The sequence below is a fragment of the Streptomyces liliifuscus genome (assembly GCF_016598615.1).
In the GTDB taxonomy this organism is placed as follows: Bacteria; Actinomycetota; Actinomycetes; order Streptomycetales; family Streptomycetaceae; genus Streptomyces; species Streptomyces liliifuscus.
The window spans coordinates 1,030,868-1,953,613 of sequence record NZ_CP066831.1; the positions used below are offsets into that span (position 1 = coordinate 1,030,868).

Below are 922,746 nucleotides of genomic sequence, written 5' to 3' on the forward strand. Positions count from 1 at the left end.
ACGGCAAGCCCGTCGTCCCGTCGGTGGACGAATTCATTCGGCCTGCCGTGTCGAGGGCCCTGCCCGGCCTCACCGACGAGCGGCTGCTCATCGGTGTGTCCGCCCTGGTCCGTACGGCGCTCCAACTCGCCGGGACGGCCGCCGCGTTCGTGGCACCGCCGGAGGAAAAGAAGCGGCCCGAACAGCGGCAGAACGAGGAGATGTTCGCCGACTACCGCCCCAAGCACGGCGAGGACCGGACCCTGCGCGCGGTCACCGCCGGCATCGCCGATCTGGGGGGATGGTGGGGAGGCAACCACGCGTGGACCGCCCTGCGCCAGATCCGCGCCGTGAACCACGTGCTGTCCGGCCGCCCCGCCGAGGGCAAACCGCTGCCCGATCGCGCGCAGACGGGCACCCTCGGTGACGGCTGGCGGAGCGAGGAGCGCACGATCCCCGACATCGGCATCGTGTGGCCGTCGCTCCTGACCGTGCTCCGGCCGCTGGCCTACCGGGCCGCGACGCCCACGCTGACCGACGCCGAGCGGGAGTCCCTGCTCCTGCTGCTGGAGGCGGTCGCCGAAGGACCGCTGGCCGCACCCGGACACGGGCTGCGCGAGATCCTGCTGAGCGAGCCGCACAACAAGCAGCAACGCGCCGGTCAGGTGCTCCGCCGGGACGGACGCACCGTGGTCCTCCTCGGCTGCCAGTCCGTCGACACCGAGCGCAACCGGGTCAGTTGGCTCGCCCTCGACCACGACCCCTCCGGCGCGTTCGGCGCCGTCGCGCACTTCACCCTGGACAAGGAGACCGCGGTGCCTTCGGTGTTCCCCACCGACGGGCTGGCCGCCCTCACCCGGACGATCCGGGACAAGGGCGCCGCCCCCTGGCACTCCGAGGCGCCCGCCGCGTTCGCCGCCGCGACCCGTGACGGTCTGGGCCCCATCCAGGCCACCGTGCTCCTCGCCGCACGTCCACAGCAACCCAGCGCCGACGTGCTCGCCACGATCGGTCTCAAGCCCCGGCAGCTGGACCTGGGCAACGGCCGTCTGTCGTCGCTCGGCCGCGAGGACCGGTTCGCCCTCATGAGCGCCCTGCTTCCCGAGGACCCTGCCGACCTGTGGACGACCGGACCGGACATCGCGTCCGCGGGCCGGGTGTGGGCCGAGCGCCTCGGTTCCGTCGTCCGCCTGCCCGAGGACATCGCGGTCGATCTCGCCGGTCTGACCGCCGACTCCGTCGAGGCCGTGCTCAATCCGACGATCACCCCCTGGATCAGCCGCACGACGGTCCAACGGCCGGACAAGGACGGCAACCTCGCCGCCGAGGACCCCGCGGCGCTGCCCGGACGCTACGACCTGACCCGTACCGTCGCCTCCCTGGCCGCACTCGCCTACGGCCTGCCGTACGGGGACCCGCTGCGCGCCCGCCTGCCCGAGGGCCTGGCCGCCGTGCGGCACCGCCTCACCGACCCCGGGCTGCTGCTCGAACTCGACGTCATGTGGACGGACAAGGGCGGCTCGACGGCGGTCGAACTGCGCAAGGCGTACGGGCTTCCCGCCACCGGAGGCGCCGACGCACACGGTCTGACGCCTGTCGGGGAGGCTCTGGTGCTGCGCCCCTGGTACGGCGAGCAGGAGGCGGTACTGCTCCGCCCCGCCGTCCTCACCGGTCCGGACGACGCGGTCCTCGGGCTCCTGGAGGGCCTGGTGGGTCCGGATCGCGACGGTGGTCTCCAGGCCCTGCGCGCGATCCTGGGCGACGGACTCGACCGCGCCCTGGCGGCCGGCCTCGACCCCGAGGGACCCGTCGGTCACGCGCAGGACCCGACCGTCGTCGCTCCCGCGCTGGTCGCCGAAGTGGCCTCGGCACACGGTCTGAGCGAGGACGCGGCCGCGCTCTACCTCCAGTTGCTGGCCCTGCCCGATCCGACGGACCGCAACTGTGCCCGCTGGACCGGCTGGAAGCCCGCTCGGCTGAAGAAGGCCCGCGCCGAACTGGCCGCCACCGACCTGGTCGTCGAGGCGAAGCGACCGCGCGCCGGACGCACCCTCTTCCTGCCCTGCGGCTGGCGCGACCTCAAGTCACCCGCCCTGCCGGTGGAGACCTGGAAGGAGGGCCTCTACCCGGTGCGCGACCGCTCACGTGCCGTACCCCGCCTCCCGGTGCCCGACCTGTTCGCCCTCGCCTGGGCCCGCGTCCGGGACGGAGACGCGCCCGCCTACGAGAAGCTCACCACCCGCGCCACCCGGAAGGGCCGCCGCCGATGACCACCGCCGGACCGACTGCCCGAGCCCACAGGACGAGCCGACAGGACGAACCCCTGCTGACGGCTCCCCGGATGGCGACCCCTCTGCTGACCACCTCTCCAGTCACGACCTCCCGACCCGACCGGACGGACCACCGATGACCACCACCCTGGCCGCCGACACGGCCCGCCAGATCACCCCGCCCGAGGACAGGCACGCCACCGAGCTGGCCTTCCTCGCCGCCTACGACGACGGGCCGCGCCCCCCTGCGTGGCGACTCACGCCCCGTGCCGTCGTCACGTTCGTCATGGGCAGCGACGGCCGGGCCCTGAAGTTGCCCGACGACGCCCCGACGCCCGACGGTGTGCCGCGGCGCCTCGTCGTCGAGGGCAAGTTCGTCGGCGACCGTGCCCTGGTCGAGCGGTGCGTCGTCACCCTCGCCGGAGAGCGTGGACTGCTGCTCGTCGGCGAGCCCGGCACCGCCAAGTCCATGCTGTCCGAGCTGCTGTCCGCCGCCGTCTGCGGCACCAGCGGCCTGGTCGTCCAGGGCACCGCGGGCACGACGGAGGACCAGCTCAAGTACGGCTGGAACTACGCCCTGTTGCTGGCCCAGGGGCCCAGCCGACAGGCCCTCGTACCCTCGCCCGTCCTGACCGCCATGACCCGGGGAGCCGTCGCCCGGGTGGAGGAGGTCACCCGCTGCCTGCCCGAAGTGCAGGACGCACTGGTGTCGTTGCTCTCCGAGCGGCGCATCGCCGTACCCGAACTGGCGGGCACCGAGGACTCCCTGGCCCACGCTGCACCCGGCTTCAGCCTCATCGCGACCGCCAACCTGCGCGACAAGGGGGTCTCCGAGATGTCGGCCGCGCTCAAGCGGCGCTTCAACTTCGAGACGGTTGGCCCCATCGCGGACCTCGACGCCGAGACCGCGCTCGTACGCAGTCAGGCACGCACCTCGGTCGAGCGGGCCGGAGCACCCTTCCGGGTCGACGACGCCGTACTGGAAGCCCTCATCACGGCCTTCCGGGACCTGCGGGAGGGCCGGTCCGCGGAAGGCTGGGAGGTCGAGCGGCCCTCCACGGTGATGAGCACCGCGGAAGCCGTGTCCGTGGCGGGCGCCCTGGGACTCGCCGCCGCCTACTTCCCGGGCGACCGCGATGTCCTCGGTCTGCTGCCGGGTCACCTCCTCGGCGTGGTCCGCAAGGACGACCCCGCCGACGCGGCACGGCTCCGCGGCTACTGGGACGGCCCCGTCAGGCGCCGCGCCGAACAGGGCTCCGCCACCTGGCGCACCCTCTGGGACCTGCGCACCGTCCTGGAGGACTGACCACCGTGCCCCTCTCCCCCGACGAAGCCGTCGCGGCCCTCACCGACCCGGCGGCGCCCTACCTCATCGGCGTACGGCACCATGCGCCCTCCCTGGCCGCGGCCGTGCCCGCGCTGCTGGACAAGGCCAAGCCGGACGTGCTGCTCGTCGAACTCCCCGACGAGATGCAGGAATGGCTGCCCTGGCTCGGTCACGAGGAGACGCGGGCCCCGGTCGCCCTCGCCGCCGCTCCCCCCGACGGGGGCGGCGGCCGGGGCCCGGCCTTCTATCCGTTCGCCGACTTCTCGCCCGAACTCGCCGCCGTGCGCTGGGCCGCGCGGCACGACGTGCCGGTCGTCGCGTGCGACCTCCCGCTCGCCGACCGGGCGTGGAGCACCGAACGGCACACCCCCGCATGCCCGGACGACGGTACGGACGGGTCCACGGCCTCGGAGCCAGCCGGCCCTCCCACCGCTCCGGCCCCGGCACAGGCGCCCGGCAGCCCCACCCCTCCACCGACCACACAGACAGCCCAAGGCCCCGCCCCTTCACCGGCCAGCGGCGGGACACCGGGCGCTCCCGATCTCATCGGCGTCCACGAGACGTCCCGCCGAGTCGGCCTCGCCACAGCGCTACGAGCCCGCCTCACGGGGCGCACCGGTGACGACCTGTGGGACCGCCTCGTCGAGGCCGCCGCCCCCGGCTCGCCTCCCGAAGCGCTGCGGCGGGCCGCCCTTCTGACGGGCTGGGCGCTGCGCGAGGACGCGGCCGCCTCGGGAGGCGTGCCCGAGCTGGACCTGCGGCGCGAGGAGTGGATGCGCGCCCGGCTGGCCGCCGCCACCGCGAACGGCGAACGCGCCGCCGTGGTCGTCGGCGCCTTCCACGCCCCGGCGTTGACGCCACCGGGCACACCGACGGAACCCGGGTCGCCCGCACCCGGCGGCCCGGACGCCGCCGAGGCCCCGGCATGGACGACATCGTTCATCCCCTACACGTACGCGCTTCTCGACGAGCGGTCCGGCTACCCGGCGGGCATCCGGGACCCGGAATGGCAGCACCTGGTCCTGGGCGCGGCAGGCGACCCCGCCGCGTTGGAAGACGCCCTGACCCGCGCCGCCGTACAGATCTGCGCCCAACTACGCACTCTCGGCCACCCGTCGGGTCCCGCCGACGCCCGCGAGATCTGTCGCCTCGCGGGGGACCTGGCCCGGCTGCGTGGACTTCCCGCGGCCGGCCGGGGCGAGCTGGTCGAAGCGGTACAGACCGTACTCACCCAGGGTGAGCCGTACGGGCGTGGCCGGGCCGTCGCACAGGCGATGGAGCGGGTGCTCGTGGGAACGCGCGGCGGCCGCCCGGCACCGGGAGCGCCCCGCAGCGGACTCGCCCCGGCGGTGGAGGCGGAGCTGGCGGCGTTGGGGCTGCCCGGGCCCGACAGCCACGGCACCGACGCCACGCGCGATCTGCGCCTGGACCCGCTGCGTTCCGACCTGGACCGCCGCCGTGAGCTCCTGCTGCAGCGCCTGACTGTGTGCGGCGTGCCGTACGGAGAGAGCAAGGAGGTCGTCGGCGCCGGTGGTTCCGAGGCGCTGACCTCTCGATGGGAGGTGCGCTGGACACCCGCCACAGCGGCCATGCTGACCGCGGCCGGTGTCCGAGGAGTCACCCCCGCGCAGGCTGCCGAGGGATTGCTGCGCGAACGTCGGCGCGCCGAGCGGGACGAGGGCGGGCCCACGGCCGCGCAGACCCTGCACGGCCTTCGGCAGGCGGCGGAGTGCGGCCTGCCCACCCTCACGGACGAACGCCTCGCCGACGTCCGAGACGTACTGCCGCAGTCCGCCACGCTGCCGGAACTCCTCGCCGGACTGGCCCTGTTGGACCGACTGCGGGCAGGTCATGTCGCGGGCCTCGGCACCGACAAGGAACGTGGCACGGAACGCATGGACACGGTGACCGCCGTTGCCGAGCTGCTGACCGCCGCGGCGGTGCGCCAGGTGGACGGACTCACGGGTTCCGAGGACCGGGGCGACGCGCACGCGCTGCTCGAACTCGCCCATCGCGCGGACCTCTTGGGCGGTATACGCCTTGCCGACGCGCTCGCCCGGCTGGCCGCCGACGGCTCCCCGCTGATGCGCGGCGCCGCCGGAGCCGTACGCGTTCTCCTCGGTCACGAGGACCCGCATGTCCTGGGCGATCGCATCGCCTCGTGGGTCGACTCGGCCAACACCCCGGAAGCCCGGACCGCCCTCACCGACCGGCTCATCGGAGTGCTGACCGCCGCGGGCCCGCTCCTGGAGGCGGCGGCCCCCGCCCTGGAACCGCTGCTCAACCGCATCATCGAAATGCCCGACCGGCAGTTCCTCGATCGACTCCCCTCGCTCCGGGGAGGCTTCGACACCCTCAGTCCCGCGGCACGCGACCGGCTCCTCGACACCGTCGAAGAGCGCCTCGCCACCACGCATCTGACCGACACCGGCGGCGTCGACCCCGCCGCACTCGCCACCTGGACCCGCGCGGACCTCGCGGCCCGCGCCGCCCTGCGCACGCTCGGGCTGCTGCCTCCGCCCAAGGCGGACGACCTCGTTCCGGCATCCGAAATCCCCGAAGCGAGCGAAGCCGCCGAAGCCCTCGGGGTCCACGGAGGCCACGGAGCCGTCGGAGCTGTAGCCACCGAGGCCACCGAGCAAGTTGCCGAACACTCCCCCGAGGATCACGTCCTCGCGTCCGCCGACCGCTGGCGGCTCGTACTCGGCCGTCGTACGGATCAACTGCCGCGCTCGGCATCGGCGTTCGCGACCGCGCTGGACGAGTTGTACGGCAGTGGACGCGGCGAGGGCAGCAGGGGCGACCTGGCAGGACCTCGCCGACGCGGCGGGGGCGGCCGGGAGGCCTCGTACCCGGGAGTGCGCGAGTGGTCCGAGGAACTGGCCGCCCTGTTCGGACCGGGCATCCGGGAAGAGGTGCTGGCGGCGGCCGCGGCGTCGGGCCGCAAGGACGTGATAGCCGAGCTCAACCCGGACGTCGTGCGCCCCTCCGTCGACCTCCTTCGCACTGTGCTCCAGCACGCGGGAGGGCTGCCCGAGGCACAACTGGCCGCCCTGCGCCCGCTGGTCCGCCGCCTGGTCGAGGCGCTGACCCGGGAACTGGCCACGCGTCTGCGTCCCGCGCTGCACGGCACGGTCCTGCCGCGCCCCAGCCGACGGCCGGGCGGCGGTCTCGACCTGCCCCGCACGCTGCGCGCCAACCTCGCGACCGCGCGCCGCGGCCCGGACGGCACCGTCCAGGTCATCCCGGAGCACCCCGTCTTCCGCTCGCGCGCCAAACGCGCCGCGGACTGGCGGCTGATCCTGGTCACCGACGTGTCGGGGTCCATGGAGGCGTCGACGGTCTGGGCCGCCCTCACGGCTTCCGTCCTGGCCGGAGTGCCGACCCTGTCCACGCATTTCCTGGCCTTCTCCACGGAGGTCATCGACCTCACCGGCCATGTCGACGACCCGTTGTCCTTGCTGCTCGAGGTCAGCGTGGGCGGCGGCACCCATATCGCCGCCGGGCTGCGCCACGCCCGCGAACTCGTCACCGTCCCGTCCCGCACCCTCGTCGTGGTCATCAGCGACTTCGAGGAGGGCTACCCCCTCGGTGGGCTGCTCGCCGAGGTCCGCAGTCTCGTCGGGGCCGGCTGCCATGTACTCGGCTGCGCGAGCCTGGACGACGCCGGTCGTCCCCGGTACTCGACCGGCGTCGCGGGCCAGCTGGTCGCCGCGGGGATGCCCGTCGCCGCCCTCAGCCCACTCGAACTCGCCCGCTGGGTAGGGGAGAAAGTCTCTTGAGCCTCGACCTGCCTCCGGTCGCCCCGGCCGTGACCGCCGAACTCGTCCAAGGGCTCACGCCCCGCCTCCGCAAGAGGCTGGACGCCGGCGTCACCAAGCTGGCGGGGCGGCCGTCCGTCCGCGACGGCGACACCGTACGCATCGCCGTCGACGGCGACACCCACCTCGAACTGCATGCCCCCGGTGGCACCGTGACCAGCACGGACGCGATCCGCTGCGGCTGCCTGCTGGCACCGGACTGCCTGCACCGCGCGGCCGCGGCCTCGGCGGCACCTATCGCCGACTCCGAGCCTGATTCCGACTCCGACTCCGAGCCCGCGTCGCAGTCGATGCCGGACGCCGCGCCCGCACCGGTCGGCCAGGACGCGAGCGACCCCCCGCGCACACCGGCCGCCTCCGCGAGCAAGACGATCTCGACGGACGCCCAGCCCACCTCACCCGCGGAACCCGAGACCCCCACCCCCGACCAGCGCGCCGCCGCACAAGCCATGTACGACGCCGCGGCCGCCGTACTCGAAGCCGGTACGGACGGGGCGGGCGCCGTGCTGCAGGCGGAGTTGCTGCGCGCCGCTCACACCGCGCGGATCAGCGGACTGCCCAGGATCGCGGCCTCGGCGGTCTCCGTGGTCACACAACTGCGCGCCGCCCGCGGTGCCGAACCGGCGTACCGCCTCAGCGAGTTGACCGCCGCTCTCCGCGACGTCCTCGGGACAGCCCATCGCCTCCCGGGCTCAACCGGCCCCGAACTCGCGTCCCTGCGCGGCACCGCACGGCAGCCGTACACCCCGGACGGATCCCTGCGGCTGTACGGGCTCTTCTCCGAGCCGGTCCTCACGGCGACCGGCTACGCGGGAGCGGTCACCTGGACGGCGGACGCCGAGGGCCGTCTCTATACGGTCTCGGATGTCGTCCCGGGAGGGTCCGGCCGGGCGGTGGGTGCGGCCGACCGGGCCATACGCATCGGGGACACGGCTCTCACCCACCGTGAGCTGTCGCGGGCCGGGCTCGCCGTCTCCGGTGCGACCGTCTCCCCGACGGGCCGACTGGGTGCGGGAGCGGGCGTACGGGCGGTGCGCGCGTCCGGCGCCGCCTGGCGCGCGGACCCTCTCGCCGACCTGTGGGCATTGCCCGTCGCCGAACAGGTGGCACGCGCCCTGACCGGCGGGGACGGCCTGCTGTTCCTCGACGTGACCCTCACCGGTACGGTCCGCGAGGCGGCGGGAGACTGCCTGCTCGCCGACTGCGACGGTCTGACGCTCCGCCTCGCCGCCGCCCATGACCACCCCGCGCTGCCCTACCGCGAGAACCTGCGTCTCCTCTCGGACGCACCGGGCACCCGACTGCGTGTCGTCGCCCGCCTCGATCCGTCTCCCGTCCCCCGGGCGCTGCTCCTCGCCGCGGACCACCCGTGTGATCCCGGGGTCCATGTCGACCTGGGGCTCGACCGCCTCCAGCACGCGGATCTGCCCGCCCCGGCGATGGTGCCCGCCGGATCGCCACCCACCCCGGACGAGGCGCCGCTGCATCTCCTGCGCCGCCGTGTCCACCAGGCGGCCTCGGCGGGCCGTCGCGTGCTCGCCTTTCCCGGAGACAGCGCGACCGACAGCCGGCGCCTGGGCCGCTACGGTTTCGCCTGCGCCGGAGACCTCCTCGACGAACTCCATTCGGCCGCCGCGGACCGGTCACGCGACGTCTTCGGGCGTCTCGTCCCCGCCGACGTCAACCGGTTCGCCCACGCCTGGCTCGCGGCGGCCCACTACACCGAGGAGGTCGACCGATCGCTGTGCGCCGCGGCGTGGGGAGCGGATCCGGCGTTGCCGCCTTCCCCTTGAACGAGTCAGCCTTCCCCTTGAACCAGTCGATGGTTCCCTCAGAGCGTCAGGAACTCGGACAGGCCTTCCAGGAGCCGTTCGACGTCCTCCGTGCTGTTGTAGGGGGCCAGGCCGATCCGTAGGCCACCGGTGTCGCCGAGGCCGAGTCGGCGGGAGGCCTCGATCGCGTAGAAGGACCCTGCCGGCGCGTGGACGCCCCGCTCCGCGAGGAACCGGTAGGCCTCCACCGACGCCGACGCCGACGACGCCGCCGACACCACCGCCGAGCGCTCCTCGAACGTGAGCAGCAGAGTGGGAGTGCGGTCGACCGCCCTGGAGTGGACCTGGACACCCCGGAGCGAGGACAGCCCCTTGTCCAGCTGTGTGCGCAGGGCCTGTTCGTGTGCTTCGAGTGCCGTGAACGCGGTGGCGAGGCGCTGTCGTCGCGTCCCTGTGGCATCCGTGTCGAGGCCGGCGAGGAAATCGACCGCGGCTTCCGTGCCCGCGAGGAACTCGTAGGGCAGTGTGCCCAGTTCGAAGCGCTCCGGGACCACGTCGGTGGAGGGCAGGAGCTTGTCCGGCCGCAGCGTCTCCAGCAACTCCGGCCGGGCGGCGAGAACTCCGTGGTGAGGGCCGAGGAACTTGTACGGGGAACAGACGAAGAAGTCCGCGCCGAGCCGCTCCAGGTCGACCAGCGCGTGGGCGGTGTAGTGGACACCGTCGACGTACGTCAGCGCTCCGGCATCGCGCGCCATGGCCGAGATCTCGGCGATCGGGGGACGTGTTCCGATCAGGTTGGAGGCGGCGGTCACGGCGACGAGCCGGGTGCGTGGGGACAGAACGGCACGGACGTCGTCGGCGGTCAGTTCCCCGGTGGCGGGATCGAAGTCGGCCCAGCGCACGGTGGCACCGGCCTGGGCAGCGGCCTGAACCCATGGGCGGATGTTGGCGTCATGGTCGAGACGGGTGACGACCACCTCGTCCCCGGGCGACCACGTCTTGGCGAGAGTGCGGGAGAAGTCGTAGGTGAGCTGAGTGGCGCTGCGCCCGAAGACGATCCCTGTCGGGTGTGCTCCCAGCAGGTCGGCCAGGGCCTGACGGGCCTTGGTGACGATGCTCTCGGCGTTCCGCTCCCCCGGTGTCCCTTGCCCCCGGTTCGACAGAGGCTGCGCCAACGCGTCGGCGATGGCCTGGATGACGGGCTGCGGGGTCTGGGTGCCACCGGGGCCGTCGAAGTGCGCGGTTCCGGCGCCCAGCGCCGGGAACTGGGAGCGGAGGGCGGCGATGTCGTACGTCACGAGAGCTCCTGTGGGTGCCGTGCCGGGGCAGTTCCTGGACGAGGGTACGCACCTCGTCCAGGACTGCCCGCCCAGAGATCTCGTCCAGGACCGCCTCGCAGAGACGAGTCGGCCCTGAGCCGATCTGCCGTTCCGCCGAGGTCACCGTGAGGGGCGGAGCATCCTCGGCGGTGTGAAGTTGGTGTACGCGGGATCCAACGGCAGGTCCGCGCCGGTGCCGAGGTCCAGCACCTTCTGGTACGCCGGGCCCATGGCGCTCACCGAGGCGTTGAGCCGTGTCGGTGTGGTGCTCGGCCACTGCCCGTCGTCGATCCGGTCGAGCAACGTCCGCAGCATGACCAGTTCGTCGGCGGAGCTGAACGAGCAGTGCCCACCGCGGTCCACCCAGAGCTGCCGCAGCGAGGCAGGGTCGCCGTGGCGGCGGATCTGGTCGGCATACCACCGCTCCTGGTCGGTCACCGCGCCGCCGTCGCCGGTCGAGTGCAGGGTGACGACGGGGGCCGGCGTCGTACCGCGGACGATGCCGTGGCGGTACTGGTACTCCACCGCCTTCGCGTCGGGCCGGATCCGCGGCGCCTTCGCGAGGCGCTTCAGGTCTGCGGCCAAGTCGCCTCCGGGTGCGGCGGCGTACGCGTCGCGCACCAGGTCCTGCCGGCTCGACCGGGCAAGCAGCCGACCGTAGTCGATGCCGGTGTTCCAGGACGGGTTGCCGCCCGCGCGGTCCTCCAGCTCGGTCCGGCCGACCGGGCCGATTCCGTAGCTGTACGCCCATTTCGTCCACAGCGCCTGGGCGGCGACCCGTTCGTCGGTCGTCGTCGGCCGCGGCTCGTGCGCCGCGTACCACCCCGGGATGTTCGCCACGGCGCCGGCGAGGGCCAACCGCGCCCGCCCCTCCGGCGTTTCGAGGGCACGGTCGATCGCGGCGGCCAACGCGTCCCGGCTGGCCGCGGCGTCCTCGCCGGCCCGGACCAACTCGATGTCCTCGCCGGGCGCGAGGAGGGTCCTGACCACGAACGTGATGTCGAGACCGGAGTTCCACGTCGCGTGCGTGTCGTACTCCGCGCACATCGTGGCCACCCCGTCGAAGCGCTTCGGGTGCCGCTCGGCGAGCAGCGCCGCGATCAGGCCGCCCTGCGACATGCCACTGGACACGGTCCGCCGTGGCTCGCCCACGTGCTTCTCGAACCAGTCGAGCAGCGCGACCTGGTCGGTCACCCCGTCCTTGACCCCGTAGCCGATGCCGTCGTTCTTGAACTTCGACGCCGCCACCGCGTAACCGTGCTCGATCAGCCACTGCTCGGTCTCGACCCGGTTGGCCACCTGGACGCCCTCCGGCACCCACTCGGCCAGGAAGTACCCGTGGCTGTAGAGCACCAGCGTCCCGTTCCAGCGGGCGGGCAACTCGACGCGGTACTCCGCCCCGTCGATCTCACCGGTGAACGTCTTCCGCCCTCCGGCAGCGGCCGACGCCTCCGCCGACGCACCGACGGGCGGCCCTCCGACCACCACCCCGGCGACCAACCCCGCCAGAGCCGCCCCCACCAGTCCCACCCGAGCCGTGCGCCTACGCCACCGACCCGCCCTGCTCGTCCATCCACTCACTCTCGTCTCCCGTCGTCATCCACAGGCGTACTAAAGAGCAGACTGCGCAACGGGCACGTTCTCATCGGTACCGACAGCCCGCCTTCGGCGCCGGCACCCGTACGGCTTCAACCTGCAGCGTCGTCAGACTCGGACGAGATCGATTGCTTTTCGATTGAAATCAATCGACAATCGATGCATGCATCGTCTCTTCATAGCCGCGCTCCGGGCCGGCATCGCCGCAGCGATCCTCGTCGGTCTCTTCGGGCAGATCGTGGTCATTCCGACGACGGCGGCGGACGAGGTCGATCGTTTCCCGCCCTACGCCCCGTTCGCCACGCCCTATGTGACGTTGGCGATCATCGGCGTCGCCTGTGTCCAAGTCGCCCTCGTCGCAGTGTGGATGCTGCTCGCCATGGTCCGACGCGGCGCCATCTTCTCACCGCTGGCCTTCCGGTGGGTCGACATCGTCATCGGATCCTCCGTCGTGGCGACGCTGCTGGCGATGGGGGTCGCCGGACATCTCTTCGTGGCCGACATTCCGTCTCCCGACGACGGCATGGATGAACTCAGCGCCCTGGGCGCCGCGATCACGAGCGTCGGCGTGGGGGCGGCGTTCGCGATGCTCACCGTCATCATGCGAAGCCTCCTGCGGAAGGCGACGGATCTGCAGACCGAGATCGCCGCGGTCGTCTGATGGCGATCATCGTCGACCTCGACGTCCAGCTCGCCAGACACAACCTGTCGGTCGGCGAGTTCGCCGCCGCCGTCGGCATCACGCCCGCCAATATCGCCGTACTGAAGAACGGCCGCGCGAAGGCGGTGCGGTTCACGACCCTCGACGCGATCTGCCGCACCCTCGACTGCCAACCCGGTGATGTGCTGCGCTGGGTCCCCGACGACGACACGAACAGCGACGAGGACGGCGACACGAACGGCGGCTGACGAAGTCCCGGACCGGATTCGCCGTCCGTACCGTCCCGGGCGAACCTTATGCGTTCCTCATGCGTTGTGCTGAAAGGCCGCCACCATGGCGGCCCTGCCCTTGAGGAGGAGGAATCGCATGGCACAGCGAACCCGTGCGTCCTCCACCTCCGGCGGCCGCAACCTCACGCCCGTCACCGGCGCGCTTCTGGCGGCGCTGTTCACCCTTCTCGGCGTACTCGGCCTCCAGGGCATCCCTGCCGCGGCCTCTCCTGTCGCGTCGGCGCCGGTCGCAGCCGCCGCGTACCAGAGCCTGGCACCGGCCGCGGAGATCCCCCCGGTCACGAGTGTCGCCACCACGGCGGACACTCGTAGCAACGCCGACGACAAGTGCACCAACTCCTGCGGCCAGCAGCCCCGCGTAGGCAGGGCCACGCCGGGAGAGTGGCACACCCTGTCTCCGGGCGGGGTGTCCGTCCCGTCCAGCCTGGTGCTCCCCCTGCCGGAGTCCGGGCCGCAACTGCCGCTCTCGCAGGGCACCTTCACACCTCCACAGCATTCCGAGCGTCACAGCGGGCGGGGCCCGCCGCCTTCCAACGGCATCTGACGTCACCCAGTCGATCCCCACCGCACCCTTCTCATGGCTGCGGTCTGCCTGTTGGAGGCACCCTTGACGCGCGCCATCCGCGTGCGGGCGTTCTTCGCCCTTGCCGTTCTCGCCCTGTCGCTCTACATCACCCTGACCGTGCCGGTCCGCCTCGGACTCGATCTGCGCGGCGGCACTCAGATAGTCCTGGAAACCCGCGATTCACCCACCGCCAAGGCCGACTCGGAGGCCACCGACCGCACTTTGGAGGTACTGCGCCACCGCATCGACGCGCTCGGCGTCACCGAACCCACCATCGCCCGCTCCGGGGACAACCGGATCATCGTCGAGCTGCCCGGCATCCAGGACCCGCGTGAAGCCTCCGACGTCCTCGGCCGTACCGCCCAACTCGCCTTCCATCCCGTCCTCGGTACCGCGGACGCCGGCGAAACCTCACGACAGCCGCTGCCCGCGCAGTCGGCGGAACGCGTCCTCCCCGACGAGTCCGGCCGGCCCGTGCGCCTGGGCCCGTCGGCGCTCACCGGCGCGGACGTCGACAGCGCCGAGGCACGTATCGACCCGCAGAGCGGGGTCGGCTGGTACGTCGGCGTCGACTTCAAGGGAGATGGCGGCGACGCCTGGGCCCGTCTGACGGGCGAGGCTGCGTGCCGTCCCGCCGGCGATCCCGCCCGCCGCGTCGCCATCGTCCTGGACGACAAGGTCATCTCCTCCCCCCAGGTCAACTCCTCCGTCGCCTGCCGTACGGGCATCGCCGGCGGATCCACCCAGATCACCGGCTCCTTCAGCCGGGAGGAGGCCCGTGAACTGGGCCTCCTCATCAACGGCGGAGCCCTGCCGGTGCCGGTCGAGACCGTCGAACAGCGCACCGTCGGCCCGACCCTGGGCGCCACGGCCATCGAGGCCAGTGCCCGGGCCGCCGTCATCGGCACCGCGCTGACCTCACTGTTCATCATCGCCGTCTACCGGCTCCTCGGCGCCCTGGCCGCCGTGGCCCTGGCCTGCTACGGAGTCATCTCCTACGCGGCTCTGGCCGCGCTCGGCGCCACTCTCACCCTGCCGGGGCTCGCAGGGTTCGTCCTGGCCATCGGTATGGCCGTCGACGCCAATGTGCTCGTCTTCGAACGGGCCCGCGAGGAGTACGCGGCCCGCCAGAGCAAGGGCCTGCGCGCCGCTCTCACCGCCGGGTTCCGCAACGCGTTCAGCGCCATCGCCGACTCGAACATCACCACGCTCATCGCCGCGGGCCTGCTCTTCTTCCTCGCGTCCGGACCCGTCCGCGGCTTCGGTGTCACCCTTGGCATCGGCGTCCTCGCCTCCATGCTCAGCGCCCTGGTCATCACGCGCGTACTCGCCGACCACGCGGTCGCCCGTCGATCCGTACGACGCCGTCCCCGTCTCACCGGCATCGCGGACACCGGGAGGGTCCGCGACTGGCTGGTCCGCCGCGATCCCGACCTGATGCGCCGTCGGCGCACCTGGCTGGCCGCGTCCGCCGTCGCCCTCGTCCTGGCCACCTCGGGCATCGCGCTCCGAGGGCTGAACTTCGGCGTCGAGTTCACCGGCGGACGGCTCATGGAGTACTCGACCTCCGCGCCGGTCGACGCCGACCGCGCCCGGGACGCCCTGGCCGACGCGGGTCAGCCCCGCGCGGTCGTCCAGACCTCCGGCGACGGCGACCTCTCCGTACGCACGGATCAGCTGTCCAACGCCGAGGCGGCGAAGGTGGACAAGGCGATCGATGACCTCGCGGGCGGTGCCGAGAAGATCCGCGACGAGCTGATCGGCCCCAGCCTCGGGGACGAACTGCGCCGAGGGGCTCTCATCGCCCTCGCCTCGGCCCTGGCCGCCCAGTTGCTGTATCTCGCGGTGCGCTTCCGCTGGACCTTCGGCACATCCGCGGTCGCCGCGATGGCCCACGACGCCCTGATCCTCGTCGGCGTCTTCGCCTGGCTCGGCAAGCCGATCGACGGAGTGTTCCTCGCGGCCCTGCTGACCGTGATCGGATACTCGGTCAACGACTCCGTCGTCGTCTTCGACCGGATCAGGGAACTGTCGGCCGGTGACCGCAAGACACCCTTCTCGCGCCTCGCGAACACCGCGATCCTGCAAACCCTCCCGCGCACGGTGAACACGGGCATGGGAGCCGTGTTCATCCTCTCCGCCCTCACCCTGCTGGGCGGAGACTCCCTGACCGACTTCGCCCTCGCCCTGCTCATCGGCATCGTCGTGGGCACGTACTCCTCAATGTTCACCGCCGCACCCCTGGCCATCGAACTCCAGGCCCACGGCACCCCGCCGCCGCCCACCGCCACGCCCCATTCGGCCCCACGCGGCGCGGCAGCCATCTAGGGAGACAGCACGGTGGAACTCCGCTTCTGACCTGGCCATACGAAGTCGACCGAGCATGGCGCGACATCTCCGGATCAGTCACCTCTCACCGGGCGGTCCGGCTGATATCGTCCTGGCCCACCGAACAGGCAGGGGGCTCCCCCTGCGACGGCGGGACGAAGGAGTGCTGCGCCATGCGAGTTCTCTTGGTCGGAGCGGGAGGCGTCGGGACCGCGATCACGAGGATCGCGGCCCGGCGTTCCTTCTACGAGCACATGGTCGTCGCCGACTACGACCCGGCGCGGGCGGAGTCGGCCGTCGCGGCGCTCGGGGAGGACGAGCGCAGGTTCACAGCGGTGCGGCTCGACGCCTCGAACACGGCCGGTGTGCGGGCCGCCCTCGCCGAGCACCGCTGTGACGTCCTGCTCAATGCCACCGACCCCCGTTTCGTGCTGCCGCTGTTCGACGCGGCACTCGCCCATGGCGCCCACTACCTGGACATGGCGATGTCCCTGTCCCGGCCGCACCCGACCCGCCCCTACGAGGAGTTCGGCGTGAAACTGGGCGACGAGCAGTTCGCGCGGTCCGCCGAGTGGGAGGCGGCGGGCCGGCTCGCGCTGGTCGGCATGGGTGTGGAGCCGGGCATGTCGGATGTCTTCGCCCGTTACGCCGCCGACGTCCTCTTCGACGAGATCGAGGAGATCGGCATCCGCGACGGCGCCAACCTGGTCGTGGACGGCTACGACTTCGCCCCCTCCTTCAGCATCTGGACGACCATCGAGGAATGCCTCAACCCACCGGTCGTCTACGAAGCGGAGCGGGGCTGGTTCACCACGCCGCCCTTCAGCGAGCCGGAGGTCTTCGACTTCCCGGAGGGCATCGGGCCGGTGGAGTGCGTCAACGTCGAGCACGAGGAAGTGCTGCTGGTCCCCCGGTGGTTGAAGGCCCGGCGGGTCACCTTCAAGTACGGTCTCGGCGACGAGTTCATCGGCGTCCTCCAGACCCTGCACAAACTGGGCTTGGACCGCACCGATCCGGTCACCGTGAACGGCGGCACCGGCGCGGGAACGGGCAAGGTCACGGTCTCCCCGCGGGACGTGGTCGCCGCCTGTCTGCCCGACCCGGCCGGCCTCGGGGACCGTATGCACGGCAAGACGTGCGCGGGTACGTGGGTCAAGGGCACCAAGGACGGCCGGCCCCGGGAGGTCTACCTCTACCACGTGGTCGACAACCAGTGGTCGATGCGGGAGTACGGCTCCCAGGCCGTGGTCTGGCAGACCGCGATCAACCCCGTGGCCGCTCTCGAACTCATCGCGTCGGGAGCCTGGCACGGCAGCGGGGTGCTCGGCCCCGAGGCACTGCCGCCCCGGCCGTTCCTCGACCTGCTGACGGAGTACGGGTCCCCGTGGGGCATGCGCGAGGACACGTAGGCGGACGCCTACCCAGGTGACATGCGTATCCAGGAGGCCCTCAATAGCGTAAAAAGTTCCACAACGCCCTGTTGTATGGATTCACGCACAACCGGAGCGAGGGAACATGGCCAACGACACTGCGGACGCACCCCCACCTGTCGGGTTGAAGGCCAACGCGATCGGCTTCGTCGACGCGCTCGTCATCGGTCTCAACTCCACCTCCCCGGCGTACTCGCTGGCGGCGGTCATCGGTCCGATCGTGGCGCTGGTGGGCATCTACGCCCCGGGCGTGATGGTCGCGTCGTTCGTGCCGATGCTGTTGATCGCGTCGGCGTTCTACTACCTCAACAAGGTCGACCAGGACTGCGGTACGACCTTCTCGTGGGTCACCCGGGCCATGGGGCCGTGGGCCGGCTGGCTCGGCGGATGGGCCATCGCGATGACCGGCGTTCTGGTCGTCGGATCGCTGGCGGACGTGGCCGTGAGCTTCGCCCTGCTGGCTTTCGGCCTCGACAGCTGGGCCGACAACGACTTCGTACGCCAGTTGCTCACGGTGCTGCTCATCCTGGTGATGACGGCCGTGTGCGTCGTCGGCACCGAGGTGTCGGCCAAGGTGCAGAACGTTCTCATCCTCGCGCAGGTCGCCTGTCTGCTCGCCTTCGTCGTGGTGGCGCTCTACCGGGTCTACGCAGGCACCAGCACGTTCGACTCCATCGACCCCGCCTTCAAGTGGCTGGACCCCTTCGGGGCCGGCGGCGCGCCGCTGACCGGAGCGCTGCTGCTGGGGGTGTTCATCTACTGGGGCTGGGAGTCGGCGGTCAATCTCACCGAGGAGGTCGAGAACTCCGCCACCGCTCCCGGCAAGGCGGGCATCTGGTCGACGGTCGTACTGCTGGTGACCTATCTGTCGGTCGGTTTCGCGGTCGTGGCCTACGCCGGAACGACCTTCCTCGCCGAGAACGCCGACGAGGAGGAGTTCGTCTTCGCCCTGCTCGCCACCGAGGTGATGGGCGGCTGGGACTGGGTCGTGCTGCTTGCCGTGTCGACGTCGGCGCTGGCGTCGACGCAGACGACGATCATCCCGGCGTCACGCACTGCGCTGTCCATGGCACGCCGTCACGCGCTGCCCGAACACTTCGCACACATCCACCCGCGGTTCCGCACCCCGGACGTGAGCACGTGGTGGGTCGCCGGCATCGCCATCGCCTGGTACGTCATCGTCAACCAGATCAGCGCCAACGCTCTCTTCGACTCGCTCACCGCGCTGTCGTTGCTGATCGCGTTCTACTACGCGCTCACAGGTGTCGCCTGTGCGGTCTACTACCGCCGCCATCTGACCGAGAGCGTGCGCTTCTTCGTACTCATCGGCCTGGGCCCGCTGGTCGGCGCCGGTCTGCTGACGTGGCTGCTGGTGGAATCGGTCTCCGACATGGCCGACCCCGAGAACTCCTACAGCGGGGTCTCGTGGTTCGGGCTGGGTCCCCCGCTCGTCATCGGCATCGGGATCGCCCTCATCGGGGTGGTGCTCATGGTCGTACGGCGGCTGATGTCGCCGGTCTTCTGGTCGGAACGCCCTGGTGTGGCCGACGCCGATCTCGTCCACGGCAAGGAGTCCTGAGATGTCGGTTGTCCTCGGATACGACGAGTCGCCGGGCGCGACACGTGCGCTGCGCGTCGCGATCGAGGTGTCCGCCGCGTTCGACGAGCCGCTCGTGCTGGTCTACGGCGCCGCGGCTCCGGGAACCTTGGGCGAGGAGTACGGGGCTCACCATGAAGCCGTCCGCGAGGCCGGACGCGTCGCACTCGACCACGCCGTCAGGGTGGCCGACGAGGCCGACGTACGGACAACGGTCGAAATCATCGACCAGAAGCCGGCCCAGGCGCTGATCGACGCCGCGTCACGGCACGGGGCGAGGTTCATCGTGGTCGGCAGCTGGGGAGAGAGCCCGATGCGCGGGGCGCTGCTGGGCTCCACTCCCCACAAGCTGCTGCACCTGTCGAGCGTGCCGGTGCTCTGCGTGCCGACCGAACCATGACCCACTCGGCCGTCAGGTCGTGGGGTCGGCCAGCAGGGTGTCGATCTGGCCCATGGCTGCGGTCATGCCCTCGGCCATACCCATGGACACCAGCTGTTCCATCGCCTCGGCGGTGGGGAACGTGCTCTCGACCGTCATCAGAGTGGCCGACTCGCCTTCCGCCGTGAGCCGCACGCGGACGATCATGGTCGGCATGTCCGGGTTGGGCTTGCCGGAGTCGTCGGCGAACCCGTCCTCGAACTCCAGCCGGTGCGGACTGTCGACCGTCAGGACACGCCACCACCCGTAGTGCTTGTCACCTTCGGGCCCGGTCATGAAGTACGTGACCGCCCCGCCGGGGCTCAGGTCATGGTCGACGACTGTCGCGGGATAGGTCGGCGGCCCCCACCACCGCTCCAACTGCCGAGGGTCCTCCCAGACCTGCCACACCCGGGCCGGCAACGCGTCGAACCGCGCGGTGATCGTCAACGCGAGGGCTTCAGGGTTCTTCTGAACGTCGATCACGGTCATGAGAGTGCTCCTTGCCTTCTCGGGGGTGAGGGGCGGGATCCGAATCAGGCTCGGAATCGGCAATGATCGTGCCGATCCGGTCGATCCGTCCACGCCACACATCTGCCAGCTGGTCCAGCAGCCGATGGGCTTCCCGCAGGGAGTCCGCGTTGCCGCGAACCCGCTGCTCCCGCCCCTGCCGCTCCTTGGTGACCAGCCCGGCCTGTTCCAGGACCGCCACATGCTTCTGCACGGCCGCGAAGCTCATCGGGAACCGCCGCGCGAGGTCCGATACCGAGTACTCACCGGCCAGGGTGAGAGCCACGATCTCGCGCCGCGTCGCATCGCCCAAGGCATGAAAGATGCGATCGGCTCGCTCGGCGGATTCAGTACGTACAACCATTTGGTTTCACGTTAACCGATGCAGCCGACCCGAGCAAGGTCGGGCCGCCACCGTGGTCACCCGCTCCCCAACCAGGGGAGAGACTGGAGGCGTGCTGATCGTGGATGCCGTACTGGAGACCTACGTGGCCGCCGACTTCGCTCTGTGGCCCCTTGCCGACTCGCCTCCGGATCGGCTCCTGGCCCTGTCGGGCGAGCTGTCCTCACGCGAACTCGGCACTGCCATGGCAGTTCTGACGACCTATAACAAGGGGCAGCGCCAGCGGCGGCCTCGCGCGCCGAAGGACAGTCTGGAGCAGGTCGGGCGTCTGTTGGCCACCGAGTGCATCATTGCTCCCGGCGGCCTGCGGATCCGGGACACGGCCACCGGGGTCACCGTGGTGCCCGGATGCTGTTCCGGTCTGGAGAACTGGCGGGACTGGCTGGATCTGATGAGCGGCGGCGAGCCGTGGCTCGGCCACGATCCCACGCCGGGCATCGAGCATGCCGGGGCGGTCGCCCGGTTGTGGCCCGACGGGGATCGGCCCGAGGGTCTCCCCATCGATCTCCCCCTGGCTCAACTGCCGGGGCTCCTGGACTCGGTTCAGGATCGGCTCGTCGGCTTTCTCGGCGCAGTTGAGGCGTGGGCTGCGAGCCATGCCCCGTCCATCGCCGCCGCCGTGGTCGCGAGGCTCGATGAGGCTCTCGCCGTCAGTACTCCTCTCGATCGAGTTCAGAGCTGAGGCCGATCGGTCGAGACGGTCCGCCTCAGGCCGCCGGGGTGTCCAGTGGGCGGAGCTCGTCGGCGTACGACACGGAGATGCGGCGCATCAGGCCGTCCTCCGTGATGTCGTACTGGCCGAGGCGCCACAGAGGTGGCGAGTAGGCGTGGATCGAGACGGCGTCGTCGGTGGCGCCGGTGAGCCGGTGGATGTGCTCGGGGCCGAAGCAGAATGACTCGCCGGTGGCGACGGTGACGGACAGGTGACTGCCGCCGATGCGCGGGTTGGACTCGTGGAGCGCGCCCTGGACGATGCCGACGGCGCCGGAGGAGATGTCGTGGTCGTGCCAGCCTGTGTCGTTCTGCCGGGTCCAGCAGAGCAGCCAGACGTCGACGTACTCGTCACGGTACAAGGACGCGTAGTGCCGCTGTTCGTCGGAGAAGGCGACCTGTTCGCGCCAGAGGTCGGGGCGGGTGGCGAGGTCGTCGACGAGGGCTTGGAGTTCGCGCTTGTCGAGGGTGCGGTCGGGCAGGGACTCGTACGTCATGAGGGGCTCCCTTCGGGTCGGGTCCGCCACGGGGACACGGATCAGGCGTGGCCGTACAGGAGGCGGGCGGGGTTGGTGGTGCGCAGGGCGTGGACGGCGGCGGCCGCGCCGAGGTCGGGGATGACGGGAGGTGCGTACGGGCGGTCGCTGCCGCCGACGACCACGTCGATGCCGACGGCACGAACGACCGCGTCCACGGCGCGAGTTCCGTAGGAGGAGGTCTCGTAGAACGCGTCGAAGTCGACCTGGCCCCGCCCTCCGCCACGGATCGCGAGCCGTTCGCCGTGCAGCGGGGCGAGACCCGCGAGGGCGGCGAAGCAGACGCGCAGGCGCGGGTGGCGGGCGCGGCCGAAGGCGCGGAAGGCGAACCAGGACGCGTGCATCTGGTGCACGTACGGGACCAGGGCGGGCCACCAAGGAGGGGCGTCGGGAGTGGACCTGACCGCGCCCGGGTGGATGAAGAGGGGTTTGCCGTGGCGGGCGAGGACGTCGAGGAACGGGGCGCACCGGGTCCAGCCGGCCGCGTCGAGGAGGGCTGTGGCGGGGAGTTGGAGGCCCACGCAGCCCCGCCTGAGTTCGCGTTCGACGGCCTCGGGGTCCGGTGCCGACAGGCAGGGAGAGGCCCAGACGCCGAAGGGGGCCGGGAGTGCGAGGGCTCCGTCGTGGAACGCCTCCAGGAGCGGGGCGGCCTCGGCGGGCGGCAGGTACTCGATGCCGAGGGGGCTGGGCAGGGACACCAGGGCGAGGCCGAGACCGTCGGTGGCGGCAAGACGCGTACGGGCCGTGATGTCGTGGTCGGCCGGGTCGACCTCGTAGGGCGGTTCGCCGCCCGCGTGCAGGGTCCAGCCGTCGAGGTACGGCGGTGTGGTGCGGGAGCGCAGCAACTCGATGAAGTCGGTTGGCCAGATGTGCTGGTGGACGTCGGTGGGCACTCGGCGGTCCTCGGGCTGGCAAAGATCCTGGCAAAGGGTAAGGAGGGGCGGTCAACCCAGGTTAAGCGTTTCACTTATACGGTTAACTTAAGCGATTAACAAGCGGGCCTGTCAAGCATGCCTCCGGCGGCGACGGGCCCCGCCCAGGAGCGGCGCCCGAGTACGGACCCGAGCACTGACGGGACGACGACGGCGCCCGGCGGGCCGTGTGCCCACATTGCGGACGCCTCCCGGTAGGCTTCCGGGCATGGCCAGGCCCAGCAAACGCACCACCCTCAGGGAGGTGGCCGAGGCCACGGGCCTCTCCACCGCCGCCGTCTCTTACGCCCTGCGCGGCAAACACGTCTCCAAGGAGACCGAGGAACGGGTGCGCCAGGCCGCGGCCGAACTCGGCTACGAGGCCGACCCCATCGCCCGCGCACTGGTCAGCGGCCGAACCAGCATGGTCGGCGTCCTAGCGGGCGATCTCCAGGACCTCTGGCAGCAGCAGCTGATGGCGGCCATCGGCCGGGAGCTGCTGGCCGGTGACCGCTACGCGCTGATCCTCGACGCGGGCGGCGACCCCGACCGTGAACTGGCCCTCGCCAAGCAGCTGCGCGACCAGCGGGTCGACGCGCTGCTGGTGTCTCCCGTGAACCCCTCCGCGAAGGGCTGGGCCACCATCGCGGACTCGCTCCCGGTGGTGGCCGTCGGCGACTCGCTGAGCCGGGCCCGCACGGCCGGCCAGGTCATCTTCGACAACCGGGCAGGCATCGACGCCGTGTTGGAGTATCTGCACGGCCTCGGCCACCGCCGGGTGACCGTTCTGACCCCGACCCGCCCGAGCACCCCGGACCGGCCCGCCGACGTGTACGTCCGCGAGGCGGCCGACCGCCTCGGGCTCCAGGCCGAACTGGTCCCCTGCCCGCAGGAGTTGGGCGAGGCGACGGCGGTGGCGCGCGGCGTCCTGGAGGGGGCCCACCCCGCGACGGCCGTGTTCTGTTTCTCGGACTCACTGGCGTACGGGGTGTACGCGGCCGCGGCCGAAGCCTCACTGGAGGTGGGCCGGGACGTCTCCGTGGTCGGCTTCGACAACCACCCGGTGTCGCGGGTGCTCACGCCACCGCTGACCACCGTGGACTGGGGGCTGACCCAGATCGCGGCGGAGGCGGCACGGCTGACGGTCGCGGCGATCGAGGGCAAGCGGGTGCGGAAGAAGCGGGTGCTGTGCGCACCGCAGATGAGCGAACGCGGGTCTGCCGTGCGAGTGTGAGAGCCGCGCCGGTGTGAAGTCTGAGACCTCGGCGGTTCAGTGGACGTGGAAGGCGGACCGCCACCGCGGCTCCGCTGCTCGATCGCCCCGGGTCAGCCCGGCGAGCGCCTTGCCGAGCGCGCCCTCACCTGGTTCGGTCGGACGCCGTCCGCCCCTATCCGCGACGCTTGCCCTCTCCCCCGCCCTCACCGGTCCGCATCCCGTCGGCGAAGGCCGTCGAGGATGACGCTCATCAGAGGCCTCGCCTTCGACTCCCACTCGTCCCGGTTCAGTCGGCCTAGGTAGGCGATGAGCAGGAGGACCCCGTGGGCGTCGACGTCCGTGCGAATGGAACCGGCCGCTTTCCCTGCGTCCAGCAGGTGACCCAGGGCGCCTTCGATGGGGTTGTGGCTGTGGGCGACGAGGTCCTGCCAGGCGGCCGGCTCCAGCGCCGCCAGGACGCCGCGCTTGATCTCGGCGTAGTCGATCACTCGGTCGAGCCAGCGACGCAGGGCTTCGACGGGCTCGTGGTCCGCCAGCAGGGCGGAGGAAGCCGTCACGAGTTCCTCGACGTCGCGCCGGTAGACCTCGGCGAGGAGTGCCTCGCGGTTGGGGAAGTTCCGGTACAGCGTTCCCTGTCCCACACCGGCGCGCTTGGCGATCTCGTTGAGGTGGACGTGGCTGGACTCGGCGAGGGCCGCACGGGCGGCCTCCAGGATGCGGGTCCGGTTCCGCTCCGCGTCCGGACGGCGTGCCGGCGTACTCATAGGTCTCTCCTGAATGCTCCGCCTCCGACAAGTGGACACGTGTCCGGTAGGCTGGAACACGCACCGGACACGTGTCCACTTTACTTGGAGGCAGTAGTGCTTTCCCTTCACGGCAAGATCGTCGCCATCACCGGGGCGAGTGGCGGCATCGGCGAAGCCACGGCCCGGCTGCTCGCCGAGCGCGGCGCCGCGGTCGTCCTCTCGGCGCGCCGCAGCGAGCGCATCGACGCCATAGCGCGGGACATCAGGGAGCAGGGCGGCCGCGCCGTCACGTGCGTCGTCGACGTCACCAAGGCCGAGGACCTGCGGCGTCTGGTCGCCACCACGGTCGCCCAGTACGGCCGTGTCGACGTCCTGGTGAACAACGCCGGCATCGCCCCGATCAGCCCGGTGGCCGATCTCGACACCGAAGGCTGGTCGGCCATGATCGACGTCAACCTTCGCGGCACGCTCAACGGCATCGCCGCCGCGCTGCCCGCCTTCCGTGAGCAGGGCTCGGGCCACCTGGTGAGCATCGTCTCCGTGGCCGGCCTGTCCGTGTCCCCCTCGATGGCCGTCTACGCGGCGACGAAGAACGCGGTACGCACGGTCCACGAGGGGCTGCGCAAGGAGTCCACCGACGGAGTTGTGCGCACGACAGCCATCTCGCCGGGCTACATCCGCACCGACCTCGCCGACTCCATGGCAGACCCGCACGTCCGCGAGCAGACGCGCAAGAACATGGACGCGATCGGTATCCCTCCGGCGGCGGTCGCCCGCGCGGTGGCCTTCGCCATCGAGCAGCCCGCCGACGTCGAGATCGGCGAGATCAACGTTCGCCCGACGGTCCAGGCGTGACGCTCACCGTCACCGGTCAGGTCGGCGGTACGACGACGATGACGACATTGCCGATCTTCTGGCCCGTCTCGACATACCGATAGGCGTCGACGATCCGCTCCAGTGGATACCGTCGGTCGATGACCGGACTGAATTCTCCCGACTCCATCAGGGCCCGGAAATACCGCGCCATCTCCTGGTCCTGCTTCGGAAAGGGGAACTTGACTTTCCTGCCGCGGAACAGAGGCGTGACGAGTGGCAGGAGAAGGTTCTGACACCAGGGGCCCAGGTCCGACGACAGATAGACCCCGCCGGGCTTCAACAGCCGCTTGCAGCGGCCGAACGTGCTCTTGCCGACGGCGTCGAACACCGCGTCATACCGTTGCTCGTCCCGGGTGAAGTCCTGGGCCGTGTGGTCCACGACCCGGTCCGCGCCCAGCCCCTTGACCAGTTCCATGTGCGGCCCGTCGCACACCGCGGTCACGGTGGCTCCATGGTGTTTGAGGAGTTGCACGGCTGCCGAGCCGATGGCGCCGGTCGCGCCGTACACGAGGACGTCCTGTCCGGGTCGGACGCCCGCCTTGTTGACGAAGGCCAGCGCGTAGTGGGATCCCTCGGTACCGGGAGCGGCCTTCTCGAAGGTCACACCGCTCGGCATGGTCGCGATGGCGCCGTCGTGCGGAACCGACAGGTACTCGGCATGGGTTCCGAACCGGCCCTCGTTGTAGCCGAACACCCGGTCGCCGGCCTCGAAGGACGTGACACCGCTGCCGACCGCTTCCACCACTCCCGCGTACTCGGTCCCGAGCACCGTACGCCGGGGCCGGACAAGGCCGGTGAATACGCGTACGAAGAAGGGACTGGCCGCCCGGTAGGCACAGTCCGTGCGGTTGACCGTCGTCGCGTGCACCCTCACCAGAACGTCGTGGTCCCCGATCGATGGCTCGGCCACCTCGGCGACCCGGATCACTCCGGGCGGACCGTACCGGTTGTGCACCGCTGCTTTCATGGGCGAACGATAGCGGCACGGTCTCATCGTGCTCGCCCGGACGTTGGAGGATCGCGTGACCGAAACGACGAGGCAGGCAGCATCCGAGGACGCCGAAACCGGGCGGACCGATCCACTCGTGCAGGTGTCCCTGCAGCAGTTGCGCAGGCGTACCAGCATGAAGTGGCGCGTCCATCCCGAGGACGTACTGCCCCTGTGGGTGGCGGAGATGGACGTTCCGCTGGCTCCCTGCGTCGCCGACGCGCTGCACAGAGCCATCGGCCTCGGCGACACCGGGTACCCGCACGGGACCGCCTACGCCGAGGCCCTGGCCGCCTTCGCGGCCGACCGCTGGCAGTGGGGCGGCTTTCGCGTCGAGAACACGGCCATCGTGCCCGACGTCATGCTGGGCATCGTCGAGGTTCTGCGTCTCATCACCGACCCCGGCGATGCCGTCGTCGTGTGCTCGCCCGTCTATCCGCCGTTCTACGCGTTCGTCAGCCACGACGCCCGCGAGGTGATCGAGGCTCCCCTCGGACCCGACCTGCGTATGGACCTCGATGCCCTGGAGGACGCATTCGTACGGGCGCGGCGGCACGGCCGATGTCCGGCGTTTCTGCTGTGCAATCCGCACAACCCGAGCGGTGTCGTGCACACCCGCCAGGAACTCGAGGCCGTCGCCGCACTCGCCCGTCGGCACGGCGTCCGTGTGGTCTCGGACGAGATCCACGCGCCGCTCGTACTGCCGGGCGCCACGTTCACGCCGTTCCTCAGTGTGTCCGGGTCCGAGAACGGCTTCGCCCTGATGTCCGCCTCCAAGGCGTGGAACCTCGCCGGGCTCAAAGCCGCCCTGGCCATCGCGGGTGAAGAGTCTGCCGCGGACCTTCGCCGGATGCCCGAGGAAGTGGGTCACGGGCCCAGCCATCTCGGGATCCTCGCCCATACGGCCGCGTTCCAGGACGGCGGGGACTGGCTCGACGAACTGCTGGGCGGGCTCGACGCGAACCGAACCCTGCTGGGCCGGCTCATCGAGGAACATCTCCCCGGCATCCGGTATCTGCCGCCCCAGGGCACCTACTTGGCCTGGCTGGACTGCACACGGCTGGGACTGCACGACGAACCCCAAGCCACCGGCCCGGGCGTCGTGGCCGACCTCGCCGGACCGGCGCAAATGTTCCTCGACGAAGCCCGCGTCGCCCTCAGCTCCGGCCATGTCTTCGGCACCGGCGGCGCGGGATGCGTACGCCTCAACTTCGCCGCGTCACCGGCCGTCCTGCGCGAGGCGCTGGACAGGATGGGGCGCGCGGTGCGGCAGTTGAGGTGAGGCCGTCACCCGCGCCCCGGCGTCAGCGGCCGGTGCGGATCAGGCTCGTCAGATAGCGCCACAGTGATGAGCGCTGTCGGGCGGAGGGATCCGGCAGCGCCGTCTCGGTGGATTCCGCCGCCGGGTCGTGCGCCGACGGCTGATCGGGCACCGGCGGCTGGTCGGGCATCGAGGCGAGTTCGTACCGTACGGGCAGCGAGCGCAGGCCCCGCATGAAGGGCGAGGAGCGCCACGGGAGTTGGTCGACGGGGAGGGCGAGGTCGAGGTGGGAGAACCGCTCGAACAGGCGGCTCACCCCGACCGCCGCGACCGTGGACGCGAGTTCGCGCGCCGGGCACTGACGGCGGCCCGCGCCCCAGGACAGATGCGCCCGAGTGCTGACGGTGGTGCTCTTCGCCGCGCTGTCGGCGAAGAGCGGGTCGGCGTGCGCCGCCGCCGAGGAGACCCAGACCGGGTCGCCCGCGCGGATCGTGTAGTTCCCGAGCGGGGTGTCCTTGGCGGCGAAGCGCGGCACGAAGTTCACCAGCGGCGGCTTTCGCATGACCACCCGGTTCATGGTCTCCCTGACCATCCCGGCGGACAGGCTGGCTCGCGCACCGCCGTCTCCCGAGAGGACCTCGACCACCGTGTTGGAGATGAGGATGCCGACATGGTCGGACGTCATGCCCAGCAGCATGAACAGCTCACGGGCCAACTCGTCGAGCGAGAGGTCCGGGTGTGCGGCGAGCAGGTGCGAGGGGAAGTCGTCCCCCGGCGTCTTCAGCTTCATCGCGGCCAGTTCCGCCAGCGTCGCCAGCAGGCGATCCAGGGCGGGCTCCGCGTCCGGACCGGCGTCCAGGACCCGCCACATGTCCATCAGCGCGTCGTCGCCCTGTGAACCGGGGAAGCCGAGCAGGTGACTTGCCACCATCAGCGGCAGGGGCCGGGAGAACTGGGCGGACAGGTCCGCGAGGCCCGTTCCGCCGGCCTGGCCCACCAGGGTGATCAGTTCGTCGGCGTAGGCGGTGACGGCCGTCTTGAGCTTCTTGGCCTGGGGATGGCGGGGGTCCTGGAACGGCCTGAGAGCCGTGTCCCACGCAGATCGCAACTGCGGGTATCCGGGGCCGCCCTGGATCAGGATGTGGTTGACCTCCAGGGACGGCCCGAGCGGCCAGTCGGAGGGCACACGGCCCTCCGAGCGGGCCCGCCAGTTCTCCAGGCCCTTCGGCCATCCGTCGTCGTCCTGGAGCACATCGAGTGCCTCGCGGTAGCCGAGGACCAACCAGGCGGGTACGCCGAGGAGATCGACCGGCGCGACCGGGCCGTGACGCTGCCTCAGCCGTTCGTACACCAGCGAGGGGCGCGTCTCGTAGTCCCGGGTGAGCAGCGGCTCGGGAGTCATCGCCTCCAGCGGTGTGCCGTCCAGGTCCACGGATCCGCCGTCGCCCAACTGGGATTCCATCGTCTTGCCGCCCTTCCGCACTCCCCGTACCGGCTCGCCTTCAGCCGGTAGTTGGAAACGTGGGGACCTTACCCCAGGGCACATACGTGGGCGAACGACGGGTGCCACCGTGACATCGTCGTTCGTGTGCGGGACCGCGCGTCGCGTGTCAGGCCGCGGAGTACCCCAGTTGGCGTCTCATATAGGGGGTCATGAGGGTCTTGGCCTTGGCCAGGGTGGTGGTGCGTCCGCCGAGTACCGCGGTCTCGCCGCCGAGCACGGGCAGCATGGTCACTCCGTCCGCCTGGCCGAACGGCACGATGAGCGGGGTGCGGTGGATCGGCCGGTACGAGCGGGACTGCGTGCGGTGTTTGCCCGAACTGCCCAGGTAGGCGCGGATGTTGTGGGCGGCGAGGTCCGCCTGCGCGAGCGCGGCGGGGGTGATCTTGAGCTCGCTCGCGTCGTTCACGTCGCCGACCGCGAATACATCCAGTCGGCCCTCGGCCCGGAGCATCCGGTCGACCTTCACATGCCCGCTCGCGTTCAGCCAGTCACCGTGGCCGGCCAGGCGCAGCCAGAGCGTGTTGGGGGTGGTGCCCGTCGCCCAGAAGGAGCGGTCGGCCTCCACCACGTTCCCGCGCGCGTCGCGGTACGTACCGAAGTCGTGGCCCGGGGACATGAACGAGTCGAGCCGCACCTCCACGTCGTGGGACTCCAGCCAGGCGAGGGCCTTGCGCCCCGCCCGCTCGCTGCCCGTGGAGTGGAGCAGGGTCGGGCCGGAGTGGGCGAGCGTGACCCGGGCGTCCGGCCGGGCCAGGCGGATCTCGGCGCTCAGTTCGACACCGGAGGGTCCGCCGCCGACGACAAGGACATGATCGGCGGTGGCGACGTTCTGCTGGTGTCCGGCGAACGACTTGGCCGCCTCCTCCGCGGTGGTGCCGGAGAAGCGGGCCGGTTCCGGATAGTCGGCGCCGGTCGCGATCACCACGACGTCGTACGGGAGGCGCTCGCCGGTGGCCAGCACCACCTCCCGCTCGGCGGTGTCGACACGGACGGCCTTGCCCACCGCCACCCGGCCGTTGCCGAGGAGCCGGTCGTACGGGATGAACGGGGCCATGGTCCATTCCGGGCGCACACCGGCGCGCAGGGAGGCGATGCGATGGAAGAAGACCTCTTTGCGATCGACCAGCGTGACCCGCGCCGTGCCGTCCAGCCGTTTCGCCAGGCGGACGCCCGCATAGCCGCCGCCGATCACCACTACGTCGCCGTCACGCACGCCGAATCTCCTGTGCCTCTGGGGGGCGAGGGCCGCGGCGGGTGGGGCGCCGACATCGACCACTCGACTGTCGGCGAGCGTAACGCTTGAAACCTAAAGGGCTCATGAACTTCTGTGCGCGTTCTGTGAAGTGACGGCACGGATGTCGACTTTCGGCCCGCCCGGAGAACGCAATCAAGTCATTGGCCGACGAAGCACGGACAGGTTGGGCCGGTGGATTTACATGATCCAAACCCGGGGAATAACGTGGCTCTCCACGACTGGTGCCCGACAGGTTCGCGGTTCTCGCACTACGTACACACATACGTACACAACAGGAGTGTCCATGACTGATGCACGAGAGAACTCCGACCAGGAGGCACTCGCCAAGATCGACACCACCGTGCCGCAATCGGCCCGGATCTGGAACTACTGGCTGGGCGGCAAGGACAACTACGAGGTCGACCGCATAGCCGGTGACGCCTTCCGCGACATTTTCCCGGGGATCGAGACAGGAGCCCGCGCCGCCCGGTACTTTCTCGCCCGCGCAGTCCGTCATCTGGCCGCCGAGGAGGGAATCCGGCAGTTCCTGGACATCGGCACCGGGCTGCCGAACGTGGACAACACCCATGAGATCGCCCAGCGGGTGGCCCCGGAGTGCCGGATCGTCTACGTCGACAACGACCCCTTGGTGCTCGCACACGCCCGCGCGCTGCTGGTCAGCAGCTCGGTGGGTGTCACCAACTACGTCGACGCCGATCTGCGCGACCCGAGCACGATCCTGCGGGAAGCGGCGAAGACGCTGGACTTCGACCAGCCGGTCGCCCTCATGCTGATGGGCATCCTCGGCCACATCGAGGACCACGACGAAGCGCGTTCGATCGTGCGGCAGTTGGTGGACGGTCTGCCCTCCGGCAGCTTCCTCGTGCAGTACGACAGCACCGACACCAGCGACGCCTATGTCGATGCCATCAGGCAGTACAACGAGGGTGGCTCGATCCCGTACATCCTGCGCAGCCCCGCGCAGATCGAGCGCTACTTCGACGGTCTGGAACTGCTCGAACCCGGCGTGGCATCGTGCTCGCGCTGGCGTCCTGACACCGAGGCCCTGGGTCTCCCGGCGGAAGTGCATCAGTACGGAGGCGTCGCCCTCAAGCGCTGAAGTCCCCCGCCCGGCGGCCCACTTGGCGTACGCCGCCGCCGTGGCGGTCGCCGGGCGCGACGACCGGCACGCGTTCGCTCCGCCATCGCGAGTCCTGATCCGCTCGGGTCAGGTCTCCTGAAGGATGCGATGGAGGATCGTGCACGTCGCGTCCGGCGAATCGGCCTGGACGACCACGCGGTTCAGGACACCCCAGTAGTACTCGATCTCACTCGGCTTGTCGGGATAGACGGCGCTGGCGAGCTGTTCCAGATACACCATGTCGGGCAGCAGACCGCCGGGCAGGCGCACGATGGTGACCGGACCGCCGGCCGCGGCGTGACCACCGGCGAGAAACGGCACGATCTGTACGGTGACCTGCGGGAGTTGGCAGATCTCGATGAGGTGCTGAAGCTGGGCACGCATCGTGGCGGTGCCGCCCACCGGACGACGCAGCGCCGCCTCGTCGATCACGGCCCACAGTTGAGCCGCTCCCTGCCTGTGCAGGATCCGCCGACGCTTCATGCGCAGGGTGACCCGCCGGTCGATCTCCTCCGCGGAGGCCTCCGGGCAGCTGAGCCGGATGGCGGCGCGAGCGTAGTCGGGAATCTGCAGCAGGTCGGGAACGACCTGGGGCTGGAAGCAGCGGATGAGGCTCGCCGCCTGTTCGGCCCCGAGGTAGGCCTGCATCCAGGCGGGCACCACGTCGTTGTACGGCTGCCACCAGCCAGGGGTGTTGGCCTGTCTGGCCAGAGCCAGCAAGGTGGCGCGCTCGGCCTCGTCCGTGACTCCGTAGAGCGTGAGGAGATCGGCCACGTCACGCATCTTGAACCCGTGCCGGCCCCACTCCATTCTGCTGATCTTGGACTGGGAGGCGCGGATGGCCTCGCCCGCCTCCTCCCGGGAGAAGTGCAGTTCCTCCCGCAGCCGGCGCAGTCGTGCCCCCAGCACCAGGCGTGGCACCGTCGGCCCCGCGGTCAGGGCGTCCGGTTCGGAGCCCGCCTCCGGTGTGCCTACGGTCTCTGTGGCGCCCATGGATGTTCTCCCTGGCGTTGAACTCAACTCCACGCGCATACAAGCGCGTTGGCCGTCATTCTAGATGAACGAGTCCACGGGCCCGGCCGTCAGCGCCGCCAGGGGCGTACGGCAGGTGGCCGTGGATCACTCGGATCCACGGCCATCTGCCGGTGCCGGACGTACGGTGTCAGGCGGTCTTCCTCTGCCGCCGTTCCAGCGCGGTGGCGGCTTTGCGGCGCTTGGTGTCGGTCAAGTCCACCTGGGTCCCCGGGCCGGCTCCGGGCTCGTCCGCCCAGGTCCGCAGCCTGGCCACGAGGGCCGTCAGCCGCTTGTCACCGGGCGGTACGTCGATGGAGAACAGCGCCTCGTACGGGCGGTCGTCGTCCCCGCCCCACCGCACGACGCCGTCGCACTCGGCGAGGATGTCGCGGATCACCATGAGCTGGGGCGAGTAGAACCCTTCCCCGGCTCCGGGCGGGTAGGAGCCCGGCCGGATCGCAACGGCGGTGCCGGACGCCTGGTTGCCCTCCGCCCGCTTCAGCTGCACCCGGGCCGGTGCGCGCCAGCCGGCCAGGTCTCCCTTGCGGAGTTCGTCGATCTCGTAGTGGAAGCGCCGGACGACGTGCACGAGGACCGTCTCCACGTCTCCGATGCGTACGTCCATGTCGAGGCCGGTGCCCGGAACGGGCCGGGTCCACACCGTGGAGACGTCGTTGGCCTTCTCCTCCAGCTCCCAGCCGTTGGGCGATGTCGGCCGCTTCGGGGCGTCGTCGGACCCGGGTCTCCCCGCGGCCACCGCCCCGGCGGGCAGGGCCAGAACGGAGCCGCCGCCCACCAGGGTGACGGTGCCGAGGACCGCGGTGTGCCTGACGACATCACGTCGTGTCATGCCTGTCATGTCAGTTGTCACGCTGTTCGTCCCCTTCACGTCAGCCATTGCGGGAAAGCCGGTAGTACTTCTCCAACACCCGGTACAGGCCCACGAGTTCACGGCCGTACTTCAGGGCGGGCAGGTTCGGTTTCCCCTCATTCGTCAAGGGGGGACCGTTGTAGCGGCTGAGGATCCTCTCGGAGTCACCCTCGCTGGTGTTCGGCCCCGGTCTGGGCAGGTTGATCTGGTGGGCGTTGTAGATCGTGAGGTAGGCCACCGACTTGATGTTGTAGATCGAGTCCTCGTGCAGCTGGGCCCACACCGATTCCAGGTCCCGCTCCCCCAGGATCGAGCCGTTGATGATGCCCTGCTGGACGCAGTGGTTCCTGGCCTCGATCGCCACCCTGCCCTTGATCTGGCCCCAGCCGGTGGAACAGTCGTCGTCCACGCCGGTCTTGACCGCCGTGTCGGAGGCGATGTCCAGCGGGTTGAACTTGCGCAGCTCCCACAGCACCGGGGCCTGGATCAGGGCCTTGCGCACCCTGAGCTGCCGGGCCAGCGAGGTGAACAGCCAGTCGGCGGCGAGGACCAGGTCGAACGCGTTGGTGTTGGAGATGCCCCCCAGGGTCGCCCAGTCCGTGTCGGTCCAGCCGTCGCCACCCGTCTCGGGGACGCCGATGGACTCCAGGTACGAGCGGACCTCCTGGAGCATGGCCGCGCGGTACGTCGCGTTGAAGTCGACGTCCAGTCCCGCGGTGTCCGCGCCGGGGTCGAAGCTGCTCTGCCCGACGTCTCGTCCGGAGGCGATGTTCTTGTCGATCTCGATGGCTCCGGCACCGGTTCCCACGGTGACGGTGGCGATCTGGTCGAAGGCCCAGTCCCCGGGCATGGGGAAGCCCAGGTTCCCGGAGAACCCGCTGGACATGTCGGAGACGAAGCTCGCGTCGGTGTACCCGGCCTCGCGCACCCTGCGGCACACGTTGCGCGGCCCGTAGATGCCGACCCGGTAGCGGGAGTTCTCCTGCACCGCCCGGGAGATCCCCCTGAAGTGCGGAAGGATGTTGGAGGTCACCTCGTGGTCGAACGCGTCGTAGTCGACGGCGAAGTAGATGCGGCTGCCGTCCTTGAATCCGTGGTACTTGGCCCAGTCGATCGCGTCGAGGCCGTCCCGGGTGCCCTGGCTGTACTTGAAGTAGGCGGCCCCGTCGCTGAAGGTCTGGTAGATCGGGAAGCAGTTCAGCCCGTTGGCCGCGATGGTCTGCAGCTCACCGGGTTTGATCATCTTGTCCCGGCCGTTCGGGACGTTGCACAGATAGCGGCCGACGTACACGTACCCGGCGGACAGCAGGGACTGGGCGCGGGCCGGGGTGATGGTGGTGATGCAGTCGCAGGCGGCGCCCGAGCGGGACTGGTCGCCGTAGGAGATCAGCAGGGACGCCCAGGTGGGGTAGTCGCCGTCGCCGTTCGGGGAGAGCCTGACGAAGTCCTGGAACTCGAAGACGGCCGAGGACAGGTCGGACGTGAAGGTCCCGCCGAACGCGACATGGGGCCGCTGGTTGAGGATCATGGCGGCCGTGAACAGGTTCACCCAGACGCCCGTGCTGCCGACCCTGAGGGTGTGCTGTCTCAGACCCGCCTGGGTCGCCGGGCCGAAGGAGCCGTTGGCCACTCCGTCGGCCATGCCCAGTTCGTACTGGATGGCGAACAGCATGGACTTGGCCACATCACGGGAGTGGTGGCCGTCGCAGGGGATGACGAAGAAGTCCTGCCGGTGGATGTACCGCCCGTTGAGCCAGCGCTGGATCGAGCGGATGTCCTCGTCGCCGGGTCTGTCCCCGTACCTGACGAGGACGTACGGGTCCATGTTCAGCAGGCCCTTGAACACCTTCGGAGTCAGGTCGGAGCCGGGGTAGACACCGTCGACCCCCATGTCCTGCTTCAGCTTGGTGATACCGGCCTGGACGTTCGCGTTGTACACGCCGTCGATGTCACCACCGTCATAGCCCTTGCAGTACATCGCGGACTGGATGATGCGGCAGAAGTTGGCCGACGGCACGGTGGCGCTGTTGAGCCGCGGGAACTTCTGAGTCAGGGTCCGCAGGGTGGTGGGGCCGAAGCTGTCCGCCACGGGGCTGATGCCCAACTCCCACTGGAGGGCCCTGGTGAGGGCGTACATGGTGCTCCAGCCCGTGCGGCCGTTCTCCTCGACGGTCATGCCGATCTTGTCGCCGTAGGCCTGGTTGACGAATCTCTGGGCGCGCAGGACCAACTCGTCTGCCATGTGGGGGCATTCCTTCGTTGATGGGGTCAAGGCAAAGGGGTGAGGCGTGCAGGCGCTGTCATCTCCCGTTCGGGGCAGGTCGAGGCCCCGGTTGGCGCCCCCAGCTTGGGGTCGGTATCCCGAACGCACCACTAGTTTCGGCGGAGCCCGAAACTCTCGGGTCACGGCCCGGCGGCGGTCGGCCGCCTGCCGAACAACGCCTCACGAGCGGTGTCAGCGCGTGCGGCACCTGTCTGCCGCCGCGGTGACAGCGGGCCAGATTGGCGGCGGCCGACGCGTGCACGTGCTGATTCGACCCGGGCCTCGACTTCCGTCCAGTCCGGGGCGATCACGCTGGTGTGCACGGCCCGGAGCGCGTCCGCGAGGTCGCTCATCCCTGTCCCGGTCCGCGTCGGCCAGGTTCCGCACCCAGGTAGGGGCTGCCCGAGGCTGCCGTCGCGTGCCGTCGGACAGTTGTCCCAGTTCGGGCCGCAGCCACGTCAGCGGGAGCCCGCGGACCGCCTCGAGTCCGGCACCGAGCCCCTCCTTGGCCGCGAGCCGTATGAGACTGCGCCAGGGGCGGCAATAGTTGTACGGCGGCGGACGGTGTCAGCGGGCGGCGGCGCGGAGGGTGAAGTTGACGAGGGTGTCCATGGCGTGGTCGGGCAGCACGCGGCGAGCCAGGATCGCGGGCCTGGCCCCCAGACCCATGGCGTAGCGAGCCTTCGGCCGACGGGCGGTGACGGCCTTGGCGATGGCGTCGGCGACGACCGAGGGCTCCGAGCCGCGGGCCTCGCCATTGGCCGGGTTCATGGCCGAGGCGACGGCTGTGGCCCTGTCGGCGTAGGCGCCTTCGCCGGAGACCTTCAGGAGATGGTCGGCCGCGATCCCGCCCCATTCCGTCTTGATGCCACCCGGCTCGATGAGGACCACATGGACGCCGAACGGCGCAACCTCCAGGCGCAGGCAGTCGCTGAGGCCCTCTGTCGCGAACTTCGTTGCGTGGTACCAACTGCCCAACGGGGTGTAGATCTTGCCGCCCATCGAGGAGACATTGACGATGCGTCCGCCACGCTGGGCGCGCATGTGCGGCAGGACCAGTTGCGCCAGGCGCGCGGCGCCGAAGACGTTCACCTCGAACTGGTAGCGGGCCTCGGACATCGGAACGTCTTCGAGGGCGCCGTAGGAACCGTAGCCGGCGTTGTTGACCAGTACGTCGACACGGCCCGACTCGGCGACGATCCGCTCGACGCCGCCACGCATGGAGTCGTCGTCGGTGACGTCCATGGCCAGCGGGTGGATACCGCGTTCGGCGAGATGCGTCATGCGCTCGACCCGGCGGGCGGCTGCGTGGACCGTGTAACCGAGCTCGTGGAGCTTGAGGGCTGTGGCCTCGCCGATGCCTGAGGAGGCACCGGTGACCAGGGCGACCTTGGAGGACATGGTGGGATCCCCTTTTCTTCCGGACAGTAAAAGTGAACCGTGATTCATCTTCATCATGAACTATGATTCACATTCATGGCAACCCGCCAGCCGACTTCCATTCACAGGGAGACTCCATGGCCCAGGCCCGGCCGCCGCGCGCCGACGCCGTCCGCAACCGGCAGAAGATCCTGGCCGCCGCCCGAGAACAGATCACGCTCCACGGACCCGACGCGGGAATGGATGCCATCGCCGCGGCGGCGGGCGTGGCCGTCGGAACCCTCTACCGGCACTTTCCGACGAAGACCGACCTGGTGGGCGCCGTCGTCACCGAGCACATGGAGCGGGTGGCGACGGACGCCGAGGCCGCCCACGCCCGTGCGGCGTCCGGCTCCAAGGCCATGGACGAGATCACGGCCTTCATCGGCACGGTCCTGGAAGCCTCCGCCAACGACCACGCCGTGAAGGCCGCCGCACACACACTCGGTGCCGCCCCCGGCACTACGGAGCCGGAGGACCGTGCCACGGCGGCCCTCGCCTCACTCATCACCGCCGCCCAGGCCGACGGGGACCTCCATCTCGACGTCACCGTGCGGGACTTCTACCTGCTCATCACCACCGCCCCCACCGACCAGCCGCCTGCCGTACGCGCCCGCTGGCTCACCCTCGTCCTGCCCGGCCTCAGCACCCACGGCCGTGGTGCCGCCGGGTGAAGTCCGGGCGCGCACTGGTGACTTGCTCTGAGTAGCCGTACTCATGTGCGGTCCGCCGACCGCGCACACACTGCGACCATGAGACGACTTTCCAGGGAAAATCATCGCATTCGTCGCATGCGGCGACCCTCACGCATCCGCCGTGGCGCGATACCTGCGGCGGTGTGCGCACTAGCCCTCACTCTCACCGCCTGCGGTTCCGAACGAGCGGCGGGCAAGGACCCGAAGGCCGGAACCGAGGACCGGGTCGAGGCCGGCGGGACCTCGACCGCCCCCTCCGCGGTCTCCCCCACCGACTCCTCGGACCCGGAGTCCTCGGACCCCGACTTCCTGGCGTTCATGAAACTCCTCGTCTCCATCACCGAACCCTGCTCGAGGTTCGAGCCGACCGAGGAGCCCCCTACGGAACCGCCGGAGGAACCGGATCCCGCGGAGCCGCCGCTCACACCCCTGCCCGAGCCGTTACCGCCGGACGGGACGCCACCCCCGGTGGAGCCCAGGGACCCTGAAGGAGCCGGGAAAGAGGTGGAGTTGAGCCCCGTGGAGAAATGCGATGCACGCGTCCACTCCCGCCGCATCGCGAAAGCCCTCAAGGGCACGACCGACCCGACACCCGGACAGGTCAAGGATGTCCTGCGCGGCCTCGGTTACATCGACCTGCGGATCCACGGCCCACAACGCTCGGGCGAGAGCGTGGAGTTCACCCTCGACCTGCGACTACTGGGCGGCGAGCTGTGCCTCTCCGGCAAGGTCACCGGCACGAGGACCATCACCGATCCGTACGGCGGTTCCCCTGAGGTCGCCTGCCCGGATGTCCGACGCCTGCGCTGAACGATCTGTCAGTTGTAGCGGCGGAGGGCACAAATGTCGGACTGGTGTGGCATTATCCGCTGCCATGTCGTCGCTACCTGCCTGGCAGTCAAAACCCTTTCGACGTCTGCTCGTTGGCCTGGTCGCGTTGCTCGTGGCGACGGGCGCGACCGTGGCCGATGCCGTCACGGCGCCCAAGGCCGAGGCAAGCGGGTCCGAGGCAAACAGGTCCCAGGTGAACAGGTCCGGGGCCGCGACACCCGACCGCCTGCGCTACGACGTGACCCTGCGCGGCGACGCCGACGGCTCCCACTGGACGGGCCGCCAGCGGGTGACGTTCCGCAACGCCTCCGACCGGCCCCTGCGCGAGGTGTACGTACGCCTGTGGGGCAACGGTGAAGACAAGTGCGGCACCCCCGGCAAGCCGTCCCCCGTCAGGCTGTCCGAGCTGCGCGGCGGCACCCCCGGCCAACTCACCTTGAACTGCACGGCGTTGCGCATCACCCTGCCCGAGCCGCTCGCGCACGGCGAGCGGACGACGATCGCCTTCGACGTGTCCGTCACCGTGCCCGAGCGCAACAACCGCTTCGGCCGTGAGGGCGCGTTCCGCTTCCTGGGCAACGCCCTGCCGGTACTCGCCGTGCACGACGCGAAGGGCTGGCACCTCGATCCGTACGTGTCGACCGGCGAGAGCTTCTACGCCCTGGCGAGCGACTTCCGGGCACGCATCGACCACCCCGCGGCCCTCAAGGTCCCGGCGACCGGCCGCACTTGGACCAGCCCCGGCACACCCGGGCGCACGGTCACGCACAGCGTCGCGCACCGGGTACGGGACTTCGCGTGGGCGGCGGGCCCGTTCCGTACGGCGACCGAGACCTCTCACGGGGGCGTGCGCGTGAAGTCGTACTGGGCGCCGAACACACCCGCCGCAGGTGTACGCCTCAACCGCAAGGACGGCGTCGCCGCCGTCGACCGGTTCGGCGAGGAGTTCGGCCGCTATCCGTACGGCGAGCTCGACCTCGTGATGACCAAGGAGTTCGGCGGCGGCATGGAGTACCCCGGCCTGGTCCTCCTCGGCACCACCGAAGAGGGCAGCGCCGTCGTCCACGAGGTGGCCCATCAGTGGTGGTACGGCATCGTGGGCAACGACGAATACGGCGCGCCCTGGCTGGACGAGAGCTTCGCCCAGTACGCCAACGCCCGCTTCTACGGCTGGGACACCGGCGACTGCTGGGCGGACGGCGACTGGCCGAGCGAGAGCACCGCGCTCACCAACTCGATGGCCTACTGGGCCGAGCACAGGAACGAGTACCACGTCGTCTACACGGCCGGCCCCTGCGCCCTGGCACGCCTGGAGGACACCCTCGGAGCCGACATCATGGCGCGCCTCCTCAAGCGGTACGCCCGCGACCACTGGTACGGCCTCTCCACCACCGCCGACTTCAAGAAGGCCGCGCAGTCCGTGACGAACAGGGATCTGGGCCCCTTCTGGACGAAGTACCGCATTCGCTGAGATCGCGCGTCGCGTACCGAGGGGGTGGTGGCCCCGGGATCATCCGTCGGCGGCCATCACCTTGGTCACCTTGCCGTGGATGTCGGCCTCCAGATAGCCGCTCTCGTTGTACTCGTTGCTGAGGTACACAGCCATGTCGGCGGGGGTGTCGCGCAGCTCGTTCGGCCCTTCGACCAGCAGGTAGCGGCTCGTGGGACTGTCGACGTTCAGCTTCTTCCTGGCCTCGGCGAGCAGCCCGGGGACCGTGTCCCAGTCGAAGTCGTCCGGGTTGAACACCTGGGCTCCGCCGGACAGCGAGCCCTTGATGATTCCCTTCTCCAAACCCCGGTCGACGCGGTAGGTGTACGTGTCGTATCGGGTTCGACTGCCCTTGACCATCACGTAGGCGGAGATGTGCTCGGGATACACCTTGAAATCGCCGAACAGGTCGCTGCCCGTCTCCTTCTTGAACGCCTTGATCGCGGTGCGGATGCCGTCCGGCGTCAGCAGATCGGTGGTGCTTCCCTTTTCCGTCTGCCTGGGCGTGGGCGTCGAGGCGTCGGCGGACGATTCGGTCGTCGGCGTACCGCTGCGCGACGGCTTCGCTCCCGCCCCGTTCCCGGCGCCCTCGGAGGACGAGGATCCGGACTTCCCCCCGTCCGGCACCAGGGTCCACACGAGGACGCCGACAAGCGCTGTCGCAGCGGCGGACAGGACGACCCTGGACCAGCGCCGCTGCCGAGACGGCCGGGCGGGAGTCGGTGCACCGGCGGGCGCCATCGGGTACGGCGTAGGCGCGGCGGGCAGCCGGGGAACGGCGTCCTGCGGGGTCGGGTATCCGGTCGGTGGACCGGACTCGCCCGAGCCGGAAGGGAACGGCGGAGCGGCCGACGGAGGCGTCAGCCGGTAGGAGGTGGTCCCCGATGATCCGCCCGAGGCCACAGCCTGTTCGCCCTCGGCCACCGAAGCCAGCATCCGGTCAAGGCTCTCGGCATCCGGGCGCGCCGCCGGATCCCGCACCAGCACCCGCATCAGTACGTCCGCCAGGGGCCCGGCCTTCACCGGTGGCGGGACCTCCTCGTAGAGGACGGCCGCGAGCGTGGCCAGCGTCGTGCCCCGGCGCAGGGGGTGCCGGCCCTCGACGGCGGCGTACAACATCATCGCCAGCGACCAGAGGTCCGACGCCGCTCCGCCGTCGTTGCCCGACACCCGCTCCGGCGCCATGTAGTCGGCGGTGCCGATGATGGACCCGGTGGCGGTGAGAGCCGTCGATTCGCGGATCGCCGCGATCCCGAAGTCCGTGAGCACGGGGCGGCCGTCGGGGCGAAGGAGCAAGTTGGCGGGTTTGACGTCCCGGTGCTGGATGCCCGCATCGTGCGCGGCGCGCAGTGCGGCCAGCACCTCGCGTCCGAGCCGGGCCGTCTCCGCCGGGTCCATCGGTCCGCGGCCCAGGCGGTCGGCCAGCGATCCGCCGCCGACGAGTTCCATGACGATCCATGGATAGGTGCCCTCGCCGCCGTCGACGATGTGATGGATCGTCACGACATTCGGGTGGTCGATCCTGGCCAGCGCCCTGGCCTCGCGCAGGACACGCTCGCGCAGCATCCGCGCGCCGTCCGGGTCGTACTCGGCCACCCCGGCGTCCGGCGGCCGCACCTCTTTGACGGCCACGCTCCGGTGCAGCACGAGGTCCGTGGCCCGCCAGACCGTGCCCATCCCACCGCCGCCGAGCCTCGACTCCAGCCGGAACCGCCCGTCGATGACGCGTCTGTCGCTGTCCCCCTCGCTCATGCGCGGGAGCTTAGAGGACACGTCAGACAGTGCTTTCCCCGGGCGGGGCAGTGGGCGGCACCGACAGGTGCTGATCCTGTGAGCGGGGCCCGCCAGGCGCTTACTTCCTGACGACGGGGTATACAGGGCATGCCGGCATCCGCGTCACCGGCCTTGCCGTAGGAGGAGTTGTGCCCGGGATGATCGAGAAGATCAAACGGTTCGCCAGGAGCCCTCAGGGGCGGCGCACCATCGAACAGGTACGCCGTGCCTCCGCCGATCCACGGCGACGGGCCCAGGCCAAGGGGTTCCTGAGCAAGCTGCGTCGGCGAGGCTGACGTCGGAGGGGCCGGACAGGCCGAAGAGGTCGCTCGGACAGTCGCCGTGTGCGGGTGCGGGCGGACGCCGTGATGTCCCGGCCTCCGCCCGACTTCCGCACACGGCACCGTGCGTCAGTCCACGATCACGACACCGCTCCGCACTGCTCCGCCCGTCCGGGTGAGCGCACTGCTGAAGTTGTCCTCGACCTCCGCCTTCTCCACCGTGTCCGGGTAGGGGTTCGTGCACGCGATTCCCGCGGTGGAACCGGACATCAGGCTTGAGCACGGGCCGGGCTTGCGGTCCGGCAGACCCAGGATGTGGCCCAGTTCGTGGGCCGAGATGCGGATCGTGTTGTAGCCCTGGTCAACGGCCTGGCGTCCGATGTAGACGGTTCCGTTGCCCAGTGTGGTGGGCAGGGCGCGCGGCCAGCCGTTGTCCGCCAGGACCCGGATGTTGGCTCGCTGCCCGGTCGCGGCCGGGCGCAGTTCGACGGCGTCGACGCTCTCGTTCCAGATCGCCGCACCGCGGTCGACGGCGGACTTGAACTCCGCGGAACCACTCGCGTCGTAGGTGAAGACACGTGCGGCGACAGCGCTGTCCGCGACCTCGGAAGGTGCGGTCGCGGAAGGGGCGGCCACGGCCTGGCCGCCCATCAGCGAAAAGGTCACCGTCAGGACGGCAGCGAGTCCGATCGTCGGCTTACGGACGTGCATGGTCGACCTCCTTGTGGGGGAAAGGTAGTCGTGCTCATGACATTCCTTGGCTCCCTGCCCAGCGGGGCCGAACGCCAATCCGTCAATCCGGCCCCGGAGCAACGCCCCTGGTGATTCAGAAACGGCACCGCTGAATCCCATGGCGGGGAGCTGTTGGACTTCGGGATCAGGCAGGGGCAGTGTGGGCAGGCGGATCCCCGCGATCCCGATGGGTCCGTCCCGTACCGCACCACCCGGAGATCACTCGATGAGCCATGTCATGAATCCTGACCGCTACGACGGCACCATGCGCTACCGGCGCACCGGGCGTTCGGGGCTCGACCTGCCCGTCCTGTCCCTGGGCTACTGGCACAACTTCGGCGACGACCGGTCCTTCGAGAGCCAGCGCGAGATCGCTCTGCGCGCCTTCGACCTCGGCATCACCCACCATGACCTCGCGAACAACTACGGTCCGCCGTACGGCGCCGCGGAGACCAACTTCGGGCGGCTGATGAAGCAGGACCTCGCGCCGTACCGGGACGAGTTGGTGGTCTCCACCAAGGCCGGCTGGGACATGTGGCCCGGCCCCTACGGCCAGGGCGGCGGCTCCCGCAAGTACATGCTCGCCTCGCTCGACCAGTCGCTGCGTCGCACGGGGCTGGAGTACGTGGACATCTTCTACTCCCACCGGCTCGACGCCGACACTCCTCTCGAGGAGACGATGGGGGCGCTCGACACCGCCGTCCGCCAGGGCAAGGCCCTGTACGTCGGCATCTCCTCCTACGATGCCGAGCGCAGCCGCGAGGCGGCCGCCATCCTCCGGGACCTGGGCACCCCGCTGCTCATCCACCAGCCGTCGTACAGCATGCTCAACCGCTGGGTGGAGACCGAGGGTCTGCTCGACACCGCGGAGCAGGAGGGCTTCGGGGTCATCGGCTTCACGGCCCTCGCCCAGGGGCTGCTGACCGGGCGTTACCTCGACGGGGTCCCGCAGGACTCGCGTGCGGCACAGGGGACCTCTTTCGACACCACATGGCTGTCGGACGACATGCTGCGCAGGCTGCGCGCCCTCAACGACATCGCGGCCCGGCGCGGTCAGAGCCTGGCCCAGATGGCCCTCGCCTGGGCGCTGCGCGACGAGCGTGTCACCTCGCTCGTCATCGGCGCGTCGCGCCCCGAGCAGCTGGAGCAGAACGTCGCCGCACTGGAGAACCCCGACTTCAGCAGCGAGGAACTGGCCGAGATCGACAAGTACGCCACCGACGGCGGCGTCGACCTGTGGCGGGACGCCCGCCTGGGCAACCTGGGGTGACCTGCGCTTCCGCGCACAGCAGACCGGGCCCGGCCTCCTCTCCGGAGGCCGGGCCCGGCGGCCCACACGCTGTGCGCGCTGTGCGTCAGCCCTGACGGGCCTTGAAGCGCGGGTTCTTCTTGTTGATCACGAACACCGTGCCCCGTCGGCGCACGACCTGCGCCCCGGGCATCGACTTCAGTGAGCGCAACGACTTGCGCACCTTCATGGCTCTGCTCTCCTCCTGCTCGGATGCCGGCCGCCCGTCATCGGGTCGATGACGCCGCACGTCCGTAGCGCCGCTCGAACCGCTCCACGCGGCCCGCGCTGTCCATGACCCGCGAGGTTCCCGTGTAGAACGGGTGACTGGCCGACGAGACTTCCACGTCGATCACGGGGTAGGTGTTGCCGTCCTCCCACTCGATCGTCCTCGCCGAGTCGGCGGTCGAACGGGTGAGGAACGCGACGTCCGCGGCGCGGTCCCGGTAGACGACCGGGCGGGAAACGGGGTGAATGCCGACCCTCATGGGCTTTCCTTCCTCACAGCCGTTCACCGAAGGGCAAACGGCGCCTTCCGCCTCCTCGGTTTGACGGAGGCATGTCATTCTGTGTCGTACAACAGGAGACCCCGCAGCGGTATTCCCGGCAGAGACGGGGCCCCGAGCCCTCGGCCGTAGTCGTCGGCCCTAGTCGTCGAGCTCCGTGAAGAGCGTCAGCTGAAGATCGCCCGGTGCCTCCAGCCGGGAGTTCAGCGAGTTCCAAGGGGTACGTGTCGGCTCGGCGATCACCTGGGCTCCGGCGGCGGCCAGCTTCGACGTGGTGGCGACCGAGTCGTCGACCTCGAAGGCGACCCGGATGTGGCCCGCCACGCGGCGGCCGACCTCGACCTCGTCGATGAAGTCGGCGTGGTTGGGATCGGCGATCTCCAGAGTGGCGCGGCCGGCTTCGAGGATGGTGACCCGTCCGTCGGCGGAGGCGAACGCGCCACGCTCGGTCAGACCGAGGACATCGCGGTAGAAGTGCAGCGCCGCGTCGTAGTCGGCCGCCGTGACCACCAGGCGGAGTCCGCGGACAGCGGGTTCATCGGACATGTCGGCTCCTTGAGGATCTCGGCTGCTGACACGTCAACCCGGTGATCGGCCGGACGATTCCCCGTCCGTACGGGTCCGGCGCGGGAGTGACCGCTGCCCGGACGGGCGGTGGCCCGCCGGGCGGATCACCCGGCAGGCCGGCGCCCACTTGTCAGTCGCTCCGTGCGGTCAGCCGCATCGGCCCGTCGGGCGGGTGCGGGTCACCACGTCGGTGACGCCGGTCGTCGCGTCCAGCCACACCACCTGGCCGCCCGCCACCGCTGCGGCCGACGCCTGCTCGCCGCGGTTGCAGGAGACGCGGCCCTTGCGTGTGCCGGGGTCCTCGGGCGAGCCGCCCGCCGCGAACTGGTGGAGCTTGGGAACCGACTCGTTGCGGATCTCGGTGTCGGGGAGGTAGGTGCCGACCGTCACCGCGTCCTCGGACACCGTCACGTCGTACGCGTTCAGCGCGTCGGGCGCGGTCTGCGGACTGAGGTCCACCACGCCGGAACCGTCGAGCGCGGCGCGGCGCAGGGCCGTCCTGCCCTCGGCCGTGCCCTCGTCGAGAAGCCAGAAGACATGCGTGCCGTTGATGGCCGTCGGGCCGAGGCTCGTGCTGCTCGGGGCCGTCTGGATCTCCCGCTTCCCACCGGTCGCGACATCGACGACGACCGTGTTCAGCGCGTATTCGGCGCGCACCCGTCGCCGCTCCTGGTAGGCGACCTTGCCGTTGCTCACCGACGAGGAGTACGCCCGGTGGTAGGTCCCGCCGCCGGTCGTCACCTTGTTCGTCGGGTCCTTCAGACTCAGATACGCCACGCCCTGACGCCCGCCGTGGTTCTGGTAGTCGAAGGCCACGACGTCACCGTCGACGTCCACCGAGCTGCCCACGGCCCTGCCGTGCCACAGCACCTTCACGGGACCGCCCGCGAGGGGTCTGGCCAGGATGTCGACGCCGTCGGAGCCGTGTGCCTGCCACACCACCGTCCTGCCGTCGGTCGCCGGATTGACGTGGTAGCGGCCGTCGTTGGGGCTCATCAGCTTGAGCTGCCCCTCGCCGTCGGCGCGTCCGGCCCACACCGAGTACGGTTCCGAGCCCTCCTCATTGGACTTGGACGCCGCCCACCAGCCGCCGCCCGCACCCAGGTTCGTACGGGTCGTGTTGACCCGGTCGAGGAGCGGGTCGGAGTCCACGCCGAGGGCCAACTCCCAGCCGGGCACGATTCCGTGGGCGGTGAAGGCGCGTTGCAGAGCCTTCTGGCCGGGCGCCGGGACGCCCAGGTCCTGGGCCGCCGCGAGCACGGCGGCCCGTCCCTCGGTGAAGCCGTCGAGCGGGGTGAGGTACTCGGTGAGTGCTTTGTGGACGATCCGGTCGGTGACCTCGGCGCCCAGCTCCTCGCGGGCGTCCCACAGCGCCCCGCCGAAGATGGTCGAGTTGAGGTGGACGCCGCCGTTGTCGGTGGCGAAGCCGACGCCGAGGAAGGACTTGGCCGTGTTCCGCCCGTCGTTGAGGTCGCGCAGCGCACACTCCCGAGGGGTCTTCGTACGGCAGAGTCGCTCACCGAGGAGACCCGCGTCGGGGTGCGTCACCGGGATGTCGTACACGTCGGTCTCGATCGCGTTGCCGAAGTAGTCGGCGATCGCCTCGTTCATGGCGCCGGACTGGCCCGCGTAGACGAGGTTCGCGGAGTGCTCGATCACGCCGTGCGTCATCTCGTGGCCTACGACGTCCACACTCGCGGAGAGCGGGCGGTACTCGGCGTCGCCGGTGCCGTACACCATCTTCTCGCCGTCCCAGAAGGCGTTGACGTACGGCTGCCCGTAGTCGGTGATGCCCACCAGGGAGTTGATGGTCATGCCGCGGCCGTCGAGGCTGTTCCGGCCGTGCTTGTTCTTGAAGTAGTCGTAGACCTGCCCGGCGGCCCAGTGCGCGTCGACGGCTCCCGATTCGGTGGCCTCGGTGCCGAACGCGGGGGTCGGCGAGCCGAACTCCTGGATGCCGTCGGGCCATTGCCCGCCCACGTCACTGGCCCACTTGCCGCGCGCGTCCCAGGTGGACAGGACATTGTCGGTGAACTCGTCGGGGGGTATTCGGGTGCGGTCGCGCAGCACGTACTCGCCGCGGTTCTCGTCGAGTTCCACGTCGAGGGCGACGGTCGTGCCGTCGAGCCGGACGCCTGAGCCCTTCGACGCGGCCCGGGTCCGCTTCGGCGCGGTGCCCGCCGCCGGCTTGCCTGCTGCCTGGCCGGGTGCGCCGAACGTCTTGATACCGCTGTACTGGAGGACCGGATATCCGGCGCGGGCGTCGATGTAGACCTCACGCAGTACGGGTTCACCGCTCGCCGGGTCGGTGCCGCGCACGGTGACCCGCTGGGTGAGGACGCCTGCCCCGGTGGGCAGGACGACCAGCCCGCGCGCGGTGCCCGTGAGCGGGGACTCGTCCTCGTCACCCTCACGCGGTGACTTCACGGCAAAGTGCTTCGCGTCGAACTCGGCGAGGACGGCGTCGACGGCCCGCTCGACGGCGAGTTCCTCACCGACCTCGGGCGTCGTGGCGGTGCGCAGTTCGGTGAAGTACTTGCCCGAGGTGCCGGTGACGACCCGCTCCCCGTCCTTCGTCTCCATACGGACGACGTACTGACCACCCAGGACCGGCACGCCCCGGTGCCTCTGCTGAAGCCGGACCGTCTCCTGACCGCTTGCGGTAGTGGTCCCGGCGGGTACGAGATCGCGCTGCGCGTCCGCGATGCAGTAGCGGCTCCGCTTGTCGTCCAGGTAGGTGCGGGCCGCGCCCGCCGCGCTGCCGGTCGACGGCGCCTGCTCCCGGATGTCCCGTACGAGCGCCGGTGTTCTCGTCTCCTGGCCCGGTATCACCTCCCCAGGGCTCGGCGGTCGCGGTGCTGCCCCCGCTGTCGCCGCGTCGGCAGGAACCGCCGGGACGACGAGCGCGGCGACACCGAACAGCGCCGCCGCACCCGACAATCCGCTCAACCGTGCTCTGGAACCGTCTCTGCCGCCTCTGACATTTCTGCAGTCCCGCACGCTCCCCCAACCCCCTCGCCGGCCATGCCGGTGGCCGAGCGCCGCCCGGCAAAGGGCCATCGAAGCCGCGATACGCCACCCCATCAATGGGGCAGGGGTGTCCACAGGTGACTTCCGGCCGGTGGTCGACGCGGGGTGCCGAGGAGGCTCCGTGGTCGAGAGCCGATGTCGCTGAGCTTGGGCTAGAGGTTGTAGCCGCCGGACACCTCGATGTTCTGTGCGGTGATCCAGCGGCTCTCCTCGGAGAGCAGGGAGGCGATCACCGTGCCGATGTCGTCGGGTTCGCCCACCCTGCCGAGTGCCGTCTTCGCCGCGAGGGCCGGGATCACCTCGGGGAACCGCTCGAAGGCGTCGTCGGAGATCCGGGTGCGGGTGGAACCCGGTGCGACCGCGTTGACGCGGATGCCCCGCGCGCTGAACTCCTTGGCCATGTAGCGGGTCAGCACGATCAGGCCGCCCTTCATCGACGCGTAGGCGGAGTAGCCGGGCTCCAGACCGGACGCCATGGCGGAGTTGCTGGTCGTGTTGACGACGGCCCCGCCGTCGGCCATCAACGGCAGCAGCGTCTGGGTCAGGAAGTACGGGCCCTTGAGCAGGACCCGAGTGAACCGGTCGAAGAGTTCCTCGGTGGTGTCCTCGAACATCGCCATCTGCCCGAAGCCGGCGTTGTTGACGAGGTGGTCGAAGCTGTCGCGCCCCCAGGTGTCGCGCAGTACGTCGACCACGGACGTGCGGAAGGCCGGGAAGCTGCCGCTCTCGCCGACGTCCAGCGGCAGCGCGACAGCCGTACCGCCCTCCTTTTCGATCGCCGCCACGGTGTCCAGGCCCCCTTGGCGGTTGCCGCTGAAGGTCAGTACCACTCCGACCCCCCGCTTGGCGATCTGTATTGCCGCGCTCTGGCCGATTCCGGAACTGGCACCGGTGACAATGGCGACCTTCATGACGTGCCTCCTGCACATGAGTGGATTTAGATTTGCCCACCGGGGAATCAATTGGAGAATCCACCGGGGAATCCGACTCATTCATGGAAGCACTTTGGAACCGGGGAAAAGAACAACGATTCTCCCGCCTCCTTGCACAATCCTCTTCTGTTGGGTTGTGACCCTGTCAGGGCAGGGCGGCCGCGGGGGTGCGCACGGAGCGGCGCAGGCCGGCGGCGTCCTGGCTGGGTGGCGCGCCGAACTGTCGGCGGTATTCCCGGCTGAACTGTGACGGGTTGTCGTAGCCGACGCGCCGGCCGACGCCGGTGATGTCGTTGGGGTGGGTGGCCAGCAGCAGCCGGGCCTCCTGGAGGCGGATCTGCTTCTGGAACTGGATGGGGCTCATCGCGGTCACCGTCTGGAAGTTGCGGTGGAAGGCGGAGACGCTCATGCCGGACAGCTGAGCCACGTCCTCGACCCTGAACGGCTGCGAGTAGTGGTCTCGGATCCATCGCACGGCCCGCGCGATGTGACTGAGGCTGCTGTCGGCGAGGCCCAACTGGCGTACGATGCCGCCTTGTTCACCGGTGATCAGCCGCCAGAGGATCTCGCGTTTGACCAGCGGGGCGAGCACCTCTCGGTCGCGGGGCTCGTCGAGCAGGCGCAGCAGCCTGACCACGGCGTCGAGCAACGGCTCGGGAGCGTCGCTGACGGCGATTCCCGGCGGCGCGCTGCCGCCCGAGCGGGGGATGTCTCCCGTGCCGGCCTGCATGAGCAGCTCGGCGACAGCGGACGGTTCCAACTTCAGCCCGAAACCCAGCGCAGGACGCTCCGGAGTGGCCTCTGTGAAGTGGCCCGTGACCGGTAGGTCGACCGAGGTGACGAGGTACTGCCCGGCGCCGTACTCGTAGACCCGCTCACCCAGCGCGAGGCGTTTCGCACCCTGGGCGATGACCGCGAGGACCGTGCCGGACATCGACAGGTACGGCGGATCGGAGCGGTCGACCCTGGAGATCAGTACGCCGTCGATGGCGGTGGTCCAGTCCGGCCGCGCGTGCCGGATCAACAGGGCGCGGAACTCGTCGAGGTCCATACCTCAAATCTATCGTTTTCACGGGTCACGGCGATCGAATGGAATTGACGGATTTCGTGGAACACGGTCAGCCGAGGACGATCGGGAGTTTCGCGGCCAGTTCGCCCAGTTCGGTGTTCTCCGCGTCGGTCGGGGCACGCCGTCCGGTGCCGACCAGCAGTGCGTCCTTGTCGGAGAACGACGCCGGGAACGCGGACCCGGCGATCTCCTCCAGCATCCCGCGGGACCGGGCGAGCCCCTCCGCGGGCGGCTCCGCCGCGTCCTGGAGGTGTGCGACCAGGTCGAGGTGGTGCAGTGTCCACTCGAGGACGTACGCGGAAAGGTAGTCGCCCGTGGTGAGGATCTGGTCGCGGGTGCCCACCCGTAGGCCCCGGTCGGCGAGTTCGGCGGCGCGGCCGGCGGCCGAGCCGACGTCGTCCAGGTGGAACTTGAGCAGCCATGGCTCCCCGTACGCGGCGGCCAGCCGGACGGTCAGTGCGTCGAGCGGGTCGTCGCCCGTCGGCGGCGTTTCGGCGACGTCCCAGTAGGTCACCGCGTCGCGGGTCGGTTCCGCCTCGGCGGGGGTCACGAGGGTGATCAGGACGTCCTGGGCGTCGATGACCAGATGGCACACCAGGTCCCGCACGAGCCAGCCGGTACAGCCGGACGGCCGGGCGAAATCCTCGTCCGACAACTCGGCGACCGCCGCGCGCAACGCCGTCCAGGAGCGTGAGAAGAGATCCACCCCGGCAAGGTAGTGCGGTGCCGCGAGGACGTACAAACGCATTTGTACGGTCGACTCGCGCACCCGGCGGATGCGTTTGCCCGCACGCTGTCACCCTGCCGGTGAGCGAGGGCGCCATCGGTACGGTGTCGCGATGACGACCATCTCCTCCCCCGCACAGCTGGTCGTGCTGCGCGGCAACAGCGCGAGCGGCAAGAGTTCGGTGGCCGCGGGCTTGCGTGAGCGATATGGGCGGGGTCTCGCCCTGGTGAGTCAGGACACCCTCCGCCGCGAGGTTCTGCGCGAGCGCGACATCCCCGGCGGCGCGAACATCGGCCTGATCGACCTGACCGTCCGGCACGCCCTGGAACACGGCTTCCACACCGTGCTGGAAGGCATTCTGTACGTCGCGCACTACGGCGAGATGCTGGCCCGGCTCCTGGCCGACCACCCCCACCGCACCCACTGCTTCTACCTGGACGTCCCCTTCGGGGAGACCCTCGCCCGGCACGCCACCAAACCGATCGCCCACACGGTCGGCGAGAGCGAACTGCGGGACTGGTACCGGCCGCTGGACCTCCTGCCGGGTGACATCGAGACCGTGATTCCCGCAGGCAGTTCCCTCGCCGAAACCGTGGATCAGGTCATGCACTGCTCCGGCCTGGCCGCACTGGCGTAGGCACAGGGCACGCCGTGAGCGCCCGGGCGGATGCGCTCTCGGCGTGGCGCGTGCCGGGCCTGGTGCGCCCTTGAGTGCCCCAACTCACAAGGTGCCCGGCCCCTCTCACGGAACAAGCGGGGATGGCCGGCCGTTCATCTGTATGTGGCTGCGGAGGGGACAGTGTCCCCGGGCCTCACCTCAAGCCCATGGGGACGATCGTTCGGCTGAAGCCCCATGGAGCACTCCGCCGAGAGGCGACCGCCCTCCGCACGCCACGGCCTACGGCCCCGGCTGGTCTCCCCCGTCCAGTCGGGGCTTTCCGCTGCGTGCTGCGCGCCCGTCGCACGGCGGTGGCGGTGGCAGCGCGACGCTGTCGACGCAGCGACCGTGACCGCCCTGTCCACGGCCGCTGGCGGCCGGGCGGCTGCCGTGACAGGGTCGGCGTGCTCGTGAACAGGTCATTGGTAAGGGGAAGTTCGTGGACACGCAGATCTGGGACACGCTGGTCGAGTCGATGAAGAACGCGTACACCGCGGGTCTCGGCGAAGGGGCCGTGCCCCGCCCGGTGATCATGCCGCTGGTGCGCGGCGAGCTCGTCGGTCTGATCCGGGTACGCCCCACCAGCGTCGGCAGGGACGCGCAAACCGGCATCGCCCAGCTCTCGAACATCGCCGCGGCGGCCGGTGCGGACGAGGTCGTCCTCGTCTGGGAGACCCAGGACGTCGCCACGGCGTGTCAGCTGCCGGTCGCCGGCCCGGCGCCCTGTCTGAACATGGTGCACGCCACGAAGGACGGCGGCCACGTTCTCCACCAGCTTCCCTACACCGAACAGCCTTCACCCCAGTCCCCCGAGGGCCAGTCGTCGGCCGCGCCCCACTGGCTTCCCGCGCCGGAGCCGCAGCCGGGCGGCGAACTGGTCCCGCCGATCCGGGCCGCCGTCGAGTTCTCCTTCACTCCGCTGGAGATGGACCACCCGTCCCCCTTCGGCGTCACCGTCGTCCTGATGGAAGAGGACGGCTACAACATCCGTCTGACGGACACGTTCATCCCCTGAGGGTCACGGCACTCTCATGATTCGTCGCCCGTTCCCGCTCCGATCCGGGCGACGAGTTCCCGCTTGAGGACCTTCCCGCTCGGGCCCAGCGGGAGAGCGGCGGCGAACTCCACTCGGCGCGGGTACTTGTAGGAGGCGATGCGCCGACGGGTCCAGGCGATGATGCCCTCGGCGAGGGACTCGTCCGTCGCGGCACCGGGGCGGGGGACGATCACCGCGCATATCTCCTGGCCGTAGCGCGGGTCGGGGACGCCGATCACCGCGACCTGGGCGACGGACGGGTGGCGGGACAGGATCTCCTCGACCTCGCGCGGGTACACGTTGTACCCGCCGCGCACGATCATGTCCTTCTTGCGGTCGACGATCGTCAGATAGCCCTCGGCGTCCTTCACTCCGAGGTCGCCCGAGCGGAACCAGCCGTCCACGAGCGCGACTTCGGTGGCCGCGGGGTCGTCGAGGTAGCCGATCATGACGTTGTGGCCGCGGACCACGATCTCGCCGACCTCGCCCGGCGGGAGCAGCACGATCCTGTCCTCGGTGCCAGCCTGGGCTATCTCCGCCTCCACGCCCCGGATCGGCTTGCCCACGGTGCCCGGCCGCCGGGGCCAGGCGCTCTGGTTGTAGGTGACACAGGGAGATGTCTCGGTCAGGCCGTAGCCCTCGTAGACGGGGCAGCCGAACGTCGTCTCGATGTCCTGGAGCACCCTGACCGGCAGTGCCGAGCCGCCGGAGTACGCCCGGGCGAGCGGCGGACGGCGGGCGTCCCGGGCGGCGGCCTCCAGCAGCGTGATGTACATCGTCGGCACTCCCATGAGCACCGTGCATCCCTCGCGCACCATCACATCGAGCGCCTCGTCCGGTGTGAAGCGGGACATCAGGACGAGGGTCGCGCCGGCGCGGAAGCACGTCCCCATGCCGCAGACCTGGCCGAAGGTGTGGAACAGGGGCAGGCAGCCCAGGAGGACGTCGCCGGAGTCCATGGCGAACGGCGAGAGCATCGTCGTGTCGATGTTCATGACGAGGTTGAGGTGGCTGAGCATGACGCCCTTGGGGCGGCCCGTGGTACCCGAGGTGTAGAGGATCAGCGCGATGTCGTCCGGCGCGCAGGGCACCGGGGCCTCGATCGGCACGGCCCGGGCCGCAGGCTCGTCCAGCTCCCTCCCGCTGCCGTCGTCGTCCGCCTCCAACGTCAACAGCGGTACCTCCGCGCGCTTCGCCGCCCGCTCCCCCTCCCCGAGGAGCGACCCCGCGCACAGCATGACCCGGGCTCCCGAGTGCCCGAGGATGTACGCGATCTCCTCCGCCTTCAGCAGCGCGTTCACCGGTACGACGGTCGCGCCGAGTGCGAGGACAGCGAAGTAGGCCGCCGGGAAGGCCGGTGTGTTGGGCAGCAACAGCGCGACCCGGTCGCCGGGGCCGATCCCTCGGTCGCGCAGTGCCGCCGCGTACCGGCGCGCGGTCAGCCAGAGGTCGCCGTATGAGATGCGCCGGTGGCCGGCAACCAGCGCGGTGTGGTCGGGGCGGCGCGTCGCGGAGTCGGCAAGCACGTCCGCCGCCGAGAGCGTGGCACCGCCCCTCATCGGCCCGGTCCGCGCATTCCGGAACGGCCGGAAAGAGCCTTGTGAATCCGCGGGAGGGAGATTTCAAATTCGGTCATAGATACTCCGCTTTCGTGCGATGGCGCACTGTGCAGGGACCGCGAGGCATCCTACGATGAGGCGCGCCGGAGGGAAAGCGACAGAGAGCGAGTATGAGACATGTCCGAGTACATGGATTTCTTCGCACGCCTTGGGCAGCAGACGTCCGAGCGGAAAAGGGAGTTCCTGGAGCTCGGCCGTATCGCGGGCCGTTTCCCGGCGGCCGGTACGGCACACCATGGCGAGATATCGATCTGGTGCAGCAACGACTACTTAGGTATGGGCCAGCACCCGGACGTTCTGGCGGCGATGAAGAACGCCGTCGACGAATGCGGCGCCGGCTCCGGCGGTTCGCGCAACATAGGCGGGACGAACCACTATCACGTCGCATTGGAGGCGGAACTCGCCGCGCTGCACGGAAAGGAGGACGCGGTGTTGTTCACCTCCGGGTATTCGGCCAACGAGGGCGCGCTCTCCGTGCTCGCCGGGCGCATCGACGACTGTGCCGTGTTCTCCGACCAGTTGAACCACGCGTCCATCATCGACGGTTTGCGGCACAGCGGAGCCCAGAAGTTCATCTACCGGCACAACGACTGCGCGCATCTCGAGAAACTGCTGTCCGGTGTGGATCCGCAGCGGCCGAAACTCGTCGTGACGGAATCCGTGCACTCGATGCGCGGCGATATCGCGCCACTCGCGGAGATCGCCGACATCGCCAAGCGGTACGGGGCGGTGACGTTCGTGGACGAGGTGCACGCCGTCGGCATGTACGGTCCCGAGGGCGCGGGCATCGCGGCGCGGGAGGGCCTCGCCCCAGCGTTCACCGTGGTCATGGGGACGCTGGCCAAGGGCTTCGGGATGACCGGCGGCTATGTCGCCGGGCCCACGGTCCTGATGGACGCGGTCCGGGCCTTCGCCCGCTCGTTCATCTTCACCACGGCACTGCCGCCCGCGGTGGCCGCCGGCGCGCTCGCCGCCGTACGGCATCTGCGCGGCTCCCAGCTGGAACGCGAGCGGCTCACGGCCAACGCCACCCTGATGCACGGGCTGTTGCGGGACAGGGGCATCCCCATCCTGTCCGATCAGACCCACATCGTGTCGGTCCTCGTCGGTGAGGACCGCCTCTGCAAGGAGATGTCGGCGCTGCTTCTTGAGCGGCACGGCGCCTATGTGCAGGCCATCAACGCGCCGAGCGTGCCGACGGGCGAGGAGATCCTCCGGGTCGCTCCCTCCGCCGTTCACGAGGCGGCCGACGTCCGGTGGTTCGTCGACGCGCTGGACGGGATCTGGACCGAGCTCGGCGCGTCGCGCGAGGACGCCCCGGTGGCGGCCTCCTAGGCGTGCCGGACCCGCGACGTCTGCGTGGTTGATCCGCCGGACCGGACCTGGTGTGTTGTCCGAGGACGTCGGTGAGGGGTGCGGAGACGCCGGTGTGCGTTGTCCGGGGACGCCGGTGAGTCGTCCGGGGACATCGGTGGCCGGCGACACGCCTAGTCCGCCCGCGACGAGATGCGTCGCATCTCCGCGGACTCGGCCAGCACCTCCTCCCAGGTCCCCGCCGCGTCCACGCGCCCGTCCTTCAGGACCACCACCCGGGCTGCCGCGCGCAGCAGCGCGGGCCGGTGCGACACAGCGAGGACGGTGACCGAGCCGTCCAGCAGCCTGCTCCACAGGAGTTGCTCGGTGGCGGGGTCCAGGGCGCTGGAGACGTCGTCCAGGACCAGGAGTTCGGGGCGTCGGGCCAGCATGCGGGCGATCGCCGTCCGCTGGAGCTGGCCGCCGGACAGCCTGAGGCCCCGCGGGCCCACGACGGTGTCGGCGCCGTCCTGCATCGCCGCCACGTCGGGGGCGAGGACCGCGGTGTGCGCGACGTCCTCGAAGATCCTCCCGTCGTCGTCGCCGAGGCCCAGCAGGACGTTGTCCCGCAGCGATCCGCTGAACAGGCGCGGGTCCTGGGGGGTGTAGCCGCAGCGCGGGGGCACCAGGAAGTTCGCGGGGTCGACGATCGGTTCCCCGTTCCAGAGCACGGTGCCCCGCTCGTGCGGCAGCAGCCCCAGGACGGCCCGTATCAGCGTCGACTTGCCCGAACCGACGCCACCCGTGACCACGGTGACCGAGTGGCGTACGACGGTCAGGTCAATGTCCTCGACGCCACGCTCCGAGCCGGGGTAGCTGGCGGTCAGCCCGCGGACGGTCAACTCCCGGAGCTCGGGTGCCCGTTCAGGCACGGGCGCCGGTTCCTCGGCCAGAGTGCGGGGCCGTCGTCCGAGGAAGTCGGCGATCCGGCCGAGCGCCACGGAGACCCGCTGCAGTCGCACCGAGAGGATCCCGATCGAGGCCAGCGCCTCGGCGAGGATCTGCAGATAGAAGGTGAACAGAGCCAGGTCGCCGACGCTGAACGTCCCGCTGTGTGCCCGGCCCGCCGTCAGCAGTAGTACGACGCCGATGCCGAGGGGGGCCGCGTTGCCGATCACGGTCCGCTGCACGCCCGCGAACAGTTCCTCGCGCACCGCCGCCTTCGCCCGGGCCTCGTTCAACCGGCCGATGTGCGCCGCCACCTGGTCCTCGGCGGCCGCCGCCTGCACCGCCTTCACGGCTCCGACCGCCTCCCGCAGGGCGCCCGCGACCTCGGCCGAAGCGCCACGGGTGGCGCGCCGGTAGCGGAGGAAGCGGCCGTGGACCGCCGCCGTGACCAGCGCGACCAGGACCAGCAGCGCCAGCAGCGCGCTCGTGACCACCGCGTCGATCCGCATCATGACGGTGACGGAAGCGAAGACGAACAGCCAGTGCGCGAGGTTGGTGGGCGCCCAGGCCACGAAGAAGCCCGTCTCGTCGACGTCCTCGCCCACCACCCGCAGCCCCTCCCCCGAGGTCGTGCGGGACGCGGCTCCCCGACCGCGCAGGGCGGAACCCAGCAGTTCGCGCCGCATCCGGATCGTCGTGCCGTACTGGACCCGCGGCTCCAGCCGGTTGATCATCACGCCGAACTGCAGGCACAGCCGTGCCCCCTCGATGGCGGCCACCCAGGCGATGAGCAGCCAGACTCCGCCGCCGGCGCCGATCTGGTCGAACAGCCGCTGGAACAGCAGCCCCACCGCCAGGGTCCCCGCCCTCAACAGCACCCACAGCCCGGTCAGCGTCCAGTACGCGCCCGTCGAACCGCGCAGCACGGCCCCGAGCTGCCTGAACGTGCCCCGTGCTTCGATGTCGGCCACCCTCCCGCCCCGTCAGCCGGCGCGCAGCAGTTCGTGGAAGCGCGAGGTCGGGTCTGCGGCGAGCACGGTCTGCTCCCCGTGCTCGACCACCGTCCCCGCGTCGAGGACGAGGATGCGGTCCACGTGGCGCAGCGCGTGCGGCCGGTGCTGGACGACGACGGCGGTCCGCCCTTCGAGCAGCCGCTCCATCGCGGGCATGAGCAGCCGCTCGGTGTGCGGGTCAAGCCGGGCCGTCGGCTCGTCCATCAGGACCACGGCCGGGTCCCGCAGGAACACCCGGGCGAGCGCGAGCAGTTGCTCCTCCCCCGCGGACATGCCCCGCGCCCCTGTGCCCAGCACGGTGTCCAGTCCGTCGGGCAGTTCGCGCCACCAGTCCGTGAGCCCGGCCTCCTCCAGCGCGGCGCACACCCGGCGATCGTCGACGGAGTGGTCGAAGAAGGTGAGGTTCTCGCGGAGCGTGGCGTGGAAGACCTGCACCTCCTGGGTGACCAGGGCGACCCGGCTGCGCAGTGCCCGGGTGTCGAGTCCGGCCACGTCCTGGCCGCCGACGCTGACGCCGCCGCTCACCGGTTGGTGCAGTCCGAACAGCAGCCGTACGACGGTCGACTTGCCGCTTCCGGTACGGCCGACGATGCCGAGTCGTTCCCCCGGGCGCAGCCGGAAGGAGACGTCACGCAGCACCGGTTCACCGGGGTCGTACGAGAAGGACACGCGGTCGAGCCGGGCGCCCAGGGGTCCCGCGGGCAGGTGGCGGGTGCCGGTGGGCCCGACGTCGTCGTCCTGCCGCAGCAGTTCCTGGAGGCGCTGCACGCTGACCGCGGCCCCTTCCAGGTCGTGGAAGCGGGTGGTGACGGCCAGCAGCGGGCGGCGCAGCAGCATGGCGTACGACAGACAGGCGAAGGCCGTGCCGGTGGAGAGCTGTCCACGGCCGTGCAGCCACACGCTGACACCCAGGGCGAGGACCACGCTGACGGTGGACAGGCCCTGGACGGTGGCGGGCCAGCGCACGGAGACCCGCGCGGCGCGGCGCGCCTTCAGGTACAGGTCGGTCTGCCGGGTCTCCAGGGCTCGCAGGGTGTGGGCGGAGGCTCCGTTGGTCCTCAGGTCCTCGGCGCCGGCGAGACGTTCCTCCAGGAAGCCCAGGAGTTCCGCGGACGCGGTCTGCCGGGCGGCGACGAAGGGCATGGCCTTCCCGACGAGTCGGCGCAGCAGCAGGAGGGTTCCGAGGGCGAACGGCGCGAAGACCAGGGCCAGTCGCCAGTCGAGCTGGAAGAGCGCGCCGAGGATTCCGACGACCAGCAGCATCTGGGCGAGGACTTCCAGGAGCAGGGCGGACATCACCGCGGCGAGTCTGGTGACATCGCCGTCGACGCGGTCGACGAGTTCGCCGGGCGGGTACCGCTGGTAGAAGCGGGAGGGCCGGCGCAGACAGTGGGCCACCAGGTCGGCGCGCAGCCGGTTGGTGGTGCGCCAGGCGAGCCGCGCGGCCACGGCGTCGCAGCCGATGGTCACCACGAGCAGCCCGAGGGCCGCCGCCAGGTACCAGGCGGCGACCGCGAGCAACAGGTCGGAGGGGCTCCGGGACAGCGTGTGGTCGATGAACCGGCGCAGCATCTGGGGTGCCACCAGCTGGAGCCCGATGCCCAGCGGAACGAGCACCGCGAGGAGGAGGACGGACGGCCGTTCCCCGCGCAGATAGCGGAACAGTACGGAGAGCTGCCGTAACGGACTGCCTGCCAACGCGTTCCTCCCCGGGCGCCGGGCGGCGGAAGGCCTCAGCATAAAGTCCGATCCCGCGCGTTGGGAATGACGCGCGCACCGGTGAACTCGCCATAGGGAGTCCCTGTGCCGAGGCCGGGAATGAGCCGCCCACATGCGGAATGTGATCCGCCGCTTAATGCCGGGTTAACGCCGTCCAGGACGCCGTTGCCGCCGATTCATCTCGCTGTTAGACTCCACGGGTCTTCTGGGCAATTCGCCTTGCACGCCGTTGTGCGTACTAACCATTCTCGGCCATGTTCCGCCGGCACTCGTGTACGTCCGGGTCGGCCGAGTTCGCGCACCCGCATTTGGACCGACGCCCGGAGACAGCACCAGCACGGAGCACCGCCTTGAACGACCGGATACCAACGGAACCAAGGGGGATTCTCAATGTCGGCTGACGTGCACAACGGGGTCGAATCCGCGGGAAGAGCAGTGGTCACCGGTGCCGCGGGTTTCATCGGATCCCATCTCGTCGAGGCATTGCGGCGCAGCGGCACAAACGTGGTGGGCATCGACCGGAAATCGAGTTGGGCCACCGGTGAAATCCCGCCGTCCGCCGAGCTGGGATCTCTCCACGCGATCCGTGCCGACCTCGTCTCCGCGGATCTGTCGGCCTGTCTTGAAAATGCCGCCACGGTCTTCCACTTAGCCGCATTGCCGGGTGTGCGCCCGTCCTGGACGCAATTCCCGGAGTATCTCCACTGCAACGTATTGGCCACCCAACGTCTCATGGACGCCTGTGTCCGGGCCTCGGTGCCCCGTGTGGTCATGGCCTCGTCCTCCAGCGTCTACGGCGGCGCGGAGGGCACGATGAGCGAGGAGGACCTCCCTCGCCCGCTGTCCCCCTACGGAGTCACCAAACTCGCCGCGGAACGGCTCGCCCTCGCCTTCGCGGCCCGCCGCGACGCCGCCCTGTCGGTGAGCGCCCTGCGGTTCTTCACCGTCTACGGCCCGGGCCAGCGCCCGGACATGTTCATCGGCCGGGTCATCCGCGCCACCCTGGAGAACAAGCCGATCGAGGTGTACGGCGACGGCACCCAGATCCGGGACTTCGTCCATGTGTCGGACATCGTGCGCGCGCTGATGCTCGCCGCGGCGACACCCGACAAGGGCAGCAGTGTCCTGAACATCGGCACGGGACGTGTCGCGTCGATGAACGAAGTCCTGGCCCTGACGGGCGAGTTGACCGGCAGGACGCCCGACGCGCGGTACGGTCCTGCGCGCATCGGCGACGTACGGGCCACGACGGCCGACATCGGGCGGGCACGGAGTCGCCTCGGCTTCACCGCGCGGACGGAACTGCGGGCCGGGCTGGCCACACAGATCGAGTGGGCCAGGCAGTCGCTCGCCCGGACCTCGCCGCACGAAACCGCCTCGTCGGCCCAGATGGCGCCCACCCACCGGTCGTAGCCGGCATGTGCGGCTTCGTGGGATTCAGCGACCTCACCGGTGGCCAGGACGCCGCCCGCGCCACGGCCGACCGGATGCTGGCCGCGGTGGCGCACCGCGGCCCCGACGGCAGCAACTGGTGCCACCACCGGGGCGTGACCTTCGCGCACTGTGCCCTGACCTTCGTCGACCCCGACCGGGGCCGGCAGCCGTTCGTCTCCGCGAGCGGTGCCACCGCGCTCGTCCTCAACGGCGAGATCTACAACCACGAGGAGCTCCGCCGCGAACTGCGGGCCGCGGGAGTCAGGTTGCGCACGGCAGGCGACACCGAGGTGCTCGTGGAGCTGTACGAGCGGCACGGCATGAAGGTGCTGGAGCGGGTGCGCGGCATGTACGCCTTCGTGCTGCACGACGCGCGCACCGCGACGACCGTGCTGGCCCGCGATCCGATGGGCAAGAAGCCGCTCTACTACACACGTGTCCCCGGCGGGATCGCCTTCGCCTCCGAGCTCACGGCGCTGCTGCGGCATCCCGACGCGCCGCGCACCCCGGACGTCCGGGCCCTCGCCGGCTATCTGACGCTCCAGGCGTTCTGCGCGCCCGGATCGGCCGTGACCGACGTGTACAAGGTCCGCCCCGGCAGCTACCTGGAGCACTCCGGCGGCCGACTGCGCGAAGTGGAGTTCTGGCGGCCCCGGTTGGCGACGGCCGCGCGGACACCGGGTGGACGGACGCCGGGCGCGCGGGAGGCCGCCGCGCGCTTCGAGGAGCTGTTCCGGGCCGCGGTCGCCCGCCGGGTCATGAGCACGGAGCGCCGGCTCGGGGTGCTGCTGAGCGGGGGTCTCGACTCCAGCGCGGTGGCCGCCGTCGCCCAGCAACTCTCCCCGCAGCGGCCGGTGTTGACGTTCAGCGCGGGGTTCGAGCAGCCCGACTTCGACGAGAGCGCCCACGCCCGCTCGGTCGCCCGGCACCTCGGCACCGAGCACCACGTCGTCCGTATCGGCGGACGCGAACTCGCCGACGTGGTGGAGTCGGAGTACGCCCGGGCCGACGAGCCCCTCGCCGACCCCTCCCTGCTGCCCACCCGCATCGTCTGCCGGACGGCTCGGCAGCACGTCCGTGGGGTGCTCACCGGGGACGGTGCCGACGAACTGCTCCTCGGCTACCGGTACTTCCAGGCCGAGCGGGCGATCGAGCTGCTGCTGCGGCTGATGCCGGCTCCCCGGCTGGAAGCCCTGGTGCGCACCCTCGTCCGCAGGCTGCCCGCGCGGTCCGGCAACCTGCCCGCCGCCGCGGCCCTCGGCCTGCTGGCGCGCGGGCTGCGCGCGGCGCCCGAGCACCGCTTCTACCTGTCCACTGCCCCCTTCGGCCCGGCCGAACTGCCCGGCCTGCTGCGCCCGGACGCCCACGCGGCCCTGGCCGGGCACGACCCCTTCGCGGAGGTGTCCCGGCTCCTGGACGACCAGCCGGGCCTCACCGGCGTACAGCGCAGCCAACTGGCCGTCGTCGCCCACTTCCTGCGCGACGTGATCCTCACCAAGACCGACCGCGGCGGCATGCGCAGCGCCCTCGAACTGCGCTCCCCCTTCCTCGACCTGGACCTCGTCGAGTACGGCAACGCGCTGCCCACCTCGCTGAAACTGCGCCGCTTCACCGGTAAGTACCTGTTGCGCCGGGTCGCCGCCGACTGGCTGCCGACGGACATCGTGCGGCGCACCAAGCTCGGCTTCCGCGCCCCGCTGGCCGCCCTGCTGCGGAACGAGTTGCGCCCCCTGCTCCTTGACACGCTCTCCGCGTCCGCGCTGGACCGCGGCGGGCTGTTCGACACCCGTGCCGTCCGGCTCCTGACCGACGACCACCTCAGCGGCCGCCGCGACACCTCACGCAAGCTGTGGGCACTCCTGACGTACCAGCTCTGGTACCAGGCGCTGCCCACGCACACCCCGTCCCCTGCATGCCTCGATCTCACCGAGGAGCCCCACCGTGCGCCCTGACCGTCCGCACATACAGGTGCTGTCGCCCCGGACCTGGGGGGAGTTCGGCAACTACCTCGCCGCCACCCGGTTCTCCCGGGTGCTGCGCGGCGCCGTCGACGCGGAAGTGACCCTGCTGGAAGCGGAACCGATCCTCCCCTGGCTCGGCGAGGCCGGTGCCGAGATCCGCACGATCTCGCTGGAGAGCCCGGACGCGACGGTCCGCACCCGGCGCTACATGGCCCTGATGGCCCGTCTCCAGGAACGTTTCCCCAGCGGTTTCGAGACCGACCCCACCGCGGCGCAGATCACCGAACTGGCGCCGCTCACCGAGCACTTGCGCTCCACCGCCCCGGACGTGGTGGTCGGCACGAAGGGCTTCGTGGCACGGCTGTGCGTGGCCGCCGTGCGGCTGGCGGGACTGCGCACCCGGGTGGTCAGCCATGTCACCAACCCCGGACTCCTCCAGCTGCCGCTGCACCGCAGTCCGCATCCCGACCTGACACTGGTGGGTTTCGACTGGGCGAAGGACCACCTCCTCGCGCAGACGGGCGGCGATCCGGACCGGGTGCGGGTGGTGGGACCGCTGGTCGCCCAGCACGATCTGCGCGACTTCATGACCAGCGAGTCCGCCGCTCCGGCGGCCGGTCCCTGGGGCGGGGACGCCGACTCCGGCCGCCCCCGGCTGATCGTCTTCTGCAACCGCGGCGGAGATGTCTACCTGGAGCTGGTGCACCACATCGCCGCACACCATCCGGACACCGACCTGGTGTTCGTCGGCTACGACGACCCCGACCTCGCCCGCCGTGCCGCCGCCGGCGCGCAGCGGCTCACGCACTGGCGGTTCCACAGCAGGCTCACCCAGGCCGAGTACTTCGACTACATCGACCGCGCGTCCAGATCGCCGTACGGGCTGCTCGTCTCGAAGGCGGGCCCCAACACCACGCTGGAGGCGGCCTACTTCGGGATCCCCGTGCTCATGCTGGAGTCGGGGCTGCCGATGGAGCGGTGGGTGCCGGGGCTGATCCACGAGAACCGTCTCGGCCGGGCCTGTGCCGCGCCCGACGACCTGTTCCACACCGTCGACGACTGGCTGACCCACCCGTCGGCGATCGAGGAGCACAAGAAGGCCGCCATCGGCTTCGCCGAGTCCGTGCTCGACCAGAAGGCGGTGGCCCGCCGGATCGGGGACGCCGTACGGCCCCTGCTGGGCGCCCGGTGAAGCCCCGCATCCGGCTCGTCGCGACGCCCGACGGGGTCCGGGCCGAGGGCGACAAGGAGGCACGGCTCGGACACGCCCTCGGCGGGGATCCGCTGGCCGGAGGGCCGCCGCCGCCCGAGGGCGTCTTCGCCGCCTGGGAGTGGGACGGCGAGCGCCTCCTCGTCCGCAACGACCGCTACGGCATGCACCCGCTGTACTACCGCGCCGACGCCGGCTCCCTGGCGCTCTCCCCCGATCCGCTCGCCCTGCTCCTGCCCGGTGAGAGCGCCGAACTCGACGACGACGCGCTGGCCGTCTTCATCCGGCTGGGCTTCTTCCTCGGGGAGGACACCGCCTTCGCCGCGATCCGCGCGCTGCCCCCCGCCGCCACACTGACCTGGACCGCCGACGGGCCCGAACTCCGTTCGCCCGCACTCCCCGTGCCGGGTCCCGCGGCCCTCACCCAGTCCACTGCCGTGGACGGCTTCGTCGAGTTGTTCCGCGCCGCCGTGGCCCGTCGGCTGCCCGCGGAGCCGTACGTCCTTCCGCTGAGCGGTGGCCGGGACTCCCGGCACATCCTGCTGGAACTCTGCCGTCAGGGCGCCCAGCCCCGGCTGTGCGTCAGCGGCGCGAAGTTCCCGCCCGACCCCGGTGCCGACGCCCGCGTCGCCGCCCACCTCGCCGAACGCCTCGGCCTGCCGCACCGCACCGTCGCCCGGCCGCGCTCACAGTTCCGCGCGGAACGCACCGCCAACCCGGCCCAGGGCATGGGCACTTTGGACGGCGCGTGGACCCTGTCCCTGCTGGCCTTCCTGCGCCGCCACAGCGGCCTCTGGTACGACGGGCTCGGCGGTGGCGAGCTCGCGCAGAACCCCAGCATCGCGCTGATCAGGAAGAACCCGTACGACGTGAGGGACCTGCCGGGGCTCGCGGACAGGCTGCTGGCCGCCGGCCGCACCGGTGCGCACGTCGAGCACCTCCTGGGCCCCCGGACCCGTGTCGCGTGGAGCCGGGAACGGGCCCGTGACCGGCTCGTACGGGAACTGGCCCGGCACGCCGACGCCGCCTTCCCGCTCGGCTCGTTCTTCTTCTGGAACCGCACCCGGCGGTCCATCGCCCTCGCCCCCTTCACACTGGGCGACGACCACGCGGTGATCCACACCCCCTACCTCGACCACGCGCTCGTCGACCACCTCGCCTCGGTGCCGCACCGCTTCCTGATCGACGGCACCTTCCACGACCAGGCCCTGCACAAGGCGTTCCCGGAACACGCAGGCCTGGGCTTCGCCTCGGCCGTTCCACAGCGCCACGGGCCCGTACTGGTCGGGCACCGGCTGGCGTACCTCACCCGGCTGCTCGGCCACACCCTGCACAGCGAACGGGACTGGTGGCGCAGCCCCGACCGGATCCTGCAACGGCTGCTGGCCGCGGGCCGCGGCCCGGGGGCTCCGCAGCGCGTCAGCCGGCTCCAGCCGCTGGCCCTCCACCTGCTCCAGCTGGAGTCCCTCGCGGCCGGGAGAACCGCCTGAGTCCGGACGCCAACACCGCCCGAACGACCCCAGAAGGAGGGGACATCATGCGGAAGACACTGCCCGTCATCAGTACCGGTGCGGCGGGAACCGCGTCGGGCGGCTGCTCGACGGCCGTCGCCAAGACACCGGCCCGACCCGGCCTGCCGCGCTGGCGCAAGCGGAACCTGCGGATCGCGCTGGTCCGTCACCACGACCTGTGCCTCAACACCCGTCAGATCACCCAGATCCAGAAGCGGGCCGGCGTCCTGCCGCACCTCGGACTGGGCTACATCCACACCGCGCTGAAATCGGCCGGCTTCCACAACGTCATCCAGGTCGACACCCCCGCCCTCGGCCTGGACAGCGAGGGACTGCGCAAACTGCTCGCCGACTTCGAACCGGACCTGGTCGGCGTCAGCACCACCACACCCGGTCTGCCCGGCGCCGTCGAGGCCTGCCAGGCGGCCAAGAGCACCGGCGCCAAGGTCATCCTCGGCGGCCCGCACAGCGAGGTCTACGCGCACGAGAACCTCTTCCACGACTGCATCGACTACGTCGGCGTCGGCGAAGGCATCACGATCATGCCGGAGCTGGCCGAGGCCATGGAGCAGGGCGACAAGCCGGAGGGCATCCGCGGCCTGGTGACCCGCGAACACGACGGCGGCGCCGCGCCCATGGTGAACCTGGAGGAGGTCGGCTGGCCCTCCCGCGACGGCCTGCCGATGAACAGCTACTACTCGATCATGGCTCCCCGGCCGTTCGCGACGATGATCTCCAGCCGGGGCTGCCCCTTCAAGTGCAGCTTCTGCTTCAAGCAGGCCGTCGACAAGAAGTCGATGTACCGCTCCCCCGAGGACGTCGTCGGGGAGATGACGGAGCTGAAGGACCGGTGGGGGGTGAAGGAGATCATGTTCTACGACGATGTGTTCACCCTGCACCGCGGCCGGGTCCGGGAGATCTGCGCGCTGATCGGCGAACAGGGTCTGAAGGTGCGCTGGGAGGCTCCGACCCGCGTGGACCTGGTGCCGGAACCGCTGCTCGAGGCGATGGCCGGGGCCGGCTGCGTACGACTGCGGTTCGGCATCGAGCACGGCGACTCGGAGATCCTCAAGCGGATGCGCAAGGAGAGCGACATCGAGAAGATCGAACGGGCCGTCACCTCCGCGCACGAGGCCGGCATCAAGGGCTTCGGCTACTTCATCGTCGGCTGGCTCGGCGAGACCCAGGAGCAGTTCCGCGCCACCATCGACCTCGCCTGCCGCATCCCTCTGGACTACGCGAGCTTCTACACCGCGACCCCGCTGCCGGGCACCCCGCTGCACACCGAGTCCGTGGCCGCGGGGCAGATACCCGCCGACTACTGGGACCGGTTCGTGCAGGGCGAGTTCGACGCGCGGATCGGCTATCTGGTGCCCGACGCCCAGCGCCGCGCCCAGGCCGCCTACCGCGCGTTCTTCCTGCGCCGCTCCATGGCGAAACCGCTGCTGTCCCACATGGCCTCGACCGGCCAGTGGCGCAACACCCTGGACGGTCTGCGCAGCCTGGCCCGGTCGACCTCGAACACCGACCGTGACTTCTGAGACCGCCCGCCCGGCCGCGTCCGTGCGACCGGGCCCTCCTGTCCGTCTCAACGCGCCGCTGCCGGCCCGCGGCCGGCGGCGGCGCGGCGAACCGTTCCTGACCCACCACGTCCGCAAGACCATGGCCCGCGGCTTCCGCCCGCCGCCGTCCTGGTCGGTGGCGGTGCGCTACGTCCTGCCCGACGGACCGTCCGGCGAAGCGCCGCTTCTCTCCCATGCCCGGGGCGCCGCCGACGCCCTGCGCACCGGATCCCCCGTCCTCGCCCTGATCGCCCCCACCTACGTCTCCCGCGGCACCCTCGCCGAGCAGGCGGAGCGCCTCGACGCCCTGCTCGACCGTGTCGCCGAGCTGACCGAGGACCACCCGGACGCCCCCGCCGTGCTGTTCGTGGGCATGCAGTGGGCCTCGGCCGAGGAGGAGGACGAGTCCGTACGGCGGCTGCGGGCGCTGCTGCTGCGGGCCCGCGCCCGGCTGCCGCAGGTGGCCGTGTGCGGTCTGTCCCTGCCCGGTCCCGGCAAGCCCCGCACCCTCAACGCCGCGATCGAGGTGGCCGAACTGCTCGGCTGTGCGGGCGTCGGCTGGGTCGACGACGACGTGGTCCTGGACCCGGGCTGTCTGTCGCGGCTGGTGCGGGATTTCCTGGCGGCCGGTTGCCGGGGCGCGGTGGGCGCCACGAAGATCCCGCACACCAAGGAGTTCGCCACCTCGCGTCTGCTGGCCCGCGCCAAGGCGATCGCGGCGCCCGCGACCAACTACCCGCACGGCTGCTGCATCCTGGTGGCCACCGATGTCCTGTCCGGCGGCATGCCCGGCCGCTACGTCTCCGACGACGGCTACGTCTGCTTCCGGCTCCTCGATCCCGCGCTGCCTGATCCGCTCGCCCGGCTGCGCCTCGTACCGGACGCGCGCTGCCACTACTACGTCGCCGGTCCCGCGGGCGAGACCCGCCGCAGGATCCGCAGGCTGCTCCTCAACCACCTCGTCGATCTCGCCGACTGGCCCCTGCCCGTGGTCCGGCACTACTTCCGCCACATCCTGTTCGCCGGCCTGTGGCCGCTGACCGGCTTCGACGGCTCCGGCGGACGACGCCTCGGCATCCAGAAGGCGCTGATCAAGTGGCTCTACTTCGCCTGGTTCGCGAGGGTGGGCACGGAGCTGTACCTGCGCGGGCTGACCGGCCGGCCACTGCACGCCGTCGAGTGGGCCCCGTACTCGGCCGTACCCACCCTCACACCCTCTGACCAGGAGCGCTGATGAAGGTACTGTCTCTCCATTCCGCCGGTCACGACACCGGCGTCGGCTACTTCGAGGACGGGCGGCTGGTCTTCGCCGTCGAGACCGAACGGCTCACCCGCGTCAAGCACGACCACCGCTCCGACATCGCTCTGCAGCACGTGCTGTCCCAGGAGTGCGTGGACACCGACGGAATCGACCTGGTGGCGGTCAGCACACCGGTCCGCAGCGCCCTGCTGCGGATCCCGGACCTGGACCGCGCGATGGAACGGATCAACGGCGGCGCGCCCCACCACCGGACCACCTGCGACCTGCTCGGCCGGCGGGTGGACTGCGTGGTCGTCACGCACGAGCTCTCACACGCCGCGCTCGCCGCCCACTACGCGGACCACGAGGACGGCACCCTCGTGCTGGTCAACGAGGGCCGCGGACAGCTCACCCGCAGCTCCCTGTTCCGGGTCGAGGAGGACCGCCTGGAGTGGATCGAGAAGGACCCGCTGCCCTGGTACGGCAACGGCTTCGGCTGGACCGCGATCGGCCACCTCCTGGGCTTCGGCAAGAGCCCGAGCGTCGCCGGCAAGGTGATGGCGCTCGGCGGCTACGGACAGCCGGACACCCGCATACGCGAGCAGTTGCGGGCCGTGGATCCCCAGGTGATGCACGATCTGGAGCTGGCCGAGCGGGTACGCGCCGAACTCGCCGAACGCCCCGAGTTCCACCCCGAGTTCGAGACAGCGGCACACGTCGTCGCCACCTTCCAGGAGCTGTTCACCGAAGCCGTGCACGCCGTGCTCGACCGGCACGTCACCCGCACCGCCACGGGGGTGGGGCCCATCGCCCTCGGCGGCGGCTGTGCGCTGAACATCGTCGCCAACTCTGCGCTGCGCGAGGCCTTCGGCCGCGACATCGCCGTCCCGCCGGCCTGCGGCGACGCGGGACATCTGGCGGGCGCCGGCATCTACGCCCTCACCTATGTGCTGGGCCAGAAACCCGAACCGCTCAGCGTGTACGGCAACGGCACCGGCGAGCCCGCCGCCGAGGTCCTGGCCACCCTGGACGCGTCGGGGCTGAAGGCCGTTCCGTACGACGGCCACGCGGTAGCCCGGCTGCTCGGGGACGGTGGTGTGGTGGCCCTGACGGAGGGGGCGGCCGAGCTCGGGCCGCGGGCACTCGGGCATCGCTCGCTGTTGGGCAGCCCGGCCGCGTCCGGGATGCGCAAGCGGATGAGCGAGAAGCTCAAGCAGCGGGAGTGGTACCGCCCGCTGGGAGCCGTGATGCGCGACGAGCGTTTCGCCGAGCTCTACCCGGGCGGCCGGCCGTCCCCGTACATGCTCTTCGAGTACGAGCTTCCGGAGGGCACCGCCCCAGAGGCCCGGCACATCAACGGGACCTGCCGGATCCAGACCCTGGGCGCCGACCAGCCGCGGCTGCACGGGCTGCTCGCCTCCTTCGAGGCGCAGACCGGTGTCCCGGCCCTGATCAACACCTCGCTCAACGGCCCCGGCCGTGCCATCGCGCACACCGCCCGGCACGTGCTGGACGACTTCGCGCAGAGCGACGTCGACCTGTTCGTCTTCGACGACGTGATGGCCTACCGGAGCGAGCCCCGGTAGGCCGTCGGCCGACGGTCAGTGCACGAGGTGCCGCGGCAGCAGCCGGTCCAGTACGTCGTCGGTGTACAGGCCGACGACGGGGACCAGCCCCGAGGAGGCCGGCTGCTCCCGGACCGCGTCGAGCGCCTGGGCGCGCAGCCGCTCCAGCAGCGCCTCGACGTCCCGTGCGGGCACGGCCCCGGTGCGCATCAGATGACCGAGGTTTCCCTCCCGCTCGCCGTTGCGGTCGTAGTCCGTCAGGTCGTCGGCGATCGTGATGATCGTGCCGAACGCCTCGGCGAACCTCCGCGCGGGGTCGACGGACCTCTCCTCGCGGCCGCAGATCGCGGAGAGCGTGCCGTAGCAGCCGAGGAAGGTGGCGCCGTAGGTGCTGGCGTTGGCGCACCACTCGTCGAGGTTCTCCGCGCGGTGGCTCTTGGTGCGGATCTGGCCGGTGCAGACCGCGGTGAAGTCGTGTTCGAGCACGTCGGTCACGGCGCGGGCGTCCGCGGCGAGCGCGCACATCTCGTGCAGCGCCGTCAGGTGCAGGTGCAGGCACAGACAGGCGAGTTCGACACGGTCGAGCCCGGTGTCGTCGTCCATGAGGTCGTCGAGCAGCTTCATGGCCACGATGTCCATGGCCAGCGCCCGGGCCACCGCGGTGCGCCGCCCCGGTTCGGTGACCCACTCGGTGAGGAAGTGCGGCACCCTCAGATACAGGCGCAACGCCGCTGTGTGGGCCACGAGTTCGGGAGAACCGCCGTTGCGGGCGACGAAGTCGGTGACGTGGTCGCGGTTCGCGGACTCGGTGACCAGCATGGACGTGGTGTAGGACTCGGGCAGTACCGCGGTCATGGCCGGTCCGCCGTGATCTCGGCGAGCGTCGACCGCCAGTCGACGTGTTCCAGTGCCCCGGCGAAGCCCACGTAGTCGGCGCCCGCCTCCAGGTACGCGGTGACGTGCTCCCGTCTGCGGACGTTGCCGCTGACGAAGAGGATCTGGTCGGGATGGAGCTGCCGCCGGAAGTGACTGACCACGTCGACGGGGACCTGGGCGTAGCGGGAGTACAGGTACACCATGTGGAAGCCGAAGCTACGGGTGACCGCTATGTAGCGGTCGATCTGGTCGGGGATCGTGGTGGCCACGGGCACCGTGCCGAGCAGGTCCCCCGTCTTGTGGTCCTCGCCGAAGGTGAGGGCGACGGTGAGCAGGAGTTCGGGCCAGTCCTCGCGGTCGATCCGGCCGGGCAGGTTGATCAGGGTCTCCAGATAGCTCTTCCACACGTAGTAGTCGTCGCGTGAGCCGAGCAGCGCGGGCAGGATGACGGCGTCGGCGCCGCGGGCCAGCGGAAAGCCGAGGCCCTTCCGCGGCGGGAAGTGCAGCAGCACCGGCAGCGAGCTGACCTCTTTGATCGCCGCCACGTACGGGTCCATGCGGGACTCGAAGGACTCGTAGTCGGTGCTGGCGAGGATGAGGGCGGGACAGCCGAGGTCGTCGAGGATCTTCGCCTTCTCCACGGCCTCGGCCTGCGGCACCTTGAACGGGTCGATGATGTGGACGGGCCCCCGCTCGTGGCCCCGCAGCCGCCCGAGGACGGCTCCTGGTCCCAGCAGGGGTGGTACGGCCGGGACTTCCGTGCGCTGGACCAACTGCGGTGACGTGTTCACCGGCGTTCCCCCTCGTTGTCCGGTCGTGGCGCGCTGCGCGCCGTCATGCGAGGTCCGCGCGGCTCGGCGCGGCCGTCGCCGAGGACACCGCCGCGGTGCTCGTCCTGGCCAGCGCGGCCACGACGGACGCGGTGGTGTAGAGCGCTTTCGTGTCCAGGACGACGGAGCCCAGCGCGGCCTTGCCGCGTCGTCCGCGTTCCCAGTGCTCACGCGCGTCGGGGTCGAACTCCATGGGGCCGGGCACCCGGCACCATGCCGACGGCCGCCAACTGCCGTCCTTCTCCTGGGAGTCGGTGAGGTAGGAGACAGCCCGGCGGACGACATGACGGCCCTCGGGCAGTTCACCGGCCAGCACGGCACGCATGGCGAAGGCGGTGGCGAACGCGGAGCCCTCCGGCTCCAGTTCGGTACGCACGGCACCGTCCGCACCGATCCTGGCGGCGGCCCAGTGGGCGGCCGCCCGCGCCTCGGGACGGTCTCCGTCCGGGCGGCCCGCGGTGAGCGCCTCGGCCGCCAGCGCAGTGGGGTACTCGCGATCCGGCCACCAGTAGGCGGGCCACGATCCGTCCGGCCGCTGGATCTCCCGGAGCCTGGTCAACAGCCGTTCGTGCACCGGCAGTTGGAGCAGCCCGGCGGCGGCCGAGGTGACACACACATGACTGGCGTACCAGGCGTCCCAACGGGGGGCCACCCGGTCCAGGAAGGGCGCGGCGAACTGCGGCAGATAGCTGGAGATGCCGCCGTCCTCCTGAAGGTGCGCCGCGACGAAGCGGTATCCCTCGTCCGCACGGAGGTCGTCCTCGGCTCCCAGCGCTTCGGCAAGTCGCAGTACCCAGGAGGTGATGTCGGCGTCACCGGGGACCTGGGGGCAGTAGCCCCAGCCGTCGGACGGGCCCCGGGCCTCTTTGAGCAGCTCCCAGGCGGACACCGCCGCCATTCGCCCGGGTCCGTCGGGCAATTCCGCGAGTGAGGCACCGACAAAGGCAGTGGCCCAGAACTGGCCTGGGCCACGGACTTCGTAGTCGTTCCACCAACCGTCCGCATCACGTGCGGTCCTGAGGAATTCCGTCGCCCTCGAAAGGGCTTGTTCGGCTGATTCGCCGAGGGGTAATCGCTGTGCACCGTTCACGAATCTCTCCTTTCTGGGGAGAGGCGACGAGCCGGGCCACCGTACCGATGCGTGGACACCGCACCGGCAGGACGATTCCCCAACCCTACACGCGTTCGTATCGGCGAGACAGAGTCACTTTCCCCCGACTCACCGCACGGACTCGCGGCGGATTCACACGAATTGCATGTGGGTACGCCGACGCAATCGCACCGACATGACGCCGCCGCTCGCCAGAACCAGCAGCGCGGTCACCACGACGGCATGCGTCGCGCCCGAGACGAGGGAACCGCTGCCGGCGCCGTCGACGGCATACGTGATGATCTCCCGGGTCGACCAGAAGGGCAGCACCTTGGAGACGTCCTTGGCCGGGTCGATCACCATCTGGGCGCCGATGACGGAGATCAGCAGCAGGGTGCCCTCCAGGTCCCGGGGCACGGCGAGGCCGAGGAGCAGTCCGAGCGGGACCGCCACCAGGGAGGTCAGCGCCAGTTCCAGGGCGACCGCCTGAGGGTTCGCCACGTCCTGGTCCACGATCACGACCACGGCGTACAGCGCGGAGATCAGCAGCCCGGCGGTGAGAAGGGCGAGCATGCGGCCCAGGTACAGATGCCGGGGCCGGAAGCCGGACAGGGTGAGCCGGGGCTCGATCTCCCGGCCGCCGACGGCCGAGAAGAGGGCGGCGGTGCTCACCGCGAACCCCACTCCCAGGCTGGCGAACCGGATGGCCTGGCCGGGCTGGTCGTGCCGGCCGAGGTAGAACACCAGCGGCACGAGGAGGAGCAGGCCCAGCACACCGCGCCGGCGCAGCAGTTCACGCAGTGTCATCTCGGCCATGCGCAGGGTCCGGTTCATCGGCCCGCCTCCTGCTTCCTGGGGCTGAGGTCCAGCACGTGGTCGACCTGGTCGAGCTGGTTGAGCATGTGGGTCACGACGACGATCGCCTTGCCCTGGTCTCGCCAGCCCCAGACGTTCTGCCAGAAGTCCACGTAGGACCCCCGGTCGAAGCCCTGGTAGGGCTCGTCGAGCAGCAGGACGTCCGGCTCGCCGAGGGCGGAGAGGACTACGTTCAGCTTCTGCCGCGTACCGCCCGACAGGTCCTTGGCCAGGGTGCCGCGGGCGACGGACCAGTCGAGCTTGGAGGCGAGTTCGCGTCCGCGGCGGTCGGCGTCCCGGCCGCCCATGCCCCGGCCCGTGCCGAACAGCGTGAAGTGCTCGCGCGGTGTGAGGAAGCCCATGACGCCGGCGTTCTGCGGGCAGTAGCCGAGGCGTCCGGAGATGGTCACCCGGCCTTTGTCCGGGGCGAGGAGCCCGGCGCAGATCTTGAGCATGCTGGACTTGCCTGCTCCGTTGCTGCCCACGATCGCCGCGACCTCGCCCGCGCGCACGACGAGGTCGACGCCGTCCAGGACGCGGCGGCGGCCGTAGCTCTTCACGATCCCGTGCGCGTGCAGCAGGACGTCACGCCCGGACGGCGGCCCGGACGTCCCGCCCAACTGCTGTTCCGCACGTGCGGAATACCTCATGTGTGACACCTTCTTCCTTCCGCCGCCCGCGACGAATGGCGCGGAATGCTGTGGCGTCAGCCTGCCACAGAGCGGCGAGCGGACCGCACACACCGCCGACACACAAGATGGAGTGAATAGAATCGGCCGACCATTTTCGGCCGTTTCCCTGATGCCGTCCGGGGGTAACTCCGCGCAACGGCAGTGGAATTCGGCCAGGCCACCATCCGATTCCCGTGCGTCTGCCCGGATGATTCACCGAACCGGTGCAACCGGAACGCAGGGATTTCGGCCATCGACCCGAAACAGGACGAGCGTCTTGTGATCACTTCGAGGCGCCGGTTAGAGTACGCCCCGTCGAAATCAGCACACTTCGCACATTGCGCGGCGCGCACATCGACCGCGCACATCGACGGTGAATTCCCCTTCGTCCCCGGATATCCGACGAAGGGCCGGAACGGGTGGCGCACGGGTCGGTCGGCGAAGGGACGCGGATGCTCGGGGGCACCGGAAGCGGGCGCACATGGTGGCAACGCGCCGTGGCCCGCGGATTCGACCCCCTGCCCCCACCACACACTCCGGTGACCCTGGTCAGGTCGGGAGAGGTCCAACAGGACCCGGCGAACCTGGAGACCGGACTGCCCTCCGGTGGACTCGGGGTGCTGCTGCCCACATACGTGGCGCGCTGCGACCTGACGGCCCATGAGACCGCTCTCCGTCATCTCCTCGACGCTCTCACCGAGGTACGCGAAACCCGTCCCGGACTGCCGCTGACGATCTGGCTCGGCATGCAGTACGGCCCCGGCGAGCAGGCGGAGGCCGTCGACCGGCTGCGCAGGCTGACCAGTGCCGCCGCCGTGCCCGTCGTCGGATTCGCGTTGCCTGGCCGGGGGAAGCTCCGCACGGTCAACACGGCGCTCGGGCTGTCCCGGCGGCTCGGCCACACCGGCTGGCTGTGGACGGACGACGACGTCGAGTTCGACCCCGGCTGTCTCGCCCGGCTCGTCGACCGCTTCCACGAACGCGGCTGCACAGGCGCGGTCGGCGCCCACCTCGTGGCCCTGCCCCGTCCATCGGCCGCGTCACGCACGATGGACCGTATCTCCGGCGTCACCGTGCCACCGGGCGCCTACCCCGCGGCGGCCTGCATGCTCGTCGCGGCCGACGTCGTCGCCGACGGCATCCCGGCCCGCCGGCTCGCCGACGACGGCTTCGTGCTCTTCGAACTCCTCGACCCCGACGCGGCCGACCCGCTGCACGACCTCGAAGTACTGCCGGACGCCCGGGGCAGCTTCTACCGGGTCACCCGGACCCACGACACGCTGAGCCGGCTGCGCCGCTCCCTCTACAGCCATGTGACCTGCACGGCCGACTACCCGTGGGCGACCGCGCGGACGTACCTCACCGGCACCCTGTTCCACGGACTGTGGCCGCTCGCCGCCTGGGACGGCAGCGGCGGCCCGGTACGGGGGCTGAAGCGCTGGACCGTCAAGGCCGTACACCTGACCTGGTTCTGCTCGGTCGCCACGAGCCTCGCCGTACGTGGCGCGGCGGGCCGCCCGCTGCGGCACGTGGAGTGGGGCGACGACGGCGACTTCATGAGCCCGGCCGCCGAGGGGCGGCCCGCGGCGGCACACACCGGACGCTGACACGGGACGGCCGCCCGGCACGGCGGCCGTCCCCACGCCGACACAGGCGGCTGCCCGCTGCGGCGGCCCTGGAAGGGAGACGCCGTGCGGACATCGGCACACAAGGAGGCGGCGGTCACCGTCGTCCTGCCCCACTACGACTGCGCGGACTACCTGGGCGTGGCGGCGGCCTCGGTCCTCGCCCAGGACCGGACCGACCTCCGCCTGGTCGTGGTCGACGACCGCTCCCCCGACGAGACCTGGACGGCCGCACTGCGTCCGTACGCCGACGACCCGCGACTTACCGTGCTGCGCACTTCCGAGAACGTCGGCCATCTGCGCATCAAGAACAAGGTCCTTGAGCGCGTGGACACTCCGTACGTCGCCTTCCAGGACGCCGACGACATCAGCCTGCCGGGCCGGCTGCGCCACCAACTCGCCCTGCTGGAACGGAACAAGGCCGATCTGGTGGGCTGCGCCTACGAGTACATCGACGCCGCGGGCGACAGCACGGGCCGCCGCCGGATGCCCCGCAACGGCAACCTGTGGATGCGCCTGGGCCGTTCGACTGTGGTGCTGCACCCGTCGTCGGTCGTGCGCCGCGAGGTGCTGGAGCTGCTGGGCGGCTTCGACGGCACGGTCAGGCTTGGCGCGGACACCGACTTCCACCTCCGGGCGGCCCGGCTGTACCGGCTGCGCAGTGTGCGCCATGTCCTGTACCGCTACCGGATCTGGCCCCAGTCGCTGACCCAGGCGCCCGAGACGGGCTTCGGGTCGGCGGAACGCCGCTCCTACACACAGGCCATGAACGCCCAGGAACGCCGCCGCCGCGAGGCGACGACCCGCGAGGAACTGCTGCCCCTGCTGGTCGCGCCGCCCAACGACATCGACTTCACGCTGGACCCGGTCTCGGTCGGCGGGTGACGGGTGACCGGCATGGAACCGCCCCTGCCCGAGATCGCCGTGGTCGTGGCGGCGCCCGAGGGCGAGTGGGAACCCGCGGTGCGCAGCCTGCTGCGCCAGTCCCTGCCGCCCTCCGCGATCACGGTGGTCACCCCGGCCGACCCACTGCCGGACCCACTCCCGGACCCACGGCTGCATTTCGTGCGCCGCCCGTCCGAAACCGCCGCCGATGCGTGCGTCGAGGCCGCGCGCGCCGCCCGGACTCCCTACGTCGCCTTCCTCCACGGCCGCGACGAGGCACTCCCGGACTGGCTGCGCCACCTGGCCCGGGCGGCCCGGGACGATGCGGGCCTCGTCCAGTGCGGCACGCTCCGGCTGGGGGCCGACGCGCTGGTCGAGGGCATCACCCTGGAGCCCGGTCTCGACGGTGCCGCGTACGCCGTACGACGCGATCTGCTGCACACGAGCGGCCGTCGGGCCGGGTGGGTCATGGTCCCGCGACTGCTGGTGCGACGCCGGACCGACGACACCGACGCCACCGCGTCCGCCGCCCTGGCCGCGGGGACCTGTCTCGTACGGGACACCCACCTCGTCCCCTCCACCCACGCGCCCTCCCCTGACATGTCCGATGACATGTCCGGACTGAGAGGGGCCCCGGAACTTGTCTCCGTGGTGATCCCCGTCCGCGACGGGGCGCTCACGCTCCCGGCACAGCTGCGCGCTCTCGCGTCCCAGAGCTACACCGCCCCGTGGGAGGTCCTCGTCGTCGACAACGGCTCGACCGACTCGACGCGCGAGGTGGCGGAGAAAGCGCGCCCCGACCTGCCCGGTCTGCGGATCGTCGACGCCCACGAGCGCCCCGGCGAGAGCTGCGCCCGCAACCGCGGAATCGCCGCCGCCCGCGGTGACTTCATCGCCTTCTGCGACGCGGACGACGTCGCCGACCCCGGCTGGCTCACCGCGCTGGCCTCGGCCGCCCAGGACGCCGACCTCATCGGCGGCAGCCTGGACAGCACTGTGCTCAGCCCCATGTACGCCGACGAGCAGCCGGCGCCCATGACCGAGCAGACGGACTTCCTGCCCTTCGCGCGTGGCGCCAACTGCGCCGCCTGGAAAGACGTGTTGACGACGATCGGCGGCTGGGACGAGAGCTACCGGGGCGGCGGCGAGGACATGGACCTGTCCTGGCGGGCCCACCTGTGCGGCTACCGGGTCCACTACGCGCACGACGCCCGCATGCACTACCGGCTGCGCGCCGAGCTCTCCGGCCTGGCCCGGCAGAAGTGGAACTACGGCAGGTCCGGCGCCCGGCTGTACGCCGCCTACCGCCACGCCGGCTTCGAGCGCCGCGACAACCGGACGGTCCTCATGAACTGGTCCTGGCTGCTCCTGCACACCTCCGACCTCGCCCGCTCCCCGAGCCTGCGCCGCCGCTGGATCCGCTACGGCGCCCGGCTCTCCGGCTTCCTGGCCGGCAGCACGGAGCGGGGGGTCAGATACCTCTGAGGCCCCACGCGGTACACCGACGACCGCGCTTTGCATGATCATGCGGAATGATGCATACTCTTCCCATGTCTAAGGTCCTCACCTCCCTGCCCACCGGCGAGCGTGTCGGTATCGCCTTCTCGGGCGGACTCGACACCTCGGTCGCGGTCGCCTGGATGCGCGACAAGGGCGCCGTCCCGTGCACGTACACCGCCGACATCGGCCAGTACGACGAGCCCGACATCGCCTCGGTGCCCGGCCGTGCGCAGACCTACGGTGCGGAGATCGCGCGCCTGGTCGACTGCCGGGCCGCGCTGGTCGAGGAGGGCCTGGCAGCACTGACCTGCGGCGCGTTCCACATCCGCTCGGGCGGGCGCGCGTACTTCAACACGACCCCCCTCGGCCGCGCCGTCACCGGCACGCTGCTGGTGCGGGCGATGCTGGAGGACGACGTACAGATCTGGGGCGACGGCTCGACCTTCAAGGGCAACGACATCGAGCGGTTCTACCGCTACGGCCTGCTCGCCAACCCGCATCTGCGGATCTACAAGCCCTGGCTGGACGCGGACTTCGTGACCGAACTCGGCGGCCGCAAGGAAATGTCGGAGTGGCTGCTCGCCCACGGCCTGCCCTACCGGGACAGCGCGGAGAAGGCGTACTCCACCGACGCCAACATCTGGGGTGCCACCCACGAGGCCAAGACGCTGGAGCACCTGGACACCGGCGTGGAGACCGTCGAGCCGATCATGGGCGTGCGGTTCTGGGACCCCGAGGTCGAGATCCTCACCGAGGACGTGACGATCGGCTTCGACCAGGGCCGCCCGGTGACGATCAACGGCAAGGAGTTCGACTCCGCTGTCGACCTGGTCATGGAGGCCAACGCCATCGGCGGCCGGCACGGCCTCGGCATGTCCGACCAGATCGAGAACCGCATCATCGAGGCCAAGAGCCGGGGCATCTACGAGGCCCCCGGCATGGCTCTCCTGCACGCGGCGTACGAGCGTCTCGTCAACGCCATCCACAACGAGGACACCCTCGCCCAGTACTACAACGAGGGCCGACGTCTCGGGCGGCTGATGTACGAGGGCCGCTGGCTGGACCCGCAGGCACTGATGGTGCGCGAGTCACTTCAGCGCTGGGTCGGCGCGGCCGTCACCGGTGAGGTGACACTGCGGCTGCGGCGCGGTGAGGACTACTCGCTCCTCGACACCACGGGCCCGGCGTTCAGCTACCACCCGGACAAGCTGTCCATGGAGCGCACCGAGGACTCGGCGTTCGGCCCGGTGGACCGGATCGGCCAGCTCACCATGCGCAACCTCGACATCGCCGACTCGCGCGCCAAGCTGGAGCAGTACGTCGGCCTCGGTCTCATCGGCACCGGCAGCCCCGCGATCGGCGCCTCCCAGGCGGCCGCGACCGGCCTCATCGGCACCATGCCCGAGATGCCGGAGGGTGGCGCCGAGGCCATCGCCTCCCGCGGTGAGGTCTCCGAGGAGGACGCGCTGCTGGACCGCGCGGCCATGGAGTCCGGCACGGACTGACCGTCCGCGGAGGTGCAACACACCACGGAGAGGGGCCGGTTCGACGCAGTTGGCGTCGAACCGGCCCCTCTCCGTTGCTGCTTCGCGTTCACCTTGATGGTTGAAATTGAGACAGCACGTGATGGTGGTGCTGACGCCACCCGAGTGCACTCTCTCCCAGGCATATGCAGCCCAAGGCAGTTGTGCCCCGTTGGTGGAACCGCGGGACAAGCCCGCACACAGTGAGGATCATGGCGTGGATGATGCGAGTACCATCCGGCGTCAGCACCACACAATGCAGGAGGAGAGGTAGCTGCCATGTCCGAAGTCGAGTCAGCGACCACGGAACTCAAGACGCAGTACGCCGCTCAGGTGGCTGCGGACCTTGAGCGCAACACCAAGGAACAGGAACGTATCGGCGCCGAAGTGGCCGCACTTCAGGAGCAGTTGAGTGCCCTGGAGCACGACCAGGCCCTGCTGGTGAACCTGCAGCGGACGCTGGGCGCCGAGAGCCTGGAGCAAGCAGGTCCGAGCGAGGAGGAGACTGCCACGGCGGCCAAGCCCTCGCTGCCGCGACAGGCCTCGGCCGAGACCAAGTCGGGCAGGCGCAAGAGGTCAACCGCCTCGAAGCCGAAGAAGGCGGCGGCCAAGACCCCCGAGACGAAGGCGTCCGCACCCGCGGCGAAGCTGCCCACTCTCGTGGAGCTGATCCACAACCACCTCGGCCGGCAGTCCGAACCGCGGTCCTCCGCGGAGATCAGCACCGCGCTCGCCCAGGCCCACCCCGACCGCGACATCAAGCCCAAGGTCGTGCGCACCACCGTGGAGGGGCTCGTCGCCAAGGGTCATGTGCAGCGCACCAAGCAGGGCTCGTCCGTCTTCTACACGGCGGCCGAGACTCCTGCGGCCGACAACTCCGCGGAGCAGGAGCCTGTCACCGCCTGACCGCTGCCTTGTCGGGGTGACTCGGTCGAGGTGACACGTCTCACCCCACCGTGGAGTGCAGACAGGTGGCACAGCGGCGGCCGGACGCGGCCGCCGCCCGGCGGACAGTACAACTCCGCGAGCCACCACACCGTGGCTGACATCGGGCCGCCGCGCGATGCCATGTTGACAGCACTCGGCGGAACTCACACACTCATCGACATGACCGGACACTGGTTCGACACGACGGGGCCGCTGCGCGTCCCGGACCGGACCGGGTGCGAGCGCTCAGGCCGCTAGCCGGGCAACTGCCGAGCCGTTCGCTCGCCGCGCCCCCGCCCTGACAGTGCCGGTCCTCCTTCCTCACGGTCCGGATCGACTCCCACTTCCTCATGGCCCGGACGACTCCCGGTGCACGTTCGCACCGCGCCGCTGAACTCCTCCGTTCACGGCAGGCGAGGGCACGTCTCCTGGGCAACCTGCCGTCTGCCACCGGAAGTACACGCATGAGGAGTTGGAAGCCATGACTGTCATGAGCGCCGGACCACAGCCCGCACTGCGCGAGGCCCGCGTACCCGAAGGCGGGATGTACGAGGGCGAGCGCGTCCTGCGCCGCCTGCCCGAGGGGTGGGAGGAGCGCCCGTACGAACGCTTCGAGGTGGTGCCCCAAGGGCGCACGATCGGGGCGGAGATACGGGGCCTCAGTCTCGCGCGGCCGTTGGGAGACGCGCTGCGCGAGGAGGTGAACCGGGCACTGCTGGAGTGGAAGGTGCTGTTCTTCCGGGGTCAGCGCCTGACATCCGCGCAGCAGCGTGACTTCGCCGGGCAGTGGGGGGAGTTGGAGACCAACCCGCTGCTCGCCCAAGGGGCCAGTGAGGATGTCGTCCGCTTCGACAAGGGCAGTGGATCCACGCCCACCTTCGAGAACGTGTGGCACGCCGATGTGACCTTCCGGGAGCGGCCCGCGCTCGGCGCGGTGCTCCAACTGCACGAGGTCCCGCCGCTCGGCGGGGACACCATGTGGGCCGACATGGCTGCCGCCTACGACAATCTGCCGCAGCAGGTGAAGGACCGCGTCGACGGGGCCACCGCCGTGCACGACTTCATCCCCGGCTTCGCCCGCTTCTACCCGCCCGAGCGGCTCGTACCGCTCCAGGACACCTTTCCGCCCGTGGAGCATCCGGTGGTGCGCACCCACCCGGAGACGGGACGGCGACTGCTCTTCGTCAACACCTCGTTCACCACTCGGATCACCGGCATGGACCGCGAGGAGAGCGACCGCCTGCTGCGTTACCTCACGCAGCAGGCCCATGTGCCGGAGTACCAGGTGCGGTTCCGGTGGCAGCCGGGCGACGTCGCCTTCTGGGACAACCGCGCCACCCAGCACTACGCGGTGAACGACTACGCGCCGCACCCCCGGGTGGCGGAGCGGGTCGCCATCGCGGGCGACCGGCCGTACGCGTAGCCCCGAGGGTGCCGCGCCCGCTCCATGGACCATGACGTCGCCCTTCTGGGCCCGGTCCGCGGTTCGGAGGTTCGTCTACTCCCCTTCCTGTTCCCGCACCGCGTCCCAGCGGGCCAGGTCCCTGAGCCAGACCGCCGCCGTGCTGTCCGAGGGGGCGCGCCAGTCACCGCGAGGGGAGAGGGAACCGCCGGCCAGGACCTTCGGCCCGTTCGGCATGGCTGAGCGCTTGAACTGCGCGAACCCGAAGAAGCGGCGGCAGAAGGTCTCCAGCCAGTGCCTGATCTCCGGCAGGTCGTACGCCGTCCGCTTGGCTTCGGGGAATCCCGGCGGCCACACACCGGCGCCCTGGTCGTGCCAGGCGTGCCAGGCGAGGAAGCCGATCTTCGACGGCCGGAAGCCGTGGCGCAGGATGTGGAAGAGGGTGAAGTCGTGCAGCGCGTACGGGCCGATCTTGGACTCGGTGGACTGCAGTTCCTCTCCCGGCACCAGCTCCGGACTGATCTCCGTGTCGAGGATCGCGGCCAACGTCTCGTTGGTCTCCTCCTCGAACTGGCCGCTGCTGATGACCCATCGGATCAGGTGCTGGATGAGTGTCTTCGGGACACCGGAGTTGACGTTGTAGTGACTCATCTGGTCGCCGACGCCGTACGTGCACCAGCCGAGCGCCAGCTCGGACAGGTCACCGGTGCCCAGCACAATGCCCCCGCGCTGGTTGGCCAGCCGGAAGAGATAGTCCGTACGCAGCCCGGCCTGCACGTTCTCGAAGGTCACGTCGTACACCGGCTCGCCGGAGGAGAACGGGTGCTCGATCTCCTGGAGCATGAGCCGGGCCGTCGGCGTGATGTCCAGTTCGGCGGCGGTGACTCCGAGCGAACGCATCAGCTTGTGGGCGTTGCCCTTGGTGCCCTCGCTGGTCGCGAAACCGGGCAGTGTGAAGGCCAGGATGTCGCTGCGCGGGCGGCCCGCGCGGTCCATGGCCCGGGCGGCGACGATCAGCGCGTGCGTGGAGTCGAGGCCACCCGACACTCCGATGACGACCTTCGGGCCACCGATGGCCGCCAGCCGCTGCTGCAGTGCCGTGACCTGGATGTTGTACGCCTCGTAGCAGTCCTGGGCGAGGCGGCCGGGGTCGGCCGGCACGAACGGGAACCGCTCGACCCGGCGACGCAGTCCGAGGTCGGTCGCGGGCGGGTCGAGCCGGAACGACACGGACCGGAAGCCGCTGGTGCGGGCGGCATGGGTACGGCGGTTGTCGTCGAACGTGCCCATCCGGTGGCGGGCCTGGCGCAGCAGGTCGAGGTCGATGTCCGCCACCGCGTACTGGTCGTCGAGCGGGAACCGCTCGGTCTCGGCCAGCAGTTCGCCGTTCTCGTAGATCATGGTCTGGCCGTCCCAGGAAAGGTCGGTGGACGACTCTCCCAGTCCGGCCGCCGCGTAGACGTAGGCGGCGAGGCAACGGGCGGACGCGGCGCGGCACAGCAGCCGCCGGTCCTCGGCCCGTCCGACCGTGATGGGGCTGCCCGAGAGGTTGAGGAGGACGGTGGCTCCGGCCAGCGCCGCTTCGGCGCTCGGGGGCACCGGCACCCACATGTCCTCGCAGATCTCGGCGTGCAGCACCAGGCCGGGGACGTCCTCGGCCGCGAAGAGCAGGTCCGTGCCGAACGGCACGGTCTCGCCGCCGACCCGGATCGTCCCGCCGCGCTCGTCGTCGCCCGCGGCGACCTGCCGCTTCTCGTAGAACTCGCGGTAGTTCGGCAGGTAGGACTTGGGCGCGACCCCGAGGATCCGGCCGCGGTGCACCATCACCGCGCAGTTGTAGATGCGGTGGCGATGACGCAGCGGGGCGCCGACGACGAGCACGGTCAGCAGGTCCGCCGACCCGGCGACCACGGTCCGGAGCGCCGCCTCGACCTCGTCGAGCAGCGCGTCCTGCAGCAGCAGGTCCTCGATCGAGTAGCCGGACAGGCAGAGTTCGGGGAACACGGCGACGGCGACGCCCTCCTGCGCGCATCGGCGGCCCTGTCGCAGGACCGCCTCCGCGTTGGCGGGCGGGTCGGCGATGGCCGCGTGGCCGGTGCACGCGGCGATCCGTGCGAAGCCGTGCTGGTAGATCGACCAAAGATTCACGATTTCGAAGTGCCCTTTCCAGCAAGCAGTTTCACGATGGATGCCTCCCGGCACCCGACAAGCATCGGCCCGCCACCGTCAGTCGGCACGGACCGGCCGTTCGAAGAACGTCTCCAGCACGACCGTGGCCTGCGTCCCGTTCACGCCCTCGATCGCGTAGAGCCGCCGCAGGACGTCCTGCAACTGCTCCGTGGTGGCCGTGCGCACCTTCACGAGGACGGAGGCCGTGCCCGCGATGACATGGGCTTCCTGGATCTCGGGGATCGCTGCGAAGGATTCGGACGCCTCCCCCATCCAGGCCGACGAGTCGACCATGACGAAGGCGAGGACGCCCTGCCCGAGGGCGGCCGGGTCGACCTCCACGGTCGTGCGGCGGATCACGCCGCGTTCACGGAGCTTACGTACGCGATCGTGGGCCGCACCGGCCGACAGGCCGACCGCCCTGCCGAGCAACGCGTAGGCCTGCGCGGCGTCGCGCTGCAGCTCCGCGATCAGCGCCCTGTCGACGTCGTCCACGATCCCGTTGTCCATCCCCATGCCTTCACCATATCTGGTTCGGTCATATTATGATCACAGCGAATGGTGTTCAGGCATGCATGCCGTTCTGGTCCACATGACGTTCAGATTCGCATGACGTTCAGATCCGCGCGGAGAGAGGTTGGCCATGCCCGGCGAGATTCTCAACAATCTGTACGAGGTCCTGGATGAGCGCTTTCGCACCGGGCGGTGCGCGAACGGCGACGCGCGGCTGGAGCGGTTGCACTCCGACTGCCGCTGGGCCGAGGGGCCCCTCTATCTGCCCGCCTGGCGGCAGCTCATCTGGAGCGACATTCCCAACGACCGCCTGCTGCGCTGGGACGAGGCCACGGGCGCGATCGGGGTCTTCCGCTCCCCCGCCGGGCACATCAACGGCAACACGCTCGACCGCGAGGGCCGACTGGTGAGCTGCGAGCAGGGCAACCGCCGGGTCACCCGCACCGAGCACGACGGCCGCGTCACCGTGCTCGCCGACCGCTTCGAGGGCAAGCGGTTCAACAGCCCGAACGACGCGGTCGTACGCTCCGACGGCTCCGTCTGGTTCACCGACCCGGACTTCGGGATCACCAGCGACTACGAGGGGTTCCGCGCCGAGAGCGAGATCGGCAGCTGCGACGTCTATCGGATCGACCCCGTGACCGGCGGGATCCAGCGGGTCGCGGACGGTTTCGGCGGACCGAACGGCCTGGTCTTCTCGGCGGACGAACGGCAGTTGTACGTCGCCGACACGAGGGCCGGACAGATCCGCGTCTTCGACGTGCACGAGGATCGCACCCTCTCGGACGGCAAGGTCTTCGCCCAGCACACCGAGGGCGGCTTCGACAACATCCGCTTCGACGACGAAGGGCGGCTGTGGGCCGCGGCGTTCGACGAGGGCGTGCACTGCTACGACCCCGACGGCACCCTCATCGGACGACTGCGCGTGCCCGAGCCGGTCTCCAACATCGCCTTCGGCGGTCCGAAGAACAACCGGCTCTTCATCACGGCCACGACCTCGCTCTACTCACTCATGATGTCGGTGACGGGGCTGCCCCGGGTGCGGTGAGTGAGGGCCGTACGACTTCACGGCACCCTCGCTCAAGGGCGTCGGCGGGGGTGTTTCGGCCGATTTCCGACGGGCCACGAGATGCTCACCTCCGTGCATTGACCTCTTCGGCGTACTGCCCAACGGTGGATCCTCCCTACTCGGCACAAGAAGGGAAGTTCCCGTGCGAAGACGGCACTTCGTCAGTGGGTTGATCGGCACCGCGGCAGGGTTCGGGCTGACCACGGCGGCCGGGCCGTTCGCGGCCGCCCGCAGCTCCACCGCCGCGTTTCCCCCGGGCTGGCAGCCCGCGCCCGTGCCGAACGGGCAGGAGGCCGCGCAGCTCCTCGACGTGGCGGCCGCCGGTTCAGGGCTCGCGTGGGCCGTGGGCGAGGAAGGCCGGAACGGCTCCACACGGGGCAGGCCCCTGGCGATGGCATGGGACGGCACGACGTGGACGCGGAGCGGCCTGAGTCAGCTGGGATTCTCCGGGCAACTGCACTCCGTCGCCGGCAGCTCCCCCGACGCGGCGTGGGCCGTCGGCACCGACACCTCCGGCCACGGGCACCTTCTGGCCTGGGACGGCGTCACTTGGCAGGAGGTGGCGTACCCGGGGCACGAGGACACCGGGACCGAACTCACCGGCGTGACGGTTTCCCCCGACGGGCGGGCCTGGGTCTCCGGCCGCAACAGTGAGGGGCAGGGGCTGCTGCACTGGAACAAGCAGGTGTGGCGCTGGTGCGCGCTGCTGCCGAGCACGGTGACCGAGGCGCCGTCCGGCGTCCACCGCACACCGGATGGCGAGATATGGGTGTACGGAACCGATGTCGTCGCTCGCTGGGACGGAGCCTGGACCGAACTGCCGCCGCCCACAGGGTTCCGCTTCGGTGTCACCGGGCTTCTCGCCTGCGCCGACAACGACGTCTGGCTCACCGGCTACGACTACGGAGTCGGCGGGCCGCCCGGAAAGCCCCCGAGCTGCGTCCTGCGGCACTGGGACGGCACCGCCTGGAGCCATGTCACCCCGCCGTTCACCGTCGGCCTGCTCAGCGGGATCACCGGCGACGACCAGGGGCGGCCGGACCGTATCGCCGGCTGGGACTTCTGGGACCAGACACGGGCGCACTATCTGCGCTGGGACGGCACGGCCTGGGTGAGCGAACGCGGACCGCTCTCGACAACGCCGGTCGTACTCAACGCACTTGCCCGGATCCCCGGCACCGGCGAGTACTGGTCCGTCGGCACGACCTCTTCCTCCCCCTACCCGCCCGCCCAGGCGCGCATGGAGCACTTCGGCCCCTGAGGCCTGCCCGTACGACAGGCGGTCACGGCTTGCGGGCGAGGCCGCCGTGCTCGCCGACGGGTTCGGGGGTGGCGGAGGCGGGGTCCGGGCGCCAGAGGGGGACGGAAACGACCCCCGGCTCTATGAGATCCAGGCCGTCGAAGTACGCCGTGATCTCGTCGACGGTCCGCAGGTTGTACGGGACCGCGCCGCTCTCGTTGTAGGCGTCCTGGGCCTGCTCGAAGACCGGATCGATGCCCCGCGAACCGTCGTTGATGGACAGGTGACTGCCGGAAGGCAGCGCGTCCATCAGGCGGGTCACGATGGAGCGCGCCTGGTCGTGGTCGGCGACGTGGCCCAGGATATTGCTCAGGACAAGCGCGGTGGGGCGGGTGAGGTCCAGCGTCTCGGCGGCGGCCGCCAGGATCCGCTCCGGGTCCAGCACGTCGGCGTCGACAAAGGCGGTCACCCCCTCCGGGGTGGAGTGGAGCAGATCCCGGGCATGGGCGATGACCAGCGGGTCGTTGTCGACGTAGACGATCCTGGACTCCGGCGCGATGCGCTGGGCGACCTCATGGGTGTTGTCGGCGGTCGGCAGACCGGTTCCGACGTCCAGGAACTGCCGGATGCCCGCCTCGGCGACCAGGTACGTGATGTTGCGGCGCAGAAAGGCGCGGCTGCCGCGGGCGATGGTCACGATGCCGGGAAAGACGGCGGTGTACGCGTCACCGGCCTCCCTGTCCACGGGGTAGTTGTCCTTGCCGCCCAGCCAGTAGTTCCAGATCCGCGCCGAGTGCGGCACCGAAGTGTCGATCTCCTGATGCGCCTCGGGTCCGGGCGTCGTCACGTGGTCGGTCATGAGTGCAGCCCGTCTCTCGGCCGAGGCATGGATGGTCCGACGCACAACGTACGTCCCAACTGGCCTGGTGCGTAGAGCAGTTCACGTATCCCACAGGTTCGAGCGGTGGGTTTCGTGAAGTGGCCGGGCGGCGTTCCCCCACGTGTGAGCGGTCACGTCCCCTTTGGGCCCGTACCGAGCGGAGAGTGAGCTCCGCCCGGTACGGGCTGAGGACCGCGCGGACCGTGCTCCGGCCGCGCAGCTGATGACGGCCTCCGACTCGCGGGGGAAGGGCGCGAGTCGGTGACCGAAGCGAACACACCGGCCCGGCCGTCGAGGCAGCGCCCGCCCTCAGCACTTGCGACGGCACAGGACGAGCGGTTCGGGCGCCGGGCGAGTCAGGCGCCGGCCTGAAGCTCTGCCAGCTCGGCCTCGAGGTCGGCCATGGCCTCGCCGCCGGCCATGAGGTCGGTGATCTCTTCCCGGGTCCGTTCGCCCTTGCGGAAGTCGTCGGCCTTCTGGCCGCGGATGAGGACGGCGAAGTGGTCGCCGACCATCATGGCGTGCCGGACGTTGTGGGTGACGAGGATGACGGCGACACCCTTGGCACGGGCCTGCATGATGATCCGCAGGACGTGGGCGGCCTCCTTGACTCCGAGCGCCGCGGTGGGCTCGTCGAGGATGAGGACGTTGGCACCGAAGTAGACGGCTCGCGCGATGGCCAGGGCCTGGCGCTCACCGCCGGACAGACTGCCCACCAGGCGGGCACCGTCGGCGACGCGGGTGATGCCCAGGGACTGCATCTCACGGACGGCGATCTCGCCCGCCACCTTCTTGTCGAACAGCTTGAACGGGCCCCACCCCTTGGTGGGTTCGGCCCCGACGAAGAAACAGCGCCCCACACCCATCAGCGGGAACGTACCGCCGAACTGGTGCACGGTGGCTATGCCCTGGGCACTGGCGTCACGTGGGCTCTCGAAGTCGGCCGGTTCACCGTTGAGTTCGATGGTGCCGCTGGTCGGCTTGTGGAACCCGGAGAGGATCTTGATGAGGGTCGACTTGCCCGCGCCGTTGTCGCCGAGCAGACACAGCACCTTTCCGGCGTCCACCTCCAGGGAGATGTCCTGCAGCGCGTTGGTGCCGAGGAACGACTTGTTGACGCCCGTCAGGCGCAGAAGGGGTGCGGTCATGGTCAGGCCTTCTTCGCGGATCGGGGCGTGTACGACAGGGCGAGCCGACGGAACGTGTTGTTCATCAGGACCGCCGTGAGGATGAGGATGCCGAGGATGAGGCTGGCCCAGTCGGAGTTCCAACCGGTGTAGTAGATCCCCTGGTTGACGATGGCGAACGTCAGGGTGCCCAGCACCACGCCGAAGACCGAGCCGTACCCGCCGGTGAGCAGTACGCCGCCGATGACCACCGCGATGATGGAGTTGAAGACGAAGGACTGGCCGTTGGCGACCTGGGCGCCGTTGTAGAGGATGGTCTGGATCACGCCGACCAGCGCGGCACCGAAGCCGCTGGCCATGTACAGGGCGATCTTCACCTTGGCGACCGGGATGCCGGTGGCGCGGGCGCTCTCCTTGTCACCGCCGATGGCGAAGATCCAGTTGCCGTACTTCATCATCTGCAGCAGCACCGCGACGCAGGCCGCCAGGCCGATCCACCAGAAGATCGCGACTTCGAACTGGCCGCCGATCAGCTGCCCGAAGAGCGCCTTGGAGAGCGGGTCCGGCTTGACGGGAACGCTGGTCGTGCCGGTCGTGACCCGGGACAGACCGAGGGTGAGCCCGGCCATACCGGACAGCGTGGCGAGGGTGACGACCAGGGACGGGACGTTGGTGCGCGTGACGATGATCCCGTTGAGCAGACCCGTCAGGACCCCGAGAGCGAGCGCGAGCACGATGCCGACGATCATCGGCGCGCCCCAGTGGCCGGACACGATGGCAAGTGTCATGGAACTCCCGGCCAGCACCGAGCCCACGGACACGTCGAGTTCACCGGCAATCATCAGCAGTCCGACGGGGATGGCGATGATGCCGAGCTCCGCGGCGATGTTGAGCCAGCTCGCCGCGCCCGCCGGGGCCAGGAACTTCTCGCCTCCGAAGATCGCGAAGAAGACGAAGACACTGATGGTTCCGATGAGCGCGCCGGCCTCAGGACGGTGACGCAACTGCCCCAGCGGGCTCTCGGACTGCTTCGGTGGGGCGACGGCTGTCTCTTTCTCGGCCGTCGTGTCGGGAAGTGAGGTTGTCATCGGTCTGGTGTCACCTTCGTGGATCTCGGATGTGGTGCGCGGTCTACGGGGAAGAGGTGCCGGGCCCGGGCCGGGCCCGGCACCCGTTGGTCAGCGAACGCCGGCCTTGGTACCCGCGATCGCCTTGTCGACGTTGTCCTTGACGACCAGGAGCGGGCCGGTCAGGAGCGGGTTCTGCGGCGGGAGCACGCCGTAGGACAGGTACTGGTTGGCCATCGACACCGCGTAGAAGCCCTGCAGATACGGCTGCTGGTCGATGGCGAACAACTGCTTGCCGTCCTTGATCCGGTCCAGCTGGCTCTGCGACAGGTCGAAGGTGCCGAGCTCGACCTTGTCGCCGGCCTTGGCCTGCTCGATCGCGGCGGCGGCGCTGTCCGCGTCCTGGACGCCGATCGTCACCAGGGCGTCGATGCTGGAGTCCTGCAGCAACGCACCCTTGATCGCCTGTGTGACGGCCGACGGGTTGCCGAAGTTGGAGGAGGGCAGGGGCAGTTGCTTGGACGAGGAGCCCTTGCTCTTCGCACCGTCCTTGATGCCCTTGCAGCGCGCCTCCTGGTTGGCCGAGCCGGGCACTGTGTTGACGCACAGGATGTTCTTCGCGCCCTCTTCGGCGAACTTGACGCCGCCGGCCTTGCCCGCCACGTAGTCGTCCGACCCGATGTACTTGACGCCACCGACACGCTTGGCCGCTTCGGCACCGCCGGAGTTGTAGATGAACACCGGAATGCCCTTGGCCACGGCCTGCTTGATCGCGGCGTCCTGGTTCTCGGGGACCCAGTCCGGCACGAGGATCGCCGACGGGCTCTGCGATATGGCGGTGAGTGTCAGCTTGGCGGCGTCCGGGCCGAGGTTGTCGTAGTTCTGCGGGCCCAGGAACGTCACCTTGCCACCGCCCGCCTTCACCAGGTCGGCCGCGTCCTCGCCACCCCGCTTGATCGCGGACCAGAACGGGTCGTCGGGCTTGCCGCCGATGACGTAGATGGAGTTCTTGCCGTTGCCCTTGTTGGCGGCCGCCCCACCCCCGGCGGTCGCCGTCGACTTCCCGGCGCCGTCGTCGGTGGCCTTGCCGCTGGTGCACCCTGTCAGTGCGGTCGCTGCCACGGCGAGCACGCTGACCGCGGTCAGGGCCCTTCTGGAGAGACGTCGGCCGAGCAGCGGCCGTCCGATCTGAGTGCGTTCCATGTGCGGGGTACTCCTTCAGGTGATTCCGGGGGAGCGCTCGCCCGGGCCAGGCCAGGTGGCATCGGAGACGCGCCCGGGTTGTTGTGCGAGGGTTTGTCCCTCGTGAGACAAGGGAGAACCAGGGCTCACGGGGCTTTGAGGGCTGGGTGGCCGGCGGGCCGGACAGGGTCGAGCAGTGTTGCGCCCGCGCCGGGCACACGAGGGAACCAGGTGCAGACGAGGGGGGGGAGGGTCGTACGGCGGCCGCATGGCCGGTGGGGCCAAGCTCGGCGCATGGACATGAGCGGCATCGGCGACCGTTGGTCAGGTCACCTCGACACAGACATGTCCGTCACATCGCGTGTTTCTCGGGGCCGGCGTGCCGGCTTCGCTGATCACTGGCCGCACCCGGCAACGGTGCTCCGGTCAAGGATCTTGTACCTGTATCAAGGGCCAGGGAGAGCGTCGACAGACACGCACCGTCCGGGTCGTATGGGAACCACCACCCGTTAGCTCCGTATTTCTTAAAACGCTTTAAGCGGTGCGCAGAGCATGCTTGCGTTTCAGGAACGTGTCAAGACCCTGTTCTCAACCGGAAGCCGCCCCCTTCGTCCGCCCTCAGGTGCCACGCCCCGAACGGCCGCTCCCGGAGAGGCCGTTGCCGGCTTCGGCACGCCCGATGGCTGCCGATGCCGAGCGGCTCGACGCGCTCAGCGCACTTCCGCCGTGCTCCCCCGCTCGATCAGCGAGGGAGCGAGGACGATCTCGCGCTACGCGGCGCGTCAATGATCGAGGCGCTGCACGGCGGCCGTCACAGCCTGCCGGGCCTGCTCCTCGGCGTTCTGGCTGACGGTGGTCAGGTCGAAGCAGGCCGGCCGGGACAGGGCGTCGTCGTAACCGGCGACGGAGAGCGCCCGGACGGCATCGTGCGCTTCCTCGACTTCGTGCTCGACACGCGGCGCGACAACCGCGGCCTCGCGCACGTCCTGACCGGCGCGGGCCTCAGCCGGCTGACCGGCCTGTCCGCCCGCACGGTGGCCGCGTTCCGGCCGCACCTCGAACGTGGCCGCGAGGCCGGGCTCGTCCATTCCGACGTCGAGGACCTGATGCCGGCCTTCCCCATGGCGGCCGGCGCGATGGTGGACAACGACGTCGTCCACCGCGAGCAGCTGAACGACCGCGTCCGCGCGATGCTGCAGCGGGCCCTCTTCATCGACCGGGGCCGTCTGACGGCCGACCCCCGTGCTTCAGTCCCGCGCCGGGGACACCAAGGGCAGCGGGGAGAAAGTGTGCCGCTCCCAGAGCCGACGGGAGGTCTCCTCGGGGTAGGCGGTCGTGGTCGGTTCGGTGTCGAGCAGGTGGACGAGGCGCTGTTCGGTGTCGTACGGGGACCAGCCCGGGTCGCCCGTCCTGGCGAAGGCGGTCCAGGCGGAGCGGACATGGGCGGAGAGCGCCTCTGCCTCGGGGGACGGCTCGGGGCCGATCAGCATGCCGCCGAGTCCGTCGTAGACGCCGAAGGTCAGGGGTACGTCCAAGCCGTGGCAGGCGCCGAGGGCACCGCCGTCGGCCGGGGCGGGCCAGGTGAGTTCGTACAGGTGGGCCTGGCCGCCGCCGGCGGTCTGAGCCTCGGCCAGGTGCAGCGAGGGCATGCGGAACAGCCAGTCGGACTGGACGAGTTCGAAGAGGTACTCCGCGGAGGCGTCGGGGAACGCGGCGCGGTAGGACCGCTCGGGGTCCGGTGTCGGCCCGAACAGTCCGAGGGCCGTCGACGCGAGGCCCTCGTCGACCTGACCGAGCAGTCCGCCGAGGAGGAGGAAGAGCCTGTACTCGTCGCGGTTGTGCCCGGCGATCAGTTCGACGTCCCGTGCGCTGCCGTTCGCGAGCGCGTCCCACGGCGTGGTGGGCAGGATGTCGCCGTCGACGACGGGTGAGAACGGGGTGGGCGTGAGTGCGACCGGTCCCCAACGGTGCACGTACTCGCGCATCTCGGCGGTCAGTGCGGCGCCCGCCTCGGGCAGTTTGCGCGGGTCCACGGCGGACAGGTCGGCGACCGTCGGGCGCAGTCCCAGTTCGCCCGCGACGGCCTCGGCGATGTCGGCGGCCAGCTCGTTCGAGAAGAACGTACCCGGCACACTCTGCGCGACGGCCCGCCGGAACAGCCCCCGCGCCCGGGGCATGGACATCAGCGCGGCGATGGACCCGGCGCCGGCCGACTCGCCGAAGACGGTGACCTGGTCGGGGTCGCCGCCGAAGGCGGTGATGTTGTCGCGCACCCATTCCAGAGCGGCGACCTGATCGAGCAGGCCCCGGTTGGCTGGGGCTCCCTCGATCCGGAGGAACCCCTCGATGCCGACGCGGTAGTTGAGGGTGACCACGACCAGGTCTCCGTCCCGAGCGAGACGGCTGCCGTCGTAGGCGGGATCGTCGGCGGAGCCGAGCTTGTAGGCGCCGCCGTAGATCCACACCATGACCGGGCGGCGGGCCGCCGGATCGGCCTCCGGCGTCCAGACGTTGACGGTCAGCCAGTCGTCACCGGGCGGCGGTCCGTCGGCCGGGACGGGCGCGGGGCCGAACGGCTCCTGCGGGGGTGGCGGGCCGAACGCGAACGCCTCCCTCACCCCGTCCCAGCGGCCCGCCGGCCGCGGCGCCGCGAAGCGCGCCTCGCCCACCGGGGGCTGGGCGTACGGGATCCCGAGGAAGACCGCCAGGCCGTCCTCACGGCGACCGCGGACCGTGCCCGTCATGGTCGTGGCCTGGGGAAACTCTTCACTGCTCATGATCACTCCTCAACCGGGCCACCGCGGTCGCCCCGACCCGAGATTCACAGTGCGGCAGAAGTGAACCATATTTCACATGCCGAACCAATGGCTCATGTTCCAAGGTTCCGTCGCGTCTCCAAGGACGAACAGGAAGTGGCGTCAGCCGTCGAAGCTGCGGCGGGAGGCCTCGATGTGGCCGAAGTAGCGGTGGGTCCAGTCGCACATGCCGTCCACCGTCGCCCGTAGACCCTGACCCGGCTCGGTGAGGGTGTACTCGACCCGCGGCGGCACGGTGGGGTGCACCTTCCGGTCGACCAGGCCGTTGCGCTCCAGCATGCGCAGGTTCTGCGTGAGCATCTTGTGGCTGATGCCCGCGACCTCGTCCCGCAGCTCACTGAAGCGCAAGGTGCGCTCACCGAGTGACTCGATGATCAGGAGCGCCCACTTGTTGGCGACGTCCGAGAAGATCTCCCGCGCCAGAGAGTCCGCGCGCGTCAGGTCCGCCTCGTCGGGCGAGCCGCTGAACTGCTTGGTCACCATGAGGTTCCCCAGTCACCGAAAAGTGCGTTCTTCCATGTCAGCACACACTCTCCTACGGTTTCCCAGTAACCACAAGAGACCACGAGAGCCGTGGTTGGACGGAAACGAGCCCTCGAAGCAGGGGCTCCGCAACAAGGAGTCGGCATGGCCATCACTCTGGTGAACCCCGAAGGACTGACGAAGGTCGACCTCTACCGGCAGGTGTCGGTCGCCACCGGGTCGAGGATGGTCTTCCTCGCCGGGCAGGTCGCCTGGGACGCCGACGGGGTCACGGTCGGCGAAGGTGACTTCGCCGCACAGGTCGAGCAGTGCTACCTCAACGTCGGTACGGCCCTGGCCGAGGTCGGTGCCTCCTTCGACGACGTGGTGAAACTGACCGTCTACCTCGTCGACTGGACCCCGGACAAGATGCCCCTGTTCGCGGAAGGGCTCGCACGCGCCGCCGCGAAACTGGGAGTCACCCCCGCCGCACCGCTCACCGGGGTGGGAGTCGCCGCCCTGGCCGCGCCCGACCTCCTGGTCGAGGTCGAAGCCACGGCAGTCATCGACTGAAGTCGACTCGACGGGTGTTCCACCACCGCGTTTCGGCTCCCGGACGGCAGTTCAAAGGTGACCGCGGGCGGCCACGAGCTTGTGGGTGAACCTGTGCATGTGGGGGTCAAGAGTGTCCTCGGGTTCGGCGAGGACCTGTGACGGCGACAGCCACTTGATCGCCTCGAATTCATCCTCGTCGAAGCTGGTGACACTGTCGGCGTCCGCCTGGAGGACGTACCAGAGCGACACGTCGGTGTGCCGGCCCGCCCCGCGGGTTTGCGTGATGGTCAGGAAGAACGGCTCATCACCGGCGACCGGCGACGGGACGGCCTCGATGCGCAGTTCCTCACGGCACTCACGCACCACCGTGTCCCACGGGTCCTCCATCGGCTCGACGTGACCACCACTGGGAAGCCACAGACCGGCCTTCCGATGGGCAACCAGCAGAAGTTCGCCACGCTTCTCGTCCAGGACCACGAAGTAGCTGACCAGATGAACCGCCGGCACATCGGGTTTCCGCACCCGATGGAGCGGATCTCCACCGGCCACCCATTCCACGGCCTCGACCCGATGCACACACTCCTGCTCGTCCCAGGGACGAACCCCTTCCAGCAGACTCGTCAGCCGCACACGAAGCAACTGGTCAACCCTGTCTGAAGCATCGGTCGCATTCACCGTGCTCATGATGCCAAGTGGCTCTGACATCCGAGTTTCTCTGGAGTGGTCCGCATGAACCCGTAACTGATGGGTTACGCTTTCAGGTATGGACGCCGTGGCCCATGCGATAGCCGATCCCGTGCGTAGGGACATTCTTTTCATGTTGCGTGCGGGCACGCTCACCGTGGGGGAGATTGCCGGTTGCTTCGCCATCAGTCGGCCGGCGGTCAGTCGGCATCTGCGGGTGTTGCGGGAGTGCGGGCTGGTTCGGGACGAGCTCGTGGGGCGGCGGCGGATCTACCGGCTCGATGCGGCGCCCTTGGCGGAGGTCGCAGAGTGGGTCGCCGTGATTCGCGCGCCGGGCGGCTGGGATCAGCGCTTGGACGCCCTTGAGACCGAGGTTCGTCGCACCCGCCGTGAGAGGTCCATGCGTCGCACGGCAGCACATGGAGAACGTGGAGAGCGTACGGAGGACACCGCATGAAACCAGTACCCAGCGGCCGGCTCAGGCCCACCGCCGACGGCACCGACCTGATCCTGACCCGTACCTTCCGGGCACCCATCGACGACGTCTGGGCGAGCGTCACCGAATCGGAGCGCACGGCACGGTGGTTCGGTCCCTGGGAAGGGGACGCGGCGCCGGGTCGTACCATCCGGGTCCGGATGGCGTTCGAGGAAGGCGAGGCGTGGACCGAGGCGCGCATCGACGCGTGCGAGCCGCCGCGGCACCTCGCCGTCTCCACGTCCGACGAAGCGGGCGACTGGCGCATGGAGCTGCGGCTGTCCGAGTCGGCCGGGACGACGGAGCTCCAGTTCGTCCATCACCTCACGACCACGAAGGGAGTCGGCGACATCGGACCGGGCTGGGAGTACTACCTCGACATGCTCGTCGCGTCACGCGACGGCACTCCGGCGCCGAGCTTCGACGACTACTACCCCTCGCAACAGGCCTACTTCGAGTCCTTGGCCGATCAAGACCCTGAGTGAGGATGGGTGCCGATTCCGAGGTTCCCGGGTGTCAGTAGGTCGCCCTTCCGCCGCTGATGTCGTAGACGGCTCCCGTGGAGAAGCTGACCCGGTCGGAGGACAGGAAGGCGACGAGTTCGGCCACTTCCTCGGGGCGGCCGATCCGCCGCATCGGGATCAGGCTGGTGATGTGGGCGAGCACGTCGGGAGCCGTGCTGTCGTTCATGGGCGTCGCGATGACCGCGGGAGCGATGACGTTGACCAGGACGCCGCTGGTGGCGAGTTCCTTGCCCGCCGACTTGGTCAACGCGATCACGGCGGCCTTGGAGGCGGAGTAGACCGACAGGCCGGCGTTGCCGTCCTTGCCCGCCATGCTGGCGAAGTTGACCACGCGGCCCCAGCCGCGGTCGCGCATGCCGGGGACGAACGTCCGCATGGTGTTCACGGTGCCCAGGACATTGACGTCGAGGACGTGGCGCCATTCCTCCACGGTGGTCTCGGTGAGCGGCTTGTTCGGTCCCACGATGCCCGCCGAGTTGACCAGTACGTCCACCGGCCCGAGTTCCTCGGCGATCCGGCGCAGTGTCCCTTCCTCCGTCACGTCCGCGCAGATGTCGGCGCCGTCGACGTCGAGCGTCGTGACCTTGAGCCCGTCGGCCCTGAGCCGTTCGGCCGCCGCCGCGCCCAGACCTCGGGCTCCTCCGGTCACGAGGGCTGTCCTGATGGTTGCCATGTCTCTCCGGGAGGTTGGGCTGGAGGTCAGGCCGTGCGGAGGTCGGTCAGTGCGATTCGCGGCTCACCTCCGAGCCGCTGGAGCCGACGAGGAAGTCAAGGTCGGCGCCGGTGTCGGCCTGCTGGACGTGGTCGACGTAGAGGCGTTCCCAGCCGCGCCGGGGGCTCGCGAAACCCGTGACCGTGGCCTTGTCGGGGGTCCTGCGGGCCAGTTCGTCGGCCGGTACGTCGAGGTCGATGCGGCGGGCCGGGACGTCGAGGCTGATCATGTCCCCCGTACGGGCGAGAGCGAGCGGGCCGCCTGCCGCGGCCTCCGGTGCCACGTGCAGGACGACGGTGCCGTACGCCGTTCCGCTCATGCGGCCGTCGCAGACGCGGACCATGTCGCGGACGCCCTGTTCGAGGAGCTTCTTCGGGAGCGGCATGTTGGCCACCTCGGGCATGCCGGGGTAGCCCTTGGGGCCGCAGCCGCGCAGTACGAGGACCGAGTCGGCGTCGACGTCGAGTTCGGGGTCGTCGATGCGGGCGTGGAAGTCCTCGATCGAGTCGAAGACCACCGCCCGGCCGCGATGGCGCAGCAGGTGGGCGGAGGCCGCGGCGGGTTTGATGAGCGCGCCGTCCGGGGCGAGATTGCCGCGGAGCACGGCGATGCCGCCCTCGGCGACCAGTGGCTCGGCGCGGGTGCGGATGACCTCGCCGTCCCAGATCGGCGCGTCGTCGAGATGGGCCACCAGCGGTTCGCCGGTGACCGTGAGCGCGTCCGGGTCGAGCAGGTCGCGTACCTCGCGCAGGACGGCGGACAGGCCTCCGGCGCGATGGAAGTCCTCCATGAGGAAGCGTCCGGCCGGCTGGAGGTCGACCAGGACGGGCACCCGGGAGCCGATGCGGTCGAAGTCGTCCAGCGACAGGTCGATCCCCAACCGTCCCGCGATCGCGAGGAGATGGACGACCGCGTTGGTCGAGCCGCCGATCGCGGCCAGCGCGACGATGGCGTTGTGGAAGGACGCCTTGGTCAGGAAGGTGCCAGGCCGCCGGTCGACGGCGACCATGTCCACCGCCAGCCGGCCGGTGCCGTGCGCGGCCTCCAGCAGTCGGCTGTCGGGGGCGGGGGTGCCTGCCACACCCGGCACGACCGTGCCGAGCGCCTCGGCCACCAACGCCATGGTGGAGGCCGTTCCCATGGTGTTGCAGTGCCCGCGGCTGCGGATCATCGCCGACTCGGAGCGGGTGAACTGGTCCTGGGAGAGCGTGCCGGCCCGCACCTCCTCCGACAGCCGCCACACGTCGGTGCCGCACCCCAGCGGCGTACCGCGGAACGTGCCGGTGAGCATCGGGCCGCCGGGCACGACGACGGCGGGCAGGTCCACCGAGGCGGCGGCCATCAGCAGCGAGGGGATCGTCTTGTCGCAGCCTCCCAACAGGACGACGCCGTCGATGGGGTTGGCCCGCAGCATCTCCTCCGTGGCCATCGCCGCCATGTTGCGCCAGAGCATCGCCGTGGGCCGCACCTGTGTCTCGCCCAGCGACACCACGGGCAGGTCGAGCGGGATGCCGCCGGCCTCGTAGACGCCGTTACGGACCGAGGCGGCCACCTCGTTCAGATGCGCGTTGCAGGGAGTCAGGTCCGAGGCGGTGTTGGCAATGGCGATCTGCGGGCGGCCGGCGAAGGCGTCACCCGGCACACCTCGGCGCATCCACGCCCGGTGGATGTAGGCGTTGCGGTCCTGACCCGCGTACCACTGGGCGCTGCGGAGCGTCACCATTGAGCTCCTTCCAATAATCGACACATCGGTCTAATCTTTGGAACGCCATGAAGCATACGCAGACGTTCGAAGGATCGACAGACCTCGGCGCGGACGGCTCGACAGGCGCCGACAGCAGTCGACTTGTGGGATCGGACCGGGTGCTCGCCGTCCTCAAGGAACTCGCCCGGTATCCCGACGGGGTGGGTCTCGAGGAGCTGACGCGGGTGATCGGCAGCCCCAAGCCGACCGTGCACCGGGCGCTCGGTGCCCTGCGCCGGGCCGGTCTGGCCGACCAGGACGCCCGCGGCCGCTATGTGCTCGGCGACGAGTTCCTCCGGATGGCCTTCGCCCACCACGAGGCCCGCCCCGAGCACGTACGTATCCGTCCCGCGTTGGAAGCACTGGCCCACCGGTTCGGCGAGACCTCGCGCTACGCGGTCCTGGACGGCCGCGAGGTCGTCTACCGTGCCAAGGTCGACCCGCCGACCGGAGCCGTCCGGCTGACCTCGACGGTGGGCGGCCGCAACCCCGCGCACACCACCGGTGTCGGAAAGCTGCTGCTCGCCCAGCAGTTGGACACGCTCGCCGACGTCGAGGCCTGGATCGGCTCGACGCCCCTGGTACGCCGCACTCCGCGGACCCTGTGCACGGCCGCCGCCCTGCACGGCGAACTGCGGATCACCCGCGAGCGGGGCTACGGTCTCGACGACCAGGAGAACGAGACCGGTGTCAACTGCCTCTCCCTGCCCGTGTACGCGACCTCGCCGACGATTCCCTCCGGTGCTCTGAGCATCAGCGCACTGGCGTACCGGACACCCCTGGAGACCCTGGTCGGCGCGCTCGACGAGATCCGTGCCGTGCTCGGGCCTCTGAGCGAGCCGCACCGGTGAACGACCCGCCTCCGGGGTCGACGGTCCTGGCCGAACCCGGTCGTCCCCCATCTCCCCCGCACTGCCGTCCCACCATTGGAGACTGACCTCGTGCACCTCATGCGTATCGGCGCCGTCGGCGCCGAGAAGCCCGTCGCCCGTATCGACGACGAGACGTACGTCGATCTCTCCGATGTCGTCACGGACTTCGACGAGGCGTTCTTCGGCTCGGACGGTATCGACCGCGTGCGCCCTGTCGTGGCCGAGCGGGCGGACGCGGGCCAGGTGTCCCGGTTCGCCGGGGAGCGTGTCGGCGCCCCGATCTCGCGCCCGCACCAGATCCTGTGCATCGGCCTCAACTACCGCGACCACGCGGCCGAGACGGGCATGCCCGTTCCGGACGAGCCGATCCTGTTCACCAAGTCGCCCAACACCCTCGTCGGCCCGAACGACGACGTACGCATCCCGCGCGGCTCCACCAAGACCGACTGGGAGGTGGAGCTCGGCATCGTGATCGGCCGCCGCACCAGCTATCTGGACTCGGTGGAGGAGGCGCGCGACGCCATCGCCGGTTACGTGGTCGTCAACGACGTCAGCGAGCGTGCCTTCCAGCTGGAACGCGGCGGGCAGTGGGCCAAGGGCAAGTCCGCCGAGACCTTCAACCCCACCGGCCCCTGGCTCGCCACCCCGGACGAGATCGACGACGTGCTGGCACTGGACATGTGGCTGGAGGTCAACGGGGTGCGCCGGCAGAGCGGCAGCACCAAGACGATGGTCTTCGACCCGTACTTCATCGTGCACTACCTGAGTCAGTTCCTCGTCCTGGAACCCGGCGACCTGATCAACACGGGAACCCCGCCCGGCGTCGGCATGGGTTTCACCCCGCCGGTGTGGCTGCGGCCCGGTGACGTCATGGAGCTGGGCATCAAGGACCTCGGCACCCAGCGCCAGCACGTGCTCGGGCCGCGGTGAGCTCCCGCCTCATGCGTGCCTTCGTACTGACCGGCCCCGGGAAGTTCGCGGTCCAGGAGGTACCGGCGCCGGTGGCCGTTCCCGGCGAGGTCGTCGTCGATGTCGAGCGGGTCGGAGTGTGCGGCACCGACGTCGAGTTCTTCACGGGCGCGATGGCCTACCTCCACCAGGGCCACTCCACCTACCCGACGCGGATCGGCCACGAGTGGGCCGGTCGCGTGACCGCGGTCGGCGACGGCGTCGATCCCGTCTGGATCGGCAGGCGGGTCATGGGTGACACCATGCTCGGCTGCGGCCTCTGCCGCCGTTGCCTGCGGGGTCACCAGCATGTGTGCGAGAAGCGGCAGGAGGTCGGCATACGCGGGCAGCGGCCGGGCGCTCTGGCGGAGCAACTCGCGGTACCGGCGTCCTCGTTGCACACGCTGCCCGACTCCGTCGGTCCCGTACTCGGTGCGCTGGTGGAGCCGGGCGGCAACGCCCTGCGCGCCGCACGGGCCGCCGAGCTGCGGCCCGGTGACCGGGCGTTGGTCCTCGGCCCGGGGACCATAGGGCTGCTGGTCGCGATGTTCGTGCGCGCCGCCGGTGCGGAGGTGCATCTGATGGGCCGCACCGAAGAGTCGCTCGCCTTCGCCCGCACACTGGGTTTCACACATGTATGGACGGAGGGCTCCGTCCCGGACCTGCCGTTCGACGCGGTGATCGACGCCTCCAACGCCGTCCATCTGCCGGGCCTGGCACTGGAGTTGGTCGAGCCGGGCGGCCGTGTCGTGTACGTGGGACTGGCCGGTGAGCCGAGCCGGATCGACACCCGTACCCTCGCGCTCAAGGACGTCACGGCGGTCGGCATCCTGTCCGCCTCCCCCGGCCTCGACGCCACCATCCGCGCCTACGCCGACGGATCCGTCGACCCCGGCCCGCTCGTCGCCGCGACCGTCGGCCTGGATCAGGTCGGTGACGTCCTGGCCGGTATCCGCCCGGCAGGCGCGGGGCCCGGTCCCAAGATCCATGTCGACCCTCGACTCGCCTGAGACCGGCCCGGCCCACCGCGACGAGGACACGACCCCACCAACGCCTCGGAGCCCTCTAGGGGCTCCGAGGCGTTTCGTGCGCCCTTCGCGCCGGTGGGAGGGGGCACTCGACCGGCGTGGGAGTGCGCGCTCGTCGAGGCGCTGCTTCGAGCCGTGGAGTGGCGTCGTCGGGGCGTGAACACGCCCCTTTCGCGCGGTTCCCGAGTGGCGGCCGTGGCTGTTTGGCTTTGACATGCAGCGCGTGCTGCCAAGTTGCCCGGAGCATCACGAGGGTGCCGTCCGGGCGTTCCCCCCACCCGGCCTCCCTGACAGTGGGTCAGGTCTGAGCCGTCCGCGCCCTTCCCGAGTCCCGATGTCCCCGACACCACCCTGTTCAGCCATGTTCGTGCGCGTCCCCTCACGTCCGCTCATGCCTTGGGAGGAAATGTGTCTGCCCCGGAAAGCTCGCCCGAAAGCGCCGCCGGGCCCACCGACGAGCATCGCTTCACCAGTCTCAGCACCCAGGCGGCGCGTCAGCTCGCCACCACCACCAAGTCCGAACCGCAGATGCAGGCCATCACCTCGCGATGGCTGCTCAAGATGCTGCCGTGGGTGGACATCAAGGGCGGCACCTACCGGGTGAACCGGCGACTCCAGCTCCGCGTCGGCCGGGGCCGGGTGCAGTTCGAGCAGAACGGCGCGGACGACATCAAGGTCATCCCCCAGACACTGACCGAACTGCCGGCCCTGCGCGGTTACTCCGACACCGCGGCCCTGAAGGAGATCTCCTCCCGATTCCGGGTGCGGGAGGTGCGCGCCGGCCAGATCATCTTCGACGCCGGGCAGCCCGTCACGGAGGCCTATCTGGTCGTCCACGGCCGGTTCACCCGCTACACCACCGGAAAGTACGGCGAGGAGGAGGTCACCGGCGTCATCACGGACGGCGACGGAATGGGGGACGAGGCGATCGGCCAGGCCGACCCCCTGTGGCTCAGCTCGGTGCGGGCCGAGACCGCGGGAGTGGTCCTCGCCCTCAACTGGGACACCCTGAGGCAGTTCGTGGACCGCACCCCGTCCCTCGCCGCGCAGCTGACCGCGTTCGCGGAGCAGCAGAGCAAACCCATGAACCGCAAGGGCGAGGCCGATGTCCCCGTACAGGCGGGCCATGTGGGCGAGCCGATCCTCGCCGGCGGCTTCGTCGACTACGACCTCGTGCCCCGCGAGTACGAGCTGTCCCTCACCCAGACCGTGCTGCGCGTCCACACCAGGGTCGCCGACCTCTACAACCATCCGATGGACCAGACCGAGCAGCAACTGCGCCTGACCGTCGAGGAGATCCGCGAGCGCCAGGAGTGGGAGCTGGTCAACAACCGCGAGTTCGGTCTGCTGCACAACGTCGACTACGGCCAGCGCGTCAGCACGTACTCCGGTGCCCCCACACCCGACGACCTCGACGAGCTGCTGTCGATGCGCCGCAAGACCCGGCTGTTCCTGGCCCATCCAAAAGCGATCGCGGCCTTCTTCCGGCAGTGCAACCGCCGTGGTCTGGTGCCAGGCACGGTGAACGTCGAGGGCCACGAGGTGCCCTCCTGGCGGGGTGTTCCGTTCTTTCCGTGCGGCAAGATCCCGATCAGTCCGCAGCACACCAGCAGCATCATCGCGCTGCGCACCGGAGAGAAGGACCAGGGGGTCGTCGGTCTGCACCAGACCGGCATTCCGGAGGAGTTCGAGCCCGGTCTGAACGTGCGGTTCATGGGCATCGACACCACCGCGATCATGAACTACCTCGTCACCGCCTACTACTCGATGGCCATCCTCGTGCCCGACGCCGCGGGGATCCTGGAGAACGTCCAGGTCGGGCGGACCGCGGAATGAGCGCACCGTCGGCCTCCGGTTCGCCGTCGCGGCTGCCCGGTCCGCCGAGCCTCGCCCGCAAGCCCCGGCGGGGCGGGGCGATCCCCGGGCTGCGGTACCGGCCCGTCGCCCCCGCCGACCCGGCCAAGGCGGCCGAGGTCGACCGCAGGCTGGAGGAGTGGGCGCACGGGCTGGACCTGTTCCCGGCGGCGTGGACGGGGGACTTCTCGGGCTTCCAGTTCGGCCGGGCCGTCGCCCTGCAGCATCCCGGCGCGGCCGACCTCGAACGCCTCACCTCGGCGGGCAAGTTGCTCCTCGCCGAGAACCTCGTCGACAACCTCTACTGCGAGGTGGACGAGGGCAAGGGCGGCTCACCACGTGGGCTGGGCGGCCGGCTGATCATGGCCCAGGCGGCGCTCGATCCGTACCACGGCACTCCCGAGCTGGAGGAGGAGTGGCGCCGCGGTGTACGGGCCGACGGGCCGCTGCGCTCGTACCACTTCGCGCTGCGGGACTACGCCGTCTTCGCCACGCCCAGTCAGACCGACAGGTTCGTGCACGACATCGCCCGACTGCACCTCGGCTACCTCGGCGAGGCCGCCTGGTCGGAGATCCGGTACGTACCCAAGGTGTGGGAGTACCTGGTGATGCGGCAGTTCAACAACTTCCGCCCCTGTCTGTCGATCGTCGACGCCGTGGACGGCTACGAACTGCCCGAGGCCGTGTACGCGCGGCCCGAGATCCAGCGGATCACCGCTCTAGCGTGCAACGCCACCACGATCGTCAACGACCTGTACTCCTTCACCAAGGAGCTGGCCAGCGATCCGACCCATCTGAATCTGCCCCAGGTCATCGCCGCGAACGAGCGGCGCGGTCTGAAGGCCGCCTATCTCAAGGCGGTCGAGATCCACAACAGGATCATGGCGGCGTTCGAGGAGGAGTCGGCGCTCCTGTCCTCCACCTCACCCCTGGTCGAGCGCTACGCACAGGGACTGTCCGACTGGGTGGCCGGCAACCACGAGTGGCACGCCACCAACACCCACCGCTACCACTTGCCCAACTACTGGTGAAGCGCGCGGTACTGACACATCGTCACACGCACCATCACGAGGAGCCACCGTTGACCACCGCCCCCCACGCACGCACCACTGCAGCCCCGGTGCCCACCCAGTCCACGTACCAGACCCGCGTCGCGGACTACTGGAACGCCGAGGAGAACCCGGTCAACCTCGAACTGGGCAGGATCGACGACCTCTACCACCATCACTACGGCATCGGCGCCGCCGACCGGTCCGTGCTCGACGAGGCCGACCCCGACCTGCGCAGGCAGCGGCTCACCGCCGAACTGCACCGTCTGGAGCAGGAACAGGCCGTGCTCCTCTCCACCCACCTCGGCCCTCTCTCCCCCGCCGACCGCGTCTTCGACGCCGGCTGTGGACGCGGCGGCGGCAGCGTGGTGGCGAACCTGCGGTACGACTGCCACGCCGACGGAGTCACCATCTCCGCGAAGCAGGCCGAGTTCGCCAACGCCCAGGCCCGCAAGCGGGGTATCGACGACAAGGTCGCCTATCACCACCGGAACATGCTGGACACCGGCTTCCGGTCGGGCGCGTACGCGGCGTCCTGGAACAACGAGTCCACCATGTACGTGGAACTGGACCTGCTGTTCGCCGAGCACGCCCGGTTGCTGCGCCGCGGCGGACGCTATGTGACGATCACCGGCTGCTACAACGACGCCTACGGACGGGCCTCCCGCGAGGTGTCCCTCATCAACGCCCACTACATCTGCGACATCCACCCACGGTCGGAGTACTTCCGCGCGATGGCCCGGAACCGGCTGGTGCCCGTCCACGTACAGGACCTCACCGCCGACGCCCTGCCCTACTGGGAACTGCGCAAGCAGGCCGACCACCTGGTCACGGGCATCGAGGAAACGTTCCTCACCGCGTACAAGAACGGCAGCTTCCAGTACCTGCTGATCGCGGCCGACCGCGTCTGACGTACCACCGAAGCAGTCGGCGCAGACCGGTCATGGAACCCGGTCTGCGCCGTGGCGACGGCCGGTGCGGGATGCGCACCGGCGTCTTCTACACGCTCACCGTCAACAAGGGCTCACCGTCAACAAGGACGGGGAAGTGTCAGTGGCAGGTGAGGCCAGGTGTGGATGTCGCGTTGCATCTGACGGTCGTGGGTGGCCAGGACGACGGCCGCTTCGGTGGTGTGGAGAGCATCGGTGAGTTCGTCGACCAGGGCGATGGACAGGTGGTTGGTGGGCTCGTCCAACAGCAGGACGTGCGGGCGGGCGGCGAGAGCCAGGGCCAGGTCGAGACGGCGCTGCTGTCCCATGGACAGCTCGGCCACGGCCTTGTTGGCGTCGCGTGAGCTGAGCAGACCCAGCGCGCCGAGCCCGGTCACCTCGCCCTCCTTGAGGACACCGGTGCTGACCAGTCGCGCGGTGTGCTGGTGGTAGAGGTCATGGGCCCGCCGGTGCGTCGCTCGCGGCGACTCCTGTCCGAGCAGGTGCAGACGCAGCTTGCGCGAGCGGTGCAACCTGCCTGTGGTGGGGGCGAGTTGTCCGGCCAGGACGGACAGGAGCGTGGACTTGCCCGCCCCGTTCGGCCCGGTGACGGCCAGCCGGTCGCCGGACGCCAGCGTCAGACCGGTCGGCCGGTCCAGCCGCCCGTCGACGGTCACCTCCTCCGCGCGCAGCAGGACGACGCCGGGCCGGGCGGGCAGCTCGGGCAGACTGAAGCGCTGCGGCGGGACGGGCGCGGTGACCTTGTGCTGCTCCAGGTCGTCCTGGCGCCGGTGGACGGAGCGGACCAGCGCACCGGCGCGGGTGGCCCGCGCGTGCTTGCCGGTGCCCTTGTCCGGGCGCCAGCCGCTGATCAGCCGGTTCTGCGATTCGGACAGGGCCTGCTTGAGGCGGGCGTGCTCGGTCTGCTGCAGCTCGTACTCCGCCTCCCACCGGACCAGTTCGGCCTCGCGGCCCTCGCGGTAACCGGTGTACCCGCCGCCGTAGACGCGCGGGCTGCCGTCCCGGGTGGGATCGAGGTCGAGGATCGTGGTGGTCACGTCCGACAGGAGCGCCCGGTCGTGGCTGACCACGACGACACCGCCGGAGTGGGCGCGCAGCCTGGCGGTGAGGTACTCGAGACCCGCCAGGTCGAGATGGTTGGTCGGCTCGTCCAGCAGCAGGAGGTCGTACTCGGCGCCCAGCAGACAGGCCAGCCGGATCCGGTAGCGCTGTCCGACGGAGAGGTTGGCGAGGTGACGGGTGCGGTCGCTGACTGCGCCGAGCCCCGCGAGGGCGACATCGACCCGGCGGTCGGCGTCCCAGGCGTCCAGCGTCTGCGCCGCTTCCAGGGCGTCGGCGTAGTCCTGTTCGGCACCGGGCCGCGCTTCGGCGAGGTCCGTCGCGGCGGCATCCAGCTGTCGGAGGGCGGCGCGGGCGTCGGCGAGGTGCTCGTCGACGATGTCGCCGACCGTACGCTCGTCCTCGGCCGGCATCTCCTGCTCGGCCAGGGCCAGCGTGCCGACGCGATGCACGGTCCCCTCGTCGGGTGCCAGGATGCCGGCGAGTACGTGCAGCAGGGTCGATTTGCCGCGTCCGTTCTCGCCGACGACGCCCCAGCGCGATCCCGGGGCGATCTTCATGTCGACCTGGTGCAGGACGGTGCGGCCTCCGCGGTCGACGCGGACGCCCGTGCAGGTCAGCTGGGCCCGATCGCGGGCAGGCAGGTTGAGAGTGGTCACGTTGTTCTTCCTCCGGAAGGAGGCACACGTCACCCCTGTGCGTGAGGGGTGGAGGCGAGCCTTCGATCTGACGAACGGCCAGGCCCTGAACAGGGCGGGACCGCGGGCGACATCACGGCTCCCGGCGCCTCAGCTGTGATGTGAGGAGCGGAGCCTGGGGCCCGGTCAGAGGTAGAGAACGTAACTCATGCATCCAGGCTAACAATCCGCCGCATGTGTCGCGACGGGTTTTCGGCGCACGGTGATCGGCTGCGCCGCGCCGACTCCGCCTGCGCAGTCGGAGTCGGTCAGGCCAAGTCAGTCAGGCGAGGTCCGGCGGGCTCGGTCACGCGGGCTCGGCCGTCGTGCCGCGAATGACGAGTTGCGGGGGGAGTACGACCTCGCGGGGCTCGGTGCGGCCGTGGTCGAGGCGTTCGACGGCGGCGGCGACCGCGTGCCGCGCCTGTTCCTCGGCGTTCTGGCTGACGGTGGTCAGGTTGAAGCAGCTCAGCCGGGAGAGCGTGTCGTCGTCGTAGCCGGCCACGGACACCTCGCCCGGGACGGCGACACCGGCTCGGGCGAGGGCCGCCAGGACGCCGATGGCGGACTGGTCGTTGTAGGTGACGACAGCGGTGGGCAGGGCGTCGCCGTCGAGGAGCTTGCGGGCCGCGCGTTCGCCCGCCGCCTCGGTGTGGTCACCGTGCAGGACCCGTATGTACGCGTCCAGGCCGTGGTGGCGCATGGCGGTGCGGTAGCCGCGGCGCCGGTCGGTGGCGATGACGCCCTTGCCACCGTCGACGTACGCGATCGCATGATGTCCGAGGCCCACCAGATGGTCCACGATCTGGCCCACTCCGTCGTCGTCCGCCGTGCGTACGACATCCAGGGCGGCGTCGGCGATCCGGCGGCCGACGGCGATGACGGGGGACTTGCGGTCGAGGGCGGCGAGGGTGTCGGCGGGGACGGTCGGACCGAGGAGGATCATGGCTTCGCTGCGGAAGGCCAGCAGGGTCTCGACGGCGGTGTGCTCGTCGCGGGTGCGGGTCTGGGTGCTCAGGACGAGGTCGTAGCCGACCGCCTCGGCTGCCGTGTGCAGGTGCTCGACCAGTTCGGCGTGGAAGGGGCGGTGGACGTCCACCATGACGCCGAGCAGCCGCGTGCGTCTGCTGGCCAGCAGGCTCGCGGTGCGGTCCACCTGGTAGCCGAGATCGGCGGCGGCCTTCAGGACCCGCTGACGGGTCCGCTCGCTGGGGCCGGACACACCGCGCAGGACGAGGGACACCGACGCCGTGGACAGCCCCACCCTCGCGGCCACGTCCTCCAGCCGGGGCCGCCTGCCCGTGCCGTTCCGGTCACGCGCGGAATCGACGTCATCCACTGATACCTCCCTGAGCAATCTCCCCGCGCAACACCCTTGACACGCTCACGAAACGAGCCGATAGTACCAGGACTTAAAGCGCTTTAAATTGTCCTGTTGTTCCAACGTAGCCAGCTCGGGAGCGCGAAACCCCATGGATCGCGCTCTCCGACTCCCCTGCCACAGCGTCTCGCGCGCCGGAGAGGAGCCTCAGTGAGGAAGCAGTCGATCGGAATCGGTGCCATCGGCGCCGGCATGGCCGACCGCAACCGCCCGGGCGGCTACGGCACTGCCTCGGCCGTGCATGGGACCGGGGTGCCCGGCAGGCGCCCGGCCACCGTCGACGCCCACAAGGCGCTCGGCCGCGGCACGGTCCGCCGCCACGGCTCCCCGCATGCCGGTACCGGGCGCGGCTACGCCTTACGCGCCACGTTCCCGAAGCATCCGCACGCTCTCCACCCGACAGGGCCGTGAAGGTCGAATCCGGGCACCACGAGGTCGACCGGATCGAGGGCCTGCGTCCGGACGTCGTCGCCCCCTGGCGTCACCAGGTGTCACCGGGTGTCACCGGAACCCGCCGAACCGGGTTCAGCCCGCTCTCCCCGCCCGTACCGCGACCCTGACCGAGGTGCTCGCGATCACCCCGGCCCAACCAGCAGCCGCGGCTCCAGATTCCCAACCAGATGCACAGTGAGGTGCACGAACCATGAACCGCACATCCCTTCCCCGCTCCCGCAGAATCGTCCCCGCAGTGGCCGTGGCCGCCGCGGCCGCTCTGGTCCTCGCCGGCTGTTCCAGCAGTTCCGGTGGCAAGAAGGCCGAGGAGGGCTCGGGCGACGCGGCTGTCGGCAAGGCCGACACCCCCCGCATGACCATCGCGATGGTCACCCACGCGCCTCCCGGGGACACGTTCTGGGACATCATCCGCAAGGGCGCCCAGGCCGCCGCGGCCAAGGACAACGTCAAGCTCATCTACTCCAGCAACGAGAACGCGTCGACGCAGGCCAGCCTCGTCCAGAACGCGATCGACCAGAAGGTCGACGGCATCGCGGTCACTCTGGCCAAGCCCGACGCGATGAAGGACGTCGTCGCCAAGGCGCGCAAGGCCGGTATCCCGGTCGTCGGACTCAACTCCGGCATGGACCAGTGGAAGGACCAGGGCCTGCTGGAGTTCTTCGGCCAGGACGAGCTGGTCGCCGGGGAGGCGTTCGGCGAGAAGCTCAACGAGACCGGCGCCAAGAACAACATCTGTGTCATCCAGGTCCAGGGCCACGTCGGCCTGGAGCAGCGCTGCGCGGGTGTGAAGAAGACCTTCAAGGGCAAGACCACGAACCTGTACGTGAACGGCACGAACATGCCGTCCGTGAAGTCGACGATCAGCGCCAAGCTCAAGCAGGACACGTCGATCGACACCGTGGTCACGCTCGGTGCCCCCTTCGCACTGACCGCCGTGCAGTCGGTCTCCGAGTCCGGCAGCAAGGCGAAGGTGGCGACCTTCGACCTCAACAAGGAGATGGTCAGCGCCATCAAGGGCGGTGACGTCGAGTTCGCGGTCGACCAGCAGCCGTATCTGCAGGGCTACTTGTCGGTCGACTCGTTGTGGCTCTACAAGACCAACGGCAACTTCAGTGGCGGTGGCCAGGCGCCGGTGTTGACCGGTCCGGCGTTCGTGGACAAGTCCAATGTCGAGGCCATCGCGAAGTTCGCTGAGAAGGGCACTCGGTGAGCCCGATGATCCAGGCAGCAACGGCACCGGCGACGGGTTCCTCGTCGCCGGCTCCGCCGGCCGCCCCCAAGGACGGCCGGACCTCGCAACGGTCCCTGACCCGCAGGCTGGCGGCCCGCCCCGAGATCGGCGCGCTGATCGCGGCGATCGCCGTCTACATCTTCTTCTTCGCGGTGGCCTCCCCGTTCCGCGAGGCCGGCTCGCTGGCCAACGTGCTCTACGAGTCCTCCGTGATGGGCATCATGGCCCTGCCGGTGGCGCTGCTGATGATCGGCGGGGAGTTCGACCTCTCCGCCGGTGTCGCGGTCACCACCTCCGCGCTGACGGCGAGCATGTGGAGCTTCCAGCTCTCCATGAACGTATGGACCGGCGTCATCGTCGCGTTGCTGGTCTCCCTGGCCATTGGCGCGTTCAACGGCTACATGCTGGTACGCACCGGGCTGCCGTCGTTCCTGATCACGCTGGGGTCGTTCCTGATCCTGCAGGGCGCCAACCTCGCCATCACAAAGATCTTCACCGGGAATGTCGCGACCGACTCGATCAGTGACATGGACGGCTTCGACCAGGCCAAGAAGATCTTCGCCTCGGAGATCAGCATCGGCGGCGTCGACGTGAAGATCACCGCCTTCTACTGGCTGGTGTTCGCCGCGGGGGCGACCTGGCTGCTGCTGCGCACCAAGTTCGGCAACTGGATCTTCGCCACCGGCGGCAACAAGGAATCGGCCCGCGCGGTCGGTGTCCCGGTCACCTTCACCAAGATCGCCCTGTTCATGGGGGTGGGTGCGGGTGCCTGGTTCGTCGGGATGCACATCCTGTTCTCGTTCAACACCGTCCAGTCCGGCGAGGGCGTGGGCAACGAGTTCCTGTACATCATCGCCGCGGTGATCGGCGGCTGCCTGCTCACCGGCGGCTACGGCTCCGCGATCGGCCCGGTCATCGGCGCCTTCATCTTCGGCATGGTCTCCCAGGGCATCGTCTACGCCAACTGGAACCCCGACTGGTTCAAGGCCTTCCTCGGCGTCATGCTCCTGCTCGCCGCCCTCGTCAATCTGTGGGTCCGCCGCCAGGCCACCCGGAGGTAAAGCCCATGACCACCAACCCCACCTCCCCCAACGGCGCAGCGGTCAAGGACAAGCCCGACACCACCGAGCCGATCGTCGAACTCCAGGGCGCAGGCAAGGCCTACGGCAACGTCCGCGCCCTGCACGGCGTCGACCTCGCCGTATATCCCAGCCAGGTCACCTGCGTGCTCGGGGACAACGGCGCCGGCAAGTCCACCCTCATCAAAATCATCTCCGGCCTCCACCAGCACACCGAGGGCGCATTCCTCATCGACGGCCAGGCCGTCCAGCTCAGCAACCCGCGCGAGGCCCTGGACAAGGGCATCGCCACCGTCTACCAGGACCTCGCCACCGTCCCCCTGATGCCGGTGTGGCGGAACTTCTTCCTCGGCTCCGAGATGACCAAGGGCCCCTGGCCCGTCCGCCGCCTGGACATCGCGAGGATGAAGGCGACCGCGGACCAGGAACTGCGCCACATGGGCATCATCCTCGACGACCTCGACCAGCCCATCGGCACCCTCTCCGGCGGCCAGCGCCAGTCCGTGGCCATCGCCCGCGCCGTCTACTTCGGCGCCCGCGTCCTCATCCTCGACGAACCCACCGCAGCCCTCGGCGTCAAACAGTCCGGCGTCGTGCTGAAGTACATCGCCGCCGCCCGTGACCGCGGACTGGGCGTCATCTTCATCACCCACAACCCCCACCACGCCTACATGGTCGGCGACCACTTCAGCGTCCTGCGCCTGGGCACCATGGAACTCTCCGCCGCCCGCGCCGACGTCAGCCTCGAAGAACTCACCAACCACATGGCAGGCGGCGCCGAACTCGCCGCACTCAAACACGAACTCGCCCAAGTCCGCGGCGTCGACGTCGAAGAACTCCCCGAAGCCGAAGACCTCAAGACACCCACCACCACCGCTGCCTCCACTTCCACCTCCGCCGAAGGAAAGAGCTAACAGCGGCGAACGCAGCTGCCGCCCTCATCGCGAGGACCACTCAACCGCGTACCACCGCACGGCGGACCACCACACGGCGGAACAACGCACCGAGGACCTCCGCACCCAGGGCACCCCGATCCAACGCTCGACCGTCCCCCACCGACCCGAAGGCATTCCCTCATGAAGATCGCCCTCGATCCGTACATGATCCGCGACACCCCGCTGCTCGAACTACCCGCCGTGGTGGCCGAGTTGGGCTATGAGTGGATCGAGCTCTCACCCCGCGAGGACTTCATCCCGTTCTTCCGCCATCCCCGTGTCGACGACGCGACCGTACGGAAGTTCCGCAAGGCCCTGGACGCGGCGGGCGTCGGTATCTCCTCGATGCTGCCCCTGTTCCGCTGGTCCGGGCCGGACGAGGACGACCGACAGGCTGCCGTGCGGTACTGGAAGCGGTCCATCCAGATCGCCGCCGACCTCGGCGTGGACAGCATGATCTCCGAGTTCAACGGCCGCCCGGAGCAAGCCGACCGCAGCGAGGCGCAGTTCTGGAAGTCCCTCGACGAACTCCTCCCGGTCTTCGAGCGCGAGGGCATCCACCTGGCCCTGGAACCGCACCCGGACGACTTCATCGAGAACGGCTATGACGCGGTCAACCTGATTCGGGGCATCAACCACCCCAACGTCACGTTCCTGTACTGCGCCCCGCACACCTTCCACATCGGCAACGACGCCCCCGGCATCATCCAGTACGCCGGCGACCTGCTGACTCACGTGCACCTCGCCGACGCGTTCGACCACACGGCGTCGTCCGGCAACCGGTACATCCTCAATCCGCCCGGCACCCCCGCACGGATCCACCAGCACCTGGACATGGGGCAGGGCGAGGTCGACTTCGGGGAGCTCTTCCGGGAGCTGAAGGCGAACAACTTCGACGGCACACTGACCGCCTGCGTGTTCGCGTGGGAGGAACGAGCCCACGAGTCCTCGCGCTTCATGCGCGAGAAGATCGACGGATACCTGGCCGCCGGGTCCTGACGGACGCCGACGGGTCCCAACAGGCCCGGTGCCGTACGCGTGACTGTGACTCCTCCCGGCTCGGGCCTGACCTGCGGATCAGGCCCGAGCCGCCTGGCGAAATCTCGTAGTAACAACCTATTGACAGGACATTTAAGCGAAGGCATCGTTCTCCGCTGTAGGCGCTTTTAAAGCGCTTTAAGTCCACCGTCCCCGGGGATCTCCGGAGCGAAGGGAAATCGCGCTATGCCGTTGGAAGTGCTGACCATGGGCCGCGTCGGAGTGGATGTGTATCCGCTCCAGACAGGCGTGGCACTGGCCGAGGTCACCTCGTTCGGCAAGTACCTGGGCGGCAGCCCGACCAACGTCGCCGTCGCCGCCGCCCGTTACGGGCACTCCGCGGCCGTGATCACCAAGACGGGCCGCGACCCGTTCGGGGACTTCGTCCGCACGGCCCTGGACGGCTACGGCGTCGACACCCGCTTCGTCGGTACGTCGGACATCGCGCCAACCCCGGTGACCTTCTGCGAGATCTTCCCGCCGGACGACTTCCCGCTCTACTTCTACCGCCTCCCGAAGGCTCCCGACCTGGACATCCGCTCCGACGAGCTCGACCTCGCGGCGGTGCGCGACGCCCGCGTGTTCTGGATCACCGGAACCGGGCTGAGCGAGAACCCGAGCCGCTCGGCCACCCTCGCCGCCCTGGCGCACCGGGCGAAGGCGGGGACAACGGTCTTCGACCTCGACTGGCGGCCGATGTTCTGGAAGGACCCGGCGGCGGCCCGTACGTACTACGCCGAGGCCCTGCGCCACACCACCGTCGCCGTCGGCAACCTCGACGAGTGCGGGGTGGCCACCGGCGAGCGCGAACCGTACGCGGCCGCGAAGGCGCTGCTCGCCGCCGGGGTCGAACTCGCCGTGGTGAAGCAGGGGCCCAAGGGTGTGCTCGCCATGAACCGGGACGGCTCGACCGCCGAGATCCCGCCGGTTCCGGTGGACGTCGTCAACGGCCTCGGCGCCGGTGACGCCTTCGGCGGCGCGCTCTGCCACGGTCTGCTCTCCGGCTGGGACACCCGCCGCACCGTCTCCTTCGCCAACGCCGCCGGCGCCATCGTCGCGGGCCGGCTGTCCTGCTCCGACGCCATGCCGACCGAGGCCGAGGTGGAGACGAAGCTCCACCCCCTGGCCCCCGGTTCCTCCGGTTCCCCCGCTTCCTCCCCTTCCGGCTTCCCCGGCTCCCTCGACGACTCTCAGCGAGAGGTGTGACGACGTGCTGTCTGACAACGTGAGCCGGATCGTGGAGGCCCGGGTCGGCGATCCCGGTGCCGTCGCGGCGGCCGCCGCGCGACGCGTGCGCGCCACCTCGCTGCTCGGCGAGCACGGCAAGGCGATGATCATCGCGGCGGACCATCCCGCGCGCGGTGCCAACGGCGTCGGTGGCGACCCCACCGCCATGGCCGACCGCTTCAAGCTGCTGGACCGCCTGTGCGTCGCTCTGGAGCGGCCCGGTGTGACCGGTGTGCTGGCCACGGCGGACATCCTGGACGACCTGCTGCTGCTCGGCGTGCTCGACGGCAAGAGCGTCTTCGGCTCGATGAACCGGGCCGGGCTCGCCGGGTCGGTCTTCGAGATCGACGACCGCTTCACCGGCTACGACGCCGAGACGATCGCCGCGATGCGCTTCGACGGCGGCAAGATGCTCACCCGCATCGCCCTCCAGGACCCGGCCACGCCGTCCGTCCTGGAGAACACCGCGCGTGCGGTCGACGAGCTGAACGACCGTCAACTCATAGCCCTGGTCGAGCCGTTCCTGTCCACCTGGCAGGACGGCAGGGTCCGCAACGACCTCTCCACCGACGCGGTCGTCAAGTCGGTCACCATCGCCTCGGGGCTCGGCCGCCGCACCGCCTACACCTGGCTGAAGCTACCGGTCGTGGAGGACATGGAGCGCGTCCTGGCCGCCTCCACCCTGCCGGCGCTCCTGTTGGGCGGCGAGGTCACCGACCCGGACGCGGCCTTCGCCTCGTGGGGCAAGGCCCTCAAGCAGCCCACCGCACAGGGCCTGGTCGTGGGCCGCTCCCTGCTCTACCCCTCGGACGGCGACGTGGCCGGAGCGGTGGACCGGGCGGTGAGCCTGCTGTGAGCGACACGAGCAAGTACCACCTCCGCCACGGGACTTCGGCCGACGGCTCGTACGACCTCGTGGTCACGCCCGAGTCGGCGGGCTGGGGATACTCCGGCCTCAGGATCCTGACCCTGAGGCCGGGCGAGGCGCACGCCCTGTCCACCGGGGATTCCGAGTTCCTGGTCCTGCCGCTGACGGGCTCCTGCACCGTCACCACGGACGGCGAGGTCTTCGAACTCGCCGGTCGGACAGGCGTGTTCGCCTCGGCCACCGACTTCGCGTATCTACCGCGCGAGTCGGAAGCCCTGATGAGCAGCGCGCAGGGAGGTCTGTTCGCGCTGCCCTCCGCCCGTACCGAGCGGGGAGGTCACCCGGCTCGGTACGGGCGCAAGGAGGACGTGCCGGTCGAACTGCGCGGCGCGGGGAACTGCTCCCGCCAGGTCAACAACTACTGCCTGCCGGGCACGTTCGACGCCGAGCGGCTGCTGGTGTGCGAGGTGCTCACGCCCGGCGGGAACTGGTCCTCGTACCCGCCGCACAAGCACGACGAGGTCCGTACGGACGACAGCGGCAACCCGGTCGAGTCCGAGCTGGAGGAGATCTACTACTTCCAGGTCGCGGGCGAGGACGGCTTCGCCCACCAGCGGGTCTACGGCACCCCGGAGCGGCCCATCGACGTGCTCGCCGAGGTCCGTACCGGCGACACGGTCCTGATTCCGCACGGCTGGCACGGCCCGTCGGTCGCCGCACCCGGCTACGACCTCTACTACCTCAACGTCATGGCCGGTCCCGGACAGGACCGCGCCTGGCTGATCTGCGACGACCCCGCCCACGAGTGGGTCCGCGGCACCTGGGACGCCCAGGCGACCGACCCCCGGCTGCCGTTCGGGGCCAAGGAGACCGAGTGATGGAAACGATCAGGCTCACCACCGCACAGGCCCTCGTGCGCTTCCTGGCGAACCAGTACAGCGAGCGCGACGGCCAGGAGCAGCGGCTGATCCCCGGCGTCTGGGGCATCTTCGGGCACGGCAACGTGGCCGGTCTGGGCCAGGCGCTCCTGCAGGCCGCCGTCACCCAAGAGGCCGACCTGCCCTACTACTTGGCCCGCAACGAGCAGGGCATGGTGCACGCGTCGGTGGCGTACGCGAAGATGCGCGACCGGCTGGCGACCTTCGCCTGCTCGGCGTCGACAGGCCCCGGCTCCACGAACATGATCACCGGCGCGGCCCTGGCGACGACCAACCGGATCCCCGTCCTGCTGCTGCCCAGCGACATGTTCGCGACCCGCGCCGCCGACCCGGTCCTGCAGCAGCTGGAGGACACCCGTGGCGGGGACGTCACGGTCAACGACGCCTTCAGGGCCGTGTCCAAGTACTTCGACCGGATCTCCCGGCCCGAGCAGCTGATACCGGCCGCGCTGGCCGCGATGCGGGTCCTCACCGACCCGGTCGAGACCGGCGCCGTCACGCTCTCGCTGCCCCAGGACGTCCAGGCCGAGGCGTACGACTGGCCCGTCTCCTTCTTCCGGCGCCGGGTCTGGCATGTGGGCCGCCCGGTGCCGGAGGCCGCTGCCGTCGAGCGGGCCGCGCGTCTGTTGCGTGGTGCCCGCAGGCCGCTGGTCGTGGCCGGCGGCGGTGCCGTCTACTCCGGCGCCGAGACCCAGTTGCGCGCCTTCGCCGAGGCCACCGGCATCCCGGTCGCGGACACCCACGCGGGCAAGGGCGCGGTGCCCTGGGACCACCCGTACGCGGTCGGCGGCATCGGCTCGACCGGCTCGTACGCGGCGAACGAACTGGCGCGCGAGGCGGACGTCGTCCTCGGCATCGGCACCCGGTACAGCGACTTCACCACCGCCAGCCACACTGTCTTCGGCAACCCGGACGTCACGTTCGTCAACCTCAACGTGGCTCGCCTGGACGCCGTCAAGCACTCGGCGGAACCGCTGGTGGCCGACGCCCGGCTCGGTGTCCAAGCCCTCGCCGGGGCACTGACGGACTGGGAGGTCGCCCCCGAGTACCGCGACCGCACCCGCCAACTCATCGCCCGCACAAGGGAGATCGAGGAGGAGTGCTTCGCGGCCGACCGGCACACCGGTGAACTGCCCGCCCAGACCCAGATACTCGGCGCGCTCAACGACGTCCTGGGCGACCGTGACGTCGTCATCAACGCCGCCGGTTCCATGCCCGGCGACCTGCAACAGCTGTGGCGGGCACGGGATCCGAAGGCCTACCACGTGGAGTACGCGTACTCCTGCATGGGCTACGAGGTCGCCGCCGGCGTCGGCACGAGGATGGCCGACCCGTCGCGCGAGGTCGTCGTACTCGTCGGCGACGGCTCGTATCTGATGATGGCTCAGGAGATCGTGACCATGGTCTCCGAAGGCCTGAAGGTCATCATCGTCCTCGTCCAGAACCACGGCTTCGCCTCCATCGGTTCGCTGTCGGAGGCGCTGGGCTCGCAGCGGTTCGGCACCAAGTACCGCTTCCGCAACGGCGATTCGGGCCGGCTCGACGGTGACGTGCTGCCCGTCGACCTCGCCGCCAACGCCTCCTCGCTCGGCGCGGACGTCCTGCACGCCACCTCCGTCGACGAGTTCCGTGCCGCGATGGAGAAGGCGAAGGCGGCCACCCGCACCACGGTCGTGCACGTCGAGACCGACCTGTACGGGCCGAACCCGCCCGGCCACGGCTGGTGGGACGTGCCGGTGAGCCAGACCTCCGCCCTGGACTCCACCCGTGACGCGTACGAGACGTACGCCGCCCGCAAGCAGGCCCAGCGCCACTACCTGTAAGTCCCGTCCCCGCAAAGGAAACCCGCACCGTGAAGACCATCGAGCACTGGATCAACGGCTCCCCCGCCGCCGGGACCAGCCCGGAGACGGCCCCCGTGTTCAACCCGGCCACCGGTCAGGAACAGGCCCGGGTCGCCCTGGCCTCGGCCGTCGACGTGGACACGGCCGTCGCGGCCGCCACCGCCGCCTTCGAGACCTGGTCCGAGTCGTCGCTCACCCAGCGCACGCAGGTGATGTTCGCCTTCCGGCAGCTCCTTGTGGAGCACGAGGAGGAGCTGGGCCGGATCATCTCCGCCGAGCACGGCAAGACGGTCGACGACGCGCGTGGCGAGATCACGCGCGGCCGGGAGGTCGTGGAGTTCGCGTGCGGACTCGGCGACGTTCTGAAGGGGTCGTTCTCCGACCAGGTGTCGCGCGGTGTGGACGTGCACAACTTCCGCCAGCCGCTGGGGGTCGTCGCGGGCATCACACCCTTCAACTTCCCCGCCATGGTGCCTCTTTGGATGCACCCGATAGCCATCGCGACCGGCAACACCTTCATCCTCAAGCCCAGTGAGCGCGACCCCTCCGCCGCGAACTTCGTCGCCGAGCTCTACAAGCGGGCCGAACTGCCCGACGGCGTCTTCAACGTCGTGCACGGCGGCAAGGAAGCGGTCGACGCGATCCTCACCCACTCCGGCATCGAGGCCGTCTCCTTCGTCGGTTCGACGCCGATCGCCAGGTACGTCCACGAGACGGCCACTTCGCACGGCAAGCGCGTCCAAGCGCTCGGCGGGGCCAAGAACCACGCCGTCGTCCTGCCCGATGCCGACCTAAAGTTCGCAGCGAACCACATCACGGCGGGCGCGTACGGATCCGCCGGTGAGCGCTGCATGGCGGTGTCGGTCGCCGTCGCGGTCGGTGACGCGGCCGACGGTCTCGTCGAGATCCTGGAGCGCAAGGCGCGCGAGGTGAAGGTCGGTCCGGGGGACGCCGCGGGCACGGAGATGGGCCCGCTGGTCACCAAGGCCGCCCAGGAGCGCGTGGAGAACGCCGTCGGTGTCGCCGACGGACAGGGTGCCGCCGTGATCGTCGACGGCCGTGGCCTCAAGGTCGACGGCCACGAGGACGGCTTCTTCACCGGGCCGTCCCTCCTCGACCACGTCACGACCGAGATGGACGCCTACAAGGAGGAGCTGTTCGGACCGGTCCTCGCCGTCGTCCGCGTGGACACCCTCGACGAGGCGATAGGCGTCATCAACGCAAACCCGTACGGCAACGGCACCGCCTTGTTCACCGGCTCCGGCGAGGCAGCGCGCCGCTTCCAGCGCAACGTCAAGGTCGGGATGATCGGCGTCAACGTGCCGGTGCCCGTGCCGATGTCGTACTACTCCTTCGGCGGCTGGAAGGACTCCCTCATCGGGGACTCCCCCATCCACGGTCCCGAGGGCATCCGCTTCTACACCCGGCCCAAGGTCGTCACCACCCGCTGGCCGCAGCCCGCACAGCAGGTGACCGCCGGCTTCAACTTCCCCACATCCAGCTGACGGTTCGCCCTGCCCGCAGGAGCACGGCTCCCCCACAACAACTGCCAGGAGGTGGCCATGGACGTCAGGGACGACGCGACCGAGGCCCCCACACCAAGCACCACCAACGCGGACAACGACTCCCGCCGGGTCTACCGGCGGCTACGGACCATCACCGTCATCGCCACCTTCGGTGGACTTCTCTTCGGCTACGACACCGGTGTCATCTCCGGCGCGCTTCCCTTCATGGCCCGTGCGCCCGAGGACGGCGGGCTGGGTCTCAGCCCGCTGACCGAAGGGGTCGTCGCGTCGTCGCTCGTGCTCGGCGCGGCCTTCGGGGCCCTGTTCGGGGGCCGTCTCTGCGACCGCTACGGGCGCAAGCGGACGATCCTCGGACTGGCGGTGCTGTTCTTCATCGGCGCACTGGGAACTGCGCTCGCTCCCGACGTCACGGTGATGGTGCTGTTCCGGGTGCTGCTCGGGCTCGCCGTGGGCGGCGCGTCCGCCACGGTGCCGGTGTTCATCGCCGAGCTGGCCCCGGCCGAGCACCGCGGCCGTCTCGTGACCCAGAACGAACTGATGATCGTGACCGGCCAGTTGCTGGCCTACACGTCGAACGCGGTCATGGCCAACACCGTGGGCGAGGGCGGTGTGTGGCGCTGGATGCTCGCGATCGCCACGATTCCGGCCGTACTGCTGTGGTTCGGGATGCTGTTCGTTCCCGAGTCGCCCCGCTGGCTGGCCTCCCGCGGCCGGTTCGAGGACGCCGCCGGCACCCTGCGTCGGATACGCGACGAGGAAGCCGTCGAAGCGGAGTTCGCCGAGATCAAGCGCCGGGTCACCGCCGATGCCCATGAACCGCGGGCCGGCCGGCGCGACCTGGGCACGCCCTGGGTGCGGCGCGTCGTGACGTTCGGGTTCGGGCTGGCCGCCCTGACCCAGCTCACCGGGGTCAACTCGATCATGTACTTCGCGCCGACGATCCTGCTGGACACCGGCCTCGGCACACAGGCCGCACTCACTGCCACCATCGCCAACGGTGTCGTGGCGGTGCTCGCGGTCTCGACCGGGATGTGGCTGCTCGGCCGGTTCGGCCGGCGCCCCATGCTGCTGACCGGGCAGGTCGGCGTCACCGTCTCACTGGTACTGATCGCCTTCTGCTTCCTGGCCCTGCCCGAGTCGGCCGTCCGCAGCTGTCTGGTGCTGGCGTCCATGCTGACCTTCCTGCTGTTCATGCAGGGCTGCATCGCAACGGTGTTCTGGCTGATGCTCTCGGAGATCTTCCCGCTCCGCCTGCGCGGCTTCGCGATGGGCACGGCCGTCTTCGGCACCTGGATGGCCAACTTCGTGGTCACGCTGGTGTTCCCGCCGCTGATCGACGCGATCGGCGGGGCCACGTTCCTGATCTTCGCCGCGATCAACGCCGCCACGATCGCGTACTACGTGCGCAATGTTCCCGAGACGCGGGGCCGCTCGATGGAAGCCATCGAGAGCCACTTCCGCCGACAGTACGCCACCTGACCACGCCCTCCCTTTGACCCGTCCCCGCCGTCTGACACATCCGTTCCCGCTGACACATCCGTTCCTGCTGACACGTCCCTTCCTTTCGAAAGGTCCCGCCATGACCAGGTCCGCCGAACCCATCTCCGTCGCGGTGATCGGAGCCGGCATGGCCGGCCGCAGCCATGCCGCCGGCTACCGCAACGTCAACACGGTCTTCGGCGCCGGCCTGCCGCCGGTCCGCCTGGCCGCGATCGCCGATGCCAACACCGAACTCGCCGAGGACGCCGCCCGCCGCTACGGGTACGAGAAGGCCCTCCCGAGCTGGGAGGCCGTCGTCGAGGACTCGACCATCGACGCGGTGAGCATCGTCGTGGGCAACGCCCTGCACCGCCGCATCGCGGAGGCGCTGGTCGCCGCGGGCAAGCACGTGCTGTGCGAGAAGCCGCTGGCCGGGTCGCTGGAGGACGCCCGTGCGATGGCCGAGTTGGAGCGCACCGCCGAGGTCGTGACCGCCGTCGGCTATACCTTCCGGCGTTCCCCGGGCATCGCGGCGATCCGCGAGCATGTCCGGCGCGCCGAGCTGGGCGATCTCTCGCTGTTCAGCGGCCGGTACTGGTGCGACTACGCGACCGACCCGAAGGGCCCGCTGACCTGGCGGTTCAAGGGCGGCCCCGGTTCCGGTGCGCTCGGTGACGTCGGCTCGCACGTCATCGACGTCGCCGAGTACGTCGCCGGCCCCATCGTCTCGGTCTCCGGCGCCTCGCTCTCCACGCAGATCCCCAAGCGGCCCCTGCCGCTCGGTGCGGTCGTCGGCCACAACGCCGCGCCCGTCTCCGACGAGGTCGGCGAGGTCGAGAACGAGGACACCGCGTCCTTCACTGCCCGCTTCGAGTCCGGACTGGTGGGCACCTTCTCGGTCACGCGCACCGGCTTCGGTCTGCCCAACGGGCTCGCCTTCGACGTCCTGGGCCTGGGCGGCCGGGCCGCCTTCGACCAGCACCGGCCCGCCGAGTACCTCTTCGACGACGCCCAGCCCCAGGCCCGTACGCGTGGCGCCCGGCAGATCATCGCCGGTCCGCAGATGCCGTACTTCGCGGGCGGGGTCCCGATGGAGGCACCGGGCGTTGGCGCCAGCAACGCCGACAACTTCACCTACCAGGCCCGCGCCTTCCTCGACCAGGTCGCGGGTGCCGCCGAGCCGCTGCCTGCCTGCGCCACCTTCGCCGACGCGCTGCGGACCATGGAAATCATCCGCGCCGTCGTCGAATCCTCCCGGAACGGCGGTGCCTCCGTGACCGTTCCGCCCGCCGCCTGACCCCCTCGTAGAGCCCGCAGAGAAGGAAGACACCCCCATGGCCCTCAAGCTCGGCGCCTACACCGCCTGCCTGCACGACCGGACCCTCACCGAAGCCCTCGACATCCTCAAGGAGAACGGGCTGACCTCGGTCGAGGTCAACACCGGTGGCTTCATCCCCTCCCCGCACTGCCCCGTCGACCTGCTGCTGTCCTCGGCCACCGCCCGCGAGGAGTACCTGGCCACCTTCGCCGAGCGCGGGCTGGAACTGACCGGCCTCAACTGCAACGGCAACCCGCTCAACCCGCTGCCCGGCGTCGGCCCCAAGCACGCCGACGATCTGCGCCGCACCATCCGCCTCGCCGGCCTGCTCGGCGTCAGGCACGTCGTCACCATGTCCGGCACCCCGGGCTCCGACCCCGACGCCAAGTACCCGTCCTGGGTCGTGAACCCGTGGGACGGCGTGTACATGGACGTCCTGGACTACCAGTGGGGTGTGGCCGTCGAGTTCTGGAAGGAGATCGACGCGCTGGCCCGGGAGAACGACGTCCGGGTCGCCATCGAGATGCACCCGCACAACGTGGTCTTCTCCCCCGTCACCTTGAAGCGGCTCGTCGACGCGGGCGGCCTGACGAACGTCGGCGCGGAGATGGACCCCTCCCACCTGATGTGGCAGGGCATGGACATCGTCGCCTCCATCAAGTGGCTGGGCCCGCTGGTGTTCCACGCCGCCGCGAAGGACGCGACCCTGTGCCCGGGCGCCGACATCCGAGGCGTCCTGGACACCTCCTTCACCCGTGTGCCCGCCGACGCGCCCGGCAAGGTGCCCACCGGCTACGGCTTCTGGTGCAACGCCTGGCCCGAGAACCCGGCGTGGAAGTTCGTCGCCGTCGGCAACGGCAACGACGTCCCCTACTGGACCGAGTTCCTGCGTGCCCTCGCGGAGATCGACCCGGACATGGCCGTCAACATCGAGCACGAGGACGCGGCCTACTCCCAGACCGAGGGACTCGCCCTGGCGGCCAAGAACCTGCACAGCGCCGCCGCCGCGCTCTGACCCGCTCGCGGGCCGCGGCTCCGGCCCACGCACGTCACCTGGCCCCGCGCCCACCCACCGGGCGCGGGGCCCTGTCCTGTCCCGGCATGGCCGCGCCGCCCGGGATCGGTGTGCGTGCCGGGCCTCCGGCGAGTACGTCCTGGATGTTGTCCACGGCGAGGTCCACCATCGCGGCCCGCGTGGCCTCGGTGGCGGAACCGATGTGCGGAAGCGTGACCGCATGGGGCTCGGCGACCAGCGGGGAGAGTTCCTGACCCATGGGTTCGCGCTCGAAGACGTCCAGGCCCGCCGAGTGGATGCTCCCGTCGCGCAGCGCCCGCAGCAGTGCGTCCTCGTCCACGACACCACCGCGCGAGGTGCTGACGAGGGTGGCTGTGGGCTTCATGGCTGCCAGTTCGGCGGCGCCGATGAGGTGACGCGTCTGCGGGGTGAGGGGGACGTGCAGTGATACGACGTCGGCCTCGGCGAGCAGCGTGGGCAGGTCCACCGATGTGGAGAGGGCGTCGTCGGGTGCGTACGGGTCGTGGTGCAGGACCCGCATCCCGAAGCCCTGGGACCGTCGCGCCACGGCCCGGCCGATCTGGCCGTAGCCGATCAGACCGAGCGTGGCGCCGTGCACGTCCAGGCCCAGGTAGTCGTCCATCCGGAACAGACCCCACTGACCGGCGGCCAGCGAGTCACGGGCGGCGCCGAGGCGCCTGCGGGCCATGAGGACGAGCGCGAAGGTGAGGTCGGCGGTGGTCTCGGCGAGAACGCCGGGGGTGTGGGTGACCACCACACCGCGTTCGGCCGCCGCCTCCCGGTCGACCGCGTCGTAGCCCATGCTGGCCAGCGCGACGACCCGCAACGAGGGCCCGGCAGCGTCCAGCAGGGCGGCGTCCACCCGGTCGTTGCCCAGGGCCAGGATCGCGCTCGCGCCCTTCGCCAGTTCCGCCAGATCCCGCGGTTCGGGCTTGCTCGTCCCCGGCCACGCCACGACCTCGGCGTCCGACGCCAGGCGGGCGATTCCCCCGCCGGGGAGGGCGGCCCGGGTGGTGAGCACACGCTGCTTCATCTGTTTCTCCCGTGCTTGATCCGCGTTTCACGAAATCAGTGAAGTCGATTGAGTTCGATTCGATTCGTGAAGACGCTAGTCAGCACATTCCGGAGCAACAAATAGCCGATTTGTGTGACGTCATCGAAAATCGGGATGCATTAATCCGACGCCTTCGAAGACTCCATCGCCGCGTCCCCGAAGGCGACGTCCTCACCGAATTCCGTGATCAATTCATGGAACAGGTCGTGCACGGCGTGCGCGGGTTCCGACAGCGGCTGATGGTCGGAGGTGCACAGGGACAGTTTCACCGTGATCGTCGGATTGACGATCCGGCGTACCACGAGATTTTGTACGTCGAGGGTCGCGCGCGCCGCGGACCAGGGCAGGACCGTCGCCCCGACGTCGGCGCCCACCGCGCTGATCAGGGTCAGGACCGACTCGATCTCGCCGACCACCCTGGGTTCGAGCGAGGCGTGCTGGAACGCGGCGTCGACGACCTGTCTGATGGTGTGGATGCGGCTGGGCAGCAACAGCGGGACGCCGGCCAGCTCTTCGAGGGAGACATCGCCGTCCCCTGAGGGCACGGACCCGCCCGGCGCGGCGATCAGGAACAGGTCCTCGGTGCGCAACGGTTCGAACTGCACGCCCCGCAGCGGTCCGGCCCCGTAGATGAACGCCATGTCCATCCGGCCGGTCATGATCGCCTCGCTGATCACTCCGCCGAAGTTCTCGTTGATGTGCAGCAGGATGTCGGGGTAGCGCTCGCGCACGCTCCTGAGCAGGGGCAGCGCGAGCGCCGCGCCCATGCTGTAGGGGGCGAGGCCCACCGAGACGCTGCCCGCGGGCGCCCGCCCGGAGATGTCGACCGCCGCGTGGGCGAGGTCGATCTGGCGCAGGATGAGCTGCGCGTGCCGGTACAGCGCGCGGCCCGCTTCGGTCGGGGCGACGCCTCGTTTGCTGCGGATCAGCAGCTGCTGCTTGAACTGGGCCTCCAGCGCCGAGAGCTGCTGGCTGAGCGCGGGCTGGGCGATGTGCAGGATGTCCGCCGCGCGCGTGATGCTCCCGGCATCCACGATCTTCACGAACGAGTAGAGACGCCTGGTGTCCATGTGCGGCCTTCCAGCGGGGGCGGAGCCTCATGGTAGGCGCGGGGCCGCCGGACGGCCCTTGGCGTGTTGTGTTCCACGTCATATCCAACGGTGATTACGTCACGCACAACGGGTATTTGCCGCCTCCTCGCGTTCGGACTACGTTCACCGAAACGCGATTTCGAGGTCGCTCGACCGAACGGCTCGCGAATCTCGCAGGAAATGTATCGGCCCCGTTAATTCCTCTTTTCGGGCGGCGCCCATACCCCGCCCGAAGAGCGCCGGAACGGCAATGCGGCGCCGCCGTTCCCTTCTTCTGTCCGGAGGATGTCATGACGCACAGGGTTGATCTCGTGGCCGACCTCGGCGAGGGGTTCGGCGCCTACACGATGGGCGACGACGAGGCCCTCCTCGATGTGCTGACGTCGGCGAACATCGCCTGCGGGTTCCACGCGGGCGATCCGCGGATCATGGACGCCACGGTCCGTCACTGCGTGCGGCGCGGCGTGGCCGTGGGCGCGCATCCCAGCTTTCCCGATCTCGTCGGGTTCGGCCGCCGCGCGATGGATCTGACACCGGACGAGGTCCGCACCGACGTGCTCTACCAGGTCGGCGCGCTCCAGGCGTTCGCCGTGTCGCACGGCACCCGTGTACGGCATGTGGCGCCGCACGGACGGCTGGGCAACCTGGTGGCGACCCGGCCCGACTACGCGGCGGCCGTCGCGGACGCGGTCGCCTCCCTCGACCCGGCGCTGATCGTGCTGGCGCAGGACGGCGAGCTCGCCGACGCGGCACGCGCCCGCGGCCTGCGGGTGGGCATCGTCGGGATCGCCGACCGGGCCTATCGCGACGACGGCACGCTGGTGCCGAGGAGCGAGCCGGGCGCGGTCATCCACGAGGAGAAGGAGATCGCCGAGCGGACGATCCGCATGGTGACCGAGGGCGTCATACGCAGTGTCGGCGGGCGTGACATCCCCGTCGACTGCGACACCGTGCTGCTGCACGGCGACACCCAGGGCGCGATCTCCCTCGCCCACCGCGTGCGCGAGGACCTGCTCGCCGCCGACGTCGAGATCACGGCTCTGGCCGACGTGCTCGACGGCAGGGCCGCCTGACATGGACAGCGGCACGGGCATCGTGGACAGCGCCGACATCGCGAGCGGCAGCGTCGTGATCGTGGACTGCGGTGATTCGGCCGTCGTGGCCAAGGCCGTCGGCATGGACGCCGAGCGTGGCTGGCGGGTCGTGCACGCGCTGGCCGACGCCTTCGACGCGGTACGGCCGGCCGGGGTGCACGGCATCGTGCCCACCTACGACTCGCTGCTCGTCGAGTTCGACTGCGTCGACACCGGTCACGACACGGTACGACGGGTGCTGCGGCGCGAGGCGGACCGGCTCGGCGAGGGTCCGGTGACGCCGCCCGCGGCCCGGCGTTTCGTCGTCCCGGTGGTCTACGGCGGCGAGTTCGGCCCCGATCTGCCCGTCGTCGCCGACCAGTTGGGGCTGAGCGAGCGGGAGGTCGTGGAGCTGCACTCCGCCGCGGACCTCACCGTCCGCTGCCTCGGCGCACCGGCCGGCGCCCCGATGATGGACGGCCCGGCGTTCCCCCGGCCCGTACCGCGGCTGTCCTCGCCCCGCACCCGAGTGCTGCCCGGCTCGGTCGCGGTGGCCGGGCGGCAGGCCGTGATCTGCCCGATGCCGTCGCCGGGCGGCTGGCCGCTGCTCGGCCGCACTCCCCTGCGCGTCCTGGAGGACCTCGACGCCGACCCGCTGACCGCGTACCGGCCCGGTGACACCTTCCGCTTCGTACCCATCACTCCCGGGCAGTGGGACGACCACGCGGGCCGCTCCCTGGCGGTGTCGCATGGCTGACACCCTGAACATCCTCCGGGCCGGTATGGCGACCGTGCAGGATCTGGGCCGGTTCGGGCGCTCCCGTCACGGCCTGCCGGTCAACGGCGCTCTCGACCAGCACTCCGCCCGCGTCGCCAACGTGCTCTGCGGCAACGACGAGGGCGCGCCGCTGCTGGAGATCACCGCCCTGGACTTCAGCTGCACACCGTCGACCGACGTACTCGTCGCCGTGACCGGCGCACCCGCCGACCTGACCGTCGACGGTGTCGTACGACCGCAGTGGGAGCCCCTCTCCATACGGTCCGGCGAGACGATCCTCATCAGCGGCATCCGCCATGGCATCCGGGTCTACCTGGCCGTGCTCGGCTCGGTGAACACCCCTTACCTGCAAGGCAGTTGCGCCCCCGACACGATTCTCGGCTTCGGCCACCGACTGCGCGACGGCGACGAGCTCGGCCTCCGGCAGCACTGCCCGCCCGTCGACCACCCGGAGTACCGCATCCCGCTGTTCCGGCTGCGAGCACCGGTGCCCCGCTTCCCCACGACCCGCATCCCGTCGCCGTGGACGATCGACGTGACCGACGGCCCCGACCTCGCCGAGTTCGGTGACACGGCGGACCGGCTGTTCCGGTCGGAGTTCACCGTGAGCCCGCAGAGCAACCACATCGGGCTGCGGATGGCCGGTGACGTGCCCCGGCGCGTGACGACCGGCGAGGTGCTCTCGCGCGGTGTCCCCGTGGGAGCCGTCGAGGTCCCCGCGGGCGACGAGCTGCTCGTCCTGCACCGCGGCCGCGGCGTCACCGCCGGCTATCCGGTACTGGCCGTCGTGACAGCGACAGGACTGTCCGCGCTCGGCCAGGTCGGACCGGGCCAGACCGTCCGCTTCCGGCGCAGGACCGTCGCCGAGGCGGTGGCCGCCCACCGCTCCCAGCGAAGCGCCGTCCACGCCCTCCAGAACCGGGTGCGCACCGTCTTCGACGCCCTGCGCATCCCCTCGAGCCCCGCACGCACCGTCCCCGTCTCCCCGTAACCTGCCAGCAGACAGGAGAACGTCATGAGTACCGTGGCCGCTCAGCCGGTGCCCAACACCGTCGATCCGAAAACCGCGCGAAAAGTCACCCTCGCCGGGTGCGTGGGCATCTTCGCCGAGCTCTACGACAACGGAATCTTCGGCTTCATGGCGGGCACCCTGGCCGTCGTGTTCTTCCCGAACGCGGACAACGCGACCGCCGTCCAGTTCGTCTTCCTCGGCTACGCCGTCTCGTTCTTCTTCCGCCCGCTCGGCGCGATCATCTGCGGCCACCTCGGCGACCGCATGGGCCGTCAGCGGTTGCTCGTCTTCGTCATCATGCTGATCAGCGTCGCGACCGCGGCCATCGGCATCCTGCCGACGTACGCGAGCATCGGCATCGCGGCCCCCGCCCTGCTGATCCTGCTGCGGGTCGCACAGGGCTTCTCGGTCGGCGGCGAGGCCTCCGGCGCCATGAGCTTCCTCGCCGAACACGCCCCCGAGGGCAAGCGCGGCCTCTACACGAGTTACGCCCAGATCGCCTCGTTCCTCTCGCTGCTCACCGGCACGCTGATCGCCGCAGCCATGACCAGTGGCCTCGGCCAGGACCGTATGGAGTCGTGGGGCTGGCGCATCCCGTTCCTGCTCGCCGTGCCGCTCGGCATCACCGGCATCTACATCCGCAAGCGGATCAGCGACACACCCAACTTCAACCGCCTCAAGGAAGAGGGCGGCCTGTCCAAGAACCCGCTCAAGGAGGCCTTCTCCTCCGCGGAGCACCGCCGGGCGATGCTGCTCGCCCTGTTCATCCCGCTCATGAACGGCTCCGGCTACTACGTCCTGTTCAGCTACATGCCGACCTTCATGAACACCGAGCTCAACTTCAGCAAGGTGCAGGGCCTGCTCGTCACCGCGACCAGTCTGGTGGCCATCTCGATCGCCATCCCGTACATGGGCAGCCTCTCCGACCGCATCGGCCGCAAGAAGGTCCTCGCGGGCGCCGCTGTCGCCATGGCCGTCGCCGGCGTTCCCTGTTATCTGCTCATCGGCACCGGCAGTGTCCCGCTCGCCATCCTCGGCGCCTGCATCATGGCGGTCATCTTCGCCGGTCACACCGGTGTCATCCACGTCCTGCTCGTCGAGCTCTTCCCCACCCGGGTGCGCTACTCCGCCTACGGGCTCGGCTACAACGTCTCGGCCGCCCTCTTCGGCGGTACCGCTCCCCTGCTGATGACCTACCTCATCGACAAGACGGGCAACGTCAACATGCCCGCGTTCTACGCGGTCGTCACCGCACTCGGCACGCTCATCGCCGTGTCCCGGGTCAAGGACAGGGCACACCTGCCGCTGCGCGACGCGTAGCCCGGCCGATCGCCTCAACCCCCCACCCTCAATCACCCCCCACCTCTCTCCAGGATCTCTAGGAGTGCATCCACATGCCCTTTTCCGACTACAACACCGCCCTGGTGACAGGAGCCTCGACCGGAATCGGAGCGGTGGTCGTCGAGCGGCTGGCCAAGCAGGGGCTCGAAGTCCACGCCGTCGCCCGTAACGCCGAGCGGCTCGACGACCTCGCCCGGCGTACGGGCTGCACCCCGCACGCCGTCGACATCACCGACACCGCCGCCCTCACCGAGATGCTGCGGGGCATCGAGGTCGACGTCCTGGTCAACAACGCCGGGGTCTCCCGCACCGGGAACATCCTCTCCGCCGACGAGTTCGCCGTGGACGAGCAGATCGCGGTCAACCTCCAGGCCGTACTGCACCTCGTACGCCTGGTCATGCCCGGGATGGTCGAGCGCGATCTCGGGCACATCGTCAACATCAGTTCGATCGCCGGCGTCTACAACTTCGGTGGGAACACCGTCTACCACGCCACCAAGGCGGCCGTGCACACCCTCTCCCGGCAGTTGCGCGTCGACGGTTACGGCCGCCGGATCCGCGTGACCGAGATCTGCCCCGGCCGGGTGGAGACGGAGATCTTCGGACGGCTTCTCGGCGACATGGAGGAGGCCCAGAAGCAGTTCTACGACGGCTACGAGTCGCTCAAGCCGGAGGACATCGCGGACGCCATCGAGTTCGCCGTCGACTCGCCGCGCCATGTGAACATCGGCCACATCGAGATCCTGCCGACGTTCCAGGTGCCAGGTGGCCTGAACTTCGAGAGGCGGACCGACTGACATGACGACGTCCACAACTGCCGCCACCGCCCTGCGCGTTCAGCGCATCAAGCCCTCGCCGAGCACCGCGGCCGCCCAGCGCGTCCGCGAGCTGAAGGCACAGGGACTGGCCATCCTCGACCTGACCGTCGGCGAGCCCGACTTCGACACCCCCGAACATGTGAAGGCCGCCGCGTTCGAGGCGATCCGGCGGGGCGACACCAAGTACACGCCGGTCAACGGCACCCCCCAACTGCGGGCAGCCATCGCCCAGAAGCTGGAGCAGCGGCACGGGCTGAGCTACTCGGCCGACCGGATCGCGGTGGGCGGAGGGGCGAAGCAGGTCATCTTCCTCGCGCTGATGGCATCGCTGGACACGGGCGACGAGGTGATCGTCCCCGCTCCGTACTGGGTGTCGTATCCCGACATGGTCCTCGCCAACGACGGCACACCGGTCGTCGTGCCCTGCCCGGAGGCGGAGGGCTTCAAGCTGACTCCGCGGCGGCTGGAGTCGGCGATCACCGACCGGACCCGCTGGGTGATCCTCAACGCCCCGGGCAACCCCACGGGAGCCGCGTACACGGCCGACGAACTCCGCGCCCTGGCCGACGTGTTGCTCGCCCACCCGCACGTCCAGGTGCTGACCGACGAGATCTACGACGAGATCTGGTACGAGCCCGGCCGCGTCCCCAGCCTCGCCGGCGTCGAACCTCGCCTGACCGAGCGGGTGTTCCTCACCAACGGTGTCTCCAAGACGTACGCGATGACCGGCTGGCGGATCGGCTACGGCGCCGGCCCCGCCTGGCTGGTCGCGGCCGTCAACACCCTGCAGTCGCAGATCTCGTCCTGCCCGTCGTCGATCAGCCAGGCCGCGGCGGCCGCCGCCCTCACCGGCGACCAGGACTTCGTACGGGACTGTGTGGCCGTCTACCGCGGCCGCCGCGATGTGACCGTGAAGCTGGTCGAGGACATCCCCGGTCTGTCCTGCACTCCGCCCAGCGGCGGCTTCTACGCCTTCGTGAACTGCACGGGCGTACTGGGGAAGGCGACTCCCGCGGGCGAAGTGATCGGCTCGGACGAGGACTTCGCCCGCTACCTGCTGGAGTCGCAGCAGGTGGCGGCCATCCACGGTGCCGCGTACGGATCACCTGGCTACTTCCGGATCTCCTTCGCGACCTCCACCGACGTACTCACCGAGGCCTGCGAGCGCATCGGCCGCGCCTGCGCGGACCTGTCCCCGGCCGACCCCTCGGCCGCGCCCTCCTGAAGACCTGCCCGCCCCTCCTGAAGACCCGAAGGAGCGTCATGATCCGCGTCAACACGAAGTTCGACCGGCCCGACCCGGACCTGGTCGAGCAGCTGAGCAAGTACTCCGCCGCCACGATCCACGAGGCACAGGGCCGCCTGGGCGCCCTCGACTCGACCATCAAGCCGGTCGACCCCGCGATGTCGCTGTGCGGCCCCGCGTTCACCGTGCGCTGCGCTCCCCGCGACAACATCATGCTCCAGGTCGCCATCGCCCATGCGCAGCCCGGTGATGTCATCGTCGTCTCGGCCGGCGAGTACGCCGAGGCGGGCTCCTTCGGCGACGTACTGGCCAACGCGTGTGTCGCCAAGGGCCTGGGCGGCCTCGTCACCGACACCGGCGTCCGGGACACCCGGGAACTCCGCGAACTCGGCTTCCCCGTCTTCTCGTACAGCGTGTGCATGAAGGGCACCGTCAAGGAGACCGTGGGGCCGATGGCCGAACCGGTGCTGATCGGCGGCGAGATCGTCCATCCCGGCGACGTCGTGCACGCCGACGCCGACGGTGTGGTGGTGGTACGGCGCGACGACGTGACGGACGTCGTGCGCAAGTCGCAGGAACGGGTCGAGGCGGAGGACGCCTACATCGCGGCCTACCGCTCCGGAAAGAGCGTCATCGAGGTCAGCAACCTCGCCGCCGTACTCGAGGCGAAGGGACTCGTCATCGACGCGTAGCCGCAGGAGTACTCTGGGGTTACCGAGAGTATTTCGCGCACCGGCCTTCATGCTCGTGTCGTTTTCGGCGATTGACTACGCCGGTGCCGGTTCCGACCGCTCCGGAGCAGGGTTCGCGACATGAATGCGACCGTTTCGTACGAGCCGACACTCGAAGACCCGCCGCCTCCTCCTCCGTCTCCGCGCATGTCGCTGGCTCCCAGCGGTTCCGCGCCGGCTCTGCTGGACGGCGCCTGGTGGCCCCGCACCCGCGACCTCGGGACGGAACTTCCCTCACTGACCGCCGCGCTCGATTCGCTGTGGGGGCGGATCACCAGGGTCACGGTGAATCCCGGACACTGGCCGACCGTCCCACGCAGGGTGCCCGTCGCGGGGCATGTCGTGAAGGTGGGTTCGTTCATGGCCCAGCAGGACCCGCACCAGATGTTGCTGCTCTCCTACCGGGTGGGCCGCTGGGACCTGCTGGTGATCCCTCCGCAGACGGATCCCGTCTCGGCCGCCTGGCTGATGGAAGCCGCGAGCGACCCACTGCGCACCTCGACAGCGAGCGAACTGATGGCGGAGGCGGCGCGCCTGGGCACAGCGACGCGGCCTCCGGCGAAGGAGGTGTGACGGCCATGGAGACCTTCGTGACCGTAGTGGTGATCCTGGCGATGGTGGCTCTGGGCGCGTTCCTGATCCACCGGCTCAACAACCAGCACGACGAGCGCATCGCGGCGTTCCGCTTCAGCCGCTCCCTGCCGGCCGCGCGGGGACCCGCGCCATCGGCCCCGGAGCGGCGTGCTGGTCGCGCCACGACCAGCGGCACGAGTGATCGCCGGGGCCGTGGGCGACTCCGTTCCTGGTCGTGGGCTCGCACACAAGGGAAGTGAGTCATCGTGCTCCGCGTCCAACTCCTGGCGGACACCAGCGGTGAGCCGGTGGGCCTGATCGTGCCCTGACCGTCGCAGCGCCCCACGGCCCAGGACTCCGGCCGCCGCACCACGGACAACAGGCCGGGGTCTTCCCATGCCGTGTGCCTCCCGGACACCCGCACCCGCTGGCCCTCAGGGGCTCGGGGTACCGCGCGCGGCTCTCGTGAATGTCCGACCAGCACGGACCGTAGTAAAATTGTCGCGGTTGGTGCACGCTCACGTACAACCGGCAAGCGCCTCGCTCAGAGGGGAAGCGGCATGATCCAGGCAGCCGACATCCGAGAATGGCGCAACCAGGACGTCGTCGATCCGAAGGGACACAGGATCGGCGTGCTCGAAGCCGTCTACGTGGACACCGCCACCGACGAACCGGCCGTGGCCACCGTCCGGACCGGACTGCCCACCCGGCAGCGTCTGGTCTTCGTCCCCCTCGACGAGACGACCCTCGGGCCGGGCTATCTCAAGGTCTCGTACGCCAAGAGCCTGGTGAAGAAGGCTCCTTCGATCGGCACGGACGACATTCTGCCCGCCGAGCAGGAGGAAGAGATCTTCCACTACTACGGCATCGCCTACCAGCCGGGGGCCAACGGCGAACGGCAACTCGCGCGCCGTTGAGAGTGCAGAGCGTCGAGACCGCGGTCCGCCGAGACGGCAGTCTGCTCGAAGAGACCCGAAGGGACTCGAAGGGAGGTGTGCGGGCGATGGTGCTCTTCCTGCTGGTCGTCCTCGCCGCCGTAGTCCTGGGGATCATCGGCGTGGCAGCGGACGGCCTGGGCTACCTGCTGGTCATCGGCATCATGCTCCTGGCGACCGACGTGATCATTGCCGCCGTCGTCTGGTCCCGGCGTGCCAGGCGGCGTCCCGTTCGCTGACCCGACCGGGTCACTCGGCCCTGCTACTCGGTCAGCCCGGCCTTCTCGCAGGCGCGCCGGAGTTGCGGGGTGCAGATCTGGTCGACGGTGTACACGCCGCTCTTGACGAGTGTCTGCTCGATGCTGTCGACCGTCACCGCGCTCGGAGTGAGCAGGACGGACGGGATCCCCTCGGTGGTGGGACTGTCGGTCGTCGTGGTGGCGACGTCTTCGAGTTCCTCGCCGCGCGCCAGGGCGACCGCCATGGTCGCGGCCGCGTCGGCCTCCGCCTCGAAGGGCTTGTACACCGTCATGTACTGCTCGCCCGTGATGATGCGCCGCACCGCCTCGATGTCGGCGTCCTGACCGGTGATGGGAGGAGGCTTCCCGACACCGGCGCTCTTGAAGGCGGCGATGGCGCCCGCGGCGATGGAGTCGTTGGCCGCGAGGACGCCGTCGATCCGGTCGGGACCGAGGGCCGCGATGGCGGCGGACATGTTGGTGTGGGCGTTCTCCTTGCTCCAGCCCAGGGTGTCGTACGACCTGCCGATCGTCACCTTGCCTTTGATGACGGACAGGACGCCGCGTTTGTACCACGCCGCGTTGGGGCTGGTCGGATCGCCGTTCAGCATGACGATGTTCTCGCCCTTCCCCCTGTCGCGCATGGCCTTCAGGAGCGCCTCGCCCTGGAGCCTGCCGACCTGTGCGCCGTCGACGGTGACATAGCCCGAGATCGGGCCCTCGGCGAGCCGGTCGTAGGCGACGACCGGTACATCCGCCTTGCGCGCCTCCTGGATCGAGGAGCGGAGTGCCCTGGTGTCGGCGGCATCGAGGATCAGGACCTCGACCCCTTTTGTGATCATGGAAATCATCTGTTGCCGCTGCCGCGCCGCGTCGTTCTCCGCGTTGCCGTACTCCATGGTGCAGCGGGGGCACAGTTCCTTGAGGCGCTGCTCGACGAAGGGCTTGTCGGAATGCTCCCAGCGGGGCACCGCCCGGCTCGGGAGCAGCAGACCGACGGCGAAGGCGTCCTTGCCGGCCGCGTCGTCCCCTCCGCAGGAGGCCAGGGACATCGCCATGATCCCGGCGACGAGCGCCGCGACGAGATGCTTCGTACGGGTTCTCATGGCGCGGCCCCTTGTTCCGTCCCGGGCTCCGGGTCCGCGGGAGTCGGCTCGCCCTGCGGGACCACGATCTCGCTCCACACCTGCTTGCCGTCGGCCACCGGCATCGAACCGAAGGAGTCCGACATCGCCTCGACCAGGAGGAGGCCGCGACCGCCGGTCGACTCCCAGTCCACGCTCACCGGCTTGGCGGGCGCGCGCGGCGAGGAGTCGGTCACACAGACCCGGAGCCGGTCCCCGCGGAGCATCAGATCGACGCGTACCGGGCCCTGGGTGTGCACCAGGGCGTTGGTGACGAGTTCGGACACGACCAGCAGCACCGCGTCGGCCACGTCCTCGACCTTCCACTTGCGCAGCGTGCGCGCGGTGAACCGGCGGGCGTGCATGACGGCGTCGGGCAGCCGCCAGACCGCCCAACCGGCCCGGATCGGCCGGGACTTCATGCCGTCGTAGCGCAGCAGCAGGAGCGCCACGTCGTCCTCACGACGGTCGACACCGCCGAGCAGTTCGTCCGCCATCCGCCCCGGATCCACGGGATCGGCGGCGGCGAGGGCGCTGCGTGTGCGCCGCATGCCTTCGTCCAGGGGCAGGTCGGCCGCCTCGACCAGCCCGTCGGTGACCAGGGCGAGCACCGAGCCGGGGCTCAACGCGACGGCGGTCATGGGGAATTCGGCCTCCGCGAGGATGCCGAGCGGGAGCCCGCCCTCGACCTGCACCTCCTCGGTCCTGCCGTCGGGATGTCGGATCAGCGGTGCGAGGTGCCCGGCCCGGACGAAGAGGGTGTTGCCCTCCTCCAGGTCCAGTTCGGCGTAGCAGCAGGTGGCGAACAGATCGGTCTCCATGCCGACGAGGAGCCGGTTGGCGCGTGAGACCACCACGTCGGGCGGGTGGCCCTCGACCGCGTAGGCCCTGACCGCGGTCCGCATCTGGCCCATGATCGTCGCGGCTCCGGCGCTGTGTCCCTGTACGTCTCCGATGACCAGCGCCACCCGGTCCTCGGACAGGGCGATGACGTCGTACCAGTCACCGCCCACCTGCAGCCCTCGCCGGGCGGGCAGATAGCGGGCGACGGCTGTCCCTCCGGGCAGCTGCGGGAGGCGCCGGGGCAGCAGACTGCGCTGCAGCATCGTCGCGAGTTCCTGCTCGGCGTCGTGCGCGTGCGCGCGGTTGAGGGCCTGTCCGACCAGTGCCGCGGTGGCGGTGAACAGGGAACGCTCCTCGGGGACGAAGTCGTGGGGCTCGTCCCAGCCGACCAGGCACACGCCCGCGACCCGGCCCTTGGCGGGAAGCGGCAGCACGGCCAGGCCTCCGGCGCCGACGCCCGCGAGCGCCGGTTCGAGGGCCGTGCCGGCGGACCACAGGTTCATCCGGCCGTCCCGCAGCGCCAGTTGAAGGGTGGGCAGGGCGCTGACCGGTGCGTCGGGCCACTCCGAACGCCACTCGGAACGCCATGTCTCGGGCCAGGCGTCGGGCTGGGGCGGGTCGAGCACGGTGACCATGAGCCGGTCGTCCCGCAGCTCGGCGAGTGCCACCCGGTCGGCGCCGAGCGGCTCGCGCAGGGCGGTGACCACGACCCGGCCGACGTCATGGACCGTTGTCGCGTCGTCGAGCGCGGCGGTCAGCCACTGGATCCTGGACACGTCGTCGGCGCTCTGCCGCAGCACCGAGGTCGCCGTCACCACGCCCAGCACCTGCTCCGGACGGCCGTCGGTGCTCGCCACCACCCGGCAGGTCAGGCTCAGCCAGCGCATTCCACCGGTGGGACGGCGGACACGGAACTCCAGCTCCCGGCGGCCGAACGCCTCCGTGGACGGTTCCAGCACCGAGATCAGCGCGTGCATGTCCTCCGGGAGCGCGTGCGCGAGCAGGGTGTCCACCTTGCCGTCGAAGTCGTCCGGTGTGATGCCGACCAGTTCAAGAAGCGCCTCGTCCGCCTCGATCAGGCCGGTGTCCGGCATCAGCACGAACGAACCGACGCCCAGACTCCGCAGGGCGGGGCTCAGCAGCGCCGACGGGGCGGGGCGGTCGGCCTCGGTCCGGAGCAGTCCGGCGATCGCCTCGGCGTACCGCTCCAGGAAGCGCCGCTGCTCGGCCTCGAAGCCGACCGGGGACGCTCCCACGACGACGAGGCAGCCCAGCCGCCTGCCCTCGGTCCCGAGCGGCAGGGCGGCGAGCGGCGCCTCCGCCGGCGGCGCCTGAGCTTGCTGCTCCTGTGACTGCGGGGACTGCGGCTGCGGCGCTTGCGCCTGCTGTGTTTGTGCTTGCTGCGCCTGCGCCTGCGCCTGCGCCTGCGGCGACTGTGCCGTCGGCGGCGTCGGCCCGTCCTCGGAGATCCGGTCCCCGGAAAGCCTTCCCTCGGAAATCCAGCCTTCGGAGTCCCGGCCCCCCGAGCGGGGAGCGAGTTCCGCGAGGTCCAGCCACAGCGGCCGGTCGGTGCGGAAGGCGTGCGCCGCCGGTGAGTCGCCGGACAGGGGCAGTCGCTCCGGCGGCAGATACCGGGACGTGGCGCGTCCGGCCGTCTCCACCAGCCGGAGATCGCCGTTCCCGGCATCGTGCACATAGACCGCCGCCAACGCCACTCCGGCGAACGTCAGGGATCTGTCGCTCGCGGCGGCCTTCGGCAGAGGTGGCCGTGAACCGTTGTCGTCGGCGCCGGCCCGGGACTCCCGCGGCTCCGAGACTCCGGCCAGGGCGCGGCCGTCATGATGCATGTCCGCGACCTACCTCCGGTCCATGCGGCAGGTGCCGCCGGTTTGAGATCGGGCGCCCATCTACCAGAATCGCATATCAGGGCTAACCCGACAGATCCAGACGATTGCCGTCAGTGGCAGACCCGTCCCAAAGGCACCCGCGACGGCTATGAGAGGCCGTCTCGGCGCCTCGGTACAGCCGCTCTCGCGCGGCGCCCTGCGCCCGTCGTCGAAGGCCGGAGCCGTACCTCTGCGGTCGACGGCCGGAGCCGGGCCGCTGCGTTCGCAGATCACCACGGCCGGTGCCACAGTTGAGACGTGTTCGACTTGCCACGCCGATCACACGCCAGCCCTTGACGCCGCGACGCACCCGGATCCCCTGACCGTCTCAAGCCGGGCGCGGGCAACCGTGAGCGCCCCTCGTCACACGAGGTGAAGGACAAGGGAGGTCTTTCACATGAAGGCCTGCATCCGGGGCGCGGCCATCGCCATGACCGTGATCTCGACGGTTGTTGCCCTGGAGGCCTGCGGGCAGGACGCCGGGGACGACTCCGACACCGGCAACGCGCTGAGCATCGGCGTGCTGCTCCCGGACTCCACCACAGCCCGCTGGGAGACACAGGACCGGCCGTTCCTCCAGAAGAGGATCACGGAACTGTGCGACGACTGCGCGGTCGAGAACGCCAATGCCAAGGGCGACGTGGCCATCCAGCAGGAGCAGATGGACTCGATGCTCACCAAGGGGGTCGACGCCATCGTCCTCGTGGCCGTGGACGCCAGATCGCTGCGCCCCGCGGTCAGGAAGGCGGACGAGGCGGGCGTCCCGGTCATCGCCTACGACCGTCTCGCCGAGGGTCCCATCGCGGGCTATGTCTCCTTCGACGGCGAGGAGGTCGGCAGACTCCAGGGCAGGGCACTGCTCACAGCGATGGGTGACAGGGCGCCCGACGACCAGATCGTCATGATGAACGGCGATCCCAGCGACCCCAACGCGGTGTCGTTCAAGAAGGGCGCGCTGTCCGTGCTCCAGGGACGGGTGAGGATCGGCGAGGCGTACGACACCCTCCAGTGGAGGACGGAGACCGCGCACATGAACATGTCCGCCGCGATCGCGGCCCTCGGTGTCGAGAACATCGACGGGGTGTACGCCGCCAACGACGGCCTCGCCGCCGGCTGCATCTCCGCCCTCAAGGCGAACAAGGTCGCCCCGCTGCCCCCGGTCACCGGGCAGGACGCCGAGCTCGGAGCCGTACGGCGCATCGTCGGCGGCGATCAGTACATGACCGTCTACAAGCCCTTCGCGCCCGAGGCCTCCGCCGGCGCCGCCATGGCCGTGGCCGCGGCCCGCCACGAGAGCCTCGACCGGGTCGCCAAGGGCGAGGTGACACCCCGCGGCGGGCACACTGTTCCGGCCGTCCTGCTCACCCCGGTGTCCGTGACGGTCGACACGATCAAGGACACCCTGGTGAAGGACGGCGTGTACACGGTCGAGCAGATCTGCACCCCCCAGCTCGGGGCCGCCTGCGGCAGGGCCGGTCTCACCTGACAGGCAGGTTCCGACCAGGTCCGGACCGCCCCCGGGAAGGAGATGGTTTCCGTGACGGGTCCCCCCTTGCTGGCACTGCGCGGCGTCTGCAAACGCTTCGGCGTCATCGAGGTCCTCGACGACATCGAGCTGGAGATCCACGCCGGGCAGGTCGTCGCTCTGCTGGGCGACAACGGGGCGGGCAAGTCCACCCTGGTCAAGGTGATCTCCGGGGTCTCCCCCGCGGACAAGGGCTCCATCGAGTGGGAGGGCCGGGCGGTCCACATCAGGCGTCCCCACGACGCCCGGGACCTCGGCATCGCGGCCGTCTACCAGGACCTCGCGCTGTGCGGGAACCTCGACGTCGTCGGCAATCTGTTCCTCGGGCAGGAGATCCGCAGGCTCGGCTTCCTCGACGAGGTGGAGATGGAGCGCCGCACCAGAAGCCTGCTGGACCGTCTGACCCGGGGCATCCCCGATCTGCGTGCCCCCGTCGTCTCGCTGTCCAGCGGTCAGCGGCAGACGGTCGCCATCGCCCGTTCGCTGCTCGGCGACCCGCGGGTCCTCCTCCTGGACGAACCGACCGCGGCACTGGGATTCGAGCAGACCAGCGAGGTCCTGGACCTCGTCGACCAGCTGCGTGACCGAGGTCTGGGCGTCCTGCTCATCAGCCACAACATGGGTGACATCAAGGCCCTCGCGGACCGGGCGGCCGTCCTGCGGCTCGGCCGCAACAACGGCTTCTTCGACGTGAACACCGCGTCCCAGGAACAGATCATCTCCTCCATCACCGGCGCCACGGAGAACGTGCCCCGCCGGACGGCCTCCCAGGAGGCGGGGTGGTGAAAGAGATGCGCGACACGGCGGACACCACACGGACCGAGCCCACCGCGCCCGGCGCCGGGGCCGGTCGGTCGCGGCGCGGGCGGACCGTCGCCCGTGCCGCGGAGAAGGGGATCGCCTACCTCCGGCGCAAGCTGCGCGCCGGCGAGGTGGGCCCGCTCCCCGTCGTCCTCGTACTCGCCGCGGTCTGGATCATCTTCCAGTCGCTCAACTCGAACTTCCTGTCCCCGCGGAACCTGTCGAACCTCAGCGTGGACATCGTGGGTACGGGTCTGATCGCGGTCGGCATCGTCTTCGTACTGCTGCTCGGTGAACTCGATCTGTCGGTCGGCTCGATCAGCGGTCTCGCGGCGGCGGCCTTCGCCGTGCTGAACGTCAATCACGGAGTGCCGGAATGGCTCGCCGTCATCATCGCGGTGCTCGCGGGAACCCTGGCGGGAACCGTCCAGGGCATCTCCGTGGCCAGGACCCGGGTGCCGGCGTTCGTCGTCACGCTCGCCGGGCTGCTCACCTGGAACGGCCTCATGCTCTACGTCCTCGGGACCAGCGGCACGGTCAACCTCGACGAGAACGGGCTGGTCGCCAAGCTGACCAGCTACTACTTCACCAACGACGCCGCGGCCTACGGTCTGGCGGCGGTCGCCGCGGGCCTGGTCTTCCTGGTGTCCTACCAGGACATGTGGCGGCGCAAGGCCGTCGGTATGCCACACCGCTCGCTCCGGGGGATCGCGGTGCGCACGGGAGTGCTCGCGGTGGTCGCGTTCACCGCCGCGTATCTGCTCAACCGGTTCCAGGGGCTGCCGCTCGCGCTCCTGATCTTCCTCGTGGTGGTGGCCGGCCTCGACCTCGTTCTCCGGCGTACGCACTACGGCCGGCAGGTCTACGCGCTGGGCGGCAGCATGGAGGCGGCGCGGCGCGCCAGCCTGAGCGTGATGCGGGTGCAGACGGCGGTGCTCGCGGTCTCGGGCACCATGGCCGCGGTCGGCGGCCTGTTCCTGGCCTCGCGCATCACGTCGGTGAGCCAGGGTTCGGGCTCGGGCGTCCTGCTGGTCAACGCCATCGCGGCGGCCGTCATCGGCGGCACCAGCCTGTTCGGCGGACGCGGCACCACCTGGTCCGCGGTGCTCGGCATGCTGATCATCCAGTCGATCGCCTCGGGCATGGCGATCACGGACACCCCCACGGCCGTCCAGTTCATCATCACGGGCGGGGTGCTCTTCGCCGCGGTGCTCATCGACTCTCTGGCGCGACGCTCCCAGCAGGCCCGCGGACGGGCTTGACGCTCTCGTACGCATCCGTCCCGCCGTTCTGGAAGACCGTCCGGGCGGTTTCTATCTGAAACGTCAAGTAATGGCCATAGGTTGCTCGGTTGCGTACACCAACTGTCCCTCCAGCACCTACTCTCGCCCCAAGTCCATTCGACGATGAACAGGCGAGCTGAGGGCAATGGAGCCACTTCGTCCCACGGATCCGGAGCACTTGGGGCCGTACCGTCCTGTCGCGCGGCTCGGCGCCGGAGGGATGGGGGAGGTCTTCCTCGCCCGGGACGATCAGCAGCGGACCGTGGCCGTCAAGGTCATCCGGCCGGAGCTGGCCGCGAACAGGGACTTCCGGATCCGTTTCCGGCGCGAGGTGGACGCGGCACGTGCGGTGAGCGGCAGATACACGGCGACCGTCGTGGACGCCGATCCGGACGGCCCCGTCCCCTGGCTCGCCACCGCGCACATCCTCGGTCCGACGCTGGCCGACGCGGTTGAGGAGCACGGACCGCTGCCACCGAAGTCGGTTCTGGCCCTCGGGGCCGGACTCGCCGAGGCGCTGATCGCCGTGCACTCCGCGGGGCTGGTGCACCGCGATCTCAAACCGTCCAATGTGCTGCTCTCCGCCGAGGGCCCGCGGGTCATCGACTTCGGCATCGTCCGGGCCACCGACGGCTACGAACTCACCCTGTCCGGAGTGCTGCTCGGCTCACCGCGGTACATGTGCCCCGAGCACGCCACGGGTGACCCGATGGGCCCCGAGGGAGACGTGTTCTGTCTCGGCTCGGTCCTCGCCTTCGCCGCCACCGGGAACGCGCCCTTCGACGGCTCGTCGGCGGCCACCCTGTTGTACCAAGTGGTGCACGGTACGCCGGATCTGACGGGCGTTCCGGATCCGCTGGACACGATCATCGAGCTCTGCCTCGACAAGTCCCCGACGGCCCGGCCCACTCCGGACCGGGTGTCGGCGGCGTGCGCGCCCGGTGGTACGGACGCGCTGGACTGGGAGGGCTGGCTGCCGGAACCCGTGGCCGCATCGATCAGCCGGCAGGCCGCCGACCTCATGGACCTGGACCTCGGGCCCGGACCGATTGCGGACGTCGTCGAGCGGGAGCCCGCCCGCGCCACCACCGGCCGCACGGCCGCCACCGGTGTCCGCAGCGACCCGCGCGCGACCGTTCAGCAACTCGTCACCGAGCGCCCGAGCCCCCATCGCGTCGTCTTCCCCGAAGCCCCGTCGCCCGGCCAGCAGCCCGGGAGGTCGCCCGACCCGGTCACCCACCGCGCGCGGCGGTCGGCCCGGCCGCGTCCCTCCCGCCGTACGGTCCTCGCGGCCGCCGCGCTCGGCGTCGTCACTCTCGGTTCCGGCGTCGCCGCACTGCTCGGTGAGCCGAAGGAGCGGACCGAGTCGGCCCCGAAGCCGACCGGTCCGGCGCCGAAGCCGCTGTGGGTCTACCGGGGCGACCCGCTCGTCGAGGCCCCGGCGGTCTTCTACAAGGACACGGCCCTGCTGAAGTCGCAGTCGGGCGCGTTGTTCTGCCTCGGGCTCGCCGACGGCACCAGTCCCCGGTGGATCTACCGGGGCATCAGCCAGTCCCCCACCCCGCCGCTCCTCGTCTCGGGCGATGTCGTCGCCCTCGGCACCGGCGCTACCGTGCTGGGCGTCGACCCGGTCACCGGCATCGAACGGTTCTCCCTGGACTTCGGGGAGGACTTCCGGTTCGACACGCTGCTCGGCGGATTCAACGACCAGCGGGTCACCATCTCAGGGCTGCGGTTCAGCCGCCCGGAAGGGTCGCAGGGGTCGGCCACCTCCACGAACGTCGTCCTCAACACGGATCTGCGGGAGCGCCGGGCCGATGTCATCCCCATCAGCGAGGAGGACATCGGCCTCGATCTGAAGCCCGTCATGGCATCCCGCCGCTTCATCTACATGGACGGGCTGCACCGCCTGACGGCCCGTGGCACCGCGAGCACCGGGGACGTGCTGTGGCGCCGGCCCATGAACTCCGACTCGGACGCCCGCTCGGCCCCGGTGGTGCTCGGCGGAACCGTCTTCGCCGTCGACAGCGAACTCATCGCCGTGGACGTGGAGTCCGGCGCCGTGCGCTGGCGGGTGAAGGAGGAGAAGGGCGGATTCGCCTCCGTGGCCGCCACGGCCGGCACGGTGTACTGCACCACCAGGAGCCCGCACGGCGTCCAGGCGTTCGACGCCGCCGACGGCACCCGGCGCTGGTTCCGCCGGACCCCTCGGCTCGATCTGGGCAACGCCCTCGTCGCGGGCGGCGGAGCGGTGTTCGTCACGGCCGCCCGCAACAGGGACGGGTTCTACGCGATCGACGCCCAGAAGGGCGAGCTGCTCTGGAACTTCACCGACGGCCAGGACGCCGGCATCAACGACTGGCAACTCGCCTGCGACAGCGACGGCCCGCTGATCGCCCAGCACTTCAACAAGGTGTACGCCCTCCCGATACCGCGGCCCTGAAAACCCCGGGACCGGACCCGTGATGCAATGGGGCCACCGAACAGATCTTGGGGCGGAGTGGGCGTGTTGAGCAACGGTGGGCCCGGCGCGGGAGGTTTCCAGCCGCTGGAGGACGGCGATCCGCGGATCGTGGGCGGCTACCGGCTGGTGGCGCGGCTCGGGTCCGGCGGCATGGGGCGGGTCTATCTCTCGCACACACCGGGCGGACGAGCCGTCGCGGTCAAGGTGATCCGGCCGGAGCTGGCCGAGAACGCCGAGTTCCGCAAGCGGTTCCAGGCCGAGGTGGCGGCCGCGAGCCGAGTGCACGGGCTCTATACGGCCCCGGTCGTGGACAGCGACACCGAAGGCTCGATCCCGTGGTGTGCGACCGCCTATGTGCCGGGTCCGTCCCTCGCCGACGCGATACGCGACCACGGACCACTGCCCGTCGACACCGTGCTGCGGCTGATAGCCGGTGTCGCGGAGGCACTGCAGGCGGTGCATCGCGAGGGCATCGTGCACCGGGACCTCAAGCCGTCGAACGTGCTGCTCGCCGACGACGGCCCGCGCGTCATCGACTTCGGTGTCGCACGGGCCGCGGACGCCACCTCGGTGACGCAGAGCGGCATGGCCCTCGGCACGGTCGCCTACATGGCACCGGAGCAGGCACTCGGCGGCGAGGCCGCCCCCTCGGCCGATGTGTTCGCGCTGGGGCAGACCGCCGTGTTCGCCTCGACGGGCCGCGGCGCCTTCGGGGACGGGGACGCGCACGCGGTGCTCTACCGGGTGGTGCACGAGCAACCGGACCTCGGCCAAGTGCCCGACGAAATAAGGGAGTTGGTGGCGCGGTGCCTGCGTAAGCCTGCCGCCGAGCGGCCTTCCGTCGAGGAGGTCATCCGCTCCGTTCAGACCATCCAGACGCACCGCGGTGACGAGGCCCGGTACACATCGGGGGCATGGCTGCCGGGCGAACTGGCGGCGGGGATAGCGGCTCGGGCCGAGGGAGCCCATGAGGCCCAAGCCAAGGCGGAGGCCCAGGCCCAGGCGGAGGCGACTCCGAGCGCTCACGCTTCCGGCGGATTCGGAGCCGCGGGTTCCGGCGGATTCGGGCCCGCGGGCTCCGGCGGCGGTTTCGGCCCCGCCGGCTCAGGCGGTTTCGGCCCCGCGGCGGCCTACTCCCCCACCTCGCCGTCCCACGCGGCGCAGTCCCATTCCGTACCGTCCCATTCCGCACAGCCTCACGCCGCTCAGTCTCACGCCGGTCAGTCCCACGCCGCGCTGCCCGGACCGTTCGTGATGGGGAATCCGGCCGCACCGGCTGCGTACACACCGCCTCCATGGCCCCAGCCGCAGGAGTCGGCCGCCGCGCAGACCTCCACGGTCACCACGAACGGCGCGGGCCGCGGGGCCCGGCTCTGGATGCTGTCGGCGGCCGCGGTCGTGCTCGTCGCCGGTGGGGCGGCCGCCGCGCTGCTGTTCGTCCCGGGGGACGACGACAAGGACGACACCGGGGCCTCGGAGGTGGCCGCGTCGCAGTCGGCTCCCAAGGCCGACAAGTCCCCGTCGGCGTCCGGCTCCCCGTCGGGCAAGGCGTCGAAGAAACCCAAGCCCGCCAAGTCCGCGCTGCCGTCCGGTCCTTCGGGGCCCGCGACACCCACACAGGCTCCGAACCCGGCTCCCCCGGCCGCGTCCAGCGAGCCGACGGCACCCAAGGCCCCCGCCCCGGTCACGTACGCCGGAATCCGGATGACCGCGAGCCACGATCTGTATCTGGCGGACACCCCGGTGCGCCCCAAGGCCGACACCGGCAGCTCGGACGAGGATCTGACGTACGCCGTCTACTCCTCGGGCGCGGTCCTCGCACCCGGCACCACCTCCGGCAGCTCCCTCGCGCTGCTCCCGTCCGGGCGGCAGGGCAGCGTGGAGGCGTGCAAGGCCGCGACCGGCTACAAGAGCTACATCTGGATCAAGGACCTCACCGTTGGCCAACAGATGTGCGTCATCAGCGGTACGGGACACGTGGGGCTCGTGACCTACCAGGGTTCGTCCGGGACGACGTACGCCACCCTCGACGTGAAGGTGTGGCGGGACGCGGCCTAGGGGCTGAAGCCCGGCCCCGGCCCGACAGTTGCCGGTCCCTACAACTCCTGGTCCCCGAAGGGGAGCGCGTCCAGGTCCCCGTCGAACTCACCGATGTTCGGGAGCATCGGCTCCAGGGCGTCGGACGGCTCGTCCTTGCGGCTGTCCGGGCCGAGGAGTGCCTGTTCGGTCCAGATGCACTTTCCTGTCGCGGTGTAGCGCGTGCCCCAGCGTCGGGAGAGTGCCGTGATCAGCTGCAGGCCGCGCCCTCCCTCGTCGGTGTCCGTCGCCCGGCGGATGCGGGGCATCGTCAGGCTGCCGTCGAAGACCTCGCAGACCAGCTCGGCGTCGTGCAGAAGGCGCAGGCTGACAGGGCCCTTGGCATGACGTACGACGTTGCCGACCAGTTCGCTGGCGAGGAGTTCCGTGGTGGGTGTCAGGCTGTCGAGGCCCCAGGCGGAGAGCTGCTCACGGACGTGACGGCGGGCCTGGCCCGCCGCCCTGGGGTCCTCGGGGAGCGACCAGGAGGCCATCCTCTCGACGGGCAGGGCGTGCAGCCGGGCGACGAGGAGCGCCGCATCGTCGGCCGCCTGGTGCTCGGCGGGGAGAAGACCGGCCGTCAGGGTGTCACAGAGGCGTTCGAGGCGATCGCGCTCCCCGTCCGGGTCCACGTCCGTGATGTGCGCGGCGCGCAGCAGTCCGGCCAGGTCCGCCATGCCCTCGTCGATCTCGCGCGTGGACGACTCCACCAGGCCGTCGGTGTAGAGCACCAGCAGGCTGCCCTCCGGGACCGCCAACTCGACTGTCTCGAAGGGTGGTTCGGCCGCGCCCAGCGGAGGGTCCGGGGCCAGTTCCGGAAAGTGGACCCTGCCGTCGGGATGGACCAGGGCCGGCGGCGGATGGCCTGCCCGGGTGATGGAGCAGATCTGCGTGGTGGAGTCGTACAGCGCGTACAGGCAGGTGACGTACGACTCCTCGCCCATGCCGCCGACGATGTCGTTGAGATGGCTCATGATCTCGTCGGGCGGCAGTTCCAGGTCGGCGAGGGTGTGGACCGCCGTGCGCAGGCGGCCCATCGTCGCGGCCTCCGGCAGGCCGTGGCCCATCACGTCACCGACCACGAGGGCCACCTGGCCGCCCGAGAGCGGGATGATGTCGTACCAGTCGCCCCCCACGTCCATGCCCTGTCCTGCGGGGAGGTAGCGGGCCGCCGCCGTGCATGCCGACGGGGTGGGCAGGTCCCGAGGGAGCAGGCTGCGCTGGAGTTCGCGGGAACGGGTGTGTTCGGCGTCGTAGAGCCTCGCCCGTTCCAGGGCCTGGGCGACCAGGGCGCTGATCGTGGTCAGCAGGGTGCGTTCGTCGTCGGTGAGGCGGCGCGGGCGGTCGAAGGCCACGACGCAGACGCCGAAGGTGACGCCGGACGCCGTCAACGGCAGGAACGCCCATGCCTGTTTGCCCGCACGCCCGGGCAGATCGGCCTGTCCGGGTGAGCGCGCGGCGAGTTCCTGCGCGGAGGACAGGAAGAGCGGTGTGTCGGACGTGATCGCGTCCCAGCCCGGGTCGCCGGACAGCCGCGGGCGGCGGTCGACGGCGGCGAGGAAGTCGTCGGGGTAGCCGACCGCTCCCACGGTGTGCAGCAACTCGCCCTCGACCGTCTGCACCAGGAGTCCGGCGGCGGCGAACGGCGGCAGCACCCGTGGGGCGAGCGCGTCCACCACGTCCCGTGACGTCGTCGCCTTCGCGAGGGCGGCCGTCAGCTCCGCCATCTGGGCGGCGCGTTCGGACGCGACCCGCTCGGCGGCCTGGCGCTCCTCGTCGTGCCGCCGCCGCTCGGTGACGTCGCTGAAGTAGAGGGTGCGGCCGTCGGGGCCGGGCACCAGCCGCAGGTGGTAGCGGCGGTCGCTCTCCGGCATACGCATGTCGAAGCCGGCGGGCTTGTCCTCGGCCGCGGCCTTGCGAAAGCGGCTCTCCATACCGGGCACCTGCTGTGCGGAGGGCAGGTCCCACAGGACACGCCCGAACAGCTCCTCCTCGGAGAGGCCCAGCGTGCGTTCCGCCTCAAGGTTGGCGAAGGTGATCCGCCACTCGTCGTCGAACGCCAGGAATCCGTCGCTCATGTGGCGCAGCGCGCGGCTGAGGGCGTCGCGGGCGGACCGGGACTCGTTGCTCTCCCAGCCCACGCCGATCATCCGGAGGGGTTCGCCGTGTTCGTCGTACGTCGCCCTGCCGCGGGCCTGGGTCCAGCCGTACGTGCCGTCCAGGCCGCGTACGCGGTACTCCGCCTCGTAGACCGTGTGGTCGCGGATCGCCCGCTGCGCGGCGCCCAGTGTCGGGGCGAGGTCGTCGGGGTGGACGGTCCTCATCCAGTTCTCGATCTTGCCGGTGAAGTCGGCCGGTCTGGTGCCGTAGAGCTCCAGGGCCGCCTCGTCCCAGATCAGGTCGCCGGTCCGGATGTCCCAGTCCCAGGAGCCGACGCTGACCTCCTTGAGTGCCTGCCGCAGGCGCTCGCCGCCGAGCTCGGTCTGTGCGGGCCCTGACGGTGGGGGCGCCTGAGCCATGCGCTCCTCGGTCCAGGCGATCACGGCCCGCAGGAAGTCCCACTGCTCCGCGGTGGGCTCGCCCGCCTCGCCCGTGACGACGGACAGGGCCCCGATGCTGCGATCCCCGCTGAACAGCGGGGCGGCCGCCAGTCCGCTGCCCGGCCACGCCGCCTCCCCGGCCACGGAATGTGCCGTGAGCTCCCGCGGTGCCCAGACGCCACTGCCCTGGTGCAGGGCGCGGGCGGGGGCCAGCGGGCCCTCCTGGTCGATGATCTCCCAGGCCCGGGTCAGGGTCGGCGGGAGACCGGTGGCGGACACCAGCCGCAGGGCGGACATGGGGCCGCGAAGGTGGATCATCCCTCCCAGGGCACCGAGCTCGCCCACCGCGTGCTGGAGTGCCAACCGGAAGATCTCGCTCTCCGCGACACCTGGTTCCACCGTGCTGAGCAGAGCCAGCCGTGCATTCATACGATAAATTTTACCGTTCTGGCCTCACCGGATGCGGGCCTTCGCAGGAATCACACCTTCGCCGCCACCCTCCCTTACCTGGTCTCCAACACCTGTCGCTCCAGGCCGAGTTGCCCGTCGTGACGATGGCCGGTTCGACACTCCCGCACCCCGTGTAACGCCCCTTCGTCCCGGGCAGTCCTCCGGTCACGGCGATACACGAGGAGCGGCATGGACATCGGCGTCTTCATACCCATCGGCAACAACGGCTGGCTCATCTCGAAGAGCTCGCCGCAGTACCTGCCGAGCTTCGAGCTGAACAAGGCCGTGGTGCAGAAGGCCGAGGAGCACGGGTTCGACTTCGCCCTGTCGATGATCAAGCTCAAGGGGTTCGGCGGCGAGACCGGCTTCTGGGACCACAACCTGGAGTCGTTCACCCTGATGGCCGGCCTGGCCGCCGTCACCGACCGGATCAAGCTGTACGCCTCCACACCGATCCTCGCACTGCCCCCGGCAATCGTCGCGCGCATGGCGGTGACGGTCGACTCGATCGCCCCCGGCCGCTTCGGCGTCAACATCGTCACGGGCTGGGCGCCCGGTGAGTACGCGCAGATGGGTCTGTGGCCCGGCGACGAGCACTTCGGCAACCGCTACGCCCGCGCCGTCGAGTACGTCACCGTGATGAAGGAGCTGTGGAGCGAGGGAGTCAGCAACTTCAAGGGCGAGTTCTACGAGATGGACGACTGCGTGCTGTCACCGCGGCCGGCGGACGGGCACACCGACATCGTCGCCGCGGGCCAGAGCAGCACGGGCATGAGGTTCGCCGCCGAGCACGCCGAGTACAACTTCATCCTGGGCAGCGGCGTGAACACTCCCCTCGCGATCTCGGACACCACCGCCGCGCTCGTGGACATGGCGCGCACGACCGCCCGTGACGTCGGGGCTCTGTCCCTCTTCATGGTCATCGCGGACGAGACCGACGAGGCGGCCCGGGCGAAGTGGCAGGACTACCACGACAACGCCGACCTCGCCGCACTGGCGTACATGGCGGGTGAATCGGCCACGGACACGGCCGCCGACGGCTCCTCGACCGCCCGGACTATCTCTTTGCCCGAGGGGGCGGTGAACTTCAACATGGGCACGCTCGTCGGCTCGTACGAGACCGTCGCGAGGATGCTCGACGAGGTCGCCGGGGTATACGGCACCAAGGGGATCATGCTGGTCTTCGACGACTTCCTCGAAGGCATCGAGGCCTTCGGTACGCGTGTCCAGCCACTGATGAAGTGCCGCTCGGACAGGCCGACCACGGCGTGAGCACGAGAAGTGAGCCAGACCACAACGAAAACGGTGACGTTTCGATAGGGGCGGAGTTACTCTGGTCATCGAGGTGAACGAAACAGTTTCGTTCAGGGCTCCGCGCATGTCCCCGGCGAGGACGCCGCCCATCGCCCCTCCCCATGGAGAACGCCTGCCATGACCTCCGTACTCATCGTGAACGACCAGTCCCTGCAGCGACTCGGTCTGCGGATGCTTCTGGCCGCCGAGCCCGACCTGACCGTCGTCGGCGAGGCGGCGACCGGTGCCGAGGCGGTTCGCCTCAGCGCCGAACTCCGCCCCGACGTCGTCGTCCTGGACAGCAACGTCTCCGACACGGACGGCATCGCGACCATCCGCCGTATCGCCCATCCCTCCCTCCTGCCGCTGGTCTCCGAGCTCACCGGCGCCGGTGGGCCCCGCCCGCGCGTACTCGTCCTGACACCTGCCGGCCGGGAGAGAGGCGCCTACGCCGCCCTGCGCGCCGGAGCGGCCGGATTCCTTCTCCAGCACGCCACCCCCGACGAGCTGACCGCCGCCATCCGCATCGTGGCCGCCGGAGACGCCGTCATCACTCCCGGTCTGACCCGCACGCTCATCGACACCGTCCGTCAGCAGCGCCCCGTCCGCCCTCTCGACGGGGAAGCCGGCCTCGGCACCCTCACCGGGCGCGAACGCGACGTCCTCACCGCCGTCGCCTCCGGCTGGTCCAACGCCGAGATCGCCGAGCGCCTGTCCATCGCCCCGACGACCGTGAAGACCCACGTCAGCAACATCCTCGCCAAGATCGGCGCCCACGCCCGCGTCCAGGCGGTTGTCTTCGCCTACGAGTCCGGACTGGTGCGACCGGCGGCCTGACACCGACCGGGCCGATCGCGTCTGCCACGATCACGGGTGGCCGAGTACTGTCCCCAGGACCTGCCGGACGGTAGTCTCCGGCCACCTGACTGTCACGGTTCCGGACACCCGGGCCCACACGGGCACCGGTACCCTCTGCGGATTCACACGGAGTTCCCCGCCCGGGTGCAGGCGGAGGCCCTCGTGGCGCATTCTTGCTGTGTCAGCCACTCGGCGGCGCACGGACGAGGTAGGGCCGATGACTGGGAGAGCCGAGCACGACACCCGGACGCCCGGACGCCTGGCCGCACTGCTGACCGGGATCACGGCGGAGGCGATCGGTGCGGCCGACGGCTTCGCGGGAGGCGTGTACCTGCGGTCCAGTACGCCCGGGCTGCTGCGGCTGGCCGTGCTCTCGGGGCTGCCGGGACCCCTGTTCCGCCCCTGGTGGCGCCTGCACGTCGACCGTCGGTTCCCCGTCGCGGACGCCTACCGGCTGGGCGTCCAGGTGGTGCTCCCGGACGCCACGGAGACGATGCGCCGCTACCCCCAGTTCGCGGCGGGCCTGCCGTTCCAGTTCGGATCCGTGTACGTCCCCGTGGTCGGGGGCTCCACGGTCTACGGCGTACTGACCCTCCTGCGCCCCTCGACGTCGGACGCCACCACCGTGCTGCCCGACCGTGACCGCATGGCTCAGCTGGCCGAGGATCTGGGCGCGGCCCTGCGGAGCCTGGAGGACATCGACGGGTCTCCGGTCGCCTGGGACGACGAACCGCTGTGCGTGCGGCCACCGGCCGCTGGTCCTCCCGCCGTGCCCATCGGGCGTTTCGCCTGGGATCCGGCGACGAATGTCGTGACCGCCGACAACCGTCTGCGTGCCCTGCTCGGAGTGGCGCCGGGACAGTCCGCCGACACCCCGCAGGCGCTCGCGGACACCGTGGCCGCCGCCGACTCCCATCAGATCCTGGCCGCCCTGCGGGAGACGGCCGCGGGCAGACCGCCGCCGCTGCCCCTGCACGTGCACGCCCTGGACGGCACTCTTCGGCTGATGGAGCTCTGGACCCCGCACGACGCGTCCGCACCACCCGGAGGGCACCCGGTCCGCGGCATCGTCCTCGATCCACACGTCGGCTCGGCGGCCGACAAGGCAGCCGACCTGCTCCCGGAGGGCGTGTTCTGCCTCGACCGGCTGGGCCTGATCCTCTACGCGAATCCGCGGGCGGCGGAGATCCTGGGCCGCCCGCGGTCCGAACTGCTGGGCCGCACCCTGTGGGAGGCGGTGCCGTGGCTGGACCGGCCCGCCTACGAGGACCATCTGCGGGAAGCCCTCCTGTCACCGCATCCGGTGCACTGCCACGTCGTACGGCCGCTCAAGGACGAGGAGGAGCCTCTCGCGGATCCCCACGGAGGTGACTGGTTCTCGCTCTCCGTCTATCCGGGTCCCGGCATCCTGACCTGCAAGCTCGTTCCGGCCGACCGCATGGCGGACCGGCCTCCCGACCCGGCGCCGCAATCCGGGGCAGAGGCACCGGCCGACGCGCCGCTGGCCGACGGATCCCCGGACGCGGTCACCTCCATGGCTCCGCTGTACCGCCCGATCATCCTCGCGATCGCGCTGACCGAGGCGGTCACCGCCCAACAGGTGTCCGCGGTCGTGATGCAGGAACTGCTGCCGGCCTTCGGCGGCCGTCGGCTCGCCATCTATCTGCTCCAGGACCGGCATCTGTATCTGGCCTGGGAATCGGGCTTCCCCAAGGGATTCCTCGCGCCGTTCGACGGGGTCGGTCTCGACACCCGGCTGCCCGGCGTGGAGACCCTCACCACCGGCCGGCCGCTCTTCTTCGAGTCGATGCACCAGCTCACGGCCGCCTATCCCGGCATCCCGCTCGACGCGACGGAGGGAGCCCGCGCGTTCCTGCCCCTCATCGCCTCCGGGCGCCCCGTCGGCTCCTGCATTCTCGGCTTCGACCGTCCCCGCGACTTCAGCACCGAGGAACGCACGGTGCTCACCGCCCTCGCCGGGCTGATCGCCCACGCCATGGAGAAGGCACACCGCTACGACACCGAGGCCGCGCTCGCCCGCGGTCTCCAGCAGGCTCTCCTCCCCCGGCGGCTGTCGGGCCATCCGCGGGTGGAGACCGTCGGGCGCTATCTGGCGGGCACCCAGGGAATGGACGTGGGAGGGGACTGGTACGACGTCGTCGAGTCCGGGGACGGTCTCGCCCTGGTCATCGGCGACGTACAGGGACACGGCGTCCAGGCCGCCGCGACCATGGGGCAACTGCGCAGCGCGGTAAGGGCCTTCGCGCTCGGCGACCATCCGCCCGACGAGGTCCTCAGCGGCACCAACCGTCTTCTGATCGACCTCGATCCCGGGCTGTTCGCCAGTTGCTGCTACATCCGGCTGGACCCCCTCACCGGTCTGGCCCGGGTCGCCCGCGCCGGGCATCCCCCACCGATCCTGCGCTTCCCGGACGGCCGCACCCACGTCCTGGACATCCCCGGCGGCGTCGTGCTCGGCGTCGACGGACACGCTCAGTACCCGGTGACGGAGTTGCAGCTGGAGCCCGGCGCCATCCTCGCGCTCTACACGGACGGGCTGGTCGAGCGGCCGGGCGTCGACATCGACGAGGGCATCACCGCGCTGCGCGTGGCCCTGGCCCGGGCCGGTTCGCCCGCCGCCCGCCCCGGCGGCCGCTCGCTGGCCGCGGTCGCCGACCGCCTCACCGCGAAGGCCCGGCACGTCGCCGACCGCCCCGACGACATAGCGCTGCTGCTGACGGCACGCCGCCCGATGTCGGGGCGCCACCGCTGAGCGACGGCACTCCCCCCGCGGGGGACGGCCGTACGGGACTCATCCGCGCGGCGGAGGAATCGGGCGCCCGAGACGCACGGGAACCCCCGGGGAGTACAGCACGCTCACCGGTTCCCCGACCGGCGTCGGCAGCCCGGCCGACTCGACGAGGTTCTCCTCGCACGCGACCAGCGTCGCCCGGTGCAGCGGCCAGCGTGGATGGTCGTTCGGCAGAAAGCCCGCGTCGCTGAAGAACGGGTTGTGCATGCCCCACCGGGCGGTCAGGAAGTGCTCAAGGCCGGTCGGCTCGGTTATGCGCTCCCCGGGCCTCACGACGAGCCGGCTGTACGCGCCTCGCGGTCCCGGCAGGCGCCTCGCGCTGGTGTAGCCGACGGTGTCCTCGCCGGTCCGCACGGACATACGGGACCACACGTACGGCAGCCGGAAGGCGAGTCGCCCCATGACCACCGGCAGGAGCCGGGACGCGTCCATGGAGCGGAAGACCACCCCCCGCCGACCGTGCGCGTCCACCGAGTACAGGCGCACATTGGTCTCCGGGAAGGAGCCGAAGTACGGCACGCCCGGCAGGCGCAGCCAGCCCACCTTGTGCATCCGGAACGCGACCAGCCCGACGAACGTGACACCGTCCACGGTGTCGGGAACGGTGCCGTCCGGCAGCAGTCCCGCCACGGCGGCCGGATCCACTGCCCAGTGCACGAAGGTGAGGTCCAGCCACTGCTGGGTGAGCAGGGGACGGCTCAGTGCGACCGGGGCGTCGGGCGTGATCGGTTCCGGCTCGGACGAAGTGATCGACACGAGCGAAAGCATCGCAGGCCCCTGTCCGGGGCACGGCGAGAACGCGTGCTGTGTGACGCGTCTGGCACCGGTACGCCCCGTTGCCGCCGCGCCGCGCCCCACCGTCGTGCGCCGGCCCCGGAGGGGTCCCGGGGCCGCGGCGGGGGTCAGACATCGGTCGGCAGGCCGCTCACCTCCGCGATGCCGCGCAGCTCCTCGTCCTGGCGGTGTCGTTCACCGATGAAGTCGGCGATCTCCTGACACCTGGCCGGATCGGCCGCGGTGCCGGAGTCCGTGACGACCCTGACGGGTCCGACCTCGTCGGTGTCGATCTCGACGATCTGGTTGTCCAGCCGTCCCGTGACGGCGACGGCCACGACGAGGGACGCCTCGTCGCGCACCTCCTGCGAGACGCTGGCGCCGTCCTGGCCTTCGAGACTCAACTCGATCGGCCCAGCGCGTTGCTCCTGCATCGCCTCCAGCACTGGTTCGACCATGCGGAGGAGCACCGCGTAGTCCGACGGCGCCATACGCACGCGCAACAGGTCGAGATAGAGATCGACGGGCCGGTCTTCGGGCGGAAACTCTGATTCGCTCATGGGACTCGACTTCCCCGATGTGGCCAACATGATCGCATCTGGGGCCAAAATGGTGGATCTCCGCGCCCGCCGCCACTCGGGAAGCGGCTCGTGCCAGGTCTAGGCGCCGCGGCGGACCCGGGCGGCCTTGCGGGCCTCGGCCGTCTGCCGGGCCTCGGCGGACCGGCGGGACTCGCCACCGGCACGGCCCGGACGGGTGCCCATGCCACGGAAGGGGGTACCGCCGCGCTGGGGGCGCTCCGTGACCGGCGCGCTTCCGTTGACGGGGATCCCGGAGGGCGCCTGAGCACCGGTGATGCGGCTCAGCTCGGCCTCTCCGGAGCGGACCTGGGTGATCTGCGGCCTGATGCGGGCGTCGGACATCAGACGGGTCATGTCACGGCGCTGATTGGGCAGCACCAGCGTGACGACACTGCCGGACTCCCCGGCACGGGCCGTACGGCCTCCGCGGTGGAGATAGTCCTTGTGGTCGGCGGGCGGGTCCACGTTGACGACGAGGTCGAGGTCGTCGATGTGGATGCCCCGGGCCGCGACATTGGTCGCCACGAGCACCGTGACCTGGCCGTCCTTGAACTGGGCCAGCGTGCGAGTGCGCTGGGGCTGCGACTTGCCGCCGTGCAGCGCCGCGGCCCGCACCCCGCTGCCCAGCAGGTGCCGGGTGAACTGGTCCACGGCGTGCTTGGTGTCCAGGAACATCAGCACCCGCCCGTCGCGGGCGGCGATCTCCGTGGCTGCGGCGTGCTTGTCGGCCCCGTGCACGTACAGCACGTGGTGCTCCATCGTGGTGACCGTGCCCGCCGACGGGTCGACCGAGTGGACCACCGGGTCGTGGAGGTAGCGCCGGACGAGGAGGTCGATGTTGCGGTCCAGGGTGGCCGAGAACAACATCCGCTGGCCGTCGGGCCGTACCTGGTCGAGCAGCTCGGTGACCTGGGGCATGAAGCCCATGTCGGCCATCTGGTCAGCCTCGTCCAGGACGGTGATCTCCACCCGGTCCAGACGGCAGTCCTTGCGCTCGACGAGATCCATGAGCCGGCCCGGGGTCGCGACGACGACCTCGGCACCGCCCCGCAGCGCCCCGGCCTGCCGGCCGATCGACATACCGCCGACGACGGTGGCCAGCCGCAGCTTGAGCGGCCGGGCATACGGAGTCAGCGCGTCGGTGACCTGCTGGGCCAGCTCACGGGTGGGAACGAGGATCATCGCGAGCGGCTTCCGGGGCTCGGCACGCCGCCCGGCCAGGCGCACGAGGAGTGCCAGACCGAAGGCGAGCGTCTTGCCGGAGCCGGTGCGGCCGCGGCCGAGGACGTCACGGCCCGCGAGGGAGTTCGGCAGCGTGGCGGCCTGGATCGGGAACGGCTCGGTCACGCCGAGGCGGGTGAGCGTGTCCAGCAACTCGGTGGGAAGGCCCAGTTCACCGAAGGTCGCGACAGCGGGGAGGCCCGGGGTGACGGTGGTCGGCGGTGTGAACTCGCCCTGGACCGCGGCGGGCCTGCGTCCGCCGCCACCCGACCGGGTGACGGGTCGTCCCTGGCCCTGCGGGCGGGCCCGGCCGCCCCGGCCGGAACCGCCGAAGCCGTCCTTGCGGCCCTTGGAAAAACCTTCGTTCGTGCGAGCTGAACGGTTCATGGAGAACCTTCCTCGATAGGGCACGTATCGAGGAATTCTCGGCGGACACAAGCCGAACGAATTGCAAGAACGAGCCGGCCGCGGGACCGGAAGAAGCGCCGGCCGCAGCGATGTGACACAAGCGGGAAGTCCCGGTCGGGACTTCCTGGAAAAATCAGCAAGCTGGGGCCCCACCGCGAGGTGGGACCCCAGCTGCCTTGTGCGATTCGACGTCAGGCAGGCGTGATGTTCTCCGCCTGCGGGCCCTTCTGACCCTGGGTGATGTCGAAGTTCACCTTCTGGCCCTCCTGGAGCTCACGAAAGCCCTGGGTGGCGATGTTCGAGTAGTGGGCGAAGACGTCGGGGCCGCCGCCCTCCTGCTCGATGAAGCCGAAGCCCTTTTCCGAGTTGAACCACTTGACGGTTCCAGTAGCCATGTCATTTCCCCTTCGGGGCAGTACCCGGGGGTCCGCACTGTGTGAACCCCTGCGTCGCCGCAATGAACCCGTCCGGAAAGAGCGCCGGAAATACAAAAGCGCCCGGCGATATGTAATCATCCGAGCCACTTGAAGTGTGCGGGAACTACAATTGCAACTGGATCAAGACTATCACGAGACACCCACACGGCAACGGCTGACCCGCCCTGATCACGACGGGCCCCGCCGAGGAGATCAGGGGCCGGGCCCCGGGTCCGGTTTCACGGCGTCGGTGATTCCGGCGCGGGCGGCTTCGAGCTGGGCGGCGAAGGCGACGCCGAGGAAGAGCGCGACACCGGTGAGGTTCGCCCACAGCAGCAGGGCGACGAAGGCGGTGAGCGGTCCGTACACGGCACCGAAGGACCCGCTGCTGGCGACGTAGAACGCCAACAGCCAGGTGGCCGTGACCCACAGCACCAGATGGACCGCCGAGCCGAAGGCGAGCCAGGTGTAGCCCGGCTGGTCCCTGCGGGGAGCCCAGCGGAAGATCACCGCCGAGGCGACCCAGACGAACACCACGCCCAGCGGCACCTGGAGCGGCCCCCACCAGTCGAGGTTGTCGCGCGACCAGCCGAGGGCCTGGACCACCGACTCCCCCACCGCGTCACCGGCGACCAGGACGAGGAACCCGAGGACCATCGGCATGCCCGCCGCGAGGGCGAGCAGCAGGGACCGGCCGTACTTGGCCAGAAGCGGACGGTCGCGCTCGATCCCGTAGATGCGGTTGGCGCCCCTTTCGACCTGGGCCATGGCCGAAGCCAGGTTGAGTACGGCGAAGGCCAGGCCCAGCCACATCGCCAGGGCGCTCCAGATCCCGGACCCTGCACTGCGCTCGGTCTCGGCCAGGGCGTCCTCGACCAGTTCGGCGCTGGCGCCGGGCACGATCCGGCTGAGGGTGAGTTCGATGATCCGGCCGACGCTCTCGGTGTGGACGGTGGTGGCGACGCCCACCAGGGCGATGGTGAAGGGCACCATGCCCAGGACCACCTGGAAGCCGAGGGAGCGTGCACTGGTGAAGCCGTCCGCGTAGCGGAAGCGGGAGAACGCGTCCACCAGCAGGCGACGGCCCCCGTAGCGGCGCAGCGCGGTGAGCGCCTCGTCGCCGGACAGCTCCTCCCCGATCATGTCCCGCGTCTGCGGAACGTGCTCAGCGGTCCCCATCCCTCACGTCTCCTCGTTCTGTGAAATTCGGTGAATCCTTTTCCGGGTCAGGAATGATTCGGCCCTTCGGGGGAAGCCCGCCGAATTCTCGACCCACCCGTGTTTGGACGGGCTTTCCCCGGTCAGCCGTAATAGTAGAGCGCACCGCCGAAGCAGTGAGGACGTGATCCCCAGTGGCCAGGAACCAGAAGGCACGAGCCAAGACTGAGCAGGCCAAGGGCAAGGCCAAGGAGGTTGCGGGCCGCACGGTCGGCAACGAGCGGCTGACCGCCGAGGGCCGGGCCGAGCAGTCCAAGGGTGACGCCCGCCAGGCCAAGGAAAAGACGAAGGACATATTCCGGCACTGATGGTGATCATCAATTCCGCAGGGCCCGTCGCGCGCTGCGGCGGGCCTGCCGACTTTCAGGTCTTTTCAAGGCGAAGGAGCGAAGAATGTGCGGGGAGCACCGGACGCACCCGATCGACACGGTGACGGTCCCCGGCCGGTCTCGTTCACCGGGACCGCGCAGTCCGGCCGAGGTGCGCGAGGCGGTGAGGCACGCCTTCGAAGGCGCACGACGATCCCGCAGCCGCGACATCGTGGCCGGTGACGAGGCCGTCGGCGACGCCCTGCTCGTCGCCTCGGAGCTCACCACCAACGCGATGCTGCACGGCGGCGGCGTCACCCAGTTCGAGGTGACGCTGGACGACTGGGACGTACGCCTGTCGGTGAGCGACCGCAGCGAGGAACTGCCGACATCGGCACAGCACATCGACGAGCGGGGCTTCATGCGGGTCGGGGGCCACGGCTGGCCGATCGTCTGCCATCTCGCCCGCGACATCACGATCTCGGAGCTCGACGCCGGAGGAAAGCGCATCACTGCCGTCGTGCCGCTCTCGCCCCGGTAGGGGCCGGGCGACACCCTCCCGAGGGGCACCGCCTTCCTGCTTCAGCATTCGGCCGTCTGGAGCTGCGATGCGGCGAGAGTCCCTCGGTTCACGCCGTGAGTGCCTGGCGGGTCGCCTGCCGGGTCTGACGTGGTGTACCTGCCGCGGGCGGGGCGCCCGGCAGCACGGGCCGCACGGGGTACGTGGTCTTCGCCGGGTCCACGACCGGGTCCCCCAGCACGATCCGGCCCGCCGCCTGCAGCGCGTCGCACTCGTCGGTGGGCAGGGCCACATGGCAGACGCCGAGCCCGACACCGGAACTGAGGGGTTGCCAGTAGCCGTACCGCCGACGGCCGTTGGCGTGCACGGTCAGCCAGACGGGAACTCGCTGCACCGTGATGAGACGCAGCACCTCGGCACCGCCGGGGCCGAGCGGAGCGGGTGTGCGCGGGACGGCTCGGAGCTTCATCAGCGGTCTCCGTCCAGGGTGCGCGGCACGGCTCGGCGGTGGGGGGTGGGCGTCATGTACGGGCGGCCTTTCGTCGAACGGGTGCGATCACATCGCCGGGACGATGATGTTCTCGCTGCTCCGCATTGTTGCGGAGGGCACTGACAACACGGCCGGAGCGGCTCCGGAGAACTCTCCGGAGCCGCTCGTCCGGCCCCTCGTCACCGACGGGTGTCCCGGTTACGGGATACCACTCCTCGGTTTCAGGCCCGCGCCCCTCGGTTTCAAGCCCCGCGCGTCACGGTGGGGGACGGGGTCCGACTGCGAGGCCGTTCCGGCGGTGGGTGAACCGCCCGAGCCCGCTCCGGGCGGCGCCCGCCGTGGCGCCTTCAGCGGATCCTGGCGCCGTACACGTGGGTGACCGTCATCGTCATGAGCACTCTACGGTCGGTCACCATCACCGACCGGTATTCGTCCCAGTCAGGGTGCTCACCGGAGGCGCGCCGGTAGTAGTCCACCAGCGCCTCGACCTCCGGACCGTGCGGGTCGGTTCCCGGCCCGGTGAGGGTCACCGTGCCCTCGGCTGTCGCCCATGACCAGCCGTCGGGGCCGGTGACCTCCAGTGCCGCTCGCGGGTCCCTGCGCAGGTTCGCCGTCTTGGCGCGTCCCTCGGTCATCGAGACGTGGAGAACATCGGCCTCCCGGTCGTAGAAGGGCATGACGGGCGACAGCTGGGGGCGGCCGTCCGACTTGATCGTCGCGAGAACGCCGAGTCGGCTCTCCGCGAGCAGTGTGCGTGGGTCGAATGGTGTGGCGGTCATGTCCAGGGCCAAGTCACGACCGCGGGCCGGCTATTCCCGGCGGGGCGGAGCAGGCGGTCGGTCACGGCCGCGCTCCCGAGGGCCTGCGGAACTGCTCGATCATCGCCGCGTAGCCGTCACCGCCGCGTCCGTCGGCCACGGCCCGGTCGGCCAGGGCCTGGATGAACCTGGGCAGTTCGGCGTTGACCCCGAGGGACTCGCTCTCGCGGGCGAGGTGTTCCATCGCGGCCCGGTGGGTGTCGAGGGTGGCGTCGAGGGCCGGGTAGCTGCCCTCGTCGATCTGCTGCGCGTAGCCGGGCAGCCAGTCGGTCACGATCCCGATCCCCTGCCTCACCAGCGGGACCAGCCCCGCGGGGTCCACTCCTGCCGCCCCGAGCAGCGCGGCTCCCTGGAGGAATCCGTTCAGGATGCCCCACATCACGCCCAGCACCGCCATGTCGTGCAGCGCCGACAGGCCGTGGTCTTCACCCAGGTACGTCGTTGCCGCGGCCAGGCTCCGCAGGGTGGGCTCGTGAAGGTCGAAGGCCGGCCTGGGCCCGCTGTAGACGAGGATGGCGTCCGCCGTGCCGATGCCCGGAGCGGCTGCCAGGATCACGCCGTCGAGGTAGGCGCTGCCGTGCCGCGCCGCCCACTCGGCCGTCTCGCGGGCCTGCGCCGAGGTGCCCGAGGTCAGGTTCACCAGGACCCGGCCGTCGAGGGCTTCGCCCACCGGATCGAGGAGCTTGTGCACGGCGTCGTAGTCCGTGAGGCAGACGACCACGAGCTCGCCGGCCGCGACGGCGTCGCCGATCGAGTCCGCGAGGGTCGCGCCCCGCGCGACCAGTGGTTCGGCCTTCGCAGCCGTGCGGTTCCACACGGTCGTGGGGTGCCCGTCGCGCAGGAACGCTCCGGCCAGTGCCTGGCCCATCAGTCCCAGTCCGATGACCGTCACGGGCGTGCGGTCGGCATTGTGCTGTGTCATGTGTTCCCCCTGGGTGAGTCGGTGGTCATGGCAGAATCGTCAACGTTCACACCGGTATGAAGGTCAAGGGGGAATCGGCGTGCTGATCGGGGAGTTGAGCCGGCGGACCGGGGTCCGCACTCATCAGCTGCGTTATTACGAGGCCCAGGGGCTGCTGGAGCCCGGCCGCGGCACCAGCGGCTACCGCGAGTATCCGGACGACGCCGTCCTGACCGTGGCCCAGATCAGGAGGCTGCTCGAGGCCGGACTGTCGACCGAGGAGATCGGGTACCTGCAGCCCTGCGTCACGGGCACGGCCCCCGATCTCGAACCCTGTCCGGAGCTCCTGGACACCCTCCGGGCGCGCCTGCGGGGGCTGGACGAACACATCGACACGCTCACTCGCACCCGCCAGGTCCTCCACGACTACATCGACGCCACCGAGCGGCGTGTGGCGCAGGAGTCCCAGGCGTGATCGCGCTCCGCCGGACAGGTCGGGCCCGCGCCACGCGGTGCGGACGCCCGGGTGGCAAGATGGCCCCCAGCGGAGCGGCGAGGGCGCTTCGACCACATAAGCGGGTGACACATGGCGGATGAGCCGGCCGAGGTCTGGGAGCGGTTCGCCGTCGCTCTGGCGGAGATGGCGCGGGATCTGCTGGCCCAGGACTCGGCGCAGGACACCCTGGACCGCATCGTGGAGCACGCGACGGTTCTGATCAACGGATGCGACCACGCCGGCATCCTCACTGTGCGGCGGGGTGAGGTGCACGCACTGGCGGCGACGAGTGATCTCGTGCGCCGCGCGGACCGGATCCAGCAGGATCTGCGGGAGGGCCCCTGCTTCGACGCCGTGACCGACCGCCAGCAGGTCTACACCATCCAGGACCTGCGCGAACCCCACGCCCGCTGGCCCCGCTTCGCCCCTGAGCTGAACAAGCTGGGCATGGGAAGCGCGATGGGCTTTCTCCTCTTCACCGAGGACGACGATCTCGGCGCCCTCAACGTGTACTCCCGACAGCCGGGCACCTTCGACGAGGCCGCTCAGCGTGCCGGCTGGATCCTCGCCTCGCACGCGGCCGTGGCCTTCTCCGCGGCCCGTACGCATCAGCAGCTCGGCCACGCCCTGGAGACCCGGCACGAGATCGGCGAGGCCATGGGCATCCTCATGGAGCGCCACGGACTGACCGAGGACACGGCCTTCAAAGTACTCAAGAAGGCGTCTCAGGACCGCAACATAAAACTGCGCGAGATCGCCCGCCTCATCTGCGAGACCGGCGAGAAGCCGGGCTGACAGCCCTCGGCCGGGAACGGGCCTGCCGGACCGTCAGCTCTGCCGGCGGCCCCCACCGGCAGAGCTGACGACGGATCAAGTGGTGGCGCAGGTAGTGCCGTTGAGCCTGAACGCGGTCGGAGCGGTGTTGGTGGCGCCCTTGCTGCCGGTGAAGCCGACGGTGACCGAGCCGGCGGCGGGGATGGTGGCGGTGTAGGAGGCGGGGGTGACGCTCACCGCGCCGCCGCTCTGGGTGGGGGTCCCGCCCCACATGTTGGTGACGGTCTGGCCGTTGGCGAAGGCGAAGGTGAGTGTCCAGCCGCTGATGGCGGTGGTGCCCGTGTTGCGGATGGTCATCTCCCCCTGGAAGCCGCCCGGCCACTCGCCGACGACGCGGTAACCGACCGAGCAGCCCACACCGGGCGTGCCGCCGCCCTCGTCGGTGGTGACGTTCACCGTGGCCGAGCGGCCCGAGCGGTTCCCGGCCGCGTCACGGGCGTACACGGCGAAGGTGTACGTCGTGTCGGCGGTCAGGCCCGTCAGGGCGACGGTGTTGGTGGTGGAGGCGGCGACCGTGGTCTCGGAGCCGCCGCTGACGCGGACGACGTCGTAGCCGGTGACGCCGACGTTGTCGGTGGCAGCGGTCCAGTTGAGGGTGAGGGAGGTGGCCGTCACCGCGGAGGCGGTCGGGGTTCCGGGCGTGGTCGGGGCCTGGGTGTCCCCCGGGTTGCCGCCGCCGAAGACGGTCGCTTCCCGGGAGGTCTGGGCGATGCCGTTTGCGCCGTTGAAGATGCGCTGGCCCCAGGAGCTGAGCCGGTTGGGATCGAAGCCGATCGACAGGTCGAGGATCGGGTCGGTGTTGCCGCTCCATGACCAGGCCAGATAGCCGAGCCCGAGCTGCTGGGCCGTCGCCATCATGGTGTTCTCGTCCGGGTCGCCCCACTGGTCGGGCGGTCCGCCGAACTCACCGATGAGGATGGGGAGTCCGGCGTTGACAAAGGCGTTCAGGTAGTCGGTGATCTCCTGGGCGGTGTCGTAGACGCTGTACATGTGGATCGAGAAGATCAGGTTGCCGGTGGTGTCGGCGTCGTACACGGACTGGGCGTTGGCTCGCATGACGCCTTGCCAGTCCTGGCCCCAGTTGGGCGCGTCCACCATGATCGTGTGCTCGAATCCGGCGTTGCGCAGCTTCTTGATCGCGGCGATCGTGGGGTCGGTCCAGCCGGCCGGGTTGGTGTTGCCCCAGGGCTCGTTGCCGATGTTGACGATGACGTAGTTCTCTTCACCGACGAGTACGTCCTTGAGGCCGATCCAGTAGTCGGCCGCCTGGTCGAGCGTGCCGGCCGCGGCGTCCTCTCCGTATCCGGTGGTGTCGTGCACCTCCAGGACGCAGATGAGCCGGTTGGCCTTGCACTGGGCGACGACGGCTGCGACGTCGGCGGCGCTGTTCCTGGTCCAGCGGTGACCGTTGGAGAGGACGACGCGGACGGTGTTGGCGCCGAGCGCCTTCACGTCGGCCAGCGACCGCGTCTCGCCCGGGTACCAGGTGTGGGCGTGGTTGACGCCGCGCATGATGAAGTCGTTGCCATTGCCCTCGACCAGGCGGCCGTCGCTGATATGGAGGCCGGTGGCGAGGGCGCCGGGCGACTGGGCGTGGGCCGTCGCCGGGCCCAGGACGCCGAGAGCCACGAGCCCGAGGAGGGTGACCAGTCGGGTCAGGAAGGCGGCGGCCACGCGGCTCGCTCGTTTCGCGCTGGTCGCCGTGCGTTTTGTCGCGCTTTTGGTCGCGCTTTTGGTCGTGCTGCTTGTCGTGCTTCTTGTCGTGCGCCGTGTGGTGCTTCTTGTTGTTCTCACTGCGACTCCAGGGAGTGAGCGCCAAGAAACCTGAGCATCAGAAGAAACGTGGGAGCGCTCCCATAGAGGCACTGCAACAGGAACATGTCAATACATCGCGCATGGGGGCCGGTGAGGCCCCCCTCCGGCGGTCACCTCATGCGCTGCAGCGCGCACACGGCCGATTCCTCCATCGCGCGGACCTTCCGCAGCAGGTCAGGGGCCATCGTCTGGTTCACCTGAGTGGTGAGCGAGACGGTGAGGGAGCGTCGGCCGTCCGGTGTCGCGGCCAGCAGCTGGGTGTATCCGGGGGTGTTCCCGGTATGCCCGAGCACCACGCCACACCGGGTGGCGTAGCGGAAGATGCCGAGCCCCGCCTTGTTGCGGCCCGGGCCGGCCGGTTCGGAGGCGCCGTCCACCCATCGGCGCTGTGCGCTCAGCGCGGCCGGGGAGGTCAGGGCGCCGCTCGCGTAGCCGCGGATGAAGCCGTTCATGTCGTGCGGTGTGGAGATGATCCCGCCCGAGGCCCACACTCCGGAGGCGCCGATCAACTCGCTGACGTCCAGCGGCGGTACCTCGCTGACGTCATAGCCGTGCATGAAGGGCCGCACCATCTCGTATCCCTGCGGGAGGCTGGTGTCGTGCAGGCCCAGGGGCCGGTAGACGATCTTGCGGAGCAGTGTCTCGTAGCGTTCGCCGGTCACCGCTTCGGCCATGAGGGCGACGGCGATGTTGTCCGAGTTCGAGTAGCGGTACTGGGAGCCGGGGCGGAACAGCAGACGCTTGTCACGGACGAAGTGGAGCAGGCGCCGCGAGTCGAAGTGGCGTCGGGGGTCGGCAGCGAGCAGGCGCAGGAACTCAGGATCCCGGCTGTAGTCCGGCAGACCGCTGGTGTGCTGGAGCAGCTGTCGCAGCTTCACCTTGGCCCAGGCCCGGGGCAGCTGTGGCAGTCGTGCCCCGATGGTGTCGTCCAGGTCCAGCGCGCCGTGCTGGACGAGACGCAGGGCCACCGCGCCGCTGTAGGCCTTGCTCGCGCTGGCGATCCGGGTGTGGTCGCGGGGTCCGATCGGGCGGCCGGTCGCCAGGTCGGCGACTCCGGCGCGCAGCACACGACGTTTGTCGCCGCTCTGCAGGAGGACCACCACTCCTGGCGGGCCACCCGGAGCGGCGACCAGTTGGTCGACCTGTCGCTGCAGTTGGTCCGGATGGTCGCGAGAACCGTCGCCGGGAGCGGCGGCGGCCGTGGGGAGCGTTCCGCCGCCGATGGAGGCGGCGGCCAGCACGGTGACCAGGCACAGGCGCAGACGAGGGTGGTGCTGAAGCGGCATCTTCATTCCCGGGCAGACGGGGCAGGACACGCTCAGCATCGGGTCGTGTGCGACTCACCGCTCGCGCACCTGCTCCAAACAGCCGATCAGGGCGCCGCGACAGCCTCGGCGGAGGACCGGCGAGTACGAGCACGCCGTACGGGCAGTCGTCGTACCACCAGGCGCCGACAGCCAGTCGCCGGGCGGGGCTCCATGCGTCGGCCTCCGACGCCTCTGTCCGCCGCCGCCTCTCTCCCCCCTAACAGCCCAAGCTGCTCATCTGATCGACCGTGCAAGCGCTCCAGCCGCGCCGTCCGCGTCGTCCTGCTCTGTGGCGTCGACCGGCCGTGCCGCCCGGCCGTCCAGGAGTTCCGTGCCCAGCGGCGTGAGGGTGTGCCTCATGGTGTTGCGGACGCGCAGGCTGTGAATCAGGCCCGCGTCGCGCAGCACGGTCGCGTGTTCGCTGACCGACGCGGGTGAGATGGCCAGCCGGCGGGCGATCTCGTTGCCGGTCGCGTTCTCCACCTCCGCGATCGTGGCGAGGGTCGCCGCCCGGGTGCGGCCGAGGAGCCGGTCGAGTGCGCTCGCTCTCCCCACTGCACCGCCGGGCCGCAAGGAGTCGATGCCGCGGTTCACGGGATACACGAGCACCGGGGCGAGGGAGCCGTCGCGCAGCGCGATGGGCCTCCCCCGGCAGAAGTACGAGGGCACGAGCCGCAGTCCGCGCCCCTGGAGGTGGACGTCCCGGTCCTCGGGATAGGACACCTGCAGGACCGGCGCACGCCATTGCACCGTGGGGTGCAGCCCGCTCAGCAGCCGGTCGGTCCCGCCGGCCAGGAACGCCTTGGCACGCAAAGCCCGTTCGGCGTCCACCGAGGAGCTGATCTGTGTCCAGTACGGGTGCAGCGCCTGCCGGTGATACCGGCGCAGGGCCGTGCCCAGACCACGTCTCGCCGCGGGCAGGCCCGAGGCGAGCGCGGTCGCCCAGGAGGGCAGTCTGCGCTGCTGCCCGAGGGTCGCCACATCCGTCCGCAGGCGAAGGCGCGAGGTGGACAGGATCGTGTCGACGGCTGCCTCGGGGTCGGTGGTCCCCTCGGACGGTGTCAGGAAGTCGGGCGAGTACCCGCGCGGCGGAACGAGATGAAGCAGCGGCCGTGCGGCCGTGTCCAGCGACGTCCGGACGTGCGTGCGCCATCGACGCAACTCGACATCGATGTCGGGACCACCGAGCACATGAAGGCTGAGCAGGGCCTCCCAGGCAGGATCCGGCCCGGTCGCCAGACGGATCCGGCCGAGGTCCTCCGCGCTGAAATGGATACGCAGCATCAGCTTCCCCCCGAAAGGCTGCTACCCCAGACGCCCCACTCTTGCCGATGAACGCAGGACGCGATAGCTCCGATTTCGCCAGCCCTGGTCTTTCGGCGTCGGCCGAAACTGTTCCTGTGCGTTCCCGGAACCGGCCTAGCTTCAGGGCCAGGTACCACGGGGGAACGGCGACGGAGGCCGCCGACGGTTTCCGTCGCCGCCCGTAGGCAAACGGAGGACTTCGTGACAACTGCACGTCGAATGGTCGGTTCGCTCGCGGTCGCGGCAGCTCTCGTCGCCGGAACCACCGTCCTGGCGACCGCCCCGGCATCCGCCCAGGCCGACGCTTCCGCGCCCGCCCAGGCCCAGCGCGCCGACTGGGACGGCAACATCTACCTCTACTACAGCGCGTCCAGCAACAGCTCCTGGAGCAAGTACGCGGGCTGGGTCAGCGACTTCGCCGGGCACACCTTCGCCGCAGGGGGTGAAGGCAGCGGCCAGCGCGTGAAGAACAACGTGAACCGCGCCTGGAACAACGACGCGAGTTATGCCGCGCGGATCTACTACAACGAGAACTACAACGCGAGCGGCAGCGCTCCCTACGACGACTTCTACCCGGGCAACTCCCGGCAGCTCAACAGCGGTGTACGGAACAACAACGCCTCGATGAGCTGGTGGTACGTCGGCTGACATCAGGCTCGGGCCCGTCCGACAGCTTCCGGACGGGCCCTTCCTGTACGAGCCCTTCCGGTACGAGGCCTTCGTACCGGCCTTTCGTACGGCCGCGCACACAAGAGGGGACATCACATGCGGGCGCGAACCAGGCAGCGCACACTGCGGATCGGGGCCGCGGTCGCCCTGTGCGCCGCCCTCGCGGGCTGTGCGGAGGGACAGGCCGCCGAGCCGGGGCCGACGGCATCCGGTCCGCCTCCCGTGACCGGTGTGCCGACGATGCTCGGCGTCGGATCACTGGTCCTGCCCATCGAGCCCTACCTGTTCACCGACCGGCAGGTCGCCCGGCTGTTCCGGGCGCGGGCGGTGCTCACCGCGGTCTGCATGGAGCGTTTCGGCCACCGCTGGCCCGTCCCCACCGAAACCGCACCCGACACCGGCACGCTGAATCCGGCCAACACCGCCCACCGGTACGGGATCACGGATGCCCGGCTCGCCGCCCGGTACGGATACCACCCGGCACCCGGCACGGCACCGAGCCGCGCCAAGGAGAAGAGCACGGGACCCAAGCCCGGGCCCGAGGAGATGCTCCTCCTGACGGGCCTCCGCGACGACGGCACCCCGGCGGCCGAGGACGAACGCGGGCGCGCCGTTCCGGCGGGCGGCTGCCAGGGCGAGGCCACGGCGGCCCTGTCGGGCGACCCCGAGAAGATCGGCAACCGGGAGCTCGTCGGCGCCATCAACATCGGCAGCTACGGCGACTCGCAGAAGGATCCACGGGTGGTGGAGGTCTTCCGCGCCTGGTCGCGCTGTATGAAGCGACACGGCCACCAGTACGCCGATCCGACCCGGGCGCCGGGCAAGGCCCCCGAGTTCACGGGTCCGAAGGCCACCCGAGCCGAGATCGCCCTGGCCGGCACGGACGTACGGTGCAAACGCGAGACGAACGTCATCGGCGTCTGGTCCTCGGTCGACGCGGCCTACCAGCGGCGGGCGATGGACGCGAAGACCCGGGAACTCGCCGCGGTCAAGCAGGACATCCGCAGGCAGGTGACCAACGCGGACCGGGTGCTGAGGACCGACTGAGGAAGCTCGACCGGTCCTCATCCGGCTGCGGAGGCCCCCGTAACTCCCGCGTCCGTGATACCCGCGTCGAAGGGAACGGACGTGTGCTGGTGGACGATCTGCCAGCGGTCGCCCGCCGCACGGTAACCGGTGGTCACCCGCGCCGTGGTGTCCAGCGAACCACCGCCGACCAGCGTGGCGCGCATCCGTACGAGCGCGTGGCTGAACGCGATGCTCTCGTCGACCCGTACGCGGAATTCGAGCACCTCGCGCTCCACCGGCCCTGCCAGCGTGGAGAACCACATCTCCTCGGCCTTGCGCAGGGCCTCGATCCCGCGTTGTTCCAGACCGCTCACGGGGTGGAAGACCTCGACGTCCGGCGCGTAGCAGGCCATGGCCCGGTCGAAGTCCCGCTCGCGGCCGGCGGCGGTCAGTTCCGCGTCCAGGCGGCGGATCTCCTCCTCGGCGTTCCCGTCCTCCCAGAACGCGCGCACCTCCATGGCCCCGAAGCTCGCGACGGGGTGCTTCGCCGCCACCTCGACGGCCTCCTCCAGGCTGTCGCACTCAAGGATGTCGAACCCGGCGACGTACTCCTTCGTCTCCGCGAACGGCCCGTCGGTGCGCAGCACTTCGCCGTCGCGCACCCGCACGGTGACCGCCTCGGCGGGCAGCCGCAGGCGGTGGCCGTGCAGCCGTACGCCGCGCTGGACGCCGTGCTCCTCGACCCAGGGTTCGACGGGGGCCGCGCCGGAGGTGTCGGCGGTGTCGTCCCCGCAGACCAGCAGCATGTACTTCATGTTTCCTCCAGGTATTGGAGAGGCCCTTGTGAGCCCCTGCACCCCACCGACGAACAGCGGTGCGCCGAATCGACACTCCGCAAGGATCTTCTGTGTGCGGGCGATCAGGCGGCCTCGGCCGGTTCGGCGGTCCATGCGATGCGCGGGGGTTCGACCCGGGCGCACAGGGGGCCGCCCTGTTCGTCGGTCAGGCCGAGGCGGGCCACCAGGAGGCCGTCGCGGGCGGCCGCGGCGAGTACCTCTTCCGGGACGACGTCGAGCATGAGCTTGGCGCGGCGGAACATGCTGAAGACGCCGGACTCGTCGACCGTGCCCCAGGACAGGTAGACGAACCGGCGGCCCAGCCGGTCCTGCACGTAGGGGCCCTTGATGTCGGTGCCGGTCGGTGAGGTGACCGCGGTGCACTCCAGGGTCCAGGTCGCCGACTTGGCGTCGCCCGGGTGCGGTTCGAGAAGTTCGGCCGGTCGGTCACGGCGTTGGACGGCGACATGGATGTTGTCGTACGCCGGGACGTTCCCGTCGGCGGGGGCGGGCGCGGTACGACCTGGCAGGTCGACGGCGTCGATTCGGATGCGCATACCTGCCATCATCGCGTTGCCGTCCAGGGCCGGGTCAGCCCCTCCGGCGTTTGAGGAGCGGGGGTTCGGGGGCCGGCCCCCGAAAAGGGACGGGAATGGGTAGGGGCGGAGGGGGCGAAAGATGTGCGTTGAAAACCCCTGGCTGGTGGCACACTCTTGGCGAACTGCCTCGACCGGCAGGTACAGAAGCCGGGCAGGCGCAGAACAGGGAGGCGGAATGCAGCAGCCGGAGGACAGGCTTCTGGCGGAAGCCCTCGGCAGTATCAATCCCGGTGGGAAGTTCGCCTCCCGGTTCATGAGGAACGACGTCGGCGAGTCCGACCGTGAGCTGCCGCTGGACTTCGACACCACCCTCGAACGCGTCCGCACGTTGCTCTTCGGCATGGCTCGCGGTGCGCATCCGGTGGTCCTCGAAGCGACGACGGACCAAGTGACCCTGCGGGTGCTCACCGGCGGCGGAGCCCTCTCCATGAACCCGGTGGTGATCACCGTGGACGTGACCCGCGCGGGCGAGTGGGCCACCGGGATCCATGTGCGGGCCGTCGCGAAGGAGGGCCTGATCAAGCAGCGGGCCGGCCGGAAGACGGCCGAGAACGTCGTGGCGCTGCTGGAGGGAACCGACCCGCGCCCCTGAGCCGTACGCACCGGTGCGCGCCCGGGCCGCGGCGGCGGGCCGGGCACGAGGTGGGCGCGCGACCGGTCACTTCACCGGCATCGCCAGGTACTGGTACTCCAGGAACTCGTCGATGCCCACCCGGCCGCCCTCCCGGCCAAGCCCCGATTGCTTGATGCCGCCGAAGGGGGCGGCCGGGTTGGACACGAGCCCCGTGTTGAGGCCGACCATGCCGACCTCCAGGCGCTCGCTAACGCGCAGCGACCGGTCGAGGCCCGCGGTGAAGACGTAACCGACGAGCCCCCACGGAGTGTCGTTGGCGGCGCGGATCACCTCGTCCTCGTCGTCGAAGGTGAGGATCGCCGCCACCGGGCCGAAGATCTCCGTGTCCATCAGCCGGCTGCCCGGGTCCACGCCGGCCAGCACGGTCGGCGGATAGAAACGGCCGGGCCCGTCCGGAGTGGCACCGCCGACCAGCACCCGGGCGCCGCGCCCGACGGCGTCGGCGACCAGTTCCTCGACCTTGGCGCGGCCCGCGTCGTCGATGAGCGGGCCGACGTCCACGCCTTCCTGGGTGCCGGGGCCCACGACGAGCGCCCCCATGCGTTCGGCGAGCCGCACCGCGAAGTCGTCCGCCACGGAGCTGTGCACGAAGAAGCGGTTGGCGGCCGTGCACGCCTCGCCCATGTTGCGCATCTTGGCGATCATCGCGCCGTCCACCGCGGCGTCGAGGTCGGCGTCGTCGAAGACGATGAACGGGGCGTTGCCGCCCAGCTCCATCGAGGCGCGTACGACGGTGTCCGCGCACTGGGCGAGCAGGATCCGCCCGACCTGCGTGGAGCCGGTGAAGGACAGCTTGCGGATGCGACCGCCCCTCAGGAGCGGCTCGACGACCTTGTCGGCCCGTGAGGTGGTGACGACGTTCAGCACACCGTCCGGCAGGCCCGCCTCCCGGAGGATCCCGGCCAGCGCGAGGCTGGTGAGCGGGGTCTGCGGGGCGGGCTTGAACACCATCGTGCAGCCCGCCGCGATCGCGGGCCCGATCTTGCGGGTGCCCATGGCCAGCGGGAAGTTCCACGGCGTGATCAGCAGACAGGGGCCGACGGGGCGGCGCGTCAGCAGCATCCGGTTGCGGCCGTCGGGCAGCGTGCCGTAGCCGCCGTCGACGCGGACCGCCTCCTCGGAGAACCAGCGGAAGAACTCGGCCGCGTACGCCACTTCGCCCCGGGCCTCCGCCAGCGGCTTGCCCATCTCGGAGGTCATCAGCAGGGCGAGCTCGTCGGTGCGGGAGAGGATGATCTCGTAGGCGCGGCGCAGGATCTCGCTGCGCGCGCGGGGTGCCGTACGGGCCCAGTCCTCCTGTGCCGCGACGGCCGCGTCCTCGGCGAGCCGGGAGTCCTCGGGTCCCGCGTCGGCGACCCGGCAGAGGATCTCGCCGGTCGCCGGGTCGTCCACGGGCATCGTGGCGCCGGCTTCGGCGTCCAGCCACTTGCCGCCGATGAACAGCTGCTTGGGTACGTCGTTCAGGATGCTCACGGTGTGTCTCCAGGCTGGTCGGCACGGGCGGGGGCGGCGGGGTCGAGCAGTTCCGCGAGATGCACGGCGCGGGTTCCCCGGCCGCCCGCGAGCCGGCCGAGGTGGTCGATCTGGGTGGCGCAGCTGAAGCCGTCGGCGACCACGGTCGTTGAGTCGTCGGCCGCCGTGTCGAGGCGCGGTCGGAGCGACAGGTCGGCGACGGCCATCGAGGTGTCGTAGTGCTGTTCCTCGAAGCCGAAGTTCCCGGCGAGGCCGCAGCAGCCCTCCGCCTCGGTCACCTCGGGTACCCCGAGGCCGGTCAGCAGATCGCGGGGGCGGCGGCTGCCGAACGTCGCGTACTCGTGGCAGTGGGTCTGCAGCAGCACCGACTCCGGCAGCGGGGGCGGGCTCCAGTCGGGTGCGGCGAGGTCGGTCAACGCGCCGGTCAGGGTGTGGACACGTGCCGCGACCCGCCGGGCGGCCTCGGTGCCGAGCAGTTCGGGCACGTCGCGTCTGAGCGCGGCGGCGCAGCTGGGCTCGGCCACGACGATCGGCAGCTCGCTGTCGGGTCCGCCGTCGAGCCGGGCCACGGTACGGGCCATGACCCGGCGGGCCACCGAGAGTTGGCCGGTGCTGACCCAGGTCAGCCCGCAGCACAGACCGTCCCGCGCCGCGCTGGGTATCCCGGCGTCGGCGAGCACGCGTGCGGTGGCCCCGGCCACTTGAGGGCGGAAGGCGCGCGTGAAGCTGTCGACGAAGAGCAGCGCGCTCGGCTTGTCCGCGGTGGCTGTGCGCAGGGCGGACCGCAGCGAGCGCCGGGAGGCGAAGGCGGGGATCGTACGTTTCCTGGTGACGCCTCCCGCACGCGCGAGCAGCCTGCCGACGAGACCGCGGAGCAGCGCGTTCAGCGGCCTCGCGACAAACCCGGCCAGGGCCGCTGTGAGCGGCAGCCAGCCCAGTGAGTAGTGGGAGCGGGGTCGGATCCGCCCCCGGTAGTGCTGGTGCAGGAACTCCGCCTTGTACGTGGCCATGTCGACGCCCACGGGGCAGTCGGTGGAGCACGCCTTGCAGGACAGACACAGGTCGAGGGCGTCGCGGACGTCCGTCGAGCGCCAGCCGTCGCGGACGGTCTCGCCGCGCAGCATCTCCTGGAGGGCCCGCGCCCGGCCCCGGGTGGAGTCGTTCTCGTCGCCGGTGGCGCGGTAGCTGGGACACATCACGCCGCCCGCCGACGCGTCGGAGCGACAGCGGCCGATGCCGACACAGCGGCGGGCGGCGCCCGCGAAGCCGTCCTCGTCGTGCGGGAAGGTGAAGAGCGTCGGGCGGCCGTCCGGTACCGGCGGGCCGTGCAGGGCCAGGTCGGCGTCGAGCGCGGCAGGTGCCACGATGACGCCCGGGTTCAGCAGCCCTTCCGGGTCGAAGGCGTGCTTGAACGCGGCGAACGCCCGGATCATCCTGTCGCTGTACATCACCTCCAGCAGCTCGCCGCGCGCCCGGCCGTCGCCGTGTTCGCCCGAGAGGGTGCCGCCGTGCCGGACCACCAGGGCGGCCGCCTCCTGGAGGAAGCGGCGGGCGGCGGCCCTGCCGGTGTCCGTGGCGAAGTCGAAGTCGACGCGCACATGGACGCAGCCGGCGCCGAAGTGCCCGTACAGCACACCGGTCAGTTCGTGCGCGGCCAGCAGCGCGCGGAAGTCCCGCAGATAGTCCGCCAGGTCCTCCGGGGCGACGGCCGCGTCCTCCCAGCCGGGCCAGGACTCCCCTCCGTCCAGCAGGCGGGCGGCCAGACCGGCGCCGTCCTCGCGGACCCGCCACAGGGACCGCCGCTCCCCCGGGCTCGCCACGAGCCGCCCGTCGGCCATCCGCCCGCGCGCCTTCAGGGCGTCGAGGAGTTCCGCCGCGCGGGCGGTGACCAACTCCTCCTCGTCGCCGTCGAGTTCGACGTACAGCCAGGCGCGTCCGCCGGGCAGCCCGGTGACGGAGTCCGTTCCCCGGCGGGCGCGCATGGTCGCGACGATGGCCTCGTCCATGCCCTCCACGGCGGTGGGTGACCAGCGCAGGATCTCCGGTACGTCCTCGGCGGCGTCGACGACGTCGTCGTAGCCGAGGGCCAGCAGGGCCGAGGCGGGAGCGGTCTCCACCAGGCGGACGGTCGCGGCGACGACGACCGCGCAGGTGCCCTCGGTACCGACCAGGGCGCGGGCCATGTCGAAGCCGTGCTCGGGCAGCAGGTGCTGGAGCTGGTAGCCGGATACCTGGCGCGGGATCCGGCCGAGTTCGGTCCGGATGAGAGCGAGACGGTCCGCGACCAACTGCCGTATCTCGTCGGCGAGTCGGGCGACTCGCTCGACGGACGCGGTGTCCGTGGGATCGGCCGCGCGCAGGCCGCCGTGGTCGGCGATGGCGTGGACGCCGTCGGCGGTGACGATCTCCAGCGACTCGATGTGGCGGCCGGTCCGCCCGTGGCGCACGGACCGGTTGCCGCACGCGTCGTTGCCGATCATGCCGCCGAGCGTGCACCGGCTGTGCGAGGACGGGTCGGGGCCGAAGGTGAGCCCGTGCCGCCCCGCGGCCGTCCGCAGGTCGTCGAGCACCACTCCGGCCTCGACCCTGGCGGTACCGGCCGCGGGGTCGATGTCCAGCACGCGGTTCATGTGGCGGGAGAAGTCCAGGACGACGCCCGGGCCGATCGCGTTGCCCGCCATGCTCGTGCCGCCACCGCGTGCCGTGACGGGGATGCCCAGTTCCCGGCAGGCGTTCAGTACGGCCGCGACGTCGGCGGCGGAGCGGGGGAAGGCCACGGCCCGTGGCGGCACCCGGTAGTTGGAGGCGTCGTACGCGTAGGCGGCTGTCCGGCCGCCGGTGTCGACCCGCATCCCGGGGGCGGTGCCGACGAGCAGCCGCGACAGCGCCTCAGTGCTGTCGTCCGCCGACGAGCCGGGCCTGCGAGGCGGCAGCGTCGCCGCCTCGTGGCCCCTGAGAGGGTCGGGACCGGCGCTCACGGCGCCGAGGTTCCGGTTTCCACGGCGGCGGACCAGGCCCGCAGCCCCTCGTCGATCGCCGTCTCGTCGACGACGAGCGCCGGGATCATCCGTACGACCTGGTTCCAGGCTCCGCACAGCAGCAGGAGCAACCCCTCGTCCACCGCGGCCCGTTGCACACGCGCGGCCGTCGCGGAGTCCGGCTGCCCGTCCTCGGTCACGAACTCGGTGCCGAGCATCAGGCCGAGCCCTCGTACGTCCCCGATGCCGGGGGTGTTCGTCGCGACCGCCTCAAGACCGGCCCGCAGCCGGGCTCCCATCGCCTCCGCGTTCTCGACGAGCTTCTCGTCGCGTACGACGTCGAGGGTGGCGCGGGCCGCGGCGCAGGCGACGGCGTTGGCGCCGTAGGTGCCGCCCTGCGAGCCCGGCCAGGCCTTCCGCATCAGTTCCTCGGAGGCCGCGATGCCCGACAGCGGGAAGCCGCTGGCCAGCCCCTTGGCGGTGACCAGGATGTCCGGGGTGACGCCGAAGTGGTCGTGGCCCCAGAAGCGGCCGGTGCGGCCCACTCCCGTCTGCACCTCGTCCAGGATCAGCAGGAAGCCGTGGCGGTCCGCCCGCTCGCGCAGCCCTTCGAGGAAGGCGCGGTTCGCGGGCACGTACCCGCCCTCGCCGAGGACCGGCTCGACGATGACGGCGGCCGTGTCGTCGGGCGAGGAGATCGTCTGGAGGGTGTAGTCGAGTTCCTGGAGGGCGAAGCGGGTGGCTGTCTCCTCGTCCCAGCCGTACCGGAAGGTCGTCGGGAAGGGCGTGACGACCACCCCGCTCATCAGCGGCGAGAAGCCGGAGCGGAAGCGGGTGCCTGAGGTGGTCATGGAGGCGGCGGCCACGGTCCGGCCGTGGAAACCGCCGTGACAGACAAGGACGTTCGGCCGGCCGGTGGCCTGCCGGGCCAGGCGCAGCGCGGCCTCCACCGCCTCACTGCCGGAGTTCATGAAGAACAGACTGTCCAGCCCGGTCGGCAGCACCTCGCCGAGCCTGTCGACGAGTTGCCGCAGCGGCTGGTGCATGACCGTCGTGTACTGGCCGTGGATGAGCGTGCCGACCTGCTCCTGGGCGGCGGCCACGACCCTGGGGTGACAGTGGCCGGTGCTGGTGACACCGATGCCGGCGGTGAAGTCGAGATAGCGGCGGCCGTCCTCCCCGTACAGGTGGACGCCCTCTCCCCGGACCGCAACCACGGGCGTGGCCTGGCGAAGGTGCGGCGACAGTGTGGTCATGTTCGTCTCCCGGCGCTGTGTCGGATGTCGCTCGGTCGTTTCTCGCTCGGCGTCTTCAGCATTTCCAGGGAGCCGGACCGTCACAACGTCTGATCTGTCCGCTCCGGGCACGGCATTTGGACGTTGTGTCAACCTCCCGAGGCCGGGCACGTCGTCAACGGCCCGGTCAACGGCCGTCGGGCCGACCTTGCGCAGGTGGCGGGTGCTTGTCAGAGTGGCCGGGCACGTATGGAGGCACCGTGAGTGAGGAACGCCGGACGGCCGGACCGCCGCACGGGGACGAGCCGGAGGCCGTGACGGGGCGTCCCCTCACCGTGGGCGACGTGCTGGGGCTTCCCGTGCTGGCCGCGGGGCAACCCCGGGTGGTCGCGGGCGAGTCCGGTCTCGGCCGGCGGGTCCAGTGGGTGCACATCACCGAGCTCACGGATCCCGCCTCGTTCCTCAAGGGCGGGGAACTCGTCCTCACCACCGGTATGCCGCTGCCGGAGCAGCCCGCCGAGGTGCGGCGGTACGTGGACGAGCTCGCCGACATCGGTGCCGCGGCCCTCGTGATCGAACTGGTCCGCCGGTACCACCGCCCGCCCGAGGCGCTGGTGCACGCCTGCCGGAGCCGCGGTCTGCCGCTCGTCACCCTGTCCAAGGACGTCAACTTCCTTGAGGTCACCCAGGTCGTCCACGCGCTCATCGTCGGCAACCAGATGCAGGCGATGCGCAGGACCCAGCAGATCCACGAGGCGTTCACCGCGCTGACGCTGCGCGGGGCCTCCCCGGCGGAGGTGGTCCGGGCGGCGGCGGAGACCAGCGGCCACACCGTCGTGCTGGAGAACCTGGTCCATCATGCGGTGATCTGCGAACCCTCGGGCCGTACCGTTGAGGACGCGCTCACCGGATGGGAGCGGCGTTCGCGGGCGACACCTGCCTGCGACCACACGGAGGTGCTCGGTCCAGAGGACTGGCTCGTGGCACCGGTGGAGTACCGGGGCGAACCCTGGGGCCGCGTCGTCATGCTTCCCGCCCCGACCCGTACCCCACGTACCCCGTCGTTCGGCCCCGAGGACGTGGCCGTGCTGGAACGGACGGCGATGACCCTGACCATCGCCCGTCTCATCCATGCCACGACCTGGGAGCGAAGCGCTCACCGCAACACGCTGCGGGACATCGCCGAGCAGCGCCACCGCTCCCCCGACGAGGCCCGTGCGCGCGCCGCCGCGCTGGGCCTGCCCACCGAGGAGTGCCGTTTCCTCGCCGTCCTGATCGAGACCCGCACCCATCCGGGCGGCGAGGAGCTGGAGACCCGGCTGGCCGAGGACCTTCGGACGGTGACCGTGCCCGCCCTCGTGGGCGAACTGGCCCCCGGACGCGTGGGCGTGCTGCTGTCCCTGCGCCCCTCGGGGTCCTGGCGGCCCACGGTCGAACAGCTCGCCCGCACCGCGCTGAACCTGGACGCGGGGGCCGTCGTGAGCGTCGGCTCCGAGGTCACCGACCTCTCCCGCGCGGCCCGTTCCTTCCGCGAGGCGACGCGCGTCGCGGAGGCGGCCCTGCCGCACTCCACGGACAAACCCTTCTACGAGCTGTCCGACATCGGCCTGCGGCACCTCCTGTACGCGCTGCGCCAGGACCCACACGTCCAGAGCTTCGCCGAGCGGCAGCTCGCCCAACTGATCGACCACGACAGCCGGCACGGCACCAGCCTGCTGACGACACTGCGCCACTACCTGGACGCCGCCGGCAACAAGACCACCGCCGCACGCAGGGGCGAGCTGTCCCGGCAGACGCTCTACCAACGGCTGCACACCATCGAGCGGCTGCTCGACCTCGACCTCGAATCCGGCGAAGACCGGACCGAACTGCACGTGGCCCTCATCGCGCTGGATGTCTCCCGCCTGGGCTGACACGCCTTCAGGCGGCCACCCCGGCGCCCCGCTCGCTCCCCTCTCCATCTCCATGGATCGGCTCTCTGTGGATCGGCGCTTCCGAGCCGGTCAGCGGAACGCCCGTGCCGCCCCGCCGGGCCGCGACGATCTCCGCCGCGATGGACAGGGCCGTCTCCTCGGGCGTACGGGCGCCGAGGTCGAGCCCGATCGGCGAGCTGAGCCGGGCCAACTCCCGTTCCGTCAGGCCCACTTCACGCAGCCTGCGTTCACGGTCTGTGTGGGTGCGGCGCGAGCCCATCGCCCCGACGAACGCGACCGGCATCCGCAGGGCCTCCGTCAGCAGGGGCACATCGAACTTGGCGTCGTGGGTGAGTACGCACAGGACCGTGCGCGAGTCCGTCGTGGTGCCCCGCAGATAGCGGTGCGGCCAGTCGACGACGATGTCGTCGGCGTCGGGAAAGCGGGCCCGGGTGGCGAAGACGGGACGCGCGTCGCAGACGGTGACGTGGTAGCCGAGGAACTTGCCGACGCGGACCAGTGCGGACGCGAAGTCGATCGCACCGAAGACGATCATGCGGGGCGGCGGGACGTTCGACTCGACGAGCAGCGTGATCCCGCCGGGGCAGTGCGACCCTCCCCCAGACTCCGTCCGGGGGGACCCCCACATCGCTTCGCTCGCCGAGAGCTCGATGGTGCCCGTGCTGCCGCTCTCCAGCATGGCGCGGGCCTGCGCCGCCGCCGTCCGGTCCAGCTCGGGGTGCCCGCCGAGCCCGCCCTCGTGCGATCCGTCGGGCCGTACGAGCAGGGCCTGGCCCAGGAGTTCGGCCGGGCCCCGGACGACCCGTGCGAAGGCCGTCGGTTCACCCCTGGCGGCGGCCGACAGCGCCGACCGGAACACCGTCCGGGCGGGCGCTGTCGCGCGTACCGGTGTGACCAGGATGTCGATGATCCCGCCGCAGGTCAGGCCGACTGCGAAGGCGTCCTCGTCGCTGTAGCCGAACCTCTCCAGGACGGTCCCACCGTCTGCCAACGCCTGTTGGCAGAGGTCGTACACCGCGCCTTCCACACAGCCGCCGGACACGGAACCGATGACCGTGCCCTCGCTGTCGACGGCGAGGGCGGCGCCGGGGCCGCGCGGAGCACTGCCGCCGACCGCCACGACGGTGGCGACTGCGAAGTCCCGGCCCTCCTCAGCCCAGCTGTGCAGCTCCTCGCCGATGTCAAGCATCCTCGCCTGCCATGAGGACGCGGTCGGGCCGGATGGGCAGGTTCCGGTGGCGTACTCCGGTCGCGTGCCAGACCGCGTTGGCGACGGCCGCGGCCGCGCCCACGATGCCGACCTCGCCGATGCCCTTGATCCCGACGGGGTCGTCCGGGTCCGGGTCGTCCACCCAGTCCGCCTCGATGTGCGGTACGTCGGCGTGCGCGGCGACGTGGTAGCCGGCGAGGTCGGCGCCGTAGTGACCGCCGGTGCGGTGGTCGCGTACCGCCTCCTCGTGCAGGGCCATGGAGATGCCCCACGTCATTCCGCCGACGAACTGGTTGCGGGCGGTGAGGGGGTTGACGATCCGGCCCGCCGCGAAGACGCCGAGCATGCGGCGCACCCGTACCTCGCCGGTGGTGACGTCCACGGCCACCTCGGCGAACTGGGCTCCGAAGGAGTGGCGTTCCTTCGGGGCGAGGGCACCGATGGCCTCGGTGGTGTTCGACCGCGCGGTGATCCCTTCCGGCGGAATGCCGTCGGTGAGGGCGAGCTGCTCCCGCAGTTCGCCGGCAGCGGCCGTGACCGCCCAGGCCCAGGAACGGGTGCCCATCGAACCGCCCGCGATCATCGCCGGTCCGAGGTCGCTGTCGCCGAGGCGCACGCGGATGTGATCCGGTGCCACTTCCAGCGCGTCGGCCGCGATCAGGGTGAGCGCGGTACGGGCCCCGGTGCCGATGTCCGCCGCGTTGATCCGCACGGTGAAGGTTCCGTCCGCCTCCGCCGTGATGGCCGCCGTGGACGGTGCGGCACCGGACGGGAAGGACGCGGCGGCCGTGCCGGTGCCGAGCAGCCAGCGCCCGTCGCGGCGCAGTCCGGGCCGCGGATCACGGTCCGCCCAGCCGAACCTGTCCGCGCCCTTGCGGAAGCAGGCGATGAGGTTGCGGCCGCTGAACGGCAGCCCGGACACGGGGCCCACGTCGGGTTCGTTGCGGACGCGCAGTTCGATCGGGTCGAGGCCGCACCTCTCGGCGAGTTCGTCGAGCGCCGACTCGATGGCGAACGAACCCGGCGCCTCGCCCGGCCCGCGCATCCAGGTCGGCGTCGGCACGTCGAGCCGTACGACCCGGTTGGCCGTGTGGTGGGCGTCGGCGTCGTACATCACCCGTGCCACGCCGGCGCTGGGCTCGATGAACTCGTGCACGGTCGAGGTGAGGCTCAGCGAGCTGTGGTCCAGCGCGCGCAGTCGCCCGTCGGCGTCGGCGCCGAGCCTGACCTGCTGGGTGGTGGGGCTGCGGTAGCCGGCCAGCGAGAACATCTGACGGCGGGTCATGACGACCCGGACCGGGCGCTGCAGGACGGTCGCCGCCATCACCGCGGACACCTGGTGCGGTCGGACGCCCTTGCTGCCGAAGCCGCCGCCGACGTGTTCGGACCGCACCCACACCGAGGCCGGGTCGAGCGAGAACAGGTTCGCCAGTTCGCCCGCGACCCAGGTCGTGCCCTGATTGGAGTCGACGACTTCAAGCCGGCCGCCGTCCCAGCGGGCCGTCGCCGCGTGGGGCTCCATCGAGTTGTGGTGTTCCTCCGGGGTGGTGTACCGCTCGTCCACCACGACGGCGGACGCGGCGAGTTCGGCCGCCAGGTCGCCCTTCGCCGTCACGCCCGGCATATGGCCCTCCGCCGCGTACGCGTCCGGGTGTCCCGCGTAGAAGTCGACGTCGTGCGGTTCCTCCTCGTAGTGCACCACGAGAGCTTCGGCGGCCTCCCGGGCCTGTTCGGAGGTCTCGGCGACGACCAGGGCGACCGGCCAGCCCATGTGCGGCACCCGGTCGTGCTGGAAGACTGCCACGGTCGGGTCCGGCGCGGACCCGAGCAGCCCCGGGTAGTCGGTCTCGACGCGTGGGGCGTTCTCGTGGTGCAGGACGGTGAGTACACCCGGCATGCCGAGAACGGGTTCGGTGTCCAGGGAGCGGACGCGGCCCCGGGCGACGGTCGACAACACCAGCCAGCCGTGGGCGAGTTCGGCGAAGGGGATCTCTCCGGCGTAGCGGGCCGCGCCGGTGACCTTGTCGCGGCCCTCGACGCGGGTGTGCGCGGTTCCGACGGCGCCCTTCACGGCCCTGGTGCCGGTCGTGACGGTGGTCATCGGCCGGCCTCCTCGGCGAGTCGGGTCAGCTCGGCCACCACGAGGTTGCGCATCAGAGTCACCTTGTATCCGTTGTGCGGCAGCGGCCGGGCGGCCGCGAGTTCGGCGTCCGCGGCGGCGGCGAACGTCTCGGCGTCGGCCGGTGCCCCGGCCAGCACCCGTTCGGCCGCGCGGGCCCGCCACGGCCTGGACGCGACCGCCCCGAAGGCGAGGCGCACATCGCGTACGACGCCGTCCTGGACGTCCAGCGCGGCGGCGATCGAGCCGATCGCGAAGGCGTACGAGGCGCGCTCGCGCACCTTGCGGTAGCGGGAGTTGGCGGCGACCGGCGCGGGCGGCAGCGTGACATGGGTGATCAGCGCGCCCGGCGGCAGATCCGTCTCGCGGTGCGGAGTGTCTCCCACCGGCAGGTAGAGCCAGCTGATCGGCACTTCCCCCGGTCCGTCGGCCGTTTCGTACGACACGACGGCGTCGAAGGCGGTCAGCGCCACGCCCATGTCGGAGGGGTGGGTGGCCACACAGTGGTCGGAGGCGCCCAGGATCGCGTGGTTGTGGTGCTCGCCCTCGATGGCGGGGCAACCACTGCCCGGGACACGCTTGTTGCAGGGCTTGGTCACGTCGGCGAAGTAGCCGCAGCGGGTGCGCTGGAGCAGGTTCCCGCCGACGGTGGCCATGTTGCGCAGCTGCCCGGAGGCACCGGCCAGCACCGCCTGGGTCAACGCCGGGTAGCGGCGCCGGACTTCGGGGTGCGCGGCGAGGTCGCTGTTGGTGACGGTCGCACCGATGCGCAGGCCTCCGTCACGCGTCGACTCGATGGTGTCCAGGGGGAGTTCACGGACGTCGACGAGCCGGGCGGGCCGCTCGACGCCGGTCTTCATGAGGTCGACGAGGTTGGTGCCGCCGCCCAGGAACCGGGCGTCGGGATCGGCGTCGAGCAGCGCGACCGCGCCGGAGACGTCGAAGACCCGCTGATATCCGAACTCCCTCATGCCGCCGCCTCCTCGGCCCGCGAGAGGTCCGCGGACGTCACGGACCGCGTCACGTCCCGCGTCTCGGCGTCGGCCGCCCGGGCGACGGCCTCGACGATCGACACATACGCGCCGCAGCGGCACAGGTTGCCGCTCATCCGCTCGCGGATCTCCTCGGCGCTCAGCGCTGGTGGTCCGGCTTCGGGCCGGACGTCGTCGGTGACGGCGCTCGGCCAGCCCGCCGCGTGCTCCTCGATCACGGCGATCGCCGAACAGATCTGGCCGGGCGTGCAGTAGCCGCACTGGTAGCCGTCCAGGTCGAGGAACGCCTGCTGCACCGGGTGCAGTCGATCGCCCACGGCCATGCCTTCGATGGTGGTGATCTCACGCCCCTCGGCCGCCACCGCGAGCTGCAGACAGGACACGGACCGGCGGCCGTCGAGCAGGACGGTGCAGGCACCGCACTGCCCCTGGTCGCAGCCCTTCTTGGTGCCGGTCATGTCGAGGCGCTCACGCAGGGCGTCGAGCAGGGTCGTTCGGTGGTCGACGGAGAGCGTGTGTTTCTCGCCGTTGATGTTCAGACTGATGGCGCTGTACGTCGAGGGGGTGGCTGGGGCCATGATCAGCCTTCTTTCGCGTTCCCGGAGCGCGTCCGGTGGACCGTCCGGCGGGCAGAAGAGTCAGGAAGGGAAATGCAGGTGACAACGGTCACGGGCGCCCACGCCGGCCGTGCCCAGCGCTAGAATGGGCTCAACCGGACAGTTGTCCGCTCACAGGAAACGTAACGGACAGTTGTCCGGTTGAGCAAGGTCGGGATTCGGACACGGACCCGCGAGGAGGACGAGTGCAGCCGAAGAAGGGCGCGCCCCAGCGCTCGGACGCGCAGCGGAATCGCGAACGCATCCTGGAAGTCGCCCTGGTCGAGCTGACGAACTCCGCGGACACCCCGCTCAGCGTGATCGCCAAGAAGGCGGGCGTCGGGCAGGGCACGTTCTACCGGAACTTCCCCAATCGGGAGACCCTCGTCCTCGAGATCTACCGCCACGAGATGCAGCAGGTCGCCGACAGCGCGGCCCAGTTGCTCGAGACGCGGGAACCCGAGCAGGCACTGCGCGAGTGGATGGACCGGCTCGCCCAGTTCGGCATGGCCAAGGCCGGCCTCGCGAACGCTATCCAGCAGGCGACGAGCGGCCCGGGGAACCTGGCGAAGCCGGGGCACGCCCCGGTGTCCGAGGCGGCCGAACTCCTCCTCCGCGCCAACGACGAGGCCGGCACCATCCGCCCAGGGGTCACCGCCGACGACTTCATCCTCGCCATCGGCGGCCTCTGGCTGATCGACCCCGCCGGCGACTGGCGGCCGCGCGCCACCCGGCTCCTGGACCTGGTCATGGACGGGCTGCGCGTGGGAGCGCCCGGACCGGGCACACCCGGACCGGCCGGACCCGGACGCTGAGCGACGCCGTCCGGCCACCGCGAGCGAGCGCGCCATGCGCTCGACCGATGCCGCCGACGATGCCGCTGACATGATCGAAAAGGCGACGGTTTAGCATATGAGCGCCGCCTAGCTCGAAAGATAAACCTGTGACTGTCAATGACGACTCGTTCACCAACTGGAAGACCCGCGAGGAGATCGCGGAGTCGATGATCCCGCTCATCGGGAAGCTGCACCGGGAGCGGGACGTCACGATCCTGCTGCACAGCCGCTCCCTGGTGAACAAGTCGGTGGTCAGCATCCTCAAGACCCACCGATTCGCCCGGCAGATAGCCGGCGAGGAGCTCTCGGTCACCGAGACGCTGCCGTTCCTGGAAACCCTCACCGAGCTCGATCTCGGGCCTTCGCAGATCGACCTCGGCATGCTCGCCGCGACGTACAAGGCCGACGACCGCGGTCTGTCGGTGCGCGAGTTCACCGCCGAGTCCGTCGCCGGCGCCACCGGCGCCAACAAGATCGAGCGCCGCGAGCCGCGCGACGTCGTGCTCTACGGCTTCGGCCGCATCGGCCGTCTCGTCGCCCGCCTGCTCATCGAGAAGACCGGCTCCGGGAACGGGCTGCGGCTGCGTGCGGTCGTCGTCCGGCGGGGCGGCGAGCAGGACATCGTGAAGCGCGCCTCGCTGCTGCGCCGCGACTCCATCCACGGCCAGTTCCAGGGCACGATCACCGTCGACGAGGCGAACAGCACGATCATCGCCAACGGCAACGAGATCAAGGTGATCTACGCGAGCGACCCGTCGGAGGTCGACTACACGGCGTACGGCATCAGGGACGCCATCCTCATCGACAACACCGGCAAGTGGCGCGACCGCGAGGGCCTGTCGGGGCACCTGCGGCCCGGTATCGACAAGGTCGTCCTGACCGCGCCCGGCAAGGGCGACGTCCCGAACATCGTGCATGGCGTCAACCACGACACGATCAAGCCGGACGAGCAGATCCTGTCCTGCGCCTCCTGCACCACCAACGCGATCGTGCCGCCGCTGAAGGCGATGGCGGACGAGTACGGCGTGGTGCGCGGACACGTGGAGACCGTCCACTCGTTCACCAACGACCAGAACCTGCTGGACAACTACCACAAGGCCGACCGTCGCGGCCGCTCCGCGCCGCTCAACATGGTCATCACCGAGACGGGTGCCGCCTCCGCGGTCGCCAAGGCGCTGCCGGACCTCAAGGCGCCGATCACGGGCAGCTCGATCCGTGTGCCCGTGCCGGACGTCTCGATCGCGATCCTCAGCCTGCGGCTCGGGCGCGAGACCACCCGCGACGAGGTCCTCGACTACCTCCGCAATGTGTCGCTGACCTCGCCGCTCAAGCGCCAGATCGACTTCACCAGCGCCCCTGACGCGGTCTCCAACGACTTCATCGGCTCGCGCCACGCCTCGATCGTCGACGCCGGCGCCACCAAGGTCGACGGCGACAACGCGATCCTCTACCTCTGGTACGACAACGAGTTCGGCTACTCGTGCCAGGTCATCCGGGTCGTCCAGCACGTCTCCGGTGTGGAGTACCCGACCTACCCGGCCCCGGCGGTCTGATCCCGCGGGACCACTCGTCCCGGCCGCCCCGCCTCGGCGCGCGGGTCGGCCGGGACGTTCGCGTCGCGGTCCTTACGGTTCCCGGACCGCACCTTGCGCAGGAGCTCACGCGGTGACAGGCCTCCCATGAAGCACCAGACCGCGATGACCGGGTCGCAGATCGCGCAGCCCAGCGACGAGTCGTGGGCGAAGGGGATGAGGGGGTTGCCCTTGATGTGGTGCACGACGTCCCACGCGGTGTGCAGCAGCCAGCCGATACCGATGAAGGTCCAGGAGTCGAGACCGCGGTACGCGACATAGGCCATGACCGCCGTGAACGCGAACTCCCAGCCACCCATCCCGCCACCGCTGAGGTACGCGGCGCCCGCCCCCGCGACCATGACGGCGTTGAATCGCCGCCGGTGCGGTTCCCGGATGAGGGACATCAGCAGCGCGTAGACGACGCCGATGACGATCGGCAGGAAGTACTGCATGCCTGTGCTCTTTCCTGGAGTGTGAACGCGCCGCCGGACGTACGCGGGAACGGCTCACCACGCTAGGAGCGCGGGCATTCACCCCACAGGGGCATTACCGACAGGTTTCAACGGATTTCCGCCCTGGGCCGGACGCCCGGCCCACCTCTGACCTTTCGCGCCGCTATCACGTTTTCATGACGGAAAACGCAATAACTCCCAACCCGACACACTTCGTTCACGGCATGGCTAGGCTCCTGTGCCTCATAGCGATCAGGAGGGGGATTCCCATGCGAAAGCACCCTGTCATAGCCGTGTCCTTCACAGCCGGTGCACTGGCGGTTCTCGTTGCCGCCCCGGCCCAGGCGGCCGAGTACACATCGGCGTTGAAGGTCCGGGGCGTCCAGTACGACGCACCCGGCAGCGACTCCAACAGATGCACCACCGGCAACACTCATCAGGAATACCTGACCATCAAGAACTACTCGTCCTCGGCGACCGTGAATCTCAAGGGTTATGTCGTCAAGGACAAGACCGGCAACCGTTTCGCCTTCACCGTGAACCACTATCTCCAGCCCGGTGACTATGTGAAGTTGCGCGGCGGCAACGGCAACGACTCCGATGCCAACAATGTCGTCTACCGGGACAACTGCAACTTCATGTGGAACAACGACGCCGACACCATCTACCTCTACAAGCCCTCGGGCAGCCGTGCGGACGTGCACAGCTACACGAAGAGGAACAACGACCGGGACGGCAACGGCTACATCGGCTATCACGGCTGACAGCACGCGGTTCGTCGGGCGCCGGGCCGACCCGGTGTCCGGCGAACGGGTGCGTACCGTCCCCTACGCGGAGACCGGATCGTTCAACTCGCGCTCGGCGACCGCGCGGAAGCCGTTCGGCGGGCGGCCGGTGAGGAGCTGGACGGTGCCGGTGGTGCGGTCCTCGGCTCCACCGGCTATGGCGCGGTCCATGTCGGCCAGCAGCGTGGCGAACTCCAGCGGCATGAAGGCCGCGAGTCGGTCGCGCAGCTGTTCATGGGTCAGCCGATGGTGGACCACAGGTCGACCGGTGACCTCCGTGACGATCGCGGCGATGTCGTCGTAACCGAGCGCCTGCGGACCGGTCAGGACCAGTCCGGCATTGGGGGCGCGGTCGTCGGTGAGGGCTCGTACGGCGACGGCGGCGATGTCGTCGGCGTCGACGAAGCCGACACGGCCGGCCCCGGCCGCGGTCAGGATGGTGCCGTCCGCTCGAATGCTTTCGCCGTGGGCGTGCGCTCCGGTGAAGTTCTGCATGAACCACGAGGGCCGCAGCACCGCCCACTCGTCGAACAGACCGGGCAGTGCCTGATGCACCATTCCCACCGCCGGGCCGCCCTCGGATATGGCCGAGGAACTGAGGAGCACCGCACGGCGCACCCCGGCGGCACGGGCCCGCCGCAGGAAGGGCACCATGACCGAGGCCGGGTCGGAGTCGCCGAGGGGCGGGATGAGGAAGACGCGGTCGACTCCGTCGAGTGCGTCGGCATGGGTCCCGGGATCGCCCCAGTCGAAGCGGACCGGTTCCGCGCCCGGCACCGGGGTCGCGCGACGGCTTGCGGCCTTGACGCGATGGCCGGCGGCGATCAGCTGCGCGGCGGTACGGCTGCCGGTCGTGCCGGTGGCACCGATGACCAGAGTCGCGCCCGTGCTGCTCATCGGGTGCCGCTCGCGGTGAAGTCGACGCCGGGTTCCTGAACGGCGAGCGGGTTCCAGTAGTCGCGGTAGGAGGAGATGAGCCCGTCCCGGACGGTCACGACGGCGATGTAGGTCATGTCGAAGGGGCCCTCGGTCTCCACCAGGCGGCCCACAGCGCGCATCTCCACCACGATGACGTCCGACTCGGTGGTCTGGTGAATCCGCAGGTCGGGGATGTCGTGCAGGTCGATGTGATCGGGATAGCGGCGCATGTAGGCGGCGATGGCCTCCTTGCCCTCCAGCCGCCCGGGCCAGCCCTGGGGCGCGAAGGGAAATTCCAGAATGCCGTCCTCGGCCCACAGGTCGACCCAGGCAGGGATGTTCTTGTCCAGCAGCAGCCGCAGGCTGTGGCGGTACAGATCTGCCGGTGAGGTATCTGCTGGTGAGGTATCTGCCAGTGAAGTGTTCGCGGGCATGCGCTTCTCCGTCCAGTACGATACGGACCAGCGGTCCGTTTCGATTGACGATACGGACCCGAGGTCCGCTTTGCAAATGGAGGAGCAGCATGACCGAGCGCAGACCACGCAAGGACGCGGCCCGTAACCGGGTTGCCGTACTCGCGGCTGCCGACACGCTCTTCACCGAGTGCGAGAGCCCCGAGGACGTCACCATGGCCGACATCGCGACGGCGGCGGGCGTCGGCAAGGGAACCCTCTTCCGCGCTTTCGGCGACCGCACCGGACTGATCCGGGCGCTGTACGCGACGCGACTCGAACCGGTCGGGAGCGCCGTCGAGGAGGGCCCACCGCCACTGAGGCCCGACACTCCCCCGCTTCAGCGCGTACCCGCCCTGCTCGACGCCCTCCTGTGTTTCAAGCTCGACAACCGCCATCTCGCGCTGGCCCTGGAGGCGACCGGCAGCGACAGCCCCTACCAGGCGGATCACTACGAGCGATGGCACAGCCTGCTCCGGTCCGCGCTGGAGCAGATTCCCGGCCTCACCAACAGCGACTTCACCGCGCACGCGCTGCTCGCCACCGTCCGAGCCGACCTCGTCGAGCACCTGGCCGGTCAGAAGGGCGTACCCCGGGAGGAAATGCGGAAGCAGCTGGCGAGCTTCGTCGCCGAGGTCATCGGCACGGGCCCGTGAACGAGCGAGGAGCCGACCGGGTTTCCCCGGCCAGCTCCTCGATGCCGTTACTGCGATACGGCGTTACTTCGGTGCGGTGCTACCGCGTTGTGGTGCTACCGCGTTGTGGCGCGAGCCCGTTCTGGCGCTACCACGTCACGTCTGCCTGCTGTTGATACGGCGGAGCAGTACGAAGCCCGCGAGCAGGAGCAGCGCTCCGGCCGCGGCCGGCCACAACTGCGTCCCGGTGTCGGCGAGTCCGCCCGAGGTCGCCTGCGGTTCGAGCACCGAGGCGCCCGACGGCTCGGGGCCCGGTACGGCGCCGCCGAGATCGTCGTCGCCACCCGTCGCCGCGGCCGCGTCGCTCTGGACGGCCGACGGGGACGATTCGGCCTTCGGCACCGCTTCGGCGTCGCCCTTGTCCTCGCCGGCGGCGGGGTCGGGGGCCTGCGTGCTGTCGGTGGAGGGCTTCTCAGTGTTCTCGGCGCCGTTGTCGGCGGGGTCCTCGTCCTGGTTGTTCCCACCGGACGGGGCGGTGGCCGTGGGCGACGGGGTGTTCTCGCCGCCGTTGCCGTTGTCGCCGCCGTTCCCGTTGCCGTTGTCCGCGGGGTCGTCGTCGCCGTTGTTCCCGCCGGGCGGGTTCGTGGGCGTCGGCGACGGGGAGTTGCCCGGCTCCTCGCCGGCGCCGTCACCCGCACCGTCGGCGGCGTCGCACTTCCGGCCTCCGTTGATGCAGTCCACCATCTCCCCCATCAGGTCCTCGTCGAAGACGTTGATGAAGTCGCCGTGGTCGGTGACCGGCTTGTGCAACTGCTCCGGGAAGGAGTCGACCGCGAACAGCGGGGTGGTCCTGCCGCCGTCGTTCAGGCTGGGCGCGTCGACGTCGTAGACGATCCGCTGGACGAGCTGCGGGATGGCCTTGAAGCCGTTCGCGCAGACGCCGTTGGCGTCGGCGAAGGCCACGTGGGTGCGGTGGTTGGCGCTGTCGATGTTGTTGCCGTCCCAGCAGCTCTGGAACTTGAAGGTGCGGACCACGTCACTGCCCTGGGGGCAGAGCGGGTACTTGTCCTTCAGCTGCCGGTCCTCGAACCCGGTGCAGCTCCATGAGGCATTGGCGTTGGCGGTGCCGTTCACGAACGCCTTGGCGTCACCGGTGATGATGCGCAGCAGCTTCGGCATCTCGGTGACCTTGCTCTGCGGGTTGCCCACGAAGGTCATGGTCACCTGCTTGGGCGTGACGATCTCACCGGCGTTGCCCTCGATGCCGCCGCCGGGAGAGCCCGCGTCCTGCTCCTGAGCGCCGTTCTGCAGACGGATCACGGGCCAGAAGTACGAGGACTTGTCGTCCTTGTTCTCGCAGGACGTGTCGCCGTTGGCCAGGTCCTGGTCGCTCGCGAAGGCGTTGTTGTCCTGGTTGCCGACGTAGTCGTGGAAGTGGTGGGCGCCGTTGGTGACACCGGGGGCCACGATCACGTTGTCGGAGTTGAACAGGCCGTTCGCGTTCACACCGCAGGAGGTGCTGAAGGTGCCGCGGGAGGCGTTGCCCTGCTTGCGCGGGCTCTGCACGTTGGGCTGGACCGACTTGATGTCCACGAAGTCGGCCGCCACCGGGCCGTTGCCGGCCTGGCCGCCGTTGCCGCCCTGCTGATCGCCCTGCTCGTCGCCCTGACCCTGGCCGTTGTCCTGGTTCTGGCCGTTGTCCTGGCCTTCGCCCTGGTTCTGGCCGTCCTGGCCCTGACCGCCCTGGTCGGCGCCGTCCTGCTGGCCTTCGCCGCCCTGGTCGCCGTTCTGTCCGTCGCCGCCCTGTTCGCCCTGGTTGCCCGAGGCGCGAAGTATGCAGGCGGCGAAGGCCTCAAGACCCTGCGGACGGTCCCCCACCCGGTCGACGGCTATCGCGATCCGCTCGATGGTCGCGGCTCGCTTCTCCTTCAGCGGGTTCATGATCGAGTTCTCGGCGAAGGCGCCGTCCTGCTGGATGGCCTGCGTCGACTGCTGCAACCGCTGGTAGGCCTCGGCGATCTGCTTGTCCAGGAGGGCGAGTTCCTTGTCGACCTCGGCCTTCGCCTCGTCCGGCACCGCGGTCAGCTGGCTGCCCACGTCCGGGCAGTCGATCGTGGCGGCTCCCGAGGCCAGGACCTGACCGGCCTGGCTCTGACCACTCTCGGAGGCCGTCGCGTAGACGTTCGCCGCTACCAGCCCACCTCCCCCCAGCATCAGCGCGACCGCCCCAATGGTCGCGCGTCGTGCGCCTGTTGGGCGTCTGCGCGTGTTGCGTCCCAAGGATCTACTCCTACGCTTCTGTTGGCCGGAGCCGGCATGGCAATCCCCCGCCCTATACGGAGGGGAGGCCCCGAGTGTTCAAACGTCCCGCGGATTCATAGAAACCTCTCATGAACCAGCCCACCCGAGGGCGCCATACGGCTTCTTGCTCCTCGTCCGCGTACGCCCTCCTCGTCCGGCAGGTGTACACGGCCGGACAATGTGACGGAGAGATACGGGCGCCTCCGAAGTGACGAGGACCTTACCCCAGAGAGCGGCGGCGAGCGCGCGTCGCGTCTGCGCCGCCTTCATCGCCAAGAAGCGGGCACCGACCGGGAAACGCCTTGCGGCGCCCGGCAGACAGACCTGCCGGGCGCCGCGAAGTCATGGTGTCGACGAGGATGTGCCACCGCGTACGTACTGGTGGCGGCCGGAGTTCGGCAAGAGCGGTTCAGTTACTGCCGGTAACCGATGAGGGCCGGCCCGTCGGCGGTCACCGGCGTGGTGCGCCGACGGTCACCAGCGAACGGGAAGTTCGCGGGCACCCCTGATCAACAGCCCCCGCATCCACGGCAACTCGGTCTCGTCGGCGTCCAGCCTCAGGTCCGGGCAGCGTTCCAGGAGGGTGCGGATCGCGATGCGGCCCTCCAGCCGGGCCAGCGGGGCGCCCAGGCAGTAGTGCAGGCCGTGGCCGAAGGCGATGTGGCCGCGGGAGTCCCGGCGGATGTCGAACCGGTCGGCCTGCTGGAAGCGTTCCGGATCACGGCCGGCGCCCGCCATGGCGATCAGGACGGTGGAGCCGGCGGGGATGGTCACCCCGCCCATCTCCACGTCCTCCAGTGCCAGTCGGTCCGTACAGTTCTCCACCGGCCCGTCGTAGCGCAGCATCTCCTCGATCGCGCCTTCCAGCAGACCGAAGTCGGCGCGCAGGTCGGCCAGTTGGCCGGGATGCGCGAACAGTGCCCGCATGCCGTTGCCGATCAGGTTGACCGTGGTCTCGTGGCCGGCGATGAGCAACAGCACGCACATGCCGATGAGTTCGTCGGGCGAGAGCCGGTCACCGCCCTCGTCCACGGTGTGGATCATCGCGCTCAGCAGGTCCTGGCCCGGCCGGCTCCGCTTGGCCGCGACCAGTTCGGCGAGGTACGCCGGCATCTCCTGGTAGGCGCGTGCCTCCGACTCCGGACTCGTACGGGCGACCATCTCGTTGGACCAGGCGCGGAAGGCGTCCCGGTCGAGCGCGGGCACGCCGAGCAGTTCGCAGATGACGGTCATGGGCAGGGGAAAGGCGAAGGAGGCCACCAGATCCGCCTGCCGTTCCTCCCCCGCGAGCATCGCGTCCAGCAACTCGTCGGCGATCTGCTGGACCCGTGGCGCCAGGGCGTCGATACGGCGTGGGGTGAACTCCCTTGCCACCAGCCGCCGTAGCCGGGTGTGGTCCGGTGGGTCCGACATCAGCATGTGGGCGAGCGCCGGCTGGTCCTGCTCGGTGTTGACGATCTGGCCGATGTTTCCGGACTTGCGCCAGTCCCGGCTGAGCCGGGGGTCGGTGAAGGCGGCACGGCACGCGTCGTACCCGACGACGAACCACACCTCCTCGCCGTCGGTGTCGAGCACCCGGTGCACGGGTCCGGCCGCACGGAGTTCGGCGTAGACGGGATACGGATCGCGGGCGAAGTCCCCTCCGAGTTGCTGCAGATCGACAACAGGCCCTGCTGACATGCCGTTTCCCCCTGATGATCGGTTGAAAAGCACGCTAACCGGGACTCCGCACAGGACCAACGGTGCTTTCGGCCAGGCACATCGCGCCGTGCCGTACATGACATGCTGGGCCGCTGCCCGATCACCCATCCCCCGCCCACCCCGGAACCCGTGAGCCGAGTGCATGAGAAGCGCCCGCGTCGTGACCGACGTCCTTCAGCCCCGCAATGTCCTGGTCGCCGGAATGACCGGGATCGGAGCCGCCGCCGCGCGTGACTGGACCGGCGTTCCGTGGGGTCTGCTCGGCGCCCTGTGCGCGGGGATCGTGCCGGCCGCGTACATCCAGTGGGAGCGCGGGCGCGGCACCTGGGGCGACCGGCACGTGGTGGACCGTACGCAGCGGGCACCGATCTTCTTCGTGATCCTCGGCTCCCTCGGGCTCGGGACCCTGGTCATGCTCCTCGGCGGAGCACCCACGGGGATCCTGGTCGCGATGCTGGGGCTGTGGGCCACGACGATCGTGCTGCTCGCCGTGAACACGGCGTGGAAGATCAGCGTGGACTCCGCCGTCGCTTCGGCGGTCGTGGCGATGCTCGCCGCCACGCACACCGCCTGGTGGCTCGCCGCGTACGTCCTCGTGGTCGGAGTGTGCTGGTCACGGGTCGCGCTCGGCTACCACTCCACCGCGCAGACGGTGGCGGGCGCCTCTCTCGGCGCGAGCAGCGCCGCCGCGTTGCTCCTCGTCTAGAGCTCGCCCAGGACGCAGAACACAGGAACCGGGAACCAGGGACCAGGGACCGCCTGGGGTTCCCCGAGCTCTCCTCAGGGCTGCCGGAGCGGTTCCGCGGACGGTGGGAGGGGCGACTGGTAGCCGCCGCTGGCCAGCATCCGTACCTCCCCCGCCGGGCTGATCTCGGCACGGAGAATGCCGGTGGGATCGCAGTAGACCGGGTTTCCGCCCGGCCCCAGGGTGTCGGTCCGTTCGACGACCACCTTGTCCGTGGTCGCGCCGACGCCCGATCCCTCATGGGTGAAGGTCAGCCGGTACCGGTCCGGGGTGTGCATGACGGCCTCCCGCACTTGAGGAACAAATGCGCGCAAATGGAACCCCTCTCCATGATGCGGCGAGATCGCGCCGACGGCAGCATCGGTCGGCCCGGGATCATCGGCACCGGGCCGCGGCCACCACGCACCGCCCCGCGTCCGCGAGCCGGGCCGCCGCACGGACCTGAGGGTGTCCTTCCGCCATTGGTCTGGGCCACTCGGCCCGGGCCGTCGCCCCTCGTGCGGCATGACCCTCTCGCCTCATGGCGCCCGGCAGTGTAGACATGGGCTTATGGTGCGACTCTTGGGTCGATCCTGGGCTCGGTCGACCCCCCGCCCGGGCGGCCTGCGTGCGCGGCGCAGGCGTGACCGCCCTCGGCGAGCGCATGCGCGGCGGGCACGGCAGACGCCGCGCCATCCAGTCGATCCTCGGGGGGCCCACGACGGCGGGCACGGGCCCTCGGCGGGGCTGCGGTCGGCGCTGGGCGGGCGCAGTGTCGCCGGCCAGGTGTTCGTCTTCCAAGTGGTGATCGTGCTGCTGCTGGTCGTGGCCGCGGTGGTGGCCCTGGTGCTGCAGGTGCGGCACGACAGCACCCAGGAGGCCACCAACCGTTCGCTGGCCGTCGCCGAGACGTTCGCCAACGCTCCCGGCACCCGCGACGCCTTGAGCGCCTCCGATCCCACCGCGGTGCTGCAGCCGCGGGCCGAGGCGGCCCGTGAGCAGTCCAAGGTGGACTTCATCGTGGTGATGAACACCGACGGGGTCCGCTACACCCACCCCAAGCCCGACCGGATCGGCAAGAAGTTCGTCGGGACCCTCGAACCCGCGCTGGAGGGCCGCTCCTTCACCGAGGAGATCACGGGAACGATCGGGCCGCTGGTGCAGGCCGTGGTTCCCGTCAAGTCGGACGACGGCAAGGTCGTGGGCCTGGTGTCGGCGGGCATCACGACCGAGAACGTCGGCGGTGTCGCGGACCGGCAGCTCCCGCTCCTGCTGACCGCGGCGGCCGCGGCACTCGCCCTGGCCCTGGGCGGGACCGCGCTGGTGAGCAGACGGCTGCTGCGCCAGACACACGGGCTGGGCCCGTTCGAGATGACCCGGATGTACGAGCACCACGACGCGGTGCTGCACGCGGTCCGGGAAGGCGTGATCATCGCCAGCGGCGAGGGACGGCTGCTGCTCGCCAACGACGAGGCGCACCGGCTGCTGGATCTTCCCCGGGACGCCGAGGGACGGCATGTCCTCGAACTGGGCCTGGACACGGACACGGCCGGTCTGCTGGCCTCGGGGCGTGTCGCGACGGACGAGGTGCACCTGGTCGGCGACCGGCTGCTGGCGATCAACCAACGGCCCACGGACCTCCAGGGCGGCCCGGCCGGCAGCGTCGCGACACTCCGCGACTCCACCGAGCTGCGTGCCCTGTCCGGAAAGGCCGAGGTGGCCCGGGAGCACCTGAAGCTCCTGTACGACGCCGGGGTGGGCATCGGCACGGGCCTGGACGTGACCCGTACCGCCGAGGAACTGGCCGAGGTGGCGGTACCGCGGTTCGCGGACTACGTCACCGTGGACCTGGCCGACGCCGTGCTGAGCGGCGAGGAGCCGGAGGCGGGCACCGATCTGCGCCGTACGGCGTTCAGCGGTATCCGCAAGGACGCTCCCCTCTATCCGGTGGGCGAGCGGATCAGATTCGTCGAGTCCTCGCCGCAGGCCCGCAGCATCGGCACCGGCCAGGCCGTGGTCGAGCCCAGCCTTCGGGAGGCTCCGGGGTGGCTCGCACAGGATCTGGAGCGCACCGCGCAGGTCGTGGAGTACGGGATCCACTCGCTGATCATCGTTCCGGTGCGGGTCGGGCACCTGGTGATGGGCGTGGTCAACTTCTGGCGCTCGGAGAAGCCCGAGCCGTTCGACGAGGAGGAGCTGGCCCTCGCCGAGGAGCTGGTCGCCCGTGCCGCGGTCTCCATCGACAACGCGCGCCGCTACACGCGCGAGCACACCATGGCAGTGACACTGCAGCGCAGTCTGCTGCCCCGCAATCTGCCCGAGCAGAGCGCCCTGGACATCGCCTACCGCTATCTGCCCGCGCAGGCGGGGGTGGGCGGCGACTGGTTCGACGTACTGCCGCTGTCCGGCGCCCGGGTCGCGCTCGTCGTGGGCGACGTCGTGGGCCACGGGCTGCACGCCGCGGCGACGATGGGGCGGCTGCGGACCGCCGTGCACAACTTCTCCGCGCTCGACCTGCCGCCCGACGAGCTGCTCGGACTCCTCGACGAGTTGGTCGGCCGCATCGACCAGGACGAGGCCGCGGAGGACAGCAGCGCCGCGATCACCGGCGCCACCTGTCTGTACGCCGTCTACGACCCGACCTCCCGGAAGTGCACCGTCGCCCGGGCGGGCCACCCACCGCCGGCCGTTGTCAGCCCCGACGGCAGCGTGGAGTTCCCCGAGGTGCCCGCGGGCCCGCCGCTCGGTCTCGGCGGCCTCCCCTTCGAGACGGCCGAACTCACGCTGGACGAGGGCAGCCGCCTGGTTCTCTACACGGACGGGCTCGTCGAGGACCGGGATCGGGACATCGACGTCGGCCTTGAGCTGCTGCGTACCGCGCTGGGCGGCGCCGACCGGTCACCGGAGGACACCTGTCAGGGCGTCCTCAACGCCCTCCTCCCCGACCGGCCCAGCGACGACATCGCGCTGATCGTCGCCGGCACCCGTGCCCTCGGAGCGGACCGCATCGCGGAGTGGCAGGTGCCGTCCGACCCGGCCGCCGTCGGCGAGGTGCGCGCGGCGGTCACCCGGCAGCTGGCGGAGTGGGAGCTGGACGACCTGGCGTTCGCCACCGAGCTGATGCTCAGCGAGCTGGTCACCAACGCGATCAGGTATGGCACCGGCTCCATCCAGGTCCGTATGCTGCGCGACCGCAGCCTGATCTGCGAGGTCTTCGACGGCAGCAACACCTCGCCGCACCTGCGGTACGCGGCCAGCACGGACGAGGGCGGACGCGGTCTGTTCCTCGTCGCCCAGCTCGCCGAACGCTGGGGCACCCGCTACACCCCCGCGGGCAAGGTCATCTGGACGGAACAGCCGCTGCCCTGAGGCTCAGCCGTGGGAGGGAGGATCCTCTGAGGCTCAGTCGCGCGAAGGCGGATCCTCGCGGGACTCCGAGGCGTCCGAAGCCCGTTCGCTCGCGTCGGCGGGGCTCTCGTGCACGTCCCCGGTTTCCGAGGAATCCCCGGAGGCCACGGGCGCCATGGCACCGTTTCCCTGGAGGCGCTCCAGGTCGCCGGGGCGTACCTGAATGACGATCAGGGCGATCAGGGCGCCCACGACGGCGATGATCGCCGCGACGATGAACGCGCCCGAGATGCCCGAGGTCAGCACCTGGTCGCTCCAGGGCGACGGGAGTTCGCCGGTTCTGCGGAACTCGAGGCGCTGGGCCGGGGTCGCCTCCGCCATGAAGTCGCCGACCTGATCGGTGGCCTCGTTGCGGCTGGCCGTACCGAAGACGGTCACCAGGACCGACAGGCCGAGCGAACCGCCCACCTGCTGGGTGGCGTTGAGGATTCCGGAGGCCGCTCCCGCGTCCTGCGACTCCACTCCCGAGACCGCCATCAGCGTCAGCGACACGAAGTTGAGACCCATGCCGAAGCCGAAGACCAGCATGGGGCCGAGGATGCTGCCCGCGTACGTGCTGTCGACCTCGGTCAGGGTCAGCCAGCCGAGTCCGATGGCGGACAGGACCGCGCCCACCGTCATGAAGGGCTTGGGCCCCCACTTGGGCAGCAGTTGTGAGGCGAATCCCGCGCCGATGGCGATGATCGCGCTCACCGGCAGGAAGGCGAGACCGGCCTCCAGCGGGCTGAAGCCCAGGATGTTCTGCACAAAGAGCGTCAGGAAGAAGAACATCCCGAACATCGCCGCGGCCAGGCTCAGCATGATCGCGTAGACGCCCGCCCGGTTGCGGTCGCGGAACATCCACAGGGGCGTGATGGGCTGTTTCGACCGGCGCTCGACGGTGATGAACGCGGCGAGGAGCACGACGGCCGCCGCGAAGGACGCGAGCGTCAGGCCGTCGCTCCAGCCGTCCTCCGAGGCGCGGATGAAGCCGTAGACGAGCATCACCATGCCGGCGGTGGAAGTGAGCGCGCCGAGGATGTCGAAGTGGCCCGGATGGCGCTCGGACTCCCGGATGTAGCGGGGCGTCGCCAGCACGATCAGCAGGCCGATGGGCACGTTGACGAAGAGGACCCAGCGCCAGTCGAGCCACTCCACGAGCAGTCCGCCCGCCAGCAGGCCGATCGCGCTGCCGCCGGCCGAGACCGCGGCGAACACGCCGAACGCCCTGTTCCGCTCGGGCCCTTCCTCGAACGTCGTGGTGATCAGCGAGAGGGCCGTCGGGGACGCGATGGCGCCGCCGACGCCCTGCAGCGCGCGTGCCGCGAGCAACTGCCAGGACTCCTGCGAGAGTCCGCCGAGCAGGGAGGCGAGCACGAAGAGCAGGACGCCGAACATGAAGACGCGGCGACGGCCGAGGATGTCGCCCAACCGCCCGCCGAGCAGGAGCAGACCGCCGAAGGTCAGTGTGTAGGCGTTGATCACCCAGGACAGGCTCTCGGTCGAGAAGCCGAGCGAGCTCTGGATGTGCGGAAGGGCGATGTTCACGATGGTGATGTCGAGGACCACCATCAGCTGGCAGGAGGCGATGACGAGTAGTGCGATCCCTCTGCCGCGGCCCCGCTCCGGGGACTTGGCAGTTTCCGAGGGTGTCGTCCGAGGGCCCGTCATGGCATTTGTCCTGCGTGTACGACGACGTGAGGGTCGACGTTCGCTGTACCGACGGTAGTCCTGAGCGTCCGGCCTCACCAGTCGATCTTGCGGTGCTCCGATCGGCCCCGGCGCCACTCGTCACTCGTCGGCGGGGGAACCCTGCTCGGAGACGGATGCCGTCTGCAGTCGCTGAGATCTGGTGTCGCGCTCGGCGTCGTGCCGCGCCAGTGCGGAGAGCAGACCCGCGACCGACAGCCCGGCGTCGGCCGGGTGGCGCAGGCCGGTCCCAGGCTCGATGCGGTACTCGTTCGTGCGCCCCTGCCTGGTGTGGGTGAGATAACCACCCTGTTCCAGATCGGCGATGATCTTCTGCACGGCCCGCTCCGTGAGCCGGCAGCGTGCGGCGATGTCCCGGATGCGGGTGTTCTGATCGTCGGCGATGGCAGCCAGTACGCGGGCGTGGTTGGTGAGGAAGGTCCAGCCGGAATGTGTCTCAGGTACTCCACCCATGCGCCACAGCATAGGACCTGCCATTCACGCATTCAAAAGCACGAAAGAATTTTCATGTATCACTTGACGGGTGACGCTCGGGAGCTGAGCCTGGGGGAGTTGAAGACGGCCGGACGCCTCAGGAGCGGCTGCCATGCAAGACACTGCACTCTCCGCGCAGTTCGAGAGCGGGTACGAGCCCGTCTGCGCGGCATCGGTCATCGCGGCGAGGGGGCGTCCGTCGGCGTCCCTGAAGATCGAGGCACACCAGGTCGGCGCGCGTACAGCCGTCGTGATCGCCGGTGAGATCGACCTCGACGGCGAACAGCTGCTGAAGCAGGAGCTGCGTCGAGCCCTCGCCGGGTCGGTCACCGGCGTGGATCTCGATCTGAGCGGAGTCGAGTTCTGCGACTGCTCCGGCCTCAATGTCCTGCTGCGCCTGCGTCGACGTGCGCTGAAGGACGCCAAGACCGTCGTCGTCCAGGCTGCCGGCCCGGTGGTCGAGCGACTGCTCGCCCTCACCGAGACGTCGTCGCTGTTCGCGCCCACGTACGCGCCCACAGGTGACGCTGCCAGGGCGGTGGCAGCCCTTCCGGACCAGGACGCGCGCCCCGATCGGAAACAACGCCCCACGGAGGAGGACGCGTTGCCCGACGATGCCGAGCGGGACCTGCGCGCGGAAGTCGTCCAGCTCAAGCGCGCCATGCAGACCCGGCCGGTCATCGACCTGGCCCGCGGAGTCCTGATGGCCTCCTTCGGCCTGAGCCCGGAGAACGCCTGGAACGTCCTGGTGGCGGTCTCCCAGAACACCAACACCAAGCTCCACCACCTCGCCGAGGACATGGTGGGCGCCGTCCAGGGCGACCCCCTCCCCGAACCACTCCAACAACAACTGGCAGCAGCGGTCGCCGAACTCACCACTCCCCCACCCACCAACACGACCGACGCCGACACCGACGACGGAGACCCCGACCACCCCAACCGCGGCACCGCCTCACCCCTCTGACGGCACCAGGGGATCCGTCCGGGCCAGCGCCTCGGACAACGGCTCCCCCAGGCCGGCCGCCATCAGTCGAGACCTTCCGTGGACGCCGGTTCCCGGTGCAGTGCCTCCGTCACCTCTCGTTGGTAGTCGGTGTAGGCGGCGCGCAGGGCCGGCGCCGGCCAGGGGGTGGGGAGGAGGTCGTCGGGGAGGACGGGGTCGGTCACCAGGTGGCGGACCATGGCCGCGAAGGTGGCGAAGCGGTCGGCCGGGTGGGTCAGTCGGTCCACGTGGGTCAGTAGTGCGCCCGCGGTGTGGGCCCAGTCGTCGAGCGGCCACAGGGTCGCGGCCAGGACGCGGTCGGGCTGTTCGGGGCGTGCGGTGAAGCGTTGGGTGAGGTCTGCGAGGTGGGTCGGCCAGGGGCGTCGCAGATTGGCCGGGCGGAGCCAGACGCCCTCGCGCAGTTCCGCAAGTCGCAGGCGGGACAACTCGGCGCGCAGTTCGGCCCGTTCGGCGGGTCCGCGGCCGGTCGCGGTGACGACGACGGTCTCCCACGATCCGTCCCAGGCCCTGGTTCTCGGGTGAACCGCGTCGTCCTGGCGGCGCTGGCGTTCCAGGAGCCGTTCGCTGAGGCGGTAGACCCCGTCGGCGCGGTCCAGGTCGCCCGCGGTCACCATCCGGCTGAGCGCGGCCCGCAGCGTGGAGCCGGCGATACCGAAGGGTTCGACGCTGCGGACCAGGTCCCGCACCGGAATCTCCGGCGGATGCACGCCGAGCAGCAGGCTCAGGACGACCGACCGCGCCGACAGTGGGCGCAGTTCGACGTCGCCCGGCGACTGGGTGGCGTTCATCCGCAAGGACCGCATGGATCGCATTGTGCCCGGTCGGGCGAGACGGACGCGGGTGAGGCCGTGCCAGGTACGCGTTCGGTGCCGCTCGCGTGGGCGGGGAACGCGCCCCACAAGCGGCCCAGCCAGCCCTCCAGCCCTCCAGCCCTCCAGCACGGCAAGCGGCAAGCGGCAAGCGGCAAGCGGCAAGCGGCAAGCGGCCCAGCAAAGAGCGTGTTACATCCTTGATGCGGTCGCAGAGATAGTGCAACACTGGCCGCATGGTCCCGATACTCGCGCCCGAGCAGTCCGCCACGCACGACGTCACCAACCAGGCCCCGCCCCTCACTCCCTACGACGCCTCCGACGACGCGGCCCTGCTGGAGGGGCTGCGCCGCGAGGGCGCCGGCTGGGCCGAGGAGGACGTACGACGTCTGGGTCGCCTGGCCGGTGGTGAAGAGGCCCAACTGTGGGGCGAGCAGGCCAACCGCCACGAGCCGGAACTGCGTACGCACGACCGCTACGGCAACCGGATCGACGAGGTCGAGTTCCACCCGAGCTGGCACCGGCTGATGGGAGTGGCGGTGGCCGAGGGCCTGGCCGCCTCGCCCTGGGCGGACGACAGGTCCGGCGCCCATGTCGCCCGTACCGCCGGCGGACTGGTGTGGGGCCACACCGAGGCCGGACACGGCTGCCCCACCTCGATGACGTACGCCGCCGTACCCGCCCTGCGGCGGCAGCCCGAGCTGGCCGCGGTCTATGAACCCCTGCTGGTCAGCCGGGTCTACGATCCGGGGTTGCGCGTCCCCGGCGAGAAGCGCGGGCTGCTCGCGGGGATGGGGATGACGGAGAAGCAGGGCGGCTCGGACGTCCGTACCAACACGACGGTGGCCGCGCCGACGGCCGAGCCGGGCGTGTTCACGCTGCGCGGCCACAAGTGGTTCACGTCGGCGCCGATGTGCGATGTGTTCCTGGTCCTCGCCCAGGCGCCCGGCGGCCTGTCCTGCTTCCTCGTGCCGCGGATCCTGCCGGACGGCACCCGGAACACGTTCCGTATCCAGCGGCTCAAGGACAAGCTCGGCAACCGTTCCAACGCCTCCTCGGAGCCGGAGTTCGACAACACCGTCGCCTGGCTGGTCGGCCCCGAGGGCCAGGGCGTGAAGACGATCATCGAGATGGTCAACTGCACGCGTCTGGACTGCGTGATGATGAGCGCGACGCTGATGCGCAAGACCCTCGTGGAGGCGGGCCACCACACGAAGCACCGCGGCGCTTTCGGGGCGCTGCTGATCGACCAGCCCCTCATGCGGAACGTACTGGCCGATCTGGCGCTGGAGTCCGAGGCCGCCACGACGCTCACCCTGCGGCTCGCGGGAGCCGCCGACCGCTCGATCCGCGGCGACGCGCAGGAGACGGCGTTCCGCAGGATCGCCACCGCCGTCGGCAAGTACTGGGTGACCAAGCGCGGCCCGGCCTTCACCGCCGAAGCACTGGAGTGCCTGGGCGGCAACGGCTATGTGGAGGAGTCGGGCATGCCCCGCCACTACCGCGAGGCGCCGCTGCTCTCCATCTGGGAGGGGTCGGGCAACGTCAACGCCCTCGATGTGCTGCGCGCCCTCGGCCGAGCTCCCGACACCGGCGAGGCCCTGTTCGCCGAACTCGCCCTGGCGCACGGGGCGGACGCCCGGCTCGACGCGGCCGTGCTCCGGCTCAAGGACCAGCTGTCCGACCCGGACGGCGCTGAGACGGGCGCCCGCCGGCTGGTGGAGCTCATGGCGCTGGCCCTGCAGGGCTCGCTCCTGGTCCGTCACGCCCCGGCGCCTGTCGCCGACGCCTTCTGCGCGACCCGGCTCGGCGGCGACTGGGGACACGCCTTCGGTACGCTCCCCGCCTCCGCCGACCTGGACGCGATCCTCAACCGCGCCCTGCCGGAAGCCGGTTGAGCCTGCCCGGCAGTACAGGTGCTTAGCTCTGAGAGGTCCCCGCGGCGTCGACGGGGACCTTCTCGGCGCCGATCCGCCGGATACGTTCGGTGCCCCATGCCCCGAGGGAGGCCAGGGCGGCGTTGAGCGAGACGCCGTGCTCCGTCAGGGAGTACTCGACCTTCGGCGGTACCTCCCGGTACACCTCACGATGGACGAGCCCGTCCTCCTCCATCTCCCGCAGATGCTGAATCAGCATCTTCTCGCTGACGCCCGGCAGTCCACGGCGCAGCTCGGCGAACCGGCGGACCCCGTAGTGGTCCAGCTCCCAGAGGATCAGCGACTTCCACTTGCCGGCGACCACGTCCATGGCCGCGTCGATGCCGCAGAAGTACGGACCACGCCGTGCCGAAGTCGCCATCCGTCCCCCAAGACCCGAGAACCCAAGAACCCACGAGGTACTTACCAACAGGTGAGTACCCGACTAATTAGTCCGTACTGGTCAACCCTACCGGCCCCGGAGAGGATCGAACCGAACCACAAACACGAGGGGAAACGCCGAAAATGACGACCGACAACAGTGCCCGGGTGAGTGTTCTCGGGCTTGGTGCGATGGGGACCGCTCTCGCGGGAGCCCTGGTGAAGGCCGGATACGCGACCACGTGCTGGAACCGCTCTCCGGGGAAGGCGGACGAACTCGCCGCGCAGGGCGCGGAGGTGGCCCCCACCGCCCGGGACGCGGTCCGGGCGGGCCGCCTGGTGATCGTGTGCCTTTTTGACCACGCGTCGGTCCATGAGGTGCTCGATCCGCTCTCCGACGAGCTGGCCGGACGAACCGTGGTCAACGTGACCACGACGTCACCGGCGCAGTCACGGGAGTTGGCGGACTGGGCCGCCCAGGCAGGGATCGCGTATCTGGACGGCGGAATCATGGCCGTGCCGGACATGATCGGCCGGCCCGGGTCCTCGATCCTCTACAGCGGATCGGCCGAGGTCTTCGACGAGTACAAGCCGCTGCTCGAACTGTGGGGTACCGGCAGCTACTTCGGTGAGGACGCCGGGCTGGCGTCCCTGTACGACCTCGCCCTGCTCGCCGGCATGTACGTCATGTTCGCCGGATTCCTGCACGGCGCCGCCATGGTCGCGCCGGTCGGCATGACTGCGGGCGAGTTCGCCGCGCTGGCCGCGCCCTGGCTGTCGGCCATGACCGGCGGCTTCCAGGGGTTCGCCGAGGTCATCGACGGCGGGGACTACACGGTGGCTGGGCAGCAGAGTCTCGCGTTCTCCGACCTCGGTGACCTGGTGGCCGCCAGTGCGGACCAGGGCATCAGCACGGATGTGGTCGACATGGTCCAGCGGCTCGTCCGGCGCCAGATCGACGCCGGCCACGGGGAGGAGGGCTTCGCCCGGATCATCGAGAGCATCAGGCAACCGGCCTGATCCGAGCGTGCGGGCGCCAGGGGCCGAACGCGAGGGACACGAGGGACGCCAGGGGCTGAACACGCGGGACGCAAGGGGCGCCAAGGGCCGGACAGGGGACTTCAGCGGCCAGACCCGGTGCCGCCGAGGTCCCGCCCGCCTACAGTGGGGCGCCCAGGCAAGCGGTGGGTGCGCTCAGCCAGGACATGGGTGTGCCCAGGCAGGAGGTGAGCGCGATGCCCGTCGCCGAGGTCCCGGCGGCCCCCGCGGGAACCAGTCGCAGTACATCGGCCACGATCCAGCCGAACATCCTGCGCTATCTCACCTCGGTCGCCTCCGAGCGCGGTGTCGACCTGCGCCCGCATCTGGAGCAGGTCGGTCTGGACGAGACCCTGATGCGTTCGGCGGCCCTCAGGGTCTCCTACCGTCAGGGCAGCGCGGTGATCCGGCGGGCTCTGGAGCTGACCGGCGACGAGCACCTGGGTATGAAGGTGGGCGCGGCGCAGCACCTGACCGCCTGGGGGCTGCTGGGCTTCGCGCTCATGGCCGCGGAGAACCTGCGGCAGGCCGCCGAGACCGGGGTGACGTACCAGAATCTGTCCGGGGCGATGGTGGTGTGGTCGGCGGGCGAGGAGGACGGCGGCTTCGCCATCCGTGCCGAGCTGCCCGATCCGGCCTTGGATCCAGGCGTGGCCGTCTTCCTGATCGAGGAGGCGCTGACCTCCGCGGTCACGCTGGCCCGGTTGACGGTCGGCCCCGAATTCGCCCCGCGCGTCGCGGAGTTCGCCTTCCCCGCACCGGCCCACAAAGACCCGTACGGCGCCTTCTTCGGCTGTCCGGTCCGCTTCGGTGTCCCGGTCAGCCGTGTCGTCATCGACCCCGGGTGGGCCCGGGCGCCGATGCCGGGCCGGGATCCGGTGACGTTCGCGTCGGCGTTGGAGACGCTCGACGAGCAGATGGCCTCGCGTCGGCACCACCAGGAACTGCTGGAGGTCATGGAGATCTCCATCGCGCAGAGCCTCCCGGTGGTGCCGTCGTTCGCCGAGCAGGCACGTCGGCACGCGGCCAGCGAGCGCACGCTCCGGCGCCGGCTGGCCGACTGCGGCACCACGTACGAGGCTCTCGTCGACGGAGTGCGCAGGGAGCGCGTCGAACAGTTGCTGCGGCGCCCGGAACTGACGCTGCGTGACATCGCCCATCAGGCAGGTTTCTCCGACGAGCGGACCCTGCGCCGAGCGGTGCGCCGATGGCACGGCACCTCTTCGCGGCGGTTTCGGGAGGAAGTGCTGGGCGCCGAGGGGCCGGCCCGGGGCTGACGCCGCAGGGGGCACCTCGAACGCCCCCTGCTCATCGGTCGCTCAGCGGCTTCGGATCCAGACGGTCTTCTCCCTGGTCCACTGTTCGAAGGCGTTCGTGGACTTCTCCGCGCCGCCGAAGCCGGACTCCTTCCAGCCGCCGAAGGGGGTCGTGATGTCGCCTTCGCTGTAGGAGTTGACCGAGACGACCCCGGCCTGGATGCCTCGTGCCAGGCGCAGGGCGGCGTCGAGGTCGCGGGTCCACACGGAGGCCGCGAGCCCGTACGCGGTGGCGTTGGCCAGGGCGATCGCCTCGGTCTCCGAGGTGAAGGTCTGCAGCGTCACAACCGGCCCGAACAGCTCTTTGGTGAGGACGTCGCTGCCTTCGGGGGCGTGGGTGACGACGGTCGGCGGGTAGTAGGCGCCGTGCGGCGGCAGGCCGTCGGGCAGACCCGAGGTGTGGATGTGGGCCCCTTCGGCGCGGGCGGCCTCCACGGCTCCCGCGACCCGGTCGAAGGCGGCGCGGTTCACCAGGGGTCCGATGTGCGTCCGGGGGTCGGCCGGGTCGCCGATGACCAGGTCCCTCGCGGCGACCGTGAACCGGGCCAGGACGTCGTCGGCGATGCTCCGGTGGACCAGGATGCGGGAGCCCGCCGTGCAGTTCTGGCCCATCGTCAGGAACGCGGCCTCGATCATGCCGTCGATGAGGTCGTCCCCGTAGACGAGGGCGTCGGCCATCAGCACCTGAGGGCTCTTGCCGCCCATCTCCAGCGAGACGCGCTTGAAGTTGGTCTCGGCCGCGTCCTTGAGGATCCGCCGCCCGGTGTCGGTGGACCCGGTGAACGACAGCGCTCCCACGAGGGGGCTGCGGGCCAGGGCGGTCCCGGCGACCGGGCCGTATCCGGGCAGGACCGTGAGGACGCCGTCCGGGAGGCCGGCCTCGGCGGCGAGCCCGGCCAGGTGGAGCGCCGAACGCGGTGTCGCCTCGGCGGGCTTGACCAGCAGGCAGTTTCCCGCGGCCAGCGCGGGCCCGACCTTCCATGCGGTCATGGCCAGCGGGTAGTTCCACGGCAGGATCGCCGCGACCACCCCGATGGGCTCGCGGCTCGTCAGGCCCAGGCTGTCGGACCCGGTGGGGGCCACGCGGCCGAACATCTTGTCGGCCGCCTCCGCGAACCAGCGGATCGACTCGATCGCGCCGGGTACGTCGCCCGCCCGGCACTCGGAGATCGGCTTGCCCGCGTCCTCGCTGTCCAGCCGGGCAAGCAGTTCGGCGTCGCGTTCCATCAGAGCGGCCAGCCGCAGCAGCACCGCGCTGCGCTCACGGACCGGCGACCGCGACCAGACTCCCGAGTCGAAGACCTGTCGGGCCTGCTCCGCGGCCTTGGCCACGTCCTCCGCCGTCGCGGCGGGGAGCGTGGTGTTCAGCTCCCCCGTCGTGGGGTTGAGCACGCGCAGTACGGACCGGCTCTCCACTGTGGTCATGCCTCCTCCACCAGTTCCCATCGGTCGTCGACCCGGTTCGCAAGACCTCTGCGGCGCAGGTCCTCCAGATAGCGGGCCATGCCTCGGTCGCCTCTCCCGCGGAAGAGCGGGAGGACCTTGGGCAGCAGATTCGGCGCGAGCATCGCGAACCGGACGAGCCACGACTCACCGGTCCGGGCGTACGCCTCCAGGCGTGGCCTGTCCAACAGTCCGACGACGGCCGCCACGACGTCGGCGGGCTGCTGCGGCCGGTCCTGGAACTGCATGGAGTTTCCGCCGTCCACGGCCTCCTGGCGCAGCATCCGGGTGTCGGTGGCCGACGGGAGCACCGATCCGGCGAGGATGCCCTTGCTCCTGAGGTCGAGCCCGATGGAGAGCATCGCGCCGCGCAGTCCGAACTTCGAGGCCGTGTAGATGGGGGTCTCACCCAGCGGGAAGATCCCGCCGAGGGAGACGGTGGTGACCACGCGGGCGTCCCGGGAGGCCTGGAGCAGGGGGATCGCGATCCTGGTCGCGATCAGCGGGGAGGTCAGGTTGAGCGTGATCTCCCGTTCGATGCTCTCGACGCTGCGGACGTCGAAGCGTTCGGTGCTGGTCATGCCCACGTTGTTGACGAGGACGTCGAGCCGGCCGTACGTGTCGCCGACCAGGTCGAAGAGTCGCTCCACCTGGGAGCGGTCGAGGACGTCGCAGCCGATGCCCAAGTGCCCGGTGCCGGGCAGCTCGTCGGCGGTCCTCTCGGCGCGGGCCGCGTCGATGTCGACGACCACGCAGCGGGCGCCGCCGGAGGCGAAGCGGCGGCACATCGCGCTGCCGATACCGCCCGCGCCGCCGGTCACCAGCATGACCTTGTCGGTGAAGTCGAAGCCGCTCACGACACCGTCTCCGCCCGTCGCGGGGACCTCACCGGAGGCGGCTGTCCCTCGGTGCGCCAGCCCATCCGGGCCGCGACCCTGGCGAGATGCTTCACGAAGGTCGCGCTGTCGACGTAGCCGGTGTGGCGGGGTGAGGCGACGAACTTCAGGCCTCCGGTGAGGTCCGGCCGGTCGCTGCGGATCATGCCCGCGAAGCGCTCCGCGTTGGGCAGCCCGTGCCGCGTGTCGTGGATGTACCCGGCGATCAACTGAGCCTGGGTGTCGAAGAGTTGGTACGCGCCGGAGTTGGTCTCGATGAAACCGACGCCGAACAGCCCCTGGTGCTCGCGGGAGAACGACGACAGGTACAGGTCGGGGTGCTGTTCGTCGCCGAAGTACTTCTGCGCGACCGGCACCTTGTGCAGATAGCCGGTGGCCATCAGGACGAGGTCGAAGTCGTCGCTCGAGCCGTCGGTGAAGTACACGGTGCTGCCCTCGGCGCGGGCGATCCCCGGTTTGGCGGTGATGTCCCCGTGCTGGAGGTGGTGGATCAGCATCGAGTTGACCGCGGGGTGTGTCTCGAACAGCCTGTGGTCCGGCTTCTGCAGGCCCAGACGCCTCGGGTCGCCGTTGACGACCCGCAGGAGAGCGCCGAAGACCCGCTGTTCCAGCCACATCGGCAGCTTCGGCCCGCCCGCCGCGATGGTGTCCACCGGTCGCCCGAACAGATGCTTGGGGATGAACCAGTAGCCGCGCCGCATGCTGATCACCGCGTGGTCCGCGCTGCGCGCCGCGTCACAGGCGATGTCGCAGCCGGAGTTGCCCGCGCCCACGACCAGCACCCGCTTCCCGCGCAGTTCCTCGGCGCTACGGAAGCCGACCGTGTGGCGGAGCTCGCCGGTGAAGTTCCCCGGCAGTTCGGGGAGGTTGGGGTGCCACTGAGCGCCCGTGCACACCACGACCTGGCCGTGGACGCTCTGCCGTCCGTCGGCCCGGGTGACGGTCCAGGTCCCGTCCGCGTTCTTCTCGACGCCCTCGACCCCGACGCCGAACTCGATCCGGTCCGTCAGCCCGTAGGCGTCGGCGAACGAGCGCAGGTACGACAGGATCTGGCGGTGCGGGGGATAGTCCGCGAAGTGGTCGGGCATCGGCCAGCCGCCGTATCCCGAGAGCGTCCTGCTGGAGATGAAGTGGGCCGACTCGTACATCGGGCTGCCGGGGTTGTCGATGTCCCAGATGCCGCCGGGACCGGTGTGCCGCTCCAGGTGCGTGTAGGGCAGGTTCCTCTCTGCCAGGGCCCTCGCGACCGCCAGCCCGGCAGGTCCCGCCCCGATGACACAGGTGTCGTACTGGGTCTTCTCCACGAGCCCGCCTCCTTTCTCCTCGCACTTCGCCGGTGTTGCCGGAAACCTATGCACCGGGCGGCCGACGCGAACTGGTCTGCGCGGCCACGGAGGGGACCTCGGCGGCCATGGGCATGCCCTCCCGGGGCCCGGCCCCGTCACCGGGCGGCGCCGGGCCGGATGGAAGGCGTGTTCCGAGCCTTGTCGCCCTCGCGCCCCGGACCTAGACTCGACATCGAACTGAAGTTGGTTCAGTTTCTTGGATCCGACGGCTCACGGACGGGAGTGAACGTCATGGTGGGTTCTCTCGACGGCAAGACCGCCCTCGTCACCGGGGCGGGCCAGGGCATCGGGCGGGCGATCGCCGTGGAGTTCGCCCGGCAGGGGGCCTCGGCGGTCACCGTCGCCGACCGGAACCGCGAAACCGCCGATGAGACGGCGGAGCTGGTGCGCGCGGCGGGCGCGAAGGCCGAGTCGATCGTCTGCGATCTGCGGGTGCCCGACGACATCGAGGCGATGGTGGCGCGGTCGGCGGAGCGGTTCGACGGGCTCGACGTGCTGGTCAACAACGCCGGGGTGATCGAGACCACGTTCACGTCCGACCCCGGCCGAAGCGTCGAGACGCTGGCCGAGGAGGTGTGGGACGCGGTCTACGAGGTCAACCTCAAGGCCGTGTGGCTCACCACCAAGTACGCGGCGCCCTTCCTGCGCGCTTCCCGGCGCGGCCCGGCCATCGTGAACACGGCCTCCGTATCCGGTCTCACCGGCTTCCCCAATGCCCCCGCCTACGGGGTGACGAAGGCGGGTGTCATCCATCTGACCAAGGTCACCGCCGTCGATCTCGCCCCCGTGCGCTGCAACTGCTTCTGCCCCGGCGTCATCGACACACCGCTCGCGCAGGACTTCTGCGCGGCGGCCGAGGACCGTGAAGCGATGGAACGGGAGCTGACCGCACCCCAGTTGGTGGACCGGCTCGGACGGCCGGAGGAGGTGGCCCGCCTCGCCTGCTTCCTGGCGTCCGACGACGCGGCGTTCATCACGGGCTCCTCGTATGTGATCGACGGCGGCGCGCTGGCCTGGCGCGGCGTGAAGAACTGAGCACGTGGGAGACACGATGGAACCGAGACTGGCCGGGAAGGTGGCGCTGGTGACCGGCGCGACCGGAGGAATCGGCGAAGCGGTCGTACGTCGGCTCACGGCCGAGGGCGCGGCCGTGGTCGTGACCGATGTCGACGCCGACCGCTGCGCGAAACTCGCCGAGGAGGTCGGGGGCGGTGCCGTGGGCCTGGCCCTGGACGTGACCGACGAGTCGGCCTGGGAGGCGGTCGTCACCCGCGCGACCGCCGAGCTGGGCGGCTTGTCCGTGCTGGTCAACAACGCCGGCATCGCCGCGATGGGCACCGTCGAGACGGAGACCCAGGAGACCTGGGACCAGGTCATCGGCGTGACACAGACCGGCGTCTGGCTCGGTATGAAGCACGGCGGCCCGGCCATCGAGCGCTCCGGCGGCGGCTCGATCGTCAACGTCGCGTCGATCTTCGGCACGGTCGGCGGCTTCGGCGCCCAGTTCTCGTATCACGCGGCCAAAGGGGCCGTCCGCCTGATGACGAAGAACGCCGCGCTGCACTGGGCGAAGCGCGGTGTACGGGTCAACTCCCTGCACCCCGGCTTCATCGAGACACCCCGCTCCCGTGAACTGTGGCGCGGCACACCGCGGTTGGCCGCCATGCTCGACGGCACCCCGCTCGGCCGCCTCGGCACACCCGAGGAGGTCGCGGCCACCGTCGCGTTCCTCGCCTCCGACGACGCGAGCTTCATGACCGGCTCGGAGCTGTACGTCGACGGGGGCTGGACGGCGCGATGAGCGGGACCGGGACCTGACCGGACGGTCCCGTCACACGGGGTACTGGCCGTGCGACCCGCCCCGCCGCAGTGGGCGCGGTGGGTCGCACGGTCCTGCTCAGCACTGCGGGATCTGGGACTTCCAGGTGCCCGGGCCGCCCGTGTCCAGGTACCAGTCGTTGACATAGCCGTCGCCGATTCCGTTGTCGACCCGCATCCAGTAGCGGTAGCCGTTGCCGTCCGCGTCCGGGTCGCCGGTGGTCCAGCAGATGAGGCCGAGCTGGTCCCCGTTGTGGTACTGCCCGAAGACGGGGGACTTCGCGGCCCCGTAGCTCGGGCCGGTGCGTACGGCCAGGTGGGAGCCCGCGTCGATGCCGGTGACGTACGCGCAGTTGGTCCGGTCGCCCGAGATGCTGCACTGGTGGATGGCGGCGCCCGCCGGGCCGGCTCCGCCGACCACGGCCGAGGCCGCGGCGGTCAGCACGGCGCCGGTGGCGGCGAGCGCACGCAGACGCCGCTTGGACCGCGTCCGCAGGTTCGACGAATGCGGCAGGTCCAAGTTGTGCGGCTGGTCCGAGGTGTGGGGCTGGTCCGACCGGCGCGGCTGGTTCGACTGCTTCATGAGGGGTCCTTCCATGGGGTCGGCGGGGTCAGCACTGGTGGATCAGCGGCTTCCATGTGCCGGGGCCGCCGGTGTCGAGATACCAGTCGTTGACGTAGCCGCTGGAGCTCCCCGTGGAGACCTTCATCCAGTAGCGGTAGCCGTGGCCGTCCGCGTCCGGGTCGCCGGTGGTCCAGCAGTTGACCTCCAGCCACTGCCCGTTGCCCCAACGGGCCACCGGCGTCGAGCCGTAGTTCGGTGCCATGCGCATCACCAGGGCCGAGCCCGGGTCGATACCGGTCACCTGGGCGCAGCGGGCCGGGTCGCCCGGGCCTGCGCCGGGGCACGGACGTGGCGCCGCCTGGGCGGGTGTGGCCGCGAGCAGCCCGGCCCCGGCGAGCAGGACGGTGGCCGCCCCCGCGACGGCCGCCGAGCCCGTTCGGGACCTGAGTAGCCGTGACGTCAGCATCGGTTCCTCCGTTCGATGGTCATGGTCGACGACCTTGGCATCCAACGGGGACGGGCACATCCTGTGATGTCTCAGGGTGCTGGTGCGGCCTGTTCGGCGAAGGGCCCGCTAGGCAGGGGCGGGGACGACGGCGTACAGGTCGACGTCGCCCTCCTGCGAGCGGTGCGCACGCCCTTCGGCCACCAGGACGTCCAGATGTGCCGCGGTCTCGTTGACGGCGAGCATCTGGTTGAACGGGCTGAGGTCGGCGAAGGCCACCTTGCGCCGGGTCCAGCCCAACTCCCCCGCCACGGCATGGGCGTTGAGCCTGCGGTCGCCGAGAACGGTGAGCGCCTCGGTGAGCCGGTCGTCGTGATGGGCCAGCAGTTCGCCGACGCGTGCGTGGACGCTGTCGCCGACCGGGCCGTGCGCGGGCAGCAGCCGCGCGTCGGAGAGTGTGGTCATCAGCCGCAGCGAGGCGAGGTAGTCGCCCAACGGCAGTGTGCCGCCGCCGAGTTCGAAGCCGATGGAGGGGGTGATGTGCGGCAGGACGTGGTCACCGGAGAACAGCAGGCCCCGGGCCCGGTCGAGGTAGACGACGTGGCCGCGGGTGTGGCCGGGGGTGGGGATGACCGTCAACCCGGCGTCCCCGAAGCGGAGTTCCTCGCTCTCCAGCCAGCGGTCCGGTGCCTCCCACACGCTCGGGTCGAAACCGCCGTGGTCCATTGCGGCGATGCGCTCGGCGAGTTCATGGGCGCCGGCCCGGCGCAGTGTCCGAAGCGAGCCGACCGGCTGGTCCGTACGCAGTTCCCCGAGCAGTTCCAGGCCGCGGCGCTCGCCGGAGCCGAGGTAGACCCGGGAGCCGAGCAGTCTGCGCAGTTCGACGGCCTGGGTGTAGTGGTCGCGGTGGATGTGGGTGACCAGGACGTGGCTGATCGCGCCGAGGTCGTGGCCGAGCCCGCCCAGCGCGTCCTCAAGTGCCTTGCGGGACTGAGGGATCGACCATCCCCCGTCGATCAGGACCACCCCTTCCGTCAGCCCTTCGAGAGCGTAGACGTTGACGGCCCGCAGCCCGTCGTCCGGCAGCGGGAGCGGGATGCGGTGGACGCCGGGACGTACGGTCTCGGCTCCTGCTTCCGCCCAACTGCCGCGGTCGAAGCGGGTGACAGGGGTCGTGGGGGTGGTCATGCATCTCCTTGACGAGGCGGTTCCTGCTCCGACTCCGGCGCCGGCGTCTGTTCCGGCGACGGCTTGGGCGTCGGCTCCGGCTCCGGCTCCGGCTCCGCTGAGAGCCGTGCGTGCAGTTCGCGGGCGAGTTCGCGGGCTCCCGACCGGTCGAGCTTGCCGACGGTGGTCTGCGGCAACTCGCCCACGGTGAAGGAGAATTCGGGCCACTTGGCCTTGGACAGGCCGGTGCGGGCGAGGTGCGCGGTGATCTCGTCGAGGCCGAGGGCGTCGCCGCTGTCCACGGGCACGACGAGGACGGCTGCGCGTTCGCCGAGCAGCGGGTCCGGTACGGGGGTCACGCAGACGTGGGCCACCGACGGGTGCCCTGCGACGGCGCGCTCGATCTCGGTGATGTCGAGGTTGCGGCCGCCGCGGATGATGACGTCCTTCTCGCGGCCCATGATGGTGACCGTGCCGTCGTCGCCGGTCATGAGCAGGTCCCCGGTGGGGAAGAAGCCGTCCGGGGTGAGGGCGGGCGGTTCGACCTTGCCGTCGCGGGCGTAGCCGAGGAAGAGGGAGGGCCCGCGGACCTCGGCCCGGCCCGTCCGGCCGGGCCCCAGGACCGTTCCGTCGGGGGTGACGGCTCGGAGTTCGGTGCCGGGGAAGGGCCGGCCGTCGCGGTCCAGGCGGAGTTCCTCGGGGTCCTCGGGCCGCGGCGAGGTGTGGCCGAGGCACTCGGACATGCCGAACACCCGCAGGATCCTCGTACCGAGAGAGCGTTCGGCGCGGGCGAGTGCGCCGCGGTCCATGGGACCTCCGCCGACGGTGATCGACCGAACGCCTTCGAGGACACGCGATCCGGCCGCCGCCGAGCCCATCTGGAGGGCCATGGTCGGCACGCACATGGTCCACCTGACGTCGTGGGCCGCCATCCGCGCCAGTGCCTCCTCACGGTCCCATCGTCCGCTGAGGACGAGCGGTCCGCCGAGCATGAGCGCCATACAGACGCCGAAGCAGTACGCGGCCGTGGAGGAGAGGGGAACGACGGCGGCCACGGCGTCACCGTCGCACAACCCGTTGATGTCGGCGGTACTGGAGCAGGCGTACCGCAGTGCGCTCTCGGACTGGACGACACCCTTGGGTCGTCCGGTCGAGCCGGAGGTGAGGCCGATGAGGGCGCCGCCGGACCAGCGGGAGACATCGCGCGGGCCGCGGCCGGCGAGAACCGTCCAGCCGTCCAGGGCCTCGTCCTGCCGCGCGCCCGGCATGCCGTCCCGGCCGTGCCACTCCTGGAGGGCGGCCGGTTCGGCGATCACGACGTCGGGGCGGATGTCCTCCAGGGCGGCGGCGAACTCCGCCCGGGTCGTATGCCGGTTGACCAGGGCCAGGACGCCGCCGGTCATTCCCACGGCGAGGGTCGCCGCCACGGTGCGCCAGGTGTTGTCGGCCTGGAGGAGGACCGTGCCGCCGGGTGTGCCGTCAGGTGTCATGGTGTCGGCCAGGTCGGCCGCGCGCGCCAGGAGTTCGCGCGCGGTGTGCGGCCCGGTGTCGTCGACGACGGCCGTGAAGTCGGCCTCCTCGGCCCGCTCCTGGAAAGCTCGTACTGTCTGTCGCATCCGCTTCCTCGCCTCGTCGCGCGAAAGGTGGTGATGTCCGTTCCCGCCGGCCGACCCGCCCGCCGACGCACTCGCCGCGCTCGGCCGAATCGGCCAACTCGACCCGCTCAGCCGCTCAGCCGCTCAGCCCGCGAGCATGTCCTTCTCGCCGCCCATGACCGCGATCCGGCGGCCCTTCATGTCGCCGACCTGGGCCACGGCCGCCGCCCATTCGGGGCTGTCGAGGGCCTTGCGCAGGTCCTCCGCGGTGTCGAAGCCCAGCACGGAGACGCCGTCCCAGCCTTCGGAGCGCGGTTCGAGTGCCGTCTCGATCTCGGTGTGCCGCCAGGACCTGAGTCCGGGCAGGGTGCGGGTCAGTTCGGCGTGGTCGCCGCGCCACCAGTCGATGAACCGCTCATGGGTCCAGTCGGACGGCCGGGCGGCCATCAGCACGAGGTTGTACATCGTCGCTCCTCACACTTCTGAAGCTTGTCGGGCTTCTCAGGCTCGCCGGAACTCCTCAGCTGAACAGCACGGAGGGCGAGCGGCCGATGAGCAGCCGCCGCACCCGGCCCGTGTCGGTCAGGCGCGCGGAGGCCACGAAGGTCGCCTCCGGTTCGCCGTGCCGCCGTACCTCGCCGAGGAACAGCTCGTCCCGGCCGACGGTGCTCGCGGAGAGCAGGTGGTGGGTGCGGACGCCCACCTCGCGCTGGGCGAGATAGCCCTCCATCTCGGCCCGGCCGCCGTGGAAGTCGGTCGCGCCGTCGCCGCCGGTGGAGAACAGGATGGAGAACGAGAAGTCGTCGCTGATCAGGTCGAGGATCCGGTCGGCGTCCTCGCTGTCCAGGATCGCGAACCAGGTCGTCAGGAAGGAGGCGCCGGGCTGCGAGGCGGCAGGCTGGGAAGCAGCGGACCGGGAAGCGCGGGACTGTGTGGTCATGGCCGGTCCACCAGGTCGAAGTCGGTGGTGAAGAAGGACTGGTAGCGCGACATCAGCCCGGCGGGCGAGATCTGCGCGGCGGAGAGGAAGGCGCCGGTGGTCGCGCCCTTCTCGATCACGAAGCCGTACACCGTCTCGACGTCGCCGTCGACCGCGTGCCGCACGATCTCGTGAGTACGCTCCACCGCGGCGCGTCCGGCGATGTAGCCGGCGAAGTCCTCGCGGGACTCCCCGGCCCGCTGTCCTCCGGGAAGCGCGATGAGGAAGCGGAAGTCCGGCTCCAGGAGTTCCAGGGCCTTGTCGGGATCCTGGCCGTCCATGGCGGCCATGTATGCGCGAAGCACCATGCTGATCGTTCTCCTCGGCGTTCCTGTCAGCGTTCTTGTGTTCTAAAACAACCTGAGTTCACTTCAGTTTGAATGTAAGGCGGGTGTCCCGCCCCCGGCAAGAGGCGGGACGTGGCCGACGGCCGGGACCGCTACTCGGCGACCATGCGCACCACGCATCCTTCGATCATGTCGCTGATCTCCGGGAGCGGGATGGCGCCGCTGGGGCGGTACCAGCGCCAGACGCTCACGATCATTCCGAGGACGGCCAGCCCGAGGGTGTGCGCGTCCCGGACCGGAAAGGCGCCCTTGGACATGCCGCGCATCAGCAGGTTCGTCCAGTCCCGCTCGACCATCTGCACCAGCTGGCGGGCCGCGACGCGCTCGGTCTCCTCGCGCTTGGACTTCCGCGGGGTGGCGAGCAGCGACATGTTGGCCTGCAGGATGCGCATCTGGCGGATCTCCTGCTCGGTGACCGCGAAGGCGGTACGGACCCCCGCGCGCAGCTCCTCGACCGGCTCCGACTTCCCGGCCGTGGCCTCGACGAACATGTCGTGCGAGCGCTGCAGCTCCAGGCGCATGATGGTCAGCAGGCAGTGGGCCTTGGACTCGAAGTAGTGGTACAGGGCGGTCTGCCCGATGCCCACCCGGTCGGCGACCTCGGACCACTTCGTGTTCTCGTAGCCGTCCTCCCCGAACCGCTCCACGGCCGCCACGAGAATCGCGGCCCGCTTGGACCTGGGCCCCTCGTCCGGATCCACGATCCGCGCGCTCACCATCGTCTCTCCCTCTTCTCGCCACGAGCGGCACCGATCACCGCTCGGGTGTCCGAGAGTAGACCCAAGTTCAAGTCGGTTACGAATGGAAGGCCGGTTACGAACGAAAGAGGGAGTACCGGCCCGTTCTCGGTGCTCACGGGACCGGGGCGTGCGTGAAGTCGGGCCGGCGCTTGGCGAGGAAAGCGGCCACGCCTTCGCGCCCCTCGGCGGAGACCGCGGCGGCGGCCAGTTGGCGGGCCTCCGCGTCGAGGTGTTCGCCGAACCCCGCCGACAGCGCCCCGGCGACCAGCCGCCGCGTCGCCCCGTACGCCCCCGTGGCCCCGCGTGCCAGCGCGCCCGCGGCCTCGGCGGCCTCCTCGTACAGCAGCTCCGGCGCGACGACTCTGCTCACCAGGCCCATCTCCAGGGCCTCGGCGGCCGGGATCCGGCGGTTGGTCAGCAGCAGGTCCATCGCCCGCCTCGGTCCGACTAGGCGGGGCAGCGACCAGCTGACCCCGGCGTCCGGCGAGTACCCGATGCCGGTGTACGCGGCCGTGAAGCCGGCGTCCGAGGCCGCGAAGCACAGGTCGGCCGCCGCGGCGAGCCCCAGCCCGGCCCCCGCCACGCTCCCTTGCACGGCCGTCACCAGGGGTGCGTCAAGGCCGGCGAGGATCCGCAGCGCTCCGTGCAGCGCGTCGGTGACCTCGGTGAGGTGCGCGACCAGCCGTTCACCGGAGAGGGCCGCGAACTCCCTCAGGTCGCCTCCGACGCAGAAGGACCGGCCCTGTCCGGTGAGCAGCACGGCCCGTGCTCCCGCCCGCTCGCACTCCCGCGCGGCCTCCAGCAGCGCCCCGGCCATCGCCAGGTCGATCGCGTTGCCGGCCCCGCGGCACATCTCGACGCGCGCCACTCCGTCACCGTCGACCTCGACCGTCACCCTCATCGCGCCGTCCATCCGCCGTCAACGGTGAGCACCTGCCCGGTGCAGTACGAGGACGCGTCCGAGGCCAGATAGAGCAACGCCCCGTCCAGTTCGCCCTGTTCACCGCCCCGGCCGAGCATCGTGCCGCGCTCGACCCAGCGCCGGGACCGCTCGTCCGCGAACAACTCGTGGGTCATCTCGGTGCGGAACCAGCCGGGGGCCAGGGCGTTGACGCGAATCCCCGACTGCCCCCACTGACCGGCCAGTTCACGGGTCAGCCCGACGAGTCCGGCCTTCGAGGCGGCGTAGGCGGCACCGCCCATCGGCGCACCGGAGACCAGCCCGAGGACGGACGAGACGTTCACGATGGATCGCGTACGACCGGAGGAGGGCGCCTCCGCCAGCAGCCGGGCGAGATGGAAGGCGGCCACGAGGTTCACGGCCAGTACGTCCGCGAAGTCGTCGGCGCTCTCGTCCTCGGCCCGTACCGCTCCGGGCGCCCCCGCGTTGTTGACGAGGATGTCGAAGCGTCCGCCGGCCGCGAGCACGGTCTCGGCCAGTCGCACACGGTCCGCCTCCCGGGAGACGTCACAGACGACGGGGTGGATACGCGGATCGTCGTCGGCCAGTTCCTTCAGCCGGTCGGGTCTGCGGGCCGCGGCGAACACCGTGGCACCGGCGGCGGCCAGGACGGTCGCGAACCGCGCCCCGAGTCCCGAGGAGGCCCCGGTGACGACGGCTGTCCGGCCGTGCAGCGAGAACAGGTCCGTGTCCCGGTTGGTCGGGAAGGCCGTCGTCATGCGTCCACCCCGATCGGCAGTACGGTCGCCCCGCCGTCCAGGACGAGGGTCTGGCCGGTCATCCACGCCGACGCCTCGGAGGCGAGGAAGACCGCGGCGTTCGCCACGTCCTCCACCGTTCCCAGCCTGCGCAGCGGCAGTTTCGCGGTGAGGATCGGCTCCCTCGGTTCCCAGACGGCCCTCGCCAGCTCGGTCTTGATCAGACCGGGCGCGATCGCGTTCACCCGCGCCCGCGGCCCGAGTTCGTACGCCAGCTGTCGGGTCATGTGGAGCATCGCCGCCTTGGTGGCGTTGTACCAGCCGATGTGCGGATCGACGATCAGCCCGCCGACGGAGGCGATATTGACCACCGCTCCCCCGTGCTCCGCCATCCACGCCCGCCAGGCGCACCGGGTCCAGGCGATCATGCCGTACTGATTGACCCGTACGGTCTTCTCCGCGCGCGGCAGGTCGAGGTCGAGCAGATCGCCCATGTACGGGTTGGTGGCCGCGTTGTTGACCAGGATGTCGAGGCGGCCGAACCGTGCCATGGTCTCCTCGGCACAGCGCTCGGCGTCGTCCGGTTCCCCGGCGTTGGCGACCACCTCGTGCACCTCGCCGTCGCCCTTGACCCGGAGCAACTCCTCGCGTGCGACGGCGAGTCCGTCCGGTTTGCGGGCGGCGATCACCACATGGGCCCCCGCCTCCCGGTACGCCTTGGCGATGCCCAGGCCGATGCCCCGGGAACCACCGGTGATCACGGCGACGCGGCCGTCCAGCGCGTGTCCGCTCATGCCGACTCCTCGCGGTACTTGGTCAGTTCACGGCGTGCCACGGTCCGCAGATGCACCTCGTCGGGCCCGTCGGCGATCTTCAGCGCCCGGGTGATGGCGAACAACCGCGCCAGTACGGTGTCGTCGCTGACCCCCGCTGCCCCGTGCGCCTGGACCGCCCGGTCGACCACCCGATGGGCGACCTCCAGCGCGGCCACCTTGATGGCGGCGACCTCGGTACGGGCGGCCGCGTTGCCGGACGTGTCCATGAGCCAGGCGGACTTGAGGACCAGCAGCCGCAGTTGCTCGATCTCGATCCGGCTGCGGGCGATCCACTCGCGGACGACACCCTGTTCGGCGAGAGCGCCACCGAAGGCCGTACGGGTCAGGGTCCGGCGGCACATCAACTCCAGCGCCCGCTCGGCGAATCCGACGGCGCGCATGGCGTAGTGCATGCGCCCGGGCCCCAACCTCCCCTGGGCCAGGGCGAATCCCTCACCCTCACCGCCCAACAGGCCCGACACCGGCACCCGTACGTCCTCGAAGAGGACATCGCCGTGGCCGCAGCGGTCGGTGTAGCCGAACATCGGCAGATCGCGCAGGACGGTGATGCCGGGGGTGTCGCGCGGGATCAGCAGCATGCTCTGCTGCCGGTACGTGGGCGCGTCCGGGTCGGTCACACCCATGAGGATGATCAGCCGGCAGTCCGGATCGAGGATCCCGGAGGTGTACCACTTGTGGCCGTTGACGACGTACTCGTCGCCGTCGCGGGTGATCCGGGTGCGGATGTTGCGTGCGTCGGAGCTGGCGACCTCCGGCTCGGTCATCGCGAAGCACGACCGGATCTCGGCCGCGAGCAACGGCCGCAGCCAGCGGTCCTGTTGCTCCTCCGTGCCGAACAGGGCGAGCAGTTCCATGTTGCCGGTGTCCGGGGCCGAGCAGTTGAACACCTCGGGGCCGATGACCGACCGCCCGGCCAGCTCGGCGAGCGGCGCGTACTCGAGGTTCGTCAGGCCCGCGCCCCAGTCTCCGTGCGCGAGGAAGAGGTTCCACAGCCCCTCGGCGCGCGCCTTCTCCTTCAACTCGCGCATGACCGGCGGCAGTTCATGCGGATTGTCCGCCTGGGCCAGCTGCCTGTCGTACACGGGCTCGGCGGGAAGGACGTACTCGTCCATGAACGCGGCCATGCGCGAGCGGAGTTCGTCGGTCCTCGGGGAGAGTCCGAAATCCATGGTGGTACTCCTTCAAGACCGTTGCGCGAGGATGTCGAGCGCCGTGCGGATCATCGCCGCGATGGTCGGCGGCAGCCGCTCCTGGTCGGGGTCGTGGTGCTTGCCCTCGCGGTGTCTGCGCAGGTTGTGGCCCATGATCGCGGCCATCTTGGTGCGGGCCAGGGCACGGAACCAGGCGAGGTCGGGGAGTTCGGTGCGGCCGTCCGTATAGGCGGCGAGCAGCTCCTCCTCGGTGGGCAGGCCCGGGACCGGTCGGCCCAGGCGGGGGAAGTTCCGGTGGTCGGCGAAGAGCAGGAACCAGCCGAGGTCGATGCGAGGGTCCCCGAGGCCCCAGATCTCCCAGTCGACGACGGCCGCGGGCCGCTCGCCCCGGCACAGGACGTTGCCGAGCCGGAAGTCGCCGTGGGTCAGAGTGGGTGGCATGCCGTCCGGGACCATGGAGGCGAGGCGGCTCAGCAACTCCTCGGCACCTGGCCGGAGGTTCTCCGGCACGGCCCGCATGGTGCGTCCCCATCGCTCCAACTCACCTGCCGGATCGAGGAGTTCCGAGGTGATCCCGGTCTTCGTACCGTGCAGTTCCCTCAGCACGCCGGCCAGGGCCAGCATCCGTGTCCGGCACAGGCCCGGGTCGAGCCGGTGCTCGTCCAGGACCGGCTCGACCGCCTCGCCGTCCACGAACTCCATGGCGAACCAGGCCGGTTCCCGCTCGTCGACGGCGAACACCTCGGGCACGGGGACCGGCGATCCGGCGAGAGCGCGCAGCACCTGGGCCTGGCGGAGCACGTCGTTGCGACCGACAGGCTTCTGCCCGGGCGGCACCGCCTTCACGACGTACGAGTCCGGTCCCGCCGCCATCGAGTACGTGAGCCCCGAGTGGCCGCCCGGCAGGGTGCGCAACTCCGCGAAGGGCACGCCCGGATGTCGGGCGGCGAGCCGCTCGCGCACCCGTCCGGCGAGTGCCGTCACGTCGGTCGTGGTACTCAACTCCCCGCCCCTTTCGGCTCCTTGGGCAATCCGAGCACGCGCTCGGCCAGGATCGTGCGCTGGATCTCGTCGCTGCCGCCGGCGATGCGATATCCCGGGGCGCCGAGCAGATGCTCGGTCCAGGCGAACGTGCCCCACTCCCCCGTGTCGGCGCCCAGCCGCGGTCCGAGCAGCTGCTGTACGAGGTCGGTGGTGGCCCGCATGGTCGCGGTGGCGTGGAGCTTGCCGACGGAGGCCTCCGCGCCCGGTTCACGGCCGGCTGCCACGGCTGCCGTGACGCGCAGTCCGATGAGTCGCTGAACGAGGGTGCGCACGAACAGGTCGGCCGCCTGCTGCCGTTCACCACCGGTGAGCGGGCGGGGCAGTCGGCGGGCGAGCTGGAGGGCACGGTCCGCGTTGTCCAGTCCGAGGCCTCCGGAGTCCAGCCGCTCGGCCGCGAGCACGGTGAGCGTCACCCGCCAGCCCTGCCCGACCGGGCCGAGCCGGTCGGCGTCCGGTACGAACACGTCGTCGAGATAGACCTCGTTGAAGCTGGAGCCGCCGGTCATCTGCCGGATGGGCCGCACGGTCACGCCGGGCGCGTCCATCCGGACCAGGAAGACCGTGATGCCCGCGTGCTTGGGCACGTCCGGGTCGGTCCGGCAGACGGCGACACCCCAGGTGGCCACGCGGGCGCCGGACGTCCAGACCTTGTGGCCCCGCAGCAGCCAGCCGTCCCCTTCTCTTACCGCTCGTGTGCGGACGGCGGCGAGGTCGGACCCGGCCTCCGTCTCGGAGAAGAGCTGGCAGGCGAGTTCGTCCGTGCGGAGCATGGGGCGCAGCCAGCGAGCCTTCTGTTCGTCGGTGCCCCAGATACGGATCGCGGGAGCGACGAGCTGCTGGGTGACCGGGAAGACCTCGGTGCGCCGGGGCACATCGAAGGCGGCCTCCTCGGTCCGGTACAACTGCTCGTAGTACGAGGGCAGTTCACGCCCCCCGTACTCCGGTGGCCAGTCGAGCGCGCCCCAGCCCCGGTCGTACCGGGTGCGCTCCCAGTCCCGTATCCGGTCGGTCTGTGCGCGCTCCTCGGTCTCGGTCCAGTTCTCGAAGACGGCCACCGAGTCGTCGCCGCTGCCCCAGTCCTGGCGCGTGGCGCGTGTCTCCGCCGTGCCGGCCAGCCAGCGCCGGGCCTCGGCACGGAACTCCTCGGGTTCGGGGATATCGCTCATGTTCCTCCCTTCGGCGAATCAGGTGCCGGGTTCAACGGGTCAGCACGGTGCAGGCGCTGACGCCCGGTGCTCCATAGACGTGTGTGAAGCCGGTCGACGGCTCGCCCGGCACCTGCCGTTCGCCCGCCCTGCCGCGCAACTGCTGGACGATCTCGTGGACTTGGCGGAGCCCGGAGGCGCCGATGGGCTCGCCGTTGGCGATACAGCCGCCGTCGGTGTTGACCGGCAGCGCGCCGCCGATCGCGGTCGCGCCGGAGGGGATCAGCCGCTCCTGCTCGCCGTGCTCGCAGAACCCGCACTCGGCCATGTGCATCACCTCGGCACCGCTCTCGGTGTCCTGGAGCTGGCACACGTCGATGTCTCCCGGGCCCAGCCCGGCCTCCTCGAAGGCCAGTCGGGCGGCGTCCGCGCTCACGCTGGTCGGCGTCCCGGGCGGCGCCCAGGGGCTGAACACCTCGAAGGAGCCGAACCGCCGGGTCCGTACGACCGCCGCCCGCAGTGCGACCGGGGTGCCGTCCAGTTCGTCGGCGACCGCGCGGTTGCACAGGACCAGGGCGACCGCTCCCTGTCCGGGCGAGCAGAACATGTACCGGGTCAGCGGGTCGTTGACCATGCCGGACGCCAGGATCTCGTCCGCGTCGACCGGTTTGCGGCGCCAGGCGTGGGGGTTGCGGACCCCGTTCGCGTACGCCTTCTCGGCGACCAGTGCGAGCGTGCGGGCGCTGATGCCGTGGTCGTGCATGTACCGCTGGATCTTCATGGCGAAGAACTGGGTGGTGACCATGAGCCCGTCGCGCCCGTAGGACTCGTCGAGCCCCCAGTCGGCGGGCCGCGGGTCGAAGGCGCCGCGCGGGTGCTTGTCGAACCCGACGGCCAGGGCGACGTCCGCCGCGCCGGAGCGGATCGCGCCCACGGCCGACACCAGGGCGCTGCCGCCGGTGGCGCAGCCGTTGCGGACGTTGATGAACGGCACGCCGGTCAGGCCGAGTTCGGCGACGAGCGTGTCGGCGTTGCCCGCCGCGTCGCTGCCGCCGAAGGCCGCCCGCACCCGGGACCAGGGCAGCCCGGCGTCGGCCAGTGCGGATCGGACGGCCCGCACGGCGAGTTGCCTGCCGTCGTCCTCCGTACGGGCGAAGGAGGTGATTCCGGCGCCGCAGACCAGCACCTCCTCGGCGCTCATGCGGTGACTCCCACGGCCCTGGGCACGCCGTCCCCCGCAGCGAGGCTCAGCGGCATGCCGATCCTCGCGTCCTCGGGCCGGATGTCGAGCACCGCCAACACCCTTACGCCCTCCGGCAGTTCGACATAGCCCACGGCGAACGGCTCGAACCCGGCGGCGGGGACGGCGTACGGCGGCGACTTGGGCGCGTACCGCTGTACGGTCCAGGTCCACAGCGTGCCCGTACCGGAGAGAACGACCTCCTCGGCCGGTCCCCCGCAGCGCGGGCACGCCGGGTCGGCGGGGTAGACGGCCACCGCGCAGCCGGCGCACCGGGAGCCGTGGAGCCGGCTCCCGGGTTCCGCCATGGTGCTCAGCGTCCCTTCCACTGCGGTTCCCGCTTCTCCAGGAAGGCCGCCACACCCTCCGCCGCGTCCTCGGAGTTGAGCATCACGCCGACCGCGAGGTGCTCCATGACCATCAGCGACTGGATGTCGGCGTCAAGGCTGCGGTCGATGGTCATCTTGGTGATCCACATGGTGAACGGGCTCTTGTCGACCAACTGGTCGGAGAACTCCTCGACCGTGGCGTCCAGCTTGTCCGCCGGCGCCGAGGAGTTGATGAGCCCGAACTCCGCGGCCTCGACCCCGGTGAGCAGCTTCCCGGTGAGCATGAGCTCCTTGGTCTTGCGGACGCCGATCATGCGCGGCACCCGGTAGATGGGTCCGGCCCCGCCGAACAGCGCGCGGCGGATGTGGAAGTCGCCGATCAGTGCGTCGTCCGCCGCGATCGCGAAGTCGCAGGAGATCATCAACTCGAAGCCGCCCGCGGTGACATGGCCTTCGAGGACGGCGATCGACGGCGTCTTCATCGAGTAGAGCCGGTCGCAGACCTTCGCCGACAGTACGGCGACGTCGATGGCGGTGGAGCTGCCGATGAAGTCGGCCTTGAGGCTGTCCAGGTCGAACCCGGAGCAGAAGGTGTTGCCCCGCCCGCGCAGCACCAGCACGCGCAGCTCGGGGTCGGCGTCGACCTCGGTGATGATCTCGTCGAGCCGGTTGAGGATCGGCACGGTCACGCAGTTCTTCTTGTGCGGGCGGTTGAGCCAGACCCGCGCGACGTGACCGTCCCGCTCGAACTGGATCTCGTCTTCGACTGCCATGAGTTCCTCCAAACTGAACTGAATTCAGTACGATTCTGCGGGCAGTAGATGCCCCTGTCAATGGATCGGGAGCCGCCACTCAGTCCGATCGCCCGGCGAGGCCGAGCAGTTCGGCCAACCGCAGCCGGTGGTCGTCGGCCGTGCCGAACAGCGCCTCGTCGGCCCGCGCCCGGCGGACGTACAGATGGGCAGGGTGCTCCCAGGTGAAGCCGATACCGCCGTGGAGCTGCACGTATTCGGTCGTGGCGAGCCGATACGCGCCGGTGCACGCCACCGCCGCGGCGCTCGCGGCGACGGGCAGCTCGGGGGTCCACTCCGCCAGACAGGCGTTCGCGTACGCCGACGCCGACCGCGCCCCTTCCACCTCGACCAGCAGATCGGCCAGTCGATGCTTGACCGCCTGGAACGAGCCGATGGCGCGACCGAATTGAGTTCGTTGCGAGACGTACTCCAGGGTGGCGTCCAGCGCATGCGCACTTCCGCCGACATGCTCGGCGGCGAGCGCCACCCGGCCGGCGTCGAGGACGGCGTCGACGATTCCGGGCGCCTGTCCGGGCTCACCGACCGGCTCGGCCGGCGTGCCCCGGAAGCGGACGAACGCCTGACGGCGGGTGGGGTCGAGGACGTGCCGGGCCGTGCGCTCGCAGGTCGAGCCGTGCGTCCCGTGCGGCGGCGCCGGTTCGCAGGCGAACAGCCGCTCCCCGTCCGGCGCCCTGGCCACCACGAGCAGCAGATCGGCACCCTCGCCATCAGGCACGAAGTCGGCCTCCCCGCGCAGCACCCAGCCGTCGGGCCCGCGCTCGGCCGTCACCTCGGCGGCCTGTACGAACCCGGCGACCGTGGCCGTGACCGCGCCGGAGGCGATCCCGGGCAACCAGCGCTCGCAGGCCCGCCCGTCACCGCTGCCCAGCAGGGCGTGCCCCGCGAGCACGACGGTCGGCAGCAGCGGTGCCGGACACAGCACACGCCCGGCCTCCTCCAGAGCCACGGCGAGTTCGGCGAAGGTGTACCCCCCACCGCCGTACTCCTCCGGCAGAGCGAGCCCATGCACCCCGATCTCCTCGGCGAGCCGAACCCAGAGCGCCTGGTCGTACCCGCGCGGGCCTTCCACCTGCTTGCGCACCTCTTCGGGCCCACAGGTCTCGGCGAACAAGTCCCGCAGAACCGCCCGTAGTTGACGCCGCTCCTCGGTCTCCAGCAATACCGCCGGATCCACATCGAGCCGATTCACACAGACCTCCCTGGATCAAACAACTCGGGTTCCATGGGCGCCCCCCTGAGGAGCGCGGGGAACTGCGCGACCAGCCACAGCGAACTCGTGGCGGCAATCCGAAGCGCAACCCCAGAGACCCCTCACACCGTGAATCGCCCCCCGTTGGCGAGCAGCACGGCCCCAACGAGATTCACCGCCTCATCACTCGCCAGAAACAGCACGACATCGGCGATCTCGCCCGCCGTGGCGTAAGGCCGGACCCGAGGATCGGCCAGGTCCTGCCGCAACGCGGCGGGCGTCCGCGCCGCCATCCCCGTGTCGGTGGGCCCCGGCGCCACCGTGTTCAGGCGGACGCCGAACGCGATCGCCTCCTTGGCGACGGCCTGGCTCAGCGCGTGCGCACCGGCCTTCGACGCCGCGTAGTGCGGATAGCCGGCCGGAGCGTCGAAGGCGGAGGAGGAGCCGACGGTGACGATCGCACCGGACCGGTGGGGCGCCATCACCCGCAACGCGGCCCGCAGGACATGGAAGGTGCCGTCCAGGTTGACCCGCATGACACGCCGCCACGCGGCCCCGTCGAGCCGGGTGACGACATCGGGCGGCCGTTCGTCGAGCAGCGCGTCGGCTATCCACTGCTTCGCCTCCGGGTCGTCGACTCCGGCCGCGTGCACCACGACGTCCAGGCGCCCGCGCTCCCGTACGACCTCTTCGACCGCCCGGTCGACCTGGTCGGCGTCCGAGACGTCCACGGTCACGGATCTCGCGCCGGGCAGTTCCTTGGCGACCGCCTCGGCCGCGGAGCCGTCGACGTCCGCGGCGAAGACGGCCGCGCCTTGCGCCGCGAGTCGCCGGGCGACCGCGGCGCCGATGCCCGAGCCGGCTCCCGTGACCAGCGCGGCCCTGCCCGTGAAGCGTCCGCGTGGCATGTCTTCGTCGCCCATCGGATTGACCCGCCTCCGCCCGCTCATCGAACTGCATATTGAACTGACTTCATTTTTGCTACCGTTTCGCTCATGTCAACAGGCAGGATGAGAGCAGTCCGGATGACGCGCTGGGGCGGCCCACCGGTGCTCACCGAAGTGGCACGTCCGACACCCAGGGCGGATGAGGTCCTGATCCGGGTGGAGGCGGCGGGCGTCTGCCGCTCCGACCTCCACGTCCTGGACGCCGGGTCCGATGCCCTGCCCTACCGAACTCCGTTCACTCTCGGGCACGAGGTCGCCGGGCGCGTGGCAGAGCGCGGACCCGGGGCCACCGGTCCGGCGGTGGGTGAGCGTGTGGTCGTCTACGGCCCCTGGGGCTGCGGGCGGTGCGCTCGCTGCGCGGCCGGCGCGGAGAACTACTGCGACCGCCGATCGGAGCTCGACGCGGTCCGGACCGGTACGGGAGTGGGGCTCGGGCGCGACGGCGGCATGGCCGACTACCTGCTCGTACCGTCCGGCCGGGTGCTGGTTCCGGTGGGCGATCTGCCCGCCGCGCAGGCGGCACCCCTGTCGGACGCCGGGCTCACCGCGTATCACGCCGTGACCGGGATCCGGCCGTCGCTGCCACGCGACAGCGATGGCGACGACCGTGACGATGGGCGTGGCAGCGGCAGCGCGACCGTGGCCGTCATCGGAGTCGGCGGCCTCGGGCATCTGGCGGTCCAGATCCTGCGGGCCACGACGTCGGCGCAGGTCCTCGCCGTGGACGTACGCGAGGAGGCACTCGCGCTGGCCGACGCCTGCGGCGCGCACTTCGGCACGCTGCTGCGGCCCGACACCGCGGAGGTGCTCCGGCGACGGGCCGGCGGGGTCGGCGTGGACGCCGTGCTCGACTTCGTCGGCAGCCACTCCAGCCTGGAGCTCGCGGTCGGCGCCCTGCGGGCGGGCGGCGACCTGGCAGTCGTCGGGAGCGGCGGCGGGGAGCTCACCGTGCGCAAGCCCGGCGCACTGCCTCCCGGGGTACGGATCTCACTGCCGTTCTGGGGGACGCGGCCGGAACTCGAAGAGGTCGTCGCCCTGGCGCGCAAGGGCGTGCTGAGGGTGGAGACGGAGGAGTTCGCCCTGTCGCGCGCGCCGGAGGCGATCGACAGACTGCGCTCCGGTCTCACACGGGGGCGTACGGTGCTCGTCCCCGACTGATCCGGTCCGCCCCGCCCGGCCGAAAGCAGACCTGTCGAAGCTTGTGTCGACATACCTCTCGACTACAGAAGTGAGTTCAATTAGGGTTCAGGTCACTCAGCGACACGACAAGGCGGTGGGACCCGCTATGGGTGTTGGAACAGTGGATCTGCTGGTGGTGGGCGGCGGAATGGCCGGACTCTCGGCCGCCGCCCGGGTGGCCGCGGAAGGCGGCTCCGTGGTTCTCGTGGAGAAGGCGGAACGCACCGGTGGCTCCGCGCGCTTCGCCGGCTTCGTATGGACGACCCCCACCTTCGACGAACTGCGTCGCGTCAATCCCGACGGCGACGCGGAACTCGCCGCGGCCCTGGTGGACGGGTTCGCCGACGCGGTGGCCTGGATCCGGTCTCTCGGCGTGGAATGCCGGCCGCCGGTGCCCGTACTCGGCTTCGGCCGGGGACATCAGATCGACACGAACCACTACCTCGACACCTGCGAGCGGTTGATCCGCGACCGGGGCAGCGAGGTACTGACCGCCACCTCGACGCGCAGCCTCCTGACGGAGAACGGCGCGGTCACGGGTGCGGAGTGCGTACTGCCGGACGGATCGATCCGCCGGATCGACGCCGCCTGGACCCTGCTCGCGACCGGCGGGTTCCAGGGAGATCCGGGCCTGCGCACGGAACACGTCCACCCCCAGGCCGCGGACATCGAGCTGCGGGCCAACCCGCACAGCCGGGGCGACGGGCTGTCGCTCGGTCTCTCGGCGGGGGCCGCTTTCGGGAAGAAGGACGCGGGTTTCTACGGGCATCTGATGCCCGCGGGCGTCTCCCTCGCCGACCCCGCCCGATTCGTCGACCTCGCCCTCTACTACAGCGAGCACGCCCTGCTGTTCGACATCACGGGCGAACGGTTCGTCGACGAGACCGTCGGGGACCATCTGACCACCATGGCTCTGCTGGAAAGACCGCAGGCCCGTGGGCTGCTGGTCGCCGACGCGCGGGTGCACCGGGAGTGGATCTCCGCCTCGTACGTGGAGGGCATCCCCGGCGTGGACAAGTTCCAGCTCTGCCATCGTGCGGGCGCCCGCAGCGCGGTCGCCGACAGCCTGGAGGAGTTCGCCTGGATGCCCGAGGAGTGGGGCTACCCGGGCGCCAGGATCCGTGACCGGGTCGAGGAGTACAACGCCACCGTGGGCGGAGGTGGCGAGCCGGCCCCCGGGCGACTGCTCGACCGGCAACCGCTCGACGAGCCGCCCTTCTATGTGATCGAGGCCGCGCCCGCGATCACGTTCACCTTCGGCGGTCTGCTCATCGACGCCGAAGCCCGTGCCCTGTCGGCGGACGGCCGGCACACCGTGCCCGGCCTGCTCGTGGCGGGCGCGGACGCGGGTGGGCTCTACCGGCGCGCCTATGCCGGCGGCCTGGCCCCGGCGCTCGTGTTCGGTCTGGCGGCCGCGCGGACCGCGCTGCCCTAGGGCCTGCCCCTCGGGGCCCCGCCTCAGGGTCTGCCCGTCGGGCGGATCGTGCCGAACAGGCACCGGACCACCCGCACTCCGACAAATCCCGTGCACGAGTCTTGCCCGTGCGGCACCGGAGTGCCTAGCTTACTGAATTGAGTTCACTTTACTAAGCGGCGAGTACCGCGCACACGGCTTTCGAGCATGTGGCGCGAACACGCCGCACGCGCTTCTCGAAGCACTTCGAAGAAGGAGGGACCGTGAGTCAGTTTCTGCTGGTCCTGGTCAGCGGCGTGGCCAGCGGAGCCGTGTACGGGCTCATAGGACTCGGCCTGGTCATCATCTATCGGGCCACGGACGTCGTGAACTTCGCGATGGCGTCCCTGGCGACCCTGGGCCTGTACGTGGCGGTCTCGCTCCGGGACCAGGGGGTGGCGACGGTGCTCGGCATCGTCGCGGCCGTCACCATCACCGTCGTGGCGGGCCTGCTGGTGCGCGAGACCGTGATCAGGCCACTGGGCCAGGGACAGCTGTTCTCCGCGCTCGTCGTGACCATGGGCGTGTCCCTGGTGGTCGAGAACGTGGCCAGTTCGATCTGGGGCGACGAACCGAAGTCCTTCCCCAACCTGGTCAACGGCACGGTGAGCTGGTCGGGCGCCGCACTGCCGGTCCAGAGCCTGGTGACCATCGCCGTCGCCGCGGTGGCGATGGCCGTCGTGGGTTATCTGTTCGCCCGCACCACGCTCGGCTCCGCGATGCGCGCGGTGGCCGAGAACGCGGACACCGCGCGCGTCGTCGGACTCGAGCCACAGCGCCTGGCCCGGATCGCCTGGGCACTCGGCCTCGGCCTCGCCGCACTCGCCGCGTGTCTGTACGCGCCGAGGTCGGGGCTGGTACCGACCGCCCTCGTCGCACCGCTGTTCCGCGCCTTCGCCGGGATCTTCCTCGGCGGCCTGACGAGCATGTACGGCGCCGTCGTCGGCGGACTCACCGTCGGTGTGCTGGACAACCTCGCGGCGAACTACGCCTCCGCCAGCCTCCGGGACACATTCGTCTTCTCGTTCACTGTTCTCGTGCTGCTGATCCGCCCTCAGGGCATCTTCGGCACCCGCACCTTCCAACGGGTCTGAGGGGTCGTATCCATGGTCTTCAACCGTTCCCTCCTCGCGAAGGCCGCGCTCGGGCCGGCCGCCGGCGCGGTGCTGATGGCCTTCATGGCCTCCGGCGCGATCCCCGCGTACCAGATGTACTCGGTGGCGCTCGCAGCCGTGTACACGATCGTCGTGCTGTCGGTCGGTCTGCTGGCCGGCTGGTCCGGCATCTGGTCGGTGGGCCACCCGGCGTTCTTCGCCATCGGCGCCTACTTCGCCGCGTACGGCAGCGGTCACGGCTGGTCGCTGGAGACGGTGGTCCTGGGAGCAGTGGTCACCGGAACCGTCCTCGGCGCCTTCCTCGGGTACGCGGGTGCCAGGTTCTCGATGCTCTACATCGCCCTGCTGACGCTCGCCTTCACCATGGTGACACTGGAGCTGGTCAACCGCTGGAGCAGCGTGACCGGCGGCGACCAGGGCGTCGCGGTGCTCCAACTGCGCAGTTCCCTGGGCCTTGGCACCCTCGCGGGCGGCAGCACCGAGTCCCAGTACCTCGCGGTCGGCGCCGCGGCCGTGGTGCTCGCACTGGCGGTACCGGCCGCCGCGTCCGGACTGCGGATGCGGCTGGTGGCCGCGAAATCGCATCCCCTGGCGGCCCGTACGATCGGCATCGCGCCCGAGGCGCAGTCGGCGCTGGCGTTCGCGGTGAGCGCCGCGTTCACCACCTTCGCGGGTGTACTGCTCGGGCTCATCACCGGTTTCGTCAGCCCGGACCCGTTCTCCCTCAACCTCGGCATCGCGCTCATCGCGGCGTGTGTACTGGGCGGGGTAGGGACCATCGTCGGCGCGGTGGCCGGCGGCGCCTATCTGACCTGGAACCCCTCGCTGTCGTCCGCCGTGGGACTCCCCCAGCCGGTCGTGCAGGGCCTCGTACTGGTCGGGGTGCTGCTGTTCCTGCCCGGCGGAGTGGTGCCGTTCCTCAGCGCGCCCCTGCGGTCGGTGCTCCGGCGCGTGTGGCGACGGCCGGCACCGGCACCCACGCCCTCGAAGCCCACCCCTGCCGTCGGCCTCGAACCGCGGCAACCGGCCGCAGCAATGGAAGCACCCACAGGTGAAGCCGACGTCGTGCTGTGCCTGGAGCACGTGTCGGTCGCGTACGGCGGGCTGAAGGCACTGGAGGACGCCTCGGTGTCGCTGCGGCAGGACGAGGTCCTGGCCGTGATCGGCCCCAACGGGGCGGGAAAGACGACCCTGTTGAACGCGGTGTCGGGCCTGACCGGCAACGGCCGGGTGAGCGGGAGGGTCGATTTCGCGGGCGGTTCCCTGCTCAAGGCGCGGGCCACCGCGCGGCGCCGGCTGGGCATCGGGCGTACGTTCCAGCACGCGGAGGTGTTCTCCGAACTCACCGTCACCGAGAACGTGTTGTGCACGCGCCGCTGGATCACCGCCCGGGACCGGGCCGACGTGGCGCGGCTGCTCGACTCGGTCGGCCTCGCCGACGTGGCCGACCGACGGCCCGGAGAGCTGCCGTTCGGGCTGCAGAAGCGACTGGACCTCGCCCGTGCGATGGCCGAGGAACCGAAACTCCTGGTGCTGGACGAGCCGTTCGGCGGTCTGGACGCCGGCGAACGCGCAGTGCTGGCACAGCAGATCAGGCGGCTGCACGCACAGGGCACCGCCGTGCTGGTCATCGACCACGTGCTGGATGACCTGTTCTCCGTCGCACACCGGGTGCTGGCCTTCGACTTCGGCCGCACCATCGGCGAGGGCACCCCGGACACCGTGCTGGACAACCCCGAGGTGCGGTCGTCGTACCTGGGCACGGTCGGCGGCCGGGCCGAGCTGCCCGAGCGGGTCGGTGAGCGGAGCGTGCTGCGGCTGAGCGGGGTCGGTCACAGCTACGGCGGCGTGGTCGCGCTGCGGGACGTCGACCTCGACGTACACGAGGGGGTCGTGCTCGGGATCGCCGGGGCCAACGGCGCCGGGAAGAGCACCCTCGCCGGGATCCTGCACGGCTCACTGAAGCCCGCGCGCGGGAGCAGGGAGACGGGCGGGACCGTCGTCCGTACCAGCCTGGCACCCGAGGGACGGGCCCTGTTCAAGACGCTGTCCCTGCGGGAGAACCTCGAAGTGGCGGCCTACGCGGCCGGCATCACCGGGGCCCCGCTGCGCGAGCGCCTCGCGGAGACCACCGAGTGGCTGCCGCCGCGGCTGCGCGACCGCATGTCCGTGTCGGCCGCCGGGCTGTCGGGCGGGGAGCAGCAGATGCTCGCCATCGCCCGCGCCCTGATCGTGAAGCCCGACGTCCTGATCGTCGACGAGCCGGCCCTCGGGCTCGCGCCCGCGCTGGTCGACGAGGTGTACGACCGGCTGGTGCGGCTGGCCCACGACGGCCTGACGGTCGTTCTGCTGGAGCAGCTGCTCAGCCGTGCCATGTCCGTCTGCCACGAGGTGGTCGTGCTGCACGAGGGGTCGGTCGCCGCTCAGGGGCGGCCCGGGGACCCGTCGTTCGCCGCCCTCGCCGAAGCGGCGTACTTCAGCGGCGCCCGGGAGACCGCCGCGACCACCGCTCGACTGTGAAACGAACTGAACTCATGTTGTGAACTGTTGTGAACGAGGTGGACCGTGTTCCGGACAATGAGAAAATTCCGCCGCGCCGCGGGTACGACGGCCGTTCTGGCCGTGGTGGCGCTGACCGCCAACGCATGCGCCGACCAGGACTCCGCAGGAGCCGGCGGCAACTCGTCGGAGATCCACATCGGGGCGTGGCTCCCGCTGACCGGCGCCACCGCCTCGTACGGCGTGCCCCAGAGGGCCGGCGCCGACGCGTACTTCAAGATGATCAACGCGTCCGGAGGCATCAACGACCGCAAGGTCCGGTGGACCGTCAAGGACAACGCGGCCGATCCGCAGCAGACCGTGCAGATCGCACGCGAACTCGTCGGCCAGGACAAGGTCGTGGCCATCGTGAACGCGAACGGCACCTCCCAGGCGGAGGCGGCCTTCCCGTTCGTCCTCAATCAGTCGAAGGTTCCGGTTCTCAACGAGGTGGGCGGCAACGAGTCCTGGTTCAAGCCGCCGCGCCCCGGCCTGTTCGGCACCCAGACCCTCTACGAGGACCAGGCCGCGGCGATCGCGGCGTGGACGGTGCAGGACGGCGCGAAGAAGATCCTCGTCGTGCACAGTGACCCGGCCGCGTTCGTGAACGTGGCCAAGCAGGTCGAGCCCGTCGCGAAGAAGGTGGACCCCTCGGTCGAGGTCGACCGGCTGACGGTCAAGTACCAGACCACCGACTACACCCCGGTGATCAGCAAGGTGAAGGCCGCGAAGACCCAGGCGGTGATCCTCATCCTCACCTCCCCCGAGGCGGCCGCCTTCCTGAAGGAGGCCAAGCTGCAGGGGCTGTCGCTGCCCACGTACGCCTACGCGCCGGTCGCCGCGGAGTCGACGGTCTCCCTCGCCAAGGACGCGGCCGAGGGGCTCAAGGCCGTACAGCTGGTCAAGGCGCCCTCGGACACCGATCCCGCGGTGAAGGAGTTCCGCACGGCGATGGCCAAGTACGAGCCCGGTCAGCCCGCCGGATTCCTCGCGCTGTGGGGCTGGAGCAACGCGAAGGTGTTCGCGGAGATCACGAAGACCATCAAGGGACCCGTCACGGCCGACGCGATCGACAAGGCGTACGAGAAGGCGACGAAGGTGGAAACGGGGGTGTCGCCGGTCATGAGCTTCAGCCCGAGCAACCACCTCGGCACCCGCAGTGTGCAGCGGGTGGTCGTGAAGGACGGGGTCTGGACGTCCGAGGGCGACTTCTACACACCGCCGAAGCGCGGCTGAACCTGTTCGGGGCTCCGGCCGGTCGAGGGCCGGCCGGGCGGGTGCCCGGCGGGCTCGGCAGGACAAGGTCCGGTGCCGCGCGTTGAATGGTGTGTATGGGTGTTCGGCGACAGACGAGGCACCACGGAAGCACGGCGGTGACAGCGGCCGCCGTGGCCTCCCTCCTCGCCGCCGGGTACGGCGCCATCCCGTCCGCCGCGGCACCGGCGGCCGATCCGCCGCCCCAACCACCGCCCCAGCTCACGCAGGCGAAGGTGGACGAGGCCGTGGACCGGCTCGACGGGATCGTGCGGGACGGGATGAAGGAGACCGGCGTCCCGGGTGTCGCCGTGGCCGTGGTGTACAAGGACCGGGTCGTCCATCTGCAGGGCTTCGGGGAGCGACGGGTGGGGCAGTCCGGGGACGTCGGACCTGACACCGTCTTCCAGTTGGCGTCCCTCTCCAAGCCGCTCGCCTCGACCGTCGTCGCGGGCGCGGTCGGCGACAAGGTCATCACGTGGGACGACCCGGTGGCCGAGCACCTGCCCGGCTTCTCGCTCAAGGACCGCTGGGTCGGCGACCACGTCACGGTCGCCGATCTCCTCTCGCACCGCAGCGGGCTGCCCGACCACGCCGGGGACCTGCTCGAAGACCTCGGCTACGACAGGGCGTACATCCTGGACCAGCTGCGTGAGGAGCCGCTCACGCCGTTCCGGGCCAGTTACGCGTACACCAACTACGGGGTCACGGCGGCGGGCCAGGCGGTCGCGAACGCCAAGGACACCACCTGGGAGAGGCTCGCGGAGGACACGCTCTACTCCCCCGCCGGAATGAACTCCACCAGCTCCCGCTTCGCCGACTACGACAAGGCGACGGACAAGGCGGCCACGCATGTGAAGGACGCGGACGGGACCTGGGAGGCGAAGTACGTACGGGACCCCGACGCCCAGTCGCCCGCGGGCGGCGCGAGTTCCACCGCGAGCGACATGGCCACCTGGCTGCGGCTCCAGCTCGCCGACGGAAAACTGGGCGGGAAGCAGATCGTGCCCGCCGACCAGCTGGAACGCACCCACCTGCCCGAGATCGTCTCCAGCCCGCCGCCGGCACCCGCGGGCCGCGCCGGCTTCTACGGCCTTGGCTGGAACGTCGGTTACGACGACCAGGGGCGGCTGCGCCTCAGCCACTCCGGCGCCTTCGAGCTCGGCGCCAACACGAACGTGACGATGCTGCCCGGCGAGCAACTCGGCATCGCCGTCCTCACCAACGGGGCGCCGGTGGGGCTGGCCGACTCGGTCGCGCTCGACTTCTTCGACATCGCCCAGCACGGCGAACCCACCACCGACTGGCTGCCCCTGGTCGACAAGCTGTACCAACAGCAGCTGGACGCGGACCGCTCCCCCACCGACTACGGCAAGCCCCCGGGGAACGCGGCCGCCGCCCGGTCCGACGACACGTACACGGGCACGTACGAGAACGACTACTACGGTCCGCTGACCGTGACGGCCACGGACGGCGAACTCACCATGAGCCTGGGGCCGAAGCCGACGACGTTCCGGCTCACCCACTTCGACGGCGACACGTTCAGCTTCCGGACGGTCGGGGAGAACGCGACCGGGCTGTCCGGCGTCACGTTCGACGTCGGTTCGGGATCGGAGAACGCGGGCGGCTCGAAGGCGTCGAAGGTGACCGTCGAGGCCTTCGACGAGAACGGCCTGGGCACCTTCACCCGCCCCTGACCTCCCGTACGTAGCCGCGTTCCTTGTCGACCACGTTGCGCAGCTCCCTGCCCTCGGCCCTGCGGGTCAGGTTGTCGAGGAACAGGTCCGCGAGGTCGTCGCGCCAACCGGTGACCTCGCCTGCCGTGTGCGGGGAGACGATGACGCCCGGCAGGTCCCACAGGGGTGAGGCGGCGGGCAGCGGCTCCTGGGCGAAGACGTCCAGGGCCGCTCCGGCCAGGCGGCCGTCGGTGAGGTGCCGGACGAGCGCCTCCTCGTCGACGAGTCCGCCCCGGCCCACGTTCACCAGCCGCGCGCCGGGCTTCATCGACGCGAGCACGGACGCGTCGACCATGCCCCGGGTGGCCGCCGTGAGGGGCGCCGCGAGCACCACGTAGTCCGCCGCGGCCAGGGCGGGGCGCAGTCCGGAGAGGGCGTGCACCGTGCCGAAGTCGGGGTCCTCCGCGCACTCCGTACGTCCTACGGCGCTCACCCGCATGCCGACGGCGCGGAGCAGGCGGGCCACGGCACGGCCGATGGGGCCCGTGCCCCACACGAGGACGGTCCGGCCGTCGATGCGTTCGCTGTCCCGGGGCCGCCACTCTCGGCGCCGCTGGTGCTCCCAGGTGCCCGGGAAGTCCTTGGCGAGGGCCAGGATCAGGCCGAGTACGTACTCGGCGATGGGCCGGTCGTAGACGCCTCGCGAGTTGGTGAGCACCACCCGGGGGTTGTCGACCAGGGCGGGGAAGAGCAGTGAGTCGACACCGGCGGAGGCCACATGCACCCAGCCGGGCGCGCTCGACGGGTCCGCGGGCCAGGCCGCCTCGACCGCCGGGGTGATCGAGTGCCAGCAGAGCAGTGTGTCCGCGCCGGGCAGGAGGTGCGGCAGTTCCTCCTCGGTGGCGTACACCGTGTCCGCGAGGCTTTCGATGCCGGCGGCGTTGTGCGGCAGGATGCCGCGGTGCAGGACGACGAGCCGGTCGGCCAAGGCGGTTCTCCCACGGCGTGAGACGGTGCGGGGCGGCTGGTACGAGGTACCGCTTCCACCCTCCGGGGCCGTGCCGGAAGGGTCAACGGCCATGGTGTTCTCCCGGGACGGCCGCTGTGGACGGTGTGTCAACCGGTCGGCGGCCACGGAACACACTGTCCACCCGCCGTCTCCCAAGAGAACACCATGTTCATTGACGGTGGATCCGCGCTGAACCAGGGTGATGGCCAACCCCGGACCGCCTCGCCCGGCCACCCCGTTGACGACCGGTCCGCACCGCGTACAGCGCTGTGCGCCTTCCCCCGCCCTCGCTTCCCCTCAATAAATCCCGCGGATCCCCCGCGTCCCCCCGTATCTCCCGCATCCCCGCTTTCCAATGCTTGACGTACGAAGCCTCCTTCGCCCGGTCCCCCTGCCGGCGCGCGTCCCCCTCGCCTTTCCGCGTCCCCCAGGAGCCTCAAGCATGTCCCTGACCTCATCGACCACCGGCGGGGCCTCGTCGCTCGACGACGCGCCCGTCAGTTCCTTCCACCGCCGGATCATGGTGGTCGCCATGGGCGGCCCTTTCTGCGACGGCTATCTGCTGGGAGTGATGGGTGTCGCCCTCGGCCTCATCACGCCCGCGCTCGCCCTGGACACGTTGTGGACGGGCCTGACAGCCGCCTCCGTCCTGGTCGGCGTGTTCATCGGAGGCGCGGTCTTCGGCCCCGTCACCGACCGGGTCGGCCGCCATCTGATGTACGTCCTCAACCTGGCGACCTTCGTGGTCTTCTCGGCGCTCCAGTTCTTCGTCACCGAGGCCTGGCAGCTGCTGGTGCTGCGGCTGCTCATCGGCATCGCGATCGGCGCCGACTACCCCATCGCCTCCGCCCTCACCACCGAGCTGGTGCCCCGCCGGATGCGGGGCCCGGCCCTGTCCGGCCTGGTCCTCGCGTGGTGGGTCGGGTACGGCGTGAGCTACTGGGTGGGCTGGGCACTGACCGGGCTCGGCGACGACTCCTGGCGCTGGATGCTGGCCTCCGGCACGGTCCCCGCGCTGATCTTCCTCTTCATGCGGGCCGGCATCCCCGAGTCCCCGCGCTGGCTGGCCTCGCGCGGACGCATGGACGAGGCGAAGGCGGTCGTCCGCAAGCACCTCGGCCAGGAGGTGAGCGACGAGGAACTGCTCGCGGAGGGCCGCCAGGAGCAGCGGGGCGGCTCCGGGCTCGGCAATCTCGTCGAGATCTTCAAACGCGGCTACACGGTCCCGGTCGTGTTCTGTTCCGTCTTCTGGATCTGTCAGGTCGCACCCGCCTTCGCGGTCCGCTCCTTCCAGCCACAGATGCTGTCCGCGTTCGGGGTGGGAAGCACATACGGAGCCAGCGCGCTGATCACCACCATCGCGGTGGCCGGCATCGGGCTCGGCCTGGTGGTCGTCAACCGGATCGGCCGCCGCTCGCTGCTGATCAGCAGCTTCGTGTGCATCAACGTCTCATTGATCGCGCTGGCGGTGCTGCCACTGCACTGGGCCTTCGTGGTGGTGGCCCTGTTCGCGGCCTTCCAGTTCTTCGAGGCGGCGGGCAGCGGGCTGCAGTTCGTCTACCCGAGCGAGCTGTTCCCGACCGACCTGCGGGCCACGGGCGTGGGCATCGCCACCGCCATGAGCCGCGTGGGCTCCGCCTCCTCCACGTTCCTCCTGCCGATCGCCGCCGAGGACCTGGGCGTCCGCGGCACGCTGGGCATCGCCGTGGCGATCACGCTGGTGGGACTCGTCGTCTCCTACTTCCTCGCGCCCGAGACCAAGGACCTGGGTCTGACCGAGGCCAGCAGCCGGTCCTGAAGCCGCTCACCCCGTCGCCACTTCACCTTTGAAGCACCTCAACCCTCGTCCCACACAGAGGAGTTCACTCCATGCGCAAGGTCGTCAGCTTCGACTGCTACCGGACCCTCATCAACTTCGACACCCGTACCGCCACGCACGAGATCGTCAAGGACCGGCTGGCCGAGTTCGGCGTCGACCCGGACCGGTTCCACCACGACGCGTACGTCATGCGCTTCCAGGGCGTCGTCGACGAGTACCGCCCCTACCGCGAGGTCGTCCGCCGCACCCTGCGCAACGTCATGCTGCTGCACGGCCTGGAGTACCGGGACGAGGACGGCGAGGCGCTGATCGAGGCCATCAAGAAGTTCACACCGTTCCGCGAGGTCCCGGACGCGTTGCGCCGCCTCAAGGGCGAGTACGACATCGCCATCCTCTCCAACAGCGAGGACGACCTGATCTCGTACGCCGTCGACGAGCTCGGCGTGGAGTGGGACTACGTCCTCACCGCCGAGCAGGCCGGAGCGTACAAGCCGCTGCCGCAGGCCTTCGAGTACCTGATGAAGGCCACCGGGCGCGGCCCCGAGGACATCGTCCACACCGCGCAGGGCTGGGAGTACGACATCATGCCGACCAAGCGGTACGAGGGCATGCGGCGGATCTGGGTCAACCGGTACGGCTTTCCGGGCTCGGCCGCCTACCAGCCGTACGAGGAGATCAGCGACCTCTCCGAGCTGCCTCCCCTGCTCGGCGTCTGACCCACCTCTTCTCCTCGTCCAGCCGCCGTGAAAGGACACCCCGTGAGCGCCACCACGCTCGGCCGGCCCGGCCCGGTCAACGGCCGGATCTCCCACTGGTTCGCCGAACTGCCCACCCCACGCGCCGCGTTGCCCGGTGACCGCGACGCCGATGTGTGCATCGTGGGCGCCGGACTGACCGGACTGTGGACCGCGTACTACCTCAAACTGGCCGACCCCTCACTGCGGATCACGATCCTGGAGGCCGAGTTCGCCGGGTTCGGCGCCTCCGGCCGCAACGGCGGCTGGGCGTCGGGGCTCGTGCCCGGCGCCCGTGACCGACTGGCGAAGCAGTACGGGCGGGATGCCGTGCTCGACCACCAACGCGCCATGAACGAGGCCGTCGACGAGATCGTCGCCGTGGCCGAGCGCGAGGGGATCGACGCCGGCATCGTCAAGGGCGGCACCCTGCGGGTGGCCCGCACCCCCGCGCAGGCGACCCGGCTGCGACACAAGACCGCGGCCGACCACGAGTGGGGCGTGCCGGAGGCCGTGATGCTCACGCCTGAGGAGGCCGCGGACCGCGTCCGCGTCGACGGGATGACGGCCGCGGCCTGGACCCCGCACTGCGCCCGGCTGCAGCCCGTCGCCCTGGTCCAGGGGCTCGCCTCGACGGTCGAACGGCTCGGCGTGACCCTCCACGAGAAGTCCCCGGTCACGGCCATCGAGCCAGGGCGGGCGGTCACCGCGCACGGCACGGTCGTCGCGCCCGTGGTCCTGCGTGCGACGGAGGGGTTCACGGCCTCGTTCAAGGGGCTGCGCCGCACCTGGCTGCCCATGAACAGCTCGATGATCGCCACCGAACCACTGCCGAAGGAGGTGTGGGAGGAGATCGGCTGGGCGGGCCGCGAGACGCTGGGCGACACGGCACACGGGCACATGTACGCGCAGCGCACCCCGGACGACCGCATCGCGATCGGCGGGCGCGGTGTCCCGTACCGCTTCGGCTCCCGCACCGACGACGCGGGGCAGGTGGACGCCCGGACCATCGGCCAGCTCACCGACACGCTCCACGAGATGCTGCCGCAGACCGCCGGTGCCCGGGTCGACCACGCCTGGTGCGGGGTGCTCGCCGTGCCCCGCGACTGGTCCGCCACCGTGGGCCTCGACCGCGCCACCGGGCTCGGCTGGGCCGGCGGCTATGTCGGACACGGCGTGACCTCCACGAACCTCGCCGCCCGCACCCTCACCGATCTGGTGCTCGGGCGTGAGTCCCGGCTGACCCGGCTGCCGTGGACCGGGCACCGCCCCGGCACCTGGGAGCCGGAACCGCTGCGCTGGCTGGGCGTGCGCGGGCTGTACGTCGCCTACCGGTGGGCGGACCGGCACGAGGCGGGAGGGCGGGCCCGGACCTCTCCGATCGCCACGGTCGCGGATCTGATCGCGCGGCGGCCCTGACGCGTGCCGCTGGTCCTTGTCGCCTTCTCGCCTTCTCGCCCCGGGGCGCGTGGTGCGTTCGCGGCTGCCGGTTCCGTGTGGTTGCTCGCGCCGTTCCCCGTGCCCCCCCGGGGGGGGGCACGGCGCTGAGCTGGGCAATCGGGCCTTGCGCCGGTCTGTCTCACCCCTCAGAGTGGTCCGGACATCGTGCCGGGCCGGTCGGCACGTCGTCGGACTGGAGCTGCCCCCATGCCGTTCCTCACGGTCGCGGACGTGCTGCGGCTGCCCGTCATCGCCGCCGGTCTGCCCCGGGTGGCGGCAGGCGAGCACCAGCTGTCACGCACGGTCCGCTGGGTCCATGTCACCGAACTGCTCGACCCGGCCTCCTTCCTGGAGGGCGGCGAACTCGTCCTCACCACCGGCATGCCGCACCCGGCCGATCCCACCCAACTGCGCGGCTACGTAGACCAGTTGGCGGACGTGGGCGTGGCCGGACTGGTCGTCGAGCTGGGCCGCCGCTACCAGCACGCGCCACAGGAACTGGTCACCGCCTGCCGGGAGAGGGACCTGCCGCTGATCGTGCTGGCGCGCGGGGTGCGGTTCATCGAGGTCACCCAGACCGTCCACGCGCTGATCCTGGACGCGCAGGGCGAACTGCTGCGCCGCGCCCAGCAGGTGCGCGAGCTGTTCACCTCGCTCACCCTGCGTGGCGCGGACCCGGAGGAGTTCGTACAGGCCGCGGCGGACCTCACGGGGTGCCCGGTGGTCCTGGAGAACCTGATCCACCACGCGGTGATCTGCCGGACCGCCGGCCCTCCGGAGGGACAGGTCCTGGAGGCCTGGCCGCGACGCTCGCGCACCGCCCCGACGCCGGACCGGGCGGCGGCGAGCGGGCCCGAGGGCTGGCTCGTGGCGCCGGTCGAGGACCGGGGCAGACGATGGGGACGGCTGATCATGCTGCCGCACGTGTCCGGTCCGCCGATCGGTCCCGAGCAGACGATGATCCTCGAACAGGCCGCCACCGCCCTCACCCTGGCTCGCCTCACCGGCAGACCCGAGTGGGACCGGCGCGCGCACAGTTCCGTCCTGCTCGATCTGCTCCACTGGCGCTACCGGAGCCGTACCGAGGCGCGCCTGAGGGCCGAGGCGCTCGGACTGCCCACGACCGGACACCGCCTCGTCCCGGTCGTCATCGACCACGCGGACACGGCCGACGCCGACACCACGGTCACCGGGCACCTCGCCGCGGAACTGCCCATCTCGGGCGTCAAGGCCCTGGTGGGAGACCTGTCCGAACACCGGACCGGACTGCTGCTCGCGCTGGCACGCGCCTCGGCCTGGCAGCCCGTCGTGGAACGCGTCGGCCGGGATCTGCGCGGCACGTTCGGGGAGGGGCTCGTCGTGGCGGTCGGCCCCGGGGTCACCGAACTCAGCCAGGTCACCAGATCGTTCCGCGAGGCTGAACAGATCGCCGACGCGATCGGCCCCGGGACGGGCGACCGCCCCTTCCATGTCGCGTCGGACATCGGTCTGCCGGAGCTGCTGTACTCACTGCGCGACGACGTCCGCGTCCAGCGGTACGTGGAACAGCAGCTCGGACGCCTCGTCCAGCACGACGCACGACACGGCAGCGACCTCCTCTCGACCCTGCGCGAATATCTCGTCGCCGCCGGCAACAAGTCGATCGCCGCCAAGCACGTCGGGCTCTCCCGGCAGGCCTTCTACCAACGGCTGCGGACCATCGAGCGGCTCCTGGGCAACGACCTGGAGTCCGGCGCACATCGCACCCAACTGCACGTCGCTGTCACGGCGTTGGACGTACTCGGCGGTGCGGGCGGGACCGTCCGACCGGCTTCCCTGTGAGTGGTCGGCGGGGGTGAACACCGCCGTCGGCGTACGCGTATCTGATCCCGGAGCGGCTCCCACAGCGTGCGTGCGCACGTCGGGAAGAGACGAGGGATCATGACTGAACAGCGGTACCACGTCATCGGAATGACCTGCGGCCGCTGTGCCGACACCCTGGAGACCAAGGTCTGCGGGGTGTACGGCGTCGACCGGGTCGGCATCGACCTCGACACCGGTTCGGTGACCGTGACGGGCGAGGCGCTCGACGGTTCGAAGGTGTGCGCCGCGATCACCGAGGCGGGCTTCGAGGTGGCCGCCGTTCTCTGACTCCTCCAGAACCTGTCCAGCGGAAATGCGGCCCTTTCACCCTAACGAAGTGCCGGTGCCCGACGACCGGACGGGCGGGGCCGGTCGTCCACTAGCTTCCTTCCCCTGACACCAGGGGACATAGGAGCGACGTGGCCGGAGTGAGCCTCCCGGAACATCCGTACAGCCGCACGGAGGCGACCCGGCTGTTGTGTGCCGGCGTCTACCAGGACGCCGGCTTCCGGCGCCGGGTCATCGATGAACTCGTGGACCACCAGGAGCGGCCCGTGGCCCCTCCGCTGGGGGTCGACGTCCTGCCCGTACTGGCCCATGCCGTGCGTGTCACACGCCAGGAGGCGCGCACGGCGGGGCTGATGCTGGTCGCCTGGCTCGGGTTCCTGCTGTCCGACATCGTGATGTTCTGGGACCGCGTCGCCGACAGCTGGGGCGACGGGGCCGAGGTCGGATTCGGCGACGTGTTCACCGCGTTCTACGCCGGCGACGAGAAACTCACCGCCGGAATGCCCATGCCGTGGTCGCAGTTCTACGCGTTCGTCGCCCTCGGCCTCTGGTTCGCCCACGCCGTGAAGTCGCCGAGCGCCGAGGGGCGTCAGGCGGGCCTCCCCGACCCGGTGGCCAAGGCGGCCGAGGGCTTCGGCCGCACGGTGACGTGGTGTGCGGCGATGTTCGCCGTCTTCTAATGGTACTGGTATGTGGCCGGGGTGCTCCGCGGCACCGTACAGACCCCGTATCCGCTGCTGTTTCCGCTGCTCATCGCGTTGATCGCATGGTGGCACCAGGCAACTCAGCGCCGGGCCCTGTGTCACTGGCTGTCACGCTGGACCTTCCAGAAGACGGCTCAACCCGAGCTGCCCGCCGGGCCGTTGTACGAGGATCTGCTCGCCAACATTCAGCGCGAGCAGAAGGCCGCCCTGACGCTCTACGAGGCGGACAGCCCCTTCGTCGGGCTGGGTGCGGGACGTCGGGCCTGGTCCTTCGCGATGGAACTGCGGAAGCGTTCGGGTCCGCCGACCGGGGCCGCCGCCCCGGCCGATCCCGCCTCGAACGGGGCCCTGATCCCGCACCAGGACAAGGGACCGCTCACCGCCGAGGGCGCACTCGCCATGATCGAGCCCCAGTTGCTGCGACTGCGCGACTCGGCCGCACGCACCGGGAAGGACCGGCTCCGCGAGCTGGAGATCGACCGGTTCGTCTATGTGCCGGGCGGTGTCGGCCGTGACGAGAAACTGCACGTCGGCGGCAGCCCCGACGCGAGCGCGACGGCGGCGGGCGGAGCCGGCGGGGACGGCCTGACGGTCTACGACCCCGTACAGGTCGCCGCCCACTTGAGGGAAGCCGTCGACGAGGGCGGCGAGGGGCGGCGCGTGTTCCTGCGCGTCCGTATCGGCGCCTGGCACGAACAGGTCGTGGTGACGGTCCTGGTCCGCGTGCACACCCAGGGCGGCATGCTCGTGCTGGAGGTCTCGCCGTACGTACTCGGCCCGGTCCGCAAGGACTTCAGGAACGTGGACGCCCTGGTGGACCGGCTGCCCGAGGGCTGGGCGCGCGGCGCCGTACGCGCCCTCGGCCATGGACCCGCCACCGGCGTCAGCGCGGGCATCAGCGCCCTGAAGACCGTCTCCAGGGAGCTCACCACCGGCTGGTCCACCCGCGAACCGGCCCCCGACGTGCCCCGGGTCTCGCTGCGTCAGCTGACCGCCACCTCCGGGCTGTCGCCCTATCAGGAGATGGACGTCACCCGGTACATCAAGACCGTCGAGGAGCGCATCGTGAACGGCGTGCGCCAGGCGCTCCACGCCCACGGCTACCAGACCGAGCAGTTCGAGCAGCACGTCTACCAGGTCAGCGGTGGCAGCGTCTTCGTCCAGGCGATGTCCGGCGGCTCCGTCGCCACCGGCGCCCACGGCAGCGCCACCTCGCACAACACCGCACCGGCGCACGGCACACCGCGCACCGATCCCAGCTAGGCACCGGACCCCAAGGACCCAGCACATGAGCGACACAGGACACCCCACCCCCGGCCGGCCGGCGCAGGACGGCGGCGGCGTGCACATCGGCTCCATGAGCGGCGGCTCGATCGCCACCGGCAGCCAGGGCAGCGCGTACTCCGTCAACCACACCGCGGCGGAGCCGGACGTGCGGCACGAAGAGCTGCTCGGGGCCATTCGCGCCCTCCGTGAAGCCCTGCCCGCGCGGGAGCGAAGCGCCGAGGACACGACCCTCGACGGAGAACTGGCCGACGCGGAGGCGGAGATCACGCGCACCGGAGCCGCCGGGCCGGAACGCCTCACCCGCCTGCTGACGGGCGTACGCGGCTGGCTGGGATCACAGGCCGCGGCCGCCGGAGCCATCGCCTCGGCGACAGCCGTCGTCCAGGGCATCGCCCAGCTCCTCGGATGACCGGCGCGATGACGACGGACGGCGGCAGGCAGCCGATGACGGGCGCGGGACGGCGACACGGAGGGCCGCGGCGATGAGGGTGTTCGACACCGAGCGGCAGGAGTGGGGCGGTTCCCGGCGCGAACGCCTCTTCCACACCGACCAGTACCTGGACGTGCCGCGGCAGAAGAGCGTCCGGCAGCAGACGGGGATCGTGCTCGCGGTCACCGGGCTCGCCTTCGGCATCTGGGCACTGGCCTGGAAGGACGAGCCGGAACCGTACAAGGACCCGACCGCCACCCAACAGGAGTCCCCGGAGACGGCGTCGGGCGGGACCGGGGACGAGGTTCCCGCGGACGGATCGCCCTCGCAGGACACCACCTTCGAGTCGTCGGCGACCCTCCCCGAGGACTACGAGTCCCTCCAGGACATCGCGGGGTATCGGGTGGCACTGCCGAAGGGCTGGGAACGCGAGAGCCGGTCCTCGCAGTACGGCATCGACATCGTCGACTACCGCAGTCCGGACGGCACCCGACGGCTTCAGGTGTTCCAGGTGATGGAGACCTCTCCGTACTCCTCGCTGCAGGCCGCTCAGATCGAGGCGGAGAAGCTCGACGGATACGAACCGGTCGCCATGGAGGAGGTCCCGAGTGCCGTGGGTCAGGCGGCCGAGCACGAGTACCGCGCCGACGAGATCGCGGGCGAGCAGGGCGGCGGCACCCGGCACGTCATCGACCATCGCTTCGAGGCGACGGACGGCGAACGGTACGCGCTGGTCGCGTACGGCTCCGAGGCCGACGGGACCGAGGACGAACGGGAGCTCGTGGACACGGCCCTGCTCTGGTTCTGCCCGCCCGGGACGCAGTGCGACGACCCGGTCGGCTGACCGGCCGGGCCAGAAGACGCCTGCTCGGAAGACGCCCGCTCAGAAGATGCCTTGTCCGGGGACGAGGATCCCGCGCGGGTCGTAGGTCTTCCGCGCGGCGGCGAGCCGGGGCCAGGCGGACCCGAAGTGCCGTCGCCAGTCGGCCTGGTCGAAGGGCACCGAGCCGACCGGGTACCGGGTGCCGCCGGCCGCGCGGACGAGGTCGTACGCGGACCGGTTGGCCGCCAGCAGTCGCCGTACCGCCGCCGTGTCGTCGGGAGGAGTGCTCCGCAGGACCGCGAAGAGGTAGGGCACGGGGTCGTCGGGCATGCGAAGCAGTGGGGTCCGCAGGCGTTCGCGCACCAGCGGGTACAGCAGCACCACGCCGCCCGGACCCACGTCGCCCGGGGTGAGCGCGTCCAGGAGCCGGCCCGCCACGTCGGCCGCCTTGCGGCCGGGCAGGAGCAGGTTGAGCCATGGATGGGCGTACGCCCACAGCCCGGCTTCCTTGAGGGCTGCGACGGCCGGGGCGAGCCGGTCCAGGAAGTCGTAGTACGGGATGTCGGTGATCTCCGCGCCGGACGGGTCGTGCCGCAGGCCCCGCAGGAGCACGGCGTCGTCGGGAACGTCTCCCGCGGGAGGTCCGTAGGCGACGGCCTCGATGACATACCCGCGGAAGGCACCCGCGGCGTCCGGAACGATCTGCCCCTCGACGTAGGAGAACCGTCGGTCGCGGACGAGCAGCCGCTGGTCCTCCACGAAGGTCCGCAGATCGTCGTACGGCAGGAGGTAGTGGCGTACGGTCTCGGGCGCGCGGACCAGTCGCACGGTCGCGCCGACGACCACGGCGCACTGGCCGAGGCCGGCGAGTACGGCGAGGAACAGGTCCCGGTGGCGGTCCGGGGAGCAGCGCAGCAACTCCCCCGCGCCGGTGACGACTTCGAGCTCCAGGACATTGTCGACCTGCGCGCCGTGGCGGTGGGTCTGACCGCCGAGACCGCCGACGGACAGCGTTCCGCCCACGGAGAGTTCGAGGTAGTCGGTGAAGACGGGAGGCGTCAGACCGTGGACGAGGGTGGCCTTGGCGACGTCGCTCCACTTCGCGCCGGCGCCTACCCGGACGCTGCTGCTGCCGGGGCCGAGGGGCTGGATCGCGGCGAGCGGGGTGGTCTCGACGACCAGGCCGCCGGCGACCTGTGCCTGACCGTTGGTGGCGTGGCCCTGTCCGCGTGGGGCGACCGGGATTCCGCGCCTGTGGCAGAACCGCACCATCGCCACGACGTCCGCGACGGAGCCCGGCCGCAGTACCGCGGCCGGACGGCGGTGCACGATGTGGCCGAAGTCGTCGGCGGCGGCGCTCAGCGCGGCCTCGTCGGTGTGGAGGGTGCCGTCCAGCTCGGGGATGCCGTGCAGCGGCCGGTCGGACGGGGTCACCGCCCAGCTCCGGGTGAAGGGGTCGAAGCCGATCACCGCGGTTCCTGCGGCGGCCAGGCCACGCAGCACGGAACGTCGGGGCGGTCTGCGGGACATGCGCTCCTCCAGGGGGAAGGACACGGTGAACCGGTCAGCAGCCGCCCACTCTAGGGCCGTTGGCGCACGAGGACACGGCCCCGCGCCGGTGCTCCCTGGGCTTCGTTCGGACCGGGCGTTCACCCGCGCGGTCGGGGCTCGTGGCGTGCGTGGCGCTCAAGCGCGGGGCTCGCGCGGCGCGGCCGTTGTGCCCCGTACCTCCAGCACCGGCGTGCTGAGGACGACCTCGGCGGGACGGGTGGGGTCGGCGATGCGGTCGAGCAGGCACTGTGCGGCGCGGCGGCCGACGTCGTGGCCGGCGCTGTCCACGGTGGTGAGCCACAGGTGCCGCAGGCGCGCGAGATAGGTGTTGTCGTAGCCGACGAGGGAGAGGTCGTGCGGCACGCGGAGGCCGAGTTCCTCGGCGGCCGACAGGGCGCCGACACAGGCGATGTCGTTGAACGCGAAGACTGCGGTGGGCCGTTCGCCTGCGCTCAGCAGCCGGACCGTGGCACGGTAGCCGCCCTCCTCGGTCAGGTCGCCCTGTTCCACTACGGCCGTGTCGGACAGTCCGTGTTCGCGCATGACCGTCTCGAAGCTGCGGCGGCGCAGTTCGCCGACCATCCCCTGTCCCGCGATGTGGGCGATGCGCCGGTGGCCGAGCGCGATGAGGTGCTCGGTGGCGAGCCGGGCACCGTACTGGTCGTCGTTGGCGACGAGGTCGACGTGCGGCAGTACGGGTTCGCGGGCGCCCGCGACGACGGTGGGCACCCGGGTGGCGGCCGTGCGCAGCGCCTCGGGGCCGGGCAGTGTGCCGACGGCGATGAGGCCGTCGACCCGTAGGTCCGTGAAGGCGCGGGTGAGGTCCTCGCCGAGACGCAGGTTGAGGTGTCCGTCGGCAAGGAGCATGCGCAGGCCGTGGGCGTGCAGCAGGGAGTTGAGGCCGTCGAGCAGTTCGACGAACCAGGGGTTGCGCATGTCGTTGAGGAGCACGCCCACTGTGCGGGTGCGCCGCTCGCTGAGGCTGCGCGCGGCCGCGTTGGGCCGGTAGCCGAGTTCCTCGACGGCGGCCAGCACGGCCTGCCGCTTCTCGGGGCGCACCTGGTCGGATCCGCGCAGCACGAGCGAGACCAGGGATTTCGACACTCCGGCCCGTTCGGCGACGTCGCGGATCGTCGGTGGTCTCATGAAATGGACCGTTCCACAGGGATCGACGGGTTGTCAAAGGGTCCTCGTGAGGTCCTCATGGGCTCCTCCTGGGGTTGACACGTGCGGGAACGGGCCTTCAGTGTGAACCGGAAGAGTTCTGGACCGGTCCAAAGAAGGGCAGTCATGGTGAGTACGCTCGGCGTCGCCGTCGTGGGGTTCGGCTGGATGGGGCGGGTGCACACCCAGGCGTACGCCCGTGTGCCGCACCACTTCCCTCAGCTGTCCCTGCGTCCCGAACTGATCGCCGTGGCCGACGAGGTGCCCGGCCGGGCCGAGGAGGCCGCCGAGCAGTACGGCTTCGCGACGGCGGCCCGGGACTGGCGGGAGGTCGCCGCCGACCCGCGGGTCCAGGCGGTGAGCATCGCGGCCCCGAACTTCCTGCACCGCGAGATCGGCGTCGCCATGGCCGAGGCGGGCAAGCACATCTGGATCGAGAAGCCGGTCGGTCTCACCGCCGAGGACGCGCGGGCCGTGGCCGGCGCCGTCACGAAGGCGAGCGTGCAGGGCACGGTCGGCTTCAACTACCGCAACGCGCCTGCCGTCGCGGCGGCCCGCGAACTGATCGCCTCCGGCGAGATCGGCACGGTCACACACGTCCGAATCCGCCTCTTCAGTGACTACGCGGCCCACCCCGAAGGTGCTCTGACCTGGCGGTACGAGCGTGAGCGCGGCGGCAGCGGAGTGTTGGGCGACCTTGCCTCGCACGGTGTGGACCTGGCCCGCTTCCTGCTCGGCGAGATCGCGTCACTGGCCGCCGACACTGCTGTCTTCGTCCCCGAGCGCGCCCGGCCCACCGGCGCCACCGCGGGCCACACCCGCTCGGCGGGCGGCGAGCTGGGCCCGGTGGAGAACGAGGACTACGTGTCCTGCCTCCTGCGCTTCGCCTCCGGAGCCCGCGGTGTCCTGGAGGCCTGCCGGGTCTCGGTCGGCGAGCAGAACAACTACGGCTTCGAGATCCACGGCACCAAGGGCGCGGTCTCCTGGGACTTCCGCCGCATGGGCGAGCTGAGCGTCAGCCGGGGCACGTCGTACCAGGACCAGCCGGTCAGCACGCTGTACGTGGGCCCCGGGCACGGCGAGTACGCCGCCTTCCAGCCGGGCTCGGCCAACAGCATGGGCTACGACGACCTCAAGGTGATCGAGGCGTACAACTTCCTGCGCTCGATCGCCGAGGGCACCGCGTACGGCGCGACGGTCGAGGACGCCGTCCACAGCGCGGCCGCGCTGGACGCGATGTCCCGCTCCGCGGAGAGCGGGACCTGGGCAAGTCCCGCGTAAGGACCGAGGCACTCGTCTGGGCCGAGGCCCGTACCTACGAGGTGTGCCGGGTGAACAGCCCGTGGAAGCCGAAGGGGATGGCGTGCGGCACGTCCGCGCGCGCCAGCACCTCGAACGTGCGGGCGTCCAGCACGAGCAGGAACGACGAGCCCGCCGCCGAGTCGAGGACCACGGACAGCACGACGCCGTCGTCCTCGCCCTCCGCGCCGGGCGCCGCAGTCGGTGCCGACACGAAGACCGGCTCGCCCGGATAGCAGCCGTCCTCGGACCACTTCAGCGTCCGCCCTGTCGTCACGTCGACCTTCACGAGCTGGTTGAGGAAGTCGTCACCACTGCGGTCGCGGGCGCCCACACCGTACGCGTAGCGGTAGTCGACGCCGTTGTGCCGGTCGTACGCGATGCGCGGCAGCTCCAGTGACTCCTCGGACAGCCGCCGCACCTCGACGTCGCCGGTGCCGAGGCCGATGCGGTAGCGGGTGGGCAGCGCGAACGGGATCGCGTCGCCCGCGCGCAGTCGGTCCAGATACAGCGCGTCGATGACGGAGGCGTCCTCGTACGAGCAGATGTCGAGGACGATGTCGTCGCCGTCGTCGAAGGCGTTGATGTGGTGGAACGCGAAGAACGCCGGCCCCTCGTAGGCACCGCACACCGAGCCGTCGCGCAGGTCCATGACCGTGAAGCGGGTGCCGCGCTCCGGCTCCCAGCGGTAGTTCTCGATGAACGGCCGGCCGCTGAGCACGATGCTCAGCGGGTTCACCACGAGCGGGAACTCCGCGAGGACCGCGTACCGGCCGGTGATCGCGAAGCTGTGCATGTAGGAGGGGCGGGCGATCCGGCGACTGCCGATCAGCTCGCGGCCCGTGCCCGTGGCCTTCTGCCGGTAGACGCGGTACTCACTGGTACGCGAGAAGTGCAGCAGGTAGTTGACCAGGTCGCCGGTGCTGGGGTCCTGGTGCGGGTGGGCCGTGGTCAGCTGGCCGCTCAACCCGTCCTCGTAGCCGACCACTCCCGCGGTCGCGAGCGTGTCCCGGTCGAAGGCGACCGGTATCGGCGTCTCGGTCAGCGCCACGAAGCGGTCGCCGAAGCGGGTGATGTTGACGTTCGCGTTCACGGAGGGCCTGCGCGAGAAGCGGGTGAAGAAGCGGGCGAACAGTGAGCGGCACGGGTCGGTCGCGAACTCGGGGTAGGCGATCGTCCCCGACTCGACGGCGCGGTGGGCGGCGGTGTCGAGGAACCTGTTGGCGTAGGAGACCCTCCCGCCGTCGATGGTGAAGCGGTGCAGCATCGCCTGTCCGTCGAACCAGTGCCGCAGGGAGCGCTCCCCCGCGTCGTAGCGCGCGGGACCGTTGCGCAGCAGGCTCCCCTCCAGCCAGTCGGGCAGCGTCCCCTTGACCGGAAGCTCTTCGACGGCGGTCTCGTCGTGCAACCCGTGAAACCCGGCCGCGAAACTCTGTGTGTTCATTGCCGCCTCCTGACATGCCACAGTGGACTGTGCTTACTTTTCATGGCACACCGTCCACAGTGGAATGTCAAGGGAAGAACGGGATGGCCGACCTCAACCCCACCGCGGCTTCGCTGCTCGGATTCCTGCACGGCGGGGAGGCCAGCGGATACGAGCTGGTGCACACCGCCGAGCAGCTCATCGGCGACTTCTGGACCCTCACCAGGAGCCAGGTCTACCGCGAGCTCACGGCCCTCGCCGGCCGTGGGCTCGTCGAGGCCGGGCCCGCGGGCCCCCGGTCGCGGCAGCCCTACCGGCTCACCGACGAGGGCCGGGCCGCCTTCGCCGCATGGCTCGCCGAGCCGCCGGGCTCCGAGCAGATCCGCTACCCGCTGCTGCTCACCATCGCCTTCGGCTCCGCCCTGGACCGGGACCGGCTGACGGAGTTCATCGCCGCGCACCGCGCCGACCACGAGAAGCGGCTCGCGGACTACCGGGAGAGGGTGGCCGCGGGCGCCCCCGACCGCTTCACGGACGCCACACTGGCCTTCGGCATCCGCTACGAGGAGGCCGTACTGGCCTGGATGGACGAGCTGCCCGCGATCCTGGACGGACGGTAGGCCCCGGCCCGCGCGGACCACCGTCGACACAGCGCTGGGCACGGCACCGGACGCGGCACTGGGCACAGCGCAGCACCGGACGCGGGCAACTGCTAGCGTCCGGGCGCGTGAACGACAGTGTGTATGTGGGAAACGCGGGCAAGGACGCGGCGCTGGACCGGGGGTGGCTGCTCGGGCACTTCAAGGACGCCGACGATCCGCGCCACAGCGAGGCCCTGGAGATCAAGTGGGGCGTACACCCCAAGGGCGACGAGCGATCGCGGTGGGTCGAGGGCGAGGAACGCACGGCCCTCCAGGTCCTGGTGAGCGGCCGGTTCCGTGTGGAGTTCCCCGGCCGCAGCGTCACGCTGCGAGAGCAGGGTGACTATGTGGTGTGGGGGCCCGGAGTGGACCACTCCTGGTTCGCGGAGGAGGAGTCGGTCGTGCTGACCGTCCGCTGGCCGTCCGTGCCCGGATACGCGGTCCCGGAGTCGGACCGGGATCCGCAGTAGGCTCGACGGCTCATGGACACGAGCACGGTGAACGAGATGATCGCTGTCCCGCCGGGGCGGGTGACGCTGACCGACCGGCGGACGCAGCGCAGTTGGCCGGTCGAGCTCGCGCCCTACCGGCTCGGGGTGTTCCCGGTCACGCAGGCGCTGTACGCACAGGTCACGGGTGCGCGGCCGAGCACCAGCGAGGGCGACCGGCTGCCCGTGGAGAGCGTGTCCTGGTGGGACGCGGTCCGGTTCTGCAACGCCCTGTCACGGCAGGAGGGGTTCACCCTCGCCTACCTCCTCCACACCGATTCCGAAGGCGCGGAAGGGCGGGAAGGCATAGAAGGCGCAGAAGGCGTAGAAGGCATCGAGTGGGACACGGCCGCGGACGGGTACCGGCTGCCCACCGAGGCCGAGTGGGAGCACGCCTGCCGCGCCGGTACGACCGGGCCGCGCCACGGGCCGCTCGACGACATCGCCTGGTACCGCGGCAACTCGGACGAGCGTCTCCACGACGTGGGCGGCAAGCAGCCCAACCCCTGGGGCCTGCACGACATGCTCGGCAACGTCTGGGACTGGTGCTGGGACGTCTACGACGCCGAGGTCTACGGGACCTACCGGGTCCTGCGCGGCGGTGGCTGGTTCGACGAGCACTGGAGCTGCCGGGCCTCGGCCCGGCGCCGCAGCCACCCCAGCTACCAGGTCGACGACGTGGGGTTCCGCGTCGCACGCTCCGTCACACCCTGATCCGCGTACAGGGACGGGGAGTTGCCAGGATCGGCGGCGAGCCCGGAGCTCCAGCGAACCTTGAACTCAAGCGACTTGGCGCTCAAGCGCACTTGGCACTCAGACGAACTCGGAGCTCAACGCGTCCTCCATGCCCGGGCGCCACACCTCACACAACGTTCACATTTGTTGACGCAGCGCATTGGGTTGCACCAAGATCTTCAACGGATGAGTGATCGCGCCCTCGGTGAGGTGCGCGAACTGCCCCATGCCCCGCCCGTGTTGACCGCGGCCCGCCAGGCCGCGCCGCCACCGGCAGCCGGGGCCTCCCCCACACCTTTCATCTCAAGGAGTCTGTCTTGCTGCGCCACAATTCCGCGCTGCGCGCCGTCGCACCCGCCGCCGTCCTCGCGCTCACCCTCAGCGCATGCGGCGGGGGCGACGACACCGGCACGGACGCGAAGAAGCCCTCCCGGCCCAAGGCCACCGCGTCGCAGGCCGAGGCGCCGTCCGGGGGCGAGCTGGCCACCGGCGAGAGCGCCACGGGGAAGGTCGAGGAGGAGGACGGGAAGGTCACGTACGAGATCACCGCCCAGAAGGTGGACCTCGGCACGGAGGCCGAGGCCGAGAAGCTGGTCCAGGACAAGGCCGACGCCAAGGGACTGGCACTCGCGGTCGCCCATGTGAAGTACACCCACAAGGCGGGCCCGGCCCTCACGAGCGACTCCGACGCGGGCGACGGCACCACCATCTGGGCGGACGGCCGGCGAGGCACCCTGCTCCTCGGCTCCGCCGACGACGCCCCCGGCTGCGAGGACCCGTACGACGTCACCAGCTGGAAGTCCGGCGAGAGCCACACGTTCTGCGAGTCGTACCTGGTCCCCTCGAACGCGAAGTCTCTTGAGGTCCACTGGTCGGAGGAGGACGGCGAGCCCTTCATCTGGAAGTTCCCCAACAAGTAGGCGGAACGCCCGCGGTATGGCTACACCGGCCCCCGAGCGGGCAAAGGAGGGTCAACAGCCGCACGGGGGTGGTGTCATGGCGTGGCGGGCGGGGTGGTTCGCGTCGATGGTGGCCGGGGCGGTGCGCTTGGCGGGGACCTTGGTCCGGCCGGTGCTCGTGGCGGTTCTCGGGCCGCCCGGCGCCGCCGTCGCGGGGGCCGCGGCGGCATCGGGCGGGCAGGCGCTGGACCGGGTCGCGGCGCGGCAGCAGGCGTTACCCGGGCTGCTGAGGATCTCGCGGCGCGGGCGTGTGCCGACGGTGGCCGACGCACGGGATCCGATCTGGCTCGGTGTGCATCCGGCGCCGCCGGGAGGTGGCGGGGCGGCGGGTCTCGGCCGGGTGCCCGCGTTCATCGACCGGGACACGATGCCGCAGGTGGAGGCCGCGCTCAGTGCGGGTGAGGGGTTCGTGTTGCTGGTCGGCGAGTCGACGGCAGGCAAGTCGCGGCTCGCGTACGAGGTGATGCGCAAGCGTTTCGCCAAGTACCGGCTCATCGTGCCCGACAGCCGGGAGTCGGCCGTTCCCCTGGTCGACCTCGTCGTGCGGATGAGCCGTGCCGTGGTGTGGCTCGACGAGCTGGACGTCTTTCTGGGGGCCGGCGGGCTCACCGCGGGTCATGTGCAGCGGATGCTGGGCTCCGAGGACTCCAGTGTGGTGATCCTGGCGACAATGAGCGCCCAGCAGCACGGCAAGTTCGGGGCCAGGTCGGGGGCCGACAACGAGCCCGGGTTCGATGTCCTGCGCAGCGGCCGTGAGGTGATCCGGCTGGCCACGACGGTGAGGGTCGACCGTACGTGGAGTGCCGCCGAGATCGCCCGCGCCGCGCGGCACACCGAGGACCCCCGGATCAGGGCGGCGGTCAAGGGCGCCGGCCGGCACGGGCACGGGGTGGCCGAATACCTGGCCGCCGCACCGCAGTTGCTGGACGAGTGGCACAACGCCTGGTCCACCGGCACCCATCCGCGCGCCGCCGCACTGGTGACGGCCGCCGCGGACGCCCGCCGTACGGGCTTCCACCAGCCGCTGCCGCAGGAGGTCCTGCGGCGGTTGCACGAGGTGTATCTGGAGCGGCGCGGCGGGACCGCGCTGCGTCCGGAGCCCTGGGAGGAGGCGCTGACCTGGGCTACGGAACCCCTGCACGCCACCTCCAGCCTGCTGCTGCCCCATGACGGTGACCGCTTCCAGGCCTTCGACTACCTCCACCACACCCTCGACGAGCAGGTCCCGCCGCCGCGCATCCCGGACACCGTCTGGGAGACCCTCATCGACCACGCCAACGCCACCGGCGCACTCGACATCGGCACCACCGCCTACCAGCGCGGAGACCTCTCGCACGCCATGGCGGCGTTCGAGAAGGCGGGCCTGGGCCGCGGACGGCTGCCCCGCCAGTGGTACGCGACCTGTGTGGGCGAAGCCGGCAATCCCGCGCGGGCCGTAGAGCTGTACGGGGAGCTGGTGACCGAGTCGACGGGCGAACTGGGCCCGGACGCCCGCGAGTCACTGGAGAACCGCAACGCCTACGCCCGGTACGTCGGCATGGCCGGCCGTCCCGCCGAAGCCGCGGACCTGCTGCGCGATGTCGTCGCCGACCGCGCACGGGTCCTCGGTGCCGGCCACTCCCACACCCTCAACAGCCGCAACAACCTCGCCCTGTTCCTCGGCGAGTCCGGCCGGATCGGCCCGGCGCTGGCGGAGTTCGAGTCCGTGCTCGCCGACCGCACCCGGCTGCTGGGCGCCGATCATCCGCACACCCTCAGCACCCGCTACGGGCGCGCGTATCTGCTGGGCGACGCGGGCCGCCCCGCGCACGCGGCCCGGCTCTTCGAGAGCCTGGTCGCCGACCGGACCCGTACACAGGGCCCGTACCACCCGTACACGCTCAACAACCGGCGCCACCATGCCCACTTCCTGGGGGAGGCCGGACACGCGGCGCAGGCCGCCGAGCTGTTCGAGGAGCTGATCCAGGACTGCCTCCAGGTCCTCGACCCGGACCACCCAGACACCGTCGCGGCGCGTCACGGCCACGCGCGCTTCCTCGGCGAGTCCGGAGACCCCGCCAGGGCGGCGGCCCTGCTCACCGCGCTGCTCGCCGACGCGAACGGGGACGGCGCGCGGGACGGCGGAACTCACGGCTCCCGCAGCCCCGTTGCCCTGGTGTGGCGGCGCTACCGGGCCTTCTTCACCGGCGAGGCGGGCGATCCCGACCAGGCCGCGCGACTGCTCGACGAGTTGCTCACCGACAGCCGTGCCGTACTCGACGACGGCCACCCGCATCTGTTCGCGATCCGCGCCGCCCACGCCCGCAGCACGAGCCGCCGCGGCCGGACACAGGAAGCCGTGGAGCTGTACGAGCGCCTCGTCGAGGACTGCCGGTCGGCCCTGGGCGACGACCACCCGCACACGCTCGCCGCCCGCAGCGGTCACGCGCGCGGCCTGGGCACCGTCGGCCACGCCGCGGAGGCCGCCGACCTGCTGGAGATCCTCGTACAGGACCGCACCCGGATCCTCGGCGACGACCACCCCGCCACCCTGGGCAGCCGCAACGCCCACGCCCGCTGTGTCGGCGATGCCGGCGACCGGGCGCGTGCCGCACGGCTGCTCCGGCAGATACTCCAGGACCGTGTCCGGCACCTCGGCGAGGAGCACTCCTGGACCCTGCGCACCCGGCAGGAGCTCGCCGAATTCCAGTGAGCGGGCAGAACCGACCCCCGTTCACCCTTTCGGGCGAGAGCCTCGGGCTGACAGACTCCGGAGGTGCGCGACTTCGACTTGCTCGTCATCGGATCCGGCCCGGGCGGCCAGAAGGCCGCCATCGCCGCGGCCAAGCTCGGCCGCCGGGTCGCCGTCGTCGACCGCCCCGACATGGTCGGTGGGGTCTCCATCCATACCGGGACCATCCCCTCGAAAACTCTGCGCGAGGCGGTCCTCTATCTCACCGGTCTCACCCAGCGCGATCTGTACGGGCAGAGCTACCGTCTGAAGGAGGACATCACCGTCGCCGACCTGACCGCGCGCACCCAGCACGTGGTCAGCCGCGAGGTCGACGTCATCCGCAACCAGCTGTCCCGCAACCATGTCTCCCTCTTCGCCGGCACCGGCCGCTTCGTCGACGACCACACCGTCGCCCTGCGCGAAGTGACCGGCCACGACCGGCTGTTGAGCGCGGACACCATCGTCATCGCCACCGGTACGCGCCCGGCCAGGCCCGCGACCGTCGAGTTCGACGAGCGGACGATCCTGGACTCCGACAACGTTCTCAACCTGGAACGGGTACCCCGCTCCATGGTCATCGTCGGGGCCGGCGTGATCGGCATGGAGTACGCCTCCATGTTCGCCGCCCTCGGCAGCAAGATCACCGTGGTCGAACAGCGGCCCGGGATGCTCGACTTCTGCGACGTCGAGGTGATCGAGTCGCTCAAGTACCACCTGCGGGACCTCGCGGTCACGTTCCGCTTCGGCGAGACCGTCGCCGCGGTCGAGAAGCACCCCAAGGGCACGCTCACCATCCTGGAGAGCGGCAAGAAGATCCCCGCCGACGCCGTCATGTACTCCGCCGGCCGGCAGGGGCTCACCGACGAGCTCGACCTGGACAAGGCGGGGCTGTCCGCCGACCGGCGCGGGCGGATCACGGTCGACGAGCACTACCGCACCGAGGTGCCGCACATCTACGCCGTCGGCGACGTCATCGGCTTCCCGGCGCTGGCCGCGACCTCGATGGAACAGGGGCGTACGGCGGCGTACCACGCATGTGGTGAACCGGTGAACCGGATGCACGACCTCCAGCCGATCGGCATCTACACCATTCCGGAGATCAGTTTCATCGGGAAGACCGAGGACCAGCTCACCGAGGACTGCGTGCCGTTCGAGGTGGGCATATCCCGCTACCGCGAACTGGCCCGGGGCCAGATCATCGGCGACTCGCACGGCATGCTCAAGCTGCTGGTCTCCCCCGAGGACCGGAAGCTGCTCGGTGTGCACTGCTTCGGCACGGGCGCCACCGAGCTCATCCACATCGGGCAGTCGGTGATGGGCTGCGGCGGAACCGTCGACTACCTGGTCGACGCCGTGTTCAACTACCCGACGCTCGCCGAGTCGTACAAGGTGGCCGCCCTGGACGCGACCAACAAGATCCGGCAGATCGACCGCCTCAGGGACTGACGCCCCTTTACGCCGAACCCGCTCACGGCGCTGGTGAGCCCGGCTCACCAGCGCCCTGCGGACGCCCTCACCGAACTCCGCATGGGACCTCCTCATCGGACCTCCGCACCGGGCCTGCGTCGGCCGCGGGGGCCGAGAGCATAAGCTCGGCACGTGGCCAAGTACTTCGACGTTCATCCCGAAAATCCTCAGCAGCGGACGATCAGCCAGGTCGCCGACTCCATCCGCGCGGGCGCGCTCGTCGTGTACCCCACGGACTCCTGCTTCGCACTGGGCTGTCAGCTGGGCAGCCGTGACGGCATCGACCGGATCCGGTCGATCCGCCGGCTCGACGACCGGCACCACTTCACGCTCGTGTGCCAGAACTTCGCGCAGCTCGGGCAGTTCGTGCAGGTCGACAACGACGTGTTCCGCGCCATCAAGGCATCGACCCCCGGCAGCTACACGTTCATCCTGCCCGCGACCAGGGAGGTGCCGCGCAAGCTGCTCCACCCGAAGAAGAAGACGGTCGGGGTCCGTATCCCCGACCACGTGGTCGCCCAGGCCCTGCTCGCCGAGCTCGGCGAGCCTCTCCTCTCCAGCACCCTGCTCCTGCCCGACGAGGAGGAGCCGATGACCCAGGGCTGGGAGATCAAGGAACAGCTCGACCACGTCGTCGACGCGGTGATCGACTCCGGGGACTGCGGCACCGAGCCGACCACGGTCATCGACTTCTCCAGCGGCGAGGCCGAGATCGTACGCAAGGGAGCGGGCGACACGGCACGGTTCGAGTGATACGCCGCTCGGCGCCGCGGCCGACGACGGCCGCGCGCCGCACGTCGACGCGCGGCCGGGCCGGAAGCCGGGTGCCAGCAGCCGGGACACTTCGGCGGAGGCCGAAGCGTTCGGCGCCTAGCGTCGGTTCCATGAACATCTCCCGGCGCCTGTACGTCGGTGCCGCCCCTGCCGTCCGGCCCACCCCTGGCAGCCGTCACACCAGGCAGGGCGCCGCGTGACACCGTTGGAAGGGCTCGCCGTGTTCGCCGCCGGGGTGGGCGCGGGCGGTATCAACACCGCGGTCGGCTCGGGGACGCTCATCACCTTTCCGGTCCTGCTCGCCACCGGTCTGCCGCCCGTCACCGCCACGGTCTCCAACGCGCTCGGGCTGATCCCCGGCAACATCAGCGGAGCCTTCGGCTACCGCGAGGAACTGCGCGGCCAGCGCCGGCGCATCCTGAAACTCGGCGTCGGCGCCCTGCTGGGAGGTCTGACGGGCGCCACGCTCCTGTTGGCCCTGCCCGCGGCGGCGTTCGAGAGGATCGTGCCGGTCATGGTGGGGCTCGCCCTCGTTCTGGTCGCGTTCCAGCCCCTGATCGGCAAGTATCTGCGCGGCCGCCGCGCACGGACCGGCGTCCCGGCCCGCAAGGACGGCGGCCCTCTGCTGTTCACCGGTATGACCCTCGCCAGCGTCTACGGCGGCTACTTCGCCGCCGCGCAGGGAATCATCTACGTGGCGGTGATGGGGACGCTCCTGGACGAGTCGCTGCAGCGCCTCACCGCCGTCAAGAACGTCCTGGTCGCCATCGTCAACACGGCCGCCGCGACGTTCTTCCTCTTCGTCGCGGACTTCGACTGGACGGCCGTCGCACTGATCGCCTGCGGTTCCGCGCTGGGCGGCCAGTTCGGGGCCAGGATCGGCCGCCGCTTCAGCCCCGCGGCCCTACGTGCCCTGATCGTGGCGGTCGGCACCGTCGCGATCGTCCAACTACTGCTCCGCTGAGCGCATATGGAAAGGCCCTCCGCGCCAGTGCGGAGGACCTCTTCCACGCGTGCCCGAGTGGAGTATTCGGGTTCCGAACGAGCCCGGGTGGACTACTCGGTGGCGGACACGGCCTTCCCGCTGAACGGACCTTCCAGCGCCGCCCACTGCAGCAGCATGATGGTCTTGGCGTCGGCGATCTCGCCGCTGCGGATCATGGCGAGGGCCTGGCGGAAGGGCAGTTCGACGATCTCGATGTCCTCGCCCTCCTCGTCCAGGCCGCCGCCCTCGTGGGTGCGGGTGGCCGGTCCGTACGAGGCGGCGTAGAAGGTCACGCGCTCGGTGACCGATCCCGGGCTCATATAGACGTCGAAGACCCGCTGGACATCACCGACCGTGTGGCCGGTCTCCTCGATGACCTCGCGTCGTACGGCGACCTCAGGGTGTTCGTCGTCCTCGTCCAGCAGTCCGCCCGGTGTCTCGACGAGCATCCCGTCCGGGTGCCCGTTGACGTACACGGGATAGCGGAACTGCCGGGTGAGCAGGACGGTTTCGCGGACTTCGTCGTAGAGCAGGATCGTGGCGCCGTTGCCACGGTCGTGGGTTTCGCGCTCCTGGGTGGACCAGGTGCCGTCGGCGTGCTGGAAGTCGAAGGTCGTGGTGCGCTCCACGTACCAGTGGCAGGACAGCAGTTTCACGTCCCGCACCTTGACCCGGTGGTTTCCCGTCAGGTCGAGGCCGACCCGGTCGAGTCCGGTGCGGCCCCTGCTGTCGGGGGTGTCGATGCCCGCGGTCATCGTGCGCCGGCCGGAGAGGAGGTGCGGGTGGTGCCGGAGGTGCATGTGCAGGTGGAACAAGTGGTCATGTCCTGCTTCTACCATCCTGGTCCGGTCCGTGTCAGGCAGGTCAGGGACCGGTGGACTCGCCGGTGGTCAGCCGCACCACGTTCGACCGCTCGCCGTAGGTGAAGGCCCGGACCCGGTAGGACGCCTCCTTCTCGGTGGGCAGGGTGATCAGACCGGTGGAGTTGACGTCGGGATCGAGGACCACGACGGGTTCGTAGGCCGAGCGTGTCCTCGTACGGGCCTCCAGCAGGAACCCCGCCTCGTCGGAGGCGTGGTCCGTCCATGTGAAGAGGATGCCGTTCGCATGCTTGACCGCGGCCTTGAGCCCGGTGGGCGCTCCGGCACCGGTGGACCGGAGGGGTCGGCCCGGGGCCGTCCGCTTCGGATCCTTGCGAGCGGGCAGCCAGTCGTGGCTGGAGTCCTCGTCCGCCGCTGTCAGTTCCCCCTTTGGGAGAGTGACGCTCACCGGCTCCGAGACAGGACCGTCGAAGTCACGCAGCCGGTAGAAGAAGGTGGTGTTCGGCATCAGATCGGGGTGCCGGTAGTTCGTCACGCTGGGCGGCAGATACTGCAGGACGGTGTACGGACCGGACTCCTCCGTCGCGAATTCGAGGACGTGGCCGGAGGCACCCGAACCGCTGCCCTGCCAACGCAGATCGATGTCGGTGGGTGTGGTGCGCTCGGCGCGGAGCACGACCCCCGAGGCGGCATCGGCCTTCCCTGCCACAGGATGCCGGGCGGTAGCGGGACGCCTGTCCGCCCCGCCCTCGCCCGTCGTCCGTGTGGCGGAGCAGGCCGACAGCGCCAGGAGAAGAGCGAGAACGAGCGCTGTCGGCGCCGCGACGCGTACGGGAACACTCATCGGTTCTCGGCTACTTGCGCCAGAAGCGGACGTTGCTCCACACGACGGTGGCCGGTCCGTTTCCGCTGTTGGTGCGGTAGGCGCCGAACTTGTCGTAGAAGCTGCCGCCGGGGCTCGAATAGGTGTGCTGGAGCGAGCCGTTGATGTAGGTGCGGTGCGAACTTCCCACCTGGTGAACGGTGTTGACGCGGACCGTGGCGCCGACCGTGCCCGCGTTCGACAGTGTGTCGCCTCCGTGGACCGCGTACAGGCGCCCGCCGCGTTCGACGGCGAGCATGAAGTACGGGCCCGCCGCCGACTCGTTGAAGGTCTGCTTGAGGCTGATGCGGGTGCCGCTGAGGCTGCTGATCCGGAAGTAGCCCTCGAACTGGCGGGTGCCGCCGGTGTAGGTGGCGTACCGCCGTTCGGCCCGCTGGTCGCCACTGGCCGTCGAGCAGGTGAGCTGGAAGGTCAGTCCGTCGACCTGTCCGCAGCCTCGCTCCTGGACGGTGTAGGTGGGAGAGACCGAGGTCCAGCCGCCGGGTTCCACCTCGGCGACGGCGTTGGGCAGGGCGAGGAACGTTGAAGCGCACACCGCACCGGTCACGGTGAGCGCCCGAAAGCGCGTGAGCATGTCGGCTCCTTGGGCGTGGGGGGTTCAGTCGGGATTCACAGACATGAACGATGACTGCCTTTTTGAACAACTGACTGGAAGGTAGGACTGGACCAACGGGTCGTCAAGAGGCCCATGTGCACCAGCTGTTCATCGCCGGGACCCGTCACGGCCGACGAACCATCAGGTCATCCGTCCCGGACTCTTGACTCCGTTCACCGCAGTCGCGATTCTCGACCCATCGTTTGCACGAGTCATGACAACCAGCCCCGGGGTGTCGAACCCCGGCCGGCTGGCTCATCGACTGCGCCGTCCGCCGACCGAAGACGTGGGTGATGACCATGACTCAACAGCCGCACCACAGGCGCAGACCGGTCACGGTTCTGTCGTTGCTCCTGCTCGTGATGGCCGTGACGCTCGGCCCCACACCCAGTTCCGCGGCGGGGACGGACTGGTGGAACCCGGTCGCGCGGCCGGCACCTGACTCCCAGATCGGCGTCACCGGTGAGCCCTTCAAGGGGACCAACTCCCAGGGCGAGGTACGCGGGTTCGTCGACGCGCACAACCACATCATGGCCAACGAGGCCTTCGGCGGCCGGCTCATCTGCGGCAAGCCGTTCTCCGAGGCGGGAGTGGCCGACGCGCTCAAGGACTGCCCCGAGCACTACCCCGACGGCTCGCTCGCGATCTTCGACTTCATCACCAACGGCGGCGACGGCAAGCACGACCCCGACGGCTGGCCCACGTTCAAGGACTGGCCGGCCCACGACTCGCTGACCCACCAGCAGAACTACTACGCCTGGGTGGAGCGGGCCTGGCGCGGCGGCCAGCGCGTACTCGTCAACGACCTGGTCACCAACGGCGTGATCTGCTCGGTCTACCCCTTCAAGGACCGCAGCTGCGACGAGATGACGTCCATCCGGCTGCAGGCGAAGCTGACCTACGACATGCAGGACTACATCGACAAGATGTACGGCGGCACGGGCAAGGGCTGGTTCCGGATCGTCACCGACAGCGCGCAGGCCCGAAGCGTCGTCGAACAGGGCAAGCTGGCCGTCATCCTGGGCGTCGAGACGTCCGAGCCGTTCGGCTGCAAGCAGATCCTGGACATCGCCCAGTGCGACAAGGACGACATCGACGCCGGTCTGGACGAGCTGTACGACCTGGGCGTACGCAGCATGTTCCTCTGCCACAAGTTCGACAACGCGCTCTGCGGGGTCCGTTTCGACGAGGGCGGCCTCGGTACGGCGATCAACGTCGGCCAGTTCCTGTCGACCGGCACCTTCTGGCAGACGGAGAAGTGCACGGGCCCGCAGCACGACAACCCCATCGGTGGTGCGGCGGCGCCGAGCGCCGAGGAGGAGCTGCCGGCGGGGGTCGAGGTCCCGTCGTACGACGATGACGCCCAGTGCAACAAACGCGGCCTGACCGAGCTGGGCGAATACGCCGTGCGCGGCATGATGCAGCGCAAGATGATGCTCGAGGTCGACCACATGAGCGTCAAGGCCACCGGCCGGGTCCTCGACATCTTCGAGTCGGAGTCCTACCCCGGTGTGCTCTCCTCGCACAGCTGGATGGACCTCAACTGGACCGAGCGCGTCTATGGTCTGGGCGGCTTCATCGCCCAGTACATGCACGGATCCGAGGGGTTCAGCGCGGAGGCGGACCGCACCAAGGCGCTGCGCGAGAAGTACGACGTCGGATACGGCTACGGCACCGACATGAACGGCGTCGGCGGCTGGCCGGCCCCGCGCGGCGCGAACGCCTCGAACCCCGTGACGTACCCCTTCCGCAGCACCGACGGCGGCTCGGTCATCGACAAACAGACGACCGGTTCGCGCACCTGGGACCTGAACACCGACGGGGCCTCGCACTACGGGCTGGTCCCGGACTGGATCGAGGACATCCGACGCGTCGGCGGCCAGGACGTCGTGGACGACCTCTTCCGGGGCGCCGAGTCGTATCTCGACACCTGGGGTGCGTCCGAGGGGCACAAGGCGGGGGTGAATCTCGCCAAGGGCGCATCCGCGTCGGCCAGTTCGTCGGAGTCCAACCCGTTCACGAGCTACGCCCCCGGCCGGGCCGTGGACGGGAACACGGACACCCGCTGGGCGAGCGACTGGAGCGACGACCAGTGGCTCCGGATCGACCTCGGCTCCACGAGCACGGTCAAGCGCGTCACCCTCGAATGGGAGCGCGCCTACGGGAAGTCGTACCGCGTCGAGGTCTCCACCGACGGCAGCACCTGGCAGTCCGTCTGGTCCACCACCGCCGGTGACGGCGGCCTGGACACGGCCCGGTTCAACGGCGTGCCGGCCCGCCATGTACGGATCCACGGGCTGGACCGGGGCACCGACTGGGGCTATTCCCTTTACGAGGTGGGCGTCTACAGCAGCTGACGCCCACCGGAACGAAGGGAACCACCCATGGCACGGATGCCGTCGGCCGAACGGCGTCGGCAGCTCACCGAAGCGGCCATCCGCGCGATGACCCGGGACGGCGTCTCCAGAACGACGACCCGGTCCATCGCCGCGGAGGCCGGTCTGTCCCTGAGCGTCTTCCACTACTGCTTCGACTCCAAGCAGGCCCTGATCGAGTCCGTGATCACGACGATCACCGAGCACTCCGTCACGGTGGTCAGGGAGGCGATCAGGCCGCAGGCCACCCTTCGGGAGACCGTCCGGGCCGGCTTCCAGGCCTACTGGGACCATGTGTCCGCGCATCCCGGCGAGCACATGCTCACGTACGAGCTGACGCAGTACGCCCTGCGTCAGCCGGGGTTCGAGCATCTGGCACGGCGGCAGTACCAGCTGTACTGCGACACCTATACCGAGCTCGTCGAAGAGCTCGCCCGCGGCATGGACTTCGAACTCCGCGTCCCGGCCCCCGTGCTGGCCCGCTATCTGGCCGCCATGACCGACGGGCTGACCCTGAACTTCCTCGTGCTGGGCGACGACGCGGCCTGGGCCGACATCCTCGACACGATCACCGACCATGTCGCGGGGCTCGTTCGCGATGCGGACGAACTCCGGCCCCGTACGGGATCCGGGCCCGCCGGTTCCTCTTATTCGTCCCCCTGATGTGCCCCTTTACAAAAGGCCACTTGAGTGACGAAAGGCAATTCCAGTAAATGCAGCATGCATCAACATTGTTTCACCCAACGCCTCTTTGTGCTCCTGTGCGCCCCCAAGGAAAGTTGATCTGGGGAGCCGACAGCCGTTGAACTGGGCAGGACATGACTCAAGCACCGAGCCGGTGGCACGTTCACCGATTTACGTGAGTCGACTGAGGCAGGTGGTATTCGATGAGCGACGCCATGCCCGGACCGGATCGACTATGGACCGTGGGCACTGCGCCAGGCATATTCCCGAGCATCAGCCACGGTATCGCTTTGTTCCGTCGGCCGTTGGCTTTTCTGAATTCCCTGCCCGCCCGGGGTGATCTGGTCGAGTTACGCCTGGGCCCGCTGCGGGCCTGGATGGTGTGCCACCCGGAGCTGGTCCACCGCATGCTCATGGACCCGCGCACCTTCGACAAGGGAGGTTCGCAGTACGACAGGCTCCGGGCCCTGATGGGTGACGGTCTGGTCACCTGCCGCCAGGAGGCGCACCGACGGCAGCGCACCCTGCTCCAGCCGGGCTTCCGCGCCTCCCGCGTCGCCGACCACACGGAACTGATGGGCGAGGAGGCCGAGTCGGTGTGCCGGGCATGGCGGGCCGGGCAGCGGATCGACGTCAGCGCGGCGATGATGGCCCTGACGACAAGGGTGACCAGCCGCGTCCTCCTCTCGGACTCGCTCGACGCCGCCAGGGCCGCCCAGATGCGCAGCGCCCTCGGCACCATCGTCCGTGGCCTGTTCGTCCGCACGGTCGTGCCGGTCGACGCCCCGTTCCGTGTCCCCACACCGGCGAACCGTCGCTATCGGCGTGCGGTCGACCGTCTGCACGGGATCATCGACTCCGTCATCGCGGAACGACGGCGGGGCGCTCCCCGCGACGACGTGCTGGGGACGCTGCTGGCCGCCGCGCGCGAAGGAGGCGAGGACCCGGCGGTCACCGAACAGGAGGTCCACGACCAGCTCATCACGCTCCTGATCACCGGCGTGGAGACCACCGCACTGTGCCTGGCCTCCGCCTTCAGCCTCCTGGCTCAGCATCCGGAGACCGAGGGCCACTTGCACTCGGAGGTCGACACCGTGCTCGGCGGGCGGCGGCCCGGCCTCGACGACCTGCCGCGGCTGGCCTACACCCGATCCGCCGTCACCGAGACGCTGCGCCACTCCCCACCGGGCTGGCTCTTCACCCGTGTCACGACCAGAGAGACGGAGTTCGCCGGGTGCCGGCTCCCCCGGGGCGCCACCGTCCTGTACAGCCCCTACCTCCTGCACCACGATCCCGCGTCGTTCCCCGACCCCGAACTGTTCCTGCCCGAGCGCTGGTTGCCGGGCTCGGAGCGGATCACCGCCGCACAGCACCGCGCGATGCTTCCCTTCGCCACGGGAAGCCGCAAGTGCATCGGGGACTCGTTCGCGATGGCGGAGGCCACGGTTGCGGTTGCGACCATTTCCAGTCACTGGCGGCTGCGCCATCCGCCCGGACCGGTCGGACAGCCGCGTCCCGCCGTGACGTTGGGTCCGAGGTCGCTGCCGATGATCTGCGAACCACGCTCACACATACCGGTCGGCACACCGCCTCGCGCCCGTTCTCTCGCTCCCCGAACCACGGTGACATCCCGCGCACAGGACCCCCGAACGGCAGGTGACAACGGTGTCGACAACGCATGAGGAAATCACGGTCGCTCTGCACGAAGAAATTCCCGCGGAGAATTTGAAGGACCTCATCGACGCCAATCTCTACATGCCGTTTCCTTTTTTGAGCAACCGCCACGAATCCGAATCGGCGGCAGGCGTCGACACTTGGCTGCGCACCTGGGGACTGACCGACGACCCGGCTGTCGCGGCCATGATCGTCAAAACCCGCCCGGCGGAACTCGCGTCCTACAACAGCCCGACCGTGGACAGCGATGTCCTCCAGATCGTGGCCAACCAGATCGCCTACCAGTTCATTTTCGACGACCAGGCGGAAGAGGTCGGCCGACGGCGGCCGGGCCGCCTCCTGCCCATGCTCACCGAGAGCATCGGGATCCTGCGCGACGGCCAATCCCCCAGCACCCCGCTCGGGGCGGCCCTGGCCGATCTCCACCGCCAGGTCCAGGAGCGGTGCACGCCCGCACAGGCCGCACGATGGGCATGGAACAGCCGTGAGTACGTACACGGCCTGCTCTACGAGGCGGTGGCCCAGTCGCACTCTCCTCCCGTACGGATGGGACTGTGCAACTCGATACGCTCACTCACCGCCGGAGTCGAGCCCTTCTACCCGCTGTGCGAGGCCGCGCAGCCGCACGAGCTGGACCCCGAGGAACTCCACCATCCCGTCATGCGGCGTCTGGGCCGGCTGTCGGCCGACGCGGCGGTGTGGATACCCGATCTCTTCTCCGCGGTGAAGGAGCAACAGGCGGGCGAAATGATCAACCTGGCCCTCGCCTATCAGCGTGCGTACGAATGTTCCCTGTCACAGGCAGTCACGCTGGCCATTCGACGGATCAACGGCACGATCGGCGAGTTCGAGACGCTCTACGAGAAGATCAAGCCGGAGCTGAGCCCGGCCGGCGTCGGTTATGTGGAGGGCATGTCCGGCTGGATCCGCGGGTGCTACTACTGGTCCCGCACCGTGCCCCGCTACGCGGACGCGACGGCCATGTCTTCCGTCCACTGAACGAAGACCAATCAACTTACGTTACCTGAAAGGAAGGCGCTCAAACCGTTCCGGTGCATGATTCGCCCTTCCCTGTGTACTCATTGCTCAATACGACCACCCGATGTCCGCAAGGGCGTACGCTCATCGCTGCCTTCCGAAGGATCAACGAACAGGAAGCGGTAGGGCATATGGCGCATGAGCTGCGGCAACCGGATCCCGAGAGCCATTTGTTGCTGGAGCGCCATAGGGAACTCCGTGCGATCGACGCGGCGTTGGCCGACCTCAGCGATACGGGGGACGGAGTGCCGCGACCGCGGCACACCGGACTGCTCACCTTCACCGGCTCGGCCGGGCTGGGCAAGACGGCGCTCATGACGGAGGCGCGCGCCCGGGCCGTGGCACACGGATTCACGGTGTTCTCGGGCAAGGGCGGGGAGAAGGAGCAGGAGCTGGCCTTCCACGTGGTGCGCCAGCTCGTGCAACCCGCCCTGGCGGCGATGGAGGAGACCGAGCGCCGGGCCTTCCTGGGGAGTTGGTACGACATCGTCTCCGCCGCGCTCGGTCTGGAGGCGACGGGCACGGCCCGGGTGCCGGACCCGACCGGAGTACGTGACGGACTCGACTGGGTCATGACGCGCCTCACGATGATGAAGGCGCCCGTCATCCTGCTCCTGGACGACATGCACTGGGCCGATGTCGAGTCCCTGAACTGGCTCGCCTCCTTCGCTCACCGGGCCGAAGACCTTCCGTTGCTGATCATCGCCGCCTATCGGCCCGACGAACTGCCGAAGGAGGCGGGGGCCTTCCGTACGCTCGTCGAGCGCCACCGGAACCGCCCCTACTCCCTCGCACCGCTCACATCCGCGGGAGTGGCCCGCATCGTCAGGGACGAGGTGGGCGAGGCAGCCGAGGACGAGTTCTGCGCCGAATGCTGGTCGGCCACCGGCGGAAGCCCGTTCGAGGCCGTCGAGCTCGCCATCCGACTCGGCGAGCGCCGTATGAAGGGCACACGGGACGAGTTGTCCGCGATGCGGGACCTCGCCTCCGCGGTCAAGGGACCCGGGCTGCTCGACCGGCTGCACCGGCTCGGTACGAGCACAGTCCGCTTCGCGTGGGCCGCGGCGGTCCTCGGTACGTCCATCTCGCCGGAGCTCGCCGCCAGCATCGCGGTGGTCGGCCGCGAGGAAGCCGTCGAGGCGACAGAGAAGTTGCGCAGCGCTCGGATCCTGAAGGACGCCCCGGGTCAGGGAGGCGGCCTGGAGTTCGTACACCCCCTGATCGCGACGGCTGTCTACCGGGACATCTCCGCGAGTCTGCGGGTCGGTCTGCACAACGCGGCGGCGGAGGCGGTCCACGCAGCGGGGTTCGGCCCCACCGCCGCTTCCCGGCATCTGTTGGAAGTCCCGTGCGAGGGCAGGCCCGAGGCGGTCGCGTGTCTGCGGGAGGCCGCCCGCGAGTACCTCTGCGCCGGGGCTCCGGAGGCCGCCCGGCGCGTGCTGACCCGGGCGCTGCAGGAGCCGCCCCTTCCGGAGGACCGGGCGGCACTCCTCCATGAACTCGCGTGCTCGACGTTCCTGATCGAACCCGCGGCCACCGTCAGTCATCTCCGGGCGGCGTTGGCGGAGCCCGGGGTCGCCCCCGATCTGCGCGCCTCCATCGTCTACCGGCTGACCCAGGCGCTGGCCCACCTCGACCGGGTGGCCGAGGCCGCGGCGGTGGCCGCCGACGAGGCGCAGCAGGCCACCAATCCGCGCATCCGACTGCGCATGCAGGCCGACCACTTCGTGTGGAGCGCGTTCCGTACCGACGAGCCCGACTCGGCCGCCCGCTCGCGCAAGCTGGCGCGGCTGGCCGAGCGGCTGACCGGCCGCGGTCTGGAGGAGCGGTACATCCTGGGCCTGCGGGCCTGGGACGCCATGATGCGCGGTGAGCCGCGACAGACCGTTCTCGAGTATGCCGAGGAGTCCCTGCGGGGCGGGCTGAGCTGGACGGCCGAGAACCGTGGCTTCGAGGTACCCGTCTCGGTCGCCGTGGCCTTCGCCTACTGCGACCAGCCACGCCGGGCCGAAGAGCAGTTCACCAAGGGTCTGGCGGAGTGCGAGACCAAGGGGTGGCGCGGTTCCCATCTGGCGCTGGGCCAGACGCTGTTCGGCTACATCCGCTACCGTCGCGGCTGCCTCACCGAGGCGGAGGAACTCGTACGTGAGGGACTGCGCACCGCCGACCGGGTGGAAGGGGCGGTGCCCGCCCAGTGGTTCGCCATCGGCATCCTCATCCAGACCCTTCTCGCCCGTGGACGGACCGAGGAGGCGCGGCAGCTCGCCGACGACTACCACTACGGCGAGGTGGTCCCGAACGCCGTCATCTACCCGGATCCCCGCACGGTGTACGCCGAACTGCTGCTGGCCGAGGGCCGGAACTCCGAAGCCGAGCATCTGCTCTCCGAGGTCGGGGAATGGCTGGATTCGCGGTCCTGGCGCAACCCGGCCTGGTGTCCCTGGCAGCTGAATCTCGCGTCCGCTGTCGCCGCCACGGCTCCCGACCGGGCGGTCCGTCTCGCCCAGGACGCCGTCAAACGGGCCCGTGACTTCGGTGCGGCCTCCGCGATCGGCCAGGCGCTCCACACCGAGGCCGAGGTGACCGGCGGACCCGCGTCGCTCGATCTGTACACGGAGGCGGTCGAGCATCTCGAACGGTCGCCCGCGTCGTACGAGTTGGCCCGTGCGCTGGTCGGCCACGGGGCCGCGCTGTCCCGGAACGGCAGGCTGCAGGAGGCCGCGGACCGTCTCTACCAAGGCCAGGAAGGCGCCGTCCACTGCGGTGCGGAGGCCCTGGCGACCCGGGCCAGGGCGGAACTCTCGGCAGCCGGGCTGCGGCCCCTGCCGCTTCGCTACGGACAGACGGACACGCTCACCGCTCCGGAACGCAAGGCCGCCGAGATGACGGCCCAGGGGCTACCGGCAGCGGTGGTCGCGAAGGCGCTGAGTCTCACCGAGCAGGGCGTGACGCGACTGCTCTCCTCGGTCTACCGCAAGATCGGCACCGACGCCGCCGGCCTCGCCAGAGCCCTGGAGACCTTCCCTCGCCCTCGTCCGTGACCTGATGGTCGGGAGACCCGGGTCCGGCCCGTCCGGACCCGGGTTCCCGGACCCGGACCTTTTCGCCGGGCGGCTCAGAGTGGTGTGGCGGCGTGCAGGATCAGGACCATCGTCACGGCGGCGTTGGCCGATGACATCGCGGAGAGGGCCGTCCCGACGGCCGCCGTCCAGGTGGCCATGCCGACCGTGGTGAACAGGGAGGGCCAGTTGCGTACGGCGGGCGCGGGTTCGAGAAGGGCCGCCACCCGGCGGGGTACCGGGCCCGGTGCGGCGAAGCCGGCGAGTGTCGGGAGTGGGGCGTCGCGGGAGACCAGCGCCGCCTTGCCGATCGCGCACGCCACGACCCTGCGGCTGCCCACGGCGTGGGCAGCCTCTTCGTCGGCCCAGCGTTCCGTCGTATAGGACACGGCCGTTCGCAACGGTCGCAGGAACGGGTTGGCGCGCGCCGCCAGTCGCACGACCAGGAGGAAACGGTGGTGGCGGGCCGCCAGATGGGCGCGCTCATGGGCGAACAGGGCGCGCCGTTCGGCGGGTTCGAGGCAGGACAGCAGGGCGGTGGTGACCACGACCCGGTCGCGGGCTCCGCCGGGCAGGGCGAACGCGTAGGGCGTCTCGTCGGGCAGCACCGCGACCTCCGTGCCGGGCAGTCCGGCCAGCGCGCGGTGGGCGCGGCGGCGCACCCTGCCGTGCCGCCACAGCGTGCCCGCGCACACCACGGCCACCGCCAGCAGAGCGGGGATGGCCGCTCGTCCGGCGACCTCGTCGTACGGGACGGCCGCACGCACCTCGGGGTCCGACCACCCGTCGGGCAGTGGGTTTCCGGGCAGTTGAGCGGTGCCGACGACCATCAGCAGCGCCAGGCACACCGTGCTGCAGACGGCCATCACACCGGCCACGCCGGTCAGCAGCCGGGTGGCGGTGCCCGGATGGAGGCGCTGCTCGGCGAGCCGGGCGATCGGCCAGGCCGTCAGGGGCAGGACCAAGGGCAGAAAGACGAACACCCCCATGAGGCTTCAGTCTTCCCTCTCCGTCTCGGGCTGCCCGAGCAGTTCTCGCAGCAGCCGCTCGTCGTCCGGCGACAGCGCGGTGACGAAGCTGGCCAGCACCGCCTCCCGGTCCACTTCGCCGTCCAGGACCTTGCGCATCTTCCGCGCGGCGAGCCCCGCCTCGTCCGACGCGGGTGTCCACGCGAACGACCGTCCCGCGCGCTCCCGGGTCACGGCACCCTTGGCCAGCAGCCTGGTGAGGATCGTGATCACGGTCGTGTAGGCGAGGTCCCCGCCGAGGCGGTCCTGCACCCAGCCCGCCGTCGCCGGCCCCTCCGCCTCCCGCAAGGCCGACAGGACCTGCACCTCCAGCTCACCCTGCCCCCGCCGCCGGGGACGCCGCCGGTGATCCGTCACGCCCTGTCTCCCTTCCGCTGCCGCCCGCTTCACGGGCGGTCCATCGTATAGAGATCCGCTCGCGCTTCACTCGCCCCCGGACCGCTGCCTCGCCGCGGCCGGCCTCGCGAGCGACGAGTACGACCGACCCATCCCCCATATTTCTACAGTGATGTAGATTCTTTTCCGGGTTCACCACACGGACCCGGCACCGCACAACCGAGCATGAAGGAGAGCAGCGTGGGAGTTTCCCTGGCCAAAGGCGGCAATGTCTCGCTCAGCAAGGAGGCTCCGGGCCTGACCGCGGTCCTGGTCGGCCTGGGCTGGGACGTCCGGACCACGACGGGCACCGACTACGACCTCGACGCGTCCGCCCTGCTGCTGAACGAGGCCGGAAAGGTCGCCTCCGACGCGCAGTTCGTCTTCTACAACAACCTCACCAGCCCTGACGGGTCGGTCGAGCACACCGGTGACAACCTCACCGGTGAGGGCGAGGGCGACGACGAGGTCATCAAGGTGAACCTCGCCGGTGTGCCCGCCGAGGTCACCCGGATCGTCTTCCCGGTGTCCATCCACGACGCCGAGAACCGCGGCCAGAGCTTCGGCCAGGTCCGTGGCGCCTTCATCCGGATCGTCAACCAGGCCGGCGGCGCCGAGATCGCGCGCTACGACCTGTCCGAGGACGCCGCGACCGAGACCGCGATGGTCTTCGGCGAGCTGTACCGCAACGGCGCGGAGTGGAAGTTCCGTGCCGTGGGCCAGGGTTACGCGTCCGGTCTGGCCGGAATCGCCTCCGACTTCGGCGTCGGCGTCTGAGCCGGCGGCTCCCGCCCTGCGTACCTACGGGCCCGCCCCTTCACCGGGGGCGGGCCCGCGTCCCGCCCGAAGCGGGCCGCACCTCCATCCTTCGAGCCACCCAGGGAGCCCACTTGGCCGGCCCGCCCCATCTCCGCCCGGAGGACCGAGCGGACTTCGAGGACGCACTGAGCCAGGCGCTGAGCACGACGGACATCCGTACGGCCCTGCTCGCCGATCCCACGAGCGCGGCCGCCACGCGTCTGCGCGCTCAGGCGCTGCGGGCCGTTGACGAGATCACGGCCGCGGCAGATGACGAGTACCGGGAGTACCTCGCCGCGCATGCGACCGTGGAGCACGGCCGGCAGTCCCGGCCGACCGATCCCGGAGCCCTGTTGCCCGCGCTCGCCGCGCTCACTCCGCCGATCGCCGCCACGGCGGCGGCCGTCCTGCTCGTGCTCGGCCACAGCCTTCGGCTCGCCGACGCGCAGGGCCCGATGGGCGGTTCGCTCGTCACCGCCGGCTGGGTGTTCGCGCTCATCGCGGCCGCGAGCACCCTCGCCGGGCTGACCGCCCTGTTGTGCACCGCGTTGCGCGCACGCCCGGGCCACGGTGACCGGACCGGGGCGTCGGCACGTAACCTGCACCATGCCCGTGCGAGGTGGCAGCGGGCGCTGCTGGAGCGCGGTGTGCTGCCCTACCTCCGCCGGCAGCTCGCCGCCACCCGCTTCGACTGAATCCCCGCACCGCGCCACCCGCCACCGCACCACCCCGTCCCCGTAGTGCCCGCGCGCCCCGACCGGCCCGGGCAGAGAAGAAGGCAGGACCCGAATGTTCGGACTGAGCGAAATCGCGATCATCCTCGTCGTCGTCATCCTCGTCCTCGCCGCCAAGAAGCTTCCCGACCTGGCCCGTTCGGCAGGCAAGTCGGCCCGCATCCTCAAGGCCGAGGCCGCGGCGACGAGGGACGAACCGGCCGGGGCGAACGGGACTGATGGGCAGACGGCTCCCCGCGTCATCCCTGGCGAGACCGTCGGCCCGAAACACGGCACCGCTCCCACCGACTCGGCCCGGCCCACCGACACCGTCCCCCGGCCTTCCGCGGCGACCGAGCCCGCGCAGCCGGACTCCGGGCAGCCCCGCCCGCGGGACTGAGGCAGCGCGTCACGGTCACCGGTCCCGGATCCCCAGGGCACTCAGCAGCATGGGGAGCGAGCGGTACAGCTCGCGCTTCCAGTACGGAGGCGAGTGCGTCCCGGCGTAGAAGTGGGTGGTCACCTGCGTTCCGACGGACGCCAGGCGGGTGGCCAGGGATCGGGACTGGCGTTGCATGAGGGTCTCCGTGGGGGAGATCGCGTCCTCGGGGAACGGGTCGGCAGGGTCCTCAAGACCCGGGATCTCCACGTCCGGTGGAGTGCCGGGCGGGTCGAGAACGCCTGCCGTGCCGTCGCCGCCGGAGAGGTGGACCGGAGTCGTGCGCAGCCGGTCGGCCAGGTAATAGGGGTCGTGGGCCCGCCAGTTGGCGCGTTGGGCGACCGGGTCGCCCCACAGTGCCGTCCAGTCCAGGCCCAGATAGGTCATCCCGGCACGGACCGCGTGCGCATTCCGCAGTGGATGCACGAATCCGCTGTAGCTCGCCACCGCCCTGAACAGCCCTGGGTGGCGTGCCGCGTAGGAGAGGGCGCCGAATCCGCCCTGCGACTCCCCCGCGGCCACGCGGCGGACGCCCGCTCCGTAGCGGCGCTCCAGAAGCGGGCGTACCTCCCTGAGGTGGAAGGTCTCGACCGCCGGCGGGCCGCCTTCGCCGCCGTTGAACCAGTCGCTGTAGAAGCCGAACAACGGCATCTCCGGCATCACGACCAGTACGTCCCGCAGGTCGGGCAGTTCCTGAAGTCGGGCGTCGTAGTCCTCGCTCCAGGCCTTGTGGTTGCCGTCGCCGCCGACCAGCAGATAGAGGGTCGGCCAGGTCTCGCCGGGCCGTCGCCGGTCCCAGCCGTCCGGGGTCAGCAGCCGGACCTTCGCGGTGCGGCCCAGCGCGGGCGAGTCCACGGTGAGATCGAGCAGGCGATCACCGGCTTTCGCCTCGGCGATGATCCGGGCGCCGTGCGGGGCGGCAGCGGTCGCCTCCGCACGCGTGGCCGACACCGCCGCCAACAGCAGGAGATCGGCGATCACCAGGGCGAGCAGGGCGCGTACGCGAGCGGCACTCCATGGCATGGGACTTCCTCCGTTCCTGTCGTACTCGACTGGTGCGTGTGGGTTGGCGGTTGCCGACTGCAGGACCGTCAGACGTCCCGGCCTCGCAGTGCTCCGGCTGCGATCACCAGTACCGCGCCCGTACAGCCCGCCACCAGCAGCAGGGACGGCCAGGGGCCGAGGCTGCCGACCGTTTCCGCGGTCGCGTCCGAGGTCTGGATCAGCTTCTCCAGGGCGCTCGTCGGGGAGACTCCCGCGATCCAGCGCTGGGCGTCGCCGAAGAGCGGGCCGAGGAGGGAGGGCAGGAGCAGGACGCCGATGACAGTGGTGACGGCTCCCGCGGAGTGGCGTACGAGGGTGCCGACCGCGAGGCCGAGGAGCCCGGCGACGGCGAAGGAGGCGGCGATGCCGAACAGGGCGGGCAGCGGCTCGCCCTGGGCATAGCGGCCGTTGTCGAGCATCGCGTCGCCGATCAGGTAGGCGAGCGTGCAGGAGATGAGGGCCAGGACGTACATCAGGGCCGCGACCAGGGCCGCCTTCGCGGAGAGCACGGTGGCGCGGCGCGGGTTGGCGGCGAAGGTGGTGCGGACGGTGCCGCTGCCGTACTCGCCCGTGATCAGCAGGGCTCCGACCACCGCGGCCAGCATCTGGGCGGGGATCGAGGCGGTGAGGCTGCCGCCGAGCACCGTGTCGTCCGGTTGCAGGCTCTCGGTCGCGGCCACGAACACCGCACCCAGCACGGGCACGACGGCGGTGGCGAGTGTCGTCCAGACCGTGGAGCGCACGCTGTGGAACTTGATCCACTCATGGGCGAGTGCCCCCGGGAAGCCTGCCCGGGCGGCGGTGAGCGTCGTGGGCGCCATCAGACCGTCTCCTTCCGGCTGTTCCGGACCGCGCTCGTCCGGTACTCGGCCGAGTCCTGGGACAGGGCTGTGTAGACCTCCTCCAACGAGGAGTGGGCGGGGGTGAGTTCATGGATCGCGAGACCGTGGTCGCGGGCCAGGTCGCCGATGGCCGCGGTGTCCGGACCGTCCACCCGCCAGCCGCCCCGAGGGTCGAGACGGACGTCGGCGCCCCTCTCCTCCAGCAGGACCCGCAGCTTCTCGGGTTCCGGGGAGCGGACGAGCGTATGGGCGCGGGAGTTGGTCTCGATGAAGTCGCGCATCGTGGTGTCGGCGAGGAGCCGGCCGCGTCCGATGACGATCAGATGGTCGGCGGTCAGCTCCATCTCGCTCATCAGATGGCTGGAGAGGAAGACCGTACGGCCTTGCGCGGCAAGGGACTTCATCAGGCCGCGGATCCAGCGGATGCCCTCGGTGTCAAGGCCGTTCACCGGCTCGTCGAGGATCAGCACCTCCGGATCGCCGAGCAACGCGGCGGCGGTACCGAGCCGTTGGCCCATGCCGAGCGAGAAGCCGCCGAACCGGCGTCCCGCGACCTCGGTCAGACCGGTCAGGTCCAGCACCTCGTCGACGCGGCGGCGCGGGATGCGGTTGCTCGCCGCGAGCCCGGCCAGGTGCCGGTACGCCGAACGCCCGCCGTGCGCGCCCTTCGCGTCCAGCAGCGAGCCGACGGCGCACAGGGGCGCGGCCAGTTCGGCGTAGGGCTTCCCGCCGACCGTGACCGCGCCGGACGTGGGTGCGTCCAGGCCGAGGATCAGCCGCATGGTGGTGGATTTTCCGGCGCCGTTCGGGCCGAGGAAGCCGGTCACCCGGCCGGGCCGGACCGTGAAGGACAGCTGGTCGACGGCGGTCTTGTCGCCGTACCTCTTGGTGAGTTCGCGTGCCTCGATCATGCCTTCGACGGTAGGGAGCGGTGACGCCCCGGACATCCGCCGCCGGGAGTCGGCCGCTACTCCCGCGGGAGTACCCTCACCGCTCCCCCGCCCGGACCAGCCCCGTCTCGTACGCCAGCACCACCAGCTGCGCCCGGTCGCGCGCCCGCAGCTTGGTCATCGCCCGGCTGACGTGGGTCTTCGCGGTCAGCGGGCTCATGATCAGCTGTCGGCCGATCTCCTCGTTGCTCAGTCCGGCCGCGACCAGGGCCATCACCTCGCGCTCCCGGTCGGTGAGCGCGGCCAGCCGCTCGGCGCCGGCCGCCTCCGGAGTGCTCAGCCGGGCGAACTCCTCGACGACCGACCGCGTGACCGCCGGTGCGAGAAGGCTCTGTCCGGCCGCGACCGTACGGATCGCCGCGCGCAGCCCGTCCGGCTCGATGTCCTTCAGCAGAAATCCCGCGGCGCCGTGCCGCAGTGCCTCGAAGACGTACGCGTCGACCTGGTAGGTGGTGAGCATGATGACCCGTACGCCGTCGAGGGCGGGGTCGGCGGCGATGCGGCGGGTGGCCTCGATGCCGTCGACTCCGGGCATCCGGATGTCCATCAGCACCACGTCCGGCCGGGTCAGCCGGACCGCCTCGACGGCCTGCGTCCCGTCGGCCGCCTCCGCGACCACCACCAGGTCGTCGGTCAGGTCCAGCAGGGCCCGGAAACCGGCCCGTACGACGGTCTGGTCGTCGGCGAGCACCACGCGCACGGTCATGGCCGCCCTCCACGGTGTGCCTCGGCCGGGAGTACGACCGGGAGCAGGGCCCGTACCCGGAAGCCGCCGCCGGACACCGGGCCGTAGTCGATGCTGCCACCGACCGCGGCGGCCCGCTCGCGCATGCCGACGAGTCCGAAGCCCGCGGTCGCCGCGGTCTGTGACGGTGGGCCGGGCTTCGCGGGTGGCCCGGTCCGCGGGGGCGGTCCGTCGTCCACGATCTCCACGCGGAGCCGGTCGCCGTGCCGGGCGACCGAGACCGCCGCGTGGCGTGCGCCGGAGTGCTTGGCGACGTTGGTCAGCGCTTCCTGCACGATGCGGTAGGCCGCCAGCTCGACCATCGGCGAGAGGCCGTCCGCCGTGCCGTCGTGGCGCAGTGCCGCGGTCACGCCGCTGTCGGTGAACCGGCCGACCAGGTCGGGCAGTTGGGCGAGTCCGGGAGCGGGTGCCGTGGAGTCGCGGTCGTGGTCGCGCAGCACGGTGACGGTGGCCCGCAGTTCTCCCACGGCCTCCTTGCCCGAGTCGCGTACCTGTCGCATCGCCTGCCGGGAGACCTCGGGGCGGGTGTCGAGCGCGTCGAGGGCCACTCCGGCCTGCACCGTCATCGCGGTCACCGTGTGCGCGACGATGTCGTGCAGTTCGCGGGCGATGCGCAGGCGCTCCTCGTGCACCCGGCGCGCCGCCTCCCGCTCCCGCTCCTCCTCCGCGCGGACGGCCCGGGCCGCGTACTCGTCCATCAACTGCCGCCGCGTACGGATGACTTCGCCGAGGAGCAGGGGCACCAGCGGCCAGATCATCTCCAGCATGGGCAGTCCCTGCGGGTTGGCCACGTCACGCCCCACCCGCAGCGCGACCGCGCCCGAGACGAGGGACGCGACGAGCCCGGTCCAGAGGGTGCGCCGCCGGTCGCCCAGCACCGCGACGGTGTACAGGGCGACGATCACCGGCAGGTTGAGCAGTTCCCCGATGTGCCCGTGCAGCGCCCAGCCCGCGCAGGCGGCGCCCGTCACCATCGCGACCGGGACCGGCCACCGTCGGCGCCACACGAGTGCGGTCAGGGAGACGGCGAGCAGCAGCCAGGTGAGTCCGTCGGCCTGCTGGTAGTCGGGGTCGTTGGACGCGGCGTCGGACGCCGTGAACAGGCCGACCACGGCGACCACCAGCAGATCCGCGGTCAGCGGCGACAGTGATCGCGCGCGCTCCATCAGGCCGTCGATGCTCGTCACGTCATCACCGTATGGGCCGGATCATCGCGGCGCATACGCCACCGGGAGTAGCCCGCCGGACCGGTCCGGCCCACGGCCCCTAGGACCTGCGGCGGGGCTTTCCGCGCTTCGCTCCCTTGGGGGCGCCGGAGCCGGTCCGTGGGTTCCTGCCGGTCGGCTTGCCCGTCGCCTTGCCCGCGGCCGGTTTCCGACGCGCGGCACTTTTGTCCCCCTTGTCGGAGCCCTTGCTCTTCGGCTCGGGCTGGGACGCGGAACGGCCCCGGGTGCTGTTGACGGTCCGGCCGCGGACGATGCCGATGAAGTCCTCGACCAGCTCCGTGGTCCGGTCCTCGGGCCAGGACAGGGCGACGCGCGACTCGGGGGCGTCGGTGACCGGCCGGTAGGTGAGGTCCTTGCGGTGGTGCAGGCGGGCGAGCGACTGCGGGACGATCAGGAGTCCCACGCCCGCCGCCACGAGTTCGATCGCGTCCTCCGTCGTCGCGGGGCGCTCGATCGCGGGCCGGCCGGGCAGCTGCTCCCAGTCGAGGGTGTCGTCGAGGGGGTGCAGCACGATGTCGTCCGCCAGGTCCTCGGCGGTCACCTCGTCGACGGCCGCCACGACGTGGTCCTTCGGGACCACGACCACGGTCGTCTCGGTGTACAGGGGGATCGCGCTGAGGTCCGTGCGGTCGACCGGCAGTCGTACGAATCCCGCGTCGGCGTCGCCGCCCCGCAGCACGTCGAAGACCTCGGCGACGGAGACCGCGAGGAGGGTGAGGGGGACGTCGGGCAGCCGCTCGTTCCAGATCCGCACCCACTTGCTGGGCGTCACTCCCGGGACATACGCGAGCCGGAACGAGGGGGAATCTTCCGAGCCTGTCACCTGGCCAGGTTACCCGGCGTGGTCGGCGGTGGTTCACATGCTCGATACCCTGGGCAGCATGACGTCGCACCAGAACACCCAGACGATGAAGCCCGCGACCGCGGCCAAGAAACTGGGTGTGTACCTCGAGGCCACCCCCGCCGAGTTCCAGGAGGGTGTCGTCTCGCGATCCGAGCTCACCGCGCTGCAGGCCGATCCCCCGCAGTGGCTGCAGGACCTGCGACGCGACGGCCCGCACCCCCGTCCGGTCGTCGCGGCGAAGCTCGGCGTGTCCATCGCGGGGCTCGCGCGCGGCGGTGTCACGGAGGCTCTCACCACGGAGCAGATCGAGGCGCTGAAGGACGAGGGTCCCGAGTGGCTCCAGAAGGAGCGTGCCACCCAGGCCGAGGTCCGCAAGGAAGCGGTCCGCATCAAGGAGAAGAAGGCGGAGCGCGACGACAAGGGCGACCAGTCGCGCAAGTAGCCGTCCTGGGGCCGCCCCGGTGTTCCCCGGACCGCCGCGGCGCGCTGTGGAAGACTCGACCCGTGATCATCGAACGCGCGTACGCACACGTGGCTTCGTACGACGAGAACGCCTGGCCCTGGTCCGTGCCCTGTGTGCGCGGGCTGCTGGCGGACGGAATACGGTTCAAGGCACCGGTGACCTTTGTCGTCGGTGAGAACGGCTCGGGCAAGTCGACCCTGGTCGAGGCGCTGGCCGAGGGCTTCGGTCTGGACTCCTGGGGCGGCTCGCACGACTGGCGGTACGCGAGTCACCGGGCCAAGTCCGAGCTCGGCAAGCGCATCCGCTTCGACGCGGCGGCAGCGCGCGGGCGGCGCATGCTCGGCAGCTGGTCGGCCCGCAAGGGGTTCTTCCTGCGGGCGGAGACGGCGATGGACGCGCTGGACCGGGAAGGGTTCGCGCCGGATTCGGTCAGTCACGGCGAGGGCTTCCTCGCGGCGTTCCGCGGGAAGTTCCTGGAGCCCGGGCTGTATGTGCTGGACGAGCCGGAGGCGGCCCTGTCGTTCGGCTCGTGCCTCGAACTGCTGGGCCATTTGGACCAGTTGACCAAGCAGGGCGGGCAGGTCGTGTGCGCCACGCACTCGCCGCTGCTGACCGCGATGCCGGGTGCGGACATCATCGAGGTCGGCGACCACGGGATGCGCCGGGTGGCCTGGCAGGAACTTGCCCTGGTCGACCACTGGCGCCGCTATCTCGCCGATCCGCACGCCTATCTCCGGCACATCCTCGGCTGAGGCCGGCCCCGGACCGAGGGCAACAGGCGCGAACGCCCCCGCGAACGCCGCCCCCAGTGATCGCCTGCCAGAATGGCGAGCAGCGCAGGCGTTCGACAGAACCCGCCCGGACGATGGAGGAGCCCCGTGCCGCTGCCCTCACAACCGTTGCGGAAGCTGGGCTTCTTGACCATCGGGTTGTTCGACGAGGCCGACCCCCTCAAGGGCCACGAGTCCACGCTGGAGATCATCCAGCTCGGTGAGCGACTGGGCTTCGACAGCGCCTGGCTGCGCCACCGCCATCTCCAGTACGGCATCTCCTCCCCCGTGGCCGTCCTGGCCGCGGCCTCGCAGCGCACCACCCGTATCGAGCTCGGCACCGCGGTCATCCCGCTGGGCTGGGAGAACCCGCTGCGGCTGGCCGAGGACCTGGCCACGGTCGACATCCTGTCCGGCGGCCGGCTCAATCCCGGCATCAGCGTCGGCCCACCGATGCACTACGACCAGGTCAAGCAGGCGCTGTATCCGGACACCGCCGACGCGGAGGACTTCGGGTACGACCGGGTGGCGCGGCTGCTGGACTTCGTACGCGGCAAACCGGCCACCGACTTCAGCGGTGTCGAGGGCTTCGAGGTGTTCTCCGACCGAGTCCAGCCGCACGCGCCGGGACTCGGCCGCCGCCTCTGGTACGGCGGTGGCAGCCTGCGGTCGGCCCAGTGGGCCGGTGAGCACGCGATGAACTTCCTGACCAGCAGCGTCGTCAAGGCGGAGGAGTCCGAGGACTTCGCCGAGGTGCAGCTGTCCCACGTACGCGCCTTCCGTGCCCATCACCCCGACGGCGACCGTGCCCGGGTCTCCCAGGGGCTCGTCGTCATCCCGACCGACAGCGCCTCACCGGAGCAGCGCGCGAAGTACGAGGCGTACGCCGAGAAGCGGCTGCCGCGGACCGCCGTGCCGCAGGGGCCCGCCCGTCTGATGTTCGCGCCGGACCTCGTCGGCACCTCCGCGGAGATCGCCGAACGGCTCTACGCGCACGCGGCGTTCCGGGAGATCGACGAGGTGGCGTTCGCGCTGCCGTTCACCTTCGAGCACGACGACTACGTCCAGATCCTCACCGACATCGCCACCCGGCTCGGCCCGGCGCTCGGCCGGCAGGCGCCGGCTCAGCACGGCTAGAGGGCCCGTCGGCCCCGTTCGCCCCCGTCACCTTGTTCGGCGGTGTCAGTCGCTGACCTTGCTGCGCGCCTGGTACAGCAGGTCTCCGTACGCGGGGTGGCGGGCGATCCAGCCCGCGTAGAAGGGGCAGGTGGCCAGCACCCGCAGGCCCGCGGCACGTGCCTCGTCCAGGGAGGCCCTGACCAGCGCGGATCCGACGCCCTTGCCCTCGCACTCCGGGCTCACCTCGGTGTGGACGAAGGCGATCAGCTCGTCGGTACGGATGTACTGCGCGAAGCCGGCGACCGTCGACGCTCCGTCGATCCGGGCCTCGTAGCGACGCGCCTCGGCCACGTCACTGATCTCGATCGCCATGTCTCCTCCTTGAACCCGTTGAGCCGGTGCACGACACTAACCCACAGTGGCCAAAACCCGTACGGTCCGCCCGAGTTGCCCTCCGGAGCGCAGACGCGCGGGCGGATCATTCGGCTAAGTTGACGTTCGATTGCCGAACAACGATCCGCAGGAGGCCCTCTCGTGACAGACCACGAACCCGAACTCGCCGCAGCTGCCGAGATACGGGCCCGGATCGACACGGACAAGCCGCACTCCGCTCGTTTCTGGAACTACTTCGTGGGCGGCAAGGACCACTACGAGGTGGACCGTGAGATCGGGGACCACATCAAGGAGATCTTCCCCGGTCTCGTCGATGTGGCGCTCACGAGCCGCCACTTCCTCGGACGCGCTGTCACGCACCTCGCCGGCGAGCAGGGCATCCGCCAGTTCCTGGACATCGGCACCGGTCTGCCGACCGCCGACAACACCCACGAGGTCGCCCAGCGCGTGGCCCCGGACGCGCGCATCGTGTACGTCGACAACGACCCGCTGGTCCTCGCCCACGCCCGTGCCCTGCTCACCAGCACGCCCGAGGGCGAGACGGCGTACCTCGACGCCAATCTGTACGAGCCGGAGGCCGTCCTCAAGGCCGCGGCGCACACCCTGGACCTCTCCAAGCCCGTCGCCCTGATGATCCTCAACACACTCGGCCATGTCGCCGAGTACGGCCAGGCCCGGGATCTGGTCTCGCGCCTCATGTCCGGTCTGCCGTCGGGCAGTTACCTGGTGATCAGCGACAGCACCGCCACCAGCGAGGGCATGATCGCCGCGTCGGACGCGTACAACTCCAGTGGCGCCGTCCCGTACTACGTGCGCGGCGTCGACGAGATCGCCGGGTTCTTCGACGGGCTCGATCTGGTCGAACCCGGCGTCGTGCAGGTCACCCAGTGGCGTCCGGAGGCCGCCGGTTCTGTGGTCGACGCCTACGGAGGGGTCGGCCGCAAGCCGTAGCGTGACGTCGCGGTCGGGCCCGTCCTCGGACGGGCCCGCCTCGCCCGTACGGCTCGGGTGCGCATCCACGCTCAGGACACGTCGGTCACCTTCGGCATCTCGCCCTCGGTCGTGGTGATGTCGATCACCGAGAACAACGCTCCCTGGGGGTCACTGAGCGCCGCGAACCGCCCGAAGGGGCTGCTCATGGGGCCGAACCGCAGGGTCGCGCCACGTTCGGTGGCCTTCGCCACGGCGGCGTCGCAGTCCTCGACCGTGAAGTAGACGTTGACGTAGGACGGCACCTCGGGCGGGAACTCGTCCGTCATCCTCATCCGGCCCAGAACCGTCTCCTCGCCGAGGTTGAAGAGCCTGAAGTCGATCGCGTCGTCCTCCATCTGCTGTGCGCGGTAGGGGAAGACGGCGGTGAAGAAGGGATCCGCCTTCTCGGGCTCCCTGGTGAAGACCTCGCCCCAGCAGTAGGCACCCGGCACCGCCGTCGCCTCGAAGCCCTCGTGGACGCCGGCCTGCCACACACCGAAGACGGCGCCGCTCGGCTCCTGGGCCAGCAGCATGGTGCCGAAGTCGCCGACCTGCATCGGTTCCATCAGGACCTGGCCGCCGTTGGCACGTACCTTCTCGGCGGTGGCGGCGGCATCGGGCGACGCGAGGTACAGACACCACGCCGACTGGCCCTCCGTGCCGGGCATGGGCGGTACGACGGCGGCCACCGCCTTGCCGTTCGCGTAGGCCTGCGTGTAGTTCCCGAACTCCGACGACGCCTCGCCGAACGTCCACCCCAGCACGTCACCGTAGAAGCTCTTGGCACCCTCGACATCGCTGAACGCGGCGTCGGCCCAGCACGGCGTTCCCTCAGGTTGTACGGCCATGGCACTGACTCCCTCGTCATTGAAGGCTCTGGCTTGTCACGCTAGCCAGCCATCGACGGACGCGCGCGGTGAACAGCACGAGACACGTGACGCAGGTCACTTTTGTACGCCGATGATGTTCCGTGACCGCCTCGGTCCAACACTGCGACACCACTCGAAGCAGCAGACCAGAGGATGGGACACCGACATGACCGAGACCGTGAAAGGGCCCGCGAGCTACTTCCCCTCCATCGAGAAGAAGTACGGCCGTCCCATAGCCGAGTGGAAGGGCCTCATCCGCTCCTCGCCCCTCACCAAGCACATGGAACTCGTGGCCTGGCTCAAAGCCGAGCACGGCATGGGTCACGGCCACGCCAACGCCCTCGTCGCGCACACACTCGCCGAGGACAGCGGCAGGTGATCCACCGGAAAGAAATGCGTTGCGGGCCATGAGAGAGCCTCCGCAGACTCGTCGATGAGGGAGCCCGAGACGAGGAGGCGCCATGCCGGTCACGGAGACACACGCAGGTGCCCTTGTGCGTGCGCTGGGCAGTGAGCCCAGGCGGCCGGCGGCCTTCCGTGAGCTGATGAGGCTGGGCTCCGCCGCTGTGCCCGCCGTCCGGCGGGGCCTGGCCCACCCCGAAGCCCTGGTACGGGAGCAGTGCTGCCGACTGCTGGACAGTCTGTTCGTGACCGAGGCGCTGGACGATCTGATCGCCATGCTCGACGACCCCAGCCCCCGGGTGCGGATCGCCGCGGTGCACGCGCTGGCCTGCGACCGGTGCAAGAGCGACGCCTGCCGCCCCGACCGGGCCGTGGTGCTGCCCCGGGGGATCCGGTTGCTGAGCCGGGATCCGGACGCCCACGTGCGCAACTTCGCCGCCGAACTCGTCGGACTGTCGGTGCACACCCACGCGGAGGCGGTCGCCGCCCTGGTCCGGGCCCGGGACAACGATCCGTCGCCCGCTGTCCGGAAGAAGGCGGGCTGGTACGCGCCGGGTGGACCCATCCACCTCAGGACCGCACCGCGACCGGCCCGCAGGCCTCGCTGACCGCGAGAATCGCGGTCTGGCCGTTTTTGGACCCGTCGGGACCGCTCTCGACTGACGGGAGCGGTATCCGTGACCGGTTGTGACCCATGTTCCGGCACGGGCTGGTGCGGCGTCATTCGCTCCCCGCGCCGCACGCGCCCGCGCCGGAACTCCCCCGGGCGGCTCCCCCTTGAACCGTGGGTGCCTACTGTTCTACCTTCGCCACATGGTCGGGGCATCAACGCCCGCTCACCAGCGACACAACGTGCGGGCGGCAGTTGGGCCGGGTGATGACGAGTGCGTCCACACCTCGCGCTGATCGAGGACGATCCCGACTTCGCACTGATGTGCCGTACCTATCTGGAACGTGAGGGTTTCACCGTCACATGGGCCATGGACGCCCGGGCCGGCAAGGCCGTCATGCACGACGGGGGCATCGATCTCGTCGTCCTCGACCTGGGACTTCCCGACGGCAGCGGTCTCGAACTGCTGCGGGCGCTGCGCTCCACCAGTCGACTTCCGGTCATAGTCGTCAGCGGTCGCGGAGACGAGACGGACCGGGTGGCGGGCCTGGAGATCGGCGCGGACGACTATCTCGTCAAACCGTTCTCGCAGCGGGAACTCGTCGCCCGTATCGGAGCCGTGCTGCGCCGGTGCCGGCCGCCCGAGCTGCCGGCCGTCCTCGACGTCGGGACCCTGCGTGTCGACACCGCCGCGCGCCAGGCGAGCGGAACGGGTGTCCTGCTGAACCTCCGCCCCAAGGAGTACGCCCTCCTGGAGGCCCTCGCGCGCTCCCCCGGCCGGGTCTTCTCCGCCGAGCAACTGCTGGAACTGATCTGGGGAGCGTCCTGGCAGCAGTCCGCGACCGTCGTCGAGCACGTGTACCGGCTGCGCGGCAAACTCTCCCGACTCCCCGCGCCCGCACCGCGGATCACCACGGTGCGCGGCTATGGATACCGTCTCGATCCGTGAGGCCGCCATGTCCACGAGCCGTCCGTCCGGCACCCCGAAGCCCGTCCCGGACTTCCGGCGCCTGTTCGACTCCACGCTCTCCCCACTGCTCATCCTCGCCCCGGACTTCACAATCGTCGAGGTCAACCGCGCCTATCTGACGGCCACGGGCACACGGCGGAGCATTGTCGGGCGCCCCGTCTTCGACGTGTTCCCCGACAACCCCGAGGACCCGTCGGCCGACGGCGTCACCAACCTGCGCCGTTCGCTGGAGACGGTGGTGGGCACGGGCCGCACGGACACGATGGCGCTGCAGCGGTACGACATCCCGACGGGCGACGAGGGCGGTTTCGTCGAGCGCTACTGGAGCCCGGTCAACACACCGGTCCTGGACGCCGACGGCCGGGTGACGCACATCATCCACCGGGTCGAGGACGTCACCGAGTTCGTGCGGCTGCGCCGGGCCGGGCACGAACGGGAGCGGGCTGCCGCCGAGGCGCAGATGCGCGCGGAGGGCATGGAGATCGATCTCTTCGTCCGTGCGCGGGAGATCCGGGAGGTCAATGAGCAGTTGCGCCGGGTGAACGGCGAACTCGACGCCGCAGGGCGGCAGTTGCAGGAGGAGCAGCGGGCCAAGGACCGGTTCATCGCGACGCTCTCGCACGAGCTGCGCAATCCGCTGGCCGCCGCCACCGCGGCGACCGAGCTGCTGGCGCTCGACCTGCCCGGCGGCCATCCGGCGCTCCCGGTCCTGGAACGGCAGCTCGGCATCCTGGCCCGGATGAGCAACGATCTGCTGGACGGCACGCGCGCGTTGACCGGTCGTCTGGAGCTGGTGCCCGACCGGATGGATCTGAGGTCGGCCGTCGAGAGCGCCTGTGCCGACATGCGTGGTCTGTTCGTCCACGAGGGACGGTCCCTCGAACTCCGGCTGCCCGACGGCCCGGTGCTCGTGGACGGTGACCGGCTGCGGCTGGCCCAGGTGTTGACGAACCTTCTGTCCAACGCGCTGAAGTACACGCTGCCGGGCGGCCGTACGGAGGTATGCCTGGCGATCGTGGACGGGCAGGCCCGGCTCACCGTCAGGGACGACGGGATCGGTTTCGACCCCGGGCAGGCCGAGGAACTGTTCGGGGTGTTCATGCGGGCGGCTCCCGCCGGGCCGCACACTCCCGAGGGGCTCGGACTCGGGCTCGCGGTGGCCCGGACCATCGTCGAACTCCACGGCGGCCGGATCTCCGCGCACAGCGACGGGCCGGGCAAGGGCGCCTCGTTCGGCGTGCTGCTGCCGACGGCCGCCCCGGACGCGCCCCAGCCTGCCCGCCCCGCGGCCACCGGCCGTGCCCAGCGGCAGCTGGTCATCCTGATCGTCGAGGACAACACGGACCTCGCCGCGACCTACCGCACCCTGCTGGAACGCCAGGGGCACCACGTGACGGTCGTCCACACGGGCGCGGACGCCGTCACAGCCACCGAGGCCAACCTCTTCGACGTCGTGCTGTGCGATCTCGGGCTCCCCGACATGGACGGCTACACGGTCGCCCGGACGGTACGGTCCCGTCCGCACGGCGCCGGGCTGCGCCTCATCGCGGTCTCCGGCTTCAGCCGGGGCACCGACCGGACGCTGGCCCACGAGGCCGGATTCGACGCCCACCTGGCCAAGCCGCTGCCGCTGGCGGATCTGCTGGACCTCCTGGAGCGCTGACCTGGGTGTGCGGCACCCAGGAAGCGTCCACCTGGGAAGACGGCGGCCTGGTCGGCCTGCGTTCCCGGGGCGACCGTGGAGCCATGACCACGAGAACGAGCACGAACGACGACACGTCCCGCGATCCGCACCCGTACGTCGGGATGTGGGTGACCGCCGACGGCCACATCCGTCAGGAACTGCTGCCCAACGGCCGCTACGACGAGGCCCGCGGCGGGCGGCGGAGCGCGTACACCGGCAGTTACACCGTGACCGGCAGCCATATCGACTACGTCGACGACATCGGCTTCACGGCCACGGGCGATGTCCGCGACGGGGTGCTGTACCACGAGCATCTGGTGCTCTACCGGGAAGAGACTCCGGGGCACGACGGGACGCGGCAGAGCTGACTCCGGGGCCGGCGCCGAGGCCCGGCTTCAGAGCCGGCCTCAGGGCTGTCGTACCCCGACGGCGGTATGGGCCGGTGCCCGGGGAGTTAGGCGCACGCTGACGAAAAGCGCAGGTCGGCGTCCCCGTGGGCGGGTGGCGGGAGCTTACGGACGGTGTGTGATCGGTTGCGGTGGGTCGGCGGGTTTCACACGGTGGGGCCCAGATACAGCCGTACTCGAAAGGAACCGGTATGCGCGCCCTGGTATCCCGCGGGCTCCTCCTCCCGCCCCTCGTCTGTGCCGCTCTCGTCTGCGGGCCGGTCGCTGCGGCCACGGCCGCCTCCGACATGTCCACGGGCTCTGCGGGCAGCCCCGTCGCGGTGGCCCCGCTGTCCGCCGACGCGGCCGACAAGACGCTGGAGCGGATCCACGTCCTGGAGGCGGCGGATCACGGAGACGTCCTGACGCCTCTCCTGGACGCGCTCACCCCGCTCGCAGACCGGGGTCACGGCCCGCTCGACGCGGCCGAGGCGGCCGAGCACAACAAGGCCGTCACGGAGGCGACCGAGTCCGTCGAGGAGCGGCTGGAGAGCGTGGACCGTCCCGCCGACCCGGCCGCGGCCGATCCGGTGTCGGACGCGGTGGCGGGACTTCAGGAATCGCTCGGCGGGCTGCTCTCGGCTCTGACCTCCCTCGACGTGGGCGGAGTGGTCGCCGAGGTGCCGAAGGTGCTGTCGGACGTGATCGGCGTGCTGACGGGCCTCCTCGGCGGCGGTCTGCCCGCTGTGCCGAGCATCCCGGCCCCGACCGAGTAGTCGCACACCGGCGGGGTGCGCCGCGGTGACGCGGGCACCCCGCCGGGACGACAGTCGGCCGGTACGGACGGGGGCTTGCGGGCCCCGCCCGGATCGGCGGGGCCCGCGGGCTGTCGAAAGCGCTCCAGCGGGTACCCGTACGCCATGGCTGATGTCGTGGACTCCGACGAACTCCTGCGCCGTATCCAGCGTGCTCGGGCCTGGGCCGAGCGGGAGGAGGAGACGTGGAAGGCGCGGAGCGACGACCTCAGGCGGGGCGATCCCGGCGGCTCGCGCGACGCCGATGTGCGGGGCCAGGCCTATGAGGCCGTACGCAAAGTGCTGGACGAGATCCTGACCCCGGGCGTGCATGCGGTGGACGGCTGAGGGAGCCGGGCGCACCGGCCCTTCAGACGCTCAGTCACATTCGGGACGACGGGCTTCCGATCGCGTGGGCCGTTCCCGGCTCCGTGCGCGCAGGGACGCGTCGTCGGTCTGTGCGGGAACTGCTCGAAGGGTGCGCGGGACGTATGTGTCGCCCCTGAGGCGACGCAGCGGCGTCACGCGGATCCTGACCTCCGGGTGCTTGGTGGTGTTCATGGGGCAACACTGCGCCATAGGTACCGGAGCAACCAGATCACTGTTGTGTGCAGGACCGCGGATCCTGGTACCGGAACCACCAGTCAACGGTGGCGGACCACCGGTCGGCGTGCGTCGGGGAGTCTCAGAGTGAAGACCGACCCTGTGCCCAGTTCGCTGGTGACCGTCACCGTACCGCCGTGGGCCGTGACGAGTTGACGCACGATCGACAGACCCAGTCCGCTGCCGCCCGTGCGCCGGCTGCGGGACTTCTCCGCGCGCCAGAACCGTTCGAAGACGCTGGGCAGATCCTCCGGGGCGATACCGCTGCCGGTGTCGGCAACTTCGAAGACGACCTCGTCGTCCCGGTGACGGGAGGAGAGCGTGATCGTGCCGTCGGCCGGCGTGTGGCGAATCGCGTTGGAGACCAGGTTGCCCAACGCCTGCCGCATCCGGACCGGATCGGCGTCGAGCCATGGTGTGCCGTCGCCGCCGTCCGGGCCCGTCGAGCCGTCCACGGCCGTGCGCAGCCGGACTCCCGCCGCCTCGGCCGCCACCCGGTGCGCCGCGACGACCTGTTCGAGCAGTTCGTCGGCGCGGACCGGCTCGCGATGCAGCCTGAGCGTGCCCGCGTCGGCGGCCGCGAGGTCCTGGAGGTCGTCGATGACCCGCTGGAGGACGACCGCCTCGTCGTGCAGGGAGGCGAGCAGTTCGGGGTCGGGGTCCACGACGCCGTCCCGGGTCACCTCCAGCCAGCCGCGGATGTTGGTGAGCGGGGTGCGCAGTTCATGGGCGATGTCGGCGACCATCGCCTTGCGCTGCACCTCCATGCGTTCGCGGCGCTCGGTCAGGTCGTTGAACGCGACGGCCAGGATGCCCGTCTCGTCCTGGGTGGTCACGGGTACGCGCACATGCTGCTCCGGCGGCTGCTGGGCGGCGTGCGTCAGCGCGCGCAGCGGCCGTACGAGCCGGGTGGCGACCAGCACCGTCACGGCCACCGTGAGGGCGAGGACGAGGCCGGCGACACCCATGACCTTGGCCTTGTTGGCGGCCGACATGTCGAAGTGCGGGACGGCGCTGTCGCCGCGGCCGAGGAACAGTTCTGCGGCCGGCGCGACAAAGGGCTCCAGTTGCTGACGCCGGGCACGGCCGACGCACTCCTGCGCCTTCTTGTCCTGGTCACGGGTCGTGTCGATGCCCGTCTCCGCTTTCCGGCCGAGGTAGCGCGTGAGCATGGACCGGTCCGTGAAGTCGACCGTGACGGCGAAGAGCGAGGGGAACTTCCCGCCGACGTGCTTCAGGCAGTCCCCGGCGTACGTGTTGAGTTGCGCCAGGGCCTTCTCCTCCGTCGCGGTCGGGGTGTTGAGCACTCCGTCGGCGCACGGCGTCGGTACCTGGCCTCCGTCCACGGTGCCCGCCTCGTCGACGAGAACGGAGCGGCCGCTGGGCATTTGAGTGATGCCGGTCTCGACGCCGTTGCTCGAGAAGCAGGCCCGGCGCTTCTCGGCCAGCAGCCGTACGCGCTCACGCTCCGCGCGCGGCAGCCGGAACGGACCCACCGCGCGCGGGTCGATGCCGGTCCGCTGTGCTCCGGGCTCGGTGAAGGTGTCGGTGTGCAGGGGATCCACCGCGGCGGCGGCCCTGGGCGGCAGGGCCGTGGTCCGCGTCTCGGAGTCCGCGATCGGTGTGCGGTCGGGGGCCGTCAGGGCGATGCGCCGCCCGGTCCTGTCCGACAGCGCGCGGACGGTCTTCCCGACGCCGGACCAGTCGCGATGGGTGGCCGCGTATCCGCTCAACTGCCGCAGGATGTCCATGTCCTCGGTCAGTACCTGCCCCTGCTCCTCCTGGATCGCCCGGGTCGTGGTCTCCACCGCCAGCCAGGCCGTCGCCGCCACGGAACAGATGGCGATCAGCACCGATGTGATCAGCAGCCGGACCAACAACCTCTTGCGCAGCGGTATCGCGCGGGCCATCAGCGGTCCCCGCTGAGCTTGTAGCCCACGCCGAAGACGGTCAGCAGCCGCACCGGTCTGCGCGGATCCGCCTCGATCTTCCTGCGCAGGTTCATGATGTGCACGTCGACCGCCCGTTCGGTCGAGGCCCGGTCGATGCCCCGGGTGCGGTGCAGCAACTGCTGCCGGGAGAAGACCCGTTCCGGCTCGGCGGCCATGGCCAGGAGGATCTCGTACTCGGCCGGGGTGCAGTCCACCGGCGATCCGTCGCACATCACCTCGTGCCGCAGGGGATCCACGGCGATCCCGGCGGCCCGTACGACCGGGTCCTCGCGGTGCCCGGCAGCCTGGCGTCCGCTGCGGCGCAGGACGGTACGGATGCGGGCCATCAGTTCGCGCGGGCTGTACGGCTTGGTCATGTAGTCGTCCGCGCCGAGTTCGAGGCCGAGCAGCACGTCCTCCTCCGTGGAGCGTGCGGTGAGCATGAGGACGGGGATGTCGTCGTCCTGGCGCAGCGCCCGGCACACGCCGAAGCCGTCGATCACCGGGAGCATCAGGTCCAGCACGACGAGGTCGGGCCGACGCTGCCGGGCCGCCTCCAGGGCGGCCCCGCCGTCGTGGACCACGGTCGCGGTGTGGCCCTCGCTCAACAGGGAGCGGCGTATCAGCTCCGCCTGCTTCTCGTCGTCCTCGGCAACCATCACATGTGCGCACACGGGGGCGATGCTAAGCGCCCCGGGCGTGGTGGGACCCTGGGTGAGGGGCTTCCCACGTCCTGACATCTTCCTCACAACCGCCTGCTAGTGCCGGTCCGGCGGCCCGGCTCAGCGTCTGAGTGCGGCCGCGTCGCCCATGACGACCACGGGATCGCGATCGGGGTCGAGGGCGCGCAGCAGCTCCTTCATGTGGTTCTTCCGAAGGCTGACGCAGCCCTGGGTGGGGCCGTCGTGGTCGACGTGCACCCAGATGCCGCCGCCCCGGCCGGCTCCGAGGGGGCGGGTCCAGTCCAGCGGTGTGGTGCCGGCCTGGCGGTTGTAGTTGATCGCGACCACGTAGTCGAACGAGCCGGCCAGGGGCTCGCCCTCGAAGCCCGTACCGCCGATCCTGAAGCCGCCGGACCGGTCGTACGGGAGGCTCGTACCCGGGTCCGGGCGCAGGCCGCCCGCGTCCGTGAGCGCGTAGACGCCGATGGGTGAGCGGAGGTCTCCCGCCCGGTGGTGGTCGGTCCAACCCTTGAGGGCGTTGTGCGCGGGCCACGTGGTCCCGGCCCGCCAGCCGGCCGCCGTCCGCTCGTACAGCACCACGGTGGAGATCGACGAGTTCCTGTCCCGGCCCGTCACCACCAGGGCCTGACGGGTCTTCCGGGGCACCTTGGCCCACGTCTTCGGGCCCAGTCCGGGCAGTTGCTGAGGTGCCACGCTCAGGGCGACATGAGGTGCGGGGGCGGGTGGCGCGGCCGTACTGCCGTTCACCGACGTCGTTCCGGGCCTCTGATCCGGCGTCGTCGCCGCTCCTCCGCCACCGCAGCCGACGAGGACGAGCGAGACGGCCAGAACGGCGACGGGGCGGCGCACGGCACCGTGTGTGGTTGTGATCATGCGTCGACCTTGACCGGTACATGTGAGGAACTCGTCAGGTCGGTTCGACGGGTGACACAGAATCACCCGGGTGTACTCCTGAGCCTCCATTTCGAAACATTCGAATTGGAAGTCGACTGTTGTGTGGAATGTAGGCAGAACAGGACCGCCCGGCAAGGGGTGTGGCGAGACTCGTGGGGCGGCCCGGCCATCTTGAGCCATCAGGAATCCTTGCCAGTACGGGCCGTTGACGCTGTCGAGGGTCAGCCGTAAGGTCTGCGCAGCCATTCGGAAACATGCTCGAAACTTTCGATACGACAGAAAGGGACGACATGATCACCCGTACCTCCACAGATCCCACGGCAGCCCCTCCGCCGCGGCAGTCCCGCGCCCGAAGAGCCCTGGTGCTCGGCATGGCGGGCCTGCTCGCCGCGGTCGGCGTCACCACTCTCGCGGGGACGGCCGAGGCCGCCGGCACGCTCGGCGCCGCGGCGGCGGAGAAGGGCCGCTACTTCGGCGCCGCGGTCGCGGCCAACCACCTGGGCGAGGCCCCGTACGCCTCGACGCTCAATACGGAGTTCAACTCGGCGACTCCGGAGAACGAGATGAAGTGGGACGCGGTCGAAAGCACCCGCAACTCCTTCACCTACGGCCCCGCCGACCAGATCGTCAATCACGCCCAGAGCCGGGGCATGAAGGTGCGCGGGCACACGCTCGTGTGGCACTCCCAACTGCCCGGCTGGGTCGGCGGGCTCGGCGCCGCCGACCTCAGGACAGCGATGAACAACCACATCACGCAGGTCATGCAGCACTACAAGGGCAAAATCCACTCGTGGGACGTCGTCAACGAGGCCTTCCAGGACGGCAGTAGCGGCGCCCGGCGCAGTTCGCCCTTCCAGGACAAGCTCGGCAACGGCTTCATCGAGGAGGCGTTCCGCACCGCCCGCGCCGCCGATCCCGCGGCCAAGCTCTGCTACAACGACTACAACACCGACGGGGTCAACGCGAAGAGCAACGCCGTCTACAACCTGGTGCGGGACTTCAAGGCGCGCGGTGTACCCATCGACTGCGTGGGCTTCCAGTCCCACTTCAACAGCGCGTCCCCGGTGCCCGGCGACTACCGCGCGAACCTGCAGCGCTTCGCCGACCTCGGTGTCGACGTACAGATCACCGAGCTGGACATCGAGGGCTCCGGTACGGCGCAGGCCAACAGCTACACCACCGTGGTCAACGCCTGTCTGGGCGTGTCCCGTTGCACCGGCATCACCGTCTGGGGCGTCACGGACAAGTACTCCTGGCGGGCCAGTGGCACTCCCCTGCTGTTCGACAACAACTACGCCAAGAAGCCTGCCTACAACGCCGTGCTCACCGCGCTCGGCGGCACCGGGTCCGGCGGCGGCGGTGGAGGTGCCGCCTGCACGGTGTCGTACAGCAGGACGGACGACTGGAGCGACCGCTACAACGGCAAGGTGACCGTGACCGCGGGCGGTGCGGCGATCAGCACCTGGACGGTGACCGTCACGGTGACCTCTCCACAGAAGGTCTCCACGACCTGGAACGGCACACCGAGCTGGGACGCCGGCGGCAACGTCATGACGATGAAGCCGAACGGCAACGGCACTCTGGCCGCCGGGGCGTCGACGAGCTTCGGGTTCACCGTCATGAAGAACGGCAACTCCTCGACCCCCTCGGTCGGTTCCTGCACCGCGTCCTGAGAACGGGCCCCGCCCGTCCGGGAGTTCGGCGGCGGACAGCGCGTGGCGCGGCGGTCCGGCCGGTTCGGACCGTCGCGCCGGTTATCGGTAACGAGAGAGCCAATTTTGGTATGTACCTGACCATGAACAGCCGCTAGGCTCTGCCCAGCCATGCACTGAGAGCGCTCTCACAGTTCAGCTGTTCCTCCCCCACCACGCTGGAACAACGAAGGGCTACTGCCTTGAGACGCACCACAACCATGCGCACAGGCCTGTCCGCACTCCTCATCGTCGGCGCCTGGGCAACCTTCGCCGCCGGACCCGCCTCTGCCGCCGGCGCCCCCGAACCCACCCGTACCTCCGGCGCTCCGGCCTCCGCCGGTCTCCTCGACGCCATGCAGCGCGACTTCGGCCTGACGAAGACCCAGGCCGAAGCGCGGCTCGCGGCCGAGAAGACCGCGACGGCGGTCGAGTCGGAGGCACGCCGCGCGGCGGGAGCCGCGTACGGCGGTTCCTGGTTCGACGCCAAGAGCGGGAAGTTGACCGTCGCCGTCACGGCCGGCGCCGCCAAGGCCGCCGTCAACTCCGTACGGGAGACCGGCGCGACCGTCCGTACCGTCAAGCACAGCGCGAAGCAGCTCGCCGCGGCGAAGGCACGCATCGACAAGCTGGCCGCACCCGAAGGCGTCAGCAACTGGTACGTCGATGCCAAGGCGAGCTCGGTCGTCGTGGCCGTCGTCGCCGCGCAGCGTGCTGACAACGATGTCCGAAAGTTCCTCTCCAAGGCCCGTGCGGCGGGTCCCGTCACCGTCGAAGAGGCCGCCTCGGCGCCCGAGACCTTCGCCGCCGGGACGGTCGGCGGCGACCCCTTCTACACCGGCAACGTCCGCTGTTCCATCGGCTTCTCGGTCCACGGCGGGTTCGTCACCGCGGGCCACTGCGGCGGGGCGGGACAGGGCGTCAGCGGCTGGGACCGCTCCTACATAGGCAACATCCAGGGCTCCTCGTTCCCGGGCAACGACTACGCCTGGGTCAACGTCGGAAGCGGCTGGTGGACCGTACCGGTCGTACTCGGCTGGGGCACCATCCCCGACCGGCTCGTCCGCGGGTCCAACGAGGCGCCCGTCGGTTCCTCCATCTGCCGGTCGGGATCGACCACGCACTGGCACTGCGGCACGGTTCTCGCCAAGAACGAGACCGTCAACTACAGCCAGGGCGCGGTGCATCAGATGACCAAGACCAGCGTCTGCGCGGAACCGGGCGACTCCGGCGGTTCCTTCATCAGCGGCGACCAGGCTCAGGGCGTCACCTCCGGCGGCTGGGGCAACTGCTCCGGCGGCGGTGAGACCTGGTACCAGCCCATCAACGAGATCCTGAGCCGGTACGGCCTCACGCTCCACACGGCCTGATCCGCAGGGCTCCAGGGCACGGCTCGACGGGCTCCGTCACCGGTGGTGGCGGAGCCCGTTGGCGCCCGCACCGCGCTACCCGGACCGGCCCCCACTCGACCCAAGTGCCCCGGATTCACCACCCGTTCACCAGAGCTGCCATCTGTGTCGTTCCATCCCGCGTCCGGGCGGCCTACGCTCGGCGGCATTTCACGGGCCCGGAGCCCCTACCGGCAGCCGGGCCCGCTGTCCGTCCTGACGGAAGGTTCCGTTACATGGTCCTCGGATCCACAGGTGTGGCGCGGAGGTTCGGCCGAAGAGCCGCCGCTCTCGCGCTGACCACCGCGCTCGCCGCCGCACTGCCCGGCCCGGTCTCCTCCGCGGCCGACGCCCCCGACACACCGGCCCACCCCACGGCGTACGTCGATCCGCTCATCGGCACGACGAACGGGGGCAACACCTATCCGGGTGCCACCCTCCCGTACGGCATGATCGCCTGGTCCCCGACCAGCACCCGGGGCGACCAGACGAGCACGGGCGCCGCCAACGGCTACGAGTACAACGCGACCCGGCTGCGCGGGCTGAGCCTCACGCATGTGAACGGCGCGGGCTGCAACCCGGGGGCCGCGGGCGACGTACCGATCATGCCGTTCGTCGGGGACGTCACCTCGTCGCCGTCGGCCGACACCACGGACTCCGTCTACGCCGCGAACTTCTCGCACGCCGACGAGCGGGCCGTGCCGGGGCGCTACTCCGTGGGGCTCGACTCCGGTGCCCGCGCGGACCTCGCCGTGTCGAAGCGCGCGGGCGTCGCCGACTTCACGTTCCCCGCCGACAAGCCCGCCAACCTGCTCTTCCGGGTCTCCAACTCGCTCAACGGCAGCGAGGACGCCCATGTCGAGATCGACCGGGCCAAGCGCAAGGTGAGCGGGTGGGTGCTGACCGGCGCGTTCTGCGGACGGCGCGCCAACGGCGGCGTCAACAACCGCAAGAGCTACTACCGGCTCTACTTCAGCGCCTCGTTCGACCGCGCGTTCTCGACCACGGGTACGTGGAAGGACGGCACCCTCTCCCCCGGCGCCACCTCGGGCGGAGGCGGCGAGGGCTACGCCACGGGCGCCGACCGCGCGGGCCGCGGTTCCGGCGGCTGGGTCGGCTTCGACACCAGTTCTGACAACGATGTCCGCATGCGGCTCGGGATCTCGTACGTGAGCCAGGCGGGTGCGGAAACCAACCTCCGCAAGGAGATCGCGCCGCGGGCGGGCGTCGACCAGGTGGCCGCGGCCGGGACACGCGCCTGGGACCGCGAGCTGCGTTCCGTGCGCGTCGGCGGCGGCAGTACGGCCCAGCGCACCGCCTTCTACACCGCGCTCTACCACTCGCTCATGCAGCCGAACCTGGTCAGCGACACCGACGGCCGCTATCCGGGAATGGACGGCAAGCCGCATCGCGTCGAGCGCGGGCAAGGCGCGCAGTACAGCAACTTCTCCGGCTGGGACCAATACAGGGCGCAGATACAGCTGCTCGCCCTCCTGAAGCCGCGCATCGCCGGGGACTTCGCCCAGTCCCTCTACAACTTCGCGCGGCAGAACGGCGGGGTGTGGGACCGCTGGGTGCACATCAACGGCCCGACCCATGTGATGACCGGCGACCCGACGGCGGCCACCCTCGCGACCTTCTATGCCATGGGGGTCCGCAACTTCGACTACCGCGGTGCCTTCGACTCCCTGGCCCGCCAGGCCACCGTGCCGCACCCCGACGGGCTCTCCGACGCGGGCTGCCCCGGCCAGTGCACCGGCCAACGGCCCAACCTCGCCCAGTACTTGACCTCGCAGTACGCGGCGCAGGACGTCTGCCACTGCTGGGGCGGTGCCGCCGAGACCCTGGAGGACTCGGTCGCCGACGACGCACTGGGCCGCTGGGCCAAGCTGCTGGGCCTCGACGAGCAGGCCGCGCAGTTCGCCGAGCGGGGCGGCTGGTGGCGCAACGTCTTCAACCCGGGGGCCACCAACGGCGCGGGTACCACCGGCTACATCCAGGCCCGCAACCTCGACGGTTCATGGGTCACGCCGTTCAGCCCGGGCAGCGACCGCGGTTTCGCGCAGGGCACGAGCGCCACGTACACGTGGATGGTGCCGCAGGACGTCCAGGGGCTCGCCGAGGCGATGGGCGGACGCGAGACGGCCGCGCGCCGGCTCGACGCCTTCTTCCACAAGCCCGACGGCTCCTGGTCGGTGAAGGGCGGCGACGCCCTGCGGTACGACCCGACCAACGAGCCCGGTATCCACGCCCCCTGGCTCTACAACGCGCTCGGCCAGCCGTGGAAGACCCAGGCGACGGTCCGGCAGATCCTCGACACCGTGTACGGCACCGGACCGGCCGGGCTGCCCGGCAACGACGACCTCGGGACCATGTCCGCCTGGTACGTCTTCTCGGCCCTCGGCCTCTATCCGCAGACCCCGGGCAGCGGCAACCTGCTGCTGGGCGCGCCGCTCTTCCCGTACGCGGTGGTCGACCGGCCCGGTGGCGGTGACATCGTCATCGACGCGCCCCTGGCGGACGCCGGGCATCCGTACGTCGACGCGGTCCGTCTCAACGGCCGCGCGCACGACCGTTCCTGGACGGACGGCGGCCTGCTGCGGACCGGCGGCAAGCTCGGGTTCAGTCTCGCGGCGGAGCCGAACACCCGGTGGGCGACCGCGCCCGCCGGACTGCCCCGCTGACGCGGCACGGGCGGTGCCCCGGGTCCGGTCGGACCCGGGGCACCGCCCGTGCGGACGCCCGTCAGACCTTGCGGTACCTGGCCATGGCGAACGAGAACAGCCCGAAGAGCATCAGACCGACGGCTATGAACACCAGCAGCCACGGCCCCACCGGGGTCTCGGTGAACGAGCGCAGGGTGTCGTCCATGCCCTTCGCCTTGTCCGGTTCGTACTCCACGGCGGCCCGGAGCGCGAAGCCGCCGGCGACGGCGAACACCAGGCCGCGGGCCACACCGCCGCCGACGCCCGTCACGTCGACCGTCCGGCGCACCCGGTGCGACATCTCACCGAGCCTCATGTGCTTGTGGTACTTCCGGCGCGCGGCCTGCACCACCATCCACACACCCGCGCAGAGGATGCCCACGCCCGCCGCGGCCACGAGCCACTGTCCGGCGGGCAGGTCCATGGCCCTGGCCGTCGCGTCCTTGGACTTCCCGTCGCTCGATCCGCTTCCTCCGGAACCGGCGGCGAAGGAGAGCACGGTGTAGGCGACGAAGCCGTAGAACACGGCTCGTGCCGCGGACGTCAGCCTCTTCTTGGCCTTGCCGCCGTCGGGGCCCGCCGCGCCGAAGACCGTTTCGGACAGCCGCCAGAGCGCCATCCCGACCAGCCCGACGCCGAGCGCCCAGAGCACGGTCCCGCCGAAGGGCTTCCCGGCGACCTCCTGGAGCGCGCCCCCCTGATCAGCCTGCTTCCCGCTGCCGCCGAAGGCGATCTGCAGCGCCAGCAGGCCCACCAGCAGGTAGATCACACCGCGTGCGGTGAAACCTGCCCGGGCAGCGCCCTCGATCGCGGGGGCGGCCTTTCGTTTCCCCGCCCGGCCGCCTCGCGTCATCGTGCTTGCGTTCATCAATGCCTCCCGCCTCCGGGTGCCCCCGCCCGGCCGTACGACACCCGGGCCGGCGCCGACCGTGCGGTACCTCCCGGTTTCGGAGCGAAGCAGGACGATCGAACATACGATGGGCATGCACTGGGGCGGTATCGCAGACAGGCCGCCCCGGGGACGCCGACCGCTCGGGGTGGGAGACGAATGGCACAAGGCACGGACGCAGCACGGACCGTCATCCTGACCGTGGACGACGACCCTGGAGTCTCCCGTGCCGTGGCCCGTGACCTGCGGCGACGCTACGGCGAGGGATACCGGATCGTGCGCGCCGAGTCCGGCGAGAGCGCCCTGGAGGCCCTGCGGGAGCTGAAGCTGCGCGGTGATCTCGTCGCGGTGATCCTGGCGGACTACCGGATGCCCCAGATGAACGGCATCGAGTTCCTTGAGCAGGCCCTGGACGTGTACCCGGGCGCGCGGCGGGTGCTGCTGACCGCCTACGCGGACACGAACGCGGCCATCGACGCGATCAACGTCGTCGATCTCGACCACTACCTGCTCAAGCCCTGGGACCCGCCCGAGGAGAAGCTCTATCCCGTCCTGGACGACCTCCTGGACGCCTGGCGGGCCTCCGACCACCGGGCGGTTCCGATCACGAAGGTCGTCGGACACCGCTGGTCGGCGCGCTCGTCGGACGTGCGGGAGTTCCTGGCCCGCAACCAGGTGCCGTACCGCTGGTACTCCTCGGACGAGCCGGAGGGCAAGCGGCTGCTGGCCTGCGCGGATCAGGACGGGGAGCGGCTGCCGCTCGTGATCACCGCGGACGGGGCCGTGCTGGTGGAGCCCGACGACCCGGAGCTGGCCGCCCAGGTGGGGCTGGCCACGACCCCGGCGGCGGACTTCTACGACCTCGTCGTCATCGGCGGCGGACCCGCCGGGCTCGGCTCCGCCGTGTACGGGGCCTCGGAGGGGCTGCGGACCGTGCTCGTGGAGCGTTCCGCGACCGGCGGACAGGCCGGCCAGAGCTCGCGGATCGAGAACTACCTGGGCTTCCCGGACGGTGTGTCCGGGGCGCAGCTCACCGACCGGGCGCGGCGTCAGGCGTCGAAGTTCGGCGCCGAGATCCTCACCGCGCGCGAGGTGACCGGTCTGGAGGTCAACGGCTCCTCGCGGACCGTGCGGTTCTCGGACGGTTCCGCGATCGCCGCGCACTGCGTGATCCTGGCGACCGGTGTGTCGTACCGGCAGTTGCAGGCGCCGGGCACGGCGGACCTGACCGGGTGCGGGGTGTACTACGGATCGGCGCTGACCGAGGCGGCCTCGTGCCAGGGACACGACGTCTACATCGTGGGCGGTGCGAACTCCGCCGGGCAGGCCGCGATGTATCTGTCCAGGGGCGCGAAGTCGGTCACCCTGCTCGTGCGCGGTTCGTCCCTGTCCGCGTCGATGTCGCACTACCTCATCGGGCAGATCACGGACGCGCCCAACATCTCCGTGCGTACGGGGACGGTCGTCGAGGCGGTGCACGGCTCCGACCACCTGGAGCAGCTGACCCTGCGCGACATCGAGAGCGGGCACACCGAACTCGTCGACGCGCAGTGGATGTTCGTGTTCATCGGCGCGGCCCCGCTGACCGACTGGCTGGACGGCACCGTGCTCAGGGACGAACGCGGCTTCATCGTCGCCGGACCCGACCTGACCGTCGGCGGACAGCCGCCGCCCGACTGGGAGTTGGACCGGGCGCCGTACCACCTGGAGACCAATGTGCCCGGAGTGTTCGTGGCGGGTGACGCCCGGTCCGAGTCCGCCAAGCGTGTCGCCTCCGCCGTCGGAGAGGGAGCCATGGCCGTGATGCTCGTCCACCGGTATCTGGAGCAGTCGTGAGCGGGCAGCCGATGCCGTGCGACGCGGCGGAACTCAGCACACTGTTCCTGTTCGAGAAGCTGGACTCGGAACAGCTCGGGCGGCTGTGCAGCGAAGGCCGCGTCGAGAAGTTCGAGCCCGGCTATGTGTACGAGGAGGGCGACCCGGCCACCTGCTTCTTCGTCCTCCTCGAAGGCACGCTGGTGATGTCACGGCGGGTCGGCGGCGACGACGTCGAGATCAGCCGCACCTCCCAGCGCGGGGTGTACGCGGGGGCCATGCAGGCCTATCTGGCCGTCCCGGACGACGCGCGCTACAAGGGCTCCCTGCGGGTCACCGAGCCGTCGCGGTTCTTCATCCTGCCCGCCGAGACGTTCGCCGCGGTCCTGCGGGAGTGGTTCCCGATGGCCGTGCATCTGCTGGAGGGGCTGTTCTTCGGCAGCCAGAACACCCAGCGGACCATCGGGCAGCGCGAGCGGCTGCTGGCGCTCGGCTCGCTGTCCGCCGGGCTGACGCACGAGCTCAACAACCCGGCCGCGGCGGCCGTACGGGCCACGTCGGCGCTGCGGGACCGGGTCGCGCACATGCGGCACAAACTGGGGGTGATCGCCTCGGGTCCGTATCAGCGCGAGGCGTTGAAGACGCTGGTCGAGATCCAGGAGAACACCGCCGCCCGCGTCGCCAAGGCACCCGCCCTGAGCCCGCTCGAAGCCTCCGACCGGGAGGACGCGCTCGCCGACTGGCTCGACGACCACGGCATCGAGGGCGGTTGGCGGCTCGCGCCGACGTTCGTGCAGGCCGGGCTCGACACGGACTGGCTGGAGCAGGTCGCGGGAGCCGTGGACGAGGAGATGCTGGCGGGGGCCGTCGGGTGGCTCAACTACACCGTCGAGACCGAGCTCCTGATGAACGAGATCGAGGACTCCACGACCCGGGTCTCGAATCTCGTGAACGCGGCCAAGCAGTACTCCCAGATCGACCGGGCGCCCTACCAGGTCGCCGATGTGCACGAACTGCTGGACAGCACGCTGATGATGCTCGCCGGGAAGATCGGTTCCGGCGTCAGGATCGTCAAGGAGTACGACCGCGAGCTGCCCAGGATCCCCGCCTACCCGGGCGAGTTGAACCAGGTGTGGACGAACCTCATCGACAACGCCGCCTCCGCGATGGGCGGCGAGGGCGTGCTGACCGTACGCACCGCACTCGAACGGGACCAGTTGCTCGTCGAGTTCCGAGACACCGGCCCTGGAGTGCCCGAGGAGATCCGCGGCAGGATCTTCGACCCGTTCTTCACCACGAAGCCGGTCGGCGAGGGCACCGGACTGGGGCTCGACATCTCCTGGCGCATCGTCGTGAACAAGCACCACGGGCATCTGGAGGTCCACTCCGAGCCCGGCGACACCCGCTTCCAGGTCTTCCTCCCGCTCACCGCCGCCGAACCCGACGCCCCTCAGGAGGCCTCATGACCACGGACGGAATCGACCCCGGCGTCCCGCCGAGCGGTGCGGGCTGCGTCGAATGCGACGAGGTGGACGGCTGGTGGTTCCATCTGCGGCGGTGCGCCCAGTGCGGTCATGTGGGCTGCTGCGACGACTCCCCCGCCAAGCACGCCACCGCCCATCACCAGACCACGGGCCATCCGATCATCCGCAGCTTCGAGCCGGGCGAGCGCTGGTTCTGGAACTTCCAGACGTCCGAGCTGTACGAGTCCGGTCCCGAGCTCGCTCCGCCGCTCGCCCACCCGGCGGACCAGCCCGCGCCCGGGCCGGCGGGACGGGTCCCGGCGAACTGGGCGGAGACCCTGCGCTGAACCTGCGGGCGGCCGGGTGCGGGGCGCCCGCCCGCCCCACCCCGGCCGGCTCGAAAACGCGGGTGCCGGACCGACGCGATGACCGCGCACATGATCTCCGTCATCGGGAGCAGTCCCGGAGTCGGCAAGTCCACACTGTGCCGGGCGGTGATCGACGCTGCCGACGGCACGGCCTCGCAGGTCGTCGGCGGGACGGCCGGTGGCCGCGGCGGTGGCCCTGTCGGTGGTGCGTGCCAGGATGGATGTGTGCCGACCACCTCTTTCACCACGCCGTTCATCGGGCGCGAGGACGAACTCGCCCGCCTGACCCGAGTCCTGGACCGGGCCCGGGCCGGTGAGCCGCGTGCCGTGCTCGTCGCGGGGGACGCGGGAGTCGGCAAGACCCGGCTGCTCGCCGAGGCCGCGGGGCATGCCACCGAGGCCGGCACGACCGTCGTCACGGGGCACTGTGTGGACCTCGGTGACGTGGGTCTGCCCTATCTGCCGTTCACCGAGATCGTGGGTGTGCTCGCCGACGACGAGAGGTTCTCCGGCGCCCTGGCCTCGCATCCCGTGGTGGACCGGCTGCTCGGCGACCGCAGCGGCGGCACGGGGGACGCGGGCGGACGACTGCAGTTGTTCGAGGGCATGGCGAGTCTGCTGACCGATCTCGCCGGGACCGCCCCGCTGCTGCTGGTCCTGGAGGACCTGCACTGGGCCGATCAGTCCTCCCGCGACCTGCTGCGCTTCCTGCTCAGCCGGGGGATCCTCCAGTCCCGGGTCCGCCCAAGGGGAGGGGACGCGGTCGCGGGTGGTGCGGCCGGTCAGCGGCTCGCGGTGTTCGCCTCGTACCGCGCCGACGATCTGCACCGCAGACACCCGCTGCGCCCGCTGCTCGCCGAGCTCGTCCGGCTGCCCGTCGTCGAGCGGCTCGAACTGCGGCCGATGCCCGACGGCGAGGTGGCGCGTCTCGTCCGTGCCCAGCAGGTCGCCCCGCTGCCCGATGCCACCGTCCGCCGTATCGTCGAGCGCGCCGAGGGCAACGCGTTCTACGCGGAGGAGTTGCTCGCCGCCACCTCCGAGACCATGCCAGGGGCGGCGTCCGCCGTGCCGAGCGGGCTGGCCGACGTACTGCTCATCCGCTTCGAGCAACTCGCGGCGACCGCCCAGCAGGTGCTGCGCACGGCGGCCGTCGCGGGGCGCCGCGTCGAGCACGATCTGCTGCGCGACACCGTGCAACTGCCCGAGGAGGAGCTGGAGTCGGCCCTGCGCGAGGCCGTCGGGCGGCAGCTCCTCGTCCCCGGTGACGACGACACGTACTCCTTCCGTCATGCCCTGATCCGCGAGGCCGTCTACGCCGACCTGCTGCCGGGTGAACGGGTGCGGCTGCACAGGGCGTTCGCCGGAGTGCTGGCCGGACGCGGCCACCGGGCCGAGAGCGCGGCGGAGCGCGCCCACCACTCCCGGGAGAGCCACGACCTGGCCGACGCACTGGCCGCTTCGCTGGAGGCCGCCGACCACGCGGGCCGCGTCCGGGCGCCCGCCGAGGAACTGCGACATCTGGAAGCCGTCCTCGACCTGTGGTCGGCGGTGCCGCCCGACGCGCGGCCCGAGGGATTCGACACGGTCACCCTGACGCTGCGCGCCTCCGCGGCCGCGGCGCACGCCGGTGAGACCCACCGGGCCGTCTCACTGACACGGTCCGCGCTCGCGAGGGTCGGCAACGACGAGGACTCCGAACTGGCCGCGCGTGTCCGCTACACGCTCGCGGGCAACCTCATGCGCATCGACAACCTCGCGGCCGCGTTCACGTACAGCAACGAGGCGCTCGCGATGATCCCCGCCGATCCTCCGTCGCGCACCTGGGTGTGGGCCGCCGCCACGCATGTCATGGCGGCGACGTACATGGGCGAGAACGAGGCCGCCCACCGCGTGGCCCGCAAGGCCCTGCGTATCGCCGAGGAACTCGAAGTGTCCGACGCACAGGCCGATCTGCTGATCTCCCTGGTCGCGCTCGAAGGGCACAGCCGGCGTACTCCCGCGGGGCGGGCGCAGTTGCGGGACGCACGTGAACTGGCCCGCCGCGCAGGCAACGCCTCCGTCGAGATGCGCGCGCTCTTCAACCTCTCCATCGGCGCGCACGAGTCCGGTGACCTGGACGAATGCCTGACCTGGCTCACCGAGGGGCTGGAGCGCGCGGGCCGCGCCGGGCTCCTCTCGTCGCCGTACCCGGTGGAGTTGCGCTATCTGCGCTCCCTGATGCTGTTCACCCTGGGCCAGTGGGACGAGTGCGTCCGGGCGGTGGAGGCCGAGGGCGACCGGCTGCCGACGGCGAGCAGGTACGCGATCGGGCCCGCCCTTTCCGTCGCCCTGGCGCGCGGTGACGAGCACGCCGCCGAGCGGGCCCGGGCCCTGCTCGACGGGCCGTTCGACTGGATGGCCACGCTCGTCGCGGGCCTCCTCCTGACCGACGCCGCGGTACTGCGACGCGATGCGGAGGGGGCTCTCGAACAGTTCCGCACCACGCTCGCGGCGCTCATCGACGATGCCGGCACCACGCCTCATGTGGCCGTACGGCTCGCGGCCCTCGCCCTGGCCGCCATCGGGGACGCGGTCGTGGAGGCCCGGTTGTCCGGCGACGAGGAGGGGGTCGGCCGCTGGGCGAAGACCGGGAAGGAACTGGTGGAGCTGGCCCGGGTCACGGCGGTCAAGGGCGAGGACGGCACGCCGCAGGGCCCCGAGGGGCTGGCATGGCTGGCGCGCGCCGAGGCGGAGTGGGCGCGGGCCGGTGCCCGGCCGAACAACGGCGGAGAGGGCGTCGAACTGAGCGTCGAGGCCTGGGAGAAGGCCGTCGCGGCGTTCGGCTACGGGGACGTCTATGAGCAGGCGCGCTGTCAAGTGCGGCTGGCGGAGGCCCTGTTGGGGGCGGAGCGACGCGAGGAGGCCGCCACGCACGCGCGTGCCGCGCGCGACACGGCCGTCCGGCTGGGCGCCGTGCCACTGCGCGACGAGGTGGAGCGGTTGATCCGCCGGGGCCGCCTCGCGGAAACCGCGTCCACGGCGGACCGGGCACCGGTGCTGACGGCACGCGAGAACGACGTCCTGCTGCTCCTGTCCCGCGGCCGCACCAACCGCCAGATCGGCGAGGAGCTCTTCATCAGCGGGAAGACGGCGAGCGTGCACGTCTCCAACATCCTCGCCAAGCTCGGCGCCGCGAGCCGCACGGAGGCCGTGGCGATCGCCTACCGCGAGGGGCTGGTCGAGTCGGAGCCGTCCGCTTCCGGGTGATCACCGACGAGGCGCCGGAGCGCGGCCGTCCGCCGCGGCGGCGGCGCCTCGCACTCCGCCCGCCGACGGACGCTCAGGACTCGGTCTTCTGGAGGACGGGCTCGATGGTGCGGTCCGCGACCACCGGGGCCGGGGCCGTGTCCCCGCTGTGGTGCTTGGCGCGTTGGATCTGCTCGTAGACGTGGGCGCGCAGTTCGGCGAAGCGGGGGCTGGAGCGGGTGTGCAACTGGTCGCGCTCGTCGGGGAGGTCGATGGTGAGGTCCTCCTGCACGACGGTCGGGGACTTGGACAGGATCAGCGTGCGCTGGCCGAGGTACACCGCCTCGTCGATGTCATGGGTGACGAACAGGACGGTGACACCGAGTTCGTGCCACAACTTCCGGATGAGGTCCTCCAGTTCGGCGCGGGTCTGCGCGTCGACCGCCGCGAAGGGCTCGTCCATGAGCAGCACCTTCGGCTCGTACGCGACGGCGCGGGCGATGGCGACGCGCTGCTGCATGCCTCCCGAGAGCTGCCAGGGGTACGCCTCGTGGGCGTCGGAGAGGCCGACCACCTCCAGGGCGTGGTCCACCAACTCCCGCTCGCGCGCCTTGCCGAGCTTCTTGCGGCGCAGAGGCAGGGCGACGTTTTCGCGCACGTTCATCCAGGCGAACAGCGAGCGGCCGTACTCCTGGAAGACGACCGCCATGCCGGGCGGTGGTCCGGCGACCGGGCGGCCGTCGAGACGCACCTCGCCGCGGGTGGGAGCGAGCAGGCCCGCCATGCACTTCAGCAGGGTGGTCTTGCCGCAGCCCGACGGCCCGACCAGGCACACCAGTTCGCCCTCGGCTATGTGGAAGGTGAGGTTGCGCAGCGCCTCAACGTTGCGGTGCCGACCGGTGTAGATCTTCTGCAGGTCCTGTACGTCGAGCATCGACGTCTCCTTGTCAAGCGGTGCTTCAGGGATTGCGTCAGGCGTTGCGTCGGGGGCGTCGGGGGGTGCGTCAGGGATTGCGCTGCGCGCGGCGCAGACCGTGGTACCAGGCCAGGGCCCGGTTCTCGGCGAACCGGAAGAGCAGGGACAGGAGGAAGCCGAGGATGCCGAGCAGCAGGACGCCGCTCCACATCTCGGGGATGGCGAAGGAGCGCTGGAACTGGACGATGGTGAAGCCCAGGCCGTTGCTGGCGGCGAACATCTCGCTGATGACCATGAGGATGATCCCGATCGACAGCGCCTGGCGCATGCCCGTGACGATCTGGGGGCTCGCCGCGCGCAGCACCAGATGCCGCAGGCGCGCGACGCCCGTGATGCCGTAGGACCGGCAGGTGTCGCCGAGCACCTCGTCGACAGCGCGGACGCCTTCGACGGTGTTGAGGAGGATCGGCCACATGCAGCCGCTGACGATGACGAGCACCTTCATCGTGTCGCCGATGCCCGCGAACAGCATGATCACCGGGATGAGCACGGGCGGCGGGATGGCCCGGAAGAGTTCGAGGACCGGTTCCAGGACGTCCCGTACGGCCCGCCGCATTCCGACGACCAGGCCGAGCCCCACCCCGACGACCACGGCGAGGAGATAGCCGGCCGCGAGGCGCAGCAGGCTCGGGACCACGTCCGACAGCAGCCGGTCCCCGGTCCACACCTTCCCGAAACTGTCCAGGATGGTGGCCAGGGGCGGGAAGTAGAAGTCGGTGCTCCCTGCGGTGGCGAACCACCAGACGGTGAAGAGGACCGCGGGCAGGCCCAGGACCAGCAGGCCGCGTCGGGCCACGGCGAGGGCGGTCATGCGGTCACCTCCGTGCGTACGGACTGGTGCCAGTGCAGTGCCCGTCGTTCGACCGCACGTGCCGCCAGGTTGACGGCGACGCCGAGCAGGCCGGTGACCAGGACGAGGGCGTAGACGCGCGGCACGGCTCCGGACACCTGCGCGACGGCGATCTCGTGGCCGAGGCCGGGGGCGCCGATGACGAGTTCGGCGGTGATCGTGAGGATGAGCGCCACGGTGGCGGCCAGCCGTACCCCCGTCATCACGTACGGCAGCGCGGTCGGCCACAGGACGTGGCGGACCCGGCCCCAGGTGCCGAGCAGATAGCTGCGGGCGGTGTCCTCGGCGACCGGGTCGACGTCCTGCATGCCGGCCAGGACCTGGACGATCACCTGCCAGAAGGAGGCGTACACCACGAGGAGCAGCTTCGACCGGAGGTCGGTGCCGTAGAGGAGGACCGCGACGGGGATCAGGGCCACGGACGGGATGGGGCGCAGGAACTCGATGGTGGAGGCGGTCACCGCGCGCAGTACGGGCACCGAGCCGATGACGACTCCGGCGGCGACGCCCGCCACGACGGCGACTGCCAGCCCCAGGCCCCACCCGGTGAGGGTGTCGCCGAGCGCTGTCCAGAACGTCGGTTCGGCGAGCAGGGTCCCCAGGGTGCGGACGGTTTCCGAGGCGGGCGGCAGGTAGTCGGCCGACACCAGGCCGGTGTGCGGCAGCACTTCGAGCACCGCGACCAGGCCGGCGAGACCGGCGAGGCCGCGGAGTACGGCGACGGGGACCGGACCTCGCCTGGCGGGTGGCCCGCCGGGACCGGTGTCGGTCCCGGCGGGCTCCGCGAGTACAGGGGTGAGACCGGGGCTGGTCATGAGAACAGCGCGTTCAGGTCGGGCTTCTTGTCGCCGAAGATGCCGTCCTCCTCGCCGAGGGCGGCCAGCTTCTCCAGGGAGGCCATGTCGATCTCCGCGGGCCAGCTGGGCAGGATGAGCTTCTCCAGGACATCACCGCTGATCTTGGTGTAGGAGGTGAGGATCTGGCGTGCCTCGTCGGGGTGCTCGGTGGCGTAGGTCAGTGATTCGGCCATCGCCTCGCTGAACTTCTTCACGAGGTCCGGGTTCTCCTGCATCACCTTGGCCGAGGTGAAGTACGTGGCCACGGTGAGCTTCGGGTCGGTCTCGGCGAACGGCGAGGCGATGACACGGGCGCCCTGTGCCTTGGCGATCGTCGTCGCGGGCTCGCCCATCCAGGCCGCGTCCACCTGCCCGCCGTCCAGGGCGGCCGGCATCTGGTCGAACGGTATCTCGACGAACTTGACCTTGGAGGGGTCGCCGCCGGCCTTGCGGACCGACTCGCGGACCGTCGTGTCCCCGATGTTCTGCAGGGTGTTGACCGCCACCGTCTGCCCGGCGAGGTCCTTGGCCGACTTGATCGAGCTGTCCTTCTTGACCGCGACGCCGGTGACGTCGGCGCCGACCTTGCCGTTGGAGGCCGCGCCGTTGACCACCGACTTCACGGGGACGCCCTTGGTCTGGGCGAGCATCAGCGAGGTGGTGTTGCTGAAGCCGAACTGGAACTGGCCGCTCACCACACCGGGGATGATCGCGGCGCCGCCCTGGGCGCTCTCCATCTTCAGCTTGATGCCCCGGCTGCTGAAGAAGCCCTTCTTGTCACCGAGGTAGAGCGGTGCCACATCGACGATCGGGATGATGCCGACCTTGACCTCCGTGGTCTTGCCTCCGCCGGAGGACGCCGAAGCGCCGCTCGAGGAGGACGAGGACCCGCATCCGGCCGCGCCCGCGACCGTGACCACGGCTATGGCTAGCCCGAGAATGCGCCTTTGCATGGGCTCCTCCTGACGGAAACACCTGTGGTGGCGTGCACACCCCGCCAGGACCGGACAGGCCCGGCGGATCGAGCCGTCGAGCGGGTCGCGCGGATCTGCGACGGCGAGGCAGCGGAGCGGGGAGTGGCTGCCGCTGCCTCGCCGAGACCGGTCGTCCCGTCCAGACGTTGTGCACTTTCTTGACGGCCGCAATCTACACACCTATGTTCGCGCTGTCAGTACTCCGGACAAGGGAGGTTGCAAGGTGGGCGGCCGTACCCTTTCCGACGTGCACGACGAGACTCCGCGGGCGGCCATGGACTTCCCAGAAGGACCCCAGCTGCGCCCCCAGTCGCTGATGTTCGCTTTCTTCGGCGGCCATGTTCTGGAGGAGGGGCCGCTGTGCGTGTACTCCGGCAGCGTCATCGAGGTGCTGGCGCGTGCGGGGGTCGGGGAGCAGGCGGTGCGGTCCACGCTGACCCGGATGGTCAACCGCGGTCTGCTGCAACGTCAGCGGGAGGGCCGCCGGATGTACTTCGGTCTGACCCCACAGGCCACGGAGATCCTCTGGAACGGCAAGAAGCGGCTCTGGGACATGGGCGCCGTCAACGACGACTGGGACGGCACCTGGACGCTGCTCGGCTTCTCCCTGCCCGAGTCCTGGCAGCGCCAGCGGCACGATCTGCGCTCGCGGCTGACCTGGTCGGGCTTCGGTCCCCTCTACAGCGGGCTGTGGATCGCGCCCGGCGACTTCGACGTGTCCGCGCTCGTCTCCGAACTCGGGCTCGCGGCCCACGTCAAGATCTTCCATGCCACGGCCGACGAGGCCACCGACATCGGTCTGATGATCCGTGACACCTGGGACCTGGACGGCGTCGGTGCCCGGTACGCCGACTTCGACCAACGCTGGACAGACCGGCTCGCCCCCGACTCCGGGGACCCGCTCGGGACCCGGCTGCGCCTGACCAGCGAGTGGCTCCGGATCATCCGCACGGACCCGCGGCTGCCCGCCCGGCACCTGCCCGCCGCCTGGCCGGCCCGATCGGCCCACGACACCTTCCACCGCATCGCGGAACAGACCGAGGCCCCGGCCCGCAGCATGGCCGCCCGCCTCATGGAGACCACCCCGCTGCGACCTTCCTGACCCGGCGGAAAACCGGGCGCTTCCCCTACGGCGGCCCGCGACACCCGGCGGTGCGGCTGCGAGGTCCGGTGGATGGCGGTGTGATGGAGACAGGCCCCACGCAGGGCCGAGCCGCCGTTTGTGGCCCGGAGGACCGGTTACACGGACGGGACGGCGCGCATCCGCACAAGAAAAGGTGGCTGGTCATGACGCCTGGCACGCATCTCGCTCTGACGCTCACGCTCAGCGGCGGCACGGCCGCCGACGCGCGGGCGGTCGTCCACACCCTCGAATCCGCCTTCGGAACGGCGGACGACATGCCCGGGGACGGGGGCGCCACGGTCTACACGGCCGCCTTCGACAACGACATACCGGCCGATGCCGGTATGACACCGCCGACCGTGCCACCGCTCTCCGCGCCCGTGACCGTCACCCTGCAGGGCAGCCCCGAGGCGGTACGGCGGGCCGACGAGACCCTCACCTCCGTCTTCACGGTGCGCGAGGAGGGCATGGTCTCCGGCGACCAGGAACAGGAATGGCAGCTGCGGCTGGAGCCGTAACACCGCCTCCGCGGTCGCGCCGAACCGCGGCCTCAGCCGCCGAGGCGCAGCGCCCGCATCTGCTCGTCGAGCGGGCACAGCCCGACGTCCTCGCGGCGCTCGTCGAGCGTCCGGGGCTGACGGACCGGATACGGGCGGAAGGTCGCGGGGTCGACTCGGGTGCCGTAGAACTGCGGCTGGCCGAGTTCGACGGCGCAGTGGTCGGCGATGTACGCGTGGTGCGGCGCCGGGCAGCGTCCGTCCGCCGTGGCCTGGGCGATCAGGTCACGGCAGGCCAGCTGGAATTCGAGGTCGGGAGCGTGCAACAGGATCATCAGCGCCGCCGTGGAGGCGGGCGCGCCGACCACGTCGGCGGTCGGCCAGGCATGGCGCTTGACGATGGTCTTCAGCGCTTCGGCGTTTCCTCTGCGGCACTCGGTGATACGGCGGCGCGCGACCTGCGTGGGGCTGCGGTGCGCCGCCCGCGTCACTCTCCGGTCCTCGTCCGCCCTGCGGACCAGCTCGCGGGCGAGGGCGGCCGCGAGCGCCGGTACGACGACCGGGCGCACTTCCCGTACCTCGCCGTGTATCTCGTCGTGGCTGCGCCCCGCGCCTTCCTCACCCGCCGTGTCGTGCACTCGCCCCGCATGCCCGTCCCGGCACGGGTGCCCCGGGTCGTCCGGGGCACCCGCCGGCTCCGTGGGCCCGTCGCGACCCGGGCGGGGGGCGACCCCCGTACGCCCCTCTCGCACCGTGTCGTGCGCGACGTGGCCCGGCATGCCGGAACCGCTCATGACGCCCCCTGGATTTCCAATGAGAACCACACCCGCTTCCCCGTCTCGCCGGGGTCGGGCAGTGCGATGCCCCAGTCGTCGACCAGCGCGGCCACGATGGCGAGCCCGCGTCCGGACTCGTCGGCGGCGTCCGCCGTGCGGTGGCGCGGCAGATCGGGCGAGTGGTCGGCGACCGTCACCCGCACTTCGTGGTCGGTGCATTCGACGCTGACGGTGACCATGTCACCGGCGTCGGGGCTGCCGTGCCTGACGGCGTTGGCGAAGAGTTCGTCGGTGGCCAGGACGGCGTTGTCGAGCTGCTCGGCCGGCAACCGCAGGTACGCCAGCTGCTCGGCGACCATGCGCCGTACGCCCGAGGCGCGCGAGGGCTGCGCGGGGACCACGATGCGAAGGGCACGGGCCGCGCGCACGGAGGCGGGCACGGGCGGAGCCGCGGACGCGGCCGGGACGCTCTGGTCCGTCTCACCGGTCCAGGGCCGGCCGGTGGGCGAGTCATGGTCCGCGCCGCGCGTCAGCGAGTGCGACGGCCCACGGCGGTGTGCCCTGGATGCCGTCATCGTGCCTCCTTCGAGTGCAGCACGGGTGGGGGACGGTCTCGGTGGCTGCTCGTGCAGCCAACCGGCCGGAGCGGCGGCGGACCAGGGAGTGCGGGGGTTGTCCGGTTGCAGGCGCGTAGTGGTGTGGCATGTATGTTCGAAAGCGTGAGCAACGTGAGCGAGGGCCGGACCATCGAGAGCGGGCAGGATGCCCGCGGCTGGTCCGGCGTGAGCGGCAAGCGCGTGCTCGTCACCGGCGGTACGCGCGGACTCGGCGAGCAGATCGTGCGGCTGCTGGCCGCCGAGGGCGCCCGGGTGGCAACCTGCGCCCGGACCGCACGGGACCTGGACACGCTGAGAGGCACGGTTGATGCCGCAGCGCCCGACGGGTTGTTCACCCGAGCCCTCGACGTCACCGAACCGAAGCGGCTGGAGGCGTTCGTCACGGCCTCGGCGAATCGCTTCGGCGGCCTCGACGGGGTGGTGGCCTGTGCGGGCGGTTCTCGCGGGCGCGGCCTCGAACAGACGGACGCCGGGGACTGGGCCGCGACCTGGGAGCTGAACGTCGGGCACACCGCGCGGCTGGTACGGGCCGCCGTCCCGTATCTGCGTACGGCGGGCGGTGGCTCGGTCGTGGTCATCTCGTCGATCTCGGGCTGGAAGCCGGGCCCCAACTCGCAGTACGGGACCGCGAAGTCCGCGCAGATCCATCTGGCGGCCTCGCTGGCCCGCGAGCTCGGCCCGGACGGGATCCGGGTGAACTCCGTCTCGCCGGGGTCGATGCTCATCCCGGGCCGGCGCTGGGACCGGATGCGCAGGGAGGAACCCGAGGCCTTCGCCGCGTTCGCGGCGGCCGAGCTGCCGGGCGGGGAGCCGGTCGCGCCGCAGGAGGTGGCGCGCGTGGTGGCGTTCCTGCTGTCGGACTGGTCGAGCGGGATCTCCGGGGCCAATCTGCCCGTCGACCGCGCCCAGAACGCCCCCTCGCCCGACGGTTACTAAGCAGTCGGGCAGGCCGGTCGCGCCGGGGCCGATGGTCATGCCACCGCCCCCAGCACCGGTCGCGACCTGCGCTCGAACTCCTGGACCAGCGGCTCGTGGCTGCGGGGCTCCAGCCTCTTGCGGAAGTCGCGCAGGGCCTGGATGGACCGCTCGCTGTGCACCGTGTTGAGCGTGTCGAGTGCCTTGGTCGCCGTGCCGATCGCCTCGTCGAGGCGGTTCTGCTGAAGGTGCGCGGTCGCGAGTACGGAACGGCTGATGGCCTGGCGCCTGCGCCGGTCGGCGTTGGCGTCGATCGACTCACCTGCCATGCGCTCCGCCTGTGCGGCCAGGCCGAGGTCGCGGAAGCACAGGGCGGACTCGGCCTGCAGATAGTGGTGGTCGAGGAAACGCACCCACACGGACTCCTGCGCGGCTCCGCGGCTCGCGTCCAGCTGCTGTTCCGCGAGCCTCAGCGCCTCGGCCGTCTCACCGGAGCGGCCCCGCGCCGCGTGTCCGCGCGCCGACATGGCGTACAGGCGCATCAGGCCGAGCGGGCTGCCCGAGTCCTTCGCGGTCGCGATGCCGGCCCTCGCCAGCGCCACGCCCTCGTCCGGGCGGCCGAGGTTGGTGGCGAGGTGGGAGAGCCCGGCCAGGATCTGCCCGCCCAGCACACGGTCGCGGCCCTCGGCGCAGAGCCGCAGCGCCTGGGTCATATAGCGCTGCGCGAGTCCGTACTCCCCCGCGTCGTACGAGCTCCAGCCGGCCATCGCGGCGAGTCGGGCGGCAGCCGCGTACAGCAGGCGCTGCTGGTGCGGGGGCGTGCCGCGGCGCTGGAGCATGGGCACGACCTCGGTGCACAGGTAGTGCACGATGCTCGTGCGCACTCCGCCGCCGCCGAAGTGGTTGTCCATCTGGTCGAACATGCTGATCATGGCGTGGACCTGCTCGACGGGACCGCCGTCGGTGACCGGCGCGAGCCGTGTGACGTCGTGATTCCCGGCGTGCTCGAGCAGCCAGAGCAGCCACTCGCGCTGAGGGTTCGTCAGGGCGCCTGCGACGAAGGGGACCGCGCCGAGGAGGCTGCGGCGGGAGATGTCGGTGGAGCCCAGTTCGGCCAAGGTGTGCAAGGTGTCTGCCAGGTCTTCGCGGTACACGAGTGCCCTGCCGACGACCGGGCGTTGCTGGTCGGGCAGAAAGCCGAGGTCCGTCGGCGACACGGCGTGGCCGAGTCGCTCGGACAGGACGGCGGCGATCAACTCGGGGGTGTTTCCCCGGGGTTGCTGGCCGTTCAGCCAGCGGGTGACCGACGCCTTGTCGTAGTTGGAGTCCGCGCCCTGTCTGCGCCCCAGTTCGTTGACCCGGAGGGCGAGCGAGGCGTACGAGCAGCCGGCGTCTCTGAGGGCGGCCGCCAGCGCCTTGTTGGCCCCGGCGGGACCCTTGCCGGGGCTCCTCGATTGTCCGTCGGTCACGGTGGCCATCCAGGTGTCGCATCGCGGTGCTGCGGTCTGCCCTCCCTGCCGGGGCGTCAAGTCCGGGGAGGCGGTGCGCTGTTGTGCGCCGTCGCCGCCGGACTGTGCGGCAGGTCACTCGATCACTATGATGGCCGACACACTCAACCCGCAACAAGCGTTCTGATAATTTCAGAACGATCCTCATCGCTCTGTCTGTGTCAGCGACCTCGTGGCACACTGCACGCTGTGACGGCCGTTCCGGGAGGTAGGACGTGAGCGACAACCGCTCGGGCGGCAGTGCACCGACCGTCCTGCGGATGGTTCTCGGCAAGCGGCTCCGGCATCTGCGGGAACAGGCCGGAGTCTCCTTCGAGGACGCCGCGCGGGCCATCGAGGTCACTCCTCTGACGGTCCGCCGGATAGAAAAGGCCGAGGTCGGCCTCCGTATCCCCTACGTGAGGGAGCTGCTGCACACCTACGGAGTCCCGGACTCCGAGGTCGACGACTTCCTCGCCCTGGCCAGGGAGGCCAACCGGCCGGGCTGGTGGTACTCGTACCGCGATGTCCTGCCGGAGTGGTTCAGCGCCTACGTGAGCCTGGAGAGCGAAGCCAGCGTCATCCGTCTCTACGAACCCCACTACGTCCCCGGCCTGTTGCAGACGCACGACTACGTGGCCGCGCTGATGCACATCGGCTTTCCCAACGAGACGAAGGAGGAGATCGACCGCCGCGTCGCCCTGCGCCTCAAACGCCAGGACCTGCTCGCGAAATCCGACGCACCGGCCGTCTGGGCCGTCCTGGACGAGACGGTGCTGCGCCGCCCGGTGGGCGGGGCCGAGGTGATGCGGGCCCAGATCGACCGGCTGAACGAGGCCCTGGACATGCCGAAGGTCCGGATCCAGATCCTGCGCTACTCCGTGGGAGCCCATCCGGGCGCGTTCGGCCCCTTCCACCACTTCCGCTTCGGCTTCTCCGAACTGCCCGATGTCGTCTACACCGAGAGCCTCGTCGGCTCGGTCTATGTCGACCAGCCGGCCGACGTCGTGACGTACCTCGAAGTAATGGACCGGATGTCCGTGCAGGCGGAGCCGGTCGCTCGGACCAGGGCCATCCTGGCTGAACTGCGTAAGGAGTTGTGAGCCATGAATTCCATGGACCCCATCCACAGCGGTATGCCCGCCATCGATCTGGGAACCGAGGGCTGGCAGAAGCCCTGGAGCGGCACCAACGGCGGCAGCTGTGTCGAGGCCAAGCGACTGCCCGACGGCAGCGTCGCGTTCCGCCAGTCCAAGGACCCGGACGGGCCCGCGCTGATCTACACCCGGGAAGAGATGATCTCGTTCCTGGAGGGCGCCAAGTCCGGCCAGGCCGACTTCCTCGTCGCCTGACGCAGATCGTCGCCCGACGCCGATCGTCACTTGACGTCGTTCGTCACCTGACGTCCCTCGCCGCCCGGCATCCCGTCGAACTCCCGCGTCGCGAGCCCGCGTTCCGACGCCCTCGCCCGCCGGACCGGGCGGCACCACTACGCCCGCACAACCGTCCGCCACTACGGCCGCACAACCGGACAACCCGCACGCGCACTCCCGCCGTGCGGGTCGTCCGGCCACACTGGGGAAGTCGGTCGTCCTGGAGGGAGTGGTATGCGTACGCTCCATGAGGCCGTCGACCGGTGCCGGACACTGGTCGTCGAGGGCCCCGACGGCATCGTCAGAAGCGGGCTGCTCGCCGAACTGGTCCGCAGCGGATTCATGATCAGGCGCTCGCGGGGCCATCTGCACCACGTGGACCCGACCCGCCCGTACCGCGAACTCCTCGCTGCCCCAGGCCGCCTGGCGGTCGACGGCGGCATCGTCCACGAACTGGTCTACGGGCCGCTGCGCCGCGGGCACTCCCGGGTGACCTGGATCCAGGCGCTCGACTTCGCCGAGTCCGTGGCCGAGCGGGACGGCGCCCTTCTCCATCTGACGGACTCCGGTCGCCGCCCGGACACCGAGAGCGCCGAGGTTGCCGACGCCTACCGCCGGGTGTTCCGCACCCTCGCCCAGCATGTCCCCGTCGTCACTCTGGACGTCGGCGGCCCGGGCCCTCCCATCCGTGCGCCATCCGCCCCCGATCTTCAACTGGGGCGATCCAAAGGGCAGTTGACGGTAGGTTGGAAGCAGACCGCGTGACGCACGGCAGGAGATCTCCCATGGCAGACGGCCAGTCCACTCCCGACCAGGACGCTTTGTCCAAGATCGACACCACGGTGCCGCATTCGGCCCGCATCTGGAACTACTGGATGGGCGGCAAGGACAACTACGAGGTCGACCGGGAGGCGGGCGACGCCTACCGCGAGATCGCCCCGAACATCGAGACGATGGCCCGCGCCTCCCGCGGCTATCTGATCCGTACCGTGACGTTCGTCGCCGGTGAGCTGGGCATCCGCCAGTTCCTGGACATCGGCACGGGCCTGCCCACCTACGACAACACCCACCAGGTCGCCCAGCGCGTGGCGCCCGAGTCGCGGATCGTCTACGTGGACAACGACCCGCTGGTGCTGCGGCACGCCCAGGCGCTGCTCACCAGCACCCCCGAGGGCGTCACCGACTACATCGACGCGGACCTGCACGAGCCCGAGCAGATCATCGAGGCCGCCGGCAAGATCCTCGACTTCGGCAAGCCCGTCGCGCTGATGCTGATGGGCATCCTGGGCCACATCCAGGACTACGAGGAGGCCCAGTCGATCGTCCGCCGTCTCCAGGCCGCGCTGCCGTCGGGCAGTTACTTCGTGCACTACGACAGCACCGACACGGACGCCGAACTCAAGCGGGCCCAGGAGGGCTACGACGACACCGGCGCCGTCCCGTACGTGCTGCGCAGCCCTCGGGAGATCTCCGTCTACTACGACGGTCTGGAACTGCTGGAGCCCGGCATCGTCTCCTGCCCGCTGTGGCGCCCCGAGCCGGGCACCACTCCGGAGGCGACGGATGTGTACGGGGGCGTCGCCCGCAAGTCCTGAGTCCGCGCGCCCGGAGCCCCCGCGGCCCGGAGTCCCCACGGCCCTGACGCCCCCCGTTGGCGCCAGGGCCGCTCCCGGGCAGGCCGGTCAGGGCCGCGCGGCCGGCTCGATGTTCTGGTTGAGCCGGAACAGGTTGCCCGGGTCGTACTCGGCCTTGATCCGGGCCAGCCGGGCGTAGTTGTCGCGGTAGCTGGCCCGTACGCGCTCCTGGCCCTCGTCCATCATCATGTTCACGTAGGCGCCGCCCGCCGAGTACGGGTGGAGGGCCTCGAAGTAGTCGACGGTCCACCGCTTGATGTCGTCGGCGTTGGCCGGGTCGGGGTCCACGCCCGCGTAGACGGACGCCCAGCGTGCGTCGCGGTAGCTCCAGGCGGTGTCCGTCGGGGCGTGGTCGTGGACGGCGCCGTCGATCGGGTACAGGTGCATCGTCGACTTCATGGTGGGCAGTTCGGCGCCGAACTTGGCGTGCAGGTCGATCGCCTCGGCGGGGATCTCGTTGACGAAGTCGGCCCGCCAGTACCACTGGTCGCCGGGCGGGTAGAGGCCGTCGAAGGCACCCTGGATCATGGGGTGCGGCATTGGCGCGGGGCCGTGCAGCATCGGCTCCGGCAAGGCGTCGAGCAGGGGTGCCATGGCGCGTGCCGCCGCGTCCGTGTCCTCTCCCGCGTAGCACCACACGACACCGCAGGCCTTGCGTCCATGGAGCTCCTCGGGGAACGGCGGGGCGGGCGGGACCGCGCCGATCAGGAAGAAGCCGTTCAGTTCGCGGGGCGCGTGCGGGATGAAGTCGCGGTAGGCGGCGAGTACTTCGGCGCACTGCTCGACGGGCCAGAACGTGGGACCCGCCACGACCGTGCTCACCTCGTGCAGCCGGAACAGGAACGAGGTGACCACGCCGAAGTTGCCGCCTCCGCCGCGGATCGCCCAGAACAGGTCGGGGTGCTCGTCGGCGCTCGCGGTCACGTGCCGGCCGTCGGCCAGGACGAGCTCGGCCTCCAGGAGGTTGTCGATGGCCAGCCCGCACTTGCGGGTGAGATGACCGAGGCCGCCGCCGAGCGTGAGGCCCCCGACGCCGGTCGTGGAGATGATGCCGCTCGGGGTGGCCAGACCGTGCGCGTTGGTGGCCCGGTCCACCTCGCCCCAGACGCAGCCGCCGCCGACGCGGACCGTCCTGGCCTCCGCGTCGACCTCGATGTCCTTGAGCGGGGACAGGTCGACGACGACTCCGCCGTCGCAGGTCCCGAGTCCGGCGCCGTGGTGCCCGCCGCCGCGTACGGCGAGCGGCAGGTCGTGGGCGCGGGCGAAGCGGATGGCGTGCGTGACGTCCTCGGCGCTCGTACAGCGCGCCACCAGGGCGGGCCGGCGCTCGATCATCGCGTTGTAGACGGGACTGGCCTCGTCGTAGCCGGAGTCGTCCGGCCCGATCAACTGCCCCTTGAACTGGGTGAGTTCCTGCCGGGCCGCCTGTGCTGGTGTGACGGACATGTGCATCCCCCGATCCGGGACCCGGCTTCCGGGCCCCCTTCCGTGGGCCTGTTTCTAGTCCCGTCCCCCGTGCGCAGATATCCGTGCCGGTCACTCAGCTCGGCGTCGGCGGCTACCTAGGTCTCGCGTCCGGGCACCAGCCCCAGCTCCGTGGCGCGGGCGGTCGCCTGGCGCCGGGAGCGGGCACCGAGCTTGTCCAGTACGGCGGAGACGTGGTTGTCGACCGTACGGACCGACACCACGAGCCGCTCGGCGATCTCGGGGTTGGTCAGCCCCTGGGCCAGCAGCCGCACGACCTGGAGCTGGCGCTCGGTGAGGCCGGCGGGGTTGTCGCGCGTCGCGGCGAGCGGGCCGCGCGGGATGTGGCGCACGCCCAGCTGCCGCAGTTCGCCGCGGACCAGTCGTGCCAGGGGCTCCGCGCCGAGTGCGTCCAGACCGGCGAGGGCCGTGAGCTTGTCGTCCGGGTCCGGGCTCTCGGCGAGGGCGGCGGCATCCTCGTACGGGCAGCCGGCCGCGCGCCAGGCCTCGGCCGCCTCGCGCCACCGTCCGGCGGCCTGGAGCGCGTACGGATGGTCCCAGCCGTCGGCCGGTACGGGGCTGCCCGCCTTGGTGAGCCAGTAGCCGAGCTCGGCCACGTGCGGCATGGCGGACAGTCGGCGTGCCTCCTCGAAGACCTCACCGGCGACCGCGATCACCGCCGCGTGATCACCCCGGAGCCAGGCGGCCTCGGCCCGGGCGACCGCGACGGGCCCCGTGCGCTGCAGTTCGCGGGTGCGTACGGCGATCTCCCAGGCCTCGTCGAGCAGTTCCTCCCCGCCGTCCCGGCCTCGGCGGACGCGGACGCGGGCCAGCACGGTCAGCGCGGGACAGCGCGCGGGCACGAAGTCGTGGGCGCCGATCTCGGCGTGCCGCTCCGCGTCGTCCCAGGCCGCGGCGGCGAACCGGCGCAGTGCCGTCGCGACATGGAGATAGCTGAGGAAGCCGACGTGTTCCGCCCGATCCGCCAGCGCCATCCCGGGTGCCAGGAAGCGGTCGGCCTCGGTGAACTCGAGGCGTTGGAGCAGCGTCCAGATGAGGTTGGCGTACGAGCGGCAGGCGTGCTCGACCTCGCCCGCGGCCAGCGCTACCTTCAGGCTCTCCTCCAGTTGGGCGCGGCCCAGTGGGTCGCCGTCGCGCCAGCGGGCGGAGCCGACGTTGTTGAGGGCGTGCGCGAGGATCGCGTCGTCGCCGGTGCGGCGGGCCAGGGCGATGGCTCGCTCGCCGAAGTCGATGGCCAGGGCGGTGCGTTCGGAGAGCATGTGGAGCTGGGAGGTGTTGCTGAGGGCGAGCGCGAGCAGCCGGTCGTCGCCCGCGTCCTCCAGGACGGCGATGGCCTCGCGCGCGGCACACTGTGCCTCGTCGGCGTTGCCCGCCCACCAGTGGATACGGGACAGCCAGCGCAGGTCGGCGCCGAGTGCCCGGGTGTCGCCGAGGAACCGGCGCAGCGCGACCGCGTCCCGTTCGGCGTCGACGGCGGCCGCGGAGTCGGCGATGGTGTAGCTCTCGACGGCGTACCGCTCCAGCAGGTCGGCGAGTTCGGCGGCCTCGAACCGGTCGCGCTGTCGCAGGACGAGCCGCAGGTGGGCGGCGGCCTCCCGGTGCGCGCCCGCGCCTGAGGCGTCCCGGGCGGCGTCGGGACCGTACCGTGCGACGGCCTCCTGGTCGCCCGCTTCGGCCGCGTGGTGGACGACTCGGGCCGGGTCGGAGCCGGACTTGGCGACGAGTGCGGCAAGGACGTGGCGGTTGAGTTCGATGCGCCGTGCGGCGGGCAGCGAGTCGGCGACGGCCCGGCGGATCAACTCGTGCCGGAATCCGGCCCGTTCGGGTGTGACCGTGAGCAGTCCGCGCTGTTCGGCGGCGGCCAGTTCGGCCACGCCGTCCGTGAACAGCGCGTCGACGAGGGGACGTTCGACGGCGGACGGGACCACGGCGAGTTGTTCCAGGGCGTCACGGGTGCGGTCGTCCAGGCCGCGCAGCCGGGCGAGGACGGCGTCGACCACGGTCGGCGGGACCCCGCCGGTGCCGCCGGCCGCCACCACCTCGGCGACGAAGAACGGGTTGCCCGAGGTCACCTCGTACACCTCGGCCGGGTCCAGACGGCTCACCGAGCTCAGCTCCCGCACGGCTCCCGCGGAGAGGCGGGACAGCGGGAGGCGGTGAACGCGTTCGGCCCGGGAGACCTGGCCCAGGAGGTGGTGCAGGGGATGGCGGCGGTCCAGTTCGTCGTCGCGGTAGGTGAGGACCAGGAGGGCCGGGAGGCGTTCGACCCGGTGCACCAGGAACCGCAGGGCGTCGAGCGAGGCCTCGTCGGCCCAGTGCACGTCCTCGACGACGAGGACCGCCGGGTGCGGGGCGGCGGTCAGTTCCGCCCGCAGGGCGTCGTACACCCGGGGCCGGTCGCCGCCCGCCGTGAGAGCCCGGGCCAGTTCGGCGCCGACACTGCCGACGAGGTCACGGAAGGGGCCGAGCGGCCGGCGGGTCGCGAGGTCGTCGCACTCCCCCACCAGGACGCGGGCCTTCTCCGGCAGCACGGCCGGCATGGCCTTGACCAGGCTCGACTTGCCGATACCCGCCTCGCCGAAGACGAGCGCCACCGAACCGGCTCCGTCGGCCGCGTCCCGCGCGGCGACGGCCAGCTGATCCAGCTCGTCGTCTCGTTCGAGGATCCCCCAATCCACGCTGTGATTCTGGCACGCGCCGGGCCGTTCCGGTCGGTCGCGAACCACCTGGGGCGCCTGTCCCGACCTCACCACCCCCTGAGGCCTCGACGGTCACAGTGTGCACGCCCCTTGAAGCCCGACAGCCGGACTGCATAGGATCGTTCACAGTCGAATGAATCGTTTCAACGACCTCGGACACCCTCCTCGCTTCGTCACCCGCATCCGTGCACGCATGTACGCAACCAAGGGGCCACAGATGACCAAGGGTTGGAACCGCCGTGTCTTCCTCCGCACCTCCGTCGCCGGAGCGGGCGCATCCGCCGCTCTGGGTTCCGGGGCGGTCGAGACCGCCAGCGCGTCTGCGGGAACCGCCGCCGACGCCTCGGGGGCCGGCCGGCTGCGGATCGAGCGCACGACCGTCGAGTACGCCGAGACACTGCTCGGAACCGAGGTCGAAAAGCCCAGACTGACCTGGGAGTTGGCCGCCGAGGGGCGCGGCGCCCGGCAGAGCGCGTACCAGGTGAGAGTGGCGCTGAGCGAGAAGAGCCTGCGTCAGGGGCGGCGCACGGTCTGGGACTCGGGGCGGGTCGCGTCGGACCGTACCGTCGGCATCGCCTACGACGGTCCGGCCCTCCATCCGCGCACGCGCTACCACTGGCACGTCAGGGTGTGGGACGGCGAGGGCCGGCCGTCGGCGTGGAGTGCGCCGCGCTGGTGGGAGACAACGTTGTCCAAGGAGGCCTGGGAGGGGTTCTGGATCGGTGCGGCCGCCGCTCCCGAGCCGCCGACGTTCGACGGAGCGTCCTGGATCTGGTCGCCCGGCTCGACCTCCAACAGTGCGCCCGCCGGGCCCCGTTGGTTCCGCGGCTCGCTGACGCCGACCGCGGGCGCGGAGATCCGGAAGGCGACGCTGCTCGCCACGGCCGACGACGACTTCACCCTGTATCTCGACGGCGAGAAGGTGGCACACCAGCCCGAGCAGACCGATGCCTGGCGGCAGGGCCATCTCATCGACGTCACCGATCAGGTGCGAGCCGCCGGGGACGGCCCGATCGTGGTCGCCGCGCTGGCGACGAACCGCGGCAACGCCTCCGTCAACCCCGGAGGACTGCTCGTACGGCTCGTCGTGGAGAGCGGATCGGACACGGTCGAACTGGTCACGGGTGAGGGGTGGCGCTGCGCCGAGAATGAGCAAGAGGGCTGGCAGCGGCCGGAGTTCGACGACAGCGGGTGGCCCGAGGCGGCCGTGCTCGCGGCCTACGGCCAGGGGCCCTGGGGCAACGGTGTGTCGATCACGGCGACCGAACAGGCGGCCCCGCTGCTGCGACACGAGTTCACCCTCCCCAAGCCCGTGGCGCGCGCCCGTCTCTACATCAGCGGACTCGCCTACTACGACGCCGAGATCAACGGCAGACGCGTCGGCCGCCAGGTACTCGACCCTGGGTTCACCGACTACGACGAGACCGTGCTGTACGCGGTGCACGACGTGACGGACCATCTCCGCCGGGGCACCAACGCCATCGGGGTGACCCTCGGCCGCGGCTTCTTCGGGATGACGACACCGAACGTGTGGAACTGGCACCGCCCCCCGTGGCACGGCGAGCCACGGCTCCTCGGCCAGCTGGAGATCGACCACCCCGACGGTTCCCGCACCACGGTCGCCACGGACGACCGCTGGCGGATCACCGAAGGCCCGACTCTCTCCAACTCCCTCTACGCGGGCGAGAGTTACGACGCGCGCAAGGCGCCCGGAGCGGCCTGGTCCCGCCCCGGATTCGACGACAGCGGCTGGCGGAAGGTCCAGCGGCAGACGGCCCCGAAGGGCACCCTGCACGCGCAGCCGCACGATCCGATCGAAATCATCGAGACCGTACGTCCGGTCGCGGTCGAGGAGTTGAGTGAGGGCGTGTACGTCGTCGACATGGGCCGCACGATGGCCGGCTGGACACAGCTGACCGTGCGGGCCGGCGCCGGGACGACCGTACGCATGATCCACGGAGAGAAGCTGAAGTCCGACGGAAGCGTCCACGCCGAGACCGGACACGTCCCGGGCCGCTTCCAGACCGACGAGTACGTGTGCGCGGGCGGCGGCGCCGACGAGGTGTGGGAGCCCAAGTTCTCGTACAAGGGCTTCCGTTACGTGCAGATCAGCGGGTTGCCCGCGAAGCCGAAGCCGTCACAGGTGCTGGGCCGGGTCGTCCATACGCGCGTGGCGGAGACGGGTACCTTCGCCTGTTCCGAGCCGTTCTACGAGCGGCTGGAACGGGCGATGCGGCGCACGGTCCTCAACAATCTGCACGGCATTCCGACGGACACGCCGATGTACGAGAAGAACGGCTGGACAGGTGACGCGCAGCTGGGCGCGCCCGTGATGACGTACGCGCTCGGAGTGCACCGCTTCCTGTCGAAGTGGCTCGGTGACCTGAAGGACAGTCAGAACACCGACGGGCAGCTGCCGGTGATCGTGCCGAGCGGCGGCTGGGGATACGGCGACCTCGGTCCGTCGCCGGAGTGGACGACCGTTTACCCCTTCCTGCTGCGGGAGATGTACCGCGTCTACGGGGACGAGCGGCTGGCCCGCGACCACTGGGCGCCTCTGACGCGCTATCTGGACTGGGAGATCTCGCGGCTGAAGGACGGGCTCGCGGTGACCGCGCTGGGCGACTATCTGCCGCCGGGGTACGGCGGCAACCCGCCCGAGGACACCCGGCTGACCGCGACGGCGTATCTGCACCGGGCGCTCACGGACACGGCGGAACTGGCGGACCTGCTGCGCGACGCGGAGGTCGCCGACCGCTATCGCAAGGCCGCCGACGGGCTCAAGGCGGCGTTCAACGCGGCCTTCCTGGGCCCGGACGGCCACTACCGCACGGCGAAGGACCCCGGTTACCGGCAGACCAACAACTGCATTCCGCTCGCCTTCGGGCTGGTCCCGCCGGGCGCCCGGGCCACGGTCGTCGACTCGCTCCTCGCCGACATCGAGCAGCGCGGCAACCATCTCAACACCGGTGCGCTCGGGACGAGTGTGCTGTTGCGGCAGCTGTCGGCTCAGGGGCATCCCGAGGTGGCCCACGCGATCGCCACGCAGCGCACGTACCCGAGCTGGGGCTACTGGTTCGAGAACGGCGCCGACACCATGTGGGAGATGTGGCCGCTCGACTCGCGTTCCCGGGACCACTACTTCCAGGGCACGGTCGTGCAGTGGCTGTACGAGAACGTGGCCGGGCTGCGTCCCGGAGACGCGGGCTACCGGACCTTCACGGTCCGCCCGGACGGCCGTACGGGCGTGAACTGGGCCCGCACCTCGGTCAGCACGGTGCGTGGCGAGGCTTCGGCGGCCTGGTCGGTCGTGGACGGTTCGACCCGGCTGTCGGTGCGGGTGCCGGTGGGTTCGACGGCCGAGGTGTGCGTGCCCGCGCCGAGTCGCTCGGCGGTGAAGGCGCCGGGCGGGGCGCGGTTCGTGCGGGTGGAGCCGGGGTTCGTGGTGTATGAAGTGGCGCACGGCGGCTGGGAGTTCGTGGCCCGGGCCCGGGTCGCCGGATGATGTGAGTCGGTGGCGAGATCGGCGGCGGCTCACCGCGGCCTGGAACCTCGAACCTCGTACCGAGAAGGGCATCGACGTGCAGCTCAACACCCGTACGTGGGGATCCGGCGACAAGAGTGCCGTGCTCGTCCACGGCATCATGTCCGACTCCCGCACCTGGCGGCGGGTCGGACCGGCGCTCGCCGAGCGCGGGTACCGGGTGGTCGCGGTGGATCTGCGGGGGCACGGTGCCTCGCCCCGCGGTGAGTACAGCCCCGCGCTCTTCGCCCGCGACCTCGTGGACACGCTGGGCGGGCGGGCCGACGTGGCCATCGGGCACTCCCTGGGCGGACTCGCGCTCTCACTGGCCGTGGACCGGCTGCGGCCGTGCCGGGCGGTGTACTGCGACCCGGTCTGGGCGACGTCGGCGCCCGGCCGGCGGGTGGACGCGGCCGCGTTCGTCGCCGGCAAGCACGCGACCCGTGAGCACATCGCCCGGCTCAACCCGCGCTGGGACGAGGCCGACATCGACATCGAACTCGCCACACTCGCGGACTGGGATCCCGACACGGCCCACTTCCTCGGCGACCGCCCCCTGCTCGGCTTCCTGCCCGCCCAGCCGGTGGTCCCCTCACTGGTCCAGCTCGCCGACCCGAGCCATCTCATCGGCCCCGAGGACGCCGCCCACCTCCGAAGGAGCCACTTCGAGGTCCGCACGGTTCCCGGCGCGGGCCACACCATCCACCGGGACGACTTCGACGGCTTCATGAAGTCGTTGGAGGGCTGGATCTGACCTTCCGGGACAAGGAGTTGGAGGCGCGACGCCGCCGTTCTACGAGGCCGTGCGGGATTCGAGATCGTTGCGGGTGTCGTTGCCGTAGACGCCCGATTCGTCGCCCCGGATGCCGTACCAGAGCTGGAAACGGGCCACCGCCTCGGTGAGTGTGGCGTCGTAGAGGCCGGAGGCCGTGCCGCCCTCGTACACGTTGGGGATACGGAGCAGTCGCTCCTGGAGGTCGCTCACCTCCGGGCCGCTGTCGCCCTCGCGGAGGGTGCCGGCGCCGTCGGGGTCGGGGGCGGCGGCGGGCTGGGACGGCGTCGGGGCCGACGAGGCGGCCGGGGGCGGCGCCTGTGCCTTGTCGTCGGTGGTGTCACGGTCCCAGGTGAGCAGCAGGGCCGCGCTGAATCCCGCCAGGGCGGCGGCCACCGCGGCGATGGCGATCGCCGTGCGGCGGAACAGGGACGTTCGGCCGTGCTCCGTCGTACGGGCGGCCCGGCGGCCGCGCGTGTCGCCCTGGTAGTGGTCGTCGCTGGCGAAGTCGGTGATGTACGGCGGCAGTTCCTGGGTGTCGTCCTCCGCCGTACGAGGCAGTGCGGCGGTGTCCGCGACCGGGACCGCCACGAACTCGTACCCGTCGTCCGGGTCGCGTTCCCTCTCCTGGACCTGCCGCACCAGCTCCGACAGGGCTCCGGACCGGCGGCGGCGCATGACGTGGGTCGGTTCCAGCGCCGACCGGTTCGGTGGCAGTTGGGGGTCGGACGGTGTCGACAACCTGCTCTCCCTCCGGGCGGTACTGAGGAGTGATACGGGTACCCCCGCCCGGAAGTTCAACAGCGGCCCGCCGAGTTGACCGCCCCCGGTCGGGGCGACGCCCGAACGAGCCCGGTTTCCCGACGGACCGCTGCCCGTTGTGGCCGACAGCCGGCTGGGCTCCTCCGCGCGTCGCTGCGCGGTACGGCGGAGCCCACCCGGCACCCGTCAGCGGTTCATCAGCGCGAAGACGCCCCAGCCCAGGTACTCCCGCTGGTAACGGACGTGACGTACGGGTCCGGTGGCGAGGTCCTCGCGCATCTCGTCCGCCATCTCGTCGTCGGGATGCGCGTCGAGCCAGCGCCGGGTGTTGAGCCACTGCGCGGCCACGTACCGGTCCCAGCTGTCCTGGTCGGCGAGGACCATCTCCACCACGCCGCAGCCGAGCCGGCCGAAGAGTTCCAGCAGCTCGGGGAGCGGGCGGTAGTCGTCCTTCGTGGTGGCGTAGCAGCCCTCGACGGTGGCCTGGTCCCGGGGCTCTCGGCGCCAGTACGGCTCGCCGATCAGCATGATCCCGCCGGGGGCGAGGCTCCGGCGGAGCAGCTCGACGGTGCCGGCCGCCCCGTCACCGATCCAGGTGGCGCCGAGGCATGCGGCGACGCCGACGGGTTCGTCGGCGACATGGCCGGTCGCGTCCCCGTGCCGGAAGGCGACGCGGTCGGTGACGCCGAGCTCCGTCGCCCGGGCGTGCGCCGCGGTGAGGAACTCGGTGCTGATGTCCACTCCGGTGCCGGTCACCCGGTGGTCGCGCGCCCAGGTGCACAGCATCTCGCCGCTGCCGCAGGCGAGGTCTAGCACGCTCGTCCCGGGTGCCAGGCCGAGGGCCCGGCCGAGGGTGGCCAGCTTCTCGCTGGTGAACGGGTTGTGAATGCGGTGTCCGCTCTCGCGGATGGTGAAGCTACGTGGAAGATCCACTTCTGGGATTCCTTCGGTCCGAGGAGGTCGTGGTGGCTGGAGTACGCAGCCCGTCGTACGCGGCCGCGCTCATCAGGACCGTCATCTCCCGCACCTCATTCGGTAGGCACACCATCACTCGGACCGGGCGAGGCTAGATCCGTCCCTCCGGCCCTGTCCAACGGTTTTTTGCCGCGTCGGCAACAAAGGACAGGCAATCAGATGACAATGAAAATGATTGTCGATAGCGTGTGCGTCGGTCACGCCGTCCACGCCCCGCCATGGGGCACCGCCGGCGTGCCCTGAAGCCCAACCGGCATGCACGAAAGGGGAGTTGTGGCTCATCTGTTGGTGGTCGAGAGCTGGGTCGGGTCGATGAGCAGACTGCTGCCACGGGCGATCCGGGAGGGCGGGCACGAGTTCACGTTCCTCACCCGCGATCTGCACCACTACCTGCGCTCCGCCCCGGAGGGCACGGCCCACCCCCTGCTCGCGGCCCGAAATGTACTGACCGCCGACACGAACGACGTCGACGCGCTGCTGCCGGAAATCGAGCGCCTGCACGGGGTCCTCGGCTTCGACGGGGTGGTCACGTCCTGCGACTACTACCTGCCGACCGTGGCCCGCGTCGCCGCCCGGCTGGGGCTCCCCGGCCCCACGCCGGAGTCGGTGGAGAACGCCTGCCGCAAGGACACGACCCGCCGCGTTCTCGGCGAGGCCGGCGTCCCCGGCCCGCGTTTCGCCGTCTGCGCCGACCGGGCGGAGGCGGAGGAGGCCGCGCGGGAGCTCGGCTTTCCGCTGGTGGTCAAGCCGGTCGACCTGTGCGCGGGCATGTTCGTGCGGCGCGTGGACGACGAGCGCGAGCTGGCGGACGCCTGTCGGGCGATCGCGGACTTCCCGGTGAACGCCCGCGGCCAGGTCCGGGCACCCGTCCTCCTGCTCGAAGAACTCCTCGACGGGCCCGAGGTCAGCGTGGAGACCGTGTCGTTCGACGGCACGACCCATGTGGTGGGCGTGACCGACAAGAGCGTCGGCGGAGCACCCGCGTTCATCGAGACGGGCCATATGTTCCCGGCCGCGCTCGCTCCGGCCGACACCGAGGCCGCCCAGGACACCGCGGTGCAGGCGATCAAGGCGCTCGGCCTCGACTCCGTGGTCGCCCACACCGAGATCAAGCTCACCGCCGCCGGTCCACGCCTTGTCGAGGTCAACCCCCGCCCGGCCGGAAACCGCATCACCGAGCTGATCCGGCACGTCACCGGCCTCGACCTGGCCGCGGCCTGCGTCGACGTGGCTCTCGGCCGCACCCCCGACCTGCGCCGGAGCGACACCGGGCTGCGCAGCGCCGCTGTCGGCTTCCTGGTGCCGGACACCGCGGGGACGTTGGAGTCGATCGACGGCTGCGATCAAGTGCGGGGCGCCCAGAGCGTGTTGGAGGTCCAGCTCGCCGAGCCGGGGCGGGTGGTCAAGGCCGCGGGGAGCAACAACGAGTACCTCGGCCATGTGATGGCGGGTGACGCGGAAGGGCTCGGGGCACGTGCCCGTGTCGAGTCGCTGCTGTCCGGGCTGCGACCGCGAGTGAGCGCCCGATGAGCGGGGCGGTCGGCGCGGGGGCAGCGGCTCCCGCCGTCCAGAAAAGGGCAGCCCCGGCCTCGTACGACGACCTGGTGAGCCGTGTCCTGGCCGGCCGGCTCGGTCCGGACCCCCGCACTCTGCACATCGCCGTGGCGTTCACCACCAGTCAGGTCGTACGTCATGACGGGCGTCGCGGCGGATATCGCAACGAGGTGCTGAGCCTGCGCCTCGACAGGGCCGTCGGCTCGTGCGCGGTGGAACCGGGTGCGCTGTCCGCAGGCGCGGTGGACGACTGTGTCGGCGCGGATGTGGCGTGGCTGCTGGAGCATCCGCTGACGCCGGTCAGGGTGGCGGCGCTCGACGCGTATCTGATGCACGTCGCTCCGCACACGCCCGAGAACGGGGCACTCCCCCACCCACTGCCCGCCGGGAGCTCCCTGGAGAAGTCCCGCGCACGGGCGAAGGCCGTCGTCGAGCTGCTGGACGTCCGGCCGGGACAGACCGTACTCGTCGTCGGCGTCGTCAACTCCCTTCTGGAGGCACTCCGTTCACGTGGAATCCCATACATACCGTGCGACCTCAAGGGTGGCCGGACGGAGTGGGGCGAGCCGATCGTGACGGACGCCCTCGCCGAACTCGACCGCTGTGATGCCGTGTTGGCGTCCGGTATGACGCTCGGCAACGGGTCCTTCGAGCCGTTGCGGGAGCACGCCCTGCGCGCCGACAAGCAGTTGGTGATGTTCGCGCAGACGGGAAGTGCCGTGCTGCCGCGTCTCCTCGGCGCCGGAGTGAGCGCGGTGTGCGCGGAGCCGTACCCGTTCTTCTGGCTTGACGGCGGTCCTGGTGTCATCCACCGCTACGGACACGGACACGTGCACCGGCAAGAACATGCGCATGGGCATGGGCATGGCCACGAGTCCGGTCGCCCGTCCGGACATCGCGACGGCTCTACGGAGGCCGCGCTGTGACGACGGCCGCGCTGCGTCCCCTCACCGCCAACCCCGATCTCCTCGCGCTCCTCGGCCGCACCCCGCTGGCCCGGGTGACCACCGATCTGCCGTGCCCCCAGCCCGGTTTCTGGGCCAAGCTCGAAGGGCTCGGCGCCGGTGGGATGAAGGCGCGGGCCGCCGTCTCGATGCTGCTCGGCGCCCGCGAGCGGGGTGAACTGCGGCCCGGCGCACCGGTGGTGGAGTCCACCTCTGGGACGCTCGGGATCGGTCTTGCCTTCGCAGGACAGGCTCTCGGGCATCCCATCGTGCTGGTCGGCGACACCGAACTGGAGCCGTCCATGCGGCAGTTGCTGCGCACGTACGGAGTCAGTCTGGAACTCGTCGACCGTCCGGCGGCCGTGGGCGGCTGGCAGGCGGCGCGGCTGGCCCGGCTGCGGGAGCTGCTCGCGGTGCTGCCGGACGCGTACTGGCCCGACCAGTACAACAACCCCGACAACATCGCCGGGTACGCCTCGCTCGCCGCCGAACTCGCCACCCAGCTGGACCACTTGGACGTCCTGGTGTGCAGTGTCGGCACGGGCGGTCACAGTGCCGGGGTGGTGGGGCCCTTGCGCAGACACTGGCCGGGGCTGCGTCTGATCGGTGTGGACGCCACCGGCTCCACGATCTTCGGCCAGCCCGCCAGACCCCGCCTGATGCGCGGCCTGGGGAGCAGCATCCATCCGCGCAATGTGGCGTACGAGGCGTTCGACGAGGTGCACTGGGTCGGTCCGGCCGAGTCGGCAGACGCCTGTCGACGCCTCGCTCGCGGCAGCTTCGTCAGCGGCGGGTGGAGTACCGGAGCGGTCGCACTCGTCTCGGCATGGGCCGCCCGCGTCCATCCCGGGGCCGTGGTCGCGACCGTCTTTCCCGACGGGCCGCACCGCTATCTCAGCACGGTCTACGACGACGACTTCACGGCCGCGCACGGCCTCGACCCGGCCGGCGCCGCCACCAGGCCCGTCGAGATCCCGCATCCGCGTGCCGTCGAGGCCACCGGCTGGGTCCGCTGCGCCACGGTCACCGACCCCCTGCACATCCCCTTGGAAGGGAGCCCGTGAAGGCCACCCTGCGCACCGTGCGGCTCGCGCTCGCCGAGCCGCTGCGCATATCCCGTTCGACGATGGCCGCCCGCGACGCCGTCTGGCTGGCGGTCGAGCACGAGGGCCTGACCGGCCACGGCGAGGCCGTCACCAGCGTCTACTACGGTCTCGACACCGCAGAGCTGGAGCGGCAGTTGTACGAGGCCGGTCTGGATCTGGGCCGCTTCGGCGACCCCGAGAGCGCGCTGCGCGAGCGGCCCGCGGGCGACCGGCCGCCGGCGGTGACCGCGGCCGTCGAGGCCGCGCTGCTCGACCTGTGCGGCAAGCGGTCCGGCGTCCCAGTGCACCTGCTGCTCGGCGCGCGGAGCACTCCGAGCGCCCGGACCGCCCGCACGATCGGGATCGTCCCCGCCGAGCGCGCCGCCGCACAGGCCCGCTCGCTCGCGGACAGCGGCTTCACCGTCATCAAGGTCAAGGCGGGCACCCCGGACCCCGAGGACGACCTCGACCGCATACGAGCCATAGCCGCAACCGCGCCCCAGGCCCGGCTGCTCCTCGACCCCAACGGCGCCTGGACGAGCACCCAGGCCCTGCAACTGCTCCCCCGTTACGCCGAGTTGGGAGTCGAGGCCGTCGAACAGCCCCTCGCACCCGGCGATCCGGAGGCGCTGGCGCGGCTGGCCGAACATTCACCGCTGCCCTTGATCGCGGACGAGGACGCCGTCTCGTACGAGGACGTACGTCGTCTCGTGGGCCGGGTGCACGGCGTGAACGTCAAACTCGCCAAGTGCGGCGGCCCGCTCGCGGCGCTGCGGATCGCCGAGTTGATCGACGGCAGCGGTACCGAGCTGATGCTCGGCTGTCTCACCGCCAGCACGCTCGGCCTTGCACCCGCCGTGCATCTCGCCGACCGTGCCCGCTGGGCCGACCTCGACGGGCATCTGCTGCTCGCCGACGACCCGTGGTCCGGGATCGGGGGGGCCGACGGCGTCGTACGGGCGAGTGACCTGCCCGGGCTCGGCGTACGGGAGAGGCGGGTGGGCCGTGAAGACGCTGCATGAGATACGTGGCTTCTCGCCCGCCATCCGGCTGCTCCTGGTCAACCAGCTCGGCGTCAACACCGGCTTCTATCTGCTCATCCCCTATCTGGCCACGCATCTGGGCGAGGACCTGGGCATGTCGGCGGCCGTCGTCGGGATCGTGCTCGGGGTGCGCAACCTGAGCCAGCAGGGTCTGTTCCTCATCGGCGGATCGGCCGCGGACCGGCTCGGGGCACGCGGCGTGATCATCGCCGGGTGCGCGGTGCGTACGGTCGGCTTCGCGCTGTTCGCGCTCGGGGACGGACTTGCCGTGCTGCTCGCCGCGTCCGTGCTGAGCGGGCTCGCGGGGGCACTGTTCAACCCTGCCGTGCGGGCCTATCTCTCGCAGGAGGCGGGTGAGCGCAAGGCGGAGGCGTTCGCGCTGTTCAATGTCTTCGCGACCACCGGCGCGCTGATCGGGCCGCTGCTCGGCAGTGTGCTGCTGCTTTTCGACTTCCGGGCCTCCGCTCTCACGGCCGCCGGGATCTTCGCGGTACTGACCGTGGCGCAGGCGCTGGTCCTGCCGGCGCGGGCGGTGCCGAAGAGCACGGGCGGTGTGCTCGCGGACTGGCGTGAGGTGGTGGGCAACCGCGCGTTCCTGGCCTTCTCGCTCGCCATGGTCGGCATGTTCACCCTGGAGAACCAGCTGTATCTGCTGCTCCCCGACGGCGCCCGTCGGGCCACGGGCTGGGACGGCGCGGCCGGGCTCGTCTTCCTGGTGGGCACGCTCGCCAATCTCGCCCTGCAGATGCGCCTGACCAGGGCTCTGAAGGACCGAGGCCATCAGGCCATCGGTGTCGGCCTCGCCCTCATGGGCCTCGCCTTTCTGCCGCCGATGCTGGTGTCGGGGGCCTCGCCCGAGGTGTGGCACGCCGTACCCGTCCTCGTCGGCGTGCTGTTCCTCTACATCGGCGTCATGGTCGCCCAGCCCTTCGTGATGGAGCTGATCCCCGGCTTCGGGCGGTCGGAGCTGACCGGCACGTACTTCGGGATCTTCTACATGGTGTCCGGGATCGCGGCGGCCGTGGGCAACACGGTCGTGGGCTGGGCCATGGACACCGGTGACGAGCGAGGAGCCTCCTGGCTGCCGTGGGCCTGCTGCCTGGTCTTCGGGCTGGTGTCGGCGGGCGGGATCACCTGGCTGCGTCGCCTCAGGGCGCTGCCCGAGCGTCCGGTGCCCGTGGGGGCGACGGTATGACGAGCGGCAATCTCCTGACCGACAACCCGGAGCTGTACGAGGCCCGGTTCCCCGATCCCGAGCGACTGGCCGGGCGGTGGGCCGAGGACTGCCTGCGGCGGTACGCGGCCGGTCCAAAGGTCCTCGACCTGGGCTGCGGCACCGGCCGCGACGCCGCCCAACTGCACGCGTCCGGGCGGACGGTCGTCGGGGCCGACCTCTCCGAGGCGATGCTGGCGTACGCCCGCGACCGGCACCCCGGCCCGGAGTATGTGCGCGCCGATCTGCGGGACTTCTCTCTCGGAGTCTTCGACGCCGTGGTCTGTCTGGACAGTTCGCTGCTGTACTGCCACACCAACGACGACCTCGACGGCTTCCTCGCCTCCTGCCGCCGGAGCCTGTCACCCGGCGGGCTGCTCGTCGCGGAGATGCGCAACGGCGCCTATTTCCTCGGCCGCAAAGACCTGTTGAACACGCCGAAGGTCAACGCCTTCGACTGGCAGGGGACTTCGTACCGGTCGACGACCACGCTGTACGTCGACCGCACCGCGCAACTCCTGCGGCGTACCCGCGTATGGACCGCCGACGACAGCTCGGCTCCCGTCGAACAGCGGTCGGCCTGGCGGCTGCTCCTCCCGCTGGAGCTGCGCCACTTCCTGACCTCGCACGGCTTCACCGTGCTCGCGCTGCACGACGGTCCGGGGCCGCGTACCGAACCGCCGTGGCAGGAGGGCGACCTGCCCGGGACGGCGGCCGACGCCGACCGGCTGCACGTGGTGGCCCGGCTCGACGCGTGACCCCACCCCGCATCCCTGCCCCATCCGCTTCATCCACCTCACACAGCAAGGACATCGTCATGCAGGAATACCCCGGCCTCCGTCGCAGAGGCTTCCTCGCCGCCGCCTCGGGCGTGGGCGCCCTCGCCCTCGTCGGCTGCGGCGGCGGCTCGGACAACGACTCGGGTGCGGGCGCGGGAGGCGGGAACAACGGGAAGCCCCGGCGCGGCGGGCGGCTGCGGGCCGCGTTCGCGGGCGGCGGTGCCAGCGAGACGCTCGATCCGCACCTGGCCAACCTGTTCGCCGACGTGGCCCGCGCCAAGGCGCTCTTCGACAAGCTCGCCGACTACGGCGACGACCTCTCCGCCCAGCCGCGCCTGGCCTCCGGCTGGGAGCCGAACGCGGGCCTGGACCGCTGGAAGGTCACCCTGCGCAAGGCCGACTTCCACAACGGGAAGCCCGTCACCGCCGAGGACGTTCTGTTCAGCTACCGCCGTATCGCCGATCCGGAGAAGGCGTTCCGCGCGAAGGCCTCCCTCGAACCGATCGACCTCAAGGCGAGCCGGGCGGTCGACGAGCGGACCGTGGAGTTCGTCCTCAAGCGGCCGACCGCCGAATTCCCCAACGTCCTGGCCGCGTTCGGCGCGTACATCGTGCCCGACGGCACGTCGGACGCCGACTTCGACAAGAAGCCGGTCGGCTCCGGGCCGTTCCGCTTCGTGTCGTTCGCGCCGGGCCGCTCGGCGGTCTTCCGGCGCAACGACGCCTACTGGGACGGCGCCCCGCACCTCGACGAGGTGGAGTTCGTCGTCGCCAACGAGGAGTCCGCGCGGGTCAACGCGCTGCTCGGCGGGCAGGTCGAGTACGCCCATGAGCTCAACCCGACGACCGCGCGGGCCCATGAGGGCAAGGGCCAGATCGAGATCGTACGGTTGCGGAACAGCGCCATGCAGGCCTTCGCGATGAAGACGGACCGGGCCCCGTTCGACGACAAGCGGGTCCGGGAGGCGTTCTTCCTGATCGCCGACCGCCAGGAGCTGATCGACGGCGCGCTGTCCGGGGCCGGCGTGGTCGGCAACGACCTGTTCGGCAAGGGGTACGAGTACTACGCGGACGGTCTGCCGCAGCGCGAGCAGGACCTCGACCGGGCCCGTTCCCTCCTCAAGAAGGCCGGCGCGGAAAAGCTCAAGGTCACGCTGGACACCTCGGCGGTCGCGGCCGGGTTCACCGAGGCGGCCGGCATCTTCCGCGACCAGGCCGCCAAGGCCGGTGTCACGGTCGACGTGAAGATGGGCAGCAAGGACTCGTACTGGGCGGACATCCTCGACTCCGGAACCCTGTGCTGCTACCGCTCGGGGGCCATGCCCATCGAGTCGCACATCTCGCAGCGGCTGCTCACCGACTCCACCACCAACGCCACCAAGTGGCACCACAAGGACTTCGACGCGCTCTACCAGCAGGCGCAGTCCACGAAGGACGAGAAGGACCGCGCCGCCGTGTTCGGGCGGATGCAGCGCAGGTTGTACGCCGAGGGCGGTTTCCTGGTGTGGGGGTTCGCCGACTGGATCATCGGAACGGGCCGTACGGTCAAGGGAGTTGAGCGGAAGGCACCCGCGAACACGCTCGACTGGGCGCGGTTCGACAAGGTCTGGCTGGCGTGAACGGACTGGGCTCGTGGGCCGCCCGGCGGCTGATGCTCGGTGGCGCGCAGACCGTGGCCGTGGTGGTGCTGGTCTTCGCGCTCACCGAGGCGCTGCCGGGCGACGCGGCGGTGGCCCTCGCCGGGGACCAGCCGGATCCGGCGCGGATCGCCGCCATCCGCGAGGCGCTGGACCTGGACCGGCCCGCGTACGAGCGGCTCGCAGACTGGGCAACGGGCCTGCTGCACGCGGACTTCGGGACCTCTCTGACGTCCGGGCGGCCCGTCTCCTCGTACATCTCCGACGCCTTCGGTCCCACTCTGCTCCTCGCCGGTCTCACGGTCGCGCTGCTGGTGCCGGTCGGGGTCGGGCTCGGGGTGCTGGCCGCTCGGTACGAGGGGCGGTTCGTGGACCGGCTGGTCAGTTCGGTGACGCTCGGGGTGTACGCCGTACCGGAGTTCGCGTTCGGGGTGCTGTTGGTGACGGTCTTCGCTCTGCGGCTCGACTGGCTGCCGCCGACGGCGGTCGGCTACGGCACGGATCTGCTCGGGCATCCGGCCGCGCTCGTGCTGCCCGTGCTCGTCCTGTTGTCCCGGCCGGTCTGCTCGCTGTCCCGGCTGGTGCGCGCCGGGATGGTCGACGCGCTTGCCTCGCCGTACGTCGCGCAGGCCCGCCGGTACGGGATCCCGGGCGCCCGGGTGCGGTACGCGCACGCGCTGCCGAACGCGATGGCACCCGCAGCGCAGCAACTCGCCCGCACTGTCGACTGGTTGTTGTGCGGCGTGATCGTCGTGGAGGCGTTGTTCGTGATTCCCGGGCTGGGGACCGTGCTGATGAACGCCGTCGCGGAGCGGGATGTGCCGGTGGTGCAGGGGCTGGCGGTGGTCTTCGGGGTGATCACCGTGGTGCTGAACCTGGGGGCCGATCTCGTCGCCCACCGGTTCTCGCCTCGGGCGGAGGTGGCCGCGTGAGGGGGCGGTCGAGGTGGCTGCCGTCGGGGTGGCGGACGAAGTGGCTGCCGTCGGGGCGCTTCGCGCTCGGGGCCGCCCTCGTGTGCGTACCGCTCGTCCTCGCCCTGTTCGGGCCGCTGTTCGCGGGTGAACCCGGGCCGCGGGCAACCTCGTTCACGCTCGGCGACGGGCGCTGGCTCGGCACGGACTTCGTGGGGCGTGACGTGTGGCGGCAGGTGCTGTTCGGCGGCCGGCCCGTGGTGGTCGTGGCGCTCGCGGCGACGACGCTGGCGTATCTGGTGGCGCTGCCGGTCGGGCTGATCAGTGCGCTCACCCACCGGACCTGGTTGGAGGAGGTGCTGATGCGGCCGCTTGACGTGCTCCTCGCCGTGCCGTCGCTGCTGATGATCCTGCTGGTCGCGTCCGTGTTCTCGCCCGGGGCGGCGGGTCTCGCCCTGCTGGTCGCGCTCGTCAACATCCCGGACGCGGCGCGCATCGTGCGCGCCGCGGCGGCCGATGTGGCCTCGCGTCCGGCGGTGGAGGCGCTGCGGATGCAGGGCGAGTCGTGGTGGCGCATCGCCGTCGGTCATGTCGGCCGGTCGATCCTGCGACCGCTCGCCGCCGACGCGGGCGTACGGCTGACAGGTGTCCTCTATCTGGTGGCCACGGCCGCCTTCCTGGGCATCGGGGTGGCCCCGGACGCGGCCGACTGGGCGGTGATGGTGGACCGCAACCGTACGGGTCTGTTCGTGCAGCCGTGGGCCGTGGTGGTCCCTGCGCTGCTGATCGTGACGCTGACGATGGGGTGCAATCTGCTCTTCGACGCGCTGCTGGGGACTCGACGGGACGGGGTTCGTCGTGACATCCGTGTACGTGATCTGGTGAAGGAGCCGCGTCCGTGAGCGAGTCGACCGTGGTCGCGGAGATCGAGGAGCTGACCGTGGAGGTCGGCGGGCGGCGGATCGTCGACGGGGTGAGCCTGCGGGTGCTGCCCGGGAGGGTGACCGCGCTGGTGGGTGCCTCCGGCAGCGGGAAGACGACGACAGGGCGTGCGCTGCTCGGCGAGTTCCCGTCGGGCGCGCGCGTGACCGGCTCCGTACGGGTGACCGGCTCCGTACGAGTGGACGAGGCCCTGGTGGGATACGTCCCGCAGCATCCGGCGGCGGTGCTCAATCCCGCGCGGCGGGTGGGTGCGCTGCTGTACGACATCGCGCGGGGCCGCGTGCGCGAACTGCCTCGCCGTGCCCGCCGGGGCGCGGCGCGGGAGCATGTCCTGAACGCCTTGGAGATGACACAACTGCCGGATGGATTGCGGCTGTTGAGGCGCTTTCCGCATCAGCTCTCGGGTGGGCAGCAGCAGCGTGTCGTCCTCGCTCAGGCTTTGCTTCTCGGTGCGAGGGTCGTCGTCGCGGACGAGCCCACCACCGGGCAGGACGCGCTGACGAAGCGACGCGTGGTCGACGAGCTGGCGGCGGTCGCCGCGCGAGGTATCGGCATCGTCCTGCTCAGCCACGACCTGGAGACCGTACGCGCGCTCGCCGACGAGGTACTGGTCATGCGGGACGGCCGAGTCGTGGAGTCCGGGCCGACGGAACGGGTGTGGCTCGCGCCCTCGCATCCGTGGACGCGTGAACTCCTCGCGGAACAGACTGTGTTGACGCACTCCGCACCGGCCACGCAGAGCACGGACAGTGTGCTCAGGGTCCGAGGCCTGCGCGCCCGGCACCGCGGCGGTGTCGAGGTACTGCACGCCCCCGAACTCACCGTCCGCTCCGGCGAGTGCCTCGCCGTCCTCGGCCGCTCGGGCAGCGGAAAGACGACGCTCGCCCGCTGTATCGCCGGACTCCATCGCACATACGAGGGAGAGGTGCTGCTCGACGGAGTCGCGCTGGCGCCCAGTCTGCGCGACCGTGGGCGAGCTCAACTGGCCGCCGTGCAGTACGTGTTCCAGGACGCGCGCGCCTCCTTCGACGAGCATCGGCCGGTTCTCGACCAAGTGGCCCGTACGGCGGTTCGGTTGCGTGGCTTGCCCCCTCGGGAGGCGCGGGCAGAGGCGGCGGAGGTGCTCAACAGCCTTGGTCTGGCGGACGAGTTGGCGGCCCGATCATCAGCCCGGCTCTCCGGTGGCGAACTCCAACGGGCCGCGCTGGCCCGGGCCCTGCTCGCCCGGCCTCGGGTGCTGGTGTGCGACGAGATCACCTCAGGGCTCGACACGGTCACCCGCCGGAGCATCCTTGACCTGCTCGCCGGGTTGCTGCGGGACCGCGGCGACCTGTCCCTCGTACTGATCACACACGACCTGGACACCGCCCGACTCGCTTCCAGGATCGCGGTGTTGGATGCCGGGGAGGTGGTTGAGCAGGGCCTGGCCGAGGACGTGCTCTCAGCGCCGACGCATCCGTTCACGGTGTCCTTGGTGGAGGCTTCGGGGCGTTCGACAGTGCGGCGGTGACCGGGCGGATCCGGTGCTCCGTGAAGTCGCCGGGTGTCAGATCCAGCCCTGTTCCCACGCGTGATGCGCGGCGGCGTGACGCGTGGACGCTCCCAGTTTGGACATGGCGGCGGAGAGGTAGTTGCGGACCGTGCCCGGGGCCAGGTGGACGGCCGCGGCGATCTCGGCGACCGACGCCCCGGTGCGGGCGGCACGCAGGACCTCCAGTTCGCGGTCGGTGAGGGGGCAGTCGTCCTCGGTCAGGGCGGAAGCCGCGATGTCGGGATCGACGTACCGGCGGCCGGCGGCGACATCGCGGATGATCTCCGCCAGTCTGGCCGCGGCGGTGGTCTTGGGTACGAAGCCGCGGATGCCGGCGGCCAGCGCGCGGCGCAGCACGGCGGGGCGGGCGTGCCGGGTGACCAGGACGATCTGGGTGGGGAGTTCGGCCCGGATCTCCTCGGCGGCGCGCAGCCCGTCGGTGGGCGGCATCTCCAGGTCGAGGACCGCGATGTCGGGGCGGTACTCGCGTGCCAGCCGTACCGCGTCGGTGGACGTGGACGCCTCGGCGACCACGACGAGGTCCTGCTCCAGTCCGAGGAGCGCGGCCAGCGCGCCCCTGAGGAGGTCCTCGTCGTCGGCGATCAGCAGTCGGATCAACGCGCCGCTCCGTTCCCGGCGTTGGTCGCCTTCATCGCCTTCATCGCCTTCATCGCCTTCGTTGCCTTCATCGCCTTCGTTGCCTTCGTCGCCTCTGTTGGCTTCGTCTGCTTCTTCTGCTTTACCGGCAGCGTGGCCTCGACCACGAAGTGCTCGCCGTCGCGGTCCCAGGTCAACTCGCCGCCTGCCGCCCGCAATCGCTCCCTGAGTGTGCCCAGTCCGGTGCCGTTGGTGGCCGGTGGGTGCTCGTCGGCGCCGTCGTTGCTCACCCGCAGTCGGGCGAGACCGCCGGTGACGCGGCAGTCGACCTCGGCGTGCCGTGCGCTGCTGTGCCGGAGCACGTTGGTGGTGGTCTCCCGCATCACGAGGCCCAGGAGATGGCGGGCCGGCTCGGCGAGTTCGGTGACGGCCGTGGCGGGCTCGACGGTCATCCGGGCGTCGATCTCGGCCGCGGCCAGCACCCGGGTCGCGTTGGTGATCTCGTCGTCCAGGCTCGTACGGCGGTAGCCCTGCACCACGGCCCGGGTGTCGCCGAGGGCGTCGGCGGCCAGCCTCCGCACCTCCTTCATCTCCGCGGCGGCACGGCCGGGGTCCACCTCGACGAGCCGCGCCGCCAACTCGCTTTTCAGCGCGATCACTTGGAGATGATGGCCCTGGATGTCGTGCAGGTCGGCGGCGAACCGCAGGCGCTCGTCCTTGACCGCGATCTCCGCCTCCAGCCGCCGGGCCTCGTCCAGCCGCCGCGCCGTGTCCCAGGCCCACAGGGGCCCGAGCATCACCCAGGCGGTGAACGCGACCAGCCCGGGCGGGAACAGCGCGGCGTAGAGCAGTTCCCCGTCTCCGGCGACCAGGCTGACGACACCGCCGGGCAGCGACGCGAGGACCACGGCACAGGCGATGAGCGGCCGTCTGCCGCCCGGCGCGAGGTAGGTCGCGACGATCGCCACCACCATGGCGGGCGCTACCGCCCACAACCCGTAGTTCCGCACGGCCAGCGGACACACCGCGAGCACCGCACCTGCCGCGCACGCGGCGATCAGCCACCCCATGGGCAGCATGCCGGGGCGCGTCCCGGCCACCGGCAGCAGGGCGAGCCGCCGGCCGAGCAGCACCACGCTCGCCACGACCGCGACCACCAGAGCGACGGCGGCCGGGCCCCGGGCCCACGGCTCGACGTCCTCGTCGAGGAGCCACTCCCCGACGAAGAGGAGCTGCACACACGCGGCCATGCCCGGCACGGTCAGCCACGTATGGCGCCGGAAGCTCGTCAGCCCCGCACCACGGTCGTTCGCCCCGTCCCCCATCCGGCCATTGTCCCCGAAGCCGGCCGATCGGGCGCGGTCGGCGTGCGGCCGGTCCCGGCATGACAGATGTCATCCGCGGACGTGACAACTCCACGCGCCCGCATGGGGTTTCGGCACTACGCGCGGTCCTCGCCCCGGAGCAGTCTGGAGCCATCGCAGACACCCACCCGGTACGGAGCCAGAGCCCCGTACAGCCCCGCACGGCCCGTGCAGAAGGAGCCCGTCATGCAGACCCGGCCCAAGCGGCAGCAGACGCAGCACACCCAGGGCGCCGTACCGGTCGACTCCGGACGGACGCCGGCCGAGCGGCAGGGTGGCAAGCGGCGCTTCGCCCGCCACTACCTGGAGATGGTGGCCGCGATGGTCGTCGGAATGTTGGTCCTCGGAGCGGTGACACGAGGTGTCCTGGCACTCGCCGGAACCGAGCTGTCCGCGAGCCGACAGCCCGAACTGGCCTCCCTGGAGATGGCGTTCGACACGTCCGTCGGCATGGCCGTCTGGATGCGCGGGCGCGGCCACGGCTGGGCGAGCACGCTGGAGATGTGCGGGGCGATGTTCGTGCCCGCGCTCGCCCTGTTCCCGCTGCTCTGGCTCGACGTCATCGCCGGCGACTCGATGATCGCCCTGGAACACCTCGTGATGCTCCCGCTGATGTTCCTCGTCATGGTCCGCCGCCGGAACGAGTACGGCTGCTGACCGATTCCCCGCCCGTACAACTACCGCCTCATGCTCTGGAGTTGCCATGACTGCCACGCACACCACCACGGTTCCGCAAGCGACCACCGACGCCCTGACATCCGCACCGACATCCGGCAAGGCATCCGACCCGGCATCCGACCGCCCGGCTTCGAACGGACGACGCCCCGTCGAGATGCTGAAGCGGCGCTGGCCGACAGCCCTGGCCGTCGCGCTCGTGATCCTGACGACGGCGGGCGGTTCGGGTGAACTCGCCGACACCGTCGGCACGTTCGGGGATGCCCTGCCTCTGCTGCCGCTGCTGTACGTGATCATCCATCAGATCGGGAAGCCCCGCGTGACCTGGCACGTGCTCGGCGCCGGTGTGGCCGTCATGGTCGCCCTCCGGGCGCAGGACGTGGTCTCGCAGCCCGTCGCACTCGTGGCCATCGCGCTGGCGGTCCTGGTCTGGGGTGCCGTACGCGGAACGCCGCACGGACGGGCGTCCTTCGGCGTCCAGGCGGCGGGAGCGTTCGCGTTCGGTGCGCTCGCGCTGGTCGGACTCGCGGTCGATCCGGACCTCGGCCGCTACCTCGTGGCCGCCGGCTGGTTCCTCCACGGCGTCTGGGACTTCGTCCACCTCAGGCTCGACAAGGTCGTCGCCCGGTCGTTCGCCGAGTGGTGCGGGGTGGTGGACGTCCTGGTCGCCGTCCACCTGCTCTTCCTGCTGTGACTCCTCGTCCTTCCGCTCCTCCCGTACCTCCCGCTCCTCAGCGGAAGTCCACATCCAGTGGAGCGGCCGTGACCGTCGTACGGGGCACCCGCGCGACAAGCGCCAGAAGCGCCTCCCGCTCGCTGTCGTCCGGCAGGCCGAAGCCGCCCAGCCACTCCTCGGGCCGGGCGGCTTCGGTGCTGAGCGAGAGGGCGTAGCGGAAGCGGCCAGGACGCTGGGGGACGAAGTGGGCGAACGTCATGAGCGGCAGACAGCCGGGGCCGGTGGCCGGGTCGAAGGACTCGCCGGGGGCCAGTCGGCGCAGGTCACCCGGCCGGAGTGGGCCGACGAGGGGATCCTCGGCCGGGGCGGGCCGCGCGACGACGCCGCCGTCCTCGGCACACGTCACGGTCGGCAGATAGCGCGGCCATCGCAGTCCGTTCTCGGAGCCGTCGAGCACTCCGGCGATCCAGAGGTCGCGGGAACCCGTGTTGCGGATCTCCGCCCGGACAGGGGCGGGGCGGCCGAGAGGCTGGGGGCCGCCGGGCCCGTACAGGACGAGGTCGAGCACTGGACAGCTCCCTCCGGCGCCTTGGCCGACCCCGTTGGAGGACGCTCACGGGCAGAGGGGTCGCCCGTGAGTGCCCTCCTGGACGCAGGCCGCGGTCAGTCGCCGAACTCGGCGGTGAGTCGTGCCTTCGTGGTGTCGACCTGGTCGCGTACGGCGTCCACGACGTACGGCTTGAACGCCGGGGTGTCGAAGTGTCGCATCAGCCGGTCGAGCGTGGAGTTGGCCTCTTCGAGGTCGCCCTGGCGGGCGTAGGCGCGGGCGAGGCGGCGCGTGGCCAGGTTGAGTGTCAGGTTGTCGACGCCGTTGCCCTGTTCGGAGACCTTGACGACCTGGGTGAGCTGCTCGATGCCCGACTTGGGGTCCGGGGGCCGTACGGTCAGCTCGGACTTGTCCGGGCTCAGGCTCTTGTACTCGTGCTCGAAGTTGAGCCCCTTGGCGAGGCGCGCGTACACCGCGAACGGGTGTGTGCCGTGCTGATCGATGATCTCCTGGAGCGCGTCGTTGCCGGACCGCAGCGACGGTGAGTCGGAGCCGCGCAGGGCGAGGATCTTGCCCTGTTCCTCGCCCATCATCAGCTCGGCGAGCTGGTTGTCGGTCTGGCTGACGGGGTGCCTGACGTTGAGCCGCAGCACCGGCGAGACGATCCGGGAACCGTCGGAGGCCAGATAGGCGGCGCGCAGCTGGTAGGTGCCCGGCTGCTGGAAGTAGTGCCCGTCACGGCCGTAGCCGATGTAGGCGCTGCTGTAGATCGCGGGCCGGCTCGCGTCCAGGCGGACGGTCTGGTCCTGGTCGACGCAGCGGCGCAGCAGCGGCCGGTAGAGCACGGTGCGGCCGGAGGGCTGGCGGATGGCGACGTTGACGAGTTCGTCGTCGGGGTGGAGGTGGTTGTGGGTGGAGCGGCCGCGCAGGTCGGTCGTCTCCAACTTCAGCTCCACGACGACGGGTTCGCCGAAGGAGAAGGCGTTCTTGTCCGCGCGCAGATCCAGCCGAAGTCCGGACTCGTCGGTGAGGGGCTCGTCGAAGAGTTCGGGTTCGATGTCGGCGGCGCCCGCGCCGAAGGCGTTGGCACCCATGATGACGTTCCGGTAGAAGCCGTGCCGCAGATGGTTCTGCTCGTTGTCGGTGAACTGGAAGGGGAAGGCGCCCCAGTAGGCGGCCGCTCCGCCGTTCCCGTTCAACGGCTGGTAGTTCTGCGGGTAGTTCATCCAGGACAGGTCGGCGAAGCCGTTGTTGCCGCCGAGCGGTGCCGGGGGCTTGGCCAGGTTCTTCTGCCAGGAGTGCAACAGGTTGAAGGAGTGGCCGAGTTCGTGGACGTATGTGCGCAGCATGGACCGCTGTGTCTCGGGGTCGCCGCCCTGGATGAGGTCGTAGAAGACCGCGCAGCCCTGTCGTTGGAAGGCGTCGGCGGCGTCGAACATGATGCCGCGCACGCCCGCCATGCCTTCGTAGCTGCTGGCGACCAGGAGCCACAGTTTCCATTGCGGGGCGTTGCTCCACAGGCTGAAGTTGGTCTCCATCGCGCCGTGCAGCTCGGTGTTGGTCCAGCCGTTCTGGCTGTTGGCGATGACGTTCGCGGTGCCGGAGACGAGCAGTTCGATGCCGGCCTCGGCGTAGGCCCGGGGCACGGTGAGGATACGGGCCGGGCTGTTCGCGGGCTGCGGCAGCGATGCCGTGTCGTAGGAGAGGAAGGGCACGGCCCCGGTCACGGAGTCCTGCTCCCACTCGACGGTTCGGAAGTACGGGGAGACGTACGGGCAGACGTAGGTGGCGCCCAACTGGCTGGGCGGGCGCAGGAATTCGACGGTCGCGGCGCCGGGACGCTGGTTGATCCTGCTGCGTGGGATCGTGATCCGCACGACCACGTGGGCGGTCTCCCAGGTGTAGTCGGCGACTCCCGTGATGACGACCCTGGTCGCGGTCCACGACACGGTGGGCGCGTCCACGACGAACGAGCCGAAGTAGGCCTTCGTACCGCCGCCCGTGCTGAAGAAGTCGCCGCTGGCCTTCCTCAGGACCTTCGGTCCACCGGGCACGCTGTCGACGTCCACGCGCAGGTCGAGTTCGTAGCCGCCGCTGTTGCCGCGGTAACGGCCGCGGGTGGGTCGGTGGACGGGGGCGGGGGCACCGGGTACGGCGTTCGTCGTCGCTTCCCCGGCCGTCGGTTGCTGCTCTTCTCCGCTCGCTTCGGTGCTGTTCTGACCCGAGATCGCGTCCTGGCCGTTGTCCCACTCGTCGGGGACGGCTGCGTCGGCCAAGGGCGCCGCCGAGAAGTCGGCCGTCCCCGTTGTCGGGTCTCCACTGGCTGTTGGCATGGCGACAAGTCCTCCGTACGCCTCGATTGCGCCGTTCAGCGGGTGGCGTCCGGTCGACGCCACCCCGGGTCCCGGCCGGCCGGGAGGACTGGTGCGTGCACGTTGGCACCGCGCTCTCGCCGCGTCAACGATCCTTTCCGTTGTCCCGCAGAAATACGACGGACCGCGTTTCAGCGATTCACTGGGGATTCAGGGATTCACTTGTGAGCTGTCGCGCGAGGGTCCGCGGGGCCCATGGGCGGACCGCCCGTGGACGGGAAACCGCGTGGCCGCCGGGCGGGCCGAGCCGCTATCGTTCGATCTCCTGACCAGCCGTTTCGGCGGCTTCCCACGTTCGGAGAGCAGCGCTCATGACCAGCCGACACGCGACGACGACCCTCTGGCGCCCGGTCGGCCCCAAGGAGCTGGATCTGGTCCGGGAGCTGAACTGGCGTGCCTGGCCGCCCCGTCTCCCCGAACAGCCCATCTTCTACCCGGTGCTCAACGAGGACTACGCGATCAGGATCGCGCGGGACTGGAACGTGAAGCACGACGGCGCCGGCTTCGTCACGCGGTTCGAGGTCGAGTCGGAATTCCTGCACCGGTATCCCGTCCAGCAGGCCGGCGGACGGACGATCCTCGAATTGTGGGTTCCCGCCGAAGAGCTCGACGACTTCAATTCCCACATCGTGGGAGAGATCCGGCTCGTCCACGAGTTCCGCTGAGACGGCCTTTGCCTCTGGCACTTGGCCGGATCCGGTCCGGCAGCCGGGAGCGCGGCTCTACGTTGTGTGGTGAGACTTGCGACGGCGCGTGCTGAGGAGGCTATTCAGTGACTCACGATTCGTCCGCACCCGCGGGCCCGTGGTCGAAGATCGACACATCGGTACCGCATTCGGCCCGGATCTGGAACTACTGGCTGGGCGGGAAGGACAACTACCCCGTCGACCATCAGGTGGGCAACGCGTTCCGTGAGTTCTTCCCGGGCATCGAGGAACTCGCCCGGGGTTCCCGGGCCTTCCTCGGCCGGGCCGTGCGTCATCTGGCGGGCGAAGCGGGTGTCAGGCAGTTCCTGGACATCGGCACCGGACTGCCCACCGTGGACAACACGCATCAGATAGCCCAGCGCGTGGTCCCCGAGGCACGCATCGTCTACGTCGACAACGACCCGCTGGTGCTGGCCCATGCCCGGGCGCTGCTGACCAGCACCCCGCAGGGGGTGACCGACTACATCGACGCGGATCTGCACGATCCCGACGCCATCCTGCGGCAGGCGGCCACGACGCTGGACCTGACCCGGCCGGTGGCGCTCACCCTGATGCAGGTCAGCGGGCACATCGCCGACTACGACGAGGCGCGGGCCATCGTGACCAGGCTGATGGAGGCCCTGCCGTCCGGCAGTTTCCTGGCGTTCAACGACAGCGTGGACACCCACAAGGCCAACGCCGAGGCCACCCGGCGCTACAACGAGAGCGGCGCCGCCCCGTACTTCCTCCGCAGCCCGGAACAACTGGCCGGTTTCTTCGAGGGTTTGGAGCTGCTGGAGCCCGGTGTGGTCCCGCTCGCGGAGTGGCGGCCCGACCCGGGCGCCGCCGCGATCCCGTCCGAGGTGATCGCCCTCGGCGGCGTCGGCCGCAAGCCGTAGTCCGCAAACCGTAGTCCGCCAGCTGGGCATCCGCCCGTCCGAAGTCCGCTGGCCGCTGGCCGCTGGCCGCTGGCCGCAAGGGTCCGGCCGCTCCGGGGGCCGCCCTCCATGGCTCAGTCTTTGCCCGGACCAAAGGATCTCCTGAACCGGCGCAGCCGTACTCCCCGGCATCCGCACCGCTCACCGCGGGGCGAAACAGCGTTCCCGGGGCCTCCACCCCGGGGACGGATGTCCTGGGCCAGGAGGAACCATGCGTATGTCCCGGAACGCGGCGGGAACGGTCTTCGTCGTCGGCAGTCTGACGTTGACCCTCGCCGCGCTCGCGTACCCCGCGATGCTCGGAGTGCAGAACGTGTCGAGTTCCCCGTCGCGCATCATCGCCCGCACCCCGACCGGCCCGCTCACGGAGGCGGACCGCGACTTCGTCGTCAAGGTGCGCGCCGCCGGGCTGTGGGAGTTCCCCTCCGGAGAGCTGGCCCTGACGAAGGGCACGACCCAGCCCGTCAGAACGGCGGGCGAGCACCTGATCTCGGGCCACGCCGCGCTCGACGCCGAGTGCCGGCTGATCGCTCCCCGGCTGGGGATCACGCTGCCCAACCAGGCGTCCCCACAGCAGCAGGGTTTCGTTGCGACCCTGACCGCGGACCACGGCAAGCAGTTCGACACGGACCTCGCCAACATCCTGCGCGTGACCCACGGTCAGATCTTCCCGACCGTCGCGAAGATCCGTGCCACCACCGAGAACAGCCTGGTCCGTGAGCTGGCCGACCAGGCCAACGACACCGTCCTGGACCACATATCCGTCCTGGAGAAGACCGGGCTGGTCGACTTCGACTCGGTCCTCTTCCAGGAGACGACCCCTCCGAAGCTGCCCGCCGGCGATGTCACGCCGCCCGCACCCCAGCCCGGAGCACCGGTCGTCGCTCTCACTCCGCCGGCCGACGGCACCTCCCCGACACCGACACCGACGCCGTCACCGACAGTGCGGTAGGCCTGCAGTAGGCCGCCGACGCGGCACCGCGAACCGTCCCCCGCGACTCACCGCACGCTCGTCCCGTACATCTCGCCCAGCGGATCCGCGATCAGTTCGACGCGGGTTCCGTCGGGGTCACGGAAGTAGACCGAGGTGCCGCTCTCCTCCTGGTAGTCCACCCCGGCCGCGTCGAGCCGGTCGCGCAGACGGGTCCAGGCCGCCGGTTCGACGGAGATGGCCAGGTGGTGGAGGCCGCCCAGGACTTCCGCGTACGGTCCGAGGTCGAGGCCGGGGAAGTCGAAGAAGGCGAGCAGGTTGCCGTGACCGATGTCGAAGAAGAAGTGGGTCGAGCCCTTGTAGTCGCGGTTCTCGAACATCTCCGTGAGCGGGAACTCCAGGAGTTCCTGGTAGAAACGCACCGTCCTCTCGACGTCGCCGGAGAGCAGCGCGACATGGTGCACACCCCGGGCCGAACTGGGCCGCCGGTCCTGGGCCAGGTAGGCATCCCGGATCCGTGCCCTCTCGGTCTCGATCGCCGTCAGGTCCAAGGGGTTCTCCTGGCTCGACACGTGTGCGAACACTCCTCACACAATGAAATGGGACGCCGGCCGCGACGGGCGTGGCCGGCGTGTCACCGGCATCGCGAAAGCGGTTTGCCGTTCAACCACCGGTCACTCTAGGCATCCCCTCGGCCCGGTCAAGGGCCGCGGAGCCGGACGAACGGAGTCACATCATGGATCTGCTTTCCTTCAGCACCGCGCACGCGACGACCGTGGCGAACTGGCCGGTCTCCGCCACGGAGGTCGCGATGTGGTGCGGGCGGCGGGAGTTCCCCGTGGCCGGAGAGACCGTCGCGGCGTGGCAGCGGGACACGGATGTGGCGGCTCATCTGCTCGTCGAGGACGAACGGCCTGTCGCGTACGGGGAGTTGTGGGTCGACGCCCAGGAGGACGAGGTGGAGCTGGCGCGGATCATCGTGGCGCCCGAGTCCCGCGGTCGTGGCCTCGGGCGCGTACTGGTCCGGGGTCTGCTCGGCGAGGCCCGCGGTTCCGGGCACTCGGACGTGTTCATGCGGGTGCACCCGGACAACGACCGGGCTCTGCGCTGCTACCGGGGAGCCGGCTTCGTCCCCGTCGGCCCGGAACTGGCCGAGGCCTGGAACGCCGTACAGCCCGTCGACTACGTCTGGCTACGGCACCAGTGACACCCGGATCCCGATCGTCCCGTTCTTCCCCCGGCGCAGTCGGCTGCCGAGCAGGCCGAGGCGGCCGGAGATGCCGTATTTGCGGGCGAGGAGACCGCGATAGTGCGCGGTGACGTCCGCGTCGCAGATCTCGGCGGTGGCGGGGAGTTGCTCGCCGGTCGGGTTGCCGCGGACGTCGCAGGGGCCGACCAGGACGTCGGCGCGGTTGCGGATCCGCTTCACCTTCCACGAGTCCGCGACGGTCCAGACTCCGAGCGTGTCGCCGTCACGGACCACCCACACCGGGGTCGCGACCGGCGTGCCGTTCTTCCGATAGCTCGTGACCAGCAGGTATTTGCCGGCACCGAGCCGCTCCAGCGCTTCGTTGTCCACGCGGCGAGTGTAGGCGGCGGGCGGTCCCGGCGGGAGCCCGGCCCGGCGGGAACCTGGGCTCCGGCGGGATTCTGGACCAGTGAAATCCTGGGCCGGACGAGCGATCCCTGACGACTCGTCAGCGATGCTCCGGGCTTTCGGACGCGGAATGTGAAAGGGAGTCAGACAAAGAGCCGATTTGTACGACAATCACCCCGCTCGGAGGATCTCGCATGTCCGCCTCGCCGCTCCCCCGCACCGCCTGCGCCCCCACCGCCCGCACGGCGCGCGTCACCCTCTCCAACCCCACCGCCCGTACGGGAGCCGCCGCTCTCACGGCGCTCGCCCTCGCCGGAACCGCCCTCCTCGGGGCGGGGGCTCCGGCCGCCTTCGCCGCCCCGGGCGACAACGGCGACGTCAAGATCCACGCGGCCACGACGCCCGACGCCGACCAGCGCAACAACCCGAAGGTCTGCCAGTTCTACCTCGCCGCCTTCAACTTCGACCGGGGGCAGGGCGTCACCTGGATCATCGAGCCCCAGCCGGCGAAGCGGGGAAGCGCCACCCTCACCGGCACCCTCGCGCTGCCCACCGGCACCGGCCGGACGACCGGCCTGCTGGCCCTGCCCGACGGCCAGTACAAGCTCACCTGGCAGATCGTGGACGGCAAGGGCGCGGGCAAGCACAAGGTGTTCAAGGTCGACTGCAAGACCCCGCCCGCAGGCGGGCCCGAGGGCGCGGCACCCGGCGGCCCCAACGGGGGCGTACCCGCGGGCGGCGGCGGTCTCGCCGAACCACCGAGCGTGTCGGCGGTCGGCGCCGCGGCGGCGCTGGGTCTGGTCGGGGTGTCGGGCTTCGTCTACTTCCGGATGCTGCGCCGCCGGCCCGATGGCGCCGCGTAGGCGCGCGCCCAGTCCCTGGTACCGGACGCGCGCCTACCGGCTGACGAGGACGGCCGTGCTGGCGTTCTCGCTGGTGATGGGCTGCGTCTGGTGGGCCGAGGACGACGGTCGGCCTCCGGAATCGGCCGCCGCGCCCGCCCGGGCTCCCGGGGATGCCAAGGCGTCCCCGGGTTCCCCCGCTCCCGGTCGCTCCGCCCCGGGTCCCTCCGCCGCCGCGACACCCGAGCCCCGGCGCGGCCATGTCCGTGTGCCGCCTCCCGTCCGCCGCCCCGGCCCGGCGCCCCGGCCGCTCCCGCGGTCCAGGGCGACGGTCCTGAGGATCCCGTATCTCGGTCTGGAGGCCCCGGTCGTCGGGCTGCGCCTGGACCGGAAGCGGCAGCTCACCACTCCACCGGTGGACAGACCCGAACTGGTCGGCTGGTACGAGGGCGGCCCCTCGCCCGGAGAGGCGGGCACCGCCGTGGTGGTCGGCCACCTCGACACCGCCACCGGGCCCGCCGTCTTCGTCGGCCTGAGCGGACTGACGCCCGGCCGGCTCGTCGAGGCCCGGCGCGCCGACGGCCGCACCGCCGTCTACACGGTGGACGCCGTCCGCACGTACGACAAGGAGCAGTTCCCCAGCCAGGAGGTGTACGGCGCCAGAAAGCGTCCCGAGCTGCGACTGATCACCTGCGGCGGGGCGTACGACCGAAGGACCGGCTACCGGAGCAATGTCGTCGTCTTCGCGCATCTGACGGGGACGCGCGAGCCGGAGCGCCCCGCCTAGGTGACGGGCTCCACGCCGGCGAGCCACGCCGGAGACCCATACCGACGGTCCACACCCGCGATCCATGCCCGTGGAGCCCGTGAAGATCGCTTTTCACCGTCCACCCCCATCGTCCGAACCTCCGTGCAAGACTCCGAAGATGACCTCGGAGACGATCAACGCGGCGGCAGCCGGCACATGGCGGCTCGGCGACCTCACGGTCAACCGGCTGGGATTCGGGACCATGCGGCTGACCGGGAGCGGCGCCTTCCACCAGGGCACGCCGAGCGACCGCGACCGGTCGCTCGGTGTGCTCCGGCGCGCGGTGGAACTGGGCGTCAACCACATCGACACGGCCGCCTTCTACTTCTCGTCCCTGCGCTCGGCCAACGAGCTGGTCAACTCGGCGCTGGCCCCGTATCCGGACGACCTGGTCATCGTCACCAAGGTCGGGCCGGGGCGCGATCCGTCCGGCGAGTGGCTGCCCTGGGCCAGGCCCGAGCAGCTGCGCGGCCAGGTGGAGGAGAACCTGCGCCAGCTCGGCCGCGACCACCTCGACGTGGTCAACCTCCGGACGCACGGCCGCCATTCGATCGCCGAGCACTTCGGCGCGCTGGCCGCCCTGCGCGAGGCCGGGCTCGTCCGCCATCTCGGTGTGTCCGACGTCGACGCGGAGCAGCTCGCCGAGGCACAGACCATCGCCCCGGTGGTCTGCGTCCAGAACCGGTACGCCCTCGACACCCGTACCGAGCTGGGCGACGACGTCCTGCGGATCTGCGGTGAACAGGGCATCGCCTTCGTGCCGTTCTTCGCGATAGCCGGCGAGGGCGGCAGAAAGGGCGCCGACGGCACCCACGAAGCCGAGGTCCTCGACATCGCCCGCGCCCACGGCGCGAGCCCCGCGCAGATCCGGCTGGCCTGGACACTGCACCGGGGCCCGCACGTCCTGGCCATCCCCGGTACCGGCGATCCGGACCACCTCGTGGAGAACGTGGCCGCGGGCGCGATCAGCCTGTCGGACGACGAACTCGCCCGGCTCGCCTGAGGGTTGAGGATCTCTTCGACATGGGGGACAGCACACTGTGGGTGGCCGCGCTGACGGCCGGGACCGCCGTGCTCGCGAGCTGGGTGACCAGCCGCGGCACCTACCGGGCCGCCCGCATCCAGGCGGACGCCGCCGCCGCGACCGTACAGGCGGACCGGCTCCGGGCGACCCGGCGATCGGCGTACGTGGACGTCATCGAGCAGGCCCAGCGCATGGGAGACCTCTACTGGAAGGTCACCGACGCCGATCGGATCCAGGACCCGGTCGAGCGGCTCGCCGCCCTCAGGGATCTGCGGATACGGCTTCAGGGCGAGTACGCCGTGCTGCGTCAGCGGGTCTGGGTGGTGGACCTGGAAGGGTCGGCGGAGGCCGCCGCGGCCGCGGACCGGCTCCGCCTCGCGACCGGCGACAACTGGCGGGCGCTCCGCGCGATGATCGAGGGCGAGGAGGGGGCGGGACAGCGGTTCGACGACTGCTACCGCCCGTTCTGGGAGTCGGTCGTGACCTTCGTCGGCCTCGCTCGCACCGCCCTGCACGAGGCACGTACATAAGGACGGCGCACATGTGGTGATCCGCGTGTCCTGACGGTCATTGGTCGCGGCGCTGCACCGAGGTCACCGCGACAGCGGCGGCGACCAGGGCCCAGACCGCGTAGACGGTCCAGGCGCCGGTGAGCGTCCAGGGGTACGCGACCCCCTGCTGGTCGACGTCGGCCAGGCGGATCCACGCGCCGGTCGGCAGGGCGTGGTCGGCGACGGCCGCCCAGTGGCGGTCGGCGCTGAAGACCAGGGGCAGCACCAGGAGGATCACCACGTTGGCGGTCATGGTGGCCGCGCTGTGCCTGATGAGGGTGCCGAGGGCCAGACCGAGGAGCGCGGACACCGGCGCCAGGAGCGCGGACGCCACGACGACGCGCAGCGCGCCGGGGTGGTCGATCGGGACTCCGATGTGCCGGCCGGACAGGACGGCCTGGGTCAGTCCGAACGAGGCCGCCGCGACGACCGCGCCGAACACGGTCGTGACGGCCGTGATCACACACACCTTCGCCGCCATCACCGAACGCCGGGCCGGGACGACCGTGAATGTCGTGCGGATCATCCCGGTCCTGTACTCCCCCACGATCGCCGTGGCGCCGATGGCGCTGAGGGCGAGCATGAGGATCATGGCGGCGTTGGCGGTGAAGGCGATCGACAGCGGGATCCCGTCCCGGACGAAGTCGGCCCGGGAACCCGCGTCCCGCGCCGTCCAGTAGCGGTACGTGTCCCAGGCGGCCCCCACGTTGAACCCGATGACCGCCAGGGCGCCGATCACGAACGCCCAGGTGTTGGAGCGCAGCGACCACAGCTTGATCCACTCGGCGGCGACGAGGTCACGGAACCGGGCGCGGGGTTCGGTGACCCGAGCAGGAGCGAGCGTGGCCGTGACCGTGGCCTTGTCGATGGTGGTCATCGGGCTTCTCCCGCGAGGTATTCGACGCTGTCGGCGGTCAGTTCCATGAATGCCTCCTCCAAAGAGGCGGTCCTGGTGGTGAGTTCGCGCAGCAGCACCCGGTGCCGGAGTGCGATTTCACCGATCCGGTCCGCGTCCAGGCCGGTCACCGTCAGTGTGTCGGCGTCCCGGCGCACTTCCGCTCCCGCCCCGGTGAGCAGCGCCGTCAGCGCCGCGGTGTCCGGCGTCCGCACGGTCACGGTCGGGCGGGTGCCGCGGGCCGCGAACTCCGTGAGGCTCTCGGCGGCGATGAGCGCGCCGCGGCCGATGACGACGAGTCGGTCGGCGGTGTTCTCCATCTCGGACATCAGATGGCTGGAGACCAGCACGGTCCGGCCCTCGGCGGCCAGCCGGTGGAACAGGCCGCGGAGCCACTTCACCCCCTCCGGGTCCAGCCCGTTGAGGGGCTCGTCGAACAGCAGCACGGGTGGGTCACCGAGCAGCGCGGCCGCGATGCCGAGCCGCTGTTTCATCCCGAGCGAGAAACCGCCGATCCGGCGCCGCCGCGCGCCCGCGAGACCGACCTCCTCCAGCACCGCGTCCACCCGGCGGCGCGGGATGCGGTTGGAGCGGGCCAGCACGGTCAGATGCGCCAGGGCGCTGCGGCCGCCGTGCACCTCGTGGGCGTCGAGCAGCGCGCCGACATGGCGCAGGCCGCGCGGGCGGTCCCGGAAGCGGCGTCCGTCGACGGTGACGGATCCGCCGGTGGGATCGTTCAGGCCGAGGACGAGTCGCAGGGTGGTGCTCTTCCCGGCGCCGTTCGGGCCGAGGAACCCGGTGACATGTCCGGGCCGCACCGTGAAACTCAGATGGTCGACGGCGGTGGTGCCGCCGTATCGCTTCGTCAGTTCGTTGACTTCGATCACGGGTCCAACGGTCCCCGGGAGCACGGCGGTTCGGCATCGGACCGGCGCCGACAATCGCGTGGAGCGGGTGTCGACCACAGGTGTACACCCACGGTCCGATGCCCTGCGCGGATCGCGTCGTTACGATCGGCGTATGCCCGCCACACCGCGTCTTCCGCTGCTCAAGCGCATCCCGCCGGGCGTCTGGACGGCGGTGATCTGGTGCGCGGGTCTGGCGCTCACCCTGCTCATGCGTTTCCGGTTGCCCGGCCAGGAGGAGGCGGACGCCTATCGCACCGTTCTCATCAGTGGCACCAAGTGGGAGGGCTGGGCACTCCTGGCGCTCGGCACCGCCCTGACGCTGGGCGGCGGTGCCCTGCTGCGCCGTCGGCCGCTGTGGGCCCTGACGCTGATGCTCGCCGGTTCGATCGGCGGGACGAGCGCGCTGAGCGTGGACGCGATACCCCCGCTGCAGTTCCTGGCGGTCGATCTCACGCTGTACTTCGTCGCGGCGGCCCGTTCCCGCCGGACCGGGGTCGTCGCCGTCTCCATGGCGCTTGTCACACTCGCGGGATTCCTGGCCGTCCGGGTGCTGAGCGGATGGGGCATCGGAACCACGACCGAGCTGATCGTGGCCCTCATGTCGGTCATCGCCTGGCTCATCGGCGACTCGATGCACCAGTCCCGGGTGCACGCCGAGCAGGTGCGCGCCCAGGCGGCGGCCCAGGCCGTCACCGCCGAACGGCTGCGGATCGCAAGGGAGTTGCACGACATGGTGGCCCACACCATCGGCATCGTCGCCCTCCAGGCCGGTGCCGCGCGGCGGGTCATCGACACCCGGCCCGAGCTGGCGAGGGAGGCCCTCGGAGAGGTCGAGAACGCGAGCCGCGAGACGCTGTCAGGCCTGCGCCGGATGCTGGGCGCGCTCCGCCGGGCCGAACCGGGCGGGGCCCCCGAGGCGACTCCGTTCGATCCCTCCCCCGCTCCCGGTCTGGCCGACATCGACCGCCTCGCCGAGCGGACGACGGCCGCGGGCGTCCGCGTCGAGGTCCGCTGGCAGGGCGAACGGCAGGCACTGCCCCCGGAGATCGGCATGTCCGCGTACCGGATCGTGCAGGAGGCCGTCACCAATGTCGTACGCCACGCCGGTGCCCGCTCCTGCCGGGTGACCGTCGACTGCCGGGACGAGGAGCTGGCCATCGAGGTCGTCGACAGCGGGAACGGCCCCGGGCGTGCCGCGGCGACCGGCTACGGGCTGCTCGGCATGCGCGAGCGGGTCGGCCTGCTGCACGGGGAGTTCTCGGCCGCGCCGCGCCCCGAGGGCGGATTCCGGGTGGCGGCGCGGCTGCCCGTACCGGCGGGTGTGCGATGACGGTCCGGGTCGTCCTGGCCGACGACCAGCCTCTCGTCCGCGCGGCCCTGCGCATGGTGATCGGCGAGGCCACCGGCATGGAGGTCGTCGGCGAGGCCGGCACCGGAGCCGAAGCGGTTGCCCTGGCCGGGGCCGAGCACCCCGACGTCGTGGTGATGGACATCCGCATGCCCGGCATGGACGGCATCGAGGCCACCCGCCTGATCGCCGAGGGAACCGGCGGGACCCAGGTCATCATGCTGACGACCTTCGACGATGACGACTATCTGTACGGGGCGCTGCGCGCGGGTGCGGCCGGATTCCTCGTCAAGGACATGGCCCTGGACGACATCCTCGACGCGATCCGGGTCGTCGCCACGGGGGACGGGCTGCTCGCGCCGAGTGTGACACGCCGTCTCATCAGGGAGTTCGCGGAGCGCCCCGTGTCCGCCGCACCCGCCGTCCGCACGGCTCTGGGCATCACCGACCGCGAGCGCGAGGTGCTCACCCTCATCGGGAACGGGCTGTCCAACACCGAGATCGCCGCGCGGCTGTCCATCAGCGTCGCCACCGCGAAGACGTATGTGACCCGGCTGCTCGCCAAACTGGACGCCCGGGACCGGGTGCGGCTCGTCATCATCGCGTACGAGGCGGGGCTGGTCGCGGCTACGCGTTGAGGGAACGCAGCCAGGTGGTCAGCAGCCGGTTGACCTCCTCGGGGCGCTCCTGCTGCACCCAGTGGCCGCAGCCCTCGACGAGGTGCGAGGACACCAGCCCGGGAAGTGTGGTGGGGAACGCCTCGATGGCACTGGCCAACCAGGCGATGGAGGCGTCGAGTCGCCCCGCCACGAAGAGCGACGGCTGGGTGATCGGGGCGCCGTCCCACTCGGCGAGGTCCTCCCAGTCCTGGTCCATGCTGCGGTAGCGGTTGAGCGCGCCGGTGAATCCGGTGCGCTCGAACTCGCCCACGCAGAAGTCGAGTTCGTCGTCCGAGAGCCAGGACGGCCGGTCCTTCACGAACCGGTCGGAGAGCTTGCCGCCCTTCGGGACGAAGAAGACGCCGGCCTCGCCCGACTCGGGCATGGTGTCCGCGGACAGCGTGGCGTAGAAGCCCGTCAGCCACGCCCGTACGTCCGGCTCGATCTCCGACTCGGCCCGGCCGGGCTCCTGGAAGTAGCGGACGTAGAACTCCTCGTCCCCGCCGATCATGGCGAAGGCGTCGGACGGGCGCATCCCACCACGCGGCGCGTACGGCACTCCGAGCAGTCCCACCGCGGAGAAGACATCGGGCCTGAGCAGCGCGGAGTCGGCGGCGATGGTCGAGCCCCAGTCGTGGCCGACGATCACTGCGGTCTCCTCGCCGAGGGCGCGGACGACGGCGACGTTGTCCTCGACGTGCGCGCCGATGCGGTACGCCTCGACGGCGTCGGGCACCGACGAGCGCCCGTAGCCGCGTACGTCGATGGCGACTGCGCGGTAACCCGCCTCGGCGAGTGCGGGGAGCTGGTGGCGCCACGAGTACCAGAGCTCGGGAAAGCCGTGGACCAGCAGGACAAGGGGGCCGGTGCCCTGTTCCACGAGGTGGATACGGCCACCGGGGACGTCCACCAGCCGATGCTGGGCGCCCGCGGGGGTGAACGGGTCTGCGGCCTGCGACATGGGTCCTCCTCGGACTGGGATGTACTGCTACCGATCATTGCTCCGCTCCCTGGAGGGGGCGAGGGACGTTGCCGTTTCGGCAACAACGCCCGGAGGGGGCACACCACCCCCGTGGATGTGCCCCCTCCGATGCGCCCCCTCGGACTCGCCCCCTAAATGCGCCCCTCAGCGGTCAGCGGTACGAGTGCTCGGTCGCGACTACCTTCCCCTCCGCGTCCAGTGCCTCGGTCTTGTAGGCCGCCCAGTCCCAGTTGCTCCGTTCGTGGTGGGGCAGGAACGTCAGGAAGTAGTGGCGCGCGTCGGCCTCGACCGGTCCCACGACCCCGCCGTCCTCGAACGTCACCCGGACACTCACCGCCGAGTCGGGCACCCTGCCGTAGAGCGCGGTCCAGTCGTCCACGGCGGTCGTGTTGGCCTCGGCCCAGACCGCCGGCGGGTCGTAGCTCTCACCGCCCCGGAAGCAGCTCGACTCGCCGTCGGACCCGCCGCTCTTCGCGTCGATGACTCGCAGATACGCGCACTGACCGCCGGACGGGTTGGGCGCCTGCCAGTACTCCAGCAGATCGCCGTTCGGTGCCTTGCCCTGGAACAGTTTTCGGGCGTTGGCGATGTCGGCCTCCAGACCCTCGGCGCCAGGTCCGTGGCCCGCACGGTTCAGCCCCCAGATCACGTTGTCCGGGATGATCCCCGACGCCTGCGCGGCGAGTCCCGCCCCCGCCAGAGCCGCAACCGTGGCGACCGCGACCACCCAGCCACGCCTGCGCCGCGGCCGGTATGCGTCGGCCCGGCGCCACCTGCTCGGGCGCGGATCCGTGGCGAGCACCCGGGCCAGGACCATCCGGTCCGCCTCACCCGTCACCACCCGGTCGGCCAACGGGTCGGCCAACGGGTCGGCGGGGCCCATCAGTTGACGTACCCGGGCCTCCGTCTCAGCCGTCTCCTCACGTGCCCTCATGTCCGCCTCCCCTTCAGCCGCAGACCAGTACCCAACTCCCCCAGCTCCCCGTCCAGTTCACGGAGCCGCCCCCGCGGCTCCTCCTGCTCCGTACGTGCCAGCGCGCTCTCCAGCCGTCGGCGTGCCCGGTGCAGCCGTACGGCGAAGGCCCGTGCCGAGCAGCCGACGACGAGCGCCGCCTGCTGGGTGTCCAGGCCTTCCCAGCCGACCAGTTGAAGCGCCTCCCGGTCGCGCTCCGAGAGCGTGCCGAGGGCCTCGCGCAGATGCAGGCCGGTGACCACTCCCTCGGCGTGGTCGGGCGCGGCCGGCGCCACCGGTGTCGTACGCCGCAGCCGGGCGCTCAGCCTGCCCCCGCGTCTGAGGCCGCGCTGCTCGTTGGCCAGGACGTTTCGCGCCACGCCGTACAGCCAGGGCAGCGACTCCTCCGGCGTGTCCGGGACCTTGTCCAGGCGTCGCCAGGCGACGACGAAGGTCTCGGAGGCGATGTCCTTGGCCGTCTCCGCGTCGCCCGCCCGCCGTTCGGCGAAGCGCAGCACCTGCCGGTAGTGCGCCTCGAACAAGGCGCTGAGCCTGGCTTCGTTCGTCCCTTCGGAAGGTGTCCCTTCAGTAGGTGTCCGTTCGGAAGGCGTCTCTTCGGAAGGGTCTCCGTCTCCCGGCACACCCGTCTCCCTTCATCCCCCGCAGTGTTGCCGACTGTCCGTCGCACCTACCTATGTCCGGCGGGACGGCCGGGGTTACAGGCGAGTTCACGCCGACTGACGAACACTCGGCCGGGCCGGTGAACCAGACCGAGGGGAGGCACGTACTGAAGGAGGGCGTTCAGCTCACGGGAACGCCCACAGCAGTGACGCTGGGTCAGGACAGTCGCACGGGAGCCGTGGATGAGGCATGCACGACGGAACGTTCAGCGGATCGCACGGTTCGCCGCAATCGGCGGACTGGTGTGCGGGGGGCTGATGGTCTCGCATGCCGTGGCGAGCGAGACGCCGAACGATCCGAAGGCGCCGAACGCCGAGACGCGGGCCGCCCGGACCGGCCAGGAACTGGTCGCCGAGCTGGGCACCTCGCGTACGGCGGGCAGTTGGATCGACGCGAAGGGGCGCCCGGTCGTCGCGGTGACCGACGAGGAGGCGGCGGCCGACGTACGTGGCGCGGGTGCCGTCCCCAAGGTCGTCCGCTACGCCATGAAGGATCTGCGCTCCGCCACCGACACCCTCAAGGACGCGCCCAAGGTGGCAGGAACCTCATGGGCGATGGACTACGCCTCCAACCAGGTGGTGGTCCGGGCCGACACCACCGTCTCCGCCGCCGAGTGGGACCGGCTGGCCAAGGTCGCCGAGAGCCTCGGCAAGTCCGTACGGATGGAGCGCACGGAGGGTACGTTCACCCCGCGGGTGAACGGTGCCTCGCCGCTCTTCGCCAGCGCCGGGCGCTGTTCGGCGGGCTTCAACGTGACCAACGGACAGGCCAACTTCATTCTCACGGCGGGGCACTGCGGTCCGGTGGGCACGACATGGTTCTCGGACCAGCAGGGCAGCCAGCAGGTCGGGGCGACCGTGTCCGGCTCGTTCCCCGGCGGTGACTTCTCGCTCGTGCAGTACAGCCCCGGTGTGGATCTCAGCGGCGCCGACCTCGTGGCCGTCGGCAACGGCGAGGGCATCCGGATCGTGGGAGCGGCCGACGCCGCCGTCGGACAGAAGGTGTTCCGCAGCGGCAGCACGACCGGCCTCCAGTCCGGCGAGGTGACCGGACTGAACGCCACCGTGAACTACCCGCAGGGCACGGTCACCGGACTCATCGAGACCACGGTGTGCGCCGAACCGGGCGACAGCGGCGGCCCGATGTTCGCCGACGGACTGGCCATGGGTGTCACCTCCGGCGGCAACGGGGACTGCCAGAGCGGCGGTACGACGTTCTTCCAGCCGGTCACCAAGGCGCTGGACTCGCTCGGTGTGAAGCTGGTGACCGAACCCGGGTCGGGTCAGGCGGCGCCCTCCTCCGGGAGCACGGGCAGCGCCAACAACGGCGCGGGCGCGGCGGCTCCTCCCGGCACGTCCTCGACCGCTCCCGGCGGCGCGGTCCTGCCCGGCGGGTCGGGACCGGTGGACACGGTGCCCGACGGTGAGACCGACAGCCTGGCCTCCGCGCTGGAGCGGGTCGCCGACTTCAGGAGCCTGGGCCCCGGACTGTTCGTCATCGCGGGCAGCCTGATCGCCCTGGTGGCCCTCCGAATCCGCTCGGAACGCGGACGCAGGCGCTACCGCAACCAGTACTCGCAGAGCTGGGGCTGACGGCAGCCCACGGCCCGCGCCGAGGGACAGGATCACCGTGCGGCCCGGCCGAGATCCGTCATCGCCGGAACCGGGTATTTGTGCCGGTTCACACAACTGAAACAGTCGATAGTGCCCATTGTCGTCCATCGTGGCCGTGGCGCTGGTTCAATCGTTCGACATGACCCTCAAGGGGCGAGCCCAGGAACGCGACCAACTCGACCGACTCGTACGGGAGTTGCGCGAAGGACTCAGCGGTGTGGTGGTACTGCGGGGCGACGCCGGCATCGGCAAGACCGTCCTGCTGGAGCACGCGGTGACCGAGGCCGCCGAGCTACGGGTGCTGCGCGTCGTGGGTGTGGAGGCGGAGTCCGGCTTCCCGTTCGCCGCGCTGCACCGGCTGCTCGTCCCCCTGCTCGACGGGATCAAGGAGCCCGGCGTGCTCCCCGCGGCTCAGCACACGGCACTGCGGGTGGCCTGCGGACTGGCCGACGGCCCGCCCCCGGACGGGTTCCTGGTGGGGCACGCGACGCTCACCCTGCTCGCCGAGACCGCGAAACGGCGGCCGGTACTGGCTCTCGTCGACGACGCGCAGTGGCTCGACGAGGAGTCCCTGGGCGTGCTCGCCTTCGTGGGCCGCCGGGTGCACGCGGAGGGTGTCGGCCTGCTGTTCGCCGCACGGACCGGATTCGACATACCCGCGGGCCTGCCCGTCACCGAAGTCACCGGCCTGGAGGAGCCGTTCGCGCTGGAGCTGCTGCGGGAGGCCGTGGCCGGACAGCTCGACGCCCGGGTCGCGGCGCGGATCGTGACGGCGACCGCCGGAAATCCCCTCGCCCTGGCCGATCTCGGGCAGGAGCTGTCCGCCCACCAGCTCTCAGGCTCTCTCGCGCTGCCCGAACCCCTGCCGGTGGGCGGCACGTTGGAGGCGCACTACCTGCGCCGGGTCGGTGAGTTGCCGGAGCCCACGCGGAACTGGCTGCTGCTCCTGTCGGCCGAACCGGGCGGCGACCTCGGATACGTCACGGACGCGGCGCGGCTCCTCGGTGTCGACGCCGACGCCTGCGGACCGGCCGAAATGGCGGGCCTCGTGGTGCTGCGCGCCACCGCCGGGTTCCGGCATCCGCTGGTGCGGTCGGCGGTGTACGCCGGCGCCACCAGCGTCGAGCGGCGTCGCGCGCATCGGGCGCTGGCCGAGGTCACCGACCGCCCGGCGGACACCGACCGGCGGGCCTGGCACCTCGCGGCGGCCGCGATCGGCCCGGACGAGACCGTCGCCGCCGAGGTGGAGCGGGCGGCGGACCGGGCCGGCGCCCGCGGCGGCTACGCGGCGCGTGCCACCTTCCTCACCCGGGCCACCGAGCTGACCCCGGACGGCGACGTCCGTGCCGGGCGGCTGCTCGCGGCGGCCGAGGCCGCGCTCCGCGCCGGGGCACCGCTGCAGGCGGAGTCGCTGCTCGACTCGATCGACGTCGGGCTGCTCGGCGAGGTGGGCCGGGGCCGCGCTCTGCTGGTCCGGGCCCACGCGGTCATCCTGCTGGGTGACGCCGGTGCGTTCGCCACCGCCCCGGCGCTGTGTCTGCTCGCCGCGCGGGCCCTCGCCGAAGGGGCACCGGATCTCGCCCGGGAGGCCCTGCTGAGGGCGGTCGACCGTGCCATCACAGCCGAGCACCTCATCCGGGACACGACGGTGGCCGAGATCGCCCGGGCCATCGACGAACTGCTGCCCCGCGACAGGCCCGCGCACGGCGTCGACCTCGTGCTGCGCGCGTTCTCCGTCCTGGTCACCGACGGCTACGAACGCGCGGTGCCCCACATGCGCAGGGCCCACGCGGTGCTGGTGGACCCGCGGACGTCGGACGAGTCGGTGCTGCGGGCCTATCTGCCCACCGTCACGCTCTCGATGATGCTGTGGGACGAACAGGCGCAGAGCGCGGTCATGGAGCGCGCCGCGGACGTGGCCCGCAGGACGGGCGCCCTGCTGCAACTGGACAACGCCCTGTACTGCTGGGTGATGCACGAGACCATCCTCGGCCAGTTGGCGACGGCCGACGACGTGCAGGCCCAGGGAACCCTGATCCGCACGGCGATCGGGGCCACCGACGACATGTGGGCGCTCTACCGGCATCCCGAACTGGTCGCCTGGCGCGCCGAGTCCGAGAACCTGGAAGCCGTCCTGCGCGGATCGATGGAGGCCGGCACCTGGCTGGGCAACGGCGCGGTCGAGTCCATCGCCCGCATCGGCATGGTGATCGTGGCTCTCGGCAGCGGTGACTACGCCCGGGCCCGCGCCATCACCCACGAGCTGATCGAGCACGACCTGATCGGGTACCACTCCCGGCTGCTCCCAGGGCTGGTCGAGGCCTCCATCCGCTGCGGCGACCGCGTCCTCGCCACGGCGACACTGCGCACCCTCACGTCCAGGGCTACGGCGACCGGCACCCCCTGGGCCCTGGGTCTGCTGGCGCGCTCGCGTGCCCTGCTCGCCCCCGCCGCCGACGCCGAGCCGCTGTACCGCGAGGCGATCGACCTGCTGTCGAGGACGCGGGCCCGCTCCGATCTCGCCGTCGCCCATCTGCTGTACGGGGAGTGGCTGCGCCGCCGCAAGCGTCGTAAGGACGCCCGTGAGCAACTGCGCACGGCCGTCGCGATGTTCGACACCATGCGTGCCATGGGCTACGCCGCCCGCGCCGCCCAGGAACTCGCCGCCACGGGCGAGCACCCCCACCGCGGTCCGGCCGGCACGACCGACTCGCTGACCCCGCAGGAGCTCACGATCGCCCGTCTCGCCGGCTCGGGCGCGACCAACGCCGAGATCGCCGCCCAGTTGTTCATCAGCGCGAGCACCGTCGACTACCACCTCAGGAAGATCTTCCGGAAGCTCGACGTCACCTCCCGGCGCCAACTCGCCCGCACCCCGGACCTCTGAACCGGTTCACGACTACGCGCTCCACGGGATTCGGGGACGACCTGCCCCGCCCGACGATCGGGAGGTCGGAACGAACCCACAGACGGGAGCATCCCCCCATGCCGTACGTGACCGCCTCCGACGGGGCACAGATCCACTACAAGGACTGGGGACAGGGCCGCCCGGTCGTTCTCAGCCACGGATGGCCCCTGAACGCGGACAGCTGGGAGGCGCAGCAGCTGTTCCTCGCCTCGAACGGCTTCCGCGCCATCGCGCACGACCGGCGTGGCCACGGCCGCTCCAGCCAGACCTGGCTCGGCAACGAGATGAACACGTACGCCGACGACCTGGCCACGCTCATCGACACGCTCGATCTGCGGGACGCGACGCTCGTCGGATTCTCCACCGGCGGCGGCGAGGTGGCCCGTTATGTCGGCCGGCACGGCACCGCCCGACTCGCCCAGCTCGTGCTCGTCTCCGCCGTACCGCCGTTCATGCTCAAGACCGACGACAACCCGGGCGGAGTGCCGGTCGAGGTGTTCGACGCGATCCGCGCCGGTTCGGTCGCCGACCGCTCGCAGCTCTACCGCGACCTGGCCGACGGGCCGTTCTTCGGCGGCAACCGGCCCGGCGCCGCCCCGTCCCAGGGCATCCGCGACGCGTTCTGGCGCCAGGGGCTCCAGGCCGGACACCGGAACGCGTACGAGTGCGTCGCGGCCTTCTCCGCCACCGACTTCCGTGCCGACCTGGACGCCTTCGACGTACCCACGCTCGTCATCCACGGCGACGACGACCAGGTCGTGCCGTTCGAAGTGGGCGGCAAGGCCTCCGCGGCCCGGATCAAGAACGCCTCGCTCAAGGTCTATCCGGGCGCGCCGCACGGCATCACCGACACCCACAAGGAACAACTCAACGCCGATCTGCTGGAGTTCCTCAACTCCTGAGGGCTTCCTGACGACTTCCTGAGGAACCTCGCAGGCACCCGTGCGGCGCAACTCACGTACCGATAGGGCACTTTGAGGCACGCCCGAAGCTCCGTCCGCATGCCCTGCCACCGACATGCCCCGACCCAGAAGGAGCTCATCACATGACGTCCGACCGTCACCCCCGCCGCCGCGTCCTCGGCGGCATGCTCGCGGCCGGCACCGGCGCGCTCGGCCTCGGCGGCGCGCTGCCCACCGCGTCGGCAGCCGGTGCCGGACCCGCGGCCGGCGGCGCCAGGCCGACCGTCGTCCTGGTCCACGGCGTGTTCGCCGACGCGTCCGGCTGGTACAGGACCATGGCCGGACTGCAGGACGCCGGTTTCCCGGTCATCGCCGCCGCGAACCCTCTGCGCACCCTGGCCGGGGACTCCGCGTACGTCTCCAGCATCGTCGACACGATCCCCGGCCCGGTCATCCTGGTCGGCCACTCCTACGGTGGCGAGGTCGTCACCAACGCCGGGCGCGGCCACGCGAACGTCAAGGCGCTGGTGTACGTGGCCGCGTTCGCCCCCGACGAGGGCGAGAGCGCGCTGCAGCTGGCTGAGCAGTTCCCCGGCAGTGAGCTGCCCGGCGCCCTGGTGACCCGCCCGTTCCCACTGCCCGCCGACGCGCCCGCCGATGATCCCGGGCTCGACGGCTACATCGACCCGGCGAAGTTCCGTGAGGTCTTCGCTGGCGATCTGCCGCGCTCCGAGACCCGGCTGATGGCGGCCGCCCAACGCCCGGGCAGCGTCGGCGGTCTGGCGGGCAAGAGCGGCGTACCGGCCTGGAGATCGCTGCCGTCCTGGTATGTCATCCCGACCGCCGACAAGGTCATCCCGCCCGCCGTGCAGCGCTTCATGGCACAGCGCGCCGGGAGCAGGGTCGTCGAGGTCAAGGGGGCCTCGCACGTCGTGATGATGTCCCGCCCGGCCGTCGTCGTCCGCCAGATCCTGGCCGCCCACCACGCAACCCGCTGACCTCCCGGAAGGAAAGCCCATGAGCAAGCCGGACACCATCGTCCTGATCCACGGCTTCTGGGTCACGCCCCGCAGCTGGGAACACTGGATCGACCGCTACGAGAAGCAGGGCTACCGCGTGATCGCGCCCGCCTACCCCGGGTTCGAGGCGGAGGTCGAGGCGCTCAACGCCGACCCTGCGCCGATCGAGGCGATCACCGCGCCCCGGATCGTCGAGAGCCTCGCCACCGTGATCCGCGGACTCGACCGGCCGCCCGTCCTGATCGGCCACTCCGCCGGCGGGGCCTTCACCCAGGTCCTGCTCGACCACGGCTTCGGCGCGGCGGGCGTCGCCATCAACTCCGCGCCCACCGAGGGCGTACGGGTGATCCCGCCGAGCCAGGTGAAGTCCACGTTCCCCGTACTCAAGAACCCGGCCAACCACCACAAGGCGGTCGGACTCACCTTCGAGCAGTGGCACTACGCGTTCACCAACACGTTCCCCGAGGAGGAGTCCCGCGCGCTGTACGAGCGGTACGCGATCCCCGCCTCGGGCCGCATCCTGTGGAACAGCGTGCTGGCCAATCTCCAGCCCGGCCACCAGGACATCTGGGTCAACTACCACAACGACGACCGGGCCCCGCTGCTGTTCCTCTCCGGCGAGGAGGACCATCTGATGCCGCCGAAGGTGCAGCAGTCCAACGCCAAGCACTACAAGTCGAAGACCGTCACCGAGCTCAAGGTGTATCCGGGACAGCCGCACCTCATGCCGGCCTCGCCCGGCTGGGAGGAGATCGCCGACCACGCCCTGTCCTGGGCCGTGGAGCACGCCAAGTAGCGCAGCCGGCGCGCCCGGGGCGACCGCGCAGGCCGCGCAGGCCGCCCCGGGCCACTGGTAGCGACCGGTAGCGACCGGAACGGGATCGGAAGGGATCACCGCATGCCGTCGGAGGGGGTCACCGCATGACCGAGGTCCGTGTCACGCACATCGGGGGTCCGACCACGCTGATCGAGGCCGACGGCTGGCGGTTGCTGACCGACCCGACGTTCGATCCGCCGGGCGGCCGCTACGCGTTCGGCTGGGGCACCTCCTCCCGCAAGCTGGCGGGCCCCGCCCTCGCCGTCGCGGACCTGCCGCCGATCGACGCCGTCCTGCTCACCCACGACCACCACGGCGACAACCTGGACACGGCGGGGCGTGCCCTGCTGCCGGGCGTCGGCACCGTACTGACCACGCAGTCCGGAGCGGGCAGGCTCGGTGGCAACGCGCGGGGTCTTGCGGCCTGGACGAGCACGCGGCTGGAGGCGCCCGGCCGCCCGGCGATCGACGTCACGGCGACTCCGGCCCGCCATGGACCACCACTGTCCCGGCCGATCACCGGGGACGTCATCGGTTTCGCACTCCGCTGGGAGGGCCAGCGGCACGGCGTGCTGTGGATCTCCGGCGACACCGTCCTGTACGGGGGCGTACGGGAGGTGGCCCGCCGTCTGGACGTGGGAACCGCCCTGCTGCATCTGGGCAGCGTCCGTTTTCCGCTGACGGGTCCGGTCCGCTACTCGATGAACGCGGCGGGGGCCGTCGCTCTGTGCGGCGAGCTCCGGCCGCACACGGTCCTGCCCGTGCACTACGAGGGCTGGGGCCACTTCCAGGAGGGCCGAAGCGCCATAGAGGCGGAGCTTTCCGGTGCTCCGGCCGACATCCGCGACCGCTTCCGTTGGCTGCCCACCGGGAAGGGAACCGACGTCACCGTGTGAGGGAGCGGTTTACTGGGGGGCATGACGCGCCCCAGCCCCAGCAGCCACAGCTCCGATCACGCACCCGTCATCGTCAGCTCCCCCGGCTCCTTCGCCCGGAGTGTGCTGGACGAGCGGCACCCGGCCCTCATCGAGCGCGTGCGGCGGGCCACTCCGTATCCGCCCGAGCGGCAGCGGGCGCTGGACGCCCTCCTGGAGGAGATCACCAAAGGGGTCATCGAGCGGCTCGACGACAGTGAGCCCGGCGCCGAGCGGTGGCTGGATGAGCCCCACTACGGGCAGCGCTGGCCGGATGTGCCATTCCTGTGGGCGGAGAGCTTCTTCTACCGCAAACTCCTGGCCGCCCTGGGCCACTTCACACCGGGGCCGTGGCAAGGCATCGACCCCTTCGCCCCCTTCAAGAACGCCGAACTCACGAGCTCCAAGGTCGACGAGGAGCTCTCCGCGCTCGACCGCCTGCCCGAACTCCCGGCGGAGGAACAGGACCGCACGCTCCTGCTCTCCTCCCTTTGGGGCAACCGGGCCGATCTGGGCTTCCAACTGTCCGCGGGCGCAGGTGGGTTGGGCGAGCGAGTGACGGGCCTGGTCGTGGACGACTCCGCCGCGCTGCTCGAGAGCCTCGAAGACGGTGAGCCCGGAAAGGTCTGTCTGGTCGCCGACAACGCCGGTCCCGAACTGCTTCCCGACCTCGTCCTCGCCGACCATCTCCTGACCACGCGGCGGGCGGCCACCGTCGTCCTGCACCTCAAGCCGTACCCGTACTACGTCTCCGACGCCACCACCACCGACACCCTGGCCTGTCTCGACCGTATGACCGGGGCGTCCGGACACGCGGCGGAGGTCGGCGAGCGGCTGCGGCAGGCCGTCGCCGGCGGCCGGCTGATCCTGCGCACCCACCCGTTCTCGTGCGCGCCGCATCCCTACGAGCGGATGCCGGCCGACCTCCGGGAGGACTTCGCGTCCGCCACGCTCACCGTGATGAAGGGCGATCTCAACTACCGCCGTCTGGTGGGCGACCGCCACTGGCCGGCCACGACACCGTTCGCCGAGGCCACCGCGTACTTCCCGGGCCCGGTGGCGGCACTGCGGACGCTCAAGTCGGACGTCGTGACCGGACTCGCGCCCCGGACGCTGGAGGAGCTGGACGCGGGCGAGGAGGCATGGCGCACGAGCGGGACGCATGCCCTGATCCAGTTCGGCACGACCTGATCCAGTCCGGCGCGTGAGCGTTCCGGTTGTGAGGGCTGGGCTGTTTGTCCCCTCATGGGGCGGTGGTGCCGCTAGCGTGCGCTGGTCACCGTTCGCGTGAATGTGCATGACATGCACAGGGGGGAAGTCAGCTATGGGGAACAAGCGTGTGCTGAGACATCCGGCACGGCTGATCGTCGCGTTGCTCGCCGGGTTCGTTCTGGTCCTGACCGGCACGGGCGCCGCCCACGCCACGACCACCGTGGAGATCCCGGCGGGTACCGAGGGCGGCGTCTCGGCGACCGTGAAGTTCTACGGGACCGTGGTGCCCCAGCCCTACAACCCGGATCCGACCGCCTACTTCGGCGACCGCAAGTGCCAACTGATCTACCACGACTACGACCCGTCGGCGGGCTGCGGGGGCTTCAAGCTCGGCGTCGTCCTGCACAACGTCCGCAACCAGCCCGGCTATCTGGCCGGGCTCAACAGCACCGGGAACTACTTCCAGGCGCACGCCGACACCGCCCGTACCTTCGGGTGCCTGCGCCCCGACGGCGGTTTCGACCACGGCACGAGCTTCGTCGTCCGCACCGAGCAGCAGCGCCTCGGCTCGACGTACTACGAGCCGGACAGCAACTGGATCCTGTCCAGGCACCGGAACTACGAGGGCGAGTTCGGCCCGCACTTCTTCGTCAACTTCGCTCCTGTGGAGGTGAGTTGCCCAGCCGGCATGACCGCGACCCAGTACGGGCTGAAGGTCAGCAACGTCAACATCAGCATTGACGACGCGAATGTCTTCGGTACGACGACGTGGAGTACGCCGGGGCCGTTCTACGGGTGACCGGCCGTACTTCTGGCGCCCGGGCCCACGGCGGGGTCCGGGCGTCTTTCCACTGTCGCGGCAGGCAGTCCGGCGGCCAGCAGCGCGCCCGGTGCGGCGACCGCGGCGAGGACGACCAGCGCGGTTCCCCTCGCGGAGGCACCGGCCGGTGCGAGCGTCGTGGCCACGGCCACCCCGAGGGCCGGACCGATGTTCATCGCGGTCTGCTGGAGTCCGCCGGAGACGCCCGCCGACCGCACGGAGGCCTCCCGCACGACGACCGCCGTCGCGGTGACCATCACGGGGGCGAAGCCCGCCCCCAGCAGCAGGAAGCAGCCGCCGATCGCCAGGGAGCCCGACGTCTGGTCGAGCCGGGACATCAGAAGCGTGGCGAGGGCCACAACGACCATGCCCACCACGGTCGTTCGGCGCGGACCGTACCGCCGCAGCAGCAGGGCCGAGGCCGGCGCGCCGACCACCATGGCCACCGCGAGCGGCAGCGCGTGCAGGCTGCCGTGGAGAGGGTCAAGGCCGAGGACGTCCTGGAGGTAGTACGTGCTGAGGAACAGCGTGCCGAACAGCACCGCCGACGCGGTGAGCAGGACACCGAGTGCCGAGGTGATGGTGGTCGAGCGGAACACCTCGGGCGGCACCAACGGCACTGTCGTACGCCGCTCGTGGCGGACGAAGGCGGCGCACGCGGCAGCCGTGCAGAGGAGTCCGAGCGCGCTCGCGGCCGTCCAGCCGGTGTCCGGCAGACCGACGAGGGTGTGGACCAGGCACACCAGCGTCACGCCCAGCAGGCACGCTCCCGGCAGGTCGAGGCGCACGTCCGAGGCCTCCCTCGGCACCCGCGCCACAAGGGCGAGGAGCACCGCCGCGAGCGCCGGGACGAGCCCCAGGAAGAAGACCGACCGCCAGCCGAAGTGGGTCGCCAGCGCCCCGCCGAGCAGCGGGCCGAGCGCGGCGGCGGCCCCGATGGCACTGGTGCGAACGGCTATCGGCATACCGAGGCGGTCGGGCGGATACGCGGCGCGCAGCATTCCCAGGGTCGCCGGTTGCAGCAGCGCGCCGAACACCCCCTGAACGACGCGCAGTCCGATGACCCAGCCCACGCCCGGCGCCAGGCCGATCGCCGCCGAGGTGACGGCGAAGCCCAGCATTCCGAGGGCGAAGACCCGTCTGTGTCCGTACCGGTCGCCGAGGCGTCCGGAGAAGACGAGCAGGCTCGCGACCGCGATGAGATAGCCGGTGCTCGTCCACTGCATCTGGACGAACGAGGCGTCCAGGTCGTGCCGCAGGCTGGGCTGCGCCACGGTCAGCGCGGTCCCGTCGAGGGCGACGAGCGCGGCTCCGGTGATGCCTGCGGCGAGCGTGAGGCGCTGGTCGCGCGCCGAGTTCACCGGGCCTCCGGTCCGAGGTGGGCGTCCAGCGCGGCCCGTACGAGGGGTTCGACGCCGTCGGCCCCCGTCGCGAGCTGGAGACTGCCCCAGCCCCACAACTGCGCGATGCCGTGCAGGTTCGCCCAGAGGGCGCCCGCCACGTCCGGCGCCCGCACGTCTGGGCGTACCCGACTCACCAGGTCCACAAGGGAGTTGAAGAGCGGCAGGCTGGTCTCGCGCAGGCCCAGGTTGTTGCTCTCCAGCAGGTCGTGACGGAACATCAGCTCGTACATACCGCGGTGGGACAGCGCGAAGTCGACGTAGATCCGGGCCAGCGCCGCGAGTTGGGCACGCGGGTCATCGTCGCCGCTGCCCGGTTCCTCACCATCCCCCGGCCCCTGGCCGCCCCGCAGCTCGTCGGCGACCTCGGCCCCCAGTTCGGCGAAGCCCTCATGCGCGATCGCGGAGAGCAGTTCCAGGTGGGTCGGGAAGTAGCGGCGCGGGGCACCGTGCGAGACACCCGCCCTGCGGGCGATCTCCCGCAGCGAGAGGGCCTGCGCTCCCTCCCGGGTCACCAGGTCCACGCCCACGGCCACCAAACGGGCTCGAAGTCCCGCCTCCTGTTCGGTCATGGACACTGTCTACCAGCCGTGAGTAGACAGTGTCTACTCACGACCGGGGGCATGTTCCGCACTGGGCGGAGGTGCGTGTCCGGCCGATCTGCGGGGTCCGCGAAACGCTCTCGCGCGCACCGCATACCATCACCGTGATGAGCAGCAGGACGCCCCGAGGACCGCACCGCGTCACGCGGGACGCGGTGCTGCGCCCTGCCCTCGCCGTGCTGCTCGCGGCGCTGGTGATGTGTCTGGGGTACGTGCCCTCGCACGGCCGGGCGGCCCCGGTCGCCGATCCCGTTGTCACCGTCTCCATCGCGCAGGAACGGCTGGGCTCCCCCGCCGAGCACGACCGGTGCTGCGGACTGCCCACCCGGGAGGCGCGGGCCGTACTGCCCGTGGGGGCGCATCCCCTGCCGGCGGTGCTGCCGCGTATGCCGGTCGTGGCGCGCCCGGTCGTCGCCTCGCACGTCCCCGTCCTGCCGCCCGCGCGGGGCGCTCCCGATCTCCATGTCCTCCAGGTGCAGCGGATCTAGACCGACGTCCATGCCCGACGACGTCTGTCCGACCCCTCACCCACCGCCGCCCGAAGGAACCGGCGCGGCGGGGACAAGGAACGCATTCCCATGAGCAAGACCAGCAAGAAGTCGGCGTCCGCGGCGCGCAAGGCGCGCGTCGAGGAGCTTCGGCGGGCGGAGAAGGCCCGCGAGCGCAGAAACCGCGTCCTCACGATCACGGTCAGCACGGTCATCGTCGCCGGTCTTGTCGCCTTCGGCGCCTACGGCATCAACAAGGCGAACGACAAGGACGAGCAGCAGCAGGCGGCCGTGAAGAAGCCCGTGAAGGGCGAGAAGTCCTGGAACGCGAAGAAGCTGACGCAGAACCATGTCGCCAAGGCCGTGTCGTACCCGATGAACCCGCCGGTCGGCGGCGACCACAACCAGGCGTGGATGACCTGTGACGGCTCGGTCTACACGAAGGCGATACCGAACGAGAACGCGGTGCACTCGCTGGAGCACGGCGCGGTCTGGGTGACGTACAACGACAAGGCCGCGGATGCCGATGTGAAGACTCTCGCCGACAAGGTCGCCAAGACCCCGTACACGCTGATGAGTCCGGTGAAGGACCAGGCCGGGGCCATCATGCTGTCGGCCTGGGGCAAGCAGCTGACCGTGGACAAGGCGTCCGACCCGCGGGTCCAGCAGTTCCTCACGAAGTACGTGCAGGGCGCGCAGACCCCGGAGCCGGGGGCCGCGTGCACGAACGGGATCGACGCGTCCTGACGAGCCGGCGCCGGGCTCTTCCGGGAGCCCGGCGCCACGCCGTATCTCCGTCTCTGGCAGGCTCACCCCAGGCGCATCGTTCCGATCCCGAGCAGGACGCCCCGGACAGGGCGTCCTCGGCAGGAGGCGTGAGATGGAGACGCTCGACTCGCAGGATCCGCTCGCCGTCGCGGTGACCGAGGCGATCCGCGGCGGTGACCTGGCCACACTCCGGCAGTGCCTCGCCGAACACCCCGGCCTCGCCGACACGCGGATCGTGCGGCGCGGCGCCGGAGCGGGGACGCGCAGCCTGCTGCACATCGCCGCGGACTGGCCCGGCCACTACCCGAACGGCCCCGCGGTCGTCGCGGCCCTCGTCGAGGCGGGCGCCGACCCCAACGCCCGCTTCGAGGGCGCCCATTCGGAGACCCCGCTGCACTGGGCGGCCAGCAGCAACGACGTGCCCGTACTGGACGCCCTCGTCGAGGCGGGCTCCGACATCGAGGCCACCGGTGCCGTGATCGGCGGCGGCACACCCCTCGCCGACGCCCGCGGTTTCGGACAGTGGCGGGCGGCGCACCGGCTGGTCGAACTGGGCGCGTGCACGACGCTCATGGACGCCGCGACCCTCGGTCTGCTGGACCGGGTGAAGGAGGTCGTCGAGGGCGCCGAACCGCCGGGCCGCGACGCCGTGACCCGCGCGTTCTGGGGTGCCTGCCACGGCGGTCAACTGGCCGCCGCCGACTATCTGTTGGCACGGGGAGCCGATCTCGACTGGGTCGGCTACGACAACAAGACCCCTCTCGACATCGCACGGTCGACCGACGCGGACGGGGTCGTCCAGTGGCTGCGGGAGCTCGGCGCGAAGGGCCGCACCGAGCTGCCCTGACGGTTCGCACGGGATCCGGGCCCGACGCCCGCGCCTACGCCTATGCCTGTTTCGGCCGGGCGGGCGGATGCGCGCGGGCCGCGTCGCCCGCCTCCCCGTCCCTGGTCCTGGTCCCGGCCCTGACCCTGGCCCGCCATCTGCTCGCGCCCGCGCCCTCGTCCGCGGTGCCCGGGGACAGCAGCCGGGTCAGTACGAGCATCGTCTCCAAGTGGCGTTCGGGGTCCGGGCAGTTGCCGTCGGTGAGCTGGGTGATCTGGCGGAGGCGGTAGCGGACCGTCTGTTCGTGGACGTGCAGGCGTTCCGCCGTGAGGACGGCGTTGTCGCCGCAGCGCAGATACACGAGCAGGGTTTCGAGGAGCGGTTCGCGGCGGCGGGGCGGGAGTTCCAGGAGCGGCCCGAGGAGCTCGGCCGCGGCCGCTTCGAGGAGGTCGCCCGACCGGAATGCGGTGAGGACGGCCACGTGGTCGACGCAGCGCAGCGGCGTGTCGGCGGGCAGAGTCCCGCGTTCGACGAGCTCCAGGCCGCGCCGCGCCCATCGCAGCGACACCGCACCCCGGTCGGCGGGCACCACTGGCCCGAGAGCCGCCCCCTCGGTCCTCGGAAGCCAACGGGGGCCAGGCGTACGGGGGTTGGGCAGGATGAGATAGGGCGCGGCGGGGCTGCGGTCGGCGAGCACCTCGGGCGGCAGGACGTGTGTCTGCGGATGGTCACCCGGTGGCAGGGCGAGGACGGCGAGCGTGCCGGGCAGCCGCCAGTCGGCCGCCGCCGCCAGCTCGGCGAGCGGCCGGGCCCGGTCGTCGGGCTCGGCGACCAGGGCGTCACGCAGCCGGTCCCGCTGTACGTCGAGCGGGGCGCGGTGGCTCTCCTCGGCGTAGCCGCGTGTCGCGGCCGCGATGGCCGTCCCGATCAGGGTGAACGTGTCCTCGGTGAGCGTCGCCAGCAGGGGCGCGGGCCAGTGGAGGCGGTACGCGTCCTTGATGAGGCGGCGGCACGCCACCCGTCCCGCCAGGTCGAGGGCGTCCCGCAGTGCGTCGAGGGGGCAGCCCAGGCGGCCGTGCCGCGCGCCGATGCGCTCGTACAGGGCGATGATCTCGGCGGTGGCGGCCGGGCCGCGCAGACCGGTGTCGTGGATCGAGATGAAGCAGTTGACCGTGCGGTCGATGATCTGCCGGACCGAGTAGCCGTATGTGCCGTCGACGATGTGCGTGTAGTGCGGCAGACCGGTGCGGACGGCCTCCTCCATCTCGTCGACGGCGGCCGGCATGTGCCGCAGCAGCGTCCGCCGCATCTCGCCCGGGAGCGGCGTGGCGTGCTGAGGGTGCGGATCCTTCGTGCGCGCGGCTCGTTCGTGCGTGCTGGTGCGCGCGGCCCGTTCGTGCGTGGGGGTCAAGGGGCCTCCCGTGGATTCCCGTGGGGGTGGGCAGCCTCCGGGACCTGTGTGACGTACGCCAGATTCCGCGCGCGGACCGGCGGCGAAAGTGTCACCCGGCTTACACTCCGGACCACGACGACTCACTGTCCCGTGCTAGGCCCTGTCGCCAACTCCCGTCGTCCGCCCGGAGGGCGGGCCCTTCGGCGGTATGGGGGTCCCCCTGGTCGAGCGAAGTCGAGAGCCGGCACAGGCGTGCTCTCGGCGTGCCAGGCGCGAGCGCGCGTGGCGTCGCCCGGTTGGGGCACCTCCTCGCCGCAGGCTGGGGGTGGGAGTCCGACTACAGGGCCGAGCAAGGGAGTTGGACGTGTCAGCTGTCGATCCGCTCTTATCCAGGCGCCCGTGGCACGATCTGCCTCCGGCGCTCGCCCCGCTGCTCCGGGCCAGACTTCCGGAACTCACCACGGAGATGGTGCAGGCCATCCGCAGAGAGGTGCGCGGCTACCGGCAGCCGATCGGCTCCGCCGTCGCCCACGACCTCGCCGAGGCGGTCCGGCTGGCCGCGACACAGTTCACCGAGCTGGTGGAGGAGCCGGACGCGCCGCAGCAGCACTATGTGCCGCGCTTCAAGCGGCTGGGCAGACTGGAGTATCTGAGCGGGCGCGGTATGGACGGGCTGCAGGCCGCGTACCGGATCGGCGCCCGGGTGGCGTGCCGCCGCTACATGGACGTGGCCCGGGAGGCCGCGTTCTCCGGTGAGATCGCCGTCCCGCTGAGCGAGGCCGTGCTCACACACATCCACGCGATGGCCGAGGGCTCGGTGGCGGGCTTCGAGGAGGCGCGGGCCGGAGCGGCCGACGAGGTGCTTCGCACCCGGCGGCTGCTCGCCGCGCGACTCCTGGCACGCAACCGGGATCCGCTCGCGGAACCGCTGCCCGATCTCGCCCGCAGGGCCGCCTGGCCGCTGCCGGAACGGGTGCGGTGCGCGGTACTGCCCGCCTCCACCGACCTGACCGCGGTCCATGAGGACGTACTGCGGGTGAGCCGCGGCGGCGAGGTGCATCTGGTGGCGCCCGACGACAGCCTGCTGACCGTCCTGGAGGGCACGGAGGTGGCGATGGGCCCGAGCGTGCTGCTGAACGAGGCCTGGGTCTCGCTGCACTGTGCCCGGCTGGGGCGGCGCCTCGGGCGGCTCAGGGCCGAGGACCATCTCGCGGAGCTGCACCTCCTGCACGGCTCGCCGATCGGAACTCTCCTGACCGACCAGGTACTTGAGCCGTTGCGCACCCTGCCGCCGGGCAAGGCGGAACGGCTCACGGACACGCTCGACGCGCTGCTCACCTCCGGTGGACGGACCGCTCCGGAGGTCGCAGCCGCGTTGGGCATCCATCCGCAGACCGCCCGCAACCGGCTGCGCCAACTCGCCGCGCTGTACGGCGACAAGCTCGACGACCCGGCATTCCGCTTCGACGTGCAGCTCGCGCTGCGCAGCAGGTCAGTGCGCCGTTCCTTGCTGCCCTGACAAACTTCCGTACGGAATTCAGCAGTTGAGCCAGAAGCGGTCCTGACTTTCGGTCAGCATGCTCTGGCCGCATGAGACATGCCAGCACCCGCGCAGCGAAACGCCTAGGCCTCCTCTCCGGCGCCGCCGCACTGGCGGTGAGCCTGAGCCTCCTTCCCCAGGAGGCTCAGGCAGGACCCGGAGACTTCCAACGGGGCCCCGACCCCACCGAACAGTCCATCACCGCCGAGCGCGGTCCCTTCGCCACCGCTCAGACCACCGTCGACGGTCCGACCTTCAAATCGGGCACCGCCTACTACCCCACCGACACCAGCCAGGGCACGTTCGGAGCCGTCGTCGTCAGCCCCGGCTTCGTGACGCCGGAGGCGCTGATCAGCTGGTACGGCCCCCGCCTCGCGTCGCAGGGCTTCGTCGTCCTGACGCTGGAGACCAACTCGGGCTTCGACCAGCCCGACGACCGCGCCACCCAGATGCTCAACGCACTCGACTACCTCGTCCGGTCCAGCTCCGTGCGCACCCGTATCGACCCCAACCGCCTTGCGGTGATGGGCCATTCGATGGGCGGGGGCGGCTCGCTCAAGGCGTCCGAGTCGCGCCCCTCACTCAAGGCGGCTGTACCGCTCATGCCGTGGAGCAACGACAAGACCTGGCAGACCGACCGGGTGCCCACGATGATCATCGGCGCCGAGAACGACGCCATCGCCTCGCCCGCCTCGCACGCGGAGGTGTTCTACAACAGCCTCACCGCCGCACCGGAGAAGGCGTACCTGGAGCTCCGGGGTGCGGACCACAACGTGGCGCTCGGCTCCAACGTGACGATCGCGAAGTACAGCATCGCCTGGCTGAAGCGGTTCGTCGACGAGGACGTGCGGTACGAGCAGTTCCTCTGCCCGGCACCCACGCCCAACACGCAGATCAGCGAGTACCGGAACACCTGCCCCACGGGTTAGCCCCCGCCCGAGGGGGGGACGGCCGCGCGGTCCGTACGCGGACCGTGCGGCCCGCGCGTGCTCGCCGAGGTCCCGGCGGACCTCGGCGAGCACCTGTGGGTTACGCACACGGGCACAGCGGTGCGCGCACATCGCCTCGGATCGATGCATCACTCCGAATTGAGGCATCACCCCGAATTGATGTTGCGCACATTCTTGACCACCGCCGCAATCATGCCTAGCTTCACTGTGCCCGCCCCGTCACAGGAAGCCCGCTGTGCACATGTCGCGCCAACCGCCTTATGGACAGGCCCAGTTGCGCCGTCATGCCCCCCACCGCCGAAGGGACCCCCTCGTGAATCGCCGACTTCTCCTCTCGGTCGCCGTCCTGTTGATGGTGACCGCGGCCCCGGCTCATCCGGCCACCGCAGAGGACGTCCACGTCGAGGGCACGCTCGCCTCCGGCGCGACGTACGTCATGGACGTCCCCGCCGGCTGGAACGGCACCGTGCTCCTGTTCAGCCACGGCTTCCGGCCGAAGGGCGCCCCCAACCCGGCCCAGAACGTCACCGACCCCGCCACCCGCGCGCTCCTCCTCAAGGACGGCTATGCGCTGGTCGGTTCCTCGTACGCCACCACGGGCTGGGCGGTGGAGCACGCGGTGCCGGACCAGCTGGCGACGCTCGACGCGTTCACCGAGCGGTTCGGCGCGGCCCGGCGGACCCTTGCCTGGGGCCAGTCGTACGGCGGGTTCGTCACCACGAGGATCGCCGAGCGGCACGGCGACCGGATCGACGGATCGCTGTCCGTCTGCGGACTGGTCCACGGCGGTGTCGCCAACTGGAACAACACGCTCGATCCGGTCTTCGCCCTCAAGACCCTCCTGGCACCCGACGCCTCGATACCCCTGGCCGGATTCAAGGACCAGGCGGCCGCCACGACCGCCGCCACCACCCTGGCCGGTGTCGTCACCCAGGCGCAGACCGCCGCGGACGGCCGCGCCCGCATCGCCCTCGCGGCGGCCCTGCACAACATCCCCGGCTGGAACGACCCCTCCCAGCCCCGCCCCGCTCCCGACGACTGGAACGCCCAGCAGGCCAACCAGTACACGGCCGTCCGGGGCCTCCTCGCGACCGCGGCATTCAGCTGGCGTCAGGACACGGAGGTGCTGGCGGGCGGCAACTCGTCCTGGAACACGGGCGTCGACTACGCGAAGCTGCTGCGCACGTCCTCGGCGTACAAGGAGGTCAAGGGCCTCTACAAAGCGGCCGGGCGTTCCCTGAAGGCCGACCTCAGGGCGCTCAACACCGCCCCGCGCGTCAAGGCCGACAAGAAGGCGGTCGACTGGATGAGCCGGACCAGCGCCTTCACCGGCCGCCTGACGAAACCTCAGCTCACCGTCCACACCACCGGCGACGCCCTCGTCCCCGTACAGACGGAGAGCGCCTACCTGCGCGCCGCCACGGCCGCCGGTTCGCGCCCGCTGCTGCGCCAGGCGTATGTGGACAACGCCGGTCACTGCACGTTCAGCCCCGCCGAACAGATCGCCGCCCTGGACACGCTGGAACACCGGGTCGACACGGGCCGATGGGGCGACACGGGGGCCGACACCCTCAACTCACGGGCGACGCAGGCCGATCCGACGACTCCGGCCCGCTACGCCGCGTACCGCCCCACTCCGTACCTGCGCCCCTACGACCTGGCCCATCCGGGCGACGCGTACCGGCCCTGACCCGTCCGGCCCGGCGTGGGAGCGGCCCGGCCGTCGGCGCTTCCCGCATCCTCTCCTCGACGCGTGCGACCACGTTCGACCGCATGCGACCACATCTGAGCGCACGCGACCGATGCATGTCCGGCCGCTGGCGCCCCGGAGCCGGAGGAGGAGTCGATGCCGTCCCATCCCACGCCTCGCAGGACGCCCCTGCTGCTGACCGCGGTGGCGGTACTGGCCGCAGCGGCCTTGACCGCCACGGGCCGGCCGGCGGGAGCCGCACACCGGACCCTGGCGCCCGAGCCGCCCCCGCCGGCCATGCTCTGCGCCCCCGCGGGCACCCTGACGGGCGAGGGCGGCCAGCGGGCCTCCGTCAGCCTGTGCGCGAGCGGCGGGGGCGCCGGTACGTCCCTGTCGGCTCCGGCCACCTGCGGGCGGGCCGGGTCCTCCGTCCGGTACACCTGCCGGACGTCCGGCACCTGGACCCTGCGGCGCGACGGCAGGACCGTGGCCACCGGCCCGCTCCCGGGCGGCAGGGAGCACCCCGGTCCGGGCACGTACGAGGTCAGCGGCACCGTGCACGTCCGCTCGTCGCCCGCGGGTGTCGATCTGCGCGGCACGGTCCGCGCCACCTTGACCCTCACCGACCCGAAGCCCGTCGCCACCCATCGCATCGAGGCCGACCGACAGGTGCTCCGGCCGAACACGACCACGACGGTGACGTACACCGTCTCGCGCGACAGCGACGAGGGGGACGGAAGCGCCCGTTTCGGACTCATCGGCGAGGAGGCCTCGGGTGTGGAGCTGACGACCGCCGACCCGCGCTGCGTCAATCCGCTCGTCGGCCGCTATCCGTCGAGCGCCCGCAGCATGTACGCCCTGGACTGCGCCCTCACCGACCTCCAGCCGGGCAGGCCGTCCACGGTCGTCGTCCGGGCCCGGCTCGCGGACACCTGCACGACGGTCGTGTCCAAGCTGGGTTACTGGATGCCCCGGGGCCAGAGCCTCTACACCGGAGGCATGCTGGCCGGCCCGACGGTCACCTGTACGCCGTCAAGTGCCCGCGGGCACTGACCACTTGGCGCCACGAACACCACCGGGCCGGTCCCCGTGCGGGGACCGGCCCGTGGCGGCGGCGAGGCAGGCCCTTCGCCGCCGGTGCTCGTTCGCGGTGCGACGGTGTCAGGACTGCGGCGGCCGGTCCTGGTCCGGGTTCGAGCCGAACTGGTCCTTGAGCCTGTCCTGGCCGCTGTCGACCTGACCGCTGTACTTGCCCTGGGTTTTGTCGTCGACGACGTCTCCGGCCTTGTCGACACCCTTGTTGGCCTGGTCCGGGTGGCCCTTCAGCATGCCCTTGATCTTGTCCATAACGGACATGAGTCGTCCTCCTGATCAGTTCACCCCCACGCATCCAGGGTCACCGCAGGTGGAGCATTTCGCATCCGGGCGGGAAAACAGCCGGTCAGAGACCGGGTTCTAGGCCTCGGTACGGCACTCCGGGTGGCCCCAGCCGTCGGCGTTCTTCGCGATGGTCTCGCCCGCGGTGTAGGAGCGACCGCAGCGGCAGCGGCCTGGGAACTTGGCCTTGAGCGTGCGCGAGGACGACGACGAGGAAGACGAGGCGGAGGACGCGGCACGCTTGCGCGCGGGCGCCGTGCTTTTGGCCGTCTTCTTGGCCGCGGGCGACTTCGGCGGCTCCGGCGAACCGTGCTCGCTCCCCGCCGGCTCCTGGACGAAGGCCGCCTGGCTCGCCGCCCGGTCCGCGAAGTCGTTGAGCGGGTCGCCGTCGACCTGGTGCGCGGGCACGTACCGGAACTCGACCGAGCGGCCGTCGAGCAGTTCGTCGATCCGTACTACCAGTTCCTGGTTGGCCACCGGCTTGCCCGCCGACGTCTTCCAGCCCTTGCGCTTCCAGCCCGGGAGCCAGGTCGTGACGGCCTTCATGGCGTACTGGGAGTCCATCCGGATCTCCAGCGGCACATCCGGGGCCACGAAGGCCAACAGCCGTTCCAGCGCGGTCAGTTCGGCGACGTTGTTGGTCGCCGTGCCGAGCGGGCCCGCCTCCCACTCGGTGGGAGTTGTGCCCGTCCCGTCGGCGATGACCCAGGCCCAGCCGGCGGGGCCCGGGTTGCCCTTCGATGCCCCGTCGCATGCGGCGATTACGCGTTCACCCATGGGCTCGATCATGCCAGGCTGTGGCTTCGCTCCGGGACGGCGGGTGATTTGGTGCGGGTGCGCGGTGGCTGGGCGCGCCCACGCGGCGGAGCCGCACAATGTCACAGCCCCCCGCGCCCCTGAACGGCTGCTGCGCAGCCGTGGACCGAGTCCCGCTCCCGCTTCCCGTCGTGGCATCGCAGCACACCCCGGAAAACCGTCCGGACAGCGGCTCTCTGACCACGCGCAACTGTCCGTCGGACCCTCCTTCCTGTGAGCTATGTTGAACCTGAGTGGGACACGAAGGAGGCGCATCGGTGCCATCGCCGCAGCAGGCCCGCGCGCAGGCGTCTGCGATCAGCTCGGGAAAACCGGTCCCGGAGGCGGAGGCCGCTCCCACCACACGGCTGCGGGCACTGTTCGACGGCCCCCGGCTCTCCCCCGGGCAGCGCCGCATCGCCCAGTACCTGATCGAGCACATCACCGAAGCCGCGTTCCTGTCGATCACGGACCTCGCGGAGCGGGTGGGCGTGAGCCAGCCCTCGGTGACGCGCTTCGCCACGGCGGTGGGCTTCAGCGGCTATCCCGCGCTGCGTGAGCGCCTCCAGTCGATCGCGCTCAGCAAGCTGGCCAGCACGCCCGAGGCCGCCGAGGAGGCGGAGGCGGCCCGGCCGAACGAACTGCAGGCGGCCGTCGACGCCGAGATCGACAACCTGGAGAACCTGCGCCGCGACTTCGCGAACCCTGAGCAGGTCATCGAGACCGGCCGCGCGCTCTCGCGATCGACCCCGCTCACCATCCTCGGGCTGCGGATCTCCGGTTCACTGGCCGAATACTTCGCATACGCCGCCCGTCGCATCCACCCGGACGTCCGGCTGGTGACCCGGGGCGGCAGTGTCGCGTACGACGCCCTGCTGCAGTCGCGCGAGGCGGGCGGCACCTGGGTGCTGGCCTTCACGATGCCCCGGCACGCGCACGAGACGCTGACGGCCATGCGGGTCGCCCGGCGGGCCGGGCTGAGCGTCGCCCTGGTCACCGACCTGGGCCTCGGGCCGCTGGCCGACGAGGCGGACGTCGTCTTCGCCACCGGCACCGGCTCACGCCTCGTCTTCGACTCGTACGCGGCGCCCGTGGTGCTGTCCGCGGCCCTGCTGCAGGCCATGACGGACGCCGATCCCGAGCGTACGCAGGCCCGCCTGGAGGACTACGAACAGGTCGCCGACGAGCACGCCTTCTTCGTCAAGGACTGACCTCCCAGGCATGTGGTGACCGGTGCCCGCAAGGGGTGATTCAGCCGTACCTCCACATGAAATTTTTCATACCCTTGCGTACCGGACGGTATATATGAATACTTCTCGCTGATCGGGATCCGGTGGGGTCCTGGTCGGCCCGGGAACGACGCTCCCTTCTCGTATCGGCCCCGGGTGCATTGAACGGGCACCGCTCGCGCACGCCCGTGGCGGCCCCGGTCCATCCCCTAGACCGGGGCCGCCAAGAACGACCCTCGCCACCCGCCGGCCACCTCGGAAGCGATGTCCATGTCCCTGACGTACTCCCCCATCAGCACGGATTGGCCGTGTCAGGTCAAGACGCCCGGCAACCGGGACTGGGAACGATCGGCTGCCAAATGGCTGCGCGACCTGGTGCCCTCCCGCTACGCCAGCTATCCGCTGCTGATCCGTCAGCCCGTGCTGCTCGCCCGTCACGCGCAGATCCAGCTCCAGCAGGAGATCCGGGTCGTGCGGACCGCGCTGCACAGCGCCCGGGCCGAGCTGCCCGCCCTGGGGATGCCGGAGTCCGTCATCGAGAACACGATCAAGCTGTACGCGGCCGAGCTCACGCAGTTGAACCACATCGCCCGGGGCGTGCGCGTCGTCTCCCAGGCCCTGGTGGAGAGCCACAACACGCGGCACGGCCACTGAGCCCCTCACTCGCGGACCCGGCGCCTTCGCGACTGCGGACGCTCGCTAGTCTGCCGGGATGCGTGATGGGGGAAGCGGGAGTGACGGTGGCGTCGACGGTCCCGACAAGGAGACGTCCGTCAAAGGTCTCGACGAGGAGACGTCCGTCGGACCTCGGGGCCGATTCGGATCGTTGACGAATCGCCTCTCGTTGCGCGGGCAACCGCGGAAACGTCGCTGGGCCGTCGTGGGCGCGGCCGTGGTCGTCCTCGCGGCCGGGGTCTCCCTTCCGCTCGCGCTCGCCGACTCCGGGCACGACAAGCCCTGTTGGCGACTGCCCGCCGCGAAGCGGGCGCTCGCCGACGACGCGAGGGCCGCAACGAGGGCGCTGGATCCCGGCGAGGACCTCGAACGGCTCGGCTCGGTCAGGAAGCTGCTGGCGCACGAGAGGGTGTGCGACGACGGCGCCCGCGTACTCGGCGACATCGTGAACACGGCCACCCGGTCCACGGGTTCGGGCGCACCGCACACCCTTGCGCAGGCCCGGGGCGCGTACGCGGTGGCGGCGGTCCTCCACGACGTGGAGATCCCCGACGGTCTCGCCCCCGGCGTGGCCCGGATGCTGGCCGAGTACGTGGTGGACGCGGGGCGCGACGGCTCTCTCGGCGACGACGACGCGAACCGTCCCGCGGTGCCCGCCGAGGAGGCACAGCTCGACCCGAACGGCTACTCCCGGTACGGACGCTTCCTGGCGGCGGGCGAGGCGCACGTGGTCTTCGAGCACAGCGACAGCTACGCGGACGCCGACGCGAACATCGAGTACCTCGTCGCCGAACTCGCCGAGGATCCGGAGGCGTTCGCGATCCTCTACGACGCCGAGCGCGCCTACTTCGCGTACTACCTGGAGCGGCTGACGGACTCAGGGGGCGACCCCGACTTCCGGCCCTCGACCGACAAGCGCTTCGAGTCGACCCCGCAGGACTGGCCCGACAACGACCTCCAGGACATGTCCGGCCGGATCGGCAACCTCATGAAGTACCGCGCCACGTACGTCAGGAACGGGACGATCCCCGACCTCACCGCATTCGACAAGGCCGTGCGCGAGCACACGCGTGGCACCTTCCGCCCCGCGTCCCGGCAACTCGAAGACCGCCCACCGATGGGCGACATCGCGGACCGGAAGGCCGCCGGTCCGGTGCGCGGGGACCTGATGGACGGCCGCCACCAGCTGTTCACGGTCCTCGAAAGATGGGCCGAGGAACGGAACGTGTCCGCCGAACGCACCGCCGCGATGAGGCAGTTGGTGGACGACTGGTACGTACGGGCGCTGTGGATGACCATCTATTAGGGATGACCATCGAATAGGGGTGCCGTCGACTGGGGATGATCGTCCACCAGCCGGACGAGGCACCCGCGGTCAGAAGCGGAACCGGAGTTCGGAGCAGCCGCGTCGGTCCACCTGGTTCTGCGCGAACTGCTTGAACATGCGCTGCTTGGCGGCCTTGTCGACCCCGGGTATGTCGTCGGAGGCGCTGAGGGCGAAGTTGGCGGCCTCGCCGTCGCAGCGGGCGGTGGCCGTCGTCGACAGGAACTCGCCGTTGCTGTCCTCGAAGACGAGGCGGTTGCTCCAGTCGCCGTACCAGGCGGCGAAGTACATCCCCTTGTCGTTGCCGTTGTCGCCCGACTCGCTGCTCAGGTCGCACTGCCCCGTCGGCGCGGAGTCGTTCATGCCCGCCTCGACGTGCCAGTCGCCGCTCTCCGGGAGGCCCGCTCCGGTCACCCACTCGCAGCCGGTGCCCTTGGCCCGGCTCAGCGGCACGGCCTCGGGTTCGTCCCCGAGGGCGGGCGGCACCGGGTTCCCCTTCGGCGCCTTGAGCGGCTCGGCGCCGCAACCCAGCCGGTCCGAGGCCGAGTTGGCGAGCGCGACGACCGCCTGGTACGCGGCTCCCGGCACCCCGTACAGCGTGTCGCGGCCCATCCAGGTGCGTACCAGGAGCTTGCTCTGCCGGCCTTCGGCGTCCTCGGGGAGGTCCGGGCAGGGCATCAGGAGCTGGATCGCGCCGAGGCGGTCGATGAATCCGGGCAGTCCCTCGGGCACCGCGGACTGCGAGGAGAACCCCTCCTCGGGAAAGGCCCGGAAGAACTCCCGGTCCTGGTCGTCGCGCCGGGTGTACGCCTCCATGCCGATGAGGCGTGAGTCGTTCACCTCGTCGCCCTCCATGGTGAGGTCGCACGTGTACGAGCCCAGGGCGCCGGTCTGCCGGGACTCCTCACTCTCCAGGTGCGCGTCGTCCGGGGTGAGCCGGTCCACGACGTCCCGGGGCAGCGCCCCGCCGCACGCGCTGCCGGCCAGCATCCAGTCCTGTGCGTACGGCTCGGCCACGTAGCCGCTGATGCCCAGCACCACCGCAGCCGCCACCGACACCTTGATCCAGCGCCGCACCGTTTCCGACCCCCGTCACACCCGCACCAGCGTTCACTCCGGCCTCACGGCCGGGCACAGGCCCGGACCCTACTCGGCGCCCAGGACCGGCCGGCACCCGGCCCCGACCGGGCATGGCACTCAGTTCCCTGATCGGAGCACACCGAGTGCCATCCGTGCCTCGTCCGGTGCTAGGTTCCCCACCATGAGCGAGGCACCCCGCCCTGACCAGGCGGCCGATGCGACACCTCCGAAGCCGACGATGCGGGACTCCCTCGTCGCGGCGGCCTTCCAGCTGTTCCTGGAGCGGGGGTACGAACAGACCACCGTCGACGAGATCGTGGCTCTCGCGGGGGTCGGGCGGCGGTCCTTCTTCCGCTATTTCCCCTCCAAGGAGGACGTGGTCTTCCCGGACCACGAGCGCTGCCTGGCCGAGATGAACGACTTCCTCGGCAAGGACAGTGGCAACGGCAGAGGCAGCGGCGGGGACGCTGACGACCCGGTGGCCAGGGTCTGCGACGCCGCTCGTGTCGTACTGCGCATGTACGCCGAGAACCCCACGTTCTCCGTCCAGCGCTACCGGCTGACCAAGAAGGTCCCGGGACTGCGGACGTACGAACTGTCGGTGGTCTGGCGGTACGAGCGCGCGCTCGCCGAGTATCTGCGCGGGCGTTTCGCCGGTCGTCGTGACGGGACGCTGCGGGCCGACGTGATCGCCGCGGCCGTGGTCGCGGCGCACAACAACGGGCTGCGGTCGTGGCTGCGTTCGGACGGCCAGAGCGACGCGTCCGCGGAGGTGGATCACGCGCTCGCCCATGTGCAGGAGGTCTTCGGTCCGGGCCCCGCGCCCGTCGGACCGGCACAGCAACCGACCGGGGAGCCGGCGAAGGAGCCGACGGAGGACGACGTGGTCGTCGTCATCTCCAGGCGTGGTGCGCCGATGTGGCGGGTCGTCCAGGAGGTCGAGACGGCTCTCGGTCGAAATCCCGAATGATTGAGGGTACTGAGTGCCTTTACGCGTGACACTGCGTGCCATATTCTGAGGTCGTGCACGGCGCTCCGCGCACTTCTTCAGATTCCGGCCCAGCGCAGGGAGATGACATCGTGTTCCACCGAGGAAGCGGGACCACGACGGGCGTACTCGACCCGGAGGCGACGACCATCGGCCCGGCCGCCGAGGAAGGGCTCCTCTACCAGCGTTGCCGCTGGTGCGGGACCGCCATGTTCCACCGGCTGCTCTGCCCGGTCTGCCAGGGCAGCGACCTGCGGACGGAGCGCAGCGCGGGCCTGGGAGTCATCCGCCACGCCACCGTCGTCCAGCGCAACACTCCGGGCGCGCGCAATGTGTCGCTCGTCGAGATGGCGGAGGGTTTCACCGTCCGGGGCCGGGTCACGGGACCGCTCATAGCGATCCGTACGGGCGACCGCGTCCAGCTCACCACGGCGTTGGACCCGGTCCGCCGCGAACCGGTGTTCAAGCTCGTCGAGGAGCCGTACTCCGGCTGGCACTGACCGGCTCTCCCACCGGCGCCACGCGCGCGGCGGGTCCGCGGGGGACACTGGGCAGGGACAGGAACCCGCGGAGAGCGTGGAGGAGCCCATGCACGCCAAGGACGTTCTCGTCGACGCGTACGGTCGCATCCGGGAAGAGGTCCACGCCGCAGTCGACGGCCTATCCCCCGACGAGCTCAACGCACGCATCGACGACCGGACCAACTCGATCACCTGGCTGGTCTGGCATCTCACCCGTGTCCAGGACGACCATGTCGCCGACGCCTTCGGCCTGAAACAGGTCTGGCTGTCGCAGGACTGGCCGGACCGTTTCGCCCTGGGCCTGCCCGGCCGGGACACGGGCTACGGCCACACCCCGCGGCAGGTCGCCAAGGTCCAGGTCGACTCGGGCGACCTGTTGCTCGGCTACTACGACGCCGTCCACGAGCAGACGCTGGCCGCCCTGCGCGACCTGCGCGCCGACGACCTGGACCGGATCGTCGACGAGAACTGGTCCCCGCCCGTCACGCTGGGCGCCCGCCTGGTCAGCGTCCTCTCCGACGACCTGCAGCACGTGGGGCAGGCGGCGTTCGCACGGGGGATCCTGCAGGGGCGTTGAGGACGGCCGTTGAAGAAGGGTGTTGAAGACGGCCGTGCCGTGAGGTGAGCACCTCGGCGCCACCCTTCAGTCGCCTCAGTCACGGCGCGCCAGGAGCCGGTAGGCGTTGGACAGACCCAGCCGGTGCGACAGGGGTTTGATCACGAACCGGTCCAACAAGGTGCCCAGGATCAGGGCGGGAACACCGGCGATCAGCATCGTCGTGCGCAGCGTCCGCTGTCGGCGGTTCGGCGGGTGTGGCAGCCACGGCAGGTCCTCGCGTGGAGCGGCCGTGTCGAGGGCCAGCCAGACGCCCGCCAGGAGGTCGACCGGATCGTGCGGTTCGGCGTGCTGTTCCGCCACCACCGTGAAACCGAGATCGGTCAGTCTGCGCCGCAGGTTCTCGACCGGGACGAGATGCAGGTGCTGCGGCTGGAGCCAGGGCAGCCACCAGCGGCCGAGAAGGCGGGCATAGCGGCTGTCGGGGTCGGGGACCTCGATGAGCAGATGACCGCCGGGGCGGATCGTCCGGTGCGCGGCCTCCAGTTCGCGGCCGGGCTCCGTGCTGTGTTCCAGGTAGTGGAACATGCTCACCACGTCGTAGTGGCCGACGAGTTCCGGGGCCAGGTCGGGGAAGGTGCCGCGGTAGCCCCGCTCCACGCGTCCGGCGCGCTCGGCGAGTTCGGCGCCGTCGGTGAAGTCGAGCCCGTCGAAGGCCGTGCCGGGGAAGACGGTCCGCGCCGACTCGCAGAAGTGGCCGTGGCCGGTGCCGACGTCCAGCCAGTTCTTGGGCGTCTCGACGAACGGCAGCAGCGACTCCGCGCGCTGCCGGTACATCGTGGTCCGGTCCCCGAAGGTCTTGCCGACCTGCTTCTCCCCGAGGCCGTCGTAGAAGTCGCGGTAGTAGAACTCCAGCCCCTCGGCGCTGAGTCGGGGGTTCTGGAAGGTGTGCCGGCAGTCCTGGCAGCGGTCGAGGACGAAGTGGCCCGGCTTGTGCTGGATCACGTCGGTGGTGCGCAGACGCGTCTTGAGCCGTGCCGAGCCGCACCAGGGGCAGTCGGAGCGCCGGGGTTCGAAGAACCGTTCCAGGCCGCGCGCCAAGTCGGCCTGGTATGCAGGGCGCAGCGCGGCGACCTGTTCGGTGCGGCTGGGTTCCGGCTCGGCGTCGGCCTGTTGTGGTTCGTGCTCTGCGTCGCTCATGGGGCCTCCTTGGAGGGCGCGCCGACGGCCAGTTCTTCGAGGTGAGTTGCTGCCGCGCGGGCGCCACCCGCGGCACGGAACGCGGTACGGATCCGCTCGGTGGCGGCGCGGTAGCCGGGTTCGTGGAGTACGGCGTCGATCGCCGCGCCGAGCTTGGGCGCGGTGACCCGCCCGAACCTGACCCGGATGCCCGCTCCCGCGTCGACGACCTGCCCGGCGACGACGGGCTGGTCGTCGCGGATGGGGGCCACGACGAGAGGGATACCGTGCCAGAGCGCCTCGCACACGGTGTTGTGCCCGGCGTGGCAGACGACCGCGTCGACCCGTTCGAGGAGCGGGAGTTGGGGGACCGAGGGACGGATCAGTACGTCCTTGTCGTCCAGGTCCGGGGGTACGCCGAGCACGTTCGCGGGGTCGACGATCACCGTCTGCACCCGGTCCGCACGGGTGCGCAGGGCGTCGCGGCACTCGGTGAGGAAGCGGGCCCCGACATCGGTGTTGGCGGTGCCGAGGGTCACGAGCACCGTGGCGCGGGCGGGGTCGAGCCAGTCCCAGGGGAAGTCGGCAGCGTCCGGCCGGGGAGCCATCGAGGGGCCGACCCAGCGGATCCGGTCACCGGCCTCGGCCCCAGCCCCCGACCCTGCGCCTGCGCCTGCGCCTGCGCCGACCAACTCCGGTGTGCTGAACGCGAGTACCAGGTGCGGCGAGAACCGCGGATCCGCCGTGCCCGACGGATCACCGATGCGGCCGCGCAGATCGTGGAGCAGCGTGTCGAGCCAGTCCGCGACCTTGGGCATGCCCGCCAGCGCGTCGGCGAAGGTGAATTCGGCGGAGGTGGTGGACGAGGTGGCCCACGGCACGCGCAGCCGCTCGGCGACCAGCCCTCCGGCGAAGGCCTGCTGATCGGCGACTACGACATCGGGGCCGAACTCCTGGATGGCCGCCCGTATGCCGGGGGCCATCGCCTCGGCCAGTGGCACCAGGAACCGTTCCCACAGGAACTTCAGAGCCTCCGGACCCCGGAGCTCAGCCGGCCGGACTCCGTCCTCCCCTGTCAGGACCGGTCCCGCGCACGGGAACACCACTGCCTCGTGCCCCGCGAGCCGCCGGACGAGCCCGGGATCGGCGGACGCCCAGGCCACCCGGTGTCCCCGCGCGGTCAGTTCCGCCGCGACGCCCACCGTTGGGTTGATGTGGCCGACCAGGGGCGGCACGACGAACAGGAAGCCGCTCACCGGCCCTCGACCCTCACGAGCTCGGCCACGCCCCGCTCCGCCACGCCCTCCTCGTGAGTCCCCTCGCCGATCATCGAGAGGATGTGGCCGCCGACCGCCCCCGGCGCCTCCACGAGTACGGAGTGCTCGTGCCCCGGCACCACGACGGTCCGGCAGTCGGGCAACAGCGACTCCAGCCAGGGTGCCCGCTCGACGAGGGCCGACTCGCCACCGTAGAGGGCGAGCACCGGGCAGCGTACGGACCGGATCTGGTCCTCGGTCAGCACCTGACTGACCGGGATGTCCCGGGCGAGGGTGGTCTCGCGGGCCAGGCGGGCCGCGCCCTTCGCCAGGCGGGCGGTGTTCTGGCTGCGGTTGGCGGTGATCCAGGCCAGCGCGGCGGCCTCGTTGTGCGCCAGCTCGGTCAGCACCTGCCGCAGCACCCCGTCCATGGTCGCCGCCCAGCCCGCGGTCGCCGGCTCCGATTCGATCAGGGAGACACCGGCCGCCCGCTCCGGGTGGCGGGCGGCGTAGCCGAAGGCGACGGACCCGCCGAAGGAGTTGCCGACCAGTTGGACCGGTCCAGCCACCTCCAGCCGGTCGAGCAGCGCCTCCAGGTCGTCGAGGTGGTCGTCGAGGCGGTAGCCGCTCTCCGGGCGCTCGCTGCGGCCGTGACCGCGCAGGTCGTACATGATCACGTCGATGCCGGACACCGCGAACACCGGTGCCAGGGTGAAGTAGTAGCTGGCCAGGCTGTCGGTGAGCAGACCGTGGACGAGAACCGCGGTCGCGGTGACCGGGCGCCCTGCCTTGGGGGTCATCCGCTGGACGTGCAGCCGGACATCGCCGGTGTCGACCATCGCCATGGCTCAGACCGCCTCCGCCGCTTCGAGGCTCTGCACGACGTGCTCGACGAGCCTGCCGACGGTGAGTTCGATGATCTCGTCGAACTCCATACCGGCCAGGAACTCGGCGAAGTTGACCCGGTCCCCGTATCGCTCCCCCAGGAGACCCGCCAGCGTCACGAGGTCGATGCTCTCCAGTTCCAGATCGCGGTTGAACGTGGTCTCCATGCGGACCTCGACGTCGTCGAGGCCGTACTCGTCGAGGAGGGTCGCGAGCATGCCGGTGAGATCGGCGAGGACCGACTCCTCGTCCGCGCCTGCGAGTTCCGCACGCACGGGTTCCACACGCACGAGTTCCGCGCGCACGAGTTCGTCGTCGGTCGCACCGGTCGGCTGACTCGGGTTCATCGATCGCTCTCCTCTTGGTCCGTCGGTCCGGTCGTCCAGGCCACGACGTAGTCCCTGTCCGGCAGTCCCGGCGGGTTGCCGGTCCGCTCGCAGTGCACGGTGTACGCGCGTTCGAGGCGCCCCGAGACCAACAGCCGGTGTCCGGCGGCGCCTTCGGCCGTCGCTTCGAGCACGGTGAAGTCCCGGGGTCGTCCGCGGAAGCCGGTGCCCTCCGCCTTGGCGACCGCTTCCTTGGCCGCCCAGAACCGGGTGAACCACAGCGCCTCCGATTCACCGGTGGCGGCACATCGGGCGCCCAGCAGCCTCAACTCGTCCTCGCCGAGGGCGACGGCGAGGGTCTCCGCATCCCTTTCGACGACCTCTTCGATGTCGATGCCCGGCCCCGGCTCGGGCCTGTGCGGCCGTACGATCGCGACCCCGGCCTCCGCTCGGTGGGCCAGCGAGATGTCCAACGAGGGCAGAGACCGGCCGTGCAGCCCGGTGACGTACGGCCGCCCCGACTCGTCGTTGCGCACCCGGATCTCGGCCGGGAAGACCGGTCCTTCGCCGTGGTCCCACAGCCACTGCCGTGCGGCGTCCTTGGCGGCGATCCGGCCCAGCAGCCACTGTCTGCGCCCCCGGGGAGCGTGCCGCTCGTACTCCGAACGCTCCGCGCCGCTCAGGGAGTTGCGCATGATCAGATCGCGCGAGGCGAGGTCGGGCCAGCGCTCGTGGAGCAGGGACCAGCCGCCGGGCCGCGCCTGGGAGAGGGTGTTGCGCTCGGGGAACCGCTCTACGGGCCTGGTCTGCGGGTCGTTGTCGAAACGGCGGTCCTGCCAGCCCGTGAGCTCCGCCCACACCTCACCCGCGACGACCAGTTGGACGTCGGCTTCGAGCACGGTGTCGGTGAGGGAGGTGATCCTCACCAGGCAGGCCACGTCGGTCCCGGGGCGCGGGTGCGGCCCGTAGAACCGCATGTGCCGCATCTGCACGGGGAACACGACGGTCCGTTCCGTACGGGTAGCCATGATCCAGTAGCCGAGTATCTGGCCCACGTTGTCGAGCAGGGCGCCGGGGGCGGTCGGCGTGGTGAGCACGCCTCGTACGTGGCTGTCGCCGATCGCGGTGAGTTCGGTGACCCCGTGGAAGGCTGGGCCGTGGAACATCCAGCGCTCGGCGTAGAGCTGGGCCGCGGTGTGGTCGGGGGCTCGCTCGGAGGCGGGGTCCGCACGCCACGGGGTCGGGGGTGCCACCGGATAGCGGGCCGCCAGCTCGACGACCGCACGGGCCCGGGGGCCGAAGGAGACCGCGAGGCGGCCGGGGCCGTCGGGAACGGCGGTGACCGGTACCTCGACTGCCGGGGTTGCGGTGAGCCACTGGTCGAACCGGGCCCCGTGCACGGCGACCGCCCGCATGCCGGGGGCCGCGTCCTGGGCCGCCTCCATGATGTGGTGAACGATCGTGGTCGCGGGGACGACCGGCCAGCGGTCGGCCACATCGGGCCAGCCGGGCCGCTGCGGGAAGAAGCAGTGGTCCAGGAGGTAGGGCATCGCTTCTGGGGATACGTGGACGGTGGTGCGCCATTCCTGGCCGGGCGGCTTGGTAGCGGGGGGCGCGGGGGTGGGGGCGGGGGCTTGGGTGGGAGCGGCTGCCCGGGCCGGGGCGCGGACCGGGGCGCGTACCGGGGAAGGCGGCAGGGCGCGAGTAGGAGCTGTGGCCGTGGCAGGGCCGGAGTGGCGGCTGCCTGCCGTGATCAGTGCGGCGGCCGTGTCGGCGGTGTCCCGCAACAGCGCGCTCAGCTCGGCGGCGACCGGCATGCGCGGGGCGAGGGCTTCCAGGGGCGACGGGCCCGCAGCGACCGCCGTGGGGACTGCATCACTCGGGGCCGGTGTGCCGCGCAGCTCGGCGCGCAGCTGCGTGAGGGCCGGGCCGTCGAGCGAGACGAGCGCCCCGCCGAGGTCGAGGCGGACGGTCGACCGGGCCGTCCGAGCGGGGCGCGCAGGGTCGACGGGCCCCGCGGAGCGAGCGGCGGAGCCGGCGAAAGTAGCGGAAGGAGTGGAGGAAGCAGAGGATGCGGAGGAAGTAGTGGAGGGAGCGGAAAGGCCGGCGGAACGGAGCGCTGACAGCGACAGCGCGGGAGCGACCGCCCCGGACGGCGGCAGTGCCGGAGCGACCGCCGCGCCCGCGCTCCACAGCGCCGTCGCCACGCGGCGGAGCTGGGCGAGGCCGGTGCGGTGGGGCGAGTTGGCCGCCACGACCAAGTGATCCCGCCCGCTCAGCGTGTCTCCGACGAGCGAGCCGAGCTGCCCGGTGCCGACCTGAACGAAGGCGCGATGGCCCGCCGCGTACATGGCCTCGATCAACTGCTGGAAGCGGACCGGTTCCAGCAGGTGTCTGACGAACAGGTCGCGTACGGCGGCCTCGCCGACCGGGAACGGCGCCGCGGTCGTTCCCGACCACAGGGGCACGGTCGGCCGATGCAGTCGGAAGCGGTTCGCCGCTTCCTCGATGGGTGCGAGGTAGGGCTTCAGCATCGGTGTGTGGAAGCCGGACCGGAAGGGCAGCACCTGGCTGAGCACGCCCCGGGCACGGAAGGAACGTACGAACTCCTCCACCGCCTCATGAGGTCCGCACACCATCGACTGGTTCGGCGCGTTGTCGTGGGAGAGGACGATTCCGGCGTCCGTCCACCCGTCGTCGAGGGCCTCCAGGACTCGCCCGGCGGGGGCGCCGAGAGCGGCGAAGGACAGGCCCGGGACGGTCAGCGCGTCGGGGTCGAACGACGCCATGAAGTCGCTCACCTCGTCCCCGTCGTACATCCCGGCGGCCACCATCGCCGTCCACTCGCCGACGCTGTGCCCGGCCACCGCGTCCGGGACGACGCCCATGTGGCGCAGCGCGCCGTCGAGCAGCCGTCCGACGCCGACGACACCGAATCCGTGGCGGCCCACGTCCGAGACCCGGGCCGCCCCCTCGGTGTTCGAGACAGGCGCAGGGATACGGGGAAGCCCGAAGTGAGCGGCGACGTCGTCGACATGGGGCTCGAAGTCGCCTTCGAGCCCCGGGAAGACGAAGGCCAGCTTGCCGCTCGTGTTCTCGTCCCGACCTCCGCCGCCGAGCAGCGGACTCGGTGTGAACCAGACATCGCTGCGGCCGTGCCAGGCGCGTCCCTTGGCTACCGCCCGGCGGGCCAGGGCGAGCCGCTTGGCGGTGGGGGCGACGATGCCGAGCCGGGCCCGGCCCACGTCCGGATGTGTTCGGCCGGTGTCGAGACCGGCCGCGAGCAGGGCCGAGTCGTCGGCCTCCAGCAGGGCGGCCAGGCGCTCGGGGCTGTCGGCGGCGAGCAGAAGCACCGGCTCGGGCTCGGCGACGGAAGCGGTCGGGGTCAGGGTCGCGGTCGGGGGCTGGGACTGGGGCTGGGACTGGGGCACGGCGACGGTCCGAGGAAGGGACGAGGGCTCGGGGTCGGGCAGAGGCACAGGAGAGGGCAGGGGCGGGGAAGCGGCCGCCGCGTGCCGGATCGCCCGTGCGCCGGGCGCCTCCTCCAGTACGACATGGGCGTTGATCCCGCCGAAGCCGAACGCGTTGACGGCCGCCCGGCGCACCGGCTGCCCGGGACCGGTCTCCCAGGGCATCGCCGTCGCCAGCGGGCGGAAGCGGGTGGCCGCGAGCGCGGGGTGCGGGTCGTCGCAGTGGAGCGTCGGCAGGAGCATCCCGTGGTGGACGGCGAGGGCTGCCTTCACCAGACCGGCCACTCCGGCGGCGGGCATGGTGTGCCCGATCATCGACTTCACGGAACCGATCACCGCGGGGTCACCGTCCGTGCCGGCGCCGAACACCTCGGCCAGGGTGGTCAGTTCGGCCGCGTCGCCTGCCGGGGTCGCGGTGCCGTGGGCCTCCAGGAGGCCGATCGATCCGGTCCTGGCGGGGTCGAGCCCCGCCGCTTGCCAGGCCTGGCGTACGGCATGGGCCTGGCCGCCGGGGTCGGGGTTGACGAGACCTGCGGCGCGGCCGTCGCTCGCCACGCCGGTGCCCCGGATGACCGCGTAGATCCGGTCGCCGTCGCGTTCGGCGTCAGCCAGTCGCTTGAGCACCACCACACCGGTGCCCTCGCCGATCAGGATGCCGTCGGCTTCGCGGTGGAACGGGCGGATCCGCTGGCTCGGGGAGAGCGCGCGGAGTTGGGAGAAGACGCTCCACAGGGTGATGTCGTGGCAGTGGTGCACTCCGCCGGCGAGCATCAAGTCGCAGCGTCCGGAGGCCAGTTCGTTCACCGCCTGGTCGACGGCGACCAGCGAGGACGCGCAGGCGGCGTCCACGGTGTAGGCGGGGCCGCGCAGGTCGAGCCGGTTGGCGACGCGTGAGGCCGCGAGGTTGGGCACCAGGCCGATGGCCGACTCGGGGCTGTCGGGCCCGAGTCGCTCGGTGAACGCAGCCCGGACCCGGTCGAGTTGCCCCGCGTCCAGGTCGGGCAGCAACTCGCCCAGCGTACGCACGAGTTGACCGGCGGTGCGGACCCGCTGGTCGAGGCGGACCAGGCCGGGGGTGAGGTAGCCGCCCCGGCCGAGTACGACGCCGATGCGGTGCCGGTCGGGCAGCCGGTCCTCGCCGCCCGCGTCGACGAGGGCGGCGGCGGCCACGTTCAGCGCGATGAGCTGGTCGGGTTCGGTGCCGGGCACCGAGTTCGGCATGATCCCGAACCGGGTGACCTCCACGTCGGCGAGCCCGTCGACGAAGCCGCCGCGCCGGCAGTACACCTGGTCGGCGGCGGCCGGTCCGGTCGCGGAACCGGGGCGGTAGTAGTCGGCGTCCCACCGCCCATCGGGTACATCGGTGATGGCGTCCGTACCCGCCAGGAGGTTCCGCCAGTACGCGTCGAGGTCGGCGGCACCGGGCAGCAGCACCGCCATCCCTACGATGGCCACGGGGGACGGAAGTTGACGCTCCCTCAGTTGACTTCGGCTCAGTTGACTTTGGCTCAGTTGACTCCGACTCAGTTGACTCCGACTCAGTTCGCCCCGGCTCAGTTCGTCCCGATCGGCTTGATCCGTCAGGTCGTTCATGTCACCAGCCCGACGAGGTGTAGACGACCGCTCCGGCCGACTCGTCGCCCCAGGCGAGTTCGCGCAGCAATGCCGCGGTGCCCTCCTCCGGGTCGATGAGCTTGATCCCTCGCCTGGCGTACTCGCGTCCGAGCTCCGGGGTCACCATTCCGGTGTGACCGCCGGTCGGCGCCCACGGTCCCCAGTGCACGGTCAGGGCACGGTGGCCGGTGCGGGCGGCCCAGTCGACGCCGAGGCTCTGCAGGGCGTCGTTGGCCGCCGCGTAGTCGACCTGGCCACGGTTGCCGAGGACGGCCGAGATACTGCCGAACAGGACGGCGAACGCGGGCCCGTTCGGGAACTCCTCCAGCGCTGTCAGCAGGGTCTCCGCGCCGCTCGTCTTCGTCTCGTACACGCGCTGGAAGGACTCGGCGGTCTTGTCGGCGATCAGCCGGTCCTCGATCACTCCGGCCGCGTAGACGACACCGTCGAGCCGGCCGTGCTCGGCGTGGATCTCCTTCACCGCCTGGAGCGCGGCGTCCGGCTCCCGGAAGTCCACGGAGTGGTAGCGGGCCGTGCTGCCGAGCGCCGTGAGCTCCGCCAGGGTTGCGGTGATCTCCCGCTGGGCCAGGACGAGTTCGGCCTCGCGGTTGATGTCGGCGGGTGTCACGCCGCCGCCCGCGCGGGCGGCCAGCACCGTGCGCAGCGCGGCGCGGTCCGCGGCCGCGGCGATCGCCGGATCCTCGGGTCCGGTCGGCGCCGGGGTCCTGCCGAGCAGTTCGATACGGCACCGGGAGGCCGCGGCGAGTGCGGCGGCGAAGGTCGCGGTGATGCCGCGGGCCCCGCCGACCAGCAGCACCACCGAGTCCCGGTCGAGGCCGATGGCGGCGGCCTCGGCGGCTCCGTCACCCGCCGGTCCGGCGCCGGTGGTGCCGAGGGCGCCCAGCGGTGTCTCGACGAGTTCCAGTCCATGGCGACCGGCCACCGTGCGCAGGACGACCGGGGCCGGTTCGGCCGCGAGCAGTTCGGCGACCAGCGCGTCGGCGACGGCGACCGGCGTGGCCTCGGCGAGATCGACGACCCGCGCGACCGTCTCCGGGTACTCACGTGCGACCGTACGGAACAAGCCGTGCAGCCCAGCCGACCGGAGGCTCGGGGAGTCCCCGTCGGCGGCCCGGGCGGCGAGCATCCAGCGCGGTCCCCGGCGCAGGGCGGCCTGGAACACCGGGAAAGCGTGAGGCAGCACCGGTGACGAGGAATCGGCGAGGGAATCGAGGTACAGCACCCCGTCCACCCGGCCGTCCGCCTCGGTGAGCAGGTGTTCCGGCCCAAGGACGACGGCGTCGGCTCCATGCGCCGCAAGCCGCGAGCAGACCTCCCGGGACACGTCCTCACTCTCGTCGCCGAGAAGGACGAACCGTTTTCCGGCCAGTACGGCGGACGCGTCCGCCGAGCCGTCGCCGTCCTGCTGCTCCAGAAGCACGGGCCGCAGCTGAAAGCGTTTCGGGGCCTCACCGGTGACTGCCACCGACTCCGGCGTCTCGGTCCCCCCGGCCGCCGTGCCGCCGGACGGTTCGGCGGGCCCCGCGAGGCGCGCGGCGAGCCAGCTCGTCACCGACGCGGCCGTTCGGGCCTTCGCCAGGTCCTCCAGTTCCGCGTCGTCCAGCCCGGCGACGTCCACGCCGCCCCCGGCGCCCAGGCGCTTGGCCAGTTCACCGGCGATTTCGGCCCGCTTGATGGAGTCGATGCTGAGGTCGGCCTCCAGGTCGAGATCGGGCTCGATCATGTCCACGGGATAGCCGGTGCGCTCGCTGATGATCTCCAGTACGACCGCCAGAACGTCCGCTTCCGTGACGGCTGCCGTGACCGTCTCGGCGGCGGGCATCTCGGCGGTGGTGGGCGCCGCTGCCGCCCCCGGTCCCGGAACCGGCGGCTGTTGAGCCACGGGAAGCTCAGCGGCAGCCGGTACGGCCCGCAGATGGGTGCCGACCCCGGTGGACACGGCGGGCACGACGGGCGCGGCAGGCGCGGGAATCCACTCCCCCGCCGTGGCACCGAAGTAGGTCAGCAGCACGTCCCGCTGGGCAGCCACCATCTCCCGGCTGGTGCGCAGGTATTCGACGATCAGGGCGTCCCTGTCGGCCGGGACGCCGTTTCCGTGGTTCGCGTGGCTCGTGGTCACTGTCGTCTCCACAACGCGTCGGGCCGGCGCGAGGGCGCCGGGGAGGAGTTCTCCGGCGGCCGTACGGACCAGTTGCCCGTCGACCGTCCATCCGGGCCGCTTGGGCTCCGGGGTCCGGGTCGCGTCGACGGCGTCGCGTCCCTGGAACAGCCATCCGGTGCGTACCGGCAGCCCCGCCACGGCCAGTTGGGCCAGTGCGTCGAGCCAGCCGCGCAGTCCGCTGTCGTGGCGCGGCTCGCACGCGACGGTGCGGTGCGGGCGGTCGCCGAGGATCTGTGCGACCAGGCGGGTGAGTATGGATCCGGGTCCGGCCTCGACAAAGATCCTCGCCCCGGCCTCGTACATGGCCTCGATCTGTGCGACGAATCCGACGGGGGCGCCGATCTGGGCGGCGAGTTCCGCACGGATCTCGTCGGCGTGGTCCCCGTACGGTGCCGCTGTGCGGTTGGACCACACCGGGAACTCGGGCGTACGCACGGTCCGGCTCGCGAGTGCCTCGGCGAACCGCTCTCCACCGGCGGCCACCACCGGGCTGTGGAAGGCGCAGGCGACGGGTATGCGTTCGGCGCGGTGTCCGGCCGCACGCAGCAGCGAAACAGCGGTGGCCATCGCCTCGGTCGGGCCTGAAATCACCGTCTGCCGAGGCGAGTTGTGGTTGGCGACGACGACCGTTGCGGGAGCTCCCGTCTCGCGCAGGGCCCGCTCGACGTCTTCGGCTTCGGCCGTCACCGCCGCCATGGTTCCCGGGTCCTCGCCGACGGCCGAGAGGATCGCCGCCGCCCGCTCGGCGCTCAACTCTAGGAGCGCCTCCGGTGTCAGCGCGCCCGCGGCGCAGAGGGCGACCAGTTCGCCGTAGCTGTGCCCGGCGGCCATGTCGGGTCGTACGCCGGCCGCGGTGAGCAGCGCGTGGGCGGCGAGTCCGGCGATGCCCAGCGCGGGCTGGGCGACCCGGGTGTCGGTGATCCCGGCCCGCCGGCGGTCCCGGGCAGCCGTGTCGAAGGCGGCGGGCGGATACAGGGCGTCGGCGTGGTCGCGGCCGAGGTGCAGATAGTGCTGGAGCTCGGGGAAGGCGATGAACACGTCCGCGAGCATCCCGGGCCGCTGGCTGCCCTGGCCCGGGAAGAGGAACGCGACCTTGCCGTCGGCCCCCGCCGCTCGACGCGGCCCGGGCGGTGCTTGCCCCGCGCCCACGCCAACGTGCCCCACGCCCGTACCCGCCAGCCCTTCGTCTGCGCCCGCCGGCCCCGCGCCCACGCCCGCCAACCCGGCGTCTGCGCTCACCCGCCCCACGTCCACCCGCGCCTGCTCGCTGACGTCGGCCAAGGCTCGTCCGGCGTCCGCGAGGTGGATGCCTCCGGCCGGATCGTGCTCGCCCGCCAGGGCCCGGCGCAGCTGACCGATCAGCCCGTCCACGTCGGTGGCGACGACCGCCGCCTGGACCGGTTCATGGCGGGCGTCGGCGCGGCGGGACGCACTCAGCGCGAGGTCGCGCAGACGCCACGGGCGGCCGTCGGTCTCGGCTGCCTTGAGTACGTCCTCGATGGCTCGCCGGGCCGCCGCCGGATCCGTACCTCGGAAGGTGAACAGCTCGGCGGGCCAGCTGTCCAGGCCGTGGGCGGGCGGTTCGGCGGCGGTGTGGGCGCTGAGCACCACATGGAAGTTGGTCCCGCCGAAGCCGAACGCGCTGAGCCCGGCGACGCGTTCCTCGGCCGGGGCCGCCCAGGGCCGTGGCCGTGCGTGGAAGACGAACGGGCTGCTCTCCTCCTGCCACGCCTGGTTCGGCCGCTTCATGTGCAGGGTGGGCGGCTTGACCCCCGTGTAGAGGGACAGCACGGTCTTGATCAGACCGGCGAGACCGGCGGCACACTTGGTGTGTCCGATCTGCGACTTGACCGAACCGAGCGCGCAGCCGCCCGACTTGGCCCCGGCCTCGGTGAACACCTCGCTGAGGATGGTCAGTTCGGTACGGTCCCCGACCACGGTCCCGGTGCCATGGGCCTCGACCAGGCCGACGTCGGCCGGTGAGATCCCCGCGTTGTGATAGGCGCGCTCCAGCGCGGCACGCTGGCCCTCGGGTCGGGGCGCCGTCAGTCCGAGCGAGCGGCCGTCGCTGGAACTGCCGACTCCCTTGATCACGCCGTAGATCCGGTCGCCGTCCCGTTCGGCGTCCGCGAGCCGCTTGAGCACGACACAGGCGATGCCCTCGCCCAGGGCGATCCCGTCCGCCGAACTGTCGAAGGCCCGCGACCGACCGGTCGGGGAGAGCGCGTGCACGGAGGAGAAGAGGGCATAGTCGTTGATGCCGTTGTGCAGGTCGGCGCCCCCGCACAGGACGACGTCGCTCGTACCGCCGACGAGTTCCTTGCAGGCCACGTCGACGGCGGCCAGCGACGACGCGCAGGCCGCGTCGACGGTGTAGTTGGCGCCGCCCAGGTCCAGCCGGTTGGCGATCCGCCCCGAGATGACGTTGGCGAGCATGCCGGGGAAGGAGTCCTCGGTGAGCCTGGGCAGTTGACCGTCCAGACCTGCCGGCACCTCGCCGTAGTAGGAGGGCAGCACGGCACGCAGGGTGGCGGCGTTGGAGAGGTCGCTGCCCGCCTCGGCGCCGAAGACCACGGACGTCCGCGAACGGTCGAAGCCCCGGGCGCGCTCCCCGTAACCGGTGTCCTCCAGAGCCCGCCGCGCGGCTTCGAGCGCCAGCAGCTGTACGGGCTCGATGCTGCCCAGTGAGGTCGGCGGGATGCCGTAGCGCAGCGGGTCGAAGGGGATTCGCGGCAGGAAGCCGCCCCACTTGGACGGGGTGGCGCCGTCCGTGCCCTCCGAGTAGTGCACGGCCGGGTCCCAGCGGTCGGCGGGGACCTCACCGACGCCGTCGTGGCCGCCGAGGATGTTCGCCCAGTAGGCGGCGAGGTCGGGGGCCCCCGGGAACATGCAGGCCATGCCGACCACGGCCACGTCCAGCGGCTCGGGCTCCGCGGGCTCCTCGGCCGTGTCCATCCCGAGGCGTTCGCGAAGGAGGGCCGTGCGGGCGGCGAGAAACCCCGCCGCGCCGGTGGTGACCGAACCGTGCAGCGCGTTGATCGTGGTGGTCGCCGAGCGCAGGACGGCCACTTCCCCGGCCATGAACATGCCCTCGGAGAGCTGGCGTTCCTCGGCCACTGCCGCCAGTTCGCCGGTGGCGTCCCGCTCGATCCCCTTGCTCGCGATCCGCAGCCGCCCGACGTTGAGCCGTTCCAGTTCCTCCCAGATCCGCCTCTCGGGCACACCGCGCTCGCGCAGCTCCGCCTCGAACTCCCGGTAGTTCTCGCTGAACGGACTGGGCACACAGCGGGTGGCGTGGCCGGGCGCCGTCTCCAGCAGCGCGGTGCGGGTGGCGGCCATGACCTGCTGCTGGAAGAGCGGCTGGACCGCTCCACACTCCACCGCCTCGTCGGTGAACAGGTAGGCGGTTCCCATGAGGACGCCGACGGCGGCCCCGCGCGCGGTCAGTGGAGCGGCGAGCGCGGCCACCATCGCCGACGAGCGCTCGTCGTGGACACCGCCCGCGAAGCACACCTCGACGCGTCCGGCCGTTTCGGCGTCCGCGCCCTCCAAGAAGTCTTCCAGCACGGCCAGTTGGGCTTCCCACAGAGAAAAGCTCGCACGCGGTCCGACGTGGCCGCCGCATTCGGAGCCCTCGAAGACGAAGCGGCGGGCTCCGGCGTCGAGGAACTGGCGGAGCAGTCCCGGCGAGGGCACGTGCAGGAAGGTCCTGATCCCGGCCCGCTCCAGCGCCTCGGCCTGGGACGGTCGTCCGCCCGCGATGATCGCGTGCGTGGGCCGCAACTCCCGTACGGCTTCGAGCTGGGCGTTTCTGGTCTCCTCGGGGGCGAATCCGAGCACGCCGACACCCCAGGGCCGCCCGGACACTGCGGCGCGGGTCTGCTCCAGGACCGTACGCGTCTGCTCTCCGCTCGCGAGGGCCAGCGCGATGAACGGCAGGGCCCCGTCCGCGGCGACGGCTGCGGCGAACCGCGCCTGGTCGCTGACCCGGGTCATCGGCCCCTGGGCGACGGGCACCCGCGTGCCGAGAGCCCGGCTCATCGGAGACCCTGGGCGCAGTGCCGCGCCCGGCCCGTCATCGCGTACGGCGTCCCGTACGGAGGCGATCAGGGCACGGACCGTCCGGCCCGCGTCACCCCAGCGCTCGGCGAAGCGGGCGGCGAGGAAGCCGTCCTGACCGACCGGCAGGAGCTGGGTACGGGGGTCCTGGGCACCGAGCATCCCCGACACCAGCAGTGGGTCGTCGGCCGGGACGCGCGGGGCGTCCGGGCCCCGGCGGTGCAGCACCCGGTGCCCGCCCACCACGACTGTCTCCGAACCGTCCATGGACCGTAGTGCCGCGGCTGCCGGTTCCGGCAACCTCGCCTCGGCGAGCAGCGCCAACTGGCTGTCCAGGACCACTCCGGCCGCCCCGCCGGCCACGGCGGCCGCCGCCGTACGGGGGCCGATGCCGCCGCAGGCCCAGACAGGGAGGTCGACGCCGGGCTCGGCGAGCAGGTGCTGGAGCAGGACGAAGGTGCTGAGCTCCCCGGTCCGGCCGCCGCTCTCGCTGCCGCGGGCGATCAGACCGTGCGCTCCGGCGCGGACCGCCGCCAGAGCCTGCTCCAGGTCCGTGACCTCCACCAGGACCCGGCGCGTCGCGGTGACCTCGTCGATCTGCCATGGCGAATCCATGCCGAGGACGATGGTATGAAGGCCACCGTCGTCTCGCTTTCCCGGCTTTCCGCTCTTCTTTCCAGGCGCGAATTCTCCGGGTTCGAGTTTCCCGGGATCCAGTTCGCCAGGATCCAGTTCTCCGGGAGCGATCCGGCAGTGTGCTCCGACCCGCACTCCGAACGGTCCCGGTGCCCAGCGCCGGAGGGACGCCAGGGCCTCTCTGGCTCTTCGGTCACCGACCCCCAGGTCAAGTACCCCTAAGCCGCCCGCACGGCTGACTGCGGCGGCAAGCCTGGCCTCGGGTTCACCGAACGGGGTGATTCCAATGATCATGTCCTCGGCGCGCACAGCAGACGTCATGATTCTCCGAAATAATCGGTGAGACTGCACGGTGGGGGGTGCCTGGAGACGACGAATTGGCCCACGCGGACATACACCGTTTACACGGCGTCGGGGGGGGAAACTCCCACGCGAAAACCAACCCGTTGGAAGCTAGCGCCACAGTTACCCGTCGGTCAACATCGCACCGACCTCCCGCTACGCCGTGGAATCGATCCAGCCAAGCCCCGTCGGGCCCCAAGAACCGAAAACCCGGCCAATTGCAATCAGTCACTACGCTAGCCGGACGACAGCGCCGCAAGTCCGCCAAAAGCAGCGCCATGATTCACCCCTGTGAAACACGGACGGCAGCGCAGGGCCACTCTGTAAAATTCACATGTCCGTACGAGAAGTCCTTGTCAGGCCGCACGCCGAAGATCCGCACGCGGCGCGATGTCGAGAAACAAATCCCCACACACCTGACTCCATCGCGGGACACCGTCCCGGCTCATTCACAGGGATTTCCCTTTTACCCGCGCTCTCCCCCCGAACCGCCAGCAGAATTTTACCCCTCCGCAACCGCACGACGTTTCAAGAATCGCCTCGCCGACACCGGGAGACCGCACTTCGGATCAATCGGTCGAATCGCTCGCGAGAAACCAATCACTCCGGGCCGGCCACGACAATCCGGCCTGGGGCCCGGACGCACCACGACGACTCCCCCACCCCGACTGTGATCTACACCGCAGAGGCAACCCCGCCGCCGACACCGACGTCTTGATCGACAACGAGGTGGCGCGGCGGCGCCGGTGACCCGTCGCCCCAGGACACATGGCCCGGGGTGGAAAACAGGGCACTATACACATCGCGTATACACACCGTGTATACGCGTGCGGAGTCAGGTCCGCCACCGCCTCGTCCGAGCATCGGCAGACCGAAAGGCACGCATGTACGGCAAGGCATTCGCACCCGAGTACCAAGGTGCGCTCACCACCCTGTCCGTGAACTCCTCCCTGGTCGACGTACTGGCCGCGGGCACCGAGCAGTTGCGTGCCGCCGAGCGCGCCGGAGCACGGGGAGAGGTGGCCCGCTCGGGTCTCGCGGTCGCGGAGGCGCACCGGCGGCTCGGGCAGGTGGGTGACGCCGACCGTGCGTGGAAGGCGAGTTACCGTGCGGCCCGGGAGGCCGGGGACACCGCCGCGATGGCATGGGCCCTGTGGAGCGGCGGCACGCTGGCACGCCAGCGGGGCGCGTTCCCTCTCGCCTGGCGGCTGCTGGGGCTCGCGGCCGAGTTCGGCGAGCGCGGCGGCGACATCGTCGTGCGCGGCTACTCGCTGGCCGGGATGGCGGAGACGGGACGCATCCAGGGCGACTACGAGGCGGTCGGCGCGCTGCACGAGCAACTCCTGGCCGAGGCACGCAAGCGCGGCGAGGCGCGGCACACCGTGTGGGCCCTGGAGGGCATCGCGCAGATACACCGCAACACCGGCTCGTACGACACGGCGTACGCGATGTTCGAGGAGGCCGCGGAGATCGCCGGACGGGCCGACGATCGGCGCGGCCACGCGTGGGCGCTGCGCGGCCTGGCCGACATCGTGTCCGTCCGCGACGGGGATGCCGGGCGCGCGCTCGACCTGCTCGCCGAGGCCGAGGTGACCTGCCGGGAGATGAACCTGTCGAGCGCGCTGGCCTACAACCACAAGATGCGCGGCAACGTCCTCTACCGGGCCGGGCGTTACGCGGAGGCCCGGGACGTCTACACCCGGGCACTGGCGGAGTTCCGCGCGATGAGCGAGCCCCGCGGGGAGGCGCTGTCCCGGCTCGGCCTCGCCAAGTCCCTGGCCCACCTGGGCCACGACCTCGCGGACACGGCGGCCGAACTGGCCGACCTGGCCCAGGTATTGGAACGCATCGGGCTGCGGCACGCACGGCAGATGGTGGCTCGCGCGCAGGCAGAGTTGGGCATCGTGGCGGATACGGCCGCCGACGCGGGTGCGAACGTTCGGGCGGCCACAATGCCGGACGCGGGCGCCCTGACCGGCAACGAGACGAGCGCGCACTCCTCCGACCCGGTGGCGGCAGGCACGGACAGCCCGGCCACCCCCACGCCGACTCCCGGCACGCCGGCCGCCACTGCCCCTGTCACTGCCACCGCCACCGCCACCGCCACCGCCACCGAAGTAGATGCGGCTGCGACAGCGACAGCGGCCGACACCCCAGCAACCACCCTCGCAAGCAAGGAGGTTCAGCGATGACAGTGACGACCTCCGCGCCGCATCCGCCCCTCCCCACCACGACCGATGCCGATCGCGCCGTTCAACTCCTCGACCGCAGCCGGGCGTTGGTGCGCCCCGCGCTGACCGAGGCGGTAGGTCGGCTGCACCCGTGGGTGGGCGAGATGGCGGCGTACTCCTTCGGCTGGCGCGAGGTCAGTGGCGCGCCCGCCGCGCCAGGCACCGCGGCGGGCGGCAAGGGGCTGCGGCAGGCCCTTGCCGTCCTGGGCGCGAAGGCGGCCGGGGCACCCGCGGGCGCGGGAGTGAGCGCGGCCGTCGCGGTGGAACTGGTGCACACCTTCTCGCTGCTCCACGACGACATCATGGACGGCGACGCGACCCGGCGGGGCCGCCCCACGGTCTGGAAGGCGTACGGCACCGGCCCTGCCGTCCTCGCGGGGGACGCGCTGTTCGCCCTCGCCGTGGAGACCTTGGCCTCGGCGCCCGGCAACGACATCCCATCGGCTGTCCGCCACCTGTCCACCGCGCTCAACGACCTCGTCAGCGGTCAGGCCGACGACCTGCTCTTCGAGTCGCGTCCCTGGACGGGTCCGGAAGCCGTCGGCCCCGACGAATACCGGGCGATGGCCGAGAACAAGACCGGCGCGCTGCTGGGCTGTGCCGCCGCCCTGGGCGCCGTAGTCGCCGGGGCTCCGGCGACTACGGTCACCGCGCTCGACCGCGCGGGCCGTCATCTCGGCGTGGCCTTCCAGGTGATCGACGACCTCCTGGGCATCTGGGGCGACCCCGCCGTCACGGGCAAGCCGGTCCACGCGGACCTGCGTCGGCGCAAGAAGACGTTCCCGGTTCTGGCGTCTCTCGACACCCCGGCCGCCGCCCGCCCGCTCGCCCGTCTCCTGGGGGGCGCCGAAGAGCTCGACGACACGACCGCCCGCCGGGCCGCCGCCGTGATCGAGGAGGCCGGCGGCCGGAGCGCCGCGCTGGCGGAGGCCCACCGTCACATCGCCCACGTCCACGCGTGCCTCGACAGCCTCCCCACGGCTTCGCACGCGGCCGACGATCTTCGTGCGCTGCTGGCTTTCCTCGTACGTCGCGAGATGTGACCAACTCCTTTGTCACACGGGCCCCTTGACGCCGTAGAAAGCCCTTGCCAAACTCACCGCCCGCCATAGAAAACGCTTGCTGCGACTCATTCGCGCGGGCGGCGGACCCCCACACAGGAGAAGAAGACGAGATGGGACGCAGAGCCGCACCTCACCTCATCCGCAAGACCGCCACGGCCACCACGGCCACCACGGCCACCACGGCCACCCAACCCCCCACACCCGCCGGAGCCCGCAGGAGGCGGGCCGGCGTCACCGTCGCGTGCGCGACCGCCCTCCTCACCGGAGCAGCCCTGCTCACGGCCCCCGCGAGCGCGGCCCCGCAACAGGCGGCGGCAGCGTGCGGCGAGGGCTCGTACCAGGCCGAGGCCGTGCTGAACGGCAGCACCTGGACCGCCCGGCGGGGCAGCAGTGTCACGTACACCGGAACCGACATGCGGGCCGCGATGCAGGCGGCAGTCAACAGCCTTACGGCGGGCCGTACTTCGAAGGAACGGGTGGTGGTGCGCGGCTCGGGCGCCATCGGCGCGGGTTCCCGGGTCTCCCTGCCGAGCTACACCGTGCTCGACGTCTGCGGCACCATCAATGTCACCGGTTCGGGCTCCGGCGACCAGGCCCCGGTCTACGCACGCGGCGCCCGGGACATCGAGGTCCAGCATCTGAACCTCACCGGCACCCCGCTGTACGGCATCTTCATGCGCAACGTCACCAACGTCGTACTCGGCCAGATCGACATGCGCCTCTCCCGCGGTCTCGGCGTACGCATCGACAACCGCGGCGACACCAGCCAGTGGACACGCAACGTCCGGATCGACAACGTGTACGTCTCCGGGGCGAGCAGCCACGCCGTGGAGACGTACGGGGTCGACGGCCTCACCATCGGTACGGTCACCGCGCGCAACGTTGGCGAGTCCGGTCTGCTGCTGAACCAGACCATCAACGCGACGGTCGCGAAGGTCGACGCGGACGGCGCGGGTGCCGGTACGGGGTACGCGGCCTTCCGCATGGCCAACCGCAACGGCCGGATCGGCAGCGGCTACCCGACCAACGTGCGGGTCGGCGAGGTCGTCTCGCGCGGCGGCGGCAGGGGCGTCTTCTGCGTCTCCGAGAGCGGCGGCGCGACCATCGACCGGGTGACCATCTCCAACACCGGCAACAACGCGATCCTGATCGAGAACTGCTACAACGTGAACCTCGCCGCCCAGAGCGGCAGTGTCACGGGCGGCGGTGAGATCCGGCTGGCCGCCCGCTCGGAGTTCCCGAACAACTCGGACATCACCGTCCAGAATCTGAGGGTGACCAACTCCTCGATCCGGGAGAGCCCTTGCGGTGACAACACCACGTTCCGCAACAACACCCTGGTCAACAGCACCCAGACCATCTGCTGAGGTCCGCCAGGGGTCGGTAGGGCAGTCAGTACGGCAGGAGTCGGCCCGAGGGGGTCCTGCGATCGATCGTCGTGTCGCGCGCGGTGGTCGTGCGGCGGGTGGGACGGATGCGGATCCGGCGGTTCATGGCGGCCTCCTCATTCCTGGTGCCACCAGCCTCCGCGCCACCGCGGCCCCGCACATCGTGCCCGTGGAGGCCTTCGCCCTGGTCCCGTGGTGTCAGTCGCCGGGGGCGAGGTACTCCCGAGGAAGGACGTGGGCCCCTACACCCGCCCTCTCACCTGCGTACGGCCGTCAGGGGCGGCGCGGCTCCGGACCCCAGTAGGACGGGCCTCCGCCGCGCCATTCGATGAGCGGCGACACCGCGACCTCGTTCTCGTCGAACTCCAGGCCCGCGCGGCGCAGGAACTCGACGACGTCCGGGAGGTTCATGGCGACGCCGATCGACTCGCCGTGGACCGTCACGCGCCGCCCGCCCTCCTCCTGCGGCGGGTGCACGACCACTACGGGATGTTCCGACATGCCCTCAGCCTCACCCGGACCGCCCCGGCGCGCATCCGGGGGCCGCAATCGCTTCGCCGAGAACGACGTCGGCGTGCGCCTCCCCACGAGACGCACGCCGACGGGCCGGGCCGTTCGGTACTCGACGGCTCTACTCGAAGGCCCCGACCAGTCCCATGGCGGGGGCCGCGAGGTCGGTCACCTGGTGGAGCTGCTCCAGCTGGTAGAGGCCGTTCAGCTCGTTGAGCTTGTCGAGCTGGTCGGAGACCCTCGGCATCTGGGCCTTGTGCTCCGCGGGAAGGTCGCTCACGGCGAGCGAGTCGAGCATCGCGATGGGGTTCACCTTTCCCGTCTCCGGGGTGGTGGCAGCGGTCGCGGACGGTACGGCAAGGCCCGTGACGCCGACGGCGAGGCCAACGGCGGCGACGATACGTCGTGTTGAGATCATGCCTTCAGCAACGGTGGCGGGCCGCCCACGGACACGGCCGCACCCGGCTCCTCACCCGACAGGCTCATCGGCCCGGCTGCGCTTGCCGTGGCCGCCGTGCCGGAGGAGTCTCGGAGGGAGAGGCCCTCAACGGTCCGCTCCACGGCGGGCCGCGGTCTTCGCCAGTGGTCCACAAGGAGGTCCATCATGGGCACTGCGGCAAGCCCCGGCTTCGACACCGAAGCGCTGCGCCGGGGTATCGAAGGCCAGAACGCGTCGGCGCTCCTGTCGCTGTACGCGGACGACGCGGAAATGCGCGTCGTCGACCGCAACACCCAGCCCAGCCACCCCAAGGTCATGCACGGCCGCGAGCAGATCCGCGAGATGCTCGTCGACGTCTACAGCCGCGACATGACACACAAGTTGGAACAGTGTGTGATCCAGGGCGACCAAGTCGCCTTCACCGAGTCCTGTCAGTACGCGGACGGCACCAGGGTGCTCGCGAACTCGATGATGTCGCTGCGCGACGGCAAGATCGTCGACCAGGTGGTGCTGCAGGCATGGGACGACCCAGAGCAGTAAGGGGTATGCCGGGGGTCCGGATCACGACCCGTCTGACCTGGACCTTTTCGGCTCGGACGCGTCCGGGGCGGCCTCTGCGGCCTCGACCAGCTTCCGGAGCAGGTCGGCGAGTGTCCGCTTCTCTCCTTCTGACAGCACTGAGAGCAGCGCGTTCTCGCCATGTTCTTCGGAGGCCGCGTGCCGCTCGAACGCGTCGTATCCCGCCGGGGTGAGCCGTACGTGGACCCGGCGGCGGTCTGCCGCGTCGTGCGTACGCGTGATCAGGCCGGCGTCCTCCAGCGGGCCGAGCCGTGCCGACAGCGCGCCCCGGGTCAGGCCGAGCAGCTCGGCGAGCCGTGACGGGCTCGTCTCGTAGGGCGGGCCGAGCCTGCGCAGGGTGAGCAGCACCTTGAACTGCCAGTGTCTGAGCCCGTCGGAGGCCAGGGTGTCCCGGCGGGCCTGCGCCGCGTGCCGTGCCAGGATGCCGAGCCGCGCGAAGATCGCCTCCTTGACCGGGTCCATCCAGTCGAGCTCCTTCGACCAGAGCGCGACGTGCCGGTCGACCGAATCGCCCACCGATCCCCTCCTGACGTCCGGACGGCTGCCCGATAGTTTTCTTGTGGATAGTTTTTCTGATTACTACCTTCCTCGCCATGACAAAAATGACGAGCACGCCCCACGCCGTCCTTCCGGTGGACGTCGTCGTCGCGGCGGCGCGTGAACTGGCCCGGGCCGGACGGTGGCCGAGCGCCCTGGACCTCCTCGACGGGGCGGTCACGGCCCAGCCGCACCACCGCGCGGCCATCGCTCTCGCCGGGGCGGAGGTCGCTCTTGAGCACGACTGGTTCGGCGGTACGGACACGGTGGCCGCGCGGATCACCGCCGCGGACAGGGTCTTATCCGAACTCACCGAGCCGGTCGGCCTCTGGGACCTGGACTTCGTACGGCTGCGGCACACGTACTTCCGGCTGCTCCGCGGTGACGGCACGTTCCGGTTCGGGCCGGCGGGCAAGGATCCCGACGAGCTGGCGGAGCTGCGGCGGTGTGCGCTGGAGCTGTGCGAGCGGGCGGCCGACGACGTGCGCCGGGGCTGGGCGCGGATGTACCTCGGGCTGATCGTCGACAACCTCTTCGCCGAGCGGGACGCGGCCCCCGCTCACTACGAACTCGCCCTGAGCGCCGGGGAGTCGGGCGACGACCTGCTCACCCGTGAGGCGCTTCGGCATCTCGGCGACCACGATCACGACGACCTGGACCACGCGCGGGCACGGGAGCGCTGGACCCGGGCGACCGCTCTCGGCGCCCGGGCGGGGAACGTCCCCGGCACGCTCTCCCAGCTGCTGCTCCTGGCGGTGCTGGCCCGCGACCGCGGCGACGAGGCGGGCGCCGCGGCCCTCGCGACCGAGGTGGCACGCTGGGCGGGAGCGATCGGGGCCGTACGCATCGAGGCCCAGGCGACCGGTTTCCTGGCGGGCGTGGACCCGACGGCCGGACCGGAGGAGGATTCCTGACCGTCGGCGGAGCCCCCTCACGGGCGCGGGGAACCGCGCGACCAGCCACCGACCGCCCGCAGACGGGAACCGCACCCCGCCGGAGCGTAGTGTGGTGGCAGGCCGTGACTGGCGCTGAGGTGGAGTACCACCGGGGAGCGGCCCGACGCACACGTCTTCGCCGCGCGCCTGGGCATCATCTACGACGCTCAGGAGTGGCTCATGTCCCAGGCCCGGCTGATGGACGGCACCGGTCTCGCCCGGCGGATCGTCGAGGAGACGGCCAAGCGGGCGGCCGACCTCACCGAACGCACGGGGGTGGCACCCTGTCTGGCCACCGTGCTCGTGGGCGAGGACCCCGCCTCCGTCACGTACGTACGCATGAAGCAGAACCGTTCCCGCAAGGCGGGTATCGAGTCGCGGCACGTGGCTCTGCCCGCCGGGACCACGACGAACGAGCTGATCGGCACGCTCACCGCGCTGTCCGCCGACCCCACTGTGCACGGCATCCTGTTGCAGCACCCGATGGGTCACCACATCGACGAGCGCGCGGCGTTCGAGGCGATCGCCCCGGAGAAGGACGTCGACGGGGTCACTCTGGCGTCGTTCTCCGCGATGAGCTTCGGGCTGCCGGGCTTCGCGTCGTGCACGCCCGGCGGAATCATGCGGCTCCTGGACGAGTACGACGTCGATCCGGCCGGCAAGCGGGCCGTCGTGGTCGGCCGCAGCGCAATCCTCGGCAAGCCGGTGGGGATGCTGCTGCTCGGCCGCAACGCCACGGTGACGTACTGCCACTCGCGTACGACCGACCTGTCGGCGGTCGTTCGGGAGGCGGACATCGTGGTGGCCGCGGTGGGGCGGCCCCGGCTGATCCGCGGCGAGGACATCAAGCCGGGCGCGGTCGTCGTCGACGCCGGTTACAACCCCGGCAACATCGGCGACGTCGACTTCGACGGCGCACGGGAGCGGGCCTCGCTGATCACTCCCGTGCCGGGCGGCGTCGGTCCGATGACGATCGCCACGCTGCTGGCCCAGACCGTCGAGGCGGCCACGCGGCAGACCGGCGTCTGATCAGCGCATCCACGCGCTGTAGTCCACGACGTCACCCGCCCCGAGTCCGTACTCGGGCTCGGCGACCGAGGCGGTGCTCTCCAGGCCGAGGACGGCACCGGTGGCCGGATCCATGATCAGCATCCGGTGGTAGCCGGTGCCGTCGTACACGTACGCCTGACCGTGCCGGCCGAGGCGATCGGTCACCTGGCCGACGGGCCGCAGTCCGTCGGCGTCCGCGAGGAGCCGGGCGAGGGCCGCGACCTCACGGGTGCCGAGGGTCCAGGTGTCGAGCAACAGCCGTGTGGCGTCGAGCAGTTCGCGTGTGGTCAGGGGGGTGTCGATGTGCTGCGCCTCCTGCAGATAGGCGCGCAGCCGCTCGGCGTCGTGCGGGGGCGGCGACTCGGGCGGGGCGTCGCTCCAACTCGGCGGGAAGGTCTGCGCGCTGATGACGTGACCGTCGTCGACGAGGCGCGAGTCGCCGTCCTCGTCGGAGAGGACCGGCCGGCCCGGGTGCCGCGGGTCGGTCGCGACGACGAGTTCCGTGTGGCTGTCGTCCGCGTTCCAGCGCACGACGCGCTCCACGGGGAGCGTGATCGGAGGCTTGTCCTCCGACATGCCCATGCTCCACGACTGCACATGCGTGCCCTTGCGCAGCCCGGACGAACCGTCCGCCGCGGCCGCGTCGGCCCGCTCGGCCAGCCGGTCCAGCGGTACGGGGGTGGAGTCGGCCCGGACGACCAGCGGGCGCGGCGCGGCCACCGCGGGGGTGGTGCTCGGGCCCGCGAGGAGGAGCGCGAGGGAGGTCACGGCGACGGCCGCGGTCGTCGCGAGGGCCCACACCAGACGCGTACGGCGGGGGCGGGGGCCGCGCAGCAGTCGGCCGAGGCTGCCACGGCCGGGCAGGAAACGGCCCCGCTTCGAACGCTCGTCGGCCGCCGGGCCCACGAGCTGGTTGAGGCGGCGCTCGGCCTCGTGGCCAAGGGATCCGTCGCCGAAGCGGGCGTCGTCGGACGGCACCGGGTTGGCGCGACGCAGCAGTTCGAGTTCGTCAGCCATGGCGCTGCTCCTTCGGGATGTCGCGGCGAGGCGTGGTGGGACCGGCGGCCACGGTGGTCCGCATGCTGTCGATCTCGGCTCTGAGCCGGCGGCGGGCGCGGTGCAGCCGCATCGCCGCCGCCCTGCTGCCACAGCCGAGGGCCACGGCGACCTCGTCGATGCCGAGTTCCTCCCAGGTGGTGAGCCGCAGAACCTCCTGATCGGCGGGGGCAAGCCGGGCCAGCGCGTCGTGCACCCAGGCGCCGGGCTGTTCCGAGTCGGGGCTGTCCACGATCTGTCGGCCGTGCGCGGTCTCGTCGTGTCCGAGCTTGTCGACGAGTCGCCGGCGGCGTCCGTAGCCGCGTACCGCGTTGGACAGGCAGTTGCGTGCCACGCCGTACAGCCAGGGAAGAGGGGAGGCGGGCAGGTCGGACCGGCGCCGCCAGGCGACGGTGAAGACCTCCGCCACCACTTCCTCGACTTCGCTCGTCCGGCCGTCCAGTCGCCGCGCAACGTACCGGCTGACCGCCCAGTAGTGCTCGCGATAGGCAGCGGCGAAGGTCTCGTCGTTGCTCATGTTCCGTAGGTGTCCGGCAGTCCCTCGATCGTCACACCCGCATGCGGTGATCCTTGTCGCTCGGCTCCAGTGTGACGCCGGGACGGGCCGCGGACACAGGCGGGGTATGGAGAGCAACACTGTCACCGCGGCGCTCGCGCCCCCGCGTGCGGGCCGCCGCCCGGGCCTCGCCGCCGTCCGCTGGCTGACCACCACGGACCACAAGACGATCGGTACGTTGTACCTGGTCACGTCGTTCGCGTTCTTCTGCATCGGCGGCGTGATGGCGCTGTTCATGCGCGCCGAACTGGCCCGTCCCGGCACGCAGATCATGTCGAACGAGCAGTTCAACCAGGCGTTCACGATGCACGGCACGATCATGCTGCTGATGTTCGCGACACCGCTGTTCGCCGGCTTCACCAACTGGATCATGCCGCTGCAGATCGGCGCGCCCGACGTGGCGTTCCCGCGGCTGAACATGTTCGCCTACTGGCTGTACCTGTTCGGCTCGCTGATCGCGGTCGGCGGTTTCCTCACCCCGCAGGGCGCGGCCGACTTCGGCTGGTTCGCCTACAGCCCGCTCTCGGACGCGGTCCGCTCGCCGGGCATCGGCGCCGACATGTGGATCATGGGCCTGGCGTTCTCCGGCTTCGGCACCATCCTGGGCGCGGTCAACTTCATCACCACCATCATCTGCATGCGCGCCCCGGGCATGACCATGTTCCGCATGCCGATCTTCGTGTGGAACGTGCTGCTCACCGCGGTCCTCGTGCTGCTCGCCTTCCCCGTCCTCGCGGCCGCGCTGTTCGCGCTGGAGGCGGATCGGAAATTCGGCGCACACATCTTCGATGCCGCCAACGGCGGAGCCCTGTTGTGGCAGCACCTGTTCTGGTTCTTCGGGCATCCAGAGGTGTACATCATCGCGCTGCCGTTCTTCGGCATCATCAGCGAGGTCATCCCGGTCTTCTCCCGCAAGCCGATGTTCGGCTACATGGGCCTGATCGGCGCGACCATCGCGATCGCGGGTCTGTCGGTGACGGTGTGGGCGCACCACATGTACGTCACCGGCGGCGTACTCCTGCCGTTCTTCTCCTTCATGACGTTCCTCATCGCCGTGCCGACGGGTGTGAAGTTCTTCAACTGGATCGGCACCATGTGGAAGGGGTCGTTGAGTTTCGAGACCCCGATGCTGTGGGCGACGGGCTTCCTGATCACCTTCACCTTCGGTGGTCTGACCGGTGTCATCCTGGCCTCGCCGCCGATGGACTTCCACGTCTCGGACTCCTACTTCGTGGTGGCGCACTTCCACTACGTGGTGTTCGGCACGGTGGTGTTCGCGATGTTCTCCGGCTTCCACTTCTGGTGGCCGAAGTTCACCGGCAAGATGCTCGACGAACGCCTCGGCAAGATCACCTTCTGGACGCTGTTCATCGGCTTCCACGGCACCTTCCTCGTCCAGCACTGGCTGGGCACGAACGGAATGCAGCGCCGGATTCCCGACTATCTGGCCGTGGAAGGACTGACGGTCCTCAATACGGTGTCCAGCATCTTCTCCTTCGTGCTCGGTCTGTCCCTGCTGCCGTTCTTCTACAACGTGTGGAAGACGGCGAAATACGGCGAGAAGGTCGAGGCCGACGATCCGTGGGGTTACGGCCGTTCGCTGGAGTGGGCGACCTCCTGCCCGCCGCCGCGGCACAACTTCGTCGTCCTGCCGCGGATCCGTTCCGAGTCCCCGGCGTTCGACCTGCACCATCCCGAAATCCGTGCCGTGGCAGGGCAGTTGCCTGCGCCGGAGAGGGTTCTGCGGTGACGGCGATGGACGAACGGCCTGTCGATGCGGGTGCGTTGATCAACGAGTTGGAGGGTCATCTTCTGATCGAGGCCACCCGGGGTGAGGGGCGGGCCGAAGCGGGCCGGTTCACCCGGCAGTTCGGGTGGCTCACCGACAGTCAGCGGGTCGAGATCGAGGAGAGGTTCGCGGAGGCGTACGTGGCGCTTGCGGGGGTTTCGTGGCGGCGGACGGTTCAGCGGGGCGCTGAGTTGCGGGGTGAGTATGAGGGGGCGTATCGGGTGTTGCGTCGGCGGCTGGTTGCGGGGTGGTTGGTCGGGATGGGGCTCCTCAGCGCGGTCGGCGTTGTGGTCCTCTCTCTCGTCCGGCCATGACGTGGTGAGTGTTCCGCTCGGCGAGAGGGTCGTTCGACAACTGCGGGCCGACTGTGGCTGGTCGAGCGGTTCCCCGCGCCCCTTGAGGGCGGGCCGCGTCGTAGCGCGCGGGGCTCACCTGAACTGGTCCGCCAGGAAGTCCTCCCAAGTCCGCTTGCCCACGGTGGTGTTCGTGAAGGAGAGGTTGTCGCCCGCCCGGTACGCGCGGCCCGCCTTTCCCGGCATGTGGACGGGGAGCAGGAGGCGGCGCTTGCCTTGGGTCTTCAGGTAGGTGGTGAGGAGGTCGGTCAGGGTGTGGACCGTCGGGCCGGTCAGGTCGGGGACCAGGCCGGCCGGCTTGGCGAGGGTGAGTTCCACCAGTCGGGCGGCCACGTCGCGGGAGTCGACCGGCTGGAAGCGGAGTCCGCCCGGGACCGGGATCACGGGCAGCTTCGCCATCCCCTGCGCCATCTTCAGGACCAGGTCGTGGAACTGGGCGGCCCGCAGTGTCGTCCACGGGAGGCCGGAGTCGGCAACGGCGCGCTCGGCGCCCAGCTTGGCCCGGAAGTAGCCGAGCGGGATCGCGTCCGCGCCGGTGACAGAGATGTACACCAGGTGCCGTACCCCGGCGCGTGATGCGGCCCGCACGAGGTTGCGGGTCGCCTCGTCGTCGCCCTTGGGACCGCCCGCCAGGTGGAGGACGGTCTCGACTCCGGCCAGCGCGGCCTCGATGCCCTCGCCCTTGAGGAGGTCGGCGGTCACGTACTCGACGCCTTCCTCGGATGCGCGGCCGTGCCTGCTGAGGACCCGCACGTCGTGGCCGGCCTCACGCAGGAGGGGGACGACGTGGCTGCCCAGGGTGCCCGTACCGCCGGTGACCAGGATGGGAGTGGTCATGGTTCCTCCGTAAATCGCTCGGCCCGGGAGTCCGGCTCCCGGTACCTTCGGCTGGGTTTTTGTGGATCTACTGCCATGACCCCGGCCGACGAAGGAATGTGACACGTTGAACGAGCTCGACTGGCTGACCGAGGGTTTCGAGGAGCACCGGCCCCGTCTGCACGCGATGGCGTACCGGATGCTCGGTTCCGCGAGTGAGGCCGACGACGCTCTTCAGGACGCCTGGCTGCGGGTCGGTCGCGCCGACACCGACGACGTGGAGAACCTCGGCGGGTGGCTGACGACGGTGGTGGCGCGGGTGTGCCTCAACCTGCTGCGTTCGCGGGAACACCGGCGTGAGGAGTCGCTCGAAGCGCAGGAACCCGTCCCGGCCCTCGGTCGGGACGACGGACGCGATCCCGAGGAGGAGGCGCTGCTGGCCGACTCGGTCGGGGTGGCCCTGCTGGTCGTGCTGGACACGTTGTCCCCGGCCGAGCGGCTCTCCTTCGTCCTGCACGACATGTTCGCCGTGCCCTTCGACGAGATCGGCCCGATGCTGGAGCGTTCCCCGGCCGCCGTCCGACAGCTCGCGAGCCGTGCCAGGCGCCGGGTCAAGGGGGCCTCACCGCTGCCCGAGGCCGATCTGGCCCGTCGGCGCCGCGTCGTGGACGCCTTCCTGGCCGCCACCCGCGGCGGGAACTTCGACGCGCTGGTCGCCCTGCTCCACCCGGACGTGGTGCTGCACGCCGACAGGTCGGTCATCCCGACACCCGAGCCCGTCGTGGTGAGCGGGGCGCGCACGGTCGCCGAGGGCGCGATGGCCGCCACGGGCCGGGCCCGGTTCACCGGTCCCGCGCTGGTGGACGGCTCGGTCGGACTCGCGATGGCTCCGCACGGGCGGCTCTTCCTGGTGCTCGCCTTCACGATCACGGACGACCTGATCACCAGGATCGACGTCGTCGCGGACCCGGACCGGCTCGACGCCCTGGATCTCGCGGTGCTCGACGACTGACGGCGGTGCGGCGCGTCGGCGTGCGGACCCCATGACTCGTACGGCACGCGCCGCCATACTGGCCGTCGTGCGAGTAGCGATCATGACGGCGGGATCGCGGGGCGACGCCGCGCCGTACACGGGACTTGGGCACGGGCTGGCGCGGGGCGGGCACGAGGTCACCGTGGTGACACACGCGCGCTTCGAACCGCTGGTGGCGGCCGCCGGGGTGGGGTTTCATCCGCTGCCCGTGGATCCGCGGGCCGAACTGGAGTCCGTACGCGGGCTCGCCCTGCATCGCAGTGGCACCGGGATCGGGAAGCTGGCCCGGATGGTCGAGATGGCCCGGGCGCTGGTCGGAAGGATGACCGACGATCTGGTGGCCGCGGCCGGGGCCGCCGATGTGCTGTTGCTGTCCGGTTCGCTGGCGCCCCTCGGTCATACCATCGCCGAGGGGCACGCACTGCCGAGCATGGGTGTCTTTCTCCAACCCCTGGCGCCCACCGGGGAGTTCGCGCCTCCGATGATCGGTACCCGCTCCCTGGGTGCGGCCGGGAACCGGCTCGCCGGACGGGCCGTCAATGTCGCCGTCGAGCGCGTCTTCGCCGACACCACCCGGTCGCTGCGGGCCCGGCTCGGGCTGCCGCCGCTCGGTTCGCGTGCCGCCCGGCGTGCCCGTGAACGGCAGAACTGGCCGGTCCAGCACGGCTTCAGCCCCCTCGTGGTGCCCCGCCCGCGCGACTGGCGGCCCGGGCTGGGCATCGCCGGGTACTGGTGGCCGTACGACGGTGAAGTCCAACTCCCGGGCGGGCTGCGGGACTTCCTGGACGCCGGGGCTCCTCCGGTCTACTTCGGTCTCGGCAGCGCGACCGTGCCGAATCCGGAGCGGCTGGGCGAGGAGGTCGTACGGGCCATGCGCGCGGCCGGGGTGCGCGGTGTCGTGCAGCGGGGCTGGGCCGGTCTGGAGGCCGTCGGGGACGACATGTTCACCGTGGACGAGGTCCCGCACTCGGCGCTCTTCCCTCGGATGGCCGCGGTGATCCATCACGCGGGTGCGGGCACGACCGCGGCCGCGCTGCGGGCCGGGGTGCCGGCCGTGCCCGTGCCGATCCAGTTCGACGAGGCGTTCTGGGCCGCCCGGCTCGTCGCGCTCGGGGTGGCTCCGGAGGCCGTTCCGCTGCGCGGGCTCGGTGCCGGCTCGCTCGGCGGTGCCGTGGCGCGTGCCGTCACCGATCCCGGGTACGCGCGCCGCGCGACGGTGCTGGCCGACCGGCTCCGGGACGAGGACGGGGTGGGTCCCGTCCTCGCCGCCGTGGACCGGCTGGCCGGAGGAAACTGAAGCACCACGGGCCGCAAGGTGCCCTTCCCTGCAGGTCGGGGCGCCGCGGCCTTGGCGACAGTCCCCTACTCCACGGTGATGTGCACCGTCATCTCGTCGGCTCCGGGTGTGCCCACCGTCTCGATGGTGACCCCGGTCCAGGTGCCCTGGGGCAGGTTCAGCGCCGGAGCCGTCTTCTCGCCGACGGTGGTGTTGTCCTTGAACGGGTACAGGTCGTCGCTGTCACCGCGGTTGCCCCTGCCGAACATCCGGGAGAGGTCGCCGCGGCCGTCCGCCTGGAGGAGTTCGATGGCAAGGTTCTGCTCGTCGTTGACGTTGTCGATCGATTCGTCGACGACGTAGACGGCGATCCCCTCGTCGGGCAGGAAGGCGTCCTGGCCGCGACGGCGACGGTACTCGACGAGTATGTACTGGCTGTCGGACATGGTCGCGGGGTTCTGGACGAACACCGCTTCGCCGTCCTCCGCGGCGGGCCGCAGCCTGATGTCCCGGGTGGTCTTGTTCACCACCTGGGGCTCGATCCAGCCGTGGAACATACGCAGCATGGCGGTCGGGAAGACCGGGGTCAGACCGCCGTTGCCCCATGAACCGCCCGCCATCAGGCAGTAGTTGCCGAGTCCTGCCGAGCGGGTCAGCTGCTGCTGGCCGGTGTCGTAGTAGTCGGCCCAGCGTGCCGCGAGGTGGCCCCACTCGTGGGCGCAGACGCCGACGGCACTGTCCTCGGGGACGGTCAGGAAGGTGCGCGCGGACAGCCCGGGACCGACCTCGACGCCGCCGGGGATGGTCCACTTGAGGCTCCACAGGTCGCCGCGCTGAGTCGTCTGCTCGGCGCCGCGTCCGGCGTGGATGACGAACAGGGCGGTGACTGCTCCTTCGCCGAGCGCGTCGAAGGAGGTGAAGTCGACTCCGGCGTCACGCGCAGCCAGTACGGCGTCACGCGCCAACCCCTGTGAGTTGCGCGGGAAGTTGGCGTTCATGCCGGAGTTGCCGTCAGCGTAGAAGGACAGCGGCTGCGGCATCCGGAACCAGCCGTGCACCTCACCCTGGACGTCGATGCCGGTGCTCGGCGAGGTGTCGAAGGCGCTGACGTCGCGGTAGAACGAGCGCATGCTGCCGGTCGGGAACTCGTCGAGGCCGAAGAGCATGCTGTCATAGTGGCCGGGGCCGTGGTCGACCTCGTGCGGCTGGTCGGGAAAGTCGACGAGCAGCACCAACGTCCGGATGGTTCCCCGGAGTTGGGACGACGGCCGGGTGATGAGCTGCTTGTCGGTGCTGGGGCCCTGATCGAGGGCGCCGTCGTCGAGGCCGACCAGGTTCTCGCCCCGTCGTCCCGCGCGCCAGACGGTGTAGTACTCCTCGAACGTCATGTTCCCGGGCAGGCGGCGTTGCTTGCGCAGTTCGAGATAGCGGGCGTACAGCTGCGCCAGGGCCTGGGGCGACAGCGGTACCGGGCAGGCGGCGGAGCAGTCGTGGACTGGTCGTACAGGGCTGAGCGTATGACGCATCAGGCACCCCCTTCAGGGGACGAACCCCTCTTGCCGGACACGGAACATCCAGAAAAATCCGGCCATGCGAAGGCCGTACGCCTTCTCATAGTTGGGCCCGAGATTACTGTCAACGCGCGGCAGCGCAGAGGAGCTTGAACGCGCCGATACGGAACGCTCCGGTCCGCCGCAGCCCGACGCCGGCCGAGACCTACACGCCCTCCGGACGCCATCCCGCCGGGCGCAGGATCCCCAGGAGCAACCCCACGAGTTCGTCCACCACCTCGTCGAGGCTCGCGTCGACCCAGCCCGAACTCCAGTCGTGCAGCAGTCCGTTGACGCCGCCGATGAACGCGGCCGCGGCGACCCGGTAGTCGCGGGGCGCCGCTTCGCCCCGGTCCGCGGCGGCCGTGGCCTCGGCGCAGATGAAGTCGACCCAGCGGGAGCGGCGAGCCAGCCGCTGCCGTTCAAGGCGCGGGCTGACGCCGATGATCTCGATGAAGGTGATGCGCAGGCGGCGTGGATCGCCGGTGACGTTGGCGGCGTAGGCGCGGAAGGCGGCCGTGGCGCGCCCCTCGATCGGCAGCCCGTCCGCCTCGGCGAGGCCGGCCAGGGCGGCCCCCTCGGCCCAGTCGTTGACCTGCAGGTGGAGAGCGGCCAGTACGTCTTCGAGGGTGCGGAACTCTTCGTAGAACTGGCGGGTGGACAGGCCGGCGGCCTCGCTCAGGGCGGAGACGGTCGTGGCGCGGTATCCGGGGGCGTCCCCGAACAGCTGGAGTCCGGCGTCCAGGAATCTCCGGCGACGCTCGGACTTGCGCTCCTCGGCGGTCTTGCCACCGTAACGGCCGGTCGGCGCTCTGAGCCTGCCCGCCACTGAACCTCCCTGATCGGCCCGATGGCCAATCTTGTCCTGTCCGGAGTCTTGTGGAGAGCGGGCCCCTCTCCTTACTTTCCAGTAAGTCCAATCTGAACGTACGCGTTTTCAGATTCTCGACCTTGTCATGCTCCCCACACATAGGAGAGATCGGTCATGTCTGCCTTCAGAGCCCGGCACGCCTGGTCCATCGCGGCCGCCCTCGTCCTGGCCGTCACCGCGCCGGCCACCGTGTCCGCCGCACCGAACGCCTCCGCGGATCTGCGAGAGGTGATGTTCGTCGGCAACAACTGGGAGGGCACCGCCGACGTCATCAAGTCCACGGGCGACTTCGCGAAGGTCGGCCGGATCAACGTCATCCCGGACAAGGACGCGCGGATGGCGGAGATCAACGCCGACCCGATCAAGTGGATCGCCTTCATGACCATCCGCAACAGCGTGGGCGAGGGTCACGACCAGTTCGTCGACGACATGTACTCCACCCCCGACGGCAGGTCGATGGTGGTCTCCCGGCCGAGCTTCGCCGACGTGGTCTCGATCGACCTCGCCTCGGGCGACATCAACTGGCGCTTCCCCGTGTCGGGCTTCCGCGCCGACCACATGGCGGTCTCTCCCGACGGCACCCGGGTCGCCGTCTCGGCCTCCACCTCCAACACCGTGCACGTGCTGGACATCAACACGGGCAAGCAGGCGGGCTCGTTCGCCACGGGTGACAAACCGCACGAGAACATCTTCACCAGCGACGGCAAGCAGATCTGGAACATGGCGATCGGCGACGTCAACACCGCGACCGACGCCCCCTGGCTGGACTGGACGAAGGGCGACCGCAAGATCACGGTCGTCGACGCGACCACGTTCAAGCAGGTCAAGGTCATCGACATGCGGCAGCGGCTCGACGCGATCGGCCTCACCGACTACTCCGACGCGGTCCGCCCGGCCGCCTTCAGCCCGGACGAGTCGAAGCTGTACTTCCAGGTGTCGTTCTTCAACGGCTTCTTCGAGTACGACATCGCCACGGACCGGATCACCCGCACCAAGACGCTGCCGATGAACCCCGCGACCAGCACCGACCGCACCACCTGGGTCAACGACTCGCGCCACCACGGCATCTCGATGAAGCCCGACGGCACGAAGATCTGCGTCGCGGGCACGATGGACGACTACGCGACCGTCGTCGACCGCGCCACCCTCCAGGAGGGCCCGCTCGTCACCGCCTCCAAGCCCTACTGGGCGACCGTCAGCGGTGACGGCAAGTCCTGCGTGGTCTCCGAGAGCGGCGCCGACCAGGTCACCGCGATCGACTTCACCACCGGCAGGAAGACGGTGTCCGTACCGGTCGGCGACCACCCACAGCGTGTCCGGCTGGCCCACGTCCCGGCCAACTGGACGGGGACGACCGCCGACTGACCTGCTCCGCCCGGCTGCCCCGCGCCCCGAAGGGGCGCGGGGCTGTGACACCTTGCGGCTCCGCCGCGTGGGCGCGACCAGCCACAACGGACCCGCGGACGACACACCGGCCCCAGCGGAGCCGCTAGTTGAACTCCGAAGCCATCCAAGAGGTCAGCTCCGTCCGCGCCGCGCTCAACAGCGCAGCGGACGGGGCCGTCGCCCCATTGGCAACCAGGGCGTAGTGCAGCGTGCCCGAGTCGGCCGCGGTGAGCAGCAGCCGGCGACTACCCGTGCCACCCGGCTCGGCCGCCGTGGCGATCGGGGTGGTGCGGGTGTACGCCGGCGGACCGAACACCGTTCCGAGGTCGGAGACCACCGTGGTCGACGCGTTCGGGAAGGACGCCGGAAGGTGCAGTTCAGTCGGCTCGGCGCTGCCGTCGGAGCGCCAGACCTGCAGCGCGTACTGGCCGGAGCCCACGAGCTGCGCGACGTTCGGCAGGGAACTCGGCACCGGGTTCCACGTCAGCGTCGTGGAACCATCCCGTGAGCGGTCCTCGAAGGTGAACGCGAGCGAGCGGCCGGCGGTGGCGCTGGGGTAGACGCGGTCGAGCATCCGCGCGTCCTGGCGGAGGACGGCCTTGCCGGAGTCGTCGAGGCGTACCGCGGACAGGTCTTCGTCGTTCCAGGCGTCGCCCTCGGTCTGCACCTCGTTCGGGTTGTCGTTCATCAGCTCGTGGTGGCGGCCGTTGTAGATGTCCCACTGCCATTGGGAGCCGGACAGGACGGGACCCGAACTCGCAGGTTCGGCCCACCAGTTGGCGCCCTTCACCCGGGAGTCGAGGGCCTGGTACATCGCCTTGTAGACCGTCGGCGCCTTGTCGGAGACGGAGCCGGTGAGCGGGTGTCCGAACTCGCTGATGATCGCCGTCGTCCCGGTGGCCGTGGCCCGGTCGCGGACGGTGCCGAAGTCGCCGACGTACTGGCCGTCCTCGGCCTTGCCCCACATGAAGACGCCGGAGATGGCCTTCTGGTCGTAGAAGTGGGTGTTGAAGACGTAGCGCGACCCCAGCGTCGAGTCGAGCAGTCCGCCCTCCTGCCGCTGGAAGTCGAGGTTGGCGTTCCAGAAGAGGTTCGGCTCGACGAAGGCCGGCTTGGCCTGCCAGCCCGCCGCGTCCATGCGGGCGCGGAACTTGACGTAGAACGGCCACAGGACGTCCTTCTCCCACGCCCGGCTGGTCTGGCCCGAGTCGAGGGTGCCCGCGTGCGGCTCGTTCCACGGGTCGAAGCCGACGACTCCCGCGAACTGGGCCGCGGTGAGGTTCTGCTTCACGTACGTCATCGTCTTCTGGGCGGTGTCGAGGAAGGCGTCCTGGAGGCCGTACTCGTTGTGCCAGAAGTCGTAAGTGGCCTGTGTCACGGCCGCGTTGGAGGTGATGTTCTGGCCCCAGAACGGGCAGATGCCGCAGTACTCGTCGGGGTAGTCACCGAGGTCGACGGCCCACTTGGGGGCGCCGTCGCCGGTGTACCAGCTGTCCGAGTCGAACAGCCAGCGGGAGTAGAGGTCCTGGTGGAAGTCGGGGTACACGCGGATCCCGGCGTCCAGGAACGCTCGTATCTGGTCGGTCGCGGCGGCCAGGTAGGCCGGGTCCACCTGGCCGCGCGTGGGCTCCGCGTACGCCCAGGAGAGCAGGAAGCGGACCGAGTTGCCGCCGCCGAGCGCCCGCAGCGCGGTCGCGGACTTCCTGGCGTCCGCGACCGAGGCGAAGGGAAGGCCGTTGTTCTCCTTGAGTTTCGTCTCGCCGGAGACGTTGTAGCCGCGCAGCACGACCTCGCGGCCGAGGCCGTCGGTGAAGCGGCCGTTCTGGACCGTGAGGGTCGCGGCGGCGGCCGGGTCGAACCACAGATCGTCGGGGAGGGCTGAGGCGGGCTGAGCTCCGGTGGTCGTCAGGAGACCGGTCAGGAGTACGAGGACGCCGAGCAGATGCACACGCAACTTCGACATGTGCACAACAGTCGCGGGTGCCTCTTCGGCCCGTCAAGACTCCTGACTTGAGAGTAAGTCACCTTTTCCGGAATGGAGTTGTGCGGACCATCCGCCGGTCACCCGCCGATTCGCCGCGTCACGTTCAGCAGGTACTCCTTGCGGTTGAGCGGGTTGTGATCGGTACGCGGCCGCTCCCGGACCGTGCCGCGCGCGACCGGCGCGTAGTGGTCGAACGCGGCCTCCAGCTCGCCCTCTCCGCTGGTCAGACCCGGTAGCTGTTGTTCGAGGCCGTGCACCTGGGCCGCGGGGATCGCCCCCTCCAGCACACAGGACGTGCCCCGCGTCTCCGTCGTCCTGGGTACCGCCCGCAGCCCGGCGAGGACCGGGAGCAGGGCGCCCAGCGTGTCCACCGGCGCCTCCAGGCGGAATCCGTGCATCGGCTCGTACACCTGACTGCCGGCCTCTCGCAGTGCCTCCATCAGCACGAGCGGGGTGAGGCCGCGGAAGTCCGCTCCCGTGCTCGACATGCTCTTGTCGAAGCCCTGGTGCGCATGGCTCTGCCGGGGCGAGTAGCCGGAGTGCGTCATGGTGACCGTGCAGTCGGTGACCCGCCAGCCGTGGATTCCCTGGTCCAGGGTCTCCTTCACGGTGTCCTCGACGGCCTTGAAGAAGGCGTACGGCATCGCCCCGAGCTCGACCTCCAGACGGAACTCCACTCCTGAGCCGATCGGCGCCGGATCGACGCGCAGTCCGACCGTGGCGAGGAACGGGTTGGGTTCCTTGCCGTTGAACTCGACCGCCGCGCCGCTGCCGACGGGCCGCTCGACACAGATCGTCGTCGTCTCGCGGAAGCCGACGTCGAGGCCGAACTCGTCGGCCAGGGTCGCCTGGACGACCTCCTTCTGCACCTCGCCGTAGAGGGACACGGAGATCTCCCGCCGTGTGTCGTCCAGACGCAGGTTGATCAAGGGGTCCTGCTCGGCGAGCTGGGTGAGTGCGGTGTGCAGGGCGCCCTTGTCGGCGGGCCGGTTCGGCACGACGACCGTTTCGAGGGTCGGCGGAGCGAAGAAGTGCTCGTACGACGGACGCGGGACGCCGATGCTGTCGCCGATCCTGATGCCGTCGAGGCCCCACAGCTTGCCGATCCGGCCTGCGGACAGGAGGCCGTCCCGGGCGGCCGAGCCGCGTTCGAAGACACGGACCGCGGTGACCTTGCCTTCCCTGCCGCCTCCGAAGCTCACCCGGTCCCGGGTGCGGAGGGCGCCGGAGAACATCCGCGCGTAGGCGACCCGCTCCCCCGCCCGGCCCCGCTCGACCTTGAAGACCGTGCCGGAGACCTGTCCTTCGGTGTCGCTCTCACCGGCGGGGAGCAGGTCCCTGATGCCGGCGATCAGCTCGTGCACACCCGCGCCCGTCATGGCGGAGCCGAAGAACACCGGGTGCACGAGGGCCTGTCGGGTCTGGTCCGCGAGTGCCGCTCGGAGCAGACCGTCCGGCACGCCGCCCTCGACGTAGGCGGTGAGCAGCAGGTCGTCGTGGTCGGTCAGTACGTCGAGCACGTCCGGGGTGAGCCCCGGGGCGAAACGCGCCTCGGGCGTGCCCTGTCCGACGGTCCGGCCCATCGGGACCACGGCCGGGGTGAGGCGCTCGGTGACGGCCCGGAGCACGGCCTCGTCCCGTGCGCCCCGGCGGTCGATCTTGTTGACGAAGACGAGCGTGGGAACGCGCAGCCGTCGCAGCGTCCGCATCAGGACACGCGTCTGCGCCTGGACGCCCTCCACGGCCGAGACCACGAGCACCGCGCCGTCGAGCACGCTCAGCACCCGCTCCACCTCGGCGATGAAGTCCGGGTGGCCGGGTGTGTCGATCAGATTGACCGTGACGTCGTCGATCTCGAACGAGACGACGGCCGACTTGATGGTGATCCCGCGCTGTCGTTCCAGCGCGAGGGAGTCGGTCTGGGTGCTGCCGTCGTCGACGCTGCCGATCTCGTCGATGATCCCGACGGTGTGCAGCAGCCGCTCGGTCAGGCTTGTCTTACCGGCGTCTACGTGCGCCAGAATTCCCAGGTTCAGCGTGTGCACCGCTTGTCATGTCCTTTGAAGTGAGAGGGATTCCTTCCTGGGTGGACATGAACGGTGCGCGCATTGCTGCTCCTTGATTCCGGTCGACGGTGCCTCGCGGCTGATCCCTTTCAGTGCATCAGGCCCTGGCATCCGTGAGCAACGGATTAACGCTCAACAAAGCCTGTCGCGGCACTCGCCCCTCCCGGGACACGGTCCTAGAGTGACGCCCATCACGTCCGGTGGCTGATTTCCCTCGCACGGTTCCCTGGGAGGGCACATGACCCGTATCTCGGTGAAGGTGGACGGCACGACGTACGAGGACGAGGTGGAACCCCGTCTTCTGCTGATCCACTATCTGCGTGACCGGCTGGGTCTGACCGGCACCCCGATTGGCTGCGACACCTCCAATTGCGGGGCCTGCACGGTCGACCTGGACGGCGAGACCGTCAAGAGCTGCTCGGTGCTCACGGTCCAGGCCGACGGGAGCGAAGTGACCACCGTCCAGGGGCTCGCCACCAACGGGGAGTGGCATCCCCTGCAGAAGGCGTTCCACGAGTGCCACGCCCTGCAGTGCGGGTACTGCACACCAGGGATGATCATGGCCGCGCGTGATCTGCTCCGCGAGAATCCGCAGCCGAGCGCGGACGACGTACGGCACGCGCTGGAAGGCAATCTCTGCCGGTGCACGGGCTATCAGAACATCGTGCACGCGGTGCTCGCCGCTTCCGGGGCCCCCGAGGCGGACGTGGCTTCCGCGGCTTCCGGCCAGGAGGCGAGGACATGAGCGAGCAGATCACCGAGCGCGAGGTCGGCCGGTCCCGTGCCCGCAAGGAGGACGCCCGGCTGGTCACCGGTCAGACGAACTGGACCGACAACATCAGCGTCAACGGGCTGCTGCATCTGGCCATCCTGCGCAGCCCGATGGCGCACGCCCGCATCGACCGTGTCGACGTGACGCCCGCGCTCGAACGGCCCGGTGTCATCGCCGCGTTCACCGGCCGCGACCTCGCGGAGGGCACGGCCTCGCTGCCGTGCGCGTGGCCGGTGACCGAGGACATCGTGCTGCCGGACCATCCGTCCGTCGCGGTCGACGAGGTGCGGTACGCCGGCGACCCGGTGGCGGTCGTCGTGGCCCGCGACCGGTACGCGGCCGCCGACGCGCTCGAAGCGATCGAGGTCGACTACGAGCCACTGCCCCCGGTGCTCGACCTGGAGGCCGCCCTCGCCGACGACGCGCCACTGGTCCACTCGGACAAGGGAACCAACCGCTGCTTCGTCTGGCCACTGGCCACCGGCGAGAACTACGAAGCGGTCAAACAGCGCGCCGACGTGGTCGTGCGCCGCCGCTATCTCCAGCAGCGGCTCATCCCCAACGCCATGGAACCCCGCGCGGTGGTCGTCACCCCGCTCGCCGCCTCCGGCGAGTACACCGTGTACTCGGCGACCCAGGTCCCGCACGTCCTGCGGGTGATGCTCTCCATGGTCACCGGCGTCCCCGAGCACAAACTGCGCGTGGTCGCCCCCGACGTCGGCGGCGGCTTCGGCTCCAAGCTCCAGGTGTACGGCGAGGAGGTCATCGCCCTCGACATCGCGCGGCGCCTCGGCCGACCGGTCAAGTGGACCGAGTCCCGCTCCGAGGGCTTCCTCGCCACCCACCACGGACGCGGCCAGGTCCAGGACATCGAGATCGCCGCGACCCGCGAGGGCAAACTGCTCGGTCTCAAGGTCGACCTGCTCGCCGACATGGGCGCCTATCTGATGCTCGTCACACCGGGCATCCCGATCCTGGGCGCCTTCATGTATCCGGCGATCTACAAGATGGACGCGTACGACTTCACGTGCACGGGTGTCTTCACGACGCGCACGCCCACGGACGCGTACCGGGGTGCCGGGCGCCCGGAGGCGACGTACGCCATCGAGCGGATCATGGACGAGCTGGCCGTCGAACTCGGCCTGGATCCGGTGGAGTTGCGGCGCCGGAACTGGATCCGGCACGACGAGTTCCCGTACACGTCGGTCTCCGGGCTGACCTACGACAGCGGCAACTACGAGGCCGCCACCGACAAGGCGCTCACCCTCTTCGGCTACGACGAGCTGCGCGCCGAACAGGCCAAGCGGAACGAGAGCGGCGACTCCGTGCGGCTCGGGATCGGGGTGTCCACGTACACCGAGATGTGCGGGCTCGCGCCGAGCCGGGTGCTGCGGGATCTGCGGTACGCGGCCGGCGGCTGGGAGGCGGCGAGCATCCGTATGCTGCCCACCGGCAAGGTCGAGGTGGTCACCGGGACCAGCCCGCACGGACAGGGGCACGAGACCTGCTGGAGCCAGATCGCCGCCGATGTGCTCGGGGTGCCCTTCGAGGACGTCGAGGTCGTGCACGGCGACACCAGGTCTGCGCCGCAGGGCATGGACACGTACGGGTCGCGCTCGCTCGTCGTCGGAGGCTCGGCCGTCCATCACGCCGCCCAGAAGGTGGTCGACAAGGCTCGGAAGGTGGCCGCGCATCTGTTGGAGGCCAGCGAGCAGGACCTGGAGTTCACGGACGGCGCGTTCTCCGTGAAGGGGTCGCCCGAGGCGCGGAAGACGATCCAGGAGGTCGCCTTCGAGACGTTCTCCTCGCACGATCTGCCCGACGGCATGGAACCGACCATCAACGCCGAGCACCTGGTCGACCCGGACAACTTCTCCTACCCGCACGGCACACACCTGTGCGCGGTCGAGGTCGACACGGAGACCGGGCGGACGTCGATCCGTTCGTACGTCTGCGTCGACGACGTCGGCCGGGTCATCAACCCGGTGATCGTCGAGGGACAGGTGCACGGCGGGCTCGCCCAGGGCATCGCGCAGGCGCTGTACGAGGAGGCGGTGTACGACGACGAGGGCAACCTGGTCTCGGGCACGATGGCCGACTATCTGGTGCCCTCCGCGGTGGATCTGCCCGAGTTCACGACCGGTCGCACGGAGACGCCCGCCACCTCGAATCCCTTGGGGGTGAAGGGAGTCGGCGAGGCCGGGACGATCGCCTCGACGCCCGCCGTCGTCAACGCGATCGTGGACGCGCTCCGGCCGCTGGGCGTCCAGGACATCGCGATGCCGTGTTCACCGGGGCGGGTCTGGGAGACCCTTCAGGCCGCGCAATCCACGCAATCCGCTCAGTCCGCTCGGCCGGGAGAGGAGGCCGGGTCGTCATGATTCCTCCGGCATTCGACTACGTCAGGCCCGAGAGCGTCGACGAGGCCGTACGGACGCTCGGCAACGCGGGCGAGGACGCGAAGGTACTGGCGGGCGGGCAGAGCCTGCTGCCGCTGCTGCGGTTGCGGCTCGCCTTCCCCGAACTGGTCGTGGACGTCGGCCGGATACCCGGGCTGCGCGGGGTGCGCGAGGACGGCGGCACGCTCGTCATCGGCGCGCTGACCACGCACCACGACGTCCTCGCGGATCCGCTGGTACGCCGTCACGCGGGCCTTCTCGCGGCGGCCACGGCGACGGTCGCCGACCCCGCGATACGCCATCGGGGCACCCTCGGCGGCTCGCTCGCCCATGCCGATCCCGCCGGTGATCTGCCGGCGGTGGCTCTCACGCTGAACGCGGAACTGGTCGCGGCGGGGCCCGGCGGCCAACGGACCATCCCGGCAAGGGAGTTCTTCCTCGACTACCTCCAGACCTCGTTGCGGCCGGACGAGTTGCTGATGGAGGTTCGGGTCCCGAAGACCGACGAGGCCGACGGCTGGGGCTTCCACTATGAGAAGTTCAGCCGGGTGGCACAGGCCTGGGCCGTGGTCGGCGTCGCGGCGCTGGTGCGTCGCGACAACGGGCACATCGCCGAGGCGCGGATCGGCCTCGGCAACATGGGGTCCACTCCACTGCGGGCCTCGGCGACCGAGGCGGCGCTGGCGGGCGTGGGCCCGGACGGTGTGGCGGAGGCCGCGCGGTCGGCGGCCGAGGGAACCCGGCCGACCGGCGACCCCTCCGCCTCGCCCGCATACCGAGCACACCTGGCACGAGTGCTGACACGGCGTTCGGTGCTGGCCGCGGCAGGGATGGGGTGAGAAGCCGATCGCAAGCATGGACGGGTCGGGGTCCGGGCCGGGGTCGGGGTCCGGGCCGGGGTCGGGTGCAGGCCAGGGTTCCGGGCCAGCGCCGGGGCCGGGGCTGGAGTCGGGGCCGGGGTCCTGGTCGGATTCGGAGTCGGGTGCAGGCTCGGGCTCCGGGCCGGGCTCGGAGCCGGGGTCGAGGTCGGGGTCGAGGTCGGGGGCAGGCCCGGGTTCCGGGCCGGAGTCGGGACCGGAGTCGAGGCCGGGGCCGGAGTCAGGGCCGGAGTCGGAGTCAGGGCCGGAGTCAGGGCCGGGGCCGGAGTCAGGGCCGGAGTCGGAGTCGGAGTCAGGGCCGGAGTCGGAGTCAGGGCCGGAGTCGGAGTCAGGTACAGGCTCGGGTTCCGGGCCAGGGCCGAGGTCGGGCTCCGGGCCAGGCTCGGGCTCCGGGTCGGGTTCCGGGTCGGGTTCCGGGTCGGGCTCGGGCCAGGGCGAGTTGGCCGACGGCCAAGTGAGCGCCGGCGGGTGCTCCGACGACCGGCCGGGCGGCCGTGGGGCGTCCCATGGCGGCCCGGACGGGGGCGAGCCGCCCGGTGGCGGGGTCGCCTGGCCGAAAGGGCCCGGGGATGTGCGGGAGCGGCTTGAGGCGACGGGGTATCTCGTCGACGACGGCCTGGCGGTCGCGTGCTTCCTCGCTCTGAAGCTGCGTCGGCCGATCTTCTGCGAGGGCGACGCGGGCGTGGGCAAGACCTCACTCGCGTCGGCCTTCGCCGCCGCGCTGGACGCTCCGCTGATCCGCCTCCAGTGCTACGAGGGCATCGACGCCTCCCAGGCACTCTACGACTGGGACTTCCCGCGCCAGTTGCTGCATCTGCGGGCGGCCGAGGCCGCCGGTGTCACCGACGCGGACCGTCTTGAGGGCGAGCTGTACGGGCGGCGGTTCCTGGTCGCCCGGCCGCTGCTGCGGGCCCTGGAGACCCAGCCGTGCGTGCTGCTCGTCGACGAGATCGACCGGGCCGACGACGAGTTCGAGGCGTTCCTGCTGGAGCTGCTGTCCGAGTACACGGTCACCGTCCCCGAACTCGGCACCCTGCGCGCCGAGTCGCCGCCCGTGGTGGTCCTCACCTCGAACCGGACCCGTGAGGTGCACGACGCACTGAAGCGGCGCTGCCTCTACCACTGGTTCGACCATCCCGGCTTCGCCCGTGAACTCGCCATCGTGCGAAGGCGGTTGCCGGGTGTGACGGCCCGGCTCGCCGAGCAGGTGACCGGCCTCGTACAGGCGCTGCGTACGGAGGATCTGGTGAAGCCGCCGGGGGTCGCGGAGACGATCGACTGGGCGGAGGCACTGGACGCGCTCGGCGCGACGGAGGTCGACGCGGAGCTGGCGATCTCCACGCTGGGGTCGGTGCTGAAGTACCGGGAGGACCTGGAGCGGGCCCGTGGGCTCGATCTGGCGGCGCTGCTCGCGGTGCGGGGCGCGTGAGATGCGTGAGGCGTGTGGGATGCGCGGGGAGCGGGGCGTGAGGTGACCGGGACGGAGCGCGGGGCCAGCGCGGAGGACCGCGCCGGGGCGCCCGTCGACGTGCCCGCCGTCCTGGTCGGCTTCGCCCGTGCCCTGCGTGCCGCCGGGGTCGATGCGGGGCCGGACCGCGTACAGGCCTTCCTCGGCGCGCTCGACGTACTGCGGCCGGGGATGCGGTCCGACGTGTACTGGTCGGGGCGGCTGACCCTGTGCGGCAGCCGGGACGATCTGGAGCGGTACGACCGGGTGTTCGCCGCCTATTTCGGGGGCGCGGCGTCCGAGGGCCGGAGGTTGCGCGCCGCTCCCCCGCCAAGGCTGCGGATGACCGTACGGGACGCGGGGCCCGCTCCCCGTGCGCGGGTCGAGGGCGAGCGGGACGCCGTACCCACGGCCGTCCTCGCGAGCTCCGCCGAGGTGCTGCGGCACCGCGACTTCGCCGGGCTCACCGACGCCGAGCGGGGTCAACTCCGGCGGCTGCTGGCCGCGTTCGCGCTGCGGGGCGAGCTCCGGCGCACCGCCCGGTTGCGGCCGGCCAGGCGCGGGGTCGTCGATCCGCGGCGCACCGTGCGGGAGGTGCTGCGGCGGGGCGGCGAGCCCGCGCCGCCCCGGATGCGGGCGCGGGCCGAGCGGCCGCGCCGGGTGGTGCTGCTGGTGGACGTGAGCGGCTCGATGGCCGCGTACGCGGACGCGCTGCTGCGGTTCGCGCACGCCGCCGCGCATGCCGCCCCGCACGGCGGCGGCCGGGCGCGCACCGAGGTGTTCACGATCGGTACACGGCTGACCCGGGTGACCCGTGAGCTGACGCACCGCGACCCCGACACCGCGCTGGCCGCGGTCGCGGCGGCCGTGCCGGACTGGCGGGGCGGCACCCGGCTCGGCGAACTGCTGCGGGGCTTCCTCGACCGGTGGGGGCAGCGGGGCATGGCGCGCGGCGCGGTGGTCGTCGTGCTGTCGGACGGCTGGGAGCGCGGCGATCCCGAGCTGCTCGCGGCCCAGATGCGACGCTTGCACCGGCTGGCGCACCGGGTGATCTGGGCCAATCCGCGCAAGGCCCGTCCGGGCTACGCGCCCCTGGCCGCGGGTATGGCGGCGGCGCTGCCGAGCGTTGACTCATTCGTCGAGGGACACAGTCTGGCCGCGCTGGAACGTCTGGCGGCGGTGGTGAGAGGAGCGGGCGATGCGTGAGATCCTCCCGGCGCTCGGCCGGTGGTACGCGGAGGGGTCGCCCTTCGGTCTCGCCACGGTCGTCGCCGTCAGCCGGAGCGCGCCACGGGACCCGGGCGCCTCCATGGCCGTGGGTCCCGGTGACGAGGTCGTGGGCAGCGTGTCCGGCGGCTGTGTCGAGGGTGCGGTGTTCGAGCTGGCCCAGGACGTGGTGGAGTCGGGCGAGGCACGGCTGGAGACGTTCGGGTACAGCGACGAGGACGCGTTCGCCGTCGGTCTGACCTGCGGCGGGGAGATCACCCTCCTCGTCCGGCCCGTCACGGCCGCCCTCGATCCGTCCTTCGGGGCGGTCGCGGAGTCGGTGGCCGCGGGCCGCCCGGTGACCGTGGCGACGGTGATCGACGGCCCGGCTCGGCGCGGGGCGACCCTCGCCGTCTGGGAGGACGAGGTGTCGGGCACGCTCGGCACGACCGGTCTGGATGTGGCGGTGACCGCCGACGCGCGGGGCGAACTGGCCCTGGGCGCCACGGGGCAGCGGCACTACGGTCCGCGCGGTGAGCGGCGCGAGGACTCCGTGACGGTCTTTCTGCACTCCTTCGCTCCCCCGCCGCGGATGCTGGTCTTCGGGGCGATCGACTACGCGGCCGCCGTGGCGCGCATCGGCTCCTTCCTCGGCTATCGCGTCACCGTGTGCGACGCCCGGCCCGTCTTCGCCACCCCGAAACGCTTCCCGGCTGGTGTGGAGGTCGTCGTGGAGTGGCCGCACCGCTATCTGCACGCCACCCCGACCGACGAGCGCACGGTGATCTGCGTCCTCACCCACGACCCCAAGTTCGACGTGCCGCTCCTGGAGGAGGCGCTGCGCCGGCCGGCCGCGTACATCGGGGCCATGGGCAGCCGGCGTACGCACGACGACCGGATGAAACGCCTGCGGGACGGCGGGCTCGACGAGGCCGAACTGGCCCGGCTGCGCTCGCCGGTCGGCCTCGACCTCGGAGCGCGAACGCCCGAGGAGGTGGCCGTGTCCGTCGCCGCCGAGATCGTCGCGCTGCGCTGGGGCGGCAGCGGTGCCCCGCTGACGGCGACGGGCGGGGAGATCCACCCGCGGGTGCGGTGACGCGGCATGACTCGGTGAGGGTCGGGTGTCCTCGTGTCAGGTCTCGTCGCGGTGGTCGGCGATGATCGCTTCGAGGTGGCGCAGGGCGGTGGTCACTCGGGCCGGGTTCTCCTGGAAGAAGGGGTCGTCGAGTACGGGAAGTGATCCGGCGAGTGCCCAGCCGCGTCCGCGTGCCCAGGTGGCGTCGTCGTCGCCGAGCGCCTCGCGGAAGGTGCCGCGTGCCGCGTCGGGCAGGAACTTCCACGCGGGCAGTACGTCGACGGCGGGGTCGCCGACGCCGAGCGTGCCGAAGTCGATGACGGCGCTGAGGTGGCCGTCGACGGACAGCAGGTTGCCGGTCGCGAGGTCGCCGTGGAACCAGACCGGCGGTCCGTCCCAGGCCGGTGCCGCGAGCGCCGCCTCCCACACGGCCGTCACCGCGTCGGTGTCGACCGTGCCCTTCAGTTCGGCGATCTTCGGCCGGACCACGGCGTCGGCGGCCAGCGAGTCGCGTTCGTCGCCCATGGGCACCCCGCGGAACGCGTTGCTCCACTGCGGTCCTGGACCGTCGGTGGCGTCGATCTTCCGCAACTCCGTGATGAACTCGGCCAGTTGTCCGGCCGCCCGCACCGGATCGGCGAGCCCCTCGGTGGTCGCCGTCTCGCCCTCCAGCCACCGGTAGACCGACCAGGGGAAGGGATAGCCCTCCCCCGGCGCCCCCACCGCGAGCGGTTCGGACACCGTCAGCGGCAGACGCGGGGCGAGCAGCGGCAGCCAGCGGTGCTCCCGCTCCACCTGCCCGACCCAGCGCGGGTAGCGGGGCAGTCGTACGGACAGGACGTTGCCGAGCCGGAACGTCGCGTTGTCCATCCCGGAGCGGGGCACCGGTGAGATCGGGAGTTCGGCCCACTGGGGGAACTGGACGGCGAGCAGACGGCGGACGAGATCGGCGTCGATGGTCACGTCGTCGTGGGCGTGCGGGTCACCGGATGACAAGGGTCAACTCCTGGGTGCGGACCGGGAAGCGGCCGACCCATCCCATCCGGCGGAACATGCACCGTCCACTGATTTTCTGCCGGGCCGTCAGCCGTCCGCCGGTTCTCGGGGCGGCAGCCGGTGGAGTCGTACGTCGGTGAGCTCGCCGTTCTTCACCGCCGCCGTCATGTATGTGCAGTGCGGCCGGCGTCGGCGGTCGGTGGGCGAGCCCGGGTTGAGGAGGCGCAGGCCGGTCGGGGCCGTGGTGTCCCAGGGGATGTGGCTGTGGCCGAAGACCAGGACGTCGAGGTCCGGGAAGCGGGTGGCACAGCGCGCCTCGCGGCCCTGGGCGGCGCCGGTCTCGTGGACGACTCCGACGCGCAGGCCGTCGAGGTCGGCCCGGGCGATCTCGGGGAGGCGGGCCCTCAGCTCGGGGCCGTCGTTGTTGCCGTACACGCCGATGAACCGGTTCGAGCGGCTCTCCAGGAGGTCGAGGGTGGCGGTGTCCACCCAGTCGCCCGCGTGGATCACGACGTCGGCGCGCGGGAGTTCGGCGAGGAGTGGCGCGGGAAGTTGCTTGGCGCGCTTGGGGAGGTGGGTGTCGGACATCAGGAGGAGGCGCACGCGATCAGCCTAGGGCGGGCTCTTCGGTCACGGGCGGCTCGGTGGGGGGCGGTTCGGTCACGACGATCTCGGCCCACACCTGTTTGCCGCCGCTGACCGGGACCGTTCCCCAGATCGCGGAGAGGGCCTCGACGAGGAGGATGCCGCGGCCGCCGGTGGCCTCCCAGCCAATGCTGGTGGGCTTGATGGGCGAACGCGGTGAGGCGTCGGCGACGGCGATGCGCAGGCGGTCGTTGATGAGGGTGAGATCGAGGCGGACCTGACCGTCGGTGTGCACGAGGGCGTTGGTGACGAGTTCGGAGACGACCAGGAGGATGGCGTCGGACTCCTCCATGACGCCCCAGACGCGCAGGGTGCGCCGGGTGAAGCGGCGGGCGTGGCGGACGGCCTCGGGTACGCGCCACACGGTCCAGCTCTCGCGCAGCGGCCGCAGGTCGAGTCCGTCGTAGCGCATGAGGAGCAGGGCCACGTCGTCGCTGCGGTTGGCGCCCGTGAGCAGGGCGTCGGCGACGAGTCCGAGGTGGGCGGGGTCGGCGGCGGCCAGTTCGTCGCACAGCCGGTTCAGGCCGTCCTCCATGTCGAGCTCGGAGGACTCGACCAGGCCGTCGGTGGTGAGGGCCACGATGGTGCCTGGCCTCAGTGGCAGCGGGCTCATCGGGAAGTCGGCCTGGGTGATGACGCCGAGCGGTGGTCCGCCCTCGGTGACGACGATCTCGGTGGTGCCGTCCGGGTGGCGCAGGACAGGCGGCAGATGTCCGGCGCGTACGCACCAGGCCGTGCCCTCCGCCATGTCGACGTCGACGTAGCAGCAGGTGGCGAAGAGATCGGTCTCCATGTCCATGAGCAGCCGGTTGGCGTGCGAGACGACCACGTCCGGCGGGTGGCCCTCGACGGCGTACGCGCGTAGAGCGGTGCGCATCTGGCCCATGAGGGTGGCGGCCTGGGCGTTGTGCCCCTGGACGTCGCCGATGACGAGTGCGACATGGCTGTCGGGCAGCGGGATCACGTCGTACCAGTCGCCGCCGACCTCCAGGCCCGCCGTGGTGGGCAGATAGCGGGCCACGGCCTCCGCGCCCGGCAGGGGCGGCAGTCTGCGCGGGAGGAGGGTGCGCTGGAGCATGCCGACGAGTTCGTGTTCGGCGTCGAAGGCGTGGGCGCGCATCAGGGCCTGGCCCGCGAGGCCGGCGGAGGCGGTGAGCAGGGCACGCTCGTCGGGGCCGAAGTCGTGCGGGGTGTCCCAGCCGATGAGGCAGGCGCCGGCCATTCTGCCGCCGGCGGGCAGCGGGAGGATGGCGAGGCCGCCGGGGCCGACCTCGGCGAGCGTGGCCTCCAGCGGGGTTCCGGCCGGCCAGATGGCCGCGCGTCCGTCGCGCAGGGCGGCCGCCAGGGTCGGCATGGTGCGGACGGGCGCGTCGGGCCACTCCGAGCGCCACTCGGAGCGCCAGACCTCGGGCCAGGCCTCCGGTTCGGGCGGGTCCAGGACGGTGACGACGAGTCGGTCGCCCTCCAGCTCGGCCAGGGCGATCCGGTCGGCCTTCAGGGGCCGGCGCAGGGCGGTGACGACGGCCTGGCTGACGTCGTGGACGGTGCCCGCGGTGGCGAGGGCCGCGGCGAGGCGCTGGACGCGGGCGACCTCGTTGCCGCCGGAGCGCAGCTTGGAGGCGTCGGCGACGGTGCCCACCAGCCGGGAGGGGCGTCCGTCGGCGGCCGGCAGCAGTCGCGCGCGCAGCCTGAGCCACCGCTGGTCGCCCGACGGCTGGAGGATGCGGAACTCCAGCTCGCGCTCGCCGATGGACAGGTGGTCGGACTCCACCACGGACATCAGCGAGGGCAGATCCTCCGGCACAGCCATGCCCAGCAGGGTCTCGACCTTGCCGTCGAACTCCTCGGGCGCGAGCCCGAACAGCTCCAGCATCTCGTCGTCGACCTCGACGCGCCCGGTGTCCATGGCCAGGCTGAACGAGCTGCTGGGCAGGTCGTCGGAGTCCGCGGTTCCGGTGGAGGGCGGGAAGGAGACGGCTTCGGCGAGCAGTTCGAGGCAGGTGCGGTCCTCGGTGTCGAAGCCGCCCGGGTTCTCGTTCACGGCGATCAGACAGCCGCCCCCACGCGGGTCCGGGGGCAGCGGCAGGGCGGCCAGCCAGAAGTCCCCCGCGGGCATCGGGCGGGCACCGGGGCGCACGGCGAGTTCCTCGGGGCTGAGCCACAGGGGCCGGCCGAGCCGGTAGGCGTCCGCCGCGGGCGAGCCGCCGGAGAGCGGGTAGCTGTCGCGCAGCCCGTACAGGGACCGGGGTACGCCCGCCGCCTCGATCAGACACAGTTGGTCACCGCTGTCGCCCGGCGCGTACACGGTGGCGAGCGTCGCGCCCCCGAACACCAGTGCCTGTTCGAGCACGCTCCGTAGCCGTTCAGGGGTCCCGAGGTCCGCGTGAAGCGTCTTGAGGGCAAGTTCGGTACGCAGCGTTCTCGTTCTGCGTTCCGCAGCGCCCTCACTGACCACGTCCGCAATTACAGCGCTTCCGGGACGGCGGCGCAGCCCCTGTGACCGTTCGGAGGCAGGTCATGGGTCGGACGGGACCCGGAAGGGGGGCTTCCGGGCGACCCGTCGGTCCGTATGTCTCCGTATGTCCGGGAGCACGGCAGGTCCGGCCTTGTCTACGGCAGGACTCGCCATGTCTCAGGAGCACGGCGTGTGGAAGGGCACGTCCGGCATCAGCTTCTGCCAGCGGTCCCGGTCGACGGAGGGCCCCACCACGTCGCAGATGTGGCGTGTCGCCCGGCCGGCGTCCAGGTCCCAGAGGCGGATCGTGTCGTTGCCGCTCGACACGAGGGTGCTTCCGCTCGGGGAGAAGGCGGCCGTGATCGCGCCCAGTGTGTGGCCGGTGAGTGTGGCGGTGCGCCGTTCGGAGGGGAGGTCCCAGAGCTGGACCGTCCCGTCGGAGTTCGCGACGGCCAGGGAGGTGCCCTTGGCGTCCACGGCGATCCCGTAGACCGTTCCGGCCGAGATGTCGAGCGTCGCGCGCCTGGTGCGCGTACGGACGTCCCACAGGTGGACCGTCCCGTCGTTGTTGCCCGTGATCAGGGTGCGGCCGTCCGGGGCATACGCGAGGTCGAACGTCATGCCGGCGTGGTTGTCGAGGACCGCCAGGGAGCGTCCGGACCGTGCGTCCCAGAGGCGCAGGGCGCTGTCCTCGCCCACGGAGGCGATCGTCCTCCCGTCGGGGCTGAACTCCACACCGAACGCCGCGCCCTCGTGGCCCTTCAGTTTCATCCGGGTGCGGAACCTGTCGATGTCCCACACCGTCACGTTGCCCATGCCGTCGGCGGCGGCCAGGCTGCGTCCGTCGGGGCTGAAGTGGACGGCCTGCGCCTTGCGTTTCGGGCTGCTCGTGTCGAGAACCGCGACGGAACGACGTGATCCGGTGTCCCACACCCGCACCTTCCCGGCGGGTCCGGCGGCGGCCAGCAGTCCGTCGTCGGGGCTGAAGGCGAGGCCCCAGGTCAGTTCCCCGGCGTCGGGCAGCTCGGCGATGTGCCGTTGGGTCTTCAGGTCCCAGAGGTCGACGGAGTCGTCGTGGCCGTTGTAGGCGGCGATCCACCGGCCGTCGTGGCTGACCGCGACGCGGTACTGCGCCACATCGGGGCGGAGCGTCAGGACGGAGGTGTCGGTGGCCCAGAGGCGTACCGTGCGGTCCACGCCACCGGTGGCGATCCGCTTGCCGTCCTTGCTGAACGCGACGGTGAGCACGGCGTCGGCGTGGCCGGTGAACTCGGTGACGTACTGCCCGTCCTCGACGGTCCAGATCTCGGTGTCCCCGGTGTCGTTCCCCACGGCGATGAGCCGGCTGTCGGGGCTGAAGACGACCGAGCGCACCTGGGCGGGGTTGGAGTCCACGTCGCTGCGCAGCCGCCGCCGGGCGACGTCCCAGAGTTTCACCCCACCGTCCGTCCCTCCGGAGGCGACCGACGCTCCGGAGGGGGCGAAGGCCACGGTGGTCACGCTGTTGTTGTGTCCTTCGAGCACCGCGACGGCCTCCCGCTCCCGCGTGTCCCACAGGCGTACGGTTTTGTCGTCGCCGCCGCTGGCCAGGGTCCGGCCGTCCGGGCCGAAGGCGAGGGCCAGGACACCGCCGTTCTCCACGCCCTTTTCGTGGCCCGTCAGCCGTGCGAGCCGTTTGTTCGTGTCCGGCGCCCAGAGGGCGATCGTGGCGTCCTTGCCCCCGACGGCCAGCAGCTTGCCGTCCGGAGAGAACGCCACCGCCGTGACCGCTCCCTGATCCCCGCTCAGGACGGCACCACCACGATGTGTGGAGGTGTTCCACAGGCGCACCGTCCCGTCCGCGCCGCCCGCCGCCACGTACTGCCCGTCCGGCGAGAAGGCCACGGACGCGACGGACTTGCGGTGCCCCGTCAGGACGGCGACCCGGCGACGTGTGGAGACGTCCCACAGCCGTACGGTCCGGTCCGCGGCGGCCGTCGCGAGGAGCGTGCCGTCCGGCGAGAACGCCAGGGACCTCACGCTTCCCCGGTGTCCTGGAAGCACCCCGGCCAGTCGTTGGCTCTGGGCGCTGAGCAGTGCGCCGCGTGCCTCGGTCGTACGCCCCTGACGGAACGCCTCGGCGGCCAGCAGCATGGAGGCGTCGGGTTCCGCGGTGGCCAGCAGGGTCGACTTCGTGGCCAGTTCGCGCGAGGTGGCGGTGTGCCTGCCGTGTTCGGCGGCCTGCCGCTGCTGTACGGCGATGGCTCCGGACGTCACCGAGGCGACGAGCAGCAGGGCCAGCGTCACGGCGAGCCTGCGCAGCCGGTTGGCGCGCTTCCTGGCCGCCTGCCGCTCCCGCTCCTCGAGTTCGTCGCCCGCCGCGAGGAAGGCCGACGCCAGCGGCCCGCTGAGCAGGTCCCGGCCCTCGGTGACGGCCCAGTCGCGGGCGACGGCCAGGCGGGTGCCGCGATACAGCAGGGAGGTGTCCCGCCCCTGCCGGTCCCATTCCTCCGCGTCCTCCAGCAGGTGCTGCCGGGTCAGCAGCCCGGCACGGTTCGCGTTGACCCACTGCCGCAGGCGCGGCCAGGCCCGCAGCAGCGCCTCGTGGATGATCCGCGCGCCCGTCTCGGCGACCACGACCAGCCGGGAGCTGGTGAGGGCCTCAAGTACCGCCCTGGCCGTGGCGGGTTCGGGATGCTCCGCGATCAGCCGCTCGACCGGGACGCGTTGCCCGGTGTCCGCCGCGGTGCCGGTGCCGACGCGCACCATGCGCAGCATGAGGTCGCGGACGCAGGCCTGCTCCTCGGCGTCCAGTCGGTCGAAGGTCCGCTCCGCGGTGGCGGCGACGGCTCCCTGAATGCCTCCGGTGGAGCGGTAGCCGTCGACGGTCATCCCGTCGGCGTCACGCCGTTCCCATGTGGTCAGCAGGGCGTGGGCCAGCAGGGGCAGGGCGGTGGAACCGGTGTCCTGCTCGTCGGCGGTGTCCGCCGGTGTCCCGTCCGCTCCGGTCGACTCGATGGCGCCGAAGTCGGTGAGCAGGAGTTCCACCAGACCGGGTTCCAGCGACAGGCCGACCGCGTCGGCGGGCTGCTGGATCGCCGCCCGCAGCTCGGGCACGCTCATCGGCCCGACGACGACCTGCCCTCCCTCCAGTGCCTCGCGCAGCTCCGCGACGCGGGCGCACCGGTCGTAGAAGTCGGACCGTACGGACAGGACCACCAGGGCCGAGGGCTCCTGTCCGGGCGCTGGGGAGGCCGCGGCGGTGCACAGCGCCCGGACGAAGACCTCGCGTTCGCTCTCCGACTCGCACTGCGTGAACAGCTCCTCGAACTGGTCCACGAGGAGCAGCATCCGGGCTCCGGTGACGGCTCCGCCGCCCCTGGCCTCCATGGTGTCGTGCACGACGGTCGCGAGGGCCGACGGATCCGCCGTCAGCCGGTCGGTCAGTTCCTCGGGAGTGCTTCCGGTCACCGCGGACAGAGCCGTGGCGAGGGACCGCATGGGGGTGGCGGAGGGGGTCAGCAGTATGTGCGGCCAGGTGCGGGAGCCCGGAACGGGCACCGCGCCCGACGCCAGGGCCGGCAGCAGACCGGCGCGCAACAGCGACGACTTGCCCGACCCGGAGGGGCCGAGCACGAACAACGGCCCGCTCTTCGCCAGCTGTTCGCCCAGGCGCTCGGCCAGTGCCGAGGTCAGCGCCTCGCGGCCGCGGTACCACTGGCTGTTTCCCGCGCCGAAGGAGGCCAGTCCCGGGTAGGGGCAGACACCGGACAGCGCGGGCGGCTGCCGCGAGTCGTCGTCCGCGGGCCCGCGGCCGTTGCGCCGCTGCGGGGGAACGTAGGCGGGGTTGGGCGCGAGAACGAGGTCTTCGGCCCAGTCGCTCACCTGTTGGCTGGGGCGCGGGAATCCCCGGGCGCGCAGCCGGCGGTCCAGTCCCCGGTAGAGGTCGCGCAGGGTCAGGTAGGCGGGTGCGTCCGGCTCGCCTTCGCGGAGCAGGGCGATGAGTTCGCCGCTGAAGGCCGTGTGGGGCTGTCCGGGCGGCGCGAGCGCGCGCTCCTCCCCGCCCGTCGATGTCAGTACGTAGGCGCCGTGCACCCTCGCCAGCTGGGCGGCCTCGCCGTCGGCACCCTCGCCTTCCGTGCCCTGGCCGGCCGCGGAACCCAGTGTGCCGATCGCCCGGCCCGAGTAGCAGCAGTCGAGCACCACCACGATCGACCTGGCGGGGCTGGAGAGCAGGCAGTCCCGCACACCGGCGTAGGCCAGGGCCGTGTGGGACAGGCGGTTGGCGCGCCGGTCGGTGTACCGCGTGGCCAGATGGAGGTCTCCGCCGGGGCTGACGAGTCCATGGCCCACGTAGTAGACGAAGAGGACGTCCTCGGCCTGTTCGGCCTGGTCCGCGAGGGTGAGTCCCAGTTCCATGGAGTCGGCCGGGTCGCGGACGACGACGAGGTTCTCCTCGTCCAGGGCGCACCGCTCCACGAGGAGTTGTCCCAGATCCGTGAGCGTGCCGGCGACGGCCGGCACCGAGGGCAGCCCGGAGCCGTCGGGATGGGATCCCGTGCCGATGAGCAGGGCGCGGCTCCCGGGGGAGGCCAGCGCGGGCAGAAGCAGCCGTCCGGGGCGCTCGGAGAGATCACTCATCCGGCTGGCCCCGCAGTTCGTGCGTGCGGCCGAGGCTCTCCGCCAAGTCGGCGACCAGGGCCCGCAGTTCCTCCGGATCCGCCGCCCGGACCCGGCTGGTGGACACCTCTACGGTGATGCCGGTCGTCGTGGTGACCGAGCATGTGATGTCGACACCGCGCTGGCGTATCCATCCGACGAGAGCGGCGACGAGGGCGCCGATGCCTCCTTGGGCGACGGCTATCAGGACCTCCTGGACCACCGGGCCCAACGTCCCTTCCTCCGGCGGCGGTTCGACCGTTCGCACCCTGCCGCGCAGCTCCCGTTCCGCGGTGAGCCACAGGGCCAGCGAACGCAGGTGGCCGGACTTGCCGGCGCCGTCGAGACGCACGCTCACATCCATGGGGTCCCCCTTCGCACCGTGATCGGCGCACCGCCATTGGCAGAGACCTGTGATGGTGCCAGCGGCCCGCGCCATAAGCACCGGTCAAGCTCCAATTGACTATCCGTGAGGCAAATGCGGCGGTCTGTGGCACCGCTCCGACCGCGACCGCCCGAAAGAGACCGAACGCGACTCGACCCGTGCATTCCTCACGGGACCCGACCCGTGCATTCCTCACGGTCACCTCGTGACAGCCGTGACTGTGCGGGCCCTTCGTGGGGTGGAAGGCTCGGCAGCCGTCGAGGGGAATGCGATGGACGAGCGGTATGAGGTCTACGCGCTGGCCGACAGGTTCTTCTACGAGACGCCGGACCGGCTGACCGGGGAGGGGCGCGGCGAAGCGTCCAACTACGAGACGGCCCGGCGCGCGGTGCCCGACGGGTGGCGGGCGTCCCGGATCGGGGACTGGCTGACGATGACCCCCGTCGACGGGGAGGGCAGGCCACGGTCCGGACCGGTCCAGGGGTGGAAGATCCACGCCTCGGCCACGCGGGAGAACGCGGAGCGGATCGCGGCGGTCGTGTGGGACTACTGCGTGCCCCGGCTGATCCCCTTCAAGTTCGTGCCTGGTCCGCAGCTGCTGCATCTGCGGAACGTCAAGTACGCCGCCCGCGACGCAAGCGGGAAGTTCGTCACCGTCTATCCGGCGGACGAGGCCCAACTCCAGGTCATATTGGAGGAGTTGGGTGCGCTGCTTGAGGGTCTCGAAGGGCCGTACATCCTCACCGACCTGCGCTGGAACGACGGTCCGCTCTACGTGCGCTACGGGGCGTTCGCGCGGTCCTTCGTCGTCGACGAGCGCGGCACGCTGGTGCCCGCGGTGACGGACAGCGAGGGCCGGGTCGTACCGGACCGGCGTGCGCCCTCCTTCCAGGTGCCGGATTGGGTGACCCTGCCCTCGTTCCTGGAACCGCAGCTCTCCGCGCGCAACACGACGACGGTCGGCGAACTGCCGTACCGCATCGAGAAGGCACTGCACTTCTCCAACGGCGGTGGCGTGTACGCGGGCGTCGACACCCGCGACGGAAGCAGGGTCGTCCTCAAGGAGGGCCGTCCGCACGCGGGGCTCGCCGCCGACGGGGCGGACGCCGTCGCCCGGCTCGCCCGGGAGAAGTACGCCCTGGAGCGGTTGTCCGGGCTCGGTGTGGTGCCCGGGGTGCGCGACTGGTTCATGCTCGGCGAGCACCGCTTCCTCGCCATGGACTTCCTGGAGGGCCGGCCGCTCAACTCCTTCTTCGCCGAACGCCATCCGCTGCTCACCGCCGACCCGGATCCCGCCGCCGTCGCCGACTACACGGCCTGGGCGCTGCGGATTCACGGGCTGGTCGAGGAGGCGGTCGAAGCAGTGCACACGCGTGGCATCGCCTTCAACGACCTGCACATGTTCAACATCATGGTCGCCCCCGACGAACGGTCGGTCGCGCTCCTCGACTTCGAGGCGGCGGCGCCGATCGAGGAGGGCGGTCGCCAGGTCGTCGCCCATCCGGGGTTCTTCGCGCCGCCGGACCGGACGGGCGCGGACGTGGACCGGTACGCGCTGGCGTGTCTGCGGCTCGCGATGTTCATGCCGGTCACCACGCTGTTCGTGGTGGACCGCGCGAAGTCGGCACACCTCGCCGAGGTCATCACGAACCAATTCCCGGACGTACCAAGGGAGTTCCTTGCCGAGGCGGTCGCCGAGATCACCCGGGACCCGGCGTCCGGCACGAGTGCCCCGCCGTCACCTGCCGCCGCCGCATCGTCCACCGCGGCCGTCCTGCCGTCCACCGCAGTCGTCCCGCCGTCGACCGCGGCTGTCCTGCCGCCCTCTGCGAACGCCTCGCCGTACGCCGCGCTCGCCGAGCCCGGTGACTGGCCGTACAGCCGCGACTCGATGGTCAAGGCGATCCTCGCCTCGGCCACCCCGGAGCGCGACGACCGGCTGTTCCCCGGCGACATCGCCCAGTTCTCCGACGGCGGCGGACTCGGGCTCGCGTACGGGGCCGCGGGCGTGCTGTACGCCCTGGCGGAGACCGGCGCGGACCGGTACGAGGAGGGCGAGCGCTGGCTGCTCGACCACACCGACCCGGTGCCGACGGGAACACCGCTCGGCCTGTACGACGGTCTCGCGGGCGTCGCGTACGTCCTCGACCTGCTCGGGCACCGGCAGCGGGCGCTGGACCTCGTCGACACCGTGCTCAAGGAGAAGTGGCGGAAGCTGTCCTCCGACCTGAAGGGCGGGCTCGCCGGGCTCGGCCTGGTGCTCGACCGGCTGGCCCGTACGACCGGGGAACCGGAACTGGACCTCCGGGCGGCGGAGGTGGCACGGATCCTCCGGGAGCGGGCGGCCGAGCCGAGGCCCGAGCCGAAGAAGCGCCGCGCCGGACTACTCCGTGGCGCGAGCGGCCCCGCGCTGTTCCTGCTGCGCCGGTACGAGTCGACGGGTGACCCCGAATTGCTGACGTCGGCCGCCGAGGCGCTCCGGCGGGACCTGGAGTGCTGCGTCGTCCAGCGCGGCGGCGGCCTGGAGGTCGACGAGGGCCGACGCACCCTCCCCTACGTCGGTGACGGCAGCGCCGGAATCGGCCTGGTCGTCGACGACTACCTCGCCCTCGCGCACGCCGACGGCGGCCGGAGCGAGGACAGCGGGGACGAGCGCCGCCGGAGCGAGCCCGGCCGGCGCGAGCACGGCCAGCGGGCGAACGGCCGACACGCGAACGGCCAAGACTCGTATGGCCACGACTCGTATGGCCACGACCCCGACGTCCGGGCCGAGTTCGAGCGAGTCCGGTCGCAGATCCTGACCGCCGCCACCTCACGCTTCTACGCGCAGCCCGGGCTGTTCCAGGGCCGGGCGGGCATGATCCTGCACCTGAGCCGCACCGGCGCGGACCCCGGGCAGCTCGCCGCGCAGATCGCCGGGCTCGGCTGGTTCGCGATGCCCTACCAGGGCCAACTCGCTTTCCCCGGGCACCAGATGATGCGCCTCTCCATGGACCTGGGCACCGGAACGGCAGGGTGTCTGCTCGCGCTCGGCGCCGCCCTCGACGGAGAGGCCCTCGCCCGTCTGCCGTTCCTCCCGCCGCCTCCACGGCGGCCCTGATACGCGGTTCCGCCGTCCGGCGGAGTCGTGACACCAAACCCCGTCCCCACAGGGCGACTTCACAGAGAAAAGGACATCACCATGGCACTTCTCGACCTGCAGACGATGGAATCCGACGAGCAGACGGACGGCGGCGCGAACAGCACCCTCAGCCTGCTCTCGTGCATCAGCGCGGCCAGCGTCACCCTGTGTCTCTGACATCACCGCGTTCACACGGCTCCGGGCGGTTCCCGACCCCCAGTGGGGAGGGGCCGCCCGGGGCCTCGCACGGCGGTGCGCTGTTGCGTGCGGCGACCCGGCACAGTGGCGTCCGCTGCGCGGCCCTCGCCTTCCTGTCCCTGGCCGGGACGGCGGCGGGCCTGCTGCTGCCGGCCGCGCTGGGCCGGGCGCTCGACGCCCTGCTGGCGGATCCCTCCCGGGCCACGAACTGGGTGCTCTGCTGCACCGTTCTGGTACTGGTACTCGCCGTGCTCGACGCGTGCGAGACGGTGCTGGGCGCGACCACGAACGCCCGGGCCACCGCGTGGCTGCGCGAGCGGCTCACGGGACATGTTCTGGGCGTGGGACCACGGGCCGGGCACCGGTTCGGGCCGGGTGAACTCGTCGCGCGTCTCGTCGGCAACGCCGCGCAGGCCGGAACGGCCCCCGCGACGCTGGCCGGCCTCTTCGCCGCGCTGGCCGCTCCGCTCGGGGCGGTCGTGGCGCTATGGCTGATCGATCCCCGGCTGGCCCTCGTGTTTCTGGGCGGCGTGCCCGTCGTCGTGGCGCTGCTCCGGGCCTTCGCGCGCAACTCCTCGCGATGCGTGGCGCGTTACCAGGACGCGCAGGGGCGGATCGCGGGCGCGCTGGCGGAGGCGATCGGCGGCGCGCGCACCATCGCGGCGGGCGGGACCGCCGACAAGGAGGTGGCACGGATCCTGCGGCCGTTGCCCGAACTGTCCCGTGAGGGCCACCGGATGTGGCGTGTCCAGGGGCGCGCGGCCGCACAGGCCGTCGGGGTGGCACCGCTGCTGCAGATCGCGGTACTGGCCACGGCGGGCCTGCTGCTCACCCAACACCGGCTCTCCGTCGGCGAGTTGCTGGCAGCTTCCCGGTACGCCGTACTGGCGACCGGCGTCGGCGTACTCGTCGGCCGGCTCGGCGGGCTGGTCGAGGCCCGGGCTTCGGCACGCCGACTCGGTGAGGTCCTGGACGAGCAAGAGATCGCGTACGGGACTCGTCATCTCCCGTCAGGGCAGGGCCAGTTGGAGCTGCGCGCGGTGACCGCCCGGAACCGCGGCGGCCGAACCGTGCTGGACGGGGTCGACCTTGTCGTGCCCGGCGGAACCACACTGGCCGTCGTCGGACGCTCTGGTGCGGGCAAGTCCCTGCTGGCCGCGCTCGCCGGGCGGCTGGCCGACCCGGACTCCGGCGAAGTGCTCCTCGACGGGGTGCCGCTGCGCGAACTGGACCGACACACACTGCGGCGCGCGATCGGCTACGCCTTCGAACGCCCCGCCCTGCTCGGCGGGACCGTCGAGGGCACGATCGGCTTCGGCCATCCGCAACCGCCCCCGGACCGGGTACGGGAGGCCGCACGTACCGCCCGCGCCGACGACTTCGTACGCCGTCTTCCCCATGGTTACGCGACACCCTGCGACGCCGCCCCGCTCTCCGGCGGTGAGGCCCAACGCCTCGGTCTGGCAAGGGCGTTCGCCCGCGGCGGACGGCTGCTGATCCTGGACGACGCGCTGTCGAGCCTCGACACGGTGGCGGAACACCACGTCACGGAGGCGCTCTTCCGGCGCACCCCGGGATGCGGCCGCCTGGTCGTCGCCCACCGGGCGTCGACGGCTGCCCGGGCGGACTCGGTGGCGTGGCTGGAGGGAGGCCGGGTGCGGGCCGTCGGCCGACACGCGGAGTTGTGGGCGCGGCCCGAGTACCGGGCCGTGTTCGGGAGCGAGGCGGCCGTGCACACGGCTGACAAGGCCGTGCACACGAGTGGCAAGGGCGTGTACGCGGGCGACGCGCCTCCGAGCGGCGAGCGGAACGGAGGGAGTCGGTGAGCGGGGACCCACCGGTCGGCCCGCAGCCCGGAAGCGAGCCGCCTCGTGGCGCCCGGCATTCCGACGCCACGGCCCCGGACAGGCACAACAGCGTCCACCGGCGCGGGCTCCGCTTCCTACGGGCCAGGCGGCGCGTGGTCGGGCGGCTCGCCGCGTGGTCGGTGCTGGAGACGGCGCAGACCTTCCTCACCGGGTACGCGCTGGCGCGGGCCCTCGACGCCGGGTTCCTGGCCGGTCGGGTGGACGTCGGGCTCGGCTGGCTCGCGGCGGCCGCCGTCGCCGTGGTCGTCGGGGCGTACGGGACCGGACGGGTCTACGGGGCCGTGGCCGCGCTGGTCGAGCCGTTGCGGGACCGGCTCGTGCGGCACGTGGTCGAGCGGGGCGTGCGGGACGCGGACCGGGGCGCGCTGTCCCGGCTCACCCAGCAGGTGGAGATCGCCCGGGACACCTTCGCCGGACTCGTGATGGTGTCGCGCTCGTTCGTGTTCACCGCCGCCGGTGCCCTGATCGGCCTGTTCTCGCTCGCACCGCCGCTGCTGCTGGTGGTGGCGCCGCCGCTCGCCGCCGGCGTGGGCCTGTTCGCCCTGACACTGCGGCCGCTGACCCGCCGCCAGGAGGCGTTCCTCGTCGCCGACGAGGAACTCGCTTCCCAACTCGGCGCAGTCTGCCCGGGGTTGCGGGACATCACGGCCGCCGGTGCCGAGGACCAGGTCGCCGCCGACACGGGGATACGTATCGCGGCCGAGGAGCGCGCCGCGCGGTCCCTGGCCCGCTGGGGTGTCCTGCGGGTGGTGGCCCTGGCGATCGGCGGACAGCTCCCGATCGTCCTCCTGCTCGCGACCGCACCCTGGCTCCTCACCCACGGGGTCACACCCGGCGCGCTGGTGGGTGCTCTCGCCTATGTCACTCAGTCCCTGCTCCCGGCCCTCCAGAACCTGATCCACGGCCTGGGCACGAGCGGCTCCCGGCTGGCGGTCGTCCTCCGCCGCCTCGCACCGGACACTCCGGCACCCCCGAACGCCCCCGCCTCCGTGCCCGCCGCCGCTCCGGACACGGCACCCGCAACGGGCTTCGCGCCTCCCGGCCCGCCCGCTGCCATCACCCTCTCCTCTCTCACCTTCGCCTACGGCCCCGCCAGCGAGCCGGTGATCGACGACCTCGACCTGTCCGTCCCCCACGGCACCCATCTGGCGATCGTGGGCCCCAGCGGCATCGGCAAGTCCACGCTCACCGCCCTCATGGCGGGGCTCCTCGCACCGACCGGGGGCTCTGTCGACGTACGCCCGGCGCCCGACAGCCCTGTCTCCGGCCACCCCAGACACCCCGTGCACCCCGTGCACCCCGGGCACCCCGCCCGCGTACTGATCCCGCAGGAGGCGTACGTCTTCACCGGCACGCTCGCCGAGAACCTCGGCCAGCTGCGGCCGACCCCCGTGCCCGAGCGGGAGCTGCTGGCCGCGGTCGAGGCCCTCGGGATGAGCGCACTGCTCGACAGGCTGGGCGGGCCGACGGCCGAGGTCGACCCCGGGGCCCTTTCCTCGGGCGAGCGCCAGCTCATCGCGCTGACCCGGGCCTACCTCGCACACGCCCCCCTCGCCCTGCTGGACGAAGCGACCTGTCACCTGGACCCGGCGGCCGAGGAGCGCGTGGAGCGCGCCTTCGTCCGGCGGGGCGGCACGCTCGTGGTCGTGGCGCACCGCATCAGCTCCGCCCTCCGCGCAGACCGGGTGCTGGTCATGGACGGCCGGCGGACCGAGTACGGCGGCCACGACGAGCTGATGGAGCGGTCCCCGCTCTATCGGGACCTGGTCGGTGCCTGGTCGCCGACAGGCGAAGCCACGGCTGTCCCTGCGATCCCGGCCGTCCCGGCCGTACACCGGCCGGAGGGGTCACAGCCAGCCCTCCCCCTGCGAGATCCGGATGGCGTCGACGCGGTTGCGGGCACCGGTCTTCCGCGTGATCGCCGCCATGTAGTTGCGTACGGTCCCGTTGGACAGATGAAGGCTTCCGGCGATCTCCGCGACGGAGGCGCCCTCGGCGGCCAGTGACAGCACGCTCAGCTCCCGGCTGGTCAGCGGCATCCGGGCGGCTCGCAGAAAGCCGAAGCCGAGCGAGTCGTCGACGAACCGTTCGCCCACGGCCACCCGCCGTATCGCGGAGACCAGCCGCTCCGGCGAGCTCTCCTTGTCCACGTAGCCGAGCGCCCCGGCGTCGAACGCGCGCCGCAGGAGACCAGGTCTTCGCGCCGTGGCCAGCACCAGCAGCCGGGGCTCCGCAGTGCCCGGCCCCCGCAGGTCGCCGAGCGGCGGCATCTCGTACGAGTCCGCGCGATCGAGATCCGCCGCGCAGACGTCGGGCCGCAGCGATCGGGCGCTCCCGGACGCACCACGCCACTCGGCGTCGAACACCGTCAAGTCGGACACATGGCGCAGCCACTCCGCCAGGACCGACCGCACCAGACACACGTCGTGCACCAGAAGCACCCGGATCACGTCAGTCCCTTCCGCCCTCCGCCTGCCGATTCCGTCGTGCTCTGCGCGTGTGCCCAATGACAGGCGCGTCCCACTTCTCTCCTGTCCCGGGCGTGAAGAACCGGCCATGGTCGGTGACCGAGGCGTCGAGGCCGGTGACGGTGGCACCCATGCCGGTGTCGGTGACGTCGAGGACGGCGGCCTTGGTGCCCCGGGCCCCCTCGCCGTGCGGGAACCGTCCTCCCGAGGGAGCCTTGTGCCCTGGGCTCCTTCGCGTGTCCGTGGGAGGAGGTGGTCGGCGTGTCCGACTGGCAGATGTCCGGGCAGGAACGGGACGCCGCTCCGCCGCCGGTCGGCCGGCCCCTGCTGTCGCTGACGCTCGCCGCGCTCATGGACGACGTGCACGCGCACTCGGGCGCGGTGTATCTGCTGACCCCCGGCGAGCCGGTCCTTGAGATGGCGGTGATGGCCGGGCTGCCCAGGGCCTTCGCGGCGCCCTGGGAGCGGGTGGGCCTGAGCGCGCCGATCCCGGTGGCGGAGGCGGCGCGCGACCGGCGGCTCGTGTGGGTGGGCGGCGAGGAGGACATGGCCCGCCACTATCCGCGGATCGCCGTCGTCCTGCCGTACCCGTTCGCGCTGGCCGCGCTGCCGGTGGCGACCGACCGGGCCACCTACGGGGCGGTCTTCGTGACCTGGCCGGGCTCGCACCCCGCGGAGCTGTCCGAACGGGAGCGGGACCATCTCACCGCCGCCTGCGACCGGCTCGCGCTGCGCCTGGAGCGGGCCGTCGAGGAGGGCAGGCCGATCCATCCGGAGCCCGATCTGATCGCCCCGGCGCCGGTGGCGACGGTGGCCGGAACACTCGGCGCGGTGGAGGCGGTGCGGATGGTGGCGCGGCTGCCGTACGGGCTGTGCGCGCTCGATCTGCACGGCCGGATCAGCTTCGCCAACGCGGCGGCGGCCGATCTGCTCGGCCTGCCGGTCAGCGGGCTACTGGGCACCCAGCTGTGGGCGACCGTGCCGTGGCTCAACGATCCGGTCTACGAGGACCGCTACCGGGCCGCGCTGCTCAGCCAGCAGGCGACGTCGTTCGTGGCGCTCCGGCCGCCCTCGGACTGGCTGTCGTTCCGGCTCTATCCCAGTACGAACGGGCTGAGCCTGCGCATCACCCGGGCGCGGGCCGTGGCGAGGGAGGGCCCTGCGGGGTTCCGGCACGCGGACACCGGCACGCGCCTCGTGACCATCTCGCAGGTGCTCAGTCTGGCCGGGGCGCTCACCGAGGCGGTGGGTGTGCAGGACGTGGTGCAACTGGTCGCGGACGAGATCGCGCCCGCCGTCGGCAGCCAGGCGCTGGTGCTCCTCGGCTCCCAAGCCGGCCGACTGCACGTCCTCGGGCACCGCGGCTATCCGGATCCGCATGCCGTGGAACGCTTCGACGGGATGTCGCTGACCCAGCAGACTCCCGGGACGCACGCCCTGAGAAGCGGTGTGCCCGCCTTCTTCGACTCCCGTCAGCAGCTGGAGCGCCTCTACCCGGCCCGTAACTCCACGCCCGACGGCATGGCGGCCTGGGCGTTTCTGCCGCTGATCGCGTCCGGACGGCCGGTGGGCACCTGTGTCCTGGCGTACGCCGATCCGCATCCCTTCCCGGCAGACGAGCGTGCCGTGCTGACCAGCCTCAGCGGACTGATCGCCCAGGCGCTGGAACGGGCCCGCCTCTACGACGCCAAGCACCAGCTGGCGCACGGTCTGCAGGCCGCGCTGCTGCCGCACTCGCTGCCCTCCCTGCCCGGCATCGAGGCGGCCGCCCGCTATCTGCCCGCGACGCAGGGCATGGAGATCGGCGGGGACTTCTACGACCTGGTGCCGACGGGCGGCCAGGCGGCAGCGGTGATCGGGGACGTGCAGGGCCACAACGTCACCGCGGCCGGCCTGATGGGACAGATCCGTACGGCCGTACGTGCGTACACGACCGTCGGCCAGTCGCCCGGGGACGTCATGAGCAGCACCAACCGGCTGCTGATCGACCTGGGTACGGAACTCTTCGCGAGTTGTGTCTATCTGCGTCTGGACCCGGCGCACGGGCAGCTCGTGATGGCCCGGGCGGGGCATCCGCCGCCCCTGCTGAGAAAGCCGGACGGCAAGGTACGGGTCCTCGACCTGGCCGGTGGGCCGCTGCTCGGCATCGACCCGGCCGCCACCTATCCGACCACCGATGTCGCTCTGCCACCGGGGTCACTGCTCGCCCTCTACACCGACGGGCTCATCGAGTCCCCCGGCGTCGACATCGAGGACGCCCTGGCCGGCCTCGCGCAACGACTCACCGAGGTGGGCGACCGCCCCCTCGACGAGGTGGCCGACGCCCTCGTGGAACACAGCGGAACGGCAGAAGAACGCGTGGACGACGTGGCCCTACTACTGCTCCGAGCCCGCCCCACCCCCTGAGAGGCGCCCGGCAGAGGCGCCCTGAAGGGGCGCGGGGAACTGCGCGACCAGCCCCCACCGACCCGCGGACGACGCACCACCCCAAGGCCCCATACATACAGAGCGGCCCGGCTCTCCAACAGGAGAGCCGGGCCGCTCCAAACGAACTGGGAAGCGTTACCGACGTACGTTCAGGTCACTGGCGGTTGGTGAGACCCGACTCGTCGTCCACGCCGTTACCGTTCTGGTCCTCGACCTGCCCGTTCTGGTCCTCGACGCCGCCGACCTGCTCCTCGCCGCCGACCTCTTCACCGCCGACCGCGTCACCACCGGCACCGGCTTCCTCACCAGCGCCGGCCTCTTCACCTGCACCGGCTTCCTCACCAGCACCGGCCTCTTCACCAGCGCCGGCCTCCTCGCTGGCACCGGCACCCGCGTCGCCCGCACCGAGCGTCGCGCCGACCGCGGCCAGCGCGGTCGTCACCGGCTGGAAGAAGGTCTCGCCGCCGACGGTGCAGTCGCCGCTGCCGCCCGAGGTCAGGCCGATCGCGCTGCCGTCCGCGGTGAACAAGGAGCCGCCGCTGTCGCCGGGCTCGGCGCAGACGTTGGTCTGGATGAGACCGGTGACCGTGCCCTCCGGGTAGTTCACGGTGGCATTGAGACCGGTGACCTCACCGTCGTTCAGACCGGTGGTGCTGCCCATCCGGATGACGGCCTGGCCGACCGCGGCCTCCGCGGCCTGGGTGATCTCCACCGACTGCTGGCCGGTGTTCACCGTGCTGGGTGCCTCGGTCGCCGGGTCGTTGTACTTGACCAGGGCGAAGTCGCCCTCACCGGGGAACGTGGCGGCCTCGACCGTGCCGATCGGCGCGCCGGCCTCGGAGTCCGACCACTCGGCCGCGGCGACACCGCAGTGACCCGCCGTCAGGAAGGCCGGGGCGCCGTCGTCGGCGACGACGTTGAAACCGAGCGAGCAGCGTGCGCCGCCGCCGAAGATGGCGTCGCCGCCCTCGACGAACGTCTTGAACGTGCCGGCCGACTTCTTGATGGTCGCCATGCCCGAACCGAGCGTGTTGACGGTCGACTCGAGCTGGTCCCACTTTGCGCCCGTGACGGTGCTGTCGGCGGTGACCTGGATCTTGTTCGTCCGGGGGTCGACGGCCCACGAGGTTCCGGGGATGGTCGCGTCGGCCTTCAGCGTCTGCGAGGCCGCCGTGAGCTCCTTGGTGCTGTTGTCGACCTGCTGGACGACGGCACCGGCCTCCTCGGCCTGGACGATGATGTTGTTGTCGTCGCCCACGACGTTGATGATGAGCTGCTGCTTGCCCGAGTCGTAGTACGCACCGGCATAGGCTTCACCGAGCAGTTCGGCCAGCTGCGAGGCGAGGTCGGACGCCTCCGCGGCCTTCACCGTTCTGGGGGCGGCACCTTCCGTCGCATCGGTCTGGGACGCCATCGCGTTGGGCAGGATGAGTGCCGCCGCGCCGAGCGCCACCACGCTTCCTGCGGCTATGACGGCCTTGCGCTTGGGTATCCGCTTGTGACTCAACTTCTTGACCTCCTGGGGACTGGGGGGTCCGAGCCGCCGTCTGGCAGCTGACTGCGGGCGCCTGGATGGCTGTAGGTACGCAAGCGGTGCGTGTGGCGTTCAACGTCTTTCCTCAACTTCCTTTGCGAAAGCACGATTCAGTTGTCCCGGGTGACCCGTCGCCGATGCCGGGGAACAATGCCCGCATGACTCTGACCACCGGTGATGCGGACAAGATCCTCTCGGCGAACTTCGCTCCCTGGGTTCTCGAACTCGGTCTGAAGGTCGAGGAGTTGGGCGACTCTCGGGCGGTGCTGCGGCTGCCCTGGTCCGATCGGCTCGCCCGGGAGGGCGGTTCGCTCTCCGGCCAGGCCCTGATGGCCGCGGCGGACACGGCGACGGTGATCGCGGTGTCGGCGGCGCGCGGCGCGTACGGGCCGATGACCACGGTCCAGCAGTCCACGACGTTCCAGCGCGCGGTCATGGGCGCGGACGTCCTGATCGAGGCGGTCGTGACGAAACTGGGCCGCCGGACGGCGTTCGCCGACATCACGATGACCGCAGAGGGCACGGAGGAGATCGCGGCCCGCGCGAGCGCGGTGTACGCGCTGCTCGGCTGATTCGCGGTCCATTGCCGGGCCCGGATCCGTTCCCTGACCGGGATTCGCCGGCCATTTCAGTTGCGGGAGGAGAAAGGCCGACATTCGGGCGCACCGACGGCCATTCGGGTCTATTCCCGTGATGCCATTGGAAATCCGATGCCCTCCAATGGATCCCCTATTGGATCTCCGTGTCCCGTCGGCCTACCTTCGAGGCATGGCAAAGATTCTTTTCGTAGTGACCGGTGCCGACTTCTGGACTCTCGCCGACGGCACCAAGCACCCGACCGGCTTCTGGGCGGAGGAGGCCGTCGCCCCGTACGAGGCGTTCAAGGCGGCGGGGCACGAGGTAGTCGTGGCCACCCCGGGCGGCGTCGTGCCGACCGTGGACCGCGGCAGCCTGGCCCCCGAGTTCAACGGCGGCCAGGAGGGCGCCGACAAGGTCGCCGCCGCGCTCGGCTCGTTCGCCGAGCTGCAGCACCCCGTCCGTGTGGAGGACGTGGACCTGGACGAGTACGCGGCCGTCTTCTACCCCGGCGGCCACGGCCCCATGGAGGACCTCGCCGTCAACGCCGACTCGGGCCGGCTCCTCACCCTCGCCCTGGAGTCCGGCAAGCCGCTCGGTGTCGTCTGCCACGCCCCGGCCGCACTGCTGGCCGCCACCAAGGAGGACGGCGGCAACGCCTTCGCGGGCTACCGGCTGACCGGCTTCACCAACACGGAGGAGACCCAGGCCGGTTTCGCCGACAAGGCCAAGTGGCTGCTCCAGGACCGGCTGGTGGAGATCGGCGCCGATTTCCAGGAGAGCGAGCCGTGGGCGCCGTACGTGGTCGTCGACCGCAACCTCGTCACGGGCCAGAACCCCGCCTCCTCCGCGCCGCTCGCCGCCGAGCTCCTGAAGAAGCTCGGCTGACGCCGCTCCGGCAACTCGGCTGACGCCACTCCCGCAACACAGGCCATCGGCTTGCACTCCGCCACCACGCGGTAACAGCCCGTTCGGGCGAGGGAGCGGAATCCCGGCTTCAGCAAATCTGCACATCGAATACGCACCCGGGTCACGGCACGCGACGAATCCACACAGTGGATCGTCGCGTGCCGTGTCTTTGGCGAGGTGTGCCCGATTCCGACCCACACCCCTTGTTGCCGAAATGTGAATCACCCCGGGGGCATGTGAAGAAGTAGCCACCGAGACGTGCGCACACCTGCACCGTTGAGTCGATCCGGCACTCAAATGCCCTGATCACATGGGTCGTTGATTGGATGAGTGGCGCAGCACCGTGCTTTGATCCATTGCACCGCGGGGGTCGTTCGACGGTTCCCGGTTCCGGGTTCCGGACGCCCGCGGTCGCGGCCGTCCATCTGTCCCCAGAGGGGGCCGCTCCCCCCTTGTGAATATCAATAGGAAGGGAAGTTCCATCATGAACTCCACCCCCCAGGTCGCCACCGTCGAGATCTCCGACGCTGAGCTCGACAACGTCTCCGGTGGCCTCTCGGTCAACGCGCTCGGCACCGTCACGGGCGTCGTCGACGGCATCGCCCCGGTTTCCGGCCTGGTCGACACCGTCGTGGGCACCGTTGAGGGCGCGACCGGCCTGAACACCGCCCCGGTCACCGGCCTGGTCGCCGGCATCTGATCACTCTGTGATCGCATAGCGTGCCGTGAGTCCCGGAACCGCTTACCGGTTCCGGGACTTACGGATGTCGTAGTTCGGATCTCATTTCTCGCAGGTGAGGGAAGACCGTGCAGTTCCGCCAACAGGCCCTCGCCAAGCTGCAGTCGCCGGAGGAGCTCGACCTCCCGGTGCGCTTCGCCCGCCCCCAGGGCTGGCTCGTGCTGTTCGTGACGGTGATCGTCATGGCGGCCGCGTCGGTCTGGGCCGTGACGGGCTCCGTGGCGTCCACGGTGAGCGCGCCCGCCATCCTCACGCACGGGCAGGGCAGTTATCTCCTGCAGAGCCCCGTCTCCGGCCAGGTCACCGCGGTCGTCGCCGAGCAGGGACAGCGGATCGCCGCGAACGCTCCCGTACTGAAGGTCCGTACGGCGAAGGGCGAGACGGTCGTACGCAGTGTCGCCGCGGGCCGGGTCACCGGGCTCGCCGCCACGATCGGCGCGATCATCAGCACGGGCACGAACGTGGCCGCCGTGGAGAAGGTCGCCGACGCCGACGACCCGCTGTACGCGACGGTGTACGTGCCCGCCGAGAACGCCGCGACGATTCCCTCGGACGCGGCCGTCGACCTCACCGTCCAGTCCGCGCCGACCCAGCAGTACGGGGTGCTGCGCGGCCATGTGAAGTCGGTCGACAGGGCCGCCCAGTCGCAGCAGCAGATCGCCGCGTTCCTCGGTGACAGCCAGCTGGGTGAGCAGTTCACGAAGAAGGGCAGGCCGGTGGCCGTCCTCGTCCGGCTCGACCGTTCGTCGGGCACGAAGTCCGGCTACAAGTGGTCCTCCGCGGACGGTCCGCCGTTCCGGCTGAGCTCGATGACCGTGGCCTCCGGCTCCATCCGCCTGGAAGACCAGCGCCCAATCGATTGGCTGCTGCCGTGAGCGCGACCGACGAGTCCACCACCGCGGCCGGCCGGGAGTCACAACTGCCGCCGCCCGTACGGGGCCGCCGCAAGGCCACCCCGCCCAGGCGCACCGTCCCCAAGGGCCGGGCCAAGACCGTGCGTACGCCCACCGTCCTCCAGATGGAGGCCGTGGAGTGCGGCGCCGCCTCGCTCGCGATGGTGCTCGGGCACTACGGACGGCACATCCCGCTGGAGGAGCTGCGCATCGCGTGCGGTGTCTCGCGCGACGGCTCCCGGGCCAGCAACCTGCTGAAGGCGGCGCGCAGTTACGGCCTCACCGCCAAGGGCATGCAGATGGACACGGTCGCGCTCGCCGAGGTGCGCGCTCCGGCGATCCTGTTCTGGGAGTTCAACCACTACGTCGTCTACGACGGCATGGGGCGCCGCTTCGGCCGGCGTGGCGTGCACATCAACGACCCCGGCAAGGGCCGCCGTTTCGTGCCCATGGAGGACTTCGACACCAGCTTCACCGGTGTCGTGCTGGTCCTGGAGCCGGGTCCGGACTTCAGGAAGGGCGGCCGCAAGCCCGGCGTCATGGGCGCCATGCCGGCCCGGCTGCGCGGCACGTCGGGCACGATGCCCGCCGCCGTCCTGGCGAGTCTGCTGCTGGTCGCGGTCGGGGCGGCGGTGCCCGCGCTCAGCCGTACGTACATCGACATGTTCCTCATCGGCGGGCAGACCTCGCTGCTGGGGGTGCTGTTCTCGTCGATGGGCGCGACGGTGCTGCTGACGGTCGTGCTGACCTGGCTGCAGCAGACGAACCTGCTGCGCGGCCGCATCATCTCGTCCACGCTCAGCAGCGCGAAGTTCCTCCGGCATCTGATGCGCCTGCCGGTCACTTTCTTCTCCCAGCGCAGCCCGGCCGACCTCGTGCAGCGCCTGCAGTCCAACGACGCGGTGGCCGAGACCCTGGCCCGGGACCTGGCCGCGGCGGGCGTGGACGCGGTGGTCGTCGTCCTCTACGCCGTGCTGCTCTACACCTACGACCCGCAGCTCACGGCCGTGGGCATCGGGGTCGCGCTGTTGAACATCGTGGCGATGCGGGTGGTGATCCGGCTGCGTGCGACGCGTACGGCCAAGCTGCGCGCCGACAGCGCGCGGCTGACCAACACGGCGTACACGGGCCTGCAGTTGATCGAGACGATGAAGGCGACCGGCGGCGAGGAGGGCTACTTCCGCAAGTGGGCCGGGCAGCACGCCACCACGCTTGAGGAACAGCAGCGGCTCGGTGTGCCGAGTGCCTGGCTGGGCGTGGTCGCGCCGACGCTCGCGACACTCAACAGCGCGCTGATCCTGTGGATCGGCGGTATGCGGGCCGTGGAGGGTCACATATCCGTCGGTCTGCTGGTCGCGTTCCAGGCGCTGGTGACCCGCTTCACCGCGCCGATCACCCGGCTCAACGGTGTCGCGGGCCGCATCCAGGACTTCGCGGCCGACGTGGCCCGCCTGAAGGACGTGGAGAACTTCGCGGCCGATCCGCTCTACTCGCGCCGGGGCGGGGGCGACAGCACCCGCAGGCTGCACGGCCATGTGGAGCTGGAGAACATCACGTTCGGCTACAGCCCGCTCGACAAGCCCCTGCTGTCCGGCTTCTCGCTGACTGTCGGCCCGGGCCAGCAGGTCGCCCTGGTCGGTGGCTCGGGCAGCGGCAAGTCGACGGTCTCCAGGCTGATCTCGGGGCTCTACGCGCCCTGGGAGGGCGTGATCCGTATCGACGACCAGCGCCTGGAGGACATCCCGCGCGGCGCGCTCGCGGCCTCCGTCTCCTTCGTCGACCAGGACGTGTTCCTCTTCGAGGGCTCGGTCCGCGACAACATCGCGCTGTGGGACCCCTCGGTCCCGGACGAGGCCGTGGTCGCCGCACTGGAGGACGCGGCCCTGTACGACGTGGTGATGCGCCGCCCGGGCGGTATCCAGAGCCGGGTCGAGCAGGACGGGCGGAACTTCTCCGGCGGCCAGCGTCAACGCCTGGAGATCGCGCGGGCGTTGGTGCGCAGGCCCAGCATCCTCGTGCTCGACGAGGTGACGAGCGCCCTGGACGCGGAGACCGAGCAGCTCGTCATGGACAACCTGCGCAAGCGCGGCTGTGCCTGTGTGGTGATCGCGCACCGGCTCAGCACCGTGCGCGACAGCGACGAGATCGTGGTGCTCCAGCACGGCACGATCGTGGAACGCGGGCGTCACGACGCCCTGGTGGCGGCCGGCGGCGCGTACGCCGAGCTGGTCAGGGAGCGATGAGATGACGTCCGCGTACCCGCAGAACCAGCAGAACCAGAACCAGCAGTACCAACCGGACGGGCAGCCCCAACAGCCCGCCACCGAGGGCGATTACGTGCTCGGCGCGCTCGGCGGCATGGGCACCCCGGTCGACGGCTCCGGCCTCACCCGCCTGGATCTCGAAGGGCCGCACGTACTGTGGCTGGTCGTGTCCGGCGCCATGGACCTGTTCGCGGTCGACGCCGCCCAGCAGGGCCACTGGCACCACCTCGGCCGCCTCGAAGCGGGCTCCCTGCTGCTCGGCCCGGTCGCGGGACCCCAGCACACCCTGGTCGGCAGGCCGCTGCGCGCCTGCGTCCTGCGCCGGATCGAGCTGCGCGAGCTGTACCAGCCCCCGCAGACCGAGACCTGGACGTACGACGCCTACGGCAACCCCCAGTACGTCCCCCCGGCCACCAGCCCCCTGGAGTACGCCCTCTCGCTCGGCGTCGGCCGGGGCCTCGCCATCCTCTTCGAGGCGCCCCTCGCGACCGAGCGGGACGCGGTGCTCACGGACGACGACGTGCTGTGGATGCAGGTGCCGCCGGGCAGTGTGCAGTACGGCTCCATGTACGGCGCCGAGGCCGCGGCGGACCTGCTGGTGGACCCCGCGATGTGGCAGGCGATGGTCGACCAGCAGTACCGGTTGCTGGCCACCCTCGACCGCTGGATCGAGCAGTTGGAGCGCACGCACGAGACCCGTACGGCCGCGGGCATCAAGGCGGGCGAGGCGGTCCGCGCGCAGGCCGACCGGACACTCATCGCCTCCATGTCCAAGCGCTCCGGCTCGGGTCCGGGCGCGGCGGACGCCGATGCCACGTACGCCGCCTGCAAGCTCGTCGCACACGCCGCCGGGATCACCCTCGCCGACCCGGCGCAGGGCGGCGCGGAGAGCGACCGGCTCGACCCCGTCGAACAGATCGCGCTCGCCTCCCGGGTCCGGGTGCGTGCCGTACGTCTCGACGGGCGCTGGTGGCGCGACAACATCGGGCCGCTCGTCGGGCACCGGGTCGCGTCCGGCGCCCCGGCCGCGCTGCTGTGGCGGCGCGGCGGATATGTGGCGGTGCATCCGTCGAGCGGTCGTGAGACGCCGGTCGAGAAGGCCAACGCGGCGGAGTTCGAGCAGCGGGCCGTCATGTTCTACCGGCCGCTGCCCGAGCGCCGGCTGAGCCCGCTGCGGCTGCTGCGGTTCAGTCTCCGGGGCACCGGCGGGGACATGCGCAACCTCGCGATCAGCGGTCTGGTGACGGTGGCCCTCGGTGCGCTGGTGCCGATCGCGACCGGCAAGGTGCTCGGCGAGTTCGTGCCGAAGGCCCAGGAGAGCCTGATCGTCCAGTTCTGTCTGGCCATCATGATCGCCAGTGTGGTGTCGGCGGCCTTCATGCTGATGCAGAACCTCACCATGCTGCGGCTGGAGGGCCGTATCGAGGCCACGCTCCAACCGGCGGTGTGGGACAGGCTGTTGCGGCTGCCGACGAAGTTCTTCACCTCCCGCTCCACCGGTGAACTGGCCAGCGCGGCCATGGGAATCAGCGCGATCCGCCGGCTGATGGCGGGCGTCGGCCCGGTGGTGGTCCAGTCGGTGACGGTCGGCGCGATGAATCTCGCGCTGCTCTTCTGGTTCAGCGTCCCGATGGCGCTCGCCGCGATCGGCATGCTCGTCGTCATCGCCGGGGTGTTCCTCGGGCTCGGCCTGTGGCAGGTGCGCTGGCAGCGCCGGCTGGTCGTGCTCAGCAACAAACTCAACAACCAGGCGTTCCAGACCCTGCGCGGTCTGCCCAAGCTGCGGGTCGCGGCGGCGGAGAACTACGCGTACGCGGCCTGGGCGGGCGAGTTCGCGCGCAGCCGTGAGCTCCAGCAGCGCGTGGGCCGGATCAAGAACCTCACGACCGTGCTGGGCGCGGTGTATCTGCCGCTCTGCTCGCTCATCATGTTCATGTTGCTGGCGGGTCCCGCACGCGGTTCGCTGTCGGCGGCGGCCTTCCTGACGTTCAACACCTCGATGACCATGCTGCTGACCTCGGTCACCCAGGTGACGGGTGCCTTTGTGTCGATGGTCTCCGCGCTGCCGATGTTCGAGGAGATCAGGCCGGTCCTCGACGCGACGCCCGAGGTGCGGGTGGCGAGTACGCGCCCCGCCGAGCTGTCGGGCGCCATGGAGGCGAAGAAGCTGTCCTTCCGGTACACCGACGACGGTCCGCTCGTCCTGGACGACGTGTCCTTCGCGATCCGGCCGGGCGAGTTCGTGGCGGTCGTCGGCCCCAGCGGCTGCGGCAAGTCCACCCTGCTGCGACTGCTCATCGGCTTCGACAAGCCGGTCTCGGGCAGTGTCCTGTACGACGGCCAGGACCTGGCGGCCCTCGACCAGTCCGCCGTACGCCGTCAGTGCGGTGTGGTGCTCCAGCACGCGCAGCCGTTCACCGGGTCGATCCTGGACGTCATCTGCGGCACCGAGCCCTACACGCCCGAGGAGGCGATGGCCGCCGCCGAGATGGCCGGTCTCGCCGAGGACATCAAGCGCATGCCGATGGGCCTGCACACGATCGTCTCCGGCAGCGGTGCCGTGTCCGGCGGCCAGCGCCAGCGTCTGATGATCGCCCAGGCGCTGATCCGGCGCCCACGCATCCTGTTCTTCGACGAGGCGACCAGCGCCCTCGACAACGAGACCCAGCGCACGGTCATCGAGAGCACCCGCGCCCTCAACGCCACGCGCGTGGTGATCGCGCACCGCCTGTCCACCGTCATGGACGCGGACCGCGTCATCGTGATGGAGGACGGCAGGGTCGCCCAACAGGGCCCGCCCGCCCAGCTGTTGGCGGACACGGGCGGGCGGCTGCACGAGCTGGTGCGACGGCAGATGCAGTAGCCGGGCGCGGCGGGGGCCGGCGTCAGGTGTCCTGTCCCGGGACCGGTGCTCCGGAGGGGACGCCGGCCTCGACGTACGCCCGGTAGACCTCCTGCCAGGGCGCACCCGCACCCGCGTGCGGGCCACCGAACGAGGCACCCCTGGAGTGCGCGTCGAGGGCGGAGAGGCACCCCTCCCAGCCGGCGCCGTTGCGGGCGGCCGTGTTCTCGGCCTCCAGGACGTTGGTGAGGGTGAAACGGGTGCGCTTCTCGTCCAACTCCTGCAGATCGAAGTGCAGTTCGTCGCCGCCCCAGCTGAAGGAGAGGTGGCGGGGCGCGTCGACCGCGAGGACTCGCCCCGTGGAGTCCTCCATGTTCGGGTCGTCGCCGAACCTGATCGTGCCGCCCTCACGCAGCTCGATCTCGACGCTGGACGGGAACCAGTGGGCCAGCTCCGCGGGCTCGGTGACGAACTCCCAGACGCGGTCGACGGGATGGTCGTAGGTGCGGGTGAAGCGGACGGCGGGGCGGCCGTCGTCCAGGGTGAGGTAGGTGCCGGTGGGTTCCGTGGACATGGTGGCTCAGTCCTTCGAGGAGGGGGCTTCGGTCTCTTCGTCCGACGACTCCCCCGGTGCCGCCGGCGTCGCCGTCTCGTCCAGGCGTCGGCCCAGCGCGTCCAGGCTCGCGCTCCAGAGCTTGCGGTACGGGGCCAGCCACGCGTCGAGCTCCGCGATCGGCGCCGGGTCGAGCGCGTAGACGCGGCGCTGCGCGTCCTGTCGTACGCGCACCAGGCCGGCGTCCCGCAGCACCTTCAGATGCTTGGAGGTGCTCGGCTGGCTCAGACCGCACGCCTCGGCGATCCCACCGACGGGCCGCGGCCGCTCCAGGAGGAGCGCCACGATGGCCCGTCGATGGGGGTCGGCGAGTGCGGCCCACAGGGAGGCGTCGGACATGGCCCCAATATGCCTCCACGGTTATATTCCAGTCAAGGAATGAACAAACGCGAACACCGACAGGCGACCGCGACCTCACCCGAGCCAGCTCTCGGGCACCTCACCGCCCCGCGTCCACATCTGCGTCGCCAGGACCCGTACGGCCGCCGCGAAGCCCGCGGGGCGCGGCAGGAACTCCATATGAATGCCGGGGAACTCCACCCAGGGCACCCCGATCCGGCGGGCGATCTCGATCGACGGTCGCGCGTAGTACGTACCGCGGTCCGCGGAGCCGGCCCCGAGGACGATCGGAAAGGGGGCCACGGAGAGGGCGGCCTCGTCCGGCAGGAAGGCGGCGAAGCCCGGCCACTCCCGGCCGAAGAGGTGGTCCCCGTTGCCGAGGAACCTCTTCCAGAGATCTTCGGGCCACAGGTACGTGCCCTCGCCGCGCACGGTCTGCGCGAAGAGGCGGCCCGCCGCCGGGGCGCCGCCCTGCGCGTAGGCCTCGGCCACCTCGGCGAAGAAGTCGCGTGCGGAGTCGCCGTCGGGCAGGACGTTCACGGCGGGCGGCTCATGCGCGATCAGCCCGGCGACCACCTCCGGGTGACGGGCGGCGAGCGTCAGGCCGATGATCGCGCCGCCGCTGTTGCCGAACACCAGTGCGCGGCCGCCCGCCAGGCCGTCGATGAGCGCGCGGGCGTCGGTGGCCTGCCGGGCCAGATCCATGGGCGAGTCGCCCTGACCCGTGCTGCGGGAGTTGCCCCGCCGGTCGTACGTGATCACGGTGAAGGCGTCCGCCAGCTCGTCGGCGATCCCCGTGAAATACCCGGCGTCACCCCCTGCGCCGCTGATCAGCAGTAGTGCGGGCCCTTCGCCGCGCACCTCGTGGTACAGCTCGGCCCCGTCGACCGCGAACATGCCCTGGCGCATGTGAGCCCTCTCTCAGTAGCGAAACTTTGCCGTTTCGATAAAAGTGGTCTAGCCTCAAGGCGTACGAAACGGTTTCGTTTACGTAGCCGTTCTGCCGAGCGAACCTTCCCTGGAGTGGTGCTCCGATGTCCCAGACTGAGACTCTTTCCGAAGGTGCCCGTAAGGGCACACGCGATACGGCGGGCGCGCCGTCGTCGGCGAAGCGGTGGTGGATCCTCTCGATCATCGCGATCGCGCAGCTGATGGTCGTGCTGGACGCGACCATCGTGAACATCGCCCTGCCGTCGGCGCAGGCCGACCTCGGCTTCTCCGACGGCAACCGCCAGTGGATCGTCACCGCGTACGCGCTGGCCTTCGCCTCACTACTGCTGCTGGGCGGCCGGCTGGCCGACCTCTTCGGGCGAAAGCCCACGTTCCTCATCGGTGTCGCGGGATTCGCCGGGGCCTCCGTGCTCGGCGGCGCGGCGAACAGCTTCGGAATGCTGGTCACCGCGCGCGCCCTCCAGGGTGTCTTCGCCGCACTCCTCGCCCCCGCCGCGCTCTCGCTCCTGAACACGACGTTCACCGACGCCAAGGAGCGCGCCAAGGCGTTCAGCGTGTACGGCGCCATCGCCGGTGCGGGCGGTGCGCTCGGACTGCTGCTCGGTGGTGTGCTGACGGACGCGCTGGACTGGCGCTGGACCCTGTACGTCAACATCATCTTCGCCGTGGTCGCCCTCGTCGGCGGCTGGATGCTGCTGAGCAACCACCGTGACGCCGCGAGCTCCAAGCTGGACCTGCCGGGCGCGCTGCTGGTCTCCTCCGGTCTCTTCGCCGTCGTCTACGGCTTCTCCAACGCCGAGACGCACGACTGGAGTTCGCCCCAGACCTGGGGCTTCCTGATCGCGGGCGGGCTGCTCCTGACGGTGTTCGCCTGGTGGCAGACCCGTGCCGCGCACCCGCTGCTGCCGATGCGCGTCCTGCTCGACCGCAGCCGCGGGGCCTCGTTCCTGGCCGTGCTCGTGACCGGTGCGGGCATGTTCGGAGTCTTCCTCTTCCTCACCTACTACCTGCAGCTGAACCTGGGCTTCAGCCCGACCAAGACCGGTGTGGCCTTCCTGCCGATGATGGCGGCCCTGATGGTCATGGCCCAGGTCTCCACCACGAAGCTGGTTCCGCGCATCGGGCCGAAGGTCGTCATCCCGGCGGGCTTCGCGATCGCCGCGGTCGGAATGGCCTGGCTGACCGGTATCGGCCTCGACTCCAGCTACTCGACCGACGTGCTGCCGCAGCTGCTCCTGATCGGTGTGGGACTCGGCATCGTGATGCCGCCCGCGATGGCCCTGGCCACGAGCGGGATCGCGCCGGAGGACGCCGGTGTCGCCTCCGCGACGGTCAACGCCATGCAGCAGATCGGCGGTTCCATCGGCACCGCCCTGCTCAACACGCTCGCCGCGAGCGCCGCGACCAGCTATCTGTCCGGCAAGGACGCGACGAACAAGCTGGTCCAGGCCCAGTCGACGATCGAGAGCTACACCACCGCCTTCTGGTGGTCCGCGGGCTTCTTCGCGGTGGGCACGGTGATCGCCTTCCTGCTCTACCGCCGTGGGGTTCCCGAGCAGGACGCGGAAGCCGCGCCGGTCGTCCACATGTGACCCTCCGAAAGCCGAGGGGCCGCCGTCTGCAGGGAGACGGCGGCCCCTCTTTCATGCCCGGCCCTTCATGTCGGCGGTTCATGTCGGCGGTTCGCCGTGCCTCATGTCATCGGCTCGGCCTTGCGGGTCCGGGGCAGCAGAGCGATCGCCGCCACGGGGAGCGCGGCGAGCACCAGCCAGGGCACGGCCGGGGGCAGGTCCGTGTCCAGGAGAGAGCCGGTGGCCGCGCTGCCGACCAGGACGATGAGGCCGGAGACCGAGGACAGCGCACCGGTGTAGAGGCCGAGCCTGCCGTCGTCGGCGAGGTCGGGCACCCAGGCGCGGGCCGCGGGCGCGACGAGCATCTGGCCGAGGGTGAGCAGCACGACGTAGCCGGCCGCGGGCAGGAGCCCCACGGTTCCCGTCCACGCGGCTGGCCTGGCCACGGCGACCACCGCGAAACCGGCCGCGATGAGCAGCAGCCCCGCCGCCATGGACCGACGCAGGTCGAGCCGGTCCCCCGCCCAGCGTGTGAGAGGCAGCTGGGCCGTCACCACCAGCAGTGAGGAGAGCGCGAACAGCCAGGCCAGCGGCGCCTGCGAGCCCGCCGCACGCTCCACCTCGACGGGCAGGAGTTGGTACAGCTGGTTGTACGCCAGCAGATAGGCGCCGTACGCGCAGCACAGCGCGAGGAAGCCGCGGTTGCGCACCAGCCGCCGTACCCCACCACGGCTCTGTACGCGGGCCCGGCCGGGAATGTGCTGCGGCAGCAACCGGGCGTGCCCGGCCAGGACGAGTACGAAGACTGCGGCACCCGCGAGACAGACCGCGCGGAAGTCCACGGCCAGCAGCAGCGCGCCGATGAACGGGCCGAGGAACGCGCCCGCCTGGCCCGCCACGGTGAACAGGGCGAGTACGTGGGTGCGCGGGCCCTCTCCCGCCTCCTCCCGGCACACCGCCTGCCGGGCCACCTCCGACTCGACGGCCGGCGAGAACAGCGCGGCGGCGAAGCCGATCAGGAGGACGGCTCCGACGACCGTCCAAGTCGCCTCCGCGAAACCGAGCCAGCCGAATCCGGCGATCCGCAGCACGCAGCCGGCGAGCACCACCGGGCGTACGCCGTACCGGTCGGCCAGCGCCCCGCCCACCACGAACAGCCCCTGCTGGCTGAAGGTCCGCAGCCCCAGCACCAGCCCGACCATCCAGCCCGCCATGCCTATCGCCGTGCCGAGATGCTCCGCGAGGAACGGCAGCACCGCGTAGAACCCGATGTTGAAGGCGAGCTGAGTGAGGATCAGGAGCCGGAGCAACGGCGGAAGCGCGGCGAAGGTCCGCACCGAGGAAAGGATTCTTCGGCGGGGCCGGTCGGTGGGTGCGCTGCTGCCGGGGGCGGCCTTCGGGGGCGACGACTCGGACATCAGGCGTCACGCTCCCGAGCCGGGGCGGCCGGATCGGCCGGGCGATGTGGGGCAGGTGAGCTGGGCGTGGTCGGTGAGTGAGGGGTGGTAGGTGAGTGAGGCTCGGTGGGTGAGTGAGGCTTGGGGGAGGAGCCAAGTGCGGTGGGTGAGTGAGGCGCGGAGGATGAGCCAGGTGCGGTGGGTGAGTGAGGCTCGGTGGGCGAAGGGAGTGCGCCCGGCGAACTGGGCCGACCGGGTGCGCCGGACGCATTGAGCGAGCCGGCCGCACCCACCGAGCCTGCGCGACGCCCGGCACTCGCGGCACCAGCCGCCCCTGCCCGGGCTTCCCGAGCGACGGACTCCGCCGGGCCTGCCGGGCCTGCCGGGCCTGCCGGGCCTGCCGGGCCTGCCGGGCCTGCCGGGCCTGCCGGGCCTGCCGGGCCTGCGGGTGGAGGCTCGTCGGTCGGGGGCGGCAGCGCAACCCCTCCCGGCCTTGCGCCTGCCGGCTCGCCCTGCGTCTCCCGTTCCGCTGCCTGCTCCCCCGACCCCGCCATCGACTCGACCCCACCAGCGCCTCGGTGCCGTACTCGCCGCAACCGCGGCCACCGCACCCCGCCCCCGCCCGTGACGGCCACCGCCCCCAGTAGGGCTAGTGCGGTGGCGGGGGCCAGTACCGACCAGGGGGCCCGTTCGGCGTACGGCTGATTCTCGGCGAGGAGCAGGCCCCAATCCGGGGACGGCGGTTGCGCGCCGAGGCCGAGGAAGCCGAGGGCCGCGAGGGCCAGGGCGACGCCGGGCAGGCGGAGCAGTGCGTGGCGCAGGACCGGAGGCAGGACCGCCGGGAGGAGTTCGTGGCGGAGGAGTTGGAGCGGGCCCGCGCCCAGGCCCCGGGTGGCGGTCAAGTGCGTGGTGGCGCGCTCCTGTTGGAGCAGTGCCGACGTGTGGGCCGCGAGCGGTGCCCAGGCGACGGCGGTCACCGCGAGGGCCGGGGTCGAGGGACCGCTGCCCGCGACGCCCGTGACGAGGAGGGCCGCGAGGACCGGCGGCACGGCGTTGACCGTGTCGACGAGCGGCCCGGAGAACCGTGGCAGCAGCCCCAGCACAACGCCCAGCACAAGCGCGGCCGCGCTCACGGCGACGGCCAGGGCCAGGGTGCTCAGCGCCCCGTGGCCGACCCGGGCCAGCACATCGCGCCCGAGCCCGTCCGTGCCGAACGGGTGTGCCCAGGAAGGGGATTGGAGCCGGGCGGTGGTGTCGAGGCGCAGCGGATCGCGGGCCAGGCCCAGCGCGACGACCGCGAGCAGCAGCCCGCCGTACAGCAGGGGCAGGGTCGTGGGCCGGGGCGGTGTCGGGCGGTGCAGTGAGGAGAGGGCGCCGTCGCGCAGGGCCGGGCCGATCAAGAGGCGTGCGGTGAGCCGGGCCAGGCCTCCGGCGGCCGCCGCCAGCAGGACGAGCGCGAGGGTGCCCGCCTGGAGGACGGGCAGGTCCTGCGCCACTGCGGCCTGCAGGGTCAGCCGTCCGAGGCCGGGGATGTCGAAGACCTGCTCCACGGCGACCGCGCCGCCGGTCAGACCGACGACGAACAGGCCGAAGTTCGGGAGCAGTCCGGGCACGCAGCGGCGCAGTGCCTGCCGGGCGATGCTCCGGCCCGGGACTCCCCGCGCGGCGGCTGCCAGCGCCCACTGCTCGGCGAACGCGCCCGGCAGCAGGTCGTCGAGCATCCGCCCGAGCAGCGCGCCCGCGGGCAGGCCGAGGGAGAGCGCGGGCAGCACCATCCACTGGGGCCCGTACCAGCCGAGCGCGGGCAGCCAGCCGAGCTGCACCCCGACGACGGCGGCGAGCACCGAGGCGGTGAGGAAGTCGGGCAGTGTGGACAGGAGCGCCGATCCGGTGCCCGCCGAGCGCCGGTCGTCGAGCCGCCGTCCCGCACCGAGCCGCAGCGTGCGGGCGCACACCGCCCCCGCCGTGACCACCGCGACGGCCAGCGACGCGCCCATCAGCAGGAGCGAGACCCCCAGCGCCTGGAGCACCGACGGTGTGACCTCCGCACCGGAGATCCACGACCGGCCCGCGTCACCGTGCAGCAGCCCGCCGAACCAGTCACCGAGCAGCTTGGACGGCCCGGCGTCCAGGCCGAGTTGAGCGCGGATCGCGTCAAGTACCTCGGGCGTCGGGGCACGTTCGGCGGACCGTGCCTTGAGCACGGTGAGCGCCGGGTCCGTGCTCGACAGCCAGGGCAGCAGCCCCACACCGCACAGGAGGGCGGCGACGAGGGCGGCACGCCAGAGCAGCACCGGCGCCCCGCCGCGCACGACGGCCTTGAGCACGTACTCCGCCGCCCGTCAGCGCCGCGTGCCGACGCCGAGGAGGCTGCGCTCGTACGGGTCGAGCAGCAGACCACTGACCGCGGCGCCGACGCCGGTGATGATCCGCTGGTGGACCAGCGGCACGACGGCGTCCGTGCCGAGGACCGCCGCTTCGGCGGTCATCGCCGCGTCCTGCCGCTCGGCGGTGCCGCTGACCGTCTCGGCCTGGGCGACGGCCTTGTCGACCTTCTTGTCGCACAGCAGCGCGAGGTTGTAACTGCCCTCGCAGGTGTAGTCGCTGGCGAGGATCGAGACGGGGTCGCCGGTGTCGAGCATGGTGTTGCGGGCGGACACGAACGCGTCGAACTTCCCGGCCAGCGCGTCGCTTTCGAGCCGCGAGTACTCGCGCACCTCCAGCTTCACCTTGAACCCGGCCTTCTCCAGTTGCTGCTTGAGCACCTGGGCGACCTCGGGCAGTTCGGGCCGGTTGTCGTACGTGGCCACGGTGACGGACGTGCCGTCGGGCGCTGCCGCCGCGGCCCTTCCGGTCGGCTTGACGCGCTTGTCGGCCGCCCACGTCAGGGCGGGTCCGTAGATGCCGACGCCGGGGTCGGCGTGCCCTTCGTAGACGCCCCTGGCGAGGCCGGAGGTGTCGATCGCCTCGCGGGCGGCGGCTCGCGCCTTCGGGTCCTTGAAGGCACCCTTCTCGGTGTTGAGCAGCAGGCTCGTGGTGCGGGTGGTGGCCGTCTCGCGGCGGGCCACCTCGTCGAGGGAGGTCGCCTGCGAGACCGGCACTGCCTCGGCCACGTCGACGCCGCCGGTGCGCAGCGCGTTCGTACGGGCCGTGCCGTCGGCTATGAACTTCGCGTCGACGCCGGAGGCCTGGGCGCGGCCGCCCCAGTAGTCGTCGAACCGGTCCAGGGTGGCCGCGGTGGTGCCGGTGACCTTGGTGAGTTCGAACGGGCCGGTGGCGGTGCCGACCGGGCTGACGGCGTCCTTCTCGGCGTACGCCTTGGAGGAGAGGACCACCAGGCCCGGGCTCGACAGGCGCAACGGCAGTGCGGAGTCGGGCTTGGCGGCGGTCACCCGTACGCGTCGGTCGCCCGCGGCCTCGGCGGTGAGCTCGACGCCGGACAGGGCGGCGGTCACGGGCTCGGCGCCCGCGGCGCGGGTGAGGGCCGTGGCGACGGCCTTCGGGGTGACCTCGGTGCCGTCCTGGAAGGCCGCGTCCCGCAGGGTGAACAGCCAGCTGCGGTCGTTCTCACGGCTCCACGACTCGGCGAGCGCGGGGGCGGCGGCGCCGTTGGCGTCGAGGCGGGTCAGGCCCTCGGTCACGCCGAGCCGGCTGAGGAGCGTGGCGTCGGCACCGTACGGGTTGAAGTTCTCGGCGGGCGGGAAGGCCAGCGCGACCTTGAGCCGGGAGCCGTCCGCGCCACCGGACGACTCCTCCCCGCTCTCGGAGGCGAAGCAGCCGGTGAGCAGAGGGGCGAGCAGCAGGCCGGCGACGAACCGGCGACGGCGCGGCAGGGAGCGCATGATCTCTTTCTTCGTGGGGGATTCGCGTGGGGAGATTCGTGGTGAATGGTTTCTTCGCGCGGGGCGAACCGAGCGGGCGGTGCGCGCGCAGCGGGTCCGTCAGGGCAGCGTGTCCGTCAGGGCAGCGGGACTTCGAAGTGCACGATCCCTTGCCCTCCGCCCGGCTCCTCGCGCTCGTCGTGGACCACTTTGCCGAGGGACCGCCAGAACGCCTCGGCGCCGGGTACCGCCGGGTCGGTGTGCAGATAGACGGCGCGGTAGCCGCCGTCCGCCGACGCGAAGTCGAGCAGTTCGCCGACGAGCAGCCGGGCCAGGCCCTGCCGCCGGTGATCGGCGCGCGTGTACACGCGGCGCAGTTGGGCCGTTTCCCCCGAGGGATAGCGCTCGGCGAGGTCGCGCGGGTTGGGCGGGTGCGCCGGGCCCCGGGAGTCGAGCGCGGCGGTCGCGGCCACCGTGCCGTCCCGCTCGTCGACCGCGACCAGCAGGGTGTGCCGGTCGGGTGCGAGATAGAAGGAGTCCAGGTCGATGATGTCGCGGTGCCAGCGCGGTACGTATCCGGTGCCGAAGTCCCGGTAGACGGTGTCCAGCATCACGGACCGCGCGCCGTCGAGGTCGTCGGGGGTCGCCGTTCTTATGCAGTAGTCGCGCACCTGCACATCATATGCATTAAGGCTGGACGGACCCGTCCGGGGTGCGGTCGCCGTTTCCGTCGGTGGTGGCGTCCATCCGCCACCACGAGCCCCTCCACACGACCCAGACATGGCCGTCCGGCCCGTGGTGCACCTTCAATCCGTCGACGACGGCGAGGAGCGGCAGGTTCTTGGCGCCGACCTGGTCGCAGGAGTCCAGCGAGACCTTGACGTCGTCGGTGGCCGCGACCGTGATGCCCGTGGGATCCGCGGTGAGCACGATCCGGCAGGTGTCGGCGGCGCTGCGCGCCAGCAGGCATCTGCTCGCGGAGCGGCCCGCGTCGAGGACCGGGGTGACGAAGGACGGCGGGGCGTCGATCACCCGCGTCACCGCCACGGCGGCCGCATCGGCCGCGAACTCGCCGTCCGCACGGGAGAAATGGGCGGTGAACTCCATCTCCTGCACCGGCTCCATGACCCCGCACTCGGTCAGCAGTGGTGGCCCGCCCGACGAAGTGCGTACCGGCGTTCCCACCGCCAACCCTCCTTGGTCAGACAGTTCATGGTCAGTCATACGAACACGGCTCGTGAACAATCGTGCGGACAATGAAGCGGACGACGAAGCAGATATGCCGCCCCGGACCGGGGCAGCACGGCGACCCTACGTCCGCAACACCCCCTTGCACAGGGCATGTTGAGTAAACACAAAGACCAAAAGTCAACCGTTGCAGCTGAAATTCACTGAGTCGAGTGAACTAGATCTTGTGGACGGCGTGGCATGGATGGTTCCGCCGCGGGCGGGGTAGCTACCGAGATCGAATACGCCCTCCCCTGCAGAGGCGGAGCCGACATGTCGCCGGAATCCCATGACCAGGCCCCCGGGCCGCCCGAGTGCGGCACCGCGGAGTCCGAAGTCCCCACGGCGAGTCCGTACGCCCGCAGCTATCCGAGCGGCGGATTCACCGTCGTCGAGGTGCTGGGCGAGATCGACATGGCGACGGCCGGCGCCCTGGCGGAGCATCTGGACGCGGTGACCGCGGGCCGGGCGCCCCAGGTCCTGGTCGACCTCCGCCGGGTCACGTTCTTCGACTGCTCGGGGCTGCGTGTGCTGTGCCGGGCCGACCGCCGGGCGAAGGAGCGGGGCGGCTCCCTCCGTCTCGTCTCCGACCAGCCCCGCATCCACCGGCTGTTGCGCGCTTCCGGGCTCCTCAGCCGCTTCCCGCCCCTGCCGGCACTTCCTCCTCCGTCCCGTCCGGGAAGCGCACCACCACCGCTCCCGCCGCGGTGACACGTGTACCGGCCCGCGCCCGCAGCGTCTCGGGGTCGCAGGGCCGCACCGGATCGGCGCTCAGTACGACGAGCGTGACCAGGAGACGCGGGCGGCCCGGATGGCCGGACAGCCGGAGACACGGCGTGGCGGAGTACTCGCCGTAGGCGTTGGCGCCGCGGACCTGTTCGACGACGCCGTGCGGCAGGCCCTCGGCCCCGGGCTCCTCCCACCCGTGCAGCGCCACGACCGCGCTCGTGAGACCGTCCCCCTCGCGGCGCGCGAGCGCCCATCCGGGCCCGGCGGCCCCGGTCAACGGCCCGCTGTCGTCGGCCAGGGCCCATCCCCCTTCGCGTACGAGGGCTCCCGGCGGCCCTTCGACGCGGTGGATCCGTATCTCCCAGGGGCCGTGGACCACGCTGGTCGTCCCGATGCGGTGTCCCTCGTCGGAGCCCGGCAGGACCGCCCGGTGCCAGGACGCCGCACGGCGGCCCGCCGCGCCGAGGGGATGGATCCGGCCACGCCTGGAAGCCGCCGTCCCGTCCGCCGTGAGCAGGGCGATGTGGTTGTCGGGGCCGGTCGCGGGACCGTCCGCAGGGGTGTCGGGTGCCGTGGTGTCGGGTGCCGTGGCGCTGGAGTACGCGAACTTCGCGTAGTGCGGGCTGTCCTCGGCCTCGGCGGGCGGTGGTGGCAGCCGGTCGCTGCCGTGGTTGACGAGTCGTACGATCCCGTCGGCGGCGGTCGAGTGGAGCAGCCAGCCGGGGGCGGGCAGCGCCAGATACGCGTCCGCCGTGTCCACCGGTCCCGGTTCCTCGGGAGCCGTCCAGACGGGATGGCCGGCGGGGAGCAGCAGGCCGAGGAACGCCTTGCTCGCCCAGTACGGCGAGGCGGGACCCGAGTACCGCTGGGTGACGGGGAGGAAGGGCCGGTACCAGCCCAGGCTCAGCAGTCCCCGTTCGTCGGGCACCCCGCGCTCGGTGAAGTGCCTGAGGGCGCCCGACGCCAGCCGGCGGGTGCGTCCTGGCGACAGCGGGGTCGCGTCGGCGAGCGCTCCGGCCCACAGCGGGGCTGTCGTCGCGTAGCGGTAGGTGAGGGAGCGGCCCTGGTGGACGGGTGCGCCGTCCGAGCCGAAGAAGTACTGGTGTGTGCCGAGGAACGCGCGCAGGCGGGCCCGGTGGACCTCCGTGAGTGAGGGGTCGGCGCGAGGGCCGGCGATGCGGGCCCACAGGACCGGGTACAGGTGCAGGGCCCAGCCGTTGTAGTAGTCGAACTTGCGGCCGTCGCCGTCGGTGTACCAGCCGTCGCCCCGGTACCAGTCCTCCAGCCGCGCCAGGCCGCCGTCGATCTCGGCGCGGTTGTGCGGGGCGCCCACCGAGGCGAGGAACTCCTCCGTGACGACCTGGAAGAGCCGCCAGTTGGAGTCGTTGGCCCGGGCTCCGACGAATCCGCCGAGCCACGCGGCCACCCGCTGGCGTACCGCGTCGTCCAGTCGGTCCCAGATCCACGGTCTGGTCTCGTGCAGGGCGATCGCGATCGAGGCGGCCTCGACCATGGGCTGGGCCCTGTCGGCGATGGGCGGCCAGCGGTCGGCGCCCTCCGGGTCGGTACCGGCGGCGAGCCCGGCCGCGTACCGCTCGACCAGCCCCGGCGGGACGCGCCCGCCGGAGCCCGCGATGCGGCAGGCGGCGAGCAGGAACGAGCGGGCGTACCCCTCCAGACCGTCGGACCAGGATCCGGCGTGGCCGGGCCGACCCGGCAGCCGGTACTGGGCCAACTCCCTCGACGCGTAGGGGAGCAGGCCGTCCAGGAGCCGGTCGGCCATCGCCTCCCAGTGTGCGCGGGTCCAGCCGGTGACGGGTGACCGTACGGGGTCGGGGGGCGGCAGGAAGGACGAGTGCGTCGGGTCGGTGAGCGACACGTGCGGCGCGGTCATACGGGGGTGGGTCCTCCGTCAGTGGGGGCGGTCGGGCGCCGCGTCGCGCGGTGCCTGCGGGGGCGGCTGGACGCTGTCGCGTACGACGATGTGGGTGCCGAGCAGATGGTGGGCGCCCGCGGCGTGCTCGGGGTCGCGCAGGGCGATGCGTACGGCGGCCCGGCCGAGTTCCTCGGCGGGGGTGCGCACGGTGGTGAGCGGCGGGTTGAAGTCCTCGGCGAGCGGGATGTCGTTGTAGCCGACGACGGAGATGTCGTCGGGCACGCGCAGCCCGGCCTCGGCGATGGCCCGCAGGGCTCCGGCGGCGACCATGTCGTCCCCGGCGAAGACGGCCGTGAAGTCCGGTGTCTCCTTGAGAAGTTGGGTCATCGCCCGGTGGCCCGCCGCGCGGCCCAGGCCGCAGTCGACGACATGGGCGGCCTCGGGCGGCAGGCCGTGCTCGGCGAGCGCCGCGCGGTATCCGGCGACGCGCGCGTCGAGGGCGGTGTTGCCTGGCAGCCCGCCGAGGAACACGATCCCGCGGTGGCCCGCCGAGAGGAGATGGCCGGTGATGGCGTGGGCGCCGGCCTCGTTGTCGAACTCGACGACGAGCGCGGGGATGTCCGGGTCGGGCGCGGGCCGTCCGCACAGCACGAGGCGCGCACCGGCCGAGTCGAGGGCCTGCGCGTAGTGCGCGACACGCTCCCGGTAGGCGTCGTCCTCGACGACCCCGCCGACGAGGATGACCAGCCGGGCGCCCTCCTCGCGCATCAACTGCACGAATTCCAGCTCGCGTTGCGGGTCCCCGCCGGTGGTGCCGACCAGGCACAGCCAGCCGCGCGAGGCCGCCTCGGCCTCGACGCCCTCGGCGACCTGCGCGTAGAAGGGGCTGGTGACCTGCCGCAGGACGACGGCGACCATCTTGCGGCCGCCGCCGACCAGGGCGCGGGCGTGCGCGTTGGCCACGTAGTCGAGGTCGCGGGACGCGCGCAGCACACGGGCGCGGGTCGACGCGGGCACGGGGTGGTTGCCGCTGAGCACGCGCGAGACGGTGGCCATGGACACGCCCGCCCGCTCGGCGACCTCGCGAATGGTGACGCGTCGCTTCGCCGTCGGCTCCGCCTCTGCCATGTCGTTGCCCATCTCCCCGTGTCTCCCCTCACAACCGCCCGGCCTGCCACGTCAGTTGTTGGCGGCGTGGTCCTTGGCGAACTCCTCGGCCATTCTGTCGCCACCCCGCTGTCGCCAGGTCTTGACGGTGGCGTCCCATTCGGACAGCGGAGTGCGTCCCGCGATGATCCCGGTGGCGGTGTCCTTGAGGAGCGTTTCGAGGGTGGTCCCCTGGGCCGTGTACGTCCGGGACTGCAGCCCGTACGAGGCATTGCGGACCGCGTGCGGAACGGTCTTCACCTGCCAGGCGTGCAGGGCCTTCACCGCGTCGGGCATTCCGGGCACGAACAGCGCCTGGGGTCCTTCGGCGAGGTACTTCAGCGGCAGGTTGGTGTTGTTCTCGACCTGGCCGAGTGCGTTGGGCTCGGGCGAGCCGTCCTCGGCCCGGGTGAAATGGGTGCCCTCCACTCCGTAGTGGACGAGTTCCCACTCCTTGCTGCCGAACGGAGCCGCGAGATAGTCGAGGATGCGCAGCAACAACTGCACGCGCTCCTTCTTGGCCTTCTTGACGACGGTGTAGCCGAACGAGCGCCGCGCTCCGACGATCCCGCCGGGCGTACCGCCCACGCTGTACGGAAGAGCGGGCGCGGGGGTGTACTTGCGGCCCTTCTCCAGGAACTTGGGGAGATAGCCGCCGAATCCGTCCTGCAGGGAGCCGACCGTCCCGTTGTAGTAGAGCGCGATCATGTCGATCTGGGAGATGGAGGTCGCGTCGGGGTGGTAGGAGCCCGCCTTGCGCAGTCCGAGCTGGAAGTCGAGCATCTGCTTGTACCGTTCGTCGGCCACGACCGGCAGGAACGTGCCGTCGTCCTTCACCGACCAGCCCCGGGCGTGCACACCGTGCGCCGCCGAGTGGAACCCGTCCCCGAACACGGATCCGACCGCGGCCCCCAGGGCGTACTTCTTCGAGCCCGTCCCCTTCTTGGCGACCGCCGCGAAGTCCTGGTCGGTCCACCCCTCCTTCATCCCGGCGTCCTCGAAGTACTCCTCGTTGAGCCAGAGGGTGGATCCGGGCAGCGGCCGCTCCAGGGGAATGCCGTAGATACGGCCACCGATCCGGCCCATGTCTCGCCAGGCGTGCGTCGGGATGTTCGCGAGGTTGGGATAGTCCTCGACGGCGTCCCCGGAGAGGAACGGCGTGAGGTCCTCGGCACGCCGCTGCACGAACTGGGCCTCGCGGGGCAGCGCGAACCCGGAGAAGACGTTGATGATGTCCGGCAGTTCACCCGGATCGCCCGCCATCACGGTGGCCATCTTCTTCTGGTAGTCGGTCTGCGAGATGACCGTGTACTCGATCTTCACACCGAGTGCCTTCTCCACGGCCTGCCAGAACTTGTTGGACGAGGCCGACTTCGGCGGCGTACCGAACGACACCGACATCACCTTGACGGTGGAGCCGTCCCCCGGAGTGCGGGACACCGACCGCGCCAGATCGGCCGGGTAGGAGGTGTAACCGGGCTGAACCCCCTCCGCGGTGGGCGCGAGGTCCGGCTTCGGCCCCGCGAAGGCCTTGTACGCGGGCCAGGGAGCGAGCTTCTTGCCCGCGTTGGACACCCCGTCACCACCCGACTCCGTGGAACAGGCAGTCAGACCGACCGGAGCAGCCAGCGCAACAGCACCCACGGCAGCGGTACGCATCAGGGCACGACGGGACAGCGGTGTACTGGACATACGTGTTCTCTCCCAGCTCTGGATGAAGGGGTTCGCCCCTGTCAAGGGGCGCGGGGAACTGCGCGACCAGCCCCCACGGGCCGGCAGCCGAGATACGGCATCCGGAGCGCCGCACAAGCAAGGCGCTCAACTCTTGATGGCCCCGGTGAGCACACCCTTGGTGAAGTACTTCTGCAGGAACGGATAGACCAGAAGAATCGGCACCGTGGCGATCACCAGCACAGCCATCTGCACGGTCTGCGGAGCATTGACGGTGCCCTCACTGGTCGCGGCGTCCGTGAGCCCCGACCCGGCAACCACATACGTGCGCAGCACCTGCTGAAGCGGCCAGTGGTCGCTCTCCAGATACAGCGAGGCGTAGAACCAGGAGTTCCAGTACGCCACCGCGTAGAAGAGACCGACGACGGCGAGCGCGGCCTTGGACAGCGGCAGCACGACGGACCACAGCACCCGCCAGTCCCCCGCCCCGTCCAGCCGCGCGGCCTCGTACAACTCGTCGGGTATCGACTGGAAGAAGCCGCGCAGCACCACGAGGTTGAACACGTTGATCAGTACGGGGAAGATCAGCGACCCGTACGAGTCCAGCAGGCCCAGCTCCTTGACCAGCAGGAAGCTGGGGATCATGCCGGGCGGGAAGAGGAACGTGAACAGGACCAGGAGCAGCACGGGCCGGCCGCCGAAGACACCGGGGCGCGACAGGGCGTAGGCGAGCGTGACCGTGCAGAAGAGGCTGAGCAGGGTGCCGACGGCGGTCACGCCCGCGCTGACGCCGAGGGCGTGGGTGACGATGCCGCCGTCGAGGATGTCGCGGTACGCCTGGACGGTCGGCTCGGTGGGCCACAGCACCCAGCCGCCGTTGTCGACGACCTCCTCGGGCGAGGCGAGCGAGGTCGAGAGGATCACCAGGAACGGCACACAGACCAGGAGGACGACGGCCACGAGCGCGACGGCCTTCGCCGCCTGGGTCAGGGGCCTGGGCTTCTCCATCCAGGCCGGACGGGCATGGGCGCTCACTTGTAGACCCCCTGTTCGCCGAGGCGATGGGCGACCTTGTTGGCCGCGTACACGAGCAGGGCGCCGATCACGCCCTTGAACAGGCCCGCGGCGGCCGCGAATCCGTAGTCGCCGCCGACCATGCCCTGGTAGTAGACGAAGGTGTCGATGATCTCGGCGGTCTCGGGGCCGACCGCGTCGCGCTGGAGCAGCATCTGCTCGAACCCGACGGAGAGGATGTCGCCGAGCCGCATGATGAGCAGCAGCACGATCACCGGCCGGATGGCGGGCAGGGTGACGTGCCAGAAGCGCCGCCAGGGTCCGGCACCGTCGATGGCGGCGGCCTCGTACTGCTGCTCGTCGACCTGGGAGAGCGCGGCGAGGAAGATGATCGTGCCCCAGCCGGCGTCCTTCCAGATCACCTGGGCGACGGTGAGCGGTCTGAAGGCGTCCGGGTTGCCGATGATGTCGACGGTGCTCAGGCCGGCGTCGCCGAGGTAGCTGTTCACCAGCCCCGTGTCGCCGAGGACCTGCTGGAACAGGGCGACCACGATCACCCATGAGATGAAGTGCGGCAGATACGCCACCGACTGCACGAAGCGGCGGACGGTGGTCCAGGTCAGGGTGTGCAGGAGCAGGGCGAGGGCGAGCGGTACGGGGAAGTAGAAGACGATCTGGAGGACCGCGATCCAGAGGGTGTTGAGGACCGCGTCCCAGAACTCGGCGTCCTGGAACATCCGTTGGAAGTTGCCGAGGCCCACCCATGGACTGCCCCAGATGCCGTCGAAGGGCACGTAGTCCTTGAACGCGATGACGTTGCCGGCCAGGGCGCCGTAGTGGAACAGCAGGAAGTAGCCGAGCCCGGGGAGCATCAGCAGGAACAGCGCCCGGTTTCTCCGACTCCCGCTCCCGCGGCTCTGGAAACCTTTTCTCTTCCTGAACGCACCGGTCGGACGGCGGCTGGATGGGGTCACCGCCTCCGTACCTGCACGCTCCCGCACCACCGCGGCCACGGAACCTCCTCGCCTCTGGCTGTTGGGTGAGGGGAAATTAAAACGTTTCCAGAACGAGGTCAACACTTCTGACACAGAGCGGTGGTTGGCCTCGGTGCGGGAGGTCTGCCGACCTGCGGGGATCGCTTAAAACGTTTTCGCGAGTCCCTGGAGGTACGCGTGGAGAGCCGCCGAGCCCTCCAGTCGGCTCCGGCTCCGCAGATGCAACTCGCGCTCCCTGCCCGCCAGTTCGGCCCGCACGCGCTCGGGACTGCCGGTGGTGCGCAGTTCGGCCAGGACCGACTCGATGGTGGAGAAGGGGTGGTGACCGCGCCTCAGCAGCGCCACGATCTGGGCCAGTCGCGCTTCCGAAGCGGAGTAGCGACGGTATCCGGTGGCCTTCTCCCGTGTCGGCCGCAGCAGGCCGCGTGTCTCCCACAGGCGCAGTACGGGTGTCTGCACTCCGATGGCGTCGGCCACCTCACCGATGCGCATCCCGCCACGGTCCCGGTCCGGCGGCTCGGTCTCGTGGGTGATCAGCGTGTCCAGAGCCCTGATGGCCTCGGCGAGTTCGGTGCGCTCGCGGTGGAGCTCGGCGTGGCTCTCGTCGAGTACGGCGAGCGCGGTCTCCAGGTCGCCGCCGTGCACGGCACGCATGATCGCGCCGGTCGTCGGCCAGCCGTGTCCGACTGCCAGCGCGCGGCCGGTCCTGAGCGCTTCGGCATGTGCGGTCGTGAACAACCGGTAGCCGCTGCCCGTGCGCTCGACGGGCGGCAGGATGCCCGTCTCCACGTAGTTGCGGACCTGCTGGGTCGAGATGCCCGCCTCGCGCGCGAGGTCGACGGCCCGCAGCCGGTCGCCCACCCTGTCTCCTCAGCCTGTCGCTTCACCATGATTTGAGGGTTACAGAGTAGGCCGGAGGCTTGAGCGGGCACGAACTCGGATCAAGTCTCAAGAAGCACTTCAATGAAACGATTGAAGGAGAGCGCACCGGAACAAGACCGGGAAGACCGGACCAGGAAGAGGAGAGCCCTGCCATGAAGTTCGTTCTCGAAGTCGACATGGGCGACACGGCCTGGGAGGGGAACGCCGCGCGGGAGCTGGGGCGGATCCTGCGCTACTGGGGAGGCAATCTCCAGCACTACGAGCTGAAGCCGGGCGACGGGGCGGCTGTCTCCGACTCCGAGTACCGCGAGGTCGGTTCCTGGAGCATCACCGCTTCGGCATGACGCCGGGGCCGGCGGAGACGGCCCCACTCCGTCTCCGCCGGCCCCTGTTGCGAGATCGCACGGCACTCCGCGAGGGGACCCGCACTCCCCATCCGCATCCGCGGGCCTCCGTCGACGCACATCGGCGAACCGCGCGACCCCGGTCCCTTTAGAACGTGAAGACGGCCGCCCCGTGGGCGTTCTTCACGCACTCGTTGGAGAAGGTGCGTTCATAGGACACCCGCTTGCCCTGCCACACGCCGTCGACCGTGACGACGACGGGATCGTATTCGCGGGTGCACATGGCTTCGGTTCTTCCTGGCAGGGCGTTGAAGTCCCCTCCGGACGCCCGGAGTTCGGCGCAGGCCGACGCCGCGGCCGGGTGGGTCCCCGAGGCGGTCGGCGCACAGGTCAGGGTGACCGCGCGTTCGGGGGCGGCGTCGGCCTTGATCTCGCCGTGGCCCATCGTGAGCACCAGGGAGGAGGGGGCGTAGAGGGAGTTCGGCGAGGGGGTGGCGGCGAGCGCGGTCCCGGTGAGGGGTCCGCATACGGCGGTGGCCGTCAGCGTGATCGTCGCTGCCCAGCGCGCGGTGTTCGGCATTGTGTGCATCCTTCCGCTCGGTTGGTTGCCGCCGGCTCGGTCGAGTGCCGGTGCGGCGAGCGCGAGTCTGCCGAGTCCGCGACGGAAACACACGTCGACCCCACGCGTTTCAGTAACCTTGCGTATTGAATCAGTGGCGCGAAGTTACGGAATTCGAACACGCCGACCCCGGAGTTGAGCGGACCCTGCGTCACCGAGTGGACACGCTGGCCGGATATGTACTGCTCAGCAATAGGCCTGAAACATTCCGCTTCCAGCTGAGTCCCGACCCCTTGCGTCTGCGCGGCAGGCGAGTAATCGTCATTACATGATTACAGCCGAACAGCACGAGAAATTGCGCGGCTGGTTCGCCGGCCGTCTGCCCGACGACCTCTTCGAGAGCCTCGGCGAGGTCACGGTCGACCGTGAGGAGATCACCGTCGTCGGCCGCATCCCCGAACCCCGGCTCGCCGAGAGTGCCTCGGACGCCGAACGGGAGGCGGCGGTCGCCTCCCGGATCCAGGAGTTCCGCGAGCGCACCCGTGACGCCCGGGTCGCCGTGGCCCGCGAGGCCGAGCACCGTTTCGGCAAGAAGGTCTCGTGGGGTGTGGAGTGCGGCGGCGAGCGAGCCCTGTTCACGCATGTCGCGGCCCCCGTGATGACCCGCCTGCGGCAGCCCCAGCGGCAGGTCCTCGACACCCTGATCGCCGCCGGGGTCGCCCGCAGCCGCAGCGACGCGCTCGCCTGGTGCGTCCGCCTCGTGGAGCGCCACTCGGACGACTGGCTCACGGAGTTGCGGGACTCCCTGGAACACGTCCAGCGGGTCCGCGCGCAGGGGCCCGACGCCCCGGGACCCATTGCCGACGACGCGGGCCCCGAGGACACTCCGACCGACGGCTGACACCCGAGCCGATCCGGGAAACGACGTCAACGGGAGGACTTCATGCGCAATGTGGTCAACAGCATCCGGGCACGGCTGACCGTGCTCGCGCTGCTCGTCTGCGGACTCGCGGCCCTCGCGCCCGTGAGCCACGGCGGATGACAACGCTCACCTGAAGGACAGGGCCGACCGCGAGACCGTGCGGTTCGTCCACCGGCAACCGACAGGAGCCGATGACACATTCGCCCATCGGCAGCAGCAAAGATGGATGGTTCGTCCACTGGTGTGGTGCTCGGCCCAGCCCTTAGCTTCGGCAGATCACCGCACCAAGGGACGGCTTCCCCGCGCTCCGCGCACCCCAGCGACAGCGACACGCCGTCCGGCCAACCGCGTCACCGCGCGCTCCCCGCCCTGCCGCCCCTCGGGGTGCCGGTCCTTCGCTGGAGCCCCTCCTTGTCCCAGAACTCCCCCGCCACGCAGCCGCCGTCGCTCACCGAGGTCGAGCCCTACGGCGTCGAGCGGATCCCCGACGCGGACCGCTCCGCGAGCCCGCTCGACCTCTTCCGGCTCGCCTTCGGCGGGGCCAACACCTTCTCCACGTGCGTACTCGGCGCCTTCCCGATCCTCTTCGGCCTCTCCTTCTGGCAGGGGCTCGCGGCCACGCTCCTCGGAGTGCTCGCGGGTGCGCTGATCCTGTGTCCGATGGCGGTCTTCGGGCCGGTCAACGGCACGAACAACGCCGTCTCCTCCTCCGCCCACCTGGGTGTGCACGGCCGGGTCGTCGGTTCGTTCCTTTCCCTGCTCACCGCGGTCGCGTTCTTCTCCATCTCGGTGTGGAGCTCGGGCGACGCCCTGGTCGGCGGTGCGCACCGGCTCTTCGGCCTGAGCCGCAGCGACCTGTCGTACGTCGTCGCGTACGCGCTGTTCGCCGTTCTGGTGCTCGCGGTGTGCGTGTACGGGTTCCGTTTCATGCTGTTCGTCAACAAGGTCGCGGTGACCTCGGCGACCCTGCTGTTCCTGCTCGGCGCGGTGGCGTTCGCCGGGGACTTCGACGCCTCGTACGCGGGGATCTTCACGGCGTCGGCCGACGCGGCGACACAGGATCTGTTCTGGCCGTCGTTCATCGGCTCCGCGCTGATCGTGCTGTCGAACCCGGTGTCCTTCGGGGCCTTCCTCGGCGACTGGTCGCGCTACATCCCGGCGAGCACTCCGCGCCGCAGGGTGATCGGCGCCGCGTTCCTGTCGCAGATCGCGACCCTGCTGCCGTTCGTTTTCGGCCTCGGAACCGCGAGCATCATCGCGGCGAAGGCACCGGAATACGTCGACCCCGCGGCCCCGAACTTCGTGGGCGGGCTGCTGGCCATCTCGCCGAGCTGGTTCTTCCTGCCGGTGTGTCTGCTCGCGCTGATCGGCGGCATGGCGACGGGCACGACCGCGCTGTACGGGACCGGGCTCGACTTCTCCTCCGTGTTCCCCCGGCTGTCCCGGGTGCAGGCGACGGTGCTGGTGGGCGTGCTGTCCATCGCGTTCATCTTCGTCGGGCGCTTCGGCTTCGACCTCGTACAGAGCATCTCGACGTTCGCCACGATGATCATCACGTGTACGACGCCGTGGATGGTCGTGATGATGCTGGGCTTCTTCACCCGGCGCGGCTGGTACGACCCCGACGCGCTCCAGGTCTTCAACCGGCGCCAGCGGGGCGGCCGTTACTGGTTCGCGCACGGCTGGAACTGGCGCGGGATGACCGCCTGGTGGGTCTCCGCCGTCATCGGCGTCCTCTTCACGAACATCCCCGGCCAGTTCGTGGGCCCGCTCGGTGACCTGGCCGGCGGGGTCGACATCGGCCTGCCGATCTCCCTGGCGGTCTCCGCCGTGCTGTTCCTGTCGCTGCTGTGGTTCTTCCCCGAACCGCGGGCGGCGTACGGACCGGAGGGCGCCCGCCTGGTGCGTACCGTCGATGTACCGGTACCACCGATCACCGGACCGGGCAGCGGGGCCACCGAGAAGCGACCGGTACTGGCCACCGAGGGCCCGTGACGACTTCTGACGGCTTCTGAGCACTTCGGAGGGCGAAAACCGGACAGCCGGCTCGGCGCGGGGCCGTCCGGGTGCGGTGCCTTCGTAGACTGCCGCGCCATGGAAGAGATCTACGAGCTGGGCGCGATCACGTGTCCGTCCGGTGAGTTGGTGGTCCTCGACGGTGGCCACCTGGGCATGTGGAGCGGGGAGCAGTCACCGGCGGAGGTGGACCCGGGTGCGTTCGGCGTCCAGGATCCGGAGGTAGCCGCCGATGTGAGCGCAGCGACCGACTTCACGATCACCGGCCCCGACGCCGACACCGCGGCCCACTCCTTCGACCGGCAGCCCGGCCGCATGCTCCACGACATCCCGGCGTCCGGAGTCGCGCGGATGCGTGAACTCTTCGACGCTCACTGCCGGGAGCACGGCTTCGACGCCCGGCTGGAGGCCTGCGAGCGGGTGCCGCACCGGGAGCGGGTCCGGCGGTGCGCGGCGCGGGGCGGCGGCTGCTTCCTGATGCACGGGGTGCCGGTCGTGGCGCTCGGCGGTCTGCCCCGCGACCGGGCCCTTCCGGTGCTGGCGTCCGACGCCGGCATCGTGATCCCGGTGGACGCGGCCCCCGCCGCCAAGCGCGTGGAACTCGGTGACATCCGGGTCGACTGGGCCCGACTGCTATTCGGGGACGCCGACGCGCTGAACGCCTGGCAGCACGACGAGCCCGTGGACGGGCTGGCCGATGTCGCGTTCTGGGGCGCCGCCGAGGAGGAGGCCGCAGCCGAGTTCGCGGCTCCCGCGCTCGGTGAGCCCGGCGAGGACGGCGTCAGGGGCTGGACCGGACTGACCTTGCCGGAGGCGATGCGCCGGGCCAGTGCTCTCTTCGACTGGAAGGACGCCGACCCGGGGCGGCGGCTGATGGTGGACTTCCGCCCGCACTCCCACCACTGGCAGGTCATGCGCGAGGTCCGGGCCTCCGCGGTCGAGTCCGGAACCGTCGAGGTCGGCGGCGCGCGTGTGCTCTGCACGATGACCGGCCAGGGCGACGGCTGGTTCCCCGTGTCGGCGGAGCTCGGCCCGGCCGGTGAACTGGTCGCCGTACGCGTGTCGTTCACGAACTGAGACCGGCTCGTTCACCCGCTGAACCCGGCAGGCCCGGCGATCTTCGCGTCGACGGTGGACGGATCTTGTCCCGCTCGTCAGGATCGTCGCAGGAACAGCGAGGTGTCCGGCGGGAACGGGGCACGGTCTCCAGCGCGAACGGCACGGTCTCGACGGCGGGACCAAGGGCGAGAGGCGGGACGTACGGATGACGAAGCACTGGGCGGACTTCCAGTACGAGATCTATCTGAACGGCATGACGGGCGCGGTGCCCCGGCTGCCCACCGATCTGACCCGGCTGGAGGAGCTGGCCGAGCAGCGGCTCGAACCCGGTCCGGTCGGCTATGTGGCGGGCAGCGCGGGCAACGGCAGTACGGCACGGGCGAACCGGGCCGCGCTCGAACGCCGCCGGATCGTGCCCCGCATGCTGCGCGATGTGCACGAACGTGATCTGTCCGTCGAGGTGCTGGGCCGCCCGCTGCCCGCTCCCCTCGCCCTCGCGCCGGTCGGCGTCCTGTCGATCATGCACCCGGAGGCCGAGTCGGCCGCCGCCCGGGCCGCCGCGGCGCAGGGTGTGCCGTACATCCTGTCGTCGGCGTCCAGCACCCCGATGGAGCAGGTCGCGGAGGCGATGGGTGACGCCGAGCGCTGGTTCCAGCTGTACTGGGCGAAGGACCGCGAGGTCACGAAGAGCTTCCTGAACCGGGCGAAGGCGGCCGGATTCACGACGCTGTTCGTCACACTGGACACGCCGTTGCTCGCCTGGCGGCCGCGCGACCTGGACCTGGCGTATCTGCCGTTCCTGCACGGGATCGGCACGGCCAACTACTTCTCCGACCCGGCGTTCCAGGCGGGTCTGGCCAAGCCGGTGGACGAGGATCCGAACGCGGCGGTCATGCACTTCGTCGGGATGTTCGCCGATCCCGCGAAGACCTGGCCCGATCTGGAGTTCCTGCGCGAGAACTGGGACGGCCCCATCGTCCTCAAGGGCATCCTGCACCCGGACGACGCCCGCCGGGCCGTCACCGCCGGGATGGACGGGGTGGTCGTCTCCAACCACGGCGGCCGCCAGGTGGCCGGCTCCGTCGGCGCCGCCGACGCGCTGCCCCGGGTGGTCGAGGCGGCCGGTGACCGGCTGACCGTCCTCTTCGACGGCGGGATCCGCACGGGCGACGACATCTTCAAGGCACTCGCACTGGGCGCCGAGGCGGTACTCGTCGGACGTCCGTACGCGTATGGGCTCGGCCTCGACGGCCAGGCGGGGGTGGAGCACGTCATCCGCTGTCTGCTCGCCGAACTCGACCTCACCCTCGCACTGTCCGGTCACGCGGGCCCGGCGACGCTGAGCGCCGACGACCTCGAAGAGGAGACCGCATGACCGGCGACTCCCCCACCTCTGTCCCCACCTCTGTCCCCGACTCTGCTCCCGCCGCTGGAAAGAACGTCCTGGCCGTCATCTCGCCGCACGTGGGCGGCCGTTCAGGTGGAGCCGGACTCGCCACGTTGTTCCCGAAGGAGGCCCGTGTCACCGTCGTCGAGTCGGCCGACGAGGACCCGGCCGCGCTGCGCGAGGCGCACGTCGTCATCACCGGGCTCGCCCCCGTCACCGCCCGGCACCTGGCCGCCGCACCGGAGTTGGAGCTGATCCAGTGCGCCAGCCACGGCTTCGACTACGTGGACCTCGAAGCGGCCCGCGCGCGGAACATCCCCGTGTGCACCATCGGCTCCAGCGGCGCCGAGAAGCAGAACGTCGCCGAGCAGACCTTCGCCCTGATGCTCGCCCTCGCCAAGCAGCTGATCCCCGCGCACACCGCGCTCGTCGACGCCGACTGGGCGCTGCCGCGGCTCCAGCGGTCCATCACCGAACTGTCCGGCAAGACCCTCGGGGTGATCGGACTCGGCCACATCGGCCAGGAGGTCGCCCGCCGCGCGGTCGCCTTCGACATGACCGTCCTGTACGCCGGACCGCGTTCCGTAGGACCGGAGACCGAGGCACGGCTCGGCGGCGCCCGCCACGTCGGCCTCGACGAGCTGCTGCGCGCGTCGGACTACGTCACGCTGCACGCGCCGCTCAACGACACGACCCGGCATCTCCTCGACGCCGACAGGCTCGCGCTGCTCAGGCCGACCGCGTTCGTCGTCAACACCGCGCGGGGCGCGCTGATCGACCAGGACGCCCTCGCGGACGCGCTGGAGTCGGGTGCCCTGGCCGGGGCGGGCATCGACGTCTTCGACCCCGAACCTCCCACACCGGCCCTGCGGCTGCTCAAGGCCCCGAACGTGGTGCTCTCGCCGCACGTCGCGGGCGTCACCCGCGAGACCCTCGTACGGATCGCGCTGGCCGCCGTCCAGAACGTCACCGGGTTCCTGGCGGGCGAACCACCCCGGGACGTCGTCTCCTAGCACCCGGTCGGAGCAGAACCCGATTGAGGCAGGACCTGGCTGAAGCAGGACCTGCTTGAGGCAGGGCCGGGACTCAGCAGGACCGGGTCAGAGACCGAGGTTCGAGACCGTCCGCGTCAGCAGAAGCGGCACCGGCGCGACGGGCCGCGGGGCGGAGTCGTCGACGGTGATGGCGCGGCGCTCCGCGTAGGGCCCGGACACGGTGGTGGTCGGCTCGGGCTCCGCGTCCTTCTCCGCGGCCGACGGCTCCACCTCGCAGGGGGACTCGGCACAGTCCGAGTCGGAGCCGGAGCCGGAGTCCGATTCGGCGGACGTCGGGTCGGCATCCGGCCTGCCGGACGACGGCCCGCCCGTTCCGGCGATCGACAGCGACTCGGGGCTGGCCGTCGTGGCGTCGGTCAGCCAGCGCTGTTCGTCCGACCTGTCGCGGATCTTCACCACGACCTCCGCGTCCGGGTCGTTGGAGGAGGGCGCGACAGCGAGCCCCTCCTGCCAGCGGGGCAGCAACTCGCCCTGGACGGTGAGGTCGTACCGCACGTCGTCGCCCCGCTTGGCGGACGCGGGGACGCAGCGGCCCAGGACGACCACGCCGGCGTCCACGTGGGAGTCCAGGCACAACTCGGGGTCGGCGACGCTGCGCAGGAGTCCGTCCTCCTCGTACGACCACTGCTGTGTCCTGGCCGCGGAGCACGTCTCCAGTTTGGTGCCCACGCCCGACTTGGCCCTGCCGTCCTTGATGTCGAGGCAGAGGTCCGCGGCGAGGTTGCGCAGCCGGGTCTGTCCGGGGGGCGTGGGCAGGCCCGCCGAGTTGGGCGGGGACGAGGACCTGGCGGGCGGGGTCTGTCCGCCGGCGCCCGGGACGATGCTGCTGGACGCGCCGGCGGAGGCCGAGGGATCCGCGTCGCCGTCGTCCGACGACCACAGGCTGGCTACGAGGACGGAGGCGAGCAGGGCCACCGAGACCAGGCCCGCTCCGGTGAGGAGCGCCTTCGAGTGCCGGGAGCCCGGCGAGGAGTGGCGCCCCTGCCGGGACGGCCTGGGCGAGAGCTGGGCCAGCAGACGGGGGCGGTCGCCGCCACCCGGGCGTCTGCCGCTGTTGCGGCCCGGACGGGCACCCGAGTGACCGCGGCTGGGCCGCGACTCGAGATAGCGGCGGGCGCCCCAGCCGAGCACCGACTCGGCGAGCAGTCCGCCCAACCCGCCCTCGAAATGACTGAGTTGCTCGGCCGCGTAACGGCAGAAGCGGCACTCCAGGAGATGCTGCTGCACATCGGGGAGCAGCGCGCCGCCGCGCCGAATCGGAACGTCCAGGAGACGGTTGTAGTGGCGGCAGTCTTTGTTCGGCGCGAGTTCACGGTGGGCCCGAACACAGCCCTCCCGGAATTTCTCCCGGGCCTGCTCCAGAGCCGCCGACGCGGTGTCGGTATCCATACCCAGCAGACCGGCCGGTACGGATATGGGCTCGGCCTCGACCTCGGTGTGCCAGAGCACGCACTGGGCGAGTCCCGGGAGTGACTGGAAAGAACGCTCGGCGAGCTTGCGATTTTCCGGCGTCATGGACTTCGTCGCGCGCATACCGCGACCCCCGGCGGGTTTCCGGAGATCCGGCAGCACGGCGGATATCCGGTCCTCCGCGGACCATGCCTTGATGATGTCCCGCACGGCCACCAGGAGCTGGGGACGCAGGGCGACGGCGGACCCGGCGCGCCGCAGGCGTTCCAGCACCTGTTGGAACGCGGCCGCGGTGACCATGGAGGCGACGTTCGCCGAGGAAGCGAGGCAGATGACCGCGTAGTCGTGGGTCGGCTGCCAGTGTCGTGCGAGCAGCAGCGCCACGGAGTGGGTCAGCTCGCCCTCCGGCTGCGCTCTGAGGAGGGCGGCGAGGCTCTCGTCGGATTCCCCTGGAGCGGCGCCGGAGCCCGGCGGATACGGAGGACGAGGCGGGTGGGGGGTGTGCACTGAGCGGTTTCCTTCCAAGGCACAAGGTGGCACACAGAAGATGTGACCGCCGAAAAGGAGCTCCTGGTTGGTGCATACCTTTTTGGCTTGACGCGCGGAAAACGGCCGGGATGTCGACCACTCGACGTCCGTCGGCCGCGAGCCTTTTGAGCCCGCCGGCACGATGAAATCCCGAGCAGCGAATCAGACCTGACCATTGGACATGTACGAGGAAGTTCACCCTTGCACAAAACTCTCACACCCAACAAGGCACTTGAGCTACTTCAGCAACATCCGCGCATTGAAGGAAAGTCAGTCGCACCTGGGGCAACTCGCCTCGACCGCACCGCATTTCGAAATGGCAATCGTTGCCATGCGCCCCGTGTGAAGCGCGCGCCCACGCCGGCGCCTCTCGCACGCTCCCCGCGCGCGACAGGGCGTAGTCCACTGGTAGCGGCCCTTCTCGAAGGCCCCGCACGGGACGGCGGCTCTCCCGCGCGAAACGGGCCGCCGACCCCGATCCTCCCGCCCTCGGTCGGCGGCCCCGAGGGCGGGTCGTCACGTCCGGGGTCCACGCCCCGGGTCCGTCGGGAACGCCGACGTCAGATCTGCCAGGACCGCAGACGGTCGGCCGCCGCGAAGACATCGACCTTGCCGGAGATCAGGTCGCGGGCGAGGTCCACGAGGGCGCCGTACGGCGGATCGATGCCGACGCCGCTCACGAACATGTACGAGACCGCCGTCGCGCAGGCGAAACGGGCGTTGGCGGTCGGCAGCGGCTTCAGCAGGGCCAGGGTGTGCAGCAGCGCGGCGGCGCGCCAGGCCGGGTCCGAGTCCACCCCGAGCCGGGGCGGGTCCACTCTGTGCCGGGCCACGGCGGCCACGAGCACCGAGAAGTCGTTGACGGTCGGCTGGTCGGGCAGCACCTCTTCATGGCGCTGGAGCAGCCAGGGCACGTCGATGTGGATGACGGGTGCCATGAGTCAGGCGGCCCGCCCCTCGCCCCTGGTGGGTGGTTCGTCGTCGGGGAAGGCCGCGGCGAACTCGTCCGCGTGCGCCGCGAAGAACCGGCGGAAGACGTCCGCGCCTTCCTGCAGCGCCCGGTGCCGCACGATGTCGGCCGCGGCCGCCTCACGAACCAGGGCCTTCATCGACGTACCGCGCTCCTTGGCGATCTGCCGCAGATCCTCGAGCTCGCGCTCGCTGAATTCCACGTTGAGAGCAGGCATGCCCTCACGGTACCGCGCGGGTACTTACTCGTAAATACATGCAGGTCAAGTGGCATACACATCGGTACCGAGCGAGCACGGCCCGAAACGCTCCGGCGCACACCCTCTGAGACCTGCGTCACATCCCACCCGTCGGCTGTCACATTCCGGGCCCCCGCGGCCCTCGCATGGGTGAGCGCGCTACGGGAGGCACACGCATGTCCGAAAGTCCGGCACCGGAGACCGACGAGGCACTGACCACGGCGACCCGGCTGTTCATCGACCACCGCGAGCTGTTGTTCGCGATCGTCTACAACATGCTCGGCGGCGTCGCGGACACCGAGGACGTACTGCAGGACACCTGGCTGTCCTGGTCCGGCAGCCGCGACCGGTCACCGCTCCGGGAGATCGACAACCCGCGCGCGTACCTCGTACGCATAGCGGTGAACCACGCGCTCGAACGGCGGGCCGTGATCAGCCGCCGACGCGAGACGTACGTCGGTCCCTGGCTGCCCGAGCCGCTCGTCGCCGAGTCCACCGGGCCGGCGTCCGCGGACGCCGCCGACCGTGTGCTGCGCGGGGAGTCGGTGTCGATGGCGATGCTCGTCGTCCTGGAGTCGCTGTCCCCGCTGGAGCGGGCGGTGTTCGTCCTCAACGAGGTGTTCGGCTACGCCCACACCGAGATCGCCGAGGTCATCGACCGCAGCCCGGCGGCCGTCCGCCAGCTCGCGCACCGCGCCCGCCGACATGTGCACGCCCGCCGTCCGTTGTACGAGGCACATCCGCGGGTGCGGAGAGAGGCGACCGAGCGGTTCGTCGAGGCCGCTCTCGGCGGGGACATCGCAGCCCTGATGGAGATCCTCGCGCCGGACGTGACGGTGTGGTCCGACGGCGGCGGCAAGCGTCGTCCGGCGGGGCTGCGGCCGATACACGGACGGGACAAGGCCATCCGGCTCCTCACCTCCTACGCCGGGCGGAGCGAACCCCAGGGGCTGGACATCCGCTACCGGCGCGTCAACGGCGACGACTCCGCGGTGCTGTTCGCGGGCGAGTCTCCGTACGCGGTCCTGGTCATGGACCTCACTCCCGAGGGAGACCGGGTGTCCGGCCTCTACATCGTCTCCAACCCCGACAAGCTCACGCACGTGCACCTGGGAGAGAAGGACGAGGAGGAGGGGACCGCATGACCACCACCGAACGGCAGGCGGCGAAGGAGTCCTCCGGTCAGCGCGTCGCCGACTGGTTCGACGGCCGCCTCGGCACCCACAGCCTCGGCAAGAAGTATCTGCGCAAGGTCTTCCCGGACCACTGGTCGTTCCTGCTCGGGGAGATCTGCCTCTACAGCTTCGTCATCCTGATCCTGACCGGCGTCTATCTGACGCTGTTCTTCCATCCGTCGATGAACGAGGTGACCTACCACGGCAGTTACGTCCCGCTGAACGGCGTGCGGATGTCGGAGGCGTACGCGTCCACGCTGGACATCAGCTTCGACGTGCGGGGCGGTCTGCTGATCCGGCAGATCCACCACTGGGCGGCGCTGATCTTCATCGCCGGGATGCTCATGCACATGATGCGGCACTTCTTCACGGGCTCGTTCCGCAAGCCCCGTGAGGTCAACTGGCTCTTCGGCTGGACGCTGTTGTTCCTCGGACTGTTCGAGGGCCTCTTCGGCTACTCGCTGCCGGACGACCTGCTGTCCGGCACCGGAATGCGGTTCGTGGACGGCGCGATCCTGTCCGTGCCGATCGTCGGAACGTATCTGTCGTTCTTCCTGTTCGGCGGCGAGTTCCCCGGACACGACATCATCGGACGCTTCTACTCGCTGCACATTCTGGTGATCCCCGGGATCATGGCGGCTCTGGTGGTCGCGCATCTGATCCTGGTCGTCTACCACAAGCACACCCAGTTCCCAGGACCCGGGAAGACCGAACGGAACGTCGTGGGCGCGCCGTTCATGCCCGTCTACATGGCCAAGGCCGGCGGCTTCTTCTTCCTGGTGTTCGGGGTGATCGCGTTCATCTCGGCGATCGCGTCGATCAACCCGGTCTGGTCGTACGGTCCCTACCGCGCCGACCAGGTGTCCACGGGGGCCCAGCCGGACTGGTATCTGGGCTTCGCGGAGGGCCTGGTGCGCATCATGCCCGGCTGGGAGATCAACGTGGCCGGGCACACGCTGGTCCTCGGCGTGCTGATCCCGATCGTCGTCTTCCCGCTCCTGCTCATCTTCATCGGCGCCTATCCGTTCCTGGAGTCCTGGATCACCGGTGACAAGCGCGAACACCATCTCCTGGACCGTCCGCGCAACCGGCCGATCCGTACGTCCATCGGCACGGCGTGGATCAGCATCTATCTGATCCTGCTCGCGGGCGGCGGCAACGACATCGTGGCCACCCGCTTCCATCTGTCGATCAACACGGTCACCTGGGCCGTCCGGATCGCGCTCTTCGTCGTCCCGGTGATCGTCTTCGTCGCGACCCGGCGCATCTGTCTGGCCCTCCAACTCCGGGACCGGGACCTGGTGCTGCACGGCCGCGAGACCGGCGTGATCAAACGGCTCCCGCACGGCGAGTACGTCGAACTGCACCGGCCCCTCTCCCCCGCCGAGCTGCACACCCTCACCCAGCACGAGCAGCCCCGGCCGCTCGAACTCGGCCCGGCCGAGGACACGAACGGCGTGCCGAGCCCGAACCGCCGGATGCCGATGCTGCGCCTGCGGGCCCGGCTCTCGCGCGCGCTGTACGGCGAGGGCACCCAGGTGGCGAAGCCGACGGCCGAGGAGTACCGGGCGGCCCACAGGTCGGACGAGCAACCGACCGAAGAACCTCAGGGCGTCGAGCAGCGGCCGGGCGACGAAGAGCGTTCGGGCGAACAGCAGCGGCCGGGCGAACAGCAGATGAGAGAACATCAGGTGAGTGGCCGTCAGGTCAGCGAGGCGGGATCTCCAGACGACTGATCCGCAGGGCGCCCCGCACCTCGCCCGGGTGGCGGCTCTTCATGGTGACCCGGAGCCGACTGCCGCGTTCCGCGTCGAAAGTGATCACCGTCGGCGCGTCGGACGCGGTGGCCCAGTCGACGTCGGCTCCCTTCACGGACCGATAGCGGTGCCCGTCCCGGACGGCGACCTCCACCGAAGCGGGCAGGGAGTGCGTGGCGTCGACCGTGAAGGAGACCTCGATCCGGTCGAAGGAGCGGGCACGGCCCCACTCGACGGACACCCAGTCCTCCTCGCGGGCGCCGTCGAAGGCGGGCAGCAGGGCCGTGGCCGCCTTGAGGAATCCGTTGGACCAGCCGGTGGCCGGGTCACCGTCGAGCATGGCGGCGGGCAAGGTGTCCGGACGACCGGAGTAACTGGCGTCCGCCAGCGGGTGGTCGGGTGCGCCCGGTCCTGGGTCGGGGGCGAAGTCGGCCGCCGGGGTGAGGACTTTCGGTCGGGCGGATGTGGCGCGTACGGTCACGGTGGCCGTCCGCAGTCCCTCCGAGCGTGCCCGAAGGGTGAGCCTTCCGTCCTCGGTGCCGGAGCGGACGATCGCAAGTGCCTTGCCGTGGAAGGCCGTTCGGGTGCTCGCCTGGTAGCGCTCGGCGCTCTCCTCCCGTCCGTTGTCGACACCGGCCAGCGATCCGCCGTCGACGTCGAAGGCGATGAGGTGGTCGGCGCCGGGGACCACCACGCCACGGGCGTCGACCACCTCGGCGGTCACGAAGCACAGTGAACGGCCGTCGGCGGGAAGGGACTTGCGGTCGGAGGAGAGGCGCAGCGCGTGCGGTCTCCCGGCGGTGCGCAGGACATCGGTGGCCACGGTCCTGCCGTCCCGCCTGGCCACCGCCTTCAGCTCGCCCGGCGCGAACGGCACCTTCCAGGTGAGGTGGAGCTTGCCCGCGCTGCCGTTCGGGCTGGTGTAACTCCCGGGCCAGGGACCGCCGGTGACGGTCTTGTCGTCACCCGTCGCCTCGGTGGTCTCCAGGTACGTACGCCCGTCGGTGGTCTTCTTCTCGTCGAACTTCCTTGTGCCGAGGGACTTTCCGTCGAGGAAGAGCTCGACCGTGTCGACGTTGGAGTACGCCCACACGTCGACCACCTCGCCCGGGCGGTGGTCGGTCCAGTTCATCGGGAGCAGATGGACCATGGGCTTCTCGGTCCACTGGCTCTTGAAGAGGTGGTACATGTCCTTCGGGAAGCCGGCCGTGTCGACCGCGCCGAAGAAGGACGCCTTGACCGGGAACACGTCGTACGGCGTCGGCTCGCCGAGGTAGTCGATCCCCGACCACAGGAACTCGCCCGTGAACCACTTCCGGTCCCGGTCCTTCTTCAGCCCGTACTCGCCGCTCATCGTCCAGGAGGCGAGGTTGTTGTCGTACGAGGAGGTCGCGCGCCGGCCGGGGGTGTGGTTCTCGCCCGTGTTGAGGCGCTCCGGCTCCTGGTACGCCCCGCGGGTGGAGGTCTCCGACGAGGACTCGGACTCGAAGAGGAAGAGGCGCGGGTAGCGGGTGTGCAGGGCGTCGACCGAGGCGGCGGTGTTGTAGTTGAGGCCGAGTCCGTCGATCTTGGCGAGGATCAGGTCGGCGGGCGATCCGACGGCGGGCAGGCTTCGGTGCCGGTGGGAGCCGATCACGATCGGGCGGGTGGTGTCGAGCGCCTTCACCCCGGCGATCAGCCGGTCCGCGATACCGAGGCCCTCCGTGGACGTGAACTCGGAGATCTCGTTGCCGATGGACCACATGACGACGGCGGGCGAGTTGCGGGCGGCCAGGACCATCTCGGCGATGTCGGCGTCGCTGTGCGCGTCGAAGAAGCGCCCGTAGTCGTACCGGTTCTTGCCGCGTCGCCAGCAGTCGAAGGCCTCCACCATCATCACGATGCCGAGCCGCTCACAGGCCGCGATCACCTCGGGCGCGGGCGGGTTGTGCGAGGTGCGCAGGGCGTTGACGCCCATGCTCTGCATGATCTTCAGCTGGCGTTCCACGGCGTCCGCGTTGACCGCCGCGCCGAGGGCGCCCAGGTCGTGGTGGAGGTTGACGCCCCGGAGTTTGAGGTAACGGCCGTTCAGCATCAGGCCGTTGTCGGCGTCGACGGTGAAGTGGCGGATGCCGAAGGGGGTTTCGTAGGTGTCGACGGTGCGGCCGTCGACATGGAGTTCGGTCTTCAGGATGTGGAGCGCGGGTGTGTCGATGTCCCACAACCGCGGATCCCGGACCGTGAGGTCGTGCGTGACGGTCGCGGGGTCCGCGCCGACCGTGACCGTGGACGTCCCGCGAGCCACCGTACGGCCGTCCGGGTCGACGACCGCCGATCTCACCTCCACGCGTCCCGCGTCGCCCGACGCGTTCACGACACTCGTCCGCGCCCGTACGAGAGCGCGGTCCTTCCCGATCTCCGGCGTCGTCACCTGGGTGCCCCAGCGCTGGACGTGCACCGGATCGGTGACAACGAGGCGGGCCTCGCGGTGGATCCCGCTGCCCGAGTACCAGCGGCTGCTGGGAAGCCGGTTCCGGACCTCTACCGCGATGACGTTCGCGGTGGTGCCGTCCGTGTGCAGCAGATCGGTGAGGTCGAGGGCGAACCCCGTGTAGCCGTAGGGGTGTTGGCCGACGAGCTGCCCGTTGCAGTAGATCGACGAGTCCATGTGGACGCCGTCGAACTCGACGGAGACCCGCTTGTCCGCGTACGTCTGAGGGAGGGTGAAGGCGATGCGGTACCAGCCGAGGCCGCCGGGGAAGAATCCGGTGCCGCTGGTCGTGCCGTGCTCCGTGGTGGGGCTGAGTTCGATGCTCCAGTCGTGCGGTACGGCGATCCGCCGCCACGCGGAGTCGTCGTAGTCGGGCTCCGCGGCCCGGGCGTACGCGCCGGTGGGGTCGGTGAGACCGGCCGGATCGACGAGCGCGAAGCGCCAGCCGTCGCGGAGCGGGACGGTCCGCCCTCCGGTGGCGGGCCGGGCGCGGAGAGCGGTGTCCTCGGCGGCCCATGCGTCGGCGGAGCCCGCGAGGACCGCGGGAGCCGCTGTGCCGGCGATCAGTACGGACCTGCGAGTCACCGTCACGGTGTTTTCCCTTTCGTAAGGGCTCACATTTGCTCACAACTGCCCGCCAACAAACAGATTCTGACAGTGCGACACGCATGACCGTCAACCCTCCGGTAAGCGCTTCCTGCCCCTGGTGTCACATCGGCCTGAACTCCACGGTGGCGGAGGGGCTCGGCAGGGTGCAGGTGCACGAGCCCGTGTGCCATGTGCGGAAGACCCCGACGCACTAGGCTGGAACACAAGTGACGCGCTTGTTCACTGTGAGTGTGCGCAATGGAGTGGCGGCGATGAGGAGCCACAACGAATCCTCGGACGACAGCCCGGGGTACCCGTTCGACGAGACCGCCACGGCGCGGGCCGTCATCGACCGCGACGGCATCCTCGTCGAGTGGAACGAAGGCGCCCGGCGCCTGCTCGGCCATGCACCGGCCGAGGTCGTGGGTCTGCCCGCCGCGAACCTGCTGGCCACGGACACCGGAGCCCCGCTCCCCCCGTCGGCCGACCACCGCTGGAACGAGACACTCGCGCTGCGCCACCGGGACGGCCGGACCCTGAACGTATGGGTGCTCGCGCACCGGCGCAGACCCGAGCTCGGCGACCGCAGCGACTGGCTCGTCGTGACCCCGCTGGAGAACGGCAAGCCGCCGACCGAGGCCGATTCCCTCTCCGCCATGTTCCTGGAGCAGTCACCCTGCGCCACCGCGCTCTTCGACGAGCGACTGCGGCTTCGGCGGGTCAACGCGGTGATGGCCGAGTCGATAGGCCTACCGGAGGAACGTATCCGCGGGCTGCGCATCCCCGAGATCGGCGGCAGACCGCAGAACGACGAGCTCGAGGCCGCCATGCTCCAGGTGCTCCTGACCGGGCGGCGCCAGGACGTACAGACCCTGGGCACCGGCAACTCGGACGGCGCACTGGCCTGGCTCGCGCGGATGGCGCCGCTGAGCGACGCCGAGGGCCGGGTGGTCGGCGTCTGTCTGTCCGCCCACGACTTCACCGACCACTACCTCGCCCGGGAGCGCCTCCAGATCGTGAACGAGGCGAGCATCCGCATCGGCTCCACCCTCGATGTCACCCGTACGGCCCAGGAGCTGGCCGATGTCTGTGTGCCCGCGCTCGCCGACTTCGTCAGCATCGACCTCGTGGACCCGCCGGAACACGACGGCGAGCCGTACACCGGGCCCGTCTCCGCTCCCGTGAGCCTGCGCCGCGCCGCCCACCGGTCGGTGAACCCCGGCAATCCGGAGGCCGTGGTCAAGCTGGGCCAGATCGACGTCTACCCCTCCCCCTCACCGCAGGCCGACTCCCTGGTGGCGGGCCGGCCCATCGTGGCCACCGATCCCATGACCACGCTGGCGGACTGGCTCGCCTGGGATCCGGCGCGCGGCGAGCGTGTCAGGGAGCTCGGCATCCACACCACGATGTCCGTTCCGATCCAGGCCCGCGGTGCGACGCTGGGCGTCGCCGTCTTCACCCGGTTCCGGCGCCCCGACCCCTTCACGGCCGACGACGTCCTGCTGGCCGAGGAGGTCACCGCCAGGGCGGCCGTCTGCATCGACAACGCCAGGCGCTTCTCCCGGGAGCGCGAGACCGCCATCGCCCTGCAGCGCAGTCTGCTGCCACAAACGCTCCCGAGGACGGCCGCCGTCGAGGCGGCCTCGCGCTATCTGCCCGCGGCCCGGGCCGGGGTCGGCGGCGACTGGTTCGACGTGATCCCGCTGTCGGGGATGCGCGTCGCCATGGTCGTCGGTGACGTCGTCGGCCAGGGCGTGCAGGCCTCCGCCACGATGGGGCGGCTGCGGACCGCCGTGCGCACGCTCGCCGACATCGACCTGGCACCGGACGAGCTGCTGACCCATCTCGACGACCTGGTCGTGCGGCTCTCCTCGGAAGCCGGCGTAGAGGGAACCACCGGCGAGGTGGGGGCCACCTGTCTGTACGCCGTGTACGACCCGGTCACCCGCGTCTGCACACTCGCCCGGGCGGGCCACCCGCCACCGCTGATGCTCCGGCCCAACGGCTCGCCCGAGGAGATCGACGTACCGCCGGGACCTCCGCTGGGCCTGGGCGGGCTGCCGTTCGAGCCGGTCGAGCTCCGGCTGCCCGAGGGCACTGTGCTCGCCCTCTACACCGACGGTCTGATCGAAAGCCGCGACCGTGACGTGGACGAGAGTCGCGCGGTGCTCAGCCGGGCACTGGCCCGCGGCGCGGGCTCCCTGGACGAGACCTGCCACGACATCCTCCAGTCGCTGCTCCCGCCGACCGGAGCGTCCGACGACGTGGCCCTGCTGCTCGCCCGGACGAAGGGTCTGCCGACCTCCCAGGTGGCGACCTGGGACATCCCGGCGGACCCCGCCCTCGTCGCCCCGATCCGCAAGCAGGTCGTCCAGCAGTTGGAGACCTGGGACCTGAGCGAGGAGGGCTTCACGACCGAACTGGTCGTGAGCGAACTCGTCACCAACGCCATCCGGTACGGGGAACGCCCCATCCGGCTGCGGCTGATCCACGACGACGCCACTCTGATCATGGAGGTGTCGGACTCCAGCCACACCGCGCCGCATCTGCGTCGCGCCAAGGTCTTCGACGAGGGCGGTCGCGGTCTGCTCCTGGTCGCCCAGCTCACCCAGCGCTGGGGCAGCCGCCACACCCCCGAGGGCAAGACGATCTGGGCGGAGCTGGCACTCGGCGAGGAGTGACGCACCGGAAGCCTCAAGAGTCCGGACAGACCTGACGGACCGTCAACTCACCGGCCGCCGCCGTACCCGCCTCCTCCGTAGCCACCGCCTCCGTAACCGCCCCCGCCATACCCGCCGCCGTAACCGCCGCTGTAGCCGTCTCCTCCATAGCCACCGCCGTAACCGCCGCCTCCGTAACCGCCGCCATAGCCTCCGCCGGACGCGCCGTCGTACCAGCAGTAGTAGCCGTAGCAGACCCAGCTCGGAGCGGGGGCGGGCGTCGGGGGCGGAGGCGGTGGGGGCGTCTGGGAGGGCGCGGGCTTCGGGGGCGGCGGGGGCGGTGTGCGGGTGGGCTCAGGGCTCGCCCTGCGCGTCGGCTTGGCCGTGTCGCTGTTCGTGTACGACGTGATCCACTCCATCTGGAGCGAGTCGACCGAGGTGTCGATCTCCCAGCGCTGGGCCTCGCCTTCACTTCGGGTCTTGAGGACCAGGCCCGTCTCCTCGTCCCCCGAGACGGGTGCCAGAGCGAGCTTCGGGCGCCCCAGGGGCACCAGGTTTCCCTCCAGGGTGAGGTCGTAGCGGACGGACACCTGATCCTTGTCGCCGTCGCACGGACCCAGCCTGACGGAGGAAGGGAGCCGGGAGTCGAGGCACAGGTCCTTGTCTGCCAGGCTGCGCAGCAGACCGTCACTCTCGTACGCCCACTGCTGCCGCTCCGAGGAACTGCACGTGGCGACGACGGCCTCCACACCCGCGACGGCCTTGCCGTCGGCGATCCCGACGCAGTCGCCGCTCGCGACATTGCGGAGCCGCCCGCTCAAGGTGCCGGTCTCCGTGCCGCCGGTACCGACCCTGGTCGGCCTGGCGTCGGGTTCCTCCGACGCCGTCCCGGCGTCCGAGGAGGAGGGCCGCCCCGCGTTGTCCCCGCCGGACCACATGGCCAGTGGCACGAGTACGCAGGCGCTCACGGCGAGGATGGCCAGGGCGACGTTGCGTCGGCGCGGGGAGCGCCTGCCGGGCTCACCCGGGCGGGTGTCCGCGTGCGGCGGAAGCCGTACGGCGTGGCGCGGACCCGCGCTGTGGAGGGCGGCGCCCGGCCGACGGCCGGTCTCCCGGTGGGAGTCGGCACCCGGGGTGTTGGCCGTGCTCGCGTGACCGCTCACAGTCGGGTGAGACCCGGTTCCCGACCCCGGATCGGCACTCGGACCGGCGCCCGGACCGAAAGCCTGACCGGCAGCCGGGTGGGCGCCTGCTCCCGGGTGAGGGGCGAGATCCGGGCGGGGGCCGGCGCCGGAGGGATCAGGAGCCTGCCGAGGGCTGGGCCCCCAGACGGAATCGGTGTCCGCGTAGAAGTCGGCCTCGGAGGAACGTCCGGTGCCCGGCTGGGGGACGGAACCCGGCACGGGCCCGGACCCGGTGCCAGTGGCCGTGCCCGGCTGTGATCCCGCAGCCTCCGGGTAGGACCCCACCCCCGGGTGCGGGTCCATGCCCGGAGCCACCGACACCACGGGACCCGCCTGCGTCTCCTCCGCCCGGACCCGGCGTCCCGGCCTGGAGTGGAGATACTGCTGGGCCGCCCATCCGAGCACCCCCTCGGCCAGGAGGCCGGCGAGACGGCCGCCCGACTGGTCCAGCTGGCCGGCCGAGGACTGGCAGTGCGGGCAGTCGGCCATGTGCTCCTGCAGATCGGGGCAGATCCTGCCGCCGGGCCGGAGCGAGACGTCGAGCAGCCTGCTGTAGCGGCGGCACTCCTCGTCGGGGGCGAGTTCGCGATGGTTCTCCAGGCAGTTCTGGCGAAGCAGTTCCCGGGCCCGGTCCAGCGCGACGGAAACGTCCTCGACGGAGATTCCGAGCAGGCGGGCCGGTACCGCGAGATCCTCGGCCTCCACCTCCGCATGCCAGAGAACGCAGCGGGCGGACTCCGGCAGCCGATGGAACGCGCGGGACACGAGCCGCCTGTTCTCCGGCGGCAGAAGCCGGTCGACGGCCCGCGCCTTGTCGTTCGGGTCGGACCGCAACTCGGGACGGAGCAGCTCCCGGCGTTTGTCCGCGTCCCATTCGCCCGCTATTCGGCGCACGGTCACCAGCAGTTGCGGTCGCCATGCGGCCTTCGGCCCGGTGCGCCGCACCGACTCGCCGAAGAGCCGGGTGAATGCGGCGGTGGTGAGCATTCCGGCGTACTGCGCACCGTTCGTGCACAGTCGCGCGTACGAGAAGACCGGCACCCAGTGCCGGGAGAGCAGTTCCCCGGAGGGATACTGGGCGGGTGTCTTGCCCGAGCCCCTCTTCAGGTCCGCCGTGAGCCGTTCGTCCGTCGCATCGAACAGGCTTCCGGTTGTAGGGGAATTCGACGGGGTCGCGTCGCTCACGTGCACTTTCCTCCAAAGCCCCCGCAGAAATAGTCCATACCAAGGGGTACGGAATTTTTCCTGCACGCTGACGGGTGCACCTTTGCACAACGCACCACCCCGGAACAAGAGAACGCTCCCAATCCCCCATTCCCAGCCAGGTCTTTGGTGGAGACAAAGTGTCAACAGAAGCCCGAAGCAATGCGATTCGGAATGGCACACTCTCAAGTTACTCGAAGTAAGTACCGATTTGGCATCGGTGAAGAAGAGAGCTGCGGCCAGTAATTCGTTGGAATATGCAACCCAAGAACGCAAGGAAGGAGCTTGACGGCGGAGTCCTCGACCCACCCCCGTTCGCCTCCGCAACAGGCCGTCTGATTCGATTCAACGAAACCGACAATCACTCCCGAAGGACGAACCCTGAGTTCCACACTCGCCACAGCCCTTTCCGCCGTTCTCCTCGTGGCGGTACTGGCCTGTGCCGTGATCCGCCCCTTCGGCCTCCCGGAGGCCACCGTGGCGGTGCCCGCCGCCGGTTTGGTGATCGCGGCCGGCGCGATCACGCTCGACCACGCACGCGCCGAGGCCGAGTTGCTCGGGCCCGTCGTGGGCTTTCTGGCCGCGGTGCTCGTGCTCGCCAAACTCTGCGACGACGAGGGGCTCTTCCATGCCTGCGGCGCCTGGCTCGCCCGTACGTCCAAGGGGCGGCCGCAACGGCTGCTGGCCGCCAACTTCGTTCTCGCCTCGGTGATCACGGCCGTGCTGAGCCTGGACGCCACCGTCGTCCTGCTCACTCCGGTGGTGTTCGCGACCGTGGCCCGGCTCGGCGCCCGCCCGAAGCCCCATGTGTACGCCACCGCCCATCTGTCGAACACGGCCTCGCTGCTGCTGCCGGTCTCCAACCTCACCAATCTGCTGGCGTTCACGGCCAGCGGGCTGAGCTTCACCCGGTTCGCCGTGCTGATGGGGCCCGCGTGGGTCGTCGCCATCGCCGCCGAGTACCTGGTCTTCCGGCGCTTCTTCGCAGCCGACCTCAAGGGCGACGCCCCGGAGCCGGCCACCGTCGAGCCCGTCGAGCTGCCCGTGTTCGCGCTGGTCACGGTCGCCTGTACGCTCGCGGGCTTCGCCGTGGCGTCCGCGCTCGGCATCGAACCGGCCTGGGCGGCGCTGGCCGGAGCACTCGTCCTGGCCGGCCGGGCGCTGATCCGCGGGCACACCACACCGCTCGCCGTCGTGCGCGCCACCTCACCGGCCTTCCTCGCCTTCGTCCTGGCCCTCGGGATCGTGGTGCGTGCCGTGGTCGACAACGGCCTCGCGGACGTGCTCGGCCATCTGGTCCCCGACTCGTCGAGCCTGTTGGCGCTGCTCGGCATCGCGGCCCTCGCCGCCGTCCTGGCGAACCTCATCAACAACCTGCCCGCGGTCCTGGTGCTGCTGCCCCTGGCGGCCGTCGCGGGCCCCGGCCCGGTCCTCGCCGTGCTGCTCGGGGTGAACATCGGCCCCAACCTCACCTACGCCGGATCGCTGGCCACGCTGCTGTGGCGGCGCATCGTGCATCAGCACGAACACGACGTCGATCTCGGCGAGTTCACGCGGCTCGGCCTCATCACCGTGCCCGCCACGCTGATCCCGGCCGTCGTGGCCCTCTGGCTCTCACTGCGCGTGTTCGGAAGCTGAGGCGCGCACGTCCCGGTCCACCTCTACCGGGCCACCTCGACCGTGTGGGCCGTCGCGGCCCGGCCAGGTCTGCGCGGAGCATTGACGCTGTGACATGGTCATGCAATGCTCCGTTTTGGGAGCGCTCCCACTGTCCTGTCGTCCCCGTGAGACGGCATCCGTGGACCCAGTCCAGGCACCGGGAGGCGCTCCATGCTCACGTTCCCGCACGTGCACCGCCGCCCCACAAGACGCCGTACGAGAAAACGCACGACGGCCGCCCTGCTGACGGCGGCCCTGCTCTCCGGGGGCATGGCCCTCGCACCCGGCGCGACCGGGCTGTCGTCCGCCGCGTCACCGTCGGCCGCACCGCCGACCGTCGCGGACCCGGCCGCCACCGCGACGACGCCCGTGCGCGTCAACCAGGCGGGCTACCTGCCGGACGGCCCCAAGCGCGCCACGGTGGTCACCTCGGCCACCCAGCCGCTGACCTGGCAGTTGCGCAACGCGTCGGGCGCCGTGGCCGCCTCCGGCCGAACCGTCGTACACGGCACGGACACGGCCTCCGGCGAGGCCACCCACACCGCGGACTTCTCCAAGTACCGGAAGGCGGGCTCGGGGTTCGTCCTGGTGGTCGACGGACAGAACAGCGCGCCGTTCGACATCCGCGCGGACCTCTACGACAGCCTGCGCTCGGACGCGATGGCGTTCTTCTACCACCAGCGCAGCGGCACGCCGATTGAGGCCTCGCTGGTGGGTCCCGCCTACGCGCGGCCCGCCGGGCACCTCGGGGTCGCACCGAACCAGGGCGACACGAACGTGCCCTGTCAGCCGGGCGTTTGCGACTACACCCAGGATGTGCGGGGCGGCTGGTACGACGCGGGCGACCACGGCAAGTACGTCGTCAACGGCGGGATCTCCGCCTGGACGCTGGTCGACTCCTTCGCGCGGGCCGAGCGGGCGGGCAACGCGTCCGCGCTCGGCGACTCGACCCTGCGGATCCCCGAGCGCGGCAACGGCGTCCCTGACGTGCTGGACGAGGCCCGCTGGGAGCTCGACTTCCTGATGCGGATGCAGGTGCCGAGCGGCAAACCGTACGCAGGTATGGCCTTCCACAAGATCCACGACGCGGCCTGGACGGGCATCCCGACCCGCCCCGAACTCGACGCCCAGCCACGCGAGTTGCACCGCCCGTCCACCGCGGCCACGCTCAACCTCGCCGCCACGGCGGCCCAGTGCGCGCGGGTCTTCAAGCCGTACGACTCCACGTACGCGAAGCGGTGTCTGAGCGTGGCCCGCACGGCGTGGACCGCGGCGAAGGCCAACCCCGCGCTGTACGCCCCGGAGTCGGACAGCACGGGCGGCGGCCCCTACAACGACACCCAGGTCACCGACGACTTCTACTGGGCGGCGACCGAGCTGTACGCGGCGACCGGGGAGCGTGCCTACCGGGACGCGGTCACCTCCTCGCCCTGGCACACCTCGTCCGGCGCGCTCACGCCGACCGGCTTCAACTGGGCCGACACCGCGGCGCTCGGCCGGCTGACCCTGGCGACCGTGCCGAACGGGCTGCCCGCCTCGGACATCAGGCGGGTGCGCGCGTCGGTGACGGCCGCGGCCGACGGACACCTCGCCATGATGGCGGGCCAGGGCTACGCCGTGCCAATCCCCGCGAACGGGTACGTGTGGGGCTCCAACAGCCAGGTCACCAACAACGCGATGGTCATGGCCACGGCCTACGCGCTGACCGGTCAACAGCGGTACCGCGCCGGGGTGTTGGAGTCGATGGACTACCTGCTGGGCCGCAACACCCTCGACCTCTCCTACGTCACCGGTTACGGCGACACGTACGCCCGCAACCAGCACCACCGGTTCTGGGCGAACCAGTACGACGCCTCGCTGCCGAACCCGCCGGCGGGCTCCCTCGCGGGCGGCCCCAACAGCGGTCTGCAGGACCCGGTGGCACAGGAGCACCTGGCCGGCTGCTCCCCCGCGGCCTGCTACATCGACGACATCGGCTCGTACTCCACCAACGAGGTGACGGTCAACTGGAACGCCCCGCTGGCCTGGCTGGCGGCCTTCGCCGCCGAGCGCTGCCCGCCGCGCGACTAGTTCACGACGGTCGTCAGCGTCGGAGTCCGGCCCGGTACGCGCCGGGCGGGGCTCCGTAGCGTTGCCGGAAGACCCGGTTGAAGTGGAACGGGCTGCTGAAGCCGGAGGCCGCGGCGACCCGTTCCACCGGCAGGTCGGTGGCTTCCAGCAGTCGCGCGGCGTGCAGCAGCCGGGCGGCCAGCAGCGCCCGCATCGGGGACCGGCCGAGCTGCTGGGTGAAGAGGTGCGCGAAGCGGGACGCCGAGAGCGAGACCCCCGCCGCCAGCGACTCCACGGTGTGCGGAGCTCCTGGGTCGGCCGCGATGAGCGCCTCGGCCTGCCGGATCCGCACGTCGAGGCCGGACCGGTCGGGTTCCCCGTGTGCCGTGGCGGTGGCGAGCAGGACGACGGACTCCAGGGAGCAGAGAGTGAGCTCGCGGGCGGCGGTCCCGTGGGCCACGGCGACCCTGCCGTCCTCGGCCGCTCCCTCGGACTCCTCCTCGGACTCACCCTGGGGCTCTTCCCTGGGCTCTGTCTCCGGCTCTCCCTCGGGTGGAGCCCCTGCCCCCGTCCACCGGGCGTCGGTGAGCATGCGCCGGAACGCCGACTCCAGCCGGCCGCGCACGCCGTCCGGGACGGGTGTGACGGCGTACAGCCGGTCCCCGAGCGCGTACGGCCGCAGCCAGTCCGTCCAGGTCGGCCGTGCCTGGCAGTGCACCCACCAGAACGCCCAGTGCCTCGCGCCCGGTGCGACGGCGTAGTGGTGGGGCAGGTCCGGGCCGAGGACGACGAGGTCCCCCGCGCCCGCCCCCGTCTCCGCGGCGCCCTGGGTCAGCCGGCCCTCACCACCCGTGGTCCAGACGAAGAGCCAGCTGTCGGCGCCGCCCGGCCGGCTGATGCTGTAGCCGGGGCGCTGGTCGAAGCGGCCGACCGTCACCAGGCCGGGCGGCGGGGACGGGGCAGCAGGCTCGGGCAACTGGTCAGCACTCACAGGCATCCTCCCGGAAGGCGCTTCTGCCTAGCGTGGGGCATGCAGGACACCGACGCGAAGGGACGGTCGCATGACAGTCACGGACAGGGGCGCGAAAACGGACGCGGGCGGGGACACGAGCGGGAATGTCGTGCGGCGCTTCGAGGAGGACGGCTTCACCGTGGCGCGCGGGCTGTTCGCCCCGGCCGAGATCGACGAACTCTGCGCCGAGTTCGCCGCACTGCACGCCCGCGGACCGGTCCCCGGGCACTTCGAGCCCCGCGCGACCGGGACGACGGGCCCGGCGGACCCGCTGCACGCGTACCCCCGGGTCATGAACCCGCACCGCATCAACGACCTGGCGCTGCGCCACCTGCTCGAACCCCGGCTGCGGGACATCCTCCAACTGCTGCTGGGCGAGGAGGTGTTGGCGGCGCAGAGCATGTTCTACTTCAAGCCGCCGGGCGCCCGCGGCCAGGCCCTGCACCAGGACAACTTCTATCTGCGGGTGGAGCCGGGCACCTGTGTGGCCGCCTGGGTCGCCTGCGATGTGATCGACCGGGAGAACGGCGGCCTCGAAGTGGTCCCGGGCACCCACCGCATGGACGTGTTCTGCCCCGAAGAGGCCGACGAGGGGCTGTCGTTCGCCCGCGAGTACGTCCCGCCGCCGCCCGGGCTGGCCCCCGTTCCGGTCGACATGGAACCCGGTGACGTCCTGTTCTTCAACGGCAGCCTGGTGCACGGCTCCCAGCCCAACCACAGCGCCGACCGCTTCCGCCGCTCGTACATCGGCCACTACGTCGGCCGCTCCACCGAGCGCATCGGCCGCTTCTACCCCACCCTGACGATGAGCGGACAGCCCGTCCCCCTGCGGGAGAGCGAGGGCGCGGGCCCGTGCGGCACGGAGTTCGAACCGGCGGGCCCGCACTGAGCCCGTTGGACTCCCACCGCGTCAGGAACGCAGCAACTCCGCCGCGCCCAGGTCGAGTACGCCGTCGTGCCAGGTCAGCCCGCGCAGATCCCGTACGACGACGGGGGCGTCGGTGTCCAGACCGCGCGGCCCGACGCCGATGACGTACGCCCCTGCCGCTGCCCCCGCCGTGGCACCGGCCGCGCTGTCCTCCAGGACGACCGTGCGTGCCAGGTCCGTGCCCAGCTTCCCGGCGGCCGCGAGATAGCCGTCGGGGGCGGGTTTGCCGTGGGTGACGTCGTCCGCGGTGATGAGCACGGGCGGCAGGGGCAGGCCCGCGGCGGCGATACGGGCCCGGGCGAGCGCGTTCACTCCGGAGGTCACCACGGCCCAGCTGCCCTGCGGCAGGCTCGTCAGCAGATCGAGGGCGCCGGGCAGCGCGGTCGTGGTGGCCGCCGCCTCGATCTCCAGGCGGTCGATCTCGGCGAGGGCGGCGGGCCGTTCCCCGGGGTCGGGCACGAGCAGTGCGACGGTGTCGGCGGAGCGCCTGCCGTGCACCATCGCGGTGACCCGGTCGGGGGAGAGACCGCGGGCGCGGGCCCACTTGCTCCACGCCTGGTCGACACCGAGGTCGGAGTCGACCAGCACGCCGTCGTTGTCGAACAGCAGGCCCTCGCAGGGGATGTTCACTGAAATGCACCTCACAGGGGGCGGTTCCGGGCACGTCGGGCGACGTGCTGCCGCGGCCGGGGGTCCGCGGGGCGTCTCCCGGGAAAGCACAGCACGGCCGAACCCTTCAGGTGACGGGTCGGTTGCGGTAGCGGCCGACGAGTTCGCGCGCCGCGGTCTGCATCCGGGCGGGCGGCAGCCCGTCGGCCAGCAGGGTCAGGTCGTCGACGACCATGTCGCCGATGGTCAGGAAGGCCTCCGGGATGCCGCCCGCGCGATGGGCGGAGAGGACCAGGCCCTCCAGTCCGCGGGACGGGTCGTCGGCGGCGACGGGTTCGTCGGGCCAGACGTCGATGCCCGCGAGCAGCCTGCCCTCGGCGACCCGCGCGAGCAGCGCGGGGAAGTCCACGACGGGCGCTCTGCTGACCAGCACGAGCCGGGCGCCGTCGGGCAGCAGGCCGAGTTCCCGCTCGCCGAGGAGATGACGGCTGTCGTCCGTGACGGTCGCGAGGACGAAGACGAACCGGCTGTGGGACAGGGTCTCGTCGAGGCCGGCCGGGACGAGTCCCTGCTCGCGCAGGACGGCGGCCGGCAGCCAGGGGTCGTAGACGCGGAGGGTGGGGCGGAAGGGCGCCAGGAGCGGGTGGAGGCTGCGGCCGAGGTTCCCGAATCCGATCAGGCCGACGTCCGCGCCGCGCAGCAGTACGGCGTCGGTGTTGCCGTCGGACACGTAGCGTTCGCGTCCGGCGCGGAAGGCGCGGTCCTCGCGGCTGATGCCGCGCGCGAGGTCGAGCGCGAGCCCGAGGGCGTACTCGGCGACGGCCTGGGCGTAGGCCGGTCCGCAGCCGAGGACGTGGATGCCGCGCCGGAAGCACACGTCGTAGTCGACGTTCGGGAAGAAGTTGCCCTCGACGTTGAGCAGGGCCCTCAACTCGCCCGCCCGGGCGAGACGTTCGGCCGGCAGATCGGGCTGGCCGACGACGGCGAACGCGTCGGGCAGTGCCTTGTCGAAGGCTTCCTCGGTGTCCGGCTCCACGACTGCGAAGCGATCGTGCAACCGGGTCAGTGCATCCGGGGTGAAGATGCGTTCCTTGGGGTGCGGGTCGGCTTGCAGGATGACGAGCGGCTTGTGCGGGGTGCTCACGGCTCTCCTTGCATCCGTCACGGTTCTCGTACAGGCACTGGCGTCGGCCTCACGAAACGGTAGCCCGGCGCTGCCGGCACGGCACCATGGCCGAGCGCCCGTCTCCCGTGATCAGTGCCCCGGACAGCTACCACTCATGGGGTGGGGCCTCACGGTCGGTCGTCGGAGAGCCCCGCCGCGAATCCCAGGATCGCGTCGGCGACCGGGCGCGGGTTCTCCAGCAGCATCGCGTGCGTGCCGTCGATGTCGGCGACGGTCACCTCGGCACGGCTGTGGGCCAGTTCGGCGAGGTCCCGGGCGAGTCCCTTCGCGTAGGCCGCCATCAGTTCGTCGAACCGGTCGAGGCCCGGGACGGACGGGACCGGCCGCAGCGCGCGGCCGAGCAGCAGGGGCCGGTCCATGCGGCGGACGAGCTCGAAGGGGTCGAGCGAGTCGATCTCGGCCAGCATCTCCAGGGCGTGCTCACGCCCGGGCCGCAACTCCAGCTGCCCGTCGGAGCGTTCGTGGACGGAGCGCCGGACGCCCGCCTCCAGCAGCTCGTACGGGATGCCCAGTTGCGCGGACATCGCCCTCTGCTGGGCGAGCAGGTCCTTGAGCCCGCCCGGGGGAACCAACTGGCCCGCCACCGTCGCGGCCAACTCCCTTACCTGGGCGAGCCGTTCCTCGACGTACGCCGGATCGAGGCCGACGTACTGACCGGGCCGGCCCCATCCGTATCCGTCCAGGTTCACCGCGCCCGGAGTGACCCCCGGGTGGTCCAGGGCGTACCGGACGGCGAGCATCCCGCCGAGCGAGTGGCCGACGGGGAGCGCCCCGGGGATGCCGTGCGTGTCCAGGACCGCCTCGATGTCGGCGAGCACCTCGGGGATGCTCCACGTGCCGTCCGGCGAGTACCCGTGGCCCCGCAGGTCCACGGCCAGCACGCGGTGGTGGCGGGCGAGAAGCGGGGCGACGGCGGCCCAGTCCGCGAGAGTACGGCCGGCGCCGTGCAGCAGCAGGAGCGGGGTGCCCTTGCCGCCGTGGTCTTGGACGGCGAGGGTGACGTGTTCTCGGATCATGATCAAACACTAGAACGTCCGCTCGGGTGGGCGTTCCTGTGGGGTGACAGGCCTTGTCGTCTCCGGGTGCGGGTGGGTGGGGGCTGATCGCGCAGTTCCCCGCGCCCCTAGGAAACGGGTGGCTCAGAGACGCTGTCGGCTGACGGCCGTCGTGGGTTGCTCGCGTCCCTGACGGGGCGGGGTGCTGTACCCGACCAACCGGCCTCAACCCCCACCCACCCAGGGGCGCGGGGAACTGCGCGACCAGCCCCCACCGGACCCGCACCCGACAACACACCGGCCCCGGCGGAGCCACCCCACAAACCTGCGCGGACTTGACGCGCAGAAATTCGCACGGTTTGATCCAGGACGTGCCCAGGCCCCCGGCCCGGCACGCAGAGGTACGCCCAGCCGGTATCGGACAAGGTTCTCAGTCCGGCCAAAGTCGCCAGGACCGTCACGGGGTCCGAGGCGGGGACGTACTCGCGATTGATGGAGCGGACATGCCCGTCAAGCGTGGCGCCCGCGTGGAAGTGCTCAGGGCGGTCGCTGCCCTGATCGTCCTCGCCGCACTGGCTTCCTGTACGTCGGATCCGGACGACAAGGGTCCGGCCGAGTCGACGAGGCCGAGCCCGAAGGCCGTTCGGCTGCCCCCCGTGCACGCCGGTTTCGACTACCAGATCGGCGGCGCCTATCCGCCGCCCGCCGGCGTCCGTATCGTCGCCCGCGACCGCAAGGCCGAACCCGCGCGCGGCCTCTACAACATCTGTTACGTCAACGCGTTCCAGGCCCAGCCGGACGAACGGGACGACTGGCCCGCCGACCTGCTGCTGCGGGACAAGAAGGGCAAGGTCGTCGTCGACGGCGACTGGGACGAGGCCCTGCTCGACATCGGCACGCCCGCCAAGCGCGAACGCGTCGCGGACCGGGTCGACGAGTGGATCGACGGCTGCGCGGACAAGGACTACGACGCCGTCGAGCCGGACAACTTCGACAGCTTCACCCGCTCCCGCGGGCTGCTCAGCGCGGCCGACGCCACCGCCTTCATCAGGCTGCTCTCGGACCACGCGCACTCCCGGGGCCTGGCCATCGGGCAGAAGAACACCGTGGAGCTGGCCGGTCAACGAGGCCGTACGGGGCTCGACTTCGCGGTGGCGGAGGAGTGCGGCGAGTACGACGAGTGCGGTGAGTACGCGGAGGCGTTCGACGACCGGGTCGTCGTGATCGAGTACACCGACAACGGTTTCAGGAAGGCCCGGTCGGGCTTCGGTGACCGGCTGAGCATCGTGCGCCGGGATGTGCTGGTGTCGACGCCGGACAGCGCCGACTACGTCCGCAAGACCCGCTGACGGAGGCTCCCGATGACTCGGACCCGAGGTGTGTTGTGCCCTGTTGAGCGCCGCGGCCTGCTCAAAGGAGCCGCCGCTGTCGCCGCCGCGCCGCTGCTGGGCGCCTGTTCGCAAGGCGCGTCCGACGGTGTGGGTGCCGACGGGAAAGTGACCGTGGAGCTGTGGCACGGCCAGGTCGACATCGCCAAGGACGCGATACAGACGCTGGTCACGGAGTTCAACCGGACGCATCCGAGGATCCGGGTGGACGCCGGTGGCGGCGGGGTCGTCTCCGACGCGATGCTGCAGAAGGTGACGGCCGCGCTGGCCGCCGGCTCGTACCCGGACATCGCCTACATCTTCGGCTCCGACCTCGCCAGCATCGCCCGCAGCCCCCGGGTCGTCGATCTGACCGACGCGATGCGCGGCGGCCCCACGGCCTGGAACAGCTTCTGGGCGCCGGTGCGCGAGGCGGTCACCGTCAACGGCAAGGTGCGGGCCGCTCCCGCGCTTCTCGACTCGCTGGCCGTCGTCTACAACAGGAAGCTGTTCCGGCAGGCCGGTGTCCCCTTCCCCGAAGCGGGCTGGACCTGGGACGAATTCACCGACACGGCAAGGAAGTTGACCGACTCCGGCCGGGGCGTCTTCGGAACGGGCTGGCCCGGCACGGGCGACGAGGACACGGTCTGGCGGCTGTGGCCGATGATCTGGGACCTGGGCGGTGACGTCGTCGCAGCCGACGGCAGGAGCATCGGCTTCGCCGGCCAGGGCGTCCGGGCGCTCGACACCCTGCGGCGACTCGTCGAGGACAAGAGCGTGTACGTCGATCCGAAGCCCGGCGGCGAGCAGATGTACCAGGTGTTCCTGGGCGGCCGGATGGCGATGGTGGCGACCGGGCCCTGGCAGCTGCCGGACATCCTGGACGCCGAGGTGGACTACGACGTCGTACCGCTGCCGTCCTACAGCGGGCGGCCGGTGACGATCTCGGGCCCCGACACCTGGACCGTCTTCGACAATGGCTCCGCGCGCTCGCGGGCAGCCGTGGAGTTCGTCCAGTGGATGATGCGGCCGGAGCAGGACGCCCGGTGGGACATCCGGGCCGGGAGCCTGCCCCTCGGTTCCGCCACGGAACGGCAGCCGCAGTGGCGGAAGCACTCCCAACAGACCACGGGGCTCAGGGTGTTCACCGACGCGCTGGACTCCGCCCGGGTCCGGCCCGTCCATGCCGCGTATCCGCAGATCTCCCAGGCGCTCGGCGAGGCGATCGTCTCCGTCCTGCTCGGCAGGGACTCCCCCACCGACGCGCTGCGCCGGTGCGCCGACAAGGCCGACGCGGCACTGCTCATTCCGCGCTGACCCCGCACGGATCCAAGCCCCGCACGGATCCAAGCCCCGCACGGATCCAGGCTCCTCACGGATCCCTCGCTCGACCTGTGCTGATCCCGCGCTGTACCAAGGGAGGAAGGCCGTATGACATCACTGCCCCGCGCCATCACCCTCGCGCCGCAGTCCCAGCCCCGGGCGCCGGCCGTCTCACGGCGCGGCGCGCGGCGGCGCGCCCGGCGGGAGAAGGCCACCGCCTGGGCGTTCATCGCCCCTTCGGTTCTCGTCATCCTGGGCCTGGGCATCGTCCCGGTCGTCTGGTCGCTGCTGCTGTCGTTCCGCGCCGACGACCTGGTCACGCCGGGCCGCTGGGTGGGCCTCGACAACTACCGGGCGCTGGCCCAGGACCCCAACTTCCATACGGCGGTGGGCAATACGCTGCTGTACGCGGCGCTGTTCGTGCCGCTGAGCCTGCTCGGCGGTCTGGCGCTCGCGCTCGCCCTCAACCGGCGTATCCGGTTCATCGGCCTCTACCGGACCCTGCTCTTCATCCCGTTCGTGGTGTCCGCGGCCGCGCAGGGCGTGCTGTTCTCCTTCATCCTCGATCCGGAGTTCGGCGCGGCCAACTCGCTGCTGCACAAGTTCGGCATCTCGCCGCAGGGTTTCCTCACCGACCCCGACCAGGCGATCCACCTACTGGTCCTGATCTCGCTGTGGAGCGGCGTCGGCTTCTGCGTGGTCGTCTATCTCGCCGCGCTGCAGGACGTACCGCGCGAACTCGTCGAGGCCGCCCGTATCGACGGCGCCGGCCGGTGGCGCGTACTGCGGCACATCACACTCCCGGCCCTCACACCTGTGACGGTCTTCCTGTTGCTGTGGCAGCTGATCACCGCGCTCCAGGTCTTCGACCTCGTGTACGTGACCACGAAGGGCGGCCCGCTCGGCTCGACGACCGTGATCGTGTACTTCGTCTGGCAGCAGGCGTTCCAGATGTTCACGGCCGGGTACGGGGCCGCCGCCGCGTACGTCCTCGCGCTGGCCCTGCTGGTCGCGGGGGTGGGCCTGCGTGTCGTCCGGCGCCGGCAGGGGCGCGTCGTGGAAGGAGCCCTCCGATGAGCACGCGTCCGATGAGCACGCCGCCGACGAGTGCGCTCAAGGTGGGCGCGCGGGGGGTGAGTTGGCGCAGGGTGAGCGGGCGTGGGGCTAGCCCCTGGCATCTGCTGCTCGCCCCGCTGGCGCTGGCGTTCGCGCTGCCGCTGGTGTGGCTCGTGCTGAGCTCGGTGATGACGAACGCGGAGATCAACCGGTTCCCGCCGGCGCTGTGGCCCGACGGCATCGATCTGGGCGGCTACCGGTATGTGCTGGGCAACGCGATGTTCCCGCGCTGGTTCGCGAACTCGCTGATCGTCGCGTCGGTCGCCGTGGTGTCGAATCTGCTGCTCGGGTCGCTCGGCGGCTACGCGTTCGCGCGGATGCGGTTCGCGGGGTCGCGGGTGCTGCTCGGGCTGATGCTGGCGACCATGGTCATCCCGTTCCAGCTGACGATGATCCCGACCTTCCTGGTGATGAAGTGGCTCGGTCTGATCGACACGCTGGGCGCGCTGATCGTGCCGTCGCTGGTGACACCCTTCGCCGTGTTCCTTTTCCGGCAGTTCTTCCTGACGCTGCCGAGGGAGATCGAGGAGGCCGCCTGGATCGACGGGTGTTCGCGGCTGCGGGTCCTCTTCTCGATCGTCATGCCGCTGGCCAGGCCCGCCCTCGCGACGGTCGCGGTGCTGACGTTCCTCACCACGTGGAACGACCTGTCCTGGCCGCTCATCGCGATCAACCACGACACGCAGTACACGCTCCAGCTGGGCCTGACCACCTTCCAGGGGCAGCACCACGCACGGTGGTCCGCGGTGATGGCGGGCAACGTCATCACCGTGCTGCCGGTGCTGGTGGCGTTCCTGCTGGCGCAGAAGACGTTCGTCCAGTCGCTCACGTCCAGCGGACTGAAGGGGTAGCCGCCTTGTCCCGTTCCTTCGACCTCCTGGTGATCGGTGACGTCAATCCCGATGTCGTGGTGGGTCCTGTGCCCCGCGCGATGGCCTTCGGCCAGCGTGAACAGCTCGTCGAGCGGGGTGGGCTGGTCCTCGGCGGCTCGGCGGCCATCATGGCGTGCGGCGCCGCACGGCTGGGGCTGCGGGTGGCCTTCGCCGGGCGAGTGGGAGACGATCCCGCGGGCGCGTTCGTCCGCGGAGCGCTCACCGACCGCGGCGTCGACGTCACTCACCTGACCACCGACCCCCAACTGCCCACGCCCCTCACCGTGGTGCTCAACGACAAGGATGGCGACCGGGCCATCCTCACCTCGCCCGGCTGTCTGGCGGCGACGAGTGCGCGGGACGTGCCCGAGGCGCTGCTGGCCGACACCCGGCACGTGCACGCGGGGTCCTTCTTCCTGATGCCTCGTCTGGCCCGGTCCCTGGCAGCCGTGTTCGCCCGGGCAAGGTCCCACGGGGCGAGTACCTCGCTCGACACCAACGACGATCCCGACGGCAGATGGGACCGCGAACTGCTCGCCCCCGTACTGGAGTTCACCGACATCCTGTTGCCGAACGCCGCCGAGGCCCGCGCGCTCACCGGCGAGACCCAACTGGATTCGGCGGCAGCCGCGTTGGCGGGAGCCGTCCCGCTGGTCGTCGTCAAGGACGGCTCCGAGGGTGCGCTCACCCACGACGGAGAACGGGTCCTGCGCGTACCGGCCGTGCCGGTCGAGCCGATCGACACCGTGGGCGCGGGCGACAGCTTCGACGCCGGTTTCGTCACGGCGACCCTGCGCGGGCTGGACCTTCGCTCGTCGCTCACGCTGGCCGCCGTCTGCGGTTCGCTCTCGACCCGCGGCCACGGCGGCACGGCGGCGCAGCCGACGTGGCACGAGGCCCTCGCCCGCACCGACCTGGAGAGCCGCACATGACCGAGGTAAAGATCGCCTTCGTGGGAGCCGGCAGCGTGGTGTTCACGCAGGGGCTGCTGGCCGACCTGTTCGCCTTCCCCGAGCTGGGGCACGCCCGGATCGCCCTGCACGACATCGACGAGGAACGGCTGGCCACGGCGGAGGGAGCCGCCCGCCACATCGCGGACGAGCGCGGCGCCAAACCGACGATCACCGCACACCTCGACCGGCGCGAGGCCCTCGAAGGAGCCGACTTCGTCGTCAACACCGTCCAGGTCGGCATGAACGAGGCCACCCGCACGGACTTCAATGTCCCGGCCCGCTACGGAGTGCGCCAGACCATTGGCGACACGCTCGGCATCGGCGGCATCTTCCGCGCCCTGCGTACTTTCCCGGTGCTGCGCGGCCTCGCCGAGGACATGGCCGAACTCTGCCCGGGCGCACTGCTGTTGAACTACACCAACCCGATGGCGATGAACGTCCTGTACCTGTCGCGGATCGCGCCGACCCTGCGCGTGACGGGCCTGTGCCACTCGGTGTACTGGACGATGCACGACCTCTCGCAGCTGGTGGGCGTCCCCTTCGAGGAGGTCTCGTATCTGGCCGCCGGCGTGAACCACCAGGCCTGGGTGCTGCGTTTCGAGCGCGACGGCCGCGACCTCCACCCGCTCCTCGACGCCGCGATCGCCAAGGATCCGGGGCTCCTGCGCCGCGTGAGGGTCGACATGTACCGCAGGCTGGGCCACTACCCCACCGAGACGAGCGAGCACTCCGCCGAGTACGTGCCGTGGTATCTGCACCACGACACCGAGATCGAACGGCTCCGGCTGCCCGTGGGCGCGTACCTGGACATCATCGAGGAGAACACCGCCGACTACGAGCGCACCCGTCGGGCCCTGCTCGCGGACGCTCCGCTGCCCGTCGAGGGCACGATGGAGTACGCGCCCCAGGTCATCCACAGTGTCGTCACCGGCACCCCGCGCACGATCTACGGGAACGTTCCGAACCGCGGGCTCATCGACAACCTGCCCGCCGACTCCGTGGTCGAAGTGCCGTGCCTGGCCGACGCGTTGGGTGTCCAGCCGACCCGTGTCGGATCGCTGCCCCCGCAGTGCGCGGCGCTCAACAGCGCGTACGTCTCCGTCACGGACCTGGTCGTCCGCGCGGCCACGGACGGCGACCCGCGGCACATCCGCCATGCCGCGATGGCCGACCCCGCGACGGCGGCGGCCCTTCCGGTGGAGCGGATCTGGGACCTGTGCGACGACCTCGTACGGGCTCATGGGGAGCTGCTGCAGCCGGAGTTGCGGGAGGAGCTGGGGCACTGACGCCCGGCCCGAGACCGGGTCAGCGCTCCAGGAGGTCCAGGGCCTGTTCCCAGCGGAATCCCCGCTCGGCCGGGCCGCCGAAGGCGTGTTCACCGAACCGGACGCCCATCCCGCGCAGCCTTTTCAGGCTGTCCCGGTACGCGGGGTGGGCCGTCAACGCCTCGCTCACACAAGGGAGTACGGAGATCGGCACCCCCATCCCGTACGCCTCGCAGAGTGTGCCGAGGGCGAGGGTGTCGGAGATCCCGGCCGCCCATTTGTTGATGGTGTTGAAGGTCGCGGGCGCCACGGCGACGGCGTCCGGGTCGGGGAAGGGGCGCGGGTCGCCGGGGGCACGCCAGGCGGACCGGATCGGCCTTCCGGTGCGCGACTCGACCGCCGCGGTGTCGAAGAAGCCCGTCGCGATCGGGGTCGCGATGACCCCGACCTCCCAGTTCCGCTCCTGCGCCAGGGTGATCAACTCCTCGACCCCCTCGGCGACTCCTGCGGCACAGACGACGACGTAGAGAAAGGGCTTCCGGGCCTGTTCGGTCACCCGGGAACCCTACTGAACGCCGCCCCTCAGCCTTGCGGGCCCGCAGCCTCGCGACCCACCGCTGCCCGCTACCGGACGGGGAAGGAATCCCCTCGCTCCGCGTCCGGACGCGGGCCGTGGATCCGGCGTTCCTTCTCCTCGATCGGTACGTCGTTGATGCTGGCCTCGCGCCGGGTCATCAGGCCGTGCTCGTCGAACTCCCACAGCTCGTTGCCGTAGGAGCGCCACCACTGGCCGTCGGCGTCGCGGCACTCGTACTGGAAGCGGACGGCGATGCGGTTGCCGTCGAAGGCCCAGAGGTCCTTGCGCAGGGCGTACTCCTGCTCGCGCTCCCACTTGTCGGTGAGCATTTCCACGATCTGGGCGCGGCCGGTGACGAAGGTGTCGCGGTTGCGCCAGACCGAGTCCTGCGAGTAGGCGAGCGACACCTTGTGGGGATCGCGGGTGTTCCAGGCGTCCTCGGCGGCCTGGACCTTCTGGGCCGCGGTCTCACGGGTGAAGGGCGGCAGGGGCGGGCGGTCGGTCATGACGGCTTCCTCTCGATGGCGACGCAACTCATTGGCGACGCGGCTCAGTGGCAGTGCGACGAGTGGGAGAACGCTCGTTCTCCGGTGTGGCTGCTAACGTAGAGAACGGTGGTTCTCCCGTCAAGACGGCAAGGAAGTGGACCGGTACATGGACAGCGCGGTCGCCAGGGATCAGGCCCTGGACGCGGCGGAAACCCTGTTCTACGGGCGGGGCATACAGAGCGTCGGCATGGACGACATCCGTGGCGCGTCAGGGGTCTCGCTCAAACGGCTCTACCAGCTGTTCCCCGCCAAGGAGCAGCTTGTCGTGGCCTACCTGGAGCGGCGCGACATCCGCTGGCGGCAGCGGCTGGCGGACCACGTGGCCGGGCACGAGGATCCCGGGCGGCGCATCCTCGCGGTCTTCGACTGGCTCGGCGAGTGGTTCCGGGAGCCCGACTTCCGGGGCTGCGCCTGGATCAACTCGTACGGGGAGCTCGGTGCGACGTCGGAGCGGGTCACCGCCCAGGTCCGCGCCCACAAGCGGGCCTTCAAGGACTACCTGACCGGTCTGGTGAACGACGCCGGACTGGCCTCCGAGCTGGCCGAACAGGTGCATCTACTGGCGGAGGGGGCCATGGTCACCGCCGGAATCGAGCAGAACGGCTCGAAACCCGCCGAGCAGGCGGGGCGGGCGGCCCGGATGCTGGTGGAGGGGCACGGCGGGACCGTCGGCCATTGACTGATGCCCCGTCGAGTTGCAGACTCCATTTGAAGATTCAACGGAGAATTGTTCACCAGGCGAACACGTCGCGGCTCCCGTTCGGAGCGCGGCGCATCGCCTCGCACGACGGGAAGAGCCGCGCATGACCCTCCATCGTGACCTGCTGATCGGCGGCAAGGACCTGCCCGCGACCTCCGGGCGCACCGCCGAGGACGTGAATCCCTACAGCTCACAGGTGTACGCCACGGTCGCCGCGGCCGGCGTCGAGGACGTCACCCGGGCCGTGGACGCCGCCGACGCGGCCTTCGCCGGCTGGGCGGCGCTCGGGCCCGCTCAGCGGCGGAAGATCTTCCTCACCGCGGCCGACCTGCTGGAGTCCCGCACCGACGAGGCCGTACGGATCATGGCGGGCGAGGTCGGCGGGACCCGCCCCTGGGCCATGTTCAACGTCGGTCTCGCCGCGAACATCCTCCGCGAGGCGGCCGCCGCGGTGACAGCGCCGCGCGGCGAGGTGCTGAGCGCGCAGGAGGAGGGCGCGCTCGGGCTCGCGGTCCGTGAACCGGTGGGTGTCGTGGCCGCCTTCTCGCCGTGGAACGCCCCGGTCATCCTGGGTGTCCGGGCGGTCGCCGCGCCGCTCGCCGCGGGCAACACGGTGGTGATGAAGCCGAGCGAGGACGCGCCGATCGCCTGCGGGCTGTTCGTCGCGGACGTCCTGCGCGACGCGGGCCTGCCGGACGGCGTCCTGAACGTGATCACGAACGCTCCCGAGGACGCGGCCGCCGTCGCCGAGGCCCTCATCGCCGACGAGCGCGTACGGGCCGTCAACTTCACCGGTTCCACGGGCGTCGGCCGGATCATCGGTGTGCACGCGGCCCGGCATCTGAAGCCCGCGGTGCTGGAACTCGGCGGCAAGAACTCGGTGATCGTGCTCGACGACGCCGATGTCGACTACGCGGTCGACGCCGCCGTCTTCTCCGTCTTCATGAACTCCGGGCAGATCTGCATGTCCGCCGACCGGATCCTCGTCCACGAGAGCCTCGCCGAGGAGTTCACCGCCAAGTTCACCGCGAAGACCGAGTCGCTCGCTTCCGGCGACCCGGCCGACCCGCACACCGTCGTCGGCCCGCTCGTCACGACGGACGCCGCCCGCCGGGTCGCCGCGCTCGTCGAGGACGCCGTCGCCAAGGGCGCCACCGTGCTGACCGGCGGCGCCGCCCCCGAGGGCGCCGTGCATCCGGCGACCGTGCTGACCGACCTCCCCGAGGACGCCGAGCTCTACCACGGCGAGGCGTTCGGCCCGCTCGCCGTGATCAGCACCTTCGGCACGGACGACGAGGCGATCACCTTCGCCAACGCCACGGAACACGGGTTGACCTGCGGGATCATCACCGAGAACGGCACCCACGGGCTCAAGGTCGCCCGCCGGATCCGTACCGGCATCGTGCACGTCAACGACCAGTCCGTCGCCGACGAACCGAACGCCCCCTTCGGCGGGTTCAAGGGCAGCGGATACGGCCGCTTCGGCGGGCGCTGGGGCATCGAGGCGTTCAGCAACACGCGCTGGGTGACACTGGCGACACAGCAGGCGCACTTCCCGTTCTAGGCGGTCCGCCCACCTCGGCGGCACACGGGCCGCGGCACACCTCGCGTGCGCCGCGGCCCTTCCCGGCCCCGGGTGCGCAGGCTTTCCCGCACGAGACAAATGAGTTGCCCCGGCGGCTGCCCCGACGCCACCATCTGCCCATGACCACGACCGAAGCCCTTCTGCCGCCGACCTTCGCCACCGCTCGTCCGGTGCGGGTCCAGCAGCAGTCCGGCCGACCGCGGAGGCTCTCACTTCCGCGGTCGTGACCGCCGCGCTCGTCGCGGGGCTTCTCGCGGGCTATGGCATCGCCATCCCCGTCGGAGCGGTCGCGACCTACCTCGTCTCCCTCACCGCCCGTACGTCCCTGCGGATCGGCGTCTGCGCCGCGCTCGGCGTGGCGACGGCCGACGGGCTCTACGCCCTGGTGGCCGCGCTCGGCGGCTCCGCGCTCGCCGCCGCCCTCCAGCCCGTACTGGTCCCGCTGCGCTGGGCCTCGGCACTCGTACTCGTCGCCCTCGCCGTACGAGGCGCAGTCACCGCACTCCGCCAGTACCGCGAGCGGCGGCCCGCCACCCGCTCCGACCGGACGCCGGTGAGCCCGGGCCGCGCCTACCTGGCCCTCCTTGCCATCACGCTGCTGAACCCCACCACCGTCGTGTACTTCACGGCGCTGGTCCTCGGCAGCAGTACCGGCGCGGCCGTCGGCCTCCTGGAACAGGGTGTGTTCGTCCTCGCCGCCTTCGCCGCGTCGGCCAGTTGGCAACTGCTGCTCGCGGGCGGCGGTGCGCTGCTGGGGCGGGTTCTGACGGGTCGACGGGGGCGGCTGGTGACGGCACTGGTGTCCAGCGCCGTGATCCTGGCCCTGGCCGTACGCGTGCTGGGATGAAATCACTGGGGTCACCGTGTTCAACCGGAAGTCCGCACGAGTCGCACGAACAACGATCGACGGGATGGATGCCATGCCTCTCAAGGGCGAGTACGAACCCAGCCCCACCAAGTGGGTACGTGATCAGGTCGAGTTGTACGAGAGCTCGAACGGAACCGAGGGAACGACGTTGCTGGACACGGGGTTGCCCGTGATCGTGCTGACCACCCTGGGTGCCAGGAGCGGGAAGATCCGCAAGACGCCGCTCATGCGCGTGGAGCACAACGGCACCTACGCCGCGGTCGCCTCGCTGGGCGGTGCGCCCAAGCACCCCGTCTGGTACCACAACGTCGTCGCCGATCCCCACGTGGAACTCCAGGACGGCGGGACGCGCCAGGACATGACGGCACGCGAGGTGACCGGCGAGGAGAAGGCCCAGTGGTGGGAACGGGCGGTCGCCGCGTATCCGGCGTACGCCGACTACCAGAAGAAGACCGACCGCGAGATACCGGTCTTCGTCCTGGAGCCGGCCGCCGGGAAGTGAGCGACGCGGGCACTTGACCATGGGCCGCAGTGGGGCACCGTCCCGATCACGGCCCGTCGTCCTGGTCCCGACAGGGGCTCCGCGGCGGCTCCCGGAACTCGTTCGAAAAAAGTTGGCATGATTCCCGGACCGCCGGGCACCCGACGCTCAGGCCCCGCCGCGCTCCCCCGTCGCGGCGGGGCCGCCGACGTGTGCGCCGGTGCCGGAACCCACCTGCTCGGCCCGTGCGGCGCGGCGCGCGACGGCGGCGTCCGTCACGTCGAGGAAGATCTGGTCGGCCGCCGGAATGGTGTGGGAGACGGACCGCTTGATGCGCTCGGCGACCAGCTCGACCTCCTCACTGTCTAGGCCGGGGACCAGGTCGATCCGGGCGGCGACGAGCGTCGAGTCGGGGCCGAGCTGCATGGTCAGCAGGGACTCCACCGAGTCGATCTCGGGCTGGGCGTCCAGCAGCGAGCGGATCCGACCGCTCGACTCCAGATCCGTGGCCTGGCCGATCAACTGGTCACGCGCGTCACGGCCCAGCCGGTACGCCACGTACACGAGCAGGGCCCCGATGGCGAGGGACGCCGACGCCTCCCAGACGATCCGGCCGGTGATCATGTGCAGCGCCATTCCGGCGATCGCGAGAGTGACACCGAGCACGGCGGTGCCGTCCTCGGCGATGACGGTACGCAGGGCGGGGTCCTGGGCTCCGGTGGCGAGGCCGCCCTGTTTGCGCACCTGGTGGAGCGCCCGTAGCAGCGACGCGCCCTCGACGAACAGGGCGACGACGAGGACGACCAGTCCCACCACATAGCCGTCGTGGGTCTCCGTGCTCCCCTTGCTGAGGGCCTCGAAGCCCTGGAGGAACGAGAAGCAGCCACCCATCACAAAGATCCCGACGGCGGCGAGCAGGGACCAGAAGAAGCGTTCCTTTCCGTAACCGAACGGGTGCCGGCTGTCGGCGGGGCGCCGGCTGCGGCGCAGGGCGGCGAGGAGGAAGACCTCGTTCAGGCTGTCGGCCACCGAGTGCGCGGCCTCCGAGAGCAGTGCGGGGGATCCCGCGATCAGCCCGCCCACGGCCTTGGCCACGGCGATCACGAGGTTCGCGGCCAGCGCCACCAGCACGGTGACCCGGGTCCTGCGATCGGACGGTGTGGAGGGCTTGTGACTCATCTCGGCCGAATGCCCCTCCCACCGGCCCTCACACGGGGCGACGGCGGTTTTCGGGGAACCCTCCCCAGTGCGCACGCACGGAAGGAGCGAGGCATGAGCGACACCGAGGGCAACAGGGCGTACGGGAAGAAGTCCTTCAAGCGGTCCAGGAGCCACTTCGCGGACCGCGTCACGGCGGACGGCCGGGACGGCTGGCCGGTCGAGGCGGGGCGCTACCGCCTGGTCGTCAGCCGGGCGTGCCCCTGGGCGAGCCGCGCGGTGATCTCCCGGCGTCTGCTGGGGCTGGAGAACGCCCTGTCGATGGCGATCACCGACCCCATCCAGGACGACCGCAGCTGGCGGTTCACCCTGGACCCCGGCGGCCGGGACCCCGTACTCGGCATCCGTTTTCTCGGCGAGGCGTACGAGGCCCGGGAGCCGGGCGCTCCGGGCGGCGTCAGCGTGCCCGCGCTCGTGGACGTGCCGACCGGCCGTCTGGTGACCAACGACTACCAGCGGCTCACCCTGGACCTCGTCACCGAGTGGACGGCCCTGCACCGGAAAGGTGCGCCCGACCTCTACCCGGCGGACCTCCGCGACGAGATCGACGAGGTCATGGCGGAGGTGTACGAGGACGTCAACAACGGGGTGTACCGCGCCGGGTTCGCCACCGGTCAGAAGGAGTACGAGGCGGCCTGCGAGGGCGTGTTCCGGCGGCTGGAGCTGCTGTCGGAGCGGCTCGCGGGGCGGCGGTACCTGGTCGGGGACACGATCACGGAGGCGGACATCCGGCTGTTCACCACGCTGGTGCGCTTCGACGCCGTCTATCACGGCCACTTCAAGTGCAACCGCTGGAAGCTGACGGAGGACCCGGTTCTGTGGGCGTACTCCCGTGATCTCTTCCAGACGCCCGGATTCGGCGACACCGTCGACTTCGACCACATCAAGCGGCACTACTACCAGGTCCACACGGGCATCAACCCGACCGGCATCGTGCCGCTCGGACCGGATCTGTCCGGCTGGCTCACCTCGCACGGCCGCGAGGAGCTGGGCGGGCGCCCCTTCGGGGACGGAAGTCCGCCCGGGCCGGTGCGCGAGGGCGAGGAGGTACCGGCGGCGGGCCGGCCCTGAACATCCGCCGGCTCTTTGCGTATGTGCCGCTGAACTGGACACTCGCCATGGGGCCGGGACATGTGAGCCGAAGGAGACCCAGATGCAGAAGAAGCAGAAGAAGAAGCTGCCACTCGTCTACAAGCCCGTCGGGTTCGTGCTCGGCTGGGCGAGCGGGGCCCTCGCGAGCATGGCGTTCCAGGCGGCCTGGAAGGCGATACGCCACGAGGAGGACGCGCCCGACGCGCTGGACAAGGACCGCGGTTGGGGCGAGGTGCTGCTGGCCGCGGCCATCCAGGGCGCGCTCTTCGCGGTCGTCCGCAGCGCGGTCGACCGTACGGGGGCGACCGCCATCGAGCGGTCGACCGGAGTGTGGCCCTCCGGCGACAAGGGGGGCCGCGACTGACTCCCCTACCGTCCAGTACGGTTGGCCTCCACGCAGTCGGCCAGGAGCCGGCCGGGAGTCAGGGGAGCGATCGTGAAGAACCAGATAGAGGTCGGCGACACCGTCGAGGACTTCGAGCTTCTCGACGAGACCGGAACCTCACGCAAGCTCTCCGAGCTGCTCGGCGAGGGTCCGGTCGTGCTCTTCTTCTATCCCGCGGCGATGACCGCCGGCTGCACCGCCGAGGCGTGCCACTTCCGCGATCTGGCCGCCGAGTTCACGGCCGCCGGGGGGCGCCCGGTGGGGATCAGCGGTGACACGGTCGAGCGCCAGCAGGAGTTCGCCGGGAAGCACACTCTCGGGTTCCCGTTGCTGTCCGACCCGGAGGGGCTGATCCGCGAGCGGTTCGGTGTGAAGCGGGGCTTCTCGCTTGCGCCCACGAAGCGGGTCACCTTCGTGATCTCCGAGGACCGGAAGGTACTGGACGTGGTGCGCAGCGAGTTCAAGATGAGCGCGCACGCGGACCGCGCCCTGGCGGCCCTGCGCACGCACAACGGCTGAGCCTGGAGGCCCGGTTCGCTCAGCCCTGCTTGGGAGCGGTGGTCCGGTTGCTGCGCACGGTGAACGAGTGGCCGGCCGGGTCGGCGTACCCCCGCTCCTCGAACGGGCCGGACGGGTCCTTGGACTCCAGCGGCCGGCCGCCGAGGCCGATGACCTTGCGCTCCGCCTCGTCCAGGTCCTCCACGCGGAAGTCCAGGTGGGCCTGCAGGGAGTTCTCGGGACGCGGCCAGCTCGGCGGAATGGCGTTCACATCCCGCCGGAACGCGATCCGGAACCCGTCGGCTCCCTTGATCTCCACACGGTTCGCCGACGCGTCCGTCTCCTCCGCGTCGAGGAACTCCTTGTAGAACGCGGCGAGTTTCTCGGGCTCGGCACAGTCCAACACCACGACGCCCGCCACTACCAGTGCCATGTTTCCTCCGTACACCGACCGACCACGAGCGGCGCTCCGCCCACGGCTCCACGGCAACCGGGTACCCCGCCTGCGGAAATCAGTCGGCCGCGCGCCCATGACCCGTCGGCTCCGGAGGCGAACGCGCTCATCCGGCCACGGAGACCGACGAATGCCCGAGGTCACGGAGTGGTGTAACGCAGGTCACGGTCAAGTCACCGAGGTCGCCGCATAGATCATTTACGATCAGGGCAGCCTCGTAGCGTAAATCGAGTCAACTTTCGTCTCGGGAAACGCAGTTCGAGCCAGCGGGCGTCAATTTCGACGTCCGCCCACAGGGATGGGGGGCCCTGTGCATCGTCTCAAGAGAGGACGCGAATGCCGCAGGACGTCAGGTTCGACCTCCCCTTCACCACCCCCGTCAGCGAGCATCTCGAGTACGCCCGGGCCCGGCATCTGCGCTGGGTATGGGACAAGGGCCTGGTGCGCAGCCAGGCCGGATTCGAGGAATACCGCTCCTGGGATCTGCCCCAGGCGGCGGCCCGCACCTACCCCCACGCTTCGGCTGACGACATGGTCGTCCTGATGAACTGGTTCTCGCTGGCCTTCCTTTTCGACGACCAGTTCGACTCAGGAAGGCCGGATCGCGCCGACCGTATAGCGGAGGTCGCGCGGGAGCTCATCGCCACCCCCTTGCGGCCGGCGGGCATCACCCCTCGGGTGGCGTGCCCGATCACCGTGGCCTGGGCGGAGGTCTGGGCCCATCTTTCGGATGGCATGTCTCTGACATGGCGTACGCGATTCGCGGCCTCCTGGGGCCGTTTCCTCGTGGCGCACACCGAGGAGGTCGATCTGGCCGCCCGCGGCCTGGCCGGCACGCTCGACCTTCAGGAGTACGCCGAGTTCCGCCGCCGTACGGTCGGCATCCACCACAGCATCGACGCCGGTGAGCGCAGCCGCGGCTTCGAGGTGCCCGCCGAGGTGCAGGCGCATCCGCTGATGGAGAGAATGCGGGACCTGGCCGCCGACACCATCGGCTTCATGAACGACATCCACTCCTTCGAGCGCGAGAAACGCCGTGGGGACGGCCACAACCTGATAGCCGTCCTGCACCGCGAGCGCCGCTGCGGCTGGCAGGAGGCGGCCGACGAGGCGGTCAAGATGACCACGGAGAGCCTTGCCGAGTACCTCGCGCTGGAGGCGCAGGTACCGCAGATGTGCGACGAACTCGGCCTGGACGAGGACGACCGCACCAAGGTCCGGATGGGCGTCGAGGCCATCCAGCACTGGATAAACGGCAACTACGAGTGGGCACTCACCTCGGGCCGCTACGCCGCCGACAAGGAATCCCCGGCCGCCAAGGCCGAGTTGGCGGGCCAGGGCTCCCTGGACGACCTACTGGCGGTCTGAAACAGTTCCCCGCGCCCCCGTAAGGGGCGCGGGGCTGTGACATTGTGCGGCTCCGCCGCGTGGGCGCGACAGGCCACAACGAACCGGCAGCCGACCCACATCAGCCGCCCCAAAACCCAAGCGGAGCGCTACGTCGAGAACTCGACCGGAAGCCGGTCGAGTTTCGCCTCCCACGTGGAAGCCGTGGACGTGAGCTCGTCCGGCGTCACCGCGAGCCGCAGCCCCGACAGCCGGTGCAGCAGAGCGTCGACGGCCGTCTCGATGATGGCCTGCCCGATGTTCTGCCCTGGGCACTCGTGCGGCCCCCCGCTGAACGCGAGGTGCGACTGGTTGCCGTGCACGGAGATGCCGACGTCGGGCCGGATCTCCGGGTCGACGTTGCCCGCGGTCAGTCCGAGGACGAGCAGGTCGCCCTCCTGGATCCGGTGCCCGCCCAGTTCGAGGTCGGCCGCGGCGAACCGCCCCGGCAGAACGGCCAGTGGCGGGGTGTTCCACATGACCTCCTCGACGACGGCGGAGATGTTGAGCTGCCCGCTGACCAGACCGGAGAGCCGGTTGGTGTCGGTGAGCACCAGCTGCAGCACCCGGGCCAGCAGATTGCTGGTGGTGGCGTTGGCGGTGATCAGCACCAGCCGCAGATGGTTGAGTATCTCGTCGTCGTCGAGGTCGGCGTGGTGCTCCAGCAGCCCGGTGGTGAAGTCGGAACCCGGCTCCACCCGCTTGCGCTCGGCGAGTTCACCGAGGATCTGCATGATGCGGTCGTTGTGGACGATCGCCTCGGCACCGCCCTTCATGACCAGCGCCGTGGACTCGGCCAGCTGCCGCCCCTCGCTCTCCGCGAGCCCGAACACCCTGGTCAGCACGAGCATCGGCAGATATTCGGAGTAGTCGGACACCAGGTCGGCGCTGCCTGCCCCGGCGAACGAGTCGATCAGCTTGTTCGCGAAGTGCGTGACATGGCGGCGGATGCCACGGCTGGAGACGGCCTGCAGGTTGTCGGTGACCGCACCCCGCAACCGGCGGTGCGGTTCGCCGTCCTGGGAGACGCAGTCGGGCCGCCAGCCCAGCATCGGAATCAGTGGCGAGGTGCTCTCGACACGTCCGTCCTTCCAGTCGCGCCAGATCCGCGAATCCCGGCTGAACTGGCGGGGGTTGTCGAGCACCCGTCTGTTCTCCCGGTAGCCGAGGACCAGCCACGCCGGGATGTCGCCCTCCAGCAGCACCGGCGCGACCGGCCCGTGCTGCTTGCGCAGGCGCGAGTAGATACCGATCGGGTCGGTCGCCGCGTCGGGCCCGTAGAGACGGGTGAGCCCGTCTCCCCCGCCGTGCGCGACCGGGCAGCCGCGCGGGGCGTCGGGACCGTTTAAGGGCTGGTCGGTCATCGGGACTCCAGAGCGACTGCGGAGCGTTCTTTGAGGTGGCGTATCAGCGCGATGAGCACATCACGGCTGGAGGCCCGGTCGCGGGCGTCGCAGGCCACGACCGGGGTGTGCGGGGAGATGTCCAGCGCGTCGCGGATCTCCTCGACCGGGTGGTCCTTGGAGTCGGGGAAGACGTTGAGGGCGATCACGAACGGGACGTTCTGCCGCTCCATCTCCTCGATCGCCCGGAAGCTGGAGGCCAGTCGACGCGTGTCGACCAGGACCACGGCCCCGAGCGCCCCCTTGAACAGGCCGTTCCACAGGAACCAGAACCGCTCCTGGCCGGGAGTGCCGAACAGGTACAGCACCAGCTCGTCGTTGATGCCGATCTTGCCGAAGTCGAGGCTGACGGTGGTCTCCTGCTTGTCCGCCACCCCGATCAGGTTGTCGACGTCCGCGCTGGCCTGGGTCAGCGTCTCCTCGGTGGTGAGCGGCTTGATGTCGCTGACCGAGCGGACCATGGTGGTCTTACCGGTGCCGAACCCGCCGGCGATCATCACCTTCACCGAGCGGGCACCGGCCGGCAGAGTGCCGTCGGCCGAGTACCGGTCGGGATGGTCAAAGCCTTTCAAGTCCACTGAGTACCTCCTCAAGGAGCGCGAGGTCGGGCCCGCGACCGGCGTTCGACGCCGGGATGGGGTCACGGGCTTCAACGCGTCCTGCGTCCAGCAGATCGGCCAAGAGCACCGCGAGAATGTTGAAGGGCAATCCGAGATGGGCGCCGAGTTCGGCCACCGACAGCGGATCGCGGCAGCGCCGGAGGATCTCCTCGTGTTCGTGCTGCAGTCCGGGGACGGCTGGCGCACGGGAGGTGATGAGGGTCGCCACGTCAAGGCTCGACGACGAACCGCCCGGTCCGCTGCGACCGCCCGTGAGGACGTAGTAGCGCTCGAGACCGGACGGGTCCGTGGGTCGGCGGGGACCACTCATCCAGAGTGCTCCTCCAGGCGCGGAGTGGTGCCGAGGAGCTCACCCATCCTGCGGGCCAGGTCCCTCATCTGGTGGCCGAGCAGGCCCTGGTCGAGCCCCTCCCTGGCGAGTACTCCGAGGTACGTCTCCACGCCGGCGCGCACCACGAAGAGGTGACCGCCGTCGACCTCGATCATCGCGAGGCGCAGTTGCCCGGCGTATTTGGGGAACTGCTCGGCCACGGGCTGGGCCAGTGCCTGCAGGCCCGCCACCACGGCGGCGAAACGGTCCACGTCGTCGGGGTCGTCGGCGCCGTAGGAGGTGATGGCCTTGCCGTCGCTGGAGGCCACGAGGGCGAAGCGGATCTCCTGGATGCTCTCCACCAGATCGCGGAGCGCCCAGCTCACGTCGGTTCCCTGTTGCGTCATGTGGACTAGTCGCTCTCTTCAGTGCGGTGCTCTGTGGACTCACGTCCGGCGGTCGGCTCGTGTCCGGCGGCCGGCTCGCGCCCGGCGGCCGGCTCACGTCCGGCCGTGGCGAAGGCGGCCAGGCCGGTGAAGGACTCGTCCGGCGGCACCGCGTGCGAGGCGGTGGCGGTGGACTCTTCCTCCCGTGCGGCCGACTTGGGCTTCTCGGACTCGGCTCGCCTGCGGCGCCGGGGCAGACCGCCGGGCGTGGTGTCCCCGGTCTCCTCCGGCTCCTCGGCCTGACCCGGTTCCTCGGCCTGGGCCGAACCGGTGCCCGGCGCGACGGAAGCCTCAGCGGCAGGAGCCGGCGCCGTGACGGCGGCGGGCAACTGGCTGAAGTACTTGTGAGGTACCACGATGACCACTGAGGTGCCGAGCCACGGGGAGTCCGCGAAGGTGACCCTGATGCCGTACCGGCGGGCCAGGGCTCCCACCACGCGCAGACCGAGGTGGGCGTCCTCGGACACCCCGCCGAGGCCGGGGCCGGGGGCCACACCCTCCAGCGACTGGAGGGCCTCCTGCTTCTTCTCCTCGTTCAGGCCCTTGCCGGAGTCCTGGATCTCGATGCCGACACCGTTGGGCACCTCCTTGCCGGAGACGATCACCGGCTCGGTGGGCGGCGAGTAGCGTGCCGCGTTGTCGAGGAGGTGGGCGAAGATCAGCGTGAGGTGGTCCACCATGCCGCCGTCGACGCCGAGTTCGGGCAGGTGCTGCACCTGGACGCGGTCGAAGTCCTTGATCCGGCCGATACCGCCGCGCACCACACTGAGCAGGCGCTGAGGCTCCTGCCACTGGCGGCCGGGCCGGTCCGAGCCGCCGAGCACGCCGATGCTGGCGGCCAGCGAGTCGGCCGGGCCGAGCTGCTGGTCGAGCTCCATCAGACCCTGGGCGACGGAGGGCAGCCTGCCGTGTTCGCCCTGCATCTCGTGGAGCCGGCCGCGCAGCTTGCTGGTCAGTACGTGGATACGGCTGCCGATGCTGATGACGGCCTGCTCGGCGGAGGTGGAGCGGTTGAACTCCTGCTCCACTCCGATGAGCGCCGTCCTGAGTACCTTGCGCAGCTGGGCCTGCAGGTCGGCGCTGACCTCGGCGCACTGGTTGACGGAGGGCAGGACGTCATCGATGGAGTCACCGGCCCGCAGCCGCTCGAGCGCCTCGGGCAGCTGCTGGTCGGCGAGCAGGGCGACGGCCGCGAGCTGCCGGTCGAGCTGCTCCTGCCAGGCCTGCGTCTGCTCGGCGATCCGCGCCTCGTAGGCCTTGGCCTGTTCGGCCAACTGCGCGTCGTACGTTGCCCGTTCGGCGGCGTACTTGCGCTCCAGACCGGCCACGTGCTGCTGCCACTGCTGGGAGTGTTCGGCCTGTGCGTTCCTGAACTCGCCCGCGCTGCGGCGCATCTGGAGCTGGGAGCGGACAAGAAGTCGTACGGAGATGGCGCTCGCAGCCGTCGCCGCGACGCCGGAGACGATCGCGGGTATCTGGGTCGAGTCGGGTCCGGCGACCGCGGCGGCGACGGTTCCAGCGCCTAAGGCCAGTGGCATCAGCCACCAGCTGTACCAGGCGGCCGGTGCCCGCGCCTCCGGTGGCGGAGTGGCAAGTTCCATCTGCATCCTTCGAAGCAACACGATCGAACAGGGGGGAGAAGCTCGGGGCAGCACTCGCCGCGCGGTGATCCACCCCGCGACGGGCATGCGTGGACAGCGAGCGACAACCGATTGCTGTCGCGTCAACTCGCCGCGCCTCAGGGAACCTTATCGGGTTTGATCTACCTCAGATCAACCTCACCGGCCCACTTCTGTGAAGCTTTGGCAACCCGCCGACCAGCTCGAATCAGTCGACAAATCCCTTTACTCATCGCCGCGGCCGGAGGGCGCTGTGACGAAAACGGCGGGTACGACACGGAACGCGTGGGCATGCATGTCATGATCACAGCACCCGAGTTGATCTTGAGGAGACTCACCGATGAGAGGCATATCAGGTCCTCCCGCCGCGGCTCCTACCGCGCCCGGCCGCCTGCCCTTGATCGGACACGGACACCAACTGGCCAGACGTCCCCTGGAGTTCATGAACGCGCTGCGCGAACAGGGCAGCGTCGTGAAGATCCTGATAGGCCCCACCGCCGCCTATGTGGTCACCGACCCGGCCGTCACCCGCCGGGTACTGGTGACGGAGGTCGACGCGTTCGCAAAGGGCGGCAAGATCATCGACGCGCTGCGGGTGTTCTTCGGCGACGGCCTCGCCACGATCGCCGACGGCGACCTGCACATGAAGCACCGCCGGCTGATGCAGCCCATGTTCAACAAATCGCACATCGCCACCCGTGGCGACGTCATGATCAGCCACGTACGGACGGCCACCGAGGCATGGGCGGAGGGGGTCGCGCGTGACACGTACGAGGACATGAACGACCTGACGCTGTCGACGTTCCTCGTGGCGCTCTTCGGTTCGGGCCTGCCGGGACATGTCGAGCGGGAGTTCCAGGGACTCATGCCGGAGATCATGCGTGGCACGATCCGGCAGACCATCCTGCCCGGTTGGGTGACGAAGCTGCCCCTGCCCGCGAACCGCGCGCACGAGCGGCGGGTGGCCCGGCTGCGGGCCCTCATCGACCAGGCCATCGACCATCACCGGGCCCAGCTGGCGTCCGCGGAACAGCCCGCGCCGCCGCCCGGCTGCCCCGCCCATCAGGACGGCCCGCGGACCGAGGGCGCCGCGTCACAGGCCGGTCTCTTCTCCACTCTCCTCACGGCCGACGACCCCGAGACGGGCCCTCTCTCCCACCAGCAGCTCCAGGACGAGGCGATCACCCTCCTCACGGGCGCGATCGAGACCACCGGGACGACCCTGGCGTGGACCCTGTACGAGATCAGCCGCAACCCGGGGATCGAGCGGAAGCTGCACGCCGAACTCGACGCCGTCTGCGGCGAACGCCCGCTGCGCCAGGAGGACCTGGGCTCCCTGCCGTACATGCGCAGTGTCCTCAAGGAGGCCATGCGCATGTACGGACCGGCCTGGCTCGTCACCCGGATCACCACGCGACCGGTCGTCCTCGACGGAGTTCCGATCCCCGAGGGCGCGGACGTCGTATACAGCCCGTACGTCCACCAGCACGACCCCGAGGTCTATGCGGACCCCGCGGCCTTCGACCCGGGCCGTTGGGAGCCCGAGCGCGCCAAGAGCATCAACCGCTCCTCGTTCCTCGCCTTCGGGGACGGCCGGCGCAAGTGCATCGGCGAGGAGTTCGCCTGGACCGAACTCCTCATCGTCCTGGCCACCGTCGTCCAACGCTGGCGGCTGACCCTCACGTCCGCTCCCCCGCGCCCCCAGGCCATCGTCACGGTCAAGCCCGACAAGCTCTCCATGACACCGCAGCCGCGGGTCCCGACGAAGGCCCAGGAGCACGAGGAGCAACCCGCTCCCTCCTGATGACGATCACGTCCCGGTGAGGCGCTCCCGGCGCTCGGCGTCCACAACCCCCAGTCCGGGCCCGGGAGCCAGCGCCAGCACCCCCACTTTGCCCAGGTGGGCGTTGTTCTGGACCAGGCGGGCCGCCTCGGCCGTGTCGGTGAGGGGGTAGGTCTCGGTGAGGGCGGGGGCGAGGTGGCCGAGGTCGAGAAGGCGGCCGACGGCGGCCTGTTCGTGGAGGTTCGAGCCGTGGCTGCCGATGACGCGCTTGAGGCGCATCCAGAGGTACCGGTTGTCGAACTCGTGCTGGTAGCCGGTGCTGGAGCCGCACGTCACCACCGCACCGCCCCGGCGCACGACGAAGACCGAGACGCCGAAGGTGGCCCGGCCGACGTGCTCGAAGACGATGTGCGGGTCCTCCCCGGTCGCGGCCCGGACCAGCTTGCCGAGCCGTTTGCCGACCAGGGCGGGATCGGCGGGCGGCTCGCTGCCGCTGAGGCCGATCTCCTCCCGGTTGATCACGTGGTGACAGCCGAGCCGGCGGGCGTACTGCGCCTTCCGTTCGCTGCTGACGACGCCGACGGCTATGCCCCCGCCGTTGCGGACGAGTTGGACCGCGTACGCGCCGAGGCCGCCCGCCGCTCCCCAGATCAGCACCACGTCGCCCTGGGTCATCCGGGCGCCCCGGTCACTGACCAGCATGCGGTACGCCGTGCCCGCGCACAGCGGGTTCGAGGCGGCCTCCTCCCATGTCAAGTGGGCCGGTTTGGACAGGAGTTGACTGGTCCGGGCCAGGGCGTAGTGGGCCAGTCCTCCGTAGTTCGTCTCGAAGCCCCACGCCAGCATGCCCGTGCCCAGCATGCCGTCGGCGTGGGTCGCCGGGTCCTCCTCGTCGACGTACACGGGGCTCACCACGACATGGTCGCCCACCCGCCATCTGCGCACACCCGAACCCGTGCGCACGACGACACCGGAGGCGTCCGAGCCGATGACGTGGAAGGGCTGGTCGTGCCGGGCCGCCCAGCGGTCCTGACGGCCGAAGTGCTTCAGGAAGGAGAACGTCGGGATGGGTTCGAACATCGCCGACCAGACGGTGTTGTAGTTGATGCCGCTGGCCATGACGGCCACCAGCACCTCGTTCGGGGCGAGTTCGGGCATCGGCACCGCGCCGATGTGGATGGATTTCCGTACGTCCTTGTCGGCGACTCCGGTGAAGCTGCCGACGTCCTCCGCGCGCAGGTGGGCGGCGGTGAAGCGGTCGGGTGGGGCCAGGTGCTCCAGTTCGGTGCGGGCGGCTCCCGCGACGACTGCCTCGGCCAGGGCATCCATGGTGGTTCCTCCTTGAGGGGATCGACTCGGGTCAGGGGGTCCGCTCGGGCCGGCGCCCGATCAGGGGTCGGCTCGGGCCGGGGCCCGGGTCAGCTCAGGCCGAGGCCCGCCGCGAGCATGGGCCACGACGCCTTGAACTCCTGTCGCCAGTACGACCACGCGTGTGCTCCGCCGTTGTAGAAGTGCACCTGGGCCGGGATGCCGAGGGCGTCCAGCCGCTCGGTGAACCGGTGTGCCTGGGACCAGAGCGCGCCTTCGAGCACCGCACCTTCGAGGTTGTCGAAGTCACCGCCCGCCAGGCCGCTGCCCTGGGAGATGTACAGGCTGGTGCCCTTGAGCTTGGCGGCCTGCGCGGAGGGGTTGTGCCGGTTCCAGTTGTCCCGGTTGAGCAGCGGACTGCCCCAGAGCGTCAGCGGCAACAGCTGTTCCCTGGCGACGATCGCGTTGAGCACGGTCGGCATGCCGAAGGCCGTGGTGTCCAGGATCCCGCTGTACGAGGCGGCCGCCGTGAAGGTCCCGGGGTGCCGGGCGGCGAAGGCCAGGGCACCGTAGCCGCCGGTGGAGACACCGGCGACGGCACGTTTCGTCCCCGCCCGGAACTTCTGCTGCAGCAGCCCCATCAACTCGTCGACCTGGAACGCCTCGTAGTCCGGCGCGTCGGCGCTGCCGTAGTTCCACCAGTCGGTGGGGATGCCGGTGGGGCCGGACGACGGCATCACGGTGATGACGTCCTGGCCGGCGAGGAAGTCGACGACGTCCGTCTCCCTCGTCCAGGACGTGTAGTCGTCGTGCGCTCCCTGGAGGAGGTAGAGCACGGGCCAGGTGCGGTCGGGCTGTGCGGCGTACCCGGTCGGCAGGACCACCCGTACCGGCAGGGACGCGCCCACCGCAGGGGAGGCGACCGTGAGGTCGACGGTTCGGGTGTCGAGCCACTTCTCGGCGACGACCGTGGCGCCCGCGGCCACCTCGGCGGCGGAAGCGGCCGTCGCGGGTGAGGCCGTCGCGGGTGAGGCGCTGAGTGCCACTCCCGTGCCGAGCAGCGCCGTCGTCACCGCGAGCGCGGCACATCTCCGCCGACGAGCCATACGAGTCGTACGAGTCATGGGGCATGTCCCTTCAGGAGTCCCGCAGATCGCGTGTCAGCAGTGCGGCCAGCGTGTCGACGACCGGGGGGTCGAGCAGCGACAGATGGTGGCCGGGCAACGGGACGACGGTCAGGTCGGCGCAGTGCGCGTCCCAGCCGAGCGTCGCGTCGCCGCGTTCGTAGCGTGGGTCGTGGACGGTGTGCGGGGCGGGCTCGCTCGCCCGGTAGAGCAGGGTGCGGCCCGCGTATCCGCCCGGCTGGTGGCGCTCGCCGCTGCGCAGGTCCAGATAGGAGGTCCGCTGGTGTTCCAGGACCGCTTCCGGCAGTTCGACGGTGTCCCGCAGCATCTTGATGACGAGGTCGATCCGTCCCGTGTCGTCGAGCCCGGCGAGTTCGTCGTACGGCAGGTCGAGGGCGGTGCCGTAGGTGCGTTCCACATACGCGGCGAAGTCCCGGAAGTGACGCAGGACCAGGTCTGTCGGGGTGAGGCGGGTGGGCAGAGGCAGTACCGAGTCGAGCAGCACGAGGGCCGGGACTCTGCCGTACGGGGCGAGCAGCCGGACCGCCTCCTGGGCGACCAGCCCGCCGTACGACCAACCGCCGAGGATCCAGGGGCCTTTGGGCAGCTCCTCCCGTACCCTGCGGACGAACTCCTCGGCCCGTCCCGGCACATCGTCGGGGTCGGGCCGCCGGTCGAAGCCGTACACCGGACGGTCGCCGTCCAGGCGCTGGGCCAGCCGGACGTACACATCGGCGGATCCGCCTGCGGCGTGGGCCAGGAAGAGGGGGGTGCCAGGGCCCGTTCCCGGGAACGCGCGGAGAGGGGTCGGGGCGGGGGGCCGGGGCGCGGCCTCTTTTCGTACGAGCGTGTCGGCTTCTGCTCGTGCGAGCGTGTCGGCTGTTTCTCGTGCGAGCGTGTCGGTGGCCGAACTCGGCGCCGCCCGCCGCTCTTTGAGATCGCCGGGCGTCGTCCGGCGTCCCGGGGTACCGACCGTCTCCGCTTCTCCCCCGGTCTCCAGCAGCTCGGCCACGGCCCTCAGCGTTCCGCGTCTGAGCAGCACTCCCGGCTCCATCTCGATGCCGAACTCCCGCTCCACCGCGGCCCGTATCCGCACGGCCGTGAGGGAGTCCAGTCCGAGGTCGGTCAACGGGGTGTCGGGGTCGAGGTGTTCGGGGCTGTAGCCCATGACCGCCGCCACGCACAGCCGGAGCCGTTCGAGAGGACCGGCGGCCGGGTCGAGAGGCATCGCCCGGGGCGGTTCCTCGGCCTCGGACGGCTCCTCCCCCGCCCAGAAGCGGCGGTGCCGCCAGCGGGGCGGCGGGACGTCCACGATGCGGCCCTCGGGATGCAGTCCCTCCCGCGGCTGGGCCACCCGCACTCCGTGGACGAGCAGCGTGGCCAGCGAGGTACGGAACGTGAGCGCGTCGTCGGTGTCGCGTCGCAGGGTGGGCACGATCAGTGCGTCGTCGGCGCCGGCATCGCGAAGGGTGTCGGTCAGCGGATGCAACTGGGTTGCGTGCGGGGCGACTTCGACGAAGACGCGGTGTCCGTCCTCGGCGGCGGCGCGCACCGCCTGGGCGAAGCGGACGGGGTTGCGCAGGTTCGCCACCCAGTACTCCGTGTCGCAGGGCACGCTCTCGCGGGGATCGCCGAGCGCGGTGGAGTAGCGGCGGCAGCGGGGCGCCGAGTGCCTGACCTCGCCCAGTTCCCACGCGAACTCTGGCAGCAGCGGCTCTACTTCGGGTGAGTGGCCCGCTCCCGACACACCCAGCGAACGGGCGAAGCCGCCGTTGCCGGTCACCCGGGCGACGAGTCCGGCCACGTCTTCGGCCGAGCCCGTGACCACGCTCTGCGCGGGCGAGGAGTGCACGGCCACTTCCAGCGTGCCGAACTCCCTTGCCAGGCGCGGGATTTCGGCCGCCGGTAGCTCCACGACCGCCATGGCTCCGCCGGTCATCCGGGCCAGCAGCCTGGAGCGTACGGCGACGATCCGGGCGCCGGTGGCCTCGTCCAGCGCGCCCGACACGACCGCCGCCGCGATCTCGCCCAGGGAGTGGCCGATGACGGCGTCGGGTTCGAGGCCGTAGGAGCGCCACAGTTCGGCGAGAGCGACCTGGACGCCGTAGAGCACGGGCATGACGGTCGCGGGGGTCGAGAGGTCGGCGTCGGATTGGAGGCCGGCGCGCAGGGAGAGCCCCGCGTGGTAGCGCACGATGGCTTCCAGCCGGTCGACGGCTGCCGCGAACACCGGTTCCGTCGCGAGGAGTTGGCGGCCCATGCCGGGCCACTGCGAGCCGTAGCCGGAGAAGACCCACACCATGGGTCCGGGTCCGCCGGGCCGGTCTTCCCCCGTGACGAGCCGCGGTGAGGGGTCGCCTGCCGCAAGGCGGCCGAGTGCGGTGCGGGTCTCGGTGCGGTCGCGGGTGACGAGAGCGGCGCGATGGCGGCCGCGGCCGGCGCGCCCCGCGAGGGTGCGGGCGAGGTCGGCGTCGTGTACGCGCCGGCTGTCGGGGGTGTCCAGCCAGGAGGCCAGCTCACCGGCGTAGGCGCGTACGCGCTCCTTGGTCGGCCCGTCGAGCAGGAGCAGCGCGGGGCGCTCGGCGGGACCCTTCGCCCGGGCGGCCGGGCGGTGTTCGGCGAGGACGACGTGGGCGTTCGTACCGCCGAAGCCGAAGGCCGAGACGCCCGCGGTGGCCGTGCCCGAGTAGCGGGGCCAGGGTTCGGGCGAGCCGACCACGCGCAGGCCGAGCGCGTCGAGGTCGGCGTGCGGACCCGGGCGGGTGAAGTGCAGGTGGGCGGGGATCTCGCCGTGGTGCAGGGCGAGCACGGTCTTGATCAGGCCCGCGATACCGGCGGCCGCCTCCAGGTGGCCGAGGTTCGTCTTGGCGGAGCCGATCAGGAGAGGCTGGTCCAGGGAGCGGTCGCGGCCGAGCACGGCGCCGAGGGCGCTCGCCTCGATGGGGTCGCCGAGGGCGGTGCCCGTGCCGTGCGCCTCCACGTAGTCCACGGTCGTCGGGGCGGTGTGCGCCTCGGCGAGGAGGGCGCACTGGGCCTCGGCGTTGGGGGCGGTCAGGCCGTTGGAGCGGCCGTCGGAGTTGACGGCCGTCGCGTGGATCACCGCCAGGACGCGGTCGCCGTCGCGTTCGGCGTCCGCGAGCCGTTTCAGTACGACGACTCCGCAGCCCTCGCCGCGTACGATCCCGTCGGCCGAGGCGTCGAACGCCTTGCAGCGGCCGTCCGGGGCGAGGGCGCCCGCGCGCTGGAAACCGAGGGTGACGGCGGGGGTCAGTAGCAGGTTCACCCCGGCGGCGAGCGCCGTGTCGCTCTCGCCCGTCACCAGGCTGCGTACGGCGTGGTGCACCGCGACCAGCGAGGACGAGCACGCCGTGTCGACGGACAGGCTGGGGCCGCGCAGGTCGAGGGCGTACGACAGGCGGCCCGCGGCGATGCTCATGGACGCCCCGGTGGCCGTCCAGGCGTCCACGGCGTGCAGGTCGGCTGTCGTGAGGTGCGCGTACTCGTTGCCGCCGATGCCCACGAAGACGCCGGTGCGGGTGCCCGCGAGCGCGGGTGCGGAGAGGGCCGCGTGGTCGAGGGCCTCCCGGGTGACTTCGAGGAGCATGCGGTGCTGGGGGTCCATGGCGGTCGCCTCGTGGGCGGGGATGCCGAAGAACTCGGCGTCGAAGCCGGCGATGTCGTCGAGGCCGCCGAGGAAGGCGCCGTGCCGGTTCACGTCGTCCGGCAGTCGTTCCGGGTCGCTGAGGAACGGGGCCCAGCGGCCGGGCGGGAGCGTGCCTACCGCGTCGCGGCCTTCGGTGAGGAGTTGCCAGTACTCGTCGGGGGACGTGACGCCGCCGGGGAATCGGCAGCCGAGGCCGACGACGGCGACCGCGACGGGGGTCGGTTCGGTTCGGTGGGTGCCGGTTGACTGTGGCCGGTCGCGCAGTTCCCCGCGCCTCTTACGGGGCGGGGTCTCCTCCAGGCGTCTCACCAGTGTGTCGATCGTCGGTGCCTCCCACAGCAGTGTGTCCGGGAGTCGTCTTCCGGCCAGTTCGCTCAGGTCGGCTGTCAGTGCCACCGCGTCTCGGGAGGTGAGTCCTGCCTCCGCCAGGGGCCTGTCGTCGGGGAGTTGGCCCGCGCTGACCCCGTACCAGTCCTGGAGTCGATCCGCGACCAGCTCGCGGATCTCCCTGCGCGACACGCTCATCGTGGCCCGAATCCGCCGTCGAGGAAGCGTGCCCGGGCGGCCGCGCGGGACACCTTGCCGCTGCTCGTACGGGGGACGGAGCCCGGCGGCACGAGCCGCAGTGAGCCGAGGCGCAGGCCGTGGCGGGCGGAGATCGCGGCGCGCACGACGCGTTCGGCGTTCCGGGTGGCCTTCGGCGTCGGATCGGTGTCGCGCCGGTGCTCCGCGACCACGACGACGTCCTCGCCCACGTCGTCGGCCCGGGTCACTCCGAACGCGGCGAGGTGGTCCCGGCGGATCAGGGCCACGGCCGTCTGTACGGTCTCCTCGATGTCCTGGGGGTAGTGGTTGCGCCCGTCCACGATGAGTACGTCCTTGAGGCGGCCGGTGACGAGCAGCCGCCCGTCGTGCAGAGCGCCGAGGTCGCCGGTGCGCAGCCAGTCCCCGGCCGCGCCGAAGCCGAAGGTCTCGGCCGTGAGTCCGGCGCGCTTCCAGTAGCCGCGGCCGATGTTGGGGCCGCGCAACTGGATCTCGCCGACCCGCCCTTGCGGCAGCACGGCACCGTCCCGGCCGACGATCCGCAGCTCCTGCCCGACGGGCGCCCCGCACGGGACGAGCACGGCCGCCGTCTCGTCCGACGTCTCCTCGATCCGGCCCTCCGTGAGTGCGCCGGCGTCGCAGGCGACGGCCGAGGACGGTTCGTCCCGGGAGCTCGCGGTCACGAACACGGTGGCCTCCGCCAGGCCGTAGGCCGGACAGTGCGCGGCCGGGTCGAGCCCCGCGGGCGCGAATGTGGTGTGGAAGCGGTCCACCGTCCCGGCACGCACCGGTTCGCTGCCGTTGATGAGCACCCGTACGCGGTCCAGGCGGAGTTCGTCGACGAGCGCGGGGTCGGTGCGGGCCACGCAGTAGTCGTACGCGAAGTTCGGGGCGGCGCTGACGGTGCCTTCGTACGAGCCGAGGAGGCGCAGCCAGCGGGCGGGGTCCTGGAGGAAGGCGGAGGGGTCCATGAGGACGGACGGGAAGCCTCCCACGACGGGCGCGGCGATGCTGAGGACTAGGCCCATGTCGTGGAAGAGGGGCAGCCAGCCGACCGTGGTGGCGGCGTCCGGGTCGGCGATGAACGCGTCGATGGCCTGACGCGCGTTGGCGACGACGTTGGCGTGACTGATCATCACGCCGGCCGGGCTGCGGGTGGATCCGGAGGTGTACTGGAGGTATGCGATGTCGTCCGGCTCGGGGGCTCCCGACGGTTCGCCCGAATCGATGAATCCACCGCGCTGGACGGGGAGTTGGTCGACGGGCACGACGGGGACCTCCGGCAGGCCCCGCTCGCGGATGAACTCGCCCATCGCACGGGCCGTTGCGGAGTCGCTGAGCAGACATGCCGGTTCGCAGTCGGCCAGGACGGCCGCCAGTCGCCCTTCGTGGCCGGGGAGTTGGGGGCCGAAGAGAGGTACGGCGATGACGCGGGCGTACAGGCAGCCGAGGAAGCCGGCCGCGTAGTCGAGCCCCTGGGGCAGCACGAGGGCGGCGCGTTCGCCGGGTGAGGCGACCTGGGCGAGTCGGTCGGCGACGGCTCTGGCCCTGGCGTCGAGGGCGCGCCATCCGAGGGCCCGGTGCACTCCGGTGGGGGCGCTGTCGGGGAAGTCGACGTGGCTGAAGGCGCGTTGTTGCGGCCGGTGTCTGGCCCAGTGCCTCAGGTGGTCCGTGAGCGAGGCGGATGCGGCGGCGGGCCGGACGGAGGTCATGAGGGCTCCAACTGGGTCGGCGGCAGCGCGAGTTGAGCGAGAGCGGGGGAAGCGCGGGGGGAGTGCGTCCGCTTGGGGCGGTGCCCCAGGTTCCGCCTCCGGGCGAGGGGTGGGTTAGACGACGTGCTGACAGTTCGTCTCCCGCCTTCTGTCAGTTCGCTGACAAAGGCATCCCGTCGATTCCATGCCGTGGGCCAGAGCCCGGGCGGCGCTCTCGCGCCGACAATCCGTGCGACGGCGGAAGGAGCGTCTTGTGGGACGTGCACGGCTGTTCGCGCTGTTCTCCCTGCTCACACTGACCGGGTTCATCACGACGCTCGACAACACGGTCATCAATGTGGCCCTGCCGACCGTACAGCGCGAACTGGGCCTGACGGTGCCCGACTTGGAATGGGTGGCAGCCAGCTATGTGCTCAGTTTCGGAGCGCTGCTGCTGCCCGGCGGGCGGCTGACCGACCTGTTCGGGCGCAGACCCGTGCTGGCCGCCGGGATCCTGGTCTTCACGGCGGCGTCGGCGGCGGCCGCCCTCGCGGACAGCGGGGGCACGCTGATCGCGGCCCGTACGGTGCAGGGGGTCGGGGCCGCGCTGGTCATCCCTGCCTCGCTCGCCGTCATCGCGGTCGATCTGCCCGCGCGGCTGCGCGCCACGGCCGTGGGCCTGTGGACGGCGGCGCTGGCCGTGGCGCTGGCGCTGGGGCCCGTGGTGGGCGGCTTCGTCACCCAACGGTGGGGCTGGGGCTGGGTGTTCGCGCTCAACGTGCCGTTCGGGCTGATCGCGCTGCTGCTGATGCCGGCCGTCCCCGGCCGGTCCGCGCCCCGACGCGGCGGTCTCGATGTGCCGGGTGTGCTGCTGTCCGTGCTCGCGCTCTATCTGCTCACGTACGGTCTCGTGCGCGGCCAGGAGCACGGGTTCGGCACCGCGCCCGTGCCGCTGTGCCTGGGCGTTTCGGCGGTCGCCGTCTGTGTGTTCGTCGTCGTGGAGGCCCGGACCGCGCGGCCGCTCGTCGAACTGCGACTGCTGCGCGACCGGTTCCTCACCGGCGGGATCGTCGCGCAGGTGCTGTGGGGCATCGGCGTCAACGGGGTGTTCTTCTTCACGGCCCTCTATCTCCAGCGGGTGCTGGGCTTCTCACCGACGGGGGCGGGGCTCGCGTTTCTGCCGCTGGCGGGCGCGCTGCTGCTGGGGACGCCGGTGGCCGAGCGGGCGGCCCGTGCGCTGGGCGCGCATGTCTCGATCGCGGGCGGCCTCTGCATGGTGGCGGTCGGTCTGCTGTACGTCTCGGCAGCGGGTGCGCGGGCCGGCTTCTGGGACCTGCAGCCGGGGCTGCTGCTGATCGGCTGGGGTTCCGCGTTCACCACTCCCCTGACCGTGCGCAGTCTCGACCGGGTTCCGGAGGCCGGGATGGGGATGGCGACCGGCCTGGTGAGCGCGGCACGCGAGGTCTCCGGTGTGTTCGGGGTGGTCCTGGTGGGCGTGGTCCTCACCCGGCGCGAAAGCTCCGAGCTGCGTTCCGGCGCCGATCCGCGCGACGCGTTCCTGGAGGGCTACGACCTCGGTCTGCGGCTCGCGGCGTGCTGCGTACTCGCGGGTGCGTTCGTGACGCTGGTGACGCTGCGCCGTCGTGGGCGTCATCGGCGCGTGGTGGCGCGGAGCAGGAGCCGGATTCCCCTTGTCATGAAGTGACAAGCCCCCGGTGCATGTCTGTCAGTCACCGATGAGGCTCGGCAGAATCCGTGCGGGTAACGTCAGCGTGCCCCACTTCCCGTGCGCAGAAGGAGCCGCTGCGTGACCGGATTCCGCATTCTGGAGAAGATCGAGGCAACGAACGCCACAGCGCGGGCCGAGGAGGCCCACGGCCCGTTCAAGGCGTTCCCTTCGGGTCTGCACGACCATCTCAGACCCTTCTTCGACGACATCACCGAAGAGGTCGTACGGGCGATCAGAACCGAGATCCCGGAGTACGCGCGGCCGACGGACGACACGTACATGCAGGTCGTGCACCAGGGTGTGGAGCACGCGCTGCAGGGGTTCCTGGAGCGGATGGCGAAGCCGGACACCGACTGGGAGCCGGTGACGGCGACCTATCAGCGCATCGGCCGGGGCGAGGCGGACGAGGGGCGCAGTCTCGACGCGTTCCAGTCGGCTCTGCGGCTCGGCGCGCGGGTGACATGGCGTCGGATCAACGCGCTGGTCGACGCCGATCTGCTGCCGCGTCATGTGCTGGCCGCGTTCGGTGAGGCGCTGTTCCTGCACCTGGACGAGATGGCGGCCGCGACGACGGCCGGGTACACGGAGGCGCGGCTGCACGCGGCCGGTGAGCTGCAGCAGCGGCGTACGCGGCTGATCGATCTGCTGATCGTGGACCCGCCCGCGTCGGTGGCGGCCCTCACGGATCTCGCGCACACCGCTCAGTGGCCCGTGCCCCGTTCGCTGGCCGTGGTCGTCATCGATCACGGAACGCAGGCCGGGGCGGCCCAACCGCCCATCGTGCCGCCCGAGTTCCTCGCGCGGTTCGATGTGCGCCCGGCCGTACTGGTGGTGCCCGATCCGGAGGGCCCGGGAAGGGCGCGTGCCGTCGCCGGTGCGCTCCAGGGCCTACGGGCCGTCATGGGGCCGAGTGTCGCGCTCCAGGAGGGGGCGAGGTCGCTGCGGTGGGCTGCCGAGGCGCTCGATCTGGCCCGGCGGGGTGTGCTGCCGGACACGGAGATGGTGCGTTGCCGGGACCATCTGGCCACGCTGATGCTGTTCCGCGACGAGGCGCTGGTGGAGGCGATGGCCGACCGGCATCTGCGTCCCCTGGACACCATCCGGCTGCCCCAGCGCGAGCGCCTCGCGGAGACACTCCTCAGTTGGCTGGAGTGCGGCCACAACGCGAGCGAGGTGGCCGCCCGTCTCGCGGTCCATCCGCAGACGGTCCGCTACCGCATGCGTCAGCTCGACGAGTTGTTCGGCGACCGGCTCCACGACCCCACCACCCAGTTCGAGATGCAGCTGGCGCTGCGGGCGCTCAAGCTCCGGAGGGCGGCCCGGGCACGGTGAGGGTCACGGCGACCGCGCGAAGGTGAGCGTCACAGCGACCGGCCGAGGATGATCGTCACAGCGACTGACCGAGGGTGAGCGTGTGCGGTGCGAAGCCGTTGCGCTCGTAGAACCGGATCGCGTCCGCGTTGGCCGCGTACGCCGTCACCTCCGCGACCTGGGCGCCCTGTTGCCGTGCCCAGTCGAGGAAGGCCTCCACGAGCCGCGCTCCCGTCAGGGTGCCGCGGTGGGCCGGGCGCACGTACAGGCTGTGCAGGGTGGCGATCTTCGCCGGGCGCATGGCCGAGCCCTCCGCGACCGTGCCCACCAGGTGTCCTATGACCTCCCCTTCGCTGTCGGCCACCAGCGACAGCCGGGCCGGATCGTCGATGCCGGAGGCGAATCTCTCCGCACCTTCCGCGAGGGGCCAGTTGATGTCGACGGTCGCGTCCCTGGTGCCCGCGTCCTCGGCGAACAGGGCCGCGCTGGAGGCGACGAGCGCGGGGATGTCCTCGGCGTGGGCCCGGCGGACGGCTACCTGGTCGTGGTGGTCACTCATGGAACAGGACGGTAGCGGCCCGGTCTGACAAAGCCACTGGGCAGCGTTCGTCGACGCCTGGGATTTCCTGGACAGGTGTCCATGTATAGTGGACACCTGTCCAGGAAATCCCCCCTGAAGGAGCCCACTCCCCATGCAGACACTCGCCAACGTGCTGGTCGGCCTCGTCGCCGCCCTGCACGCCTACATCCTGGTTCTGGAGATGTTCCTGTGGGAGAAGAAGCCGGGGCGCGGGCTGCACGGGTTCGACCCCGAGATGGCGCGGGCCACCGCCGCGCTCGCCGCCAACCAGGGGCTCTACAACGGCTTTCTCGCGGCCGGACTCGTCTGGGGACTGATCGCCGACGACCCCACGGGCTTTCGCGTACAGGTCTTCTTCCTGGCGTGCGTGATCGTCGCGGGTGTGTACGGCACGGTCACCGCGAACCGTCGCATCCTCTTCGCGCAGGCCCTGCCCGGCGCGCTCGCCCTGGCCGCCGTCCTCGCCGCCCGGTGACCTCCGACGCCAGGGCCGACCCCAAGGCCGACCCCAGGGCCGAGCGCACCCGGGCCAAGCTGCGCCGGGCCCTCCTCGACGAGTGCGCCCGGCGGCCGCTCGCGGAGGTCAGTGTCGCCGCACTGGTGCGCGCGGCCGGGGTCGGCCGGGCCACGTTCTATCTGCACTACGCCGACCTGGAGGCGCTGGCGGTCGACGCCTGCGCCGATGTCGTACGGGACGCCGTGGACGCCCTGCACGCCTGGCGGGGCAGGCCGGACCCCAGGTCGGCGCCGGACGCCCTGCTCACGTTCTTCGCGGGCCTGCCCCCTCACGCCCCGCTCTACCGCGCCCTGTTGAGCCCGGGCGGCGGCGGACCGCTGGGCCGCGTGCTCCACCAGGACCTGCGGGCCCGCAGTCTCGCCGAGCGTGAACTCGTCGGCGCGCCGGAGGCCCCGCTCATCGCCTCCGCCGTCGCCGCGACCTTCGCGGGCGTCCTCGCCGACTGGCTGCACGGGCTCCTCGATGCCACCCCCGAGGAGATCGCCCACAAGGCATGGCGCCTGCTCGTGGCCCTGCACGCGACCCGCTGGGACCCCGACCGGTAGGACGTCAGGCGCAGCCCATCCCCTTCTTCACCGCCGGCCACGCCTCCACCCCGTCCGGCGTGCGGACGTACGCCTTCTTCTTGTCGGCCGTCAGCCACAACTGCCGCTCGCCGTGCCGGTAGCCGGTGTCGCGGGCGCCTTCGGGCAGGGTGACGTCCCCGTCGTACGGAGCGGTGAGCAGCCCGGACAGCACGCCCTCGGGGTCACGGGCGTACAGCACGCGCTTCGCGCCCTGACCGAGTGCCAGGAAGTGCGCCGACTGCCAGTCGCAGTGCTCCGAGCCCTGGGAACTGCTGATGGTGGTGACCGGGAGCCGACGGCCGCGCGCGTCGTTCCAGACCTCGTGCCCCTGGTCGTCGGTGAAGCTCTCGGGGAACTCGGCCGGATCGCACGAGGCGGTCGTCTCCGGGCCCCAACCGGGCCTGTTCGGCTGGTCCTTGGCGACGATGACGGCCACCTTGGTCCGACCGCCGACGTCGTACGAGAAGAGCACGCGGTCCCCGTCGTCGCGCTCCACGCGGTAGCCGGTCCTCGGAACGTTCGGCTGCTCGATCTCGAAGAAGGCTTCAAGCCCTTCCGCCGGGGTCGAACCGCCGTCGCGCCTGCTCCAGTTGCCCCCGAACCCGCCCGAGTGGATGTCCCCCTCGCACTCCAGAGCCAGCCCCGCCGCGCCCGACTCCGCCTCGGTCGCCCTCCGGCTGTCCTCGTCGTACTCCTTGTGCGGCACGCGCAGCGGTCCGCCGTAGGGCGTGGGCGAAGCGGGCCCGCCCGCGATGAGCCCTCCGTCGGTGTGCCCCTTCTCGCTCTCCACCAGCACTGTCACGAGTGTCGCGACCGTCACGATTCCCGCCACCGCCAGTCCGCCCGCCCTGATCCCCCGCATGGCGCCCCCTGCCTGCCGTGTCGTCGTATCCCTCCTCCGACGCACGAGCCGCGCAGGACGTTCAGACGGAGTTCGTCGCCCTTCAGCTCTGCCGGGCCGCCTGGAACGTACGCCGGTAGGCCCCCGGCGAGACGCCGATCGCCGCGTGCAGATGCTGGCGGAGCGAGGTGCCGGTCGCGAAGCCGACCTCGCCCGCGATCTGGTCCACCGGCAGATCGCTGGCTTCGAGCAACTGCCGTGCACGGACGACGCGTTGCTGGATGAGCCAGCGGCCGGGGCTCATCCCGACCTCGTCGTTGAACCGGCGGGCGAACGTGCGCAGACTCATCCGGGCGTGGGCGGCCAGATCGGACAGGGTCAGCGGCTCGCCGAGGCGTTCCAGGGCCCACTGCCGGGTGGCCGCGGTACCCGCGGTCGAGGGGTCGGGCACCGGCTGCTCGATGTACTGGGCCTGACCGCCGTCCCGCCACGGCGGCACCACACAGGACCGGGCCACCCGGTTGGCCAGCTCGCTGCCGTGGTCCTTGCGCACGAGGTGCAGGCAGACGTCCACGCCTGACGCGGCTCCCGCCGAGGTGAGGAGTGCGTCCTCGTCGACGAACAGCACATCGGCGTCCAGGTCCACGTCCGGGAACATCTTCCGGAACAGCGGGGCCAGCTGCCAGTGCGTCGTCGCCCGTCGTCCGGCGAGCATCCCCGCCGCCGCCAGGACGAAGGCCCCCGTGCAGATGGATACGATCCGGGCGTCCGGCCTGATCGCCCTCAGCGCCGCGGCCACCTCCTCGGGGAGATCGGCGCTGATCCGCGACAGGGCGAACGGCGGGATGACGACGGTGTCGGCCGTCCGCAGCACCTCCGGGCCGTGTTCGACGGTGATCGAGAAGTCCGAGCTGCTGCGCACCGGCTGCCCGTCGACCGTGCAGGTCAGCACCTCGTACCGCCCCTCGGCCGAGCCGAAGACCCGGTTCGGGATGCCGAGCTCGAAGGGGTAGACCCCGTCCAGGGCCAGGACGACGACCCGCTCCACGGGTCCTTCGTACTCCCCGTGCCGGGAGGTGTCGGTCGGGTCGGGGCGCTCCCCGCAGGACGTCTGAAGCAGCATGGCACGATCCTATCGAACAATGGCAATCTTGCCATTTCCTCGGCTGTCGTGGACCGGCAGGCTGAAGCACATGAGCACTGAGAACACGATGCGCGCAATCAGTCAGGACGTCCTCGGCGGTCCCGAGGTCCTCAAGGAAGTGGAGCTGGAGATCCCGAAGCCCGGACCGAGCGAGGTGCTGATCCGGGTGCACGCGGCGGGCCTCAACCCGACCGACTGGAAGCACCGGGCGAACGGCGGCTTCCTCGGGAAGCCGCCGTTCGTCCTCGGCTGGGACGTGTCCGGGGTCGTCGAGGCGATCGGCCTCGGCGTCACCCTCCACAAGCCGGGCGACGAGGTCTTCGGCATGCTGCCTTACCCGTACGGCGTAGGGGCGCACGCCGAGTACGTCACCGGTCCCGCACGGGCCTTCGCGCACAAGCCGGCCGAGGTCGACCACACCCAGGCGGGCGCGATTCCGCTGGCCGCGCTGACCGCCTGGCAGGCGCTGGTCGACACGGCGGACGTCCGGCCGGGGCAGCGGGTGCTGATCCATGCGGCGGCCGGCGGAGTGGGACATCTGGCCGTGCAGATCGCCAAGGAGCGCGGGGCCCATGTGATCGGCACGGCCAGCTCGGGCAAGCACGAGTTCCTGCGGAGCCTGGGCGTCGACGAGACGGTCGACTACCGGGAGACCGACTTCGCCGAGGTCGTGCGGGATGTCGACGTCGTACTGGACACGATCGGGGGCGACTATCGGTCGCGGTCCCTCAAGACCCTCCGGCCGGGCGGGCTGCTGGTGTCGATCCTGCCGTCCGGGTCACCGGCGCTTTCCGAGGAGGCGCAGGGGCTCGGTGTGCGGGCGGTGGAGCTGCTCGTGGAGGCCGATCAGGGCGGGATGCGGTCGATTGCCGAGCTGGTCGCTGCGGGGAAGCTGCGTGCCACGGTTGCCGAGGTGTTTCCGTTGGCCGAGGCCGCGAAGGCACATGCGGTGGGCGACACCGGACGGACCGTGGGGAAGCTTGTTCTTCAGGTTCGGTAACACGTTGTGGGGCGCGGGGTGCCACCGGTGGTGTTGAGCCGCGGGCCGGTGGTGGCTGGTCGCGCAGTTCCCCGCGCCCCTTACGGGGCACTCAGGCGAAGGTGAGTACCGGCTTGATCGTCTTGCCCGCGGCCATGTCCTGCACCGCCTGGCCGATGTCCTTGAACGCGTAGGTGCTGATCAGCCGGTCCAGCGGAAGTCGGCCCTCGCGGACCAGTCTGACCAGGGCCGGGATCGCGGTCTGGGTCTCCTGGTCGCCGAGGGTCAGGCCCACCAGTCGCTTGCCGCCGAGCATTCCGTTGACGTCCAGGGCGACCTCGGAACCGAACGGCGGGGCGCCGACGATCACCGCCGTACCGCGCGCGGCGAGCGCGTCCACGCCCTTGCGCAGGACGATGACGTTGCCGGTGGTCTCGACGACCCCGTCGGCCCCCGCCCCGCTCGTGATCAGCTGGACCGCCTCGACGATGTCCGCCTCGTTGGCGTTCACGGTGTGGGTGGCGCCCAACTCCCTTGCCAGTTCGAGCCGTTCGACCACCTTGTCGACGGCGATCACCGTGGTCGCGGGCGTCAGTGCGGCGGCCATCACCGCCGACAGACCGACCGCACCGGCGCCCAGGACCACGACCGTGTCGCCCGTACGGGGCTCAAGGACGTTCCAGACCGCGCCCACCCCTGTCTGTACACCGCAGCCCAGCGGCGCGAGGGACTCCAGCGGGATGTCCCTGTCGACCTTGACGAGGCTGCGCTCGTCCACCAACGCCCGCTCGGCGAAGGAGGACTGGCCGAAGAAGTGGCCGCCGAGCGGGGCCCCGTCACGGCTGATGGTGGCGGAGCCGTCGGCGCGGCGTCCGCCGAGGAGGTTCAGCGGCAGCCAGGCGGCGCAGTACGCCGGGTGACCGTCGCGGCAGTTGCGGCAGGAACCGCAGGAGGTGAAGGACAGCACGACGTGGTCGCCGGGCTCGACGCCCGCGACGTCCGGGCCGACGGCCTCGACGATCCCGGCCCCCTCGTGGCCCAGTACGCCGGGCAGCGGGAACGGCAGGCCGCCGCTCGCGACCCCGAGGTCCGTGTGACACAGGCCCGCGGCCACGATGCGGACCAGGACCTCATGGGCGCGGGGCTCGTCGAGCTCCACGTCGGCGAGGGTGAAGGGCGCTCCCCCGGACTCGACCACGGCTGCGCGAGTGGTGGTGGACATACTGCGAACTCCCTTGGATGAGGGTGAGTTGAAGGGGTGAGCCCGGCTGCGGGGCGCTCAGTCGAACGAGATGACGACGGACTTGACCTTGGTGTAGGAGGCGAGCGCCTCGGGCCCGTACTCGCGTCCGAAGCCGGAGGCCTTGACCCCTCCGAAGGGCACCGCGGGGTCGAGCATCGCCCAGTCGTTGACCCACACGATGCCCGCCTGGAGCCGGTCGGCGACGCGGTGCGCACGGGCCAGGTCGGTGGTCTGCAGGCCCGAAGCCAGGCCGTACGGCGTGGAGTTGGCCAGCTCGACGGCCTCGTCCTCGGAGTCGAAGGGCTGCACGGTGAGGACCGGGCCGAAGATCTCCTCCTGGACCACACGGGAGTCGTTGGACAGGCCCGCGATGACCGTGGGCTTGTAGTAGAAGCCGCCGTTCAGGTCGAGGCGCTCGCCGCCGCACACGATGCGGCCACCCTCCTTGCGGGCCAGTTCGACGTACTCCTCGACCTTCCGCAGGTGCTTCTCCCCCGCCATCGGCCCGACGACGGTCTCGGGCTCCCGGGGGTCGCCGACCGGTACGCCGGGGACGGCGTCGGCGAGGATGCCGACCACGGTGTTGTAGAGCGGACGCGCGACGAGCAGGCGCGGGCCGCCCATGCAGAACTGGCCGGTGTTGAAGACGAAGCCCTTGATGACCGCGCCGATGGCCTTCTCGACGTCGGCGTCCTCGAAGACGATGTGCGCCGCGTTGCCGCCGAGCTCCATGGTGACCGACTTCAGGCCCTCGCCGGCGACGCTCGCCGCGTGCCGGCCCACCGCGGTCGACCCGGTGAAGGCGATCTTGTCGACGCCGGGGTTGCGCAGGAGCGCCTCGCCCGCGACCGGTCCCGTGCCGGTGACGACGTTGTAGACACCGTCCGGGACGCCCGCCCTCTGGAGCAGACCGGCCATGTAGAGGGCGCTGAGCGGGGTCTCCTCGGCCGGCTTGTGCACGACCGTGTTGCCGGCCGCGAGTGCCGGGGCGATCTTCGAGCCCGCGAGGATCAGCGGGAAGTTGAAGGGCGTGATGGCGGCGACGACACCGATCGGGCCGGGCTTGGTGTAGGCGAGGCCGTTGAGCGGGGTGTCCCGGGTCGCGCCGTCCAGGGTCCAGGCGAGGGAGGCGTAGTACTCGTAGTCGTTGGCCGCGTTCGTCACGTCGACCGCGTGGCACAGCGTGATCGGCTTGCCGACGTCCTGGCTCTCCAGGGCCGCGATCTCGTCCGCGTTCTCGCGGATCAGCTCGGCGACGCGGTGCAGCACCCGGCCGCGCTCACGACCGCTCATGGTGGCCCACGGTCCGTTGCCGAACGCCTTCCGCGCGGCGCGTACGGCCGTGTCGACGTCGGTGGCGGAAGCCTCCGCGACCGTCGTGACCACCTGGCCGGTGGACGGATCGAACACGTCCGTACGCGCTCCGTCGGCCGCCTCGCGCCACTGTCCACCGATGAACAGCTGCCCGGGCCCGCTCTCGAAGGTGGTCGTCATTGCCCACTCCTCAGCCTCGATCGCCAAGATTTCAACCAACAGGATTCCTGTTGGTTCGCAGTCTCTTTACAGACAGGTTTCCTGTCAATGCCCTAGGCTGAACGCATGGTCGTCACCAAGGCACTCCCATCGCTCCTGTACATGGTCAAGCAGGTGGAGCTCGTCGTACGGTCCCGCCTCGACGAGTTGCTGAAGCCCACGGGGATCACCGCACTGCAGTACACCTCGCTCACCGTCCTGGAGCGGCACGACGGCCTGTCCGCGGCGCAGCTCGCCCGCGACTCGTTCGTGACCGCGCAGTCCGTGGCCGATGTGATCCGGTCCCTGGAGACCCGCGGTCTCGTACGGCGCGAGCGCAATCCCCGCAACCGCCGCGAGCTGCTGATTCTCCTCACCGAGTCTGGCCGCGATGTGCTCGCTCGGCATGCCGAGCCCGTGCGGGAGCTGGAGGAGCGCATGGTCCGGGATCTCACGGCGCACCAGACGGACCAGTTCCGGCAGGCGCTGTCGAAGGCGTGGCAGTCGCTGTCCTGAAACTGAGGAGCGACACGTCCTTTAAATCGAAGACATATGTCAATCGAACATGCTGAAATTCACCCCATCGAGGGTAACTTGCTGTGTGGGGACCGGTTTGGCGGCCGCCAGCCGCACACGGCCGCGTTCACGCTCACGGAACGACGTCACCCTGGCCCCCGGTGACCCTGTTGGAGGTGATGTCGTCGTGCGCAACGAGTCCGCGCCGTTCACTCCTCATCTGCGTGTCCACCAGGACCGCGGGCACACCGTGCTGGAGTTCCACGGAGAGATCGACATCATCGCGGCGCTGGACATCGTCCCGGCCCTGGACGCGGCCACGGGTCACCCGGCCGCGCGGGTCGTGCTCGACCTGAGGCACATCGAGTTCTTCGACTGCTCGGGCCTGCGCCTGCTGTACCGGGCCCGACGCCGGGTCCTCGCCCGGGGCGGGCGACTGCACCTCGTCTGCACCCACCCGCTGACCCTGCGCATCCTGCACGTGACCGGGCTCGACGACGTGCTCCCTCCACTGTCGACCATGGAAGAGGCCCTCGGCCGACCCGAGACCGCCTCGGAGTCGTTATGACAGCGCTCCGCCACTGCAGAATCTCGCCGGCCTGACCGACCCCGACCGTCCCGTCGCCGTACCTGATCGCCAACGGAGCGATGGACCGGCCTGGACGCGGGTAGTCGCCATGGCGGCGGTGGCGGGGGCGCTCCACAGAAGTCGCCGTTGAAGTCGCACGTGATGTGTGAGGGCAGAGGAGCGGAAGGCTCTCTGTGCGGCCGTTCGTTGCTCGTGGTGTGTTCCGGGCAACAGCCCTCGCTCCAGGCAGTCACCGAGGTTCTTACGTGGTCAACCATTCGGTCAACACGCCTGTCTGGCCATGGATTTGAGGGGCACTAGGAAGGAGGAAGGAGGACGGCCACATGACGACGTCCCTGAAGCGCATGCCCGGATGGGCCAAGATCCTGAGCGCGGTCGTGCTGGTTCTGGTGATACTCGGTGCCGGGCTGCAGCTGAGCCTGCTGCCCGGGCTGCGTGACGTTTTCCGCGAGGAGACCCACGACCGGACAGGACCCACGCTCCTCAAGTCCATTCAGGACATGAGCCGTTACGACGCCGCCTCGGGCAACTTCCAGGTGGTGGTGGATCTGGAGAAGGACACCAAGTACCTGCCGGACGCGGTCCGTGGCACCCGCACCCTGTACGTGGGGGCGGGCACCGTGGACTCCTATGTCGACCTCGGAAAGATCCGCGACGAAGACGTGAAGGTCAACAAGGACCGCACGTCGGCCACGCTCAGGCTCCCCCACGCCGCCCTGGGCAAGCCCGCACTCGACCCCGACCAGTCCTACGCCGTCTCCAAGCAGCGCGGTCTCCTCGACCGGCTCGGCGACGTCTTCTCGGACAACCCGAACGACGAGCGGGCCGTCCAGCGGCTCGCCGCCCGGCACATCGGTGACGCCGCGAAGAAGACCGAGCTGACCGCCCGCGCCGAGGAGAACACCACCGCCATGCTCAAGGGGCTGCTGGGCTCCCTGGGCTTCAAGGAGGTGAAGGTGACGTACGGGTCATGAGCCTCGGCCCGTGACTCCGGCCCGTGACCTCGGCCCGCGCACGCTCGTCGACGCCACCGTCGCCTCTCCGGCCCGAGCACACCGATCGCCCCGGCAGCACGCAGGAAAGCCGGGGCGATCGGCGGTTCAGGCCCGGCACACATGTCGTCGGCATCCTCGACCCCTTCGGGGGTACTCGCCTGTCATCGGACGACAGTTGAAAACTGGAGGGTTGAATGGCCCGCGCAGTGTCCCGCCCGCGCATCGCACTACGCCTTCGCTCCACATCTCATTCCGGCGCCAAGAAAGCCAGCCCTCGTACCAAGAAGTCGCGCTCTCCCGGCTCCAAGTCCGCCCCTCGCCCGTCGACGGCTCCGGGCGAACGACGACCACTTCCCTTTGTCGTACGGTTCCTGGTCATGCTCGTCGCGTTCGCCGCCATGGTGGCCTTCGCCGCCGCGCTGGCGCAGATCACGTTGCAGCCGTCGCCGGCCTCCGAGGCACTGACGCACAGCAACCTGCATCCGGGCCGTTCCCTGCGCGCCTATCTGGACCAGCCCGAACTGCGTGACGCGTTCAAGCAGATCGGCGGCAACCTCCTCCTCGGCATCCCCTTCGGGGTGCTGCTGCCCGTACTGGTCCCCAAGGTGCGCGGGATCCTGCGAGTGCTCCTCCTCACGGCGATCGTGATGATGATGGTCGAGCTGGTGCAGGGAGCGGTGATCACCGGGCGCGCCTTCGACGTCGACGACGTCATCCTCAACACCAGCGGAGCGCTGGTCGGTTACCTGCTCCTCGGCCGTCGGCTGAACCGCGCGGTGCACCCGCGCAAGCGCCGTGGCAAGAACTCGAAGGCGTGAACGCCTGAAGGCTTGAAGCCGGGAGGGTGAGCGTCAAGTTGTGAAGGAATGGTACGTACCAAACTCTTGACGCTCCCTTAGCTCACCTCTTAAATCAAGAGTCGAAGCTCGCACCCCCCACCTCAGTCGGCACCCATCCCCCACAGGGATCGCCGTACGGAAGGGAGAGTCGTGGACTCGCCACGCCTGCTCCGCAGATGCCTCCTCGCCGCCCTGTCCGCCGTGCTCCTCGCATCCGCCGCGGTTCTGCCCGCACAGGCGGACACGGGACAGGCCGCCACCCGACAGGCGGCTCCCGAGCCGAAGGCCGCCGCGGCCGTGACGTTCTCGGACACCTTCGACGGTCCCGCCGGTGCCGCCGTCAACTCCTCGAAGTGGCAGATAGAAACCGGCGACAACGTCAACAACCACGAGCGGCAGTACTACACGTCCGGCGCCAACAACGCGGCCCTGGACGGCCAGGGCCACCTGGTGATCACGGCCCGCCGCGAGAACCCGAACAACTACCAGTGCTGGTACGGGCGTTGTGAGTACACCTCCGCGCGCCTCAACACGGCGGGCAAGTTCACGACGACATACGGCCGGGTCGAGGCCCGGCTGAAGGTGCCGCGCGGACAGGGCATGTGGCCCGCCTTCTGGATGCTCGGCAACGACATCGGGCAGGTCGGCTGGCCCAACTCGGGCGAGATCGACATCATGGAGAACGTCGGCTTCGAGCCCTCGACGGTCCACGGCACCCTGCACGGCCCCGGCTACTCCGGCTCGGGCGGCATCGGCGGCGCCTACTCACTGCCCGGCGGCCAGGCCTTCGCGGACGCCTTCCACACCTTCGCCATCGATTGGAGCCCCGACGCGGTCACCTGGTCCGTCGACGGCAATGTCTACCAGCGGCGCACCCCCGCCGATCTGGGCGGCAGGCAGTGGGTGTTCAACAAGCCGTTCTTCCTGATCCTCAACCTCGCGGTGGGCGGCTACTGGCCGGGCGACCCGGACGGCTCGACCTCGTTCCCGCAGCAACTCGTCGTGGACGAGGTGAAGGTGACGACGAGCGACGGCTCCGGTGGCGGTGCGCCCATCAGGGGGCTCGCGGGCAAGTGCGTCGATGTGGCGGGCGCCAACTCCGCCAACGGCACGCCCGTTCAGCTCTACGACTGCAACAGCAGCGCCGCCCAGCAGTGGACCGTGGCCTCCGACGGCTCGATCCGGGCGCTGGGCAAGTGCCTGGACGTCACGGGCAACGGCACGGCGGACGGCTCGACCGTGCAGCTCTGGGACTGCGGGGGCGGGGCCAATCAACGCTGGGTGGTCAGCGCGGCGGGCGACATCGTGAATCCACAGGCCAACAAGTGCCTGGACGTGACGGGCAACAACTCCGCCAACGGCACACGGCTCCAGATCTGGACGTGCTCCGGCGGAGCCAACCAGAAGTGGACCGTCGGCTGACCGGACGGCGCAGCCACCGACGCGGGAGCACCACCCGCCGGTGCGGGCGCACGGCCGACTGACCCGGGGGGTCGGCCGTTCACCCGCACCGGCCCGAACGACCTGAGCCCGGCCGGGACCACCCGGCCGGGCTCAGGTCGTTCGGGCTCAGGTCGTTCAGGCACAAGCCATTTGCGCACAGCCCGTTCGGGCCCCGGGTGCGAGGCCCGGGGCTCCGCGTCAGCCGGTCGCCTCGCAGTCGGTGTCCTGCAGCTGGATCGGCCTCGTGGCGTCCAGGGCGACGTACGCCGTGAAGGTCGCCGTGTCCTGGCCCTGGTCGCCCCAGTGCGTGGTCACCGTGGCGTAGCCGACGCCCGCGGACTGGGCCGTGCTGACCGGGCCGATGTCGATGGACCGCGGCTCGTTCTGCGCGCAGAGCAGGACGTCGACGCCCTCGCTCTGCGCGACCTTCTCCTTCAGGTGCTCGGAGATGCCGTACTTCCGGGCGAAGTCACCGGGCCCGTGCTCGCCGTAGAAGTCCCCGAGGAAGGTGTGGATCTCCTCGGCGGTGTAGCGGTCGTTCGGGTCCACGGCGGGTGCGGCGGAGGCCGGTGCTGTGGAAGCGAGTCCGAGACCGAGGACGGCCGCGCAACCGAGGGCGAGGGCGACGCGCCTGGTCGGGCGCGTGACGGTGCGGAACATGTGAGGTACCCCGTTTTTCCTTGCTCTGCCCATGAGTTGGGCTGGTCACAGGGGCAGACCCGCTGCCCCCGGCGGACGTTGTGCTGCCCTCGGTCGCTGTATCCGTTCCCGGACATTTACCGCACATTCGTCACGCACCCCCGCCGTGCGACCTGTTCGTCACGAGGCACGCCCGGTCTCCCGGGCGTGCCACTCCCCTCCTGAGGTCACCCGCCGGGCGCGCGGCCGGCGGCTGTCAGCAGTTCATGGCCCACGTGTGCGAGTCGCCGCGGTCGTTGGCCACGCCGTTGTAACCGACCTCCTGTCCGGGCGTGAGGCAGATCGTCATGTCGCCGCCCTGACCGGAGTTCTCGTACACCCGGACGTGGTCCTTGATGCCGGGGCCGGAGATGCCGTGGTTGGCCCAGGAGGAGTCGGTGTCGGCGATCCAGCTCTCCCACCAGCCGTCGTCGCCCGACCAGTTGGCCCGCTGGCCACCGAAGTTGGCGTTCTCCCAGACGCAGAACTCACCGCTCGGACAGCTGGCGGCGCCGGCGGGCGAGGCCAGGGCCAGCCCGCCGCTCAGGGCGAGGACGGCCGCGGCGGCGGAGACGGCGAAGCGCTTGATGATCACGAAGGGGTACTGCCTTTCTCTTGGTTCTCCGGAACGGTCCGCCCGGCGTACAGATCCGCCGCGCGGTGCAGTGCGCGGGTGCGCAACTGCCGGTAGGTGGTCAACTGGTCGCGCCTGTCGGCGCGGACCTGGTCCAGCAGGGCCGGTTCCAGCCGGGCGCGCACCTCGTTGAGGCCGCTCTCGCGTGCGCAGCGCGCGGCGACGGCCGGGTCCGGCCGCTCGGCCCCGGGTCCGTGGTCCGGTGTGGTGCAGTGGGCCCAACGGCCTTGCGCCGCCCGGTAGTCGGGGTCGTCCTTCAATCGCAGCCCGGCCTCGGCGCGGAGGTTGTTCACGACGACCTGGGCGCGGAACCAGCGCCTCTCGTCCCCGTACAGCTCGCGCTGCGCGGCGGCCAGGCAGCCGTCGGTGTGCGCCTTGACGGTGTATCCGGTGGCGAGGGTGATGGACAGTTCTGGACGGCCGCGGCCGAAGAGGGCGCCCTGCAGCCGCCGGTCCGCGGCGTCGTCCCTTCCGTCGCCCCGCCCTTCGTCAGCGACACCTTTCGAGGAGAGCCCCCGCCCGGCCAGGCACCGTTCGACGAGAACCTGCTGAGCGGCCTTGATGAGGTCGTCACGCTCCCGGTCGGTCCTGGGCAGCGCGGGCGCGTCCCGTTCCGCGCCGGTCGGCGCGGCGCACCCGCCCAGTGCGACCAGCGCCAGTACGACCGGGGCGGCGGCGCCGAGCGCCCGCAGCAGTCGCACGGCTCAGCCGACCTCGCAGCCCATCGTGGTGTCGGACACCCCGTCGAGCCGGGCGCCCCAGGGCCAGTTGTCGGCCAGGTCGTGCGCCCGGATCAGCCGGTAGTAGCAGGTGTCGCGGCCCCAGTCGATGGCGTACACCGCGGTCCCGGTGTCCGAGCGGAACGAGGCCGCCTTGTCGTGGAGCGACTCCGGCACGTCCGTATAGCCCGGTGGTGTGTAGCACCAGGACGTGCCGTGCTGTCCGGCCCCGGTCCAGAAACACACGGAGCCCGCGGCGGGTGCCGTGGGCGCGGCCGTCGTGGCGGGAGCGGCGCCCAGGACGGCGACGGCGGCGAGCAGGGCCGCGGGCAGGGCGAGGCGACGGAACATCACGACTCCAGTCGTACGAGGGAGGGATACGCGCAGGGCAACCGGGCCGGATCGTGATCACGGTGACCGCCAAGATCAAAGTGCCCTCGTGGGAGCGGGCCCATGCACGGCCGCACCCGCCTCCCGATACCTGCCGATGCACGAAGCCGTCCCGCCCGCGACGGCTCACCACGGCGCGAAAACCCCAGGTCCGCGCGCCCCCGAGCACATTCACCCGAACAGCGGTCGAGAACCACGACGCGCCCCCACAGGGGCGCGGGGAACTACGCGATCAACCCCCACCGGCCCGCGGTGTACCCACTCCCCTCGGCGGAGCGCTACCGCGGAGCCCTACCGAAGATGCCAGGTGAGCTTGTCTCCACCGACCCACCGCACCACCGCCGGGTCATCGGCGTCATGCACCGGAATGCCGTACGCCGCGGCGGCCATCAGGACGTCCGTGAAGCTCCTGGCCTCGCCGATGACAGCGCCGTCGATCTCCACGATGCGGAAGGGCGGATCGCCGGGCTGGACGCCCAGGACCGTGATCCGCGGGTGCGAGATGTAGGGGCTTGCGATTTCAGTCATGATCCCACCGGTTCCACACGCGTGCCGCCGATAAGCCTGCCGTGGCGGCGCTGTCGGTCGTCGTGGCACTCGGCGGCGCCGGCGTGGCCGGCGTCCGTACGAGGTCGCAGTTCATGGTGGCACAAGGAGGCCATGTCGGCTGCCGTGCGGGCGGCGCCGGGCTGCGCCAGGCTGGAGGTATGGACCCGGCCGAGGCCCTGGACCGGATCGCGTTCCTGCTGGAGCGGTCCCTGGCCCCCACCTATCGCGTACAGGCGTTCCGCACGGCGGAGGCCGTGGTCACGGGGCTGCCCGCCGACGAGGTGGCCCGGCGGTCCGCCGAGGGGTCGCTGGAGTCCCTGAAGGGCATCGGGCCGAAGACCGCGCAGGTGGTGCGCGAGGCGCTGGCCGGACAGACGCCGGGCTATCTGGAGAAACTGGAGCAGGAAGAAGAGGTCGCGGGCCCTCTCGTGCGGGGCGGTGAGGAGCTGCGGGCTCTGCTGCGCGGCGACTGTCATCTGCACTCGGACTGGTCGGACGGCGGCAGCCCCATCGCGGAGATGGGCCGCACCGCGGCGCGGCTCGGGCACGAGTGGGCGGTGCTCACCGACCACTCCCCGCGGCTCACGGTGGCGCGCGGACTGTCCCCCGAGCGGCTGCGGGAACAGCTCGTCCTCGTCGCGGAGCTCAACGAGCGCTGGGCTCCCTTCCGGCTGCTCACCGGTATCGAGTGCGACATCCTCGACGACGGGTCGCTTGACCAGGAGCCGGAGCTGCTGGACCGGCTCGATCTCGTGGTCGTGTCCGTGCACTCCAAGCTGCGGATGAACGCGGCCGCGATGACGCGCCGGATGGCCGCCGCCGTACGCGATCCGCACTCCGACGTACTGGGGCACTGCACGGGGCGGCTGGTCACCGGGCGTGGGCGGCCCGAGTCGGAGTTCGACGCGGACGAGGTCTTCGCCGCCTGTGCCGAGACGGGTACGGCGGTGGAGATCAACAGCCGTCCGGAGCGGCTCGACCCACCGCGTCGGCTGCTGCGCCGGGCGGTCGAGGCGGGTGTGCTGTTCTCCGTGGACACCGACGCCCACGCGCCCGGGCAGCTCGACTGGCAGGTGTACGGATGCGCGCGGGCCGAGGAGTGCGGCGTACCTCCTGAGCGCGTGGTCAACACCTGGACCGCGGAGGAGCTGCTGGCGTGGACCGGGCGTCGCGAGACACCACCGGGCGTGCCCGGCCCCTGACCGCCGCCAGCCCGCCGGACGCCACGACGCCAGGTCGGCTCGTCGGCCGCGACCGTTCCGCCTCCTCGTGGGGCTCCTCCTCGCGCGCGCTTCCGCGGTCGTGACACACGTCACGGGAAACGCCGTGCGGACCTGGGAACACTCGCCGGTAGTTTCCCGTTAAATCAGCTGTGGGTGCGGATGGGACAGTGTCCCCGGGCCTCACCTTCCGCCCACAGGGAAGATCGTTCGGCTGAAGCCCTGTGGAGCATTCCGCCGAGAGGCGACCGCCATCCGCGGCCACCCACAGACGGCCCCGATCGTGATTCCCCCGTCCGGTCGGGGCCTTTCCCTTTCTTCGCGCGCTTCCCGTGCGCCACGCCGGGCCGAGCTTGACTTCGAGAGCGCTTCAATTCGTAGCGTCGGCCGTATGACCACTGCACAGCACAAGATCGGTTCGGGATTCGACCTCCGGAGCACCGCGGACGACGTGCTCGACGGCATCGACCTCACGGGCAAGCTGGCGATCGTGACCGGCGGCTACTCGGGTCTCGGCCTGGAGACGACGCGCGCGCTCACCAAGGCGGGTGCCCGGGTCGTCGTCCCGGCGCGGCGCAGGCCGGTCGCCGAGGAAGCGGTCGCGGGCCTCGACGGTGTCGAGGTGGACGAGCTCGACCTCGGCGACCTGGACAGCGTCCGCGCCTTCGCCGAGCGGTTCCTCGCCTCGGACCGCACGATCGACATCCTCATCGACAACGCCGGGATCATGGCCTGCCCGGAGACCCGCGTCGGCCCCGGCTGGGAAGCCCAGTTCGCGACCAACCACCTGGGCCACTTCGCCCTCGTCAACCGGCTCTGGCCGGCGCTCGCCCCGGGCGGTGCCCGCGTGGTCTCCGTCTCCTCGGCCGGCCACCACTACTCCGACATCCGCTGGGACGACCCGCACTGGCGGCAGGGCTACGACAAGTGGCAGGCGTACGGGCAGGCGAAGACCGCCAACGTCCTGTTCGCCGTACAGCTCGACGCCCTCGGCAAGGACTCCGGCGTACGGGCCTTCTCGCTGCACCCGGGCGGCATCCTCACCCCGCTCCAGCGGCACCTCCCCAAGGAGGAGATGGTCGAGCGCGGCTGGATCGACGAGAACGGCACCCCGCTGAACCCGGCGGGCTTCAAGACCCCCGAACAGGGCGCGGCCACCCAGGTGTGGGCGGCGACCTCGCCCCAGTTGTCCGGCATGGGCGGCGTCTACTGCGAGGACTGCGACATCTCCGAGCCCGCCCCGGCCGACGGCGAACGCGTCGGCGTACGCGACTACGCCGTCGACCCGGTGTCCGCGGCCCGCCTGTGGAACCTGTCCGCGGAGCTCACCGGCGTGAACGCCTTCGCCTGAGCACCTGACTTCGCCTGAGCACCTGACCACGACCGCGCGGGCCCCTGAACCGAGGTATCGGCTCAGGCCGGGGACTCCTCCGCCCCGGGGTGTTCGGGGTGCACGGTGCTGCTGGAGTCCTCGTCGCCCCGTCGGCGCGTGCCCGCCTCGTCGGTGTCCGGGATGTCGGTGTGCGACTCCGGCGTGTCCTCGTCGGAGCCCTCGCCCTGCGTGGGGTCGGCGGGCGTGACGTCCCAGCGGTCCCCGCCCTCCTGGGCCTGCTGGTCGGGCATGTCCCGGGGGACAGGACCCGCGTCCTCCCCGGGCCTCTTCGTCCGGTCGTCGCTCACGGTACGCTCCCCTCCTCGTCGGTGTGACTCCTGGCCGGGCGGGACTCCTCGTCCGACGGAATTCGTCGTCGGCCAGAACTCCTCGTCGGCCCTGGTGCGTGTACCTGCCCACGCGGCCGGCGAAACCCCTCGAAGGCGTCAATGCGGAGCGCGTTCCTCCATGGCCGCGCGCCACGCCGGGAGCTGGCTGTCGCCCGATTCGGGGCCCGGGCGTCGTCCGCCGCGCGCGAAAAAGTCGGCGAGCGGGAGGATCGCCGCGCCGACCGTGACCGCGTCGGGGCCGAGGGCGCCGAGCTCGATGGTGACCCGCTCGGCGGGATGGCGCAGCGCGTACGAGACGGCGTGCTCGCGGACGGCGGGCAGGAAGCGGGAGCCGAGCTGGAGTCCGGCCCAGCCGCCGATCAGGATGCGCTCGGGCTGGAAGAGGTTGATCAGGTCGGACAGACCCGCGCCCAGGTACTCGGCCGTCTCCTCCAGCACCGCGAGTGCCATCGGGTCGGCCGCCGAGCCGTCGGCCGGATAGGCGGCGGCGAGCATCGCGGTGAGCGCGGTCTCCTCGTCGACCCGCTCGGGTGGCCGTCCGCCCGCCTCCTCCCAGCGCTCCAGGAGGGCCTCGGCGCCCGCGTAGGCCTCCAGGCAGCCGAGCGCACCGCACCGGCAGCGGCGCCCCCTGACCCGTACGGTCAGATGCCCCCACTCCACGGCCCGGCCACGCTCCACGTCGTCCGTGACGAGGCTGGCGCCGACGCCGGAGCCGAAGAGGACCACGACCGCGTTGTCCGCGCCGCGTCCGGCGCCGAACCACATCTCGGCCTGGCCGAGCGTCTTGGCGCCGTTGTCGGTGAAGTACGGGACGGAGTCCGGGAGCCCGCAGGCGGTGCGGAGCAGGGACTCCAGCGGGACGGCCGGCCAGCCGATGGTCTGGCCGTGCACGACGGCGCCCTCGGCCGGGGTGCGCTCCACGATGCCGGGCACCCCGATGCCGACGCCCAGCAGCCGCTCGGGGGCGATCTCGGCGGCGGCGAGGACCTCCGCGATGCCGTCACGGATGTGGCCGACGATGACGTCGACGTCGTAGCCCTGATGCTCCAAGGGCCGTTCCGTGCGGGCGAGTTCGGTGAGGGTGAGGTCGAAGAGCTCGACGCGTACGCGGGTCTCGCCGACGTCCACACCGATCATGTGGCCGCTGGCGGGGGCGACGCGCAGCAGGGTGCGCGGGCGGCCGCCGTCGGAGTCGACGCTGCCCGCCTCCTCCACCAGACCCTCGCCGACGAGCTCGGCGACGACGTTACTGATGGAACCGGAACTCAGTCCGGTGGCCGGGCCGAGCTCGAAACGGCTCATCGGCCCTTCGAAGTAGAGCCGCCGCAGCACGGCTGTGCGATTGCCCCGCCGCAGGTCACGCACCGTGCGACCGTTCCGCCCCGCCATGTGGCTCCTCTCCGCCATCCCCCGACCTGCAAGATACCGCTGCGTCATCCCTTGACGCGAGTTTCTTCCGGGTCTTAACTCACGTTCTAAATTAAGCCGTGAGGGCGTTCGGGAAGTGAACGCGGCGCCCTTGCGCATCTCCCTCCGGGAAGGGACGCCAGACGTCATGCGCAGAACCCGAGCCGCGGCCGCGAGCGCGGTCACCGTCTCACTGCTGGCCGCCGTGACCGCCTGCGGCGGTGGCTCGTCGACGGAAGGCGGGTCCAACGACTCGCCGAAGACGCTCACCTACTGGGCCTCCAACCAGGGCCCGAGCATCGAGGCGGACAAGAAGATCCTCACGCCCGAGCTGAAGAAGTTCGAGAAGGACACCGGTATCAAGGTCAAGTTGGAGGTCATCCCCTGGTCCGACCTCCTCAACCGCATTCTCGCCGCGACCACTTCGGGCCAGGGCCCGGACGTCCTCAACATCGGCAACACCTGGTCGGCCTCGCTCCAGGCGACCGGCGCGCTGCTGCCCTGGGACGCCAAGAACTTCGGCAAGATCGGCGGCAAGGACCGGTTCGTCGAGTCGGCGCTCGGCTCGGCGGGGGCGAGCGGCTCGGATCCGGCGGCGGTGCCGCTGTACTCGATGGCGTACGCGCTCTACTACAACAAGAAGATGTTCGCGGACGCGGGGATATCCGCGCCGCCCGCCACCTGGGACGAACTGGTCGCCGACGGGAAGAAGATCTCCAAGGACGGCAAGTGGGCGCTGGCCGCCGAGGGCTCCAACCCGTCGGAGAACATCCACCACGTCTTCGTCCTCGGCAAGCAGCACGGCGCCGACTTCTTCGACGCCGACGGGAAGCCCGACTTCACTTCCGACGGGGCCGTCGCGGCGGTCAAGCAGTACGTCGATCTGATGGGCAAGGACAAGGTCATCGCGCCCGGCAACGCCGAGTACGCGCAGAACCAGTCGCTGCAGGACTTCGCCAAGGACAAGACGGCGATGGTGATGTGGCAGACCGCCGCGACCACGCTCAAGGCGCACGGCATGAGCGACGACGAGTGGGGCGTCGCGCCGGTGCCGGTCCAGTCCGGCAGCCCGGGGGCGGACACCGCCGTCAACTCGATGGTGGCGGGCATCAACCTGGCCGTCTTCAAGAACACCGACAACATCGACGGCGCCGTGAAGTTCGTGAACTTCATGACAAGCGCGGACGAGCAGACGATCCTCAACAAGACCTACGGGTCGATCCCGCCGGTCAAGGCGGCCCAGCAGGACCCCGCGTTCAACACGCCCGCCCTGAAGGTCATCCGGGACACGCTCGCCAAGAGCGCGGCCCCGCTGCCGCAGGTGCCCAACGAGTCGCAGTTCGAGACGGCGGTCGGCACGGCCGTGAAGGAGCTGTTCGCGGAGGCGGCGGCCGGACGGCCGGTCACGACCGCCACGGTCAAGGAGAAGCTCTCCGAGGCTCAGCAGCAGATGCCGAAGAAGTGAGCGTTCGATGACCGTGACCGCTCAACCCGCGGTCGGGGAGGAGGCGTTGCCCGGTGCGACGGGGCCGACCCCGCGCCGCCGCACCGGGCGAGTACGCCGTATCGCCCTGCCGTATCTGCTCCTGCTGCCCGCCCTGCTGCTCGAACTCCTCGTCCATCTGGTGCCGATGGTCATCGGCATCGTGATGAGCTTCAAGGAGCTCACGCAGTTCTACATCCGTGACTGGGGCGCCGCGCCCTGGGCGGGGTTCGACAACTACAGCCTGTCCGTGGACTTCGATGCGCCCGTCGGCGAGGCGCTGCTCCACTCCTTCTTCGTGACCTGCGCGTTCACCGTGCTGTCCGTCGGCCTGTGCTGGCTGCTCGGCACGACGGCCGCGGTCTACATGCAGGAGACGTTCCGCGGCCGCGGCTTCCTACGGGCGATCTTCCTCATCCCGTACGCGCTTCCGGTGTACGCGGCCGTCATCACCTGGGCGTTCATGTTCCAGCGGGACAACGGCCTGGTGAACCACGTGCTGCACGACCAGCTGGGCCTCACCGACAGCCCGTCCTTCTGGCTGATCGGCGACAACAGCTTTGTCGCGCTGCTCGTCGTGTCGGTGTGGAAGGGCTGGCCGTTCGCCTTCCTCATCGTGATGGCGGGCCTGCAGAACATCCCCAAGGAGCTGTACGAGGCGGCGGCGATCGACGGGGCCGGCATGGTCCAGCAGATCCGCCGCATCACGCTGCCCTCGCTGCGCCCGGTCAACCAGGTGCTGGTCCTGGTGCTCTTCCTGTGGACGTTCAACGACTTCAACACGCCGTACGTGCTGTTCGGCAAGGCGGCGCCGGAGGCGGCGGACCTGATCTCGATCCACATATACCAGTCGTCGTTCGTGACATGGAACTTCGGGACGGGGTCGGCGATGTCCGTGCTGCTGTTGCTGTTCCTGCTGGTCGTGACGGGCGTCTACCTCGCCCTGACCTCGCGCGGACGGAGGGCGGCCGATGTCTAGCCAGTCACTGTCCGAGGAGCCGCTGTCCAAGCGGTCCCGGTCCCAGCCGTCGCCGGCCAAGCGGTCGCCGTCGGCGCCGCGGTCACCGATGGCAGCGCCGCGCTCCTTCCTCTGGTCGCGCCGGATCTTCCTCACCCTGCTGACCGGCTTCGTCCTGCTTCCGGTGTACGTGATGCTGTCCAGCTCGCTGAAACCGCTGCAGGACGTGTCGGGAGAGTTCCGCTGGGTGCCCAGCGGGCTGACGATCCGCCCGTACATCGACATCTGGTCGACCGTTCCGCTGGCGAAGTACTTCGTCAACTCGCTGATCGTGGCGGGCGCGGCGACGGTCTGCTCGGTGGTGATCGCGATCTTCGCCGCGTACGGGGTGAGCCGCTATCGCTTCCGCGGGAAGCGCCTGTTCACCGTGACCGTGCTGTCCACCCAGATGTTCCCCGGGATCCTGTTCCTGCTTCCGCTGTTCCTGATCTACGTGAACATCGGCAACGCCACCGGCCTCGCGCTCTTCGGCTCGCGGATCGGTCTGATCCTCACGTATCTGACGTTCTCGCTGCCGTTCTCGATCTGGATGCTGATCGGCTACTTCGAGTCGGTGCCGCGGGATCTGGACGAGGCGGCGATGGTGGACGGCTGCGGGCCGCTCGGCGCGCTCTTCCGGGTCGTCGTGCCCGCCGCGGTCCCCGGGATCGTCGCGGTCGCGGTGTACGCGTTCATGACCGCGTGGGGCGAGGTGCTGTTCGCGTCGGTGATGACCAACGACACCACCCGCACGCTCGCCGTCGGCCTCCAGGGCTATGCCACGCAGAACGACGTGTACTGGAACCAGGTCATGGCCGCCTCGCTCGTCGTGAGCGTCCCCGTGGTCGCCGGGTTCCTGCTGCTCCAGCGCTATCTGGTCGCCGGGCTCACCGCCGGGGCCGTGAAGTGACCGACGCCTCCCTGCGCTCCAACTCCCCTTCCTCCGAAAGGACTTCTGTGACCATCGACCTCGCCGCGCTCCCCCAGGACTTCGTGTGGGGGACGGCCACGTCGGCGTACCAGATCGAGGGTGCCGTCGCCGAGGACGGCCGCTCGCCCTCCATCTGGGACACCTTCTCGCACACGCCGGGAAAGGTGGACGGCGACGACCACGGGGACGTCGCCTGCGACCACTACCACCGGTGGCGCGAGGACATCGCCCTGATGAAGGAGCTGGGCACCAACGCGTACCGGCTGTCGGTGGCCTGGCCGCGTGTCGTGCCGGGCGGCGACGGTCCGGTGAACGCCAAGGGGCTCGACTTCTACGACGCGCTGGTCGACGGTCTGCTGGAGGCGGGGATCACGCCGTCGGTGACCCTCTACCACTGGGACCTGCCGCAGGTGCTCCAGGACCGGGGCGGCTGGCCCGAGCGCGACACGGCGTACCACCTGGCGGCGTACGCGACGGCCGTCGCCGAGCGCCTCGGTGACCGGGTCCGGCACTGGACGACCCTCAACGAGCCGCTGTGCTCCGCGTGGATCGGCCATCTGGAGGGGAAGATGGCTCCGGGCCTCACGGACCTCACGGCGGCCGTCCGCGCCTCCTACCATCTGCTCCTCGGCCACGGCCTCGCCGCCCAGGCGATCCGGGCAGCGGCCCCTGGTGCCGAGGTCGGCATCGTCAACAACCTCTCCAGCATCGAGCCCGCCACCGACCGCCCCGAGGACATCGCGGCGGCCCGGCGCATGGACGGCCACACGAACCGCTGGTGGCTCGACCCGGTGCACGGCCGCGGCTTCCCGGCGGACATGCTCGAGGTCTACGGAGTCGAACTCCCCGAGCGGGCGGGCGACTTGGCGACCATCGCCCAGCCGCTGGACTGGCTGGGCCTCAACTACTACTTCCCGTCGGCCGTCACCGACGACCCCGACGGCCCGGCGCCCTTCGCCCAGTCGGTGCGCCGGCCGGGCGTGCCGCGCACAGGCATGGACTGGGAGGTCGACGCGTCCGGCATCGAGAGCCTGCTGCTGCGCCTCACCGACGACTACGGGGCCCGGCGGCTGTACGTCACCGAGAACGGCTCCGCCTACCCGGACGTCGTACGCGCCGACGGCACGGTCGACGACCCCGAGCGCACGCTGTACCTGGAGCAGCATCTGGCGGCCTGCGCGTCGGCCGTCCGCAAGGGGGTTCCTCTCGTGGGCTACTTCGCCTGGTCGCTGCTGGACAACTTCGAGTGGGCGTACGGCTACGACAAGCGTTTCGGGCTCGTGCACGTCGACTACCGGACGCAACGGCGCACGGTGAAGGGCAGCGGGCGACGGTACGCGGAGATCATCCGGGAGCACGACGGGAGGGCCCGGAAGGCGGCCTGAGCCTCACTGGCCGAGTTCGTCCAGGGCCGCGGTGAGTTCCGGGGCGACGCGTTCCCTGACCCAGGCGACCTGTTCGTCCCCCGCGCCGCGCGGGACGGTCTCGATGAGCATGATCAGGTAGAGATAACTGCGGTAGAGGGCGAGGCGGCGGCGGGCCGAGTGGGTGAACTCGGCCCGCCCGCCCGCCTCTTGATAGCCCGTCAGGAAGTCATGGTCCTTCCTGATGTCACCGAGGAGCGCCAGGGAGACGAAGTCCGCGAGCGGGTCTCCCCAGAACATGCGCTCACCGTCGATCAGTCCGCCGATCCGGGGCTCGCCGCCGCCTTCCGGCCGGTCGACCAGGATGTTCCCCTGCCACAGGTCGAAGTGCACCAGGCGCGGGACGGTGACCTCGTCCAGGGAGTCGTACGCCGTCTTGGCCGCGGCGGCCACCTCGTCCACCGGGCGCGGCAGCCAGGCCTCGTACCGGCGGGCGTCCTCAAGGACGGCGTCGTAGATGCCGGTGAAGGCCGTACGCCAGTCGGCGGACAGGGGGCCGAGCGCCCCGGACGGGTAGCCGAACCCGGGGCCCGTCACCTCGTGGAGCCGGGCCACGTGCCGCCCCAACTCCTGGCGCAACGCCCCCTGTTCAGCGTCCGGGTAGGTGTCCCACGAGTCGCCGGGGCAGGCCGTCATCAGGAGATGGCTGCCTTCGGACGCGTCCGGGCCGACGTGCACGACCCGCGGCGCGGGCACGTCGACCGTGGCGGCGGCGCGGTAGAACTCCGCCTCCGAGACGAGGAGTTCGCGCTCGTGGCTCATACCGGGGACGGTCGGCGGGGGCGGGATCTTCAGCACGTACCGACTGCCGTCGGTGAGGCGGAGTTCCTCGACGGTGTTGTACGTCCCACCGCTCATCGGACGGCGGCCGACGAGGCTGCCGGGCGGAAACCCGGCCGCCTCCAGGATCCGTCCGGCCCGCTCCTCCGACATCCCGCCCCACCCCGTATTCGTCGTTGTGCCGCTCGGTGTTGCGCCCGCCCGGTCGGCGATCCGCCACCGCGCGGCTCACCCGGCCGCGTACACGTCCTCCACATAGCGGCCCGCCGCGATCAGCTCGTCGAGCCACCGCTCGCAGGCCGCGTCGTCGGCGTCCTGCGTACGGTCCCGGTACAGGGTACGGAAGGCGTCGCGCACCCCGGGTGCCATTCGTGATCCGTCGCCGCAGACATAGACACGGGCACCGGAGTTCAGCAGCTCCCACACCTCGTCCGCCTCGGCGGCGATCCGGTGCTGGACGAAGGACACGCCGTCGACGGGAGCCGCACTGAATGCGGGGCGCAGCGAGACGGCTCCGGCGGTCTCGGCGGCGCGGAGTTCCTCGGCGTGCAGGAAGTCGGCGTCCGGGGCGTCGCAGCCGAAGTAGCAGAGAGCGGGCGCCAGTTGGGCGCCGGCCGCGGCGCGGTCCGCGATGGCTCCGCGGAAGGGGGCGAGGCCCGTTCCCGCGGCCACCATGACGACCGGTGCCGAGTGGTCGACGCGGAAGGCCTCCCGGCACGGCTGGATCCGGGCCAGCACGGTGTCGCCCGGCTTGACCGCGCTCAGATGACCGGAGCCGGTCCCTGTGTGGACGCCGTTCCCCGAGCGGGCCGGCGCCTCCAGCAGCGAGACCATCAGGTCGGCGTGGGAAGGGTCGGTGGCGGGCGAGGACGAGATCGAGTAGGTGCGGGGGCGCAGCGGCGTGAGGATCTCTTCGAGCAGCAGCGGCCAGTCCAGTGCTCCGCGCAGTGCGGGGTACGCCTCGACGAGCTCGATCAGGGTCCGCGGATCGGAGTCCTGGACCTTGGCGAGGGCGGCCCGTTCGGGCGGGCACGGATTGGCGGCGGCGAGCACCGCCACCCGGTCGGCGGTGGGACGCTCCTGCAACTCCACGTGATGCGCGAGCAGTTGACGTACCGTCAATGGACGGTCCACCGCGATGCCGTCGCGGCGCGGACGGCTCGCCCGGATGTCGAGCACGGCGTCGAGATCCACACCGAGCGCGGCCGCCGCCCTCTCGACGAGTTCCGGCGAGTTGACGGGCAGCACGGTGAGGTGGTCGCCCGTGCGGTAGGCCGTGCCGTCGGGCAGGGCGAGCCGCACGAAGCGCTTCGTGCGCGGGTGGCCGGGGGCGGTGAGGTCGTGGGCCTCGGTGACCGTCATGGGGACGAGGTCGTGCCGGGCGGCGAGCGCGTCGAGGGGGCCGCCGGTCAGCGTACGGACCTCGTAGGCGGCCACCGTGTCGCCCTGTGCGGTGTCGTCCGTGGCGTCCGGGTCGCCGTACTTCTCCAGCAGGGCCGTGCGCAGCTCTGCGGTGAAGCCGCGGACGGTCCCGCCGAGGTCGCCGGAGGCGTCGGCGGCCGTGCGGTCCAGGAGCCGGGTCCCGCCCAGTTCGGCCAGCCGGTCGTCGATGCGGGTGGGGAAGTGCTGGTAGGTGGCGGCCCAGTTGCGGTCGCCGACACCCAGGACCGCGTACGTCAGGTCCGGCGCGGCCGGGGCCTCGTCGAGCCAGGCGGCGAAGGCGGTGGCGTCGTCGGTGGGCCGGCCGTTGTAGGAGGCCGCGGTGATGACGACGGGGCGGTCCGTGGGCAGCCCGGCGGCATACGCGTCCAGCGCCGCCACCTCGGTCTCGCACCCCAACACGGCTGCCTCGTCGGCCAGTTGGGCGGCGAACTCACGACAGGTCCCGTAGTTGCTGCCGTGCAGGAAGAGCGCTCGGGTGCCGGGGCGCACCCGGGAGGGCAGCGCCCTCTCGTCGGCCACCGTGTCCTGCCGCCGTGCGACGCCGGGCAGTTGGGCGTGCTCCCGGTCGGCCGTCGTGCGCGGGGTGAGCGTGAGCGTGAAGCCGTCGGGCTTGAGCGTCAGCGTCTCCTTGACCGTGAGCCGGTAGTCGGCGTGGTCGTTCAGCCGGTAGCGGTGGACGAGCATCGCCAGCAGCATGGTCGCCTCGTGGAGCGCGAACTGCCGCCCGATACAGGCGCGTTCACCGGTGCCGAACGGCTTGAACGCGTGCGGGGAGCGCGCGGCCTCCGCCTCCGGTGTGAAGCGCGAGGGGTCGAACAGCTCGGGGTTGTCGCCCCAGACCGGCTGCCGGTGCAGCATCGGAGCGAGCACCATGACGCCCTGCCCGGCGCTCAGCCGGATCCGCCCGCCGAGGAGCGTGTCCTCACGTGCGTGCCGACCGAACACGGCGGCCGTCGGCCACAGCCGCAGCGCCTCGTTGAGCACCTGCCGGGTGTACGCGAGCTGCCCGACCTCGTCGAACGTCGGCTCGGGGTCGGCCGCGTCGCCCCACAGCGCGTCCACCTCGCGCTGTACGAGCTGGAGCACGGCGGGGTGCTTGGCGAGGTGGTGGAGGGCGAACGACATGGCGCCGGACGTGGTCTCGTGGCCCGCGATCAGGAAGGTGATCACCTGGTTGCGGATGTTGGCGGTGTCGAGTGTGGTCCCGTCGACGGGGTGCTCGGCCGAGAGCATGAGTCCGAGCAGGTCCTCGGCGGTGTCCTCTCCTTCGGAGACGCGGGCCTCGATCACGTCGTCGACCACCTGCGCCAGGTAGTCGGCGTCGCCCTGGAAGGCCGCGTCCGCCGCGGAGTGGTCCTGGCCGGGGAGGCGACTCAGCCTGGTCATGCTCCACTCCAGGCACCTGACCATGGCCTCGACGAACGGATGCGGCTCGTCCCGCTCGAAGGATCCGAAGTCGTAGCCGAACCCGGCAAGACCGATGGTGTCGAGCGTCATCCGCGTCATGTCGTCCGGAACGTTCACCGGAGACCCGTCGCGGGCGCCGCGATCCCACGAGTCGATCAGCCTGCGCGCCACCTTCAGCATCACCGGGTGATACGTCCGCATCGACCCGAGCGCGAAGGCCGGCATCAGGATGTCGTGCGCCTTGGCCCAGTTCGGCTCGTCGTTGTACGCCGTGAAGAGCCCGTCCGCGGCGAACTCCCGCACGTTCTCCAGAGCGGGCCCGACATGCTTGGCGAACCGCGTCTCGTCTGCGAGTTCGGTCACCAGTTCAAGGTCGCTCACGAACAGGGTGTCCCGCCCGTGCAGCCGCCGCACGAGCACCGGCCCGTGGGCCCGGCTCAACTCCATGACCTGCTGCAGTGGGGTGCGGCCCGGTCCGACGGCGGAGATATCGACAACAGGAACACCATCAAGGGTCCCGACAACATGCGGATGCGACACGGTGGGGGTCATGACGCGACAACTGCCTTTCGTGGTACGGAAGTCACGGCTGTCCCAGCTTCAACCAGCCCTCGCGCCCGTTCGCACCACAGAGCTACATGATCGTGTAGCGCTTTCTGTCCGGCGCCCCTTGCAACTCGGGGCACCCCTTCCCACCCAGGGGCGCGGGGAACTGCGCGACCAGCCCGATCCGACCCGCACCCGAATCACAACGCCCAGCACGCTTTCCCCGCCGACCAAGCGGAGCGCATAGGCTCCGCCACATGGAACAGAGCGAGATCATCCTGCGAGCCATCGGCGTCCTCACCGAGACCCAGGAGATGGTGCGCAGGCTCAACGAGGACGTCGAGGTCGACATAGACGCCGGAGAGGCACAGCTCGGCAGGCTGGTCACCGAGGTGTTCCCGTCGGTCGAGGTCCCCGGCGACGCGACCCCGGCCGAGGCGGGTCAGGCCGTCATCGACGCCCTGATGCCCGCGGCGATCTCCCTGGTCGGCGCCTTCGCCTTCCTGTTCTCGGAACTCGCCGAGGTCCACGACACGGGCCGGACCGAGATCAAGAGCACCGAACTCCTGCGCACCCTCGCGCTGCGCCTGTCCAACGCGGACGCACACCCGGACGACGACGACAGCGACGACGACGCCTGACCATGCCCGACGTACCTCCCGAGTCCGCGGTGGTCTGGCGCAACCGGGCCATGACCCTCTTCGACCGCATCCCGATGCCCATCGCGGTGTGTGACGTCTACGGGGCGATCATCCTGGCCAACCCGGCGATGGCGGCGGAACGGGGTGCGACTCCGGGCGGCCTCCGCGGCCGGGACGTACTGGATCTCTTCCAGCCCCAGGAGGCGACGCAGGTGGAGCGCATCGCCGAGGCGCTGCGTCTGCGTCATCGCTCGCGCTACCAGATCTCGGTCCGCTGGCGGACCCCCGGCGGCACCGAGCGGTACGGCGAGCTGACGGCAGACCCGGTCAGCGACACCGTCGACGCGACCACCACGCTGCTCGTCCTGCTGCGAGTGCTCGGCGAACGCGAGCCGGGGACGCCGGCACCGGCTCCCGCCGAGCCGCCCGCCACTCCGGCCGAGGCCCGCATCCTGGCCCTGCTCGCGGGCGGCGCGACCACCGCGCACGCCGCCCGCGAGACCGGCCTCACCGTGGACGGCGTCAACTACCATCTGCGCCGCCTGACCCGCCGCTGGAACGCGGCCAACCGCACGGAACTGGTCGCCCGCGCCTACGCCCTGGGCGTGCTCACCCCTGGCACCTGGCCACCGGCCACCACTCCCCTCGACTAGCGAGCCGCCCGGCCCGCGGTCTCGCCGATCGGAGCGGTTCGTCCGGCTGGTGCCCCGAACCTGGCCAGGCAGTGCCACACCTTCTTCAGGTCCTGCGGATCGTGACGCCCCGTGCGGGCGGCATCGCCGATGACCCGCGGGTCGAGGTGCCCGTCCTCGGCGATCCGCTCCCCCAACTCGACGTACCGCGCACCGCGGAAGTCCGGGTGGCGGCTCAACTCCTCGACGGAGAGCCGGTAGCCGGGGTGCCATTCGACCGGGCAGGGCAGCCGCAGGGCCGCGGCCTCGACAGGGGTGCCGCGGTAGCAGGGGTCCAGGACCAGCGCCTCCATGTCCCGGTCCAGGGCGACCCGTCCGTGCACCTGCACCTCGATGTAGTCGTCGAGGGCGTCCCGGTCGTCCGCCTCGGCCAGGCCGATGAGGGACATCCCGTCGGCGACCCCGAACGCCGTGGGATCGACGGAACTGTCCGGATAGCAGAACGTGGCGCGCCACAGTGCGTCCGAGGCCAGCCGGAAGTGCGCGGAGCCGAATCTCGGTGCGGCGCCGACCACTTGGTGCCGGAAGTCCAGCGCTCCGTACACCGGCCGCTCCTGCGGGGCCGCCGTGTCGTACGCCCCGCCGAACATCCTGCTCTCCCAGCGCCAGCGGTCGCCGCCGGGATGGGCCGTCAAGCCGCCGTTGCTGGTGCCCGTGACGAACTGCGAGCGGTACGTGCCGTCCTCGGCCAGCGCCTCCAGGATCGGGCGCCCGCGCACCAGGCGGTCCGGGTGCAGATTCAGGGTCACTCGCAGTGCCGGGTCGAGGGCGGGCCCGGACGACAGCGCCGCGACATGACGCAGGGCCCGCGCCCGCGGTGAGCCTTCTCGGGTGCCCCCGAAATTCATTGGATCCCCCTCGGCACGACTACATACCCTAGGCCAAAACCTAGGCATCCTAGGTTTCCCCGCAACCGACAACCGACCTGCCGATTACCGACTACCGACTACCGACTACCGACTCGCCAGGAGAACCCTTCACGATGAGACCACTCTCCGAGCAGGACATCCGCAACTCATTTGTCAACTGCTCCAAGGGCGAGGCCAAACGCCTGGCGGTACCGCGCGATCTGGCGGAACGACCGTGGGACGACCTGGACTTCCTGGGCTGGCGAGATCCCGGAGCACCCGACCGCAGCTACCTGGTGGCCGAGCGGGCCGGCCGGCCCACCGGTGTGACCCTGCGCTTCCCCTCCCGGCAACGCGGCTTCCTGCACCGCAGCATGTGCTCGGTCTGTCTGACGACCCACCCGGGCAACGGCGTCTCCCTGATGACGGCCCGCAAGGTGGGCGCGGCCGGTCGCGAGGGCAACTCGGTCGGCATCTACATGTGCGCCGACCTCTCCTGTTCCCTGTACCTGCGCGGCAGGAAGCAGCTCGACTCCGGGTCCCGTATCGAGGAGAGCCTCAAGCTGGAACAGCAGATCACCCGCGCGACCGGCCATCTGTCGGCCTTCCTGGACAGGCTGTACGCCTGAACCGGTCGCGGCTCCTAGCCGTCCCGCAGCCGCGAGGCCTCCACCCGGTGAAGGTGGATGAGGATGTCGTGGCTCGGGGCGAGTGCGATGTCGCGGTCCGCTTCCGGGTAGTCCGTGCCGATGCTGCGCGTCGGCCTGGCCGTCGACAGCCATGTACGGGCGGCGGCCGGGGCGGTGCGCAGATCGAGTACGTAGTCGCGGTGGCGCACGCGGTCCAGGGTGGCTTCGTTGCTCCCCGGGGCCGCCGGACCCACCGTGAAGCGCTGGAGCCTGCCGTCCGGTCCTGTCGCGTTGAACGAGCCCCGGTCGAAGGTGAATCCGACGCTGACGTACGCACGGCCCAGTTCGTCACGCAGGAACGCGCCCTGCATCTTCGGGTAGTGCTCCGGCTCGTGCGTCACATAGCCGACGTGGGCGTTGTGGGCCGACAGCAGGACCTTGGTGCCGGTGTGCCGCTGCCACCAGGCCACGTTGTCCGCCATGATCCGGTCGCGGTAGAGCATGCAGGCGGCGACCTGTTCGGGGTCATCGGCGTCGAAGTCGTACCCGCGGGCCGTCTGGTCGATGGCCGTCGCGTGCTGGACCGCCCAGTCGTACGCCTCGCCGGACCCACCGGCGCCCTTGATCAGCTCAAGTGCCTCACCGGTCCTGACCGCCATCTCCTTGCGCTCGGCGAGCGGACGGTTCAGGTACCGCTCGATGTACTCACCGGCCTGGACGGTCGGGCGCAGGCCGCGGTAGAGCCTGTTCACACGGTCCAGCAGGCCCGGGTGGTCGCGGGCCACATACTCGGTGACCATGTCGTACAGCTCGGGGCCGTTGTAGGCGAAGTCGTCGCCCATGAACCGCACCGGATCGTCGGGGTGTTGGCGGTTGTACGCGCGCATCCACTCGAGCAGTTCCAGATACTCGGCGTTGTTCCACAGCCGGTAGTCGCGCTGGAACTCGTCCCGCATGATGCGCCGGGGGTCGCCCGTGCCGTACAGGACGTAGTCGTTGAGGCGCAGGCCCGTGCTCCAACTGGCCTCCAGGGCGAAGGTGCGGAAGCCCTTCTCCTCGACGAGGTGGCGGAAGACGCGGTGCTTCATGGCGAAGAAGTCGTGTGTGCTGTGGGTGGCCTCGCCCAGGCCGACGACGCGTGCGTCGCCGATCATGCGGGCGAGGGGGCGGAGATCACCGGTGTCGCCCCGCGGTTCGACGGTACGCAGCGGATGGGCGCCGCGCTGGAGGGCCTCGACGACCTCTCTGTCCGTGGACGCGGCCGACGCCGGTGTCGTGCCGGAGGCCACGATGCCGAGGCAGACGAGCAGGGTTAAGACGAATCCTGACCTATGCCATTTCATGATCCAATGCTTGCGCGCGGGCGCAGCCCGGACCATCCGGCACACCCCCGCTTTCCTCTGAGGTCAGCCGTGTGGGCACACCTGTGGTTTTCCTCAGGGAAGGCCGCCGAGTGGGGCACGAACGGCCGTGTTCAACGCGTTCCCGGCCGTGTCAGACTGGCCGCTCGGCCTGTGCCTCCTTGCCGTCGTCTCGGGTGAGCTGCGCCGTCTGGACGAGTTCGGTGCGGCTGTGGAACGGGAAGTGCCCAAGGATGCGAGATGTACGTGAGGCGTGGGCCGCGGGCAGGGCCCGGGTCGCGAAGTGGCGCCAGGAGCCGGTGTTCGTCCAGACGGTCCGTTCCGCGGCCGCCGCGACGATCGCGTACGTCGTGGCGCTGCGGTTCAGTCCCGAGGCCGCTCCTCTCACCGCTCCCCTGACCGCGCTCCTCGTCGTCCAGGTCACGCTCTACGCCACCCTCACGACCGGCATACGCCGCGTCAACGCCGTGGTGGCGGGCGTCCTCGTCGCCATCGTCTTCAGCGCGCTCGTGGGGCTGACCTGGTGGAGTCTCGGGCTGCTCATCCTTGCCTCGCTGGCCGTCGGGCACCTGGTGCGGGTGAGCGAGTTCGTGCCCGAGGTGGCGATCAGCGCCATGCTGGTCCTCGGCGTCACCCGGGTCGGCGACACGGCCTGGGCGCGGATCCTGGAGACGCTGATCGGCGCTCTGGTGGGGCTCGGCTGCAATCTGCTGTTCGCTCCCCCGGTGTGGGTCGGCGCGGCGGGCGAGTCCATCGAGGATCTGGCGCGCCGGATGCGGCAGTTGCTGCTGCGCGTGGGCGAGGAGGCCGCCGGCCGCCCTCCGGTGGCGGTCGCGGCGGCGCGGCTCCACGAGGCACGGGAGCTGGACCACGACATCGTCGAGGTGGACGCGGCCCTCAAACAGGCCGAGGACAGCCTGCGGCTCAATCCGCGTGTACGGGAGGGACTGCTGCACCGGGTCGTGCTGCGCACCGGCCTCGACACGCTGGAGATCTGCACGGTGGTCCTGCGGGTGCTCGCGCGCACCCTCACGGACCTCGCCAAGGAGCGGGCGCCCGAGCCGTTGTTCGAGGCGGAGATCGGGGCGACCCTGGAGCAGTTGCTGGCGGAGGTCGGCGACGCCGTGGTCAGCTTCGCCGTCCTCGTCACCACCGATGTCAGTCACAGCGCAGAGTCGGCGGAGTCCCGGCTCGCCTCCGAGCTCGTGGCCGCGACCGCCACCCGCGAAAAGCTGGCCCAGCTTCTCCTGGAGGAGGTCCAGCGGGACGCCCGGCAGTGGCAGTTGCACGGGGCCGTCCTCACCGAGGTCACACGGATACTCGACGAACTCGACATGGAGCACCGCTCGCGCCGGCTCCTGGAGGAACTGGACCGCTGCACGCAGGAACAGCGCGAGCGCATGCCGCGCCTGGACCGCCTGCGCCGACGGCTGCGCTCCGCCCGGCGGAACCGTAACGCCCCCTCACGTCGTACTACGTGACGAGTTGAGCGCCGTGCGTGTACGTCCCTCCCGACGAGGGACGTACGCGCACGGCGATCGCGGAACGACATATCTGTATGACGACAGAGGGAGTTACGGATGGCCGACGGCACCGTGCGGATCGACGGGAACTCACTGCGGCTGGCGGGCGGTGTGCAGGTCCGGTTCATCCGCACCCTGCGCCTGCCCGAGACGGGTACGCACCCCCTGCCCCCGGGGCTCGGCGAGTTCCCGCTGCGGCGCGTGGAGGACTACCCGGAGACGGTGCCCGCCGAGTGGCTGGCGCGTGGCGGGGTGATGCTGCCGGTGTATCTGCGCGAGGCGATGTGGCTGAGCTTCGGCGGTACGTCGGAACCGGCCGCTCTCCAGGTGGGCGTCGGAAAGGTGTGCGCGGTCTCCGGCAAGCCGTGGAGTCCCCGGCCGGCGCGGAAGCCGCAGAACTACGTGGTCCTGCCCCGTCAGCCGTGGCTCGACGGCATCAACTCCGGGAAGGGCACGGTCCGTCAGTTCGTGGCGGTGCCGCTCGGTCTCGGTGCCACGGTCGAGGGCCAGGTCACCGGCGAGGAGGTGTGGGGCGGCGTACAGCTGCAGTCGTTCCCGCTGAACGACACCGCACTGCACGCCTGGCGTGAGGAGCAGCGCCGGCTGGCCGAGGCGGCCGAGCAGCGCCGCAGGAGCGCCGAGGCGGCCGGTTACGGCGCGGCGATGCCCATGGCGCCCGGTTCCGCGCCCCAGTGGGGTGCTCCGGCTCCGGCGCCTGCGGGCGGTGCGCCGCGGGCCGCGGCGGCGATGGGTCTCGGCGTCGGCGGTTCGATGCGCCAGGAGGTCTACAAGGACGACCGTCCGTTGTCGGACTGGGCGACCACTGCGGCCGGCCGGGTCTTCGTGCACCTCGTGACGCCGCCCGAGTGGCGCCGCATCACGGGCGAGGCACCCCCGGCGTCGCCCGTCGACCGCGCGGCCTACACCCGGGCCGGACTGCCCTGGTTCGACTACTACGACCAGGACGCCGCGGACCTCGATCCCACGGACACGCTCGGCGACGTCAAGCCGGTCGGCGACTGGCTCGGCGACGACCACACGCCGTGGCAGCCGCCGTCGCCCCAGCAGGTCAAGCCGCTGGGAGACGCGCCGGGCAAGCCCGTCGTGGACGGCGAGTGGTGAAAGCGGCTCCGGCCCGCGGCCGGAGTGTTCACCTCATCCGTCACCCTCCGTGCGCTGTCGCTGCAGCGCGCGCGGGCAGCTCGCGCTGCTCGCCTGTGTGAGCAGGACGTGCATGCGCTCGGTGAGCTGTCCGACGTCGTCGGCGGGCCGGTGGAAGGGCAGCCGTACGTCGCCGTGCCCGCGCGCACGCTCGATGCGCAGCGTCAGTCCGTGCCGGTCGACGGCGAGCGGCTGTACGCGCACGGCACCGTGCAGGCTGTCCGGTTCGACGAGGCGGGTCAGCCGCTCGACCGCGTCCGGGTGGGCGTCGGCGAGGTGCGTCAGCAGCTGCGCCTCCGCGAGGGCCAGCGGGTCGGGTTCGGCGATGGCGAACTCGTCGAGGTCGACGACGACCGCCCCGCCGGGCTCGCGGAGCACGGCGCGCGTGGTGTGGAACGCCAAGTGCCCTTCCTCGGGCGCGAACCAGCCGGCCATCCAGAGCCTGGCGCGGATCCGGTGCCGTACGGGGACGGGCGCCACGTCGGCGAACTCCAGGACGGCGGACGGCTCTCCGCGCGGCGCGCAGATCGCGGCCGCGGCCAGCGTGCTGTCGTCCGGCAGGTGCAGCAGCACCCGGCCGTCCTCGGCGACGGTGTGTACGCCGATGAACTCCTCCCGACCGCCCTCCGCGGTCACCGCGCAGGACCATGCCGCGGCGAGCACGGACCGGGCACGCTGTGCCGTGGCCGGCGCGGCCGTCCAGCTGTGACGGTCACCCATCCCAAACCTCCCTTAGGTAAGCCTTGCCTAACCTATCGAAGATCGGGGTGTACGCCAACCACGCGGAACCGGTCGTCACACCTTGGTGACGGGGAATTCACGGAGTGATGGCACCCAACAGCGCCCGTGCGCACAGGTCGCGCACCTGATCCCGGGACAGGCCGGGCTCCTTGAGCCACTCCAGACAGGCCGCCGCCATGAAGGCGAGCCAGCCCCGCACGGCGATCCGCAGCGCCGGCAGGTCCTCCTCGGTCCAGGCGGTCTCCGGGTCCGCCGCGAGCGCCTCCAGGATCTGCCGCTGCTGGGCGGCGAGCGTCTCGCGGTACACCCTGCGCACGGCCTGGTCCCCCGCCGCCTCGGCGCGATGGAAGGCCCGGAAGCCGTGCGCGTGCGCCTGGACGTACTCCAGGAAGGTGTCGAGTCCGGCGTCGATCTGTTCACGCACCGGCACACCGGGCACGGCGGCGGTGACCCGCAGCATCCGCTTGCTCTCGCGCTCCACGACGGCCGCGAAGAAGTCCCGCTTGGTCGGGAAGTAGTGGTACAGCAACCCGCGTGAGACGCCCGCGAGTTCGGCGACCTGCTCGATCCACACGTCCTCGTACGGACTCTCCGAGAACAGCCGCGCCCCGACCGAGAGCAGCTGCTCACGGCGCTCCTCGGTGCTGAGCCGACGGCGTGTGCGCTCCCCCTCGTTGGCGGCCATGTCCGCACCTTACTTGACGTCGGTTCAACAGCGGGATCACACTGGGAGCCGCTATTGAATCCGCGTACAACAAGCCCAACCGGCGCTCGGCACAAGGGAGATGGCGTGATGGCGGGGACGACGAGGAACGCGCTGCCGAAGGGGTTCCGCAGTGCCGAGCTGGGCTGGCCCGAGCTGCATCGCATCCCGCGTCCGCCGCACCGCGTGCCGTTGGTCGGTGACGTCGTCGGCGTCAACCTCCGCACCCCGTTGCAGGATTCGCTGCGTGTCGGACGGCAGCTCGGGCCGATCTTCCGGCGCAAGGGGTTCGGCAAGGAGATCGTCTTCGTGTGGGGCGCGAGGCTCTCGGGCGAGATGGCGGACGAGTCGCGGTTCGCCAAGCACGTGGGGCTGGGGGTCGCCAACCTCCGGCCGGTCGCCGGGGACGGCCTGTTCACCGCGTACAACCACGAGCCCAACTGGCAGCTGGCGCACGACGTGCTGGCGCCCGGCTTCAGCCGCGACGCGATGGAGAGCTACCACGCGATGATGCTGGAGGTGACGGGCCGGCTGACGGACCGCTGGGACGGCGAGCGGGCGGCGGGCCGGGCCGTCGACGTGCCCGGCGACATGACCAAGCTGACGCTGGAGACGATCGCCCGCACCGGCTTCGGCCACGACTTCGGCTCGTTCGAACGCACCCGGCCGCACCCCTTCGTCACGGCCATGGTGGGCGCCCTGATGTACGCGCAGCGGCTCAACGTCGTCCCCGTGCCGTTGGCCCCGGTGCTGATGCGCTCCGCCACCCGCCGCAACGACACCGACGTGGCGTACCTCAACCGCACGGTCGACGACGTGGTCGAGGCCCGCATCAACGGGCCCGCCGGGGAAGGCGACCTGCTGGACCGGATGCTGGACACGGCACATCCCGAGACGGGCGAGCGCCTCACGCCGGAGAACATCCGCCGCCAGGTCATCACCTTCCTGATCGCGGGCCACGAGACCACGTCAGGCGCGCTCTCCTTCGCCCTGCACTACCTCGCGCAGCACCCCGACATCGCCGCCCGCGCCCGCGCGGAGGTCGACCGCGTCTGGGGCGACACACCACAACCCGCCTACGACCAGGTCGCCAGGCTCCGGTACGTACGGCGGGTGCTCGACGAGTCGCTGCGTCTGTGGCCGACGGCGCCCGCGTACGCGCGCGAGGCCAAGGAGGACACGGTCCTCGGCGGTGTCCATCCAATGCGTCGGGGCGCGTGGGCCCTGGTCCTGATCCCGCTGCTGCACCGCGACCCCGAGGTGTGGGGCGCGGACACGGAGGGCTTCGATCCCGACCGCTTCGAGCCGGGTGCCGTACGGGCCCGGGCCGCGCACACGTTCAAGCCGTTCGGCACCGGTGCGCGGGCGTGCATCGGACGGCAGTTCGCGCTGCACGAGGCGACGCTGGTGCTGGGGCTGCTGCTGCGCCGCTACGAGCTGCGGCCGGATCCGGCGTACCGGCTGCGGGTGGCCGAGCGGCTCACACTGATGCCGGAGGGGCTGACGCTCCATCTCGACCGCCGCTCCCCCGCGGCTCCCGCGCGGCCGGAGATCCCGGCCGTGTCCGAGACGACCTCGGCTTCACGGTGTCCAGTGACCGGGGCGGGTGACTGACGCCGGAAGCCTGGTACCGGGACTGCCCTTCGCCGCGTTGACCTGCGGCTGGGTGAGGAAGAGCGCGTCGGTCAGGTCGGCGTCCGTGAGATCGGTGTCGCGCAGGTCTGCGCCGATCAGGTCCGCGCTCCGCAGATCGGCGCCCGTCAGGTCGGCGGCGATCAGGTACGCGCCGCGGAGGTTGGCGCCTCTCAGGTCGGCGCCCTTGAGCCGGGCGCCCATGAGGTCGGCGCCCCGGCGCTCCTTCTTCCTGCCCCGGCCGAGGCCGGCACGCGCCAGCTCGCTCGCGCGCAGCAGCAGGACGTTGACGTCCTGGCGGATCGACGACACGTCCAGCTCGGCGAGCTCTTCCGGGGCCCGGCGGGTGAGCGCCTCGGTCCTGTCGAGCTCTCGTCGCAGTTCGGGGTGGATCGGGCGGGCGGCGGGCAGGTCCAACGCCTCGGTGAGGTACCGGAGAAGCTCGTGGAGCCGGCGTACGACCGGGAACACGTCGAACATGAGCCGGGCCCGCTCCCCGGAGCCCGAGCGCCAGTCCGCGCCCTGGAAGGTGACCTGCGAGACCTTCTGGCCCGCGCCGAAGCAGTCGTAGACCGTGCAGCCGTTGAAGCCGCGCTGCCGCAGCTCCGTGTGGATGCCGCAGCGGTTGTCCGTACGGAGGTTCCGGCAGGGGGTTCCGGCCGCCTTGTCGATCGCGAAGTCCGCCGATGCGGAGAAGGGCAGCGCCACACAGCACAGCCCGAAGCACTGGGTGCAGTCCGCCTTCAGTTCGGTGGGGGCGGGTGCCGCGGTGCCGGTTTCATCTTGCATGTCCCCACCCTACGCAGCGCGAACTGCTTACCGATCACCGGAGGCCGGGAGACCGTTCGGCCTCCCGGACATCCAGTCCCCTCCCGGACATCCAACTCCCTTGCGGGCAACGAACTCACCGATGAGTTTTCGGCGCCGGAGGCGTCTCTAATACAGCTGAAAACAAACTCCGCTATCACGGAGGAAAGAGCCCCTTCACAGACCCCGGAGAGATGTCATGTGCACCCACTGGCCCACGTGCCCCACCGCCGACAGCTCCGACCACCACGACGCGGTCATCGTGTCCGCCCATCCGGAACAGGGCTGGAACCTGCTGTGCAACGGCACCATCGTCTTCGACGACACCGGCGAACTCCTGCCGGACGGACGGATCGTGGGCCCGCTGCGCACGATGCGCGAGCCGGTGGCCGCCTGAACGCGACAGCGGCCTCACGTCAGTACGCCTCCGAACTCCAGGCCCGCGAGCCGCTCCGGGTCCGACAGGATGTCCATGGCGACGATCCTCCCGTCCACCACCGTGAGCGCGGTGACCGACAGCGGCTGCCCGTCGGGCGCCGTGACGACCCCCACCCCGCCATTGACGAGGGCGGGCCTGGCGTACTCGGCGAACTGCCGGAACAGCAGCGCCTGTTCGGCCACCGCCTTGGCACCGCGGACCAGCTTCGACGCCGCCGTGCCTCCGACGAGGGCACCCGAGTCGGCACGCAGCACCACCTCCGGGTGGAGCACCGCGACGAGAGCCTCGAAGTCGCCGCCGCGCGAGGCGGCGAGGAACGCGTCGAGGACCGTCCGCTGCCTCGACAGGTCGGGGTCGGGCACCGGGGCCGCCCCCTGCACCCGCCGCCTGGCACGGCTGGCGAGTTGACGCGTGGCGGCCGGAGTGCGGTCCACGATCGGCGCGATGTCGTCGAACGGCACCGCGAACATGTCGTGCAGGACGAACGCGAGGCGTTCGGCGGGATCGAGGGTCTCCAGGACGATGAGCAGTGCGATCCCGACCGAGTCCGCCCGCACGACCTCTTCCTCGGGATCGAGCCGGTCGGCCCTGTCGATCCGTTCGATCCGGTCGAGCCGGTCGATCACCGGGTCCGGGACGTGGGTGTCGAGGGACTCCTCGCGTCGTGAGGTGCGCGAGCGCAGCATGTCCAGGCAGATCCGGCCGACCACCGTCGTCAACCACGCGGCCAGACTCCTCACCTCGGAGATGTCCGAGCGGCTGAGCCTGAGCCAGGTCTCCTGGACGGCGTCGTCGGCCTCGCTGAGCGAGCCGAGCATCCGGTAGGCCACGGACCTGAGCCGGCCGCGGTGGGTCTCGAAGGCCAGGGCCAGATCCTCCCCCATGGCCGTCTTCGTCCGCCGCTCGTCCTCACTCATCGGCTGAAGAGCTCGAAGGCGACCGCGGGCTTCCCGCCGAAGCGTTCGCCGGTGGTCTGTGCGTAGCCGGTGAGGAAGGAGCGTACGTACGTCTCGGGGTCCTCGTCCGTCAACACCTCGATGTAGGTGCGGTGTTCGAGCAGGGAGAGCACCGCGCGCTCCATGCCCGGGGTCGCGTCCACGGCGTGCGTGGGGGTGCTGGAGCCCGCCACGGCGACCCAGCGCACTCCGTTCCAGGGCTCCAGGCCCGGCTCCGGGAAGATCCAGCGGTTGCCGGCGTCCCCGGCCGCGTCCAGGGTGGCCCGGCCCACGGCGACATGGTCGGGTGTGTTCCAGGCGACCCCGCCCCAGGTGTCGCGGTGGTTGAGGGTGATCACCAACTCGGGGCGGTGCCTGCGGATCGCGGCCGCGATGTCCCGCCTCAGGGCGGTGCCGTACTCGACGACGCCGTCCTTGTGGTCCAGGAACTCCACCTCGGTGACGCCCACGACGGCGGCGCTGGCCCGCTGCTCCTGCTCGCGCAGCGGGCCGCACTTCGCCGGCTCCATGGTGTCGATCCCGGCCTCGCCTCGCGTCGCGAGGACGTAGGCGATCTCGCGGCCGCCGTCCGTCCACGACGCGATCGCCGCGGAGCAGCCGTATTCCAGGTCGTCGGGGTGGGCGACGACGGCAAGCGCGCGCGTCCAGTCCTCGGGCATGGGCTTGAGCTGGTTGTTCGTCGGCTCGGTCATAGTCGTAGGTTATGCGTTTAAGTGACCACGTCGTTGGAAGTCCGCGGGCCGCATGTGGCTGGTCGCGCCCCCTCACATGACAAGGCGCGCCTGCGTCAGGCCTCGTCTCGTGCCAGTTCGATCAGGCGGTCCAGGACTCGTGGGCCGCCCGCACGGACGCCGTCGTGCTCGAACTCGTTCGTCACGTAGGTGCGCAGGCCGCGGATCGTACGGGCCGTGCTCAGGGCGTGGTCGGTGTCGACGTACATGTCGTCGTGGTAGACGGCCGCTGCGACGGGGACCTCGTTGGCGGCGAGGCGGTCGGCGTCGTACAGCGAGGGCCAGTCGGTGCGTTCGGCGAGGAGGTCGGCCGTTTCGCGGAGGGGGCGCAGGGCCGGGTCGCAGTCGAAGGTCCAGGGGTGGACGGACTCGCCGGTGAAGAGGACCGGGCCGTCGCCCGCGAGGGTCTTGGCCGCGTCGAACTGCGGGAAGTCGGCGCGGACCCGCTCGGCGGACCAGGCGGTGGGGCGCTCCCCCTGGGCGTAGCAGGCCTCGTGGACCAGTGCGTACAGCGGGTGGCCTGCGTACGACAGGAGGGACTGGACGTCCTCCTGGAAGGCGTCGGAGAGGGCCGGGCCCTGGGCGGTGCGGACGAAGGCGTTCTCCAGGAGGTAGTGCAGGCGGTGGCTGCCCTCGCTGCCGCCGAGGAGGATGCCGAGGGACTGGAAGGCCTCGACGGTGAGGCGGTAGCCGCCGTTCAGGACGGGCTCGTGCCGCAGCAGGTGCTCGGCGATGCGCCGGGCCCGCTCGACGTCCTGGGGGTAACGCGCGTAGTGGGCGGCGACCTTGCGCTCGATGCGCGGGTAGGCGGCCCGGTAGACGTCGTCGGCGTGGCCGTCGAGGGTGGGCAGGCCGCCGGTGATCAGGGCGGTGCTGAGGCCCTCCGGCGCGGTGGAGAGGTAGTGGGTCGCGCAGAAGCCGCCGAAGCTCTGGCCGAGAACGGCCCAGGGGGCGCCGCCGGTGACGGCCGGGCGGATCGCCTCGCAGTCGCGGACGATGGAGTCGGCGCGGAAGAGCGCGAGGTAGTCGGCCTGTTCGCGGGGGCCGCCGCGCAGCGGGAGGGTCTGCCGGTTGGCGGGCGTGGAGCTGCCGGTGCCGCGCTGGTCGAGCAGCAGGACGCGGTAGTCCTCCAGGGCTCGGCCGAGCCAGGCCTGCTTACCGACGAAACGATTCGCCCCGAAGCCGGGGCCACCCTGGAGGTACACCAGCCAGGGCAGTTCCCGGTCCGTCTTGTCGCTGCCGACCACTTCACGGGCGTACAGCTCGATCGTCTCCCCGGCGGGGTTGTCGTGATCGAGGGGCACGGTGAAACGGCGGTCGCTGAGGACGACACCGGGCTGACGGTAACTGGCGCTCAAAAGGGGCTCCCGAGACGGACGGATTCCTGACCGCGACCCAGTTCAGCACAAGTTCTCCGGGGAACCGAGCCCGGGGATCAAGAAAGTCGTACTGACCGGCCGATCAGGCCGGTCGGCACAAACGTACTGAACGACCGCTCAGCGCGGCGGGAGGCTGGAGCGCCGCACCACCAGCTCCGGCTGGAGCACCACCCGCTGGTGCTCGTGCGGGGTGGGTGCGGTCTCGGCCTCGGTCTCCTCCAGGAGGAGCGAGGCGGCGAGCGCGCCCATGGTCACGGCGGGCTGCCGTACGGACGTCAGCGGGACGGCCGCGGCGGCAGCGAACTCGATGTCGTCGTAGCCGACGATCGCGAGGTCGTCCGGGACGCTGACACCGGCCGCGAACATGGCCTGCAGAACGCCGAGGGCGAGCAGGTCGTTGGCGCAGAACACGGCGGTCGGGCGGTCGCCGAGGCCGAGGAGGCGGGCGCCCGCGTCGCGGCCCGCGGCCACGTCGAGCCGCTCGGTGGGCAGCTCGCGCAGGCACTCCGGGCCGAGCCCCGCCTCGGCCAGCGCGTTCAGGGCGCCCGTACGGCGGTCCCTGACCTGGTTCAGGCCGGGCGGCCCGCTCACATACGCGATGGAGCGGTGGCCCGCGTCGATCAGATGCCGTACGGCGAGTGCGCCGCCCGCCACGTCGTCGACCGACACCGAGCACTCGGTGGTGCCCTCGGCGACGCGGTCGACGAGCACGAAGGGGATGCCGTGGCGGCGGAACGCCTCTATGTTGCGCCCGGTCGCGTCGGCGGGGGTCAGCAGAACGCCCCGGACGCGCTGCTCGGCGAAGAGCGACAGATAGTCGGCCTCCTCGGCGGCGCTCTGCGCGGTGTTGCAGACCATCACGCCGAGCCCGGCCTCGCGCGCGGCCCGCTCGGCGCCGCGGGCCACGTCCACGAAGAAGGGGTTGCCCATGTCCAGGACGAGGAGGCCCATGATCCGGCTGCGACCGGCGCGCAGCTGCCGGGCCGACTCGCTGCGGACGTAACCGAGCCGGTCGATGGCGGAGAGCACACGGGCACGGGTCTCGGAGGCGACCGTGTCCGGGCGGTTGATGACGTTCGAGACCGTGCCGACGGAGACTCCGGCGACTCGTGCGACGTCCTTGATACCCACCGACTGGGCCATCAGGCGGTTACCTCCGGGGAACTGGGAGTGGTGGGCACGCAGTCACATTACCCGCGCGCCCACCTGGAACGGACTCCGTCATGCGGGCAGCTTGAAGTCGACGACATGGAGCGCCGAGGGCGTCGTACCGCTGGACTTCACCTGGTAGAGGACCGACAGCACGCCGTCCTGGGCGATCCGGGTCTCGTCGACCACGACCTCACCGAAGGCGTTGAGGCCGCTGCCGTCGAACAGTGTCGTCCAGTCCGTGTGCCCGGAGGCGGCCGACGCGGCGGCGATCCGTCCGAAGGGCAGGACGGCGTACGCGTTGTCGTACTTGTCCAGGATCAGCTTGGTGCGCTGGCTGGAGTTCAGGGGGACCGGTATCTCGGTCTTGCGCCAGGTGCCGGTGGATGTCTTGCGGACGTGGAAGGCGCGGCCGTTCGCCGTCCGGTCGGCGACGTAGTTGGTGGTGCACTGGCCGAAGCGGCCCGGTACGTAGCTGATGATCGCGTGCGGACGGCCCGCCGAGTCGGTGAACTGGCTCTCCTGGTTCATCAGGGAGTGGTCCGGGTTGATCGCGTCGATCACCAGTCCGCTGTCGGTGACGGCGACCTTGTCGGAGCCGCCGGTGGTGCCGACCACCGTGCCCGCGTTGTTGCGCCAGGTGCGGCCGCGGTCGTCCGAGTAGACATAGCCCGTGTCGTGGTTGGTGATGCCGCCGCCGTTGCACATCACGGCGCCGTTCTGCTCGCGCCAGGTGAAGAAGGAGTGCAGCCGGCCGTTCCTGTCGTAGTCGATACCGTGCAGGTACATGTTCCGGACGGTGCTGGAGCCGTGCTCGCTGGTGTACGTGCCGGTGGAGCTGGTCCACTCGCCGAGGCTGGTCCAGGACGTCCCGTCGTACTCGGCGAGGGCGTTGCGGCCGTTGCCGGAGACCGCGACCCGGTAGCTCAGCTGGAGCTTTCCGTCGGGAGTGGAGATGAACTGCGGGTACGTGAACTGCGAGGTGAGGGCGAGCCCGTCGAGGGTGGACTGCGGTGCCCCGAAGCGGCTCGCGGTCCAGCTCAGCCCGGCGGGGTTGTCCATCAGCCCGGCCACCGACTTCACGTAGGTGAAGCCGTCGCTGTGGGAGTCCATGTTGAGGTGGAGGCGGCCGTCGACCTTGGAGACGCCCATCGAGATGACGTTGTGCGAGTCGTTGTACCGCAGGGTGTGGCCGACCTTGACGGTGGACCAGGTGCTCCCGCCGAGCACACGGCGGCCGACGACGGCGTTGCGGTCGGCGGTGTACCAGACGGCGTACTGGTAGCCCTTGTAGGTCAGCAGGCCGTTCTTCTGGAACGAGTTGTTGTTGACGAGGCCGTCGTAGGAGACGAAGAAGATGGCCTGGCCGTCGAGCGTGGTGTTGCCGGTCCGGGTGACCGAGGGACCGGGGTCGGCGGCCCGGGCGGTACCGGCGATGCCGGGGGCCGCCACGCTGCCGAGCAGGGCGGTCGCCAGCAGGGTGCGTCTCTTCATGTTCGGGGCTCCTGGGCTGCGGGACGAGGAGAACGAGCGAGGGGAAGAGCGGGGTGAGTTGGGTGACCTGAGTGAGCCGGGTGAGCGGGGAGGAGCACGGTGGATCAGGCGAGGTGAAACACCTCGGTGAGGGGTTTCATGGCCTCGTCGGGCCTGGCGCCGTCCAGCGATTCGAAGAACGGCGCCATCTCGGCCTGCCAACGGGCGTTGACCTCGGCGGCCTCCATGCCTGCCTGCGCGGCCGCGAAGTCCTCAGTCTCCAAGTAGCCGACCAGCAGGCCGTCCTCGCGAAGGAAGAGCGAGTAGTTGTGCCAGCCGGTGGCCGAGAGCGCTTCGAGCATCTCGGGCCACACGGCGGCATGCCGCTCGCGGTACTCGTCGAGCCGGTCCTCGCGGACCTTGAGCAGGAAACAGACGCGCTGCATGAAGGGCAACTCCCGGTGGGGGGACGGGTGATCAGAAGTCGAACTGGTCGATGTTCTTCTTGTCGAAGACGGTCGGCTTGCCGAGGTCGATCACGCCGTCCTTGCCGATGGTGAAGGTGCCCATGTCGCCGGCCTTGAAGGTCTCGCCCTCCTTGCCGGTGATCTGACCGGACGCCAGCGCGACGGCAGTACGCGCGGCCAGTTCGCCGAGCTTCGCCGGGTCCCACAGCTCGAAGGCCTCGACGGTGCCGTTCTTCACGTACTTGCGCATGTCGTTCGGGGTGCCGAGGCCGGTGAGCTTGACCTTGCCCTTGTACTTCGAGCCGGACAGGTACTGGGCGGCCGCCTTGATGCCGACGGTGGTCGGGGAGATGATCCCGGCCAGCTTCGGGTTCTCCTGGAGCAGGCCCTGCGTCTGCTGGAAGGACTGCTGGGCGTCGTCGTTGCCGTACGCGACCTTGACCAGCTTCATGTCCTTGTACTTGGGGTCCTTGAGCTCGTCCTTCATGAACTCGATCCAGGTGTTCTGGTTCGTCGCGGTCTGCGCGGCGGACAGGATCGCGATCTCGCCCTTGTAGCCGATCTGTTCGGCGAGGAGCTGGACCTCGGTACGGCCGAGGGCCTCGGCGCTGGCCTGCGAGACGAAGGCGTTGCGGCAGTCGGCCTTGGTGTCGGAGTCGTACGTGACGACCTTGACCCCGTTCTTCATGGCCTGCTTGAGCGCGGTGCACAGGGCGCCCGGGTCCTGCGCCGAGACGGCCATCGCGTCGACCTGCTGCTGGGTGAGCGTGTTGACGTAGCTCACCTGGCCCGAGGTGTCCGTGGCGCTGCTGGTGCCGACCTCCTTGTACTTCGAGCCCAGCTCGGTGAGGGCCTTCTCGCCGCCCTTGTCCGCGGTGGTGAAGTACGGGTTGTTGACCGCCTTGGGCAGGAAGCCGACGGTCAGCCCCTTCTTGGTGGCCGCGTTCGGGTCGGCCTTGCCGGCCGCGGCGTTCGAGGCCCCCTCTTCCTTGACATCGTCCTTGGAGGTGCCGCCACCGCAGGCGGTCGCCGCCAGGGCGAGAGAGGTGACGGCGGCCAGGGCCGCACAGGCCCGACGGAGGGATGACTTGCGCATGGCGGGATCCTTTACTGGGGTGAGTACGGTGCGCCCCGTGAGGGGCGCGGGGAACTGCGCGACCAGCCACGTGCGGCCCGCAGCCTTGGAACGGCGCTACAACGTCAGCCTTTGCGCCCTGGCGATGGAGATCTGCCGTGCGACCCGCGGTCCAAGCACGGACAGCACCAGCAGCACACCGGTGACGACGATCTGCGACTGGGCCGAAACGTCCTGCAGACTCATGACGTTCTGGAGCGCCCCGAGCAGAAACACCCCGGCGATCGCGCCGCCGAGCGTGCCCTTGCCGCCGTCGAAGTCGATCCCGCCCAGCAGCACCGCCGCCACCACGGAGAGTTCGAGACCTGTGGCGTTGTCGTAGCGGGCGCTGGCGTAGTGCAGTGCCCAGAAGATGCCGGTCAGCGAGGCCATGAGCCCGGTCAGGGTGAACAGGATCAGCTTCTGCCGCTTGACGCGGATGCCGGCGAACCGCGCGGCCTCCTCACTGGCACCGATCGCGAACAGCGAGCGCCCGAACGGCGTGGCGTGCAGCGCGACCACGGCGATCGCGAGCAGCACGAGGAAGGGCAGGAACGCGTACGGGACGAAGGTGTCGCCGATGCGTCCGGACGCGAAGTCCAGGTACTGGGTGGGGAAGTCGGTCACCGCGTCCGAGCCGAGGACGATCTGCGCGATGCCCCGGTAGGCGGCGAGGGTACCGATGGTGACGGCCAGGGACGGCAGTCCGAGCCGTGTCACCAGCAGACCGTTGATCAGCCCGCACACCACGCCGAGGAGCAGGCAGATCGGGATGATCGTCTCGATCGTCATGCCCTGGTTCCACAGGGCGCCCATCACCGCGCCGGACAACCCGGCCGTGGAGGCCACCGAGAGGTCGATCTCGCCGGACACCACGAGCAGGGTCATCGGCAGGGCGATCAGCGCGATGGGCAGCGTGTTGCCGATCAGGAACGACAGGTTGAGGGCGTTGCCGAAGCCGTCCACGGTGGTGAAGGACAGCAGCAGGACGACGATGAGGAGGGCGCCGACAACCGTGTCCCAGCGGACGGCGCGCGCGAGAGCGGAGTCAGCCATGGCGGGCGTTCCTCTTCTTCAGTGCGGTCGCCACGCGCAGGGCGACGATCCGGTCGACCGCGATGGCGAGGATGAGCAGGATGCCGTTGATGGCGAGCACCCAGACCGAGCTGACGCCGAGGGCGGGCAGCACGCTGTTGATGGAGGTCAGGAGGAGCGCGCCGAGGGCCGCCCCGTAGACGCTGCCGGAGCCGCCGGTGAAGACGACGCCGCCGACCACGACCGCGCTGACGACGGTGAGTTCGTAGCCGTTGCCGGTGCCGGAGTCGACGTTGCCGAACCGGGCGAGGTACAGCGCGCCCGCGAGTCCCGCGAGGGCTCCGCAGAAGGTGTAGGCGGCGAGGATCCGCTTGCGTACGGGGATGCCGGCGAGGCGGGCGGCCTCCGGGTTGGAGCCGAGCGCGTACAGCTCGCGGCCGCTGCCGAAGTGCTTGAGGTAGTACGCCGTCGCGATCAGCACCGCCAGCGCGATCATCGCCAGCCACGGCACGGCGGAGAGGCCGCCGGAGCCGAAGTCGATGAATCCGTCGGGCAGGCCCGCCGCGGTGATCTGCCGGGAGCCGACCCAGATGGAGTCGATGCCGCGGATGATGTAGAGCGTGCCGAGGGTGACGACCAGCGCGGGCACCTGGCCGAGACTGACGAGCAGTCCGTTGACCAGTCCGCAGCCGATGCCGAGCAGGACCGCGAGGGCCACGGCGACAACGGAGTTGCCGCCTCCCTGGAGGTAGGTGCCCGCCGCGAAGGCGCTGATGCCGAGCGTCGAGCCGACCGACAGGTCGACGTTGCGGGTGATGACGACCAGCGACTGGCCGGTGGCGACCAGTACGAGGATGGTCGCGTTCAGCAGGAGGTCCTTGATGCCCTGCTCGGACAGGAAGTCGCTGTTGCCGATCTGAGTGATGACGATCATCACCAGGAAGACGGCCAGGATGGCGAGTTCACGCATCTTGAACACGCGGTCCACCAGCCGGGTGCCACTGGACTTGGGCACCTCGGCGGCGGGGGCGGGATTGGGAGCGGTGACCGTCACGCGGCGGCCCTCCCGGTGGCTGCGGCCATCACGGTTTCCTCGGTGGCGTCGGAGCGTGGGATCTCGGCGGTGAGCCGGCCCTCGTGCATCACGAGGACCCGGTCGGCCATGCCGAGGATCTCGGGCAGGTCGGAGGAGATCATCAGGACGGCGACTCCGTCCGCGGCCAACTGGCTGAGCAGCCGGTGCACTTCGGCCTTCGTACCGACGTCGATGCCGCGGGTCGGCTCGTCGACGATCAGTACCTTCGGGCCGGTGGCGAGCCACTTGGCGAGGACGACCTTCTGCTGGTTGCCGCCGGACAGGGTGTTGACGGTGTCGGCGATCCGGGCGTACTTGACCTGGAGCTTGACGGCCCAGTCGAGGGAGCGGCTGCGCTCGGCGCGCGGGTCCATCAGGCCCGCCCTGACGGTCGTACGCAGTCCGGTGAGGCCGATGTTGCGCTCGATGGACATGTCCATCACCAGGCCCTGGGCGCGCCGGTCCTCGGGGACGAGGGCGAGCCCGGCGGCCATGGCCGTGGAGGGCGCCCCGTTCCTCAGCTTCCTGCCGTCGATCTCGACCTCTCCGGCGTCCCAGCGGTCGACGCCGAAGACGGCCCGGGCGACCTCCGTACGCCCGGCGCCGACAAGTCCGGCGAGGCCGACGATCTCGCCGCGGCGGACGTCGAAGGAGACATCGGTGAAGACGCCCTCGCGGGTCAGCCTCCGTACGCTCAGGGCGACTTCGCCCGCCCGGACGTCCTGCTTGGGGTAGAGCTCGTCGAGATCGCGGCCGACCATACGGCGTACGAGGTCGTCCTCGGTCATGCCGTCGATCGGCTCGCTGGAGATCAGGGCGCCGTCGCGAAGGGTCGTCACCTGCCGGCAGATCTGGAAGATCTCCTCCAGGCGGTGCGAGATGAACAGCACGGCCGAGCCCTGGTCGCGCAGGGTGCGCACGACTCCGAACAGACGGGCCACCTCGCTGCCGGTGAGGGCGGCGGTCGGCTCGTCCATGATCAGGACGCGTGCGTCGAAGGAGAGCGCCTTGGCGATCTCGACGATCTGCTGGTCGGCGATGGACAGGCCGCGGGCCGGGCGGTCGGGGTCGAGCTCGACGCCGAGGCGCTTCATCAGGGCCAGGGTCGACGCGTGCGTGGCCTTGTGGTCGATCCGGCCGAGCGCGCGCCGCGGCTGACGGCCCATGAAGATGTTCTCGGCGATCGACAGGTCGGGGAAGAGCGTGGGCTCCTGGTAGATCACCGCGATACCCGCGTCCCGGGCGTCGGCGGGGCCGTGGAAGACGGTGGGCTCGCCGTCCAGGAGCACCTGACCGGCGTCCGGTCGGTGCACGCCGGCGAGCGTCTTGATGAGGGTCGACTTGCCCGCGCCGTTCTCTCCGGCGAGTGCGTGCACTTCGCCGGGGAAGAGTTCGAGGGACACGTCCCGCAGGGCGCGTACGGCACCGAAGGACTTCGAGATGTCCTTGAGTGCCAGCACGGGGGCCGGACCCGCGTCGGACCGGTGGGTCATGAGGGCTCCTCAACGACGCGGGCGATGCGGCCTCACGACGTCGTGAAAGGTTTCAACTAGGTTGCCGGGACGTTAGGCATGTAGCCCAGGTCACGTCAATGGGTACCGGCCGAAATTTTCGATAGCCAAAGGTCACAACCGAGTCACGGAGAGACGTATTCGTCGGAGGGGTTGACAGCCTTTCGGGCTGCTCATAGCTTCAGCGTTCTGAATCGTTTCAGACTGACCCTTGCGCTGCACGTCGTGCGGAAGTCGCGCTGAAGCCGTTCGGACCCGATGTCACAACCGAAGTCACAGGAGCCCTGAAGTGACCGAGCTTGCCGCGGTGAAGGCCGCCCTCAAGACCCAGGCAGTAGAGACGCCGTCATGGGCGTACGGGAACTCGGGAACCCGCTTCAAGGTGTTCGCGCAGCCCGGAGTCCCGCGCGATCCTTTCGAAAAGCTGGACGACGCCGCGAAGGTGCACGAGTTCACGGGCGCCGCGCCGACCGTGGCGCTGCACATCCCCTGGGACAGGGTCGATGACTACGCGGCGCTGGCGAAGCACGCCGAGGAGCGCGGCCTGAAGCTCGGCGCGATCAACTCCAACACCTTCCAGGACGACGACTACAAGCTGGGCAGCATCTGCCACCCGGACGCGGCGGTGCGCCGCAAGGCGCTCGACCACCTGCTCGAATGCGTCGACATCATGGACGCCACGGGTTCGAAGGACCTGAAGCTGTGGTTCGCGGACGGTACGAACTATCCCGGCCAGGACGACATCCGTGAGCGGCAGGACCGGCTCGCCGAGGGGCTCGCCCGGGTGTACGAGCGGCTCGGCGACGACCAGCGGATGCTGCTGGAGTACAAGTTCTTCGAGCCCGCCTTCTATACGACGGACGTGCCGGACTGGGGCACGGCGTACGCCCACTGTCTGAAGCTCGGGCCCAAGGCGCAGGTCGTCGTCGACACCGGGCACCACGCTCCCGGGACCAACATCGAGTTCATCGTCGCGACGCTGCTGCGCGAGGGGAAGCTCGGGGCGTTCGACTTCAACTCGCGGTTCTACGCGGATGACGACCTGATGGTCGGGGCAGCCGATCCGTTCCAGTTGTTCCGGATCATGTACGAGGTGATTCGTGGGGGTGGGTTCAGTCCGGATGTGGCGTTCATGCTCGACCAGTGCCACAACATCGAGGCAAAGATCCCGGCGATCATTCGTTCCGTGATGAATGTGCAGGAGGCCACGGCGAAGGCGCTCCTGGTGGACCGCGAGGCGCTTGTTGTCGCCCAGCGGTCGGGGGATGTGCTGGCTGCGAACGCTGTCGTCATGGACGCGTACAACACGGATGTACGGCCGTTGGTGGCCGAGGTTCGTGAGGAGCTGGGGTTGGACGCGGACCCGATGGCGGCGTATCGCCGCTCCGGGTGGGCGGAGAAGATCGCTGCCGAGCGGGTTGGTGGGCAGCAGGCGGGGTGGGGGGCGTGATCCCTGGGTTCCGTCCGCCTGGTGCGGGTCGTTGCAGGCCGCGGGTCGCATGTGGCTGGTCGCGCAGTTCCCCGCGCCCCTGAAAGACGGGGCGGTTCCCCTGCCCCGAGTCTGAACGGGCGCCCCACGCTCCCCATCAATACGTGTACTCACTCTTCTAAGGACTAGGAACATGGCACCCCATTCCGAAGCCGTTGCTCTGTTGGGTCGGTCGAATCGGCTTGGCGCTGATCCGCGGAATACGAACTATGCGGGCGGGAACACGTCCGCGAAGGGCATCGACACCGATCCTGTGACCGGGGGTGATGTGGAGTTGATGTGGGTCAAGGGGTCGGGGGGCGACCTGGGGACACTCACAGAATCCGGGCTCGCGGTGTTGCGGATCGATCGGCTGCTGGCGCTGAAGGACGTGTATCCGGGGGTCGAGCGCGAGGACGAGATGGTGGCCGCGTTCGACTACTGCCTGCACGGGAAGGGTGGGGCGGCTCCGTCGATCGACACGGCCATGCACGGGCTGGTGGACGCGGCGCATGTGGATCATCTGCATCCCGACTCCGGGATCGCCCTCGCCTGTGCGGCCGACGGGGAGAAGCTGACCGCCGAGTGCTTCGGGGACAGCGTGGTGTGGGTGCCGTGGCGTCGGCCCGGGTTCCAGCTCGGTCTGGACATCGCCGCCGTGAAGGAGGCGAATCCGCAGGCCGTCGGCTGTGTCCTCGGCGGGCACGGCATCACCGCCTGGGGCGACACGGCCGAGGAGTGCGAGCGGAACTCGCTGCACATCATCCGTACCGCCGAGGAGTTCCTCGCCGAGCGTGGGAAGGACGAGCCCTTCGGGCCGGTCGTCGAGGGGTACGCGGCTCTCGGCGGCGTCGAGCGCCGGGAGCGGGCAGCCGCCCTCGCGCCCGTGATCCGGTCGCTGGCCTCGCGGGACCGTCCGCAGGTCGGCCACTTCACCGACTCCGAGGTCGTGCTCGACTTCCTCGCGAGCGCCGAGCACCCGCGGCTCGCCGCGCTCGGCACCTCCTGCCCGGACCACTTCCTCCGTACGAAGGTCAGGCCGCTCGTCCTCGATCTGCCGCCGACCGCCGAACCGGACGAGGCGATCGCACGGCTCAAGGAACTGCACACCGAGTACCGCGAGGAGTACGCCGCCTACTACCAGCGGCATGCCCTGCCCGACTCCCCCGCGATGCGCGGCGCCGACCCGGCGATCGTGCTCGTTCCCGGGGTCGGCATGTTCAGCTTCGGCAAGGACAAGCAGACCGCGCGCGTGGCCGGCGAGTTCTACGTCAACGCGATCAACGTGATGCGCGGGGCCGAGGCCGTCTCGACGTACGCGCCGATCGAGGAGTCGGAGAAGTTCCGCATCGAGTACTGGGCTCTTGAGGAGGCCAAGCTCCAGCGGATGCCGAAGGCCAAGCCGCTCGCCACGCGGGTGGCGCTGGTGACGGGTGCGGGCAGCGGTATCGGCAAGGCGATCGCCGAGCGGCTGGTGGCCGAGGGCGCGTGTGTCGTGATCGCGGACCTGAACGCGGAGAACGCGGCCGAGGTCGCGACCGCGCTCGGCGGGCCCGACAAGGCCCTCGCCGTCACCGTGGACGTGACCTCCGAGGAGCAGATCGCCGAGGCATTCAAGGCGGCGGTGCTCGCCTTCGGCGGTGTCGACCTGGTCGTGAACAACGCCGGTATCTCCATCTCCAAGCCGCTCCTGGAGACCACGGCGAAGGACTGGGACCTCCAGCACGACATCATGGCCCGCGGCTCCTTCCTCGTGTCCCGCGAAGCGGCCCGGGTGATGATCGCGCAGGGGCTCGGCGGGGACGTCATCTACATCGCGTCCAAGAACGCCGTCTTCGCCGGTCCGAACAACATCGCGTACTCGGCCACCAAGGCCGACCAGGCCCACCAGGTGCGGTTGCTGGCCGCCGAGTTGGGCGAGCACGGGATCCGGGTCAACGGCATCAACCCCGACGGGGTCGTGCGCGGCTCCGGGATCTTCGCGGGCGGCTGGGGCGCTCAGCGCGCGGCCACGTACGGCATCGAGGAGGAGAAGCTCGGCGAGTTCTACGCCCAGCGGACCATCCTCAAGCGCGAGGTGCTGCCCGAGCACGTCGCGAACGCCGTCTTCGCCCTGACGGGCGGCGACCTCACGCACACCACCGGTCTGCACGTCCCGGTCGACGCCGGTGTCGCCGCCGCGTTCCTCCGGTGACGAACGTGACTCAGGAAGCGACAGCGAACCTCAGGAGGCGGCTGTGAAGTCGTACGCCGCGGTCGACCTCGGCGCGTCCAGCGGGCGCGTCATGGTCGGCCGCGTGGGCCCCGACTCGCTGGAGCTGACGGAGGCACACCGCTTCCCGAACCGGCCTGTGCGGACGCCCGAAGGGCTGCGCTGGGACATCCTCGCGCTGTACGCGGGCATCCTCGACGGGCTGCGCGCGGCAGGGCAGGTCGACTCCGTCGGCATCGACAGCTGGGCCGTGGACTACGGCCTGCTCGACGCCGACGGGGCGCTCCTCGGCAACCCGGTGCACTACCGCGACACCCGCACCCAGGGTGTCGCGGAGAAGGTGTGGGCCACCGTGCCCGCCGCCGAGCTGTACGCGTCGACCGGGCTCCAGTACGCGCCCTTCAACACCCTGTACCAGCTGGTGGCGGCCCGCTCGTCGTCCCAACTCGCCCACGCGAGCCGCCTGTTGCTCATCCCCGACCTGCTGGCGTACTGGCTCACGGGCGTGCTTGGCACGGAACTCACCAACGCCTCCACGACCCAGCTGATCGACCCGCGGACCCGTGACTGGTCGTACGACGTCGCGGAGCGCCTCGGTGTCGACCTGGGGCTGTTCGCACCCCTGCGGCGGCCCGGGGATCCCGCGGGGCTGCTCCGGCAGAGCGTGCTGGACGAGACCGGGCTGGCCGGTCCGGTGCCGGTGACGACGGTCGGCTCGCACGACACCGCCTCCGCGGTGGCCGCGGTGCCGGCCATGGGCGGCGAGCGCTTCGCCTACATCTGCACCGGCACCTGGTCCCTGGCGGGCCTGGAGCTGGAGGCCCCGGTCCTCACCGAGGCGAGCCGCGCGGCCAACTTCACCAACGAGCTGGGCCTGGACGGCACGGTCCGCTATCTGCGGAACATCATGGGGCTCTGGCTCCTCCAGGAGTGCGTACGGGAATGGGGGGACCCCAACCTGGGGGACCTTCTGTCGGCCGCCGCCGAGGTACCGGCGCTGCGGTCCGTCGTGGACGCGGGCGACGCCGCCTTCCTGGCCCCCGGTCGCATGCCGGCCCGGATCGCCGACGCCTGCCGGGATTCGGGGCAGCCCGTGCCCGAGTCGCCCGCGGAGATCACGCGCTGCATCCTCGACTCGCTCGCCCTCGCCCACCGCCGGGCCATCACCCAGGCCCAGGAACTGGCCGACCACCCGGTCGACGTCGTCCACATCGTCGGCGGCGGCACCCGCAACGCCCTGCTGTGCCAACTGACCGCCGACGCCTGTGGCCTCCCGGTGGTGGCGGGCCCGGCGGAAGCGGCGGCCCTGGGCAACGTACTCGTACAGGCCCGCACCCACGGCCTGGTCGCCGACCGCACCTCCATGCGCGAACTGCTGACACACACCCAGCAGTTGACCCGCTACGAGCCACGAACCCCCACAGGGGCATGGCAGGCGGCCGAGGCCAGGATCGCGGACCGATGACAAGAAATCCCGCCCCGGCACAGGCGCCCCAAAGGGGCGCGGGGAACTGCGCGCCCAGCCACAGACGACCATCAGCCGACAACCAACAGTCAGCGCACCTCATTCCAGCAAAGCCCAGCGCCGCGTAGGGTGCACTCATCCGATGATCGATCCCAAGGGAGCCGCGATGCGTGTCGCTCTGTTCCTGACCTGTGTCAACGACACGCTCTATCCCGACACAGGCCGTGCCGTGGTGAAACTGCTGACCAGGCTGGGCGTGGACGTCGACTTCCCGATGGCACAGACGTGCTGCGGGCAGGCGCACTACAACACCGGCTACCGTCACCAGGCCGAGCCGATGGCCCGGCATTTCTCCGATGTCTTCGGGGGGTACGAAGCGATCGTGACCCCGTCCGGATCGTGCGGCGCGATGGTGCGGGAGCTGTATCCGCGGATGGGCGAACGGGCCCGCGCCGAGGGCCGCGGGGACACCCTGGCGGCCACGCTCGCACCGGTCGTGCCGAAGACGTACGAACTCACGGAATTCCTGGTCGACGTGCTCGGGGTGACGGACGTGGGCGCGTACTACCCGCACACCGTCACGTACCACCCCACCTGTCACGGGCTGCGGAGCCTCGGGCTCGGCGACCGGCCGCGCCGACTGCTCCAGTCCGTCAAGGGACTTGAGCTGAAGGAGCTGCCCGGCGCGGATGAGTGCTGTGGCTTCGGCGGCACGTTCGCCGTCAAGAACTCCGATGTATCGGCGGCTATGGGCGCCGACAAGGTGCGCAACGCCGAGTCGACGGGCGCCGACGTGCTGTGCGCCGCCGACAACTCCTGTCTCATGCACATCGGCGGCACCATGACCCGGCTCAGGACGGACATGCGTCCGGTGCACATCGCGGAGATCCTGGCGAGCACGGAGGAGGAGCCCCTCGTATGAGCGGCACGTTCGTCGGCATGAACAGCCACAGCGGAGAGGAGCCGAGCGCATGAGCGGTGGGACTTTCGTCGGGATGCCCTCGTTCCCGAAGGCCGCGCACGAGGCCGTCCACAACCAGACCCTGCGCGGCAATCTGCGCCACGCCACCCACACCATCCGCGCCAAGCGCGCGAACGCGGTCGCGGAGGTCTCCGACTGGGCCGAGCTGCGCGAGGCCGGCAAGCAGATCAAGGACCACACGCTCCGTCATCTCGACCGCTACCTGGTGCAGTTGGAGGAGTCGGTCACGGCGGCCGGCGGCACCGTGCACTGGGCCGCCGACGCGGACGAGGCCAACCGGATCGTCACGTATCTCGTCAAGGCGACCGGCGAGAGCGAGGTCGTCAAGGTCAAGTCGATGGCCACACAGGAGATCGGCCTCAACGAAGCACTCGAAGCCGAGGGCATCAACGCCTACGAGACCGATCTCGCCGAGCTCATCGTGCAGTTGGGCAAGGACCGGCCCTCCCACATCCTTGTCCCGGCCATCCACCGCAACCGCGGCGAGATCCGTGACATCTTCGCGCGCGAGATGAGCGAGTGGGGCCGTCCGGCGCCCGAGGGCCTCACCGACACGCCCGCCGAACTGGCCGAGGCCGCCCGCCTGCACCTGCGCGAGAAGTTCCTGCGCGCCAAGGTCGGCGTCTCCGGCGCCAACTTCATGGTCGCCGAGACGGGCACGCTGGTCGTCGTGGAGTCCGAGGGCAACGGCCGGATGTGCCTGACCCTCCCCGAGACCCTGATCTCGGTCGTCGGCATCGAGAAGATCGTGCCGACCTGGCAGGACCTGGAGGTCTTCCTCCAGACACTCCCCCGCTCCTCCACGGCCGAGCGCATGAACCCGTACACCTCCACCTGGACGGGCACGACGGACGAGGACGGTCCCCAGACCTTCCATCTGGTGCTCATCGACAACGGCCGCACCGACACGCTCGCCGACGAGGTGGGCCGCCAGGCCCTGCGCTGCATCCGCTGCTCGGCGTGTCTGAACGTCTGCCCGGTGTACGAGCGGGCGGGCGGCCACGCCTACGGCTCGGTCTACCCGGGCCCGATCGGCGCGATCCTCAGCCCCCAACTCCGCGGCACCCAGAGCGAGATCGACGCCTCGCTCCCGTACGCGTCCTCGCTGTGCGGTGCCTGCTACGACGTGTGCCCGGTGGCGATCGACATCCCGGAGGTGCTGGTGCATCTGCGGGAGCGGGTCGTCGAGGGCGGCGTCGTGACCCGGGACGGCGCCAAGGTCGTGCTCAAGCCCGCGAAGGGGCATGCCGCCGAGCGGGCGGCGATGCGCGCGGCGCGATGGGCCTTCGGCCGCCCGGGCGCGCTGCGCACCGGTCAGCGGTTCGCGTCCCGGACCCGTCGTTTCCATCCGCGGACGCTGCCCGGGCCCGGCAAGGCGTGGAGCGAGACCCGGGCGCTGCCGACCGTTCCCGCGGAGCCGTTCCGCGACTGGTGGCAGCGGACGCACGGCGGAAAGGACGCTTCGAAGTGAGCAGCAGGGATCTGATCCTGGCCCGGGTGCGGCGCGCGCTCGCGGACGTACCACGGGACGACACGCCGTACGACCAGGCCTTCGAGCGCGGGTATCTGCGCGAGCACGGCGACCGGAGTGTCGAGCAGACGGTGGAGCTGCTGGCGGAGAACCTGGCGGACTACCGGGCGCAGGTGCACCGCAGTGACGCCGACGGACTGGCGGCGACGATCGCCGGGTTGCTGGCCGAGCGGGGTTCGACATCTGTCGTCGTACCGACGGGCCTGGACCCGGAATGGCTCGCGGCGACCGCCGTGACGCGGGTTCCGGACCGGCTCGCCGGTACCCCGGACGAACTGGACCGCGTCGACAGCGTCGTCACCGCGTGCGCGGTCGCGATCGCCGAGACCGGCACCATCGTCCTGGACGGCGGCCCGGACCAGGGCCGCCGCCGGATCACCCTGGTCCCGGACCACCACATCTGTGTCGTACGCGTCCCGGCTCAGGTCGTGTCCTCCGTGCCCCAGGGTCTTGAGCGCCTCGACCCGGCCCGTCCGCTGACCTGGATTTCCGGACCGTCCGCCACGAGTGACATCGAGCTCGACCGGGTCGAGGGGGTGCACGGTCCGCGCACCCTTGAGGTGGTGCTGGTGAGCGGAGAGTGACGGACGCGGTTAGCGTGAGGTCATGATCCGGTTCGAGCAGGTCACCAAGCGCTACCCGGACGGCACGACGGCCGTGGACGGCCTCTCGTTCGAGGTGTCCGAGGGCGAACTCGTCACGCTCGTGGGCCCGTCCGGCTGCGGCAAGACGACGACCATGATGATGGTGAACCGCCTCATCGAGCCGACGTCCGGCCGGATCCTCGTGGACGGCGAGGACATCGCGGCGGTGGACCCCGTGAAGCTCAGACGACGGATCGGATACGTCATCCAGCAGGTCGGCCTCTTCCCGCACCGGACGGTGCTCGACAACACGGCGACCGTGCCGACGCTCGTGGGCTGGAAGAAGGCGAAGGCCCGGGCGCGGGCCGCGGAACTGCTCGACCTGGTCGGTCTTGACCCGAAGACGTTCGGCTCGCGCTATCCGGACCAGCTGTCGGGCGGTCAGCGCCAGCGCGTCGGAGTGGCACGGGCGCTCGCCGCCGACCCGCCCGTGCTGCTCATGGACGAGCCGTTCGGCGCGGTCGACCCGGTGGTGCGCGAGCAGTTGCAGGACGAGTTCCTGCGGATGCAGGCCGCCGTGCGCAAGACGGTGCTGCTGGTCACGCACGACATCGAGGAGGCCGTCCGGCTCGGCGACCGCATCGCGGTGTACGGGCAGGGGCGCATCGAGCAGTTCGACACGCCGGGCGCGGTGCTGGGCACCCCGGCGACTCCGTACGTGGCCGAGTTCGTGGGCGCCGACCGGGGCCTGAAGCGGCTGTCGGTCACCGAGATCGAGCCCGACGACCTGGAGCAGCCGCCGGTCGCGCGCCTCGACGAGCCGGCCGAGCGGGCCGCCGCCCGGCTGAACGCGAACGGCTCCCGGTGGGCCGTCGTCCTGGACTCCGACGGCGATCTGCACGGCTGGGTGGGCGTCGAGGAACTGTCCGCGGGCGGCACGGTCGGTGACCTCGCCCACCGGATGAACTCCTGGGTGCCGGTGGGCGCCCCGCTGAAACAGGCCTTCGGTGTGATGCTCCAGCACGACGCCGGGTGGGTGGCCGTGCTGGAGGGCGCGCGATTCCTCGGCGTACTGACTCCCGCGAAGCTGCACGAGGCGTTGCGGCGGTCGGTGGACGCGGACGCCCTGGGTGTGGCGCGGGGTCAGGTGGAGTTCGACTCGGTGGCGGACGCCTAGCCACTGCCCTTGGGCGGACGCCTGGCCGCTCCTCCTGGGCGGACGCCTAACCGCTTCCCTTGCGCGAGGTGGCCCCTCGCCCGACAAGGCCGTACGCCCACCGCTCGTTGAACCCGGCCAGAAAGCCGATGGCGCCCCAGAACCCCCAGAAGGCGGTGCCCGCCGAGTCCGCGCGTCCCTCCGCGGCGCAGACGTCCGTGATGTCGGCGGGTACCTCGATCACGGTGACGAGACCGCTGCCGAGCAGGAGATAGACGGCGATCGCGAGCAGCCAGCCGAGGAAGACCCGGTGGACCCCGCCGCGCCGCATGGCGCGGGCCTGTTGACCGGGTGGGACCGCTTCTTTCGACCCGTTGGCCGGTCGCCGCATCAGCTGGTCACCGCTGTTGCGCAGCCGTGTCAGGACGCTGAGCACCGCCCCGAACGCCCCCGCTCCCCCACAGACGAGTGCGCCCAACAGGCTCCATCGGTCGGTGCACTTCAGCGAGACGTCACAGAGGACGAGCAGCTTCTCCCCCACCAGCAACGGCACGATCAGCAGGACCATCCCCAGCACGAACCCGCTGTTGAGACCGCGGTTGACAGCCAGCTCACCGTCCTGGTCGAGGCGGACCCGGATGCGCAGGATCTCCCGTTCCAGATACGCGGCCAGATACTTGTCGGGCTCCGGACCTCCCAGCCGTTGGTCGCGCAGGACGTTCCTCAAAACGCGCTGAACCGTGGTCCGCAGCGACTGCCTGGTCTTCTCCTCGAAGGCGCGCTGAGCTTCACCGTAGAGCGACTGCAGATGCAGCTGCTGCTCGGGAAACGATCTGCCGAACTGCACGTACGCGTCCCGCAGTTCGGGCTCCACCAGGTCCGTCAACCCCTGCGGATCGAGATCGGTGTCCGCCCCCTCGATCGTCTCGCACACTCTCTTCCGCCAGTCCCGGCGGCTTCCCCCGTTTTTGTCCCCCATGGAGTACCTGTACCGACGGGCGCCGGACGCGGGAACCCGGGCCACCGCTCCAGTACGGTCACCGACGTCACAGACCTGTCACTTGAGGAGTCCCTTGTCCTCCAGGTACGTACGCGCCACGTCCTCGGGCAGGCGGCGCCAGTTGTCGACCTGCTCGTTCATGGACGCGAGATCGGCAGTGGTGAGTACGGCGTTGAGGCTGTCCAGTGCCCCGGTCACGCCCTCGCTGCCCGCCCGGGAGCGGTTCACGACCGGCACGATGTAGTCGGCGTTCTGCAGATGCTTGTCGTCCGCGAGCAGGACGAGTCCGAACTCGTCGAGCGTCGCGTCCGTCGTGGTGGTGAGCACCATCTGGTCCTGGCCGTTCTGCACGGCCCGTTTCGCCTGCGTAGTTCCGACGCCCTTCGGGTCCACACCGGTGATGTCGATGCCGTACGTCTCCTTCAACCCCGGTGCGCAGTAAGGCCGTTGTACGCACTCGTCGCCCGCCGCGAGCCGTACTTCGAGGCCGGACCTCCCGAGGTCGCTCAGGGTCTTGAGGTCGTGCTCCCGTGCGTACTCTTCGGTCACCGCGAAGGCGTTCTGGTCGACCGCTCCGCCGGCGTCGAGGACGGTCAGCCCGCGCGGGGCGGCGAGCTTGCGCAACGCGGCCATCGTGGCCTTCAGGTCGGGCGAGCCGACGGCCGGCGCGTCCGCCCCGTTGGTCTTGGCGTTGAGCCAGTCTGCGAAGGTCGCCGCGTACTCGGCGACGACGTCGATCTGCCCGGACTCCAGGGCGGGTTCGTACAGTTCGCGGTTGGCGACGGTGAGCATCGACGTCTTGTAGCCGGCCCGGTTGAGCAGCAGGGCGTACATGGTGGCGAGCAGATCGCTCTCGGTGAAGCCGGCCGAGCCGATGGTCAGATGCCTGCTGTCGCCGGGTGACTCGGTGACCTCGCCCTGGGTCTCCAGCGACGGACCGGAGGCGCAGCCGGTCAGCAGGAGCAGGCCCGCGAGTGCGGCGCGCCGCCTCATCGCGCGCCCCTCTTGGGTGCCAGTCGCTCGGCCACCTCGAAGACCGCTTCGACGAGCAGCGCGAAGACCGCCACGAGGATGGCTCCGGCGACGACCTGGGGCGTACTCGCGAGGTTGAACCCGGCGGTGATGATGCGTCCGAGGCCGCCGCCGCCCGCGAGGGCTGCGATCGTGGCGGTGGCGACGAGTTGCACGGCCGCGATGCGCACCCCGTTGAGGATCATCGGCATGGCGAGGGGCACCTCGACCCGCCACAGCATCTGCCGCCCGGTCATGCCCATCCCGCGCGAGGCCCGCACTACGTCACGGTCGACCTCGCGCATCCCTACGTACGCGTTGGTGAGCAGCGGCGGCACGGCGAACAGGACGAGCGCGACGACCGTAGGGCCCTCGCCCCATTTGCCGATGGGGGTGAGGAGGAGCAGGACGAGGACGGCGAAGGTGGGGATCGCGCGGCCGACGTTCGAGATGTTGACGGCGAGCGCGCCGCCCTTGCCGAGGTGGCCGAGGACGAGGGCGACGGGCAGCGCGATCAGACAGCTGATGACGAGGCAGACCACGGTCAGCACGAGGTGCTGGGTGAGCCGGTGCCAGACGCCGTCGTCGCCCGCCCAGTGCGCGGAGTCGGTGAGCCAGTCCCAGGCGTCGGCCAGTGTGTTCACGCCCTGGCCGCCCGGGTCCACGGGGTGATGAGCCACTGAACCCCGAGCAGCAGCAGATCGGCGGCGACGGCGATGACGACACAGAGCACGGACGCGGTGAGGACCTGCGCCTTGAAGAAGGTGTTCATCCCCGAGTAGATGAGGTTGCCGAGCCCTCCGAAGCCGACGATCGCGCCGACCGTGGCCAGCGACACCGCCGAGACGGTGGCGATCCGCAGCCCGGCCATGGCGGCGGGCAGGGCGAGCGGCAGCTCCACGGTGAGCAGCAGGCGGATGGGCCCATATCCCATGCCTCGGGCCGCCTGCCGGGTCTCCTCGGGCACGGCCCGCAGTCCGGCCAGGATGTTCCGTACGAGCAGGGTCAGCGAATAGAGGACGAGACCGGCGACGACGAGGGCCTCCGACAGTCCGTAGACCGGCAGGAGCAGCGAGAACATGGCGAGCGACGGGATCGTGTAGAGGATCGTCGTCACGGCGAGCACCGGGCCCGCCGCCCAGCCCCAGCGGCGTGCCAGCACGGCCAGTGGCACGGCGAGGGCCAGCCCGATGAGGACGGAGAGCGCCGTCAGCTGGAGGTGCTGGCCGACCGCGTCGAGGAGGATGTCGCGGCGGGTGCTGAGGTATTCACCGCAGATCCACTCGTTGCGCGCGAGGCAGTCGTCCGGGGGCGCGGTCACGGCTCCATTCCAGCCGCGCGGGCGCCGGGTGGCGCGTATTGATCGCCCGTACGGGGGGTGTTGAACGGGTGTCGCGTGATCCCCGTATTTGTGGGGCAACGGGTCCGACCCGTTCGCCGTGCTAGGAGGACCCGACCCATGACCGCACACCGCACCGCCGCCCTCCTCGGGACGGCTCCGCTCCTGCTCGCGGTGTGGGCCGCCGGGCCCGCCGCCGCGCACGGCGCGCCGACGGACCCCGTGAGCCGGGTGGTGGCCTGTTCCCCCGGCGGGCAGCAGTCGCAGTCGGCGGCGTGCCGGGCGGCCGTCTCCTCCGGTATCGCGGCCTTCGACAATCTGCGCCTCGCGGGCGTCAACGGCCGGGACCGCCAGGTCGTCCCCGACGGCAAGCTGTGCAGCGGGGGCATCGCCGCCTACCGGGGTCTGGACCTGGCCCGCGCCGACTGGCCGTCGACCAGGCTGACCGGCGGGGCGGACATGACGCTCACCTACCGGTCGACGATTCCGCACACGGGCTCGTTCAAGCTGTTCCTTACCAAGGAGGGCTACGACCCGACGAAGCCCCTGACCTGGTCCGACCTGCCGTCGCAGCCGTTCGCCACGGCCACCGACCCTGCGCTCGTCAACGGCGCCTACCGGATCAGGGCCAAGCTGCCGTCCGACCGCACCGGACGCCATCTGCTCTACACGATCTGGCAGAACACGAGCACACCGGACACGTACTACTCGTGCTCGGACGTGGTCTTCCCCGCGGCGAAGGAGAACGCGGGGGCCGGCGAGGGCGGGACCGGCGTGTCCGAGCCGAAGAAGCCCGCGGCGACGCCGACGAAGGCCGCCCCCACCAAGGCAGCGGCCACGCCCACACCGTCGGAGGCCCCGGCCGATGCCACCAGTGCCCCGGTGGAACCGTCGGTCACCGTGACTGACGCGGCCGGCGAGGCGGTCTCCTCGCCCGGCTCCGACGACGACAGCCAGGCCCTGGCCCTGCCGCTCGTCGCGGGCGGCGCGGCCGGCCTGCTGATCACGGCGGGCGCGGCGTTCACCCTGCGCCGCCGCCGGTGAGAAGCCCGGGAACCGTGACTGATAGCCTGCGCGTTCTTTAGTTATAAAAAGGAACCATCGCGTGGGAGACGTACGTGCGGACCTGGCGGAGTTGTCTGGAATCGGCAGGAGCGCACCAGGGCGCTCTGCGTGACGACTACATGAAGGTCGCGCGGTTCATGCAGCGGCGCGAGCCCGCCGGCTATCTGGCGGTGCGGCTGCTGGTGCCCGCCTCCCATCAGCCCCATGTGCTGGCCGGGTACGCGTTCGCGTCGTTCACCGACGACGTCTGCGACCGGGGAACGGTCCAGGAACGCACACGGCACTACGACGCGTGGGCCGAGCGGGTGCGTACGGCGCTCAGTACGGGAAACGCCACGCATCCCCTGCTGCGGGCGTTCCTGCACACCGCGGCGGAGCGTGAACTGCCGCGCCGCTGGGTCGACTCGTACCTGGAGGGTGCGCGGATCGACCTCGACTTCTCCGGGTTCGAGACCGAGGCCGACTACCAGCGGTATGTGGAGCAGCTCACCTGGCCGTTCCTGATGATCACGTCGGGGCTGGCCCATCTCGGGGGCGGGAGCGCCGAGTTCGCCGCCTCCTGCCGGCTGTTCGCCGACGCCGCCCAGCGCACGGACATCCTCACCGACCTGTCGGAGGACCTGCGCGGCGGGCGGCTGTATCTGCCCCTCAGCGATCTCGACCGGCACGGCATCACGCGCGCCGATCTCGAGAAGGGGCGTGACCTGCCCGGAGTCCGCGCGCTGGTCGCGGCCACCGTCGAGGCGGCGCGCGCCACGCTCCACGAGGCCACCGTGCTTCTGGAGCACTGCTCCGAGGAGCACCGGCGGCTGATGCGGTTCATCCTCGACCTGCATCACCAGCGACTGGCGTCGGTGACGGCCCGCGGCGCCTCGGTCGCCCGTCGCCCGGTACGGGACCGTCCGGTGGCGTGCCTTCGGCTGCTGGCCGGGCGTCCGGCACGACGGCCGGCCCGCGCCACTGGATGAGGCGGCCGGGGTGGACGTCCCCGGGCCTGCGGCGCGTCAACGGGTGGCGGACGCCTTGATCCCCCGCCGTACTAGGCGCTGATACCCGTGTACGTCGTCCTGCCCCACTGGACGGTGCTGGTGACCGACAGCCCGTACGGCGTCAGGCGTTCGCTCAGTCGGAGCATGCGTGCCTGCAGGGCCCGCCGGCTCATCGGGGCCCGGGCCGTACCCAGCAGCAGACACAGGTCGTGGCAGCACCACGGGCGCGCGGACGACAGGAGGACGTCCAGGAGTATCCCCTGGGACAACTGCCGCGGCCGCAGGACCTGTTGCGGCAGGGCACGCGCGTGGCGGTCCCGGGCCGGGGCGGACACGCCGAGCCAGCGGCGTTCGGCGGTCAGCCGGCCGGCGAGTTCGAGCGGCGGCATGTCGCGGGGCAGCACATTGGCGGCTCCCGCCCGCAGCAGGTCGACGGAGTCGGTGTGGCCCGGGGTCAGCACGACGACGGAGGAGAGGGCGCTGAGCACATGTACGCGCTGCGCGAGGTCGTCCGTCACCGCTCCGTCCGGGACGTCCAGCAGGCTCAGCGAATCCGGCTCCCGCAGCAGCGACCAGTAGGCCGCTCCGGAGCCCCACGGGTGGAGGAGAGCGGGCAGTACCTGGTGGCTGCGCAGGGTGCGCAACAGCCTGGCCGTCCCCTCTCGCTGCAAGGAGACGACGACGTCGACCGGATAGGCGGTCGGCCGGCCGGTGGGCGTGGAGTCGGCGGACGGGCGGGCGAGTTCCCCTGTCGATGGCGACGAGACCGAGTACGGATGTCGGATGGGCACGGCCGGGAATTCTGGGCGGGCCGGGATCTCGACAACAGCCGTATTCGTTGTCAATGAGTGCTCATTACTGTCCATCGACCGGGCCCGGGCCGTCGAGTTACTGTCCGTCAACCGGGCCCGGTCCGTCGGGCGGCCGCCCGTCCCGCTGGTCCGCGGACAAGTCCCGGCCGATGGGCACCATCGGCTCTCCGCTCAGTTCATGACTCCACAGCACATCGCTGACGCGCTTCACCGCGGCCGTAAGGTGCCGCCGATAGGTGCTGAAGGACATCCCGAGACGTCTCGCCACCGCCTCCTGGGTGGGCGCGGCCTTGCTGTACGTGGTCGTGACGACGCGGTGCCGTTTCTCCCCGCCGCGCTCTGCCGGCACGGTGTCGATGGCGCACAGCAGGACGTCGTGGAGGCTCTGGCCGTGCGCCGCGACGAGGCGGCTGCGGCTGAGGGGGTTGGCCGCGAGCTCGTTGGGCCACCACAGCGCGCGCAGGGCGTCCCGCACGGCTGTGTCGAACTCCCGCCGGGACAGCACGACATAGTCCGTCCCCTCCCGCGGAGTTCCGTCCGAGGGCGGGGGAGCCACCGCGCCGGCGGCCGCAACGGCGTGCGGGCCTGCGGCGGCGTGGGTACCTACGGCGGCATGGGTGCCCGCGCCGACATCGATGCCGGCGCCGGCCAGCAGGGCCTTGTTCTTCTCCACCATCCACGCCAGGGCGGGCCGGGTACGCCAGTCGTGCGCGAACAGACGGTATCCGTGGTCGCCGACCACAGGTCCGGCATCGGTCGGCAGCATGTCGCTGCGTTCGAGGTAGTCGTCCCAGAAGCCGTCGTCCCGCATCACGACGAACGACCACGCGAGATCGTCGGACCGGACGATCTCCCCGATCACCCGCCACTGGACCAGGTTCATGGCGGCCGAAGGACGCTGGTACGCCTGCGGGTCCACATGGAAACGCGCGACGGCCACGCGCTCCCCCGCCCGCAGCGGCTCGGCCGTACGCACATGGGCCCAGGCGGCGGCCACGACCGGATCGACGTCCTCCCCCTCCCGCTCGGCGAGTTGCAGCCAGGCGGAGAAGGCAACGATGTCATCGGTACCGGTCGACCGGTAGACGACGAACGCCTCGGGCTGCCTGTCCAGCCAGAGCCGGGCGAGCGCGGCGGACTCGGGGCCCTCCGTCTCGTGGACCAGTTCCACCACGCGTTTCTCGTCGGCCGGAGTGCACGGGAGTTCCCGCACCAGGCCGTAGGAGTGCCACTCGAAGGCCTGCGCGAGATGGCCGAGGGTCCGGTGCAGGTACACCAGCGCCTGCATCGCCGGGAGCATCTGCGCGGCGGACGCCTCCCTGACACGGCCGAGCAGATACTCGTACATCCGTCGGCGCAGGGCGGCGAATCCGTCCGGGTCGCGCCAGCGCAGGTCGGCTGCCAGCACCTCGCGCACCACGTCGTGCGGGAAGAGCCCGGCCGCGGTGGATTCGATGAAGGGCTGGGTGCGCAGCCATGCGAACAGTTCGGGGGCGCGCTCGCCCATCATGGCCCGCAGGAGGGCCTCGGAGGTGACGTCGGCCTGGGCGCAGACCTCCAGCGCGGTGCGGTGTGCGGGGCTCGGGGGATCGCCGACGAGTCGCGGCAGCAGGGTCGCGATCACGTCCCGGCCGGGTGCCCAGTCGGCCGCCCGGGCCGTACCGTCCGCGTCCTGCCGCACGACGACCGCCGCGGCCAGGGACAGGGCAAGCGGATTGCCGCCGGTGAAGGACAGCAGCGCGTGGTGTGCCCCGTTCGGGACGCCGCGTACCCGCAGGAAGGTGGCGGCGTCGCCCCGGGCCAGGTTCCGCAGCGGTACGACGTGCATCAGGTCGGCCCAGCCCGGGTCGGCGACCCAGCGCGGATCGGGGGCCGAGCGTGCGGCGACCACCGCGACCGTGCCCAGCGGCAGCCGCGGCAGGAAGTGCTCCCACAACCAGTGCTCCAGGCCCTGGCAGTGCTCGAAGGCATCGACCAGGAGCACCGATCCGGGCTCGCCGATCGCCTTTCCCGCGGCCTGCTCGAAGTCGTCGGGCGTCGCCGGAACCGTACGGCCGTCGATCTCGACCACCAGCCGTCCCGCCTCCCGCGCCTCGAGCGCGAACCGCCTCAGCAGCGTGGACTTGCCGATCCCGCCGGGCCCGTGCAGATAGAGCACAGGCGAACCGTGGGGGTCGCCCGCCAGCGCGGACCGGAACATCGCCCGCTCCGCCGCCCGCCCGACGAACGCCCGGTCCCGCGCCGCGACCACGAGGTCGCCTAACGAGCCGCCGTCCCCCATACCTCTGAGCCCTTCATGAACCGATCCGAACCTTTCATGACCGATCACATTACGTCGTTCGGCTCAACGCAGTTGAAGGGTTGGGGCGCGCGTCGCCGTGTCTTTGCGGAGGTCATCCACCGAGCCAGGAGGAACCTGTCGCGTCCTGTGCCGTGTGCTCACGGTCCGTCATGTCCTGGGTGCCGATGACGGACAGAAGCCGCAGTTGCTCGGCGGCACGGCTGCCGGGCGGCGCCGTGAACCAGAGGAGGCGCTGGCGGCCGTCCTCGCTGAAGAGACTGAGGCATTCGACCTCGATGACGCCGAGGCCGGGGTGGACGATGCGTTTGTGGTCGTTCCTGCGCAGGCCCACCTCGTGGGTGTCCCACAACGCGGTGAACTCCGTACTGCGTCGGTGCAGTTCGCGGATCATCCGGGTCACCTCGGCGTCACGGCCTCGCCGGGCGGCGACCACCTGCAGATCCGCCACGAAGGCCCTGGACTGGCGGGGATGGTCCGGGGCCGGGTAGAGGGAGCGGGCCGAGGGGTCGGTGAACCACCGGTACACGAAACTGGCCGCCGGTCCGCGGACGGCCGGAGGACGGCCGATCAGGGCAGCGGCCGCCTCGTTCTGGACGAGCGTCTCGTGGAGATCGGTGATGACCTGCGCGGGCGTGCCGGTGAGCTGGTCGAGGAGACGGAGGAGCGCCGGCTGGACGTGGGCGGCGGGGCCGTGCGCGGCAGGGGGTACCCGTCGGTCCGCGAGGTGGTAGAGGTGGTCGCGCTCGTCGCCGGCCAGCCGCAGAGCGCGGGCGAGAGCGGCGAGGGTCTGCTCCGAGGGCTGGGCGCCGCGCCCCTGCTCCAGTTCGGTGTAGTAGTCCGCCGACAGGCCGGCCAGCTGGGCGACCTCCTCCCGGCGCAGCCCCGGTACGCGCCTGCGGGGGCCGACCGGCAGCCCCACGTCACCCGGCTTCACACGGTCGCGCCGGGACTTCAGGAATGCCGCCAGTTCGGGAAAGGTCACCCCGCCATCCTCACTCGCGCACGTATCCGGAGCCAGGGGATGCCGACCCCAGGGTGGAGACAGCCCTGGTTAACACGGGACGGGCCGCCGATGGTGGGTCTCGGGGCGCCCCGCGGAGACGGTCGCGGAACAGCGCTCACTGACATCACTGACATCACAGGCACTTCAAATGCCTCAGACGCCTGAGCCGCCTGAGACACCTCGGCAAGGAGCCATCACCATCATGTCCATTCCGAATCCGGCGGCGACGAATCCAGTGGAGAACGTGGGGGGCGTGGAGAACGCGAAGGTGCCGGGTGAGCGCGCCCGCCCCCGTGTCGCCGTCGTCACGGGCGGCTCGCGCGGAATCGGCCGCCGGGCCGTGGCCCGCCTGGCGTCCGACGGGTTCGCGGTCGTGGCCGGCTACTCGGGCAACGCTGACCTCGCCGAGGCCGCGGTCGAGGAGGTCACCGCGGCCGGCGGCCGGGCCATCGCCGTACGCGGGGACGTCGCCGACGAGAACGACATGTCCGCGCTGTTCGACCTGGCCGAGTCCACGTACGGCGGTGTCGACGTGGTCGTCCACGCGGCGGGCCGGGCCCGCACGGCGGCCGTCGTCGACCTGGACCTGGCCGATCTGGACGCGCTGCACCGCACCAACATCCGCGGCACGTTCGTCGTCGCCCAGCAGGCCGCCCGAAGGGTCCGGCCGGGCGGCGCCATCATCACCTTCTCCACGTCCGTCGTCGGTCTCGCGTTTCCCACGTACGGGGCCTACAGCGCGAGCAAGGGAGCGGTGGAGGCGCTGACGCTGATCCTCGCCCGCGAACTGCGCGGCCGGGACGTGACGGTGAACGCCGTCGCCCCCGGTCCCACCGCGACGGATCTGTTCCTCGACGGCAAGGACGAGGAGACCATCGCCCGGCTGGCCGCCCAGCCTCCGCTGGAACGCCTCGGCTCCCCGGCCGACATCGCCGAGACGGTCGCGTTCCTCGTCTCCCCGGCCGGCCACTGGATCAACGGACAGGTCGTCCGGGCCAACGGCGGCATCGTCTGACGGCCACCCGGCCCGGCACCAGGTAACCGCCCACCAGCAATCACAGGAATGAGTACGCACATGCCGTTCGCGAACTTCAAGGTTCCCGCCGACACTCTCACCGAGGCACAGAAGGAGCAGATCATCACCCGCACCACCGAGCTCTACGTCGAGATGTACGGCGAACGCGCCCGCGCCACCACTCTCGTGCTGGTCGAGGAGGTCACCGACGGCGGGTGGGGAATCGGCGGCGACGTACTGACGCTCGCGAAGCTCCGGGCACCGGCGCGGGACTGAACTCCGCGCCGACACCCGTCAGCACCACGTCGGCGCCACATCGGCACCGCGTCGGCGTGAGTCTCAGGACCCGGTCGCCGCTGCCGCCGCCCGTCCCGCCGTACGGCCGGAGAACAGGCAGCCGCCGAGGAACGTGCCCTCCAGGGAGCGGTATCCGTGCACGCCGCCTCCGCCGAATCCCGAGACCTCACCGGCCGCGTACAGACCGGGTACGGCTTCTCCGGCCGCGTTCAGCACGCGGCCGGAGAGGTCGGTCTGGAGGCCGCCGAGGGTCTTGCGGGTGAGGATGTTGAGGCGTACGGCGATCAACGGCCCGGCACTGCTGTCCATGATCTTGTGGGCGGCGGCCGTGCGGCTGAGGGTGTCCCCTGGGTAGGACAGAGCGTTGCGGATGCCCATGACCTGGGCGTCCTTGGAGTACGGGTTGTCCATCTCCCGGTCGCGGGCGTCGATCTGCCGCTGGAGGTCGTTCAGGTCGATCAGGCCGTCCCCGGTCAACTTGTTCATGCCGCGGACGAGTTCGGACAGTGTCGTGGCGACGACGAAGTCCACGCCGTTCTTCTTGAACTTCTCGATCGGCTCCGGGGTCTGCCAGATGCGCGAGAGAAGCATCCAGATGTTCTTCTCGGTGAGGTCCGGGTTCTGCTCGGAGCCGGAGAGCGCGAACTCCTTGGCGATGATCTTCTGGGTGGTCACGAACCAGGAGTAGTCGTACCCGGTGTCAGTGATCGACTTGAGCGTGTGGAGGGTGTCGTAGCCCGGCATGTCGGGCGCGCCGAAGCGTTTGCCGGTGGCGTCGAACCACATGGACGACGGGCCGGGCAGGATGCGGATGCCATGGCCCGGCCAGATCGGGTCGTAGTTCCTGAGGCCCTCGGTGTAGTGCCACATGCGGTCCGGGTTGACGATCCGGCCGCCCGCCTTCTCGGTGATCGCGAGCATGCGGCCGTCCACATGGGCCGGCACACCGGTGATCATGGTCTTGGGCGGGGTGCCGAGACGGGCCGGCCAGCTCTGGCGTACGAGATCGTGGTTGGCGCCGATGCCGCCGGAGGTGACGATCACGACCGGGGCGCGCAGTTCGAACTCGCCGACGACCGTACGGGAGCTGGGCTTGCCGCGGGCGGCGCTGCTCGGCTCCAGGATCGCGCCGCGTACGCCGGTGACGGCACCGCCCGTGGTCACGAGCCCGTCCACGCGGTGCCGGAACTTGAAGGTGACCTTGTTGGCCTCGACCGCGGCCCGCACCTTCTTCTCGAACGGCTCGACGACCGCCGGTCCCGTGCCCCAGGTGACATGGAAGCGGGGCACGGAGTTGCCGTGTCCGTCCGCGAGACCGCCGCCCCGCTCGGCCCAGCCGACGATCGGGAACCACTGCACCCCGAGGCCGGCGAGCCAGGAGCGCTTCTCACCGGAGGCGAAGTCGACGTACGCCTCGGCCCATTTGTAGGCCCAGTGGTCCTGGCCCTTCGGGTCGGTGATGCCTCGGTCGAAACCGGCCGTGCCCAGCCAGTCCTGCCAGGCCAGCTCCTGGGTGTCCTTGATGCCCATGAGTCTCTGCTCGTCGGAGTTGACGAGGAACAGACCGCCGAAGGACCAGAACGCCTGTCCTCCGAGGTTCGTCTCAGGTTCCTGGTCCAGGAGCAGTACCTTGCGGCCCGCCGCGGCCAGTTCGGCCGTGGCGACAAGACCGGCGAGCCCGCCGCCGACGACGATCGCGTCCGCGTCCGACGACGAGGCGGCGAAGGCGGATCCGGCCGACTGGGCAAGGGCAGCGCCGGCGAGCGTGCCGCCCGCCACCGTCAGGGCACGGCGGCGCGTGATGGCAGCCGTGGCTGCTGAATTCTCCATGGGGTGCCTTCCGGAGGAGGTGCGGAGGGGGCGGGAGACGCCAAAGATGCCGCTGTGGCGGCAAGGTGTTACCGACGGTAGCCCAAGTGATCGCACGCCGCCAGAGTGGTGCACCGTGAACTCCCGCTGGAGTCACGGGCGTTGGCCGCACCCGGCCGTCCTCCTCGCACTCGGCCGACCGAATCCGCCCCGGGCGCCCGCGTCCCGCTCGACGACCAGGGAGTACGGCGCCCGGCCCGCGGCACACGAGAGGGGTCGTCGGAACGCCGTCAGCCCATTGAGCGCCGTGCTGTTGCCGGTGCCGATCGCGGCGGTGAGCCTGGTTCCGAAGCCGGCACACCGGTATGGACAAGGAGACCGTCGATGACGACTTGGCCGAATGACGAACTCGCCCGGATCGAGAACGCCGAGGAGCTGCGCGTCGTCTCCCTGCGGCGCGACGGATCGCCGGGCAGCTGGCGGACCATCTGGGTCGTCCGCGTCGGCGACGACATCTGCGTACGGTCCGTCAACGGGCCGACGGCCGCGTGGTACCGGGGCACCCGTGCCCGACTGCAGGGCCGCATCCAGGCCGGTGGCGTGGACAAGGACGTGACCTTCGTCGACGCCGATCCCGCCCTCAACGACGAGGTCGACGCCGCCTACCGCGCCAAGTACGGCCACTACGCCGCGAACATCATCAAGGCCATCACCGGCCCCGAGGCGAACTCCACCACGATGCGGCTCGTCCCCCGGCCGGCGGAGTCCGCCGCCTAGGCCACTGATTCCGCCGCTCGGCCTCTGATTCCACCGCCTGGGCCACGGGTTCCGCCGACGAGGTCACCGATCGGCCGTCAGGAGTCGAGGTCGTCGGCGAAGTGCCGGAACCCGTGCCGCTCCTGATGGATCCCCCACAAGGTGTCCGCGAGGACGGCGGGGTCCTTCCTGTGGTGTCCGGCGACGATCGCGCCGGGGACGATCAGCTGGGCGACATGGATGCCCTCGCCGCCGAGCGCGTCGTGCAGCAGATGGCCGTACGCGCTCTCCGCGGCGAAGGCGATGGACGTACCGGCGCGGTCGGGGTGAGGGACGGCTGCGGTGCCGCCGTTGACGAAGAGGACGGTGCCGCGGCCCAGGGCGCGCATTCCGGGGAGCACCTGCTGTACGGCGACGACGGGACCGTAGACGGAGAACTCCACCGGGCCGGTGAGGTCGGCGTGGGTGGTTTCCAGGACCGGCAGCATGAAGTCCCGTTGCGGGATCGGGCTGTACTGCAGGACCTCGACCGGCCCCAGCGTCGCGTTCGCCGCGTCGAGGGCGGCCGCGAGGGCCTTCGGGTCCCGTACGTCGGCGGCGAAGCCCCTGGCGGTGACGCCCTCGCGGCCCAGCTCGGCGGCGAGGGCGTTCGTCCGTTCGTGGTCGCGGGCGATGAGCGCGACGTCGAAGCCCTCGCGCCCGAAGCGCCGCGCGACGGCAGCACCCAGTCCGGGTCCGGCTCCGATGATTGCGATGCTGGTCATGGTCTTCCTCGATCTCCCGGGTCGGTTCGGCATGGGGGCATCGCCCCTGCTCAACGCCCTGTGAACCGCCGGCCGGAGCCGTCGTCGGCCCTGCGTCGCAGCAGCGCCGAGAGATGGTGCTGCATCGGCTCGCCGACAGCCTCCAAGTCGTGGTCGAACGTGAGCGTGTCGTCGTCGGTCAGCGTGTAGCGGCGGCGGGTGGCGTCGACCTTCTTGGCGGTGGGGGCGAGAGCGACCTCGTGGGTGGAGAGGTCGACGGTCTTGTCGGCCGCACGGCCGACCATGATCTCGGCGATGCCGGTGGGCTGCGTGATCAGCGCCTCCACCCGGCCGTCGGGCTGCAGCCGCCACCAGCCGCTCTCGCGGGCCGACGGACGCAGCGGAACGTCGTCGGCGTCGATCAGCCAGGCCCTGGCCTCGTAACGCAGGAAGGGGCGGCCGTCATGACTGAAGGTCACCTCCTGCGCGTACGCGAAGTCCCCGGTGAGCGTGGGGTAGCCGCCCCGACCCCGGCCGTGCCAGGAACCCAGGAGGCCGAGCACGGGTTCGAGCAGGGCGTGCGGCGTCGGCGCCCCGTCCGGCTGGTGGCCGTCGGGGTACGGGTGCTCGGGTGCGGGGTCGAACACGGTGTGCGCTCCTGGGGTGGGTGCCGGTTCCGGTGCCGACCGGAAGCCTAGGGGGTCGACCCACTCGGCGCGCTGAAAGCGGTGGGGTGGACGCGAACGCGGCGGGCGTGAACGCAGTGGCGGGACGCGAACGCAGTGGCGGGACGCGAACGCAGTGGGGGTGGGCGCCGTTTGCACGACGCCCACCCCTACCTACCTACCGCTGACTGGACCCGCTGTTGGGGGTCAGCTGCACCTGCGTCCGGAGTTGATGCACTGGACCATCTTGTCCTGCACCTTCTTGTCGAACACGTTGATGAAGTCGCCGTGGTCTGTGATCGGCTTGTGCGCCTGCTCGGGGAACCCGTCCAGGGAGAAGAACGGACGGGTCTTCCCGTTGTCCTTCAGGCTGGGCGCGTCCACGTCGTACACGAGCCGCTGAACCAGCTGCGGAATGGCCTTGAAGCCGGCCGGGCAGTTGCCCTTGGCGTCGGCGAAGGCCACGTGCGTACGGTGGTTGGCGCTGTCGATGTTGGTGCCGTCCCAGCAGCTCTGGAACTTGAAGGTGCGCACCACGTCCCGGCCCGACGGGCAGAGGGGGTACTTGTCCTTCAGCTGCACCTTGCTCTCGAAGCCCGTGCAGCTCCAGGAGGCGTTGGCGTTGGCCGGGCCGTTCGTGAAGGCCTTGGCGTCACCGGTGATGATGCGCAGGAGCTGGGGCATCGCCACGACCTTGCCGCGGGGGCTGCCCACGAAGTCCAGCGTGGCCTGCTTGGCCGTCAGGATGCGGCCGGTGTTGCCCTCGGCCCCACCGCCCAGCCTGTCGGCGTCGAACTCCTTGGTGCCGTCCTGCAGGCGCAGCACCGGCCAGTAGTAGGACGACTTGTCGCCCTTGTTCTTGCAACTGGTGTTGGCCTTCAGGAAGTCCTGGTCGCTGGTGAAGGCGTCGTTGTCCTGGCTGCCGACGTAGTCGTGCACGTGGTGGGCGCCGTTGGTGACACCGGGCGCGACGATGACGTTGTCGCTGTTGTACAGCTTGTTGGCGTTCACCCCGCACTTGGTGACGAAGGTGCCCTTGGACGCCTTCGACGACTTGCGCGGCGTGCTCACGTTGGGCTTGACCTTGGTGATGTCCACGAAGTCGGCGGCGACGGGCCCGTTGCCCGCGGCGGGCTGGCCGGCGGCCGGCTGACCGGAGGGCTGACCCGAGGCCGGCTGACCGGAGGCGGGCTGGCCGGAGGGCTGACCCGCGGCGGGCTGGTTGCCGGTGGAGCGCAACGTACAGGGCGCCAGCGCCTCAAGACCCTGCGGCTTGGTGCCCACACGGCCGATGGCGATGACGATCCGGTCGATCGTGGCCTTCCGCTTGTCCTTCAGCGGATTCACGATCGCGTTCTGCGCGAAGTTGGCGTCCTGCTGAATCGCCTGCTGGGAGGTGGAGAGGCGCTGGTAGGCCTCGGACACCTGCTTGTCGAGCAGGGCGAGTTCCCTGTCGACCTGGGTTCGGGCCTTGGCGGGCACCGCCTTCAACTGCTGGCCGACGTCGGGGCAGTCGATCGTGGAGGATCCGGCCGCCAACGCCTGGTTCTGGGCCGTGCCCTTCGCTGCGCCGGTTTCGTCGGCAGAGGCATAGATGTTGGCCGCGACGAGTCCGCCGGCCCCCATGGCCAGTGCCGCCGCAGCGCCCACCACCCGAACGGTGGTCTTCGACTTCTTCCGCGTGTTGCGTCTCATCAGGCCTCTCTGAACATCCTCGGAACCGGCGGGACTTCCGGTGTGGGCGAAGCTCTCCTTTGATACGGATGTGGTCGCAGGATGTTCACTGAATTCTCAGATTCATAGTTTCCTCCACCCGCAATCCGGGCATAGGAGCCGGACTCGGGCGCCGGAACAACCACGTTCTCCACGGGCGATCCATGACCTTCACCCGTTCACCGCCCGGGACGGCGGAGTACCGCTCAACCGAAAACGGGGCAAAGCCACAGGCAAACCTCGGTGGGGCTGCCAGTTTCGTTCTGGTCGCCGACCTCATGAGCGGCCGCGGGATGCGCAGCCACGGCGAGGTGATGGTGCGCGTCGCGACGCTCGTTCACGTCGGCGATGTTCAGTGCGGGGCGTGACAGTACTGTCGTCGCCATGACTGACAAATCGCTGCGTTCTGTCACCATCGAGCGGGCCGGCCCGGGCCGGTTCACCGTGACCAATGCCCGCGGGGGCACGCTGAGCTTCGGCACCGGTGAGGGTGCCGACTTCACGCCGGTCGAGTTGTTCCTCGCGGCGATCGGCGGCTGTACCGCGGTCGACGTGGAGGTCGCCACGAGTCGGCACGAGGAACCGACCACGTTCTCCGTCGCCGTGACCGGCAACAAGGTCGAGGACGAGAGCGGCAACCGGATGTCGAACCTCGAGGTCACCTTCTCTGTCGCGTTCCCGGACGGGCCGTCGGGGGAACGCGCCCGCACCATCCTGCCCCGAGCCGTGAAGACTTCGCACGACCGGCTCTGCACGGTCAGCCGCACCGTCGAGGCGGGCACACCGGTCAGCGCGACCGTGTCCGACAGGGCTGACGGCGCCTGACGTCCGAAGACGGCGCCGGAGCCGGCTGATCGGCCGGCTCCGGCGCCGCACGCGTGGCCGGCCCCGCAGCCGATCGTCACCCGCCCAGCCCACGCCCGGTGGGGCGACGATCCTCGATCTACAGGCGGCCGGTGGGGTGTTCGGAGCCGCTGACGATCAGATCACCGAGAGCCTGCGCGCCGCCCTGAAGTCGGCGGTCTCGCTGGCTCGTGCCCACGTCGTCCAGGGTGAGGGCGACAGCGCCGAGGCCGTCGTGGAGTTGTTGCAGTGTGCGGGCGCCGAAGACCGGGGCGACCACACCGGGATGAGGGCCACCTGGTCATGGAAGTCGTACGTCGGGCTCATGGGAAGTGATTCCAATCGTGGGTCGGCAGGTCAGGGGCGCAACAGCGTCTTGATGGCGCGGCGTTCGTCCATGGCCCGGTAGCCCTCGGCGGCCTCGTCCAGCGGCAGCGTCAGGTCGAAGACCTTGCCGGGTTCGATACGGCCGTCGAGGACGCGGTCGATCAGGTCGGGCAGGAAGTGACGTACCGGCGCGGGGCCGCCGCGCAGGCCGACGTGGGAGAAGAACAGCTCCTGGCCGTCGATGGCCACGTCGTGCGGGACGCCGACGAAGCCGACGTTGCCGCCGGGGCGAGTGGCCCGGACGGCCTGCCGCATCGACTCCTGCGTACCGACGCACTCCAGGACGGAGTCGGCACCGATGCCGCCTGTGAGTTCCTTGACAAGGGCCACGCCCGCCTCACCGCGCTCGGCGACGACGTCGGTCGCGCCGAATTCGCTCGCCAGCCGCTGCCGGGAGACGTGCCGGCTCATGGCGATGACGCGCTCGGCGCCGAGTTCCCGGGCGGCGATGACCCCGGACAGGCCGACCGCGCCGTCACCGACCACCACCACGGTGGAGCCGGGCTTCACCTCGGCGGCGACGGCCGCGTACCAGCCGGTGCCCATCACGTCGGAGAGCGTGAGCAGACTCGGCACGAACTTCTCGTCGGGCTGCCCGTCGAGAGCGACGAGGGTGCCGTCGGCGAGCGGGATACGGATGTACTCGGCCTGGCAGCCGCCCACGAACTCCTTGTGCGGACAGGAGGTTTGATAGCCGGCGCGGCAGATCGGGCAGGTGTTGTCGGAGGCGAAGAAGGAGCCGATGACGAACTGTCCCGGCTTGATGTCCTTCACCTCGGCGCAGGTCTCCTCGACCACGCCGACGTACTCGTGGCCGATCGGCGTGGGCCGGGCGACCTCGTTGATGCCGCGGTAGTCCCACAGGTCGGAGCCGCACACACAGGCGGCGACGGTCCGGATGATCGCGTCGGTGGGGGCGAGGATCTTCGGTTCGGGGAGGTTCTCCACCCGGATGTCACCGGGGGCGTGGATCACGGTTGCGCGCATGGCTCGTTCCAGAGTGAGGGGAAGGTTGAGTTGAACGGGGTGGGAGGACGTCGGCTGCCGGAGCCGGGCGGGGTCAGGCCGGTGGAACCAGTCGGCCGTTCCGTCAGCTCGCACGGCGGCTCGCACGTCAACTCGCCCGGCGGCGTGGGCAGCGCGTCGAGGTCATTCGGTCTGCCGCGCCCCGGTCGCAGCGGACGCCGAAGCGCTGGCTCCTGTCAGCTGTGATCAGTACGAGGTACGCGTGCTGGTACGTCGGCCGCCGTACTCGGCGTCGGTGACGTGCTCCAGCCAGTCGACCTCGTCGCCCTCCCACAGGGCGATGTGCTCCATGAACTGGTCCGGGGTCGCGCCGTGCCAGTGCTCCTCGCCGGGCGGGCAGCCGATGGTGTCGCCCGGGTGGGCCTCGATGATCACTCCGTCCCGGGTGCCGACCAGGGCGACCCCGGACACGACGTGCAGGGTCTGGCCCAGGCCGTGGCTGTGCCAGGCGGTCCGGGCGCCGGGAGCGAAGCGGACCATGTTGGCCCGCGCCCGGGATGGCTCCTCGCCCCGGTGGATCACATCCGCCCAGGCATCGCCGGTGAACATCTGCGCGGGCAGCTTCATGGTCGCGGGCCGCTTGAGGATCTCCATGGTGGTACGTGCTCCTTGAGCCGGCCGCCGCTGGGCGGCCGCAGTGGGTGAACCTGTGTGTGGGAAGGGGTCAGGCCGTGCGGAACACTTCGCGGGCCACCGTCAGAGCGGACATGGCCTTCGGCCAGCCGGCGTAGAACGCCATGTGCGTGATCGTCTCGATCAGCTCCGCCTCGGTGACGCCGTTCTGCCTGGCCAGGGGGATGTGGAAGGTGAGCTGTTCGCTGCTGCCGCTGGTGATGAGGCCGGCCACGGTCACCAGGCTGCGGTCTCTCGGCGACAGTTCCGGGCTCTTCCACGCCTGCCCGAACAGCACGTCCTCGCTGTAGCCGGCCAGCGCGGGAGCGATGTCACCGAACAGCTCCCGCGGTCCGGGCTGGGTCTTCTCCGTCATCGTTCGTGTCCTTTCACATGCCGCGGCGGCGCGGTGCCAGGGGTTTCGTTCCGCCCGGAAACGGCGGACGCCGCCACCCTGACGACCGGGCCGACCGGCCTCGCACCGATCGCGCCGAGACCGATGAAACCGCAGGTCACACATGCGTGGAAGGACTCGTTGATACGTGTACTGGCAGTACACCCCTCGGCCGGAGACACCACCGGACAAGCCGACGTAGCCTCGAAGACATGGACAACCGGAGCGAGGTACGCGAGTTCCTGACCAGCCGCCGCGCCAAGATCACGCCCCAGCAGGCGGGGCTGCCCGCGTACAGCGGCAACCGGCGCGTCAAAGGGCTGCGCAGGGAAGAGGTCGCGCTGCTCGCCGGTGTCAGCGCCGAGTACTACGCCCGCCTGGAGCGCGGCAACCTCTCCGGCGTCTCCGAGACCGTCATCGACTCACTCGCCCGAGCCCTCCAGCTCGACGAGGCCGAGCGCGCCCACCTCGACGACCTCGCGCGCACCGCCAACACCACTCGCCGGCCGGCGCGCCGACGGGCGCCGCAGCCGATCCGTGCGAGCCTGCAGCACCTGCTCGACGCGATGACCGAGGCCCCGGCGTTCATCCGCAACGGCCGCCTCGACATCCTCGCCACCAACCGACTCGGCCGCGCCCTGTACGACCCGGTGTTCGCCGACCCCGCCCGGCCCGTGAACCTCGCCCGGTACGAGTTCCTCAACCCCGGTGCGGCCGACTTCCTGCCGCAGCTGGAGCGCCAGGCCGCCGGAGCGGTGGCGCTGCTGCGCACCGAGGCGGGACGCGACCCGTACAACCGGGACCTGACCGACCTCATCGGCGAACTCTCCACCCGCAGCGAGAAGTTCCGCACGCTGTGGGCGGCCCATGACGTGCGCCTGCACCAGACCGGCATCAAGCACTTCCATCACCCGGCCGTCGGCGAACTCTCGCTCCCCTTCGAGGCCATGCCCATCCCGACGGACCCCGGCCTCACCCTCACCGCCCTCAGCGCCGAACCCGGAACGCCCGCTCACGACAGCCTCCAACTGCTGGCCAGTTGGGCCGCCACCCTCGACCAGGACGGCCAGCCGAACCACGCGTGAACCGACATCTTCCGGAGCCGGGCGTGCCCGCCGGGTCAGGTCCAGTCGAGAATCCGCCGTACGACGCCCGCGACTGCCCGTCTGATCACCCCGAACAGTCCTGTCGCCACGGTCACATCGGCCCCCGCCACGGCCACGTCCGCCCGGGCCGATCCGGCGCGGCAACCGGGACAGGAGCGGGGCCAACTACGCTTCCGCACACCGCACTTCTTGCATATCGCCATGCTCGTATTCTTATTTCATCGACGACGAACCCCATAACCGGCGCCAGCGTCCGAGCCCTCGGCCCGCCGGCGGGCCGAGGGCGATGCCGGCGATGCGGCTGAGCCGGCAGGGACGGACCGACAGAGGCCATGGTGCGAGGCCCGCCCCACTCGGAGGAGGCGGGCCGACAAGTCGCCGTAGCCGCGCAACCATGCGACCGTTCCCCCGGATTCCCGCCGGTCAGCGCACCCTTCCACGCGGCTTCAGCGGCACGGGCGGCAGTTCGGGAGCGGGCAGCGCGGCGCCGCCGTACCCCACCACCTCGCCGAAGCGCGAGCCCGTCATCCAGTCCTCACGGGCCTGGTTGATCTCCTCCTGGGAGCGGCCGATGAAGTTCCACCACATGATCAGCTCCTCCTCGAACGGCTCACCCCCGAGGAGCATGAGCCCCGCGTCCGACTCGGCGCGCAGGGGGAGTTCGGAACGGCCGCAGCCGAGGTAGAGCATGGAACCGGGCAGCAGCGGTACGCCGTCGACGTGGGCCTCGCCGGACATGGACAGCACCGCGTACTCGAAGTCCGGCTCCAACGGGAGGCGTACGTCCGCGCCCTGAGCCAGGGCCAGGTCGGCGCCGACGATCGGGGTGTACGTCGTCCCGGGCGAGGCCGCCCCGTCGACGCTGCCGAGGATGAGCGTGGCCTCGATGCCGGGTGCGGTGACGACGGGCAGGTCGGCGTGGTGCTCGAACAGCGGGTCGGTGTGGCGGTCGCTGTCGGGGAGCGCGACCCACAGTTGCGCGCCATGGAGGAAGCGGGCGTGCGACTTGGGGCTCTCCTCCGAGTGGCTGATCGCCCGGCCGGACGTCATCAGACCCAGCTCGCGCGGCCGGATCGTCTGGAGGCTGCCGGTGGAGTCGCGGTGCAGGACCTCGCCCTCGTGGAGCCAGCTGACCGTCTGCAGGCCCATGTGCGGATGCGGCGGAACCTGCATACCGGGCTCTTCGGCGATGTCGTCGGGGCCGTAGTGATCGACGAAGCACCAGGCGCCCACCATGCGCCGGCCCAGGTTGGGCAGCAGACGGCGGACTTCGCTGGACTCGCCTAGCTTGACCCGGCGGGGACTGAGGAGTTCACGCACGGGCTCCGCCACCACGAAACCCCGGCCGCCGCACAGAGCGGGAACTGCCTCGCGATCAAGATTGCTCATGGCCCACAACCTAGTCCCGCGAAGGACTCTCCGTCAGTCCATCCACCCGCCGGTCGGCGGCCACGACGCCCGCTTCGCAGATACTAGCCATGGACATAGTAGCCATGTACGGTATCTCTCGTGAGTACGAACCCCGAGGGCGCGACGCCCGGCTTCCTGGTGTGGCGCCTGTCGATGAAATGGCGGGTCGCCGTGGACCGGGCGGTGGCGCCGCTCGGCCTGACCCACGCGCAGTACTCGCTGGTGGCGTCGCTGTACGGGATGCACCGGACCGGACTGCGCCCCAGCCAGCGGCAACTCGCCGACCACACAGGGCTCGAACCGCTGTACGTGTCGAAGCTCGCCCGCGCCCTGGAGGCCGCCGGACTCGTCGAGCGCGCGCGGGACCCCGCCGATCCCCGCGCGGTGCAGCTGACGCTCACCGATCAGGGCCGCGAGGTCACCCGCCGCGCGATCGGGATCGTGCACGGGCTGCTGGAACAACTGCTGACACCGCTCGGAGGCCTGGACGGCCCACGCACGAAGGCCTTCAGCCGCGAGCTGGCGACCCTGCTGGACGTACCCCTGGATCCGCTTGATCCGCCGACCAAGAACGAGACGGAGCAGCCATGACCACCGCCGCACCCACCACATCCACGAATCCCACCACCAACGGCCGAGTCATCGCCCTGGCCCACTACGCGGGACGCGCCGTCCTGGAGCGCGTTCTGGCGCGTACGGGCAACACGTTCAACCAGTCGGTGACCCTCAGGGTCGTCGCGGTCGCGGACACCCCGATCAAGCGCGACAAGGTGACGGCCGACGTGATCGGCTCGCTGAAGATCGAGGAGTCGGCGGTGCAGACCACCATCGACGAACTGGTGGCGGCGAAGCTGATCGAGGAAGTCCCGTCGGAAGGTTCCGGACTGCGGCTCACGCCCGTCGGCCGGGAGCTGTTCGAGCGGGTCACCGCCGAGACCGCCGAGATCTCCGCCCGGATCTACGCGGACATTCCCGCCGAGGACCTGGCGACGGCAGGCCGTGTACTGACACTCGTCACCGAGCGTGCGAACGCCGAACTGGCCCGGATGTAGCAGCCACCGGCAGCCACTCCTGGCCCCCCGCGGAGGTCGTGGAATATTCAACGAAAAGGCGTCGTTCTGCCCGTCGAAGGAGGTCGGAAGTGGACACGACGTACTACGACCACGGGACGTCCGCGGAGCGCTGGGAGCGCGCCCGGATGTTCTTCGACGCCAAGGAATACGCCGCCTCGGCGCGCATCCTCGATGCCCTGGTCGAGGAGGTGCCGGAGCAGGTGGGCCCGCGACTGCTGCTGGCCCGCGCGTACTACCACTCGGCCCAACTGGGCCGCGCGGAAACCCAGTTGCGACTGCTCATCGAGCGCGACCCCGTGGAGCACTACGCCCGCCTGATGCTGGGCCGCACCCTCCAACGCCAGGGCCGAACCGACGAGGCCGAACCCCACATCCGCCTCGCCTCGGCCCTCGCGGGCGAGTTCGAGTCCTTGTGAGTGCCGGGAACAACAGAAGCGCATAGAGACGCGCGCCGCGAAGCAGAGGGCCGAGCCCCAAGGCGCCGAGGGTCGTCAGTGACGTGACGTTCCCGCGGTGCCGGGGCTCGGCCTCTTTCTCTGCTCGGCCTCAACTGTTCTCTGCTCGGCCCCAACTCGACTACTTGGCCGTCGCGTACGTGCGCTTTCCGCGGCGGTGTGCGATTTCGCCCAGTACTACGTCCACGGCGATGAAGGCGGCCAGGGGGATGCCGAGGAGGGGGACGAAGTAGCCGAGGACTGCTATTGCGGCCATCAGGGGGACGAGGACGTAGGCGGGGACCTGTTGCCAGGCGCCTCGGGGGATGGGGCGGCCGAAGGCGGAGGTTCGGCCTCGTTGCCACCACATTCTGTAGCCCCAGAGGATGAGGAGGATCAGGCTGAGGGCCAAGGCCATGAGTACGAGCTGGTTGCCTATGCCGAACAGGACTCCGGTGTGCGCGTCGATGCCCCAGCGGGTGAGCTTCGCGAGGACCGGGTAGTCGGCGAAGCGGACCGTGTCGGTGACCTCGCCGTTCGACGGGTCGACGGCGACCGCGTCCTGCTTGGTGGGCCAGCTGCGCTGGACCTGCCGAACGACGTACCCGGACTCGGCGTCGGCCGGCGGGACGATCTCCACCGGGTCGCCCAGGCCCTCCGCCCGCGCGGACGCCAGCACCTTGTCGAGGCCGACCCCGTGCTCGACGTCCGTCTCAGCCGAGGCGGAGCCGTGGCCGGAGTGCTCGCCGCCGGCGGCCGCCGACACCGCAGGGGTGGACTGGTGGAGCGAGGTGCGCAGTTCGTCGATGTGCGCGCCGGCGTACGTCGACCAGGTCAGTCCCGTCGCCGCCAGGAAGAAGAACCCGAGGGCGGCCCAGACGCCGACCGTGCCGTGCAGACCCAGCGTGCGCCGACGGCCGGTGGTCCCGCGTATCTTGCGCTGCGTACGGCGGCGGCTGAACCAGAGCACCAGACCGCCGCCCGCTATCACCCACAGCCAGCTGGCGGCGAGTTCGCTGTAGAGCCGGCCGTTCTGGCCGAGTTGCAGGTTGGCGTGGAACTCGTCGATCCAGGTGCGCAGCGGCAGGGCGCCGGTTGATCCGTACTGTTCGAGCGAGCCGCGCACCTTGGCGGTGTACGGGTCGACGAACACCGCGAGGGTGTGGGTTTCACCGATGCCGGGGACGCCCGACAGCATCACCCTGGTGGTCTCGTCGTCCTTCGGCGAGGGGCGTACGGCGGAGACCGTGCCCTCCGGGTGCGCCTTGCGGGCGGCGGTGACCTGCTCGGATATCGGCAGCTTCTCGTCGCCGACGGGGACGGTCATCTCGTGCGCGTACAGGATCCTCTCGGCCTGGAAGGACGCCGCGTACAGGAATCCGGTCGTGGCCGCGACCAGCAGGAACGGGGCGACGAGCACTCCGGCGTAGAAGTGCAGCCGCAGGACCAGGGGGCGCAGCGGCGACCAGAGGCCGCGTTTCGAGGAGGGGGCGACGGCTTGCGGGGACTCGTCCGTCTCGGTCGTGGGAGCGGTGGTCATCGGCGGGCTTCTCCGGTGGGGCAGGGGACGACGGGCCGTGCTCGGCCGTTGCGGTGCAGTAGTCGGTGGGCGGTGCCGTCGAGTTCCCGGAGGTTCGCGTGGTGTGGGTCACATCGTGGGGCGCAAATCGGGGCTCGGGTCATCCGAACGCCCTTGTACTGGCACGATGCTCGCCATGACCTCCGGGATCGCCTTCCGCCTCGCGCGTGCCGCCGTGTTCGCGGCCGTGTGCGTGGTGACGGCGGCCCTGGGGCACGTGCTGATGTCCGGGGCGGGTCTGCTGTGGTGGGCCGTCGGATACGCGTTCGCGGCGACGACGGCGGCCGCGTGGTGGCTCACCGGGCGGGAGCGCGGCCTCGGGCTGGTGACCGGGGCCACGGTCGTGGCGCAGCTGGGGTTGCACCAGCTGTTCGGACTTGCCCAGCGGGCGCGCTCCTCGGACGCCTTCATGTCCACGACGTCCATGGACGCGGGCCATACCCATGCGCACCCGATGGGCCCCGAGCCGGCGGACACCCTGCTCATGGGTGGTGACCTCGGCATGTTCGCGGCCCACCTGCTCGCCGCGCTCGTCTGCGGTGTGTGGCTGTGGCGCGGCGAGGAGGCCGCGTTCCGCACGGCGCGGGCGATCGCGTACCGGACCGGCCGACTGCTGGGCACCGCCCTCTTCGAGCCGCTGCGGCGGGCGTTGCGGGTGTCGGCTGCCATGCGGCCTGCCGGGCCCGCGCGGACGCCCGTGTTCGTCCCGGTGCGCCCGCTGCGCGGAGTTCTGCTGGAGCACGCCGTCGCGCGGAGAGGGCCGCCGGTCGCACCGGCCGCCCGCTGACCGTCCGTCCCGCCACCGGTGACGGGCGGATCCGCGGCGTACGTGCCTGCCGTCGGCGGACGGCTCGCGTGCCCGGCGACCAAGTCCCGGTCCCCCTCGTAGACCGGTCCCGGTCCTTCTCCTAGGCCGAGTCCTGGTCCTTGTCGTGGACCGAGTCCTGGTTGTTCTCGTACTGCGCCCAGGTGTCGTACGAAGCCACGCGCGCGTGCCGTTGCCGTAGGCCCACGCGCGCGTACCGACGGCCCCTTGGTCCACACGAGGCCCACGCGCGCGTGCCTCACGCGCACACCTTCGGGTCGCGTGGGCCGTACGCCGCTCTCCTCACTCCGCGCTTCCCTTCACCGAAGGACCACCTGCGATGGCTTCTGCCCTGCTTCAGGCACACGACGACGAACGGATCACCCGCTGGGCCCTGGCCGCCGGGGCCGGCGACCCCGACGCGGTCGAGCGGTTCGTGCGGGCCACCCACCGGGACGTATGGCGTTTCGTGGCCCACCTCAGCGGCGATGTGCACGGCGCCGACGACCTCACCCAGGAAACGTTCCTCCGTGCCCTGACCGCGCTGCCGGGGTTCTCCGCCCGTTCCAGCGCCCGCAGTTGGCTGCTGGCGATCGCCCGCCGCACGGTGGCCGACCGCTTCCGCACGGCTGCGACCCGGCCGCGGATGTCCGACACCGGCGACTGGCAGACGGCCGCCGAGCGCGCACAGCCGCGCGGGCTGCCGGGCTTCGACGAGGGCGTGGCCCTTCTCGACCTCCTGGAGACCCTGGACGCCCCACGGCGCGAGGCGTTCGTACTCACCCAGCTGGCGGGCCTGCCGTACGCGGACGCCGCGTCGGCGGTGGGCTGCCCGGTCGGGACCGTACGGTCCCGGGTCGCGCGCGCCCGGGAGAGCGTGACGGCTTTGTTGGAGGCCGCGGGATAGGAATCCGGGGAGGGAGATCAGGGGGTCCGGAATCCAGGGAGGCGCGACGCCTTCGCTCTCCTCCAGAGAGCCGCCTCGCACCTCGGCATCCCGCTTGGCATCCTGGCGCGATGGCTTCCACCAGTGATTACGTGCCCTCGTCCGTCAGCGACCAGGTGGAGGAACTGCTCTCCCGTACGGGCCCGTTGCCGATCGTCGCCGCCGGTGACCCGGTGCTGCGCCGCGCGGCCGAGCCCTTCGACGGCCAGCTGGACCCGGCGCTCCTCGCCCGCTTCGTCGCGGCCCTGCGCGAGACGATGCACGCGGCACCGGGCGTCGGGCTGGCCGCGCCCCAGGTCGGCGTACCGCTGCGCCTCGCGGTCGTCGAGGACCCGGCACCGGTGCCGGACGAGATCCGCGAGGCACGCGGCCGGGTGCCCCTGCCCTACCGCGTCCTGGTCAACCCGGCGTACGAGCCGGTGGGTCCCGCCCGCGCCGCGTTCTTCGAGGGCTGCCTGAGCGTGCCGGGCTGGCAGGCGGTGGTGGCCCGGCCCGCCGAGGTGCGGCTCCTGGCCCAGGACGAGAACGGCCGCCCGCTGGACGAGGTCTTCACGGGCTGGCCCGCCCGCATCGTCCAGCACGAAACGGACCACCTGAACGGCACCCTCTACCTGGACCGCGCAGAACTGCGCTCGCTCTCCTCCAACCAGGCGATGCTGGAACGGTGGTCCCACCCGACACCGAGCCAGGCGGCCACGGACCTAGGCTTCGACCTGCCAGAGGAGAGCTGAGACCCCGCGCCCCTCGAAGGGCCGCAAGGCCCCTTCGAGGGGCGCGGGGAACTGCGCGACCAGCCACAACGAACCCGCGGACAAAGCCCCGCACCCCAGCGGAGCGTCACGCGTCCCGATACGCCTCGAGCAACCGCAGCCAAACCTCACTCACCGTCGGATACGCCGGCACCGCGTGCCACAGCCGGCTCACCGGAACCTCGCCGACCACCGCGATCGTGGCGGAGTGGAGCATTTCACCGACCCCGGGTCCGACGAACGTGACCCCGCGGAGCGTCTCGGTGTCGAGGTCCACGATCATGCGGGCACGCCCGCGGTAGCCGTCGCCGTAGAGGCCGGCGCCGGCGACCGAGGAGAGGTCGACGTCGACCGCGCGGACGCGGTGACCGGCCTGTTCGGCCTCGGCGAGGGAGAGGCCGACGGCGGCGGCCTCCGGGTCGGTGAAGACGACCTGGGGAACGGACGCGTGGTCGGCCGTCGCCGCGTGGGCACCCCAGGGGTCGGTCTCCAGGAGCGGGACACCGGCCGCCCGCGCCGCGATCGCGGCGCCCGCGATACGGGCCTGGTACTTGCCCTGGTGGGTGAGAAGGGCGCGATGGTTGACGTCACCGACGCCGTAGAGCCAGTCGCTGCCCGTCACCCGGCAGCTGTCGTCGACCGACAGCCAGGAACCGGGTTCCAGGCCGATCGTCTCGAGCCCGAGGTCGTCGGTGCGCGGGGCGCGGCCGGTGGCGAAGAGGATCTCGTCGGCCTCGATGCGGTCCCCCGCGGAGGTGGTGACCACGACCGTCTTGCCGTCGCGGGTCACCGCCTCGACGGACGTGCCCGTACGCACGTCCGCGCCCGCCTCGGTCAGCGCCTCGGCGACGAGTTCCCCGGCGAAGGGCTCCATACGGGGCAACAGTCCCTTGCCGCGGACGAGGACCGTGACCTGGGAGCCGAAGGCCTGCCAGGCGGTGGCCATCTCCACGCCGACGACCCCGCCGCCGACGACCACGAGGCGGCCCGGCACGGCGTGCGCGCTGGTGGCCTCGCGGCTGGTCCAGGGCTTGACCTCGGCGAGTCCTGGCAGGTCGGGCAGGACGGCACGGGTGCCGGTGCTGACGGCCACGGCGTGCCGGGCGGTCAGGACGTGCCGTTCCCCGTCGGGGCCGTCGACCGTGACCTTGCGTGGTCCGGCGAGCCGTCCGTGTCCTCGGTAGATGTCGGCGCCGATGCCGTCGAGCCACTGGACCTGGCCGTCGTCCTTCCAGTGCGAGGTGAAGTCGTCACGATGGGCGAGGACCGCGCCGACGTCGAGGGGGCCCTGCACGGCCTGGCCGAGGCCCGGCACGCGGCGTGCGTCCGCACGGGCGAGGACCGAGCGCAGCAGGGCCTTGCTGGGCATGCACGCCCAGTAGGAGCACTCGCCGCCGATCAGCTCGCTCTCCACGATCGCGGTGGAGAGGCCTGCCGCGCGGGCGCGGTCGGCGACGTTCTCCCCCACGGGCCCGGCCCCGAGCACCACGACGTCGTACGCGATGGATTCCGATTCCGTCATGGGGTCAGTCTGGTACTTGGTGTGGGCCGTGGCCACACGGGTACGTGCGCGGAATACGCCACTGATCGACGCCGTTGTGGACATCGGCAAGGCCCCGACCCCAGGAAGAGGGATTCAACGCCATGAGCAGCACCGTGGAGCTCACCAAGGACAACTTCGACCAGCTGGTCACGGACAACGAATTCGTCCTGATCGACTTCTGGGCGTCCTGGTGCGGCCCGTGCCGCCAGTTCGCCCCGGTCTACGAGAAGGCCGCGGAGGCCAACCCCGACCTGGTCTTCGGCAAGGTGGACACCGAGGCGCAGCCTGAGCTGGCCGCGGCCTTCAACATCCAGTCGATTCCGACGCTGATGATCGTCCGTGACCAGGTTGCCGTCTTCGCCCAGCCCGGGGCGCTGCCCGAGGCCGCCCTCGAGGACGTCATCGGACAGGCCCGGAAGCTGGACATGGACGAGGTCCGCAAGTCCATCGCGGAGCAGGGCCAGCAGGCCCAGTGATCCGTCGCCGCCCCTGGCGGGCAGCGGACCCGTACCTCGTCGGCGCCCCTAGAAGGGGTAGCCCGCCACGTCCCCTCGCACCGTCGTCCAGCGCAGGTCGGTGAAGGCCTCCAGGTTGGCCTCGCCGCCGAACCTGGCGCCGGTGCCGGAGGCGGCGATGCCGCCGAAGGGTGCCACGGCCTCGTCGTTGACGGTCTGGTCGTTGATGTGGACGATCCCGGTGGGGACGCGCTCGGCGAGGTCGAGGCCGCGCGCGGTGTCCCGGGTCACGATGCCCAGTGAGAGGCCGTACGGCCCGTCGGAGGCGAGCGCTGCGGCCTCGTCGACGGTGCTGAACGAGCGCACCGGCGCGACCGGGCCGAAGACCTCCTCGGCATACGCGGGGGTCGAGTCGTCGACTCCTGCGAGAACCGTCGGACGGTAGAACAGCCGGTCATGGGTGCCGCCCGCCGCCAGCTTGGCGCCGCGTGCGGTGCTGGACTCCACCAGGCCGTGGATCTTGGCGAGCTGGGCGTCGTCGATGATCGGCCCGAGGTGGACCTGCTCCCGGTGCGGGTCGCCGACGGCCAGCGAGTCGGCCTTGGCGGCGAGCCGCTCGATGTACTCCTCGTAGAGCGAGGCGTGCACCAGATGGCGGCCCGTGGTCATGCAGATCTGGCCCTGGTGGAAGAACGAGCCCCAGGCCGCCGTGGAGATCACCGCGTCGATGTCGGCGTCCTCCAGCACGATCAGCGCGGAGTTGCCGCCCAACTCGAGGTGTACGCGCTTGAGATGGCGCCCCGCGGCCTCACCCACCGCTCGCCCGGCGGCCGTTGAGCCCGTGAAGGAGATCACCGGCACCTGCGGGTCGGCGACCAGCGCCTGTCCGGCTTCCGGACCTCCGGGCAGCACGTGCAACAGCCCCTCGGGCAGGCCCGCTTCCGCGAAGACCGCGGCGAGCGCGAGGCCGCCGCAGACCGCGGTGCGCGGGTCCGGCTTCAGTAGGACGCCGTTGCCGAGCGCGAGCGCCGGGGCCACCGAACGGATCGACAGGATCAGCGGGGCGTTGAAGGGCGAGATCACTCCCACGACACCGACCGGGATCCGACGCGTGTACGACAGCCGGGCGGCCTCCGAGGGCAGGACGTGCCCCGCCGGACGTGACGCGAGCGCGGCCGCCTCGTAGCACTCCTGGGCCGCGACGTGCAGTTCGAAGTCGGCCTTGCCGGGTATGGAGCCGGACTCGCGCACGATCCAGTCGCGCAGTTCGTCGGCGTGCGCGGCGAACAGGTCGCCGGCCTTGCGCAGGACGGCGGCGCGGACGAAGTGCGGGGCGCGGGCCCATTCGGCCTGGGCCGCACGGGCCGCCCCTGCGGCTGCCGTGACGTCCTCGGCAGAGGCGAGCGTGACGGTGCCGAGCGGGTCGCCGGTCGCGGGCTCCGTGACGGCGTACTCACCGCCCGCCAGGTTGTGGGACTGCCAGTTCTCCGGGTCGAGCAGCGGCATGTCGGCTCTCCGATCGGTCAGTGGACACCGGTGGGACCCACAGCGCGAACGGTGGCCGCGAGCGGAAGTCCCGTGTAGTTCGCGGCCAGTTCGGCGGCCGCGGGGCGGGATGCCGCGATCCGCCGCAGTCGCGCGAGCTGCAGCCGGTCCTCGAAGGCATCCCCATCTGGTTGAGCGTGCAACATCCTAGTCATGTCGTACGAGAAACGTGTCGCCTGCCAGACCCGGTCGAGGCACAACTCCGAGTAGGAGTCGAGGAGTTGGGTCGATCCGGTGCGGTGGAGCTCGGCGAAGCCGCGGGCCAGGACCCGGACGTCGGACACGGCCAGGTTCAGCCCCTTGGCACCCGTCGGCGGCACGATGTGTGCGGCGTCCCCGGCGAGGAAGAGCCGTCCGTGGCGCATCGGCTCATGGACGTAACTGCGCATCCCGGTGACCGACTTGGCGGTGATCGGGCCGCGCTCCAGCCGCCATTCGCCGTCGATCGCGAAGCGGGCGTCCAGCTCGTCCCAGATGCGTTCGTCGGGCCAGTCGTCGGCGTCGGTGCCGTTCGGGACCTGCAGATACAGCCGTGACACCGACGTCGAGCGCATGCTGTGCAGCGCGAAGCCTCCCGGGCCGCGCGCGTAGATCAACTCCTCGCAGGAGGGCGCCACATCGGCCATGATCCCGAGCCAGGAGTAGGGATAGTCGTGCTCGTACGTACGGCTGAGGTCGGCCGGGAAGGCGTCGCGGGCGATGCCGTGGAAGCCGTCGCAGCCGACCACGTAGTCGCAGGTGAGGGTCTGTTCGCGGCCGTCGTGCACAAAGCGTACGAGAGGGGCGCCGGCGCCCGGCTCCTCGGCGGCGTTCTCGACGGCGAGGGCCTCGGCCTCGAACAACAGCGGTGGCCCGTCGGTGAGTTGGAGTTCCACGAGGTCCTTCACGATCTCCGTCTGGGCGTAGATCGTGACCGTGCGGCCGCCGGTGAGCACGGGAAAGTCGATGCGGTGCCGCTCCCGGTCGAAGCGCAGCTCGATGCCGTTGTGGACCAGTCCCTCGACCTCCAGCCGGTCGGCGGCGCCGCACTCGCGCAGGGCGTCCACCGTGCCCTGCTCCAGCATCCCGGCGCGCTGCCGCTGCTCGACGTACGCGCGGGTCCTGCTCTCCAGGACGACGCAGTCGACCCCCGTCCGGTGCAGCAGCCGGGCCAGCAGGAGCCCGGCCGGGCCTCCGCCGATGATGCCGACCGTGGTCCGCATGACGCGCCTCCCAGGTGTTCAGCTCGATTCGCGGTGCACGACCGTCGCTCCCAGCACCTCGTGCGCCTCCGGCGGGGCGCCGGGCTCCCGCACCGCGCGGTCGACCAGCTCGGCCAGCTCCCGTCCGGACGGGAGCTCGATGTGGACGGTGCTCAGCCGAGGGCGCAACAGCCGACCGAGCATCAGGTCGTCGGCACCGATGACAGCAGTGTCTCCCGGGATGCCGATGCCCTCATCCTGAAGGGCACGCATCAGCAGCATCGCGTACTCGTCGTTGTAGGCGAATACGGCGTCCAGGCCCAATGAGCGCCAGCGTGCGGCGAGTTGGGACGCGGCCTCCTCGTCGTAGGCGAGCGACACCTCGGTCACCGAGGCGCCGGTGCCGCCGAGTGCCTGCCGTACGCCTTCGAAGCGGGGCTTGGAGAAGATCTCCAGGCCGGGGTCCTCGGGCACCACGACTCCGACGCTGCGGTAGCCGCGGGCCCGCAGATGGGCGCCCGCGCTGCGGCCGACCTCGTGGTGGTCCATGATCAGGGCGTGCGCGCCCTCGACCCGGTCGGGACCGAGGGTGACGACGGCCCGGGCGCCGGAGCGCTTGAGGACGGCCACGCCCTCCATGCCGAGTCCGCTGCCGGGAACGAGCACGGCGACCGGGCGCAGTTCGGCCCAGGCGCGGGCCGCCTCGTCGCCCTGGAGGCCGACACTGCCGTACTGCACGACGGTGTAGTCGAGACGGCTCAGGGCCCACTGGAGTTCGTTGAAGAACTGGCTGTAGAGCGGGCCCACGGGCACGTCCGGCGCGGGCATCAGGACCATGCGGCTGTGGCCGGCGCGCAGGCTGCGGGCCGCGGCGTGCGGGACGTAACCGAGTTCCTTGGCCGCCTGGTGGACACGGCGACGGGTGGGCTCACTGATCCGTACGGCGCTGGTGTTGTTCAGGACGTAGGAGACGGTCGCGCGCGAGACCCCCGCCAGGCGGGCCACATCGGCACTCGTCGGCACGGAGTGCGGGGCGGGCGACGTAGGGGCGGATGTTTTCGGTATCTGCACCATGACGTACGGCATCTTTGCAGAAGCCGGGGAGGGGCCCGGGGCCGGGGGCGCCGCGCGTGCCGGACCTGCGGAACCGCCGCCCGAGGCCCGGTGCGGCCCAAGTGCGGGGCCTACTGGGGCAGTTCCGTACGTGTCACGCGGGCGACCAGGTCGATCCATCCCGCCTCCAGGCGCTCGATCGGCATCCCGCACTCCTTGGTCAGGTAGTGGATCAGGGCAGGGTCGAGATGGCCCATCAGGGTCTGGGCGAGGAGGGCGCAGTCCGCGTCGGGCACCGCCTGTCGCAGCAGCAGGGTGACGTGACCGGACAGTAGACGCTGGGGCGGGTTGGAGTAGCGGCGGGCCGCCTCGGGCTGGGCCGCCAGCTGGAGCTCCAGATGGTCGGCCGCCTGGCGCAGGACGGCCTGGCCGAAGGCCCGCAGCCGGTCGGCGGGGGGCGCTCCCGGGCCGAGGGGCGGCGGCCCGCTGAGGAAGGCCGCCTGGAGCTGTTTCGCGGAGTGGTCGAGCAGGGCCGTCAGCAGGCCGGTGCGGTCGCCGAAGCGGCGGAAGACCGTCCCTTTGCCCACCGAGGCCGCCACGGCCACCGCCTCCATCGTGACGCCGGCGGCTCCGTGCTCCTCGATCAGCCGTGTGGCCGCCTCAAGCAGCCTGGCCCGGTTGCGGGCCGCGTCGGCGCGCAGGCAGGGCTCGTCGTCGGCGGAGCCGAGCTCCAGCAGGACGGGCTCGCCGGTCGGTTCCTGGGGCTTCGGCAAGGGCGGCAGGGAGGCGGACATGAACACAGCGTATCGCCCCGGGAAGAAAACTGGACCGTGGTCCGTTTAGGTGCTACAACTTTAAACGGACCCCGGTCCGGATCGTAACGGCAATGTTTCAGCCCCCTTGGAGTTCCCCATGTCTGTTCGCATCCTCGCGCTCGTCGGCAGCCTCCGCGCCGGCTCCCACAACCGCCAGCTCGCCGAGGCCTCCGTCAAGCTCGCCCCCGAGGGCGCGGAGGTCGACCTGTTCGAGGGCCTCGCCGAGATCCCCTTCTACAACGAGGACATCGACGTGGAGGGCACCGTCCCGGCCGCCGCCGTCCGGCTGCGCGAGGCCGCGGCCTCCGCCGACGCCCTGCTGCTCTTCTCGCCCGAGTACAACGGCACCATCCCGGCCGTCCTGAAGAACGCCATCGACTGGCTGTCCCGCCCGTTCGGCGCCAGCGCACTGAAGGACAAGCCCCTGGCCGTCGTCGGCACCGCCTACGGCCAGTTCGGCGGTGTCTGGGCGCAGGACGAGACCCGCAAGGCCGCGGGCATCGCCGGCGCCAAGGTCCTCGAGGACATCAAGCTCTCCATCCCCGGCTCCGTGGTCCGCTTCGCCGAGACGCACCCGGCGGACGACACCGAGGTCGCCGCTCAGCTCACCGAGGTCATCGGCCGCATCCACGGCGAGGCCGACGCGCCCGTCGCCGCCTGACGACGACAGACTCCCGCGGCTCGCCGCGAGGGCGGGAGGGGGCCGGAACCGACCTGGTTCCGGCCCCCTCCCGCACGTTCGTCCGGTGGCCGCCGCCCGGCACCACCGGCCCCCACAGCCCGGCCGGTCCTTCGCTCCGGCCCGGAAGGCACCGGTTCACGATGACGACGCCCGACCCGGCCCCCGAGTCCGCCACGCCGCCGAAGCTCGTGGCCACCGACCTGGACGGGACGCTGCTGCGCAGCGACGGGACCCTCTCCGGGCGGACGGCGGCCGCGCTGGCGGCGGCCGAGGCGGCCGGAATCCGCCTCGCCCTCGTCACCGGCCGTCCCCCGCGCGGCCTGCCCACCCTGCACCGCGACATCGGCCGGCACTTCGCCGTCACGGCGAACGGCGCCGCCGTGTACGCGCCCGACGGCACGCCCGTACGGCTGTCACCGTTCCCCGCCGCCTCCGTGGCCCCGCTCGTGGCGCGGGTGCGCGCCGCGGTGCCGGGCGTGTCCTTCGCCTTCGAGTACGAGACGGTGTTCGGCCATGAACCGGCGTACCCCGCCTGGTCTTACGGGGAGTCCGAGGTCGAACTCATCGGCAGTGCCGAGGAGTTGCTGGCGAGCGACCCCGACCGTCCGGTCCTCAAGATCCTGGCGCATCATCCGACGCTGTCGCTGAGCGACTTCCATGCGCGGGCACATGCCGGCGCCGGCACGGAAGCCGAGACCACGCACTCCACGGGGCTCGCGCTCGTGGAGTTCAGCGCGCCGGGGGTCACCAAGGCCAGCGCGCTGACCGCCTGGAGCGCGGGGCTCGGCATACGTCCCGACGACATCGCCGCGTTCGGCGACATGCCCAACGACCTGCCCATGCTCAGGGCGGTGGGCCGCTCGTACGCCATGGCCAACGCCGATCCGTCGGTTAGCAGGGCGGCACGGTTCCACACCGCCTCCAACGACGAGGACGGGGTGGCACGGGTGCTGGAGGAGTTCGTCGCGATGGCGCGCCGCCAGCCCGTGTAGGCCGCGCGCCAGAAGCCCCATGGGGCAGGCCGCGCGCGCCAAGCACTGAGGTCCGGCCCCGCCAGAAACCTTGTGGTTCAGCCGAGTTCGGCCAGTCGCCCGACAACCGGGGCCACCCGCCGCTCGATCCACTCGGCGGGCTCGTCGACGCGCGGGCCGAGGATCACGGTCTCGATGCCGATCTTCGCGTAGCCCTCCAACTCCCGGGTGAAGGCGTCGAGTTCGGCCGCGCCCCGCGGATCGCCCGAGTGGGTGAGCGTCTTGTGGATGTCGGCGTAGTCGCGCCCCACGGCGTCGCAGTGCCCGCGCAGAACGTCCAGCTTGTGGGCGACCTCCTCCGGCGTCGAGGCGAAGAGGTTGCAGGCGTCCCCGTACTGGGCGACCAGCCGGAGGGTCTTCTTCTCGCCGCCCCCGCCGATCAGGATCCGCGGATGCGGAGCGCTCACCGGAGCCGGCACGCAGAGGGTCTCGGCGAGCCGGTAGTGCTTGCCCTCGAAGGGCCCGTCGGTCTCCGGGTCCCACATCTGCAGGCAGATCCGCAGTGTCTCCTCAAGGCGCTCGAAGCGCTCCGCGAGCGGCGGGAACGGCACGCCCAGGCCCTCGTGCTCGCGGCCGTACCAGGCCGCTCCGATGCCCAGGGTGGCGCGGCCGCCGGACAGCACGTCGAGCGTGGTGGCGATCTTGGCGAGCAGTCCGGGATGACGGTACGTCACACCGGTCACCAGCGTGCCGAGCTGGACCGTGGAGGTGTGGGCCGCGAGGAAGCCGAGGGTCGTGTAGGCCTCCAGCATCTCGCTCTCGGCGCCGCCGTTGAACTCCATCTGGAAGTAGTGGTCCATCACCGACATCCAGCTGACGCCCGCTGCTTCGGCGGCGGCGCCCGCGGCGGCCAGCTCGGGACCGAGCGCGGCCGCGCCCCGGGGGTGGTTGAACCGGTTGATGTGTACGCCGACCCGCATGTCCGTCTCCGTCACCCTGGGCTCACCGTCGGACCGTCACCGACTGTCATGACGGTAGATCTTGGAGCGCGCTCGAAGTCAAGGTCCGACGCGCCGTCCGACCGGCGGGAGCGGTGCCGTGGACGGGCGGATCGCCGTCCTGGCGAGGGAAGTCGCCCTTCCCGTACCGCTGGGCCCTTCTTGACGTTACCGTTCAGTAGACAACGCGCTCCCGGAGGTGGCCGTATGACTCCCGTGACTCCCGACCGTGCCGCGGGTCTCGCCGAGAGCGCCCGCGCCCTGGCCGAGGGAACGGTGTCCTCGCGGACGCTCGTCGAGGAGGCCCTCGCCCGGATCGAGGCCTCCCAAGGCACGCTGAACGCCTTCCGGCTGGTGCGTGCCGAAGCCGTGCTCGCCGAGGCCGACGCCGCGGACAAGGAGCTGGCGGCGGGCGAAAGCCGGCCGCTGCTCGGGGTGCCGGTGGCGGTCAAGGACGACATGGACGTGGCGGGCGAGCCGACCGCGTTCGGCTGCCGCGGGGAGTTCCCGCCGGTGGCCGAGGACGGCGAGGCGGTGCGGCGGCTGCGGGCGGCCGGGGCCGTGGTCGTCGGCAAGACCAACACCTGCGAGTTCGGACAGTGGCCCTTCACGGAGGGGCCCGCCTTCGGTGAGACCCGCAACCCGTGGCACACCGGGCACACGCCGGGCGGTTCGTCCGGCGGTTCGGCGGCCGCGGTCGCGGCCGGACTGGTGCCCGCCGCGCTGGGCTCGGACGGCGCCGGCTCGGTGCGCATCCCGGCCTCCTGGACCCATCTGATCGGCATCAAACCGCAGCGCGGCCGCATCTCGACCTGGCCGCGCGCGGAGTCCTTCCAGGGCATCACGGTCAACGGCACGCTCGCCCGTACGGTCGAGGACGCCGCGCTGCTCCTGGACGCGGCGAGCGGCAGCCACGAGCGCGATCTGCACCGCCCGCCCGCGCTGCGCGTGTCGGACGCGGTGGGCCGGGAGCCGGGCAGGCTGCGCATCGCGCTCTCGCTGAAGCCGCCGTTCACGGCGCTGCCCGCCCGGCTGCGGCCCGACGTACGCGCCCGGGTCCTGGCGCTCGCGGAGCGGCTGGCCGCGCTCGGCCACGAGGTGGAGGAGGCCGATCCGCCGTACGGGCAGATCGGGCTGGCCTTCATCCCGCGCGCCACGGCGGGGATCGCCGAGCGGGTCCGCGAGACACCCCATCCCGGCCTGCTCGACCGGCGCACCCTGGAAGCCGCCCGACTGGGCCGGCTGCTCGGCGGGGCCCCGCTGCGGCTGGCCCGGCGCGCCGAGGCGAGGCTGCACCGGCGCATCGGCTCGCTCTTCGACACGTACGACGTGGTGCTCGCGCCGACCACCGCCGCTCCCCCGCCGCGCATCGGCGCCCTGCACGAGCTGAGCGGCTTCGGCACCGACCGGGCCATGATCGCCGCCTGTCCGTACGCCTGGCCGTGGAACGTGCTGGGCTGGCCCGGTGTGAACGTCCCCGCGGGGTTCGTCGACGGCTCCCTGCCGGTGGGCGCGCAGTTGCTCGGGCCCGCGAACAGCGAGCCGCTCCTGGTGTCGCTGGCCGCGCAGTTGGAGGCGGACCAGCGGTGGTACGAGCGTTGGCCGAGCGGTGAAGTGGACGGCGCCGTACCTGATTTCGGGGCGCCTACCGGCCCGTAGTCTGGGGGCCATGGACGACGCGTCGATGGTGGGCCTCATGGGACGGGTGACCGGCACGATCGGGCCGGGGCTCGTCGGCGAGGTGATCGTCCGGGTCCGCGGCGGCGCCGAGCACTTCCTCGCGTATCCCGCCTCCCCGAAGGACCGCATCGAGACGGGCACGGTGGTGATGGTGGTGGAGTACCTGCCGCCGCGGACGGTGTACGTGTCGGCGGCGTACGACGGTTGAGCCGGCCAGGGGCGTCTGTGCCATGTGAGCGTGTCGGGCTCGTCAAAGATGCGCCAAAGAGTCGTCAGTGTCTGTACCGCCGGGCCCGACCGGGCGCACACTCCGTTCGTTCGGTGCCGAAAGGGCACCATGCAACAGGGGGCGTATGCCGATGGTTGTCGGCGTCGTGGCGGGGGCAGCGGTCCTCGCGCTCATATTCGTCGTTGTGGTCTTCAAGCTCATGTGGCGTGTCGCGGAGCCCAACGAAGCACTGATCATCTCCGGTTCGAAGCACCGCACCGAAGGCCTTGAGGAAGGCATGGGCTTCCGTATCGTCACCGGGCGCGGCACGCTCGTGCTGCCGGGCGTCCAGGCGGTGCGCAAACTCTCGCTCGACCTCAACGAGACCGAGCTGTCCGTGGACTGCGTGACCCACCAGGGCATTCCGCTCAAGGTGCGGGGCGTGGTCATCTTCAAGGTGGGCGACGACTTCGTGTCGATCGCCAACGCGGGCCGCCGCTTCCTCGACCAGCAGAAGCTGATGTCGGAGCGGGTGCACAACGTGTTCGCCGGTCATCTGCGGTCCATCGTCGGCGGGTTGACCGTCGAGGACATGATCCGCGACCGCGAGAAGCTCACCGGTCAGACCCGGGCCGCCTGCGGTACGGAGATGGAGAAGCTGGGGCTGATCGTCGACTCGCTGCAGATCCACGAGATCGAGGATCCGACGGGCTACATCAAGAACCTGGCCATGCCGCACGCGGCGGCCGTCCAGCGGGACGCCCGGATCGCGCAGGCCGAGGCCAACCGGCGGGCCACCGAGGCCGAACAGCAGGCCGCCGCGCGGATGTCGGAGGCGACCCGCGACAGCGAGATCCTCCAGGCCGGATACCAGGCGGAGCGCGACAACGCCTCCGCCAAGGCCCGGCAGGCCGGACCGCTCGCCGATGCGGCGGCCCGGCAGGAGGTCGTGGTCCAGGAGACACGTGTCGCCGAGCTGGAGGCGCACCGCCGTGAGCAGCAGCTCCAGGCGGACGTCCGCAAGCCCGCGGACGCGAAGGCGTACGAGAAGCGGACGCTGGCCGAGGCCGAGCGGGACGTCCGGATCTCCGCGGCGCAGGCCAAGGCCAAGGAGACGGAGCTCGCGGCCGCGGCGGAGGCGACGCGGGTCACGACGGCCGCCGGGGCCGAGGCCGAGGCGACCAAGGCGCGGGGTTCGGCCGCCGCGACCGCGACCCGTGCGACGGGTGAGGCCGAGGCCGCCGCCCAGCAGGCCAAGGGTCTCGCGATCGCCGAGTCCACGCGGGCGAAGGGGCTCGCGGAGGCGGAGGCCATCAAGGCGCGGGCCGCCGCGCTCGCCGAGAACCAGGAGGCCGTCGTCGCGCAGCAACTTGCCGAGAACTGGCCGGAGATCGTGAAGGCGGGAGCGGGGGCGTTCGGGAACGTCGAGCACATGGTGTTGCTGAACGGGGCCGACGGGATGTCCGACATGTTCGCCAAGGCTCTGACGATGGGCGGTACGGGGTTGGGGCTGGCTCGGCAGTTGCTGTCGTCCATGGGGCAGAACGGGCAGGTTGGCAAGGAGAGTTCGGCGGTGAACGGGCACGTGGCCCCGCCGCCGGCCGCTTCGCAGAAGGTTCCGGTGGACGGGGAGTCGTAGAACGGTTGGTGGCCGGGTGCGGGTGGGGTGTGGCTGAGCGCGCAGTTCCCCGCGCCCCAAGAAGGCAGTTGCCCGCGGCCCTGACCAACAGGGGTGCGCGGGCTGCTGTCGCAGGGGCGCGCGTTAGCGTGTGCCCTGTGACTGCCTCTGCCGAGCAAGACGTTCCCGGTCGCGCCGGGCCCTCCGCCACCACCGAGGCCGATCCTCGCCGAGTGGGGCAGGTGCGTACGGAGTACTCGCCCGCGCACGACGGGGATCCGGATCCGGGCGAGATCGTGTGGACCTGGGTGCCCTATGAGGAGAACGACGGGCGGGGGAAGGACCGGCCGGTGCTGGTCGTCGCCCGGGAGTCCGCCGGGACGTTTCTCGCCGTGCAGTTGTCGAGCAAGCGGCACGACGGCGACCGGGAGTGGGTGCCGATCGGGAGCGGGCCCTGGGACCGGTCGGGGCGCGACTCCTGGGTGGATGTCGACCGGGTGCTGCGGCTGCACGAGAAGGGGATGCGCCGGGAGGCGTGCGCACTGGACCGGATGCGGTTCAACTCGGTGGTGCACCGGCTGCGGGAGCGCTACGGCTGGCGCTGAGCCGCCTTCGCCTCCAGCACCTCCGGGAACGCCCGTTCGAAGGCGCCGAGGACCACCGCGCCCTTCGTACGGTCGAGGACTCCGAACACGACGTGCTCGAAGGAGCCGGCGAACCGGCCGCCGTCCGTGAGCAGGGCGCGGAAGGCGCCCGCCACCTGCGCCGGGTCGTTCTGGAAGACGCCGCAGCCCCAGGCTCCGAGCACCAGCCGTCGGTAGCCGTGCGCCGCGGCCGTCTCCAGTACTCGCTCGGCCCGCGACGCGAGGGCTCCCGGCAGTTCGGGCGCGCGGTCCGGCGCCGTGCGCAGGACGACTCCGGCGTTGGGCGCGGCGGCGGTCAGGAATCCGGCGGTGTACGGCTCGTCCAGGAGCTGTCCCCGGTCGTCGCGGAAGACCGGGACGGCGGGTGAGTGGATCACCCGATCGGTGTAGAAGGGGTCCCGGTGTGCCCGGTGGTGGTCGTAGAACTCCCTGGCCTCCACCACGCACGTGTACAGCGCCGAGGCCCGGCACAGGGCCTCTTCCTGGGCCTGCGCGCCGTTCAGATAGCCCCCGCCGGGGTTGCGGGCCGAGGCGAAGTTCAGGACCGCGACCGGGCCCGGCAGCCGACGCGCCGCCTCCAGGCTGCTCTCGCCCGTGACCTCGAAGAACGTGTCCAGCGGGCCGCCGACCGGCGAGGAGGTCCCAGGGCCGGTCGGTGGTGTCTCCACGGGCCCCGGCCCGTACATCCGTGTGCCCTGCCGCGCGGCGGCCACCGCCGCGGCGATCGACACCGTGCGTCCGTCGGACGCGCGGTACGAACCCGCCGCGACGATCTCCTCCGTCTGCCGCGCGATCCCGCGCAGACGGGCGCTCATGGCGCCACCCCTGTACGCGCCATGATCGCGTCCCGCGCGATCTCCCCCGACTCCCCCGTCGTATCCCCCGTCGTGCTCATGAACGCATGGTGAGCGATCCTGGTATTGCGCCGCAACAGAGTTTCCCGGTCCCAAAAGCGACGATACGCACCCTTGTGCGAGGCGCCGTAAGGGTCTTGGGTGGGACGAGCGACTGTCGGCCCGGTCCATCCGACGCCGGGCCGGCGGCATGGATGGAATCTCAGGAGGATCCCGACATGTCCGATTCGGTGAGTGACTGTACGGAGCCCCGGCGCTCCGCCGTCACCGAGGCCGAAGTGGAGGCGCTGGTCCGCGGCATCTGCTTCAAGACCGGCCCGCCACGATTCCTCGGTGTGGAACTCGAATGGCTCGTCCACGAGTCGCGGTCCCCGCGACTCCCCGTACCACCAGAACGTCTCGAAGCGGCCTACGCCGCACTGCGGGCCCTGCCCCTGAGTTCGGCGCTCACCGTCGAACCGGGTGGTCAGCTGGAGCTCAGCTCCGCTCCCGCCGCCTCCCTGATGGAGTGCGTGGGATCCGTGTCCGCCGACCTCGACGCCGTACGCGCGGTACTGCGCGAGGCGGACCTGGCCCTCAGCGGCCTCGGCCAGGATCCCTGGAACCCACCCACCCGCTTCCTCCATGACCCGCGCTACGACGCCATGGAGACCTACCTCGACCGCACGGGCCCCGAGGGCCGCGCCATGATGTGCACCTCCGCCTCCGTCCAGGTCTGTCTGGACGCCGGGTACGAGGAGCCGGGCCCGCTCGGGCACGGGCGGCGCTGGTGGCTCGCGCATCAGCTGGGCGCTGTCCTGGTGGCCGCGTTCGCCCACTCCCCGATGGCCTGTGGGCAGCCCACGGGCTGGCGCTCCACCCGGCAGTCCCTGTGGGCCGCGATGGATCCGGGCCGCTCCAGTGCCCCGTCCCTCGACGGTGATCCGCGGGCGGCCTGGGCCCGGCACGTCCTGGACGCCCCGGTGATGTGCGTCCGGGCGCCCAGCGGTCCCTGGGACGTGCCGGAGGGGATGAGTTTCCGTGCGTGGACCCGCTCCGACTCCCCGCCCGACCGGGAGGATCTCGACTACCACCAGACGACCCTGTTCCCGCCGGTGCGGCCGCGCGGCCATCTGGAGCTGCGCATGATCGACGCGCAGCCGGGCGAGAACGGCTGGATCGTGCCGCTCGCCGTGACGGCCGCGCTGTTCGACGACGCGGAGGCCGCCGAGACCGCGTACCGGACGGTCAAGCCGCTCGCCGAGCGGGCCGGTTCGCTGCCCGCGCCGCGGAACGCGCTGTGGACCGCGGCCGCCCGCGCGGGTCTGACCGACCCCGAGTTGCGCGAGGCCGCCGTCACCTGTTTCGCGGCGGCCGCCGACGCCCTGCCCAGGATCGGCGCGAGCGCCGAGGTGCAGGAGGCGGTCGCGGAGTTCACCGACCGCTATGTGGCCAGGGGCCGCTGCCCCGCCGACGACATCCTCGACCACGCCGACGGCACCGACCGACTGTTCAACGGCACGGAACTCCGGAGCACGGAACATCTGCTCCCCGGGAAGGACATCCGCACATGACCGACCCCGACACCCACTCCTCCCCCACCGACCCGGAGACGCTCAGGAAGCGCGCGCTGGCGGCGCTGACCACGGCCCGTGACCGCACCGCGCTCCTGACCTCCTGTGTGGAGGATCCCGAACTGACCGCCCAGCACTCGCCGTTGATGTCCCCGCTGGTGTGGGACCTCGCACACATCGGCAACCAGGAGGAGCTGTGGCTGCTGCGGACGGTCGCCGGCCGTGACGCGATGCGGCCCGAGATAGACGGCATCTACGACGCGTTCGAGCACCCGCGGTCCGAGCGGCCCTCGCTGCCGCTGCTGCCGCCCGCCGAGGCCCGGCACTACGCGGCCGAGGTGCGCGGCCGGGCGCTGGACGTCCTGGAGAGCGCCTCGTTCCAGGGCACGGGCGCTCAGCTCACCGAGGCGGGCTTCGCCTTCGGCATGATCGCCCAGCACGAACAGCAGCACGACGAGACGATGCTGATCACCCATCAGCTGCGCAGGGGCCCGACGGCGCTGACGGCGCCGGACCCCATGCCCGATCCGGCGTTCACCGGACCGTCCGAAGTACTGGTCCCCGGCGGCCCGTTCACCATGGGCACGTCCACCGAGCCATGGGCGCTGGACAACGAACGGCCCGCGCACCAGCGCCTCGTGCCGTCGTTCCACATCGACACGACTCCGGTCACGAACGGCGCGTACCAGGCGTTCATGGCGGACGGGGGCTACTCCGACCCGCGCTGGTGGACACCGGACGGCTGGTCCCACATCCGGGCGCACTCCATCGAGGCGCCGCTGTTCTGGCGCCGCGAGGGCGGCGAGTGGCTGCGGCGGCGCTTCGGTGTCACCGAGCTCGTACCGGCGAACGAACCCGTGCTGCACGTCAGTTGGTACGAGGCCGACGCGTACGCCCGCTGGGCGGGCCGACGGCTGCCCACCGAGGCCGAATGGGAGAAGGCGGCCCGTCACGACCCGGTGGCCGACCGCTCCACGCGCTATCCGTGGGGCGACGCGGACCCGACGCCCGAGCACGCCAATCTCGGCCAGCGCCATCTGCGCCCGGCCCCCGCAGGCAGTTACCCGGAGGGCCAGTCCCCGCTCGGCGTACGGCAGTTGATCGGCGATGTGTGGGAGTGGACGTCCAGCGATCTGCTCCCCTACCCGGGTTTCGCGGCCTTCCCGTACAAGGAGTACTCGGAGGTCTTCTTCGGGCCCGAGTACAAGGTGCTGCGCGGCGGCTCGTTCGCGGTCGACTCCGTGGCCTGCCGGGGGACGTTCCGCAACTGGGACTACCCGATCCGGCGGCAGATCTTCTCCGGGTTCCGTACCGCCCGGGACGCCGATCCGGAGAGCGTCTGATGTGCCGTCATCTCGCGTTCCTGGGACCCGAGGAGCGTCTCGGCCGGCTCCTCGTGGACCCGGCGCACAGTCTCTTCCGGCAGTCGTGGGCGCCACGGCGGCAACAGCACGGGACCGTCAACGCCGATGGTTTCGGGGTCGGTTGGTATGCCGAGGGCGATCCGGTGCCGGCGCGCTACCGGCGTACCGGGCCGATCTGGGGCGACCGTTCGTTCGCCGATCTCGCGCGGGTGGTGCGCTCGGGCGCGCTGCTCGCCGCGGTGCGCGACGCGACCGTGGCGAGCGCGGACGGGGAGGCCGCGGCGGCGCCGTTCGCCGCGGGTCCCTGGTTGTTCAGCCACAACGGCGCGGTCGCGGGCTGGCCGGGCTCCCTGGCCCCGCTCGCCCGGACGCTGCCTGCCGAGGACCTGCTGTCGATGGAGGCGCGCTGCGACTCGGCGCTCGTCTGGGCGCTGGTCCTGAACCGGCTGCGCGGCGGCGACGAGGAGGGCCAGGCGCTCGCCGACACGGTCCTCGACGTCGCGGCGGCGGCTCCCGGTTCACGGCTCAACCTCCTGCTCACCAACGGCGAGGTGATCGCCGCCACCGCCTGGGGCGACACGCTCTGGTATCTGACCGAGCCCGGCCGACGCACGGTCGTGGCGTCCGAGCCGTACGACGACGATCCGCACTGGCAGGAGGTGCCGGACCGCACACTGCTGGCCGCGAGCCGCACGGACGTCCTGCTCACCCCGCTCAAGGACGTGGAAGAACACCTGGCATCCGTCCCACCCAAGGAGCCCAGTACGTGAGCCCGTTCCTCGTCACCCGCACCCTGCCCGAGGACGCGACCGACGCAGCCCTGCGCGCCGACGTCCTGCACGGCCTGACCCGCACACCCAAGACGCTCCCGCCCAAGTGGTTCTACGACGCGCACGGCAGCGAGCTCTTCGAGAAGATCACCGAACTGCCCGAGTACTACCCGACGCGGGCCGAGCGCGAGATCCTCGTCGCCCGGGCCGCCGAGATCGCCGAGGTGACCGGCGCGCGCACGCTCGTCGAGCTGGGCTCCGGGTCGTCCGACAAGACCCGCCACCTGCTCGACGCCATGCCCGGCCTGCACACGTACGTACCGGTCGACGTGAGCGAGAGCGCGCTCACCCAGGCCGGGCAGGCACTGATCGCGGAGCGTCCCTCGCTCGCCGTGCACGCGCTGATCGCCGACTTCACCGGCGGTCTGGCGCTGCCCGACACTCCCGGTCCGCGGCTCGTCGCGTTCCTGGGTGGCACGATCGGCAATCTGCTGCCCGCCGAACGCGCCACGTTCCTGGCGTCCGTACGTTCCCTGCTGTCGCCCGGCGACGCCCTGCTGCTCGGCACCGACCTGGTCAAGGACGAGTCGGTCCTCGTCGCCGCCTACGACGACGCGGCCGGGGTGACGGCCGCGTTCAACAAGAACGTGCTGACCGTGGTCGACCGCGAACTCGGCGCCGACTTCGATCCCGACGAGTTCACCCATGTCGCCCTCTGGGACCCCGAGCGGGAGTGGATCGAGATGCGGCTGCGCGCCCGTTCGGCGCTGACCGTGAAGATCCCCGCGCTCGACCTCGCCGTGGACTTCGCGGAGGGCGAGGAGATGCGCACCGAGGTGTCGGCGAAGTTCCGTGAGGAGGGCGTACGTACGGAGCTGGCCGCGGCCGGTCTCGGCCTCACGCACTGGTGGACGGACCCCGAGGGGAGGTTCGCGCTGTCGCTGAGCACGGCCCGGTGACCCGCACCGGGCGGGAACCCGTACGGACCCATGTCCCTCGGGCCTACATCTCGCGGTCCCCCGCCTCGTGCGGCACCGTGGAATGACGCGTGGCACACGGGCCACGGCGGAGAGGAGTACCCGCATGTCCGACCACACCTACCGGATCACCGAGATCGTCGGGAGCTCGCACGAGGGCGTCGACGAGGCGATCCGCAACGGCATCTCCCGGGCCTCGCAGACCCTGCGCAATCTCGACTGGTTCGAGGTCACCCAGGTCCGCGGCCAGATCGAGGACGGGCAGATCAAGCACTACCAGGTCGGCCTGAAGGTCGGCTTCCGCCTGGAGGACGCGGGCTGACCTCTGCGGAACCCCACCGCCGCGGCGAGCGGGAGGGGCGAGCCCCTCAGGTCCGCCCCTCCCTCTCCTGCGCCACCTTCAACGCCTCGGACGCGGCTGCCCAGCGCGCCCGTACGACGGTGAAGCCGGCCCGCTCGGCGTCCTCGCACACGAACTCGTCGTCGTCCACGAGCACCCGGATCTCACGGTCCCGGGCCAGCCCGCGGAGGATCTCCAGCTTGGTGCGCCGAGCGGGCCTGCGGTCGTCGTTGCGCCGCATCCGGATGCCGCCCTCGGGCAGGCCCTGGGCGGCGAGCCAGGCCTGCGTGTCCTTGCGGCAGCGCTCGGGCCGCCCGGTCAGATAGAGGATCTCGCACTCCCGCGCGTGCTCCAGCGCGAGGGCGACGCCCTCCGCGAGCGGCGGATCGTCGGGCGCCGCCGCGAAGAAGGCGTTCCAGTCGCGCGGCTTGCGCTCCAGGAACTTCTGCCGGTGCGCGGTGTCGGCGAGGGTGCCGTCGAGATCGAATACGGCGAGGGGCCTGCGCGCGTCCGACCCGCGGCGCGGCTTGTTGCTGTTCGTCACTCGGCCCACCCTAGAGTCCGGTGCGGCGGCAGCGCCCCGACAGGGGCGCGGGGAACTGCGCGACCTGGGGGCACCTCCCGGCCGAAGGCTGGGGGACCACGACGCACCCGCAGCAGACATGCCGGACTGTCACCGGAGCATCTAGGACACAGGCCGCTCGGCCTCGACTTCCCGCTTCTTCGAGGCCCGCAGGCTCGTGAACGTCGTCACCGCGAGCACCAGGACGATGAAGCCGAGCGAGAACGGAATGCTGATCTCCGGAACATGCACCCCCGACTCGTGCAGAGCGTGCAGCACCAACTTGACGCCGATGAACCCGAGGATGATCGACAGCCCGTACGAGAGATGGACGAGCCTCTTGAGCAGGCCGCCGATCAGGAAGTACAGCTGCCGCAGGCCCATCAGCGCGAAGGCGTTCGCGGTGAAGACGATGTACGGCTCCTCGGTCAGGCCGTAGATGGCCGGGATGGAGTCCAGGGCGAACAGGACGTCCGTGGAGCCGATCGCCAGCATGACCACCATCATCGGGGTCATCACCCGCTTGCCGTTCTGCTCGACCCACAGCTTGGTGCCGTGGTAGCGGTCGGCCACGCCGAAGCGCCGCTCGACCGCCTTGAGCAGCTTGTTCTCCTCGTACTCCTCGTCCCCGTGGCCCTTGCGGGCGTCCTGGACCAGCTTCCACGCGGTCCAGATCAGGAACGCTCCGAAGATGTAGAAGACCCAGGAGAACGTCGAGATGATCGCGGCACCGGCGGCGATGAAGATCGTGCGCAGGACCAGCGCCACCAGCACGCCGACCATCAGCACACGCTGCTGGTACTGGGCCGGCACCGAGAACTTCGCCATGATCAGGACGAAGACGAAGAGGTTGTCGACGCTGAGCGACTTCTCCGTGATGTAGCCGGCGAAGAACTCGCCCGCCGGCCCGCCTCCGTAGACCACCAGCAGCCCGATCCCGAACGCCACCGCGAGGGCGACCCAGACCGCGCTCCAGATGCCTGCCTCCTTGAGGGAGACCTCATGGGGTTTGCGGCCGATGAAGAAGTCCACGGCGATGAGCGCGCAGAGCACTGCGACAGACAGCGCCCACACGCCAAGGGAGACGTTCACTGTTCCTCCGGGGCTGATGGTGCGAACTGACAGCGTTGTCAGACATCAGAAACAAAACCACCCCCAGAAGGTAAACAAACGCCCACGTGCGGGCATGCACACCGCACCGTTGCGTCGGCGCACTCGTTCAGGTCGCCGTGGCCTCGCGCCACAGGCTCCATGCGAGTCCGAGGCCGGCGAGGGCGATCGCGATCCGCAGCGGGGCCTCGGGCAGGCGCCTCACGACGGCGGGTCCCATCCAGGCGCCCACGAAGCAGCCCAGGCCGAGTGTGAGGGCCGCGCTCCAGTCGACCGGGGCGAGGAACGCGTAGGCGACGGCCGCGGTGACGTTGGCCGCGCCGGTGGCGATGTTCTTGACGGCGTTGGTCACCCGCAGGGGTTCCGTCGCGGACAGGGAGAGGACTGCCAGCATCAGGACTCCCGCCGCGGCGCCGAAGTAGCCGCCGTACAGGCCGACGAGCAGTACGGCACAGGCGAGCGGGAGCTTCGGCAGGGAGTCCCTGCCGGGGCTGAGTCTCGCGGTCAGCCGTCGCAGGGGTTCGCGGGCCAGGATCAGGACCGAGCCGAGGGCTATGAGCCACGGTACGACCAGTTCGAACGTCGAGGAGGGGGTGCCGAGGAGCAGGGCGGCGCCGGTCGCGCCGCCGAGTGCCGCCGTGATGGCGAGGGGGATCAGCCGGGCGCGCTGGCCGCGGAGTTCCTCGCGGGAGCCGACCGCGGCTCCGGCCGTGTTGGAGAAGAGGGCGACCGTGTTGGTGACGTTGGCCGCTACGGGTGGGAGACCTGCGGCTAGGAGTGCGGGGTAGCTGAACAGGGAGGCGAGGCCGGCGATCGAGCCGGCCAGGCCGGAGGCTATGCCTGCGGCCAGGAGGAGGAGTGCGGCGCCGGGGGTTGACTGGTCGGCGATCAGCGCTTGCACGTTGTCCTCTTGTCCTCACGGGTGCGGGGGCGTTCTGGCGCGCCGGGGTTGGCGTTGGCGTTCCATATTAGAGACGCCGTCTGCATATACAGACGGCGGGGCTCTTCTTCGCGTTGACATCCCGTGGGGCTCATGGGCTTCTTCGCCCCCGCCGCCCCTACCCATTCCCGTCCCTTTACTCAGGGGCTCCGCCCCCGAACCCCCGTATCGCGCTGCCGCGCTCGTCCTCAAACGCCGGACGGGCTGGGTGGGTGGGGGCGATGAAGGTGGGTGGGTTGACCGGGGTGGGTGGGAATCGGACTGAACGACCTCGCCCTCAAACGCCGGACAGGGTGGGTGGGGGCCGATGAGGGTAGGTGGGTTGACCGGGGTGGGTGGGAAATCGGCCTCAACGGCCTTGCCCTCAAGCCGGACAGGGTGGGTGAGTGGGGCCGATGAGGGTAGGTAGGTCGGCCTCAACGGCCTCGCCCTCAAACGCCGGACGGGATGAGATGTGCGGGGTGGGCTGGAAGCAGGGGTGCAGCCCCGCCTGCCAGGGGCGCGGGGAACTGCGCGACCAGCCACACAGCACCCGCGCCCGACACCGGACGAGCAACGCTTCGCGTCAGCCTCTCCGGCGTGGCGACTTGAGGCGGGTGGTCTCGCCTCAGCCCGCGAACTCTGCCAGTGGTACCCCCGGCGGCATGTTGTAGGGCGTGACCACCTGGATCGCCGAGGGGAGGAACGGGCCCTCGTCCGGGAGGGCCTTGTGGGCTCGCATGATGGTTTGGCAGGCTCGGCGCATGTCCTGGCGGAGGTCGTGGTGGAGCACGGCGGAGAGGCGGCGTTCGCGTAGGAAGCGGGTGTTGTCGTGGTCCAGGTCGTGGGCGATGAACACCGCGCACTCCCGGCCGAGGGTGTCGAACGCGTCGAGGGTCGCGGCGTTGCCCCCGCCGGCCGAGTAGACGGCGATGATGTCCTCGTCCCGCTTGAGGGCCTCCAGGACGAGGTCCCGCTGGGTGGCGTCAAGGCCGTCGCTGTCGGTGACCTCAACGAGGGAGCGTCCGGGCTGTGCGAGCCGCATCGCGCTGCGGAAGCCCATCTCGCGCTCCTCCTCACCGCGGAAGGAGCCCCGGCTGATCGTCGCGAGGACGTTGCCCGGACGGTCACCCAGCCACTGGCCGATGAGGTAGGCGGCAGTGGCGCCCGCGTCCCGGTTGTCGATTCCCACGTACGCCATGCGCGCACTGCTGGGCAGGTCGCTGACCAGCGTGACGACGGGGATGCCGGTCGCGACCAGCCGGCTCACGGCCGCGCCGATCTCCGGCAGATCGGGGGCCTTGAGGATCACGCCCTGCGAACCGCGTTTCGCGATTTTGTCCATGGTCGCGATCAGGTCCGAGGCGGGGCAGGCCTCCCGGAAGTGGAAGCGCGATCGCACCACGGCGGGGTGCAGTGACGGCAGTTCGGCTTCCAGGGCGTCCCGTACCGCCGTGGAGAACCGCTCCGGCGTCTGCATCACGATGTCGATCATGAACGTGCGTCCACCGATGCGTACCTGGGTCCGCTGACGGTCCAGATCCTTGATCGCCTGGCGCACCTCCATGACGGTGCTCTCCCGTACGCCGCCGCGGTCGTTGAGGACCCGGTCGACCGTGGCTTCGCTCAGACCGGCCTGACGGGCGATCTCTCTGATCGGATACGGATGTCGCATGGCGGTCCCCGAAAGCTGAATGATGGACTTTTGATGGGTCGCTGCGGATTGAATGACGGGCTCTGGTTCACAAGACTGGCAGAAAAGCAGGCATGGCGAAAGGACCCGGGATGTCCCCCACGGATGCGGGAGCACCGATTTGGCTGAGCGAGGACGACTGCGATCTCGACGCGTTCCGCTCGCTGGTCGAGCAGAGCACCGAGGGGCAGCTGTATCCCGCTGCCGAGCGGGTCGAGCAGAACGTCCTGATCTACGCCGGCGATCGGATCCGCGAGCTCGCGGTCACCCCGCGGGGGCGCCGGGAGGTGCAGGCCGAGTTGGTACGGGCCCTGCTGGACGGGCCCGGGGTCGTGGTCCTCAAGGGCGCCTTCACGGATCCGGCCGTCGTGGACTCGGCCTCCGACGCCTTCAACTCGCTGATCGAGGAGGAACGTTCGAGCGGCACGGCCCGCGGTGACCACTTCGCCGAGCCGGGCGCCAATGACCGGGTGTGGAACGCCCTGGACAAGGTGGCCGTGCGTGCGCCGGAGGTGTTCGCGGACTACTACGCCAACGACCTGCTGGCCCTGGCCTCCGAGGCCTGGCTCGGCCCCGCCTACCAGGTGACCTCGCAGATCAACGTGGTCAACCCGGGCGGCGCCGCGCAGAGCGCGCACCGCGACTACCACCTGGGCTTCCTGAGCAACGATGTCGCCGCCGCGTACCCGGCGCACGTCCACCGTCTCTCCCCGGTGCTGACGCTCCAGGGCGCGGTCGCGCACTGCGACATGCCCGTGGAGTCCGGGCCCACGTTGTACCTGCCGCACTCGCAGAAGTACGAGCCCGGCTATCTGGCCTGGCGGCGCCCGGAGTTCATCGCGTACTTCGAAGAGCATCACGTCCAGCTCCCGCTGGAGAAGGGCGACGCGGTGTTCTTCAACCCCGCGCTCTTCCACGCCGCCGGGCACAACCGCTCGGCGGACATCAAACGCATGGCCAATCTGCTGCAGGTCTCCTCCGCCTTCGGCCGCGCCATGGAGTCCGTGGACCGGGAGGCCATGGCCGTCGCCCTGTTCCCGGTGCTGCTGCGCCGCAAGGCGGAGGGCGCCTCGGAGAGCTGGCTGCGCCGCGTGGTCGCCGCCACGGCCGAGGGCTACCCCTTCCCCACCAACCTGGACCTCGACCCGCCGGTCGAGGGTCTCGCTCCGCCCTCCCAGGCGGACACCCTCTGGCAGGCAGTCGCCGAAGGCTGGGCCCCGGCCCGGCTCCGCCAGGAACTACAGGCGGGCGCCAAGCGCCGCCGGAGCTGAAGGAGAACAACGCACTCATGGGACTGCTTGAGGACAAGGTCGTCCTCGTCAACGGCGGCAGCCAAGGTGTCGGCGCCGGCATCGTCCAGGCCGCCGTACGCGAAGGCGCGACCGTCGTCTTCACCGGACGCCGGGCCGAGATCGGCGAGAAACTCGCCGCGGACACCGGCGCCCGCTTCGTACGCGCGGACCTGTCGGACGCCGCACAGGCGCGCGACAGCGTCGTACAGGCCGTGGACGCGTACGGGCGCGTCGACTGCCTGGTCAACGCGGCGGGGCTGACGTCACGCGGTTCGCTCCTGGACACCACGCCGGAGCTGTTCGACGCGCACATCGCGATCAACCTGCGGGCGCCCTTCTTCGCGATGCAGGCCGCGGTGGCTGACATGGTGGCGCGCAAGGCCCCCGGCACAGTCGTCAACGTCATCTCCAGTGCCGAGCACGGCGGACAGCCCTTCCTCGCCCCGTACGTCGCGGCGAAGGCCGGTCTCGCCGGGCTGACCCGCAACGCGGCCCACGCGCACCGCTGGGACCGTGTCCGTATCAACGGCCTCAACATCGGCTGGACCGACACCGAGGGCGAGGACGCCACCCAGCGTGCCTTCCACGGTGCGGGCGACGACTGGCTGGAGCAGGCCGCCGCGTCCCAGCCGATGGGCAAGCTCGGGCAGGTCGACGAGATCGCCGATTTCGTCGTCTTCCTGCTCTCCGACCGCAGCGGTGTGGTGACCGGCTCGGTCATCGACTGGGACCAGATCGTCTTCGGCGGACTCGACTGAACCGCCCCCTGGGCTGAAGGAGCAGGATTCACATGCGTATTGGCATCATGGGGCTGGGCCGGATCGGCGCGTTCCACGCGGAAACCCTGGCAGGACTCGAAGCGGTGGACTCGCTGGTGGTCACCGACCCGGTGGCCGCGGCCACCTCCTCCGCCGCGGAGCGGTTCGGGGCAACGGCGGTGGACTCGCCCGAGGCGGTGCTGGCCGCCGGCGTGGACGGAGTGGTGATCGCCGCCGCGACCGACGCGCACCCCGAACTCATTCTCGCCGCCGTCAAGGCGGGCATCCCGGTCTTCTGCGAGAAGCCCGTGGCCCGCGGCGTCGAGGAGAGCCTCGATGTGCTGCGAGCGGTGGAGAACGGCGGGGTCGAGGTGCACATCGGCTACAACCGGCGCTTCGACGCCGGCTGTGTCGCCGCCCGTGCGGCCGTGGTGAGCGGCGAACTCGGCCTGCTGCACACCGTACGGTCCACCACCCTGGACCCCGCCCCGCCGCCCGCCGCGTACGTGGCCGTCTCCGGCGGCATCTTCCGCGACTGCAGCGTGCACGACTTCGACATCGTGCGCTGGGTCACCGGCCGCGAGGTCGTCGAGGTGTACGCCACCGGCGGCAACCGGGGCGCGGACTACATCGCGGCGGCGGGCGACGTCGACACCGCCTCCGCGCTGCTCACCTTCGACGACGGCACGATCGGCGTCATCTCCAACTCCCGGCACAACGCCCGCGGTTACGACGTACGTCTGGAGGTGCACGGCATGAAGGACAGCATCGCCGTGGGCCTGGAGGACAAGCTGCCGCTGCGGTCCGTCGAGCCGGGGGTCACCTTCCCCGCCGGTCCCCCGCACCACTTCTTCATGGACCGCTTCGCCGACGCGTACCGTGCCGAACTCACCGCGTTCACCGAGGTAGTGGCGGGCTCCCGCCCCTCCCCCTGCACCGTGGCCGACGCCCTCGAAGCCAGCTGGATCGCCGAGGCGTGCACGCTGTCGCTGCAGGAGCACCGGCCCGTACGACTGGAAGAGGTACGCAAGGCATGACGGACGAACCACTACGGATCGGCGTTCTCGGCGCGGCCCGCATCGCCGAGCTCTCGATCGTCGGCCCGGCCCGTGTGACCGGCCACCGCCTCGTCGCGGTGGCCGCCCGCGACCGGTCCCGCGCCGAGACGTTCGCCGCCGAGCACGATGTCGAGCGGGTCCTGGACTCGTACGCCGACGTGATCGCCGACCCCGAGGTCGAGGTCGTCTACAACCCCCTCGCCAACGGTCTGCACGGGCCCTGGAACCTCGCCGCCCTCGCCGCGGACAAGCACGTGCTGACCGAGAAGCCCTCCGCGAGCAACACGGAGGAGGCGATCGAGGTCCGGGACGCCGTCGCGAAGGCGGGCACGGCCTTCATGGAGGGCTTCCACTACCTGTTCCACCCGGTCACCCGGCGTCTGCACGAGCTGCTGGACAGCGGGGAACTGGGCGAACTCCGGCACGTGGAGACCAAGATGCTCATGCCGGCGCCCGCCGACACCGACGTGCGCTGGTCGCATCCGCTGGCGGGCGGCGCGCTCATGGACCTGGGCTGCTACAGCCTGCACGCCCAGCGGGTGCTCGCCCCCTGGGCGGGCGGCGCGCCACGGCTGGTCGCGGCGCGCGGCGGGGAGCGTCCGGGCGCGCCGGGAGTGGACGAGTGGCTGGACGCCGAGCTGGAGTTCCCGAGCGGTGTCACCGGTACCGCCCGCTGCCACATGGCCCACGACGAGTGGCAGTTCAGCTACCGGATCGTGGGTTCACTCGGTGAGGCCACGGCGGTGAACTTCGTCCAACCGCACCTGGACGACCGGGTGTTGGTCCGCACGGCCACGGGCGAGCGGACCGAGATGCTCGGCCGCCGGTCCTCGTACACCTACCAGCTCGAAGCGTTCGCGGCCCATCTGCGCCGGGGCACGCCGCTTCGTCTGGACGCCGATGACGCGCTCGCCACCATGCGGCTCATCGACGACTGCTACGAGGGGGCCGGGTTCTCGCCCCGGCCGCGAACGGTCGTTCCGACCTCGGCGTGAACACGGGCTGAGAGGAATGGGAGAACGGGAGTGGGCGGTGCCGTTTCGGCACCGCCCACTCCCGTTGTGCGATCCATACGTCTGCAGGTCTGCCGTCTACCGGTAGAAGTCCGGCCGCTCGATCAGCTCGACCTCGACGCGCCGGCCCTCCCGCTGTGCCCGCACGCCCGCCTCGCACACCGCGGCTGCCGCGTAGCCGTCCCAGACGCTGGGCCCGGTGACCTCGCCGCGCCGGGTGGCGTCCACCCATGCCCGTACCTGGCGGTCGTACGCGTCCTCGAACCGCTCGATGTAGTCCGGTGTGACGCGGCCGCCCCATCGGCCGTCGGCGCTGAGCCGTGGTCCGTGCTCGTCACCGATGCCACCACGCCCCGCTCGCAGACGGCTTCGGCCCACACCTGGTATCCGTAGCCGCAGTGCCCGAAGATCTCGACGTCGACGACGGCCCCCGACTCGGTTTCGAACAGGACGAGTTGAGGGTCGCTCATGCCTTCCGGCGCCAGTGAGGACGGAGTCGGCTTGAGGACCGTGACCGCGGTGATCTCCTGATCGAGAAGCCAGCGGGTCACGTCCATCTCGTGTACGACCGAGTCGTTGATGAGCATCTCGGTCGTGAACCAGGACGGCATGGACGGGTTGCGGTGCCGGTGGTGCACCATCAGTGCCCTGCCCAACTCCCCGCCGTCGAGCAGCTGCTTGAGCTTCATGTACTCGGAGTCGTACCGGCGCATGAAGCCCACCTGCACCTGGCGGTGCCCGAGCCGCTGTTCCGCCTCCAGGACCCGTAGCGCGGAGGCCGCGTCAGGGGTGAGCGGCTTCTCGCACAGGACCGGCAGATCACGGCCGAGGGCTTCGAGCAGGGCCACCTCATGAGCGGGACCGGGAGAGGCGATCAGCACGGCGTCCACGTCCTCCGCGGCCAGCGCGGCCGCGGTTTCGGTGTACGCCGTGCACCCGTCCAGCGTGTCGGCGATGGCCTTGGACCGCTCCACGTCGATGTCCACGACGGCGGTCACCCGCGCTCCACTGATGACGTGATGGAGCCTTCGGACATGATCGGCCCCCATCTTGCCGGTACCGATGACGGCTACGCCGAGTACTCCCTGAGGTGACATAAGAGCAGTGTCTCTCCTGTTGTCTGAGGTCCAATTACCGTTGGCCGAGGGTCAGTTGCGCTGGGCACCGACCTGAAGCTCTGCCTCTTCGGGGAGTTCTTCGACGTCGACGCCGCGGACTTGGGCGAGTTCGTGTTTGAGTGCGGCGAGTTCGGCGCCGCCTGCCATGTGGTTGGTGAGTTCTTCGAGGCTGACGTCGGCGCGGGCGGCGGAGAGTTCCATGGTGCCCAGGCGCAGGACGCTGAAGTGGTCGCCGACCATGTAGGCGTGGTGGGGGTTGTGGGTGATGAAGATGACGCCCAGTCCGCGGTCACGGGCCGCGGCGATGTACTTCAGCACGACGCCGGACTGTTTGACGCCCAGGGCTGCGGTGGGTTCGTCGAGGATGAGGACGCGGGCGCCGAAGTAGACGGCGCGGGCGATGGCCACGGACTGGCGCTGGCCGCCGGAGAGGGTGCCGATGGGCTGGTCGAGGTCGTCGAGGATGATGCCCATGTGGCGCAGTTCCTGGTCCGCGGTCGCCTTCATCCTCGCGATGTCCAGGCGGCGGACGGGCCAGGGGCCCTTGGTCATCTCGGAGCCGAGGAAGAAGTTCCGCCACACCGGCATCAGGGGGACGGTGGCGAGGTCCTGGTAGACGGTGGCGATGCCCTTGTCGAGGGCCTCGCGCGGGTTGCTGAGCTGGACGGCCTGGCCGTCGATGAGGAATGCGCCCTCGGTGTGCTGGTGCAGCCCGGAGATGATTTTGATGAGGGTGGACTTGCCGGCGCCGTTGTCGCCCAGCACGCAGGTGACTTGGCTGGGATACACGGCGAGGTCGACGCCGTGCAGGGCGCGGACGTTGCCGTAGGCCTTGCCTGCGGCCTTGAGTTCGACGGTGGGTGTGCCGTTCGCCGGCGCGGTGTCCTTGGGGGCCGTTCCGTTGGATGGGGCCGGCCCGTCGGTGGTGATGGGGTTGGTGGTCATGGGCTTTACCTCCGGGTGGCCTGGCGGCGGACCCACAGATTGACGAGGGCGGCGAGCAGGAGCATGACGCCGAGGAAGGCCTTGAACCAGTCGGGGTTCCAGTTGGCGTAGACGATGCCCTGGGAGACCATGCCGAAGATGAAGGCGCCGATGACCGGGCCGATCGCGGAGCCGTAGCCGCCGGTGAGCAGGCAGCCGCCGATCACCGCGGCGATGATGTACAGGAACTCGTTGCCCACGCCCTCGCCGGACTGGACGGTGTTGAACGAGAACAGGATGTGCATCCCGACGAACCAGGCACCCGCACCCACCCCCATGAACAGGGCGATCTTGGTGAAGGTGACCGGGACGCCGACCGCGCGGGCCGATTCCTTGTTGCCGCCGGTGGCGAAGATCCAGTTGCCGAACTTGGTGCGCAGCAGCAGCCAGGTCGCCGCCGCGGCGAACACCAGCCAGTAGAAGACGGTGATCTTCACATCGACGCCGCCGATGCTGATCTCCGAGGCGAAGATCTTCTTGGCCTGGTCGAAGCCGTCCATGTCACTGATCGAGTCGGTCGCGACGTTCCCGGTGAAGATTTTTGTGATGGCGAGGTTGGCGCCCTGCAGGATCAGGAACGACCCCAGCGTGATCAGGAACGACGGCAGCCCGGTGCGTACCAGCATGTAGCCGTTGAACGCCCCGATCGCCAGGGACACCAGCAACGCGACGATGACGCCGGTCCATACGTTCATGGAGAGCTGGAAGCTCCACATGCTCGCCGTCAGCGCGGAGGTCGTCACGGCCACACCGGCGGACAGGTCGAACTCCCCGCCGATCATCAGCAGCGCCACCGGCAGCGCCATGATGCCCATCACGGAGGACTCGTAGAGCACGTTGGCCAGCGAGCCGGCCTCGCGGAACGGGGAGGCCACCGCGAAGAAGAACACGTACACGGCGATCGCCGCGATGAGTGCGCCGATCTCGGGGCGGGCCGCCAGCCTGCGGGTCAGGGACCGTTGCGAGGTCCGGCCGTCCTTGGGGGCGGCCGGCGGAGCCGGCGACGAGGAACCCGTCGCCGGTGCCGTTGCTGCCTGGATCATCGGGCTCACCGAGTGCCCTTCTCAGCGAACTTCGCGATGGCCTCGACATTGGACTTGTCCACGAACGCCGGACCGGTCAACACCGGCTCCTGGCCACCGCCACTGAAATTGCCGTTGGTCTTGTAGAGCCACAACGAGTCGACCGAGAGGTAGCCCTGCAGGTAGGGCTGCTGGTCGACGGCGAACTGGATGTCACCGTCGTTGATGGCGCCGATCAGGTCCTTGTTGAGGTCGAAGGTCGCGACCTTGGCCTTGCTGCCCGCGTCGTCCACGGACTGCACGGCGGTGAGGGAGAACGGGGCGCCGAGCGTGACGACGTAGTCGATCGCCGAGTCCTGCTTCAGCTTCGCGGTGATCGTCGACTTCACGGACGGCATGTTCGTGCCGTTCACATAGAGAATCTCCGTCTTGCCCTTGAAGCCTTCCTTGACGCCCTTGCAGCGCGCCTCCAGGGCGACGTGCCCCTGCTCCATGATCACGCAGATGTCGTGCTTGGCTCCGACGTCGTTGAGCTTCTCGCCGAAGGCCTTGCCGGCCACGTACTCGTCCTGGCCGAAGTACTCCAGCAGGCCCTGCTCCTTCCAGTCGTCGACACCTCCGTTGAAGCCGACGACCGGGATGCCCGCCGCCTTGGCCTTGGCGACGACGTCCTTCATGGCGTCGGGCTTGGCCAGGGTGACCGCGATGCCGTCTACCTTCTGGTCGATCGCGTTCTGGACCAGGTTGGCCTGCTTGGCACCGTCGGGGTTGCTGGAGTAGATCAGCTCGACGTTGTCCTTGGCGGCGGCAGCGTTCGCCCCCTTGCGGATGGTGTCCCAGAAGGTGTCCCCGGGGGCCGCGTGAGTGATCATCGCGACCTTCATGCGGGGGGTGTCGGCCTTGCCGGCAGACGCGTTGCCCGTGTCCTCCTCGGACTGCTTGCCACCGGAGTCGCTGGAACAACCGGTGACTATCAGGGCCGCCGCGGCGGCCGCGGCGACGAGGGCGATTCTGCGGGAACGGGGGTGGGGAGAGCGGTTCATCTTGCCGGCACCTCACTGTGCAGGGGAAGGGAGCGACGCCCGACCGGGCAGAGGCTCCGGTCACATGCCGTTAACACGGCTGTTGCCTATGACGGGATACAAGCGCTATCCGCACCTCAGCGTCAACATATGTAAAGGCATCATTTATCCATCAAGAGAAAGCGGCAGAACATCTCCTTGGCGCCCATTTTTCGTGCCGTCTACACCTGAATTAACAGAGGTCGCTGACGGCATTTCCGATTCAAGGGCCGTCGTGCCCCGACAGGGGCGTTCAGGGGCGCGGGAAACTGCGCGACAAGCCCCCGCTCAGCCGCAGCCGACCCCAGACAGGACCGCACGGACTCTCCCCCGCACACCGCAACCGCTCACTTCAGCACCGCCACCGCCGTGCGGTACGCCGCCTCGGCGGCCTCCCGCACCGGAAGCGCGCGGTGTGTGTCGGACAGGATCTCCACCCCCCACGGACCGGACCAGCCGGCCGTGCGGAGCGCGGAGATGATCCCCGGCAGGTCGAAGGAGCCCTCGCCGCACAGACGCCGGCGCCGGACCGTGTCCTCGAAGAGCGTGCCGATCACCTCGCTGTCGGCGTCGTTGAGCTCCACACCGACGATGCGTGACGCGGGTACGTCCGCGAGGTCGGCCGGTGGCGTGTGGGCGCGCTCGGTGTGCCAGACGTCGATGATGAGGCCGCCCGCGGGATGCCCGGCGGTCTCGACCAGCCGCAGCCCGTCGTGCACGGTCCTGAGGTTGGACCAGGGGAGGAACTCGATCGCGAGCCGGGCGCCCACTCCGTCGGCCTGTGCCGCCAGCGTGGCGAACTCCTCGGCCCAGTGGTCGAGTTCCCACGGTCGGTCCTCGACGTCCGGCCCGATCTTGAGGTGGTGCGCGCCGAGCGCCTCGGCGGTCCGCAGAAGATCCAGGCGGACCGCGTCCGACGCGGCACGCCGTGGTCCGTCGGCCCACCAGTCGACCAGGAGCTCCAGCTCCAGGTGGACGAGTCCGTTGTCCTCGAAGAGGGACCGGACGCCGGGCAGTCCGTACGTGCGCTCGGCCTCGACCAGGTCCTCGTGCAACAGGCCGAAGCCCGTGAACCCGGCGGCGCCCGCCGCTTCCACCCGCTCCCGCAGCGTCAGTGGGCTGCGGCCGTCGGGCAGCCCCGGCGCGGCATCGCCCGCGGTGGTCCAACAGGTGGCCAGCAGGTCTTCAGCAGTCATACCTGTTTCCTCTTCGTAGATATTTCAGAGAACTCGTCCTGGCCACCGTCAAGGCAATTCCTCATCAAGGCCATTCCACTGATTCTCATTGCCCGTATCCCTTTTGATCCCGTCCCGAAAGGCAAGTCTCGGGAACCCATCAAAAACACATCACAGCTGTGCGTCGTGGAGAACCGAGCGCAGGTATTCCGTGCTGGCCCACACATCGTCCACTGGCCCCTTGCCGACGGGCTCTTCGGTGAGGATCGTGTCCTGCTCAAGGACGTACCAGCCGTCGTAGCCGCGAGCCCCGAGATGGGTCACGATGGCCCGGACGTCCACGTCACCGGCGCCGAGCGGGCGGTACATGCCCTCCCGGACGGCTTCCGTATACGTGAGGCGGCCCGACTGGACCTTGGCGGCGAGGGCGGCGTTCACGTCCTTCATGTGGGTGTGGGCGATCCGCTCGGGTGCCTGCCGGGTGAGCTCGGCTGGGTCCGTCCCACCGATGAGCAGGTGGCCTGTGTCCAAGCAGAGGGCGATCGAGGAGTGTTCCAGCACGCGCTGGACCTCGTCGCCGTTCTCGATCATCGTGCCGACATGCGGGTGCAGCACGGCCCGTACGCCGCGCTCCGCGGCCAGCGCGGTCAGCCGGTCCAGGTTGGACAGCAACAACTTCCAGCCGTCGGCGTCGAGTTCGGGCCGGGAGTCGTAGCCGTCCTGCCCTGTGATGGCCGAAAGGACGAGGACGTCGGCCTTGGACGCGGCGTAGCTCTCCAGGAGTGTCTCGACCTCGGGCAACGGGTCGTGCCCGGGCACGTGCAGCAGGAGCGGGGTGAAGCCGCCGACGGCCCGGAGGTCATGGTGGGCGAGGACCTGCGCCATGGCCTGCGGCTCGCCGGGCAGGAAGCCCTCGGGCCCTATCTCGGTGGCGGCGAGACCGACCTCGCGCATCTCCTTCAGTACCCGCTCGGGCGTCAACTGGTAGCCCCAGCCGGGTACTTCGCACACGCCCCAGGAGATGGGCGCTCCGGCGATCCGCTGTGCTTGAGTGTTCATGCCGTGGCCTTTCGGTGGTTCCAGTCGGGGTTGGCGACCGCGGCCGGCGGACGCCCGGCGAGCACGTCCGCGACGCCGCGGGCGGCGTCGACGAAGGTCAGGGTCATGGCTCTGCTCGTCATGCCCATCAGATGCGGGGTGAGGACGACGTCCGGGTGGTCGAACAGCGGGTGGTGGACGGCCGGTTCGGGATCGAAGACGTCCAGTCCGACACCGGCCAGCCGGCCGAGTTCCAGGGCGATCAGGGTGGCGTCCGGGTCGAGCAGGCCGCCCCGGCCGCAGTTGACGAGGATCGTCCCGGGCTTGACCCGGGACAGCAGGTCCTCGCCGACCAGATGGTGCGTGCTCTCGGTGAGCGGGACGTGCAGTGTCAGTACGTCGCTCGCTTCGGCGAGTTCACCGAGATCGGCGCAGGCGACGTCGGGCGGGGGCGGGCTGTAAGGGTCGTACGCCAGGGTCCGCATCCCGAAGGCGGAGGCGAGTTCGCCGACCCGGCGGCCGATGCGGCCGTGGCCGACGATGCCCATGGTGGCGCCGTCGAGGTCGCCGACGGGCAGGGCGTTCCGCTCGGCCCAACGGCCCTCGCGCACCAGGTCGGTGAGCGGGCGCAGCCGTTTGACGAGGTGCAGGGTCATGGCGAGGACGCCCTCGGCCACGGCCCGCGAGCCGCTCTGCGGGGTGATGACCACGGGGATCCCTCGGGCGGTCGCCGCGGCCACGTCGACGAGGTCCACACCGACTCCGGTGCGGGCGATGACGCGCAGCCGCGGGGCCCGTACGAGGAAGTCCTCGTCGACGATCCGGTCGGCGCGGACGATGGCGCCTTCCGCGACGGCGAGGTCGTCGGGCGTGGGGTGGGTGACGAAGGTGACCCGGTCGCCGAGGATGTGGCCGACGGTGTCCGGGTCGACCGGGCCGAGGGCCACTACGACATGCCCGTCCACGCGATCAGCTCCGTGCCTGGTGGCCGAAGGTCGCCCCGGTGACGTCCGGGACCGGCTCCCAGGCGCCGCTCTCGGCGGAGGCGGCGGCCGCGGAGATCACCTCGGCGACGGCGTGCGCGTCGTCGATCGTGGAGTTGTGGTGCTCGATGCCGGCCACGGCGGCGAGGAACTTCTTCGCCTCGATGACCTTCAGGTCGTCGTAGCCCATGCTGTTGCCGGGGCCGGGCTGGAAACTGGCGTAGTCGCCCATGTGGCCGTTGCCGAGCACGGTGGTGTAGCCCTGGTGCGGGCCGCTGCGGTCGAGGGCGACGCGCAGCTCGTTCATCCGCTCGAAGTTCCAGGTGAGCGAGCCGTCGGTGCCGTAGATCTCGAAGCCGATGCCGCACTGCGGGCCGACGATGGTGCGGGAGGCCTCCAGTGTGCCGACGGCGTCACTGTGGAAGCGGACGAGGGCGGCGGTGTAGTCGTCGTTCTCGACCTGTGCCATCTCGCCGTCCTCGATGACGGCGAAGTGCGTGCCCGAGCCCATCGGGAGGATCGGGCGCTCGGTGTAGACGGTGCTGGTGAGCGCGGAGACCTCGCGGATCGGGGCGACGACGTAGCTGACCAGGTCCACGACGTGGCTCATCAGGTCGCCCAGTGCGCCGTGTCCGGCGAGTTCCCGCTTGAAGCGCCAGGACAGGGCGCCCTTGGGTTCGGAGGCGTAGCCGGAGAAGAACGTGGCGCGCACGTTGGTGATGCGCCCCAGCCTTCCCTCGGCGACGAGCTGTCTGGCCCGCTCGACCGCGGGGGCGTGGCGGTAGTTGTAGCCGATGGACGTCACCACTCCGGCGGCGCGGGCCGCGGCGGCGACCTCGGCGGTCTCCTCGGCGCCGCGTCCGACGGGCTTCTCGATCCAGAACGGCTTGCCTGCCTTGGTGGCGGCGATGCCTATCTCGTGGTGGAGCATGTTCGGCGCGCAGATCGACACGACCTCGACGTCCGGGTCGTCCAGGACGGCGCGGTAGTCGGTGCCCGCCTTCTCGTAGCCGAGTACGTCACGGGCGTGGGCCGCGCGGTCCTCGGCCGTGTCCGCCGCGTGCACGAGCCGGGGCTTGAGGCCCAGCTCGGGGTAGACGGAGGGCAGTGCCTGGTAGGCACGGCTGTGCAGTTTGCCCATCCAGCCGACGCTGATCAGTCCGACGCCGATCTCGCGTGCGGCGCCCGAGGGGGTCGTGGTCATGAGTGTGTCTCCTGGTGGTCCCGGGGCTCCGGCCTGGCCTCGCCGAGCGCGGCGGACAGGGCGGCTGCGAGCAGGGTCGAGTCGGATCCGATGGCGATGAACGTCCAGCCCTCGGCGCGTTTGGCGGCGGCCGCCGGACCGTCGGGTACGAGGAGTCCGCACGCCTTGCCGTGTGCGGCGGCGGCCTTGCGTACGCGTTCCAGGGCCTCGCGGTAGACCGCGGCCGCGAAGTCGCCGGGCACGCCGAGGTCGTGGCTGAGGTCGCGGGGGCCGACGAACAGCACGTCCACCCCGTCCAGTGCGGCGATCGCCTCGGCCTCCGCCAGTGCGCTCGCCGACTCGATCTGGACCACGCCGAGGATCTCGCCCTCACGGTCCAGGGCAGTTGGGTCGAGCCCGAAGCGGCAGGCCCGGTTGTACGTGGCCACGCCCCGGTCCCCCGCGGGCGGGTAGCGCAAGTGCCGTAGTGCTTCCCGGACTTCGGCCGCCGTGTCGAGGCGCGGCAGCATGATCCCGGCGACGCCCAGGTCGAGGACGCGGCCGATGCGGATCCGGGCCGCGGACTCGACGCGTACGACGGTCGGGACTCCGTAGGAGGCGGCCACCGGGACGGTCGTGCGGGCCTGTTCCTCTCCCCCGGCGCCGTGTTCGAGGTCGAGGAGCAGCCAGTCGGCACCCGCCGCGGCGCACACCTCGGCCGCGACCGGGGAGGCCATTCCCACGAAGGTGCCCAAGGTGGGCTCCCCCTCGGCGAGTCGGGCGCGCAGACGGCCGTGGTCGAGCGGTGAGCGGTTCATCCGTACCACCTCTGGGAGGCCAGGCCCTCTTCGTACTCGCCGCGCAGTTGGGCGACCGATTCCTGGTCGGACACCTCGGCGGGCGCCACGTCCCACCAGACACCCGCGCCGGGCAGGTCCGCGTGCGGGACGACGGGTACGACGAGGACGACGGGGCCCGCGTGGTCGCGGGTGTCGGCGAGTGCGGCGCGCACTTCGTCGGCGGTGGTTGCGCGGATGGCGCGGGCGCCGAGTCCCGTCGCGGTCAGGACGAGGTCGACTTTGAGGTAGTCGCCCTCCAGGCGGGCCGGCTTGGTGTCGCCACCGGCCTCCGCCAGCTGGAGGCCGCCCTCCCGGTAGCGGAACTCGTTGCCGAACTCCCGCCCGTTGCGCAGCATTTGGAGGCGGTGGATGACCTGGTACCCGTGGTTCTCCGGGATCACGACGGTGATCGGGAGCTTCTCCTGGGCCGCGGTGACCAGTTCGGTCGGCGCCATGAGGAAGGTGCCGTCGCCGAGCAGGGACACCACGCGCTTGGCCGGGTCGGGGTTCGCGAACCGTACGCCGATCGCGGCGGGCAGTTCGTAGCCCATGCAGGAGAAGCCGAACTCCAGGTGGGCGAAGCGGCCTTCGGTGGCGTCCCACACCTTCTGCAGATCGCCGGGCGGGCCACCGGCGGCGGCGATGATCGTGTCGCCGTCCTGTGCGTGCTCCTGGAGCAGGCCGATCAACTGGCCCTGGGTGAGCACCGCGTCGGTGTCGCCCACGACGTCCGAGTCGTCCGGCAGGGCCGAGACGTCGAAGGGTGTGTCCGGGTCGAGGGCCGCGGCGCGCTGGGCCCACCAGGTCTCGTGCAGCGCACGCGCCTTGTCCTGCCAGGCCGGGGATGTGGTGGTGCCGTTCGCGCGGACCGCCTCGGTCAGTGCGGCGAGGGCCCGCTTGGCGTCGGCCACGATCCCGGTGGCGCCCAGACGGCTCACGTCGTGCACGTTGACGTTGACGGCGGCGAACCGTACGTCCGGGTTCTGGAAGACCGAGTGCGAGGCCGTGGAGAAGTCCGTCAGCCGCGAGCCCACGGTCAGCACGAAGTCGGCTTCCCTGGCCAGGGTGTTGACGGCCGGGGTGCCTTCCAGACCGATGCCGCCCAGCTGCCACCAGGCGCGGCGCTGGACCGCTCCCTTGCCCGCGAACGTCTCCGCCACGGGGATCCCCGCCGCGTCGGCCAGTGCCTCCAGCTCCTCGGTCGCGCCGGAGTACACGACACCGCCACCGGCGATGATCAGCGGCTTCTGAGCCTCGGCGAGCATCCGCGCCACGGCGGCGACCTCGTCGGCGTCCGCCGCGGGCCGCCGGATCGGCCAGTCGCGCTCGGCGAAGAACTCCACCGGGTAGTCGTACGCGTGGGACTGGATGTCCTGCGGGAGGGAGACGACGACCGCGCCGGTGTCCACGTCGGTGAGGGCGCGCATCGCCGCGGGCAGCGAGGTGAGCAGCTGCTCGGGCCGGGTGATGCGGTCGAAGAACCGGGAGACGGGCCGGAAGGCGTCGTTGACGGATGTGTCGGCCTCGACGGGGTGCTGCAACTGCTGGAGTACGGGCCCCTGGTGGCGGGTCGCGTAGGTGTCGCCGGGCAGCAGCAGGACGGGCAAGCGGTTGACGGTCGCGAGTCCGGCGCCGGTGACCATGTTGAGGGCGCCGGGGCCGATGGAGGCGGTGACCGCCAGGGTGGCATGCCGGGTGGACGCCTTGGCGTAGGCCGTCGCGATATGGACGAGTGCCTGCTCGTTGCGGCCCTGGACGAAGGGGAGTTCGTCGCTGAACTGGTCCAGCGCCTGGCCGAGTCCGGCCACGTTGCCGTGGCCGAAGATGCCCAGGGCGGCGGGTATCAGACGGCGTCGCTCACCGTCGGCCACGGAGTGCTGGCGGGAGAGGTAGGTGACGAGTGCCTGGGCCACCGTGAGGCGCACGGTGCGCCGGGTCGTCGGGTCGGTCATGGTCGGGCTCCTGTTGGGGAGATGCCCACGGCCCTCGGGCGGCGTGGAGGTCCGGAGTCGGATGGAGAGAGGGGAACGCGGGGCCGCGAACTCACCAGGGACGGCCGTGCAGCACGATGGTCTTCACCTCGGTCATCTCACCGACCGCCGCGCGCGGACCCTCCTTGCCGTAGCCGCTGCCCTTCAGTCCGCCGTACGGCATCAGGTCGGCGCGCCACAGCGGCGTCCAGTTGATGTGCACCGTGCCCGCGTCGATCTCGCGTACGGCCCGGATCGCGCCGGCCACGTCGGAGGTGAACACGCCCGCTCCCAGGCCGTACGCCGTGCCGTTGGCCTGGGCGATCGCGGACTCCCAGTCCGCGGCCGAGCTGACGGCGACGGCGGGTCCGAACAGTTCCTGCTGGCTGAAGGCGGAGTCGGGGTGGACGTCGGCCACGACGGCGGGGCTCACGACGGCCCCGTCACGCTCGCCGCCGGTCAGGATCCGGGCGCCGTCGGTGCCGGCCCGGGCGATGGCCCGCTCCACGCGCTCCGCCTCGGCGGTCGTGATCAGCGTGCCCATCGTCGTCTCGGGGGACGACGGGTCGCCGGTCCGGATGGCCTTGACCTTGGGGACGAGCGCGTCGAGGAAGTCGGCGGTGATCGAGGGGTGGGTGATGACCCGTTGGACGGAGATGCACACCTGCCCGGCGTTCACATAGCCGCCCAACGCGACGGCGCTCGCGGCGAGTTCGAGGTCCGCGTCCGGCAGGACCACGACCGGGCAGGAGGCTCCCAGTTCGAGGGAGAGCTTCTTCACCCCGGCGACGCGCGCGATGTGCTCGCCGGTGGCGGTGGAGCCCGTGAAGGAGATCTTCCGCACCCGGGGGTCCGTGACGAGCAGGTCCCCCAGCACCCCGCCGGAACCTACGAGCACCGAGAGCACGCCCTCGGGAAGCCCGGCGTCGACGAAGCAGGAGGCGAGTTCCAGCGCGGTCAGCGGGGTCGAGGTGGCCGGCTTGAGGACGACGGCGTTGCCCGCCGCGAGCGCCGGTGCCAGTTTGTGCAGGACGAGCAGGGCGGGGTAGTTGAAGGGCGTGATCGCCACCACGACACCGCAGGGCTGGCGCAGGGTGAAGCCGACCTTGTCGAAGCCGGTGCCGCGGTTCGCGTCCAGCGGCAGCGTCTCGCCGTAGAGCTGGGTGCCCTCGAAGGCCGCGAGACGGATCAGGTCGCCGGAGCGCGATGCCTCGCCGGTGGCCTCGGTGATGGTCTTGCCCGACTCCGCGCTGATGGTCCGCGCGATCCTGCCGGCCCGTTCGTCGGCCAGTTCGGCGGCCCGCAGCAGGATGGTCATCCGCTCGTGGGCGGGCGTGCGCCGCCACACCGCGGCTCCCCGTTCGGCCGCGGCCAGGGCCACGTCGACATCCTCGGGGCCGGCGAGCGCCACGGTGCCGACGGGCGAACCGTCGAAGGGCGACATCACTTCCCGCGTCCGTCCCGGCCCTGTCGACGCTTGCCACCGGCTTCCGATGAGCAGCTCCGTCGGTGCCATCGCGTTCTCCCTTCAGACAGCCGTCAGCTCTGGAACGCGGCTCTCGCGAGACCCCTCGGGTGAGCGGGAAAGGAGCGAGAGCCGACCGCCAGGCCGTTTACGTGGGCGCAACGTTAGGTGCGTTCCGGCGGAATGTTGAAGGGGTGGGATCCATCAATAGCCCATCATCGGCACCATCTTTTTCCCATCATCCTGACCGCCCGTGTCAGGAGTCGCGGAAGAAATCAGCGGAGCGGCTGTTGAGAGAACAGAGCCCAGTTCTTCCAGCGGAGAGACCATGGTGAACGAGCAGGATCACGCAGCCCCACGGGACCCGGACCAGGGCTCTCGTGCCGGAGGGACACGGTTCTCCGTGCTCGACCGCTCGCGCACCCGGGAGGGACACGACACCTCCGAGGCGCTGCGCGACACCGTCGGGCTGGCGCGGGAGCTGGAGGGGCTCGGCTATCACCGGATCTGGGTCTCCGAGCACCACGGTGTGCCGGGGGTGGCCGGTTCCGCGCCGACCGTGCTGGCCGCCGCGGTCGCCGCCGCGACCCGCACGATCCGGGTGGGCACGGGCGGGGTGATGCTGCCCAACCACCAACCCCTGGTGGTGGCCGAGCAGTTCGGCGTTCTGGAGTCCCTGTTCCCCGGCCGCATCGACATGGGCCTGGGCCGTTCCGTCGGGTTCACGGACGGCGTACGGAAGGCGCTGGGCCGGGACAAGGACGTGGCCGACGACTTCGCGGCCCAGTTGGACGAACTGCTCGGCTGGTTCCGCGGCACGTCCCCGACAGGTGTGCACGCACGCCCCGCCGAGGGCCTGACAGTGCCGCCATTCGTGCTGGCCATGGGCGAGGGTGCGACGATCGCCGCCCGGGCCGGCCTCCCCATGGTGATCGGCGACCTCAGGAACCGGGACAAGATGCGCCGCGGCATCGACCACTACCGCGAGACGTTCCGGCCGTCCGTATGGGCGCGGGAGCCGTACGTCGTCATCTCCGGCACGGTCGCGGTCGCGGCGAGCCCGGAGGAGGCTCGACGACTGCTGGTCCCGGAGGCCTGGTCTATGGCGTACTCGCGCACGCACGGCACGTTTCCGCCGCTTCCGTCCGTCGAGCGTGTCGAATCGCTGACGATGACGGAGAGGGAGCGCGGTTTCTACGAGTCCGGTCTGTCCGGTCATGTCGTCGGCACGGAGGAGCAGGTTGCTCATGAGCTGGGGACGGTGATCAAGGAGACCGCGGCTGATGAGGTGCTGGTTACGACCAGCACGTATGACCGGGAGGCGCTGGTGGACTCGTTTCGGCGGTTGGCGGGGGTTGTGGGGTTGGGCCCCGCCTGAGTTTTCCGCGTCGGTCGTCTCTTTGGCTGCGGGCCGTGGGTGGCTGGTCGCGCAGTTCCCCGCGCCCCTTTCGGGGCTCCCACCTGTACCCCGCCTAGAACCGTAGGGTTTGCCCCTGGTCCGCCTCATCGTTCCGCCTGGAGTCCGCCCATGCACAGCCCCCACGACCCCTACGTCCGTGTGCGTGGTGCGCGTGAGCACAATCTTCAGGGGGTCGATGTCGATATTCCGCGGGATGTGCTGGCGGTCTTCACGGGGGTGTCCGGGTCCGGGAAGTCGTCGCTCGCCTTCGGGACGATCTACGCGGAGGCGCAGCGGCGGTACTTCGAGTCGGTGGCCCCGTACGCGCGTCGGCTGATCCATCAGGTGGGGGCGCCGAAGGTCGGGGACATCAGCGGGCTGCCGCCCGCGGTGTCGTTGCAGCAGCGGCGGTCGACGCCGACCTCACGCTCGTCGGTCGGTACGGTCACCAACCTCTCCAATTCGCTTCGGATGCTGTTCTCGCGTGCGGGCGACTATCCGCCGGGGGCCGAGCGTCTCGACTCGGACGCCTTCTCGTCGAACACGGCCGTCGGGGCCTGTCCCGAGTGTCATGGGCTCGGTCGGGTGCACCGTACGACCGAGGAGTCGCTGGTCCCCGACCCGACGCTGTCGATCCGCGAGGGCGCGATCGCCGCGTGGCCGGGCGCCTGGCAGGGGAAGAACCTGCGCGATGTCCTCGACGCGCTGGGGTACGACGTGGACCGGCCGTGGCGCGAACTGCCCGCCGAGCAGCGTGAGTGGATCCTGTTCACGGACGAGCAGCCGGTCGTGACCGTGCATCCGGTCCGGGACGCCCAGCGGATCCAACGCCCGTACCAGGGCACGTACATGAGCGCGCGGCGCTATGTCATGAAGACCTTCTCGGACTCGAAGAGTCAGACGTTGCGGGCCAAAGCCGAGCGGTTTCTGGAGGCCGCGCCCTGTCCCGTGTGCGGCGGCAGTCGGCTGCGGGCCGAGGCGCTCGCGGTGACGTTCGCAGACCGGACCATCGCGGAGCTGGCCGCGCTGCCGCTCGTCGAACTGGCCGACTCCCTCACCGGTCATGGTGATTCGGAGACCGCCCGCGTCCTCACCGAGGATCTGCTCGCGCGTATCTCGCCGGTCACCGAGCTGGGCCTCGGCTATCTCAGCCTGGACCGCGCCACACCCACCCTTTCGGCCGGTGAGCTCCAACGGCTGCGGCTGGCCACGCAGTTGCGCTCGGGGCTCTTCGGGGTCGTGTACGTCCTCGACGAGCCGTCGGCCGGACTGCACCCGGCGGACACGGAGGCGCTGCTGACGGTCCTCGACCGGTTGAAGGCGTCCGGCAACTCGGTGTTCGTCGTGGAGCACCACCTCGATGTCATGCGCGGCGCAGACTGGCTCGTCGACGTGGGGCCGAAGGCGGGCGAGCACGGCGGACAGGTGCTGCACAGCGGCCCGGTGGCGGAGCTGGAGCATGTCAGGGAGTCGGCGACGGCCCGGTTCCTCTTCGACCGCTCCCCCGTCCCGGTACGTGAAGTCCGGGCGCCGCGCGGCCAGTTGAAGGTCGGCCCGGTGACACGGCACAACCTGCGTGGCGTGACCGCCGAGTTTCCGCTCGGCGTGCTCACCGCGGTCACCGGCGTCTCCGGCTCGGGCAAGTCCACGCTCATCGGCGAGATCACGGAGGACCTTCCGGGTGTGGGGCGGCTGGTCGGCGTCGACCAGAAGCCGATCGGCCGTACGCCCCGCTCGAATCTGGCGACGTACACGGGCCTCTTCGACGTCGTGCGCAAGGTGTTCGCGGCCACGCGGGAGGCGCACCGGCGCGGTTACGGCGTGGGGCGGTTCTCGTTCAACGTGGCGGGCGGGCGCTGCGAGACCTGTCAGGGCGAGGGGTTCGTGAGCGTCGAGCTGCTCTTCCTGCCGAGCACCTATGCCCCGTGCCCGGACTGCGGCGGGGCGCGCTACAACCCCGAGACGCTCGAAGTGACGTACAGGGAACGGAATATCGCGCAGGTGCTGGACCTGACGGTCGAGGCCGCCGCGGACTTCTTCGCGGACACTCCGGCCGTCGCGCGCAGCCTCGCCACGCTCCTCGATGTCGGTCTCGGTTATCTGCGGCTCGGCCAGCCGGCGACCGAGCTGTCCGGCGGTGAGGCGCAGCGCATCAAGCTCGCGAGCGAACTCCAGCGCGTACGCCGAGGTCACACGCTCTATCTCCTCGACGAGCCGACGACCGGTCTGCACCCGGCCGATGTCGAGGTCCTGATGCGGCAGTTGCACGGTCTGGTCGACGGCGGGCACAGCGTCGTGGTCGTGGAGCACGACATGGCGGTGGTGGCGGGCGCGGACTGGGTGGTCGACCTGGGGCCGGGCGGCGGCGACGCGGGAGGCCGGATCGTGGCGACGGGACCTCCGGCGGAGGTCGCACGGGCGGCGGCGAGCGCCACGGCTCCGTACCTCGCCCGCGCGCTGGGCACCGGGGGCTCTCAGTCCCAATAGGCCTTCCGCAGCCTGGACTTGGCCAGTTTCCCGGTGGGTGTGCGCGGCAGCTCGTCCGTGAAGTCGACGCTGCGGGGCGACTTGTAGTGGGCGATGCGGTCGCGGACGAACTCGAGGAGCTCATGTTCGAGTTCGGGACCGGGGAGCGCGTCGGGGGCGGGCTGGACGACCGCCTTGACCGCCTCGCCCATCTCCGCGTCAGGGACGCCGACGACCGCGACATCGGTGACCTTGGGGTGCAGGGTCAGACAGTCCTCTATCTCCTGGGGGTAGATGTTCACGCCGCCGGAGATGATCGTGAAGGCCCTACGGTCGGTGAGGAAGAGGTAGCCGTCCTCGTCGACGTGGCCGATGTCCCCGGTGGTCGTCCAGTTGGGGTGCTCGGGGTGCTGTGCCTCACGGGTGCGCGCGTCGTCGTTGTGGTACCTGAACGGGAGTTCCTCACGCTCGAAGTACACGGTTCCCGTCTCCCCGACGGGCAGCACCTTGCCGTCCTCGCCGCAGATCCGCAGCTCGCCGAGGAGGCCGCCGCGGCCCACGGAACCCGGCTTGCGCAGCCATTCCTCGGGGCCGATGAAGGTGATCCCGTTGGCCTCCGTCGCCGCGTAGTACTCGTACAGGACGGAACCCCACCAGGCGATCATCCGCCATTTGACCTCGACGGGGCAGGGCGCGGCTGCGTGGATGGCGACCTTCAGCGACGAAACGTCGTAGGAGTCCCGCACCTCGCGCGGCAGCTTCAGCATCCGTACGAACATGGTGGGCACCCACTGGCTGTGCGTCACCCGGTGCCGTTCGATCGCCTCCAACGCCCCTTGTGGATCGAAGGAGTTCATGAGGACGACCGCGCCGCCGGTCGCCGTGACGACGTATCCGAAGCGGAGGGGCGCGGCGTGGTAGAGCGGGGCCGGGCAGAGGTAGACGGTGTCCTCGCCGAAGCCGTACATGGGCTGGAAGAGCAGCTGGTACGTGCTCATCACCTCGCGGACGTCGCCCTCGGGGAGCGTCGGTGCGATGCCCTTGGGGCGGCCGGTGGTGCCGGAGGAGTAGAGCATGTCGACACCGCGGGGCTGGTGGGCCGGGGGTTCGGGTGAGGCGGCGGCCAGCGCCCGCTCGTAGGAGCCGTCGTCGAAACCCAGGTGTGATATCCGACCGGGCACCAGTTCCCGTATCTCTTCCCCGAGTTCGGTGAGCGGTCCGGAGACGACGAGTGTCCTCGCACCGCAGTCGCGGACGATGTACGCGGCCTCGTCGGCGGTCAGGTGATGGTTGACGACGGTGAGGTAGAGGCCCGAGCGCAGGGCCGCCCAGTAGACCTCCAGGACGCGTGGGTCGTTGTCGGCGAGGAGCGCCAGATGGTCGCCCGTGCGCAGTCCGGCGGTCCGCAGGTGGTCCGCGAGGCGCAGGGAACGCTCTTCGAGTCGGCCATAAGTGAGGGTCCGGCCGCCGTCCGCGGTGACGACGGCCGGCCTGGCGGGGTCGTACGCTCCGGGATACATGCGGGGACGGTACCCCGCGTTGGTGACGGTGCGTCAGAGGTGTGCATACGCCTTGGAGTTCGCGCTCCTTCGGTGGGCGTCGGCGGTCTCGACGACGGCCGTCCCGGTGCGGGCCGCCGCGTTGGTGGCCGTTTCGGCGGCGAGGGCGAGTGTTCGCCGGTCGGGTGCGCTGCCCGCCGGGAGCACCGGCTCCACGCGTACCTCGGCCACGAGGGCGCGGGCCGACACGACCCGCCAGACCGAGGTGAGCAGCGAGTCGCTCCCGACGAACGCGGGCGCGGTGGTCGCCGCTCCCCCCTCGAACCGGTAGTGGAGATGCACCGGCTGGACGGGCACGCCGGCGTCCAGGGCGGCCTGGAAGGCGGCTCTGCGGAAGTGGCCCTGGGCCCGGCCGCACCAGGTGCTCCCTTCCGGGAAGACCACGACCGCCGATCCGCCGCGCAGGGAGTCCGCGATGCGTTCGACGGTCCTCGGCAGTGCGCGCAGGCGGTCGCGCTCGATGAACAGCGCGCCGCTGCTCGCGGTGAGCACTCCGGCCACGGGCCACTGCCTGATCTCCGCCTTGGCGAGCATCCGGGCGGGGCGGACGGCGGCGAGCAGGGGTATGTCCATCCAGGAGATGTGGTTGGCCACCAGGAGCAGTCCGCCGCCGGGCGGGGCCGCCCCGGTCATCCGCAGCCTCACGCCCGCGGCGCGCACGATCGTCCGGCACCACAGCCGGGTGAGCCGGTCGCGCCACACGGCGGGCAGCCGCCCCACGACCGGGATCAGCACGATCCCGAAGAGGAGTACGGCCAGGAGTACGGCAAGCCGCAGCAGGGCGCGCGGCACGGCGGCCGGGGACCCCACGGACTCCACGCAGACCCGCGAGCACGGGGCGCTGGGCAGCCACGCGCTCACCGGGGCGGGCGCCGAGGGCACCGCGCCCGGACGTGCCCCTGCCCCGACGTGCACACCGCCGCGCCGTGGGCGCGGCACCTTCCCGGCGCCCGGGAACACCGGAGTGCTCACGCCCGGGCTCACGAGCGTCGTGGTGCCCCCACGACGCGGGCGGAGTTTCACGGCCACGCGGGACACGCCCGTCGCGCCCATCGCACCCATGCGGGACATGGTGATCACGCCGGCACGAGCGACAGGAAGTGCCGCAGGTAGCGCGGGTTGACCCGGCGCATCGACAGCAGCACGTACATGTCGGCGACGCCGAAGTCGGGGTCGTGGGCCGGTTCCGCGCAGACCCAGGCGCCGAGGCGGAGGTAGCCGCGCAGGAGCGGGGGCAGCTCGGTGCGGGCGGGACGGGTGACGCCCTCGGCGCTCCACGGCAGCAGCGGCCGTACCCGGTACTCCTCGGGCGCCAGGTGCTTGTCCCGCACCCGGTCCCAGGTGCCCGCGGCGAGCGCCCCGCCGTCGGCGAGCGGGATGGAGCAGCAGCCCGCCAGCCACTCGTGGCCGCCGTCGACCATGTAGCGGGCGATCCCGGCCCATATGAGACCGATGACCGCGCCGTCCCGGTGGTCGGGGTGGACGCAGGAGCGGCCGACCTCGACGAGCCCGGAGCGGATCCCGGCCAGCGGTCCGAGGTCGAACTCGCCCTCCGAGTAGAGCCGTCCGGCGACCGCGGCACGGTCGGGCGGCAGCAGCCGGTAGGTGCCGACCACCTGCCCGGTCGTGGTGTCGCGTACGAGCAGGTGGTCGCAGTACGCGTCGAAGGCGTCGACGTCCAGGCCCGGCTGCGAGGAGGAGAGCAGCGCGCCCATCTCCCCGGCGAAGACGTCGTGACGCAGCCGCTGGGCGGCGCGGACGTCTGCCTCGTCGCGGGCGAGGGTGACGGTGTAGCGGGTGGGGGCCGTCGACAGTGGGGGGCTGTCGAGCGTGGAAACGCCGGTCATGGCACTCTCCTGGTCACGGGCCGGTTCGGCGGAGCGGCGCGGCGGACCGAAGCGAACGGTCCGTGCGCTCCTGTTCTTCCGACGCCGGCTGACCGGCGAGTAACCCCCGGAGAGAGACCGGGTGTGAGCTTGTTGAATGCCAGGGGTGCCTGGTAGGGCTGAGGTCGAATTCACTCCGGCCCACTCGCCCGCACCTTAGGCGAACGCCCACTAAAGCCCTCGTAAGACCGCGGCAAACCGTGCCCCGTAAGGGGCGCGGGGAACTGCGCGACCAGCCCTCACAACCCGCAGCCGAACAAACGACCACCCAGCGGAGCGTTACCGCTTTCCGGCCTTCCGAGTAGCCCGCAGCCACTCCTTGTTCATCCCCGTGATGGAGACGAGCGGGATCCCCTTGGGGCACGCGGTGGCGCACTCCCCGGCGAGCGTGCACCCGCCGAACCCCTCCTCGTCCATCTGCGCCACCATGTCGAGCACCCGCGTCTCCCGCTCGGGCGCGCCCTGCGGCAGCACGTTGAGGTGGTTGATCTTCGCCGAGGTGAAGAGCATCGCGGCACCGTTCGGGCAGGCGGCCACACACGCCCCGCACCCGATGCACTCGGCGTGCTCGAAGGCGAAGTCGGCGTCCGGCTTGGGCACGGGCGTCGCGTGGGCCTCGGGCGCGGCTCCGGTCGGGGCGGTCACGTAGCCGCCGGCCTGGATGATCCGGTCGAAGGCCGACCGGTCGACGACCAGGTCCTTGACGACCGGGAAGGCGGAGGCCCGCCACGGCTCGATGTCGATCGTGTCGCCGTCCTCGAAGGACCGCATGTGCAGCTGGCAGGAGGTCGTGCGCTCCGGCCCGTGCGCGTCGCCGTTGATGACGAGCGAGCACGCGCCGCAGATGCCCTCACGGCAGTCGTGGTCGAAGGCCACCGGATCCTCGCCCTTGAGGATGAGCTCCTCGTTGAGGGTGTCCAGCATCTCCAGGAAGGACATGTCGGCCGAGATGTCGTCCACTTCGTACGTGGACATCGCTCCGTCGGCGTCGGCGTTCCGCTGCCGCCAGACGCGCAGGGTGAGCTTCATGCGTAGCTCCGCTGGGTGGGGTGGACGTACTCGAAGACGAGGTCTTCCTTGTGCAGGACGGGGGCTTCGCCGGTCTCGGTGAACTCCCAGGCGGCCGCGTACGAGAACTCCTCGTCCCGCCGCTCCGCCTCTCCGTCCGGGGTCTGGGACTCCTCGCGGAAGTGACCGCCGCAGGACTCGTCACGGTGCAGGGCGTCGAGGCACATCAGCTCGGCGAGCTCCAGGTAGTCGACGATGCGGTTGGCCTTCTCCAGCGACTGGTTGAACTCCTCGCCGGTGCCGGGGACCTTGATGCGCCGCCAGAACTCCTCGCGGATCTGCGGGATGCGCTCCAGGGCCTTGCGCAGCCCCGAGTCCGTACGCGCCATTCCGCAGAACTCCCACATCAGCTCGCCGAGTTCGCGGTGGAAGGAGTCGGGGGTGCGGTCGCCGTCGACGGCCAGGAGCAGCCGGAGCCGGTCCTCGGTGTCGGCCAACACCTCCTGGACGACGGGGTGTTCGTCGGTGACGCCCTCGTGGTGCGGGTTGCGGGCGAGGTAGTCGTTGATGGTCGACGGGAGGACGAAGTAGCCGTCGGCGAGGCCCTGCATCAGCGCGGACGCGCCGAGCCGGTTCGCGCCGTGGTCCGAGAAGTTGGCCTCGCCGATCGCGAACAGCCCCGGGACGGTGGTCTGGAGGTCGTAGTCCACCCAGAGGCCGCCCATCGTGTAGTGCACGGCGGGGTAGATCCGCATCGGCACCTCGTACGGATCCTCGTCGGTGATCCGCTGGTACATGTCGAAGAGGTTGCCGTACTTGGCCTCGACCGCCTCCCGGCCCATGCGCCGGATGGCGTCGGCGAAGTCGAGGTACACGCCCTGGCCGCCGGGGCCCACTCCCCTGCCCTCGTCGCAGACGTTCTTCGCGGCGCGGGAGGCGATGTCGCGCGGGACGAGGTTGCCGAAGGAGGGGTAGATGCGCTCCAGGTAGTAGTCGCGCTCGTCCTCGGGGATCTCGTTCGCGGGGCGGTCGTCGCCCTTCGCCTTCGGGACCCAGATCCGGCCGTCGTTGCGCAGCGACTCGCTCATCAGCGTGAGCTTGGACTGGTGCTCGCCGGTGCGCGGGATGCAGGTGGGGTGGATCTGGGTGAAGCACGGGTTGGCGAAGTACGCGCCGCGCCGGTGGGCCCGCCAGATCGCGGTGGCGTTGGAGTTCATGGCGTTCGTGGAGAGGTAGAAGACGTTGCCGTAGCCACCGCTCGCGAGCACCACGGCGTCCGCGTAGTACGTGTCGATCCTCCCCGTGATCAGATCGCGGGCGACGATGCCGCGCGCCCGTCCGTCGACCACGATCAGGTCGAGCATCTCGGTGCGCGGATGCATCTCGATGTTCCCGGCGGCGATCTGCCGGGACAGCGCCTGGTAGGCGCCCAGCAGAAGCTGCTGGCCCGTCTGGCCGCGGGCGTAGAAGGTGCGGGACACCTGGACGCCGCCGAAGGAGCGCGTGTCGAGCAGGCCGCCGTACTCGCGGGCGAAGGGAACGCCCTGGGCGACGCACTGGTCGATGATCTCGACGGAGATCTGGGCGAGCCGGTGGACGTTCGACTCACGCGCCCTGAAGTCGCCGCCCTTGACGGTGTCGTAGAACAGCCGGTGGATCGAGTCGCCGTCGTTGCGGTAGTTCTTGGCGGCGTTGATGCCGCCCTGCGCGGCGATCGAGTGGGCGCGGCGCGGGGAGTCCTGGTAGCAGAACTGCACGACGTGGTAGCCCTGTTCGGCGAGCGTGGCGCCGGCTGAGCCGCCCGCGAGACCCGTACCGACGACGATCACGGTGTGCTTGCGGCGGTTGGCCGGGTTGACCAGCTTGGCCTCGAAGCGGCGGGTGTCCCAGCGCTCACCGACCGGTCCCTCGGGGGCTTTGGTGTCGACGACCGGCTCTCCGGTCGTGTACTCGGCGAATTCAGCGGTCATGTCAGCTCACCACTCCGGTCATCACGCCCACGGGTACGGCGATGAAGCCCGCCGTCAGCACCACCGCGAGCACGTTGGCGATGGTCTTGAAGGCCCGGTCGCGGGTGCGGCTGCCCACGCCGAGGGTCTGCGCCGCGCTCCAGAAGCCGTGCCGCACGTGCAGGCCGAGCGCGAGCACGGCGACGATGTAGACGACGTTGCCGTACCAGGTGGAGAAGGTGTCGATCACGTTCTGGTACGGGTGTCCGGGCTGGAAGCCGTTCGGGTGCGCGGTGCCGGTCGTCAGGTCGAGGATGTGCCAGACGATGAAGAGTCCGAGGATGATGCCGCCCCAGCGCATCGTGCGGGTGGCGTAGCCGGCTCGTGGCTTCTTGTGCACGTACTTGGTGGGGCGCGCCCTGATGTCGCGGCGGCTGAGCTGGTACGCGGAGACGGCGTGTGCGACGACGGCGGCGACCAGGACCACGCGGATGATCCACAGCGCCCACTCGTAGTGCAGGAAGGGCTCGCCGATGGTGCGCAGCCAGTGCGCGTAGTGGTTGAACTCGTCCGACCCGAAGAAGATCTTGAGGTTGCCCAGCATGTGGACGACCAGGTACGACAGCATGATCAGGCCGCTGACGGCCATCACGGTCTTCTTGCCGACGGACGAGTCCCACATGGTGCGCGTCATGGACGGTTTTCGGTCCGTCCGCGTTGCCAGAGCCATGGAACGCACGCTAGGGCCGGGAGGGCCGATCGGTCCAAGACATGGTCCGGCTCGTTTCGATAGGCCCTGGCTATCGTGGGCGTATTCTTGGGGGATGCAGTTCCAGCAGCTCCAGTACTTCGTGGCCGTCGCCGAGACCCGGCACTTCACCCGGGCCGCCGATCTGGTCCATGTCGCCCAGCCGTCGCTCTCCCAGCAGATCAAGTCGCTGGAGCGGGAGTTGGGCGCCGATCTCTTCCTGCGGGCGCGCGGGAACATCACGCTCACGGACGCGGGCGAGGCGCTGCTGCCGCTGGCCCGCCGCATCCTGGCCGACGCGGACACGGCCCGGCACGAGGTCCAGGAGCTGGCCCAGCTGCGCAGCGGGCGGGTCCGGCTGGGGGCGACGCCGAGCCTGTGCACGGGCCTGCTGCCGGATGTGCTGCGCGCCTTCCACGACCGGTATCCCGGCATCCGGCTGCTGATCGAGGAGGGCGGCTCGCACGATCTCGTACGGGAGCTCGCGCGCGGGGCGCTCGATCTCGCTCTCGTCGTGCTGCCGCTGCCCACGCCGTCGCCCGCGCTGACCACGGTGGAGGTGCTGCGGGAGGACCTGGTGGTGGTGTCGTCGCCTGAGGCGTCGGCACCGGGGGGTGGGCGGCGGACCGTGCGGGTCTCCGACCTGGAGGGTGAGCGGCTGGTGATGTTCCGGCACGGGTACGACCTGCGGGAGCTGACCGTCGCCGCGTGTCGCTCCGCGGGGTTCGAGCCGGATTTCGCGGTGGAGGGTGGGGAGATGGACGCGGTGTTGGGGTTTGTCCGGGCGGGGCTGGGGGTGGCTGTGGTGCCGCGGATGGTCGCCGCGCGGACCGGGCGGGGGTTGCGGGTGACCCCGCTGGCCCGGCCCGGGCTGGCCCGGACCATCGCGCTGGCGCACCGCAGTGACGTGGCTCCGCCTCGGGCGGCTCGGGAGCTTCAGCGGATGCTTCTTGAACGATGAGCGCCGTTTTGCTTGAACGATGAGCGCCGTTTTGGTGGGGCGCCGTTCGGAGGTGCCGGTTCGTTGTGGCTGGTCGCGCAGTTCCCCGCGCCCCTGAAAGCGGGGCTGCGCCCCTGGCTTTCATCTTTTAGGGGCGCGGGGAACTGCGCGACCAGCCACAGCCGATCCGCACACACTCAAAGGCGCTCAACCCGTCGCATCCACCAGTGCCAGCTCGTGGAGCCGGTCCGGCGGACCCGGGCGGGCGTAGTACCAGCCCTGGGCCGTGTCGCAGCCCAGTATGCGGAGCTGCTCGGCCTGGGCCGCTGTTTCGACGCCCTCGACCGTGACCGCGAGGTCCAGGCTGTGGGCAAGAGAAACGATCCCCTCGACGATCTTGAGGTCGACGGGATCGGCGGGGAACTGCTGCATGCCCTGGGTGAAGGAACGGTCCAGCTTGAGGATGCTCACCGGCAGGCGACGCAGATTGGCGAGGTTCGAATAGCCCGTGCCGAAGTCGTCGAGGGCGATGTCGACACCCATCTCGGCGAGCCGCCGCAGCGGCTTGAGCAGGTCGTCGTCGGCGCCGATCAGCGCGGACTCGGTGACCTCCAGGCAGAGCGAGGCCGGTTCGAGTCCGATGCGCTCCAGGATGTCGACCGTGTCGGCGACCAGACCGGGATGGGTCAGCTGGCAGGGCGAGAGGTTCACGTTGATGCGCAGCGGACCCGCGTCGGCGTGACGTTCCTGCCACTCGCGGGCCTGGCGGACCGACTGCTCAAGGACCCAGCGGCCGAGCGGCACGATCAGGCCGGTGTGCTCGGCGAGCGGGATGAACCGGTCGGGTCCGAGCACACCGTGCTGCGGATGCAGCCAGCGCACCAGGGCCTCGGCGCCGCGCACGCTGCCGTCGCCGAGGTGGACGAGCGGCTGGTACTCGATGAAGAACTCGTTCCGGTCCAGGGCCGCGGGCAGCGCCGTGGTGAGCCCGTGCCGGGTGATGGCACGGGCGTCGGCCTCGGGGTCGGCGAGCTCGTAACGGTTGCCGCCCGCCGACTTGGCGCGGTACATCGTGATGTCGGCGCTGCGCAGCACCTCGGCCGGGCCGCGCTCGCCCGCAGGACCCTCGACGATGCCGATGCTGCCCCGGACGGTCAGTTCCCTGCCGTCGATGCGCACCGGTGTGATCAGGGCGTTCATGATGCGGTCGGCGAGCGCGTCGACCTCGCTCTCGGTGTCCGGCCCGGTGGTCAGGGCCACGAACTCGTCGCCGCCGAGCCGGGCGACCATCTCGCCGGGCGCGGTCGCGCAGGACTGCAGCCGGTCGGCGACCTCGACGAGCAGCCGGTCGCCGGCCGCGTGCCCGAGGCTGTCGTTGATGGTCTTGAAGCCGTCGAGGTCGAGGTAGCAGAGACCGAAGCGCATGCCGTCGCCCGCCGCGAGCGCCTTGTCGAGCCGCTCGAAGAACAGCGTCCGGTTGGGCAGCCCGGTGAGCGCGTCGTGGGTGGCCTCGTACCGCAGGCGCAGGTTGAGCAGCCGTCGCTCGGTGGTGTCCTCCATCAGGGCGAGCTGGAACTGGGGCCGGCCGTCCGCGTCACGCAGCAGGGAGACGGTGAGGTTGGTCCACAGAACCGTTCCGTCGGGGCGGTAGAAGGCCTTCTCCACGTGGTAGTGCTCGCGGTCGCCGCGCACCAACTCCTCGTAGAGCCGCCACACCTGGGGGGCGTCCTCGGGATGGGTCCACTCGGTGACGTTGCGGCCGCGCATCAGCTGCTCGGTGCCGCCGAACATGCGCAGCAGGGCGTTGTTCACCTGCAGGATGTTGCCGTCGAGGTCGGCGACGCCGATGCCTATCGCGGCGCCCTCGAAGACCGCGCGGAAGCGTGCCTCGGTGGCGTGCAGCGCGTCCGCCACCACGCCCTGGGCCTGGAGGGCGGCGCGCGCGATGGACTCCTGCTCGGCCAGCGTCCGTTCCCGCAGCGCGTGCGCGAACCCGGCGGCCATGGCGTGCTGCAGCCGCGAGGAGCGGGCGCGCAGGGCCTCCTGGGATCCGTCGCCGCCGCAGTAGAGCACCAGATAGGCGTCGACGCAGTCGAGTGTGCGGCTGAGCGCCTCGGGTTCGGTGCAGTGCGCGTCGATGAGCGCGGCGCCGACGGCCTGTCCCTCGGCCGCGTCGAACGTCCTGGCCCGCAGCGCCTCGCTGAGCCGCCTGGCGAGCGGCACCAGGCGCTGCTCGAACTCCGGCCGGGTGAGCGACGTGGCGGTCGCCGGGAACACGGCCCGGCTCCAGATCGTCGCGAACCTGCGCAGTCTGTCCTCCGGCCCGTCCGGCTCGGCGGTCACGCCTTGCGCCCCACGCCCGCGAAACCCGAGTAGGAATAAGGATCCTCGTCCTCGGACGCCGAGTCGGGCCGCCATTTCGCCATCGGCACCAGTCCGGGTTCCACCATGTCGTACCCCTCGAAGAACCGCGCGACGTCCTCGCGCGAGCGCATGATCAGCGGGTTGCGGATGTCCTTGTAGACGTCGACGGCGCCCTCGGCCCGCTCCTGGGGGAGCGGGAGTCCCTCGTACGAGGCGTGCGAGACGACGAACAGGCTGCCGGGCGCTAGCGCGTCCCTCAGCTCTGCCACCGCCCCGTACGGGTCGTCCGCGTCCTCCACGAAGTGAAGTATGGCAACGAGAAGGAGGGCGACTGGCTGATTCAGGTCTATCAGGCGCTGAACCTGAGGGCTCGCCAGGATCTCCTGGGGCTTGCGGAGGTCCGCGGCGACCACGTCCGCGTCCTCGTTTCCGGCCAGTACGGCCGTGCTGTGCGCGACGGCGACCGGGTCGTGGTCGACGTACATGACGCGTGCGCCGGGGCGGGCACTCTGCGCCACCTCGTGGACGTTGCCGAAGGTGGGGATGCCCGAACCGATGTCGAGGAACTGGGAGATGCCCTCGTCGGCCGCGAAGCGCACGGCGCGGCGCAGGAACGCGCGGTTCGCCTGCATGATCTTGGGAAGTCCCGGCATGAACTCCATGGCCCGGCGCGCGGCTTCCCTGTCGACCTCGAAATTGTGCGATCCGCCCAGGTAGTAGTCGTAGACGCGGCTCACGCTCGGTACCGAGATGTCGATGCCACGTGGGGCCCAGGCGGGACGCTCCATCTATCTCTCCAAGGCGTAGACGATCCGGTGTTCGAGCTGAGGCTACTGATCGCCCGCCAAAGGAGCGAGCAGAAACGGAAATTGACCGTCCGTTCCAGGTCACTGCCTCCGGCACGTGCCGAATTGGCCACCTTACGAAATCGCACCGAAGCATTCCAAAGAGTTCCGGGGAAACTGCGCAGCGTTACGAAGAGGCGTGCGGGAAACCGTTCACGCGACCGGATCCGGCCGGATGTGAAAAAGCCGCTTCGCCCCCTCCGTGCGGTGCGGAGGGGGCGAACCGGTGGTTGTGCACACGTTTTCCGAACTTTCGGCACTCTCTTTCTCTGTGCGTTCACGTTCTCTGTGCGTTCACAACCTTCCGCGCTTCGAACGTCGCCTCCCCTCCGCGCTTCGGTGATCGGTGCGTCTCGGTGACCAACCTGGGGAAGTGGTCGTCTGCTTGGCTGCTCGGACCTGGTTGCCTCGGCCGGGCTACTTCGGCTTGCCGAGCGGCTTGCCCTCGGGGGAGATGGCGTACCACGTGCCGCCGACGCCCTGGCCGTTGGTGTCACCGGGCTTCTTGTCGCCCGCGAAGGTGTAGAGCGGCCAGCAGTCGATGCTCTGCTGCTTCAGGCCGTCCGGGCGGTTGTTGACGACGTAGCCACGCCGTCCGTCGTTCTTGTTGTCGATGCCCTTGGTGTCGGCGGCGTCGACCGGCGCGACGACCGGCCACTTCTCCAGGCACTCGCCGACACAGTTGGACTTCATCGGCCAGGGAACGTCCTTCTCGAACCGGTAGACCGTCATGCCGTTCTTGTCGACGACGACCTCACCGAGCTCGGGGTCGTTACGGGTCGACAGACCCGGCAGGTCACCGGCTTCCGCGCTGCCGCCGGCCGCGGCCTCTCCGCCACCGGAGGCCTTCTTGCCGTCGGGGGCCGTCGCGTACCAAGTGCCGCCCACGCCCTGGCCCTTGGTGTCACCGGCCTTGGTGTCCTTCGCGAAGCGGTACAGCGGCCAGCCCTCGTAGGTCAGCTGCTTGGTGCCGTCGGTACGGGTGACCTCGCCGAGCAGGGTCTTGTCAATGCCGATCGGCGCGGTGGCACCCGAGGCCGGAACCGGAGGCCAGGCGGTGGCGCAGTCGCCGTCACAGTTCGACTTCGGCGGCTCGGCCGTGTCCTTGTCGAAGCGGTAGAGCGTCATGCCCGCGCTGTCCGTGACAACCTCACCGAGCTTGTCGGTGTCCGCCACGGCAAGCTGTCCCGCGCTCTGCGTCTGGGCGCCGGTGTTCTGACCAGCGGCACCGGCCCCGGTGCTCGGGCTGGCCGCGGCCCCCGCCGAGCCGTAGCCGTTGGCCGCGGGCGCCGCGCCCACGTTCTGGCTGCCGGTCGAAGTGTCCGCCTTGTCCTGACCGCACGCCGTCGTCAGCACCAGCACTGCCGCAGCTGACGCTACGAGTGAGGCGCTCCGCCAGGAGGTCTTCATTGGTAACTCCCGCTGTCTGCTTAGGTGTTGCGGCGCTGATCCACACCGCGTATGGCCCTAGGTACGGGTGGGAGTGCGGTGAGTGTTCAAAGCGCGCACAAATTTCTTTCTGGTAACGCCCGGGAAGCCTGCTTTCGGTGGGGCTCGGGAGGCCGGTGGGGGCGCGTGACGGCAAGCGCGTGAGCCCCCTTGTCCCTCCTTCGGGGCAACCTGGGCGCACTCTCGCGCGCGCGAGCGCGTGGGGACCGATGATCTCCGTCGTGCCTGGACCACTACGAACTCAGCCACGGACCCGATGCGCCCTCGTCATACGCCTGCTGATGCTGCTCGCGCTGACCTGGATCGCCAGTGGCGCGCCCGCTCCGGCGGCGGCCGACACCTGCGCGTACGCCGCCACGGGGTCCGGCGGCAGCGGCACGGTGGCGGTGGCCGTCGCGGGGACCTGCCCCACGCCGACACCGACGCCGACCCCGCCCTGCCCGACTCCGGAACCGTCCCCTCCGCCGAAGCCCCCGCCCAAGCCGACTCCGACGCCCACCCCGACGCCCGACCCGCCTCCTCCGCCACCGAAGCCTTCCCCCGCCCCGCCGACCGTGCCACCGCCCGCGCCCGCCCCACCGCGGCCGGCCCCCGTCGTGCCGCCCCCGGCGGCTCCCGTGCCGGCTCCGAAGCCCACTCCGACACCGACGCCGACCCCCACCGTGCGTCCCAGCCCCTCGCCGACTCCGGTGAGTTACCCGCCCTACCGCACCAGGCCGCGCAAGGCGCCGCCCCGCGGCGGCCCGTCCCTGGTCTCGCTCACCCTGCTCATCACCGCGCCCGCGGTGTTCGCCGTCGCCGCGCTGCGCCCGCGCTGACCCCTGGAGGAATCCTTTGTCGGAATGGCTTGTTCTCGCCCTCGCGATGGCGGCGGCCAGCGTCGTCGTCCTCATCGTCACCGTCGTGCGGCACCACACCGCCGCCGAGGACGACGATCCGTCCGAGACCCCGGACGTGATCGAGTACATGACGATGATGATCGGCGTGGTGTACGCCATCGTGCTCGGCCTGGCCATCGCCGGTGTCTGGGAGGCGCGCGGCGTCGCCCAGGATCACGTCCAGAACGAGGCGAACGCGCTGCACGAGATCTCCGAGCGCGTACGGGTCTACCCGCCCGACGTGCGCGACCGCATCCGGGACGACGTCAACGCCTATGTCGGCCACGTCGTCACCACCGAGTGGAAGGCCATGGCCGACGACGGCAAGGTCACCGAGCAGGGTACGAAGCTGCTGGCCGAGATCCGCAACGACGTCACCGACTACGAGCCGCGGACGGACTTCGAGGCCCAGGCCTACCAGCCGCTCCTCGACCAGGTCACCGCGGCGGACGCAGCGCGCACGGCCCGCGCGGAGTCCACGGCCCCGACCATGCCGGGCGTCGTGTGGTTCGGTCTGATCACCGGAGCCGTGGTCACCGTCGGGCTGATCTTCGCGCTGCAGATCCGCCGCACCCTGCGCGAGGTGATCCTGGCGGGCCTGTTCGCCGCCCTGATCGCCTTCCTGCTCTTCCTGATCTGGGACTTCGACGCGCCCTACAGCCGCGGGATCACGGCGACGGCCGATCCGTTCCTGACGCTCTTCCCGAAAGCCGGTGAGTGAGGGACCCCTACGAGCCGACTTCACCGGGGGACGGACGCCACGCCGTGCCCGTCCCCCAACCGCAGGCATCCGATACCCGGTTCGGCCCACACGGTTGCCCCATTCGCGCGACTGCGATCGCGCCGGCGCCCGCACCTTCCTAGCGTTTCGATCATCGAGGTGCATGTACGGCGCAGCGGAAAAGGTCCGCGGCTGCGCCTCGGGGACCCGGAGGACTCACCATGCGCGCGATACGCGTCGCCTGTGCCGCACTGCTGGGCATGACCGCCCTGACCCTCACCGCACCCGTGGCCGCTGCCCGGGACGACGGCGAGCGCAACATCACCTCGTTCGGCTTCAACGTCTCGCCCACGACCATCGCCGCGGGCGGCCGCGTCTCGCTGTCGGTCAACGGCTGCAAGTCGGCCACCAAGGTCTCCTCGGGCGTCTTCGACACGGTGACGATCCCCAAGGGCCAGGGCTCCGCCACGGCCACCGTCGACTGGGACGCCAAGCCCGGCGCGGTGTACGAGGTGACCTTCCAGTGCGGGAACGAGTCCGGCCACACGGACCTCACCATCGCCACCGGCCGCCCCAGCGACCCGACGCACACCCCCGTCCACCGGGGCGTCAAGGCGGGCGTCGGCGGCAGCACGGGCGGCTTCGACCTGAGCGAGATCGGCCTCGGCGCCGCGCTCATCGCGGGCTCGGTCGGCGCGGCGTACCACTGGTCACGGCGGCGCGCGGGCGAGCACGGCGGCTGACGCACCGAACACACCGGGCGCACCGGACAGCCCTTCGCCCCGGAACCCTTGAGGGTCCGGGGCGAAGGGCTGTTCACGCTCAGATCTTGTTCTCGGAGCGGCGGCGCATCCAGAACACCCCGCCGCCGATGAGGGCGAGGCCGACGAGGCCGCCGCCGATCGCGATGTCCGCCGGAGTGGCACCGGTGGAGCTGCTGCCGCCGAGACCGCCTCGGACACCACCGATGACGGTGAAGGCCTGCGGCTTGGTGAGGGTCTTGCCACTGCAGTGGACCGTGATGTCGTACGAGCCCGGGTTGGCCGAGCTGTTGATGGTGGCGGTCCCCTTCGAGGTCTCGTTGTTGCTGTTGACCGGCGTGAGCCTGGCCTGTGGGAACGCCGTGGATGTCATGGTGCCGCCATTCGGGCAGCCGTCCACGGTGACCGACAGCTGGCCGCCGCGGGCGATGACGCTGGGCATGGCGGTGATGTTGCTCGGGTTGTCCCAGGCCGCGGCCGTGGGAGCGGCGAGTCCGACGGCGGCGAACGCCACCGCAGAGACCGCCAGGGCACGAGTGGTACGCATGTGATCCTCCGCGGAAGGCGCCCCGGGAACCGTCCCCGAGTCGATCGGCGAGAAAACGCCTCCCAGACAGACCCTCAGTTGCCGTGCACAGGGCCGCATTTCGAGAATGCTCCGTACCGGTGAGAGGACACGCCGACAGAAAGGAACACAATCGGATATTGCCGCAGGTCACGGACCGTCAGAAATTTCCTGGCGATGGCAACTCGGATGGCTCACGGCAGTCCGTTCCACCACCCGTTCGCGCTTCTCCCGTCGCCCTGTGCGCGCGCTGCGCTTAGCGTTCTCGTATGCGCGACGGACGTGGCGACGGCCACGTCGAGAGGGGATTGCGAATGTCCGTGTCCGAGCTGGCGGAAGAGGAGGAGCGCCCCAAGAGGCGCGCTCCTTGGGGCGTGATAGCGCTTGTCCTGCTGACCGGCCTCGCTCTCATCCGGAACGGTTCGGGAGAGTTCGACGTCGGGCCCCCGCAACCCGCGACGGCCGCCGCCGCGGACAACCACGTCACCGGCGACACGGTCCGCACGGGTGCGCCGGCCCCCCTGTCGTTCTCCGTGGCCGACCGCATCAGGATCCCGGCGATCCGGGTGGACGCTCCCGTCACACCCGTGGGCCTCGACATGGAGGGCTGGGTGGACGCGCCGCCACCGGAGGACCCGAACCTCGCGGGCTGGTTCTCGGGCGCGGTCTCGCCCGGCGAGAAGGGCACGGCCGTCATGGTCGGCCACGTCGACAACCGACAGGGCCCCGCCGTCTTCTACGGACTCGGGGCCCTGAAAAAGGGACATCGCGTGGAGGTCCTCCGCAAGGACGGAAAGACCGCCGTGTTCGAGACCTACGGCATCGAGGTCTTCGAGAAGAACAACTTCCCCGGAGACCGTGTCTACGGGAACACCGGAACCCCCGAATTGCGTGTCATCACCTGCGGGGGCGGTTTCTCCAAGCAGAACGGCTACGACGGGAACGTGGTCGTGTTCGCCCGCCTCATCGAGGTTCGCTGAGCGTTCCCCGGCCCGGCGGGCCGAATCCCGCGAAACCCGCGGAGTTCCACGGAACCCTTTCGGTTCCGTGGAACTCCGCGGATCTATGTGGACTGCCGCCTGGGCACGATGAACTGATATCCCGAGTCCAGCAGCCGGGGCAGATAGTCGCGCAGCGCCGTCACACTCTGCGTACGGTCCCCGCCCGCGTCGTGCCCGAGGACCACGACGCCCGGGGCCGCGCCCTTGATGACCCGGCTCTCGATCGCGGCGGCCCCCGGTGAGGTCCAGTCCAGAGTGTCGACGGTCCAGGCGAGGGGCTCCATGCCGAGTTCGGCGCCGATCTGGAAGGCGGCCCGGTTCCAGGCCCCGTACGGCGCGCGGAACCAGCCGGGCCGCTCTCCGGTCCCCTGCTCGATGACATCGCAGGTGCGCTCCATCTGGGAGCGGATCTCGGACCGGGTCAGCCGGGTCAGCAGAGGATGGGACCAGGTGTGGTTGCCCACCACGTGTCCCTCGTCGGCCATCCGGCGCAGCAGGTCCTTGTGCTCGGCGGCCATCTCCCCGCACACGAAGAACATGGCGCGCACGTTGTGGGCCTTGAGCGTGCGCAGCATCTGGGGGGTGTAGCGGGGGTCGGGCCCGTCGTCGAAGGTCAGCACCATGCTCTTGCCGCGCCCCGACATACGCAGGAACGGTTCGTGCCGTACGAGGGTCCGCGCGGCCGTGCCGCGGACCGGCCCGTATCCGGCGATGGGCTGAAGACGGTAGGCGGAGGGTCTCAGGGCCGCGCGCTTCGCCTGGGCACCGGCGGCGGGAGCGGCGGAGGACCGGACCGGGGAGCCCGGGTCGGCGGTGAGCACCTGTACGGTGCCGGCCGCGCCCGCCGCTCCCAGCACGGCGGCACCGGCGAACAACGCCCGGCGCCGCGAGAGGAACTGATCCTTATTCATGAGTAATCAGTCGCCCGGCCGACGTGCGGCGCAGCACATGTCCACCGGTGCGGACGCACGAAAGCACCCGTTGAGAGCAGCTCCCGGGGGCCGGGAACGGTTCAGCGGCGGCGTACGAGCGGGAAGGGCAGCGTCTCTCGGATGGTGAGCCCGGTGAGGAACATGACGAGCCGGTCGACGCCGATGCCGAGCCCTCCGGTGGGCGGCATGGCGTACTCCAGGGCGTCGAGGAAGTCCTCGTCCAGCTCCATCGCCTCCGGGTCTCCCCCGGCGGCGAGCAGCGACTGCGCGGTGAGACGCCGGCGCTGCTCGACGGGGTCGGTCAACTCGGAGTACGCCGTGCCCAGCTCGGTGCCGAAGGCGACGAGGTCCCAGCGCTCGGCGAGCCGCGGGTCCACGCGGTGCTGGCGGGTGAGCGGGGAGACGTCGGTCGGGAAGTCCTTGTAGAAGGTCGGCAGCTGCGTCTTCTCCTCCACCAGGCGTTCGTACATTTCGAGGACGACATCGCCGCGGCCGTGTTCGGCGGTGTACGGGACGCCCGCCCGGTCGCACAGCGGGTGCAGGGACTCCAGGGGCGTGTCGGCGTCGATCTCCTCCCCCAGTGCCTCGGAGATCGCCCCGTAGACCGTCCGGACGGGCCAGAGCCCGGAGATGTCGTACTCGGTGCCGTCCTTGCGGGCGATCGGCGCACCGAAGGCGGCTGTCGCCGCGCCCTGGATCAGTTCGCGGGTGAGGTCGAGCATCACGTCGTAGTCGGCGAAGGCCTGGTAGGCCTCCAGCATCGTGAACTCGGGGTTGTGCTTGTAGGAGACGCCCTCGTTGCGGAAGGTGCGGCCCATCTCGAAGACCTTCTCCATGCCGCCGACGCACAGCCGCTTCAGATACAGCTCGGGTGCGATCCGCAGATAGAGGTCGAGGTCGTAGGCGTTGATGTGGGTGTGGAAGGGCCGGGCGTTGGCGCCGCCGTGGATCTGCTGGAGCATCGGCGTCTCGACCTCCAGATAGCCGCGCTCCAGCAGGCCCTGGCGCAGGGCCTGGACGGCGGTGGACCTGGCGCGTACGACGTCCCGGGCGTCCGGGCTCGCGACCAGGTCGAGGTAGCGGCGGCGCACCTTGGCCTCGGGGTCGGCGAGGCCGCGCCGCTTGTCCGGCAGGGGGCGCAGGCATTTGCCGATGAGCTGCCAGGAGGTGACGAAGACCGTGGGCTGCCCCTTGTCGCTCACCCCCGTCAGGCCGGTGACGGTGACGTGGTCGCCGATGTCCACGTCCTTGCGGAACCGGTCGAGGGCGGGGCCGGCGTCCTTCCGGGTGAGGGCGAGCTGGAAGTCGCCGGACCAGTCGCGCAGGACGGCGAAGAGGATCCCGCCGAAGTCGCGTACGAGCATGACGCGGCCCGCGACGGTCACGTGCTGCCCCTCGCGGACCTCGGCGAGGGTGTGGGTGCGGGGCGGGATGCCGACCGGGTAGGCGTCGATGCCGTCGGCGCGGAGCCGGTCGAGTTTGCGGTGCCGGATGCGGACCTGCTCGGGCAGTCCCGCGGTCGGATCGGCGGCCTCGGCCTCGTCCCCTCCGTCGAGGCCGAGCGCCGACAGCGACGGCAGGCCCTCGGTGCTCGCCGGTTTCGGCCCGCCCTTCGCGTGCCCCCTGCCCCAGAGCGTGCGCAGCGACGGTACGGAGACAAAGCCCTCCGCGATGCCGGAGGCCAGACCGATCCGGGCGAGGGCGGCGGTGTCTCCGTAGCAGATGAAGCGCGGATACCACTCGGGGTGGTACTTGGCGTTGGACCGGTAGAGGGCCTCCAGCTGCCACCACTTGGAGAAGAACAGCAGCAGTCGGCGCCAGAGTCTGAGGACCGGTCCGGCGCCGATGCGGGCGCCCTCCTCGAAGACCGAGCGGAACACGGCGAAGTTCAGCGAGATCCTGCGCACACCGAGCTTCCCGGCGACCGCGCACAGCTCGGCGACCATGAACTCCATGACGCCGTTGGGCGCGCTGCGGTCCCGGCGCATCAGGTCGAGCGAGACGCCGTCGCGGCCCCAGGGCACGAGGGAGAGCAGCGCCAGCAGCCTGCCGTCGGAGTCGAGCGCCTCGACGAGGAGGCAGTCGCCGTCCTCGGGGTCGCCGAGCCGGTCCAGGGCCATGGAGAAGCCGCGCTCGGTCTCGGTGTCCCGCCAGGCGTCCGCCCTGTCGACGATCGCCTCCATCTCCTCGTCGGTGAGGGTGGAGTGTCTGCGGACGCGGCAGGTGGCGCCGGTGCGGCGGACGCGGCCCACGGCCTGTCGGGCGACCCGCATGTCGCGGCCGTCGAGGTCGAAGCCGGCGACGTGCAGGATCGCCTCGTCGCCGAGTTGGAGGGCGCCGAGCCCGGAGCGCGCGTAGGCCTTCGCGCCGTCCTCGGAGGCGCCCATGACGGCGGGGGCCCAGGCGTAGCGGCGGGCCACGTCGAGCCAGGCGCCGATGGCGTGCTGCCAGGCCTCGCGGTCGCCGACGGGGTCGCCGCTGGCGAGACACACCCCGGCCTCGACGCGGTAGGTGACGGCGGCCTTGCCGCTGGGCGAGAAGACGACGGCCTTGTCGCGGCGGGTGGCGAAGTATCCGAGCGAGTCGTCCGCCCCGTACGCCTTCAGCAGGGCGCGGATGCGGCGCTCCTCGTCGCCGTGCAGGGCCGCCTCCATGCGTTGGGAGCGGAAGAGGGTGGCGGCCGCGTTCAGCAGGGCGAGCGCGCCGAACAGGCCGAGGAAGAAGAACAGCGGACGGGGCGGCCGACCGTCGAAGGCGCCGCCCGAGATCAGTCCGCCGCAGACCCGGTCGGCGGCCCACAGCAGCCGCTGGCCGCGCGGCAGTGTGCCGGGGAAGAGCTCGACGAGCCCCCAGCCGACGAGGATCGCGACGGCCAGCCCTGCGAACAGCACGCCGAGGGCCCGGCGCACCGCGGCTCTGCGCGAGTCCGCGTAGAACTCCCGGCGGGCCACGATCAGCAGACCCAGGGCCAGCGCGCAGACGACGAGCGAGGGGACGGAGTCGGCGTACTGGCCCATCGCGGTGCCCAGCACGTCGACGAGGACCAGCAGTCCGAGGTAGACGACTACCAGCCACCAGGCGATCTTCTTGCGGGCCGCGATGGCGGCGGCGAGGAGGAACAGGAAGACGGCGTACGCGAGGTTCGCGCTGACCGGGACCACGACCAGGTTCAGCACGTGGACGACCGGGCGCAGCAGCCTGCGCAGTGGCGGGACGAAGGCCAGCACGAGACAGAGCAGGCCGAGGGCGGCGAAGAAGACCGCGAATCCCTCGGGCACCTTGCTGAGGAGACCGTCCCGCGACGGGCGTATCGGCCCTGTCGTGTCCTTCGGGTCCCTCGGGGCTTGCGCCCGGACGCCGGCACTCATGCTCTCGACTGTAGGAAGGGCGGGGCCCGGCCGCCTGTCGAGCGCGCCCGTGCGCGATCCCGGGCGGCTGCGGGAGCGGGCTGTTCCGATAGCCTCTGCGCCGTGACGGAACAGCACCCCCACCAGTTCGAACGGGGCACCGACGGGCCCAAGGTCATCGTGGTCGGCGTGGACGGCTCCGACTCGTCCCTGCGCGCCGCCGCCTACGCGGCGGGGCTGGCCCGGCGCCAGCGGGCGCTGCTCGCTCTGGTGTACATCCAGCCGGTGATGGCGGCCGGTGCCGCGCTCGGGGTTCCGGTCGCGGAGACGACCGACCAGATCGCCGAGGAGCTGGTCCGGGAGATCCGGGACGCGACCGAGCAGGTCAAGGGCATATTCGATGTGCGCTGGGAGTTCCACACCTTCCGCGGCGACCCGTACAACGGGCTCGTCTCGGCGGCGGACCAGCTGAAGGCGGACGCCGTCGTGGTGGGCGCCTCCGAGCAGGCGGGCCACCGGATCGTCGGTTCCGTCGCGATCCGCCTGGTGAAGGCGGGGCGGTGGCCGGTGACGGTGGTGCCGTAGAGCTCGCGCGGCCCGTGGAGCACCTGCGAGACACCTCAACGCGCCCCGACACTGCCTACTGCGCCGGTTTCGCCATGACGAGGCCGTCCTCGGCCGCGCCCCGGCTGAGTACGACGCGGCGGATCCGGTCGCGTACGGCGCTCACGTCGGCTCCTTGGCCGAGCGCGCTGTTGAGGTCGATCACTCGGCCCGTGTCCACGTCGAACCACTGGGGTACGAATTCGGCCTTCTCGACCCGCCAGCGGTCGCCGGACCTCTCCGGCGGGGCGAAGGTGAAGCGGCCGATCGTGCTCTCGTTGCCGCGGGGGTCCTGGGCCCCGCCGTGGTTGGTCATCCTGCCGGCGATCTGGTCGACCATCCCGTAGATCACCCAGGTGCCGTTGACCTTCTCGTACGCCTGGGGGACGTGGGCGTGGGTGCCGAGGATCAGGTCGATGTCGGGACGGCCGTCCGTGCGGGCCCCGGTGAGCCGCTTGCTCAGGGTCAGCTGCCTGGTGTCGGGCTCGTCCTGCCATTCGGTGCCCCAGTGCAGGGACACGACCACGACGTCGGCGCCCGCCTTCCGGGCGGCCCGGGCGTCCGTGACGATCCGGTCGGGGTCGATGAGGTTGACGGCCCAGGGTGCGCCGGCCGGGAGCGGGAAGCCGTTCGTGCCGTAGGTGTACGCGAGGTGGGCGACCTTGGCAGTGCCCGTCTGCATGATCGTCGGCGCGCTCGCCTCGGCGGCACTGCGGGCGGATCCGGCGTGCCGCACCCCGGCCCGGTCGAGCGCGTCGAGGGTGCGGTGGATACCGGCGGCGCCGTCGTCCAGGGTGTGGTTGGAGGCGGTCGAGCAGGCGTCGTAGCCGGTCGCGGCGAGGCCCTCGGCCACCTGCGGCGGGGATTTGAAGGTGGGGTAGCCGGTGTAGTGGCCGTCGGCTCCGTAGACCGTCTCCATGTGACAGATCGCCAGGTCGGCCCGGGCCACGACGGGTTTGACCCCCGACAGCATGGGGCGGAAGTCGTAGCCGTAACCGCCCGCGTCGGCCTGCGCCCGGTCGATGATCGAGCTGTGCGGGAGGACGTCACCGGAGGCGACGAGGGTGAAGCTCTGCGCCGAGGCTCCGCCACCGACCGGGCTCCCCCGGCGGTTCGGCCCGTCCTGCCCTTGACAGCTCGCGACAACTGCGGCGCAGCACAGGACCGCGAGGACCGTTGTCGCCTGTCGGGTGCGCAGTGTCCTCGCCATTCTCGGCCTCGCTCCCATGCGGCTCAATACCGCTCAATGCGGTCTGATTTAAGTACGAACCGATATGTATCCGGATAAGCGTGCCGATGGGAGTCCAGAAGGCGCCACTGTCACTGACCCGAACGGGGTTCCAGGACGGGGCCATTGGGGCGAACCGAGATGCGGAGGCGGAGCCTTCCGTCCCGGTTGACCGTTCGTCGTACCGTTCGTCGACGGGTTCGACCGTCTGCCGACGAGCCGTGTCCGTGGCCTGTCCCGGCGGGTCGCCCTGCGCTGGCATACGGCCATGACGGCCGCCACGACCATGACCAGCAGGACGACCGCCGAGCACGAGCTGGCCGAATTGCAGCGGGAGCACGGCGCACCGCTCTTCGCCCTGATGCTGAGGCTCTCCGACGGAGACCGCCAACGTGCCGAGGATCTGGTGCAGGAGACGTTCGTACGCGCCTGGCAGCATCCCGAGGCGCTGCGAGCCGACGACTTCGACTCCGTACGGCCCTGGCTGCTGACGGTCGGCCGGCGGCTTGCCATAGACGCGCGACGGGCCCGTCAGGCGCGGCCCGCCGAGGTCGGGGACGCCGTGCTGGAGAGTGCGCGGGTCGCGGCCGATCACGCGGAACGCTCCGTGGCGACCCTCGATGTGCGGGAGGCTGTGAAGACACTCACTCCCGAGCACCGTGAAGTCCTGGTGCAGGTGTATTTCCGGGGGGCGAGTGTGGCGGAGGCCGCCGAGGCCCTGGGGATTCCGCCCGGTACCGTGAAATCTCGCGCGTACTACGCGCTGCGCGCCCTGCGCCGGGTTCTTCCGGGATACGCGGCCGACCTGCGGTGAAACCGGAGGCTAGGTCAAGCCTCCGTAAAGCGCCTTGCCGAGGACCATGGTTGAGCAATCAGCTGTCTTCATCCGTGTTCCGGACTGGGGCCCGGGGTCGGGCGACGCGCACGCACCGGAGGAAGGCAGGAAGGGATGCTGCACAGAGGTCAAGAGAGCACGGACGGCGCGGGCGGTGGTGAACTCACCGTCCCCATGGCGTGGTTGTACGCCGAGTACATCGCCGACGAACTGCTGCGGACGGGCGACCTGATGCCGCCCACGTCCTTCGAGTTCCGCGCCGGGCGCGACGCCCTGGCGCTCACCATCTTCCTGTCGGACACGAGCGGTGAGCTCTCCGGCATCCGGGTCGTCACACAGCTGGAGACGTGGCTGTCGCTGACGGCGTACGACCAGCCGTGGCAGGACTGGGTGCGGGAGCGCATGGCCGGGCTCGCCGCCGAGGCGATCGACGCGGGTGGTCCCGCGCCGGACCTGGACCTGGCGACGGCGGCCTGGCGCTGGCTGGAGGAGACCGAGCTGCTCGCGCCCGACCTGGACGCGGTGCCGGGCGGCGGTCCCGTCATCGGAGAGGACGACGGCCCGAAGGTCTGGACACCCGCCTGGCAGCTGGGGCTGCCACTGGGGCACCTGGCGATCCATCTTTTCTGAGCGATTTTCCGACACACTTCCGTCCCCAACTACCCTGACCAGTTTTTTCTGAACCTCGACCAATCCGCAGGCCCGTCCGCTCCGAATCTCTTGGTTCGTTTCCTACGGGACTTGAGTGATTCGGCGGTCTCCTGCGTACCGGTGGGCAAGCAACTACTCCCCGCACACACACCCCATCGGCACCGAGGATTTGGTATGAGGTCGCTGGAACGCCACCGCGACGTCGGCGCATATGCGCTCGGCGTGCTGGACGAGGCGGATGCCTTCCGCTTCGAGGACCACCTCACGGAGTGTCCCCAGTGTGCGGTTCAGATACATGAACTGGCAGCCACCACACGGTCGTTGCGGGCTTACGCCCAGGCGACACCACGTGCGGTGCATCCCATGACGCAGGCCGGGCCGGCCCTGCTGGACCGGCTCCTGGACGATGTCGTCGCGACACGCCGCAGCGGGCGCAGGCGCTGGCTGTACGCGGTCGCCGCGGCCGTGGTCTTCGCCGTGGGCGGCCCCGCGGTCGCGGTCTTCACCGGGGACGAGTCCTCCGGCGGCCAGACGGTCGCGGCGACCGACCCGTCGTCGGGCGTATGGGCCGAGGTCACCACCCTGAACCGTGCCTGGGGCAGCGAAGTGGACCTGAAGGTCAAGAACGCGCCGAGTCTCCTGCGCTGCGAACTCGTCGCCATCGGCCGCGACGACTCGGAGCAGGTCGTACTCAGCTGGACCGTGCCCGAGAAGACCGGCGAGACCGCCGAGGGCCAGCCGTCCGAGCCCATGCAGGGCGCGGCGGCGATGCACCCCGGCGAGGTCGTCCGGTACGAGGTGCGCAACCCGGACGGGAAGGCCCTGGTGACACTCAAGGCCCCCTGAGACAGCGGCGCCCGACGGCCCCGAGACGGGTGCCCGACGGCTGGTCAGGGCCCTCGGCCGGCTACTTCAGGAACTTGGACATCCTGCGGTCCGCGAGGGGCTTGCCGTCCGTCTGGCAGGTCGGGCAGTACTGGAGGGACGAGTCACTGAAGGAGACCTCGCGGATGGTGTCGCCACAGACCGGGCAGGCCTCTCCGGTGCGACCGTGGACGCGCAGGCCGCTCTTCTTCTCGGCCTTCAGCCGGCCCGCGGCGAGTCCGTGGGAGCGCTCGACGGCGTCGGCGAGGGTCGTCCGCAGGGCCTCGTACAGCCGCCCTGTCTCCTTGGGCGTCAGGGCCGAGGCGAGCTTGAAGGGCGACATCTTCGCGGCGTGCAGGATCTCGTCGCTGTAGGCGTTCCCCACTCCCGCGATCAGGCTCTGGTCGCGCAGGGCACCCTTCAGCTGGCGCCGCTCGCCGTGCAGGAGCTTCGCGAAACGGACCTCGTCGAAGTCGTCGGCCAGCGGGTCAGGGCCGAGTCTGGCGACACCCGGGACCTCACCCGGATCCCGTACGACATACACGGCCAGCCGCTTCTGGGTGCCCGCCTCGGTGAGGTCGAAGCCCTCGCCGGTCTCCAGGGCGACGCGCATCGCGAGAGGGCCCTTGCCGGGCCGTGGCGGCCCGTCCGGGAGCCGGTCCTTCCAGTGCAGCCACCCCGCACGCGCCAGATGCGTCACGAAGCGCGGCCCGCCGTCCGTCTCCAGGTCCAGAAACTTCCCGTGCCGGTGCACGGCCACGAGCTCCCGCCCTTCGAGGGCGCTCAGCGGCGGCTCGTACGTCTTCAGCACGCTGATCGCCACGGGCAACACCCGCACGATCTCGTGACCGACCAGATGATCGACCAGGAAGTCTTTCAACGCTTCGACCTCGGGAAGCTCCGGCATGAAACCCAGGGTGCCACCCCCGCCCCGTCAGGGGCGCGGGGAACCGCGCGACAAGCCCCCACAACCCGCAGGCCACAACGCCCCCACAAGCCCCTGGCCCCACTCACTCCCGGTCGGGCACCAGGAACTCGCACCACACACACTTGCCACCACCCCTCGCCTCCACCCCCCACACATCCGCGAGCCGGTCCACCAGCAGCAGCCCTCTCCCGGAAACCCCGGACTCCCCCGCCTCCCGCCGCCGCGGCAACGCGCTGGACGCGTCCTCGACCTCCACACGGAGCCGCCGGTCGAGTCCGGTGAGGACACGCAACGTCACGATGGCGGAGCCCTCCGTGTGCATCAGGGCGTTGGTGATCAGCTCGTCCGCGATCAGCTCGATCTCGTCGGCCCTCTCACCCGCGCCCCAGGCGCGTACGGCCGCACGGATCATGTGCCGCGCCTCGGCGAGCGCCTCGGGGTCGCCGGGCCCGACGTGCTGCTGGAGCCGGCCTCCGGGGCGCTGCGCGTCGAGGCCCAGGCGCCGCATCAGGAGGAGCGCCACGTCGTCCTCGCCGCCGCGTTCCTCGGCCACGTCGATGAGCCGGTCCGCGAGGTCGCGCACGTCGTCGGGGCCGGTGGAGATGAGCGCGCGCAGGGTCTGCATGCCGTCGTCGAGGTCGATCCCGGGCTGTTCGACGAGGCCGTCGGTGCACAGCAGCAGGGTCTGGCCGGGGTCGAGTTCGAGGGTGTTGACCGGGTATTCGAGGCGTCCGAACAGGGCGGACAGGCCGAGTGGCAGGCCTCCTTCGACGGGCAGTCTGCGGCAGCTGCCGTCGGTGTCACGGACGAGCGGGTCGATGTGGCCGGCCCGGACGACCTGCATCACACCGGTGGTCAGATCGACCTCCGCGTACAGGCAGGTCGCGAAGCGCTCGGTGTCGAGTTCGTGCAGGAAGACGGAGGCGCGGGCCATGACGGTGGCCGGGGTGTGGCCCTCGGCCGCGTAGGCGCGCAGGACGATGCGCAGCTGGCCCATGACGGCGGCCGCGTGCGTGTCGTGGCCCTGGACGTCACCGATGACGGCCCCGACGCGGCCGCCGGGCAGCGGGATCACGTCGTACCAGTCGCCGCCGATGTCCCGCCCCAGGGAGCCGGAGCGGTAGCGGACCGCGATGTCCGCGCCGGGGACGCTGGGGATGGAGCGCGGCAGCATGGCCTGCTGGAGGCCCTGGGCGAGGTCCTTCTCCTGCTCGTAGAACATGGCCCGCTGGAGGCTCTGCGCGATGCTGCTGCCGAGCGCGACCAGGACGTTGCGGTCCTCCGACGAGAAGCCGTGCCGGTCGTTGTAGAGCAGCCCTATGGCACCGATGGGTCTGGCCTGGGCGATGAGCGGCAGATAGGCGGCCGAGGTGATCTCAAGACCGGTGATGTGGGGCCAGAGCAGCGGGTACCGCTCGGCGAACTCCTCGGGCGACTCGATGAAGCGCGGGGCGAGCGTGCGCACGGCCTCGCTCATCGGGTACTGCTCGTCGATACGGGTGACCAGCGTGCCCGGTACGAAGCTGCCCTCGGGGCCCTCGGCGACCAGCCGGATGCGGCCGGCCTCGACCAGGCCCATGACGAGGCTCTTGGCACCCAGGTGGGTGACCCCGTGGGTGTCCTTGAGGACGTCGATGACGTCCTGGACGGTGTGGGCGTGCGCGAGTGCCGCGGTGGTGATCTGCACGACGTTCGTCTGCTGGCGGCGGGCCTTGTCCTGGGCGGCCTGCTCGCGGCGGGCCTCGGCCTCGCCGAGTTCCTCCGTGGCGTCGCGGACGATGCCGATGATGCGGCGCGGGCGGCCCGTCTCGTCGCGCCTGATGTAGCCCTGGGTGTGGGTCCAGCGCAGGGTGCCGTCACGGCGGCGGACCCGGAAGTACGCCCCGTAGTTCTCGCTTCCGTCCTTGATGGCCTGGGAGACGTGGGCGTCGAGGCGGCGGCCCTCGGTCGGTGGCACCCGGGTGCTCAGTGATTCGGGGCGGCCGTCGTACTCGTCGGGGCGCACGTCGAAGATCTCGTGGGCCAGGGCATCCATCTGAAACGTTCCGGCGTCCAGGTCCCAGTCGAAGCTGCCCATGTGGTTGAGCGCCAGGATCGGGTCCGGGTGGGCGGGCCAGTCGTCCGGGAGTGACAGGGCGCTCGCTCCCCGATCAACCATGGGCCCACCTTGCCAGGATTTGGGCGATTCTTCGACCCGTGGGACGCCCCCGGGAACCGCTCGGCCGACGGATGTACGGCAGGTTGCGCACGACCGCGCCTAGCCGGGAATCAGGCCGCCGCCGTCGGGCAGGTCGGGGCCTTCCGGGACGGTGTCGGGTCCGGCCTCGCTCTCCGGGGAGTCGGCCGGGGAGTCGTCCAGTGGCGGTTCGGGCTGTTCGACGGTGGGCTCGTCGGGGACGTCCGTGTCGGGCTGCGTGCCCGTCTCCGTCCCGTCCGGGGGTGACACCAGGTCGTCGGAGGGGTCGGGGGTGGCCGTCTCGGTGACCGTGGGGCAGTCGGAGGGGTCCGGGGAGGTGGTGTCCGTGGAGTCGTCCGTCGGAGTGGCCTCGGCGGTGCCGGGGGTGACGGTCACGGTCGGTGTCACACAGTCGCTCGCGGACTCGTCGGCGCTTTCCGAGGAACTCTCCGACGAGGACCCGTCGGGCGACGACCCGTCCGGAGACGACTTGTCCGGCGCCGGGGAGGATCCGTCCGGGCGCGGGCTGTGCGGGTCGACGACGGGCGCGGGCACGATACGGTCCTCGTCTCCGTCGTGGTCGCCGATCCTCCGCTCGATCCAGGTGTTGTTCTGGATGTTGATGATCGTGATGTTGACGATCACCCGCGGGGCCGGAGTGACGACGACGACCTGGGTGGGCTCGTAGCCGGACCACGGGCGACCGTGGTGCCCGGGGCTTCCCTGGAGGGCGACCGGCGGCTTGAGGGGGTTCCCGCAGGCGCAGCGCACGCGTGGTACGCCCCGGTTGTCGACGAGGACGGCGGTGCCCGCCTGGAGGACTGCCTGGTACTCGGTGGCGCGTCCGTCCCGGAAGCCGTGGTTCGTGACTCTGGTGTCGGCCCGCAGTACGACCGAGGTCAGGCCCCGCAGGTAGTCGGGGATGCCTGCCTGGGCGATGCCGGCGGCCTGGGCGAAGGCGCGCGCCTTGACCTGGTCGGCGGTGAGGAAGCGGATCTGCCGGTCGACGTCACAGCTGCCGACGCGCCGGGTGCCGCCGTAGAGGCCCGGTGTGCCGCCGGAGACGGACCGGACGCCCTCCGTCGTGGCGCTGCCGGTCGGGGCCGTGGACCGGGGCGTACGGGTGACGGGTGGCGGGGTCGCGGTCGTGGTGGCCGTGGAGTCGGTGAAGGGGTCCGGGCCCTGGGCGGCGACCGGCTGGAGGAAGACCTCTCCGCCGGAGGTGGCGGAGTCGGACGCCTTGTCCCCGTCGCCGCCGCAGCCCCCGGTGAGGAGCGCGGCGGACAGCGCGCAGGCCGTGACGAGGGTTCTGGTGGGTATGCGCACCACGTTCTCCCGTCCGTCCCGGTCCACTCCGGGCAATATGTCCACCATTGTCTGCGTCGGTCCCGGGAACCCCGCAAGCCGGAGAGAGTCACACAGCGTCACAATGGAAGGGAAGGGAGCGGGCTCCGTGGAGTGGTTCACAGCCCCCGAGTACTGGATGAGCCGACTGGTCCTCCAGAAGGCTCTGGCGGTGATCTATCTCGTCGCGTTCCTGGGCGCGGCGCTGCAGTTCCGTGCGCTGACCGGCGAGCGCGGGATGCTGCCGGTGCCCCGGTTCGTGGCGCGGGTGCCGTTCCGGCAGGCGCCGAGCGTGTTCCATCTCCACTACTCCGACCGCTTCTTCGCGGCCTGGGCGTGGACCGGCTGTGCGGTGTCGGTGGCGCTGATCGCCGGGCTGGACGGTCAACTGCCGCTCTGGGGCGGCATGCTGCTCTGGCTGGTGCCGTGGGTCCTGTATCTGTCGATCGTGAACGTCGGCCAGACCTGGTACTCGTTCGGCTGGGAGTCCCTGCTCCTGGAGACCGGCTTCCTCGCGGTCTTCCTGGGCAACGACGAGGTCGCCCCGCCGGTGGTGGTGCTCTTCCTGCTGCGCTGGATCCTGTTCCGCGTCGAGTTCGGGGCGGGGCTGATCAAGATGCGCGGCGACGAGTGCTGGCGCAAGCTGACCTGTCTCTACCACCACCACGAGACCCAGCCGATGCCGGGCCCGCTGAGCTGGTTCTTCCACCATCTGCCGAAGCCGCTGCACCGGGTCGAGGTGGCCGCCAACCACTTCACCCAACTCGTCGTGCCCGTGCTGCTGTTCACCCCTCAGCCCGTCGCCACGGCCGCCGCGGCCCTGATGATCCTCACCCAGCTGTGGCTGATCCTGTCCGGCAACTTCTCCTGGCTGAACTGGATCACGATCGTGCTGGCCCTGTCGGCACTGGAGCTGCCCGGCACGGCCCCGGACGTCCCCGCCGCCCCGCTCTGGTACAAGGTCGTGGTCTTCGCGGTCGCCGCGCTGCTCGTGACGCTGAGCTACCACCCGGTCCGCAACATGATCTCCCGCCGCCAGGTCATGAACCGCTCCTTCGACCCCCTCCATCTGGTCAACACCTACGGGGCGTTCGGCAGCGTCAGCCGCGTCCGGTACGAGGTGGTGGTCGAGGGCACGGCCGACGCCGGACCCCACGAGGACTCCGACTGGCGGGAGTACGAGTTCAAGGGCAAGCCCGGCGATCCGAGGCACTGGCCGCGTCAGTTCGCCCCGTACCACTTGCGGCTCGACTGGATGATGTGGTTCGCCGCGCTCTCCCCCGCCTACGCCGGATCGTGGTTCGGCGCCCTGGTGGAGCGGCTCCTGGAGAACGACCGGGACACGCTCCGGCTGCTGCGCCGCTCCCCGTTCCCACTGGACGCACCGCCCCGGTACGTCCGCGCCCGCCTCTTCCGCTACCGGTACACGACCTGGCAGGAACTGCGGGAGACGGGCGCCTGCTGGGAGCGGACGTACGTACGAGAATTCCTACCGCCGACGCGGCTGGACTCGGTGGCTCATAAGTCGTAGAAGTGGGTCGGCACTGTGCTTCAGAGACCGTAGACGCGGGTCGCGGTGTCCGCGAAGATCTCCTCCTGTTCGCTCTCGCTGAGTTTCCCGGTCAACTGACCCGCGATGTCGGCCACTTCGGTGTACGAGGCGACGAGGGTGCACACCGGCCAGTCGGAGCCGAACATGAGCCGGCCGGGCCCGAAGGCTTCCAGCACGGTGTCCGAGTAGCGGGTCAGGTCGCCCACCCTCCAGCCCTTCGGGTCAGCCTCCGTGACCATTCCGGAGAGCTTGCAGACGGTGTTCGGCTGGGCGGCCAGCGCGTGGATGCCGGTGGCCCAGGGTTCCGGCTCGCCCGCGGCGATCGGGGGTTTGCCCAAGTGGTCCAGGACGAAGGTGAGTTCGGGGTGGCGCTCGGCCGCCCTCGCGCAGGCCGGAAGTTGGTGCGGGAGGACCACCAGGTCGTAGACCAGGCCGGCTTCGGCGACCGCCGCCAGTCCACGGCGTACGTCCTCGCGCAGGAGCCATTCGGGGTCCGGCTCGCCCTGGACCTGGTGGCGGATGCCCTTGAGGTGGCGGCCGCCCGGCAGTTCGCGCAGCCGGGCCAGTTCGTCGGTCACGTCGGGGCTGGTGAGGTCGGTCCAGCCGACGACTCCGCCGATCAGGTCGTGTGCCTCCGCGAGGGCCAGGAACTCGGGGGTCTCCTCCGCCACCGTGACCGTCTGCACCAGGACGGTCCGGGAGACTCCGACGGCACGCGCCTCCGGTTCCAGGTCCTCGACGGTGAAGTTCCTTCTGAGGGGCGCCAGTTCGGGTCCGGTGATCCAGTCCTGGTCCCGTACGGAGAGGTCCCAGACGTGATGGTGGGCGTCGACTGCGCCCGTGCGTACGGTCACGGCAGCTCCCATACGACCGGCAGTTCCGCCTGCGAGCCCTCGGCCGAGTAGTCGTGGACCACGTCGAGGAGTTCCGCCATCCGGGCCTGCCAGGCGATGTTGACCGGCAGTTGCTCCAGTTCTGCGAGGAGTCGCGGGTAGTCCTCGCACTCCAGGACGTGGAAGAGGTCGGTACCGCTGCGCCAGATCGTCCAGGAGGAGGCTCCGGCGGCGCGGATCGCGTCCGTCAGTTTCTCGGGGACCTCGCGGTGGGCGGCGTCGTACTCGGCGACGCGGTCGGCGCGGACCTTGGTGTGCAGGGCCACTCTCATGACGGCTCCTTCGGCTCCTTCGGCTCCTTCGGCTTCGACGCCTTCTCGCCGGGCACGGGGGCGTCGGCGGGCAGGAGGTCCGCCTCCCGCACCTCCTGCCAGAAGGCCGCGGGCACCGGCGCCTCGAACTGCTCGGCGCAGTCGCGGACTTCGTGCGGCGACCTGGCTCCCACCAGGACGCCCGCGACGGCCGGATGGGCGGCGCAGAAGGCCAGGGCGGCGGCGCGCAGGGTGGTGCCGTGCCGGTCGGCCATGGCGTTGAGCGCGAGGGCACGGTCCAGCACCTCGGGCTGTGCGGCGGTGTAGTTGTACGTCGCTCCGGGCCTCGGGTCGGCCAGCAGACCGGAGTTGAAGGCGCCGCCGATCACCACCGAGGTCCCGCGCTCCTGCGCGGCCGGCAGCAGGTCGGTCAGCGCGCCCTGGTCGAGGAGGGTGTAGCGCCCGGCGCACAGCACCACGTCGACATCGGTGTCGACGATGAAGCGGGTGAGCATCTCGGCCTGGTTCATGCCCGCGCCGATCGCGCCCACCACGCCCTCCGAGCGGAGCTTCTCCAGCGCCGGATAGCCCTCCCGGAAGGCCTGTTCGGCGTGGTCGTCCGGGTCGTGGAGGTAGACGACGTCCACCCGGTCGAGGCCGAGCCGTTCCAGGCTGGCGTCCAGGCTGCGGCGTACGCCGTCCGCGCTGAAGTCCCATACGCGGCGGTGTGTGGCGGGCACGGCGAAGCCGTTGGCGAGGTCGTCGCCGCCCGCGTCGCCGGGCTCCAGGCGGCGGCCCACCTTGGTCGAGATCGTGTACGCCGAACGGGGGTGCTCGCGCAGGGCGGCGCCCAGGCGGCGTTCGGAGAGGCCGATGCCGTAGTGGGGCGCGGTGTCGAAGTACCTGATGCCCTCGTCCCAGGCGGCGCCCACGGTCTCCTGCGCCTGCTCGTCCGGGACCTCCGTGAAGAGGTTGCCGATACCGGCGGCGCCGAGGGCGAGGGCGGTGATCTCGACTTCGCTGCGGCCGAGCCTGTTCACGGGCTCGCTCACCGACCCGCTCACTGGCCCGCCGGGCGCAGTCGCAGCCCCTGCATCCCGCCGTCGACGGCGAGGGCGGTGCCGGTGGTGGCGCCGGACAGCGGGCTCGCCAAGTAGGCGACGGCGCCCGCGACTTCGGACGCGGTGACGAGGCGGCCGGTGGGCTGGCGGGCCTCCAGGGCGGCCCGTTCGGCGGCGGGGTCCGTCGCGGCGTCGAGGAGGCGGCCGACCCAGGGGGTGTCGACGGTGCCGGGGTTCACGCAGTTGACGCGGATGCCCTCGCGGACGTGGTCGGCGGCCATGGCCAGGGTCAGCGACAGGACGGCACCCTTGGACGCGGAGTACAGGGCGCGCTGCGGGAGACCCGCGGTGGCCGCGATGGAGCAGGTGTTCACGATGGCGGCCCGCGAGGACTTCCGCAGGTGCGGCAGGGCCGCCCGGGCGGTGCGGACCATGCCGACGACGTTGACGTCCAGCACGCGGTGCCAGACCTCGTCGTCGTTGTCCTCGACGGTGCCCTGGGCGCCGATGCCCGCGTTGTTGATCAGCACGTCGAGACCGCCCAGGTCGGCGATCGCGGCGGCGACGGCACGGCGTACGGAGTCGTCGTCGGTGACGTCCGCCTGGTAACCCAGCAGGGGCTTCTCGACGCTCGTGGGATCCAGGTCGAGGACGGCGACCTGGGCGCCGCGGGAGGCGAGGAGTTCCGCGGTGGCCCGGCCGATGCCGGAGGCACCGCCCGTCACCAGGGCCTTGAGGCCCTCGAAGTCGCTCATGCCGCCTGCTCCTTCTGCCGGTCGAGGTCGGCGGCCCAGAAGGTGCCGCCGGGGAACGTGAACTCCGCGATGGACTCCGGCCGCATGGTCGCCGAGAAGCCCGGTGAGGTGGGTGCCATGTAGTGACCCTCTCTGATCACCACCGGGTCGAGGAAGTGGGCGTGCAGATGGTCGACGTATTCGATCACGCGGTCCTCGGTCGTGCCGGACAGTGCCACGTAGTCGAACATCGAGAGGTGCTGGACCAGTTCGCACAGGCCGACGCCGCCGGCGTGCGGGCAGACCGGGACGCCGAACTTGGCCGCGAGAAGCAGGATCGCGAGGTTCTCGTTGACGCCCCCGACACGGGCCGCGTCGATCTGCAGGACGTCGATGGCGCCCGCCTGGAGCAGCTGCTTGAAGATGATCCGGTTCTGTACGTGCTCGCCGGTGGCGACCTTGACCGGGGCGATCGCCTTGCGGATCGTGGCGTGGCCGAGGACGTCGTCGGGGCTGGTGGGCTCCTCGATCCAGTACGGGTCGAACTCGGCGAGTGCCTTGGTCCACTCGATGGCCTCGTCGACGTTCCAGCGCTGGTTGGCGTCGATGGCGATGCGGATGTCGGGGCCGACGACGGAACGGGCCACGCGGCAGCGGCGTACGTCGTCCGCGAGGTCCGCGCCGACCTTCAGCTTGATCTGGGTGAAGCCGTCGGCGACGGCCTGGCGGGCCAGCCGGGTGAGCTTCTCGTCGGAGTAGCCGAGCCAGCCGGGCGAGGTGGTGTAGCCGGGGAAGCCGCGCTCCTTGAGCAGCGCGGCGCGTTCGGTCGCGCCCTCCCGGCCCTGGGCCAGCAGGCCGAGGGCGTCCTCGGGGGTGAGGACGTCCGCGATGTAGCGGAAGTCCACCTGGGACACGAGCCATTCGGGTGTGGCGTCGGCGAGCAGCTGCCAGAGCGGCTTCTCGGCGCGCTTGGCGGCAAGGTCCCAGACGGCGTTGACGACGGCGCCGATCGCCATGTGCATCACGCCCTTCTCGGGCCCGAGCCACCGCAGTTGGCTGTCCCCGATCAGGTCCCGGCTCAACGCGCCGGGATCCGCGCACAGTTCGTCCACCGGCCGGCCCAGAATGTGCGGGCGCAGCGCCTCGATCGCGGCGACCTGGACATCGTTGCCCCGCCCGATGGTGAAGGTGAACCCGTGTCCCTCCAGGCCGTCGGCCGTGTCGTCGCTGCCTGTGCGCAGCACGACGTACGCGGCCGAGTAGTCGGGATCCGGGTTCATCGCGTCGGAGCCGTCGAGCTCACGCGAGGTGGGGAAGCGGATGTCGTAGGTGTCGACCGCGGTGATGCGGGCGGCAGATGAGGACACAGAAATACCTTTCGATCGAGCCCCTTCAGGGGCGCGGGGAACTGCGCGGCCAGCCACAGCGCACCCGCAGGTGCACACCACGCTCAGTCCTGCGCCCGGCCGGTGGTCACCCGAGCGATCATCAACGCGACCAGGATGATCCCTCCATAAATGGCTTGGATCCAGAAGGACGGCACCTGTGCAAGAGTCAGCAGGTTCTGCACAACCCCAAGAAGGAGGACGCCCGTAAGTGCGCCGAACATCGTGCCCTTGCCGCCGTCGAGGCTGATGCCGCCGATGACCGCGGCCGCGAACACCGTGAAGATCATGTTCTGGCCCTGGTTGGCGTTGATCGCGCCGACATAGCCGGTCTGCATCAGCCCGCCGACCGCGGCGAGCGTCCCGGCGACGACGAACACGCCGAGCATCACGCGCTCGACACGGATGCCGGCCGCGCGCGCCGCGTCCGCGTTGCCGCCGATCGCGTACAGGGCACGCCCCAGGCGGTGGTACTTGAGGAAGAACCCGGCGATGCCGAAGGCCGCCGCCGCCAGCCACACCGAGATCGGCACGGTCAGGAAGGTGGTGGTGGCCAGTGTGTAGAAGGCGTCGGGCATCCCGAACAGCGTCTTGCCCTCGGTCGCGCCGACCAGCAGACCGCGCAGGATGATCAGCATCGCCAGCGTCACGATGAACGCGTTGAGCTTGAGCTTCACCACGAGGATGCCGTTGAAGCCGCCGATGATCGCGCCCACGACGAGGATCGCGAGCAGGGCGACTCCGGCGGGCAGTTCGGTGCCCCAGCCCGACTGTGCGGCGGGCAGCAGCAACAGCGCGCCGACGGCGGGCGCGATGCCGACGACCGACTCCAGCGACAGGTCGAACTTGCCGGTGATGAGCACGAGCGACTCGGCTAGGACCACCATCGCGAGGGCCGCCGAGGCGCCCAGGATGGAGATCAGGTTCTGCTCGGTGAGGAAGGCGTCGTTGACGAACGCACCGAGCACGAGCAGCAGCAACAGGGCCGGTACGAGGGCGAGTTCGCGTGCCCTGCGCAGGAGTACGGCCTTGGCGTCGGCCTTGCTCTTCAGCGGCCGTAGGGGGGTGGAGGCCGAGGCCGACGGGGCCTTCGTGTCAGCCATGGTGGTCCACTCCTTCGATGGAGGCGATCAGCTCGTGGTCGCGCCAGCCCGCCGGGTGCTCGGCGACGACGCGGCCGTGGAAGAGGACGAGGACGCGGTCGCAGCGGCGCAGGTCGTCGAGTTCGTCGGAGACGACGAGCACGGCGGTGCCGTCGTCACGGGCCGAGTCCATGCGGGAGAGCAGGGACTCCTTGGACTTCACGTCGACGCCCGCGGTGGGGTTGATCAGGACCAGCAGCCGAGGATCGGAGGCGAGGGCCCGGGCCATGACGACCTTCTGGGCGTTGCCACCGGAGAGGTCGGACACCGGCTGGTCGGGCCCCTGGGTGTGGATGTCGAGGCGGTCGATCAGCTCGTCGGCGAAGCCCCGCTTGCGGTCGGTGCCGACGAAGCCGTACCGGCCGAGGCGGTCCAGGACGCTCATCGTGGCGTTGTCACCGACGGTCATGCCGAAGACGAGACCCTGCCCGTGCCGGTCGCGCGGTACGCAGCCGACACCGGCGCGCAGGGCGGCCGTCACATCGCCGAACGGCAGCTGCCTGCCCTCCAGTTGGGCAGTGCCACCGGTCGGGGTGTGCAGTCCCGCGAAGGACTCGGCCAGCTCGATCTTGCCGCTGCCACTGGATCCGGCGAGACCGACGACCTCACCACCGCGCACGGTGAGGTCGATGCCCTCGTACGAATCCGACGTGAGCCCGTGTGCTTCCAGGACGACGGGCGCGCCGGCGTCCACGTCGCCACGGGCGGCCTTCTCCTCCACGGCGGCGATGGACTCCCCCGCCATGGCCTCGACCAGGGCCGCCCGCGGCAGCTCGGCCACCGGGGCCGTGGTGATCCAGCGGGCGTCGCGCAGGACCGTCACGGTCTGGCACACCTCGTACACCTCCTGGAGGTGGTGCGAGATGAACAGGAACGTGACGCCGGACTCCTGGAGCGCGCGCATGCGGGTGAAGAGGCGCTCGATCTCCCGGTTGTCGAGCTGGGCGGTCGGTTCGTCGAGGACGATGAACCGGGCGCCGAAGCTCAACGCCCGGGCGATCTCCACCATTTGGCGGTCCTCGACCTTGAGGTCGGCGGTCCGCGCGTCCGGGTCGACGTGGACGTCCCAGGTGTCGAGGACCTCGGCGGCCTCCGTCTTCAGGCGCCGCCAGCTGATGAAGCCGCCGCGGCCCTGCGGCTGCCGGTTGATGAAGAGGTTCTCGGCGACCGTCAGCTCGGGGACCACGGTGGGCTTCTGGTAGACGCAGGCCACCTTGCGCCGCCAGGCGTCCCGGTCGGTGAGGGCGGGCGCGGGCTCGCCGTCGAAGCTGACCGTGCCCTCGTCGGGGGCCTGGAGGCCGGTGAGTACGGTGACGAGGGTGGACTTGCCCGCGCCGTTGCGGCCGACGAGGGCATGGGACTCGCCCGCGTGCACGGTCAGCTGTCCGTCGGCGAGGGCGACCGTGGGGCCGTACCGCTTGGCTATGCCCCGCGCCTCAACGAGTGGTGTGCTCATTTGACCGTGTTGCCCCACAGCTCGGGGTCGTCGACGTTCTCCTTGGTCACCAGCGGCGCGGGCAGCTGGTCCTCGAGGATGCCGCTGGGCAGCTTGACGATCTCGGAGTCGTGGTCGGTCGGACCCGGCTTGAAGGTCTTCCCCTCCATCGCCGCCTTGATGTAGTACATGCCGTACTTGGCGTAGAGGTCGGCCGGCTGCGAGACGGTGGCGTCGATCTGGCCCTTGCGGATCGCGTCGTACTCCTGCGGGATGCCGTCGTTCGAGACGATCGTGATGTGGCCCTTCTCGCCGGTCTTCTTCAGCAGCCCCTTGGACTTCAGGGTCTGCAGCGTGGGCGCGAGATAGACGCCGCCCGCCTGCATGTAGATGCCCTTGATGTCCGGGTTGGCGTTGAGGAGCGTGTCCAGCTTGGAGGCCGCGGTGTCGGACTCCCACTTGGCGGGGATCTCCAGGACCTTCAGCTTCGGGAACTTCTCCTTGACGCAGGCCCGGAAGGCCTCGGAGCGGTCCCGGCCGTTGACCGAGGCCAGGTCGCCCATGATCTGCACGACCTTGCCGGAGGGGATCTGCTTGCCGAGGTACTCGCAGGCCTTCTCCCCGTACGCGACGTTGTTGGCGCGTACGACCATCGCGACCTTGCCCTTCTCGGGCGCCACGTCCACGGCGACCACGGGCACGCCCTTGCGCTCGGCCTGGTCGAGGCCGGCGGAGATCGCGGCGCTGTCCAGGGGGGCCACGACGAGGCCCTTCACACCCTGGTTGAGCTGGTTGTTGATGTCCGTGATCTGCTGCGACGGGTCGCTGTTCGAGTTCACGGTCTTGAGGGCGTCGACGTCCTCGGTCTTCGCCATCTTGGGTACGTAGTCGTTGTACGACTGCCAGAACGGCGAGGTCAGCAGGGGCAGGATCACCCCGACCTTGCCGCTGCCGTCGCCTCCGCCGTCGCCCTTGGAGGCGACGTTGTCCTTGGTGCTGCCGCATGCCGCGAGTACGAGCGTGGCGCAGGCGGCCACGGCCGCCGCACGTATCGCCCGTGAGGTGTTTCGACCGTTCCGGTACCGCACAGTTCTGCCGGCCATGTATCGGCTCCTCGTTGAGCGTGATCGAGCAGGTGCCACGCATATTTATCAGACCACTTCCCCCTGACAACACCCCTGGACCGCATTTTTCCCTGGTTTTCATACGTAGTGGTCCGACCACCTGAGTGGTTAGACTGCGGCGCACCCGGCAACAGGAGGACATGGCGTGGACGAGAGCCTGCCCCAGGGGACGACGGCGGCCCCGCAGAAGGGGACCGTGACGCAGCGCGCGATCGACCAGATCAAGGCGATGATCGGCGAGGGCCGTCTGGAGCCGGGCGCGCGGCTGCCGACCGAGCGGGATCTGGCGTCACAGCTGGGCATCTCGCGCAGTTCGATGCGCGAGGCGATCCGGGCACTCACGGTCCTGGGCGTCCTGGAGGCCCGGCACGGGTCAGGGATCTACGTGACGCAGCTTGAGGCCGGGGATCTGCTGGAGACCTTCGGAGTGGTCGCGGACCTCTCCCGGGGGCCGCGGCTGGTCGAACTCCTCGAAGTGCGGCGCATCCTGGAGTCGACGGCGACCGCGCTCGCGGCCGCGCGGATCACCTCCGACCAACTGGCGGAGGTCGAGAAACACTTGACGGCCATGAACGCGACGGACGACCCGGAGGAGATCCTCTCCCACGACCTGGCGTTCCACCGGGCCATCGGGGTCGCCGCGGGCAACGACACGATGGCGGCCATCCTGGAGGGGCTGTCCTCGCGCACGTTTCGCGCCCGGGTGTGGCGCGGGTACCAGGAGGAGGGTGCGTTCGAGCGGACGCGGCGGGAGCATGCGGCGATCCATCGTGCGCTCGTCGCCCGCGATCCGGAAGCCGCCCGCGCGGCGGCGGCAGCGCATGTGGGTGAGGTGGAGCAGTGGTTGCGGACCCAGCTCCAGCCTTGAGGGCTGGAACCGGGTCCGACGTCGGGTCGGGGGGCGTCTGCGGGCCGGTGGGGGCTTGTCGCGCAGTTCCCCGCGCCCCTAAAGGCGAAAGACTGGGGCGCAGCCCCGTCTTTCAGGGGCGCGGGGAACTGCGCGAGCAACCACAACGCACCCGCGGCGCACCCTCAGCCCAAAAGGAACCTCACGCGCGCTTGAGTCGCAGTGTCACCAGCTCGAACGGGCGGAGTTTCAGGGTGAGTCGGCTCCCGTCCCGCTCCGGGGCGACCGCGTCGGCCAGGGGCCGTTCCAGCAGGTCCGTCACCGTGACGGACTCGACCTCGAAGCCCGCTGTGAGTGTGGCCCGGCTGCGGCCTCCGCGTGACTCGTGGAAGCGGACGATCACGTCACCGCTGCCGTCGTCGGCGAGCTTCACCGCGGTGACCACGACGGCGTCCTGAGCGACGGCCACCAGGGGCGCGACCTCGGAGACCCCGCCGACGACCTTGCGCTCGGGCAGGTTGATCCGCCAGCCCTCGCGCACCGCGTCGCCGATCCCGGCACCGGGCACCAGCGCGTGCCGGAAGCGGTGGACGCCCTGGTCGGTCTCGGGGTCGGGGAACCGCGGGGCGCGCAGCAGCGAGACACGGACCGTGGTGGTCGTACCACCGTCGTCGCGCACCGCCCGCGTCACGTCATGGCCGTACGTCGAGTCGTTGACAACCGCGACGCCCCAGCCGGGCTCCTCCATGTGGACGAACCGGTGGTTGCAGGCCTCGAACTTGGCGGCCTCCCATGACGTGTTGGTGTGCGTCGGCCGGAAGAAGTGCCCGAACTGCGTCTCGGACGCGTACCGCTCGGCGTGCACGTCGAGCGGGAAGGCCAGCTTCAGGAACTTCTCCGTCTCGTGCCAGTCGACCTCGGTGTCGATGTCGAGCCGCCACTCCCCCGGCGCGAGCGACAGCACCTGCGTGACCTTCGACGCCCCGAAGCCACGTACGATCCGGACCGAGACGCCGTCGTCACCGGGGGCGACCTCGTCGGCGTCGACCAGGTCGGTGACCGTGTTGCGGTAGAACTCGTCGACGTCCCAGGCGTCCCACATGTTGGGGAAGTCGGGGTGGATCTGGAGCAGGTTGGCCGCCCGGCCGGGCGCGAGGGTCTCGCGGTCCGCGGCGAGGTCGAACGCGGAGACCACGAGTCCGCGCTCGTCGATCTCGATCCGCAGCCGTCCGTTCTCCATCACGTAGCCGCCGTCCGTGCGGGGCACGAGCGTGCACTCGCCGCCGACAGCCGGGGTCCGTGCTCCGCCGGCGGGCACCCCGTCACGGGTGTGCGGCGCGGAGTTGAAGGCGAGGGCGGTCGTCCCCTCACCGGCCAGCGCGCGCTGGGCTGAGCCGATGATGCCGTTCAGCTCCTCGGCGACCGCCTCGTACGTCTTACGGGCCTCACGGTGGACCCACGCGATGGACGAGCCGGGCAGGATGTCGTGGAACTGGTGGAGCAGGACCGTCTTCCAGAGGCGGTCCAACTCCTCGTACGGATAAGAAAATTCGGTGCGTACGGCCGCAGTCGCCGCCCACAGCTCGGCCTCGCGCAGGAGGTGCTCGCTGCGGCGGTTGCCCTGCTTGGTCTTGGCCTGGCTGGTGAGCGTGGCGCGGTGCAGCTCCAGGTACAACTCACCGACCCACACGGGGGCGTTGGGGTATTCGGCCTCCGCCTTCTCGAAGAACTTCTCCGGGGTCTCCCAGACCACGGTCGCCGAGCCTTCGAGATCCCGGAGCCGGGCCGCCTTGGCGACCATCTCGCGGGTCGTGCCGCCGCCTCCGTCGCCCCAGCCGGTCGGCGCGAGGGAGTGCCGGGCGACGCCCTTGTCCTTGAAGTTCTTCGCCGCGTGGGCGATCTCGCTGCCCTTCATGGAGCAGTTGTACGTGTCGACGGGCGGGAAGTGCGTGAAGATCCGCGTGCCGTCGATGCCCTCCCACTGGAAGGTGTGGTGCGGGAACTTGTTGGTCTGGGACCACGAGATCTTCTGGGTGAGCAGCCACTTGGAGCCGGCCGCCTTGATGATCTGCGGCAGTCCGGCGGCGAAGCCGAAGGTGTCGGGCAGCCACGCCTCCTCGTTCTCGACGCCGAACTCGTCGAGGAAGAACCGCTTGCCGTGCACGAACTGACGGGCCATCGCCTCGGAGCCCGGCATGTTGGTGTCCGACTCGACCCACATACCGCCGGCCGGTACGAACCGCCCGTCGGCGACCGCCTTCTTCACCCGGGCCCACACCTCGGGCCGGTGCTCCTTCACCCAGGCCCACTGCTGGGCCTGCGACATGGCGAAGACGAAGTCCGGCTCGTCCTCGATCAGGGCGGTCATGTTGGAGGTGGTCCTGGCGACCTTGCGTACGGTCTCGCGCAGCGGCCACAGCCACGCCGAGTCGATGTGGGCGTGGCCGACGGCGCTGATGCGGTGGGCGGAGGGGACGGCGGGGGCGGCCAGCACCCCTTCGAGGTGCGAGCGGGCCGCGGCCGCCGTGCCGCCCACGTTCTGCAGGTCGACGGCGTCGAGGGCCTTCTCCACCGCCCGCAGGATGTCCCAGCGGCGCGCGGACTCCACCGGCAGCTCGGCCATCAGCTCGCCGAGCACCTCCAGGTCGATGACCAGCTGCCACACCGTCTCGTCGAGGACGGCGAGGTCCATCCGCTCCAGCTTGTACTGCGGTTCGCTGCCGGCCGTCTCCTTGTCGCCCAGCTGCGTGGGCCGGAAGGGGTGGTAGTCGAGGATGACGGGGTTGGACGCGGCCTCGATGTGCAGCCGCACCTCCTCGCCACCCTCGACGGGGGCGCCGATCCGTACCCACTGGTTGCGCGGGTTCAGGCCCTTCACCGGCGTGCCGTCGGGCCGGTAGACGAGGCCCTCGCACTGGAATCCGGGCATGTTCTCGTCGAAGCCGAGGTCGAGGATCGCCTCGACGGTCTTCCCGGCCCATTTTCCGGGCACGGTCCCGGTCACCCGGAACCAGCTGGTGCCCCACGGAGCACCCCACCGCGCGCCCGCCTCGATCGGTTCGACCGGGGCGGACAGCCCTTCGTCGACCGGCACGGGCTCGCCGGGCGCGTGCCACACCGCCACTTCCAGTGGTACCGACTCGGGGTACACGGCGGGTCGTATGCGCTCGTCGAGCACACGCTTGAGGCGGGCTTCGACCAGGCTGCGGTCGTCATGCATGTGAGGTGCTCCGTAACTCCGTTGTGCGGGTTGCTGCTCGGTGTCGGTGGTCAACACCGGCTTTCGACGATGACCACCTGGTCGGCGGTCACCAGGTGTGTGTGACGGTAGCGGGGGCCGACGCGGTGTAAAGCTCCCCCACGGCCCGCAGTTCGAACCTCGCCGTGGACTCACCGCCCTCGGGTGTCAATCCGCCGACGAAGAAGGCCCGCTGGGCGGTACCTCCGAGGAAGCGCCGGGTGCCGTCGGGCAGGACCCGGTGCAGCGTGTAGTGGCGTACGTCGCCGGGGACGGCCCGCCACGCGAAGCGCAGGTCGCCTCCCGAGGCGCCGGTGATGCTCAGGTCGGCCGGGACGGACGGGCTCTGGGCGGCCTGGTTCCGCACGGCGAGTCCGCCGAGCCGCCACTTCACGGCGCCGCCGGACCCGGTGAGCCGTACGCCGAGGCCGTGCACGGTGCCGCCCGCCGGGAGACCGGTCAGCCGTACGGTCGAGGTCCCCCAGCCGCTGCCCGCGGTGACCGGGAAGTACGTGTACGTGTACGGCCGGCCCGCGCCCGAGGGCTCGGCGGTGGCGACGGCCAGTTCGACCGTCGCGCTCCCCGAGTCGACGCGGTGGGTCAGTTCGACGACCGTGTCCTCGCCGAGGGGGAGCCTGGTCGCGTACAGGTCCAGGGTGGCGGGCGCGTCGAGGGCTCCGGCGACCAGGACGCTGCTGCCGCCGTGCCACGCGTCCGCGAAGTCGAAGGTGACGGCGGGGCGCGCGCCCGTCGTGCGTACGACCCAGCGCCGGGAGGGCAGCCGGTCCTGGAGGCCGAGGTGGTTCCAGGGGGCCGTCGAGGTGACCTTGCCGTCCTCGTACCAGCGCAGTCCGTGGCCGGTGTTGAAGGTGCTCGCGAAGGGGACCGAGGTCACCGTCGAGCGGTCGGCGACGGAGACGGCGGGGGCCCGCCAGGTGTCGGTGGCGTCGGGCTTCGCCGGATCGAGTGACCGTCCGGTCCAGAAGCGGTCGTCGGCTGCGTGGAAGTCGCCCGGGGTGCGTCCGGCGGGCAGGTGGTTGCGGGTCCACTCGGGCCGGTAGAAGCCCACCGAGACGACGTGCGATGAGCCGCTGGGCACCATGGCGTCCCAGTTCACTGAGCGGTTCCAGCCGTTGGCCTCCACATCGACGCCAGCCCACAACTCGTAACGGCTGCGGCCGAGTTGCTGGGCCGCCGTTCCCGAGGAGGCGAGGCTGCTCGACGACCAGCGGAAGTCGACGAACATCGAGTCGGCGGCCTGGAAGAACACCCTGTTCTGGTTGTTGAGGGCACCCTGCCAGCTCACCGAGCCGCTCACCGTCATGGAGTCGTACCAGGTGACGCGCTGCCCCTTCGCCGTGCCGAGCGTCTTGAGCTCGGTGAGAAAGCCGAGCATGTCGGTGGCGAGGGCGGCGTTCCCGCCGCTGGTCTCGGCGTTGATGAACCAGCCGTCGAACCCGTACGCCTCCGCTACCGCGACGAGCTGGGCGGCCAGCGGGTAGTGCCCGGACGCGTCCTTCTGCACCAGGTCCCGGGTCCACTGCAGCTGTCCGCCGTACGCGACGGGCGGCAGGAAGACATTGCCGAGGACGGGCACGCCGTGCCGGTGGGCGGCGTCCACGATCGGCGCGTTCGGGGCCAGGATCAGGCCCTCGCCGGAGGAGCCGCCCCAGAAGATCAGCTCATCGACGTACGACCAGTGGGTGAGGGCGTAGTAGTCGGCGTCGGCGGCGCCCTGCGAGGGGTTGCTCGCGGTCGGGCCGAAGGAGACCAGGGACTGGATACGGGCCTGGCCGGAGCGGGCCGTCGTGTTCGCCGGTGTCGGGGTGAAGCGGGCGGCGAGCGGCACGGACGCCGCGTTGAACGCCAGGTCGGTGTCGTCGGCGGCACGCCATGACTTCAGGCTGCGCCAGGTGATGCCCGCGCCCGGGGAGCCCGAGGGGAACGAGTCCGGGTACCAGTAGGACGCGTACGGCTGGAGTGCCGCGGCGGCCCTCGGCTCGGCGGTGGCGGGCGAGGCCGGGAGCAGGGCGGCCGCCGCCCCGGTGCCGGCGGCGAGCAGGACGGTGCGTCTGGTGGGGTTCACGAGCAAGTGCCTCCTTGTGGGAGTTCTTGTGGGGGTCTACGGAACCTGATCGGGAGTGACGACTTCGGTGATGCCGCGGGCGGCGAGGTGTTCCTCGTCGTCCGCGCGTGAGGCGAGCACGGTGGCCGGGCGGGCGCCGTCCGCGGTGAGCCGGAAGAACGCCTCGAAGACGGGTCCGCCGGGCGCGCAGAGCGAGCGGTCGGCGGGGCTGTCGGGGACGACGAGCGCGGTGGTGCGGGTCTTGGGCGCGTAGGTGTGCTCGCGTGCCGTGCGGGCCAGCGCCCGTGCACTGTCCTTGGGGCGGCGGTCGTTGGTCAACAGACCCAGCCCATACTCGAGTTCGGGGAAGTCGGCGAGATCGCGGGACACGTCGTGGGAGCACCACCAGGTGATGCCCCACAGATCGGTGCAGTCGAGTGCGTTCGCGACGGTCGCCTCCGTGAAGGCGGCGGCGTGTTCGGCGGGGACCAGCGGCGCCGGTGCGCCGACCTCCTGGAGCCAGACCGGACGGGACGGGTCGTCGGCCCAGGCCTTGGACAGCTCGATCAGATAGGCGGCGTGGTGCTCGGTCGCGACTGAGGTACGTCCGTGCCGCTGGGCCGTGCCGTTGAAGACCCACGAGTGCACGGCGGTCACCGCGCCGCGCCGGGCGGCCTGGGCCGGGGTGAACGGCATGTCGTCCTGGTACCAGGCCGCGTCGTACTCCGCGTGCAGATGGAGCCTGCCCGGCGCGCCCTTCTCACAGGCTGTGAGCATCCGCTCCAGCCAGGCGTCGATCTGCGCGGGCTCCGCCCGGTCGGGGTCGGGATGGGGGCCCGCCGAGAACTGGTTGACCTCGTTGCCGACGGTCATGCCGATGAAGTTGGGCCGGTCGGCGAGGGCCGCCGCGAGGGTCCGCAGGTATTCGGCCTGCCCCTCCACGACCTCGGGGTCGGTGAACAGATTCCGCCGGTGCCAGGTCTGCGTCCACGCGGGCAGGAAGTCGAAGCTGGACAAGTGCCCTTGCAGACCGTCGACGTTGACGTCGAGGCCGCGCTCGGCGGCCGCGTCCGCGAGGTCGACGAGCTGCTCGACGGCCCGCGGGCGGATCAGTGAACGGTTCGGCTGGAAGTAGGGCCAGATCGGGAAGACCCGGATGTGGTCCAGGCCGAGTGTGGCGATGGAGTCGAGGTCGGCCCGTACGGAGTCGAGGTCGAAGTCCAGCCAGTGGTGGAACCACCCTTCACTCGGGGTGTAGTTGACGCCGAAGCGCACGACAGAAGGCGGCATGCGGGAGTCCTGGTTCTGGGGTGCGTACGTGGGGGTGTGGGGCCTTGCGGGCCGGTGAGCCCGTCGTGATGTGGGTGGGTGAGCCCGTGGCTGCCTGGCTCAGCCCTTGACCGCGCCTTCGCCGACACCGCGGAAGAAGTACCGCTGGAGGCAGGCGAAGAGGGCGATCAGCGGTGCCACGGCGATGATCGTGCCGGCGGCGACGAGCCGTTCGTCGTTGGCGAAGGTGCCGTGCAGATAGTTGAGGCCGATGGTCAGGGTGAACTTGTCCGGGTCGCTGAGCACGATGAGCGGCCACAGGAAGTCGTCCCAGGCGCCCATGAAGGCGAAGATCGCGACGACGGCGAGAGTGCCCTTCACCGAGGGGAGGGCGATCCGCAGGAACCGCTGCCAGACGTTCGCCCCGTCCACGTAGGCCGCCTCCTCGATCTCGTAGGGGAGGTTGAGGAACGCGTTGCGCATCAGCAGGACGTTCATCGCACCGATGCAGCCGGGCAGGACGACCCCGATGAGGGTGTTGTTCAGACCGAGCTCACGCATCGTCGTGAACTGGGCGATGATGATGCCCTCGACGGGCACGAGCATCGCCAGGATGAACACGAGCGTGGTCACCTTGCGGCCGCCGTAGCGCAGCCGCGCGAGGGCGTAGCCCGCGAGCGCCGAACCGACGCAGTTGGTGACGACGTTGGTGGTGGCGACCTTCAGCGAGTTGAACGCGTAGTCCCACACGGGGATGGTGTCGGCGACCCGTTCGTAGTTGTGCAGGGTCGGATCGCTCGGCAGGAACTTGGGCGGCGAGCTGAAGATGTCCTCGGTCGGCCCCTTCAACGAGGTGGACAGCTGCCACACGAACGGCCCGACGGTGAGCGCGAGGACGGCGATCAACAGCAGGTAGCGCAGGGCGAGTTCCCACACCCGGACGCTTCGGCCGTGCTCGTCGGTGACGCGTTTGCGGCGGGGCGCCGCCGCCACGGCGGCCGGTGCCTCGCGCACCTTCTCGGCGACGCTCACGCGTCCTCCTTCCGGTCGGCGCGCAGCACGAGCAGCATCAGCGCGACGGTGACGACGAAGACGACGACCGAGATGGCGGAGGCGTAGCCGACGCGGCCGGTCAGGCCGGTGCCGGTGCGCTGCACGAGCATCACGAGCGTGGTGTCCTCGCCCGCCGGGCCGCCGTCCGGGCCGGCCATCAGATAGACCTCGGAGAACACCTTGAAGGCGGCGACCGAGGAGAGCGCGCCGACCAGCACCATGGTGGAGCGGACGGCGGGCACGGTGACCGTGAGGAAGCGGCGGAACGCGCCCGCGCCGTCCACCGACGCGGCCTCGTGCAGCTCGCGCGGCACATTGGCGAGCGCGGCCAGATAAATGATCATGTAGTAGCCGAGGCCCTTCCAGACCGTGACGGCCATGGCGCTCAGCAGGAGCAGCCACTGGTCGCTGAGGAAGCCGATCCTGCCGACGCCGATCGTCTCCAACAGCGAGTTCACCAGGCCGCGTTCGTCGAGCAGCCACACCCAGATGAGTCCCACCACGACGATGGACGCGACGACCGGGGTGTAGAAGGCCGACCGGAAGAAGGCGATGCCGGGGATGTTCTTCTGGACCAGGAGCGCGAGCAGCAGGGGCAGCAGTACGAGCGCGGGGACCACCCCGAGGACGTACAGCGTGCTGTTGCGCAGGCCGATCCAGAACATCTCGTCGTGCAGCAGCTCCCGGAAGTTGGCCAGGCCCACGAACTCGCCGGGGATCAGGGTCCGGCGGTCCGTGAAGGCGTTGACCAGCGTCGAGACGAACGGGTACAGGATGAAGATGCCGACGACCAGCAGTCCCGGGGCGGCGAACAGCCAGGGACTGGTGGGCAGTTGGCGCCGCACCCGTACGGCTCCGGAAGACGCGCCGCGGGCGGCGGTGCCGGAGGAAGCGGTACTGGAAGAACTCGCCATGTCGGTCAGCCCTGCTGCTGGAGCAGCCGGTCGCACGCCTTGACAGCGTTGTCGAGCGCTTCCTTGGGGCTCACCTTGCCCTGCAGCGCCTTGGCGACGGAGTTCCGCAGCTCGGTCTTCATCTGCTCGCTGAACAGGACCGGGGTGTAATTGACCGCGTTCTTCAGGGACTTGGCGGCGGCGATCCGGACACGGGTCTCGTCCGTGCCGTCCTCCTGGGTGAAGTACGGGTCGTCCAGCGAACCGGCGGTGCTCGGGAAGATCGCGACCTTCTTGGCGAACGACATCTGGTTCTGCGCGTCGGTGACGAAGTGCGCGAAGGCGACCGCGGCGGGCGTCCGCTTGGTCTGGGCGTTGACCATCACACCCATCACGTACATGTTGACCTTGCCGGTGCTGGTGATCTGGTCGGTGATGCCGATGTTCTTGTAGAGGTTCGGCGCCTGCTTCTTGAAGTTGCCGAGGTCCAGGGCGCTGCCCGGGTTCATGGCGACGGCCTCGGTCAGGAACTTCTTGCCCGACGACTCGGGGGTCGCGGTCAGCGCCTGCGAGTCAAGTGCCTTGGCGTCGTACAACTCCTTGTACTTGGTGAGGAGTTCGACCCCCTTGGCGTCGTTGAACGCGAAGGCGGTGCCCTCCTTGTTCATGAGCTCGACGCCGTACCGGCCGAAGTCCTCGATCGTGGGCACGTTCGCGAGGGTGGCGACCTTGCCGTCGCTCTTGTCGGCCAGCTCCAGGGCGTCGTCGAACAGTTCGTCGTACGTCTTCGGAGGCTTCGAGGCGTCCAGGCCGGCCTCCTTGAACAGCGACTTGTTGTAGAAGAGCGGGCCGGTGTTCAGATACCAGGGGAAGGCGTACGTGCCCTCCAAGCCCGGTATCTCGTGGCTCGCCCAGGCGCCCGGCAGGTACTCCTTCTTGTACTTCGCGGCGGACTTGTCGAGGTCGAGCGCGAGGCCCGCCTTGGCGAGCGGGGCGACGAGGTCCGGCGAGACGTTCACGACGTCGGGCAGGGTGCCGCCGGCCGCGTCCGCGCTGATCTTGTCGGCGTAGCCCTCGGCGGGCTGATCGACCCACTTCACCTTCGTGCCGGGGTACTTCTTCTCGAAGTCGGCGATCAGGCCCTCGAAGTACGGCTTGAAGTTGGCCCTCAGGTTCCAGGTCTGGAAGGTGATGTCGCCCTCGACCTTGCCGGAGGCGTCCGTGGAACCGCCCTCGTCACCTCCGGAACCGCAGGCGCTGAGCGGCAGTACCAGGGCGACGACAGCGGCGGCGAGTGCTCTGCGAGGCATGCGCACAGTGACCGGGCTCCTTTGCGACGGTGTGGGTCGGAGGTGACGGGCAGACCTTGCATCCATCCCGGTGGGGAAGTCAATGGATTCCGCCCCGCTAAATTCATTAGCTGAGCATAAGACCAGGTCATGAGCTTGCAGGTCGCCTCTTGCAACCGATCACTAATGCGCTTTAGAGTAACCTGACTCAAGCGCATTAGTGCGGAGCCCCATTGAGCAGGGCTTCATTGAGCACGGCTTCATGAAATGGGGAGCAAGGTTGCCAGCCAAGCGGTCTCCCGCGCGCCGGCCGACGATGAAGGACATCGCGCAGCGCGCCGGGGTCTCCGAGAGCGCGGTCTCCTTCGCGCTCAACGACCGGCCGGGGGTCTCCGAGATCACCCGGGACCGGGTGCGCCGGGTTGCCGAGCAACTGGGCTGGCGGCCCAGCACGGCCGCGCGCCAGCTGTCCGGCGAGGGCGCGGCGACGGTCGGTCTCGTCCTGGCCAGGCCCGCGGACACCCTGGGTGTGGACTCGTTCTTCCTGCAGCTCATCTCCGGCATCCAGGAGGTCCTGGCGGAGCGTCATCTCGGTCTGCTCTTCCAGGTCGTCGAGGACGTCGACGACGAGTGCGCGGTGTACCGGCGCTGGTGGGCGGAGCACCGCGTGGACGGGGTGCTGGTCGTCGACCCCCGGACGGACGACGCGCGCCCGGACCTGCTGGACGAACTGGGACTGCCCGCCGTCGTCATCGGCGGTGCGCCGGACGCGCGGCACCCGGGTCTGTCCACCGTCTGGGCTGACGACGCGGGCGCGATGGCCGCCGTCGTGGACGAGCTGTCCGCGCTGGGGCACCGACGGATCGTGCACATCGCGGGCCTGCCGGGCCTCGCGCACACCGAGCGCCGGATCCGTACGCTGCGTGCCGAGGCCGAGCGGCGCGGGCTCGCGGAGGTGCGCTCGGTGACCACGGACTACTCGGACGCGGAGGGGGCCGCCGTCACGCGGCGGGTTCTGGGGGGCGGGGTTCTGCGGGGCGCTGTTCAGGAGGGTGGCACTGTGGAGGGCAGCCTTGCGGAGGGCGGTTCGCCGCCGACCGCGCTGATCTATGACAACGACGTGATGGCCGTCGCCGGGGTCGCCGCGGCGACGGAGCTGGGCTTCTCGGTGCCGGGTGACGTCTCGGTCGTCGCCTGGGAGGACTCGGCGCTGTGCCGCATGGTCAAGCCGTGGCTGTCGGCGCTGTCGCGGGACACGGTGGAGTTCGGCCGGACGGCCGCGAAGGAGTTGACCTCGCTGCTGGACGGGGGGCCTGCGCGGGCCGTGCGGGTGCCTGTGCCGCGGTTGATTTCCCGGGAGAGTACGGGGCCCTGCGGGGCTTGAACGGGAGGGTGTTGGGGGTGGTCGTCGCTGTACGGCGGCCACCCCCTGTTTGTTGGGGCGGTGGGGCTGTGTTGCGGCGGCGGGTGTTGTGGCTGGTCGCGCAGTTCCCCGCGCCACTGAAAAGGCGCGCCCTGCTGAACGAGCGCGCCCTGGACTGGGGAAATCAGGTTCGCGAGCGGTACAGGGCAAACTGGGCCAGGTGCGGCCGTTGGCGTGACTGTGTCACTCGTACACGCCAGTGCCTTGCCCGTACGGGAGTCGGCAGGAGCAGGATGCGGCTCGCGCCGAGCGTGCCCGACCCTGCGACGCGCTTCCAGGCTCCCCCGGTGTGGGCCTCGACCACGAAGCCCTCCACCTGTTGCCCGTGGCGGATGTCCTCCGCGAGGCGGATCCGGTTCACTTCACGGGTTCGGCCCAGGTCGACCGTGATCGTGCCCGGGGAGGTGGTGACCCGGGCGCCGCGGGCCAGGTCCTCCGGCAGTTCGTTGTCGATTCGTTCGCGGAACTCTCGTAGGCGGGTGACGTCGGCGGCCGGGAGGAGGCCCTGCTTGTCCGGTGGGATGTTGAGCAGGAGTACCGCGTTGCGGCCCACCGAGCCGAAGTAGATGTCCGTCAACTGCTGTACGGACTTGGGCTGTTGGTCGGCGTGGTAGAACCAGCCGTCCCGGATGGAGACATCGGCCTCGGCCGGCCACCACTGGAGGTAGTCGGCCACGGGCTGCGCGGCGACCAGGGCGTCCCGGCCGCCCATGTCGGGTGCGTCGTACGAGAGCGCGAAGTCCATGCGCCCGTTGTCCTTCTCCTGGACGGGGACGACGCTCCACTCGTTCTCGCGGGCGAACCCGCCCTCGTTGCCGACCCAGCGCACGTCGGGTCCGGACACGGCGACCGTGGCGTCCGGGACGAGCGTCCGGATCAGCGTGTACCAGCTGTCCCAGTCGTACTTCTCGACCTTGTCCGGCGGGATACGGCCCTGGGCGCCGTCGAACCAGACCTCGTCGACGGGCCCGTACTCGGTGAGGACCTCGTAGAGCTGGTCGAGCATATGGGCGCCGTAGTCGGTGGCCGGGAGCGTGAAGGTGGGTCCGTCCGGGCGGTCGTCGCCCGGGACACGGGTGGGGATGGTGCGCTCGGAGCGGGCACTGCCATTGGCGTACACGCCGTGCAGGTACTGGTTCTCGTCGGCCGGGGAGATGTAGACACCGACCTTGAGACCGTGGCGCCGCATCGAGTCGGCGAACGAGCGCAGGACGTCGCCCTGTCCGCCCTGCCAACTGCTCGACGCCACCGAGTGGTTGGTGTAGCGGGACTGGTAGAGCACGAAGCCGTCGTGGTGCTTGACGGTGAGGATGGCGAGCTTGAAGCCGCCGTCGCGCAGGGCACGGGCCCACTGGTCGGTGTCGAGGCCGACCGGTTGGAAGAGGTCGGGGTCCTCGTCCCCCATGCCCCATTCGAGACCGGTGAAGGTGTTCACGCCGAAGTGCAGGAAGGCGGTGCGTTCGAGGGCCTGCCAGGCGATCTGCCGTTCCGTGGGCCGGACTTGGGACGCCTTGCGGACCAGTTCCTCCGGGGTGTCGTCGGGGCTGACGGGGATTCGGTACCACGGTTCTTCGGCCGAGGCGGAGGCCGAAGCGGAAGCCGTGGAAGCGGATGCCGAGGACGCCAGGGCCAGGGACGTACCGCTCGACGCCACGAGCGAGGCGGCGGCCGTGACGAAGAGACGTCTGGAGACTGCCATGCGGGTCGGACTCCTCAGGTCAGGGGGCAACGGGGCTGCGGGCTACAGCTCTGTCGGTCACCCGGCGGTCAACTGCCATACGGCGGGGCGCTGTTGGTCCGGCGGGTACTGCACGAGGCGACCGTCGTCGGTCACGTGCACGGCCATCTGTGTGATCGCGTTGACGAGCCGGTAGCCGTCCTGTGCGGGCGCCAACTGCCAGCGCTGGAGGGTGTTCCCGGTTGCGCAGGTCTGCCGGGACACCTCGACACCGGGCTGGAGCGGCACATTGAGGGTGAGCTTGCCGCCACGCACTTCGAGACATCCGTTCGCGGTCCTCAAGGTCACGTAACCGTCCGGGGTGCGCTTCACCTCGGCCGTCACGGTCGCGGTCCCCGCGCGGAAGGTGTACGTCCCGTCCGCGACCGGCACACGGGTGAGGTACCGCCATCCGGGCGCGTGGCCCACGGCTGCCGCGCGGGCGGTGAACTGCGCGTACGTGGCGTCCGGGTGGGGGGTGCCCCAGGTGGCCTGCGCGATGTGCCGCAGTGCCGGATCCGTGTCGACCGCGACCTCGTTCTCGGTCTCGCCGCGCCCGTTGTCGGGCCAGAGACTGATCTTCGCCCCGGTGATGCCCTCGCGCGAGGCGAGCTTCTCGCCCTCGAAGCTGCGCGGGTCCCAACTCTGGTCGTACAGGCCCTTGGTGTCCGAGTGGAAGCCGCCACGCACGAGATAGAGGGCGTACGCCGCGTTCATCAACGGATAGCCCTGCGCCCGGAGTTGGCTGGGCTTCGTCGCCACGTTCAGCCAGTGCTCGACCGTCGTCCCGGCCGTGACGGGCACGGTGTTGGCTCCGGTGAGGCCGTCGTTCCAGATGCGCAGCTTCTTGCCCTTGCCCGCCGCGTAGCTGTGGACGCGGTTGACGAAGTCGATGAACGCGTCCTGGGGCGTGGCGTTCGCGCCGTACTTCGCCCTGGCGTACTCCAGGACCTGCGGGTACTTGGCGAAGTCGGAGCCGAGCATGTACTCGTCGGCGCCCATGTGCCACGAGTCGGCCTTGAAGACCTCCGCGTACTCGTCCATCAGGCTCGTGTAGTAGGCGAAGGCCTCGGGGCGCGTGATGTCGAGCCGGGAAGGCTGCTTGTTGCCGTCGGAGTCGGTGAGCTGGAGATCCGGGCGGTTCTCGATCCACGGGTCCATGTGCCCAGGGGAGTTGATCTCCGGGATGATCGTGACGTGGTACTTCTCGCCGAGGGCGACGAGGCGTCGCATCTCGTCCTTGGTGTAGTAGCCCCAGGTGTTGGCCTCGGGGTGCGCGTCGCTCTTCACCTTCAGTTCGAGGAGCAGCTGGTTGAGCTTGTTGTACGCCATGTCGCGTACGAGGTTCTCCAGCCAGTCCGTCGTGATGTGGATGTAGCAGGCGCAGACGCCGACGCCGCGCTCCTCGTACTGCGGCACGTCGACCGTGCGCCCGGCGGGCAACCGGTCGCCCTGGGCGAGGAGTTGGAGGATGGTCCGGGTGCCGTAGAAGGCGCCGGTCTCGGTGGCGCCCGTCACCGACAGGCGTTTGCCCGCGCGGAGTTCGTACCCCTCCTCGCCGAGCCCCGCCTTACCGAGCCCCTCCTTGTCGAGCGCGGCCCGCTTCGGCGCGACATCGACAACGATGTCTCCCGTACGCGCTCCCCCGCTGACCACAGGGACGCTTCCATGGCCTGCCGCGCGCAGGTCGTCGGCGAGGGTGTCGGCGACACGGCGCTCGGCCCTACCGTCCGCGACGAGACGTGTGCCGCGCCCGTAGACGTACTGTCCGGATTCCGGCACCCAGTCGGACAACGCGGGGACGGTGACAGGGGTCGCCGGGCCGGCCTCCTCGGCCCCTCCGGCCGCCTGGGCCGCCGGGACCGGGGCCGCGAGCAGCAGCAGCGCCGCCACCACGCCGACCAGCCGGGACCGTCTTGGATACGTACTCCTGGCATCCGTGCGCACGGGCACCTCCCAATCATCGGAGGTGTGATGATTGAGCCGGCTTCAGGGCCTGTCAATGGGGTCTGAAGTCAGCCAAGTTGACCCAGTGGTCGGATGACCTGCCACTCCACGCGAACGACGGACCGAGCTCGGCGCGAAAAGTCCAAGAGGACCGGAGCGAATGTCCAAGCGCGGTGGCTCTCGACGGGATGCCCCACGCCGGGGCACAGTGCTCCTCGTACTAGCTCGTACTCACCGGTAATCACACGCCCCCGAGGAGCCATCGTGACCAGCTGGGCCGGCCGGACCGCCGCCGAGATCGCCGCCGCCGTACGGGAGAAGCGGGTCACCCCTCGCGAGGTGGTGGCCGAGCACCTCGCCCGGATCGAGCTGCTCGACGCCCGCGTGGGTGCCTTCCGCACGCTGCGCGCGACGGCGGCGCTCGCCGAGGCGGACGAGGTGGCGGCCCGCGCCGACCTGGCCGAACTCCCCCTCGCGGGCGTGCCGGTGGCGGTCAAGGACAATCTGGCCGTACGCGGCGAGTCCACCCGCAACGGCACCGCCGCGAGCCCGGACGCTCCGGCCGACGAGGACCATGTCACCGTGGCGCGGCTGCGGGCGGCGGGTGCGGTCGTGGTGGGGCTCACGAATTGCCCTGAACTCTGCGTCTTCGGCACCACCGAGGGCGTGTACGGCACGGCCCGCAATCCGTGGGACACCACGCGCACGGCGGGCGGCTCGTCCGGCGGCAGCGCTGCCGCGGTCGCCGCCGGCATGGTGCCCATCGCGCTCGGCAACGACGGCATGGGGTCACTGCGCATACCCGCCGCCAACTGCGGGCTGATCGGTCTGAAGCCGGGGCATGGTGTCGTCCCGGCGGGCATCGGCCATGGTGACTGGTTCGGGATGTCAGAGAACGGGCCGCTGGCGACGACGGTCGAGGACGCGCGACTGATGTTCTCGGTCCTGGCCGGAACGAGAGCCGAGACGGGGGCTGGGACAGAAGGCGCGGCGGGGGTCGGGCCCGAGGCCGCGACCGGCGGCGTACGGGCCGGGGAATCCGTCACCCGGACGGTCGCCGTCTCCGTGCGGAGTCCGCTGGTGGGGGTTACCGTCAGCCGGCCCTACGCCGACGCGGCCCGTGAGGCGGGCGAGTTGCTGGCGGGTGCGGGGCATCGGGTCCGGCGGGCGGATCCGCCGTATCCCGTGTGGCTGGGGACGACCTCGCTCGCGCACTGGACCGCGGGGACGGCGGTGGATGCGGAGGGGCTCGATCCGCGGCGGTTGGCTCGGCGGACCCGGGTGCACGCGGCCTTGGGGCGGCGGTTTGTGGGGTCTGTGCGGGGTGGGGTGCGGCGGGAGCAGTTGCGGGAGCGGTTCGAGCCGTTCTTCGCGGAGCACGAGGTGTTGCTGACGCCCGCCCTTGCTCGGCGGGGGCCCGCTGCGGCGGAGTGGCACCGGCGGGGGTGGCTGCGGAATGTGTTGGTCAACACGAATTATTCGCCGTTGACGCCGCCGTGGAATCTGACGGGGTGGCCGGCTGTGGCTGTGCCGTTCGGGACGCTGGCGTCGGGGGTGCCGGGTGCTGTCCAGCTGGTGGGGCGGCCCGGTAGTGAGGCGGTGTTGCTGGAGTTGGCGGGGCAGTTGGAGGAGCTACGGCCTTGGAGGCGGACGGCTCCGCTGGGGGGTGCGGGGGAAGGGTTGTAGGTCGGCTGCGGGTTGGCTGTGGCTGGTCGCGCGGTTCCCCGCGCCCCTGAACAACCGCGGTTGCCGTTGACCTGGATGAGAACGCCGCTGCCTACTGCCCTGAAGACGGCAGTAGCTCTCGTTCCTGGCCCGTCAGAGAGCCCGGTGCATGACGTGCAGGCCCACCCTGCCTCGGGTCGGGTGGTCGTAGGCGTCCGGGATCGTGCCAACGATGGTGAAGCCCAGGGAGAGCCAGAGGTTGAGCGCGGGGTTGGTTTCGACTACCGCGTTGAAGACCATCGCTCGGTAGCCGTCGGCCTTGGCCGAGTCCAGGATGTGGTTGGCCAGGGCGCGGCCGATGCCTCGGCCCGAGTGGGCGGGGTCGACCATGAAGCCGGCGTTGGCGATGTGGGAGGCGGGGCCGCCGTAGTTGGGGGTGACGTAGGCGGAGCCGACCACCGCTCCGGTGGCGTCCTCGGCGACGTACACGCGCTTGCCCTGGGCCATCCACAGGGCGCGGGCGTCCTCCTCGGACGTGTCCGGGTCCCACGCGTAGGTCTCGGCGGCGGCGACGATCCGGTGCCAGAAAGGCCAGATCCGCGGCCAGTCACCGGCCGCGGCTTCTCTGATCAGCATGGACGTGAGTCTGGCACGCCCATGCCGATCAGCGATCGTGCGGGTCCTGCGGTGGACCTGGGCGGTCAGTCCACGCTGGGCAGGATGTGGGGCTCGGCGAGGTCGTCCTCGTAGCCCGCCAGGCGGATGGGTGCGGACCTGGCCCAGACGTCGAGGCTGCCGAGCTTCTCGGCCCGGCCTGCGTGCTCCGTACGTTCCTTGGGACCCTGATCGAGATTCGTCTTCTCCGGTGTCACCGCGCACTCCTTTTGTGTCGGTCACCCTCGGGGCGTGCAGGACCACTCTGCTACTGGTCGCCTGACGCCCGCTCGGGTCTGAGTAGAGGCAGTTCGGACGCGGTGGCGCCAGTCAACTCATATGAGAGCAGGCCGTGGTGACCGGCTTGTCCCGGGACGGACCGTGGGTGTGGGTGGGACCCAAATAAGCTGTCCGTCCCGTACAGGGTAACCAAATGAGCGGACGTCCGCTCGATGGGGCTGAAAACAAGGTGTAACCGTCTGAAGTCTTTCAGGGTCCGTTCAGGCCTCGGTCGGGCGTGTTTCACTCGGTTGTCCACAGGCTCGGATCCACTCGACCGGCCCTGTGCCAACATGATCAACGCCCCATTGTCCACGCGAAGGAGCCCGACATGGCCGCCCAGCAGGTACGCGGTGTCATCGCCCCCGGTAAGAACGAACCGGTGGAGATCCGGACGATTCTCATCCCGGACCCGGGTCCCGGCGAGGCCGTCGTGAAGGTGCAGGCCTGCGGGGTCTGTCACACCGACCTGCACTACAAGCAGGGCGGCATCAGCGACGACTACCCGTTCCTTCTCGGCCACGAGGCGGCCGGTGTGGTGGAGGCGGTCGGCGAGGGCGTCACCGACGTGGCGCCCGGCGACTTCGTCGTCCTCAACTGGCGTGCGGTGTGCGGCCAGTGCCGCGCCTGTCTGCGCGGCCGCCCCTGGTACTGCTTCAACACGCACAACGCCAAGCAGAAGATGACCCTGGAGGACGGCACGGAGCTCTCCCCCGCCCTGGGCATCGGCGCCTTCGCCGAGAAGACCCTGGTCGCGGCCGGCCAGTGCACCAAGGTCGACCCGTCGGTGTCCCCCGCGGTCGCGGGCCTCCTCGGCTGCGGTGTGATGGCGGGCATCGGCGCCGCCATCAACACGGGCAACGTGGGCCGTGGCGACTCGGTGGCCGTCATCGGCTGCGGCGGCGTCGGGGACGCGGCGATCGCCGGCGCCAACCTGGCCGGTGCCGCGCGGATCATCGCCGTCGACATCGACGACCGGAAGCTGGAGAAGGCCCGCACGATGGGCGCCACCCACACGGTCAACTCCAAGGAGACGGACCCCGTCGAGGCGATCCGCGAGCTGACCGGCGGCTTCGGCGCCGATGTCGTCATCGAGGCGGTCGGCCGCCCCGAGACGTACAAGCAGGCGTTCTACGCCCGGGATCTGGCGGGCACGGTGGTCCTGGTCGGTGTGCCGACACCGGAGATGAAGCTGGAGCTGCCCCTGCTGGACGTCTTCGGCCGCGGCGGCGCCCTCAAGTCGTCCTGGTACGGCGACTGCCTTCCCTCCCGCGACTTCCCGATGCTGATCGACCTCCACCAGCAGGGGCGCCTCGACCTGGCGGCCTTCGTGACGGAGACGATCGAACTGGACGCGGTGGAGCAGGCCTTCGACCGCATGCACCAGGGTGACGTCCTGCGCTCGGTGGTGATGCTGTGATGGCCGCCCGTATCGAGCACCTGGTCACGTCGGGCACGTTCAGCCTGGACGGCGGCACCTGGGACGTCGACAACAACGTCTGGATCGTGGGTGACGACTCCGAGGCGGTGGTCATCGACGCGGCGCACGACGCCGACGCCATCGCCGAGGCGCTTGGCGACCGCACGCTGAGGGCCATCGTCTGCACCCACGCCCACAACGACCACATCGACGCGGCCCCCGCCCTCGCGGCCCGCACCGGCGCTCCGATCCTGCTCCACCCGGACGACCTCCCCCTGTGGAAGCAGACCCACCCGGACCGCCTGCCGGACGGAGAACTCACCGACGGGCAGCAGCTGTCCGTGGCGGGCGTGGAGCTGACCGTCCTGCACACGCCGGGGCACGCGCCGGGCGCCGTCTGTCTGCACGCCCCGGAGCTGGGCACGGTCTTCACCGGGGACACCCTGTTCCAGGGCGGCCCGGGCGCGACGGGCCGGTCGTTCTCCCACTTCCCGACGATCGTCGAGTCGATCCGGACGCGGCTGCTCGCCCTGCCGCCGGAGACGGTGGTCCGTACGGGCCACGGCGACTCGACGACGGTCGGCGCCGAGGCCCCGCATCTGCAGGAGTGGATCGACCGAGGGCACTGAGCCGAGGCCGCCGAGAGACAACACCGCCCGCCCCCGGAACCGTGGCCCGGGGCGGGCGGAGCGCGGCGGGGCGTCCCGGGGGCATTCCACGGCTCGCAGTTCAGTTCCCGTTGGTTCGGTTGAAAGCTGGCCATGATCTGCTGACGCGTGGCAACGCCCTTTCTCGCCCGCAGGGAGGACTGGCGCATGGAGCTGCGCAGTGTCGAAGAGCTGATGGATCTGCTGCACGCCTGCCGAGGGTCCCGGAACACCGCCGGCCACGGCGGCGCTCCGGTCGATCTCCACGACCACGCGCTGCAGACCGCGGCGCTGCTGCGTCGAAGTCGCCCCGCCGACAAGGAACTCCAGGTGGCGGGGCTGGTGCATGTCATCGGGCAGCTGTTGCGACCCGGTGATGTCGCGGGACACGCGGACCACGCGGCCGACACGGTCCGTCCGCTGCTCGGCGAGCGCGTCTCCCGTCTCGTACGCCTCCACAGGGACGGGTGGGAGGACGACCCGGTCATGGAGGACGTCCAGACCCTGCGGCAGGCGGACGAGGCCTCGTGGGCGTCTGGTCTGGACGCGGGGGTCCTGGAGGACTGGCGCACGGTGCTGGAGCTGGTCGCGGCACGTCACGCACGGCCCAGGACCGTCGGCTGACCGCCACGCGCCCACCGCTCGACCACAGCTCAACCGCGCTCCGACGCAGGCCTGTTGACTGACGGTCCGTCATGAGACCGTACGCGGATGACGTCGTCGTACGGACTTCAGGGCAGGGTCGCCGTCGTCACCGGGGCCTCGCGCGGGATCGGGCTGGCCGTCGCCGAGGGGCTGGTGGCGGCGGGGGCACGGGTGTGTGTCACGGGCCGGGGCGCCGAGGACGTGCGCCGGGCCGCCGCCGGGCTGGGCGCCGTGGGGATCGCGGGCACCGTCGCGGACCCCGCGCATCTGCGGGAGCTGGCCGAGCTGGCGATGGACGAGTTCGGCCGTATCGACATCGTGGTGAACAACGCGGCGACCAACCAGCCCTACGGCCCGCTCATGGACGCCGACCCGGAGCTCTGGCGCGAGGCATTCACGGTCAACGTCGAGGCACCGCTGCGGCTGGTCCAGTACGCGTGGCGGGCCTGGATGGCCGACCACGGCGGCTCGGTGATCAACATCTGCACCGAGGGCGCGACGCACGTGGGCCCGAACGTCGGTGCCTACTCCACGACGAAGGCAGCCCTGCTCCACATGACCCGACAACTCGCGGGCGAACTGGCCCCGAGGGTCCGGGTCAACTCCGTCTCCCCCGGTCTCGTCCGCACCGAGATGGCCCGCTTCGTATGGGAACAGGCCGAGAACGACCTCGCGGCCGGCCTCCCCCTGGGCCGCATCGGCGAACCGGAGGACATCGCGAGGGCGGTGCTCTGGCTGGCTTCGGACGCGGCGGAGTGGATCACGGGAACGGACTTGCTGGTGGACGGCGGAACAAGAGTGCGCGCAGCGCACACGGCAACGCCGTACGCCGTGCACGAGCGCCTGCGCTCACAAGCCCCGGGGCGCGACGCCTCCTGACCCGCGTGGTCGGCAGCGCCCCGTAAGGGGCGCGGGGAACTGCGCGACCAGCCGCCCACACACCCGCAGACTCACCACTTGCCGGGCGCGTAGTCCTTCAGGAAGACCCCGAACAGGTCCTCACCCTGTTCCCCCCGCACGATCGGGTCGTACACCCGGGCCGCCCCGTCGATCAGATCGAGCGGCGCGTGAAAGCCCGCGTCCGCGAGCCGCATCTTGTCCGGATGCGGCCGCTCGTCGGTGATCCACCCGGTGTCGACCGCGGTCATCAGGATGCGGTCCTTCTCGAACATCTCCTGCGCACTGGTGCGCGTGAGCATGTTGAGCGCGGCCTTGGCCATGTTGGTGTGCGGATGACCCGCACCCTTGTAGCCGCGGTTGAAGACGCCCTCCATGGCGGAGACGTTCACGATGTACGTCCGGTCGGCCCCGGCGGCAGCCATCGCCGCGCGCAGCCGGCTGATGAGGATGAAAGGCGCGGTGGAGTTGCAGAGCTGGACCTCCAGGAGCTCGACCGGCGTGACCTCCTCGACGGCCTGGATCCAGCTGTTGGTGTCGTGCAGGTCGGGCACGAGGCCGCCCGCGTCGATGGCCGTACCGGCCGCGATCCGCTCAAGGGACGCCGAGCCTGAGATGAGCGCGAGGTCGGTCACGTCCTGCGCGGTCAGCGCGCCGCCCCCGGCCACCGGAAGCGCGGACACGGCTCCGGAGCCGAACGTGCCGATCACCTCGGCGGGCGGCAGTTCACCGGCGGGCAACGGCCCCGACTCGGCGGCGAGCAGCTCGCTGTAGGCGCCCGGGGAGCGGCGTACGGTCTGCGCGGCGTTGTTGATGAGGATGTCGAGCGGGCCCTCGGCTGCGACGGAGTCGGCGAGCGCGACGACCTGGGCGGGGTCGCGCAGGTCGATGCCGACGATCTTCAGTCGGCCGATCCACTCGTCGCTGTCGGGCATGGCCTTGAAGCGGCGGATGGCGTCGTTCGGGAAGCGCGTGGTGATCGTGGTGTGCGCGCCGTCCCGGAGCAGCCGCAGGGCGATGTACATGCCGATCTTGGCGCGGCCGCCGGTGAGCAGCGCACGCTTGCCGGTGAGGTCGGCGCGGGCGTCACGGCGGGCGCGGTTCTCGGCGGCGCAGTTCTGGCAGAGCTGGTGGTAGAAGTAGTCGACCTCGACGTACCGCGCCTTGCAGATGTAGCAGGAGCGGGGGCGCTGGAGTATCCCCGCGATCTGGCCCTCGTCCGTCACCGACGACGGCAGGATGCCCTCGGTCTCGTCGTCGATGCGCTGGGCGGAGCCGGTGGCCGTGGACTCGGTGACCGCCTTGTCGTGGGCGGTCTTGGCGGCCCGGCGCTCCTGGCGGCGACGCTGCTTGACCGTGCGGTAGACGCCCGCGGTGGCGCGGCGCACGGCGATGGCGTCGGGGTGGTCGACCTCGATCTTCTCGAGCTCGTCGAGCACGCTGAGGCAGACGGCCAGCCGCTCCGGGTCGATACCGGGACCGTACGAGCCTTCCGGGGCCTCTACCGTGTCCACGGCGGGGGCCGCCTGGCTGTCCTCTGTCACCGTCATCGCCGTTGCCGTTCCTAGGGTTCCGCGCCGCGCTCGAACCGCGTTCGCTTTGGAAGGCGGAATTTTACGGAGCGCAGGGCAAAGGCACCAAACCCGCGATGATCACCGGTCCCTTCCGGGCCCGTGGCGGGCGGTCCACGGGACCCGGAAGCGGCGCCTCAGAGCGCGCAGGCGGTGAGCAGTTCCTCCACCTCGGCGGTCAGCGCCTTGGCGAACCGGTCGAGGTCCGGCACGGCCTCCGCGTCGGCGACGAGACCGTAGTGGACCTTCCCGCGGAAGGTGGAGACGGCGACCGCGAGGGCCTGGCCGCGGGCCAGCGGGGCGAGGGGATAGACCTCGGTGAGCGGGCAGCCGCCGAGCTTCATGCCGAGGCTGGGCAGCGGCACGCTGGTGACCAGGATGTCGAAGAGCAGCCGGGCGGCCTGGCCGACGACGGGTCCGCCGAGCCGGTGGCCGAGCGCCGGCACATGGTCGGCGAGCAGTGCGACGGCGCCCGCGCCGCGGTTGGGGCCGGCGTCCTTGTTGCGGTTCATGGCCGTTCGGACCGTGTCGAGCCGTCCGAGCGGGTCCGGGTCGTCGACGGGAAGCCGTATCAAGTAGCCGGAGAGCCGGTTGCCCTGCGGGTGGGCGGTGCGCGGGCGGCGCCGTGAGACGGGGATCAGGGCCCGGGGCGCCACACCCTCGCTGCCGTCGCCGCGCTCGTCCAGCCAGCGGCGCAGGGCGCCCGCGACGACGGCGATCAGGACGTCGTTGACGGTGCCGCCGGCGCTCTTGCGGATCTTGTGGATCTCGTCGAGGTCCACGTTCACGCCCGCGACGCGGCGGGTGCCGGTCGGCTCGGAGACCAGGGCGGCGCAGGAGCGTACGCCCCAGGTGGCGCGGGCGACGGAGGCGCCGATGTCGAGGGCCCGGCCCACATCGGAGAGCGTGCCGCGGACGAGGGCGGGCAGCTTGCGCACGTCGGGGAGCAGGCCGCGCGAGGGCTCCTTGGGGCGGGGGCGGGGCGTCGGCATGTCCATGGGGTCCATGAGCGCCGCGGCGAGCGTCAGTGCCCGCAGTCCGTCGGCCAGGGCGTGGTGGAACTTGAAGAGCACGGCGAACGAGGTGCCCTCCACGCCGGGCACGACGTGGGCCTCCCACGGAGGCTTGCCGCGCTCCAGGGGGCGCTGCATGATCGCGCCCGCGGCCGCGTGGAAGTCCGCGACGGGTGCGTGCAGCCGGATGTGGTCGAAGGGCTCGAAGTCGGTCACGGGTTCGCGGGTTGCTCCGCCGAACGCGAAGGCCAGTGGCTGCCGCAGGTCGAGCGGCTGCCAGATGTCGCGGATCCGCATCCGCAGCCCGGGGACGCCGGCCGCGCGGGCCGCGAGGAGGTCGGCCGCGTGCGCGGCCGCGGCGGGCGAGTTGGCCGCGAAGATCCCGAGGGCCCCGAGGTGCATCGGGTGCTCCGCGGACTCGATGTTCCAGAACGCCAGGTCGAGTGGTGCGAGAAGGTCAGAGGTCAAGGGGTCGGCTCTCGCGTCGACGACGGGTGAGCCAGCAGTCAATCCTGGCCGGGCGATTACGGTCAAGTACGATCAAGCTACGCTCAGTTAACAGCAGATTAAGTCCCGCCACCGATGGCGGTGGCGGGACCCGTGTGGCCTATGGGGTCGGGCAAGTGGGCGATGTCACTTCAGGACGGGCGGCGCGGCGTCCGGGTCAGTGCCCCAGTCGGACGGCTTCGCGCCCACGGTGAAGGCGAGCTCGCGGATGCCCCGCAGCTCGTCGGTCGTCAGATACGTACGGTCGTGCGCGACCCCGTCACCCTGTACCGCCCGGATGTACCGGCGTCCGTCGGAGACGTCCGGCCCCGCCGTCACGGCCAGCGCGCCGAGGGGGTGGTAGCGGCGGTCCAGGGCCAGGTCGACCCGTTCGAACACCGGTGTGGACAGGCCCCAGGTGTCGAATCCGGGCTGCACCGGGAAGATCCCGATGGACGACAGGACGTGCCAGGCGGACATGGTCCCCAGGTCGTCGTTGCCGGTCATGCCGGTCGGCGCGTCCGTGAAGAGGGTCAGCGCGGCACGCACCACGTCGGTGGTCTGCCAGGGCCGGCCGGTCGACAGATAGGTGTACGGGGCGATCAGGTCGGGCTCGTTCTGGGGGTTGTACTTGTCGGCGTTGTAGTAGGCGTACGGTCCGTTGACCCACACCTCGCGGGCCGTCCTCGCGGGGTCCTTCATCAGCCGGTCGTACGCGAAGAACGCGTCGAGCCGGTCGTTCGCGGCCTGTCTGCCGCCGATCAGGTCGATCATCCCGGGCAGGTCCTGCGGAACGAGCCACTGGTACTGCCAGGACGTGCCCTCGTGAAATCCCTCGGTCCTGGCCGGATCGGCCGCGCCCGTGAAGGCGCCCGAGGCGTCCCGGGCCCGGAAGAAGCCGGTCGAGGGGTCGAAGATCCGGCGGTAGTTCTGGGCGCGGGCGGCGTACCGCGCGGCATCCGCCTCGTGCCCGAGATCCCGGGCCATCTGGGCGAGCATCGCGTCGGACAGGGCGTACTCCAGCGTCGCGGACGCCCCGTGGTCGTAGTCCGAGTCACCGGGCTTGGCGTGCGGGCGGCCCTTGAGGCGGGGCACGAATCCGTCGGCGATGTACTCCTTGTTGCCCTCCCGTCCCAGCGCGGGCGAGTCGGCGGGCGGCACTCCGTCGGCGTTCTTCTTCAGCGCCCGGTAGGTCCGCTCCTCGTGCCCGTCCAGCAGGCCCTGCTGGTAGGCGTTGGTGAGGAACGGGGTGACCGGGTCGCCGGTCATGATGTTGGTCTCGATCGTCCCGTAGCCCCACTTGGGCAGCCAGCCGCCCTCCTCGTCGATCTGCAGGACGGAGAGCGCCATGTCACGCGACTCGCGCGGCGCGAGCAGGGCCAGGAGCTGTGCCTGGGTGCGGTAGGTGTCCCACAGCGACCAGTTCTGGTAGTAGGTGAAGCCCTTCTCGCGGTGGACCTTCCTGTCCCAGCCGGTGTAGCGGCCGTCCGCGTCGCTGCCGATGTTCGGGGCGAGGAAGGACCGGTAGAGAGAGGAGTAGAAGGTGCGCCGGAGCGTTTCCTCGCCGCCTCGCACCCGTACGTCGTCGAGCCGGTCCTCCCAGGCCCGCCGCGCCGAGTCCCGGACGCTGTCGAAGGAGCGGCCTCCTTCGGAGCGGAGGTTCACGGCCGCGCCGCGCGCGTCCACGTACGACAGGGCGGTGGTCGCCTCGACCGTGCGGTCCTTCGTGGTGTCGAAGCGGAGGTACGCGCCGTTGCGGCCCGTGCCGGCCGAGCGTGTCGAGCCCTCGGTGACCGTGTCGCCCTGCCAGGTGCCGGACGTGGTGAACGGCCGGTCGAAGCGGGTGAGGGTGTGGACGGTGTACGGCCCGGTGGCGCGGCAGAAGCCGCTGCCGGTGATCGTGCTGCGTACGGTGCGGTCGTCGAGGATCTCGATCGACGTGGAGACCGTCCTGTGCAGCGACTGGCCGGCGTTCAGCAGGACGTTCGCCTTGTCCGTGGCCGGAAAGGTGTAGCGCTGCACACCGGTGCGCGCGGTGGCGGTCAGTTCGGCGTCGATGCCGCTCTTCAGGCCGACCTTGTAGTGGCCGGGGCTCGCCTTCTCCGCGTCGTGCCCGAATTCGGCGGCGTACTTCGCGTAGTCGGTCTGTGTGACGTCACCCGTCGTCGGCAGGACCGGCAGATCCCCGCCGAGGCGACAGCCGACACCGGACAGGTGGACGAGGGAGAAGCCGCGGATGTGGCGCTGCGAGTAGTCGTAGCCGGTGTTGTGCCCGGTGTCCGGGGACAGCTGCACCATGCCGAAGGGCACGGCGGCGCCCGGAAAGGTGTTGCCCTCGTTCTGGGTGCCGATGAACGGGTTGACCAGCTCGGTGAGGCGGCCCTCCCCCGGCTCGGCGGCCCGGACGTCGGGAGCGGTGAGCCCACCGCCCAGCCCGAGCAGGGCGGCGGCGATCACCGCCGCCGTACGCGGGCGCGGGCGTCCGGTCCATCTCATACGCAGGTCCTCCGTGTCGGGCTCGATCACCGTGCGGTCGTACTTATAAGACCGCTCGGCCCGCCCGTCACCCCGGACCTGCCGGGGTGGGCCGCGCCATTGCCACCCCGGCAGCCCAACGTGCCCGCCGCTACGACACGTGCTGACCCTTCCCCAGCCCGATCACGCCGCCCTTGGAGACCGTGTAGAGCTCCTGGTCCCGCTCCGGGTTGACGCCGATCGTCGCCCCCGGGGGCACCTGTACGTTCTTGTCGAGAACCGCGCCACGCACGACCGCGCCCCGCCCCACGTGCACGTTGTCGTGCAGCACCGAGCCCTGGACGACCGCGCCCGGATCGATGACGACACCCGGCGAGAGGACCGACCGGGTGACCTGGCCGCGGATCAGGCACCCCGCGCTGATGATCGACTCGCTCGCCATGCCGCCGGCGTTGAAGCGGGCCGGCGACAGCTGGCCGGAGTGGGTGTAGATGGGCCAGCTGCGGTTGTAGAGGTTGAAGGCGGGCCGCTCGGCGATGAGGTCCATATGGGCGTCGTAGTAGGCGTCGAGGGTTCCGACGTCCCGCCAGTAGCCCTGGTCGCGGACCGTCTCGCCTGGCACGTGGTTCTGGCTGAAGTCGTACAGCTGGGCCTCGCCGCGGTCGGTGAGCGTCGGCAGGATCGAACCGCCCATGTCGTGCACGGAGTTCTCGTCCTCGGCGTCCCGGTGCAGCGCCTCCACCAGGGTCTTGGTGGTGAAGATGTAGTTGCCCATGGACGCGAAGACGCACTCCGGGTCGTCCGGGAGGCCCGGCGGGTCGGCGGGCTTCTCCAGGAAGCCCCGGACGCTCTGGCCGTCCGTCCCGGGGGAGATGACGCCGAAGGCGGACGATTCGGCCCGGGGCACCCGGATGCCCGCGACGGTCACTCCCGCGCCGCTCTCGATGTGCTGGGTCAGCATCTGCCGCGGGTCCATGCGGTAGACGTGGTCGGCGCCGAACACCGCTATGTAGTCGGGCTGTTCGTCGTGCACGAGGTTCAGGGACTGCAGGAGCGCGTCGGCGCTGCCCAGGTACCAGCGCGGGCCGAGCCGCTGCTGGGCCGGGACCGGCGTCACATAGTTGCCGAGCAGGCTGGACATCCGCCAGGTCGTGGTGATGTGCCGGTCGAGCGAGTGCGACTTGTACTGCGTCAGGACACAGATGCGCAGGATGTCGGCGTTGACGAGGTTGGAGAGCACGAAGTCCACGAGGCGGTACGTTCCGCCGAAAGTCACCGCGGGTTTCGCCCGGTCGGCGGTCAGGGGCATCAGCCTCTTGCCCTCGCCGCCCGCCAGTACGATTCCCAGTACCGAAGGTCCACCGCGTCGCATGCCGCCGCCCCTCTACCGCCCGGTTCGGGCCACGTTCTTGAACTACACCTGCCAGAGGACTACCCCCGTGGACGGGCGATCCGCGCCCGCGGGCTACCCCTGTTTGAGGATTTCCTCGTACAGCTGGACGGTCCGCCTGGCCACCGTGTCCCAGCCGAACTCCCGCACCGCCCGCTCCCGCCCCGCCTCGCCCATGCGCCGGGCGGCCTGCGGATCGGCGAGCAGCGAGTCGAGGGCACGCGCCAGCCGCGCCACGTTCTCCTCGGCGGACTCCTCGACGGACACCAGCAGCCCGGTCTCGCCGTCCGCGACGACCTCGGGAATCCCGCCCACCCGCGAGGCCACCACGGCCGTGCCGCAGGCCATCGCCTCCAGGTTGACGATGCCCAGGGGCTCGTACACCGAGGGGCAGACGAACACGGCTGCGTGCGTGAGGAGTTGGATCACGTCCGGACGCGGCAGCATCTGCGGGATCCAGTGCACGCCCTCGCGGACACCGCTGAGCTCCTGGAAGAGGTCGCGGAACTCCTGGTCGATCTCCGGTGTGTCGGGGGCTCCCGCGCACAGGACGACCTGGGCGGCCGGGTCGATGTCCCGTACCGCGCGCAGCAGATGAGGCACGCCCTTCTGGCGGGTGATGCGTCCGACGAACAGGATGTACGGGCGGCCGGGGTCGAGGCCGATGCGGTCGATCACGTCGGTGCCGTGGTCCGGCCGGTAGAGGGAGGTGTCGATGCCGTTGTGCACGACGCGCACCTTCGCCGGGTCCAGGGACGGGTAGCAGCCGAGGATGTCCTCGCGCATGGCCGTGGAGACGGCGATCACGGCGTCGGCGGACTCGATGGCGGTGCGCTCGGCCCAGCTGGAGAGGGCGTAGCCGCCGCCCAGCTGCTCGGCCTTCCAGGGGCGCAGCGGCTCGAGGGAGTGGGCGGTCATGACATGCGGGATGCCGTACAGCAGCTTCGCCATGTGGCCCGCGAGGTTGGCGTACCAGGTGTGCGAGTGGACGAGCTCGCGGCCTTCGAGGGCGGCGGCGATGGAGAGGTCGACGGAGAAGGTGCGCAGCGCGTCGTTCGCGCCGTCGAGCGTGGGCCAGGGCCGGTGGCGTACGACTCCGCCCGCGGCGCCCTCGCCCCAGCAGTGCACGTCCAGTTCGGTGAGGGGCCTCAACTCCCGGGCGAGGAACTCGACATGTACCCCCGCACCGCCGTACACATCCGGCGGGTACTCCCGGGAAAGCAGTCCCACACGCACCCGGAACCCCCTGTCTCAGCGGCTGGTTCCCACATGGTCACCCAGAAGTGGCCCTTGGGGAAGAGCGCGAGGGAAGGCATGCCCCGCGGCTCGCCGCCACGATGCCCGGAGGCGCGGCACCACCGCGCTCGGAGTCGCGGCACCGCCCTGCTCAGAGGCGGCCGGGAGGCAGTACGAAGCAGCAGTCGCCGCACACTCCGCCGCCGGGTACCCGGTAGTAGAGGCAGCAGCTGCGCCGCCGGAACGCCGTGCCGTCCAGGGTGCCGGTGTCCCGCAGGTCGGGGTGGTCGAAGAGTTCGGCGGCGAGTGAGCGGGCCCTCTCGCCCACCTCCGGGCGGCCGTTGGCGCGGGCCCAGCGGTCGAGCTCGCGTGCGGCGCCCGCGAGCGCGGAGGCCGCGTTGCCCCGCAGAAGTCCCGCGGAGACGGGTTGCCGGGCCCGCAGCGCCGCGGCGAGGGGTTCGAGATGGCCGTCCTGTACGACCCGCCGGACGGTGGCCGCGTCGCCGGGCAGGGCGCGTGTCTCGGCCAGCCACAGGTCGTCGGGCGCGCTGCCGTCCGCGTCCCAGTGCAGCAGCCGGGGGTCGAGGTCCGGAATCTGCCCGTAGAGGGCGGCCGCGCCCAGGGCCACCGACCACAGTCGGGCGGCCAGTCCCTGCTGCGCCACCGAGACCCCGATACGCGTCTCGGGCGCGTCCAGCAGCCGTACGACCTTACGGACACGGAAAGTGAGCGGATCCGACTCCTGGGTGACGCTCCGTGTCTTGTACGCCTCCGCGAGGGTCGGCAGCGACGGCCGTCCCGTGCGCAGGGCGAAGAAACCTTCGAGAGATGCCAGTCGATTCAGATCCGGATCGAGGTTCACGAAGACCAAGTACACCAAGGGGGCATAACGGAGCCACTAGGGGGGTTGTACCCGGTGTCACCCGACCTGGGGAGGACTAGGCCCAAGACGTACTCCATCGGCAGTAGGACCCAATGACTGCTCAGGTACGACGACACGGGCGCTTTCAAAAGGGATCGTATTAACCATGGAAGCCGACCGATCGTCGCACCGGACTCCCCGCCTTCGGGAGAACGTCCGTCACACGCAGAGGAGGAGCGACACATGAACGCACTCGTGCTGTCTGTGCTGCTCTCTCTCGTCTCCGCCGTCGCGTACGCCGGCGGGGCGATCGTGCAGGAACGGGTCGCGGCGAACACGCCCGGCACGACGTACGCACCCATGCACCAGCTCGCCTGGTGGATCGCGGTCGGCCTCAACGCCCTCGGCGGGCTGCTGCACGTCGTGGCGCTCGCCTACGGACCGCTCAGCCTGGTCCAGCCGCTGGGCGCGCTGACCATCGTCTTCGCGCTTCCCATGGCCGCCGTCTTCGTGCGCCGCAGGGCCGGGGCGACGGCCTGGCGCGGCGCGATCATGGCGACGGTCGGCCTGGCCGGTCTGCTCGCCCTGGTCGGCACGGCCGATTCGCAGTCCCTGAACAGCACCCAGCGTGTGGTGGTGGCCCTGGTCACCGGCGGTGCCGTGGTGGCCCTGATGATGGCCGCCCGCGCCGTGCACCGGCACCCGGCCGTGCGCAGCGTGCTCCTCGCGACGGCCGCGGGTGTCGCCTTCGGTATGTCGTCGGTGTTCACGAAGACGGTCGCGGTCGACTGGACGGGCGGCGTCTCGCTCGCCGATGCGCCGAGCCTCGCCGTGATCGGTGTCCTGGCGACCGCCGGAATGCTCCTGTCGCAGGCCTCCTACCGCGGCGCCGGCCTCGCCGCGCCGCTGGCCACGCTGACGGTCATCAACCCGATAGTGGCGGCCGCGGTCGGTCTCACGATGTTCGGCGAGACGTTCCGCTACGGCGAGACGGGCACCGCCCTCGCGCTGGGCTGCGGGGTCGTCGCCGCGGGCGGCCTGATCCTGCTCACCACGGAGCGCATCAGCGGTTCGGAGCGTACGACGCCGGTGTCCGTGCCCGCACCGGCACCTGTGCCGGCAGTGGCCGCGGCGATGACGGACGCGGCCCCCAGGACCGAGCCGAGCCCGGCCGCCGAGCCGAGCCGTGTCGAGGAACCCGCCGTCGTCGCGCCCGACCGCGCCCTGCCGGAGCAGCTTGTCCCGGCGGAGCGGCTGGTGGTCTCGGCGGGGGTACGGGACGAGGCGCGCCCCCGGGAGGAGACACTCGCGCACGCCGGGATGTTCGCCTCGGCCTCGGCGCGGCAGGACGCGCTCCTGCCGCCGCCCGGGTCCAACGGGCCCCCGCCGCCCGGCGACACGCCGGACGACATCGAGGGCATCGACGAACAACCGTCCTGGCCCAACGGCGGCTACTACGGCCTTCCGTTCCTGCCGTTGCTCCCCGCCCCGGTGGTGATCCGCTCCAGCGTCAAATCGTGACGCCACCGGCGCGCAGATAGGCGACAGGATCGACGTCGCTGCCGAAACCGGGCCCCGTCCGCACCTCGAAGTGCAGATGCGGGCCCGAGCTGTTGCCCGTGGAACCGGAGCGGCCGATGCGCTGACCGGTCACCACGCTCTGCCCGGCCTTCACGGAGATCGCCGACAGATGGGCGTACTGGGTGTAGCGGCCGTCGCCGTGCCGGATCACCACCTGGTAGCCGAAGGAACCGCCCCAGCCCGCGGTCACCACGCTGCCCGCGCCGACCGACTTCACGGACGTGCCGGTGGGCACCGGGAAGTCGACGCCCGTGTGGTAGCCCTTCGACCAGGAGGAACCCGCCGCGTGGTACGGCGTTCCCGTACCGGCGCTCACCGGGGCGGTGAGACCGCGCGTGGTCGAGTGGGTCTTCTTCTCCGACTTCCCCTCGACCTTCGCCTTGGCCTTTTCCTTCGTCTTCTTCTGCGTCTTCTCCGAGGTGTCGGAGGTGGAGGCGGCGGGCGACGCGTTCGGCTTCAGGTTCAGCCGCTGACCGGGAACGATCATGTCCGGGTCGGCGCCGACCGTCCTGCGGTTGGCGTCGTACAACTTCCGCCAGCCGCCCGGGACCTCGCGTGCGCCCGCGATGCCCGAGAGCGTGTCGCCGCGGACGACGGTGTACATCTCGGCGGTGCCGGCCTGCGACTGGGGCGTGGTCTGCGGCTGTACGTCGCGGACGGTGCGCTTGGGCTTCTGGGCGGCCGTCCCCGAGGGGTTGATGTCGGGGGTGTCGCCGCCGCGGGTGAGGCCCGCCCGCACCGAGCAGGTCGGCCAGGCGCCCGGGCCCTGGCCCTTGAGCACCTTCTCGGCGACGGCTATCTGCTGGTCCTTGGAGGCGAGGTCGGCGCGTGCCGCGTAGGCCCTGCCGCCGTACGCCTCCCAGGTGGACTGGCTGAACTGCAGCCCGCCGTAGTAGCCGTTGCCGGTGTTGATCTTCCAGTTGTTGGTGGACTCGCAGGCGGCCACCTTGTTCCAGGTGTCCACGTCTGCCGCGTTCGCGACGCCGGTACCGATGAGCGGTATCGCCATCCCGGCACCGCCCACCGTGACGGTGAGTGAGGCGCGGTTGATCCTGTTCGGCTGATACCGGCGGTGCCGGCCGCGTACGGCCATGAAGGTGCCCCCTCGACAAGCGTCAGGAGCGGCAAAAGTAAACGCTGCTAACAGGCCATGACAAGAGGGCAATCGGCCTCCCTATCCCGCCAAGTGACCAGGAATCGACCTTCGTTCACGGCTGTCGACGCGTATGCCCGGGGCAGATGTGACAGCGAAGTTCGGCGAGGCACTGAGGCAGGGGCGGCTCCGCTGCGTACACACGGTCGGAAAGTCAGGATGTGCGGTCGGCGAACCTGCAAGTCAGGATGGTCGGTGGGGCAAACTGGCAGGCATGACCGGCACTACCGATTCAGCACCTCTAGGAGCCAACCGTATGAGCACTTCAGCCCAGATCGGCGTCACGGGACTCGCGGTCATGGGGCGCAATCTCGCCCGTAACTTCGCGCGCAACGGATACGCGGTCGCCCTGCACAACCGGACGGCGGCGCGTACGCACGCGCTGGTGGAGGAGTTCGGCAGCGAGGGCACCTTTGTCGCGACGGAGACCGCCAAGGAGTTCGTCGCCGCGCTGGAACGCCCGCGCCGACTTGTGATCATGGTGAAGGCCGGCGAGCCGACCGACGCGGTGATCCAGGAGTTCGCCCCGCTCCTGGAGCCCGGCGACATGATCATCGACGGTGGCAACGCCCACTTCGCGGACACCCGGCGCCGGGAGCGCGAACTGCGCGAGCAGGGCATCCACTTCGTGGGCGCGGGCATCTCCGGCGGCGAGGAGGGCGCGCTGCACGGGCCGAGCATCATGCCCGGCGGTCCGGTGGAGTCGTACGAGTCGCTCGGTCCGATGCTGGAGAAGATCTCCGCGAAGGCGGCCGACGGCGCCCCGTGTGTCACGCACGTCGGTCCCGACGGCGCCGGACACTTCGTGAAGATGGTGCACAACGGCATCGAGTACGCCGACATGCAGCTGATCGGCGAGGCGTACCAGCTGCTGCGTGACGTGGCGGGCTACTCCCCCGCGCAGATCGCGGACATCTTCCGCACCTGGAACACCGGGCGGCTGGACTCCTACCTGATCGAGATCACCGCCGAGGTCCTGTCGCACGTGGACGCGGCGACGGGCAAGGCCTTCGTGGACGTCGTGCAGGACCAGGCGGAGCAGAAGGGCACGGGGCGGTGGACCGTGCAGATCGCCCTCGACCTGGGCGTTCCCGTGTCGGGCATCGCCGAGGCCGTCTTCGCGCGGTCCCTGTCGGGCCACACCGAGCTCCGTGAAGCCTCGCGGGGGCTGGCCGGGCCCAAGGCCACGGCGCTGAGCGAGACCGAGGCCGCGGCCTTCGCCGACCAGGTGGAGCAGGCGCTCTACGCCTCGAAGATCGTGTCCTACACACAGGGCTTCCACGAGATCGCGGCCGGCAGCGCCGAGTACGACTGGAACGTCGACCTGGGCGCGGTCTCCGCGATCTGGCGTGGCGGGTGCATCATCCGGGCGGCCTTCCTCGACCGGATCCGTGCCGCGTACGACGCGCGCGCCGATCTGCCGAGCCTGCTGGCGGACGAGACGTTCGCGCAGGAGATCGCGGCGGCGCAGGACGACTGGCGGGCCGTGCTCGTCTCCGCCGTGCAGCAGGGGGTACCGACGCCCGGGTTCGCGGCGGCGCTGGCGTACTACGACGCGTTGCGTGCGGAGCGGTTGCCTGCGGCGCTCACTCAGGGGCAGCGGGACTTCTTCGGGGCGCACACGTATCGGCGGACCGATCGGGAGGGGTCGTTCCACACGTTGTGGGGTGGGGACCGGTCCGAGGTTGCGGGCTAGGCGCTCCGCGCGGGGGTCGGTTCTCGGAGTGCGGGTCCGTGGGGGCTTGTCGCGCAGTTCCCCGCGCCCCTGAAAGAGCCGGTGGCCGGTGCGGATTCTCCGCACCGGCCACCGGCTCTTTTGTGGCGTGTCAGCCCAGTGGGCCCGGCTGGGGCTCCGGGGGTGGGGCCGGGGACGGATCGGGGGGCTGCGGGAGGGGAGACGGGGACGGCTCCGGGACCGGGTGGGGTTTGGGGGACGGGACCGGGTCCGGTTCCGGGAAGGGTTGGGGGTGGTCGGGTCCCGGGCCCGGTGTGGGGCCCGGCTTCACGGGGTCGGGGTACGGGTGCGTCATGGCGTCCTCCAGCCAGTCGGTGTCTCGGCCCTGGACTTCTCCCACGCGTACCCGTGCCCCGCGCGCCCACTCACCCCGTCGCGGGACGAACGGGGGACCAGGTGGGCCTACGCCCCGCGGGCCGCGCCGACCATGCCCACCGCGGCCGCTCCCGCCGCGAGGCCGGGGCGCGGGCTGGACAGCACCGGTACGGAGGTCGTGGTCAGGTGCTGGGCCGGGGTCATCGAGGCCTGGGCGAGGACGATCGCGTCGGCGTCCGTGACGCTGTCGGCGGCGGACGCGACGGCACGGGCGTAGGCGTCGATGTCGCCCGCCTCGAAGTGGTCCCAGGCGTCGGCCGCGAGCAGGGTGCGTACGGCGGTCGGGGATCCCGCGCGGGCGGCCTCCTCCTCGACAAGGGCCACCGTCGGGCCGAGTGTGCTCTCCACCGTGGCGAGCACGACGACGCGCGGGCCGGCCGCCACCGCCGCGGCCGCCATCGGACGGTCCACCCGGAGCACGGGCACGCCGGGGCGAGCGGCTTCGGCGACCGCGCCGATGGTGGAGCAGGTGCAGAGGACCGCCACCGCCCCGTCGGCGACGGCCCGGTCCAGCATCGCGCGCACCTCGTCGGCCACCGCCTCCGGGCCTTCCGCCCGGGCCCGCTCCAGGAGCTCCTCGGACACGAAGTGCCGTAGCTCCAGGGCCGGGTGGTCCTCGTCGCGGAGCACGTCGAAGACGGGGACGTGGACGGGCGAGGTGTGCAGGAGGGCGAGAGATCCCATCAGAACCGGCCCGGATTGGCCGTCAGCCAGGCCATCGCCGCGCTCAGCAGCTCGGGGTCGGCCGCCGGGGCCTCGTCGGGGTGGCGTGCGGCCCACTTGACGACGTACGGGCAGAGTGGGGCGACGGGGACTCCCTCGCGGGCCGACATGGCGTACAGCTCGCGGGCGAGGGAGCCGGCGATGCCCTTGCCCTCATGGGCGGGCTCCACGATCGTGTGGACCGGGACGAGCGCGCGACCCGGGCTTTCGAGGACGAAGTACTCGATGTGGCCGAGGACTTCGTCACCGGCGTACGCCTCCAGGCGGCCGGCCGCCCGGTCGTCGCGGATCGCGGTCTCGCTCATGGTCTCTCCTCGCGGATGCGGATGCGGTTACGGATGCGGACGGTGGTCAGGCCCGGACGGCCTGGGGACTGCGCTCCTGGTCCGAGCCCGGCACCGGCTCGGACGGATCCGCGCCGAGCGCCACGATCCGGTTCCCGGCGTCCACGTGCACGACCCGCGGCCTCAGCGACCGGGCCTCGGCGTCGGAGACCTGAGCGTAACTGATGATGATCACCAGGTCTCCGGGGTGCACGAGGTGCGCCGCCGCCCCGTTGATACCGATGACACCGGACCCGCGCTCCCCCTCGATGACATACGTCTCCAGGCGGGCGCCGTTGTCGATGTCGACGATGTGCACCAGCTCTCCCGGCAGCAGATCGGCCGCTTCGAGGAGCTCGGCGTCGATGGTCACGGATCCGACGTAGTGCAGATCGGCCTGGGTGACCGTGGCACGGTGGATCTTGGACTTGAACATGGTGCGCAGCATGAGGCGTTGCTCCTGGGGTGAGAGGGTCGCGTCCCGGGGTGCGGGTACGCGCCGACGCCGTCAGGGTACGGCGGCGCCGTGCGCGGTGCCTATGCCACCGCCTCCTCCGCCACAGCGATCTCCGTCACGCCCTTCTCCGACACTCCGTTCTGGGGCACGCCGTCCTCGGTCGCGTCGGTCCGTGCCGGTTTCTCGAACTGGGTCCGGTAGAGCTCCGCGTACCGCCCGTTCGCCGTGAGGAGTTCCTCGTGGGTGCCGCGTTCCACGATGCGGCCGGCCTCGACGACGAGGATCTGGTCGGCGGCCCGTACCGTCGAGAGCCGGTGGGCGATGACGAGTGCGGTGCGGCCCTGGAGGGCCTCGGCGAGTGCCTCCTGTACGGCGGCCTCGGAGGTGTTGTCCAGGTGGGCCGTCGCCTCGTCGAGGACGACCACCCGCTGGCGGGCCAGGAGCAGCCGGGCGATGGTCATGCGCTGGCGTTCACCGCCGGAGAGGCGGTAGCCGCGCTCGCCGACGACCGTGTCGAGGCCGTCGGGCAGGGAACGCACGAGGTCGTCGAGGCGGGCCCGGCGCAGCACGTCCCACAGTTCGTCCTCGTCGGCGTCGGGCCGGGCGAGGAGCAGGTTGGCGCGCACCGAGTCGTGGAACAGGTGACCGTCCTGGGTGACCATGCCGAGGGTGGCCCGCATCGACTCGGCGCTCAGGTCACGGACGTCGACGCCGCCGATGCGTACGGAGCCCTCGTCGGTGTCGTACAGCCGTGGCAGCAGTGAGGCGACCGTGGACTTGCCCGCGCCGGACGAGCCGACGAGGGCGACGGTCTGGCCGGGTTCGGCGCGGAAGGAGATGCCGTGCAGGACCTCGGTGCCGCCGCGGGTGTCGAGTGCGGCGACCTCCTCCAGGGAGGCGAGGGAGACCTTGTCGGCCGACGGGTAGGCGAAGCGGACGTCGGTGAACTCGACGGAGGCCGGGCCCTCGGGGACCGCGCGGGCGTCCGGTTTCTCGTCGATCAGCGGCTTCAGGTCGAGGACCTCGAAGACCCGCTCGAAGCTGACCAGGGCGCTCATGACCTCGACGCGGGCACCGGCGAGGGACGTCAGCGGCGCGTACAGGCGGGTCAGGAGCAGGGCCAGCGAGACGACGGCGCCCGGTTCCAGGCTGCCGCGCAGGGCGTACCAGCCGCCGAGGCCGTAGACCAGGGCGAGCGCGAGGGCGGAGACGAGGGTCAGGGCCGTGATGAAGGCGGTCTGCGCCATCGCCGTGCGCACCCCGATGTCCCGCACCCGCCGGGCGCGCACCGCGAACTCCGCGGACTCCTGACCCGGCCTGCCGAAGAGCTTGATCAGGGTGGCGCCGGGCGCGGAGAAGCGCTCGGTCATCCGGGTGCCCATGGACGCGTTGAGGTCGGCCGCCTCGCGCTGGAGTTTCGCCATCCGGCTGCCCATCCGGCGGGCGGGCACCACGAACACCGGGAGGAGTACGAGCGCGAGCAGGGTGATCTGCCAGGACAGGGTGAGCATCACGGCGAGGGTGAGCAGCAGGGTCACGAGATTGCTCACCACTCCGGAGAGGGTGTTGCTGAACGCCCGCTGGGCGCCGATCACGTCGTTGTTGAGTCGACTGACGAGCGCGCCCGTACGAGTGCGTGTGAAGAACGCGACCGGCATGCGCTGTACATGATCGAAGACCGCTGTCCGCAGGTCCAGGATGAGTCCTTCGCCGAGGTTCGCCGAGAGCCACCGGCCCACCAGTCCGATCCCCGCCTCCGCGAACGCGATCAGGGCGATGAGCAGGGCGAGTCGTACGACCGTGCCCTCGTCGCCGCCGGACACGATCGCGTCCACGACGCGTCCGGCGAGGACCGGGGTGGCCACGGCGAGCAGCGCCGTCACCACGCTGAGCACGACGAACTGCGCGATACGGCGGCGGTGCGGGCGGGCGAATCCGGCGATGCGGCGCAGGGTCGCTCTGGCGAAGGGACGGCGTTCCTGCTCGGCGTTCATGACGCTGTGGAGCTGCGTCCAGGCTGTGGTCTCCATACTCATGGGACAGACCGTAGAACCTCAAGCAATCTTGAGGTCAAGGGATGAGGTCAAGGGATGATCGATGACACTCACTGAACCCACTCTCCTCAGCGAGCCCGGCGACCCGATGCCGTGCCCGGCGTGTCAGCCGCTGTCCCCGTGCCCGCAACCCCACGTTGGTGCGGTGTGGAAACCCTCTCCCGATGTGACCGTCGAACGCTTTCCCCAGGGCTTCGCCAGACGCCTTCCGGTCCGGCAGATCCTTTGCCTCCTCCCGCTCGCCCTCGTGGCCGTGGTCGCGGTGCAGCACCGGTCCGTGCTCGCGGAGGGCTTCGGGCATCTGGCGTCGGCGAAGTGGCCGTGGCTGCTGGCCGCGGTCGCCGCGACCTGTCTGACCTGGGTGGCGGCTGCCGTGACCCGGCAGGGCGCGCTCGTCGAACGGCTGCCCAAACGGCGGTTGCTTGCCACGCAGTTCGCGGCGGGCGCCGCCAACCATCTGCTGCCGACAGGTCTTGGCGCGAGTGCCGTCAATCTTCGGTTCATGACGGTGTGCGGGGTTCCACTGGCCCGTTCGTCGTCCGCGCTCGCGCTCTATCTGCTGGCGGAGTCCATCGCCCGGGTCGGGCTGCTGCTGGCCCTGTTGATCGCCTTCCCCGACGCGCTGCGGGTCGGCACGCTCCTGCCGGACGGCGCGGTCGGCCCGCTGCTGCTCGTTGTCGCAGCGGTGGCGTGTGTGGCGGTGACGGTGCTGCTGCTCGTACGGCGGGTGCGTACCGTCGTGTTCACGTTCCTGCGGACCGCGCTGGGCGAGGCCCGGTCCGTGCACACGCGGCCCGCCCGGGCGCTCGCGCTGTGGGGCGGCTCGCTCTCCTTCCCGATGTTCCAGGCGGCCGGACTGGCCGCGGTGGGACAGGCGCTCGGGCTGCCGGTGCCGCCGCTGCACATGGCGCTCGCGTATCTGGCGGCCACGGTGGCCGTCGCCCTGGTGCCGACGCCGGGCGGGATCGGCTCGGTGGAGGCCGCGCTGATCCTGGCACTGGTGGCGGCGGGCGGTCCGGTGGCGGTGGCGACGGCGGTGGTCCTCGCGTACCGCATCATCACGGTGTGGCTGCCACTGCTGCCGGGGGCGCTGACGCTCGGCGCGCTCGTGCGGCTGAAGATGATCTGAGCCATCGGCCGCCGGGGATGGTCTCAGCGCTGGGATCGTCTGAGCACCGCGGCCGCCGGGCCGGAAAGCACTCTTCTCAGGCCGCCCCGAAGTTGACGGGGACGGCCTGAACTCGTCGGTGTGACCCGGGAGTAACCTGCTGGCGTCGCCACACGAAGTCGCCACCCGAAGGGTCCACGCGATGCCGGTCCGGATCGAGCGCCAGGAACACGTCACCACCGTCGTCCTCTCCCGCCCCGAGGTCCGCAACGCGGTGGACGGTCCCACGGCGGCCGATCTCGCCGACGCGTTCCGCGCGTTCGAGAGCGACGAGACGGCCCGGGTGGCCGTGCTGTGGGGCGAGGGCGGCACGTTCTGCGCGGGCGCCGACCTCAAGGCGCTCGGCACGGAACGCGGCAACCACGTGACGGAGGACGGCGACGGCCCGATGGGCCCCACCCGGATGCGGCTGTCGAAGCCGGTGATCGCCGCGGTCGCGGGCCACGCCGTGGCGGGTGGTCTGGAACTGGCCCTCTGGTGCGATCTGCGGGTCGCCGAGGAGGACGCGGTCTTCGGCGTCTTCTGCCGCCGCTGGGGCGTGCCTCTCATCGACGGCGGCACGGTACGACTCCCCCGCCTCATCGGCACCAGCCGTGCGATGGACATGATCCTGACCGGTCGCCCGGTGGCCGCTCCCGAGGCGTACGAGATGGGCCTCGCGAACCGGGTCGTCCCGCCGGGCCGGGCGCGTGCGGAGGCGGAGGCGCTGGCCGCGTCGATCGCCCGCTTCCCGCAGGCCTGTCTCCGCGGCGACCGCGGTTCCGTCCTCGACCAGGAGGGGTTGAACGAGCGCACCGCCATGCGGGGCGAGTTCCGGCACGGGACGAGTGTGCTGGAGGAGAGTCTTGAGGGGGCGGCGCGGTTCTCGGCGGGGGCGGGGCGGCACGGTTCGTTCGGCGAGATCTGAGCGTCCCGTACGACGTATCCAGGCCAAATTGGGGCGGGATCGGCAAAGGGGCCGGTCGACGCCCGCCGGGCCGGACGGCGAGGGTGCCTCGGCGCTCGCCCGAAGCGGGGAAGACGCCAACATGCCTACGGGCATGGCGAGTTGGCGGCGATGCTGGTGGGAGATGGCCTGACCCGAGCGGTCCTGGCACGGAACACCTGTGCGCATGTAGCAAGATGAGCGAACCTGCCGGTCAACGACTCGTCGTTCCCCGCGGGTCGCACATCCAGGAATCGAGCAGCAGGTGGCAACAAGGTGACGACACATCACATACCGGGCGCGAACGCCCTTGGCGGTACGACGGGAGGCAGTTGGTGAACCGGGATCTCACTGTGCACGACTGGATCGTCGCGGGTGTCTGGCTGGCCGTCGGCCTCGCGGCGGGCGTGCTGCTGCGCCTCCTCCTGCGCTGGCTGGGCAAGCACGCGACCCGCACCCGGTGGAGCGGCGACGACGTCCTCGTCGACGCACTGCGCGCGCTGATACCGGTCGCCGCACTCACGGGCGGGATCGCGGCCGCCGCGGCGGCGCTGCCGCTGACCGGCAAGGTCAATCACACGGTCAACCAGATCCTGACGGTCCTGCTCATCCTGGCCGCCACCATCACGGCGGCACGCGTGGTCGCCGGCCTGGTGCGGGCCGTCACCCAGTCCCGCTCCGGGGTCGCCGGATCGGCCTCGATCTTCGTCAACATCACCCGGGTCGTCGTCCTCGCCATGGGCTGCCTGGTCGTCCTGCAGACCCTGGGCATCTCCATCGCCCCGCTGCTCACGGCCCTCGGCGTCGGTGGTCTCGCGGTCGCCCTGGCCCTCCAGGACACCCTCGCCAACCTCTTCGCGGGCATCCACATCCTCGCGTCGAAGACGATCCAGCCCGGCGACTACATCCGGCTCACCAGCGGTGAGGAGGGGTACGTCGTCGACATCAACTGGCGAAACACCGTGGTGCGCAACCTCTCCAACAACCTCGTCATCATCCCGAACGCGCAGCTCTCCAGCACCAACATGACCAACTTCAGCCGTCCGGAACAGGAGATGACCCTCACCGTGCAGGTCGGCGTCGGCTACGACAGCGACCTGGACCATGTCGAGCGCGTCACCTCCGAGGTCGTCACCGAGGTCATGACGGAGATCGAGGGCGCGGTTCCGGAGCACGAACCCGCCATCCGCTTCCACACGTTCGGGGACTCGCGAATCAGCTTCACCGTCATCCTGGGTGTCGGCGAGTTCAGCGACCAGTACCGGATCAAGCACGAGTTCGTGAAGCGGCTGCACAAGCGGTACCACGTGGAGGGCATCCGCATTCCCTCGCCCGCACGCACCGTCGCCCTCCAGCAGAACGGCGTGGCGATTCCGCCCCAGCGCGACGGATCCCTGTCGATCCCGTAGAACATCGGGGTGGGGCGGTCACGCCAGGACCGCCCCCTACCGGGGCGAGTGAGCGGGGAGACGTGAGCGTATGACGGTGATCGGGGTCGACATCGGTACGTCCAGCAGCAAGGGCGTGCTGGTGGACGAGGACGGTTCCGTCCTCGCGACGGCCGTCCGCCCGCACACCGTCGACCGTCCGCACCCCGGTCACGTCGAGATGGACGCACGGGTCTGGTGGGACGAGTTCGCCTCCATCACCCGGGAGTTGCTGAAATCCGCGCCGGACGGCACCTCCGTCACCGCGGTCGGGGTCAGCGGCATGGGCCCGTGCGTCGCCCTCACCGATGAGACGGACACGCCGCTGCACCCGGCGATCCTGTACGGCGTCGACACCCGGGCCACCAAGCAGATCGCCCGCCTGGACGACGAGTTGGGCCGCGACGCCGTACTGCGGCGCTGCGGGTCCCTGCTGTCCACCCAGGCCGTTGGCCCCAAGATCGCCTGGCTCGCGGAGCACGAGCCCGATGTGGTCGCCCGCGCCAGGCGGCTCCACATGCCCAGCTCGTACCTGGTGGTCCGGCTCACCGGGACCTATGTGCTGGACCACCACTCGGCGAGCCAGGCCGTTCCGCTGTACGACTCCGTGGCCCAGGAGTGGTACGAGCCGTGGACCCGGCACATCGCGCCCTGGCTCGAACTCCCCCGCCTGCTCTGGCCGGGGGACATCGCCGGACAGGTCACGGCCGAGGCCGCCGACGCCACGGGGCTGCCCGCCGGAATCCCGGTGATCGCCGGCACGGTCGATGCCTGGTCGGAGGCGCTGAGTGTGGGCGCGCAGCACACCGGTGACCTGATGCTGATGTACGGCAGCACCATGTTCCTGATCAACACCCTGTCCGAGCGTCTATTGGTGCCCCAACTGTGGAGCACCGTCGGGGCGTTGCCCGGAACGCGCAGCCTCGCGGGCGGCATGGCCACCTCCGGCATGATCACCGACTGGCTCCGGGAGTTGCTCGGCACGCCCGAGCACACCGAGCTGCTCGCCGGGGCGGAGGCGTCCGGGCCGGGTGCGCGGGGGCTGCTGATGCTGCCGTACTTCGCGGGCGAGCGGACGCCGGTGGCCGATCCGCACGCCCGCGGGGTGATCGCCGGGCTGACGGTGGAGCACACCCGCGGTGACCTCTACCGTGCCGCCCTGGAGGCCACGGCCTTCGGGGTACGGCACAACGTCGAGGCGATGCGCGCGGCGGGAGCGGACATCCGTCGTGTCGTCGCGGTGGGCGGAGGCACCCGGGGCGGCCTGTGGACCCGGATCGTGTCGGCCGTGACGGGCCTGGAGCAGGAGATCAGGACCGTCACGCTCGGGGCGAGCTACGGTGCGGCGTTCCTCGCGGCGAGCGCGGTCGGCGGCCCGCTCATCGACGAGTGGAACCCGGTGCGCGAACGCGTCGCCCCGGACCCGCGACTGCGCGCCGACTACGACGAGTTGTACGCGCTGTACCTCCGGCTCTACCCGGCGACACGGGACATCGCCCACGAACTGGCCGCGCGCCAACGGGGCTAGGCCGAAGCTGCCCGCCCCGGCCCCGACCCCGCCCACAACACCGCTGGCTGCTCAGTTGCTCAGTTGCTCAGTTGCTGAGTTGCTCAGTTGCTCAGTTGCTCATGATTCCTCCTGGAGCACCTTCACGTCCCACGCCCCGAGCGGGACCGCCTCGTCGGGCGCGTACGACGTCCCCGTGAGCGCGTCGCGTACCGGTGTCGGCAGTGCGACCTCCACCGGCTCCCACGACCAGTTGTGCAGGAACCGGACCCGGCGGCCGTCGCGGGCGGTCGCCCTCGTCGAGGTCACGCTCGGGTGGGCCGGACCCGTGAGGTCCGCCGGGGTGGCCCAGTGGAGGAGGGCCCTGGCGAATTCCGGGTCGGGCACGGTGCCGACGTAGGTGACGCGTCCCTCGCCGTGGGCGTGGGTCGTGGCCGCGGGCCAGCGGCCGAAGTGCGGGTGGTCGTACGTGGCCAGGGTGTCCGCGCCCCGGGCACGCAGGCCGTCCACCCAGTGGAGGCCACGCGCCTCCCCGGACAGCGGAAGGGAATCCGCGCCCTGGACGGCGAGTCCGGTGCCCAGATTGCTGAACTCGTCGTACGTGACTCCGGCGGCCTCGGCCAGCCGGGCGGGCTGTTCCTCCGTACGGGCCCGCGCCTCGTGGTCCGCGTACGCCGTGCGCGGACCCAGGACCAGATGACCGCCGGCCTCGGCGTAGGCGAGGAGGCGGTCGAGGGTCGCGTCGTCGGCCGCGTAGAAGGCGGGGACGACGAGTACCGGCGGCAGGTCCGTGCCGTCCAACTGGCCCGGATGTACGAGCCTGCTCTGCAGCCCCGCGTCGAAGGCCCCGCGGTAGAAGGCGTCGAAGACGGTCTGGTACGAGCGCCGGTCGGGCCCTCCGTCGGGCGTGGCGAGCGCGGGCTGCGCCTGGAGCGCCCACTTGCTGGGGTTGGAGTAGAGGAACGCCACGTCGGCGTCCGGGGTGAGGGACGAGACGAGGTCGCCCGCGGTCTCCAACTCGGCGCCCAGCGCAGCCAGTTCGCGGTAAACGCGGCCGGGTCGCCCGTTGTGCGGCAGCACTCCGCCCCAGTAGGTCTCGGTGCCGAAGTGCAGGGTGTGCCAGTGCCAGTACTCGATCATCGAGGCACCCCGCGATATCAGCGCCCAGGCGGCCTGGCGCCACTGCCCGTCGTAGGCGGGGCGGTTGTTCCAGGGGAAGCCGATGGCCTGCGCGTCGGTCTCGGTCACCAGGAAGGGTTCCTGGCGGGAGGCGTACATACGGTCGGCGCTCTGGTACAGCGCCCAGGTGCCGTTGGTGGTCCAGCTCTGGCCCTGGCGGTTCTCGTCCGGCAGCGCGAGGGCGTCCTGCATCGTGTAGTAGGGGTTGCCGGCCGTGACGTCGAGCTTCCTGGTCAGCTCGTCGTCCTCGACCGTGGGCCGGTCGTAGGAGATGCACGTCGTGACGAACTGGTCCGGCCGGGCGTACTCGCGCACGATGTCCGCCTGCCAGGCGATGAACTCGGTGGTGAGCCTCGCCTGGAAGCGGCGCCACGCCAGGTCGTACTGCGGCTGGGCGTTGCCGTCGGGGGTCCACAGGTCCGCCCAGGTGGACAGCCGATGGGACCAATAGACCAGTCCCCACTCGCGGTTGAGGGTCTCCACGTCGCCGTAGGTCTCGCGCAGCTGGTCGGTGAAACGCTGGAACACACCGTGGTTGTGGAAGAGTTCGAGACCGGGTTCGTTGTCGACCTGGAAGCCGATCACCGCCGGGTGCGCGGCATACCGGCCGACGACCTTGCGGATGATCCGCTCGGCGTGGAAGCGGAACGCCGGGTGCGTGTAGTCGACTTCCTGGCGGGCGCCCCAGGGAACGCGCTCGCCGGTGCGCCGTTCCGCCGCGATCTCGGGGTACTGCCGTGCGAGCCACGGCGGCACGGCGTAGGTGGGCGTTCCCAGAATGACGCCTATCCCCCGCTCCCCCGCCCCGTCCAGGACGGGCTGGAGCCAGTCGAGGTCGAAGCGGCCGTTCTCCGGTTCCCAGGTCGACCAGACGGACTCGCCGACCCGGATCACCGTGAAGCGGGCCTCCGCCATGAGGTCGAGGTCGTCCTTGAGCCGCTCGTACGGCTGGTACTCGTGGTAGTAGGCGGCGCCGAACAGAACCCGGCCGGGCAGCTCGAACATGCTTCTCCTTTACGGGACATGAGGGTGCGTCAGCCTTTGACGGCACCCGTGGAAAGGCCTTCGAGGAGCTGTTTGCGCAGCAGCACGAAGAGGGCGACGGCGGGCAGGACGGCCAGCACGGCACCGGCCATCACCAGGTCGTACTGCCGCTGCTCCGAGACGAAGAGGGTCTGCAGGCCCAGCGGCAGCGTGTACTGCGAGCTGTCGGAGACCAGGACCAGCGGCCACAGGAAGCTGTTGTAGCTCTGCAGGAAGGTCCACACGGCGAGTGCGCCGAGCGAGGGGCGCAGCAGGGGCAGCACGATCCGCCGGAAGATGCCGAACTCGCTCGCACCGTCGATGCGGGCGGCCTCCAGGACCGAGTCGGGGACGGACTGCACGATGTACTGCTGCATCATGAAGATCCCGAAGGCGGGCGCCACCCACGGCACGATCAGCGCGAACCACGGGCTGCCGAGCCCGGTCTTGACCAGGATCACGAACAGCGGCACGAGGATCACCGCGAACGGGATGGACAGCGAGCTGAACATCACGCCGAACAGCAGCCTCTTGCCCGCGAACCGGAACTTGGCGAAGCCGTAGCCGGCCAGGGCGCAGACGAAGACCGACACGACGGTGGCGACGACGGCGACCACTGTGCTCATCACGAACCAGCGCGCGAAGGGCTGATCCTCTATCAGCGCACGGTAGTTGTGCAGGGTGAAGGGATCCGGAACCAGCTTCGGCGGGTACGCGAAGATGTCGCCGCGCGGCTTGAACGACCCGCTCAGCGCCCACACGAGCGGGGCCAGGAAGGCGAGCAGCAGGAGGACCAGCGTCAGGTAGAGCAGGCCGCGGCGGGTCCTGGCGCCCGCGGAGGAGCGTACGGAAGCGCGTATGGAGGTGGCGGAAGTGGTCGCGCTCATGAGGTCGCCCTCCCGATGCCGAGCAGACGGTTGAAGAGCTGGCTGAGCCCGAAGACGAGGACGAACAGCACGACGGCCGCGGCGGCCGCGTACCCGAACTGCTGGCGCTGGAAGGCCGCCCGGTAGATGAACATCGTCACGGACAGGGTGCTTTCGGACGGTCCGCCGCCGGTCAGCAGATACGGCTCCTCGAAGATCTGCGCGGCGCCGATGAAGGAGGTGACTACCACGAAGGCGGTCACCGGCTTCAGCGCCGGGAGGGTGACGGTGGTGAAGGTGCGGATGCGTCCGGCGCCGTCGAGGGCCGCCGCCTCGTACAACTCCTTCGGTACGGCCTGGAGCCCTGCGAGGAAGAACACGGTGAGGTAGCCGGTCCAGCGCCACAGCATCACGAGCCCGATGCTCACCTTGGCCAGGCCCGGATCGCCGAGCCAGTCGACGCCTCCGGTGCCGAACAGGGCCCGCAGGACGGAGTTCAGCAGTCCGAACTGCCGGTCGAAGATCAGCCCGAAGATGAGCGCCACGATGATCGGCGAGACGACGATCGGCACGAAGTAGGCGGTGCGCCACAGATCGCGCACCCGCAGGCCACGGGTGTTGAGGGCCTGCGCGATCAGCAGCGCCAGCGGCACGACCACGAAGACCGCGATCATCACGAACACGCCCGTGTTGCCCAGGGCCCGATGAAAGCTGACGTCGGTGGCGAGGAGCCGGTAGTTGCGCAGCCCCACCCAGTGCGGAGTACCGAGCCCCACCCACTCGGTGAGACTCAGCCAGAGCGACACCAGGACGGGCACCAGCATGAAGAGCACGTAGAGGACGTAGAAGGGGGCGATGAAGAGGTAGGGGGCGCGGGACTGCTTGAGACGGGGAGCGGTCCGGTTCGCGTGCGCGCGTTCGCGGGTAGTGCCGGCGGGGCCGGCGATGGCAGTGGTCATGGGCGGCTCTCCTGGCGTACGTGCCACACATCAGATGCGGTCCTGGGGCGCGCCCCGTCAGGGGCGCGGGAACTGCGCGACCAGCCGCAGACGGCCCGCAGTCTTCCAATGGCGCGTGCTCAAACGGCGCTAGCGCCCGGCCTGGTCTCGGAACTCCTCCGCGGTCCGCCGCAGAGCGCTCCGCGGACTGACGTCCCCGCGATAGGCCCGCAACAGATTCCCGGCGAGCACGTCGAAGAGAATCGACTGGTCGGGACTCGTGTGCTGCGGAGGCACATCCGGAAGCAGGTCCCGATAGAGACCGAACAGCCGCTGCCCGCCACAGAAGTCGTCCTTGAGACCTCTGAGTTGCCGGTCCTCGAACACGGACCGCCGCGTGGGCAGATAGCCCGTCTCGATGAACCGCCGGACCTGACCCTCGTGTGTGAGCCAGGTGTTGAGAAGGAAGTCCGTGGCGGCACGGGTGTTGGCCTTGTCCTTGATGACCCCGAAGCCGGTGCCACCGAGGGCCGCTGTCGTCCCGCCACCCTCGGCGAAGCGGGGCATCGCGCGGACCCGCCATTTCCCCTTCTGCTCGGGCACGTTGGGCACGAGACCGTAGCTCTTGTACCAGATGGCCATGGGCAGGCCGATGACCCTGCCCTGTTTGAGGGCGGTCTGCATCGCCGCGCCGTAGTAGTCGGAGATGTCGATGACGAAGCCGCTGCGCAGCCCCTCGCACAGGAAGCGCAGGACCTCCTCGGCCTCGGCCGAGTCGAGCACCAGCTTCTGGTCGGCGTCGAAGAAGGCGCCGCCGCGCTGGTAGAGCAGCATCTGGAAGGACTGCACGATCTGAGCCGTGTCGCTGCCGTTGGTGCTGACGACGCAGAGCGAGGCGTTGTGGTCCTTGTGCACGCGGGCGCCGAGTTCGGCGAACTCCTCCCAGGTCGGGGTGTCCTTCGCCAGCCCGTACTCCGTGAACAGGTCGTCGCGGTAGTAGTAGACGACCATGGGGGTGTCCGAGTCGAGGGCGTAGACCCGGCCGTCCTTGCTGTAGGGGGCGGTTCGGGCCGGCAGCAGGTCTTCCTTCAGTCCGGGCACAGTGGCGATGTCGGGCGTGAAGTCGTGCAGCAGCCGCTCGGAGATGTCGCCGCGCAGCATGCGCGGGAAGCTGCCGATCTCGAAGCCCGCCATGTCCGGTGTGCCGCGTCCGGCGACGGCCTGGGCGAGCAGCTTGGTGACGATGTCGGCCGGTCCGGCGCGGGTGACCGTCAGGTGGTAGCGGAAGTCGGTGAGCCCGTCGGCCTCCGGGACGCCCTTGCGGAAGAAGGCCTCGTATCCCGGGTCGTGGGTCCACAGGGCGAGGTTCACGTCTCCGGAGGTGCGGGCGGTGGTGCTGTCACGGCCGCAGGCGGCGAGCGCGGCGGCCGTGCCCAGGCCTAGGGCGCCACGCAGCAGGGTGCGGCGCGGCAGGGGCGGTGGGGTGTACACACGTGACTCCTCACGTGGTGCGGCTACGGGGTGCGCGTACGACGGACGTCCCGGTCCGGGCACACGCGGGCAGGGCGGATCCGGCCGACGGCGAGGTCGGCCGTCCCGCCGACGGTTCGGCGGTTCGGGCGGATGGGGTCGATCAGCGGGCGGGCGGTACGACGAGGTGGGTCAGCGGGCCTGGGGTCGCGACAAGGTCGGTCAGCGGGCCGGGAGATGCGATGGGTTCGGTCGGCCGGGGGGCGGTGCGGTGGAGTCGCGTACGGTCAACTCGACTGCCAGGTCTACGGGTTCGGCCGGATGGGGCCTGCCCTCGATCATGGCGACCAGGACGTCGACGGCGCGGGTCGCGATGGCGGCGAAGTCCTGGCGGACGGTGGTGAGCGGCGGGGAGAGATAGGGCGCGGCGGGGATGTCGTCGAAGCCGACCACGCTCACCTCGGCGGGTACGGCGCGTCCGGCCTCGGCGAAGGCGCGCAGCGCGCCGAGGGCCATGTCGTCGTTGGCGGCGAACACGGCGGTCAGGTCGGGGAGTCGGGCCAGCGATTGTCCGGCCGCGTAGCCCGAGGCCGGGGTCCAGTCGCCGTCCGCGGGCAGTGGTGGTTCGGGGGCTCCGGCGGCGGCCAGCGCCTCGCGCCAGCCGCGGAGCCGGTCTCGGGCGGTCCACCAGTCCTGTGGTCCGGGGATGTGCCAGACCGTGCGGTGTCCGAGCGCGAGCAGGTGCTGTGTGGCGATCCGTGCCGCGGAGACTCCGTCGGCTCGGACCACGGTGCTGGGCGCGTCGGCCAGGTGCACGCCCTCGCCCAGGCTCACCACCGGTACGTCCGCGCTCAGTCGCAGGGGCGTGCCGTCGTCGATGGGCTCCGACAGGACGATCCCGTCGACGCCCTGTTCCAGCAGGGATTCCACGGCCGCCGCGATTCCGGCGCCGCCCTGGCCTTCCAGGGTGCTGGCCACGGCGAACGAGTAGCCCACCCGGTGCATGGCCCGCTCCAGGTCGATGAGCTGGGTCGACGGGCCGTAGAGCGCGCTGCCGAGCGAGACCACGCCGATCCGCCGGTACCTGCCCATCAGCAGGGCGCGCGCCGCGTTGTTCGGACGGTAGTCCAGTTCGCGGATGACGCCGAGTACGCGGTCGCGTACGTCGGCGCTGACGTGGGGCTCGCCGTTGACGACACGGGACACGGTCTTCTGGGAGACACCCGCGGCGCGGGCGACCTCCATCATCCCGGGGCCGCGCCGGCGGCGTCCGGGACCGCGGGAGGACGACGGCTCGGTGCCGGTGGTGGCCATGACCCTCCTCGTGCTCGTCCGGTGTTCGTCGACGTTGACTACGTAGTCAATCTCGCGCGTGATGATGCGAGGTGCGGGATGACTGCGTAGTCAGGCCAGTGTTCACAGCGGGTGCGCGCGAGTCAATACTCCGTGCGGAACCAGTGCCCCGGGGGCGGGAAGCGGGGTGGCCGAGGGCCGCGCCGTTCCTCTCGGGCGGCGCCGCACCCCGAACCCGACCCGGGCACATGGCCGTGGTGGGTCAGCCGCTGGCGATCAGCTCCTGCTGCGTGCTGCCCCGGGGCGTCTGTCGCGAGCTGCGCAGGGCGGCGATGCCGATGAAGACCATCGACGACAGGCCCGCGATCGCGAAGGCGGTGAAGCCCCAGTCCCCGTTTCCGGCGGCGAGCAACTGGCCGCCGAGCCAGGGGCCGAACACGGCGCCGAAGCGGCCCATGCCGGAGGTCCAGCCGACGGCGGTGGCGCGGTTGTCGGGGGTGGAGCGGATAGAGACCGTCGCGTAGATCATGGTCTGGGCGCTGTTGAGGAACACGCCGGTGAGGAAGACCACCGTGAACGTCACCGCGAGCGGCATGTGGACGCTGAGCAGGAAGACTCCGGCGGCGGTCAGCGCGAACCAGACCGACGAGATGCGCGGCGCCCCGAACCGGTCGGCGGCCCGGCCCGCGACCAGCATGCCCACGATGCCACCGAGGTTGAAGAGGACGACGAAGGTGAGCGCGGAGCCCAGTTCGTAACCCTCGCTGCGCATCAGGGTGGGCAGCCAGGTGGCGACGCCGTAGACGAGGAGCAGTCCGCCGAAGGAGGCCAGCCAGTACAGCAGGGTCTGGGTCCACTCGCCGGCGCGGAACAGGTTGACCAGGGAGTTCCAGCGGTCGGCGGGCGCCTTCCTCTCGACCGCGGCGGGCAGTTGGACCTCGAAGCGGCCGGCCAGCTCGCGAGCCTCCTCGGTACGGCCCTTGGCGACCAGGAAACTCAGCGACTCGGGCATGAACCTGGCGAGCACCGGGACGAAGAGCAGCGGGGCCACACAGACCCAGAAGGCGGCGCGCCAGCCGAGGGGCTCCACGATCCACAGGGCCACGTACGCGGAGAGGATGCCGCCGGCGTGGTGGGCGGTCATCAGCATGCCGATGGTGAGCGCGGTGCGGCCGCGCGGGGCGTAGTCGGAGACCATGCTGATCGCGGTGGGGAGCAGTCCGCCGAGGCCGATGCCGGCGAGGGTGCGACCGAGGCCGAAGACCGCGACACTGCCCGACATCGCGCACAGGCCGGAGGCCAGCGAGAAGAGCGTGACGCAGGCGACCATCAGCTTCTTGCGGCCGATGCGGTCGGCGACCGTCCCCGCCGTCAGCGCGCCGACCAGCATGCCGAAGGTGGCGTAACTGCCCAGGTCACCGGCCCGGTCCGGGGTGATGCCGAGGGCCTTCTCCGCCAGCATGTGCGGCAGCACCGAGCCGTAGATGAACATGTCGAGGCCATCGAAGAGCACGGCCAGCCAGCACAGACCGACGGCCAACGCCGCCAGTTTGCCGCCACGGGCGGACAGGGCGAAGGAGGAGGACATCGTTGTTTCCTCTCGTCCAGGAGTCGTGTCCCTGGAGGGGATCGGGGAGGCGGGGAGCGCGCGACGCGAGCGGTTCGTGCGGCCGGCCCCGTGATGCGCATGACGCTAGAAATCCACTCCATGAATGTCAACGTTTTTGTCAACAATCTCAGGAACAATGAAGGCCCGCTGAGGGCCCGTGGGAGAGCCGGTGTCAGCCGACCGGCGGCGTGCCGTGGGTGTGGAAGGACTCGATGGTCTTCAGACCCCAGGCCTGACCCTTCTTCCGCTCCTCCTCGCTCCAGGTGATCAGCGGCCAGTCGGGCGCCAGGACGAGTCGCGTGAGCGGGTTGCACAGCTCGACGCGGTTGCCGCCGGGCTCGTAGACGTACAGGAAGAACGTCTGCTGGATGGCGTGCTTGTGCGGGCCCGTCTCGATGAACACGCCGGTGTCCAGGGCGAGATCGGCGGCCCGCAGGATGTCCTCACGGGTGTCCGTGGCGAACGCGATGTGGTGCAGGCGTCCGTTGGAACCGGTCCAGTCCTCGGTGTAGACGATGTCGTACGACTTGCTGCTGAAGGTCAGCCACTGGGCGGCGATCCTCCCGCTGTCGAGCCGGATCTGCTCGGTGGGGCGGGCGCCGAGCACCTCGTGTACGAAGGCTCCGTTGGGCTCGACATCGGCGGCGAGGAAGTTGACGTGGTCCAGGCGGCGTACGCCCACGCCGTGCCCCGGCTTGGCCTGCGGCTGGTTCTTGAGGCCGGGCTTCAGCTCGTCCGGCGCCTGGTACCACTCGCTCTCCCAGTAGAGGGCGAGTTCATGGCCGTCGGGGTCCGTGGTGACGTACAGCGGGCCGATGCCCGGCTCGTCCTCGACCCAGCGGCCGGGGCGGCCGGCGTTCTCGGTCTCCTTGACCCGGCGGTGGAGAGCCTCCTCGCTGGAGGCGCGCAGGGCGGTGCGGCGAATCCCCGACGTGGCGTGGGCGGTCAGGGTCACGCTGTGGTGCTCGTAGTCGTCCCAGGTCCGCAGGTATACGGAGTCTCCGGAACGGCCGTTCTCGGTCAGGCCGAGGTAGTCGGTGAAGAACCGGACGCTGGCGTCCAGGTCGGGGGTGAGCAGTTCGACGTGCCCGAGGTGGGCGATGTCGCCGAGCGGCGGGGCCATGGGGCCTCCTCAGGGGTGTTGTGCGGCTCCGGCCGGCCGGGGGAAGACCGTGCCGTCGAAGATCTTGCGTGCGGTGCGGACGACGGCGGTACGCCGGGCCACGGGGGCGGCGCTCGGGGCAGCGACTGAAGCGGCTCTCGTTGCGGCGCCCTGTTCAATGCCCGGTTCAGCACCGGGTTCAGCGCCCGGGGTGTCGTACGCGAGGGTCGTTTCTATGTCGAGGAATCCGGTGGGGTGCTCGATGCGCACCCGGTCCCCGTGGGCCGGCAGACGTGCGACCGTCCGGCCGACGCCGCCCTCGATCCGCAGTCCGGCGGCGACGCTCGCGGCGCCCAGGACCCCGATCGAGGTGTGGCAGCGCACCGGGATGAAGGTGCGGGTCATGACCGCGCCACCGTCCAACGGCGGTGCCAGCAGGCTGAGTTTGGGCACGGTGGTGCCTTCGACGTCACCGAGCCCCATCAGCTTTCCGGCCTCCAGCCGGATCTCCCGGAGCCGTTCGGTGAGGGTCTGGTCCGCTTCCAGGTCGGTGGGGGTCTCGTACCCGGTCACGCCGAGCGAGGACGCGGCGATCAGCACGGTCGGCATGCCGTTGTCCACGCAGGTGACCGGTACGTCGGCGACGAGGTCACGCACCCGGCCCGTCGGCAGCAACGGACTGCCTCCCTGCGGGAACTCGATGACCACCGGCGCCGCGGCCCCCGGCACCCCGGAGATCTCGGCGGAGCCGGTGTAGTCGACGCGCCCCTCCGGAGTGGGGAAGGACGCGATGGCGAGGTCCCCGGTGTTGAGCATGCGGATCCGCACCGACGTACGGCCCTCTCCGGCGGCGACCAGTCCGCGTTCGACGGCGAACGGGCCGACCCCGGCGAGGAGGTTCCCGCAGTTCTGACGGTCACTCACCTCCCGTCTGTCGACGCCGACTTGGAGGAACAGGTAGTCGACGTCCGCCTCGGGCTCGGTCGAGGCGGACACCACCGCCACTTTGCTGGTCAGGGGGTGCGCCCCGCCCAGGCCGTCGATCTGGCGCGGGTCGGGGCTGCCCATGACGCGCAGCAACAGGTCGTCGCGCGGGGCGGGTTCGGCGGGCAGGTCATCGGCCAGGAAGTAGGCGCCCTTGGATGTGCCGCCGCGCATGAGCATGCAGCGCACCTCCTCGGACCCGGCCGCGGACCATGTCCCGGTCACGAGCCCGCTCCGACCCGGTGCCCGGTCACAGCCCGGCTCCATTCCTGTGCCCGGTCACGTCCCGGCCCCGTCCCACGAGTCCCGCCGTTCCCGCCGGTACTCCTCGTACGACTGATGGCGCACACCGAGTCGTACGAGCGTCTCGCGCAACCCGTAGCGGTCCAGGCCGAGTTGGCCCTCGGCGAAGGCTGCGCGTGTCGCCTCCTCCTTCGCGGTGCGCGCGGCGGACGCGTCGACCGCCTCGGCGGACCGCTCGCGCGGTACGACCATCACGCCGTCGTCGTCGGCGAGGATCACATCGCCCGGCCGGACACTCTGTCCGCCGAGGACCACGGGTACGTTGACCGATCCGCCGGTGGCCTTCACGGTGCCCTGCGCGGAGACGGCCGCCGACCAGACGGGGAAGCCCATCGCGCGCAGTTCCTCGGTGTCGCGCACACCGGCGCCGGTCACCAGACCGCGTACGCCCCTGCGTTGCAGGGCGGTGGCGAAGAGTTCGCCGAACATGCCGTCCGTGGACGGCGAGGTGGTGGTGACGACGAGGATGTCTCCCTCGCCGCACTGCTCGACCGCCGCGTGGATCATGAGGTTGTCGCCGGGCCAGCTCAGCACGGTGACGGCGGTGCCCGCGACCCGTACCCCCTGCTGGATCGGGCGCAGGTCGCTGCCGAGGAGGCCGGTGCGGCCGAGGGCCTCGTGAACGGTCGCCACGCCGTACGCGGAGAGCGCCTCGACGTCCTTCCCGGCGGCCTTCGGAGGGTTGGTGACGATCAGACCGCTCATGCCAGCTCCCCTGTGACCTGCGGATACGGGCGCATGTACGCCTCGGCGTAAGTGGTGTGCGGCAGACCGAGGTTGGGGCCCGCGTTGCGCTTGAGCTGCACGCCTCGGCGGACCGCCAGGTCTGTGTAGTAGTCCCACAGATGCCGTTGGGCGGCCAGGCACTCCATGGCCTTGCGCTTGGTCTCCCACACCTCGGAGATGTCGAGGAGGACCTCCGGCTTGAAGCCGCACATCTCGGGCTGGTGCGGCTCGAAGAAGAACACCGGCGGGGCGCCGATGATCTCCCCCTCGGCCGGGTAGCCGATGGCCTGGGCGAGCACCCGTGCGTCCAACGCCATCCGGGCGGCTGCCGGGTGGTCGCCGTTGTAGGGGTCTTCGAGCGGGTGGGTGAGGACGGCGTCCGGCTGCGCCTCGCGATAGACGGCCACGAGCCTGTCCGTCAGTTCAGGCGTGACGGTGAGGGGGTAGTCGCCGGCGTCGAAGAAGACGACCTCGGCGCCGAGGGTGGCGGCGGCGGCCTCGGCCTCCGCACGGCGCATCTCCTTGATCTCCTCCAGCGACCTGCCCTCACGCCAGGCCTTCGCGGACTCACCGCGTTCGCCGTAGGTCAGGCACGCGATGGTGACCTTCTCACCACGCGAGGCGGCGAGGGCGACGGCCCCACCCGCCCGCCACACGAAGTCCCCGGCATGCGCGGTGATGACAAGCGTGGATCGTGGGGTGGGGGGCGTCGGCGGTGGTGACGTACCGGCCACGTTGCCATGCGTCATTGTTGCAATCTCCTTGGTGGACAAGCCGGTTGGCCCACCCCGAGGTGTCACTCGCGCAACGCGTCGATCACACCCGAAAGGTGGGCGCGGACGGCCGCTTCGGCCGCCTGCGGGTCCCGGGCCCTGATCGCCTCGATCATGGCCAGATGCTCACCCAGGGACTTCTGGGGCCGCCCCGGTCGCAGCGCGAGCTGGAAACGGTGGCGCACCAGCTGCCCGTTGAGCCGCTCCAGCAGTTCCACGGCCGTCTGCTGGCCGGAGAACTGCCTGATGAGGGCGTGCAGTTCGTGATTGAGGTCGGAGTAGGTCACCGGCTCGCCGTCGGCGACGGCCTTGGACATCGCCTCGCCCACGTCGACCAGCCGGGTCAGCTGTTCGTCCGTGACCGCGACGGCCGCCTTGGCCGCGCACAGCCCTTCGAGGACCATGCGGCACTCGGTGATGGCGACCGCCTCCTCCACGGTCACCACCCGCACCCGCGAACCGCGGTTGCGGATCCGCTCGACCAGTCCCTCCGACTCCAACTCGATCAGTGCCGCCCGCACACTGGCCCGTGTCACACCGAACTGCTCGGCGAGTTCGTTCTCCACCAGCCGCTGGGCCGGTGCCATCTCGCCACGCAGGATCGCCTGCCGCAGCTGTGTGAGCGCGTGCTGCCTGGCCTGCTCTCCGGTGCTCGGACGGGCTTGTTTCGGCATGTGTGCCCCCTGAGTGAGTGCCTGTCGAACCTAAATCTAGACGAACAAGATTGTCAACAATTTTGTTCCCCATATGGTGCGGGCACACCACCGAGGGCCCTGACACCCGCGGTTGCGGATGTCAGGGCCCTCAGGAGTTTCTGCGAGCGGTTCCCCGCGATCAGGCGGCGACGGGGAACCCCGCCGTGCGGAAGACGCGGCGCTCGGCGTCCACGGCGAACACCTCGCAGCCTTCCCGCGCGGCGGCCCAGTCGATCCCGTCCGCGCCCATCGCGAACGCCGCGGTCGCCGTCGCGTCCGCCTCGGTCAGGGACTGGGCCACGACCGTGAGACTGAGCAGTCCGGTCGCCGGACGTCCGGTGCGGCCGTCGAGGATGTGGTCACCCCGCTCGTACCGCCCGGAGGTGGCCACCGCTCCGTCGGTGATCTCCAGGACCGCGCACAACCGGTCGGCCTGTTCCGGGTGGCGCACTCCCACCCGCCACGGACGGCCGGCGGACACCACATCGCCGCCGGCGTTCAGACAGAACGTCCTCACGCCCGCGGCGAGCAGCGACTCGGCCGCCCGCTGCACCGCCCAGCCCTTGACCATCGCGCAGGGGTCGAGTCCGCGGCCGGGCAGCCGCACCTGGAACGCGCCCCCGCTCGCGACCCGGTACTCCTCGCACAGGTCGAGCACCTCGACGAGGTCCGCGCTGAGCTCGTGGGCTTCGAGCTCTCCCCGGCCCAGCCTCGACACCTCGCTGTCGGCGATGAACGGGCTGAACCGCGCGTCGACCTCCCGCAGCCACGCGAACACCCGGTCCGCGGCCACGGACGCACCCCCATCGGGGTCGGGGTCGTCGATCCGCAGGGAGATCGGCAGCCCCATGATGTGCTCGACTCGGCGCACTTCCTCAGCCGTCGACATCACGATCAGCCCTTCGCGTCGATGGCGGCTTGAAGAGACTCGACGTACCCGTCGCTCGTGATCGTGGCGCCCGAGACCGCGTCGATGTCGGAGCTCTGCGCCTCCAGCGTCTCCGCGATCAGCTTCGGAACCGCCGCCTTCGTCTGCGGGTGGTTCGGCTGCTGCAGCATCCGCACCGCGTCGATCTTGTCGCCCTCGAAGGTCACCTCCACCTGCACGGTGCCCTTCTCCGTGCCGACGGCCGAACCCGCGACGACCTGGGAGGCGGCGGCGGAGGCGGATGGCGAGGACGAAGAAGAGGAGGAGGACGAAGACGACGAGGAAGACGCCGGCTTCGCGTCGATGGCCGCCTGGAGCGACTCGACGTACCCCTCACTGGTGATCGTGGCGCCGGACACCGCGTCGATGTCGGCGCTCTGCGCCGTGAGCGTCTCCGCGATCAGCTTCGGGACGGCGGCCTTGGTCTGGGGATGGTTCGGCTGCTGCAGCATCCGTACGGAGCTGATCTTGTCGCCGTCGAAGGTCACCTCGACCTGTACGGGACCCTTCTCGGTCTTGATGGTCGAACCGGCGACGACCTGGTTCGAGGTACCCCCCGAGGAGGACGTGGAAGGTGTCGAGGCGGGTTCGGCGACCTCCGTGGTGGACGACGTGTCGGTCGAGGGCGCGTAGCGCCACACCGGGATCAGACCCGCGACGGTCAGGACCAGGACAGGAATGGCTCGTTTCACGGTGTCTCTCTCATCCCGCCAGGCTGAAGCGCTCGAAGTGGATCTGCTGCTTGGGCACGTTCAGCTCGCGCAGGCTGCCCAGCACCGCGTTCATCATCGGCGGCGGCCCGCACAGGAAGACGTCCCGGTCGCCGATGTCCGGCACGAGCCGTACGAGCTCGTGCGGCGCCAGCTTGTCGGGGCTGACCGGCCCGGACACCAGGTGCAGCTCGGCGCCCTTGGCCTGGGCGAGTTCCCGCAGCTCGTCGTAGAGGACCGCGTCCCGGTCCGTGGACACCCGGTAGATGACCACCGCGTGCCCTTCCACCTCCTCCAGCAGGGCCCGGATGGGGGTGACACCCACGCCGCCGGCGATCAGTACGGCCTCCGGCCGGGTCCGGTGCATCGCGGTGAAGGCGCCGTACGGGCCCTCGGCGAAGACCCGCGTGCCCACCTTCAGGTGCCGCAGGCCCGCGGTGCCGTCGCCCGCGACCTTGGCGGTGAGCCGCAGTGTCCGGCCGTCGGGTGCCGCCGACAGGGAGAACGGGTTGGCCTGCCACCACCGGTCCTTGGTCAGGAACCGCCACAGGAAGAACTGGCCCGCGCGCGCCGGCAGCCGGTCCAGGTCGCGGCCCGTCATGTAGATCGACACGACGTTGTCGGACTCGGGCACCACGGCCGAGACCCGCAGCTGGTGGCGCATGTTCCGCCACAGCGGCAGCACGAGCCGGCCCAGGGCGACCGCGCCGAGCGCCACGCCCCACACGCCGTACCAGTAGGCCGTGGCGAAGGACGACGCGGTGAAGGTCGTACCCACCGCGACCTGGTGCGTGAAGGCCAGCACGACCGCGAGGTACGTGTACAGGTGGATGAAGTGCCAGGTCTCGTAGGCCAGCCTTCGGCGGGCGTAGCGGGCCGAGACACCGCCGATCACGAGGATCAGCACCAGCGCGACGACGGCGCGCAGCACGCCCTCGACGGTCTCGGCGAGGTCCACGAGCTGGCTCACCGGGTCCATGCCGGAGGAGTCGGCGTAGCCGAAGGTGATGAACACGGCGTGCCCCAGCAGCGTCCACAGCAGGCCGAAGCCGACCCAGCGGTGCCAGGAGGTCAGCCGGTCCATGCCGATGCGGCGGTCGAGCCACGGCAGGCGGGCGACCAGCAGCAGCTGAAAGGCCATGAGGAGAGCGCCGTACAGACCGAGGAGCCGGCCGATGACGATGAGGGCGTTCGAGGCGAACCCGGCCTGGACGAAGAACACGGTCACCACGGCGACGTTCACGGCCAGCACGCCGTACAGGCCGGCGCGGGCCACCACCTTGGGGCGTACAGCCGCGGGAGGCGGCGGAACGGTCGTCTGGACAGTAGTCACGGACGGCAACTCCTAGATCGGGTCCTGGGACTCCGAGCCTGCCTGGCGGGGGCTGTCGTTTTCCTGTCGGTCAACTTTCAAGTTTTTATCGATATGAAGTAGACAGGCCCGCGGCTATGGCGTCGGGAGGCGCGTAAAGCACTATGGGCACGTGGAAAAAGTACGACTTCTCGTCGTGGACGACGACCCGCCCATCGCCGACCTGGTCGCGACGGTCGCCCGCTACGAGGGCTGGGAGGCGGTGACCGCGAACTCCGGCGAGGAGGCGCTGCACCGGGCCGCGGACTTCCATCCGGACATCGTGGTGCTCGACCTCATGTTGCCCGGGCTCGACGGCTTCGCCGTGCTCGACCGGCTGCGGCTGTCCGGGACGATGGTGCCCGTGGTGTTCCTGACCGCGCGGGACGGCGTGGCCGACCGGGTCGCGGGCCTGACCAGGGGCGGCGACGACTACCTGGTGAAGCCGTTCGCGGTGGAGGAACTCATGGCCCGGCTGCGGACCGTGCTGCGCCGCAGCGCGGGACCGGCCTTCCAGCGGTCGGTGCTGAGCGTCGCGGACCTGACCATGGACGAGGACACCCGCGAGGTGCGCCGCGGCGACCGGTTGCTGACGCTCACCCCGACCGAGTACGAGGTGCTCCGCTATCTGATGCGGAAGTCGCCGACCGTGCTCACCAAGGCGCAGATCCTCGACCATGTCTGGGAGTACGGCTTCGGCGGCCGGTCGAACGTGGTGGAGCTGGTCATCAGCCGGCTGCGCCGCAAGCTCGACGGGACCGGCCTCGCCGACACGGACGAGGCACCGCTCATCCACACCGTGCGGGGCGTCGGTTACGTGGTGCGGCAGGTCGCCGAGTGATCCGTCGCTTCAGGGAGACCTACCGCAGGCTCCGCCTGGGCACCCGGCTGGCCCTCGGTATGGGGGTGCTCTCGCTGGTCGTGTTCGCCGTGGTCGGGGCGTCGCTGTCGATGTACATGCGGGGCTATCTGGAACGCCAGCTCAACGACCAGATGAAGCTGGTCCAGATCACCCAGTCCAAGGACGTCACGGCGTACGGCACCGTGCAGGGCAAGCCGTACTACGGCTGGTACACCGCCTCGTACGAGGTCTCGACCGACTCGGCCGTCCTCCGCAAGCCGGCGGACGTACCGGCGGACGCCGATGAGCTCGCCACCGTCGCCGAGGCACTGCGGGCCTCGGGCCACGACCCGCTGTTCCGCACCGCGCACATCAAGGGGAAGGGCACCTACCGGCTGCGTGCGTGCGAGGCCGAACCCGGGGTGGTGCTGGTCACCGCGGCGCCCATGGACGACATCGAGGACACCATGGACCAGCTGGCCACGGTCCAGGTCGTCGCCTTCGCCCTCGCGCTGGTGGGGCTCGTGGTGTTCGGCCGTGCGGTGCTTCGGCGGGGCCTGAAGCCGCTCAGCGACATGGCGCACACGGCCCGCGGCATCACCTCGCACGACTTCACCGACTCGGCGCGGCTTCCGGTGCGCGCCGACCGCGGGAACGGCGGCCCTGAGGTCGAGGAGCTGCGGACCGCCTTCAACACCATGCTGGAGCACATCGACGACTCGCTGGCCGTCCGCACGGAGGCCGAGCAGCGGCTGCGCAGGTTCGTCGCGGACGCCTCGCACGAGCTGCGTACACCCCTGATGTCCGTACGCGGCTACGCGGACCTATTCCAGTACGCGGCGGCCAACGAGCCCGAGGAACGGGAGAAGCACCTGGCCCGGCTGCGTGCCGAGGCGGCCAGGATGGGCGTGCTCCTGGACGACCTGCTGCTGCTCGCCCGGCTGGACGCCGCCGAGGTGGAGGCACCGGTGCGGCTGGAGGACGCGGATCTGGCGGAGCTGGTGCGCCAGGCCGCGGAGGCGTTCCGCGCGGCCCGCCCGGACCATCCGCTGACCGTGACGGCCGGTCCCGGTCCGGTGCGGCTGCGCCTCGACGCCCTGCGTATCCGCCAGGTCCTGGACAACCTCCTCACCAACGCGGCCGTGCACACCCCGGCCGGTACGGAGGTGTCCGTGGAGGTGTCCGTCGAGTCCGGCGCGGCGATCGTCCGGGTCACCGACTCCGGTCCCGGCATTCCGGCCGCCGACCAGGAGCGCGTCTTCGACCGCTTCTTCCGCATCGACAAGGCCCGCAGCCGAGACCGCGGAGGCAGCGGCCTGGGCCTGGCGGTAGCCCGCTCCCTGGTCCAGGCCCACGGCGGCACGATCACCCTGACAAGCCGCCAGGGCGAGACGACCTTCGCAATGAGGCTTCCCTTGGCCCCCTAAGGGGCGCGGGGAACTGCGCGACCAGCCACGAACGACCCGCACCCGGCAACCGACGAACGAACCCCCCGCCTACTCGGCGTAGAACGTGGCGTCAGCCCTGGCAGTCGTCGTGTCGGCCGGCTGCGTGACGAGCAGATAGTTGTAGTGCCGGATGTAGCTGCCCGCCACGTTGTACGACTCGAACGAAACCCCCGCCGCCGCATCGGCCAGCCCCGCCCGACGGTAGAAGCTCGCGTCACCCTTGAAGGCCGTACTCCCGTCACTCTTGTCCACCCACACCTCACCGTTGCTCCGGTGGCGGAGGTAGTACCCCGGGAAGTTCGCCGACTCCAGGGAGACGGTCCCGGTGCCGGCAAGCCCGGTCACGACACGGAACTGGGAGTCCGCGAGGTTGGTGACGTTCGGCTCGATCTTCGCCCGGTACTCCCAGTGCCGGATGAACCGGTCGGGGAAGTTGTACGAGGAGAAGCGGACCGGGGTGACACCGTCGGCCACCGGGATGCCGAGGTTGGGCGTGCCGTCGGCGTTCCAGTACAGCTTCTGGTAGCGCGTACGGCGGTTGGGGTCGTTGAGGGGGTCGCCGCTGATGTCCTTGTAGTTGCGGTCGTGGTAGACGAGGACGTCGGACTTTCCGTCCTCGGACGTGGTGAAGGTGTTGTGGCCCGGGCCGTACTGGCCGGTCGCGTCGTTGCTCTTGAAGACCGGGGTCTGGGTCTTCGTCCAGGAGGCCGGGTTCATCAGGTCGGCGGTGGCGTTGGCGGTCAGCAGGCCGAGGCAGTAGTTGGCGTCGGTGGCGCTGGCCGAGAAGGTCATGAAGACCTTGCCGTTCCGCTGGATGACGGCCGGACCTTCGTTGACTCGGTGACCGACGATCTCCCATGAGAGCGTCGGGGTGGAGATGCGCGCCGGAGTGCCGCTGATGGTCCAGGGGTTGGACATCGGGGCGAGGTAGACGCTGGTTCCGGTGCCGACCGCCGGGTCGTTCTGCGCCCAGCTCAGATAGCGGGTGCCGCCGACGGTGAAGGTCGTCGCGTCGAGCGAGAAGGTGTCCAGCGGCAGGGCGATACGGCCCTTCTCGGTCCAGGTCCCGGTCAGCGGGTTGGCGGCGCTGGTCTCCAGGACGTACGGCCGGATCTTCCAGATGTCGTTGGTGGCGCCGGCGGCGAAGTAGACGTACCACTTGCCGTCGATGAAGTGGATCTCCGGCGCCCAGATGTGCGCGCCCATCTCACCGCTGGCGTGCTTCGTCCAGATCGTCGTCTCGGTGGCGGTGGACAGGCCCTGGAGCGTGGTGGCCCGCCGCATGACGATCCTGTCGTACGCGGGCACGGTGGCGGTGAAGTAGTAGTAGCCGTCGGTGTGTTTGAAGATGTGCGGGTCGGCGCGCTGTTCGGCGATCGGGTTGGTGAAGGTGACGGCGGGCGAGGCGGGGGCGGCGGCCTCGGCGATGCCGGAGGTCAGGGCGGCCAGGGTGACGAGCAGCGCCGTGACCACCCTTGCGATCGTGCGTCTCACTGAGTTCCTCTCGATCACATCGAATGTCTCTCGATCACGTGCGTCCCGATCACGTCGAACGCGTCGGTCGAGCCGGACGCGCCTCGGTCACGTCGTCGGTCACGTCGTGGGCTTGAACTGCCACTGCTGGCAGGTGTTGTTGAGCCAGGTCCACTGGCGCACGTCGACGCCGTCGCCCGTACCGCAGTTGGCGACGTCGGCGACCTTGCCGGTGCTCTCGTTGACGATCCGCACGTAGTCACCGGTCGCCGTGGACACGAGGCGGTACTTCTGGCAGTTGTTGTTCAGCCAGGACCACTGGGCGATGTCGGTTCCGTCTGCGGCGGCGCAGCCGGCGGTGTCCATGACCTTGCCGGTCGCCACGTTGACCAGCCGGCTGGTGTCGTTGCCCTGGTCCTCGATCCGCCACTTCTGGTTGGCGCCGCCGGTGCAGGTCCACTGGAAGATGTTGGCGCCGTCCGCGGTGCTGCCACCGGCCACGTCCAGGCACTTGCCGCTGTTGCGGTTCACGAGGGTGTACGCCGTCGGGGTCGCCGCGGTCTCCCCTGCCGGGCCGGGGAGCGTGGTGCCGAGGGCGACCGGGGTGCCGAAGTTCGGCGTGCCGTCCGCGTTCCAGGTGAACTTCTGGGCGCGGGTGGTCCGGCCGTTGCCGCAGCCGCCGTTCGCGGTGTTGTTGCCGTGGTAGACGATCCAGTTCTCGGTGCCGTCGGGCGAGGTGAAGAACCCGTTGTGACCGGGGCCGTAGACACCGGCCGCGTCGTTGCGCTGGAAGACGGGGGTCTGTTTCTTCGTCCAGGCGGACGCCAACAGCGGGTTGCTGCCGGTCAGTTCGAGCTGGCCGAGCTTGTAGTCCGCGGTCTGGCAGTGACTGGCGGAGAAGGTGAGGAAGGTGCGGCCGTCGTGGTACAGCGGCTCGGGCCCCTCGTTGACGGCACCGCCCGAGGTCTCCCAGCCCAGCGTCGGGCTGGAGATGACGCTGAAGGTGGAGCTGCTCAGCGTGTACGGGTTGCTCATCGGGGCGATGACCAGGCTCTGCGTACTGCCGTTGATGAAGCCGCTGCCCAGCAGATACAGATTCCCGTTGTGCCGCAGGACGCTGGCGTCGATGAGCCAGCCGCCCGGAGTGAGGTTGGAGCCCGTGAGCTGGTTCTTGAAGGTGTACGGGCCCATCGGATCGGTGCCCACACTCTCCAGGACGTAGGTGCGCTGGGAGTCGCAGCAGGCGACGCCGCTCTGCCCCGCGGAGTAGTACAGGTACCAGTGCCCGTCGACGAAGTGCAGTTCGGGGGCCCAGAAGTTGGTGTTCCGGGTGGAGGTGGTGTCACTCCACACCTGGACGCTGGGGGCCACGGACAGACCGGCCAGGGTCGGCGACTTCCGCATGGTCAGCACACCGGTGAACGACGTGGTGACCAGGTAGTAGTTGCCGTTGTAGTACTCCAGCCAGGGGTCGGCGCCCTTCTGCGCCTTGACGGGGTTCGTGTACGGCCGCCCCTCCGCGGCCGTGGCGGGCTGCGTGGCGACCGAGGCGAGCATCACGAGCAGCGCTGCCACGAGGGTGCACCAGTGACGGGCACGGAACACGCTGAGTCCCCTTCCGATGAACACGCCGTTCGAAATACCGTACAGCGTGCGTAACTTCGACCAGAAGATAAGGACGCACGAGGTACGCGTCAACGCTTCTGACGCGTTTGGTTCCGGTCGGCTTTCCGTGACGTAAAACCACGAACGTCACGCGGACCTACGGGTGTTGCGCGAAGTCCTCGAACCGTTCGACCGGCCGGACATTGTTCGGAACCTCTTGACGCCCCCGTTCACACCGCTTCACACTCTCGCAACGCGACGTCACACACGCGAAACGGCACGAGCCCCGCTGCTGAGACCTCGCGATCCTTTCCTTCCGGCATGTCTCAGCAGAGGAAGTTGAAACGATGCAACTCGCGAGACCCCGTAGCCGTACGAGACGTTGGGCAGGAGGGCTCGCCGGACTGACCGCGGCCTCACTGGTCCTCGGACTCGCCGGGCCAGTAGCCCCCGCCGACGCGGCCGAGAGCGCTGACATCACCGACGGCCTGGCCCTCTGGTACAAGCTCGACGCCGCCTCGGGCACCACCGTGGCCGACGCCTCCGGCAACGGCCGGACCGGCACGGTGAACGGCGCCGCCACCTGGTCCGACGCCGGTGAGGGGCTCTCGTTCAACGGCTCCGACACCTACGTCAAGGTGCCGGACAACATCATGAGCGGCATGAACTCGATCTCCGTCTCGATGGACGTGAAGGTCGACTCCGCGCAGAACACCCCGTACTTCGTCTACGGCTTCGGCAACACGAGCGGCTCCGCGGGCAACGGCTATCTGTTCACCACCGGCAGCACCTTCCGGACCTCCATCGCCTCCGGCAACTGGTCGACGGAACAGACCACCCAGCCCTCCCCCGCCCGCGCCATGACCCGCGCCGTGTGGAAGCAGGTCACGTACACCCAGACCGGCAACACCGGTGTCCTGTACGAGGACGGCGTCGAGGTGGCCCGCAACACCGCGGTCACCATCACTCCCGGCTCCATCGGTTCCGGCACCACGACCGCCAACTACATCGGCAAGTCGGTGTACCCGGGCGACAAGCTCTTCAAGGGCAGCATCCGTGACTTCCGGGTCTACGACCGGGCGTTGGCCGGCTCGGAGGTCGAGCAGCTCTCCCTCCCCGTCGCCACCCGGGGCGTGGCCGACGACAAGGCCGCCCTCACCCTCGGCGACACGAGCGCCGTCGTCGCGGACCTGACCCTGCCGGCCACGGGCACGGCGGGCGGCTCCGCCATCAGCTGGAAGTCCGACACACCCTCGGTGGTGTCGGACTCGGGTTCCGTCACGCGCCCCGCCGCCGGCGAGCCGGACGGCCGCGCCACGCTCACGGCGACCCTGAAGAAGGGGCCGGTGACCGACACCAAGTCGTTCGACATCACCGTCCCGGCCGCCTTCGACGACGACACGGCAACCGAGCAGGCCGCCGAGGCGCTGAAGGTCGACAACCTCGACGACGTGCGCGGCAACATCACCCTGCCGGCGACCGGTTCGTACGGCACCAAGGTCGGCTGGACCTCCGCGAAGCCGGACGTCGTCTCCGCCGACGGCATCGTCCACCGCCCGGCGCACGGCGACGGCGGCACGACCGTCGAGCTGACCGCGACCGTCACCAAGGGCGACGCGCAGGCGACCCGCGTCCTCACCGCGAAGGTGCCCGAACTCCCCGCCGAGGCACCCCTCAAGGGCTATATGTTCAGCTACTTCACCGGCGAGGGCACCTCGGACGGCGAGCAGCTCTACGCGGCACTCAGCAAGGGCGACGACCCTTTGAAATGGCGGGAGTTGAACGACGGCAAGCCCGTCCTGACCTCCACGCTCGGCGAGAAGGGCCTGCGCGACCCGTTCATCATCCGCTCCCCCGAGGGCGACAAGTTCTACCAGATAGCCACCGACCTGCGGATCTACGGCAACGGCAACTGGGACGCGTCCCAGCGCACGGGCAGCAAGTCCATCATGGTCTGGGAGTCAACCGACCTGGTCCACTGGACCGACCAGCGACTGGTCAAGGTCTCGCCCGACTCGGCCGGCAACACCTGGGCGCCGGAGGCGTTCTACGACGAGAAGCTCGGCTCGTACGTCGTCTTCTGGGCGTCGAAGCTGTACGACAACCCCGAGCACTCGGGCGACACGTACAACCGCATGATGTACGCGACCACCCGGGACTTCCGCACCTTCAGCGAGCCCAAGGTGTGGATCGACCGCGGCTACTCCGTCATCGACTCGACGATGATCAAGCAGGGTGACACCTACTACCGGCTTTCGAAGGACGAGCGGAACAACTCCTCCTCGACCCCCAACAGCAAGTTCATCTTCCAGGAGAAGAGCGACTCGATCCTCGACGAGTCCTGGGACTTCGTGGCCGAGGGCATCGGCAAGGGCGCGATGAGCGCCGCCGAGGGACCGCTGGTGTTCAAGTCCAACACCGAGGAGAAGTGGTACGCGTTCCTCGACGAGTTCGGCGGCCGCGGCTACATCCCCTTCGAGACGACGAACCTCGCCTCGGGCAACTGGACCCCGTCCACGGGATACGACCTTCCGTCAAGGCCCCGCCACGGCACGGTACTTCCGGTCACGCAGGCCGAGTACGACCGGCTGCTGAATGCCTACCAGCCGGACCAGATCGTCGAGTCGGTCGAGGACGTCAAGGTCACGACGGGCATCGGTGACGCCCCGGTCCTGCCGGGCACGGTCATCGCCGAGTACGCGGACGGGGTCGAGCGTCCGGTCTCCGTCACCTGGGACGACGTCCCGGCCTCGGCGTACGCGCAGGCCGGTACGTTCACCGTGAAGGGCAGCCTGCCCGACGGCGCCGCGCTCCGGGCCGAGGCCGAGGTCACGGTCTCGGCGGAGGGCCCCGACGTGCCCGCCGACCTGGTCCTGCACTACGGCTTCGACGAGACGGGCGGCAGCATCGCCCGTGACTCCAGCGGCCACGGCTACCACGGCACATACGTCCGTACGCCCGACTTCGGGACCGGCGTGGACGGCGGCTCGTTCAAGATGTCCGGCGGGTCGAGCAGTTCGACCACGTCACCGTATGTGCGGATCCCGAACGGCGTGCTCAGGAACACCGACAGCGTCACCGTCTCCACGTACGCCAAGTGGAAGGGCGGGGACAACTTCCAGTGGCTGTTCGGTCTTGGCCCGGACAGCGACAAGTACCTCTTCGCCACTCCGTCCAACGGCGGCGGCAAGCTCTTCTCCGCGATCACCAAGGCCACTTGGTCGGGCGAGAAGCAGATGATCGGCGGCTCGCAGCTCACCCCCGGTGAGTGGCAGCACGTCACCGTGACGGTGAACGGCGCGACCGAGACGGCGGTCCTCTACGTGGACGGCGTCGAGGCGGCCCGGGCGACCGGCGTCACCATCAGGCCGTCCGAGCTGTACGACGCGTCGAAGGGCTACTCCGGCTACATCGGCAGGTCCATGTACTCCCCCGACCCGTACTTCGGCGGCGAGGTCGACGACTTCCGGATCTACAACCGGGCCCTGTCGCCCGCCGAGGTCCTGGAGCTGAGCGGGAACACCACGGGGATCGCCTCGGCGACCCACCCCGCGCTGAAGGTCGGCGCGATCATCGACGACGCGGACAGCAGGATCACGCTCCCACTCGCGGAGGGCAGTGATGTCACGGCCCTGGCACCGGAGTTCGGCCTCGCCCACGGGGCGTCGATCAGCCCCGCGTCCGGCTCGCTGCACGACTTCACCGAGCCCGTGAAGTACGAGGTGACCGGCTCGGACGGCAGGAAGCGCACCTGGACGGTCAGGGCACTCGAGATGAAGAGCCCGGTGCTGCCTGGGCTCAACGCCGACCCGAACATCACGAGGTTCGGCGACACCTTCTACATCTACCCGACCACCGACGGCTTCCCGGGCTGGAGCGGCACGCAGTTCAAGGCGTACTCGTCCAAGGACCTGGTGCACTGGGAGGACCACGGCGTCATCCTGGACCTCGGTCCTGACGTCGGCTGGGCCGACAGCAGGGCCTGGGCGCCGGCGATCGAGGAGCGGAACGGCAAGTACTACTTCTACTTCTGCGCCGACGCGAACATCGGTGTCGCGGTGTCCGACTCGCCCACCGGTCCGTTCAAGGACGTGCTGGGCAAGCCGCTGCTGAAGGCGGGCCTGTACCCGGGCCAGATGATCGACCCGGCGGTGTTCACCGACGACGACGGCACGCCGTACCTCTACTGGGGCAACGGCAGGGCGTACGCCGTCCCGCTGAACGACGACATGATCTCCTTCGACGCCTCGAAGGTCACCGACATGACTCCCAGCGGCTACAACGAGGGCACCTTCGTCATCAAGCGCAAGGGCACCTACTACTTCATGTGGTCGGAGAACGACACCCGGGACGAGAACTACCGCGTCGCCTATGCGACCGGCTCCTCGCCCACGGGCCCCTGGACCAAGCGGGGCGTGATCCTGGAGAAGGACCTGTCCCTGGGCATCAAGGGCCCCGGCCACCATTCGGTGGTCAAGGTGCCGAACACCGACGACTGGTACATCGCCTACCACCGCTTCGCCATCCCCGGCGGGGACGGCACGAACCGCGAAACCACCGTCGACAAGCTGGAGTTCGACGCCGACGGCCTGATCAAGAAGGTCGTCCCGACCCTGTCGAGCATCGACCCGGTCACCATCGTCCGGGCGGGCCCGGACGCGATGGGCACGGAGGGCACCGCGATCCCGGTCACGGGCACGATCTCCGGGGCGGGCAGGCCACGCTGGACGGTCGGGGCCGGAGCGCCCTGCACGTTCGCCGACCCCGAGGCCATCCTCACGTCGATCACCTGCGCCGACGACGGTACGTACGAGGTGACGCTGACCGGTGGCCGCAGCAGTGACACGCTCACCGTGACCGTGGACAACGCGGCGCCGGTGATCACGTCGGCCACGGGGCCCGCCTCGGCGGTGTCCGTCGGCAGGAGCGCGGCCGTCAAGGCCGAGTTCACCGACCTGGGGGCGGACGACACCCAGACGTGCAAGGTCGACTGGAAGGACGGCACCGACCCGACCACCGGCAAGGTCACCGCCACCGGCTGCGAGGCCACGCACACCTACAAGAAGGCGGGCATCCACCGTCCGGTGATCACGGTCACCGACGACGACGGCGGCAAGGACAGCACCCAGCTGCCCGAACTGGTCGTCTACGACCGCGGGGCCGGTCCGATCGCCGGCGTAGGAGTCATCTCCTCCCCGGCGGGCGCCTACCCGGCGAAGCCCTCGCTGACCGGTCTCGCGGGCTTCTCCTTCGGCGCCGCGTACAAGAAGGCGAAGGACACCGTGCCCAGCGGCAACGCGACCTTCGACTTCGCGGCGGCCAAGCTGAAGTTCCGCTCCACCGCCTCGGACTGGCTGGTCGTCACCCGCTCCGAAGCCCAGTACCAAGGCTCCGGCACGGTGAACGGCACCGGCGGCTACGCCTTCCGCATCACCATCACGGACTCCCCCGACACGTACCGCATCAAGATCTGGAGGAAGTCCACGGGCGACATCGTCTACGACAACCGCACCGGCACGAAGGCTTACGGCATCGTGCTCGGCTGACGGCTGACGCACCACCCTCAGCAGCAGAGGCGCCCGGGGCTCTTGGCCCCGGGCGCCTCTATTCGGCTCGGCCGGAAACGTACTGGGCCGCGTACTCACCGGTGGCCGGGACGTTCGTGATGACGTCGACCATGACGCCGTCGGGTGCCCCGACGATGAAGTGACGCTGCCCGAACTCCTCCGTGCGCAGCGTGAGGAGCACGGGCAGGCCCGCCTCCTCGACCAGTCGCCGGTGTTCGGCGTCGGCGTCCTCGACCTCGAAGTTGAGCAGGAGCCCGCCCCGGACGGGGACGCGATGCCCTTCGGGGAGGGTCGGGTGGGTGTGGTCGAGCAGTGCGAGTTCGTACTGCGGGGCCTCGGTGTGCCTGAGGCTCACGTACCAGTCGGCCTCGAAGGTCGCCTCGAACCCGAAGTGACGGACGTAGAAGTCGCGCGACGCGGCGACGTCACGGGTGGCGATCACCGGGTAGAAGCCGCTGAGCCGGGTCTTCATGGCATCTCTCTCTTTCATGACAGCTCTCCTCCGCTCGCACACCCCGTTTCACATACCCGGGGTATGTGAAAAAGAACGTTAGCATACCCGGGGTATGCGAACTCGATGAGGTGGAGCGCGGATGGCTGTCACGAGGGCCGAGCAGCGGGCGGCGACCCGGCGGGCGCTGTTGGCCGAGGGGCGTCGGCGGTTCTCCGCCGACGGCTACCACGACGTGGTGCTCGCGGAGGTGGCCCGGGCCGTCGGGGTCACGAAGGGCGCGGCCTACCACCACTTCGAGAGCAAGGCGGGGCTCTTCCGGGCCGTGGTCGCCGAGGTGCAGCGCGAACTCGGCGAGAGGGTCGCGGAGTCCGCCGAGCGGTACGACGACCCGTGGGAGCGGCTACGGGCCGGTTGCCGGACCTTCCTGGCCGCCGGGTCCGACCCGGCCGTGCGCCGGATCCTGCTGGTGGACGCCCCGACCGCGCTCGGCTGGGACGAGTGGCGGGCCATGGACGAGGAGTCCTCCGCCCGGCATCTGGGCGAGGCGCTGGAGGCCTTGGTGGAGGCCGGGGTCATCATCGAGCAGCCGGTGGAACCGCTGGCCCGTCTGCTGTCGGGAGCCATGAACGAGGCCGCGCTGTGGCTGGCCCGCGTGACGGACCCGGAGGCGCAGGCTCGGACCGAACAGGCCCTGGACCGGCTGCTGAACGGGCTGCGGGCCTGAGACCCTGACCGAACTCACCGTATCCGCAGCCCTGTTGGCAACGGCAAGCGGCGAGGGGCCACCTCCCTTGAGGTGGCCCCTCGCCGCGCCGCGGACGGAAGGGAGCCGTCAACTTCCCCCCGCCACGGCTTTCTTGCGGCTCGTCATCGCTCGTTGGATCAGGATGAACGCGCACAGGAGTACACCCGTTGCGATCTTCGTCCACCACGAGCTCAGTGTGCCCTCGAACTGGATGAGGCTCTTGATGAGGCCGAGGACGAGGACGCCGAAGAGGGTGCCGATCACATAGCCGGAGCCGCCGGTGAGGAGCGTGCCGCCGATGACGACCGCGGCGATGGCGTCGAGCTCCATGCCGGTGGCGTGCAGCGGGTCGCCGGACTGGATGTAGAGGGTGAACAGGAGACCCGCGAGCGCCGAGCAGAAACCGCTCATCGTGTAGACGGCGATCTTGGTGCCGCCCTGCGGAAGCCCCATCAGCAGGGCCGACTGCTCGTTGCCGCCGATGGCGTACACCCGGCGTCCGAAGCGCGTGTAGTGCAGGACGTAGAACGCCGCGGCCAGTACCACCAGCGCCACGATGGCCCCGATGGAGAGGAAGGCCCCGCCCAGTGACACCTGGGTCTGGGCCATGCTGCTCACGGAGGAGTCGCCGATGGAGATGGACTCCTTGCTGATGACCAGGCACAGGCCCCGGAAGAGGAAGAGGCCGGCGAGGGTCACGATGAAGGGCTGGATCTCGAAGTTCTGGATCACATAGCCCATCAGGAAGCCGCCGAAGGCACCCACGGCGAGTGCCATGGGTATCACCACCACGATCGGCAGTCCCTGACGTTCCACCAGCCATGCTGTGAACATGGTCGTGAAGCCGATGACCGAGCCGACGGAGAGGTCGATGCCGCCGGACAGGATGACGAAGGTGGCGCCGACGGCCGCGACCAGCAGATAGCTGTTGTCGATGAACAGGTTCAGGAAGACCTGTGCTTCGGCGAACCCGTAGTTCTGGTACCGGCTCAGGCCGATGCCGTACATCACGAGGAAGAGACCGGCCGTCACCAGGACGGGAAGTCGCCGGTCGCCGAGTACGCGCGCGGCCTTGCCTGCCGTGCGGCTGTCCGCCACGGTCGGCCGCTGGGTGGTCGTGCTCATCACGACACCTCCATCTTGGGAGAGGCCTCGGCCGCCGGGGCGGTCTCCGCCGGTGCCGGTGCCGCGGTCTGCTTGCCGCCGCGCTTCGCGCCGAACACCTTGGCGCGGAACTTCGGCGACTGCATCAGGCAGACGATGATGACGACGGCGGCCTTGAAGACCAGGTTGGTCTGGGTCGGCACGCCGATGGTGTAGATCGTGGTGGTCAGGGTCTGGATGACGAGGGCGCCGACGACCGTGCCGCCGATGGAGAACCGGCCGCCGAGCAGCGACGTACCGCCGATGACCACGGCGAGGATCGCGTCGAGCTCGATCCACAGACCGGCGTTGTTGCCGTCCGCGGCCGAGGTGTTGGAGCTGATCATCAGGCCCGCGATACCGGCGCACAGCGCGCAGAACACGTACACCATGATCTTGATCCGCATGGACCTGATACCGACCAGACGGCTGGCCTCGGCGTTGCCGCCGACGGACTCGACGAGGAGGCCGAGGGCCGTCTTGCGGGTCAGGGCCACGGTGACGGCGACGACGGCGGCCACGATGAAGATGGAGAAGGGCAGAGTCAGCCAGTAGCCGCCGCCGATCAGCTTGTACGGCTCGCTGTTGACGGTGATGATCTGCCCGTCGGTGATGAGCTGGGCGACACCGCGGCCGGCGACCATGATGATCAGCGTGGCGATGATCGGCTGGATGCCCATCCGGGCGACCAGGAAGCCGTTCCAGAGGCCGCAGACGATGGCGGCCGCCAGCCCGATCCCCAGGGCCAGGAACACCCCGGACAGGGCGCTCTGGTCGGCCTGGTCGCTGATGTACGAACAGGTCAGGGCGCCGGTGATGGCGACCACTGCGCCGACGGAGAGGTCGATGCCGCCGGTGGCGATGACCAGGGTCATGCCGACCGCGACCAGGATGAGGGGCGAGCCGAACAGGACGATCGAGACGAGGCTGCCGTAGAGGTGGCCGTCCGTCATCTTGATGGCGAAGAAGTCGGGTGTGAAGGGAACGTTGACGAGCAGCAGGATGACCAGCACGGCGACCGGCCAGAACAGGTGATGGTGCGTCAGCGCTCGCCATCGGGGAGTGGTGGTCACTGGTGCTCTCCGCTCGCGATGGTCTCCAGGATCCGGGTGGTGGTGATCTCGGGCCCGTTGACGAGCTGCGCCACCAGCTTGCGGTCGCGCAGCACTCCGATGGTGTGGCTGAGCCGCAGGACCTCCTCCAGCTCAGCCGCGATGTACAGCACGGCCATGCCCTCCTCGGAGAGCGAGACCACGAGCTTCTGGATCTCGGCCTTCGCGCCGATGTCGATGCCGCGCGTCGGCTCGTCCAGGATCAGCAGTTTCGGCTGGGTGATCAGCCAGCGGGCGAGCAGCACCTTCTGCTGGTTGCCGCCGCTGAGCTGGCCGACCCTGGCCTCGGGGTTGGCGGGCCTGATGTCCAGGGCCTTGATGTACTTGGCGACGAGTTCGTCGCGCTGGGCGACCGGGATGGGCCGGGTCCAGCCGCGGGTGGCCTGCAGGGCGAGGATGATGTTCTCCCGCACCGTCAGGTCCGGTACGAGGCCCTCGGTCTTGCGGTTCTCCGAGCAGAACGCGACGCCCGCGGCGATCGCGTCGTTCGGGGCACTCATCGAGACCTGCTTGCCGCCGATGGTCAGCCGCCCGCTGTCGGGGTGGTCGGCGCCGAAGAGCAGCCGGGCGAGTTCGGTGCGGCCGGATCCGAGGAGTCCGGCGAGTCCGATGACCTCGCCCTTCTTGATCTCCAGGTCGAAGGGGGCGATGCCGCCGACGCGGCCGAGGCCGTCGGCCTGGAGCAGCGGTTCGCCCACGTCGGAGTGGAGTTGCTGGTCGTGCAGCTCCTCCAGCTGGTCGAGGGCCTTGCCGATCATCAGCTGGACGAGGCCGACCTGGTCGAGGTCGCGGACCATGTGCTCGCCGACCAGGGCGCCGTTGCGCAGGACGGTCATCCGGTCGCAGACCTCGTAGATCTGGTCGAGGAAGTGCGACACGAAGAGGATCGCGACGCCCTCGTCCTTCAACCGCCGCATCAGGGCGAAGAGTTCGAGGACCTCGTCGCGGTCGAGGCTGGAGGTCGGCTCGTCGAGGATGAGCACCTTGGTGCCCGCCCCCTGGCCGTCGGCGTCCCCGGTGCCCACCGACCGTACGATCGCGACCAGTTGCTGCACGGCCAGCGGGTACGAGGACAGGGGCGCGGTGACGTCGATGTCGAGGCCGAGCCGGTCGACCAGCTCGGCGGCCTCCCGACGCAGCCGCTTCCACTGGATGCGGCCGAAGCGGGTGGGTTCGCGTCCGATGAAGATGTTCTCCGCCACCGACAGATTGGGGCAGAGGTTGACCTCCTGATAGACCGTGCTGACGCCGGCCTGCTGCGCCTGCGACGGGCTGGCGAACCGTACGGTCGTGCCGCTGAGGGTGATGGTGCCGCCGTCCAGGGGGTGGACCCCGGTCAGCACCTTGATGAGAGTGGACTTTCCGGCGCCGTTCTCGCCGAGCAGGGCGTGGATCTCGCCGGGGAAGAGCCGGAAGTCGACACCCGACAGAGCCCGTACCCCCGGAAACTCTTTGACTATGCCCGTCATCTCCAGGACGGGCAGCGGCTCTGCCATGGCAGCGCTCCTCATGGATTTCGTTCAGGCCCGCAGGGAGCCCCCTGAGCCGAGGTCTTCGGCCGGACGGAGGCTCCCTGGCGGTGGGTGCGGTCGGTCGGTACGTGCGGGTCGACACCCGCGGATCCATACCTGCGGATCCGTACGTGCGGATCGGCACCCGCGGATCAGTGACTGCGGATCGGCACCCGTAGGTCGGTACCTGCGGGGTCAGCGCCCGTGGGTCAGTACCTGCGGGAGGCGCCCCTGGGTCAGTACTTGCGGGTCGGGAGCGCGTCCTTGGCCTGCTCCTGCAGGAAGTCGCCCTCCTTGGTCTTGATCCGGCGCTCGACCGTCTCGCCGTCGTTGACCTGCTTCACGAGCTCCATCAGCTGGGGGCCGAGCAGCGGGTTGCACTCGACGATGCCGTTGATCTTGCCCTCGGACATCGCGACGAAGCCGTCCTTCACGCCGTCGACCGAGACGATCAGGATGTCCTTGCCGGGCTTCTTGCCGGCCGCCTCGATGGACTGGATGGCGCCGAGGGCCATGTCGTCGTTGTGCGCGTAGAGGACGTTGATGTCCGGGTTGGACTGCAGGAAGGCCGCCATGACCTGCTTGCCGCCGGCCCGGGTGAAGTCGCCGGTCTGGCTGACGACGACCTTCCAGTCGTCCTTGTGATCGGCATCCATGATCTCCTTGAAGCCCTTGGCGCGCTCGATCGCGGGGGCGGCACCGGTGGTGCCCTCCAGCTGTGCGATCTTCACCGCGCCCTTGTGGCCGGCCTTCTCGAGGACCTTCTCCAGCATCTTGGCCGCGCGCCGGCCCTCGTCGGTGAAGTCGGAGCCGATGAAGGACACGTACAGGGAGTCGTCGGAGGTCTCGATGGAGCGGTCGGTGAGGATGACCGGGATCTTGGCGGACTTGGCCTCCTTGAGCACCGCGTCCCAGCCCGTGACGACCACCGGCGAGAAGGCTATGACGTTCACCTTCTGCGCGATGTAGCTGCGGATCGCCGAGATCTGGTTCTCCTGCTTCTGCTGGGCGTCGGAGAACTTGAGGTTGTAGCCGGCCTCCTTGGCCGCCTCCTTCACCGACTTGGTGTTGGCGGTACGCCAGCCGCTCTCCGAGCCGACCTGTGCGAAGCCGAGGGTGATCTTCTTGCCACCGCTGCCGCCGGCGGAGGAACTCGAGCCGCCCTCGTCCTCCTTGGCGCAGGCCGCCAGGCCGCCCGCCGCCGCCACGCCGACCGCCGCGGTGAGGAAGTTCCTTCTGTTGAGCATGTGTCTTCTCCTTTGAAGAGCCGGTCCCTGGGGGACCTGCTGGTACGCCGTGCTACTCGCCGGGACAGGCTGCCCTCGTCCAGCCTGTCGATCATTGTTCGACATATCGGCCATACGGATGCGGTGAAAATCGGCCGTCGGGTGCTGTGCGCGGTGTCAGGTGGGGGCTGCGCCCGGGTCCGCGGTGTACGGGAAAGTGCTTGCGCGGACCACGAGTTGGGGCTCGATGGCGAACCGGGGTGTCCCGGCCGGGTCACGGCCCTCGATCAGGTCCAGGAGCAGGGCGATGCTCCGTTTGCCCACCGCCGAGAAGTCCTGCCGGACGGTGGTGAGCGGTGGGGCGAAGAACTCCGACTCCGGTATGTCGTCGAAGCCGACCACCGCGACGTCCTGGGGGGTGCGCACGCCCGCTTCCCGAAGGGCCCGCAACACCCCCAGTGCCATCTGGTCGTTGGCGACGAAGACCGCGGTCAGCCCCCTGCCCACCCAGCCGGCCAGTTCCTGGCCCGCCCGGTAGCCCGACAACGGACTCCAGTCCCCGCGCAGGGACATCGGCGGCTCGACACCGGCCTGTTCGAGGGTCGCCCGCCAGCCGGCGGCCCGGTCGGCCGCCTCCTGCCAGTCCTCGGGTCCGGCGAGATGCCAGACCGTACGGTGACCGGCGGCCAGCAGATGACCGGTGGCCAGCCGTGCACCCATGAGCTGGTCCACGTTGACGCAGGGGATGCCCACGCCCGGTCCGCTGCCCACGGTCACCACCGGGAACGGGTGGCGGAGTTCGGCGAGGGCCTCGACCGCCGACCGCTGCGGGGCGATGGCGACCACTCCCTCCACCCCGCCCTCACTGAGGTGGTCCAGGGCTTCGGACAGCGCATCGACGGTCAGTTTGCGCAGACTGACCGTGGAGACGAGGTAGCCCTCGGCACGCGCCGCCTCCTCGAGTGCGAAGAGGGTGCTGGCGGGACCGTAGAGCGTCGTGTCGGAGGCGACGACACCCAGGGTCCGAGTGCGCCGGGTGACCAGGGCTCGTGCGGAGGAGTTGCGGCGGTAGCCCATTTCCTCGATCGCGTGCAGCACCCTGGCCCGAGTCTCGTCCCGCACGTTGGGGTGATCCCCCAGAACACGGGAAACAGTCTGGTGGGACACGCCCGCCAGTCGCGCGACATCGGCCATGGTGGGCGGCCGAAGCTGCGATTGTGCCATGGCCGCACCTCCTTGGCGGTCGTATACCGGAAGATTTCTGTGACACCCGTGGACGTCTCCGTGCGGAGGGGCCCGGCCCGCAACGACGGCAACCGGCCCGCCGCCGAGCCGGGTAACTCTCCGGGCGGGAGCTCCACGACTGGTGCCACGGAGGCGAGTTGGGGCGTCGCGAACGCCATGGTCGTACCTCCCTGGAAGTCGGCTGGTGATTGCGGAGGTCATTGTGAGCGCTAACAATTCATGCCGGTCAAGAGGGTCGACAACAGGAGGACGTCACGTTTGAGTAACGCGGCGGAAGCACGCGGTGTCGGGCCGGCGGCCCACAACGCGGGTTCACGGCAAGGGTCTTGACGCGCTTCGGACACGGCTCTATTTTCGGCACCGAAACTTCGAACTACGAACGAAATATCGGACGTTGATGATGATCGGTTCCAGCCAGAGGCACTCACCCCTCCCCCGACGATGCTGAGCATCGGCACAACGCCCGCACGCGAACCCGCACGCGAAAAGGGCCCTCACAGGCTCTCGCCTGCGAAGACCCTTCGCTCTGTCGGGACGACAGGATTTGAACCTGCGACCCCTTGACCCCCAGTCAAGTGCGCTACCAAGCTGCGCCACGTCCCGATGCGCTTCGTCGCGGAGTTCCGCGTGAACACGCAGGTGAACCTTACCGTACGCGCCTGGTGACCGCGGCCGGCACGGCGCCCGTGCCCGGTGTCGGGACAGCGCCCGCGACCGGTGTCACTGGAGCATCCCGTCGCGCGGCGCTCGCCCGGGCCGGTCAGTCGACGAACAGGCCCCGTGCGGCCGCCCGTGTGTCGAACTCCTCCAGGCGGGCCTGGGCGTCGGGCAGGGCGTCGCACATCGCTTCCAGGAGGACCTGGCCGAGGAGCATGGGGGCGCTCACCGTGTCGAAGACCAGGTCGGTGCCGACGGCGGCCGGCAGGAGCAGGTCGCTGTGGGCGGCCACCGGGGCGAAGGTGCCGTCGGCGATCGTCACGACGGTCAGTCCCGTCGCGCGGGCGTGGTCGAGCGCGGCGAGGAGTTCGGCCGGGTGGCGCGGCAGGGCGAAGCACATGAGGGCGCTCGCTCCGGCGTTCTTGGCCATGTCGATGCGGTCGGCGAGGCGTGAGCCTCCCTCGTCGAGCAGACGTACGTCCGGGTGGACCTTGGCCGCGAAGTAGGCGAAGCCTCGGGCCTGGGCCGCGGAGGCACGCAGTCCGAGCACGGGCAGGGGCCGCGAGGCGGCGAGCAGCCGTCCCGCGCGTTCCACGGGTCCCGCGTCGGCGAGCAGGGACGCGAGTTGGAGCAGATGGTGGATCTCGGCCCGTACCGCCTGCTGGTAGGGGTTGGCCGGCCGCGCGTCCACGGTCGGCCCGGCGGGTGCCACGTCCCGCAGGTGCCTGCGCAGGGCCGGGTATCCGTCGAAGCCGAGGGCGACCGCGAAGCGGGTCACCGACGGCTGGCTCACCCCGGCCAGTTGAGCCAGTTCCACGCTCGACAAGAAGGGTGCGGCGGCTGTCTGCCGGACCAGACAGTGGGCGATACGGCGCTGTGTGGGCGTCAGCCGGCGCCCCTCGAACAGCTGGTGCAGCCGCGCGGGCTCGACGGCCCCCTGGGGCGCGCCGGCCCCGACGCCGGTCCCGTCCGTGTCGGTCACCTTGGTCCCCCTTCCTGCCGCGGACTCGTCACGGGCCCTGCCTGACTCCTTGCCGGCGTGCCGGGCCTTCGCCAGGCGTGCCGGCTCTTCGCCCGGCGGGCCGGACCTTCCGCTATCGGTGTGGAAGGTCCGGGCGGCCGTCGGTGTCAGCCGGCGAGGCCGGCGTTCGTCAGCCATTCCTTGGCGACGTCGGAGGCGTCCTCCTTGTCATTGACGAGCTTCTTCATCATCTCCAGCAGGTCCTCGGTGGTGAGCTTGGCCGAGAGGGCGTTGAGGGCCGCCTTGGCCTTGTCGTCGACCGCGGACTTGTAGACGAGGGGGGTGACGTTCTGCGAGGAGAAGAGGTTCTTCGGGTCCTCCAGAACGACCAGCTTGTCCTCGACGATGGCGGGGTCGGTCGTGTACAGGTTGGCGGCCTGCACCTTGTTGTCCTTCAGCAGCTTCAGCAGGGTGCTCTGGGCACCCGCGTCCAGCGGCTGGAACTTCCCGAACTCGACGCCGTAGACCGTCTTCAGACCGACACCGCCCTGCGTGCGGGTCTTGAACTCCGAACCGGCACCGATGGTCATGTCCTTCGCGACCGGCTTCAGGTCCGCCAGGGTCTTGAGGTTGTGCTTGGCCGCGGTCTCGGCGGTGACCGTGACCGAGTCCTTGTCCTCGGCCGCGGCGGAGTCGAGTATCTCCACGGACTTCGGGAGCTTCGCCTTCAGCTCCGCGTTGATCTCCTCCGTGCTGGTGGCGGTGCTCTTCTTGTCGACCGCGACGGACAGCAGCGCGCCGTTGTACTCGGGGAAGACACCGATGCCGCCCTTGACCACCTGGTCGTAGTACACCTCGCGGGCTCCGATGTCGAACTTGCGGGTCACTTTCAGGCCCTTGTCCTCCAGGGCCTGGGCGTAGATCTCGGCGAGGAGCTGGTTCTCGGGGAAGTTCGCCGAGCCGACGACGATGGATTTGCCGCCTCCGCTGTCCTCGCTGCCGCCCGACAGCGGGTTGTCGTCGCTGTCGCCGCCCCCTCCGCAGGCGGTCAGGGCGAACGTGGTGATGAGGCCGAACGCGGTGGCGCGGACGATGGCTTTCATGGGTGTTTCCTTTCTTGTGAGCCCTCAGAGGAGCTCTCCGGGCCTTCAAGAGCTCCCGGGGCCTTCAGGAGCGTGGGAGTTCGGGAATTCAGGAACTCTGGAAATCAGGACTTGGTCGCCGAGGGCTGGAGCCCCGGCGAGACGACGACGCGCCGCAGCGCGGTGAAGACGGCCTGGACGACGAGCGCCAGCATGACGACGACGGCGGAGCCGCCGATGACCAGTTCGTAGTTGTTGCGGGCGAGTCCGTCGACGATGAAGCGCCCCAGACCGCCGAGACCGGGGTACGCGGCGACGGTCGCCGTGGCCACGACCTGGATCGCGGCGACCCGCAGCCCGAGCAGGATCAGCGGCAGCGCCATCGGCACCTCGACCTTCAGCAGGACCTCCCAGCCGGTCATGCCCATCCCGCGCGCCGCGTCCCTGGTGTCGGGGTCCACGCCGCGTACGCCCTCGAAGGTGTTGATGAGGATCGGCGGGACCGCCAGCGCGACCAGGGCGACCAGCACCGGCGTGGTGCTCAGCCCGGCGACCGTGACGACGAGGACGACCAGACCGAAGGTGGGGATGGCCCGCGCGAGGTTCGCCACGCTCGCGACGGCGAACGCGCCCCGGCCGGTGTGCCCGACCAGCAGTCCGAACGTCAGCCCGATCAGGGTGGCGAACACCAGTGAGATGCCGCTGTACGTCAGATGCTCCGCGAGCCGGTTCGGGATGCCGTCGTCCCCGCGCCACTGCTGGGACGACGTCAGCCAGTCGCCCACCAGCTCGATCTGGTTCAGGAAGTCGTTCACGCCGTCGCCCCCTTCCCACGCGCCCATGGTGTGAGCAGCCGCTGTGCCAGCACGAGCAGTGCGTCGGTGACGAGGGCCAGCAGCATGATCAGTACGGTCGCGGTGATGATCGGGGTCGGGAAGTCGAGCTGGAGTCCCCGGGTGATGTAGTAACCGAGGCCGCCCTGTCCGATCAGCTGCCCCACGGCGACGAGGCTGATGGACGAGACGGCGGCGACCCGGACGCCGGCCACGACGACGGGTACGGCGATCGGCAGCTCGACCTGGACGACACGGCGTACCGTGCTGAATCCCATGGCGGTGGCCGCCTGCCGTACCGGTTCGGGGACCGAGGCCAGTCCGTCCACGACGTTGGGTATGAGCACCGACAGTGTGTAGAGCGTCAGCGGGATCATGACCGTGCGTTCGGTCAGCCCCGTGTAGCGCACGAAGATCATGAACAGGGCCAGCGACGGGATCGAGTACAGCACGTTGGCCGCGGTCAGGGTCGGCGGGTAGATCCACCGCCAGCGGTGGCAGAGGATGCCGAGTGGCACGGAGATGAGCAGTCCGAAGAGCACCGGCAGGAGTCCGAGCCGCAGATGGACGCCGGTGTAGTCGGCCAGCTCGCCGATGTGATCGCCGATCCAGTCCCAGCGTATGAGGGGTTCGTCGTCTCTCATCGCCCATCACCGCCCGCGCCCGCGCTGTCGGCGGAGTCGCTGCCGCTTCCCTTGTCACCCTTGGCGACCTGCACCTTGGACACCGCGTCCTCGGCGGTCGCCACGTCGGCCGACTCGCCGCCCGCCGGGGACTCCTCGGCCGTGCTCTTCTCGACCGCCGCGTCGCCGACAGCGCCGTCCCCGGTCATCGCCGCGGACAGCTCGTACGCGTCCGCGACCCCGACTACCGCGCCCTGGGGGTCCACGCCCACCGCGAGCCGGGACGGGGACAGCAGGGCCGCGTCGAGGGCGGCCCGGGCCGAGTCGCCGGCCAGGCTGAACGTGTGGCCGAGCGGGGTCAGCGCGGCGTCCGCGAGGGTGCCGCCGTTCGGCAGATCGGCGACCGCGGCCCAGCCGAGCGGCCGACGGTCCCCGTCGACGACGAGCACCCAGGGTTCGCTCGCGGCCCGGGCCCGGGCCACCGGGGAGTCGGCCGGCAGGACCAGCCCCTCCCGCAGCGGCAGATCGGCCGCCTTGACGAAGGACAGTCGGCGGATGCCACGGTCCTGGCCGACGAAATCGGCCACGAAGTCGTCGGCGGGATGCGCGAGCAGCCGCTCCGGGGTGTCGAACTGCGCGAGCTTGCCCCCGGTGCGGAGCACCGCGATGTGGTCGCCGAGCTTGATCGCCTCGTCGATGTCATGGGTGACGAAGACGATCGTCTTGTTCAGTTCCTTCTGCAGCCGGATGAACTCCGCCTGCAGCTCCCCCCGGACGATGGGGTCGACCGCGCTGAACGGCTCGTCCATCAGCAGCACCGGCGGGTCCGCGCCCAGCGCCCTGGCCACCCCGACACGCTGCTGCTGTCCGCCGGAGAGCTGGTACGGATAGCGCTTGGCCATGGCGGCCGGCAGCCCCACGAGCTCCAGCAGCTCCGCCGCCCGCGAGCGCGCCTTCTTCTTGCCCCAGCCGAGCAGCAGCGGCACGGTCGCTATGTTGTCCAGCACCGTGCGGTGCGGGAACAGCCCCGCGTGCTGGATCACATAGCCGATGCCCCGGCGCAGCTCCGGGGCGGCGATCTCCCGGATGTTCTGGCCGCGCAGGCTCACCGTGCCGGCCGTCGGCTCCACCATGCGGTTGACCATGCGCAGAGTCGTGGTCTTGCCGCAGCCGGAAGGGCCGACCAGGACCGTGATGCCGCCCTCCGCCAACTCCAGCGACAGCTCGTCCACGGCTGTCGTGCCGTTGGGATAGTTTTTGCTCACCGCGTCGAATCTGATCAAAGCTGCCCCTTACCCGACTGCATATGGTCATGCAGAGTTGTGTGTGGCTGAATTACAGTCAATCCCCTTTTGTAAACGGGACGTTACGTTCGTCCGAAGAAAGTGAAAGGGTGCCCGGAATGCAGGCGTTTGACCCGGTTTGGTTCACGTTCCTGAACGGCTCGGACATCGAACAGCTCGAACTTGACGACACCGAGGTGCTCGACGCCGTCGAGCAGGGGCTGCGTGCTCAGGGCCGCGGGGAGACGGTCATCGAACCACGGGTCCACCTCACGCCCGATCCCTCGTTCAACGGCCATTTCAACGTCCTGCGCGGCTATATCGCGCCACTGGGGCTGGCCGGAGTCAAGATTGTGGGCGACTACGTCGGCAACTACAAGGCCGGGCTGCCCTCCGAGATGGCGCTGCTCAACCTCTTCGACCCGCGTACGGGCATGCCGGTGGCGGTGGTCGACGCCACGGCCATCACCGAGATGCGCACCGGTGCGCTCACCGCGCTCGGGGCGCGGGAGCTGGCCCGCCCCGGCTCCAAGGTGCTGGGGCACATCGGCGCCCGCGCCACCTCGTACTGGAACGTCCGCCTGCTCGACCGGATCTTCGACTTCGACGAGATACGTGTCCACTCGCGCCGTCCGGAGAGCCGTGAGGCCTTCGCCGAGCGGCTGGAGCGCGATCTCGGCAAGCCCGTGACCGTCACGGACGACTGGAAGTCGTGCGTCGAGGGCGCGGACATCGTCGTGGAGGCGTCCCGGCTGGAACGGCCCGAGCCCCTGCTCAAGACGGAGTGGATCGCTCCGGGAGCGCTTGTCGTACCGTACGGAACGATGAGCGCGGTCGAACTCTCCCTCACCGACATCATGGACAAGGTCGTCGTCGACGACTGGGGCCAGTGCCGGTCCGGGCCGTTCGGTGCCCTGCGCGCGCATGTCGAGTCGGGGCGGCTCAGCGAGGAGACCCTGTACGGGGAGCTGTGCGAGATCGTCGTCGGCGACAAGCCCGGCCGTGAGCGCGACGACGAGACCATCCTGTTCTGGCATCGCGGCCTCTCGTTGTCCGACATCGCGCTGGGCGCGGCCATGCTCAAGAAGGCCGAAGAGCGTGGCCTCGGGCAGAACCTGCGGTTCTCATGACCGGTACGTTTTCCGCTCCTACCCCGGCAGTCGCGGCTGACGCCGTGGTCCTCGACGGGCGCGCCCTCGCCTGCGACGACGTCGCCGCCGTCGCCCTGCGCGGCGCCCGGGTCGCGTTGGCCGAGGAGGTCCTGCCCCGGCTGGAGCGCGACCGCGCGGTCGTCGACGACGTGGTCGACCGTGAGGTGCCGACGTACGGCCTGACGACGGGTCTCGGCAGCCGGTCGTCGTACGCGCTGCCGCGGGCCGAACTCGGCGAGTTCAGCGTGCGCACGGTCCGGGGCCGGGCCAACGCGGTGGGCGATCCGCTGCCTGTCCCCGTCGTACGCGCCGCCCTGCTGGCCCGGGTGAACGGCATCGCGGGCGGCGGCAGCGGAGTGCGGCCGGAGATCGTGCCGCTGCTGGTCTCCATGCTCAACTCAGGGGTGCACCCGGTGATCCCCGAGGTGGGGTCGATCGGCGCCTCCGACCTGTGCCAGATGGCCCATGTCGGCCTGGTCGTCATCGGCGAGGGCCGGGCAGAGGTGTCCGGTGAGGTGCTCGACGGGTCTCGGGCACTGCGGCGGGCCGGACTGGCCCCCGCCGAACTGGGGCCCAAGGACGGGCATGTGCTGTGCAGCGCGAGCCCGCTGGCCGCTGGCGTCGGCGCCCTCGCACTCCACGAGGCGGCGGCCGTCCTCACCCTCGCCCAGGCGGTCACGGCCCTCACCTTCGAGGGGTTCCGAGCGAACACGAGCCCGCTCGACACCCGCGTACTGGGCCTGCGTCCGGCCCCCGGTCAGGCCAGGGCGGCCGGCGAACTGCTCGCGCTGCTGGACGGCGGCGAACTGGCTGATCCCCTGCACGCGAGGCGCGTCCAGGACCCCGTGAGCCTGCGCTGCGCAGCCCAGGTGCACGGAGCGCTGCACGCCGCCCTGGACTTCGCCCGGGCCGCGCTGGAACCCGAGCTCAACGGCTGCGGCGACAACCCGGTGGTGCTGGCCGACACCGGGGAGATCCTCTCGTCCGGCAACTTCCACACCCCGGCCCTGGCCCTCGGCTTCGACACCGTCGCGCTGGCGCTGACGCAGACCGCGGCGATATCGGCCGAGCGCATGCGGCGGCTGCTGAATCCCGCCGTCAGCGGACTGCCCGCGAACCTCTCGTCGTACGGTCCGGAGCGTTCGGGTTTCGCGCCGCTGTCCAAGACGGCACAGGCGCTCGTCGCCGAGATCCGTGCCCTGTCCGCGCCCGTGTGCACCGACCCCCGGCACGGCGCGGACGCGGTCGAGGACGACTCGACCAACGCGGCGCTCGGGGCGCGACGGCTGACGACGATGCTGGTCAGGCTGCGGCAGCTGCTCGCGGTCGAGGCCCTGGCCGCGGCACAGGCCGTGGACCTGGCGGCCCCGGCGACCGTGGGACGCGGACCCGCTCTCCTGCACCGCGCGATCCGCGGGCTCGTGCCGCGCCTGGACGACGACCGGCCCTGCGGAGTGGACGTGGACAGTGTGAGCGATGACGTCCTGGGCTCCGACGAGGTACGAAGCGCTCTGCACGCTTTGGTGGAAGGACCTTCGTGACCAATGTCGACGTACACCAGCATCTGTGGACCGCCTCGTTCCTCGCGGCCCTGCGCGCGCGTGACGAGCCGCCGTTCCTGGACGGCTGGACCCTGCACACGGCAGGTGAACCGCCCTACGAGGTCCCGTCCGCCGACCACGACGTAACCGGGCGCGCCGAACTGGCCGCCGCCGACGGGCTCGGCAGGGCGCTGGTCTCGATGTCCGCCCCGCTCGGCGTGGAGTGGCTGCCGTCCGACGAGGCGCGCCCGCTGCTCGCCGCCTACCACGAGGACGCGGCCGGCCTGCCCGAGCCGTTCGGGGCCTGGGCCGCCGCCTGCGTCCGGGACATCGACGCCGACGCGACCGCCGCGGACCTCGACCTGGGGTTCGCCGGGCTCCAGCTCCCGGCGAACGCCCTCGCCGACGCGGCCGGGTACGCGCGCTGTGCCCCGCTGCTCGATCTGCTCGAAGCGCGCGGCCTCCCGCTGTTCGTCCACCCCGGCCCGGCGCCCGGCGCCTCCCCGGGGCCCGGCTGGTGGCCCGCGATGGTGCCGTACGTGCAGCAGATGCACTCCGCGTGGTTCGCCTTCCGGGCGTTCGGCAGGCCTCGTCATCCCCGGCTGCGGGTGTGCTTCGCGCTGCTGGCCGGGCTCGCCCCGCTGCACGGGGAGCGCTTCGCCGCCCGTGGCGGGGACGAGGGGCGCGGCGGGGTCGATCCCGACGTGTTCGTCGAGACGTCCTCGTACGGTCCGCGTGCCGTCGACTCGGTCGTCCGCGTCCTCGGTACCGACGTGGTCGTGATGGGCTCGGACCGGCCCTACGCGGAACCGCCGCAGCAGCCCGGCTTCGGTCTGGGCGGGGCCACCGCGTACGCCTTCCGCATCACCAATCCACGCCGCCTGCTCACCGGAAAGGACTGACCGCGCCCCACGGCATCACGCAGCGGCCACCCGTGACCGTCGTCCAACTCGCAACCGGCACAAGGGGGATGACCATGAACCCGACCCCGATCGACACGACCGCGCTCGCCGAACTCGGCGCGTCCGAACGGCCGTTCAGGCCCGAGGAGTGCGCGGACCGGGCCCGCCGGGCGGCGGCGTTCGTCGACACCGCCGCGCTCGACCGCTCCGGCCCCGGCTCGTATCTGCTGCTGTGGCGGAACGATAACTCCGAGGCGTGGCTGAACACTTGGTGGCAGTCGCGCGACACCGGCTACCACGACCACCAGGGATCCTGCGTCGGCGTGCACGTGATCGAGGGCGCCGCCTGGCAGGAGGGGCTGCCGGTGGGCGGCCCGCGCCGCGCCCGCCGGTACGGGCCCGGCGAGTCGTTCTCGTTCCCGGGTTCGGGCGTCCACCGGATGGACCACGACGCCGGAGCCGTGACCGTCCACGTCTACTCGCCGCCGATCGAGGCCATCGGGCACTACGAGATCGTCGACGGCGAACTCCACCGCACGGCCGGACCGCCCGACGAGGGCTCCCCGGCCAGCCCCCGGCTGCTCGACGCCCTCAACTCGATCGGGCGGTGAGTCCGGAAAGGGCCCGCTACTCCGGCGGCGTGGGCGTGTCGTGCGTGCGGTACATCGCCTGGACGTCCAGTTCGAGCTGGATCGTGGGACCGACCACCGCGATGCCGCGTGCCAGCATGCTTCGCCAGTTGAGCGTGTAGTCCTCCCGGTGCAGTTCGGCCTTGGCCAGGGCCGCACAGCGCAGCTCCTCGCCGTAACCGCCGTTCACCGTGCCGAGGTACGTCGTGTCCAGGGCCACCGAGCGGCTCACCCCGTGCATCGTCAGCGAGCCCTGAAGGACCCACTTGCTGCCGCCGCGGTACGCGAACCGCGTGCTGTGGAAGTCGATGAACGGGAACCGCTCGACATCCAGGAAGTCCGCCGACCGGAGGTGGTTGTCGCGGGTCGTGTTGCCGGTCGTGATGCTCGCCGCGTCGATGCGGACATGGACCCGGGACTCGGTGATGTCCTGAACGATCTGGATGCCGCCGTCGAAGCGCTCGAAGCGGCCGTGGACGTTGGCCATTCCGACGTGCTTGGCGATGAAGCGGATCGCCGTGTGGGGCGGGTCGAAGAGCCAGGTGCCGGCCGGCGGCAGATCGAGCTGACGGGCCGGCTCCAGGCGGGCGTACAGGGTGGGGAGGGTGACACCGGCGACGATCTCGACGGTCTCGCGGACCGGGGAGAGTCCCTCGGCCATGACCATCATGCTGTAGCCGCCGGGCGGCAGCACGGCCATGAAGAAGCCGTACGGGTCGGTGGTGCCGCGGGCCGCGACGCGATGGGAGTCGAGCGCGGTGATCGTGACGTCGGCGCCGCCCATGGGCTGCCCCATGGGGTCCGCGACCTCGCAGCCGACCGCGCCCGCGCCGGGCGGCAGGGGCATTGTGAGGCCCGCCGCGGCGGCGGAGGCGTCCCTGGAACGCCGACGCCGAAGCAGTCCGAGGGCCATGATGTTCACCTGTCTTCTCAATTCCGTTGCGTGCCATGGCTCGACGACCTCCCACGTACCCGGTGGCCCGTGGGCCGCACGGACACGGGCACGGCGAACCGGGACGTGAGCCACTCATGATCATGATCCGGCCGTCCACGGCGTGGGTGTCTCAATACGAGACAGTGCGCGCCGTCCCAGTACGCGGCGCGCCGTCCCGGTACGAGACACTGCGCGCCCGGTGTCTCACCGCGAGGGCGCGGGCCCCGTGGAGTCGCGTACCACCAGCGCATGGCCGGTGGACTTCCGGCGGGGCCGGGAGGCGGGCGGTCTGAGGGCCATCGAGAGGGCCTGGCGGCCCATGTCGGCGAGGGGCAGCCGCACGGTGGTGAGGCCGGGGGCGAGGTCCGCCGCGAACGACACGTCGTCGAATCCGGCGACCGACATCCGGTGCGGGACCGGTACTCCGTGGGTGCGGAGCGCGGAGAGGACGCCGATGGCCATGGCGTCGTTGAGGGCGACGATCGCGGTGGTGTCCGGGTGGTCGCGCAGGATCCGCTCGGCCGCGTCACGCCCGCCGTCCCGGGTGAACTCGGCCTGTGCCACCGGCAGTTCGTCGGAGGGAACGCCGGCCTCGGTGAGTGCCGCCACCACCCCCGCGAACCGGTCGGCGACCGTGGACAGCAGCATCTCCCCCGCCGCCACCGCGATCCGGCGGTGCCCGAGGGACAGCAGATGATCAGTAACGGTCTCGGCGCCCTCCTTGTTGTCCGGCCGTACCGCGTCCGCGTTGAGGAAGTGACGGCCGATCACCGTGAGCCGCCCGCCGGCATCCTGGAAGGCGGACAGTTCGGCCCTGGACTCGGCCTCCATCCGGGGGTCGACGTATCCGGAGCCCGCGATGATGATGACGCCGACGCGCTGGGCGATCAGATGGCGAATCTGACGCAGTTCGTTCTGCGGATTCCGGCCGGAGTGGCAGATCTGGACGATCAGATCGCGTTCGCCCGCCACCTGAACGACCCCGCCCGCGATCTCCGAGAAGTACGGGTCGTCGATCTGATGGACGATCAGCCCCACCGTCGACGCCGTACCGCCCGCCAGGGTGCGCGCATGGGGATTGGCGACATAGCCGAGTTCGCGCGAGATGCGGCGGACCCGCTCGGCGACCTCCTCGCGCACCCCGTCCCGTCCGGCGAGCGCCCGGGACGCCGTGGTCAGTGAAACTCCCGCGCGCTCGGCCACATCGGCGAGCCGCAGTCGTGAACGGGGCCTTGGCATTCGTCACCGCCTCCGAACAGGGCCTTGTCAATCGGTCCGTGCACGACGCTTGTCTCAACTCATGTGACGTGGCTTACATAGTACGCAAGCGCTCGCGAAAGCGCTTTCGAACGGCGAAGAGAGTGCCTGCGGACAGGGGAGTCCAGCGATGAGCACAACACAGCGCCTTTCATGGAGAGTTGCCGCCCTCGCGTCCGCCACGGCACTCACTGCCGCCGGTTGCGGCTCGGGTGGCGGCTCGGAGGATTCACCCGACGACCCCATCACCATCGGTGTCTCGCTGCCGCTCACCGGGGATTTCTCGGAGCCCGGCAAGGGTGTGGAGCGCGGCTACAAGGCATGGGCGAAGATCGTCAACGACAATGGCGGACTGCTCGGCCGCAAGGTCGAGTTGAAGATCCTCGACGACCAGTCGAACGCCGACCGGGTGGTCTCCGACTACGAGCAACTGATCGGCAGGGACCAGGTCGACCTGGTCTTCGGCCCGTTCTCCACCCGGCTCGTGGTGCCGGCGGCCCGGGTGGCGGAGGAGTACGGTCTGCTCTTCGTCGAGCCGGCCGGCGCGGCCCCGGAGGTCTTCGACCAGGGCTTCAAGAACCTCTTCTACGCGGCCCCGGCGGTCGCCAACGACCACTACAACCATCTCGCCGACTACATCCTGGCGCTGCCCGAGGCGGAGCGTCCCAAGTCCGTGGCGTACGCCGCGATGGACGACCCCTTCGCCCAGGGAACCGCCTACGGGCTGAAGGACAAGCTGGAGAAGGGCGGTATCAAGACCGTCGTCGACGAGGTCTATCCGCCCAACACCACCGACTTCGGCTCGATCGCCGCGCAGATCGCCTCCTCCAAGGCCGACATGGTGGTGGGCGGCTCGCAGTACCAGGACGGGGTGAACCTGATCGTCGCCCTCCAACAGCTGAACTACCAGCCGAAGATGGCCGCCTTCTCCACCGCCCCCACCGAACCGGAGTTCGCCAAGGCCATCGGCAACAAGACCGAGGGCATCCTCGCGCCGACCGGCTACACCCAGCACGCGGACTACCCGAGCAACAAGGAGTTCGTCGAGAAGTACACCGAGCAGTTCGGCAAGGCCCCGGAGGAGGACGAGGCCAACGCCTACACCACGGGACAGGTCGTCGCCGCGGCCGTCGAGGCCGCCGAGTGTGCCTCCCAGGACGAGGAGTGCCAGCAGAAGCTCGTGAAGTGGCTGCGCGGCAACGAGGTGGAGACCGTCGTCGGCCCCCTCAAGTGGGACTCCAAGGGCCGCCCGCAGAGCGCGCACATGATCCAGCAGTGGGTGGACGGCGAGATCCAGATCGTCCTGCCCGAGGAACAGAAGGAAGCAGACCTGGTCCACCCCAAGCCGAAGTGGTGAGCCTGTGCCCTCCGCGAGCCTCGTGTTCCAGAGCATCGTCCTCGGCGTGCTGCTGGGAGGGCTCTACGCCCTCCTGGCGGCCGGCCTGACCCTCTACTTCGGCGTCATGCGCGTCGTGATGATCGCCCACTCCGCATTCCTGATCCTCGCCGCCTACCTCGCCTGGTACGCCCACCGGGAGACCGGCGTCGACCCGCTGCTCACCCTGCTCGTCACCGTGCCGCTGTTCTTCGTCGCGGGCGTGGCCATGCAACGGCTGCTCCTGACCCGGCTGCGCCCGGCGACGCTGACCATGATGTCCGTGCTGCTGACCTTCTCCGTCGCCCTCGTCATCGAGGGGCTCCTCGGGTACGCCTTCTCCGGCACCCAGCGCCGGATCCGGCTCGGCTACTCCTCCGCGAGCCTGGAGTTCTTCGGCGCCCGGGTCGCGGTGGTCAAGCTCATCGCGTTCGGCCTGGCGGCGGCCGCCCTGCTCGGGCTGTATCTCCTGATGAGGCACAGCAGGTTCGGCCAGGCGCTGCGGGCGACGATCCAGCACCGGGAGGCCGCCGCGCTGGTCGGCATCGACACCGACCGGATCGCCGGGTACGGCTTCGGACTCGGTCTCGCCACGGCTGCGGTCGGCGGGACGGCGCTCTCGCTCGACACGACCATCTACCCCTCGCTGCACTGGCACTGGATCGGTCCGCTGATGGCGATCATCGTGGTCGGCGGCCTCGGCAGCGTGCCGGGGGCGGCGATCGCCGCCATGGCCCTCGGCCTGACACAGAGCCTGCTGCAACTCGAACTCAGCACGACCTGGGCGCAGACGGTCTTCTATGTCGCGCTCTTCGCCACCTTGGCCGTCCGGCCGCAGGGATTCTTCGGGGGTCGGCTTGCCCAGAGATTCTGAACGCCCGCGCCACACAGGCAGGTTGCTGCGGCTGGGAGCACTGCTCGCCGGGATCGCCGTCGCGCTGTCCTTCCCGTCCATGGCCCCGAGCCCGTACGAACTGACCGTGGGCATCGCCATCCTCAACTTCGCGGTGCTCTCCACCTCCTGGAACTTCGTCGGCGGTTTCACCGGCTACATCTCCCTGGGACACGGCGCGTTCGCCGGGCTCGGCGCGTACGCGACCGGGCTGCTCGTCACCAAGGGCGAACTGCCGTCGTTCGTCGCGCTGTTCGTCGCGGCCGCCCTGGTCGCCGTGCTCGCGATACCCGTCGGCTACGCCGCGCTGCGGGTGCGCGGGGCGTCCTTCGTCATCGTCTCGATCGCACTGGTGCTGATCATGCTGCTGGTCTTCCAGAGCTGGGCCTCCTTCACCGGAGGCTCGCGCGGTCTGGTGGTCCCGCGGCCGTTCCCCGGCAAGCTGCGCTCCGAGCACCACGAGATCTTCTACTTCCTGTTCCTCGGGCTGCTGGCGCTGGCGCTGCTGGCCTGGTGGATCATCGACCGCTCCCGGTTCGGCATGGGGCTGAAGGCGATCCGCGAGGACGAGGACAAGGCCCAGTCGCTGGGCACTCCCACCTACACGTACAAGCTCGTCGTCTTCGTGGTCTCGGCGACTTTCACCGCTCTGGCGGGAGGGCTCTACGGCCTGTGGTTCGGCGACCTCGACCCCGTCTTCCAGTTCTCGATCCTGAGCGGGGCCTACATGGTCCTGATGGCGCTCCTAGGGGGCGTACGCCATCTGTACGGGCCGCTGCTCGGGGCGGTGGTCGTCGGGTACGGCCTTGAGTACTCCAAGCTCGAGTACGGGGACACCCCGCTGCATCTGGTCTTCGCGGGCCTGCTGCTGGGCGTCGTCGTGATGTTCATGCCGGACGGGGTCATCCCGGCAGTCACCGGACTGGTCGCACGTGTCCTGGGGACCGGCGAGACGTCGATCCGCGAGGTCACCGCGGCCGAACTGCGCGACGAACGCGAGGCGGACGTCCGGCCGGACCACCGGCCGGACGGGAAAAGACCGGACGGGAAGAGAGACGGGAAGAGAGAGGTGAGGCAGTGAGCGCGCACAAGGGTGAGCAGAGCCTGGCGACCGTCGGACTCACCAAGACCTTCGGCGGGGTCGCCGCGTTGGACGGCGCCACCGTGTCCTTCCGACACGGGAAGGTCAACGCCCTGATCGGACCGAACGGCTCCGGCAAGACCACGTTCTTCAACTGCGTCACCGGCATGATCCGTCCCGACGCGGGCCGCACGACGTACCGGGGCCGGGACATCACGGCCAGGCCGCCGCACCGCATCGCCCGGGCGGGGATCGGCCGCTCCTTCCAGCTCTGCCGTGTCTTCCCCCGGATGACGGTCCTGGACAACCTGCTCGTCGCCGTACGCCCGCCGAACCTGCCGGCCCAACTCGCCGGTGCCCGCAAGCGGGAGGAGACGGAACGGGCCCGGTACTGGCTGACCCGCATGGGCATCGACCACCTGGAGACGGCGGAGGCGCGGAATCTGTCCTGGGGGCAGCAGAAGCTGCTGGAGCTCGCGGGCGTCCTGATGAGCGAGCCCGAGCTGATCCTGCTCGACGAACCGGCGGGCGGGGTCAACCCGGCACTGATCGACCGCATCTGTGACCTGGTGCGCGAACTCAACGCCGAAGGGAGGACCTTCCTGATCGTCGAGCACAACATGGACCTCGTCATGTCCCTCAGCGACCACGTCGTGGTCTTCGACCGCGGGCGGCCGATCGCGGAGGGCCCGCCCTCGGTGATCCAGTCCGACGAACGAGTTCTGGAGGCCTACCTTGGCGTCTGACTCCGACTCCGGATTCCTGCTCGAACTCGACGACATCCGCGCCGGATACGGCCGGGCGGCCCTGGTGCTGCGCGGTCTGACGGTCCGGGTGCCAGCCGGGGCCGTGGTGTGCCTGGTCGGCCCGAACGGCGCGGGCAAGTCCACCGTGCTGAAGGTGGCCAGCGGGCTCCTCGCGCCGCGCTCCGGCCGGGTCCTGGTCGACGGCGTGGACGTCACCGGCCGCGGACCGCAGCAACTGCTCGCCGCCGGAGTCGCCCATGTCCTCCAAGGGCACAGCGTCTTCCGGGAGATGACGGTCGCCGAGAACGTCCTGCTCGGCGGCTACACCATCAAGGACAAGGCGGTCGTCGCCGAGCGCGCCGACTTCGTACGCGATCTCTTCCCGCTCGTCGCCGAACGCTGGACGAGTCTGGCCGGGCTGCTCTCCGGCGGCCAGCAGAAGCAGGTGGAGTTCGCCCGCTCGCTGATGGTCAGGCCCAGGGTGGTGCTGCTCGACGAGCCGTCCATGGGGCTCGACCCGAAGACGACGGGCGTGGTCTTCGAGCAGATCGTGCGGATGCGGGAGGCGGGCACGGCCGTACTGCTGGTCGAGCAGAACGCCCGCCGCGCGCTGGAGACCGCCGACATCGGCTGCGTACTCGACCTCGGACGGGTCCATATCTCGGGCCCGGCACGGGAGTTGCTGGCAGATCCGCAGCTGGGCGAGCTCTACCTCGGGGGCAGGCCGGCACAGCCACCGGCCACACCCAAGCGGTGACCGGCCGGGGAAAGCGGTGCCCCCTACGGGAAAGCGACGACAGGCAAGGACATCGATGTCATGACACGCCTCGCAAAGGAGCGAGCGACATGGTCAGACGCGGACGGTACGCGGGAGTGGCCCTCGCCGCTCTCCTGACAGCCCTCACGGCCCTGGCGGCAGCGCCACCGGCCGGGGCACGCGACGACGGTCGGCGGCCAACCGCCGTGCATCCGGGGCTCAGACCCGACCTCGCCGCCCACTACGACTTCGAGCATCCGGTACGCGGCAATCCGGCCCGGGAACGCGACCGGGGCTTCTCCGGCACCGACATCGACCTCGTCGGTGGCGGCGCCCGGATGCGGGCACCGGACGGCGCACACCGGGGCAGCCGGACCTCGCTGCAGGTCCGGCAGGTCAATCCGGACACGGCGGGCAACGACGACTGGAAGGCGGGCGTGTACTCCACGTCCGGCGTGCCGACGCTCAACGCCTTCAACGCGGTGCGCGGGACCACCGTGATGGGGTGGTTCAAGATGACCGGGCAGAACCCGAGCCCCAACTCCAACACGGCCTCCCCCGACGACCTCTACGGCGCGATCGGTCTCGCCGGGGTGCTCTCCGGCGACTCCGACGGACATGGCGTGCGCGCCCTGCTGGAACTCATCAACGTGAACGGCGAACTCCGGCTGGTCGCCCTCGGCCGGCGGATCGACGGGGCCGCCTCGCAGACCTTCGCGGCCGCCCAGGACTGGCGGACCCTGCTGCCGCCCGGCGAATGGGTGTTCCTCGCCGCGACCTTCGACTTCGACAGCGGTGAGATGGCGCTCTACCGCAACGGCAAGCCGCTGGACGGCTTCTACACCGTGCCCGGCGACCCCTGGGACCTCTCGGGCCCCGGCCCGCACCGCACCTCGGCCACCGACCCGCGAGGCATCAAGATCGGCGGCAGCTTCCCGCAGAACACCCGGGAGGGCAATCCCTGCAACTGCCGTATGGACAGCCTGATGTTCCTCGACCGCGCGGTGGACGCCGCGCTGGTCCGAGCGCAGTACCGACTGGTCACGCACAAGGCCGCAGAGGAGTGACAGCCATGACCGGATCCCCCGGCATCAGACCCGGACCCGGGCCCCGTCCCAGACCCATCCTGCTGACACCATTACTCGTTCTGGCACTGCTGCTTTCCGTCCTCGTCGCCCTGCCTGGCGGCACGGCCCACGCGGCCGAACCGATCACCGACCCGATCCCCGAGCGGCCCACCACCTCCGGTATCGGGCTAACCGTCGAGGAGTTCGCGGCCTTCCCGAAGAGTGAGCCGCCGGACGGTCCCGTGACCGACCCACGGCTGAGGCGGCACGCCCGCATCAACTATCTGAGCGAACTGCCCGACGGCTCGGGCCGGATGGCCGTGCCCGACCTCAACGGCAAGCTGTATCTCGTCGAGAACGGCACCCCGCGCGTCTATCTCGACGTCGCCGGCACCTTCTCCCCCGCGTTCTTCGCCAGCCAGGGGCTCGGCATGGGCTTCGGGTTCGTCACCTTCGACCCGCGCTTCAAGAAGAACGGCCGTTTCTACACGGTCCACACCGAACTGGCCTCCGCCACCACGGCCGTGCCCGACATGCGGCAGGCGTCGAACACGGTGTACCACGGCATCGTCACCGAGTGGACGGCCGACGACCCCTCGGCCGACACCTTCGAGGGCACGCGCCGCGAGGTCCTGCGCATCGGTTTCACCGGCCGCGTCCACGGCATCCAGCAGATCGACTTCAACCCCACCGCCCGGCCCCACGACAAGGACTACGGGCTGCTCTACCTCGCCGTCGGCGACGGCGGCCAGGGCGCAAGGAACAGCGAGCCGCAGAGCCTGGCCGTGCCGCACGGCAAGATCCTGCGCATCGACCCGCGCGGCACCAACAGCGCCAACGGCAAGTACGGCATCCCGTCCCGCAACCCCTTCGTCGGCACCCCAGGGGCGCTCGGCGAGATCTACGCGTACGGCATGCGCGACCCGCACCGGTTCAGCTGGGACACCGGCGGCCGCAACCGTATGTACCTCGGCCACATCGGTGAGCACGCCATCGAGGCCGTCTACGAGGTGAGAGCGGGCGACAACCTCGGCTGGAGCGAACGCGAGGGTGCCTTCGTCTTCGACAAGACCGCCACCGATCCCTGCGCCAAGATCCAGCCACTGCCCGCCGACGACGAGAAGTACGGCTACACGTATCCCGTCGCCGCCTACGACCACGACCCGCCCGCCAACTGGAACTGCACCTCCGACGTCGGACGGGCGATCGTCGGAGGCTTCGTCCTCCGCGACCGCGACCTGCCCGAGCTGTACGGCAAGTACGTCTTCGGCGACCTCGTCGACGGCCGCCTCCTCTACGCCGACACCAAGGACATGCGGCGGGGCGGCACGGAGCTGGCCAAGCTGTACGACCTGATGCTGTACGACGAGAGCGGCACCCGGGTGACGCTGCAGGACCTCGCCGGGGACAGCCGGGTCGACCTGCGCTTCGGGCAGGACGCCGACGGCGGGCTCTATCTCCTCTCCAAGGCCAACGGCAGGATCTGGAAGGTGACCGGCACCAGGAAGTTCGCCTCCTGCGACACCGACGGCACGAAGGTCACCAACGTCATGGCCGGCCGGAACTGGGCCCCGGTCACCCCGTCCAAGTGGCAGTTCCCGGGCCGTGAGGCGATCCTCGCCGAGGCCGGGGCCGCCCGCCCCGGTCCACGGCGTCCCTTCGAGTACGCCGTGCTCACCGCGGGTCCCCCGGCCTTCGGCTCCGTACGGATCGACGCGCGGGTCCGCATCGACACGCCCGTCGAGATCACCAACCGGGACGTGATCATCGTGTTCGGCCACCAGTCGGACACGAAGTTCTACTACGCGCACCTGTCGACCGACAACACCATCTATCCGCACAACGGGATCTTCGTCGTGAACGACGCCGACCGGCTGCGCCTGGAGGACCAGTGGAACGGCGCCACCGGTGCGCCACCGGCCATCACCGACTCGGCCTGGCACAACGTGCGGGTGGTGCACTGCCCGGGCACCGGTGAGATCGCGGTCTATCTCGACGGCTCGAAACAGCCCCTGATGACCGCCGTCGACACCACGCTCTCCTCCGGCCGGGTGGGCTTCGGCTCGTTCGACAACACCGGACGGATGCGCGACCTCAAGGTCACCGGCTCGGGCGGTGCTGCCCTCACACGGTGACACCGTCGATCTCGAAGGTCTGCACCGAGGCGGCGGCGAACGGCACGCTCAGACTCTTGCCGTTGAGGTAGGTGTCCGAGCGTGCCGTGTAGAGGTCGCCGCCGCCCGAGGTGAGGGTGTTCCAGCGCCGTACGAGCCCGCCGCTGCCGCCCGTGACCTGGCTGAAGCGGGACAGGTCGAAGGTGAGCGTCTGCGCGGCACCGGAGTTGACGGCCACGACGACCAGGCGCTTCTGCGTGGCGTCGTGGGCCGCGACCGCGTACCCGACGCCGGTGTCGAGGATGGTCATGCCGGGCCGGATGTGCCGGCTGAACTGGGCCATCACGTAGTACTTGGTCTGCACGGTGGTCGGCTGCAGGGTGCTCGCGTCGTACGCGATCATCGCCCAGCCGGTGGAGGGGTCCATCGCCTGCCAGTAGACCCAGGCGGTCGGGTGCAGCCAGCGGAAGTCCAGGCACAGGTTGCTCGCCAGGGTGAGCCCGGAGCCGTCGCTGTCACCGGTCTCGGAGTTCCAGAGCTTCTTGCCCGCCGTCGTCACGACATCCGTGTGGAGGAGATCGCGGCGGCCGCCCGAACCCTGGTAGCCGTGCACGTTGACCTGGCTGACGAGAGCCTTCGTCGACGCCCCGAAGGAGTTCCAGGTCGTACGGGCCAGGTCGTAGCTCGTCTCGTCGGACGCCGAGATCCTGATGCCGGACAGGCCGCGCGCGTCGAGTTCGCTGCGCATGTACGGGAGGACGGCGGCCTGGACCGCGGCGTCCATGTGGCAGCCCTCCTGGGTGCCGGTGGCGGTCCACCAGGAGGACGAGGGTTCGTTGAAGGGGTCGACGGTCGCGAAGTTGACGCCCCAGTTGTTCCTCGCGCGCAGGGCGACGGCCGCCAGGTGGGAGGCGTGCTGGCGGTAGTTCCAGGACTGGAGGTTGTTGCCGCCTCCTGACGCGCCCGACGGGTTGTGGTTGAGGCACATCCACCACATGGGCGAGTTGGCGAACAGCTCGGTGACCGCGCCCCGTTGGACGGCCTTCACCAGGGCGGCGCGCTGGTTGGCGTCCGCCGTCCAGTCCCAGGCGGAGGAGGTGGGGTCCTCGTTGTTCCAGTCCTGCCAGTAGCCCTCGATCTGCTTGAAGGCCGGGATGTTGGGCGAGGCGACCATGGACTGGCCGCCCACGCTGTTCGGGCTGCACGCGCCCAGGTTGTAGCGGGCGATGTTCATGCCGAGGCCCGGCAGGGTCCTGCCGCCGTACGCCACGGACTTGGTGGTGAAGAAGATGTCGGCGAAGTCGTCCCGCGCGCCGAACACGTTGGCCCACCACGCGAGGGAGGTCCCCCACCCCTCCCAACTCCCGTATCTGGTTCCGGGGTTGACGCTGATGGTCGCGTCGGCGTGGGCGGTGCCCGTCGCCAGCGCACTGCCCAGCAGCGTGCCGCCCGCCGCCGCCAGCAGCGATCTGCGCTTCATCATGGAGGTCTCCTGTCGCGCTCATGCCACAACCTGGTTGAAGAATGAGGCGGGGGCAAACGGTTGTCGAGACGCGTGACAGCGCTTTCTGTTTCGATAGTTTCTGGGGGTGCCGATGTCACCAACGAGGGAGCTTGAACTCGTACTCCGGGTGGACGCGCCGCATGTAACCGGTGTCGTCGCGGCCCTTCATGCCCGAGTCGAGATAGACCCGGTGGAGCCGTTCCAGTGCGTCGTGGTCGAGTTCGACGCCCAGACCGGGACCCGCGGGGACCTCGACCGCGCCGTCCCGCAGTTCCAGCACACCGGGGACGATGACGTCGTCCGCGAAGTTCCAGGGGTAGTGGGTGTCGCAGGAGGTGTCGAGGTTCGGGATCGCGGCGGCCACATGGGTCATGGCGGCGAGGCTGATGCCGAGGTGGGAGTTGGAGTGCATGGACAGCCCGATGCCGAACGCCTCGCAGACGGCGGCGAGTTCACGGGTGCGGCGCAGCCCGCCCCAGTAGTGGTGGTCGGTGAGCAGTACCTGGATGGCGTCCTGCTCGACGGCCGGCTTCAGCTGCTCCCAGGCGACCACGCACATGTTGGTGGCCAGCGGCATGGGCGAGGTCTTCGCGACCTCGGCCATGCCGGGGATGGTGGGGGTGGGGTCCTCCAAGTACTCCAGGCAGCCGTCCAGCTCCCGGGCCACGTACTGCGAAGTCTCCACCGTCCAGGCCGTGTTGGGGTCCAGGCGCAACGGCTGTCCGGGGAAGGCCTCGGCGAGCGCCCTCATCGCGGCGATCTCCTCGTCGGGCGGGAAGACACCGCCCTTGAGCTTGAACGAACTGAATCCGTACCGCTGTCGCATCAGCCGGGCCTGCTCGACGATGCCCGCCGGGTCGAGGGCCTCGCCCCACTCGTCACCGACGGCCGGCCTGCCGTCGAGCGCCGGGTGTTCGGCCCACTTGTAGAAGAGGTACGCGGCGAAGGGCACGGCGTCGCGGACCGCGCCGCCCAGCAGGTCGCTGACGGAGCGGCCGAGGAGCTTGCCCTGGGCGTCCAGACAGGCGACCTCCACGGCGGAGGTGGTCCAGCCGCGCTCGTGGGAACTGGGCACGGTGGGCAGCAGGACAGAGTCGATCGCGGCCGCGACGGCGGTGGTGTCGAAGACGTCCATGCCGACGACCGCCCGCGCCGCGGCCCCCAGTCGTTCGATGCGGATGTCACCCCCGGTCGACTCGCCGAGGCCCACCGTGCCGTCCTCCAGGACGAGTTGGAGGATCAGCCGCAGCGCGAGCGGCTCGTGCACACCGCTGGAGTTGAGGAGCGGCGGGTCGCGGAAGGCGATCGGCGTGACGATCAGTTCACGGATCCGACTGTCGGGGGTGGTCATGCGCGGGCTGCCTCCAGGCGCTGGTCGATGAGCTTCACACACACCCCATTCACACCCATGAACCTGCGTCACGAATCTGGATGGCGCGCAGCCAGCTAAGAATCGTTTCAGGTGTATGTCAAGACATGGGGAGTCAGGCGTGAGGGGCGTCCCCGGCGAACGCCGCCCTCAGCACGGCGAGTGCGCCCTCGCGCGTGACCTCGCGCGGATTGGCGTACGCCTGGCCCGCGACCTGTTCGGCCGCGACCGTCAAGTCGGCCTCGGTAAGACCCAGTTGAGCGAGGGAGCGAGGTGCGCCGAGACGTCCGGACAGGCTCCACAGAGCGAGCGGGGCGTCGTCCGTGCCGAGGGCGCGATCGAGGGCCCTGATCGCCTCGGGAGCGGCGGGAGCGTTGTACGCGAGGGCGTACGGGAGAACGACCGTGTGCGTCTCGGCGTGCGGCAGGCCGAACGTGCCGCCCAGCACATGGCAGAGCTTGTGATGCAGGCCCATGGTGGTCGCGCCCAGGCAGGAACCGCAGAGCCAGGCCCCGTACAGGGCACGACCGCGGGCCTCCAGGGCCGAAGGATCGGCAGCGATCTCCGGAAGGGCCGAGGTCATCGCCCGTACGCCCTCCTCGGCCATCAGGGAGACGAGGGGCGAGGTGTCGGGGGCGTACAGCGCCTCGACCGCGTGCGCGACGGCGTTGATTCCGCTCGTCACGGAGAGGGGCACGGGCATGGAGAGGGTGAGCTCGGGGTCGTACACCACGCTGCGCGGGAGGACCGACGGGTCGCGCCCCGTGCGCTTCGCGCCGTGCTCGGTGAGGCCCCAGACGGGGGTCATCTCGGAACCGGAGTACGTGGAGGGCACGGCGATCAAGGGCAGTCCCGTGCGCAGCGCGATCGCCTTGCCGAGGCCGATCGACGAACCGCCCCCCACGGCGACGCAGCCGTCGGCACCGGCCGCGCGAGCCACCTCGACGGCACGGTCGGCGACCTCCACCGGGACGTGCATCCGGGCTTCGGCGTGCAGTCCCGCGCACAGCTCGCCCAGCGAGTCGGCGACCGCCCGCGCGGTGTCCGCACCGCGCGCGCCTGACACCACCAACACCCGCCGCAGACCGAGCCGTTGAACCTCATCGGCCGTCGCGCCCACCGAGGCACCGGGCCGGAAGACGACCCGCATGGGCTGGGCCTCGTACGAGAAGTTCACGCCTTCTCCCCAGGAGTCAGTACGAGATCGAACCGCGCGTGCCGGAAGGGGTTCGGGATGCCGAACTCCCGTGCCAGGGGAGGGTCGTCGGTCTCCGCGAAGTCCTCGACCAGACTGCTCTTCACCGCGAACACCGCGTCCGAGTCGAGGTAGTCGCTGCCCGCCACGAAGATGTGCGTGGTGACGGGGGCGTGGCCCTCGGCGGTGGCGATGAAGTGGATGTGGGCGGGGCGGTAGGGGTGCCGGCCGGTGGCGCGGAGCAGGTCGCCGACCGGACCGTCGGTGGGGATGGGGTACGGACTCGGCACACAGGTGCGGAACCAGAAGCGGCCCGCCGCGTCCGCCGTGAACAGACCGCGGCCGTTGCCCGGCGGCTGGAGGTCCGGCCGTTGCACGTCGTAGAAGCCGTCGGCGTCGGCCTGCCAGACGTCGAGGACCGCTCCGGGCAGCGGAGTGCCGTCCTGGGAGAGCACCCGGCCACTCACCACACACGGTTCGCCGCTGCCCACCAGGTCGATGTCCGCGCCGAGTTCACGGACCGGGGACTCGGTCATGTGGAAGGGCCCGAGGACGGTCGACTCGGTGGCGCCGGGGCCACGGTCGGCGTTCAGGTTCTCGACCAGCATCGACAGTCCGAGCACGTCCGACAGGAGAATGAACTCCTGCCGGGTGTCGGTGCACGCCTGCCCGGTCGCCGTCAGAAACCCGATCGCCCGCTCCCATTCCTCCTGGGTGAGCCGCGTCTCGCGCGCGAAGTCGTGAAGGTGCCGGATCAGACCGGTGAGCAACTCCCGCAACCGCGGATCGGTACCCGCACCAAGACTCCCGACGGCCTCCTCGGTGACCGCGGTCCCGCTGGCATCGATGGTCATGACGACTCCTGATTCACCGTGTCCCGTTTCCCACGATCACTGTCCCGCACAACCTGCCTCGCCCGGTGAGCGACGCAAGCCATTCACACCTCAGGGGCGCGGGGAACTGCGCGCCCGGCCACACACGACCCGCACGAACACACCGGCCCGCAGCACCCCGAACCCCACCCTCACAACGAGCGGAGCCGCCCGCTACCGTCCGAGAATCCGCCGCACCGCACCGCCCAGCAACTCCTCCGCATCGCGGACAGCCGTCGCGTACCGGAACGCCACATACCCGTCGGGCCGCACAAGCAGCACACCCGAGTCGGAGACCTCACTCAGCCGCGCCCAGTCACCGTACGGATCCTCGTACTGCTGCCCGGGCCCGATGACAACGGTGGCGATGTCGAGGCCGACGGCCTCCGCGGCCCGCACCCACCCCTCACCACCGATACCGGTGAACAGGGTGAAGCGCCCCTGACCGGCCGCGTCGAGCGTGGACAGGGTCCGGTCCCCGGCCGTGATCCACGCATGCGGCAGCTTGGCACCGGGCCGCGACGAGGGCTGGTGGTACAGCTCAGGATCGCGATCGAAACCGGGATCGGGCGTGCCGTCGGGGACGACCGCGTCCGACACGTACCGCTGGTTGAGATCGACACCGTGCGCGTTGAACTCGTACACCTTGAAGGCGATCGCCTCGCGGAGCCGGGCGCGCTGCTTCTCGGCGGCCTCCGTGGCGTCCTTGCGGGCGGCGATGTTGGCCCACAGCTGCTCCGGGCTCTGTGGGGAGAGACCGTCGAGCGCCTCGAAGATCGGCGCGGTCTCGCCGATGGACTTGTTGGCGCGGGTGACGATCTGCCTGCCGACCGGGGCACGCTCGGCGGTGTACGTGTCGAGGAGCTTCGGCGAGGCCATGCCGTCGAGGACGAGCCTGAGCTTCCACGCCAGGTTGTACGCGTCCTGGACGGAGGTGTTGGAGCCGAGCCCGTTGGACGGCGGATGGCGGTGCGTGGCGTCGCCCGCGCAGAAGACGCGGCCGTTCGAGTACGTCTCGGCGTACATCTCGTTGACCGTCCACGCCGAGGAGGACTTGATGGTCACGGGGATCTCGTCGTCGCCGACAAGTCTGCGGACGATGGACTCCGCGTACTCGGTGGTGAGGTCCGGGGCGCCCGCCGTCACGTCGTAGCCCCAGACGATCATCCACTCGTTCCAGGGACGGACGTTGCGTACGAGGCCCGCGCCGATGCCGCCGACGGTGGCGCCCGGGGCGAGCACCCAGTAGAGAGTGGACGGCCGGTGCGCGGTGTACTTGCTCAGGTCCGCGTCGAAGACGATGTTGATGCTGCCGGCCACGCCCATCTGGCCGCCCATCGGCAGCCCGGCGTCCTCGGCGACCTTCGAGCGGCCACCGTCGGCGCCGATCAGGTACTTGGCGCGGATCGTGTACTCGTCGCCGCGCAGCCGGTCCTCGACGGTGACCGTGACTCCGTCGGCGTCCTGGACGAAGGACTTGTAGACCGTGCTGAAGCGGAGGTGGGTGCCGCGGGCGACGGCGGCGTCGACGAGCACCGGCTCCATGAGGTGCTGGGGCATGTCGCACATACGGGTGGGGCTGGCGAGGTCGTGCGCGGCCTGTACGAGGGGGTCGTTGCCCCAGGAGCGGACGCGGCCGAGTTCCTCACCGGCCAGGCTGGTGCAGAAGGTGGTGTTGCCCATCAGGTGCTGGGGCGTGGCCTGCGCGACGACCTCCTGCTCGACGCCGAGGTCGCGCAGGACCTCCATCGTGCGCTGGTTGGTGATGTGGGCACGGGGTGTGTCGGCGAGGCTCGCGTAGCGGGTGACCACGATGTTGGGCACGCCGTAGGTGCTCAGGGCCAGGGCGGCCGAAGCGCCCGCGGGGCCGCTGCCCACGATGAGTACGTCGGTCTCGACTACGGGCTCGACGGTGTGCACGGGGACGCTCCAGAGGATGAGAACAGCACCAACCATTCATGATCATGGTGCGGTGGGCGGGAACGCGGGTGTCTCATTACGAGACACCGGTGCGGGTTTACGGGACATCGGCGCGGGTCCACGGGGCACCGGTGCGGGCCCAGCGGGACTCCGGTGCGGGCGTGGAACACAGCGGGGGCGCCCCTTTGTTACGTGTTCAACCATGCCCGGTACGGTGGGAGGCGCCGTGACCACCACCGAAGAGTCCCCCGCCCGTCCCGCTCTCACGCCGCTTCGCCAGGCGCGAGAGCGGTTCCTGACGGGACGCCCGCTGCCCGACGGAGTGCCGGACGACCTCGTCGCCGCCTGGCGGCGTGCCCGTTTCTTCGGCGTACGGCACGACCTGACCGAACCCTCCGAGCCCCTGCTTCCCGCGCGGTCGGCCCTGCTGACGGCCGCGCGGCCCGTGCTCGAACGGCTCGCCCCCGCCCTCGCCTCCGGGCAGTCGTCCCTGGTCCTCACCGACGAGCGGCTGCGCGTGCTCTGGTCGGCCGGGAGCGGGCCGGGCGACGAGAAGTGCCATGACCTGTCCGAGCAGGAGGTCGGGCACAACAGCGCGGCCCTCGCCCTGCGCACCCGGCGTCGCGCGGAGGTGCACGGCCCCGAGCACTTCCTCGACCTCTGGCAGGACGTGTCCGCCGTCAGCGTGCCGGTGCTGGCCCCGGAGAACGGCCAGGTCCTGGGCACGGTGACCGTCGCGTGCGGCCTGTGCACGGGGTGTACGCCGCATCCGGGCGCCGCCCTCGCAGAGGCCACGGCGACGGCCGTCGAGGCGGAGCTGCTGGCCCGGTCCCGTACGACGGAACGCGTGCTGCTCGACGCCTTCCAGCGGGCCGCCGCACGGCCCGGGGCGGCGGTCGTGGCGCTCGACGGCAAGAACCGGCTGCTGAGCGACGCGGCGGCGGGAATGCTGTCACCGGGCGCGGTGGCGGTGCTGGAACGGACCGCGGCGGCGAACGGCTCGGAGCGGGATGCCACCGGCGCCTCCGTAGCGGACGACTCCGCCGAGCCGGCCGGCGCTTCTGAGACGTACGTCCCCTCTGGACCGGCCGGCACTTCTGAGACGTACAACCCCTCTGGACCGGTCGGCACTTCTGAACCGTACGACCCCTCCGAGCCCTACGACTCGGCACCGCACAGGAACGGTTCCGTCGCCTACGATCTCGAACTCCCCGACGGCACGGGCACGGCGCGTGTCACCCCCGTTCGCCATGAGGGCGCGGTCATCGGTGTGGTCGCCGTGGTCGAGCCGCCGACCGGTGAGGCGGCGCGACCGCACGCGCGACAGCCTCGTGTCGCGCTCGCCGGGCGCTCGGTGCCATGGCGTCACACGACGGCGAAGGCCGCGGAACTGGCCCGGTCCCGGGAGCCCCTGCTCCTGACCGGGGAGCGCGGCACCGGAAAGACCGCCCTGGCAAGGGAGTTGCTGACAGCGCGCGGGGATCTGGATCCGCTGGTCGTGGACGCGGCGGAGGGCCCGGTCGACGAACCGGACAGCTGGGCAACGGCACTTGCGAGCGATCGCGCGCTCCTCCTCCGTCATGCCGAGCGTCTCGCCCAGTCCGACGTCGCCGCTCTCAACTCCCTGCTCGACGAACGCCCGGACGCGCCCCTGCTCCTGACGTACACACCCGGCACTCCCCCGGGCCCCTGCCTCCAGCGGCTGCTCGACACCCTGGCCGCCCGCTCGGTGCCCCTCCCGGCGCTGCGCGAACGCCCGGACGACATCAGGGAGTTGCTCCGCGAACTGGCTCCTGGTCCGGTGCCGGGACGGCCTCCGCTCACCTGGACACTGGACGCGCTGAGGGCCCTGGAGCGCCATCCGTGGCCCGGCAACATCACGGAACTCGCCCATCTCGTCAGGGCGTTGGCCGAGCACCGCCAGGTGGCGGGCCCGGTGCGACGCGCAGAACTCCCGGACCCCGTCCGGGAAGGCCCCGCGACCCGGCAGCTGAGTCCGATGGAACTCGCCGAGCGCACCGCCATCCTGGAGTCGCTGCGCCGTCACGGCGGCAACAAGGCGCGTGCCGCGGCGGCGCTGGGCATCGCCCGCGCGACTCTCTACCGAAAGCTGCGGGGCTACTCCCTGTGACAGCCGGATTCCGCCCCCTCCCCGTCCGCCGCTCCCCCTGCTAGCCTCCGGCCCGGGAACCGGTTGCCACGAGCGTTGCCGCACTTCCCGGGGGTGGGGCGCACCCGGACGGCGGACGGTCGCTTCCGGGGCGGAGCAGAGGGGCGGGTCATGACGAGGAAGACCACCAGCGATGTCGCGGGCCGAAGCACCATCAGGGACGTGGCGGCACGGGCCGGTGTATCGGCGTCCACGGTGTCGCGCGTCCTCGGCGGCGACTACCCGGTCAGCACATCGACCCGTACCCGCGTGATGCGCGCGGTCCGCGACCTCGACTACGTGGCGGACGCCCGCGCCAAGGCCATCGCGGGGGCGGGCACCCCCACGCTCGCGTTCGTCCTGGACGACATCACGGGCCCGTCCTTCGCGCACATGGCACACGGCGTGGAACGCGAGGCGACCCGGCTCGGCCATCTGTCCCTCGTGTGCAGCACGGACGGCGACGCCGAACGCCAGCTGGAGTTCATCGAGATGATGCGCGCCCAGCGTGCCGCCGCGGTGATCCTCGTCGGCGGCACCGCGGACACCACCGAGTACCGCGAACGCATGGCCCGTATCGCGGACTCCCTGGCCTCCGCGGGCTCCCGCCTGGTCCTCTGCGGCCGCCCGCCCCTGGACCCGGGCACTCCGGTGACCGTCATCGAGTACGACAACGAGAGCGGGGCGTACGCACTCTGCGCCCATCTCCTCGCCCAGGGCCACCGCCGCGTCCTCTTCCTCGGCGGCAAACCGTCCAACACCACGGCCCAGGGCCGCGAACAGGGCTACCTCGCGGCCCACCGGGCCCGCGGCGTCACCGCGGACCCGGCCCTTCGCCTCTTCGGCGACTTCACCCGCGACTCGGGCCACCGCCTCATGCGCCAGGCCCTCGCCCAGGACCTCGACTTCACCGCGGTCATGGCGTCCACCGACATGGTCGCCTCGGGAGCCCTGACCGCCCTCCACGAAGCGGGGCTCTCCGTCCCGGAGGACGTCTCCCTGGTCGGCTACGACGACATCCCCTTCGCCCGGGACCTCAACCCGCCGCTGACCACCGTCCACGTCCCCTACGAGGACCTGGGCCGGCTCGCGGTCCGCACAGCCCTGACCCGCACGCCGGACGCCCCCGACGAACACCTCCTCCTGGGCACCCACGTGGTCGTACGAGCCTCGGTGGCACCGCCACCGGACACACGTCAGTGACCGGCGGCGGACACGGCAGGCACGGCGCTCCCAAGTACCGTGCCTCGGCGCCTACTTGGCGTACATCAGCGTCCCGAAGCCCAGCTGGTCGAAGCCCCCGCTGGCGGAACCGTAGTCACCCCCACCGCCCTCGGGCCGCACGCTCTCGGCCATGGCGGTGATGTACGGGACGGACAGCCCGCGCCGACGGGCGTAGTGGTAGTGGAGGATGTCCCACACCGGCCTGACCTGCCCCCGGCTCGACGCGGAGATCACGGTGTGCGACTGCTGGGCGCAGTTCTGACCCGTGCCCCAGGTGTACGTCGTGAAGGGCACGTCCTGTCCGAGGTTGTACTTGGCGACGTACTGGGCGGCCTTCATGAACCGGTTGTCGCCGTACCCGTACAGGTCGTCGCCCTGTGACCAGGCCATCTCGCAGAAGGCACCCATCTGGCCCATGCCCATCATGGTGTGACCCTGGTCGCGCCCGCTCTCCTGCCACTGGGCCAGACCCTGCGAGTCGTACACGAACGGGACGGCGTGGTTGATGGAGCCGTTGCCCGCGCCGTTCTTGAAGTAGTTCACGGCCTGGTCGTACTTGGCGGCGTCGTCGCAGAGGATGCCGATCGCCAGGACCGAGTTCATGTTGCACAGGTCCCAGTTGGCCCAGTAGTTGGTGATGCAGGCGTCGTTGTGGTTGTTGAGGAACTGGTTGTTGAGCGGATAGAAGACGTTGAGCATCATCGTCTTGAACCGGTCGAGGTCGAATTCGCTGTAGCCGCGCATGAGTTCGGCGGCGTTCGCGAACTGGTAGCCGTAGATCCCGGCGGCCAGGAAGCGGTCGGCGTTGCCGGTGACCGTGGTGAGCGTGGCCGACCAGGCGTTGAGGATGTCGCGGGCCTTGTCGCCGTGGGCCGTGGTGCCGGCGACCTTCCAGCGCAGGGCGTTCTGGTAGGCGGCGTGGATGTCGTTGTACAGGAGGCCGTAGTTCTCGCCGGTGCCGCCCCGGACGATCGTGGCCTGTGGACGCGGCGTCCAAGTACTGGCGGAGTGGGAGTTGGCGGTCAGCCGGTTCCAGCCGGGCAGCCAGGGGTCGTTGCCCGCGGCCACCCGTACCTTGGCCCGGTTGAGTTCGCCGTACGCGTGCAGCATGCCCGGGTGGGTGAAGGTGGCCGGGGCCGCCGCTGCCGTACTGCCGGTGAGGGCCGTGGCGGAGGCACCGACCGCGAGGGCGGCGGTGAGACCACCGGCGGTCCTCAGCAGACCGCGGCGGCTCAACTCCGTGCTGGGGAGGTGCTGGTGGGGGGATGTGCGGCTCATTCTGTGCGTCTCCAATCCGGTGAAGGATCATCGGCCCGCAGGCAGCACGGGAACGCACCCGCACTGCCGGGGACCGTTCAGGTGGGGGGCGTCGCCGAAGCCGGGGATCTCTCCCTCGGCGAGGGGGGTCCTGGCGACGCCGTCATCGGCGGAAGCGGCCGCGCCGGAGGCCGTCCCGCTGCCGTCTCGATGCGGTCGGGGTGCGCGTCCGTCGCCGCACAGTGCGGAAGCCGACGGTCACCGCCACCCACCCCGAGTTGCTGCCGCTTGCCTCCTGCGGGTTGGTGGCGGAGACCGTGCAGTAGTACGTACGGCTCGGCCGTACTGCTCGGTTCGCACAGAAAGCGATCTCGATGGGGAGGCACGGCCTGCTCCCCCTCACGCGTTCCGGACGGTGAGCCTGAGGGACTTGGTCGCCGTGCCCGCCGCGTTCGTGGCCGAGACGGTGACCGTGCTGGTGCCGGGCGCCAACGGGGTCCCGGAGATCAGGCCCGTGTCCTTGTCGATGACCAGGCCCTTGGGCAGCCCCTCGGCGTCGAACGAGGTCGGCAGCGCGGTCGCGGTGACGAGGTGGTTGAAGGCGCGGCCCCTGGTGGCCGTCGCCTCACCCGCGCCGACGATCTCCGGGGCCACGGTCGAGCCGGCCGTCGCCGCGTCCAGGAAGCGGAGGTTCCACACGTGCTCGTTGGCGAACATCGGCACCATGTCGGCTGTCAGGAACCAGCCCGGCTTCTCCATCCCGTCGTGGACGACCGTGCCGTTGACCGTCAGGTTCTGGAAAGTGACGTTCTTGACGGGCCGGTCGGCGTCGTAGCCGGCCAGGATCGCCGTGTCCGCGTGCGTGCCGTCGTACGTCAGGTTCCGCACGTACACGTCCTCGACGCCCCGGCCGGGTGAGGCGTTGTACCGGTTGGCCATGACCCGCATGTTGACCAACTGGCCACGGGTGAAGTCCTCGACCCGGACGTCCTGGATGCGGATGTTCCGGATGAGGTTGTCGTCGCCGGGATTGAGGGCGAAACAGCCCTGGTAGAGCACCTGCGGCTCGCGGTGCTGGAGGACGTCGATGTTGCTGAGGACGACGTTCTCGATGACCTCGGGTTTCTCCGGGTTGCCGTGCGTGCCGATGTTCACCGGGTGCGCGACATCGGCCCACAGGGTGGAGTCGCGGACGGTGATGTTCCGGCAGTCGCCGTAGTAGTCCCAGCGGTGGGCGTAGACGGCGACGCAGTCGTCGCTGTTGCGCATGAAGACGCCCTCGATCAGTACGTCCTCGCTGCTGAACACATCGATGCCGTCGCCCCATTGGCCACAGCTGTACGAGCGCAGGTTGCGCACGGTGACCTGCTGGGACTGGCCGATGGCGCAGGAGTAGCCGGTCCTCGGGTCGAGGACGAGGATGCCGTCGATCTCGATGTTCCTGGAGAACGCCACCGTGGTGCCGCCGTCCGTGTCGTACAGGATGCCCCGGCCGATCAGCCTGGCGTTCTCGACGTTCGTGAAGTCCACCCGCGCCTTGAGCACCGCGCCGCCGGCCAGGTAGACCGTCTTCCCGCTGGGCACCCGCAGCACGTTGTCCGGGACGGTGTGGATACCGGGGCCGAAGTGGATGACGTCCGGGTCGTCGGCTTCGGGCCGCTGCTGTTCGACCGGGTTGGCGTGCAGGTGGAGGTTGTCGTGGAGGTCGCCGTCGATCTCGACGGAGAGGTTGCGCGGTTCGGTGAGGCTGAAGCGGACGGTGTCGCCGCTCACCTCGTGCTCGACGGCGTACGACAAGGGGCGGACCCGTGCGGAACCGATCGCGCCCTTGGTGGAGGTGATTTCGACCTCGACCGTGCCGGTGAAGTCCAGGTTGGCGACCGAGGAGTTTCTGACGATGCCCGCGCCGGTCGTCTCGTCGACGGTCCTCGTCCGGGCGCGCAGTACGGGCACCGTCCGCCAACCGCCGCCGGGCCTGCGGGCCTTGACGGAGAAGCTGGTGTTGAGCGGCAACCCGGTCGGGACGGGATGCACCACCAGCCGGTCGGCGACCTCCGGACCGCCCTCCGCTCCGGCGGTGCCGGCCTCCGGCAGCGGGAGAAGGCGACCTCGGCCGAGGGGAGCGACGGTGGGTGAGCGCATCAACTGGTCATCTCCTGCTTCGGGTTGTGTGCGGTGGCGATTTTGACAACCGGTTGTCATGAGTGGGTGCGCAGAGCTTCTTCCTGTCCGGAAACGGAGTCAAGGGTCTTCACCGATATGCCGCACAACCGGTTGTTCAGCGGTAGATCGCAGAACGCCTACTGCCGGCCGTCGAGCTCCCGCGTCTCGAACCAGTCGAAGTCCGCCGGGGTGCGGGTCCCGCCCAGGTCCTGCGCGCAGACGCCGACGAAGGCGCCGGTGAACCGCAGCCGCTCCCCGTAGTCGTCGGAGAGCTTGCTCGCGTCCAGGACGGGGCCCACGGCATGCCAGTCCGTGCCGTCGGGCGACGCGGAGAAGCGGAGTTCAGCGCCGTCGAACCAGGCCCGCAGGTGCACCAACGGCCAGTCGTCCGTGGCGAGTTCACTGTCCGGGAGCTCGCCGTACGCGCCGTCGTCGGTGAGGATCACGCCCAGGACGCGGCCCCGGCCCTCGACATGGGTGAGGCGGAGATAGAAGTGCGTCGAAGTGTCGTACCAGCAGACGAGGCCCGCGAGTTGGCTGAAGTGCGAGGGGCGGAAGTCGACGACCGTCGTCACCTCGCAGCGCACGGAAGTGAGCCGCCGCGCGACGAGGCTCTGGTCGAACCGCGAGTGCAGGCTCTGCCTGCCGCGCAACCGCAGATGTCCCGGACGCTCACGGAGAGTCAGCCAGTTGGGGGTGGCGGGCGCTCGGAGCGTGCTCCAACTCCAGTCCAGGGAGGGCGAGTCGAAGTCGTCCCTGGCGAAGTCCCGCCCGGGGAGGGCCTGGGCGACCGGTCCCGGCTCCACCCCCTTGGGCGCCGGGACTTCCAGACTGGGCCGCCGTCCTCCGTCCGCCAGCCGCAGCCAGCCGTCGTCCGTCCAGGTCACGCGTTGCAGACAGGTCTCCCGGCCGAGGACGCATCGCGGTCCGTCCGGCGTTCGTACGGGTCTGGAGGCCAGGTGGGCGAGGTACCACTCCCCCTCGGGCGTCTCGACCAGTTCACCGTGTCCGGCCTTCTGCAGCGGCCAGTCCGGGGCGTCGCGGGTCGTCAACAGCGAGCCGTCCGGGTCGAGTTCGTACGGTCCGGTCAGCTCGCGCGAGCGGGCCATCAGGATGCCGTGGTTCCAGCCCGTGCCGCCCTCGGCGAGCATCAGGTAGTACCAGCCGTCGCGCCGGTAGACGTTGGGCCCCTCGATCAGCTCCTCGTGGGTGAGGATCGTGCGCGGCTGTCCGATCAGGGCGCGCTTGTCGGCGTCGTACTCCTGGAGCACGATCCCGGCGAAGGACGGGTGGCCGTCGCGCGGGTCCCACTGGATGTTGAGCAGCCAGCTGCGGCCGTCCTCGTCGTGGAAGAACGACGGGTCGAAGCCGGAGGAGTTGAGGAACACCGGCTCGGACCAGGGGCCGTCGATGGACGGGGCCGTGGTCAGGTAGTTGTCGACGTCCTTGTACGGGTGCCCGATGGTCCGCACGATGCTGTGGACCAGCCAGAACCGCCCCTCGTGGTACGAGAGCGAGGGCGCCCACACACCCGCCGAGTCGGTGACTCCGCGCAGGTCGAGCAGATCGGGCCGGTCCAGGATGTGACCGGCGTGCTCCCAGCGGACGAGATCGGTGGAGCGGTGCACGGGCACACCCGGGAACCATTCGAAGGTGGAGGTGGCGAGGAAGTACTCCGCGCCGACGCGCACGATGCTCGGATCCGGGTGGAATCCGGGCAGCACGGGGTTGTTGATGTGGCCCACGGTCATGCAGGTCCCTTCACACGGAGTCCGCCACGCCTGGCTGAGGCGCGCTCAATGTAGGAACCGGTTCCCGCGGGGTCAACGCTCCCATCGCACGAGCACCACTATTCGAAACTTTCGCTGGGGCCCCGTCAGGGGCGCGGGGAACTGCGCGACCGGCCCAATACGACCCACACGCACCGTACGACCCGGAGCCGCCCCTACCCCGTACCGCCTACCCCCGCCCGACCCACCGTCCCAACGCCACCGAGGCGATGACCAGTTGAGGCGGATCGATGGCCGTCCTGCCGTCCTCGATGTCCCACAACGTGTTCTGCAGGACGCGCCCCAGCGTCCAGCCACCCGCCCGCTGCCGGTCCAGGCCGACCGCCTCGGTCAACGCGTCGAAGCGGCGGAGCACCACGCGGGCCTCGTCGCCGGTCGCCGTCACCGCGTCCCAGCGGCTGTCCAGCGCGGGCCACAGGTCGAACCCCGGGTCGCCCGCCAGCGGTTCGGGATCGATGGCGAGCCAGGGCTCCCGCTGCCCGGCGAGGACGTTGTCGTAGTGCAGGTCCCAGTGCAGCAGCCGGTCCCCCGCCTCGCCGACGAGTTCGGCAACGGCGGACGCACAGGTGCGCAGCAGACGCCGTTCGGCGGGGTCGCGGAGGGCCGGCAGCGCGTCCGGTACCTGGTCGAGCATCGCGGCGGCGATGTCGGAGAGCCGTCGCAGGCCGTCCGGCGCGGGCACCGCGACCAGGCGTGCCAACACGTCGGCGAGGATCCGCAGCGCGGCGTCGTCATCGGTCAGCGACGACAGCGGCCGCGCCGCGTCCAGTCGCTCCAGCAGCATGGTGCCGGTGTCCGGGTCGTGGTCGAGCAGACGCACCGCGCCGTCGCCGTTCCACATCCGCAGTCCCAGTGTGGCGCCCGCGTTGTCCTCGCTCAGTTCCTGGAACTTCAGGACCGCGGGCGTGCCGTCCGCGCGGGTCACCGGCAGGACGACGGAGGCCATGCCTCGTGCCGTCGGGCCGTCCGGCGTCAGTGCCCAGCGGTCCAGGAAGTCCCCGGCGGCGAACTTTTCGGGGATCTCCCCGGAAGTCTGTGTGCTCATCGGTGTCGAAGTATGGGCTCACCCAGCCCGTGCGGGCCACGGAATATTGGGCGTTCAGAATCCTTCGAGAAAATCAACCGCGCGGACGACGTGATTCATGTCACCCACATTTCGAGGCAATGCGGGGCCGCCGACCGGGGCTCCGGCGGGTGTACCGTAATGGGGCGAGCCTGATGAAGATTCCCACGCCGAGCAAACAGCACCGTGGACGACGAGAATTCAGGATTCCTGAAGACCGAAGGTCTTGCTCGACATTGTTGAGTTTGCACCAAGAACTGAGGCACGGGAAGAGATGTTGACCGCAATGGAGACGGATACCCCGGAACAACAGGGACAGGGGCAGGAGACTCTTCTGCTCTCGCCGGACTACGACGCCGACGCTCCCGAGCCCCGGCTCGGCTCCGACGGCGCCTCGGTCGATCCTGTCCGGGACTACCTGAAGGTGATCGGCCGGGTCCGTCTCCTCAGCGCGGCACAGGAGGTCGATCTCGCCAAGCGGATCGAGGCCGGCCTGTTCGCCGAGCACCGGCTCGAAGAAGAACCCGATCTCGATCCCGCGCTCCGACGCGAGCTGAAAATCCTCGTCGAGGACGGTCACCGGGCGAAATCCCACCTCATCGAGGCCAACCTCCGCCTGGTCGTCTCCATCGCCAAGCGTTATACGAGACGCGGTCTCAATTTTCTGGACCTGATCCAGGAGGGCAACACGGGCCTGATTCGAGCCGTGGAAAAGTTCGACTACGTCAAGGGTTTCAAGTTCTCGACCTACGCCACCTGGTGGATCAGGCAGGCGCTGACACGGGCCCTGGCCGACCAGAGCCGCACGATCCGCATTCCGGTGCACGCGGTGGAGGTCATCAACAGAATGGCCAGGCTCCGCCGGGAGATGCTTCAGGAACTGGGCGTCGAGCCCACGGTGGGGCAGGTGGCGGAGCGGATGGAGCTGCCCATCTCCAAGGTCATCGAGCTCGACGGCTACACCAAGGACCCCGTCTCGCTGCACCTGCCGCTCGGCGAGGACGGCGGCAGCGAGCTCGGCGACGTCATCGAGGACAGCGAGAGCATCTCCCCCTTCGACGCGGTGACGTTCCTCCTGCTCAAGGACACCATCCAGGAGATCCTCGGCCATATGACCCCGCGCGAGGCAGGCATCATCACCCTGCGCTACGGGCTGCTGGACGGACAGGCGAAGACCCTGGAGGAGATCGGCCAGGTCTACGGAGTCACCCGCGAGCGCATCCGCCAGATCGAGTCCAAGACGATGTCGAAGCTGCGCCACCCCTCCCGCTCCCAGGCCCTGCGCGACTACGTCGGCCTCGACTGATCCGAGCCGCCCGACGCTTGACCCGGGCCCGGTTCTTGAGCCCGGCCCCACGCTTCGAGTCCGGCCCGATTCCTTGAGCCCGGTCCGATTCCTAGAGCCCGGTCCGACTCCCTGAGCCTGGCTCGACACCCTGAGCCCAGCCTCTTCCTTGAGCCCGGCCCGGCGCTCACTGCACCGGCAGTGCCTGCTCGGCCCAGATCGTCTTTCCCGTGCCGCTCGGCCTGGTGCCCCAGCGGTCGGTGAGCTGTGCGACGAGCAGCAGGCCCCGGCCGCCCTCGTCGAAGGTGCGGGCCCGGCGCAGATGCGGTGAGGTGCTGCTGGCGTCGGAGACCTCACAGATGAGCGTGCGGTCGCGGATGAGTCTGAGCTGGATCGGTGAGCCGCCGTAGCGGATGGCGTTCGTGACCAGTTCGCTCACGACGAGTTCGGTGACGAAGGCGGCCTCGTCGAGCCCCCAGCGGGTCAGCTGCTCGGTGGCGTACTGCCGGGCCGTGGCGACCAGCGCCGGATCGGACTCCAGGTCCCAGACGGCCACCTGGTCGGCGTCCAGGGCGCGGGTACGGGCCAGGAGCAGCGCCACGTCGTCGGCGGGGCGCTGCGGGAGCAGGGCCTTGAGGACGTTGTCGCAGGTGTCCTCCAGGTTCCGGGCCGGGGCGGCCAGGGCGGTGCAGAGGGCGGCGGTGCCCGCGTCCACGTCGACATCGCGGGCCTCGACCAGACCGTCCGTGTAGAGGGCGAGTACGGCGCCTTCGGGCACGTCCAGCTCGGTGGCCTCGAACGGGAGCCCGCCGACGCCGAGCATCGGTCCCGCGGCGACCTCGACGACCTTCACCGTCCCGTCCGGGAACAGCACGACGGGCGGCGGGTGGCCGGCGGAGGCGACGGTGCAGTGGCGGGACACCGGGTCGTAGACCGCGTACAGGCAGGTGGCGCCGATCTCGCCGGTCATCGCGCTCTCGTCGGCCGCGAGGTGTCCGACCAGGTCGTCCAAGTGTGTGAGCAGCTCGTCGGGCGGCAGGTCGACATCTGCGAGGGTCCAGACCGCCGTACGGAGCCGGCCCATGGTCACGGAGGCGTGGAGGCCGTGTCCGACGACGTCCCCGACGACCAGCGCCACTCTGGTCCCGGACAGCGGGATGACGTCGAACCAGTCGCCGCCCACCCCCGCCTGCGACAGCGCCGGAAGGTAACGGGAGGCGAACTCGACGGCGGCCTGCACCGCCATCATCTGGGGCAGCAGGCTGCGCTGCAGGGCCAGCGCGGTGGTGCGCTCCCGGGTGTAGCGGCGGGCGTTGTCGACGCAGACTGCCGCCCGGCTGGACAGTTCCTCCGCGAGCGACACATCGTCCAGGTCGAAGGCGTCGGGATGCTCGGGAGTGAGGATCCGTACGAAGACGGCCACGCCCAGTGTCGTTCCGCGTGCCACCAGCGGTACGGCCATCAGCGACAGCTCCTGGTCCTCGCCCTCGCGCAGCTTGGCGGAGCGGGCACCGTGCTCGGCGAACCAGGTGTCGAGGCCGCTGTCGCCGGTCCGGGTGAGCACCGGCTCGCCGGTGGCCAGGGCGCGGGCGGGCGGGGAGAAGGCCGGGTAGACGTCGGCGGAACCCAGGTCGATGGCCGCCTCCGGCACACCGGGCGTATCGGAGTGGTGGGCGACCCGGCGCAGCTCCACACCTCCCTCCACCGGCCCCGTCTCGGGTTCCTCGCCCTGGAGCACCGAGTCCAGCAGGTCGACGCTGGCGAAGTCGGCGAGCCGGGGCACGGCCAGTTCGGCGAGTTCACGGGCGGTCTGGATCACGTCGAGCTTGGTGCCGATGGAGCCGGCGGCCTCGTTCAGCAGGGCCAGCCGCTGTCGCGCCCAGTACTGCTCGCTGCTGTCGAACCCTGCCAGCGCGGTGCCCAGCAGCTCTCCGGCCTGGTCCCGCACCGGCCACATCTCGAAGCTCCAGGCGTGCATGCGCCGGCCGGACGGTGAGCGGGTCCAGCTCTCGTAGTGGACCGGCTGCCCGGTCTCGACGACGATCTCCAGATGGCGCAGGAAGCCACGGCTGTGCTCGGCGTTCTCCACGGTGTCGGGGAAGTACCGGTGCTGGAACGCGTCCTCGGGCTGCCCCATGACCTGGCACGCGAAGTCGTTCATCCGCAGGTAGTGCTGTCCGGTGTCGAAGATCGACATGGACATCGACGCCTGCTTGAAGGCCAGCTCACCCAGGGCCCGCTCGCCCGAGTCCCGCTCGCCCGGGTCCGGGGTCGCGGTGACGACGAACCCCGGCCCCCGGTCCTTCCCGCCCCGCAGCGGGCACATCCGCAGCGCCAGTTCCAGCCGCCGCCCGTCCTTGTGGCGTACGGACACCACGGCGTCGCCGTGTGTCAGCAGAGCGTGCCGGGCCGCCGCGGGGTCCCCCGCCACCAGCTCCGACGCCGGCCGCCCGGTCACGTCCTCGGCCGTGTGCCCCGTCAGCCGCCGCGCGCCCTCGCTCCAGCCCGTGACATTGCCGCTCGCGTCGACCACCGCCATGGCGTCACCGGCCGTGGCCGCCGGTCCTCCGTCGCGCGGCAATGTCACCATGTGTACAAGAATGGTCCCCTTCGGCATCCGCATCAAGCCAGATGACCGGTTTCGACCCCTCTCCGTGGTCTCGCGCTCACGCGATCGGGGTGACCGCCGGGACCGTCACGAAGCCACCCGCTCACCCCGCTCACCGAAGTCGGCGGAGGCATCGGAACCTGCATCGGCACGGGGATTCGTACGGGCATTCGTACGGGAATCGGGATGGGCCAGGCCCAGGTGGTCGCGCAGGGTCGTGCCCTCGTACTCCGTACGGAACACTCCGCGCTCCTGCAGCAGCGGGACCACCGTGTCGGCGAAGGCGTCGAGGCCGCCGGGGGTGATGTGCGGGACGAGGATGAAACCGTCGCTCGCGTCGGCCTGGACGAAGTCGTCGATGGTGGCCGCGACCGTGGCCGGGGAGCCGACGAAGGCCTGGCGATTGCCGGTCTCGATGACCAGATCGCGGATGGACCAGTTGTTGGCGGCCGCGCGCTCCCGCCACTCGCGGGCGGTGGCCAGCGGGTCGCGGTACATCCGGACCTGGGCCCGGCCGCGCGCGACGGTGTGTTCGCCGAGGTCGGGGTCGATGTCGGGCAGCGGCCCGTCGGGGTCGTACGCGGACAGGTCGCGGTTCCAGACGAACTCCAGGTGCTTGATGGCGGTCGCCCCGCTGACCTGCTGCCGGCGCACCTCGCGAGCCAGTTCCTCCGCCTCGGCGTCGGTGTCCCCCAGGACGAAGGTCGCGGCGGGCAGGATCAGCAGTTGGTCGGGCGTACGCCCGTAGCGGGCCAGGCGTCCCTTGACGTCCGTGTAGAACGCCTGGCCGTCCTTGAGGGTGGCGTACCGGCTGAAGATCGCGTCGGCGCCGGCGGCGGCGAACTCGCGGCCCTCCTCGGAGTCGCCGGCCTGGAAGATCACCGGACGGCCCTGCGGGGACCGAGGGACGTTGAACTGCCCCTCGATGTCGAAGTGTTGGCCCTGGTGGACGAAGGCGCCGGCCTTCGCGTCGCGCAGGAAGGTGCCGGTGTCCTGGTCGGCGATGATCTCGTCACCGTGCCAGGAGTCGAAGAGTTCGTTCGCGGTGGCCAGGAACTCCTTGGCCCGTGAGTAGCGCTCCTGCTGCGGGAGGAAGCCGCCGCGGCGGAAGTTCTCGCCGGTGAAGGCGTCCCAGGACGTGACGACGTTCCAGGCGGCGCGCCCGTCCGAGAGGTGGTCGAGACTGGCGAACTGGCGGGCCACTTCATAGGGCTCGTTGAAGGTCGAGTTGATGGTGCCGGTCAGACCGAGGTGCTGGGTGACGGCGGCGAGCGCGGAGAGGACGGTGAAGGTGTCGGGGCGGCCGACGACGTCCAAGTCGTAGATCTTTCCGCCCTGTTCGCGCAGTCGCAGCCCTTCGGCGAGGAACAGGAAGTCGAACTTGGCGCGTTCGGCGGTCCGCGCGAAGTGCGCGAAGGAGCTGAACTCGATGTGGCTGCCGGCCTCCGGGTCGCTCCAGACGGTGGTGTTGTTGACGCCGGGGAAGTGGGCGGCCAGGTGGATCTGCTTCAGGGGCTTGCTCATGGTCCTGCGGTCTCCGTCCGGCTCAGGCGGTGGCGTTGGCAGCGGCGTTGGCGTCGACGTCGGCAACGGCTTTGGCGGCGTAGCGGTTGGCCGGGCGGGCGAGCCCGAGCAGTCCGCGCAGGGTGTCGGCCTCGTAGGCGCGGCGGAAGGCACCCCGGCGCTGCAGCTCGGGGACCAGCCCCTGGGTGATGGCCGGCAGATCGTGGCCGAGGACGGCGGGCCGCAGTCGGAATCCACTCAGCCCGGCAGACCACAACTCCTGGAGCAAATCCGCGAGTTGGTCCGGTGTGCCGGTGAAGACGCGGGCGTCGCTGGTGAACGGCTGACCCGCGAGGGCGTCGAGACGGTCCCTGCGGGCGGCCGCTGCGGCCGGATCGTCGTCGAGGAAGACCACCAAGTCGCCGAAGACGTGCAGGGGTTGGTCGGCACGACCGGCGAGAGCCTGTTCGGCGCGGATCTCGGCGACGATCGCGCGGGCCTGGTCGGTGTCGTGCGGGGTGACGTAGCCGATGTCGGCGGCGCGGGCCACCAGCCGGTACGGGACGCTCTGGTGCGCGAGGGCGCTGACCACGGGCTGGCCCTGGGGCGGACGCGGAGTGATGGAGGGGCCCTTGACGCTGAAGTGCGGGCCCTCGAAGTCGATGTAGTGGAGCTTGTCGCGGTCGACGAAGCGGCCGGTGGCCACGTCCCGGATCTCCGCGTCGTCCTCCCAGCTGTCCCAGAGTCTGCGTACGACCTCGACGTAGTCGGCCGTCTCGTCGAAGAGTTCGGTCACCACGTCCTGCGTGGCCGGGCTGTCGTAGGCGTCAAGACGGGGCAGCGTACGGCGGCCGAAGTGCGCCGCCTCGTTCTGTCGTGCCGTCAACTGCACCCGCAGGCCCGCCCGGCCGGAGCTCACATAGTCGAGGGTGGCGATGGCCTTGGAGATATGGAACGGCTCCGTGTGCGTGGACACCACGGTCGGCACCAGACCTATGTGGCGGGTCAGCGGGGCGATACGGGCGGCGACGAGAACGGCGTCGAGCCGGCCGCGGACCTGGTCGGTCCGCCCGTCCGGCTCGATGAAGTGCGAGGACTGAAGGCCGAGGCCGTCCTCGAAGGTGACGAAGTCCAGAAGCCCGCGCTCGGCCTCGGCGACGAGGTCGGCCCAGTACTCGGCGGTGAACAGTTCCCGGGGCCGGGCCACCGGTTCGCGCCAGGCGGCGGGGTGCCAGCCGGCGCCGTCGAGCGCCACGGCGAGGTGCAGATGCGCTGAAGAGGGCAGGACAGAAGGTGCTGAGGACACGAGAGGTGTGCCTTCCTGATCGACCGTACGAGAAAGCCGGCCCTCACCGGAGGGCGCGGCCGCGTGGGATACAGGTCAGGAGCAACAGAGCGCGCCGGCAACGCGCAGCAGGTCGATGTGCGGCCGGGAGTAGAGGCGTACGCGATGGAGCGGGGCGGCCTTCGGGACGCCGCGGCGGGACACGGTTCGCGCTCGCACCTGCGTCACCTCCGCCCTTCCGGCCCGGCGGACGGGCGTCCGGCCGACCTCGCGTTCGCGGGCCCTCGATCGGGCACCGCCTCGTCGTCAACGGGCACAACAGTACGGCTGTGCCTTTTCTTCCTGCCATGGGGAGAGCTTTGTTGGCGGGACCCTCATCACGAGTCATCACGAGGTGCGAACCCGGTCCGGCGGCTCCGGCGGCCGGATGCCCAGCTGTTGAGACGCCGTCTTGACGGTCACGCTGAGCGCATCAACACTGACGGAGACGGTCACGATTGCCAGCGCCCGTCGTGCGGGGAATCCCCGTTCGTGCGGTCATCGGCCCCGGCCCGCTGGCAGGCAACCCTTCCACCGCGACGGGGTGCCCCGGGTGACGACCGGGTTCCGCCGGAGCGGCGGGGCAAGCGTGGTCTCGCGTCTCGCGAGCCCCGACGGCAGGACCGGTGGGAATGTTCAGGAACGGCTTGACGAGGCGCCTGCACATCGATTTGTCGCGTGTCTCCAGCGCTTACTGATCCGCTACACGTCCGACCGATCCGGACCTGTACGGCCGCGCAGTCACTCCGTTCCGCCACTGGCGCCCACGAGGCGGCCAGGGCCTCCGCGTTCCCCCTGGAGAGTCATGCCCGAGACAGTTTCCCGCGGTTCCAGCAGCACTGACACCTTCACGTCGGCGGCCTCCCGTGCGGCCGCCGCCCACTCGACCGGCCGTGGCACGGCCGTCGGCGGCACGTCCGTCCCCGGTCCGGCCGCCCGTCCGCACCGCTTCCGCGGCCGTATCGGCGTCGGTCTCGCGGGCGGTTTCTACCCGGCGCCGCACCGCTATCAGCTGTATCTGTCCGAGGCCTGTCCCTACTCGGGGCGCGTGGCGGTCGTCCTCGACCTGCTCGGCCTCAAGGGCTCGCTCACCACCACCCTTCTGAAGCTCCCCGCCGAGACGCCCGAGGCCTTCGCATCGCTGCGCGGCTCCTACGAGGCGACCTGGCACCACTACGACGGTCCGCTCACCGCGCCCGCGCTGTGCGACCGCTGGAGCGGACGCGTCGTCAGCAACCACGCGCCCGACATCCTCCGCGACCTCGCCGGCCTGGTCGCCGACGGGGCATGCGAGTCCGCACTGGACCGGCTCGACCGGCAACTCGCGCGCCACCCCTATGTGTTGGGCGACGAGCTCGGCACCGCGGACCGGGACCTCTGGGTGACGCTCACCCACCTCGACCACTTCGACGCGGCCGGCGCCCTCGCCGCGTACCGCCACATCGAGGAGTACGTACGACGCCTCGGCGATCACCCGGACCTCTGCGTCGACGAACGCTGAGCGCAGGCACACGGCCAGGTGTGACAACTGCGCGGCAGTGGGCCGGAATACCCCTTCCGGATATGCCGATGAGGGAGATAGAGAAAGGGAATAGTGAGGGAGTTGTAAAACGGCGGGTGGGGGACGCATGCGCATTCAGGTACTCGGGCCGGTCTGCGCCTGGCGGGACGGCATCCGCCTCGACCTCGGTTCACCACAGCGCCGCGCGGTGCTCGCCCTGCTCGCCGTGTCCCGCGGACAGCAACTGCCGTTCTTCGGACTCGCGGACGCGCTGTGGGGCGAGCGCCCGCCGGCGACCGCTTCGAACGTCGTCCAGACCCACATCAAGCACCTGCGCCACCTGCTGGAACCGGACCGGCCGCCACGCGCCCGCAGCGCGGTGCTCCCCCGGCTCGGCGACGGCTACGCGCTGCGCGTCCCGTACGACGCCATCGACCTGCTGCACTTCAGGGACCTGGTCGCCGGGGCGGTGACCGTACGACGGGACGGGCGGGGCGGCGGCCAGGAGCGGGCCGCCGCGCTGCTGACCGAGGCGCTCGGGCTGTGGCAGCAACCACCCCTCGCGGACCTGCCCTTCCTCTCCGCGCACCCGGTGGTCGTCGCGCTGGCGGAGGAACGTCGTGGTGCGGTCGCCCAGTACGGCGAGGCCATGATCGCGGCGGGCAGGAGCGCCGACGCACTGCCCGTACTCGAGGAGACCGCGGTCGCGCAGCCGCTGGACGAGGACGCCCAGGCCCGGCTCATCCGGGCGTACGAGGCCGTCGGGCGGCGCGACCAGGCGGTCGCCGTCTACCGGCGGAGCCGCCGTCGGCTGGCCGACGAACTCGGCGTCGACCCCGGCCCCGCACTGGCCGAGGCGTATGCCGCCCTGCTGCGCCGCCGCGCCCGGCCTTCCACTCCCGCCGACGGCACCGGCACCGGCACCGGCACCGGGCACGCTCCCGTCAGCGGCCATGGCACGGCAGGCGCCGCCGAGTTGGCCGCGCAGGTGCCCGCCCACGTACCCCCGTACCCACCTTCGGCGCACCGATTACCCGCACAACTCCCGGCGGACGTACCCGACTTCGCTGGCCGTGATTCCGAACTGTCCGCACTGGACCGGTTGTTGGCCGCTGCGGCGGACAGCCCGACGGCCGGGGCCGTCTCGGTCGTCTCCGGCACTGCCGGGGTGGGGAAGACCGCACTGGCCGTGCACTGGGCGCACCGCACACGGCACCGGTTCCCCGACGGCCAGCTCTACGTCAATCTGCGTGGCTACGACCCCGAGCGCCCCATGCCTCCCGGCGACGCCCTCACTCGATTCCTCAGCGTCCTCGGGGTGCCCGGTGACGCGATCCCACTCGACGTCGACGACCGCGCGAGCCGGTTCCGGACCGAACTGGCCGACCGGCGAATGCTGGTGGTCCTGGACAACGCCCTGTCCGAGGAGCAGGTCCGCCCGCTGCTTCCCGGCTCGCCGGCCTGTTCGGTCGTGGTCACCAGCCGGGACAGCCTCGCCGGACTGGTGGCCCTGCACGGCGCCCGCCGCATCGGTCTGGGCCCGCTCCCGCCGCCCGACGCGATCGCCCTGCTGCGCAGGCTCGTCGGTGAGCGTGTCGACACCGAGCCGGGCCCGGCCGCCGCCCTGGCCGAACAGTGCGCACGCCTCCCGCTGGCGCTCCGGGTCGCGGCCGAACTCGCCGTCGCCCACCCGTCGTCGCGGCTGGCGGACCTGGTGGCGGAGCTGGCCGACCAGCAGCGGCGGCTCGATCTCCTGGACGCGGGCGGCGACCGGCGTGCGGCGCTGGAGGCGGTGTTCTCCTGGTCCTACGAGCGGCTCCCCGCCCCGGCCGCCCGCACCTTCCGCCTGCTGAGCCTGCACCCGGGACCGGAGGCGGACGCGCACGCGGTCGCGGCGCTGACCGGCGAAGCGCCGGACGAAGCACCGGTCCATGCGCTGGGGGAAGCACCGATCCGTGCGCCGGGCGAAGCACCGGTCCATGGGCCTGGCCAGGCACCGACCCGTGTGCCGGGCGAGGAGCCGACCCAGGCTCCGGGCGAGGGGCCGCCCCATGCGCCGGGCGCCACGCGGGACGAGAGACCCGGGCACGTGCCGGGCACCCGGTCGGGCCAGGTGCCGGGCAGCGTGCCACGCCACACGCCGGAGCCCCTGCCGGGCCTGACACCGGCCCGCCCGTCGGACGCCGTACCGGGCGACGAGCCCGCGGACGCCGGTGAAGGCCCCGCCCACGCCGCCGGGACCCTGGCGTTGCTGGCCCGTGCCCACCTCCTTCAGCCCGTCCGGCCGGGCCGGTTCGGCACACACGACCTGCTGCGCGCCTACGCGTTCCGCCTGACCCGTACGCATGACTCCGAGGCCGATCGGCAGGCCGCGCTGGTCCGTCTCTTCGACCACTACCTGAGCACGGCCGCGGCGGCCATGGACACGCTCTACCCGGCCGAGCGGCACCACAGGCCCGCTGTCGCACCCTCCGTCCATGTCTCGTCCGTCGTCGGCAACGCGGCGGCGGCACGGGCGTGGCTGGACGCCGAGCGGCCGACGCTGGCCGCCGTCTGCGCGGTGGCCGCGGACCGCGGCAGTCCCCGCCACGCCGTCCGTCTGGCCGCCCTGCTGTTCCGCCACCTCGACTCCGGTCACCACACCGAGGCGCTGGAGATCCACCGCCACGCCCTGCGGGCCGCCGAGACGATCGGTGACCTGGGCGGGCAGGCCCACGCGCTGACCAACCTGGGGGTCGTGCACTGGCGGCTCGCCGACGCGGGATCGGCCGAGGACCACCTCGTACGGGCCCTCGAACTGCACCATCGGACGGGCGACTTGGCGGGGCGCGCCAGAACCCTGTCCAACCTCGGCAACGTCCACTGGCGGCTGGGCAGCCTCCGCGACGCCGCGCACGACCATCAACAGGCCCTCGCCCTCTACCGGGAGACCGGCGACCAGGTGGGCCAGGCGCGCACGCTCACGAACCTCGGCAATGTCTGTCTTCGGCTCGGCGAGTACGAACAGGCGGCCGACCACCAACGGCAGGCCCTCGCCCTGCACGATCTGACCGGTGACCGGATCGGCCGCGCCCGCACCCTCTCCCATCTCGGCAACGCCCTTCTGCGGTTGGGCAGTTCGGAGGCCGCGGCCGAGTGCCAGGAGCAGGCCCTCGCGCTCTTCCGGCAGTTGGGGCACCACGGCGGCGAGGCGTACGCGCTGTCCGGTCTCGGCGACATCCGGCTGGGGCAGGGCGAGTTCGAGGCCGCCGTCACCTGTCAGCGGCGTGCCCTCGAACTGTTCCGTGAGAACGGGGAGGGCTACGGCGAGGCATCGGCGCTCAACGGCCTCGCCGAGGCGCTGCACGGCAGTGGCCGGCACGACGAGGCGCTCGACCATCACTCCACCGCGGCGACGGTCGCGGCCGTCACCGGTGAGCACGACCAGCTGGCACGGGCGCACGCGGGCGTCGAGCGCGCCCGCCGGGCCCTGGGCCCGTGGGTGGCGGCCACCGCGTCGTCGACCACTTCGGGGCCGTGAGCCCGCGGAGCCCCCGCCGTTCGGCCGATCCGCCGTTCAACCACCGTCCAGTGGATGTCCAGTCCTGCCCCATAGCTTGCCGTCGCCGCCTGTCGATCCGGCCTGCCGGATCAGGCGGACCAGACGGCAACACCTCTGACACAGCACACGCTCGCGCTCACATCCACGCTCAAGCTCACGCCGACCGAGAGGGAAGTAGCGATGAAAGCAGGGCTCAAGAAGAGAATGGCCGCGGCGGTCGCGGCCGCGTCCGCCATGGCGGCACTCGTCGTGGCGACGCCGGGCACCAGCCACGCGGCGCCGCCCCGTCTGCTGGCGTTCGGCATCTCGGCCGACGGTACGCTGATGGCAGCGTTCAACACCGACGACCCCGGCACGCTCAACTGGTTCAAGCGCATCGACGGGCTCGTCGGCGACACCGCCGTCGTCGGGCTCGACTTCCGCGTACAGAACGGACTGTTGTACCTGGTCGGCAACAAGGGCGGCATCTACACGGTCCAGATCCCGCCCGCGGTCCCGAACCCGCTGGTCACCAAGGTCTCGCAGCTCAGTGTTCCGCTGCAGGGCACGAACTTCGGTGTCGACTTCAACCCCGCGGCCGACCGGTTGCGGATCATCAGTGACACCGGCCAGAACCTGGCGCACAACCTCGCCAACAGCAGCACCGCCACGAACACCCCCCTGACCACGGACGGGGCGACGACCCACGGCGTCACCGCGGCCGCCTACACCAACAACGACCTGAACTCGGCCACCGCGACGACGCTGTTCGACATCAACACGACCTCGGACCAGGTCGTCATCCAGTCGCCGCCCGCCAACGGTCTGCTGGTCCCGACCGGCTCACTGGGCTTCGACACCGGTGTCAACGCCGGCTTCGACATCTTCAGCGATCTGAGCGCCGGCAAGACGATCTCGAACACGGCCTTCGCCACCCTGACCCCGGCCGGTGCCTCGACGTCGACGTTCTACACCGTCGACGTGCTCACCGGAGCCACGACCAGTGTGGACCAGTTCCCCATAGCCATCACCGATGTCGCCGTCTCGCTCGACATGAGCTGAAACCTTCGCGGACCTGCCGTCTCCGGAACGAGACGATCAGAGGCCGTATCGAGCGGCGCATCGCGCGCGCACCGATACGGCCTCCGGGTCGGGTCAGGCGGGCCGGATCACGCTGTGGATCGCCGGCTCGCCGGCCCAGTGGATCGACTCCTCACGGATGGCCGCCCCCGGGCTCGGCGCGTGGACCATCATGCCGTTGCCGCTGTAGATGCCGACATGGCCGACGTGCCCGTTGAAGAGAACCAGGTCGCCGAGACGGATGTCGGAGAGGGGCACCGCCACGCCCGCGACCGCCTGATCGTTGGCGGTACGCGGGAGTGCGACCCCCGCCGCCTTCCAGGCCGCCTGGGTGAGGCTGGAGCAGTCGTACGAGCCCGGCCCCATCGCTCCCCACACACAGGGCTTGCCGATCTGCGCACGGGCGAAGTCGACCGCTGTCGCCGCCTTCCCGCCGTAGCCCGGGGTCGACCCGGCGTACGCCGGAGTCGATCCGCCGTATCCCGGAGTCGCAGCGCCGTATCCGGGGTTCGAGGCACCGTCCGAGCCGATGGGCAGACCCGTGCCGATCGGCGTACGGGCGTCGACGGGCGGAGCCATACCGAACGTCAGGTCCGGTCCCATGGGCAGGTCCATGCCGATGGACGGGGTCGGAGCCATTGCCGGAGCCGGAGCGGCGGGCAGACCCATGCCGAACGTCAGGTCCGGGCCGCCCAGGGCGTCTACGGACCCTCCCGTGCCGAAACCGGCCGACTGCGGCAGTGCCTGGGGCTGTTGCTGCCACCATTCGGCCTCGGCCTGGCGGTAGCCCTGTCCCTCGGTGGTGGCCCAGGCGGTCTCCGCCGGCGCGGGTTCGATGGCCGCCACCGGCGTGCTCCGCCGGGCGGTGTGCGCGGAGAGCAGTTCGCGGGCCTTCGCGAGCTTGCTCTGGTTCCGCTGCTTGGAGGTCTTCAGCGACTGCCGCGGATCGGCGGCCAGTGCGGGCAGGACCTCGGTGGCCTCCTGCCGCTGCTGCGGCACGGCCGACAGCGCGGCGACGGGACCCGCGGTCAACTCCGCCACGGGTCGGGCGGCTGTCGCGGCGCCGGGTCCTGCGGTCAGCTCCAGGACGGGTTTGGCCGGCGCTTCCAGCGCACGGTCGGCCGACCGCTCCCCCGGACGGTCGCCGGTGCTCCTGGGCCGCGTCTCTGCCTGGCCGCGGTCCGGCATCCTGTCGGGCGGCAGCACGGCGGGGATGAGGGGCCCCAGTTGCGAGCGTCCCACGTCGAACCACTGCTTGGCGCGGTCGTTCAGAGCGGGGGCAGGGGCGGCGGCGACCGTGTCGGCACGTCCACGCCCCGTGTCGGGTCCGGGGGTCATACGCTCGCGCGAGCGCCCCGAGCTCATCGCCCGGGTCGCGTTGTAGTTCCCGCTGACGGTCTCCGCCTGGTCGTAGAGGCTGTTGATCCGCTGCTGGACCTCTTCGCGACTCGGCTTGTCGTCCTCTCTCGCGGGCGAGGATCCGCCGGTCGAGGAATACAGATCCACTGAGGTGGCGGCCGCCGTCGCGAGGGCGGGCCGGGGTATACCCGGGAGGTTGCTGCCTCCGGGGCGCGGGGTTCGTTCCGGCGCGATGGGAGCCGTACTCCTTCCGTGCTCCGCCTACCGAGTTAGCTGTCGGGTTCGGGCGAGGAATCCGGAAGGTATGCCCTACGGCCCTTGCCCTGTCGGGCGGTTGGGCCGATTCACCCCAAAGTTCGGTGGGTCCCCGGTTCCGGTTGCCGCGAGGGCCACCGGATTCGGCGGAGGCCGCGCGACCCGGCGAGGTTCACCGGAGGGAGTCGTGCGTCCTGTCGGTCAACTTAGCCAACATGTGCACCTCGTGTGAAGATTGAAGGGCGAAGTGTCCGATATATAACTGTGACCTTCGTCGTACCGGGTCGAGACATCGCCGGACTTCGGCGACTTCTCACGGTTCACCACTCCCCCTCTGCTCCCGCTGCTTCCGCTACTCCTCCAGTGAGAGGGCGAAAACGTGGGCCCTGGCCGGCCCCGAAGGCGCGGTCAGCGTGATCGCGGTGAGCTGCTTGCTCGCGTCGAGCTCGATCACCTGGTGGAAGACGGCCGCCTTGGTGGCCAACGGCCCGGTGCGCGCGTGGATCTGACCGGTGATCACGGCTTCGGTCTCGCCGAACTCGGGGCCGGAAGCCAGCCAGTTGGTGAGCGCGATCGGCGCGGCCTCGCTCGTTCCGTCGGCGTACCGGACCACCGAGGGGACGGTCACGGCCGCCGAGTCGCCCGCGCCGAGCACGTGCAGCTTCGTGAACGCACGCTGCGCGCCCTGCGGGACGGCGATCTCCTGCCCGGCCGCCACGAGGTTGTTGTTCGTTCCCTCACTGCCGTTGGTGAAGAGGAAGCCGATCCCGTTGTCCGTGGTCTGCCCGGTCTGCGGGAGTTGGGCCATGGGGTACGTACGGCCGGCGCCGTCGAAGTCCCCGTCGCCGTAGTACATCTCTGTGGTGATGCCGTCGTTGTCGAAGTGTCCGGTGAGATCGAGCTGGGTGACGGTTCCGCTCTGCGGCGGTTCCGGCAGCCCCCATGGATCGGCGGGCACGGTCATCTTCACCGGGGCGATCCGCAGGTCGGGCCGTGAGCCGGCCGGGTGGATCACCGCCTCCGCGTCGCGCGCCAGGTCCAGTTCGACCACGCCCTTGCCCAGGTCGCGCCAGGCGGGTGCGGGGCCACCGACTCCGGAGACCGTGAGCCGCCCGCGCAGGGAGTGACGTATCCGGCACGGCTCCCCGGCGAGACTGCGTACCCGCACCCATCGGGTGGCACCGCCCCGGCGGACGGCGCTGACCAGGAACGCGCCCTGGGTGCGGAAGTCGTGCAGTGTGACGTCCCGCCAGACACCCGGGACGGCCGGGAAGACACGGATCGTGTCGCCCCAGCTCTGGCAGAGCATGTCGTGCAGGCTCTGCGCGGCGGACAGCGGTGTCTCGATGACCGGACCCGCCTCGTAGTACATGGTGTTGGGCTGTACGAACCGGTCGACCAGCTCCCTTAAATAGGTGAGCGAGTCGTCGCCCCGGCCCATCTGGGCGGTGATCGAGGCGGCGCCGGTGAAGCTGTAGCCGCGCAGGGCGCCCTCGAAGCCGATCCAGTGCTTCAGCGACCGTTCGATCAGGTCGCGGTGTTCGGGCTGCTCCCAGTTGACGAGGCAGAGCGGGTAGACGGAGAGCATGTGGGAGTAGTGGCGGTGGGACTTGGCGAAGGGGACGCCTGCTCCGACCATGAAACCGTTCTCGTCCACCGGGGGGTCGGTCAGCTTCTCCAGCACCTCGCGCCACTTGGGCGCCAACTCGTCCGGTACGCCGAGCAGGTCGGTGGTCTCCAGCAGGGTCTTGCAACTCCAACGCAGCAGCGCCAGGTCGTAGTTGCAGTCGGGGGCGTTGCCGTACTCGGGCGAGTGGGTCGGTGGCAGATGCAGCCGGCCGTCGTCACCCTCGTACAGGAAGTGCAGGTAGTAGTTGGTGCTTCGGCGCAGCAGGGGGTACAGGACGTCCTCCAGGAGGCCCCGGTCCATGGTGTGCCGGTAGGTCAGCCAGACGTTGTGCAGTGCCCAGGGCAGGTTGCCGAGCTCCGGGTTGGCGCCGACGCCGGGGACGGCGACGGTGCCGCTGGTGTCGCAGGTGGCGTCGGTGGCGCGGCGCAGGCCCGCCGAGTCGGACCGGTACTCGGGGCGCAGGCCGCCGATGAGTGTGTCGGTGTTCTCGGCGAGGGTGCGCGGGACGGCGTCCAGCTCAAGGTGGTTGGAGCCGTGCACCGCCCAGTACTCCAGCTGGACGTTGAGGTTCCACCACACTGCGGGCCAGGGCGTGGACTCCAGCCAGGGCCCGGTGGTCGCCATGATCGGCGCGTCCTCGCGGGCCGCGGAGGCGAGTTTGTAGAGCTGGATCCAGTAGAAGCTCTGCAGCATCTCGTCGGGGACGGAGAGGAAGCTCTTGCGGTAGAAGCGGTGCCACCACGCGCGGTGGGTGCGCAGCAGGCTGGAGACGGGCAGCGCGGACGCCTTGCGGACCGCCGATCTCGCCCGTCCCTCGGCGTCGGTGCCGGGATGGGAGTGGGCGACGGCCAGGACGTACGAGCGTTCGTCGCCGTGTCGGCGCTCCCGGTGGACGGTGACGGTCCGGCCGCCCGCGACCAGTGACTGCACGACGACGCCCGTGCCGTCCGGCTCGCGTGTGGCCACCGGAGCGGGGTTGGGCTCCAGGCCCGCCGGAGGGTCCTCCCGGACGATGCGCGGGCTGACGGCGGGCGAGGGGACGAACTCCCAGCGGAAGTCGCGCTCGCCCGCGCTCGCGCGTGCGGTGACGAGCAGCAGCGTCCGGTCGTTGTGGACCAGCGCGCGCAGGGCGATGGTGCCCTTGTCCGTGGTGACCGTTCCGCCGACCTCGGCGTTCCACAGGTCCAGGCGCAGGTCGGCGCCGGTGATGGCGCCGACGGGGTGCAGACGGAGATTGCCGACCGGGAGGCGGGCCACGCCCCAGTTGTGGCCGAACTCCGGCCGGTGGTCCTGCACTTCGCTGTGGTGCACGGTGAAGCGCAGGACGTTGGTGCCGGGTTCCTGGTGGACGATCGAGCCGAGCAGACCGTTGCCGAGGAACGGCCCCTCGTACCAGGCGCGCGGCATTCGCTTCCAGCGCGGGTCCTGCCCGGCGAGGAAGTCCCGCCATTCGCGGTCGGTACGCATACCGGTGAGGGCCACGGGGCCGACGACCGGGCCCGGCAGCGCCGCCGCCGGTTCCGCGACACCCATCCCGGTCGCCGCTCCGCCGGCCGCGCTCGCGGCGACGCTGCCCAGGAACCCCCGCCTGCTGACACCCATCATCGATCTCCCGTCAGATTGATCCGATGACTCGGTTAAACGGGAGGGTAGGAAGCGACTATTGATGCGTCAATGGCGCCGACGCACTCGGTTTTCATCCGATGACTGACTCGCACGGGAACCCACACAGCAACCCATACGACAACCCATGCGGGATTCGCCCGGTCGTCGGGACGCCTGCGCGGAGACCGCGGGACATCGTCACCCGCCGCACAAACGCATCCAGCGGGCCCGCCGTTGTCGGCAGACCCGCTGTTCGATGCTGTCGGGACGACAGGATTTGAACCTGCGACCCCTTGACCCCCAGTCAAGTGCGCTACCAAGCTGCGCCACGTCCCGATGCGCTTCGTCGCGGTGAACCGCGTGATCGCGCAGACAGAACACTACCCCACACCCGGGGCTGCTTCGAAGGTGGCGTGGGGCGAGGGACAATCGGTGCATGAGCAGTGCTTCTGACGACAGGCGGGACCGGGACGCCGAAGGGCGGGCGCGCAACGCGCGGCCCCGGGACGGGCTCGGGCGGCCCCTGCCGTACGGGACCGACGGGGTGGAGCGGCAGCCCGAAGGGGTGGTGCGCGCGCCCGAGGACACGGTCACCGAGGCGCAGGCGCTGCTGGCGGCGGGCAAACCGTTCCACGCGCACGAGGTCTTCGAGGACGCGTGGAAGTCGGGCCCCGACGAGGAGCGGGCGCTGTGGCGCGGGCTGGCCCAGCTCGCGGTGGGGCTCACCCACGCGGCCCGGGGGAACGTGACGGGCGGGGCGCGGCTGCTGCTGCGGGGCGCCGGGGCCGTCGAGGAGTGGGGGGCGAAGGCCGAACAGCCGCGGCCGTACGGGCTGGAGCTGGCCGGGCTGGCCGCGTGGGCGCGGGAGTTGGCGGGCACGGTGGAGAAGGACGGGGCGGCCGTGGACGCGGAGGTGTGGGCGCCGCGGCTGCGGGGCGACGGGGCCTGAGGGCGGCCCGGGACCAGGGCCGGCCCACCTCGTCGGACGCGGTGACGGGCCTGTCGGTGGCGTGGGGCAGACTCGGGGTGTGCGAAAGATTCATGTCATCGGCATCGGGGCGGGCGATCCCGACCAACTGACCCTGCAGGCGGTCAAGGCGCTGAGGAGCACGGACGTGTTCTTCATCCTCGACAAGGGCGAGGCCAAGTCGGACCTCGTCCAGTTGCGCCGTGACATTCTCGACGCGCATCTGCCGGACGGGGCGTACCGCCTGGTGGAGGCGCGCGACCCGGAGCGGGACCGGGCCGCCGGGGGCGCGGGCTACTCCCCCGCCGTCGGCGACTGGCGCAGTGCCCGCGCCGACATCTACGAGCGGCTGATCACCGAGGAGCTGGGCGAGGACGAGAGCGGGGCGTTCCTCGTCTGGGGCGACCCCTCCTTGTACGACAGCACGCTGGGGATTCTGGAGGAGATCCTCGACCGGGGCGCGGTCTCCTTCGAACACGACGTGGTGCCGGGCATCAGCAGCGTCTCGGCGCTGGTCGCCCGCCACCGCACGGGGCTCAACCGCGTGGCCCGGCCCGTCCAGATCACCACGGGCCGCCGGCTCGCCCAGGGCTTCCCGGAGGACGTCGACGACGTGGTGGTCATGCTCGACGCCCACCAGGCCTTCCAGCGGTACGCCGACCAGGACATCGACATCTACTGGGGCGCCTACATCGGCACGCCCGACGAGATCCTGGCCTCCGGCCCACTCGCGGAGACGGCCCCACGCATCGCCGAACTGCGCGAGCGGGCCCGCGACCGCAAGGGCTGGATCATGGACACCTACCTGCTGCGCAGACGCCCCCGGGACTGAACGGGTCCGGCAGCGCGCCCCAAAGGGGCGCGGGGAACTGCGCGACCGGCCACGGCGGACCCGCGGTCGAAGCACGGACCTTCCGACGGAGCGTTCAGGGGCGCGGGGTGCCCCTGAACGCTCCGCACCACCCCCGCGGCAGCGCCCCGCACCCGTGCGGACGGCCCCGCATGCACGTGCCACCACCCGGTGTGAAGCTGACGGATGTGACGACCACCGACACCGCCGAGCCGCCGTCCGAGGCTCAGGAGACCCCCGCGCAGCCGCCCGTGCTGGACAAGCGCCGCCGCAATGTCGTCTTCGTGACGATCATGCTCGGCATGCTGCTGGCCGCGCTGGACCAGACGATCGTCGGCACGGCCCTGCCGACGATCGTGTCGGACCTCGGCGGTGCGGAGCACATGTCGTGGGTGGTCACCAGCTATCTGCTGGCGGAGACCGTCGCGACGGTGCTGGTCGGCAAGTTCGGTGACCTGTTCGGCCGCAAGCTGGTCTTCCAGGCGTCGGCGATCATCTTCATCACCGGCTCGTTCCTGTGCGGCCTCGCCTCGAACATGACGCTGCTGATCGTCTGGCGGGGCATGCAGGGCATCGGCGCGGGCGGTCTGATGGTCACCGCGATGGCTCTGATCGCCGATGTGATCCCGCTGCGGGAGCGCGGGAAGTACCAGGGCGCCATCGGTGCCGTCTTCGGTGTCGCCACCGTCATCGGCCCCCTGCTCGGCGGGCTCTTCACCGACCATCTCACCTGGCGCTGGTGCTTCTACGTCAACGTCCCGATCGCGATCCTCGTCGTCGTGGCCGCGGCCCGCACGATCCCGGTGGTGAAATCGGCCTCCCGCCCGGTCATCGACTACCTGGGCATCGCCTTCGTGGCCATCGGCGCCAGCGCCCTGATCCTGGCGACGAGCTGGGGCGGCAACGAGTACGCCTGGGGCTCGCCGGTCATCATCGGCCTCTTCGCGGGTGGCGTCGTCGCCCTCGCGGCCTTCTGCTGGGCGGAGACACGCGCGGACCAACCGATGCTGCCGATGCGGCTGTTCGGCAACCCCGTCTTCACGGTCTGCTCGATCCTCAGCTTCATCGTGGGCTTCGCGATGCTCGGCGCGATGACGTTCCTGCCGACGTTCCTGCAGTACGTGGACGGCGACTCGGCCACGGTCTCCGGCGTCCGCACCCTGCCCATGGTCATCGGGCTGCTCATCGCGTCGGTGTTCAGCGGCAACGTCGTCAGCAAGACCGGCCACTACCGCGTCTTCCCCATCGTCGGGTCCCTGGTCATGGGCATCGGCCTGTTTCTGCTCTCCCTGATGGGCCCCGGCACCAACACCTGGCTCGCGTCGTTCTACATGTTCGTCCTGGGCACCGGGATCGGTCTGTGCATGCAGGTGCTCACCATCGCCGTGCAGAACACCGTCGAGTACACCGACCTGGGCACCGCGACGTCCGGAGTGACCTTCTTCCGTACGCTGGGCAGCTCGTTCGGCACCGCGGTGTTCGGCACGATCTACACGAACACGCTTACGCCCCAGCTCAAGGACGGTGTCGCGGAGGCGGCCCGGACGAGCGGGACCGACCCCGCGACCCTCATGAAGGCCGCGTCCAGCCCTGAGGGGCTGGACGGACTGCCGTCGGCGACCGCCGCGCCCATCGTGGAGGCGTACGCCGACACGCTCCAGACCGTCTTCCTGTGGACCGTGCCGGTGACGCTGATCGGTTTCGTGGTCGCGCTGTTCCTCAAGCAGGTGGAGCTGCGCGACAGCGCCCGGATGGGGTCCACGGATCTGGGCGAGGGCTTCGGGACCCCCTCCTCGGCCGACAACCAGCGGCGTCTGGAGGCCGTGGTCGGAAAGATCATCGGCGGTACGAGTCCTGACGCCATGCGCCGGCTCGTCACCGAGTCCGACACCCGTCTCGACATCGCGGGCGCCTGGGCCGTGATGCAGGTCGAGCTGTTCACCCGGATGGTCGGCCACGCGAGCCTCGGCCTGATCGCCGCCCGCCGCCGCATGCCTCCGGAGGTCCTGGTCCCGGTCTTCCAGCGCATGGTCGACGAGGGCTACCTCACGCGCGACGGCACCCTCTTCTCCCACACCGAGGCGGGCGACCGCGAGGCCCACGTCATCGGCGAGGCCTTGTCCACCGCGCTCGCCGAACGCGTCGAACAGGACGTCGGCCGCCCCTCCGGCGCGGACCTCCGCGCCGCCGTCGACACCATCGCCAAGCGTCTCCTGGTCGAGGACCTCACCAACGACATCCTGACGGAGAACCGCCCCAAGTCCCTGGCGACGGCCGCGAAGGAAAGCTGACGAGCACGCCGCCCGGGCGGCCCTGGGCTCTACCCTTCCCCGAAGCCCAGCCGGGCCAGCACCGACGCCACATCCGGTTCGGCCCGTACGCCCTCAGGGAGGGGCGGGCGGTGTACGACCACGACCGGCAGTCCCAGTGCGCGGGCGGCCGTCAGTTTGGCCGAGGTGGCCGAGCCGCCGCTGTCCTTGGTGACCAGGACGTCGATGAGGTGGTCGCGCAGGAGGGCCGTTTCGGACTCCACCGTGAACGGGCCGCGCGCCAGCAGGACTTCCGTGTGGCGCGGCATCGGCGGCTCGGGGGGTTCCACCGAGCGTACGAGGTAGTGCAGTCCGGGCTCCCGGGCGAAGGCCGCGAGGCCCAGGCGGCCCGTCGTGAGGAAGACACGCCGGCCCAGGGGCGGGAGCAGGGCGGCGGCTTCGGCGAGGGACGCCGCCGGGTGCCAGCGGTCGCCGGGGACGGGGACCCAGCCCGGGCGGCGCAGGACGACGGCCCGGACTCCGGTGGCCGCCGCGGCCCGTGCCGCGTTCTCGGTGATGCCCGTCGCGAAGGGGTGCGTGGCGTCGACGACGGCGTCCACGTGCTCGGCCCGCAGCCACTCCGCCAGGCCGTCAGCCCCGCCGAAACCCCCGACGCGTACCTCCCCGTCCAGGGCCCCCGGCCGGGACACGCGGCCCGCGAGCGACGTGGTCACGCGCACGCCGGGGCGGGTCGCGAGCGACGCGGCCAGTTCGCGCGCCTCGGTGGTCCCGCCGAGGACCAGGACATGCGGGGACATGGCATCGAGCGTACGGGGCCGGGCTCCTTCGCCGGACTGACGGTCCCGCGGTGTGACGGTCCGCCGGTCCGGCGTCCCTGGCGGGCTCGGTCAGCCCAGGGCCCGGTCCAGGTTGAACGCCGCGCTGATCAGGGAGAGATGGGTGAAGGCCTGCGGGAAATTGCCCTGCTGTTCGCCGGTGTGGCTGATCTCCTCGGCGTACAGGCCGAGGTGGTTGGCGTAGGTGAGCATCTTCTCGAAGGCCAGCCGGGCCTCGTCGAGCCGGCCGGCCCGGGTCAGGGCCTCGACGTACCAGAAGGAGCAGATCGAGAAGGTGCCCTCCTCGCCGCGCAGGCCGTCGGGGCTCGCGTTCGGGTCGTAGCGGTAGACCAGCGAGTCGGAGACCAGGTCCTCGGTGAGCGCGTCGAGGGTGGAGAGCCACTTCGGGTCGGTGGGCGAGATGAACTTGGCCAGGGGCATCATCAGCACCGCGGCGTCCAGGACGTCGTCGTCCTCGTGCTGGACGAACGCCTGGCGCGCCGGTGACCAGCAGCGCTTCATGATCCGCCGGTAGATCGTGTCGCGGGCGTCGCGCCAGCGCACGATGTCCGCGGGCAGACCCCTGCGGGTGGCCAGCCTGATGGCCCGCTCGATCGCCACCCAGCACATGAGCCGGGAGTAGAGGAAGTTCTTGCGGCCGCCGCGGGTCTCCCAGACGCCCTCGTCGGGCTGGTCCCAGTGTTCGCAGACCCAGTCGACCAGTCCGCAGATGTCGTCCCACTGATCGCTGGAGATCGGCTGGGCCCACTTGTCGTAGAGGTAGACCGAGTCGATGAGCGCGCCGTAGATGTCGAGCTGGAGCTGGTCGGACGCCGCGTTGCCCACCCGGACCGGCGCGGAGCCCTGGTACCCCTCCAGGTGGGGCAGTTCCCGCTCGGGCAGGTCGGTGCGGCCGTCGATGCCGTACATGATCTGCAGTGGGCCCCCGGGGAGGCCGTCGCCCGGGGTGATGTACTTGGCCGCGAAGGCCATGAAGGACTCGGCCTCGCTGGTGAAACCGAGCCTCAGCAGCGCGTACACACAGAAGGCGGCGTCGCGCACCCACACGTACCGGTAGTCCCAGTTGCGCTCGCCGCCGAGTTGTTCGGGCAGGCTGGTCGTGGCCGCGGCGACGATCGCACCGGTCGGCGCGTAGGTGAGCAGCTTGAGGGTCAGCGCGGAGCGGTGCACCATCTCCCGCCACCGGCCACGGTACTGGGAGGCGGTCAGCCATTGCCGCCAGAAGGCCACCGTGGCGGCGAACAGCTCCTCGGCCTCGGCGCGCGGGCAGCGGCGGGGCGCGATGTCGCCGCTGACCTGGTCGAGGGCGAACACCGCGGACTCGCCCTCCTGGAGCTTGAAGTCCACTCGCGCGTCGAGCCCGTCGCATTCGAGGGGCTCCGTGGCGGTCAGCGCGAGGGACAGGTCCGCCGACTCGAAGACCACCATGTCGTCGTGCATCCGTGCGGTGTGCGGCCGGGCTCCGTACTCGAACCGGGGGGCCACCCGCGCGCGGAAGGGAATCGAGCCTCGTACGCACAGCACTCGGCGGATGAGCCGGTGCCGGTCCGCCTCGGTCTTGTCGCCGTCCACCGGCATGAAGTCCTGGATCTCGCCCACCCCGTCCTCGGTGAAGAACCGGGTGACCAGGACGTTGGTGTCGGGGAAGTAGAACTGCTTGGTCCGGGCCGGCACGGCGGCCGCCAGCTCGAAGGAGCCGCCCCGGTCGGCGTCGAGGATGGAGGCGAAGACGCTCGGGGCGTCGAAGGACGGACAGCAGTACCAGTCGATCGTGCCGTTCGTGCCCACCAGGGCCACGCTGCGCAGATCGCCGATCAGGCCGTGCTCGGCGATCGGCAGATAGCGGGCGGATGCCGGTGGATCCTGGTGACCGGACGCCTCGGACATGGCCGCAGCCTCCCTGCCCCGGGAACACACTGACGCTTCCCAGCGTAGACGCTCCGCTGGATTTGCGGTTCGTGTTTTGCCGCGAGCCGGTGAGGGCTGGTCGCGCAGTTCCCCGCGCCCCTTACGGGGCTCGGGGATGCGGCATCAGCGCAGGAGCAGCTGTGCTCCGCCCACCACCGTCGCCGCGATCACCAGCTGTTCGAACAGTCGCTGATTGATCTTGTTGACGGCCCATTTCCCGATGAGCGCCCCCGGTACGACGAAGGCGGCGAGCGCGGCGTCCAGCAGCAGCGAGTTGCCGTCGATCAGGCCGAGGCCGACGCTGAAGGGGACCTTGGACACGTTGACGATCAGGAAGAAGAAGGCGGAGGTCCCCAGGAAGCCGAGCTTCCGGAAGCCCGCGGAGAGCAGGTACATCGACATCACCGGGCCGCCCGCGTTGGCGACCATCGTGGTGAAGCCGCCCAGGACGCCGTACGAACGTGCCTTGATGCGGCCGGTGCGCGAGGCCAGTGAGTCGGGTTCCTCCTCCGCCTCGGCCCTGTGGCGGCGCCAGACGGTGACCCCGGCCATCAGCAGCAGGATCGCGCCGATGGACGTCCGTACGACCTGGTCGTCGGCCCACATCAGGAACACCGTGCCGACGACGACTCCCGCGGCGACCGCCGGGAAGAGTTTCCACAGCGTCGGCCAGTGTGCGTGCCGCCGGTAGGTGAGCACGGCGAGCACGTCGCCGACGATGAGAATCGGCAGCAGGACTCCGGTCGACGCCCGGGCGGGCAGGACGGCCGCGAAGATGGCGAGGCTGACCGTGTTGGCGCCGCTGACGGCTGTCTTGGAGAAGCCGACGAGCAGGGCCGCGGCGGCGAGTGCGGCGAACTCCCACAGGGATATGTGCCAGAGCGTCATCGTGTTCATGCGGGGACCGATGCTATGCCCACGTATCCGGTCGCGTCAGGACCGTCTCGACAGGTGGCCCCTGCCTCCGGCGCCGGTCGCGCGGTATGGACCGCTCCCTCGCCCCCTGGAAAGATCGCTCCCGACCCTTCGCCGACGCCGATGGAGGACCCATGGCCGACTCCCGCGAGCACACCCTCACGGGCACCCGGGGCACGATCACCGCACGCGAGTGGCCACGGGAGCGGCCCCGGTACGTGGCCTTGCTGGTGCACGGCTACGGGGAGCACATCGGACGATACGGGTACGTGGCCGACGTACTGCACGGGCACGGCGCGGCCGTGTTCGGCCCCGACCACATGGGGCACGGCAGGTCGGCGGGCGAGCGCGTGCTGGTCGAGGACTTCGAGGACGTGGTGAGCGACGTCCACGCGGTGGAGCGGCTGGCCCGGGCCGCCCATCCGGGTGTGCCTGTCGTGCTGATCGGTCACTCGATGGGCGGCCTGATCGCCGCGCGACACGCCCAGCGGTACGGAGAGGGCCTGGCCGCGCTCGTCCTCTCCGGGCCGGTCATCGGCGGCTGGGACCTGCTGCCCCAGCTGCTCGCGCTCGACCCGCTGCCCGACATCCCCATCGACCCGACCACGCTCTCGCGCGACCCGTCGGTCGGCGAGGCGTACGCGGCGGATCCGCTGGTCTGGCACGGACCGTTCAAGCGCCCGACCCTGGAGGCGTTCGTACGCACTCTGGAGACCATCGCCAAGAGCGGTGACGTGGGGGCACTGCCGCTGCTGTGGCTGCACGGGGACGACGACCGGATCGTGCCGCTGCCCGCCAGCCGCGCGGGCATCGAGGAGCTGCGCGGGGCCGACTGGACCGAGCGTGTGTACGCGGGCGCTCAGCACGAGGTGTTCAACGAGACGAACAAGGACACGGTCCTCGCGGACGTGACCGCCTTCGTGGACCGGGTCCTCGCGAACTGAGGGCGGACGGGCCCCGCGGCCGCGGAATCGGGTGTTTTCGGTGATCCGCCCTGGGCACCCGGCCCCTCATGGAGTGGTTGCGGCGAGCGGCCTGCGCGGAGGAGGACCCGGAACTGTTCTTCCCCGTGGGAACGGTCGGCCCCGCGCGGCAGGACATCGCCGCCGCCAAGCGCGTCTGCGCCCGTTGCCCGGTCGTCGGCCAGTGCCTCGCGTGGGCGCTCTCCACCGGACAGACCTCCGGTGTGTGGGGTGGCACGGGCGAGGAAGAGCGCGCCGCGCTGCTCCGCATGGTTCGCCGTCGACAAGCGTCGCAAGCATCGCGAAAGCCGTAAACGTCGTAAACGTCGTAAACGTCAAGGAGAAACGCACCATGACCGTGGTGAAGAGCACCCTGTCCGAGTCTGCTCGTCAGGTCGTCGGGGAGGCCCTGCAGGGCACTCTGGTGGATCTGCTCGGGCTCTCGCTCATCGGCAAGCAGGCCCACTGGAACATCGTGGGCCCTCGCTTCCGCTCGATCCATCTGCAGCTCGACGAGGTCGTGGACACGGCCCGTACGTACGCCGACACCGTGGCCGAGCGCGCGGCGACGCTCGGTGTGCCGCCCGACGGCCGGCCCGAGACCGTCGCGACGACGGCCGCCCCGCAGGGCCCGAAGGAGGGCTGGGTCCAGGACACCGAGGTCGTCGGCGTGCTCGTCGAGGCACTGGAGACGACCATAGGGCTGCTCCGGGAGCGGATCACCGCGACGGCCGAGCCCGACCCGGTCACCCAGGACCTGCTGATCGGTCTGACGGCGGAGCTGGAGAAGCACCGCTGGATGTTCCAGGCCGAGGACTGGCCGCGGCGAGCCTGAGGTTCGCGGGCGTGCGCGGCGCCACGAGAAGCGCACGCGGGCCACGTAGTAGTCAGGGCAGGCGCACGATCGAAAGGGGTACGTCATGACCGACGCCCTCGAACTCGACGCGCTGTGGGACGAGTTCCACCGCGCGGTGAACATGACCTCGCAGGAGCTGGCCGCGTGGCTGCGGGTGAGCGACGCCTCTGAGGAGACGGAACCGCTGCCGGAGCACGCGGGTTCGCCCACCGGGCAGCATGTGCTGGCCATCCTCCAGAAGCGCCGCACCGACCTCACCGAGGACGACCTCGACGTGATGTACGAGGTCGTGGACACCGTCACGGCCGAGACGGCCCCGGAGGGCGAACCGTTGGCGGGTCCTGGGGCCGAGGAGACACAGCGCCGTCATCGGCTGATGGCGTTGGGGCACGATCCGCTCAAACCGCCCTCCTAGAGCGGCGGGCTCTCCCTCGCAGAGCCCGGTGAAAGGCATTCGAAGATCCGGTAAGCGGTGGCACACTGCTCGCACACATCGATGAGCCGAGGAGCGCCGTATGACGGGGACAGAGCCTTCCGCGCACCGGATCGACACGAGCAGGCCGCATCCTGCACGGGTGTACGACTGGCTCATCGGCGGCAAGGACAACTACCCGGTCGACGAGCAACTGGGCCTTCAAATGCTGGCGTTGGAGCCGCACGCCAAGCACTCCGCGCTCAACAACCGCTGGTTCATGCACCGCGCCACGCGGTGGCTGGTCCAGGAGGCGGGCATCCGTCAGTTCCTCGACATCGGCGCGGGCATCCCGACGGAGCCCAACCTCCACCAGATAGCGCAGGCCGCGGCGCCCGACGCGCGGATCGTGTACGTCGACAACGACCCGATCGTGCTGGCCCATGCCGCGGCGCTGCTGCACGGCACTCCCGAGGGCGCCACGGAGTACATCCAGGCGGATGTGCGCGACACGGGCAAGATCCTGGAACAGGCGGGGGCCGTCCTCGACTTCGACCGGCCCGTCGCGCTGTCGCTGGTCGCGCTGCTGCACTTCGTCGCCGACGAGGACGGGGCGTACGAACTGGTGGGCAGTCTGGTCGAGGCGCTGCCGCCCGGCAGTTGTGTCGTGCTGTCGATGATCACCGGGGACTACGATCCGGAGAACATGGACCGGGCCGTACGGTCGTACGCGGCGGGCGGCGTCACGCTCGTGGCCCGCTCGCACGCCGAAGTGACCCGCTTCTTCACGGGACTCGAACTGGTCGAACCGGGGGTCGTCCCCCTGCCCGAATGGCATCCGGAACTCGCGGCGGGCGAGCGGCTCAAGGGCGAGGCGCCAGTGCCGCTGTACGCGGGTGTGGGTTTCAAGACATCCTGAGCCGCCTCCTGAGCACCGAGACGGCACCCTTGCTCATCGCAGCAGCCACCCTCCGTCCACGCTCAGGTTGACGCCGTTGACCGCCTCGTTGCGCAGCAGGAAGTCCACCGCGTCCACGACGTCCCGCATGCGCGCGAGCCGTCCCGTGGGTGTCTGGGCGCGGTAGTTCTCCAGCACCTCCGGGGGCTTGCCCGCCCAGAACGGACTGTCGCCGACGATGCCCGGGTGGACGGCGTTGACGCGGATCGGGGCGAGTTCGCTCGCGAGGGTGCGCACCAGGCCCGTGACGCCCGCGTTCACCGTGGCGACGGTCGTGGCGCCCGGGTAGGGCCGTTCCTTGGCCTGCCCGCCGAAGATCACGACGGCGCTCTCCTCGGTCATCCGGGGCAGCAGTGTGTGGACGACCTCGGTGTAGCCGACGAGTTTGAGCGTGACCAGGTGCAGCGCGGCGTCGATGTCGTACTCGGTGACGGTGTTCCGGTCGCGGGAGATACCGGCGAGGACAAGGTGATCCACCCTGCCGACGTCGGCCAGCGCGGCGGCGATCTCCCTGGGCCGGGACAGGTCCAGGGCGAGTCCGCGCGCGCCGATCTCCTTGGCTGCCGTGTCGGCGCGGTGGGCGTCGCGGCCGGTGAGTACGACCTCGTCGCCGAGTTGTGCGCGGGTGCGGGCGATCTCGCGGCCGATGCCGGCCGTGCCGCCGATGACGACAACACTGCTCATGGCCTCTCCCCCGGCAGGTCGCGGCTCATGGTTTCCTCTCCCCCAGCACGTCGCGCAGGTAGTCCCAGTCGCGGGCGAACCGGTAGGAGTGGCGCGAGGGCGGCTGCGGTGCCTGTGTCTCCAGCCAACGCACCAGTCCCGTACCGGCGTTGGTGAAGCTGTGCACGCAACCGGCGCCCGCCCAGGCGGCGTCGCCCACGCCCAGCCGGTACTGCTCGCCGTCGAAGGCGGCGTCCACCGTTCCCTCGACGATCAGATACGTCTCCTCGAAGGGGTGGTCGTGCGCGCCCGCGACGCCGTCGGCCGCGTACTGCACCATGAACATCGTCGAGGCCACCGCGCCCAGGTCGGCGTCCACCATCATCTTCACGGTGATCCCGCTGTAGACGAGCAGCGCGGTGCGCATGCTTGCCGATACGGAGAGCAGGTCCTGGGACTGCTTGCCGGGGTCCATCTGGGCGGCCTCGAAGTGGCCGAAGGAGCGGGTGCGCGGGTCGCGGACGTCGATCCGGACCGGTGCGCGGTCCGGCAGCGCGGGCACCGCCCGGGTGTCGTGTCCGTAGCGTGCCCTCGGCACCGGTGCGAGCATGTCCGCCCAGCGTGCGGCGGTGTCCCCGGCCCCGCGCCAGGCGTGCGGCACACCCGTCGGCAGCAGCCCGTAGTCGCCTTCTTCGAGGAGGTACGAGCCCTCGGGCGTATCGAGGATCACCGTCCCGGAGAGCAGGTGGAAGGACTCCTCGTACGAGTGGACGTGGGCCCCGATCGCCCCGTCCGGCGTCAGTTCGCACACACCGAAGCCCGTGTGTACGGAGCCGTCCTCCTCGCCGACCACGGTCCGCCGGGTGAATCCCGTGCTGGTGTACGGCAGTTGGGGCGGGGCGGCGAACGTGGCGTCCGCCGCCCGCCGGATCACGTGGTGCGTCATGCCTGCTGCTTCCCGCGTGCCTCGGCCGCTGCCGCGAGACGGTCGCGGGACTCCTCGACCAGCCGCCGTGCCCGCCCGACGTCCGCGAGCAGCCTGCCTTCGCGCTTCTGGACGACGCCGTCGACGATGACGGTCTCCACGTTGGAGACGTCCGCGCTCAGCGTCACGGCGGCCACCGGGTCGATGAGCGGCGCGACGTTGAGCGCGGTCGCGTCGATCGCGACGACGTCGGCGCGCTTGCCGGGGGTCAGTGAACCGGTGCGGTGCTCAAGTCCCGCGACATGCGCGCCGTTGACCGTCGCGATCTCCAGCATCTGACGTGCCGTCAACATCGTTTCGGGTACGGGGATGTCGGCCTGCCAGCACTCGGCGTTCACGCGTGCCCGCTCGGCGCCGAAGGCCGCTCGGATCTGGGTGAACATGTCGCCGGGCACGGTTGTGACCACGTCGATGCTCAGGGACGGCCGCAGTCCGTGTTCGATGGCCTTCATCACGGGCGGCCAGCCGTGCCCCATCTGGGTCTCCACCTGCGGTGCGATGGAGACCGTGCCGCCGCTGTCGGCGACCATCCGCCACTCCTCCTCGCTGAAGTAGCAGCAGTGCACATAGGTGGTGTCGGAGCCGAGCAACCCCAGGTCGTGCAACTGCTTGACCATTCCGAAGCGGCCGGCGAGCCGTCCCATGCCGACGTGCACGGTGATGGGGATGCCCAGCTCGCGGGCGAGGCGCCATTCGGCCTCGACTACGTCGTTGATACAGAAGCCGGGGCCCCGGGTGGCGAGGCCCATGGTCAACAGCCCGTCGTCGGAGGCGAAGTGACGCTCCCTCACCCTTCGTACGTCGTCCCCGGGGATCGCGATCTTGCTCTCGTACCAGTAGTCGGCGAGCGAGGTGTTGGCGCTGCCGTACGCGTACTGGGCGCGGATGCCGGTCTCGCCGAGTGCCTGGACGGCGGCGTCCGGATGCTCGGGCGTGTTGTTGATGTGCGACCAGTCGACGAGGGTGGTGATGCCCGCGTTCAGACACTCCAGTGAGCCGGCCAGGTTGCCCGCGTACACGTCCTCGGGTGTGTAGACGGGCGCGAAGGTGTCGAGGACCTCCACGAAGTAGTCGTCGAGGGTGGCGTTGGGCGCGCAGCCGCGGATGGGCGCCTCCCAGGTGTGGCGGTGGGTGTCGACGAAGCCGGGCACGAGGATGCGGCCCGTCATGTCGAGCACCTCGGCGTCCGCGCTGATGTCGCGGTCGACCGCCACGATCTTCCCGTCCTCGATGAGCACGTCGCCGCCGGGCAGGTCCCCGATGTCGGGGTCCATCGAGATCACGTGGCCCGAGCGCAGGAGCATCCGATTCGTCATCGCCCTACTCGCCTCTCTTCTTGCCGAGTTCAGTACGCGGTGAGGTCGCGGACCTTGGTCACGACCTTGTCGACGGTGGGGATCACCTGCTCTTCGAGCGCGTCCGCGAAGGGCAGGGGCACGCATTCGGCAGCGACCCTGCGCACGGGCGCGTCGAGGAGGCCGAATCCCTCGTCGGCGACGACCGAGACGAGCGTGCCGCCCCAGCCGCCCTGGTACGGGTTCTCCTCGACGGTCACGAGCCGCGAGGTCCTCGCGAGGGAGTCGAGCACGGTCCGGGTGTCGAGCGGCACCAGACAGCGCAGGTCGATCACCTCCGCCTCGATGCCCTCCTCGGCCAGCCGTTCGGCGGCGGTGAGCGCCACCGGCACCATCGAGGCGAGGGCCACGAGCGTGACGTCGGCGCCCTCGCGCACGACGGCCGCCCGTCCCAGCTCGACGACGTGGTCCGGCGGCGCGGGCGCTCCCTTGGCCGCGAGCAGTCCCTTGTGTTCGAAGAAGACCACTGGATCGTCGCTGCGGATGGCGGCCGCCATCATGCCGATCACGTCGGCGGGTGTGGCCGGTGCCGCGATCTTCAGTCCGGGGACGGTCAGCGCCCAGTTCTCGGTGGCCTGCGAGTGCTGCGCGCCGAAGCCGAGGCCGCCGCCGTTGGCCGTACGGACCACGAGCGGCACGGTGACCTGACCGCCCGTCATGTACCGCACCTTGGGTATCTCGTTGGCGAGGTAGTCCCAGCAACAGGCGAGGAAGTCGGAGAACATGATCTCGGCGACAGGTCGCATGCCGGTCATCGCGGCGCCCATCGCGGCCCCGACGATGGCCTGTTCGGAGATCGGCGTGTCCCACACCCGCCCGGACCCGAACTCCTCGTACAGCCCGGCGGTCGTCTTGAACACCCCGCCCGCCGCGCCGATGTCCTCGCCGAGGCACACCACCGCCGGATCGCGCCGCATCTCCCGCGCGATGCCCTCGGCGACCGCCTGCCGGTAGGTGATCACGTCCGCCACGCCGCACCTCCGTCGGCCCATACGTCGGTCAGCGCCTCCCGCGGATCGGGCGCGGGTGCGTTCTTCGCCGCCTCGACCGCCTTCTGTACGAGGCCGGTCGCGCGCTCGTCGGCCTCGGTGACCGTCTCGGCGGGCACCCCGAGTTCGGCGAGGCGGCCGCGTGCCACGTCCAGCGGGTCGTGCTTGAGCCAGCGCTCGACCTCCTCCGCCGGGCGGTACGTCGCCGGGTCGGCGCGGCTGTGGCCGAAGTGCCGGTAGGTCTGCGCCTCCAGCAGGCTGGGCCCGTCTCCTGCCCGGGCCCGGCCCGCGAGGCGGGTCACCGCCTCCTGGACGGCGACCACGTCGTTGCCGTCGACGATCTCGCCGGGGATGCCGTAGGCGGGCGCCCGGTCGGCCGCGGGGTTGGCCACCGCGGTCACGTCGGCGATCGGGGTGTACTCCATGTACAGGTTGTTCTCGCAGACGAACAGCACGGGCAGCTTCCACACGGCGGCGAGGTTGAGCGCCTCGTGGAACGCGCCGATGTTGGTCGCGCCGTCGCCGAAGAAGGCCACGGCGATCTGTTCGGTGCCGCGCAGCCGGGCCGACCAGGCGGCGCCGACTGCCATGGGGAGATGGGCGCCGACGATCGCGTACGAACCGAGCATGTTCCGCGACGCCTTGGTCAGGTGCATCGAGCCGCCCTTGGCCCCGCACAGGCCGGTGGCGCGGCTCATCAGTTCGGCGAGGCACTCCTCGGGGGTAGCGCCGCGGGCCAGCGCGTGGTGGTGGCCGCGGTAGGTGGCGAAGACGTAGTCGTCGTCGCGCAGGGCCGCGCTCGCGCCGACGGCGATGGCCTCGTGTCCTGCGGCGAGATGGGTGGTTCCCTTGACGAGGCCGGACATGAACAGGTCGTGGGCGGCCTTCTCCGTACGCCGGATGACGGCCATCTGCTCGTACAGAGCGAGGAGTTGGGACGCCTCCAGGTGAGGGGCGTGCGTCATCGTTCCCCCCTGCCCTCACGGGTGTTGAGGTGGGACTGGGACTCGCGCCGGGTGTTGAGCTCGCCGCCGACGGTCCAGTACTTGCGGCCCGCGACGAGGAGTTCCTCGGCGGGGAACTTGGTGATCACCTCGCACCCGTCGGGCGTGACGACGAGTTCCTCCTCGATGCGCGCCGCCGACCAGCCGTCCGCCGCCGGCCAGTAGGTCTCCAGCGCGAACACCATGCCCTCTTCGAGGACTTCGGGATGGTCGAGCGAGACGAGGCGGCTGAAGATCGGCTTCTCCCAGATGGACAGGCCCACCCCGTGCCCGTACTGCAGCGCGAAGGCGGCCGTCTCGTCCGGGAAGCCGAACTCCTCGGCGCGTGGCCAGACTTGGACGATGTCGGCGGTCGTGGCGCCGGGCCGGACCAGGGAGATGGCCTCGTCCATGTAGGCGCGGCAGCGGATGTACGCGTCGCGCTGCGCGGGCGAGGCGCTGCCGACGGCGAACGTGCGGTAGTAGCAGGTGCGGTAGCCGAGGTGGCTGTGCAGGATGTCGAAGAAGGCGGGGTCGCCGGGCCGGATCAGCCGGTCGCTGTAGACGTGCGGATGCGGTGAACAGCGCTCGCCCGAGATGGCGTTGACGCCTTCGACGTACTCGCTGCCGAGGTCGTAGAGGACCTTGCTGACGAGTCCGACGCACTCGTTCTCGCGTACGCCCGGCCGCAGGTGGGCGTACAGCTCCTCGTAGGCGGCGTCGACCATCGAGCAGGCCTGGGTGAGCAGGGAGATCTCGTCGGGTGTCTTGACGCGGCGGGCCTCCAGGAAGACCTGCTGGCCGTCGACGACGTCGATGCCCTGTTCCTTGAGGGCGTGCAGGACGGGCATCTCGGCGAGATCGACGCCCAACGGCTCACCCGCCAGGCCGTGTTCACGCAGTTCCGCCGCCACCTTCGCCGCGACGTCCGCGCCGATTCCGGCGTCCGGGTGGAAGGCGCCGCGGAGGGTGGAGATGCCCGCGCGGGCGCCGGTGGGCGGGCCTTCCTTGCCGTCGCTGTAGTCGAGCCAGGGGTTGTAGAGCTGGTGGTGGCGGGCGGCCGAGCCGAAGTCCCAGACGATCGGTTCGCCGCCGCGGACGAGCAGCGCGAAGCGGATCAGTTTGTCCATCGCCCAGGTGCCGATGTGGGTGGACGACATGTAGCGGATGTTGGCGAAGTCGAAGCTGAGCAGCGCTCCCAGCTCGGAGCGGTTCAGCGCCTCGTGCAATCGGGCCAGCCGCTGCGTGCGCAGCCGGTCGAGGTCGATGCGCTGTTCCCAGTCGACGGCGTTCGGTCCGAATGTGCGGATTGCCATGACGACCACCACCCTCATCCGGAGTGAACGACCGTCCGGGGAAAGTGTCAACCCATACTGAACACAAACCAGACGCCGACCGCCGGTTCACTGCCGTCGTTGCGGTAGCGGTGCGGGGTCGTCGACTCGAAGCAGACCGCGTCGCCGGGCCGGATCACGTGCTCCTCGAAACCGAGTGTGAGGACGAGTTCGCCGGAGGTCAGATAGCCGTACTCCGTGCCGGGGTGCCGCATCAGGCCTCCCGCGCTGGAGGAGGTCCCGCCGGGCCGGTAGGTCACACGCAGGAAGTCGACGTCCGCTCCCGGAACGTGGCCGAGACGTTCCCATATTACTCCCGAATCGAGCTCGAGCACCTCCCGCTCACCGCTTCCGACCAGCGGTCCGATCCTTCGGCCGGGGTCGGCGGCGAAGGCGGCGAGGGCGTGCAGCACGGTGTCGGGCGGCGCGCCCACGACCGCGCTCACCGGGGTTCGGGCCGTCTCCCCCTCCGCGTCGAAGAGCGACTCGACCGGGATGGAGAGGGCGGTGGTGATCGCGTACAGGGTGCTCACCGAGGGCTGGCTCTTGCCGGTCTCGATCTGGGAGATCAGGCTCGCGGAGACCCCGATCTCCCGCGCGAGGCCCCGCAGGCTCATCCCCCGCGCCGTACGCGCCTGCCGGATGCGCGCGCCGACGGGCGGCACGACCACAGGGGACACGGACGGCTCCTTTCGCAGATGCGTTCACGCTCATTGAACAGCGTGGCCGGAGAAATAGGGAGCGTTGCTCGAAAACGGCGTACGCCGGCTACGCCACGACACCGTCCATGGACCTGGCGCAGATCAGCCGAAGCCGCGCACGGCCGCGGGTGAACGCGCCCTCGGCCGCCTTCACCGAGATCTGGTGGATGCGGGCGAATTCCAGAGTGGAGATTCCATGGGCGCGAGCGAGCACGACCTGCCGCTCCCGGCCCCGCAGGAGGTGCACCTGACGGAGCAGCCAGCGCCCGAAGTCCCTTTCGCACACGTCCTCGTCCGGAGTCTCGGGCGTACGGACATCGGCGGTGCGGGGCAACAGCCGCCTGCTGCGCTCCTGTTCGCGGTGGTTGTCGGCACAGAGGCGCAGGGCCACCGAGGTCAGAAAGGGACCGATCCGCTCCCGGTCCAGCTCGTCGCAGGCGGCCGCCCTCAGCATCGCCTCCTGTACGCAGTCCTCGGCGTCCTGCGCGTTCGGGAGCCGCCGGCGGACAAGTCGCATCAGCCGTTCCCGGTGGCCTGCGATCACCTCCCAGGACAGCGCCCTGCGTAACTCCTCCTGGGATGCGCCGAGTTCCGGGTCGTCGATCCCGGACACGCCTGAAGTCTCCGCCCAATTCCCGTGAACCATGACCCCGGTCTGTCCGGGCGGGGAGAGCGAAAAACCAGGGCGCTTCGCCTTTCATTCGTCCGCATGAAGAACGGACGATCACATTCCGATGTCTTGTGAGCCGTGCTCCGGTTCTTCGACGAGGAGCGCGAAATCGGTGACGACAGGGGCGAGTTGACCGCTCAGCCACAGCGGAAGCTGGTCCCGCCGGTGCGGGGCGCCGGGGATGCCTCGTGCGCCCAGCGGCACGGTCCAGAGGCTGTTCTCGCGGTCGGCGAGGTCCCACACGTACCGGGCGGACGGTCCCCGTGAGCTGAGGTCGGTCACGCCGGGTGTGCTCGATGTGGCCAACACGCAGTCGTGGTCCCCGCCGAGCCCGGGCCGCTCCTCGCCCTCGGCGGCGGGGAGGATCCGGCAGGGTGCGAGCCTGTGCAGTTCGCCCCAGGTGACGGGTTCCAGACACGCCGTTTCCTCCAGGGCGGCCCGGACGACCGCCGCGCTGTCCAGCCCCGGGAGGAGCTCGGTGGTCAGCAGGTTCTCCAGCCCGAAGGCGACCTTCGCGGTCAGGTTCAGCCAGGGCTCGAACACCGCGGGATACGGCAGGGGCGGCACGGCGAGACTCTTCAACTCGGGTGCCGCGGCGACCCGTTGCACGACCGCGGAGCGCAGCCGGGCGTAGTCCGCGGCGGCGGTGCTGTCGGCGTCCATGTGCCGGTTCCAGGCCAGCAGCCGCGCCCTCAGCCGCTCCGCCTCGGGGCCGAGTCCGTCAAGCCGTGCCACTCGCTCCAACAGGGGTGCGGCTGCCGCGAGTTGGGTGTCCATGTGGATGGCCGCCATGTCGTGCGGCTCCCACTGCCGTGACGCGCTCAGCAGGGCTTCGATGCGGTCGGCGCGGTACGGCGGGGCGAACTCCGTGCCCAACGGCGCCGCGAGGCCACGCTCGTTGGCCATCACGGCGATGCCGTCCACCTCGGCACGAGGTGTGTCATGGCGGCCCTGCCACTCGTGCCCGCTCCGCCAGGCGGGCACGATCCGCAGCCCGTTCTCCCGATGACGTACGGGCACGTATCCGGCCACGCGGTGCAGCAGACCGCCGGAGGTGTCCGCGGCGTGCACGACGTTCACCGGCTCGATCCAGCGGTCGAGCGCCCGGTCCACGTCCGCGACCGTACGGGCCCGGAGGAGGGCGGGGAGTACGTCGAACCCCAGGTCCTCGGTGACGCGGGGCGGGTAGCGGAGACTGATGCCTTCGGAGACCGTGGCGGGTCCCGAGTCGCCCTCGGCCCCCTCGGCGGGTCCGTCGATGACGACCGGTCCGCGCTCCGTCTCGATCACGTCGATCTCGACCGGATCGCCGCCCGCGACCGGGATGGTCTCCCGGTGACGGGTGGCCGGCCGCCACCCCTCGGGCCCCAGCGCCTCGACGCCGTCGCCCGTGGTGCGCAGCCGCTCCCGGTAGAGGTCGTGGTAGTCGGACATGGCGTTGGTGATAGCCCAGGCCACGGTCCCGGTGTGGCCGAAGTGCGCGATGCCGGGCACCCCGGGGACGGCGAAGCCGACGACGTCGTACTCCGGGCACGAGAGGTGTATCTGCTGGTAGAAGCCCGGGTCCTGGATGAAGCGGTGGGGGTCGCCCGCGATGAGCGCGGCTCCGGACGCGGTGCGGTCGCCCGCGACCATCCAGCCGTTGGAGCCCGAGGTGCCCGGGCCGTCCGCGGCGAAGAGTTCGAGGGCCTCGTCGCCGAGCCGGCGTGCCACCTCCTCGCGCCACAGCTTGGTCGGGAATCCGGCGAAGAGGATGTGGTGGGCGAGCCAGACGCCGAGGGGCGTCCACTTCCGCCAGGTTCCCGGGGCCAGTCCCGTGGCCGCGAACTCCGGCGCGTCGGCCGCTCCCCGCTCAAGGCCGGCGTTCACTCCGTCGACGTACGCCGACACCCAGGCCGCCGTCTCCTCCTCCAGCGTCTCGAAGCAGCGGCGGGCCGTGTCGTCGAGCCGGGCCCGGCGGACGAAACGGTCCCAGGGGACGGCGCCCGCCCCGAGGAAGGAGGCCGTGGTGCCCTGCGAGCGATGCCTTTCGGCCTCGATCTGCCAGGCCCGGTCGTGCGCCGCGTTCCGCCCCTGGGCGAAGGCCAGTCCCAGCGGATCGGGGGCACGGAGATGCGGGATGCCCCAGGCGTCCCGGTACGTACTGCTCGCCATGATCCTGGCTCCTCGAACTCCTGGTAACTCGGCCGAACCGGCCACCTGACGATCCACCACTCATAAAGTTAGCTTAGGCTAAGCTAACTTCCCTCAATCGGGCTCGGCGCTCACGCCATCAGGGAGGAGTCCGCCCATGGGCTTGCCGGTCATCAACTCCTATCCCATGCCTGACCGTTCCGCGGTGCCCCCGTCGGGCCCGCCCTGGACGATCGACCCGGCACGGGCCGCGCTGTTGATCCACGACATGCAGAACCACTTCGTCCAGGCCTTCCCGCCCGACTGCTCGCCCGTCGTGGAGCTGCTCGACAACAGCGCCACCCTGCGCGAGCTCGCGGGGACGCTCGGCATGCCGGTGGTGTTCAGCGCCGAGCCGGCCGCCCAACGCCCGGGCCAGCGAGGGCTGATGACCGACATCTGGGGCCCCGGCATCGGTCAGGAGCCCGGCGACGACGCGGCGATCGTCACGGAACTCACCCCCAGGGTGGGGGAACACGTGCTGGTCAACGTCCGCCACAACGCCTTTCTCCGCAGTCATCTGGGCCGGCTGCTGCGCTCCGAGGGGCGCGACCAGCTGATCCTCTGCGGGGTGCGGGCACATCTCGGAATACTGCTGACGGCCGCGGACGCCTTCATGAACGACATCCAGCCGTTCGTCGTGGCCGACGCGGTGGCCGACTTCTCCGCCGAGGACCACTCCATGGCACTGCGCTGGATCGGACGCACCAGCGTCGTGTGCACCACCGACCAGCTGATCCGCCAACTCCTGCACGGCAGGGCGGCACAGAGCATGTGATGCCCTCGCCTTCACTCTCGCCTGCGCCTGCGCTTTCGTCTTCACCCTTGCCGCAGCAGGTCGTTCACGAGCAGGGGCGACCCGGATAGTCGTCGCTCTCCGGTACGCCCGCCTCGCGCATCCTGCGCACGACCTCCTGGCGGACACCCTCGTCGTCGATGTCCACCAGGCCGTTGGCGTCCCGGTCGAACACCAGGATGTCGTCGGCGGTGTCCCAGAGAACCCATCGGTGCGGGTACGGCGACCCCTGCCACAGGTGTGCGTACCGGGTGTTGTCGTTGTCCGTCCGCGTGCTCACGACGCGGCCTCCTCGGTCTCACGGCCGTCGACGTACGTCGCGACCACCTCGATGTCGCCGATGCGCGAGACGTCGACACTCCTCGGGTCGTCGCCCAGGACGACCAGGTCGGCGCGTTTCCCCGGGGTCAGACTTCCCGCGCTGTCCTCCCAGTGGCAGGCGAAGGCGCCGGCCACGGTGTACGCGCGCAGGGCCTCGTCGACCGTGATGCCCTCGTCCGGGCCGATGACCTGACCCGAGGTGGACGTGCGCTCGACCATGAACTGCACGGCCCTGAGCGGCGATCCGTCCGCGACGGGCCGGTCGGAGCTGCCCACGAGCGTGATCCCGTGCTCCAGGAAAGCCCTCCCCCGGTACAGCCAGGGCGCCCGCTCCTCCCCCATGATCGCCGCGTAGTCGTCGCCGAAGTACCGCAGGAAGTTCGGCTGGATCACGGCCGTCACGCCCAGCCGCGCGAAGCGCTCCAGCTGGTCGGGCCTGATCAGGCCCGCGTGCTCGATGCGGTGCCGGGCGCCGGGGCGCGGCCGGATCCGCTGTGCCCGCTCCAGTGCGTCCAGGGCGACATCGGCCGCCCGGTCGCCTATGGCGTGCACGGCGAGCTGCCAGCCCGCGAGATGGCCGTCGACGATCGTGTCCGCGAGGGTCTCGGGGTCGTCCTGCAACTGGCCCGTGTGGTCGAGTCCTTGGTACGGGCCGGTCAGCGCGGCGGTACGGGCCATCATGCCGCCGTCGGTGTAGATCTTCAGCGCGCCCACGGAGAGCCGGTCGTCGCCGAACCCGGTGCGCAGCCCGAGGTCGAGGGCCCTGGGTATGCCGTCGTCCTTGTGCGCGGTGACGGGACGCAGCCGGTCTGCGGACACCATGAGCTGCACCCGGAGCGGCAACTTGCCCTGTTCCTGGGCGAGTTGATAGGCGCCGAGCTCGACCGGACTGTGGCCGAACAGCGCGCCGCCGATGCCCGCCTCCGCACAGGCCGTCACTCCCTCGGCCAGACAGGTCCGGGCGGCCGTCCCGATCGCGTCGGCCAACTCCTGCTGGGAGTAGGGCAGTCGAAGCGCACGGGCGGCTCCCATGGCACCCTCGGCCAGGAAGCCCTCCTCGTGCGGGAGTTCGGCGGGCAGCAGGTCCAGGACGGCCGTGTTGACCATGCAGCCGTGCCCGGAGTCGTGCATCATGAACACTTTTCGCCCGGCGCTCACCTTGTCCAACTCGGCGGCGGTGAGATGGCGTCCGAGGCCGCGCTGGTCGTACCCCGCGAGGTCCGCCCACCCCCCTTCGGGCGTACGCGCCACCGCTTCGGCCACGGCGGTGAGCACGTCCTCGACCGAGGTGCACGGGGCGACGCTCGGTGTGCCCGCCTTGAAACCGGTCCAGGCCAGGTGCACATGGCTGTCGATGAACCCGGGCAGCACGGTGGCGCCCTGGAGGTCGATCACCTCGCGGGCCGGCAGGGAGGTCACCGCTTCGTCCAGGCCCACGATCCGGCCCCGCCAGATGCCCAGGTCGTGAGCGACGGGGTGGTCCGGATCCATGGTGAGGAAGCGGGCGTTCGTCAGTCTGGTGCGGAGCATCAGCGGTGTCCCCCCGGAGCGGTCGGCAGGGTCACACGTCCATGGAAGCCGCGAGGGACCGGGGGCGCAGATCGGTCCAGTTGGCCTCGATGAAGTCCAGGCACGCCTCTCGGGTGTTCTCGTCGAAGGCGACCGTCCACCCCCCGGGCACGGTGGCGAAGGACGGCCAGAGCGAGTGCTGGCCCTCGTCGTTCACCAGAACCAGGAAGCGGCCTTCGGTGTCGTCGAAAGGGTTGGTGCTCATGTATCGGTGGCCCTTTCAGGAGGTGCATCGGGGATGGAGAGGAATGCCATGATTAGGTTAGGCTCGCCTAATTAGAAGCGAGCTTAGCCTTTGCCCCTTCCCTCTCACAAGGAGACGTTCATGCGCCTGGCGATCGAAGGGGGCCGGCCGTGACCGACGCCGTTCCCGGCCTCGCGGCCGACAGGGAGAACGCCTTCGTCGCGTACGGACTGACCGGCAAGCCGGGCACCGACGAGTTCTGGGAGGCGGCGGGGACACCCGCGTCGGTGCCTGACGGCAACGGCGGTTGGGTGACGCTGTTCCTGTGGCGCGGCTCTTCGGCGAGCATCGAGTTCGAGAGCTGGTCGGAGCCGGTGCCCCTGCGCCGGTGGGGCGACTCGGACTGCTGGCACGCCGAGGTGCGCATGCCCGCGCGGCTGCGGGTGACCTACCGGTTCCTCGCGGACGACGCGGCGTACGCCGACCCGTTCAACCCGGTCGGTGCGGGCGGTGACCGGTCCATCGCCGCGACTCCGGACGCCCCGGCCCAGCCGCACTGGCCCGTCGTCGGCGCCGGCGCCGATGTCGTACTGCCCCTCCCGCGCACCCGGCTCCGCTGGGCCAGTGAACGGCTCGGTGGGCGGCGTACCGTGCGGGTCCATCCGGTGGGCGGTGGCGGGCCGGTGGTCCTGCTGCTCGACGGGGACGACTGGCTGTACCTGCACCCGGCCATGACCGCGTTCGACTCGGCCTTCGCCGGTGGCGAGATGCCGCCGGTCACCCTCATCTTCCTTCCGAGCAAGGACAGGGAGGCCGAGTTCGCGTGCAGGCCCGAACTGTGGGAGGCGATCCGGGACGAACTGCTGCCGTTGGTGGCGGAGTCCGGCGTCCCCTGCGATCCGGACCGGCTGGTGGTCGCCGGGCAGAGTCTCGGGGGGCTGAGCGCGGTGTACGCGGCGCTGGAGTTCCCGGAGTTGGTGTCCCGCGTGGCCTGCCAGTCGGGGTCGTTCTGGTGGACGCCCGACGCGATGGGTCTGGCCGACCCGTTCGGCGGGCCGCTCGGTGGGTCCGTCGCTGCGCGGCTGCGGGATCGGAGGGCCGCCGAGCTGGCCGGGGTGCGGGTTGCGTTCGATGTGGGGGAGCACGAGACGCGGATGTTGCCTCACTGTGCGGCGGTTGAGGGCTTGGCCTCGGAGGGTGGGGCGGCTGTGCGGGTTTCGCGGTCGCCCGCGGGGCATGATCGGGCGGGGTGGCGGCACGCGTTGTTGAGGGATGTGGCCTGGGTGTTGGGCGCGCCGTAATTGTCTGCGGGTGCGTGGGGGCTGGTCGCGCAGTTCCCCGCGCCCCTAAAAGATTGCGCCGTTCCCCGCGCCCCTAAAAGATTGCGCCGTTCCCCGCGCCCCTAAAAGATTGCGCCGTTCCCCGCGCCCGTAAAAGATTGCGCCGTTCCCCGCGCCCCTCTGAAAGACCGCGCCGTTCCCCGCGTCCCTCTGAAAGACCGCGCCGTTCCCCGCGTCCCTCTGAAAGACCGCGCCGTTCCCCGCGTCCCTCTGAAAGACCGCGCCGTTCCCCGCGCGCCTCAAGGACTGCGCCGTTCCCCGCGCCCCTCAAGAGGGGCGCGGATCACACAGGTCTGTCGGAGAGTTATCGGGCCACCGCTGAGCAGTAGGTCTCGTCCTTGGCGAGTAGGTTGCGGTGGGTGTCTTCTGCTGTGATTACGCCGTCGTCGAGGACGAGGACTCGGTCGGCGGCGTCCAGGAGGGCCGGGCTGCTGGTGAGTACGACAGTGGTGCGGCCCCGGCGCAGTTTCGCGATGTTGCGGGCGATGAGCTGTTCGGTGACCGCGTCGACGGCCGTCGTCGGATCGTGCAGGACGAGGACGTCCGTGTCTGCGGCCAACGCGCGGGCCAGGGACAGCCGTTGGCGCTGCCCGCCCGAGAGGTTCGCGCCGCGGTCGCGGACGCCGTGGTCGAGTCCCTCGCGGTGCAGGGCGACGACATCGGTCAGCAGGGACGCCTCGACGGCCTCGGAAACCGTCCGGCTGGTGCCCGACGGGTCGATGTTCGTGCGGAGGGTGCCCGCGAAGATCTCCCCGTCGTACGGGTTCACCAGCATGTGCTCGCGCACCGCCTCGACCGACAGGTCCGCGAGTTCCTGCCCGCCGACCCGCACAGCTCCCTCGTACGCCTCGGGCGGGACGTTCACGGCCAGGACCGACGCTAGGTCGGCCGCCGAGCGGGGCTGGTAGACGGCGATCGCCACGAACTCACCGGCCGGCACCTGGAACTTCACGTCGCGCAGGGTCCCGTACCGGACACAGTCGATCTCCAGGGAGCCGCCCGCGGCCGGGCGTTCCGGGCCCGGTGTCGTCACCGGCGGCGCTGTCAGCACCAGCGCCATCCGCTCGGCGGACGCACGCGCGATCATCACGTACTTCGGCATCTCCGAGAACAGTTTGAGCGGTTCCATGATGAACTGCGCCAGGCCCACGGCCATGACGAGCTCCCCGATGGTGATCTCGCCGCCGAACGCCAGCCAGCCCGCCGTCAGGGTCACGGCGGCGGCGAGGACCGCGTTGAGGGCCAGCGCGGTGCCCGCGTAGACACCGTTCACCTTGGCGACGGTGATCGCCTGGTGCTTGGCCTCCGTGCTGACCTTCCGGTAGGAGCGGAAGGCCGCGTGGTTGCCGCCGAAGCCGTGCAGCGGGCGGAGGCCGATGATCAGGTCGGCGACCTTCGCCCCGGCCCGCGCGACCCGGGCCTGCTGCTCCTGCGTACTGGCCCCGATCCGCTTGGACATCACGCTCAGGACGGACAGGATCGCGACGGTTCCCACGATCACCAGCAGACCGAGGCGGATGTCGGCCAGGCCCAGCGCGACCGCCGCGACCACCACCGCGACCAGCGAGCTGATCAGCAGCGGCACCACCTCGATGATGTCGGCGGTCTGGTCGGCGTCCTCGGTGGCGATGGTCAGGATCTCGCCGGACTTGAGGTCGACGTCCCTGGCCACCGGCTGGAGTCCGCAGGCCGCGACCCGCACCCGCCAGCGGTGTGCCTCGGTCGTGTTGGCCTTCTGCAGGACGCGCATCCCGAACCGCCACGACAGTGACACCGTCGTGATGATCACGGCCAGCGCGCCGATCGACAGGCCGAGCGCGCCGAGGGTCCGGTCTCCCTGCATCGTGTGTTCGACGATCAGGCCGAGCGCGATGGGAAAGGCCGTCTCACCCGCCTGGTACAGGCCCATGAGGACGGTGCCCCACACCATGGCGCCGATGTTGCGGCGCAGTGCGGTACGGAGGATGTCGGACCCCGGGCGGGGCCGCTGCGTGTCAGGAGTTGTCATCGAGATGGTGGGCAATCGCTTCCGGGGTTCGCAGGGTGAACAGGTCTCGGATGGTGATCACTGGACCGTACTCCCGGCGGAGCAGCCCGATCAGCCGCACCGCCAGCATGGAGTGCCCTCCCAGGGACACGAAGTCGCTCACCGCGCTCACCTCGTCGTCGTCCAGGTCCAGTGCCTCGGCGAAGAACTCGCACACCGTGGTCTCGGTCTCGGTCTCCGGTCCGCGCTCCCCCGCCGTGGTCAGCGCGCCCAGCGGCTTGGCCTCCGGCAACGCCTTGGTGTCAGCCTTCCCGTTCACCGTCAGCGGGATGCTGTCGACCTCGGCGTAGTGCGTCGGTCGCAGGAAGTCCGGGAGCCCGGCGCCCACTTCGGCGGCGACCGCCGCCAGGTCGGAACCGTCGAGCACGAGGTAGGCCGCCAGCCGGTACGCCCCGTCGACCTGTGGGTCGGGCTGGGCCACCGCGGCGACGAACCGCACGGCCGGGTGTGCCGCGAACAGGGCCTCGACCTCGCCCAGTTCGACCCGGTGTCCCCGGATCTTGACCTGCTGGTCGGTGCGGCCCAGGTACATCAGGTTGCCGTCGGGCCGCCGGACCACCAGGTCCCCGGTGCGGTACATGCGCTCGCCGGGCTCGCCGAACGGGCAGGCCACGAAGCGGTGCGCGGTCTGGGCGGACTGTCCGAGATAGCCGCGCGCGATGCCGATTCCCGACACGTACAGCTCACCGGGCACTCCGTCCGGAAGCGGTCGCAGCCACGGATCCAGTACGTACACGTCGGTGTTGTCGATCGCCACGCCCACCACCGGGTCCTGGCACTCGAAGGTGCCGACGCCGAGGGTGTTGATCGTGTACTCGGTGGGCCCGTACAGGTTGTAGCCGACGGTCCCCTCGGTCTCGGCGAGCCGCTGCCACAGCGTCGGGGTGACGGCCTCGCCGCCCAGCAGCACCAGCGCCGGCCGTCGCTCCGGGTTGTCCAACAGACCCTCGGCCACCAGCTGTTGCGCGTAGGTCGGGGTCACGTTGATGACGTCGATGCCGTATTCGAGGCAGTACTCGACCAACCGGGGCGCGTCACGCCGGAGTTCCTCGTCGCAGATGTGCACCTCGTGGCCGTCGGCGAGCCACAGCAGCTCCTCCCACGACATGTCGAAGGCGAACGACACGGTGTGCGCGATCCGGAAGACCCGGTGCTCGTGCTCCGCCAACACCGGCTCGAAGATGCGGCGCTGATGGTTGATCAGCATGTTGGTGAGCCCGGCGTACTCGGTCACCACGCCCTTGGGCTTCCCGGTGGATCCGGAGGTGTAGATCGTGTAGGCGGGGTGCCGCAGGCGGTCCGGGTCGTCCGGCGCGAACGTCAGATACGGCTCGGCGTCGGGCAGGGGCTGGTCCAGCTCGATCAGGTCGCCGGTCAGCCGGGGCGAGACACCGCTCACGGTGAGGATCACATCCGGGCGGGCGTCCTCGACGATCGCGGCGATCCGCTCGTCCGGGTGGTCCAGTTCCAGCGGTACGTACGCGGCGCCGACGCGCAGCACGGCGAACAGCGCCACGATCGAGTCGAGCGAGCGCGGGATCGCGAGACCCACGTTCGTCTCCGTGCCGATGCCGCGCCCGGCCAGCACACCCGCCACCGCGCGGCTGCGGTCCCGCAGTTCGGCGAAGGTCATGGTCGAGCCATGGGCGACGAGCGCCACCCGCTGCGGGTCGCGGTCCGCCGCCCGGTCGAACCGGTCGACGACGGTGTCCGTGCCGACGTCCGTGCGCTCGCCGGGCTCGGGCTCCGCGCCCAGGCCCCGCAGTGCGCCCACCGGTCCGGTCGACCGGGCCAGGTCTTCGAGCACGCGCAGGTAGTCGTCGAGGAGACGGCGGGCGTTGCCGGTGTCGCCGTAGCGGTGCTCCAGCTTGACCGTGAGCCGGTCGCCGGGCGTGACGACCCAGGTGAACGGATAGTGCGTGGAGTCGTCGGCCTTCACCGAGGTGATGCCGTGCCTGGCGTTCATCTCGGCGAACGCGTCCATGTCCAGGAAGTTCTGGAGCACGAACAGGTTGTCGAACAGGGTGTCGTGCCCGCTGGCCCGCTGGATCTCGCCGAGGCCGAGGTGCTCGTGCTCCATGGCCTCGACCCTGGCCGTCTGCACGGCCGACAGGTACTCCCGGACCGTGTCGTCCGGCCGTGCCCGTGTCCACATGGGCACGGTGTTGAGCAGCACGCCGACGATGTCGGACAGTCCCTCGCCCTCCCGGCCGGAGACGGTCACGCCGAACACGGCGTCGCCGCGGCCCGTGTGGGCGCCGAGCAGGAGGCCGAACGCGCCGGTCAGCACCGAGTTCAGCGTGACGCCGTGCGTCCTTGCCGCTTCGCGCAGCAGTTCCGACTGCTCCTTCGACATCTGGTGCACGAGCGCTTGCGGCAGGTCGTCCGAGAGGGACGGCGCCGGTCCGGCGAGCAGCGTCGGGCCCGGGAGGCCCGCCAGGTGCTCCGCCCAGAAGCGTTCCGATACGGCGGGGTCCTTGGCGTCGAGGGCCCGGGCGTAGTCCTCGAAGCTCGGCGTGGCCGGGGCCGCGTCCAGTGGCTCGCCCGCAGCGACGGCCCGGTAGGCGTCGAACAGGTCCCGCAGCATGATCTCGCGGGACCAGCCGTCCCACAGCAGCAGGTGGTAGCTCAGCAGCAGGCCGTCGCGGCCGTCGGGCAGCCGCACCACGGTCAGCCGGATCAGTGGCGGCTCACCCGGGTCGAATCCCGTGTCCCGGTCCCGGGCGCGCAGGGCGTCGACCTCGGCGTCCGTCGCCGGCTCGACCGTACGTACGTCGACCCGTCGGCCCGCCTTGAGGACCTGGACCGGGTTTCCGTCGTCGTCGGTGGAGAAGCCGGCGCCCACGACCGGGTGGCGACCGATCATGTACGCCATCGCCTCGGCCAGCGCGTCGGTGTCCAGGCGCCGGTCGAAGGTGAACCAGCTCTGGGCGACGTAGTGTCCGGCCGAACCCGCCATCTGGGCCTGGAAGTACAGGCCCCGCTGGAGCGGAGTGACCGGTGCCGTGCGCTCGGCCGTCGCGGAGGCGTCCGCGATGTCCTTCAGCGCGCCGAGCCAGTGTTCGGCGATCTCGTCGGGTATGCCCTCGGCGAGGATGAACTCCGCGCGCAGGCTCCCGGTGGCCTCGTCGATCCAGGCGTTGACCTCGACGGCGTACGGGCTGCCCTGATCGCCGCCGGTGACGTGCAGCGCCCGGGACTCGCTGCCCCGGCCGAGGTAGTTGAACAGCACCTGCGGGCGGGCGGTCAGGATCGGGGCCGTCTGCGGGTTGAGGTACCTGAGCCCGCCGTAGGCGACGTGTCCGCACTCGTCCGGCTGGCGTTCGGCGACCTCGCGCGCCGCCGCGACGGGGTCGGTGTGCGCCGTGAGCCGCACGGGCGCGATGGAGGTGAACCAGCCGACCGTGCGCGTGTAGTCGTGGTGTTCGAGGGCCGGGACCCGGCCGTGCCGCTCCAGCTCGACCGCGAGGTCGGTGGGTGACGGCTGGACGCGGGTCAGCGCGGTGCGCAGGGCGCCGCACAGCAACTCGGTGAGACCGACGCCGAGTGCGGCGGGCGCGATGCGTGTCACGTGCTCGCTCACGTCGGGCGCGAGCACGACCGTCGTCTCACGCAGTTCCCCGACCGAGGACAGTCCCTCGACCGCGGGCAGCAGCGCGGGCGCCCGGAGCGTGGTGACCCAGTGCCCGAGGTCGTCGACGGCCTGGGTGGACCGAAGCGTCAGTGCTTCGGCGTACTCGGCGTAGGACGTGGTCGGCGGTGCCAGGGGCGCTCCGCGCAGGGCGGTGGCCAGGTCATCGAGGACGATCAGCCAGGACACCGAGTCGATGGCGAGGTGGTGCGCGGTGACGACCAGGGTCCGGCTCGCCTCCAGCCACGAGAACGCGATGACGTCCCCGGACTCGGACTCGGGATCGAGCCGTCCGGCGGCCTCGTTCGCCGCGGTGGTCGCGTCGGTCTCGTCCGTCCGTACGACGGTGACGTGGCCGGCGGGTTCGGTGCGCAGTGCCCACACGCCGTGCTCGGCGCGCAACCGCAGCCGGAGGGCCGGGTGGGCCTCGACGACGGCGTTCGCGGCGCGCTCGACATCGGCGAAGCCGGTGCCCTCGGGGGCCACCAACGTCCTCGCCTGGGCGAACCGGGCGAGCGATCCGCCCAGTTCGCGCTGGCGCAGGATGATCGGCGTCGGCGTCAGCGGGCCGTCCTCGCGGCGGGCGGGTGCCGAGTCCGTCGCCGTGGCCCGCGGTGTGCGCGTGCCCACGTGCTCGGCGAGCGCGCGCGGTGTCCTGAACAGGAACACGTCCCGTGGCGCGATCGGCAGACCGAGCGCCCTGGCCCGGTTGATCACGGTGATGGCGACGATGCTGTCGCCTCCGGCCATGAAGAAGTCGGTGTCGGCGTCCACGGTGTCTTCGGCGGAGCCGGGCAGGGCTTCCGCGAAGATGCCGACCAGCTCGGCGAGCGTGGAATTGCTGTCTGCGAGTGCGTCGTGGCCGGTCGCGCCGTTCCCCGCGTCCCTGCGGGGCGTGGCCGCCCGCTCGATCAGAGCCTTGCGGTCCAGCTTGCCGTTGACCGTCAACGGCAGCGCGTCGACCGGCAGCACCCGCCCGGGCACCATGTGCACGGGCAGCTTCGCGGCGAGCGACTCCGTGAAGTCACCGGGCACCCGCCCCACCACGTGCGCGACGAGATGGTCGCCGCTGTCCGCCACCGTGACGGCCACGTCGACCACGCCGTCGAGCTCCCTGATCGCGGACTCCACCTCGCCCAACTCGATCCGGAAACCCTTGAGTTGGACCTGGTTGTCGGCGCGGCCCGCGAACTCCAGCTCGCCGTCGAGCGTGCGGCGGGCGAGGTCGCCCGTGTGGTACATGCGGGAGCCGTCGTCGGCGAACGGGTTCGCCACGAACCGGCCCGCGGTGAGCCCCGGCCTGCCCAGATAGCCGAGGGACACCTGGTCGCCGGCGACGTAGATGGCGCCCACCCGGCCCGGCGGCACCGGCCGGAGCCGGTCGTCGAGGAGGTAGGTGACCAGGCCGGGAATCGGTCCGCCGATCGGGCTGACGTCGTCGCCGAGGCCGAAGTCCTCGTCGGTCAGCACCCGGTGGGTGACGTGGACGGTGGTCTCGGTGATGCCGTACATGTTGACCAGCTCGGGCGAACCGGTGCCGTGCCGCTCGACCCAGCCGCGCAGCCGCCCGAGATCCAGCGCCTCGCCGCCGAAGACGATCCGGCGCAAGGCGGTGACAGGTTCACCGGCGTGCCGGTCGGCCTCGATGAACTGGTAGAACGCCGACGGGGTCTGGTTGAGCACGGTGACTCCGCGCTCGCGGACCAGCCGGTGGAAGTCGACCGGGGAGCGCGTCAGCCCGTACTCCGGCACCAGCAGTTCACCGCCGTGCGCCAGCGCGCCCCACAGCTCCCAGACCGCGAAGTCGAAGGAGAAGGAGTGGAACTGGACCCACACGTCGGACGGGCCGAAGTCCATGTCGGGCCGGGTGTTCGCGAGCAGCGTCACCACGCTGGAGTGCGGGACGACGACGCCCTTGGGCCGGCCGGTCGATCCGGACGTGTAGATCACGTACGCGGGGTCGTGCCAGCTGGCCTCAGGACCGGACCAGCTGCCCTCAGAACCGGACCAACTGGCCGCAGGACCGGACTCGTTGGGCTCCGGAACCTGCCCATCGCTCTCCGCCTGCTCATCTCCCCGCGTCTGCCCGTCTCCCCGCGGCAGCTCGTCCCCTTGTACGAGCACGCGGGCCGACACGCCCGCCCGGGCCAGCAGGTCCGTGAAGCGTTCCCGCTGCTCACGGTCCACGAGAACGACCTGTGGAGCGGCGTCGGCGAGGATGTACTCCAGCCGCTCGTCCGGATACGCCAGGTCCAGCGGCACATAGGCACCGCCCGCGCCGACGATCGCCACCAGGGCGACGACCTGCTCAAGGGAACGCGGGACGGCGACGGCGACCCGCTTGCCCGGCCCGACCCCGGACGCACGCAGCACAGAGGCCAACTCGCCCTTCGCGTGCGACAGTTCGCCGTACGTCAGCGACCTGATGCCGCCGTCGAGAGCGCACTGGGTGACGGCGGTGGCGGCCGGGTCGAGGCGCGCGGCGGCGTCGAAGAGTCCGCCCAGCGTGGTCGGAGTGATGCGTGCGGGACGCCGGTCGTCCTCGGGCGCCAGGTCGTCGACCAGGGCGTCGGGCCGGGTGAGCAGGTCGGTGAGGGTCCGGGTGAACGTGCGCAGGATCTCCTGGGCGCTCGCCTCCCGCAGGAGTTCGCCGTCGAAGATCAGGTTGAAGCGCGGACGGCCGTCGAGTGCGCGCTCCACCACCAGTGTCAACGGGTAGTGTGGGGCGCCCTCGTTCACGATGTCGGTGATGACCAGGTCGTCGTCGGACCCCCGCAGCGCGTCGACGTCGGTCGCCACGTCGAACACCACCAGGGTGTCGAACAGGGAGCCGGCGCCGGCCTGGCGGCCGATCCTCGCCAGCGACACATGCTGGTGAGGCAGCACCGCGCTCTGGTGTTCCCGTACCGAGGCGAGCAGGTCGCCCGCCGTGGTGGTGTCGGCCCAACGGGCGCGTACGGGGATCGTGTTGATGAACAGACCCACCATGTTCTCGATGCCGGGCACCTCGGCGTCGCGCCCGGACACCGTGGAACCGAACACGACGTCCCTGCCGTGCAGGATGCCGCCCAGCGTCACGGCCCAGGCGCTGTGCACGGCCGCGCTCAGCGGCACCCCGGCAGAACGGACAGCCGCGTCGATGTCGTCCGCCGGCTCCACCGCGGTGTCGGCGAACCGGTCGGAGGGTGTGTGTCCCTCGGCGACGAGCGAGGGGCCGGGCAGTTCGGCGAGTTGCTCCTGCCAGACCCGGTCGCTCTCGTCGTCGTCACGTCCGGCGAGCCAGCCCACGTAGTCGGGGAAGCCGCCGATCGCGTACACGGTCCCGGGCGCGTGGTACTCGGCCAGCAGCGCGCGGAGCATCGGCGGCACGGACCAGCCGTCGGCGATGATGTGGTGCACGGTCTGCACCAGGACGCTGCGGCCGGACCCCGCGCGGACAAGCGTGTACCGCATCAGCGGTCCGGTGGCCAGGTCGAATCCGGCGCGGCGGTCCCGTTCGGCGTGGTCGCGTATCTCGTCGTCGGTGATGCCGGGGCGGTCCAGCGTGGTGAAGGGCGCCTCCACACCGCTGTCCAGTACGGAGACCACACGGCCGTCGGCGAGAGCCACGAAGCGTGCGGCCAGGTTCGGGTACAGCGTGAGCAGACGGGTCGCCGCCGCCGCGAGCCGGTCGGCGTCCACCTCGCCGTCCAGCGTGAGCAGTTGCTGCTCGACGTAGCTGCCCGCCGAGTCGTCGTCGAAGACCGAGTGGAAGTACAGGCCCTCCTGCAACGGGGTCAGCGGCAGGATGTCCCGCAGTTCCGGGCCGTCCAGGGCGTCGACGTCGGCCTGTGTCAGGGGCACCAGGGGGAAGTCGCTGGGGGTGTGGGCGCCCTGGTCGAGCGCGGCGAGTCCGGCCAGGGCCACCCGGAAGTACTCGCCGAGGGTCGTGATGTCCTCGTCGGTGAACATCCCGTCGGGCCAGGAGATGGTGGTGACCAGTTCGTACTCGCCGGTCGAGACGGCGGGTTCGGCGATCGCGTTGAACTCCAGGGGGCGCGGCAGGCGCATCCTCGGGTCGCGCTTCTCGCCCAACTGGCCGGTGTTGCCCGCGAGTTGCCAGTCGCCGGAGGAGCCCGCGTCGAAGCGGCCCAGGTAGTTGAAGAGCACTTGCGGTGCGGGCACGTCGAACTCGCTCTGGGCCAGGTAGCGCAGGGCGCCGTAGGAGACGCCGTTGTCCGGCACCCGGGCGAGGTCCTCCTTGACCGCCTTGAGTGCCGCGGCCAGGTACTCGGGTGCGGTGAGGTCGCTCGCCGCGCCGGGGTCCACGGTCACCGGGAACAGCGTGGTGAACCAGCCCACGGTGCGGGACAGTTCGGGTTCGAAGCCGGCGGATCCCGCGACGAACTGTGCCTCGCGGCCGTGGCCTTCGAGTTCGATGTGCGCGAACGTCTGGTCCTGCCCGAGGTCGCGCCGCCGGCGGGCGAGGCTGACGGCGAGCGCGGTCAGCAGTACGTCGTTGACGCCCGCGTGGAATTTCGCGGGGATCTCGCCCAGCAGCGCGGCCGTGACCTCGGGGCCGACCGAGACGGTCCGGAGCCGTTCGCGTGCGACGGTGTCGGCGGCGGACAGCGCGCGCCTGCCGACCGGTTCGTCGGCTCCCGGCAGGGGTCGCCGGAAGTAGGCGCTGTCCGCGTCGAAGGCCGCGCGGTCCAGCAGCTGCGTCCAGCGCCGGAAGGACGTGCCCACCGGGGGCAGGTCGATCGGCGCACCCGAGGAGAACTGCCGCCATGCCGTGGCCAGGTCCTCCATCAGGACCCGCCAGGACACGCCGTCGATCACCACGTGGTGGGCGACCAGGACCAGTTGGCGTGCCTCGCGGCGCCAGACGGCACGCAGCATCACGCCGCCCGCGGGGTCGAGTCCGTCGGTGGCGAGCGCGACGCACTCGTCGAGCGGCCGGTCGCTCTCCTGCCACTCCGCGGCGGCCAGGTCCGCCTCCGGTATGTCGAAGCTCCAGTGGTCGCCGCGCACCAGCTGGGCGCGCAGCATGTCGTGCCGGGCGACCAGGGCGGTGAGGATCGCGTCTAGTGCGTCGTCGGTGAGGTCCGCCGGGGTGTTCAGCACCACGGACTGGACGAAGCCGTCGATCGCGTCCGTGGTCTCGCCGAGCCACTGCACGATGGGCGAGCCGACGACGGCACCGGTCGCGATGTCCCCGTGGTCCACGGTGGAGACGTCCTCACGGCTCGCCACCGCCGCCAGTGCCCCCACCACGGTGTGGGTGAAGATCTGCCGTGTCGTGACGTAGAGACCGGCGTCGCGCAGCGCGCTCAGCAGCGAGATCGCCAGGATGCTGTCTCCGCCGAGCTGGAAGAAGTCCTGGTCGACTCCGACCTCGTCCAGTTGCAGCAGCGCCGCGATCGCCGCGCACACCGCGCGCTCGTTCTCGGTGGTGGGCGGGACGATCGAGCCCGTCCCGATGGTGGGCTCCGGCAGAGCGTTCCGGTCGAGCTTGCCGTTCGCGGTGAGCGGGAACTCCTTCATCACGACGACATGGGCGGGCACCATGTACTCGACCATGTGCTCGGCGGCCCACGCCTTGACCTCGTCCGCCCGTAGGGTCTCGCTCCCGGCGGCCGGGATCACGTACCCCACGAGGTAGGTGCCGCCCGCGGAGTTCTTCCTGGCGACGACGCAGGTGTGCCGTACGCCGGGGTGTTCGGCGAGGCCGACCTCGACGTCCTCGATCTCCAGCCGCATACCGCGGATCTTGATCTGGTTGTCGGCCCGGCCGAGGAAGTCCAGCGATCCGTCCGGGGCGAACCTCGCGAGGTCGCCGGTCCGGTACAGCCGGGACCCGTCCGCGGCGAAGGGGTTCGCGACGAACCGGGACGCCGTGAGTCCTGGCGCGTTGACGTACCCGCGTCCCAGGAGGAACCCGCCCACGTACAGTTCGCCGCCGACTCCGACCGGGACCGGGCGCAGTTCGTCGTCCAGCACGTACAGCTGGGTGTTGGGGTTGGCCTTGCCGATCGACGTCGACAGGCGTTCCGCCTCGCCCCGGTAGATGACGTGCGAGACGCCGATCGTCGTCTCGGCCGGGCCGTAGCCGTGGTACATGGGGATGTCGAGCCGGGTGCGGAACCGCTCGTACAGCTCCGGGGTCAGTACCTCGCCGCCGCACCACACGTGCCGCAGGCTGTCCAGGTCTCCGGAGTCGCCGGCGATCTCAAGGAGTACGTCGAGCATGGACGACACCAAGTAGGTGAAGGTGACGCGGTGTTCGGCGATGACGCCGAGCAGGTGGTGCGGGTCGCGTTCGCCGCCGGGCCGCAGGACCACCAGCCGGCCGCCGCTGACCAGCGGCAGGAAGATCTCGTTGATGGAGATGTCGAAGGACAGCGGCGCCTTGAACAGCGACGCGTCGTCGTGGCCGAAGCCGAGGATCTCGTCGACCTGCCACAACAGGCGCTCGCTGATGGCTTCGTGACGGATCATCGCGCCCTTGGGCCGCCCGGTCGAACCGGACGTGAAGATCACGTACGCCAGGGCGTCGCCGTCGACGGCGATCCCGGTCCCGTCGGTGGGGTGGGAGCCGAACTTCCAGTCACCGAGGTCGACGGGCACAGCGTCGGGTTCGCCCTGGTCCTGCTCGCCGGAGTCGTTGAGCTGCAGCACGACCCGGGCGTCCTCGATGACGACGGCCCGGCGTGCGGCGGGCCACTGCGGATCGAGCGGGACGAACGCGCACCCGGCCTGGAGCACGCCGAGCAGCCCGATCACCATGTCGGCGGAGCGGCCCAGTGAGATGCCGACCACCTGTTCGGCGGTGAGTCCGCGCTCGATCAGGTGGTGCGCCAACTGGCTGGACAACTCAGCCGCCTGACGGTACGTCAGGGAGCGGTGCTCGTCGACGACGGCAACGGCGTCCGGCCTGGTACGCGCCTGCTCGCGGAACATCTCCACCATGGTCGGGCGGACCCGGTCGGCCTCGGTGTCGTTCCACTCGGCCAGGGCCTCGATCCGCGCGGCAACGCCGGACGGGCCGATGGTGCCGATGGGCCGGTCGGGGAAGTCGGCCAGGTCGTCCAGCGCGAGCTGTGCGTCGGACTGCATGGCGCCCGCCGGGACGGCGATGCTCCAGCCGTCCGCGCCGGGCTCCCCCGCGCCGGGCCCGTCCCCGCCGTTGTCGACCCACGCGAGGACGTCGGCGAACAGGGTGCCGGGAGTGAGGTCGATTCCGTCGGGGCTCTGGCCCGTCGCCCAGTACGACAGGCCGATCGCGCACGCTTCGACGATGGTCCGGTCGGAGAAGTCGCCGGTCCGCCTGCGTACGTCGGCAAGGCGCGTGGGAGAAAGCAGTACGAGACGAGCGCTCGGTTCCATCATCGAAGACTCAGCGTCCCTTCCAGGTAATGAAAGTTAGCCTAACCTAAATTAGGTTTACCTAACTGCCTTCGCGCCAGGCCCGCCACAGTCGTGCGTAGCGGCCGCCCAGAGCCACCAACTCCTCGTGAGTTCCCTGCTCCACGACGCGTCCCGCGTCCAGCACGGCGATCCGGTCGGCCGCCATCGCCTGGGTCAGCCGGTGCGCCACGAACAGCGTGGTCCGGCCCGCGCACGCGGCCAGCACGGCCCGCTCCAGTTCGGCGGCGCCCTCGCTGCCCGCCTCCGCGGTCGACTCGTCGAGCACCACCACCGGCGCCCGGCCCAACACCAGGCGGGCCAGGGCGATCTGGGCGACCTTGGTGACGTCCAGCCGCTCGCCGCCCTCGCCGACCAGGGTGTTCAGCCCGTCGGGCAGTTCGTCGACCCAGCCGCCGGCGCCGACCGTGCGCAACGCGTCCATCAGCTCGGCGTCGGTCGCCTCCGGCGCGGCCAGCCGCAGGTCGTCGGCGAGCGGACCGGAGAACACATGTGTCTCCTGCGTCAGGATGCTCACCAGGGCCCGCGCCCCGGCCTCGTCCAGACCGGCGAGGTCGGTCGACCCGACGCGCACCGACCCGGCCTGCGGTGTCCCTATGCCGGCGATCAGCGCGGCCAGGGTCGACTTGCCCGCGCCCGTCGCCCCCACCAGTGCGAGCGAACCGCCCGCCGGGATCGTCAGGCCGACATCCCTGAGGACCGGTTGCTCGGTGTCGGGATAGCTGAACGTCAGCCCCTCCACCGTCACTTGATATGCCACGGCTTCGGCGGGAGCGACGGCCTCGTCGCCCACCAGCCGGTCCTCCGCGTCCTCCCCCAGCACCCCGACCAGCCGGGTCAGGCTCGCGCCCGACTTCTGCGCCTCGTCGAAGGTGAACATGATGGCGCCCAGCGGGGTGAACAGCCGGTGGAACATCAGCGGGGCCGCCGACACCTCGCCCAGGCTGGCGGCATCGGCCTCCAACAGGGCGTATCCCACCACGAGGATCAGGACGAGACCGATGAACTCGGCGCGGTTCTCCCTGCCGACGAACCGGCCGAAGAACCGGAACACCTCGATGCCGAGCTCGCGCACCCGCCACGACTCGCTGGTGACCTTCTCGCGGACGGCACCCTCCAGGCGGTACGCCCGGACCGTGTCGATCCCGTTCAGACCACTGATCAACGCCTGTGCGCGGTCGGCCTGGGCCACCCGCTGCTTGCGGTAGAGCGGAGCGGAGCGAGGCAGATACCAGCGCAGGGCCAGCGCGTACGCGGGCAGCGCGCCGGCGCCCGCCAGGCCGAGCCGCCAGTCCAGGCCGAACATGCCGACCGTGGCGATGACGACGAGCACTCCCGCCGAGAACACCGTGGGGATGGCCGTCCGGATGCCCTTGGAGATCACGGCGACGTCGTCACCGACCCGGGACAGCACGTCTCCCCGGCCGACCTGCTCGATCCGTTCGCTGGGCATCCCGAGCACCGCCCGGACGGCGCCTTCGCGCAGCCGCGCGAGCAGATCCGCGCCCAGCCGCCCGATCAGATACGTCGACATCGCGGTGGCCACCGCGCCGAACAGTGCGGCGGCCACCATCAACACCCCGACCCTGACGAGGACCGAGCGCGACTCGCCCCCGACCACCCCGTCGACCACCTGGCCGAGCAGGAGCACCGGGAGCACCTGGAGCGCCGCCCCCACCACCGTGGTGAGCACGGTGGCGAGGGTCAGCCATGGCACCTCGCGGCAGTGCGCCGCGACCCACCGGGTGGCCTCACCCCCCGTCGCCGTACGCAGAGTTGCCGGGGCGACGCGTGTGTCGGTAGTGCTCACACCACAACCAGGTCGGGTCGGGGACGGGTTCGGTTGACCATCGACATCCTTAGCCGGCCGCCGACTTGACGAGCTCGTCGACCGCGTACGGCATGGACAGCAGCGTGCCCTGGGAGATGGCCGCGCCGATCGCCGGGCCCTCACTGTCCAGCAGGTACGTGACCTTGCCGTTCTTCACGGCGTCCAGGTTGGTGAACAGCTTGAACTTCTTGAGGGCTTCCGTGTCCGCCTTGTCGTTGATGACGAAGATGCGGTCCACGTCGACCAGGTCGATGCGCTCGGGGGACAGCGCGGTGGAGAAGCTGCCGTCCGCGACCTTGTCGATCTCGGTCTGGTACTTGTAGCCGATGCCCGTCAGCAGCTGTCCGCGCACGTCGGTGGAGGTGAAGGGGTTGACCGCGTCCTTGTACCAGGACAGCGCGACGGCCTTCTGATCGGCGAACTCCGGGTGTTCCTTCTTGGCGGTGTCGAGCTGGGCCTGGATGCCCGCCACCATCTTCTCGCCCTCGTCGGCCTTGCCGAGCGCCTTGGCGATCTGGAGCGCGTTGTCCTGCCACGGAGCGCTGAACGGCTCCTTCTCCGCCTTGGTACGGCCTACCGTCGGCGCGATCTGGGAGAGCTTGTCGTAGGCGGCCTTGTCGACCTCGGAGTAGACCGCGATGATCAGGTCGGGCCGCAGGGCCGCGATCTTCTCGTAGTTGGGGCCGGCGTCACCGTTCTTCATGATGACCTCGGGCTTGGCGTCGCCCCACTTGTCCTTCACCCAGGGCCACTGGGTGTTGATGTCGGGGCTCTGGCCCGCCGGGTTCGGGTACTGGTCGACCATGCCGACCGGCTTGATGCCGAACGCCAGGACACTCTGGTCGTCCGTGTAGCCGACGGTGACCACGCGCTTGGGGGCCTCGGCGACCTTCGTGGATCCGAACGCGTGCTCCACGGTGACCGGGAATGCGCCGGACTTGGCAGCCGGAGCGCTGTCGTTCGACTCGTCCTTGGAGTCGGAACCACATCCCGCGAGAAGACCGACGCCGAGCGTCGCCGCGGAAAGTGTCGCCGCCAACCGCCGCCAGGGCTTCATACGCGTCGTTCGAAGGAGGAACATCCCAGATCCCTTGCTTTAGCGCCGTCCGCTGCACCCTGTCTTAGGGCAGGCAAACCTTATCCTGGCGAAGTGAGGTTAGCCTAGCCTAACTTTGTCATCTTTATGCGGATCTAGTCGAGTTGGACGTGTGTGCGGCCGATCGGCACGATGAGCGGCCGGTCGCCCACCGGGTCGTCGATCACCATGGCGCGCAGTCCGAACGCCTCGTGGAGCAGTTCGGCGGTGATCACATCACGCGGGTGACCCTGCGCCAGGATCGCCCCCTCCCTCATCACGACGAGGTTGTCGCTGTAGCGCGTGGCGAGGTTGAGGTCGTGCAGCACCATGACGACGGTGCACCCCGACTCGTGCAGGTCGTCCACCAGGTCGAGCACGTCGATCGCGTGCGCCAGGTCCAGATACGTGGTCGGCTCGTCGAGCAGCAGCAGGTCGGTGCCCTGGGCCAGCGTCATCGAGATCCAGACGCGCTGGCGCTGTCCGCCGGACAGCGAGTCGACGGGACGGTCGGCGAGGTCGGACACCCCGGTCATGGCCAGCGCCCGCTCCACGACGGCGACATCGTCCGACGACCACTGCCGCAGCCAACTCTGGTGCGGATGGCGGCCCCTGGCGACCAGGTCGGACACCGTCAGCCCTTCCGGCGCCACCGGCGCCTGGGGCAGCAGGCCGAGCTTCTTCGCCACGTCCCTGGTCCTGAGCTTGACGATGTCGTCGCCGTCGAGCACGACCGTGCCCCTGGTCGGCTTGAGCAGCCGCGAGAGGGTCCTCAACAGGGTCGACTTCCCACAGCCGTTGGGGCCGATGACCGTGGTGATCACCCCCGGCGGTATCGCCACGTCGAGCTCGTCGATGACGATCCGGCCGCCGTACCCGACCGTGACGCCCCTGGCTGCCAGCCGTGAGGCGCTGACCCCGGACTCGGCCTCGGCGATGTGCTGAGCGGCCACGAAACCCCCTCTGCCTACTTAGGTTTGCCTAACTCTTTGTACCAGCTATCTGAGGTTCGCCCGCACCAGGAGATAGACGAGGAAGGGACCGCCGATCGCGGCGGTGACGACACCGACCGGAAGGCTGATCGGCAGTGCCGTGCGCGCCACCAGGTCCGCGCCGATCAGGAGCAGCGCCCCGACGAGCCCCGAGGCCACCATCGGCGGCGTCGGACATCTCGCGAGACGCATCGCCACCTGCGGCGCCACCAGCGCGACGAAGGGGACCGGGCCCGCGGCGCTCACAGCGGCGGCGGCGAGCAGCACCGCGCACAGCAGCAGGACGGCCCGCACGATGGAGTACCGGACGCCGAGGCCCGCGGCGATCTCGTCGCCGAAGTGCATCGGCTTGAACTGGAACGCGACGCTCGCCACGACGACCAGGAGGACGAGCGTGCACCAGAGCGCGATCCGGACCTCGCCCCAGGACCGGTTGTCCAGCGAGCCGACCAACCAGGCCTGGGCCTTGGCCACATCACGGATGTCGGCGGTGACCAGCAGCCAGGTCGTGATCGCCTCCATCACCGCGCTCACCGAGATGCCGATGAGGATGAGCCGGAAGCCGTCGACCCCGCGCCGCCACGCCATGAAGTACACCAGCAGACCCGTGCCGAGCCCGCCCAGGAGCGCCGCCGAGGACAGGCCCACGGAGCTCACGATCGCCGTCGCGGTCCCGCCCGACACCGTCACCAGGAACACCGAGACCGCGCTGGCGCCCGCGGTGACCCCCAGAATGTCCGGACTGGCCAGCGGATTGCGCGCGATGGACTGCGTGATCGCCCCGGACACCCCGAGCGCGATCCCGACGACGAGCCCGGCCAGGGCGCGCGGCATCCGCAGGTCCATGATCACGAACTCGTCGACCCGCTCGCCCCGGCCGAGGATCGTGGCGATCACCCGGTTCAGGCCGATGGGGAAGTCCCCCACGCCGATGGACACGCAGAACACCAGGAAGGTCGCCGCCGCCAGCAGCAGCGTGACGAACACGATCAACGGCCGCCATACGAACGACACCTGGCCGAGCCGCACTCCCGGCGCCACCGATGGCTTCACGTCTGTCCCGTTCATGCGTTCCTGAACTTTCCGCGCCACACCAGCACCGCGAAGAAGGGAGCGCCCAGGAGGGCGACCAGGACACCCGCGTCCAACTCGCCCGGCCGCACCACCAGTCGGCCCACGATGTCGCAGACCAGCAGGACGACGGCGCCGAGCAGACCCGCGTACGGCACCAGCCATCGATAGTCGGGGCCGGTCATGTACCGGGCCACGTGGGCCACCATGAGTCCGAGGAACGCGATGGGGCCGCAGGCCGCCGTCGCCGCACCCGCGAGCAGGGTGATGGCGACGATGCCGACGGTCCGGCTCAGCGCGATGTTCACTCCGAGGCCCCGCGCCACGTCGTCGCCCAGGTTGAGCAGGTTGAGGGAGGGCAGCATGGCCAGGGCCAGCACAAGGCCGACCACGATGAACGCGGTCACCGGCCAGATGACGTCGAATCCGACGCCGGCCACGGAGCCCGCGTTCCAGAACCGCAGCGCGTTCAGCGACGCCAGGTCCGTGAGCGCGACCGCGGTGGTCATCGCCGCGAGGAACACCGTGATCCCCTGTCCGGCCAGGGCGAGCGTCAACGGGTTGCCGGCGCCCCGGCCGATGCTCGCGAGGCCGAACACGACCACGCCGGCGACCGCCGCTCCCAGGAAGGCGAACCAGACGTACTGGAACGGGTTGGAGAACCCGAACACGGCGATCACCGACACCACGGCGAACGAGGCGCCGGCGTTCACCCCCAGCAGGCCCGTGTCCGCGATCGGGTTGCGCGTGTAGCCCTGGATCAGCGCCCCGCCGACCCCCAGCGCGATGCCCGCCACGATCGCGAGCACCGTCCTGGGCACCCGCACGGTCCGCACGATGAGCCTGATCTCGGTGAGCCGCTGGTCGGAGTCGGGCGCCGCGAACAGCCCGTGCCACACCTCGGCGGGGCTCAACGCGCGCGCACCGACAGCCAACGACACCACCCCCGCGGCCACGAGGACCACCGCAAGCATGCCCAAACCCACCACCCGCCGCCGACGGGTGTCTGTGCCCCTGGGCGCGGGGCGCTCAACCGCAGTCGTGCCCATGGCGAAGTACGTTATCCCTATTGATCCACCGGAGAAGCAGGGCCATGGTCTTTCACGCGGCGACCGTCCTGGCCTCGTCCGATGGGGACTTGACGCCCCGGGCGAGGAGCGAGTCCAGGATCTCCCCGACCCTGGTCGCGGTGTTGGACAGCAGGGACGACGTGATGCCGTGCGTGTGCTCCGTACCGCCCTGCAGGTAGATGCCGCAGCGCAGTTCGGGGTCCGTCACGATGCGGTAGTCGCGCTCGACGCGGACGCGGCCCTCGTCGTCGCGCAGGCAGTGGTCCGCGACCTCGCCGAGGAGTCCGAGGGGGTCGGCGGGGCTGTAGCCGGTGGCGAAGACCACGACGTCCGCGTCCAGGAGGGTCTCCTCGCCGGTGACAAGGGACGTCACGGTGGCACGGGCCGTACCCGGGGTCTCCTCGACGCCGGTCAGCCGGGACACGTTGAGGAAGCGCAGCCGCTCGGTGCCGAGGACCTTCTCCTGGTACGTCTGCCGGTACAGGTCCTCGATCAGGTCGATGTCCACCACGGAGTAGTTGGTGTTGCCGTGGTAGTCCATCAGGCGGCGCTTGACGTTCTCGGGCGCGGCGAAGTACTCGTCGACGGCCGAGGGGTCGAATATCCGGTTGGCGAAGCTGCTGTCGTCGGCGGGGCTGTAGCCGTAGCGGGAGAAGACCGCGCAGACCTCGGCCTCGGGGAAGCGGCGGTGCAGATAGGCGACGTTCTCGGCGGCGCTCTGACCGGCGCCCACGACGATGAACCGGGAGGGCGAGGTGCCCTCCAATTGGTCGACCTTCGCCAGGAGTTCGGAGTTGTGCCACACACGCTCGCCCGTCTCGACGCCCTCAGGCATGAGGGGGCGCATCCCGGTGCCGAGGACCAGGTTGCGGGCCCGGTGGACCGCGAGACCCTCCGCCGAGCGGACCGTCACCTCCAGGTGCTCCACGGTTCCGTCACGGACGACGGGCGCGACGCCGACGACCTCGTGGCCGTAGGAGACCACGTCCTCGACCTGGGCCGCGGCCCACTCCAGGTAGTCGTGGAACTCGACCCGCAGCGGGAAGAGGTTCTTGTGGTTGATGAAGTCGATCAGCCGGCCCTTGCTCTTCAGGTAGCAGAGGAAGCTGAACTCACTGGCCGGGTTCCGGAGCGTCACCAGGTCCTTGAGGAAGGACACCTGCATGGTCGCGTCGTCGATCAGCATGCCCCGGTGCCAGCCGAAGCACGGCTGCTGCTCGAAGAAGTGAGCGGTGATCGCCTCCTGCTCGCCCGCTCGTGCGTTGTGCTCGCCGAGTGCGATCGCCATGGCCACATTGGACGGTCCGAAACCGATGCCAATGAGGTCGTGGACCAGTGGTGCGTCATCAGGAAGAACCTGTGACATGTCACTCCCATCGTGCGGGGCAGTCGCCTGTCAGGCGTGGGGGAAGGTACGAGGTACGAAAGGTGGGCAGGCCAGCAGCCGAGCCCGCCGGGAATTTAGGTTAGCCTAAGCTAATCCCATAAGGCTGTCGACAGGACGAACCGGGCAATCAGGCACCGGCACTCGCCAACTGGGGCACTGCGCACCCCCGTTGCATACTAAGGTAAGCCTTGCTTTACTGACCGCGGTCCATCCCCTGTCTTCGAGGAGGAACCCCATGCGGGTCGTCATGTTCGGTTACCAGACCTGGGGCCACCGCACCCTGCAAGCCCTCCTGGACTCCGAACACGACGTGGTGCTGGTCGTGACCCACCCCAAGAGCGACCACGCGTACGAGAAGATCTGGAGCGACTCCGTCGCCGACCTCGCCGAGGAGCACGGCGTCCCGGTGCTGATCCGCAACCGCCCCGACGACGACGAGTTGTTCGAGCGCCTCAAGGAGGCCGACCCGGACATCCTCGTGGCGAACAACTGGCGGACGTGGATCCCCCCGCGCATCTTCGACCTGCCGCGCCACGGCACGCTGAACGTCCACGACTCGCTGCTGCCGAAGTACGCCGGCTTCTCCCCGCTGATCTGGGCCCTGATCAACGGCGAGACCGAAGTGGGCGTCACCGCGCACATGATGAACGACGAGCTCGACGCGGGCGACATCGTCCGCCAGGAGGCGGTGCCGGTCGGACCGACGGACACGGCCACCGACCTCTTCCACAAGACCGTCGACCTCATCGCCCCGGTCACCGTCGGCGCACTCGACCTCATCGCCGCCGGGCAGACGGAGTTCACCAAGCAGGACCGGTCCCAGGCGAGCTTCTTCCACAAGCGGGCCGCCGAGGACATCCGCATCGACTGGGCCTGGCCGGCCGAGGACCTTGAGCGCCTGGTCCGCGCCCAGTCCGAGCCGTACCCGAGCGCCTTCACCTTCCACAAGGGCAAGCGGCTCGAGGTCCTCGCCGCGGTGGTGTCCCAGGGCCGCTACGGCGGGACGCCCGGCCGCATCTTCTACCGCGAGGGCGAGGGCGTCGTGATCGTCGCCGGGGCCGACGCGCGCACCGGCCGCAACCACGGCCTGGCCATCACGCGCGTACGGACCGAGGACGGCCGGGAGCTGCCCGCGACGCAGTACTTCACCTCCATGGGCGGCTATCTCACCACCCGCCCCTGATACCCCGGCCCCAGCACGGTCCCGTGGGCCGGCCGGACGCCACCGCCGTGCGGAACTTCCCGTCTCCGCACGGCGGGGGCGCTCCCTCCACGATTCGGGCCCGACCCACCCAAGGGAGTCGGCCGTTGGAGACCGCAAGGTGACAGGCAAGAGAGCGCGCACCGCCCTTCTCGTGGCGCTGCCGGCTGTCGTCCTGGCCACCCTCTGTCTGCTGTCACTGGCGCTCGGCGCGGCCGACGTCCCGCCGGACCAGGTCATTCGGGCCCTGTTCGGCGACGCTCCGAGCCGTTTCGTGGACAACGTCGTCTGGACCGTGCGCGTACCGCGAACCGCCCTCGCGCTCGCGGCGGGTGCGGCCCTCGGGCTGGCCGGCGCACTGATGCAGGCCCTCACCCGCAATCCGCTCGCCGATCCCGGAGTGCTCGGGGTCAGCGCCGGTGCCTCCTTCGCCATCGTGCTGGCCGTCGGAGTGCTCGGCATCAACTCCCTGTACGGATATGTGTGGTTCGCGTTCGCCGGAGCGCTGATCGCCACGGTGGCCGTCTATCTGCTGGGCGGTCTCGGGCGGTCCGGGATGACCCCGGTGAAACTGGCGCTCGCGGGAATCGCCGTCACCTCGATGCTGTGGTCCTTCACACAGGCCATCGTGCTCACCGACGTGGACGCGCTCAACAAGTTCCGCTTCTGGTCCGCGGGTTCGCTCGCGGACGCGGACAACGGCATGGTGTGGCGGGTCCTGCCGTTCCTCGTCATCGGCGCGGTACTGGCGCTGGCCTGCGCTCCGGCCCTCAACAGCCTGGCCCTCGGCGACGATGTCGCGGCCTCGCTCGGCCGGCGTCTCGGCCTGGTCCGGCTCGCGGGTGTCTCCGCGGTGACCCTGCTGACCGGGGCCTCGGTCGCGGTCATCGGCCCGGTCGTCTTCATCGGCCTGGTGGTCCCCCATGTCGCCCGTGTGCTCGCCCAGTCGGCGGGCATCGGCCCGGACCAGCGCTGGCTGCTGCCGCTGTCCGCGGTGCTCGCCCCCAGTCTGCTGCTCACCGCCGACATCCTCGGACGCCTGGTGGCACGGCCCACCGAGATCCAGGCAGGCGTGCTGGTCGCCTTCATAGGCGGCCCGTTCTTCATCGCCATGGTCCGCAGGCGCAATCCGGCGGAGGTGTGAGCGTGCCGAACCCGAGGTCCGCGCTCAAGTTCCGCCCGGGGAACGGCGGTTCCCCGGACTCCGCCCGCCTCCGCACCTACCGGCTGGCTCTGCCGCCCGTCTCCGGTGTCTTCCGCCCCCGGCTGGTGGCCCTGTGCGCGGTGCTCACCGCCGCCACCTTCCTGCTGTTCTGCTGGGGCCTGACGACCGGCGACTATCCGATCGGCTTCACCGAGGTCGTACGGGCCCTGGTGGGCTCCGGCGACCCCGGAACCGTCCTCGTGGTGCGGGAACTGCGGCTGCCGCGCGCCCTGGTCGGGCTGCTGGCCGGCATCGCCTTCGGTGTCTCCGGTGCCCTGTTCCAGACCATGACCCGCAATCCGCTGGCCAGTCCCGACATGATCGGCCTCACCCAGGGCGCGGGCACCGCCGTGGTCGCGGGCATCGTGCTGGGCTGGGACGGCGGCCTGGGCACCCAGGCCCTCGGACTGCTCGGCGCCCTGGCCTCGGCCCTGACCGTGTACCTGCTGTCCTGGCGGCGCGGCACCACCGGCTATCGCATCATCCTGGTCGGCATCGGCGTGGCCTGGATCTGCACGAGCGCCACCGACTACCTGGTGGCCAAGGGCGGACGCTTCCAGGCACAGGCCGCCCTCGGCTGGCTGGTCGGCAACCTCAACGGCCGTACGTGGGACCAGGTCGGCCCGCTCGCCGTCGCGCTGGCGGTGCTGCTGCCGACGGCGCTGCTCCTCGGCCGGCTGCTGCGCACCCTCCAGCTCGGCGACGACGTGGCCATCGGCCTCGGTACGCGCGTACAGCCCGTCCGCCTGGCCATCCTGCTCTCCGGTGTCGGACTGATCGCGTTCGCCACCGCCTCCGCCGGTCCCGTCGCGTTCGTGGCGCTCGCCGCTCCGCAGATCGCCCAGCGGCTGGCCCGTACCGCCTGGCCCCCGACCGTCGCCTCGGGTCTGACCGGGGCGCTGGTGGTCCTCGGCGGCGACCTCATCGCCCGTACGCTCGTCCCCGGCACGGAACTGCCGGTCGGAATCGTCACCGGAGTGCTCGGCGCACCGGTCCTGCTCTGGCTGCTCGCCCGCGCCAACCGCGCGGGCTCAGGAGGTTGATCCCATGTCGGCTGATCCCTTGTCGACCGACCTCGGGTCGCCCCCCGACCGCGATCCCGACCTGCGCGCGAGCGGTCTGCGGCTGGCCTACGACAGCCGGCTCGTCGTGGACGGCCTCGACCTGGCCGTGCCGCCGGGCCGGATCACGGCCGTCGTCGGCGCCAACGCGTGTGGCAAGTCCACCCTGTTGCGTGCCCTCGCCCGGCTGCTGGCGCCCAAGGAGGGAGCCGTCCTCCTCGACGGCCGGGCCCTGCGGTCGATACCGAGCAGGGAGTTGGCCCAGCGCCTCGGCATCCTGCCGCAGAGCCCGGTCGCGCCGGAGGGGCTGACCGTCATCGACCTGGTCAACCGCGGTCGTTCACCGCATCAGACCTGGTGGCGGCAGTGGTCGAAGGCAGATGAGCAGGCCGTGCGGCAGGCCCTGGACGCCACCGGCATGACGGACCTCGCGGACCGGCCCGTCGACGAGTTGTCCGGCGGCCAGCGCCAGCGCGCCTGGATCGCCATGGCGGTCGCCCAGGGCACGCCCGTACTGCTGCTCGACGAGCCGACGACGTATCTGGACCTGGCCCATCAGGTGGACGTCCTGGACCTGATCACCGACCTCAACCGGCGCGAGAACCGCACGGTCGTCATGGTGCTGCACGACCTCAACCAGGCGTGCCGGTACGCCGATCACGTCGTCGCGATGAAGTCCGGACGGATCGTCGCCGAAGGCACCCCCGCGGAGGTCATCACCGCCGCCACCGTCGAGGACGTCTTCGACCTGACCTGCCAGATCACCACGGACCCGGTCAGCGGCACCCCACTGGTCATCCCGATAGGGCGTCACCACGGCGCCCCGTCGACTGAGGCGGCGGTCCCGGCGGCCGAGTGAGCGCGCCCCTCAGGGGCGCGGGGCTGTGTCGATTTGCGGCTCCGCCGCGGGGCGCGACCGGCCCCCACGCACCCGCAGCCGAACAGCCCTGCTCCCGACGGAGCGTCACCGCTCGATCGTCGTCCCGGTTCCGACGACACCGGCCAGCCCGTCGAGCAGCGCGTGCGGCGCGCGCCCGTCGAGCACCCGGGCCGCCCCCACCCCGCCCCTGACGGCCCGCAGACAGGCCTCCATCTTGGGCCCCATGCCGCCGTTCAACGTCGGCAGCAGCCGCTCCAGTTCCCCCGCGCCGATCCGGTCGACGATCCGGTCGCTCCGCGGCCAGTCGGCGTACAGCCCGGGAACATCGGTGAGGACGACCAGGATCCGCGTCCCGAGCGCGGCCGCCAGCGCCCCCGCGGCCGTATCGGCGTTGACGTTGTACACCTGCCCGTCCTCGCCCCGGCCGACGGAGGAGATCACCGGGATGTGGCCGCTGTCGAGCAGGATGCGGACCACCGCGGTGTTCACCCGCGCCACATCGCCGACCAGTCCGATGTCGACGGGCTCACCGGCCACTTCGGCATACCGCTTGACGGCGGTGAGGGTGCGCCCGTCCTCACCGCTGAGGCCGACGGCGTACGGGCCGTGTTCGTTGAGCAGTGCGACGAGTTCCTTCTGGACCTTGCCGGACAGCACCATGCGGACGACCTCCATGGTCTCCGGAGTGGTGACCCGGAGCCCGTTCAGGAAGGACGACTTGAGGCCCAGGCGGTCCAGGTGGGCGCCGATCTGCGGACCGCCGCCGTGCACGACGACCGGTCTGACACCGGCCTGCCGCAGGGTGAGGACGTCCTGCGCGAAGGCCCGCCGGAGCGTGTCGTCGGTCATCGCGTGGCCGCCGTACTTGACGACGACCGTGTGTCCGCGCAGGGCTTCGAGCGCCACGAGGCGATCGGTGAGATCGGCGGCGGACTCGGTAGCGGAAGACTCGGTATCGGAGGAGATGGCCGTTTCGGCCACGACGGCCCCGTTCACGGACGCCGGCCGCTGCGGGCCCCGCGCTTCTCGGCCAGGCCGGACTCCGGCAGGGCCTGGAGCGTGGCGTGCCTCCAGGTCTGATGGCCGAACATGACGACCCGCATCGTCGATCCTCTCCTAGGACACACCATTGCAAGGTAAGGCTAACCTTATTTAACATCAGTGGCGCCTAGGGGAAGGAAAGTTGCGGTGAACACACTGCATGACGAGCCGGACGCCATCCTTGACGTGCTCGGTATAGGTTTCGGGCCGTCAAATCTCGCACTGGCCATTGCGGTTGAGGAACACAACGCCCAAGTCGCTCCGGAGCACCGGATCCGCGCGGGATTCCTGGAGCGCCAGCCGTCGTTCGGCTGGCACAGGGGAATGCTCATCGAAGACGCCACGATGCAGGTGTCCTTTCTCAAGGACCTGGTCACCATGCGCAACCCGACCAGTGACTTCAGCTTCCTGTGCTTCCTGCGGGAGCGGGGCAGGATGGTGGACTTCCTCAACGCGAAGACGCTGTTCCCGTTGCGCATCGAGTTCCACGAGTACTTCGAATGGGCCGCCGCCCGGGTGGCCCACCTCGTCGACTACTCCGACGAGGTCGTGTCGGTCGACCCGGTGACCGGACCCGACGGGGAGGTCCGCTGGCTGGACGTGGTCAGCCGCGTGCCCGGCGCCCCCGGGCGGACCATCACCCGCAGGGCCCGGAACATCTCGGTGGCCGTCGGCCTGGAGCCGCACCTGCCACCGGACACCGCCCTGTCCGACCGGATCTGGCACAACAGCCAACTCGTCCCGCGCGTACGCGAGTTGAATGAGTCCGGCACCCCGGTGGGCCGTGTCCTGGTGCTCGGCGCGGGCCAGAGCGCGGCCGAGGCGGTGGACTACCTCCACCAGTCCTTCCCCGAGGCGGAGATCTGCGCGATCTTCGCCAAGTACGGCTACACGCCCGCCGACGACAGCCCGTTCGCCAACCGGATCTTCGACCCGGAGGCGGTGGACGTCTACTTCCGCTCCAAACCGGAGGTGAAGCAGTCCCTGGTCGACTACCACCGCAGCACCAACTACTCGGTGGTCGACATGGATCTCATCGAGTCGCTGTACGCGACCATGTACCGCGAGAAGGTGCAGGGCCGCGAGCGGCTGCGCCTGCGCAACGTGTCCCGCATCCGGGACGTACGCAGTCTCGACGACCACCTGGAGGTCACCGTCGAGTATCTCCCCACCGGGGAACGGGAGGTGCTCTCCGCGGACCTGCTCGTCCACGCGACCGGCTACCGCCCCAGGGATCTCGACACCCTCCTGGGCAAGACCGCGAAACTCTGCCTGCGGGACGACAAGGACGCCGTGCGCGTCGGGCGCGATCACCGTGTCGAGCTCACGCCCGACGTCACGGCGGGCATCTATCTGCAGGGCGCGACCGAGCACACGCACGGACTCACCTCGACCCTGCTGTCCACCACGGCGGTCCGATCCGGCGAGATCCTCGACTCCCTGCTCGCCCACCGCACGGAGGACCTGACGGACGGCCTGACCGCGCGAACCGGCTGAGGGACCCGACCACCAGGTGGGACGGCATAGATCCATGTGCCGTCCCACCCGCACGGCCACCGTGGGCGCCACGCCCCCCACCGGGCGACACTCATCAACTTAGAGTAGCCTCACCTAAGTTTTCCGCGTCCGATTCCGGGGGGACACGGGTGAGTCCTTCATATCCGTCGGGGCGCGACGTCCTGCGGGAGTCGGTCGCAGGGCAGCGGCGGGACGTCGTCCTCGGCTCGCTCCTCGGCTCCGGGCACCAGTTGGGCGAGGCGCTGGTGCCGGTCCTGATCGGTGTGGTCATCGACCGTGCCGTCACCAGGTCCGACACCGGCGCCCTCGTCCTGTGGCTCGGTGTCCTCGCCGTGGTCTACGTAGGGCTGGCGCTGAGCTGGCGCTTCGGCGCCTGGTCCGGCGACCGCTCCGCCGTACGGGCCGAACACGCCCTGCGCGTCGCCCTCGTACGACGCGTCCTGCATCCCGGCGGCGGGGCCGAGGAGGGCCGGCTGCCCGGCGCCCTGGCCAACATCGCGACCGAGGACGCCAAGCGGGTCGGCGCCGTCAACATGTCGGTCATGTACGGGATCTCGGCCCTGGTGGGCATCCTCACCACCGCCGTCGTCCTGCTGCGTACGTCGGTGACGCTCGGCCTGGTCGTCCTGCTCGGCACACCCGTGCTGCTCTGGCTCGGACATCTGCTGAGCAGGCCGCTGGAGACCCGCGGCGCGGCCGAGCAGGAGCGCGCGGCACACGCCTCCGCCGTCGCCGCCGACCTGGTGGCCGGACTGCGCGTCCTCAAGGGCATCGGCGGCGAGTCGACGGCCATCGCCCGCTACCGCACCACCAGCGGCGACTCGCTGCGGGCCACCCTGAAGGCCGCTCGCGCGCAGGCCTTCCAGAGCGGCATGGTGCTCGCCCTCACGGGCTGCCTGATCGCCGTCGTCGCCCTGGTCGGCGGGCGGCTGGCCGCACAGGGCAGCATCAGTCCGGGCCAGTTGGTGTCGGCGGTGGGGCTCGCGCTCTTCCTGCTCGGACCACTTCAGATGCTCGCGTGGGTCAACGCCGGACTCGCCCAGGGCCGCGCCTCCGCCACCCGGATCGCGGAGGTCCTGGCGACCCCGCACACCGTCACGGCCGGGGACCGGATCCTGGCCCGGCCGGTGCGCGGGGCGCTGCGGCTGACCGGTGTCAGCCACGGCGGCCTGCGCGAGGTGGATCTCACACTCCGGGCGGGCGAGCGTGTGGCCCTGGTCGGTGCGAGCGGCGCGGGCAAGACCACCCTGGCCAAGCTCGTCGCGGGCGTGCACCGTCCGACGGCCGGCTCGGTTCGGGTGACGACGAACGGCACCCGGGAGTCCGGCGACAGGGTGCCGGTCGCGCTGGTCACCCAGGAGACACATGTCTTCGCCGGACCGCTCGCGGACGATCTGCGTCCGGCGCGGGCCGACGCCACGGACGACGAGCTGCGCACGGCACTGACCTCGGTGGCCGCCCTCGACTGGGTCGAGGCACTGCCCGAGGGCCTGGCCACGGTCGTCGGCGAGGGAGGCCATCGCCTCACCTCCGCCCAGGTCCAGCAACTCGCGCTGGCCCGGCTCGTGCCGGCCGATCCACCGGTGGCCGTGCTGGACGAGGCGACGGCCGAGGCGGGGAGCACCGGTGCCCGTCTTCTGGAGCAGGCGGCGGACCGGGCGGTGGACGGCCGCACCGCGCTCGTCGTCGCACACCGCCTCACCCAGGCCGCCACCGCGGACCGGATCGTCGTCATGGACGGCGGCCGGATCGTGGAGAGCGGCACCCACGACGAGCTGTGCGCCGCGGCGGGCATCCACGCCTCCCTGTGGGAGGCGTGGTCCGGCACCCGCACCACGGCCGACGAGACCCCCACGCACCACCGCCCCTGACACCACCACCCCGAAGGACCACTGATGCCCGGCTCTTCCAGAAGAGGCACACGCCTCGTCGCGGCGCTCGCCTCGGCACTCCTCCTCTTCGGCACCGCCGCGGCCTGCGGCTCCGAGGACGACGGCTCCGAGGCGGGCGCGGACTCGTCCGCGCCCGCGAACAGCGCCTTCCCGGTGACCCTCGCCCACAAGTACGGCAGCAGCACCATCAAGTCCGAGCCGAAGCGGATCGTCACGGTCGGGCTGACCGACCAGGACTCCGTGCTCGCGCTGGGCAAGGTACCCGTCGGCACCACCCAGTGGCTCGGCGACTACAAGGGCGCCATCGGCCCCTGGGCCGCCGACAAGCTGGGCAGCGCCAAAGCCCCGACCGTGCTGAAGGACACCGGCACGGGCCCGCAGACGGAGAAGATAGCCGCGCTCAGGCCGGATCTGATCCTCGCGGTCTACGGCGGTCTGACGAAGGACCAGTACACGACCCTGTCGAAGTTCGCCCCGGTCGTGGCCCAGCCGAAGGAGTACAACGACTTCGGTGTGCCATGGCAGAAGCAGACCGAGATCATCGGCAGGGCGCTAGGCCAGGAGAACAAGGCGAAGGACCTGGTGAAGGGCGTCCAGGACGACATCGCGACCACGGCCGGGGACAATCCGGAGTTCGCGGAGTCGACCGGCGTGATGGCCACCCCGTACGAGGGCGTCTTCGTCTTCGGCAGCCAGGATCCGCGCTCGCGCATCCTGACCGACCTCGGTTTCAAGCTGCCCAAGGATCTGGACAAGGTCATCGGTGACGAGTTCGGGGCCAACATCAGCAAGGAGCGCACCGACCTGCTGGACACCGACGCGATCGTGTGGATCGTCGGCGACACGGCCAAGGACGCGGCCACGCTCCACAAGAACGCCCTCTACGCCGACCTGAACGTGGTGAAGCAGGGGCGCGAGGTCTTCGTCAAGGAATCGAGCGACTACGGCAACGCCGTCTCGTTCGTGTCGGTGCTGAGCCTGCCGTACATGCTGGAGCGTCTGGTCCCGCAGCTGAGCGCGGCGGTCGACGGCGACACGGCCACGAAGGTCACCGAGCCGACGTCCTGACGACGTCCGCGAGGAACCCGGCGGATGTATACAGAGGGCCGGGGCCACGGGCGAGCCGTGACCCCAGGCCCGCTGTGTCACGCACATGACGTCGGCCCCGGCTGTGTCACGCGACACGCTCGCGACACGAGACCCTGAAAGTATGATCAACCAATGTCTGACATGACCGAAACCACGCCCGGCTGGCTGCCCCACGACGAACTGGAGCAGGCGCGCGCCCGCATGCCGATCCTGTACGTGGAGGCCGTACCGGTCCGCGTCGACGACAGCGGCGAAGTCACCAGCATCGGGCTGCTGCTCCGCATCGGGTCGGACGGGACGGTCAGCCGCGCGCTCGTCTCCGGCCGGGTGCTGCACCACGAGCGGGTGCGGGACGCCCTGCTGCGCCATCTGGAGAAGGACCTCGGCCCGGTCGCACTCCCCCGCGTCCCTGCCTCGCTGCAGCCCTTCACCGTCGCCGAGTACTTCCCGACGCTCGGGGTCACGCCGTTCCACGACCCCCGCCAGCACGCGGTGTCGCTCGCCTACATCGTCCCGGTGTCCGGTGACTGCCGTCCCCGGCAGGACGCTCTCGACCTGGTCTGGTTCACTCCCGAGGAGGCCGCGTCCCCCGTGGTCATCAACGAGATGCCGGGCGGCACCGGAGCCCTTCTCAAGCAGGCCCTCGCGCACATCGGCCACCTGTCCTGACGGCGAGCGCTCGTCCTGCCCCGGAGTTCTCAGAGTTCGAGAGCGACGAACCCGTCCGGCTCGTCCGGTGCCGGGGCCGTCACGGTGTAGCCGAAGCGATCCTTCAGGCCCGTGACGTCCCACAGCGCCGCTCGGTCGCGGTAGTTGAAGACGAGTTCCTTCTCGTCGCCGCCGTGCTTGAGGATCCGGGCGATCGCGATCTCGTTGGGATGGTCGTGCCGCGCGCCGCTGGTCGATATCAGATAGCGGTCGCAGTCGATCAGGTCGAGCAGTTCGTTCGAGAGGTTGTGGTCGCTGCCGTGGTGGGCGACCTTGAGGAGGTCGACGTGCATCCGTCCGCCCTCCGCCTCGGCCCGGGGCCGTATCGACGCCACCAGCCGGCGGTCGTCCGCGTCACCGGTGAGGACGATCCGCTTGTCCTCGAACTCGAAGAGCAGGCCTATGCTCGACACGTTCGTCTTCGACGTGTCCGGCTTGAACACCGACGCCGCGAGCCGGTCCACGTTCACCCCGCCGAAGTGCTCGAAGCCCGGCACCGGGGGGTTCTCGTCGGGATCCCGGCCGGGGATCAGACCGTGTCTGGCGCATTCCGCTGTCCAGGCGGGCGCCAGCTTCTCCAGCTGTCTGCGGTCGGGTGAGAGCACGTCCATCGTGGAGCCGTCGTCGAACCACGCGAGTTCCCGGCCGACCTCGACACTGCGTCCGCCGAACGCGTCGTTCCACGGCACCTTCTGTTCCAGCAGGGCGCTGGTGAGCTTCTCCCCGTCCTGGGCACCGAACCCCTCGGCGTCGAGGAGGTGGTCGAAGCCGTTGAACCACACGTCCCCGAACTCCACCGACCGGTCGAGGTCGTCCAGCAGGGCGAGCACGCCGAGGATGTGGTCCTGGTCGACATGGGTGACGACGAGGACGTCGACCTGACCGTCGAGCCCGGCGAGCGTGGGCTTGATCAGCGGGTACGTGCCCGAGCGGCCGCCGTCGACGAGGATCCTGCGTACGAAGCCGCCGTCGCCGTATTCCAGGAGCAGGCAGTCGCCGTCCTCGCCGGGCATCATCGTGAACCGGATCATTGCTGTCTCCCTCGCAGAGCGACGATCACGAACGGCTCGCGCATGTCGACACGCCACGACAGGCGGCGGGCCTGTTCGAGCCGCGCGGCGCACCCGGGGTCGTCGGGGAACTCGGAGAGCCCGTGGATGAGGCGGCTCAGGCCCAGGGTGAAGACCGGCACTCCGCGGTCGAAGGCCTCGACCAGGGCGTCCCGCGCCGCCTCACGCTCCGGCTCGGTGTGGGCGCGGCGCAGATGCCGCATGGCCCAGAGGAGGGATCCGTCGCTCATCCAGTCGAACTCGTGCCGCAGCCGGGACAGCCACGGGTCCCAGCGGTGCGGCCGCTCGGTCAGCTCGCTGCCGACGAGGACGTAGGCGCCCGCCACCGCCGCGAGCGGGTTGGTCATCCTGCCGTCGTAGAGCATGGTCTCCGCGTCCCTGACCAGCGTCGCCGCCGCGTCGAAGGCGCCCCGGGCCATATACGCCAGGGCGGGCCCCACCCGGCTGTCCCGTACGGACACCGAGACGGCACTGCCGGTCGGGCTCTGCCGTTCGTTGACGAGGACCTCGATCTGCGCGGCACCCCAGGGCGCGGGCAGGGTGACGACGTACTCGGTGCCGGCCAGCGAGACGACCAGGAACTGGCGCGGGCCCAGGGGCACGTCGAGTGTGCGGTCGCCCCGCTCGTCGACCGGTCCGTGCTCGCCGAAGCGGTACAGCCGTGCGGCGGCGTCGCCCAGTTCGAGACTGGCGACGGAGTGCGGTTCGGAGCGGGCGATCTCGAACGCGACCAGTTGCCTCGCGGGCCCGTCGGTCAGCCGGAGCATCGCCGGGAACTGCCAGCTCGTCGGCTTCGGGTCGCCGACCCAGGCCGCGTGTCCGGGTTCGATGAACGCGCCGCGCTCCCAGGTCCCGGACCGCGAGCCCAGGGAGCGGGGCACGGGAATCGTGAGCCCGTCGTGGTAGGCCCCGTAGGACTCGATGTTGCCCATGAGGTGCTGCCAGGAGTGGGACGCGAAGGGCGAGGCCGCCGGGCGGAGCGTCACCTGCTTCTCGTCGCCGTCCGCCACCTCGGCGTCCTTGGAGAGCACGACCCCGGAGGGCAGTGTGGCGGACACGATGTAGTGGCCGGGGTCGACCTCGAACCGCGCCGGAGGTGCCGTGGTCCCGCAGGGGAAGAGGACGGCACGGTGGCCGGGGCCACTGCCCTCGGACGGGTAGATGTTGCCGACCACCTTCGCCCCGTCGGCGAGGTCGGCTTCGTGGAGGCTCAGTTCGACATTGACGCTCAGGCCCGCGCTCATGGCTTCTCCAACTTCACGCGGCGGAACACCGGACGTACGGTGACGGACTTCGTCCGCACGTCCTGGTCGCCGAGTCTGGCCTCGAAGTCGTAGTCCCCGAAGCGCAGTTCGATGGCCCACTCGCTCTCCGGATCCTCGCCGTCGACATCGCCCGCGGCCCGGTGCAGCCTCTCAAGACCGTCTTCGCGGCAGACGAACTCGGCCTCGGCGTTGTCCTCGGCGGGATCGCAGCCGACGTACACCGGGACGACCGGCGGTCCCGGCAGCTGGTGGAGGACGAACACGGGCAGTTCGCCGACCGAGGGGACCTGGACGCCGGCGACCGCGCCGGCGAACCGCGGCTGGCGCATGAAGTGGTCGATCGCCTTCAGCAGGTCGGAGGTGTCGACCCGCCAGTCGCCCTCGGGATCGTCGCTCGCCGCGCCGGAGAAGCTCTTCAGCAGCGCCTCGGTGAACAGGCTCACCTGACCGGGCCGCGCGTGCGAGCGGTCGCCGGACAGGGTGGCGTAGTACGGGATGTGGAAGCGGCGCGGCAGATCCAGGGGCCGTGTCCCGGCGCCGAGCGGCGAGCGCCCCGCGAACCGCGCGCCCGAACGCTCGATGAGGACATCGGAGTTGGAGCGGCAGGCGTCGACGAAGAAGACCTGCTCGCTGGCCCTGCAGCGCTTGAGGCCGTTCATCAGGCCTGCGAAGTCCAGTGCGCTGTTGAGGGGGTTGTGCTCGTCGGCGAAGATGTCCGCGGCCAGGAGCGCCATGTCGTCGCCCTGTGAGACGCCGTGGCCGCAGAAGTAGAAGACGAGTCGGTTGTCGACATGGCTGTCGCCGCGGTCGTACCACTGGGTGACCGCCGTGAGGATGTTGTCGATGGTGGCGGTCTCGACCTCGTGGGCCTGCTGGGTGCGGGGGTTCACGAACGGGGACGGTGCTTCCTCGCTGAGCAGCAGGGCGAGACTGCCGAGCGGTCGCCCGGGATCGTGGTACTCGGCCAGCAGCCAGGTCGCGAGCGTACGGGCGGAGATCGGCGGCGAGCTGAGCTGCCGCATCCCGTCGGGATCGGCGACCGGAGCCTCGCCACCGGCGAGATGGGGATACTTGCCGACGCCGATGACCAGTGCGTGGGTGCACGGAGGACCGGCGTGCTCATCGAGATGGACCACGGAACCGGCCATGGATCCTCCGGAACCCCTACTCATGCGCCGGAGCATGCCCGCAGGCAGCATTTTCCTTATTATATTCCTGAGACATCCCTTGTGTCCCTATATGTCGCCAATGATCGTGTTCCTCGGTGAACGTGAGGCCCGCCATGGCCAAGAATCTCGTCGTCTGTCTGGACGGCACGGGCAATCAGTTGAAGGCGAAAGGGAACACCAATGTCGTCCGGCTCTACGAGATGCTGGACCTCGGTGATCCCGCCCGGCAGATCGCCTACTACGACCCCGGTGTCGGCACGTTCTCGGCCGCGGGCGCCTGGACGCCTGTGGGCCGGCATCTGTCGAAACTCCTCGGTCTCGCCTTCGGCTCCGGAATGCGGGCCAACCTCGCCGAGGCCTACACGTATCTGATGCGGCACTACCAACCGGGCGACCGCATCTACGTGTTCGGCTTCAGCCGCGGCGCCTACACGGCCCGTGCCCTGGTGGGCATGCTCAAGGCGGTCGGCCTGATGCGGCCCGGCATGGAGAACCTCGTCCCGTACGCCGTGTCCGTGTACGCGCGGAACAAGGACTGGACGCGGGAGGACTGGGACCAACTCCACCGCTTCGCGGGCGCGTTCAGCAACGCGGTCGACGGGCGGGTCGGTATCCGCGTCGAGTACCTGGGGATCTGGGACTCCGTGAAGGCCGCGGGTCTCCTGCGCTGGAACCTGCGCTGGCCGTACACCCGTCAGGCGCCCAACGTCCGCCGCGTCCGCCACGCCGTGTCCATCGACGAGAAGCGCAGACCGTACCGCGAGTACCTCGTCACCCGCTCCGACAGGGACAAGAAGCAGGCCGTCCCGTCGACGGTCGAGCAGGTGTGGTTCGCCGGGGTCCATTCCGATGTCGGCGGGACCTTCGACGACGATCCCCGGCTCGCCACGATCGCCCTCAAGTGGGTCGTGGACGGCGCCCTCGAACGGCGGGACGACGAGCCCGAGGCTCGTCTCCTCCTGAAGCCCCGGGCCTACGAGCGCGAGGTGACCCTCGTGCCCGAGGACGCCCTGGGCACTGTGCACCGGATGGGCTGGGTCTGGGCCCTGCTCACCTATCGACGCCGGGGACTTCCGCAAGGCGCGCACGTGCACGAGAGCGTCCGGGCGCGGCTGGAGAAGGACGCCGACTACGCGGGCCGGATCCCGCCGACGGCTCTCTGGACGGACACCGGCTGGCTCACCGCCCGGGAGTGACCTTCCTGAGGACACAACAGGGGGTCCTGGGGGCGGCGAACCGCCCCCAGGCCCCCTCAATGGCCTCCGGCCCGAACCGTCGGTCGGGTCAGCCGATCTCGACGAGCAGGTCGCCGCCCTCCACCTGCTGGATCTTGTTGATGGCCAGCCTGGACACCGTGCCGGCCTTCGACGCGGTCACCGAGGCTTCCATCTTCATGGCCTCGATGGTGGCCACCGTGGCACCGGCCGCCACCTCGTCGCCCTCGGCGACGGCGAGCGTCACGACCCCGGCGAAGGGCGCGGCGACATGGCCGGGGTTGGCCCGGTCGGCCTTCTCCGTCGCCGGGACGTCGGAGGCGACCGAGGTGTCGCGCACCTGGATCGGCCTCAACTGGCCGTTCAGGGTGGACATCACGCTGCGCATCCCGCGTTCGTCCGCCTCGCCCACGGCCTCCAGCTCGATGAGCAGCCGCACGCCCTGTTCCAGGTCGACCGCGTACTCCTTGCCCGGACGCAGCCCGTAGAAGAAGTGCTTGCTGTCCAGCACGCTGGTGTCGCCGTAGGTCTGACGGTGTGTCTCGAACTCGCGCGTCGGACCGGGGAACAGCAGCCGGTTGAGCGTTGTACGACGGGTCTTCGCAAGGCCCGTACGGTCGTCCGCGGTCAGTTCCTCGACGGGCTTGGGGGCGGCGCGGCCCTCCAGCGCCTTGGTGCGGAACGGCTCGGGCCAGCCGCCGGGCGGGTTGCCCAGCTCGCCGCGGAGGAAGCCGATGACGGAGTCGGGGATGTCGAACCTGTCGGGCGTCGCCTCGAAGTCCTCGGGCGACACGCCGGCGCCCACCAGGTGGAGCGCGAGGTCACCGACCACCTTCGAGGACGGGGTGACCTTCACCAGATGGCCGAGGATCCGGTCGGCGGCGGCGTACATCGCCTCGATCTCCTCGAACCGGTCGCCGAGGCCGAGCGCGACCGCCTGGGTGCGCAGGTTGGAGAGCTGTCCGCCGGGGATCTCGTGGTGGTAGACCCGCCCGGTCGGCGAGGCCAGCCCCGCCTCGAAGGGTGCGTAGATCTTGCGGACGCTCTCCCAGTACGGCTCCAGGTCGCCCACGGCCTGCAGGCTCAGCCCTGTGGACCGGTCGGTGTAGTCGGTCGCGGCGACGATGCCCGACAGCGACGGCTGCGAGGTGGTGCCCGCCATCGAGGCCACCGCCCCGTCGACCGCGTCCGCACCCGCCTGGATCGCCGCGAGGTAGGTGGCGAGCTGACCGCCCGCGGTGTCGTGGGTGTGGATGTGCACCGGCAGCTCGAACTCGCGGCGCAGCGCCGATACGAGGGTCGCGGCGGCCGGTGCCCTCAGCAGGCCCGCCATGTCCTTGACGGCCAGGACGTGGGCCCCCGCCTCGACGATCTGCTCGGCGAGGCGGAGGTAGTAGTCCAGCGTGTAGAGCCGCTCGGACGGGTCGGACAGGTCGGAGGTGTAGCAGAGGGCGACCTCCGCGATCGCCGTTCCCGTCTCCCGTACGGCGTCGATGGCGGGGCGCATCTGCCCGACGTCGTTCAGCGCGTCGAAGATCCGGAAGATGTCGATGCCGGTCGCCGCGGCCTCCTGCACGAAGGCGTCGGTCACCTCGGTCGGGTACGGCGTGTAGCCCACGGTGTTGCGGCCGCGCAGCAGCATCTGCAGACAGATGTTCGGCACGGCCTCGCGGAGTGCGGCCAGGCGTTCCCACGGGTCCTCGGCGAGGAAGCGGAGGGCGACGTCGTAGGTGGCGCCGCCCCAGCACTCCAGGGACAGCAACTCGGGCAGGGTCCGCGCCACGACGGGCGCGACGGCGAGCATGTCCTTGGTACGGACCCGGGTGGCGAGCAGCGACTGATGGGCGTCGCGGAACGTGGTGTCGGTGACGCCGATGGCCGGTGACTCGCGCAGCCACCGGGCGAAGCCCTCGGGGCCGAGTTCGACGAGCCGCTGCCGGGACCCGGCGGGCGGTTCCGTGGACGGCACGGGCGGCACCTTGGTGACCGGGTCGCTCAGTTCGGGCCGTTCGCCGTGCGGCTTGTTCACCGTGATGTCGGCGAGGTAGGTGAGCAGCTTCGTACCGCGGTCGGCGGAGTGGCGGGCGGTGAGGAGGTGCGGGCGCTTCTCGATGAACGACGTCGTGACCTGGCCGGCCCGGAAGTCCGGGTCGTCGAGCACGGCCTGGAGGAACGGGATGTTGGTGGCCACACCGCGGATGCGGAACTCGGCCACGGCACGCCTGGCCCGGCCGATCGCGGTGTTGAAGTCGCGTCCCCGGCAGGTGAGTTTGACGAGCATCGAGTCGAAGTGCGCGCTGATGTCCGTACCGGCGTGGGTGGTGCCGCCGTCCAGCCGGATGCCCGAACCGCCGGGCGAGCGGTAGGCGCTGATCTTTCCGGTGTCCGGGCGGAAGCCGTTGGCCGGGTCCTCGGTGGTGATACGGCACTGGAGTGCGGCGCCGTGCAGGGTGACGGTCTCCTGCGAGAGCCCGAGGTCGGCCAGTGTCTCGCCGGAGGCGATGCGCAGCTGCGACTGCACGAGGTCGACGTCGGTGACCTCCTCGGTCACCGTGTGCTCGACCTGGATACGCGGGTTCATCTCGATGAAGTGGTAGTTGCCCTCGCGGTCGAGCAGGAACTCCACGGTGCCCGCGTTGCGGTAGCCGATCTCCCGGGCGAATCGTACGGCGTCGGCGCAGATCCGGTCGCGCAGCTCGGGGGCGAGGTTCGGCGCGGGGGCCAGCTCGATCACCTTCTGGTGGCGTCGCTGCACCGAACAGTCGCGCTCGAAGAGGTGGATGACATTGCCCTCCCCGTCCGCGAGGATCTGCACCTCGATGTGCCGGGGCTCGACGACGGCCTTCTCCAGGAAGACCGTGGAGTCGCCGAACGCGGAGGCCGCCTCGCGCGCCGCCGCCTCGATGGACTCGCGCAGCTGGGCGGGTTCCTCGACCCGCCGCATACCGCGACCGCCACCACCGGCGACGGCCTTGACGAACACCGGGAAGCCGATGTCCTCGGCGGCGCGGACGAGTTCGTCCACGTCGCTGGAGGGAGCGGAGGAGCCGAGCACCGGTACGCCGGCCGCGCGGGCGGCGGCCACCGCGCGCGCCTTGTTGCCGGTCAGCTCCAGCGTGTCCGCGCTCGGGCCGACGAAGGTGATGCCCGCCTCCTCGCAGGCGCGCGCCAGGTCGGGGTTCTCGGACAGGAACCCGTATCCCGGGTACACCGCGTCCGCTCCCGCTCTTTGCGCCGCGCGAACGATCTCCTCGACGGAGAGGTAGGCCCGCACCGGGTGTCCCGGCTGCCCGATCTCATAAGCCTCGTCCGCCTTCAACCGGTGCAGTGAATTGCGATCCTCGTGCGGGAAGACGGCCACGGTTCGCGCGCCCAGCTCATAGCCGGCACGGAACGCGCGAATAGCGATCTCACCACGGTTGGCGACCAGCACCTTGCGGAACATTTGGATCCCTTCAGCCTGCCCGGTGACGCGCACCATCGTGTCGGCCCCGCCCGCCCCGCGCCATGTGAGCCAGGCCACTCATCTGAATGCCTCCGGCCACCGGAGCAGGCGGCTACCCAGATATGGGACGCACAGTCACGTGAGCCCGACGGCCGGATCGACACCGGTCAGGTCGCTGCTGGCCTCCCACAATCGTGCCGCGACGGCCCGGTCGGCCAGAGCGTCGCGCACGGGTTCGAGCGCGGGCAGGCCTCGCAGGCCGAACACCCGGGGTCCCCACAGCTGCCCGCCGCTCACGGACGGATCGAGAACGGCCCGTACGGCGGGCCACGCGGCGTGCTCCTTGCCCTGGACGAGCAGACCGGCGGGCAGGCCCCGCAGCCGTTCGCCGGTGGTGCGCCGGTGCACGTCCGCGCGATCGGGAGTCAGGGAGTCCAGCGCGCCGCCGGGGTGGGTCACCACGCTCGACACGGTGCTTCCGGCGGCCCGCAGCCGGCGGTCGAGCTCGAAGCCGAAGAGCATCTGCGCCAGCTTGGAGCGGGAGTAGGTGCGCTTGGGCCGGTAGTCCCGGGTGCTCTGCAGATCGGCGAGGTCCAGCCGCACGGACTTGCCCGTGAAGCTTCCGGTGGTGACGACCCGGGCGGCGGGCGCGGCGGCCAGCAGGGGCGCGAGCCGTCCCGTGAGCGCGAAGTGCCCGAGGTGGTTGATGCCGAACATCCACTCGTTGCCGTCCGCGGTCTCCCGGCGCTCCGGCTCCTCGATCAGGACCCCGGCGTTGTGGACCACCGCGTCCAGGCGGTCCGCCTCCAGCACGTCCACACAATCCCGCAGCGAGGACAGGTCGGCGAGGTCCAGCCTCAGATGGCGTACGCGTGCGTCGGGGACACGGGAGCGGATGGCGACCATGGCCGCTTCGGCCCTGGCCGCGTCACGGCTGCCGAGCACCACCGTGGCGCCGGTGCCGACGAGCTGCTCGGCGACGAAGTACCCGATGCCCGCGTTGCCGCCGGTGACCAGGAAGGTCTTGCCGTCGGCACGCGGGAGCCGGTGAACGGACCACGGCCGGGACTGGACTGCGGACGACATGGCACGCTCCTTGCGCTCGGGACGATCCGGCTGCGGTGGACGGGCCGTGTCTTCACGGCCCGTCCACCACATCCCCAAGATCCCGGCGGTCGCCGACAGATCGCCGACAACTGCCGTCCGGCGCCTACAGACGAGCGACAGGGTCGCCGGCCGTCGAACTCACCTCCGACGACACCCGGTCGCGGGCGCGGACGGCCGGCCACGTGACGCCCGACCGCCCGACCGACTGTCTGCCTGCCCGCCTCACATTCAGAGCAGGTCGGCCCGGGCGGGGCTGCCGTCGAGGGGGTCGTCCACGGGATAGATGGCGTCCTCGTCGAGGAACCCGCCCGACTGGTGCTGCCACAGCTTCGCGTACGCGCCCTCGGAGGCGAGCAGTTCCTGGTGCGTGCCCTGCTCGATGATCCGTCCGCGGTCGAGGACGACGAGTCGGTCCATGGTGGCGACCGTGCTCAGCCGGTGCGCCACCACGAGCGCCGTCCGTCCCTCCATGAGCCGCCACAGCGCCTCCTGCACGAGGATCTCGCTCTCGGAGTCCAGTGCGCTGGTGGCCTCGTCGAGCAGCAGGATCGGGGCGTCACGGAGGATCGCCCTGGCGAGGGCGACCCGCTGGCGCTGTCCGCCGGACAGCTTCACACCGCGCTCGCCCACCATGGTGTCGAAGCCGTCCGGTAACGCGTCGGCGAACTCCGCGACGTGCGCCGCCTCGGCCGCGCGGCGGATCTCGGCGTCGGTGGCGTCCGGGCGGGCGAAAGCGATGTTCTCCCGCAGCGTGCGGTGGAACATCGCCGGGTCCTGCGGCACATACGCGATCAGACCGCGCAGGTCGGCCTGGCGCAGCCTGCTGATGTCCTGGCCCCCGATCAGGATCCGGCCGGCCTCGATGTCCGTCATCCGCAGCAGCAGCCGGGTGAGCGTGGTCTTGCCGCCGCCGGACCGTCCGACGAGGCCGATCTTCGTCCCGCTGGGCACGGCCAGGTCGAGGTCCTCGAAGAGCGGCCGCGCCCCTCCGTGGGCGAAGGTCACCTGCTCGAAGCGGACGTCGGCTGCCCCGGGCAGCGGCGCCGGCGACGCCGGGTCGAGCACGGTCGGCGACGCCAGCAGCAGTTCGGTGAACTGCGCGGCCTCCGTCATCGAGCTCTCCAGGCGGCGGTAGATCTGGTTGAACTCGAACATGATCCGCGTCGCGTTCGTGTAGTACGTGAAGGCGACCACGACCGCCTCCACGCCGAGGCTGCCCCCGCCGAGCGCGACCGCGAGCAACAGGCCCAGCGCGTTGGTGAGTACGGACATCGGCGCGACCAGGGTGTCGATGCGCAGGTTGCCGTAGTCCCACGACCTCAGTGTGAGGCGCCGCGAGGCCGCGACGCGGGAGCGGTGCTCGGCGGCCTCACGTTCCTCGGCCGCGAACGCCCGGACCGTGTCCATGTTCATCAGGCTGTCGGCGACATGGCCCGCCACCCTGGCGATGGCCTCCTCACGCTTGTCGACGAGTGCCTGGCGGCGGCGGATGAGGGGCACCACGAACAGCGCCGTGAGCCCGATCATCGTCAACAGGCCGACGACGAGCAGCGGTTCATAGCGCCACAGCACCACCGACCCGAACACGAGCGGCACCAGGCTGCCCACGACCTGGAACGTCAGTGTGTCGACGAACTCCTCGAAGCGGGACGCGAAGCTCAGCACCCGCTTGGTCAGCGCCCCGGCGAAATTGTCGTGGAAGAACGCCGCGTCCTTGGCGAACAGTTCGTCCATACCGATCACGTACAGCCGCTCGATACCGCGGGCGGCAAGGCGGTTCAGACAGTGCAGGCCGACGCGCCACAGTATTTCCGCGAGCAGCAGGACGCCGGCGAAGCCGAGAACGTACGGCAGTGTCGAGCCGAGGGTGATACCGGCGTCACCGGCGATGCGGCCGACGAGCTTCGCGACGATCAGCGGCGCGATGTAGTTGATGCCGATGTTGCCCAGTGCGGGCAGCAGCATCGCGGGTGCCGTCACCCACCTGAGCCGGGCCAACTCCCGTCCGTAGTATCGAAGTGCAAGGAGCACCGAGCCCTTGCTCCGCGGAACCTCTCGCGATTCGGGCGATTCCATTCCAACCCTGTGGTGTTGTGTGCCAACTGGAACCAAATCGTCCCGCGACGACACCCCCTGAGTCCAAGCGTTTTCTCGGCCGTCGGCCCGCCGTGCACCGGTACGCCCGCACGCGCACGCCGGCACGGACCGAGGTGGCCGCCGCCCGCCGTTGGGCCCGACCGTCGGATCCCGGACCGGTGACGCGTCACGGCCCGGCGCAGAATGTTTTCACCACGGGCACAGAATTGCTTCGCGTTCTCCTCAATTTCGCTTTACCCTCCGCGATTTGTCCGCGATTTGTTCGGCGAACTGCCGACGGGATTACCACGCCGATTCGCCGGGCATAATTGCGTGCGAATCTCGGCCCGGCCGGTTGAATGGGCGTATCGACACCGCTCGTTCAACCGGGTACGACACACAGAAGGACCAGCACTGTGATATCCAGCTCGACCCGAAACGACCATCTGCCGGTCTACGAGAGCCTGGTGCGTGAGCGCGGTGACGTCGTGGAGGAAGCTCGTGCGGTGGCCGAGCAGACGCAGCGCCAGATGACCGAAGCGCTCAACGGACACGAAGGGGTTCAGCCGGAGCACGGCCCCCGGTGAGCCCGCTCCGGCCGGGCAACACACCGCTGTGACCCACAGACCCCCCGGAGAACCCGCGCAGGAGTCTCACACAGACTGCACACAGTCCCTCTAAAGCCTCGTTAGCGTGGCAGGCCGCTCGATCCCACGTACGAACGTGCCCGGGCCGCGGCCCGGAGGGTCGACGGTGCGTCAACCCAGGAAGACCCCAGATGGACTACTGCACCTCCTGCCGCCGGCATCTCAATGGCGCCCTGGTGTGTCCCGGGTGCGGTGCCTACGCCCCGGACATAGCCCCGATCACCGCCGACGGCCGCACCGTCCCGGCCATCTCGACGGGGGCGGGCACAGCGCCCGCGTGGGAAGGCGACCCCTCCGACACGTGGCACGACGGCCGACCGCACGCCGACGCGAGCGGGGCACCGATCACGGCGGCCCTGAGCGAGTACCCCCGGACCGACCCGGGCGACGACCTCGGCCCCGTGCCGTCCGCCCCGCAGGGACGGGCGGCACGGCGTCGCCAGC

At 70.7% G+C, this 922,746-nt stretch carries 780 protein-coding genes, 2 tRNA genes, 6 pseudogenes and 3 riboswitches (2 of these 791 only partly in view); of the genes and pseudogenes, 387 read left to right on the forward strand and 401 right to left on the reverse strand.

What is annotated here, in order from left to right; translation table 11 throughout:
* The 4 genes from JEQ17_RS04455 to JEQ17_RS04470 all read left to right on the forward strand — a co-directional run.
* On the forward strand, positions 1–2,249 hold the 3' portion of the coding sequence (locus JEQ17_RS04455; RefSeq protein WP_200393960.1) for a hypothetical protein. The gene continues 2,839 nt to the left of window position 1, outside the view; only the last 2,249 of its 5,088 coding nucleotides appear in the window; its start codon lies beyond the left edge, outside the window; its stop codon occupies positions 2,247–2,249.
* 136 nt (positions 2,250–2,385) lie between these two features.
* A complete protein-coding gene (locus JEQ17_RS04460; RefSeq protein ID WP_200393961.1) occupies positions 2,386–3,555 on the forward strand; it encodes an ATP-binding protein in 1,170 nt (389 codons plus the stop codon).
* A 5-nt stretch (positions 3,556–3,560) separates the two neighbouring features.
* On the forward strand, positions 3,561–7,358 hold the full coding sequence (locus JEQ17_RS04465) for a vWA domain-containing protein (protein WP_234048062.1): 3,798 nt from the start codon (positions 3,561–3,563) through the stop codon (positions 7,356–7,358).
* Positions 7,355–9,190, forward strand: coding sequence for a hypothetical protein (locus tag JEQ17_RS04470; RefSeq protein ID WP_200393962.1), 1,836 nt, complete (start codon positions 7,355–7,357; stop codon positions 9,188–9,190). Before JEQ17_RS04465 ends, JEQ17_RS04470 begins: the two co-directional genes overlap by 4 nt.
* Before the next feature lie 38 nt (positions 9,191–9,228).
* Here the strand turns inward: JEQ17_RS04470 and JEQ17_RS04475 are convergent, their stop codons facing one another.
* Positions 9,229–10,467 (reverse strand): cysteine desulfurase-like protein, encoded by a 1,239-nt coding sequence (locus JEQ17_RS04475; protein ID WP_200393963.1) that lies wholly within the window; start codon positions 10,465–10,467, stop codon positions 9,229–9,231.
* A 141-nt stretch (positions 10,468–10,608) separates the two neighbouring features.
* The gene (locus JEQ17_RS04480) at positions 10,609–12,009 is read right to left on the reverse strand and encodes an alpha/beta hydrolase family protein (RefSeq protein ID WP_200393964.1); all 1,401 of its coding nucleotides are present in this window, start codon (positions 12,007–12,009) and stop codon (positions 10,609–10,611) included.
* A gap of 238 nt (positions 12,010–12,247) precedes the next feature.
* Between JEQ17_RS04480 and JEQ17_RS04485 the strand changes: the two genes are divergently transcribed.
* The 7 genes from JEQ17_RS04485 to JEQ17_RS04515 all read left to right on the forward strand — a co-directional run bounded on the left by JEQ17_RS04485 (position 12,248) and on the right by JEQ17_RS04515 (position 19,355).
* Entirely contained in the window at positions 12,248–12,745 is a 498-nt protein-coding gene (locus JEQ17_RS04485) for a DUF2975 domain-containing protein (protein ID WP_200393965.1), read from the forward strand.
* Positions 12,745–12,993, forward strand: coding sequence for a helix-turn-helix domain-containing protein (locus tag JEQ17_RS04490; RefSeq protein WP_200393966.1), 249 nt, complete (start codon positions 12,745–12,747; stop codon positions 12,991–12,993). The genes JEQ17_RS04485 and JEQ17_RS04490 overlap by 1 nt, the downstream gene beginning before the upstream one ends.
* Before the next feature lie 118 nt (positions 12,994–13,111).
* Entirely contained in the window at positions 13,112–13,579 is a 468-nt protein-coding gene (locus JEQ17_RS04495) for a hypothetical protein (protein ID WP_200393967.1), read from the forward strand.
* A 63-nt stretch (positions 13,580–13,642) separates the two neighbouring features.
* Positions 13,643–15,928, forward strand: coding sequence for a protein translocase subunit SecD (secD, locus tag JEQ17_RS04500; protein ID WP_200393968.1), 2,286 nt, complete (start codon positions 13,643–13,645; stop codon positions 15,926–15,928).
* A 173-nt stretch (positions 15,929–16,101) separates the two neighbouring features.
* Positions 16,102–17,337, forward strand: a complete 1,236-nt coding sequence (locus JEQ17_RS04505) for a saccharopine dehydrogenase family protein (protein WP_200393969.1) — start codon at positions 16,102–16,104, stop codon at positions 17,335–17,337.
* A gap of 106 nt (positions 17,338–17,443) precedes the next feature.
* The gene (locus JEQ17_RS04510; protein WP_200393970.1) at positions 17,444–18,937 is read left to right on the forward strand and encodes an APC family permease; all 1,494 of its coding nucleotides are present in this window, start codon (positions 17,444–17,446) and stop codon (positions 18,935–18,937) included.
* 1 nt (position 18,938) lies between these two features.
* Positions 18,939–19,355, forward strand: coding sequence for a universal stress protein (locus tag JEQ17_RS04515; protein ID WP_200393971.1), 417 nt, complete (start codon positions 18,939–18,941; stop codon positions 19,353–19,355).
* 12 nt (positions 19,356–19,367) lie between these two features.
* On the opposite strand, the gene JEQ17_RS04520 is transcribed toward JEQ17_RS04515, so the two are convergent.
* Entirely contained in the window at positions 19,368–19,865 is a 498-nt protein-coding gene (locus JEQ17_RS04520) for an SRPBCC family protein (RefSeq protein WP_200393972.1), read from the reverse strand.
* Complete coding sequence (locus JEQ17_RS04525) at positions 19,834–20,247, reverse strand: ArsR/SmtB family transcription factor (protein ID WP_200393973.1); 414 nt, start codon at positions 20,245–20,247, stop codon at positions 19,834–19,836. The genes JEQ17_RS04520 and JEQ17_RS04525 overlap by 32 nt, the downstream gene beginning before the upstream one ends.
* 91 nt (positions 20,248–20,338) lie before the next feature.
* Between JEQ17_RS04525 and JEQ17_RS04530 the strand changes: the two genes are divergently transcribed.
* Complete coding sequence (locus JEQ17_RS04530) at positions 20,339–20,968, forward strand: hypothetical protein (protein WP_200393974.1); 630 nt, start codon at positions 20,339–20,341, stop codon at positions 20,966–20,968.
* Between the two features lie 25 nt (positions 20,969–20,993).
* Here JEQ17_RS04530 and JEQ17_RS04535 read toward each other — a convergent pair whose 3' ends face one another.
* Positions 20,994–21,494, reverse strand: a complete 501-nt coding sequence (locus tag JEQ17_RS04535; RefSeq protein ID WP_200393975.1) for a cysteine dioxygenase — start codon at positions 21,492–21,494, stop codon at positions 20,994–20,996.
* A 41-nt stretch (positions 21,495–21,535) separates the two neighbouring features.
* Positions 21,536–22,426: an amidohydrolase family protein gene (locus JEQ17_RS04540; protein ID WP_200393976.1), complete on the reverse strand. Its 891-nt coding sequence runs from the start codon at positions 22,424–22,426 to the stop codon at positions 21,536–21,538.
* A 247-nt stretch (positions 22,427–22,673) separates the two neighbouring features.
* Between JEQ17_RS04540 and JEQ17_RS04545 the strand changes: the two genes are divergently transcribed.
* Positions 22,674–23,678: a LacI family DNA-binding transcriptional regulator gene (locus tag JEQ17_RS04545; RefSeq protein WP_200393977.1), complete on the forward strand. Its 1,005-nt coding sequence runs from the start codon at positions 22,674–22,676 to the stop codon at positions 23,676–23,678.
* Positions 23,679–23,863: 185 nt separating this feature from the next.
* On the opposite strand, the gene JEQ17_RS04550 is transcribed toward JEQ17_RS04545, so the two are convergent.
* Positions 23,864–24,424: a TetR/AcrR family transcriptional regulator gene (locus JEQ17_RS04550; RefSeq protein ID WP_200393978.1), complete on the reverse strand. Its 561-nt coding sequence runs from the start codon at positions 24,422–24,424 to the stop codon at positions 23,864–23,866.
* A gap of 96 nt (positions 24,425–24,520) precedes the next feature.
* On the opposite strand from JEQ17_RS04550, the gene JEQ17_RS04555 reads away from it, so the two are divergent.
* Positions 24,521–25,261, forward strand: a complete 741-nt coding sequence (locus tag JEQ17_RS04555; protein ID WP_200393979.1) for an SDR family oxidoreductase — start codon at positions 24,521–24,523, stop codon at positions 25,259–25,261.
* Positions 25,262–25,277: 16 nt separating this feature from the next.
* Here the strand turns inward: JEQ17_RS04555 and JEQ17_RS04560 are convergent, their stop codons facing one another.
* Positions 25,278–26,249: an NAD(P)-dependent alcohol dehydrogenase gene (locus tag JEQ17_RS04560; RefSeq protein WP_200393980.1), complete on the reverse strand. Its 972-nt coding sequence runs from the start codon at positions 26,247–26,249 to the stop codon at positions 25,278–25,280.
* A 55-nt stretch (positions 26,250–26,304) separates the two neighbouring features.
* Between JEQ17_RS04560 and JEQ17_RS04565 the strand changes: the two genes are divergently transcribed.
* Positions 26,305–27,552 (forward strand): MalY/PatB family protein, encoded by a 1,248-nt coding sequence (locus JEQ17_RS04565; protein ID WP_234048063.1) that lies wholly within the window; start codon positions 26,305–26,307, stop codon positions 27,550–27,552.
* Between the two features lie 22 nt (positions 27,553–27,574).
* Here the strand turns inward: JEQ17_RS04565 and JEQ17_RS04570 are convergent, their stop codons facing one another.
* Positions 27,575–28,993: a cytochrome P450 gene (locus tag JEQ17_RS04570; protein ID WP_200393981.1), complete on the reverse strand. Its 1,419-nt coding sequence runs from the start codon at positions 28,991–28,993 to the stop codon at positions 27,575–27,577.
* A gap of 148 nt (positions 28,994–29,141) precedes the next feature.
* Positions 29,142–30,248, reverse strand: coding sequence for an NAD(P)/FAD-dependent oxidoreductase (locus tag JEQ17_RS04575; RefSeq protein WP_200393982.1), 1,107 nt, complete (start codon positions 30,246–30,248; stop codon positions 29,142–29,144).
* 325 nt (positions 30,249–30,573) lie between these two features.
* Here JEQ17_RS04575 and JEQ17_RS04580 point away from each other — a divergent pair, with 325 nt between their 5' ends.
* Positions 30,574–31,389, forward strand: a complete 816-nt coding sequence (locus JEQ17_RS04580) for an SAM-dependent methyltransferase (RefSeq protein ID WP_200393983.1) — start codon at positions 30,574–30,576, stop codon at positions 31,387–31,389.
* A gap of 108 nt (positions 31,390–31,497) precedes the next feature.
* Here JEQ17_RS04580 and JEQ17_RS04585 read toward each other — a convergent pair whose 3' ends face one another.
* From JEQ17_RS04585 to JEQ17_RS04600, 4 genes are all read right to left on the reverse strand, one after another.
* On the reverse strand, positions 31,498–32,403 hold the full coding sequence (locus JEQ17_RS04585; RefSeq protein WP_200393984.1) for a helix-turn-helix domain-containing protein: 906 nt from the start codon (positions 32,401–32,403) through the stop codon (positions 31,498–31,500).
* A gap of 169 nt (positions 32,404–32,572) precedes the next feature.
* A complete protein-coding gene (locus JEQ17_RS04590) occupies positions 32,573–33,274 on the reverse strand; it encodes a hypothetical protein (RefSeq protein ID WP_407700035.1) in 702 nt (233 codons plus the stop codon).
* Between the two features lie 40 nt (positions 33,275–33,314).
* Positions 33,315–35,537 (reverse strand): glycoside hydrolase domain-containing protein, encoded by a 2,223-nt coding sequence (locus tag JEQ17_RS04595; RefSeq protein ID WP_200393985.1) that lies wholly within the window; start codon positions 35,535–35,537, stop codon positions 33,315–33,317.
* 588 nt (positions 35,538–36,125) lie between these two features.
* Positions 36,126–36,959: an oxidoreductase gene (locus JEQ17_RS04600; RefSeq protein WP_200393986.1), complete on the reverse strand. Its 834-nt coding sequence runs from the start codon at positions 36,957–36,959 to the stop codon at positions 36,126–36,128.
* A gap of 116 nt (positions 36,960–37,075) precedes the next feature.
* On the opposite strand from JEQ17_RS04600, the gene JEQ17_RS04605 reads away from it, so the two are divergent.
* The 3 genes from JEQ17_RS04605 (at position 37,076) to JEQ17_RS04615 (ending at position 39,974) form a co-directional block, all read left to right on the forward strand.
* Positions 37,076–37,651, forward strand: coding sequence for a TetR/AcrR family transcriptional regulator (locus tag JEQ17_RS04605; RefSeq protein ID WP_200393987.1), 576 nt, complete (start codon positions 37,076–37,078; stop codon positions 37,649–37,651).
* Positions 37,652–37,768: 117 nt separating this feature from the next.
* The gene (locus tag JEQ17_RS49915; protein ID WP_234048064.1) at positions 37,769–38,482 is read left to right on the forward strand and encodes a hypothetical protein; all 714 of its coding nucleotides are present in this window, start codon (positions 37,769–37,771) and stop codon (positions 38,480–38,482) included.
* A gap of 64 nt (positions 38,483–38,546) precedes the next feature.
* Entirely contained in the window at positions 38,547–39,974 is a 1,428-nt protein-coding gene (locus JEQ17_RS04615) for a M1 family metallopeptidase (RefSeq protein ID WP_200393988.1), read from the forward strand.
* A 39-nt stretch (positions 39,975–40,013) separates the two neighbouring features.
* On the opposite strand, the gene JEQ17_RS04620 is transcribed toward JEQ17_RS04615, so the two are convergent.
* Complete coding sequence (locus tag JEQ17_RS04620; RefSeq protein WP_200393989.1) at positions 40,014–41,744, reverse strand: serine/threonine-protein kinase; 1,731 nt, start codon at positions 41,742–41,744, stop codon at positions 40,014–40,016.
* Between the two features lie 179 nt (positions 41,745–41,923).
* Between JEQ17_RS04620 and JEQ17_RS04625 the strand changes: the two genes are divergently transcribed.
* Positions 41,924–42,061 (forward strand): hypothetical protein, encoded by a 138-nt coding sequence (locus JEQ17_RS04625; protein ID WP_169801986.1) that lies wholly within the window; start codon positions 41,924–41,926, stop codon positions 42,059–42,061.
* 114 nt (positions 42,062–42,175) lie between these two features.
* Here JEQ17_RS04625 and JEQ17_RS04630 read toward each other — a convergent pair whose 3' ends face one another.
* The gene (locus JEQ17_RS04630) at positions 42,176–42,757 is read right to left on the reverse strand and encodes a snapalysin family zinc-dependent metalloprotease (protein WP_200393990.1); all 582 of its coding nucleotides are present in this window, start codon (positions 42,755–42,757) and stop codon (positions 42,176–42,178) included.
* Positions 42,758–43,004: 247 nt separating this feature from the next.
* On the opposite strand from JEQ17_RS04630, the gene mgrA reads away from it, so the two are divergent.
* The gene (mgrA, locus tag JEQ17_RS04635) at positions 43,005–44,048 is read left to right on the forward strand and encodes an L-glyceraldehyde 3-phosphate reductase (protein WP_200393991.1); all 1,044 of its coding nucleotides are present in this window, start codon (positions 43,005–43,007) and stop codon (positions 44,046–44,048) included.
* Between the two features lie 85 nt (positions 44,049–44,133).
* On the opposite strand, the gene ykgO is transcribed toward mgrA, so the two are convergent.
* The 7 genes from ykgO to JEQ17_RS04670 form a co-directional block, all read right to left on the reverse strand.
* Positions 44,134–44,256 carry a type B 50S ribosomal protein L36 gene (ykgO, locus tag JEQ17_RS04640; protein ID WP_055617363.1) on the reverse strand — a complete coding sequence of 41 codons (123 nt, stop codon included), beginning with the start codon at positions 44,254–44,256 and terminating at the stop codon, positions 44,134–44,136.
* Positions 44,257–44,293: 37 nt separating this feature from the next.
* Positions 44,294–44,554: a type B 50S ribosomal protein L31 gene (locus tag JEQ17_RS04645; RefSeq protein ID WP_200393992.1), complete on the reverse strand. Its 261-nt coding sequence runs from the start codon at positions 44,552–44,554 to the stop codon at positions 44,294–44,296.
* Positions 44,555–44,713: 159 nt separating this feature from the next.
* Positions 44,714–45,118, reverse strand: coding sequence for a VOC family protein (locus JEQ17_RS04650; protein WP_200393993.1), 405 nt, complete (start codon positions 45,116–45,118; stop codon positions 44,714–44,716).
* 168 nt (positions 45,119–45,286) lie between these two features.
* Positions 45,287–48,088: a M4 family metallopeptidase gene (locus JEQ17_RS04655; RefSeq protein ID WP_234048065.1), complete on the reverse strand. Its 2,802-nt coding sequence runs from the start codon at positions 48,086–48,088 to the stop codon at positions 45,287–45,289.
* Between the two features lie 233 nt (positions 48,089–48,321).
* The gene (locus JEQ17_RS04660) at positions 48,322–49,080 is read right to left on the reverse strand and encodes an SDR family NAD(P)-dependent oxidoreductase (protein ID WP_200393995.1); all 759 of its coding nucleotides are present in this window, start codon (positions 49,078–49,080) and stop codon (positions 48,322–48,324) included.
* A 166-nt stretch (positions 49,081–49,246) separates the two neighbouring features.
* A complete protein-coding gene (locus tag JEQ17_RS04665; protein ID WP_200393996.1) occupies positions 49,247–50,152 on the reverse strand; it encodes an AraC family transcriptional regulator in 906 nt (301 codons plus the stop codon).
* A 67-nt stretch (positions 50,153–50,219) separates the two neighbouring features.
* Entirely contained in the window at positions 50,220–50,876 is a 657-nt protein-coding gene (locus tag JEQ17_RS04670) for a maleylpyruvate isomerase N-terminal domain-containing protein (RefSeq protein WP_200393997.1), read from the reverse strand.
* Between the two features lie 133 nt (positions 50,877–51,009).
* Between JEQ17_RS04670 and JEQ17_RS04675 the strand changes: the two genes are divergently transcribed.
* Together JEQ17_RS04675 and JEQ17_RS04680 are read left to right on the forward strand one after the other, a co-directional pair.
* A complete protein-coding gene (locus tag JEQ17_RS04675) occupies positions 51,010–51,534 on the forward strand; it encodes a kinase (RefSeq protein WP_200393998.1) in 525 nt (174 codons plus the stop codon).
* Between the two features lie 460 nt (positions 51,535–51,994).
* Positions 51,995–52,570: a hypothetical protein gene (locus JEQ17_RS04680; protein WP_200393999.1), complete on the forward strand. Its 576-nt coding sequence runs from the start codon at positions 51,995–51,997 to the stop codon at positions 52,568–52,570.
* A gap of 14 nt (positions 52,571–52,584) precedes the next feature.
* Here the strand turns inward: JEQ17_RS04680 and JEQ17_RS04685 are convergent, their stop codons facing one another.
* Positions 52,585–54,150 carry a long-chain-fatty-acid--CoA ligase gene (locus JEQ17_RS04685; protein WP_200394000.1) on the reverse strand — a complete coding sequence of 522 codons (1,566 nt, stop codon included), beginning with the start codon at positions 54,148–54,150 and terminating at the stop codon, positions 52,585–52,587.
* A gap of 177 nt (positions 54,151–54,327) precedes the next feature.
* Between JEQ17_RS04685 and hemA the strand changes: the two genes are divergently transcribed.
* Positions 54,328–55,545: a 5-aminolevulinate synthase gene (gene hemA, locus JEQ17_RS04690; protein ID WP_200394001.1), complete on the forward strand. Its 1,218-nt coding sequence runs from the start codon at positions 54,328–54,330 to the stop codon at positions 55,543–55,545.
* 152 nt (positions 55,546–55,697) lie between these two features.
* Here hemA and JEQ17_RS04695 read toward each other — a convergent pair whose 3' ends face one another.
* Both JEQ17_RS04695 and JEQ17_RS04700 read right to left on the reverse strand, forming a co-directional pair.
* A complete protein-coding gene (locus tag JEQ17_RS04695; protein WP_234048066.1) occupies positions 55,698–57,422 on the reverse strand; it encodes an ATP-binding cassette domain-containing protein in 1,725 nt (574 codons plus the stop codon).
* A 12-nt stretch (positions 57,423–57,434) separates the two neighbouring features.
* Positions 57,435–59,162 (reverse strand): ABC transporter ATP-binding protein, encoded by a 1,728-nt coding sequence (locus JEQ17_RS04700; protein ID WP_200394002.1) that lies wholly within the window; start codon positions 59,160–59,162, stop codon positions 57,435–57,437.
* A 411-nt stretch (positions 59,163–59,573) separates the two neighbouring features.
* On the opposite strand from JEQ17_RS04700, the gene JEQ17_RS04705 reads away from it, so the two are divergent.
* The 7 genes from JEQ17_RS04705 to JEQ17_RS04735 are packed head-to-tail and all read left to right on the forward strand — an operon-like array spanning position 59,574 to position 69,687.
* Complete coding sequence (locus JEQ17_RS04705) at positions 59,574–60,596, forward strand: NAD-dependent epimerase/dehydratase family protein (RefSeq protein WP_200394003.1); 1,023 nt, start codon at positions 59,574–59,576, stop codon at positions 60,594–60,596.
* A 5-nt stretch (positions 60,597–60,601) separates the two neighbouring features.
* On the forward strand, positions 60,602–62,569 hold the full coding sequence (gene asnB / locus JEQ17_RS04710) for an asparagine synthase (glutamine-hydrolyzing) (protein WP_200394004.1): 1,968 nt from the start codon (positions 60,602–60,604) through the stop codon (positions 62,567–62,569).
* Positions 62,559–63,770: a glycosyltransferase family protein gene (locus JEQ17_RS04715; protein WP_200394005.1), complete on the forward strand. Its 1,212-nt coding sequence runs from the start codon at positions 62,559–62,561 to the stop codon at positions 63,768–63,770. The genes asnB and JEQ17_RS04715 overlap by 11 nt, the downstream gene beginning before the upstream one ends.
* The gene (locus JEQ17_RS04720) at positions 63,767–65,278 is read left to right on the forward strand and encodes an asparagine synthase-related protein (RefSeq protein WP_200394006.1); all 1,512 of its coding nucleotides are present in this window, start codon (positions 63,767–63,769) and stop codon (positions 65,276–65,278) included. Before JEQ17_RS04715 ends, JEQ17_RS04720 begins: the two co-directional genes overlap by 4 nt.
* Before the next feature lie 47 nt (positions 65,279–65,325).
* Entirely contained in the window at positions 65,326–66,840 is a 1,515-nt protein-coding gene (locus tag JEQ17_RS04725) for a B12-binding domain-containing radical SAM protein (protein ID WP_200394007.1), read from the forward strand.
* The gene (locus tag JEQ17_RS04730; protein WP_200394008.1) at positions 66,830–68,095 is read left to right on the forward strand and encodes a glycosyltransferase family protein; all 1,266 of its coding nucleotides are present in this window, start codon (positions 66,830–66,832) and stop codon (positions 68,093–68,095) included. Before JEQ17_RS04725 ends, JEQ17_RS04730 begins: the two co-directional genes overlap by 11 nt.
* A complete protein-coding gene (locus JEQ17_RS04735) occupies positions 68,095–69,687 on the forward strand; it encodes a carbamoyltransferase C-terminal domain-containing protein (RefSeq protein WP_200394009.1) in 1,593 nt (530 codons plus the stop codon). Before JEQ17_RS04730 ends, JEQ17_RS04735 begins: the two co-directional genes overlap by 1 nt.
* A gap of 15 nt (positions 69,688–69,702) precedes the next feature.
* Here the strand turns inward: JEQ17_RS04735 and JEQ17_RS04740 are convergent, their stop codons facing one another.
* The 5 genes from JEQ17_RS04740 to JEQ17_RS04755 form a co-directional block, all read right to left on the reverse strand.
* The gene (locus JEQ17_RS04740; RefSeq protein ID WP_200394010.1) at positions 69,703–70,521 is read right to left on the reverse strand and encodes a Moenomycin biosynthesis protein MoeN5; all 819 of its coding nucleotides are present in this window, start codon (positions 70,519–70,521) and stop codon (positions 69,703–69,705) included.
* Positions 70,518–71,333, reverse strand: a complete 816-nt coding sequence (locus JEQ17_RS04745; RefSeq protein WP_234048067.1) for a geranylgeranylglyceryl/heptaprenylglyceryl phosphate synthase — start codon at positions 71,331–71,333, stop codon at positions 70,518–70,520. The genes JEQ17_RS04740 and JEQ17_RS04745 overlap by 4 nt, the downstream gene beginning before the upstream one ends.
* 43 nt (positions 71,334–71,376) lie before the next feature.
* Complete coding sequence (locus JEQ17_RS49920; RefSeq protein WP_234048068.1) at positions 71,377–72,270, reverse strand: prenyltransferase/squalene oxidase repeat-containing protein; 894 nt, start codon at positions 72,268–72,270, stop codon at positions 71,377–71,379.
* Between the two features lie 345 nt (positions 72,271–72,615).
* Positions 72,616–73,296: an ABC transporter permease gene (locus JEQ17_RS04750; RefSeq protein ID WP_200394012.1), complete on the reverse strand. Its 681-nt coding sequence runs from the start codon at positions 73,294–73,296 to the stop codon at positions 72,616–72,618.
* Positions 73,293–73,967, reverse strand: coding sequence for an ABC transporter ATP-binding protein (locus tag JEQ17_RS04755; RefSeq protein ID WP_200394013.1), 675 nt, complete (start codon positions 73,965–73,967; stop codon positions 73,293–73,295). The genes JEQ17_RS04750 and JEQ17_RS04755 overlap by 4 nt, the downstream gene beginning before the upstream one ends.
* A 560-nt stretch (positions 73,968–74,527) precedes the next feature.
* On the opposite strand from JEQ17_RS04755, the gene JEQ17_RS04760 reads away from it, so the two are divergent.
* The 6 genes from JEQ17_RS04760 (at position 74,528) to JEQ17_RS04785 (ending at position 81,871) form a co-directional block, all read left to right on the forward strand.
* On the forward strand, positions 74,528–75,595 hold the full coding sequence (locus tag JEQ17_RS04760) for a glycosyltransferase family 2 protein (RefSeq protein ID WP_234048069.1): 1,068 nt from the start codon (positions 74,528–74,530) through the stop codon (positions 75,593–75,595).
* 84 nt (positions 75,596–75,679) lie between these two features.
* A complete protein-coding gene (locus JEQ17_RS04765; protein WP_200394015.1) occupies positions 75,680–76,498 on the forward strand; it encodes a glycosyltransferase family 2 protein in 819 nt (272 codons plus the stop codon).
* A gap of 12 nt (positions 76,499–76,510) precedes the next feature.
* Positions 76,511–77,983 (forward strand): glycosyltransferase, encoded by a 1,473-nt coding sequence (locus tag JEQ17_RS04770; RefSeq protein WP_200394016.1) that lies wholly within the window; start codon positions 76,511–76,513, stop codon positions 77,981–77,983.
* A gap of 65 nt (positions 77,984–78,048) precedes the next feature.
* Entirely contained in the window at positions 78,049–79,503 is a 1,455-nt protein-coding gene (gene argG / locus JEQ17_RS04775) for an argininosuccinate synthase (protein WP_200394017.1), read from the forward strand.
* Positions 79,504–79,800: 297 nt separating this feature from the next.
* Positions 79,801–80,427, forward strand: a complete 627-nt coding sequence (locus JEQ17_RS04780) for a BlaI/MecI/CopY family transcriptional regulator (protein WP_200394018.1) — start codon at positions 79,801–79,803, stop codon at positions 80,425–80,427.
* 502 nt (positions 80,428–80,929) lie between these two features.
* Positions 80,930–81,871, forward strand: coding sequence for a TauD/TfdA dioxygenase family protein (locus JEQ17_RS04785; RefSeq protein ID WP_200394019.1), 942 nt, complete (start codon positions 80,930–80,932; stop codon positions 81,869–81,871).
* Positions 81,872–81,946: 75 nt separating this feature from the next.
* Here JEQ17_RS04785 and JEQ17_RS04790 read toward each other — a convergent pair whose 3' ends face one another.
* Both JEQ17_RS04790 and JEQ17_RS04795 read right to left on the reverse strand, forming a co-directional pair.
* Positions 81,947–83,998, reverse strand: a complete 2,052-nt coding sequence (locus JEQ17_RS04790; RefSeq protein WP_200394020.1) for an NAD(+) synthase — start codon at positions 83,996–83,998, stop codon at positions 81,947–81,949.
* A gap of 78 nt (positions 83,999–84,076) precedes the next feature.
* Positions 84,077–84,514 carry an Lrp/AsnC family transcriptional regulator gene (locus JEQ17_RS04795; RefSeq protein WP_200401298.1) on the reverse strand — a complete coding sequence of 146 codons (438 nt, stop codon included), beginning with the start codon at positions 84,512–84,514 and terminating at the stop codon, positions 84,077–84,079.
* Positions 84,515–84,662: 148 nt separating this feature from the next.
* Here JEQ17_RS04795 and JEQ17_RS04800 point away from each other — a divergent pair, with 148 nt between their 5' ends.
* Together JEQ17_RS04800 and JEQ17_RS04805 are read left to right on the forward strand one after the other, a co-directional pair.
* On the forward strand, positions 84,663–85,580 hold the full coding sequence (locus tag JEQ17_RS04800; protein ID WP_200394021.1) for an SMP-30/gluconolactonase/LRE family protein: 918 nt from the start codon (positions 84,663–84,665) through the stop codon (positions 85,578–85,580).
* Positions 85,581–85,743: 163 nt separating this feature from the next.
* On the forward strand, positions 85,744–86,862 hold the full coding sequence (locus JEQ17_RS04805) for a hypothetical protein (protein ID WP_200394022.1): 1,119 nt from the start codon (positions 85,744–85,746) through the stop codon (positions 86,860–86,862).
* Between the two features lie 22 nt (positions 86,863–86,884).
* On the opposite strand, the gene JEQ17_RS04810 is transcribed toward JEQ17_RS04805, so the two are convergent.
* The 7 genes from JEQ17_RS04810 to JEQ17_RS04840 all read right to left on the reverse strand — a co-directional run bounded on the left by JEQ17_RS04810 (position 86,885) and on the right by JEQ17_RS04840 (position 94,396).
* Complete coding sequence (locus JEQ17_RS04810) at positions 86,885–87,700, reverse strand: SAM-dependent methyltransferase (RefSeq protein ID WP_200394023.1); 816 nt, start codon at positions 87,698–87,700, stop codon at positions 86,885–86,887.
* 377 nt (positions 87,701–88,077) lie between these two features.
* Positions 88,078–88,869: an ATP-binding cassette domain-containing protein gene (locus JEQ17_RS04815; protein WP_200394024.1), complete on the reverse strand. Its 792-nt coding sequence runs from the start codon at positions 88,867–88,869 to the stop codon at positions 88,078–88,080.
* Between the two features lie 2 nt (positions 88,870–88,871).
* Positions 88,872–89,936, reverse strand: a complete 1,065-nt coding sequence (locus tag JEQ17_RS04820) for an ABC transporter permease (protein ID WP_200394025.1) — start codon at positions 89,934–89,936, stop codon at positions 88,872–88,874.
* Between the two features lie 90 nt (positions 89,937–90,026).
* A complete protein-coding gene (locus JEQ17_RS04825) occupies positions 90,027–91,118 on the reverse strand; it encodes a sugar ABC transporter substrate-binding protein (protein WP_200394026.1) in 1,092 nt (363 codons plus the stop codon).
* A 761-nt stretch (positions 91,119–91,879) separates the two neighbouring features.
* Positions 91,880–92,257, reverse strand: coding sequence for a hypothetical protein (locus JEQ17_RS50690; protein ID WP_325176242.1), 378 nt, complete (start codon positions 92,255–92,257; stop codon positions 91,880–91,882).
* 87 nt (positions 92,258–92,344) lie between these two features.
* Entirely contained in the window at positions 92,345–93,874 is a 1,530-nt protein-coding gene (locus tag JEQ17_RS04835) for a carboxylesterase/lipase family protein (RefSeq protein ID WP_200394027.1), read from the reverse strand.
* Between the two features lie 141 nt (positions 93,875–94,015).
* Entirely contained in the window at positions 94,016–94,396 is a 381-nt protein-coding gene (locus JEQ17_RS04840; protein ID WP_200394028.1) for a winged helix-turn-helix transcriptional regulator, read from the reverse strand.
* A 144-nt stretch (positions 94,397–94,540) separates the two neighbouring features.
* Here JEQ17_RS04840 and JEQ17_RS04845 point away from each other — a divergent pair, with 144 nt between their 5' ends.
* A complete protein-coding gene (locus JEQ17_RS04845; RefSeq protein WP_200394029.1) occupies positions 94,541–94,948 on the forward strand; it encodes a RidA family protein in 408 nt (135 codons plus the stop codon).
* Between the two features lie 51 nt (positions 94,949–94,999).
* Here JEQ17_RS04845 and JEQ17_RS04850 read toward each other — a convergent pair whose 3' ends face one another.
* Positions 95,000–95,614 (reverse strand): NUDIX hydrolase, encoded by a 615-nt coding sequence (locus JEQ17_RS04850; RefSeq protein WP_200394030.1) that lies wholly within the window; start codon positions 95,612–95,614, stop codon positions 95,000–95,002.
* 79 nt (positions 95,615–95,693) lie between these two features.
* Between JEQ17_RS04850 and JEQ17_RS04855 the strand changes: the two genes are divergently transcribed.
* Both JEQ17_RS04855 and JEQ17_RS04860 read left to right on the forward strand, forming a co-directional pair.
* Positions 95,694–96,071: an ArsR/SmtB family transcription factor gene (locus JEQ17_RS04855; RefSeq protein WP_200394031.1), complete on the forward strand. Its 378-nt coding sequence runs from the start codon at positions 95,694–95,696 to the stop codon at positions 96,069–96,071.
* Complete coding sequence (locus JEQ17_RS04860) at positions 96,068–96,574, forward strand: SRPBCC family protein (RefSeq protein WP_200394032.1); 507 nt, start codon at positions 96,068–96,070, stop codon at positions 96,572–96,574. The genes JEQ17_RS04855 and JEQ17_RS04860 overlap by 4 nt, the downstream gene beginning before the upstream one ends.
* Positions 96,575–96,605: 31 nt before the next feature.
* Here JEQ17_RS04860 and JEQ17_RS04865 read toward each other — a convergent pair whose 3' ends face one another.
* Positions 96,606–97,286, reverse strand: a complete 681-nt coding sequence (locus JEQ17_RS04865; RefSeq protein ID WP_200394033.1) for an SDR family NAD(P)-dependent oxidoreductase — start codon at positions 97,284–97,286, stop codon at positions 96,606–96,608.
* A gap of 46 nt (positions 97,287–97,332) precedes the next feature.
* A complete protein-coding gene (locus tag JEQ17_RS04870; RefSeq protein WP_200394034.1) occupies positions 97,333–99,048 on the reverse strand; it encodes an IlvD/Edd family dehydratase in 1,716 nt (571 codons plus the stop codon).
* Between the two features lie 47 nt (positions 99,049–99,095).
* On the opposite strand from JEQ17_RS04870, the gene JEQ17_RS04875 reads away from it, so the two are divergent.
* The 6 genes from JEQ17_RS04875 to JEQ17_RS04900 all read left to right on the forward strand — a co-directional run bounded on the left by JEQ17_RS04875 (position 99,096) and on the right by JEQ17_RS04900 (position 105,731).
* Positions 99,096–99,920 (forward strand): IclR family transcriptional regulator, encoded by an 825-nt coding sequence (locus tag JEQ17_RS04875; protein ID WP_200394035.1) that lies wholly within the window; start codon positions 99,096–99,098, stop codon positions 99,918–99,920.
* A 90-nt stretch (positions 99,921–100,010) separates the two neighbouring features.
* A complete protein-coding gene (locus JEQ17_RS04880; protein ID WP_200394036.1) occupies positions 100,011–100,871 on the forward strand; it encodes a fumarylacetoacetate hydrolase family protein in 861 nt (286 codons plus the stop codon).
* A gap of 11 nt (positions 100,872–100,882) precedes the next feature.
* On the forward strand, positions 100,883–101,899 hold the full coding sequence (locus JEQ17_RS04885; protein WP_200394037.1) for a zinc-dependent alcohol dehydrogenase: 1,017 nt from the start codon (positions 100,883–100,885) through the stop codon (positions 101,897–101,899).
* Positions 101,900–102,325: 426 nt separating this feature from the next.
* A complete protein-coding gene (locus tag JEQ17_RS04890) occupies positions 102,326–103,753 on the forward strand; it encodes a family 2B encapsulin nanocompartment shell protein (RefSeq protein WP_234048070.1) in 1,428 nt (475 codons plus the stop codon).
* Positions 103,750–104,802, forward strand: coding sequence for a family 2 encapsulin nanocompartment cargo protein terpene cyclase (locus JEQ17_RS04895; RefSeq protein WP_200394038.1), 1,053 nt, complete (start codon positions 103,750–103,752; stop codon positions 104,800–104,802). The genes JEQ17_RS04890 and JEQ17_RS04895 overlap by 4 nt, the downstream gene beginning before the upstream one ends.
* 50 nt (positions 104,803–104,852) lie before the next feature.
* A complete protein-coding gene (locus tag JEQ17_RS04900; RefSeq protein ID WP_200394039.1) occupies positions 104,853–105,731 on the forward strand; it encodes a geranyl diphosphate 2-C-methyltransferase in 879 nt (292 codons plus the stop codon).
* Between the two features lie 119 nt (positions 105,732–105,850).
* Here JEQ17_RS04900 and JEQ17_RS04905 read toward each other — a convergent pair whose 3' ends face one another.
* Positions 105,851–107,488 (reverse strand): ABC-F family ATP-binding cassette domain-containing protein, encoded by a 1,638-nt coding sequence (locus tag JEQ17_RS04905; protein WP_234048071.1) that lies wholly within the window; start codon positions 107,486–107,488, stop codon positions 105,851–105,853.
* 325 nt (positions 107,489–107,813) lie between these two features.
* Entirely contained in the window at positions 107,814–108,845 is a 1,032-nt protein-coding gene (locus JEQ17_RS04910) for a LacI family DNA-binding transcriptional regulator (protein WP_200394040.1), read from the reverse strand.
* Between the two features lie 192 nt (positions 108,846–109,037).
* Between JEQ17_RS04910 and JEQ17_RS04915 the strand changes: the two genes are divergently transcribed.
* The 14 genes from JEQ17_RS04915 to JEQ17_RS04980 all read left to right on the forward strand — a co-directional run bounded on the left by JEQ17_RS04915 (position 109,038) and on the right by JEQ17_RS04980 (position 123,838).
* The gene (locus JEQ17_RS04915; RefSeq protein ID WP_200394041.1) at positions 109,038–109,298 is read left to right on the forward strand and encodes a hypothetical protein; all 261 of its coding nucleotides are present in this window, start codon (positions 109,038–109,040) and stop codon (positions 109,296–109,298) included.
* Positions 109,295–109,447 (forward strand): hypothetical protein, encoded by a 153-nt coding sequence (locus JEQ17_RS04920; protein WP_200394042.1) that lies wholly within the window; start codon positions 109,295–109,297, stop codon positions 109,445–109,447. The genes JEQ17_RS04915 and JEQ17_RS04920 overlap by 4 nt, the downstream gene beginning before the upstream one ends.
* A gap of 83 nt (positions 109,448–109,530) precedes the next feature.
* On the forward strand, positions 109,531–110,550 hold the full coding sequence (locus JEQ17_RS04925) for a sugar ABC transporter substrate-binding protein (protein ID WP_200394043.1): 1,020 nt from the start codon (positions 109,531–109,533) through the stop codon (positions 110,548–110,550).
* Positions 110,551–110,555: 5 nt separating this feature from the next.
* The gene (locus tag JEQ17_RS04930) at positions 110,556–111,632 is read left to right on the forward strand and encodes an ABC transporter permease (RefSeq protein ID WP_200394044.1); all 1,077 of its coding nucleotides are present in this window, start codon (positions 110,556–110,558) and stop codon (positions 111,630–111,632) included.
* A gap of 5 nt (positions 111,633–111,637) precedes the next feature.
* Positions 111,638–112,564: an ATP-binding cassette domain-containing protein gene (locus tag JEQ17_RS04935; protein ID WP_200394045.1), complete on the forward strand. Its 927-nt coding sequence runs from the start codon at positions 111,638–111,640 to the stop codon at positions 112,562–112,564.
* 162 nt (positions 112,565–112,726) lie between these two features.
* Positions 112,727–113,584 carry a sugar phosphate isomerase/epimerase family protein gene (locus JEQ17_RS04940; protein ID WP_200394046.1) on the forward strand — a complete coding sequence of 286 codons (858 nt, stop codon included), beginning with the start codon at positions 112,727–112,729 and terminating at the stop codon, positions 113,582–113,584.
* 225 nt (positions 113,585–113,809) lie between these two features.
* Positions 113,810–114,829 carry a 5-dehydro-2-deoxygluconokinase gene (iolC, locus tag JEQ17_RS04945; RefSeq protein ID WP_200394047.1) on the forward strand — a complete coding sequence of 340 codons (1,020 nt, stop codon included), beginning with the start codon at positions 113,810–113,812 and terminating at the stop codon, positions 114,827–114,829.
* Between the two features lie 4 nt (positions 114,830–114,833).
* Entirely contained in the window at positions 114,834–115,706 is an 873-nt protein-coding gene (locus tag JEQ17_RS04950; RefSeq protein ID WP_200394048.1) for a Cgl0159 family (beta/alpha)8-fold protein, read from the forward strand.
* On the forward strand, positions 115,703–116,596 hold the full coding sequence (gene iolB / locus JEQ17_RS04955) for a 5-deoxy-glucuronate isomerase (protein ID WP_200394049.1): 894 nt from the start codon (positions 115,703–115,705) through the stop codon (positions 116,594–116,596). Before JEQ17_RS04950 ends, iolB begins: the two co-directional genes overlap by 4 nt.
* On the forward strand, positions 116,596–118,479 hold the full coding sequence (gene iolD / locus JEQ17_RS04960; RefSeq protein WP_200394050.1) for a 3D-(3,5/4)-trihydroxycyclohexane-1,2-dione acylhydrolase (decyclizing): 1,884 nt from the start codon (positions 116,596–116,598) through the stop codon (positions 118,477–118,479). Before iolB ends, iolD (JEQ17_RS04960) begins: the two co-directional genes overlap by 1 nt.
* Positions 118,480–118,508: 29 nt before the next feature.
* The gene (locus JEQ17_RS04965) at positions 118,509–120,005 is read left to right on the forward strand and encodes a CoA-acylating methylmalonate-semialdehyde dehydrogenase (RefSeq protein ID WP_200394051.1); all 1,497 of its coding nucleotides are present in this window, start codon (positions 118,509–118,511) and stop codon (positions 120,003–120,005) included.
* Between the two features lie 57 nt (positions 120,006–120,062).
* Positions 120,063–121,505: a sugar porter family MFS transporter gene (locus tag JEQ17_RS04970; RefSeq protein ID WP_200394052.1), complete on the forward strand. Its 1,443-nt coding sequence runs from the start codon at positions 120,063–120,065 to the stop codon at positions 121,503–121,505.
* Positions 121,506–121,605: 100 nt separating this feature from the next.
* Positions 121,606–122,802, forward strand: a complete 1,197-nt coding sequence (locus JEQ17_RS04975) for a Gfo/Idh/MocA family protein (RefSeq protein ID WP_200394053.1) — start codon at positions 121,606–121,608, stop codon at positions 122,800–122,802.
* Positions 122,803–122,839: 37 nt separating this feature from the next.
* The gene (locus JEQ17_RS04980; RefSeq protein ID WP_200394054.1) at positions 122,840–123,838 is read left to right on the forward strand and encodes a sugar phosphate isomerase/epimerase family protein; all 999 of its coding nucleotides are present in this window, start codon (positions 122,840–122,842) and stop codon (positions 123,836–123,838) included.
* A gap of 34 nt (positions 123,839–123,872) precedes the next feature.
* Here the strand turns inward: JEQ17_RS04980 and JEQ17_RS04985 are convergent, their stop codons facing one another.
* Together JEQ17_RS04985 and nac are read right to left on the reverse strand one after the other, a co-directional pair.
* Positions 123,873–124,892 (reverse strand): 2-hydroxyacid dehydrogenase, encoded by a 1,020-nt coding sequence (locus JEQ17_RS04985; RefSeq protein ID WP_200394055.1) that lies wholly within the window; start codon positions 124,890–124,892, stop codon positions 123,873–123,875.
* A gap of 140 nt (positions 124,893–125,032) precedes the next feature.
* Positions 125,033–125,983, reverse strand: coding sequence for a nitrogen assimilation transcriptional regulator NAC (gene nac, locus JEQ17_RS04990; protein WP_200394056.1), 951 nt, complete (start codon positions 125,981–125,983; stop codon positions 125,033–125,035).
* 311 nt (positions 125,984–126,294) lie between these two features.
* On the opposite strand from nac, the gene JEQ17_RS04995 reads away from it, so the two are divergent.
* The 11 genes and pseudogenes from JEQ17_RS04995 (at position 126,295) to JEQ17_RS05045 (ending at position 134,750) form a co-directional block, all read left to right on the forward strand.
* Positions 126,295–127,077: a LamB/YcsF family protein gene (locus tag JEQ17_RS04995; protein ID WP_200394057.1), complete on the forward strand. Its 783-nt coding sequence runs from the start codon at positions 126,295–126,297 to the stop codon at positions 127,075–127,077.
* Position 127,078: 1 nt separating this feature from the next.
* Positions 127,079–127,834: a 5-oxoprolinase subunit B family protein gene (locus JEQ17_RS05000; RefSeq protein ID WP_200394058.1), complete on the forward strand. Its 756-nt coding sequence runs from the start codon at positions 127,079–127,081 to the stop codon at positions 127,832–127,834.
* Complete coding sequence (locus JEQ17_RS05005) at positions 127,827–128,846, forward strand: 5-oxoprolinase subunit C family protein (protein ID WP_200394059.1); 1,020 nt, start codon at positions 127,827–127,829, stop codon at positions 128,844–128,846. The genes JEQ17_RS05000 and JEQ17_RS05005 overlap by 8 nt, the downstream gene beginning before the upstream one ends.
* A gap of 24 nt (positions 128,847–128,870) precedes the next feature.
* A complete protein-coding gene (locus tag JEQ17_RS05010; protein ID WP_200394060.1) occupies positions 128,871–130,187 on the forward strand; it encodes an MFS transporter in 1,317 nt (438 codons plus the stop codon).
* Positions 130,188–130,261: 74 nt separating this feature from the next.
* Positions 130,262–131,005, forward strand: a complete 744-nt coding sequence (locus JEQ17_RS05015; protein ID WP_200394061.1) for an SDR family oxidoreductase — start codon at positions 130,262–130,264, stop codon at positions 131,003–131,005.
* 1 nt (position 131,006) lies between these two features.
* Positions 131,007–132,251 (forward strand): aspartate transaminase, encoded by a 1,245-nt coding sequence (locus tag JEQ17_RS05020; RefSeq protein ID WP_200394062.1) that lies wholly within the window; start codon positions 131,007–131,009, stop codon positions 132,249–132,251.
* A 38-nt stretch (positions 132,252–132,289) separates the two neighbouring features.
* Complete coding sequence (locus tag JEQ17_RS05025; RefSeq protein ID WP_200394063.1) at positions 132,290–132,964, forward strand: 4-carboxy-4-hydroxy-2-oxoadipate aldolase/oxaloacetate decarboxylase; 675 nt, start codon at positions 132,290–132,292, stop codon at positions 132,962–132,964.
* A 120-nt stretch (positions 132,965–133,084) separates the two neighbouring features.
* Positions 133,085–133,540 (forward strand): annotated as a pseudogene (locus JEQ17_RS05030) (DUF5994 family protein); the annotation flags it as partial.
* 41 nt (positions 133,541–133,581) lie between these two features.
* Complete coding sequence (locus tag JEQ17_RS05035) at positions 133,582–133,836, forward strand: hypothetical protein (RefSeq protein ID WP_200394064.1); 255 nt, start codon at positions 133,582–133,584, stop codon at positions 133,834–133,836.
* A 300-nt stretch (positions 133,837–134,136) separates the two neighbouring features.
* Positions 134,137–134,493, forward strand: a complete 357-nt coding sequence (locus JEQ17_RS05040) for a PRC-barrel domain-containing protein (protein ID WP_200394065.1) — start codon at positions 134,137–134,139, stop codon at positions 134,491–134,493.
* Positions 134,494–134,495: 2 nt separating this feature from the next.
* Positions 134,496–134,750: a hypothetical protein gene (locus JEQ17_RS05045; RefSeq protein ID WP_407700138.1), complete on the forward strand. Its 255-nt coding sequence runs from the start codon at positions 134,496–134,498 to the stop codon at positions 134,748–134,750.
* 23 nt (positions 134,751–134,773) lie between these two features.
* Here the strand turns inward: JEQ17_RS05045 and JEQ17_RS05050 are convergent, their stop codons facing one another.
* Together JEQ17_RS05050 and JEQ17_RS05055 are read right to left on the reverse strand one after the other, a co-directional pair.
* Positions 134,774–135,856, reverse strand: a complete 1,083-nt coding sequence (locus tag JEQ17_RS05050; RefSeq protein WP_200394066.1) for a sugar ABC transporter substrate-binding protein — start codon at positions 135,854–135,856, stop codon at positions 134,774–134,776.
* A complete protein-coding gene (locus JEQ17_RS05055; RefSeq protein ID WP_234048072.1) occupies positions 135,853–138,564 on the reverse strand; it encodes a SpoIIE family protein phosphatase in 2,712 nt (903 codons plus the stop codon). The genes JEQ17_RS05050 and JEQ17_RS05055 overlap by 4 nt, the downstream gene beginning before the upstream one ends.
* A 436-nt stretch (positions 138,565–139,000) precedes the next feature.
* On the opposite strand from JEQ17_RS05055, the gene JEQ17_RS05060 reads away from it, so the two are divergent.
* From JEQ17_RS05060 to JEQ17_RS05080, 5 genes are all read left to right on the forward strand, one after another.
* Positions 139,001–140,089 carry a sugar ABC transporter substrate-binding protein gene (locus JEQ17_RS05060; RefSeq protein WP_200394067.1) on the forward strand — a complete coding sequence of 363 codons (1,089 nt, stop codon included), beginning with the start codon at positions 139,001–139,003 and terminating at the stop codon, positions 140,087–140,089.
* Positions 140,090–140,131: 42 nt separating this feature from the next.
* On the forward strand, positions 140,132–140,914 hold the full coding sequence (locus tag JEQ17_RS05065; RefSeq protein ID WP_200394068.1) for an ATP-binding cassette domain-containing protein: 783 nt from the start codon (positions 140,132–140,134) through the stop codon (positions 140,912–140,914).
* A gap of 5 nt (positions 140,915–140,919) precedes the next feature.
* The gene (locus JEQ17_RS05070; RefSeq protein ID WP_200401303.1) at positions 140,920–142,191 is read left to right on the forward strand and encodes a sugar ABC transporter permease; all 1,272 of its coding nucleotides are present in this window, start codon (positions 140,920–140,922) and stop codon (positions 142,189–142,191) included.
* Between the two features lie 241 nt (positions 142,192–142,432).
* Positions 142,433–144,655 carry a protein kinase domain-containing protein gene (locus tag JEQ17_RS05075; RefSeq protein WP_234048073.1) on the forward strand — a complete coding sequence of 741 codons (2,223 nt, stop codon included), beginning with the start codon at positions 142,433–142,435 and terminating at the stop codon, positions 144,653–144,655.
* A gap of 63 nt (positions 144,656–144,718) precedes the next feature.
* Positions 144,719–146,734 carry a serine/threonine-protein kinase gene (locus tag JEQ17_RS05080; protein ID WP_234048074.1) on the forward strand — a complete coding sequence of 672 codons (2,016 nt, stop codon included), beginning with the start codon at positions 144,719–144,721 and terminating at the stop codon, positions 146,732–146,734.
* A 38-nt stretch (positions 146,735–146,772) separates the two neighbouring features.
* Here JEQ17_RS05080 and JEQ17_RS05085 read toward each other — a convergent pair whose 3' ends face one another.
* The gene (locus tag JEQ17_RS05085; protein ID WP_200394071.1) at positions 146,773–149,721 is read right to left on the reverse strand and encodes a SpoIIE family protein phosphatase; all 2,949 of its coding nucleotides are present in this window, start codon (positions 149,719–149,721) and stop codon (positions 146,773–146,775) included.
* Positions 149,722–149,931: 210 nt separating this feature from the next.
* Here JEQ17_RS05085 and rutA point away from each other — a divergent pair, with 210 nt between their 5' ends.
* The 3 genes from rutA (at position 149,932) to JEQ17_RS05100 (ending at position 154,666) form a co-directional block, all read left to right on the forward strand.
* Complete coding sequence (gene rutA, locus JEQ17_RS05090) at positions 149,932–151,014, forward strand: pyrimidine utilization protein A (RefSeq protein ID WP_200394072.1); 1,083 nt, start codon at positions 149,932–149,934, stop codon at positions 151,012–151,014.
* Between the two features lie 159 nt (positions 151,015–151,173).
* Positions 151,174–151,872, forward strand: coding sequence for a LuxR C-terminal-related transcriptional regulator (locus JEQ17_RS05095; RefSeq protein WP_200394073.1), 699 nt, complete (start codon positions 151,174–151,176; stop codon positions 151,870–151,872).
* A 238-nt stretch (positions 151,873–152,110) separates the two neighbouring features.
* Positions 152,111–154,666: a SpoIIE family protein phosphatase gene (locus tag JEQ17_RS05100; RefSeq protein WP_200394074.1), complete on the forward strand. Its 2,556-nt coding sequence runs from the start codon at positions 152,111–152,113 to the stop codon at positions 154,664–154,666.
* Between the two features lie 39 nt (positions 154,667–154,705).
* Here the strand turns inward: JEQ17_RS05100 and JEQ17_RS05105 are convergent, their stop codons facing one another.
* The 5 genes from JEQ17_RS05105 to JEQ17_RS05125 all read right to left on the reverse strand — a co-directional run bounded on the left by JEQ17_RS05105 (position 154,706) and on the right by JEQ17_RS05125 (position 159,284).
* Positions 154,706–155,461 (reverse strand): YqjF family protein, encoded by a 756-nt coding sequence (locus JEQ17_RS05105; protein WP_234048075.1) that lies wholly within the window; start codon positions 155,459–155,461, stop codon positions 154,706–154,708.
* Between the two features lie 146 nt (positions 155,462–155,607).
* The gene (locus JEQ17_RS05110; protein ID WP_200394076.1) at positions 155,608–156,039 is read right to left on the reverse strand and encodes a hypothetical protein; all 432 of its coding nucleotides are present in this window, start codon (positions 156,037–156,039) and stop codon (positions 155,608–155,610) included.
* Positions 156,040–156,138: 99 nt separating this feature from the next.
* Positions 156,139–157,668 carry a DEAD/DEAH box helicase gene (locus JEQ17_RS05115; RefSeq protein WP_200394077.1) on the reverse strand — a complete coding sequence of 510 codons (1,530 nt, stop codon included), beginning with the start codon at positions 157,666–157,668 and terminating at the stop codon, positions 156,139–156,141.
* 212 nt (positions 157,669–157,880) lie between these two features.
* Positions 157,881–158,084 (reverse strand): cold-shock protein, encoded by a 204-nt coding sequence (locus tag JEQ17_RS05120; protein WP_055614959.1) that lies wholly within the window; start codon positions 158,082–158,084, stop codon positions 157,881–157,883.
* 234 nt (positions 158,085–158,318) lie between these two features.
* Entirely contained in the window at positions 158,319–159,284 is a 966-nt protein-coding gene (locus tag JEQ17_RS05125; RefSeq protein WP_200394078.1) for a YihY/virulence factor BrkB family protein, read from the reverse strand.
* Positions 159,285–159,457: 173 nt separating this feature from the next.
* On the opposite strand from JEQ17_RS05125, the gene JEQ17_RS05130 reads away from it, so the two are divergent.
* Both JEQ17_RS05130 and JEQ17_RS05135 read left to right on the forward strand, forming a co-directional pair.
* Complete coding sequence (locus JEQ17_RS05130) at positions 159,458–159,631, forward strand: CsbD family protein (RefSeq protein WP_200394079.1); 174 nt, start codon at positions 159,458–159,460, stop codon at positions 159,629–159,631.
* Positions 159,632–159,716: 85 nt separating this feature from the next.
* Positions 159,717–160,172 carry an ATP-binding protein gene (locus tag JEQ17_RS05135; RefSeq protein WP_200394080.1) on the forward strand — a complete coding sequence of 152 codons (456 nt, stop codon included), beginning with the start codon at positions 159,717–159,719 and terminating at the stop codon, positions 160,170–160,172.
* A gap of 88 nt (positions 160,173–160,260) precedes the next feature.
* Here JEQ17_RS05135 and JEQ17_RS05140 read toward each other — a convergent pair whose 3' ends face one another.
* From JEQ17_RS05140 to JEQ17_RS05150, 3 genes are all read right to left on the reverse strand, one after another.
* Entirely contained in the window at positions 160,261–160,620 is a 360-nt protein-coding gene (locus JEQ17_RS05140) for a hypothetical protein (RefSeq protein WP_200394081.1), read from the reverse strand.
* Between the two features lie 368 nt (positions 160,621–160,988).
* A complete protein-coding gene (locus JEQ17_RS05145) occupies positions 160,989–161,420 on the reverse strand; it encodes a PPOX class F420-dependent oxidoreductase (RefSeq protein ID WP_200394082.1) in 432 nt (143 codons plus the stop codon).
* 61 nt (positions 161,421–161,481) lie between these two features.
* Positions 161,482–162,381 (reverse strand): NAD(P)-dependent oxidoreductase, encoded by a 900-nt coding sequence (locus JEQ17_RS05150; protein WP_200394083.1) that lies wholly within the window; start codon positions 162,379–162,381, stop codon positions 161,482–161,484.
* 79 nt (positions 162,382–162,460) lie between these two features.
* Here JEQ17_RS05150 and JEQ17_RS05155 point away from each other — a divergent pair, with 79 nt between their 5' ends.
* Together JEQ17_RS05155 and JEQ17_RS05160 are read left to right on the forward strand one after the other, a co-directional pair.
* Positions 162,461–162,835 carry a MerR family transcriptional regulator gene (locus tag JEQ17_RS05155; RefSeq protein WP_200394084.1) on the forward strand — a complete coding sequence of 125 codons (375 nt, stop codon included), beginning with the start codon at positions 162,461–162,463 and terminating at the stop codon, positions 162,833–162,835.
* 111 nt (positions 162,836–162,946) lie between these two features.
* Entirely contained in the window at positions 162,947–163,651 is a 705-nt protein-coding gene (locus tag JEQ17_RS05160) for a GAF and ANTAR domain-containing protein (RefSeq protein WP_200394085.1), read from the forward strand.
* Positions 163,652–163,726: 75 nt separating this feature from the next.
* On the opposite strand, the gene JEQ17_RS05165 is transcribed toward JEQ17_RS05160, so the two are convergent.
* The 3 genes from JEQ17_RS05165 to JEQ17_RS05175 all read right to left on the reverse strand — a co-directional run bounded on the left by JEQ17_RS05165 (position 163,727) and on the right by JEQ17_RS05175 (position 168,096).
* Positions 163,727–165,364: a cellulase family glycosylhydrolase gene (locus tag JEQ17_RS05165; RefSeq protein ID WP_234048076.1), complete on the reverse strand. Its 1,638-nt coding sequence runs from the start codon at positions 165,362–165,364 to the stop codon at positions 163,727–163,729.
* 251 nt (positions 165,365–165,615) lie between these two features.
* Positions 165,616–166,791 carry a serine hydrolase domain-containing protein gene (locus JEQ17_RS05170; protein ID WP_200394086.1) on the reverse strand — a complete coding sequence of 392 codons (1,176 nt, stop codon included), beginning with the start codon at positions 166,789–166,791 and terminating at the stop codon, positions 165,616–165,618.
* 255 nt (positions 166,792–167,046) lie between these two features.
* The gene (locus JEQ17_RS05175; RefSeq protein WP_200394087.1) at positions 167,047–168,096 is read right to left on the reverse strand and encodes an ArsR/SmtB family transcription factor; all 1,050 of its coding nucleotides are present in this window, start codon (positions 168,094–168,096) and stop codon (positions 167,047–167,049) included.
* 222 nt (positions 168,097–168,318) lie between these two features.
* Here JEQ17_RS05175 and JEQ17_RS05180 point away from each other — a divergent pair, with 222 nt between their 5' ends.
* Together JEQ17_RS05180 and JEQ17_RS05185 are read left to right on the forward strand one after the other, a co-directional pair.
* Positions 168,319–168,765 (forward strand): hypothetical protein, encoded by a 447-nt coding sequence (locus tag JEQ17_RS05180; protein ID WP_234048077.1) that lies wholly within the window; start codon positions 168,319–168,321, stop codon positions 168,763–168,765.
* A gap of 117 nt (positions 168,766–168,882) precedes the next feature.
* Positions 168,883–169,833, forward strand: coding sequence for a hypothetical protein (locus JEQ17_RS05185; protein ID WP_200394088.1), 951 nt, complete (start codon positions 168,883–168,885; stop codon positions 169,831–169,833).
* 17 nt (positions 169,834–169,850) lie between these two features.
* Here the strand turns inward: JEQ17_RS05185 and JEQ17_RS05190 are convergent, their stop codons facing one another.
* Together JEQ17_RS05190 and JEQ17_RS05195 are read right to left on the reverse strand one after the other, a co-directional pair.
* Positions 169,851–170,609 carry a nuclear transport factor 2 family protein gene (locus tag JEQ17_RS05190; RefSeq protein WP_200394089.1) on the reverse strand — a complete coding sequence of 253 codons (759 nt, stop codon included), beginning with the start codon at positions 170,607–170,609 and terminating at the stop codon, positions 169,851–169,853.
* Positions 170,610–170,713: 104 nt separating this feature from the next.
* Positions 170,714–171,187 (reverse strand): DUF5990 family protein, encoded by a 474-nt coding sequence (locus tag JEQ17_RS05195; protein WP_234048078.1) that lies wholly within the window; start codon positions 171,185–171,187, stop codon positions 170,714–170,716.
* Positions 171,188–171,404: 217 nt separating this feature from the next.
* On the opposite strand from JEQ17_RS05195, the gene JEQ17_RS05200 reads away from it, so the two are divergent.
* Positions 171,405–171,821, forward strand: a complete 417-nt coding sequence (locus JEQ17_RS05200) for a hypothetical protein (RefSeq protein WP_200394091.1) — start codon at positions 171,405–171,407, stop codon at positions 171,819–171,821.
* Positions 171,822–171,887: 66 nt separating this feature from the next.
* On the opposite strand, the gene JEQ17_RS05205 is transcribed toward JEQ17_RS05200, so the two are convergent.
* The 3 genes from JEQ17_RS05205 to JEQ17_RS05215 form a co-directional block, all read right to left on the reverse strand.
* Positions 171,888–173,327 (reverse strand): NAD-dependent succinate-semialdehyde dehydrogenase, encoded by a 1,440-nt coding sequence (locus JEQ17_RS05205; RefSeq protein WP_200401307.1) that lies wholly within the window; start codon positions 173,325–173,327, stop codon positions 171,888–171,890.
* Positions 173,328–173,332: 5 nt separating this feature from the next.
* Complete coding sequence (locus JEQ17_RS05210; RefSeq protein ID WP_200401306.1) at positions 173,333–176,188, reverse strand: FAD-binding and (Fe-S)-binding domain-containing protein; 2,856 nt, start codon at positions 176,186–176,188, stop codon at positions 173,333–173,335.
* A gap of 122 nt (positions 176,189–176,310) precedes the next feature.
* Entirely contained in the window at positions 176,311–177,570 is a 1,260-nt protein-coding gene (locus JEQ17_RS05215) for an aspartate aminotransferase family protein (RefSeq protein WP_200394092.1), read from the reverse strand.
* A 239-nt stretch (positions 177,571–177,809) separates the two neighbouring features.
* Between JEQ17_RS05215 and JEQ17_RS05220 the strand changes: the two genes are divergently transcribed.
* The gene (locus tag JEQ17_RS05220; protein ID WP_200394093.1) at positions 177,810–179,462 is read left to right on the forward strand and encodes a PucR family transcriptional regulator; all 1,653 of its coding nucleotides are present in this window, start codon (positions 177,810–177,812) and stop codon (positions 179,460–179,462) included.
* 7 nt (positions 179,463–179,469) lie between these two features.
* Here JEQ17_RS05220 and JEQ17_RS05225 read toward each other — a convergent pair whose 3' ends face one another.
* From JEQ17_RS05225 to JEQ17_RS05240, 4 genes are read right to left on the reverse strand one after another with little or no spacing between them, the layout of a single operon-like run.
* Complete coding sequence (locus JEQ17_RS05225) at positions 179,470–180,672, reverse strand: XdhC family protein (RefSeq protein ID WP_200394094.1); 1,203 nt, start codon at positions 180,670–180,672, stop codon at positions 179,470–179,472.
* Complete coding sequence (locus JEQ17_RS05230) at positions 180,665–182,794, reverse strand: xanthine dehydrogenase family protein molybdopterin-binding subunit (RefSeq protein WP_200394095.1); 2,130 nt, start codon at positions 182,792–182,794, stop codon at positions 180,665–180,667. The genes JEQ17_RS05225 and JEQ17_RS05230 overlap by 8 nt, the downstream gene beginning before the upstream one ends.
* Positions 182,791–183,783 (reverse strand): FAD binding domain-containing protein, encoded by a 993-nt coding sequence (locus JEQ17_RS05235; RefSeq protein ID WP_200394096.1) that lies wholly within the window; start codon positions 183,781–183,783, stop codon positions 182,791–182,793. Before JEQ17_RS05235 ends, JEQ17_RS05230 begins: the two co-directional genes overlap by 4 nt.
* Positions 183,780–184,382, reverse strand: coding sequence for a (2Fe-2S)-binding protein (locus JEQ17_RS05240; protein WP_234048079.1), 603 nt, complete (start codon positions 184,380–184,382; stop codon positions 183,780–183,782). Before JEQ17_RS05240 ends, JEQ17_RS05235 begins: the two co-directional genes overlap by 4 nt.
* A 224-nt stretch (positions 184,383–184,606) precedes the next feature.
* Here JEQ17_RS05240 and JEQ17_RS05245 point away from each other — a divergent pair, with 224 nt between their 5' ends.
* A complete protein-coding gene (locus JEQ17_RS05245; protein WP_200394097.1) occupies positions 184,607–185,215 on the forward strand; it encodes a TetR/AcrR family transcriptional regulator in 609 nt (202 codons plus the stop codon).
* Between the two features lie 128 nt (positions 185,216–185,343).
* Positions 185,344–186,789, forward strand: coding sequence for a glyceraldehyde-3-phosphate dehydrogenase (locus tag JEQ17_RS05250; RefSeq protein ID WP_200394098.1), 1,446 nt, complete (start codon positions 185,344–185,346; stop codon positions 186,787–186,789).
* Here the strand turns inward: JEQ17_RS05250 and JEQ17_RS05255 are convergent.
* The gene (locus JEQ17_RS05255; RefSeq protein ID WP_234048080.1) at positions 186,768–187,262 is read right to left on the reverse strand and encodes a DUF6010 family protein; all 495 of its coding nucleotides are present in this window, start codon (positions 187,260–187,262) and stop codon (positions 186,768–186,770) included. The genes JEQ17_RS05250 and JEQ17_RS05255 overlap by 22 nt on opposite strands.
* A gap of 269 nt (positions 187,263–187,531) precedes the next feature.
* Between JEQ17_RS05255 and JEQ17_RS05260 the strand changes: the two genes are divergently transcribed.
* Positions 187,532–188,026 (forward strand): lamin tail domain-containing protein, encoded by a 495-nt coding sequence (locus JEQ17_RS05260; RefSeq protein WP_200394099.1) that lies wholly within the window; start codon positions 187,532–187,534, stop codon positions 188,024–188,026.
* A gap of 63 nt (positions 188,027–188,089) precedes the next feature.
* On the opposite strand, the gene JEQ17_RS05265 is transcribed toward JEQ17_RS05260, so the two are convergent.
* Positions 188,090–188,944: an NAD(P)H-binding protein gene (locus tag JEQ17_RS05265; protein ID WP_200394100.1), complete on the reverse strand. Its 855-nt coding sequence runs from the start codon at positions 188,942–188,944 to the stop codon at positions 188,090–188,092.
* Positions 188,941–189,399 carry a nuclear transport factor 2 family protein gene (locus JEQ17_RS05270; RefSeq protein WP_200394101.1) on the reverse strand — a complete coding sequence of 153 codons (459 nt, stop codon included), beginning with the start codon at positions 189,397–189,399 and terminating at the stop codon, positions 188,941–188,943. The genes JEQ17_RS05265 and JEQ17_RS05270 overlap by 4 nt, the downstream gene beginning before the upstream one ends.
* A gap of 89 nt (positions 189,400–189,488) precedes the next feature.
* On the opposite strand from JEQ17_RS05270, the gene JEQ17_RS05275 reads away from it, so the two are divergent.
* The gene (locus JEQ17_RS05275; RefSeq protein ID WP_200394102.1) at positions 189,489–190,073 is read left to right on the forward strand and encodes a TetR/AcrR family transcriptional regulator; all 585 of its coding nucleotides are present in this window, start codon (positions 189,489–189,491) and stop codon (positions 190,071–190,073) included.
* Between the two features lie 135 nt (positions 190,074–190,208).
* Here the strand turns inward: JEQ17_RS05275 and JEQ17_RS05280 are convergent, their stop codons facing one another.
* Positions 190,209–192,266 carry a DUF1996 domain-containing protein gene (locus JEQ17_RS05280; RefSeq protein WP_200401308.1) on the reverse strand — a complete coding sequence of 686 codons (2,058 nt, stop codon included), beginning with the start codon at positions 192,264–192,266 and terminating at the stop codon, positions 190,209–190,211.
* Positions 192,267–192,827: 561 nt separating this feature from the next.
* Complete coding sequence (locus JEQ17_RS05285; protein WP_200394103.1) at positions 192,828–194,033, reverse strand: cytochrome P450 family protein; 1,206 nt, start codon at positions 194,031–194,033, stop codon at positions 192,828–192,830.
* A 163-nt stretch (positions 194,034–194,196) separates the two neighbouring features.
* On the opposite strand from JEQ17_RS05285, the gene JEQ17_RS05290 reads away from it, so the two are divergent.
* Complete coding sequence (locus JEQ17_RS05290) at positions 194,197–194,760, forward strand: hypothetical protein (RefSeq protein ID WP_200394104.1); 564 nt, start codon at positions 194,197–194,199, stop codon at positions 194,758–194,760.
* A 74-nt stretch (positions 194,761–194,834) separates the two neighbouring features.
* Here the strand turns inward: JEQ17_RS05290 and JEQ17_RS05295 are convergent, their stop codons facing one another.
* The gene (locus tag JEQ17_RS05295) at positions 194,835–195,077 is read right to left on the reverse strand and encodes a DUF6296 family protein (RefSeq protein WP_200394105.1); all 243 of its coding nucleotides are present in this window, start codon (positions 195,075–195,077) and stop codon (positions 194,835–194,837) included.
* A gap of 271 nt (positions 195,078–195,348) precedes the next feature.
* On the opposite strand from JEQ17_RS05295, the gene JEQ17_RS05300 reads away from it, so the two are divergent.
* Positions 195,349–198,147, forward strand: coding sequence for a SpoIIE family protein phosphatase (locus tag JEQ17_RS05300; protein ID WP_200394106.1), 2,799 nt, complete (start codon positions 195,349–195,351; stop codon positions 198,145–198,147).
* Positions 198,148–198,180: 33 nt separating this feature from the next.
* On the opposite strand, the gene JEQ17_RS05305 is transcribed toward JEQ17_RS05300, so the two are convergent.
* Both JEQ17_RS05305 and JEQ17_RS05310 read right to left on the reverse strand, forming a co-directional pair.
* Entirely contained in the window at positions 198,181–199,836 is a 1,656-nt protein-coding gene (locus JEQ17_RS05305) for an MFS transporter (RefSeq protein ID WP_200394107.1), read from the reverse strand.
* Between the two features lie 120 nt (positions 199,837–199,956).
* Positions 199,957–200,328 carry a helix-turn-helix transcriptional regulator gene (locus JEQ17_RS05310; RefSeq protein ID WP_200394108.1) on the reverse strand — a complete coding sequence of 124 codons (372 nt, stop codon included), beginning with the start codon at positions 200,326–200,328 and terminating at the stop codon, positions 199,957–199,959.
* 133 nt (positions 200,329–200,461) lie between these two features.
* Here JEQ17_RS05310 and JEQ17_RS05315 point away from each other — a divergent pair, with 133 nt between their 5' ends.
* Complete coding sequence (locus tag JEQ17_RS05315; protein WP_200394109.1) at positions 200,462–201,313, forward strand: ANTAR domain-containing protein; 852 nt, start codon at positions 200,462–200,464, stop codon at positions 201,311–201,313.
* A 62-nt stretch (positions 201,314–201,375) separates the two neighbouring features.
* On the opposite strand, the gene JEQ17_RS05320 is transcribed toward JEQ17_RS05315, so the two are convergent.
* Positions 201,376–202,155, reverse strand: coding sequence for a PaaX family transcriptional regulator C-terminal domain-containing protein (locus tag JEQ17_RS05320; protein ID WP_234048082.1), 780 nt, complete (start codon positions 202,153–202,155; stop codon positions 201,376–201,378).
* A gap of 242 nt (positions 202,156–202,397) precedes the next feature.
* On the opposite strand from JEQ17_RS05320, the gene JEQ17_RS05325 reads away from it, so the two are divergent.
* Complete coding sequence (locus JEQ17_RS05325) at positions 202,398–204,059, forward strand: acyl-CoA dehydrogenase family protein (RefSeq protein ID WP_200394110.1); 1,662 nt, start codon at positions 202,398–202,400, stop codon at positions 204,057–204,059.
* Between the two features lie 22 nt (positions 204,060–204,081).
* Here JEQ17_RS05325 and JEQ17_RS05330 read toward each other — a convergent pair whose 3' ends face one another.
* Complete coding sequence (locus JEQ17_RS05330) at positions 204,082–204,459, reverse strand: winged helix-turn-helix transcriptional regulator (RefSeq protein ID WP_200394111.1); 378 nt, start codon at positions 204,457–204,459, stop codon at positions 204,082–204,084.
* A gap of 143 nt (positions 204,460–204,602) precedes the next feature.
* On the opposite strand from JEQ17_RS05330, the gene JEQ17_RS05335 reads away from it, so the two are divergent.
* On the forward strand, positions 204,603–205,478 hold the full coding sequence (locus JEQ17_RS05335) for an NAD(P)-dependent oxidoreductase (protein WP_200394112.1): 876 nt from the start codon (positions 204,603–204,605) through the stop codon (positions 205,476–205,478).
* A gap of 215 nt (positions 205,479–205,693) precedes the next feature.
* Positions 205,694–206,773, forward strand: a complete 1,080-nt coding sequence (locus JEQ17_RS05340) for an AraC family transcriptional regulator (RefSeq protein WP_200401310.1) — start codon at positions 205,694–205,696, stop codon at positions 206,771–206,773.
* A 42-nt stretch (positions 206,774–206,815) separates the two neighbouring features.
* Here JEQ17_RS05340 and JEQ17_RS05345 read toward each other — a convergent pair whose 3' ends face one another.
* From JEQ17_RS05345 to JEQ17_RS05355, 3 genes are read right to left on the reverse strand one after another with little or no spacing between them, the layout of a single operon-like run.
* The gene (locus tag JEQ17_RS05345; RefSeq protein ID WP_200394113.1) at positions 206,816–208,258 is read right to left on the reverse strand and encodes an aldehyde dehydrogenase family protein; all 1,443 of its coding nucleotides are present in this window, start codon (positions 208,256–208,258) and stop codon (positions 206,816–206,818) included.
* Positions 208,234–209,112 (reverse strand): SDR family NAD(P)-dependent oxidoreductase, encoded by an 879-nt coding sequence (locus JEQ17_RS05350; protein WP_200394114.1) that lies wholly within the window; start codon positions 209,110–209,112, stop codon positions 208,234–208,236. Before JEQ17_RS05350 ends, JEQ17_RS05345 begins: the two co-directional genes overlap by 25 nt.
* Positions 209,109–210,455 (reverse strand): flavin-containing monooxygenase, encoded by a 1,347-nt coding sequence (locus JEQ17_RS05355; RefSeq protein ID WP_200394115.1) that lies wholly within the window; start codon positions 210,453–210,455, stop codon positions 209,109–209,111. Before JEQ17_RS05355 ends, JEQ17_RS05350 begins: the two co-directional genes overlap by 4 nt.
* A gap of 273 nt (positions 210,456–210,728) precedes the next feature.
* Here JEQ17_RS05355 and JEQ17_RS05360 point away from each other — a divergent pair, with 273 nt between their 5' ends.
* A complete protein-coding gene (locus tag JEQ17_RS05360; protein ID WP_200394116.1) occupies positions 210,729–211,532 on the forward strand; it encodes an SDR family NAD(P)-dependent oxidoreductase in 804 nt (267 codons plus the stop codon).
* Positions 211,533–211,548: 16 nt separating this feature from the next.
* On the forward strand, positions 211,549–212,298 hold the full coding sequence (locus JEQ17_RS05365; RefSeq protein ID WP_200394117.1) for an SDR family NAD(P)-dependent oxidoreductase: 750 nt from the start codon (positions 211,549–211,551) through the stop codon (positions 212,296–212,298).
* Between the two features lie 96 nt (positions 212,299–212,394).
* On the opposite strand, the gene JEQ17_RS05370 is transcribed toward JEQ17_RS05365, so the two are convergent.
* From JEQ17_RS05370 to JEQ17_RS05460, 19 genes are all read right to left on the reverse strand, one after another.
* Positions 212,395–212,898, reverse strand: coding sequence for an SH3 domain-containing protein (locus tag JEQ17_RS05370; protein WP_200394118.1), 504 nt, complete (start codon positions 212,896–212,898; stop codon positions 212,395–212,397).
* Positions 212,899–212,926: 28 nt separating this feature from the next.
* On the reverse strand, positions 212,927–213,346 hold the full coding sequence (locus JEQ17_RS05375) for a hypothetical protein (RefSeq protein WP_200394119.1): 420 nt from the start codon (positions 213,344–213,346) through the stop codon (positions 212,927–212,929).
* A gap of 108 nt (positions 213,347–213,454) precedes the next feature.
* Complete coding sequence (locus JEQ17_RS05380; RefSeq protein ID WP_200394120.1) at positions 213,455–214,513, reverse strand: MBL fold metallo-hydrolase; 1,059 nt, start codon at positions 214,511–214,513, stop codon at positions 213,455–213,457.
* Positions 214,510–216,108, reverse strand: coding sequence for a class I adenylate-forming enzyme family protein (locus tag JEQ17_RS05385; protein WP_200394121.1), 1,599 nt, complete (start codon positions 216,106–216,108; stop codon positions 214,510–214,512). The genes JEQ17_RS05380 and JEQ17_RS05385 overlap by 4 nt, the downstream gene beginning before the upstream one ends.
* Positions 216,109–216,231: 123 nt before the next feature.
* Complete coding sequence (locus JEQ17_RS05390) at positions 216,232–216,552, reverse strand: EthD family reductase (protein ID WP_200394122.1); 321 nt, start codon at positions 216,550–216,552, stop codon at positions 216,232–216,234.
* A gap of 55 nt (positions 216,553–216,607) precedes the next feature.
* Positions 216,608–217,027 (reverse strand): nuclear transport factor 2 family protein, encoded by a 420-nt coding sequence (locus JEQ17_RS05395; RefSeq protein WP_234048084.1) that lies wholly within the window; start codon positions 217,025–217,027, stop codon positions 216,608–216,610.
* Complete coding sequence (locus JEQ17_RS05400; protein ID WP_200394123.1) at positions 217,024–217,374, reverse strand: nuclear transport factor 2 family protein; 351 nt, start codon at positions 217,372–217,374, stop codon at positions 217,024–217,026. The genes JEQ17_RS05395 and JEQ17_RS05400 overlap by 4 nt, the downstream gene beginning before the upstream one ends.
* Positions 217,375–217,505: 131 nt before the next feature.
* Positions 217,506–218,132, reverse strand: coding sequence for a TetR/AcrR family transcriptional regulator (locus tag JEQ17_RS05405; protein ID WP_143641214.1), 627 nt, complete (start codon positions 218,130–218,132; stop codon positions 217,506–217,508).
* 133 nt (positions 218,133–218,265) lie between these two features.
* Positions 218,266–219,054: an enoyl-CoA hydratase-related protein gene (locus JEQ17_RS05410; protein WP_234048085.1), complete on the reverse strand. Its 789-nt coding sequence runs from the start codon at positions 219,052–219,054 to the stop codon at positions 218,266–218,268.
* On the reverse strand, positions 219,051–219,833 hold the full coding sequence (locus JEQ17_RS05415) for an SDR family NAD(P)-dependent oxidoreductase (protein WP_200394125.1): 783 nt from the start codon (positions 219,831–219,833) through the stop codon (positions 219,051–219,053). Before JEQ17_RS05415 ends, JEQ17_RS05410 begins: the two co-directional genes overlap by 4 nt.
* Positions 219,830–220,606, reverse strand: coding sequence for an SDR family oxidoreductase (locus JEQ17_RS05420; protein ID WP_200394126.1), 777 nt, complete (start codon positions 220,604–220,606; stop codon positions 219,830–219,832). The genes JEQ17_RS05415 and JEQ17_RS05420 overlap by 4 nt, the downstream gene beginning before the upstream one ends.
* Positions 220,603–221,817, reverse strand: a complete 1,215-nt coding sequence (locus JEQ17_RS05425; RefSeq protein ID WP_200394127.1) for an acyl-CoA dehydrogenase family protein — start codon at positions 221,815–221,817, stop codon at positions 220,603–220,605. Before JEQ17_RS05425 ends, JEQ17_RS05420 begins: the two co-directional genes overlap by 4 nt.
* 12 nt (positions 221,818–221,829) lie before the next feature.
* Positions 221,830–222,801, reverse strand: a complete 972-nt coding sequence (locus JEQ17_RS05430) for a phosphotransferase family protein (RefSeq protein ID WP_200394128.1) — start codon at positions 222,799–222,801, stop codon at positions 221,830–221,832.
* Entirely contained in the window at positions 222,798–224,009 is a 1,212-nt protein-coding gene (locus tag JEQ17_RS05435; protein ID WP_200394129.1) for an acyl-CoA dehydrogenase family protein, read from the reverse strand. The genes JEQ17_RS05430 and JEQ17_RS05435 overlap by 4 nt, the downstream gene beginning before the upstream one ends.
* 31 nt (positions 224,010–224,040) lie before the next feature.
* Positions 224,041–225,189, reverse strand: coding sequence for a thiolase family protein (locus tag JEQ17_RS05440; RefSeq protein WP_200394130.1), 1,149 nt, complete (start codon positions 225,187–225,189; stop codon positions 224,041–224,043).
* Positions 225,186–225,536, reverse strand: a complete 351-nt coding sequence (locus tag JEQ17_RS05445; protein ID WP_200394131.1) for a Zn-ribbon domain-containing OB-fold protein — start codon at positions 225,534–225,536, stop codon at positions 225,186–225,188. Before JEQ17_RS05445 ends, JEQ17_RS05440 begins: the two co-directional genes overlap by 4 nt.
* 5 nt (positions 225,537–225,541) lie before the next feature.
* Positions 225,542–226,330: an enoyl-CoA hydratase/isomerase family protein gene (locus tag JEQ17_RS05450; RefSeq protein WP_200394132.1), complete on the reverse strand. Its 789-nt coding sequence runs from the start codon at positions 226,328–226,330 to the stop codon at positions 225,542–225,544.
* A gap of 79 nt (positions 226,331–226,409) precedes the next feature.
* Complete coding sequence (locus JEQ17_RS05455; RefSeq protein ID WP_200394133.1) at positions 226,410–227,561, reverse strand: acyl-CoA dehydrogenase family protein; 1,152 nt, start codon at positions 227,559–227,561, stop codon at positions 226,410–226,412.
* 122 nt (positions 227,562–227,683) lie between these two features.
* Positions 227,684–228,484: an SDR family NAD(P)-dependent oxidoreductase gene (locus JEQ17_RS05460; protein WP_200394134.1), complete on the reverse strand. Its 801-nt coding sequence runs from the start codon at positions 228,482–228,484 to the stop codon at positions 227,684–227,686.
* Positions 228,485–228,571: 87 nt separating this feature from the next.
* Here JEQ17_RS05460 and JEQ17_RS05465 point away from each other — a divergent pair, with 87 nt between their 5' ends.
* The 6 genes from JEQ17_RS05465 to JEQ17_RS05490 all read left to right on the forward strand — a co-directional run bounded on the left by JEQ17_RS05465 (position 228,572) and on the right by JEQ17_RS05490 (position 237,744).
* Positions 228,572–229,666: an NAD(P)-dependent alcohol dehydrogenase gene (locus tag JEQ17_RS05465; protein WP_200401312.1), complete on the forward strand. Its 1,095-nt coding sequence runs from the start codon at positions 228,572–228,574 to the stop codon at positions 229,664–229,666.
* Positions 229,667–229,793: 127 nt separating this feature from the next.
* On the forward strand, positions 229,794–231,122 hold the full coding sequence (locus tag JEQ17_RS05470) for an FAD-dependent oxidoreductase (protein ID WP_200394135.1): 1,329 nt from the start codon (positions 229,794–229,796) through the stop codon (positions 231,120–231,122).
* Between the two features lie 242 nt (positions 231,123–231,364).
* On the forward strand, positions 231,365–232,234 hold the full coding sequence (locus JEQ17_RS05475; RefSeq protein ID WP_200394136.1) for a branched-chain amino acid ABC transporter permease: 870 nt from the start codon (positions 231,365–231,367) through the stop codon (positions 232,232–232,234).
* A gap of 12 nt (positions 232,235–232,246) precedes the next feature.
* Positions 232,247–234,775 (forward strand): ATP-binding cassette domain-containing protein, encoded by a 2,529-nt coding sequence (locus tag JEQ17_RS05480; protein ID WP_200394137.1) that lies wholly within the window; start codon positions 232,247–232,249, stop codon positions 234,773–234,775.
* A gap of 45 nt (positions 234,776–234,820) precedes the next feature.
* The gene (locus tag JEQ17_RS05485) at positions 234,821–236,029 is read left to right on the forward strand and encodes an ABC transporter substrate-binding protein (RefSeq protein ID WP_200394138.1); all 1,209 of its coding nucleotides are present in this window, start codon (positions 234,821–234,823) and stop codon (positions 236,027–236,029) included.
* A gap of 86 nt (positions 236,030–236,115) precedes the next feature.
* Entirely contained in the window at positions 236,116–237,744 is a 1,629-nt protein-coding gene (locus JEQ17_RS05490; protein WP_200394139.1) for a serine hydrolase, read from the forward strand.
* On the opposite strand, the gene JEQ17_RS05495 is transcribed toward JEQ17_RS05490, so the two are convergent.
* Entirely contained in the window at positions 237,731–238,804 is a 1,074-nt protein-coding gene (locus JEQ17_RS05495) for a D-2-hydroxyacid dehydrogenase (RefSeq protein WP_234048088.1), read from the reverse strand. The genes JEQ17_RS05490 and JEQ17_RS05495 overlap by 14 nt on opposite strands.
* Positions 238,805–239,174: 370 nt before the next feature.
* Here JEQ17_RS05495 and JEQ17_RS05500 point away from each other — a divergent pair, with 370 nt between their 5' ends.
* The 9 genes from JEQ17_RS05500 (at position 239,175) to JEQ17_RS05540 (ending at position 248,120) form a co-directional block, all read left to right on the forward strand.
* Complete coding sequence (locus JEQ17_RS05500) at positions 239,175–240,530, forward strand: MFS transporter (RefSeq protein WP_200394140.1); 1,356 nt, start codon at positions 239,175–239,177, stop codon at positions 240,528–240,530.
* A gap of 71 nt (positions 240,531–240,601) precedes the next feature.
* Positions 240,602–241,267 carry an HAD-IA family hydrolase gene (locus JEQ17_RS05505; protein WP_200394141.1) on the forward strand — a complete coding sequence of 222 codons (666 nt, stop codon included), beginning with the start codon at positions 240,602–240,604 and terminating at the stop codon, positions 241,265–241,267.
* Positions 241,268–241,309: 42 nt separating this feature from the next.
* Positions 241,310–242,704, forward strand: a complete 1,395-nt coding sequence (locus JEQ17_RS05510) for an NAD(P)/FAD-dependent oxidoreductase (protein ID WP_200394142.1) — start codon at positions 241,310–241,312, stop codon at positions 242,702–242,704.
* Between the two features lie 228 nt (positions 242,705–242,932).
* Positions 242,933–244,546: a PucR family transcriptional regulator gene (locus tag JEQ17_RS05515; RefSeq protein WP_200394143.1), complete on the forward strand. Its 1,614-nt coding sequence runs from the start codon at positions 242,933–242,935 to the stop codon at positions 244,544–244,546.
* Positions 244,547–244,645: 99 nt separating this feature from the next.
* Positions 244,646–244,855 carry a heavy-metal-associated domain-containing protein gene (locus JEQ17_RS05520; RefSeq protein WP_200394144.1) on the forward strand — a complete coding sequence of 70 codons (210 nt, stop codon included), beginning with the start codon at positions 244,646–244,648 and terminating at the stop codon, positions 244,853–244,855.
* A 131-nt stretch (positions 244,856–244,986) separates the two neighbouring features.
* Positions 244,987–245,535, forward strand: coding sequence for a hypothetical protein (locus JEQ17_RS05525; protein ID WP_200394145.1), 549 nt, complete (start codon positions 244,987–244,989; stop codon positions 245,533–245,535).
* Between the two features lie 12 nt (positions 245,536–245,547).
* Entirely contained in the window at positions 245,548–246,822 is a 1,275-nt protein-coding gene (locus tag JEQ17_RS05530; protein WP_200394146.1) for a hypothetical protein, read from the forward strand.
* Positions 246,823–246,847: 25 nt separating this feature from the next.
* Positions 246,848–247,255, forward strand: a complete 408-nt coding sequence (locus tag JEQ17_RS05535) for a hypothetical protein (RefSeq protein ID WP_200394147.1) — start codon at positions 246,848–246,850, stop codon at positions 247,253–247,255.
* Between the two features lie 73 nt (positions 247,256–247,328).
* Positions 247,329–248,120 carry a hypothetical protein gene (locus tag JEQ17_RS05540; RefSeq protein ID WP_200394148.1) on the forward strand — a complete coding sequence of 264 codons (792 nt, stop codon included), beginning with the start codon at positions 247,329–247,331 and terminating at the stop codon, positions 248,118–248,120.
* A gap of 39 nt (positions 248,121–248,159) precedes the next feature.
* Here the strand turns inward: JEQ17_RS05540 and JEQ17_RS05545 are convergent, their stop codons facing one another.
* Both JEQ17_RS05545 and JEQ17_RS05550 read right to left on the reverse strand, forming a co-directional pair.
* Positions 248,160–249,629, reverse strand: a complete 1,470-nt coding sequence (locus JEQ17_RS05545; RefSeq protein WP_200394149.1) for an FAD-binding protein — start codon at positions 249,627–249,629, stop codon at positions 248,160–248,162.
* A gap of 156 nt (positions 249,630–249,785) precedes the next feature.
* Complete coding sequence (locus JEQ17_RS05550) at positions 249,786–250,796, reverse strand: LacI family DNA-binding transcriptional regulator (RefSeq protein ID WP_200394150.1); 1,011 nt, start codon at positions 250,794–250,796, stop codon at positions 249,786–249,788.
* Between the two features lie 144 nt (positions 250,797–250,940).
* Between JEQ17_RS05550 and JEQ17_RS05555 the strand changes: the two genes are divergently transcribed.
* The gene (locus JEQ17_RS05555; RefSeq protein ID WP_200394151.1) at positions 250,941–252,095 is read left to right on the forward strand and encodes a Gfo/Idh/MocA family protein; all 1,155 of its coding nucleotides are present in this window, start codon (positions 250,941–250,943) and stop codon (positions 252,093–252,095) included.
* A 34-nt stretch (positions 252,096–252,129) separates the two neighbouring features.
* Here the strand turns inward: JEQ17_RS05555 and JEQ17_RS05560 are convergent, their stop codons facing one another.
* Positions 252,130–253,557 (reverse strand): carotenoid oxygenase family protein, encoded by a 1,428-nt coding sequence (locus JEQ17_RS05560; RefSeq protein WP_200394152.1) that lies wholly within the window; start codon positions 253,555–253,557, stop codon positions 252,130–252,132.
* 83 nt (positions 253,558–253,640) lie between these two features.
* Here JEQ17_RS05560 and JEQ17_RS05565 point away from each other — a divergent pair, with 83 nt between their 5' ends.
* From JEQ17_RS05565 to JEQ17_RS05600, 8 genes are all read left to right on the forward strand, one after another.
* Positions 253,641–254,156 (forward strand): PadR family transcriptional regulator, encoded by a 516-nt coding sequence (locus JEQ17_RS05565; RefSeq protein ID WP_200394153.1) that lies wholly within the window; start codon positions 253,641–253,643, stop codon positions 254,154–254,156.
* A gap of 107 nt (positions 254,157–254,263) precedes the next feature.
* A complete protein-coding gene (locus tag JEQ17_RS05570; protein WP_200394154.1) occupies positions 254,264–254,647 on the forward strand; it encodes a cupin domain-containing protein in 384 nt (127 codons plus the stop codon).
* A gap of 12 nt (positions 254,648–254,659) precedes the next feature.
* Positions 254,660–255,379: a formylglycine-generating enzyme family protein gene (locus JEQ17_RS05575; RefSeq protein WP_200394157.1), complete on the forward strand. Its 720-nt coding sequence runs from the start codon at positions 254,660–254,662 to the stop codon at positions 255,377–255,379.
* Positions 255,380–255,717: 338 nt separating this feature from the next.
* Positions 255,718–256,320, forward strand: a complete 603-nt coding sequence (locus JEQ17_RS05580; protein ID WP_200394158.1) for a hypothetical protein — start codon at positions 255,718–255,720, stop codon at positions 256,318–256,320.
* 76 nt (positions 256,321–256,396) lie between these two features.
* Positions 256,397–259,051: a tetratricopeptide repeat protein gene (locus JEQ17_RS05585; RefSeq protein ID WP_200394159.1), complete on the forward strand. Its 2,655-nt coding sequence runs from the start codon at positions 256,397–256,399 to the stop codon at positions 259,049–259,051.
* 63 nt (positions 259,052–259,114) lie between these two features.
* Positions 259,115–260,518 (forward strand): Si-specific NAD(P)(+) transhydrogenase, encoded by a 1,404-nt coding sequence (gene sthA, locus JEQ17_RS05590; RefSeq protein ID WP_200394160.1) that lies wholly within the window; start codon positions 259,115–259,117, stop codon positions 260,516–260,518.
* 153 nt (positions 260,519–260,671) lie between these two features.
* Positions 260,672–261,292, forward strand: coding sequence for an L-threonylcarbamoyladenylate synthase (locus JEQ17_RS05595; protein WP_055611488.1), 621 nt, complete (start codon positions 260,672–260,674; stop codon positions 261,290–261,292).
* Between the two features lie 217 nt (positions 261,293–261,509).
* Positions 261,510–262,277 carry a sulfite exporter TauE/SafE family protein gene (locus JEQ17_RS05600; protein ID WP_200394161.1) on the forward strand — a complete coding sequence of 256 codons (768 nt, stop codon included), beginning with the start codon at positions 261,510–261,512 and terminating at the stop codon, positions 262,275–262,277.
* Positions 262,278–262,369: 92 nt separating this feature from the next.
* Here the strand turns inward: JEQ17_RS05600 and JEQ17_RS05605 are convergent, their stop codons facing one another.
* From JEQ17_RS05605 to JEQ17_RS05615, 3 genes are all read right to left on the reverse strand, one after another.
* On the reverse strand, positions 262,370–263,053 hold the full coding sequence (locus tag JEQ17_RS05605; protein ID WP_200401314.1) for an NUDIX domain-containing protein: 684 nt from the start codon (positions 263,051–263,053) through the stop codon (positions 262,370–262,372).
* Positions 263,054–263,162: 109 nt separating this feature from the next.
* Positions 263,163–263,963, reverse strand: a complete 801-nt coding sequence (locus JEQ17_RS05610; protein WP_200394162.1) for a fibronectin type III domain-containing protein — start codon at positions 263,961–263,963, stop codon at positions 263,163–263,165.
* A 10-nt stretch (positions 263,964–263,973) separates the two neighbouring features.
* Complete coding sequence (locus JEQ17_RS05615) at positions 263,974–264,576, reverse strand: hypothetical protein (protein ID WP_200394163.1); 603 nt, start codon at positions 264,574–264,576, stop codon at positions 263,974–263,976.
* A gap of 314 nt (positions 264,577–264,890) precedes the next feature.
* On the opposite strand from JEQ17_RS05615, the gene JEQ17_RS05620 reads away from it, so the two are divergent.
* The 5 genes from JEQ17_RS05620 (at position 264,891) to JEQ17_RS05640 (ending at position 273,409) form a co-directional block, all read left to right on the forward strand.
* Positions 264,891–266,954 (forward strand): galactose-binding domain-containing protein, encoded by a 2,064-nt coding sequence (locus tag JEQ17_RS05620; protein ID WP_200394164.1) that lies wholly within the window; start codon positions 264,891–264,893, stop codon positions 266,952–266,954.
* A 27-nt stretch (positions 266,955–266,981) separates the two neighbouring features.
* Positions 266,982–267,635, forward strand: coding sequence for a TetR/AcrR family transcriptional regulator (locus JEQ17_RS05625; protein WP_200394165.1), 654 nt, complete (start codon positions 266,982–266,984; stop codon positions 267,633–267,635).
* A gap of 326 nt (positions 267,636–267,961) precedes the next feature.
* Entirely contained in the window at positions 267,962–269,338 is a 1,377-nt protein-coding gene (locus JEQ17_RS05630) for a cytochrome P450 (RefSeq protein ID WP_234048089.1), read from the forward strand.
* Positions 269,322–270,329 carry a (-)-alpha-amorphene synthase gene (locus JEQ17_RS05635; RefSeq protein WP_234048090.1) on the forward strand — a complete coding sequence of 336 codons (1,008 nt, stop codon included), beginning with the start codon at positions 269,322–269,324 and terminating at the stop codon, positions 270,327–270,329. The genes JEQ17_RS05630 and JEQ17_RS05635 overlap by 17 nt, the downstream gene beginning before the upstream one ends.
* Before the next feature lie 170 nt (positions 270,330–270,499).
* On the forward strand, positions 270,500–273,409 hold the full coding sequence (locus tag JEQ17_RS05640) for an ATP-binding protein (RefSeq protein ID WP_200394167.1): 2,910 nt from the start codon (positions 270,500–270,502) through the stop codon (positions 273,407–273,409).
* Positions 273,410–273,483: 74 nt separating this feature from the next.
* On the opposite strand, the gene JEQ17_RS05645 is transcribed toward JEQ17_RS05640, so the two are convergent.
* Entirely contained in the window at positions 273,484–274,416 is a 933-nt protein-coding gene (locus JEQ17_RS05645) for a M56 family metallopeptidase (RefSeq protein ID WP_200394168.1), read from the reverse strand.
* 6 nt (positions 274,417–274,422) lie between these two features.
* Entirely contained in the window at positions 274,423–274,812 is a 390-nt protein-coding gene (locus tag JEQ17_RS05650; protein WP_200394169.1) for a BlaI/MecI/CopY family transcriptional regulator, read from the reverse strand.
* Between the two features lie 219 nt (positions 274,813–275,031).
* Here JEQ17_RS05650 and JEQ17_RS05655 point away from each other — a divergent pair, with 219 nt between their 5' ends.
* The 3 genes from JEQ17_RS05655 to JEQ17_RS05665 all read left to right on the forward strand — a co-directional run bounded on the left by JEQ17_RS05655 (position 275,032) and on the right by JEQ17_RS05665 (position 276,741).
* Positions 275,032–275,607, forward strand: coding sequence for a TerD family protein (locus tag JEQ17_RS05655; protein ID WP_200394170.1), 576 nt, complete (start codon positions 275,032–275,034; stop codon positions 275,605–275,607).
* Positions 275,608–275,720: 113 nt separating this feature from the next.
* Positions 275,721–276,323: a hypothetical protein gene (locus tag JEQ17_RS05660; RefSeq protein WP_200394171.1), complete on the forward strand. Its 603-nt coding sequence runs from the start codon at positions 275,721–275,723 to the stop codon at positions 276,321–276,323.
* Positions 276,324–276,417: 94 nt separating this feature from the next.
* Positions 276,418–276,741, forward strand: a complete 324-nt coding sequence (locus tag JEQ17_RS05665) for a twin-arginine translocase TatA/TatE family subunit (RefSeq protein ID WP_200394172.1) — start codon at positions 276,418–276,420, stop codon at positions 276,739–276,741.
* Between the two features lie 15 nt (positions 276,742–276,756).
* Here JEQ17_RS05665 and JEQ17_RS05670 read toward each other — a convergent pair whose 3' ends face one another.
* The 6 genes from JEQ17_RS05670 to JEQ17_RS05695 all read right to left on the reverse strand — a co-directional run bounded on the left by JEQ17_RS05670 (position 276,757) and on the right by JEQ17_RS05695 (position 282,410).
* Entirely contained in the window at positions 276,757–277,803 is a 1,047-nt protein-coding gene (locus JEQ17_RS05670; RefSeq protein ID WP_200394173.1) for an alpha/beta hydrolase, read from the reverse strand.
* A 68-nt stretch (positions 277,804–277,871) separates the two neighbouring features.
* On the reverse strand, positions 277,872–278,645 hold the full coding sequence (locus JEQ17_RS05675; protein WP_200394174.1) for an ABC transporter permease subunit: 774 nt from the start codon (positions 278,643–278,645) through the stop codon (positions 277,872–277,874).
* Positions 278,645–279,577: an ABC transporter ATP-binding protein gene (locus JEQ17_RS05680; RefSeq protein ID WP_200394175.1), complete on the reverse strand. Its 933-nt coding sequence runs from the start codon at positions 279,575–279,577 to the stop codon at positions 278,645–278,647. The genes JEQ17_RS05675 and JEQ17_RS05680 overlap by 1 nt, the downstream gene beginning before the upstream one ends.
* Before the next feature lie 76 nt (positions 279,578–279,653).
* Positions 279,654–280,322, reverse strand: a complete 669-nt coding sequence (locus JEQ17_RS05685) for a response regulator (RefSeq protein ID WP_200394176.1) — start codon at positions 280,320–280,322, stop codon at positions 279,654–279,656.
* Complete coding sequence (locus tag JEQ17_RS05690; protein WP_234048091.1) at positions 280,319–281,548, reverse strand: sensor histidine kinase; 1,230 nt, start codon at positions 281,546–281,548, stop codon at positions 280,319–280,321. The genes JEQ17_RS05685 and JEQ17_RS05690 overlap by 4 nt, the downstream gene beginning before the upstream one ends.
* A 79-nt stretch (positions 281,549–281,627) precedes the next feature.
* Positions 281,628–282,410, reverse strand: coding sequence for a LysR substrate-binding domain-containing protein (locus tag JEQ17_RS05695; protein WP_200394177.1), 783 nt, complete (start codon positions 282,408–282,410; stop codon positions 281,628–281,630).
* A gap of 37 nt (positions 282,411–282,447) precedes the next feature.
* Here JEQ17_RS05695 and JEQ17_RS05700 point away from each other — a divergent pair, with 37 nt between their 5' ends.
* The 3 genes from JEQ17_RS05700 to JEQ17_RS05710 all read left to right on the forward strand — a co-directional run bounded on the left by JEQ17_RS05700 (position 282,448) and on the right by JEQ17_RS05710 (position 284,801).
* Positions 282,448–282,873: a DUF5997 family protein gene (locus JEQ17_RS05700; protein WP_200394178.1), complete on the forward strand. Its 426-nt coding sequence runs from the start codon at positions 282,448–282,450 to the stop codon at positions 282,871–282,873.
* A 62-nt stretch (positions 282,874–282,935) separates the two neighbouring features.
* Entirely contained in the window at positions 282,936–283,646 is a 711-nt protein-coding gene (locus tag JEQ17_RS05705) for an AAA family ATPase (protein ID WP_200394179.1), read from the forward strand.
* Between the two features lie 126 nt (positions 283,647–283,772).
* On the forward strand, positions 283,773–284,801 hold the full coding sequence (locus tag JEQ17_RS05710; RefSeq protein WP_200394180.1) for an LLM class flavin-dependent oxidoreductase: 1,029 nt from the start codon (positions 283,773–283,775) through the stop codon (positions 284,799–284,801).
* Positions 284,802–284,846: 45 nt separating this feature from the next.
* On the opposite strand, the gene JEQ17_RS05715 is transcribed toward JEQ17_RS05710, so the two are convergent.
* The gene (locus JEQ17_RS05715; protein WP_200394181.1) at positions 284,847–285,155 is read right to left on the reverse strand and encodes a GNAT family N-acetyltransferase; all 309 of its coding nucleotides are present in this window, start codon (positions 285,153–285,155) and stop codon (positions 284,847–284,849) included.
* Positions 285,156–285,317: 162 nt separating this feature from the next.
* Between JEQ17_RS05715 and JEQ17_RS05720 the strand changes: the two genes are divergently transcribed.
* Positions 285,318–286,127, forward strand: a complete 810-nt coding sequence (locus tag JEQ17_RS05720) for an SAM-dependent methyltransferase (RefSeq protein WP_200394182.1) — start codon at positions 285,318–285,320, stop codon at positions 286,125–286,127.
* 71 nt (positions 286,128–286,198) lie between these two features.
* Here JEQ17_RS05720 and JEQ17_RS05725 read toward each other — a convergent pair whose 3' ends face one another.
* Complete coding sequence (locus tag JEQ17_RS05725) at positions 286,199–286,996, reverse strand: VOC family protein (RefSeq protein ID WP_200394183.1); 798 nt, start codon at positions 286,994–286,996, stop codon at positions 286,199–286,201.
* A gap of 187 nt (positions 286,997–287,183) precedes the next feature.
* Here JEQ17_RS05725 and JEQ17_RS05730 point away from each other — a divergent pair, with 187 nt between their 5' ends.
* The 7 genes from JEQ17_RS05730 to JEQ17_RS05760 all read left to right on the forward strand — a co-directional run bounded on the left by JEQ17_RS05730 (position 287,184) and on the right by JEQ17_RS05760 (position 292,211).
* Complete coding sequence (locus JEQ17_RS05730; RefSeq protein WP_200394184.1) at positions 287,184–287,396, forward strand: DUF4287 domain-containing protein; 213 nt, start codon at positions 287,184–287,186, stop codon at positions 287,394–287,396.
* 82 nt (positions 287,397–287,478) lie between these two features.
* Positions 287,479–288,027: a HEAT repeat domain-containing protein gene (locus tag JEQ17_RS05735; protein ID WP_234048092.1), complete on the forward strand. Its 549-nt coding sequence runs from the start codon at positions 287,479–287,481 to the stop codon at positions 288,025–288,027.
* Positions 288,028–288,303: 276 nt separating this feature from the next.
* The gene (locus JEQ17_RS05740) at positions 288,304–288,978 is read left to right on the forward strand and encodes a response regulator transcription factor (RefSeq protein WP_200394185.1); all 675 of its coding nucleotides are present in this window, start codon (positions 288,304–288,306) and stop codon (positions 288,976–288,978) included.
* Complete coding sequence (locus JEQ17_RS05745; protein ID WP_234048093.1) at positions 288,956–290,662, forward strand: hybrid sensor histidine kinase/response regulator; 1,707 nt, start codon at positions 288,956–288,958, stop codon at positions 290,660–290,662. The genes JEQ17_RS05740 and JEQ17_RS05745 overlap by 23 nt, the downstream gene beginning before the upstream one ends.
* An 83-nt stretch (positions 290,663–290,745) precedes the next feature.
* Positions 290,746–291,051, forward strand: coding sequence for an Atu4866 domain-containing protein (locus JEQ17_RS05750; RefSeq protein ID WP_200394186.1), 306 nt, complete (start codon positions 290,746–290,748; stop codon positions 291,049–291,051).
* Positions 291,052–291,281: 230 nt separating this feature from the next.
* Positions 291,282–291,845 (forward strand): hypothetical protein, encoded by a 564-nt coding sequence (locus JEQ17_RS05755; RefSeq protein ID WP_200394187.1) that lies wholly within the window; start codon positions 291,282–291,284, stop codon positions 291,843–291,845.
* 144 nt (positions 291,846–291,989) lie between these two features.
* Complete coding sequence (locus JEQ17_RS05760) at positions 291,990–292,211, forward strand: hypothetical protein (RefSeq protein ID WP_055616422.1); 222 nt, start codon at positions 291,990–291,992, stop codon at positions 292,209–292,211.
* 296 nt (positions 292,212–292,507) lie between these two features.
* Here the strand turns inward: JEQ17_RS05760 and JEQ17_RS05765 are convergent, their stop codons facing one another.
* The 3 genes from JEQ17_RS05765 to JEQ17_RS05775 all read right to left on the reverse strand — a co-directional run bounded on the left by JEQ17_RS05765 (position 292,508) and on the right by JEQ17_RS05775 (position 295,953).
* The gene (locus JEQ17_RS05765) at positions 292,508–294,376 is read right to left on the reverse strand and encodes a sensor histidine kinase (RefSeq protein WP_200394188.1); all 1,869 of its coding nucleotides are present in this window, start codon (positions 294,374–294,376) and stop codon (positions 292,508–292,510) included.
* A complete protein-coding gene (locus JEQ17_RS05770) occupies positions 294,376–295,071 on the reverse strand; it encodes a response regulator transcription factor (RefSeq protein ID WP_200394189.1) in 696 nt (231 codons plus the stop codon). The genes JEQ17_RS05765 and JEQ17_RS05770 overlap by 1 nt, the downstream gene beginning before the upstream one ends.
* Before the next feature lie 108 nt (positions 295,072–295,179).
* Positions 295,180–295,953 (reverse strand): L,D-transpeptidase family protein, encoded by a 774-nt coding sequence (locus JEQ17_RS05775; RefSeq protein WP_200394190.1) that lies wholly within the window; start codon positions 295,951–295,953, stop codon positions 295,180–295,182.
* Between the two features lie 311 nt (positions 295,954–296,264).
* On the opposite strand from JEQ17_RS05775, the gene JEQ17_RS05780 reads away from it, so the two are divergent.
* The 3 genes from JEQ17_RS05780 to JEQ17_RS05790 all read left to right on the forward strand — a co-directional run bounded on the left by JEQ17_RS05780 (position 296,265) and on the right by JEQ17_RS05790 (position 301,737).
* Positions 296,265–297,647 (forward strand): endo-1,4-beta-xylanase, encoded by a 1,383-nt coding sequence (locus JEQ17_RS05780; protein WP_200394191.1) that lies wholly within the window; start codon positions 296,265–296,267, stop codon positions 297,645–297,647.
* Positions 297,648–297,886: 239 nt separating this feature from the next.
* Positions 297,887–299,035, forward strand: coding sequence for a S1 family peptidase (locus JEQ17_RS05785; protein ID WP_200401319.1), 1,149 nt, complete (start codon positions 297,887–297,889; stop codon positions 299,033–299,035).
* Positions 299,036–299,289: 254 nt separating this feature from the next.
* Positions 299,290–301,737: a GH92 family glycosyl hydrolase gene (locus JEQ17_RS05790; RefSeq protein ID WP_200394192.1), complete on the forward strand. Its 2,448-nt coding sequence runs from the start codon at positions 299,290–299,292 to the stop codon at positions 301,735–301,737.
* 61 nt (positions 301,738–301,798) lie between these two features.
* On the opposite strand, the gene JEQ17_RS05795 is transcribed toward JEQ17_RS05790, so the two are convergent.
* Positions 301,799–302,626: a DUF1206 domain-containing protein gene (locus JEQ17_RS05795; protein WP_200394193.1), complete on the reverse strand. Its 828-nt coding sequence runs from the start codon at positions 302,624–302,626 to the stop codon at positions 301,799–301,801.
* A 180-nt stretch (positions 302,627–302,806) separates the two neighbouring features.
* On the opposite strand from JEQ17_RS05795, the gene JEQ17_RS05800 reads away from it, so the two are divergent.
* From JEQ17_RS05800 to JEQ17_RS05815, 4 genes are all read left to right on the forward strand, one after another.
* Positions 302,807–304,483 (forward strand): FAD-dependent oxidoreductase, encoded by a 1,677-nt coding sequence (locus JEQ17_RS05800; RefSeq protein WP_200394194.1) that lies wholly within the window; start codon positions 302,807–302,809, stop codon positions 304,481–304,483.
* Positions 304,480–305,928 carry an ATP-binding protein gene (locus JEQ17_RS05805; RefSeq protein ID WP_200394195.1) on the forward strand — a complete coding sequence of 483 codons (1,449 nt, stop codon included), beginning with the start codon at positions 304,480–304,482 and terminating at the stop codon, positions 305,926–305,928. Before JEQ17_RS05800 ends, JEQ17_RS05805 begins: the two co-directional genes overlap by 4 nt.
* The gene (locus JEQ17_RS05810) at positions 305,925–306,272 is read left to right on the forward strand and encodes a UBP-type zinc finger domain-containing protein (protein WP_200394196.1); all 348 of its coding nucleotides are present in this window, start codon (positions 305,925–305,927) and stop codon (positions 306,270–306,272) included. The genes JEQ17_RS05805 and JEQ17_RS05810 overlap by 4 nt, the downstream gene beginning before the upstream one ends.
* A gap of 78 nt (positions 306,273–306,350) precedes the next feature.
* Positions 306,351–309,539, forward strand: coding sequence for a helix-turn-helix transcriptional regulator (locus JEQ17_RS05815; protein WP_407700036.1), 3,189 nt, complete (start codon positions 306,351–306,353; stop codon positions 309,537–309,539).
* 73 nt (positions 309,540–309,612) lie between these two features.
* Here JEQ17_RS05815 and JEQ17_RS05820 read toward each other — a convergent pair whose 3' ends face one another.
* The 4 genes from JEQ17_RS05820 to JEQ17_RS05835 form a co-directional block, all read right to left on the reverse strand.
* Complete coding sequence (locus tag JEQ17_RS05820) at positions 309,613–310,452, reverse strand: ABC transporter ATP-binding protein (RefSeq protein WP_200394197.1); 840 nt, start codon at positions 310,450–310,452, stop codon at positions 309,613–309,615.
* A gap of 70 nt (positions 310,453–310,522) precedes the next feature.
* Complete coding sequence (locus tag JEQ17_RS05825) at positions 310,523–311,305, reverse strand: ABC transporter permease (RefSeq protein WP_200394198.1); 783 nt, start codon at positions 311,303–311,305, stop codon at positions 310,523–310,525.
* A complete protein-coding gene (locus JEQ17_RS05830; RefSeq protein ID WP_200394199.1) occupies positions 311,302–312,159 on the reverse strand; it encodes an ABC transporter permease in 858 nt (285 codons plus the stop codon). The genes JEQ17_RS05825 and JEQ17_RS05830 overlap by 4 nt, the downstream gene beginning before the upstream one ends.
* Positions 312,156–313,133, reverse strand: coding sequence for an ABC transporter substrate-binding protein (locus tag JEQ17_RS05835; protein ID WP_200394200.1), 978 nt, complete (start codon positions 313,131–313,133; stop codon positions 312,156–312,158). Before JEQ17_RS05835 ends, JEQ17_RS05830 begins: the two co-directional genes overlap by 4 nt.
* Before the next feature lie 295 nt (positions 313,134–313,428).
* On the opposite strand from JEQ17_RS05835, the gene JEQ17_RS05840 reads away from it, so the two are divergent.
* Both JEQ17_RS05840 and JEQ17_RS05845 read left to right on the forward strand, forming a co-directional pair.
* Positions 313,429–314,256, forward strand: a complete 828-nt coding sequence (locus JEQ17_RS05840; RefSeq protein WP_234048685.1) for a PaaX family transcriptional regulator — start codon at positions 313,429–313,431, stop codon at positions 314,254–314,256.
* 185 nt (positions 314,257–314,441) lie between these two features.
* Positions 314,442–314,795 (forward strand): hypothetical protein, encoded by a 354-nt coding sequence (locus JEQ17_RS05845; RefSeq protein WP_200394201.1) that lies wholly within the window; start codon positions 314,442–314,444, stop codon positions 314,793–314,795.
* Positions 314,796–314,827: 32 nt separating this feature from the next.
* Here the strand turns inward: JEQ17_RS05845 and JEQ17_RS05850 are convergent, their stop codons facing one another.
* The gene (locus JEQ17_RS05850; RefSeq protein ID WP_325176244.1) at positions 314,828–315,568 is read right to left on the reverse strand and encodes a DUF6624 domain-containing protein; all 741 of its coding nucleotides are present in this window, start codon (positions 315,566–315,568) and stop codon (positions 314,828–314,830) included.
* Positions 315,565–316,125: an ATP-binding protein gene (locus JEQ17_RS05855; RefSeq protein WP_200394202.1), complete on the reverse strand. Its 561-nt coding sequence runs from the start codon at positions 316,123–316,125 to the stop codon at positions 315,565–315,567. The genes JEQ17_RS05850 and JEQ17_RS05855 overlap by 4 nt, the downstream gene beginning before the upstream one ends.
* Before the next feature lie 153 nt (positions 316,126–316,278).
* On the opposite strand from JEQ17_RS05855, the gene JEQ17_RS05860 reads away from it, so the two are divergent.
* The gene (locus tag JEQ17_RS05860) at positions 316,279–317,103 is read left to right on the forward strand and encodes an SDR family NAD(P)-dependent oxidoreductase (protein ID WP_234048686.1); all 825 of its coding nucleotides are present in this window, start codon (positions 316,279–316,281) and stop codon (positions 317,101–317,103) included.
* 35 nt (positions 317,104–317,138) lie between these two features.
* On the opposite strand, the gene JEQ17_RS05865 is transcribed toward JEQ17_RS05860, so the two are convergent.
* On the reverse strand, positions 317,139–318,560 hold the full coding sequence (locus JEQ17_RS05865) for a tetratricopeptide repeat protein (protein WP_200394204.1): 1,422 nt from the start codon (positions 318,558–318,560) through the stop codon (positions 317,139–317,141).
* Positions 318,561–318,850: 290 nt separating this feature from the next.
* Between JEQ17_RS05865 and JEQ17_RS05870 the strand changes: the two genes are divergently transcribed.
* The 4 genes from JEQ17_RS05870 (at position 318,851) to JEQ17_RS05885 (ending at position 321,537) form a co-directional block, all read left to right on the forward strand.
* On the forward strand, positions 318,851–319,672 hold the full coding sequence (locus JEQ17_RS05870; RefSeq protein ID WP_200401323.1) for a helix-turn-helix domain-containing protein: 822 nt from the start codon (positions 318,851–318,853) through the stop codon (positions 319,670–319,672).
* A 3-nt stretch (positions 319,673–319,675) separates the two neighbouring features.
* Positions 319,676–319,921, forward strand: a complete 246-nt coding sequence (locus tag JEQ17_RS05875; protein WP_200394205.1) for a DUF397 domain-containing protein — start codon at positions 319,676–319,678, stop codon at positions 319,919–319,921.
* Between the two features lie 255 nt (positions 319,922–320,176).
* The gene (locus JEQ17_RS05880) at positions 320,177–320,707 is read left to right on the forward strand and encodes a hypothetical protein (protein ID WP_200394206.1); all 531 of its coding nucleotides are present in this window, start codon (positions 320,177–320,179) and stop codon (positions 320,705–320,707) included.
* Positions 320,708–320,727: 20 nt separating this feature from the next.
* Positions 320,728–321,537 (forward strand): SAM-dependent methyltransferase, encoded by an 810-nt coding sequence (locus JEQ17_RS05885; RefSeq protein WP_200394207.1) that lies wholly within the window; start codon positions 320,728–320,730, stop codon positions 321,535–321,537.
* An 87-nt stretch (positions 321,538–321,624) separates the two neighbouring features.
* On the opposite strand, the gene JEQ17_RS05890 is transcribed toward JEQ17_RS05885, so the two are convergent.
* On the reverse strand, positions 321,625–323,022 hold the full coding sequence (locus JEQ17_RS05890; protein WP_200394208.1) for an FAD-binding oxidoreductase: 1,398 nt from the start codon (positions 323,020–323,022) through the stop codon (positions 321,625–321,627).
* A gap of 116 nt (positions 323,023–323,138) precedes the next feature.
* Positions 323,139–325,739, reverse strand: a complete 2,601-nt coding sequence (locus tag JEQ17_RS05895; protein WP_200394209.1) for an ATP-binding protein — start codon at positions 325,737–325,739, stop codon at positions 323,139–323,141.
* A 238-nt stretch (positions 325,740–325,977) separates the two neighbouring features.
* Between JEQ17_RS05895 and JEQ17_RS05900 the strand changes: the two genes are divergently transcribed.
* Together JEQ17_RS05900 and JEQ17_RS05905 are read left to right on the forward strand one after the other, a co-directional pair.
* Entirely contained in the window at positions 325,978–329,265 is a 3,288-nt protein-coding gene (locus tag JEQ17_RS05900) for a family 78 glycoside hydrolase catalytic domain (protein WP_234048096.1), read from the forward strand.
* A 76-nt stretch (positions 329,266–329,341) separates the two neighbouring features.
* Positions 329,342–330,037 carry an alpha/beta fold hydrolase gene (locus JEQ17_RS05905; RefSeq protein ID WP_200401324.1) on the forward strand — a complete coding sequence of 232 codons (696 nt, stop codon included), beginning with the start codon at positions 329,342–329,344 and terminating at the stop codon, positions 330,035–330,037.
* A 39-nt stretch (positions 330,038–330,076) separates the two neighbouring features.
* On the opposite strand, the gene JEQ17_RS05910 is transcribed toward JEQ17_RS05905, so the two are convergent.
* Positions 330,077–330,796, reverse strand: a complete 720-nt coding sequence (locus tag JEQ17_RS05910; RefSeq protein WP_200394211.1) for a peptidoglycan-binding domain-containing protein — start codon at positions 330,794–330,796, stop codon at positions 330,077–330,079.
* A gap of 207 nt (positions 330,797–331,003) precedes the next feature.
* Positions 331,004–331,750, reverse strand: coding sequence for an SAM-dependent methyltransferase (locus JEQ17_RS05915; RefSeq protein ID WP_200394212.1), 747 nt, complete (start codon positions 331,748–331,750; stop codon positions 331,004–331,006).
* 315 nt (positions 331,751–332,065) lie between these two features.
* On the opposite strand from JEQ17_RS05915, the gene JEQ17_RS05920 reads away from it, so the two are divergent.
* From JEQ17_RS05920 to JEQ17_RS05965, 10 genes are read left to right on the forward strand one after another with little or no spacing between them, the layout of a single operon-like run.
* Entirely contained in the window at positions 332,066–333,322 is a 1,257-nt protein-coding gene (locus JEQ17_RS05920; RefSeq protein ID WP_200394213.1) for an ATP-grasp domain-containing protein, read from the forward strand.
* The gene (locus JEQ17_RS05925; RefSeq protein ID WP_200394214.1) at positions 333,319–334,272 is read left to right on the forward strand and encodes a Rossmann-like domain-containing protein; all 954 of its coding nucleotides are present in this window, start codon (positions 333,319–333,321) and stop codon (positions 334,270–334,272) included. Before JEQ17_RS05920 ends, JEQ17_RS05925 begins: the two co-directional genes overlap by 4 nt.
* Positions 334,269–335,354: a PLP-dependent cysteine synthase family protein gene (locus tag JEQ17_RS05930; RefSeq protein WP_200394215.1), complete on the forward strand. Its 1,086-nt coding sequence runs from the start codon at positions 334,269–334,271 to the stop codon at positions 335,352–335,354. Before JEQ17_RS05925 ends, JEQ17_RS05930 begins: the two co-directional genes overlap by 4 nt.
* Complete coding sequence (locus JEQ17_RS05935; protein WP_200394216.1) at positions 335,351–336,397, forward strand: mandelate racemase/muconate lactonizing enzyme family protein; 1,047 nt, start codon at positions 335,351–335,353, stop codon at positions 336,395–336,397. The genes JEQ17_RS05930 and JEQ17_RS05935 overlap by 4 nt, the downstream gene beginning before the upstream one ends.
* The gene (locus JEQ17_RS05940; RefSeq protein ID WP_200394217.1) at positions 336,381–337,613 is read left to right on the forward strand and encodes an MFS transporter; all 1,233 of its coding nucleotides are present in this window, start codon (positions 336,381–336,383) and stop codon (positions 337,611–337,613) included. The genes JEQ17_RS05935 and JEQ17_RS05940 overlap by 17 nt, the downstream gene beginning before the upstream one ends.
* Positions 337,610–338,389, forward strand: a complete 780-nt coding sequence (locus JEQ17_RS05945; protein ID WP_200394218.1) for a class I SAM-dependent DNA methyltransferase — start codon at positions 337,610–337,612, stop codon at positions 338,387–338,389. Before JEQ17_RS05940 ends, JEQ17_RS05945 begins: the two co-directional genes overlap by 4 nt.
* Before the next feature lie 59 nt (positions 338,390–338,448).
* Complete coding sequence (locus JEQ17_RS05950; RefSeq protein ID WP_200394219.1) at positions 338,449–340,029, forward strand: ABC transporter substrate-binding protein; 1,581 nt, start codon at positions 338,449–338,451, stop codon at positions 340,027–340,029.
* On the forward strand, positions 340,026–340,979 hold the full coding sequence (locus tag JEQ17_RS05955) for an ABC transporter permease (RefSeq protein WP_200394220.1): 954 nt from the start codon (positions 340,026–340,028) through the stop codon (positions 340,977–340,979). Before JEQ17_RS05950 ends, JEQ17_RS05955 begins: the two co-directional genes overlap by 4 nt.
* Complete coding sequence (locus JEQ17_RS05960) at positions 340,976–341,860, forward strand: ABC transporter permease (protein WP_407700037.1); 885 nt, start codon at positions 340,976–340,978, stop codon at positions 341,858–341,860. Before JEQ17_RS05955 ends, JEQ17_RS05960 begins: the two co-directional genes overlap by 4 nt.
* The gene (locus tag JEQ17_RS05965) at positions 341,857–343,410 is read left to right on the forward strand and encodes an ABC transporter ATP-binding protein (RefSeq protein WP_234048097.1); all 1,554 of its coding nucleotides are present in this window, start codon (positions 341,857–341,859) and stop codon (positions 343,408–343,410) included. Before JEQ17_RS05960 ends, JEQ17_RS05965 begins: the two co-directional genes overlap by 4 nt.
* Before the next feature lie 36 nt (positions 343,411–343,446).
* On the opposite strand, the gene JEQ17_RS05970 is transcribed toward JEQ17_RS05965, so the two are convergent.
* Positions 343,447–344,049 (reverse strand): response regulator transcription factor, encoded by a 603-nt coding sequence (locus JEQ17_RS05970; RefSeq protein WP_200394221.1) that lies wholly within the window; start codon positions 344,047–344,049, stop codon positions 343,447–343,449.
* Positions 344,046–345,353: a sensor histidine kinase gene (locus tag JEQ17_RS05975; protein ID WP_200394222.1), complete on the reverse strand. Its 1,308-nt coding sequence runs from the start codon at positions 345,351–345,353 to the stop codon at positions 344,046–344,048. Before JEQ17_RS05975 ends, JEQ17_RS05970 begins: the two co-directional genes overlap by 4 nt.
* A 225-nt stretch (positions 345,354–345,578) precedes the next feature.
* On the opposite strand from JEQ17_RS05975, the gene JEQ17_RS05980 reads away from it, so the two are divergent.
* Together JEQ17_RS05980 and JEQ17_RS05985 are read left to right on the forward strand one after the other, a co-directional pair.
* A complete protein-coding gene (locus JEQ17_RS05980; RefSeq protein ID WP_200394223.1) occupies positions 345,579–346,049 on the forward strand; it encodes a hypothetical protein in 471 nt (156 codons plus the stop codon).
* A gap of 46 nt (positions 346,050–346,095) precedes the next feature.
* On the forward strand, positions 346,096–346,761 hold the full coding sequence (locus tag JEQ17_RS05985; RefSeq protein WP_234048098.1) for a hypothetical protein: 666 nt from the start codon (positions 346,096–346,098) through the stop codon (positions 346,759–346,761).
* Positions 346,762–346,798: 37 nt separating this feature from the next.
* On the opposite strand, the gene JEQ17_RS05990 is transcribed toward JEQ17_RS05985, so the two are convergent.
* Both JEQ17_RS05990 and JEQ17_RS05995 read right to left on the reverse strand, forming a co-directional pair.
* Entirely contained in the window at positions 346,799–347,311 is a 513-nt protein-coding gene (locus tag JEQ17_RS05990) for a hypothetical protein (protein WP_200394224.1), read from the reverse strand.
* A gap of 95 nt (positions 347,312–347,406) precedes the next feature.
* Positions 347,407–349,623: a zinc metalloprotease gene (locus tag JEQ17_RS05995; protein ID WP_200394225.1), complete on the reverse strand. Its 2,217-nt coding sequence runs from the start codon at positions 349,621–349,623 to the stop codon at positions 347,407–347,409.
* Between the two features lie 350 nt (positions 349,624–349,973).
* Here JEQ17_RS05995 and JEQ17_RS06000 point away from each other — a divergent pair, with 350 nt between their 5' ends.
* The 3 genes from JEQ17_RS06000 to JEQ17_RS06010 all read left to right on the forward strand — a co-directional run bounded on the left by JEQ17_RS06000 (position 349,974) and on the right by JEQ17_RS06010 (position 352,238).
* The gene (locus JEQ17_RS06000; RefSeq protein WP_200394226.1) at positions 349,974–350,327 is read left to right on the forward strand and encodes a hypothetical protein; all 354 of its coding nucleotides are present in this window, start codon (positions 349,974–349,976) and stop codon (positions 350,325–350,327) included.
* Positions 350,328–350,434: 107 nt separating this feature from the next.
* Positions 350,435–351,247 carry an SAM-dependent methyltransferase gene (locus tag JEQ17_RS06005; RefSeq protein ID WP_200394227.1) on the forward strand — a complete coding sequence of 271 codons (813 nt, stop codon included), beginning with the start codon at positions 350,435–350,437 and terminating at the stop codon, positions 351,245–351,247.
* Positions 351,248–351,497: 250 nt separating this feature from the next.
* Entirely contained in the window at positions 351,498–352,238 is a 741-nt protein-coding gene (locus JEQ17_RS06010) for a DUF4142 domain-containing protein (RefSeq protein WP_200394228.1), read from the forward strand.
* A 47-nt stretch (positions 352,239–352,285) separates the two neighbouring features.
* Here the strand turns inward: JEQ17_RS06010 and JEQ17_RS06015 are convergent, their stop codons facing one another.
* Positions 352,286–352,789, reverse strand: coding sequence for a VOC family protein (locus tag JEQ17_RS06015; protein ID WP_234048099.1), 504 nt, complete (start codon positions 352,787–352,789; stop codon positions 352,286–352,288).
* A gap of 164 nt (positions 352,790–352,953) precedes the next feature.
* Here JEQ17_RS06015 and JEQ17_RS06020 point away from each other — a divergent pair, with 164 nt between their 5' ends.
* Complete coding sequence (locus JEQ17_RS06020) at positions 352,954–353,424, forward strand: GNAT family N-acetyltransferase (protein ID WP_200394229.1); 471 nt, start codon at positions 352,954–352,956, stop codon at positions 353,422–353,424.
* On the opposite strand, the gene JEQ17_RS06025 is transcribed toward JEQ17_RS06020, so the two are convergent.
* Entirely contained in the window at positions 353,410–353,796 is a 387-nt protein-coding gene (locus JEQ17_RS06025) for a PPOX class F420-dependent oxidoreductase (RefSeq protein WP_200394230.1), read from the reverse strand. The genes JEQ17_RS06020 and JEQ17_RS06025 overlap by 15 nt on opposite strands.
* A gap of 212 nt (positions 353,797–354,008) precedes the next feature.
* Between JEQ17_RS06025 and JEQ17_RS06030 the strand changes: the two genes are divergently transcribed.
* The 4 genes from JEQ17_RS06030 to JEQ17_RS06045 all read left to right on the forward strand — a co-directional run bounded on the left by JEQ17_RS06030 (position 354,009) and on the right by JEQ17_RS06045 (position 357,018).
* A complete protein-coding gene (locus tag JEQ17_RS06030) occupies positions 354,009–354,677 on the forward strand; it encodes a hypothetical protein (RefSeq protein ID WP_200394231.1) in 669 nt (222 codons plus the stop codon).
* Positions 354,664–355,443: a class F sortase gene (locus tag JEQ17_RS06035; RefSeq protein ID WP_200394232.1), complete on the forward strand. Its 780-nt coding sequence runs from the start codon at positions 354,664–354,666 to the stop codon at positions 355,441–355,443. The genes JEQ17_RS06030 and JEQ17_RS06035 overlap by 14 nt, the downstream gene beginning before the upstream one ends.
* Before the next feature lie 139 nt (positions 355,444–355,582).
* Entirely contained in the window at positions 355,583–356,467 is an 885-nt protein-coding gene (locus JEQ17_RS06040) for an oxidoreductase (RefSeq protein ID WP_200394233.1), read from the forward strand.
* A gap of 20 nt (positions 356,468–356,487) precedes the next feature.
* A complete protein-coding gene (locus JEQ17_RS06045; protein ID WP_200394234.1) occupies positions 356,488–357,018 on the forward strand; it encodes a hypothetical protein in 531 nt (176 codons plus the stop codon).
* Positions 357,019–357,055: 37 nt separating this feature from the next.
* Here JEQ17_RS06045 and JEQ17_RS06050 read toward each other — a convergent pair whose 3' ends face one another.
* Positions 357,056–357,916: an ABC transporter permease gene (locus JEQ17_RS06050; RefSeq protein WP_200394235.1), complete on the reverse strand. Its 861-nt coding sequence runs from the start codon at positions 357,914–357,916 to the stop codon at positions 357,056–357,058.
* The gene (locus tag JEQ17_RS06055; protein ID WP_200394236.1) at positions 357,913–358,821 is read right to left on the reverse strand and encodes an ATP-binding cassette domain-containing protein; all 909 of its coding nucleotides are present in this window, start codon (positions 358,819–358,821) and stop codon (positions 357,913–357,915) included. Before JEQ17_RS06055 ends, JEQ17_RS06050 begins: the two co-directional genes overlap by 4 nt.
* Positions 358,822–358,954: 133 nt before the next feature.
* On the opposite strand from JEQ17_RS06055, the gene JEQ17_RS06060 reads away from it, so the two are divergent.
* Together JEQ17_RS06060 and JEQ17_RS06065 are read left to right on the forward strand one after the other, a co-directional pair.
* Positions 358,955–360,172, forward strand: a complete 1,218-nt coding sequence (locus JEQ17_RS06060) for a sensor histidine kinase (RefSeq protein ID WP_200394237.1) — start codon at positions 358,955–358,957, stop codon at positions 360,170–360,172.
* Entirely contained in the window at positions 360,169–360,828 is a 660-nt protein-coding gene (locus tag JEQ17_RS06065) for a response regulator (protein WP_200394238.1), read from the forward strand. The genes JEQ17_RS06060 and JEQ17_RS06065 overlap by 4 nt, the downstream gene beginning before the upstream one ends.
* On the opposite strand, the gene JEQ17_RS06070 is transcribed toward JEQ17_RS06065, so the two are convergent.
* The 3 genes from JEQ17_RS06070 to JEQ17_RS06080 form a co-directional block, all read right to left on the reverse strand.
* Positions 360,818–361,810 (reverse strand): alpha/beta fold hydrolase, encoded by a 993-nt coding sequence (locus JEQ17_RS06070; RefSeq protein ID WP_200394239.1) that lies wholly within the window; start codon positions 361,808–361,810, stop codon positions 360,818–360,820. The two genes, JEQ17_RS06065 and JEQ17_RS06070, sit on opposite strands and share 11 nt — an antisense overlap.
* 172 nt (positions 361,811–361,982) lie before the next feature.
* Positions 361,983–362,765 (reverse strand): hypothetical protein, encoded by a 783-nt coding sequence (locus JEQ17_RS06075; RefSeq protein WP_200394240.1) that lies wholly within the window; start codon positions 362,763–362,765, stop codon positions 361,983–361,985.
* On the reverse strand, positions 362,762–363,325 hold the full coding sequence (locus JEQ17_RS06080; RefSeq protein ID WP_200394241.1) for an RNA polymerase sigma factor: 564 nt from the start codon (positions 363,323–363,325) through the stop codon (positions 362,762–362,764). Before JEQ17_RS06080 ends, JEQ17_RS06075 begins: the two co-directional genes overlap by 4 nt.
* A gap of 321 nt (positions 363,326–363,646) precedes the next feature.
* On the opposite strand from JEQ17_RS06080, the gene JEQ17_RS06085 reads away from it, so the two are divergent.
* The 8 genes from JEQ17_RS06085 to JEQ17_RS06120 all read left to right on the forward strand — a co-directional run bounded on the left by JEQ17_RS06085 (position 363,647) and on the right by JEQ17_RS06120 (position 373,648).
* Positions 363,647–365,056 (forward strand): S1 family peptidase, encoded by a 1,410-nt coding sequence (locus JEQ17_RS06085; protein ID WP_200394242.1) that lies wholly within the window; start codon positions 363,647–363,649, stop codon positions 365,054–365,056.
* A 136-nt stretch (positions 365,057–365,192) separates the two neighbouring features.
* Entirely contained in the window at positions 365,193–367,964 is a 2,772-nt protein-coding gene (locus JEQ17_RS06090) for a helix-turn-helix transcriptional regulator (RefSeq protein WP_234048100.1), read from the forward strand.
* Between the two features lie 98 nt (positions 367,965–368,062).
* Complete coding sequence (locus tag JEQ17_RS06095; RefSeq protein ID WP_200394243.1) at positions 368,063–368,887, forward strand: alpha/beta fold hydrolase; 825 nt, start codon at positions 368,063–368,065, stop codon at positions 368,885–368,887.
* Between the two features lie 143 nt (positions 368,888–369,030).
* Positions 369,031–369,885 carry an alpha/beta fold hydrolase gene (locus JEQ17_RS06100; RefSeq protein WP_200394244.1) on the forward strand — a complete coding sequence of 285 codons (855 nt, stop codon included), beginning with the start codon at positions 369,031–369,033 and terminating at the stop codon, positions 369,883–369,885.
* Between the two features lie 19 nt (positions 369,886–369,904).
* Positions 369,905–370,702 (forward strand): alpha/beta hydrolase, encoded by a 798-nt coding sequence (locus JEQ17_RS06105; RefSeq protein WP_200394245.1) that lies wholly within the window; start codon positions 369,905–369,907, stop codon positions 370,700–370,702.
* A 125-nt stretch (positions 370,703–370,827) separates the two neighbouring features.
* Positions 370,828–371,619: an MBL fold metallo-hydrolase gene (locus JEQ17_RS06110; protein WP_200394246.1), complete on the forward strand. Its 792-nt coding sequence runs from the start codon at positions 370,828–370,830 to the stop codon at positions 371,617–371,619.
* 21 nt (positions 371,620–371,640) lie between these two features.
* Positions 371,641–372,828: a damage-control phosphatase ARMT1 family protein gene (locus JEQ17_RS06115; RefSeq protein ID WP_200394247.1), complete on the forward strand. Its 1,188-nt coding sequence runs from the start codon at positions 371,641–371,643 to the stop codon at positions 372,826–372,828.
* A 133-nt stretch (positions 372,829–372,961) separates the two neighbouring features.
* On the forward strand, positions 372,962–373,648 hold the full coding sequence (locus JEQ17_RS06120; protein WP_200394248.1) for a hypothetical protein: 687 nt from the start codon (positions 372,962–372,964) through the stop codon (positions 373,646–373,648).
* On the opposite strand, the gene JEQ17_RS06125 is transcribed toward JEQ17_RS06120, so the two are convergent.
* Complete coding sequence (locus JEQ17_RS06125; protein ID WP_200394249.1) at positions 373,639–375,030, reverse strand: MFS transporter; 1,392 nt, start codon at positions 375,028–375,030, stop codon at positions 373,639–373,641. The genes JEQ17_RS06120 and JEQ17_RS06125 overlap by 10 nt on opposite strands.
* A complete protein-coding gene (locus tag JEQ17_RS06130; RefSeq protein WP_200394250.1) occupies positions 375,027–375,641 on the reverse strand; it encodes a TetR/AcrR family transcriptional regulator in 615 nt (204 codons plus the stop codon). The genes JEQ17_RS06125 and JEQ17_RS06130 overlap by 4 nt, the downstream gene beginning before the upstream one ends.
* 137 nt (positions 375,642–375,778) lie before the next feature.
* On the opposite strand from JEQ17_RS06130, the gene JEQ17_RS06135 reads away from it, so the two are divergent.
* The 3 genes from JEQ17_RS06135 (at position 375,779) to JEQ17_RS06145 (ending at position 377,774) form a co-directional block, all read left to right on the forward strand.
* Positions 375,779–376,159 carry a hypothetical protein gene (locus tag JEQ17_RS06135; RefSeq protein WP_200394251.1) on the forward strand — a complete coding sequence of 127 codons (381 nt, stop codon included), beginning with the start codon at positions 375,779–375,781 and terminating at the stop codon, positions 376,157–376,159.
* Positions 376,160–376,249: 90 nt separating this feature from the next.
* Entirely contained in the window at positions 376,250–376,906 is a 657-nt protein-coding gene (locus JEQ17_RS06140) for a DUF3105 domain-containing protein (protein ID WP_200394252.1), read from the forward strand.
* A 133-nt stretch (positions 376,907–377,039) separates the two neighbouring features.
* A complete protein-coding gene (locus JEQ17_RS06145; protein WP_200394253.1) occupies positions 377,040–377,774 on the forward strand; it encodes an ankyrin repeat domain-containing protein in 735 nt (244 codons plus the stop codon).
* Positions 377,775–377,814: 40 nt separating this feature from the next.
* On the opposite strand, the gene JEQ17_RS06150 is transcribed toward JEQ17_RS06145, so the two are convergent.
* Positions 377,815–379,164, reverse strand: a complete 1,350-nt coding sequence (locus tag JEQ17_RS06150) for a helix-turn-helix domain-containing protein (RefSeq protein WP_200394254.1) — start codon at positions 379,162–379,164, stop codon at positions 377,815–377,817.
* Between the two features lie 346 nt (positions 379,165–379,510).
* Here JEQ17_RS06150 and JEQ17_RS06155 point away from each other — a divergent pair, with 346 nt between their 5' ends.
* The 4 genes from JEQ17_RS06155 to JEQ17_RS06170 all read left to right on the forward strand — a co-directional run bounded on the left by JEQ17_RS06155 (position 379,511) and on the right by JEQ17_RS06170 (position 384,379).
* The gene (locus JEQ17_RS06155; RefSeq protein ID WP_200394255.1) at positions 379,511–380,665 is read left to right on the forward strand and encodes a helix-turn-helix domain-containing protein; all 1,155 of its coding nucleotides are present in this window, start codon (positions 379,511–379,513) and stop codon (positions 380,663–380,665) included.
* A 71-nt stretch (positions 380,666–380,736) separates the two neighbouring features.
* Positions 380,737–381,615, forward strand: coding sequence for a poly(ethylene terephthalate) hydrolase family protein (locus tag JEQ17_RS06160; RefSeq protein ID WP_200394256.1), 879 nt, complete (start codon positions 380,737–380,739; stop codon positions 381,613–381,615).
* A gap of 373 nt (positions 381,616–381,988) precedes the next feature.
* The gene (locus tag JEQ17_RS06165; RefSeq protein ID WP_200401330.1) at positions 381,989–383,326 is read left to right on the forward strand and encodes an alpha/beta hydrolase family protein; all 1,338 of its coding nucleotides are present in this window, start codon (positions 381,989–381,991) and stop codon (positions 383,324–383,326) included.
* A gap of 156 nt (positions 383,327–383,482) precedes the next feature.
* Positions 383,483–384,379 (forward strand): hypothetical protein, encoded by an 897-nt coding sequence (locus tag JEQ17_RS06170; RefSeq protein WP_234048101.1) that lies wholly within the window; start codon positions 383,483–383,485, stop codon positions 384,377–384,379.
* A 108-nt stretch (positions 384,380–384,487) separates the two neighbouring features.
* On the opposite strand, the gene JEQ17_RS06175 is transcribed toward JEQ17_RS06170, so the two are convergent.
* Positions 384,488–384,682, reverse strand: a complete 195-nt coding sequence (locus JEQ17_RS06175) for an antitoxin (protein ID WP_200394257.1) — start codon at positions 384,680–384,682, stop codon at positions 384,488–384,490.
* A gap of 99 nt (positions 384,683–384,781) precedes the next feature.
* A complete protein-coding gene (locus JEQ17_RS06180; RefSeq protein ID WP_200394258.1) occupies positions 384,782–385,492 on the reverse strand; it encodes a ribonuclease H family protein in 711 nt (236 codons plus the stop codon).
* Positions 385,493–385,776: 284 nt separating this feature from the next.
* On the opposite strand from JEQ17_RS06180, the gene JEQ17_RS06185 reads away from it, so the two are divergent.
* The 3 genes from JEQ17_RS06185 to JEQ17_RS06195 all read left to right on the forward strand — a co-directional run bounded on the left by JEQ17_RS06185 (position 385,777) and on the right by JEQ17_RS06195 (position 388,708).
* A complete protein-coding gene (locus tag JEQ17_RS06185; protein ID WP_200394259.1) occupies positions 385,777–386,709 on the forward strand; it encodes a MurR/RpiR family transcriptional regulator in 933 nt (310 codons plus the stop codon).
* A gap of 282 nt (positions 386,710–386,991) precedes the next feature.
* Positions 386,992–387,381 carry a hypothetical protein gene (locus JEQ17_RS06190; protein ID WP_143641084.1) on the forward strand — a complete coding sequence of 130 codons (390 nt, stop codon included), beginning with the start codon at positions 386,992–386,994 and terminating at the stop codon, positions 387,379–387,381.
* A 58-nt stretch (positions 387,382–387,439) separates the two neighbouring features.
* Positions 387,440–388,708: a hypothetical protein gene (locus JEQ17_RS06195; RefSeq protein ID WP_200394260.1), complete on the forward strand. Its 1,269-nt coding sequence runs from the start codon at positions 387,440–387,442 to the stop codon at positions 388,706–388,708.
* Between the two features lie 69 nt (positions 388,709–388,777).
* Here the strand turns inward: JEQ17_RS06195 and JEQ17_RS06200 are convergent, their stop codons facing one another.
* Positions 388,778–389,803 (reverse strand): hypothetical protein, encoded by a 1,026-nt coding sequence (locus JEQ17_RS06200; protein ID WP_200394261.1) that lies wholly within the window; start codon positions 389,801–389,803, stop codon positions 388,778–388,780.
* A 241-nt stretch (positions 389,804–390,044) separates the two neighbouring features.
* Here JEQ17_RS06200 and JEQ17_RS06205 point away from each other — a divergent pair, with 241 nt between their 5' ends.
* From JEQ17_RS06205 to JEQ17_RS06215, 3 genes are all read left to right on the forward strand, one after another.
* On the forward strand, positions 390,045–390,776 hold the full coding sequence (locus JEQ17_RS06205; protein WP_200401332.1) for a TetR family transcriptional regulator: 732 nt from the start codon (positions 390,045–390,047) through the stop codon (positions 390,774–390,776).
* A gap of 107 nt (positions 390,777–390,883) precedes the next feature.
* Positions 390,884–391,294 carry a Zn-ribbon domain-containing OB-fold protein gene (locus JEQ17_RS06210; RefSeq protein ID WP_383384096.1) on the forward strand — a complete coding sequence of 137 codons (411 nt, stop codon included), beginning with the start codon at positions 390,884–390,886 and terminating at the stop codon, positions 391,292–391,294.
* Between the two features lie 88 nt (positions 391,295–391,382).
* Positions 391,383–391,892, forward strand: a complete 510-nt coding sequence (locus tag JEQ17_RS06215; protein WP_200394263.1) for a mycothiol transferase — start codon at positions 391,383–391,385, stop codon at positions 391,890–391,892.
* A gap of 75 nt (positions 391,893–391,967) precedes the next feature.
* Here the strand turns inward: JEQ17_RS06215 and JEQ17_RS06220 are convergent, their stop codons facing one another.
* From JEQ17_RS06220 to JEQ17_RS06245, 6 genes are all read right to left on the reverse strand, one after another.
* Positions 391,968–393,071 carry a class I SAM-dependent methyltransferase gene (locus tag JEQ17_RS06220; RefSeq protein ID WP_200394264.1) on the reverse strand — a complete coding sequence of 368 codons (1,104 nt, stop codon included), beginning with the start codon at positions 393,069–393,071 and terminating at the stop codon, positions 391,968–391,970.
* On the reverse strand, positions 393,068–394,306 hold the full coding sequence (locus tag JEQ17_RS06225) for a glycosyltransferase (protein WP_200394265.1): 1,239 nt from the start codon (positions 394,304–394,306) through the stop codon (positions 393,068–393,070). The genes JEQ17_RS06220 and JEQ17_RS06225 overlap by 4 nt, the downstream gene beginning before the upstream one ends.
* Positions 394,303–395,151 carry an alpha/beta fold hydrolase gene (locus tag JEQ17_RS06230; protein WP_200394266.1) on the reverse strand — a complete coding sequence of 283 codons (849 nt, stop codon included), beginning with the start codon at positions 395,149–395,151 and terminating at the stop codon, positions 394,303–394,305. The genes JEQ17_RS06225 and JEQ17_RS06230 overlap by 4 nt, the downstream gene beginning before the upstream one ends.
* A gap of 3 nt (positions 395,152–395,154) precedes the next feature.
* Positions 395,155–395,409 (reverse strand): phosphopantetheine-binding protein, encoded by a 255-nt coding sequence (locus tag JEQ17_RS06235; RefSeq protein WP_234048687.1) that lies wholly within the window; start codon positions 395,407–395,409, stop codon positions 395,155–395,157.
* A gap of 125 nt (positions 395,410–395,534) precedes the next feature.
* Entirely contained in the window at positions 395,535–400,427 is a 4,893-nt protein-coding gene (locus JEQ17_RS06240) for a type I polyketide synthase (protein WP_234048688.1), read from the reverse strand.
* A 154-nt stretch (positions 400,428–400,581) separates the two neighbouring features.
* On the reverse strand, positions 400,582–407,799 hold the full coding sequence (locus JEQ17_RS06245) for a type I polyketide synthase (protein WP_200394268.1): 7,218 nt from the start codon (positions 407,797–407,799) through the stop codon (positions 400,582–400,584).
* Between the two features lie 905 nt (positions 407,800–408,704).
* Between JEQ17_RS06245 and JEQ17_RS06250 the strand changes: the two are divergent.
* The 3 genes and pseudogenes from JEQ17_RS06250 to JEQ17_RS06260 form a co-directional block, all read left to right on the forward strand.
* Positions 408,705–409,733: pseudogene (locus tag JEQ17_RS06250) on the forward strand (tetratricopeptide repeat protein); the annotation flags it as partial.
* A 275-nt stretch (positions 409,734–410,008) separates the two neighbouring features.
* Positions 410,009–411,094 carry a polyprenyl synthetase family protein gene (locus JEQ17_RS06255; protein ID WP_200394269.1) on the forward strand — a complete coding sequence of 362 codons (1,086 nt, stop codon included), beginning with the start codon at positions 410,009–410,011 and terminating at the stop codon, positions 411,092–411,094.
* 131 nt (positions 411,095–411,225) lie between these two features.
* On the forward strand, positions 411,226–412,482 hold the full coding sequence (locus tag JEQ17_RS06260) for a hypothetical protein (protein ID WP_200394270.1): 1,257 nt from the start codon (positions 411,226–411,228) through the stop codon (positions 412,480–412,482).
* A gap of 294 nt (positions 412,483–412,776) precedes the next feature.
* Here JEQ17_RS06260 and JEQ17_RS06265 read toward each other — a convergent pair whose 3' ends face one another.
* Positions 412,777–413,004 (reverse strand): hypothetical protein, encoded by a 228-nt coding sequence (locus tag JEQ17_RS06265; protein ID WP_200394271.1) that lies wholly within the window; start codon positions 413,002–413,004, stop codon positions 412,777–412,779.
* A gap of 130 nt (positions 413,005–413,134) precedes the next feature.
* Complete coding sequence (locus tag JEQ17_RS06270; RefSeq protein ID WP_055618292.1) at positions 413,135–413,431, reverse strand: hypothetical protein; 297 nt, start codon at positions 413,429–413,431, stop codon at positions 413,135–413,137.
* A gap of 186 nt (positions 413,432–413,617) precedes the next feature.
* On the opposite strand from JEQ17_RS06270, the gene JEQ17_RS06275 reads away from it, so the two are divergent.
* Entirely contained in the window at positions 413,618–413,992 is a 375-nt protein-coding gene (locus JEQ17_RS06275; RefSeq protein ID WP_200394272.1) for a nuclear transport factor 2 family protein, read from the forward strand.
* A gap of 21 nt (positions 413,993–414,013) precedes the next feature.
* Here the strand turns inward: JEQ17_RS06275 and JEQ17_RS06280 are convergent, their stop codons facing one another.
* A complete protein-coding gene (locus JEQ17_RS06280; RefSeq protein WP_200394273.1) occupies positions 414,014–414,547 on the reverse strand; it encodes a MarR family winged helix-turn-helix transcriptional regulator in 534 nt (177 codons plus the stop codon).
* An 86-nt stretch (positions 414,548–414,633) separates the two neighbouring features.
* On the opposite strand from JEQ17_RS06280, the gene JEQ17_RS06285 reads away from it, so the two are divergent.
* Entirely contained in the window at positions 414,634–415,482 is an 849-nt protein-coding gene (locus JEQ17_RS06285) for a hypothetical protein (protein ID WP_200394274.1), read from the forward strand.
* A 94-nt stretch (positions 415,483–415,576) separates the two neighbouring features.
* A riboswitch (ZMP/ZTP riboswitch) is annotated at positions 415,577–415,663 on the forward strand.
* Between the two features lie 20 nt (positions 415,664–415,683).
* Entirely contained in the window at positions 415,684–416,532 is an 849-nt protein-coding gene (locus tag JEQ17_RS06290; RefSeq protein WP_200394275.1) for a bifunctional 5,10-methylenetetrahydrofolate dehydrogenase/5,10-methenyltetrahydrofolate cyclohydrolase, read from the forward strand.
* Here the strand turns inward: JEQ17_RS06290 and JEQ17_RS06295 are convergent, their stop codons facing one another.
* Together JEQ17_RS06295 and JEQ17_RS06300 are read right to left on the reverse strand one after the other, a co-directional pair.
* The gene (locus tag JEQ17_RS06295) at positions 416,533–417,570 is read right to left on the reverse strand and encodes a CU044_5270 family protein (protein WP_200394276.1); all 1,038 of its coding nucleotides are present in this window, start codon (positions 417,568–417,570) and stop codon (positions 416,533–416,535) included.
* On the reverse strand, positions 417,563–418,126 hold the full coding sequence (locus JEQ17_RS06300) for an RNA polymerase sigma factor (protein WP_200394277.1): 564 nt from the start codon (positions 418,124–418,126) through the stop codon (positions 417,563–417,565). Before JEQ17_RS06300 ends, JEQ17_RS06295 begins: the two co-directional genes overlap by 8 nt.
* 106 nt (positions 418,127–418,232) lie before the next feature.
* Between JEQ17_RS06300 and ctaD the strand changes: the two genes are divergently transcribed.
* Both ctaD and JEQ17_RS06310 read left to right on the forward strand, forming a co-directional pair.
* Positions 418,233–419,915, forward strand: a complete 1,683-nt coding sequence (gene ctaD, locus JEQ17_RS06305) for an aa3-type cytochrome oxidase subunit I (RefSeq protein WP_200394278.1) — start codon at positions 418,233–418,235, stop codon at positions 419,913–419,915.
* A 5-nt stretch (positions 419,916–419,920) separates the two neighbouring features.
* Positions 419,921–420,268 (forward strand): hypothetical protein, encoded by a 348-nt coding sequence (locus JEQ17_RS06310; RefSeq protein ID WP_200401334.1) that lies wholly within the window; start codon positions 419,921–419,923, stop codon positions 420,266–420,268.
* 114 nt (positions 420,269–420,382) lie between these two features.
* On the opposite strand, the gene JEQ17_RS06315 is transcribed toward JEQ17_RS06310, so the two are convergent.
* The gene (locus JEQ17_RS06315) at positions 420,383–421,144 is read right to left on the reverse strand and encodes an SDR family oxidoreductase (RefSeq protein ID WP_200394279.1); all 762 of its coding nucleotides are present in this window, start codon (positions 421,142–421,144) and stop codon (positions 420,383–420,385) included.
* Positions 421,145–421,250: 106 nt separating this feature from the next.
* Between JEQ17_RS06315 and JEQ17_RS06320 the strand changes: the two genes are divergently transcribed.
* A complete protein-coding gene (locus JEQ17_RS06320) occupies positions 421,251–422,135 on the forward strand; it encodes a sigma-70 family RNA polymerase sigma factor (RefSeq protein WP_200394280.1) in 885 nt (294 codons plus the stop codon).
* Positions 422,136–422,217: 82 nt separating this feature from the next.
* Positions 422,218–423,453 (forward strand): glycosyltransferase, encoded by a 1,236-nt coding sequence (locus JEQ17_RS06325; protein WP_200401335.1) that lies wholly within the window; start codon positions 422,218–422,220, stop codon positions 423,451–423,453.
* Between the two features lie 65 nt (positions 423,454–423,518).
* On the opposite strand, the gene JEQ17_RS06330 is transcribed toward JEQ17_RS06325, so the two are convergent.
* Positions 423,519–424,958, reverse strand: a complete 1,440-nt coding sequence (locus JEQ17_RS06330; RefSeq protein ID WP_200394281.1) for a M6 family metalloprotease domain-containing protein — start codon at positions 424,956–424,958, stop codon at positions 423,519–423,521.
* A gap of 190 nt (positions 424,959–425,148) precedes the next feature.
* A complete protein-coding gene (locus JEQ17_RS06335) occupies positions 425,149–425,811 on the reverse strand; it encodes a TetR/AcrR family transcriptional regulator (protein WP_200394282.1) in 663 nt (220 codons plus the stop codon).
* A 156-nt stretch (positions 425,812–425,967) separates the two neighbouring features.
* Here JEQ17_RS06335 and JEQ17_RS06340 point away from each other — a divergent pair, with 156 nt between their 5' ends.
* Positions 425,968–427,218 carry a YncE family protein gene (locus JEQ17_RS06340; protein ID WP_200394283.1) on the forward strand — a complete coding sequence of 417 codons (1,251 nt, stop codon included), beginning with the start codon at positions 425,968–425,970 and terminating at the stop codon, positions 427,216–427,218.
* Positions 427,219–427,342: 124 nt separating this feature from the next.
* Here JEQ17_RS06340 and JEQ17_RS06345 read toward each other — a convergent pair whose 3' ends face one another.
* Together JEQ17_RS06345 and JEQ17_RS06350 are read right to left on the reverse strand one after the other, a co-directional pair.
* Positions 427,343–429,202: a cellulase family glycosylhydrolase gene (locus JEQ17_RS06345; protein ID WP_200394284.1), complete on the reverse strand. Its 1,860-nt coding sequence runs from the start codon at positions 429,200–429,202 to the stop codon at positions 427,343–427,345.
* 98 nt (positions 429,203–429,300) lie between these two features.
* The gene (locus JEQ17_RS06350) at positions 429,301–431,268 is read right to left on the reverse strand and encodes an elongation factor G (RefSeq protein WP_200394285.1); all 1,968 of its coding nucleotides are present in this window, start codon (positions 431,266–431,268) and stop codon (positions 429,301–429,303) included.
* A gap of 259 nt (positions 431,269–431,527) precedes the next feature.
* Here JEQ17_RS06350 and JEQ17_RS06355 point away from each other — a divergent pair, with 259 nt between their 5' ends.
* From JEQ17_RS06355 to JEQ17_RS06380, 6 genes are all read left to right on the forward strand, one after another.
* Positions 431,528–432,034 carry a (2Fe-2S)-binding protein gene (locus tag JEQ17_RS06355; RefSeq protein ID WP_200394286.1) on the forward strand — a complete coding sequence of 169 codons (507 nt, stop codon included), beginning with the start codon at positions 431,528–431,530 and terminating at the stop codon, positions 432,032–432,034.
* A complete protein-coding gene (locus JEQ17_RS06360) occupies positions 432,031–434,442 on the forward strand; it encodes a xanthine dehydrogenase family protein molybdopterin-binding subunit (RefSeq protein WP_200394287.1) in 2,412 nt (803 codons plus the stop codon). Before JEQ17_RS06355 ends, JEQ17_RS06360 begins: the two co-directional genes overlap by 4 nt.
* On the forward strand, positions 434,439–435,299 hold the full coding sequence (locus tag JEQ17_RS06365; RefSeq protein ID WP_200394288.1) for an FAD binding domain-containing protein: 861 nt from the start codon (positions 434,439–434,441) through the stop codon (positions 435,297–435,299). The genes JEQ17_RS06360 and JEQ17_RS06365 overlap by 4 nt, the downstream gene beginning before the upstream one ends.
* A gap of 610 nt (positions 435,300–435,909) precedes the next feature.
* Positions 435,910–436,767 carry an AAA family ATPase gene (locus tag JEQ17_RS06370; RefSeq protein WP_200394289.1) on the forward strand — a complete coding sequence of 286 codons (858 nt, stop codon included), beginning with the start codon at positions 435,910–435,912 and terminating at the stop codon, positions 436,765–436,767.
* A 42-nt stretch (positions 436,768–436,809) separates the two neighbouring features.
* Complete coding sequence (locus JEQ17_RS06375) at positions 436,810–437,991, forward strand: vWA domain-containing protein (protein ID WP_407700038.1); 1,182 nt, start codon at positions 436,810–436,812, stop codon at positions 437,989–437,991.
* On the forward strand, positions 437,984–439,087 hold the full coding sequence (locus JEQ17_RS06380; protein ID WP_200394290.1) for an XdhC family protein: 1,104 nt from the start codon (positions 437,984–437,986) through the stop codon (positions 439,085–439,087). Before JEQ17_RS06375 ends, JEQ17_RS06380 begins: the two co-directional genes overlap by 8 nt.
* A 36-nt stretch (positions 439,088–439,123) precedes the next feature.
* Here JEQ17_RS06380 and JEQ17_RS06385 read toward each other — a convergent pair whose 3' ends face one another.
* From JEQ17_RS06385 to JEQ17_RS06405, 5 genes are all read right to left on the reverse strand, one after another.
* Positions 439,124–440,062, reverse strand: a complete 939-nt coding sequence (locus tag JEQ17_RS06385) for an aminoglycoside phosphotransferase family protein (protein WP_234048102.1) — start codon at positions 440,060–440,062, stop codon at positions 439,124–439,126.
* A gap of 87 nt (positions 440,063–440,149) precedes the next feature.
* Positions 440,150–440,665 carry a metallophosphoesterase family protein gene (locus JEQ17_RS06390; RefSeq protein ID WP_200394291.1) on the reverse strand — a complete coding sequence of 172 codons (516 nt, stop codon included), beginning with the start codon at positions 440,663–440,665 and terminating at the stop codon, positions 440,150–440,152.
* A gap of 4 nt (positions 440,666–440,669) precedes the next feature.
* Positions 440,670–443,171, reverse strand: coding sequence for a SpoIIE family protein phosphatase (locus JEQ17_RS06395; protein ID WP_200401338.1), 2,502 nt, complete (start codon positions 443,169–443,171; stop codon positions 440,670–440,672).
* 168 nt (positions 443,172–443,339) lie between these two features.
* Complete coding sequence (locus JEQ17_RS06400) at positions 443,340–447,782, reverse strand: WD40 repeat domain-containing protein (RefSeq protein ID WP_200394292.1); 4,443 nt, start codon at positions 447,780–447,782, stop codon at positions 443,340–443,342.
* Entirely contained in the window at positions 447,775–448,164 is a 390-nt protein-coding gene (locus tag JEQ17_RS06405) for an effector-associated constant component EACC1 (RefSeq protein ID WP_200394293.1), read from the reverse strand. The genes JEQ17_RS06400 and JEQ17_RS06405 overlap by 8 nt, the downstream gene beginning before the upstream one ends.
* Positions 448,165–448,456: 292 nt before the next feature.
* Here JEQ17_RS06405 and lanKC point away from each other — a divergent pair, with 292 nt between their 5' ends.
* The 4 genes from lanKC (at position 448,457) to JEQ17_RS50845 (ending at position 455,378) form a co-directional block, all read left to right on the forward strand.
* Positions 448,457–451,285 carry a class III lanthionine synthetase LanKC gene (lanKC, locus tag JEQ17_RS06410; RefSeq protein WP_200394294.1) on the forward strand — a complete coding sequence of 943 codons (2,829 nt, stop codon included), beginning with the start codon at positions 448,457–448,459 and terminating at the stop codon, positions 451,283–451,285.
* Between the two features lie 81 nt (positions 451,286–451,366).
* Positions 451,367–451,483, forward strand: coding sequence for a SapB/AmfS family lanthipeptide (locus tag JEQ17_RS06415; protein WP_055617622.1), 117 nt, complete (start codon positions 451,367–451,369; stop codon positions 451,481–451,483).
* The gene (locus tag JEQ17_RS06420) at positions 451,480–453,330 is read left to right on the forward strand and encodes an ABC transporter ATP-binding protein (protein ID WP_200401339.1); all 1,851 of its coding nucleotides are present in this window, start codon (positions 451,480–451,482) and stop codon (positions 453,328–453,330) included. Before JEQ17_RS06415 ends, JEQ17_RS06420 begins: the two co-directional genes overlap by 4 nt.
* Positions 453,331–453,464: 134 nt before the next feature.
* Complete coding sequence (locus JEQ17_RS50845) at positions 453,465–455,378, forward strand: ATP-binding cassette domain-containing protein (RefSeq protein ID WP_407700139.1); 1,914 nt, start codon at positions 453,465–453,467, stop codon at positions 455,376–455,378.
* On the opposite strand, the pseudogene JEQ17_RS06425 reads toward JEQ17_RS50845, so the two are convergent.
* Positions 455,304–455,930, reverse strand: a pseudogene (locus tag JEQ17_RS06425) (LuxR C-terminal-related transcriptional regulator); the annotation flags it as partial. The gene JEQ17_RS50845 and the pseudogene JEQ17_RS06425 sit on opposite strands and share 75 nt — an antisense overlap.
* A 186-nt stretch (positions 455,931–456,116) precedes the next feature.
* Here JEQ17_RS06425 and JEQ17_RS06430 point away from each other — a divergent pair.
* Complete coding sequence (locus JEQ17_RS06430) at positions 456,117–458,246, forward strand: SpoIIE family protein phosphatase (protein ID WP_200401340.1); 2,130 nt, start codon at positions 456,117–456,119, stop codon at positions 458,244–458,246.
* A 175-nt stretch (positions 458,247–458,421) separates the two neighbouring features.
* Here the strand turns inward: JEQ17_RS06430 and JEQ17_RS06435 are convergent, their stop codons facing one another.
* Positions 458,422–459,774 (reverse strand): S1 family peptidase, encoded by a 1,353-nt coding sequence (locus JEQ17_RS06435; protein ID WP_200394296.1) that lies wholly within the window; start codon positions 459,772–459,774, stop codon positions 458,422–458,424.
* 185 nt (positions 459,775–459,959) lie between these two features.
* Between JEQ17_RS06435 and JEQ17_RS06440 the strand changes: the two genes are divergently transcribed.
* The 6 genes from JEQ17_RS06440 (at position 459,960) to JEQ17_RS06465 (ending at position 468,045) form a co-directional block, all read left to right on the forward strand.
* On the forward strand, positions 459,960–460,373 hold the full coding sequence (locus JEQ17_RS06440; protein WP_200394297.1) for a PaaI family thioesterase: 414 nt from the start codon (positions 459,960–459,962) through the stop codon (positions 460,371–460,373).
* Between the two features lie 196 nt (positions 460,374–460,569).
* Positions 460,570–461,265, forward strand: coding sequence for a type 1 glutamine amidotransferase domain-containing protein (locus JEQ17_RS06445; RefSeq protein ID WP_200394298.1), 696 nt, complete (start codon positions 460,570–460,572; stop codon positions 461,263–461,265).
* A 505-nt stretch (positions 461,266–461,770) separates the two neighbouring features.
* Entirely contained in the window at positions 461,771–461,986 is a 216-nt protein-coding gene (locus tag JEQ17_RS06450) for a hypothetical protein (RefSeq protein ID WP_055617627.1), read from the forward strand.
* Positions 461,987–462,093: 107 nt separating this feature from the next.
* Positions 462,094–462,900 carry an HlyD family efflux transporter periplasmic adaptor subunit gene (locus tag JEQ17_RS06455; RefSeq protein ID WP_200394299.1) on the forward strand — a complete coding sequence of 269 codons (807 nt, stop codon included), beginning with the start codon at positions 462,094–462,096 and terminating at the stop codon, positions 462,898–462,900.
* Positions 462,901–463,043: 143 nt separating this feature from the next.
* Entirely contained in the window at positions 463,044–465,161 is a 2,118-nt protein-coding gene (locus JEQ17_RS06460) for an NHLP family bacteriocin export ABC transporter peptidase/permease/ATPase subunit (RefSeq protein WP_234048690.1), read from the forward strand.
* A 115-nt stretch (positions 465,162–465,276) separates the two neighbouring features.
* Positions 465,277–468,045 (forward strand): NHLP bacteriocin export ABC transporter permease/ATPase subunit, encoded by a 2,769-nt coding sequence (locus JEQ17_RS06465; RefSeq protein WP_234048691.1) that lies wholly within the window; start codon positions 465,277–465,279, stop codon positions 468,043–468,045.
* A gap of 22 nt (positions 468,046–468,067) precedes the next feature.
* Here JEQ17_RS06465 and JEQ17_RS06470 read toward each other — a convergent pair whose 3' ends face one another.
* From JEQ17_RS06470 to JEQ17_RS06480, 3 genes are all read right to left on the reverse strand, one after another.
* On the reverse strand, positions 468,068–468,598 hold the full coding sequence (locus JEQ17_RS06470; RefSeq protein WP_200394301.1) for an SRPBCC family protein: 531 nt from the start codon (positions 468,596–468,598) through the stop codon (positions 468,068–468,070).
* A 6-nt stretch (positions 468,599–468,604) separates the two neighbouring features.
* Positions 468,605–468,976: an ArsR/SmtB family transcription factor gene (locus JEQ17_RS06475; protein ID WP_234048104.1), complete on the reverse strand. Its 372-nt coding sequence runs from the start codon at positions 468,974–468,976 to the stop codon at positions 468,605–468,607.
* Positions 468,977–469,051: 75 nt separating this feature from the next.
* Complete coding sequence (locus JEQ17_RS06480) at positions 469,052–469,885, reverse strand: alpha/beta fold hydrolase (RefSeq protein ID WP_200394302.1); 834 nt, start codon at positions 469,883–469,885, stop codon at positions 469,052–469,054.
* Between the two features lie 125 nt (positions 469,886–470,010).
* Between JEQ17_RS06480 and JEQ17_RS06485 the strand changes: the two genes are divergently transcribed.
* Positions 470,011–471,519 carry an MFS transporter gene (locus JEQ17_RS06485; protein WP_200394303.1) on the forward strand — a complete coding sequence of 503 codons (1,509 nt, stop codon included), beginning with the start codon at positions 470,011–470,013 and terminating at the stop codon, positions 471,517–471,519.
* A 101-nt stretch (positions 471,520–471,620) separates the two neighbouring features.
* On the opposite strand, the gene JEQ17_RS06490 is transcribed toward JEQ17_RS06485, so the two are convergent.
* The 5 genes and pseudogenes from JEQ17_RS06490 to JEQ17_RS06510 all read right to left on the reverse strand — a co-directional run bounded on the left by JEQ17_RS06490 (position 471,621) and on the right by JEQ17_RS06510 (position 477,901).
* The gene (locus JEQ17_RS06490) at positions 471,621–472,916 is read right to left on the reverse strand and encodes an MDR family MFS transporter (RefSeq protein ID WP_200394304.1); all 1,296 of its coding nucleotides are present in this window, start codon (positions 472,914–472,916) and stop codon (positions 471,621–471,623) included.
* A gap of 560 nt (positions 472,917–473,476) precedes the next feature.
* Positions 473,477–475,207, reverse strand: a pseudogene (locus tag JEQ17_RS06495) (ABC transporter permease subunit); the annotation flags it as partial.
* Positions 475,208–475,237: 30 nt separating this feature from the next.
* A complete protein-coding gene (locus JEQ17_RS06500) occupies positions 475,238–476,737 on the reverse strand; it encodes an ABC transporter substrate-binding protein (protein WP_200394305.1) in 1,500 nt (499 codons plus the stop codon).
* Positions 476,738–476,853: 116 nt separating this feature from the next.
* Positions 476,854–477,387, reverse strand: a complete 534-nt coding sequence (locus JEQ17_RS06505) for a GNAT family N-acetyltransferase (RefSeq protein ID WP_200394306.1) — start codon at positions 477,385–477,387, stop codon at positions 476,854–476,856.
* A 16-nt stretch (positions 477,388–477,403) separates the two neighbouring features.
* Entirely contained in the window at positions 477,404–477,901 is a 498-nt protein-coding gene (locus tag JEQ17_RS06510) for a hypothetical protein (protein ID WP_200394307.1), read from the reverse strand.
* Positions 477,902–478,216: 315 nt separating this feature from the next.
* Here JEQ17_RS06510 and JEQ17_RS06515 point away from each other — a divergent pair, with 315 nt between their 5' ends.
* Positions 478,217–478,654 carry an STAS domain-containing protein gene (locus tag JEQ17_RS06515; protein WP_200394308.1) on the forward strand — a complete coding sequence of 146 codons (438 nt, stop codon included), beginning with the start codon at positions 478,217–478,219 and terminating at the stop codon, positions 478,652–478,654.
* Here the strand turns inward: JEQ17_RS06515 and JEQ17_RS06520 are convergent.
* From JEQ17_RS06520 to JEQ17_RS06545, 6 genes are all read right to left on the reverse strand, one after another.
* Positions 478,575–480,566, reverse strand: a complete 1,992-nt coding sequence (locus tag JEQ17_RS06520; RefSeq protein ID WP_200394309.1) for a DUF2264 domain-containing protein — start codon at positions 480,564–480,566, stop codon at positions 478,575–478,577. The two genes, JEQ17_RS06515 and JEQ17_RS06520, sit on opposite strands and share 80 nt — an antisense overlap.
* A gap of 18 nt (positions 480,567–480,584) precedes the next feature.
* The gene (locus tag JEQ17_RS06525) at positions 480,585–481,688 is read right to left on the reverse strand and encodes a LacI family DNA-binding transcriptional regulator (RefSeq protein WP_200394310.1); all 1,104 of its coding nucleotides are present in this window, start codon (positions 481,686–481,688) and stop codon (positions 480,585–480,587) included.
* Between the two features lie 39 nt (positions 481,689–481,727).
* Positions 481,728–483,386 (reverse strand): type 2 periplasmic-binding domain-containing protein, encoded by a 1,659-nt coding sequence (locus tag JEQ17_RS06530; RefSeq protein ID WP_200394311.1) that lies wholly within the window; start codon positions 483,384–483,386, stop codon positions 481,728–481,730.
* Positions 483,387–483,512: 126 nt separating this feature from the next.
* Positions 483,513–484,400, reverse strand: coding sequence for a carbohydrate ABC transporter permease (locus tag JEQ17_RS06535; protein WP_200394312.1), 888 nt, complete (start codon positions 484,398–484,400; stop codon positions 483,513–483,515).
* Entirely contained in the window at positions 484,397–485,251 is an 855-nt protein-coding gene (locus JEQ17_RS06540) for an ABC transporter permease (RefSeq protein WP_200401342.1), read from the reverse strand. The genes JEQ17_RS06535 and JEQ17_RS06540 overlap by 4 nt, the downstream gene beginning before the upstream one ends.
* Positions 485,252–485,518: 267 nt before the next feature.
* On the reverse strand, positions 485,519–486,235 hold the full coding sequence (locus tag JEQ17_RS06545) for a MerR family transcriptional regulator (protein ID WP_200394313.1): 717 nt from the start codon (positions 486,233–486,235) through the stop codon (positions 485,519–485,521).
* A gap of 173 nt (positions 486,236–486,408) precedes the next feature.
* On the opposite strand from JEQ17_RS06545, the gene JEQ17_RS06550 reads away from it, so the two are divergent.
* Positions 486,409–486,600 (forward strand): hypothetical protein, encoded by a 192-nt coding sequence (locus tag JEQ17_RS06550; protein ID WP_200394314.1) that lies wholly within the window; start codon positions 486,409–486,411, stop codon positions 486,598–486,600.
* Positions 486,601–486,748: 148 nt separating this feature from the next.
* Here JEQ17_RS06550 and JEQ17_RS06555 read toward each other — a convergent pair whose 3' ends face one another.
* Complete coding sequence (locus JEQ17_RS06555; protein WP_200394315.1) at positions 486,749–487,180, reverse strand: protease inhibitor; 432 nt, start codon at positions 487,178–487,180, stop codon at positions 486,749–486,751.
* A 307-nt stretch (positions 487,181–487,487) separates the two neighbouring features.
* Here JEQ17_RS06555 and JEQ17_RS06560 point away from each other — a divergent pair, with 307 nt between their 5' ends.
* The 5 genes from JEQ17_RS06560 (at position 487,488) to JEQ17_RS06580 (ending at position 493,556) form a co-directional block, all read left to right on the forward strand.
* Positions 487,488–488,060 (forward strand): hypothetical protein, encoded by a 573-nt coding sequence (locus tag JEQ17_RS06560; protein ID WP_200394316.1) that lies wholly within the window; start codon positions 487,488–487,490, stop codon positions 488,058–488,060.
* A gap of 432 nt (positions 488,061–488,492) precedes the next feature.
* Positions 488,493–490,076 (forward strand): purine-cytosine permease family protein, encoded by a 1,584-nt coding sequence (locus JEQ17_RS06565; RefSeq protein WP_200394317.1) that lies wholly within the window; start codon positions 488,493–488,495, stop codon positions 490,074–490,076.
* A 99-nt stretch (positions 490,077–490,175) separates the two neighbouring features.
* On the forward strand, positions 490,176–491,174 hold the full coding sequence (locus JEQ17_RS06570; protein ID WP_200394318.1) for a hypothetical protein: 999 nt from the start codon (positions 490,176–490,178) through the stop codon (positions 491,172–491,174).
* A gap of 187 nt (positions 491,175–491,361) precedes the next feature.
* Entirely contained in the window at positions 491,362–492,531 is a 1,170-nt protein-coding gene (locus JEQ17_RS06575) for a lactate 2-monooxygenase (protein WP_200394319.1), read from the forward strand.
* Positions 492,528–493,556 (forward strand): 2-hydroxyacid dehydrogenase, encoded by a 1,029-nt coding sequence (locus JEQ17_RS06580; RefSeq protein WP_200394320.1) that lies wholly within the window; start codon positions 492,528–492,530, stop codon positions 493,554–493,556. The genes JEQ17_RS06575 and JEQ17_RS06580 overlap by 4 nt, the downstream gene beginning before the upstream one ends.
* Positions 493,557–493,643: 87 nt before the next feature.
* Here the strand turns inward: JEQ17_RS06580 and JEQ17_RS06585 are convergent, their stop codons facing one another.
* From JEQ17_RS06585 to JEQ17_RS06595, 3 genes are all read right to left on the reverse strand, one after another.
* Positions 493,644–495,515 carry an RICIN domain-containing protein gene (locus tag JEQ17_RS06585; RefSeq protein WP_200394321.1) on the reverse strand — a complete coding sequence of 624 codons (1,872 nt, stop codon included), beginning with the start codon at positions 495,513–495,515 and terminating at the stop codon, positions 493,644–493,646.
* Positions 495,516–496,096: 581 nt separating this feature from the next.
* Positions 496,097–496,474, reverse strand: coding sequence for a toxin Doc (locus JEQ17_RS06590; RefSeq protein WP_200394322.1), 378 nt, complete (start codon positions 496,472–496,474; stop codon positions 496,097–496,099).
* 3 nt (positions 496,475–496,477) lie between these two features.
* Positions 496,478–496,723: a hypothetical protein gene (locus JEQ17_RS06595; protein WP_143634966.1), complete on the reverse strand. Its 246-nt coding sequence runs from the start codon at positions 496,721–496,723 to the stop codon at positions 496,478–496,480.
* Between the two features lie 197 nt (positions 496,724–496,920).
* Between JEQ17_RS06595 and sigJ (JEQ17_RS06600) the strand changes: the two genes are divergently transcribed.
* Complete coding sequence (sigJ, locus tag JEQ17_RS06600) at positions 496,921–497,889, forward strand: RNA polymerase sigma factor SigJ (protein WP_200394323.1); 969 nt, start codon at positions 496,921–496,923, stop codon at positions 497,887–497,889.
* Positions 497,886–499,655 carry a cytochrome bc1 complex cytochrome b subunit gene (qcrB, locus tag JEQ17_RS06605; RefSeq protein WP_200394324.1) on the forward strand — a complete coding sequence of 590 codons (1,770 nt, stop codon included), beginning with the start codon at positions 497,886–497,888 and terminating at the stop codon, positions 499,653–499,655. The genes sigJ (JEQ17_RS06600) and qcrB overlap by 4 nt, the downstream gene beginning before the upstream one ends.
* Here qcrB and JEQ17_RS06610 read toward each other — a convergent pair.
* Positions 499,627–502,737 (reverse strand): glycoside hydrolase family 2 TIM barrel-domain containing protein, encoded by a 3,111-nt coding sequence (locus JEQ17_RS06610; protein ID WP_200394325.1) that lies wholly within the window; start codon positions 502,735–502,737, stop codon positions 499,627–499,629. The two genes, qcrB and JEQ17_RS06610, sit on opposite strands and share 29 nt — an antisense overlap.
* Positions 502,738–503,006: 269 nt before the next feature.
* Between JEQ17_RS06610 and JEQ17_RS06615 the strand changes: the two genes are divergently transcribed.
* On the forward strand, positions 503,007–505,415 hold the full coding sequence (locus tag JEQ17_RS06615) for a SpoIIE family protein phosphatase (RefSeq protein WP_200394326.1): 2,409 nt from the start codon (positions 503,007–503,009) through the stop codon (positions 505,413–505,415).
* A 47-nt stretch (positions 505,416–505,462) separates the two neighbouring features.
* Here the strand turns inward: JEQ17_RS06615 and JEQ17_RS06620 are convergent, their stop codons facing one another.
* Positions 505,463–507,763 (reverse strand): ricin-type beta-trefoil lectin domain protein, encoded by a 2,301-nt coding sequence (locus tag JEQ17_RS06620; protein ID WP_234048105.1) that lies wholly within the window; start codon positions 507,761–507,763, stop codon positions 505,463–505,465.
* A gap of 399 nt (positions 507,764–508,162) precedes the next feature.
* Here JEQ17_RS06620 and JEQ17_RS06625 point away from each other — a divergent pair, with 399 nt between their 5' ends.
* A complete protein-coding gene (locus JEQ17_RS06625; RefSeq protein ID WP_200401344.1) occupies positions 508,163–509,419 on the forward strand; it encodes an SLC13 family permease in 1,257 nt (418 codons plus the stop codon).
* A 192-nt stretch (positions 509,420–509,611) separates the two neighbouring features.
* Complete coding sequence (locus JEQ17_RS06630) at positions 509,612–511,510, forward strand: glycoside hydrolase family 9 protein (protein WP_200394327.1); 1,899 nt, start codon at positions 509,612–509,614, stop codon at positions 511,508–511,510.
* Positions 511,511–511,523: 13 nt separating this feature from the next.
* Here the strand turns inward: JEQ17_RS06630 and JEQ17_RS06635 are convergent, their stop codons facing one another.
* A complete protein-coding gene (locus tag JEQ17_RS06635; protein ID WP_200394328.1) occupies positions 511,524–512,486 on the reverse strand; it encodes a helix-turn-helix domain-containing protein in 963 nt (320 codons plus the stop codon).
* A 64-nt stretch (positions 512,487–512,550) separates the two neighbouring features.
* Between JEQ17_RS06635 and JEQ17_RS06640 the strand changes: the two genes are divergently transcribed.
* A complete protein-coding gene (locus tag JEQ17_RS06640; RefSeq protein ID WP_200394329.1) occupies positions 512,551–513,390 on the forward strand; it encodes a phytanoyl-CoA dioxygenase family protein in 840 nt (279 codons plus the stop codon).
* 21 nt (positions 513,391–513,411) lie between these two features.
* Here JEQ17_RS06640 and JEQ17_RS06645 read toward each other — a convergent pair whose 3' ends face one another.
* The 3 genes from JEQ17_RS06645 to JEQ17_RS06655 all read right to left on the reverse strand — a co-directional run bounded on the left by JEQ17_RS06645 (position 513,412) and on the right by JEQ17_RS06655 (position 516,240).
* Complete coding sequence (locus JEQ17_RS06645) at positions 513,412–514,059, reverse strand: HAD-IA family hydrolase (RefSeq protein WP_200394330.1); 648 nt, start codon at positions 514,057–514,059, stop codon at positions 513,412–513,414.
* A gap of 106 nt (positions 514,060–514,165) precedes the next feature.
* The gene (locus JEQ17_RS06650) at positions 514,166–515,182 is read right to left on the reverse strand and encodes an NAD(P)-dependent oxidoreductase (RefSeq protein WP_200394331.1); all 1,017 of its coding nucleotides are present in this window, start codon (positions 515,180–515,182) and stop codon (positions 514,166–514,168) included.
* A 149-nt stretch (positions 515,183–515,331) separates the two neighbouring features.
* The gene (locus JEQ17_RS06655) at positions 515,332–516,240 is read right to left on the reverse strand and encodes an alpha/beta fold hydrolase (RefSeq protein ID WP_200394332.1); all 909 of its coding nucleotides are present in this window, start codon (positions 516,238–516,240) and stop codon (positions 515,332–515,334) included.
* Between the two features lie 482 nt (positions 516,241–516,722).
* Here JEQ17_RS06655 and JEQ17_RS06660 point away from each other — a divergent pair, with 482 nt between their 5' ends.
* From JEQ17_RS06660 to melA, 6 genes are all read left to right on the forward strand, one after another.
* Positions 516,723–517,568: an endo alpha-1,4 polygalactosaminidase gene (locus JEQ17_RS06660; RefSeq protein ID WP_200394333.1), complete on the forward strand. Its 846-nt coding sequence runs from the start codon at positions 516,723–516,725 to the stop codon at positions 517,566–517,568.
* Between the two features lie 12 nt (positions 517,569–517,580).
* Positions 517,581–518,903, forward strand: coding sequence for an ABC transporter substrate-binding protein (locus JEQ17_RS06665; RefSeq protein ID WP_200394334.1), 1,323 nt, complete (start codon positions 517,581–517,583; stop codon positions 518,901–518,903).
* Positions 518,904–519,017: 114 nt separating this feature from the next.
* Positions 519,018–519,986 (forward strand): carbohydrate ABC transporter permease, encoded by a 969-nt coding sequence (locus JEQ17_RS06670; RefSeq protein WP_200394335.1) that lies wholly within the window; start codon positions 519,018–519,020, stop codon positions 519,984–519,986.
* Positions 519,983–520,876, forward strand: a complete 894-nt coding sequence (locus JEQ17_RS06675; RefSeq protein WP_234048106.1) for a carbohydrate ABC transporter permease — start codon at positions 519,983–519,985, stop codon at positions 520,874–520,876. Before JEQ17_RS06670 ends, JEQ17_RS06675 begins: the two co-directional genes overlap by 4 nt.
* A 5-nt stretch (positions 520,877–520,881) precedes the next feature.
* On the forward strand, positions 520,882–521,829 hold the full coding sequence (locus JEQ17_RS06680) for a carbohydrate kinase family protein (protein WP_200394336.1): 948 nt from the start codon (positions 520,882–520,884) through the stop codon (positions 521,827–521,829).
* A complete protein-coding gene (gene melA / locus JEQ17_RS06685; RefSeq protein ID WP_200394337.1) occupies positions 521,826–523,136 on the forward strand; it encodes an alpha-glucosidase/alpha-galactosidase in 1,311 nt (436 codons plus the stop codon). Before JEQ17_RS06680 ends, melA begins: the two co-directional genes overlap by 4 nt.
* Positions 523,137–523,155: 19 nt before the next feature.
* Here the strand turns inward: melA and JEQ17_RS06690 are convergent, their stop codons facing one another.
* Complete coding sequence (locus JEQ17_RS06690) at positions 523,156–523,671, reverse strand: flavoprotein (RefSeq protein ID WP_200394338.1); 516 nt, start codon at positions 523,669–523,671, stop codon at positions 523,156–523,158.
* A 68-nt stretch (positions 523,672–523,739) separates the two neighbouring features.
* The gene (locus JEQ17_RS06695; RefSeq protein WP_200394339.1) at positions 523,740–524,198 is read right to left on the reverse strand and encodes a nuclear transport factor 2 family protein; all 459 of its coding nucleotides are present in this window, start codon (positions 524,196–524,198) and stop codon (positions 523,740–523,742) included.
* 148 nt (positions 524,199–524,346) lie between these two features.
* Here JEQ17_RS06695 and JEQ17_RS06700 point away from each other — a divergent pair, with 148 nt between their 5' ends.
* The 4 genes from JEQ17_RS06700 to JEQ17_RS06715 all read left to right on the forward strand — a co-directional run bounded on the left by JEQ17_RS06700 (position 524,347) and on the right by JEQ17_RS06715 (position 527,895).
* Entirely contained in the window at positions 524,347–524,919 is a 573-nt protein-coding gene (locus tag JEQ17_RS06700) for a TetR/AcrR family transcriptional regulator (RefSeq protein WP_200394340.1), read from the forward strand.
* A gap of 124 nt (positions 524,920–525,043) precedes the next feature.
* Positions 525,044–526,504 carry an aldehyde dehydrogenase family protein gene (locus JEQ17_RS06705; protein ID WP_200394341.1) on the forward strand — a complete coding sequence of 487 codons (1,461 nt, stop codon included), beginning with the start codon at positions 525,044–525,046 and terminating at the stop codon, positions 526,502–526,504.
* Positions 526,505–526,748: 244 nt separating this feature from the next.
* The gene (locus JEQ17_RS06710; RefSeq protein ID WP_200394342.1) at positions 526,749–527,372 is read left to right on the forward strand and encodes a LysE family transporter; all 624 of its coding nucleotides are present in this window, start codon (positions 526,749–526,751) and stop codon (positions 527,370–527,372) included.
* A 73-nt stretch (positions 527,373–527,445) separates the two neighbouring features.
* Complete coding sequence (locus JEQ17_RS06715; RefSeq protein ID WP_200401346.1) at positions 527,446–527,895, forward strand: nitroreductase family deazaflavin-dependent oxidoreductase; 450 nt, start codon at positions 527,446–527,448, stop codon at positions 527,893–527,895.
* Between the two features lie 147 nt (positions 527,896–528,042).
* On the opposite strand, the gene JEQ17_RS06720 is transcribed toward JEQ17_RS06715, so the two are convergent.
* A complete protein-coding gene (locus tag JEQ17_RS06720; protein ID WP_200394343.1) occupies positions 528,043–529,053 on the reverse strand; it encodes a cation diffusion facilitator family transporter in 1,011 nt (336 codons plus the stop codon).
* 93 nt (positions 529,054–529,146) lie between these two features.
* Between JEQ17_RS06720 and JEQ17_RS06725 the strand changes: the two genes are divergently transcribed.
* The 3 genes from JEQ17_RS06725 (at position 529,147) to JEQ17_RS06735 (ending at position 531,088) form a co-directional block, all read left to right on the forward strand.
* Positions 529,147–530,163, forward strand: a complete 1,017-nt coding sequence (locus JEQ17_RS06725) for a glutathione S-transferase family protein (protein WP_200394344.1) — start codon at positions 529,147–529,149, stop codon at positions 530,161–530,163.
* An 82-nt stretch (positions 530,164–530,245) separates the two neighbouring features.
* Complete coding sequence (locus JEQ17_RS06730; protein WP_200394345.1) at positions 530,246–530,548, forward strand: DUF4235 domain-containing protein; 303 nt, start codon at positions 530,246–530,248, stop codon at positions 530,546–530,548.
* Positions 530,549–530,620: 72 nt separating this feature from the next.
* Positions 530,621–531,088, forward strand: a complete 468-nt coding sequence (locus tag JEQ17_RS06735; protein WP_325176246.1) for a peroxiredoxin — start codon at positions 530,621–530,623, stop codon at positions 531,086–531,088.
* Positions 531,089–531,107: 19 nt separating this feature from the next.
* Here JEQ17_RS06735 and JEQ17_RS06740 read toward each other — a convergent pair whose 3' ends face one another.
* Complete coding sequence (locus tag JEQ17_RS06740) at positions 531,108–531,500, reverse strand: VOC family protein (RefSeq protein ID WP_200394346.1); 393 nt, start codon at positions 531,498–531,500, stop codon at positions 531,108–531,110.
* Positions 531,501–531,857: 357 nt separating this feature from the next.
* Between JEQ17_RS06740 and JEQ17_RS06745 the strand changes: the two genes are divergently transcribed.
* Positions 531,858–532,889, forward strand: coding sequence for a 7-epi-alpha-eudesmol synthase (locus JEQ17_RS06745; RefSeq protein WP_200394347.1), 1,032 nt, complete (start codon positions 531,858–531,860; stop codon positions 532,887–532,889).
* A 128-nt stretch (positions 532,890–533,017) separates the two neighbouring features.
* Here JEQ17_RS06745 and JEQ17_RS06750 read toward each other — a convergent pair whose 3' ends face one another.
* From JEQ17_RS06750 to JEQ17_RS06770, 5 genes are read right to left on the reverse strand one after another with little or no spacing between them, the layout of a single operon-like run.
* Positions 533,018–534,271, reverse strand: a complete 1,254-nt coding sequence (locus tag JEQ17_RS06750; protein WP_200394348.1) for a cytochrome P450 — start codon at positions 534,269–534,271, stop codon at positions 533,018–533,020.
* Positions 534,268–534,888, reverse strand: a complete 621-nt coding sequence (locus JEQ17_RS06755; protein ID WP_200394349.1) for a GTP-binding protein — start codon at positions 534,886–534,888, stop codon at positions 534,268–534,270. Before JEQ17_RS06755 ends, JEQ17_RS06750 begins: the two co-directional genes overlap by 4 nt.
* Entirely contained in the window at positions 534,869–535,240 is a 372-nt protein-coding gene (locus tag JEQ17_RS06760) for a DUF742 domain-containing protein (protein WP_200394350.1), read from the reverse strand. Before JEQ17_RS06760 ends, JEQ17_RS06755 begins: the two co-directional genes overlap by 20 nt.
* Positions 535,237–535,647, reverse strand: coding sequence for a roadblock/LC7 domain-containing protein (locus JEQ17_RS06765; protein WP_055611716.1), 411 nt, complete (start codon positions 535,645–535,647; stop codon positions 535,237–535,239). The genes JEQ17_RS06760 and JEQ17_RS06765 overlap by 4 nt, the downstream gene beginning before the upstream one ends.
* 5 nt (positions 535,648–535,652) lie before the next feature.
* Positions 535,653–537,287, reverse strand: coding sequence for an ATP-binding protein (locus JEQ17_RS06770; RefSeq protein WP_200394351.1), 1,635 nt, complete (start codon positions 537,285–537,287; stop codon positions 535,653–535,655).
* 358 nt (positions 537,288–537,645) lie between these two features.
* Here JEQ17_RS06770 and JEQ17_RS06775 point away from each other — a divergent pair, with 358 nt between their 5' ends.
* Positions 537,646–539,109: a cytochrome P450 gene (locus tag JEQ17_RS06775; protein ID WP_200394352.1), complete on the forward strand. Its 1,464-nt coding sequence runs from the start codon at positions 537,646–537,648 to the stop codon at positions 539,107–539,109.
* A 6-nt stretch (positions 539,110–539,115) separates the two neighbouring features.
* Here the strand turns inward: JEQ17_RS06775 and ccrA are convergent, their stop codons facing one another.
* The 4 genes from ccrA to JEQ17_RS06795 form a co-directional block, all read right to left on the reverse strand.
* A complete protein-coding gene (ccrA, locus tag JEQ17_RS06780) occupies positions 539,116–540,417 on the reverse strand; it encodes a crotonyl-CoA carboxylase/reductase (protein ID WP_200394353.1) in 1,302 nt (433 codons plus the stop codon).
* Between the two features lie 89 nt (positions 540,418–540,506).
* The gene (locus JEQ17_RS06785) at positions 540,507–541,520 is read right to left on the reverse strand and encodes an alpha/beta hydrolase (RefSeq protein ID WP_200394354.1); all 1,014 of its coding nucleotides are present in this window, start codon (positions 541,518–541,520) and stop codon (positions 540,507–540,509) included.
* Positions 541,521–541,533: 13 nt separating this feature from the next.
* On the reverse strand, positions 541,534–545,709 hold the full coding sequence (locus JEQ17_RS06790; protein WP_200394355.1) for a type I polyketide synthase: 4,176 nt from the start codon (positions 545,707–545,709) through the stop codon (positions 541,534–541,536).
* On the reverse strand, positions 545,706–547,439 hold the full coding sequence (locus JEQ17_RS06795) for a fatty acyl-AMP ligase (protein WP_200394356.1): 1,734 nt from the start codon (positions 547,437–547,439) through the stop codon (positions 545,706–545,708). The genes JEQ17_RS06790 and JEQ17_RS06795 overlap by 4 nt, the downstream gene beginning before the upstream one ends.
* A 253-nt stretch (positions 547,440–547,692) precedes the next feature.
* Here JEQ17_RS06795 and JEQ17_RS06800 point away from each other — a divergent pair, with 253 nt between their 5' ends.
* On the forward strand, positions 547,693–549,123 hold the full coding sequence (locus tag JEQ17_RS06800; protein ID WP_200394357.1) for an MFS transporter: 1,431 nt from the start codon (positions 547,693–547,695) through the stop codon (positions 549,121–549,123).
* A gap of 102 nt (positions 549,124–549,225) precedes the next feature.
* A complete protein-coding gene (locus JEQ17_RS06805; RefSeq protein ID WP_234048107.1) occupies positions 549,226–550,479 on the forward strand; it encodes a PucR family transcriptional regulator in 1,254 nt (417 codons plus the stop codon).
* A gap of 55 nt (positions 550,480–550,534) precedes the next feature.
* Here JEQ17_RS06805 and JEQ17_RS06810 read toward each other — a convergent pair whose 3' ends face one another.
* Positions 550,535–551,017: a GNAT family N-acetyltransferase gene (locus tag JEQ17_RS06810; RefSeq protein WP_200394358.1), complete on the reverse strand. Its 483-nt coding sequence runs from the start codon at positions 551,015–551,017 to the stop codon at positions 550,535–550,537.
* Positions 551,018–551,150: 133 nt separating this feature from the next.
* Here JEQ17_RS06810 and JEQ17_RS06815 point away from each other — a divergent pair, with 133 nt between their 5' ends.
* Positions 551,151–551,513 (forward strand): DUF1304 domain-containing protein, encoded by a 363-nt coding sequence (locus JEQ17_RS06815; protein WP_200394359.1) that lies wholly within the window; start codon positions 551,151–551,153, stop codon positions 551,511–551,513.
* Entirely contained in the window at positions 551,510–552,100 is a 591-nt protein-coding gene (locus JEQ17_RS06820; RefSeq protein ID WP_200394360.1) for a TetR/AcrR family transcriptional regulator, read from the forward strand. Before JEQ17_RS06815 ends, JEQ17_RS06820 begins: the two co-directional genes overlap by 4 nt.
* Before the next feature lie 4 nt (positions 552,101–552,104).
* Here JEQ17_RS06820 and JEQ17_RS06825 read toward each other — a convergent pair whose 3' ends face one another.
* Together JEQ17_RS06825 and JEQ17_RS06830 are read right to left on the reverse strand one after the other, a co-directional pair.
* Positions 552,105–552,983 (reverse strand): hypothetical protein, encoded by an 879-nt coding sequence (locus tag JEQ17_RS06825; protein WP_407700039.1) that lies wholly within the window; start codon positions 552,981–552,983, stop codon positions 552,105–552,107.
* An 82-nt stretch (positions 552,984–553,065) separates the two neighbouring features.
* Positions 553,066–554,082, reverse strand: coding sequence for a GlxA family transcriptional regulator (locus JEQ17_RS06830; RefSeq protein ID WP_407700140.1), 1,017 nt, complete (start codon positions 554,080–554,082; stop codon positions 553,066–553,068).
* A gap of 73 nt (positions 554,083–554,155) precedes the next feature.
* Here JEQ17_RS06830 and JEQ17_RS06835 point away from each other — a divergent pair, with 73 nt between their 5' ends.
* Positions 554,156–555,106 carry an NADP-dependent oxidoreductase gene (locus JEQ17_RS06835; protein WP_200394362.1) on the forward strand — a complete coding sequence of 317 codons (951 nt, stop codon included), beginning with the start codon at positions 554,156–554,158 and terminating at the stop codon, positions 555,104–555,106.
* 91 nt (positions 555,107–555,197) lie between these two features.
* On the opposite strand, the gene JEQ17_RS06840 is transcribed toward JEQ17_RS06835, so the two are convergent.
* Complete coding sequence (locus JEQ17_RS06840; RefSeq protein ID WP_200394363.1) at positions 555,198–556,307, reverse strand: NAD(P)-dependent alcohol dehydrogenase; 1,110 nt, start codon at positions 556,305–556,307, stop codon at positions 555,198–555,200.
* Positions 556,308–556,364: 57 nt separating this feature from the next.
* Positions 556,365–557,822 (reverse strand): aldehyde dehydrogenase family protein, encoded by a 1,458-nt coding sequence (locus tag JEQ17_RS06845; RefSeq protein ID WP_200394364.1) that lies wholly within the window; start codon positions 557,820–557,822, stop codon positions 556,365–556,367.
* A gap of 105 nt (positions 557,823–557,927) precedes the next feature.
* Here JEQ17_RS06845 and JEQ17_RS06850 point away from each other — a divergent pair, with 105 nt between their 5' ends.
* The 5 genes from JEQ17_RS06850 to JEQ17_RS06870 all read left to right on the forward strand — a co-directional run bounded on the left by JEQ17_RS06850 (position 557,928) and on the right by JEQ17_RS06870 (position 562,201).
* Positions 557,928–558,356 carry a MarR family winged helix-turn-helix transcriptional regulator gene (locus JEQ17_RS06850; RefSeq protein WP_200394365.1) on the forward strand — a complete coding sequence of 143 codons (429 nt, stop codon included), beginning with the start codon at positions 557,928–557,930 and terminating at the stop codon, positions 558,354–558,356.
* 187 nt (positions 558,357–558,543) lie between these two features.
* Entirely contained in the window at positions 558,544–558,924 is a 381-nt protein-coding gene (locus tag JEQ17_RS06855; RefSeq protein WP_234048108.1) for an anti-sigma factor antagonist, read from the forward strand.
* Positions 558,925–559,268: 344 nt separating this feature from the next.
* The gene (locus JEQ17_RS06860; protein WP_200394367.1) at positions 559,269–559,919 is read left to right on the forward strand and encodes a DUF4230 domain-containing protein; all 651 of its coding nucleotides are present in this window, start codon (positions 559,269–559,271) and stop codon (positions 559,917–559,919) included.
* Positions 559,920–560,134: 215 nt separating this feature from the next.
* Positions 560,135–560,758 carry a VanZ family protein gene (locus tag JEQ17_RS06865; protein WP_200394368.1) on the forward strand — a complete coding sequence of 208 codons (624 nt, stop codon included), beginning with the start codon at positions 560,135–560,137 and terminating at the stop codon, positions 560,756–560,758.
* A 171-nt stretch (positions 560,759–560,929) separates the two neighbouring features.
* Positions 560,930–562,201 carry a ricin-type beta-trefoil lectin domain protein gene (locus JEQ17_RS06870; protein WP_200394369.1) on the forward strand — a complete coding sequence of 424 codons (1,272 nt, stop codon included), beginning with the start codon at positions 560,930–560,932 and terminating at the stop codon, positions 562,199–562,201.
* Positions 562,202–562,420: 219 nt separating this feature from the next.
* Here the strand turns inward: JEQ17_RS06870 and JEQ17_RS06875 are convergent, their stop codons facing one another.
* From JEQ17_RS06875 to JEQ17_RS06895, 5 genes are all read right to left on the reverse strand, one after another.
* Entirely contained in the window at positions 562,421–562,882 is a 462-nt protein-coding gene (locus JEQ17_RS06875) for a hypothetical protein (protein ID WP_200394370.1), read from the reverse strand.
* A gap of 235 nt (positions 562,883–563,117) precedes the next feature.
* Entirely contained in the window at positions 563,118–563,489 is a 372-nt protein-coding gene (locus JEQ17_RS06880; RefSeq protein WP_200401350.1) for a peptidase inhibitor family I36 protein, read from the reverse strand.
* A gap of 2 nt (positions 563,490–563,491) precedes the next feature.
* Positions 563,492–564,235, reverse strand: coding sequence for a hypothetical protein (locus JEQ17_RS06885; protein ID WP_234048109.1), 744 nt, complete (start codon positions 564,233–564,235; stop codon positions 563,492–563,494).
* Positions 564,236–564,238: 3 nt separating this feature from the next.
* The gene (locus JEQ17_RS06890; protein ID WP_200394371.1) at positions 564,239–564,604 is read right to left on the reverse strand and encodes a hypothetical protein; all 366 of its coding nucleotides are present in this window, start codon (positions 564,602–564,604) and stop codon (positions 564,239–564,241) included.
* 330 nt (positions 564,605–564,934) lie between these two features.
* Positions 564,935–565,171 (reverse strand): hypothetical protein, encoded by a 237-nt coding sequence (locus tag JEQ17_RS06895; RefSeq protein ID WP_200394372.1) that lies wholly within the window; start codon positions 565,169–565,171, stop codon positions 564,935–564,937.
* 179 nt (positions 565,172–565,350) lie between these two features.
* Here JEQ17_RS06895 and JEQ17_RS06900 point away from each other — a divergent pair, with 179 nt between their 5' ends.
* Positions 565,351–566,394 carry a PHP domain-containing protein gene (locus JEQ17_RS06900; RefSeq protein ID WP_200401352.1) on the forward strand — a complete coding sequence of 348 codons (1,044 nt, stop codon included), beginning with the start codon at positions 565,351–565,353 and terminating at the stop codon, positions 566,392–566,394.
* A 409-nt stretch (positions 566,395–566,803) separates the two neighbouring features.
* The gene (locus tag JEQ17_RS06905; RefSeq protein WP_200394373.1) at positions 566,804–567,763 is read left to right on the forward strand and encodes an SDR family NAD(P)-dependent oxidoreductase; all 960 of its coding nucleotides are present in this window, start codon (positions 566,804–566,806) and stop codon (positions 567,761–567,763) included.
* A 62-nt stretch (positions 567,764–567,825) separates the two neighbouring features.
* Here the strand turns inward: JEQ17_RS06905 and JEQ17_RS06910 are convergent, their stop codons facing one another.
* Together JEQ17_RS06910 and JEQ17_RS06915 are read right to left on the reverse strand one after the other, a co-directional pair.
* Positions 567,826–568,092, reverse strand: a complete 267-nt coding sequence (locus JEQ17_RS06910) for a hypothetical protein (protein ID WP_200394374.1) — start codon at positions 568,090–568,092, stop codon at positions 567,826–567,828.
* A gap of 138 nt (positions 568,093–568,230) precedes the next feature.
* Positions 568,231–569,523: an ROK family transcriptional regulator gene (locus JEQ17_RS06915; protein ID WP_200394375.1), complete on the reverse strand. Its 1,293-nt coding sequence runs from the start codon at positions 569,521–569,523 to the stop codon at positions 568,231–568,233.
* Positions 569,524–569,689: 166 nt separating this feature from the next.
* Here JEQ17_RS06915 and JEQ17_RS06920 point away from each other — a divergent pair, with 166 nt between their 5' ends.
* The 4 genes from JEQ17_RS06920 (at position 569,690) to JEQ17_RS06935 (ending at position 574,337) form a co-directional block, all read left to right on the forward strand.
* The gene (locus JEQ17_RS06920; RefSeq protein ID WP_200394376.1) at positions 569,690–571,006 is read left to right on the forward strand and encodes an ABC transporter substrate-binding protein; all 1,317 of its coding nucleotides are present in this window, start codon (positions 569,690–569,692) and stop codon (positions 571,004–571,006) included.
* A 7-nt stretch (positions 571,007–571,013) separates the two neighbouring features.
* Entirely contained in the window at positions 571,014–572,003 is a 990-nt protein-coding gene (locus JEQ17_RS06925; RefSeq protein WP_200394377.1) for a carbohydrate ABC transporter permease, read from the forward strand.
* A gap of 88 nt (positions 572,004–572,091) precedes the next feature.
* The gene (locus JEQ17_RS06930) at positions 572,092–572,931 is read left to right on the forward strand and encodes a carbohydrate ABC transporter permease (RefSeq protein WP_200401353.1); all 840 of its coding nucleotides are present in this window, start codon (positions 572,092–572,094) and stop codon (positions 572,929–572,931) included.
* A 47-nt stretch (positions 572,932–572,978) separates the two neighbouring features.
* Positions 572,979–574,337, forward strand: a complete 1,359-nt coding sequence (locus tag JEQ17_RS06935; RefSeq protein WP_200394378.1) for a GH1 family beta-glucosidase — start codon at positions 572,979–572,981, stop codon at positions 574,335–574,337.
* 3 nt (positions 574,338–574,340) lie between these two features.
* On the opposite strand, the gene JEQ17_RS06940 is transcribed toward JEQ17_RS06935, so the two are convergent.
* Both JEQ17_RS06940 and JEQ17_RS06945 read right to left on the reverse strand, forming a co-directional pair.
* Positions 574,341–575,309 (reverse strand): phosphotransferase family protein, encoded by a 969-nt coding sequence (locus JEQ17_RS06940; RefSeq protein ID WP_200394379.1) that lies wholly within the window; start codon positions 575,307–575,309, stop codon positions 574,341–574,343.
* Between the two features lie 75 nt (positions 575,310–575,384).
* The gene (locus tag JEQ17_RS06945; protein ID WP_200394380.1) at positions 575,385–578,558 is read right to left on the reverse strand and encodes a cytochrome P450; all 3,174 of its coding nucleotides are present in this window, start codon (positions 578,556–578,558) and stop codon (positions 575,385–575,387) included.
* A gap of 251 nt (positions 578,559–578,809) precedes the next feature.
* Here JEQ17_RS06945 and JEQ17_RS06950 point away from each other — a divergent pair, with 251 nt between their 5' ends.
* Positions 578,810–579,193 carry a hypothetical protein gene (locus JEQ17_RS06950; RefSeq protein ID WP_200394381.1) on the forward strand — a complete coding sequence of 128 codons (384 nt, stop codon included), beginning with the start codon at positions 578,810–578,812 and terminating at the stop codon, positions 579,191–579,193.
* Between the two features lie 2 nt (positions 579,194–579,195).
* The gene (locus JEQ17_RS06955; protein ID WP_200394382.1) at positions 579,196–579,846 is read left to right on the forward strand and encodes a PAS domain-containing protein; all 651 of its coding nucleotides are present in this window, start codon (positions 579,196–579,198) and stop codon (positions 579,844–579,846) included.
* Here the strand turns inward: JEQ17_RS06955 and JEQ17_RS06960 are convergent.
* Complete coding sequence (locus JEQ17_RS06960; RefSeq protein WP_200394383.1) at positions 579,843–580,733, reverse strand: DUF3626 domain-containing protein; 891 nt, start codon at positions 580,731–580,733, stop codon at positions 579,843–579,845. The two genes, JEQ17_RS06955 and JEQ17_RS06960, sit on opposite strands and share 4 nt — an antisense overlap.
* A gap of 134 nt (positions 580,734–580,867) precedes the next feature.
* On the opposite strand from JEQ17_RS06960, the gene JEQ17_RS06965 reads away from it, so the two are divergent.
* Positions 580,868–581,362 (forward strand): FBP domain-containing protein, encoded by a 495-nt coding sequence (locus JEQ17_RS06965; protein ID WP_200394384.1) that lies wholly within the window; start codon positions 580,868–580,870, stop codon positions 581,360–581,362.
* A gap of 14 nt (positions 581,363–581,376) precedes the next feature.
* Here the strand turns inward: JEQ17_RS06965 and JEQ17_RS06970 are convergent, their stop codons facing one another.
* Positions 581,377–582,705, reverse strand: coding sequence for an erythromycin esterase family protein (locus JEQ17_RS06970; RefSeq protein ID WP_200394385.1), 1,329 nt, complete (start codon positions 582,703–582,705; stop codon positions 581,377–581,379).
* A gap of 251 nt (positions 582,706–582,956) precedes the next feature.
* On the opposite strand from JEQ17_RS06970, the gene JEQ17_RS06975 reads away from it, so the two are divergent.
* The gene (locus tag JEQ17_RS06975) at positions 582,957–584,204 is read left to right on the forward strand and encodes an FUSC family protein (protein ID WP_200394386.1); all 1,248 of its coding nucleotides are present in this window, start codon (positions 582,957–582,959) and stop codon (positions 584,202–584,204) included.
* 99 nt (positions 584,205–584,303) lie between these two features.
* Positions 584,304–585,368, forward strand: coding sequence for a hypothetical protein (locus JEQ17_RS06980; protein WP_200394387.1), 1,065 nt, complete (start codon positions 584,304–584,306; stop codon positions 585,366–585,368).
* A 33-nt stretch (positions 585,369–585,401) separates the two neighbouring features.
* Here JEQ17_RS06980 and JEQ17_RS06985 read toward each other — a convergent pair whose 3' ends face one another.
* Together JEQ17_RS06985 and JEQ17_RS06990 are read right to left on the reverse strand one after the other, a co-directional pair.
* Positions 585,402–586,127 carry a DUF2470 domain-containing protein gene (locus JEQ17_RS06985; RefSeq protein ID WP_200394388.1) on the reverse strand — a complete coding sequence of 242 codons (726 nt, stop codon included), beginning with the start codon at positions 586,125–586,127 and terminating at the stop codon, positions 585,402–585,404.
* Positions 586,128–586,224: 97 nt separating this feature from the next.
* On the reverse strand, positions 586,225–586,833 hold the full coding sequence (locus tag JEQ17_RS06990) for a TetR/AcrR family transcriptional regulator (protein ID WP_200394389.1): 609 nt from the start codon (positions 586,831–586,833) through the stop codon (positions 586,225–586,227).
* Positions 586,834–586,941: 108 nt separating this feature from the next.
* Between JEQ17_RS06990 and JEQ17_RS06995 the strand changes: the two genes are divergently transcribed.
* Complete coding sequence (locus tag JEQ17_RS06995) at positions 586,942–588,465, forward strand: cytochrome P450 (RefSeq protein WP_200394390.1); 1,524 nt, start codon at positions 586,942–586,944, stop codon at positions 588,463–588,465.
* On the opposite strand, the gene JEQ17_RS07000 is transcribed toward JEQ17_RS06995, so the two are convergent.
* Positions 588,433–589,272, reverse strand: a complete 840-nt coding sequence (locus JEQ17_RS07000) for a pentapeptide repeat-containing protein (RefSeq protein ID WP_200394391.1) — start codon at positions 589,270–589,272, stop codon at positions 588,433–588,435. The genes JEQ17_RS06995 and JEQ17_RS07000 overlap by 33 nt on opposite strands.
* A 217-nt stretch (positions 589,273–589,489) precedes the next feature.
* Here JEQ17_RS07000 and JEQ17_RS07005 point away from each other — a divergent pair, with 217 nt between their 5' ends.
* A complete protein-coding gene (locus JEQ17_RS07005) occupies positions 589,490–589,687 on the forward strand; it encodes a DUF5999 family protein (protein WP_200394392.1) in 198 nt (65 codons plus the stop codon).
* A 14-nt stretch (positions 589,688–589,701) separates the two neighbouring features.
* Here JEQ17_RS07005 and sigJ (JEQ17_RS07010) read toward each other — a convergent pair whose 3' ends face one another.
* The 10 genes from sigJ (JEQ17_RS07010) to JEQ17_RS07055 all read right to left on the reverse strand — a co-directional run bounded on the left by sigJ (JEQ17_RS07010) (position 589,702) and on the right by JEQ17_RS07055 (position 600,601).
* Complete coding sequence (sigJ, locus tag JEQ17_RS07010; RefSeq protein ID WP_234048110.1) at positions 589,702–590,646, reverse strand: RNA polymerase sigma factor SigJ; 945 nt, start codon at positions 590,644–590,646, stop codon at positions 589,702–589,704.
* Complete coding sequence (locus tag JEQ17_RS07015; RefSeq protein ID WP_200394393.1) at positions 590,643–591,377, reverse strand: PIG-L deacetylase family protein; 735 nt, start codon at positions 591,375–591,377, stop codon at positions 590,643–590,645. The genes sigJ (JEQ17_RS07010) and JEQ17_RS07015 overlap by 4 nt, the downstream gene beginning before the upstream one ends.
* Positions 591,378–591,472: 95 nt before the next feature.
* Positions 591,473–592,774 carry an alpha/beta fold hydrolase gene (locus tag JEQ17_RS07020; RefSeq protein ID WP_200394394.1) on the reverse strand — a complete coding sequence of 434 codons (1,302 nt, stop codon included), beginning with the start codon at positions 592,772–592,774 and terminating at the stop codon, positions 591,473–591,475.
* A 138-nt stretch (positions 592,775–592,912) separates the two neighbouring features.
* The gene (locus JEQ17_RS07025; protein ID WP_200394395.1) at positions 592,913–593,938 is read right to left on the reverse strand and encodes a LacI family DNA-binding transcriptional regulator; all 1,026 of its coding nucleotides are present in this window, start codon (positions 593,936–593,938) and stop codon (positions 592,913–592,915) included.
* 78 nt (positions 593,939–594,016) lie between these two features.
* Positions 594,017–595,438 (reverse strand): BNR repeat-containing protein, encoded by a 1,422-nt coding sequence (locus JEQ17_RS07030; RefSeq protein ID WP_200394396.1) that lies wholly within the window; start codon positions 595,436–595,438, stop codon positions 594,017–594,019.
* Between the two features lie 104 nt (positions 595,439–595,542).
* Positions 595,543–595,863, reverse strand: coding sequence for an L-rhamnose mutarotase (locus tag JEQ17_RS07035; RefSeq protein ID WP_189844217.1), 321 nt, complete (start codon positions 595,861–595,863; stop codon positions 595,543–595,545).
* A 31-nt stretch (positions 595,864–595,894) separates the two neighbouring features.
* Positions 595,895–596,980, reverse strand: a complete 1,086-nt coding sequence (rhaS, locus tag JEQ17_RS07040) for a rhamnose ABC transporter substrate-binding protein (RefSeq protein ID WP_200394397.1) — start codon at positions 596,978–596,980, stop codon at positions 595,895–595,897.
* A gap of 96 nt (positions 596,981–597,076) precedes the next feature.
* Positions 597,077–598,054, reverse strand: coding sequence for an ABC transporter permease (locus JEQ17_RS07045; RefSeq protein WP_200394398.1), 978 nt, complete (start codon positions 598,052–598,054; stop codon positions 597,077–597,079).
* Entirely contained in the window at positions 598,047–599,087 is a 1,041-nt protein-coding gene (locus JEQ17_RS07050; protein WP_200394399.1) for an ABC transporter permease, read from the reverse strand. Before JEQ17_RS07050 ends, JEQ17_RS07045 begins: the two co-directional genes overlap by 8 nt.
* A complete protein-coding gene (locus JEQ17_RS07055) occupies positions 599,084–600,601 on the reverse strand; it encodes a sugar ABC transporter ATP-binding protein (RefSeq protein WP_200394400.1) in 1,518 nt (505 codons plus the stop codon). The genes JEQ17_RS07050 and JEQ17_RS07055 overlap by 4 nt, the downstream gene beginning before the upstream one ends.
* A gap of 307 nt (positions 600,602–600,908) precedes the next feature.
* On the opposite strand from JEQ17_RS07055, the gene rhaI reads away from it, so the two are divergent.
* From rhaI to JEQ17_RS07090, 7 genes are all read left to right on the forward strand, one after another.
* A complete protein-coding gene (rhaI, locus tag JEQ17_RS07060; RefSeq protein ID WP_200394401.1) occupies positions 600,909–602,069 on the forward strand; it encodes an L-rhamnose isomerase in 1,161 nt (386 codons plus the stop codon).
* 172 nt (positions 602,070–602,241) lie between these two features.
* Positions 602,242–604,281, forward strand: coding sequence for a bifunctional aldolase/short-chain dehydrogenase (locus JEQ17_RS07065; protein WP_200394402.1), 2,040 nt, complete (start codon positions 602,242–602,244; stop codon positions 604,279–604,281).
* A 43-nt stretch (positions 604,282–604,324) separates the two neighbouring features.
* A complete protein-coding gene (locus JEQ17_RS07070; protein WP_200394403.1) occupies positions 604,325–605,764 on the forward strand; it encodes a rhamnulokinase in 1,440 nt (479 codons plus the stop codon).
* 166 nt (positions 605,765–605,930) lie between these two features.
* Positions 605,931–606,686: a (Fe-S)-binding protein gene (locus JEQ17_RS07075; RefSeq protein WP_200401355.1), complete on the forward strand. Its 756-nt coding sequence runs from the start codon at positions 605,931–605,933 to the stop codon at positions 606,684–606,686.
* A gap of 49 nt (positions 606,687–606,735) precedes the next feature.
* Positions 606,736–608,217, forward strand: coding sequence for a LutB/LldF family L-lactate oxidation iron-sulfur protein (locus JEQ17_RS07080; RefSeq protein WP_234048111.1), 1,482 nt, complete (start codon positions 606,736–606,738; stop codon positions 608,215–608,217).
* Positions 608,214–608,861 (forward strand): LutC/YkgG family protein, encoded by a 648-nt coding sequence (locus JEQ17_RS07085; RefSeq protein WP_200394404.1) that lies wholly within the window; start codon positions 608,214–608,216, stop codon positions 608,859–608,861. Before JEQ17_RS07080 ends, JEQ17_RS07085 begins: the two co-directional genes overlap by 4 nt.
* 22 nt (positions 608,862–608,883) lie before the next feature.
* Positions 608,884–610,038: a betaine/proline/choline family ABC transporter ATP-binding protein gene (locus JEQ17_RS07090; protein WP_200394405.1), complete on the forward strand. Its 1,155-nt coding sequence runs from the start codon at positions 608,884–608,886 to the stop codon at positions 610,036–610,038.
* 46 nt (positions 610,039–610,084) lie between these two features.
* Here the strand turns inward: JEQ17_RS07090 and JEQ17_RS07095 are convergent, their stop codons facing one another.
* The 4 genes from JEQ17_RS07095 to JEQ17_RS07110 all read right to left on the reverse strand — a co-directional run bounded on the left by JEQ17_RS07095 (position 610,085) and on the right by JEQ17_RS07110 (position 613,349).
* Positions 610,085–610,996: a hypothetical protein gene (locus JEQ17_RS07095; protein ID WP_200394406.1), complete on the reverse strand. Its 912-nt coding sequence runs from the start codon at positions 610,994–610,996 to the stop codon at positions 610,085–610,087.
* Positions 610,997–611,074: 78 nt separating this feature from the next.
* Entirely contained in the window at positions 611,075–612,010 is a 936-nt protein-coding gene (locus JEQ17_RS07100) for an ABC transporter substrate-binding protein (protein WP_200394407.1), read from the reverse strand.
* Complete coding sequence (locus tag JEQ17_RS07105; RefSeq protein WP_200394408.1) at positions 612,007–612,672, reverse strand: ABC transporter permease; 666 nt, start codon at positions 612,670–612,672, stop codon at positions 612,007–612,009. Before JEQ17_RS07105 ends, JEQ17_RS07100 begins: the two co-directional genes overlap by 4 nt.
* Positions 612,669–613,349 (reverse strand): ABC transporter permease, encoded by a 681-nt coding sequence (locus tag JEQ17_RS07110; protein ID WP_200394409.1) that lies wholly within the window; start codon positions 613,347–613,349, stop codon positions 612,669–612,671. Before JEQ17_RS07110 ends, JEQ17_RS07105 begins: the two co-directional genes overlap by 4 nt.
* Positions 613,350–613,487: 138 nt before the next feature.
* Between JEQ17_RS07110 and JEQ17_RS07115 the strand changes: the two genes are divergently transcribed.
* Together JEQ17_RS07115 and JEQ17_RS07120 are read left to right on the forward strand one after the other, a co-directional pair.
* A complete protein-coding gene (locus JEQ17_RS07115; RefSeq protein ID WP_200394410.1) occupies positions 613,488–614,411 on the forward strand; it encodes a lytic polysaccharide monooxygenase in 924 nt (307 codons plus the stop codon).
* A 74-nt stretch (positions 614,412–614,485) separates the two neighbouring features.
* A complete protein-coding gene (locus JEQ17_RS07120; RefSeq protein ID WP_200394411.1) occupies positions 614,486–615,400 on the forward strand; it encodes a squalene/phytoene synthase family protein in 915 nt (304 codons plus the stop codon).
* A 71-nt stretch (positions 615,401–615,471) separates the two neighbouring features.
* On the opposite strand, the gene JEQ17_RS07125 is transcribed toward JEQ17_RS07120, so the two are convergent.
* From JEQ17_RS07125 to JEQ17_RS07135, 3 genes are all read right to left on the reverse strand, one after another.
* The gene (locus JEQ17_RS07125; protein ID WP_200394412.1) at positions 615,472–616,212 is read right to left on the reverse strand and encodes a hypothetical protein; all 741 of its coding nucleotides are present in this window, start codon (positions 616,210–616,212) and stop codon (positions 615,472–615,474) included.
* Between the two features lie 97 nt (positions 616,213–616,309).
* A complete protein-coding gene (locus JEQ17_RS07130; protein WP_200394413.1) occupies positions 616,310–618,514 on the reverse strand; it encodes an ATP-binding protein in 2,205 nt (734 codons plus the stop codon).
* A gap of 112 nt (positions 618,515–618,626) precedes the next feature.
* Positions 618,627–619,517, reverse strand: a complete 891-nt coding sequence (locus tag JEQ17_RS07135; RefSeq protein ID WP_200394414.1) for a helix-turn-helix transcriptional regulator — start codon at positions 619,515–619,517, stop codon at positions 618,627–618,629.
* A 229-nt stretch (positions 619,518–619,746) separates the two neighbouring features.
* Between JEQ17_RS07135 and JEQ17_RS07140 the strand changes: the two genes are divergently transcribed.
* Positions 619,747–620,553: an SDR family oxidoreductase gene (locus tag JEQ17_RS07140; RefSeq protein ID WP_407700141.1), complete on the forward strand. Its 807-nt coding sequence runs from the start codon at positions 619,747–619,749 to the stop codon at positions 620,551–620,553.
* 60 nt (positions 620,554–620,613) lie between these two features.
* A complete protein-coding gene (locus JEQ17_RS07145; protein WP_200401357.1) occupies positions 620,614–620,829 on the forward strand; it encodes a tautomerase family protein in 216 nt (71 codons plus the stop codon).
* A gap of 63 nt (positions 620,830–620,892) precedes the next feature.
* Here the strand turns inward: JEQ17_RS07145 and JEQ17_RS07150 are convergent, their stop codons facing one another.
* Complete coding sequence (locus tag JEQ17_RS07150; protein WP_200394416.1) at positions 620,893–622,680, reverse strand: FAD-binding dehydrogenase; 1,788 nt, start codon at positions 622,678–622,680, stop codon at positions 620,893–620,895.
* 363 nt (positions 622,681–623,043) lie between these two features.
* On the opposite strand from JEQ17_RS07150, the gene JEQ17_RS07155 reads away from it, so the two are divergent.
* The gene (locus JEQ17_RS07155; RefSeq protein WP_200394417.1) at positions 623,044–623,436 is read left to right on the forward strand and encodes a DUF2255 family protein; all 393 of its coding nucleotides are present in this window, start codon (positions 623,044–623,046) and stop codon (positions 623,434–623,436) included.
* Positions 623,437–623,513: 77 nt separating this feature from the next.
* On the opposite strand, the gene JEQ17_RS07160 is transcribed toward JEQ17_RS07155, so the two are convergent.
* The 3 genes from JEQ17_RS07160 to JEQ17_RS07170 form a co-directional block, all read right to left on the reverse strand.
* Positions 623,514–624,179 (reverse strand): SDR family NAD(P)-dependent oxidoreductase, encoded by a 666-nt coding sequence (locus JEQ17_RS07160; protein WP_200394418.1) that lies wholly within the window; start codon positions 624,177–624,179, stop codon positions 623,514–623,516.
* 50 nt (positions 624,180–624,229) lie between these two features.
* Positions 624,230–624,805, reverse strand: coding sequence for a nitrobindin family protein (locus JEQ17_RS07165; protein ID WP_200394419.1), 576 nt, complete (start codon positions 624,803–624,805; stop codon positions 624,230–624,232).
* A gap of 225 nt (positions 624,806–625,030) precedes the next feature.
* Positions 625,031–626,518, reverse strand: a complete 1,488-nt coding sequence (locus JEQ17_RS07170) for a DUF1996 domain-containing protein (RefSeq protein ID WP_200394420.1) — start codon at positions 626,516–626,518, stop codon at positions 625,031–625,033.
* A gap of 182 nt (positions 626,519–626,700) precedes the next feature.
* Here JEQ17_RS07170 and JEQ17_RS07175 point away from each other — a divergent pair, with 182 nt between their 5' ends.
* A complete protein-coding gene (locus JEQ17_RS07175; RefSeq protein WP_200394421.1) occupies positions 626,701–626,904 on the forward strand; it encodes a hypothetical protein in 204 nt (67 codons plus the stop codon).
* Positions 626,905–626,920: 16 nt separating this feature from the next.
* Positions 626,921–627,361 (forward strand): OsmC family protein, encoded by a 441-nt coding sequence (locus JEQ17_RS07180; RefSeq protein WP_200394422.1) that lies wholly within the window; start codon positions 626,921–626,923, stop codon positions 627,359–627,361.
* A 118-nt stretch (positions 627,362–627,479) separates the two neighbouring features.
* Here JEQ17_RS07180 and JEQ17_RS07185 read toward each other — a convergent pair whose 3' ends face one another.
* The 4 genes from JEQ17_RS07185 to JEQ17_RS07200 form a co-directional block, all read right to left on the reverse strand.
* The gene (locus tag JEQ17_RS07185; RefSeq protein ID WP_200394423.1) at positions 627,480–627,659 is read right to left on the reverse strand and encodes a hypothetical protein; all 180 of its coding nucleotides are present in this window, start codon (positions 627,657–627,659) and stop codon (positions 627,480–627,482) included.
* Positions 627,660–627,736: 77 nt separating this feature from the next.
* Positions 627,737–628,753 carry a zinc-dependent alcohol dehydrogenase family protein gene (locus tag JEQ17_RS07190; RefSeq protein WP_200394424.1) on the reverse strand — a complete coding sequence of 339 codons (1,017 nt, stop codon included), beginning with the start codon at positions 628,751–628,753 and terminating at the stop codon, positions 627,737–627,739.
* A gap of 225 nt (positions 628,754–628,978) precedes the next feature.
* Positions 628,979–629,386, reverse strand: a complete 408-nt coding sequence (locus JEQ17_RS07195) for a (R)-mandelonitrile lyase (RefSeq protein WP_200394425.1) — start codon at positions 629,384–629,386, stop codon at positions 628,979–628,981.
* A 70-nt stretch (positions 629,387–629,456) separates the two neighbouring features.
* Positions 629,457–629,780 (reverse strand): carboxymuconolactone decarboxylase family protein, encoded by a 324-nt coding sequence (locus JEQ17_RS07200; protein WP_200394426.1) that lies wholly within the window; start codon positions 629,778–629,780, stop codon positions 629,457–629,459.
* Positions 629,781–630,010: 230 nt separating this feature from the next.
* On the opposite strand from JEQ17_RS07200, the gene JEQ17_RS07205 reads away from it, so the two are divergent.
* Complete coding sequence (locus JEQ17_RS07205; protein ID WP_200394427.1) at positions 630,011–630,883, forward strand: helix-turn-helix transcriptional regulator; 873 nt, start codon at positions 630,011–630,013, stop codon at positions 630,881–630,883.
* 444 nt (positions 630,884–631,327) lie between these two features.
* Here the strand turns inward: JEQ17_RS07205 and JEQ17_RS07210 are convergent, their stop codons facing one another.
* Positions 631,328–632,293 (reverse strand): pirin family protein, encoded by a 966-nt coding sequence (locus JEQ17_RS07210; protein ID WP_200394428.1) that lies wholly within the window; start codon positions 632,291–632,293, stop codon positions 631,328–631,330.
* Between the two features lie 120 nt (positions 632,294–632,413).
* Here JEQ17_RS07210 and JEQ17_RS07215 point away from each other — a divergent pair, with 120 nt between their 5' ends.
* The 3 genes from JEQ17_RS07215 (at position 632,414) to JEQ17_RS07225 (ending at position 633,803) form a co-directional block, all read left to right on the forward strand.
* Positions 632,414–632,905 (forward strand): MarR family winged helix-turn-helix transcriptional regulator, encoded by a 492-nt coding sequence (locus JEQ17_RS07215; RefSeq protein ID WP_200394429.1) that lies wholly within the window; start codon positions 632,414–632,416, stop codon positions 632,903–632,905.
* Positions 632,902–633,366 (forward strand): MarR family winged helix-turn-helix transcriptional regulator, encoded by a 465-nt coding sequence (locus JEQ17_RS07220; RefSeq protein ID WP_200394430.1) that lies wholly within the window; start codon positions 632,902–632,904, stop codon positions 633,364–633,366. Before JEQ17_RS07215 ends, JEQ17_RS07220 begins: the two co-directional genes overlap by 4 nt.
* 89 nt (positions 633,367–633,455) lie before the next feature.
* A complete protein-coding gene (locus JEQ17_RS07225) occupies positions 633,456–633,803 on the forward strand; it encodes a tetratricopeptide repeat protein (protein ID WP_200394431.1) in 348 nt (115 codons plus the stop codon).
* A 160-nt stretch (positions 633,804–633,963) separates the two neighbouring features.
* Here the strand turns inward: JEQ17_RS07225 and JEQ17_RS07230 are convergent, their stop codons facing one another.
* Positions 633,964–635,361, reverse strand: coding sequence for a PepSY-associated TM helix domain-containing protein (locus JEQ17_RS07230; RefSeq protein WP_200394432.1), 1,398 nt, complete (start codon positions 635,359–635,361; stop codon positions 633,964–633,966).
* Positions 635,362–635,536: 175 nt separating this feature from the next.
* Between JEQ17_RS07230 and JEQ17_RS07235 the strand changes: the two genes are divergently transcribed.
* From JEQ17_RS07235 to JEQ17_RS07245, 3 genes are all read left to right on the forward strand, one after another.
* Positions 635,537–636,187 (forward strand): hypothetical protein, encoded by a 651-nt coding sequence (locus JEQ17_RS07235; RefSeq protein WP_200394433.1) that lies wholly within the window; start codon positions 635,537–635,539, stop codon positions 636,185–636,187.
* 358 nt (positions 636,188–636,545) lie between these two features.
* A complete protein-coding gene (locus JEQ17_RS07240) occupies positions 636,546–637,112 on the forward strand; it encodes a sigma-70 family RNA polymerase sigma factor (RefSeq protein WP_200394434.1) in 567 nt (188 codons plus the stop codon).
* A 110-nt stretch (positions 637,113–637,222) separates the two neighbouring features.
* The gene (locus JEQ17_RS07245; RefSeq protein ID WP_200394435.1) at positions 637,223–637,882 is read left to right on the forward strand and encodes a peptide deformylase; all 660 of its coding nucleotides are present in this window, start codon (positions 637,223–637,225) and stop codon (positions 637,880–637,882) included.
* A 106-nt stretch (positions 637,883–637,988) separates the two neighbouring features.
* Here JEQ17_RS07245 and JEQ17_RS07250 read toward each other — a convergent pair whose 3' ends face one another.
* A complete protein-coding gene (locus tag JEQ17_RS07250) occupies positions 637,989–639,422 on the reverse strand; it encodes a dihydrolipoyl dehydrogenase family protein (RefSeq protein ID WP_200394436.1) in 1,434 nt (477 codons plus the stop codon).
* A gap of 122 nt (positions 639,423–639,544) precedes the next feature.
* On the opposite strand from JEQ17_RS07250, the gene trxA reads away from it, so the two are divergent.
* Positions 639,545–639,919: a thioredoxin gene (trxA, locus tag JEQ17_RS07255; protein ID WP_055616075.1), complete on the forward strand. Its 375-nt coding sequence runs from the start codon at positions 639,545–639,547 to the stop codon at positions 639,917–639,919.
* A gap of 48 nt (positions 639,920–639,967) precedes the next feature.
* Here trxA and JEQ17_RS07260 read toward each other — a convergent pair whose 3' ends face one another.
* The 4 genes from JEQ17_RS07260 to JEQ17_RS07275 form a co-directional block, all read right to left on the reverse strand.
* On the reverse strand, positions 639,968–641,404 hold the full coding sequence (locus tag JEQ17_RS07260; protein WP_200394437.1) for a benzaldehyde dehydrogenase: 1,437 nt from the start codon (positions 641,402–641,404) through the stop codon (positions 639,968–639,970).
* Between the two features lie 17 nt (positions 641,405–641,421).
* Positions 641,422–642,645, reverse strand: a complete 1,224-nt coding sequence (locus tag JEQ17_RS07265) for a 4-hydroxybenzoate 3-monooxygenase (protein ID WP_200394438.1) — start codon at positions 642,643–642,645, stop codon at positions 641,422–641,424.
* A gap of 18 nt (positions 642,646–642,663) precedes the next feature.
* The gene (locus JEQ17_RS07270; RefSeq protein WP_234048112.1) at positions 642,664–643,698 is read right to left on the reverse strand and encodes a LacI family DNA-binding transcriptional regulator; all 1,035 of its coding nucleotides are present in this window, start codon (positions 643,696–643,698) and stop codon (positions 642,664–642,666) included.
* A 110-nt stretch (positions 643,699–643,808) separates the two neighbouring features.
* Positions 643,809–644,471 carry a TetR/AcrR family transcriptional regulator gene (locus JEQ17_RS07275; RefSeq protein WP_200394440.1) on the reverse strand — a complete coding sequence of 221 codons (663 nt, stop codon included), beginning with the start codon at positions 644,469–644,471 and terminating at the stop codon, positions 643,809–643,811.
* Between the two features lie 118 nt (positions 644,472–644,589).
* Between JEQ17_RS07275 and JEQ17_RS07280 the strand changes: the two genes are divergently transcribed.
* Together JEQ17_RS07280 and JEQ17_RS07285 are read left to right on the forward strand one after the other, a co-directional pair.
* On the forward strand, positions 644,590–645,153 hold the full coding sequence (locus JEQ17_RS07280; RefSeq protein ID WP_200394441.1) for an NAD(P)H-dependent oxidoreductase: 564 nt from the start codon (positions 644,590–644,592) through the stop codon (positions 645,151–645,153).
* Positions 645,154–645,314: 161 nt separating this feature from the next.
* Positions 645,315–646,166 carry an HAD family hydrolase gene (locus JEQ17_RS07285; protein ID WP_200394442.1) on the forward strand — a complete coding sequence of 284 codons (852 nt, stop codon included), beginning with the start codon at positions 645,315–645,317 and terminating at the stop codon, positions 646,164–646,166.
* Between the two features lie 77 nt (positions 646,167–646,243).
* Here the strand turns inward: JEQ17_RS07285 and JEQ17_RS07290 are convergent, their stop codons facing one another.
* On the reverse strand, positions 646,244–647,125 hold the full coding sequence (locus tag JEQ17_RS07290; protein ID WP_200401358.1) for an LLM class F420-dependent oxidoreductase: 882 nt from the start codon (positions 647,123–647,125) through the stop codon (positions 646,244–646,246).
* 234 nt (positions 647,126–647,359) lie between these two features.
* On the opposite strand from JEQ17_RS07290, the gene JEQ17_RS07295 reads away from it, so the two are divergent.
* The 4 genes from JEQ17_RS07295 (at position 647,360) to JEQ17_RS07310 (ending at position 651,254) form a co-directional block, all read left to right on the forward strand.
* Positions 647,360–648,802, forward strand: a complete 1,443-nt coding sequence (locus JEQ17_RS07295) for an amidase (RefSeq protein ID WP_200401359.1) — start codon at positions 647,360–647,362, stop codon at positions 648,800–648,802.
* A 10-nt stretch (positions 648,803–648,812) separates the two neighbouring features.
* The gene (locus JEQ17_RS07300; protein ID WP_189839275.1) at positions 648,813–649,031 is read left to right on the forward strand and encodes a hypothetical protein; all 219 of its coding nucleotides are present in this window, start codon (positions 648,813–648,815) and stop codon (positions 649,029–649,031) included.
* Positions 649,032–649,176: 145 nt separating this feature from the next.
* Positions 649,177–650,670, forward strand: a complete 1,494-nt coding sequence (locus tag JEQ17_RS07305) for an SPFH domain-containing protein (RefSeq protein ID WP_200394443.1) — start codon at positions 649,177–649,179, stop codon at positions 650,668–650,670.
* 137 nt (positions 650,671–650,807) lie between these two features.
* Positions 650,808–651,254, forward strand: coding sequence for a type II toxin-antitoxin system PemK/MazF family toxin (locus tag JEQ17_RS07310; protein ID WP_200394444.1), 447 nt, complete (start codon positions 650,808–650,810; stop codon positions 651,252–651,254).
* On the opposite strand, the gene JEQ17_RS07315 is transcribed toward JEQ17_RS07310, so the two are convergent.
* Entirely contained in the window at positions 651,239–652,108 is an 870-nt protein-coding gene (locus JEQ17_RS07315) for a TIGR02452 family protein (RefSeq protein WP_200394445.1), read from the reverse strand. The two genes, JEQ17_RS07310 and JEQ17_RS07315, sit on opposite strands and share 16 nt — an antisense overlap.
* A 257-nt stretch (positions 652,109–652,365) precedes the next feature.
* On the opposite strand from JEQ17_RS07315, the gene egtA reads away from it, so the two are divergent.
* The 5 genes from egtA (at position 652,366) to JEQ17_RS07340 (ending at position 657,133) form a co-directional block, all read left to right on the forward strand.
* Positions 652,366–653,700 (forward strand): ergothioneine biosynthesis glutamate--cysteine ligase EgtA, encoded by a 1,335-nt coding sequence (gene egtA / locus JEQ17_RS07320; protein WP_200394446.1) that lies wholly within the window; start codon positions 652,366–652,368, stop codon positions 653,698–653,700.
* Entirely contained in the window at positions 653,697–655,043 is a 1,347-nt protein-coding gene (gene egtB / locus JEQ17_RS07325; protein WP_200394447.1) for an ergothioneine biosynthesis protein EgtB, read from the forward strand. The genes egtA and egtB overlap by 4 nt, the downstream gene beginning before the upstream one ends.
* Positions 655,043–655,834: an ergothioneine biosynthesis protein EgtC gene (gene egtC, locus JEQ17_RS07330; protein WP_200394448.1), complete on the forward strand. Its 792-nt coding sequence runs from the start codon at positions 655,043–655,045 to the stop codon at positions 655,832–655,834. Before egtB ends, egtC begins: the two co-directional genes overlap by 1 nt.
* Positions 655,831–656,793 carry an L-histidine N(alpha)-methyltransferase gene (egtD, locus tag JEQ17_RS07335; protein ID WP_200394449.1) on the forward strand — a complete coding sequence of 321 codons (963 nt, stop codon included), beginning with the start codon at positions 655,831–655,833 and terminating at the stop codon, positions 656,791–656,793. Before egtC ends, egtD begins: the two co-directional genes overlap by 4 nt.
* 124 nt (positions 656,794–656,917) lie before the next feature.
* Positions 656,918–657,133, forward strand: coding sequence for a dodecin (locus JEQ17_RS07340; protein WP_189839283.1), 216 nt, complete (start codon positions 656,918–656,920; stop codon positions 657,131–657,133).
* A 46-nt stretch (positions 657,134–657,179) separates the two neighbouring features.
* Here the strand turns inward: JEQ17_RS07340 and JEQ17_RS07345 are convergent, their stop codons facing one another.
* The 4 genes from JEQ17_RS07345 to JEQ17_RS07360 all read right to left on the reverse strand — a co-directional run bounded on the left by JEQ17_RS07345 (position 657,180) and on the right by JEQ17_RS07360 (position 661,417).
* Positions 657,180–657,695 carry a phosphatase domain-containing protein gene (locus JEQ17_RS07345; protein WP_200394450.1) on the reverse strand — a complete coding sequence of 172 codons (516 nt, stop codon included), beginning with the start codon at positions 657,693–657,695 and terminating at the stop codon, positions 657,180–657,182.
* Between the two features lie 141 nt (positions 657,696–657,836).
* Positions 657,837–658,805, reverse strand: a complete 969-nt coding sequence (locus tag JEQ17_RS07350) for a TerC family protein (RefSeq protein WP_200394451.1) — start codon at positions 658,803–658,805, stop codon at positions 657,837–657,839.
* Positions 658,806–658,932: 127 nt separating this feature from the next.
* Complete coding sequence (locus tag JEQ17_RS07355; protein ID WP_234048113.1) at positions 658,933–659,724, reverse strand: sulfite exporter TauE/SafE family protein; 792 nt, start codon at positions 659,722–659,724, stop codon at positions 658,933–658,935.
* 646 nt (positions 659,725–660,370) lie between these two features.
* A complete protein-coding gene (locus tag JEQ17_RS07360; protein ID WP_200394452.1) occupies positions 660,371–661,417 on the reverse strand; it encodes a LacI family DNA-binding transcriptional regulator in 1,047 nt (348 codons plus the stop codon).
* Positions 661,418–661,527: 110 nt separating this feature from the next.
* Here JEQ17_RS07360 and JEQ17_RS07365 point away from each other — a divergent pair, with 110 nt between their 5' ends.
* Genes JEQ17_RS07365 through JEQ17_RS07380 form a run of 4 tightly spaced genes read left to right on the forward strand, consistent with a single transcriptional unit; the run spans position 661,528 to position 665,538 of the window.
* Complete coding sequence (locus tag JEQ17_RS07365) at positions 661,528–662,706, forward strand: phytanoyl-CoA dioxygenase family protein (protein ID WP_200394453.1); 1,179 nt, start codon at positions 661,528–661,530, stop codon at positions 662,704–662,706.
* Between the two features lie 17 nt (positions 662,707–662,723).
* The gene (locus JEQ17_RS07370; protein ID WP_200394454.1) at positions 662,724–663,485 is read left to right on the forward strand and encodes an SDR family oxidoreductase; all 762 of its coding nucleotides are present in this window, start codon (positions 662,724–662,726) and stop codon (positions 663,483–663,485) included.
* Between the two features lie 32 nt (positions 663,486–663,517).
* A complete protein-coding gene (locus tag JEQ17_RS07375) occupies positions 663,518–664,522 on the forward strand; it encodes a Gfo/Idh/MocA family protein (RefSeq protein ID WP_200394455.1) in 1,005 nt (334 codons plus the stop codon).
* Positions 664,519–665,538 (forward strand): Gfo/Idh/MocA family protein, encoded by a 1,020-nt coding sequence (locus tag JEQ17_RS07380; RefSeq protein ID WP_200394456.1) that lies wholly within the window; start codon positions 664,519–664,521, stop codon positions 665,536–665,538. Before JEQ17_RS07375 ends, JEQ17_RS07380 begins: the two co-directional genes overlap by 4 nt.
* Before the next feature lie 96 nt (positions 665,539–665,634).
* Here the strand turns inward: JEQ17_RS07380 and JEQ17_RS07385 are convergent.
* From JEQ17_RS07385 to JEQ17_RS07435, 11 genes and pseudogenes are all read right to left on the reverse strand, one after another.
* A pseudogene (locus JEQ17_RS07385) lies at positions 665,635–666,653 on the reverse strand (Gfo/Idh/MocA family protein).
* A gap of 51 nt (positions 666,654–666,704) precedes the next feature.
* Positions 666,705–667,619, reverse strand: a complete 915-nt coding sequence (locus JEQ17_RS07390; RefSeq protein WP_200394457.1) for an ATP-binding cassette domain-containing protein — start codon at positions 667,617–667,619, stop codon at positions 666,705–666,707.
* A 5-nt stretch (positions 667,620–667,624) separates the two neighbouring features.
* Positions 667,625–668,701 (reverse strand): ABC transporter permease, encoded by a 1,077-nt coding sequence (locus JEQ17_RS07395; RefSeq protein ID WP_200394458.1) that lies wholly within the window; start codon positions 668,699–668,701, stop codon positions 667,625–667,627.
* Between the two features lie 5 nt (positions 668,702–668,706).
* Positions 668,707–669,723 carry a sugar ABC transporter substrate-binding protein gene (locus JEQ17_RS07400; protein WP_200394459.1) on the reverse strand — a complete coding sequence of 339 codons (1,017 nt, stop codon included), beginning with the start codon at positions 669,721–669,723 and terminating at the stop codon, positions 668,707–668,709.
* A gap of 365 nt (positions 669,724–670,088) precedes the next feature.
* A complete protein-coding gene (locus JEQ17_RS07405) occupies positions 670,089–670,937 on the reverse strand; it encodes a sugar phosphate isomerase/epimerase family protein (RefSeq protein ID WP_200394460.1) in 849 nt (282 codons plus the stop codon).
* A gap of 150 nt (positions 670,938–671,087) precedes the next feature.
* The gene (locus tag JEQ17_RS07410; protein WP_200394461.1) at positions 671,088–671,975 is read right to left on the reverse strand and encodes a sugar phosphate isomerase/epimerase family protein; all 888 of its coding nucleotides are present in this window, start codon (positions 671,973–671,975) and stop codon (positions 671,088–671,090) included.
* Complete coding sequence (locus JEQ17_RS07415; RefSeq protein WP_200394462.1) at positions 671,972–672,919, reverse strand: NAD(P)-dependent oxidoreductase; 948 nt, start codon at positions 672,917–672,919, stop codon at positions 671,972–671,974. Before JEQ17_RS07415 ends, JEQ17_RS07410 begins: the two co-directional genes overlap by 4 nt.
* Positions 672,920–672,923: 4 nt before the next feature.
* Positions 672,924–674,141: a Gfo/Idh/MocA family protein gene (locus tag JEQ17_RS07420; RefSeq protein WP_200394463.1), complete on the reverse strand. Its 1,218-nt coding sequence runs from the start codon at positions 674,139–674,141 to the stop codon at positions 672,924–672,926.
* The gene (locus JEQ17_RS07425) at positions 674,138–674,938 is read right to left on the reverse strand and encodes an HpcH/HpaI aldolase family protein (protein ID WP_200394464.1); all 801 of its coding nucleotides are present in this window, start codon (positions 674,936–674,938) and stop codon (positions 674,138–674,140) included. Before JEQ17_RS07425 ends, JEQ17_RS07420 begins: the two co-directional genes overlap by 4 nt.
* Complete coding sequence (gene iolD / locus JEQ17_RS07430; RefSeq protein WP_200394465.1) at positions 674,935–676,911, reverse strand: 3D-(3,5/4)-trihydroxycyclohexane-1,2-dione acylhydrolase (decyclizing); 1,977 nt, start codon at positions 676,909–676,911, stop codon at positions 674,935–674,937. Before iolD (JEQ17_RS07430) ends, JEQ17_RS07425 begins: the two co-directional genes overlap by 4 nt.
* Before the next feature lie 91 nt (positions 676,912–677,002).
* On the reverse strand, positions 677,003–678,445 hold the full coding sequence (locus JEQ17_RS07435) for an aldehyde dehydrogenase family protein (RefSeq protein WP_200394466.1): 1,443 nt from the start codon (positions 678,443–678,445) through the stop codon (positions 677,003–677,005).
* Between the two features lie 277 nt (positions 678,446–678,722).
* Between JEQ17_RS07435 and JEQ17_RS07440 the strand changes: the two genes are divergently transcribed.
* Both JEQ17_RS07440 and JEQ17_RS07445 read left to right on the forward strand, forming a co-directional pair.
* Positions 678,723–679,772 (forward strand): LLM class flavin-dependent oxidoreductase, encoded by a 1,050-nt coding sequence (locus tag JEQ17_RS07440; RefSeq protein ID WP_200394467.1) that lies wholly within the window; start codon positions 678,723–678,725, stop codon positions 679,770–679,772.
* A gap of 150 nt (positions 679,773–679,922) precedes the next feature.
* A complete protein-coding gene (locus tag JEQ17_RS07445; protein WP_200394468.1) occupies positions 679,923–682,280 on the forward strand; it encodes an ATP-binding cassette domain-containing protein in 2,358 nt (785 codons plus the stop codon).
* Here JEQ17_RS07445 and JEQ17_RS07450 read toward each other — a convergent pair.
* From JEQ17_RS07450 to JEQ17_RS07475, 6 genes are all read right to left on the reverse strand, one after another.
* The gene (locus JEQ17_RS07450) at positions 682,268–683,779 is read right to left on the reverse strand and encodes an acyl-CoA synthetase (RefSeq protein ID WP_200394469.1); all 1,512 of its coding nucleotides are present in this window, start codon (positions 683,777–683,779) and stop codon (positions 682,268–682,270) included. The two genes, JEQ17_RS07445 and JEQ17_RS07450, sit on opposite strands and share 13 nt — an antisense overlap.
* A gap of 33 nt (positions 683,780–683,812) precedes the next feature.
* On the reverse strand, positions 683,813–684,679 hold the full coding sequence (locus JEQ17_RS07455; RefSeq protein WP_200401361.1) for a lysophospholipid acyltransferase family protein: 867 nt from the start codon (positions 684,677–684,679) through the stop codon (positions 683,813–683,815).
* Positions 684,680–684,894: 215 nt separating this feature from the next.
* Entirely contained in the window at positions 684,895–685,665 is a 771-nt protein-coding gene (locus tag JEQ17_RS07460) for a GNAT family N-acetyltransferase (protein WP_200394470.1), read from the reverse strand.
* A 318-nt stretch (positions 685,666–685,983) separates the two neighbouring features.
* Positions 685,984–686,733 (reverse strand): succinate dehydrogenase/fumarate reductase iron-sulfur subunit, encoded by a 750-nt coding sequence (locus JEQ17_RS07465; protein WP_055611311.1) that lies wholly within the window; start codon positions 686,731–686,733, stop codon positions 685,984–685,986.
* A complete protein-coding gene (locus JEQ17_RS07470; RefSeq protein WP_200394471.1) occupies positions 686,730–688,682 on the reverse strand; it encodes a fumarate reductase/succinate dehydrogenase flavoprotein subunit in 1,953 nt (650 codons plus the stop codon). The genes JEQ17_RS07465 and JEQ17_RS07470 overlap by 4 nt, the downstream gene beginning before the upstream one ends.
* 1 nt (position 688,683) lies before the next feature.
* Positions 688,684–689,391 (reverse strand): succinate dehydrogenase, encoded by a 708-nt coding sequence (locus JEQ17_RS07475; protein WP_200394472.1) that lies wholly within the window; start codon positions 689,389–689,391, stop codon positions 688,684–688,686.
* 94 nt (positions 689,392–689,485) lie between these two features.
* On the opposite strand from JEQ17_RS07475, the gene JEQ17_RS07480 reads away from it, so the two are divergent.
* Positions 689,486–690,370, forward strand: a complete 885-nt coding sequence (locus JEQ17_RS07480) for a LysR family transcriptional regulator (RefSeq protein WP_200394473.1) — start codon at positions 689,486–689,488, stop codon at positions 690,368–690,370.
* A 186-nt stretch (positions 690,371–690,556) separates the two neighbouring features.
* On the opposite strand, the gene JEQ17_RS07485 is transcribed toward JEQ17_RS07480, so the two are convergent.
* From JEQ17_RS07485 to JEQ17_RS07500, 4 genes are all read right to left on the reverse strand, one after another.
* Positions 690,557–692,692, reverse strand: coding sequence for a putative bifunctional diguanylate cyclase/phosphodiesterase (locus JEQ17_RS07485; protein WP_200394474.1), 2,136 nt, complete (start codon positions 692,690–692,692; stop codon positions 690,557–690,559).
* On the reverse strand, positions 692,689–693,501 hold the full coding sequence (locus tag JEQ17_RS07490; RefSeq protein ID WP_200394475.1) for an SAM-dependent methyltransferase: 813 nt from the start codon (positions 693,499–693,501) through the stop codon (positions 692,689–692,691). Before JEQ17_RS07490 ends, JEQ17_RS07485 begins: the two co-directional genes overlap by 4 nt.
* A 474-nt stretch (positions 693,502–693,975) precedes the next feature.
* Positions 693,976–694,968: an SCO0930 family lipoprotein gene (locus tag JEQ17_RS07495; RefSeq protein WP_200394476.1), complete on the reverse strand. Its 993-nt coding sequence runs from the start codon at positions 694,966–694,968 to the stop codon at positions 693,976–693,978.
* A gap of 280 nt (positions 694,969–695,248) precedes the next feature.
* On the reverse strand, positions 695,249–695,668 hold the full coding sequence (locus JEQ17_RS07500; protein WP_200394477.1) for a hypothetical protein: 420 nt from the start codon (positions 695,666–695,668) through the stop codon (positions 695,249–695,251).
* 28 nt (positions 695,669–695,696) lie between these two features.
* Between JEQ17_RS07500 and JEQ17_RS50460 the strand changes: the two genes are divergently transcribed.
* The 3 genes from JEQ17_RS50460 to JEQ17_RS07510 all read left to right on the forward strand — a co-directional run bounded on the left by JEQ17_RS50460 (position 695,697) and on the right by JEQ17_RS07510 (position 697,349).
* Positions 695,697–695,825, forward strand: a complete 129-nt coding sequence (locus JEQ17_RS50460) for a hypothetical protein (protein ID WP_267924759.1) — start codon at positions 695,697–695,699, stop codon at positions 695,823–695,825.
* A gap of 16 nt (positions 695,826–695,841) precedes the next feature.
* The gene (locus tag JEQ17_RS07505; protein ID WP_200394478.1) at positions 695,842–696,606 is read left to right on the forward strand and encodes a bestrophin-like domain; all 765 of its coding nucleotides are present in this window, start codon (positions 695,842–695,844) and stop codon (positions 696,604–696,606) included.
* Positions 696,607–696,827: 221 nt separating this feature from the next.
* On the forward strand, positions 696,828–697,349 hold the full coding sequence (locus tag JEQ17_RS07510; protein ID WP_200394479.1) for a hypothetical protein: 522 nt from the start codon (positions 696,828–696,830) through the stop codon (positions 697,347–697,349).
* Positions 697,350–697,428: 79 nt separating this feature from the next.
* Here JEQ17_RS07510 and JEQ17_RS07515 read toward each other — a convergent pair whose 3' ends face one another.
* Entirely contained in the window at positions 697,429–697,914 is a 486-nt protein-coding gene (locus JEQ17_RS07515; protein WP_200394480.1) for a hypothetical protein, read from the reverse strand.
* A 332-nt stretch (positions 697,915–698,246) separates the two neighbouring features.
* Between JEQ17_RS07515 and JEQ17_RS07520 the strand changes: the two genes are divergently transcribed.
* Positions 698,247–698,912: a class F sortase gene (locus JEQ17_RS07520; RefSeq protein WP_200401362.1), complete on the forward strand. Its 666-nt coding sequence runs from the start codon at positions 698,247–698,249 to the stop codon at positions 698,910–698,912.
* Between the two features lie 83 nt (positions 698,913–698,995).
* On the opposite strand, the gene JEQ17_RS07525 is transcribed toward JEQ17_RS07520, so the two are convergent.
* Positions 698,996–699,844 carry a polysaccharide deacetylase family protein gene (locus JEQ17_RS07525; RefSeq protein ID WP_200394481.1) on the reverse strand — a complete coding sequence of 283 codons (849 nt, stop codon included), beginning with the start codon at positions 699,842–699,844 and terminating at the stop codon, positions 698,996–698,998.
* Positions 699,845–699,945: 101 nt separating this feature from the next.
* A complete protein-coding gene (gene lysX / locus JEQ17_RS07530) occupies positions 699,946–703,233 on the reverse strand; it encodes a bifunctional lysylphosphatidylglycerol synthetase/lysine--tRNA ligase LysX (protein ID WP_200394482.1) in 3,288 nt (1,095 codons plus the stop codon).
* A 102-nt stretch (positions 703,234–703,335) separates the two neighbouring features.
* On the opposite strand from lysX, the gene JEQ17_RS07535 reads away from it, so the two are divergent.
* Positions 703,336–703,797, forward strand: coding sequence for a universal stress protein (locus JEQ17_RS07535; protein ID WP_200394483.1), 462 nt, complete (start codon positions 703,336–703,338; stop codon positions 703,795–703,797).
* Between the two features lie 55 nt (positions 703,798–703,852).
* On the opposite strand, the gene JEQ17_RS07540 is transcribed toward JEQ17_RS07535, so the two are convergent.
* Positions 703,853–705,025 carry a CapA family protein gene (locus JEQ17_RS07540; protein ID WP_200394484.1) on the reverse strand — a complete coding sequence of 391 codons (1,173 nt, stop codon included), beginning with the start codon at positions 705,023–705,025 and terminating at the stop codon, positions 703,853–703,855.
* A gap of 286 nt (positions 705,026–705,311) precedes the next feature.
* Between JEQ17_RS07540 and JEQ17_RS07545 the strand changes: the two genes are divergently transcribed.
* The 3 genes from JEQ17_RS07545 (at position 705,312) to JEQ17_RS07555 (ending at position 707,375) form a co-directional block, all read left to right on the forward strand.
* Complete coding sequence (locus JEQ17_RS07545; protein WP_200394485.1) at positions 705,312–705,857, forward strand: sigma-70 family RNA polymerase sigma factor; 546 nt, start codon at positions 705,312–705,314, stop codon at positions 705,855–705,857.
* A gap of 135 nt (positions 705,858–705,992) precedes the next feature.
* Positions 705,993–706,508, forward strand: a complete 516-nt coding sequence (locus JEQ17_RS07550; RefSeq protein ID WP_200394486.1) for a hypothetical protein — start codon at positions 705,993–705,995, stop codon at positions 706,506–706,508.
* Between the two features lie 195 nt (positions 706,509–706,703).
* Positions 706,704–707,375 (forward strand): anti-sigma factor family protein, encoded by a 672-nt coding sequence (locus JEQ17_RS07555; protein ID WP_200394487.1) that lies wholly within the window; start codon positions 706,704–706,706, stop codon positions 707,373–707,375.
* A 61-nt stretch (positions 707,376–707,436) separates the two neighbouring features.
* On the opposite strand, the gene JEQ17_RS07560 is transcribed toward JEQ17_RS07555, so the two are convergent.
* The 3 genes from JEQ17_RS07560 to JEQ17_RS07570 all read right to left on the reverse strand — a co-directional run bounded on the left by JEQ17_RS07560 (position 707,437) and on the right by JEQ17_RS07570 (position 711,871).
* Positions 707,437–708,300, reverse strand: coding sequence for an Fpg/Nei family DNA glycosylase (locus JEQ17_RS07560; protein ID WP_200394488.1), 864 nt, complete (start codon positions 708,298–708,300; stop codon positions 707,437–707,439).
* A 103-nt stretch (positions 708,301–708,403) separates the two neighbouring features.
* Positions 708,404–710,479 (reverse strand): SpoIIE family protein phosphatase, encoded by a 2,076-nt coding sequence (locus tag JEQ17_RS07565; protein WP_200394489.1) that lies wholly within the window; start codon positions 710,477–710,479, stop codon positions 708,404–708,406.
* 99 nt (positions 710,480–710,578) lie between these two features.
* Positions 710,579–711,871 (reverse strand): DUF6777 domain-containing protein, encoded by a 1,293-nt coding sequence (locus tag JEQ17_RS07570; protein WP_234048114.1) that lies wholly within the window; start codon positions 711,869–711,871, stop codon positions 710,579–710,581.
* A gap of 79 nt (positions 711,872–711,950) precedes the next feature.
* Between JEQ17_RS07570 and JEQ17_RS07575 the strand changes: the two genes are divergently transcribed.
* Positions 711,951–713,372, forward strand: coding sequence for a lipase maturation factor family protein (locus JEQ17_RS07575; protein WP_200394490.1), 1,422 nt, complete (start codon positions 711,951–711,953; stop codon positions 713,370–713,372).
* A 20-nt stretch (positions 713,373–713,392) separates the two neighbouring features.
* Here the strand turns inward: JEQ17_RS07575 and JEQ17_RS07580 are convergent, their stop codons facing one another.
* From JEQ17_RS07580 to JEQ17_RS07615, 8 genes are all read right to left on the reverse strand, one after another.
* Positions 713,393–714,259: an amidohydrolase family protein gene (locus tag JEQ17_RS07580; protein ID WP_200394491.1), complete on the reverse strand. Its 867-nt coding sequence runs from the start codon at positions 714,257–714,259 to the stop codon at positions 713,393–713,395.
* Positions 714,244–714,558: an L-rhamnose mutarotase gene (locus JEQ17_RS07585; RefSeq protein ID WP_200394492.1), complete on the reverse strand. Its 315-nt coding sequence runs from the start codon at positions 714,556–714,558 to the stop codon at positions 714,244–714,246. Before JEQ17_RS07585 ends, JEQ17_RS07580 begins: the two co-directional genes overlap by 16 nt.
* Positions 714,555–715,577 (reverse strand): aldo/keto reductase, encoded by a 1,023-nt coding sequence (locus tag JEQ17_RS07590; protein WP_200401364.1) that lies wholly within the window; start codon positions 715,575–715,577, stop codon positions 714,555–714,557. The genes JEQ17_RS07585 and JEQ17_RS07590 overlap by 4 nt, the downstream gene beginning before the upstream one ends.
* A gap of 20 nt (positions 715,578–715,597) precedes the next feature.
* Entirely contained in the window at positions 715,598–716,353 is a 756-nt protein-coding gene (locus JEQ17_RS07595) for an SDR family NAD(P)-dependent oxidoreductase (protein ID WP_200394493.1), read from the reverse strand.
* Positions 716,350–717,699: an L-fuconate dehydratase gene (locus tag JEQ17_RS07600; RefSeq protein ID WP_200394494.1), complete on the reverse strand. Its 1,350-nt coding sequence runs from the start codon at positions 717,697–717,699 to the stop codon at positions 716,350–716,352. The genes JEQ17_RS07595 and JEQ17_RS07600 overlap by 4 nt, the downstream gene beginning before the upstream one ends.
* 83 nt (positions 717,700–717,782) lie before the next feature.
* The gene (locus JEQ17_RS07605; protein WP_200394495.1) at positions 717,783–718,820 is read right to left on the reverse strand and encodes an ABC transporter permease; all 1,038 of its coding nucleotides are present in this window, start codon (positions 718,818–718,820) and stop codon (positions 717,783–717,785) included.
* Entirely contained in the window at positions 718,813–720,315 is a 1,503-nt protein-coding gene (locus tag JEQ17_RS07610; RefSeq protein WP_200394496.1) for a sugar ABC transporter ATP-binding protein, read from the reverse strand. Before JEQ17_RS07610 ends, JEQ17_RS07605 begins: the two co-directional genes overlap by 8 nt.
* Positions 720,312–721,397, reverse strand: coding sequence for a sugar ABC transporter substrate-binding protein (locus JEQ17_RS07615; RefSeq protein WP_200394497.1), 1,086 nt, complete (start codon positions 721,395–721,397; stop codon positions 720,312–720,314). Before JEQ17_RS07615 ends, JEQ17_RS07610 begins: the two co-directional genes overlap by 4 nt.
* Before the next feature lie 166 nt (positions 721,398–721,563).
* On the opposite strand from JEQ17_RS07615, the gene JEQ17_RS07620 reads away from it, so the two are divergent.
* Complete coding sequence (locus JEQ17_RS07620; RefSeq protein ID WP_200394498.1) at positions 721,564–722,286, forward strand: FadR/GntR family transcriptional regulator; 723 nt, start codon at positions 721,564–721,566, stop codon at positions 722,284–722,286.
* Positions 722,287–722,467: 181 nt separating this feature from the next.
* On the opposite strand, the gene JEQ17_RS07625 is transcribed toward JEQ17_RS07620, so the two are convergent.
* The 6 genes from JEQ17_RS07625 to JEQ17_RS07650 form a co-directional block, all read right to left on the reverse strand.
* Positions 722,468–725,485 (reverse strand): alpha-mannosidase, encoded by a 3,018-nt coding sequence (locus JEQ17_RS07625; protein ID WP_200394499.1) that lies wholly within the window; start codon positions 725,483–725,485, stop codon positions 722,468–722,470.
* A gap of 88 nt (positions 725,486–725,573) precedes the next feature.
* Entirely contained in the window at positions 725,574–727,589 is a 2,016-nt protein-coding gene (locus tag JEQ17_RS07630) for an endo-beta-N-acetylglucosaminidase (protein ID WP_200394500.1), read from the reverse strand.
* A gap of 36 nt (positions 727,590–727,625) precedes the next feature.
* On the reverse strand, positions 727,626–728,843 hold the full coding sequence (locus JEQ17_RS07635; RefSeq protein ID WP_200401365.1) for a glycoside hydrolase 5 family protein: 1,218 nt from the start codon (positions 728,841–728,843) through the stop codon (positions 727,626–727,628).
* Between the two features lie 114 nt (positions 728,844–728,957).
* Positions 728,958–729,869 (reverse strand): carbohydrate ABC transporter permease, encoded by a 912-nt coding sequence (locus tag JEQ17_RS07640; protein ID WP_383390363.1) that lies wholly within the window; start codon positions 729,867–729,869, stop codon positions 728,958–728,960.
* On the reverse strand, positions 729,866–730,804 hold the full coding sequence (locus tag JEQ17_RS07645; protein ID WP_200394501.1) for a carbohydrate ABC transporter permease: 939 nt from the start codon (positions 730,802–730,804) through the stop codon (positions 729,866–729,868). The genes JEQ17_RS07640 and JEQ17_RS07645 overlap by 4 nt, the downstream gene beginning before the upstream one ends.
* Positions 730,805–730,809: 5 nt before the next feature.
* Positions 730,810–732,093 (reverse strand): ABC transporter substrate-binding protein, encoded by a 1,284-nt coding sequence (locus JEQ17_RS07650; RefSeq protein WP_200394502.1) that lies wholly within the window; start codon positions 732,091–732,093, stop codon positions 730,810–730,812.
* 259 nt (positions 732,094–732,352) lie between these two features.
* On the opposite strand from JEQ17_RS07650, the gene JEQ17_RS07655 reads away from it, so the two are divergent.
* Complete coding sequence (locus JEQ17_RS07655; protein ID WP_200394503.1) at positions 732,353–733,456, forward strand: LacI family DNA-binding transcriptional regulator; 1,104 nt, start codon at positions 732,353–732,355, stop codon at positions 733,454–733,456.
* A gap of 163 nt (positions 733,457–733,619) precedes the next feature.
* On the opposite strand, the gene JEQ17_RS07660 is transcribed toward JEQ17_RS07655, so the two are convergent.
* Positions 733,620–735,194, reverse strand: a complete 1,575-nt coding sequence (locus JEQ17_RS07660) for an alpha-L-fucosidase (RefSeq protein ID WP_200394504.1) — start codon at positions 735,192–735,194, stop codon at positions 733,620–733,622.
* 57 nt (positions 735,195–735,251) lie between these two features.
* Positions 735,252–737,159, reverse strand: coding sequence for a family 20 glycosylhydrolase (locus JEQ17_RS07665; protein ID WP_234048115.1), 1,908 nt, complete (start codon positions 737,157–737,159; stop codon positions 735,252–735,254).
* Positions 737,160–737,423: 264 nt separating this feature from the next.
* Between JEQ17_RS07665 and JEQ17_RS07670 the strand changes: the two genes are divergently transcribed.
* A complete protein-coding gene (locus JEQ17_RS07670) occupies positions 737,424–738,845 on the forward strand; it encodes an amidase (protein WP_200394505.1) in 1,422 nt (473 codons plus the stop codon).
* 132 nt (positions 738,846–738,977) lie between these two features.
* On the opposite strand, the gene JEQ17_RS07675 is transcribed toward JEQ17_RS07670, so the two are convergent.
* Together JEQ17_RS07675 and JEQ17_RS07680 are read right to left on the reverse strand one after the other, a co-directional pair.
* Positions 738,978–739,460 carry a GNAT family N-acetyltransferase gene (locus JEQ17_RS07675; protein WP_200394506.1) on the reverse strand — a complete coding sequence of 161 codons (483 nt, stop codon included), beginning with the start codon at positions 739,458–739,460 and terminating at the stop codon, positions 738,978–738,980.
* A gap of 65 nt (positions 739,461–739,525) precedes the next feature.
* Complete coding sequence (locus JEQ17_RS07680; protein ID WP_189839336.1) at positions 739,526–739,696, reverse strand: hypothetical protein; 171 nt, start codon at positions 739,694–739,696, stop codon at positions 739,526–739,528.
* 392 nt (positions 739,697–740,088) lie between these two features.
* On the opposite strand from JEQ17_RS07680, the gene JEQ17_RS07685 reads away from it, so the two are divergent.
* The 4 genes from JEQ17_RS07685 to JEQ17_RS07700 all read left to right on the forward strand — a co-directional run bounded on the left by JEQ17_RS07685 (position 740,089) and on the right by JEQ17_RS07700 (position 743,348).
* Positions 740,089–741,177 (forward strand): S-(hydroxymethyl)mycothiol dehydrogenase, encoded by a 1,089-nt coding sequence (locus tag JEQ17_RS07685; RefSeq protein ID WP_143634622.1) that lies wholly within the window; start codon positions 740,089–740,091, stop codon positions 741,175–741,177.
* Positions 741,177–741,806, forward strand: coding sequence for an MBL fold metallo-hydrolase (locus JEQ17_RS07690; RefSeq protein ID WP_200394507.1), 630 nt, complete (start codon positions 741,177–741,179; stop codon positions 741,804–741,806). Before JEQ17_RS07685 ends, JEQ17_RS07690 begins: the two co-directional genes overlap by 1 nt.
* A gap of 186 nt (positions 741,807–741,992) precedes the next feature.
* Positions 741,993–742,448: an HD domain-containing protein gene (locus JEQ17_RS07695; RefSeq protein ID WP_200401368.1), complete on the forward strand. Its 456-nt coding sequence runs from the start codon at positions 741,993–741,995 to the stop codon at positions 742,446–742,448.
* Between the two features lie 87 nt (positions 742,449–742,535).
* Positions 742,536–743,348, forward strand: coding sequence for an SDR family oxidoreductase (locus JEQ17_RS07700; protein WP_200394508.1), 813 nt, complete (start codon positions 742,536–742,538; stop codon positions 743,346–743,348).
* A 71-nt stretch (positions 743,349–743,419) separates the two neighbouring features.
* On the opposite strand, the gene JEQ17_RS07705 is transcribed toward JEQ17_RS07700, so the two are convergent.
* The 6 genes from JEQ17_RS07705 to JEQ17_RS07730 form a co-directional block, all read right to left on the reverse strand.
* Positions 743,420–744,916 (reverse strand): SDR family NAD(P)-dependent oxidoreductase, encoded by a 1,497-nt coding sequence (locus JEQ17_RS07705; RefSeq protein WP_200394509.1) that lies wholly within the window; start codon positions 744,914–744,916, stop codon positions 743,420–743,422.
* Between the two features lie 158 nt (positions 744,917–745,074).
* Positions 745,075–746,418, reverse strand: coding sequence for a wax ester/triacylglycerol synthase family O-acyltransferase (locus tag JEQ17_RS07710; protein WP_200394510.1), 1,344 nt, complete (start codon positions 746,416–746,418; stop codon positions 745,075–745,077).
* 165 nt (positions 746,419–746,583) lie between these two features.
* Complete coding sequence (locus JEQ17_RS07715) at positions 746,584–748,932, reverse strand: GH92 family glycosyl hydrolase (RefSeq protein WP_200394511.1); 2,349 nt, start codon at positions 748,930–748,932, stop codon at positions 746,584–746,586.
* Between the two features lie 130 nt (positions 748,933–749,062).
* Entirely contained in the window at positions 749,063–750,283 is a 1,221-nt protein-coding gene (glgC, locus tag JEQ17_RS07720) for a glucose-1-phosphate adenylyltransferase (protein WP_200394512.1), read from the reverse strand.
* 93 nt (positions 750,284–750,376) lie between these two features.
* The gene (gene glgA / locus JEQ17_RS07725) at positions 750,377–751,537 is read right to left on the reverse strand and encodes a glycogen synthase (RefSeq protein WP_200394513.1); all 1,161 of its coding nucleotides are present in this window, start codon (positions 751,535–751,537) and stop codon (positions 750,377–750,379) included.
* Between the two features lie 151 nt (positions 751,538–751,688).
* Positions 751,689–752,399, reverse strand: coding sequence for a (2Fe-2S)-binding protein (locus JEQ17_RS07730; protein ID WP_200394514.1), 711 nt, complete (start codon positions 752,397–752,399; stop codon positions 751,689–751,691).
* Positions 752,400–752,642: 243 nt separating this feature from the next.
* Here JEQ17_RS07730 and JEQ17_RS07735 point away from each other — a divergent pair, with 243 nt between their 5' ends.
* Positions 752,643–753,920 (forward strand): DMT family transporter, encoded by a 1,278-nt coding sequence (locus JEQ17_RS07735; protein WP_200394515.1) that lies wholly within the window; start codon positions 752,643–752,645, stop codon positions 753,918–753,920.
* Here the strand turns inward: JEQ17_RS07735 and JEQ17_RS07740 are convergent.
* Complete coding sequence (locus JEQ17_RS07740) at positions 753,910–755,073, reverse strand: transglycosylase family protein (protein ID WP_200394516.1); 1,164 nt, start codon at positions 755,071–755,073, stop codon at positions 753,910–753,912. The genes JEQ17_RS07735 and JEQ17_RS07740 overlap by 11 nt on opposite strands.
* A gap of 316 nt (positions 755,074–755,389) precedes the next feature.
* Between JEQ17_RS07740 and gndA the strand changes: the two genes are divergently transcribed.
* Complete coding sequence (gene gndA, locus JEQ17_RS07745; protein WP_200394517.1) at positions 755,390–756,829, forward strand: NADP-dependent phosphogluconate dehydrogenase; 1,440 nt, start codon at positions 755,390–755,392, stop codon at positions 756,827–756,829.
* Positions 756,830–757,270: 441 nt separating this feature from the next.
* On the opposite strand, the gene JEQ17_RS07750 is transcribed toward gndA, so the two are convergent.
* The 4 genes from JEQ17_RS07750 to JEQ17_RS07765 all read right to left on the reverse strand — a co-directional run bounded on the left by JEQ17_RS07750 (position 757,271) and on the right by JEQ17_RS07765 (position 760,782).
* Positions 757,271–757,927 (reverse strand): aspartate/glutamate racemase family protein, encoded by a 657-nt coding sequence (locus tag JEQ17_RS07750; RefSeq protein WP_200394518.1) that lies wholly within the window; start codon positions 757,925–757,927, stop codon positions 757,271–757,273.
* Positions 757,927–758,271: a GNAT family N-acetyltransferase gene (locus JEQ17_RS07755; RefSeq protein ID WP_200394519.1), complete on the reverse strand. Its 345-nt coding sequence runs from the start codon at positions 758,269–758,271 to the stop codon at positions 757,927–757,929. Before JEQ17_RS07755 ends, JEQ17_RS07750 begins: the two co-directional genes overlap by 1 nt.
* 46 nt (positions 758,272–758,317) lie before the next feature.
* Complete coding sequence (gene panD, locus JEQ17_RS07760) at positions 758,318–758,737, reverse strand: aspartate 1-decarboxylase (RefSeq protein WP_200394520.1); 420 nt, start codon at positions 758,735–758,737, stop codon at positions 758,318–758,320.
* 89 nt (positions 758,738–758,826) lie between these two features.
* Entirely contained in the window at positions 758,827–760,782 is a 1,956-nt protein-coding gene (locus JEQ17_RS07765) for an ABC transporter ATP-binding protein (RefSeq protein WP_234048116.1), read from the reverse strand.
* Between the two features lie 106 nt (positions 760,783–760,888).
* On the opposite strand from JEQ17_RS07765, the gene JEQ17_RS07770 reads away from it, so the two are divergent.
* The 4 genes from JEQ17_RS07770 (at position 760,889) to JEQ17_RS07785 (ending at position 765,848) form a co-directional block, all read left to right on the forward strand.
* A complete protein-coding gene (locus JEQ17_RS07770; protein WP_200401370.1) occupies positions 760,889–761,929 on the forward strand; it encodes a lysylphosphatidylglycerol synthase transmembrane domain-containing protein in 1,041 nt (346 codons plus the stop codon).
* Between the two features lie 181 nt (positions 761,930–762,110).
* The gene (locus tag JEQ17_RS07775) at positions 762,111–762,875 is read left to right on the forward strand and encodes a crotonase/enoyl-CoA hydratase family protein (RefSeq protein WP_200394521.1); all 765 of its coding nucleotides are present in this window, start codon (positions 762,111–762,113) and stop codon (positions 762,873–762,875) included.
* Positions 762,876–763,228: 353 nt separating this feature from the next.
* A complete protein-coding gene (locus tag JEQ17_RS07780) occupies positions 763,229–764,302 on the forward strand; it encodes a mechanosensitive ion channel family protein (protein WP_200394522.1) in 1,074 nt (357 codons plus the stop codon).
* Positions 764,303–764,372: 70 nt separating this feature from the next.
* Entirely contained in the window at positions 764,373–765,848 is a 1,476-nt protein-coding gene (locus JEQ17_RS07785) for an FGGY-family carbohydrate kinase (RefSeq protein ID WP_200394523.1), read from the forward strand.
* 99 nt (positions 765,849–765,947) lie between these two features.
* On the opposite strand, the gene JEQ17_RS07790 is transcribed toward JEQ17_RS07785, so the two are convergent.
* The 14 genes from JEQ17_RS07790 to JEQ17_RS07855 all read right to left on the reverse strand — a co-directional run bounded on the left by JEQ17_RS07790 (position 765,948) and on the right by JEQ17_RS07855 (position 781,759).
* Positions 765,948–768,011: a beta-galactosidase gene (locus JEQ17_RS07790; protein WP_200394524.1), complete on the reverse strand. Its 2,064-nt coding sequence runs from the start codon at positions 768,009–768,011 to the stop codon at positions 765,948–765,950.
* Between the two features lie 29 nt (positions 768,012–768,040).
* Positions 768,041–768,916, reverse strand: a complete 876-nt coding sequence (locus JEQ17_RS07795; protein WP_234048117.1) for a carbohydrate ABC transporter permease — start codon at positions 768,914–768,916, stop codon at positions 768,041–768,043.
* A complete protein-coding gene (locus JEQ17_RS07800; RefSeq protein ID WP_200394525.1) occupies positions 768,913–769,854 on the reverse strand; it encodes a carbohydrate ABC transporter permease in 942 nt (313 codons plus the stop codon). Before JEQ17_RS07800 ends, JEQ17_RS07795 begins: the two co-directional genes overlap by 4 nt.
* A 129-nt stretch (positions 769,855–769,983) precedes the next feature.
* On the reverse strand, positions 769,984–771,324 hold the full coding sequence (locus tag JEQ17_RS07805; RefSeq protein WP_200394526.1) for an ABC transporter substrate-binding protein: 1,341 nt from the start codon (positions 771,322–771,324) through the stop codon (positions 769,984–769,986).
* A gap of 201 nt (positions 771,325–771,525) precedes the next feature.
* Entirely contained in the window at positions 771,526–772,551 is a 1,026-nt protein-coding gene (locus tag JEQ17_RS07810; RefSeq protein WP_407700142.1) for a LacI family DNA-binding transcriptional regulator, read from the reverse strand.
* A gap of 307 nt (positions 772,552–772,858) precedes the next feature.
* Positions 772,859–774,184, reverse strand: a complete 1,326-nt coding sequence (locus tag JEQ17_RS07815; protein WP_200394527.1) for an MFS transporter — start codon at positions 774,182–774,184, stop codon at positions 772,859–772,861.
* A gap of 193 nt (positions 774,185–774,377) precedes the next feature.
* Positions 774,378–775,328: a catechol 2,3-dioxygenase gene (locus JEQ17_RS07820; RefSeq protein ID WP_200394528.1), complete on the reverse strand. Its 951-nt coding sequence runs from the start codon at positions 775,326–775,328 to the stop codon at positions 774,378–774,380.
* Positions 775,329–775,337: 9 nt separating this feature from the next.
* Complete coding sequence (locus JEQ17_RS07825) at positions 775,338–776,471, reverse strand: 4-oxalomesaconate tautomerase (RefSeq protein WP_234048692.1); 1,134 nt, start codon at positions 776,469–776,471, stop codon at positions 775,338–775,340.
* A 99-nt stretch (positions 776,472–776,570) separates the two neighbouring features.
* Positions 776,571–777,299, reverse strand: coding sequence for a 4-carboxy-4-hydroxy-2-oxoadipate aldolase/oxaloacetate decarboxylase (locus tag JEQ17_RS07830; RefSeq protein WP_200394530.1), 729 nt, complete (start codon positions 777,297–777,299; stop codon positions 776,571–776,573).
* Positions 777,296–778,069 (reverse strand): PIG-L deacetylase family protein, encoded by a 774-nt coding sequence (locus tag JEQ17_RS07835; protein ID WP_200394531.1) that lies wholly within the window; start codon positions 778,067–778,069, stop codon positions 777,296–777,298. Before JEQ17_RS07835 ends, JEQ17_RS07830 begins: the two co-directional genes overlap by 4 nt.
* Positions 778,070–778,116: 47 nt before the next feature.
* Positions 778,117–778,767 (reverse strand): GntR family transcriptional regulator, encoded by a 651-nt coding sequence (locus tag JEQ17_RS07840; protein ID WP_200394532.1) that lies wholly within the window; start codon positions 778,765–778,767, stop codon positions 778,117–778,119.
* 160 nt (positions 778,768–778,927) lie between these two features.
* On the reverse strand, positions 778,928–779,659 hold the full coding sequence (locus tag JEQ17_RS07845) for an FAD:protein FMN transferase (RefSeq protein WP_200401373.1): 732 nt from the start codon (positions 779,657–779,659) through the stop codon (positions 778,928–778,930).
* Positions 779,660–779,682: 23 nt separating this feature from the next.
* Positions 779,683–780,408 carry an FMN-binding protein gene (locus JEQ17_RS07850; RefSeq protein ID WP_200394533.1) on the reverse strand — a complete coding sequence of 242 codons (726 nt, stop codon included), beginning with the start codon at positions 780,406–780,408 and terminating at the stop codon, positions 779,683–779,685.
* Positions 780,409–780,418: 10 nt separating this feature from the next.
* The gene (locus tag JEQ17_RS07855; RefSeq protein ID WP_200394534.1) at positions 780,419–781,759 is read right to left on the reverse strand and encodes a ferredoxin reductase family protein; all 1,341 of its coding nucleotides are present in this window, start codon (positions 781,757–781,759) and stop codon (positions 780,419–780,421) included.
* 151 nt (positions 781,760–781,910) lie between these two features.
* On the opposite strand from JEQ17_RS07855, the gene JEQ17_RS07860 reads away from it, so the two are divergent.
* Positions 781,911–782,618 carry a response regulator transcription factor gene (locus JEQ17_RS07860; protein ID WP_200394535.1) on the forward strand — a complete coding sequence of 236 codons (708 nt, stop codon included), beginning with the start codon at positions 781,911–781,913 and terminating at the stop codon, positions 782,616–782,618.
* The gene (locus JEQ17_RS07865) at positions 782,615–784,045 is read left to right on the forward strand and encodes a sensor histidine kinase (protein WP_200394536.1); all 1,431 of its coding nucleotides are present in this window, start codon (positions 782,615–782,617) and stop codon (positions 784,043–784,045) included. The genes JEQ17_RS07860 and JEQ17_RS07865 overlap by 4 nt, the downstream gene beginning before the upstream one ends.
* A gap of 69 nt (positions 784,046–784,114) precedes the next feature.
* On the opposite strand, the gene JEQ17_RS07870 is transcribed toward JEQ17_RS07865, so the two are convergent.
* Together JEQ17_RS07870 and JEQ17_RS07875 are read right to left on the reverse strand one after the other, a co-directional pair.
* Complete coding sequence (locus tag JEQ17_RS07870) at positions 784,115–785,539, reverse strand: family 43 glycosylhydrolase (protein ID WP_407700143.1); 1,425 nt, start codon at positions 785,537–785,539, stop codon at positions 784,115–784,117.
* 120 nt (positions 785,540–785,659) lie between these two features.
* Positions 785,660–787,096, reverse strand: a complete 1,437-nt coding sequence (locus tag JEQ17_RS07875) for a family 43 glycosylhydrolase (RefSeq protein ID WP_200401374.1) — start codon at positions 787,094–787,096, stop codon at positions 785,660–785,662.
* 395 nt (positions 787,097–787,491) lie between these two features.
* On the opposite strand from JEQ17_RS07875, the gene JEQ17_RS07880 reads away from it, so the two are divergent.
* Entirely contained in the window at positions 787,492–792,690 is a 5,199-nt protein-coding gene (locus JEQ17_RS07880; protein ID WP_200394538.1) for a family 43 glycosylhydrolase, read from the forward strand.
* A gap of 58 nt (positions 792,691–792,748) precedes the next feature.
* Here JEQ17_RS07880 and JEQ17_RS07885 read toward each other — a convergent pair whose 3' ends face one another.
* Positions 792,749–793,201 carry a VOC family protein gene (locus tag JEQ17_RS07885; RefSeq protein ID WP_234048118.1) on the reverse strand — a complete coding sequence of 151 codons (453 nt, stop codon included), beginning with the start codon at positions 793,199–793,201 and terminating at the stop codon, positions 792,749–792,751.
* 103 nt (positions 793,202–793,304) lie between these two features.
* Here JEQ17_RS07885 and JEQ17_RS07890 point away from each other — a divergent pair, with 103 nt between their 5' ends.
* Positions 793,305–793,889: a TetR/AcrR family transcriptional regulator gene (locus JEQ17_RS07890; RefSeq protein ID WP_200394539.1), complete on the forward strand. Its 585-nt coding sequence runs from the start codon at positions 793,305–793,307 to the stop codon at positions 793,887–793,889.
* Positions 793,890–793,997: 108 nt separating this feature from the next.
* On the opposite strand, the gene yjfF is transcribed toward JEQ17_RS07890, so the two are convergent.
* From yjfF to JEQ17_RS07945, 11 genes are all read right to left on the reverse strand, one after another.
* Entirely contained in the window at positions 793,998–795,035 is a 1,038-nt protein-coding gene (gene yjfF, locus JEQ17_RS07895) for a galactofuranose ABC transporter, permease protein YjfF (protein ID WP_200394540.1), read from the reverse strand.
* Entirely contained in the window at positions 795,035–796,126 is a 1,092-nt protein-coding gene (locus JEQ17_RS07900; RefSeq protein ID WP_200394541.1) for an ABC transporter permease, read from the reverse strand. Before JEQ17_RS07900 ends, yjfF begins: the two co-directional genes overlap by 1 nt.
* A complete protein-coding gene (locus JEQ17_RS07905; protein WP_200394542.1) occupies positions 796,123–797,661 on the reverse strand; it encodes a sugar ABC transporter ATP-binding protein in 1,539 nt (512 codons plus the stop codon). The genes JEQ17_RS07900 and JEQ17_RS07905 overlap by 4 nt, the downstream gene beginning before the upstream one ends.
* Before the next feature lie 251 nt (positions 797,662–797,912).
* Positions 797,913–798,923, reverse strand: a complete 1,011-nt coding sequence (locus JEQ17_RS07910; RefSeq protein ID WP_200394543.1) for an ABC transporter substrate-binding protein — start codon at positions 798,921–798,923, stop codon at positions 797,913–797,915.
* 156 nt (positions 798,924–799,079) lie between these two features.
* A complete protein-coding gene (locus JEQ17_RS07915; protein WP_200394544.1) occupies positions 799,080–800,126 on the reverse strand; it encodes a LacI family DNA-binding transcriptional regulator in 1,047 nt (348 codons plus the stop codon).
* Positions 800,127–800,676: 550 nt separating this feature from the next.
* Positions 800,677–800,750: transfer RNA gene (locus tag JEQ17_RS07920), tRNA-Pro, on the reverse strand.
* 157 nt (positions 800,751–800,907) lie between these two features.
* Positions 800,908–801,786: a MurR/RpiR family transcriptional regulator gene (locus JEQ17_RS07925; RefSeq protein ID WP_200394545.1), complete on the reverse strand. Its 879-nt coding sequence runs from the start codon at positions 801,784–801,786 to the stop codon at positions 800,908–800,910.
* A gap of 146 nt (positions 801,787–801,932) precedes the next feature.
* Entirely contained in the window at positions 801,933–802,859 is a 927-nt protein-coding gene (locus JEQ17_RS07930) for an ABC transporter substrate-binding protein (RefSeq protein WP_200401376.1), read from the reverse strand.
* Between the two features lie 113 nt (positions 802,860–802,972).
* On the reverse strand, positions 802,973–803,662 hold the full coding sequence (locus tag JEQ17_RS07935; RefSeq protein ID WP_200394546.1) for an ABC transporter permease: 690 nt from the start codon (positions 803,660–803,662) through the stop codon (positions 802,973–802,975).
* Positions 803,659–804,324 (reverse strand): ABC transporter permease, encoded by a 666-nt coding sequence (locus JEQ17_RS07940; RefSeq protein ID WP_200394547.1) that lies wholly within the window; start codon positions 804,322–804,324, stop codon positions 803,659–803,661. Before JEQ17_RS07940 ends, JEQ17_RS07935 begins: the two co-directional genes overlap by 4 nt.
* Complete coding sequence (locus tag JEQ17_RS07945; RefSeq protein WP_200394548.1) at positions 804,321–805,586, reverse strand: ABC transporter ATP-binding protein; 1,266 nt, start codon at positions 805,584–805,586, stop codon at positions 804,321–804,323. Before JEQ17_RS07945 ends, JEQ17_RS07940 begins: the two co-directional genes overlap by 4 nt.
* Before the next feature lie 119 nt (positions 805,587–805,705).
* Here JEQ17_RS07945 and JEQ17_RS07950 point away from each other — a divergent pair, with 119 nt between their 5' ends.
* The 4 genes from JEQ17_RS07950 to JEQ17_RS07965 all read left to right on the forward strand — a co-directional run bounded on the left by JEQ17_RS07950 (position 805,706) and on the right by JEQ17_RS07965 (position 809,791).
* A complete protein-coding gene (locus JEQ17_RS07950; RefSeq protein WP_200394549.1) occupies positions 805,706–806,716 on the forward strand; it encodes an ornithine cyclodeaminase family protein in 1,011 nt (336 codons plus the stop codon).
* On the forward strand, positions 806,713–808,278 hold the full coding sequence (locus JEQ17_RS07955) for an HAL/PAL/TAL family ammonia-lyase (protein WP_200394550.1): 1,566 nt from the start codon (positions 806,713–806,715) through the stop codon (positions 808,276–808,278). Before JEQ17_RS07950 ends, JEQ17_RS07955 begins: the two co-directional genes overlap by 4 nt.
* Positions 808,275–809,180: an amidohydrolase family protein gene (locus tag JEQ17_RS07960; protein ID WP_200394551.1), complete on the forward strand. Its 906-nt coding sequence runs from the start codon at positions 808,275–808,277 to the stop codon at positions 809,178–809,180. The genes JEQ17_RS07955 and JEQ17_RS07960 overlap by 4 nt, the downstream gene beginning before the upstream one ends.
* 74 nt (positions 809,181–809,254) lie before the next feature.
* Complete coding sequence (locus JEQ17_RS07965) at positions 809,255–809,791, forward strand: cupin domain-containing protein (protein ID WP_200394552.1); 537 nt, start codon at positions 809,255–809,257, stop codon at positions 809,789–809,791.
* A gap of 16 nt (positions 809,792–809,807) precedes the next feature.
* Here the strand turns inward: JEQ17_RS07965 and JEQ17_RS07970 are convergent, their stop codons facing one another.
* Positions 809,808–810,722, reverse strand: coding sequence for a YceI family protein (locus JEQ17_RS07970; protein WP_200394553.1), 915 nt, complete (start codon positions 810,720–810,722; stop codon positions 809,808–809,810).
* A gap of 225 nt (positions 810,723–810,947) precedes the next feature.
* Complete coding sequence (locus JEQ17_RS07975) at positions 810,948–811,982, reverse strand: LacI family DNA-binding transcriptional regulator (protein WP_200394554.1); 1,035 nt, start codon at positions 811,980–811,982, stop codon at positions 810,948–810,950.
* A gap of 148 nt (positions 811,983–812,130) precedes the next feature.
* Between JEQ17_RS07975 and JEQ17_RS07980 the strand changes: the two genes are divergently transcribed.
* The 7 genes from JEQ17_RS07980 (at position 812,131) to JEQ17_RS08010 (ending at position 820,053) form a co-directional block, all read left to right on the forward strand.
* Positions 812,131–813,357 carry an amino acid ABC transporter substrate-binding protein gene (locus JEQ17_RS07980; protein WP_200394555.1) on the forward strand — a complete coding sequence of 409 codons (1,227 nt, stop codon included), beginning with the start codon at positions 812,131–812,133 and terminating at the stop codon, positions 813,355–813,357.
* A 4-nt stretch (positions 813,358–813,361) separates the two neighbouring features.
* Positions 813,362–814,249, forward strand: coding sequence for a branched-chain amino acid ABC transporter permease (locus JEQ17_RS07985; RefSeq protein WP_143634523.1), 888 nt, complete (start codon positions 813,362–813,364; stop codon positions 814,247–814,249).
* Between the two features lie 22 nt (positions 814,250–814,271).
* Complete coding sequence (locus tag JEQ17_RS07990; RefSeq protein ID WP_200394556.1) at positions 814,272–815,348, forward strand: branched-chain amino acid ABC transporter permease; 1,077 nt, start codon at positions 814,272–814,274, stop codon at positions 815,346–815,348.
* Positions 815,345–816,094 (forward strand): ABC transporter ATP-binding protein, encoded by a 750-nt coding sequence (locus JEQ17_RS07995; RefSeq protein ID WP_200401377.1) that lies wholly within the window; start codon positions 815,345–815,347, stop codon positions 816,092–816,094. The genes JEQ17_RS07990 and JEQ17_RS07995 overlap by 4 nt, the downstream gene beginning before the upstream one ends.
* Positions 816,084–816,851, forward strand: a complete 768-nt coding sequence (locus tag JEQ17_RS08000; RefSeq protein ID WP_200394557.1) for an ABC transporter ATP-binding protein — start codon at positions 816,084–816,086, stop codon at positions 816,849–816,851. Before JEQ17_RS07995 ends, JEQ17_RS08000 begins: the two co-directional genes overlap by 11 nt.
* An 89-nt stretch (positions 816,852–816,940) precedes the next feature.
* Complete coding sequence (locus tag JEQ17_RS08005; protein ID WP_200394558.1) at positions 816,941–817,918, forward strand: LamG domain-containing protein; 978 nt, start codon at positions 816,941–816,943, stop codon at positions 817,916–817,918.
* 5 nt (positions 817,919–817,923) lie between these two features.
* On the forward strand, positions 817,924–820,053 hold the full coding sequence (locus tag JEQ17_RS08010; RefSeq protein WP_200394559.1) for a PQQ-dependent sugar dehydrogenase: 2,130 nt from the start codon (positions 817,924–817,926) through the stop codon (positions 820,051–820,053).
* On the opposite strand, the gene JEQ17_RS08015 is transcribed toward JEQ17_RS08010, so the two are convergent.
* The 5 genes from JEQ17_RS08015 to JEQ17_RS08035 form a co-directional block, all read right to left on the reverse strand.
* Entirely contained in the window at positions 820,043–821,515 is a 1,473-nt protein-coding gene (locus JEQ17_RS08015; RefSeq protein WP_200394560.1) for a glycoside hydrolase, read from the reverse strand. The two genes, JEQ17_RS08010 and JEQ17_RS08015, sit on opposite strands and share 11 nt — an antisense overlap.
* Positions 821,516–821,630: 115 nt before the next feature.
* Positions 821,631–822,887, reverse strand: coding sequence for a glucarate dehydratase family protein (locus JEQ17_RS08020; RefSeq protein WP_200394561.1), 1,257 nt, complete (start codon positions 822,885–822,887; stop codon positions 821,631–821,633).
* A 133-nt stretch (positions 822,888–823,020) separates the two neighbouring features.
* A complete protein-coding gene (locus tag JEQ17_RS08025) occupies positions 823,021–824,055 on the reverse strand; it encodes a maleylacetate reductase (RefSeq protein WP_200401378.1) in 1,035 nt (344 codons plus the stop codon).
* Positions 824,056–824,078: 23 nt separating this feature from the next.
* Positions 824,079–824,954 (reverse strand): intradiol ring-cleavage dioxygenase, encoded by an 876-nt coding sequence (locus JEQ17_RS08030; RefSeq protein WP_200394562.1) that lies wholly within the window; start codon positions 824,952–824,954, stop codon positions 824,079–824,081.
* Between the two features lie 192 nt (positions 824,955–825,146).
* Positions 825,147–826,928: an FAD-dependent oxidoreductase gene (locus JEQ17_RS08035; protein WP_200394563.1), complete on the reverse strand. Its 1,782-nt coding sequence runs from the start codon at positions 826,926–826,928 to the stop codon at positions 825,147–825,149.
* 190 nt (positions 826,929–827,118) lie between these two features.
* Here JEQ17_RS08035 and JEQ17_RS08040 point away from each other — a divergent pair, with 190 nt between their 5' ends.
* Positions 827,119–829,023 carry a helix-turn-helix domain-containing protein gene (locus JEQ17_RS08040; RefSeq protein WP_407700040.1) on the forward strand — a complete coding sequence of 635 codons (1,905 nt, stop codon included), beginning with the start codon at positions 827,119–827,121 and terminating at the stop codon, positions 829,021–829,023.
* 150 nt (positions 829,024–829,173) lie between these two features.
* Positions 829,174–830,244 carry a LacI family DNA-binding transcriptional regulator gene (locus JEQ17_RS08045; RefSeq protein ID WP_200394565.1) on the forward strand — a complete coding sequence of 357 codons (1,071 nt, stop codon included), beginning with the start codon at positions 829,174–829,176 and terminating at the stop codon, positions 830,242–830,244.
* 51 nt (positions 830,245–830,295) lie between these two features.
* On the opposite strand, the gene JEQ17_RS08050 is transcribed toward JEQ17_RS08045, so the two are convergent.
* From JEQ17_RS08050 to JEQ17_RS08065, 4 genes are all read right to left on the reverse strand, one after another.
* Positions 830,296–831,543, reverse strand: coding sequence for an alginate lyase family protein (locus tag JEQ17_RS08050; RefSeq protein ID WP_200394566.1), 1,248 nt, complete (start codon positions 831,541–831,543; stop codon positions 830,296–830,298).
* 378 nt (positions 831,544–831,921) lie between these two features.
* Positions 831,922–833,664: an Ig domain-containing protein gene (locus JEQ17_RS08055; protein WP_200394567.1), complete on the reverse strand. Its 1,743-nt coding sequence runs from the start codon at positions 833,662–833,664 to the stop codon at positions 831,922–831,924.
* Between the two features lie 158 nt (positions 833,665–833,822).
* Complete coding sequence (locus tag JEQ17_RS08060) at positions 833,823–835,436, reverse strand: glycoside hydrolase family 43 protein (RefSeq protein WP_200394568.1); 1,614 nt, start codon at positions 835,434–835,436, stop codon at positions 833,823–833,825.
* Positions 835,437–835,644: 208 nt separating this feature from the next.
* Positions 835,645–836,520, reverse strand: a complete 876-nt coding sequence (locus tag JEQ17_RS08065) for an aminoglycoside phosphotransferase family protein (protein WP_200394569.1) — start codon at positions 836,518–836,520, stop codon at positions 835,645–835,647.
* A gap of 280 nt (positions 836,521–836,800) precedes the next feature.
* Between JEQ17_RS08065 and JEQ17_RS08070 the strand changes: the two are divergent.
* Positions 836,801–837,844 (forward strand): annotated as a pseudogene (locus tag JEQ17_RS08070) (RNA polymerase sigma factor); the annotation flags it as partial.
* A gap of 166 nt (positions 837,845–838,010) precedes the next feature.
* Here the strand turns inward: JEQ17_RS08070 and JEQ17_RS08075 are convergent.
* The 4 genes from JEQ17_RS08075 to JEQ17_RS50465 form a co-directional block, all read right to left on the reverse strand.
* A complete protein-coding gene (locus tag JEQ17_RS08075) occupies positions 838,011–840,413 on the reverse strand; it encodes a SpoIIE family protein phosphatase (protein ID WP_200394571.1) in 2,403 nt (800 codons plus the stop codon).
* A gap of 105 nt (positions 840,414–840,518) precedes the next feature.
* A complete protein-coding gene (locus tag JEQ17_RS08080) occupies positions 840,519–841,955 on the reverse strand; it encodes an NtaA/DmoA family FMN-dependent monooxygenase (RefSeq protein WP_200394573.1) in 1,437 nt (478 codons plus the stop codon).
* 22 nt (positions 841,956–841,977) lie between these two features.
* The gene (locus JEQ17_RS08085; RefSeq protein ID WP_200394574.1) at positions 841,978–843,240 is read right to left on the reverse strand and encodes an LLM class flavin-dependent oxidoreductase; all 1,263 of its coding nucleotides are present in this window, start codon (positions 843,238–843,240) and stop codon (positions 841,978–841,980) included.
* Between the two features lie 75 nt (positions 843,241–843,315).
* Complete coding sequence (locus tag JEQ17_RS50465; RefSeq protein ID WP_267924769.1) at positions 843,316–843,438, reverse strand: putative leader peptide; 123 nt, start codon at positions 843,436–843,438, stop codon at positions 843,316–843,318.
* 270 nt (positions 843,439–843,708) lie between these two features.
* Positions 843,709–843,854: riboswitch (SAM riboswitch) on the forward strand.
* A 209-nt stretch (positions 843,855–844,063) separates the two neighbouring features.
* On the opposite strand from JEQ17_RS50465, the gene JEQ17_RS08090 reads away from it, so the two are divergent.
* The 3 genes from JEQ17_RS08090 (at position 844,064) to JEQ17_RS08100 (ending at position 849,341) form a co-directional block, all read left to right on the forward strand.
* The gene (locus JEQ17_RS08090; protein WP_200394575.1) at positions 844,064–844,759 is read left to right on the forward strand and encodes a glutathione S-transferase C-terminal domain-containing protein; all 696 of its coding nucleotides are present in this window, start codon (positions 844,064–844,066) and stop codon (positions 844,757–844,759) included.
* A gap of 127 nt (positions 844,760–844,886) precedes the next feature.
* Positions 844,887–848,279 carry an AfsR/SARP family transcriptional regulator gene (locus tag JEQ17_RS08095; protein WP_200394576.1) on the forward strand — a complete coding sequence of 1,131 codons (3,393 nt, stop codon included), beginning with the start codon at positions 844,887–844,889 and terminating at the stop codon, positions 848,277–848,279.
* A 201-nt stretch (positions 848,280–848,480) separates the two neighbouring features.
* Positions 848,481–849,341, forward strand: coding sequence for a DUF4394 domain-containing protein (locus tag JEQ17_RS08100; RefSeq protein WP_200394578.1), 861 nt, complete (start codon positions 848,481–848,483; stop codon positions 849,339–849,341).
* Between the two features lie 93 nt (positions 849,342–849,434).
* On the opposite strand, the gene JEQ17_RS49930 is transcribed toward JEQ17_RS08100, so the two are convergent.
* The 3 genes from JEQ17_RS49930 to JEQ17_RS08115 all read right to left on the reverse strand — a co-directional run bounded on the left by JEQ17_RS49930 (position 849,435) and on the right by JEQ17_RS08115 (position 854,544).
* Positions 849,435–850,865 carry a C40 family peptidase gene (locus tag JEQ17_RS49930; RefSeq protein WP_234048119.1) on the reverse strand — a complete coding sequence of 477 codons (1,431 nt, stop codon included), beginning with the start codon at positions 850,863–850,865 and terminating at the stop codon, positions 849,435–849,437.
* 95 nt (positions 850,866–850,960) lie between these two features.
* A riboswitch (cyclic di-AMP (ydaO/yuaA leader) is annotated at positions 850,961–851,132 on the reverse strand.
* A gap of 193 nt (positions 851,133–851,325) precedes the next feature.
* Complete coding sequence (locus JEQ17_RS08110; protein ID WP_200394579.1) at positions 851,326–854,205, reverse strand: glycosyl hydrolase family 95 catalytic domain-containing protein; 2,880 nt, start codon at positions 854,203–854,205, stop codon at positions 851,326–851,328.
* Between the two features lie 265 nt (positions 854,206–854,470).
* Positions 854,471–854,544 (reverse strand) — tRNA-Pro (locus tag JEQ17_RS08115).
* Between the two features lie 100 nt (positions 854,545–854,644).
* Here JEQ17_RS08115 and JEQ17_RS08120 point away from each other — a divergent pair.
* The 3 genes from JEQ17_RS08120 (at position 854,645) to JEQ17_RS08130 (ending at position 858,316) form a co-directional block, all read left to right on the forward strand.
* Complete coding sequence (locus JEQ17_RS08120; protein ID WP_200394580.1) at positions 854,645–855,157, forward strand: DUF309 domain-containing protein; 513 nt, start codon at positions 854,645–854,647, stop codon at positions 855,155–855,157.
* Positions 855,158–855,236: 79 nt separating this feature from the next.
* A complete protein-coding gene (gene cobF / locus JEQ17_RS08125; protein ID WP_200394581.1) occupies positions 855,237–856,007 on the forward strand; it encodes a precorrin-6A synthase (deacetylating) in 771 nt (256 codons plus the stop codon).
* A 170-nt stretch (positions 856,008–856,177) separates the two neighbouring features.
* Positions 856,178–858,316, forward strand: coding sequence for an MDR family MFS transporter (locus JEQ17_RS08130; RefSeq protein WP_200394582.1), 2,139 nt, complete (start codon positions 856,178–856,180; stop codon positions 858,314–858,316).
* Between the two features lie 29 nt (positions 858,317–858,345).
* Here JEQ17_RS08130 and JEQ17_RS08135 read toward each other — a convergent pair whose 3' ends face one another.
* The 3 genes from JEQ17_RS08135 to JEQ17_RS08145 all read right to left on the reverse strand — a co-directional run bounded on the left by JEQ17_RS08135 (position 858,346) and on the right by JEQ17_RS08145 (position 861,936).
* Positions 858,346–859,092, reverse strand: coding sequence for a cobalt-precorrin-6A reductase (locus JEQ17_RS08135; RefSeq protein WP_200394583.1), 747 nt, complete (start codon positions 859,090–859,092; stop codon positions 858,346–858,348).
* Positions 859,093–859,182: 90 nt separating this feature from the next.
* Positions 859,183–861,018: a glycoside hydrolase family 15 protein gene (locus tag JEQ17_RS08140; protein ID WP_200394584.1), complete on the reverse strand. Its 1,836-nt coding sequence runs from the start codon at positions 861,016–861,018 to the stop codon at positions 859,183–859,185.
* 144 nt (positions 861,019–861,162) lie between these two features.
* Positions 861,163–861,936 (reverse strand): sulfite exporter TauE/SafE family protein, encoded by a 774-nt coding sequence (locus JEQ17_RS08145; RefSeq protein WP_200394585.1) that lies wholly within the window; start codon positions 861,934–861,936, stop codon positions 861,163–861,165.
* Positions 861,937–862,088: 152 nt separating this feature from the next.
* Here JEQ17_RS08145 and JEQ17_RS08150 point away from each other — a divergent pair, with 152 nt between their 5' ends.
* The 5 genes from JEQ17_RS08150 to JEQ17_RS08170 all read left to right on the forward strand — a co-directional run bounded on the left by JEQ17_RS08150 (position 862,089) and on the right by JEQ17_RS08170 (position 865,103).
* Entirely contained in the window at positions 862,089–862,898 is an 810-nt protein-coding gene (locus JEQ17_RS08150; RefSeq protein ID WP_200394586.1) for an alpha/beta hydrolase, read from the forward strand.
* Between the two features lie 68 nt (positions 862,899–862,966).
* Complete coding sequence (locus JEQ17_RS08155; RefSeq protein ID WP_200394587.1) at positions 862,967–863,230, forward strand: WhiB family transcriptional regulator; 264 nt, start codon at positions 862,967–862,969, stop codon at positions 863,228–863,230.
* A gap of 38 nt (positions 863,231–863,268) precedes the next feature.
* Positions 863,269–863,751 carry a Dps family protein gene (locus JEQ17_RS08160; protein WP_055612554.1) on the forward strand — a complete coding sequence of 161 codons (483 nt, stop codon included), beginning with the start codon at positions 863,269–863,271 and terminating at the stop codon, positions 863,749–863,751.
* A gap of 85 nt (positions 863,752–863,836) precedes the next feature.
* The gene (locus JEQ17_RS08165) at positions 863,837–864,187 is read left to right on the forward strand and encodes a DUF3140 domain-containing protein (RefSeq protein ID WP_200394588.1); all 351 of its coding nucleotides are present in this window, start codon (positions 863,837–863,839) and stop codon (positions 864,185–864,187) included.
* 100 nt (positions 864,188–864,287) lie between these two features.
* Positions 864,288–865,103: an SAM-dependent methyltransferase gene (locus JEQ17_RS08170; protein WP_200394589.1), complete on the forward strand. Its 816-nt coding sequence runs from the start codon at positions 864,288–864,290 to the stop codon at positions 865,101–865,103.
* A 33-nt stretch (positions 865,104–865,136) separates the two neighbouring features.
* On the opposite strand, the gene JEQ17_RS08175 is transcribed toward JEQ17_RS08170, so the two are convergent.
* The 9 genes from JEQ17_RS08175 to JEQ17_RS08215 form a co-directional block, all read right to left on the reverse strand.
* Positions 865,137–865,826, reverse strand: a complete 690-nt coding sequence (locus tag JEQ17_RS08175) for an SDR family NAD(P)-dependent oxidoreductase (RefSeq protein WP_200394590.1) — start codon at positions 865,824–865,826, stop codon at positions 865,137–865,139.
* Positions 865,827–865,851: 25 nt separating this feature from the next.
* Complete coding sequence (locus tag JEQ17_RS08180; protein ID WP_200394591.1) at positions 865,852–866,751, reverse strand: cupin domain-containing protein; 900 nt, start codon at positions 866,749–866,751, stop codon at positions 865,852–865,854.
* Positions 866,748–868,106 (reverse strand): amidohydrolase family protein, encoded by a 1,359-nt coding sequence (locus tag JEQ17_RS08185; RefSeq protein ID WP_200394592.1) that lies wholly within the window; start codon positions 868,104–868,106, stop codon positions 866,748–866,750. The genes JEQ17_RS08180 and JEQ17_RS08185 overlap by 4 nt, the downstream gene beginning before the upstream one ends.
* Positions 868,107–868,135: 29 nt before the next feature.
* Positions 868,136–869,116 carry an alpha-ketoacid dehydrogenase subunit beta gene (locus tag JEQ17_RS08190; protein WP_200394593.1) on the reverse strand — a complete coding sequence of 327 codons (981 nt, stop codon included), beginning with the start codon at positions 869,114–869,116 and terminating at the stop codon, positions 868,136–868,138.
* Positions 869,104–870,099 carry a thiamine pyrophosphate-dependent dehydrogenase E1 component subunit alpha gene (locus JEQ17_RS08195; protein WP_407700041.1) on the reverse strand — a complete coding sequence of 332 codons (996 nt, stop codon included), beginning with the start codon at positions 870,097–870,099 and terminating at the stop codon, positions 869,104–869,106. The genes JEQ17_RS08190 and JEQ17_RS08195 overlap by 13 nt, the downstream gene beginning before the upstream one ends.
* On the reverse strand, positions 870,096–871,433 hold the full coding sequence (locus JEQ17_RS08200; RefSeq protein WP_200394594.1) for a M24 family metallopeptidase: 1,338 nt from the start codon (positions 871,431–871,433) through the stop codon (positions 870,096–870,098). The genes JEQ17_RS08195 and JEQ17_RS08200 overlap by 4 nt, the downstream gene beginning before the upstream one ends.
* Before the next feature lie 47 nt (positions 871,434–871,480).
* The gene (locus JEQ17_RS08205) at positions 871,481–872,131 is read right to left on the reverse strand and encodes a helix-turn-helix domain-containing protein (RefSeq protein ID WP_200394595.1); all 651 of its coding nucleotides are present in this window, start codon (positions 872,129–872,131) and stop codon (positions 871,481–871,483) included.
* A gap of 88 nt (positions 872,132–872,219) precedes the next feature.
* Complete coding sequence (locus JEQ17_RS08210; protein WP_267924772.1) at positions 872,220–872,765, reverse strand: RNA polymerase sigma factor; 546 nt, start codon at positions 872,763–872,765, stop codon at positions 872,220–872,222.
* A 111-nt stretch (positions 872,766–872,876) separates the two neighbouring features.
* Complete coding sequence (locus JEQ17_RS08215) at positions 872,877–874,976, reverse strand: penicillin acylase family protein (RefSeq protein ID WP_200394597.1); 2,100 nt, start codon at positions 874,974–874,976, stop codon at positions 872,877–872,879.
* 136 nt (positions 874,977–875,112) lie between these two features.
* Here JEQ17_RS08215 and JEQ17_RS08220 point away from each other — a divergent pair, with 136 nt between their 5' ends.
* Entirely contained in the window at positions 875,113–875,772 is a 660-nt protein-coding gene (locus JEQ17_RS08220) for an isochorismatase family protein (protein WP_055612545.1), read from the forward strand.
* A gap of 64 nt (positions 875,773–875,836) precedes the next feature.
* On the opposite strand, the gene JEQ17_RS08225 is transcribed toward JEQ17_RS08220, so the two are convergent.
* The 3 genes from JEQ17_RS08225 to JEQ17_RS08235 are packed head-to-tail and all read right to left on the reverse strand — an operon-like array spanning position 875,837 to position 877,885.
* Entirely contained in the window at positions 875,837–876,070 is a 234-nt protein-coding gene (locus JEQ17_RS08225) for a hypothetical protein (RefSeq protein ID WP_200394598.1), read from the reverse strand.
* Positions 876,067–877,641: an amidohydrolase gene (locus JEQ17_RS08230; RefSeq protein ID WP_200394599.1), complete on the reverse strand. Its 1,575-nt coding sequence runs from the start codon at positions 877,639–877,641 to the stop codon at positions 876,067–876,069. Before JEQ17_RS08230 ends, JEQ17_RS08225 begins: the two co-directional genes overlap by 4 nt.
* 31 nt (positions 877,642–877,672) lie before the next feature.
* Positions 877,673–877,885 (reverse strand): MbtH family protein, encoded by a 213-nt coding sequence (locus JEQ17_RS08235; RefSeq protein WP_200394600.1) that lies wholly within the window; start codon positions 877,883–877,885, stop codon positions 877,673–877,675.
* 149 nt (positions 877,886–878,034) lie between these two features.
* Here JEQ17_RS08235 and JEQ17_RS08240 point away from each other — a divergent pair, with 149 nt between their 5' ends.
* Positions 878,035–879,165, forward strand: coding sequence for an alpha/beta hydrolase-fold protein (locus JEQ17_RS08240; protein ID WP_200394601.1), 1,131 nt, complete (start codon positions 878,035–878,037; stop codon positions 879,163–879,165).
* Positions 879,166–879,508: 343 nt separating this feature from the next.
* Here the strand turns inward: JEQ17_RS08240 and JEQ17_RS08245 are convergent, their stop codons facing one another.
* From JEQ17_RS08245 to JEQ17_RS08280, 8 genes are all read right to left on the reverse strand, one after another.
* The gene (locus JEQ17_RS08245; RefSeq protein WP_200394602.1) at positions 879,509–881,212 is read right to left on the reverse strand and encodes an ABC transporter ATP-binding protein; all 1,704 of its coding nucleotides are present in this window, start codon (positions 881,210–881,212) and stop codon (positions 879,509–879,511) included.
* Positions 881,199–892,253 carry a non-ribosomal peptide synthetase gene (locus JEQ17_RS08250; RefSeq protein WP_200394603.1) on the reverse strand — a complete coding sequence of 3,685 codons (11,055 nt, stop codon included), beginning with the start codon at positions 892,251–892,253 and terminating at the stop codon, positions 881,199–881,201. Before JEQ17_RS08250 ends, JEQ17_RS08245 begins: the two co-directional genes overlap by 14 nt.
* 58 nt (positions 892,254–892,311) lie before the next feature.
* Positions 892,312–894,099, reverse strand: a complete 1,788-nt coding sequence (locus tag JEQ17_RS08255; protein WP_200394604.1) for an ABC transporter ATP-binding protein — start codon at positions 894,097–894,099, stop codon at positions 892,312–892,314.
* A gap of 49 nt (positions 894,100–894,148) precedes the next feature.
* Positions 894,149–895,201 (reverse strand): iron-siderophore ABC transporter substrate-binding protein, encoded by a 1,053-nt coding sequence (locus JEQ17_RS08260; RefSeq protein ID WP_200394605.1) that lies wholly within the window; start codon positions 895,199–895,201, stop codon positions 894,149–894,151.
* Positions 895,202–895,311: 110 nt separating this feature from the next.
* Positions 895,312–896,148 (reverse strand): ABC transporter ATP-binding protein, encoded by an 837-nt coding sequence (locus tag JEQ17_RS08265; protein ID WP_200394606.1) that lies wholly within the window; start codon positions 896,146–896,148, stop codon positions 895,312–895,314.
* Positions 896,149–896,193: 45 nt separating this feature from the next.
* Complete coding sequence (locus JEQ17_RS08270) at positions 896,194–897,255, reverse strand: FecCD family ABC transporter permease (protein WP_200394607.1); 1,062 nt, start codon at positions 897,253–897,255, stop codon at positions 896,194–896,196.
* Entirely contained in the window at positions 897,252–898,307 is a 1,056-nt protein-coding gene (locus JEQ17_RS08275) for a FecCD family ABC transporter permease (protein ID WP_200394608.1), read from the reverse strand. Before JEQ17_RS08275 ends, JEQ17_RS08270 begins: the two co-directional genes overlap by 4 nt.
* A 52-nt stretch (positions 898,308–898,359) precedes the next feature.
* Positions 898,360–899,694 (reverse strand): lysine N(6)-hydroxylase/L-ornithine N(5)-oxygenase family protein, encoded by a 1,335-nt coding sequence (locus JEQ17_RS08280; RefSeq protein ID WP_200394609.1) that lies wholly within the window; start codon positions 899,692–899,694, stop codon positions 898,360–898,362.
* A gap of 256 nt (positions 899,695–899,950) precedes the next feature.
* Between JEQ17_RS08280 and JEQ17_RS08285 the strand changes: the two genes are divergently transcribed.
* The 4 genes from JEQ17_RS08285 (at position 899,951) to JEQ17_RS08300 (ending at position 904,040) form a co-directional block, all read left to right on the forward strand.
* Positions 899,951–900,898: a methionyl-tRNA formyltransferase gene (locus JEQ17_RS08285; protein ID WP_200394610.1), complete on the forward strand. Its 948-nt coding sequence runs from the start codon at positions 899,951–899,953 to the stop codon at positions 900,896–900,898.
* A 139-nt stretch (positions 900,899–901,037) separates the two neighbouring features.
* Entirely contained in the window at positions 901,038–902,060 is a 1,023-nt protein-coding gene (locus JEQ17_RS08290) for a FecCD family ABC transporter permease (RefSeq protein WP_200394611.1), read from the forward strand.
* A 2-nt stretch (positions 902,061–902,062) separates the two neighbouring features.
* The gene (locus JEQ17_RS08295) at positions 902,063–903,163 is read left to right on the forward strand and encodes a FecCD family ABC transporter permease (RefSeq protein ID WP_200394612.1); all 1,101 of its coding nucleotides are present in this window, start codon (positions 902,063–902,065) and stop codon (positions 903,161–903,163) included.
* A 4-nt stretch (positions 903,164–903,167) separates the two neighbouring features.
* On the forward strand, positions 903,168–904,040 hold the full coding sequence (locus JEQ17_RS08300; RefSeq protein WP_200394613.1) for an ABC transporter ATP-binding protein: 873 nt from the start codon (positions 903,168–903,170) through the stop codon (positions 904,038–904,040).
* A gap of 105 nt (positions 904,041–904,145) precedes the next feature.
* Here the strand turns inward: JEQ17_RS08300 and argB are convergent, their stop codons facing one another.
* Entirely contained in the window at positions 904,146–905,042 is an 897-nt protein-coding gene (gene argB, locus JEQ17_RS08305) for an acetylglutamate kinase (protein WP_383391735.1), read from the reverse strand.
* 207 nt (positions 905,043–905,249) lie between these two features.
* Between argB and JEQ17_RS08310 the strand changes: the two genes are divergently transcribed.
* The 4 genes from JEQ17_RS08310 (at position 905,250) to JEQ17_RS08325 (ending at position 910,270) form a co-directional block, all read left to right on the forward strand.
* The gene (locus tag JEQ17_RS08310) at positions 905,250–906,599 is read left to right on the forward strand and encodes a lysine N(6)-hydroxylase/L-ornithine N(5)-oxygenase family protein (RefSeq protein WP_200394614.1); all 1,350 of its coding nucleotides are present in this window, start codon (positions 905,250–905,252) and stop codon (positions 906,597–906,599) included.
* Positions 906,600–906,748: 149 nt separating this feature from the next.
* Complete coding sequence (locus JEQ17_RS08315; protein ID WP_200394615.1) at positions 906,749–908,491, forward strand: ABC transporter ATP-binding protein; 1,743 nt, start codon at positions 906,749–906,751, stop codon at positions 908,489–908,491.
* A 24-nt stretch (positions 908,492–908,515) separates the two neighbouring features.
* Complete coding sequence (locus JEQ17_RS08320; RefSeq protein ID WP_200394616.1) at positions 908,516–909,580, forward strand: iron-siderophore ABC transporter substrate-binding protein; 1,065 nt, start codon at positions 908,516–908,518, stop codon at positions 909,578–909,580.
* Between the two features lie 162 nt (positions 909,581–909,742).
* Positions 909,743–910,270 carry an NUDIX hydrolase family protein gene (locus JEQ17_RS08325; protein WP_200401382.1) on the forward strand — a complete coding sequence of 176 codons (528 nt, stop codon included), beginning with the start codon at positions 909,743–909,745 and terminating at the stop codon, positions 910,268–910,270.
* A gap of 29 nt (positions 910,271–910,299) precedes the next feature.
* Here the strand turns inward: JEQ17_RS08325 and JEQ17_RS08330 are convergent, their stop codons facing one another.
* From JEQ17_RS08330 to JEQ17_RS08340, 3 genes are read right to left on the reverse strand one after another with little or no spacing between them, the layout of a single operon-like run.
* Complete coding sequence (locus tag JEQ17_RS08330) at positions 910,300–911,340, reverse strand: ComEC/Rec2 family competence protein (RefSeq protein WP_200394617.1); 1,041 nt, start codon at positions 911,338–911,340, stop codon at positions 910,300–910,302.
* Complete coding sequence (locus tag JEQ17_RS08335; RefSeq protein ID WP_200394618.1) at positions 911,337–912,623, reverse strand: hypothetical protein; 1,287 nt, start codon at positions 912,621–912,623, stop codon at positions 911,337–911,339. The genes JEQ17_RS08330 and JEQ17_RS08335 overlap by 4 nt, the downstream gene beginning before the upstream one ends.
* On the reverse strand, positions 912,620–913,792 hold the full coding sequence (locus tag JEQ17_RS08340; RefSeq protein ID WP_200394619.1) for a caspase family protein: 1,173 nt from the start codon (positions 913,790–913,792) through the stop codon (positions 912,620–912,622). The genes JEQ17_RS08335 and JEQ17_RS08340 overlap by 4 nt, the downstream gene beginning before the upstream one ends.
* A gap of 134 nt (positions 913,793–913,926) precedes the next feature.
* Here JEQ17_RS08340 and JEQ17_RS08345 point away from each other — a divergent pair, with 134 nt between their 5' ends.
* A complete protein-coding gene (locus JEQ17_RS08345; protein ID WP_200394620.1) occupies positions 913,927–915,009 on the forward strand; it encodes a DUF2235 domain-containing protein in 1,083 nt (360 codons plus the stop codon).
* A gap of 88 nt (positions 915,010–915,097) precedes the next feature.
* On the opposite strand, the gene JEQ17_RS08350 is transcribed toward JEQ17_RS08345, so the two are convergent.
* From JEQ17_RS08350 to JEQ17_RS08360, 3 genes are all read right to left on the reverse strand, one after another.
* A complete protein-coding gene (locus tag JEQ17_RS08350) occupies positions 915,098–918,472 on the reverse strand; it encodes a pyruvate carboxylase (RefSeq protein WP_200394621.1) in 3,375 nt (1,124 codons plus the stop codon).
* A gap of 135 nt (positions 918,473–918,607) precedes the next feature.
* Positions 918,608–919,558 (reverse strand): SDR family NAD(P)-dependent oxidoreductase, encoded by a 951-nt coding sequence (locus tag JEQ17_RS08355; protein ID WP_200394622.1) that lies wholly within the window; start codon positions 919,556–919,558, stop codon positions 918,608–918,610.
* 249 nt (positions 919,559–919,807) lie between these two features.
* The gene (locus tag JEQ17_RS08360) at positions 919,808–921,655 is read right to left on the reverse strand and encodes an ABC transporter ATP-binding protein (RefSeq protein WP_200394623.1); all 1,848 of its coding nucleotides are present in this window, start codon (positions 921,653–921,655) and stop codon (positions 919,808–919,810) included.
* Between the two features lie 416 nt (positions 921,656–922,071).
* On the opposite strand from JEQ17_RS08360, the gene JEQ17_RS08365 reads away from it, so the two are divergent.
* Complete coding sequence (locus JEQ17_RS08365; protein ID WP_200402108.1) at positions 922,072–922,242, forward strand: hypothetical protein; 171 nt, start codon at positions 922,072–922,074, stop codon at positions 922,240–922,242.
* Between the two features lie 191 nt (positions 922,243–922,433).
* Positions 922,434–922,746, forward strand: partial view of an SCO2400 family protein gene (locus tag JEQ17_RS08370; RefSeq protein WP_200394624.1) — the beginning only. It continues 530 nt past the right edge of the window; the window shows 313 of its 843 coding nt (coding positions 1–313); it begins with the start codon at positions 922,434–922,436; its stop codon lies beyond the right edge, outside the window.

Bases quoted from the DNA above. Each gene is read 5' to 3' on its own strand.
- JEQ17_RS04460 (WP_200393961.1), top strand. From the start codon at position 2,386: ATGACCACCACCCTGGCCGCCGACACGGCCCGCCAGATCACCCCGCCC.
- JEQ17_RS04485 (WP_200393965.1), top strand. From the start codon at position 12,248: ATGCATCGTCTCTTCATAGCCGCGCTCCGGGCCGGCATCGCCGCAGCG.
- JEQ17_RS04490 (WP_200393966.1), top strand. From the start codon at position 12,745: ATGGCGATCATCGTCGACCTCGACGTCCAGCTCGCCAGACACAACCTG.
- JEQ17_RS04495 (WP_200393967.1), top strand. From the start codon at position 13,112: ATGGCACAGCGAACCCGTGCGTCCTCCACCTCCGGCGGCCGCAACCTC.
- JEQ17_RS04505 (WP_200393969.1), top strand. From the start codon at position 16,102: ATGCGAGTTCTCTTGGTCGGAGCGGGAGGCGTCGGGACCGCGATCACG.
- JEQ17_RS04510 (WP_200393970.1), top strand. From the start codon at position 17,444: ATGGCCAACGACACTGCGGACGCACCCCCACCTGTCGGGTTGAAGGCC.
- JEQ17_RS04515 (WP_200393971.1), top strand. From the start codon at position 18,939: ATGTCGGTTGTCCTCGGATACGACGAGTCGCCGGGCGCGACACGTGCG.
- JEQ17_RS04520 (WP_200393972.1), bottom strand. From the start codon at position 19,865: ATGACCGTGATCGACGTTCAGAAGAACCCTGAAGCCCTCGCGTTGACG.
- JEQ17_RS04525 (WP_200393973.1), bottom strand. From the start codon at position 20,247: ATGGTTGTACGTACTGAATCCGCCGAGCGAGCCGATCGCATCTTTCAT.
- JEQ17_RS04535 (WP_200393975.1), bottom strand. From the start codon at position 21,494: ATGACGTACGAGTCCCTGCCCGACCGCACCCTCGACAAGCGCGAACTC.
- JEQ17_RS04545 (WP_200393977.1), top strand. From the start codon at position 22,674: ATGGCCAGGCCCAGCAAACGCACCACCCTCAGGGAGGTGGCCGAGGCC.
- JEQ17_RS04550 (WP_200393978.1), bottom strand. From the start codon at position 24,424: ATGAGTACGCCGGCACGCCGTCCGGACGCGGAGCGGAACCGGACCCGC.
- JEQ17_RS04560 (WP_200393980.1), bottom strand. From the start codon at position 26,249: ATGAAAGCAGCGGTGCACAACCGGTACGGTCCGCCCGGAGTGATCCGG.
- JEQ17_RS04570 (WP_200393981.1), bottom strand. From the start codon at position 28,993: ATGGAATCCCAGTTGGGCGACGGCGGATCCGTGGACCTGGACGGCACA.
- JEQ17_RS04580 (WP_200393983.1), top strand. From the start codon at position 30,574: ATGACTGATGCACGAGAGAACTCCGACCAGGAGGCACTCGCCAAGATC.
- JEQ17_RS04585 (WP_200393984.1), bottom strand. From the start codon at position 32,403: ATGGGCGCCACAGAGACCGTAGGCACACCGGAGGCGGGCTCCGAACCG.
- JEQ17_RS04590 (WP_407700035.1), bottom strand. From the start codon at position 33,274: ATGACACGACGTGATGTCGTCAGGCACACCGCGGTCCTCGGCACCGTC.
- JEQ17_RS04595 (WP_200393985.1), bottom strand. From the start codon at position 35,537: ATGGCAGACGAGTTGGTCCTGCGCGCCCAGAGATTCGTCAACCAGGCC.
- JEQ17_RS04600 (WP_200393986.1), bottom strand. From the start codon at position 36,959: ATGTCCTCCAAGGTCGCCCTGGTCACCGGTGCCTCCTCAGGCATCGGC.
- JEQ17_RS04605 (WP_200393987.1), top strand. From the start codon at position 37,076: ATGGCCCAGGCCCGGCCGCCGCGCGCCGACGCCGTCCGCAACCGGCAG.
- JEQ17_RS49915 (WP_234048064.1), top strand. From the start codon at position 37,769: ATGCGGCGACCCTCACGCATCCGCCGTGGCGCGATACCTGCGGCGGTG.
- JEQ17_RS04615 (WP_200393988.1), top strand. From the start codon at position 38,547: ATGTCGTCGCTACCTGCCTGGCAGTCAAAACCCTTTCGACGTCTGCTC.
- JEQ17_RS04620 (WP_200393989.1), bottom strand. From the start codon at position 41,744: ATGAGCGAGGGGGACAGCGACAGACGCGTCATCGACGGGCGGTTCCGG.
- JEQ17_RS04625 (WP_169801986.1), top strand. From the start codon at position 41,924: ATGATCGAGAAGATCAAACGGTTCGCCAGGAGCCCTCAGGGGCGGCGC.
- JEQ17_RS04630 (WP_200393990.1), bottom strand. From the start codon at position 42,757: ATGCACGTCCGTAAGCCGACGATCGGACTCGCTGCCGTCCTGACGGTG.
- mgrA (WP_200393991.1), top strand. From the start codon at position 43,005: ATGAGCCATGTCATGAATCCTGACCGCTACGACGGCACCATGCGCTAC.
- ykgO (WP_055617363.1), bottom strand. From the start codon at position 44,256: ATGAAGGTGCGCAAGTCGTTGCGCTCACTGAAGTCGATGCCCGGGGCG.
- JEQ17_RS04645 (WP_200393992.1), bottom strand. From the start codon at position 44,554: ATGAGGGTCGGCATTCACCCCGTTTCCCGCCCGGTCGTCTACCGGGAC.
- JEQ17_RS04650 (WP_200393993.1), bottom strand. From the start codon at position 45,118: ATGTCCGATGAACCCGCTGTCCGCGGACTCCGCCTGGTGGTCACGGCG.
- JEQ17_RS04660 (WP_200393995.1), bottom strand. From the start codon at position 49,080: ATGAAGGTCGCCATTGTCACCGGTGCCAGTTCCGGAATCGGCCAGAGC.
- JEQ17_RS04665 (WP_200393996.1), bottom strand. From the start codon at position 50,152: ATGGACCTCGACGAGTTCCGCGCCCTGTTGATCCGGCACGCGCGGCCG.
- JEQ17_RS04675 (WP_200393998.1), top strand. From the start codon at position 51,010: ATGACGACCATCTCCTCCCCCGCACAGCTGGTCGTGCTGCGCGGCAAC.
- JEQ17_RS04685 (WP_200394000.1), bottom strand. From the start codon at position 54,150: ATGAGGGGCGGTGCCACGCTCTCGGCGGCGGACGTGCTTGCCGACTCC.
- hemA (WP_200394001.1), top strand. From the start codon at position 54,328: ATGTCCGAGTACATGGATTTCTTCGCACGCCTTGGGCAGCAGACGTCC.
- JEQ17_RS04705 (WP_200394003.1), top strand. From the start codon at position 59,574: ATGTCGGCTGACGTGCACAACGGGGTCGAATCCGCGGGAAGAGCAGTG.
- asnB (WP_200394004.1), top strand. From the start codon at position 60,602: ATGTGCGGCTTCGTGGGATTCAGCGACCTCACCGGTGGCCAGGACGCC.
- JEQ17_RS04725 (WP_200394007.1), top strand. From the start codon at position 65,326: ATGCGGAAGACACTGCCCGTCATCAGTACCGGTGCGGCGGGAACCGCG.
- JEQ17_RS04735 (WP_200394009.1), top strand. From the start codon at position 68,095: ATGAAGGTACTGTCTCTCCATTCCGCCGGTCACGACACCGGCGTCGGC.
- JEQ17_RS04740 (WP_200394010.1), bottom strand. From the start codon at position 70,521: ATGACCGCGGTACTGCCCGAGTCCTACACCACGTCCATGCTGGTCACC.
- JEQ17_RS49920 (WP_234048068.1), bottom strand. From the start codon at position 72,270: ATGGCGGCGGTGTCCGCCTGGGAGCTGCTCAAAGAGGCCCGGGGCCCG.
- JEQ17_RS04750 (WP_200394012.1), bottom strand. From the start codon at position 73,296: ATGAACCGGACCCTGCGCATGGCCGAGATGACACTGCGTGAACTGCTG.
- JEQ17_RS04755 (WP_200394013.1), bottom strand. From the start codon at position 73,967: ATGAGGTATTCCGCACGTGCGGAACAGCAGTTGGGCGGGACGTCCGGG.
- JEQ17_RS04770 (WP_200394016.1), top strand. From the start codon at position 76,511: ATGGAACCGCCCCTGCCCGAGATCGCCGTGGTCGTGGCGGCGCCCGAG.
- argG (WP_200394017.1), top strand. From the start codon at position 78,049: ATGTCTAAGGTCCTCACCTCCCTGCCCACCGGCGAGCGTGTCGGTATC.
- JEQ17_RS04780 (WP_200394018.1), top strand. From the start codon at position 79,801: ATGTCCGAAGTCGAGTCAGCGACCACGGAACTCAAGACGCAGTACGCC.
- JEQ17_RS04785 (WP_200394019.1), top strand. From the start codon at position 80,930: ATGACTGTCATGAGCGCCGGACCACAGCCCGCACTGCGCGAGGCCCGC.
- JEQ17_RS04800 (WP_200394021.1), top strand. From the start codon at position 84,663: ATGCCCGGCGAGATTCTCAACAATCTGTACGAGGTCCTGGATGAGCGC.
- JEQ17_RS04810 (WP_200394023.1), bottom strand. From the start codon at position 87,700: ATGACCGACCACGTGACGACGCCCGGACCCGAGGCGCATCAGGAGATC.
- JEQ17_RS04815 (WP_200394024.1), bottom strand. From the start codon at position 88,869: ATGACCGCACCCCTTCTGCGCCTGACGGGCGTCAACAAGTCGTTCCTC.
- JEQ17_RS04820 (WP_200394025.1), bottom strand. From the start codon at position 89,936: ATGACAACCTCACTTCCCGACACGACGGCCGAGAAAGAGACAGCCGTC.
- JEQ17_RS04825 (WP_200394026.1), bottom strand. From the start codon at position 91,118: ATGGAACGCACTCAGATCGGACGGCCGCTGCTCGGCCGACGTCTCTCC.
- JEQ17_RS04835 (WP_200394027.1), bottom strand. From the start codon at position 93,874: ATGAGCAGTGAAGAGTTTCCCCAGGCCACGACCATGACGGGCACGGTC.
- JEQ17_RS04840 (WP_200394028.1), bottom strand. From the start codon at position 94,396: ATGGTGACCAAGCAGTTCAGCGGCTCGCCCGACGAGGCGGACCTGACG.
- JEQ17_RS04845 (WP_200394029.1), top strand. From the start codon at position 94,541: ATGGCCATCACTCTGGTGAACCCCGAAGGACTGACGAAGGTCGACCTC.
- JEQ17_RS04850 (WP_200394030.1), bottom strand. From the start codon at position 95,614: ATGAGCACGGTGAATGCGACCGATGCTTCAGACAGGGTTGACCAGTTG.
- JEQ17_RS04855 (WP_200394031.1), top strand. From the start codon at position 95,694: ATGGACGCCGTGGCCCATGCGATAGCCGATCCCGTGCGTAGGGACATT.
- JEQ17_RS04860 (WP_200394032.1), top strand. From the start codon at position 96,068: ATGAAACCAGTACCCAGCGGCCGGCTCAGGCCCACCGCCGACGGCACC.
- JEQ17_RS04865 (WP_200394033.1), bottom strand. From the start codon at position 97,286: ATGGCAACCATCAGGACAGCCCTCGTGACCGGAGGAGCCCGAGGTCTG.
- JEQ17_RS04870 (WP_200394034.1), bottom strand. From the start codon at position 99,048: ATGGTGACGCTCCGCAGCGCCCAGTGGTACGCGGGTCAGGACCGCAAC.
- JEQ17_RS04875 (WP_200394035.1), top strand. From the start codon at position 99,096: ATGAAGCATACGCAGACGTTCGAAGGATCGACAGACCTCGGCGCGGAC.
- JEQ17_RS04885 (WP_200394037.1), top strand. From the start codon at position 100,883: ATGCGTGCCTTCGTACTGACCGGCCCCGGGAAGTTCGCGGTCCAGGAG.
- JEQ17_RS04895 (WP_200394038.1), top strand. From the start codon at position 103,750: ATGAGCGCACCGTCGGCCTCCGGTTCGCCGTCGCGGCTGCCCGGTCCG.
- JEQ17_RS04925 (WP_200394043.1), top strand. From the start codon at position 109,531: ATGAACCGCACATCCCTTCCCCGCTCCCGCAGAATCGTCCCCGCAGTG.
- JEQ17_RS04930 (WP_200394044.1), top strand. From the start codon at position 110,556: ATGATCCAGGCAGCAACGGCACCGGCGACGGGTTCCTCGTCGCCGGCT.
- JEQ17_RS04935 (WP_200394045.1), top strand. From the start codon at position 111,638: ATGACCACCAACCCCACCTCCCCCAACGGCGCAGCGGTCAAGGACAAG.
- JEQ17_RS04940 (WP_200394046.1), top strand. From the start codon at position 112,727: ATGAAGATCGCCCTCGATCCGTACATGATCCGCGACACCCCGCTGCTC.
- iolC (WP_200394047.1), top strand. From the start codon at position 113,810: ATGCCGTTGGAAGTGCTGACCATGGGCCGCGTCGGAGTGGATGTGTAT.
- iolD (WP_200394050.1), top strand. From the start codon at position 116,596: ATGGAAACGATCAGGCTCACCACCGCACAGGCCCTCGTGCGCTTCCTG.
- JEQ17_RS04970 (WP_200394052.1), top strand. From the start codon at position 120,063: ATGGACGTCAGGGACGACGCGACCGAGGCCCCCACACCAAGCACCACC.
- JEQ17_RS04975 (WP_200394053.1), top strand. From the start codon at position 121,606: ATGACCAGGTCCGCCGAACCCATCTCCGTCGCGGTGATCGGAGCCGGC.
- JEQ17_RS04980 (WP_200394054.1), top strand. From the start codon at position 122,840: ATGGCCCTCAAGCTCGGCGCCTACACCGCCTGCCTGCACGACCGGACC.
- JEQ17_RS04985 (WP_200394055.1), bottom strand. From the start codon at position 124,892: ATGAAGCAGCGTGTGCTCACCACCCGGGCCGCCCTCCCCGGCGGGGGA.
- nac (WP_200394056.1), bottom strand. From the start codon at position 125,983: ATGGACACCAGGCGTCTCTACTCGTTCGTGAAGATCGTGGATGCCGGG.
- JEQ17_RS04995 (WP_200394057.1), top strand. From the start codon at position 126,295: ATGACGCACAGGGTTGATCTCGTGGCCGACCTCGGCGAGGGGTTCGGC.
- JEQ17_RS05000 (WP_200394058.1), top strand. From the start codon at position 127,079: ATGGACAGCGGCACGGGCATCGTGGACAGCGCCGACATCGCGAGCGGC.
- JEQ17_RS05005 (WP_200394059.1), top strand. From the start codon at position 127,827: ATGGCTGACACCCTGAACATCCTCCGGGCCGGTATGGCGACCGTGCAG.
- JEQ17_RS05010 (WP_200394060.1), top strand. From the start codon at position 128,871: ATGAGTACCGTGGCCGCTCAGCCGGTGCCCAACACCGTCGATCCGAAA.
- JEQ17_RS05015 (WP_200394061.1), top strand. From the start codon at position 130,262: ATGCCCTTTTCCGACTACAACACCGCCCTGGTGACAGGAGCCTCGACC.
- JEQ17_RS05020 (WP_200394062.1), top strand. From the start codon at position 131,007: ATGACGACGTCCACAACTGCCGCCACCGCCCTGCGCGTTCAGCGCATC.
- JEQ17_RS05025 (WP_200394063.1), top strand. From the start codon at position 132,290: ATGATCCGCGTCAACACGAAGTTCGACCGGCCCGACCCGGACCTGGTC.
- JEQ17_RS05035 (WP_200394064.1), top strand. From the start codon at position 133,582: ATGGAGACCTTCGTGACCGTAGTGGTGATCCTGGCGATGGTGGCTCTG.
- JEQ17_RS05040 (WP_200394065.1), top strand. From the start codon at position 134,137: ATGATCCAGGCAGCCGACATCCGAGAATGGCGCAACCAGGACGTCGTC.
- JEQ17_RS05050 (WP_200394066.1), bottom strand. From the start codon at position 135,856: ATGAGAACCCGTACGAAGCATCTCGTCGCGGCGCTCGTCGCCGGGATC.
- JEQ17_RS05055 (WP_234048072.1), bottom strand. From the start codon at position 138,564: ATGCATCATGACGGCCGCGCCCTGGCCGGAGTCTCGGAGCCGCGGGAG.
- JEQ17_RS05060 (WP_200394067.1), top strand. From the start codon at position 139,001: ATGAAGGCCTGCATCCGGGGCGCGGCCATCGCCATGACCGTGATCTCG.
- JEQ17_RS05065 (WP_200394068.1), top strand. From the start codon at position 140,132: ATGGTTTCCGTGACGGGTCCCCCCTTGCTGGCACTGCGCGGCGTCTGC.
- JEQ17_RS05070 (WP_200401303.1), top strand. From the start codon at position 140,920: ATGCGCGACACGGCGGACACCACACGGACCGAGCCCACCGCGCCCGGC.
- JEQ17_RS05075 (WP_234048073.1), top strand. From the start codon at position 142,433: ATGGGGGAGGTCTTCCTCGCCCGGGACGATCAGCAGCGGACCGTGGCC.
- JEQ17_RS05085 (WP_200394071.1), bottom strand. From the start codon at position 149,721: ATGAATGCACGGCTGGCTCTGCTCAGCACGGTGGAACCAGGTGTCGCG.
- rutA (WP_200394072.1), top strand. From the start codon at position 149,932: ATGGACATCGGCGTCTTCATACCCATCGGCAACAACGGCTGGCTCATC.
- JEQ17_RS05095 (WP_200394073.1), top strand. From the start codon at position 151,174: ATGACCTCCGTACTCATCGTGAACGACCAGTCCCTGCAGCGACTCGGT.
- JEQ17_RS05100 (WP_200394074.1), top strand. From the start codon at position 152,111: ATGACTGGGAGAGCCGAGCACGACACCCGGACGCCCGGACGCCTGGCC.
- JEQ17_RS05110 (WP_200394076.1), bottom strand. From the start codon at position 156,039: ATGAGCGAATCAGAGTTTCCGCCCGAAGACCGGCCCGTCGATCTCTAT.
- JEQ17_RS05115 (WP_200394077.1), bottom strand. From the start codon at position 157,668: ATGAACCGTTCAGCTCGCACGAACGAAGGTTTTTCCAAGGGCCGCAAG.
- JEQ17_RS05120 (WP_055614959.1), bottom strand. From the start codon at position 158,084: ATGGCTACTGGAACCGTCAAGTGGTTCAACTCGGAAAAGGGCTTCGGC.
- JEQ17_RS05125 (WP_200394078.1), bottom strand. From the start codon at position 159,284: ATGGGGACCGCTGAGCACGTTCCGCAGACGCGGGACATGATCGGGGAG.
- JEQ17_RS05135 (WP_200394080.1), top strand. From the start codon at position 159,717: ATGTGCGGGGAGCACCGGACGCACCCGATCGACACGGTGACGGTCCCC.
- JEQ17_RS05140 (WP_200394081.1), bottom strand. From the start codon at position 160,620: ATGAAGCTCCGAGCCGTCCCGCGCACACCCGCTCCGCTCGGCCCCGGC.
- JEQ17_RS05145 (WP_200394082.1), bottom strand. From the start codon at position 161,420: ATGACCGCCACACCATTCGACCCACGCACACTGCTCGCGGAGAGCCGA.
- JEQ17_RS05150 (WP_200394083.1), bottom strand. From the start codon at position 162,381: ATGACACAGCACAATGCCGACCGCACGCCCGTGACGGTCATCGGACTG.
- JEQ17_RS05160 (WP_200394085.1), top strand. From the start codon at position 162,947: ATGGCGGATGAGCCGGCCGAGGTCTGGGAGCGGTTCGCCGTCGCTCTG.
- JEQ17_RS05170 (WP_200394086.1), bottom strand. From the start codon at position 166,791: ATGCCGCTTCAGCACCACCCTCGTCTGCGCCTGTGCCTGGTCACCGTG.
- JEQ17_RS05175 (WP_200394087.1), bottom strand. From the start codon at position 168,096: ATGCTGCGTATCCATTTCAGCGCGGAGGACCTCGGCCGGATCCGTCTG.
- JEQ17_RS05185 (WP_200394088.1), top strand. From the start codon at position 168,883: ATGCGGGCGCGAACCAGGCAGCGCACACTGCGGATCGGGGCCGCGGTC.
- JEQ17_RS05190 (WP_200394089.1), bottom strand. From the start codon at position 170,609: ATGAAGTACATGCTGCTGGTCTGCGGGGACGACACCGCCGACACCTCC.
- JEQ17_RS05195 (WP_234048078.1), bottom strand. From the start codon at position 171,187: ATGCGCATCCGAATCGACGCCGTCGACCTGCCAGGTCGTACCGCGCCC.
- JEQ17_RS05200 (WP_200394091.1), top strand. From the start codon at position 171,405: ATGCAGCAGCCGGAGGACAGGCTTCTGGCGGAAGCCCTCGGCAGTATC.
- JEQ17_RS05210 (WP_200401306.1), bottom strand. From the start codon at position 176,188: ATGCGGGTCGACACCGGCGGCCGGACAGCCGCCTACGCGTACGACGCC.
- JEQ17_RS05215 (WP_200394092.1), bottom strand. From the start codon at position 177,570: ATGACCACACTGTCGCCGCACCTTCGCCAGGCCACGCCCGTGGTTGCG.
- JEQ17_RS05225 (WP_200394094.1), bottom strand. From the start codon at position 180,672: ATGCTTGACATCGGCGAGGAGCTGCACAGCTGGGCTGAGGAGGGCCGG.
- JEQ17_RS05230 (WP_200394095.1), bottom strand. From the start codon at position 182,794: ATGACCACCGTCACGACCGGCACCAGGGCCGTGAAGGGCGCCGTCGGA.
- JEQ17_RS05235 (WP_200394096.1), bottom strand. From the start codon at position 183,783: ATGAGGGAGTTCGGATATCAGCGGGTCTTCGACGTCTCCGGCGCGGTC.
- JEQ17_RS05240 (WP_234048079.1), bottom strand. From the start codon at position 184,382: ATGGCCCCAGCCACCCCCTCGACGTACAGCGCCATCAGTCTGAACATC.
- JEQ17_RS05255 (WP_234048080.1), bottom strand. From the start codon at position 187,262: ATGCAGTACTTCCTGCCGATCGTCATCGGCGTCGTCTACGCGCTGCTG.
- JEQ17_RS05260 (WP_200394099.1), top strand. From the start codon at position 187,532: ATGCGAAAGCACCCTGTCATAGCCGTGTCCTTCACAGCCGGTGCACTG.
- JEQ17_RS05265 (WP_200394100.1), bottom strand. From the start codon at position 188,944: ATGAGCAGCACGGGCGCGACTCTGGTCATCGGTGCCACCGGCACGACC.
- JEQ17_RS05270 (WP_200394101.1), bottom strand. From the start codon at position 189,399: ATGCCCGCGAACACTTCACTGGCAGATACCTCACCAGCAGATACCTCA.
- JEQ17_RS05275 (WP_200394102.1), top strand. From the start codon at position 189,489: ATGACCGAGCGCAGACCACGCAAGGACGCGGCCCGTAACCGGGTTGCC.
- JEQ17_RS05280 (WP_200401308.1), bottom strand. From the start codon at position 192,266: ATGCTGGGGGGAGGTGGGCTGGTAGCGGCGAACGTCTACGCGACGGCC.
- JEQ17_RS05285 (WP_200394103.1), bottom strand. From the start codon at position 194,033: ATGTCAGCAGGGCCTGTTGTCGATCTGCAGCAACTCGGAGGGGACTTC.
- JEQ17_RS05290 (WP_200394104.1), top strand. From the start codon at position 194,197: ATGAGAAGCGCCCGCGTCGTGACCGACGTCCTTCAGCCCCGCAATGTC.
- JEQ17_RS05295 (WP_200394105.1), bottom strand. From the start codon at position 195,077: ATGCACACCCCGGACCGGTACCGGCTGACCTTCACCCATGAGGGATCG.
- JEQ17_RS05300 (WP_200394106.1), top strand. From the start codon at position 195,349: ATGGTGCGACTCTTGGGTCGATCCTGGGCTCGGTCGACCCCCCGCCCG.
- JEQ17_RS05305 (WP_200394107.1), bottom strand. From the start codon at position 199,836: ATGACGGGCCCTCGGACGACACCCTCGGAAACTGCCAAGTCCCCGGAG.
- JEQ17_RS05310 (WP_200394108.1), bottom strand. From the start codon at position 200,328: ATGGGTGGAGTACCTGAGACACATTCCGGCTGGACCTTCCTCACCAAC.
- JEQ17_RS05315 (WP_200394109.1), top strand. From the start codon at position 200,462: ATGCAAGACACTGCACTCTCCGCGCAGTTCGAGAGCGGGTACGAGCCC.
- JEQ17_RS05320 (WP_234048082.1), bottom strand. From the start codon at position 202,155: ATGCGGTCCTTGCGGATGAACGCCACCCAGTCGCCGGGCGACGTCGAA.
- JEQ17_RS05325 (WP_200394110.1), top strand. From the start codon at position 202,398: ATGGTCCCGATACTCGCGCCCGAGCAGTCCGCCACGCACGACGTCACC.
- JEQ17_RS05330 (WP_200394111.1), bottom strand. From the start codon at position 204,459: ATGGCGACTTCGGCACGGCGTGGTCCGTACTTCTGCGGCATCGACGCG.
- JEQ17_RS05335 (WP_200394112.1), top strand. From the start codon at position 204,603: ATGACGACCGACAACAGTGCCCGGGTGAGTGTTCTCGGGCTTGGTGCG.
- JEQ17_RS05340 (WP_200401310.1), top strand. From the start codon at position 205,694: ATGCCCGTCGCCGAGGTCCCGGCGGCCCCCGCGGGAACCAGTCGCAGT.
- JEQ17_RS05345 (WP_200394113.1), bottom strand. From the start codon at position 208,258: ATGGGAACTGGTGGAGGAGGCATGACCACAGTGGAGAGCCGGTCCGTA.
- JEQ17_RS05360 (WP_200394116.1), top strand. From the start codon at position 210,729: ATGGTGGGTTCTCTCGACGGCAAGACCGCCCTCGTCACCGGGGCGGGC.
- JEQ17_RS05365 (WP_200394117.1), top strand. From the start codon at position 211,549: ATGGAACCGAGACTGGCCGGGAAGGTGGCGCTGGTGACCGGCGCGACC.
- JEQ17_RS05370 (WP_200394118.1), bottom strand. From the start codon at position 212,898: ATGAAGCAGTCGAACCAGCCGCGCCGGTCGGACCAGCCCCACACCTCG.
- JEQ17_RS05375 (WP_200394119.1), bottom strand. From the start codon at position 213,346: ATGCTGACGTCACGGCTACTCAGGTCCCGAACGGGCTCGGCGGCCGTC.
- JEQ17_RS05380 (WP_200394120.1), bottom strand. From the start codon at position 214,513: ATGACCACCCCCACGACCCCTGTCACCCGCTTCGACCGCGGCAGTTGG.
- JEQ17_RS05385 (WP_200394121.1), bottom strand. From the start codon at position 216,108: ATGCGACAGACAGTACGAGCTTTCCAGGAGCGGGCCGAGGAGGCCGAC.
- JEQ17_RS05390 (WP_200394122.1), bottom strand. From the start codon at position 216,552: ATGTACAACCTCGTGCTGATGGCCGCCCGGCCGTCCGACTGGACCCAT.
- JEQ17_RS05395 (WP_234048084.1), bottom strand. From the start codon at position 217,027: ATGACCACACAGTCCCGCGCTTCCCGGTCCGCTGCTTCCCAGCCTGCC.
- JEQ17_RS05400 (WP_200394123.1), bottom strand. From the start codon at position 217,374: ATGGTGCTTCGCGCATACATGGCCGCCATGGACGGCCAGGATCCCGAC.
- JEQ17_RS05405 (WP_143641214.1), bottom strand. From the start codon at position 218,132: ATGGTGAGCGCGCGGATCGTGGATCCGGACGAGGGGCCCAGGTCCAAG.
- JEQ17_RS05410 (WP_234048085.1), bottom strand. From the start codon at position 219,054: ATGAGGGTGACGGTCGAGGTCGACGGTGACGGAGTGGCGCGCGTCGAG.
- JEQ17_RS05415 (WP_200394125.1), bottom strand. From the start codon at position 219,833: ATGACGACGGCCTTCCCGACCAACCGGGACACGGACCTGTTCTCGCTG.
- JEQ17_RS05420 (WP_200394126.1), bottom strand. From the start codon at position 220,606: ATGAGCGGACACGCGCTGGACGGCCGCGTCGCCGTGATCACCGGTGGT.
- JEQ17_RS05425 (WP_200394127.1), bottom strand. From the start codon at position 221,817: ATGGATTTCGGACTCTCCCCGAGGACCGACGAACTCCGCTCGCGCATG.
- JEQ17_RS05435 (WP_200394129.1), bottom strand. From the start codon at position 224,009: ATGAGCGATATCCCCGAACCCGAGGAGTTCCGTGCCGAGGCCCGGCGC.
- JEQ17_RS05440 (WP_200394130.1), bottom strand. From the start codon at position 225,189: ATGAGCGCCGAGGAGGTGCTGGTCTGCGGCGCCGGAATCACCTCCTTC.
- JEQ17_RS05445 (WP_200394131.1), bottom strand. From the start codon at position 225,536: ATGGCGGAACCCGGGAGCCGGCTCCACGGCTCCCGGTGCGCCGGCTGC.
- JEQ17_RS05450 (WP_200394132.1), bottom strand. From the start codon at position 226,330: ATGGCAGTCGAAGACGAGATCCAGTTCGAGCGGGACGGTCACGTCGCG.
- JEQ17_RS05460 (WP_200394134.1), bottom strand. From the start codon at position 228,484: ATGGGCGACGAAGACATGCCACGCGGACGCTTCACGGGCAGGGCCGCG.
- JEQ17_RS05465 (WP_200401312.1), top strand. From the start codon at position 228,572: ATGAGAGCAGTCCGGATGACGCGCTGGGGCGGCCCACCGGTGCTCACC.
- JEQ17_RS05470 (WP_200394135.1), top strand. From the start codon at position 229,794: ATGGGTGTTGGAACAGTGGATCTGCTGGTGGTGGGCGGCGGAATGGCC.
- JEQ17_RS05480 (WP_200394137.1), top strand. From the start codon at position 232,247: ATGGTCTTCAACCGTTCCCTCCTCGCGAAGGCCGCGCTCGGGCCGGCC.
- JEQ17_RS05490 (WP_200394139.1), top strand. From the start codon at position 236,116: ATGGTGTGTATGGGTGTTCGGCGACAGACGAGGCACCACGGAAGCACG.
- JEQ17_RS05495 (WP_234048088.1), bottom strand. From the start codon at position 238,804: ATGGCCGTTGACCCTTCCGGCACGGCCCCGGAGGGTGGAAGCGGTACC.
- JEQ17_RS05500 (WP_200394140.1), top strand. From the start codon at position 239,175: ATGTCCCTGACCTCATCGACCACCGGCGGGGCCTCGTCGCTCGACGAC.
- JEQ17_RS05505 (WP_200394141.1), top strand. From the start codon at position 240,602: ATGCGCAAGGTCGTCAGCTTCGACTGCTACCGGACCCTCATCAACTTC.
- JEQ17_RS05515 (WP_200394143.1), top strand. From the start codon at position 242,933: ATGCCGTTCCTCACGGTCGCGGACGTGCTGCGGCTGCCCGTCATCGCC.
- JEQ17_RS05520 (WP_200394144.1), top strand. From the start codon at position 244,646: ATGACTGAACAGCGGTACCACGTCATCGGAATGACCTGCGGCCGCTGT.
- JEQ17_RS05535 (WP_200394147.1), top strand. From the start codon at position 246,848: ATGAGCGACACAGGACACCCCACCCCCGGCCGGCCGGCGCAGGACGGC.
- JEQ17_RS05540 (WP_200394148.1), top strand. From the start codon at position 247,329: ATGAGGGTGTTCGACACCGAGCGGCAGGAGTGGGGCGGTTCCCGGCGC.
- JEQ17_RS05545 (WP_200394149.1), bottom strand. From the start codon at position 249,629: ATGTCCCGCAGACCGCCCCGACGTTCCGTGCTGCGTGGCCTGGCCGCC.
- JEQ17_RS05550 (WP_200394150.1), bottom strand. From the start codon at position 250,796: ATGAGACCACCGACGATCCGCGACGTCGCCGAACGGGCCGGAGTGTCG.
- JEQ17_RS05555 (WP_200394151.1), top strand. From the start codon at position 250,941: ATGGTGAGTACGCTCGGCGTCGCCGTCGTGGGGTTCGGCTGGATGGGG.
- JEQ17_RS05560 (WP_200394152.1), bottom strand. From the start codon at position 253,557: ATGAACACACAGAGTTTCGCGGCCGGGTTTCACGGGTTGCACGACGAG.
- JEQ17_RS05565 (WP_200394153.1), top strand. From the start codon at position 253,641: ATGGCCGACCTCAACCCCACCGCGGCTTCGCTGCTCGGATTCCTGCAC.
- JEQ17_RS05575 (WP_200394157.1), top strand. From the start codon at position 254,660: ATGGACACGAGCACGGTGAACGAGATGATCGCTGTCCCGCCGGGGCGG.
- JEQ17_RS05585 (WP_200394159.1), top strand. From the start codon at position 256,397: ATGGCGTGGCGGGCGGGGTGGTTCGCGTCGATGGTGGCCGGGGCGGTG.
- JEQ17_RS05605 (WP_200401314.1), bottom strand. From the start codon at position 263,053: ATGACCGCGGGCATCGACACCCCCGACAGCAGGGGCCGCACCGGACTC.
- JEQ17_RS05610 (WP_200394162.1), bottom strand. From the start codon at position 263,963: ATGAGTGTTCCCGTACGCGTCGCGGCGCCGACAGCGCTCGTTCTCGCT.
- JEQ17_RS05615 (WP_200394163.1), bottom strand. From the start codon at position 264,576: ATGCTCACGCGCTTTCGGGCGCTCACCGTGACCGGTGCGGTGTGCGCT.
- JEQ17_RS05620 (WP_200394164.1), top strand. From the start codon at position 264,891: ATGACCATGACTCAACAGCCGCACCACAGGCGCAGACCGGTCACGGTT.
- JEQ17_RS05625 (WP_200394165.1), top strand. From the start codon at position 266,982: ATGGCACGGATGCCGTCGGCCGAACGGCGTCGGCAGCTCACCGAAGCG.
- JEQ17_RS05640 (WP_200394167.1), top strand. From the start codon at position 270,500: ATGGCGCATGAGCTGCGGCAACCGGATCCCGAGAGCCATTTGTTGCTG.
- JEQ17_RS05645 (WP_200394168.1), bottom strand. From the start codon at position 274,416: ATGGGGGTGTTCGTCTTTCTGCCCTTGGTCCTGCCCCTGACGGCCTGG.
- JEQ17_RS05665 (WP_200394172.1), top strand. From the start codon at position 276,418: ATGTTCGGACTGAGCGAAATCGCGATCATCCTCGTCGTCGTCATCCTC.
- JEQ17_RS05670 (WP_200394173.1), bottom strand. From the start codon at position 277,803: ATGCCATGGAGTGCCGCTCGCGTACGCGCCCTGCTCGCCCTGGTGATC.
- JEQ17_RS05675 (WP_200394174.1), bottom strand. From the start codon at position 278,645: ATGGCGCCCACGACGCTCACCGCCGCCCGGGCAGGCTTCCCGGGGGCA.
- JEQ17_RS05680 (WP_200394175.1), bottom strand. From the start codon at position 279,577: ATGATCGAGGCACGCGAACTCACCAAGAGGTACGGCGACAAGACCGCC.
- JEQ17_RS05685 (WP_200394176.1), bottom strand. From the start codon at position 280,322: ATGACCGTGCGCGTGGTGCTCGCCGACGACCAGACCGTCGTACGGGCC.
- JEQ17_RS05700 (WP_200394178.1), top strand. From the start codon at position 282,448: ATGCTCGATACCCTGGGCAGCATGACGTCGCACCAGAACACCCAGACG.
- JEQ17_RS05715 (WP_200394181.1), bottom strand. From the start codon at position 285,155: ATGGCGATCGAGATCAGTGACGTGGCCGAGGCGCGTCGCTACGAGGCC.
- JEQ17_RS05725 (WP_200394183.1), bottom strand. From the start codon at position 286,996: ATGGCCGTACAACCTGAGGGAACGCCGTGCTGGGCCGACGCCGCGTTC.
- JEQ17_RS05730 (WP_200394184.1), top strand. From the start codon at position 287,184: ATGACCGAGACCGTGAAAGGGCCCGCGAGCTACTTCCCCTCCATCGAG.
- JEQ17_RS05735 (WP_234048092.1), top strand. From the start codon at position 287,479: ATGCCGGTCACGGAGACACACGCAGGTGCCCTTGTGCGTGCGCTGGGC.
- JEQ17_RS05745 (WP_234048093.1), top strand. From the start codon at position 288,956: ATGGATACCGTCTCGATCCGTGAGGCCGCCATGTCCACGAGCCGTCCG.
- JEQ17_RS05750 (WP_200394186.1), top strand. From the start codon at position 290,746: ATGACCACGAGAACGAGCACGAACGACGACACGTCCCGCGATCCGCAC.
- JEQ17_RS05755 (WP_200394187.1), top strand. From the start codon at position 291,282: ATGCGCGCCCTGGTATCCCGCGGGCTCCTCCTCCCGCCCCTCGTCTGT.
- JEQ17_RS05760 (WP_055616422.1), top strand. From the start codon at position 291,990: ATGGCTGATGTCGTGGACTCCGACGAACTCCTGCGCCGTATCCAGCGT.
- JEQ17_RS05765 (WP_200394188.1), bottom strand. From the start codon at position 294,376: ATGGCCCGCGCGATACCGCTGCGCAAGAGGTTGTTGGTCCGGCTGCTG.
- JEQ17_RS05775 (WP_200394190.1), bottom strand. From the start codon at position 295,953: ATGATCACAACCACACACGGTGCCGTGCGCCGCCCCGTCGCCGTTCTG.
- JEQ17_RS05780 (WP_200394191.1), top strand. From the start codon at position 296,265: ATGATCACCCGTACCTCCACAGATCCCACGGCAGCCCCTCCGCCGCGG.
- JEQ17_RS05785 (WP_200401319.1), top strand. From the start codon at position 297,887: ATGCGCACAGGCCTGTCCGCACTCCTCATCGTCGGCGCCTGGGCAACC.
- JEQ17_RS05790 (WP_200394192.1), top strand. From the start codon at position 299,290: ATGGTCCTCGGATCCACAGGTGTGGCGCGGAGGTTCGGCCGAAGAGCC.
- JEQ17_RS05795 (WP_200394193.1), bottom strand. From the start codon at position 302,626: ATGAACGCAAGCACGATGACGCGAGGCGGCCGGGCGGGGAAACGAAAG.
- JEQ17_RS05800 (WP_200394194.1), top strand. From the start codon at position 302,807: ATGGCACAAGGCACGGACGCAGCACGGACCGTCATCCTGACCGTGGAC.
- JEQ17_RS05810 (WP_200394196.1), top strand. From the start codon at position 305,925: ATGACCACGGACGGAATCGACCCCGGCGTCCCGCCGAGCGGTGCGGGC.
- JEQ17_RS05815 (WP_407700036.1), top strand. From the start codon at position 306,351: ATGACCGCGCACATGATCTCCGTCATCGGGAGCAGTCCCGGAGTCGGC.
- JEQ17_RS05820 (WP_200394197.1), bottom strand. From the start codon at position 310,452: ATGCTCGACGTACAGGACCTGCAGAAGATCTACACCGGTCGGCACCGC.
- JEQ17_RS05825 (WP_200394198.1), bottom strand. From the start codon at position 311,305: ATGACCGCCCTCGCCGTGGCCCGACGCGGCCTGCTGGTCCTGGGCCTG.
- JEQ17_RS05830 (WP_200394199.1), bottom strand. From the start codon at position 312,159: ATGACCAGCCCCGGTCTCACCCCTGTACTCGCGGAGCCCGCCGGGACC.
- JEQ17_RS05835 (WP_200394200.1), bottom strand. From the start codon at position 313,133: ATGCAAAGGCGCATTCTCGGGCTAGCCATAGCCGTGGTCACGGTCGCG.
- JEQ17_RS05840 (WP_234048685.1), top strand. From the start codon at position 313,429: ATGGACTTCCCAGAAGGACCCCAGCTGCGCCCCCAGTCGCTGATGTTC.
- JEQ17_RS05845 (WP_200394201.1), top strand. From the start codon at position 314,442: ATGACGCCTGGCACGCATCTCGCTCTGACGCTCACGCTCAGCGGCGGC.
- JEQ17_RS05850 (WP_325176244.1), bottom strand. From the start codon at position 315,568: ATGAGCGGTTCCGGCATGCCGGGCCACGTCGCGCACGACACGGTGCGA.
- JEQ17_RS05855 (WP_200394202.1), bottom strand. From the start codon at position 316,125: ATGACGGCATCCAGGGCACACCGCCGTGGGCCGTCGCACTCGCTGACG.
- JEQ17_RS05865 (WP_200394204.1), bottom strand. From the start codon at position 318,560: ATGGCCACCGTGACCGACGGACAATCGAGGAGCCCCGGCAAGGGTCCC.
- JEQ17_RS05870 (WP_200401323.1), top strand. From the start codon at position 318,851: ATGGTTCTCGGCAAGCGGCTCCGGCATCTGCGGGAACAGGCCGGAGTC.
- JEQ17_RS05875 (WP_200394205.1), top strand. From the start codon at position 319,676: ATGAATTCCATGGACCCCATCCACAGCGGTATGCCCGCCATCGATCTG.
- JEQ17_RS05880 (WP_200394206.1), top strand. From the start codon at position 320,177: ATGCGTACGCTCCATGAGGCCGTCGACCGGTGCCGGACACTGGTCGTC.
- JEQ17_RS05885 (WP_200394207.1), top strand. From the start codon at position 320,728: ATGGCAGACGGCCAGTCCACTCCCGACCAGGACGCTTTGTCCAAGATC.
- JEQ17_RS05890 (WP_200394208.1), bottom strand. From the start codon at position 323,022: ATGTCCGTCACACCAGCACAGGCGGCCCGGCAGGAACTCACCCAGTTC.
- JEQ17_RS05900 (WP_234048096.1), top strand. From the start codon at position 325,978: ATGACCAAGGGTTGGAACCGCCGTGTCTTCCTCCGCACCTCCGTCGCC.
- JEQ17_RS05925 (WP_200394214.1), top strand. From the start codon at position 333,319: ATGAGCGGGGCGGTCGGCGCGGGGGCAGCGGCTCCCGCCGTCCAGAAA.
- JEQ17_RS05945 (WP_200394218.1), top strand. From the start codon at position 337,610: ATGACGAGCGGCAATCTCCTGACCGACAACCCGGAGCTGTACGAGGCC.
- JEQ17_RS05950 (WP_200394219.1), top strand. From the start codon at position 338,449: ATGCAGGAATACCCCGGCCTCCGTCGCAGAGGCTTCCTCGCCGCCGCC.
- JEQ17_RS05975 (WP_200394222.1), bottom strand. From the start codon at position 345,353: ATGGGGGACGGGGCGAACGACCGTGGTGCGGGGCTGACGAGCTTCCGG.
- JEQ17_RS05980 (WP_200394223.1), top strand. From the start codon at position 345,579: ATGCAGACCCGGCCCAAGCGGCAGCAGACGCAGCACACCCAGGGCGCC.
- JEQ17_RS05985 (WP_234048098.1), top strand. From the start codon at position 346,096: ATGACTGCCACGCACACCACCACGGTTCCGCAAGCGACCACCGACGCC.
- JEQ17_RS05995 (WP_200394225.1), bottom strand. From the start codon at position 349,623: ATGCCAACAGCCAGTGGAGACCCGACAACGGGGACGGCCGACTTCTCG.
- JEQ17_RS06000 (WP_200394226.1), top strand. From the start codon at position 349,974: ATGACCAGCCGACACGCGACGACGACCCTCTGGCGCCCGGTCGGCCCC.
- JEQ17_RS06010 (WP_200394228.1), top strand. From the start codon at position 351,498: ATGCGTATGTCCCGGAACGCGGCGGGAACGGTCTTCGTCGTCGGCAGT.
- JEQ17_RS06020 (WP_200394229.1), top strand. From the start codon at position 352,954: ATGGATCTGCTTTCCTTCAGCACCGCGCACGCGACGACCGTGGCGAAC.
- JEQ17_RS06030 (WP_200394231.1), top strand. From the start codon at position 354,009: ATGTCCGCCTCGCCGCTCCCCCGCACCGCCTGCGCCCCCACCGCCCGC.
- JEQ17_RS06035 (WP_200394232.1), top strand. From the start codon at position 354,664: ATGGCGCCGCGTAGGCGCGCGCCCAGTCCCTGGTACCGGACGCGCGCC.
- JEQ17_RS06040 (WP_200394233.1), top strand. From the start codon at position 355,583: ATGACCTCGGAGACGATCAACGCGGCGGCAGCCGGCACATGGCGGCTC.
- JEQ17_RS06045 (WP_200394234.1), top strand. From the start codon at position 356,488: ATGGGGGACAGCACACTGTGGGTGGCCGCGCTGACGGCCGGGACCGCC.
- JEQ17_RS06050 (WP_200394235.1), bottom strand. From the start codon at position 357,916: ATGACCACCATCGACAAGGCCACGGTCACGGCCACGCTCGCTCCTGCT.
- JEQ17_RS06060 (WP_200394237.1), top strand. From the start codon at position 358,955: ATGCCCGCCACACCGCGTCTTCCGCTGCTCAAGCGCATCCCGCCGGGC.
- JEQ17_RS06065 (WP_200394238.1), top strand. From the start codon at position 360,169: ATGACGGTCCGGGTCGTCCTGGCCGACGACCAGCCTCTCGTCCGCGCG.
- JEQ17_RS06070 (WP_200394239.1), bottom strand. From the start codon at position 361,810: ATGTCGCAGGCCGCAGACCCGTTCACCCCCGCGGGCGCCCAGCATCGG.
- JEQ17_RS06075 (WP_200394240.1), bottom strand. From the start codon at position 362,765: ATGAGGGCACGTGAGGAGACGGCTGAGACGGAGGCCCGGGTACGTCAA.
- JEQ17_RS06085 (WP_200394242.1), top strand. From the start codon at position 363,647: ATGAGGCATGCACGACGGAACGTTCAGCGGATCGCACGGTTCGCCGCA.
- JEQ17_RS06095 (WP_200394243.1), top strand. From the start codon at position 368,063: ATGCCGTACGTGACCGCCTCCGACGGGGCACAGATCCACTACAAGGAC.
- JEQ17_RS06100 (WP_200394244.1), top strand. From the start codon at position 369,031: ATGACGTCCGACCGTCACCCCCGCCGCCGCGTCCTCGGCGGCATGCTC.
- JEQ17_RS06105 (WP_200394245.1), top strand. From the start codon at position 369,905: ATGAGCAAGCCGGACACCATCGTCCTGATCCACGGCTTCTGGGTCACG.
- JEQ17_RS06110 (WP_200394246.1), top strand. From the start codon at position 370,828: ATGACCGAGGTCCGTGTCACGCACATCGGGGGTCCGACCACGCTGATC.
- JEQ17_RS06115 (WP_200394247.1), top strand. From the start codon at position 371,641: ATGACGCGCCCCAGCCCCAGCAGCCACAGCTCCGATCACGCACCCGTC.
- JEQ17_RS06120 (WP_200394248.1), top strand. From the start codon at position 372,962: ATGGGGAACAAGCGTGTGCTGAGACATCCGGCACGGCTGATCGTCGCG.
- JEQ17_RS06130 (WP_200394250.1), bottom strand. From the start codon at position 375,641: ATGACCGAACAGGAGGCGGGACTTCGAGCCCGTTTGGTGGCCGTGGGC.
- JEQ17_RS06135 (WP_200394251.1), top strand. From the start codon at position 375,779: ATGAGCAGCAGGACGCCCCGAGGACCGCACCGCGTCACGCGGGACGCG.
- JEQ17_RS06140 (WP_200394252.1), top strand. From the start codon at position 376,250: ATGAGCAAGACCAGCAAGAAGTCGGCGTCCGCGGCGCGCAAGGCGCGC.
- JEQ17_RS06145 (WP_200394253.1), top strand. From the start codon at position 377,040: ATGGAGACGCTCGACTCGCAGGATCCGCTCGCCGTCGCGGTGACCGAG.
- JEQ17_RS06160 (WP_200394256.1), top strand. From the start codon at position 380,737: ATGAGACATGCCAGCACCCGCGCAGCGAAACGCCTAGGCCTCCTCTCC.
- JEQ17_RS06165 (WP_200401330.1), top strand. From the start codon at position 381,989: ATGGTGACCGCGGCCCCGGCTCATCCGGCCACCGCAGAGGACGTCCAC.
- JEQ17_RS06170 (WP_234048101.1), top strand. From the start codon at position 383,483: ATGCCGTCCCATCCCACGCCTCGCAGGACGCCCCTGCTGCTGACCGCG.
- JEQ17_RS06175 (WP_200394257.1), bottom strand. From the start codon at position 384,682: ATGTCCGTTATGGACAAGATCAAGGGCATGCTGAAGGGCCACCCGGAC.
- JEQ17_RS06180 (WP_200394258.1), bottom strand. From the start codon at position 385,492: ATGATCGAGCCCATGGGTGAACGCGTAATCGCCGCATGCGACGGGGCA.
- JEQ17_RS06190 (WP_143641084.1), top strand. From the start codon at position 386,992: ATGTCCATGTCCCTGACGTACTCCCCCATCAGCACGGATTGGCCGTGT.
- JEQ17_RS06195 (WP_200394260.1), top strand. From the start codon at position 387,440: ATGCGTGATGGGGGAAGCGGGAGTGACGGTGGCGTCGACGGTCCCGAC.
- JEQ17_RS06205 (WP_200401332.1), top strand. From the start codon at position 390,045: ATGCGGGACTCCCTCGTCGCGGCGGCCTTCCAGCTGTTCCTGGAGCGG.
- JEQ17_RS06215 (WP_200394263.1), top strand. From the start codon at position 391,383: ATGCACGCCAAGGACGTTCTCGTCGACGCGTACGGTCGCATCCGGGAA.
- JEQ17_RS06220 (WP_200394264.1), bottom strand. From the start codon at position 393,071: ATGAGCGACGCAGAGCACGAACCACAACAGGCCGACGCCGAGCCGGAA.
- JEQ17_RS06230 (WP_200394266.1), bottom strand. From the start codon at position 395,151: ATGGCGATGGTCGACACCGGCGATGTCCGGCTGCACGTCCAGCGGATG.
- JEQ17_RS06235 (WP_234048687.1), bottom strand. From the start codon at position 395,409: ATGCTCGCGACCCTCCTCGACGAGTACGGCCTCGACGACGTCGAGGTC.
- JEQ17_RS06240 (WP_234048688.1), bottom strand. From the start codon at position 400,427: ATGGCGGTGCTGCTGCCCGGTGCCGCCGACCTCGACGCGTACTGGCGG.
- JEQ17_RS06245 (WP_200394268.1), bottom strand. From the start codon at position 407,799: ATGACGTCTGCTGTGCGCGCCGAGGACATGATCATTGGAATCACCCCG.
- JEQ17_RS06255 (WP_200394269.1), top strand. From the start codon at position 410,009: ATGACAGTGACGACCTCCGCGCCGCATCCGCCCCTCCCCACCACGACC.
- JEQ17_RS06260 (WP_200394270.1), top strand. From the start codon at position 411,226: ATGGGACGCAGAGCCGCACCTCACCTCATCCGCAAGACCGCCACGGCC.
- JEQ17_RS06265 (WP_200394271.1), bottom strand. From the start codon at position 413,004: ATGTCGGAACATCCCGTAGTGGTCGTGCACCCGCCGCAGGAGGAGGGC.
- JEQ17_RS06270 (WP_055618292.1), bottom strand. From the start codon at position 413,431: ATGATCTCAACACGACGTATCGTCGCCGCCGTTGGCCTCGCCGTCGGC.
- JEQ17_RS06275 (WP_200394272.1), top strand. From the start codon at position 413,618: ATGGGCACTGCGGCAAGCCCCGGCTTCGACACCGAAGCGCTGCGCCGG.
- JEQ17_RS06285 (WP_200394274.1), top strand. From the start codon at position 414,634: ATGACGAGCACGCCCCACGCCGTCCTTCCGGTGGACGTCGTCGTCGCG.
- JEQ17_RS06290 (WP_200394275.1), top strand. From the start codon at position 415,684: ATGTCCCAGGCCCGGCTGATGGACGGCACCGGTCTCGCCCGGCGGATC.
- JEQ17_RS06295 (WP_200394276.1), bottom strand. From the start codon at position 417,570: ATGGCTGACGAACTCGAACTGCTGCGTCGCGCCAACCCGGTGCCGTCC.
- JEQ17_RS06300 (WP_200394277.1), bottom strand. From the start codon at position 418,126: ATGAGCAACGACGAGACCTTCGCCGCTGCCTATCGCGAGCACTACTGG.
- ctaD (WP_200394278.1), top strand. From the start codon at position 418,233: ATGGAGAGCAACACTGTCACCGCGGCGCTCGCGCCCCCGCGTGCGGGC.
- JEQ17_RS06310 (WP_200401334.1), top strand. From the start codon at position 419,921: ATGGACGAACGGCCTGTCGATGCGGGTGCGTTGATCAACGAGTTGGAG.
- JEQ17_RS06315 (WP_200394279.1), bottom strand. From the start codon at position 421,144: ATGACCACTCCCATCCTGGTCACCGGCGGTACGGGCACCCTGGGCAGC.
- JEQ17_RS06325 (WP_200401335.1), top strand. From the start codon at position 422,218: ATGACGGCGGGATCGCGGGGCGACGCCGCGCCGTACACGGGACTTGGG.
- JEQ17_RS06330 (WP_200394281.1), bottom strand. From the start codon at position 424,958: ATGCGTCATACGCTCAGCCCTGTACGACCAGTCCACGACTGCTCCGCC.
- JEQ17_RS06340 (WP_200394283.1), top strand. From the start codon at position 425,968: ATGTCTGCCTTCAGAGCCCGGCACGCCTGGTCCATCGCGGCCGCCCTC.
- JEQ17_RS06345 (WP_200394284.1), bottom strand. From the start codon at position 429,202: ATGTCGAAGTTGCGTGTGCATCTGCTCGGCGTCCTCGTACTCCTGACC.
- JEQ17_RS06355 (WP_200394286.1), top strand. From the start codon at position 431,528: ATGACCCGTATCTCGGTGAAGGTGGACGGCACGACGTACGAGGACGAG.
- JEQ17_RS06360 (WP_200394287.1), top strand. From the start codon at position 432,031: ATGAGCGAGCAGATCACCGAGCGCGAGGTCGGCCGGTCCCGTGCCCGC.
- JEQ17_RS06365 (WP_200394288.1), top strand. From the start codon at position 434,439: ATGATTCCTCCGGCATTCGACTACGTCAGGCCCGAGAGCGTCGACGAG.
- JEQ17_RS06380 (WP_200394290.1), top strand. From the start codon at position 437,984: ATGCGTGAGATCCTCCCGGCGCTCGGCCGGTGGTACGCGGAGGGGTCG.
- JEQ17_RS06400 (WP_200394292.1), bottom strand. From the start codon at position 447,782: ATGAGTGATCTCTCCGAGCGCCCCGGACGGCTGCTTCTGCCCGCGCTG.
- JEQ17_RS06405 (WP_200394293.1), bottom strand. From the start codon at position 448,164: ATGGATGTGAGCGTGCGTCTCGACGGCGCCGGCAAGTCCGGCCACCTG.
- lanKC (WP_200394294.1), top strand. From the start codon at position 448,457: ATGGACGAGCGGTATGAGGTCTACGCGCTGGCCGACAGGTTCTTCTAC.
- JEQ17_RS06415 (WP_055617622.1), top strand. From the start codon at position 451,367: ATGGCACTTCTCGACCTGCAGACGATGGAATCCGACGAGCAGACGGAC.
- JEQ17_RS06430 (WP_200401340.1), top strand. From the start codon at position 456,117: ATGTCCGGGCAGGAACGGGACGCCGCTCCGCCGCCGGTCGGCCGGCCC.
- JEQ17_RS06440 (WP_200394297.1), top strand. From the start codon at position 459,960: ATGACTCTGACCACCGGTGATGCGGACAAGATCCTCTCGGCGAACTTC.
- JEQ17_RS06445 (WP_200394298.1), top strand. From the start codon at position 460,570: ATGGCAAAGATTCTTTTCGTAGTGACCGGTGCCGACTTCTGGACTCTC.
- JEQ17_RS06450 (WP_055617627.1), top strand. From the start codon at position 461,771: ATGAACTCCACCCCCCAGGTCGCCACCGTCGAGATCTCCGACGCTGAG.
- JEQ17_RS06460 (WP_234048690.1), top strand. From the start codon at position 463,044: ATGGAGGCCGTGGAGTGCGGCGCCGCCTCGCTCGCGATGGTGCTCGGG.
- JEQ17_RS06465 (WP_234048691.1), top strand. From the start codon at position 465,277: ATGGGCACCCCGGTCGACGGCTCCGGCCTCACCCGCCTGGATCTCGAA.
- JEQ17_RS06470 (WP_200394301.1), bottom strand. From the start codon at position 468,598: ATGTCCACGGAACCCACCGGCACCTACCTCACCCTGGACGACGGCCGC.
- JEQ17_RS06475 (WP_234048104.1), bottom strand. From the start codon at position 468,976: ATGTCCGACGCCTCCCTGTGGGCCGCACTCGCCGACCCCCATCGACGG.
- JEQ17_RS06480 (WP_200394302.1), bottom strand. From the start codon at position 469,885: ATGCGCCAGGGCATGTTCGCGGTCGACGGGGCCGAGCTGTACCACGAG.
- JEQ17_RS06485 (WP_200394303.1), top strand. From the start codon at position 470,011: ATGTCCCAGACTGAGACTCTTTCCGAAGGTGCCCGTAAGGGCACACGC.
- JEQ17_RS06490 (WP_200394304.1), bottom strand. From the start codon at position 472,916: ATGTCCGAGTCGTCGCCCCCGAAGGCCGCCCCCGGCAGCAGCGCACCC.
- JEQ17_RS06500 (WP_200394305.1), bottom strand. From the start codon at position 476,737: ATGCGCTCCCTGCCGCGCCGTCGCCGGTTCGTCGCCGGCCTGCTGCTC.
- JEQ17_RS06515 (WP_200394308.1), top strand. From the start codon at position 478,217: ATGTCGCCGGAATCCCATGACCAGGCCCCCGGGCCGCCCGAGTGCGGC.
- JEQ17_RS06520 (WP_200394309.1), bottom strand. From the start codon at position 480,566: ATGACCGCGCCGCACGTGTCGCTCACCGACCCGACGCACTCGTCCTTC.
- JEQ17_RS06525 (WP_200394310.1), bottom strand. From the start codon at position 481,688: ATGGGCAACGACATGGCAGAGGCGGAGCCGACGGCGAAGCGACGCGTC.
- JEQ17_RS06530 (WP_200394311.1), bottom strand. From the start codon at position 483,386: ATGTCCAGTACACCGCTGTCCCGTCGTGCCCTGATGCGTACCGCTGCC.
- JEQ17_RS06540 (WP_200401342.1), bottom strand. From the start codon at position 485,251: ATGCTCCCCGGGCTCGGCTACTTCCTGCTGTTCCACTACGGCGCCCTG.
- JEQ17_RS06550 (WP_200394314.1), top strand. From the start codon at position 486,409: ATGAAGTTCGTTCTCGAAGTCGACATGGGCGACACGGCCTGGGAGGGG.
- JEQ17_RS06555 (WP_200394315.1), bottom strand. From the start codon at position 487,180: ATGCCGAACACCGCGCGCTGGGCAGCGACGATCACGCTGACGGCCACC.
- JEQ17_RS06560 (WP_200394316.1), top strand. From the start codon at position 487,488: ATGATTACAGCCGAACAGCACGAGAAATTGCGCGGCTGGTTCGCCGGC.
- JEQ17_RS06570 (WP_200394318.1), top strand. From the start codon at position 490,176: ATGGAAGAGATCTACGAGCTGGGCGCGATCACGTGTCCGTCCGGTGAG.
- JEQ17_RS06575 (WP_200394319.1), top strand. From the start codon at position 491,362: ATGACGAAGCACTGGGCGGACTTCCAGTACGAGATCTATCTGAACGGC.
- JEQ17_RS06580 (WP_200394320.1), top strand. From the start codon at position 492,528: ATGACCGGCGACTCCCCCACCTCTGTCCCCACCTCTGTCCCCGACTCT.
- JEQ17_RS06590 (WP_200394322.1), bottom strand. From the start codon at position 496,474: ATGGCACCCGTCATCCACATCGACGTGCCCTGGCTGCTCCAGCGCCAT.
- JEQ17_RS06595 (WP_143634966.1), bottom strand. From the start codon at position 496,723: ATGCCTGCTCTCAACGTGGAATTCAGCGAGCGCGAGCTCGAGGATCTG.
- sigJ (WP_200394323.1), top strand. From the start codon at position 496,921: ATGTCCGAAAGTCCGGCACCGGAGACCGACGAGGCACTGACCACGGCG.
- qcrB (WP_200394324.1), top strand. From the start codon at position 497,886: ATGACCACCACCGAACGGCAGGCGGCGAAGGAGTCCTCCGGTCAGCGC.
- JEQ17_RS06615 (WP_200394326.1), top strand. From the start codon at position 503,007: ATGAGGAGCCACAACGAATCCTCGGACGACAGCCCGGGGTACCCGTTC.
- JEQ17_RS06630 (WP_200394327.1), top strand. From the start codon at position 509,612: ATGCTCACGTTCCCGCACGTGCACCGCCGCCCCACAAGACGCCGTACG.
- JEQ17_RS06635 (WP_200394328.1), bottom strand. From the start codon at position 512,486: ATGCCTGTGAGTGCTGACCAGTTGCCCGAGCCTGCTGCCCCGTCCCCG.
- JEQ17_RS06640 (WP_200394329.1), top strand. From the start codon at position 512,551: ATGACAGTCACGGACAGGGGCGCGAAAACGGACGCGGGCGGGGACACG.
- JEQ17_RS06655 (WP_200394332.1), bottom strand. From the start codon at position 516,240: ATGATCCGAGAACACGTCACCCTCGCCGTCCAAGACCACGGCGGCAAG.
- JEQ17_RS06660 (WP_200394333.1), top strand. From the start codon at position 516,723: ATGCCCGTCAAGCGTGGCGCCCGCGTGGAAGTGCTCAGGGCGGTCGCT.
- JEQ17_RS06665 (WP_200394334.1), top strand. From the start codon at position 517,581: ATGACTCGGACCCGAGGTGTGTTGTGCCCTGTTGAGCGCCGCGGCCTG.
- JEQ17_RS06670 (WP_200394335.1), top strand. From the start codon at position 519,018: ATGACATCACTGCCCCGCGCCATCACCCTCGCGCCGCAGTCCCAGCCC.
- JEQ17_RS06675 (WP_234048106.1), top strand. From the start codon at position 519,983: ATGAGCACGCGTCCGATGAGCACGCCGCCGACGAGTGCGCTCAAGGTG.
- melA (WP_200394337.1), top strand. From the start codon at position 521,826: ATGACCGAGGTAAAGATCGCCTTCGTGGGAGCCGGCAGCGTGGTGTTC.
- JEQ17_RS06695 (WP_200394339.1), bottom strand. From the start codon at position 524,198: ATGACCGACCGCCCGCCCCTGCCGCCCTTCACCCGTGAGACCGCGGCC.
- JEQ17_RS06700 (WP_200394340.1), top strand. From the start codon at position 524,347: ATGGACAGCGCGGTCGCCAGGGATCAGGCCCTGGACGCGGCGGAAACC.
- JEQ17_RS06705 (WP_200394341.1), top strand. From the start codon at position 525,044: ATGACCCTCCATCGTGACCTGCTGATCGGCGGCAAGGACCTGCCCGCG.
- JEQ17_RS06715 (WP_200401346.1), top strand. From the start codon at position 527,446: ATGCCTCTCAAGGGCGAGTACGAACCCAGCCCCACCAAGTGGGTACGT.
- JEQ17_RS06720 (WP_200394343.1), bottom strand. From the start codon at position 529,053: ATGAGTCACAAGCCCTCCACACCGTCCGATCGCAGGACCCGGGTCACC.
- JEQ17_RS06725 (WP_200394344.1), top strand. From the start codon at position 529,147: ATGAGCGACACCGAGGGCAACAGGGCGTACGGGAAGAAGTCCTTCAAG.
- JEQ17_RS06730 (WP_200394345.1), top strand. From the start codon at position 530,246: ATGCAGAAGAAGCAGAAGAAGAAGCTGCCACTCGTCTACAAGCCCGTC.
- JEQ17_RS06740 (WP_200394346.1), bottom strand. From the start codon at position 531,500: ATGGCACTGGTAGTGGCGGGCGTCGTGGTGTTGGACTGTGCCGAGCCC.
- JEQ17_RS06745 (WP_200394347.1), top strand. From the start codon at position 531,858: ATGCCGCAGGACGTCAGGTTCGACCTCCCCTTCACCACCCCCGTCAGC.
- JEQ17_RS06750 (WP_200394348.1), bottom strand. From the start codon at position 534,271: ATGACCGACCAGCCCTTAAACGGTCCCGACGCCCCGCGCGGCTGCCCG.
- JEQ17_RS06760 (WP_200394350.1), bottom strand. From the start codon at position 535,240: ATGAGTGGTCCCCGCCGACCCACGGACCCGTCCGGTCTCGAGCGCTAC.
- JEQ17_RS06765 (WP_055611716.1), bottom strand. From the start codon at position 535,647: ATGACGCAACAGGGAACCGACGTGAGCTGGGCGCTCCGCGATCTGGTG.
- JEQ17_RS06770 (WP_200394351.1), bottom strand. From the start codon at position 537,287: ATGGAACTTGCCACTCCGCCACCGGAGGCGCGGGCACCGGCCGCCTGG.
- JEQ17_RS06775 (WP_200394352.1), top strand. From the start codon at position 537,646: ATGAGAGGCATATCAGGTCCTCCCGCCGCGGCTCCTACCGCGCCCGGC.
- ccrA (WP_200394353.1), bottom strand. From the start codon at position 540,417: ATGGATGCCCTGGCCGAGGCAGTCGTCGCGGGAGCCGCCCGCACCGAA.
- JEQ17_RS06785 (WP_200394354.1), bottom strand. From the start codon at position 541,520: ATGACTCGTACGACTCGTATGGCTCGTCGGCGGAGATGTGCCGCGCTC.
- JEQ17_RS06790 (WP_200394355.1), bottom strand. From the start codon at position 545,709: ATGAGCGTGTCGCGCAGGGAGATCCGCGAGCTGGTCGCGGATCGACTC.
- JEQ17_RS06795 (WP_200394356.1), bottom strand. From the start codon at position 547,439: ATGACCTCCGTCCGGCCCGCCGCCGCATCCGCCTCGCTCACGGACCAC.
- JEQ17_RS06810 (WP_200394358.1), bottom strand. From the start codon at position 551,017: ATGAGTGACCACCACGACCAGGTAGCCGTCCGCCGGGCCCACGCCGAG.
- JEQ17_RS06815 (WP_200394359.1), top strand. From the start codon at position 551,151: ATGCAGACACTCGCCAACGTGCTGGTCGGCCTCGTCGCCGCCCTGCAC.
- JEQ17_RS06825 (WP_407700039.1), bottom strand. From the start codon at position 552,983: ATGCGGGGGATCAGGGCGGGCGGACTGGCGGTGGCGGGAATCGTGACG.
- JEQ17_RS06835 (WP_200394362.1), top strand. From the start codon at position 554,156: ATGAGCACTGAGAACACGATGCGCGCAATCAGTCAGGACGTCCTCGGC.
- JEQ17_RS06840 (WP_200394363.1), bottom strand. From the start codon at position 556,307: ATGTCCACCACCACTCGCGCAGCCGTGGTCGAGTCCGGGGGAGCGCCC.
- JEQ17_RS06845 (WP_200394364.1), bottom strand. From the start codon at position 557,822: ATGACGACCACCTTCGAGAGCGGGCCCGGGCAGCTGTTCATCGGTGGA.
- JEQ17_RS06850 (WP_200394365.1), top strand. From the start codon at position 557,928: ATGGTCGTCACCAAGGCACTCCCATCGCTCCTGTACATGGTCAAGCAG.
- JEQ17_RS06860 (WP_200394367.1), top strand. From the start codon at position 559,269: ATGACGACGTCCCTGAAGCGCATGCCCGGATGGGCCAAGATCCTGAGC.
- JEQ17_RS06865 (WP_200394368.1), top strand. From the start codon at position 560,135: ATGGCCCGCGCAGTGTCCCGCCCGCGCATCGCACTACGCCTTCGCTCC.
- JEQ17_RS06875 (WP_200394370.1), bottom strand. From the start codon at position 562,882: ATGTTCCGCACCGTCACGCGCCCGACCAGGCGCGTCGCCCTCGCCCTC.
- JEQ17_RS06890 (WP_200394371.1), bottom strand. From the start codon at position 564,604: ATGTTCCGTCGCCTCGCCCTGCCCGCGGCCCTGCTCGCCGCCGTCGCC.
- JEQ17_RS06895 (WP_200394372.1), bottom strand. From the start codon at position 565,171: ATGACTGAAATCGCAAGCCCCTACATCTCGCACCCGCGGATCACGGTC.
- JEQ17_RS06900 (WP_200401352.1), top strand. From the start codon at position 565,351: ATGGACCCGGCCGAGGCCCTGGACCGGATCGCGTTCCTGCTGGAGCGG.
- JEQ17_RS06905 (WP_200394373.1), top strand. From the start codon at position 566,804: ATGACCACTGCACAGCACAAGATCGGTTCGGGATTCGACCTCCGGAGC.
- JEQ17_RS06915 (WP_200394375.1), bottom strand. From the start codon at position 569,523: ATGGCGGGGCGGAACGGTCGCACGGTGCGTGACCTGCGGCGGGGCAAT.
- JEQ17_RS06920 (WP_200394376.1), top strand. From the start codon at position 569,690: ATGCGCAGAACCCGAGCCGCGGCCGCGAGCGCGGTCACCGTCTCACTG.
- JEQ17_RS06925 (WP_200394377.1), top strand. From the start codon at position 571,014: ATGACCGTGACCGCTCAACCCGCGGTCGGGGAGGAGGCGTTGCCCGGT.
- JEQ17_RS06930 (WP_200401353.1), top strand. From the start codon at position 572,092: ATGGCAGCGCCGCGCTCCTTCCTCTGGTCGCGCCGGATCTTCCTCACC.
- JEQ17_RS06940 (WP_200394379.1), bottom strand. From the start codon at position 575,309: ATGTCGGAGGAGCGGGCCGGACGGATCCTGGAGGCGGCCGGGTTTCCG.
- JEQ17_RS06945 (WP_200394380.1), bottom strand. From the start codon at position 578,558: ATGACCCCCACCGTGTCGCATCCGCATGTTGTCGGGACCCTTGATGGT.
- JEQ17_RS06950 (WP_200394381.1), top strand. From the start codon at position 578,810: ATGGAACAGAGCGAGATCATCCTGCGAGCCATCGGCGTCCTCACCGAG.
- JEQ17_RS06955 (WP_200394382.1), top strand. From the start codon at position 579,196: ATGCCCGACGTACCTCCCGAGTCCGCGGTGGTCTGGCGCAACCGGGCC.
- JEQ17_RS06960 (WP_200394383.1), bottom strand. From the start codon at position 580,733: ATGAATTTCGGGGGCACCCGAGAAGGCTCACCGCGGGCGCGGGCCCTG.
- JEQ17_RS06965 (WP_200394384.1), top strand. From the start codon at position 580,868: ATGAGACCACTCTCCGAGCAGGACATCCGCAACTCATTTGTCAACTGC.
- JEQ17_RS06970 (WP_200394385.1), bottom strand. From the start codon at position 582,705: ATGAAATGGCATAGGTCAGGATTCGTCTTAACCCTGCTCGTCTGCCTC.
- JEQ17_RS06975 (WP_200394386.1), top strand. From the start codon at position 582,957: ATGCGAGATGTACGTGAGGCGTGGGCCGCGGGCAGGGCCCGGGTCGCG.
- JEQ17_RS06980 (WP_200394387.1), top strand. From the start codon at position 584,304: ATGGCCGACGGCACCGTGCGGATCGACGGGAACTCACTGCGGCTGGCG.
- JEQ17_RS06985 (WP_200394388.1), bottom strand. From the start codon at position 586,127: ATGGGTGACCGTCACAGCTGGACGGCCGCGCCGGCCACGGCACAGCGT.
- JEQ17_RS06990 (WP_200394389.1), bottom strand. From the start codon at position 586,833: ATGGCCGCCAACGAGGGGGAGCGCACACGCCGTCGGCTCAGCACCGAG.
- JEQ17_RS06995 (WP_200394390.1), top strand. From the start codon at position 586,942: ATGGCGGGGACGACGAGGAACGCGCTGCCGAAGGGGTTCCGCAGTGCC.
- JEQ17_RS07000 (WP_200394391.1), bottom strand. From the start codon at position 589,272: ATGCAAGATGAAACCGGCACCGCGGCACCCGCCCCCACCGAACTGAAG.
- JEQ17_RS07005 (WP_200394392.1), top strand. From the start codon at position 589,490: ATGTGCACCCACTGGCCCACGTGCCCCACCGCCGACAGCTCCGACCAC.
- sigJ (WP_234048110.1), bottom strand. From the start codon at position 590,646: ATGAGTGAGGACGAGCGGCGGACGAAGACGGCCATGGGGGAGGATCTG.
- JEQ17_RS07015 (WP_200394393.1), bottom strand. From the start codon at position 591,377: ATGACCGAGCCGACGAACAACCAGCTCAAGCCCATGCCCGAGGACTGG.
- JEQ17_RS07025 (WP_200394395.1), bottom strand. From the start codon at position 593,938: ATGGCCCAGTCGGTGGGTATCAAGGACGTCGCACGAGTCGCCGGAGTC.
- JEQ17_RS07030 (WP_200394396.1), bottom strand. From the start codon at position 595,438: ATGAAGAGACGCACCCTGCTGGCGACCGCCCTGCTCGGCAGCGTGGCG.
- JEQ17_RS07035 (WP_189844217.1), bottom strand. From the start codon at position 595,863: ATGCAGCGCGTCTGTTTCCTGCTCAAGGTCCGCGAGGACCGGCTCGAC.
- rhaS (WP_200394397.1), bottom strand. From the start codon at position 596,980: ATGCGCAAGTCATCCCTCCGTCGGGCCTGTGCGGCCCTGGCCGCCGTC.
- JEQ17_RS07045 (WP_200394398.1), bottom strand. From the start codon at position 598,054: ATGGCTGACTCCGCTCTCGCGCGCGCCGTCCGCTGGGACACGGTTGTC.
- JEQ17_RS07055 (WP_200394400.1), bottom strand. From the start codon at position 600,601: ATGACCCACCGGTCCGACGCGGGTCCGGCCCCCGTGCTGGCACTCAAG.
- JEQ17_RS07065 (WP_200394402.1), top strand. From the start codon at position 602,242: ATGGCACCCCATTCCGAAGCCGTTGCTCTGTTGGGTCGGTCGAATCGG.
- JEQ17_RS07075 (WP_200401355.1), top strand. From the start codon at position 605,931: ATGCGTGTCGCTCTGTTCCTGACCTGTGTCAACGACACGCTCTATCCC.
- JEQ17_RS07080 (WP_234048111.1), top strand. From the start codon at position 606,736: ATGAGCGGTGGGACTTTCGTCGGGATGCCCTCGTTCCCGAAGGCCGCG.
- JEQ17_RS07090 (WP_200394405.1), top strand. From the start codon at position 608,884: ATGATCCGGTTCGAGCAGGTCACCAAGCGCTACCCGGACGGCACGACG.
- JEQ17_RS07095 (WP_200394406.1), bottom strand. From the start codon at position 610,996: ATGGGGGACAAAAACGGGGGAAGCCGCCGGGACTGGCGGAAGAGAGTG.
- JEQ17_RS07100 (WP_200394407.1), bottom strand. From the start codon at position 612,010: ATGAGGCGGCGCGCCGCACTCGCGGGCCTGCTCCTGCTGACCGGCTGC.
- JEQ17_RS07115 (WP_200394410.1), top strand. From the start codon at position 613,488: ATGACCGCACACCGCACCGCCGCCCTCCTCGGGACGGCTCCGCTCCTG.
- JEQ17_RS07130 (WP_200394413.1), bottom strand. From the start codon at position 618,514: ATGGGGGACGGCGGCTCGTTAGGCGACCTCGTGGTCGCGGCGCGGGAC.
- JEQ17_RS07145 (WP_200401357.1), top strand. From the start codon at position 620,614: ATGCCGTTCGCGAACTTCAAGGTTCCCGCCGACACTCTCACCGAGGCA.
- JEQ17_RS07150 (WP_200394416.1), bottom strand. From the start codon at position 622,680: ATGGAGAATTCAGCAGCCACGGCTGCCATCACGCGCCGCCGTGCCCTG.
- JEQ17_RS07155 (WP_200394417.1), top strand. From the start codon at position 623,044: ATGACGACTTGGCCGAATGACGAACTCGCCCGGATCGAGAACGCCGAG.
- JEQ17_RS07160 (WP_200394418.1), bottom strand. From the start codon at position 624,179: ATGACCAGCATCGCAATCATCGGAGCCGGACCCGGACTGGGTGCTGCC.
- JEQ17_RS07170 (WP_200394420.1), bottom strand. From the start codon at position 626,518: ATGAGACGCAACACGCGGAAGAAGTCGAAGACCACCGTTCGGGTGGTG.
- JEQ17_RS07175 (WP_200394421.1), top strand. From the start codon at position 626,701: ATGACCTTCACCCGTTCACCGCCCGGGACGGCGGAGTACCGCTCAACC.
- JEQ17_RS07180 (WP_200394422.1), top strand. From the start codon at position 626,921: ATGACTGACAAATCGCTGCGTTCTGTCACCATCGAGCGGGCCGGCCCG.
- JEQ17_RS07190 (WP_200394424.1), bottom strand. From the start codon at position 628,753: ATGCGCGCAACCGTGATCCACGCCCCCGGTGACATCCGGGTGGAGAAC.
- JEQ17_RS07195 (WP_200394425.1), bottom strand. From the start codon at position 629,386: ATGGAGATCCTCAAGCGGCCCGCGACCATGAAGCTGCCCGCGCAGATG.
- JEQ17_RS07200 (WP_200394426.1), bottom strand. From the start codon at position 629,780: ATGACGGAGAAGACCCAGCCCGGACCGCGGGAGCTGTTCGGTGACATC.
- JEQ17_RS07205 (WP_200394427.1), top strand. From the start codon at position 630,011: ATGGACAACCGGAGCGAGGTACGCGAGTTCCTGACCAGCCGCCGCGCC.
- JEQ17_RS07210 (WP_200394428.1), bottom strand. From the start codon at position 632,293: ATGAGCAATCTTGATCGCGAGGCAGTTCCCGCTCTGTGCGGCGGCCGG.
- JEQ17_RS07220 (WP_200394430.1), top strand. From the start codon at position 632,902: ATGACCACCGCCGCACCCACCACATCCACGAATCCCACCACCAACGGC.
- JEQ17_RS07230 (WP_200394432.1), bottom strand. From the start codon at position 635,361: ATGACCACCGCTCCCACGACCGAGACGGACGAGTCCCCGCAAGCCGTC.
- JEQ17_RS07235 (WP_200394433.1), top strand. From the start codon at position 635,537: ATGACCTCCGGGATCGCCTTCCGCCTCGCGCGTGCCGCCGTGTTCGCG.
- JEQ17_RS07240 (WP_200394434.1), top strand. From the start codon at position 636,546: ATGGCTTCTGCCCTGCTTCAGGCACACGACGACGAACGGATCACCCGC.
- JEQ17_RS07245 (WP_200394435.1), top strand. From the start codon at position 637,223: ATGGCTTCCACCAGTGATTACGTGCCCTCGTCCGTCAGCGACCAGGTG.
- JEQ17_RS07250 (WP_200394436.1), bottom strand. From the start codon at position 639,422: ATGACGGAATCGGAATCCATCGCGTACGACGTCGTGGTGCTCGGGGCC.
- trxA (WP_055616075.1), top strand. From the start codon at position 639,545: ATGAGCAGCACCGTGGAGCTCACCAAGGACAACTTCGACCAGCTGGTC.
- JEQ17_RS07260 (WP_200394437.1), bottom strand. From the start codon at position 641,404: ATGCCGCTGCTCGACCCGGAGAACTGGCAGTCCCACAACCTGGCGGGC.
- JEQ17_RS07265 (WP_200394438.1), bottom strand. From the start codon at position 642,645: ATGCGGACCACGGTCGGCATCATCGGCGGAGGCCCGGCCGGGCTCCTG.
- JEQ17_RS07270 (WP_234048112.1), bottom strand. From the start codon at position 643,698: ATGGTGCAGATACCGAAAACATCCGCCCCTACGTCGCCCGCCCCGCAC.
- JEQ17_RS07275 (WP_200394440.1), bottom strand. From the start codon at position 644,471: ATGTCCGCCTCCCTGCCGCCCTTGCCGAAGCCCCAGGAACCGACCGGC.
- JEQ17_RS07280 (WP_200394441.1), top strand. From the start codon at position 644,590: ATGTCTGTTCGCATCCTCGCGCTCGTCGGCAGCCTCCGCGCCGGCTCC.
- JEQ17_RS07285 (WP_200394442.1), top strand. From the start codon at position 645,315: ATGACGACGCCCGACCCGGCCCCCGAGTCCGCCACGCCGCCGAAGCTC.
- JEQ17_RS07290 (WP_200401358.1), bottom strand. From the start codon at position 647,125: ATGCGGGTCGGCGTACACATCAACCGGTTCAACCACCCCCGGGGCGCG.
- JEQ17_RS07300 (WP_189839275.1), top strand. From the start codon at position 648,813: ATGGACGACGCGTCGATGGTGGGCCTCATGGGACGGGTGACCGGCACG.
- JEQ17_RS07305 (WP_200394443.1), top strand. From the start codon at position 649,177: ATGCCGATGGTTGTCGGCGTCGTGGCGGGGGCAGCGGTCCTCGCGCTC.
- JEQ17_RS07315 (WP_200394445.1), bottom strand. From the start codon at position 652,108: ATGAGCGCCCGTCTGCGCGGGATCGCGCGGCAGACGGAGGAGATCGTC.
- egtA (WP_200394446.1), top strand. From the start codon at position 652,366: ATGTCCGATTCGGTGAGTGACTGTACGGAGCCCCGGCGCTCCGCCGTC.
- egtB (WP_200394447.1), top strand. From the start codon at position 653,697: ATGACCGACCCCGACACCCACTCCTCCCCCACCGACCCGGAGACGCTC.
- egtC (WP_200394448.1), top strand. From the start codon at position 655,043: ATGTGCCGTCATCTCGCGTTCCTGGGACCCGAGGAGCGTCTCGGCCGG.
- JEQ17_RS07340 (WP_189839283.1), top strand. From the start codon at position 656,918: ATGTCCGACCACACCTACCGGATCACCGAGATCGTCGGGAGCTCGCAC.
- JEQ17_RS07360 (WP_200394452.1), bottom strand. From the start codon at position 661,417: ATGCGACATCCGTATCCGATCAGAGAGATCGCCCGTCAGGCCGGTCTG.
- JEQ17_RS07365 (WP_200394453.1), top strand. From the start codon at position 661,528: ATGTCCCCCACGGATGCGGGAGCACCGATTTGGCTGAGCGAGGACGAC.
- JEQ17_RS07370 (WP_200394454.1), top strand. From the start codon at position 662,724: ATGGGACTGCTTGAGGACAAGGTCGTCCTCGTCAACGGCGGCAGCCAA.
- JEQ17_RS07375 (WP_200394455.1), top strand. From the start codon at position 663,518: ATGCGTATTGGCATCATGGGGCTGGGCCGGATCGGCGCGTTCCACGCG.
- JEQ17_RS07380 (WP_200394456.1), top strand. From the start codon at position 664,519: ATGACGGACGAACCACTACGGATCGGCGTTCTCGGCGCGGCCCGCATC.
- JEQ17_RS07390 (WP_200394457.1), bottom strand. From the start codon at position 667,619: ATGACCACCAACCCCATCACCACCGACGGGCCGGCCCCATCCAACGGA.
- JEQ17_RS07395 (WP_200394458.1), bottom strand. From the start codon at position 668,701: ATGATCCAGGCAGCAACGGCACCGGCGACGGGTTCCTCGTCGCCGGCT.
- JEQ17_RS07400 (WP_200394459.1), bottom strand. From the start codon at position 669,723: ATGAACCGCTCTCCCCACCCCCGTTCCCGCAGAATCGCCCTCGTCGCC.
- JEQ17_RS07405 (WP_200394460.1), bottom strand. From the start codon at position 670,937: ATGACTGCTGAAGACCTGCTGGCCACCTGTTGGACCACCGCGGGCGAT.
- JEQ17_RS07410 (WP_200394461.1), bottom strand. From the start codon at position 671,975: ATGAACACTCAAGCACAGCGGATCGCCGGAGCGCCCATCTCCTGGGGC.
- JEQ17_RS07420 (WP_200394463.1), bottom strand. From the start codon at position 674,141: ATGACCACGACCCCCTCGGGCGCCGCACGCGAGATCGGCGTCGGACTG.
- JEQ17_RS07425 (WP_200394464.1), bottom strand. From the start codon at position 674,938: ATGAACCGCTCACCGCTCGACCACGGCCGTCTGCGCGCCCGACTCGCC.
- iolD (WP_200394465.1), bottom strand. From the start codon at position 676,911: ATGACCGACCCGACGACCCGGCGCACCGTGCGCCTCACGGTGGCCCAG.
- JEQ17_RS07435 (WP_200394466.1), bottom strand. From the start codon at position 678,445: ATGGCACCGACGGAGCTGCTCATCGGAAGCCGGTGGCAAGCGTCGACA.
- JEQ17_RS07440 (WP_200394467.1), top strand. From the start codon at position 678,723: ATGGTGAACGAGCAGGATCACGCAGCCCCACGGGACCCGGACCAGGGC.
- JEQ17_RS07445 (WP_200394468.1), top strand. From the start codon at position 679,923: ATGCACAGCCCCCACGACCCCTACGTCCGTGTGCGTGGTGCGCGTGAG.
- JEQ17_RS07450 (WP_200394469.1), bottom strand. From the start codon at position 683,779: ATGTATCCCGGAGCGTACGACCCCGCCAGGCCGGCCGTCGTCACCGCG.
- JEQ17_RS07460 (WP_200394470.1), bottom strand. From the start codon at position 685,665: ATGACCGGCGTTTCCACGCTCGACAGCCCCCCACTGTCGACGGCCCCC.
- JEQ17_RS07465 (WP_055611311.1), bottom strand. From the start codon at position 686,733: ATGAAGCTCACCCTGCGCGTCTGGCGGCAGCGGAACGCCGACGCCGAC.
- JEQ17_RS07470 (WP_200394471.1), bottom strand. From the start codon at position 688,682: ATGACCGCTGAATTCGCCGAGTACACGACCGGAGAGCCGGTCGTCGAC.
- JEQ17_RS07475 (WP_200394472.1), bottom strand. From the start codon at position 689,391: ATGGCTCTGGCAACGCGGACGGACCGAAAACCGTCCATGACGCGCACC.
- JEQ17_RS07480 (WP_200394473.1), top strand. From the start codon at position 689,486: ATGCAGTTCCAGCAGCTCCAGTACTTCGTGGCCGTCGCCGAGACCCGG.
- JEQ17_RS07490 (WP_200394475.1), bottom strand. From the start codon at position 693,501: ATGGAGCGTCCCGCCTGGGCCCCACGTGGCATCGACATCTCGGTACCG.
- JEQ17_RS07495 (WP_200394476.1), bottom strand. From the start codon at position 694,968: ATGAAGACCTCCTGGCGGAGCGCCTCACTCGTAGCGTCAGCTGCGGCA.
- JEQ17_RS07510 (WP_200394479.1), top strand. From the start codon at position 696,828: ATGCGCGCGATACGCGTCGCCTGTGCCGCACTGCTGGGCATGACCGCC.
- JEQ17_RS07515 (WP_200394480.1), bottom strand. From the start codon at position 697,914: ATGCGTACCACTCGTGCCCTGGCGGTCTCTGCGGTGGCGTTCGCCGCC.
- JEQ17_RS07520 (WP_200401362.1), top strand. From the start codon at position 698,247: ATGTCCGTGTCCGAGCTGGCGGAAGAGGAGGAGCGCCCCAAGAGGCGC.
- JEQ17_RS07525 (WP_200394481.1), bottom strand. From the start codon at position 699,844: ATGAATAAGGATCAGTTCCTCTCGCGGCGCCGGGCGTTGTTCGCCGGT.
- lysX (WP_200394482.1), bottom strand. From the start codon at position 703,233: ATGAGTGCCGGCGTCCGGGCGCAAGCCCCGAGGGACCCGAAGGACACG.
- JEQ17_RS07540 (WP_200394484.1), bottom strand. From the start codon at position 705,025: ATGGCGAGGACACTGCGCACCCGACAGGCGACAACGGTCCTCGCGGTC.
- JEQ17_RS07545 (WP_200394485.1), top strand. From the start codon at position 705,312: ATGACGGCCGCCACGACCATGACCAGCAGGACGACCGCCGAGCACGAG.
- JEQ17_RS07550 (WP_200394486.1), top strand. From the start codon at position 705,993: ATGCTGCACAGAGGTCAAGAGAGCACGGACGGCGCGGGCGGTGGTGAA.
- JEQ17_RS07555 (WP_200394487.1), top strand. From the start codon at position 706,704: ATGAGGTCGCTGGAACGCCACCGCGACGTCGGCGCATATGCGCTCGGC.
- JEQ17_RS07560 (WP_200394488.1), bottom strand. From the start codon at position 708,300: ATGCCGGAGCTTCCCGAGGTCGAAGCGTTGAAAGACTTCCTGGTCGAT.
- JEQ17_RS07565 (WP_200394489.1), bottom strand. From the start codon at position 710,479: ATGGTTGATCGGGGAGCGAGCGCCCTGTCACTCCCGGACGACTGGCCC.
- JEQ17_RS07570 (WP_234048114.1), bottom strand. From the start codon at position 711,871: ATGGTGGACATATTGCCCGGAGTGGACCGGGACGGACGGGAGAACGTG.
- JEQ17_RS07580 (WP_200394491.1), bottom strand. From the start codon at position 714,259: ATGGGAGCTGCCGTGACCGTACGCACGGGCGCAGTCGACGCCCACCAT.
- JEQ17_RS07585 (WP_200394492.1), bottom strand. From the start codon at position 714,558: ATGAGAGTGGCCCTGCACACCAAGGTCCGCGCCGACCGCGTCGCCGAG.
- JEQ17_RS07595 (WP_200394493.1), bottom strand. From the start codon at position 716,353: ATGAGCGACTTCGAGGGCCTCAAGGCCCTGGTGACGGGCGGTGCCTCC.
- JEQ17_RS07605 (WP_200394495.1), bottom strand. From the start codon at position 718,820: ATGGCTGACACGAAGGCCCCGTCGGCCTCGGCCTCCACCCCCCTACGG.
- JEQ17_RS07610 (WP_200394496.1), bottom strand. From the start codon at position 720,315: ATGAGCACACCACTCGTTGAGGCGCGGGGCATAGCCAAGCGGTACGGC.
- JEQ17_RS07615 (WP_200394497.1), bottom strand. From the start codon at position 721,397: ATGGCCGGCAGAACTGTGCGGTACCGGAACGGTCGAAACACCTCACGG.
- JEQ17_RS07625 (WP_200394499.1), bottom strand. From the start codon at position 725,485: ATGCATGACGACCGCAGCCTGGTCGAAGCCCGCCTCAAGCGTGTGCTC.
- JEQ17_RS07645 (WP_200394501.1), bottom strand. From the start codon at position 730,804: ATGGCGAGTTCTTCCAGTACCGCTTCCTCCGGCACCGCCGCCCGCGGC.
- JEQ17_RS07650 (WP_200394502.1), bottom strand. From the start codon at position 732,093: ATGCCTCGCAGAGCACTCGCCGCCGCTGTCGTCGCCCTGGTACTGCCG.
- JEQ17_RS07660 (WP_200394504.1), bottom strand. From the start codon at position 735,194: ATGGCAGTCTCCAGACGTCTCTTCGTCACGGCCGCCGCCTCGCTCGTG.
- JEQ17_RS07675 (WP_200394506.1), bottom strand. From the start codon at position 739,460: ATGCTGATCAGAGAAGCCGCGGCCGGTGACTGGCCGCGGATCTGGCCT.
- JEQ17_RS07685 (WP_143634622.1), top strand. From the start codon at position 740,089: ATGGCCGCCCAGCAGGTACGCGGTGTCATCGCCCCCGGTAAGAACGAA.
- JEQ17_RS07690 (WP_200394507.1), top strand. From the start codon at position 741,177: ATGGCCGCCCGTATCGAGCACCTGGTCACGTCGGGCACGTTCAGCCTG.
- JEQ17_RS07695 (WP_200401368.1), top strand. From the start codon at position 741,993: ATGGAGCTGCGCAGTGTCGAAGAGCTGATGGATCTGCTGCACGCCTGC.
- JEQ17_RS07700 (WP_200394508.1), top strand. From the start codon at position 742,536: ATGACGTCGTCGTACGGACTTCAGGGCAGGGTCGCCGTCGTCACCGGG.
- JEQ17_RS07705 (WP_200394509.1), bottom strand. From the start codon at position 744,916: ATGACGGTGACAGAGGACAGCCAGGCGGCCCCCGCCGTGGACACGGTA.
- JEQ17_RS07715 (WP_200394511.1), bottom strand. From the start codon at position 748,932: ATGAGATGGACCGGACGCCCGCGCCCGCGTACGGCGGCGGTGATCGCC.
- glgC (WP_200394512.1), bottom strand. From the start codon at position 750,283: ATGCGACGCGGTGGACCTTCGGTACTGGGAATCGTACTGGCGGGCGGC.
- JEQ17_RS07735 (WP_200394515.1), top strand. From the start codon at position 752,643: ATGAACGCACTCGTGCTGTCTGTGCTGCTCTCTCTCGTCTCCGCCGTC.
- JEQ17_RS07740 (WP_200394516.1), bottom strand. From the start codon at position 755,073: ATGGCCGTACGCGGCCGGCACCGCCGGTATCAGCCGAACAGGATCAAC.
- gndA (WP_200394517.1), top strand. From the start codon at position 755,390: ATGAGCACTTCAGCCCAGATCGGCGTCACGGGACTCGCGGTCATGGGG.
- JEQ17_RS07750 (WP_200394518.1), bottom strand. From the start codon at position 757,927: ATGGGATCTCTCGCCCTCCTGCACACCTCGCCCGTCCACGTCCCCGTC.
- JEQ17_RS07755 (WP_200394519.1), bottom strand. From the start codon at position 758,271: ATGAGCGAGACCGCGATCCGCGACGACCGGGCGGCCGGCCGCCTGGAG.
- panD (WP_200394520.1), bottom strand. From the start codon at position 758,737: ATGCTGCGCACCATGTTCAAGTCCAAGATCCACCGTGCCACGGTCACC.
- JEQ17_RS07765 (WP_234048116.1), bottom strand. From the start codon at position 760,782: ATGAGTATGGAGACCACAGCCTGGACGCAGCTCCACAGCGTCATGAAC.
- JEQ17_RS07770 (WP_200401370.1), top strand. From the start codon at position 760,889: ATGCCGTGCCCGGCGTGTCAGCCGCTGTCCCCGTGCCCGCAACCCCAC.
- JEQ17_RS07775 (WP_200394521.1), top strand. From the start codon at position 762,111: ATGCCGGTCCGGATCGAGCGCCAGGAACACGTCACCACCGTCGTCCTC.
- JEQ17_RS07785 (WP_200394523.1), top strand. From the start codon at position 764,373: ATGACGGTGATCGGGGTCGACATCGGTACGTCCAGCAGCAAGGGCGTG.
- JEQ17_RS07790 (WP_200394524.1), bottom strand. From the start codon at position 768,011: ATGTTCGAGCTGCCCGGCCGGGTTCTGTTCGGCGCCGCCTACTACCAC.
- JEQ17_RS07795 (WP_234048117.1), bottom strand. From the start codon at position 768,916: ATGAGCGCGACCACTTCCGCCACCTCCATACGCGCTTCCGTACGCTCC.
- JEQ17_RS07800 (WP_200394525.1), bottom strand. From the start codon at position 769,854: ATGACCACTGCCATCGCCGGCCCCGCCGGCACTACCCGCGAACGCGCG.
- JEQ17_RS07810 (WP_407700142.1), bottom strand. From the start codon at position 772,551: ATGATGGAGGTCGCCCGCGCCGCGGGTGTCTCCCAGAAGACCGTGTCC.
- JEQ17_RS07815 (WP_200394527.1), bottom strand. From the start codon at position 774,184: ATGTCCTCCTCCTTCGCCCTGTCCGCCCGTGGCGGCAAACTGGCGGCG.
- JEQ17_RS07820 (WP_200394528.1), bottom strand. From the start codon at position 775,328: ATGGCCCCGCCGCTCGGCGACATCGCCCACCTCGGGCACGTCGAACTG.
- JEQ17_RS07825 (WP_234048692.1), bottom strand. From the start codon at position 776,471: ATGCTCATGCGCGGCGGCACATCCAAGGGCGCCTACTTCCTGGCCGAT.
- JEQ17_RS07830 (WP_200394530.1), bottom strand. From the start codon at position 777,299: ATGAGCGGTCTGATCGTCACCAACCCTCCGAAGGCCGCCGGGAAGGAC.
- JEQ17_RS07835 (WP_200394531.1), bottom strand. From the start codon at position 778,069: ATGACGCATGGCAACGTGGCCGGTACGTCACCACCGCCGACGCCCCCC.
- JEQ17_RS07840 (WP_200394532.1), bottom strand. From the start codon at position 778,767: ATGCCGAAACAAGCCCGTCCGAGCACCGGAGAGCAGGCCAGGCAGCAC.
- JEQ17_RS07875 (WP_200401374.1), bottom strand. From the start codon at position 787,096: ATGCTCGCCTCGGTCGCCACGCAGCCCGCCACGGCCGCGGAGGGGCGG.
- JEQ17_RS07880 (WP_200394538.1), top strand. From the start codon at position 787,492: ATGCAACTCGCGAGACCCCGTAGCCGTACGAGACGTTGGGCAGGAGGG.
- JEQ17_RS07885 (WP_234048118.1), bottom strand. From the start codon at position 793,201: ATGAAAGAGAGAGATGCCATGAAGACCCGGCTCAGCGGCTTCTACCCG.
- JEQ17_RS07890 (WP_200394539.1), top strand. From the start codon at position 793,305: ATGGCTGTCACGAGGGCCGAGCAGCGGGCGGCGACCCGGCGGGCGCTG.
- yjfF (WP_200394540.1), bottom strand. From the start codon at position 795,035: ATGAGCACGACCACCCAGCGGCCGACCGTGGCGGACAGCCGCACGGCA.
- JEQ17_RS07905 (WP_200394542.1), bottom strand. From the start codon at position 797,661: ATGGCAGAGCCGCTGCCCGTCCTGGAGATGACGGGCATAGTCAAAGAG.
- JEQ17_RS07910 (WP_200394543.1), bottom strand. From the start codon at position 798,923: ATGCTCAACAGAAGGAACTTCCTCACCGCGGCGGTCGGCGTGGCGGCG.
- JEQ17_RS07915 (WP_200394544.1), bottom strand. From the start codon at position 800,126: ATGGCACAATCGCAGCTTCGGCCGCCCACCATGGCCGATGTCGCGCGA.
- JEQ17_RS07940 (WP_200394547.1), bottom strand. From the start codon at position 804,324: ATGAGAGACGACGAACCCCTCATACGCTGGGACTGGATCGGCGATCAC.
- JEQ17_RS07950 (WP_200394549.1), top strand. From the start codon at position 805,706: ATGCAGGCGTTTGACCCGGTTTGGTTCACGTTCCTGAACGGCTCGGAC.
- JEQ17_RS07955 (WP_200394550.1), top strand. From the start codon at position 806,713: ATGACCGGTACGTTTTCCGCTCCTACCCCGGCAGTCGCGGCTGACGCC.
- JEQ17_RS07965 (WP_200394552.1), top strand. From the start codon at position 809,255: ATGAACCCGACCCCGATCGACACGACCGCGCTCGCCGAACTCGGCGCG.
- JEQ17_RS07970 (WP_200394553.1), bottom strand. From the start codon at position 810,722: ATGGCCCTCGGACTGCTTCGGCGTCGGCGTTCCAGGGACGCCTCCGCC.
- JEQ17_RS07975 (WP_200394554.1), bottom strand. From the start codon at position 811,982: ATGCCAAGGCCCCGTTCACGACTGCGGCTCGCCGATGTGGCCGAGCGC.
- JEQ17_RS07980 (WP_200394555.1), top strand. From the start codon at position 812,131: ATGAGCACAACACAGCGCCTTTCATGGAGAGTTGCCGCCCTCGCGTCC.
- JEQ17_RS08005 (WP_200394558.1), top strand. From the start codon at position 816,941: ATGGTCAGACGCGGACGGTACGCGGGAGTGGCCCTCGCCGCTCTCCTG.
- JEQ17_RS08010 (WP_200394559.1), top strand. From the start codon at position 817,924: ATGACCGGATCCCCCGGCATCAGACCCGGACCCGGGCCCCGTCCCAGA.
- JEQ17_RS08015 (WP_200394560.1), bottom strand. From the start codon at position 821,515: ATGATGAAGCGCAGATCGCTGCTGGCGGCGGCGGGCGGCACGCTGCTG.
- JEQ17_RS08020 (WP_200394561.1), bottom strand. From the start codon at position 822,887: ATGACCACCCCCGACAGTCGGATCCGTGAACTGATCGTCACGCCGATC.
- JEQ17_RS08025 (WP_200401378.1), bottom strand. From the start codon at position 824,055: ATGCGGGTCGTCTTCCGGCCCGGTGCCTCGGTGGGCGCGACGGCCGAT.
- JEQ17_RS08030 (WP_200394562.1), bottom strand. From the start codon at position 824,954: ATGACCATCGATGCCAGCGGGACCGCGGTCACCGAGGAGGCCGTCGGG.
- JEQ17_RS08035 (WP_200394563.1), bottom strand. From the start codon at position 826,928: ATGGTTGGTGCTGTTCTCATCCTCTGGAGCGTCCCCGTGCACACCGTC.
- JEQ17_RS08045 (WP_200394565.1), top strand. From the start codon at position 829,174: ATGACGAGGAAGACCACCAGCGATGTCGCGGGCCGAAGCACCATCAGG.
- JEQ17_RS08050 (WP_200394566.1), bottom strand. From the start codon at position 831,543: ATGAGCCGCACATCCCCCCACCAGCACCTCCCCAGCACGGAGTTGAGC.
- JEQ17_RS08055 (WP_200394567.1), bottom strand. From the start codon at position 833,664: ATGCGCTCACCCACCGTCGCTCCCCTCGGCCGAGGTCGCCTTCTCCCG.
- JEQ17_RS08060 (WP_200394568.1), bottom strand. From the start codon at position 835,436: ATGACCGTGGGCCACATCAACAACCCCGTGCTGCCCGGATTCCACCCG.
- JEQ17_RS08065 (WP_200394569.1), bottom strand. From the start codon at position 836,520: ATGAGCACACAGACTTCCGGGGAGATCCCCGAAAAGTTCGCCGCCGGG.
- JEQ17_RS08075 (WP_200394571.1), bottom strand. From the start codon at position 840,413: ATGGTGACATTGCCGCGCGACGGAGGACCGGCGGCCACGGCCGGTGAC.
- JEQ17_RS08080 (WP_200394573.1), bottom strand. From the start codon at position 841,955: ATGAGCAAGCCCCTGAAGCAGATCCACCTGGCCGCCCACTTCCCCGGC.
- JEQ17_RS08090 (WP_200394575.1), top strand. From the start codon at position 844,064: ATGCCCGAGACAGTTTCCCGCGGTTCCAGCAGCACTGACACCTTCACG.
- JEQ17_RS08095 (WP_200394576.1), top strand. From the start codon at position 844,887: ATGCGCATTCAGGTACTCGGGCCGGTCTGCGCCTGGCGGGACGGCATC.
- JEQ17_RS08100 (WP_200394578.1), top strand. From the start codon at position 848,481: ATGAAAGCAGGGCTCAAGAAGAGAATGGCCGCGGCGGTCGCGGCCGCG.
- JEQ17_RS08110 (WP_200394579.1), bottom strand. From the start codon at position 854,205: ATGGGTGTCAGCAGGCGGGGGTTCCTGGGCAGCGTCGCCGCGAGCGCG.
- JEQ17_RS08120 (WP_200394580.1), top strand. From the start codon at position 854,645: ATGAGCAGTGCTTCTGACGACAGGCGGGACCGGGACGCCGAAGGGCGG.
- JEQ17_RS08130 (WP_200394582.1), top strand. From the start codon at position 856,178: ATGCACGTGCCACCACCCGGTGTGAAGCTGACGGATGTGACGACCACC.
- JEQ17_RS08135 (WP_200394583.1), bottom strand. From the start codon at position 859,092: ATGTCCCCGCATGTCCTGGTCCTCGGCGGGACCACCGAGGCGCGCGAA.
- JEQ17_RS08140 (WP_200394584.1), bottom strand. From the start codon at position 861,018: ATGTCCGAGGCGTCCGGTCACCAGGATCCACCGGCATCCGCCCGCTAT.
- JEQ17_RS08145 (WP_200394585.1), bottom strand. From the start codon at position 861,936: ATGAACACGATGACGCTCTGGCACATATCCCTGTGGGAGTTCGCCGCA.
- JEQ17_RS08150 (WP_200394586.1), top strand. From the start codon at position 862,089: ATGGCCGACTCCCGCGAGCACACCCTCACGGGCACCCGGGGCACGATC.
- JEQ17_RS08155 (WP_200394587.1), top strand. From the start codon at position 862,967: ATGGAGTGGTTGCGGCGAGCGGCCTGCGCGGAGGAGGACCCGGAACTG.
- JEQ17_RS08160 (WP_055612554.1), top strand. From the start codon at position 863,269: ATGACCGTGGTGAAGAGCACCCTGTCCGAGTCTGCTCGTCAGGTCGTC.
- JEQ17_RS08165 (WP_200394588.1), top strand. From the start codon at position 863,837: ATGACCGACGCCCTCGAACTCGACGCGCTGTGGGACGAGTTCCACCGC.
- JEQ17_RS08170 (WP_200394589.1), top strand. From the start codon at position 864,288: ATGACGGGGACAGAGCCTTCCGCGCACCGGATCGACACGAGCAGGCCG.
- JEQ17_RS08175 (WP_200394590.1), bottom strand. From the start codon at position 865,826: ATGAGCAGTGTTGTCGTCATCGGCGGCACGGCCGGCATCGGCCGCGAG.
- JEQ17_RS08180 (WP_200394591.1), bottom strand. From the start codon at position 866,751: ATGACGCACCACGTGATCCGGCGGGCGGCGGACGCCACGTTCGCCGCC.
- JEQ17_RS08185 (WP_200394592.1), bottom strand. From the start codon at position 868,106: ATGACGAATCGGATGCTCCTGCGCTCGGGCCACGTGATCTCGATGGAC.
- JEQ17_RS08195 (WP_407700041.1), bottom strand. From the start codon at position 870,099: ATGACGCACGCCCCTCACCTGGAGGCGTCCCAACTCCTCGCTCTGTAC.
- JEQ17_RS08200 (WP_200394594.1), bottom strand. From the start codon at position 871,433: ATGGCAATCCGCACATTCGGACCGAACGCCGTCGACTGGGAACAGCGC.
- JEQ17_RS08215 (WP_200394597.1), bottom strand. From the start codon at position 874,976: ATGGCGAGCAGTACGTACCGGGACGCCTGGGGCATCCCGCATCTCCGT.
- JEQ17_RS08220 (WP_055612545.1), top strand. From the start codon at position 875,113: ATGGGCTTGCCGGTCATCAACTCCTATCCCATGCCTGACCGTTCCGCG.
- JEQ17_RS08230 (WP_200394599.1), bottom strand. From the start codon at position 877,641: ATGCTCCGCACCAGACTGACGAACGCCCGCTTCCTCACCATGGATCCG.
- JEQ17_RS08235 (WP_200394600.1), bottom strand. From the start codon at position 877,885: ATGAGCACCAACCCTTTCGACGACACCGAAGGCCGCTTCCTGGTTCTG.
- JEQ17_RS08245 (WP_200394602.1), bottom strand. From the start codon at position 881,212: ATGACAACTCCTGACACGCAGCGGCCCCGCCCGGGGTCCGACATCCTC.
- JEQ17_RS08250 (WP_200394603.1), bottom strand. From the start codon at position 892,253: ATGATGGAACCGAGCGCTCGTCTCGTACTGCTTTCTCCCACGCGCCTT.
- JEQ17_RS08260 (WP_200394605.1), bottom strand. From the start codon at position 895,201: ATGTTCCTCCTTCGAACGACGCGTATGAAGCCCTGGCGGCGGTTGGCG.
- JEQ17_RS08270 (WP_200394607.1), bottom strand. From the start codon at position 897,255: ATGAACGGGACAGACGTGAAGCCATCGGTGGCGCCGGGAGTGCGGCTC.
- JEQ17_RS08275 (WP_200394608.1), bottom strand. From the start codon at position 898,307: ATGGGCACGACTGCGGTTGAGCGCCCCGCGCCCAGGGGCACAGACACC.
- JEQ17_RS08280 (WP_200394609.1), bottom strand. From the start codon at position 899,694: ATGTCACAGGTTCTTCCTGATGACGCACCACTGGTCCACGACCTCATT.
- JEQ17_RS08285 (WP_200394610.1), top strand. From the start codon at position 899,951: ATGCGGGTCGTCATGTTCGGTTACCAGACCTGGGGCCACCGCACCCTG.
- JEQ17_RS08300 (WP_200394613.1), top strand. From the start codon at position 903,168: ATGTCGGCTGATCCCTTGTCGACCGACCTCGGGTCGCCCCCCGACCGC.
- JEQ17_RS08320 (WP_200394616.1), top strand. From the start codon at position 908,516: ATGCCCGGCTCTTCCAGAAGAGGCACACGCCTCGTCGCGGCGCTCGCC.
- JEQ17_RS08325 (WP_200401382.1), top strand. From the start codon at position 909,743: ATGACCGAAACCACGCCCGGCTGGCTGCCCCACGACGAACTGGAGCAG.
- JEQ17_RS08330 (WP_200394617.1), bottom strand. From the start codon at position 911,340: ATGATCCGGTTCACGATGATGCCCGGCGAGGACGGCGACTGCCTGCTC.
- JEQ17_RS08335 (WP_200394618.1), bottom strand. From the start codon at position 912,623: ATGAGCGCGGGCCTGAGCGTCAATGTCGAACTGAGCCTCCACGAAGCC.
- JEQ17_RS08340 (WP_200394619.1), bottom strand. From the start codon at position 913,792: ATGGCCGGTTCCGTGGTCCATCTCGATGAGCACGCCGGTCCTCCGTGC.
- JEQ17_RS08345 (WP_200394620.1), top strand. From the start codon at position 913,927: ATGGCCAAGAATCTCGTCGTCTGTCTGGACGGCACGGGCAATCAGTTG.
- JEQ17_RS08350 (WP_200394621.1), bottom strand. From the start codon at position 918,472: ATGTTCCGCAAGGTGCTGGTCGCCAACCGTGGTGAGATCGCTATTCGC.
- JEQ17_RS08355 (WP_200394622.1), bottom strand. From the start codon at position 919,558: ATGTCGTCCGCAGTCCAGTCCCGGCCGTGGTCCGTTCACCGGCTCCCG.
- JEQ17_RS08360 (WP_200394623.1), bottom strand. From the start codon at position 921,655: ATGGAATCGCCCGAATCGCGAGAGGTTCCGCGGAGCAAGGGCTCGGTG.